Origin of the sequence: Nocardioides alkalitolerans DSM 16699, from assembly GCF_000426525.1 — a bacterium.
Lineage (GTDB): Bacteria > Actinomycetota > Actinomycetes > Propionibacteriales > Nocardioidaceae > Nocardioides > Nocardioides alkalitolerans.
Map to the genome: position 1 here is coordinate 578,503 of NZ_KE384533.1, position 802,435 is coordinate 1,380,937.

An 802,435-nucleotide genomic window follows, 5' to 3' on the forward strand; every position below is an offset into this window, starting at 1 on the left:
CGCCCACCTCGAGCCCGCCGCCGATCGCCTCGACGGGGCGCGCGGCGATCTCCGCGTGCTGGCCCCAGTCGAGCCGGATACCGACGATCGCGTTGTCGAGCGGGGGCACGGTGACCACGTAGGAGCCGTCCTCGAGCACGGGGGCGTCGGCCGACGACGTGCCCGCCACGACCTCGGTGCGCTCGTCCGCGACGCGCGGGCCGTCCCACGACGGTCGCTGCGGCGCGGGGAGGTCGGCGGCGTCGACGACGGGCGCCTCCTCCCAGACGAGCAGCTGCACGGGGGTGCCCGCCGGCATCTCGGGCTCACGGCCCCGGGCGGGCAGCTTGACCACGACGTACTCGGCCTCGGTGCAGGCCTGGACGGCCTCGGCCGAGGTGGGGTCCGTGCGGTCGACCTGGCGGGTGCTCAACGAGCCGGTGCGGAACGAGCTCTCGCCGCCCGCGCGCAGGGCCTTGCTGTCGAAGGAGCCGCAGTCGTCGGCGTGGTTGCCCTCGGCCAGCATCGCCGGGACGAAGCTGTCGAAGGTCGGCTGGTCCTCGACCACGGAGACGGCGACCCAGATCGTGCTGCCGGGGACGGTGCGGTCGACGCGGAAGTAGGCGTCGGTGTCGACCCGCTCGGTGAGGTAGAGCCCGGTCTCGAGCACCGTCGCGGCCTGGATGCGCTGGCCGCCGACGACCGTCTCGTCGCCGAGCAGCGGCGCCACGGCGGCGGCGTGCGCGGCCGGGGCCACCCCGACGCCCACCATCAGGGCAGCGACCACTCCGACGGCGACCCGTCCCCCGAGCCTGGTGCGTACGTCCCCCATGGACGCCGATGCTCGCGTGCGGGCCCCGACCGTGTCCAGCCGTGGCCCGCCGTGTCGAGCCGGGTGCCGCACGCCACGCCTACCCTGGACGTCATGGCCTCCCTGCCCCCGCTCCCGCCGCCCGGCCGCTCCGAGGGCTCGTTCGGCTCCGACGCCTCCGGCCCGGGCGGGTCGACGCCCGAGGAGCGCCGGGCGCGCCAGGTCGAGCTGTACGGCGCGACCCTCGACGCCATCACGCAGAGCGTCGCCGTGACCATGGGCCTCGGCCCGGGCGACGTCGCCCGCATCATCGGCGTGTCCGGACCGATGTTCACCGCCGTGCACGAGGCCCGCCGCGTGCGTCTCGGCAACCCGGCGGCGATCGCCCGCCTGGCGATGCTGCAGGAGTTCGCCGAGCACCTGCGCACCGGCCAGGCCGACCCGGAGGACGTGCCGCTCACGCTCGAGCAGATCCGCGCGTCGACCGGGCTCCTCACGCTGCACGGCCGCACGGTCCAGGCCTCCCACCCCAGCGCGCGGGCCTCGTACGCCGGACCCCCCGCACCCCAGGCCCCGCCCGTCCCCCCGGTCTCCCCGGTCGCGGCTGCCCCCGTCGCGACGCCTCCGGCCGCGCCCACGCGCACGCCGCCGCTGGGCCTCACCCTCGACGTGCTGCTCGCGGCCCGGGCCCACGTGGCCGCCGCGATGCCGCCCACCCCGACGTACCGCTGGCCGCTGCTCGAGCAGGCCACGGGCACCCCGACCTGGGTCAAGCACGAGAACCACACGCCCACCGGGGCGTTCAAGGTGCGCGGCGGGCTGAACCACCTCGCGCGGCTGATGTCGGCCCCCGACTGGCGGCCGGCCGGCATCGTCTCGGCCACGCGCGGCAACCACGGCCAGAGCCTGGCGTACGCCGCGCGCGCCTTCGGCCTGCCGGTGACGATCGTGGTGCCGGAGGGCAACAGCCCCGACAAGAACGCGGCGATGGAGGGCTGGGGCGCCCGGCTGGTCGTGCACGGCGACGACTTCGAGGAGGCGCGGCAGCACGCCGCCGTCCTGGCGCGCGAGGAGGGCCTGACGCCCGTGCCGGCCTTCCACCCGTGGCTGGTGGCCGGGGTGGCGTCGTACGCGCTGGAGCTGCACGAGCAGGTGCCGGGCCTCGAGACCGTCTACGTGCCCGTGGGGATGGGCAGCGGGATCGCCGCGAACATCCTCGTGCGCGACCTGCTCGGCCTGCGGTGCGAGGTCGTGGGCGTGGTGGCGGAGGGCGCGGACGCCTACGCGCGCTCGTTCGAGGCGGGCGAGGTCGTCACCACCCCGACGGCCGACACGTTCGTCGACGGGGTCGCGTGCCGCACGCCCGACCCGCACGCGTTCGGCATCATCCGCGGGGGCGCGGCCCGCATCGTTCGGGTGAGCGAGACCCAGGCCGCCGAGGCGATGGCGCTGATGTTCCGCACCACGCACAACCTCGCCGAGCCGGCGGGGTCGCTCGCGCTCGCCGGGCTGCTCGCCGACGCCGACCGCGCGGCGGGACGCAACGTCGCGGTCGTGCACACCGGCGGCAACTGCGACCGCGCCCTGCTGGAGCGCGCGCTGTCGGACGGCGTTCCTACGATGAGCCCATGACCTCCGAGCTCGCCATCGGCGCCCACGTCGACCAGACCGACCCGATCGCCGAGGCGCAGGCCCGCGACGCGCCCGTCGTGCAGATGTTCCTGGGCGACCCGCAGAGCTACAAGGGCCCCGAGGTGCGGTACGCCGGCGGGGCCGCCGCCCTGCGCGACGCGGCCACCGCGGCCGGGGTCGGGATCTACGTGCACGCGCCCTACATCGTGAACGTGGCGACGACGAACAACCGGATCCGCATCCCCAGCCGCAAGCTGCTCCAGCAGCACGTCGACGCGGCCGCCGAGATCGGCGCGCTCGGCCTGATCGTGCACGGCGGCCACGTCAACAAGGCCGACGACCCCGCGAAGGGGTTCGACAACTGGCGCAAGGCCGTCGAGGCGACCGACCTCAAGGTGCCGCTGCTCATCGAGAACACCGCGGGCGGCGAGAACGCGATGACGCGCTACCTCGAGCGCATCTCGGGCGTCTGGGCGGCGATCGGGTCGGCCGAGGGTGCCGACCGGGTGGGCTTCTGCCTCGACACCTGCCACGCCCACGCGGGCGGCAACGACCTGACCACGGTGGTCGACGACGTGCGCGCCATCACGGGCCGCATCGACCTGGTGCACGCCAACGACTCGCGCGACGACTTCGACTCCGGCGCCGACCGCCACGCCAACTTCGGCGCGGGCCGCATCGACCCCGACCTGCTGGCCGCCGTCATCCGCGACGCGGGCGCCCCGGTCATCTGCGAGACGCCCGGCGGGGCCGACGAGCACGTCGCCGACTTCGCCTGGCTGCGCGAGCGGCTCTGAGCCCCGGTCTCCGGCCGACGACCGGTCGGACACCCGGCAGACACCCGGCGGACACGATGTCCGGGCACTCCGTGCGGTCCGGAGGTTTGGCCCTCCACCCGGCGGGGCATCACCAGCCCCGTCGGGGGTTCGAGCGCCGCGGGGGAACGCTCGGATCCCCGATCCTCGTGCCCGGCGCCGGGGGCGCTGCCCCACCGGTCGGTGGCCCGTCCCCCGCCCTTGTAGCCTCGCTCCCGTGACGACGACGCCCCCCGCAGCCCCCCGCACGGATGCCCGGACCCGGCTCGCCGTCCGCACCCTCACCCCCGAGCAGCACCGGGCCTTCCTGGCCGACCGGCGCTCCGCGAGCTTCCTGCAGACGCCCGCGTGGGGTGCGGTGAAGGCGGAGTGGCGCCACGAGTCGATCGGCTGGTTCGACGGCGACGAGGTGGTCGGTGCGGCGCTGGTGCTCTACCGCCAGGTGCCGAGGCTCAAGCGCTACCTGGCCTACCTCCCCGAGGGCCCGACGATCACGTACGACGACGGCGACCTGGCCGCCTGGCTGGCGCCGATGACGGCCCACCTGAAGAAGAAGGGCGCCTTCGGCATCCGCATCGGCCCGCCCGTCGTGCTCGGCCGGTGGGGTGCCGCCTCGATCAAGGAGGGCATCGCCGACGAGTCGGTCGCCCGCCTCGGCCAGCTGCCGCCCACCGAGCGGTCCGCCGCGGGCGCGGCCGTCGTCTCCCAGCTCCACGAGCTGGGCTGGCGCAAGCTCGAGGCCGAGGGCGGCTTCAGCGCCGGTCAGCCCGCGTTCAACTTCCAGATCCCGCTGCGCGACGCCGACGGCGAGCCCCGCACCGAGGAGCAGGTGCTGGCGGGCATGAACCAGCTGTGGCGCCGCAACATCAAGAAGGCCGCCAAGTCCGGGGTCGAGGTCACGGCGGCCGCCCCCGGTGACGACGAGGCGCTGGCCGCGTTCCACGAGCTCTACGTGCACACCGCCGAGCGCGACCACTTCACGCCGCGCCCGCTCTCCTACTTCCGCACGATGCGCGACGCCCTGAGCGCCGAGGCCCCCGAGCGGTTCACGCTGTTCCTCGCCCGCCACGAGGGCGACCTGGTCGCGGCGACGATCGCGATCCACGTGGGCGGCCACTACTGGTACTCCTACGGCGCCTCCTCCACCGAGAAGCGCGAGGTGCGCGGCTCGAACGCGGTGCAGTGGACGATGATCCGCGCCGCCCTCGCCGCCGGCTGCGACGTCTACGACCTCCGCGGCATCACCGAGACGCTCGACGCCGGCGACTCCCACGTGGGTCTGATCCAGTTCAAGGTCGGCACGGGTGGCGAAGCGGTCGAGTACGCCGGAGAGTGGGACCTGCCGGTCAACAAGCTCCTCGCGCGGGCGTTCGACCTCTACATGGCCCGCCGGGGCTGAGGGGAGACACGAGATGAGCCTGGTCCTCACCGTCGACGGTCCGCGCTGGCGGGCCCACCTGCAGGGCGTCGTGGCGCGCCACCCCGGTGTCGTGCCCGTCGCCAAGGGCAACGGCTACGGCCTCTCGCTCGGCCGGCTGGCCCGCAAGGCCACCTGGCTGGGCGTCGACACGCTGGCCGTGGGCACGTACGACGAGCTGGGCGAGGTCGCGAACCGCTTCGACGGCTCGCTGCTCGTGCTCACCCCGTGGCGCCCGTTCGGCGCCGCCCTCGAGCTGGCCCCCGGCAGCCCCCTGTCGCGCCGCGTCATCCACACCGTCAGCCGGGTCGAGGACCTCTCCGCCCTGCTGGCCCGCGACCCGGGCGCGCGCTTCGTGCTCGAGCGCACGACCTCGATGCTGCGCCACGGCATGGCCGCGCGCGAGCTCCGGGAGGCGGGCGCGCTGCTCGCCGAGCGCGGCGGCCTGGCCTCGCAGCTCGCGGGCGTCGCGCTCCACCTGCCGCTCGCGCAGGGCTCCCACGTGGGCCAGGTGCAGCGGCTCATGACCGACGTCGTCGCCGCCGGCCTCACCTCGACGACCGTCTGGGTCAGCCACCTCAAGGACGACGAGCTCGCCCAGCTGGGGGCGTCGTACCCCGACTACACCTTCCGGCCCCGCGTCGGCACGAGCCTCTGGCTCGGCGACCGGGGCGCGTTCACGGTCGCGGCCCACGTGCTCGACACCCACCCGGTCGAGCGCGGCGACGTGTTCGGCTACCGGGGACGCTCATCGCCGAAGGCCGGCACCATCCTGGTCGTCTCGGGCGGCACGGCCCACGGCATCGGCCTCGAGGCCCCCAGCGGCGACCTCTCGATGAAGGCCCGCGCCGCCACGATCGCCCGCGGCGGCATGGACGCGGTCGGCTTCGTGCGCTCGCCGTTCTCCATCGACGGCAAGCAGCGTCTCTTCGCCGAGCCGCCCCACATGCAGGCGTCGATGCTCTTCGTGCCCAGCGGGTCGCGGGTGCCGGCCGTCGGCGACACCGTCGACGTGCGGGTGCGCTACACGGCCACGTCGTTCGACCGCGTCGTCGTCTCCTGACCCTGCGCGGCTGACGCCGGCGGCACCGGCCGCACCGGCGGCGGCCCGTACGCCCCGTACCCGGGGTCGTCGAGCGCGTCGCGCCGTACGGGGTCGAACGACGGCATCGCCACCTCCCGCACCACGAGGGCGACGAGGGCGACGATCGCCGCGAGCCGCACGAGCGTGACGACGACCAGGGGTCCCTCGACGTCCTCGGACCCCGACCGCAGGTAGCCCGCGACCGTCCACCACACGACGAGCGCGGCGACGACCTCGGTGGTCTGCCACAGCGCGAGGGCCCCGAGGCGGGGGCGCGCGAGCACCGCGAGCGGCAGCAGCAGGAGCGCGTGCTCCGGACCGGACCCGAGCAGCACCACCCCGACCGCCACGAGCAGCAGGGCCACCTGCTCGGTGCGCGGCGGACGCGGCGCGAGACGCACCAGCGCGAGCATCGCGCCCGCCCACAGCACCAGCACGACGAGCGCGACGGCCGCGTACGACGGGAGCCCGCCCGTCGCCTGCTCGACCACGTACCTCAGCGAGCCCGGCCGGGCGTCGGCGTCGAGCGCGGCGGCCCAGCCGGCACGCCACCGGCTCGGCCCCGTGACGATCGCCGGGAGGCTCACCACGAGCCAGGTGGTGACGGCGACGAGGCCCGTCTGCGCGGCCGGCAGCAGGCGGGAGCGGTCACCGGTCACGGCGCTCAGCAGCACGGCGAGCACGACGAGCCAGGGGCTCCACGCCAGGGTGGTCGCCGCACCGAGCATCAGGCCGCCGACCACCGACCGACCACGCCGGCAGGCGAGCAGGCCGCCGACGGCGAGGGCGACGCCCACGAGGGCCACGTCGACGAGCGCACCGATCAGGAGCACCGGCGCCACCGCCACGAGCGCGCCGTCCCAGGGCCGCCGACGGCGGTGGCGGGCGACCGCGACGACGAGCGCGAGCGCCGCGGCGCCCACGACGGCGGCCGTGACCACCAGCAGGGAGCGCGCCTCGCCCGCGACACCGTCCTCGGTCGGGAGGTCGCCGACGGGCCGCAGGGCGCGGGCGTCCAGGGTGGCGGCGTCGTGCGGGGCCACGAGGTCCGCCAGCCCGGCGCGGAGGTACGTCGCCCCGGCCAGCGCGTGGCCGGGCCCGACGTCGTACCGGGTGCCTGCGTCGTCCTCGCCGCCGAAGGCGTCCCCGTACGGCCACAGCCCCTCCGCGCCGCCGCTGCCGACGTACGACGCGGGCAGTGACGAGAAGCAGGGCGCCGAGGCCGAGGCGTCCACGTCGGTCCAGGTGTCGGGGTCGGGGCAGCCGTGGCGTGCCAGCAGCCCGGCCAGCACCGCGAGGCCGGCCAGCACCGCCGCGACGAGGAGCGGGCTCCACCACCGGGTGCGGCCGTGATGACCGGCGGATCCCCCGAGCCCCTCGCTGAGCAGGGCGACGCCGCGGTCGTCCCGGCTGGGGGCGGCGTCGCTCCCGCTCACGGCGTGGTGCTCAGTCCTCGCGGCCGGGCGCGGTCGTCGGGCGCGGGACGACCGGCACGCTCGGCTCCTCCGACGGAGTGGGCTCCACCGGGGGCTCCTCGGTCGGCGGCACGGTCGGCTCAGGAGCCGGCGGCTCCGTCGCGGGGGGCTCCTCGGGCGGGGCCGTGGTCGGCGGGGCCGTCGTGCTCGGGGGAGCCGACGAGCTCGGCGCGGGCTCGTCGTCGTCACCGCCACCACCGCCGCCACCACCGCCGGTGCTCGGCGCGGACGGCGGGTCGTAGCCGTCCGGGGCGTCGCCGTCGACGTACACCGGGTCCGGGAAGTCCAGCTCCTCGGAGTCACCCAGGGCGAGGTCCATCACGGACGTCCAGGTGCGGGCCGGGAAGCGGCCGCCGAAGAACTCGGGCAGGTAGCCGTCGAGGGCCTCCCGGCCGGTGCCGCGCACGTAGGTCACGGCGGTCGCGAGCTGCGGGGTGTAGCCGACGAACCACGACGACGACACGTCGCCGTCGGCGTTCGTGGCCGTACCCGTCTTGCCCGCGGCCGGGCGGCCGAGCTCCCGGGCGGCGGTGCCGCTGCCGGTCCGGACCACCTGCTGCAGCGCGTACGACACGTCGGCCGCCACGTCGGAGGGGATCGCGCGCTCGGGCGCCGCCTCGTGCTCGTACTTCACCGTGCCGAAGCGGTCGGTCACCCGCTCGACGACGTAGACGTCGTTGCGCACGCCGTCGTTGGCGATGGTGCCGTAGGCCGAGGCCATGTTGATCGGGCTGACGTCGCCCGAGCCGAGCGAGACGCCGATGTTGTTGTCGATGCCGCGCGAGACGTCGGGGATGCCGTACGGGCTGCCCTCGTTCGACGGGATGCCCATGTCGTTGGCGGCGGCCAGGATCTTGTCGGGGCCGTCCTCCATCGCCTCGGTCATGTCGATGAACGCGGTGTTGACCGAGTCCTCGGTGGCCTTGAGCAGGCTCACCCGCCCGTAGTCCGTGTCGCCCTGGTTCTCGATCTCCGAGCCGTCCTCGAGCTCGTACGGCGAGTTGCCCTGGAACGAGTCGCGCAGCGAGAAGCCGTCCATGATGCCCGCGGCCACGGCGAACGCCTTGAACGTCGAGCCGGGCTGCACGAGCGAAGACGCCCAGTTGATCTCGGACTCGAGGAAGTCCTGGCCTCCGTAAAAGCCGCGCAGGGCGCCGGTCGCCGGCTCGACGGTGGCGACGCCGACGTGCAGCTCCTCGTCCGAGAAGCCCTCGGGAAACTCCTCGGCGACGCCGTCGCGGGCGGCGTTCATCACCGAGCCGACGAAGGTGGTGGTGACCCGGAGGCCACCGCCGTCGATCTCCTCCTCGCTGAAGCCGAGGTCGACGAGCTCGTCGCGCACGAGGCGCAGCATGTGGCCGCGCTGGCCGCCGTACGCGCTCTCGCTCTCGATGACGGGGAACTCCGGCAGCCCGGCCCCGGCCTCCTCGGCCTCCTCCGGCGAGATGTCGCCGGCCTCGACCATGCCGTCGAGCACGTACTGGTAGCGGCCCTCGAGGCGCTCCAGCGCGTCCTCGCCGTTGGCGGGGTCGAAGCGCGTCGGGTTGTTGATCACCGACGAGAGCACGACCGACTGCGGGAGCGTCAGGTCGGCGGCGTCGACGGCGAAGAACGCCTGCGCGGCCGCCTGCACGCCGTACGCACCACGGCCGAAGTAGATGGTGTTGAGGTAGCCCTCGAGGATCTGCTCCTTGTCGAGCTGGCGCTGGATCTTCAGCGAGAGCAGCGCCTCGCGCGCCTTGCGGGTCCAGGTGCGGTCCTGCGTCAGGTAGAGGATCTTCACGTACTGCTGCGTGATCGTCGACGCGCCCTGGGTCGCGTTGCCCTGGGCGTTCGAGAAGGCGGCGCGCAGGATGCCGCGCGGGTCGATGCCCTGGTTGGTCCAGAAGGTGCGGTCCTCCGCGGCCACGACCGCGTTGCGCAGCACCTCGGGCATCGTGTCGTAGGAGATCGACTCGCGGTTCTGCGTCGCGAACGAGCCGACCTCGTTCTCGCCGTCGGCGTAGTAGATGAAGCTCGTCTGCGTCTGGAAGTCCTTGTTCGGGTCGGGGATCTCCGTCTTCTGGTAGGCGATGACGAACGTCGCGACCGCGACCAGCGCCAGCGCGAGGAAGATCGTGGTGCCCCAGAGGAGCACCCGCTTCCACCAGGCGCGCTTCGGCTTCTTCTCCTTGCCGTCCTTGCCGCGGCCCCGGCGGGGGCCGGTGCCGGCGGATCCGGAGGGACCGGTGGAGCCGCGGGTGTTGCCGGTGGGGTGCCCGTCGGCGCGGCGCTTGCCAGCCATCGTCGGCTTCCTCCTGCTTGGTGCGGGGACGTTCGGGGGGACGCGCAGCCGTGGTGCCGGGGGGGTGCTGCGCGGGTCGTGCGGGGGTCTGCGGGCCGTGCTGCGGGCACGCGACCGGCGCGAAACCTGGGCCAGAGTACGCAACCGCCCTGTGGCGCCCGATTCGTACGCGCCCGGCCCGGCGGCCGGGGTGCCGCATCGGGGGTGGCGAGGGGCCGCCGGCGACATGCGACGTACGACACCCCGACACCCGGGGTTCACTATCGCGGATATATCGGTACGATAGATCGCATGGCACGTCGCGGGGAGACCATCGAGCTAGCAGTCCTCGGACTGCTGCACGAGGCACCCATGCACGGCTACGAGCTGCGCAAGCGGCTCAACCTCATGCTCGGGTGGGGGCGACTGCTGTCCTTCGGGTCGCTCTACCCCGCGCTGAAGCGGATGGTGCGGGACGGTCTGATCACGGAGACGACCGTCTCGACCACCCCGGTCACCCGTCGGCCTCGCATCGTCTACGAGGTGACCGAGGAAGGCAGGCTCGAGTTCAAGCGCCTGATGTCAGAGGCAGGTCCTGCTGCCTGGGAGGACGACACCTTCGGCATCCGCTTCGCCTTCTTCAGCCGCACCGACATGGAGATCCGCCTGCGGGTCCTCGAAGGTCGTCGGACGCGGTTGCAGGAGCGGCTCGACAGGGTCCAGAACGACCTGAGCCGCACCCAGAAGGAGGTCGACCAGTACGCCGCGGAGCTCCAGCGCCACGGCGTCGAGTCGGTCGAACGGGAGGTCCGCTGGCTGTCGGACCTCATCGACGCGGAGCGAGAGCGTCCGCCGTCGGCACCACTCACGCCGGACGGCGAGCAGCCTCGCACCATCTGATCAGCGGGCCGGGTCATCCGACCACGGCCTACCCACCCCAGAGCAGACACACATGTCAGGCTCCAGGAGAGCAGCAAAGGAGAGCCCCATGGGTTCGGTTCGAGTAGCGATCGTGGGCGTCGGCAACTGCGCGACGTCCCTGATCCAGGGCGTCGAGTACTACAAGGACGCCGACCCCGCCGGCGGAGTCCCGGGGCTGATGCACGTCGTCTTCGGTGACTACCACGTCAACGACGTCGAGTTCGTCGCCGCGTTCGACGTCGACGCCAAGAAGGTCGGCTTCGACCTCTCCGAGGCCACGCAGGCCTCCGAGAACAACACCATCAAGATCTGCGACGTCCCGCCGCTCGGCGTGACCGTCCAGCGCGGCCCGACCCTCGACGGTCTGGGCAAGTACTACCGCGAGACGATCGAGGAGTCCGACGCCGAGGCGGTCGACGTCGTCGCCGTGCTCCGCGAGACCCAGGCCGACGTCCTCGTCTCCTACCTCCCGGTGGGTTCCGAGGCGGCCGACAAGTTCTACGCGCAGGCGGCCATCGACGCCGGCGTCGCGTTCGTGAACGCGCTGCCCGTCTTCATCGCCTCCGACCCCGAGTGGGCCGAGAAGTTCCGCGTCGCGGGCGTCCCGATCGTCGGCGACGACATCAAGAGCCAGGTCGGCGCCACCATCACCCACCGCGTGATGGCGAAGCTGTTCGAGGACCGCGGCGTCGCGCTGGACCGCACCTACCAGCTCAACGTCGGCGGCAACATGGACTTCAAGAACATGCTCGAGCGCGAGCGCCTGGAGTCCAAGAAGGTCTCGAAGACGCAGGCCGTCACGTCGAACCTCACCGGCACGCTGTCGGGCAAGGTCCACGACAAGAACGTCCACATCGGCCCGTCCGACTACGTCGCGTGGCTCGACGACCGCAAGTGGGCCTACGTCCGCCTCGAGGGTCGCGCCTTCGGTGACGCCCCCATCAACCTGGAGTACAAGCTCGAGGTCTGGGACTCGCCGAACTCGGCCGGCATCATCATCGACGCGATCCGCGCGGCGAAGATCGCCAAGGACCGCGGCATCGGTGGCCCGATCATCTCGGCGTCGTCCTACCTGATGAAGTCCCCGCCGGTGCAGCTCCCCGACGACGAGGGTCGCCGACGCGTCGAGGCCTTCATCCGCGGCGAGGAGTGACCTCACCGGTCTAGCTCCACCCCGTACGACGCACAGCGCCCCGCAGGTCGATGACCTGCGGGGCGCTGTCGTGCCCGGGGCCTGCCCGGCACGGGTCGAAGCGGGTCAGCCGGCCAGCCGGCTCAGCCGGGGGTGACGGCGCTCCACTCGAACGCCTGGACCACGACGAACCCGGCGCCCTGGAAGACGTACTGGAGCGCCTCCCCGGTGCCGCCGCGCAGCATCGAGCCCATGTTCATGCTGTTGTGGACGCCCGGCAACAGGTTGGCCGACCAGCACACGGCGGCGTTGGAGTCGACGTACACGGGGCCCTGCGAGCAGTCGAGCACGACCGGTCGGCCGACGACGTTGATCGCCACGGTGCCGGTGCCGCCGATGGTGGTGTTGAAGAGGCCCGCGCCCATGATGCCGGCGCCCTTGGTGCGGTTGATGTCCCACTGCAGCGTGGCGTCGAAGGCCAGCAGGTTGCGGGCGTTGATCGAGATGCCCTCGTTCTCGAGGTGCATCAGGTTCACGTAGCCCGCCTGGTCGGCGAAGAACACCTGGCCCTGGCCCGAGACGCGCATCAGCGCCAGGTTCTCGCTCGTCAGCACCTTCTTGGCGAGCTTGGCGACACTGCCGGAGCCCTCGTGGGTGAAGGTGATGTTGCCCTGGTAGGCGACCATCGAGCCCTTCGCGGCGAGGACGTCGGGGCCGAAGCCCACCCGGAGCATCTGCGGGTTCTGGAGCACGTAGCGCTCGTTGCTGGTCTGGGGCAGGTTGTCCTGCGCGAAGAGTTCGCTTCTCATGCCGCGCACTCTGCCCGACCGCGGGCCCCCTCAACCAGATTTCGGCACGGGTGCGCCGCGGGTCATCCCCAGGTCAGGGGTGGTGGAGCGCGCCGGGGCGCCCGGTCAGCCCGCGCGCTCGGCCTCGCGCTTGATCTTCGCCAGCGTCTGGCGCATGCCGGCGAGCAGCTCGTCCTGGAACGACTCCTGACCGCCCATGACGGCGCCGACGAGCTTGTCGGAGACCGCGGTGGTGCCCTGCGGCGTCGTACGACGCTGGGTCACCCGCGTGCCGGAGGCCGTGGGCTCGAGGTGGAACGCCCAGATCGTCTTGTTGTCGAGCACCCGGAACGCGAACTCGGAGTGGGGCTCGAAGCGCACGACCTTCGAGCGCGTGGGCCACACGAGCAGGCCGCGGCGGTTCACGTTGAGCAGGAGCGAGCCGAGCCGGACCGGACCCCGCGTGAACGACCGGAGGACCTGCGGGCTCCACTCCGACATCCGCGGCAGGTCGGAGACGAGCGACCAGACCGTCGCCGGGGGCGCGTCGATCTCGATGGACTCCTCGAGCAGGGGCTTGACGGTTCCGGTGGCGGGCATGGCGCTACTCCGTTGGTCGGCGGGGCTGGTGCCGCGCACGCTACTGAACGGGCGTCAACAAGGCAAGGGTGGGCGCGCGTCGTACCGATCGCGCGGGCGAGCGCGTGTCGTACCGATCGCGGTAGGAGACACCCGTGTCACGGGTACGAGGTACCGCGAAGGGCGCACCCGGGGCCCGGCCGGGTCTCCCGACCCGACTTCTGCGGTGCTGTGGTGTCCGAGTGCGCGTCCTGACGCATGTGCAGCAGCTCGGACACCGCGTTACACGTGGCCGCGGCGGGGCGGCGACGGGCCAGCCCCGGCCTCAGGCCCGGCGCTGCTCCCACCAGGCGAGCAGGGCGGCGCGGGCGACGTCGTACGACGCGGGGCCCTCGTCGAGGCGCAGGTCCAGGAGGAACTTGTAGGCCTCGCCGACCTCGCGGCCCGGTCCGACGCTGAGGATCTCCATGATCTGGTTGCCGTCGAGGTCCGGCCGGATGGCGGCCAGCTCCTCCTCCTCGCCCAGGCGCTCGATGCGGCGCTCGAGCTCGTCGTACGTGCGGCGGAGCCGGTCGGCCTTGCGCTTGTTGCGCGTCGTGCAGTCGGCCCGCGTGAGGATGTGGAGGCGGGTGATCTGGTCGCCGGCGTCGCGCACGTAGCGGCGGACGGCGGAGTCGGTCCAGTCGCCGTCGCCGTACCCGTGGAAGCGCAGGTGAAGCTCGACCAGCTTCGACACGTCCTCGATCTGCTCGCTCGAGAACCGCAGCGCCTTCATGCGCTTGCGCGTCATCTTGGCGCCCACGACGTCGTGGTGGTGGAAGGTCACGGTGCCGTCGTCGAGGAAGCGCCGGGTGCGGGGCTTGCCGATGTCGTGGATGAGCGCGGCGAACCGCACGACGAAGTCGGGCCGCACGGGCTCGCCCTCGGGGGTCAGGCGGTGCTCGAGCTCGATGGCCTGCTCGAGCACGGTGAGGGAGTGCTCGTAGACGTCCTTGTGGCGGTGGTGCTCGTCGCGCTCCAGCTGCAGCGCCGGCAGCTCCGGCAGCACGCGCGCGGCGAGCCCGGTCTCGACGAGGAGGGCCAGGCCGCGGCGCGGGTACGGCGAGCAGACCAGCTTCACGAGCTCGTCACGGACGCGCTCGGCCGAGATGACGTCGATGCGCTCCGCCATGGCGGTCATGGCCGCGACCACGTCGGGGGCGACCTCGAAGCCGAGCTGGGCGGCGAACCGCGCGGCCCGCATCATGCGCAGCGGGTCGTCGGAGAAGGAGTCCTCGGGCGTGCCCGGCGTGCGGATGACCCGGTGGGCGAGGTCGGTGATCCCGCCGTACGGGTCCTCGAAGACGCGGTCGGGCACCGAGACGGCCATCGCGTTGACGGTGAAGTCGCGGCGCACGAGGTCGCCGGCGAGGTCGTCGCCGTACGCGACCTCGGGCTTGCGGGAGTCCGGCGTGTAGACCTCGGTGCGGAACGTCGTGATCTCGATCTGCCAGTCGTCCTTGCGGCAGCCGATGGTGCCGAAGGCGCGGCCGATGTCCCACACGGCGTCGGCCCACCCCTTGACCAGGCGCTCGACCACCTCCGGGCGGGCGGACGTCGTGAAGTCGAGGTCGTTCTGCAGGCGACCGAGCATCGCGTCGCGCACGGGCCCGCCCACGAGGTGGAGGCTGTGGCCCGCGGCGACGAAGCGCTCCCCGAGCTCGTCGACCACGGCACCGATCCGCGTCAGCTCGGTCGCGACCCGGCGCTGCACCTCGACCATCGACAGCGCCTCGCCCGTGACATCGCCCGCGACGCCCGAGGGGGCGGCGGTGAAGGTCGCGGAGGCGGGCTCGGTAGGGCGGGGCGAGGCGTCGGGCACGACGAGCCACTCTAGTGCCAGCGCCCCGGAACCCGTCGGAGAGAGTGGGCGACCACACCAGCGGGGTGACGGGTCCACCTGCCGCCCTCCCTTAGAGTCGTCGCCATGCTCGAGCCGGACGCGTCGCCTCCCCGGGCCGCGCGCCGACCGTCACGGCGCTCGGCCGTGCTGCGCTCCGTGCTCGCGATCACCGTGGTGGTGGTCGGCCTGGCCCTCATGCTCGGCTCCCCGCCCGCCCCGTCGGGCTCCGTGGCCGGTACGGCGACCGCCCCGGCGCTCGACCCCGAGCTGCTGGAGCGCGACGTCGCGGCGTCCCGCTCCGGACCCCGCGACGACGAGACGACCCCGACCGGCTCCGCCGACCCGACCGAGGAGCCCGGCGGCGACGGCGGTGGGAGCAGCGACCAGCCCGGCACCTCGGACGACGAGGACGGCGACGCGACGACCGCCGACCCGCTCGCGGTCACCCTCGGCGACGTCACCCCGGCCGTGCTCGTGCCCGACGCCGACGGCGTGCTGACGGTGAGCGGCACGGTCACCAACACGACCGACGAGCTGTGGAGCAACGTCCGGGTCTACCCGCTGACCTCGGCGTCCCCGATCACCGACGTCGACGAGCTCGCCGAGGCCGCCGCCTCCGACGCGGCCGACGTGGTGGGCGGACGCCTCACCACCGAGGGCCTCTTCGACCGCTCGATCACGTCCCTCCCGCCCGGCGAGACCCTGCCGTTCCAGGTGCGGGTGCCCTACGGCTCCCTCGAGATCAGCGGCTCCCCCGGCGTCTACTGGCTCGGGGTGCACGCCCTGGGCGAGACCGCCGACGGCCGTAGCGGCAACGCCAACGGCAAGGCCCGCACCTTCCTGCCCGTCGTCTCCACGGCCGGACCGAGCGTCGCGCGCACCTCGGTGCTCGTGCCCCTGCGCGAGCCCATCGGCTACACCGCTGAGGGCCAGGTGGCCTCCGAGGACTCCTGGCTCGACGTCTTCGGGCCCGGTGGCCGGTTGCGCAACGTGATCGAGGCGGCGCGTCCGACGACCACCTCGGCCGACCCTGCCGCCGTCACCTGGCTGCTCGACCCCGCGGTGCTCGACGTGGCCGCCCGCCTCGCGGTCGGCAACCCGGCGCGCTCCCTCGCCCCCACGACGACCGGCGACGAGGAAGAGGACGACGGCTCCCCGACCGACGTCCCCACCACCGAGGACCCCGTCGCCACCCCCGAGCCCGTCGACACGGAGGTCGCTCGCGTGGCGGCCGCCTGGCTCGAGGACGCGCTCGCCCTCCTGGCTGAGGGAGAGGTGCTGGCGCTCCCGTACGGCGACCTCGACGTCGCCGGAGCGGCCCTCCACGACCCCGGCACCTACGACCGGGCCCGCGCGCTGAGCGACGACGCCCTGGAGCGCTTCGACCTCACCGGCCGGCCCGCCGTGGCCCCGGTCGACGACGCCCTCACCGACGACGAGCTCGACCTGCTGGAGGACGACGCGACCCTGGTCGTGGCGGACACCGCCCTGCCGGACGACCTGCCCGACGGGGCCCGCGTCGCGACCCACGGCGAGCGCACCGTCGTCGTGGTCGACGCGGCCGCGGCCGACGGCGGCCCCAGCCCCGGCAACTCCCTCTCCTCGGTCCAGGTGCGGCAGCGCCTGGCGGCCGAGACCGCCCTGGCGTCGCTCGACGACGACGGGGCGGGCGACGGACCGACCATCGTCGCGCTGCCGCCCCGCTGGGAGCCGGGCCGCGGCGGCCCCGTGACCCAGGGGCTCGACGACGGCTGGCTGCGGGCGGCCCCCCTCGACGAGCTGATCTCGGGCGACCTCGACGAGGTCGACGCCGACGCGCTGGTCGTCGACGGGGCCGCACCGGCCCCCGCGACCCTGCCGGTCGACCTCTTCGAGCGCGCCGACCAGCTGACCGCGCTCGGCAGCCGGCTCCAGGCGATGCTGTCCGAGAACGACACCGTCTCGGTGCAGGTGCAGCGGGAGGCCTCCGTCCTGCTCGGCTACCCCCACCGCGGCGACCTCGCCCGCACGCGCTCCCGCGCCACGACCGGCCTCATGGGCGTCGACGCCGTGCTCGGGGCCGTCACCGTCGAGGCACCACCCACCGTCACGCTGTCGAGCGACTCGGGGCGGTTCGCCGTCCGCGTCACCAACGGCCTCGACCAACCGGTCGTCGTCGAGCTGCGGGGCGCCCAGGACAGCCCGGTCACCCTCGACGACCCCGGACCGGTCGAGCTCGGGGCCGGCGCCTCCGCCTCCGTGCTGCTCAATGCCCGCGTCGGCGTGATCGGCGTCTTCGACGTGGAGGTGCTCGTCACCGACGCCGAGGGCGTGCCGCTGGGCTCGCGGGACGTCGTGCCCCTCCGGTCGGCCGCGGTCAGCGACATCATCTGGGTCGTCATCGGCGGCGCCGTCGTGCTGCTCGTCGTGACGATCGGCTACCGGGTGCTGCGCCGCGTGCGCGGCTCCGACGACGCACCGGCCGGGGGCACCGCGTGACCACCGGACGCCACCAGGGACCGCCCCCCTCCGAGCACGACGGGCAGGTCGACGGGCAGGCCGACCAGCAGCCCGACCAGCAGCCCGACCAGCAGGCCGGCGAGCCGCTCCCCCCGACGTACGACCCGTTCGAGCACTTCGACGTCGCCGTCGTCGAGCCGCCCGAGCCCGAGGTGCCCAAGCACCGGGCCCCCACGGTCGCGGCCGCCTACGAGCCACCCGAGCCGACCACCCCCGTGCACCGCGCCGAGCCGCTGGTGCCACCCGTGCCCGACGCCGCGCCGGAGGCCCTCGTCGACCCGACCGCGACCGTGGAGCGCCCGGCGATCCGGCTGCCGCAGCAGCCCCTCGGCCCGGCCGGTGACCGCGACGGCGGCACGACGGCCACGCCGGTGCGGGTCGCGGGCACGCACGCGGGCCCCGTCCACGCCGCCGACGAGGTGTCGGCCACCGGCGCCTCCGAGGTCACCGAGCCCGTCGCGGCCACGGACCGCAAGGCCCCCGCCGGCACCGACGCGTCGGTGCTCAGCTCGAGCGCCGTCATGGCGGCGGGCACGATCGTCTCCCGCCTCAGCGGCTACGTGCGGGGCATCCTGCTCGCGGCGGCGCTGGGCACCAAGCTGCACGCCGACATCTTCGCGATCGCCAACACGATCCCGAACATGGTCTACATCCTGCTCGCCGGCGGCGTCTTCAACGCCGTGCTGGTGCCGCAGCTGGTGCGGGCCCTCAAGCAGGACCCCGACGGCGGCGCGGCGTACGTCAACCGCATCGTCACGCTCGCCGCCCTCTTCCTCGGCACGGTGACCGTCCTGCTGGTGGTGGCGGCGCCCTGGGTGATGTCGATCTACCTCGAGGGCCGGTTCAACGAGCCCGAGCTGGCCGCCCAGCGCGACTCGGCGGTGGCCTTCGCGCGGTTCTGCCTGCCGCAGGTCTTCTTCTACGGCATGTTCGTGCTCGTCGGGCAGATCCTGAACTCCCGCGGCCGGTTCGGCCCGATGATGTGGGCCCCGATCGCCAACAACGTCATCTCGGTGATCGTGCTCGTCATCTACCTCGTCGTGTTCGGCCCGGTGGCGCCCGACGCCGTGAACTCCGCGTTCTCGACGAACCAGGAGCTGGTGCTCGGCATCGGCTCGACGCTCGGCATCGTCGCCCAGTTCGTCATCCTCGTGCCCTACCTGCGCTCGGCGGGCGTGAGCATCCGGCCGCGGTTCGACTTCATCGGCACCGGCCTCGGCCACACGCTGAAGCTGGGCGCCTGGACCATCGGGTTCGTCATCGTCAACCAGGCCGCCTACACGGTCGTGGTGCGCCTCGCGTCGGGCGGCAACGCGGGCTCCGACGACGGCACGGGCTACTTCGTCTACTCCAACGCGCTGCTGATCATGATGGTGCCGCACGCGATCGTGACGGTCTCGCTGACGACGGCGATCCTGCCGCGCCTCTCGGCGGCCGCCGCCGAGCGTGACCTCACCGGCATGGGCGCCACGCTCGCCTCGACGCTCCGCACCACGCTGGCGTTCGTCGTGCCCGTCGCCGCGGTCGTGCCGGTGGTCGCCCCCGACCTCGCGAACCTCATCTGGGGGTACGGCGCCGCGTCCGCGTCGTACGACGACTTCGTGCCGTCGCTGACCCTCTTCGCGCCGGTGATCGTGCTGTTCACCGTCCACTACATGATGCTGCGCGGCTTCTACGCCCTCGAGCAGACGCGGCGGGTGTTCTGGATCCAGTGCATCATCGCGGCGGTCAACGTGACCCTGGCGCTGCTGTTCGTCTCGCAGGCCTCCGCGGCCGGCACCGCCCCGGCGCTCGTGCTCGCGTACGGCGGGGCCTACCTCGTCGGGGCGTCGGTCTCGTACGGCGTGCTCGCCCGCACCCTGGGCGGGCTGCAGACGCGGACGACGGCGCTCTTCGCCGTCCGCATCCTGCTGGCCGTCCTGCTGGGCGCGGGCGCCGCGTGGCTGACCCGCTGGGCGCTCCACCCCCTCCTGCCGGACGATCCGCACCCGCTGGCGGCCGGCCTGCTGCTCGCCGCCGTCGGCCTCGTGCACGTGCTGGTCGTGCTCGCGGCCGCCTGGCTGCTGCGCATCGAGGAGGTCCGCAGCGTCGTGGCGACCGTGCTGCGGCGACGGCGGCGCCCCGCGACCGGGTGAGGGGCCTACGATGGCCACGGCGCGACGGAGCTCCCGAGAAGGCTCCGTCGTGACGGCGAGACGCACGAGGGGGTGACGATGCCGTCGACGATCCGGCCCGGCGACGTGCTCGCCGACCGCTACCTGCTCATCGACCTGCTCAGCGAGGCGGGTGACGGTCGTTTCTGGCGGGCCCACGACCGCGTGCTCGCCCGGCACGTCGCGGTGCACGTGATCCCCGCCCGCACCGAGCGCGCCGACGAGCTGCTCGAGGCCGCCCGCCGCTGCGCCCGCCTCACCGACCGCCGCTTCCTGCGCGTGCTCGACGCCGAGGTCACCGGCGACGCCTGCTACGTGGTCAATGAGTGGGGCACGGGCATGTCGCTCGACCTCATGCTCCAGCACGCCCCCCTCGCCCCACGGCGGGCCGCCTGGATGGTCGGCGAGGTCGCCGGCGCGATCGCCGCGGCCCACGCCGCCGACATCACCCACGGCCGGCTCGTGCCCGAGAACGTGATCGTCGACCTCTCCGGCTCGGTGCGGGTCAACGGCTGCGCGGTCGACGCCGCCCTCAAGGGGCTGCCGCCCGCCACCGCCCGGGACGACGTCATCGAGCTCGTCGGCCTGCTCTACGCCACGCTCACCGGTCGCTGGCCGGGCCGCTCCCCCTCCGTCATGCCGACGGCCCCGCTCGACGGCGGCGCCGTGCTGCGCCCGCGCCAGGTGCGCGCCGGCATCCCCCGCGTGCTCGACGAGCTCTGCGACGACGTGCTCAACACCGACACGCCGCCGCGGGCGCCGTACGACCTGACCACCGCGCGGGGCATCGCCGACTACCTGCGCGAGTACGTCGGGGACCCCGCCGGCATGGCCGCCCTCGAGGCGGAGCGGGGCACGTCGGCGTCCGGCACCATCCCCGCCGTGCCGGCGGCGCTGCTGACCCCCCTGCCGGTGGTGCGCCCGCACGACACCCAGTCGGACCGCGAGCGGCCGGTCGAGCGGACCGCCGTCCGGGCCCCGATCACCGCCCCGCTCGCCGCGCCGACCGCGACCCCCGCCCCGACCCCCACCCCGACCGCCGAGACCCCCGTGGCGCCCGCGACGCCGGCGTCGCCGCCCACGGCCCCGGTCGAGAAGGTCGACGCCCCGTCCTCGGGCGCCGAGGCACCCGCGAGCGGCAGCACCTCCTCAGGCGACGACGCCCCGGCGCCCGCCCCCCGCACCACCACGCGCACCGACAACGTCGACGTGCCGACCCAGGCCGGCGTGCCGATCTTCGACGACGAGACCGACGACGTGTCGTGGCTCGCGAAGCGCAGCGAGACCCCGCCGCCGCCGCCCGACTTCGAGGACCCGCCGGAGCGCCCGCTGTTCGCGCCCGAGACGCCGGAGGAGATCGCCGCCCGCCGGCGCGCGCAGGAGACGGTCGGGCCGGCGCCGTCGGAGGAGTTCTGGCCCTGGGCCACCGGCCACCGCACCGGCGCCGTGCTGCCCCACCCCGTGCAGGAGCCGGGCGCCCGCCGCCGCGACAAGCCCGGCCGCACGTGGCTGCAGCTCGCGGGCTTCCTGGGCTCGCTGGTGGCGCTGCTGCTGATCGTGGCGGTCGTCTACCAGCTCATGGGCCGTCCCGGTACGTCGGGCGGCGACGACGACGGCGGGTCGACGCCGTCACCGAGCGCGAGCTCGACCGAGAGCGCCCCGCCGGCGCCGGCGATCGTGCCGGTCGTGGGGGCGACCTCGATCGACCCCGAGGGCTCCGACGGCGAGGAGAACAGCGACCGTGCCGGCAACGCCGTCGACGGCGACACCGAGACGACGTGGAACACCTCGACGTACTTCCAGCAGTTCGGCCCGGGCGGCCTGAAGAGCGGTGTCGGCCTGCAGCTCGACCTCGGGGAGAGCCTGGCCCTGACCGGGCTCGAGCTCGACCTCGTGGGCAGCCCGACGACGGTGCAGGTCTACGTGAGCGACGAGCCGGTGGGCTCGGTCGACGGGCTCGAGCCGGTCGGCGGCGCCGAGGGCGCCTCCGAGCAGGCCCAGATCGCCCTGACAGGCGCGACGGGTCGCTACGTGACGATCTGGATCACGTCGCTCCCGCCTGTCGCCGACGGCTTCCGTAGCGAGGTCTCCGAGGTGCGGGTCCTCGGGTGACCGGCCCGGCGCCCGACCGGGCGAGCGAGGAGCCGAGCGGCCACGAGGCCGACGACGCCACGTTGCTGCGCGCCCACGTCGCGGGTGACCCGGTCGCGTTCGGGGTGCTGGCCGCCCGGCACCGCGACCGTCTCTGGGCGGTGGCGCTGCGCACCATGGGCAACCCGGACGACGCGGCCGACGGCCTCCAGGACGGCCTGGTCGCCGCCTTCCGGCGGGCGGGCTCCTTCCGCGGCGACGCCGCCGTCACCACCTGGCTGCACCGGGTGGTGGTCAACGCCTGCCTCGACCGGCTCCGGGCGATGAAGGTGCGCGCCGCCGACCCCCTGCCCGACGACCTCGACGAGCACGCCGGACGGGGCGCCGTCACCGCGTCGCGCGGCGTGGTCGACCCCGCCGACGAGGCCGTCACCGGCGAGCAGCGGCGTCGGGTGCTCGACGCCCTGGCCACGCTCGCCCCGGAGCAGCGCGCCGCCGTGGTGCTGGTCGACATGGAGGGCTACTCGGTCGCCGAGGCGGCGGAGGTGCTCGACTGCGCGGTCGGCACCGTGAAGTCCCGCTGCTCGCGCGCCCGCGCCAAGCTCGCCGGGGTGCTGGCCGACCTCCTCGACGTGTCCGAGCCCGCGCAGGACGCCCCCTCGTCGTGGAACCCGGAGCCGCCGTCGCCCGTCTCATCCCCCGAGTCGCCGCGTGGACCGCCGCTCGGCCCGGCGTGACCCTGCCCCGGATCCACCCGACAGCGCACGAGGAGGTGACATGAGCGACCCCCACGACCCCCACGACCCGACGTACGACGGCGATGCCGCCGACGACGCACCCCTCTCCCCGGAGCAGGAGGCGGCGCTCCGCCGCCTGCTGCGGGGGGCCCGGCACACCGGGCCGACCCCGGAGGCGGTCGCCACACGCCTCGACGACGTGATCGCCGGCCTCGCCCGCGAGCGCGCCGCCGGCACGTCGGCCGTCACCGACCTCCCGCCACGCGCCGTACCGCCCCTGCCCGGCACGACCACCGGCCACCACCCCGGCCCGACGCCCGCACCGCTCGACCTCGACGCCGCCCGCCGGCGCCGCGGGCGGCTCACCACCGTGTTCCTCGCCGCCGCCGCGGTCGTCGTGGCCGTCGGCGTGGGCGGTGTCGTGCTGCCCCAGGTGACCGGGGGCGAGAGCGACAGCAACGACTCCGCCGACACGAGTGCCGAGTCGGCGCCCTCGTCGAGCTCGCAGGAGGACGGCGCCGGTGCCGCCGAGGCCCCGCCGCAGGCCGCGCCCACGCCGGACGACGTCACGCCGCAGCAGAGCGTGGCGTCCCTGGCCCGGATCGCCCCCGCCCCCGGCACCGTCGTGGGGGCGCCGGACGACCGCGACCTCTCGGCCGACGTCACCGTCGAGGACGCGACCTCCGTGCTCGCGTCGGCCGCCGCCGGCGCCGGTCGCGCGCTCGATCCCTCCACCTGCGGGGGCGTGAGCGCCGACGAGGGCGGTGTGCTCACGTCGTACGACGGGAGCCCCGCGCTGCTCGTGGTCGAGATCGTCGGGGGGGACGACCCGACGAGCGCCCTGCTCACGCTGCGCGACTGCGGCTCCGGCGACGAGGTCTGGTCGGCTGTGGTCGGCGCCCGCTGAGGCACTCCGCGGCCGGTCGCGAGGTGGTCGGCAGGTGCTCCACCCGCCCCGGGGAATCCCTCTCCCCTACGATCGGTTGTAGCCCGTGCAGGCCGCACCACCCCCCGTACCGACCCCAGGAGCATCCACCTCATGACCGACCAGTCCGCCACCTCCTCCGAGCCGCGCAACGTCATCGTCATCGGCTCGGGTCCGTCGGGCTACACGGCTGCCGTGTACGCCGCCCGTGCCGCGCTCGAGCCGCTCGTCTTCGAGGGCTCGGTGACCGCCGGCGGCGCGCTCATGAACACCACCGAGGTCGAGAACTTCCCCGGCTTCCGCGACGGCATCATGGGCCCGGCCCTGATGGACGAGATGCGGGCCCAGGCCGAGCGCTTCGGTGCCGAGCTGATCTCCGACGACGTCGTCGAGGTCGACCTCACCGGCGACGTGAAGATCGTGAAGACGGCCACCGACACCTACACGGCGAAGGCCGTCGTGCTCGCGATGGGCTCGGGCTACCGCAAGCTCGGCCTCGAGGGCGAGGACCTCTTCTCCGGCAAGGGCGTCTCCTGGTGCGCGACCTGCGACGGGTTCTTCTTCCGCCAGCAGGAGATCGCGGTCGTCGGCGGCGGTGACTCCGCGGTCGAGGAGGCGACGTTCCTGACGCGCTTCGCGTCGAAGGTCTACCTCATCCACCGTCGTGACGAGCTGCGCGCGTCGAAGATCATGGTCGAGCGCGCCGAGGCCGACCCCAAGCTGGAGTTCGTCTGGAACTCCGAGGTCGCCGAGATCAACGGCTCCGACAAGCTGGAGAACGTCACGCTGCGCGACACCGTCACCGGTGAGACCCGGCCGCTCGCGGTCACCGGTCTCTTCGTCGCCATCGGCCACGACCCGCGCTCCGAGCTGCTCGGCGGCCAGGTCGACCTCGACGACGAGGGTTACGTGCTCGTGCAGCACCCCTCGACCGCCACGAACCTGCCCGGCGTCTTCGCCGCCGGCGACCTCGTCGACCACCAGTACCGCCAGGCGATCACCGCTGCCGGCACCGGGTGCGCGGCGTCGCTGGACGCCGAGCGCTACCTGGCCGACCTCGAGCACTCCTCGGCGTCGCCCCAGCAGGCGCAGGACGCGGTGGCGAGCGAGTTCGTCACCGAGGCCGTCCAGACCGCCGGTCTCTGATCCGGCGGATCCGTCGCGGGCCCTGCGGCCCTGAGGATCCGTCTGACAGAACCGGAACCGGGAAGAACGCGCGCCCCTGCGACGTTCTACCTCTATCCGACCATCCCGTACGAGAGGAATCACCGTGGCTGACATCGCTGCCGTCACCGACGCCGAGTTCGAGGCGCAGGTCCTGAAGTCCGACAAGCCCGTCCTCGTGGACTTCTGGGCCGAGTGGTGCGGCCCCTGCCGTCAGGTGTCGCCGATCCTCGACGAGATCGCGAACGCCCACGGCGACAAGATCACCTTCGTGAAGATGAACGTCGACGAGAACCCGGTGACGCCGTCCAACTACCGCGTCACCGGCATCCCGACGCTCAACGTCTACAAGGGCGGCGAGGTCGTCAAGACCATCGTCGGCGCCAAGCCGAAGGCGGCGCTGCTCAAGGAGCTCGACGAGTTCATCGCCTGATCCACCGCGGCTCACGCCGCACCGCACGACGTCGACGACGGTCGGCCCCACGTCCCGGGGGCCGGCCGTCGTCGTCGTTCCGGGGGTCGCGGCGGCGGGCGGCCACCACGCTAGGCTCGGGCGTCCGCTGAGCCGAAGCACCCAGGAGAGTCCCCCGTGCGTGACCTGACCTATCCCGCCGTCATCGTCTCCGCGAAGCTGGCGTTCCGGCTCCTGGGCCAGAAGTTCCAGATGAGCGGCACCGAGCACGTGCCGCGCACCGGTGGCGTGATGCTGGCGGTCAACCACGTCGGCTACGTCGACTACGTGTACGGCGGGCTGGCCGCCGACCCGTCGAAGCGGCTGGTGCGCTTCATGGCGAAGAAGGAGATCTTCGACAACGCCGTCGGCGGGCCCGTGATGCGCAGCTTCCACCACATCGAGGTCGACCGTGGCGACGGTGCGGCGTCGGCGGCCAAGGCCATCGAGTACCTCCGGGCGGGCGAGGCCGTCGGCATCTTCCCGGAGGCGACGATCTCCCGGTCGTTCGAGATCAAGGAGATCAAGACCGGGGCCGTGCGTATCGCAGCGGCCGCCGGCGTGCCGGTGCTGCCGGTCGTGCTCTTCGGCACCCAGCGGATCTGGACGAAGGACCACCCCCGCGACTTCTCGCGCGGCACCACGATCGGCCTGCACGTCGGCGCGCCGCTCCACCCGACGGGTGACGACCCCGTCGGCGACACCGAGAAGCTGCACACCGCGATGAAGGGTCTGCTCGACCACGCGATCGAGGTCTACCCGGCGGAGGAGAAGCCGGCCGGCGCCTGGTGGGTGCCCGCCCGCTTCGGCGGCGGAGCGCCCACGCTCGAGGAGGCGGAGCGCCTCGACGCGGAGGAGAAGCGCGAGCGGGCGGCCAAGCGAGCCGCCAAGCGTGCGGCCAAGAGGAAGTGATCCAGTAGCGAAGCGACCAATGGTTTTGTCGACAAAGCCATTCGTCGCTTCGTTGCTTTAATGACTAGTCGGCGGGGCTGGACGGGTCGATGACCGCCATGATGCGCTGCAGGTCGTCCAAAGAGGCGAACTCCACCGTGATCCGGCCCTTGCTGCGGCCCAGATCGACCTTCACACGTGTCTCCAGACGCTCTGAGAGGCGCTCTGCCACCTCGGAGAGGCCCGGATCGGTCGTCTTCGGGGCCCGCCGGCGCGTCTCAGGGGCGCTGTCAGCATCGCCGAGCGCCACGATCTCCTCCAGAGCACGCACGCTGATGCCTTCGGCGACCACGCGCTGCGCCAGACGGTCCTGAGCCTCGCCACCCGGGACGCCCAGGAGCGACCGAGCGTGACCCGCGGAGAGCACGCCAGCTGCGACGCGCCGCTGCACGGCTGGCGTCAGCTTGAGCAGGCGCAAGGTGTTGCTGATCTGGGGTCGTGACCGACCGATGCGCTGGGCGAGCTCCTCGTGGGTGCACGAGAAGTCCTCGAGGAGCTGCGCGTACGCCGCCGCCTCCTCGAGCGCGTTCAGCTGGCTGCGGTGGAGGTTCTCCAGGAGCGCGTCCCGGAGCATGTCCGTGTCCTCGGTCTCCCGCACGATCGCCGGGATGACGCCGAGACCGGCCTGCTGGGTCGCGCGCCACCGGCGCTCGCCCATGATGAGCTCGTACGACGCGTCGCCGGTCCGCCGTACGACGACGGGCTGCAGCAGCCCGATCTCGCCGATGGAGAAGACCAGCTCGGCCATGGCGTCCTCGTCGAAGACCTGCCGGGGCTGACGGGCGTTGGGGGAGATCTGCTCCACCGGCAGCTCGGCGAAGTAGGCGCCGTCGACCGGTGCGAGCTCCGGACCGCCCGCCTTCGTCTGCGCGGAGGGGGTGCGGTCGACGGTCTCCGCGTCGCCGGCCTCGGAGCCGCCGTTCGACGTGGAACCAGCAGGTTCGGGCGCCGTCGGAATCAGCGAACCGAGACCGCGGCCCAGTCCGCGACGCTGGGGCTGCTTGGTCATGCCTTCACGCTCCGCTGTCCGATCTCGCGAGCGGCGCCGAGGTAGGCGAGCGCGCCCGGGGAGCCGGGGTCGTAGGTCATCACGGTCTGGGCGTACGACGGGGCCTCGCTGACGCGTACGGACCGGGGGATCATCGTCTTCAGCACCTGCGGACCGAAGTGCTCGCGCACCTCCTCGGCCACGCCGGCGGCCAGACGCGTGCGCCCGTCGTACATGGTGACGAGGATGGTGGAGATGTTCAGGTTCGGATTGAGGTGCTGGCGCACCATCTCGACCGTCTCGATGAGCTGCCCGAGGCCCTCGAGGGCGTAGTACTCCGCCTGGATCGGGATCAGCACCTCCTTAGCGGCCACGAGGGCGTTGAGCGTGAGCAACCCCAGGGAGGGCGGGCAGTCCACGATCACGTAGTCGTAGCGGCCGTCGCCGGCCGAGGCGTCACCGATGAGGGGACTGGCGTTGAGCGCCTTCGTCAGCCGGTTCTCGCGGGCCACCACGCTGACGAGCTCGATCTCGGCGCCGGCGAGGTCGATCGTGGCCGGGACGACGTGCAGTCCCTCGATCTCCGGGCTGGGCTGGGCGACGTCGGCCAGGGGAGCACCCTCGACCAGCAGGTCGTACGTCGACGGCGTCCCGCGGTGGTGGGCGATGTCGAGGGCCGTGGAGGCGTTGCCCTGGGGGTCGAGGTCGATCACCAGCACGTGCTGCCCGAGCTGCGCCAAGGCGGCCGCGAGGTTGACGGTCGACGTGGTCTTGCCGACGCCGCCCTTCTGGTTGGCGACCACCATGACGCGCGTGGCGTCCGGGCGGGGGATGGCCATGCGGCGAGCACCGTCGCGGGCGAGGAGCGACGTCTCGACCGCCCGGGCCAGTGGCGTGGTCAGATCGTCGCTGGGGGCCGCGGTCTCGGCGAGATCCGCGGCGGTGCGCACGCGGTACGGCGCCGGGGCGCCGTTCTCGTTGCCTGTTTCACGTGAAACCACGTCATCAACCCTTTGCCTCATGGTGTGGATAGACACCATCAATCTGTGGAGAACTGGTCCAGACGGCCTACAACCGCGCGGAAAAGCCCTGTGTACAACTCTCAGCCCCGTCGGGCCGCGTCGACGCTCACCGCGGTGGGCCGAGCACTCAACCTAACGATCTCACTTCGTACGCACCACTCGGACCAACGTGGTCGGGGGAGAGACCACGTCACCGCCCACCTCGAGCACCTCGGCGGGGCGGGAGGACCAGCGTCGCAGTGCCTGAGCCGACCCTGCCACCTCTTCGGCGGCACTCGAGCCCTTCATGGCCAGCAGCACACCGTCCCGACGGACGAGGGGCATCGACCAGCCCGCCAGCTTCGTCAGGGCGGCCACCGCCCGGGACGTGACGACGTCGAAGGTGCGGGCGCCGTGCACCTCCTCGGCGCGGGCTCGGACGACCTCGACGTTGTCGAGTGCCAGCTCGTCGACGACCTCCTGGAGGAAGGTCACCCGTCGCTGCAGCGGCTCGATCAGGGTCACCTGCAGGTCCGGGCGCCGGATGGCCAGGACGACGCCGGGGAGACCCGCCCCCGTACCGACGTCGGCGACGGTCGCGTCGTGGGGGAGGACGTCCGTCACGACCGCACAGTTCAGGAGGTGGCGCTCCCAGAGGCGGGGCACCTCGCGGGGACCGATGAGGCCCCGCACCACGCCCGCGTCCGCCAGGAGGTCGGCGTACGCGGTCATGAGGGGCCACCGCTCGACGTCAAACACCCCCCGGGCCTCAGCGGGCACGGGGGGCGTTTCACGTGAAACGTCGTCCATCAGGAGATCGTCACTCCGGCAGGATCACGACGAAGCGGCGGGGCTCGACGCCCTCGGACTCCGACACCAGTCCGGCGGCGGCCACGGCGTCGTGCACCACCTTGCGCTCGAACGGCGACATGGCGTCCAGGGACACCTTCTCCTTCGACGACCTCACGTCGGCGATGGCGTCGGCCGCGATCTTCTCGAGGGCCGCACGCTTCTCGGCGCGGTGCCCGGAGATGTCCAGCATGAGGCGCGAGCGCTCCCCGGTCTCCCGGTAGACCGCCAGCCGGGTGAGCTCCTGGAGCGCGTCCAGCACCTCGCCCTTGGCGCCCACCAGCTGCGAGAGGTCGGCACCCACGATGGAGACCGACGCACGGTCACCCTCCACGTCGATGTCCAGGTCGCCGTCGAGGTCCGCGATGTCGAGCAGCTCCTCGAGGTAGTCCGCGGCGATGTCGCCCTCCTGCTCCAGGCGCGACACGCGCGCGCTGGGCTCGGCGGCGTCCGTCGACGTCTCCTCGACGGCCTCCACGGCCTCGGTCTCCTGCGTCTGCTCCGGCTCCACGCCGGTGTCCGTCGTACCCGTCACTGGGCCCACCCCTTCATCAACGACGTCCTGGTGAGGACGTTCAACGCTTCTTCTTGGTCGGTGCACTCTTCGACGCCGGCTTCTTCGGGCCGCCGGCCTTCGGCTGGGTGCGCTGGGCCTTGGTCTGGCGCTGCGGCTGCTGGCGCACCCGCGGCTGCTCCTCGACCACCGGCTCGGCCTCGACCTTCTTGTCCAGCGCCACGGCGCCGCCACCCTTGCGGGCCGCCTTCTCCTTGTCGCGCTCCAGCTTCGCTGCGGCCGCCGGCGTACCGGGGGCCGGGTTGCGACGGATCACGTAGAACTGCTGGCACATCGTCCACAGGTTCGACGTCGTCCAGTAGACGAGGACGCCGATCGGGAAGGCCACACCACCGACGGCGAAGACCACCGGGAGCACGTAGAGGAGCATCTTCTGCTGCTGCGCGTAGGGACCGGTGAGGGCCTCCGGCGGCATGTTCTTGCTCATCAGCTGGCGCTGGGTGAGGAACGTCGTGGCGGTCATGGAGGCCACGAGGATGGCCGCCAGGACACTGACGGAGACGTTGCCGCCGTTGCTGATGAAGGTGTCGGCGATGGGGATGCCGAAGAGCTCGGAGCCACCGAAGTTCTCCGCCAGCTCACGGTCGAGGAACCCGTGGGGCGTGCCCTTCTTGGCCGCCTGGTCGATCAGTCGGAACAGCGCGAAGAAGATCGGCATCTGCAGCAGGATCGGCAGGCACGAGGCGAACGGGTTGGTGCCCGCCTCCTTGTAGAGCTTCATCGTCTCTGCGGCGAGCTTCTCGCGGTCGTGCTTGTACTTCTTCTGCAGCTCACGCACCTGGGGCTGCAGCAGCGCCATGTTGCGGCTCGACTTGATCTGCTTCACGAAGAGCGGGATCAGGGCCGCACGGATGACGATCGTGAGACCCACGATCGAGAGGAGCCACGTCGCCCCGGAGTCGTCGGGGAGGAACGTCGACAGCACCGTGTGGAACCCCAGCATCACGGCCGAGATCACGTAGTACAGCGGCGTCATGATCGCGCCGCCGATGGTTCCGAAGAATTCGAACACTTGCTGGGCTCCTCGAACTCAGGGTCGTTGCACCGTGGGCGTACGGCGCTCGGGCACGGGGTCGTAGCCGCCCGCGGCCCACGGGTGACAGCGTGACAGACGCCGCACAGAGAGCCACGATCCACGGATGCTCCCATGGACCGTCACTGCTTCGAGCGCGTACGCCGAGCACGACGGGTAGTAGCGGCAGACCTGGCCGTACAGCGGGCTGATGAAGGTCCGGTAGAGCCGCAGGAACCCGATGAGCAGGTACTTCACGACGACACCGCGTCCGCAGGACGCGTCGCGCGGCCGGACGTGCGCCGTACGTCGTCGGTCAGCTCGACCGACGTCGCGTCGGCAGCGGCCGGGAGCGCCCGGACCACGAGGAGACCCGTGGCCGGGAGCGCCGACGCCTCCGTCAGCTCGCGCACGACGTGCCGCAACCGGCGCTTGACCCGGTTGCGGACGACCGACCCGCCCACTGCCTTGCTCACGACGAAGCCGACGCGGAGGGGATCCTCCGCGCCGGCCCAGTGACACACGACGGTGCGCGAACCTGCGCGCCGGCCCTTGCGGACCGCGACCGCGAAGTCTCCGCCGTCACGCATCCGCAGCTCGCGGGGCAGCACGGCAGGACGTCGGTGTGGTCGGCTCAGACAGCCAGGTCCTTGCGGCCCTTGCGGCGCCGCTGCGACAGGATCGCGCGGCCCGCACGGGTCCGCATGCGCAGGCGGAAGCCGTGCACCTTGTGACGACGACGGTTGTTCGGCTGGAACGTACGCTTGCTCACGAGTCTTCTCCGGATCCGGTATATCGGGGACTGTCCACGTCATGCGGGAGTACGGCGTCGCCTTTCGGCTGGCACCGCCCGCCCACGGCGGTCACCTGACGAGCAGGCTTCCGTGGACATGCGGCACCGGTCGACACTCCCGGCGACCTTGGAACGGTACGCGTTGAGCAGGGAGAGGGTCAAACCCTCGCGACCCTGTGGACAACGTTGTCTCGACCGTACGGACGGGGAGCATCGAGAGCAAGGTCGTGACTGCTCGGCGCGGGCCCCCGCCGTACGCGGACGAGGGCCTCGGCGGTGGGGCTCCCGGGGTCGTCACGCGCACCCTGAGCAGCCACGACGTGCTGCGTGCGACCCTGGGGCGACGACCCCACGACGGTCCCGCCCGTCGCACCCCCGACTTCTGCACAAGCTGTGGAGAAGGTTGTGGAATCACCGGGGACATGAGGCAGGATCAGGGGCGCCGGCAGTAGCGGCACGACGACCGAAGGAGCCCCGATGGACCAGGGATCGACCGATCTCGCCACGGCGTGGAGGACGGTGCTCGCCGACCTCCAGGCCCACCAGCGTGCGTGGCTCCACGCCAGCGAGCCGATGACGCTGCACGAGTCGACCGCCATCATCGCGGTGCCGAACGAGTTCACGCGCGGGCAGCTCGAGGGTCGCCTGCGCCCCCAGATCGAGGACGCGCTGAGCGAGTCCTTCGGCCACGAGATCCGCATCGCCGTCACGGTCAACCCCGCGCTCGAGACCGAGGCGACCACCGGACCGACCGAGACCGTCTCCGATGACCGACAAAGCGATATGTCGACAGATCGCTACTTCGACGACGAGCCCCCGCCGGTCGAGCCCGCGCCCCAGCAGCGCCCGGCCTCGGCCCTCGAGACGCGGCTCAACCCCAAGTACACGTTCGAGACCTTCGTCATCGGCTCGTCGAACCGGTTCCCCCACGCCGCCGCGGTCGCGGTGGCCGAGGCGCCCGGCAAGGCCTACAACCCGCTGATGGTCTACGGGGAATCCGGCCTCGGGAAGACCCACCTGCTCCACGCCATCGGTCACTACGTGCGCAGCCTCTACGCCGGCGCGAAGGTCCGCTACGTGTCGAGCGAGGAGTTCACGAACGAGTTCATCAACGCCATCCGCGACGACCGGCAGGACCGGTTCAAGCGCCGCTACCGCGACGTCGACGTGCTGCTCATCGACGACATCCAGTTCCTGGAGGGGAAGACCCAGACGCAGGAGGAGTTCTTCCACACCTTCAACACGCTCCACAACGCGAACAAGCAGATCGTGCTCACCTCCGACCGCCCGCCGAAGCGCCTCGAGGCGCTGGAGGACAGGCTGCGCAACCGGTTCGAGTGGGGCCTCATCACCGACGTGCAGCCGCCCGACCTCGAGACCCGCATCGCGATCCTGCGCAAGAAGGCCGCGATGGACCGCCTCACCGCGCCCCCGGACGTGCTCGAGTTCATCGCCTCGAAGATCCAGACGAACATCCGCGAGCTCGAGGGCGCCCTCATCCGCGTCACGGCCTTCGCGAACCTGAACCGTCAGGAGGTCGACCTGACGCTCGCCGAGATCGTGCTCAAGGACCTCATCCCCGAGGGCGGCGAGCCCGAGATCACGGCGGCGGCGATCATCGCGCAGACCGCGGCGTACTTCGGCGTGGCCATCGACGACCTCACCGGACCCAGCCGCGGCCGCCACCTCGTGCAGGGCCGCCAGATCGCGATGTACCTCTGCCGCGAGCTCACCGAGCTGTCACTGCCCAAGATCGGCGCCCAGTTCGGCAACCGCGACCACACGACGGTCATGTACGCCAACAACAAGATCAACCAGCTGCTGGCCGAGCGCCGCTCCGTCTTCAACCAGGTGAGCGAGCTGACCAACCGCATCAAGATGCAGGCGCGCCAGAGCTCCTGAGGGCCTGCGTGAGGGTGGCCCGCGCCGTACGGCGTGGAGGCGCCCACGTGGGGCTCGCGCCGTACGGCGTGACGCTCGCCGGCCGGACCTTTCCCGGGGGGCGGACGTCATCCCGATCGTGGCGCCGGACCCACCCGTCGTATGACGTCCTGCTCGGGCCGCGTCGCCCCGGGACCGGACGTCATCCGGATCGTGCCTCCGGAGCCACCGTTCGGATGACCTCCGCGCTCCGTCCCGTGTCGTCCCGCGACCCCCGAATCACACGCTCGCGGGCACCGTGAATGACAACGGTGTGAGATGTGGAGCCGCGTGTGCACCCACCCGGCCAGTCGTCCCCAGGGCCTGTGCACAGCTGGGGACGAGATCGGTACGGCGCCCTCCGCTCCCCAGGGGCCCACAGGTTCACAGGGGGTCGAGTGCCCTGTGAGTGCACAGGCCTTCGCGGCGCTGACCTGGGCCGATCGGAGTTCTCCCCAGATTCCACAGCTCCTATGACTCCTACGTGCCCATCTACGGATCAACTTCCTCACCAACGACTCCCGGGCCCCGACCTGGGGAGAACTCGGTCGAGCGAATGACAAACAGCCGCTCGGGAGCGTGCCGACGGGCGTCTCCTAGGAGCTGCCAACGACCCTCGGAGCGGGTCGCGGTGTCAGCGCCCCGTCCGCCCTGTCGCTGACACCGCAACCCGCAGCGCAGCTCGCTACCCCCACGACGACCCGCGACGCCCCCGAACGACACCGATCCGCACCGCCCGGTGTCCGCCGCTGGACGGACGTGGCAGGATTCGACTCCCGATCCGCGTGCAGTCGCGTGTGTGATTCGAAAGTGCGCCACGACGGACCCCGACCAGGAGGACCAGCAGTGAAGTTCCGCGTCGAACGCGACGTCCTGGCCGATGCCGTGGCCTGGGCCGCGCGCAGCCTGCCCGTGCGTCCCAGCGTCCCCGTGCTCGCCGGTCTGCTCATCCAGGCGGGGGACGAGGGCCTGGTGCTCTCCACGTTCGACTACGAGACCTCCGCCCGCGCCACGCTCGCGGCCGAGGTCACCGACGACGGCACCGTGCTGGTCAGCGGCCGGCTGCTCGCCGACATCACCCGCAGCCTCCCGAACAAGCCGGTCGAGATGACGCTCGAGGGCTCCCGCGTCTCGCTGGTCTGCGGCTCGGCGCGGTTCACGCTCCAGACGCTGCCGGTCGAGGACTACCCGACGCTCCCCCAGATGCCGACCGCCACGGGCACCGCCCGCAGCGACGCCTTCGCGCACGCCGTCGCCCAGGCCGTCACGGCCGCCGGTCGCGACGACATGCTCCCGGTGCTCACCGGTGTGCGCATCGAGATCGACGGCTCGACCATCTCGCTGCTGGCCACCGACCGCTTCCGCCTCTCGCAGGGCGAGCTCGAGTGGAGCCCGAACACCCCCGACGAGTCCCTCGCCGCGCTGATCCCGGCGAAGGTCCTCGCCGACACGGCCAAGTCCCTCACCGCCGGCAGCGACGTGACCATCGCGCTCGCCGCCAGCGGCCAGGGCGACGGCATCATCGGCTTCGAGGGTGCGGCGAACGGCGGCACGCGTCGTACGACGACCCGCCTGCTCGACGGCGAGTTCCCCAAGGTCCGCAGCCTGTTCCCCAACGAGCACCTCACGATCGCCAAGATCGAGAAGGCCGCGCTCATCGAGTCGGTCAAGCGCGTCTCGCTCGTCGCGGAGCGCAACACGGCCGTGCAGCTCGCCTTCAGCGACGGCGTGCTCACGCTCGATGCCGGCTCGGGCGACGAGGCCCAGGCCTCGGAGTCGATCGAGGCCGACATCGACGGCGGCGACATCGTCACCGGCTTCAACCCCCAGTTCCTGCTCGACGGGCTCGGCGCGATCGACCAGTCGACCGTGCAGCTCGCGTTCACCCAGGCCTCGAAGCCCGTGGTGATGAGCGGCGTGGTGCCCGAGGGTGACGACGACCCCGGGTTCCGCTACCTGCTCATGCCGCGCCGCCTGCTGTCCTGACGTCCTGCGTCCGACGTCACGCCCCCGGGCGTCGCGTCGGACGGAGCCCCCGCACGTACCGTCGTACCCGTTCCCCGCAGTCACGCGATCCCAGGAGATCCTCATGGACATCGGCCTCATCGGACTCGGCAAGATGGGCGGCAACATGCGTGAGCGGTTGCGCCGCGGCGGCCACACGGTCGTCGGCTTCGACCGCAACCCCGACCTCGCCGACGTCGACAGCCTCGAGGCGCTCGTCGAGGCGCTCCCCTCCCCCAAGGTCGTCTGGGTGATGGTGCCCTCCGGCCAGCCGACGCACGACACGATCACCACGCTGGGCGAGCTGCTCAGCGAGGGCGACCTCGTCGTCGACGGCGGCAACTCGCGCTGGACCGACGACAAGGCCCACGCCGCCCAGCTCGCCGAGAAGGGCATCGGCTTCGTCGACTGCGGCGTCTCCGGCGGGGTCTGGGGCCTGGAGAACGGCTACGCGCTGATGTACGGCGGGTCGGAGGAGGACATCGCGAAGGTGCAGCCGGCGTTCGACGCACTGCGCCCCGAGGGCGAGTTCGGCTCCGTGCACGCCGGCAAGGTCGGCGCCGGCCACTTCTCGAAGATGGTGCACAACGGCATCGAGTACGCCGTGATGCAGTCCTACGCGGAGGGCTGGGAGCTGCTCGAGGCCGCCGACGAGGTCGAGAACGTCACCGAGGTCTTCCGCTCGTGGCGCGAGGGCACGGTCATCCGCTCCTGGCTGCTCGACCTCCTGGTCGCGGCGCTGGACGACGACCCGGCCCTGGGCTCGATCCGCGGGTACGCCGACGACTCGGGCGAGGGTCGCTGGACCGTCGAGGCCGGCATCGAGCACGCCGTCGCGACGCCCGCGATCACGGCCGCGCTCTACGCCCGCTTCGTCTCCCGCCAGGACGACTCCCCCGCGATGAAGGCCGTCGCGGCCATGCGCAACCAGTTCGGCGGCCACGCCGTCCACACCGCCGCCCCGGCCGGAGGCGACGCCCCGGAGTCGGGCGAGCAGGAGGGCACGGCCCACCCCGCCCGCACCGAGTCGGGCGACTGACCGTACGTCGCTGCGCGCACCCGGGGCCGGCGCCGACCGTTGCCCCGGGTGACGCGCCGTGCTTCGGACGACCGAAGGGAGGCTGAGTCGTGCACGTCGCTCACCTCTCCCTGCACGACTTCCGGTCGTACCCGACCCTCGAGCTGCCCCTCGAGCCGGGCGTCACGGCCTTCGTCGGTCGCAACGGCCAGGGCAAGACCAACCTCGTCGAGGCGATCGACTACCTCTCCCGTCTCGCCTCCCACCGCGTCGCGAGCGACGCCCCCCTCGTGCGGCACGGCGCCGACCAGGCCGTGGTGCGCGCGGCGGTGGTGCGCGACGGGCGTACGGCGACGCTCGAGGTCGAGATCAACCCGGGCAAGGCGAACCGTGCGCGGGTCAACCGCGCCCAGCTGCCGCGGGCCCGCGAGATCGTGGGCCTGGTGCGCACGGTCGTCTTCGCGCCCGACGACCTCGCGCTCGTCAAGGGCGACCCGACCGACCGCCGAGCGTTCCTCGACGACCTCCTCGTGCTGCGCACGCCGCGCCTCGCCGGCGTCCGCAGCGACTACGACCGCATCCTGCGCCAGCGCAACACGCTGCTGAAGACGGCCGGGGCCGCGCGCCGCGGTTCCAGCTCGCAGGAGGGTGCGCTCTCGACGCTCGAGGTGTGGAACAGCCACCTCGTGACCGTCGGTGCCGAGCTGCTCGCCGCGCGCCTGCAGCTGGCCCACGACCTGCGCCCGTACGTCGCGAAGGCCTACGCCGCCGTGGCCCGCGGCGCCGGCCGCGACGACGCCGACCTGGTCTACCGCTCCTCCTTCGACACCCCCGAACCCGCCGACGGTCGCCCGACGCCGACGGCCGCCGAGCTCACCGAGCCGTTCCTCGCGCGGCTCGAGGAGCGCCTCAAGGACGAGCTGGTGCGCGGCCACTCCCTCGTCGGCCCCCACCGCGACGAGCTGCTGCTGTCGCTGGCGTCGGCCGAGACCCGGCTGCCGGTGAAGGGGTACGCCTCGCACGGGGAGTCCTGGTCGTACGCGCTGGCGCTGCGGCTGGCGTCGTACGACCTGCTGCGCGACGACGGCGACGACCCGATCCTCGTGCTCGACGACGTCTTCGCCGAGCTCGACAGCGGCCGGCGCGACCAGCTCGCCGAGCTCGTCGCCGGCGCGGAGCAGGTGCTGGTGACAGCGGCCGTCGCCGAGGACGTGCCGAAGGCGCTGGCCGGGGCGCGGTTCCGGGTCGCCGACGGCGAGGTCCGCGACGATGCCTGACGACGACTCCCCTGACTCCCCCGGCGACTCCCCCGGCGACTCCCCGGACTCCCCCGCCGACGACGGGTCCGCCGACGAGATCACCCCGGAGCCCGAGCCGCACGACGCCTCCGGCCTCGACCTCGCCCGGGCGGCGGCCAAGGCGGCGGCCGCTGCGGGCGGCAACCCGGCGACGGGCGGGCGTCGTACGGCGGGCGGCCGCGGCGGGTTCGGCGCGGGTGGCGGCAGCGAGGCCGGTGGGTGGCGGCGCCGCGGGCGTCGTACGGGACCCACGTTCTCCGGACCCGGACCCGACGGCCGCGACCCCCAGAGCCTCGACCGCGAGCTCGGCCGCGTCGTCGCGCAGCGCGGGTGGGAGGTCGACCTGCGCGTGCACGGCGTCTTCGGGCGCTGGGCCGAGCTGGTCGGCGACGACATCGGCGGCCACTGCACCCCGGAGTCCTTCGCCGACGGCAAGCTCACGGTGCGCACCGACTCCACCGCGTGGGCGACGCAGCTGAGGCTGCTGGCCCCGAGCGTCGTACGACGCCTCAACGAGGAGCTGGGCCACGGCACCGTCACGGTGATCGAGGTGCTCGGCCCGCAGGGCCCGACGTGGAAGAAGGGCGCGCGGTCGGTGCGCGACGGGCGCGGGCCGCGGGACACGTACGGCTGAGCTCGGATGCGGCCGATCGCCCCGGGGGGTGCGGACTCCCGCCGGTGGAGGGTGAGGGGCTCAGTCCGCGCCCGGCTGGGTGGGTGGGGGTCGTACGGCGACGCCCCACTGTTCGCGGTACCTCGTACCCGTAGGACGGGTATCTCCTACCGCGATCCGCCCCGCCGCGACCGCCACCGACCGCGCGGACGGAGCGCCGGTGGAGATCGCGACACCGATCCGACCCTGAGGCCGCAGGAGACGATCTGCGGGGTCGGCTGACAAGGGGGACCCCATCCGGACCCCCGGGAGGCGCTCCGGGACCCCCTCCGAGACCGCCTGAGGGCATTTCAGATGCCGACACCCCTCCACAGATCGGCGGGTGGGCGTGGACGGGGCCGTGCACGCCGCTAGACTGGACGACGGTGGTCGCTCGCGGAGCCCCTGCCGGCCGACGCCGGCGGTGCAGCGCTCCGATGTCGAGGGTGACCACCGTGTGCGTCCGGCGACCCGTGCGGTCGTCCTGGGTCGAGAGAAGAGGAACCGCGTGAGCGACGAGCAGGTCGAGCCCACCCCCGCAGAGCCCACCCCGGAGGACTCCGGAGCCGAGCCCGACGCCACCCCGGCGGCCGAGGCGCAGCCCGATCCCGAGGCGAAGGTCTCGGCCTCGCTGGTCGACGACGGTGAGTACGACGCGTCCGCGATCCAGGTGCTCGAGGGCCTCGAGGCGGTGCGCAAGCGCCCGGGCATGTACATCGGCTCGACCGGTGTCCGCGGTCTGCACCACCTGATCTGGGAGATCGTCGACAACGCGGTCGACGAGTCGCTCGCCGGCCACTGCGACCGCATCGTGCTGACGCTGCAGGACGACGGCGCGATCCGGGTCGAGGACAACGGCCGCGGCATCCCCACCGACACCGCACCCGGCCAGGAGCTGCCCGCCGTCACGATGGCGCTCACGCTCCTGCACGCCGGCGGCAAGTTCGGCGGCGGCGGCTACAAGGTCTCCGGCGGTCTGCACGGCGTGGGTGTCTCCGTCGTCAACGCGCTGTCGACCCACCTCATCGTCGAGGTGAAGAACCGCGGCCACCTGTGGCGCCAGTCCTTCACGCACGGCGTGCCCGACGGCGGTCTCGAGCAGGTCCGCGAGATGGAGCCGGGCGAGCGCACCGGCACGACGGTGACCTACTGGGCCAGCCCCGACACCTTCGAGACCACGACGTACTCGCTCGAGACGATCACCTCCCGCATCCGCGAGATGGCCTTCCTCAACAAGGGCCTCGAGATCGTCGTGCGCGACGACCGCGCCGCGGCCTCCGACCTGGTCGACGCGGTGGAGGACATCACGATCGACGAGGAGGTCGACGGGGGTCCGACCGGCATCAAGCGCGGCGAGGGCGGCGGCCTGGAGCAGGTCTTCAAGTTCGACCGCGGCCTGGTCGACTACGTCGAGCACCTCAACCGCTCGAAGCAGGCGGCGAACCCGACGATCATCTCGTTCGAGGCGGAGACTCCTGACAGCCAGGAGAACCACATGAGCCTCGAGGTCGCGATGCAGTGGAACACCTCCTACACGGAGTCGGTGCACACCTTCGCGAACACGATCAACACGCACGAGGGCGGCACCCACGAGGAGGGCTTCCGCTCGGCGCTCACCTCCCTGGTCAACAACTGGGGCGAGGAGTGGGGGCTGATGAAGAAGAAGGAGGACCGCGTCACGGGTGACGACATCCGTGAGGGTCTGACCGCGATCATCTCCATCAAGCTCGGCGAGCCCCAGTTCGAGGGCCAGACGAAGACGAAGCTCGGCAACACCGAGGCGAAGGGCTTCACGCAGCGCCTCGTGAACGACCAGCTCGGCGACTGGTTCCAGCGCAACCCTGCCGAGGGCAAGGACATCGTCCGCAAGTCGCAGGCCGCGGCCAACGCCCGCGTCGCCGCCCGCAAGGCGCGCGAGCTGGCCCGCAACCGCAAGGGCCTCCTGGGCTCCGCGGGCCTGCCGGGCAAGCTGTCGGACTGCCAGTCGAACAACCCCGCCGAGTGCGAGGTGTTCATCGTCGAGGGTGACTCCGCCGGTGGCTCGGCCCGTCAGGGCCGCGACCCGCGCATCCAGGCGATCCTGCCGATCCGCGGAAAGATCCTCAACGTCGAGAAGGCCCGCATCGACAAGGTGCTGGGCAACTCCGAGGTGCAGTCGATCATCTCCGCGCTCGGCACGGGCATCCAGGAGGAGTTCGACGAGAGCAAGCTGCGCTACCACAAGGTCGTGCTGATGGCCGACGCCGACGTCGACGGCCACCACATCAACACGCTGCTGCTGACGCTGCTCTTCCGCTTCATGCGCCCCCTGATCGAGCAGGGCTACGTCTACATGGCGCAGCCCCCGCTCTACCGCCTGCGCTGGAACAAGCCGGCGGCGCACGAGTTCGTCTACTCCGACGCCGAGCGCGACGCGCTGCTGCGCGACGGCCAGGCGGAGGGCAAGAAGCTGCCCAAGGAGAACCCGGTGCAGCGCTACAAGGGTCTCGGCGAGATGAACGCCAAGGAGCTGTGGGAGACCACGATGGACCCCGACCAGCGCCTCATGCTCCAGGTGACCCTGGACGACGCCGCCCACGCGGACGAGATCTTCTCGATCCTCATGGGCGAGGACGTCGAGCAGCGCCGCTCGTTCATCCAGCGCAACGCCAAGGACGTTCGATTCCTCGATATCTAGGTCGCTAGCAAAAACCCTAGACATCGATAGAACCACGGAGAGAGAGCAATCGTGACTGAGACGCCCACCGACGGCGCCGCGACCCCCGGACCCGGCGGACGTGTCGAGCCGGTCGAGCTGCAGACGTCCATGCAGCGCGCCTACATCGACTACGCCATGGCGGTCATCGTCGGGCGCGCGCTGCCCGACGTACGCGACGGCTTGAAGCCCGTGCACCGTCGGGTGCTCTACGCGATGTACGACGGGGGCTACCGCCCCGACCGCGGGTTCTCCAAGTGCTCCCGCGTCGTCGGCGACGTGATGGGTCAGTACCACCCGCACGGCGACACGGCGATCTACGACACCCTCGTGCGCCTCGCGCAGCCGTGGGTCATGCGCGCCCCGCTGGTGCAGGGCCAGGGCAACTTCGGCTCGCCGGGCAACGACTCCGCCGCGGCGATGCGATACACGGAGTGCCGGATGGCGCCCCTCGCGCTCGAGATGGTGCGCGACATCGAGGAAGACACGGTCGACTTCCAGCCGAACTACGACGGCCGGTCGTCGGAGCCGACGGTGCTCCCCGCGCGCTACCCGAACCTGCTGGTGAACGGCTCGGCCGGCATCGCGGTCGGCATGGCGACGAACATCCCGCCCCACAACCTCAAGGAGGTGGCGGCGGGCGCGCAGTGGGCGCTCGAGCACCCCGACGCCTCCCGCGAGGAGCTGCTCGACGCGCTGCTGGAGCGCATCAAGGGCCCCGACTTCCCGAACGGCGCGACGATCGTCGGCCAGCAGGGCATCGAGCAGGCCTACCGCACCGGGCGCGGCTCCATCACGCAGCGCGCGGTCATCGACGTTGACGAGGACAACAAGGGCCGCACGATCCTCGTGATCACCGAGCTGCCCTACATGGTCAACCCCGACAACCTGGCCGTGAAGATCGCCGAACTGGCGGACTCCGGCAAGGTGCAGGGCATCTCCGACGTACGCGACGACACGTCCGACCGCACGGGCCAGCGCCTCGTCGTCGTGCTCAAGCGCGACGCGGTCGCCCGCGTGGTGCTCAACAACCTGCTCAAGCACACCGAGCTGCAGACGAACTTCAGCGCCAACATGCTGGCGCTCGTCGACGGCGTGCCGCGCACGCTGAGCATCGACCAGTTCATCAGCAACTGGGTGACGCACCAGATCGAGGTCATCCAGCGTCGTACGCGGTTCCGCCTGCGTCGCGCCGAGACCCGCGCCCACATCCTGCGCGGCCTCGTGAAGGCGCTCGACGCGCTCGACGAGGTCATCACGCTCATCCGCAACTCCCCCGACGCCGACGCCGCGCGCACCGGCCTCATGGAGCTGCTGGACGTCGACGAGGTGCAGGCCAACGAGATCCTCGCGATGCAGCTGCGGTCGCTGGCCGCCCTGCAGCGCCAGAAGATCATCGACGACCTCGCCGAGATCGAGCTGCTCATCGCCGACCTCAAGGACATCCTGGCCAGCGAGGCGCGCCAGCGCCAGATCATCGGCGAGGAGCTGGGCGCGCTGGTCGAGAAGTACGGCAACGACCGCCGTACGCAGATCATCGCCGCCGCCGGCGACATGTCGATGGAAGACCTGATCCCCGACGAGGACCTGGTCGTCTCCATCACGCGGGGCGGCTACGCCAAGCGCACGAAGTCCGACCTCTACCGCACCCAGAAGCGGGGCGGCAAGGGCGTGCGGGGCGCGACGCTGCGCGGTGACGACGTGGTCGAGCACTTCATCTCGACGACCAACCACCACTGGCTGCTGTTCTTCACCACGGCCGGTCGCGTCTACCGCACGAAGGCCTACAACCTCCCGGAGGCGTCGCGCGACGCCAAGGGCGGTCACGTGGCCGGGCTGCTCAGCTTCCAGCCCGACGAGGACATCGCGCAGGTGCTCGCGATCCGCGACTACGCGCAGGCGCCGTACCTCGTGCTGGCCACGCGCAACGGCCTCGTGAAGAAGACCCGCCTGGCCGACTACAACTCGCCGCGGCAGGCCGGCGTCATCGCGATCAACTTCCGCGAGGACGACGACGAGCTCATCGGCGCCGAGCTGGTGGACGACAACGACGAGATCCTGCTGGTCTCCCGCAAGGGCCAGGCCATCCGGTTCCAGGCCGACGACTCGCAGCTGCGCCCGATGGGCCGCGCGACGTCGGGCGTCACGGGCATGAAGTTCCGCGAGGGCGACGCGATGCTCTCGATGTCGGTCATCCGGTCGTCGCAGGTGCAGGCCGAGCAGGAGGCCGAGGCAGCTGCCGCGGCTGCCGGCGAGTCGACCGACGCGGGCGACCTGCCGGGCGTGAAGGAGCAGTACGTCTTCACGATCACCGACGGCGGCTTCGCGAAGCGCACACGCATCAGCGAGTACCGCTCGCAGTCGCGCGGCGGGCTCGGCATCAAGGCGATGGCGCTGGCCAACGAGGACCGTGGGTCGCTCGTGGGCGCGTTCATCGTGGAGGAGGGTGACGAGGTCATGCTCATCACCCAGGCCGGCCAGGTCGTGCGCAGCCCGATCAACGCCGACTTCCGCGCCACCGGTCGCTCGACCATGGGCGTGAAGTTCGTGAGCCCGAAGTTGGGCGACGCGGTCGCCGTGGTGGCCCGCTCGGTCGAGGCCCGCACGGAGGAGCTGCTCGAGGAGGAGGCGGCCGAGCAGGGTGACGCGGTCGACTCCGGCGAGGTCGGCGAGACCGCGGGGGATTCGGCGGCGGATGCAACAATCTCCGAGGACGCGACCGAGAACCAGACCGTGAACGACGCAGACGAGAGCGAGGGTGAGGCCTGATGAGCGACAGCACGCCCCGCTCCGGAGCACCCACCACGACCGGCGACCTGCCGACGAACCCCCGCGGGGGAGCGCCGCGCAAGACCGCCGCGAAGAAGGCTCCGGCGAAGAAGGCGCCCGCCGAGCGGGCTCCGGCGAAGAAGGCCGCCACCGGTGGGGGCGCGTCGTCGACGACCGCCACCACCGAGACGCGCAAGCGTCGCGTACGGCGGGCCCGGCTCCGCCTCACCCGCATCGACCCCTGGTCGGTCATGAAGACGGCGTTCCTGCTGTCGATCGCCTTCGCGGTCGTCACGGTCGTGTCGGTCTTCATCGTCTGGTCGGTGCTCGGCGCCGCGGGCGTGTGGGACTCGATCAACTCGACCATCGCCGACCTCCTGGGCTCGGGCACCGACGGCGCGGGCGACTTCGACGTGCAGAACTACGTAGGCATGGAGCGCGTGCTGGGCTTCACGATGCTGATCTCGGCGGTCGACGTCGTGCTCATCACCGCGATGGCCACCCTGGGTGCCTTCCTCTACAACATGGCCGCCGCGCTCCTCGGCGGCATCGAGGTCACCCTCGCGGAGGACGAGCGCTGAGCAGCGCAGACGTCGTACGGGCCGTTTTGTCGGCCACCGATGCGTTGGGGTAATGTCACGCCTCGGCGTACGGCGTACGCCACGCGAAGTCTGCCTCTTGGACGTCGCACCCCGGGCCTATAGCTCAGACGGTTAGAGCGCTTCCCTGATAAGGAAGAGGTCACAGGTTCAAGTCCTGTTAGGCCCACCACCACGACCACCGCCCCACGGGATTCCCGTGGGGCGTTCGTCGTTCTCGGGCCGGTAGCGTTATCGGGGTGAGCGCGAAGAAGCGGGGCCGGCGTCGTCGGTGGCCTGCGGTGCGTGCGGATGACTTTCTGCTCCCCGAGCTCCCGGAGCCGTACCTGCTGCGCTGCGGCGTCCGCCTCGGCCCGGGGCAGGGAGCGACGAGCCTGGTCTTCCGCCTCGAGCTGCGCCGGCGGGGCAGGGTGCTGAGGGTCGTGCCGTGGTCGCGCCTGGTCATGCACGAGGACCACCTCGAGTGGGGGGTGCGCACCGCCAAGTCCCGGCGCTGGGCGGTGGCGACGTTCCTGCAGCGCGTGGTCGACGAGGGGTACGTCGAGAAGAGCGACGTGCCCGCGAAGGCGTTGCGGAAGCCGTAGGTCCGGGCCGCGTGCGATCCGTCGGAGACGTCGTCACGCCTCACCGACGTCAGCCGATGACACCGCTCGCCGTGAGCACGACGAGCGACAGCACGACGACGGCGATCGCTGCGACGCCGAACACCACGGCGACCGCGCGCGCGATGTCGGCACGCAGCGGCTCGTCCCGCAGTCGTCGGCTCTGCCTGCCCACGGCTTTCCAGACCTCCGAGCCCGCGAGCGAGCCCGTGACCTCCTCGAGCAGCCCCCACTGCTCGGCCCACCGACGCTCGGAACCCGCTGCCGGCGATCGGCCCGCGAGCAGGGAGAGGCTGCGGTTCTTGATCTCGATGTCGAAGCTGCGTCCGACGCGCTGGAAGAGCGCCACGATCTCCGCAGTGAAGAACGCACGAGCGGCAGCTTCGCCGCCGTCGGCGACGAACAGCCGGAAGTCGCGTCCCCCGCCGACATCGACGCGCTGCGACCGGTGCCACTGGTCGGGAGCCACCCTCACGCCGAGGACCCGCGAGAGGTGCCCGAAGCTCACGATCATGTGCGGCAGCCGCTCGGGAAGTCGGATGACGACGTATCCGTGCCGCCGACCACCCGGTGCCCGGTACTGGGTCGACACCTGCGACGACAGGTGCCCCATCTCGAACGGGATGCCATGGAGCGTGCCGGCCACGACCCCGAACCGCTCGTGCTCGGCTCCATAGGCGAACGGCGTGCCGCTGTGTCCGCCCGTTCCGGTTTTCCACAGCCAGAACCTGCCACCCAGCGATGCGGTCAGCTGCTGCAGCCGTGCGACGGCGCGCGGTGAGAAGTTGACGATGTTGCGGATCGACGCCGCGCAGACGAGCGCCGCCGGGACGGTGACGGCGAACAGCAGCCCCGACATCTGCTCGAGCACGAGGAGGTTGCCGGCCAACGTCGCGAGTGCCGTGCCAGCGCCGATGAGCGCTGCGATCCGCGGACCTCGCATGAGCGTCGCGTAGCGCGCTGCTGCGTCGTCCGCGGGGGTGTGAACCGATGCTCGGCGACCGACGGTCATCGCGTCGTCGCCTCCTTCAGGGTCGGTCGTCGTCAGACGGTCCCGCATTCTTTCATCGGAGCGGCGCGACCATGAGGGCGGACATGGCGATGCGCGCTGCCGGACGTGCGACCGGCCGGGCCCGTCGATGACGACGGACCCGGCCGGGACGAGGGGTGGGTCAGAGAGCGGGACCGAACCCGGAGCAGGTCGGCTGGAAGCCCGCGGGCCCGTCGTTGAGCGCGTTCACCGTGAGCTGCAGCGTGGGCTCGTCGAGGAACAGCCCGACGTGGCCGACGCGGCTGGCCGGGCAGAGGTCCTGGAGCACGACGTTCTCGGCTCCGGCGATCGACTGGGTCTGGTACGGCGTCACGACGGTGTCGTAGCGCGTCTGGATGGTGAGGTAGTCGGGGCCGGCCGGGACTGTCGGGTCGGCGTGCAGGTTGTTCATGAACCGGCTGCCGCGCGCCTGGTCGGTGAGGCCCGGCGCCTGGAGCAGGCCGGCGAAGCCCTCGACGAAACCGAGGATGCGCAGCGAGCTGCCGAGGGTGGCGAGGCCGTTGAGCGTCGTACCGTTCTGGCTGCCGCCCCACGCGACGTAGTCGTCGACCTTGTTCGCGCCGCCACCCTGCTTGATGTAGGCGTAGGCGACGAGCCCGCCCTGGCTGTGGCCGACGACATCGACCTTGTCGGACCCGGTGCGGCTGCGTACCTGGTCGACGAACGCGCCGAACGAGGCGACGGACCTGTCGACCGCCCCGAGCCCGCCGATGCGGCCGAGCGAGGGGAGCGTCATGCCGTAGTTCTGCGCGTAGACGCAGTAGCCCTCGTTGCGCAGCCGCGGCGCGAGCTTCACGAAGTTGGACCCGAGGTTCACGAAGGTCGCGTGCTCGAGCACGACCGGCTGGGGGTGCTCGGGGCTGGGCACGCAGTTCCAGTCGTTGACCCCGCGCAGGTAGCCGGGGCTGACGATGAAGTTGGCGACGGCGGTGGCGAGATTGCCCTCTTTGTACGTCGTCGTGGCGGCCTGCGCGGCCGTACCGGAGCCGGCGGCGAGCGCGCCGAGGCTGAGCGTGAGGGCGCACGCGGCGGTGCGGAGCAGCTTCTTCATGGTTCTCCCGAGGGTCCTCGGCGGTCACCTCAGTGTGACGCGCGTTACTGGACAGTAGCCCGACTCCGCCGGTGCGTCACGGGTGAGATCGGTGCGGTAACCTCGCCAACGGCTCTGTCGCTCCAGGAGGACTGCATGAAGAAGATCATCATCGCCCTGCTCACCGCGGGTGGCGTCGTGCTCGCGAAGAAGAAGCTCGACGACAGCAAGGCCGAGCAGGCCCTCTGGGCCGAGGCGACGGACCCGGTCAAGTAAGTCTGTTGGCCGCCTGAGGGCGGTCGATTCCGGTGGTTGAGGAGCTCGCGAGCGCTAGCGAGTGGGCGTCTCGAAACCACCACCTCCCGGTGACGACGACTCGGCGGAGTCGTCACCCGAGGGGCCTTGGCGCAATTGGTAGCGCACCTGCTTTGCAAGCAGGGGGTTAGGGGTTCGAGTCCCCTAGGCTCCACCTCGAGTACTCGCAGGTCAGTTTGCGGTTCTTTCACACGTTGAGGTTCATCCCCCGCCGCCGCTTGGAAACCTCGGGGGACTGGTGGGGAACATCTCCAGCTGGCTGAACTCAAGTTCGCCGCTGCTACCTAGGCCTCACGGTGCTCTCGCCAGCATGCCGGTTGAAGAGAAAGAAGCGCCAGGCGGTTGCTACCACTCCCGACACGTCACGCGCCCGAAACGCTCGTTCCGCTACTGCGGCCGTCGCTGACTCCCGTGCCGGCGAGCGCGAAGAGCGCGTGGGCACGGAGCCGGTGGATCGAGGTGCCCTCGCTGCTGGTCTCTTGCACCGCCCTTCTGAATGGTGCCGGCGATGTTCTCTTCTGCGGTCATGACCCTCCGCGGAACCGGTGCGCAGCGACACGGTGATGGCGACGGTCCGGAACAACATCACCAGGGTGCGCCGCAGACGACCTCGATGCCGTCCGCCTTGGGCGACGAACCGCCCGGGTCAGACTCGAGTCGATCGACCGCGTGATCGACGTACGCACGGTGAAGGCCCGGCGAGCACGGATTTCGACTCGATAGTCCAAATTCAACCCGCCCCGCCCCGCCGCCAATTCGCCGACCCTTGCTAGTTCTTGCTACGTCGCGGGAAAATGGGCTGCCACGAGCTCATGCTGCCGCCGGCCCACAAGGCCGTCAACGCAGCCGTTGGGGTGTTGAACATCGATGTGAATAACAAGGCGTGGCCGCCATAGCCCAAGGCGCGGTCCTGACGCCACTGATCACTTCGCGTCTTCCCGTGATGGTTGGTAAGCGCCCGGGCACCAGCTTCGCGCATGAAACCTTCGAAGCGTTCGAACTTTTCCTCGTCGCCAAACACTGAGGTGAGCGTCGGGATGTCCGCTTCACGAATGTGGACATGTACCTTCGCGTCGATGGAATGTTCCGCCAGAAACTCCTCCAACGTCGGTCGCCCCTCGTCCAGACCAGCTACATAGGCGAACCCGACCTTTCGGGCTCGAAGCCGATCCTGGTCGGCGGCCGTGAGGGTGTCGCGCTCCTCGTTCAACGTCTCCGTTGTTTCCAAGGCCAGCCAGTTCTGGATGATGTCCTTCGTCTGGCTCCCGCGGCCGATGAAGTCGTCCACGAACAGGATGGGCTCGTCGGCAGCGAGGGCATCGCTCAACGTCCGCGCCTTGACGCCGTACTTGGCGGCTACGTCGAGTGCGAAGTTAATGTAAATCGAGGATGAGTCCTTCGGTGACCCGAGCGCGCAGAGACTCGCACCCACGAAGTCGGGATGATCGTCGATGAACGCTGCGGTCGCGTCGGCGACGTCGTCGCGTGAGATCTGCTTGGTTTCACTGACCGTCCGAAGCGCCAGATCCGTAAGATCGTCATCGAACTGTTTGACAAAGTTGCGCACCCGAACGGCTGCCAGCAGCTCCGGCACCGGCTCGTGCTGCTTCAAGACTGGACCCGCATAACTATGAAGCTTCCGGCCTGCTTGCTCGACTCTGGCCGAGAAGCCTGCTCGCGCGAACGAGGGCGGGTCGGGCCGCAAGTCCTGGGGAAGGTTGTCGTAGAAGCCTTTCGCCCTGAGATCACGCCTGATGGCATCCAGGACGCGCTTGTGCTGCTTGGCGTAGGGCAACATCGAGACGGGTATGTGAACTTTGCGCTCTACCCGCAACTCGATCTCTGCTGCCAGAAAGACGTACGGCGCGATCTCTGCGGGACAGAAAATGTGGCCAAGATCGTGTGTCGCGATATAGGCATCAGACCAGCCCGAAGTCTCGGGCGCGTCGTCGGTGACGCTGGTCAACGTGCCGTCCTCATCGATGAGGAACGCGTGGTCGTTATCCGTTCCGATCGTCTTGGGAGCGGGTTTAGGCGGGCTGAGATGTACGTATGCCTCGAGGTGGGGCTCGAACTCAGCCAGCAAATCCGCCTTGTCCAACAGGAGAATCAGCTCTCGGAGTCGCTCGCATATTGCATCTCTAATCTTGCGCCTGGTTTGGGCCCGGCCGAAGTCTTGAAGGAACAGCTTCAGCCCCATCGCGTGTGCGCTGTCCTCCTTGAAGGCGTCGTTGGTCATGGTGCCGGCGATTGCAAAAGCGCGCGCGAAGAGCCGCCGCTCCCGGAGTCGCCGTGCCAGATCGGCAATAGTCGCGACCTGGGATGCCTCCGCTTCGTCAAGTCCGTCCAGTTCTTTGCCGATGAAACGGCAGATGGCGGCCACGTTCAGGTCGAGCAGCTGATCGTCGGTGAGGAGCAACGGCACGATGCCGGGACGGTGCGGTGACAGGTCGGCGAGTCGGCCGACGATCTCAAAAACGATCGCCTCGGCCGCTCGCACTGCGTGGTGGCGGTAGACCTTGTCGAACATCAAGACGCGTGCGAGCGACAGCTCCATAAGAGTGCTTCCGCCGGAGCGTGCCAATCCGGTGATGATGAATCCGCCGGGCCGGTCATCGAGTGACTGCTGCAGTTTCTGGGGGAGCTGTTCGGCCCTCGCCCGCGTAGCGCGTACTTTCTGGATGAGCCGGGTGACGTCAGTGACAATCGGGACGCCACACATCACCGCGTCCCGCGCGAGGTAGTCGAGCTTGTCGGCGTCGTAGGGCCCGCTGATCATTTCGCGAGCCAGGACCAACTCGTTGTCGATGGGCTTACCCACGATGAGACTCTGAACCTGTGACGCTTGGTCTTCACGGGGCGGGAGGCACAACTTCTCGCGAGCAAGGGCGAGCAACTCGGTGAACGCGGGCGAGCCAACGAGAAGATAGGAGGCAATCTCCGATAACTGGTTCTCGTGGGCGACCTCCGCATGGTCGCCAAACGCAGGAATTAGGTTGCGACACTCTTTGTTGCCAGCCAATGCATACTCCGACACGTGCGACATCGCACCGTGCCCGGTGTCGTGGCACAGGGCGGCTAGCCGCAGTGTTTCTACGAGTGGTTTCAGATCCGGCAGCCTGTCGGTGCTGCCTACAAGGTCGCGCTCGTTCAGGCTGTCCGCGATCTGCTGGACCTGGTGCACCACACCGATGCTGTGCTCGAGACGAGTGTGGCCGGCTCCCATGTACACGAGGTGCACGACACCGAGCTGACGGATTCGACGCAGGCGTTGCAGGAGTGGCGAGTCGAGTATGACGACCTCGAGTGGGTCCAATCGAATAGTTCCCCAGATGGGGTCGTTGAACTCTTTCGATTCGGCCGCGACGTTCCCGGAGCGGACGCGATCGATGTAGGGACGAAGCTGCGCCTCTGCAAAATCTTCGAGTGCCGCCCGATGCGCAGCAAGCAACTCATCTGGTTCCACTTGGTGGAGAGTAGTGGGTGAATCGCCCATAAGTTCCCCCATCCAGCATTTATCTGGATCGTCGGTCCTGGAACCGACGGACGCTAGAGACTGCTAGCACCGGCTCGACTAGCGGCGGTCGTAGCCGTCAACGTACGTGCTCGATCACCTCATCGATAGTCGAAGCCAGGTGATCCATGAGTGCCGCGAACGTGAATAGTTCTGGCGAGGCAGTCTTGCCCTGCTCGATCTTACGGACGGTTTCTGTCGAGACGTTGGCCAATCTGGCTAGCGCCTCCTGGCTGAGTCCCGCTTGCCGCCTCAGAGCAGAGAGGCGTCTGCCCAACCGACCCGCCCGGGCCAGCTGTTCAGGAGTAGATTGGGGTCGCGGCATCGCAATAACTATACTAGTGTAGTTATCAGGACTTGCTAAGATCGAACATTTGTTCGATCCTTACGATTGGTCTTGGCCTCGGACTTGGGCCAAGACACGTGACAGCATCGGCTCGATGCGCGTGACGTGTGGCGATGTATAGGGGAGAGTGGCGGTCGTGCAGGAAGAGCTCGAGGAACTGACGGCGGACGACTTCGTGCTCGGACTGTTCGCAGAGCTGACTCGTCGTCATACAGCGACGGTCTCCATGCGTGAGAAGGGCTTCTACGCCGCGATGAAGGCTAGCTTCGACCGACTTCAGGAACTGCTGGCAGCCAGCCCGGGGCAAGTTGAGATGACCTTCCGAGTCAAGCTCGACCCTCTCTATGGCGACAGCGCCGTAGTTCGCAACGCCATCAACGCCGCGGTCCAGCGGACGTTCTTGAGCTTCGACAACCCGGAGTTCGTGACCATTCGATCCAAGTTGGACGAGCGACAGGCCAGCGCGACCATTGACCACCTTCCAGGCAAGCGAGAGTGGTACTCGGAACTCGCCGACGTCTTCCTCAAGACTCGCGACGGCATGCTGACAGGCTGACGGCTCCTGCCCATAGGGTCGGTTCATGTTCGAGCGCACCGTCTCCTATGACGCCTACTTTCTCCCCGGCCCGCGGGAGCTCGATCCTGACGAGGCGCTCCGGACTGGTTTAAAGTGGCTCCTCGGACAGCCTGGCGAGCCGCTCGTGGTGCTCTCCCGCAAGGGCAATCTGTCCAACAACCGGATCCTCGAGCAGACTGTGAAGCGGCACAAGATCAAGGTCGCCGCCCCGCCTCGCATCCACCAACCGCGTTGGACCGGCGGATCGGTCCTCGTTGTCTGGGCCGGCGAGCGCGCCCTTCTCGACGTCGACAGCCACCTTGCCAACCAAACGAATGCCGTTTGCGTAATCGGTTGGGATGACGGAGTCCACGACACGTGGATCGCCGGTCACGCCGCCCGCGACCTCCGCAACCCGCAGATTCAGCTCTCTCCACCCGTTATCGATCGGGTCGTTGCGGTCGCGATGAAGCACGCTGGAGATGCCATCAACCACAACAATGCCCTCGTGACCGACTCCGAGAAGGCCATGGTTGTTCTCACGCTTAAAGAGCTTGTCCGCGGCGGTTACACGTACGACGTCGATCAGCTCGCCGCGTGGGCCATCGGTCAAGGCTGGTACCCGGCTGAGATTCCGCGGCTGCGGGAGTACGCCTCCAAGGTCCTGGAGGGTCGCTCTTTCAGGCTTCGCGACGCCTGGGGACCGAGCAACGGCACGGTCAAGCAGTGGGAAGCTGAGGCGGCGTCCCAAGCGGATTGAATAAATAAGGTCAGGAGCAACCCACCGGCCCTGGGCTTCGCCGTTCCTCGTCTGGAGGGATCAGTTCCTCTGATCTCGCGTCCGCCTTGGTGAACGCATCGGCGAGTTCGCTCGCCTCCGAGGCAGGCTCGACGCGAGTTGTCGGAGATTGTCACCGTTCCGACCGAGGCGCGTGTGGCGGCCTCGGCCAATCCATTGTGGACGGGTTTCATGAGGTTGATGCGGACCAGCTGTCAGCTCGCGTTGAGAAAGACCCGGTACCGGGCCTCCAGCAGTTCCCGATCGGGCTGCTGGGCTCGGCGTTCGGGAACCACCATCAGTTGCTTGCTGTGGAAATCCTGAATGCCGTGACGGAGCATCGGCCCGTCCACTTCGCGAAGAACGTCAGCGTTGACCCGAACCTCGTAGTCAGGTGTGATCCCGAGGATGCGCCTGTCGTACGCGGCGTGGTGGATCTTGCAGAGCGTGAGCCCGTTGGTCACGACCGGAAGACCGCCTGCGCCGTCCTCGTGAATATGCGCCGCGTCGAGAAGGTCGCTGTGCCGAAAGGCGCAGACAGCGCAGGAGGTGCGGTACGCCCGAAGTACTGCTGCTCGGAACGGACGCTGGTGCAAACGGATCTTTGTCAACTGCTGGCGGTAGGACGGGTCCATCTCGAGTTCGATCGACGGCCACTCGATGTCGGGCTGAGGCACGGCGTCGATGTCGACAACGAACTGGAGGTCATCGCGCTCTTCGCCCACGAGGTAGATCGGGTAGAGCGCGCTGTAACCGCCGCCCTGAACGCCGAGCCACCAGATCAGCGGCAGCCGCTCCATCATGGCTTCGCGTAACGCTCGGTTCTGCGAGTGGTGCGGGTCGTCACCCCGCATCTTGTACCGGTATAGGCCGTCGGCGCCTACAGCGTCGTCGTACGGGCGATCAGTGCCCTCGGGGCGATAGACAGTCCGGAACGATAGAGCCGCGCTGAGATGCCGTGGTTTCCAGATGCCCTGCTGAGTCGGCATCAACCGAGTGGTCTCGCCCGCCAGATGGAGGCCACTGGTGTCTTCCTGGCTAAAGCTCTCTTTACCTGCGGCGCGCTGACGGTCGAGCCAAGCAAATGCAGCGTGTCTGATCGACAGTTCGCGAAGTCGCTCGGCAGGCGTCACCAGCAGATCATCGCAGTGTTCTGTCGGCGACCGAGTTCGTTTGCCCAAGTAGGGCGACCTGACGGCAGCGAACGGGGTCAATGCCACTGGTAGCGTTCATACCGCCAGCCTGGCCTCGATACGTGTCCGGTCGGCGCGGCTCGCGCCGTACGAGACCGACCCCAGCGGCACGCCGAGCGCTCCGGAGATGACGCTCGCGACGTCCCCCTCGATCGCCTCGATCACCGGCCGAGAACCCAAGAGCTGAGCAGTTAACGCCCGCTGGTGCCCCAGGTCCTCGACGGGCCCGAGCGGCAAGGACGAGTACCGAGCGACCCCCACCGCCCCACCCGCCGCCTCGACGACGTCCAGGTGGCTCACCGCCACGCGATCCAACCCTCCGGAAGATCGGCACACCCGCGCGGCGTAGTCGAGCAGCGTCAGGTCGAGGTGGCCGACGCGCCAGTCGCCCTGGTAGTCGCCGTACGCGTTGTGGGGCTCGGGCAGCACCCCCGCCAGGGAGGCGTCCTCCGTCGGGAACGGACCCGCACCGTGGCGCGTGGCGTAGGCCCGCGTCGTACCCCAGACCTCACCCCGCTCCAGCCCGGCCGACGCCAGCAGGGCCTGGGCGGGCGCCGGCGTCACCGTCGACCACGTGGTGTGTGGGTGGAAGCCGCGGCACTCGTCGAGCAGCACCCCCTGCGACCCCTCGAACACCAGCGACCCGCGCTCGGCGGCGGACCGCAAGAAAAGAGAATCAGGTGAGATCGCCACCGCTCGCCCGAACTCCAGCAGCGTCACCGCCATCTGCCGCACGCTCGGCGCCTCGTGCACCCCGAGCGCCAGCAGCGGCTCGTAGAAGTCCGCCAAGGCCACGAGCTTCTCCCGCAGCACGGCGGGGTCCAGGCAGTCCCGCACCCGGATGGCAGAAGCGGTGACGGAAGAAGGCGCCGCGATCTCCTCCAGCACCTCGCCCTCTCGCAGACCGGCCGAGGCGGCCAGGTCGTACCAGCGCGTCTCCCCGATGCCCAGCCCGCAGGAGCCGTGCCGCGCGCCGCCCCGCAGGTCCTCGCGGGTGCGGTTCGCGGCCCGGTGCACCGGCGTCACGACGAGCGCGTCCGGGCTGACCGTGACGAGTCCCAACGGATCGCGCACCCCCAGCGCCTCCAGCTCCACGGCCTCCGCGGCCAGCGCCTCGGGGCTCACCAGCACGTGCCGGCTCAGGTAGGACGCCACCCCCGCGAGCGTCCCCGACCCGAACTGCCGGAACGTGTGGTGCGCACCGCCGACGACCACGTTGTGCGCCGCCTGCGCCCCGCCCGAGAACCGCACCACCGCCGCCACCCCGCCCCCCGCGCAGAGGTGGTCGACGGTCGCGCCCTTCGCCTCGTCGCCGAACCCGAGCCCGACGACGATCCGGTGCGGTTGCCTCATGACGGTGCCTCTCTCGAACGGTGGCGACGGGGTGGGGCGGGGCAGGGGGTACGGCTCACGCCAGGTCGTCGGGCGCGTCGCCGAGGCCGCGGGTGAAGGCGGCCGGCAGGCTGCTCGCCGTACCCGAGCGGGCAGGCGACGCCGAGCCGATCGTGGCCAGCGCGCGGCCCACGGCGGCGCCGCCCGAGCTGCCGACCTCGCGCAGGTCGTCGAGGCCCTCGTCCAGGTCGATGGACTCCTCGAGCAGACCCACGGTCAGCGCGATCAGGTCGCAGACGGCCGTCGGGTCGTCGAGCCGCAGCAGGCGCTCGCCGAGCAGCTGCTGCCAGTGGTCGTTGACCGTGGGGTTGTCGTAGTGCGCCGTCTGCTTCGGCAGCACGAAGAACACCTCCCAGCGCTCCTGCACCTCGCGCCACAGCGCCGCCGTGTCGAGGTCGCGGTGCACGTCGTCGCCGATCAGCTCGCGGACGTACTTCGCCCGCAGCCTCGGCTTGCACGTCTCGTCGCCGATGACGAAGAGGTAGCCCTTGCGGCCGCGCTTCTCCCACGCGTCCGTGGCCGTGTGGCGGGCCATGAAGTAGGCCGCCAGCTCGTAGGACTCGCTCATCTGGCCGCCGCCGTTGCCCTCGAGGAAGATCGAGCGCAGCTGCTCGTCCATCCGGTTGTCGGACTCGAACTGGCCCACCTGCAGCGGCACGTAGTCGGTGTCCGCGTCGCCGATGGCGCCGAACATGATCTGCGGGTCCTCCGCGTAGCCCTTGCGCTGCAGCAGCCCGTGCAGCTTCGCGAGCTCGGCCTGCATCCGCCGCGGCACCGTGCCCATCGAGCCGGTCACGTCGAAGAACACCGCGATCGGCGTGCTGTTCGGGTGCTCCACGGAGTCGCGCGACTCCCGGACGCCCGCGTCCTTCGGGTCGAGCGTCGGGTGGGCGCGCCACTCCGAGGTCGGCCGGCGCCGTACGTCGTCGCTGTAGCCGAAGTCCGTCGCCCCGCTGCGCCGGCGGAAGGTCGCCGCCGCCCGGTAGTCCTGGTCGCTCCACGCTCCGTTGCCCATGACTGTCTCCTTCTCTGTTCTTCGGGTGGTTGATCGGTCGGTGTGGTGGCTCGCCGTCAGACGGCGAGGTCGAACGGGCGGAACCGCCGCGCCCCGTAGAGGCCCTCCAGCAGCTCGTCGTACTCGCCCAGCAGGTCGGCCGCCCGCGGCCGCATGCCCGGCGCGGTCTGCCGGCAGCCCGTCGCGAACCGGCGCTGCGCCCGCTCGTCGGGCCGCAGCATCGTGAGCGCGAGCGCGCCGAGCATCGCGACGTCGCTGGCGGGGGTGAGCACGCCGCCGGGGGCGGTGGCCTCGGGCGGGTACGCCGCGGCCTGCGACGCGACGCGCCCCTGCGGCGGGTGTCCGGGCCGGGTCGCGAACGACCAGCCGGCCAGGACGACGCCGTGCTCCCGCGGATGGATCAGCACGTTCTCGGGCAGCACCGCGCCGTGCACGACCCCCGCCTGGTGGGCGCCGGCCAGGGCGCGCAGGAGGCGCCGCTGCATCCAGGCCCAGTCGCGGCCGTCGAGCCCGTCCGGCACGGCCTGCCGCACCTGCGCCAGGCTGTAGAACCCGTCGGCGCGGGTGAGCGAGCCGAGCACGTTGGCCTCGCGGCGCTCCTGCGTGGCGGGGTCGACGACGGTCGCGGTGTCGATCAGCCGCGGGAAGTACGGCGCCAGCCACCCCCCGTCGCGCGTCGCCGTCAGCTCGCCGAGGGCACGCAACGCGGTGCGCTCGTTGAGCAGGAACCTCGACGACGCCGGGCGCCGCGCCAGCTTCACGACCGCGTCGGCGCCGGCCACGTCGTACAGGTTCGCGACCGTGCCCTGCCCCACCAGCCCGCCGAGCCGGTAGGACCCGCGCCGCCCCCGCAGCGCGCCGGCGGTGCCGCCCTCGGCCTCGCGGGTCCAGGCCTCGTAGAACCCGGTCGCCTTCACGAACGCCGCGGTGGCGCGGGCCGGGTCGAGGCCGGCGGCGGGCCGGTCGGGGTGGAGGTGGAGGGCGAGCACCCGCTGCGTACGGCGGGCGCGGCGCCGCGCGGCGGTGTCGCTGCTCGGGGCGCCGAAGAGGTCGGCGGCGGTGGTGGCCCGCTCGACCTGCTGGAGGAGGGTTTCACTCTCGTTCATGACTTAGAGTCTGCGTGACAATTAATCGGAGCGCAAGGGGTTCGTGTCGATTCGACAAAATCTTTCTGGAGGGCGCCCCGGGTGGTCTACTCGTCCCCGTGTTCGCTCTGGTCAAGGCCCCGCAGGAGGTCCTCGCGGCGTCGGTGGTCGGGCTGGACTGGTACGAGATCGGGCCGACCGACCCCCGCGGCTGGACCGCCGTCTGGTGCCCCGACCCCGACGACCTCTCCGACGCCGAGCTCGACGCCGTGCTGGGGGAGTGGGACGTGGTGACGGTCGCGGCCGACTGGAACGACGTCGTGCACGCCTCGGTGCGGCTCGACGGCCACGTGACCCAGGGGTACGCGCCCTGGAAGGCCGAGGCCATCGGGATGACCGAGGTCGCGGTGGTGCTCGTCGAGCACTTCGTCGAGGTCGCTTCGGTGTCGGTCGAGGCCCGCGAGGCCGTGTGGGCGGTGGACCGGTTCCTCACCGAGATCCCCGACGTGCCCGTGCTCGTGCAGTCGTTGACGTTCCGGTTGCGCTGGGGAGCGACCGCCGCGCCGCAGATGACGTCCGCCGTGCTGCTCCACCCGCGGGTGTCGGCGGCCTCGTCGGGGGTCGTCGAGATGGGGGCGCGCTCGACCGGACCGGTGCAGGTCACCGCGCTCGACGGCGGCTGGACGGTGCACCAGCTCAGCCGGGGAGAGGGCGCCGAGAGCGTGGCCCGGATCGGGAGCGAGTTCGTCGCGCCCGACCAGGTCGTGGTGCTGCTCCAGCGGGGGCCGGGTGCGGCGCGGGTCGAGCTCCACCAGGGTGACCGCCCACTGGGTGCGGTGACGTGGGACGGCTGGATCCACTCGGAGGAGCTCGGTGGCTGGCCGGCGGAGCTCGTCCGGGTGTTCTCACCGGCGGACGGGCCCCGCCTCGACGTCGCCGAGGTCGCTGCCGCGGTCGAGGGCCTGGGTCCGGGCGATCCGCTCCGGCGGATGACGGACCTGCTCGACATCCCCGACCGGGCGGTCGTGCTGCTCGACGGCCCCGGCGTGGCGACGTACGACGAGACGCGCGGCGAGGTGGGGGCGCTCAGGTTCGGGATGGCAGCCGGCCGCAACACCTCGGCAGTGCAGCCGTGGGAGATGCCGCTCTGGGCGCACGTGCTGTGGGCCACCGCGACCACCGTGGTGATGCTGTTCTGCCTGGTCGTCCTGCTGGTGTTCGTGGAGGTGCTGGTCACCGATGGCGCCTCGTGGGACGAGCCGAGCGCGCTGCCCGAGGACTACGGGCTCACGGCGGTGTTCGGCGTGCTCACTCCGTTGCTGGTCTGGGGCACCGTACGGCGCTGGCGCCGCGTGGGCAGGGTGCGGCGCGACTCCCGGTGAGCCTCCCTAGGCTGGGCGCATGCACGATCCTCACTGCCCCGTCCCACGCCCGACCCGCATCTACGGGCGCGACGTCCTCACGAAGGACGAGCCCGTGCGCGCTGTGCTCCTCCAGCAGATCACCACGCACCTCGTGCACACCGGGTACGTGACGCTGGACGAGGCCCGGGACGCCGGGCGGGTGCTCGCCGAGCGGATGCGGGTGGACGAGGCGGGCGCCGTACGCGGCGTGGAGGAGGTCTGGGAGCGGAGGCTCGCGGAGCAGGCGGAGTGGGCCGACGAGGGTGACGCCGCCAAGGTCGCGATCGCGTTCACCGCGCTGCGCTCGGCGGGCTGGGCGGTGCGCGACGGCGTCGACTGCTGCCGCGACACCGGGCTGGAGCCGGTCGAGACCGAGCACGGACCCGACGACAAGTTCTACGTGATCCTCGGCGTGCAGGAGATGATCGGCGCCGTCGCGACCGGCACGCTGACGCTGTCGTTCTCGTTCCTCGACAGCGCGTTCGGCCACGTCCTCACACCCGAGCTGCTCGCCCTCGCGAACGCCGGTGACCGGGAGGCGCAGCGCTCCTGGCTGACTTCGGTCGAGGAGGCCGAGCGGCTGTCGGGCTCGGGCATCGTGCACGCCCTGTCGAAGGTCGGGCTCGACGTGCGCTGGGGCGGCACGGGCGGCGACATCATCGAGGTCGAGGTGCGCGACTGGCGCAAGCGGTTGCCCGGGTCGGCGTCGTACGACGTGGTTTGACCCCTCCGTCGACCGGAGACACCGGTGAGGGGTCGGCGCGGACGCGCCGGACGACTTCACCGACGGGGGACGAGATGACGACGTGGCCGGCAGACGCACGGGTGTGGCGCGAGCGGGAGGCGAAGGGCGAGGGCACGCCGTGGACCGAGGACGGCATCACGTTCCTCGCCGACGGTGAGGAGCCCGGGGTGCTCGACGACTCCTACCTCACCGCCGACGACCTCGCGAACCCCGACATCGCCGCCAACGTGGCCGCCAACCGGGAGACCGCGGCGCTCGTGACGTGGGTGGCGCAGCACGAGCAGGAGCAGGCGTACGGCTACTGGCGCGGCCCGGACGACCTGCCGCTCGCCGAGGCGCCGATCGTCCAGTTCGACAGCGAGGGGCAGTTCTACCTGCTCGAGGGACGCTCGATCAGCGAGGCCCTGAGCGCCGACGTCGACGGCTACCGGCAGGACTACGAGGACTTCGTGGCGCCCTGCCGCGCGGCCGGCGTCGAGATCGCCGCGGAGGTCGACGACCTCGAGGAGATCGAGCCGGCGGTCACGCCGGAGGAGTTCCACCAGCAGCGGTACGACGCGCACCGGGCGGGCTGAGGTCGTTCTCGCGGGTGCCCGAACGTTCGGAGAGATTTCGCGTTGTACGAACGTTCGTACAACGAGAATCCACGTCATGACCGGAGCCGACCTCGATCCCGGCTGCCCTCTGGACGACACGGGGGGCGGCGAGTGGGCGCGCCCGCTCGACGACGGGACGTGGGTCGGCCCGGACGGCGTCACGTGGCGTCGCCGGGGCGACCGCGAGCTGGACCTCACCGCCGTACGACGCCTGCTGCGGCGCGGCGCGCGGGTGTTCCACGCGTACGGCGTGACCCCGCACGAGCACACCGGTGGCGGGGTGGACGCCCTGCTCGATCGGCTCGAGCAGTTCCGAGCCGACAAGCTCGGACCGCACGCCTCGTTCCGGGTGGCGGAGCTCCGCGCGCCCGACCGCAGCGTGGTGGTGATGGTGCAGGAGGAGTGCTGAGCCTCAGGCAGCCGCGCCCATGCGGTAGCCGACGCCCCGCACGGTGTGGATCAGGCTGCGGTCGCCCGACGCCTGGGTGAGCTTGCGGCGGAGGTTGCCGATGTGGACCTCGACGAGGTGGGCGTCGCCGACCCAGTCGTTGCCCCACACGGTGCGCAGGAGGGCCTCGCGGGTCCAGACCCGGGCCGGGGTGCGCATGAGGTGGGTGAGCAGGTCGAACTCGGTGCGGGTCAGGTCGATCTCGTCGTCGGTGATGAACGCGCGGCGCCCGTCGACGTCGAGCGCGACCGCGCCGTGGCGCAGCACCTCGTGGCCCGCCGGCACGCTGAACCCGCCGATGACGGACGGCTCCTCGGAGCTAACGACGGGGTTGGCGCCGCTCGTGCCCGCAGCGGCGCCGCGGGGGCGGCGGAACATCGCGGTGACGCGGGCCTGGAGCTCGCGGGGGCTGAAGGGCTTGACGAGGAAGTCGTCGGCGCCGGTCTGCAGCGCCATCAGGCGGTCGACCTCGTCCTGCCGCGCGGAGACGACCACGAGGTAGGCGTCGGAGAACTCGCGCACCCGACGACAGACCTCGAGCCCGTCGATGCCGGGCAGGCCCAGGTCGAGGGTGATGAGGTCGGGCTCCCAGTCGCGGGCGAGCTGCAGACCGTCGCGGCCGGTGCCCGCCGTACGGATCACGAAGCCCTGCGCAGAGAGGGTGAAGTCGATGAGCGAGCGGATGTCTGCGTCGTCCTCGATCACGAGGGCGCGACGATCCGGACTGCCGTCTCCCGCCACTCCAGGTTCCACGATCAGCCATTCTGGCAGATCAGCGCGACGCGCGTGACGGAAGCGCGCCGCGAGCCCCCTCACCTGCCTCCGTACCCTGGTCGGGTGACGTCCCGTCTCCACCCCGCGCTGCGCCCCAAGGTGTGGCCCTTCCACGTGCTCGGCATCGCCGCGGTCGCCGTGGCGACCAGCCTCGGGCTCTGGCAGCACGACGCCTGGCAGCAGCACCGCGAGATGGCCGCCGTCGACCTCTCCGCGCAGGAACCCGTGCCCCTGGCGGGTGTCATGACGGCCGGAGAGCCCTTCCCGGGCGACGCGGTCGGCCTCCCGGTGGTCGTCGAGGGCACCTGGCGCCCCGACCTCACGCTCGTCGTCTCCGACCGCCGGCGCGACGGCGACATCGGCTACTGGGTCGTCACGCCCATCGCCGTACCGGCCTCCGAGACCGGCGACGGCGACGACCCAGAAGATTCCGACCCGTCGGTCGTCCCGGGCGAGTCGGGCACCCTCCTGCCCGTCGTGCGCGGCTGGTCGGCCACCGCCGACGACCTGCCCGCCGCCCCCGAGGGCGCCGTCGAGACGGTCGCCTGGCTGCAACCCGGCGAGGGCTCCGGCGCCACCGACGACGACGCCACCGACCGCGTCGTTCCCCAGATGCGGCTCGCCGACGTGCTGCGGCTGGTGGACGGTCCGATGTACGAGGCGTACGGCGTGGTGGCCGGCCCCGACGCGGCCAGCGGTCCCGTCGGGGAGGACCCGGTCAACCCCGGCACCGACGGCCTCGCCCCCGTCACGCCCGACGAGGTGCCCGCGATCAGCGCGTCGACCGGCCTGCGCAACCTGCTCTACGCCATCGAGTGGTGGGTGTTCGCGGCCTTCGCCGCGTTCGTGTGGTGGCGGTTCGTGAAGGACGAGGTCGACAAGGCCCGCCAGCCCGACGACGACGGCGCCCCCGGCCCGGACCTCGACGCCCCCGACCCGGCGACCAGCCCCGACCCGGCGACCGCGAGCGAGCTCGTCGAGGACCGCCGAGTACCGTCGGGCCCGTGAGAGGCACTCTGCTCCGCTATCGCGTGATGGCGTCCGTCGTCGGTGTCCTGCTCGTGGTGCTCATCCTGATCGGCGTCCCCCTCGCCAACTTCGACGGCACCTCGATGTGGGGCTTCATCCCCAGCACCCCCTCCTGGGTGACGCCCGGCTCGGGCGCCCAGGACCTCGGGGAGGCGATCACCCACAACCTCGGCGTGGCGCACGGCTGGCTCTACATGATCTTCCTGGTCACGGCCTTCCTGCTGGCCCGCAAGGCGCTGTGGGAGCCCGGCTTCACCGTCGTCACGCTGATCTGCGGCACCATCCCCGTGCTCTCGTTCTGGGCCGAGCACCGCGCCACCCAGCGCGTACGGCGCGAGTTCGCCCCCGAGCTCGCCTCCCCGACGACACCGACGACCCCGGCGGCCCCCCCGACCTGACCCGCGCCCGACGTACGACGGCGCCGCGCGCGCCGTACGCACACACAGAACCGGCCACGACCCCCTCGGGGATCGTGGCCGGTCCGGCGTTGCGGGGTGACTCAGGCCTTGTCGTCGCGGATGTCCACGACCTCGGCCGGGTCGTCCGGCGTGGTGACCGGGTGCGGCTCCTCCGTGGCGTCGGCGATGGCCTCGCCGGGCGTGGCGCCAGCGGCCTCCTCGGCCTTGGCCGCGGGAGCGGCCGGCGGCGGGGGCGGGGTGTAGCTGGACTGCCAGTTGTCCTCGGCAGAGCCCGCGGTCAGCTTCTTGACGGCGAACGCCGCACCGCCCGCGAGGAGCGAGAAGAGCACCAGCTTGCGCAGGCGGCCCTTCTTCTTCGGGGGCTCGCTCTGGAGGGACGCGACCTTGGTCTCGGCCTTGGAGAGCGTCAGCGCGGCCTTGGCGGCAGCGATGTCCTTGCCCTCGATGACGCGGGCCTTGCCCTCGGCGACGTACGGCGCCGCGGTGTCGCGGGCCTTGTCACGGGCGTCGGCGATGACCGGGGCGGCCTTGTCGCGCGCGTCGGCGATGACGGGCGCCGACTTCTCCTTGGCGGCGGCTACGGCCGCGGCGACCTGCGGGCGCACGTTCTCGGCGATGTCGATCGCCTGCTCCTTGGCCTGCTCGATGAAGGTCTTCTTCTTGCGAAAGCCCATCGGGTGAATCCCCTCTCGTCGGTTTCAGTCATTCGACCACGTGGACCCAAGAGTCGCCAGCGACCCCGCTCGCCACGTGGGCAGTCGCGGAGCGGTACCCACTCACCGGGCGGATAGCGCCCTCACCGCGCACCGGCACCGTTGGGGCGTCATGGGAAGATCGACGCCGAACCGGATCTGTACGGAAGATCGAACCGAAAGGCTGACATGGCTGACCTGAAGGCCACTCTCAAGACCAACCGTGGCGACATCGTGCTCAACCTCCTGCCCAACCACGCGCCGAAGACCGTCGACAACTTCGTCGGCCTCGCCGAGGGCACCAAGGAGTACAAGGACGACGCCGGCCGCAGCGGCGAGAAGTTCTACGACGGGCTCGGCTTCCACCGCGTCATCGACGGCTTCATGATCCAGGGCGGCTGCCCCCTCGGCACCGGCACCGGCGGTCCGGGCTACAAGTTCGACGACGAGATCCACCCCGAGCTCGTCTTCGACAAGCCCTACCTGCTCGCCATGGCGAACGCCGGCACGCAGTTCGGCAAGGGCACCAACGGCTCGCAGTTCTTCATCACCACGACGCCGACGCCCCACCTGAACCGCAAGCACACGATCTTCGGCGAGGTGGCCGACCAGGCCTCCCGCGACGTCGTGGACGCCATCGGCACCACGAAGACGGGCCGCGGCGACCAGCCGGTCGAGCCCGTCGTCATCGAGTCGGTCGAGATCACCCGGTCGTGACCCATCCCCCGGCCGGGGTGCCGGTCTGCTACCGGCACCCCGGGCGGGAGACGCACATCTCCTGCCAGCGCTGCGGCCGGCCCATCTGCCCGGACTGCATGCGCGACGCGGCGGTGGGGTTCCACTGTCCGTCCTGCGTCGCCGAGGGCGCCAAGTCCGTGCGGGCGCCGCGCACGCCGTACGGCGGGAACCGCTCCGCGGTGCCGGCCCTCACGTCGTACGTGCTCATCGCCCTCAACGTGGGCGTCTTCCTCGCCCTGCTGGCCGCCGGCGGCGCGAACAGCGACCTCGGCCGCATCCTCCTGCTGACGCCCCGCGGGATCTGCGAGACCGGCGGCGGGCAGTTCTACCCCGACGTCGCGAGCGCCCGGAACTGCATGGGCGTCGGCGTCTGGTCCGACGGCGTGACCTCCGGAGCGTGGTGGCAGCTCATCACCAGCGCCTTCTCGCACGTGCAGCCGCTGCACATCGCGTTCAACATGCTCGCCCTCTACTTTCTCGGCCCCCAGCTCGAGCGCGTCACGGGACGCGTGCGCTTCCTGGCCATCTACTTCTTCTCCGCCCTCGCCGGCTCCGTCGCGGTGCTGTGGCTCTCGGAGCCCTACTCGTCGACGCTCGGCGCCTCCGGTGCGGTCTTCGGACTCATCGGCGCCCTGCTCGTCGTGACGCTCAAGGTCGGCGGCGACCCCAAGCCGCTGGGCATCTGGCTCGGCCTCAACGTGGTGATCACGGTGGTCGGCTCGTCGTACATCTCCTGGCAGGGCCACCTCGGCGGGCTGCTCGGCGGCGTCGCCGCCACCTCCGTCATCGTGCTGGCGCCCCGCACGAGGCGCGGCTGGTTCCAGGCCGCCGGCATCCTGGCCCTCGTCGCGGTGCTGCTCGCGCTCGTCTGGCTGCGAACGCTCGAGCTCGCCTGAGGGCGGGACCGATCGTCCGGGGGCGGTAGCGACGGTAGTCCGTGACGATGTGCGGTCTCGTACGGCGTGTCGCCCGGCAGATCGTCACGGACTATCGGGTCGAGGGGGCCTGGCCCGAGGCAGCGAACCGGCCGGCACGCAGCACGACTTACACCGGTGTAGTTCTCCACAGGGGTTATCCACAGTGTGAATAACTTTCGCCGTGGAGAGCGGTCGCACTGGAACGCAGCACCGCCCGGGCACCATGAGGTACCCGGGCGGTGGTGGTTCAGACGTGCGACGTGGTGGTGCGGTCACTCCCACTTCGTGGCGTAGGAGAACCCCACGGCCATGAAGGCGATGCCGACCACCAGGTTGAGCTGGCCGAGGGCGCCGAAGACCCAGATGTCGTTGAGGTTGTTGCTGAAGATGTAGAAGGTGCAGATCCACAGCAGGCCGATGACGAAGCAGCCGAGCATGCCGACGACGACGCCGTTGCCGCGACCCAGCGGGGTCGAGCGGTGCGCGCCGACCATCAGACCGATGAGGATCGCGCCGAACCCGATCGCGTAGTTCCAGTGGTCGAGCTCCCACACCCAGCGGCGCGGGGCCTCGCCGTCGAGGTAGCCGAACCACTCCTCGGGCGGGTTCGGGCCGAGCGAGCGGTAGGTCATCGTGATGTAGACGATGCCGGCCACGATGAGCGCGATCATCAGCACGAAGCGCACCGTGAGGATCGGCGGGCGCTTGCCGATGCGCTCGATGTTCTCCTTCGACTTCCGCGTCTTGCCCTTGTCGGCCTTCGCCGCCGCCTTCGTGGCGGGGTTGCCCGACTTCTTGGACGCGGTCTTCGTCGTACCGGCCGTCTCGGCCTTCTTCGACGCGGTGCTCTTCGACGCAGCACTCGTCGACGCGGTGGTCTTCGAGGTGCCCGCGGACGTCGCCGTCTCGTCGGCCTCCGGGGTCTCGGACGGTGCGTCCGAGGTGCTCTCGGGCTCCGGCTGGGACTTGGTCACGACATCTCCTCGGATCGGCCGGCAGTGCAGGTTCGCACGCCGCGGGCTAGCGTAGTCGTCGTGTCGTCAGGTTCCCACGTGAGCCCACCGGGTCGTCCCCACGCCGGGTGGCGCTGGGGCACGCCCGTCATCCTCGTGCTCAGCGGCGGTCTCTTCGTCGCCAGCGCCCTCAGCAGCGACGGGACGGACCTGCGTCCGGGGCGCTACACCGACCTCGCCTCGCTCGTGCGCGCCGAGAGCGTGCAGGCCGAGGAGCTCACCGCCCGCGTCACCGAGCTCAACGACGAGGTGGCCGCTCTGTCGGGCGGTCTGGGCGACGCGGAGGTCGACGGCGTGCAGGCGGAGGTGGACGTGCTGCGCGACCCGGCTGGCCTCACCGAGGTGAGCGGCGAGGCCCTCACCATCACCCTGAGCGACTCGCCCGACGACGTCCGGCAGTCCTCGACCCGCAACCCGAACCTGTACGTCGTGCACCAGCAGGACATCCAGGCGGTCGTCAACGCCATGTGGTCCGGCGGCGCCGAGGCCGTGATGATCCAGGGACAGCGGATCGTCTCCACGACCGGGATCAAGTGCGAGGGCAACGCGATCCTGCTGCAGGGCATCCCGTACCCCCAGCCCTACGAGATCACCGCCGTCGGCGACGTCGACGAGCTGCGCGACGCGATCGACGCCGACGGTGACGTCAGCGTCTACCGGCGCCAGGCCGGCGACCCCGAGATCGCCATCGGTTGGGCGATCGACGAGGAGGACGACGTGGTCGCCCCGGCGTACCGCGGCCTCCTCGACCTCGACTACGCCACGCCGATCGCCTGAGGCGTCAGCCCCGGTCGATCGCCCGAGGCGTCAGCCCCCCGGCAGCACCGGGATGCCCGGGTCGGCGGGCGGCTCCGTGGCGGGCGGCTCCGTGGCCGGCGGCTCGGTGGTGGCCGGGGGAGTCGTCGGCGCGACGTAGGTGTTGATCTCGATCAGCACGGTCGACCCCTGCGGCTGGCGCGACCCGGCGGCCGGGAACTGGTTGAGCACCAGCCCGGAGCCCTCGTCCGGGTTCTCGGCCGTGCGCAGCTCGACCACGAAACCGGCCCCGCGGATCGCCTCCGACGCCGCGGCCTGCGAGAGGCCGATCAGCTCGGGCACGGCCTTCGGGCCGCGCGAGACCCGGATGGTCACCGACGTGCCCACCTCCACCGGGATGCCGGCCCGCGGGTTGGTCTCCGTGACGGTGCCCGCGGTCTCGTCGCTGTCGACCTCCTCGGTCTCGACGACGAGGCCCAGGGCCTCGAGGTTCGCCGTCGCCTCCTCGAAGTTGTCGCGCAGCACGTTCGGCACGACCACCTCCGGGCGACCGGTCGAGATCGTGAGCGTCACCGTGCTGCCGGGGTCGATGAAGGTGTCGCCGGGCGGGTCCTGCGCGATCACGCTGCCGGCCGGCACCTCCTCGGACGCCTCCTGCTCGACACGGTCGTTCACCACCAGCCCGCGCTCGGCGATCGCCGTGCGCGCGGCGTCCTCGGTCTCGCCGACGACGTCGGGCACGCGCACGTCGGAGGGCGGGTCCTCGAACATCTGCGGCAGGAAGATCACGGAGACGGCGACCAGCGCGGCCAGGAGCAGCGCGATCGCGATGATCCACGGCGCGCGCCGCGGGCCGCGCTCCTCGGGCCCGGCCTTCGGCGGCGTGCGCGTCGGGGGAGCGACGGCCGTGACCGGCGCGGGCGTCGCGACCGCGGTCGGCTCCGGCGCGGCCTCGACGACCGGCGCCTGCACCGGCCGACCGGCGAGGTAGCGCTCGATGTCGCTGCGCATCGCCGCGGAGGACTGGTAGCGGTCCTCGACGCGCTTGGCGAGCGACTGCATGACGATCTGGTCGATCTCGGGCGGGAGGCTCGGGTCGATCTCCGACGGCGGGGCCGCCTGCTCGCGCACGTGCTGGTAGGCCACGGCCACGGGGCTGTCGCCCACGAACGGCGGGCGCCCGGTGAGGAGCTCGTAGAGCAGGCAGCCGGTGGAGTAGACGTCGGAGCGGGAGTCGACGGTCTCGCCGCGCGCCTGCTCGGGGGAGAGGTACTGGGCCGTGCCGACCACGGCCGCGGTCTGCGTCATCGTCGAGGAGGCCTCGGAGACGGCGCGCGCGATGCCGAAGTCCATCACCTTGATGTCGCCGCCGGGCGTCAGCATGACGTTCCCCGGCTTGATGTCGCGGTGGATGATGCCGGCGCGGTGGCTGTAGTCGAGCGCGGAGAGCACGCCGCTCGTGATCTCGAGCGCGCGCTCGGGCAGGATCTTGCGGCCCTCGCGCAGCACGTCGCGCAGGGTCCGGCCCGCGACGTACTCCATGACGATGTAGGGCTGGGCGATGCCCTCGGGCGCCATCTCCTCGCCGGTGTCGTAGACGGCGACGATCGCGGGGTGGTTGAGGGACGCGGACGACTGCGCCTCGCGGCGGAACCGGGCCTGGAAGGTGGGGTCGCTGGCGAGGTCGGTGCGCAGCCGCTTGACCGCGACGACGCGCCCCAGGCGCGTGTCCATGCCCTTGCGGACCTCGGCCATGCCCCCACGCCCCAGCAGCTCGGCCAGCTCGTACCGGCCGCCCACCAGGGTCGTCTTCTCCGCGTCCGTCATCCCTCTCCCTCCGCGCCCGAGACCACCGAGCGGTTCACCAGCGCCGTCACGGCGCCTGCGTCTGCGTGGGCGAGCCGCCGGGGCCGCCCGGCGTACCGTTCCCGTTCCCGTTCCCGTTGCCGGGGTTCTCGGTGGGCTCCTCCGTCGGCTCCGGCTCCTCCTCGGGCGCCGGGCCCGCGTAGGTCACCGTCACCGAGTCGCCCTCGACCAGGTCGCTCGTCGGCGACACCGACGTCACGCGGCCCTCGGTCTCGGAGCCGTCGTTGGTCTCCTCGACGAGGTCCGGCGCGAGCCCGAGCTGGCGCAGCTGTGACTCGACCGCGTCGATCGGCTGCCCGACGTAGTCGCCCTCCTGGATCGAGAACGTCTCCGGCGGGGGCGGCTCCGAGGTCTCCTCGGTGGTCGGCTCCTCCGAGGGCGGCTCGGACGTCTCGGCCGGCGTCGTCTCCTCGGTCGTCGGCGCCGAGGTGGCGCTGGTGGTCGGCGTGTCGGCCGGGTCCTGCTCCTCGTCGCCGTTCATGGCCACGAACAGCCAGATGAGCGCGGCCACGAGCAGCAGCGCCAGCACGCCGGCGATCCACGGGAGCGGGCTCTTGCGGGCGGGCTCGCGCTCGTCGGGCTCGTCGTCGGGCACCGGCACGGGCACGACGGGCGGCGGCGCCACCGGCGTGGGGCGCCCGACGCTCGTCATCACCTGGGTGCCGGCGTCGTCGGCCGGCGTCGCGGCGGCCGCGACGGGGGCGGCGCCGACGCGGGACGGGTCCCGCAGGGCGCGCGCGAAGGCCGTGCCGTCGGAGAACCGCTCCTCCGGCTTCTTGGCCAGGGCACGTCGTACGACGGCCGCCAGCGCCGGCGGGACGGTGCCGGGCAGGTCGGGCACGGGGTCGCGCAGGTGGGCAAGCGCGGTGGCGACGGCGGTCTCGGCGACGAACGGTCGCCGGCCGGCGAGGCACTCGAAGGCCACGACGCCCAGCGAGTAGACGTCGGACTCCGGGCCGGCGGCCAGGCCCTGGGCCTGCTCGGGCGAGATGTACTGCGGCGTGCCCATGACCATGCCGGTCTGGGTGAGCGCGACGCCGTCGGCCGCCCGGGCGATGCCGAAGTCGGTGATCTTGAGCGTGCGCTCGCGGGTGACGAGCAGGTTGGCCGGCTTCACGTCGCGGTGCACGATGCCCGCGCGGTGGGCAGCGCCGATCGCCTCGGCGGCCTGCGTCATCAGGTCGACGGCCACGGCGGGCTCCATCGGCTGGTCGGGGCGCAGGAGGGCCGAGAGCGGCTGGCCCTCCACGAGCTCCATCACCAGGTAGGGCCGCGGCGACGCCGATCCGTCGACCGGGGAGGCCTGGCCGAAGTCGAAGATGCCCGCCACGTTCGGGTGGTGCAGCGCCGCGGCGTTGCGCGCCTCGGTCTCGAAGCGGCCGCGGAAGGTCGGGTCGTCGGCGTACTCGGCCTTGAGGACCTTCACCGCGACCGTGCGGCCCAGCGTCATGTCGCTCGAGCGCCACACCTCGCCCATGCCGCCGGTGGCGATGCGGGAGTCGAGCCGGTAGCGCCGCGCGTCGTCGGCGAACCTCTCGGGCGTCTCCATCGGGCCGGTGGGCTGGTCGGTCGGGTCAGTCATCGCTCTCCACTCCCAGGGCCTGCTCCATCACTGCGCGCGCCACGGGCCCGCCGAGGCCGCCGCCGGAGATCGTCACGTTCTCGTCCACGTTCTGCAGCATGACCGCGACGGCGACCTGGCGGCCGTCGCGCTCCCCGAAGGAGACGAACCAGGCGTAGGGGCGGCAGTCGGCGCAGGTCTCCGCCGTACCCGTCTTGCCGCCCACCGTCACGCCGTCGATCGCGGCCTGGCCGGCGGTGCCGTCGGTGACGGTGCTGACCATCATCTCCTGCAGCACGTCGGCGGTCCGAGAGCTCACGGCGGGGCCATCGCCCAGCTCCTCGGGCTCGGTCTTCGAGATCACGTCGAAGTCGGGCGACGTGATCTCGTCGACCAGGTAGGGGCGCATCAGCACGCCGTCGTTCGCGATCGCGGAGACCACCATCGCCATCTGCAGCGGCGTGGCCCGCACGTCCTGCTGGCCGATGCCGGACTTCGCGAGCAGGTCGTCGGAGGCGTTGTCGGGGTACGACGACGCCTCGACGCCCGGCAGGTCCTCGAGGTTGACCTCGTTGAAGCCGAACGCCTCCGCCTGCTCCGTCATCTTGTCCTGGCCGAGCTCGACCGCGAGCTGGAGGTAGGTCGTGTTGCAGGAGTTCTCGAGCGACTGGCGGAACGGGATGTCGCCGGAGCCGCAGTCGCGCCCGCCGTTGGCGATCGAGGTGCTCGTGCCCGGCAGCTCGTAGGACTGCCCGCCCGGCACCGGCGAGTCGGCCGTCAGGGAGTCGTCGTCCTCGAGCGCGGCGGCCGCGGTCACCAGCTTGAAGGTCGAGCCCGGCGGCAGCGTCGTGCCGACCGAGCGGTTCTCCAGCGGGCGCGTCGGGTCGGCGCTCAGGGCCTCGAAGTTCTCCTGCACCTGGCCGCCGTCGCGCAGGGCGAGGTCGTTGGGGTCGAACGTCGGCAGCGACGCCATCGCGAGGATGCGGCCGGTGCTCGGCTCGAGCGCCACGACCGAGCCCTGCACGTTGTCGCTGACCGCGGCCAGCTCGTCGTACGCGACCTGCTGGACCTCGGGGTCGATGGTGAGGCCCACGTTGCCGCCGGCCGGCTGGCGGTTGGCGAGGATGTCGAAGAGCTGGTTGACGAAGAGGCTCGGGTCGTCGCCCGAGAGCACGCCGTTCTGCGTGCGCTCCAGCTGGGTGGCGTTCGAGTAGTAGAACCAGCCCGTCAGGTGGGCGTAGGCCCCGGCGAGCGGGTAGGTGCGCTGGTACTGGTAACGGTCGTCGACCGCCACGCTCTCGGCGATCGGCGTGCGGCCCACGAGGATCGCGCCGCGCTCGGCCGAGAACCGGGCGTCGAGGGCCCGGCCGTTGCCGGGGCGGTCGTTGAGGCCGCCGGCCCGGAGGTACTGCAGGGACGTCGCGTTCGCCATGAGGGCGAGGAACAGCAGCATGCAGAACACGCCGACGGTGCGGATGGGCTTGTTCACGGCTTCACCACCTTCACGACCTGGGTCGCCTCGTCGGCGCCCCCGGGCTCGGGTGCGGCGCCGGCGTCGTGCGCGCTCGGGAGCGGACGACGGGCCTGGTCGGAGATGCGGAGCAGCAGCGCGATGATCACCCAGTTGGCGATGAGGGACGACCCGCCGTACGAGAGGAACGGCGTGGTCAGACCGGTGAGCGGGATGAGGGTGGTGACGCCGCCGACGACGACGAAGACCTGGAGCGCGACGATGCTCGCCAGCCCCGTGGCCATGAGCTTGCCGAAGCCGTCGCGGCACACGAGGGAGGCGCGGAGGCCGCGCTCGACGATGACGCCGTACATCAGGATCACGGCCATGACGCCCGTGAGGCCCAGCTCCTCGCCGATGGCGCCGATGATGAAGTCGGACTCGGCGTAGGGGATGCGCTCGGGGCTGCCGCCGCCGAAGCCGCGGCCCAGGAGACCGCCCCACGCCATGCCGTACATCGACTCGACGAGCTGGTAGCTGCCGGGCGTGCGGTCGACGTAGTCGAACGGGCTCAGCCAGATGTCGAAGCGGTTGCGCACGTGGGAGAAGGCCTGGTAGCCGAGGAACGCACCCGCCGCGAAGAGGGTGCCGCCCACGATCAGCCAGCCCGGGCGCTCGGTCGCGACGTACAGCAGCACCAGGAAGACGCCGAAGAACATCAGCGACGAGCCCAGGTCGCGCTGGAAGACGAGGATGCCGAGGCTGATCATCCACATGCCGAGGATCGGGCCGAGGTCGCGGCCGCGCGGGAAGTCGATGAACAACAGGCGCTTGCCGGCCAGCGCCAGTGCGTCGCGGTGCAGCACCAGGTAGCCGGAGAAGGTGACGACGAGCAGCACCTTCGCGACCTCGCCGGGCTGGAAGCTGAAGCCGGCGACGTTGATCCAGATGCGGGCGCCGTTGACGGTGCGCCCGACGACGGGCAGCAGCGGCAGGAGCAGCAGGGCGATCGCGACGAGGCCCGACGTGTAGGTGTAGCGCTGCAGCAGGCGGTGGTCGCGCAGCAGCGCGATCGTCGCGATGAAGAGCACGACGCCGAGCGTCATCCAGATCAGCTGCTGGCGCGCGAACGTGGTGTCGTCGGCGAGGTCGAGCCGGTGGATGACCGCGAGGCCCAGGCCGTTGAGGGCCGCCACCACCGGCAGCAGCACCGGGTCGGCGTACGGCGCCGTCATGCGGATCGCGATGTGCGCCGCGATCATCAGCGCCGCCAGCCAGCCCGTGTAGCCGACCATGTCGGCCGGGATCGTGCCCTCGATGCCGAGGCCGACCGCGGCGTACGCGCCCGCGCCCACCAGCAGGGCGAGCAGCAGCAGGAACAGCTCGGCGCCCCGCCGGGGGCGGTGCACGAACTGGTCCTGGGCCTGGGAATCTGGCTGCTGGGTCATGGTCATGAGCGACCGGCCACCTGGTCGTCGAGGGTGGCAATGATGCGGCGCGCGTCGTCGACGTCGTCGGCGGCGATGCCCTCGCGCACCTTGGCGGCGTCGAAGTCGGAGAGGTCGTCGACCTGGATCTCGCTGATCTCGATGCGCTCGCTCAGCGAGAAGCCGGGCAGGTCGTAGTCGATGCCGCGGAAGACGACGACCTGGCCGTCGTCCTCGGCCACGAAGTACTGGCGCTGGCTCCAGGCGTACGCCGTGCCGATCGCGGCCGCGAACAGGCCGAGCACGACGAGGAGCACGAAGAAGCGCTTGAGCCACACGAAGCGGCGCGGCGGCCGCGGGGCGTAGCGGGCGGCCTCGGGGTCGATGGGGTCGCTGGGGATGGCGAAGCCGATGTTGGCCGGGATGTCGACCGGCACGGGGTCGATCTCGCCCGTGTCGCCCGAGCGGTGGCCGCGGAAGAAGCCGCCGACGATGCCGGCGCCGCCCGCCGCGCGGCGGGGCAGCTCGGCCGCCGCGCCCACGAGGAGCGGCTCGCCCTCGGGCACGACCTGGCCCGTCACGTCGGCGACGACGCAGGTCACGTTGTCGGTGCTGCCCGCCTCGAGGCTCGCGCGCACCAGCTCGACGGCGGCGTAGTCCGGCGTGCCGGTCGAGAGGATGTCGGCGAGGCGGGCGTCGTCGAGCACGCCGCAGGCGCCGTCGCTGCACAGGAAGAGGCGGTCGCCGTCGGCGAGCTCGACCGTGAAGAGGTCCGGGTCGGTCTCGTGGACGCCGTCGAGGGCCTTGAGGATGAGGTTGCGGTGCGGGTGGGTGCGCGCCTCCTCCTCCGTGATGCGGCCCTCGTCGATGAGGCTCTGCACGAAGGTGTGGTCCTTCGTGAGCTGCGTCAGCTCGCCCGAGCGGTAGAGGTAGGCGCGGCTGTCGCCGACGTGGGCGATGCCGATGCGGGCGCCGTCGAAGAGCAGCACCGTCGCGGTGGTGCTGGTGCCGTTGAGCGCCGGGTCCTCGTCGACGAGCTCGCCGATGCGGTCGTGCGCGCGCAGCAGGCCGCCGGCGACGTGGCCGAGCAGGTCCTCGCCGGGCCGCTGGTCGAGCCGGCGCAGCTGGGAGATCGCGGTGCTCGAGGCGACGTCACCGCGGGCGGCGCCCCCGACGCCGTCGCACACGGCCAGGAGCCAGGCCCCGGCGTACCCCGAGTCCTGGTTGTCCTTGCGCACGCGCCCGACGTCGGAGACGGCGGAGAAGTCGAGGCTGAGGCCCGAGGGCTCGGCCGGCACCGGGGGGACCTCGCCGGTGACCTCGGTCGGGCTGATCTCGGTGTAGTCGACGCGCTGCGTCGTGGGGTTCGTGTCGTCGTCGAGGCCGCCGCCGGGGGCGTCCGCAGGGGCCGGGGCGTCGTTCTCGACCCGTCGGCTCGGGCGCGTGTCGGTGCCCAGCCGCTCCTCCAGGGAGGGGTCGGCCGTCACCGGCACCTCACGGGTGCGGTCGTCGTCGCCGGGCGGGGGGATGCCCGGCCCGGTGGGGGAGCTCGTCACGACGCTGCCTACTTCCTCAGCTCGAGAATCGTCTTGCCGATCCGCACCTGAGCCCCGAGAGTGAGCGTGGTGGGCTGCGATATCCGCGCCGAGCCGACGTACGTGCCGTTGGTCGACCCGAGGTCCTCCACGAACCACTGGTCGCCCGACTGGGCGATGCGCGCGTGACGGGTGGAGACGTAGTCGTCGTCGAGCCGGATCGCGGCGTCGTTGCCGCGGCCGATGAGGATGGGGCGCTCGTCGAGCTCCGCCCGCTCACCGGCGTTGGTGCCCTGGACGACCAGGACGTGGGTGGGCGAGCCCCGGCGGCGCGTCGGCTGCTGCTTCGCCGCCTTGGGCTGCTTGCCCGCCTTGGCCTTGCCCGGGCCCGACGCCGGCATCCGCGCCCCGAACATGTCGGAGCGGATCACCGACACGGCGGCGAGCACGAAGATCCACAGGATCGCCAGGTAGGCGAACCGGATGAGGAGCAGCGTCAGCGCACTCACTCAGACCCCCTCGGACACGAGTCGGACAGTCATGGTGGTGCTGCCGATCCGGACGGTGGTGCCGTCGTCCACGGGGGACTGCGCCACCTTCTGCCCGTCGACCAGCATGCCGTTGGTGGAGCCGAGGTCGCGCACCGCGATCTGCAACGGGCTGCCGTCCTCCGCGCGGCCGGTCACCACGCGGAACTCGATGTGGCGACGGCTCACGCCCGGGTCGTTGATGCGCACGTCGGCGTCGGTGCCCCGCCCCACCGTGGCGCCCGGGGGCGTCAGCGGGTGGGTGGTGCCGTTGATCTCGAGGTAGGCCGTGGCCCGGCCCGTCTGGGTGTGGGTCGCGTTGCTCGTCACCTTCGCCTGCGCGCGGCTGCGCACCCGCAGGCGGCCCGTCGGCAGGTCGTCGGCGAGCTCGAAGTCGACGCTCACGGGGCCGGGGAAGACGTAGGACTGCTGCTCCGCGTGGTCGCGCAGGCTGTCGACCATCTCCGCGGAGAGCGTCTCCTGGTACGGCGCCAGCCGGTCGAGGTCGGAGCGGGAGAGCTCGACGTGGAAGTCGTTCGGCACGATGCGCCGGTCGCGACTCAGGATCTGGGCGTTGTTGTCGACCTCGCGCTGCAGCGCCGCCGAGATCTCGACCGGCTGCACGGCGCTGCGGAACGCGCGCGCGAAGACGCCGGAGATGGCCGACTCGAGGCGGTTCTCGAACCGCTGGAACCCACCGCTCATCCCGCCTCCTCTTCCTGCTGACTCGTGGCTGACTCGTGGCTGACCACTGGCTGACTACTGGTTGACACGCACGGACGACGCACCCCGGGCCGTCGTCGGCCCCGGCTGCGGGCAAAGCGAGCAGCCCGCAGGGGGCGCGGGCTGTGCCGATCGTAACCATGGGGCGATGCCCGACGTCGCCAGGAGCCGCCGACCCGCGGGGCCGGTCTGCACCCGGTTTGGGAAAGGCGCGGGCGCTGGGCTACCTTTGGCGGGCTTCACGCGCGAGTGGCGGAATAGGCAGACGCGCACGGTTCAGGTCCGTGTGCCCGAAAGGGCGTGGGGGTTCAACTCCCCCCTCGCGCACGTGAGTCAGACCCCCGACCGGGTTCCGGTCGGGGGTCTGTCGCATTTCCCGATGGTCCCCCCCGGGGTCCGCGCCGGGGTGCCGGAACCGGGGCCTCGGGGGCCTCGGGAGACGCGGTCAGGCGCGACCGTCCGTGGGCGCCCGCTCCACCCCCCGAGGGGTGAAACCTGGCCGTACGCGTGCGGAATCGGCGGCCCACCTCTAGATTGCCGAGGTGAGCGACGACCATCCCAGCGCCGACCTGCGCGCCCTCTACGACGGGATCGACTGGTCGGCGACGCCCCTCGGGCCACGCGAGACGTGGTCGCCCACCCTCACCGGAACGCTCGACCTCGTGATGCGCACCCGGTTCCCGTCGGTCGTGTTCTGGGGGCCCGAGCTGATCCTGCTCTACAACGACGCCTACATCCAGATGATCGGCTCCAAGCACCCCGCGGCCCTCGGCGCGCCCACGAGGGAGACGTTCGAGGAGGCCTGGCCGCAGATCGGTCCGCTCATTCACGGCGTCCGCAGCGGCGCCGGCGCGACGTGGGCGACCGACGCGCTCATCCCGCTCGAGCGGCACGGCTACCTCGAGGACTGCTACTTCACCTTCTCCTACTCACCCGTCCACGGGCCCGACGGCTCGATCGAGGGCGTGCTCGACATCGCCGCGGAGACGACCACTGAGGTGTTGTCGCGGCGGCGGCTCGAGCTGCTCGCCCGGCTGGCCGACGTGATCGTCGGGGCGGAGACGGTGGCCGAGCTGCGGCTGGCCGCACTGTCGCTCCTGCGTGACCACAGCCTCGACCTGCCGGCCGTCGACATCCGGTTGCCGGTCGCCGCGGACGAGGAGCCGTCGCTCGTGACCTCGACGAGCGCCGCCTCGCAGATCCTGCCGGCCACCCTCGACGCCGACCTGCTGACGAGCAGCTTCCACGTGCAGGAGACCGGGCGCGACACCGTCGTGTGGCAGGCCCTGGACACCTCCCGCCGCGTCGGCCACGGTGGCGCCGTGCTCGTCTGCGCCGTCAGCGACCGTCTGCCGTTCGACGACGACTACCGGGACTTCCTCCGGCTGCTCGCGGGCGCGCTCTCGCAGGCGCTCACGCGTCTCGAGGTGCTCGAGTCGGAGCGCCGGGCCGCCGTGGCGGAGCGCGACATCTCCGTCGCCCTGCAGCAGAGCCTGCTGTCGACCCCGGCCCAGACCGACGCGGTCCAGGTGGCGGCGCGCTACGTGCCCGCCGGGGAGGTCGCCCAGATCGGCGGCGACTGGTACGACTCCTTCCACCAGCCCGACGGCACCCTCACCGTGACGGTCGGCGACATCGCCGGCCACGACCGCACCTCGGCGGTCGCGATGGCCCAGGTGCGCAACCTCATCCGCGGCATCGCCTTCGCCATCGAGGACAGCCCCGCCGGCGTGCTCGAGGTGCTCGACCGCGCGCTCGCCGGGCTGGCCGTCGACGCGGTGGCCTCGGCCGTGCTGGCCCGCATCGAGCAGACCGACGAGCAGGCGCTGCGCGGGGAGCGGACCCTGCGGTGGTCCCGCGCCGGGCACCCACCGCCGGTCGTGATCAGGCCCGACGGCACGGCCGAGCTGCTGGACCTCGGCGGCGAGCTGCTGCTCGGCGTCGACCCCGACACCTCCCGCAAGGACCAGGACATCCTGCTCGCTCCCGGCTCGACCGTCGTGCTCTACACCGACGGCCTGGTCGAGCGACGTCGCGTGCCGATCGACCTCAGCCTCGAGGTGCTGCGCTCCGAGCTGGAGGGCCAGCACCTCACCGACGCCGAGCTGCTCTGCGACAAGCTCCTGCTGACGTTCGCCGACGAGCCCGACGACGACATCTGCGTGATGGTGCTGCGCACCTGAGGCGCCCTCCGTGCCCGTGGAGGATCTGATCGAGGAGGAACGCCCGTGAGGATCGCCGTCGCCGGAGGGACGGGCGTCGTCGGACGCCACGTCGTCGAGGTCGCCCGGGCCCGCGGTCACGACGTGGTGGTGCTGAGCCGGGCCCACGGGGTGGACCTGGTGGCCGGCACCGGCCCCGACGGTCCGCTGGCCCCGGTGCTCGACGGGGTCGACGCCGTCGTCGACGTGGCGTCCACGCCGACCGTCTCGGCGAAGGCGTCGCGGGCGTTCTTCGGCGCCGTCACCGGTCACCTGCTCGCGGCCGAGCACGCCGCCGGGGTCGCCCACCACGTGGCGCTGTCGATCGTCGGCGTCGACCGGGCGCCGCACGCGTACTACGCCGGCAAGGTGCTGCAGGAGCAGCTGGTCGTCGACGGGGGCGTGCCCTGGACGCTGCTGCGCGCCACCCAGTTCCACGAGTTCGCCGCGCAGGTGCACGGCCAGACCAGGGTGGGGCCGCTCGTCGTCGTACCCCGGATGACGTCGCAGCCCGTCGCGGCCCGCGAGGTGGGGGAGCGCCTCGTCGACCTGGCCGAGGAAGACCCGGCGGGCCGCGTGCCGGACCTCGGCGGGCCACGGGAGGAGCAGGTGGTCGACATGGTGCGCGCGTACGCCGCGGCGACCCGGGCGCGGGGGCGGATCGTCGGGCTGCGGGTGCCGGGCGCCTACGGGCGTGCGATGCGGGACGGGACCCTGGTCCCCGGGCCGGGCGCCGACCACGGGGTCCAGACGTACGACGCGTGGCTGCGGGCGACGTACGTCGGATGACGGGGTCGGCCGAGGTTGAAGCCTCGACCGACCTGGCGACGCAACCTGGTGCTCTGCGCTCGAAGTTCAGGGCGCCAGGTTCCGGTTTCGCCGCTCGAGTGGATAAACCGGACGACGAGCCCGCCCCCACCCGTTCCGACATCTGACGGAAGAACACCGCCGAGATCCCGACGACTCTCGGTCGTGACCCGGCTCACACGGCGGCCAGACTCACCGGCATGTCTTCCGCTGCGGTGGCTCAGGTCACCCACCGCCCCACGCTCGCCGTGGGGATCGTCGGCGTCGGCGCCATGGGCTTCCCGATGGCGCTGCGCCTGCAGGGCGGCGGCCTCGACGTCCGGGCGGTCGACGTCGTGCCCGCCTCGGTCGACCGCTGCCGCGACGCCGGGCTGACCGCCGCCACGACCACCGACCACCTCGCCGGCTGCGACGTCGTGCTCGTCATGGTCGCGACCGCGCTCCAGCTCGACGAGCTGCTCGACGCGCCGGTCGTGACCGGCGGCGGGCTGCGCGGCGCCGTGCTCGTCGTGATGTCGACCGTCGGCCCCGAGGCGCTGCGCTCCGCGGCGGCCGTGGCGGCGTCGTACGGCGTCGAGGTCGTCGACTGCCCGGTCTCCGGCGGGGTCGTCGGCGCGACCGAGGGCACCCTCGCCCTCTTCGTCGCGGGCGAGCCGACCCTCGTGGAGCGGGTCCGGCCCGTGCTCGAGCTGACCGGCCGCCCCCACGTCGTGGGCGAGCGCCCGGGCGACGGCCAGTCGGTGAAGCTGGTCAACCAGATGCTCGCGAGCATCCACCTGGTCGCCGCCGCCGAGGCCACGGCGTTCGCGCAGCGGCTCGGCCTCGACGCCAACGTCGTGCGCCCGCTCCTGCTGCAGGGCGCCGCGTCGTCGTGGATGCTCGGCGACCGCGGTCCCCGGCTCGCGGCCGACGTCGCGACCCGGCCCGTGCAGTCCCACCTCGACATCTTCGTCAAGGACAGCGGCCTCGTCGCCGCCGCCGCCCGCGACGCCGGCCAGCTGGCGCCGCTCACCGAGGTCGCCGCGGACCTCTGGTCGCGCGCCGCCGCCGCCGGGCTCGGCCGCGGCGACGACTCCGGCGTCATCGAGATGCTCCGCGCGCCCTGACGCGCCCCCGCCCGCACCCCCGCCGTACGCACGCCCCCGGAGCGCTCAGGCGCTCTCCCGTCCTGCTCCGTCCCGTCCCGCTGGTCCATAGTGAGGTCCGCCATGTCCACGTCCACCCCTGCCGGCGCGCCCGCCGCCCCGCCCTCCCGCCCGGCCGACTCGGCCGAGGTCGAGGAGCTGCGCGGTCGCGTGCGTCGCAAGACGCTGCTCCGCCTGATGCCGTTCCTGCTGCTCTGCTACTTCGTCAACTACCTCGACCGCAGCAACATCGGCATCGCGGGCCCCAACGGCATGAACGACGCGCTGGGCCTCACCGCGACGATGTTCGGGTTCGCCTCGGGCATCTTCTTCGTCGGCTACATCCTGCTCGAGGTGCCGTCGAACCTGGCGCTGCACAAGTTCGGCGCCCGCAAGTGGATCGCCCGCATCCTCATCAGCTGGGGCATCGTCGCCACCGCGACCGCGTTCGTGTCGAACGCGCCGATGCTCTACGTGCTCCGGTTCCTGCTCGGCATCGCGGAGGCCGGCTTCACGCCCGGCATCCTGCTCTACCTGACCTACTGGTTCACCCAGCGCAACCGGGCGCAGGCGTTCGCGTTCTTCCTCGTCGGCATCCCGCTCTCCTCGACCATCGGTGCACCGCTCGCCGCCTGGCTGATCTCGGTCGGCGACGGCCTGCTCCTCGGCCTCGAGGGCTGGCGCTTCATGATCCTCATCACCGGTCTCCCGGCGGTGCTGCTGGGCCTGCTCTGCCTCTTCGTGCTCTGCGACCGTCCCCAGGACGCGAAGTGGCTGACCCCGGAGGAGAAGGCGCTGCTCGCGGCCGACCTCGCCGCCGAGGGACCTTCGGAGTCGCACCACGGCGTGCGCGGCGTGCTGCGCAACAGTCGCGTCTGGGTGCTCGGGCTCTGCTACTTCGGCCTCGTCTACGGCCTCTACGCCATCGCCTTCTTCCTGCCGACGATCATCGCGGGCTTCCAGGAGCGGTTCGGCGTCGAGTACTCCGTCACCCAGGTCGGGCTGCTCACCGCGATCCCGTACGGCTTCGCGGTCGTCTTCACCCTCTTCTGGGCGAGCCACTCCCGCCGTACCGACGAGGTGCCCCTCCACGTGGCTGTCTCCGGCGTGATGGGCGCGGTCGGCATCGTCGTCGCGATCCTCGCCGGCTCGCCGGTCGTCACCCTGGTGGGCGTCGCGATCGCCGCGATGGGCCTGTGCTCCGGCATCCCCATCTCGTTCGGCATGTCGACCAAGTTCCTCGCCGGGGCCGCGGCCGCAGCGGGCCTCGCGCTCATCAACACCGTCGGCAACCTCGGTGGCTTCCTCGGCCCGTTCATCTACGGCTGGGTCAAGGACCTCACCGGCTCCGACGACGTCGGGCTCTACCTGATCGCCGGGCTGTGCCTCATGTCGTCCGTCATCGCGTGGACGGTCTCGCGCTGGAGCAACCTCGGGACGCCGGCCGCCTCGGGCACCCCCGGCGCCGGTGGCCCCGCCACCCCCGTCGAGCCCGCGCCGGCGAAGCCGACCGTGTCCGCCTGACCGGTCAGCCCAGCAGGTCGAGCACCAGCAGCCCCTGGTGGAGGGCGAGGCGGACCTCGCCCGAGTCCAGCGGGCTGCCGGTGATCTCGGCGATGCGCTCGAGGCGGTAGTAGAGCGACGTGCGGTGCAGGTGCAGCTCGGTCGCCGCCTCGCCCACGTTGCCGCCGTGGGCGAGGAAGCAGCGCAGCGTCGGCACGAGCTTCCCGCCCCGGTCGGCGGCCCGCAGGCGCAGCAGGCCGGCGGGCACCAGCTCCTCGGTGAGGGTCTCGGGCGGTACGGCGAGGAGCGGCACGTAGCCGCCGAGGTCGTCGTACGACGCCAGCCCGCCGAACGCGGGCACGCGCGCCGCCGCCCGCGTGGCCAGCACCGCGCCCCGCCCGGCGCGGGCGCAGTCGTCGAGGTCGGCCACGGCCGGCCCGATCCCGACCACCACGTCGCCCCCCTGCTCCAGCAGGGGGGCGATCGTGTCGCGCAGGGTCTCCGCCTGGCGGCGCAGGTGCGGCGCCACCTCGGTCTGGCTCCACACCTGCACGAGGGCGAGGCGGTGGCCGTCCACGGCGTACGCACCGGTCGACGGGCGACCCCGCAGCACGCCCTCGGCGGCGACCCGCAGGGCCGTCACGGTGCCGGGGTGCACGCCGCCCTCCGCGTGGGTGACCTCGGCGGTGAGCACCGAGAACCAGCGCCCTGCTTTCAGGTAGCCGCGCTCCACGAGCACCCGCCCCGCCTCGTGGCGGGCCTCGGCGCCCGACGCGAGCAGCTGGCGCACCAGCTCCTCCGTCGCCGCGCGCTCGCGGTCGTCGGCGATCTGCTCGCGGTAGAGGAGGGTGGCCAGCTCGTCGGCCGCCTGCGCCAGGCGCGCGACCTCGCCCGCGTCCATCGAGGCGTCGGCGTCGATGACGATGAGCAGCCCGAGCACCTGGCCGCGCCAGCGCACGGGCATCGCGTGCCGCCGCCCCATCCCGATGTCGTCGCGGGCCGGGATGACGCCGGGGCTCGTCCACCGCAGCACGCCCTGGTCGAGGATGTGCGCGATCGCGGGTGAGCCGACGTCGCGCTGCAGGACGGCGCGGATGCGCTGCTCGTCCTGGTCGCCGTAGTGGCGGCTCGCGGCGATGAGGGTGATGTCGGGGTCGTCGAGCACGACGGAGCGCTGCAGGTGCTCCGCCAGCTGGTCGACGACGCGTTGCAGGTCTCGGGTGGCCATCGCCGGTAGGTCTACCACGCGGGCCGCGCGTTCTTCCGACAGATGACGGAAAACGGCCGGCGCCTCCCCGACGCGCCACGGTGGGACCCACGTCACACCCGACGCACGATGGAGCCATGAGCACTCCTGCGATCACCGGCTGGGCCCACACCCGGTTCGGCAAGACCGAGCACCCCGACGTCGAGTCCCTCATGGCCGAGGTCAGCCTCGCCGCGATCGCCGACGCCGGTCTCGAGCCCGGTGACGTCGACGTCGTGCACGTCGGCGTCTTCAACGCCGGCCTGTCGAACCAGAGCTTCGACGCGGCCCTCGTCGGTGCCGCGCACCCCGAGCTGGCGGCGACCCCCGCCGTCCGGTCCGAGAACGCCTGCGCGACCGGCTCGGCCGCGCTCTACGCGGCCTACGACCAGGTCGAGGCCGGTCGGGCGCGGGTGGCGCTCGTCGTCGGCGCCGAGAAGATGACCGCCGTGCCCGGCGACGTCGCGGTCGACGCGCTCCTGGGGGCGAGCCACCGCCGTACCGAGGAGCACTGGGGCAGCTTCGCCGCCATCTTCGGCGGCCTCGCCTCGGCCTACGCCGAGCGGTACGGCGACCCCCGCGAGGCGCTCGCGCTCATCGCGGCCAAGAACCACCACAACGGCGTCGACAACCCGTTCGCCCACCTGCGGCGCGACCTCGGGTTCGACTTCTGCGCCACCGAGTCGGCGAAGAACCCCCGTGTCGCCGGTCCGCTGCTGCGCACCGACTGCTCGCTCGTCTCCGACGGCGCCGCCGCGGTGGTCGTGACCTCCGAGGACGTCGCCCGCTCGGCCCGTCGCGCGGTCCGGGTGGCCGGACGCTTCCAGGCCAACGCGCCGATGTCGGTCGCCGCGCGCCCCGACCCGCTCGCCTTCGACGGCGCCGCCCGCTCGTTCGCCGGGGGCCTCGCCGCCGCCGGCACCACGCTCGACGGGCTCGACCTGCTCGAGACCCACGACTGCTTCACGATGGCCGAGCTGCTGCAGTACGAGGCGTTCGGTCTCGCGGAGCCCGGCAAGGGCGGCCAGGTGATCGCCGACGGCGTCACCGCCGCCGACGGCCGGCTGCCCGTGAACCGCTCCGGCGGGCTCAAGTCGAAGGGCCACCCCGTGGGTGCCACCGGTGTCTCGCAGGTGGTGATGGCCGCGCTGCAGCTCACCGGCGAGGCCGGCGACTTCCAGCTGCCGAAGGCCGACCGGGCCGCGGTGTTCAACATGGGCGGCGCCGCCGTGGCCAACTACACGACCGTGCTGGAGGCGCTGCGATGAGCACCCGGACCCTGCTGCCGGCCAAGCGGGCCGTCAACCTCGCGACCCTGCTCACCCAGTCGGCGCGGCGCTTCGCCGACCGCGACGCCCTCGTGCGCGGCGACGTGCGCTGGACCTGGGCCGAGCTCGACCGGCGCGTGAGCTCCCTGGCCACCGAGCTGCGCGCCCGCGGCGTCGTACCGGGCGACTGCGTGCTCGTGCACAGCCCCAACGACCTCGAGTACGTCGTGGCCACCTTCGCCGTCTGGCGCGCCGGCGCGGTGCTCGCGCCCACGAACTTCCGCATCACCGCCGCCGACGTGGCGGGCATCGCGGGGGTCTGCCGACCGACGCTGATGATCTGTCACCGCGACCTCGCCGACCACGCCGAGGTCGTCGCGGCCGAGGTCGGGCTCGCCCACGGCGTGCTCTGGCTCGGGGTGGACGCCGACGACGCCGACGGCGTGACGGCCGCCTCGACCGCGCACCCCGGCCGCTTCCCCGACGCGGCCGTGCTGCCGGGCGACCACGCCTGGTACTTCTTCACGTCGGGCACGTCCGGCACCCCCAAGGCGGCGATCCTCACCCACGACCAGATGGGCTACGTCGTCACCAACCACCTCTGCGACCTCATGCCGGGCACGACCGAGCAGGACGTCTCCCTCGTCGTCGCGCCGCTCTCGCACGGGGCCGGCATCCACCTGCTGCCGCAGGTCGCCCGCGGGGCGCGGACCGTGCTGACGACGTCGCCCGGCATGGACGGCGAGGAGGTCTGGGGCCTCGTCGAGCGCGAGGGCGTCACCAACATGTTCACGGTGCCGACGATCCTCAAGCTGCTCGTCGAGCACGAGGCTGTCGGCCGCCACGACCACGGCTCGCTGCGCTTCGTCATCTACGCCGGCGCCCCGATGTACGCCGCCGACCAGCAGCGGGCGCTCGCCACCCTCGGGCCGGTGCTCGTGCAGTACTACGGCCTCGGCGAGGTGACCGGCAACATCACCGTTCTGCCGCCCCACGAGCACGGCCGCCCCGGGCTGCCGGGCGTCGACTTCGGCACCTGCGGCGCGGCGCGCACCGCGATGGAGATCAGCATCCAGGCCGAGGACGGGACGGTGCTCGAGGCGGGCGAGCAGGGCGAGATCTGCGTGGCGGGCCCGGGCGTCTTCACCGGCTACCTGCACCACCCCACGGCGAACGCCGACTCGTTCCGCGACGGCTGGTTCCGCACCGGCGACCTCGGGATCCTCGACGAGCAGGGCTACCTCTACGTCACGGGGCGCTCCAGCGACATGTACATCTCCGGCGGCTCCAACGTCTACCCGCGCGACATCGAGGAGAAGCTGCTGCAGCACCCCGACATCGCCGAGGTCGCCGTGCTCGGCATGCCCCACCCCACCTGGGGCGAGGTCGGGGTCGCCGTCTGCGTGCCCGCGGGCGACGCCGGGATCGACCCCGCCGCGCTCACCGCGTGGCTCGACGGCAAGCTCGCCCGCTACAAGCTGCCGCGCCACGTGGTGGTGTGGGACGAGCTGCCGCGATCGGCGTACGGCAAGATCGTGAAGCGCACGATCAAGTCGATGCTGCTCGACCAGGGGTGGGCGGCGGAGGAGAGGTCCGCGTGAGACGACCCGTCATCGACCCGTCCGCCTGGGTCGCCCCCAACGCCACCGTCCTGGGGGCCGCGACCCTCGGTAGCGGCGCCAGCGTCTGGTACGGCGCCGTGGTGCGGGCCGACCGGGAGGAGATCCACCTCGGGGCCGGCTCGAACGTGCAGGACAACTGCACGCTGCACGCCGACCCGGGCTTCCCGCTCCTCGTCGGTGCGGACGTGACGATCGGCCACAACGCCGTCTGCCACGGCGCCACCATCGGCGACGGCTGCCTGGTCGGGATGGGTGCCGTCGTCATGAACGGCGCCGAGCTCGGCGCCGGCACCCTCGTCGCGGCCGGAGCCGTCGTGCGGGAGGGGATGGTCGTGCCGCCCGGCAGCCTCGTCGCCGGTGTGCCGGCGAAGGTCGTGCGCACGCTCGACGCCGAGCAGTCGGCGGCGCTGCGCGAGAACGCGGCCCGCTACGTGCGGCTCGCGCGCGAGCACGCCGACGACGCGGCGACGGGCGGTCCGGCGTGAGCACCACCGCGACCGACCTCGTCGGCGACCTCCGCGCCGCGCTCGGCGACGACCTGCTCGTGACCGACCCGGACCTCGTCGGCGGCTACGTCCGCGACCAGTCCCGGCTCACCGAGCACGGCACGCCGCTCGCCGTCGTGGCACCCCGCTCGACCGACGACGTGGCCGCGGCCCTGCGCTGGGCGCACGCCCACGCCGTACCCGTCGTCACCCGCGGGGCCGGCAGCGGCCTCGTCGGCGGGGCCAACGCCGTCGACGGCGGCCTCGTGCTGACGCTGCACCGCATGGACCGGATCGTCGAGGTCGACGTGGCCGGCGCCCGCGCCGTCGTGCAGCCCGGCGTCATCACCGGCGACCTGCGCGCCGCCGTGGCCGCGCACGGGCTCTTCTACCCGCCCGACCCCGGCAGCGTCGCCTTCTGCAGCATCGGCGGCAACGTCGCGACGAACGCCGGCGGCATGTGCTGCGTGAAGTACGGCGTGACCGGCGACTACGTGCTGGCGCTGGAGGCCGTGCTGCCCGACGGGCGCGTCGTGCACACCGGGCGGCTGCCCGTGAAGGGCGTGGCGGGCTACGACCTGACCAGCCTGCTCGTCGGCTCCGAGGGCACGCTCGCCGTCGTCACCGAGGTGACCCTGCGGCTCCTGCCCGCGCCGACGACGCCCGGCACGCTCGTGGCCTCGTTCACCGGGCTGACCGCGGCCGGGGCGTTCGTCGCCGAGGTCGCGGCGGCGGGCATCACGCCGTCGATGCTCGAGCTGATGGACTCCACCACGGTCACGGCCGTCAACGCCATGGCGGGCATGGGCCTCGACGAGGGCGTCGTGCTCGTGCTCGCGCAGTGCGACGGCCCGGGAGCGACCGCCGACCTCGCGGTGCTCGAGAAGGCCGCCGAGCGGCACGGTGCCGTCGACGTCGCGGTGAGCAGCGACGCCGAGGAGGCCGCGATGCTCCTCGAGGCGCGCCGGATCGCGCTCACCGCCCTCGAGCGGGTCGCCGCCGACACCGGACGGCAGTGGCTGCTCGACGACGTCGCCGTGCCCCGCGAGCGGATGGTCGAGCTGGTGGCCGCCATCGAGCGGATCGCGGCCGACCACGACCTCACCATCGGCGTCTTCGGCCATGCCGGCGACGGCAACCTGCACCCGACGCTCCTCTACACCGACGAGACCGTCGCCCTCGCCGCGTTCGACGCGATCACCGCGGCGGCGCTCGCGATGGGTGGCACGGTCACGGGCGAGCACGGGGTGGGCCGGCTCAAGCGGGTGTGGCTCGGGCGCGAGCTCGACCCGGTCGCCGACGAGCTGCACACCGGCGTGAAGCGGGTCTTCGACCCCACGGGGATCCTCAACCCCGGCGTGGTGCGCTGAGGCCGCTAGCGTTCGGACCCATGGACGAGAAGGCGGGGACCCCGCGGATCGACGCCCGCGACGACGTCGTCTGGCCGCTCGTCGGCGTCGTGCTCGCGGTGGTGCCGTTCTGGGTGTTCGGCGGCACGACGAGCCGCACGACCGTGAACGGGGAGGTCGTCACCGAGGCCGCGGTCAACCTGCTCGGCCTGGTGCTGGCCGCCGTGGCGGTCGTCATCGGCGTGAAGCGGCTGCGCCAGCGGGGCGGGGCGGTCGCCGTACGGCGCACGCTCGCCGCCGTCGCGATCGTGGCCGGCCTCGTGCAGGTGCCGTTCTCGCTCGGCGTGTGGTGAGCGGGCGCCTCAGGTGAGCGGGCGCCTCAGGTGAGGGTGGCGCCGAGGTCGGCGAGACGGGCCAGCGCGTCGGTGAGCTCCTGCTCGCCGCGGTGGCGCATCGGCGCGAGCTCCGGCACCTCCGCCGCCAGCGTGTAGCGGGCCGCCACCACCTCCACCCACATCCCGAGGGCTGTGCCGAGCACGACCTCGAGCGCCGGGACCGCGTGCTCGTGGCCCTCGGTGGGTGACCCCTCGTCGTACGCGATGCCGCTGGCCGTCGCGAGGACGGCCGGACGCCCGGCGAGCGGCCGGGTGGTGGGGCCGGTCGTCCAGCCCGGCACGTGGACGCGGTCGATCCACGCCTTGAGCGTCGACGGCGCCGCGTAGTTGTAGACCGGCACCCCGACGACCAGCACGTCGGCGGCGAGCAGCTCGTCCACCAGCGTCTGCTGCAGGGCGGCCGCCTCGGCGGGCACGCTGCCCTCCGGCCGGGTGCCCGGCGCCCAGTGCAGCGCGGAGGTCTCCAGGTGCGGCACCGGGTCGGCGTGCAGGTCGCGGGCCACGACGTCGTACGACGCCCCGCGCGCCCGCCACGCCTGCTCGAAGGCGTCGGTCAGGCGGCGGGTGACGGACGCGTCGCCCGAGGCGGACGAGTCGAGACGCAGAAGGGTGGGCACGTCGGCCACGCTAGCGCGCCCCACGGTCGGGCGGGGTGGCGTGCCGGGGGCGGGGGCGGGGCTCGGGTCGGGGCTCGGGGCTCGGAGGGGTCGGGCTCCGGTGGGTTGCGGTGGGGGCGCCCCATTCGCCCTGTCGCTGACACCGCGACCGGGTACGGCGGGGAGGCCGCGCCGGAGCGGGGTGATCCGGTGTCGCCTGGTGGCACCGGATCACCCGGATCACCCGGATGATCCGGCGGCGCCGGCGTCGTGCGTTCCCCGGCGCTTCGCGGTACCTCGTACCCGTGAGACGGGTATCTCCTACCGCGAACCGGCGCGCGCCTACTGAGGTGCGCTGAGGTGTCACCTCGTGGCACCGGAGCGCACCCGAGCGCGGCCGCCCCCACCGGCGCCGCGCGTTCCCGGGGCTTCGCGGTACCTCGCACCCGCGAAATGGGTATCTCCTACCGCGAACCGGCGCGAGCCGGCCCCGCCGGCCCCACCGCCCCGCCCTCAGCGCCTCCGCAGCACCGGCACCTCGACGCCCCCGCCGGCGTCGACGTCGCCGTCGGCGTGGTCGTCGGGGAAGGCCTCGAGCATGCCGTCGGGGTCGACGATCGTGACGTCGTGGCCGTCGGCGACGAGGCGGCGCACCGCCTCCAGCAGCATCCGGCGGCCGACGTCGCGCACCTCGTGCACGCGGGTCAGGTCGAGCACGACGGCGCCCTCGGAGGGCGGCTCGTCGGCGAGCGTGCGCAGCACGCGCTCCATGCCGACGAAGTTCACCGAGCCCTGCAGCTCGAAGACCCAGCCCTCGCCCTCGCGGTCGCCGGGCAGGTCGGTGCGCTCGCGGATCAGGGAGCGGGCGGGCGGCGGCACCTCCATCAGGTGCATGCCCATGTCGCTCGAGAGCCGCTCGAAGACCTGCACGCCGCGCACCGAGTTGCCGTGCTGGTCGAGGCGGGGTGAGAAGGTCGCGAGGCCGACCTGCCCGGGCAGCGCACCGATGAGGCCGCCGGCCACGCCGCTCTTCGCCGGGATGCCGACGCTGGTGAACCAGTCGCCGGCGGCGTCGTACATGCCGCAGGTGGCCATCACGGCCATCACGTGGCGCGTGACCTCGTGGGGCACGACGCGCTGGCCGGTGACGGGGTGGACGCCGCCGTTGGCGAGGGTGGCGGCCATGAGGGCGAGGTCCTTGACGTCGACCAGCAGCGAGCACTGGCGGGTGTAGCCCTCGACGACCGCCTGCGCGTCCTCCTCGACGATGCCGTGGCTGCGCAGCATGAACGCGATCGCGCGGTTGCGGTCGGCCGTCTCCAGCTCGGAGGTGAACACGTCCTCGTCGATCTCGAGCTCGCGCCCGGCGAAGGCGGAGAACCCGCGCCGCACGCGCTCGTCGTCGAGCAGCGCGTGCACCGTGAGCGCGCCCGCGTTGATCATCGGGTTGAAGGGGCGGCCCGTGCCGACCTCGAGAGACAGCTCGTTGAACGCGTCGCCCGACGGCTCCACCCCGACCTTCTCCAGCACGGCGTCGAGCCCGCGGTCGGCGATCGCGAGCGCGTACGCGAACGGCTTCGAGATCGACTGGATCGTGAACCGCACGTCGTCGTCGCCCACGCCGTACACGGCACCGTCGACCGTCGCGAGCGCCATCGCGAAGCGGTCGGGGTCGGCCTCGGCGAGCTCGGGGATGTAGGCCGCGAGCTCACCGCCGCCGTCACCGCCGCAGACGTCGAGGACCTCGGTCAGGTAGTCGGGGATGGGGGAGCGCATGGCGCCACCCCACCACAGCGACCGCTCAGAGGCGCACCGGGATCTCCACCCCGAGCTCGGCGTCGTCGAGCAGCTCGAGCTCGTCGCCCGACCAGAACTTGCCGGGGTCGTAGTAGTTCGTCGGCCGCTCCTTCCCGAGCAGGCCCATCGCCTGGTAGGTGGCGGCGACCACCTCGGCGCAGTAGGTCTCCTCGACGGGGGCCGCGCGCCGTACCCGACCCCGCACCCAGCGCCCCGCCAGCGCCGCGGTCGCGGGGAAGGCGGTGCCGTCGAGGCGGGCGATCGTGCGCAGCACCGCCGCCTCCTGCTCGGGGGTCACCCCGGCGGGCCCGGCGTCCGGTACGTCGAGCTGCCGCAGCCAGGCCTGCTGCCGGTAGCGCCCGCACCACTGCACGACGGCGTCGCGCAGGTCGTGCAGCTGGACCCCGCGGTGGTGGGAGCCCGTCCAGACGTCGAGCAGGCCCTTGCCGAGCTCGGCGTGCCACATCATCGGCGGCATGTCGTCGAGCACGACCGCCATGCCGACGTGGTTCACGGGGGCGTTGGTGAGGGTACGGATGGCGCGGTCGGCACCGGACGTGCCGCGGAACAGCCAGAGGTCGCCCGTGCGGGTCAGCTCGACCGCCTCGTCCAGACTGAGGGAGGTTCTGCTCATCGGATCAGGAGGTCCTCTCGTGAAGATCTGGAAGCTGCTCGGCGTCGCCGGGCTGGCCGGAGTCGCCGCCGGCGGTGCCATCATCGCCCGCGACCAGCGCCAACGCGCACAGCTGACCCCCGACGAGGTGCGCGAGCGGCTGCACCAGCGCCTCGCGGAGGCGGAGAAGGACGACGGCGCAGCGGCGGAGGCCGGGGACCGGGGACCGGGGACCGGCGACGTCGGCTGACCCGCCCGACTGAGGCGCCGAGACGTCCGCGCTCCACCTCGCCGCGCGCGTCTGAGCCTGGCCCCGGGTAACGCGGTGTCCGGGTGGCTGCACACGCTCAAGGACACGCACCCGGACGCCACAGCACCGCGGAAGTGGCGTCGGGCCGGGAACCCGGGTCGTACGACATCTCCAGAGAGTGACCTAGGTCACATCATGGTGGCCGCAAGGCATCCGCAAGGGGGGTCCGGGACCACCCGCCGCGTGCCATCCTGCGCAGATGGAGGTCCGGGCCGGCGTCGTCGAGCAGTACAGCGACTTCGCGACGTACGCCCGCGCCGACTCCCCGTGCCTCGCCGCCTGGGCGACCGAGGTGGTCGACGATCCCGACGTCGTCGCCTGGCTCAGCGAGCTGCCCGCCCTCAAGCGCCAGCCCAACCTCGTCTTCGCGGCCGCGCGCTGGCACGGCGTGCCCGCTCCCGGACCGTACGCCGGGCTGCGCGAGGCGCTGCTCGCCGACGACCGCAGCGGCGGACCGATCCGGGAGACCATCCGCACCCGGCGCACCCAGACCAACGAGGTCGGCCGGCTCGCGACCCTGCTGCCCGCGTTCGCGCAGATCGCCGCCGAGGCCACGCGGCCGCTCGCGCTCCTGGAGGTGGGGGCGAGCGCCGGCCTCTGCCTCTACCCCGACCGCTACGAGTACGACTGGCCGCCGGTGGCCGCGCTCGGCGGCTCCGGAGGACCGCGCCTGCGCTGCGTGGTCGACGGCCCCCTGCCCGAGCCGACGGCCTGCCCCGAGATCGCCTGGCGCGGCGGTGTCGACCTCAACCCGCTCGACGTCGCCGACCCCGACACCCTGGCGTGGCTGGAGACGCTCGTCTGGCCCGAGCACGACGACCGCCGCGCGCTCCTGACCGCGGCCGCCGAGGTCGTCGTCGCCGACCCGCCCACGCTGGTGCGCGGCGACCTGCTCGTGGAGCTGCCCGCGCTGGTCGACGTGGCGGCACGGCACGGCGAGGTCGTCGTGTTCCACAGCGCGGTCGTCGCCTACCTCGTCGCGGAGGAGCGGGCGGCGTACGACGAGATGGTGCGCGGCCTCGTCGCCGAGGGCCGCTGCCGGTGGGTGAGCAACGAGGGCCGCGGCGTGCTGCCGTCGGTGACGGCGACGCTGCCGACCGACCCGCTGCGCGGCGGGCCCGCCGTGCCCCCGGAGCACGAGGGCTCCTTCGTGCTCGGCATCGACGGCCGGGCCGTCGCCTGGACGCACCCGCACGGCCGCGCGATGACGTGGCTGGGGTGAGCAGGCGTGCTGGACACCGGGAGGGTACGGGGGCTGCGGATAGGGTTCGCGACGTGTCGTCGACCCGGGAGCGCGCCGCACGGCTCGTGGGAGCCACGGTGATGACGCGCGAGTGGCGGGCGTTCTTCGTCGCGATGCTCGTGGCGGGCGGCCTCATCGTCCTCGCCGCGTTGGCGCTCGAGCTCCCGGACGCCGAGACCCGGGCCGCGGCCTCCTCGGTCGGCCTGCTCGTCTCGGGCCTCTCGGCCTTCGTCAGCTGCATGCTGCGGGCGCGCCGCACGGAGGGCAGGCGCCGCCGCACGTGGCTGCTGCTCTCGAGCGCGGCGACCGTCGCCGTCGCCGGCAACGTCTGGAGCGCCGTCACCAGCGACCCGTCGAGCCGGGTCAGCGACGTCACCATCGCCGTCGCGCTCGCCCTCTCGATCGCGGGGGTGCTGCACTTCCCGAACCTGCGTCGGCGCGGCTCCGAGCTGCTGGCCCTGGTGCTCGACGGCCTGATCGCCGGCTCGGCCGTGCTCATCATCGCCAGCTCGCTCATCTACGCCGAGCTGCTCGACGCCACCTCGGGCGGGTTCCTCGAGCAGGCCACGGTGCTGCTCATCCCCGTGCTCGACGTCGTGCTGGCGACCGTCGCGTCGATCCTGTTCCTGCGCTCGCGCCCGGCCGACCGGGCGGCGATGGCGTTCATCTCCGTCGGCTTCGTCATGTATGCCCTGAGCGACCTCCACTACGCCGTGCGGGACGCACAGGCCGACTACGTCTTCGGCAGCTGGACCGACCTCGGCTGGATCGCCGGCTACCTCTTCATCGCCCTGGCCGCGTGGGCGCCCGACGGCGACGACGCACCCGAGACCGAGCGCCCCATGGCGTCCACCGGGGTGCGCGGGACGGTCGCGATCTTCCTCGTGCTCCTGGGCGCCGGCATCGTGCAGATCATGGCCGAGTCGGTGGCCGACGTGCAGACCACCCAGGCGCTGCTGTGGCTCGTGCTCATCGTCGCGGCCGGCCTGCGCCAGGTGCTGCTGAGCCGCGAGAACCTCATGCTGCGCCTCGGCCTCGAGCAGCAGGTCGCCAGCCAGACGGCCGACCTGCGCCTGCTGGTGCGCCAGACGAACGTGCTCATCGACAGCGTCGGCGACGGCATCTACGGGGTCGACGCCCAGGGCCGGCTCACGTTCGTCAGCCGCTCGGCGCGCGACATGCTCGGGCTCGACGACCACCACATCGGCGGCCTCCACGCGCACGACCTCTTCCACGCCCCGGGCCCGGACGGAGCGCCGTACCCGGTGACGGGCTGCTACATCACCGAGGCCATCGAGTCCGGGACGCCGACGAACCCCGAGGACGACGTCTACGTCCGCACCGACGGCAGCCGCTTCGACGTCGAGATCACCGCCAGCCCGATCGTCGACCCGGAGACCGACCGCGTGACGGGCGCCGTGGTCGTCTTCCGCGACGCCACCCAGCGGCGCGAGGTCGAACGGATGAAGGACCACTTTCTCTCCGTCGTGAGCCACGAGCTGCGCACCCCGCTCACGTCCATCCGGGGCAGCCTGGGGCTCATCGCCGGCGGCGCGGTCGGCGAGCTCGACCCGGCCGTCCAGCAGCTCGCGTCGATGGCGCTGGAGAGCTCGGAGCGCCTCGGCCGCCTCATCAACGACATCCTCGACGTCGAGCGGCTCGCGTCCGGCACGTTCGACCTGCAGCGCGCCCCCCACGAGGCGCGCACCCTCCTCGACGCCACCGTGAGCGAGCTGGTCGGGCTCGGGGAGAGCGGCGTGCGGATCGTCTGCACCGGCGCCGAGGGCGTCGTGATGACCGACGCCGACCGGTTCGCCCAGGTGATGACCAACCTCGTGGGCAACGCCGTGAAGTTCTCCGACGAGAACACCGTGGTCCGGCTCTCCGCCGACGTCGAGGGCACGGAGATCGTGTTCGCCGTGCGCGACGAGGGCCGCGGCATCCCGGCCGACAAGCTCGACGCCGTGTTCGAGCGGTTCCGCCAGGTCGACTCGTCCGACTCCCGGGTGCAGGGCGGCACCGGTCTCGGTCTCGCCATCACCCGCGAGATCGTCGAGCAGATGGGAGGCCGGATCTGGGCCGAGAGCGAGGTGGGCGTCGGCAGCACGTTCCGCTTCACCCTTCCTGTGGCGCGGATCGCATCGCCCGAGGCCGACCTCGACGGGGCCTTCGGCTGATCTTGAGGTGCCCGTGCCAGGATGCGGCGTGGCGTGGGGGCCGTTCGGGGGTCGTCGACTGGTGTCGGCCGTCGAGCGCGACGCCGGAGAGCACCGACCGACCAAGACCCGTCCGATGGAGGACCTGCCATTCCCTCGCCCGTACCGCCCGTGACGAACGGGCGGCTCGCCATCAGTGTCCGCACCGCGACGGGCAGTGGCCGGACACCGTTGTCCGCCTTCGACGACGCCCTGTTCGGCGCCGACGTCCACGACTTCAACCTCATCACGCTCTCGTCCGTCATCCCGCCGCGCACCGACGTGGTCGTGGGCGGCGGCGCCCTGCCGATGGTGCACGGCGACAAGCTGTACTGCGTGCTGTCGGTCGCCAACGCCGAGCTGCGGGGCGAGACCACCTGGGCCGGCATCGGCTGGGTGTACGACGAGGAGGTCGGCGGCCTGTTCGTCGAGCACCACAGCGGCAGCGAGGAGTCGCTCCGCGAGCTCATCGACCTCAGCCTGGGCGACATGGCCCGCCGCCGCGGCCGGTCGTTCGGCGAGGTGCACTACGCGCTCACGAGCGCCCACTGCGAGGACCTGCCGGTCTGCGCGCTGGCCGTCGCGACGTACGGCGTGGAGTCCTGGGACACCCTCCGTGGCTGACACCGCCGCCGTCCCGACGTACGTCGTCGAGCGTCGCGACGTGCTCGCGCCCGAGCACCTCGAGGAGCTCTACGCGCTCTACGAGGCGGCCTTCGGCGGCCTGCGCACGCGTGCCGCGGCGAAGCACGTGCTCAGCCGCGAGGAGTTCGACGAGGAGATGTCGGACCCGCGCATCGACAAGTACGTCGCCGTGGCCGAGGACGGCCAGATCCTCGGCCTCTCGACGTTCACCGGCGACCTGGCCGCGGTGCCGTGGATCAGCCCGGAGTACTACGCCCACCACTACCCGGAGCACACCGCGCGCCGGGCGGTCTACTACCTCGGCCTCACGATGGTGCGGCCGCAGTGGCAGCGCGGGGGCGTGTTCGAGGAGATGGTGGCCACGATCGTGCGCCGGCTGCGCGCCGAGAGCGCGGTCTGCGCCTGGGACATGTGCCGGTTCAACGTCGAGGTCACCGGGCTCAACGACGCGATCGCGGGCATGCTGAACGCCAGCGGTGGCGCCGACATCTCCACGATCGACACCCAGACCTACGTCGCCGCACTGTTCTGAGGAGCACCAGATGAGCACTCCGGTGGCACTGGTCGTCGACGACGACGAAGACATCCGCGCGATCACCGAGCTCGCGCTCGCCCGAGTGGGCGGGTGGGAGGTCGTGACGGCCGATCGTGGTGCCCGCGCCCTGGAGATCGCCCGCGAGCGGAAGTTCTCGGTGATCCTGCTCGACCTGATGATGCCGCAGATGGACGGCATCGAGACGGCGTCGCGCCTGCTCGCCGACCCCGCCACCGCCGACGTGCCGATCATCCTCGTCACCGCGAAGGCGATGATCGGCGACGCGCAGCCGTGGGACGGCGTGGCGATCGCCGGCGTCATCCCCAAGCCGTACAACCCGATGACCCTGGCCGCGGACGTCTCCGCGATGCTCGGCTGGGCCTGACACCCGGTTTGACCCCCTCCCTCGCCCTCGACCTCGTCGGGGCCGGGATGAGCGTGGCGGACGGAGGCGTCGGCACGGGCTTTCGGAGTGCATCGGTCCGCCACGCTCGGGGCCGAGCCCGGAGTGACCTGCTGCTGACCGAGCCGGTCGGGCCTCAGCAGCCGAGCGGGGGCCGGCCCAGGTAGGCCAGCAGGCGCTCGCCGTACGAGGCGTCGAGGGGTGGGGGCACGGCGGGGGCGAACCGGGCGCCGCGGCTGCGCGGCCCGACGGTGGTCACGGCCACCCGGAGCAGGGCGCCCGCGAGCGCCTCGGGAAGCGGCGGGGGGCGGTTCTCCCCGGCGCCTCGGGCGAGGGCGGCGGCGACGTCCCAGCCGTGCACCGTGACCTCGAGGGCGGCGGTCGCGACCAGCACGGGCGCCTCGATCCAGTGCGAGCCGGTGCGCACGCGGGGGAGCGTCGGCCGCGACCACGACCCCAGCAGCGCGCAGGCCTTGGCGTGCAGCACCGGGACCCGTGCGACCGGGTGCTCCGGCAGGCGGGCCGACGCGAGCGGTACGACGAACCCGGCGGCCGCCTCGGCGAACGCGTCGAGGGCGTCCTCCATGTGGGCGAGCAGGGCGGCGAGGTCCCAGGCCGGGCACGGGGTCGGCAGCGACAGGTCGTCCGGCCCGACCTCGGCGAGCCGGGGCCCCGTCCAGGCCAGCGCGCGCTCCAGGAGGGCCACCTCGGCGGGGACGCCGTACCCGGGATCGGCGCGCGCGGCGCCGGCGATCACGTCGTCCCGGCGGCCGCGGCCGGCACGTGGTCGGCCGGGAGGGTGGCCGGGAGGCCGAACTTCTCGAAGAGCCGCTGGTCGAAGAACGCGCTCACGTGCCGCACCCGGTCGCCGTCGAGGTCGAGCACCTGCAGGTGGAAGGGCTCGAAGTGGCCGGCCGGCGTGCGCATGTAGAGGCCGAACGCGGGGGCGCCGTTCGCGGTGGTCGCGACCATCGGCATGTCGTTCTCGCCGCCCGGGCACTTGGTGCCGATGAGCTCGCCGATGACGTCGGCGCCGACGTACCAGCCGGTGAAGGGCGGCATCTCCCAGCTGGCCTCGGTGGTGAGCAGCTCGACGATGGCGGTCATGTCCTTGCGCCAGAAGGCCGCGACGTACCGCTCGAGCAGGCGCTTCTGCGCGGGGTTCAGGTCCTCCTCGACGGTCTCGTCGGTGAGGCCGCGCTCGCCCATCTGCGCGTGGGCGCGCTGGAGGGCGGAGTTCACGGCGGCGACGGTGGTGTCGAGCGCCTCCGCGACCTCCGCGGCGCTCCAGCGCAGCACGTCGCGCAGGATCAGCACGGCGCGCTGGCGGGCCGGCAGGTGCTGGAGGGCGGCGACGAACGCGAGCCGGATCGAGTCGCGCTCGGCCACCACGACGGCCGCGTCGGGCACGGGCTCGAGCCACGGGATCTCGGAGTTCGGGTCGAGCTCGCCGACGGTGGCGTCGGGGGTGCCCAGCCCGCTCGGCAGCGGCCGCTTCGGCTTGTTCTCGAGGTTGGTCAGGCAGACGTTGGTGGCGATCCGGTAGAGCCAGGTGCGCACCGACGAGCGGCCCTCGAAGCCGCGCGACGACTTCCACGCTCGCAGGAACGTCTCCTGCACCAGGTCCTCGGCCTCGTGGGTCGAGCCGCTCATGCGGTAGCAGTGCGCCAGCAGCTCGCGCCGGTAGCGCTCGGTGAGGGCCTGGAAGTCGTCCAGCTCGGGCTCGCTCTGGGTGTCGGTCGTGGTCACCGGGGTGCTCCTCGCAGGCTGGTCGTCGCGGACCCCCATCATGACCCCGGAGGCGCCCGGAAATCATCGGTCGCAGCGACGATGACTTTCGCGGGGCCGAGGTGTCTGACTCCTCGACGGACCGACCAGCGGCCCCCACCGACCGACGGAGACCACCATGAGCACCACCGCCGACGCCCCCTCCCCCGACCGGACGACCAGCACCCGGATGCTCTTCGTCAACCTCCCGGTGGCCGACCCCGCCGCGACGAAGACGTTCTGGAGCACGCTCGGGTTCTCCATCAACGAGGCGTTCTGCGACGCCAACGCCACCGCGGTGCAGCTCAACGAGCAGGCCGCCGTGATGTTCCTCGAGACGTCCTTCTTCCACTCGTTCCACGGCACCACCACCCCGCCGAGCGGCACCGGGGGCCTCTACTGCGTCTCGGCCGCGAGCCGCGAGGACGTCGACGACCTCTGCCGGCGCGCCCTCGCCGCCGGTGGGTCCCCCGCGAGCGAGCCCGTCGACCACGGCGCCATGTACGGCTGGTCGTTCCGCGACCTCGACGGCCACCTCTGGGAGGTCATGTGGATGGACCCGGCCGCGATGGGCTGAGGTCCTCCCGCCCGGCGTGCTGCACAGAACGGGCGAGACGGACGGGTGAGACGGCGTCCAATCCGGTCAGCGACCGGCGCCGAACGCCCATACGACGAGCTCGGACCCGTCGTCGTGGGGTACGACGACCGACTCGCCCGCGTCCCGCAGCCGCCAGGCGTCGCCAGCACGGAGCGCCGGCGCTGCGGGCGTGAGGACTTCCGACGCCACCGCGCCGCGTGCGACGTACACGTGCAGCAGCGGGGCGTCCGGCAGCGCGAGCGGCACGCCGCGGCGCGGTCGCGCGACGTACAGGACCGCGTCGCGCACGCCGATCGGCAGCGCCACGTCGCCGCCCCGGCCGCCGGCCACCGGCGTGAACCCGTCGGTGCTGATCTCCACCTCGGGGGCGCGTCGCGTGCGCGGTGCGAGGCCCGGCTCGTCGGGCCGCAGCCACACCTGGAGGAACCGCGTGGGGCCGGCCGCGGGGTCGACGAGCTCGCTGTGGCGGATGCCCGACCCGGCCGACGTCACCTGCACGGTGCCCGCGCCGAGGGTGGTCGAGGGCCGGTCCGGGTCGCCCGTGTCGGTGTGGGTCAGCGCCCCGTCGAGCACCCAGGTGACGATCTCGAGGTCGCTGTGCGGGTGGTCGGGGTAGCCGCCGCCCGGCGCCACGCGGTCGTCGTTGTGGCACACGAGGGGCCCGAACCCCAGGTTGGCGGGGTCGTAGTGCGGCCCGAAGGAGAACGCGTGCGCCGTCGACCGGTCGTCGGTCTCGGTGCGGGAGGCCGCCCCGCGTCGTACCTCGACCTGCTCCGCGTCCATGGCGCCCAACCTACGTCGGGCGCCGCCGGTGCCCGGTGCGCGTCCGTCAGCCCGGGAGGCCGGCGACGACCCGGGTCGCCTGCTCGATGGCACGCTTGGCGTCGAGCTCGGCGGCCACGTCGGCACCGCCGACCAGGTGCCCGGCGCCGAGGCCGTCGTACACCTCGCGCACCGACTCCTGCCCGGCGCAGACGACGACGTGGTCGACGGCGTACGTGCGCTGCTCGCCGTCGACGGTGACGTGCAGGCCGGCGTCGTCGATGCGGTCGTAGGTCACCCCCGAGACCTGCACGACGCCCGACTGCTTCAGCACGGCGCGGTGGGCCCAGCCCGAGGTCTTGCCGAGGCCCACGCCGATCGGGGTGGTCTTGCGCTGCAGCAGGTAGACCTCGCGCACGACGGGCCGCGCCTTCCGCTCGGTGAGGCCGCCGGGGTGCAGCGACGGGTCGCCCACGCCCCAGAAGCCCTTCCACTCCGTCTCGGCCTCCTCGGGGGAGCCGGCCGGGTCGTGGGTGAGGAAGTGGGCGACGTCCACGCCGATGCCGCCGGCCCCGATCACCGCGACCCGGCGGCCGGGCACGACGCGACGGGCGAGCACGTCGGCGTACGAGACGGCCTTGGGGTGGTCGATGCCGTCGATCTGCGGCAGGCGTGGGGCGACGCCGCTGGCGACGACCACCTCGTCGTACGGCGCGAGGTCGTCCGGGGTGGCCGCGGTCGAGAGCCGGACGTCGACGCCGAGCACCTCGAGCCGGCGCGTGTAGTAGCGCAGCGTCTCGGCGAACTCCTCCTTGCCGGGGATCGCCATGGCGAGCCGGAACTGGCCGCCCAGCGCCGGGGCCCGCTCGAAGAGGGTGACCTCGAAGCCGCGCTCGGCACCCGAGACCGCGGCGGCGAGGCCGGCGGGTCCGGCGCCGACGACCGCGAGGGTCCGGCGACGGCGGGTGGGGGAGAGCACGAGGGTGGTCTCGCGGCAGGCGCGCGGGTTCACGAGGCAGGAGCTCTTGCGGTTGCTGAAGATGTGGTCGAGGCAGGCCTGGTTGCAGGCGATGCAGGTGTTGATCTCGTCGGCGCGCCCGGTTGCGGCCTTGTTGACCAGCTCGGCGTCGGCGAGGAACGGGCGGGCCATGGAGACGAGGTCGGCCTCGCCCGCGGCCAGGATCGACTCGGCGGTCTCGGGGGCGTTGATGCGGTTCGACGCGCAGACGGGCACGTCGACGCCGGCCGCGCGCAGCGCCCGCGTGAGGCGGGCCGTGCTGTCGCGCCACGCGGCCCGGGGCACCTGCGTGATGATCGTCGGCACGCGCGCCTCGTGCCAGCCGATGCCGGTGTTGAAGACGGTGACGCCCGCCTCCGCGAGGGCGAGCGCGAGCTCCTCGGTCTCCTCCCAGGTCTGCCCGCCCTCCACGAGGTCGAGCAGCGAGATCCGGTAGTCGATGACGAAGTCCGGTCCGACGAGCTCGCGGGTGCGGCGCACGATCTCGAGGGGGAACCGCATCCGCTTCGCCGCCGACCCGCCCCAGCGGTCGGTGCGGTCGTTGGTGCGCGAGGCCAGGAACTGGTTGACCAGGTAGCCCTCGGACCCCATCACCTCGACGCCGTCGTACCCCGCCTTCTGCGCCAGCCACGCCGCCCGCGCGAAGTCGGTGGCCGTCTGGTCGACGCCCTTCGTGCTGAGCGCGCTGGGCCGGAACGGCGTGATCGGGCTCTTCGCCCGCGACGCCCCGACGCTGAGCGGGTGGTAGCCGTAGCGGCCCGCGTGCAGCACCTGCAGCACGATCGCGGCCCCCTCCGCGTGCACCGCCTCGGTGACCTGGCGGTGGCGAGCGGCCTGCAGCCGGGTCGTCATCTCGGAGGCGAACGGCTTCAGCCAGCCCCGCCGGTTGGGCGCGTAGCCGCCGGTGACGATGAGGCCCACGCCGCCGCGGGCGCGCTCGGCGAAGTAGGCGCTGAGCTTGCCGATGTTCCAGAACGCGTCCTCGAGACCGGTGTGCATCGATCCCATGACGGTGCGGTTGCGCAGCGTGAGCGCGCCCGGGCCGGAGCCGAGGGTGAGCGGGCTGAGCAGGTGGGGGTACGGCGCGGGGGCGTCGGTCACGGGGTCTCCTCGGGGGCGGGGTCGCTGGGGGCCGGGGTGTCGGGGGCCGGGGTGTCGGGGGCCGGGGTGTCGGGGGCCGTGCTGTCGGGGGCCGCGCCGTGCGCGGTGAGGTAGTCGGTGAGCCAGGCGATCCAGAACTCCTCCATGAGGAGTCCGCCGCGCAGCACGAGCCAGCGGTCGAGGGCGGTCTCGCCGAGGTCCGCGGGGTCGGGGAACTGCTCGGTCTCCATCTGCCGGTACGCCGCGAGCCGCGCGCGGTGGTCGGCCAGCCGCCCGGCGAGCTCGTGCAGCACGGCCGCGCGGTCGCCGTACGACGCCCCGCGCATCTTGACCGCGACCTCGGTGCGCAGGCGCTCCGGCGGCGACGGGGTGGCGAGCCACTCGGCGAGCGCCTTCTCGCCCAGCGCCGAGACGGCGTAGACCTTCTTGTCGGGCCGGCCGGCCTGGACGACGGTCTCGACCTCGACCCAGCCGTCGTCGGCCATGCGGGCGAGCGTCCGGTAGATCTGCTGGTGGCTCGCGTGCCAGAAGAACCCGATGGTGCGCTCGAAGCGCTTCGTCAGCTCGAGGCCGGAGCCGCTGCGCTCGCGCAGCGCGACGAGCAGCACGTGTTCGAGGGCCATGGCGGGAGCATTACATGCAACGAGTTGCAGTGCAACGGGTTGCACGGTCGGGCGCTCGGAACGGTCACTCCTCGGGCGGCTCCTGCCCGTTGCGTTCCAGGATCTCCGCCGCCTCCTGCTCCATCAGCTCGGTGACCTCCTCGTTCGTGACGAGCCCGTCGCTCGGGCGCCAGCCGCTCGTGCGCACCTCCTGGGCGTCGACGATCGGCAGCGGCCACTCGCCGGGGTCGATCGCGACGCCGTACCCCGGGCCGTCCGGCACCAGCACGAGCTGCAGCGCGCCCGTCCACTCCGCGTCGGCCGAGGCGCCGTCGGCCCGCCAGCCGAGGCGGATCTCGGCCTGGGCGCCCGGGGCGAGGAGCACCTCCTCGGGCCGCTCGAGGCCGGGCGAGGTCCAGACGCCGTCGACGCGGGTGAGCGTGTACGGCGTGCCCTCGTCGCCGACCGCCCGCACGTCGGGGAGACCGTCGACCGTGCACGGCAGGTCGCTCGTGTTGGTCGCGACGACGGTCGTCTCGCGGTAGCCCGTCGCGGCGTCGACGAACCCGGACTCCAGGAGCAGCTGGCTCGGCTGGCAGGGGGCGCCGTCGGCCGGGGCGGCGGTGTCGGGGTCGGAGACGGGTGCGGGGGGCGTCGGTGGCGCGGTCGTCGTGGGGGTCTCGGCCGGGACCGGCGGGGGCGCGTCCGTCGCGCCCGGGTCCGCGTCGTCGCCCGCGACCGTCGTGCCGCACCCCGTCAGCACGACGAGCGCGCCCGCGGTCGCCAGCCTGCTGATCGCCCCGAATCCGTCGAATCCCCCGAGTCGCATCGCGCCAGCCTAGGGCTCAGTGCACGAGCTTGAGCCCGATGACGCAGCCGACGAGCCCGAGCAGCAGCAGGATCTTCGCGAGCGACGCCACCTCCTCGCCCGTGGCCATCGCGACGGCGACGGTGAGGGCCGCGCCGATGCCCACCCACACGGCGTACGAGGTGCCCACCGGCAGGGTGCGCATCGCGTAGGCGAGGCCGACCATGCTGAGCACGACGGAGACGCCGAACACCACGGACGGCCCCAGGCGGGTGAAGCCCTCGGTCTTGCCGAGGGCGGTCGCCCACACGGCTTCGAGACATCCGGAGAGAACGAGCACGATCCAGGCCATGTCGGCATTGTCACGGAGGCGCGTGTCGGCGGTGCTACGCGGGCGTGGCGGGTACCGAACGACCAGCGGCACCAGGCGGGAGGTCCATCCCGCCGGCGGCCGCGATGACTAGGAGACCCCGTGCGCGTGCTCGTCACCGGTGCCACCGGCTACATCGGATCCCGTCTCGTCCCCGAGCTCGTCAAGGCGGGCCACGAGGTGGTCGTCGGGGCGCGTGACACCGGCAAGATCGAGGCCTACCCGTGGTCGACCGACGTCGAGGCGCGCGAGTTCGACGTGACCGACGCGGGCGTCGTACGGCGGGCCGTGCGCGGCATCGACGCGGTCATCTACCTGATCCACTCCATGGGCGGCGACGACTTCGTCACCCACGACCGCGAGGCGGCCCACGCGGTCGCGGCGGCCTGCGACGACGAGGGCGTCGCCCGGGTCGTCTACCTCTCCGGGCTCGTGCCCGACACCGACGACCTCTCCGACCACCTCGCCTCGCGGCTCGAGGTCGAGGAGATCCTGCTCGAGGCCAGCACGCCGGCGATCGTCCTGCGCGCCGCGATGGTGATCGGGGCGGGCTCCACGTCGTACGAGCTGCTCAACCGCCTCACCGCGCGCGTGCCGGTGACCCCCGTGCCGACCTGGATGCGCCGTCGGGTGCAGCCGGTCGCGGTGGAGGACGTCATCCTCACGATCCGCGAGGCGCTGGAGTCGGACGACTCGACGCTCGACCGCCACTACGACCTCGGCGGCGACAGCGTCATCGCCTACCCCGACCTCATCGCGACGATGGCGCGGCTGCAGGGCCACCGGCGCCCGCAGGTGGTCATCCCGTTCGTGCCGCAGTGGGTCGTCGGGCGGATGGCGGCGCTCATCGCGGGCATGTCGATGACCGAGACGACCTCGCTCATCGAGAGCCTGCGCCACGACATGGTGTGCAGCGAGGACGCCGTGCGCCGCGAGCTGCTGCCCCCCGACCACGAGTTCGTCGGGCTCGAGGAGTCCCTGCGCCGCGCCATGGCGCCGACCGAGGAGGGCACGGAGGCGACCGGGGACCCGCTGGCCTCGGCGCCGACGGACTGACCGCTCCCGCGCTCGCGCGCGCCTGACCGAGCACTGTGACAGTGGATCTGTCATGATCCGGGCATGACGCTGACGCTGGGAGAAGGAAGCGGTCCGCTGCGGGGCCTCAAGGTCGTCGAGATCGCCGGGATCGGCCCGGGGCCACACGCGTGCATGCTGCTCGCGGACCTCGGCGCCGACGTGATCCGGCTCGACCGGCCGGGCGGCCAGGGGCTCAGCCTCGTCGGCGACCCGCGCCACGACCTGCTCACCCGCGGTCGGCCCAGCGTGGCCGTGGACCTCAAGAACCCGGCGGCGCGCGACGCCGTGCTCGACCTCGTCGCCGACGCGGACGTGCTCGTCGAGGGCCTCCGCCCCGGCGTCACGGAGCGGCTCGGCCTCGGCCCCGACGACTGCCTGGCGCGCAACCCGCGGCTCGTCTACGGACGCATGACCGGCTGGGGCCAGACCGGACCGCTCGCCAAGGTCGCGGGCCACGACATGAACTACGTCGCCGTCGCCGGTGCGCTGCACGGGCTCGGCCAGGACCCGGAGCGCCCGCACTTCCCGTCCAACCTGGTGGGTGACTTCGGCGGCGGCTCGACGTACCTCGTCATCGGCATCCTCGCGGCGCTGCTCGAGCGCGGCCTCAGCGGCCAGGGCCAGGTCGTCGACGCCGCGATCGTCGACGGCACCGCCCACCTCAACGCGATGGCCTCCTCGATCCTCGCGGACGGCACCTTCAAGGAGCGCCGCGGCGCCAACGTGCTCGACGGCGGCCTGCCCTACTACGACGTCTACGCCACCTCCGACGGCGAGCACCTCGCGGTCGGGGCGCTCGAGCCGCAGTTCTTCGACACGCTCGTGACGATCCTCGGCATCAAGGACTCCGCGCCCTCGCAGGCCCAGTTCGACCAGTACGACGACCTGCGCGAGGCCCTCACCACGACGATCGCCTCGAAGACGCGCGCCGAGTGGGCCGAGATCTTCGACGGCACCGACGCCTGCGTGGCGCCGATCCTGCGGATGAGCGAGGCCGCCCAGCACCCCCACATGGTGGCGCGCGAGGTGTTCGTCGAGCACGAGGGCGTCGTCCAGCCCGCGCCCGCACCCCGCTTCTCGCGCACGGCGCCGAGCCTGACCCTGCGTCCGACGTACGCCGGCGAGCACACCCGCGAGGCGCTCACCGCCTGGGGGCTGAGCGGGGTCGACGAGCTCATCGACGCCGGGGCGTTCGTGCAGGCCTGAGGGGGTCCGCTGGCGTCGTACGGCGGTCGGGGCCGGGCCGGGGGCGCGGCCGGGGCGCGGGACCAGCACGGATCGCGGCGATCGGGTCGGGAGAGGCGCTCAGCGCCGCCGATGTGGCCGGTTCGCCGTCATCGGTGCTGGTCGGCGACGTACGGGACCAGGCCACGGGCACGCAGCACGCGTCGCAGGGACTGCTCCGACGTCCAGTTTCCCAGGGCGATTTCGACGACGCCGTCGGGCCCGAGGTCGAGCTCGGCAATGCCCTCCACCCCGCGTGCCCACGAGTCGAACGAGGTGGATCGGCGTCGACTCACCCCGACGACCTGGGTGATCACGAAGGCGCCGCCCCGCCGCCAGGGCCAGGGCCGGAACCGCAGGCTCCCCTCCTCGCCGGCGACGAGCCAGCCGTTCCGCCACCCACCGCCCCGGGCCACACGGCCCGCGCCTGCACGGCGAGCCGCGACGCGGAGCCTGGCCTGACGCCCCTCCTCGAACCGGGCCACCGCGCGGCGCCCGGACCGGCGGACCAGGAGGATCCCGACCGACATGCTGGCCATCAGCACGACGAGGTGGCCGACCCAGTCCCAGCCCATCCCGTGCCTCCCGTCGCCCCGCCCGCGGTTCCGCGGCCCGCACTTCCTACCGCCTCCCGACCGCTCCCGACCCCCGAACGCCCAGAAATGGGGAGCACCTCCCACCCGCGCGCCGGGCCGACGTGACCACCTCTGGCACCCTTGCGCGGTGACCGTGCTCGCCGTCGTCGCGGCGGCCTCCTGCCTCCTCGCCGCGCTCGCGCTGCACGGCTGGCGCCAGCTGCTCGTCGGCGCGCTCGCCGCGGGCGTCGTGCTCGCCACCGGAGCCGTCTCGACCACCGAGGCCCGCGACGCCGTCACCGGCCTGCTGCCCGTCGTGGGCTACCTCGTCGCGATCCTCGCGCTCGCCACCCTCGCCGAGCGCGGCGGCGTCTTCGCCTGGCTGGGCGCCGTGGTCGCCCGCAGCGCCGGCGGTAGCGAGCGCCGCCTGCTGCTGGGCGGGGTCGGTACGGCGGCCGTGGTCACCGTCCTGCTCACCCTCGACGCCACCGTGGTGCTGCTCGCGCCCGTGCTGCTGCTCGCCGCCCGCCGCCTGCGCGTCGACCCCTGGCCGCTCGACCTCGCCTCCGTGCGCGTCGCCAACTCGGCCTCGATCCTGCTGCCGGTCTCGAACCTCACCAACCTCGTCGCGTACGGCGCCTCGGGCCTCTCGTTCGGCGCCTTCACCCTGCTCATGGCGCCCGCCTGGGTGGTCGTGCTCCTGGGGGAGTACGTCGTCGCCCGCCGCGCCGCGGGCCCTCCGGACCCGGAGCCCGACCCGGACCCCCGGTCCGACCCGGAGGCCCCGGAGCCCCCCGACCGTCTGACGCTCGTCGTCCTCGCCCTCACCCTCGTTGCGATCGTGCTCGGCAGCGAGCTGCACCTCGAGCCGGTGTGGCCCGCGCTCGCCGCGACCGCGGTGCTGGGAGCGCGCGCCGCGCTGCGTCGTACGGGCCCGCGCCTGCGACCGCGCGACCTCCTCGAGGCCGCACAGCTGCCGTTCGCCGTCTTCGTGCTCTGCTGGTCGGTGGCGGTGGCCGCCGTCGCGACCCGGGGCGGCGACGACCTGCTCACGCGCCTCCTGCCCGACGGCAGCGGTGCCCTGGCGCTGGTGGTCGTGGCCCTCCTGGCGATGGTCGTGGCGAACGTCGTCAACAACCTCCCCGCCACCCTCCTGCTCGTGCCGCTCGCCGCGCCGCTGGGCGAGGTGGCCGTGCTGGCGGTGCTGATCGGCGTCGGGGTGGGGGCGAGCGCGACGTACGCCGGATCGCTGGCCAACCTGCTCTGGCTGCGGCACCCGGCCCTCGCCCACCCGGCGGGGGTCGGCCGCCGCTTCCACCTGGTCGGGGTGACCGTGACGCCGGTGCTGGTGGTCGCGGCGACGCTCGCGCTGGCCGGCACGGCGCACGTGCTCACCGCTGTCGGCATCGCCTGGTAGAACCTGTGACGTGGACCTCACCCTGAGCGACGACCAGCAGTCCTTCCGCGCCGCGGCCCGGGAGTTCCTCGACCGCGAGGTCGTCCCCTTCCGCACGGAGTGGGACCACGCGGAGTCCGTCGACCTCGCGATCGTGCCCAAGCTCGGCGAGCAGGGCTTCTTCGGGCTGATGCTGCCGGAGCAGTACGGCGGGCTCGGCCTCGACCTGCTCACCTACTGCGTCGCGATGGAGGAGCTGGGTCGCGCCGACTCGGCGATCCGCGGCATCGTCTCGGTCTCCGCGGGGCTGGTGGGCAAGCCGATCCTGGCCCACGGCACCGACGCCCAGAAGGAGCGCTGGCTGCCCGGCATCGCGTCGGGCGAGCTGCTCGGCTGCTTCGGCCTCACCGAGCCCGACCACGGCTCCGACGCCGCCCACCTGCGCGCGAAGGCGGTGCGCGACGGCGACGACTGGCTGATCACGGGCGAGAAGATCTTCATCACGAACGGCACGTGGGCCGACGTCTGCCTCGTCTTCGCCCGCACCGGTGGCGACGGCCCGCGCGGCATCACCGCGTTCCTCGTGCCCACCGACAGCCCCGGCTTCGAGCGCCGCCTCGTCACGGGCAAGCTCGGGCTGCGCGGCCAGGCGACGGCGGCGCTGTCGCTGACCGACGTCCGGGTGTCGGCCGACGCCGTGCTCGGCGAGGAGGGCCAGGGCTTCAAGATCGCGATGTCGACGCTCGACACCGGCCGGGTCGGCATCGCCGCCAGCTGCACCGGCATCATCGCGGGCTGCCTGGCCGCCGTCGTCGACTACACGACGCAGCGCGAGCAGTTCGGCAAGCCCGTGGCGGGCTACCAGCTCGTGCAGGACATGATCGCCGACATCTCGGTCGACGCCGACGCCGCGCGCCTGCTCGTGTGGCGCGCCGCCGACCTCGCGATGCGGGGCGAGAACTTCTCGATCGCCGCGTCGAAGGCGAAGTACTTCGCGTCCGAGGCCGCCGTGCGCGCCGCCAACAACGCGGTCCAGTGCTTCGGCGGCTACGGCTACGTCGACGACTACCCGGTGGCGAAGTACCTGCGCGACGCCCGCGTGATGACGCTCTACGAAGGCACCAGCCAGATCCAGAAGCTGCTCATCGGCCGCTCCGAGACGAAGATCTCGGCCTTCGGCTGAGCACGGGCTCCCGGCGTACGGCGCGCGGCCCGTCGGCCCGCCCGCGCCGCGTCCTAGGCTGAGACCCATGTACCGACTCCGCAACGGCGTGCAGAACTACCAGTGGGGCTCCCCGGAGGCGATCCCGCGCTTCCTCGGCGAGCGCCCCGACGGCACCCCGGTGGCGGAGGTCTGGATCGGCACGCACGCGCTGCGACCCTCGACCGTCGTCGACGCCGACGGCAGCACGAAGCCGCTGCCCGACGTCGCCGGCGACCTGCCGTTCATGCTCAAGGTGCTCGCCGCCGACCAGCCGCTGTCGCTGCAGGTGCACCCGAGCAAGGGGCAGGCCGAGGACGGGTACGCCGAGGAGGAGCGCGCGGGCATCCCGCTCGACGCCCCGAACCGCGTCTACAAGGACGCCAACCACAAGCCCGAGATGGTCTACGCCCTCACGACCTTCGACAGCCTCATCGGCTTCCGCCCGACGGTCGAGATCCTGCGCGTGCTCGCGCCCCTGGAGACCCCGCTGACACAGCGGCTCGCGGAGGACCTGCGCGCCGACCCCGGGTTCGCCGGCATCGTGCGCCGCGTCGAGTGGCTGCTGTCGTCGGAGGTATCGCCCGCCCAGGTCGGCGAGGTCGTCGGCGCGTGCCGCGCGCTCGGCAAGATGGGCATGGACATCAAGCGCGCCTACTCCACCGCCGTCGAGATCGCCGAGTACTTCCCGGAGGACGTCGGCGTCATCATCTCGCTGATGCTCAACCGCATGACGCTCCAGCCGGGCGAGGCCGCCTACCTGGGCGCAGGCATCATCCACGCCCACCTCAAGGGGCTCTGCCTCGAGGTGATGGCGTCCTCCGACAACGTGCTGCGCGCGGGCCTCACCACGAAGCACATCGACAGCGAGGGCCTCGTGACCTGCCTGGGCACGACGGGCATGGCCCGCATCGCGCGCGTGAACCCGGAGTTCGTGCTCGCCGACACCGAGGTCTTCAGCCCGGCCGACGTGGAGTTCGCGCTCGCGGTCACCCAGGTGTCGCACGCGGAGCCCGAGGGCGTCGCCGTCGTCGACGCGAAGAAGTCGCTGCTCATCTGCACCGGCGGCGAGGTCGAGGTGCGCACCGGGGCGGGCGAGAAGATGGCCCTCGGCCGCGGCGAGTCGGTCTACCTCGGCCCGGACGACCATGACTGCGTCGTCGTCGGTCTCGGCGAGGTCGCGCAGGCCTTCGAGCCGGCCCGCCGGGCCGTGCACTCGCGCCTCGTCGACATGGTCTGAGCGGGTGACCGAGCCGACCCCGGGCGACGGGCCCCCGTCGTACGACGTGCCCCTCGCGCTGCTGGGCGACGTCGCGCGCGCCGTCGACCTCGCGGAGGGCGAGGCCGGGGTGCTGCGGGTGCTGCGCGCCCTCGCCTCGGGGGAGCGGGTGGCCACCAACGTGGCGGCCCGCGCCGCCCGCCTGCCGGTGCCGCTGGCGGCCGCCGTGCTCGCCGAGCTGCGCAAGGTCGACCTCGTCGACGGGCAGCGCCCCGCCGGCCTGACCGAGGCGGGCCGTGCGCTCGTCGCGACGCTGGCCCTCGCGCCGGTCGCCGTACCCACCCTGGAGCAGCTGGCGCCGGTCGTGGCCGAGCTGCAGACCTACCTCGACGACGGGCCGGAGGTCGACCTCACCCTCGACCAGTCGTTCGCGACGGCCGAGACGAAGGTGCGTCGGGTGGTCGCGATGATCGCCGCGGGCGTGCTGCCGACGCCGGCCCTGCTCGCCGTGGGCGACGACGACCTGGTGACCGTGGCGGTCGACCGGGTGCAGCGGGCGCTGGGCGTCCGGCTGGCGGCCCGGCTGACCGCGGTCGACGTCTCCGACGGCGTGCTCGCCACCCTGCGCGCGGCGTTGGCCGGGTCGCCGAGCGAGGTGGTCGTCGTCGAGCACGACCTCCGCGCGCCCCTGCCCGAGGCGCTCCGCGGCGTGCACACCGCGGTGATGACCGACCCGCCGTACACGACCGACGGCGCCGCCCTCTTCCTCGCCCGCGCCGTCGAGGGCCTCCGGGCGGGCCCGGGCTGGGACGTGCTGCTGCACTACGGCCCCAAGCCGCCCCACCTCGCGCTCGACCTCCAGCGGGCGCTCACCGAGCAGGCGCTCGTGGTGCGCACCCTCGAGCGCGGGTTCAGCGAGTACCTCGGCGCCGGCGTCATCGGCGGCCGCTCCGACGCCTACCACCTCGAGCTCGCCGACCCGACCCGGGCGCGGCCGGTGCGGGCGTCCTACGACGGCCCGCTCTACACCGCCGACGTCCGCAACCGCGCCCGCCACTACACGTGCACGAGCTGCCGCGCCGCGTACGTCGTCGGCCCCGGCCTCGAGCTCACCGGCGTCCGGGACCTCAAGGAGCGCGGCTGCGCGACCTGCGGGGGTACGTCGTTCGCCCCGGGCCGGCTCGTGGCGGCGACCACCGCGCCCACCCCGGCCCCCGCTCCGCCCCCCGCTCCGGCTCCGGTGGGTCGCGCCCCGGCCGACAGCCCTGCGCCACCGGAGGTGCCGCACCCCACCACGGGGGCGACCGAGCGGGCGCCCGAGCCCGAGGAGCCCGCCCCCTTCCACGTCCGCCCGGCCCGACCGGACGACGTGCCCGCGATCGCGGACTACGAGATCGCGATCGCCCGGGTCTCGTTCGGCGACGGCGCCATCACCGACCCCGCGCAGCACGCCGGACGCATCACGAAGGCGCTCGACCGCGACCCCCGCGGCTGCCTCGTGGCCGAGTCCGGCACCGCCGACGCGGCAGGCGGCCAGGTCGTCGGCTGGCTCTGGATGAGCATCAACGAGAACTTCCTGACCAAGGAGCGGTACGCGACGTTCCGCTCCCTGGCGGTGCACCCCGACCTCGACGCGACGACCAGCCCGGCGGTGGGGCGCGCGCTCATCCGCGAGGGCCTCGCGTACGCCGCGGAGCACGGCGTCGCGGAGGTCACCGGCAAGGTGCACAGCGCCAACGTGAAGATGCGGATGCTCTACCGCGAGTTCGGCTTCACCCCGCAGCACCTGACGATGGACCTGACCCTGCCCGACGGCGGCACGGACGCTCCCGGTGCCTGACCAGCCGGCCGACGTGCCCCCGGCCGACGAGCACCGCCCGCCCGCCGACGCGGTGAAGGTCGTCGTGTGGGACCTCGACGGCACCACCTGGGACGACGTCGCCGTCGAGCTGCCCGACGGTGCCCGTCCCGAGCCCCGCCCCGACGTGCTGGCCGCCGCCCGCACCCTCGCCGCCCACGGCGTCGTCAGCAGCGTCGCGAGCCGGACCGACCCGGCGGTCGCCGCCCTGCTGACCGATCCGCCCACGCCCGCGCTGGCCGCCCTCGCCGACCTCGTCGTGGCGCCCCGGCTGGGCTGGCAGGACAAGTCCGTGATGCTGGCGGCGATCGCCGACGAGCTCGGCGTCGCCGTCGGCAGCCTGCTGCTCGTCGACGACAGCGGCTTCGAGCGCGCCGAGGTCGCCGCGCGCCTGCCCGCGGCCGGTACGACGACCCGCGCGGCCCTGCTGGCCGACCTCGCGGCCCCGCACCCCACCGTGCTGCCGGCCCGCACCTCGACCGAGAGCGCCGACCGCACCCGCCGCTACCAGGCCGAGGCCCGGCGCCGGGAGGCCGCGGCGTCGTACGCCGACCGCGATGCGTTCCTCGCCGCCTGCGACCTGCGCCTGACGGTCCGCCCGGCGACGCCCGCCGACCGCGACCGCGTCGTCGAGCTCGTGGCCCGCGCCCACCGCCTGGCCTCGACGCGCGTCGAGCTGGACCCCGCGTCGTACGACGCCTGGCTCGCCGCCGGGGACCGCCGCGTGGTCGTCGCGGGCCTCGTCGACCGGTTCGGCGACCACGGCACCATCGGCGTCGCGCTGCTCGCGGAGGGCGACGGGGCCACGACGGTGGAGGGCCTCGCGGTGTCGTGCCGAGTGGCGGGCCGCGGGGTGCCCGGCGCGTTCGTGACGACCCTGCGCCACCACGTCACCGGCGGTGCGCTCGCCCTGCCGATCCGTGTCACGTCGGCCAACGTCGAGCTGCGGATGCTGGTGCGCAGCCTCGGCGGCACGCTCGAGGTGCTGGGCCCCGACGAGGTCGTCGGTCGCTTCGCCCCCGGCCCGCCGCCCCCGCCGCCCGACTGGCTCCACGTCGACGACCGCCTCGCCCCGCAGGAGACCCCGTGACCGACACCGACACCCGCACCGTCGTCCTCGACCTGCTCGCGACCGCGTCCGGCGTGTCGGCCGCCGACCTCGCCGCGCTGCCCGACGCCACGCCGCTGTTCGGGCCCCCGGTCGGCCTCGGCTCGCGCACGGGCGCGCAGCTGCTCGACCGGATCCTCGCGACGACGGGCGTCGACGTCGCGGGGGAGGACCTCGCGCTCGAGTCGCTCACCTCGCTGGGCGCGCTCGTGGGGTTCGTCGCCGACCGGCGCTGAGCGCCACCGCCGAGGAGCCGCCGAGGAGCGGCTCATCCCATCAGGTCAGGCCGGGGGCTCCATGGTCACGTCGCGGGTGATGCGCGTGACGGCTGTGCGGGAGGCCTCGAGGCCGCGCTTCACGTGCTCGAGGATGACCTCGCCCTCGAGCACGCCGCACGTCAGCAGGTCGACGTTGGCGAGGTCGTGCTCGGGCCAGGTGTGGATGTTGAGGTGCGACTGGCTCAGCACGAGTGCGATGGTGACCGCACCGTTGGGGAACACGTGGCTGGCCTCGGCGAGCACGATGGCGTTGCCGGCCTCGGAGGCCTCGCGCAGCACCTTCTTGAGGGCGGCCTCGTCGGTCAGGATCGTGGGGTGGTGCGTCCACAGGTCGACGGCGTAGGAGCACATCTGGTCCCCGGACGGCGCCTGGACCGCCGCGAGCGGGTCGGCCAGGACGGGACGGTCGGAGGAGGAGTCGTGCACAGCGAGCAAGCGTACGTCGTGGCGCCCGGCAGCGCCGCCGTGGCGCTGACGACGCGGGCCGCCGCCCTGGAGCGCGCCGACGTCCTGAGCGCCGAGGAGCGGGCGTACGGCGCCTCGCTCGCCGCCCCCGCGGCCCGCGACGACGCGCTCGCCGGCCGGGTGCTGCTGCGGCTCGCGGTCGAGGCGCTGGGCGGCGGTCCGGCGCCGGCCGTCGTCGTACGACGTCGCTGCCCGCGCTGCGGGGCCGCCCACGGGGTCGCGACCCTGCCCGCGCTGGGCTGGGCGACGAGCCTCGCCCATGCCGACGGGCTCGTGGCGGTGGCGGTGGTGCCCGACGGGGCCCCGGGCCCGGTCGGCATCGACGTCGAGCGGGCCGACGCAGCGTCCGTGGAGTGGGTGCTGACGCCGGCCGAGCGTGCGGCCGTCGCGGACGACCGCAGCGCCTTCGCCCGGGTCTGGACCGCCAAGGAGGCCCTCCTCAAGGCGACCGGCGAGGGTGTCCACGGCGACCTGACGTCGCTCAAGGTCGACCCGGCGTCGCTCACGTACGACGACGCCCGCCGCCGCCCGGCCCTCGCGGGCGTGCGCCTGCACGCGGTGGCCGCGCCCGCGTCGTACGTCGTGACGCTCGCGGCCGCGGTGGGGGAGGTGCGGGTGCTGGACCTCAGCGCCCGCGGCGCAGCAGGCCCCTGAGCCGGTCGCCGAGCGAGACGTCGGACGACCGCGCGGACGTCGAGGAGGACGACGCCACCGTCGTGACCTTCGCCGGCGACGACCGTGTGTCGTCGCGCACCTTCTCCCGGAACTCGATGGGCGTCTCGCCCTTCTTGCCGTGGGGCACGTCGTCCGGCAGCGCCGGGTTGGCGCCCGCGGGACCGTCGGGACCGTCCGCGCCGTGGGAGTCCTGCAACGGGGCGTCGTCGGCGACCGCGTGGTCGACCTGCTCGTTGAGGTAGCGGAGCACCTCGGCGACGACGGCGGCCACGGGCACGGCGAGGAACGCGCCGGTGATGCCGAAGATCGTCGAGCCGGCGGTGACCGACATCAGCACGACGGCCGCGTGCAGGTTCATCGACTTGCCCTGCAGCCACGGCGAGAGCACGTTGCCCTCGATCTGCTGCACGGCGACGATGATGATGAGCACGATCAGCGCGTCGCCCGGACCGTTCGTGACGAGGGTGACGAGGCAGGCCAGACCGCCGGCGACGAACGCACCGACGATCGGGATGAAGCCGGCGAAGAACGTCAGGATCGCCAGCGGGACCGCCAGCGGCACGCCGATGATCACGAGGCCGAGGCCGATGAAAAGCGCGTCGATGAACGACACCAGCGCCTGCGTGCGGATGAAGCCGCCCAGCGTGTTCCAGGCCCGGCTCACGATCGCGATGGCGTGACCGCCGACCCGCTCGCCGGCGACGGCGGAGACCCAGGGCAGGAAGCGGTGGCCGTCCTTGATGAAGAGGAAGGTCAGGATGAGCATCAGCACCAGGTTGATGAGGGCGTTCGTGATCGCCGTGATGCCCGTGATGACGCCCGAGCTGATGGTGCTGATCTGGTTGGAGAGCTCGCTCTGCAGGTCCTCGAGCGCGCCCGTGATCTGGCCGTCGTCGATCTGCAGCGGCCCGGTCGTGAGCCAGGTGCGGATCTCGCCGACGCCGTCGACGGCGCTGTCGGCGATCTCGGACGACTGGCCGGCGACCTGGGGGGCGATGATCCAGACGACGAGGGCGATGCTGCCGAGGAAGCCGAGCATCACGCCGGCGGCGGCCAGCCCCGACGGCACGCCGTGCTTGCGCAGCCACGTGGTGGGCGGGGCCAGCACGGTCGCCAGCACCAGGGCGAGGGCGACCGGGAACCACACGACCCAGGTGTGCCCGATGATCCAGCCGAGGATGAAGAGGGCGGCGGCACCGACGACGACCCGGATGCCCCAGGTGTTGACGCGCGAGAGTCCTCGCTCGATCACGTCCGCCCGGTCGGGAGTGGCGCGGTAGGGCGGCATGGCGGAGGTCACCGGACCACAGTAAGTGCTCCCGGGCGGTCGGATCGGTCCGGCGGGGGCAGCCAGAGGGGTGATGCGTCACGGCGACGTGACGGAGGCGACCACCCGCGCTTCGTTACCGACGGGTAGGCTCGCTCTAGCGACGCTGACAGTAATGGTGTCACAATGAGTGGCGGAGCTGCCGGACCCGAGCGCGCTCCGGCACGCACCACCCCCGACGAACCATCGAGGCAGGCAAGGACCGACATGGCAGAAGCATTCGTGTACGACCACGTTCGTACGCCGCGTGGCAAGGGCAAGAAGAACGGCTCCCTCCACGAGGTGAAGCCCATCGACCTGGTCGTCGGGCTGATCGACGAGACCCGCAAGCGCAACCCCGACCTCGACCCGGCGATCGTCGACGACGTCGTGCTCGGCGTCGTCTCGCCCGTCGGTGACCAGGGCGGCGACATCGCGAAGACCGCGGCGCTGAAGGCCGGGCTGCCCGAGACCGTGGCGGGCGTGCAGCTCAACCGCTTCTGCGCGTCGGGCCTCGAGGCGGTCAACCAGGCCGCCTCGCGCATCCGCGGCGGCTTCGAGGACCTGATCCTCGCCGGTGGCGTCGAGTCGATGAGCCGGGTGCCGATGGCGTCCGACGGCGGCTCGTGGGCCATGGACCCCGCCACCGCGCTCACCACCAACTTCGTGCCCCAGGGCATCGGCGCCGACCTCATCGCGACCGTCGAGGGCTGGAGCCGCGAGGACGTCGACGCCTACGCCGCCGAGTCCAACGCCCGTGCGGCGAAGGCGCGGGAGGCCGGCTACTTCAAGAACTCGGTCATCCCCGTCGTCGACGACAACGGCCTCGTGGTGCTCGACCACGACGAGTTCATCCGCCCCGGCACCACGGTGGAGAGCCTCGCGGGCCTCAAGCCGTCGTTCGCCGACATCGGCAAGGGCGCGGGCTTCGACGACGTCGCGCTCGAGAAGTACCACTGGCTCGACCGCATCAACCACGTGCACCACGCCGGCAACAGCTCGGGCATCGTCGACGGTGCCGCGCTGATGGCCATCGGCTCGGAGGAGGCGGGCAAGCGCGCCGGCCTCACCCCCCGCGCCCGCATCGTGTCGGCCGCCGTCTCCGGCGCCGACCCGGTCATCATGCTCACCGGGCCCGCCCCGGCGGCGCGCAAGGCGCTCGCCAAGGCGAACCTGACGGTCGACGACATCGACCTCTTCGAGATCAACGAGGCGTTCGCCGCCGTCGCGATGCGCTTCATGCGCGACATGGGCATCAGCCACGACATCACCAACGTCAACGGCGGCGCGATCGCCATGGGCCACCCGCTCGGCGCCACCGGCGCGATGATCCTCGGCACGCTGATCGACGAGCTGGAGCGCCGCGAGCTCAAGCGCGGCCTCGCCACGCTCTGCGTCGGCGGCGGCATGGGCATCGCCACCATCGTCGAGCTCGTCTGAGCCCCGTCGTCGTACCCGAGACCGAAGGATCGAGAGAGAAGCTGATGACCGAGCAGACCGCTGTTCGTTACGACAAGGACGCCGACGGGATCGTCACCCTGACGCTCGACGACCCGAACCAGAGCGCCAACACCATGAACGACCTCTACCGCAGCTCGATGGCAGCGGCGGTGGAGAAGCTGTACGCCGAGCCCGAGGGCTCCGTGAAGGGCGTCATCATCGCCAGCGCGAAGAAGACCTTCTTCGCGGGCGGCGACCTCAAGTCGATGGTGAAGGCCGGCCCCGACGACGCGGCCGACGTGTTCGCGATGGCGGAGGACGTCAAGGCCCCGCTCCGCAAGCTCGAGCTCTACCCCGCCCCCGTCGTCGCCGCGATCAACGGCGCGGCGCTCGGCGGCGGCCTGGAGATCGCGCTGGCCGCGAACCACCGCATCGCGTGGAGCTCGCCCAAGGTGCAGATCGGCCTCCCCGAGGTGCAGCTCGGCCTCCTGCCCGGTGGTGGCGGCGTCACCCGCGTCGTCCGCATGCTCGGCCTGCAGTCCGCGCTGATGGACGTCATCCTCCAGGCCACGCGCTTCAAGCCGGCGCAGGCCAAGGAGAAGGGCCTCGTCGACGAGCTGGTCGACGACCTCGACGGCCTGGTCCCGGCCGCGAAGGCCTGGCTCGCGTCGGTCGCCGAGACCCCCGAGGCCGCGCAGCAGCCGTGGGACCGTCCCGGCTACCGCATGCCCGGCGGCACCCCGTCGACCCCGAAGCTCGCGCAGTTCCTGCCGGCCTTCCCGGCGCTCCTGCGCCAGCAGATCAAGGGTGCGCCCTACCTCGCTCCCCGCGCCGCGCTCTCCGCCGCGGTCGAGGGCGCGCAGGTCGACGTCGACACGGCGTCGCGCATCGAGTCGCGCTACCTGACGAAGCTGATCGTCGGGCAGCAGAGCAAGAACATGATCCAGGCGTTCTTCTTCGACCTGCAGGCCATCAACGCGGGCTCGCTGCGCCCCGACGGCCACGACAAGTTCACGGGCACGAAGGTCGCCGTGCTCGGCGCCGGCATGATGGGCGCGGGCATCGCCTACGTCTTCGCCAAGTCGGGCGCGCAGGTCGTGCTGAAGGACGTCTCGGTCGAGAACGCCGAGAAGGGCAAGGCCTACAGCGCGAAGATCCTCGACAAGGCCGTGGCCAAGGGCCGCGAGACCGAGGAGGGCAAGGCCGAGTTCCTCTCGCGCATCACCGCGACCGCCGACCCGGCCGACCTCGCCGGCGTCGACGTCGTCGTCGAGGCCGTCTTCGAGGACCCGTCGCTGAAGCACAAGGTGTTCGCCGAGATCGCGGAGCACGTCAACCCGGACGCGCTGCTGTGCTCGAACACCTCGACGCTCCCGATCACCGAGCTGGCGGAGGGCGTCGACCGTCCGACCGACTTCATCGGGCTGCACTTCTTCAGCCCCGTCGACAAGATGCCGCTGGTGGAGATCATCCGCGGCGAGAAGACGTCCGACGCGGCGCTCGCCAAGGCCTACGACCTGGTGCAGCAGATCAAGAAGACGCCGATCGTCGTCAACGACAGCCGCGGCTTCTACACCTCGCGCGTCATCGGCTTCATGGTGAACGAGGGTCTGCAGCTGCTCGCCGAGGGCGTGCACCCGCGCAGCCTCGAGCGCGCCGTCACGCTGGCGGGCTACCCCGTCGGCACGCTCCAGCTGAGCGACGAGCTCAACATGGAGCTGATGGCCAAGATCGCCAAGGCCACGCAGGACGCGGCCGACCGCGACGGCGTCGACTACGTGCCCCACCCGGGCCTGAAGGTCGTCGAGAAGATGATCGAGATCGGTCGCCCGTCGCGCCTCAAGGGCGCCGGGTTCTACGAGTACGACGAGGCCGGCAAGCGCCAGGGTCTCTGGTCGGGCCTGGCCGAGCTCTACCCGGTCGCCGACGAGCAGATCCCGTTCGTCGACGTCCAGGAGCGCGTGCTGTTCCTCGAGGCGCTCGAGACGGCCAAGACGTTCGAGGAGGGCGTCGTCACCTCGGCGGCCGCCGCGAACATCGGCTCGATCATGGGCATCGGCTTCCCGCCCCACACCGGCGGTGCCGCGCAGTTCATGACCGGCTACGAGGCCGCGGACGGCGAGATCGGTCTCGCCGCCTTCGTGAAGCGCTCCGACGAGCTGGCCGAGAAGTACGGCGACCGCTTCCGGCCGTCGGACCACCTCCGCAAGATGGCGGCCAACGGGGAGTCCTTCCCGGCCTGACCCGGCCCCACCCGCACCACCGCCGAGCCGGCGCGCCCTCCGGGGCGCGTCGGCTCGACGCGTTCGGGCTCAGCCCAGGGCGGGGTCGGTGTCCTCGCGGCGGTGGCGCCCGGCCCGTCCGGGGACGATGCCGGTGGGCCCGTCGGGCGTCGCCGGCAGCTTCACCGGGAGGTGACCGGAGGCCACGTCCGCGGCGAGGGCGGCCACCCGCGCGCCCGAGGCGCGCCAGCCGACGACGCGCTCGACGTACGCGGCGCGGTGCTGGTGCACCACCTCCACGGTCCAGGGGCGTCGGGCGAGCACCCGGACGACCACGAGCAGCGGCAGGAGCAGGACGAGCAGGAGCAGCTCGAGCAGCAGCGCGCCGACGACGAGGACCAGCGGCAGCACGACGAGGCAGAGCGCCAGTCCGACGACGAGGCCGGCGAGGTCGTCCCCGAGGTCGAGCCCCGCGCCGTCGTCGGGCTCGTAGCCGACGCGCCGACGGGGGCGCCACGGCAGCAGCCGGCGCCGTACGGTCAGCTCGCGGCCGAGGGGATCTGTCACCTGCACCGCGCCAGTGTGCGGTTCCGGGCGCCCCGACGTCCCGAGAACCCGACGAACCGGAGGCCGCGCTCTCAGCCCAGGGCGGGGTCGCCGACGGTGACGTCGACGACCTCGACGTCGACCCGGCGGGGCACGGGGGAGGGGCCGAGCAGGTCGTCGAGCAGGAGGAGGAGCGCGGCGCGCAGCTCGGCCGCGTGGCGGAGCACGGGCACGCCGTAGCGCGCAGCGACCCGCACGGTGAGGTCGACGCGACCCGTGGCGTCGTCGACGGTGACCCGCACGGCGTCGGGGGCCAGGTGGGGCGTGGTGGCGACCTGGCGCACGGCCGAACGCAGCACGCGGTCGGCGACGCGCACCTGCGACCCCTGCGCGTCGTGGACGGCGGCGCCGTCGGGCGTGCGCACGAGGAGCTCGCGGCCGCCGCGGGCCAACGTGGCGACGCGGCCCATCACGGTCGCGGTGAGGTCGCTGGTGCCCACTGGTGCGGGCGTCGGGTCGGCGCGGAGGGCACGGGTGGCCCGGGCGAGCGCCGCACCGGGGCGGTCGTCGGCGGTCGGGAGGTCGGGGAGGCGGGCGGTGCGGGGGTCGTCGTCACGCGTCATCGGTCCCATCTCCTTCCCAACGTCGTCGCGCCGTACAGGTCACAGGTGCCGGCGTCGCGTCAGGAGGACCGACCGCCCCTCGGACACGGCCGAGGCTACGCCACCGCGCGCGGGCGCAGCCCGCTGCCGACCGGTCGTCCGTACACGTCGTCCGACGACGTGGCGCGTGTCACACCGCTGGAGCGTGACGATCGGCCGAGCTCGTCCGACCAACCATCGTCCGAAGAACCACGCAGCCCCCACGAAGGAGTGGCACCTTGTCCGAGAAGCCCACCACCGCCGGCACCACCGTCGCGAAGGCAGCCCCGAGCGCGCTCGCCACCGACCAGGGCCGCACCTCCATCTCCGACACCGTGGTCTCGAAGATCGCTGGCATCGCCACGCGCGAGGTCTCCGGTGTCCACAACCTCGGCGGCGGCGCCACCCGCGCGGTCGGCGCTCTCCGCGAGCGCATCCCGGGCTCGCGCACCAACCACTCCCAGGGCATCTCGGTCGAGGTCGGCGAGCGCCAGGCCGCGATCGACATCGACATCGTGTCCGAGTACGGCGTCGCGATCGCCGACCTCGCTGCCGGCATCCGCCAGAACGTGGTGAACGCCGTCGAGCGCATGACCGCGCTCGAGGTCACCGAGGTCAACATCGTCGTGCACGACGTGCACCTCGAGGACGAGGACTCGGAGCCCGCCGAGTCCCGGGTCGAGTGACGACCCCGGAACCGGACCGTCCGTACGCCGACCTGGTCACGGTCGTCGCTGACGCCGTGCGTGCCGTCCCCGAGGTCGACGACCTCCACGGCGGCTCGCTCGGCGAGGTGGCCACGTTGCTCCCCGGGGACCGTGTCCCCGGCCTGCGACTGCGGGACGACGCCTGGGAGGTCCACGTAACGCTCACCTGGGGTGCCCACGTCGCGACCGCGGCCGCGGCCGTGCGGGCCGCACTGGCCGAGCTGGCCGGCGACAAGCCCGTGCACGTCGTCGTCGAGGACTTCGGCACGCCTGCGGTCGTCCGCCCGGTCCACGCCCCGCCGGCCCGGCCGTTCTGATGGAGGACCGGGCGGCCTACCTCCGGGAGCGGCGTGCGCTCGTGCGCACGCACCACCCGGACGTCGGAGGCGACCCGGCCGAGCTGCAGCGGCGGCTCGCCCTGCTCGACGCTCGGTACGGCGTCGGCCCGGCCCCGGCCGCGGAGCAGCAGCAGTTCACGGTGGTCCCGACCGGCCCGGTCGGTCGGCTCCGCCGCCGCGCGCGCCGTGCGCGCCGAGCGGTGCGGGCCCGCATCCCGCGGGGTGTGCCCGGCTCGCGACGCTACGTGCGGGTCGACCGCGCGGGCGGGGAGGACCGGAGCGACCGGTCCTGAGCCGGTCGGCCACCGACGGAGCGACCACGGACTTTCCCGAACGAGGGGTGCATGGCCGACATCCGTTGGGTACCGCACCGCCACGGCCGCACGGGTCGCGCACGCGCCGCGTGTGGCACCACGCACCATCCCGAGAAATATCCGCTCTACCGAGAAGGAGAAACCCATGGGACTCGCAGACAAGGCGAAGAACACCGCTGAGGACCTGGTCGGCAAGGCCAAGGAGGCCGTCGGCGACGCCAAGAACGACGACAAGCTCAAGGCCGAGGGCCAGGCGGACCAGAAGAAGTCGTCCGCCAAGCAGGCCGGCGAGAACGTCAAGGACGTCTTCAAGGGCTGATCGCCCCGCTTCTTTCCCCGGCCTCCGGGGACGAGGGGAGCGTGCCAGGCTGTACGAGGCCCGGCACGCTCCCCTTCTTCATGTCCGGCCACGGCCGTCCCCATCCGGTGGGCGGGCGGCACCGAACCACGCCACGGACGTCCACCGAGCACCGCAGGAGCGTGCACATGACCACCCTCACCGACTTCTCCGCCACCCGCCTCGACGGCAGCGACGAGAGCCTCGCCGCGTACGCCGGCCAGGTCGCGCTCGTCGTCAACACCGCCAGCAACTGCGGGTTCACGCCCCAGTACGAGGGCCTCGAGGAGCTGTTCCAGACGTACGGCGAGCAGGGCCTCGTGGTGCTGGGGTTCCCGTGCAACCAGTTCGGCGGCCAGGAGCCGGGCGCCGCGGACGACATCGGTGCCTTCTGCCAGAAGAACTACGGCGTCTCGTTCCCGATGTTCGAGAAGATCGAGGTCAACGGCGACGGCGCCCACCCGGTCTTCGACTGGCTGAAGAAGGAGAAGTCGGGCCTGCTCGGCGGCAAGATCAAGTGGAACTTCACGAAGTTCCTGGTCGGTCGCGACGGCGCCGTCGTCAAGCGCTACGGCCCCACCACGAAGCCGGCCGCGATCGCCGCCGACATCGAGAAGGCCCTGGCCGCGCCGAAGCCCTGATCTTCCGGTCGCCCGGCCCGGTGGTCGGGCCGGGCCGTCGGGAGGTCGCTCAGGCCTTGCCGAGCAGCCGCTTGGCCCCGAGGGCCCACCACTGGCCGGCAGCGGGTCCGCCGCCGCAGCGTCCGTCGGACTCGCCGGGCCGCTTCACCCACGCGACGAAGTCCAGCCCCCGGGAGTTGAGGATCCGCGGTGCGGCCCCGACGCGGGCGCTGGCCGGGTTGCACACCGAGCCGTCGGCCGCCGGGCCCGCCCCGTTGCGCGAGGTGTCGACGAGGTAGCGCTTGTCGCGCAGGCCGAGCTGGCCGAGGGCGGTGACGACCTGCTGGCCGTAGGCGATCTCGGCGTCGGTGCGGCGGAAGTTGCTGACGTTGGTGGCGAAGCCACGGGCCCACTGCACGCCGGCCTGCTCGAGGCGGGTCGCCATCTCGGTGGCGGACCTCCAGTTCGAGTGGCCCGCGTCGACGTAGACCCAGGTGCCGTACCGCGCGAGCGTGTAGGTCGCGTAGCGGAGCAGCCCGATCCACTGCTCCTGGCCGGCGCAGCTGCCGAGCAGCCCGAGGGCGTCCGGCTCCAGCACGGCCACGGCGCCCTTGCCCCGCAGGCCGAGCGCGATCTGCTCGATCCACAGCCGGTAGGTGCGTGCGTCGAGGCCGCCCCCGGAGTGGCTGCCGCAGTCCCGACCAGGCAGCGCGTAGATGGTGACGAGGGGGGTCGCGCCCTTCGACACGGCGTACGTGCCCCACGACGAGGCGGCGGCCTGGGCCTTGTCGACGGCGAGGGACTCGGTGTACCAGCGGGCCTGCGGACGGTTGGCGATGGTGCGGAACGTCGCGTCGGTGCGGGCCGCCGCCATCGCCCGGCTCGACGGGTCGACCGCGAACGGGCGCCGCAGCCGGATGTCGAGGGGCGCCGCGGCCGCCGCGGTCGTCGTGGCCGCGGGTGCCGTCACGGGGGCGAGACCGGCCGGCAGGGCGCCGGGCGCCTCGGCGGTCACCGCGGCCGGTGCGACCGCAGGTGCCGTCGCCGGGCTCGCTGCCGGGGTGAGCAGGGGGAGGGCGAGGGCCAGGCCGACGGCCGCGGCGAGGGTGCGCAGGCGTACGACGCCGGGCGGTCGGGTTCTCACTTCCACAGACTAGGGAGCGCAGCAGGTCCGCGTGACCGAACGAGGTCGCATTGCCGAGACCTTGAGCGCGAACGGCGGTGATGAAGAAATAGCTTGGGAGATGAGGACTGTCGGCGTACGATCGCGATATATCGCCGACCGATCGGCGACTGATCGCCGATCACCCCACTCGGAGGAGAACCACCGTGAGGCACACCCACTGGAACAGCTGGGACGACGACGACGCGCGTCCCGACCACGACACGGGCGACGACGACCGTCGACCCCCGCAGCGACCCGGCCGGCCGGGCTTCGGCGGCGACTTCGGCGGCGGCTTCGGCCGTGGCTTCGGCGGCCCCGGGTTCGGTGGCCCCGGCTTCGGCGGCGGTCGCGGCCGTCGTCAGCAGCCCGGGCCTCCGCCCTGGGTCGCCGGCCTGCTCGGCTTCGCCCCGCCCGAGCCCCACCGTCGCGGCGGTGGCGGTGGCGGGCCGAAGGTACGACGCGGCGACGTCCGCTCGGCGATCCTCGACGTGCTGGCCGGGGAGCCCCGCAACGGCTACCAGGTCATCAACGAGATCGCGGAGCGCTCGCACGGCGAGTGGCGCCCGTCGCCGGGCTCCGTCTACCCGACGATCCAGCAGCTCGAGGACGAGGGGCTCGTGACCTCCGACGACGAGCGCGGCCGTCGTACGCTCCGGCTCACCGAGGAGGGGGAGGGCTACGTCGCCGACCACCTCGAGGAGCTGGCCGCCGTCTGGCGCCCGTTCGCGCCGAAGGACGAGGAGCCGCAGGGCACCCTGCCCGAGATCGGCCAGGTCATGAGCGCGCTGTGGCAGATCGTCTCGACGGGCACCGACGCCCAGCGCCGCGAGGCCCTCGAGGTGCTCACCGACACCCGTCGCCGCCTCTACGGCATCCTCGCGGAGGGCGACCGGTGATGACCGACCAGCCACGGCTCCGGCTCTCGGACTCCGAGCGCCAGCAGGCGGCCGAGGCGCTCGGCGAGCACTTCGCCGCCGGGCGGCTCGACGCCGACGAGCACGACGAGCGCAGCAGCGCGCTCTGGCGGGCGCGGTTCGCCGATGACGTGCGCCCGCTGTTCGAGGACCTGCCGGGGCCGCACCCCGACGTCCTCGGGGGGCTCGCGTCGTACGCCGGCGGCGACTGGAACGCCGCACGGCCCGCCGCGCCGCGTTCGGCGGGACGGGGCGGGCGCGCCGCCGGTCCGATCGGGCTGCTGCGCGCGCTGCCGCCCCTGGTGGCCGTCGTGCTCGTGGCGGTGCTCGGGATGGCCGCGTTCGCGGTCGTGAGCTCGCTGCTGCCGGTGCTGCTCATCGGTGGCCTGGTGTTCCTCCTCGTGCGTCGCTCGGGGCACCACCCGTCGTGGAGCAGCCGGGGCTGTGGTGGTCGTGGCCGCTGAGCGCAGTCGCTTCCGGGGGCGCATCCTCGGGGTCGGTACGACGAGCGGCGTGCGCGTCGTGGTCGGGTACTGGCACGACACTCCGTTGGGCTCCTTCTCCGACGCGATGGTCGAGACGGCCGCGGGCCACCGCGTGCTGCTCGCACCGTCGGCGGAGGTGCGCGACTTCATCGCCGCCACCTACACGTTCGACGAGACCCGGTTGGAGCCGTTCGACGTGACGGCCACGGCCGACGCGTGGTCGGTGCGCTCGCCGTCGCTCAGCCTCGACGTGGGCGTGGGCGGACCCACGGCGCTCGGGCGTCTCCTGGCCCTCGTGCCAGACAGGGTCGCGACGAGCCCGGCGTTCTGCACGCTCACCGACCCCGTGGCACGCGTCGTGCTGCGGGGCGTGCGCACCCGCGGTACGGCGCGCGAGGGTCGCCGCGAGTACTACGGCGCCACCGGCACGCGCGCCGTGACCCGGGCCACCGGGTCGTTCGAGGGTGCCGACCTCGGCACGCTCGCGCCCGTCGACCCGCCGGCGCGGTTCGGATTCTCCTCGACCCCGAAGCGGCCCAGCGTCACCGACGTGGTGACCACGGTCGCCCTGGCCCGCTGAGGCGGGGTCCGCCGGGCGACGGGGACGGGGGACGGGGAGGTCAGAGGTCGATCGCCCGGTTGACCCACGTGGAGAAGACCCGCATGCCGACCCGCTCGTAGAGACCGCGCGCGCCGCTGCGGGTGTCCGTCGCCAGCTCGAGCCGGGTCGCGCCGTGGGCGCGGGCCTGGCCGAAGGCGTCGACGAGCAGGGCGCGGGCCAGTCCGCGGCCCCGGTGGTCACGCCGTACGGCGAGGCGGTCGACGTACCCCGTCTGCTCGCTCAGCATGACGACGGCGACCCCGACGACCTCGCCGGACGGGTCGGTCGCCACGCGCAGCGTCCACGACGCGAAGCCGGGCCGGCGCAGCACGACCGCCTCGAAGTCGCCCCACGGCTCGGGCTCGTGGTGGCTCCACTCGCCGAAGGCGTCGTCGACCACCTGCCAGACGGCGCGGTGGTCGGTCGGCGCGGCCTCGCGCACGCCGTACCCCGGGGGCACCTCCTGCGGGGAGACGTCGACCCCGGGCGGAAGCTCGAGCAGCCACGACGTCCAGCGGTGCCGGTAGCCGAGCGCGGCCAGCAGGCGGTCGCCGTCGGAGCCCTCCGGGACGGGCATGCCGACGAGCGTCTCGCCCCGCCCGCGGGCGCAGTCCTGCATCCAGCGCGCGAGGGCGGTGCCGAGACCGCGGCCCCGGTACGACGGGTGCACGGCCGCGTCGCCGCGCTCACCGCCGGAGTGCTCGGCGTACGCCACCAGCGCGTCGCCGTCGAGGACCCCGACGGTGGTCGCCGGCACGTCGACGCCCGGCCGCTGCCAGTCGGCGACGATGTCGGCCTCCTCGATCTGGACCGAGCCGATGTCGTGCTGCTCCTGCGCGGCCATCACCGCGAACACGGCGCCCGCGTCGGCCACGGTGAGGGGGCGGGCGACGAGCCCGTCGGGCAGGTCGGACGGCGGAGGGGGAGGGGTGGGTGTGCTCACGGGAGGCAGTCAACCCCGTCCGGGCACGACGACGCCCCCGATTTTCCGCGGGTGGCGGAAGATCGGGGGCGTGCGTGGCGCGGGCCGTCGGGGGACGCGGCCCGCGCGGCTCTCGGGGAGCCGGCGCCGGATCAGGCGCTCTGGATCGCCGAGATGTCGAACTCGAGCTTGACCTTCTCGGAGACGAGCACGCCGCCGGTCTCGAGCGCGGCGTTCCAGGTCAGGTCCCAGTCCTTGCGGTTGACGGCGACAGCGCCCTCGAAGCCGACGCGGAGGTTGCCGAACGGGTCGCGGGCCGAGCCGGTGGACTCGAACTCGATCGTGACGGGCTTGGTCGTGCCCTTGATCGTCAGGTCGCCCGTGACGATCCAGTCGGCGTCGCCGTCGCGCTCGACCTTGGTCGAGGTGAAGGTGATGGTCGGGTAGGTGCTGACGTCGAAGAAGTCGGCGGACTGCAGGTGACCGTCGCGGTCGGCGCTGCCGGTGTCGACGCTGGCGACCTGGATCGTCAGGTTGACCGACGAGGCGGCCGGGTTGGCGGTGTCGATGGTCGCGGCACCGGCGAAGTCCTTGAACGCGCCGCGGACCGTGGTCACCATCGCGTGACGGGCCGAGAAGCCGAGGCGGCTGTGGCTCGGGTCGATGGTGTAGCTGCCCGAGATGTCGTCGAGAACGGTGGTGGGAGCGTCGAACGCCTGCTCGGCGCCGTTGTCCTTGTTGCGGTTGAAGATGCCCATGGGTCTGTCCTCCAGAAGTCTTGGTTGAACTCTCAACTAGGACAGTACGGCAAGTTTGTTGCGCGGTCAAGTATCTGCCGGATGGTTGTCGCGGAACCCCAGGTGAACGTCGTGGGTCGGCGGGCGGGTCGGCGGGTGGGTCGGTCGATCGCCCCACCCGGTGTAACGCGGTGTCCAGGTCTCTGCACACGGGTCAGAACGCGTGTGCAGTAGCTCGGACACCGCGTTACACGGGATGGATGGTGGGGAGGGTCGGCCACAGGCGAGCTCCACCGTGCCGGTCGCGGGTGTCCGGACGCAGAAGGAGCCGCCACCCAGGTGGGCGGCGGCTCCTTCGAGGAACGATCGAGGCGGGCTCGCGTTCGTGGGACTGTCAGGCGGCGAGCGGTCGGGCGACGGCCTCGGTGGCCGTGGTCCAGCGAGCCTCCATGCGCTGACGGCCGTGGATGTCGACGACCTTGACCCACGTGCGGGTCAGGGTGGAACGACGCTGGTTCGGCGTGGCGTTGAGCATGAGACACCTCCTGTTCACTTTCCGTTCACCCAAGTTAGCCCAGATCGGCGCCAGAACCTAGTCACAACGCGATTCCGGGGGCGATTTCGCGTCATTTGCTCCACCAGGACGCCAAATCGGGTCCTCAGGGGTGAGAAACGCTCCACCCGGACGGGTGATCAGCGGTTGTCCCGGAGATGAACGAAAGGTGAACGACGGAGCCTTCCGCGCTCCGCCGCACGGGGGTGGACCCACGCCGGGGGGCGGCCTACGGTGGAAGCGGTGCCGCTCGGGCGCCACCCGCGCCATCATTCTCGGGAGGAACCATGGCGATCCACCTTCTCCGCGCGCCCTCGCGGCGTCGCACCCCCGCTCTCACCGCCACCCTGGTCAGCGGACTGGCCCTCGGTGTCGCCCTCGTGGCGACCCCGGCCTCGGCGGACGACACGCCGGGGGTCTCGGGCTCCACGTCCCAGGACCCGGCCGTCTCGGGCTCCACCTCGCCCGACCCCGCGGTCTCGGGCTCCACCTCGCAGACGCCCGGCGTCTCGGGCTCCACGTCGGTCGGAGCGCTCGCGCCGGCGGGCTCGTCGTACGTCGCGCTCGGCGACTCCTACTCGTCGGGCACCGGCACCCGCAGCTACATCGACGACGGCACGGAGTGCCTCCGGTCGACGCAGGCCTTCCCCTCGCTGATCGCGGCGGCGAACGACTACTCGCTCGACTACCGGGCGTGCTCCGGTGCGGTGGTCGCCGACGTGCAGGCCAACCAGCTCGCCGCGCTCTCGGCCGCCACCGACCTCGTGACGATCACCATCGGCGGCAACGACGCCGACTTCACCGGGGTGATCACCGAGTGCGCGCTGCCCGGCTGGGCGAGCGACTGCAACGCCGCCATCGACACCTCGCAGGCGTTCGTCTCCGGCACGCTGCCGTCGCGCCTGAGCGGCCTCTACGGCCAGATCTCCGCGGCCGCGCCCAACGCCACCGTGGTGGTCGCCGGCTACCCGCGCCTCTTCATGGGCGAGGACTGCAACGCCCTCACCTGGATCTCGCCGGAGGAGCAGGCGCGGCTCAACGCGACCGCCGACCAGCTCAACGCCACGACCCGCGCCGCGGCCACTTCGGCCGGCTTCTCCTTCGTCGACCCGACGAGCGCCTTCACCGGCCACGCCGTGTGCGACGACCCCGAGTGGCTCAACGGTCTCTCGAACCCGATCGTCGAGAGCTACCACCCGAACGTGGCGGGCCACGCCCAGGGCTACACCCCCCTCGTGGGGCCCCGCCTCACCGGCGCGTCGGTCGCGGTGACGCCCGAGGTGATCGCCGAGGCGGACTCGCGTGCCGGGGAGTACGCCGCCCAGCAGGCGCCGTACGCGGCCTATGACCGTACGATCGAGCCTCGCGTGGTCGACCAAGCCCCGCTGCTGGAGGCCCAGCGTTCCATCGAGATGGGGAATGCCCCGTACTCAGGGAACTGACAGCCTTCGTCGTTCGTTGAATTCCTCGACGTTCGTGATGCGTGGTGGGGGCGGCAGGTCCGCCCCCACCGTCGTGTCGCACCGCTGATGCCGAACAGGAGCTGTTGTCCATGGAGGTCACCCCCCTCGTCTGGGGCCTCACCATCGTCGTGATCGCCGGTCTGCTGGCGTTCGACTTCTTCTTCCACGTGCGCAAGGCGCACATCCCGACGCTGAAGGAAGCGGCCATCTGGTCGGCCATCTACGTCGGACTGGCCCTGGTGTTCGGTCTCTTCGTGCTGTGGGAGTACGGCAGCCGGTACGGCGGTGAGTACTACGCCGGGTACATCACGGAGAAGGCGCTGAGCGTCGACAACCTCTTCGTGTTCCTCATCATCATGGCCAGCTTCAAGGTGCCGCGTGAGGACCAGCAGAAGGTGCTGCTCTTCGGCATCGTGTTCGCCCTGTTCGCGCGCAGCGCGTTCATCTTCGTGGGCGCCGCGGCCATCAACAACTTCAGCTGGGTCTTCTACCTGTTCGGCGCGATCCTCATCTACACCGCCTTGTCGCTCCTCAAGGAGGAGGACGAGGAGGAGGGGGAGATCGACAACTTCGTGATCCGCCTGGCGAAGAGGTTCTTCCACACCTCGGACGAGTACGACGGCGACAAGATGTTCACGGTCGTCAACGGCAAGAAGATGCTGACGCCGATGCTCCTCGTGATGATCGCGATCGGCGGCACGGACCTGCTGTTCGCTCTCGACTCGATCCCGGCCATCTTCGGCCTGACGCAGGAGTCCTACCTCGTCTTCACGGCGACGGCCTTCTCGCTCATGGGTCTGCGCCAGCTGTTCTTCCTCATCGACGGCCTGCTCGACCGCCTGGTCTTCCTCTCCTACGGCCTCGCGATCATCCTCGGCTTCATCGGTGTGAAGCTCTTCATCCACGCCCTGCACGAGAACGAGCTGCCGTTCATCAACGGCGGCGAGCACGTCACGGCGATCCCCGAGGTCTCCATCGCGGTGTCGCTCAGCGTCATCGTGGGCGTGCTCATCATCACGGTCATCGCCTCGCTGCTCAGCCCCAAGGGCAAGGCCGAGTCGACCATCAAGGCCGCGAAGGCCAGCGCCGAGCACTACCTCGACGGCAGCTACACCCACGACCCCGAGGAGCACAACCGCCTCTACAACGTGGTCGCCGCCAAGGAGCAGCAGATCGACGACCTGCCGGAGAAGTTCCGTCCGGAGGCCAAGGAGAAGGCCGAGCTCGACGCCCTCTTCGCCCGGGTCCACGAGGCCCACGGCGACGTGCGGCCCGGCGGCGCGACCAGCTGACCGACGCCTGATCCACAAACGACCCCGACGGGGCCGTCCCGACCACCAGGTCGGGGCGGCCCCGTCGTCGTCCGTACGGCGGCGTCGTCGCGTCGTCCTGGCCGTGTCCGGGACGCGTCCCGGTCGGTGCCTCAGATCCAGCCGCGGTCGCGGGCGACGCGGGCCGCCTCGACCCGCGTGGTGGTGCCCGTCTTGCCGATGGCGGAGGAGAGGTAGTTGCGCACCGTGCCGGCGGAGAGGTGCACCCGCTCGGCGATGCGCGCGACCGGCACCCCCTCCAGCGCCACGCGCAGCACCTCCACCTCGCGCTCGGTGAGCGGGTGGGCGCCGCCCGCGAGCGACTCGCCGGCGAGGATCGGGTCGACGACGCGCAGCCCGGCGTGCACCCGCCGTACCGCCTCGGCCAGCTCGGTCGCCGGCGTGTCCTTGACGACGAACCCGCTCGCGCCGGCCTCGAGGGCGCGCCGGAGGTAGCCGGGCCGGCCGAAGGTGGTCACCATCAGCGCGCGGACGCCGGTCGCGCCCGCCGACAGGGCCGCGGCGGCCGCGATGCCGTCCGGCACCGCGTCGCTGCCCGGCATCTCGATGTCGAGGAGGCAGACGTCGGCGCCGCTGGCGGCGGCCGCCTCCACGACGTCGTCGGCGCGGCCGACCTCGGCGACGACCTCGAGGTCGGGCTCGAGCGAGAGCAGCGCGGCGAGCGCGCCGCGGACGAGGGCCTGGTCGTCGGCCAGCAGCAGTCGGATCGTCATGACCACGTCACCTCCAGGAGAGTTCCGCCACCGGGCGCGTCGTCGACGAGGAGCGTCCCCCCGGCGGCACGCACCCGTTCCTCCACGCCCCGCAGGCCGTTGCCGGCCCCGCGGACCCGCCCGCGGCCGTCGTCCGCGACGCGCAGACGGGCGTGGCCGAGCTCGACCACGCACCGGTCGGCGTCGCTGTGGCGCACCACGTTGGTGACGGCCTCGCGCAGCACCCAGGCGAGCACGAGGCGTCGGCGCGGGTCGACCACGGCGGGGTCGGACGGCACGACGGCGTCGATGCCGGCGGCCGTCAGGGCCGCCCGCGCCGCCGCCAGCTCGTCGCCGAGGCGCGTGACGCGCAGCCCGGCCACGGTCGCCCGCACCTCGCTCAGCGCCTCACGGCTCAACGACCGGATCTCCGCCAGCTCGGCGCGGGCCCGCTCCGGGTCCAGGTCGAGGAGACGCTCCGCGAGCTCGGCCTTCGCCACCACGACGGTGAGGCTGTGGCCCAGCACGTCGTGCACGTCGCGGGCCACCCGCTCGCGCTCCGCCACCAGGGTGAGCTCGTCGGCGACCTCCTGGTCGACCAGCCGCCGCTCCTCCATCAGCCGGGTCGTCGTGAACGTCACCACGGTCGCCAGCATGACGGGGAGGAAGAACAGGCCGCCGGAGAAGGAGTCCACGACGGTGGTGAGCCAGGCGGTCGCGCCGACGAGCCCGACGGCGACCGGGGCGGCGAGCCGCAGCGGCGCCAGCAGCAGCGCGAATGCCGACGTGTAGATGCACAGCCCCATGGCGTACGTGCCCTGCAGCCAGACGCCGGCCGCGGTGAGCGCGAGCAGCACCAGGGTGCTGATCTCCACCCAGCGGCGCGGGAGCCAGGACGTCGCGGCCGGTCGGGCGTCCGCGAAGAAGCCGAACGCGTAGACGGCGCTGAAGACCACGAGCACCGTGGACGCCACCAGGACGCCGGCGCCCGACCTCGGCGTGCGCACGAGGTCGAGCACCGGGAACACCATGAAGACGAGCCACACCGGGCCCGTGAGCCACCCCCACCGGACCCAGAGGTCGGTGGGGCCGGCGTCGGGCGCCGCCTGCGTAGCGCTCACCGTCGGCTCACTGGCGCTCACGCCCGCGCCGTACGAGGAGGACGGCCGCGACGGCGAGCACCGCGCTCCAGACGCCGAGGTTGAGCAGCGGGAGCCAGAGGGGGTCCGACCCGAGCGACGCGCCGTCCCCGGAGATCAGCCGGCCCTCGGTCACGGGGTAGCGGGCGAGGGCGACGTAGCCGTAGAGCGGGGTGAACTTCGCGATGGCCAGCAGGGTGCCGCTCAGCGGCACGAACACGTTGCCGAGGAACGCGAGCACGACGACCATGCCGCTGGCGGCGCTGACGGCCGCCTCCGTGCGGAACGCGAGGCCGGCGCAGAGGCCGAAGAGCGCGAACACGCACGCCCCGCCGGCCACGGCGAGCAGGCTCAGCGTCCACGCCACGGTGGTGCCCTCGGCGCCGGTGAGCGCGCCGATGGCGGCGATGAGGGTGACAGGCAGCAGAGCGACGACCACGGCGAGCGTGATCTTGACCAGCACGAAGCCGCCGTCGCGGAGCGGGGTGAGGCCGAGCTGGCGGCCCCAGCCCTGCATCCGCTCGACCGCGGCCATGCCGCCGACGCCGACGGTGGCGGTCACGGCGCCGTACGCCGCCATCGAGACCAGGATGTAGAGGGCGACGTTGCCGTTGCCGAGCGGGCTGCCGCCGTACGCCTGGGTGGCCCCGAAGATGATGTAGAAGAACGCGGGCAGCACGCCGATGAAGAAGAGGCTCGCGCGGTCGCGGGCGAAGCGGCGGAGCTCGAGGCCGAGGTACGTGGTGTTCATCGGCCCTCCTCCGTCGTCTGCGCGGCACCGGTCAGGGCGACGAAGGCCTCGTCCAACGACCCGGTCAGGATCTCGAGGTCGTGCGCGTCCAGCTCCACGAGGAGGGTACGGGCGACGGCGTCCGAGTCGGTGGCGACCACGCGCACGCGGTCGCCCTGGACCGTGACGTCGGCGGCACCGGCGAGCCGGCGCAGCGTCGCCACCGCGTCGTCCCGGCCGGTCGGGGGGAGCGTGGCGTGCACGGTGCGCCCCACCGCCCGGGAGCGGATCTCCGCCGTGGGGCCGTCGGCGACCACCCGGCCCTGCGCCACCACCACGATCCGGTCGGCGAAGTCGTCGGCCTCCTCGAGGTAGTGGGTGGCGAAGACGACGGTGCGCCCGCGGGCGGCCTCCGCGTGCATCACCCGCCAGAAGTCGCGACGGGCCGTCACGTCCATGCCGGCCGTGGGCTCGTCGAGCACGAGCAGCTCGGGGTCGGGGAGGAGGGCGAGCGCGAACCGGAGCCGCTGCTGCTCGCCGCCGGAGCACTTCGAGACCATGCGGGAGGCCACGGCGCCGAGCCCGGCGCGGTCGATGACGTCCTCGACGGGCGCGGGTGCGTCGTACGTCGACGCGATCAGCCGCACCGTCTCGCGAACGGTGAGGTCGCGGAGCAGGCCGCCGGTCTGGAGCACGGCCGACACCCGCCCCTCGCGGACGGCGTCGCGCGGGGGCCGCCCGAACACCTCGGCGGACCCTCCCGTCGGCGAGGTGAGCCCGAGGAGCATGTCGATGGTCGTCGTCTTGCCGGCGCCGTTGGGGCCGAGGACGGCGACGACCTCGCCGGTCTCGATGCGCAGGTCGACGCCGCGCACGGCGGCGACGTCGCCGGAGCGGGTGGCGAAGGTCTTGGTCAGGCCGCGCAGCTCGACCGCGGGAGCGCCGGTGGCGGCGGCCGGGGACGGTGGGGCGGTGGGGCGGGTGTGCGTCATGGTGACGACTCTCGCCGTGCGCGACGCGCGGCGCCGTCCCCTCCTGTCACGTGTCCCGGATGACACCTGTCATGCGCGGTGCTTGGGGCCCCGTGCGGCGAGTGGCAGGCTGGCGGGCATGAGCGAGTCGATCGACGTCCACGGCCTCTACTCCCCCCAGCTGTACGTCGGGGGCGCCTGGCGCGACTCCGGTGACGGCTCCACCTTCGACGTGCTCGACCCCGCCGACGAGTCGGTGCTCGCGCGCGTGGCCGACGGCACGGTCGACGACGCGGTCGCCGCGCTCGACGCCGCGGCCGCCGCGCAGGAGGACTGGGCCCGCACGGCGCCGCGGGAGCGCAGCGAGATCCTGCGCGCGGCGTACGAGCGCATCGTCGACCAGACCGATGCCTTCGCCCGCCTGATCAGCCTCGAGATGGGCAAGCCGCTCGGCGAGTCCGCGGGCGAGGTCGCGTACGGCGCGGAGTTCCTCCGGTGGTTCTCCGAGGAGGCCGTCCGCATCCACGGACGCTGGATGACGGCGCCCGCCGGTGGCTCCCGGCTGCTGACGGTGAAGAAGCCCGTCGGCCCCTGCCTGCTCATCACGCCCTGGAACTTCCCCATCGCGATGGCGACCCGCAAGATCGGCCCCGCGATCGCGGCCGGCTGCACCATGGTCGTGAAGCCCGCCGCCCTCACCCCGCTGACGACGCTGGCGGTCGCGAGGGTCTTCGCCGACGTCGGACTGCCCGCGGGCGTGCTCAACGTCGTCACCTCGTCGCACTCCTCCGACATCTCCCGCACGCTCATGGAGGACGACCGCCTCCGCAAGGTCTCCTTCACCGGCTCGACCCCGGTCGGCAAGGTGCTCGTGGAGCAGTCGTCGGGCCAGCTGCAGCGCATGTCGATGGAGCTCGGCGGCAACGCCCCGTTCCTCGTCTTCGAGGACGCCGACGTCGACGCGGCCGTCGAGGGCGCCGTCCTGGCGAAGATGCGCAACATGGGCGAGGCCTGCACGGCCGCCAACCGCTTCCTCGTGCACACGTCGGTGGCCGAGGAGTTCTCCACCAAGCTGGCCGAGCGCCTGGGCGCCCTCACGGTCGGGCGCGGCCAGGACGACGGCGTCGACGTGGGCCCGCTCGTGCAGGCCAGCGCCGTCGACGACGTGCACCAGCTGGTCACCGACGCCGTCGAGAGCGGCGCGACGGTGCTCACCGGCGGCACCCGGCCCGACGGTCCGGGCTTCTTCTACCCGCCGACCGTGCTCGCCGACGTGCCCCACGACGCCGGCGTCGTGACCCAGGAGATCTTCGGGCCCGTCGCGCCGATCTCGACCTTCGACGACGAGGACGAGGCGATCCGGCGCGCCAACGCGACCGAGTACGGGCTGGCGTCGTACGCGTTCACCCGCGACCTCGACCGCACGATCCGGCTCGCGGAGCGCCTCGACTACGGCATGGTCGGCATCAACACCGGCCTGCTCTCCAACCCCGCGGCGCCGTTCGGCGGCGTCAAGCAGTCCGGGTTCGGCCGCGAGGGCGGGTTCGAGGGCATCGAGGAGTACCTCGAGACGACGTACGTCGGGATCAGCGCCGGCTGAGCGGGAGCAGACTGTCCCCCATGACCCTCGTCGCCCTCGTGGTCGCCGCGCTCGCGGCCGCGCTGCACGTCTACATCTTCCTGCTCGAGTCGGTCTGGTGGACGACACGCGCCCGCGGGGTCTTCGGCACCAGCGCCGAGGAGGCCGCCGCCACCCGCGAGATGGCCTTCAACCAGGGTTTCTACAACCTCTTCCTCGCGGTGGTGACGGTGGTGGGCATCGCGTCGTACGGCGCCGGCGGTGCGCAGGGCGACGCCGTCGGTGCGGCGCTCGTGCTGGCGGGCACCGGGTCGATGCTCGCGGCGGCCCTGGTGCTGCTCGTCACGTCGCCCGACAAGGCGCGGGCGGCGGTCACGCAGGGCACCCTCCCGCTGGTCGCGGTGGTGCTCGTGGCGGTGGGCCTGCTCGTCTGAGTGACCCCCCTCACGGGGGCTCCTGCCGCCCCGCGGGCGTCACCACCGCAGGGGCACAGTGGACGGGTGAGCATCCCTGACCAGAGCACCCAGATCCAGCTCGTCGCGCGCCCCGAGGGCTGGCCGACGCACGAGAACTTCCGCACCGTCGTCGTCGACCTGCCCGACCTGGGCCCCGACGAGGTCCGCGTCGTCAACGACTACGTCTCCGTCGACCCCTACATGCGGGGACGGATGAACGACGTGAAGAGCTACATCGCCCCGTTCGCGCTCGACGCGACCATGGACGGCGGCGCCGTCGGCCACGTCGTCGCCTCGACGAGCGACACCGTGCCGGTGGGCGCGGTCGTCTCCCACAACCAGGGCTGGCGCGACGTCGCCCAGGGCCCGGCCGCCCGATTCCGCGTCGTCGAGGAGGCACCCGGTCTGCCCCGCTCCGCGCTGCTGGGCATCCTCGGCATGACCGGGCTGACGGCGTACGTCGGGCTCGGCGAGATCGCCCGCCTCTCGATGGGCGACACGGTCTTCGTCTCCGGCGCTGCCGGTGCGGTCGGCACGGCGGTCGGCCAGATCGCCCGGCGCAAGGGCGCGGCCCGCGTCATCGGCTCGGCCGGCTCGGCCGAGAAGGTCGCGCTGCTGACGGAGCGCTACGGCTTCGACGCGGCGATCAACTACAAGGACGGCCCGATCCGCGAGCAGCTCGCCGAGGTCGTCGGCGAGGACGGCGTCGACGTCTACTTCGACAACGTCGGCGGCGACCACCTCGAGGCCGCCCTCGACGTGATGAACCGCTTCGGCCGGGTCGCGGTCTGCGGCGCCATCGCGGGCTACAACGACACCGACCGCACGCCCGGGCCGGACAACCTGATGAACATCGTCTCGCGCAGCCTCACGCTCCGCGGCTTCACGCTGGGCGACCACTTCAGCGCCCAGCCGGCGTTCGAGGCCGACATGCGCCGCTGGGTCGCCGAGGGCCGGATCGTGCACGACGAGACCGTCGTCGAGGGCATCGACCACGCCGTCGACGCGTTCCTCTCGATGCTCGAGGGCGGCAACACCGGGAAGATGGTCGTCAAGACGTCCTGAGGTGGGGGTGTCTCGGGGGTGCGGACCACCGGTCGTCCCGGGTGGCGCCGCACTCCGTACGACCCCGTGTAACGCGGTGTCCGAGCTACTGCACACGTGTTCTGACGCGTGTGCAGACACCCGGACACCGCGTTACACGGGGTGCGAGCCGTCAGCCGACGGCCGCCATGTCCTCGCCGAGGGCGTCGGCGCTGAGGCCCGAGCCCGCCATCTGGCCCGCGGCGAGCGCCCCGATGACCGAGGGCATGGGCATCGGGAAGGCGGGCCGGTGGGCCAGGTCGCCGGCGGCGTACACGCCGGGGACGCTCGTGCGGCCGAAGTCGTCGATCTCGACGCAGCCCGACTCGAGCAGGTGCACCCCCAGCTGCTCCGCGAACGGGGCGGACTGGCGGTAGGTCGGCGCGAGGAACACCCCGGCGAGGTCGATCACCATGCCGTCGGCGAGGTGGGCGCGCGCCACGTCACCGTCGCGCGAGAACCGCTCGACCGGCGTGGTGACGACGCCCGCGCCGAGCGCGGCCAGGGTCGCGCCGGTGGCCTCGTCGACCTCCGCGCCGTGGGTGAGGGCGGTGAGGCGCCCCGCGATCCGGTTCATCAGGCCGACCGCGTGCATCATCTGCGGCTGCGCGCCGAGCACGGCCACGTGGCCGCCCGAGAACTCGTGGCCGTGGCAGAACGGGCACTGCGCCGCGAGCGTGCCCCAGAGCTCGTCGAGCCCCGGCACGGACGGCAGGTCGTCCCGCAGCCCGGTCGCCAGCACCACGCGCCGGGCGACGAGGGTGCGCCCGTCGCCGAGCGTGGCCTCGAACCGGGTGGGCTCGCCCGGGCCGTGCGTCGCGGCGACCCGCACGACCTCGCCGGCCAGCACCTCCACGTCGTACGGCGCGAGCTGCTCGCGTGCGGAGGCCCGGAAGTCGGCGGGCGGGCGTCCGTCGTGGGTGAGCACGTTGTGCATGTGGGTGACCGGCGCGTTGCGGTAGACGCCCGAGTCGACGAGCACCGCGCTGCGGTGGATGCGGCCGAGGGTGAGCGCCGCCTGGAGGCCGGCGGGTCCGCCGCCGATGACGAGGGCGTCGGTGGGGGCGTCGGTGGGGGCGTCGGTGGGGCCGTCGGCGGGGGTGGGGTGCGACATGTCGGGTCCTTCACTGGGTCGTGGTCCTTGTGCAGGTCACCAGCATGTGAGTTCATGTCGACATGAAGTCAAGCCTGCGCAGCATCGGATCCGTCGCGGCCCGTTTCGGGCTCGAGACCCACGTGCTGCGGCACTGGGAGGACGAGGGCCTCGTGACGCCGGCGCGCGACGGGGCGGGGCGCCGGGTGTACGGCGAGCACGACGTCGTGCGGATCGCCGCGATCGTGCGCAACAAGACCGCCGGGATGAGCCTGGAGCAGATCCGGGTGCTGCTCGACTCCGAGTCCGCCGGCCGCCACGACGTGCTGCAGGCCCACCTCGACGACATCGAGGAACGGATGCGGTCGATGGAGCTGTGGCGTGAGATGACCCTCCACGCCCTGCGCTGCCGCGCCCACGACGTGACGAACTGCCCGCGCTACAAGAGCTACCTGGCCGACCTGCTCGACGACGGCACGCCGCGACCGAGCCTGCCGCCCGAGCGCGGGTCGGGCGGGGGAGTCCCGCCGTACGACCCGGCGCTCTCCTGCTGAGGCCCCGGCGGTCGCCCCGGCGGAGGTAGTCCCTGACGTAGTGGTCGTCGGACCATCGCTCGGACGACCTCTACGTCAGGGACTACCCGTCGTGGCGGGCCGCCCACCCCCGCAACGTCATGCGGACCGGAGCCCGGGGGCCACGGTCCGCATGACGCTCGCGAGGAGCGGTCGATCAGGTGGAGCAGGTGGAACGCCTCAGACGGTGCTGCCCGGGACGGTGGAGTCGTCGCGGCCGGCCTCGTCGGTGGCGAGGCCCAGCTTGCCGGCGGCGCTGCCGACCGACTTCTTGATGAGCGCGTCGAGGTCGAGGCCCGTCGTGGTCTTCAGCATGTTGAGGGTCTCGACGACGTTCGAGGTGACCTGCTTGGGCAGGGCGCCGGCGCCGTCGGTCGACACGACGGTGAGCTGGTCGATCGCGCCGATGGGGGCCGCGACCTCCTTGGCGATCTGCGGGAGCACCTCGATGAGCATCTGCAGCACAGCGGCGTCGTTGTAGTGCGCGAACGCCTCGGCGCGCTTGTCCATGGCCTCGGCCTCGGCCTGGCCGACCGCGGAGATCGCGGCCGCCTGGGCCTCGCCCTCGGCGCGGGTGGCGTCGGCCTCCGCCGTACGGCGGGCGCGCTCGGCCTCACCGCGGCGCTCACCCTCGATGGCCTCGGCCTCGGCGAGCGCGGAACGGCGGGCCTTCTCGGCCTCACCGCTGAGGCGGGCCTCCTGCGCCTTGGCCTCGGCGGCCGCGATGGTGGACGCCTTGCGGGCCTCGGCGGCCGCGATCTCGGCGGACCGCTTGGCCTCGGCGTCCTGCTCCACGCGGTAGCGCTCGGCGTCGGCCGGCTTGCGGACCTTCGTCTCCAGCTCGCGCTCGGTCAGCGCGGCCTGGCGGACGGCGACCTTCTCCTGCTCGAGCAGGATCGCCTGGTCCTGGTCGGCCTGGGCGAGCGGGCCGGCGGCGGAGGCACGGGCCTGCGCGGCGTCGGTCTCGATCTTGATCTCGGACTGCTTCAGCGCGAGGGCGCGCTGCGAGATCGCGATCTCCTCCTCGGCCTTGATGCGCGCCTGCTCGGCGGCCTGGCGGGCGTTGGCCTCGGCGATGGCGGCGGTCTGGCCGTTGCGGGCGGCCTCGGGGCGACCGAGGTCGGCGAGGTAGGAGCCGTCGTCGGTGACGTCCTGGATCTGGAACGTGTCGAGGATGAGGCCCTGGCCGGTGAGCGAGTTCTCGGACTCGTCGGCCACGCGCTGCGCGAACGCGGCGCGGTCACGGATGATCTGCTCGACCGTCAGGCCGCCGACGATGGAGCGCAGCGCACCGGCGAGCACCTCCTGGGTGAAGGGCTCGATGTCGGCCTGCTGCGAGAGGAAGCGCTGCGCGGCGAGGCGGATCTGGTCGGCGTTGCCGCCGACCTTCACGATCGCGACGCCCTCGACGTTGAGCTTGATGCCCTGGCCGGAGACGGCGCCGCGGATCTGCACGGAGATGCGGCGCGAGGAGAGGTCGAGGTTGCCGAGCTTCTGCACGAACGGGACGACGAAGATGCCGCCGCCCATGACGACCTTCTGGCCGGACAGGTCGGTCGTCAGCTCGCCCGTCTCCGGGTTGACCACCGCCTTGCCCTTGCGGCCGGTGACGATGAACGCCTCGTTCGGCCCGGCGACCTTGTAGCGGCTGGTCACGAGCAGCACCAGGAGGACGAGGAGGACGACGAAGCCGATGATCGGCGTCAGGACCGGATCCACGGTGGAACCTTTCGGTGGAGGGGTGGAGCAGGGTCGTGCGGGGGAGCTGGCCGTGCTGGTGGTGCTGGTGGTGCTGGTGGTGCGGGGGTCAGGGGAGGGCGTCGTACGTCGCCTGCACCGTCACCGCGGTGGGTGAGAGCACGCCGGTGACGTGCACCTCGGTGCCGGCGGGCAGCGGCCGCTCGGCCTGCGCGTTGTAGCGCAGGACGTGGCCGCCGCGGCGGACGGTGATGGCGCCGTACCCGCCCTCGGGGATGTCGCTGACGACCGTCGCGTCCCACCCGAGCACGTCGCGCGTGCTGGGGATCTCGTCGGTGCCGCCGGTGCGCACCACCCGCGTGAGCCAGATGGCGAACCACGCCGTGACGACGCCCGCGCCGACGCCGACGAGCGACGACAGGAACATCGGCAGCCCGAGGGCCTGGGCCGTGGCCCCGCCGAAACCGAGCGCCGAGACGAAGCCACCGAGCGCGGCCGTGGAGAACCACTCGCCGAGGCCGTCGAAGTCGAGCACGTCGCCCAGCACCAGCGAGACGAGGAGCACGGCGACGCCACAGATCCCGATGATGAGGAAGGGCGTCATCTGTTCACCTCTCGGGTCGTACGGCGGGGCCTGCCGTCGGCGACGGCCACGACCTCCCAGGGTAGGCGCCCGGGGGCCGTCGCGTCTGTGCGCGAGACTCCCCACGTCGGCGCCCCTTCACACCCGCCGGACGCCCCGATCGTCGGCAGGACCACACCCGCGACGTCACCGCGACGTCATCCGGGCGTGGCAGTCTGGAGCCATGTCGACCGCACACCCCCAGGGCACCCCGGGCCCACCGACCACCGTGGTGCTCTTCGGGGCGACCGGTGACCTCTCCCGCCGCAAGCTGCTGCCCGGCCTGCTCCACCTCCTGCGCTCGGGCCTGCTGCCGGACGTGCAGATCGTGGGCACGTCCCTCGACGCGCACACGCGCGACTCGTTCGTGCAGTTCGCCCGCGCCGCGATCGACGAGTTCGCGAGCGACACCACCGACGAGGAGTGGGACGACTTCGCGAAGCGGCTCTACTGGGCGCCGGGCGGTACGGCGGAGTCGCTGCGGGCCGCGGTGGACGAGGCCGAGTCGGAGTGCGTCGAGCCGCAGCACCGCCTCCACTACCTCTCGGTGCCGCCGAAGGCCGCGATGGCGGTGATCCACACGCTGAAGGAGGCCGAGCTCGTCGAGCGCTCCCGCGTGATCATGGAGAAGCCGTTCGGCGTCGACCTGGAGAGCGCCAAGGCCCTCAACGCGGCCGTGCACGAGGTGTTCGACGAGACCCAGGTCTTCCGCATCGACCACTTCCTGGGCAAGGAGGCGGCGCTCAACATCCTGGCGTTCCGGTTCGCCAACGGGCTCTTCGAGCCCGTGTGGAACCGCAACATGATCGACCACGTGCAGATCGACGTGCCGGAGAAGCTGGGCCTCGAGCAGCGGGCCTCGTTCTACGAGTCGACGGGCGCCTACCGCGACATGGTGGTGACCCACCTCTTCCAGGTGCTGGCGTTCACGGCCATGGAGGCGCCGACCGCGCTCGACCCGCAGTCGATCACGGAGGAGAAGAACAAGGTCTTCCGCTCGATGCTGCCGATCCACCCGGAGGACGTGGTGCGCGGGCAGTACCTCGGCTACCGCGAGGAGGAGGGGGTGCTCCCCGACTCCGAGACCGAGACGTTCATCGCCCTGCGCTGCTACGTCGACAACTGGCGCTGGGCGGGCGTGCCGTTCTACCTGCGCACCGGCAAGCGCCTCGCGGAGGGCCAGCGCATCATCTCGGTGGCCTTCAAGGAGCCGCCCAAGTCGATGTTCCCCGAGGGCTCGGGCATCGGTCAGCACGGTCCCGACCACCTGACGTTCGACCTGGCCGACCAGGCGAAGGTCAGCCTGTCGTTCTACGGCAAGCGCCCGGGTCCGGGCTTCAAGCTCGACAAGGTCTCCATGCAGTTCTCGGTGGAGGACACGAACTGGGCCGGCTCGGTGCTCGAGGCCTACGAGCGCCTCATCCTCGAGGCCACGAAGGGCAACCACACCCTCTTCACGACCTCGGAGGGCGTGGAGCGCCTCTGGGAGGTCTCGCAGCCGCTGCTCGACGACCCGCCGCCGGTGCGTCCCTACGAGTCCGGCACGTGGGGCCCGAACCAGATCCACCAGCTCATCGCGCCCCGTGCGTGGCGGCTGCCGTTCGAGCGCAAGTGGCGCCAGAAGCCCGCCGACCACGACGCGGACTGAGACGCCACCTCCACCCGGCATGACGGGCGCGCTCCGCGGGTAGGGACGCCCCGGACCCGAGGGAGGCCCCGTGGAGATGCGCACGTTCACCCTGACGTCAGGCACGTCGGACAAGTTCTGGTCGATCGGCGTCGAGGGCGCCGACGTGACCACCCACTACGGCCGCAACGGCACCAAGGGGCAGGTCACGCGCAAGACGTACGGCGACCCGGCCGCCGCCGTGGCCGAGGCCGCCAAGCAGGTCGCGGCGAAGGTCAAGAAGGGGTACGTCGAGGGCGCCGCCGCCGCGCCCGGCGACCTCCCGGCGCCCCGGCCGGCGCCGGCAGCCGCCGTACCCGCGGAGCCCGCAGCCGTGGAGCCCGCGCCCGCCGTACCCGCGGAGCCCACCGGGACGTCATCAGCACCCGAGGCCCCGGGCCCCGATCCGGATGACGTCCGCCCCGCGCCCGCCGCGCCCGGGCCGGTGCCGGCCGATCTCGGCGTCCTCCTCACGCGCACCGAGGAGGCGGCGCTCGCGGGCGGGCGGCCGCTCGACTCCCTCGAGGTGCCGGAGCCGACCCGCGACGGTGCGGCGACGGCGAAGTACCTCGAGGCGTGGCTGAAGACGCACGCCATCGTCGACACCAGCTACTACGGGCGCAACGAGACGTCGGTGTTCCCACCGTTCGACGGGCTGCCCGACCGACGGACGGCCGCCTGGTGGGTGGCCTTCGGCTGCGAGCTCGTGCCGCGCCGGCTCGTCGACGGCGCCCGGGTGCCGTTCACCTGGGAGCAGTGGCACGACGAGGCCTTCCTGGCGGCCGAGAAGAAGGGGTCGATCCGGCTCGACCTGCCGGAGCGGCGCCGACGGGCGCGGGCCGCCGCCGAGGATCCCGACGCCCCGCTGCCGCTGCGCCGCTGGCTGGGCAGCGGCCCGACGGACGGCGTCTCGCTGTGGGTCGCCCTGGACGGCCCGGCGTCCCTGCTGGACGTCGACGCTGCCGTCACCGGTGTGCTGCAGGTGCGCGACGTGCCCGTCCTGCGGGCCCTCGTGGTGCCGCAGCTGCCCGCCGCCGACCTCGAGCGGCTGCGCGAGGCGGCCCGCTCGACCACGCTCGAGCCCCGCGTGCGCCTCGCGCTGAGCGCGCTGGCCGCCGCTCCCGAGGAGCACGCCGCCCTGGTCGACGAGCTCGGTGCCGACGTCCTCGTCGAGCAGCAGCAGATGGAGCTGCCGGACGGGCGCCACGTCACGGGCGACGTGGGCGTGCACTGGGGGCTGCTGCTCGCCGCCGCCCTCGCCCTGCCCGACCCCGAGCACCGCGCGGCCCTCTGGGACGGCGTCGTCGAGGTGCTGGAGTCGCTGGGCGAGACCCGGCTGATGTGGCGCAGCACCCCGCCGGACGCCCTCGAGCTGGAGGTCTTCGGCTCCCGGGCGCTGACCGTCGCCGCCGACATCGTCTGCGCGGAGACCAGCGCCGAGCGTGCCCTCTTCCAGGCCCGCCCGCTGCTCGGCCGCCTCACCGGGGCGGGCGCGGTGCCCTTCGCGCTGCGGCTCGCGACCGGGTCGAAGGCCGTCGTCGTCGCGCGGGAGTGGCTGGTCGAGCACGCGGCCGCGCTGGCGTCGTACGACGGCCCCCTGTCGCGCACCGACCTCCGCGCGCTCGAGTCGGTGGTGCGCGAGATCCTCGCCGCCGACCCGCGGGCGCTCGAGGCCCCCCGGCACCCGGACGTGGCGGCGCTCGTCACCCGGCTGCGCGAGGAGTCGTCGGTGGCCGTGCTCGGTGCCGACGGGGTGCTGCCCGACTGGTGGACCGAGGCGCTCGCGGCCGAGGACGCGACCCCGGTCGCCGAGGGCGCCCTCAAGCTGCCGGGGAGGCTCCCGGCGTACGCCGCCGCACTGCCGCCGCTCCGGGTGGCCGACGCGCGGCTCGACGACGACCAGCTGGCGGCCGTGCTGTGGTCGGCGGTGCGCAGCGGCCGCGACGAGTCCCTGGCCCCGCGCCCGCTCGTGGCGGCGGTGCGGGAGCGCATGAGCGGCGCCGCCCGCGACGCCATCGCGCTCGGCCTGCTCGAGGGCTACCTCGGGGCGGGGGCGAAGTCGCCGGAGAAGGCCGTGTTCCTGGCCTCCGGCTTCCTCGGCGCCGACGGCCTCGTGCTCGACCTGGCGCCCCGGGTGCGGGCCTGGCCCGGCGAGAGCCAGCACCAGCGCGCGGTCACCGGGCTCGACGTGCTGGCCGCGACCGGCACCACCTCGGCGCTGCAGGCCATCTCGGGCATCGCGGCGAAGTCGAAGTTCAAGGGCGTGCAGAAGGCCGCGCAGGAGTCGCTGGCCCGGCTGGCCGCGCTCCAGGGCCTCACCGTCGACGAGCTCGAGGACCGGGTCGTGCCCGACGGCGGCCTCGACGAGCGCGGCGTGCGGGTGCTCGACTACGGGCCGCGCCGGTTCCGGGTGGCGCTGAGCCCGCAGGGCAGGCTCGTGGTCTCCGCCCTCGGCGACGACGGGCGCCCGACCGGCACGCCCCGCACGGCGCTGCCCGCGCCGAACGCGAAGGACGACGCCGAGCTGGCCGCGGCCGCCAAGGCCGAGTTCGCCCTCGCCCGCAAGCAGCTGACCGAGCTCGCCAAGATCCAGACCGTGCGGCTCGAGAAGGCGATGGTGACCGGGCGGCGCTGGCCGGTCGCCGAGCACACGGCGTACCTCGTCGAGCACCCCGTCGTGAACTCCCTCATCCGCCCGCTGGTGTGGTCGGTCGAGCCCGGCGACGGGAGCGACGCCGTGCTCGTGCGGGTCACCGAGGACCGCGAGTACGTGACGGTCGACGAGGACCCCTACGAGCCGCCGGCCGGCGCGACCGTCGCCCTCGCCCACCCGCTGCACCTGGACGCCGGGGTGCGCGACGCCTGGCGGGCCCAGCTGGCCGACTACGAGCTGGTGGCGCCGGTCGACCAGCTCGACCGCGCGACCTTCGGCCTGCCCGAGGGCCAGCAGCCGGGCGGCGACTTCGCGGGGCTGCCGCAGGGGCGCATCAACCCCGGCGCCCTCGTCAGCACGCTGGAGCGGATGGGCTGGGTGCGGGGCACACCGGCCGACGCGGGGGTGGTCAGCACGATGGCGCTGCCGTTCGCCGACCGCGGCCTCGAGGTCGTCATCGACCTCCGGGACGGGCTGTGGACCGGCATGATCCACGAGTCCGGGCCGCAGGAGGTCGCGGCGGCGGGGGTGTTCGACCTCTCCGAGCGCAACCGCTGCTACTACGAGCCGGCCCGTGCCCGGGACTGGACGACCGTCGACCCGATCGTGGTCTCCGAGGTACGACGCGCGTTCGCCGCCCTGCAGGAGCGGGTCGAGGCGTGAGCGCCGTACCGGACTGGTGGACCGAGGCGGTGCACGTTGAGGAGGCGGAGCCGGTCGAGGACGGGATCACGGTGCCGAAGCGGCTGCCGCCGTGGACGGCGTCGCTGCCCACGGTGGAGGTCGCGGGCACGGCGCTGGACGCCGACCGGACCTCGGCGCTGCTGTTCTCCGCGATGCGTGGGAAGGCCGACTACGACCTCGGCGTGCGCCCGCTCGCGGCCGCCGCGCGGGAGCGGATGACGACGGCGGAGCGGGACCGGATCGGCGTGGCCCTGCTGCGGGGGTGGCTCGACAACGGGGCCAAGGGTCCGCACCGGGCGCTGTTCCTGGCGGCCGGCTACCTCGGCGCCGACGGGCTCGTCGACGAGCTGGCCCCGCTGGTGCGGGACTGGCCGGCCCAGAAGCTGCACCAGCGCGCTGAGCTCGGGCTGGTCGTGCTCGCGGCCACCGGGGTCGAGGCGGCGGTGCGGGGGCTGATGACCGCCTCCGGCGCGCCGTACGAGAACGGCTGGATGCCGTGGCCCCTGCAGGACCTCGCGTCGCAGCGCGGTCTGACGGTCGACGACCTCCGGAACCTGGCGGTGGGCGACGCGGGCCTCGACGAGGCGGGCGAGACGGTGCTCGACTACGGGCCGCGGCGGTTCCGGCTCACGGCCGGCCCCGACGCGCGGGCGCGGGTGCAGGCGCTGGACGACGAGGGCCGACCCTCGGGTCCGCCGCGGACCTCCCTGCCGGCCGCGACCGCCGCTGACGACCCCGCGGCCGTGGAGGCGGCGAAGAAGCAGCTCGCGGCGTTCCGCAAGGAGCTGACGGCGGCGGCGAAGAAGGCCACCGTCCTGCTCGAGGGCGCCCTGCGCGGGGGCCGCACCTGGTCGCTCGACGACCACCGCACCCACGTCGTCGCCCACCCGGTCACGCGGCTGCTCGCCCGGCCGATGGTCTGGGCGGTCACCGCGCCGGACGGGGCGCGGGAGCTGGTGCGGCTCGACGAGGACGGGGGCTACCTGACGGTCGACGAGCGGCTGCACGAGCCGCTGCCGGGCAGCGTCGTACGCCTGCCGCACCCGCTGCACCTCACCGACGACGAGCGCGCGGCGTGGCGCGCGCACCTGGGCGACCACGAGCTGGCGCAGCCGGTCGAGCAGCTCGACCGCGCCGCCCTCGGCCTGCCCGACGACCAGCCGGACGGGGCGATCGACCTCGTCGGGCTGCCCGAGGGCGAGCTCGACGGGCTGACCCTGCTGGGGGTGCTCGAGAAGCACGGCTGGAAGCGCGACGCCCCGGACGACGACGGCATCGCCCACGAGCTCGACCTCGACGTCGCCGACCGGGAGGTGGCGGTGACGATCGAGGTCACCGGGCTCGACGTGCGCGACCGGCGCGCGTCGCCGCCGCAGCGGGTCCTGCGCGTCACGTGGGCCCGCACGACGAACGGCGTGATCCTCTTCTCCGGGTCGGCGCCCGACGCCCACCGGCTGCCGTGGAGCGAGGCCGACCCGGTGGTCGTCTCCGAGGTACGGCGCAGTCTCGCCGCCCTGCAGGAGAGGATCACCCCGTGAGCTCCCCGACTCCCGCGCCGACCCGGGTCCAGCGCCCCTCCGCCGAGGTGCGGTGGGCCGACGAGCTCGCGCGGCTGCGCGAGCGCGACGCGGCGGCCGGCGCCGTCGTGCCGGACGGCTGGCACCTCTCGCCGCGCAGCGTCGTCGACTTCGTGCTCGGCGACGCGGGCCGGCGCGACGGGCTGGGCCTGGAGACGAAGTTCGTCGGCGAGCGGGCGCTCGTGGAGCGCTGCGTCGTCGCCCTGGCGACCGACCGCGGCCTCATGCTGGTCGGCGAGCCCGGCACCGCCAAGTCGTTCCTCTCCGAGCTGCTGGCGGCCGCCGTCTCCGGCGACTCGACGCTGACCGTGCAGGGCACGGCGTCGACGACGGAGGACGCGATCAAGTACTCCTGGAACTACGCCCTCCTGCTCGCCCGGGGCCCGAGCCTCGACGCGCTCGTGCCCGCCCCCGTGCACCGCGGGATGAGCGACGGCAAGGTGGTGCGCTTCGAGGAGATCACCCGCTGCCCGATCGAGACGCAGGACTCCCTGCTCTCGGTGCTCTCCGAGCGTCTGCTGGTCGTGCCCGAGCTCGACGACGAGCACCGGGTGCTGCACGCGCGACGGGGCTTCGCGGTGGTCGCCACGGCCAACGTCCGCGACCGCGGCGTCAACGACATGAGCGCGGCGCTCAAGCGGCGGTTCAACTTCGAGACGATCCACGCGATCTCCGACGTCCGGCGCGAGACCGCCCTCGTGCAGCGGCAGAGCGACGCGATCCTCGCCGACGCGGGCATCACCTCCACGGTGCCGGGCGACCTCACCGAGGTGCTGGTGACGCTGTTCTCCGAGCTGCGCCGCGGCCAGACCGCCGACGGGCGGCCCGTCGAGCAGCTCTCCACCGCGATGTCGACGGCCGAGGCCGTGTCGGTCGCCGTCGCCACGGGCCTGGCCGCGGCGTGGTTCGCCGACCGGCCCCCGCGCGGCGAGGACGTGGTCGGGGCGCTGCTGGGCACCGCGCTCAAGGACTCCGACGACGACCGCTCCCGGCTGCGCGGCTACCTCACCCGGGTCGCCAAGGAGCGGGGCGGCCGGTGGCGGGAGCTGTACGCCGCCCGTGACCTGCTCGACGGGTGAGCGGTGCGTGAGAACGGGGTGAGCGAGCCGGTGACCGGCGCGCGGGAGGTCGACGCCGACGGCATCTGCTGGGTGCCCGTGCGCCACCACTCGCCCGCGGCGACGCGCGCCGTGCGTGACCTCGTGGAGCGGCTGCGTCCCCGTGCGGTGCTCGTCGAGGGCCCCTCCGACTACACCCGCACCGACCAGCTGCTGCTGCCGCACGAGCCGCCGGTCTCGCTGATGACGTGGTGGCGTCGCGAGACCGCGGAGCGCACGCAGGTCGCCTACGCCCTCTACCCGTTCACGGTCTTCAGCCCGGAGTGGCACGCGCTGCGCGACGGGGCCGCGATCGGCGCCGACGTGCGGTTCGTCGACCTGCCGTGGCACCTGCAGGTGGTCGTCGAGCAGGGCGGGTACGACGAGGCCGCCGCGGCCGCGGCCGACGGCGTCGCGCTGCACCGCACGGACGAGGTGAGCGACTCGTTCTTCGACCGGCTCTCGGCGCACACCGGCCGCCCGGAGATGTCGGCCGTGTGGGACGAGCTCGCGGAGATCGACCCGGCGCTGTCGACGGCGACCTACCTCCACCGCGCGGCGGTGCTCGGCGCCGGCATCCGGGCCGACGCGGACGCCCGCGCCCGCCGTGGTGCGCGCGGCCGGGCGGAGCGCCGCCTCGACGTCGCGCGGGAGGCGCACATGGCGGCGGGCGTACGGCGGGCCCGCGCCGACCACCCCGACGGCGTGCTCCTCGTCGTCACCGGCGCCGCCCACACGGCGGCCCTGCAGGAGCGGCTCGCGGCCGCCCCGCGCGACGACGAGCGCGCCGGGCCGCCCCCCACGCCGGACGACGTCGTGACGGGGCAGGCGATCGTGCCCTCGTCGTACGAGGCGCTCGACGAGCAGCGCGGCTACCTCGCCGGCCAGCCCAGCCCGGGGTTCTACGACCGTGTGCACCGGGCGGCGGAGGACGACGGGGACGGTCCGGGCGCGGTCGGCCCGGCGCAGGTCACCGAGCACGTGCTCGTCGAGGCGGTCGCCGCCCTCCGCGAGGCGGGGGCCCCGCTCTCGGCCGCCGACCTCATCGCCGCCCGGGCCTCGATGCTCGGCCTGGCCACGCTGCGCGGCCACCCCCGGCCGTGGCGCGACGACCTCGTCGATGCGCTCACCTCGACGCTGGTGAAGGACACCGTCGCGGCCGACGCGGCGACGAGCGCCGACGGCGGCCACCCGCTGATCAACCGGGTGCGGGTGCTGATGCGCGGCGACGCCGTCGGACGGCTCGCCCCCGGCACCGACCTGCCCCCGCTCGTGCTCGAGGTGGAGGCGCGGTGCGCCGAGCTGGGGATGCCGCTCGAGCGGCGGGCCGCGTCGTACACGCTGGACCTCGAGCAGGACGGCGACCGGACCCGCGCCCAGCTGCTGCAGCGGCTGCGGGTGCTCGAGATCCCGGCGGCCCGGCTGGTGCGCGACGTGCGCGACGGCACGGGTCCCGTCGGTGCGCAGGTCACCGCGCGGGTCGACCCGACCCAGGAGTGGTCGGTGCGCGGCGGCACGACCGTGACCGCGCAGGCGGTGCTCGCGAGCCGGTACGGCGCGAGCATCGAGCAGGCCGTGCTCGCCGTGCTGGCCCGCCGCGTCGCGAGCGGCGAGGTCGAGGACCTCACGGCCGCGCTGCTCGACGCCGTGCTCTGCGGCCTGCCGGACCTCACCGGCCGGTTGAGCGAGGCCGTCGAGGTCGCCACCCTCGCCGTCGACCGGGTCGCCGGGCTCGCCGACCCGCTCGCCGTGCTGCTGCGGCTGCACCGCTTCGACCGCTGGTACGGCACGACCGACCGCGCCGACCTCGGGGCCCTGCTGCGGCTCGTGGGCCTGCGGTGCGTCGAGCTCGTGGAGCGGCTGCCTCCCCAGGCCGCGGGCGCCACCTCGCGTGACCTGGCCGCCGCGCTGCGCCGCCTCGTCGACGCCGTGGTCGCCTCGCCGGCCCTCCGGGACCTCGAGCCCCGCCTGGCCGCCGCCCTGGCCGCGCAGCTCGGACGGGGCGCCACGCGGTCCGGCCACGCGCCGGAGGCGGTCGGCGCCCTCACCGGTGCGCGCTGGCTGCTGGAGTCGGTGGCCCCCGACCCCGGCGACGCACCCGGCGGCCGAGGCGCCACCGGCGGCCGCGCGCCGCAGGGCGCTCCGGACCCCGCCGGCACGGGCGAGTGGTACGCCGGGCTGCTCACCGTCGCCGGTCACCTGGCGCTCGCCGCGCCCGAGATCTTCGACCCCCTCGACGCCGCCCTGCGGCAGTGGGAGGACACGGACTTCCGGCGCGCGCTGCCCGACCTGCGCCGTGCGGCGGCGGGTCTGCTGCCCCGCGAGCGCCGGGCCCTGCTCGCCCACCTGGGGCCCGACGGCGGCCCGCCGGCCGCGGCCCTCGACGTACCGCCCGAGGTGCTGGAGTCGCTGGTGGCCCGGGAGGACGCGCTGTGGGCGCTGGTCGAGGAGCATGTCGGGCCACTGGCGTCCCGGTCCGGAGGCAGCGGGTGAGCGCCGACGACGAGCGGCTCGCGCGGCGCTGGCGGCTGGTGCTCGGTCCGGGGGCGGACGAGGCGCTCGGGGTGCCCGCCGGGGAGGACGCGCGGCTGGAGGAGGCACTGGGGTTCCTCGAGGAGGACGGGCCCGGAGGCGCCTCCGCCGACGGCTCCGGCCTCATGACCAGCACCGACTGGATCAACGAGGTGCACGCGCTGTTCCCGCGCTCGGTCGCCGACACGCTCGTCGAGCGGGCCGTGGAGCTGCGCGGGGTCGACGACCTCGTGCTCGACCCGGAGGCCCTCGCCTCCGTGACCCCCAGCCAGGCGCTGCTCACGGCCATCCTCCGCAACCGCGGCCTCATGAAGCCGCACGTGCTGGCGGCGGCGCGCACGGTCGTCGCGAAGGTCGTGGCCGAGATGATGGAGCGGCTGGCGCAGCCCGTGCGCACCCCGTTCACGGGGGTCCGCGACCCGCGGCGACGCACCCGGCAGCGGGTCGCGGCGAACTTCGACGCCCGCGCCACGATCCGCGCGAACCTGCGCCACGTCGACCCCGCGACCGGGCAGCTGGTGATCCGGGAGCCGCTCTTCGCGAGCCGGGTGCGGCGCCAAGCCGACCGCTGGCAGGTGATCGTCGCGGTCGACCAGTCGGGGTCGATGGCGGGCTCGGTGATCCACTCGGCGATCACGGCCGCGATCTTCCACGGCATCGGCACCCTGCGGACCCACCTCGTCGCCTTCGACACCGAGGTCGTCGACCTCTCCGACCAGCTCGCCGACCCCGTCGAGGTGCTGATGGGCGTGCAGCTCGGCGGCGGCACCGACATCGGGAAGGCGGTGCGCTACTGCGCCTCGCTGGTGACGGAGCCGCGCCGCGCCATCGTGGTCGTCATCAGCGACTTCTTCGAGGGCGGTGACGCCGGCGTGCTGCGCGGCGCCGTGCGCGGTCTGGCGGAGAGCGGCGTGACGGTGCTGGCGCTCGCCGCGCTCGAGGAGGACGGTCGGATCACGGTGGACGAGAACGAGGCCCGCGAGCTCGCCCGTCTCGGCGCGCACGTCGCGGCCATGACGCCCGACCGGCTCGCTCGATGGGTCGCGGAGGTCGTCGACGGGGTGCGCCCGTCGGGTCCGCCGGCGACGCCCCCGGAACCGCCGTCGGGGCGGCGCCGGTGATCCCCGACCTCACCGGGCTGACGCCCGACGTGCTGCGCGACCTCACCAACGTCGGCACCGTGCGCCGCGCCACCCGCGAGGTGGAGGAGGGCACGGTCGACGTGACGTTCACCGAGACCGACGCCGGCCTCGAGGCGCGCGCCTCCGACGACACCTCCTGCCTCCTCGGGGCCGGCGCCTTCGACACGTGGCGCTGCGACTGCGCCGCCGGCGGGTCCTGCCGCCACGTCGTGCGCGCGGTGCTGGCGTGGCGGGCGTCGACCCCCGCGGAGGCCCCCGCGGAGGCCCCGGCCGGACCCGCCGCACCGGCGCCGGACGGACCGGCGCCGGGCGCCCCCGCACCGGAGGCGTCCGCCGCACCGGTGGTCGAGGCCCGCACCGCGCGCACGGCGGCGGCCGCGCGGTCGTCGTACGGGCTGGTGGCCACGGTGCAGCGCGGCACGCGCACCACGGTCGTGCTGCACGTGCCGGCCGAGGCGACGGTCCGGTTCGGCGCCGACGACGACCCCCGGTTCGCGCGCTGCGACTGCGGTGCGTCCGGGTGCGCGCACCTCGACCACGCGCTCGCCGCGCTGGCCGCCGCCCGGGTGGACGCCGGCGGCACGGCCCTCGTCGTCGTGCCCGGCGAGGCCGACCGCACCGTCCCCACCGCCACGGTCGTCGACGCCTGGCACGCCTGGTGGCACCAGCTGGTGGGCCTCGGCCTGACGGCCTCCGCGGAGCTCGTGCCCGCCGGCGTGCGCCTCGCCACCGCGCTGGAGGACGCGGGCCTGGTGCACCCCGGCGCGGTCGCCCGCGACCTCGTCGCCCAGCTCGCGCACCACGCCGCGCGGGACGCCGAGGTCGCACCCGCCCGCCTCGTCGGTCTCGCCGGCGAGCTCGAGGCACGGCTGCGGGCCCTCGCCCGGCCGGGCGGGGTGCCGGCGGCGCTCGTGGCCGGGCTCCCGGACGTCGAGCAGCCCCTGGGCGCCCAGCGGCTCGCCGGGCTCGGCGCCGAGCACCTGCACGTGGGCGGGTGGAGCCGGCTGCGGGTGTTCGTCGGCGACGTCCGCTCGGGCGCCGTCCGCACGCTGACGGTCGAGGCGACCGACACCGAGGACACCCTCGTCACCGCCCGGCGTCTCGGTGTGCGGAGCCGGTCGGGGAGCACGTACGGCGACTGGGCCGCCGCGACCGCGGTGCTGCCGCGCAGCCGGCGTCGCGGGTCGGAGCTGCTGCTGCCGCGGGGCACGGCGCCGGTACGGCGGGGCAGCCCCTGGGACGTGCCCGAGGGCTCCCCGCTCCTGGCGCCGCGGTTCGACGCGGTCGCCGTCGACGTCGACGTGCCCGGCCCGCTGGCGCCGCGCGGCTCGGTGGCCGGCGTCGGTGCGGCCCGCGTGGCCGGCGTCGACGACGTCCGTCTCGACCCCGTCGAGGCCCGGGTGACCGCGAGGCTCCACGACGACACGGGTGCCACCGCGCGGCTGGTGCTGCCGTTCTCGACGCGCGCGCGGGCGGGCGCGGAGGCGAGCCTGGCGCAGCTGGCGGCGGGGTCCACGACCGCCGTCGCGGGCCGGTGGGTGCGGAGAGCGGACGGGCTGGTGGTGCGACCGACCCTGCTCGACGGGCCCGACGGTCCGCTGGTGGTGCCGCTCGGGGTCGTGGCGGGGCCGGCCGCTCATCCGGGCGCTGATCCGGCCACTGATCCGGGCGCGGGGCCGACCGGCCGGGCCGCGGCCCCCGACGTACCCCTCGATCCGTGGACCCGACTGACCACCGACGTCACCGACACCCTCGGTCGCCTGCTGGTGGTGGGTGCGCGACGCGGGTTGGCGGGGGCCCGCCGCGACCTCGTGGAGCAGGGGGTGACGGCGGAACGGCTCGGCCTGCTGCGCTGGGCGGGGGTGCTGCGCGCGGTCGCGGCGCCGTCGGAGATCGACTCCGCCGCCCTGCTCGACGTCGCGCTGCTGCTGGAGCTCGCGCAGTGAGGCGATTGGGGCGGCCCGACGCCGGGTAGTCGACCCGGCGCCGACAGGGCACCGGGCCAGAGGCAGGGACAGAGGGGACGACGGGATGCAGGACGACCTGGGTGTGGTGCTCGACCGGATCGACGAGGCCGCGCTGCCCGAGGGGCGACCGCTCGACTCGATCGCACCGCCGGAGACGACGGAGGCGCCCGAGGCACTCGTGCGACGGTGGTCGCGGTGGCGCGACGCCGCGGTCGACCCGCGGTGCGTCCCGTACGGCGGGGTGCCCGACGTGCCGAGCGCCCGCTGGCTGGCGTTCGCCGCCTGCGAGCGGGCTGGTTCCACGTGGAACGAGCCCCGGGGCCCACGGCAGCGGGTCGACGTGTTCGACCTCGCCGCGACGCAGCGCACCGAGCAGGCCGCCGGTCGTGCGCTCGGCGTCTGGGACGTCGTTCCCGGTCGCGAGGCTCTCGCCAACGCGCGCCGCGCCGTGCTGGAGCCCGAGCTGGAGCACCCGCCGCTCGAGAACTGGACGCCGTCTGCCGCCGCCCCCGAGGGGCTGCTGTCGGCGCCCTTCGTCACCGGCCTCGACACCGCCGGCCTCCAGCTGCTGCGCTGGGTGCTCGACGGCCCCGATGCGGCCTGGCAGTGGTGGGAACACACGCACCGCGACTTCGACCGCTGGGCGGCGACCCCGCTGATGCGGGCCCTCCTGCGCGGCGGCGCGGACGGGACGGTCGACGCCGAGCGCGTGGCGCGGTGGCACGCCGTGGTCGAGGACGACCGGGTGGCGCCCGGGCAGCGGCTGCGGGCGAGCGCCCTCACGGCGAGCCCCGCGGAGCACGCCGCGCTGCTGGCGGCCACCGACCTCGAGGCGGTCACCCAGACCTTCAACCGGCAGCCGGTCATCACCCTGGCCACGCTGTGCGCGCTCGCCCTCCCGCTCGACCCTGACGACCGGCTCGCGCTGATCGACCGGGTCGATGCGCACGACGACGACGCGGTGCGCCGCGCGATCTCCTGGAACCACGACTCCCAGCCCGTCGGGCTCGCGCTCGCCCTCTTCGGCCCGGACATGGTCGACCGGATGGTCGAGCACCTCGTCCGCATGGACCGGGCGGAGGAGGCGGTCCGGCTCTCGGCCCGCCTGACCGGTCCCGGAGCGGTCGGCGGGATGCTCCGGATCGCCGCCGAGTCCTCCGAGGGCGCACCGGTGGCCCGCACCTGGTCGGCGGCGCACCCGGCGGCGGTCGCGGCGTACGACGCGGAGCGCGAGGCCCGCTCGGGCGCCGACGGCGCCCGCCACCACGAGGTGCTGGCCGACGTCGTCCGGGCTCTCGCGACCGCGGACCCGGCCTTCGCGCCCGCGCACCCCGTGGCCGCCGCGGTGACGACCCGGGTGCGCGAGGTGGCGGCCCTCCCGGCCCTCGACGCCGACGGGACGCCGGACTGGTGGGTCGAGGCCGTCGCCGCGGAGGCCACCGCCCCCGTCACGGTGAAGCTCGCGAAGAAGCTCCCGGCGGCCGCGCCCGCCCTCGTGCTGCGGGTGGACGACCGCCGCGTCGAGGGCGCCCTGGCCGAGCAGGTGCTCGTCGCGGCGATGGCGAGCGACCCGGCCGAGGGCCCGCGCCCGCTCGTCGCGGCCGTGACCGCCCGGATGCGCCCGGCCGACCGCGACGACGCGGGCGGCGTCGTGCTGCGCTCCTGGCTGGGCGCGGGCGCGCCGACGCGCGACCTCCGGCTGTTCGCCGCGGCCGGGTTCCTCGGTGCCGACGGCACCGTGGCCGCGGTCGCGACGCAGGTGAACCGCTGGCTCCGCGACGGGGACACGAAGCGCGCCGTCGGCGGGCTCGAGGTGCTCACGGCGGCCGGGTCGCCGGCCTCGCTGCAGGCGCTCGCCGGCATCGCCGGGTCCGCGCGGTCGAAGAAGCTCCGGGAGACTGCCGAGGAGTGGCTCGAGGGCCTCGCCGCCCGGCAGGGCCTCACCGCCGAGGAGCTGGCGGACCGCGTCGTACCCGACCTCGGGCTCGACGCCCGTGGCCTGCGGACCTTCGACTACGGCGACCGCCGGTTCCGGGTCGCCGTGCGGGACGGCAAGCCGCTCGTGCACGCCCTCGACGCCGACGGGCGGCCGACGGGCAAGGCCGCGGCCTCGCTGCCGCCCTCGCGCGGCACCGACGACCTCGACCGGGTCGACGAGGCGAAGGACGAGTTCAAGCAGCTGCGCAGCCAGCTCGCCGACGTCGTGAAGATCCAGACCGCCCGCCTCGACCGGGCGGTGGCCACCGGCCGTACCTGGACCGCCGCCGACCACGCCGCCTTCGTGCTGCACCACCCGGTCATGAACGCCCTCACCCGCCCGCTCGTGTGGCAGGTCGACGGGTCCGACGGACGCACGCTGGTGCGGGTCGACGAGGAGGGGGAGTACCTCACCGTCGACGAGGAGCCCCACGAGCCCTCGGCCGACGCGGTCGTCTCGCTCGCCCACCCGCTCGACCTGGACGCCGAGGCGCGCGCCGCCTGGGAGGCCCACCTCGCCGACCACGACCTGCAGCCGCCGGTGCACCAGCTCGGGCGCGAGGTGCTCGGGCTCCCGGACGGTCAGAGCGGCGTCGACCTGTCCGGCCTGCCCGACGGCGCGCTGCCGCCGACGACGCTGCTCGGCTCGGCCCAGAAGCTCGGGTGGCGTCGCGCCGCGGTCGCGTCGAGCGGCCTCACGGAGCTGTTCGTGCTGCCCTTCCCGCCGCTGGGCGTGGCGGCGCTCCTGCAGGTCACCGGCTTGCAGCCCGGGTGGGTGCAGGAGTCCGACGACCAGCGGCTGCGGCGCGTCGTGGTCGCCCCTCTCGACCTGGTCACGCCCGCCACGGCCGAGGTCGACGGCGAGCTGACGGCTGCGCTCCTGGACTGGCGCGCGGCGCCGGCGCGGGTCGTCTCGGAGGTACGGCGGTCGCTCGCGGTGCTGGGGGAGCGCACGGGTTCCTGACGGCGTACCCGAAATAGGGCATGTGGGGTCCCTCGGGCGCGGGAGTGCGTGGATTCATGCTGCCGGGGTCGGCGAAGATGAATCTGCGCACTCCGAGAGCTCCGGGCCGGTGGTCAGGACGTCGGGTCGGGCTCCGGGACGGGCTGCTCGTCGCCGTACCGCCAGGCGCTGGCCCACGCCATCGCGGCCAGCGCGAGGCCGGTGACCGAGAGCAGGACGACGCCGACGACGGTGCTGAACGTGGAGTCGCCGACGATCAGCGGCGGCAGTGCGGTCACGAAGGCGAGAGCGGCCACGGCGCCGTACTGCTTCACCCGCCGCCGTCGGCGCTGGCTCGTCTCGCGGAGGATCGAGGGTTCGGACAGGTCGCGCTCGGAGAGGATCGCGACGACCTGGGGGGCGGTGCGAGCGCGGGAGCGCCCCGTCACCAGACCGACGGCGACCGCGACCGCGAGTGCCGCCACGCCGCCCCATCTCGCGGTGGCCACCGCGTGGACGAGGTACGCGACCCCCAGCCCCATGAGACCGATCCGCATCCATGGTCGCAACGGCACCGACCGGTAGCTGGCCAGGACGTTGCGGGCCTCGAACGCGTCGAGCGCCAGCAGCCGCTCCCGGCCCTCGGCGCCCCGGTACAGCTTGTCGTCACGCAGCGAGATCAACGCGAACGCGCACACCATCGGGACGTAGAACCACTCCATCCGCCGTCCCTACCCGGGTCCGACGCCCCTGAACCCGGGGGTGGAACCGCCGGGCCACCCCGCCGCGTCGAACGGGCATGGACCTGACTCGTCGTGACTCCCTGCGCCTGCTCGCGCTCGCTGCGCTCGTCACCGGTACGCCGGCGCTGGCGGCGTGCTCCTCGGGCGGTGGTGCGGGCGGTGGTGCGGGCGGTGGTGCGGGTGGCAGCTCCGGGGGCGGTCAGGTGGCCGCGGGCGAGCTGGCCCTCGTGTCGTCGGAGACCGACCGGTCGACCGTCGACCCCGCGTTGGCCGCGACCGGTGCGGAGGCGACCCACGCGCTGGCGGCGGGCTTGCTGGCCCACCTGGAGGTCGGCCCGGGCCACGGCAACGCCGTGCTCTCGCCGTACTCGGTCGCGATCGCCCTCGCCATGACGACCAACGGCGCGCGCGGCAGCACCGAGGCCGAGATGCTCGACGTGCTCGGCAGCGACGACGTCGGCAGGCTGAACGACGGGCTGAACGCGCTGACGGCGTACGTCGAGGGGCTCGCCGGCCCGGTGGACCTGCCCGACGGTGAGACCGGCGAGATCCTCCTGAACGTCGCGAGCTCCCTCGCCGGGCAGGCCGGGATGACGTGGGAGCAGCCGTTCCTGGACGCGCTGGCCACGTCGTACGGTGCGGGGCTCTGGACCGTGGACTTCGCGGGCGACACCGAGGCGGCACGGCGGGCGATCAACGCCTGGGTGGCCGACGAGACCGCGGACCGGATCCCGGAGCTGTTGAAGGAGCTGTCGGCGGACGTCGTGCTGGCGCTGCTCAACGCGCTGCACTTCAAGGCGCCGTGGGCGACCCAGTTCGAGGAGGGCTTGACCGCGGACGGTGCGTTCACCACGGGGGAGGGCACCGAGGTGCGGGTGCCGCTGATGCGGTCGGACGACGTGGCGACGGCGTACGCGCAGGTCGACGACGCGGTCGTGATCACGCTGCCGTACGCCGGAGGAACCCTCGCCATGACGGTCGTGCTGCCCGACGCCGGCGCGGAGTCGGCGGTGTGGGGGCGACTCGGGGAGGGCGGCCTGGCGGACCTGCTGGCGGCGCCGCGACCCGCCTCCGTCGACCTGACGATGCCGCGCTGGGAGACGCGGAGCCCGGCGACGCTCAAGGCGCCGTTGATGGCGGCGGGGATGCCGACGGCGTTCGGCCCGGCGGCCGACTTCTCCGGGATGACGGGGGAGCCAGAGCTGTTCATCGACTCCGTCGTGCACGAGGGCTGGATCGCCGTGGACGAGACCGGCACGGAGGCGGCCGCCGCCACCGCGGTGCTGATGAAGGCCGAGTCCGCGGGGCCGCCCGCCACGGAGGTCGCTCTCGACCGCCCGTTCCTCTACTGCATCCACGACGTCGCGCACGGCACCCCGCTCTTCGTCGGGTGGGTCGACGACCCGAGCGTCTGAGCCGGTCCGCTGCCGCACTCAGCCGCCGCCGTCCGACCTCCACCAGGTCACGCGTCGCAGGTCGGGAAGCGGTAGCGGGTCGGCGTCGACGGCGTAGATCTCCATCTGGTCGAGCAGGCCATCGCGGAGGATCAGCAGCAGCCCGCCGACGCTCTGGCCGTCGTCGTCGTCGACCGAGCCCTCCACCGGCACCAGGCTGTCGGGCGAGGAGGACGCGTCGTCGAACCGGTCGTGGACGAAGCTGATCGTCCCGCAGCCACTGGTGCAACCCCGTCGGGCGGTGACCCGCGCGGCCTGGGCGCGGAGAGCGGCGACTCCCTCGAAGTCGAACGACAGGAAGCCCGCGAGGAGCGCGCGCTCGGACGAGGTGAGGGCGCTGGGGACGTCTGATCGCACGGCGGAAGCCTAGGCGGCGACCTGGGTCGACGGCGCCGTCCGGGCAGTCGCGGTGGCGGCGTACCCGAAATGGGGGACGTGCGGGCGTCGTCGCGCCGGAGTGCGTGAATTCATGGTGCGGGGGCCACCGGGGAGGAATCTGCGCACTCCGGGATGTGCGGCCACCCGGGCCGGTGGTCACGCCTCACGGCAGCGTGAGCACGCCCAACCCCTTGAGCAGCTCGACGCTCTCGAAGTGCGCGCCCGGCTCCGCGTCGAGCCAGGCCGCGGCGGCCGCCTGCTCGTCGGCGCGGCCGAGGTCGTCGAGCAGCACCGTGCAGCCCGGGGCGAGGCGGTCGCGCAGGAGGGGGAGGGCGGGCCAGCGGGCGAGGCGACCGGTGACCTCCGGCGGCCCGTCGACCACGAGCACGCCGGCGGGCGGCAGGTCGGCAACGGGCGGCAGAGCCGCGACGTCGTACCAGGGGGTGGGGTGGTCGGGCAGTCCCGTCGGCACGAGCGGCGCCAGGCGGACGTCGGCCAGGTCGGCGACGCCGTGCTCCTCGAGGCGGCGGCGCGTCTGCTCCGCGAACCACGCGTCGTGGTCGAGGGAGACGACGCGCGTCGGCAGCCCGTGCGTGCGGATCGCCAGCGCCAGCAGCAGCGTGGTCGAGCCCGACCCGCACTCGAGCACCACGGCCGGGCGGGTGTCCACCACGTGCTGCACGAGGTGGAGCAGGAAGTCGGCGGACGCGGCCCAGCCCCCGAGCGGCGGCAGCGGGCGGGCGACCTCGACGAGGTCGAGCAGCTGCAGCAGGGCCTGGGTCTGGCGGGACACGTCGACGACCACGCGCTGGTGGCGGGTCGCGGCGTCGTCGGTGCGGGCCTCGCTGGTCACGACCTGCTCCAGCAGGAGGCCGGTGAGCTGGCCGAGGCGGTCGTCGAGGCGGTCCAGGGTGCGGCGTACGTCGGCGAGCTCGGCCGCCAGTGCGTCGGGCGTCATCGCCCCATGGTCGCGCCGACGCCCCCGGAGCGGGTGACGCCGAGGTGCACGCTGGGCGACGGTTGGTCGGAGCGCGGGGCCCGTCCGCGGCCTCAGGCCAGACCGCGGATGGCCCTGGCCGGCGGGCGTCGCCCGGCGATCGTCCAGGTCATGTCGACGACCTGACGGGTCTCGGGCACCTGGTGCACGCGGTAGATCCGCGCCCCCGCGAGGGCGCAGACCGTGGTCGCCGCGAGGGTGCCGAGCAGCCGCTCGCCCACGGGCTTGTCGAGGGTCTCGCCGACGAAGTCCTTGTTCGACAGGCTCACCAGCACCGGCCAGCCGGTGGCCGTCATCTCGTCGAGCCGGCGCGTGATCTCGAGCGAGTGGAAGGTGTTCTTGCCGAAGTCGTGGGCCGGGTCGATCACGATCGACTCCCGGTCGACGCCGGCGGCCAGCGCGCGCTCGGCGTACGCCGTGGTGTCCGCGATCGCGGAGGCGACCACGTCGTCGTACGCGATGCGGTGCGGCCGCGTGCGCGGCGTGACCCCGCCGGTGTGGGTGCAGATGATCGCGGCCCCGAACTCGGCGGCGACGTCGACGAGCCCCGGGTCGGCGCCGCCCCAGGCGTCGTTGAGCACGTCGGCGCCCTCCGCGCAGACGGCGCGGCCGACCGACGCGCGCCACGTGTCGACGGAGATGACGAGCCCGGGGTACGCCGCCCGCACCCGCGCCACGAACGACACGACGCGTCGCTTCTCCTCCTCGTCGTCGACGACCACGCCGGGCGCGGCCTTGATGCCGCCGATGTCGACGATCTCGGCGCCCTCGTCGACCACCTGGGCGACGCGGTCGAAGGCCGAGTCCTCGGCCCACGTGGCGCCCTTGTCGAAGAACGAGTCGGGGGTGCGGTTGACGATCGCCATCATCAGCGGCCGGTCGTCGGCGAAGCTGTGGCGGCCCAGGCGCAGGGTCATCGGCTCTCCGGGGTGGGGGTCGCGGGCACGAGCGAGGTGTACGGCGGGCGCTCGCCCACCGCGACGGCGCGCACGCGGGCCTCCGCCCCGGGCAGGAACTGGCGTAGCGCGACGGTGTCGGTGGGGCCGACCTCTCCGGTACGGCGCGCGGCCGCCGCGAGGATCTGCGTCGCCATCGCCCCGAGGTCGGCGAGCGCCTGGTGACGGTGGGAGCGGCGGCCGAGGTCGACCTGCGCGATCGCGTCGACCCCGCGGGCGCGCAGGGTGTCGACGAGGGCGGCGAGCTCGACGGCGTACCCGGTCGGCACCGACAGCGAGGCGAAGAGCTCGCGCCGCACCGCCCACTCGCCGGCCAGGGGCTGCACGAGGCCGGCCAGCTCGGGGAACGCCAGCGCGATGAGGGGACGCGCGACGAGCTCGGTGACGCGGCCCCCGTCGTACGGGCCGCCGCCCTCGACGTCGAGCGGTCGCTCGTAGAAGCCCTTCACGAGGCCCACCGACGGGTCCGTCAGGAGGGGGCCGAGGAGGCCCGGCACGAAGTGGGTGTCCCACTCGCGCAGGTCGGCGTCCATGAAGACGAGCACGTCGCCGCGGGTGACGAACAGCGACTTCCACATGGCCTCGCCCTTGCCGGGCGCCCAGCCCAGGTCGGGCCGGATCTCCGAGGCGCGGTGCACGGTGGCGCCCGCGTCCGCGGCGACGGCGGCGGTGTCGTCGCTCGAGTCGGAGTCGATGACGACCACCTCGTCGAGCAGGTCGGCGGTGTCCATCAGGGCGCTGCGCACCCGGGTGACGACGTCGCCGACGGTCGCGGCCTCGTTGCGCGCGGGCACCACGAGGCTGACGGTCGTGCCGGTCGCGGCGCGGGCGGCGAGGAGGTCGTCGAGCGGCCAGTCGGCCCAGCGGTGGGTACGGCGACCCGACCACGTCGTGGTGGCGTCGGGGGCCGAGGGGATCACCCGGTCAGCGTAGTCAGGCGGGTGGCGGCGGAGAGGCGGGCCTACGGCCGGTAGGGGTTGTCGGAGACGATGCTCCCGGCGACGGTCGTCGTCAGCCACGCCACGTTGTTCGTCGCGGGATCCTCGACCCAGATGTCCAGCTCGGGCACGAGGTCGATGATGCCGACCGACACGTCCACCCACGTCACGACCGCGCCGGGCAGGCCCAGCCCTGTCGTGGCCCGCTCCATGTTGGCGAAGAGCCGGTCGATGTCGAGGTCCTGCAGGTCCAGCACGCGGGTGGTGTCGGCGCGGACCTCGGCCTTGGTCCACAAGTAGCCCTTGCCGGGTTCGTCGCCGTACATCCAGGTCTCGGTGGTCGGCGACGTCGCTGCGACGGGCCGCGTGATGCTGAGGTAGCCGTCACGCACGGTGAGGGCGGTGTAGTAGCGGCCGAGCCGCTCCTCGACCACGCCGAGCACCGACTGCAGGTTCGACTTCGTGAAGGTCCACTCGCCGAGCGACGGGTCGACGAACTCGGCGCCGTTGGCCTGCTCGGGCAGCAGCTCGGCGTCCTCCCAGCGGATCGCCTGGCTCTGCTGCTCGGCGACGATCTCCTCGTCCACCTCACCCACGGCGGCGGGCGCGTCGTCGTACGCCGTGGGGGCGTCGTCGCCGCCCCGCACGCCCAGCCAGACGGCGCCGCCGATGACGGCGGTGGCGGCGGTGGCGACGATGACGCCGAGGGCACCCCAGGTCGCGCGCCTCGAGGCGGCGTCGTCACGGGCCGCTGTCGGGCGCTGCGGGGACGGTGCCGGGCCGGGTACGGCGAGCGCCGCCGGCGTCTCGACCTGCAGGTCGTCGAGGAGGGGGCGCAGGTCGTCGACGTATGCGCTGGCGAGGGCGACCTCGACGCGGCGCTCGTGCTCCGCGGGGTCGAGCTGGCCGTCGACGAACGCGTCGTGCAGGACGGCGACGACGGACTCCCGGTCGCTGTCCCGCGCGCGCTTCCCCGATGCCACGCGGTCAACCTATCCAGGCGCGCGGCTCTTCCACCGCGGAGGTGGGGTGGTCACCGAGCGTGGCGGACCGATGCCCTCCGGTGGTCGTCGGGCCTGCATCCGTCCGCCACCGTCGTGAAGCGGCCGGCCGGTGTGGCGGACGGATGCGCGTCAGGCGTGGTGCGGCCGGCATCCGTCCGCCACACTCGCGCCCCCGGCGGGACGGGCACGCACGCTGCCGTGCGGACGCCCGGACGCCCGGACGTCCGGACGCTCAGGACCCGACCGCTGAGTCCCGGAGCGTCAGGGCCATCGGGCAGTCGAACGGCCCGCGGGCGCGGAGCCCGACGTTGTTGAGGTAGTCGATGACGATCCCGTAGCTCTCGAACAGCCCGGTCTCGGTGTAGCCGACGTCGTGGCGCTCGCAGTAGGCCTTGACGATCGGCCGGGCGCGCTTGAGGTGCGGCCGCGGCATGCTCGGGAAGAGGTGGTGCTCGATCTGGTAGTTCAGCCCGCCCATCGCGGCGTCGACGAGGAGCCCGCCCCGCACGTTGCGCGACACGAGCACCTGGCGGCGCAGGAAGTCGATCTGCATCCCGGGCGGCACGATCGGCATGCCCTTGTGGCTCGGCGCGAACGACGCCCCGAGGCACACCCCGAAGACGGCCGACTGGACGGCGAAGAACGCGATCGCGATCCCCGGAGGCAGCAGCACGAACAGCGCGACGACGTAGACCACGAGCCGCAGACCGACCAGCGCGGCCTCGATGCGCTGGCCGCGGGAGATGCCGGGCCGACCGAGCGGCCGGATGCTCTCGGCGTGGAGGTTGAGGCCCTCCAGCGTGAGGAGCGGGAAGAACAGCCAGCCCTGCCGGGCCGTGAACCAGCCGGCGAACCCGGTGGTGCGGTCCGCGGCGATGTCGGCGGTGAAGGCCAGGGCGCCGGGCCCGATGTCGGGGTCGATGCCCTCCTGGTTCGGGGCCTGGTGGTGCTTGTTGTGCTTGGCGCGCCACCAGCCGTGGCTCATGCCGGCGAAGAGCCCGCCGAGCACACGCGCGGCGCCGTTGTTCCACCGCGCCGAGCGGAACATCTGCCGGTGGGCGGCGTCGTGGCCGAGGAAGCCGAACTGGGTCATCAGCAGGCCGAGCGCGACGGCGAGCACGAGCTGGAACCACGAGTCACCCAGCAGCACGACGCCGACCCAGACGCCGACGTACGCCGCCACCAGCGCCACGGTGCGCGACCAGTAGTAGCCGTGGGCACGGTCGAGCAGTCCGCTCTCGCGCATCTCGCGGGCCAGGTCGGTGTAGAGGTTCTGCGCGGCCGGCCGTCGTGCCCGCCGGGCCACGGGGGGCGCGCTGTCGACGGGGGCGGGCGGTGAGGTGGCGGGCGGTGCGGTGGCGACGGGGCCACCGTGCGGTCGTGGAGCCATGGGTCGAGTCCTCGGTCCCATCAGGGGTCACGAGCCGACGGGGAGGATCTCCGGGCAGGCAGATGATCACGTGTCATGCCACAGTAGGCGCACTCCGGGCGGTTGCCGACCGTCCCGACGAGATCGTCGGCGCCCCGTGGTCGCGCACGTGTTCCGCCGGGTCAGAGGGGGTACCGAAGGGCAATTCATGTCCGTGGACCCGAGGAGCCCCCCGTGACCGTCACCCCCGCCACCCCGCCGGAAGGCGTCGACCGTCCCGTGCCGCCGGCTGCCGGGGGCTCCACGCCTCCCGGTGCGCCGACGCCCCCGACCGAGCCGGCACCCCCCGCCGAGCCCGCGGCGCCCGCCGCACCGGCGAAGTCGAGCCGCGGCAGCCGCCGCTCCGAGGCCCGCCCGGAGCGGACCCGTGCCGGCGCGATCTGGGTCGGCGTCGGCGTCGCGACCCTCCTGCTCGTCGCGCTCCTGATCTTCGTCGCGCAGAACACGCGCTCCGTGACCATCTCGTTCCTGTGGTTCGAGGGGCAGGCGCCGCTCGCCGTGGCGCTCCTCGCCGCCGGTGTGGGTGTGGGTCTTGTCTCCCTGCTGATCGGCACGGTGCGCATCGCCCAGCTGCGCCGGGAGGTCGCGCACACCCGTCGCGACGCCTCCGCTGGCTAGCCTGTCGGCATGAGCACGCCCGTGCGGGAGTCGTCCCGGTCCGAGCCCGTCCGCGACGCCGCCACCCTCGTCGGCGTCTTCGTGGCCCTGCTCTACGTCGTCGAGCTGGTCGACCAGCTCCTCGACAACCGCCTCGACCAGTACGGCGTGCAGCCGCGCAGCGACGAGGGGCTGCTGGGCATCGTCTTCGCCCCCCTGCTGCACGGCGGCTGGGGCCACCTCGCCGCGAATACCGTGCCGCTGCTGGTGCTCGGCTTCGTCATCGCGCTCTCGGGCATCGGCCGGTTCCTCGCCGCCACCGCCGTGGTGTGGGTGGTGGGCGGCCTCGGCACGTGGCTCTTCGCCGGCGAGAACACGGTGCACCTCGGGGCGTCGGTGCTCGTCTTCGGCTGGCTCGTCTACCTCGTGCTGCGCGGCTTCTTCGCCCGACGTCCCGGCCAGATCGCCGTCGGCGTCCTCGTGCTCGTCGTGTACGGCGGCGCGCTGTGGGGCGTGCTCCCCGGCCAGCCCGGCATCTCCTGGCAGGGCCACCTGTTCGGCGCCGTCGGCGGCGGGCTCGCGGCGTGGTGGCTGGCCCCGCGCCGTACGGCGAGCAGCCCCGGAGCCGCCGAGCTCCGGGGCCGCTGAGGGGCCGTCGAGGGGGTCAGCCCAGCAGGGCCTGCAGCTCCTCGATCTCCGCGCTCTGGGTCGCGACGACCTGCTCGGCGAGCGCGACGGCCTCCTCGTTCGCGCCCTCATCGATCTCGGTCTCGGCCATGGCCACGGCGCCCTCGTGGTGCGCGATCATCCCCTCGACCCAGAGGTCGACGAAGGCGGCGTCGTCGGCGGACTCGAGCTCGGCCATCTGGTCGGCGGAGAGCATCCCCTCCATCCCCGCCATCCCGTCGCCGTCCTCGTCGTCACCCCCGTGGTCGCTCCCGTGGTCGCCGCCGTGGGCGTTGGCGTGGTCGCGCACCGTCTCCGGGACGGGCTCGTCCCAGGCGGTGAGCCAGGCGCTCATCTGCTGGATCTCCGGGGTCTGCGCCTCGCGGATGCCCTCGCCGAGATCGACGAGCGCCGGGTCGAGCGTGCGGCCGTCCATGAGGTCGACCATCGCGACGGCCTGGGCGTGGTGGGGGATCATCTCGGTCGCGAACGTGACGTCGGCGTCGTTGAACACGCTGCCGTCGGCGGCGGTGCGGGGAGCCGCCGGGGCGGCGTCGTCGTCGGCGCCGCCGCACGCCGTGAGCGTGAGGGCGAGCGTGGCGGTGAGGGCGAGAGCGGCCCGGCGCGTACGGCGGGCGCGGGCGGGTGCGGTCGTGGTCATGGTGCGGTCCTTCGGGTCGATGGGTCGTGCGGGCGCAGGCGGTGGTGCGCGGACGGGACGTCCGCGGCACGGCGCTGCTCAGCACCGACAGATCGAGAGCGCGACGAGGTCGGGAGGAGCGCGCCAGGAGCGCGCGGCCGTCCGGGTGCGTCTCGCCGCCACCGTCAGGCGGGCGGCGAGCGCGACGACCACCGAGCCGCGGGCCCGCAGCAGCGCGAGCACGACGACGCCCAGCAGGAACGCCAGGCAGAGGCCGACCACCAGGTGCGCGGCACCCGACGGCTCGTCCGTGGACGCCTGCGCGTCGTGCCCACCGGCTCCGGAGTGCGCGGTGCCCGCGGTGTCACCGGTGGCCACGGCAGCCGCAAGGGCGTGGTGGGTCCCGGCCGTGTGACCGTCGTCGGGCGGGCCGGCGGTGCCGTGGGGGAGGCAGGCGCCGGCGAGGCCGTGCATGCCGAGGACGCCCAGCAGCACGACGGCGGCGAGCAGCCGTCGTACGGGAGTGCGGGTCGTCGGACGCGTCATCGGGACGATCGTACGAGCGGCGGGCCCACGCACCCATCTGCAGCGAGCCCCCTCCGGGTGAGCCCCGCCGAGGGCTCACGGGGCACGATCGGGGGATGACCACCTTCTCCACGACCAAGAAGTCCGAGGCCGTCGTGGCCGCGAGCCGGCAGCAGATCTGGGACGTGCTGACGAACCCGGACCTGCTCGCCGAGCTGACGCCGCTGCTCACCGGCATCGTCGCGGACGGCGACACGTGGACCTGGAGCATGACGAAGATCCCGGTGCTCAGCACCGCCGTCGCGCCGACGTTCACCGAGAAGATGGTGTTCACCGACCTCGAGCGCATCGAGTTCACCCACGCACCGCCCGCGGGCGTTGAGGAGGAGGCCGGCGCGGAGGGCTGGTACGAGCTGCGCGACGCCGGCCGCAAGGACGGCAGCGACGGCCCCGCCACCCACCTCGCGATCAGCCTCACCCTCGCGGTCGACCTGCCGCTGCCGAAGGTCGCCGCCCCGGCCGTGAAGACGGCCATGAAGGGCGTGTTGACGACGATGGGCTCCAAGTTCGCGACGAACCTCGACCGCCACCTCGAGGCGCAGCCCGGCGCCTGAGCCGCCGGCGCCCGGTCTGCCTGCGCGGTCCCGCCGACGCGCCCTGACCGGCCGCCTAGGTGGCCCGGCTGCCGTTCAGGTAGCCGACGACGAGGTCGGTGACGTCGTCGACCAGCCGGTCGTCGACAGGGTCGGCGCCCGTGGAGCGGAACAGCAGCGTGCCCACCACCAGGTCGAACGCCGTCGCGGCCGACGCGTGGTCGACCCGCCAGCCGTCGCCCAGCGCGGCCACGAACGGACCGCGCACGCGCTCGCGCAGCTCCGTGCGCAGGTCGCCGTCCGACGACTCGGCCATCACGCCGAGCAGCAGGGCGTGCACGTCCGGGGCGCTGGCCGACCGCGCCAGCCACGCGACCGTCGACCGCAGGTCGGTCTCCCCGGTGACGCCGGGCAGGTCGCCGAGCCGGTCGAGCAGCGCGTCGGCGACGAGCGCTCCCTTGGAGTCCCAGCGTCGGTAGACGGTGGTCTTCGCGACCCCTGCGGCCCGCGCGATCTCGTCGAGCGACGTCGCCCGGTAGCCCTGCCGACCGACGAGGTCGACCGCGGCGTCCAGCACCGACCGGGTCACCCCGGCGCGCCGTGGACGGCCGGCGCTGCGCGTGGTCCCGCTCATCCGTCCTCCGTGCGTGGGGCTGTCTCCGACGTCACAAGCCTATATCGCTACCAATGGTTTCGCATCGCTCGAGTCGTGCGTACCGTCAAAGCGATACCACCAGTAGCGCAATGGAGACCCGATGACCACCACCCCGGAGCACGCCGCCCGCCGTACCGCCCGCCAGACCTTCACCGACGCCGTGCCGCTGCGCTCCGTCGCGCTCGTGCTCGGGGTCCTGGTGCTCCAGCTCGCCTTCGTCGCGTCGTACGTCGGGGCCTTCCACGACCCGACGCCCCACGAGATCGAGGTCGGCGTCGTCGCGCCCGACACGGTCGCGGCGCAGACGGTCGAGCAGCTGAACGACATCGACGGCACCCCGCTGGCCGCGCGCGTCACGACCGAGGCCGACGCCCGGGCCGCGATCGAGAGCGGTGACCTGTCCGCCGCCCTGGTCGTGTCGACCGACGGCACGGAGGACACGCTCCTGGTCGCCTCCGGCGGCGGGTCGGCGGTGGCGACGGCCGTGGAGACGGTGCTGGCCCAGGCCGAGTCCACCCAGGGCCGCACGCTCGCGACCACCGACCTGGTGCCCCTCGAGGGCGGCGACGCCCGCGGCCTCACCGGCTTCTACCTCGTCGTCGGCTGGATGGTCGGCGGCTACCTCGTCGCCTCGCTCCTCGGCGTGGCCCAGGGGAGCCGACCCGCCACCCCGCGGCGGGCGGCGATCCGGCTGGCGGCGCTGGTGCCGTACGCCGTCGCGTCCGGCCTCGGCGGTGCGCTCGTCGTCGGCCCGTGGCTGGGGGCGCTCGAGGGGCCGGTGTGGCTGCTCACCGCGATCGGGGCGCTCGTGGTGCTGGCCGCGGCCGCGATGACGGTGGCGCTGCAGGTGCTGCTCGGCACGGTCGGGATCGCGGTGGCGATCCTGCTGTTCGTCGTCATCGGCAACCCGAGCGCCGGCGGCGCGATCCCCGCGGCCCTGCTGCCGACCTTCTGGCGCACCGTCGGGCCCTGGCTGCCCAACGGTGCGGCCACCGAGGCGGTGCGCGGCGCCGTCTACTTCGACGCCGCCGGGATCGGCGGACCGCTCCTCGTGATCGCCGCCTGGGCTGTCGCGGGGATCGTGGTCACGATGGTGGCGTCGTGGCTGCTGCACCGCCGGACCGACGGCGCTGCGGCGCGGGCAGGGCTCGCGACGCCCTAGGCGAGCACCTCCGCGAGCTGTGTCGCGGCGAGCCCGTGCGCGGTCGCGACAGGTGCGTTGGTGACCACGCCCGCGTGGGTGTTGAGGCCGAGCGCGAGCGCGGGGTCCGCCGCGCAGGCGTCGCGCCAGCCCGAGTCGGCGAGGGCCACGGCGTAGGGCATCGTCACGTTGGTGAGGGCGTACGTCGAGGTGTGCGGCACCGCTCCGGGCATGTTCGCGACGCAGTAGAACGTGGCGTCGTGCACGCGGTAGGTCGGGTCGTCGTGCGTGGTGGCGCGCGAGTCCTCGAAGCAGCCGCCCTGGTCGATCGAGATGTCGACGAGCACGGCGCCCGGGCGCATGCGTGAGACCAGCTCGTTCGAGACCAGCGTCGGGGCCTTGGCGCCGGGCACGAGCACGGCGCCGATGACGAGGTCGGCCTCGAGCACGGCCTCCTCGAGCGAGAGCGCGTTGGAGGCGACGGTCTGCACACGGCCGCCGAAGACGCGGTCCGCAGCGCGCAGGGCGGCGACCGACCGGTCGAAGAGCAGCACCCGCGCACCCATCCCGAGGGCGATCGAGGCGGCGTTCATCCCGGAGACGCCCGCGCCGACCACGACGACGTTGGCGCCGTACGTGCCCGGCACCCCGCCCATCAGCACGCCGCGCCCGCCGAGCACGCCGACCCCGGCCCGCATGAGGTGGTGGGCGCCGGCCTGCGGGGCGAGCCGCCCGGCGACCTCTGACATCGGGGCCAGCAGCGGCAGTGCGCCGTCGGACGTCTGCACGGTCTCGTAGGCGATCGCGGTGACCTCGCGCGCCACGAGCTCCTCCGTCAGCGCCTTGTCGGCGGCGAGGTGGAGGTAGGTGAAGAGGGTCTGGCCGGCGCGCATCCGGTGGTACTCCTCGGCGACCGGCTCCTTGACCTTCAGCACGAGGTCGGCCTCGCCCCAGACGGTGTCCGCGTCGGCGACCGTGCGGGCGCCCGCGGCGACGTACTGCTCGTCGGTGATCGACGAGCCCAGCCCGGCCCCGGCCTGCACGGCGACGTCGTGGCCGTGGCGCACGAGCTCGGTGACGCCGGCCGGGGTGAGGGCGACGCGGTACTCGTGGTTCTTCACTTCGCTCGGGACGCCGATGCGCATGGTCTGCTCCTGGGTGTGGGGGCGGGCGCCGCGCGAGGGGGTGTCGACGCGACCCGCTCAGTCTGGAGTTCCTGGCGAGCCGCGACCAGTTATGCCGACGATTCTTCGGCTCAGACGTCAGATCGTCCCTATCCTTCGGTACGGCGCCCGCCACGGCGTCGTCGTGCCGTCGGATGTTCGGCGGCCACCGACCGGAGGACCGACCCGAGGAGACCCCGTGGACCCGACCGACCGTGCCCTCGTCGACCTGCTCCGCGCCGACGCCCGGATCGCCAACAGCACCCTGGCGGCCCGCGTCGGCATCGCCCCCTCGACCTGCCACGCGCGGGTGCGGGCGCTCGTCGAGCGCGGCGTCGTCCGGGGGTTCCACGCATCGCTGGACCCGGGCGAGATGGGGCGACCGCTGCAGGCGATGGTCGCCGTGCGCCTGCGGGTGCACGCGCGGGCCAACCTGCGGCAGTTCGCGGTGCGGATGGCCGGACTGCCCGGCGTGCTCAACGTCTTCTTCCTCGCCGGGTCCGACGACTTCCAGGTGCACGTCGCGATGACCGGCTCCGACGAGCTGCGCGACTTCGTGGCCGACAACCTCAGCACCAATCCCGAGGTCGCCATGACCGAGACGCACCTGATCTTCGAGCACCTCACCGGCGCCGGACCCCTCTGAGGCGGTTCGCGCCGCCCCGCGGGGAGGGCCGCTCCGTGGGCGCCGGCTCTCACACCGTTTTCACAGGCAGCGCTCACCGGACCTGCAGCATCGAGGAGTCAACTGGTTGCCATGAACGACATGCGTCCGCTTCCCCCGCAGCCCGGCCGGCCCGAGCAGCCCACGCCGTACGGCGGCCCCTACGCAGCGCCGTACGGGCAGCCCACGCCCTACGAGCAGGCCCGCCACCAGGCCGGGCTCCCGCCGTACGCAGGCCAGCAGCAGCCCGGCCCGGCCCCCTACGGCCCGGCCCCCTACGGCCAGGCCCCCTACGGCCAGCGCCCGCCGCGCAAGGGTCGCGGCTGGCTCGCGGCGGTCGGCGGCGGCCTCGCCGGGGCGGCGCTGGCGTGCGCGGTGGCCATCCCGATCGCGGTGCACACGGCGGGTGCGGACACGACGTCGTCCGGCGGGAGCACCGGGAACGCGAGCAGCCCGTTCGCCGACAACGCCGAGGGCGACGGCTCCTCGCCGAGCGTCGACGACCTCATCGACCGGGGCAACGGCACGACGGACGCGACCTCCGACGGCGACGAGCCGTCCGACGCCGGCGTCCTGCTCATCGACACGGTGCTGCCCGGCGGTGCCGGGGCGGGCACGGCGATGGTGCTGACCTCCGACGGCCTCGCGCTCACGAACTACCACGTGGTCGACGGGTCGACCGAGGTCCAGGCGATCGTCGCGGCGACCGGAGAGGAGTACACGGCAGAGGTCGTCGGGTACGACGAGGAGGCCGACGTGGCCGTGCTGCAGCTGCAGGACGCCGACGACCTCGACACCGTGACCATCGACGACGACGGCGGGGTCGCGATCGACGAGGCCGTCACCGCGCTCGGCAACGCCAGCGGCCAGGGCTACCTCTCCGCCGCGAGCGGCGTCGTCACCGACCTCGACGAGGACATCACGACCACCGACGAGGCCACGGGCGGCACCACCGACATCACCGGCCTCATCGAGACCGACGCCGACGTCGTGCCCGGCTACTCCGGCGGCCCGATGTTCGACGACGAGGGCGAGGTCATCGGCATCAGCACGGCCGCGTCCTCCAGCAACGGCCAGGGCGGCGGCTTCCCGATGACGACGCCCGCCGCACAGTCCGAGGGCGGCGGCATCAGCTACGCCCGCCCGATCGAGGAGGCGCTCGACGTCGTCCAGCTCGTCGTCGACGGCGACGAGGGCGACGGCGTCACCATCGGCGCCGCGGCCTACCTCGGCGTGGCCATCGACTCCTCCGCCGACGGCGTGCTCGTGGCCCAGGCCGAGTCCGGTACGCCGGCCGCCGACGCCGGGATCGCCCAGGGCGACAGCATCACGGCCGTCGACGGGGAGCGCATCTCGTCGTACGACGACCTCGCCGCCGCCGTCGCGACCCACCAGCCGGGGGACGAGGTGAGCGTCACCTGGACATCCGCCGACGGCCAGGAGCGCACCGCCGACGTCACCCTCGGGGAGTCGCCGGTCAACTGACCGTCGCCGACCCGCCGCGCCCCACGCGCGGTCCAGGGCCACGGACGAGCCGCCTTCCCCGGGCGGCTCGCCCGTGGCCCTTCGGCTGTCCCTGGGGAGCCCGGTGGTCGAGGAGGTTGCGCAGCAACCGTCTCGAGACCTGAGGGGTTGGGTGGTTTCGAGACGCTCGCTGGCGCTCGCTCCTCAACCACCGGGGACGCGGGGTCGCTCGACCCCCGGGGGCCCGGCAGACGAACCGGCGGCCGCGACACCGAGGTGTCGCGACCGCCGGCGGGCGGAGCGGAGGGGGCGGAGGTCAGACCCCGGCGGTCGCCGGCTCGTCGTCGCCCGCGCGCAGGTGCGCCCGGTCGAGCTTCTCGCCCTCGACGTCCACGTCGGGGAGGATCCGGTCGAGCCACTTCGGCAGGTACCAGGCCTTGTCGCCGAGCAGGTACATCAGCGCGGGGATGAAGGTCATCCGCACGATGAAGGCGTCGAGGAACACTGCGACGGCGAGCGCGAAGCCCATCGACTTGATGATCGCGTCGTCCTGGGCGATGAACGCCGCGAACACCGAGATCATGATCGCCGCGGCGGCGGCCACGACGCGGGCCGAGTTGCGGAACCCGTCGATGACGGCCTCGCGCGGGTCGGCGCCGTGCACGTGGGCCTCGCGGATGCGGGTGACGAGGAAGACCTGGTAGTCCATCGCGAGCCCGAAGACCACGCCGATCAGGAAGATCGGCATGAAGCTGACGATGGGTTGCGGGTCCATGATCCCGAACGTGCCCTCCTGGAAGATCAGGACGGTGAGGCCGAGCGTCGCGAGCACCGAGAGCAGGAAGCCGAGCGTCGCGGTCAGCGGCACGATGATCGAGCGGAACACGATCATCAGCAGGATGAACGCGAGACCGACGACGACGGCCAGGTAGACCGGCAGCGCGTCGGCGAGCCGCTCCGAGACGTCGACCGTGATGGGCGTGAGGCCCGTGATGCCGAGCGTGGTGCCCGTGGCCTCCTCGATCTCGGACTGGCCGTCGCGCACGTTGGTGAGCAGGTCCTCGGTGGCCGAGTCCTGGGGGCCGGTGGTCGGGACGCCGATGATGGTGGCGCCGTCCGCGACGGGTGCGGCCGCGGGGTCCCCGCCGCCCTCGGTGCCGCCCTCGGCACCCTCGCCGCCGCCGCTGGGCGCCAGCACGGCGTACTCGATGCCCTCCTGGCCCTCGACCCAGGAGACGACCTCGTCGTACGCCGCCTGCCGGTCGCCCTCGGCGAGCTCGCGCCCGTCGACGACGAAGAGGAACGTGGCCTCCTGGCCGGGGCCGAACGCCTCGGTGAGGAGGTCGGAGGCCTTGCGCTGCGTGGTGTCGGCAGCGGCCGTGGAGTCGGTCGGGAACGCGAGGTGGAGGTCCTTCAGCGGGATGGCGAGCGCGCCGAGCGCGACCGTCACCAGCAGCACGACGGCGAGCGGGCGCTTGCCGACGATCCGGGCCCAGCGCACGCCGTTGTTGAGCACCTGCGGGCGGCCGCGGCCGTCGGTGTCGTGCTTCGGGGAGTACTTGCGGACCTGGCCGCCGAACGCCTTCGACTTGAGCAGGCCGAGCACGGCCGGCAGCAGCGTGAGCGCGACGAGCACCGAGATGAGCACGGTGGCGCCGGCGGCGACACCCATGGCGGTGAGGAACGGGATGCCCACGACCGCGAGGGCACTGAGCGCGATGAGCACGGTGAGGCCGGCGAAGACCACGGCGGAGCCGGCCGTGCCGACCGCGATGCCGGTCGCCTCCTGCCGGTCGTCGGTGTGCCTCAGCTCGCCGCGGTAGCGGGCCAGGATGAAGAGCGTGTAGTCGATGCCGACCGCGAGCCCGATCATCGTCGAGAGGATCGGCGTCGACGAGCCGATGTCCATGAAGGCGGTCAGCGCCGTGATGCCGGTGATGGAGAGCCCGACGCCGAGGATCGCGGTGAGGATGGGCAGGCCGGCGGCCACGAACGAGCCGAACGTGATGATGAGGATGATCAGCGCGATGCCGATGCCGATGGCCTCGGAGGTCGCGCCCGGCGGAGCGAAGCTCTGCATGCCGGCGCCGTTGACCTCGGCGACGAGGTCGCCGCGGGCGTCGTCGAGGAGGTCGAGCACCGCGTCCTGCGAGGCCGGCTCGACGTCGGCCACGGTGTCGACGTCGAAGACGAACGGGATCGTCCCGACGCGACCGTCGTCCGAGACGATGTTGGCGCGCGAGACCTGCTCGTCGATCGCGGCCTGGTCCAGGCCGGACTCGGCGAGCTGCTCCCGCAGGGCGTCCACGGCGGCGACGGGCGACACGATCGCGGCGGCGTTGTCACCGATCTGCGGGGCCTCCTGCAGCTCGGCGACCAGTGCGTCGATCGCCTCGGCGTACTCCGGGTCCGCCAGGGTGGCGTCCGCCGGAGCGTCCTCGGGCACGCCCACGACGACCGTGGCGTTGGCCTGGTCGAAGGGATCCATGGCGCCGGGGAAGAGCTCGGCCTGCAGGTCGGCCGCCTGCTCGGACGGGATGCCGGGGATCGAGAAGTTGTCGGTCATCGGCTTGCTCATCGTCGCCGCGACGGCGCCGACGGCGACGAGCGCGATGAACCAGCCGGCCATGAACAGCGGCCATCGTCGGTAGGCGGTCTTGCCGAGTCGGTAGAGCAGGGTGGCCATCGGGTCTCCTGGTCGAGGTCCGGGGTGGGGTACCGGGGTGGTCGGGCGGTGCGGTGCGGGGCGGTGCGGTGCGGTGCGGACGGTCAGGCGAACAGCGCGCGGGCGCGGGCGAGCTGGCGTGAGAAGAGGTCGGGGAGCGGGGTGTCGTCGCCGGCGACGCTGGCGTCGACGGCGGACTCGACGACGGCGAGCAGCAGGCGGACGAGGAGGCGGCCCGAGGCCGGGTCGACGGGCTCGCTCTCGCGGTCCTGCATGCCCTCCTGGAGCTTGCGGGCGAGGTCCTCGAACCGCTCGTGCACCGCCTGGTGGAAGCGGGGGATCTGCAGGAGGGCCCGGCCCAGCTGCAGCTCCTCGGGCGTCGGCGGCTCCTGGCCCAGCACGTGGCGGGTGACGACCTCGAGGTCGGACGCCAGGTTGCCGGTCGGTCCGCCGGCGCGGAACGCCTCCATCAGCTCGTCGGGCAGGTCGGGCGACGGACCGAGGCAGGCGTCGAGCTTCGAGGGGAAGTAGTTGAAGAGGGTGCGGCGGGAGACGCCGGTGGCCTGGGCCAGCTCGTCCATCGTGAAGCCCTCGAGCCCACGGTCCAGCACCAGCTTCTGGGCGGTCACCACGATGCGTCGGGTCGTCTCCTGACGACGGGCGGCGCGACCGTCGGTCGACTCGGAATCTGCACTCGGGCTCACGGAGTGCAAGTTTGCACTAAGGGGCTCTGAGTGCAAAGTGGCTCGGTCTGTGACGCCCGCCTCACCCGGTGACGTGAGGCCGAGCGGGCCGCCTCGCCACAATGGACGGCATGTCGACCGATGCCGCCGCCACCACGCTCCGCGCCCCCCGTCCCGGAGCCGAGCTCCTCGCCGAGCCGATGCGCTCGCGCTGGAGCCCCGCCGTCTTCGCGACCGACGCCGCGATCGACGACGCCACCCTCGAGAGCCTCCTCGTCGCCGCGTCGTGGGCGCCGTCGACCGGCAACACCCAGCCGTGGGCGTTCGTCGCCACGCGGCGCGGCACCGCGTCGTACGACGTCGTGGTCGACTCGCTGAGCGCGGGCAACTCCGGCTGGGTGCCGACCGCGCCCGTGCTGATCGTGGCGGCGACGCTGGTCGGGGAGCACGACGGCCGGTCGGGCAAGGGCGACTACACCTTCTACGACCTCGGCCAGTCGGTGGCGCACCTGACGCTCCAGGCCCAGGCCGTCGGTCTGCACACCCACCAGTTCGCCGGCTTCGACCACGAGGCCGCCGCGCGTGGTCTCGGGATCCCCGCGTCGTTCCGGGTGCTCGCCGGCATCGCGGTCGGGTACGTCGGGGAGGACGCGCACGTCGAGGCGGCCGCGCCCGAGGACGCCGACCGCCACCGCAAGGAGCGCGTGCGGCGTGCGCTGGCCGAGACGGCGTACGACGGCACCTGGGGCACCCCGCTCGCCTGAGCGGTCCCCGGGACGACCCGTCCGAGCTGCCCCTCGGGTCAGCTGCTCCCGCCGCAGCCGCCACCGCAGGACGATCCGCACGAGCTGCCGCCCGAGTCGCCCCCACCGCCGGAGTCGCCCCCGCCCGAGTGGTGCCCGGAGTCGCCGCTGCTGCCGCAGCCGTAGGCGCCACCGGTGGCGCCGCCGCCCCCGGCCGCCCATCCGGCGCGACGCCGGCCGTGCGAGCTGCGGCGTGCGGTGCGGTTGAAGCTGACCACGGTGGCCGTGAGGGCGAGCACGCCCACGACGGTGAGGACGACGACGACGGTCATGAGCCCGTTCCTTCCAGGAGGGCGCCCCCGCGACGTCGCGGGGTGAGGCGCCAGAGGTGGGAGCCGAGGCCGACCACGAGGGTGCGGCGACCGGCGAGACGGACGAGGGCGACACGGCGCCGTCCCTCGTGCACGTCGTGGAGGCCGAGCCAGTCGTCGGCCGTCGGCACGTCGACCGAGCCGTCGCGCAGGGCGGCGACGAAGCGTCGTACGTCGTCGTGGGCGCAGCCGTCGGCGGGGTGTGCCGCGGCCCAGGCGTGGAACGCGGTGCGCCATCCCGGCAGCTCGTCGAGCTCCGGTACGACGCGGAGCGCGCCGTCGCTGCGCTTGCGGTGCAGCACCCGCGTGGTGAGGCCGGCTCCGGCCGCGTCGACGCCGGGCGGCACGTCCCCGCGCAGGAGCGCGGCGAGCACCTCCTCCTGGCGGGCGGCCAACCGCTCCCGGGCGGTGCCGGTGGTCACGCGTGCTCCCGCACGAGCGGCGCCGCGGCGGCGCGCAGCACGTCGTACTCGCTGCGGACCGCGGCCTCGGTGACGTCGTCGTCGCGCTCGAGCAGGATGCCGGGCAGCGGGAGGCGGCGGTCGTCGTAGGCGGTGACGAGCGTGCGCAGCAGGGCCAGCACCGGCGGGGTCATCGGGTGGCCGTGCGTGTCGAGGTAGAGGCCGTCGGCGTGCTCCTCGCCGCCGGCGACGTGCACGTAGGCGACGGCGTCGAGCGGGAAGCGCAGCAGGTCGGCGACCGGGTCGGAGCCGCGGGCGGTGGCGCTGGCGTGCAGGTTGGCGACGTCGAGCACGAGCCGGCAGCCGGTGGCGTCGACCAGGGCGGTGAGGAAGTCGGCCTCGTCGAGGGTGTCCTCGGGCCACGTGAAGAGGGCGGCGATGTTCTCGACGGCGAGCGGCACGGGGAGCGCGTCCTGCGCGGCGCGGACGTTCTCCACGAGCACGGCGAGGCTGTCGGCGGTGCGCGCGGGCGGCAGCAGGTGGCCGGCCTCGAGCACGTCGCCGTGCAGCGGGTCGGGCGTGGTCGCGGCCCGCACGAACGCCACGTGCTCGCTCACCAGGGGGGCGCCGAGGGCGGTGGCGAGCGCCGCGAGGTGGGCGAGGCGGGCGGGGTCGGGCAGGTCGGCGCCGCCGAGGCCGAGGGTGACGCCGTGGGGCACGACGGTCGCGCCGGCCCCGCGGAGCGCGAGGAGGGCGGGCGGCAGGCGGTCGGGGTGCACGTTCTCCGCGACGACCTCGGTGAACGACAGCTCGCCGGCGGCGGCGTACGACGCCAGCAGGTCGGCGATCGGTCGGCGCCAGGCGACCGCGGTGCCGCGCAGGCCGCTCACGCCGGGTCCCCGGAGGGCGACGGGCCCGCGGTCACCACCGCGAGGACGACGGGGTCGGCGCAGGCACCGGCGAACGCGTCGATGCGCGCCCGGATCTCGCGACCGAGCAGCCACTGGCCGATCGGCTCGGCGACGCGGCGGAGCCAGGCGGGCCGGACCGCGTACGTGTACTTCCACGCGGCGACCGCGCCCTCGACCGTGACGCCGTCGACCTCGCGGGCCTCCGGCGTGAAGCGCCAGCCGCCGCCGAACGACGCGAAGAACCACGGGCCCTTCACCATCGTCATGCCGACGGAGGTGGGCGGGCGGTAGGAGACGTACTCGCTGATCATGCGCGGCCCGACCCGGGCCCGGGTCAGGGTGCGCACGCCCTTGGCGGGCCGGTCGGCGCCCAGTAGCTCCTGGTGGCGGATGAACGGGTCCCAGCGCAGCCGCGTCGCGCCCGTCGTCTGCGAGACGGCGAACGCCTGGTCGGGGGTGACGGGCACCCACCGCGAGACGGAGACCTGAGGCATGCCGGCGAGTGTTCCGTCGCCGGGGGCACCGCAAACGCGGCGCGTGGGGGCGTGCCCCCGCGCGCCGCGACCGGGTGGTCAGCCGGCGAGCGCGGCGACCTCGTCGGCGGTGAGCTCGAGCGTCATCGACTCGACGAGCGCGGTGAGCTGCTCGGGGTTGCGGGCGCTCGCGATCGGGGCCGAGACGACCGGCTGGGCGCGCAGCCACGCGAGCGCCACGGCGGTGGGGCTGACTCCGTGCGCGGAGGCGATCTCGAGCTGGGCGGCGAGCACGCGGTCGGCGCCGGGCTTCTGCGCGTACGACGCCGCGGTGCCCGCGCGGGGCGAGTCGACCTGGGCGCCGGCGGCGTACTTGCCGGTGAGGAAGCCGCTCGCGAGGGCCGAGTACGGCGTCTCCTGGATGCCGAGCTCGGCGAGGGTCGGCACGAGGTCGGTCTCGATGTCGCGGGCCAGGAGGTTCCAGCGGTCCTGGCTGACGGTGAAGCCGGTGACGCCCTGCTCGGCGGCCAGCGCGACGGCGCCGCGCAGGCGCTCGGCGGAGAAGTTCGAGGCGCCCAGGTGGAGCGCCTTGCCCTCGGCCACCAGCGCGCCGAACGCGGCGACGTACTCGGCCTGCGGCACCGACTCGTCGTCGACGTGGGCGTAGTAGAGGTCGACGTGGTCGGTCTGGAGGCGCTCCAGCGACTCGTCGAGCGCGGTGCGGAGGTTCTCCGGCGCGAGGCCCTCGCGGCCGTCGCCCTGGCCCACCTTCGTGGCCACGACGACCTGGTCGCGCACGCCGCGGGCGGTGATCCACTCGCCGATGATGCGCTCGGAGTCGCCGATCGCCCGGCCGTCCACCCACTGCGGATACATGTCGGCCGTGTCGATCGAGCGGCCGCCGGCGGCCAGCCACGCGTCGAGCACGGCGAACCCCTGGTCGCGGTCGGCGGTCCAGCCGAACACGTTGCCGCCGAGCATCAGCGGGCCGAGGTCGAGCGTGGTGGGGGTGGTCGTCGCGGGAGAGGTCACGGGCAGGACTCCTGGGGGATCGGGGGTGCGGTCACCTCTCCCAACGCTCGCGCCCGTCGATGATTCCCCGCTCAGAGCCCGAACTGCTCGTGCCGGGCGGCGGGCACGAGGTCGGCGTACTCCGCGTTCTTCTGCACGAACTTCGTGAAGAAGGGGCAGTAGGGCAGCAGCTGGCGGCCGTCGGCGCGGAGCCCGTCGAGCACCTGCACGGCCAGCTCCTTCGCGAGGCCCTGACCGGCGAACGACTCGCCGATCTCCGTGTGGAGGATCGCGACGACCGTGCCGGGGCCGGCGTCGCCGTCCTTCAGCTCGTACGTCGCGAAGCCGGCGAGGTCGCCGCCGACGTGGATCTCGAAGCGGTGCTCGTCGGTGTTCTCGACGACGGTGGGGCCGGGGGCGTCGGACGGCTGCTCGGTGGTCATGGCGCGAATCTACCGCTCTGACCTGGCCGAACGCTCGGTCGGTGGGCCTCCTGGTGGGCCCGGGCCGTGACGTTCGCCTCAGATCGGGCCGTTTCGGTCGTTGCGGTCGGAGGTGACTTGTGCGTAACCCACGACACAGCGGACCCTGGCGGGCATGCCCCCGATCAGCCCGCCCACGCCCGCCACCGCCTCGTCGTACTCGATCACCATGCGTCTGCACACGGCGCCCGACCACGGGATCGTGGGCACGGTGGCGACGACCATCTCCACCGCCGGGGGCATCGTCACGGCGATCGACGTCGCGGACTCGCGCCACGACCGCCTGGTGCTCGACGTGACGTGCTCGGCCGGCAACGCGGACCACTCGGAGCAGCTCGTCGACGCCGTCCGGGCGCTCGAGGGCGTGACGGTGCACAAGGTCTCGGACCGCACCTTCCTGCTGCACATCGGCGGCAAGATCGAGGTCACCTCGAAGGTGCCCCTCAAGACGCGTGACGACCTCTCGCTCGCCTACACCCCGGGTGTCGGTCGCGTGAGCCGCGCGCTGGCGGAGAACCCCGAGGACGTCTCGCGCCTGACGATCAAGGGCAACTCGGTCGCCGTGGTCACCGACGGCTCGGCCGTGCTGGGCCTCGGCAACATCGGCCCGGGTGCCGCGCTGCCGGTGATGGAGGGCAAGGCCGCGCTGTTCAAGCGCTTCGCCAACATCGACGCGTGGCCGATCTGCCTGGCCACCCAGGACACCGACGAGATCGTCAAGGCCGTCGAGATGATCGCCCCGGGCTTCGGCGGCATCAACCTCGAGGACATCGCCGCGCCGCGCTGCTTCGAGATCGAGGCGCGCCTCCGCGAGAGCCTCGACATCCCCGTCTTCCACGACGACCAGCACGGCACCGCGATCGTCGTGCTCGCCGCGCTCACCAACGCGCTGCGCTGCGTGGGCAAGCAGATGGAGACCGTGAAGGTCGTCGTCGCTGGCGCGGGCGCCGCGGGCACCGCGATCGTCACGCTGCTGCTGGCCGCGGGCGTCACCGACGTCGTGGTCTGGGACCGCGAGGGCTGCCTCTCGGGCGACGACACGTCGCTGCCCCCGGCGAAGCTCGAGCTCGCCGGCCGCACCAACCCCCGCAAGGTCACGGGCACGCTGCAGGACGGCCTGCGCGGCGCCGACGTCTTCATCGGCGTCTCGGGCCCGGGCCTGCTCCAGGCCGAGTGGATCAAGGACATGGCCGACGACTCGATCGTCTTCGCGCTGGCGAACCCGGACCCCGAGATCGACCCGGCCGAGGCGAACAAGTACGCCGCGATCGTGGCCTCGGGCCGCTCGGACTACCCGAACCAGATCAACAACGTGCTCGCCTTCCCGGGCGTCTTCCGCGGCCTGCTCGACGCCCGCGCCTCCGAGGTCACCGTCGAGGCGCTGCTGCGCGCGGCAGAGGCCATCGCGCTCGTCGTCACCGACGAGGAGCTCAACCCCAGCTTCATCATCCCGTCGGTCTTCGACGCGGCCGTCCCGAAGGCCGTCGCCGCGGCCATCGCGGGCGAGGAGCACGCCAAGAGCTGAGGGTGGAGCACCCGGAGCACGACATCGAGGCGCTCGTCGTCGACTGCCACCCGGTCGACGGCGGGGACCTCGCGTGCTTCCGGGTGCTCATCCTGCTGCGGCGCGAGATCGAGCACCTGGCGCCCGGCGCCGTCGTCTGCCTGACGACGACGGACCCCGTGGCGCCGATCGACCTGCCGGCCTGGTGCCGGCTCACCGGGCACGAGTACCTGGGTCCCGTGCCCGGGCGGCCCACCCCGACGTACGGCGTGCGCGTGGCCGCCGCGCCGCACGCCACCCGCCCCGACCGGCCCTGGCACCGGGCCTGATCCCCCCGGTCGGGGACCTCAGCCGGCCTGGGGCGCGACCTCGCGCGGCCACCAGAACCGCTCGCCGAGCAGCAGCGCGATCGCCGGCACCACGACCGTGCGCACGAGGAGCGTGTCGAGCAGGACGCCGATGCAGATCACGACGCCGAGCTGCGCGAGCACCACCAGCGGCAGAACGCCGAGCACGGCGAAGACCGCGGCGAGCAGGATGCCGGCGCTGGTGATCACGCCGCCGGTCGCGCCGAGCGCCCGCAGCACGCCCTCCCGGGTCCCGTGGACGGCGGCCTCCTCGCGGGTGCGGGTGACGAGGAAGATGTTGTAGTCGATCCCGAGCGCCACCAGGAAGAGGAACGCGAAGAGCGGCACGTTGCCCGCGAGGCTCTCGAAGCCCAGCACGCCGGTGAACAGCCACCACGACGCGCCCATGCTGGCGGCGTACGTCGCCACCACCGTGCCCACCAGGATCACCGGCGCCACCACGGAGCGCAGCAGCACGAGCAGCACGCCCAGCACGAGCGCCAGGATGAGCGGCAGGATGACGACCCGGTCGCGGCTGTTGCCGTCGGCCTCGTCGATCGAGCTGGCCTCCGCGCCGCCGACGAACGTGTCGTCGTACGACGCCAGCGCCTCCCGCAGCGCGAGCACCGCGGCGTCGGTCTCGGCGCTGCCGGGGGTGCCCTCGAGCACGACGTCGAGCTGGGTGACGCCCTCGCCCTCGGCGGTCGGCTGCACCGACGCCACCCCGTCGACCGCCTCGACCGCGGCGGCGACCTCGCCCGCGTCGGCACGGGTCACGACCTGGGTGGGCTCGGCGGTGCCGGCGGGGAAGGACTCGGCGATGCGGGCGCTGGCGCTGATGGCCTCGGGCTCGTCGAGGAACTGGTCGGCGGTGTCGAGACCGGTCGCGATCTGCGTGGTGCCGATCGCGAGGGCGCCGAGCAGCACGGCGGAGCCGACCACGGCCACGACCGGCTTGCGGGCGACCGTGTCGCCGACGCGCCGCCAGCCCGAGCGGGACTCGACCAGCACGGTGTCGCCCTGGTGCGGCACCTTGGGCCAGAACACCCAGCGGCCGAAGCAGACGAGGAAGGCGGGCAGCACCAGCAGCACGAACGCGGCGGCGACGGCGATGCCGACGGCGCAGGCGAGGCCGAGCCCGCGGGTGGTCGGGGTGAGCGACAGCAGCAGGGTGAGCACGCCCGCGACCACGGTGCCGGCGCTCGTGAGCACCGCCTCCGCCGTACGGCGCAGCGCGACCGCCATCGCCTCGCGGCGGTCGTCGACGACGCGCAGCTCGTCGCGGTAGCGGGAGATCAGCAGCAACGCGTAGTTCGTTCCTGCGCCGAACACGAGCACCGAGAGGATGCCGATGGTCGACTCGTCCCAGGCGACGTCGAACGCGGCCATCACGTGGGTCGCGAGCACGGCGGCGAGGCGGTCGGCGACGCCGACGACGGTGAGCGGCACGATCCAGAGCACGGGGCTGCGGTACGTGACGATCAGCAGCAGCGCCACGACGAGCGCCGTGACGGCGAGCAGCCGCGTGTTGGCGCCGTCGAAGACCGCGGCGAGGTCGGCCTCGATGCCGGCCGGCCCGGTGACCTGGGCGGTCACCCCGTCCGGCACCTCGGCGTCGAGCCGGTCGCGCAGCTCGCCCACGAGGTCCGCGCTCTCGGTGGCGCTGGCCCCGGAGACGGGCAGGACGGCGATGGCGGCCGTGCCGTCCTCCGCCGGGATGATCGGCGTCGCGGCCCCGCCGGTGCCCTGGGGGTCGGTCGTGGTCGCGAGGTCGGCCACCAGCGTCTCGAGGTCGGGCAGGACGGCGGTGATGTCGCCGGAGTCCACCGTGAAGAGCACGACGGCCGCCGACGCGTCGTCGTCCGGGAGGGCCTCGCGGAGCGCGACCGCCTCGGTGCTGTCGGCACCGGCCGGGATCGCGTCGAGCGGCGTGCGCTCCCGCTCGCCCTCGCCGACGACGCCGATGACCACCCCGGCGAGCAGGATCGGCAGCAGGGCGACGAGCCACGCCGTACGACGCCCCACGATCACCGATCGGAGGGCACTGAGACGCTGGACCATGCAGACTCCTCGTGGAAAACTCACCGGAACGACAGTTCAGCAGATTAATCATTAAGTAGGTGAATGACAATCTCGTCCGAAGGATCGCCGTCGGAGGCGGACGCGCTCATCGCCGCCCACGTCGGTGAGTGGAGGCAGACGGAGGCGCTGCTCGCGCTGCGCGAGCTGGTCGACCGGGGTCAGACCGTACGGCGCGTGGTCGCCCGTCGCGCCGGGCTCGGCGAGTCCGAGCTCGTGGCGCTCGAGCACCTGATCCGCGGCCCGATGGGTCCGGCGGAGCTGGCGCGCCTGCTCGAGGTCTCGACGCCGGCGGGCACGGGCATCGTCGACCGGCTCGTGGCGCGCGGCCACGCCGAGCGGCGCTCCCACGAGGGCGACCGGCGCCGTACGGCGGTGCACGTCACCGACTCGGGACGCGCCGAGGTCGTCGCCCACCTGCTGCCGATGTTCGCCGGCCTCGCCGCCATCGACGGCAGCTTCGACGACGCCGAGCGTGCGGTGGTCGCGCGCTACCTGCGCGGTGCGCTCGCCGCGATCGACGCCGTCATCGACGCGGGTCCCGCGGACGGCTGAGCGGGCGGTTGAGCGGGCGGCTGAGCGGGTGGTCGGTCGGGCGCCTGGCGTCGGGTGCGGACTGAGGCCCGCGAAACGTGCGGGCGTGAGTCCGCGGCCAGCGAGGGGGGCGTGGGTGCGGACTGAGGCCCGTGGAAGGTGTCGGCGTGAGTCCGCGGCCAGCGAGGGGCGTGGGTGCGGACCGAGGCCCGTGGAAGGTGCGGGCGTGAGTCCGCGGCCAGCGCGAGGGGGTCGCGCGCTTGGCGTCGGGTGCGGACTGAGGCCCGCGAAAGGTGTGGGCGTGAGTCCGCGGCCGGCGAGGGGGGCGTGGGTGCGGACTGAGGCCCGTGGAAGGTGGGGGCGTGAGTCCGCGAGGCAGGTGTCAGGCGGCGGCAGGGCGAGTCTGCGGAACGCCGAGCGCCGCGAGGTCGGCAGCGACCTGGGCGGAGTCCGTCCGAAGCTCGATCGTGCTGCAGCGGACCACCAGGCGCATCGGGTCGACCAGCCTCCGTTGACGGGCCATGTCGTCGATCCACTGCTCCACGTCGCGGTGGAACGAGCCGTCCACCTCGAGCGCGACGACGCGGCCGTCGGGCAGGTCCCACTCGCCGTCCGTCCAGCGCCTCGTTCCGGCGCTGTCGGTCCGCCGTACCTGGCGTCTCGGAGGCTCGAGCCCGTGCTCGCGGCACATGTCGCCCACGTCGATCTCGCCCATCGAGTGGGCCCCTCCGGCGATGTCCTCGAGGAGGGCGGCGATCAGCGTCGACCGGCGCAGCTCGGGGAGGCGTGGCAGCCATGACTGGAGGCGCTCGGCGGGGACCAGTCGCTGCTGGACGCAGGCGGCGAGAAGCCCGCCCGCGCTGCGTGGCGACGGGACCCGTGAGGCGAGGAGGAGCGCGGCCGGCTCGACCGCCAGGACCGGTAGCCGCGAGCGGTGGCAGATCCACTGGTCGAAGGGCCGCCGTGTGCGCCAGAACTCGACGCCGTCGAGGTGGCGTCCCTGGATGTTGGTGCCGACCACGACGGTGACCGTCGTCGACTCCCAGCCGCGCAGTCCGTGCAGCTCGAGCGCCGTCCGACCGGCGAGAGCGGCGGTGTGCGGGGTGTGGAGCAGGGCGAGCCAGCGACGCTGCTCGTCCGACAGGGGGCCGGTCGTCGTGCTGACGACGGTCGCTGACCGCAGGGCCCATCGGCCGGCGGCGACGCGGCGTCGTACGACGTCGTCACCGACGCCGAGAGCGCGCAGCTGACGTCGGGCCAGGAGTCCGGACTGGCGGGCGCCCACCTGGGCGACGGCGTCCTCCCGGGCGCGTCGCGCGAGGCGTGACGCCTCGACGTCGGACGGCTCTCGACTCCCCATGGCCCCAGGTTGCCGGAGCGCGGCGGCCGGCGTCGTCGGTCGTCCACAGGGATGGCCGTGTCGATGCGTCGCGGACTCCGGCCGGTGAAAGGTGCGGGCGTGAGTCCGCGCCCGTGCTCTGGCGAGCCGCTGCGGACTGGGACCCGTCAGAAGTGTCGGCCTCAGTCCGCACCCGCCCGCGGGAGCGCCGGGGGAGCGCCGGGGGAGCGCCGAGGTCCAGGGGGACTGCCGCCTCAGCCCCCGTGCGCCCGCTGGGCGGCGAGGGCGGCGCCGACGATGCCCGCGGAGTTGCGCAGGGTGGCCGGCACGATCGGGGTGCGGATGTCGATCTTGGGCAGGAACTTGTCGGCCTTCTTGCTGACGCCGCCGCCGACGACGAGCAGGTCGGGGGAGAAGAGGCGCTCGAGCGTCCGGTAGAAGACGGTGAGGCGGCCGGCCCACTCGTCCCAGCCGAGGTCGTCGCGCTCGCGGATGCTGTTCGCGGTCCAGCCCTCGGCGTGCACGGCCTCGGGCTGGTGCTTGCCGCCACCGTCGTACCCCTCGAGCGAGAGCCAGAGGTGGCCGAGCTCGGCGTTGGGCACGAGCACGCCGTCGTGGACGAGGGCGGCGCCGATGCCGGTGCCGAGGGTCGTGACGAGCACGAGGCCCGCCTGGCCGCGGGCCGCGCCGTAGGTCGCCTCGGCCAGCCCCGCCGCGTCGGCGTCGTTGAGCACCTCGACCGGCCGGCCGAGGGCCTCGCCGAAGACGGCGGCGGCGTCGGTGTCGATCCAGGTCTGGTCGATGTTCGCGGCCGATCCGATGACGCCGTGGCGCACGATGCCGGGCACGGTGACGCCGACCGGGCCGTCGTTGTCGGGGAACGCGGCCGCGAGCTGCTCGAGCACGTCGGCGACGTTGTCGGGCGTGGACGACTCCGGGGTCGGGATGCGCACGCGCTCGGCCGCGAACTCGCCCTTCTCCAGGTCGACGGGCGCTGCCTTGATGCCGCTGCCGCCGAAGTCGACGCCGAGGGGGAGTCCGCTGCTCATGGGGTCCATGGGACCACGGCGCTGGCGCACCAGGGCCCCACAGGTCGATGATCGCGGGATGACGGTGCCTCGCGTCGACCTGCCGATGTCCACCCACCTGCTCGCGCTCGGCACGGCGGCGGCCGAGCTCGGCGGCCACGCGGCGGCCGCCGGCCGGGACGCCCCGGTGCCGGGCTGTCCCGACTGGACCGTCGCGGACCTCGTCGCCCACCAGGGCATGGTGCACCGCTGGGCGACGGCCACCCTCGAGGGGCGCGACGTGGACGACGCGGCCCTCGAGGCCGAGGGCCTGGCCGCGCCCGAGCCGACGGAGTGGCTGGCCGCGGGGGCGGCGACCCTCGTGGCGGCCCTGGAGGGGGCGGACGACGACCTCGACGTGAGGGTCTTCCTCCGCGACCCGCCCCCGCCGCGGCAGTTCTGGGCCCGTCGGCAGGCCCACGAGACGACGGTCCACGCGGTCGACGCGCTCGCCGCCGCGCTGGGTCGCGCCCCGCTCGCGGCGGAGACGTGGATCGACCCGCTGGTCGCCGCCGACGGGGTCGACGAGCTGCTGACCGGCTTCCTGACCCGCTCGACGTCCCGGCTGCGCAGCGAGCGACCGCTGCGCGTGGTGGTCGCGCCGACCGACGCTGCCCTGTGGTGGCAGGTCGACGTGGGCGAGGGGCCGCCCGTGACGACGCGGCACGCGGTCGGGCCGGGCTCGGCCCACGACGGCTCCGACGCCGATCTCGTGCTGACGGCCCCCGCCGTGCCGACGTACCTCACGTTGTGGAACCGCGGCGACGAGGCGACGGCCCACGCGGCGGGCCGGGCCGCGGAGGAGGCGCTCGAGCTCTGGCGCGCGACGGCGCGGGTGACCTGACGACCCACGACCCGTCGCTTTACACATCGCCCCCTCTTGTCAAACGGTTGACATTCTGGTTTGGTTTGTCAACCGGCCCGCGTGATGCGGGCCACACCGACCGCGCACGGCGGGAGGTGGACGACACCCGGAGGTGCCGCCGATGACGACGAGCCCTGACCCCCTGCCCACCCCCGCCGAGGCGCTCGTGCGCCGCACCGCCGACGGCACGGGCACCGTGACGACCGCGTCGACCGAGCAGTGGCGCGACCCGAAGCGCTACCTCTGGCTGATCGGCCTCGTCGTGCCCTCGCTGGCGTTCGTGGCCATCGCCGGCTGGGTGCTCACCGGCTGGAGCGTGTGGCTCTGGCTCGGGCCCGTCGTGATCCTCGTGGTCGTGCCCGCCTTCGACCTGCTCGTCGGCCTCGACCGCTCCAACCCGCCGGACGACGTCATCGAGGCGCTGGAGAACGACAGGTACTACCGCTGGATCACCTACGCGTTCCTCCCGATCCAGTACGCGGGCTTCGTCGCCGCCATGTGGCTCGTCGCGGGCGGCGAGCTGTACGGCGACCAGCTCACGCTGGCCGACAAGATCGGCATCGCCGTCTCGATCGGGTGCATCGGCGGCATCGGCATCAACACCGCGCACGAGCTGGGCCACAAGAAGGAGGCCAACGAGCGCTGGCTCTCGAAGGTCGCGCTGGCGCAGGTCGCCTACGGCCACTTCTACATCGAGCACAACCGCGGCCACCACGTGCGCGTCGCCACCCCGGAGGACCCGGCCAGCTCGCGCCTGGGCGAGAGCTTCTACCGGTTCTGGCCGCGCACCGTGATCGGCTCGCTGCGCAGCGCCTGGAGCCTGGAGAAGAAGCGCTACGCCCGCAAGAAGACCCACCCGTTCCACCTCGGCAACGACGTGCTCAACGCCTGGCTGATGACCGCCGTGCTCTGGGGCGGCCTGACCGTGTGGCTGGGCTGGGAGATCCTGCCTTTCCTGCTCGTGCAGGCGGTCGTCGGGTTCACGCTCCTCGAGGTCGTCAACTACATGGAGCACTACGGCATGCTGCGGCGCAAGGTCGGCAAGGCCGGTCGCGAGCGCTACGAGCGCGTCGCCCCGCACCACAGCTGGAACTCCAACAACATCGCCACCAACGTGCTGCTCTACCACCTGCAGCGCCACAGCGACCACCACGCCAACCCGACCCGTCGCTACCAGACGCTGCGCGACTTCGAGGAGTCCCCGGTGCTGCCCACCGGCTACGCCGGGATGATCGTGCTCGCCATCGTGCCGCCGCTGTGGCGCCGCGTGATGGACCCGCGCGTGCTCGCCCACGTGCGCGGCGACCTCGACGACGTCAACGTGCAGCCGGGCCACCGCGAGAAGCTCGAGAAGCGGTACGCCGCACTGCTCCGGGCCCACGCGGTCGCCGAGGCCGAGCGCGCCCTGGAGGACCAGCGCCTCCAGGACGAGGCCCGCGTCGAGGCCGAGCGTCTGGCTGCCGACGACGTGGTCGCCGCCCGGTGCCCCGGCTGCGACTACGTGTACGACGTGGCCGCCGGCGAGGAGCGCGAGGGCTTCGCGGCCGGCACCGGCTGGTCGCAGGTGCCCGACGACTGGTGCTGCCCCGACTGCGGGGTGCGCGAGAAGGTCGACTTCGTGCCGCTCACCTCGCTGCCGGCCTGACGCCCCGCCGCGCCCCGCCGTACCCCCCAGCACCTCCACCACCGCATCCAGCACCCCGAGGAGAGTCATGAAGATCGTCGCCGCGCTCGACACCTGCGAGGGCCTCGGCATGTGCGAGGCCATGGCCCCCGACTTCTTCGAGGTCGGTGACGACGGCGTCGTCGAGGTGCTCGACGACTCGCCGGGCGAGGAGCACCGCACCGACCTCGCCGCCGCGGTCGACGCCTGCCCGGTGCTCGCCCTTACGCTCCAGGGATGAGTGCCGAGCCCTCCGTCACGCCTCCCGCCGGGGCCGCCCCGGCCACCCCGGTACGGCGCCTCGTCGTCGTCGGCGCGTCGCTCGCGGGTCTGCGGGCGGTCGAGGCGGCGCGGCGGGCGGGGTACGACGGCGCGCTCACCCTCGTCGGGGCCGAGGAGCACCTGCCCTACGACCGGCCGCCGCTGTCGAAGGCGTTCCTCGACGTCGACGGCGCCCGCGGGGCCGACACGGTGATGACCTTCCGCACCGAGGAGCAGCTGCGCGACGAGCTCGGGGTCGACCTGCGCCTCGGCAGCCCGGCCACCGGCCTCGACACGGATGCTCGCGAGGTGCTGGTGGGCGACGAGCGGATCCCGTACGACGGGCTGGTCATCGCCACCGGCTCCGTGCCGCGCTGGCTGCCGGGCACCGACCCGGCCGACGACGGGCCGGTCGGGGGCGTCACCCAGCTGCGCACGCTGGACGACGCCCGCACCGTGCGCACCGCCCTCGAGGCCGGGGCACGGCTGGTGGTCGTGGGTGCCGGCTTCATCGGCTCCGAGGTGGCCTCCGCGGCCCGCAAGCGCGGACTGCCCGTGACGGTCGTCGAGGCGCTCGACCTGCCGCTCACCCGCTCCATCGGGCCCGAGGTGGGCGCCGTCTGCGCCGATCTCCACCGCGCCGCCGGCACCGACCTGCGCCTCGGCGTCGGCGTCGCCGGACTCGAGACGGAGCCCGTCGCCGCTGGGGCCGAGCCCGCTCCCGGCGGGGCAGGGCGCCGGGTGACCGGCGTACGCCTCGACGACGGCACCGTGCTGCCCGCCGACCTCGTGGTGCTGGGCATCGGCGTCCGACCCGCGACGGCGTGGCTCGAGGGCAGCGGGGTGCCCCTGCACGAGGGCGACCGGGGCGTGGTCGTGGACGCGACGCTCGCGACCGGGGTGCCGGGCGTGTACGCCGCCGGCGACGTCGCCCACGTGGCCAACCCCCTCTACGACGACGAGCACCACCGCCTCGAGCACTGGACGAACGCGGCCGACCACGGCGGCGCCGCGGCCCGCCACCTGCTCGACCCCGCGGCCGCCCGGCCGGTCGAGACGGTGCCCTACTTCTGGTCGGACTGGTACGACCACCGCCTCCAGTTCGTCGGCACGCCGCGGGCCGACGAGGTGCGGGTCGTGGCCGACGACCGGGCGAGCGACGGCGGGTTCGTGGCGCTCTACCGCCGCGCCGACCGGGTCGTCGGGGCGCTCGTGCTCGACCGGCCCCGCGACGTGATGAAGCTGCGCCGGCGCATCGCCGACCGCGGGCCGTGGGACGAGGCGGTGGAGCACGTCGTCACGACGCCGCCGCGCGCGAAGCGATGACGGTGGGCTCAGCGACCGTGCCTAGGATCGGGACCATGGCCGCCGACCGCACGTGGGAACCCCCGAGCGCCGGACGGCCCGACCGTCGGCCCGACCCCGCCGCCGACGAGCCCCTCACCACGCGGGACCGCATCCTCGCCGCTGCCGTGCACCTCACCGGCACCGAGGGCTGGGGCAAGGTCACGATGGCGCGCCTCGCGGCCGCCACCGGGGTGAGCCGGCAGACCGTCTACAACGAGGTCGGCGGCAAGCCCGACCTCGCCGAGGCGATGGTGCTGGGCGAGCTCGCCCGCTTCCTCGCCGAGGTCGACGGCGCCTTCACCGCGCACCCCGACGACCTCACGGCCGCGCTCACCGCCGCCTGCCGCGGCGTGCTCGAGGTGGCGCAGGACAACGAGCTGCTGCACGCCGTCGTGTCGGCCACGCACGGCGCGGAGACCGAGCTGCTGCCGCTGCTCACCACCCACGCCGAGTCGCTGCTCTCGACCGCGAAGGCCGTGCTGCGCGAGCGCATCACGCCGTACGACGTGGCCCTCACCCCCGCCCAGCTCGACGTCAGCGTCGACACGGTGGTGCGCACGATGCTGAGCCACGTGATGCAGCCGAGCGGCACCCCGGAGGAGACGGCGCAGGCCCTGGCCTGGGTCGCGGGCCGCGTGCTGGCCCCGGGGCGGGACTGACGTGCCGGCCCCCGCGACCGTCCTGGTCACCGGCTTCGGTCCGTTCGGCGGCGGCACGGCCAACCCCTCGGGCGACGTGCTGCCGCTGGTCGCCGACGCGTGGACGCGCCCCGAGCGCCTGGTGACCGCCGTGCTGCCCGTCGAGTTCGGTACGTCGGGCGACGCCCTGCGGGTCCTGCTCGACGCGCACCGGCCGTCGGTCGTGGTGGCGCTCGGGCTGGCCCAGGGCCGGTCGGCGATCACGCCCGAGCGGGTGGCGGTGAACCTCGACGACGCCCGGATCCCCGACAACGCCGGCGCGCAGCCGTGCGACGCCCCCGTCGTCGCGGACGGTCCCACGGCGTACCTCTCGACGCTGCCCGTGAAGGCCGCCGTCGCCGCGGTCCGCGCGGCCGGGCTGCCCGCCGAGCTCTCCCACACGGCCGGCAGCTACGTGTGCAACCACGTCTTCTACGCGCTCCAGCACGCGCTCGCGGGTCGCGGGGTGCGCTCCGGGTTCGTGCACGTGCCGGGGTACGACGTGCTCGCGGCGCCGCAGCTGGCCGTCGGCGTCACGGCACTCCTGGGCGCCGTGCTCGACCGCTCGGCGGACGCCGGCGACCTCGTCGTCGCCGCCGGCATCGTCGACTGACGCCGTACCTGCCCCGCATCCGCCGTGGCCTCGGCCGAAGCGGTCCGTGAGGTGGGTCACGCCCGGTACGATCCGGGGTCGGAGGGAAGGGGATCCATGCGCGGGCGAAGCGGTCGTCGGCGAGCCGGCCGGCCAGCACGCCGTCGGCTCGTGGCACTGTCGTCCGCCCTGGTGCTGGCGGCCTCCCTCGCGGCCTGCGGCGTCGGTGACGACGACGTCGCCGAGGTGAGCGCGAACCCGACCGACGACGCGCCGACCACCACCGCGCCCGGCGAGCCCGGCGTCGTGGACGAGGGCGACGCCCCGACGGAGGACGAGCGGCTCCGCGCCATGGCCGAGAACGCCGTCGACCCGCCCGGCGAGCTCACGGAGGGCCTGCTCGGCTCCGACCTCCTCGTCTACTCGACCGACCCCCTCGACGACGAGACGATCAGCGCGATCGGCGACCTGCCCGGCGTCGTGGCGGCCGAGCCGATGGGACTCGCGCAGATCCCGGTCGAGGACCAGGTGCTGTTCGTCGCGGCCGTCGACCCCGCGTCGTACCGTCGCTTCACGCCCGCGGAGAGCGCCCAGCTGCTCGACGTCTGGACCCGGGTCGCGGGCGGCGAGGTGGCGGTGCAGGCCGACCTCGGCGAGCGGCTCCAGGACGACGAGGGCTACCTGCGCCTCGGCAACGAGGCCACCTCGCCGCAGCTGCACGTCGGCGCGCTGGCCCCGCAGATCCCGCGCGTGCAGGCCGTCGTGAACGAGCGCTGGGGCGCGTCGCTCGGCATCGAGGGCACGAACGCGGTGCTGATCGCGACCGGGGCGACGGCCCCGCAGGAGGTGCGGCCCGCGCTGCAGGAGATCGCCGGCGACGGTGCCTCGGTGCAGCTGCTCGGCCCCGACCTGGACGTGACCGTGCAGCAGACCGCCGTGCTCACCGGCGGCTCGGTCGCCTCGGCCGTCGGCACGTTCAACTACCGCGTGCTCGACGGCGGCCGGCTCGCGCCCGACCAGGCGTGGGTCGACGCCAACATCCGCACCGCGCAGGTGCCGATCCTCGGCAGCGTGACCTGCCACCGGGTGATGCTGCCGCAGCTCGAGGCGGCGCTGCGCGAGGTCGTCGACCGCGGGCTGGCCGACAAGATCGTGCCGGGGCAGTACGCCGGCTGCTACTACCCGCGCTTCATCGCGGGCTCGACCCAGCCGTCGCTGCACTCCTACGGCATCGCGTTCGACATCAACGTGCCGGGCAACCAGCGCGGCACGGTCGGCGACCTCGACCGCTCCGTCGTGCAGATCTTCAAGAAGTGGGGCTTCGCCTGGGGCGGCGACTGGAGCTACACCGACCCGATGCACTTCGAGCTCGCCCGCCTCGTCGAGGCGCGCTGAGCGTCAGACCCTGCAGAACCGGTAGCGGGGCTCGTCCTCGCCGGCGCCGTCGGACACCTCGACGTGGCCGCAGGCCGACCGCACGAGGTCCCAGCTCGTGGAGGGCTCCGCGGCGACGAACGCGTCCGTCAGGGCCTCGATGTCGGGCTCGTCGTCGCCGTCCAGGTAGGCGGTCAGCAGCGCACCCTCCCGGTCCACCGCGACGTACGTGTCACCCCCGTCGTCGACGACCGCCCCCTCGTCGGTGCCGACGATGCTGCGGCAGTCGTCCCGGTCACCGGTGCGCGTGACGGCCGCGCACGCGTCGCCCTCGGGCTCGAGGTCGACCGTGAACGTGGGGCCGTAGCTCTGCCCGGTCGGGGCGTCCCCCTCGTAGGTGATCGTCACGACCGGTCGCGCCACCGTGATGCCGTCGACGCTGCTCTCCTGGGAGTCGAGGTCGACCGAGCGCGCCTCCCAGCCCTCGATCTCCGGCAGGTACGACGCGATGCCCGACCCGGCGACGCGGTCGGCGAGGTCGGAGCGGAACCGGTGGTCGGCCACGACGTCGCCGACGGGCAGGGCGAGCGCCATGACGACCACGAGCGGGGCGATCAGCATGGCCAGGGCGAACCCGAGCTCGGACTCGAGCAGGCGCAGGTCGACGAGGTGGAGGGCCGGCACCACCACGATGACGGCGCCGAGCACGGCGGCGAGCGCCCACCCACCGGTCCAGCCGGGGATGCCGACGCGTCCGGTGAGGAGCAGGAGCACCATGACGACGGGCGCGGCGAACGCGGTCGAGAGCACGGTGATCGCGAGGCCCTGCGGCACGCCGAGGACCCGGAGCGCGTGGCCGACGCCGAACGAGGCCGCGACGGTGAGCACGAGGCCGACGAGCACCACCCAGGCGTTGGGCGCGACGGGGAGGGCGACGGCGGCGGGCGCGACGAGGAGGACGCCGGGCACGACGGCCACGAGCTGACCGGGCTCGAAGGCCTCGGCGCGGGGGCGGGGCGGGAGGAAGCCGCCCTCGGTGGGGTGGGAGGTCATGGACGTCCCTCTTCCCCCTCGTGTGACCCGGCTAACGTGCAGGTCATGCGCGCAGCCCAGGTCATCGACACCACCGGTCCGGACGACGTCGTCGTCGCCGAGCTCCCCGAGCCCACCCCCGGGCCGGGTGACGTGCTCATCGACGTGCACAGCGTCGGCGTCTCGTTCCCGGACCTCCTGCTCAGCCGCGGCCAGTACCAGGTGCGCCCCGAGCTGCCGTTCGCCCTCGGCACGGACGTCGCGGGGGTCGTCGTGTCGGCGCCGGAGGGCTCGGGGCTGGTGGAGGGCCAGCGGGTGGTCTCCATCGCGGGGTACGGCGGGGCCGCCGAGCGGTTCGTCGCGCCCGCCGCGATGGTGCTGCCGCTGCCCGACCGCCTCTCGTACGACGAGGGCGCCGCGCTGCCGATGAACTACCTCACCGCGCACTTCGCGCTGCGGAAGCGGGCGGGGCTCGAGGCCGGCGAGACCGTGCTGGTGCACGGCGCGGCGGGCGGCGTCGGCACCGCGACGATCCAGGTGGCCAAGGCGTACGGCGCGACCTCCGTCGCCGTGGTGTCGACCGACGAGAAGGGCGAGGTCGCCCGGGCCGCCGGCGCCGACCACGTCGTGCTCCTCGACGGCTTCAAGGACGCGGTCGCGGAGATCACGGGCGGCCGGGGCGTCGACGTGGTCGTCGACGTCGTGGGCGGCGACGTCTTCCTCGACTCCCTGCGCTCGCTGGCGCCGCTCGGCCGGCTGCTCGTCATCGGCTTCGCGTCGGGCCAGGGCATCCCGGAGGTCAAGGTGAACCGGCTGCTCCTCACCAACACCGACGTGCGCGGCGTGGGCTGGGGCGAGCACGTGCGCCGCAACCCGGGCTACCCGGCCGAGCAGTGGGCCGACCTCCTGCCGCACCTCGAGTCCGGCGCGCTGCGGCCGCCGGTGGGGGCGTCGTACGCGCTCGAGGAGTTCCCGCAGGCGCTGCGCGACCTCGACGAGCGGCGCGCGCTCGGCAAGATCGTGGTGCGGGTGCGCGGCTGACCCGCCGAGCCGCCTGCCCGGGTCGCCCGGGCGCGGCGGCCGGGCGGGCTGTCGGTCGGCGTGGTTAGTGTGGAACCCGTGACGATGCTCGACGCTGCCCGTGAGGGGATGGACCCGGCGGTCCGTCCCACCGACGACCTCTTCGGCCACGTGAACGGCCGGTGGCTGGAGACCGCGGAGATCCCCGACGACCGCTCCAGCTGGGGGCCGTTCGTCGCCCTCGCCGACGCGGCGGAGGAGCACGTGCGCGAGATCATCACCTCGCTGGCGGAGCGGGTGACCACCGATCCCGACGGCGTCGACGCCGACGCGGCGAAGATCGGGGCGCTCTACGCCTCGTTCATGGACACCGACACGATCGCCGCGCGCGGCCTCGACCCGGTGCTGCCCTACCTCCACGCGGTCGCGGGCCTGCGCGACCTCCGCGAGCTGGCGGCGCTCGTCGGCGAGCTCGAGCGCGTGGGCGGCACGGGCTTCTTCGGGTCCTACGTGAGCACCGACGCGAAGAACTCCGACCGCTACGTGTTCCACCTCAGCCAGGGCGGGCTCGGCCTGCCCGACGAGTCCTACTACCGCGACGAGAAGTTCGACGAGACCGTCGAGGCCTACTCCGCCTACCTCACGCGGCTGCTGACGATCGTGGGCCACGACGACCCCGTCGCGGCCGCCGAGACCGTCGTCGCCGTCGACCGCCGGCTCGCCCACGGGCACTGGGAGCGCGCGGAGACCCGCGACATCCAGAAGACCTACAACCTGCTGACGCTGGCCGAGCTCGTCGAGCTCGCGCCGTCGTTCGACTGGGAGGTCTACGCCCGCAACCTCTCCGGCGCGGCCTCGGGGGCCGACGAGCTGCTGGCCGAGGTCGTCGTGAAGCAGCCGTCGTACTTCTCGCACCTCTCCGAGGTGCTGGCCGCGGTGCCGATCGAGAGCTGGCGCACGTGGCTGACGACGCGCGTGCTGCGCGCGTTCGCGCCGTACCTGACCGACGACCTGGTCGAGACCAACTTCGACTTCTACGGCCGCACCCTCAACGGCACGCCCCAGCTGCGGGCGCGCTGGAAGCGGGCGGTGACGTTCGTCGAGGGCGCCGTCGGCGAGGCCGTGGGTCGCGAGTACGTCGCGCGCCACTTCCCGCCGCGGTCGAAGGCGATGATGGACGAGCTGGTCGACCACCTCACGGAGGCCTACCGCCGCTCGATCCTCGGCCTCGACTGGATGACGGAGGAGACGAAGCAGCGGGCGCTCGAGAAGCTCGGCACCTTCGTGCCGAAGATCGGCTACCCGGTGCGGTGGCGCGACTACTCCGGCCTCGCCGTGGTGCCCGACGACCTCGTCGACAACGTGGCCGCGGCGTCGGGGTTCGAGACCGACCGCCAGCTCGCGAAGATCGGCGGGCCCGTCGACCGCGACGAGTGGTTCATGCTCCCGCAGACGGTCAACGCCTACTACAACCCGGGCACCAACGAGATCTGCTTCCCGGCCGCGATCCTGCAGCCGCCGTTCTTCTCGCCCGACGCCCACCCTGCCGAGAACTACGGCGGCATCGGCGCGGTCATCGGCCACGAGATCGGCCACGGCTTCGACGACCAGGGCGCGCAGTACGACGGGCAGGGCAACCTCAACGACTGGTGGACCCCGGCCGACAAGGCCGCGTTCGAGGTCAAGAGCACGGCGCTGATCAGCCAGTACGACGGCTTCTCGCCGCGCACGCTGCCGGGCGAGCACGTCAACGGCGCGCTCACGGTGGGCGAGAACATCGGCGACCTCGGCGGCCTCACCATCGGTCACAAGGCCTACCTGATCTCGCTCGACCTCGATCCCGATGGCGGTCCGACGGTCACGCCCGACGCGGAGGGCCTCACAGGCTCGCAGCGGCTGTTCCTCAACTGGGCCCACCTCTGGCGCACGAAGCGGCGCCCGGAGCAGGAGCGGCAGTACCTGACGATCGACCCGCACTCGCCGCCGGAGTTCCGCGCCAACATCGTGCGCAACCTCGAGGAGTTCCACGCCGCGTTCGGCACGCAGCCGGGTGACGGCCTCTGGCTCGAGCCCGACCAGCGCGTCCGGATCTGGTGACCGACGTGGCCGGCCCGTCCACGCCGTTCCCGCCCGAGGTGGTCGACGCCGTGCTCGCGCACATGAACGACGACCACGGCGACGACAGCCTGCTCATCGTCCAGGCCTTCGGGGCCCCGCACGCCGTCGCGGCCACGATGAACGCCGTCGACGGCGAGGCCGGCACCTGGGTGGTCACCGACGAGGACGGCGTCAGCGAGGAGCTCCGCATCATCTGGCCGGGCGGCCCCCTCGCCGAGCGCGCCGAGATCCGCCGCGAGGTCGTCGTCCTGTACGACGAGGCCTGCCGCAGCCTGGGCCGCGAGCCACGACCGCACTGATCCGCGCCAGTCCTGGTCCGCGCCCTGCTCTCCGCGGTCGCCGCGGACGTCATCCGGATCGTGGTGCCGGGGGCTCGGAGTGGATGACGTCCGGGCGATCGGCCCCCTCCACCCCACCCCGGCACCGCACCCGGATCTCCTCGGCGGTCCGCGCCATGGTGGCGCGGGCGCGGGCGGGGTCCTCGGTCCAGAAGTAGTGGTCGACGCCGGGCGTCGTGTCGTGCCAGACGTCGATGCCCGCGGCGCGGAGGCGGGCGGCGTACCGGTCGCCCTCGTCACGCAGGGTGTCGCGCTCGGCGGTCATCACGACGGCCGGCGGCAGGCCCTCGACCGACGTGGCGCGCAGCGGTGAGGCGTACGGGTGGGCGCGGGTCGAGACGTCGGGGAAGTAGACGCGGCGCACGAGCGCGCGCAGCGCGGGGCTGATCATGCCGGGGCGGTGGGGGTCGGGCTCGCCGGCGATGTCGAGCGCGGGCACCCCCAGCACCTGCAGGCAGGGCGCGAAGCTCCCCGAGTCACGGGCCTGGAGGCACACCGACGCCGCCAGGCCGCCGCCCGAGCTGAGGCCGCCCACGGCCACGGCCGCCGGGTCCACCGGCACGCGGAGCGCAGCGGCTCCCGCCGGGCTCGCCACCCACGCGGCGACGTCGTGGCACTGCTCCTGGGCGACGGGGTACGACGCCCGCGGCGCGACCACGAAGTCGACGTTGACCACGGTGACGCCGGCGGTCGCGGCGACGTACCGGCACCAGAAGTCGTCCATCCGGGCGTGCCGCATCAGGAACGCACCGCCGTGGAGGTGGACGTAGGCGCCGGTGGGGCCGTCGGGTGCGGCGGGGTCGACGGGCGGTCGGTAGACGAAGACCCGGACGCGGCCGCGCCGGGTGGGGACGCGGTGGGTGGTCGGGCGCGGCAGGTCGGTGCCCGCGAAACGCAGGCCCTCGCCGTACCGGACGGTCAGCGGGGCCACCAGCTGGCCGAGGTGGAGCCGGACGCGGTCGGAGATCCTCACCGCGGTGGTTCGGCGGCCTCCGGCGAGTGGATGGGCCGGCCACCGCGCTGCGGACCGGACGGGCCGGACGCACGCCGGCCCCACCGGCAGCTGGGGACTGCCGGCGGGGCCGTGGGGTGCGGTGAAGCGGTGGGGCGGCTCAGAAGACGAAGAGCGCGAGCACGACGATCACGGCGAGGACGAGGGCGATGATGGCGATGGTGCGAGTGGTCATGGTGATTCTCCTTCGGTGGGGTGGACCGGCGTCATCGGTCAGCCGACGTCGTCGAGCCGCTGGGGCTCGCCGACGACCGGCATCGTGGGGACGACGGCGTGAGCCTCGAACGTCTGCGTCACCGCGGCCATGAGGGCCAGGGCGACGGCGGGTCGGACCGGGGTCCGGCGCGCCTCGCGCTCGAGGAACTTGAGGTCGTCGAGGAGGCCTCGACGCTCGGTCGCGGGGAGGGGCAGGAACCGGAACGCGAGCAGGGCGGCGGTCGCGAACTCGTCGATGGTCGACGACGTCACGGCCTCGACGTCCCAGACGTCGCCCCGGTGGGGCAGGTGGCCCACGTTCTGCTGCATCTCGCTCCTCGTGCCGCTGGCGGCTGCCCGGCAGGTCGCGTCGGTGCCCGCCGCGATGCGTGATCGCGGCGGGCACCATGACGACCTGGCGTGCAGATCGAGGAGTCGGTACCCCGCCGAGCGGAGTTCAGCCCCGCGAGCTCCGCGAGCCCCGTGAGGAGCGCGGCGTCAGCCGGTCGGTCCGCCGTCGTTGGCGCGGATGCGGGCGAGGCGCTCGTTGTACTCGCGCAGCGCCGCGTCGTCGCTCGCGGCCTCGCGCCGGTCGTGCTGGCGCGCCTCGCGAATGTCGCTGCGGAACCACTGGAACAGCACGATGATCACCACCATGAGGATCGGGATCTCTCCGACGGCCCAGGCCAGCGACCCGCCCAGGTACTGGTCGTCGAGCAGGTCGGTGGCGTACGGCCGGTCCAGGCTCGCGTAGAAGTCGCCGCCCACGGGCTGGCTGCTCGACATCAGCGCGATCGAGAAGAACGCGTGGAACGGCGCCACCACCAGGAGCATCCCGATGCGGGCCAGGTAGGGCAGGCGGTGCGGCACCGGCGCGATCCCGACGAGGGACTCGTAGAAGAGGAACCCGGTGAGGAGGAAGTGCACCTCCATCCACGCGTGCCCGAGGTGGTTGGTCATCAGCCAGCCGAACGCGCCGGTGAAGTAGATGGCGTAGAGGCTGCCGACGAACAGCAGCGCCGTCACGATCGGGTGGGTCAGCACGACCGCCGGTCGGCTCGCGAGCGCCGCGGCGAGGATCTGGCGGGGCCCCTGGCCGCCGCGCACGTCGCTGCCCGGCAGCGCCCGCAGCGCCAGCGAGATCGGGGCGCCAGTGACGAGCAGGATCGGCGCCACCATCGACAGCACCATGTGGCTCACCATGTGCGCGCTGAAGAGCACGTGGCTGTAGGAGCCGAGGCCGCCGATCGTGCAGTAGGCCACGAGCAGCAGCCCCAGCACGAACGCGATGGTGCGACCGACGGGCCACGAGTCGCCGCGACGGTGCAGCGTGCGCACGCCCACGGCGTACCCGACGAACCCGAGCAGCACGACGAGCAGCCCGATGCCCGAGGGGTTGAACGACCACAGCAGGCGCTCGGCGGTGGGGGCCGGCGGCAGGGGCGCGCCGAGGATCGCCTCCACGCCGGACGTGTAGGGGTCGCCCGCCGGCGGCGCGGTGCGCGAGAGGGCGACGCCGAGGCCGAACGCGGCGCTCATGAGCGTGAGCTCGACGCCGGTGAGCAGGGCGAACGACCGCGTCGTACGGCGCGGAGCCGCCCCGTCGGGGGCGTCCCCGGGGCTCGCGGGCTCCAGGCCGGCGACGACCCGGCGTCGTACGACGAGCGCCACGACCGCGACAGCGGCCAGGACGGCCGTCTTGGCGAGGGCGCCGCGGCCGTACGTCGTGGTGACGAGGCCGCCGAGACCACCGACCCGGACGACGGCGTTGACGACGCCGGACACGGCGACGAGGCCGAGGCACCAGGCGGCGAGCACGGAGAAGCGGCGGGCGGCCCGGGCGCGCTGGGCGGGGGCGTCGGCGAGGTGCCACCACAGCGCCAGCACGCCGCCGACCCAGACGACGGCGGCGAGCACGTGCACGACCATCGAGACGACCGCGAGGTCGTGGGAGCCCGAGCTGGCCGAGTGGCCCGTGAGCACGGGCGGCACGAGCGCGAGCAGGGCGAGACCGGCGAGGCCGGTGACCTCCCGCACCGTCACCACCCAGCGGCTCACCACGACGACGACGGCCACCAGCACGAGCTGCGCCGAGGCGGCCTGGCCCTGGCTCACCTGGGTGAACCAGCTCGACACGGTGGCGTAGTCGAGGTCGCCGACCGGCAGGGCGAAGAGGTCGGAGACGGTGAAGACGCCCTGCACGAGCACGGCGAGCACCCAGACCACGCCGGCCACCGCCGCCGTGCGCACCGCCCGGCGGCTGGTGCGCCCGAGGTCGTCGGCGAGGCGCACCGAGACGAGCACCGGCACGAGCAGGCAGGCGACCACGACGACCGCCGCGACGTGCACGACGTAGTCGAGCGCGGGGATCGCCCACCCGGTCAGGGCGCCGGGGTCGGGGATGCCGGCGGGCGCCTGCTGGGGACCGCCGCCGCCGACCTGCAGCAGCGCCCAGCCGGCCAGCACACCGACCACCAGCGCGCCGACCGCCACGGGCCCGAGCCGCCGGGCGCGGGTGGGCGCCTCCGGGGCGCTCGGGGAGGTGTCGCCCTCGGGGCGGGTGGTCGGCTGGTCGGTCGTGGTCACGTGCGGCTCCTCCGCAGGGCCAGGGCGAGGAAGGCACCGGCGACGAGCACGAAGCCGCCGATCATCACGACGTGGTCGTCGTGGCGGCTCCACCAGCCGCGGTCGTCGGCCGTGGTGCCGGCGGCCGCGCCGTCACCGGTGGCCTCCAGGGTCTCGCCGTCGCGCTCGTCGGCACCGGACGCGGCGCCGGCGTCCTCCGGCTCGGCGGCCGCGGGGCCGCCCTCGCCGACGCTGAACGCCAGCTGGCCCGTGATCGGGTGCCCGTCGGAGGAGATCACCCGGTAGGCGAGCGTGTAGCCGCCCTCGGTGCTGCCCGAGACCGCCTGGGAGACGGTCTCGCCGTCGATCACCGGATCGCCCTCGACGACGTCGCCGTCCGGACCGGTCACGACGACGTACGCCGGGACCCGCACGTCCTGGCTGAACACCAGCTCGACCTCGCCCGGCAGCGCGTCCAGGGTCGCGTCGGCCTCGGGCGTGGAGGAGACCAGGCTGGCGTGGGCGGTCGCCGGGGACGCGACCACGCCCAGCCCGAGCAGGGCCAGCAGCGGGGCCGCGAGCAGCACGGCGAGCAGGCGGCGGTTCACGGGGTGTCTCCGTTCGGGGACGTCGGGGTCGTCGGGGTCGGTACGGCGGAGCCGCTCACGGTGGGTGGCGGCAGCCCCAGCATCTCGCGGCCCACGAAATCACCCTCGACGCAGGCCGGGGGAACGGCGTACACGGCCGAGCCGATCGCCGTCACCCACTCGTTGAGCAGGTCGAGCTCGTCGAGCCGGGCCTGCACCGGCACGAACTGCCGGGCCAGGTCGGCGGCGTACGCGAGGAACAGCAGACCCGTCTCGCCGGTGGGGAGGGAGTAGTTGTAGCCGCGGCGCAGGAACTGCTGCTCGGGGTCGTCGCTGCGGGCGCGCCGCACGTGGCTGGCCGGGTCGATGACCGGGAACCCGGAGGCGTCGGTGGCCTCGAAGTCCGGCTCGTCGTGCTCGGCCCCGCCGGTGAGCGGAGCGCCGTCGGAGAGGCGTCGGCCGACGCTGAACTCCCGGGCGACCCGGTCGGTGCGGTCCCAGTCGACCATGTCCATGGCGATGCGGCGCACCACGAGGAAGGTCCCGCCGTCGAAGCCGGCGGCCCGACCAGTGCTCCACAGCAGCCGGCCCTGGTCGGCCGTCGGCAGGTTCACCGTGCCGTCGACCTGGCCCATGAGGTTGCGCATCGTCGTGCCGTCGGGGTCGCTGCCGCGGGCGCGCCGGAAGCCCTCCTGCACCCATGTGGTGCGGGTGAACGGGGCGGCGTCCTTGAGCAGCATCCGGCGCGCGTGGGCGACGCTCACGGGGTCGTCGGAGCTGACCTGCACCAGGAGGTCGGTCTGGCCCCAGGCCGGGTCGAGCGCGTCCTGGGCGAACTCGGGCAGCGGCTCGAGGCCGGGGTCGTACGCCGGGCGCAGCGACGCCAGCACGCGGGGGCCGAAGCCGAAGGTCACCGTCAGCCGGGCCGGACGCACGGCCAGCTCCGGCTCGGTGTCGGCGAGCGCCCCGCCGCCGGCCGTGAGCCGGGAGGCGTCGTCGCTGAGCAGCCGCAGGAGCCGAGCCAGCCCGTCGAGGTCGACGGGTGCCCCGGGTGCGTCGGGGTCGGCGAGCAGGTCCAGGCCGAGCAGGGAGGTCTGGGCCTGGGGCACCGTGGTGATGCCGGCCTGGTGCACGCCGTGGAAGGGCTCGACGTCGCCGCCGAGCACCGCGGGGGTCGCCTCGGCGGCGGCCGCGGCCGGGGCCGCGGGGTCGTCGACGACGCCCCGCGTGCCCCAGCCGACGGCCGTGCCGCCGATCGCGGCGGCACCCGTGGTGAGCAGGTGCCGCCGCCCGATGCCTCGGGTCACTGGTCTCCCATGTCCATGTCGTCCATGGAGCCGTCGTCCATGTCCATCTCCATGTCGCCGGAGTACTCCTCGTCCGCGCCGCTGAACGGCTTGACGATCGCGTGGAAGTCCTGCGTCGAGCCGTCGGAGAGCTCGAGCACGATGCGCACGTCGTCCCCGGCCTCGAGCGGCGCGGGGAGGTCCATGAGCATGAGGTGGTCGCCGCCGGCGGTCAGCTCGTGCGTGCCGTCGGCGGGCACGGTGAAGCCGCCCTCCTTGGGCTGCATGACCATGGCGCCGTCGTCGCCGGCGACGACCTCGTGCAGCTCGACGAGGCCGGCGACGTCGGTCGAGGCGCTGACGACCGTGACGTCCTCGTCGGTCTCGTTGACGAACGTGCCGAAGGCCGCCGTCATCTCGGTGTCGGTGGCCTTGACCCAGGGGTCGGTCACCGTGAGGGGGCCGGTGGCGCCCGTGGTGGTGTCGTCGGACGCGGACGCGCTGGTGTCGTCGGACGCCGCGGCGCTGTCGTCGCTGCCGCAGCCGGTGAGCAGCAGCAGGGTGGCGGCGGAGGCGGCGAGCCCGAGACGGGCACGGCGCGGGCCGTGGGGGCGGTGGATCGTGGTGCGCACGAGGTGCTCCTGGGGGTGGTCGCGCGTCGGTGCTCCGACGCGCGGACGAGGCGTCCGTGCTCCCGGGCGCCGCGGAGCAGGGCTCAGGCGGCGGCCAGGACGGTGCCGGACGCGAGGACGGTGAGGTCGTCGGCCGGTGGGCCCCGGGAGGCATGGGGGGAGCGGTGGGTCTCGGCGGGCCCGGTCGTGCGGAGGGCGACCACGGGCGTACGGCGCACGCCCGGCACGACGGCGACCCGCGGCACCGCGGGCACCAGGCGCCCGACCGCCGCGAGCGCCAGCCGCCACCAGGCGCGCTCGGCCCCCAGGGCCGCGGCCACGGAGACCGCGCCGGCCGCGAGGTGGGCCAGCAGCATGGGGAGCGCGCCGTCGTGGCTGCTCGGGGCATGGAGGCTGAACCCGAGGTGGAACACGGCCTGCGCGAGGATCGCGGCGCCGGTCAGGCCGAGGACGTCGAGGCGGGCCCGGCTCAGCGGGGCGCACGCGGCCGCTCCGACAGCGGCGGCGAGCACCGCCAGCCACACCGGGGGCGTCGCGCCGCCCGCGAGGCCGTGGGCCACGACCGCCCCGGCTCCGCAGAGCGCACCGGCGCTCAGGGCGCGGCGGGTGCGCAGCGGTGCGGCGGGCATGACGGGTTCCTCGGGGTCTGCGGGCGGTCCGTCCAGTATGACGCGCCTCCGTCCACAGGGCCGAGCCCGCCCCGGGGGCCGTTGGGGGTGGGCGCTGGTAGACAAGGGCGCGTGACCCCCGAGACGAGCGCCGTGCCCTCCGCCGAGCCTGCCGACACCGCGGCCGACCCCGTGGCCGAGCCCGTCGACGAGGGGGCCCGTGCCGCCGTACGACGGGAGGCCGAGGGCCACCTGCGGGCGCTCGTCGGCCGTGACGACGCCCAGCTGCGCGACGACCAGTGGGTCGCGATCGAGGCGCTCGCCGTCGACCGGAGGCGCGCGCTGGTCGTGCAGCGCACCGGCTGGGGCAAGTCGGCGGTCTACTTCGTGGCGACGGCCCTGCTGCGCGCCCATGGCGCCGGGCCGACGGTGATCGTGTCGCCGCTGCTCGCCCTGATGCGCAACCAGATCGCCGCGGCCCAGCGTGCCGGTGTGAAGGCGGTGACGATCAACTCCACGAACCTCACCGACTGGGAGGAGATCCACTCCGCCATCGCGGCTGGCGAGGTCGACGTGCTGCTCGTGAGCCCCGAGCGGCTCAACAACCCGTCGTTCCGCGACGAGGTGCTCCCGCGGCTGTCGGCCACGACCGGCCTGCTCGTGGTCGACGAGGCCCACTGCATCTCCGACTGGGGCCACGACTTCCGGCCCGACTACCGCCGCATCCGCACGCTGCTCGACGAGCTGCCGACCGGGGTCCCGGTGCTCGCCACCACCGCCACGGCCAACGCCCGCGTGACCTCCGACGTGGCCGAGCAGCTGGGCGGCATCGACCGCTCCTCCGACGTGCTGGTGCAGCGCGGAACGCTCGACCGGGCCTCGCTCCACCTCGGCGTCGTGCGGCTCGCGACCACCGAGCAGCGCCTCGCCTGGCTCACCGAGCACCTCCGCACGCTCGACGGCTCGGGCATCGTCTACTGCCTGACGGTGGCCACGACGCAGGAGGTGGCGGCCCACCTGCGCGAGCACGGCTACGAGGTGGCGGCCTACTCGGGCCAGACCGACCCCACCGAGCGCTCCGCCCTCGAGGCCGACCTCATCGCCGGCCGGGTCAAGGCGCTCGTCGCCACGAGCGCGCTCGGGATGGGGTTCGACGCCACGCTCGGCTTCGTCGTCAACCTCGGCGCGCCCAGCTCGCCGGTCAGCTACTACCAGCAGGTCGGCCGCGCCGGCCGTGGCGCCGACCAGGCCGAGGTCGTGCTGCTCCCGGGTCGGGAGGACCGTGACATCTGGGCCTACTTCGGCTCGCTCGCGTTCCCGCAGGAGCACCTCGTGCGACAGACCCTCGAGGTGCTGGCGGCCGCCGGTCGCCCGCTCTCGACCGCCACGATCGAGACGGAGGTCGAGCTCAACCGCAACCGCCTCGAGACGATGCTCAAGGTGCTCGACGTCGACGGCGCGGTGCGTCGGGTCAAGGGCGGCTGGGAGTCCACCGGGCAGCCGTGGAGCTACGACGCCGAACGCTACGCCCGCGTCGCCGCGGCCCGCGAGCGCGAGCAGGGCGCGATGCTCGACTACCTCACCACCGACCAGTGCCGCATGAGGTTCCTGCGCGAGCAGCTCGACGACCCGGTCGAGGCCGGGCCCGCGGGCGACTGCGGCCGGTGCGACAACTGCGGCGGCCTCGACCTCGAGTCCGGGGTCGACGAGGCGGCGGTCGCCCAAGCGCGCGCCCACCTCGACCGACCGGGCGTGGTCGTCGGGGCCCGCAAGATGTGGCCGAGCGGGCTCGACCGGCTCGGCATCCCGCTCAAGGGCAAGATCCGCGAGCCCGCCTCCGACGGCCGCGCCGTCGCCCGGCTGACCGACCTCGGCCACGGCCAGGCGCTCCGCGACCTGTTCCGCGAGAAGGCCGACGGCACGTACGACGGGCCGGTCCCCGTGCCGCTCGCGCGGGCCTGCGTCGCGGTGCTCGACGAGTGGCGGCCGGGCGTCGACAGCATCGTGGTCGTCGACTCGCTGCGCCGTCCTGCGCTCGTCCGCGACCTCGCGGAGGGTCTCGCGCGCTACCTGGGGGTGCCGATCGCCGGCCGCTGGACGATCGTCGACGCCTCGGTCCCGCCCGGGGCCGGCGCGGCCAACTCGGCGCAGCGCGTGTCGGCCGTTCGGCGACGGTTCCGGTTCGAGCCGGGCGCCCCGGGGGCCGGCTCGAGCGCCTCGACCGCGCCCGCCGCCGGAGGGGGCGCGTCGTCGTACGCGCTCGAGGAGCCGCCGTACGACCCGGCGGACGAGCCGCCGTACGACCCCGACTACGACTCCTTCGAGCCCGGGTCGGCGCCGCCCGCCCGCCCCGCGGCCGCCCCGGTGCGTGCGACGACCCCGACCGCCGCCCCGTCGCGCGGGGCCACCGCTCCGCCGTCGCCCCCGGCCCGCCTCGGTCGCGTGCTGCTCGTCGACGACCGGGTCGGCACGGGCTGGACGCTCACCCTGGCGGCCGCCGCGCTCCGCGACGCGGGGGCGACCGACGTGCTGCCCCTCGTGCTGGCCACGGAGTCCTGACGGTCGTGGGGAGAGCCGCCCACCTGCGGGCTCCGGCTCGCGACGTGTGAGAGGTTTCACGGCGCCCGGCGACGGAATGCTGGCTCCCATGACCGATCGGATCCAGGTGGCGGCCGACCACATCGGGGCCTTCCACGCCTACATGATGGACATCTCCAACCAGCTGACCGAGATCGGCAGCTACGTGTGGGACAACGTCGCGCTGACGGACGCCTACGGCAGCGGGCTGCTCTCGCCCCTGCGCGACTACATCCGTGACGGCGCCTGCCGCCCGTTCGGCGACGCGCTGTCGAAGGGTCGCACCAGCATGTTCGCGGCCCGGTCGAACCTGTGGGACGTCGGCCACGACTTCGACATGGTCGACGGGGTCGTCTCCGAGTACTTCGAGTCCACCGCCTCGTTCCAGGACGAGTGAGGAGCAGACGATGGTGACCTACACGATCCCCACCGAGATGTCGTCCGTGCTCACGACGCCGGAGGAGGGGGACATCGAGCTCGAGATCGACAAGAATGACGACAAGTTCGACACCCTCAACGACGCGATCGAGACCTGCACGGGCTTCTACTCCGACGCCCAGAGCGTCGCCGGCAAGGTGGGCATCTCGTTCCCCGGGCCCCAGATCCAGCAGACCAGCGCGGTCGAGCTGTTCGTGGAGCCCTTCTCGGGCGACTGGAACGGGATCATCGCCTGCGGCGACGCGGTGAAGAAGGCGGGCCTCGGCCTCCAGACCGTCGCGGAGAACCTGCTGCTCGGCATGGGGCAGCTCTTCGCCTCGTCGGGGGGCGAGTGGGAGGGCGAGACGGCGCTCTCGTTCAACGCCCACATGGGCATCCACGTGGCGACCTACCAGGGCGCCGGCATGGTCGTCTCCCAGGGCAAGCTGATCTTCGACGGCATCTCCGAGGTCGCGCAGTTCATCGCGGGGCTCGTGGTCGAGCTCATCGACACCGCTCTCGACCTCGCCGTGTGGCTCCTCGAGAAGATCGCGGTCTACGGCCGCCCCTGGATCGGCTGGGCGAAGTTCGTGGCCGACGTCATCCAGGACGGCTGGGCCGCCATCCAGGGCATCATCGACGCGATGACGTCGCTCTACGACACCATCACGGCGGTCTTCGACCTCCACGACGCCGTCAAGGAGTGGGTCGAGACGATCCCCGCCGAGCTCGCGGTCTTCGAGCAGCTGGTCGGGGTGTTCGAGCAGATCCCCGACCTCGCGAGCACACCGCTGCTGACGGCGGCCGCGATCCGCAACGACCTGAACGACGTCGGCCAGAGCTCGCAGGACGTCATCGACGCCCGCCGCCAGGCCGAGCAGGACGCGGAGGACGCGCAGAACCGTCTCGACGAGCTCGCGGACGGCATCGAGAAGCCAGGGGTGTCCGACGACATGGAGGGCATCGAGGTCCCCGAGGGAGCAGAGGGATGACCGAGGACGTCGAGGCGCTGCTCAACCAGCTCAAGGCCCAGCGCGAGGACCCCCAGCGGGCCCTCGACGACATCCGGTCGCGCAGCCGTGCGCTGCGGGCCGACTTCGCCCGGCTCGTGCGCAACGACCCGGACGGGCTGCCGCCCCGCATCGTCGAGGCGCTCCTCGCGGAGTCCGGCCCCGACGCCTCGGTGGAGTTCCAGGGTGTGCGACGCCGGGTCGAGGAGGGCTACTTCACCTGGTCCGAGCTCTACGCCGACCCGGAGGGCACCGCAGGTCCGGAGGGGCGCGCGCTCGTCCGTCGTGCCGTGCACGGTGGCGTCGGCACGCCGCGCGCCGACGGGCCCGTCACGTCGGCGGAGGCCGCTCCGGCCCCGCCGGCCGGACGCCCCACCGAGGGTGGGGGCCCTCAGCCGACCCAGAGGACGTAGCCGTCGCCGCTGAGCGCGGTGGGGTCGCTGTAGGTCGTCCAGGCCGCATCCACCACGACGCCGGGTGCGGCGACCGCGACCTTGCAGAACTCGGCAGTGTCGCCGACCGCGGTGCCCGACCGCAGGTCGAGCGGGCCGCAGCCCAGCTCGTCGGCCACCTCGACCGAGGCGCCGTTCACCACGTCGCCGTCGACGCGGCCGTTGAGGTCGATGCTGGGCTGGATGCCCCGGAAGTCGTCGCCGACCTCGGTCACCTCGAGCGTCGCGCGGAGGACGTACGCGGTGTCGTCGCCTAGCTCGTCGGCGAGGTCGCCGCGCACCTCCGCCGACACCTCCTCGATCGCCGTCACGGTCAGCCGCGCCGTCCCCGTCGGGGCCTCGCGCGAGGGCTTGAGGGCCACGGTGGCCGCCGTGCCCACGGCGAGGACGCTGCCGTCGGCGGTGAGCCCGTCGGCGTCGGCGCTGCTCGTGGTGGCGCGGGGCGTGGGAGCCGAGCTGCTCGCGGAGCCGGTGGCCGAGCTGGTCACCGAGGAGTCCGACGAGCCGGTGTCGTCCGCCGAGCCGCCCCCGCCGCCGCACGCGGCGAGGGTGGCGGTGAGCAGCAGGACCGTGGGCAGAGCCGTCGTCGTTCGCACGACCGGGAGGCTCTCCACCGCGCCGGCCCCCGAAACCGCTGCGACGGCTACGTGCTCGAGCGCTGCAGCACCCCGGCCGGTACGGCGACCCCGGCACCCGGGCGCGCCCTGCCGGCCGGGCCGGTCGCGGTGGCGGCGGTCGTCGTACGACGACGGCGCGACGGCGGGGCCTGCGTCGGCAGGTGCGGGTAGTAGTTGCGGGGCCGGCCGCGCTTGTCGACGGTCGCGAGCAGCTTCACGCCGATGAGCTCGATCGTGTTGGCGCTGATCCAGGCCAGCGCGATGCTCGGGACCGCGACGATGACGGCGGTCAGCCAGAAGAGGTTGCCGGGGGCGCGCTCGGGGAGCAGGCCCATGCTCCCGACCCAGCGCATCGCCGGCTCGTGGATGAGGTAGATGCCGTAGCCGAGACCGCCGATCCAGGCGAGCGGACCCCACGAGAGGATCCGCGGCCACGGCCCGTCGTGGAGCACGATCGAGACCATGAAGAGGGCGATCGAGGCGGAGTAGGCCGGGTGCCACCACATCTGCTGCAGCTGGTCGATCGGGCGGGTCAGCGCCAGGGCCAGCACCAGGCCGGCGCCGACGATCGCGCAGGCCGCGCGGGTGCTCCGGGGCAGCCGGATGCCGGCGACGGTGACGACCGCGAGCACCATCCCGATCCCGAAGTCCGACGCCTTGCCGAGCGGGGAGAACGTCATCGACCAGTCGGTGACGGCCGGGCGGGCGACGTGCACGACGTACGCGGTGTAGGTGATGCCGACGACGATGGCGAGCACGGGCACGCCGAGGGCCAGCGCGATGCGCTCGTCGGTGCTGCGGGCGCGGACGGCGGCGCGGTGGACGAGCGGCGTGAGCAGCGCGACGATCACGTAGAAGTGGAACTCCACGGCCAGGGTCCAGGCGGGGCCGTTGGTCCAGAAGATGTACTCGTCGCTGTAGATGTGGGTGAAGCTCAGGTGCAGCGCGAGGTCCTGCCAGTGGCCCGGCAGGTTCGGGTTGCTGAAGGCCCACACGACGATGCAGATGACCCAGTAGAGCGGCAGGATCCGCGCCAGCCGCTTCGCCAGCGTCAGCAGCCCCGAGCGACCCTTGCGGCCCGACAGCGCGGCCGCCGCGAGGGGCAGCCACATGACGAAGCCCGAGAGCACGAAGAACATGTCGACGAACATGTCGACGCCGTACATGAGCTGGTGGCCGACACCGGAGTAGGGCCACACGCCGGTGGGGCCGGTGCGGTTCCACATGTAGGCGTGCACGACGAGCACCGCGATGGCCGCGAGGCCCCGGAGCCAGCCGAGCGGGAACATCGGCCGGCCGCCGCCGCTCGTGCCCGCGCTGGAGTTGCGCTTCCCGGACCCGATGCCGGCGGAGGCCTCGGCCTTGTCGAAGACCGCGGTCGAGGTGGCCATCGCGGCGGCGTCGGTGGTCGGTCCGGTCGGCCCCGTCGGGCTGCCGGCGGGGGTGGTGGCGCTCATGCGACGGCCTCCTGCGCGGCGTGGCGGGGGGTCGGGATGCCGTCGGTGGAGGCGGTGCGGGCCGTGACGACCCACTCGCGCTCGCCGCGCAGCTGCTTGAGGTGCGCCACGCGGTTCACCAGGTTCTTCGCGCCGGTGTAGACGACGACGTTGACGAGGGCCGACTGCACGAACCACCAGGTGTGGCGGCGGATCTCCGGCACGGCCACGCGCCAGGCGACGAGCGTCTGGAACACGCCGGCGCTGACGATGTAGAGCGTGAGGAAGAAGAAGATCGGCGACGTCATGTCGACGCCCTCGTCGCGCCAGGCGAGGAACGCGAGGAGCGGCCACGTGAGCGGGGCGATCCACGGGTAGATCTCGCGCCAGCCGAGCATGAAGACGATGCCCGCGCGCTGGCGCCAGGTGAGCACGCCCTGGGAGAGCAGCGGCCACAGGTGGCGCAGCGAGACCTGGAACCAGCCCTGCGCCCAGCGCATCCGCTGGCGCCACCACGAGGTGACGGTGGCGGGGGCGAGCTCGCGGCTGACGAGGCCCGGGTCGTTGACGATGCGGCCGCCGGAGCGCAGCAGCCGGATCGAGGCCTCGATGTCCTCGGTCAGGTAGGAGCCGCGGAGCCGGAGGCGGTCCAGCATGTCGCGGCGCCAGTAGCCGTTGGACCCGCCGAAGATGCCGAAGCCGTGGAGCATCGTGCGGCCGGGGTGGGCCACGGCGTACAGCTGCTCGAACTCGACGGCGACGACCTGGGCGAGCCGGGAGTCCTCGGCCTCGCGGATCACGCAGTGGCCCTGCACGACGTCGGCGCCGTTGGCGATCCAGTGCCAGGCGCGCTCGAACGCGCCGGGCATCGGGTGGTGGTCGGCGTCGAAGATGCCGACGACGTCACCGGTGACGAGGCGCAGGGCGGCGTTGACGTTCTGCGCCTTCGAGGTGCTGTCGTGCACCCGTACGACGAGGAGGCCCGGGTGCCGGGCGTCCAGCTCGGCGAGCTCCTGCTCGACCGGGAGGTCCTCCGGGGTGTTGTAGGCCAGGATCACCTGCAGCCCGCCGGAGTACTGCTGCTCCAGGAACGAGTCGAGGGTCTCGAGGATCGTCTCCGCCTCGTTGGGCAGGTACGCCGCGATGATCGCCGTCGCCGGCGGGGCCTCGCCCGCCTCGCCCTCCGGCAGGTCGGGCAGCGGCTCGGGGTCGAGCGCGGTGAACGCCTCGGCCCAGATCATCAGGGCCGTCAGCGTCAGCGAGCCGACGAGCACCCAGTAGAGGACGCCCGAGACGTCGAGCCCCAGGCCGTAGAGCAGGAACAGCAGCGCCAGGGGCACGAGGAACGTGCCGAGGGTGGCGGCCAGCACCTGGAGCGCGAACGTGCGGTTCGTGATGCGCGGGGCGCGGGACTCGCCCGCACCGCCGACGGGCTGGAAGTCGCGCTGCCGGACGGAGTGGTCGGAGGCCTCGCGCGCGAGGCGCAGGGCCCGCTCCGGGGCGGTGCGCACCGTGATCGGCGCCCAGCCGACCCCGAGGTCGACCTGGCGGACGTCGTGGCCGAGCCGGTTCAGCACCTCGAGCGTGTGGTACGCCATCTCCTGCAGCCGGATGGGCCGCGCCCCCCGGCCGGTGTGGTGGAGCCGGAGCACCAGGACGCCGTCGGGGGTGGCCTCGACCCGCTCCCCGGCGAGCAGGTGGAACTCGAGCTGCTCCGCCACGCGGGTGAGGATCTGGGGCGTGGCGTGCAGCGTCACCGACGCGTCGCCCGGCGCCGCCCACACGGGGTGGATGACGGCCACGAGGTCCTTGCCCGTGCGCCGCCAGGGGACACCAGGACGGCGGTCGAGCCAGAGCGGCATGGCGCTCTCGTCCGGCCCGGGCACGGCGGGCTCACGGCCGGACAGCACCTGCAGGTGCTGCCGGAGTCGTTCCTCGGCCGTCGTCGACGGCGTGACATCGGTGGACACGTGCCCCTCCCAGGACCTTGCGCCGGCACGCCGGGCCGGGCCCGGCGCAGATGCGGTGGTGTCGATGGACGGTCGACACTTCCGGACCCGCGCGGCGCTGCGCCGGTTATGACCGTCCACCCGCGACAACGGACGAGAAGTCCCTAGGTTTCGGGCTCAACCAATCAGATCTGCGAGCGGTCTAGACGAGACGTGAGCGGGAGGTGCGGGCCGGGTACGGCGCCGGGCGGGAGCGCGTGGGAGGGGCTGCGCTCAGCCCAGGACGCCCTCGAGCGCCGCGACGACGGCGGGGTCGTCGGGCGTGGTGGCGGGGCCGAACCGGGCCACGACGCTGCCGTCGGCGGCCACCACGAACTTCTCGAAGTTCCACTGCACGTCGCCGGGCTCGGTCGACTTCTTGAAGCCGCCGTCGTCGGCGTAGGCCTGCCCGACCAGCTGCTCGTAGACCGCGTGCCGCCCCTCGCCGTTCACCTCGACCTTCTCGGTGAGGGGGAACGAGACGCCGTACGTCGCCGAGCAGAACTCGGCGATCTCCTCGCTGCTGCCGGGCTCCTGGCCGCCGAACTGGTTGCAGGGCAGGCCCACGACGGTGAGGCGGTCGCCGTACGTCTCCTGCAGCTGCTCGAGCGCCGAGTACTGCGGGGTGAGGCCGCACTTGCTGGCCACGTTGACGAGCAGCGCGGGCCGCCCGCCGGTGATCTCGCCGAGGGTGGCGGGGGTGCCGTCGAGGCGCGCGATCGGGGTGTCGAGAAGGCTCATGGCCGCAGCGTACGACGGTGCTCCGACGGGTAGGACCCACCCCATGCAACCCGACCTGGTCGCGCTCGAGCGCGCCGTCGTCCTGCACCTGCACCCCGTGGCCGTGGCCGCCCTCGCCGGCCTCGTCGACGGTCTGTGGGCACCGAGCGCCGACCCGCTGCTCGCCCGGGTCGTCGGCGTGGTCGCCGCACTGCTCGCGACGCCGCCGGAGGGCTGAGGGGACGGGGCTGTCGGCGGACCGCGCTACGGTCGCGTACGCCCGCCCCGGGTCGGCGCAGTGCCGCCCGCCCGCGCAGTCTCGCCCGTCCTGATCCACCGCCCGTCCCGATCCGCCCGAGGTGTCGCCCGTTGAGCTTCGTCCCCCTCGTCGGCCCCGCGACCTTCCGGGGCGCCGACCCGCCGCGCGACAGCCTCGTCGCGTTCAGCGGAGCGGGCCGCACGGTCGAGCTGCCGATGCGGGCGGCGCTGCCGGTGCTCACCCGTGCTCAGGCGCGCGACGACGCGCACGCGTCGATCGGACTGCTGGCCGGGGCGGCGCTGCTGGGGGTGCGGATCGTCGCCGGCGGCCGCTTCGAGCCGCGCGCCGAGGGCGACGCCTGGGCGCCCACGGTCGACGCCGACGACCACGACCGGCTCACCATGCTCGCCCGGGCCCGCGCGTGGGGCGACCTCGACGCCGCCGCGGCGTTCGCGCTGGCCCGTCAGGTCGTCGACGCCGTCGTCGACACCATGCCGCGCACCCCGCCGAGCGCCACGGCGGGCCGGTCCGCCCTCGCCCCGAGCCGCACGACGCCGAAGGTCGACCCGGGCCCCGACGACACCGAGGCCGCGGGCGCGGCGACCGCGCCAGGTCGGGCGGGCGTCGTACGACGTCAGCTCGCCGCCGCGCGCCCCGCGGGTGGCGCGGATCAGGCCCGGGTGTCGCGCGGCGACTTCGGGGAGCGCCTGCGGGCTCGGATCGCGGCGGCGCAGCGCGAGCGTCCCGACGAGTCCGGGCTCGCCCAGCTCGTCACCCTCTCCCTGCGCGTGGAGGCCGACGAGGAGGAGCTGGTGGCCGGGGCGGTGCGCGTCGTGCTCCAGGTGCACGACGAGCGCAACGCCCTGCACTTCTGCGACGCCGCGCTGCTGTGGACGCAGGCCGGGGGCGACGCGGAGCACGGCTTCGGCTCGCGGGCCCGCACCCACGCCACCATCGCGCTGCGCGACGCCGCCGACGCCTGGCCGCCGCTCGACCGGCTGCTCGCGCTGGCCGTGCCCGACCAGCTCACGCTCGACTCCGACGAGCTGGTGAGCCTGCTCGACGAGGGCGTCGGGGCGCTCGCGGCCCGGGGTGTGGACGTGCTGTGGCCCAAGGCGCTGGGCCGCGACCTGACGACGCGGGCGGTGCTCGAGCAGAAGTCGTCGTCGGGCCCGCGCGAGGAGCCGCTGGTCGAGGGCCTGTTCGGGCCCACCTCGCTCTTCTCCTTCTCCTGGCAGGTCGCGCTGCACGGCGACCCGCTCACCCACGAGGAGATGGACCAGCTCGCTCAGGCGGCGAGCCCGATCATCAAGCTGCGCGACTCGTGGACCGTCGTCGACCCGTCCGTGGCCCGCAAGGCGCGCAAGCGGCTGGTGCGCACGATCAAGCCGGTGCAGGCGCTGGCCGCCGCGCTCACGGGCGTGGTGGAGGTCGACGACGTACCGGCCGAGGTGATCGTCGGTGCCACGCTCACGAAAGTGCGCGAGCAGCTGCGCACGGCGGCCACCCGCGACCCCGTGCCGCAGCCCGCCCGGCTCGTCGCGACGCTGCGCGACTACCAGCGCCACGGCCTCACCTGGCTCGCCGAGATGACGGGGCTCGGCCTCGGCGCCTGCCTCGCCGACGACATGGGCCTCGGCAAGACGCTCACCGTGATCGCGCTCCACCTGCACCGCCAGGAGCACGCGACGGCCCCGCTCGGCCCCACGCTCGTGGTCTGCCCGACCTCGCTGCTGGGCAACTGGGAGGCGGAGGTCCGGCGGTTCGCGCCCGGCGTGCCGGTGCGGCGCTTCCACGGCACGACCCGGTCGCTCGACCCCGCGCTCGGCGACGACCCGGGGTTCGTGCTCACGACGTACGGCACGATGCGCCACGACCTGACGGGCGAGACCAAGGCGCTCAGCGGCGTGCACTGGGGTCTCGTCGTGGCCGACGAGGCCCAGCACGTGAAGAACCCGGCGTCGAGCACCGCCCGCGCGCTGCGCCAGCTCGCCGGCGACGCCCGGGTGGCGCTGACCGGCACGCCGGTGGAGAACAACCTCACCGAGCTGTGGGCGATCCTCGACTGGGCGACGCCCGGCCTGCTCGGCAGCCGCAACGCCTTCCGCAAGGTGTGGGCGGGGCCGATCGAGTCGGGGCTCGAGCCGACGAAGGCCGCCCAGTTCGCCGACCTCATCGGGCCGTTCCTGCTGCGGCGCCGCAAGTCCGACCCGGGCATCGCGCCCGAGCTGCCCCCGAAGACCGAGACCGACCACCTGCTCGACCTCACCCGCGAGCAGGTCGTGCTCTACGAGGCCTACGTGCGCGAGTGCATGGACCGCATCGAGCGGTCCGACGAGGACGCGCGGCGGGGCCTCGTGCTCGCGATGCTCACCGGGCTCAAGCAGATCTGCAACCACCCCGCCCACTTCCTCAAGCAGTCCGGCGGCCGCATCGGCGGACGCTCCGAGAAGGTCGAGCTGCTCGACGAGCTGCTGGCCACGATCGTCGCGGAGGGCTCCTCGGCGCTGCTCTTCACGCAGTACGTCGCGATGGCCCGGCTGCTGGAGCAGCACCTCACCGCCACCGGGGTGCACCACCAGTTCCTCCACGGCGGCACGCCGGTCGGCGAGCGGGAGCGGATGGTGCGCGACTTCCAGGCCGGGCCGGAGGTCGGCGGCCCGCCGGTCTTTCTGCTCTCGCTCAAGGCGGGCGGCACCGGCCTCAACCTCACCCGCGCCGACCACGTCGTGCACGTCGACCGCTGGTGGAACCCGGCGGTGGAGGAGCAGGCCACCGACCGCGCCTACCGGATCGGCCAGACCCGGCCGGTCCAGGTGCACCGGCTCGTCATGCGCGGCACGATCGAGGAGCGGGTCGCCGAGCTGCTCACCCGCAAGCGGGCGCTGGCCGACTCGGTGCTCGCCCGCGGCGAGGCCGCGCTCACCGAGCTGGGCGACGCCGACCTGCGCGACCTGGTCACGCTGCGCCGTACGGACGGCGCGTGAACGAGACGCCGGTCGACACGGGGCTCGGTACGGCGGGGAGCGGCCCCGGCGGGGCCGCCGGGCGGGTGACGCACCCGCGGCTCGCCCCGCGCCGGGGGGCCGGACGCGCGCCGTGGTGGGCGAAGGCGTGGGTGCGGGCGGTCGAGGAGGCGGCGTACGGCGAGGCCGACCTGCGACACGGCAAGAAGCTGGCCCGGGCGGGCCAGGTCGGGGGCATCACGATCGCGCCCGGCTCCGTCCTGGCCGCGGTGCGGGAGGGCGACGACGCCTGGACCGTCACCGCCACCGTGCCCGTGCTCGACGCCCCGGCCGCCGCCGCGCTCGTCGAGGTGGTCGCGGCCGAGTCGGGCCGCATCGCCGCCCTGCTCTCCGGCGACCTGCCCCACCGGCTCGTCGAGGACGCGGAGGAGACGGGTGTCGAGCTGCTGCCCTACGGCGGCGAGCTCGTGTGCACCTGCACCTGCCCGGCCTACCTCGACCCCTGCGCCCACGCGGTGGCCACGCTCACCCAGGTCGGCTGGCTCGTCGCCGTCGACCCGCTCGTGCTGCTCGGCCTGCGCGGTCTCGGTCGCGAGGAGCTGCTCGCCCGCCTGCACGAGCGGGAGGTCGCCACGGCCGGGGCCCACGAGGCGGGGCGGGGGGACGGGGCCGGGGCAGGGGGCGAGCTCGACCCCCTGGACGTCGCGACCGACGCGGCGCTCCGGGCCGCGCGCTACCTCGCCGCGCTCGAGCACGGCGGGCCGCTGCCGGACCACCTCTGAGCCCCACCTCTGAGCCCCATCTCTGAGCCCCACCTCTGAGCCCCACCTCTGAGCCCCACCTCCGAGCCCCACCTCCGAGGGCTGGGGCGACGGCCACCTCCGGCGGGCGCGCGTCAGCCCTCGGCCACCAGCCCGTGCTCGTGGGCGAAGACGACGATCTGCACGCGGTCGCGCAGCCCGAGCTTGCGGAGCACCGCGCCGACGTGGGTCTTCACGGTCGACTCGCTGACGAACACCAGGCCCGCGATCTCCGTGTTGGAGTGGCCGCGGGCCACGGCGGTGAAGATCTTGCGCTCCTTGTCGGTGAGCGAGAGGTACGGCGCGGGCGGCGCCGTACGGGTGCGGAACTGGCCGTCGAGCAGGGCCGAGAGGTCCTGGGGCGCGAGCACGGCGTTGCCGGTGTGCACGGTCCGGATGGCGTCGCGCAGCATCAGCGGGGTCGTGTCCTTGAGCAGGAAGCCGCTGGCGCCGTACCGGATCGCGGTGGCCGCCCGGTCGTCGAGGTTGAAGGTGGTCAGGACGACCACCCGCAGCGGCCGCTCCCGCCGGGCGACGCGGTCGGGGGCGAAGATCTGGCGGGTCGCCTCGACGCCGTCCATCTCGGGCATGCGGATGTCCATCAGCACCACGTCGGGCTGGGTCTCGTCGACGAGCCGCACGGCCGCGAGCCCGTCCGCGGCCTGGCCGACGACCTCGAGGTCGTCGGCGGCGTCGACGATGACGGCGACCCCGGCCCGGAAGAGCTCCTGGTCGTCGACGAGCAGCACGCGGATCGTCACGCGACGCCCCCGGCCCGCACCGGCACCCAGGCCGTCGCGGTGTAGGACGCGCCACCGGTGCCGGGCTCGTCGCGGCGGCGCACGTCGAGCCGGCCGCCGACCGCGGCGAGCCGGCGCCGCATCCCGTCGACGCCCTGGCCGGAGCCGTCCTCGGGGTCGGCGAGCATCACCGGTCGCGTCTCGTCCGGGTCGTCCCCGCCGGCCTCCACCATGTTCCGCACCTCGATCCGCAGCTCGGTCTCCCACCGTCCGTCGGGCCAGTGTCGTTCGACGGTGATCGGGGTGTCACGCCGGCCGTGCTTCATCGCGTTGGTGAGCATCTCCTGCAGCACCCGGAACGCGACCGTCGCGAGCTCGGGCGGCAGGGGCTGCGGCGGGCCGACCTCGCTGGCGGTGACGTCGTACCCGCTGGTGCGGACGCCCTCGAGGAGCAGGTCGACGCCCTCGGTGCGCGGCGGGGGCGGGCTGGCGGAGAGCACCTGGCGCACGTCCTGCAGCGACGAGCGCGCCGAGACGGCGATGGTCGCGAGGGTCTCCTGCAACCGCTCCTCGCCCTTGAGGAACTGCGCCGACTCCGCCTGCGCCAGGATCACGGCGAGCGAGTGGCCGACCACGTCGTGCACGTCGCGGGCCATGCGGGCCTGGTCCTCGCGGAGCGCCGCGATCTCCTGCGCCTGGTCGGTCTCGCGGTGGGCGCGGGCGGCGTCCTCCTCCGCGGCGATCTGGGAGACGCGCGAGGCGCGGGCGCGCTCGGCGAAGCGGAGGGCGATGCCGAGCAGCCAGGGCGCGACGAGGGCGAAGGCGGCGAGACCGAAGAGCACGACCGCCCAGGACTCGTCGAGCTGGGAGGAGAGCGAGACGAACGAGTCGACCCCACCGCCCCCGCCGTACAGCACCTGCTCCAGCAGACCGGACTCGACGGCGAGCAGGAACGCGAAGAAGGCGCCCGGCATCGAGAGCAGCGCGGCGAGCAGCGTCAACCGGCTGCCCCAGCGGGCGGTGCCGAACGCGACCACCGCGACGGAGAGCTGCACGACCAGCACGGGGAGCCCGAGCAGCACCTGCAGCACGCAGACCGCCCAGACCAGCGCGAGCGCCGCCCCCGGGAGGTAGCGGGCGAACGCGGCCGACAGCGCCGTGGCCACGACGATCGGTGCCACGTCCCAGGGGTTCGACGGCTCGTACCAGTCCACGTTGAGGATCTCGGTGAGCCCCAGGAGGAGCACGGCCAGGCCGAGGGTCACGTCGGGCACCCAGCTGCGCCAGGTGCGCGGCGGTCGCCGGGGGCCCTGCGACCAGGGTCGTCCGGGGGTGCGTGGGGCGCGGCTCGTCGCCCGGGCGAGACCCTCGGGGGTGTACGGCGACGTGGGCCGCGCGGGGTACGGGGTCTCGGGCCGGCGGTCGTGCGGGGGGTACGGCGCGCTCACGCGGCCACCCCGACCGGGGGTCGAAGCGTGCGGCGCGCGGCGAGGGGCTTCTCGACGTAGCGCCAGCTGAGCCCGGCGGCCACGAGCGTGAGCACCGCGGCGAGGAGACCGGCGACCTCCGCGTGCGCGAACGACGGGCGCAACCACAGCGTGAGCGGGTAGTTCCAGAGGTAGGCCCCGTAGGAGACGGTGCCGAGCCACACGAGCGGGGCCAGGGGTGCGGCGACCTCGGTCCACGACCGCCAGGCGAGCAGCAGCACCGCGGTGAGCGCAGCGATGGCCGGGCCTCCTGCCAGGTAGGTGAGCGCGTGACCCCGCAAGGGAACCACACCGAGCACGGCGATCCCGAGCAGCGCCAGCGGTGCCGCCCCGGCCGGTACGACGAGCGCGGGGCGCCGGGCCACCAGCACCCGGGCGGCCGCGCCGACGACGAAGCAGACGGCCCAGCTGGTGGGCAGCGCGTAGGCGAGGTCGGGGTCGGCCCGCAGCCACCAGACGACGACGGCGCAGGCCAGGAGGCAAGCGACGGCGACCACGACGAGCGCGGCGCCGACGCGGCGACGGACGAACGCGAGCGCCAGGACCGCCGGCCAGAGCAGGTAGAACTGCTCCTCGGTCGCCAGCGTCCAGAGGTGGAAGGTGGCGTCGCTGCCCTGGTCGAAGGGCAGGTTGGCGGTCCAGGTGAGGGCGACGAGCACCGTGCGCGGCAGCTCGTCGCGGTCGCCGAGCGGGTCGAGGGTGAGCGTCACGAGCGCGACGCCGACGACGAGCACGACGAGCGCCGGCACCAGGCGGCGCGCGCGGCGGGCGTAGAAGCGCCCGAACCGGACGCGCCCGGTCGCCTCCAGCTCGGCCAGCAGCACGCCGGTGATGAGGTAGCCGCTGAGCGCGAAGAACATGACGACCCCAGCCACACCGGCGCCCGGGAAGGCCTCGGGCAGCGCGTGGCGCAGGACGACGAGTCCCACGGCGACCCCGCGGAGCAGGTCGATGCCGGCGATCCTCACGCGGCGACCGCCACGGAGCCGGCCACGGCGTCGCGCACCAGGAGGTCGAGCAGGTCGGCGTACGGCACGCCCGCGGCCGCGAACATCCGCGGCACCTGCGAGGTGGCGGTGAAGCCCGGCATCGTGTTGACCTCGTTGAGCACGAGGCCGTCGTCGGTGAGGAAGAAGTCGACGCGCGCCACGCCGCGGCAGCCCAGCGCGTCGTACGCCGTCAGCGCCGCGGCCTCCAGGGCCTCGCGGTCGACCTCGGCCAGCGCGGCGGGCACCCGGAACTCGGCGCCGCCGCCGTACTTCGCGTCGTAGTCGAAGAACCCGTCGACCACGATCTCCAGCGCGGGGGAGACGACCCGGTCGGCCCCGCCCGGGCCCGTCGCCAGCACGGCCACGTCGATCTCGCGGCCGACGACGACGTCCTCGACGAGCACGCGGTGGTCGAGGGCGAGCGCGGCGTCGAGCGCCGGGCCGAGGGCGTCGACGGTGCGCACCAGCGTCACGCCCTGGCTGGAGCCGGCGGCCACGGGCTTCACGACCACGGGGTGCGTGAAGCGGTACGACGCGGCGGTCGCCGCGGTGAGCAGCACGCCCGGGGCGGTGCGGAGGCCGACGGCCTCGGCGACGAGCTTGGTGGCCCACTTGTCCATCGCCAGCGCGCCGGCGGTGACGCCCGACCCGACGTACGGGACCCCGGCCAGCTCGCAGAGCGCGGCCAGCGTGCCGTCCTCGCCGCGCGGACCGTGCACGACGGGCAGCACCACGTCGCAGGAGCGGAGCACGTGGACGGCGCCGGCGAGGCCGACCGGACGACCGCCCCCGTCGCGCCACATGCCGGCCCGGTCGACGGTGAGGCGGACGACGACGTACCGCGCGCTGTGCGGCCCCGTCGTCAACGTCGACGCGACCGACGCGGCCGACGCGAGCGACACCTCGTGCTCGGCGCTCTGGCCGCCGCCGATGACCGCGACGCGGAGGGGTGCGGGGTGGGGGACGGGCGGTGCGGCGGGTGTGGCGGGCGCGGTGGGGGCGGCGGGTGCGGGGGTGCGGGTCATCGCAGGCTCCTCAGGTCGGGCGTACGGGTGGGGGTGCCGGCGGGGCGGGTCGCACGGCGCAGCCGCGGGCCGAAGCCGGTGACGATCTCGTGGGGCAGGACGTCGGCCCAGGTGGCCCAGTCGTCGACGGTCGGCTCGCCGGCGTCGCCGGGGCCGAGCAGCGTGGCGGTCTCGCCCGGCAGCACGGGGTGCTCGCCGGCGCGGGAGCGACCGGGTGCGGCGGATCCGAGGTCGACGACGAGCTGGTCCATGGAGATGCGGCCGACGACGGGGACGCGCCGGCCGCGCAGCAGCACCTCCGCCCGGCCGGAGGCGCTGCGGGGGAGGCCGTCGGCGTACCCGACCGGCAGCAGGGCGAGGTGGGTGGTGGCCGGTGCCGTCCAGGTGTGGCCGTAGCCGACGCGCGTGCCGGCCCGCACCCGGCGGACCGAGACGACCGGCGCGGTGAGCGTGACCGGGCCGCGCAGCGCGGTGGTGCCCGACGGGTCGATGCCCACGAGGCCGGCGCCGACCCGCACCATCGTGTGGTGGCTCGCCGGGTCGAGCAGCGTGGCGGCGGTCGCGGCCAGGTGGCGCGCGGTGGGACGCAACCCGGCCGCGCGGGCGGTCTCGAGGCCCCAGGCGAACCGGGTGCGGCCCAGCGCGTTGCAGCCGTCGGCGGGGTCGTCGGCGCAGCCGAGGTGGCCCATCACGCCCACGACCCGCACCAGGCCGTCGAGCTCGGCGCGCCGGGCGGCCCGGCAGAGCGCCGGCCACTCGCGCGGCGCCGCGCCGTCGCGGGCCATGCCGGTGTCGAGGTGGAGGTGCACGAGCGCGGGACCGGCGGAGCCCGGGCCGGTGCCGAGGACCGCGCGGCGCGTGGCGACGATCCCCGCGAGGTGCTGGCGGGACGGTACGGCGAGCTCCACCCCGGCTGCGACCGCGGCGCCGAAGTCCGCGTCGACCGGGTTGAGCCAGCTCAGCGTCGGCGCGCCGATGCCGGCCGCGCGCAGGGCCAGGGCCTCGTCGATGGTCGTGACCCCGAGGCGGGTGGCGCCGTGGGCGAGGGCGGTGCGGGCGAGGTCGGCGGCGCCGAGACCGAAGCCGTCGGCCTTCACCACGGCCATGAGGGTCGCGGCGCTCGCCTGGGCGCGCCCGGCCAGCAACCGGGTGTTCGCGGCGACGGCGTCGAGGTCGACGTGGAGGACGGGGCCGGGGTGCGCCGGACGGGCCAGGGCGCCGGGGCGGGTGGTGCCGGGGCGGACGAGGGGGGTGGCCGTCGCGTGCGGGGCGGCAGTGGCGTGCGGGGCAGCAGTCGTGTGCGGGGCGGGCAGGACCGGGGGCACGGCCACGGCGCTCACGCCGCGGCCTCGGTCGGGTCGGTGGCCCGATCCGCGACCGGTCCGTAGAGGGCGACCGGCGCGCCGGTGACGAGCGCCCAGTAGCGGTCGCCCCAGCTCCAGTGCCACCACTCGGTCGGGTAGTTGACGAGCCCGGCGCCGCCGAGCACCCCGGCGAGCAGCACGCGGTGGGCGCGCGCCCGGGCCGAGATGTCGGGGGCGTCGAGGTAGCAGCGCCCGCCGGAGGCCTCCGGGGTGGCGTCGATCGGGGTGCCGAGGTCGAGGTCGGCACCCGTGCCGTCGGGGCCGGGGTCGACCGCGAGGTCCACCAGCGTCAGGTCGACCGCCGCGCCGGCCACGTGCGGGGCGACGGCGACGGGCGACACGAACCGACTGGTGAGGTGCTCGAGCTCGTCGGTGGAGACGCCCGGGTGGGCGGCGAGCACCTCGGCCGCGTAGCGCTCGATGATGGCCCGCTGGTCGACCACCGAGCGGTGGCCCTCGACCACGCGCAGGCCGATGCCGGCGGGGAGGGCTGTCCGGGCCCGCGCGAGGCGAGCCGCGAGACCGGCGCGGACCCGGGCGTGCGCCGTACCGAACGAGGCGTCGAGCGCCACCAGCGGCTCGCCGCACTCGCGCACCGGCACGGCACCGACCCGCGGGTCGGAGAGGAGGATCGTCATGGGTCAACGGTCGCTCCGGCCGGGGGTGCGCCGCCTCCACCCGAGGTGCCGGAGCGCTGACCTCGAGGACGAGCCTCTGGCCGTGAGGACGAGCGACCGTCGCCCGTCCGGAGGAGCCGCGCGCCCGGGAGGACGAGACCGGGCGCCGGGGTCAGGTGCGGCGGAGCAGCAGGTGCGTGACCCCGCGGCCCGCGACCACCTCGGGGTCGCCGAAGGTGACGGGACCGTGCGCCAGTGCACCGAAGTAGGGGCGGCCGGAGCCGAGGACGACGGGCACCAGGTCGATCATCACCTCGTCGACGAGGCCGAGGTCGAGCGCCTGGCGGCCCACCTGGCCCGCTGCGACGGCCACGATCCCGTCCCCGGCGATCTCGCTCGCGCGGGCGACGGCGGTGGCCACGTCGTCGGTGAACTCCACGGGCGCGTCGGCGCGCGGCCAGCCGGTGGGCACGGAGTGGCTGACGACCACCATCGGCGCGTCGAACGGGTGCCGCCCGTCCCAGCCGCCCGTGAGGTCGAAGAGCCGGCGGCCGACGACGAGCGCCCGGACGTCCGCGACCCAGGCGCGCCAGTAGGAGGCGCTCGGCTCGTCGATCTGGAAGGTGATGCCGGGGTGCTCGACCCTCTCGCTGCCGTTCTCGTACCAGCCGAAGAGCCGGTCGCAGCGGTCGTCCTCGTCGGCGACGAAGCCGTCGAGGCTCATCGAGGCGGACGTGCGGACGCGGGCCATCGCGGTCTCCTCTCCCTCGGGCGACGCGGGTGCGTCGCCCTCAGGTCCGACCGGGCGCGAGCCCCGGACTCATCGGTCGGCGAGCACCATCGACGTGCCGAGGCCGATCATGAGTGCGCCGCCGGTGGCACCGAGCCCGTCGAGCCGCTGCGGCTTGCGGGCGAACCACTCCCGGGCGCGGGACGCCGCCAGTGCCCACACGGAGTCCGACACGACCGCGAGCAGGCTGAAGACCAGTCCGAGGAGCGCGACCTGGAGGCCGGTCGTGCCCGCGCCGGGGTTCGTGAACTGCGGCAGGAACGCGACGAAGAAGACGAGCGTCTTCGGGTTGGTGGCGCCGACGGTGGCGCCGATGCGCAGCGACGTCCACGGCGACGTACGGCGGACCGCCCCACCGTCGGCGTCCACCTCGGCGAGCGCCCGCCGGGCGTCGCCGCGGCGGCGGATCGCCTGGATGCCGAGCCACACGACGTACGCGGCACCCGCCACCTTGATCACCGTGTAGGCCGTCACGCTCGCGGCGACGAGTGCGCCCAGGCCGACGGCCACGAGCAGCACCTGGAGCAGCACGCCGACGGCGTTGCCCACCACGGAGAGCAGGGCGTCGCGGCGGCCGACGGTCAGGGCGCGACCGATCGTGAAGAGCAGGCTCGGGCCCGGGACCTGGATGAACAGGATCGCCGCGAGCAGGAACGCGGCCCACTGGTGCTGACTCGGCATGGTGCCAGTGTGCGCGTACGGCGCCCGCCGCGCAGCGGGTTATCAGCGCGTGGGCGGGTGGGGTGCGCCACGGCGGGTCGGGTCGGGTCGGGCGGTCGGGTCGGGCGGTCGGGTGAGGCGGCGCCGGCGGTCGGGTCGGGTCAGCCGGCGCCGGCGACACCGAGGGCGCGGAGCGCCATCGTCGAGAGCAGGTCGCGCATGGCGGCGTCGTCGAGCAACCCGCTGTGCGGCGTGGAGTTGAGCAGCCCGAACGTGGCGTGGGCGGCGGCGCGGGCGGCGTCGAGGGTGCGGCCGGGGTCGGTCTCGCGCAGGCGGGTGACCCACACGTCGACGTACGCCCGCTGCAGCGAGCGCACCCGTTCGCGGGCCTCGTCGGGCAGCGACGACCAGTCGCGGTCCTGCACGACGATGAGCGCCCGGTGCTCGACGGCGAAGCCGACGTGCCAGTCGACGAGCGCCGCGAGGGCCTCGGTGGGCGTCGCGGCCCCGGCGGACCGGGCGGTGCCGACGGCCAGCAGCTCCTCGCTGATCGAGACCAGCATCGCGGCGAGCACGGCGTCCTTCGACGGGAAGTGCTTGTAGAGCGCCGGCCCCGAGATGCCGCACGCCGAGCCCAGGTCGCTCACCGACACTCCGTGGAACCCGCGGCGCGCGAACAGCTCGGCCGCGGTCGCCAGGATCTGCTCGCGGCGGCTGGGCTCGGTCACCGGGCCAGGTTAGTGGTCGTTCACCTGAGTGGCGTCCGCGTTCGCCTGACGAGAGCCGGACGTGGCGGCATCCTTGCCTCGTGCGCCCGATCCTCGTCCACCTCGCCCTCCTGGCGGCGGCCGTTGCGGTCGCCCTGCTGGTCGTCGACCGCGCGGACCTCGGCCCGAGCCCGGCGGCGGTGGCCCTCGTGACGGTGGTCGTCGCCCACGCCCTCATCGAGGTCGTGCGCTGGGCGGAGACGCCCGACGCCCGGCTGCCGGCGCACGCCACGCTCCAGTACGGCGACCGGTTGCGCGACGACCGTTCCGACGGCGGTTGCTCGACGGCGGTTCCGACGGCCGTTCCGACGGCGGTTCCGACGGCCGTTCCGACGGCGGTTCCGACGGCGGTTCCGACGGCGACCGCTCGGCGGGCGTCCCGGAGGGCCGCTCGGTGGCCGACTCGGAGCGGGTGACGCCGGCACGGCTCCTCGCCATCACGCTCGTCGTCTGCGTGGCCATGACCGTCGTCTGGCTCGCGCCGTTCGACGCGTGGTGGTGGAGCATCGTCTCGTACGCGCCATCTCTCGCGCTGGTCGTCCTCCTGTTCAACGTGCCGCTCACGCTGTGGTTCCGGCGCCCGAGCGCCACGGGCGACGGAGGTCGGGCCGTCGTTCGCTGAGCCCGGGGTCGGTGGGGTTCGGATCGCCTGGCTCGATCTAGGTCCGGCGGTGGAAGGTGACGGCGCCGGCCTCGGACCAGGTGGTCGCGTACGTCGGGTCGTGGGCGCGGTGGTGGTGATGGGCGCAGAGCAGGACGAGGTTGGCGAGGTCGGTGCGTCCACCGGCGTTCCACGGGTTGCGGTGGTGGCGTTCGCACCAGGCGGCGGGGATGTCGCAGCCCTCGGTCTGGCACGCGAGGTGAGCGACGGCGTGGGCGCGTGCTTGGTGGTGGCTGAAGAGCCTCGCGGAGCGGCCGAGGTCAAGCGGGACCGAGGCGCCGCCCATGACGGCAGGGATCAGTGCGTGCTGGCACGCGAGGCGGCGTGCCTGGGCGGCGGAGATCTCCCCGCCGGTGTCGAGGGTGACCGCGCCGAGGGCCTCGGTGAGCTTGTCGAGCTCGACGGTGGCGACCACCGCGACCGGTGAGCCGCCCTGGGTGGGTAGGCCGTCGACGGGGAGGTGCTCGACGAGAGCGCAGAACGCCTGCCCGCGGCGGACCTCGGCGGGGATTCGCTGCCCGTCACCCGCGCCCGCAGAGCCCACACCGTTGGAGCCCGCACCGTCGGCGCCCGTGCCGTTCGCCGCGGCGCTCGTCGTGCCGGTGCTACCGGGGCCGTGGCCCGCCGCGGTGCCCGTCGTACCGGAGGAGTGGTGGTCGCAGCGTGGGTTCGTGTACGCCTCGAGTGCCCGCGACAGCACCGCCGCCGACAGGTCGGGGATGAGTCCGGTGATGCGGGTGGTGCCGTCCCCCTGGGGTGACAACGTCAACCGCGTCCGGACGCGCGCCCGCGCCTCCTCCGCGTTCAGGACCGCCTCCTCGTGCGCGTCGGCCCGCTCGGGCGCCACCGCGCGCAGCAGGTGACGGCCCAGGCGTCGTACCTGCTTCGGGGTGAAGTCCGCGCACTCGCCCAACAGGTGCGCCTCCGCCCGCGCCACCACGTCCGGGTCGAGATCCGCGGGCAGCTCCTCGAGTGCGTCGAGCACCGCGGCGGCATGCCCGACCGACACCTCACCCGCGCCCAAAGCAGCCCGCGTCGCGTCGTACCCCTCGAGGCGCGACGCGAGGCGTTCCTCGAACCGCAACCGTCCCGGGTCCTGCCGGGTCGCCTGCGCCAGCCACGCCGCGGCCGAACGGGCCCCGTCCGCGGCGGCCACGTCGGACGCGCCGGCGAGGACCCGTAGCCGCAGCGCCGAGACCCGTTCCCCGATGCGCGCCAGCTCGACCAGGAGCGCGGCCTTGGTGGGGGCGTCGAGCCAGTCGGGGTCCGTGCCGGTGTAGGCCAGCTGGTCCAGCGACTCGACGAGCTCGGCGGCGCAGTAGAGCCACGGGTGCGCCCCCGCCGGGTCACCTACCGGGTCACCGGCCGGGTCGCTGGAGGACCACTGCGCGAACGTCTCCCACGTCACGCGTCCACCTCGCTGCGCCAGCACCGACCGCCCTGTCATGACACCAACGCTAGGGGTCACCACCGACAACGCCGGCCCCCAGATCCAGGGCCTGTGGACAACCTCCGAGCACCGCTCAGCGCCCCCCGGGCGACGTGGTTTCGAGACGCTCGCGTGGTTTCGAGACGCTCGCTGCGCTCGCTCCTCAACCACCGGAGACGCCCGCGTGGTTTCGAGACGGCCGCGGGCGGCCTCCTCAACCACCGCAAGAGGCGCGCGCCTCAACCACCGTGGGCGCGGACGGCCTCCTCGACCACCGCGGGCGGCGCCCACCCCTCAACCACCAGGACGCTCCCCTCCCCGACCACTCCCGCGCGCTCTGCGACCGCGACGCACCCGCCCCTCGACACCCCGGTTAACGATCGCTAACCTGACCGCGTGGCCGCACCCGAGACCCCCGCACCCCGCACCCCGCGCGAGCCGGAGCCCGAGCCCGGGCCCGCGCGCTCGCTGCGCGAGCTGACCGAGGACCTCCGGGCGCGTCTCGAGGTCGTCCGACGGGGCGGGTCGGAGCGGGCCCGGGCCAAGCACGAGGCGCGCGGCAAGCTGCTGCCCCGCGACCGGGTCGACCGCCTCCTCGACCCCGGCAGCCCCTTCCTCGAGCTCGCCCCCCTCGCTGCGACCGGCATGTACGGCGCCCCCGGCAGCAACGACACGGGGGCCGACACCGGGGCCGACGCGGTCCCCTCCGCCGGCGTGATCACCGGCATCGGTCTCGTCCACGGCCGCCCGGTGATGGTCGTGGCGAACGACGCGACCGTGAAGGGCGGCACCTACTACCCGCTGACGGTGAAGAAGCACCTGCGCGCCCAGACCGTCGCGGCCGAGAACCGGCTGCCGTGCCTCTACCTGGTCGACTCCGGCGGCGCGTTCCTGCCGATGCAGGACGAGGTCTTCCCTGACCGGGAGCACTTCGGCCGCATCTTCTTCAACCAGGCCCAGATGTCCGCACGCGGCATCCCGCAGCTCGCCGCGGTGATGGGGTCCTGCACCGCGGGCGGCGCCTACGTGCCCGCGATGAGCGACGAGACCGTCATCGTGAAGGAGCAGGGCACGATCTTCCTGGGCGGCCCGCCGCTCGTGAAGGCCGCGACCGGTGAGGTCGTCACCGCGGAGGAGCTCGGCGGCGGCGACGTGCACGCCCGTACGTCGGGGGTCGTCGACCACCTCGCCGACGACGACGCCCACGCCCTCGACATCCTGCGCAGCATCGTCGCCACGCTCCCCGGCTCGGCGCCGGGTGGTTGCGAGACAGGCGCTGCGCGCCTTCCCCCACCACCGCACGGCGGGGACGCCCCGACCGCCCCCGAGCCCCCGGCGTACCCCCTCGACTCGGTCTACGACGTCGTCCCCACCGACGCGCGCACGCCGTACGACGTGCGCGAGGTCGTCCGGCGCCTGGTCGACGGCTCGCACTTCCACGAGTTCAAGCAGCTGTACGGCGAGACCCTCGTGACCGGCTTCGCGCGCATCGAGGGCCACGAGGTCGGCATCGTCGCCAACAACGGCATCCTCTTCAGCGAGTCCGCGCTCAAGGGCGCCCACTTCGTCGAGCTGTGCAACCAGCGGAAGGTGCCGCTGCTGTTCCTGCAGAACATCACCGGCTTCATGGTCGGGCGCGAGTACGAGAACCGGGGCATCGCGCGCGACGGCGCCAAGCTCGTCACCGCGGTCGCGTCCAGCGTCGTCCCGAAGCTCACCGTCGTCATCGGCGGCTCGTACGGCGCGGGCAACTACGGCATGTGCGGCCGCGCCTACGACCCCCGCTTCCTGTGGATGTGGCCGAACGCCCGCATCTCCGTCATGGGCGGCGAGCAGGCCGCCTCCGTGCTCGCGACGGTGCGCCGCGACGGCCTCGAGTCCCGCGGCGAGGAGTGGTCGGCCGACGACGAGGAGGCCTTCAAGGCCCCCATCCGCGACCAGTACGAGACGCAGGGCTCGCCCTACTACTCCACCGCCCGCCTCTGGGACGACGGCGTGATCGACCCCGCCGACACCCGCCGCGTCGTCGCGATGGCGCTCGAGGTCGCCGCCCGCGCCGCCGTCGAGGACCCGATCCCCGCGCCGTCCTTCGGCGTCTTCCGGATGTGAGTGCGATGAACCCGACCACCGACATCACCACCGTCCTCGTCGCCAACCGCGGCGAGATCGCGCTGCGCGTCCTGCGCACCTGCGCCGACCTGGGCCTGGCCACCGTCGCCGTGCACACCGCGGGGGACGCCGACGCGCCCCACGTCCGGGCGGCCGACGTCGCCGCCGAGGTGCCGGCCTACCTCGACGGCCCCGCGCTCGTCGCCGCCGCCCTCGCCCACGGAGCGACCGCCGTGCACCCCGGCTACGGCTTCCTCTCCGAGAACGCCGCCTTCGCCCGCGCGGTCGCCGAGGCCGGCCTGGTCTGGGTCGGCCCGAGCGCCGACGTGATCGAGCGGATGGGCCGCAAGGACCACGCCCGCGCGATCGCCGAGGCCGCCGACGTCCCGGTCGTGCCGGCGTACGACGTCGCCGACGACCCCACCACCTTCGACTTCCCGGTGCTCGTCAAGGCCGCGGCCGGCGGCGGGGGCAAGGGCATGCGGGTCGTGCGCAGCGCCGACGCGTACGGCGACGCCGTGGCCGCCGCCCGTCGCGAGGCCGCCGCGGGCTTCGGTGACGACACGCTGCTCGTGGAGCGGTACGTCGAGCGCGGCCGCCACGTCGAGGTGCAGGTGATGGGCGACGCCCACGGCACCGTGCTCCACCTCTTCGAGCGGGACTGCTCCGCGCAGCGCCGCCACCAGAAGGTGCTCGAGGAGGCGCCGGCGCCGCACCTCACCGACGCCGTCCGCGCCCGCCTGCACACCGCCGCCGTCGCGCTCGCCGCCGAGGTCGGCTACACGGGCGCGGGCACGGTCGAGTTCCTGCTCGACGTCGACACCGACGACGTCTTCTTCCTCGAGATGAACACCCGCCTCCAGGTCGAGCACCCGGTCACGGAGTCCGTCGTGGTCGGCCCGGACGGTCCCCTCGACCTCGTCGCCCTCCAGCTGCGCGTCGCGGCCGGGCGGCCGCTCGGCCTCGCCCAGGGCGACCTCCGGGTGCACGGCCACGCCGTCGAGGCCCGGGTCTACGCCGAGGACGCGTGGGCCGGCTTCCTCCCGCAGGCCGGCACCGCGTCGTACGTCGCGTGGCCCGGCACCACCGGCGAGGCCGCGGGCACCGGCACCCGGCCCCGCGTGCGCGTCGACCACGCCCTGGAGTCCGGGCAGGTCGTCAGCACGTCGTTCGACCCGATGCTCGGCAAGGTGATCGCCTGGGGCACGGACCGTCGGGCCGCGATCGCCGCGCTCGTGCGCGCCCTCGACGACACCGTGGTGCTCGGCCTGACCACCAACACCGGCTTCCTCCGGGCGCTCGCCGCCAGCGACGCGTTCGCCGCCCTGGGCGCCGAGGGCGGTATCGACACCGCGTGGCTCGACCGCCACGAGGTCGACCCGCCCGACGAGGCCGCGGCCCGCCGGGCCGTCCTCGCGACCCTGGCCGCCCGCGACCGCGCCGCCACCGCGGGCCCGTTCGCGCTCGACGGCTGGCGCTCCGGGGCCGGCCCCGCGCCGTACGTCGTGCCCTGGCTCGAGCCGACCTCCACCGAGGACGACGCCCCGCCCCCGGCGCGCACCCCCCGCGTGGCCGCGCTGCGCCGTACGCCGGGCGGGGTCGAGGCCGTCGTCGACGGCCAGCGGTGGGTGTTCGCGGAGCCCGACCCCTTCGCGCTCGGGGCCGCCGCGGCCGGGGACGGCACGCTCACGGCGCCGATGCCCGGCACGGTCGTCACGGTGGACGCCTCGGTGGGCGACGTGGTCGTCGAGGGTCAGGTGCTCGCGACCATGGAGGCCATGAAGATGGAGCTCAGCCTGCGCGCACCGTTCGCGGGCACGGTCACCGACGTGGCCGCGACCCCCGGCACGCAGGTGCCGCTCGGCACGGTCCTGGTCGTGGTCGCGCCCGAGGAGTGACGCGGGGGCCGCGCCGGATCAGCGCTTGCGCGCCCGCAGCTCCTGTGCGGCGTAGCGGCCGAGCTTCCAGGTGGCGTAGCCGTCGGCGGTCATGCCGACGGCGCCGCCGACGACCGGCACGCGACGGCCGATCGTGACGGCCATCCGCTTGCCGACGACGCGTGAGATCAGGTCGACCGCGACCTCGTTGGAGAGCAGCGTGTCGAGCTCGGGGTCGTGGTGGGGCGCGGTGGCGATGGCCATCGGGGGCGCCGGCAGCTTCTTCTTCTTGATCATCCGGTCGACCTCGGCCTGGCCCATGAGGCAGACGAGCACCGCGTTGCGGACCCGCGGGTCCGCGAGGTCGTAGCCGCGCAGGTGGGCGATGATCGCGATCATCCGGCACTGGATGAGCGCGAGGCCGGTGATGTTCGCGGGGATGGTCACGGCGACCGTCACGAGGCCGCCGATGTTGGTCACGAAGCCCTGGGTGCCGGCGTACCGGACGTGCTTGTCGATCACGGCCTTCACCGTCTTGTCGACGTTGCCGTGGTGGTCGGCGAGCAGCGCGTCGGCGGCCTCCGCGGCCGGCTTGAGCGGACCCGCCCCGGCGATGGCGCGCGCGAGCGCCTGGCGCACGAACCCGGACGTGAGCTTCGGTGCGACCGCCGGCACCTTCGTCGCCGCAGCCCGGCCGACCGACCCCTTGATTCCCATGTCGCAGATCGTACGGAGCCACCGGGAGCCGTCCCTCACCCCGTGAGGGGGCCTCGGACCGGCAGCAGCGGTCGCGACACCCCCGGGGTGCGCGAGGTCACGTGTCCTAGGTTGGGGCCGTGCCCGTCGAACCTCCCCGCAGCTTCTGGGACTTCGGCGACCCCCGCCACGCCGGTGCGGACGACGACCTGGTCGGCGTCGGGGCCGACCTCGAGCCGGGCACGCTGCTCTCCGCCTACCGCCACGGGCTGTTCCCGATGCCCGAGGAGGAGGACGTGCTCTGGTTCTCGCCCGTACGGCGCGGCGTGCTGCCGCTCGACGGCCTGCGGGTCAGCCGGTCGCTGCGCCGCTCGGTGCGGGACTTCGAGATCCGGGTCGACACCTGCTTCGACGAGGTGGTCGCCGCGTGCGCCGACCCCGCGCGCACGGGCGGCTGGATCGACGACAACATCGGCGCGGCCTACCGGCGCCTGCACGAGCTCGGGTGGGCCCACTCGGTGGAGGCGTGGGCCGACGGCGAGCTGGTCGGCGGCCTGTACGGCGTGGCGATCGGCGGCCTGTTCGCCGGGGAGTCGATGTTCCACCGGGCGCGGGACGCCTCGAAGGCCGCCTTGGTCGGGCTCGTCGAGCTGCTGTCCGCCGACGCCGACGCGGTGCCGACCCCGCGTCTGCTCGACGTGCAGTGGCAGACCGACCACCTCGCCAGCCTCGGCGTGGTCGAGCTCGAGCGGGCGGTCTACCTCGACCGGCTCGCCGCCGCCCTGCGGCTCCCGCTGCCGGCCGTCTTCGCCTGACCACGGCTCCCGGGGCGGGACGCCGCGCCCACGCTGAGAGGCGGCTGAGATTTCCCCGAGAGAAGTCGGTCTGGGAGTGTTTGGGCGAGGGTCCGGCCTGGGCATGGTCGGACCCGCTGCCCCGACGAGTGCTCGGAGCGGTCCCCGAGATCTAGGAGCAAACCCCATGAAGCGTGTCTTCTCCGTCGCCGCCCTCGTCCTGGCCGCCGGCTCGCTCTCCGCCTGCGGAGGTGGCCCGGGCGCCGACGCCCCCACCGACGCCAGCGTCGAGGACTTCTGCGCCGGCTTCATCGAGACCTTCGAGGTCATCTCGTCGAGCGAGGACGAGATCAACGCCAAGGACGCCGCGGACGCGCTCGCCGAGGCCGGCACCCCCGAGGACATCTCCGACGAGGAGCGCGAGGGCTTCGAGATCTTCGTCGAGGCGCTCGACGGCATCGGCAACGGCGCCTCTCAGGAGGACGTCGAGGACGCCGACGAGTTCCCCGAGGACGAGGCCGACAAGGGCACCGCGTTCATCGAGTACGCGTCGACCACGTGCCAGGACCAGCTCGCCGAGAGCGTCACGGGCTGACCCGTCCCACGACCACCGTCATCCTCCCCTGACCGCGTGAGCGCGGTCGCCCGAGCACCAGGAGCTCCCTCATGAAGCGTGTCCTCTCCGTCGCCGCACTCGTCCTCGCCGCCGGCTCGCTCTCCGCCTGCGGCGGTGGCCCGGGCGCCGACGCCCCGACCGACGCCAGCGTCGACGACTTCTGCGCGGCGTTCGCCGGCATCGTCGACTACCTCGACGAGGACGGCGAGACCTTCCAGGCCGCCGACTACGCCGACAAGCTGGCCGAGGTCGGCACGCCGGAGGACATCTCCGACGAGGCGCGCAGCGGCTTCGAGCTGTACGTCGAGGCGTTCGAGGACCTGGGCAACGACGCGTCCGAGGACGAGGTCGACGACGCCGAGGTCGAGGACAACGGCGACACGGACGCGTTCGACGACTACGCGGCCGAGGCGTGCGCCTGACGGCTCACCACGTTCCACCCGCAGGGCCCGGCCACGTGCCGGGCCCTGCGGCATTTCCTGGGCCGTCCCGGTCGTCCGGACCCGTCGGCCGCGGGCCGGTGGGTAGCGTGACGGCCATGGCCCGGTCCGCGCTCCCTCCCGCCCGCGTCCGCAGCTCCGTCCCGCTGGGGTTGGCGACGCTGCTGCTCGCGTACGGCGGGCTCGTCGCCTGCGGCGGTGACGACACGGCGCCGGACGACCCGACGGAGACGTCGGACGCGCCCGCCGGGTCGGACCCGGCCACCGACGCCGCCGGCGACCCGGCGGCCGAGGGAGGCGAGGAGCTCAGCGACGAGCAGGTGCTCGAGGACTTCTGCACGGCCGCCGGGCTGATCAAGTTCATGGCCACGGGGGAGGACCTGCAGCTGTGGGCGACGAGTATGACGGAGATCGAGCGTCCGGCCGACCTCGAGGGCGACCCGCTGGCCGGGCTCGAGATCGCGATCGCGTACGCCGCGTCGGCGCCGGCGGACGTCGCCGCCGAGGAGTGGCCGCAGCCGGACCTGACGGACGCCGAGGTGCAGCAGCTGACGGCGTACAGCACCTATCTCGAGCAGTGCCCGCAGGTGACGGACCCGCCGAGCCCCACGGGCTGATCGTCAGACGACGGCGGGCGGAGCGCCGGTCTCGCTGACCATCGGGCGACCGGCGGCCTCCCAGTCGAGCATCCCGCCGTCGAGGTTCACGACGTCGCGGCCCTGCTGCGTCAGCCACGCGACGGCCCGCGCGGAGCGGCCCCCGACCTTGCAGACCACGAGGGTGCGCTCGACCGGCACGTCGTCGAGACGGGTCGGCAGGTCGCTCAGCGGGATGTGGACCGCGCCCTCGATGTGGCCGGCCGACCACTCGCCGGGCTCCCGGACGTCGAGGACGGCGAGGCCCTCGGGGAGCGGGTCGGGTACGCCGTCGATGCCCACGGTGGGAAGGGAGACCATGGGCGTCACGCTACGCGAGGCGCCGCGAACGAGTGCGCCACGTGGGTCGTGAGGGCGTCGCGGTCGCGGCGGCCCTCGGGCACGGGGAGCAGCGGGTAGACGTGCAGCCCGCCCTCCAGCTCGACGTAGCGGAAGCCGGGCTGGTCGGCCAGGCGGTCGCGCAGCAGCCGGCAGTCGGGCACCGTGATGTCGCGGCTGCCGACCCAGATCGCCACGGGCGGCAGCCCCGTGAGGTCGCCGTGCAGGGGGCTCACCCGCGGGTCGTCGAGCGGCGTGCCGTCGACCCACGCGTCGGCGATGGGCCGCAGCCCGGCGCGCGAGAGCCACGGGTCGACCCGCTCGACGGCGGGCACGTCGGGGTTGGCCATCGCCATGTCGAGCCACGGGGCGAGGGCGGTGACGCCCACGAGTCCCCGACGGGTCGCCTCGTCGGCGTGCTGCGCCACGAGCAGCGCCAGGCCCCCGCCGGAGGAGTCGCCCACCAGGTGCACCTGCCGACCGGCCGCGGTGAGGCGGGCGACGACGGCGCCGACGAACGCCAGGGCCTCGTCGGCGTGGTGGGCGGGCGCCAGGCCGTAGAGCGCCACGTGCACGTCGGCGCCGCTGCGGTCGGCCAGGTGGGCCGCCAGCTGCCAGTGCTGCGCGACGATCTCGGCGGTGTAGGCGCCCCCGTGCACCTGCACGACGACCCGGTCGGTGTGGCGCGGCGACCCGGCGCGCGGGCTCACCACCACGACGGGGAACCCGTCGACCTCGTAGCGGTCGACGGCGCGCCGCGACGTGAGGGCCGCCGGCGGCTCCGCCGAGCCCTTCTCCTTCAGCAGACGGGCGTGCCCGGCCGCCTCCGTCGCGAACCGCCGGTGGTAGACCACCCGCATGAGGCGTGCGAGCCCCCGCATCTGCCAGCTCGCTCCCACGCCTGTCCTCTCCTCCGGTACGACGGCCGCCTGATCATTGCAAATCAGACGATCAAACTGGGATAGATCTGAGCCCGAGTTTGCACTACGACCAAGTCCGTCTTGCGGTCTGGCTGATCAACCTTGCCCCGTTTGCACTCGATGGTGATCACGATCGGGTTGATTCGCACGTAACGGTGGTCATCGGTGTGACCCGACCTACGCGCGGTACCGAGATCCTGAGTCTCTCCAACAACGGTCGATGACGGGGTCGCCAGCCGTGGCTTCAGGCGGATTCACGGAGCTTCGTGAAGTGACTCCCAGTCGGCACGGGTGCGACCAATCACCACGATGTGCCGAAGGTCAGCGACGTTTCAAGGCAGGCTTCGCTTTGTGCTGTTCCTGATTGACAGCAACATCGCGATTACCAGCGACCCGATGTCCCATGAGTTGGAGGCGGGCGCAGAGTCCGCCATGCAGTTCATGCGGTTGACCGCTACTCACCACCACGACGTCCGCACCCATCCGGCCTGCCTCATGGATTTCGCCCGCATCAAGGATCCGGCCAAACGTCAGGCCCGGCTGGTGGTCTTTGAGCGGTACACGAAGTTGGCCTCACCGCCCGTGATCTCGCAGGCTCAGAAGGACGAACTGGGCGTTCCCGTAGCCGGGACGAACGACGATGTCGACCAACTGCTCCTAGCGGCGGTGGTAGGTAACGCCGCCGAGTACCTGGTGACGGAGGACGACGGGATGCACCGTCGCGCGCGTCGCTTGGGGGTCGAGGACCGTGTCCTTCGGCTTTCTGATGCGATCTTGATGCTGCGTGCGTTGCACGCCGATCTCCCGGATCCGCCGCCGTCTGTTAGAGCCGTTAAGACTCACGAACTGAGTATCGATGACGCGATCTTTGACGGGCTCAAGGACGATTACGGTCGCGAGACGTTTGTGGGCTGGTTTGAGAGGTGCGCACGCACTCAGCGTGATGCCCTGGTGGTGGACGGCGACGACGACGACCATGCCGCGATTGTGATCTTGAAACCGGAGCCGACCGGCGAGCACGGGCTGGCCGGTCCGCAGTTGAAGGTCTGCACGTTCAAGGTCGCAGATGCGTACAACGGTCAGAAGTACGGCGAACTGCTGTTGAAGGCGATCTTCGAGCGGGCTCACCGCGAGCAGCATGTTGGCTTGTTCGTGACTGTGTTGGAGAAGCAGACGGCGTTGATCGCTCTGCTCCAGGACTTCGGGTTCCGTGCCGTGCCGGGGGTGCTGACCGACGTCGGGGAACTGGTCTATGAGAAGCCGTTGATGCCGGTTGCTGCCGACGCCCCCGACTCGATGAGTGCTCTCGACTTTCATGTCCGCTACGGCCCACCCGTCCTGCGGGTTCTTGATCAGACGTGTCATGCGATCCCGATCGAGCCGAGGTGGCACCGGATTCTGTTCCCTGACGCTGAGCGGGAGCCCGCCGAGGAGGATGCACTATTCGCCGCGACCGAGGGCCTGGCGACACAGCCGTTCGGCAACGCGCTACGTAAGGCATATCTCTGCAACGCGCGGAGCCGCCTCCTACAACCTGGCGACCCCTTGCTGTTCTATCGGAGCAAGGACGAGAAGGCGGTGTTCGTCGTCGGAGTCGTCGAAGCAACCTTGAGGTCACACGACCCCTTGGCGATCGCAGCAGCGGTCGGGCGACGGACCGTGTACTCGCTGCCAGAGATTGAAGGGCTCACGCGCAAGGGAGAGGTTCTGGTGATCATGTTTCGTCAAGCCCGGATCCTGCGCGAGGAGCCGATATCCCTGACAGAACTCATCGCGGGCGGCGTCCTCGCTTCTCACCCGCAGGCCGTGAGCAAGACCCGACCGGAGGGAACATCGTGGCTGGCGCAGCGACTGGACGAGTAGCGCTGTTCTCGATCCACCCACGATATGCCGACGCGATCCTCGCCGGAACTAAGACCGTTGAGTTCCGTCGTCAGGGCCTGCCGGACGACGTCACCCATATCGTCATCTACTCCACCGCACCCGTACAGCGGATCGTCGGCATGTTCGAGATCGACGCTATCGACAAACTCACCCCGGCGCGCGCCTGGAAGAAGTACGGAGATGTCGGCGCAATCGAGCAGACCCCGTTCGAGCGCTACTACACCGGGGCACCCAACGCCTACGTCATCCGAGTCCGCAATCCACTACGGTTTGTCGCCCCGGTCGCGTTGGCCGATTTGGACCCTACGATGCGGCCCCCGCAGTCCTACATGTACCTCACTGCGCCCTTGCTTGACCGGTTGACCAGGCTCGGTGCCCCCGGTCGCATGTCCCGTCTCGGACGTGCCGCTGCAACGGTGCGGTCGTACGTGCTGGCGCACTGATCTGCACCAGATGTCTGGCGTAGCCGGACGGGATCGCATCAACTGTCGGTGGTCCTTGTCAGACTGGGGGAGTGCCACTACGTAACCCGGTCTTCCTCGACATGGCGACTCTTGCTGCACACGGCGAATACAACGATGTAGTGGTGCCGCGTGCTGCCGAGATCGTTGAGAAAACGGTGAGCAAACGAGGCGGCACGATGGGAGTCGGAATCGGCGCTGCCACCCTCGGTGGCACCCTCGGCAAAGACATCGAGTTCCAAGCCAGTTACTCCCTCACGCCAACAGACAAGGCGACCGTCAGCAGACTTATCGACGGGCTCCACACACAGGGAGTCATCCAGGCGACCACTGGATCAACGCCATATGCACGCGGCGAGTTGCTCGAACTTGAAGGCGACGCAAGCGTCACGGGCTGCTCGATCGCAGCCAAGTTGTTTTACTTGGCACTCCAAGTGATCCGAGAGACCGACCAATCACTCGACGATCTAGACACAGACGCACTAGAACCGCAGTTTCTCGCACTCGCGAAAGACGTGTACCTCGGCAATGCAGCCCTTCCGATCCCACTCCTGATGGAACTCGAGAACACCGAACTGACTCCACGTGTCTTCCTGAACCTGGCTCCGGATCACTTCGTGGACTCCGCCGCAACCGACCGGGTCGAGGGTCACATCCAAGTCCTGGGTTCGATCTCTCAGTTGGTCGCTGAGAACCGTTACCTCACCGCCGAACATTGGCTCCTACACGGTTGGGAGCAGACCATGCGCCGCACCCTCATGACCCGCGTCGACGAGATGGTGGCCGACTTAGTCGAGGCGTTCGACGTAGACCTACCCAACGACGACGTCCGCGCCTACTTCACGGGCCCGGCTATCGTCCTCGACGCCATTGCCGTCTACTGACCAGCAGGATCGGCGTGATAGTCAAGAGCCAGTGCGGGGTCTGAGCTTGAGGCGAAACGCCTCCCGCCTCAGATCGCGCTACTAGTCAAGTAACGCGATGCGGTCTCCGGCTGCTGAGGTCTCGAGGATTCGCTGATAGTTGGCAGCGACAAGTGGCATGCGATCGACCTCGTGGACCTCAGCGATGAGGGCTTCGGCTGCACGGACGTCGCCTGGTTTGGTCGCCTGAGTTTCGCGTCGTGAGCTCGGGAAGTCAGTAACGGTGAGGAGCCGTTCGGGTGGCATTGCCCGGATGGTGTCGGGTTGCATGGCCGCGTTATGGAGGAGTGGCAGCCAAGGCGTGGGGCTTCCTCGACTTGTGTGTGGGTGCCGTTGAACCAGTGCAGGATCGCACCGGGGTGCGGGATCTCCTAAGCAGGGAGGGACCTGGGCGGTGCGTCCGGTGCAGTTGGAGATGAGGGCAGGTTGACCGGTGGCGACACCGAGGATGCTCGCCACGATGGTCTGTTGTAGGACTCAGTCGCCTCGTTGGTCGAGGCCGACCTCGCCAACTAGGGCGAAGTGGTTGATGGCTCACCGGAACGTGTCCTCGTTGTGCTCGGCGCGATTGATCATCGGAACTGCAAAGTCACACCGCCCCTCACTTCAACAGCTTCGACATGCGCCGGTCGGCGAGCAGCTTGCCGCCGGTCTGGCAGGTGGGGCAGTACTGCAGGCTCGAGTCGGCGAAGGAGACCTCGCGCACGACGTCGCCGCACACGGGGCACGCCTCGCCCGCCCGGCCGTGGACGGCCATGTTCGTCTTCTTCTCGCCCTTGAGCTGGCTCGCCGCGAGCCCGCGCGACCGGGTCACGGCATCGCCGATCACGCCGCGGATCGCGCCGTACAGCGTCTCGAGCTCGGTCTGGGTGAGGCTGTTGGACGGCTTGAACGGCGAGAGCCGGGCCGCGTGGAGCAGCTCGTCGGAGTAGGCGTTGCCGATGCCGGCGATGTTGCTCTGGTAGCGCAGGACGCCCTTGATCTGGGCGCGCCCCGCCTTCTGGAGGATGTCGGAGAGCACCTGCAGCGTGAAGCCGTCGCCCAGCGGGTCGGGCCCCAGGCGGGCGATGCCCTCGACGTCGGCGGGCGAGCGCACGACGTACAGCGCCAGGCTCTTGCGCGTGCCGGCCTCGGTGACGTCGAGGCCCGTGTCGTCGTCGAGCACGATGCGGGCGGCGAGCGTCGACTTCGTGCTCGGACGCGGGGGCACCGGCGGCACCTCGTCGCGCCAGCGCACCCAGCCGGCCCGCGCGAGGTGGAGCACGAGGTGGAGCCCGCCGACGGAGATGTCGAGGAACTTGCCGTGGCGCGTGACGCCCTCGACGAACGCCCCCTCGACGGCCGAGAGCGGCGGGTCGAACGTCTTCAGGGCGCTGAACGCGGCGAGGTGCACCTTCGCGATCGCACGCCCCTCCAGCCGGCCGCTCAGGTCGAGCGCCAGCGCCTCCACCTCGGGCAGCTCGGGCATGCGCGCAGCCTATCCCCGGGCACCGACACCGGGTCCAGGCTGTGCACTGGGGGCTCCGGCAGACCCGTGACAGGTCGCCGGGGCAGGGGCATGATGGGGCGATGGGCGCCGTGAAGCCTCTCCCCTCCGCCGGGTCGATCTACGTCGACGCCCGCAACGGCGACCGCGCGCTGCGCATCTCCTGGCACGACGACGCCGGTCTCGTCGTGCTCTCGCTCTGGCGGGAGAACGTCTGCGCCGGCACCTTCCGCCTCCCGGTCGACGAGGTCCCCGAGCTCATCGAGATGCTCCGGGGCGGGCTCGACCGCGCGTACGTCGCCCGCCGCGCCGCCGCCGAGCGGCTGGCCCCCGCACCGCCCCTGCCCGACGCCGGTTGACCACCCCCGGGTGATGTGATGGCCCCATGGTGCGCGCGATCGCCGGGGGGCGTCAGGTCTGGTCCCGGCTCATGGGCCTCTTGTTCGTCGTCGTCGTGGTCGACGTGGTGGCCGCCCTCGGCGTGCTGCCGTTCGGGCGCCTCGTTCCGGGCGGGCTCGTCGGCGTCGTGGCGGTGATCGTGGGCATCGTGGTGCTCTCCCTGCTGGTCGGCGTCGCCCCGCGGTCCACCCGCACGGAGCCCGTGGTGCTGGCCCCGCCCGTGCGGGGGGAGTGGACGGCCGTCAACAGCCCCGGCCAGCAGGTGCCCAGCCACGGCACCCGCACCCGTGGCCAGCTCAGCGCCGTCGACGTGTGTGGCCGCTCGACCGCGACCTCCCCGACGCTGGTGCGCTGGGGCCTGCGGGGCACGCCCCCGGAGGCCTACCCCGGCTTCGACGAGCCGATCCACGCGATGGCGCCCGGCGAGGTCGTGCGCGTCGGTGACCGCCAGCGCGACCACCGGGCCCGCGACACCTGGCCCGCCCTGCTCCTCATGATGACGCTGGAGGGGATCCTCCGGGAGGTCGGCGGCACCGCGAAGGTGCTCGGCAACCACGTCGTCGTGCGCCACGACGACGGGACCGCAGCGGTCTACGCGCACCTGCGGTGCGGCTCCGCCACGGTCGCCGTGGGCGCGCAGGTGGCGGTCGGCGACGTCGTCGGCCGGGTCGGCAACACCGGCAACACCTCGATGCCGCACCTGCACGTGCAGCTCATGGACACGCCGCGCACCGACGCGGCCGCCGGTCTGCCCCTGGCCTGGTCGGGCATCGAGTGCACCGGCGAGATCGACCCGCCCTTCGCCGCCTTCGCCAAGGACCCCGCCGACACGGCCCTGCCCGGGATGCCCCGCAACGGCGAGGTCTTCCGCGTCGGCTGAGGCGCCCGCCGGCCGCTCCGCCCCGGCGCCGGCGTGTCGGCGTGCTTCTACGGAATCACCTAGACGCGCCGATACGGTCCTCGACATGGATCCGGTGCGCAACCCCTACGCCCCCGGCGCCGGTCAGCGCCCGCCCGAGCTCGCCGGCCGCGACCGTCAGCTGCAGCAGTTCGACGTGACGCTCGAGCGCGTCGCCGCGGGGCGTCCCGAGCGCAGCATGGTGCTCTTCGGGCTCCGCGGCGTGGGCAAGACGGTGCTGCTCAACGCGCTGCGTTCGGCGGCCGTCACACGGGCGTGGGGCACGGGCAAGATCGAGGCCCGCCCGGAGGCCGGCATCCGGCTCCAGGTCGCGCAGGCCGTGCACGCCGCCGTCCGGGAGGTCGCCCACCGCCACCGCGACCCCGACCGCGTCGACGACGTGGCCGGCGTGCTGAAGTCGTTCGCCCTGGCCACCGCGATGGGCGACCGCCGCTCGACCCGGTGGGTGCCCGGCGCCCACCTCGCCGACGTGCCGGCCACCAAGGGTCGCGCCGACTCCGGCGACCTCGAGCTCGACCTGGTCGAGCTGTTCACCGACGTCGCCGACCTGGCCCGCGACCTCGGCGTCGGGATCGCGCTGTTCATCGACGAGATGCAGGACATCGCCGTCGACGAGCTCGCCGCCCTCTGCGGCGCGTGCCACGAGATCAGCCAGCAGGGGGCGCCGCTCATCGTCGTCGGTGCGGGGCTGCCCCACCTGCCGGCCGCGCTCGCGGCGTCGAAGTCCTACGCCGAGCGGCTCTTCGCCTACGTCGAGGTCGACCGCCTCCCGCGCGAGATGGCGGAGCGGGCGTGGCAGGTGCCGGCGGCGGGGGAGGGCGTGGGGTTCGAGCCCGACGCGCTCGAGGAGCTCTACCGCCTCACCGACGGCTACCCCTACTTCGTGCAGGCCTACGGCAAGGTCACCTGGGACGCCGCGGTGGCCGACCCGGTACGGCGGGTCGACGTCGAGGCGGCCGCCCCCGAGGCGGAGGCCGAGCTGGCCCGGGGCTTCTTCGGGGTCCGCTACGAGCGGGCGACGCCGGCCGAGCGGGACTACATGGTGGCGATGGCCGACCTCTCGGTCGACACCGACGACGGACCGGTCGCCACCGCCGCGCTCGCCACCCACCTCGGGCGCAAGCCGCAGTCGCTCAGCCCCGCCCGCGACGGGCTGATCAAGAAGGGGCTCGTCTACTCGGCCGAGCGCGGCCGTATCGCGTTCACGGTGCCGCATTTCGCGCGATTCCTGCGCGCCCGCTGAGCCCCGGCCCGCTCGGGCGCGAGGACGACCGGGTCAGCCGCGGCGACGGGCCTTCGCCCACCCGCTGGCGGCGCGCACCGGCGTGGTGAGGCGCCAGGACGTGGAGCCCGTCATCGCCGCGATCCGTCGCTCCGCGGCCAGTCGCGCCCGCTTCTCCTCGGCCAGCAGCAGGGCCAGCTCCTCGATCCGTCGGCCAGTCGCCTCCCGGGCGTCCTGGAGCTCGGCCACGCGGCCCTCCGCGGTCGCGACGGACGCGGCCGCAGCCGCGACGGCGGCGTGCCGGCTGCTGCGCTCGGCGACGTCGTCGGCGTACCGCTGGCGCACCCGCGGCGAGCCCTGCCCGTAGATGTCGATGCGCGAGCCGAGCAGCTCGACGTCCCGCTTGCCGAGCAGGTCGGGGTGGGCCTCGCGCAGCACCTCCGCGTACGTCGCTGCGTCCGCCGGTGCGGCGAGGTAGACCTTGTTGGGGGAGAGGGCGAACGGCACGAGCCCGTGGTCGCCCGCGAGGTAGTGGGTGAGCCCCGTCAGGACCCCCAGCCAGTGCGCGTTGAGCACGTCGTCGAGCACGACGACCCCGCCGTCGACCAGGACGGTCTCGGCCAGCAGCAGGTCGTGCCGGGTGATCTCGGAGGTGTGGCCGCCGTCGACGGAGAAGAGCCTCACCCGGCCGAACGTCGACGCGGCGTCGGCCACGGCGACGTCGGTGCTGGAGGCCTGCACCACCACGACCTCGCTCTCGGCCGCCCACTGCGCGACGTTGCGCTCGAGCACGTCCCGGTCGCCGCGACCCGAGTCGTCGACGTTGCGCGCCTGGTCCTCGAAGACGTCGAGGGCGACCGCCCTCTCGTCGGGGCGCACGCCGTTGGCGAGCAGCAGGAACGACTTGCCGTGGTGCACGCCGATCTCGGCGACGTCGCCGCGGACGTCGGTCGCGAGCTGGTGGCCCAGGACCGTGGCGACCACCTCGGCCGAGTCGGGCTCGAACCAGCCGGTGACGGCGGCCAACCCGTCGGTCAGGTAGCGGTCCAGCCGCTTCTGCACCTCGGTGCGCACGTTCTCGTCCATCCGTCGACCTCCCCGTTGTGGTGTGCGTCATGCTACGGGTGACCAGACACGGCGTTCGCCCCCGCCTGCCCCCACGGAGGGCCCGCGTCGGTCATGCTGGGGGGCATGAGGCCGCTCGTCGTCGCCCACCGCGGAGCCAGCGAGGTGCTCGCCGAGCACACGCTGGGCGCGTACGTCGCCGCGCTCGACGCGGGGGCCGACGGCCTCGAGTGCGACGTGCGGCTGACCGCCGACGGCCACCTCGTCTGTGTGCACGACCGCCACCTGCGCCGCATCGCCCAGAAGCGGGGCCTCATCTCCACCATGGAGCTCGCCGAGCTGCACCAGCTCGACGTGGCCTCGTGGAAGCAGCCGTGGGCCGACCTCGACGACGAGGTGCCCGACCTCGACGAGGGCCTGCGCGGCGTGCTCACGCTGCGCAAGCTGATGGAGGTGGCGGCCGACCACGACCGCCGCATCGAGCTCGCGATCGAGACCAAGCACCCGACGCGGTACGGCGGGCTCGTCGAGAAGCGGCTCGTCGAGCTGCTGCGCGACTTCGGGTGGGACGAGGCCGGCGCCCCGGTGCGGGTCATGAGCTTCTCCCACACCGCACTGCAGCGCGTGGGCCGGCTCGCCCCCCAGGTCCGGGTCGTGCAGCTGTTCGAGCACGCCCACTACTGGCCGGCGCTGCGGCGCATGATCGGCGACGACTGGGTCGTGGGCCCCGGTATCGGCGAGCTGACCGACCACCCCGGCCTGGCCTCCCGCCTGGCCGAGAGCCCCCACGAGGTCAACGTGTGGACGGTGAACACGCAGGCCCAGCTCGACCTCTGCCGCGAGGTCGGCGTCACCGCGGTCGTGACCGATCGTCCGGCCCACCTGCGCCGGCTGGTCGACGCCGGGCCCGCGGCCCAGGTGTGACGCCTGGGCACGTCCCTCGCGCCGCGGTCACTAGGGTGGCGCCATGGCAAAGCGCTCCCGCACCAAGGCCCGCGACCAGCAGACGACCGCCCCGGGCGAGGTCGGCCCCCGACAGCCCTGCCCCTGTGGCTCCGGGCGCCGCTACAAGGCGTGCCACGGTGCCGCCGGCGGCGCGCCCGCCGTCTTCGTGAAGCGTCCCTTCGAGGGTCTCGCCAGCGAGTGCGACCTGGTCGCGCTGCGCGAGCTGGTGCCCGCTGCCACCGCGCCGCTGCGGCTCAAGGAGGGCGACCGCGACGTCACCCTCGCCACCCTGCTGCCCGGGGCCGCTCCGGCGTACGTCGGCCAGGACGGCCGGATCGTGCTCGGCCTCCAGGTGCTCCACGGGTTCGGTGACCCCTCGCGCGACCTCGGCGCGGTGCTGACGGCGGCGCTCGACGCCGAGCCCGGCACCGTCGGCCTCACCTCCGACCCCGGTGAGGGCCCGCGCCTGCAGGACCTCCTCGCCGACGAGCCGCTCGACATCACGGTGCACCCGTCGTTCTCCTACTGGGCCGACGTGGTCGAGGACGAGACCGGCGCCATCGCCGCCGCCGCCGAGCAGGCGGACGACCAGATGACCCCGACGCGGCGGCTCGAGAGCGTCACCGCGGCGTACTGGACCGACGTGCACACCCGCGAGCACCTGCGCTGGGCCATGCCCGAGCCGGAGGACGAGCTGCTGGACGCGCTCGCCCGCCTGCACGCGGCCGGCGAGGACAGCGTGGCCGAGGGGTCGAAGCTCGTCGGGATGTTCCGGGCCCACGGCCTGCTCACGCCGGTGTGGGACCTGCCGTCGGGCACGGGGCCCGAGGTGCTCGAGGAGCCGGCGACGGCGTTCGCCGCGAAGCTGGCCGAGGCGCTCGCGGCGACCGAGGGCCTCACCACCCAGGAGCGCGCCGTCCGGTCGGCGCTCGCGGGTCGCCAGGTCACGATCCGCTGAGGCGTCGCAGGGTGGCATGACACCTGGTGACGAAACCCTCCGGCAAAGATCGGTTCCAGGAGTTGCCTCGGGGCCCGCGGGTCAGTAGATTCCTTCCCGTCCGGTCGTTGCTGTATCCCCCGTCAGCAGCGGCCGGACCTTCACATTTCCGGACCTCTCGAGTCCGGTACGAACGCCGGCGGGCCGGTGACCTCCTCGCGGAGGTCACCGGCCCGCCGTTCGTCGTGCTCAGGCGCAGGCGCCGGTCAGACGTTGACCCCGAAGTCCGAGGCGATGCCGCGCAGGCCCGAGGCGTAGCCCTGGCCGACGGCCTTGAACTTCCACTCCGCGCCGCTGCGGTAGACCTCGCCGAAGACCATGGCGGTCTCGACGGAGGCGTCCTCGGTGAGGTCGTAGCGGGCGATCTCGGAGCCGTTGGCCTGGTTCACCACGCGGATGAACGCGTTGCGGACGGCGCCGAAGTTCTGGTTGCGCGTGTCGGCGTCGTAGATCGACACCGCCACGACGATGCGCTCGATCTCGGCCGGGACGGAGGCGAGGCTGGCCTTGAGCAGCTCGTCGTCGCCGTCGCCCTCGCCGGTCGTGTTGTCGCCGGTGTGCTCGACGGAGCCGTCCGGCGACTTCAGGTTGTTGAAGAAGATGAAGTGCTGGTCGGAGACGACCTTGCCGCTGCTGCCGACGAGGATGGCCGAGGCGTCGAGGTCGAAGTCGCCGCCGGAGAACGTGTTCACGTCCCAGCCCAGACCGATGTCGATGGCGGTCAGCCCGGGGGCTTCCTTCGAGAGCGAGACGTTGCCGCCCTTGCTGAGCGAGACTCCCATGACGCTTTCCCTTCGGTTGCTTCCCGTCGTGCGACGGGAGGTGGTTCGGATGGTGCGGCCCTGTGGTCAGTTCTAACGGATGGGTGGTTGGTTTCGTGCCCGCTCGGGGGGTCGTTCGGCTGCCGTTCTACTGGCGTTGCGCCCGGGCCACGAGCCGCTGCCCCAGCGCGCCCGCGGACTGGTTGTCGAGCAGGTTGGTCTGGCTCTCGATCGTGCGCAGCATGGCGGCGTCGACCCGCGTGGCCTCCGACGACTGGAGCAGGATCGTGCCGGCGCCGGTGAAGTCGTACTGGCGCTCCTCGCCCGACTCGCGACCGAAGGCACCCTGCAGCCCGCTCATGAACGACTGAGCCATCCAGTTGTGGTCGTAGTGCTGGCTCGGCGACGGGCAGTCCGCCCAGCCGAGCAGCGACTCGGGGTCGGCGCGGAACGGCGGCTCGACGAAGATCACCGGGCCGTTGGAGGAGGCGAGGAACTTGCCGGTGCCGAGCAGGGTCACGAACCCCGGCACGATCGACTGCTTGAGCTCGAGCGAGGTCTGGAACCCCAGCAGGTTCGTCTGCTTGATGGTGAGGTTGCCCTCGTCGAGGTCGTAGGAGTTGATGTCGTAGCCGCGGTCGGCGACGAGCACCTTGCCCTGGCCGGTGGCCACCACCCAGTCCTGCACGTAGAGCGGCGAGGAGAACCGGGCGGCCACCCACGAGGCCCGCGAGGCGTACTGGCTCACGCCCGCGAACTCGACCTGGCCGTAGTAGGCGATCATCGCCCCCTTCGAGACGAACCACTCGCCGGCCAGGGCGATGGAGAACGCGTACGGGTTGACGTTGTCGTCCGCGGGCAGCGTGCTCGCGTCGTACGTCGGGCTGTCGATGCCACCGATCACTTGACCTTCTCCTCCGATGCCTGGACGTGGACCGTGCCGTGGCCCGAGACGTGCAGCTGCAGGGCCTCCCCGGAGCCGCGACCGACGAGGTCGCGCACCCCGACCGACGACTTGAGGTCGACCTGCAGCGCGCCGGTGTGGGCGACGTACGCCTGCGGGTCGACGCCGACGGTGTCGCCGGCCAGCTGGATCGGGAACGTGCCGCCATGGGAGAGCAGGGCGACCCAGCCCTGCCCGCCGATGCGGGTGGTGAAGAGGCCCTGGCCCGTGACGGCGCCGCGCACGGCGGAGCGCACCCCGCCCTGCCCGACCATCTCGATGCTCGTCTGCAGGTGCGCGTCGTGCGCCAGCAGGCGGTCGGCCTCCACCACGAGCGAGTCGCCCGTCAGCTGGAGGACCGTGACGTAGAGGCCGCGGTAGCCGTAGAGCACCGAGCCGCTGCCCTCGGTGGCCATCATCTTGTTGGACTCGCCCGACATGGCCGCGCCGACCATGCCGCCGACGCCCTGGCCCTGCCCGGCGATCGGGCGGAACGTGACCTGGCCGGAGTAGCCCAGCATCGCGCCCCGCCGCGCCAGCACGGCGCCCTGGGGGCTCACGGCCACCCGGATCACCTTGGAGTTGACCTGCTCGAACGTCATCGCGCGTCTCCCCTCACCGCTCGGCCGGCTGCACGTAGACCCGGCCGTGGCCCTCGAACCGCAGCGAGAACGGCTCGCCGCTGCCGTCACCGACGAGCGAGCGCCACGTGACCCCGGAGACCAGCGACATCTGCAGCTGCCCCAGCCCCGCGACGTACGCGTCGGGGTCGACCACCAGCGGCTGCCCCGGCACGACCTCGAGCCCGATGAGCGGGCCGTCGGAGACGATGCCCAGCTGGCCCGTGCCGCTGACCTTGGTGGTCGCGAGGCCCTGGCCGCTCGTCATGCCGCGCAGCCCCGCGAACTGCACGTCGAGGGTGAGGCCGGGCGTGACGGCGAGGATGTGCTCGGACTCGACGGTGAGCGTGTCGTTCTCGATGCCGATCACCGTGACGTCCTGCGCCTGGTAGGCGAGGTGCACGCGGCCCTGGCCGGTGCACTCCATCAGGGTGAGCGACTCGCCCGCGACCTTCTGCTTGAGCGCGGCCCGGAAGCCGCCGCCGCCGCCCATGCCGGCGTGCTTGAACTCGACCTTGCCCTGGTAGGCGACCATCGAGCCCGACATGGCGCGGATGCTGTCGCCCGCGACGTCGGCCAGCAGCACGCGCTTCTCCGCGTGGAGTCGAGCCATGTGCCCTCCCTGCTTCCGTGGACCCGCGCCGTGGACCTGTTCCGGGCGGCGGGGTCGAGACCCGCCCTGACATGCCCCGGTCGGGACGCCTGAAACCTAGCGTCTCGTCAGTGCTTCGGGTCGGTACGACGAAGCACCCGCCCGCGGACGCCGGGGAAGCCCTTCACGTTCGCCCGGCGGAGCCGCTTGAAGCGGTAGGGGAGGTCGTCCCCGGTCGGGTCGGTCGGCTCGGGTGCGTCGTCGGGCGCGTCGGCGGGGTCGTCGTCGTCCGGCTCCTCGTCCCCGGTGAGCACGGCCTGGAGGCGCTCGTCGACGACCACCGTGCCGGGGCGAGCGATGGAGGTGAGGCGCGACGCGATGTTCACGGTGCTGCCGTAGACGTCCCCGAGGCGCACCACCACCTCGCCGTACGCCACGCCCGCCCGCACGGCCGGGAACGGGTCGGCCTCGTCGGCGCCCCGCTCGACGAGGGCGAGGGCCACCTCGACCGCCTGCACGGGGTCGTCGGTGACGTAGAGGATCTCGTCGCCGATGGTCTTGATGACGCGGGCGGCGTGGTCGACGACGACGCTCGTCGCGACGTCCTCGAACCCCTCGAGCCAGGTGACGAGCTCGGGCTCGGAGAGGTTCCGGCTGTGGGTCGTGTAGCCGACGATGTCGACGAAGCCGACCGCCAGCCGCGTGGTCGGCTCGCCCCCGGGCGCCGGCGTGAGCATCCGGTTGGCGGCGCTGACGAGGTGGCGGCGCCAGATGTAGCTCTGCAGCACCTCGAGCCGGGGGAGCACCTCGGCGGTCAGCTCCTCGAGCCGCTCCTCGGGGTCGCCCTCGCGCATCGCGACGCGGGCGAGCAGCGTGGTCTGCCACTCGGCCAGGCGGGCGAAGCTGCGGCCCCAGGTGCGCACCATCGCCGCCTGCGACTCGGCGTCGAGGATGCCCAGCATCACGAGGTCTCGGGCCAGGGAGAGGGCCTCGACGTCGGCGTCGGTGAACGCCACGTCGTCGTCGCCGTGGTGAGGGAACCCCAGGCGGTGCCACAGCTCCTTCGCCAGGCTCATCGGCACCCCGACGCGCTCGGCGACCTGCAGCCGCGTCAGGGTCGGCGGCCCGCCCAGGAGGCTCGTCTCCACCGACCGCACCTGCGCGGTGACGTCGACGCCGTCGAGCAGCAGGTCGTCGTACGCCGCGAGCGCCCCCTCGTCGGGCGCGTCGGGCGCGCCGGCTGCCTCGGGCACGCCGGGCTTCTCGGCGTCGTCGGGCCGCACGGGGTGGACTGGTCGGCTCAGTCGCTGCCGACGCGGGCGGCGGCCGCGGCCCGCACGGCCTCGCCGAACGCGGGCACCGACCTGCTCAGCGACTCGATCGCCTCCGGCGTCAGGTGCACGACCTGCAGGCGCGTCAGGGCCACGATCGTCGCCGTGCGCAGGGTGTGGTTGACGATCGCCATCTCGCCCATGATGTCGCCGGCGCCGAGGGTGGCGATCTCCTTGCCGCCGCGCCGCACCGACACCTCGCCCTCGAGGATCACGTAGGCCTTGTCGGCCCCGGTCTTCTCGGAGATCGGCGACCAGCCGGCGGGCAGGGGCAGCTCGGTGCCGGCCTTGCGCACGCGCGCGATCTCGTCGGGTGTGAGGGCATCGAAGACAGACATGCACGCAACCTCTCTGCTCACCGGCGGCGACCGTCGGCGCCGGTGGGGACGTCTCCGCCGGATCCTTACCGATGGGTACGGCGGTGTCCAGCACGTCGCCTGTCGAACGCGCGGAGGGCCCTCAGGTCACGCACGTGGATGACAAGTTCCGAGCGCCGGGGCAGGTCAGGCGGGCAGGGGATCGCGCAGCACGGGGCAGCTCATGCAGCGCGGGCCGCCGCGGCCGGAGCCCAGCTCGGAGCCGGCGATGCGCACGACCTCGATGCCCGACTCCTCGAGCCGGTCGTTGGTCTCGTCGTTGCGCTCGTAGGCGACCGCGACACGGGGGGCGAGGGCCAGGGTGTTGTTGCCGTCGTCCCACTGCTCGCGCTCGGCGGTGACCGGGTCGAGGCCGGTGTCGATCTGGTGGAGGGCCTCGATGCCCATCGCCCGCGCGGCCGCGACGAGGAACGGTTCGGCGGGCGCGACGTCGAGCGTCAGGCCCGACTCGGCGAGCTCGCGGGCCTCGCCGGCGACGTCGGCGGGGGTGGCGTCGCCGCCCAGGGTGACGGCGTAGGCGCGGAGGCTGTCGGCGACGTTGGGGTACATCACGATCTTGTCGACGTCGACCATCGTGCAGACGGTGTCGAGGTGCATCGTCGCCCGCTCCTGGGCGATCGGCACGGCCAGGACGGTGTGGGCGAGCCCGGCGTGGAAGACCTGGCGCGCGAGCCGCTCGACGCCCGCGGGGGTCGAGCGCTCCCCGACCCCGACGGCGATGACGCCCGGCGAGAGCAGCAGCACGTCGCCGCCCTCGACGTACTCGTTGTGCCAGCCGTGGATGCGCCGCGAGCCCGCGAAGCGCGGGTGGAGGGTGTAGATGAGCTCGGTCAGCTGGGTCTCGCGGGCTCGAGCGGGCATCGCGAGGCTGGTGACGGCCACGTGGTCGCGCACCCAGACGCTCGAGTCGCGGGTGAAGAGCAGGTTGGGCAGCGGGTCGACGAGGAAGTCGTCGGGCGCGAACAACGAGGTCACGAGGCCGTGGCCGCCGCGCACCTCGTCGTTGCGGATGCCGGCGGTGAGCACCTCGGTGAGCTCGGCCGGGCTGGCGTCGCGCAGGGCCGCGCCGAGGTAGGTGCGCAGCGTGTCGCCGAGGTGGAGCCCGCTGAGGGCGGAGGTGATGGCCTGCTCCCGCGCCTCGGGGCTCTCGAGGGTCTGCGTCAGCAGCTCGGTGAGGTAGAGGACCTCGACGTCGCGGGCGCGCAGCGCCTCGGCGAACGCGTCGTGCTCCTCCTGGGCCCGGCTGACCCACGGGATGCCGTCGAACAGCAGCTTGTCGTTGTTGCGCGGGGTGAGGCGCTTCAGCTCGGGACCGGGCCGGTGGAGCATCACCGTGCGCAGGCGACCGACCTCGCTGTCGGCACCCCAGGCGGGGGCGGTGGCGGCGGCTGCGGCGGGGACGTTCCCGGGGGTCGAGGCGCTCATGACCGGCAAGCGTACGGCGCTGCGTCCCCGGTGGGCCCGACCCGCCCGACTAGGGTCGGCGGCGTGTGGATCGTCGCTGTCGCCGCCCTCGTCGTCGCCCTCGTCGCGCTGGCGGTGAGCCTCCAGGTGCTGCGCCGGACGGCGCGCCCCGAGGTCGGCCTCGACGGTGTGCCGGAGGACGTGCTCGGCCTCCGCCAGGAGGTCGCCGCGCTGCGCGCCGAGGGTGCGGGGGCGCTGCGCCACCTCGCCGTGGTGCGGTACGACGCGCACGGCGACATGGGCGGCCGGCTCTCCTGGAGCCTCGCGCTGCTGGACGACGCCGGCAGCGGCGCCGTGGTCACCTCGATCCACGGGCGCAGCGAGGCGCGCACCTACGCCAAGACCGTCACGGCGTGGTCGAGCGAGCAGCAGCTCTCCCCCGAGGAGGGCGAGGCCATCACCGCCGCGCGGCCCTGAGCCCGCGTCGTACGGAGCGTTGCGTCAGCGGGGGACGCGCACGAGCAGACGCCCGTGGATGCACTCCATCCGCAGCTCCCGGCCCGGGCCGATGGAGTCGCCGTCGAGCTGACGGGGGGTGTCGGAGGCGGCGCGGACGACGATCGACTGGCCCGTGAAGCGGTTGATGGTGTCGTCGGTGCGCGAGAGCTTCGCGAGGATGCGCAGCGCGAGCGGGATCCAGGAGAGGAACCGCACCGGGTGCAGCAGCACCACGTCGAGCTGGCCGTCGTCGATGGCCGCGTCGGGCAGCAGCGGCATGCCGGCCTGCAGCGACCCGACGTTGCCGACCACGACCGTGCGGGCCCGATGGGTGGTGGGCTCGCCGCCGTCGACCGTGATCTCGACCTTCACGGCCGGGAACATCAGCGACTTCATGCCGGAGAGCACGTAGGCGAGCCAGCCGACCTTCTTCTTGATGTCCTCGTTGACGCCCTCCATGATCGCGGCGTCGAAGCCCATGCCGGCCATCACCATGAAGTGGGTGTCGTCGATGCCGTCGCCCGAGACGGCGACGAGGTCGATGGCGCGGTCCTGGCCGTTGAGGCCCACGTCGATTGCGGAGCGCAGGTAGAGCGGGATGTCGAGGTTGCGGGCCAGCAGGTTGCCCGTGCCGGCCGGGATGATCCCGACGGGGATGCCGGTGCCGGCGAGCTCGGCGCACACCTCGCGCACCGTGCCGTCGCCGCCGCACACGAGCACGAGGTCGGCGCCCTCGAGCGCGGCCTGCTCGGCCATGCCGGTGCCGGGGTCCTCGATGGTCGTGTGGAACCAGCTCGGCTCCGACCAGCCGGCCTCGCGCGCGAGCCGGGTGACGGTGGCGCGGAAGGCGGCCTCGTCCTCGACCTTGATGGGGTTGAGCACCATCGCGAGGCGGCGCTCGGAGACGAACACCTCGGGGAGCGGCTCGACCTTCTTGTTCGCGGCCGTGCTGAGGGGCAGCGGGTTGAAGAGCGCCAGGAAGAGCAGCGTCATGCCGATGCCGAGGAGGATCCCGCCGAGCACGTCGGTGGGGTAGTGGCGACCGAGCAGCACGCGGTCGAGGCCGACCAGCACCACGACGACGGTGCCCACGACGGCGACCACGCGCCGTACCGCCTGGCGACGCACCAGCATCACCGACAGCACGAGGCAGACGCCCGCGAGCGCGGTCACCGACGAGGCGTGGCCCGAGGGGAACGACTTGGTGTCGAGCGCGCCGACGAGGTCCTGCCAGTCGGGGCGCGGCCGGGCGACCGCGAGCTTGATGCCCGTGGTGGCCAGGGCGGTGGCGCTCATGACGAGCACGACGTAGATCGCGGCCCGGCGCTGCGCCCGGACGACCAGGAGCGCGAGCACGACGGTCATGACCGTGATGCCGATGCTGCCGAAGACGATCTCGACGAACCCCAGCAGCTCGCGGAGCCACGGCTCGTCGGTGCGCCAGGCCTGCACGCCCTGGCCACGGTTGTCGATGCGGGCCACCGGCCCCCACTCGCCCAACGCCAGCGAGCCGACGAGGGCGAGAGCGAGGAAGCAGACGAGCGCCCAGGTGAGCTGCAGCGTGCGGGAACGGTCGAGCAAGCGGGTCTCCTTCCGGGCCTCAGGACCGGGGAAGCGTAGCCGCCCGGCCCCGCCGCGACCGTCTCCGCGCGGCTGTGACGTGGTCTCTACCGTGGGCGGCATGACTGCTGATCCCGCCTCCGGACCCTCCTACCGACGGCTGGGCCGCTCGGGCCTCGCCGTCTCCACCGTCGGGCTCGGCTGCAACAACCTCGGTCGCCCGGGCACCGCCACCGAGTCGCAGGAGGGCACCGACGCCGTCGTGCACGCCGCGATCGACGCGGGCGTCACGTTCTTCGACGTGGCCGACGCGTACGGCGGCCGCCGCGGCCTCAGCGAGGAGCGCCTGGGCCAGGCGCTGCGCGGGCGCCGCGACGACGTGGTCGTGGCGACCAAGTTCGGGATGGACATGCAGGGGCTCCACGGCGCGGACTTCGGCGCCCGGGGCTCGCGCCGGTACGTCGTGCGCGCCGTCGAGGAGTCGTTGCGGCGGCTGCAGACCGAGTGGATCGACCTCTACCAGCTGCACACCCCCGACCCGCGGACCCCGATCGAGGAGACCCTCGGCGCGCTCGACGACCTGGTGCAGGCGGGCAAGGTCCGCTACGTCGGTCACTCCAACCTCGCCGGCTGGCAGATCGCCGAGGCGGAGTTCACCGCCCGCGCCGCCGGCACCACCCGGTTCGTCTCGAGCCAGAGCCACTACAACCTGCTCGACCGGCGCGCCGAGCTCGAGGTCCTCCCGGCGTCGGTCGCCTACGGCCTCGGGGTGCTGCCGTACTTCCCCCTCGCCAACGGGCTGCTCACCGGCAAGTACCGCGGGGGCAGCCGACCCGAGGACAGCCGTCTGGTGCAGGCGAAGCCGCAGGTGCTCGAGGGCGCGGACTGGGAGCAGCTCGAGGCCTTCAGCCGGTACGCCGAGGAGCGCGGCCTCACCGAGCTCGAGGTCGCCTTCTCCTGGCTGGCCGCCCAGCCGGCCGTGACGTCGGTGATCGCCGGGGCCACGCGCCCGGAGCAGGTCGTGGCGAACGCCGCCGCCGCGTCGTGGGTGCCGACGGCCGAGGACCTCGACGCGCTCGACGAGATCTTCCCGCGCGTCGCCAAGGTGGCCGTGTTCTGACGGGAGCGCCCGCCGCTCGGGAGGGTGTCTCCCCCTGATCTGACTTGCGCGCAAGTCAGATCAGGCAGGCACACCCTCCGCCGGGCGGGTGGGCGGTCCCGGTCGCGCGCCGGCCTGTGGAGGACGCCCGCCAGGTCATGCCCTCCCGGGCGACGATGACGTGGTGTACCGCCACCCGTTCCTCCGCTACACCTCCCTCGAGCCCGGCGACATGCTGGCGGACTCGGCGCTGGAGGTGCTCATGGCCCACGGCGCAGGCGCGCTGAACCTGACCTCGATGGCCAAGCGACTGAAGGTGACCCGTCAGGCGCTCCTGGCGCGCTGGGGAAGCCGGGAGCTCGCCTACCGGGTGATCGCGGTGCGATTCACCACACGCATGCAGGAGTGGGCGGTCCCCAGGATCCTGGACGTGCCGGAGCCGGTGAGGCTGCCCCGGTTCCCGGACGAGGTGGTCAGCCTGCGCGCTCTCGAGGCATGGAGCCACCTGGCCCGTGCCGAAGCCGTCGCAGGAGACCAGCGACTGGTGGAGGAGCTGGAGAAGGTGCGCGGCGAGGAACGGGCCTACCTGCGGGCGTGGACCCGCAGCCGCGCGGGGGTGGCGCCGCCGACGTCCGAGGTCGCCGCGGTCCAGGCGCTGGTGGTCGGGCTGCGGTCCGAGCTGGTGCGGCCGGATCCCGTGCTGACCTACCCGGACGCGGTCGCCGCGCTGGACACCCGGCTCGCCGCGCTCGTCGCGGGTGCTCCCGATAGCCTCGCCCCATGATCGACGCCCGTCTTCTCCGTGACGACCCCGACCGCATCCGCGCCGCCCAGGCCAAGCGGGGGCTCTCCGACTCGGTGGTCGACGAGGCGCTCGCCGCCGACGTCGCCCGCCGCGAGGCGATCGTGGCCTACGAGGCGAAGCGCGGCGAGCAGAAGCAGCTCGGCAAGCTGATCCCGAAGGCCACCGGCGACGAGAAGCAGGCCCTCCTCGCGCAGACGAAGACCCTCGCGGCCGACGTGAAGGCTGCCGAGGCCGCGCAGGTCGCCGCCGAGGCCGCCTGGAACGCCGCCGTCACCGCCATCCCGAACCCGGCGGCCGACGAGGCACCGCCCGGGGGCGAGGACGACTTCGTGCTCCTCGAGACCGTCGGCACCCCGCGGGACTTCGCGGCGGAGGGCTTCGAGCCCCGCGACCACATCGAGCTCGGCAAGATGCTCGGCGCGATCGACATCGAGCGCGGCGCGAAGGTCTCTGGCTCGCGCTTCTACTTCCTCACCGGCGTGGGTGCCGAGCTCGAGTTCGCCCTGATCAACCTCGCGATGGCCCAGGCCCGCGACGCCGGGTTCACCCAGGTGATCCCGCCGGCGCTGGTCAAGCCCGAGGCGATGGCCGGCACCGGCTTCCTCGGCCAGGCGGCCGACGACGTCTACCGCATCGAGGGCCAGGACATGTACCTCGTCGGCACCAGCGAGGTGCCGATGGCGGCGTACCACTCCGACGAGATCCTCGACGGGGCCTCGATGCCGCGGCGCTACGCCGCGTTCAGCCCCTGCTTCCGCAAGGAGGCCGGCTCGCACGGCAAGGACACGAAGGGCATCATCCGCGTCCACTGGTTCGACAAGGTCGAGATGTTCGTCTACACGACCGTCGAGGACTCCTACGCCGAGCACCAGCGCCTGCTGGCGTGGGAGAAGGAGTTCCTCGACAAGCTCGAGCTGGCGTACCGCGTCATCGACGTGGCGGCGGGCGACCTCGGCCTCTCGGCGCAGCGCAAGTTCGACTGCGAGGCGTGGATCCCGACGCAGGGCAAGTACCGCGAGCTGACGTCGACGTCGAACTGCACCGACTTCCAGTCGCGGCGCCTCGACATCCGCGGCCGGTTCGAGGACGGGGTGCGCCCGCTCGCCACGCTCAACGGCACGCTGTGCGCGATGACCCGCACCATCGTGGCGATCCTGGAGACGCACCAGCAGGCCGACGGCTCGGTCCGGGTGCCCGCCGCCCTGCAGCCCTACCTGGGCGGGCGCACCGTGCTCGAGCCCGTGCCCGGGGGCCTGCGATGACCGCCTGGCGTCCGAGGCTCGTCGCCCTCGACATCGACGGCACGCTGCTGAAGTGGATGGACGGCTCGGGCATCCCCCACGAGGAGGTCAGCCCGGCCGTGTACGCCGCGGTGCAGCGCACCCTCGCCGCCGGCGCCCACGTCGTGCTCTCGAGCGGCCGCTCCGTGCACTCGATGACGTCGGTGGCCGACCTGCTCGGCCTGCGCGGCCAGGCCGACGACCGGCTGTGGATCGTGGCGTCCAACGGTGCCGTCCTCACGCGCTACCCCCCGCTCGAGATCGTGCACGAGGACACGTTCGACGCCCGCGACGCCGTGCGCGCCGTCCTCGAGCACCACCCGACCGCCCTCGTCGCCGTCGAGGACCGCGGCCTCGGCTACCGGGTCAACCGCCCGTTCCCCGACGGCGAGCTGACGGGCGAGCTCGTGGTCAGCGAGGTCGACGAGATGGTCGCGAAGCCGGTGAGCCGCGTGATCATCCGCGACCCCGACGCCACCGTCGACGACTTCGTGCAGCTGGCCGGCAACCTGGGGCTCCACGGCACCGACTACGTCGTGGGCTTCACCGCCTGGCTCGACCTCACGCCCGTGGGCATCTCCAAGGCCTCCGGCCTGGCCCGCGTCTGCGCCGAGCTCGGCGTCGACCAGGCCGACGTGCTCGCCATCGGCGACGGCCGCAACGACCTCGAGATGCTGGCCTGGGCCGGTCGCGGGGTGGCCATGGGGCAGGCGATCGAGATGGTGCGCGAGGCCGCCGACGCCGTCACCGCGCCCGTCGCCGAGGACGGGGCGGCCGTCGAGCTGAACCGCTGGTTCGCCTGACCGTGCCGACCCCTCCCCGCCCGACCCCGCGCCTGGTCGCCACCGACCTCGACGGCACGTTGCTCGACGCCGCCGGCCACGTCACGGAGCCCACCCGCTCGGTGCTCGCGGAGCTGGACCGGCGCGGCGTGCCCGTCGTCTTCGTGACGGGCCGGCCGATCCGCTGGATGGAGGACCTCTGGGTCGACGTCGGCGGTCACGGGCTGGCCATCTGCTCGAACGGCGGCATCGTGTACGACGTCGCGGCTCGCGCGATCCGGTCGTCGCGGGTGATCGACGGCCCGGTGCTCCTCGAGGTGGCCGACCGCCTGCGTGACCGCCTGCCGGGCACGGTGTTCGCCGTCGAGACGACGGACGGGTTCGCGCGCGAGCCGGACTACCTGCCCCGCCAGGCCGGCTCCGACGAGCGGCACCAGGTCACCGTCGCCCCGCTCACCGAGCTCGCGACCGACGAGCACCCCTGCGTGAAGCTGCTCGCGCGCCACGACGAGCACGTGCCCGAGGACTACTGGCGCGCCGTCGACGAGGCCGTGGGCGACCTCGTCACCGTCACGTGGTCGTCGTCGAGCGCGTTGGTCGAGATGAGTGCGCACGGCGTCACGAAGGCGTCGACCCTGGAGCGGCTGTGCGCCGAGCTGGACGTCGCCGCGGCCGACGTCGTCGCGTTCGGCGACATGCCCAACGACATCCCGCTGCTGGCATGGGCGGGGGCGTCGTACGCGATGGCCGGTGCGCACGCCGAGGTGACCGCCGTGGCGCAGCACGTGGCGGGCCACCACCACGAGGACGGCGTCGCCGCGGTGCTGGTGGAGCTGTTCGGCCTGGACGGGCTGGCAGGATGGACGCGACCGACGGCTGGCGAGGAGGGCTCCGGATGACCACGAACACCCGACGGCACGGGGTGCGCACCGCCGCGCTGGCGGCTGCCGGCGCCGTGCTCGCCGGCTCCGCCGCGCTCGGTGCGGCGCCCGCGACGGCGGCGGACCCCGGCGCGACGGCACCCGCGGCCGAGAAGGTCGCCGAGGTCTGCCCGGTGGTCCCGCTCGAGGAGCGCGCCGACGCGGCCGACGCCGTGGTCGTCGCCACGGTCTCGCGCGTCGTCAACGCCCCCCTCGAGTCGGGCGCCAAGCCGAGCGAGCCCGTCACGCCTGGCCTCAACGAGCCCACCGAGGCCGCCAAGGCGGAGACCGGGGGATCGCGCACGGTCGAGGCGGTCGTCGACGAGACGTTCCGGGGTGACGTGCGGCCCGACGTGTCCGCGTCCGTGACGGTCACCGGCCTGGCCGGCGTCGAGGGCGAGGAGCCCGCCGTCGGCGTCTCCTACGTGATGTTCCTGGTCCAGGACGCCAGCGCCCTGACCGCCACGCTCTGCGACCTCCTGCCGGTGACCTCCGTCGACGCTGCCGACCTCGACGCGCTCGTCGAGGAGTCGACCGAGTCGGAGCCGGTGGCGCTCACGCCCGTCGAGGGCGTCGACGACCCGCCGTCCTACCGCGCGGCCGTCGTGCCGGGCGCCGCCCTGGTGGCCGTCGGGCTGCTCGGCCTCCTGGGCACCGTGGCCCTCGGCCGCATCAGCGGCCGGCGCTGACCGGCCGGCTGACCGACTGACCGACTGACCTAGAGGTACATCCCGCCCGAGCTGCCGGGGCCCGGCGCCTGCTGCTCACCCGGTACGGCGCCCGGCTGGCCGCCGGGACCCGCAGCGGCGCCCGGGGCGCCGGGGAGGGCACGACGCATCTGCTCCAGCTGGGCGCGGGCGGCCATCTGCTGGGCGTAGATCGCCGTCTGGATGCCGTGGAAGAGACCCTCGAGCCAGCCCACGAGCTGGGCCTGGGCGATCCGCAGCTCGCCGTCGCTGGGGGTGCCGTCGGCGAACGGCAGCGAGAGCCGGTTCAGCTCCTCGACCAGCTCGGGGGCGAGGCCGGCCTCGAGCTCCTTGATCGACGACTGGTGGATCTCCTTGAGGCGGTTGCGGCTGGCCTCGTCGAGCGGGGCCGCCTTCACCTCCTCCAGCAGCTGCTTGATCATGCTGCCGATGCGCATGACCTTCGCGGGCTGCTCGACGAGCTCGGTGATGTGGGGCTCGCCGCCCTCGGCGGCCCCGCCGTCGCCGGCACCCGCTGCCGCGGCCAGGGCGCTGGCCGGCACGGTGCCGACGGGCTGGCCGTCGGGGCCGACGATGACGACCTGCTGCTCGTTCTCGGGGGTCTCGGGGGCGTTGTCGCTCATGCCCGCCAGCCTAGCCAGCGGGGTGACGGGAGCGGCGGGTCAGAGGGTGAGCAGCACCTTGCCGGAGTGGCTGGAGTCCTCGAGCAGCTGGTGGGCGTCGGCGACGTCCTCCAGCGGGAGCGTCGCGTGCACGATCGGACGCACGGAGCCGTCGGCGAGCAGCGGCCACACGTTCTCGACGACGGAGGCGCAGATCCGTGCCTTGTCGTCGAGCGGTCGGGCGCGCAGCGACGTCGCCACGACGGCCGCGCGCTTCGCCAGCAGCGCCCCGAGGTCCAGCTCGCCCTTCGTGCCGCCCTGCATGCCGATGACCACGAGACGGCCCTCGGTGGCGAGCGCGGAGACGTTGCGGCCGAGGTACTTCGCCCCCATGTTGTCGAGCACCACGTCGGCCCCGCCGACCTCGCGCAGGATCTCGACGAAGTCCTCCTCGCGGTAGTCGATCGCGCGCTCCGCCCCGAGCTCCTCGCACAGCTGGCGCTTCTCGGGGCTGCCGGCGGTCGCGAAGACCCGGGCGCCGAGCACCGACGCCACCTGGATCGCGAACGTGCCGATGCCGCCGGCGCCGCCGTGCACCAGGAAGACGTCGTCGGGCTTGAGGCCCGCCACCATGAACACGTTGGACCACACGGTGCAGGCCACCTCGGGCACGGCCGCCGCGGTCACCAGGTCGAGGCCCGCGGGCACGGGCATGAGCTGCCCGGCGGGCACCACGACGTACGACGCGTAGCCGCCCCCCGCGAGCAGGGCGCAGACCTCGTCGCCCACCGACCAGCCGGTGACGCCCTCACCGAGGGCGGCGACGCGGCCGCTGCACTCGAGCCCGAGCACCTCGGTCACACCGGGCGGCGGCGGGTAGAAGCCGCGGCGCTGCATGAGGTCGGCCCGGTTGACCGCCGTGGCGACGACCTCGACGAGCACCTCGCCGGGTCCGGGACGGGGGTCCGTGTGGTCGGAGAGGACGAGGGCCTCGGGCCCTCCGGGCTTCGGGGCGGTCACGGCGCGCATGCGCTCGACCCTACGCTGGGGTGATGACCGCGACCCTGCGCGTGACGCTCGTCCAGGAGGCCTCGGGGCTCGACCCCGCGGCCAACCGCCGCCGCCTCGTCGAGGTGCTCGACGAGGTCGGTCCCGACGCGGACCTCGTGGTGCTCCCCGAGGTGTTCGCCCGCGACTTCGGCAAGGCGGGGTCCGACGTCAGCGCGTACGCCGAGCCGCTCGACGGCCCCTTCGCCACCGCGGTCGCCGAGGCCGCCCGCCGCCACGACGTCACCGTCGTCGCCGGCATGTTCGAGACCTCCGACGACCCGGAGCGTCCGTGGAACACCCTGGTCGTGAGCGGCCCCGACGGTCCCGACGGCCCGGGCGCGGCGTCGTACCGCAAGATCCACCTCTACGACTCCTTCGGCTACCGCGAGTCCGACCGCCTCACGGCCGGGGCCCCGACGCCGGTCACCGTCGACGTGCGCGGCTTCACCGTCGGCCTGATGACCTGCTACGACCTCCGCTTCCCCGAGCTGGCCCGCCGCCTGGTCGTCGACCACGGCGCCGAGGTGCTCGTGTGCCCGGCGGCCTGGGTGGCCGGCGAGGGCAAGGGCCACCACTGGCGCACGCTGGTGCACGCCCGCGCCATCGAGAACACCGCGTACGTCGTTGCTGCCGCCCAACCGGCCCCGCGCTACACGGGCCTCTCGACGATCGTCGACCCGGAGGGCCGCGTCGTGGTCGAGGCCGGTGACGGTCCGACGACCGTGTCGGGCGTGGTCGACCGCGACGTGCTCGTCGGTGCCCGACGGACGAATCCGTCGCTCGCCAACCGCCGGCTGTAGCGTGGGCCGCCGTGTCGTCCCCGGAACCGCCTCCCGCGACCCCCGAGCGCCCTCGCCCGGGGGCCCGTCGTGCTGCGCCCGCGCCCCGAGCTCCGCGCTCCGAGCGCCGTGCGGCGCGCGCCGCGAAGGAGCGCGAGGGCATCTCCCCGGTGCTCGAGGGCGTCGTCGAGGAGGCCGTCGCCGCCGCGGAGAACGCGACGGTCGGTGAGCGGCTCCGCGGTCGCGCCTCGCGGCTCGGCGCCTGGTGGCTGCTCGTGGCGGGCGGCCTCGCGCTGCTCGTGGCCGGCGGCACGGGGGTGGCTCCCGCCTGGGCGGAGGGCGTCGGCGCCGTCGTCGTCACGGTCGCCTACACGTGGGCGCTGGCGGCCCGCACCGGTGGTCGGCCCGTCGTCTTCGGCACGCTCGCCGGACTGATCGGCGTCGTCGTGCTCGTCGCCGACACCCAGACGCTCAGCACGGGCGCGGCGGTGATGACCTGCACCGTCGGGGCCGTGCTCGGGGTGATGGCCACCGTGCCGGCCCGACGCTTCCTGCACGCGGTGCGGGAGGTGCTCGTCGCCCTGGCGCTCTCGGGCGTGGCCGCGGTCGCGGCCGTCGGCTACGCCCCCACGGTGTCGCTGGTGCGGTTCGAGTACACGACGCTCGCCCTCAGCTTCCTCGTCGTCCTCGCCCTGGTCTACCGGCTCGGCGCCGGCCTCCATGGCCTCGGGCGGCGCGGCATCATCGCCGTCGTCGTCGGGCTGCTCGTGCTCGCCGTGATCCTCGCGTACGCCGAGACCCTCCGCCGCTACGGCGCCTCCAGCATCGTCGGCACCGTGCTCGACTCGGCCACCTGGATGCTCGACACCATCGGCGGCGTCCCCCGCCCGATCCAGGCGGTGCTCGGCGTGCCGGCCCTCGCCTGGGGCGTCTACATGCGGGCCCGCCGCCGCCAGGGCTGGTGGCTCTGCAGCTTCGGCGTCGCGGCCACCGCCCCGGTCGCGAACGGCGTCATGAACCCGTCCGCCACCCTGCTCGAGGCGTTCCTCAGCGTCGTCTACTCGCTCGTCATCGGTCTGGCCGTCGCGTACGTCGCGATCCGCGTCGACCTGGCGCTCACGGGGTCCCGCGGCTCGCGGGCGCGGCGCGACGAGGAGCGCAGCGCCGTACGCCCCGAGCCCTCCCGCGCCCGCCCGCTCCTCTGACGCGGGCGTACGCGCCGGTAACGGATAGGTTCGGCCCCATGGCTCGCAAGCAGGTGGTGGAGGTCGTCGCCGAGATGGTGGCGTCGGTGGTCGAGATCGGGTGCGCCGTCGGTGACGACGTGACCCCCGAGAGCACGGTGCTCCTGCTGGAGTCCATGAAGATGGAGATCCCCGTGCACCCCGAGCACGCCGGCCGCGTGCGGGAGATCAAGGTGTCGCCGGGCGACGTCATCCAGGAGGGCGACGTCCTCGTCGTCCTCGACCCCGCCTGAGGCGGCTGCGGCGCGGACGCGCGACCTCCTGCGAGCACCTGGCAGAGGGGGCGGGATTCGAACCCGCGGCTGACATCACTGCCAGCGACCGCTTTCAAGGCGGTTCCGATCGGCCACTCCGGCACCCCTCCGGGCGCGGGACCGGTCGTGCGCCCCGCGTGGGGCGTCAGTCTAGGGTCGGCGCCGCCGCCGGCGGCACGGTGGCCTCGGCGGGCTCAGCCGCCGCCGTGCGGGACGCGCCCGCCGCGACGAGCTCGCCCACCCGGAACACGTGGTTGTCGACGTCGATGAGCAGCCGCATGAGGTCACGACGTACGACGTCGGGCTCGGGGCTCTGCAGCACGAGGGCGTCGAAGGAGTGCACGCGCTCCAGCAGCGCGCCGCGCTGGCGGAAGACGTCTCCCTCCGGACCCTGCAGCCACGACGCGCTGTAGCGGTCGGTCTCGCTCACGAGGATGGTGCGCACGGCGGCGAGGCGCTGGCGCACGGTCCACCGCCAGTTGCCGAGCGCGGGGCCCTGCCGGCTGTGCGGCGGCGGCAGCGCGTCGAGGGCGACGTGCAGGGCGTGCAACGCGGGGACGGAGCTGCGCACGGTCGCCTCCAGTGGCCTCGGGGGAAGGGCGGCGGTGGGCGCGGGACCCCACCGCCGTCGATCGTAGACCACTGTGACGACGCTCACCCGCGAGACCGGGGACGGCTCACCCGGGCGGGTGTGAGCAGACCGTCGGAGCCCCGGACCGGGCCGTGCGGGCCGTCTCGGGGAGAATGGGCGTGTGCCCCGTGACATCCGCATCGCGCCCGCCGTGGCCGCCCGCCTCCTCGGCTTCGCGGTCGTCGCGCTGGCCCTGCTCGTCCTGCTCCTGCTCGCCCTCGCCGCGCTGCTCGACCTGCCCGCGGCCGTGCCGGTCGTGGTCGCGGCCGTGCTGCTCTTCGCCCTCGGCGCCGGTGGCCTCCACCTCGTCAACCGGGCGTACGTCGTACGCCTCGGCGAGCAGGGCTACCGCGTGCGGTTCGTGCGCGGCGCGGGCACGCGGCAGGCACGGTGGGCGGACGTCGAGGACGCGGTCACCACGACCGTCGCCGGCTCGCCCTGCGTCGTGCTGCGGCTGAAGGACGGCCGCTCGACGACCATCCCCGTCGACGTGCTGGCGGTCGACCGCGAGGAGTTCGTGCGCCTCCTGCGGGCCGAGCTGGAGCGCGGCCGGGGCCACCGCCGCATCCGCTGACCACGTGTCGGGCCCGTGTCGCGCCCGCGCCGGGCAGGCGTCGGACGCCCGTCGCGGACCTGATTCGGCACATGCCCAGCGGGCCTTGTAACCTGTGCGGGCTGTCGGGGAGGCGTCGCCTAGTCCGGTCTATGGCGCCCGCCTGCTAAGCGGGTTTGGGGCTACAACCCCATCGAGGGTTCAAATCCCTCCGCCTCCGCCAGCGGAACCCCGTCGGGGGCCTTGACGAGTCAGGGTCCGGCGGGGTTTCTTGCGTCATGGGTCCCGTCGGGCGTGCTCGCGGAGGGCGACGGAGCCCCAGATTGCATTTATCTGCATTGCAGAGACATGAGCCACCGTTCCTGTGACGACGGGGCCCGCCGTGGGCCACGATGGTCGGCAGGAGTCGGCGCCCTCCCAGGTACGGGTGCCCGACATCAGGCAAAGGTGGAGAGCAGATGACACTCGTTCGTCGCGCCGGCATCGCGCTGGCCACGACTGCGTTCGGCATCGGCCTTCTCGGGGCTGCGTCTCCCGCTCATGCAGACACGAGCTGGGGCCAGCGGTACGCAAAGATCGTCAAGACCCAGGTCGACACCGGCACCAGCCCCACGGACACCAGCTGGGGCCAGAAGTAGACCTGCGCGTCAACGCCGGATGACCTCGGGGTCGTCCGACCAACTGAAGACTCCTGAGGCGGGGACCCAACCCAACCCCCACATGTTCGGTCCGCCTGCCCCCAGGCTCGCCTCAGGCACGAGGGCGGTGACGCGAGAGCGTCACCGCCCTCCATCATCTCCCCGCGTGCGCGTGCGCGTGCGCGTGCGCCCGCGCCGCGGTCAGTCGCTCGGTGCGGTGCTCGTCGGCTTCTCGTGCCCCGAGACACCGCTCTGGCCCATCGTGTAGCCGAGCTGGAAGCGCGTCTGCGCCTCGAACTCGGCCTTGAGGTCGGCGACGTACGCCGCGTAGGTGCGCGGGCTGACCCCGAGCCGCTTCGCGCTGACGGGGTCGGCGTGGCCCTCGATCAGCATCCGGATCGTCATGGCCCGCTGCTCGGCCGCGATGTCGCGCAGCATCGACGACTCGTTGTTGGAGAACGGGCGCGCCCGCTCCCAGTGCCGCTCGAAGACGTCGACGAGGTAGGCCACCAGCGACGGCTCGCGGATCGCGAGCGCGACCGAGTGGCCCTCGCGCCCCGGGATGAGCGCGAGCATCCGGTCGACCACGATGAGCCGGTTGAAGAACTCGTCGAGGGTGCGCACCTCGGCGCCCTGCGGCGTGACGGTCGCGACGTACTTGTGCGTGATCGAGCTGCGTCGGGCCGCGTGCTGGTAGAGCGTGCGCAGCTTGACGCCGCGGGCCAGCGCGGCGGTGTCCCGGTCGGCGGCCTTGGCCAGGGCCGCGGCGTTGCGCCCCACCTGGGGCTGGGCCGTCAGCAGCTCGTGCTCGGCGTCGGCCACGATCGAGGCGATGAAGGGGTCGATCGCGTCGCCCCGGATCTCCGTCACGGGCCCCGACGCCGGCTGGGGGGCGCGCCGCCAGGCCTGCGAGAGCGCACCGAAGCCCTTGGCCCACGCCGACGACTCCGCGAGCAGCTCGGCGCCCCGCTGCCCGAGCGGCGCGACGACCTGCGACTGCGCGGCGGCCGGGTCGGCGGCGGTGAAGCGGGAGGAGCGCGGGTCGCGGGTCAGCAGGCCCATCGAGACGAGCAGCTGGTGGGCGGCGTGGAGGGCGCCACCGGGATTGATGCGGGGGTCGTCGGCCGCGATCCCGCCGGCCGCGAGCACCTCGTCGTACAGCTTGGTGCCGTCGCCCTCGAAGAGCGCCCGCGTCGCCGCGTCGACGTCGACCACCGCTGCTCCCTCCCACCTCAGACCCGCCCCGACCCCCCGGAGGCTGCCGATTATCCACCCGGGGCGGTGGCCGGGTCGCGAAACGGCTCTCGTGGGCGGAAGTCTCCGAACGGGTGGCGCTCGCCGGTGGGGGCGGCCCGGGACGCACGACGGCCCCGGAGCCAGGAGGCTCCGGGGCCGGCGCCCGCGCGTGAGGGGTGACGCGCGGGGTCGAGCAGGTGGATCAGGCGGTGCGGTGCCTCAGGCCTCGAGGCGGCTCTTCAGGTGGTCGAGCTCGGTCCACAGCACGGCCGGGAGGTCGTCGCCGAACTTCTCGAACCACTCCGTGATCTGCGGGATCTCGGCCTTCCACTCGTCGACGTCGACGGCCAGGGCGGCCGCGAGGGCCTCCTCGGTGATGTCGAGGCCGTCGATGTCGAAGGAGCCCGGCGCCGGCACGTGGCCCACGGCGGTCTCGACCGCGGCGGCCTGGCCGTCGATGCGCTCGACGACCCACTTCAGCACGCGGCTGTTCTCGCCGAAGCCCGGCCACAGGAAGCCGCCCTCGTCGTCGCGGCGGAACCAGTTGACGTAGAAGATGCGGGGCAGCTTCGCGGCGTCGTTGTCCTTGCCGACGTTGATCCAGTGACCGAAGTAGTCACCGGCGTTGTAGCCGATGAACGGCAGCATCGCCATCGGGTCGCGACGCACGATGCCGACCTGTCCGATCGCCGCGGCGGTCGTCTCGGAGGAGAGCGTGGCGCCGAGGAACGTGCCGTGCGTCCAGTCGCGCGCCTCGAAGACGAGCGGGATGGTCGTCTTGCGACGGCCACCGAAGAGGATCGCGTCGATCGGCACGCCGCGCGGGTCGTCGTACTCGGCCGCGAGGATGTCGCACTGCTTGATCGGCGTGCAGTAGCGGCTGTTGGCGTGGCTGGAGAGCTCGCCGCTCTCGGGCGTCCAGGGGTTGCCCTTCCAGTCGGTCGCATGGGCCGGCGTGTTCTCCAGGCCCTCCCACCACACGTCGCCCTCGGGCGTCAGCGCGACGTTCGTGAAGAGCGAGTTGCCCTTGTCGATCGTCTTCATCGCGTTCGGGTTGGTGTGGTTGTTCGTGCCCGGAGCGACGCCGAAGAAGCCGAACTCGGGGTTGACGGCCCAGAGGCGGCCGTCCTCGCCGATGCGCATCCAGGCGATGTCGTCGCCCAGCGTCTCGACCTTCCAGCCCGGGATCGTGGGCTCGAGCATCGCCAGGTTCGTCTTGCCGCAGGCGCTCGGGAACGCGGCCGCGATGTACTTCACGACGCCCTGGGGCGAGGTGAGCTTGAGGATCAGCATGTGCTCGGCGAGCCAGCCCTCGTCGCGCGCCATCACGGACGCGATGCGCAGCGCGTAGCACTTCTTGCCGAGCAGGGCGTTGCCGCCGTACCCGGAGCCGAACGACCAGATCGCCCGCTCCTCGGGGAACTGCACGATGTACTTCGTCTCGTTGCAGGGCCAGGCGACGTCGGCCTCACCGTCGGCGAGCGGGTGGCCCACCGAGTGCAGGGCCGGCACGAAGTCGGCGTCGAGCTCCTCCATGCGGCGCAGCACGCTGGTGCCGAGGCGCGCCATCACGGTCATCGAGACGGTGACGTAGGCGGAGTCGGTGATCTCGACCCCGAACATCGGCTTCTCGGCCTCGAGGTGGCCCATCACGAACGGGATGACGTACATGGTGCGGCCCTTCATGCAGCCGGCGTACAGGCCGCGCATGAGGGTCTTCATCTCGTCCGGGTCCATCCAGTTGTTCGTCGGACCGGCGTCGCGCTCGTTCACCGAGCAGATGTAGGTGCGGTCCTCGACGCGGGCGACGTCGATGGGGTCCGAGGCGCCGTAGAACGAGTTCGGCTTGATCTCGGGGTTGAGCCGGGTGAAGGTGCCGGTGGCGACGAGGCCGTCCGTCAGCTCCGTCCACTCCTCGGGGGACCCGGTGACCCAGTGGATGGATGCCGGCTGGGTGAGCTCGGCGATCTCGTTGACCCAGTTCAGGATGCCCTGGTGGGTGGTGGGCTGCGTTGCGGTGGCGGTCATGCCTTGCGTTTCCCTCTCGCGCATCGCGGCACCCGGCGTCTGGCCGGACACCGGCCGTCGAGCGTATCGACGGATGTGTCGTGGAGTGTCGTGTGTGATCGCGCGGCGGCGTTGTCGGGCGACGGGTTGTGAGAGCTGGTGGAGCACCCGGCTCAGCCGGGTGGGCTGAGGCTAACCACGGATTTCCGGGCGCCCTATTGGATCGATCCATCGTCGGGCGAACCCGCGAGTAGGACCCGATGCGGGTGACGGAGGTCACGTTCGGGTCGGTGGCGGGGTGCGCGACGGGGGAGGGAGGCGGACGTCATCCCGATCGTGGCGCGGGCGACTCGGAGCTGATGACGTCCCGAGGTGGGGGTGCGCACGGCGCCCGCCCCGCCGTACGCGTCGGACAGCCGGGTCGTCTGGTGCCACCACGTGGCACCGGATCACCCGGATCCCGGCGTCGCCTTGATCTCGGCGCGGCCACCCCGGTAGTCCCTGACGAACGGGTCGTGCCACGGCGATCAGGGCGACCACGACGTCAGGGACTACCTCGCGCCGGGGACGGAGGCGGACGTCATCCCGATCGTGGCGCCGGGGGCTCGGAGCTGATGACGTCCGGTGCGTCAGGCGGCGGGGCGGGCGACGTACGCCGCGGCGCGGGCGCGGTGGGCGACGAGCTCGACCACGGAGGGGTGCGCGCCGATCACGTCGCCGACGACGCTCGCACCGGCGGCGCGGGCGCCCTCGCCGCAGCGGCGGGAGAAGAAGCCGGGGGCGAGCAGGTACGGCGAGACGGCGTCGCCGGGGCGCACGACGGCGTCCGGACGCTCACCCAGGCCCGTCATCGTCGCGACCCGGACCGTCGTGCCCCAGAGACCGCCCAGCATCGCGGCGGCGTCGGCGAGGTCGTCGAGGGACTCCGGCCGGCTCGAGCCCGCGGCGACGAGCGTGACCGGCTGCCCGGGGCGGGCACCGGCCTCGCGGAGCCGGGCGCACTGCGCGTCGGCGAGGAGCGGGGAGGGTCCGAGGGCGGCGGTGAGGATCGTGGGGACGGGGGCGTCCGCGACCGCCTCGGGCACGTCGCTGTCGACGTGCAGCCCCGACGACAGCAGCAGCGGCACGACGACCAGCGGCGTCGTCGCCGCGGCCAGGACGTCGGTGAGCAGCGGGGCGGCCAGCTCGACGTACGACGTGGTGGCCGGCATGCCGAGCAGCGTGCTCGCCGCGGTGGTGAGGGCGTGGGCGACCGGGCTGCCGGAGCCGTCGCGGGTGCCGTGGGCGACGGTGACGAGGCGGATGCGGCCGTCCGGGTGGGCGAGCGTGGTCACGGTGCCTCCACCGCCAAGCGGTAGCCGCGCTTGAAGACGGTCTGGACGACCTTGGTGCCGACGGCGGCGCGGAGCCGGGCGACCGCCATGTCGACCGCGTGGTCGGAGGCGGCGGTGCCGCGGGGCAGGCAGGCGAGCAGCTCGCGGCGCGACACCACGGCGCCCGGGTGGTCGGCCAGCGCGTGGAGGATCGCGAGGGGGGCCGGGGTGAGCGCCGCCTCGGTGCCGTCGACCAGCACCGTGTCGCCGATGATCCGCACGGTGTGGCCCGCGGCCTCCACCAGCTGGCCCTGGTGGCGCAGCGGCAGCTCGAGCTCGAGCAGCTTCACCATCGCGGCGAGGCGGGAGCGGTCGGGTTCGACGGTCGGCACGCCCCAGAGCTCGAAGGCGGCGGCGGTGACCGGCCCGACGCAGGTGGCGAGCACGTCGGCCTGGAACGCGGCGATGACGGCGTCGCGGCGGCCCACCGAGGCGGCCGCCTCCATGAGCGCGGCCACCGCCGGGGCCGAGGTGAAGGTGACGGCGTGCAGGGTGCGGTCGGCGATGTGGTCGATGAGGCCGAACATGGGCGTCGGGTCCTCGGCGGGCTCGACCCGGTAGACCGCCACCGAGGTCACGGTCGCCCCCAGCCGACGCAGTGCGTGGGCGACCATCGAGAGCGACTGGCCGTGCTCCTGGACGACGATGTGGGCGCCGTCGAGGTCGCGTCCGCGCAGGTGGGCGAGCACGTCGTCGAACCGCTCGGACTCGGGCGCCCAGAGCTCGCGCAGGCCGCGGCGGCGCAGGGCACCGACCGACTTCGGCCCGCGCGCCAGGATCTCCGCCTTGCCGAGGTGGTCGACCAGCTCGTCCAGCCGGCCCCACTGCTCGGCGGCGTCGAGCCAGCCCTTCATGCCGATGCCGGTGGTGGCGAGGAAGAGGTCGACCGGGGTGGCGAGCACCTGCTCGGTGACGGCCCGCAGCTCGTCGTCGTCGACGCGCTTGGGGTCGAGGGAGAGCGCCGGCGCCCACACGCAGCGGGCGCCCCGCCGCTCCAGCAGCGCGACCTGCTCCTCGACCTTGCGGGCGGCGGTCACGCCGATCGTGAAGCCGGACAGCGGGCCGTCGGGGCCCGCGGCCCCGGACCCGTCGTCGTACGCCTCGGTCACGGCGACCCCACTCCTACTTCCACCACGCCCGCGACGACGCGGACGGGATAGGTCGGGACCCGCACGGACGGGTCGTCGAGACAGACGCCGTCGCGCAGGCCGAACGGCTGCTTGAGCATCGGCGACGCCACGAACGGCACGTCGCCACGGGTGCCCACGATGCCACGCGCCAGCACGGAGGCGTGAGCGAAGGGGCAGTGGTTGTCGAGGGCGAACCACTCGTCGTCGTACGTGCGGAACAGCGCCACCGCCCGCCCACCCACCAGCGCGGCGACCCCGCGCTCCCGGGAGAGCTGGTCGGTGGTGCAGACGGGCAGCCAGGTCGTCGTGGGTCCTTCTGCTCGTACGGCGCTCATCGCGGGGCCCCGACGGGGATCGAGGTGCCGAGCACGACCGGCTCGTCGAGGTTGACCGGCTTGATCTGGCCGCGCTCGGTGGTGAACGTGATGTTCGGGTCGGGCTGGCCCGGGGCGTTGACGAAGGAGACGAACCGGGAGAGCTTCTCGGGGTCCTCGAGCGTCGCCTTCCACTCGTCGAAGTAGCCCTCGACGTGGCGCGCCATCGCCGCCTCGAGCTCGGTGCCGAGTCCCAACGAGTCCTCCACCACGATCTCGCGCACCCGGTCGAGACCGCCCTCGAGGCTCTCGATCCAGGGCGCCGTGCGCTGGAGCCGGTCGGCGGTGCGCACGTAGTACATGAGGTAGCGGTCGAGGTAGCGCACGAGCGTCTCGGTGTCGACGTCGCCGACCAGCAGCTGCGCGTGCCTCGGCGTCGCGCCGCCGTTGCCCCCGACGTACAGGTTCCAGCCCTTCTCGGTCGCGATGACGCCGAAGTCCTTGCTGCGCGCCTCGGCGCACTCGCGAGCGCAGCCCGACACCCCGCCCTTGAGCTTGTGGGGCGAGCGCAGCCCGCGGTAGCGCAGCTCGAGGTCGATGGCGAGCTGCACCGAGTCCTGCACGCCGTAGCGGCACCAGGTCGACCCGACGCACGACTTCACGGTGCGCAGCGACTTGCCGTAGGCGTGGCCCGACTCGAAGCCGGCGTCGACGAGGCGGCTCCAGATGAGCGGCAGCTCCTCCATGCGGGCGCCGAAGAGGTCGATGCGCTGGCCGCCCGTGATCTTCGTGTAGAGCCCGAAGTCGCGCGCCACCTCGCCGATGACGATGAGGCCCTCGGGCGTGATCTCGCCGCCGGCGATGCGCGGCACCACCGAGTAGGTGCCGTTGCGCTGGATGTTGGCGAGGTAGGCGTCGTTCGTGTCCTGCAGCGCGCCGACCTCGCCCTCGAGCACGTGGCCGCCGGTCTGGCTGGCGAGCACGGAGGCGACGGCGGGCTTGCAGATGTCGCAGCCGCGGCCGGTGCCGTGGGCCTCGACGATCTCCGTGAAGCTGCGGTAGCCGTGCACCGCGACGACGTCGAAGAGCTCCTGGCGGGTGAGCGGGAAGTGCTCGCAGAGGCTGGTGTCGACGGCCTTGCCGATCTCGCCGAAGTAGTCCTCGATGACGCCCTTGACGGTGGTGACGCAGGAGCCGCAGGTGGTGCCGGCCGACGTGCACGCCTTCACCGCGCCGAGGTCCTCGCAGCGGTGCTCGCCGTCGACGTCGACCGCGGCGAGGAGGTCGCCCTTGGTGACGTTGTTGCAGGAGCAGACCACGGCCTCGTCGGGGAGCCCGAGCTGCAGCGCGCCGCGGCTCTCCGGGAGGATCAGCTCCTCCGGGTTCTCCGGCAGGAGCATCCCGCTGGACACGAGCGGGCGCAGCACGCCGTACGACGACGCGTCGCCCACGAGGATGCCGCCGAGCAGCACCCAGGCGTCCTCGCGGGGGTTCCCGTCGGCGTCGGGGCCGGCGGGGCCCACGACCAGCTTCTTGTAGAGCCCGGCCACCGCGTCGGCGAAGACCAGCTCGAGGGCGTCGGGGCCGGTGGCGAACGCGTCGCCGAACGAGGCCACGTCGACGCCGAGCAGCTTGAGCTTGGTGGACATGTCGGCGCCCGTGAACGCGCCGGCCGTGCCGCCCAGCAGGGTGTCGGCGACGATCTCGGCCATCGTGTAGCCGGGCGCGACGAGGCCGTACATGCGGCCCGCGGGCGCCGCGCACTCGCCGATCGCCCACACGTGCGGGTCGGTCGTGGAGCGCAGCTGCTCGTCGACGAGGATGCCACCGCGCTCGGCCACGGCGAGCCCGGCCTCGCGGGCCAGGGCGTCGCGCGGCCGGATCCCGGCGGAGAACACGACGATCTCGGCCTCGAGCGCATCGGCGTCGCGCAGGCCCAGCCCGGCGACCCGGCCGGTGCCGTCGTCGAGCACCTCGGTGGAGACCACGCCGCAGTGCACGTGCACCCCGAGCTTCTCGATGTGGCGCACCAGGGTCGCGCCGGCCGCGCCGTCGAGCTGCACGGGCATGAGCCGCGGCGCCATCTCGACCACGTGGGCCTCGACGCCGAGCTGGACGAGCGCGTTCGCCGCCTCCAGCCCGAGCAGGCCACCGCCGATCACGATGCCGCGGGCCTTCGACCCGTCCGCGCGGGGGCGGGCCGCCGCGTCCCGGATGGCCTCGAGGTCCTCGATCGTGCGGTAGACGAAGCAGCCGTCGAGGTCCTTGCCCGGCACGGGCGGCACGAACGGGGCCGCCCCCGTGGCGAGCACGAGCTCGTCGTACGACGCGGTGGTGCCGTCCGCGAGCCGCACCCGCCGCGCCTCGCGGTCGATGCCCACCACCGACGTCTCGGTGTGCAGGGCGACGCGCGGGTCGTCGTACACCCCCGACGGCAGGAGCGAGAGGGCGTCGGCGCCGACCTCGAAGAACGAGGTGAGGGCCACGCGGTCGTAGGCGACGCGCCGCTCCTCGCCGTAGACGACCACGTCGTGGGTCGCGGTGAGGCCGCGCTCGACGGCCGCGGCCACGAAGCGGTGGCCGACCATGCCGTGCCCGACGACGACGATGCGGGGGCGACGGCCGCTGGCGGTGGGGCTCATGACGGGTACCTCTTCCTGGGTGGTGCGGGGTGTGCGGGCGGTGCGTGGTGGTTTCGAGACGCTCGCTGGCGCTCGCTCCTCAACCACCGAGGGCTCCGACGGGGGTGCGGGCGGCGAGCAGGGCGCGGACGGTGCCGGAGCAGCCGCCGCAGCCGGTGGTGGCGCGGGTGGTGGCGCGGACGTCGTCGAGCGACCCGCACGCGCGGACCGCCCCGGCGGACACCCCGGCGCAGGCGCAGACCTCGGTGTCGTCGGGCAGGTCGGCGGGGCCGGTGCTGCCGGTGCGCTTCTCCGGCAGCAGCAGGTCGCCCGGCTCGTGGGGGCCGAGCACGGTGCCCCGCTCGACGTACTGCGTGAGCAGGCCGACCCGGGAGAGGTCCCCGACGAGGGCGGCGGCGACGACCCGGCCGTCGCGCACGACGAGCTTGCGGTGGCTGCGGGTGATCGGGTTGGTCATCTCGACGACCTCGCCGGCCGCCGCGGTGGCGGCCTCGGGGTCGCCGAGCACCGCGACGTCGAGGCCGGTGGCGCGCAGGCGGGCGACCTCGCGCACCCCCGCGTACGGCGTGGGGTCGCCGAGCAGGCGGCCGGCGAGGGCCGCGGCCTGGTCCCACGCGGGGCCGACGAAGCCGGAGACCTTGCCGGCGTGCTGGGCGCAGTCGCCGATCGCGTGGATGCGCGGGTCGGTGGTGGTGAGGGCGTCGTCGACGACGACCCCGCGGCGGACGTCGAGCCCGGCCCGGCGGGCCAGCGCGGTCGACGGCCGGCCGCCCGCGGTGAGCACGACGAGGTCGGTGGCGAGCACGTGGCCGTTGTCGAGGCGGACGCCCACGGCGTGCTCCGGCTGCGGCGACGCGACGAGCCGCACGGCGCGGGCGCCGGTGTAGACGGTGGTGCCGAGGCGGGCGAGGTCGCGGGCGAGGATGCCGGCACCGTTGCGGTCGAGCTGGCGCGACAGCACGTGCTCGGCGCCCTCGACGACCTCGGTGACGACGGCCCCGTGGCCGGTGCGGGCGCCGAGCGCGCGGGCGACCTGCAGGCCGAGCAGCCCCCCGCCCACGACGACGGCGCGCCGCACCGGCGTACGACGGTCGGCCAGCGCCGCGACCAGGCCGCGGCAGTCGCTCGCGGAGCGGAACGCGTGGACGCGCTCGTGCAGCGTGCCCTCGGGGCGCACCATCCCGCGGATCGGGGGCAGGGACGGCACCGAGCCCGTGGCGAGCACGAGCCGGTCGTAGGCCACGCGGCTGCGGTCGACGAGCACGACCTCGCCGGCCTCGCGGTCGATCTCCGCGACGCGGACGCCGGTGCGCAGGGCGACGCCGCGGTCGACGTACCAGCTCTCGTCGCGCAGCACGGTCGACGAGGCGTCGTGGGTGCCCTCGAGCACGGCGGAGAGCAGGATGCGGTTGTACGCCGGGCCGGGCTCCTCGCCGATCACCGTCAGGGCGTGGCCCTGCTCGATCCATCCCCCGCCGACGAGCAGCTCGACGAGGCGCACCGCCGCCATGCCGTGGCCGACCACGACGAGGTGCTGGGGGTGCTGGGGGCGCTCGCTCATGCCGTCACCGCCGCCGCGCAGACCTTGAACTCGGGCATCCGGCTCGCCGGGTCGAGCGCGTCGTTGGTGAGGCGGTTCGCGCCGACCCAGTGGAAGGGCACGAAGACCGTGTCGGGACGGATCGTCTCCACCACGCGGGCCGGCGCGCGCATGGAGCCCCGGCGGGTGCTGACGGTCAGCAGCTCGCCGTCGGCGGTGCCGAGGCGGCGGGCGAGCATCGGGTGCAGCTCGACGAACGGGCCGTCGTCGGGCAGGTCGCGGATGCGGCGGGTCTGGGCGCCGGACTGGTACTGGCCGAGCACCCGACCTGTCGTGAGGTGGAGCGGGTAGTCGTCGCACGGCTGCTCCGCGGCGCCCCGGAACTCCGTGGCGAGGAAGCGGGCGCGGCCGTCGGCGTGGCCGAAGGAGTCCGCGAAGAGCCGCGGCGTGCCCGGGTGGTCGGGCTCGTCGTCGGGCGTGGCGGGGCAGGGCCAGAAGACGCCGTGCTCCGCGCGGATCCGGTCGTAGGTGAGGCCCGAGTAGTCCGCCTTCCCGCCCGCGGAGGCCCGGCCGAGCTCGGCGAAGACCTCCTCGGGGTCGGTGGAGAAGGTGCCGGGGGCGTCGAGCCGCGCGGCGAGCCCGGCGATCACCTCGAGGTCGGAGCGGACGCCCTCGGGCGGCCTCGTCGCCGCCTGCCGCAGGATCACCCGGCCCTCGAGGTTCGTCATCGTGCCGGTCTCCTCCGACCACTGCGTGACGGGCAGGACGACGTCGGCGATCGCGGCGGTCTCGGAGAGCACCATGTCGGCGACCACGAGCAGGTCGAGGCTCTCGAGCCGCCGGGTGACGTGGGTGGCGTTCGGGGCGGAGACGACGATGTTGGAGCCGAGCACGAGCATCGCGCGCGGCCCGTCGGGTCCGCCGTCGACGCCCGGCTGGCCGAGGGCCTCGAGCAGCTCGTAGGCCGAACGACCCTTGCCCGGCAGGCTCGCCGGGTCGACGCCCCAGACCCCGGCCACGTGGGCGCGGGCGGCGGGGTCGTCGATCATCCGGTAGCCGGGCAGCTGGTCGGCCTTCTGGCCGTGCTCGCGGCCGCCCTGGCCGTTGCCCTGACCGGTGAGGCAGCCGTAGCCGGCGCCCGGCCTGCCGGGCTGGCCGAGCGCCAGGGCGACGTTGATCCAGGCGAGCACCGTGTCGGAGCCCTGGCTGTGCTGCTCGACGCCGCGGGCGGTCAGCACCATGACGCGGCCCCCGGTGCCCGCCGTCCCGACGAGCAGGTCGGCCAGCGCGCGCACCTCGTCGGCCGCGACGCCCGTGACCCGCTCGACGCGCTCGGGCCACCACGCGGCGACGCTGCGCCGTACCTCGTCGAAGCCCGTCGTGCGGGCCGCGACGTACTCCTCGTCGACGGCCCCGGCCGCCACCACCAGGTGGAGCACGCCGAGCGCGAGCGCGAGGTCGGTGCCGGGCACGGGGGCGAGGTGCAGGTCGGCGCGGTCGGCGGTGGGGGTACGGCGCGGGTCGAGCACGACGACGCGGCCCCCGCGGGCGCGCAGGCGGTCGAGGTGGCGCGCGGCCGGCGGCATCGTCTCGGCGAGGTTGGAGCCGGCCAGCACGAGCACGTCGGTCCGTTCGACGTCGGCGAGCGGGAACGGGAGGCCGCGGTCGACCCCGAGGGCCCGGAGCCCGGCCGACGCGGCGGACGACATGCACCAGCGGCCGTTGTAGTCGATCTGGCTCGTGCCGAGCGCGACCCGGGCGAACTTGCCGAGCTGGTAGCCCTTCTCGTTCGTCAGGCCGCCCGCGCCGAACACGGCCACGGCGTCGGGGCCGTGCGCGGCGCGGAGGTCGCGGAGGCGGTCGGCGACGAGGTCGAGCGCCTCGTCCCAGCTCGCCGGACGCAGCTCGCCACGGGTGCCGTCGGGCAGCGTCTCGCGCACCAGGGGCGTCGTGAGGCGCTCGCGGTGGCCGCGCAGGCCGGCGGCGGTCCAGCCCTTGCGGCACAGCGCGCCCTCGTTGACGGGGAACGACTCCCACGCCCCCACCTCCAGCGGCCCGCGGGGGCCGCCGGAGCGGGTCAGCGTCATCCCGCACTGCAGGGAGCAGTAGGGGCAGTGGGTGGTCGTCACGTCGGTCGAGCTCCTCAGATGCCGGCGCCGGCGAGGTTGACGCGGGAGACCGCGCCCGCCTTCACGGTGCGGAGGTAGACGGCCCACGTCACGAACGCGCAGACCACGTAGAAGCCGGCGAAGACCATGAGCGCGCCCCGGGTGGCGGCCATCGGGTCCTCGACCCAGGGGGCGCTGAACGCGAGCGGGATGAGGAAGCCGCCGATCGCGCCGACCGCGCCGATGACGCCGAGGGCCGCCGAGGCCTGCTTGGTGGAGGTGGCGATCGCGGCGGTGCGCTCGGGGGTGCCGGCGGTGGTGCTGCGCTCGACCTCGGTGCGCCAGATGGCGGGGATCATCTTGTACGTCGAGCCGTTGCCGATGCCGGTGGAGGCGAAGACGAAGAGGAACGCGGTGAGGAACCACGGGAACCACGACTGGTTGTCGGTGGCGATGGCCGGGTCCTGCGTCGGGTTGGGCGTGAGCTGCGTGAGGGTCCAGAGCACCGCGAGCGTGGAGACGATGAGGCCGGCGAACGCGCCGAGGGTGACCTTGGCGCCGCCGTGCTTGTCGGCGAGCCAGCCGCCGAGCGGGCGGGTCGCGGAGCCGATGCCCGCGCCGAGGAACGCGAAGTAGGCGAAGTAGATGCCCGTGCCGAGCGGGGAGGGCTCCGGCACCCAGAAGTTCAGCTTGATGAGCAGGGGCATCGCGGCGGAGTAGCCGATGAACGAGCCGAACGTGCCGATGTAGAGGAACGCCATGATCCAGGTGTGCGGCCTGCGCACGACCTGCAGCTGCTCGCGGGGCTTCGAGACCGCCGAGCGCAGGTTGTCCATCCACAGCCAGGCCGCCACGGTCGCGACGACGGCGAGCCCGGCGTACACGTAGGCCGCGTGCTCGAGGTGGATGCCGCCCTCGGACGCCTTGACCAGGCCGAAGATGCCCGCGCCGCCGACGATCACCGGCAGCAGCAGCTGGATGAGCGAGACGCCCAGGTTGCCGCCCGCGGCGTTGAGGCCGAGCGCCGAGCCCTTCTTCGCGGCCGGGTAGAAGAAGTTGATGTTGGCCATCGACGAGGCGAAGTTGCCGCCGCCGAAGCCGGCCGTGGCCGCGATGACGCAGAAGACCCAGTACGGCGTGCCCGGGTTCTGCACCGCCACCGCGAAGAGCAGCGTCGGCACGAGCAGGAGGGCCGCGCTGATCATCGTCCAGTTGCGCCCGCCGAACTTCGGCACCGCGAACGTGTAGGGCAGGCGCAGCAGCGAGCCCACCAGGTTCGGGATGGCGACGAGGAAGAAGAGCTGCTGGGCGGAGAACGCGAAGCCCTGGGCCAGCAGGAACGCCGACGAGACGCTCCAGATCAGCCACACCGAGAACCCGAGGTGCTCGGCGAAGATCGACCAGATCAGGTTCCGGCGGGCGACCTGCTTGCCGCCGTTCTCCCAGAACTCGGGGTCCTCCGGGCGCCAGTCCTCGATCCACCGCCCCTTGCCGGGGGTGCCGTGGGGCGGGGTGGTTCCGGGCGGGGGAGCCGACGCGTGCGGCTCGTGCGGGGCAGCGAGGGTGGTCACGAGGAGCCTCCTGGGGAGTCGGCCCACGGCGGGCCTTCTGCGGATGCCCCTGAGCGTGGTCGGCGGTTGTTACGCCTCCTCCGCGCGTGCTTCACGGTGGTGTCACTTTCGGCTCACGGCCTCACAAGGCTCACGGGCTCACAAACGGCGTCGTCGGGGCGCGGACGTCATCCGGATCGTGGTGCCGGGGGCTCGAGTCGGATGACGTCCCGGGGTGGGGGTGGGGTGGGTACGGCGCCCGCCCCGCCGTACGCACGCAGCAGCCGGGTGATCTGGTGTCACCAGGTGGCACCGGATGACCCGGATGTCGTCCGGCGCGGCTGGGTCCGTCCGTCCCGCCCGCCCGCCCGACCTGGGGTGCGCTCCGGTGTCACGTGGTGGCACCGCAGCGCACGCTCGACGTGGCGGTTCGGCGCCGGGGCGCGGACGTCATCCGGATCGCGGTGCCGGGGGCTCGACTCGGATGACGTCCCCGGCTGGGGTGGGTACGGCGCCCGCCGACGCGGCGCCGGGCATCCGATTTTCCTTGGCGGAGCGGGTCCGCTATCCTCGACCAGTCGCGCGTCACGGCGGGCGGCATGCGCCTGTAGCTCAACGGATAGAGCATCTGACTACGGATCAGAAGGTTTGGGGTTCGAATCCCTACAGGCGCACCGATCACGAAGGGCCCGCAGCAGTCGCTGCGGGCCCTTCGTCGTTCCGCCAGGCGCTGGCCGTTCCGTCCATGCCCGCGCCCCTGGCCCCTCCTAGCATCGACCGCATGACCGTCGACCTCGCCGCCGCGGAGCGCTTCCTCCTCGAGAACGCCCGCCTGCTCGACCGCCACCGCTACGCGCACGCGTTCGGGGTGGGGGTCGACCGCGGTACGGCGGCAGCCGCCGTCGTGGTCGCGCTCCGCGCCTACCTCAACGCCGACGGCGGGTTCGGGCACGCGCTGGAGCCCGACGTACGGGGTCCGCTGAGCGAGACCACGGCGACGCTGCACGGGCTCGAGGTGCTCGAGGAGGTCGGTCGGCTCGACGAGCCGATGGTGGCGGGGCTGGCGTCGTACGTCGGGAGCGTCGCGGACGCCGACGGCGGCGTGCCGTTCGTGCTGCCCGGGTCGCTGCGCTACCCCCGCGGGCCGTGGATGGAGCCGGTCGAGGGCGGGTCGCACCTGACGTTCGGGCTGGCGGCGGTGCTGCGGACGGCCGGACAGGAGTCACCGTGGCTCGATGCCGCCGAGGAGTGGTGCTGGCGCCGGCTCGCGGTGCTCGACGAGCTGTCGTCGTACTGGGTGAAGTACGCGCTGACGTTCCTCGACGCCCACCCCGACGAGGGCCGTGCCCGGGCGACGATCGCCGCGCTCGGCGCCCTCGTCGACGACGACGGCTCCGTGCCGGTCGCCGGCGGCACCGAGGGCGAGCGGCTCGACCTGCTCACCCTCGCGCCCCGCCCGGGCACCCGGAGCCGAGCGCTGTTCACGGACGCCCAGGTGGCGGCGGCGCTCGACGGTCTCGAGGCGGCGCAGCAGCCGGACGGCGGGTGGACCTTCGACTGGCTGCCCTGGTCGCCCGCCCAGACCACCGAGTGGCGCGGGCTCGTCACCCTGCGGGCCCTGCTGGTGCTGCGCGACCACGGCCGCCTGCCGGGAGCGACCACGGGCGCCTGACGATCCTCGCGGGTACGCTCCGGACATGACGCAGATCACGTCGGGGCGCGGGCCGCAGGGCTCCGGTCCGGTCGCGTTCTCGACGGTGGGGCTCCCCGAGGCGCAGCGCGTCGACCTCTGGGAGAGCCACAACGCCGACCAGCTGATCGGGCTGCGCTGCCGCACGCTCGCGGCCACCGCGCTCGAGGCGACCGAGATCAACGTGCGGCTCGACCGGGTCCAGCTCGCCCGGGTGCGGGGCAGCTCGCACGTGGTGGAGCGCGACGCGGCCATGGTCCGGCAGCGGCCGGCCGAGTCGGTCGCCCTGTTCTTCACCCTGGTCGGCGAGGCGTTCTACTACCACGACGACGGCGTGCTCACGCTCCAGCCGGGGCAGCTGCTGCTCTGCGACGCCGACCGCCCGTTCCTCCGCGGCTTCTCCCGCGGGCTGGAGGAGCTGGTGCTGAAGATCCCGCGCGACGTCTTCGCCGAGGTCACCGGCGTCGACCACGTGCCGAGCCCGGTGGTGGTCGGGTTCGGGGCGGGCCACAGCTCGTTCGCCCACACCCTCGCCCGCCACGTCGGCGCCGCCGCCCGCGCCACCGACCCGGACCCCGCGGAGGAGCGCACCCTCCTCGAGCTCGTCGCCGCGCTCACCGGCCGACGCCCCGACGACGACCTCGGCGCCGCCCACCTGGCGGCCGCCCGCACGTACGTCGAGCGCCACCTGGCCGACCCCTCGTTGACCGCGGCGCGGGTCGCGGACGCCGTCGGCCTCAGCACCCGGCACCTCTCGCGGGTCTTCGGCGCCACCGGCACGAGCGTGCCGCGCTACGTGCTGACCCGGCGCCTCGAGTCGGCCCGTCGGCTCCTCGAGAGCCCGGCCGGCGCGACCACGTCGGTCGCCGAGGTCGCCCGTCGCTGCGGCTTCACCTCCGCCGCGCACTTCTCCCACGCCTTCACCACGCACTTCGGTGAGCGCGCCGGCGACGTACGGCGCCAGGCGGCCGCCGCGCGCGCCGTACCGCTCGCCTGACCCCCCCGCCCCCGCCCGCCCGCCCCGTCCCGGGCCCCGGGCTGCGTGGATCGGCCACGGCTTCGCGTTCCGGCCGAGACGGCCGTCACACCTCGACCGCGACCGGCGGGCTGCCGACACTCGACGCAGGGGCCGGCGCACGACCGGCTCGAGGGAGGTGGACCCCGTGCCGGCGTTCGACGACGGGCAGAAGGAGACCGCGGTGCCGACCACGGCGACGGTCGAGACCGACGTGGTGGTCGTGGGATCGGGGCCGGCCGGATCGGCCGCGGCGCTGTTCCTCGCGACGCTCGGCGTGCCCACCATCATGATCACCAAGTACCGCTGGACGGCGAACACGCCGCGGGCGCACATCACGAACCAGCGCGCCATGGAGATCTTCCGCGACATGGGCATCGAGGAGCAGGTGCTCGCCGACGCGACCCCGCACGAGCTCGTGGGCGACACGGTGTTCTGCACGTCGATCGCCGGCGAGGAGATCGGCCGCATCCGCACCTGGGGCACCAGCCCGGCGCGCGAGGCCGACTACCAGCTGGCGTCGCCGTGCCTGACGGTCGACATCCCGCAGACCTACCTCGAGCCGATCCTGGTGCGCAACGCGACCGCGCGGGGCGCCCAGACCCGCTTCTCGACGGAGTACCTCTCCCACACCCAGGACGCCGACGGCGTCTCCGTGGAGGTGCTCGACCGGCTCACGGGGCACCGCTACACGATCCGCGCGAAGTACCTGATCGGGGCCGACGGGGCCCGCTCCCAGGTCGCGGCCGACATCGGTCTGCCGTTCGAGGGCGCCATGGACATCGCGGGCTCCATGAACATCACCTTCAGGGCCGACATCACGTCGTACGTCGGGCACCGCCCGTCGGTCCTCTACTGGGTGATCCAGCCCGGCTCGAACGTCGGCGGCATCGGCGCCGGCCTGGTGCGGATGATCCGGCCCTGGGACGAGTGGCTGATCGTGTGGGGCTACGACATCGCGGGTGAGCCGCCCGTCGTCGACGAGGCCGCGGCCCGCCAGATCGTGCGCAACCTGCTGGGGATGCCCGACCTCGACGTCGAGATCACCGGCACCTCGCTGTGGGGCAACAACGAGATGTACGCGACCCACCTCCAGTCCGGGCGCGTGTTCTGCGCCGGCGACGCGATCCACCGGCACCCGCCCAGCAACGGCCTGGGCTCCAACACCTCGGTGCAGGACGCCTACAACCTGGCCTGGAAGATCGCGGCGGTGCTGGCCGGCCAGGCCGACGCCTCGCTGCTGGAGACCTACTCGACCGAGCGCGCGCCGGTGGCCGAGCGCATCGTGCGTCGCGCCAACCGGTCGAGCCGCGAGTTCGTGGACCTGTTCGTCGCCCTCGGCGTCACCGAGGCCGAGACGGAGGACGACATGGTGCGCGCCATCGAGGAGCGCAAGGCGAACACGCCCGCCGGCGCCGCCAAGCGTGCCGCCCTGGTGGAGGCGATGGAGCTGAAGAACTACGAGTTCAACGCCCACGGCGTCGAGCTCGGCCAGTTCTACGAGTCGACGGCGATCCGGTCCGACGGGTCCGCCCGGCCCGAGCCGACCCGCGACCCCGACCTCTACCACCAGGCCTCGACGGTGCCCGGCTCCCACCTGCCCCACGCGTGGGTGGGCGACCACCGGCGCCGCCTCGCGACGATGGACCTCGCGCCGTACGACCGCTTCACCCTGCTCACCGGGGTGGCCGGCGAGGCGTGGGAGGAGGCCGCCGAGGCGGTGGGGCGCGAGCTCGGCGTGCCGCTCGCGACGGTCGTGATCGGTCCCGGCCGCGAGGTGACCGACCTCTACTACGACTGGTCGCGGATCCGCGAGGTCGAGGAGAGCGGCGCGCTGCTCGTGCGCCCCGACAAGCACGTCGCCTGGCGCGCGGCCTCCCTCCCGGCCGACCCCGCCGCGGCGCTGCGCGAGGCGCTCGCCGGGATCCTGGGTCGGGAGGTGCCGGCATGACCTACCGGTTCGAGCACGAGACGCTCGGCCAGCGCGTGGTCTTCGCGCCCGGGGCGGCGGCGACCGCCCTGGCCGCCGAGGTGGAGCGGCTCGGGGCCGCCCGCGTGATGGTGCTGGCCTCGGCCGCCGAGGCGCGCCTCGCGCGCGAGGTCACCGACGGCCTGCCGGTCGTGCACGTGCACGACGAGGTGGTGATGCACGTGCCCGTCCCGGTCGCGGAGCGCGCCCGGGCGGCCGCCGCGGAGCACGACGTCGACCTGCTGGTGAGCGTCGGCGGCGGCTCGACCACCGGCCTCGCGAAGGCGGTCGCGCTCACCTCCGGGCTGCCCGTCGTCGCGGTGCCCACGACGTACGCCGGGTCCGAGGCGACGAACGTCTGGGGCCTCACCGAGGGCGCCACCAAGACGACCGGCGTCGACGCCCGCGTGCTGCCGCGCTCGGTCGTGTACGACGCGACCCTCATGCTGTCGCTGCCCGTCGACCTGAGCGTCGCCTCCGGGCTCAACGCGCTGGCGCACTGCGTGGACTCGATGTGGGCGCCCCGCACCGACCCGATCGACGCGGCGCTCGCCGCCGAGGGCATCCGCGCGCTCGACGCCGGCCTGCCGCGCATCGTCGACGACCCCGGCGACCCCGCGGGCCGGGAGGAGGCGCTGTACGGCGCCTACCTCGCCGCGGTCGCGTTCGCCTCGGCCGGCTCCGGGCTGCACCACAAGATCTGCCACGTGCTCGGCGGTCGCTACGACCTGCCGCACGCGGCCACGCACGCCGTGGTGCTGCCCTACGTGCTGGCGCTCAACGCGCCGGCCGCGCCGGACGCCGACGCCCGCATCGCCCGGGCCTTCGGCACCGCCACCGGTCTCGAGGGCCTCGAGGCCCTGCGCGCCCGGCTCGACGCGCCCCGGGCCCTGCGCGACCACGGCTTCGACGAGGCCACGATCCCCGACGCGGTCGCGGCGATCCTGCCGTCGGTGCCGGCGAGCAACCCGGCCACCGTGACCCCCGACGTCCTCGAGCGCCTGCTGCGCGCCGCCTGGGAAGGAGCGACCCCCCGATGACCACCGACGAGCAACGCACCCGCGAGGACGAGCTGGTCCAGCTCGTCGTCGACTCGTTCGACGGCACCCCCGACCCGCGCCTGCGCGAGATCATGCAGTCCGCGGTGCGCCACCTGCACGGCTTCCTGCGCGACGTGCGCCTCACCGAGGAGGAGTGGTCGCAGGGCATCGACTTCCTCACCGCGGTCGGCCACCTCACCGACGACCGCCGCCAGGAGTTCATCCTGCTCTCCGACACCCTCGGCGCCTCGATGCAGACGATCGCCATCAACAACGAGGCCCACGGCGACGCCACCGAGGCGACGGTGTTCGGGCCGTTCTTCGTCGACGACGCCCCCGAGGTACCGCTGGGCGGCGACATCGCGGGCGGGGCCGCCGGCCAGCCGTGCTGGGTCGAGGGCACGGTGCGCGACACCGAGGGCCGGCCCGTCGCGGGCGCCCGGCTCGAGGTCTGGGAGGCCGACGACGACGGCTTCTACGACGTCCAGTACGACGACGACCGCACCGCGGGTCGCGCGCACCTCTTCAGCGACGACGACGGCGGCTTCCGGTTCTGGGCGATCACCCCGACGCCGTACCCGATCCCCGACGACGGGCCGGTGGGCGCGATGCTCGCGGCGACGGGCCGGTCGCCGATGCGGGCCTCGCACCTGCACTTCATGGTGACGGCCGCGCACCTGCGGACCCTGGTCACGCACATCTTCGTGCGCGGCGACGAGCTGCTCGACAGCGACAGCGTCTTCGGCGTGAAGGAGTCGCTGGTCAAGGACTTCGTCGAGCAGCCCGCGGGCACGCCGACGCCCGACGGCCGCGACCTCGGCGACGCGGCGTGGTCGCGGGTGGGCTTCGACATCGTGCTGGCGCCCGCCTGAGTACGGCGCTCCATCGGCCCCGGCCCGGAGCGCGCGGAGACTGAGCGGCATGCCCCTCACCCCGGTCATCGGCCCTGCCCGCTCCGTGCTCCTCGCCGCCGTGCTCACCCCGGCCGCCCTCGTGCTCACCGGCTGCATCGGGGGCGACAGCCCGGTCGGGGCGGTGGGGGTGCACCTCGACGACGGGGGCCGGGTGGTCGCCGTCGTCGCGTCCTGCGGGGAGCGGGTGGAGCAGGTCGAGCTCGTGCGGCTCGACGAGGACGACGTCGAGGCGGAGGACCCCACCGTCGGGCGGTGGACGACCGACGAGGGCGCCGCCGAGCTCGTGCTCGCCGACCCGGGCGCCGGGTGGACCGTCGACACGGACGCCGGGACGCTGGACCCCGACGCGCTCTACGACCTCGGAGCGGGGTACGTCGACACCGACCGCGGCACGACGGACGTGCAGTTCCGCCCGCGCGACCTCGCCGGGCTGCAGCCCGGGCAGGTCCTGACGCGGCAGCAGGAGGTCATGACGGTCGACGGCCTGAGCGAGTGGGCCTGCGAGGACGTCTGACCTGCGTCGCCGCCGCGACCCTGGCCGTTGTCGGCGCTCCGCGCTAGCGTCGGCGCCCTCGACGTAGAGACCGGCCCGTGCCGGCGGAGGGAGGAGCGGTGCTGCGCCAGCCCCACGAGAACGTGCTCACCGTGCTCGTCGACCCCGCCGTGCTGCGCGAGCTCGAGCTCGACCTCGTGGCCAGCGACCTCTGGGTCTGGCCCGTCAGCACCGCCCCGATCTGCGCCGACGGCCCACGGGCCGCGTTCCAGCTGCGACGCCGGCTGGTCGAGGCCCGCCGCGGTGCGTGGGACGTGGCGGCGACCTGGGTGCCGGTGTGGATCGCCTTCGGCGAGACCTGGCGCCACGGCACCGATCCGCTCCCGTGGGAGGCCCACACCGCGCTCTACCGGCTGCTCGACGCCCACGCCGCGCAGGTCCGCTACCGCAAGGGCCTGACGGGCGTGCCTCGCCTGGCCGTGGGCCGCGAGGCGGCCTGAGCCGGCTCGCCGTACCCCGGGCGGCGCGGCTCAGAGCCCGGCGAGCACCACGTCCACCTGGGCGAGCACGACCTCGGGGTCCGCGAGGTCCAGCACGCCGATCGGCTCACCGGGCTCGAGGTCGGGCGGCACGTCCGCGCAGTCCGGGGTCACGGTCACGTCGCTCGAGGAGAACGGCTCGCCCGCGGTGACGAGCCGGCCGGTCGACGGGTCGACCACCTCGACGACCCAGTCGGCGGTGTAGACGCGCCACTCGCCCTCGCCGGCCGCGCCGGCGCCCGAGCAGCTGAGCCGGGTGTCCATGGTGCCGGGCACGCGCCGGACGCACAGCGCCGCGTTGAGCTGGTCGTACGAGGTGGCCGCCCACTCCCGGTCGCTCTCGACGAGCTCGAAGCGGGGGCCGGGGCGGTAGGCGAGCTGCTGCTGGGCGACGACGGCGCGCAGCTCGCCGGCGAGCTCGGGCTCCGCGGGGTACGGCGCCGCGGTGCCCAGCACGGCGTCGCGCTCGCAGATCGCGTCGATGCCCTCGCCGTACGGCGGCTCGATGACGTCGAGGCCGCCGACGAGCCCGAAGTCGCCGCCGCCGGGCAGGTCGGACGACGGGCTGGTGGAGGTGGTGGGGGCGGGGGCTGCCTCCCGGTCCGGGGCCTCGCCGGTGAGCAGCACCGTGCCGAGCGCGCCGATCGCGGCGCCCGCCACCAGTCCGACCGCGAGCGCGACGACGAGCGGGGCCGAGCTGCGGCGTCCGCCGTCGGGGGCGTCGCCGGAGCTGTCGTCGAGGTCGTACGGCGGGTCCTCCGCGGGCGAGGCCGCGGGCTCCGAGGAGTGCGGGGGCGGGGCGCCGGGCGTCGGCGGTGCCGGCTCCTCGTCGGGCATCGCGCCCCACGGGGCGGGCGGCTGGTCCGGGGGTGGCGGATCGACGGGGCTCACCGCGACGACAACCTCCCGACCAGGGTCTCGACCTGCGCGCGGACCACCTGCGTGCCGTCGAGGTCTACCACGCCGACGGTGCGGTCGGCGCGGGCGGCCGGCGGCGGGGTCGCGCACGTCGGCGTCCCCACCACCTCGGTGGAGTCGAACGGCTCGCCCTCGGCGACGACCTCGCCGGTCGTGGGGTCGAGGACCGTGACGACCCAGCGGGCGCCGTACACGTCCCAGCGCACGACGTCGGAGTCGGTCTGGTTGAAGCAGCCGGTGCGCAGGGTCAGGCTGTCGGGCACGATCGAGACGCAGACGACGCCGTTGAGGTCGTCGTAGGACTCACCGCGGTGCGCCCACGGTCGGTCGATCGGCACCCGTGCGTAGGCCTCCGCCGTCGGGTAGGGCAGCTGCTCCTGCGTGATCGCGACGCGCAGGTCGGCCGGGTCGTCGGGGAAGGGCTGCGCGCGCTCCAGCACCGCACGCCGCTCGCAGACGTCGGCGAGGCCCGAGCTGAACGAGGGGTCGATCGACATCAGGGCGGCGGAGCCGCTCGACCCGTACGGCGGGACCGGCCCGGGCTCGTCCCCGCCGAGCAGCGTGGCGGCGCTCCAGCCGACGGTGAGGCCGACGGCGAGGACGCCCGCGGTCCGGAGGCGTCCGCGGCGGGCGGACCGGGCCGGTCCCGTCGGACCCGTCGCTCCCTCCACCGGGTCGTCCGGGACCGCCGGGTCGTCCGGGTGGTCCGGGTCGTCAAGCTCGACGAGGTCGGGATCCGGCTCGGGCTCGGGCTCGGGGCCGCGCTCGGGGGCGGCGGGCACGTCGTCGTACGGCGCCGGCTGCGCGCCCCAGGGCAGCGGCGGCGGGTCGGCCGGCGGCGACATCGGACCTCCCGGGGGCGTGGGGCGTCCTCCCACGGTACGCCTGCCGGCGGACTGTCCAGTTCTTGAACACCCGGCCCGCCGCCGTGCTGCGAGTGTGGCTCAGGTCACTTCGAGCAGGAGGAAACGCACCCATGAAGACGCAGGCAGCGGTCGTGTACGAGCCCGGCAAGCGGATCGAGATCGAGGAGCTGGAGCTCAGCAAGCCCCAGGAGGGCGAGGTGCTGATCCGCTACACCTACGCGGGGCTGTGCCACTCCGACGTGCACATCGCGCACGGTGACCTGGAGGCGCGGCTGCCGATGGTCCTGGGCCACGAGGGCGCGGGCATCATCGAGGAGGTCGGCCCCGGCGTCTCGCGGGTGAAGGTGGGCGACCACGTCGTCTGCTCGTTCATCCCGAACTGCGGGTCGTGTCGCTACTGCGCGAACGGCCAGCAGTCCATCTGCGACATGGGCGCGACCATCCTCGAGGGCTACCTGCCGGGTGAGCGCTTCCCGATCACGGGGCCGCGCGGCCAGTACGGCGCCATGTGCATGCTCGGCACCTTCAGCCAGTGGGGCGTCATCCACCAGAACTCGTGCGTGAAGGTCGACGACGACCTGCCGCTCGACAAGGCCGTGCTCGTGGGCTGCGGCGTGCCGACCGGCTGGGGCGCCGCGGTCAACACGGCCGAGGTCAAGGCCGGCCAGACGGTGGTCGTCATGGGCATCGGCGGCATCGGCATCAACGCCGTGCAGGGCGCGGCCCTGGCGGGGGCGAAGAACGTCATCGCGATCGACCCGCTCGCCAACAAGCGCGAGAAGGCGATGGAGCTCGGCGCCACCCACGCGTTCGAGAGCGCCGACCTGGCGATGGAGACCATCACCAACCTGACCCGCGGCCAGATGGCCGACTCGGCGATCCTCACCCCCGGCCTCATGACGTCCGAGATCGTCGGCGCCGGCTTCAACGCCGTCGGCAAGGGCGGCATCGTGGTGCTCACCGGGCTCAACAAGCTCGAGGAGATGAACATCCAGCTGCCGGGCTCGGTGATGACGCTCTACCGCAAGCAGCTGCGCGGCAGCCTGTTCGGCGACTGCAACCCGACCACCGACATCCCGCGCATCCTCGGGCTCTACCAGTCGGGCGACATCAAGCTCGACGAGATCATCACCCGCACCTACTCGCTCGACCAGGTGAACGAGGGCTACGACGACCTGCTCGAGGGCAAGAACGTCCGCGGCGTCGTGGTGCACCAGCACTGATGACGGCACTGCACTCCCTGCAGCAGCCCGACCACGCGCGGGGGGCCGGGTCCGACGCGGGCCCGGCCGCCCGCGAGGTGGTCGACCGCGCGCGGGAGACCGAGCTGCTCGAGGCGGCGCTGCGCAGCGGTGCGCACGTCGTGCTCGAGGGACCGCCGGGCACCGGCAAGTCCACCCTGCTGCGCGAGGTCGCCGCGCGCCGCGACTCCTCCTACGTCGTCGTCGAGGGCAACGCCGAGCTGACGCCGGCCCGCCTGGTCGGTCACTTCGACCCGGCCCTCGTGCTGGAGCGCGGCTACGCGCCCGAGGTCTTCGTCGACGGCCCGCTGCTCGACGCCCTCCGCTCGGGCGGCCTGCTCTACGTCGAGGAGCTCAACCGCGTCCCCGAGGAGACCCTCAACACCCTGCTCACCGTGATGAGCGAGCACGAGATCGCCGTGCCCCGTCTCGGGCGCGTCCGCGCGGAGCCCGGGTTCGGCATCGTCGCGGCGATGAACCCGTACGACGCCGTGGGCACCGCCCGCGTCTCCAGCGCGATCTACGACCGCACCTGCCGCATCGCCATGGGCTACCAGTCGGCCGACGCCGAGGAGCGCATCGTCGGGACCCGGGCCCCGGTGCCGTCACCGGAGTGGGCGGCGTGCGCCGTCGCGCTCGTGCGCTCGACCCGCGCGCACCCGGAGATCCGGGTGGGCTCGTCGGTGCGGGGCGTCATCGACCTGGCCGGGCTGGCCCACGAGCTCGGACGCTCCCGCGGCGTCGCCGGCGACGACTGGCACGCCGGCCTCGACGCGGCGCTCGTGGCGCTCTCGGGCCGGGTGCGCGTCGACGAGTCGTCGTCGCGCCGGCCCGAGGAGATCATCGAGGAGCTCTACGTCGCGGCCTTCGGCCCCCCGCCGTCGAGCGACGCCGACGACAGCGAGCCCGGCGAGTCCGGAGGAGGTGACCCACCGGGGGAAGCCTGAGCCCGCCCTCCCCGGGGGCGGGCTCCTCCGCACCGACGCCCGACGGCCAGCCCCGGCCGTCGCGCCGGGGCCGGCCCGAGCGCACGACCGGCCGCGACGAGATGGCCCGGCACGCCCGGTTCGGCGAGCTGTCGCCGGAGGTCGGTGAGCTCGACGTCGACGCCGTCCGTGAGGCCGTCGGCGACGATCCCGACGACGTGCTGCCCCTGCTGGCCCTGATGAGCACGGCGACCGACCCGGCCCTGCGGGCCAAGGTGCAGGCGCTCGTGCCGCGCCTCGTGCTCGACCGGGCGCGGGCCGGGCCGACCGGCCGCATCGGCTCGGGCCGGCTGCGGCGGCTCCCGGCCGACCGGGGCGGCGACCTCGACCTCGACGCGTCGCTGGAGGCCGTCGCCGCCGCGCGCGCCGAGGGGCGACCCCCGGCGCTCGACGAGCTGACGGCCACGGCGTGGCAGCGGCCGTCGACCGCGCTGTGCCTGCTGCTCGACCGGTCCGGGTCGATGGACGGTCCCCGGCTCGTGACGGCCGCCATGGCCGCCGCGGCCTGCGCCCTGCGGGTCGCGGGCGAGGGCGAGCTGTCGGTCGTCGCCTTCGACCGCCGGGCCGAGGTGGTGGTCGACCTCGCCGTACCGGTCTCGCCCCTGCGGGTCGTCGAGCGCGTGCTCGGCCTGCGGGGCCACGGGATGACGTCGCTGGACGCCGCCTTCCGCTCGGCCGCCCGTCAGCTGGCCGGCGCCCGCGCCCAGCGGCGCATCACGGTGCTGCTCTCCGACTGCCGGGCCACCGACGAGATCGACGCGGTGCCCGCCGGTCGCGCCCTCGACGAGCTGCTCGTGGTGGCGCCGGCCGACGACGACGACGAGGCGCGCCGCGTCGCCCGCGAGATCGGGGCGCGCATGGCGTCGCTCGCCTCGATCGACGACCTGCCCCGCGTGCTCGACAGCCTGGTGTGACCGCGCTCACCAGCGTGATAGTGGTGGGACCGTCCCACCCAGCCCCCTGAGGAGACAACGATGGAGTCGTACGCCGCGGGTGAGAGCGCACCGGCACTGCTCGACGAGACGATCGGCGCGAGCTTCGAGGCGACCGCCGCGCGGCACGCCGACCGCGAGGCGCTCGTCGAGGTCGCCACGGGCCGGCGGTGGACGTGGGCCGAGCTCGACCGCGACGTCGACGCCCTGGCCCGCGGCCTGCTCGCGGCCGGGCTCGCGCAGGGCGACCGGGTGGGCATCTGGGCGCCGAACTGCGCCGAGTGGACGATCGCGCAGTACGCCACCGCCAAGGCCGGCGTGGTGCTCGTCAACGTCAACCCGGCCTACCGCACCCACGAGCTCGCCTACGCGGTGAACCAGTCGGGCATGCGCGTGCTGCTCAGCGCGTCGAGCTTCAAGGGCAGCGACTACACGGCGATGGTGGACGCCGTACGGCGTGAGTGCCCCGGTCTCGAGCGGGTCGTGTACGTCGACGGGCCCGACTGGGCCGAGCTGGTGGCGCAGGGGGAGCGGCTGCCCGCGGGGGCGCTCGAGGAGCGCAAGGCCGGCCTGTCGCCCGACGACGCGATCAACATCCAGTACACGTCGGGCACCACCGGCAACCCCAAGGGCGCGACGCTCAGCCACCGCAACATCCTCAACAACGGCTACCTCGTCACCGAGACGATCGGTCTCACCCACGAGGACAGGCTGTGCATCCCCGTGCCCTTCTACCACTGCTTCGGCATGGTGATGGCGAACCTCGGCTGCACCACCCACGGCGCCACGATGGTGATCCCGGCGCCCGGGTTCGACCCCGCCGCGACGCTGCGGGCGGTGCAGGACGAGCGCTGCACCGTGCTGTACGGCGTGCCCACGATGTTCATCGCGATGCAGAACCTGCCCGACTTCGCGACGTACGACCTCGAGGCCCTGCGCGGCGGCATCATGGCCGGCTCGATCTGCCCGGTCGAGGTGATGAAGCGGTGCATCGAGGACATGGGGATGAGCCAGGTCTCCATCGCCTACGGCATGACCGAGACCAGCCCCGTCTCCTGCCAGACGCGCGCCGAGGACGACCTCGAGCGCCGTACGGCGACCATCGGCCGCGTGCACCCGCACCTCGAGATCAAGGTGGTCGACCCGGTCACCGGGGCCACCGTCGAGCGCGGCGAGACGGGCGAGTTCTGCACGCGCGGCTACTCCGTGATGCTCGGCTACTGGAACGACGAGGCGAAGACCGCGGAGGCCGTCGACGCCGACGGGTGGATGCACACCGGCGACCTCGCCGTGATGCGCGAGGACGGCTACTGCACGATCGTCGGCCGCATCAAGGACATGGTGATCCGCGGCGGGGAGAACATCTACCCGCGGGAGATCGAGGAGTTCCTCTACACGCACCCCGACGTCGAGGACGTGCAGGTGGTGGGGGTGCCCGACGCGAAGTACGGCGAGGAGCTCTGCGCGTGGGTGCGGATGCGTCCCGGGCGGGCGCCGCTCGACGCCGACGCGGTGCGCGCCTTCTGCGACGGCCGGCTCGCGCGGTTCAAGATCCCGCGCTACGTGATGACGGTCGAGGAGTTCCCGATGACCGTGACCGGCAAGGTGCGCAAGGTGCAGATGCGCGAGGAGTCGACCAGCCGGCTCGGGCTCGGCTGAGGGGCCACGGGGACCGTCGGGGTCGGGGGGCACAATGGCCGCCATGAGCGAGATCATCTGGCAGGAGTCGGGCGACTACACCGACATCGTCTACGCGACGACCGAGGACGGCATCGCGAAGATCGCGATCAACCGCCCCGAGGTGCACAACGCGTTCCGACCGCAGACGCTCATCGAGGTGTCGCACGCCCTCAACGAGGCGCGCGAGGACGAGTCGGTGGGCGCGATCATCCTCACCGGCGTCGGCGACAAGGCGTTCTGCTCGGGCGGCGACCAGCGGGTGCGCGGCGACAGCGGCTACAAGACCGACGAGTCGGCGACCGGCCGCTTCCACGTCACCGACCTGCACGTGCAGATGCGCCGCTGCCCCAAGCCGATCGTCGCGATGGTGGCCGGCTGGGCCATCGGCGGCGGCCACGTGCTCCACCTCGTCTGCGACCTCACCATCGCGGCCGACAACGCGCGCTTCGGCCAGGTCGGTCCCAGGGTCGGCTCCTTCGACGGCGGGTACGGCGCGAGCGTGCTCGCCGACCTCGTCGGCCCCAAGAAGGCCAAGGAGATCTGGTTCCTCTGCCGCCAGTACGACGCGCAGACCGCCCTCGAGATGGGCCTCATCAACACCGTCGTGCCGCTCGCCGAGCTCGAGGCCGAGACCGTGAAGTGGTGCCGCGAGATGCTCGAGCTCTCGCCCTGGGCGCTGCGGCTCTCCAAGCTCAGCTTCCACGCCCACGAGGACGGCTACGCCGGCATCCAGCAGCTCGCCCACGACGCCAACCTGCTCTTCTACGGCTCCGCCGAGGCGCAGGAGGGCCGCGAGGCGTTCAAGGCCAAGCGCAAGCCCGACTTCACGCAGTTCCCCCGGCGCGCCTGAGGCTCGCTGGGCTGGGCTGGGCTGGGCGGGTTGTGGCGGTTTAACCGCTCGAGCGGTTAAACCGCCGCTTCACGCCCTGAATTCACGGCGCAAAGCACCAGGATCGTGCACACAGTCCGTCCCGGGGTGGCCTGAGCGCCGTCCTGGGGCCGGAGCGGTCCCGGGGGCGAGGTAGTCCGTGACGATCCGCCGGGCGACACGCCGTACGGCACCAGCAGATCGTCACGGACTACCTCGCTCATGGCGGCCGTCCTGCCGGGGCGCGCCACGCGTTACACGGGCTCGGCGCCGGGCGGAGCCCCGACCTCCGAGCGGCGAGCTCAGCGCCGTACGGCGATGGCCCCGCACGCGCCGGCCGGCCACGTGAGCGCGGCGGACCGCTCCACCTCGGCGTCCAGACCGGCGGCGAGGTCGTCGGCGAACGGCACGGGGCGACGGGTCTCCAGGTCGACGTGGACGAGCAGGATTTCGACGACGCAGGCGAGGCGCTCGTGGGTGCGGTCGACGACGTACGTGACGAGGTGGGTCGCCCGCGCCGACCGGTCGAGCACGCGCACGTGCACCGAGAAGTCGTCGCCCTCGCGCATCTCGCTGAGGTAGCGCAGGTGGTGCTCGGCGGTGAAGACGCTGAGGCGGCGCTCGGTGCGGTAGTCGGCGTCGAGCCCGGCGCGACGGCAGAGCATCTCGCCGCCGGTCGCGCCCGCGAGCAGGTAGTGCTGCACGTTCATGTGGCCGTTGACGTCGATGAGGTCGGGGCCGACGGCCCGCTCGAGGTCGGCGGGCAGCTCGAGGACCTCCGCGACGGAGGGCATGGCGGACGGCACGGGGGAGGGCGCGTTCATGCCCGAAGGCTAGAGCGACCCACCGGGGGTGGGGGAGGCTGGGCGGCATGGACCTCGGACTCGCAGGCAGCACGGCACTCGTCACCGGCGGCAGCCGCGGCATCGGACGGGCGGTCGCGACCGCCCTGGCCCGGGAGGGCGCGCGCGTGGCCCTGCTCGGCCGGGACGTCGACGCTCTCGCCGCCGCCGCGGCGACGATCGACGGCGCGGTGACCGTCACCGCCGACACCACCGACGACGCCCAGGTGCGTGCGGCGGTCGACGAGGCGGCGACGGCGCTCGGCCGCCTGGACGTCGTGGTCAACTGCGCTGCCCCGCGGGCGACCGGCCCGAAGCAGCCCGGCCTCGCCGCGCTGGACGACGACGACTTCCTCCACCAGCTCGACACCAAGGCGCTCGGCTACCTGCGCGTCGTCCGGGCCGCCCTGCCCCACCTCCGCTCCGCCGGCGGGGGCGCGATCGTCAACGTCAGCGGCATGAACGCCCGCATGACCTCGAACATCACCGGCTCGGTGCGCAACATCGCGGTCGTCGCCCTCACCAAGAACCTCGCCGACGAGCTGGGCGCCGAGGGCATCTCCGTGTCGTGCGTGCACCCCGGGCTCACGGTCACCGAGCGCACCGAGGGCGACGAGGCGTACGCCGCCAAGGCCGCCGCCGGCAACGCCCTCGGCCGACCGGTCACCGCCGCCGAGGTGGCCGAGGTGATCACGTTCCTCGCCTCGCCCCGCGGCCGGATCACCAACGGGGCGGTCGTGACGGCCGACGGCGGCCGGCCGGGTCCGATCTGGACCTGACCGACCGCCGTCGGGTCTCGAGACGCTCGCTGCGCTCGCTCCTCGACCACCGAGGTCGAGGGTGGGGCTCAGGCCTCCGCGTCGAGGGCGGCGGCCACGCGGCGGTGGGCCTCCCAGATCGCCTCGGGCAGACCGTCGAACTGCTGCAGGTGCTCCTCGCGGAACCCGATCTCCTGGCGCCAGCGCTCGTTGTCGATGTTCAGGATGCGCTCGAGGTCCTCGGCGGGCAGGTCGAGGCCATCGAGGTTGAGCTCCTCGGCGGTCGGGATGATGCCGACCGGGGTCTGGCGACCGGTGACCTCGCCGTTCTTGAGCTGCATCAGCCACAGCAGCGGGCGCAGGTTCTCGCGGTAGCCGGGCCACAGGAAGTGGCCGTCCTCGGCGTCGCGCTGGAACCAGTTCACGTGCGCGAAGATCGGCTGCTCGCTGGCCGCGCCGACGATGTTCAGCCAGTGCTCGGCGTACTTCGCCTCGTCGTACGACATGAACGGCCGCATCGACATGGGGTCGTAGCGCAGCTGCCCGTCGAGCCCGTCGGCCGCGAAGGTGGCCTCGGCGCCGAGCGTCAGCCCGTCGTACACACCCTCGGCGAGGTCGTGGATGGCGCGCACGAGCGGCTCGCGGTCACGGGTGCGGCCACCGAAGATGATCGCGTCGATCGGCACGCCGGCCGGCTCCTCGAAGTCGGCCGCCACGTTGGGCACGTTGGCGAGCGTCGTCGTGAAGCGGCTGTTCGGGTGGGCCCACGGCGCGTCGACGCCCTCGGCCCGCTCGGCGATCGACTCGCCCTTCCAGTCGGTCCAGCCGTCGAGGTCGGTCGGGTGCTCGGGCGTCTTGCCCTCCCACCAGACCTCCTGCGTCGTCGTGTTGTAGGCGATGTTCGTGAACAGCGCGCCCGTGCCCTCGGCGATGGAGTGCAGCGCCGTGGGGTTGGTGAGCTCGTTGGTGTCCTTCGCGACGCCGAACACGCCGAACTCGGGGTTCATGCCGTAGAGCCGGCCGTCCTCGCCGACCCACAGCCACGCGATGTCGTCGCCGTAGAACTCGACGTGGTAGCGGTCGCCGAGGGCGTCCGGGGCCAGCGTCATCGCGAGGTTCGTCTTGCCCGAGGCGCTCGGGAAGCCGCCGCAGATGTGGTACTTGCGGCCCGTCTCCTTGTCGACGATGCCCAGCAGCATGAACTGCTCGGCGAGGAACTTCTTCGAGGCCCACCCGTCGTACGCCGCCTGCCGCAGGCCGTGGGCGATCTTGCCGAGCAGCGCGTTGCCGCCGTAGCTCGAGCCGAAGTGGAGGATGGTGCGCTCGTCGGCGACCGTCACGAAGTAGCGCTGGTCGTCGGGGGTGCCCTGGCCCAGGTTCGGCAGGTCGCCCGTGACGTGCACGGCGCGCACGAAGCTGTTCGGGTCCTCGAGCGCGTCGATGTGGTGCGCGCCGACGCGGGCCATCCGGATCATGTGGAGCACGACCGTGCGGGTGTCCGTGAGCTCGACGCCGGCGGCGTACGCCTCGAGCGGCGAGCCGGGCGGCGCCATCAGGTACGGGATCACGTACATCGTCTTGCCGGCGGAGGCGCCGCGCATCTTCGACGTCAGCAGCTCCTTCATCTCGTCGGCGGGGCGCCAGTTGTTGTAGACGCCCTTGTCGGCGGGGTTGCTCGTCGCGACGATGGTGCGCTCCTCGGAGCGCGCCGTGTCCTTCTGGTAGCTGCGGGAGTAGTAGAGACCGTCACCGGCGGGCTCGAGCTCGCCGGCCTCGACGGCCTCGGCGAGCAGGCGGGCGTCGTCGGACGCGTTGACGACCTCGACCCGCTCGGCGCCGGTCACCTCCGCCCAGTAGGCCACGTACTCGCGCACGTGCGGGTTCTTCAGACCGGCTGCGTCGAGCGCCGCCTCCACATTCGCCATGATCTCCCGGATCCTCTCCGTCGGCACGCTGCGTGAGCGTGCGGGGGTCGATGTGCGCCTGATGGTCGCACAGTGACGTGGGCCACGGGCGGCGGCCTCACGGGCCGGGACCCCTGAACGATCGGTCGGGTTCCCGTTTTGCCACGGGGCGCCGGTGCGCCCCAGAGTCGCTGTCGTGACCGAGATCCAGGTGGTGCCGCACTCCCCGTTCGAGAACATGTTCGGCGTGCTCACGGGCACGTTCGTCGCGTCGTTCGGCCTGGTGCTGCTCACCGAGGCGCAGGCCGTCACGGGTGGTACGGCGGGCCTCGCCCTCCTCGCCAGCTACGGGCTGCCGATGTCGTTCGGGCTGCTCTTCCTGCTGGTGAACGTGCCCTTCTTCGCCCTGGCGCTCAAGGTCAAGGGCTGGCAGTTCACGCTGCGCACGCTCGTCTGCGTCGGCCTGGTGAGCGCCATGAGCGCCCTGCACGAGTCGATGCTCGACATCGACCGCATCTCCGCGCCGTACGCCGCGGTCGGCGGCAACCTCATCGCCGGCATCGGCCTGCTCATCGTCTTCCGCCACGGGGCCAGCCTCGGCGGCTTCAACATCGTGGCGCTCGTCGCGCAGGAGCGCCTCGGCTGGCGCGCGGGCTACGTGCAGATGGTGCTCGACGTGCTCGTGGTCGTCGGTGCCCTCACCGTGGTGGCGCCCCAGAACGTGCTGCTCTCGGCCGTCGGCGCGGTCGTGCTCAACCTGGTGCTCGCGCTCAACCACCGGCCGGGCCGCTACACCGGGGCCTGAGCCCCGGAGGTCGGTCGAGCCCGGCCGCGCCAGGGCGGTGACCTCGCGCCCGCTCAGGCCGGTGGCGCGGGGGCGGCGGCTCAGCGGGCCAGGAGGAGCCGCACCACCTGCGTCGTCGTGGCGGTGACGGCGGCGACGGCGCCGGTGCTCATCTCGGACAGCTCCTGGGGTCCGTTGGCGATCGAGAACGCCGCCGTGATGCCGGCGTCGGCGAGCGTGGCCGCGTCGACCTGCACCGACCCGGCGACCACCACGACGGGTACGGCGGGGGGCGTGAGGCCGCGGACGGTGTCGACGACCTTGCCGCCGAACGACTGGGAGTCGAGGCGGCCCTCCCCGGTGAGCACGAGGTCGACGCCGTCGAGGAGCGCCGGGAGGCCCAGGGTGTCGGCGACGAGCAGGCCGCCGGGGGCGATCTCGGCCCCGAGGAGCGCGGTGAGCGCGGCGGGCATGCCGCCGGCGGCGCCCGCGCCGGGCAGGTCGCGGACCTCGACACCGGTGTGATCGGCGAGCACGTCGGCGAGGCGGGAGAGACCGGCGTCCAGGACCTCGACGTCGGCGGGGGTGGCGCCCTTCTGCGGCCCGAAGACCGCGGCGGCCCCGCGCTCACCGACGAGCGGGTTCGTGACGTCGCAGGCGATCCGCCACCGCGCCGCGGCGGCCCGCGGGTCGAGGCCGGACGTGTCGAGCGTGGCGAGGTCGCGCAGGTGGCCGCCGCCGTCGGGCAGCTCGGTGCCGTCGGCGGCGAGGAAGCGCACGCCGAGGGCGCGCAGCATTCCCGTGCCGCCGTCAGTGGTGGCGGACCCGCCGATGCACAGCAGCACGTCGGTGCAGCCCGCGTCGAGCACCGCCCGGGCCAGGACGCCGACACCGTGGGTGCTCGCGGCGAGCGGCTGCAGCGGTACGTCGCTCACGCGCGGCAGCCCGTTGGCCTCGGCGGCCTCGACGATCGCGGACGTGCCGTCGGGCGAGACGCCGTAGCGGGCGGTGGTCGGCCGGCCGAGCGCGTCGGTCGTGGCGGTCGTGCGGGCGTCGGTGCCCCAGGCGCCGAGCAGGGCGTCGAGGGTGCCCTCCCCGCCGTCCGCGAAGGGCAGCGTGCGGATCTCGAGCCCGACGCCGGACGACGACGCCGCGTCGCGGACGCCGGCGGCCATGGCCTCGGCGACCTCGCTCGCGCTCGCGCTCCCCTTGAACGAGTCGGGGACGATCGCGACGCGCAGCGAGCGGTGGCGCTGCTCTGCGGTGGGCATGCCGACGACCTTAGGATGACGGCCGTCACACCGGCTACGGCGAACCGCACATACCTGCGGCGCTCCGGACCTCGTTCAGGTGTGCGTTCTGCCCTCGTCGCCGTCGGCGGCCACGGCGTCGTACGCCATCGTGGCGCTGCGCAGGACGGCGGCGTCGTCGGCGCGACGGAGGTCCAGCCCCGTGAGGGTGCGGATGCGCTCCACGCGCTGCAGCAGCGTGTTGCGGTGCACGAAGAGCAGCGCGGCGCCGGCCGAGAGCGAGGGGGCGCGGGTCACGGCGCGCACCGTCTCGCGGTGGACGGGAGCGAGCCGGGCGGCGGTGCGCGCCAGCCGGCGGCGCGTGCTGTCGGGCAGGTGGGCCACGGTGACGGCGAGGTCGGCGTTCCAGGTCGCCCGGTCGGCGGCGTGCGGCAGGAGCCGCGCCAGGCGGCCGAGGGCGCGGAGGTCGTGGGCCCAGGAGGCGAGCTCGTCGACGTCGTCGAGGGCGTCCACCACCACGGCCCGGGTGCCGGCCCCGCCCAGCGACGGGTCGAGCCGGCGCCCGCCGGAGGTGACGACCCAGAGCAGGCCGTGCAGCACGATGGCGCAGGTGGCCCCGGCGGGTGCGGACGACCCGGGGCGCGCGTCCGCGCGCCGGTCGTTCGTGGTCGTGACGAGGTGCTCGGCGTGGCGCGGCGGGGTCGCGGAGCCGTCCTGGTGGGGCACGGTGGCCGCCCACACCCCGATCGACCAGGGCCCGACGCCCAGGCCGGTGGCGGCGAGCCGCTCGCGCACGGCCGGCGCCGACGCGGTCGACGAGCACAGCGTCGCCACGAGCTCGCGGGCCAGGGTGCGGGTGAGGTGGTCGCTGTCGTGCTCGCGCTCCTGGGTGATGAGCAGCTGGATGGTGAGGGCGACGACGTGGGCGAGCTGCTCGACCTGCTCCGGGTCGCCGGTGACCCCGACGACCCCGGCCAGCTCGCCGTCGACCTCGAGCGGCACGTTGATGCCGGGCCGGTCGACCACGCCCTCGACGACCTGGGTGACCGCGACCGGCCGACCCGTCGAGAGCACGCGGCGGGCGGCGCGGTGCGGTCGGCCGATGCGGTCGGCCACGGTCGACGCGATGACGGTGCCGTGCGCGTCCATGAGGTTGAGGTCCTGGCGGATCGTCGAGGCGACGACGTCGACCACGCGCTGACCGATCTGCGCGTCGAGCGAGCCGGGCCCCGGGAGGGGGCCGGGGTCGTCGGGTCGCGCTCCGGCCTCGTCGCCGGGTCCTGCGTCGGCCAGCATGCCGGGCAGCGTACGACGACGGGCCCGGACGACACGAGGTCGTCCGGGCCCGTCGGGGTGGTGCTGCGCGGGAGGTGGTGCGTCAGGCCAGCGGCACGCGGCCGAAGTAGGCCGACGTCGACCAGATGCGCTCCTTCTTCACGCTCTCGCCGGAGCCGGGGGCGTGCCACACCTGGTTGTTCCCGGCGTAGATCGCGACGTGGTAGACGCGGCCGCCGTTGTGGAAGAAGACGAGGTCGCCGGGGCGGACCTGCGAGGCGGTGACGCGCACGACGGCGCCGAGCTGCTGGCTCGACGTGCGGGGCAGGCTCTTGCCGGCCTTGGCGTAGACGTAGCTGGTGAAGCCGGAGCAGTCGAAGCCGCTGCTCGGGTTGGTGCCGCCGTAGCGGTACGGCGTGCCCTGGAGGGACTGGGCGTTCTTCAGCACCTTCCAGTTGCGGTAGTCGTAGTGCCGCATGAACTCCGCCTGGGCCGCGGCCTTGGAGGAGGTCGTGGAGGCGGCCGCGCTGGCCGGGGCGGTGGTGGCCCCGACGCTCATGGCGGCGGTGGAGACGACGGCCGCGACGGCCAGGCCGGTGGCCGTGACGGTGCGACGCAGGGAGCCGGCCTCGGGGCGGGCTCCGGTGCTGGTGGTGCCGGTGGTCGGGCTGCTCGTCGAGCGGGCGAGCACACGGGCTCGTCCCTCGGCGCGGTGCAGGGGCTGGTGGAGGCCGGCGCGGCTGGGCGCAGGCACGGTGGACTCACTGTGCATGGGGGGTCCTTGCGGCGTCGCCTCCGAAAGATGACCTGTCGGGTTCGGGCTGCCGTTGCCCGGGCCTGCGCGCATCGCTGCGTCGCCGACCTTCACCCCTAGCCGCTCCCCGAGGAACGGCGTACTGCCTGGGTCTCCCGTGCTCGCCACTCGCGCTCTACGCGGTCATGTTCTCCCCAGACCGTGGCAAGCCTCGGCGCAGATCTGGGCGGCCCCGCCGGTTCCGGCGAGGACTTCAGCCGTCAACTGTGGGTGGACCCACCCACTTTGGCAACTCCTAGAACCTTCAACTTTTGTGCAATATGTCACCCGTGTAACGGCGCCCACGCGCCGCCGGCCCGCCGCGACGGCGTCGGGAGGGCCCCGCGCCGTAGGGTCGGGGCATGGAACCGCTCGAGACGTCGGCGTGGCGCGAGTACGGCGCGCCCGACCTGCCGCGGGTGCTGCTCGCGGCCCTCGACGCCTTCGCCGAGCAGGGCTACCACGGCACCTCGATCCGTGAGCTGGCCTCCCGGGCGCAGCTGTCGGTGCCGGGGCTCTACCACCACTACAGCTCGAAGCAGGACATCCTCGTCGACCTGCTCGAGGCCGTGATGCGGGAGGTCATCGACCGCAGCGAGGCCGCGCTCGCCGCCGCCGCGCCGGACAGCCTGAGCCGCTTCGACGCGCTCGTGGAGTGCGTGCTGCGGTTCCACATGTTCCGCAACCAGGGCGCGTTCGTGACCTCGAGCGAGCTGCGCAGCCTCACGCCGGCCAACCGCGCCACGATCGTCGGGCTGCGCGACCACCAGCAGCAGCTCATCGACCGGGCCGTCGACGCCGGGGTCGCCGACGGGACGTTCGCGACGCCGTACCCCAAGGCCGCCAGCCGCGCCGTCACCGTGCTCTGCACGGGGGTGGCCTCCTGGTACCGCGCCGACGGCGAGCTGTCGCCCGACGAGCTCGTCCGGCGCCACCTCGTGCTCGCGCACGGCCTCGTCGGGGTGCAGGGTCGGGCCGCGGGCCTCACCGTCGTGCCGGCCGAGGGTCCCTGACCCCCACGGGTGCCGCCGAACCGACCTCGACCCGTGTAACGCGGTGTCCACGTGACTGCACACGTGTTCCTACGCGTGTGCAGTGGCTCGGACACCGCGTTACACGGGGGTGGTGGGGGAGAGACCCCCACCGAGGACGCCCCCTCAGGGGGCCAGGGCGCGCAGCCACAGGTCGGCGTACCGCTCCCCGAGCTGCTCGGGGCTGTAGGTGCCGCCCTCGTCGAACCACCGCCACGGGCCGTTCGCGGTGTCGATGATCGCGTTCATGACGGCGGTGTCGGTGGGGGCGAGGGTGCCGTCGGCGGCGCCGGTGTCGAGCGCCTGGTGCCACAGCGCGTCGACCCGGTCGAGCACCTCGCGCAGCTCGGCGGCCCGCTCGGGGGCGAGGTGGTCGAGGTCGCGGATGGTGATCGCCTGCTGGTGGCGGTAGCGGATGACGGAGACGACGTGGGTGCGGATGAGGCCCCGCAGGCGCTCGGCCCCGGTGCCCTCCGCGACGGCCTGCTCGGCGACCGCGAGCACGTCGCTGACGTACTGCGTCACCACCATGTAGAGCAGCTCCTGCTTGGTGCTGATGTGGTAGTAGAGCGCACCCCGCTTGACCTGCACGAGCTCCTCGATGTCGGAGAGGCTCGTGGCGGCGTAGCCCTTCGTCGCGAACAGCGCGACGGCGGCGCGGAGGATCCGGTCACGGGTCGAGAGGCCCGCGAGGGACTCGGGGTCGAGCCCGGGCAGGGTGGAGACAGCCATGCGGTTCCTCGTCTGGAGCGAGCCGGTGCCGCGGATCGCGCGTCCGGTCTGGCCCGAGTGTAGGAGACCGACCGATCGGTCAGATGCCGAAGCCGCCGTCGGCCGAGACCACCGAGCCGTGCAGCGCGGCGCCCGCGGGCGAGCAGCAGGCCGCGACCACGTCGGCGATCTCGGCGGGCTCCAGGGGTCGGCGCAGGCCCTGGTGGCGGGCCAGCTCGGCGATGCCCTCCTCCCCGCTCAGCCCGTAGAGGGCCGCGGTGGCGGTGAGCATCGGGGTGCGGGTGGCGCCGGGCGAGACCGCGACCGCGGTGACCCCGGTGCCGACCAGGTCGGCCGCGAGGCCTCGCACGATGCCGATGACGGCGTGCTTGACGGTCGTGTACGCCGACAGCGAGAACAGGCCATGCTCCCCGGCGGCCGACGCGATCGCCACGAACCGGGCGAGGTGCGGCTCCGGCCCGGCGAGCAGGTGGGGCACGGTGACGGCGGCGGTGGTCCAGACGCCCTTGGCGTCGACCTCCCAGAGCTCGTCGAGCACCTCTGGCGGGGTCTCCCACAGCGGGGCGCCGCCCCCGACGACGGCCGCGGCGGCGACCACGGCGTCCAGGCGGCCGCGTCGCGCGACGACGTCGGCGGCGAGCGCGGCCAGCGCCGGGGCGTCCCGCACGTCCACGACGTGCGACTCCACCGCCGGTCCCGTCACGGGCGCGACGTCGACGCCCACGACGTCGTAGCCGTCCCGGGCCAGCGCGGCGAGCGTCGCCGTGCCGATGCCGCCCGCGGCTCCCGTCACGAGCGCCACGCGCCGCCCGCTCACCCGCCCGCTCCCCCGACCGCCCCGGACCGCTCCGGGTGGACGGCCGCGGGGTGCAGCAGGCCGCGTTCGTCGGGCAGGCCGTGGCGTACGGCGTGGAGCACGTCCCGCACGATGCCCGCGACCAGCACGCGCCCGTGCTCCGCGGTGGCGCCCGTCGGGTCGCCCAGCACGCCGTTCGGCGAGACCGCCCTCACGCCGCCGCTCATCAGGGTCGGGAGGATCTCGGAGAGGGCGTCGGTGCAGCCGGCCTCGGCCCGCCGTACGTCGACGTCGGCGGGCCGCAGGTGGAGCATGATCGAGGTCTCCGTGAGCCCGGCGTGGAGGTCGACCTCCTCGGTCGCGCACGCCACCCAGGCCGCGTCGTGACCCTCCGCCCGCAGCCGCGTCACCGCCGCGGTGAGGGCGAAGACGTTGCCGCCGTGGGCGTTGACGAAGACCATCCGGTCGGCCCACAGCTGCGCCGAGCGCACCAGCTCGACGAGGAGCGTGGTGAGCACCTCGGTGCCGATCGAGAGGGTGCCCGGGAACCCGTGGTGCTCGCCGCTCGCGCCGTACACGATCGGCGGCGCCACGAGCACCGGCACCTCGTCGGCGAGGTGCACGGCGACCCGGCTCGCGACCTCGCCGGCGATGACGGAGTCGGTGTCGAGGGGCAGGTGCGGCCCGTGCTGCTCGATCGACCCCACCGGCACCAGGAGCAGGCCGCCCGTCTCGACGTCGGGCCAGGAGCGGGGCGTGAGGGCGGGGACCACGGGTCAGCCGTCCCCGAGGGTGCGGTGGAACCCCTCCGGCACAAGCAGGTGCTCGGGGCGCACGTCGTGGATGCTGGACACCCCCATGCCGCGCAGGGTCGAGTCGACGCCCGATCGGAGGATGTCGAGCACGTTGCCGACGCCCTGCTCGCCGTTGGCGGCGAGGCCCCAGAGGTAGGCGCGGCCGATGAGCACGGCCTTCGCGCCCAGCGCGACCGCCTTCACGACGTCGGACCCCCGCCGGATGCCGCCGTCGACGACCACGTCGATCTCGCCGCCCACGCGGTCGGCGATCGGCTTCACCATCCGGATGGCGGCGGGGGTGCCGTCGAGGTTGTTGCCGCCGTGGTTGCTCACCGAGATGCCCGCGACGCCCGCGTCGACGGCCCGGCGCGCGTCGTCGACCCGGCTGACGCCCTTGAGCACGAACGGCTTGCCGCCCGAGATCTGCGCCCACTGCTCGCGCATCCACGAGATGTCGTCCCACGACGGGGGCGTCGTGGTCATCCACTCGTAGTAGGCGCCGAAGAACGTGGGGCCCTTCGCTGCCCCGGGAGGCGCCAGGTTGGGGGCGGTGAGGTCGGGGATCATGCCGGTCCTCCCGAACGTCCACAGCCAGCGCGGCTTGGTGACGACCTTCGGCGCGAACCGCACCATCGTCTTCAGGTCGACCTTCTCGGGGATCTCCGGGGAGCCCCAGTCGCGGCCCATCGAGAACGACCAGTCGGTGGTGGCGATGAGGCCGATCGCGCCGGCGTCCTGCGCCCGCTGCATGCGCTGGACCATCACGTCGCGCTCGCCGGTCCAGTACATCTGGAACATCGTGCGGGCGCCGGTGGCCACGACCTCCTCCACCGACTTCGAGGCGAAGTTCGACAGTCCCATGATCGTGCCGCGGTTCTCGGCGGCCCGGGCGACGGCGACCTCGCCGTCGGGGTGCACCGCCTGCACGCCGGTCGGGCTGATCACGACGGGCTGGGAGATCTCGTGGCCCCAGACCGTGGTCGTCTGGTCGGCCGGGGCCTTCTGGCCCGCCACGACGGGCTGGAACCCGATCTCGGCGAAGGCGCCCTGGTTGTCGCTCGCCGACTGCCCGCGCTCCGAGCCGGCGACGAGCGCGCCGTACACGGGCTGCGGGAGCCGCTTGCGCGCCCGCTCCTGCGCGACGGCGACGGACTCGAACCAGGGGTTCTGCTTCCAGGGGTTCTCGACCTTGGAGAGCCACTCGGGCTGGGCCATGACGCTTCCTTCACTGGTACGGCGGCGCGCGCACGGGTGCGGCGCGGGTGGGGCGGGAGAGGTGGTGGCCCGGCGGGCGCACGTACGGCGATTCCGCACGCCCGCCGGGCGATCGTGGGGGCGGCGCCTCAGCAGCCGCAGGCGCCCGAGGCGCAGCCGCCGGAGCTCTCGGCCGGGTCGAAGCCGGCCAGGGGGCTCTCGGCGCAGGCCGACACGGGCGCGGCCCGCGGGGTGAGCGCCGACGAGAGGTCGTCGGGCCGGCGCCCGATCGACAGCATGACCGGGGCGTTGCGGGTCGGGTTCTTCTTCGAGTGGTCCTGGCTCGCCGCCGGGATGCTGCGGTCGCCCGCGAGGGCCGACTCGCCGTACCCCTGCACGCACTCGGGGTCGGGCCCGTCGAGCGGGAGCCCGGTGAAGAACTTGGCGGCCATGCAGCCGCCGCGGCAGGTGTCGAAGAACTGGCACGACGAGCAGGCGCCGCCGGTCTGGGGCGAGCGCAGCTCCTGGAAGAGCTCGGACTGCTGCCAGACCTGCTTGAAGCCGCCGTCGGCGAGCAGGTTGCCGGCGAGGAACTCGTCGTGGATCGCGAACGGGCACGCGTAGACGTCGCCGATCGGGTCGATGAGGCAGACCACGCGGCCCGCGCCGCAGAGGTTGAGGCCCGGGAGCGCCTCGCCGAACGCGGCGAGGTGGAAGAAGGAGTCGCCGGTCAGCACGTTCTCGCCGTGGCTCATCAGCCAGTCGTAGAGCTCGCGCTGCTGCTCGGGGAGCGGGTGCAGCTCGTCCCACACGTCGGCGCCACGGCCGCTGGGGCGCAGGCGGGTGAGGCGCAGGGTCGCGCCGTACGTGTCGGCCAGGGCCTTGAACTCGTCGAGCTGGCCGATGTTCTGGCGCGTGCAGACGACGGAGATCTTCGCGTCCTTGAAGCCCGCCTCCTGGAGGTTCTTCAGGGCCGTGATCGCGGTGTCGTAGGAGCCGGGCCCGCGCACGTAGTCGTTGACCTCGGCGGTCGCGCCGTCGAGGGAGATCTGCACGTCGACGTAGTCGGTGCTCGCGAGGAAGCGGGCGCGCTCCGGGTTGAGCCGCACGCCGTTCGTGGAGAACTTCACGCCGACCTGGTGGTCGACGGCGTACTGCAGCAGCTCCCAGAAGTCGGGGCGGATCGTCGGCTCGCCGCCGCCGATGTTCACGTAGAAGACCTGCATGCGCTGCAGCTCGTCGATGACGGCCTTGCACTGCTCGGTCGTCAGCTCGCGGGGGTCGCGGCGGCCCGACGACGACAGGCAGTGGGCGCACTCGAGGTTGCAGGCGTAGGTGAGCTCCCACGTCAGGCAGATCGGGGCGTCGAGGCCGAGCTCGAACTCGTCGACCAGGCGGCCCGTGCTGGGGCGGCGGGAGGCCGGGACGGCCGGCGCGGTGGTGGGCCGCTCGGGGGCGATCGTCATGCGGCGTTCCCTTCTCGGGTGGCGCCGTCGACCGCGGGAGCGGCCGGGCGCGGACGGATCATGTCGGTGACGGCGAGACCGCTCAGCGCGCCGAGGAAGGCCTCCCACTGCGTGTCGGGGATGCCGGCGGCGGCGAGCGCGCCCTGCACGTCGTCGTGCTCGCCGAGCGCCCGCACGAGGGCGACGAGCTCGGGACGCTTGAGGAACGTCAGCTTGCGGTTGCCGAAGTGGTAGGCGAGCGCCCCGAACGGCTCGGGCCGCAGCGCGACCGCGGGCGACAGCGCCCACGGCTCGTGGAGGCCGACGGCAGGTGCCGCGGTCGGTACGGCGGGGGCCGCCGCGTCGGTCGGGTCGTTCGGGGCGTCGCTCATGTCCAGGGCTCCTGGGTCGCTCGGATGGTGGGCGAGCGGCTCAGTAGACGCCGCACATGCCGTCGATGGAGACCTCTTCGATGAGGAGCTCGGCGGTGAGCTCGGGGGTCTCGGTCGTCTCGTCGGGCTGGGTCATGACGGGTCTCCTTCACAGGGGGTGGACGGGTCGATGTGCTGTGCGCCACATTAATGACACCCGGTGCCGGATGGGAAGAGGTGCCCCGCGGAACTGCCCGATCGGAGAGGATGCGCAGATGGTCCACGAGCCGCGCCCCGGGGTCTTCGGTCGCCCGCGCACCACGACGCACGACGCCATCGAGTCGCGTGCGCTGGACCTCTTCGACGAGCGCGGCTTCGAGCAGACCACCGTCGACGACGTCGCGGCCGCCGCGGGCATCAGCCGCCGCACGCTCTTCCGCTACTTCTCGTCCAAGAACGACATCCCGTGGGGCCGGTTCGCCGACGGCCTCGCCGAGCTCGAGCGGCGCCTGGAGGCGTCGCCCACGGACGTGCCGCTCTGGCGCGCGCTCCACGAGGCGATCCTCGACTTCAACGAGCTGCCGCCCGGCGCCGAGGTGCAGCACCGCCGGCGCATGCGGCTGCTCCTCGAGACGCCGGCGCTGCAGGCGCACTCCGCGCTCATGTACGCCGAGTGGCGCGGCGTCGTGCAGCGGTTCGCGGCCCGTCGGTACGACGTCCCGGCCGACCACGTGCGCGCCGTCGTCGTCGGCCACGCGGCCCTCGCGGTGTCGCTCGCGGCCTACGAGGCCTGGCTCGCCCAGGACGACGCCGACCTCGTCGAGGTGCTCGACGAGGCCCTCGCGGCGTTGCGGGAGCACCTCGGAGCGGTCTGAGCGCGCTCGGGGCCGGTGCCGGCGGCGGCCGGGCCCGACAGGATGAGCCCGACCGCCTGATCGGGAGCCGGGACCTCCGCCGGCGAGGTCGGGGGCGCCGACCCGGCGGCGGAGGTGGCTCCGGGACCAGCGGCACCGTCGTGCCGCTGTCGGTGAGTCATCCGTTGCCCCCGTGGTGTCGGATTGGTCACAGCGCCGACTTTCTCGAGGTCGTCGCACGACGCAGCGAGCCCGGCCACCCACGGTGGCCGGGCTCGCGTCGTACCGCAGGAGCGGTGGGCGGAGGAGGGGTCGTCAGCGCGGCGCCATGCGCAGCGCGCCGTCCATGCGGATGACCTCGCCGTTCAGGTAGTCGTGGTCGATGATCGCGAGCGCCAGCTGGGCGTACTCCTCGGGCCGCGCGAGGCGCTGCGGGAAGGGCACGCCCGCCGCGAGGCCGGCGCGGAACTCGTCGGAGACGGTGGCGAGCATCGGGGTCTCGACGATGCCGGGCGCGATCGTGCAGACGCGGATGCCGTGCTGCGCCAGGTCGCGGGCGGCCGGGAGCGTGAGGCCGACGACGCCACCCTTCGAGGAGGCGTAGGCCGCCTGGCCGACCTGCCCGTCGTACGCCGCGATGCTGGCGGTGTTGATGACCACGCCGCGGGCGCCGTGCTCGAGCGGCTCGGTCTGTGCGATCTGCTCGGCTGCGAGCGTCAGCACGTTGAACGTGCCGACGAGGTTGATCTGCACGACCTTGGCGTAGAGCGCGAGGTCGTGCGGACCCTTCTTGCCGAGGATGCGCGCCGACGGGCCGATGCCGGCGCAGCTGACGACCGTGCGCAGCGGCGCGCCCTCGGCGGCGGTCGCGACGGCCGCCGCGACCTGCTCGGGGTCGGTGACGTCGGTGCCGACGTAGGTCACGCCGTCGACGCTCGGGGCGTCCTCGATCGAGCCGGGCAGGTCGAGGCCGAAGACCTCGGCCCCCTGCGCGGCGAGGGCGGCGGCGGTGGCGGCGCCGAGTCCGGAGGCCGCGCCGGTGACGATCGCGGCGGTCTGGGCGAGCTGCATGGGTTCTCCTGGGGGTGAGGCGGGCGTACGGCGGGCGGACGGCGGGGGAGCGGCGTCAGCGGACGAGCTCGAGGCCCGTCTGGGTCGAGGTGTCGAGCGAGCGGGCGATGACCATGCGCTGGATCTGGTTGGTGCCCTCGAAGATCTGCATGACCTTGGCCTCGCGCATGTAGCGCTCGAGCGGGAAGTCGCGGGTGTAGCCGACGCCGCCGAGCACCTGGACGCCGTCGGTGGTGACCTTCATGGCGTTGTCGGTGGCGACGAGCTTGGCGACGCTGGCCTCGCGGCCGAACGGCAGGCCCTGGTCGCGCAGGCGGGCCGCGTGCAGGGTCACGGCGCGGGCGGACTGCACCGCCGCCTCCATGTCGGCGAGCACGAACCCGAGGCCCTGGTGGTCGACGATCCGCTTGCCGAACGCGGTGCGCTGCTGGGCGTAGGCGAGGGAGGCGTCGAGCGCGCCCTGGGCGAGACCGGTGGCGACGGCGGCGATGCCGAGACGACCGGAGTCGAGGCCGGCGAGCGCGATGCGCAGGCCGTCGCCCTCCTCGCCGAGGCGGCGCTCGACCGGCACGCGGACGTTCTCGAACACCATGGTGGCCGTCGTCGACCCCATGAGGCCCATCTTGCGCTCGGGGTTGTCGGCGACGAGGCCCTCGGTGTCGGCCGGCACGAGGAAGCAGGAGATGCCGTTGCGGTCGTCGGAGGTGCGGGCCATGACCTTGTAGAAGTCGGCCTGCCCGCCGTGCGTCGTCCACGCCTTCGCGCCGTTGAGCACGTAGTGGTCGCCGTCGCGCCGCGCGGTCGTGCGCATCGCGGCCGGGTCGGAGCCGGCGTGCGCCTCGGAGAGGCAGTAGGCGCCGAGCAGGTCGCCGCCGAGCATGTCGGGCAGCCACTCCTTCTTCTGCTCCTCGGTGCCCTTGGTGACGAGGCCGAAGCAGGAGAGTGCGTGCACCGAGACGCCGACGCCGACGCTCGCCCACACGCGGCCGAGCTCCTCGAGCACCTGCAGGTAGACCTCGTACGGCACCCCGCCGCCGCCGTGCTCCTCGGCGTACGGAAGGCCGAGGATCCCGGTCTGGCCGAGGAGGCGGAAGACGTCGCGCGGGAACTCCGCGCTCTCCTCGGCCTCGGCGGCCCGGGGGGCCAGCTCCTTGGTCGCGAGGTCGCGGACGAGGGCGATGAGGTCGACGGCCTCCTCGCTGGGCAGCAGGCGGCGTGCGGGCACGGGAACTCCTCGGATCGCGGGGCGGGTCGTCCCGAACGATACTGGACGACGTTCTGCAGTATCGTCTCCGGTACTGGTCGCGGTGTCGACCCTACGACGACGAAAGGGTGGCGATGGCCCGCACGACGCAACGTCCCCGCCGTACGGCGCGCCAGGACGCCCTGCTCGACCGGCTCGTCACGCTGTTCGCCGCCGAGGGGTTCGCCCGCCTCACCCTCGACGACATCGCCGCCCGGCTCAGCTGCTCGAAGACGACGCTCTACGCGCTGGCGTCGTCGAAGCAGGAGCTCGTGGTCGAGGCGGCGCGCCAGTACTTCCGCGTCGCGACCGCCGAGGTCGAGGCGGGTCTGGACGGGGTCGAGGGCTGCGGTCCGCGGATCGAGGCCTACCTGCGCGGCGTGGCCGCCTGCCTGCAGCCGTTGTCGCCCGCGTTCCTCGAGGACCTCTCGGGCTTCGCGCCCGCCGCGGCCGTCTACCGCCGCAACACCGAGGCCGCCGCCGACCGCATCCGGCAGCTGGTCAGCGCGGGTGTCGAGTCGGGCGAGCTGCGCCCGGTGCACGCCGGGTTCGTCGGCGAGATGGTCGCCGCCACGATGTTCGAGATCCAGCGGGGCCGGCTCTTCGAGCGCCTCGAGCTCACGGACGCCGAGGCCTACGCCGAGCTCGCCACCTTCGTGGTCACGGCGCTGACGGACTGAGCGGGGCGCGGGCCTCCGCCCCGAGACGGAGATCGGCGCGGTGGGACTCCGTCCCCGGACGGTGGCCCGAGCCGCGCTCGGGCAGGAGGGTGGGAAGGAACCGATCCGTCCCCGGCCCGCCGTGGCCGTCCTGAGGAGTGACCCGCATGAACCGCTCGACGACCGCCTCGACGCTCGGCTGGAGCACGCTGGTGCTGGCCGGCGCCACCGTCGTGCTCGTGATGACCGCCCTGCTGCCGTCGGCTGCGATCACCGCGGCGCTGGCCGTCGCCTGCCTGACGGGCTGGGACCACCTGCGCCGAGAGCGTCGTACGACGTCGGTCTGACCGGCCCGCCCTCGAGGCGCTCCGACGGGCTCGGGTCAGGCGTCCTCGGCGATCCGCTGGTGGTGGTGGATCACCTCGGCGATGACGAAGTTGAGGAACTTCTCGGCGAACACCGGGTCGAGCCCGGCGGTCAGGGCGAGGTCGCGGAGCCGCTCGATCTGGCGCTCCTCGCGGGCCGGGTCGGCCGGCGGCAGCCCCTGCGTCGCCTTGAGCACGCCGACCTGCTGGGTGCACTTGAACCGCTCCGCGAGCAGGTGGACGAGCGCTGCGTCGATGTTGTCGATGCTGGAGCGCAGGCGGAGGAGCTCGGGCGGCGCGTCGGAGGTCACGCCGCTCAGGATAGGAGCGCACGGTCCGACGCCCCACCCCGCGTCCACGGGTGGTGGGGCGGGCGTCGTACGCGCCGGCGGGTCCGGGTGCATCCCGGGTCCAGGGCCGTCCCGTGTCCCGGGTCACCGCGAAAGCCGGTGGCTGCGCGTCGATGACTTCTGGCACCCTCGGGGGTCGACACCCCAGTGAGCCAACGACCCGGTGTCCCCCGGCCGGCCGCGCCCGTCGCGCGGCACCACGGCCGACCGTCCGACGTACCCCCGAGGAGCACCACGTGACCGACACCCGCGCCGAGAAGTCCGTGCCCGCGGGCCCGGCCACGCCGCCGGGCACGCCCGGGGGCGGTGCCGCGGACGCCCTGGACCGCCGCGACGTCGTCGTGATCGCCGTGCTGCTGGTCGCCAGCTTCGTCGTCATCCTGAACGAGACCGTCATGAGCGTGGCGATCCCCGTGCTGCAGGTCGAGCTCGACATCGCGCCGAGCGTCGGGCAGTGGCTGACCACGGCGTTCCTGCTCACGATGGGCGTGGTCATCCCGCTCACCGGCTACCTGATCCAGCGGCTCGGCACGCGTCCCCTCTTCGGGCTCGCCATGAGCCTCTTCACCGCGGGCACGGCGATCGCGTTCGTGGCGCCCGGCTTCGAGGTGCTGCTGGTCGCGCGCATCGTGCAGGCGACCGGCACGGCGATCATGCTGCCGCTGCTCATGACCACGGTGATGACGCTCGTGCCGCCGTCGCGCCGCGGCGTGATGATGGGCAACATCTCGATCGTCATCTCGGTGGCGCCCGCGCTCGGCCCGACGGTGTCCGGCGTGATCCTCGACCACTTCGGCTGGCGCTGGATCTTCGGCCTCGTGCTGCCCATCGCGGTCGCCGCGCTGGTGATCGGCCTGCGGATGGTGCGCTCGGTCTCGCCCACGTCCCCGGCGCGGATCGACCTCGTCTCGGTGCCGCTCGCGGTGCTCGGCTTCGGCGGCCTCGTCTACGGCCTCGTCGGGCTCGGCCACTCCGCCGAGGGCGGCTCGCACCTCCCGCCGTGGCTGCCGTTCCTCGTCGGCGGCGTCGCCCTCGTCGTGTTCGTGACGCGTCAGCTGGCCCTGGCCCGCGAGGACCGCGCGCTGCTCGACCTGCGGGTGTTCTCGTCGTACCAGTTCTGCGTCTGCATGGTCGCGATGCTCATCGCGATGGCCGCGATGCTGGGCACGCTCATCCTGGTGCCCTACTTCGCGCAGACCGTGCTCGACTACGGGCCCACCCAGACGGGTCTGATCACGCTGCCCGGCGGCCTGCTGATGGGGCTGGCGGGCCCGATCGTGGGGCGCGTGTACGACGCCCGCGGCCCCCGCGTGCTGCTGGTGCCGGGCACGATCATGGTGAGCGGAGCGCTCTGGATGCTGACCCTGGTCGACCAGGAGACGTCGATGATGTGGCTGCTCGCCACCAACATGCTGCTCTGCGTCGGCCTGGCCGCGACCTTCACGCCGCTCATGACGGCCGGCCTGGGCGCGGTGCCGCCGCCGCTCTACGCGCACGGCTCGGCGGTGCTCGGCACGTTCCAGCAGGTCGCGGGCGCGGCGGGCACGGCCCTCTTCGTCACCGTGATGACGGTCGTCGCCGCCCGCGAGCGGGACGCCGGGGTGGCCGAGGCCGCCGCCATCACCGAGGGCGTGCACACCGCGTTCCTGGTGGGCGCGTTCGTCTCGCTGCTGCTGGTCGCGGTGGCGACGCTGGTGCGGCGGCCGCCCGCGGAGCCTGCCGGTCCCGGCGATCCGGCCGTCGACCCGCACGGCGCCGACGCGACACGCGTGCCCTGACGCACACTGGTCGCGTGGACGTGACCGCGTGCATCTACTCGCCCGACGGCGCGCTCCGGCTGACGCCGGACGCGTTCCTCGACGCCGCCCTCCGGTGGTGGCCCGAGGCCGTCGCGGTCGACGTGCGACGCCGCGTGCCGCGCTCGCGCCGGGTCGGGGTCCGGGTGGGCGAGGTCGGGCGGTCGTCGTTCCAGGTCCGGCTCTCGCGCGACGGCACCGAGCTGGTCACCGACGGCGACCACGTGCAGCAGATCTGGGTGGCGCTCTGGGCGCGGGCGCTGGTGCCGTACGACGCCCCGGGCCGCGTCGTGCTCGTCAACGCCGACGCGAGCGAGGCCGCGCTGCTGACGCCCGGCATGACCGCCGCGGAGGTCTGGTCGGCCTGGCGCGGGCAGACGCAGGAGTGGCAGCGGTTCGCCCGCGGGTGGCTCTCGGGGACCTTGGCGGGCTGAGCGGGCTGCGGGTCCTCCGACGGGTCGTCCGGGGCTGTCCACAGGCCCCGAGGGTCGCGCGACCGGGCTGTCGGACGGGCGTGGCAGGCTCTCCCGCGTGTCCCTGACGATCCACCGTGCGCCCCGCACCGACCTCCTGGCCGACGGTCTCGGCGAGCTGCTCGCGCAGCCGCTCGACGACCCGTTCGCCACCGAGGTGGTCGTGGTGCCCGCGCGCGGCGTGGAGCGGTGGGTCACGCAGCGGCTCTCGCACCGGCTCGGCGCCGGTCCGCGGGGCGGCGACGGCGTGTGCGCGGGCGTCCGGTTCCTCACCCCCACCTCCCTCGTCGCCCTGCTCCTGGGGCGCGAGCGCGACGACCCGTGGGAGGCGTCCCGCCTGGTCTGGCCCGTGCTCGACGCCGTCGACGCCCACCTCGACGAGGCCTGGTGCGCTCCGCTGGCCCGTCACCTCGGCCGCCTGCTGGCGCCCGGCGAGGGCGCCGACGTGGCCGAGCTGCGCCGGTCGCGCCGCTGGTCGGTGGCGCGACGGCTCGCGGGGCTCTTCGCGTCGTACGCCGCCCAGCGGCCGCAGCTGGTCGCCGACTGGCGCGCGGGTCGCGACCTCGACGGTGCCGGCGTGCCGCTGCCCGACGACCTGCGCTGGCAGGCGGAGCTGTGGCGCCGGGTGCTCGAGCGCGTCGATGCGCCGCCGCCCGACGAGCGGCTGACCGCGACGCTGGCGGCGCTCCGGGCGGGCGGGGAGGGGCTCGACCTCCCCGCTCGGCTCTCCCTCTTCGGCCACACCCGGCTGCCGGCCTCCGAGGTGGCGCTCCTCGAGGCGCTCGCGCAGACCCGGGAGGTGCACCTCTGGCTGCCGGTCGCGTCGCCCGCCCTGGCCGCGGCGCTCGACCGGGCCGGCTCGTCGGAGGCCCGCTCGTCGGAGGGCGGGGCCGTCCTCCGCCGCGCCGACGACACCTCCGCCGGCCTCGTGCACCACCCGTTGCTCGCCTCGCTGGGGCGCGACGCCCGCGAGCTGCACCACGCCCTCGCCGCGGTGCCGGGCGCGGAGGTCGTCGACCTCGCCGCGCCCGCGGACGACGGCGCCGAGACCGACGGCACGCTGCTGGCGCTGCTGCAGGCCGACATCCGGGCCGACCGGTCCCCCGACCGCGCGCTGCGGGCCGAGCGCACCCGCGCCTCCGACCCGTCGGTGCAGGTGCACGCCTGCCACGGTCCGGCCCGCCAGGTCGAGGTGCTGCGCGAGGTGCTCGTCGGCCTCCTCGCCGACGACCCCACCCTCGAGCCCCGCGACGTGCTCGTCATGTGTCCCGACGTCGAGACCTACGCACCGCTGGTGCAGGCCGGGTTCGGCCTGTCGGTGGCGGGGGTCCCCGGGGAGCCGGCGGGCCCGGTCGACGGCCACCACCCGGCCCACCAGCTGCGGGTGCGCCTCGCCGACCGCTCGCCGGGCAGCGTCAACCCGCTGCTCGCCCTCGCGACCCGCCTGCTGGAGATGGCGGGCGGCCGGGCCACGGCGTCCGAGGTGCTCGACCTGGCGGCCCTGCCGGCGGTGCGCCGCCGGTTCGGGCTCGACGACGACGCGCTGGCGCGGGTGGAGCGCTGGGTGCAGGACAGCGGCGTGCGCTGGGGCCTCGACCCCGCCCACCGGGCGGAGTACGGGCTGGGCGGCGTCGCCCAGAACACCTGGCGTGCGGGCCTCGACCGCGTGCTGCTGGGCGTCGCGATGGCCGGTGACGAGCCCCGCTGGGTCGGCAGCGCGCTGCCGCTCGACGACGTCGGCAGCAGCGACATCGAGCTGGCCGGCCAGCTCGCCGAGCTCGTCGACCGGCTCGACACCGGCCTGCGCAGCCTCCACGGGCCCGCGCCCGCCTCGGTCTGGACGACCACGCTGGCGGCCACCGTCGCCGCCCTCACCGCCGTGCCCGCCACCGAGGCGTGGCAGGTCACCGAGCTCGAGCGCGAGCTCGCCCGCGCGACGCCGGTCGACGCCGCGGGGCTCGGCCCGGACGCCGAGCTGACGCTGCCCGACGTGCGCGCGATGCTGGCGCGGCAGCTGGGCGGTCGGCCCACGCGCTCCAACTTCCGCACCGGCACCCTCACCGTCGCCACCCTCGTGCCGATGCGCTCGGTCCCGCACCGCGTCGTCTGCCTGCTCGGGCTCGACGACGGCGTCTTCCCCCGCTCTGGCATCGTCGACGGCGACGACGTGCTCGCCCGCTCGCCGCTCGTCGGCGAGCGCGACGCCCGCAGCGAGGACCGGCAGCTGCTCCTCGACGCCGTCATGGCCGCCACCGAGACGCTCGTCGTCACCTACACCGGGGCCGGCGAGCACACGGGCGGCCTCCGCCCGCCCGCGGTGCCGCTGGGCGAGCTGGTCACCGCGGTCCGCCGCACGGCCGACGTGCAGCGCGACGTCGTGGTGCGCCACCCCCTGCAGCCGTTCGACCCGGCGAACCTGACGGTGGGTGCCGTGGAGGAGACCCGCCCGCTGACCCCGGCCGGCGCGCCCCCGCTCAGCTTCGACACCGCCGCGCTCGAGGGGGCGCTGGCGGCCCGCGGGCCCCGCACGCCGGCGGGCCCCCTCGTGACCGCGCCGCTGCGCGACCGTCCCGAGACGACCGTCGCCCTCGACGACCTGGTGCGCTTCCTGGTGCACCCGGCGCGCGACTTCCTGCGCAGCCGGCTCGACGTGAGCGTCCCGTTCGACGTCGACGAGGTCGACGACGCGATCCCGGTCGACCTCGACGGCCTCGCGAAGTGGGGGGTCGGCCACCGGCTGCTCACCGACGCGCTCGCGGGCATCGAGCCGGCCGACGCGATCGCGGCCGAGCGGCGCCGTGGCCTGCTGCCCCCGCGGGCGCTCGGCGAGACCGTGCTCGAGCGCGTCAAGGGCGACGTGCGCGACCTCCACCTCGGCACCGCGTCGCTGCGGGTCGGCGAGCCCCGCACGCTCGACGTCGACGTCGACCTCGGCGGGGTCCGGCTGGTGGGCACGGTCGGCAACGTCCACGGCAACCGGCTCGTGTCCGTCGGCTTCTCGTCCCTGCGGGCCACCCACCGGCTGACGGCGTGGGTGCGGCTGCTGGCGCTGACGGCGTCGTACCCCGACGAGAGCTTCACCGCCCACACGGTCGGCAAGGGGCGGGGGGCGCCGCAGCGCTCGATCGCCGGGCCGCTCGACCACCGGGCGGTCGACTGGCTCCGGGCGCTCGTCGACGTCCGCGCGCGGGGCCTGCGCGAGCCGCTGCCGCTGCCCGTGCGCACGGCCTGCGCCTACGCCGAGGCGATGCGTCGGGCCCGTCGCGGTGACGACGTGTCGCTCGTCGACGTCGCCGCCAAGGAGTGGACGACGTCGTTCGGCAGCGTCGTGCCGGGCGAGGCCGACGACCACCCCCACCGCCGGCTGTACGGCGACGCGGCGCCGGTCGACGTGCTGCTCGGCCCGCCGCGCGACGACGAGCGGTGGCTGCCGAGCGGCGGTGCCGACGGGCTCCACACGCGGCTGGGGCAGTACGCGTGGCGGGTCTGGGGTCCGCTGCTCGAGGGCAACGAGCAGGTGGGGGTGCTGTGAGCGCGCGGCAGATCACCGAGTTCGACGTGCTGGCGAGCGACCTGCCGACCGGTACGACGCTGCTCGAGGCGAGCGCCGGCACGGGCAAGACCTGGACCATCGGCGCGCTCGTGGCGCGCTACGTCGCCGAGGGCCGGGCCCGCCTCGACGAGATGCTCGTCGTCACCTTCGGGCGGGCGGCGAGCCAGGAGCTGCGCCAGCGGGTGCGGGGCCAGCTCGACGACCTGGCCGACGCGCTGCGCGCCACGCTGCGCGCGCTCGACGAGGGCACCGACCCCGAGGTGGCGCGCGGGAGCGACGGCACCGCGCCGGAGGGTGCGACGCCCGGGGCCGACGAGTCGGCGGCGCCCGCCCCGAACGAGGTCGTGGCGATGCTCTGCGCCGGTGGCCGTGACGAGCTGGTCGCCCGGCTCGCGCGGGTCGACGACGCCCTCGCCCACTTCGACGCCGCCACCATCGCGACGATCCACCAGTTCTGCCAGCAGGTGCTCCGCAGCCTGGGGGTCGCGGGCGACACCGACCCCTCCGCCCGGCTCGTGGAGGACGTCGACGACCTCCTCGACGAGGTCGTCGACGACCTCTACCTCCGCGGGTTCGTCGACGACGAGAAGCCGTCGTTCACCCACGCCGAGGCGCGCCGCCTGGGTCGGGCGGCGGCGTACGACCCGCAGGCCACGATCGTGCCGGAGCACCCCGCCGACGGCACCCCGGCCGCGCGCCGGGTCGGCTTCGCCCGCGCGGTGCGCCGCGAGCTCGACCGGCGCAAGCGCCGTGCCGGGCTGCTGGGCTACGACGACCTCCTCTCCCAGCTGGCCGCAGCGCTCGCCGACCACGACGCCCCGGCCCGGCTGCGGATGCGGGGCCGGTGGAAGGTCGTGCTGGTCGACGAGTTCCAGGACACCGACCCGGTCCAGTGGCAGGTCTTCGACCGCGCCTTCACGGGTGTCGAGGGCATCACGATGGTGCTGATCGGCGACCCGAAGCAGGCGATCTACGCCTTCCGTGGCGGCGACGTCGTCACGTACCTCGCCGCCGCCGCGACCGCCTCGACCCACCAGACGCTGGCCACCAACTGGCGCTCCGACGCCGGGCTGGTCGGGGCCGTCCAGCGGGTCCTCGAGGGCGCCGCGCTCGGGGACGACCAGATCGTCGTCCGGCCGGTGCACGCCCACCACCAGCGCACGCGCCTCACCGGTGCGCCCTCCGACGCGCCGTTCCGGCTGCGGGTGGTGCGGCGCGACCACGTGACCTCGGGCGGCAGCGGGCGCCAGAAGCTGTGGACGTCGACGGTGCGTCCCTACGTCGAGGCCGACTGCGCCCGCGACATCGCCCGGCTGCTCGCCTCCGACGCGCAGTTCGACGGACGCCCGCTCCAGGCCGGCGACGTCGCCGTCATCGCCCACGGGCGGCGCCAGCTGGGAGCCGTGCAGACGGCGCTGCGGGCGCTCGGGGTGCGGGCGGTGTTCGCCGGCGGCGGCAGCGTCTACGGCACGCCGGCCGCGCTCGAGTGGCTCACGCTGCTGGAGGCGGTCGAGGCGCCGTACCGCTCGGCGCGCGTGCGGGCCGCGGCGCTGACCTCCTTCTTCCCGTACGACGTGGTCGGCCTGGTCGCCGACAGCGAGGCGGCCAGCGACGAGGTGACCGACGCGGTGGCCGACACGCTCCGCGGCTGGGGCGACCTGCTCGTACGGCGCGGGGTCGCCGCGGTCTTCGAGGCCGCGGTGCGCGACGGGCTGTTCGCACGGGTCCTCGCGCAGGAGGGTGGCGAGCGCCACCTCACCGACCTGCGCCACCTGGCCGAGTCGCTCCACCAGACCGCCCGCGGGGAGGGCCGGTCGACGGGGGAGTCCCTCGGGCTGGTCGGCCTCATCGCCTGGCTGCGCGACGAGATGCGCGACGAGGGCGCCGATGGTGTCTCCGAGCGCACCCGCCGCCTCGACAGCGACGCCTCGGCGGTGCAGCTCGTGACGATCCACGGGTCGAAGGGGCTGGAGTACCCGGTGGTCTACCTGCCCTCGCTCGCCGACCGGTGGGTGCGCGACCCCGACGTGCCGCTGTTCCACCTGCCCCCCGACGCGGCGGGCACGCGGAGCCGGGCGGTCGACGTCGGCGGGCGCTCGGGCCCGCACTGGCGCGACAGCGTCGCGGCCCACGTGGCGGAGGACGCCGGGGAGTCGCTGCGCCTGCTGTACGTCGCGCTCACCCGCGCCCGCTCGCAGGTCGTCACCTGGTGGGCGCCGACCACGACCACTCCCTCCTCGCCGCTGCACCGCGTGCTGTTCGGTCGCCGTCCCGGGGAGGCGGACGTGCCCGACCCCGCCGAGCTGCCGAGCGACGCCGACGCCGCCGCCCGCCTGGCCCGGTGGGCCGAGCACGGCGGACCGGTCGTCGAGGAGGCCGTTCCGACACCGCTCCTGCCCGCCCCTGCCCCACCGGCTCCCGCGGCGCTGGCGGTGCGCCGCTTCGAGCGTCGCGTCGACACGGCGTGGCGGCGCACGTCGTACTCGTCGCTGGCGGCGGGCGGGTCGGCGGCGGGCCACGGGGCCGGGCGCGGGACGGGCTCGGTCGCCGACCTCGGCGTGACGAGCGAGCCGGAGGTGGAGCCGAAGACCGACGAGGTCGACGGTGCGGGGCCGGGTACGCCCGGCGACCTGCCCGCGCTCGCCGACGACGTCGTCTCACCCATGGCGACCCTGCCGGTGGGCGCGACCTTCGGCTCCCTGGTGCACGCCGTGCTCGAGCACGCCGACCTCACCAGCCCCGACCTCGTCGGCGAGCTGCGCGCCCGGGTGGAGGAGCAGCGCGGCTGGTGGCCGGTCGACAACCTCGACGCCGACGTCCTCGCGACCGCCCTCGCCGCCGTGGCGACCACGCCGATGGGGCCGCTCGCCGGCGACCGGACGCTGAGCTCGATCGCGACGACCGACCTGCTGGAGGAGCTGGACTTCGAGCTGCCCCTGGCGGGCGGCGACGACGCCCCGCGCGGCGCTGCCGCCGAGGCGGCCGGCGTCGGGGTGCTGCTCGGCGACCTCGGGCCGCTGCTCCGGGCACACCTGCCCGAGGGCGACCCCGTGCGCGGCTACGCCGACGCCCTCGACGCCGACCCGGCCCTCGCCGACCAGCCCTTGCGCGGCTACCTGACGGGCTCCGTCGACGTCGTCCTGCGCCTGCGCGGCCAGGGCGACGACGGGGGCGACCGCTACCTCGTCGTCGACTACAAGACCAACTGGCTGGGCCCGTACGCCGGGTCGGGCGCCGGGACGGACCTCGCGACGGACCCCGGATCGGACGAGGGGACCGGGGCAGCGCCGCTCCTGCACGCCTCCGCCTACCGGCCCGAGGCGCTCGCGGCCGCGATGCGCGGCTCGGACTACCCGCTGCAGGCGCTGCTCTACGCGGTGGTCGCCCACCGCTTCCTGCGGTGGCGGCTCGCGTCGTACGACCCGGAGCGCCACCTCGGCGGCGTGCTCTACCTCTACCTGCGCGGCATGTGCGGGCCGGCGACGCCGACCGTCGACGGCCACCCGTGCGGGGTCTTCTCGTGGCGCCCGCCGGTGGCGCTCGTGGTCGCGGTCAGCGACCTCCTCGACGGCGAGGCCCCGGCGCGGGGTCCGGGCCGTCCCGAGCGGAAGGGGCGCCGCCCGTGAGCGAGCTCTTCGAGCCCGACGGCCCCCACGACCGGCGTCTGGCCCTCGGGCAGCCCGCCGGGCTGCTCCATGACTTCAACCGGGCCGGGGTCGTCACCTCCGCCGACGTCCAGGTCGCCCGCCGGCTCGGGGCCCTGGCCGCGGCGGGCGCCCACCCGACCCCCGACGAGGAGCGCGCCCAGCTCGCCCTCGCCCTGTGCGTGCGGGCCCTCCGGTCGGGGTCGGTGTGCCTCGACCTCGACACGGTCGACTACCTCGCCCCCGAGCTGCCCGAGGGGCTGCGCTGGCCGACCTACGACGAGTGGTGCGCCGCCCTCGACGGCAGCGGCCTCGTGCAGCAGCAGGTGCTCCACCGGGAGGGGCCGCTGGTCCACCTCGACCGCTACCGGCAGGAGGAGCTGCAGATCGCGGCCGACCTGCGCGCCCGCGACGCGGTGGCGGCTCCCGAGGTCGACCTCGGGCTCCTCGACGAGGGCCTCGACCGGGTCTTCCCGGCGGAGACCGACGAGGAGCAGCGCACGGCCGTGCGGCACGCCATGACCCGGCGCACGACGGTGCTCACCGGCGGTCCCGGCACCGGCAAGACCACCACGGTCGCCGGCCTGCTCGCCCTGCTGGTGCACCAGGCCGACGCGGTGCCCGACGGCCCGGCCCTGCGGATCGCCCTCGCCGCCCCCACCGGCAAGGCCGCGGCGCGGCTGGCCGAGGCCGTGAACGAGGCGGTCGACGGCCCCGTGGAGAGCGCGGGCGGCACGGGCGGGGCCGGCGCCGGGCGCAGCCGGCTCGACGGTGCCGACCGCGACGCGCTGCGTCGGGCGGTCGCGACGGCGCAGTCCTCGACGCTCCACCGCCTGCTCGGCTCGGTGCCCGGGTCGTCGACCCGGTTCCGTCACCACCGCGGCAACCGGCTGCCGCACGACGTCGTGGTCGTCGACGAGGCCTCCATGCTGTCGCTGACGATGACGGCGCGGCTGCTCGAGGCGGTCCGCCCGCAGGCGCGCCTGGTGCTGGTGGGCGACCCCGACCAGCTCGCCTCCGTCGAGGCCGGCGCGGTGCTCGCCGACCTGGTCGCCGGCTTCCCCGAGCAGGACGGCAGCGGGCCGGTCGTGCGGCTGCGCACCGCGCACCGGTACGGCGCCCAGATCGGCACTTTCGCCGAGGCGCTCCGCGGGGGCGCGGACGACGACGCCGACGACGCGGACGCCGTCGTGCGTCTGGCGCGCGGCGAGGACGGCTCGGGCGACGCCGTGCGGTTCGTCGAGACGCCGGCGGCCGACGCCTCCCCCGAGCAGACGATCGAGGGCGTCCTGCGCGACGACCTGGTGCGGCGTGCGCTCGCCGTCCGGGCGGCGGCTCTCGTCGGCGACCCGGCCGGGGCCCTCGAGCTGCTCGCCCGGCACCGCGTGCTGTGCGCGCACCGTCTCGGGCCCTACGGCGTGCAGTCGATGAACGACCGCGTCGAGCGCTGGCTCGCCGAGGCCGACCCCGGGGTCGTGCCGGGCGGCATGTACGCCGGCAAGCCCCTGCTCGTCGTGCGCAACGACCCCCAGCTGAAGGTGTGGAACGGCGACGTCGGGGTGGTGTTCCGCACCGCCGACGGCGGGCTGCGGGTGCGGTTCGCGACCGGGGCCGGCGTGCAGCCGAAGGACGTGGCCGTGAGCCGGGTCGCCGACGTCGAGACGATGCACGCGATGACGATCCATAAGGCCCAGGGCAGCCAGGCCGACGAGGTCACCGTGCTGCTCCCCGACACCGCGTCGCGCCTGCTCACGCGTGAGCTGCTCTACACGGCCGTCACCCGGGCCCGGCTGCGCGTCCGGCTGGTCGGGTCGGAGGAGTCCCTGCGGGCCGCCTTCGGACGCCGGGTCCAGCGCGCCAGCGGCCTGCGCGCCCGCCTCGCCCCCGCGGCTGACGCGACGGGCTGAGGCGAGCGGCGGACGGGCAGGTGGCTGGCGCGCGGGCGGCTGGAGGAGGAGCGGAGCCTCAGCCGACCGGGCGCTGGGTGTAGGTCGAGCCCGGCTCCACCTCGCCGAGCAGCTGGCTCACCGTCACCAGCGTGAAGCCGCGCTCGCGGAGCCCGGCGACGATCGCGGGCACCGCGTCGACCGTCGAGGTGCGCGTGTCGTGCAGGCGGATGATCGCGCCGGGCACCGCCGCGTCGACCGTGCGGGAGGCCACGACGGCCGGGTCGTCGACGGACCCGTCGTCCGGGTCGACCGACCACAGCACCTCGGCGAGGCCGGCCGCGGTCGCCCGGCGGGTCACGGCGTCGTCGGTGGCGCCGTACGGCGGACGGAACAACGTGGGCGTCACGCCGAGGGAGTCCTCGATGACGGTCGTGGTCCGGTCGATCTCGCGCTCGACGTGGGCGGAGGTGAGGCGGGTGAGGTTCTTGTGGTCCCACGTGTGCACGCCGACCTCGTGCCCGGCCACGGCGATGGCGCGCGCGGCCTCCGGGAAGGTGGCGACCTGCTGGCCGAGCAGGAAGAACGTGGCCGTGGCGTCGGAGGCGCCGAGCGTCGCGAGCAGGCGCTGCGTGTCCGCTCCCGGACCGTCGTCGAACGTCAGCGCGACGCACTGGAGAACGGCGCAGTCGACCGCGGGCTCGGACAGCGTCGCCCCCGGGCTCGTGCCCTCGCTGGGGAGGGCCTCCGTTGGTACGGCGACCGCCCCGGCGCCCGGCGCCGCCGGTGGGGTGCCGGGGTCGAGGAGGGAGTCGCGGGCCTGCTCGCCCAGGTCGGAGAGCAGGTCGTCGGTCTGGTCGACGGTGAGCACGACGGTGATGCGCCCCTCGCTGCCGGGCGCGACCTGGAACTCGTCGAACCCGACGAACAGCTCGCCGTTCTCGGTGAACGCGACGACGGGGGCGCCCGTGGCGAGCACGCCGGCGAGGCGCGCCGGGTCGACGGTCGGCTGGCCCTCCAGCGCCTCGGTGACGGCCTCCGCCAGGGCGTCGGCGTCGTCGACGAGCGCGGCGCCGGGCACGATCGTGCCGGCCTCGGCGTCGTACCAGGTCGTCGACCAGCTCTGCTCACGCCCGTCCTCGTCGACGACGTAGGTGTCGGCGAGCACGCCGACGACGGCGTCGTCGGAGCCCACGAGGCTCCACGTGCCGTTGAGCTCGGCGGTCGAACCGGCGGTGTCACCGGGCGGGGGCGGCGTGGTGGGCAGGTCGGGGTGCGCGGCGCGGTAGGCCGCGGTGCGGGCGGCGGCGTCCTCGCTCAGCGCGGCGTCGAGCACGGGGAGCCCGAGCTGGGGCCACGCGAGGTGCACCTCGGCGGCCTGGTCGCTGACGGTCTCGGTGGTCGCGCCGGCGGTCTGCTCGAGCACGGCGGGGTCGACGACGGCGGGGTAGGTGTCGACCGTGACCCGGGCCTCGTCGACCGGCGGCTGCGACGGCGCGAGCTCGTGCGGGTCGTCCGGAACGGTGGACGGGTCCGACGTGCAGCCCGCGAGCACGAGCGCGACGCTCGCGGCCCCGACGGCCATCAGTCGACGACGCATGCGTCAGCCCCCTGTGTGGATCGTGTGAGAAGTGCGCGCTCATCATGTCAGCCGGGTGTGAGGGCCGACTCGTGGCGTCATGGCACCCGGCGACCCCGTTGTGCGGATATCGTGTCGAGCCGGACCGACCCCGGGAGCCAGACATGCCATTCCTGCTGCGCGTCGAGCTGCCCGACGTCCCGGGCTCGCTCGGCCGGGTCGCGAGCGCGATCGGTGAGGCCGGTGGCGACATCGAGGCCATCGAGATCGTGGAGCACCGCGGCGACGGCACGGCGGTCGACGACGTGCTCCTCGAGACCGCGCCGGGGGCGATGCCCGACTCGATCGTCTCGGCCTGCAACGCCCTCGACGGCGTCCGGGTGGTGTGGATCAGCCGGTACGCCGCGGGCGGCAACCTCTTCCTCGACCTCGAGGCGGTGGAGGACCTCACGGCCCACCCCCACGAGGCCCTCGACCGGCTCGTCGACCTGCTGCCCGTCACGTTCCGCGCCGACTGGGGCGCGCGCGTGCGTCCGGGGGCCGACCTCCAGCACGCCGAGGTGCTGCACGCGACGGGCGCCGCGCCCGGCTCCGTCCGCTGGGCGACCCTGGAGCGCCCGACCCGCATCGACGCCCCCGGCGACGAGGTCAACGTGCTGTGCGGCGTGCCGGTGGACGACGAGCTGATCGTCGTCGGCCGCCGCGGCGGACCCGACTTCCTCGACTCCGAGCTGGCCCGCATGGGTCACCTCGTCGCGCTCGCGGTCTCCATCGCCCGCCAGGCCTGAGCCACCCCGCCGTACGGCGGGCGCCCCGGTCGGCCGGTCGGCTCGACCCGCCCGCGCACGGGTAACGCGGTGTCCAGGTCATTGCACACGCGTCACAACACGTGTGCAGTAGCTCGGACACCGCGTTACACCGGGGCGTGCAGGGGCACCCGGCCGGGCGGCGAGGTCGGCCCCCGCCGCCCGCGGGGCTCAGGCGGGCTCGAGGACGAACAGCGGGATCTGGCGGTCGGTCTTGGTCTGGTACTCGTCGTAGGCGGGCCACACCCGTACGGCGCGCTCCCACCAGGACGTGCGCTCGTCACCCTCGACGATCCTCGCGACGTACTCGCGCTTGTCGGGCCCGTCCTGCAGCTCGACGATCGGGTGGGCCACGAAGTTGGCGTACCAGGCGGGGTGCTCGGGGGCGCCGCCCTTCGACGCGACGGCGAGGTAGACCCCGTCGTGCTCGACCCGCATCACCGGGTTCTTGCGCAGCTTGCCCGAGGACGCCCCCACCGAGGTGATGACCACGACGGGCACCCCCTGGAGCGTGGTGCCCTCGGTGCCGCCCGACTTCTCGTACGTCTCGACCTGCTCGCGGACCCAGTCCGACGGGCTCGGCTCGTACTCTCCCTTGAGTGCCATGCCGCACAGAACACCACGCGCGCGCCCGGGATTCCAGGGGCGCCGCGTCCCGACGCGGGGACGACGTGCGCGGCGCCGTACGACGTAGGTCACAATGACCGCCATGCGCATCGTCGTGCTGACCGGGGCGGGCATCTCCGCCGAGTCGGGAGTGCCCACCTTCCGCGACTCCGACGGTCTGTGGGAGGGCCACCGGGTCGAGGACGTGGCGACCCCCGAGGCCTACGAGGCCCAGCCGTCGGTGGTGCAGGCCTTCTACGACGCGCGCCGCTCCGCGCTCGCCGACGTGGTGCCCAACCCGGCCCACCACGCGCTGGCCAAGCTCGAGGAGCACCTCGGCGACGACCTCCTCCTCGTCACCCAGAACATCGACGACCTGCACGAGCGCGCGGGCAGCACCCGCCTCGTGCACATGCACGGCGAGCTCAACTCCGCCCTCTGCGCGGCCTGCCGACGTCGTACGGCGTGGGTCGAGGGCCTCAGCGACTACCCGCCCTGCCCCGCGTGCGGCTCGTGCGAGCTGCGTCCCGACGTGGTCTGGTTCGGCGAGATCCCCTACCGCATGCAGGAGATCGAGGACGCGCTGGCCGAGGCCGACCTCTTCGTGTCGATCGGCACGTCCGGCGCCGTCTACCCGGCCGCGGGCTTCGTGCAGGTGGCCCGCGCGTACGGCGCCCACACGCTCGAGCTGAACCTGGTGCCGAGCGAGGGCCGCTCCATGTTCCACGAGGCGCGCCACGGGATGGCCGGCCAGATCGTGCCCGCCTGGGTCGACGAGCAGCTGCTGCGCTGAGACGGCTCCGTCCGGCTCCCGGACGGTCGCTGGTACGGACCGGTCGTCCCCGTCGGTGACGGATCGGCGCGACGCTCGTTGGGGGCGGGTGTGAGCACCAGGAGCATCCCCCCGGGCCCCTCCGCACCCACGCGTACGACGGTCCGCGGCCCCCTCCTGCGCCGCGCCGCCCACGGGCTGGCGGTCGCCGCGCTCGGCCTCGCGGCGCTCAGCGGGTGCAGCAGCGAGGAGCCCGCCGCCGCGGCCGAGGGCGAGCCCGTCGCCGGCGCCGGGGTGGACGACAGCCCCGCCGCCGCCCAGCGGTTCGCGGGCCTGCCGGCGGACTCGATCGCGGCCGCCGCGCTGGCCGACATGGCCGATGTGCGCAGCCTGCAGGCGCGGGTGCGCACGACCCACGACGGCCTCGAGGTGGAGGCCGACGTGGCGGTCGACGGGGAGTCCGACTGCGTGGGCACGGTCCGGGTCGGCGACGGCAGCGTCGAGGTGCTGCGCATCGGCGGCCTCGTCTACGCCCGGTTCGACCAGCCGCTGCTCGAGGCGCTCGGCCACGGGACCATCGCCGCGGCCGCGATCGTGGAGCGCACCGCCGACCGGTGGGTCGCGCTCGACGTCGCCTCGGGCCTCACCGACGTCGCCCTCGCCTGCCAGGCGGCGGTCGAGGCGCTCGGCGGCCAGATCTTCGCGGGCGGCACCGACAGCAGCGCCGCCGCGCTGGAGGTCGGCCCGCTCGAGACCCTCGCCGGCACCCACGTGGTGCAGGTCAGCCGCACCTCCGACCTCGGCACGACCACGGCCTGGGTCGGGGCCGCCGGCGACCACCGCTACGTGCAGGTGCTGGCGCCGCGCGACGGGCGCGCCCTGGTGGTCGACCAGCTGGTGTACGACGCCCCGGTCACCGTCCCGGACCCCGACGAGCGGGGCGTCGTGCCCTCCTCCGAGGTGGGTCTCAGCTGAGGCGTCGTACCGGCCGCCGGGTCTGGGGTCCGGCGGTACGGTCTGCCAGGGCGCGTCGGTGTGACGCGTCGCACGACGGACGTCGATCGGAGCGCGCGTGTTGAAGGACCCGAACCCGGACGACCCGACCACGGAGCCGGCGGAGACCACCGAGCCCGCTGAGGCCGCCAGCACCACGAAGGCCTCCGACGAGCGCGCGGAGACCACGACGACGCCCGGCGCCGTGACGCTCACCAAGGGCGGCGTCTCCGCGCCGAGGCGTGCCGGCGGCCGACGCCTCGTCGCGGCCGCCGTCGCGGCTGTCGTGGTGGTGGGCGGTGCGCTCGTCGTCTGGCAGGTCACGAGCGGCGACGACGGCGACGGGGAGGCGGCGGAGGAGAACGGCCTCGCGTCGGAGTCGATCGAGGAGATCGGCACCCAGGTCAACGCCGCGATGTCGGACCTCACGTCGGTGCACCTCGTGGTCGACCGCGGCACCGGACCGTCCAACCTGCAGATCGACCTCCGCATCAACGACGCCGGCGAGTGCGAGGGCGAGTTCACCGGCGGCGGTGTCACCGCCGAGATCCTCAGCGCCGACGACCGGGTCTTCCTGCGCCCGGACGCCGGCTACTGGTCAGCCTCCGGGCTGAGCGCCGAGGCGGCCGCCGAGATCGTCGCCACGGCCGACGGCCGATGGATCGAGGGCTCGTCGGACCCCGGCACCTCCAGCCTCCTGGGCATCTGCACCGACGGCGTCTCGACCCTCGCCGGCGACGAGTTCGACCCGGCCACCTTCGCCGACGCCGGGTGGACCGTCGGCGAGGAGGGCGACGTCGACGGCGAGCCGGCGCTGGCGCTCGACAAGGCCGGTACGACGACCGCCTGGATCGCCACGGAGGGCACCCCGTGGATCCTGCTGGCCGAGTCGTCGGGCGAGAACGCCGGCACCGTCCGCTTCAGCGAGCACGACGAGGCCTTCGACTTCGAGGTGCCGGCGGACGACGAGATCGTCTCCGAGGAGGAGCTCCTCCCGGCCGTGCAGTGACGGCTCGTTCCGAGGGGTGAACCCGCGTGGGGGGCCTCCGTAGTGTGGGCCGCATGGTGACGCGGCAGCAGCTGACGACCGTCGGCGTCGCCGTCGTCGGCGCGACGATCCTCGGGTTCCTGCTCCGGGTCGACCCCGGTTCGACGACGTTCTACCTGCTCACCCTCCTGCTCGCCGGGGTGTGGACGGTCGGCGGTTTCCTGGCCGGTCCGGTGCACCTCGGTCGGGTCGGGCCGCTGCTCCCGGCCCGCAAGGAGGCGCCCACCAGCGCCGCGGGCATCACCGAGCCGGAGCCGCCCCCCGGCGTACGCCCCTGGCTCGGCCCGTTCGTGCTCGGCCTCGCGCTCTCCGCCCTCTTCGTGGTGGGCGGCTTGGTGGTGCGCGAGATCGGGCCGCTGGCCGACGCGGTGCGCGGCGTGCTCGGCTACGCCTCCGACACCCCGCTCGTGCTCATCGTGGCCGTCACGGCGATCAACGGGGTCGCGGAGGAGATCTTCTTCCGCGGTGCCCTCTACGACGCGGTGCCGCACCACAAGGAGATCGTGACGACGCTCGTCTACGCCGTCGCCACCCTCGCGACGGGCAACCCGATGCTGGCGTTCGCGGCCCTGCTCATCGGCTACGTGACGGCGCACCAGCGGCGCATCACGGGCGGCATCCTCGCGCCCGCGCTCACCCACATCACGTGGTCGGTGAGCATGCTCTTCATCCTGCCGGCGCTCTTCGGGGTCTGATCCCGACCGCCCCGGTCAGGAGGTCAGGCCGGGGTCTCGCCGGTCGATCCCGACCGGGCGGCCGCCTCGGCGTCGGCGGACTGGGCCGCGAGGTCGTCGGCCTGCTCCTGGGCGCGCTCGGCGAGCGCACGGCGCACGGCCTCGGCGTACGACAACGGCTCGCCCGGCACGATGTCGCGGATCGAGTGGTCCTTCACGACCACCTCCGTGCCCATCGAGTCGACGAGGTTGCGACTGGTCATGCGGTCGACGTCGGTGACGAAGGCCAGCCAGTACGACGAGAGCCGCGGCGTCAGCACGGGCACCGGGACGATCGGCGGCGCGTGCCCCTTGGCGACCTTGGAGGCCTCGCGCAGCATGCCGATGTAGTCGAGCTGGTCGGGACCGCCGATCTCGAAGACCCGGTCGACGGCGTCCTCGTGGTCGGCGACGCCGACGAGGTAGCGCACCACGTCGTCGACGGCGATGGGCTGCGTGCGCGTCTTCACCCAGCGCGGGGCCACCATGGCGGGCAGGCGGTCGACGAGCTGGCGGGTGATCTCCCACGAGATGCCGCCGTGGCCGACGACGATCGCGGCGCGCAGCACGGTCACCGGCACGCCGGACTCGCCGAGCAGCTTCTCGACCTCGCGGCGCGAGCGGAGGTGGGGGGAGAGACCGTCGGCCTCGTCGCCGAGCCCGCCCATGTAGACGATCTGGCGGACGCCCAGGGCGGCTGCGGCCTGGCTGAACGCCCGGGCCGCCTCGGCGTCCTTGCGCTCGAAGTCGCCGGAGTCGAGCGAGTGCACCATGTAGTAGGCGATGTCGATGCCGGTGAGCGGCTCGGCCAGCGTGGCGGCGTCGGAGACGTCGCCGAACACCGGCGTGCCGGCGCCCTCGTAGGTGTCGGGGTTGCGGGTCATCGCCCGCACGTCGAAGCCCGCGTCGAGCAGCGCGGGGGCCAGTCGGCGGCCGATGAAGCCCGAGGCGCCGGTGACGAGCACACGGACGCGCTCGGTGCTGGGCTGGTCAGCGCTCGAGCTCGGGGAGGTCACCGCTCCAGCATGCCCGGTGGGTGGGCGCAGCGCAGCGACGACTCACCCGCGCCAGGCCGCCCAGAGCCGGGCGTAGACGCCGTCGGCCGCGACGAGCTCGGCGTGCGGCCCCGCCTCGACGACGCGGCCCCCGGCCATGACGAGCACCCGGTCGGCGGTCTCCGCCTGGGTGAGGCGGTGGGCGATGGTGAGCGTGGTGCGGCCGTCCGTCACGGCGGTGGCGGCGCGCTCCAGCTCGCGGGCGCCCGCCGAGCCCGCCTCGGCGGTGGCCTCGTCGAGCACGACGACGGAGGGGTCGGCAAGCTCGACCCGCGCCAGCGCGAGGTGCTGCGCCTGCGCCGTGGTGAGCGGGGTGCCGCCCTCGCCGACCACGGTGTCGAGCCCGGACGCCTCCTCGCCGCCGTGGCCGCCCAGCGCCCGCACCCAGCCGGCCGCACCGAGCCGCTCGAGCACCGACCAGAGCCGGGCGTCGTCGGCGTCGTCCGTCACGAGCGTGAGGTTGTCGCGCACGGTGCCGGCGAACACGTGCACCTCCTGCGTGACGAGCGCGACCGGTACGTCGCCGCCCCGCGCCGCCAGCACGTCGGCCAGCGGCACGCCGTCGATCCGCACGTCGCCGGCCGCCGGGTCGATGCGCCCGGCGACGATCTGGCCGAGCGTCGACTTGCCGGCCCCCGTCGCCCCGACGACGGCGACCCGCTCGCCGGGCTCGACGACGAGGTCGACGTCGGCGAGCACCCAGCGGTCCCCGTCGTACGCGTGCCCGACCCCGCTGATCTCGAGGCGGGCGGTGGCGGGGCGTCGTACGTCGGGGCGCGCGACGGCCACGGGCATGTCGGCCACCCCGGCCAGGCGCGTCATCGACGCGCCGGCGGACTGCACCTCGTCGAACACCATGAGGATGACGCCGAGCGGGTTGAAGAGGCGGTGGAAGAAGAGCGCCGCGGTGGTCACTGCGCCGACGGTCACGGGGGTGCCGAGGTCGCCGCGCACCAGGAAGAAGCCGGTGCCCAGCACGAGCAGCAGGCCGATCAGCTCGGAGCGGTTGGTGCGGGCGCCGAAGCGGTTGAGCAGGTCGACGACGCGCAGGTAGAGGTTGGCGGCCTGCCACGACGACGCCGAGACGCGGTCGCGGTGGGTGCCGCCCAGCCCGAAGGCGCGCAGCGTGGCGCTGCCGTGGATGGCGGTGACGAGGGCCTGGGCGCGGGCGCCGTTGGCCTCGCGCTCGGCGCGGTAGATCGGGCCCGAGCGGGGGAGGTACCAGCGCAGTCCGAGCGCGTAGAAGGGCAGCGTCGCGAGTCCGGCGAGCCCGAGGCGCCAGTCGAGCGCGAACAGGCCGACGCCGGTGAAGACGATCGCGACGAGCGAGCGCACCAGCAGCGGCACGATCTGGTTGAGGGCGTCGGTGAGCACGCGGACGTCGTCGCCGACGCGCGAGAGCAGGTCGCCCTCGCCGGCCGCCTCGACGCGCTGGTGGTCGAGGTGGAGGGCACGGTCGAGCACGTCCTCGCGCAGCCCGGCCAGGGCGGGCTGGCCCGCGCGGGCCAGGAACGTGACGGAGGCGGTGGTGGCGACCAGCTCGACGAGCGCGGCCACGACGATCGCCGCGGCGCCCCACCACACGACCTCGCGGGCGTCGGTGGCGGCGTCGGAGGTGACGGCGTCGACGATGCGGCCGAACACGACCGGCGCCACGAGCCCCGCGGCCCCGGAGAGCGCGAACATGAGGCCGGCGACCGCCAGCGGACGCCGGTGCCCGGCGAACGCCAGCCAGGCGCGACGGGCGGCGGCCCGGGCCGTGGCCACGGGCAGCAGGTCGGGAGCGTGGGGGTCCTTCCCCGGCTGCCCGGGCTGCCCCTGCTGCTGCTGCTCGGCGCTCATCGGAGCACCGCCCGGGCGTAGGTCGCGTCCTCTACGAGGGTCGCGTGCGTGCCGCTGGCGACGACGCGGCCCTCGCGCACGTGGACGACCCGGTGTGCCTGCGCGAGCAGGGCGGGGCTGGAGGTGAGCACGACCGTGGTGCGCGCGTCGCCGTCGGGCCGGTCGGCGTGCCGGAGCCGGGTGAGGCCCTCCGCGATGCGCACCTCGGTGACGGCGTCGACCGCGGTGGTGGGGTCGTCGAGCACGAGCACCGGCGGGTCGGCGGCCAGGGCACGGGCCAGGGCCACGCGCTGCTGCTGCCCGCCCGAGAGCGTGGTGCCGTTGGCGGCGACGAAGGTGGCCAGGCCGTCCTCGTGCAGCCCCACGACCTCGTCGGCCGCCGAGGCCGTGAGCACCGCCTCGAGCCGGTCGGCGGGCAGGTCGCCCGTGGGGTCGATGTTGCTGACGAGCGTGCCCTCGAAGAGGTCCACGCGGTGCGACGGGGCCAGCAGGTGACGGCGGCGGACGGCGCCGCTCAGCGCGGCCACCTCGACGGGCCCGAGGCGTACGGCGCCCGCGGTCGCCGCGGTCTCGGTGCGCAGCAGGGCGAGCAGCGTGGCGGAGACGGCGGGGTCGTCGACGACGACGCCGACCAGCTCTCCGGGGGCGGCGTGCAGGTCGAGCCCGCGCAGCGGTCCGGCGGTGACGCCGTCGAGGGTCAGGACCGGCGCGCCGCCGAGGGCCTCGACCTCGCCGTGGGTCTCGAGGGGGTCGGTGGCGAGGAAGTCGACGACGCGGGTCGCCGACGCGCGCGACGAGGCGAGGGCCGCGATGAGGGCGGCGCACATCTGCAGCGGCTCGGCGAGGAACTGGGCGAGCCCGACGACGGCGATGAGCTCGCCGATGGTGAGCCGGCCGTCGGCCGCGCCCAGGCCCGCCAGCAGGGCCACGACGGCGAGGAAGACCATCGACGCGCCGGCGGTCACGCCGTACAGGAGCCCCTCGGAGCGTGCCGTCGCGACCCCGGCCCGCGCGGCCTCGCCGCTGGCGACGCGGTAGCGGGAGAGGGCGACGTCCTCCGCCGCGACGCCCTTGAGCGGGCGCAGGCCGGTGACGAGGTCGGTGGCCAGGCCCGAGGCGCGGGCGATGCGGGCCTGCGCGACGGTGGTACGGCGCCCGAGGCTCGGCGCGATCGACTGGGAGAGCAGCAGGACGGTCGGCATGCCGACGGCGACGACGAGGCCGAGCACGAGGTCGATGCGCACGAGCAGCGCGACGGCCACGACCAGGCCGCACACGGCGGCGCACGCCTGCGCCACCTGGCGCACCACCTGCGTCGCGACCTCCGCGTCGCCCGTGGCGAGGGCCAGCACCTCGCCCGGGAGGCGGCCGGTGCGGGCGCCGTCGGGGGCCAGCACGTGGTCGGCGACCTCGGTGCGGATGCGGTGGGTCTCGGTCTGCATGACGCGGACGGCGAGGCGGGAGCCGAAGCGGTAGGAGTAGCTGAGCACCACGAAGAGGAGCGAGAGCCCGACGGCCGAGAGCAGCAGGTTGCGCAGGTCGCCGGTCGCGACGGCCCGGTCGATGACCAGGCCGATCGCCACCGGGACGAGGGCCTCGCAGACCTGCCACGTCGAGATGAGCGCGAACGAGGCGGCGAGGCGACGGCGGTGCCGGTTCAGCGTGCGGCGCAGCAGCGCGCCGCCGGTCGGGACCGGCGCGGCGGGCCCGGGACCCGGGTCGGGGAAGGGGCCGTACTCACGCATGGCGGCGGGTGCGGCTGACGGGACCACCGGCGGAGAACGACACGGAGGTGAGGGTAGCCTTACCGACCGCTCCGACACTCGTCGGCGTCGTGCGCCGCGGCGGAACCCCCGGGCGCTGGCGGCCGTCGTACCCCCATGACGCGACGAGGGGGACCGGCGGCCGTGCTGCCCGTGACCGTGCTGGGGCTGGCGCTCGCGCTCGGCGGCTGCGGCGGGGGAGCCGCGGGGACCGGGGGGACGGGCGACACTGGTGGGACCGGCAACCGGGAGGCGGCGGTGCCGACCGAGGTCGTGGTGGCCGAGCGGGTCGACGACGACCTCCGCGGCCGGCCCGGCGACGACGACCCGGTGGAGGTGCGCGCGGGCGACGACCTCCGGCCCGAGCTGGCCGACGTCGACCTGCCGGACCTCGCGGCCGGCGACCGCCGGTTCCAGCTCGTCGCCGACACGTGCTCCGTGGCGGGCGACCCCTTCCTCACCGCCGACCACGGCCGGATCGGCATCGGCTTCCCCGAGGAGGACACCGGCGTGGCCTGCGCGCAGGCCGAGCTGGTCGCCTTCGTGCTCGACGTCGCGGCCGACGACCTCCCCGCGGTCCTCGCCGAGGTGCGGCAGGACCGGGAGGTGCCGCTCGACGTCGACGCGCCCGGCCCGCTCGCGCCCGACCGCCCGGCGGTCGAGATCACCGCGCCCGTCACGCTGGTGGTGACGCAGGAGTCGGAGTGGGACGACGTCGAGGTGGCGGCGCCACCCCCGTCGTACCGGCGCTTCGCCTGGCTGCTGCCGCAGTGCACGGACACCCGGGGCAGCGGCGACGTGGGCCGGTCGCCCGTGACGTACGTCGAGGTCGACGGCGACCGGGTCGGCGCGCGCCGCGACGGTGCGGGGGTCGGGTACACCTGCGACCCGGACGACCTGCGCCTGTTCGTGGTCGACCTGCGGGCCGAGGACCTGCCGGCCCAGGTGGAGGTCGTCGCGGCGACGACGCCGGACGAGGGGTGAGCGTGCTCAGTAGTCGGCGGGCCACCAGCTGCCGGTCGTTCCCGTGGGCTCCACGCTGACACGCTGGCCCGCCGACAGCAGGACGCCGAGGTAGTCGGCCCGCACCATGCGGACCTCCACCTGGGCGCCCCCGGCTGCGCGCAGCTCCGTGTGCTCCTTGCCGACGAGGATCACCTCGGTGCCGCGGGCCAGGGTGGAGGCAGCGGCGGTGCTGAGCGGGAAGGGCACCTCGACGTGGTGGGTGGTCGGCGTCGGGTGCGCGACCCAGTCGCCGCGCAGGTAGGCGCCGGTGCGCTCGACCACCGTGAAGCGCACCGACGCACCGCGCGGGGCGTCGGGGACCTCCTCAGGGTCCTGGGCGACGGTTCCGGTGACGGTGCGGATGCGCATCTGCTCTCCTGGGTCGGGTGAGGAGGTTTGGTCGAGCTGGCCAGGGTCCATTCTGGGTCTCGTGCCCGACGCCTCCTGGACCACCGCCCACCCCCACCTCGCCGCGACGGCCGCCCGGCTGCTGGACGTCGACGGCGAGACCGTCCGCACCCACAGCCGGTTCGAGGGCGGGGTGGCCCACGTCTGGACCCCCGGTCGGGGTGGCGCGCAGGCCGTCGTCGGCCCCGACGGGTCGGCGTACGTGCGGGAGTCGAGCCTCAGCGCGGCCGAGCTGCGGCAGGCGTACGCCGGGGGTGCCCGGACGTCCGCCGAGACGCTGGCCCAGCGGCCCGTGAACCACGCCGCGTCGGCGGTCGCGTCCATGATCGGTGTCCTGCGCGGCAGCCCCGTCGCGCCGGCCACCCCCACCGGACCCTCGGAGGCCCAGCTCGCCACCCTCGTCGGGCGCCCGCTGCAGCAGACCACCCCCGAGGAGATCGCCGCCCGGGTCGCGGCCGGCGGCGACGGCACCTACCTCCTCGTCGGCGTCGACCGCGCGCAGGGCCCCGGGCACTGGTACGTCGCGCTCGCCGCCGAGGGCGGGGTGGTTGCGCTCGACCCGATCGCGAACGCCCGGCTCGCGTGGCCCCCGCCGGCCGCGGACGCCGCTCGCTGGTGGGCCGACGGCGCACCCTCCGCCGTCGTGGTCGAGGCCGACGCGCACGGGACCCGGGTCTGGGCGACGGTCCCGGCGACCTACGCCGCCCACGGCCAGGACCTCGTCGACGCCTGGGCCCGCCAGCCCGCCGACCGCATCGCCGACGGCAAGGGCGTCTGGTACGGCTTCTGGTGGACCTCGCTCAGCCGCAGCACCCAGGGCGGCGGCCTGCGGATCGCGGCGCTCGACCTGCGCCAGCCCGGTAACGTGCCCGTCTGGGACGTCGCGCCCGCCCTCGAGGTCATGCACCAGCAGAAAGAGATGTGCGCCTTCTGCCGCGTCGGCCGCCAGTCGGTCAACTTCCTCACCACCCTCACCGTCGAGGAGGGCGCGCTCGACCTCGACGACGTCCACCTCGTGCGGCGCGAGCCCGCCGGCGAGCTCGACTCCGGCTGGTACGTCGGCCGCTCGGCCACGCCGTCGGGCGCGACCACCACGGTGACCGGCCGCGACCTGTGGGCCCGTCGCCCCGAGCTCGCGCGCTACCTCGGGCTGCCCGTCGGCTTCGCGGTGCTGTGGGCGTCGGGCCAGACCTGGTGGATCCGCAACGCCGACGGCGTCGTCGTCTGGGACAAGTCAGGCGCGGCCCCCGCGCCGGCGGCGGCTCCCGCCGTACCCGCTGCGGCGACCGCTTCGGCCGCGGCGGGGCAGTCGCAGGGCTCGGCGTACGACGAGGCCGCCGTCGCCCTCGCCGACCCGGCGAGCAGCTCGGAGACCCTGCTCGCGGCGGCCCGGCGCCTGCGGGGCGCGTTCCAGCGCTTCGACCACGGGCTCGGCCTGCTGCCGCGCGACGCGGCGCAGGTCATGGTGGAGGCCTGGACCCGCGCCGGGACCGCCGACGCGTGGATCGACCTCGGCGACTGGCACCGACGCCCCGAGGAGGGAGCGGCCGACCCCGAGAGCGCCGTGGCGGCGTACCGCCGGGCCGACGACCTCGGGTCGCGCGAGGGAGCGATGCGATGGGTGCGCGAGGCCTACTTCGCGGGTCTGGCGGACGAGCGCGACGCGGCCGCGCGCCGCATCGACCGGCTGACGGAGGACGATCCCACCGGCGCCGCGCACGTGCTGCGCGGGTGGATGCGGTTCAAGGGCTACGGGTTCCCGCAGGACGCGGTCGCCGCAGCCGCCGACCAGCAGACCGCGGCGTTCCGCGGCAACGCCGACGCCCACTTCGAGCTGTCGGTGCTCTACACCAGCGGCCGCGGCGTGCGGCTCGACGAGCGCCTCGCGCTCGACCACCTCAAGCAGGCGGCGAACGCGGAGCACCCCCGCGCGGTCTACAACCTCGCCGTCCACTGGGCGACCGGCCGCGGCCTGCCGCGGGACTCCGTCCGGGCCCTCGGCCTCTACCTCCAGGCGGCCGACCTCGGCCACGGCGAGGCCGCGTTCACGGCCGCCGTCATGGTGCTCACCGGCGACGGCGCCCCCGTCGACCCGGTCCGTGCCGCCTCGCTCCTCGAGTTCGCGCAGGAGCTGGGCTTCGACGCCGAGACCCGCGCCGCCGCCCTGCCGGGGGCGCTGGGGGAGCGGGTGCGCGCGGCATTGCACGGCTAGGCCGACGGACGGTCGGGCGTCGCGGAGGGTGGCGGACGGGCCGTCGATCGGAGTGTGGCGGACGGGCGCATCGCCGAGGGGTCGGATGGCGCATCGGTCCGCCACGGTGGGCGCCCGGGTCGAACCGTCGGCGTGAGTGTGGCGGACGCCTGTGCCAAGGGCGCCGCCGGAGCCGCATCGGTCCGCCACGCTCGATCACTGTCTCGGCCGAGCGCCCGCCGTACGGCGTGAAGCCCTCGACGCGCCTGGTGCGTCAGATCTTTCGCGGGGTCCGGCCCGGCCGCGCGCCCGCCGTACGGCGTGAAGCCCTCGACGCGCCTGGTGCGTCAGATCTTTCGCGAGCCCTCAGCCGCTGGACGACTGCCGCACGACCAGCTCCGGCTCGAGCACGATGTGCTCCACCGTCGAGCCAGTCGGGTCGGCGATGACGTCGAGGAGGCGCGTCGTGGCGGCGCCGCCCATGGCGACGGCCGGCTGGCGCACCGACGTGAGCGGGATGGCCGCCGCGGCGGCGAACTCGATGTCGTCGTAGCCGACGATCGCGACGTCGTCGGGCACGCGCACCCCGGCCATGATGAGCGCCTGCAGCGCGCCGAGGGCGATGAGGTCGTTGGCGGCGAAGATCGCGTCGGGGCGCTCGGCGGCCGGCAGCTCGAGGAGGCGTCGGGCGCCGATGCGGCCGGCCTCGACGTCGAGGGTGGGGCCGTCGAGGTGGACGATCTCGCCGGCGCCGAACTCCTCGACGGTGCGACGGGCCGCGCCGATGCGGTGGCTGATCTGGCTGAGGCTGGCGGGTCCGCCGACGAAGGCGATGCGGCGGCGGCCGACGTCGAGGAGGTGCTGGGTGGCGAGGCGTCCGCCGAGGTCGTCGTCGACGGAGACCGAGGAGAACTCCGAGGCACCCGTCTTGCGGTCGACGACGACGATCGCGGTGCCGCGGTCGCGCAGGCGTCGGAGCCGGTCGAGCACCTGGCCGGCCGGCGTGACGAGCACGCCGGAGAGCCGCTGCTCGGCGAAGAGGTCGAGGTAGGCGATCTCGCGGGCGTGGTCCTGGCCGCTGTTGGCGAGCACCAGGGGGCGCCCGACCTCGGCGAGCTTCGCCTCGACCCCGCCGGCGACCGCGGTGAAGAACGGGTTGGCGATGTCGAGCACGATCATGCCGATGGAGGCGTTGGTGCCGCGCCGCAGCTGGCGGGCGGCGTCGTTCGGCACGAAGCCCAGCTCGGCGATGGCGGAGAGGATGCGCTCGCGCGTGGAGGGCGAGACCTTCTCCGGGTGGTTGAGCGCGTTGGAGACGGTTCCGGGGGACACACCAGCCAGGCGGGCGACGTCACGCACCTGGGCCTGAGGCATGGCCGGGACGTTAACACGATTCAATCTCAGTGGTTGACAGGCTCGTGACCCCCGTCATAGGTTGCGTGACGCCGCTCATATTGAAACGATTTAACGGCGGCGCGAGAGCCCCCAGAACCCGAGGAAGCGATCCCATGTCCGACACCCCGTCCACGCCCTCGGCACCGGCCACCCCGGTGCTCGAGATGGCCGACGTGCGCAAGTCGTTCGGCCCGGTCGCGGCCCTGCGCTCCGGCACCATGACGGTCGAGTCCGGCTCCATCCACGCCCTCGTGGGCGAGAACGGCGCCGGCAAGTCCACGCTCGTCAAGATCGTCGCCGGCGTGCACCGCCGCGACGGCGGCACGCTCCGCTTCGAGGGCGCGGACGTCGACTTCACGTCGACCGCCGAGTCCAAGGGCGCCGGCATCGCCGTGATCTACCAGGAGCCGACGCTCTTCCCCGACCTCTCGGTCACCGAGAACATCTTCATGGGCCGCCAGCCCCTCGGTCGCGGCCGTCGCATCGACCGCGCCGCGATGCTGAAGGAGACCACCGAGATCTTCGAGCGTCTCGGGGTCGACATCGACCCGCGCCGCCCGGCGCTCGGCCTCTCCATCGCCGACCAGCAGATCATCGAGATCGCCAAGGCCATCTCGCTCGACGCGCGCCTCCTCATCATGGACGAGCCGACCGCCGCGCTCAGCGGCGTCGAGGTCGAGCGCCTCTTCGCGGTGGCCCGCAGCCTCCGCGACGAGGGTCGCGGCCTCGTCTTCATCTCGCACCGCTTCGAGGAGGTCTTCGCCCTCTGCGACCGCGTCACCGTGATGCGCGACGGGGCGTACGTCGCCACGACCGACATCGCCACGACCACCCCCGACGCGATCGTCGAGATGATGGTCGGTCGCGAGGTCGGCGAGCTCTTCCCCAAGACGGTCGCCACCATCGGCGAGCCCGTGCTCGAGGTCCGCGGCCTCCGCTCCGCCGGCACCTTCCGCGACATCTCCTTCGACGTGCGCGCCGGTGAGATCGTCGGCCTGGCCGGCCTCGTCGGCGCCGGGCGCAGCGAGATCGCGCGGGCCGTCTTCGGGGTCGACGCGTACGACGCGGGCACCGTCACGATGCGCGGCAAGAAGGTGCGGCCCCGCCGCCCGCGTGCCGCCATCGCCGCCGGCATGGCGTTCGTGCCCGAGGACCGCCGCAAGCAGGGCCTCGTCGTCGACGCCTCCGTCGCGCGCAACGTCGCCAGCGTGATCCGCCGCCAGCTCAGCTCGCTCGGCCTGCTCACGGGCCGCGCCGAGAACAAGGCGTCGGGCCCCTGGGCCGGTCGCCTCGAGGTGAAGACCAACGCGCTCGACATGGCCGCCACCACGATGAGCGGCGGCAACCAGCAGAAGGTCGTCATCGCGAAGTGGCTCGCGACCGAGCCCCAGCTGCTGATCATCGACGAGCCCACCCGCGGCATCGACGTCGGCACCAAGGCCGAGGTCCACCGCCTGCTCTCCGACCTCGCCGGCCAGGGCCTCGCGATCCTGATGATCAGCTCCGAGCTGCCCGAGGTGCTCGGCATGGCCGACCGCGTGCTCGTGGTGCGCGAGGGCCAGATCACCGCCGAGCTCGACCGCACCGAGGCCACCCCCGAGTCGGTCATGAAGGCCGCGACCGCGGGCGCCGTACCCACCGAGCTCACCCCCGTGCTGCCGGACGCTCTCCTGAAGGAGGTGGGCGCGTGAGCGCCACCCTGACCAAGTCGGCACCCACCCCGGGTGCCGGCGGCGGTACGCCGGGCCGCGGCGCCGCCGTGCGCGGGGCTCTCGGCGGCGCGCTGCGCTCCCGCGAGATCGCCGTCGCCGTCGTGCTGCTCGTCGTCGTCGCCGTGGCGACGGTGCGCAACGACAGCTTCCTGCTGTCGGCCGACGGGTGGCGCGACCTGCTGCTGACCCCGTCGATCCTGCTGCTGCTCGCCGCGGGCCAGATGATGGTGATCGTCACACGCAGCGTCGACCTCTCGGTGGGCTCGACCATGGCGCTGACGGCCTACCTCACGGGCCGCCTCTTCATCGACGTGCCGGGCATCCCGATCATCGTCGTGGTGCTGGCCGGCGTCGCGCTCGGCGCGGTCCTCGGCCTGGTCAACGGTGTGCTCGTGGCCTACGGCCAGGTGCCGGCGCTCGTCATCACGCTCGGCACGATGTACGTCTACCGCGGCATCATGCTCACCTGGGCCGGCAGCGACCGGATCAACGCGGGCGACATGCCCAGCGGGTTCCTCGCGCTCGGCACGAAGCAGGTCCTGACGATCCCGCTGCTCACGATCGTCGCGGTCGCGGTGGTGGCCGTCGTCGGCTACTACCTGCACACCGCGCGCTCCGGCCGCGAGCTCTACGCCATCGGCTCCGACCCCGACGCCGCGAAGCTCTACGGCCTCAAGGTGCCGACCCGCGTGCTCACCGCGTTCGTGCTCTGCGGCGCCCTCGCCGGTCTCGCCGGCGTGGTCCACGCCGCCCGCTACGGCACCGTCAGCTCGGGCGTCGGCAACGGCATCGAGCTGCAGGCCGTCGGCGCCGCGGTCATCGGCGGCGTCGCGATCTTCGGCGGCAGCGGCACGGTGTGGGGTGCGGCCATCGGCGCGGTCCTGCTCGTCACGATCAACCGGGCCCTGCCGATCCTCGGCATCCCCGACTTCTGGCAGCGCGCCGTCGTCGGTGCCCTCATCCTCGGCGCCGTCGTGCTCGACCGGGTGCTCGCGCTCCGCCAGTCACGCAAGTACGACGAAGAGAGGGAAGGCTGATGTCCGCCTCCACCCCCACCAAGACGCCGCTGACGAAGCGGCCCGCCGGCGGCGGTGACGGCTCGGCGCGCACCTACGCGTCGTACGCCCGCCCCGCCTGGCAGCGCCTGCTGCTCACCCGGGAGACCGCGATCATCGCGCTCCTCGTGGTGGTGCTCGTCTGGGCGAACGTCAACGTGCCGAACTTCGACGGTCCGCTGACGGTCTACTACCTCTTCCTCGACCTCATGCCGATCCTGCTGATCGCGCTGCCGATGACGCTCATCATCATCACCGGCGAGATCGACCTGTCGGTGGCGAGCACCGTGGCGCTCACCAGCGCCTTCACCGGGGTGCTGTTCACCGACGCGGGCTTCTCGTTCCCGGTCGCGGCGCTCGCCGCCATCGCGATCGGCGCGGTCTGCGGGGCCTTCAACGGCTTCCTCGTCGGGTACGTCGGGCTGCCCTCCCTCGCCGTCACCATCGGCACGCTCGCGCTCTACCGCGGCATCGCGGTGGGCCTGCTCGGCACCGAGGCGAAGACCGGCTTCCCGGACGAGTGGGCCGACCGGGTCACCGACCGCATCGGCGAGACCAGCTACCCGCAGGGGCTCGTGGTCTTCCTCGTGCTCGCGGTCGTCTTCGCCCTGCTGCTGCACTTCTCCTCGTTCGGCCGCGGCGTCTTCGAGATCGGGCTCAACGACGAGGCGGCGCGCTTCAGCGGCGTCGACGTCGCCCGCACCAAGCTGGTGCTCTTCATGCTCGCCGGCGCCGTCTCCGGACTGGCCGGCGTCTACTACACGCTCCGCTTCGACCTCTCCCGCGGCGACTCCGCCACGGGCATGGAGCTGCAGGTCATCGCCGCCGTGCTCCTCGGCGGGGTGTCCATCTTCGGTGGCCGCGGTGCGCTGCACGGCGTCATCGCGGGCGTCCTGCTCATCGGGGTCATCGCCAGCGCGATGCGCCTCGAGGGCCAGACGCAGAACGTCACCAACATCGTCACGGGCGTGCTCCTGATCGCGTCCGTGATCATCCCCCGCTTGCTCTCCTGGGCCTCGGGGCGTCTGCCCAGGAGAACCAGAGGCGACACATAGGCGGAGCGCGGCTCCCGCTGCGCCACCCCCCTCAGCGCCTCCAGCAGGTCTCGACCGCCGCGACCTGCGTCGTCCACAGCACCACCGAAAGGGAAGAACGATGAAGTTCCACTCGAAGCGCGCCACGACCCTCGTGGCCCTCACGCTCGCCGCCAGCGCCGCCCTGACCGCCTGTGGCGGCGACGACGGCGGTAGCGGCGGCGGTGGCGGCGACGACGCCACGATCACCTTCCTGCCCAAGAACCTGGGCAACCCGTACTTCGACGCGTCGAGCACCGGCGGCCAGAACGCCGTCGACGCCTTCGGTGGCTCCTTCGAGGAGGTCGGCCCGACCGAGGCGACCCCCGACGCGCAGGTGCCGTTCATCAACACGGCCGCCCAGCAGGGCGTCGGCGCGCTGGTCATCTCGGCCAACGACCCGACCGCCCTGGGCGACGCGCTCGAGGAGGCGCGTGACGCCGGCGTCAAGGTCGTCACGTTCGACTCCGACGTCGACGCCGAGTACCGCGACGTCTTCATCAACCAGGCCTCCGCCGAGGGCATCGCCAAGGCGCAGGTCGACCTGGTCGCCGAGCAGATCGGTGGCGAGGGCGAGGTCGCGATCCTCTCGGCCGCGGCCAACGCCACGAACCAGAACGCCTGGATCGACCTGATGGAGGAGGAGCTGGCGGCCAGCTACCCCGACATCGAGCTCGTCGAGACCGTCTACGGCGACGACGACGACCAGACCTCGTTCGACAAGACGGCGGCGCTGCTCCAGACGCACCCGAACCTCAAGGGCATCATCTCGCCCACCACGGTCGGCATCGCCGCCGCGGCGCGCTACCTCTCCACGTCGGACTTCAAGGGCCAGGTCGCGCTGACCGGTCTCGGCACGCCCGACCAGATGCGCCCGTTCATCGAGGACGGCACCGTCACGGCCTTCGCGCTGTGGAACCCGGAGGAGCTCGGCTACCTCGCGGCCTACGCCGCCCACGCCCTGATCGACGGTGACATCACCGGCGAGGAGGGCGACACCTTCGAGGCCGGCGACCTGGGCGAGTACACGGTCGGCGAGAACGGCGAGGTCATCCTCGGCGAGCCCACCGTCTTCAACGCCGACAACATCGACGACTTCAGCTTCTGAGGCGTCGGCACCAGCCGCACCACGTGGTCGACCAGCCCTGACCGGTCGACCCGCACCACCAGCACGACCCGCACCACCAGCACGACCCGCAGCACCGGCACCGCCCGGCACCCCTGAGCGGCTGTGGCGCCTCCGACGACCTCGGAGGCGCCACGGCCCCCGGCCGCGAGCCGCAGGTGCGTGCCGCGGGAGTCGTGATTAAATCGATTCAATACCCCCCACGTCTGAGAGGTCCCGATGGAGCGCGTCTGCTTCCAGCTGCAGGTGAAGCCGGACCGGATCGACGAGTACCGCCGCCGTCACGCCGCCGTGTGGCCCGACATGCTCGAGGCCCTGCACGAGGCCGGCTGGCACAACTACTCGCTCTTCCTGCGGGCCGACGGCCTGCTGGTCGGGTACGTCGAGATCGCCACCTCCATCGCCGAGGCCCAGGCCGCCATGGCCGCCACCGAGGTCAACGCCCGCTGGCAGGCCGAGATGGGGGAGCTGTTCGTCGACCTCGACGGCGCGGCCCCCGACACCGGCTTCCTCCGCCTCGAGGAGGTCTTCCACCTGGAGGACCAGCTCGCGGCCCCCCGCACCGGCACCACCCCGACCAGCACCACCACCAGCGCCCCGTCGCCCGCCGACGCCGCGTCCCGCCGTACCGATGGAGTTCCCTCATGACCAGCTTCGCCGACATCACCCCCCAGCTCGAGCGGCTGGCCATCGAGGTGCCTTCGTGGGCCTACGGCAACTCGGGCACCCGCTTCAAGGTGTTCGGCTCGGCCGGCACGCCCCGCACCGTGCACGAGAAGATCGCCGACGCCGCGACCGTGAACCGGTTCACCGGTCTCGCGCCGGCCGTGGCCCTGCACATCCCGTGGGACCTGGTGGACGACTTCGGTGCCCTGCGCGCCTACGCCCAGGACCTCGGCATCGAGCTCGGCACGGTCAACTCGAACACGTTCCAGGACGACGACTACAAGCTCGGCGCCCTGACGCACACGGACAAGAAGATCCGCCAGAAGGCGATCGACCACCACTTCGAGTGCATCGACGTCATGGACGCCACCGGCTCGCGCGACCTCAAGGTCTGGCTCGCCGAGGGCTCGAACTACCCGGGCCAGGCCGACATGCGCGGCCGCCAGGACCGCCTGCACGAGTCGCTCGCCGCGATCTACGAGCGCATCGGCGCCGACCAGCGCCTCGTGCTCGAGTACAAGTTCTTCGAGCCGGCCGTCTACCACACCGACGTCCCGGACTGGGGCACGTCGTACGTGCAGGTCAGCGCCCTCGGCGAGCGCGCCGTGGTCTGCCTCGACACCGGCCACCACGCGCCGGGCACCAACATCGAGTTCATCGTCATGCAGCTGCTGCGGCTCGGGAAGCTCGGCTCGTTCGACTTCAACTCCCGCTTCTACGCCGACGACGACCTCATCGTCGGCGCGGCCGACCCGTTCCAGCTGTTCCGGATCCTCGTCGAGGTCATCCGCGGCGGCGGGCTCGACGAGGGCTCCCCGGTCGCGCTGATGCTCGACCAGTGCCACAACATCGAGAAGAAGATCCCCGGCCAGATCCGCTCCGTGCTCAACGTGCAGGAGATGACGGCCCGGGCCCTGCTGCTCGACCGCGAGGCGCTCGCCGCCGCCGAGGCGGCCGGCGAGGTGCTCGACGCGCACGAGATCTTCATGGACGCGTTCTCCACCGACGTGCGCCCCGCGCTCGCCGAGTGGCGCGAGTCGCGCGGCCTGCCGGCCCACCCGATGAAGGCCTACGCCGCGGACGGCTACCAGGAGCAGATCGAGACCGAGCGCGTCGGCGGCACCCAGGCCAGCTGGAACTGACACCCCGCTCTCCCTTCCTGACCACCCACACCCTCACCACCCAGAGGACGCACCCGAGATGACCGATCTCACCCCCGCCCAGCAGCTCGTCGCCCGGTCCAACCGGCTCGGCGCCGACCCGAAGAACACCAACTACGCCGGCGGCAACACGTCCGCCAAGGGCACCGAGACCGACCCGGTCACCGGCCAGCCGGTCGAGCTGCTGTGGGTCAAGGGCTCCGGGGGCGACCTCGGCACGCTGACCGAGAAGGGCCTGGCCGTGCTGCGGCTCGACCGCATGCGCGCGCTCGTCGACGTCTACCCGGGCCTCGACCGCGAGGACGAGATGGTCGCCGCGTTCGACTACTGCCTCCACGGCAAGGGCGGCGCCGCGCCGTCGATCGACACGGCCATGCACGGCCTCGTCGACGCGCCCCACGTCGACCACCTGCACCCCGACTCCGGCATCGCCATCGCGACCGCCGCCGACGGCCCGTCGCTCACGCAGCAGGCCTTCGGCGACAAGGTCGTGTGGGTGCCGTGGCGCCGTCCCGGCTTCCAGCTCGGTCTCGACATCGCCGAGATCAAGGAGAAGAACCCGCAGGCGATCGGCTGCATCCTCGGCGGCCACGGCATCACCGCGTGGGGCGACACCTCCGAGGAGGCCGAGGCCAACTCGCTGTGGATCATCGACACCGCCGCCGCCTACATCGCGGAGCACAGCAAGGCCGAGCCGTTCGGTCCCGCGCTCGAGGGGTACGGCGCACTGGCCGCCGACGAGCGTCGCGCCAAGGCCGCCGCGCTGGCCGGCACGATCCGCGGCATCGCGTCCGCCGACCGCCCGATGGTCGGCCACTTCACCGACGCCGACGTCGTGCTCGACTTCCTGGCCTCCGCCGAGCACCCGCGCCTCGCCGCGCTCGGCACCTCGTGCCCCGACCACTTCCTGCGCACCAAGGTCAAGCCGCTCGTGCTCGACCTGCCCTCCGACGCCTCCGTCGAGGACGCCAAGGCGCGGCTCAAGGAGCTGCACACGGCCTACCGCGAGGACTACCAGGGCTACTACGACCGCAACGCCACGCCGGACTCCCCGGCGATCCGCGGCGCGGACCCGCTCATCGTGCTCGTGCCCGGCGTCGGCATGTTCAGCTTCGGCAAGGACAAGCAGACCGCCCGCGTCGCCGGCGAGTTCTACGTCAACGCCATCAACGTGATGCGCGGTGCGGAGGGCCTCTCGACGTACGCCCCGATCGACGAGTCGGAGAAGTTCCGCATCGAGTACTGGGCGCTCGAGGAGGCCAAGCTCCAGCGCATGCCGAAGCCCAAGCCGCTCGCCTCGCGCATCGCCCTCATCACGGGTGCCGCCGGCGGCATCGGCAAGGCCACGGCGAAGAAGCTCGCCGCCGAGGGCGCCTGCGTCGTCATCGCCGACCTGGACCTGGAGAAGGCCCGGGCCGCGGCCGCCGAGATCGGTGGCGCCGACGTCGCCCTCGGCGTGGCGGCGGACGTCTCCGACGAGGTCGCCGTGCAGGCGGCGCTCGACGAGGCCGTGCTCGCGTTCGGTGGTGTCGACCTCGTCGTCAACAACGCCGGGCTCTCGCTCAGCAAGTCGCTGCTCGACACCACGGGCGAGGACTTCGACCTCCAGCACCGCGTGATGGCGAAGGGCTCGTTCCTCGTCTCCAAGGCGGCGGCGCGGGTGATGATCGACCAGGAGATGGGCGGCGACATCATCTACATCTCGTCGAAGAACTCCGTCTTCGCCGGCCCGAACAACATCGCCTACTCGGCCACGAAGGCGAACCAGGCCCACCAGGTGCGGCTGCTCGCCGCCGAGCTCGGCGCCCACGGCATCAAGGTCAACGGCGTGAACCCGGACGGCGTCGTCCAGGGCTCCGGCATCTTCGCCAGCGGCTGGGGCGCGAACCGCGCCGCCGTGTACGGCGTGGAGGAGAAGGACCTGGGCAAGTTCTACGCCCAGCGCACCATCCTCAAGAAGGAGGTGCTGCCGGAGCACATCGCCAACGCGGTCTACGTGCTCTGCGGTCCCGACATGACCCACACGACGGGCCTCCACGTGCCCGTCGACGCCGGCGTCGCGGCAGCGTTCCTGCGCTGACGCGCCCGGTGGTCGAGGGTCGCCAGGCCGTCCCGGGGCCACCCCGCCCCCGGGCGTGGCCTCGAGACGCTCGCTGCGCTCGCTCCTCGACCACCGGGGCTCGCCGTCCCACCCCCGCCCCGCCCCGAGAGGAACCTCCGCGTGACCACGACCGACCTCCCCACCCCGCGTCCCGGTGACCTCCGGGTGGCGGCCGTCGACCTGGGCGCCACCAGCGGCCGGGTCATGGTGGGCGTCGTCGGACCGGGTCGGCTCGACCTCGCCGAGGTGCACCGCTTCCCCAACAGCGGCGTGCCCGTCGACGGGGCGCTCTACTGGGACGTGCTCGGCATCCACCGCGAGGTGCTGGTGGGTCTGCGGAAGATCGCGGCGACCGGTCCGCTCGACGCCGTCGGCATCGACTCCTGGGCGGTCGACTACGGCCTGCTCGACCGCGACGGCATGCTGCTGGGCAACCCGCACAGCCACCGCGACCGCCGTACCGACGGGGTGGCCGAGCGCGTCTGGGCCGAGGTCCCGGCCGAGGAGCTGTTCGCCCGCACCGGCCTGCAGCACCTGCCGTTCAACACCGTCTTCCAGCTCGCGGCGGCACGCGGCACCGCGGCCCTCGAGGCCGCCCAGACGTTGCTGCTCCTGCCCGACCTGCTCGGCTACTGGCTGACGGGCGAGATCGGCGCCGAGCGCACCAACGCCTCCACCACGGGCCTGTACGACGCCGGCACCGGCACGTGGACCACCGACCTGGCCGCGCGCCTCGGCCTCCCGTGGTCGATCCTGCCGCCGCTGCGCGACGCCGGCGACCGGGTCGGCACGCTCGTGCCCGACGTCGCCGCCGCCATCGGCCGCAGCGACGCCGACCCCGCCGTACCCGTCGTCGCGGTCGGCTCCCACGACACCGCCTCCGCGGTCGTGGGCGTGCCCGCGGGCGACGAGCGCTTCGCCTACATCTCCTCGGGCACCTGGTCGCTGGTGGGCCTCGAGCTCGCTGCGCCGGTGCTCACCGAGGCGGCCCGGGCGGCCAACTTCACGAACGAGGCCGGCGTCGACGGCACCGTCCGCTACCTCAAGAACGTGATGGGCCTGTGGGTGCTCTCGCAGTCGGTGCACACGTGGGAGCGCGACGGCTCGACCGTCGACCTGCCGCAGCTGCTGGCCGAGGCCGCCGGGCTGCCCGCCCTGCGCACGGTCGTCGACATCGACGACGCGAGCCTGCTGCCGCCGGGCGACATGCCGGCCCGCATCCGCGCCCTCGCCGAGGCCGCCGGGGAGCCCGTGCCCACGACCCGCGCCGAGGTCGCCCGCTGCATCGTCGACTCGCTGGCCGTGGCCTACCGCCGCCACCTGCGCGCCGCGGCGGAGACGTCGGGCGAGGGCTTCGACGTGCTCCACGTCGTGGGCGGCGGCATGCACAACACGCTGCTGTGCCAGCTGACCGCCGACGCCGTGGGCGTGCCCGTGCTCGCCGGCCCCGGCGAGGCGGCCGCGCTCGGCAACGTGCTGGTGCAGGCCCGCGCCCTCGGCGCCGACCTCCCCGACCTCGCCGCCATGCGCGCGCTCCTGCGCGACACCCACCCGCTGCGCCGCTACGAGCCGCGCGACCACCTCGACTGGGCCGCCGCCGAGCGACGCGTCCACCCCGGTCGGCCCACACCCGTCGGCTGACCTCCCCGGCCGCTCGCGGCCCCATCTCTCGGAGACCCTCATGGACAACGACGTCACCGCCGCAGGACCCCGCACCGCCCCGACCGGCGGCCCGCGCCTTGACCGCCGCCGCCTGCTGGGCGCGGCCGTCGCCACCGCCGGCATCGCCACCGTCGCCACGGGCGCGGGTGCCTCCCCGGCGGCCGCCGTCGCCGCGGACCCGACCCCGGGCCTGCCCAACGACCTGTCCCGCCGCCTCACCACGCCCGGCCTGGCGACCGCCGCCGGGTTCCGCTGGTGGTGGCCGCACGGTGCCGTCGATCCGGCGCAGGTCACCCGCGAGGTGCAGCAGATCGCGGCCGCCGGCTTCGGTGCCGTCGAGATCGCCGACGTCACCCACAGCCTCCGGGCCCGCAACATCGACATCGACCTCGCCACCCAGGGCTGGGGCACGCGCTCCTGGGTGAACGGCGTGAAGGCGGCGCTGCGCGAGTCCGCGAAGCGCGGCGTGCGCGTCGACATCACGGTCGGCCCGTCGTGGCCCGCCGCCGTCCCGACCGTGACGCCCGACGACGAGGGCGCCTGCACCGAGCTGGCCCACGGCCGCGCCGACGTCGCGAGCGGGGCGACGTACGACGCGCTCCTGCCCGAGCCGCTCATCGCCCCCGTCGAGCAGGCCACCCGCCGCACCCTCGTCGGCGTGCAGGCCGCCCGCGTCGTCACGCCCGGCACCGACCGCCTCGAGGCCGTGCTCGACCAGGCCTCCCTCGTCGAGCTGACCGACCAGGTCGTCGACGGCCGCCTCACCTGGACCGCGCCGGCCGGCGCCGGCTCGTGGGTCGTGCTCGCCTACTGGCAGCGCGGCTCCGGCCAGGAGCCCGAGGCCGGCCCCCACACCGACCCCCGCTGCTGGGTCGTCGACCACTTCTCCGCGGCCGGCGCCCAGGCCGTCGTCGACCTGTGGGAGCAGACGATCCTCGACGACGAGATGCGTCGCCTGCTGCGCCAGACCGGCGGCTACCTCTTCGAGGACTCGCTCGAGATCGAGACCGAGGCGACCATCTGGACGCCCGCGTTCCTCGCCGAGTTCGCGGAGCGCCGCGGCTACGACCTGCGCCCCTACCTGCCCTGCGTGCTCGAGCTCCACGAGCGCTACCAGTTCGCCTTCGACGCCACCACGACGATCCGGGTGCGCGACGACGTCAACCAGACGGTGTCCGACCTCTACCGCGACCACCACCTCAAGCCGATCCAGGCGTTCGCCCGCTCGCTCGACATGGGCCTGCGCGTGCAGCCCTACGGCCTCGAGACCGACACCGTCGAGCACAGCGCCGTCGTCGACGTGCCCGAGACCGAGTCGCTGGGCTTCAAGAACCTCGACGACTACCGCGTGATGGCCGGCGGCCGCGACCTCGGTGGGCGCACCGTGCTCTCCTGCGAGGCGGCCTGCTACTTCGGCGCGGCCTACAACACCACCTGGGACCGCGCGCTCCAGACGATCCACAGCATCTACGCCGCGGGCGTCAACATGGCCGTGCTGCACGGCTTCGCGCACGCCAGCGCGCCCGACGTGACGTGGCCGGGCTTCGCCGCCTTCTCGCCGTACTACAACGGCGCGATCGGGTACGGCGAGGCGTGGGGCCCGCGCACCCCGCAGTGGCAGCACATGCCCGGCATCGCCGCGCACCTCGCGCGCACCCAGCTGGTGCTGCAGACCGGTGTCCCGAAGTACGACGTGGTGTTCCTGCGCCCGAAGGGCTGGGCCTCGACCGGCATCGGCGCCCCGTGGGCGACCAACGACGGCATCCCGCTCGGCTGGACCCACTCGTTCGTCACGCCCGCCCTGCTCGACCTGCCGCTGTCGACGGTGCGCAACGGTCGGCTGGCGCCGGACGGTCCGGCGTACAAGGTGATGGTGGTCGGCCCCGACCAGTTCCGCGGCAACCGCCTCTCGATCGAGCTGTCCGCCGCCCGCCGCGTGCTGGAGCTGGCGCGGGCCGGTCTCAAGGTCGTGCTGGTCGGCGACTGGGCGACGCTGGCCGAGCCGGTCGGCGTCGAGACCGCTGAGGTGGTGGCGCAGATCCGCTCGACGATGGCGTCGGTCGCCGCGCTGTCGACGAGCCGCACGGTGGCCGCTGCGGCCGACATCCCGACCGCACTGGCCGCGCTGAACGTCACCCCGGACGTCACCCACGAGCGCTCGACGGTCATGTCCGTACGGCGCGTGCTCGCCGAGGGTGGCGGCGTCGACCTCTACTTCCTGGCCAACGCCAAGCACGCGGAGAACCGCCGCCTCACGCCGGTGAAGCAGGAGGTCTGGCTGACGGCGACCCGTGCCGACGCCGTGCCGTACCGCCTCGACACCTGGGCCGGCACCCTGACCCCCGTGCCGCTGCACGAGCGTTCCGGCGCGCGGGTCCGTGTGCGCGTCGACCTGCTCCCGGGCCAGGCCGACGTGATCGTGCTCGCCGCACCGGGGCGCTCGGAGCAGCCGGTGTCGGTCGTCGCCACCACGGCCGACGACGTGCGCGGCGACGCCCGTCGCCTCGTCGTGCACGCCTCGACCGCCGGTCGCCACACCGTCACCCTCGCCGGCGGCCGCACGCGCACCACGACGGTCGCCCGCGTGCGCCCGCCCCTGACCCTGGCGACCTGGGACCTCGCGGTCGAGGACTGGCAGCCGGGCGCGAGCGCCACGCAGACGGTCAAGCCCGTCCGGCGGGTGCGGCTCACGGCGCTCGCCCCGTGGTCGCAGGTGCCGGGCCTCGAGGACGTCTCGGGCATCGGCCGCTACACGGCGACGATCAACCTCGGCGTCGACTGGCCGACCGGCCACCTGGCGCGCCTCGAGCTCGGCGAGGTCAACGACACCTTCCGCGTGACGGTCAACGGCGCGGTCCTGCCGCCGTCCGACGTGCTCGACACGACGGTCGACCTCGGTCGCCGCCTCGTGGCGGGCCGCAACACGATCGTGGTCGAGGTCGCCTCGACCCTCATCAACCGGCTGCGGACCGTCACCCCGGAGGTGTACGGCGTGTCGCCGCGCCAGGCCTATGGTCTGGTGGGACCGGTGCGGCTGGTCCCGTACGTCGAGCAGGAGGTGCGGTGACGGTCCCGCACGAGCAGCAGCACCACCCCCAGCACCACCACCTGCACCACTACCGGCAGGACCCGACGAAGAGGAGGCCGGCGTGCGCGTCGCGCTGATGGTCACGTGCGTCAACGACGCCATGTTCCCGGGCACGGGGCAGGCGGTCGTGACGCTGCTGGAGCGGCTCGGGGTCGAGGTGGACTTCCCGGTCGCCCAGACCTGCTGCGCGCAGCCGATGGTCAACACGGGCTACCTCGACGAGGCCGTGCCCGTCGTGCGCACCTTCGTCGACGCCTTCGAGGGGTACGACGCCATCGTGACGCCGTCGGGCTCCTGCGCGGGGTCGGTGCGCCACCAGCACTCGATCGTGGCGCGCCGCTCGGGCGACCCGGCCCTCGCCGAGGCGGTGGCGCGCACGTCGCCGCGCACCTACGAGCTCACCGAGTTCCTGGTCGACGTGCTGGGGGTGACCGACGTGGGCGCCTACTTCCCGCACACGGTCACCTACCACCCGACCTGCCACTCGCTGCGCATGCTCGGCGTGGGCGACCGCCCGACCAGGCTGCTGCAGGCGGTGCGCGGCCTGCGCCTCGTCGAGCTGCCGGGCGCCGAGGAGTGCTGCGGCTTCGGCGGCACGTTCGCCGTCAAGAACGCCGACACGTCGGTCGCGATGGGCGCCGACAAGGCGCGCCACGTGCGCTCCACCGACGCCGAGGTCCTGGTGGCGGGCGACAACTCGTGCCTGCTCCACATCGGCGGCATGCTCTCGCGCCAGCAGACCGGCGTCCGGGTGATGCACCTCGCCGAGATCCTGGCGAGCACCGAGGCGGGCGGCCAGGGCACGGCCACCGACCCCGGCGCCACGACGTCCCGTCCGCTCCCGCCGGCGGAGGAGCCGGCGGCAGTGTCGGCGGCTGCGTCGGCTGCCACGTCGGCGGCCACGTCGACCGGGACCCCGTCGTACGACCCCACGAGCGGAGCAGCCCGATGACCGGCACCTTCGTCGGCATGCCGGCGTTCCCGACCGCGGCCCGCGCCGCCCTCGGCGACACGCAGCTGCGCCACAACATGGCCCACGCGACCGGGGTGATCCGCGGCAAGCGGGCCGCCGTGGTCGGCGAGGTCGAGGCGTGGGAGGACCTGCGTCTCTCCGGCGCCGCCGTCAAGGAGACCGCGCTGCGCGACCTCGACGTGCAGCTCGAGACGCTCGAGGCCTCGCTCGTGGCCGGCGGCGCGATCGTGCACTGGGCGCGCGACGCCGAGGAGGCGTGCCGCATCGTGGCCGACGTGGCGAAGAGCCACGGGGTCGACGAGGTCGTCAAGGTGAAGTCGATGGCCACGGCCGAGATCGGCCTCAACGAGGCGCTCCAGGCCGAGGGCATCGCCGCCTGGGAGACCGACCTCGCCGAGCTCATCGTGCAGCTCGCGGGCGACCTGCCCTCCCACATCCTCGTGCCCGCGATCCACCGCAACCGGGCCGAGGTGCGCGAGATCTTCCTGCGCGAGATGGCCGCCGTCGGCCGCCCCGCGCCCGCCGACCTCACCGACGAGCCGGCCGTGCTCGCCGGCGCCGCCCGAGCCCACCTGCGCGAGAAGTTCCTGCGCGCGAAGGTCGGCGTCTCCGGCGCCAACTTCGCGGTCGCCGAGACCGGCACGCTCGTCGTCGTCGAGTCCGAGGGCAACGGCCGCATGTGCCTGACGCTCCCCGAGGTGCTCGTCTCCGTCGTGGGAATCGAGAAGGTCGTCCCGACGTACGCCGACCTCGACCCCCTCCTGCGCCTGCTGCCCCGCAGCTCGACCGGCGAGCGGATGAACCCCTACACGTCGACCTGGTCGGGCGTGACCCCCGGCGACGGCCCGCAGGAGGTGCACGTGGTGCTCCTCGACAACGGCCGCACCAACGCGCTCGCCGACGACGTCGGCCGCCAGGCGCTGCGCTGCATCCGCTGCTCGGCGTGCCTCAACGTCTGCCCGGTCTACGAGCGCACCGGCGGCCACGCCTACGGCTCGGTCTACCCCGGCCCGATCGGCGCCATCCTCAACCCGCTGCTCAAGGGCACCGGCGTCGACGCCCAGACCGACTCGCTGCCCTACGCCTCCTCGCTGTGCGGGGCGTGCTTCGAGGTCTGCCCGGTGCGCATCGACATCCCGGAGGTGCTCGTGCACCTGCGGGCCAAGGTCGTCGACGGCCACCGCGACGACCGTCGCCCCAAGGCCGAGGCGGTGGCGATGAAGGGCGCGGCCTACGTGCTGTCGGACCACCGGCGCCTCGCCCGCGTCGAGAGGCTCTCCGGCCTCGGCGGGCGGGTGCTCACCCGCTTCGGCAAGAAGCGCCTGCCCGGCGGACGGGCCGCCGCCGGCGCCCTCCCCGGTCCCGGCGCCAGCGCCTGGAGCGGGGCCCGCGACCTGCCGGCCCCGCCGCGCGAGTCGTTCCGGGCGTGGTGGGCACGCACCCGCGGACCCGGCTCCGAGGGCCCCTCGACCACGAAGGAGGGTGACCGATGAGCGCCCGCGACGAGATCCTCGGCAAGGTGCGCCGCGCGCTCGAGGGCGTCGACCGCACCCGCGAGGTGCCCACGCCGCCGCGCGTCCCGGCGTACGCCCCGGACGCCCGCGTCGACCTCTTCGACGAGCGGGTGGCCGACTACAAGGCGGTCGTGGAGCGCTGCACGAGGGCGCGGCTGCCGGAGGTCGTGGCCGAGGCGGTACGGCGCCACGCGGGCCCCGACGCCCTCGTCGTCGTACCCGTCGACCTCGACGCCGGGCTGCGGGCCGAGGTGACGGCGGCGCTGCCCGCCGTGGTCGTCGACGGCCCCGGACAGACGCTCAGCGCCGCCGAGCTCGACGCCACCAGCGGGGTCGTCACCGCCGCCCGCGTGGGCATCGCCGAGACCGGCACGATCGTGCTCGACCACACCGGCGACCAGGGCCGCCGGGCGATCAGCCTCGTGCCCGACCTGCACGTCTGCGTCGTGCGCGCCGACCAGGTCGTCGACGACGTGCCCGACGCCGTCGACCTGCTCGACCCGTCGCGCCCCCACACCTGGATCAGCGGGCCCAGCGCCACCAGCGACATCGAGCTCGACCGCGTCGAGGGCGTCCACGGGCCCCGGACCCTGCACGTCGTGATCGTCGAGGACTGAGCCGCCGGGGCGCTCCGGGGGTCCGCGCCCCGTCGCGGGGTGCGGACTGGGGCCTGGTCATTCCGGGGGCGTGGGTCCGCACCCGTCCCCCGGCCGATCCGGTGCGGACCGGGGCCTGCGGGATGCGGTGGCGCGAGTCCGCACCCGCCCGCCCAGCCGCACCCGTCGGCCCCGGCCGCACCCGTCGGCCCCGGCCGCACCCGCCCGGCCGCCTACTTGAACGCGTTGACCGGACCGGCGTCCATGGTGACGACGAGGCTCTCCTCGAGCGCGGGGCGCTTCTCGGAGCCGGCCTTCGAGTACTGCTCGAGGGCGACGACCTCGACCTGGCCGGCGGTCTCGTCGGCGCCGTTGACGATGATCCCGGGCACGCAGGTGAAGACGGTGTCGTCGTCGTTCGCGTGGTCGGCCTCCACCACCACCGACCGCCCGCCGGCGTCGATGCGCATCGTGACGGCGTAGCGGCGGAACGACCCCGTGCCGTTGCTCTGGGCCGAGTAGGCCACCGGCACGACGGCGCGGATCCCGGGGTGCAGCCGGATCTCGATCACCTCGCGCGCCGGCTCCACCACCGGTGCGGGCGCGGCCTCCGGCTTGCGCCGCCCGAACAGCCCGCCGCCCTTGCCCGCCGCGGGCGCCGCAGCCGGGGCCGCACGGCCGACGTCGCCGAGGTGGCGCACGGCGCCGTCGGCGGTCGCGGTGGTGAAGCGCTTGTCGTCCTTGGTGCCGAACGTCGACACGGTCTCGACGTGCCCGTCGGCGTACCGCACGAGCGCGTAGACGTCGTAGTCCGTCGCCGGGGGCCAGAGGATGGAGGCGGTCACCAGCTCGGTCTTCGTGAGCAGGATGCCCTGGCCCTTCGTGAGGCTGACCGGACGCACGTCGGTCTTCGTCATCGGCAGGTCGAACGGGTACCCGGCTCCGGTCATGGCCCCGAGCCTAGGGCGTCCCGCCGCACCGGCCGCGGCCCGTCGACCCGCGCCTCAGCGCCCGACGGCGTACCCCTGGTCGCCGCGGGGGTTCGCGGCGGCCTGGACCCAGCCGTCGACGTACCCCGCCGCACTGATCCGCCCCAGCGACCACGGCCCCACGACGCGCACGTCGTGCCCGCGGCGCTGCAGCGCGGTGACGGCGTCGGTGCCGAGCCGGGCCTCGACCTCGACGCCGCGCAGGTCGGCCTCGCGGGGGTAGAACGACGAGACGAGGTGGGTGGTGTGCCACGACGGCGCGTCGATCGCGGCCTGCAGCGTCGCGCCGCCGACGAGGTGGTGGAGCAGGAACGGGACGGTCCACTGGTCCTGCTGGTCGCCGCCGGGGGTGCCGAAGGCGAGGTACGGCGTGCCCTCCGCCGCGACGAGGCCCGGGCTCAGCGTGGTGCGGGGCCGCTTGCCGGGCGCCAGCGCGCTGGGGCTCGTCGGGTCGAGGGAGAACATCTGGCCGCGCGTCGGCAGGCTCATCCCGAGGCCCGGCACGATCGGCGAGCTCTGCAGCCAGGCGCCGCTCGGGGTGGCGGAGACGAGGTTGCCCCAGCGGTCGGCGACGTCGACGTGGCAGGTGTCGCCGCGCGTGACGCCGCTGCGGGAGACGGTCGGCTCACCCGTGCCGGCGCTCGCCGTACCGGCCGTCGCGGCCACCGTGGCCGACGCCGCCGCGAGCGCCCGGTCGAGGCGGGCCCGGGCCTCGGCCTCCGTGACCTCGCCGGCGGCGCCGGGACGCAGCTCGCCCGACGCCTCGTCGCCGATGAGCGGGCGTCGGGCGGCGGCGTACGCGGGGGAGAGCAGCTCGTCGATGGGCACGTCGGCGAAGAGCGGGTCGCCGTAGTAGGCGTCACGGTCGGCCATCGCCAGCTTCGCGGCTTCGACGCCGGCGTGCACCAGGGCGACCGGGTCGGTGAGCAGGTCGGGCAGGTCGTAGCCGTCGAGGATCGCCAGCTGGGCGAGCAGCACCGGACCCTGGCCCCACGGGCCGGTCTTCAGCACCTGGCGGTCGCCGGTGGGCGTGCGCAGCGTGCCGACGGTCGGGGCCTCCCGCCCGGGGCGCCAGCCGTCGAGGTCGTCGGCGGTGAGCAGGCCCGCGTGGTCGCGACCGGAGGTGTCGCGCACCGGCGTGCGCACGAACGCGTCGACCGCCTCGGCGACGAAGCCGGAGTAGAACGCGGCGCGGGCGCCCTCGGCCTGAGCGGCCGGCGTCGTGCCGGCGGCCTCGCCCTCGCGCAGCAGCCGCTCGAGGGTGTCGCCGAGGTCGGGGTTGGTGAAGCGCGCGTACGGCGCGGGCACGGCCCCTCCGGGCAGGTAGACCGCCGCCGAGCTCGACCAGTGGTCGCGGAACAGCTGCTCGACCGACGCGATCGTGGCCGCCGCCCGGGGCAGCAGCGGGTGGCCGTCGCGGGCGTAGGTGATCGCCGGCTCCATCACCTCGCGCAGGGGGAGCGTGCCGTGCTCGCCGAGCATCGTCATCCAGGTGCCGAACGAGCCCGGCACGACGGCGGCGAGGTGGCCGGTGCCCGGCACGAGGTCGAGACCGAGGTCGGCGAAGTGATCGATGGTCGCGCTCGCCGGCGCGGTGCCCTGGCCGCACAGCACCGACGCGGCCCCGGCGCCCGCGTCGTACAGGACGACGGGGCAGTCGCCGCCCAGCCCGTTGAGGTGCGGCTCGACCACGTGGAGCACGAGCCCCGCGGCCGCCGCCGCGTCGAACGCGTTGCCACCCCGCTCGAGCATCGCCATGCCCGTCTGCGAGGCCAGCCAGTGCGTGGAGGCGACCGCGCCGAAGGTGCCGCGGAGGGTCGGACGGGTGGGCTGCTGCTGCTCCGAGATGCTCACCACGCAACCGTACGGGGCGCGCCCATCCGCTCCCGGGGACGCCGAACGGCCCCCGAGGTGGTCTCGGGGGCCGTCCGGGTCTCGCTGTCACACGGTCTTCCGCAGCTCCTGCGCGGGTCGCGCGAACGGGGTACGTCGTGCGGCCCAGACCGCCACGTCCCGCAGCAGCAGCCCGACCTCGCGCACCACTACGACGCTGCCTTCGCGGCGGCCTTCGCCTCCGCGATCTGCGCCTCGAGCGCCTCGAACTCGTCGTCCGTGAGCACGCGAGACCGGATGAGGAACCGCACGCCCTCGGGCGCCTCGAGCGAGAAGCCCGCCCCGCGTCCCTTCACCACGTCGACCGTGATGTGGGTGTGCTTCCAGTAGGCGAACTGCGAGACCGACATCCACATCGGCACGGCGCGCTCCAGGCCCACGTCGAGGTGGCCCAGCAGCACGTCCGCGTCGCCGGTGATGAAGTCGCCGTCGGGGTAGCACATCGGTGCCGACCCGTCGCAGCAGCCGCCGGACTGGTGGAACATGACCGGGCCGTGCATCTCGGTGAGCTTCCGCACGAGCTCGGCGGCCGCGTCGGTGACCGCCACCCGCACGGGCTCGGGCGGGATCGGCTCGACCTCCGCCCCGAGCCCCGTGCCGGGCGTCGACATCAGAAGAAGCCCTGGGCGTTCTGCGAGTAGGACACCAGGAGGTTCTTCGTCTGCTGGTAGTGGTCGAGCATCATCTTGTGGTTCTCGCGACCGATGCCGGACTGCTTGTAGCCACCGAACGCGGCGTGCGCCGGGTAGGCGTGGTAGCAGTTCGTCCACACGCGGCCGGCCTTGATGCCGCGACCCATGCGGAACGCACGGCTCCCGTCACGCGACCAGACGCCGGCGCCGAGGCCGTAGAGGGTGTCGTTGGCGACCTTGAGCGCGTCGGCCTCGTCGTCGAACGAGGTGAGCGCGACCACGGGGCCGAAGATCTCCTCCTGGAAGACGCGCATCGAGTTGTCGCCCTCGAAGATCGTCGGCTGCACGTAGTAGCCCTCCGCGAGGTCGCCCTCGAGGACGTTGCGCTCGCCACCGGTGAGGATCTTCGCGCCCTCCTGCTTGCCGATGTCCATGTAGCTCAGGATCTTCTCGAGCTGGTCGTTGGACGCCTGCGCACCGATCATCGTGGTGTCGTCGAGCGGGTTGCCCTGCGTGATCTTCTCGACGCGGGCGATCGCCTCGGGCACGAAGTCGCTGTAGATGGAGCGCTGCACGAGCGCACGCGACGGGCAGGTGCAGACCTCGCCCTGGTTGAGCGCGAACATCGTGAAGCCCTCGAGCGCCTTGTCGTAGAACGCGTCGCGCTCGGCGGCGACGTCCTCGAAGAAGATGTTCGGCGACTTGCCGCCGAGCTCGAGGGTCACCGGGATGATGTTCTGGCTCGCGTACTGCATGATCAGGCGGCCCGTGGTGGTCTCACCCGTGAACGCGATCTTCGCGATGCGCGGCGACGACGCGAGCGGCTTGCCGGCCTCGACGCCGAAGCCGTTGACGATGTTGAGCACGCCGGCGGGGAGCAGGTCGCCGATCAGCTCGGCGAGCTTGAGGATCGACCACGGGGTCTGCTCGGCGGGCTTGAGCACCACGCAGTTGCCGGCCGCGAGGGCGGGCGCGAGCTTCCACACGGCCATGAGGATCGGGAAGTTCCACGGGATGATCTGGCCGACGACGCCGAGCGGCTCGTGGAAGTGGTAGGCGAAGGTCTCGGAGTCGATCTCGGAGACGCCGCCCTCCTGGGCGCGCAGCGCGCCGGCGAAGTAGCGGAAGTGGTCGACCGCCAGCGGCAGGTCGGCGGCGAGCGTCTCGCGCACCGGCTTGCCGTTGTCCCACGTCTCGGCGACGGCGAGGGCCGGGAGGTTGGCCTCGATCGTGTCGGCGATCTTCAGCAGGATGTTCGAGCGCTCGGTGGGCGAGGTGGTGCCCCACTTGTCGGCGGCCGCGTGGGCGGCGTCGAGAGCGGCGTCGATGTCCTCGCTCGTGCCGCGGGCGATCTCGGTGAACGCCTTGCCGTTGACCGGCGAGATGTTCTCGAAGTAGTTGCCCTTCACCGGCTTGACCCACTCGCCACCGATGAAGTGGTCGTAGCGGGGTTCGACGGAGACGAGCGAGTCGGCGGAGCCGGGAGCGGCGTAGACGGTCATGTGTGTGTTCTCCTCGCTGAAGGCAGGCTGCTGTGACTGCGGTCACACGCTACGAGGGGGCACGTTGCGGCTGCGTTGCGTACGGCGGGAGCCGCCCCGGTACGCCGACGGCCCGACGCGCGGGGCGCGTCGGGCCGTGACGGACCTCGCCGTACGCGACGAGGTGGGGGCGAGCTCAGCCGATCGTGATGCCGCCGTCGGTGATGACGACGTAGAAGCGCTTGTGGGTCTGCGCGGTCGTCACGGTGCCGTCGCTGAGGCGGGGGCTGACGACGAAGTGGTTCGTGTTGTTCGTCCCGGCCGGGGCGCAGGCGACGACACCGGCGATGCCGCAGGTCGTCGCGGTGATCTCGCCCGAGAACTCCGGGTTCGCGTTGCCGGCCGTGGCGCGGCCGTTGGTGACGCCGTCGCCGTTCTGGTCGACCTGGTTCTGCAGCGCGATGGTGGCGATGATGCCCGTGCCGGTGAGGTCGGAGCCGGCATCGATGTAGACGTTGCCCGCCGCCCGCAGGGCGTTGGAGGGGGCGCCGGCCGGGGCCGTGTTCGCCAGCTCGGGGTAGGCGGCGGCGATCGTGAAGCCGCCGGACTGGTCGACGATCGCGCCCGAGGCGTCGACGAGGAGCCAGCGGACTCCCGCGCCGGCCTCGCCCTGCGGTCCCTGCGGACCGGTCTCGCCCGGGGCACCCGGAGCGCCGGGCGCGCCCTGCGGACCCGTGGCGCCCGTGGCGCCCGTGGCGCCGGGGGCGCCCTGCGGACCGGCCGGGCCGGTGGCTCCCCGCGGACCGGCGGTCAGCTGGCCCACGGCGAAGTCCGCGCGGCCGAGCGACCCGTTCCGGATGTCGAAGCCCGTGATCGAGCCGTTGCGGATGTCCTCGCCGCCGATCTGCTTGGCGGCGTAGGCGGTGCCGCCGCCGGTGGCGAGCGCGAGAGCGAGGACGGCGACGGCCAGGGCCGGCGTGGGGCGCCCGAGGCGCGGGCGACGGACGGGGGCGAGGCGCGACCGGAGACGGGAGGGGGCCATGGCGGTTCCTTCGGGTCAGGGGAACAGGCGTTCCTGCTGACCCTTCGGTGACCGGGGTCACCCGGATGGGTCGGTCTAGACACCTTTCTGGTACGACGCCCGCCGCCCCGTCGTACGCGTGTGCCGCCTCAGACCCCGAGGTCGCGGTCGAGCCGCGCGATCTGCCCGTCGATGAGCGGCAGCATCGGCGACGTGGCGCCCACCGCGTGGCGCTGCGCCGTCCACATCTCGTAGTCGTCGGAGCCCCACGGCGAACGGGTCCACTGCGACATCAGGTCCGCCTCGCGGGAGCGCAGGAGGGCCTCCCGCAGCTGTGACTCCAGGCTCTCGCGCAGCCGTACGACGCCGGGCGCGGTCGAGCGGGGGAGCACGGGCCCGCCGTACGAGCGCATCGCGGCCCGGACGTCGCCGGCTGCGAGCAGCGCCTCGACCGACAGCCAGTCGCCGGTGATCTGGGCGCTGATGCGGTAGGGCCGCGAGGCGAGGAGGTCGCCGCCGAGCAGGTGGCGCAGCCGGTTGAGCTCGGCGCGCAGCGTCGACGACCCGGCGCCGTCCTCGGCGTACAGGAGCACGGCGAGCTCGTCGCCGCTCAGGCCCTGGGGCGAGGAGGCGAGCAGCAGGAGGATCTCGCTGTGGCGGGGCGAGAGGCGCAGGGTGCGCGGCCCGCTGGAGGTCTCGACGGTGAGCAGCGCGTCGCTGCGCCCGAGCCCCTCGACGAGCAGGCGGGCGCCGGTGCCGGTCGTCTCCTCCGCCCGGCGGCCCTGGCGGCTGAGCAGGTCGCGGGCCAGCTCGAGCTCGGCCATGCGGGCGGCGGCGCGGATCATCGCCATCGTCTGCGGCACCACGATCTGGTCGCCGCCGGTGATGTCGAGGACGCCCAGCAGCGCGTGGGTGCCGGGATCGTGGATCGGGGCGGCGGCGCAGCTCCAGCCCTGCACGGCGGAGCGGAAGTGCTCGTTGCGCACGATGCTGACGGGCTGGTCGAGGGCGAGCGCGAGGCCGGGGGCGTTGGTGCCGGCGAGCCGCTCGTCCCAGTTCGAGCCCTCGACGAAGCCGATCGCCTCCGCCTTGCGCAGCGTGGTGGGCGTGCCGCAGACCCAGAGCAGCTGGCCACCGGCGTCGGAGACGGCCATGACGGCGTCGCAGTCGCGGGCGGCGTGGCCGAGCACGTCGTCGAGCAGCGGGAAGACGCGCGCCAGGGGATGGGCCTCGCGGTGGTCGCGCAGCACGTCCTCGGGCAGCGTGATGGGCGCGCTGGTGCTGTCGGGTCGCACGCCCGCCGAGGCGGAGCGGTGCCACGAGTCGACGACGGTCGACCTCATGCCGTTGTGGGGGAGGTCGGTGCCGTGCCGGCGCGTGGCGGCCGTCGGTGTCTCGGTCACTCGTGGAACCCACCCTTCGTCGCCCGGTGGCGTCGTTGCCGTCCCACCGGCAGCACCCAGTGCCGCTGGTGACCGGGGTCACAGCACCATGATGCTCCGGTGGTGGGCGTTGCGCCAACGTTGCGTACGGCGCACGCCGCGGTCGGTGGGACGAGCGAGCGGGTCCGGTGGTGGAGGAGCGAGCGCCAACGACCGGAGACGGTGGTTGAGGAGCGAGCGCCAGCGAGCGTCTCGACACCACCCCGAGCCCCCGCGGCCCGGATCTCCGAGCCGAATTCGGACCCCCGCCGCCGTTCTAGTAAGGTTCCCGGCGGTGGCGTGTCCGAGCGGCCTAAGGAGAACGCCTCGAAAGCGTTTGTGGGTGCAAGCCCACCGAGGGTTCAAATCCCTCCGCCACCGCCAGCTGGGAGAGCCCCCGTCGAGATCTCGACGGGGGCTCTCGCGCGTCGCGGGCGCCCCATCCCGCCCGCTCGGCACGCATCCGGATGCGCCTCGCTATCCGTGCTGCTCGCGGTAGCGCGCGGCCGCGGTGGGGTGGAGCCGGAGGGGGAAGGTGTCGAAGAGGGTGGCGGGAGTGAGGTACTGCAGCCCGCCCGACGGCTGCGGCACGAGCTCGGAGCTCGACCCCGTCAGCGTGTCGACGACCTTCCTCACCGCCGCGGCGGTGAGCTCGGGCCGGCACACGAGGTGCGCGGACACGCCGGCGGTCCGCACTTCCTCCTGTCCGTAGACGTCGCCCGGGATGCGCACGCTCTGGTAGGTCTCCGGGGCGTCGGCCACGAGCCCACCGAGGTCGAGTGCGCGCAGCGGGTGGTAGCGCATGAGGGCGGTGAGCTCGGGCGACGGGCGCCCGCCCCACCACAGCAGTGCGGCCACCGTCCCACCGACGAGCGAGATCGCGCCGGTCCCGTGGGCCATCTCCCGCAGCTCGGGCGCCGCGAGGCCGGCGAAGAGCCGCCCGGCCGTCTGGGCCGACCCCGATCCGGCCGGGCCCACCGCCACCACCCGCCCGGCGAGGTCCGCGACGGACCGGACGGGGCTGTCGGCGGGGACGAGGCAGTGGAGGGTCGCCTGGTAGAGCCGGGCGACGGCGACGAGCTCGCCGACGTCGTCGGCACCGAGCGAGTCCGCCAGCGCCAGGCCGAGCTGAGCGCGTCCGGAGCGCAGCAACTCGAGGTTCTCCACCGAGCCTCCCGAACCGGTGACGGTGCACCGACCGACCGGGCCCGACCGCCGGATCTCACCGGCGAGCAGGAGGGCGAACTTGGAGAAGTTGCCTCCCGACTCGCCCCCGGCGATCGCGAGGTCGGTGATCGAGCCGTCGTCCCTCGCACAGCCGGTGGCGAGCGCGCCGAGGCCGGCGCCCGCGGCGACCCACCCGGCGGCGCCGAGCAGCCGGCGGCGATGCAGGACCCGCCGTCCCGTGGTCGTCACGTGGCCTCCTCCCGTGGCAGGTCGAGGAGGACCGCGAGGCCTCCCGTGCCGGACCGGGTGGCGGTCATGGTGCCGCCGTGGGCGCGGGCCAGGGTGTCGACGATGGCCAGGCCCAGGCCCGTACCGGGGTGGTCGGCATGGCGGGAGGAGCGCCAGAAGCGCTCCCCGACGTGAGCGAGCTCGTCGTCGGTGAGTCCCGTGCCGTCGTCCTCCACCTCGACCTCGACGCGGCCGGGAGACGCCTCGACGACCGAGAGTCGGATGTGGGCGCCGTCCCCGGCGTACTTCACGGCGTTGTGGAGGAGCGTGTCGACCATCTCCACCAGGTCGTGCTCGGGCACCGCGATCGCTGCGCTCGCCTCGCTGCTGACGGTGATCCGCCGGCGGTCGTCGCCGGCCCACCGCTCGGCGACGTGGCGCACGAGGACGCCAGGTGCCGTCGTCGCGCTCGCGAGCGGCGGCCCGCCCTCGCGCAGGGCGAGCGCCGCCCGGTCCTCGTTGAGACGGTGCTCGGCCTCGGCCAGTCCCAGGAGCCGGTCGATGGTCGCGTCGAGCCGGTCGAGGTCGCGCTGCACGGCCTCGACCGAGCCGTGGTCGACCACGGTGGAGCCGGCCATCAGGTCGACGTGCAGGCGGACCGCCGCGAGCGGGTTGCGCAGCTGGTGGGAGGTGTTCGCCAGGAGGGCCCGCTGCTGGTCGACCGTGGCGGCGAGGGTGTGCGCCATCAGCTGGAACGACCCGGCCAGGCGCCGCAGCTCGGGAGGGCCGGTCAGCGCGAGGTCGGGGACGGGAGCGCCGGTCGTGAGGGCGTGCGTGGCCTCGTCCAGGCGGTGCACGGGCCGCAGGATCCACGACGTCGCCCAGAGGGTGGCCAGGGCCAGGGCGAGCAGGCCGACGGAGGTGAGGCCGAGGATGGTCAGCCAGCTCGTGAGCACCACTCGACGAGCACGGTCGAGGTCGACCTGGAGGACGACGACGCCGCCGGACAGGTCGCGCTCGATGGCCACCGGGACGGAGAGGAGCGTCCGCTCCGGTGACCACGGCACGACCGTCGGGATCTCCAGCTGCTCGAGGTTGGTGCCGAAGTCCCGGATGCGCTGCTCCACCGCTGCGGCCTCGGGGTCGAGCTCCCCGACGCGAGCCAGGACGGTGCCCGCGGGGTCGACGACCAGGACGCTCTCGCCGAAGAGCTGGTGGTAGCGGTCGAGGTGGCGCTGCAGCGGCACGGGGTCGTCGTCCTCGATGGCGACCTGGGCGAGCTCGGCGACCTGCGTGATGGCCTGGCGCCGCTCCAGCTCGATCGCCGTGGTGCGCCGGTCGGCGATTCCCGCCAGCACCGGGGTCACGAGCAGTCCCAGGGCGATGACCACGACCAGCAGGAGGGGAGCCGCGACCCGGAGCCTCACGGGGTCGTCCGCAGCCGGTAGCCGAAACCGCGGATGGTCTCGATCAGCTCCGGTCGCCCGAGCTTGCTGCGCAGCTGGGTCAGGTGCACGTCGCACGAGCGCGATGCGCCGTGCGAGGTGTCGCCCCACACCTCGTCCAGGATCAGCTGCTTGCTCACGGCCTCACCCGGCCTCCGGGCGAGGGTGGCGAGCACGTCGAACTCCTTGGTGGTGAGCGCGACCGCGGCGCCCGCCACCCTCACCGTGCGCTCGGCCAGCTCGATCTCGATCTCCCCGACCTGCACGCGCGGAGCCGGCTGTCCGGCGGCGCGTCGGCGCGTCACGACCCCCAGGCGGGCGAGCAGCTCGCTCATCCGGATCGGCTTCACGAGGTAGTCGTCGGCACCCAGGTGGAGCCCCCGCACGACCGAGCGCTCGTCGCCCCGCGCGGAGACGATGAGCACCGGTACGGCGGAGATGCGGCGCAGCCCCTGCAGCACCTCGAACCCGTCGCCGTCGGCGAGCCCCAGGTCGAGGAGGACGGTGTCCGCCGCGCGGTGCAGGCGCAGCGCGTCGTCGGCGCGCCGGGCGCGCGTGCAGGTGTGGCCGTGGGTCGCCAGCACCTTCTGCAACGCGTCGGCGACCGAGTCGTCGTCCTCGACGATGAGGATCCTCATGGCCCGGATCCTAGGAGTACGACGGCCGTTCCGGGACCCACATCGCGGAGGCTCGTCACGCTCCCGTGCGGCGCGCGGAGGCCGACTGTTAAGGCGAGGTTAGGATCTGACCGACCCGCGTGACATGTGACGCAGGCCACTTCTACGGTCCTCACGTCCGGCTCGCTGTGGAGCCGGCCCGTCGCAGTCGCCGGTCCCCGGCGGCCGCCCGTCGACCGGAGATCCCATGATGGCGTCCACCCCCCTTCGTCGTGCCTCGGCTGCAGTCGCAGGCCTCTCGGCGCTCGGCCTCGTCTCGGCCGCCTGCGCCCCCGGGAGCAGCAGCGACTCGTCCGCGTTCCCCGACCGCAACATCGAGATCGTGGTGCCCTTCGCGGCCGGTGGCCCGACCGACACCGTCACCCGCCTCGTCGCCGACCCCATGGCCGACGACCTCGGGGTGCAGATGATCGTGCAGAACGTCGAGGGTGCGGGCGGCACCGTCGGCGCCGGGCAGGTCGCGAACGCCGGCGCGGACGGCTACACGCTCCTGATGCACCACATCGGGATGTCGACCGCGCCCAGCCTGTACGACGACCTCGCCTACGAGCCGCTCGAGGACTTCGCGCCCGTCGGCCTCGTCACCGAGGTGCCCATGACGATCATCGCGCGCGACGACCTCGAGGCCGACGACCTCGGTGAGCTGTTCTCCTACCTGCAGGAGAACGAGGGCGACGTGACGCTCGCGAACGCCGGCGTCGGCTCGGCGTCCCACCTGTGCGGGCGCCTCATCCAGCAGGAGCTCGGCATCGAGCTCCAGGAGGTCCCGTACGACGGCGCCGCCCCCGCGATCGCGGACGTGGTCGGGGGACAGGTCGACGTGCTCTGCGACCAGACCACCAACACGACGGGGCAGATCCAGGCCGGCGAGGTCAAGGCGTACGCCGTGACGACCCCGGAGCGCGTCGAGTCGCTGCCCGACCTGCCGACGACCGCGGAGGAGGGCTTCGCCGAGGTCGAGGTCAGCGTGTGGCACGCGATCTATGCGCCGGCCGACACCCCGGACGAGGTCATCGAGCGGCTGCGCGAGTCGCTCGCCGTGGCGGTCGAGAACAGCTCCGTGATCGACCAGATGGCGAGCCTCGGCACGGCACCGGTGCCGGTGGAGGACGTCGAGCCCGCCGCGGTGACGGCCCTCCTGACCGAGCAGATCGACCTCTGGGGCGACGTCCTCGACTGACCCCTGCCGGGCCGCCGCGCGACGCACGTCGTGCGGAGGCCCGGTCCGGTCGGGCACCCGCGAGGGGTGCCGGCCGTCGTCCCACCCACCGCTCACGGCCCTGGAGGACTCATGTCGCCATCGCAGCACGACCCCGTCACCGCCGGCTCATCGACGCCCCCATCCCCGGGACCGACCCTCGGCGAACGTCACGGCGATCTCGTGGCCGGAGGCATCTTCGTCGTCCTCGGGGGCGCCTTCGCCGTGGCCGCCCGCGGCTACGGCCTGGGCTCGTGGGACGAGATGGGCGCCGGGATGTTCCCCTTCGTGCTGGGCCTGGCCCTCGTCGGGTTCGGCGTGGCCGTCGCCGTGCCCGTGCTGCGGGGTGGTGGGGAGCAGACGCCAGGTCTCAGCCGCCTGCCGTGGCGCGCGATCGTCTGCGTGAGCGCCGCGGTGGTGTCGTTCGCCTACCTGCTGCCGTCCGTCGGGCTGATCCCGGCGACGGCCACGACGGTCTTCGTCACGTGCCTCGCCTCCCCGGCCACGTCGCTGGTGAAGGCCGTCCTCGGGACGGCGGGGATCACCGTTGCCTGCTACGTCATCTTCGTGGTCGCGCTCCAGCTGCGCCTCCCGCTCTTCGGGTCCTGAGGAGGACGTCGTGGATCTCTTCAGCAACCTCTCGCTCGGGCTCGAGACAGCCCTGCAGTGGGAGAACCTCCTGTTCTGCCTCGTCGGCGTCGCGCTGGGCACCGCGGTCGGCGTGCTCCCCGGCATCGGACCGACGGCGACGATCGCGATGCTCCTGCCGATCACCTTCACGTTCGACAGCCCGACCACCGCGCTCATCATGCTCGCCGGCATCTACTACGGCGCCCAGTACGGCGGGTCGACCACCGCGATCCTCATCAACCTGCCCGGGGAGTCGTCCTCGGCGGTGACCGCGATCGACGGCCACGAGATGGCCAAGCGCGGCCGCGCCGGGGTGGCGCTGGCCACCGCCGCCATCGGGTCGTTCGTCGCCGGGACCATCGCCACCCTCGTGCTCGCGGTCGCCGCTCCGCCGTTGGCCGAGGTGGCGCTCTCGTTCGGAGCGGCGGAGTACTTCGCACTCGTGGTGCTCGGGCTGGTGGTGTCGATCTCGCTCGCCCGCGGCTCGATCGTGAAGGCGCTCGCGATGATCGCTCTCGGCATCCTGCTCGGCACGGTCGGCCAGGACACCTACACGGGCCAACCGCGCTTCACCTTCGGCATCCCCGAGCTGTTCTCGGGCGTCAGCTTCGTCGCCCTCGCGGTCGGTGTGTTCGGCATCGCCGAGATCATCCGCAACCTTCGTGACCCGCAGAGCCGGGGGGAGACCGTCTCGGGGGTCGACCGACTCATGCCCGGACGTGACGACTTCCGCCGCATGCGGGGGCCGGTCGGCCGCGGGACCGTCATCGGCTCGCTGCTCGGCATCCTGCCCGGCGGCGGTCACATCCTCGCGTCGTTCGCGTCGTACGCGACCGAGAAGAAGCTGTCGAAGAACCCCGGTGAGTTCGGCCGCGGAGCCATCGAGGGAGTGGCCGGGCCGGAGTCCGCCAACAACGCCGCCGCGCAGACCTCCTTCATCCCGCTGCTGACCCTCGGGATCCCGTCCAACCCCGTCATGGCCCTGATGATCGGTGCCTTCATCATCCAGGGGATCACGCCGGGCCCGAACGTGATCAACGACCAGCCGGCGCTGGTGTGGGGCCTGATCGTGTCGATGTTCATCGGCAACGCCCTGCTGGTCGCGCTGAACCTCCCCCTGATCGGGATCTGGGTCCGCATGCTGAAGACGCCCTACTGGATCCTCTTCCCGACGATCGTCATCCTCGCCTCGACCGGCACCTACGCGGTGGGGCTGAACGCGTACCACGTCCTGATGATCGCCGTGTTCGGGCTCCTGGGGTTCGTCCTCATCCAGTGCGGCTGCGAGCCGGCCCCGATCCTGCTCGGCTTCGTCCTCGGCCCGCTCCTGGAGGACAACTTCCGGCGCGCGATGCTCATCTCCCAGGGCGATCCGAGCACGTTCCTGACGCGCCCGCTGTCCGCCTCGCTGCTCGCGGTGGCGCTGGCGGCCCTCGTCTTCTCCATCCTCCCGGCAGTGCGGCGCAAGCGCGACGTGGTCTTCGTCGAGGACGACTGAACCGACTCCCCGCCGCCAGGTCCGCATCCGCCGCACCCGTCCGAGCAAGTCGCCGTCCCCAACAGCAGGAGACCACCCATGAGCATCCTCGTCGCCTACGTGCCGAACGAGACCGGAGAGCGCGTCCTCGAGACGGGGCTCCAGTACGCGGACCGGCTCGGCCTCACCGTCCACGTCCTCAACGTGGTCAACGGTGAGGCCCCGGTGGAGGAGACCGCAGCCACCCCCGACCACCTCACCCACCTGAGGACGCGCCACGAAGGACTGCCGATCCCGATCGCCGTCGAGCAGCTCATGTCGCCGGACTCCGCCGAGGCGATCCTCGATCGAGCCACCGAGCTCGGCGCGCGGCTGGTCGTCATCGGGGTCCGGCGGCGTAGCGCTGTGGGCAAGCTCCTGCTCGGCAGCGTGTCGCAGAAGGTGATCCTGGGCGCCGAGGTGCCGGTGCTCGCGGTGAAGTAGGTCGGCGACGGAGGCGTAGGTGGGGACCCGCCGCGCGGGGTGGTTCCGCCGCCTCTGCCACGATCGGCCCATGGACCTCAGCACCCGAACGCACTCCGAGTCGATCGTCGTCGACGCCTCGCCCGAGCAGGTCTACGCCGTCGTCTCCGACGTGACCCGCACCGGTGAGTGGTCGCCGATCTGCGAGGCGTGCTGGTGGGACGAGGGCGCCGGACCCGTCGAAGGCGCGTTCTTCACCGGTCGCAACGTCACCCCCGAGCGCACGTGGGAGACCCGGTCGCAGGTGACCGCCGCCCAGCCCGGCCGGCGCTTCGCGTGGTCGGTGGGGCCCGGGCGGGTCGAGTGGGCCTACGAGCTCGCCCCCACCGACGACGGGGTCGGCACGACCCTGACCGAGACGTGGGAGTTCCACGCCGCCACCCAGGCGATGCTGGTCGAGCGCGACGGCGAGGAGGTCGCCGCCGGGCTGATCGAGCAGCGCACCCGGTGGGCGCACGAGGGCATCCCCGTCACCCTCGCCGCGATCAAGAGCGTCGTCGAGGCCGGCTGAGCCGTGCCGTACTTCGACCGCCTCGACGCCACGGTCTTCCGCCCCACCGAGCACGTCGGCGGTGCCTGGAGCCTCGACGAGCAGCACATCGCGCCCGCCCTCGGCCTGCTCGCGCACGCCGTCGAGACCGACCGCGACCGCCGTCGCGACGACGGCCTCGTCCTCGCGCGCCTCTCGTACGACATCCTCGGGACCGTCCCGATGGAGGCGGTCGAGGTCGCGGTCGACGTCCGCCGCGCCGGGCGCACCATCGAGCTCGTCGAGGCCACGCTGACCCACGGCGGCCGCGCGGTCGTCGTGCTGCGGGCCTGGCTGATGCAGCCGCGCGACACGACGGCCGTCGCGGGTACGGCGCAGCCGGCCCTGCCTGCGCCGGAGGCGACCCCGGCCTGGGACCCCACCACCGTCTGGCCCGGCGGGTTCATCGCGTCGGTCGAGCTGCGGCGCACCCAGCAGGAGCCGGGGCGGGCGGCGTTCTGGGTGCGCTCCGAGGTGCCGCTGCTCGACGAGCCGGTCAGCCCGACCGCCCGTGCCGCCGGCCTGCTCGACATCGCGAACGGGATGACGGTGCGGGAGGCCCCCGGTGAGGTCGCCTTCCCGAACGTCGACCTCACCGCCCACCTCCACCGCGCGCCGGTCGGCGGTTGGCTGGGGTTCGACACGACCGTCTCGTTCGGCCCGACCGGGCTCGGCCTGACGAGCTCGGTGCTCCACGACGTCGAGGGTCCGTTCGGCAGCCTCGCCCAGGCCCTGACGGTGCGGCCACGATGAGCGCCGAGGAGCCGCGCGACCTGGCGCCGCTCTGGACCGCGATCGCTCTCGTCGCCACGTTCCTCGCGCTCGGCGGGAGCGTCACCGGGTCGGCGACCTTCGGCGCGGGCGTGCTCGTCGGCCTGGTCGCCGGCGCCGCGGCCCTGCTCAGCGAGGACCTCTCGCGCCCCCTGCGTACGACGGCCCTCGCCGCCGTCGGCACGTGCGGCGTGCTGTTCGTGATCGCGATCGGGAAGACGGTCGCGGGCTAGACCGGCCTCAGATCGCGTCCGCGGCGGACGATCGGCACCCCATGCAGGGGGAGCAGCTGGTCGTGAACAGGTGGCGTCGGTACGGGAAGGACCGGCTCTACGTCGAGGACCACGCCGGCGTGAAGGTCGGGTGGTGGGACCTGGTCGCCGACGACGGGCATCCCGAGGCTCCGGAGCACGCGGCGGTGCTGGCCGCGGCCGTCGAGCGCTGGCGTACGGCGAACGCTCCCGACCCTGCGGCGGCACGGGTGCCGCCTCGCGCACCCGGCTGCCCGGCCGCGCCCGACCCCGAGCCCGCCCGACCCTGGATCGACCTGGCCACCAACGTCGCCGGTGCGGAGGCGCGGGAACGGGCCGTCGCCGCCCGCGACGCGGCACCCGTGAAGACCCTGCTCGCGCGGGCCCTGCGGGTGCACACCGACGAGCGCGCGTGGCGGATCGGCGCGGACGGCGAGAAGAAGGTCGGGGTGCAGCTGGAGAAGACGGCGGCGGAGGACCCGCGGTGGCGGTACCTCCACGCGATCCCCGTGGGCCGTCGTGGCGCCGACGTCGACCACCTGGTCGTGGGGCCGGGCGGCGTCTTCACCCTCAACACGAAGCACCACCCGGGAGCCACGATCTGGGTCGGCGGCACCACGTTCCTGGTCAACGGGGTGAAGCATCCCTACGTGCGCAACAGCCGTCACGAGGCGGCCCGTGCGGGCACGCTCCTCTCCGCGGCGCTGGGCGAGCCGGTCCACGTCGAGGGCGTCCTCGTCCCCGTCAACGCCGCCGACGTCGTGGTGCGGGGTCGGCCGGACGGTGTCCACGTCGTGCCCCGGATGCAGCTCCGACGTTTCCTGCTCCGCCTCGGGCCGGTGCTGGCAGACGCACAGGTCGACGCGCTGTACGACGTGGCCCGGCGCTCGTCGACCTGGCGGTGAGCCGGACCCCGACGCACGACAGGGCCGGCGCGTACGTGCGGGCGGCGGGCCCGCGTCGTACGCACCGACCCTGTCGTGTCGGAGCCGGGGATCAGTCCTTGAGCGTCACGCTGTCGGAGTTCTTCAGCACGGTCTCGACGCGGGAGTCGACCTGGTCGCCGAAGTGGTCGTCGAAGTTGTCGACGAGCTCGGTGGTGACGGTGTCGCCGACCTCCTCGGTGAGGACGCGACGGCGGGCCTTGAGGTTGAGGCGCTGGATCTCGCGGTGCTCGGCCTTGAACTCCTTGTACATCGCGAAGCACATCGCCAGCATGATGATGCTGAACGGCACCGCCGTGAGGATGGCGCCGGTCTGCAACGCGCCCAGTCCGCCGGCGAGCAGGAGACCGATGGCGACGGCGCCCTCGATGCACGACCAGAGGACGCGGCTCCAGGTGGGCGGGTTCGGGTCGCCGCCGGAGGCGAGCATGTCGACCACGAGCGAGCCGGAGTCCGACGACGTCACGAAGAAGATCGTGATGAGCAGGATCGCGACGCCGGAGAGGAACGCCCCGGCCGGGAGGTCGCCGATGAGGGTGAAGAGCACGCTCTCGCTGGTGACGGAACCGTCGTCGTTCGTGAGGCCGCCCTCGCCGAAGATCTGGCGGTGGAGCGCGCTGCCGCCGAGGATCGAGAACCAGACCGCCGAGACCAGCGTGGGCACGAGCAGCACGCCGAAGACGAACTCACGCACGGTGCGGCCGCGCGAGATGCGCGCGATGAAGAGCCCGACGAACGGGGCCCACGACATCCACCAGCCCCAGTAGAAGGTGGTCCACGCGCCCTGCCAGGCCTCGCCCTCGGCGCCGAAGAACGCGGTGGTGTCGAAGCTGAGCGGGATGATCTGGAAGAGGTAGCCGCCGATGTTCTCGACGAAGCCGCGCAGGATGAACAGCGTCGGGCCGAGGACCAGCAGCACCAGCGCGAAGACGGCCGCCAGCGACAGGTTGATGTTCGAGAGGAACTTGATGCCCTTGTCGAGGCCGGAGACGACCGAGATGGTGGCGATCAGGGTGATGCCGATGATGAGGCCGACCTGCAGCGGGTCGGTCGTCTCCTCGACGACGCCGAGGCTGACGAGTCCGGCGGAGATCTGCGAGACGCCGAGGCCGAGCGACGTGGCGACACCGGCGACGGTGCCGACGATCGCGACGACGTCGATCGCGTCGCCGAGACCGCCCTTCACCCGGTCGCCGAGCAGCGGCTCGAGCGTCCAGCGCAGCGAGATCGAGCGGCCGCGACGGTGGATCGCGTACGCCAGCGCCAGCCCGACCACCACGTAGATCGCCCACGCGTGGAGGCCCCAGTGCAGGAACGTCTGGGCCATCGCCTGGTGCGCGAGCTCGGAGTCGTCACCGGTCACGCCCGGCTTCGGGTTCGAGTAGAAGTTCAGCGGCTCGGCGGCGCCCCAGAACACGAGCCCGATGCCCATGCCCGCGGCGAACAGCATCACGAACCACTGCACGAAGCCGTAGTCGGCCTTCTCGTCGTCGGGTCCGAGGCGGATGTCGCCGAACCGGCCCGCGCCCACCCAGATCGAGAACACGACGAAGCCGGCCACGATGAGCGTGTAGTACCAGCCCAGCGTGCCGATCACGTTCTCCTGCACGGCTGCGACGGCGTCACCGGTCGTGTTCGGGAAGACCATGCTCACCACGACCACCACGACCAGGATCGCGAGCGCCGGGTAGAAGACGGTGGGTTTGATCCCGTGCTTGTGGGGGGTCGCTGTACCGCTCTCGGGTGCGGCTGAACTCATGGCCTCGGCCTCTCCAGATGTGGACACGATCGTCCACTGAAGCGGTCGGAGGAGGGGGCGTCAAAAGGTGTGGGAGCCCCTCCCCACGGGCTGTGGGGAGCGTCGCCCACGTGCGCAGAACGGCCCGCGAAGAAGCGGTGAACGGCAGACACGGGGGTACCGTCGATGTATGGGAATCATCGGTTTCATCGTTTTCGGTCTCTTCGTCGGCGTGGTGGCACGCCTCATCAAGCCCGGTAAGCAGAACCTCGGTCTGCTGGGCACGCTCGTCCTCGGCGTCATCGGCTCGCTCATCGGTGGCGTCGTCGCCACCCTCATCGGCAGCGGTGACTTCGGCGAGCTGAACATCATCGGCGGCATCGTCGCGATCATCGCGGCCGTCCTGCTCGTCGGTGTCGTCGAGGCCTTCATGGGCAAGAACAAGTCGACCGTCTGACGCACGGCGTCGCCGAGGACCCCCACAGCCCCCGGGCTGTGGGGGTCCTCGTACGTCGGGGCCCTCCGCGCCCGAGCCGTTCGCGGTAGGCGGCACCCGTCCGCCGTACAGCCGCCCCGGCGGACCCCGACAGCGACGGTGTCAGGATGGGGGGCATGACCTGGTTCACCTCGCCCGCCGACGCCACCGCCCGTCTCGGCGCCGCGGGCTACCTCGCCGACGAGGCGACCGCCACGACGGCGTTCCTCGCCGGTGCGCTCGAGAAGCCGCTGCTCGTCGAGGGCCCGGCCGGGGTCGGAAAGACCGAGCTCGCGAAGAGCGTCGCGCGTGCCGCAGGGGCCGACCTCGTGCGCCTGCAGTGCTACGAGGGCCTCGACGAGGCGCGGGCGCTCTACGAGTGGAACTACTCCAAGCAGCTGCTGCGGATCCAGGCGGCGCGGGCCGGTGAGGTCGACACCGGTGCCGACGGCAGCGCCTGGCAGCGCACCCACGACGACATCTTCACCGAGGAGTTCCTCCTCACCCGTCCCCTGCTCACCGCGATCAGCCGCGAGGAGCCGACGGTCCTGCTCATCGACGAGGTCGACAAGACCGACGTCGAGGTCGAGGGCCTGCTCCTCGAGGTGCTGAGCGACTTCCAGGTCACGATCCCCGAGCTCGGCACCGTCACCGCGACGCGCCGGCCCTTCGTGGTGCTCACCTCGAACGCCGCGCGCGAGCTCTCGGAGGCGTTGAAGCGGCGCTGCCTCTACCTCCACCTCGACTATCCCGACGCCGAGCGCGAGCGCGAGATCGTCACCGCCCAGGTGCCCGAGCTCGACGACGCCGTGGCCCGCCAGCTGGTGGAGACCGTCGTGCGGCTGCGCGGGCTCGAGCTGAAGAAGGCGCCCTCGATCGCCGAGTCGATCGACTGGGCGCGCACCCTGGTCGCCCTCGAGATCAAGGAGCTCGACCAGGCCGCCATCACCGCCACCCTCGGCGCGGTGCTCAAGCACGCGACGGACCAGGCGCGCGCGGTCCGCGAGCTCCGGCTCCGGGCCTGAGCGTCGTGACCGACGCGGGTACGGCGGACGAGGCCGGCGACGGCTCGTCCCCCGACGGCGCGCCCGGCCGCAGCGGGCTGGTCGACCGTCACATCGCGTTCGTCGAGGCGCTCCGGAGCGCCGGGCTGCCGGTGTCGCTCGCCGAGGGGCTCGACGCGGTCGGCGCCCTCACCCACCTCGAGTGGACCGACCGGTCCGTCGTCCGGGCGGGGTACGCCGCGACGCTGGTGAAGAAGTCCTCGCAGCGGCCGACGTTCGACGCGCTCTTCGACCTCTTCTTCCCGCGTCTCGTGGGGGAGGGGTCCACCACGCTGGACCCGGACGCCGAGGACCCGGCCGCCGGCCGTGCCACCGACACCGCCCGTGACGGCGCCGAGGCGCTCGAGGCCTTCCGCGACCAGCTGCAGGAGCAGCTCGTGGGTGCGGCGGGGGAGGGCGACCCGGCGGACGGGGGCGAGGGCGCCTCCGAGGAGACGCTGCGCCGGCTCGCCGCCGAGGCCGTCGGTCGCTTCGGCGCGATGCCCGGTCGCACCCCCGGCCAGACCGCGTTCTCGGCGTACCAGGCCCTGCGCCGCGTCGCCCCCGCCGAGCTGACCGGACGCGTCGTCGACGGGCTGCTCGCCGCCGGGGACTCCGACGCGATGGAGCCGGGCATGCGCGCGTACGCCGAACGCCGCGCCGCCCGCGGGATCGGCGCCTTCACGCGCATGGTCGAGGACGACGCCCGCCGCCGGATCGCCGAGCGCAAGTCGCCCGAGCACGTCGCCGACGTGGCCGTGCGCCCCGCGATCGACCGGGTCGCGTTCACCTCCGCCCGGCGCGACGACCTCGAGGAGATGCGTCGCCAGATCGCCCCGCTGGCCCGGCGGCTCGCGACCCGCCTGGCGAAGCAGCGGGCGACGAACGGGCGCGGCCCGCTCGACTTCCGCCGTACGGTGCGCGCCTCGATGTCGACCGGCGGCGTCCCGATCACGACGCGGCACCGCCCGAAGCGCCCGCACCGCACGGACCTCGTCGTGCTGTGCGACGTCAGCGGCTCGGTGGCGCACTTCGCCCAGTTCACGCTGCTGCTCACCTACGCGCTGCGGGAGCACTTCGGCCGGCTCCGCGCGTTCACCTTCGTCGACCGCACCACCGAGGTCACCGCGGTGCTGCGCCCCGGCCGCGACCCCGTGGAGGTGATGGAGGAGCTGGCCGCGAGCATCCAGCACGCCGCGATGACGGGCCGCACCAGCTACGGCTCGGCGTTCCGCACGTTCCGCGAGCAGTACGCCGACGCGCTCGGCCCGGCCTCGTCGCTGCTGGTGCTCGGCGACGCGCGGAGCAACTACTCCGACCTCGCCCTGGACGACCTGCGGGCGATGACGAACGGGATCCGCGGCGCCTGGTGGCTCAACCCCGAGCACCCGCGCCACTGGGACACGGGCGACTCGGCGGCGTCGAGGTACGCGGCGGTCGTGCCGATGGTCGAGTGCCGCAACCTCGCCCAGCTCGGGGAGTTCGTGCAGAAGGTGCTGTAGGGCGGGTGGTGGCCGTGCCGGCCCCGGTCGCCGCGGCGCCCGGGGCCGCTCCCCGTCCTGGCCCCAGCCCGCACTCCGTCAGATCGGCGGACCCTCAGACGACCAGGTACCCCAGCTCGGTGAGGCGCGCGATCTCCGCGCGCAGCGCCGGGTGGTGGGCGGCGTCGGCGGCGCGACCACCGGCGACGTACAGATCGGTGGCGCCCTGGCGGGTCGCCTCGTCGCCGTCGAAGACCACGGTGACGCGGTTGGCCAGGCCCTGGTTGATGAGCGAGCCGAGGAGGGCGACGGGGTCCGTCCGGTCCTCCAGCGACAGCACGCGGGTGTGCTCGGGGATGCGCGGCACCTGCGACGAGGGCGAGCCGGCCGTCACGACCTGCTCGATCTCGAACTTGTCGGAGTCGGCGGCGGCCGCGACCTCGGCAGCCGTGATGCCACCCTGCGCGGAGCCCACGAGCATGACCTTGGCGTCGGCGTCTTCGCCCACGGCCTTCTCGATCGCCGCGACGACCTCGCGCTCGTACGCCGCGTGGTCACCGCCGACGAGCCGCAGGCGGCGACCGCGGCCGTTGCCGTCCGGGCCGGGCAGGTAGGCGATGTAGCGACCGTCGCGCACCCGCTGGACCTGGACCCGCCCCGTCACGGCGGCGAGCACGGTCATCAGGTCCTCGATGGAGCGCGGGATGTCGGCGCCGCTCTCGCCCGCGGCGACGTCCGCCTCGGTCTCGGGCAGCAGCTCGGCGGTGACGCCGACGGCGATGTCGCGGAACGCCGAGGCGGTGTCGGCGCCGAACGGTGCGGCGCCGAGGGCCTCGAGCCCGCCCCGGGCCGCAGCGGTGCCGCGCTCGCCGGCGAGCACGCCCGCGGTGAGGAGCGACCGCATCTGCAGGCTCTCGAGCAGGCCGCCGCCGCCGGTGGAGACGTGGTCGAGCAGCTCGGGGTTCTGCTCGGCGAGCTCCCCGAGGTACGTCGCCAGCCCGTCGCGGTCGAGCGCGTCGGTCTCGATCAGGCCCGCGGAGACGATCGCGCCGCCCAGCGCCACCTCGGGGGCGAGGAAGCCGATCGCCCGGCCCGCGATGGAGCCGAGCGTGCGGTAGGCGACGTCCTGGAGCTCGTCGATCCAGCGGTAGGTGAGCACGGTCGCCCGCACCACGAGGGCGTCGGCGTCGAGCTCGATGGAGCGCGTCAGCAGCCCGTGCTTGCCGGTGGTGGCGGCGCGGATGTCGCCCTCGGCCGCCTCGTAGGTGCGGGGGGAGAGCGCCGCGGACTCGGAGACGGACTCGTCGGAGAGCACCCGGTGGCCGAGCCGGGCGCGGGCCCGCATCTCGTCGCCGGTGGAGTCGAAGAGGTCGGCGAGCGCCAGCATCCGGTCGTACTTGTCCTCGAGCGCGGCCGCCTCGGCGCGCGCCTCGGCCGCCGGGTCGGGGGCGGACCCGCCCAGGTTCTCGAGGGAGGGATCGGGCGTGGGTGCGGTGGAGTCGTCCGCCGCGGTGTCGGGCGTGGGGATGCTCATGCGGTCACCTCCGCGAGGACCGGTGCGATGGCTGAAGCGAAGTCGGAGGGCTCGACGCGCCGTACCTCGACGCGGTGCTCGTCGCCGTCGGTGTGCGGGCGTAGGGAGTGCCAGCCGTCGGCCAGCAGGAGCCAGGAGACGACGCCGACGGTGGTGGCGTCGGCGGCGACGTCGGCCAGCATCGCGCGGATGCGGCCCTGGCCCTCGGAGTGCAGGGCCTGCAGCAGCTCGAGCACCTCCTGGTCGCCCAGGGGGCGGGCGTCGGCGTCCAGCACCCGGCCCGAGTGCTGGGCGACGAGCACGGGGAGCACGTCGAGGCGGTGGGTGCGCAGCGCCTCGCCGGCGGCGTCGACCAGCTCGTACGGCAGGTCGACCACCTCGGGCAGCGCGGAGGCGGAGAGAGGGACGTCCTCGGGGATGCCCGCGACCCGCCCGAGGTCGTCCGGCCACGACTCGGTGCCGAACCAGGCGAGCTCGAAGACGATGCCGTCGACCGTCGCCAGCGTGGCGACCGCGCCGCCGGCCTGGCGGTGCCAGGACTTGGCGCGGATGCCCGCGGCGGTGACGTCGATGTCGAGGCCCAGGTCGGGGGTGGCGAGCAGCCCGATGGCGCCGAGCACGCCCGGGTCGACGCCGTCGGCCCCGATGAGCCCGCGTCGGGTCAGGGACTCGACCGGGTCGTGGAGCGACGCGAGCGCGTCGGCGTAGACGGAGCCGTCGGAGTCGGTGGTCGTGCCACCGAGCCGGTCGGCGAGCGGGTCGGGTGCGCCGACCGCGTCGTCCAGCACGAACGGCAGCGGGGCGTCACCGGCGCTGGCGGCGCAGTACTGCAGCTCGGGAAGGGTGAGGGCCACACGGCGCGGCAGGCCCTCGAGGAGGGTCGTCGCCGGCGGCGGCGGGGTTCCGAGATCGATGGTCGTCATGTCACAGCCCTGGGAGTGAGACGGTCAGCCAGTCCTTGTGGCCGCTGGGCGGGGGGTCGAACGCGACGAGCTGCTGGTCCTCCGGCGAGAGCTGCCGGACGACGCCGGCCGGGTCGTCGTGGGTGGCGATCTCCGCCTCACGGGCCCGGGCGTCGTCGACGAGCGAGCCCGCCCGACGCTCGATGTCGGCGATCGCGTCCTTCAGGCCCGCGACCTCCTTGCCGTGCTTCGTGAGCGACTCGCCGGCGTTCTCGTGCAGGGTCGCCGCGTCGCGCAGCAGTGCCGCGCGGTCGCGCATCCGCATGCGCAGGGCGTCCGCCGCCCGACCGTTCCAGTCGAGCGCGTCGGCCCCGGAGACCAGACGGTCGGCCATCACCCGGATGTCGACCCCCTGCTCGCGCAGCTCGTCGGCACGCCTACGGATGACCGTGGTGTCGCCGTACATGCATCCCTCCTCGTCGCCCCCGGTTGAGTCCGGCAGTTCGTCTTCCCGGGGCACCCGGGGCCGAAACATCTGAGTACGACGGCTCTGGCGCCCGAAGACGTGACGACGGCCGCACGGAGCACCCCGTTCGCCCGGTCCGGGCACGGCGTACGACGCGGCTCCCTACGATGTCGAGGTGCGCGTACTCGTTGCCGGCGGCGCCGGCTACATCGGATCCCACACCGTGCTCGCCCTGCTCGCGCGGGGCCACGACGTGGTGGTCGCCGACGACTTCTCCAACGCCCGGCCGTCGGTGATGGACCGGCTCGCCGAGCTGGCCGGCCGACCGGTCGCGCTCGAGGAGGTCGACCTCACCGACGAGGCCCGCACCGAGGAGGTCGTGGCCCGCAGCGAGCCGGACGCCGTCATCCACTTCGCCGGTCTCAAGGCCGTGGGCGAGAGCGTGCGGGAGCCGCTCGCCTACTACCGCACCAACCTGGACGCGACGTTCTCGCTGCTCACCGCGATGCGCACCCACGACGTGCGTCGGCTCGTGTTCTCGTCGTCGGCCACCGTGTACGGCGACCACGCCCCGGTGCCGTACCCCGAGAGCTACGAGCCGTTGGCCGCCGCGAGCCCGTACGGCCGCACGAAGGTGATGATCGAGCAGGTGCTCACCGACGTCGGCCTCGCCGACCCCGACCTGCGGATCGCGCTCCTGCGCTACTTCAACCCCGTCGGCGCGCACGCCTCCGGCCGCCTCGGCGAGGACCCGCAGGGCGTGCCCAACAACCTGGTGCCGTACGTCGCGCAGGTCGCCGTCGGCCGTCGCGACCGGCTGCAGATCTACGGCGACGACTACGACACCCCCGACGGCACGTGCCTGCGCGACTACATCCACGTCGAGGACCTCGCCGAGGGCCACGTGGCCGCCCTCGAGCACCTCGAGGCCATGGCGACCCCGGTGCGCGCCTTCAACCTCGGCAGCGGACGGGGCACGAGCGTGCGCGAGCTGTTCGACGCGTTCTGCGCGGCCGTCGGCCGTCCGCTCGAGGCCGAGGTCGTCGGGCGACGGCCGGGGGACCTCCCGGCGTACTGGGCCGACGTGACCCGCGCGGCCGACGAGCTCGGCTGGCGGGCGACGCGCGGGCTCGAGGAGATGGTGGCCGACGTGTGGCGCTGGCAGTCCGCGAACCCGGACGGCTACCCCCGCGAGCGGGCCGGCCAGCACCCGGACGTCACTCCCGCGTGACCTGGTAGGTCGTCGCGGTGACCTCGGCGTCCGGGTCGAGGAAGCCACCGGCGGCGAGGGCCTGCGCGCGCTGGCGTAGACCGGGGTCGGCCGTCTCGTCGAGCGCGGCCCGGTCGAGCAGGGCGGCCCCGCGCTCGTACTCCGCCAGCGCGTGGGCGTCGGAGGCCCGCTCCCCGCCGCCCGCGAACCTGACCGTCAGCTGCTCCACCCGGTCCGGGTTCGGCGCGCCGTCCAGCAGCGGCACCAGGTCGCGCTCGTTCTCCAGCGACGTCACCTGCACGCCCGCCGGCAGGTGCTCGACCTGGGCGAGCGGCGACCCGAGGGTCAGCACCTGCTCGACCCGGAACTCGCCCCCGGCCGCGATCTGCGCCGCCGCCATGCCGCCCTGGGAGTGCCCGACGAGCAGCACGGGGTCGTCCGCCCCGACGCCGGCCCGGCGCATGGCCTCCTCGACGCCGCGCGTGTGCACGGTCGACTCGCCGCCGAGCGAGCGCAGGTTGGTGCCGAGGTCGCGGGCGTCGTCGCCCTGGGTCCACGGCAGCGTGCCCATGTCGTCGGTGCCGGGCAGCAGCACGACGTACCGCACGTCGTCGCCCTCGCCGATGCGCTGCACCTCGATCGTGCCGTTGCCCTCCGGCCGGTCGGCCGACGACAGCGCGTCGACCCGGCGCAGGCGCGCGACGAGCCCGGCGGCGGTGGCGGCCGCGGGCACGCTGGCGGTCCCGAGCGCCTCGACGCGGGGCTCGCCGTCGTCGTACCAGGTCGAGACCGCCCCCGCGGCGTCCCCGACGGTCTCGAGGCGCCACGGGCCGACGTACGGCGCGAAGCGGCCGTCGGACGCGTCCCACGCGCCCTCGAGCAGCCCGCCGCCCGTGCCGACGAGCCACTCGGCCCGGGCCGGGTTCGCCATCGCCCACTGCTCGAGCTCCTCGACGGGCACGGCGGGGCCGCCCCCGTCGCCGCCCTCGAGCGCGGCCCGGAGCGACTCCAGGTCGTCGCCCGGCCGGGGCACCTCGACGCCGAACCCGGCCGGCACGTAGGCGAGCGTGAACCCGGTGCCGTAGGAGAGCAGGTAGCGCTGGTGCTCCAGCTGCTCGCGCACGAGCGCGTCGGCGGCGCGCAGCGTCGTGACGGCCGCGCGCACGGCGTACGCCTGCGCCTCCCAGCGCAGCGCCTGCGCGGGCAGGCCGACAGGCGTCGTGGTGAGCAGGACGAGGGTGCCCTCGAGGGCGGCGAAGGAGCCGGGGGCGTACGGCGCGGAGAGCAGCAGGTCGTCGTCGACGATCGTGCGGGCCGGGGTCGCCGCCCAGGTGAGGAGCCGGTCGCCGGTCGCGTCGTACAGGTCGGCGAGGTCACCGGCGGCCTCGTAGTCGGCGGCGACGCCGTCGTACCCGCCGCGGGTCGTGTGGTCGGGCAGGGCCGGTCCGGGGAGCGGCGGGGTCGGGTCGGTCATCGGGCGGCTCCTCGGTCGGGTGCGGACGGGTCGTGCGGGCGGACGGGTCGGCTGGGTCGGCTGGGTCGGCTGGGTCGGCTGGGTCGGCTGGGTCGGCTGGGTCGGCTGGGTCGGCTGGGTCGGGTGGCCGCGACCACCAGCTGCGCGGCGTGGGCGGTGTCGGGGGCGGCCACGAGCTCGACGAGCCGGTGACCACCGCGCCGTACGGGGCGCAGCCGGCGCCAGCCGTCGGTCCAGCGCAGGTACTGGGCGCCCGTGACGTCGGCCTGGCCCGGGGTGCGGCGGGTGACGGTGGCGGTGAGCGAGCCCTCGGCGCCGTCGACCAGGTCGCGCAGCAGCCGGGCAGCCGAGCCGACGTCCAGCGGCCGCGCGTGCCGGGCGTCGGTGCCGACCCGCACCGGCACGGGGTCCTCGGCGAGCAGCACCGGCAGCAGGTCGAGCCGGCCGGCCGCGACCATCGCCGCGCCGGCGGCCAGGGTCGGCTGCGCCAGGGCGACGTACGGCGGGAGCCCGCCGGGGCAGCCCCTCTCCGCGCGCGGTGGCGCTGGCGAGGCAGGGCGACCCCCGGGGGCGAGCAGCCGCGCGACCTCGTCCGCCCACCCGGCTACCGGCAGGGCGACGACCTCGGCGGGCGGGGAGCCCGACCCGACCGGACCGTCCACCAGCTCGGTGAGGCAGACGACCCGGGCACCCGTGCCGCCCTCGTCCCCGCCCGGTCCGGACCGGACCAGCGCGTGCACCGCAGCGACCGTCAGCGCGGTCCGACCAGGGCCCGGCAGCCGGAGGTGCAGCCGGGCGCGCATCGTCGCGACGACCTCGTCGCGCCCGACCGCGAGCGTCGCCGCCGTGAGCGCGCACCCGCCCGGGAGCACCCGGCGCGGAACGGGCCCCCGCCCGCCGCTCACGACATCCCCGGCAGGTCGATGGTGAGCCAGTCCGCGTGCCCGGCGGGCGGCACGTCGACGCGCTCGATCTGCTCGCGCAGGCGCTCGTCGTCGCCGAGGTCGATGCCGACGAGACCGGCCGCGCCCTCGGCGAGCTCGCCGGCCACCTCCACCGCGCCTCCCACCACGACGCCCGCCAGGTCCACGACCCGAGCGCCGACCGAGGAGGCGAGATCGACGAAGCGCTGACGGATCTCGGCGACGACGACGAGCGCCACCTCCACCTGGCGGGCGTGCTCCTCGAGGGCGGCGGCCACGTCGTCGTGGGCTCCCGCCGTACGGCGCAGCGACCCCGCCGTGGCGCGGGCGCCGTGGCGCAGGGCGTCGGCCGACGCGCCCACCCAGGGCGTGGCGTCGGCGTGCGCGACGAGGCGGTCGGCCTCGGCGCGGATCGTGGTCGCACGCTCGGCGTACGACGCGGCGAGACGTCGCAGGGCGGCGACGTCGGGCAGCAGGCTCATGGGGCGGCTCCGCAGGTCTCGGGTCGGTCTCGGGTCGTGCCCGCGGGGCCGGGTGCGCCCGCGGCACGCCCCCTGCCCGGGCAGCGACGGTGGCCCAAACCACGTGCTGGGCGACCTGTGGAGGAACGGGACGCGGCCCTCGGGCGGCGCCCGGCCCCGTAGGATCGGCGGCACGCCCCCACGCCGAGAAGGTGATCCTTGACGTTCGACGCGCACGACCTGGATCGCTTCCTGCTCGTGGGGTCGGCCGTCACCCTTCTCGCGATCCTCGCCGTGCGGCTCTCGTCGCGCGCCGGCCTCCCGAGCCTGATCCTCTACCTGCTCATGGGCGTCGTCCTGGGCGAGGCGGGCCTCGGCATCCAGTTCTCCGACGCCGGCCTGGCCCACGCCCTGGGCTTCGGCGCGCTCGTGCTGATCCTCGCGGAGGGCGGTCTCACCACCGACTGGCGCGAGCTGAGACCGAGCATGCGTCTGGGGCTCGGCCTGGCGACCATCGGCATGGCGGTCTCGGTGACGGTGGTGGCGGTGGGCGCCCACCTGCTGCTCGGACTGCCGTGGCAGCTGGCGGTGCTGCTGGGCGCCGCGACCTCGGCCACCGACGCGGCGGCCGTCTTCTCCGTGCTGCGGATCGTCCCGCTCCCGCGCCGGGTCACCGGTCCGCTCGAGGCCGAGTCCGGCCTCAACGACGCCCCCACGGTCGTGCTCGTCGTGCTGGTCTCGTCGGGCGCGGCCCTCGAGCACGGGGTGCTCTTCATGTTCGCGGAGATCGTCTTCGAGCTCATCGTCGGCCTGGCGATCGGCCTCGGCGTCGGTTTCGGCGGTGCCTGGCTGATGCGCCGGGCCGCGCTGCCGTCGTCGGGCCTCTACCCCATCGCCGTCCTCTGCCTCACGGTCCTGGCGTACGGCGCCGGCGCCGCCGCGCACGCGTCGGGGTTCGCGGCCGTCTACGTCGCCGCGCTGGTGCTCGGCAACTCCGACCTGCCCCACCGGGCGACGACCCGCTCGTTCTCGGAGGGCGTCGCGTGGCTCGCGCAGATCGGGCTCTTCATCATGCTCGGCCTGCTGCTGAGCCCCGGTCGGATCACGTGGGAGGTCATCGGCCTCGCCCTCGCCGCGGGCTTCATCCTCACCGCCGTCGCCCGTCCGGTCTCCGTCGCGGTCAGCGCCCTGGTGCAGCCGCACACGCCGTGGCGCGACCAGCTGTTCCTCTCCTGGGCGGGCCTGCGGGGCGCCGTGCCGATCGTCTTCACGACCATCCCGCTCGCCGCCGGGGTGGCGGGGGCGGAGCGGCTCTTCGACATCGTGTTCGTGCTCGTCGTGGTCTACACGCTGCTCACGGGCCCGACCCTGCCCTGGGTCGCCCGCCGCCTCGGCCTGGCCGACGAGGGAGAGGCCCGCGAGCTCGACATCGACGCGGCACCGCTCGAGCGGGTCGCGGCCGACCTCATCCAGGTGCGCATCCCGGAGGCCTCGAAGCTGCACGGGGTCGAGGTGGCCGAGCTGCGCCTGCCGGTCGGGGCGTCCATCTCGCTCATCGTGCGCGGCGAGCTCGTGCTCGTCCCGGAGCCCTCGACCGCGCTGCGCCGCGGGGACGACCTCATCGTCGTGACGCCGCGCGGCCTGCGCGACCAGACGGAGGACCGGCTGCGCCTGGTCTCGGAGAACGGCCGGCTCGCGCAGTGGCTGCACCGCGGGACCGCGGGTGACGCGTCAGGCGGAGGGGCCGGTCGTCCGGGCGGAGCCGGGACCCCGGGTCGACCGGTGCGGCCGCACCAGGACTAGCCGCACCCCGGCGCCCGCACCGGTCGTCGGGCGGGACTCAGGGGAGCGGGGCCTCGGCGGGGCCGCAGACGTCCTGGTCGGTCTCGAGGGTGATCTGTGCCCCGGCGTCGCCGGTGGGCTCGTCCCACGCGTCGCCCACGACCACCACGACGCTGCTGCCGTCGCCGAGCACCGGGCGGTTCACCTTCACCGGCACGGGCTCGCCGATCTGGGCGCGGACGAGGGCGACCGCTGCCGAGTCGGGCTCCGTCGACCAGACCTCGACCCGGTCGACGACGGCGCCCTCGGGCGCGTTGCCCGTGTCGCCGGCGCCGAAGCCCCGGCTCGCGAGCACGTTCATCGTCGCCCGCGCGAGCTGCGAGCGGCCGCTGGCGTTGTAGACGCTCACCGTCACGTCGCCGGGCGAGATCGTGTCGCCCGCGGCGAACGGGCGGACGGTGCAGATCCCGGTGTTGGTGGTGCCCAGGTCGTCGGCGGGCAGGGCGGCGGTGAGCGAGCGCCAGCCCCACACGAGGCCGATGAGCAGCAGCACGACGAGCACGCCGAGCGTGACGGCGGACCTGACGGCGGGGGCGAGGGGCTCGCGGGGCCCGGTCACGACTTCTCCACCGCCACGACGCGCGCGTGCAGCACGTTGCGCTGCTGCAGGGCGGCCCGGAGGGCGCGGTGGAGGCCGTCCTCGAGGTAGAGGTCGCCCTCCCACGCCACGACGTGCGCGAACAGGTCGCCGTAGAAGGTCGAGTCCTCGTCGAGGAGGGTCACGAGCTGGAGCGTGTCCTTCGTCGTCACGAGCTGGTCCAGGCGCACCTGGCGCGGAGGGACCGCCGCCCAGCCACGCGAGTCGAGACCATGGGCCGGGTAGGGCCGCCCACTGCCGACGCGCTTGAAGATCACGGGGTGATCATACGGACGCGCCGACCGTGCGGCTCCTCGGTGACGACCTGGGGCCCGTACGGCGTCCGCGCGGCGGCCGTCGGCGCCGAGCCGGGGCTCACAGGTCCGTCGGCTTCGACCAGGCCATCTGGACGACCTCGACGCCGCGGTCGCGGGTGACGAGCCGCCCCCGGCCCGGAGGCGCCTTCTGGGGCTTCACGTTGCCGATGAGGTAGCCCTCGTCCGGCGAGCCCGACAGCACGACGCCCGGCATCGCGAGGTCGCGCAGCGACTGGATCACGGGCTCGTAGAGCGCCCGCGACGCGCCACCGGAGCGGCGGGCCAGCACCACGTGCAGGCCGACGTCGCGCGCCTGCGCCATCATCGGCTGCAGGGGCTGGACCGGGGAGCTCTGCTGGGTGGCGACGAGGTCGTAGTCGTCGACGATGACGAAGACCTCGGCACCCTTCCACCACGACCGGTTGCGCAGCTGGTCGGGCGTCACGTCCGGGCCCGGGATGCGGTTCTCGAGGTACTTCCCGAGGTCGCGCAGCAGCGGCGTCGCCTGGGTGGCGCTGGTGAGGTAGTTGAGCTGGTACTCCTCGGGCACCTCGCCGAGCAGGGAGCGCCGGTAGTCGACGACGACGATCTGCGCCTCCTTCGGCGTCCGGGTGCGGACGATCTCCTGGATGTAGGAGCGGAGCAGCGCGCTCTTGCCCGACCGTCCGTCGCCGAAGACGAGCAGGTGGGGCTCGGCGTCGACGTCGAGCCCGATCGGGGCGAGCTCCTTCTCGTTCACGCCGAGCAGGACCCGGCCGCTGTCGGCCAGCGTGCGCTCGCCGTCGGCGATCGTGCCGGCCTGCCGCACGACCTGCTCGAGGTCGATGCGCTCGGGCAGGAGACGCAGCTTGGGACCGGTCGGCCCGGTCCACGCCTGGCTAACGCGGGTGATGAGGTCGTCGACGCCGTCGCCGACGCTGCTCGCGTCGCCGTTGCCGTCGACGCGGGGGAGCGCGCCGAGGAAGTGCAGCTTGCCGGGCACGAGACCGCGGCCGGGGCGACCGGAGGGCACCAGGGCGGCGACCTTGCGGTCGATCTCGGAGTCGATCGGGTCGCCGAGGCGCAGCTCGAGCCGCGTGCCGAAGATGTCGCGCATGGCGGCGCGGAAGTCGGGCCAGCGCGACGCCCCGACGATGAGGTGGAGGCCGAAGGTGAGACCGCGACCGGCGAGCTGCTGCAGCTCCATCTCGAGGTCGTCGAAGTCGGAGCGCAGCGTGCTCCAGCCGTCGACGACGAGGAAGATGTCGCCGTACCCGTCGTCCGCCCGGCCCTCGCGCCGACGCGAGCGGTAGGTCTCGATGGAGTCGATGCCGTTGGCGCGGAAGTAGGCCTCGCGACGGTCGACCACGCCGCGCACCTCGGCCACGATGCGTCGTACGACGTCGGGCTCCGAGCGCGTGCCCACGCCGCTGACGTGGGGCAGGCGGGTCAGGGGCGCGAACGTGCCGCCGCCGAAGTCGAGCACGAAGACCTGCGACTCGAGCGGCGTGGTCGCGAGCGCCGTGCTGGTGACGATCGTGCGGAGCAGGGTGCTCTTGCCGCTGCGGGGGCCGCCGACGACGGCGACGTGGCCGCCCGCGCCCGCCATGTTGATGGTGAGCGTGTCGCGGCGCTGCTCGCGCGGCCGGTCGACGGTGCCCAGCGGCACGACGAGCCCGCCGTACTCGCGCCACTGCGGCGAGACGAGGCCGAGGTCCGGGTGCACGGCGAGGTCGGGCATGAGCTGGTCGAGCGTGTCGGGCACGTCGAGCGGCGGCAGCCAGACCTGGTGGGCCGCCGGGCCGTGACCGACCATGCGGCCGACGGCGATGTCGAGCAGGGACGCCTGCTCCCCCTGCTGCGTGGGCGCGGGGGTGGGGGCGGCGACCTCCTCCTCGACGGGCTCGAGGGTCTGCACCTCGGAGATGGTGAAGGGGAGGATGCCGCGCACGTTGCCGCCCTCGTCGCGTCGTACGACGCGGGTGTTCGGCGGGGGACCGGAGACGTAGGCGGCCTTGAACTTCAGCAGCGTCGACTGGTCGGGCTTGAGGTAGCCGAGACCCGGGACGGCGGGCAGCTCGTAGGCGTCGGGCACGCCGAGGACGGCGCGGGACTCGCCGGCGGAGAAGGTGCGGAGACCGACTCGGTAGGAGAGGTGGGACTCCAGGCCGCGCAGGCGGCCCTCCTCGAGCCGCTGCGAGGCGAGCAGGAGGTGGAGGCCGAGGGACCGGCCGAGGCGGCCGACGGCGACGAAGAGGTCGATGAACTCCGGCTTGGCGCTCAGCATCTCGGAGAACTCGTCGACGACGAGGAAGAGCGAGGGCATCGGCGCGAGGTCCTCGCCCGCGGCCCGGGCCTTCTCGTAGTCGCGGATCGAGGCGTAGTTGCCGGCCTCGCGCAGCAGCTCCTGGCGCCGGACCATCTCGCCCGACAGGGCGTCCTGCATGCGGTCGACGAGCGTGAGCTCCTGGCTGAGGTTCGTGATGACGGCCGAGACGTGCGGCATCTCGGACATGCCGGCGAAGGTCGCGCCACCCTTGAAGTCGACCAGCACCATGTTGAGCTGCTCCGACGAGTGGGTCATGGCGAGCCCGAGCACGAGCGTGCGGAGGAACTCCGACTTGCCGGAGCCGGTCGCGCCGATCACCAGGCCGTGGGGGCCCATGCCCTGCTGGGCGGACTCCTTGATGTCGAGGTGCACCATGCCGCCGTCGCCGATGCCGATCGGCACCCGCAGCCGGTCGCGCGCCGGGCGCGGACGCCAGGAGTGGGTCGTGTCGTAGGCGTGCACGTCGCCGAGGCCGAGGAGGTCCATGAAGTCGGCGGGGCCGGTGAGCTCGGCCGGGTTGGCGGCCTCGCCCCCGCCGCCGGCGGAGACGGTGTGGAGCGGCGTGAGGCGGCGCGCGAGCGCCTCGGCCGTGGCGAGGTCGCACTGGTCGCCGATGCCCACGACCGCGTCGGTGCGCATGCGGATGGCCTCGACGCGCAGGCGGCCCGACGGGTCGCGCCCGACGAGCTCGAGGCGCAGGCGCGAGGGGTCCTCGAGCTCCTCCCACTGCGCGGGCAGGTCGATGACGGTGACGCCGTGGAGGCCGTCGGGCGGGATGACGTGGTTGCCGAGCGGCAGGTTGCCGCCGTCGACGACGAGCACGATGTGGGGCGTGGACGGGCGCTCGTCGGCGCCGAAGCGGGGCCGCTCCGCGAGGTCGGGGGGCAGCATCCGCGCGAGGTCGTCGATGGAGGTGCTCACCATGCGCATAGGGCCGACGGCGTCGGCCTCCTGCGCGCTCTGGGCGTGGGGCAGCCACTTCAGCCAGTCCCAGTGCTCGAGGTTGGCGTCCGAGCTGAGCACGGCCACGACCACCTGGTCGGGGTTGTGGAACGTGACGGCGCTGCAGACGAGCGAGCGGGCCAGCGACCGGGCCTCGTCCTCGGCGCCGCAGACCTCCACGCGGTCGAAGGCCCGCAGGTCGATCGAGGCCGGCAGGTCGGGCTGGATGCGGTGCACCACGAGCAGGCGGTGCAGCGCGGAGGCCGCCGCCGGGTCGACCTGGTCGATCGGGGCGCTCTCCGGCGGCACCAGCTCGACCGACAGCGGCTGGGCGCAGAGGCCCCAGCGCACCTGGAGGAAGTGCGGGTCGACGGTGGAGCGCTCCCAGAGGCGCGAGCGGTCCTCCGCCATCGCAGGCAGCGCGGTCGGTGCGGGGTGGTGCCACGTCAAGGCGCGCCGCTGGCGGTCGGCGGAGTCGCGGGCGGCCTTGCGGATGCCCGCGAGGTAGCGCAGGTACTCCGTGCGCGAGCCCGTGACCTGCTGGTTGCGCTGCTTGCGCTGCCGGTCGATCTGCACGGCGATGAAGCCGACGGTCGCGAAGAGGAACATGCCGGCGGCGAGCATGCTGCGCCCGCCGGTGCTGCCGCCCTGGCTGCTGAGCGAGGAGATGACGACGATCGAGCCGATGCTGCCGAGCATCGGGATCGCGTTCATCAGGACGCCGCTGGCGCCCTCGTGCTCGGTCAGCTCGGGTGGTGGCTGGAGCACGATCTGGCCGGTGGGCACCTCAGGTGCCTCGATGCGCTGGCTGCTGCGCAACGTCGTGCTCAAGCGGTCCCCCTCGTGTCGCCAAGCGCGGTGGAGGTGATGATAGGTGCCGCCCCCGACCACCGACTACCCTGCTGCGCAGCACCGGGGTGCCTGCCGCACGCGGGTGGTCCGACGGGTACGACGAGGGGGCGAGTCGATGACCGAGGCCGTGACCGGCTCGGCGGCGGGGGAGAACATCGCGCTGAGCGTCCACGGGGACGCAGGCGTCCTCGACCTCCTGGTCCCCGACGGTGCCTCCGCCCTGGACGTCTCCCGCGAGTACGCCAAGCAGGTCGGGGCCACCGCCCTGCCCCGCCTGCACGACCAGCGCGGTACGGCGCTGCCCGCCGGCGTCGCGCTCGGCGACCTCGGGATGCGCTCCGGCGTGGTGCTCGTCGCGACGTACGCCGACACCCCCGAGCCGCAGCCCGCCCGCCGCGGGGAGACGACGACCGCTGAGGGTCGCGCCCTGCCGGGGCCGCTCACCGGGATGGTGCTCGGCATCGCCGGCGTGGCGGGCCTCCTCGCCGGGGTCTTCGCCGCCCTCGCGGGCGACGTCGACGAACGGCTGGTCGTCTCGATCCTGCTCGCCGCCGCGTTCCTCGCGGTCCTGCCCGTGGGGCGCCTCGCGCGCCAGCGGGTGGTCACGGCCCCGGTCTTCGGTGCCGCGGCCGCGCTCGTCCTGGTGTGGGACCCGGCGTCGGCCCGCCTGCCGATGGTGCTCGGTGTGACCCTCCTGGGCGGCGCCGTCGTCGCAGCCGTCGGTCGGGCGCTCACCGACGAGGAGGACGAGGTCCTCCGCGTCTGGATCGTCGCGGGCCTGGCGGTCTTCGTCGTCGCCGGTGTCGCGGCCGTGCTCGGCGCCCCCGAGCGCATCGTCTGGGCGACCCTGCTCCTGCTCGCGATGTTCGCCGGCCGCTTCGTGCCGGGGATCGCCGTCGACGTGCCCGACCAGGCGCTGGTCGACCTCGAGCGCCTCGCCGTCACCGCGTGGTCGGCCCGCGACCGTACGGCGAGCCGCCGCTCCCGCACGGTGATCCGCCGGCCCGCCGTGGCCCGGGTGGTCGAGCGTGGCTCGCGCATCGTCACCGCGGCCTGCGCCGCGGTCCTCGTCGTCACGCTCGTCTCCGCCCCCATGGTGCTGCGCACCACGCGCCTCGCGCTCGACGAGATCGGCGCCCCGCTCCTCGTCGCGTGCATCGGCGCGACCCAGCTGCTCGTCGCGCGCAGCTACCGCCACGCCGCCGCCCGGCTCCTGCTGCGGGCCGCGGGACTGTGGTGCCTGGCGTGCGTCCTCGTCGTCCTCGTGGTCGAGCACGGGTGGTCGGGCCGGGTCGCGCTGGTGAGCGTCGGCCTCGGCCTGGTGGTCGTCGCGGCGGCCGTCGCCACGGGCCGCGGCTGGCGCTCCGTGTGGTGGTCGCGCCGCGCCGAGATCGCGGAGTCGCTCACCGGCGCGCTCGCCATTCCCGCCTTCGTCGTCACCGTCGGCCTTTTCCGCAGGATCTGGGAAATCGTGAGCTGACGTGTTTATGGGGTGAAGCCCCGGGGGTACACACCTGCCAGTCCGGGAGATCGGGACGTCCCCCGGGCAGTGAGACACCACCACGAACACGACACTCGGGCGGCCGTTCGTCGCCTCGGGACAACGAAGGAGACGGCATGTCCGAGAACATGAAGATGGGTGAAGGCACACTCATCAGCGCCGGTCAGATGGTCATCGAGGCCAAGGCCGACTTCAACCAGAAGTCGAACGCCCTCGCCTCGCAGATCCAGGGCATGGCCAACCGCTGGCAGGGCCAGGGTGGCGCGGCGTTCCAGACGCTCATCGTCCAGTGGGGCGAGAAGCAGCGCACGATCACCAACGCGCTGGAGAACTTCGAGCGGTCGCTGACCGACACCGACCGCGACACGACGTCGACCGACTCCGGTCAGTCCGACACGTTCACCAGCCACCTCAGCCGCCTCGACGGCTGACCCCGAACCCGACAGAACACAGGAGATGACGATGAGTGACGGCAGCGGCCTGACAGTTGACCACGGCACCCTCGAGGCGACGGCGCAGGACCTCGTCGCCGCAGCTCGCCAGATCGAGGCGCGCCTCGACCGCCTCGAGCAGGAGCTCGCGCCCCTCCGCTCGGAGTGGAGCGGTAACGCGCAGGAGGCCTACGTCCGCGCCAAGGCGATCTGGGACCAGGAGATGACGCGCATGATCGAGCTCCTCCAGGCCACCAGCAACTCGGTGACGAACTCGAACGCGGAGTACCGCGCGGCCGACCGCCGCGGCGCCGACCGCTTCCCGGCCTGATCCACCGGACCCGCCCCGACCTCCTCGAGGTCGGGGCGGTTCTGTGTTTCCGTCGACCCGGGTCGGCCGCCGCTCGCGGAGGCCGCCCCACCGGTAGCATGCGTTCGCCGTCGGACGCGCAGAGGGGGACTGACGCATGAGCCAGTCACAGCTGGGGACCTCGGGCCTGGTCCGGGTGACCGTGGTCTCGGGTCGACGACGGGTCGATCTCGTGCTGCCGGCCGCCGTGCCGGTCGCCGAGCTCGTGCCCGAGCTCGCCCGCAGCGTCGGGCTCCTCGACGCCGCGACGGTCTACGGCGGCTACCGCCTCGTCACCCACGACGGTCGCGAGCTGGCGCACGACGCCGGGCTCACGATCCAGGGCGTCGAGGACGGCGGGCTTCTCACCGTCACCGCGGGCGTCGACGACGAGCCGCCGCGCGTGTACGACGACGTCGTCGAGGCGATGACGGACGTCGTGGAGCGCGAGCTCAAGCCGTGGGAGCCGGCCGCGGGGCGTCGTACGGCGCTCGGCGCAGCCGCGATGCTGCTCCTCGTCGGCGCGGCCTCCCTCCTCCTCCAGGAGGACCGCCTGCTCGCCGCCGTCGGCGCGACGGCCGTCGCGGTCGTGCTCGCCGCCGCCGCCGTGGTGCTCTCGCGCGTGCAGCAGGAGCGGCAGGCCGCGGTCGTCCTGGGCCTCGTGGCCTCGGTGTACGGCGGCGTGGCCGGCCACCTCTTCGCCGACGGCGAGCCGCTGCTGGGCATGGGGGCGGCGTACGTCGGTCTCGGCGTGCTCGGCGTGGCCCTCGCGGTCGTGGTGGGTCTCGACGACGGACGACCGCTGCTGGCCCCGCCGATCCTGGTGGGCTCGCTGCTCGCGATCGGCGGCTGGGTCCTCGACGTCACCGACCTCGGCGCGGCCGAAGTGCTGAGCGGCGTCATGGTCTTCGTCGTGATCTCCGGCAGCGTCTTCCCGTGGCTGGCCCTCAGCGCCACCGGCACGCGCGTCGACCAGATCGCCACGGTCGAGGACATCACGAACGACCCCGACGACATCGACGCCGCCCGCGTCGTCCGCGACGCCCGCACGGCGCACGAGATCCTCGTCGGCATCTCGGCCTCCGTCGGCACGCTGGTGGTGCTCATCAGCCCGCTGGCCGTCTCGCTCGGCATCGTCGGCACGGTCCTCGCCGTCCTCTGCTGCGCCACCGTCATGCTGCGCACGCGGCAGTACCGCACGGGGCTCGAGGTGCTGGTCGGCCTCGTCTCCGGGATCGTCGGGCTGCTCGTCGTCGCGGCCACCGTGCTGCTCGGCGAGCCCGACTGGCGCCCCGCCACCGCCGTCGTGCTCGCCGCCGGCGGTGGTCTCATCCTGCTCGGCAGCCTCTTCCCGAAGCCGCCGTCGGTGCGGCGCGGACGCCTGGGCGACATGGTCGAGACGCTCGCGCTCGTCGCCCTGCTGCCGCTGCTGGTCGTCGCGGTCGGCGTCGTCGACCTGATCGGGGGCTGACGCGCCGTGGCCACCAAGCGCGACCTGGTCGAGGCCCACGGCTTCAGCCGTCGCCGGCTCGTCACGGCCTTCGTCAGCGGCGCCCCCGGCGGGCGGGAGGTCGAGCCGAGCCGCCCCGGACGCGCCATCATCGGAGGCGTCGCCCTCACCGTGCTGGTGCTCGCCGCGGCCGCGGTCGTCGGCTTCCTCAAGCCGCGGCCCGACGAGGGCTGGGCCGACAGCCAGGGCATGGTGATCGCCGAGGAGACGGGCGAGCAGTACATCGTGCAGCCCGACGAGGACGGCGGCGACACCGTGCTCCTCCCGGTCGTCAACACCACGTCCGCCCGCCTCATCCTCGGCGACGAGCTCAGCCCGACGACGGTGCCCCAGGAGGACATCGACGAGTACGACATCGTCGACGCCATCGGCATCCTCGGGGCGCCGACGTCCGTCCCGTCCGCCTCGCGGCTCGTCGACGACGGCTGGACCGCCTGCACGGGCGACTCGCAGGGGCTCCGGCTGAGCCTCGCCGACTCGCCGGGCGCTCAGCCCGACCTGGAGTCGTCGATCCTCGTGCAGTCGGGCGGCTTCTTCCACCTCCTCGCGTACGGCGAGCTCGACGCCCAGGGCCAGCCCCAGGTGTTCCGGATGCAGGTGGGTGCCGAGGACGGTGGGGTGATCGACCAGCTCCTCGGTGCGATCGGCAACCAGCTCTCCCGCGACGCCGCGATCGAGGTGCCGTCGACCTGGCTCAGCCTCTTCCCGGCCGCGCCCCCGCTGCTCCCCGACTCCATCGACGTCGGGGAGGACCTCACCCGCCGGGGTCAGCCGATCGCCGCGGGCGTCCAGCTCGAGGGCGGCGTCGTACCCCGGGTCGGGATGGTCGTCGAGCAGCCGAACGGCGAACGGGTCGTGCTCACGGACGAGAGCTACAACCTGCTGTCGCCGTTCGCGGCCGACGTGCAGGTCGCGCTGGCCGGGCAGGACCAGGTGCCGGTCGTGGCCTCGACGACCCTGGCCCGCGGCGCTGCCGCCTACCCGTCCGAGTGGCCCGACGAGCGCCCGGCCTCCACGAGCTCGGAGAGCTCGGTCTGCGCCGTCCTCCACACCGGCGCCTCGGGCGTGGCCGCCAGGGTGGGCCTCGCCTTCTTCCCCGACGAGACGGCCAGCGCGGAGGGTCTCGAGGCGACCCAGCGGGAGGCGCGCGTGCAGCGGGCCCGCGGTGCCGTCGTCCGCAGCGGCGGCTTCGGCGCGACCCCGCCCGGCAGCGCCTTCCTCGTCGACGCGCAGGGCATGCGCTACGAGCTCGCCGGCAACGCCATCAACCTGCTGGGGTACGACGTGGGGGACACCCCGGTCGTGCCCGACACGTGGATGGCCCCGTTCAACTGCGGTGTCGTGCTGGCGCGCGAGGAGGCGCTGAAGACGCTCTCCTCGGACCGTCAGGAGGAGCTGAGCTGTGAGCGGCCCTCCCCGGAGGACGAGGCAGCGGCGGCCGGAGCGGGCGGGTGAGCACCACCGTCCTCCCGGGACGGTCCTGGCGCCGCTGCGCGCTCGGTGCGGCAGGCCTGGCGCTCGTGGCCCCGCTCGGCGCCGCGGTCCTCCCGGCCGCCGCGGCGCCCGGGCAGGCGCTCGCCCTCGAGCAGCGCGACCTGTTCTGCACCGACGACGCGACGGCGGAGCAGCCGGCGTACGTGACCGGGCAGACGACGTCGCTCGTCGAGCAGCTGGGCCTCGACGGCGTCGAGGGGCTGACGGGCGCCGGGGTCAGGGTCGCGGTCATCGACGCGGGGGTGCCCGTGGGCGCGAGCGTCAACCTCGTCGGGACCCAGGACATCGGGGGCACGACGCCCGTCGCCGAGGTCGACCACGGCACGACCGTGGCCGGTCTCATCGGCGGCCGGGACCCCGACGGCGACCGGCCCATCGGCGTCGCGCGCGACGCGGAGATCATCTCCGTGCAGGTGCTCGACCGGGAGCAGGAGGACCAGCGGGAGGACAGCGAGGGCGTCCCGCTCCGGGCGGAGAACGTGATCGCCGGGCTCAACTGGGTCGCGACGAACGTCGGCAGCGGGGCCGCCCGTATCCGGGTCGTCAACGTCTCCCTCGGCGTCGACCCGAGCCCCGAGCTCGAGGCCGCGGTGCAGGCGGTGCAGGCCGCGGGCGTGCTCGTCGTGGCGGCCAACCTCAACGTCGAGGAGAGCCCCGCGCCCCTCGAGCCGGGCGCGGAGGCACCCGTGCTCGCCGAGCAGGTGACCTACCCGGCGGCGTACCCCGGGGTGCTGTCGGTGGCCTCCCAACCGCCCCTCGGCACCGGCGTCGACCCCTCGACCGGCACGCGGCCGTCGTTGGGCACGGACGTCGTGGCGCCCAGCGCCGGCGCCGTCAGCGTGGCCCGCAACGGCGGCACCTGCCTGATCGAGACCCCCTCGTCGTCGTACGCGGCCGCCGTGACGAGCGGGGTGGCCGCGCTGGTCTTCCAGAAGTACCCGGACTGGACGGCCACGCAGGTCCGGGCGCAGATCGTGGAGACCGCGAGCGGCGTGGCCGACTCGACGAACCCGTACGGCGGGGCCGGCACGGTGCAGCCCGCCGAGGCGCTGGACCGCACGGTCGTGCTCGACGGGAACGGGGAGGCGGTGAGCGGCGAGCAGGTGCAGCGGCCGTCCGTCGCCGCGACCCCGCCCCGCGCCCGCGACGACGTGCTCGCGGACTCGCGCGACGACTTCCTGTGGTGGGGCCTGGTGGCCGGCGCGGCCGTCCTGCTCGCGGCCGTGCTGCGACCGGCGCTGAGCCGGATCAAGCGCCGCTGAGCCCTCGAGGGGCCCTGAAATCGACGACGCCGGGAGCGGACCAGTGGTCCGTCCCGGCGTCGGGTGCCTCACGGCGTGGCGGAGGATAGGGGATTCGAACCCCTGAGGGCTTTCACACCCAACCCGCTTTCCAAGCGAGCGCCATAGGCCACTAGGCGAATCCTCCGCGAGGAGACTAACGGGTGCCGGCGGGCGGCGGGAAATCGGGTACGACGTGCGCCCGCGGGCGGACCCGCCCGGGGGTGATGCGGGTTGGTCGGCGCTCGGGCGGTCCCCTATGATTCCGAGCAACCCCCCGCGTGGCGGCATCTCGCCCAAGTCCCCCAGGGCCGGAAGGCAGCAAGGGTAAGTGAGCTCTGTCGGGTACGCGGGGGGCCTTGTCGTCTTCGGGGCACGTCCCGGCTCCGCCCGCACGGCGGCTGTCGGACCCCCTGGTTAGGGTGCTGGTTGTGGAGTCCCCGCTCGCTTTGTACCGGCGCTACCGCCCGGAGACGTTCGCCGAGGTCATCGGCCAGGATCACGTCACCGAGCCCCTGCGCGCTGCGCTGGCGAACAACCGGGTGAACCACGCCTACCTCTTCTCCGGCCCCCGTGGCTGCGGCAAGACCACCAGCGCGCGCATCCTCGCCCGGGCGCTGAACTGCGAGCAGGCGCCGATCGCCGACCCGTGCGGCGAGTGCCGCTCCTGCGTCGACCTGGCCCGCGGCGGCCCCGGGTCGATCGACGTCATCGAGATCGACGCCGCCTCCCACGGCGGTGTCGACGACGCCCGCGACCTGCGCGAGAAGGCGTTCTTCGCCCCGGTCCACAGCCGCTACAAGGTCTACGTCATCGACGAGGCCCACATGGTGACGACGCAGGGCTTCAACGCCCTGCTCAAGCTGGTCGAGGAGCCGCCGCCCCACCTGCGGTTCATCTTCGCCACCACCGAGCCCGAGAAGGTGCTGCCGACCATCCGGTCGCGCACCCACCACTATCCCTTCCGCCTCATCCCGCCGCGCCTGCTCTCGAGCTACCTGCACGAGCTCTGCGAGAAGGAGGCCGTGCCGATCGAGGCGGCCGCGGTGCCCCTCGTCGTCCGGGCCGGCGGCGGCTCGGCGCGCGACACGCTCTCGGTGCTCGACCAGCTGATCGGCGGGGCCGGTCCCGAGGGCGTCACGCACGCGCTGGCCACCGGGCTCCTCGGCTACACGCCCGACTCGCTGCTCGACGAGGTCGTCGACGCGTTCGCGGCCGGTGACGGCGGCGGCGTGTTCGGCGTGGTCGACAAGGTCATCGAGACCGGGCAGGACCCGCGCCGGTTCACGGAGGACCTGCTGCGGCGCATCCGCGACCTCGTGATCGTCGCGGCGGTGCCCGACGCGCCGGCCACCGGTCTCATCGACGTCCCGGTCGACGCGGGGGAGCGGCTGGTCGCCCAGGCCGCCCGCTTCGGGGGCGTCGAGCTGAGCCGTGCGGCCGACCTCGTCGCCGCCGGCCTCACCGAGATGCGCGGGGCCACCGCGCCGCGCCTCCTCCTCGAGCTCATCTGCGCCCGGGTGCTGCTGCCGGGAGCCGACTCCACGAGCGACGGCGTGATGGCCCGCCTCGAGCGGCTCGAGCGGCGCATGGCGATGCCGGGCGGCCTCACCGTGGCCAGCGACGTCGTCGTGACCCCGACCCCGATGCGTCCGGCGGCGACCCGTCCGGCGGAGCCCGTGGTGGAGCCGGCGCGACCGGCGCCGTCGCCCGTGGAGCCCCCGCGCTCCACCCCGCCCGCGGAGGCGCCTGCGGCGCCGCCGGCGGTCGATCGTCCGGCCCCGCCGGCCGAGCCCGCGCCCCAGGAGCGTGCGCCCCAGCCGCCGCCGGTCGAGGCGCCTCCGACGGCGACGGAGACCGGGCCTGCGGACGACTTGTCCGGCTGGCCCACGCCCGCGCGCCTGCCGGGTGCGTCCGGGGACGCCGCTGCGCCCGAGCGCCCGACGGGGAGCCCGACGGAGCGGCCGGCCGACCGGCCGGCCGAGCCCGCGGCCCCGTACGAGGCACCGGCCCCGCAGCCGAGCGCGGCCGCCGAGCCCCCTGCGCAGGCATCCGCCGAGACGACGGCGAGCAGCATGTCGCTGGCCGACGTACGACGCCTGTGGCCCGACGTCGTCGAGCGCACGAAGGCGATGCGCCGCGTCACCTGGATCCACCTCGCCCAGAACTCGCAGGTCGTGGCGTTCAACGGCGGTGTGCTCTCCCTCGGCTTCTCCAACGCCGGGGCCCGACAGTCGTTCGAGTCCGGCGGCAGCCTGGAGATCGTCCGGCAGGCGGCCATCGACGTGCTCGGCGTCGACTGGCGCATCGAGGCGATCGTCGACCCCGGCTCGGTCGGTGGCACCACGGCGTCCGGCGCAGGGGGAGGCCGACCGCAGCAGGCGCGTCCGGATCCGGTTGGCCACGAGCCGGCTCGTCCGGCCCAGCAGTCCCAGGCCCCCGCACCCGCTGCCCCCGCCGAGGGTGGGCGAGCGGTCGACTCCTCCGGCGGTCGCACCGACGTGCGCCCTCCGGCGGCGGAGCCCGCTGCGGAGCGCCCGCAGTCGACGCGGCCGCGTCCGCCGTACGACGAGGCGCCCCCGCCCGCGGAGCCCCCGTCGTGGGTCGACGACGACGACCCCGACCCCGACGCGGCGGTCTCGCCGGACGATCCCGAGGACGAGAACCCCGAGCTCGCCGGCACCGAGCTGCTGCAGCGTGAGCTCGGCGCCACCGTGATCGAGCAGATCAAGCACGACTGAGCGGTCGGGCCCGACGGCCCGCCCGTGCCCCACCCCCGATGTCCCGCACCCCGTCAGAGGAGCAACGATGACGCAGAACCCGTTCGACCCGGCCGGCGCCAACCCGCTCGGCGGTGGTGGTCTCGACATGAACGCCCTGCTCCAGCAGGCCCAGGCGATGCAGGAGCAGTTCGTCGCGGCCCAGGCCGAGCTCGAGCAGGCCACGGTGGAGGGCAGCGCCTCCGGTGTCACCGTCACCGTGCGCGGCACGGGCGAGCTGACCGCGGTGAGCATCCGCCCGGGCTCGTTCGACGGCAACGACGAGGAGAGCCTGACCGACCTCGGCGACCTCGTCATCGCGGCCTACCGCGACGCCCGCACGCAGGCCGACCGCCTCGCCAACGAGAAGCTGGGCCCGCTCGCCGGCGGCCTCGGTGGGCTCGGCGGTCAGGGCGAGGCTCCGGGCGGCATGCCGGGCCTCCCCGGCGGCCTGGGCTTCTGAGCGGACGGCGTCCTTGTACGAAGGTGTCGTCCAGGACCTGATCGACGAGCTCGGTCGGCTGCCCGGCGTGGGTCCGAAGGGGGCGCAGCGCATCGCGTTCCACCTGCTCGCGGCCGACCCGACCGACGTGCGCCGGCTGGCCGAGGCCCTCGTCGAGGTCACGGTGAAGGTGAAGTTCTGCAAGACCTGCTTCAACGTGTCGTCGGAGGACCACTGCCGCATCTGCCGCGACCCCCGGCGCGACCCGTCGGTGCTGTGCCTCGTGGAGGAGTACAAGGACGTCGTGGCGATCGAGCGCACGCGGGAGTTCCGCGGGCGCTACCACGTGCTCGGCGGGGCGATCAGCCCGATCGACGGGATCGGACCGGAGCAGCTGCACATCCGTGAGCTCATGGTCCGCCTCGCCGACGGGGCGGTCACCGAGGTCATCCTCGCGACCGACCCGAACCTCGAGGGCGAGGCCACGGCGACCTACCTCACGCGGATGCTCAAGCCGCTGGGGTTGCGCGTCACGCGACTTGCGAGTGGACTGCCCGTAGGTGGTGACCTGGAGTACGCGGACGAGGTCACCTTGGGCCGTGCGTTCGCAGGGAGGCGTTCCGCCGATGACTAGTGCAGGTGTCCCGCTCTCGGAGCTGCTCGGGGAGGCGCTCGCCGAGGTCGTCCTCGACAGCGACACCGAGGACTTCGCGCAACAGATCGCTGACCAGGTCGAGAGCTTCCTCGTGGCGCTCCAGGCCATCGCCCGCGAGGGCGACGGCGGTCGCGCCATCTCGCTGCTGCTGCTCGAGGTCTCCCAGGTGCTGCTCGCCGGGGCGCGCCTCGGCGTGCAGCGCGACTTCCTGCCCTCCGAGGAGTTCGAGCCCGACGCCGGGCCCGACCCCGACCTCGACGAGATGCGCCTGCGCCTCGCCCGGCTGCTCGACGGCGTCGACGACTACACCGAGGTCTTCGACCCCTACGTGCTGTCGTCCGACGGAGCGCCCGACCTCGTCGAGGCCACGCTGTCCGACGAGCTGACCTCGGTGGCGTCCGCGCTGGCCCACGGTCTGCGGCACTTCCGCGCGGGTCGGGTCCACGAGGCGCTGTGGTGGTGGCAGTTCTCCTACGTCAACAACTGGGGCAACGAGGCGTCGGGCGCGCTGCGGGCCCTGCAGTCGATCGTCGCCCACGACCGTCTCGACCGGGAGGTCCGCGGCGAGCTCGACCAGGTCGCCGCCGCCGACGAGATGCTCGAGACCACCCGCTGAGGCCGACGGCCCGCACGGCTGAGACGCGCACGCGGACGAACGCCCCGCGCCGGTAGGATCGGCGCCGGTCAGAGCGGTGCCGTCGAAGCCTCGGCGCGCCGCGTCGTACAGGGTGAGCGAGGGAACCGGTCGTGGGCATTGTCGTGCAGAAGTACGGCGGCTCGTCGTTGGCGAACGCGGAGGGCGTCAAGCGCGTCGCCCAGCGGATCGTGGCCACCAAGAAGGCCGGCAACGACGTCGTCGTGGTCGTCTCCGCGATGGGTGACACGACCGACGAGCTGCGCGACCTCGCCGAGCAGGTGACGCCGATGCCGCCGCCGCGCGAGCTCGACATGCTGCTGACGGCCGGCGAGCGCATCTCCATGGCGCTCGTGGCGATGGCGATCAGCGCGCTCGGCTACGAGGCCCGCTCCTTCACCGGCTCGCAGGCCGGCGTCATCACGGACTCGGCGCACGGCAAGGCCAAGATCATCGACATCACTCCGGGGCGCCTCGAGCAGGCGATCAGCGAGGGTGCCATCGCGATCGTCGCCGGCTTCCAGGGCGTCAGCCAGGACACGAAGGACGTCACCACCTTGGGTCGCGGTGCCTCCGACACCACGGCGGTCGCCCTCGCGGCCGCCCTCGGGGCCACGGTCTGCGAGATCTACAGCGACGTCGACGGCGTCTTCACCGCCGACCCGCGCATCGTGAAGGCGGCCCGCAAGCTCGACCGCGTCTCCACCGAGGAGATGCTCGAGATGGCCGCCAACGGCGCGAAGATCCTCCACCTGCGGTGCGTCGAGTACGGCCGCCGCCACAACATGCCCATCCACGTGCGCTCGACCTTCTCGCAGAAGGAGGGCACGTGGATCATCCCCGAGCAGCAGGGAGCCCCCATGGAGAACGCGATCATCTCCGGCGTCGCGCACGACAAGAGCCAGGCCAAGATCACCGTCGTCGGCGTGCCCGACAAGGTCGGCGAGGCCGCGCGCATCTTCGAGACGCTCGCGACCACGGGCGCGAACCTCGACATGGTGGTGCAGAACGTCTCCGCCGCCTCGACGGGCCTCACCGACATCTCGTTCACGCTGCCGCGCGAGGACGGCCAGACCGCGATCACCGCGCTGGCGACCCTGCAGGAGAGCGTCGGCTTCGACAAGCTGCTGTACGACGACCAGATCGGCAAGGTCTCGCTCATCGGCGCCGGCATGCGCTCCCACCCGGGCATCACCGCGAAGTTCTTCGCGGCGCTCGCGGCCGCCGGCGTGAACATCGAGATGATCTCCACCTCGGAGATCCGCATCTCGGTGATCATCGACGGCACGCAGATCGAGGACGCGGTGCGCGCCACGCACACGGCGTTCGACCTGGACGACACCGAGGGCGAGGCCGTGGTCTACGCCGGGACGGGGAGGTGACCGGCGTGGGTGCACGCATCGGCATCGTCGGCGCGACCGGTCAGGTCGGTGTCGCCATGCGACAGATCCTGCTGGAGCGCGGCTTCCCGGCCGACGAGATCCGGTTCTTCGCGTCCGCCCGCTCGGCCGGCACGGTGCTGCCGTTCGGCGACCGCGAGGTCACCGTCGAGGACGCGGCCACGGCCGACCCGACCGGTCTCGACATCGCGCTCTTCTCCGCGGGCGCCACCACGTCGCGCGCCCAGGCGCCGCGGTTCGCCGCCGCCGGGGTCACGGTCGTCGACAACTCCAGCGCGTTCCGCATGGACGCGGACGTCCCGCTCGTCGTCTCCGAGGTCAACCCGGACGCGATCGGCGAGGCCCGCAAGGGCATCATCGCCAACCCGAACTGCACGACGATGGCCGCGATGCCGGTCCTCAAGCCGCTGCACGACGAGGCCGGCCTCGTCCGCCTCATCGCCTCGACCTACCAGGCCGTCTCCGGCTCCGGTGTCGCCGGTGTGGAGGAGCTGGCGAGCCAGGTCGCCGCGGCCGGTGACAAGGCCACCGAGCTGGCGTACGACGGCGAGGCCGTCTCGTTCCCGGCCCCGGTGAAGTACGAGCGCACCATCGCCTACAACGTCGTGCCGCTCGCCGGCTCGATCGTCGACGACGGCCTCGACGAGACCGACGAGGAGAAGAAGCTCCGCAACGAGTCCCGCAAGATCCTGGGGCTGCCCGAGCTGCTGGTCTCGGGCATCTGCGTGCGCGTCCCCGTTTTCACGGGCCACTCGCTGGCGATCAACGCGGAGTTCTCGAGCACCCTCACCGTCGCCCGGGCCAAGGAGATCCTCGCCAACACGCCGGGCGTCGCGCTCAGCGACATCCCGACGCCGCTCCAGGCGGCCGGCAAGGACCCGTCGTACGTCGGTCGCATCCGCCACGACCCGGGCGTCCCCGACGAGCGGGGCCTCGCGCTGTTCATCAGCAACGACAACCTCCGCAAGGGGGCGGCCCTCAACACGGTGCAGATCGCCGAGCTCCTCGCCGAGCGCCTCTGACGCGAGTCGGCACGTCTGCGACGTCGTACGGCGCCCAGCTGTCGCGTCTGCACGCCTGAGAGGTGCCGACCTGTCGCGTCTGCACGGTGACCGGCCCGGTCGCCGGTCGCGGCGGCGTGGCACGCTGGGGGCATGAGCCACGTCGACCTGATGGCGGGTCCGCCGCCGACCCGTCTGCCCGAGGATCCCGCCGCCGCCGAGCTGACCACCGCGGAGCCCGCGGCGGTCGTCCGCCGCCACCCCGATTCGCCGATCGCGTGGGCCGCGTTCGCGGAGCAGGCGAAGCAGGCGGGCGCCGACGACGTCACCGTCTACGCCTACGCCCGCGTCGGCTACCACCGCAGCCTCGACCAGCTGCGCCGCAACGGCTGGAAGGGCCACGGCCCCGTGCCGTGGGACCACGAGCCGAACCGCGGCTTCCTCCGCGCGCTCGCCCTCCTCGCGCTGTCGGCCCGCGCGATCGGCGAGACCCACGAGTGGGAGCGCTGCTCGGAGTTCCTGCGCGACTCGAGCCCCGCGGCGTACGACGCCCTGCTCACCGACTGATTCGCACCTGCACCGCCGACGGCGCCGTCCCCACCGGGGGCGGCGCCGTTGCAGTGGTGCCGACCCGCCACGCCCCAGCCGTGCAGACGCGACAGCTCGGCACGCCTGAGACGTGCAGACCCGACAGCTCGGCGAGCTACGGGGCGGTGACGAGCTCCGTGACCGTGCCCAGCCCCAGCGCCACGATGAGCGTGGGCAGGCGGGGGCCGCGCTCGGCCTGCACGAGCAGGCGGTAGAGCAGGTTGAAGAACGCCTTCTGGTCGGCCTTCACCTCGTCGGTGGGGGAGTCCTCGAGGGCGAGGCCGCGGGCGAGCTTGGGCACGCCGTACACGACCGTGGTGACGCGGTCGAGGTCCGGGCTCTCGTCGGCCCAGGCGCTCGGCAGGTGCTCCATCAGCAGGTAGAGCCAGGTGCGCTCCTGCTCGCCGAGCCCGGCGAGCAGCTCGCGGTCGGGGGTGGCGCGCACGGTGGTGCGGTCCTCGGCGGGCACGAACTCGTTCGTCCAGGTGATGGCCCTCGTCAGGCGCGGCTCGAGGTCGGCGACGGTCCCGTGCTCGTGCCCCAGGTCGCCGACGAGCCGGCTGATCTGCTCGGCGCTGCCCGCGGTGACGTCGGCGATCGACGACAGCGTGCGGAACGGCACCACGACCGTCGGGGTCGGCAGCCGGCCCGCGGTCGACGTGGACGAGGCCCGCTCGAACGCGAGCACCTGGGCGTCGCGCTTCGCCGGGTCGGCGGCCTTGCGGGCCAGGGCGTCCCACTCGTCGTACAGGCGCACGACCTCGGGACCGAAGTCCACCGTGAACGCCTGCTTCGGCTGCCGGCGGGCGTAGAGCCAGCGCAGCACCGGGGCCTCCAGCACGCGCAGCGCGTCGCTCGCGGTCGGCACCCCGCCCTTCGACGACGACATCTTCGCCATGCCGGCGACCCCGACGAAGGAGTAGCCGACGAACGAGGGCGCGCGGCCGTCGAACAGCTTCACGATCTCCTTGCCGACGGTGTACGACGACCCGGGCGTCGCGTGGTCGACGCCGCCGGGCTCGAAGTTCACGCCCTCGACCGACCAGCGCATCGGCCAGTCGACCTTCCAGACCAGCTTGCCCTCGTGGTCGTCGCGCACGTTGGTGACGTGGGAGGAGCCGCAGCTGTCGCAGGTGTAGGCGAGGTCGGTGGTCTCGTCGTCGTACGACGTCAGGGTCACCGTGTCGCGCCCGCAGGTGCGGCAGAACGGCTTGTAGGGGAAGCGGCCGAGGTCGCCGGTCTGGGTGGCCTCGTCCTCGTTGGCGACGGAGTCGGCGAGCGTGGCAGCCTCCTCCTCGGAGACCTCCTCCGGCGCGGGCTTCTTCGTGCGGTGGCGCGCCAGGACGTCCTCGATCGCGTCGCGGCGGGCGAGCGCGTGCAGCACCTGCTCGGTGTAGGCGCCGGCGGTGTAGCGCTCGGTCTGGTCGACCTCCTCCATCGTGGCGCCCAGCTGGGCCAGGGCGTCGCGCAGCGGGGCCTTGAAGTGCTCGGCCCACGAGTCGTGGCAGCCCCACGGGTCGGGCACGGCCGACAGCGGCTTGCCGATGTGGGTGGAGAACGACGGGTCGACGCCGGCCGGCACCTTGCGGAAGCGGTCGTAGTCGTCCCACGAGTGGAGGTGGCGGGCGGGCACGCCGCGGCGGAGCAGCTCCTCGGCGACGAGGTGCACGGTGAGGAACTCCCGCAGGTTGCCGAGGTGGATCGGCCCCGACGGGCTGATCCCGGAGGCGCAGGTGACCACGGTGCCGGCGGCGCGCAGCGTCTCGGCCACGGCGGGGTCGCGCGGGTCGCCGCCGGCGTGGCGGATCGCGTCGTCCGCGGCGCGGGTCACCCAGTCGACGGGCTCCTGCGGCGCTTGGCCGTTGCTACGTCGTGCCATGCCTGTGTCGTCGCTCTCCGTGGTCGTGCCGGGTGGGTCGGGTCGGCGGGCCCGCGAGGGGCGCACGCCGACGGGCAACGGTACTGGACCGGGGCGGGGAGAGCGGTGTCCGCCGGGTGCCGGAGGACGGCCGGGAGCAGAGCGAGGGCGTCCGCTCCGGGGAGCGGACGCCCTCGCTGGACGCCCCCGGCCCGTCCCCCGACAGGCCTCTCGTCACATCCCCCGCGGTGCGACGGAGCGCCGCGAAGATCCTTGCACTGACCGCTTCCGGACACCTGGCCACGACGTGCCGGTGGCAGGAAGCGGCCACACCCGCCTAGGGTCGGTGGATGGCCCGCCGTCCCCCGACCTCGCTCCTCGCCGACTTCGGGATGACCGTCGAGCTCGAGGAGCTCTACTGGCGCGTCCACGTGCGCACCGGCGACCACCTGGACCTCGTCGCCCGCGACCTGGCCCGCACCCCCGACGAGCTGCGGTCCGCCCTGCGGCCGCTCGTGGCCGTCGGCGCGGTGGTGATCGAGGACGACGTGCTCCGGGTGCCGCCGCTCGTCCAGGTGGTCTCCCACCTCCTGAGCGTGGAGGTGGAGCGCGCCGCCGACGCCGTCCAGCGGCTCCGCGGGCTCGCGACGGCGGTGCCCTACCTGCAGGCCGCCCCGGCCGAGGTCGCCCCGGACGCCGAGCCCCTCTCGGGCCACCGCTGGGACGGCGGTTCGCCCCCCGACCTGATGGCGCGGTGGATCACCGAGTCGACCGGCGAGCTGCTGTGGATGCGCCCGGACCAGTGGCGTCGGCCGACCCCTCCGAGCCTCATGACGGCGACCCGGGAGGCGCTGGCCGCCGGACGCAGCTCCCGCGCCCTCTACCCGGTGCGGGCGCTCGACGAGGCGGCCGACGAGCTGGCCGAGCGGGCCCGCATGGGGGAGCAGATCCGGGTGCTGCCCGAGGTGCCGACCCGGCTCTTCGTCGTGGCCACCACCCACGCCCTCGTGCCCCACCTGCCCGGCTTCGAGTCGACGCGCCGGCTGGTGGTGCGCGAGCGCGGCCTCGTGCTGCTGCTCGGCCAGCTCTTCGAGAGCATCTGGGAGAAGGCCGAGCCGGTGCCCAGCCTCGACCTGCCCGGTGGCCGCGAACGCTCCCGGCGCCTGCTCCTGCGCCAGCTCGCCGACGGCGCCGGCGACGAGCAGATCGCCCGGGCCCTGGGCATCAGCCTGCGCACCGTGCGCCGCCGCGTCGCCGACGTGCTCATCGAGCTGGGCGCCGACACGCGCTTCCAGGCCGGTGTCGAGGCCGTACGGCGCGGCTGGCTCTGAGCCGGCCCGGTCAGGAGCCGGCCCCCGGGATCAGGAACCCGCGGCCAGCTCGGCCGGCGACCGCAGCACGCAGAGCTGGTTGCCCTCGGGGTCGGCCAGCGTCACCCAGCCGGTGCCGGGCCCGTACTGCCCGCGCCGGTCGGCGACGACCGACGCCCCGTGGGCGACCAGCCAGGCGACCTCCTCGGCCTGGGGGCGCTCCCGCGGACGGACGTCGAGGTGGAAGCGCTTCTCCGGCAGCACGGCGTCCGGCACCTCGATGAAGAGCAGCCGGTGGTCCGACCCCGGGTCGCGGATCATGCACTCCTCGTCGCCGGCGGAGCTCGGGTCGTCGTCCAGGTCGACGTACCCCAGCGCGGTCTTCCACCACTCCGAGAGCGCGAACGCGTCGTGGCAGTCGATGGTCGTGTGCGAGACGAAGCAGGCCATGGCCCCACCCTCGCAGCGGGCGCTCCCCGGCGCGACCCGGTTCGCAGTCGTGCCGGGTCGGCGTCGTACGGCGTCGCAGTCGCGCCGGGTCAGCGCTGCGGCAGGACCATCCGGTAGGCGGCGGGCTCGACGCGCCACGAGCGCTGGCGCTCCGGCCCGGAGATCTCGCCGTCGGCGGAGCAGTAGAACTCCTCGCCGGAGACCGTGACGGTGGAGGCGCGCAGGTAGAGCACGTCCTCGCGCTCCTGGTGGCGCCGCAGGGCGACGTCGGCGACGTACCCCAGCTTGGCGACCGGGCCGATCGCGAACGAGACCATGACGTCGACCTTGCCGTCACCGACCTCGGCGTCGGGCGTGAGCTCGGCGCCGCCGCCGACGCTGGAGCCGTTGCCGACGGCCACCATCAGCACGGGGTTGTCGAGGTCGGCGACGGTGCGGCCGTCGACCTCCACGTGGAGGCGCACGTGGGGCGGGTCGAGGTAGGCGAGCGCGGCACCGATCGGGTAGCCGAGCCGCCCGAGGTTGGCCTTGCCGACGCCGACGGAGCCGAGTCGGCCCTTCCACCGGGCGCCCCGGCGGCTGGCCTGGGCGCCGGCGCCGACGTGCACGTTGTTGACGACGACTCCGCCGAGCTCGTCGAGCACCAGGTCGACCGGACGGACCTCGCCGTCGAGCACGACGGCTGCCGCCTCCTCGATGTCGAGGGGCACGCCGGTGCCGCGGGCGAAGTCGTTGCCGGTGCCGAGCGGCAGCAGCGCGAGCACGTGGCGGTCGAGCTCGTGGCGGCGGTGCAGGGCGGTGATGACCGCGTGCAGGGAGCCGTCGCCGCCCGCGACGACGATGCGCCGGGAGCCGGCCCGGTGGAGGACACCGTCGAGCTCGCCCGGGTTCGAGGTGGCCGCGACCTCGACCGACGCGCGCTCGCGCAGCACGACGAGCGCCCGCTCGAGCGTCTCCTCGTCGGAGGTGCCGGCGGACGCGTTCGTGATCACGAGGAGCGGGTCCATCGCGGTGACACTACAGCCGCCCGCGCGGGGCTTTGGTAGCGTGACGTCGCAAGAGCCCTGGTGAACTCGGTGACGCTGTTGCCGAGGTGACCGGGGCTCTGGCGCTGTCAGGGTCCGTACGAACGAACGAGAGAGGGCTGCGATGCCCGCGATCATCATTCTCGGCGCCCAGTGGGGCGACGAGGGCAAGGGCAAGGCGACCGACCTGCTCGCGACGACCGACGAGATCGACTACGTCGTGCGCACGAGCGGCGGTCACAACGCCGGCCACACCATCGTCGTGGACGGCGAGAAGTTCGCCACCCACCTGCTCCCGAGCGGCATCATCACGAAGGGCGCCACGTGCGTCATCGGCAACGGGGTCGTCGTGTCGCCGGAGGCGCTCTTCCGCGAGCTCGACCTCCTGCTCGACCGCGGCGTCGACGTCGCCGACCTCGTGGTGAGCGCCAACGCGCACGTCATCGCGTCCTACCACTCGACGATCGACAAGGTCACCGAGCGCTTCCTGGGCAACAAGAAGATCGGTACGACGGGGCGCGGCATCGGGCCGGCGTACGCCGACAAGGTCAACCGGGTCGGGGTGCGCATCGCCGACCTGTTCGACGAGAAGATCCTCACGCAGAAGGTGGAGGCCGCCCTCGAGACGCGCAACCACCTGCTGGCGAAGGTCTACAACCGCCGCGCCATCGAGGTCGGCGCCGTGGTGGAGGAGCTGACGGCGTACGCCGAGCGCCTGCGCCCGATGGTCGCGGACACCTCGCTGCTGCTCAACCAGGCGCTCGACGACGGCAAGACCGTGCTCTTCGAGGGCGCCCAGGCCACCATGCTCGACGTCGACCACGGCACGTATCCGTTCGTGACGAGCAGCAACCCGGTCGCCGGTGGCGTCTGCGTCGGCGGCGGCATCGGGCCCACGCGCATCGACCGGATCGTCGGCGTCATCAAGGCCTACACGACCCGCGTCGGCTCCGGCCCGTTCCCCACCGAGCTGTTCGACGCCGACGGCGAGGCCCTGCAGCGCATCGGTGGCGAGATCGGCGTCTCGACGGGTCGCACGCGTCGCTGCGGCTGGTACGACGCGGTGATCGCCCGCTACGCCACCCGCGTCAACGGCCTCACCGAGTTCTTCCTCACCAAGCTCGACGTGCTCGACAGCTGGGAGCGCATCCCGGTCTGCGTGGCCTACGAGGTCGACGGCCAGCGGGTCGACGAGATGCCGATGACGCAGACCGACTTCCACCACGCGAAGCCCGTCTACGAGTACTTTGACGGCTGGCAGACCGACATCTCCGGCTGCCGCACCTTCGAGGAGCTGCCGAAGAACGCGCAGGCCTACGTGAAGGCGCTCGAGGAGCTCTCCGGGGCGCCGTTCTGGGGCGTCGGCGTGGGCCCGGGCCGCGAGCAGACGATCGTCGTCAACGGCTGACCCCGTCCGGGGTCGTTCAGCCCAGCCCGGCGAGCACCGACGCGAGGAGCCCGGGCAGCCGCTGCTCCACCTCCGCCAGCCGCAGGCGCTGGTGGAGGGCGCCGTCGATGTAGGTGCGCTCGGTCAGCCCGGCCTCGCGGAGCACCTTGAAGTGGTGGCTGGCGGTGGACTTGCCGATGTCGTCGTAGAGCCCGACGCAGCGCGCCGTGCGGTCGGGGGCGTCGGCCATGCGGCGCACCATCTCGAGCCGCACCGGGTCGGCCAGGGCCGCGAGCACGACGGGGACGGTGCCGACCTCGGCGACGTCGGGCAGCCCGGGCAGGGCCTGCGAGCCACCGTCGCTCCCGACGGGGGACCCGGTCGTGGTGCCGTCCGTCATGCCGCTCCTCCTCGTCGGGTTCGATCCGCGTCGAACATCGGCTACTCTCGCTGAGTTCGACGCTCATCGAATCTACCAGGAGGCCGCCATGAGCACGCCCGCCCGCTGGGCCTACCCGGCCCTGCTGATGCTGGCCGCCGTCGGTCTCGGCGTCTCCGCCGCACCCGCACCGCTCTACGGCATCTACGCCAGCGACTGGGGCTTCGCCCCGATCACCACGACGGTGGTCTTCGCGGCGTACGCCGTGGCCGCCCTCGTCGCCGTGCTCGTCGTGGGTGCGCTCTCCGACCGGTTCGGGCGGCGCCCCGTGCTGCTGACCGCCGTGGGGCTGGTGCTGGCCGGTCTCGCCGTCTTCGCCCTCGCCGACGGGGTCGCCGCCCTCGTGGTCGCCCGCGTGCTGCACGGCCTCGGCGTGGGGTCGATCGTCGTCGCCGGCTCGGCCGCGCTGCTCGACCTGCGCCCCGGGGCCGGGGCCCGCGCCGGGCTCCACACGGGCGTCGCCTTCAACCTCGGCATCGCGGTCGTCGTCTTCGCCGTCGCGGTGGACGCGCAGCTGGGCCTGGCGCCGCTGGTCACGCCGTACGTCGTGCTCGCCGTCCTCGTGGCGCTCGGCGGTCTCGCCGTGCTGCTGATGCCCGAGCCGCACACCGGTGACCGTCCGGCGCGCCTGCAGGTCTCGCGCCCGCGGGTGCCGCGGGCCATCGCCGCCGACTTCCGGTTCTCGGCCCTCGGCGTGATGGCGTCCTGGTCGGTGCTGGGCGTGTTCCTCTCGCTGTTCCCGTCGATCGCCGCCCACGCGGCCGGCACGGGCAACCTGCTCTTCGGTGGCGCCGTGGTCGCGGTCTCGGCCGCGACGGCCGCCGTCAGCCAGCTCATCGGGGCCCGGTGGCCGGCCCGCCACGCTGCGGTGACGGGCGACCTCGGCACGGCGGTCAGCCTGCTGGCCTGCATCGGTGCGGTCGCGCTGGGCAACGGGCCCGTGCTGGTCGTGACGTCGTCCGTGCTCGGGTTCTTCTTCGGGCTGGCGTTCGGCTCGTCGCTGCGCCACCTCGGCCAGGTCGTGCCCGCCGCCCACCGCGGCGAGGTCATGTCGGCGTTCTACCTGCTGGCCTACTCGGCGATGGCGGTGCCGACGGTGCTGGCGGGCTGGGCCGCGACGGTCTGGAGCGCGGAGACGATCTTCGCGCCGTTCATGGTGCTCGTCGCGCTCGCCTGCACCGGCGCGGGCGTGCTCGGGCTCCGCGTCCGCGGCACGGCGCCCGACGAGGTCGAGGCGCCCGCGGCGGCCCGCGTGTGACGGTCTTCCTCCGGAGGCCTAGGCCTCCCAGCCCGCCCGCCACGCGGCGGCGAGCTCGCGGCGCAGCCCCCGGTCCTCCGTGCCCTCCACGGAGATCTCGGGCCCCGGGTCGGCGCTGAGCTCGAACCGGACGCTCGCGATCGTGCCGGGCACGTCGACGCCGATGCTCACGCGCAGCGGCACGCCGGGCCGCTCGGCGGCGACGGCCCGTGCCACGGCGGTGGTGGTGGCGACGTGGTCGGGCCCGCTCACCCGGACCTCGCCGGCCCGGGCCTCCGCGCCGGTGCCGGACCCGGGGCGGACGTTGAGCGACCGCACCGTCGGGTCGCTCGAGATCGCGACCGCGGTCGGCACCATCGTCCGGTCGCCGGGCGCGAGGTGGACCTCCGCCCCCGGCCACGACAGCTCGACGCGTACGGCGTCCGTCGCCCCCGGCTGCGACTCCGTCAGCTGCGTCAGGGCCGCTGCGGCGGCCTCGGCGGACTCGCCCCGCAGGACCAGGCCCGCGCTGGTGCCGCGCACCGACTCGACCCCGGGCAGCTCCTGGGCCTCGGCGACGAGCGGTGCGAGCCGGGCCAGCTGGTCCGGGTCGGTGCCGGTGACGGCCTGGACGCCGGCCACGTCGGCTACCTGCACCAGCCCGATCCGGGGGTACGACGGGTGCGCCTCGGCGACCGCGGTGGCCTCCGGGAGGTCGGCCGGGTCGGTGACCCCGAGGCCGACGTAGCCGGGGCTGACCTTGACGAGGCCCAGCGGGACGGCGGCCTCGACGGTGCGGGCGAGGTCGGTCTCGCCCGCCAGCGCCGATCGTCCGGGCACCGTGAGCACGCGCCGCGAGTCGGCCGCGACGAGCTGGCCCCGCTCGTCGACCACGAGGTCGGCCGCGAGCGCGACGGCCTCGTCGGTGACGGACCAGAACACGCTGCCGGCCGGGTCGTCGTCGACCTCCTGCACCGTCACCCGGACCATCCGTGCCCCGACCCCGGCATCGGCGGCGAGCCCGACCACCTCGGGCGTCGTGGCGGCCCAGGTCAGCATCCCGGCGAGCGGCAGGTCGGTCTCCGGACGGGTGGCGTCGCCGTGCAGCGCGACCGTGGCGCTCACCCCGGCGACCTGGATCGCGGTCACCGGCGGCCCGGCGGTGGTGGGCCGCGGCGCTCGCTGGTCGGGCTCGCCGAGCCACAGGCGCAGCGTCGTCGTGCCGGAGAGGTCGCGTGCCCGCTCCACGACGGATGCCACGTCGGCCGGGTCGGACGCCGGGTCCATCCACACCACGGCCGAGCACGTCCAGCCGAACTTGTTGCGCACGCAGTCGGCGCGCTGGCCGTCGACCCCGGGCAGGTCGGCGAACGCCTCGGCGACCTCGTCGCCGTCCAGCGGGACGGAGCAGCCGGAGACCAGGCCACCCAGGCCCACGACCCCGGCCACCGTCGCGGCGACCCGGGCGAGACGCCCGGGGCCGCGGCGGCGGCCGGGTTCGCGCCGTACGGCGTCAGCCCCGCGCACCGGCCACCACCGCGTCCCAGGCGGCGACGCCCAGCTCGTTCTGCTCGTCGGTGCCGCCCACGCCCTCGGCGACCCACGTGCCGCCCTCGCGGTCGACCCGCAGCGTGACCCCGGGCGTGCGGCCCTCGGGGTCGACGGCGGTCACGCCGACGACGAGCGAGGTGGCACCGTCGAAGCCGCCGACGGCCGCCGCCACCGTGCGCACGCCGGTCGCGAGGTCGGGCGCCGCGAGCTCGACGCGGACGAAGGCCTCGGCGTCGTACGGCGGGTCCGCCTCGTCCTCGGGGTCGTCGGCCTCCATCTCCAGCACCTCGACGGTCGGGTCGGCGAGGAGCGCTCCCGCGAGCCGCAGGAGGGCGGTGCTGCCCGTGGTGCCGAGCTCGACGGTGGCGCCGTCCTGCGTCACGGTGAGGGGCACCCGGCCGGCGGCCTCCGGCTCGGTCGCCCGGAGCACGTCGACGACGCCGGCGGCCGCAGCGAGGTCGTCGACGTCGATCACGACCGTGGCGCCCTCCACGCGGGCGAAGGCGCCGGGCGCGCCCTCCAGCGTCGTGAGCAGGGCCCGGCGGTCGGCCTCGGTACCCGCCTCCGGGTCGGAGGCCGGACCCTCGGTCCCGTCCGTGCCGTCGGTGCCCTCGTCGTCCCGTGGGCCCTCCTCGTCGGCGCGGTAGGACAGCACGTTGCTGGTGACGGCCACCTCGACCGTCAGCCCGTCCGCGGCGGGGTCGTCGGCCAGCCGCGCCTCGAGCACCTCGGCCGTGGTCACGTCGGGCACGCCCAGCAGCACGCCGTCGCCGTCGACGACGGCGCCGGTCAGCCCGAGGGAGGCGTCGCCCTCCAGGTCGCGGACCAGCGCGACCTCGTCGGAGGGGAACTCGCGCTCGGCGACGAGCCGGGCGGCACCACCCGTGCTCTGCGTCCCACGGCCCACCGACAGCGTCGGCACCGGGAAGTCCTCGACCTCGGGCCAGAGCGCCTCGCCCAGGTCCCACGGGCTCGCGTCGTCGACGGTCGAGGTGCTGACCCGGGTGCGGCCGGTCGCCAGCACGATCGAGAGCGGCTCGGCGCCCGCAGCGGTGTCGAGCACGAGCGCGACGGCCGCGGGCTCGTCGTCCGGGTCGCTGCCGGCGTCGACCTCGAGCGATCCCGCGCCCTCGGTGCCCACGTCGACCGTGTCGGCGTCCGTCTCCCGGGCCGCGTCGAGGGCGGCGAGCAGCTCGTCGGCGGTCACGTCCGCCTCCGTGGAGATGCTCACGGTGCAGTCGGAGAGGTCGCAGCTCGACCTCGCGTGGTCGATGCCGGGCAGCTCGCCGATCGCGTCGACGGCGTCCTCGTCGACGGAGGCGCACCCGGCGAGCAGGAGCACCCCGGCGAGGCCGGTGGCGAGCGGACCGAGGGCGCGGGGGCGAGGCATGCGGACCACCCTTCCCCGCTCGCGGCGTTTCGCACCTGAGCACGCGGGCCCGGTCCGCCGAGGAGCGGCCGAGCGGCGTCGTACCCGCGCGCCGTTAGGATCGGCGCCCGTGACGACCTCTCCGCAGAGCGCCCTGAAGACGCTGGTCATCGGCACCGGCGGCCGCGAGCACGCCCTGGCCCGTGCCCTCTCGCTCGACCCCGGGGTCGCCGAGGTGCACGCCGCCCCCGGCAACCCGGGCATCGCCGACGTCGCCGCGCTCCACGAGGTCGACCCGCTCGACCCGGCCGCGGTCGCCGCCCTCGCCCAGCGCCTCGCCGTCGACCTCGTGGTCGTCGGGCCCGAGGCGCCGCTCGTCGCGGGCGTGGCCGACGCGGTGCGCGAGGCCGGCATCGCCTGCTTCGGCCCGTCGGGGGAGGCTGCCCGGCTCGAGGGCTCGAAGGCCTTCGCGAAGGACGTCATGGCCGCCGCCGGCGTGCCCACCGCCGAGGCGCGCGTGTGCACGACGCCCGCGGAGGTCGAGGCCGCGCTGGACGCGTTCGGGGCGCCGTACGTGGTGAAGGACGACGGCCTCGCCGCCGGGAAGGGCGTCGTGGTGACCGTCGACCGCCAGGAGGCCGTCGACCACGCCGCCGGCTGCGAGCGCGTCGTGATCGAGGACTACCTCGACGGCCCGGAGGTCTCGCTGTTCGCGCTGACCGACGGCGCGACCGTCTACCCGCTGCAGCCCGCGCAGGACTTCAAGCGCATCTTCGACGGCGACGAGGGCCCCAACACGGGCGGCATGGGCGCCTACACGCCGCTGCCCTGGGCGCCGGCCGGCCTGGTCGACGAGGTGCTGCGCGACGTGCTGCAGCCGACCGTCGACGAGATGGCCCGCCGCGGCACGCCCTTCGCGGGCCTGCTCTACGCCGGCCTCGCGCTCACCTCGCGCGGCACCCGGGTCGTCGAGTTCAACGCCCGCTTCGGCGACCCCGAGACCCAGCCGCTGATGGCGCTGCTCGACTCGCCGCTCTCGCCGCTGCTGCTCGGCGCCGCGACCGGCACGCTCGCCGAGGTGCCCCCGCCCGTGTGGAAGGACGGCTCGGCGCTCGCGGTGGTGCTGGCCTCGAAGGGCTACCCCGAGACCTCGTCGAGCGGCGACGTCATCTCGGGCCTCGCCGAGGCCGAGGCGCTCGACGGGGTCCACGTCGTCCACGCCGGTACGGCGCGCGACGGCGCCGACGTCGTCACCGCCGGCGGGCGCGTGCTGGCCGTCACCGCGGTCGGGGCCGACCTCTCCCTGGCGCGGGCCGCGGCGTACGCCGGGGTGGCCGAGATCGACTTCGACGGCGCGCAGCACCGCACCGACATCGCCCTGGCCGCGGCGCAGGGCGAGATCGCGCTCTGAGGTCTCCCCTCAGTACTTGCCGAAGTTCTGCACGTAGTAGGTGCGACCGTTCGCGTCGACGGTGACGCCGACCCCGATGTGGGTGAAGTCGCCGAGGATGTTGCGGCGGTGGCCGTCGCTGTTCATCCAGGCCGGGACGACGCCGGTGACGGTGTAGCCGTAGGCGATGTTCTCCGCCGCCCGGCGCCAGCCGGCGGGCATCTGGTCGGCGTAGCTCGGGTTGTGCGAGAAGTCGCCGGTGGCGGCCATCCGGTCCGACCAGCGCTGCGCCACGGTGTTGATGGCGGAGTACTGCGCGAGCGGCGGGAGCCCGGCCTCGGCGCGCGCGGCGTTCGTGTCGGCCACGATGCGGTTGCGGGCCACGGCGAGGTCGGACTGCGGCGGGGCCGGGGCGCCGACCGTCACGCTCACCCAGCCGCTGCCGACCCAGGTGCCGCCGGCGGTCGCGACGGTGCGGAAGGTGCGCGTGGCGGCGGTCGAGCCGGCCGGGTGGCTGATGCCGTAGTTGCGGTAGGACGGCAGCGACTGCACGGTCGTCCAGGTCCCGCCACGACGCTCCTGGAGCGTGAAGGTGCCGGCGTCGGGCAGGAACGTCGAGCGGGCCGCGAGCTGGATCGTGCCGCCCGGGTCGACCCGGGGGGTCGTGGTCGTGAGCGCCGTCGACGGGCCGGCGGGCCCGACGTCCACCGTCGCGGTGCGGCTGTAGACCCAGGTGCGGGAGTCGGCCTTCGCCGCGACCCGGAAGGTGCGCGCGCCCGTCGTGCTGCCCACGGCGAAGGTGAAGCCGTAGTTGCGGTACGACGGCAGCTCCTGCGCCGACACCCACGTGCCGCCGCGCAGCTCCTGGAGCCGGAACCCGCCCGCCAGCGGGACGAAGGACGAGCGCACGGCGACGCTCACCTTGCCGCCCGCCGCCACCGAGGTGGGGGACATCGTCAGCGTGGTCGTGCTCGCCGCCATCGCGGGCGGTGAGGCGACGAGGAACATCCCCGCCACCAGGGAGAGGACGAGACCGGACAGGGCCTTCCGCATGTGAGCTCCTCGTTCGCCGGAGAACGCCACCGGGGAGGACCGCCGGTGGCCGTGGGGCCCATCCTCCGTCCTCCCGTGCGGTCCCGCCACCACTTCCGCGGGTTCCACCCGGAGGGAGGGGCAAGGGCGGGGGCGGCCAGCGGGGGCGGACGGGCGCCGTACGCATGGGAGGATGGCGGGCGTGAGTCGCGCATCGGTGCCCAACGTCCTCGCCACGCGGTACGCCGCACCCGACCTCGCCGGCATCTGGTCGCCGGAGCACAAGATCGTGCTCGAGCGCCGGCTCTGGATCGCCGTGCTCCGCGCCCAGCGCGACCTCGGCATCGACGTGCCCGACGGTGTCGTCGAGGCCTACGAGGCGGTCGTCGACCAGGTCGACCTCGCCTCCATCGCGGCCCGGGAGCGGGTCACGCGCCACGACGTGAAGGCCCGCATCGAGGAGTTCTGCGCCCTCGCCGGCCACGAGCACATCCACAAGGGCATGACCTCGCGCGACCTCACGGAGAACGTCGAGCAGCTGCAGGTGCAGCAGTCGCTGCTCCTCGTGCGCGACCGCGCGATCGCCGCCCTGACCCGCCTCGCGCGGCTCGCCAGCGAGCACGAGACCACCGTCATGGCTGGCCGCTCCCACAACGTCGCGGCCCAGGCCACGACGCTCGGCAAGCGCTTCGCGACGATCGCCGACGAGATGCTCGTGGCCGTCCAGCGCGTCGACGAGCTGCTGGCGCGCTACCCGCTGCGCGGCATCAAGGGCCCGGTCGGCACGGCGCAGGACATGCTCGACCTGCTCGGCGGCGACGCCGACAAGCTCGGCGAGCTCGAGTCGCGGGTCGCGGCCCACCTGGGCTTCGACCACGTGCTCACCTCGGTCGGCCAGGTCTACCCCCGCTCGCTCGACTTCGAGGTCGTCTCCGCGCTCGTGCAGCTGGTGGCCGGCCCGTCGAACCTCGCCACGACGATCCGGCTCATGGCCGGCATCGAGCTGGTGACGGAGGGCTTCAAGGAGGGCCAGGTCGGCTCCTCGGCCATGCCCCACAAGATGAACACCCGCTCCTGCGAGCGCGTCAACGGCCTCGCCGTGATCCTGCGCGGACACCTCTCGATGGTCGGCGAGCTGGCCGGCGACCAGTGGAACGAGGGCGACGTGTCGTGCTCCGTCGTGCGGCGCGTGGCGCTGCCCGACGCGTTCTTCGCGAGCGACGGGCTCTTCCAGACCTTCCTCACCGTGCTCGACGAGTTCGGGGCCTTCCCGGCCGTCATCCAGCGCGAGCTCGACCGCTACCTGCCGTTCCTCGCCACCACCAAGGTGCTGATGTCGGCGGTGCGCAACGGCGTCGGTCGCGAGAGCGCCCACGAGGCCATCAAGGAGCACGCCGTCGGCGTCGCGCTCGAGATGCGGCAGGGCCTCGCGGTGAACGACCTCTACGAGCGCCTCGCCGCCGACGCACGCCTCGGGCTGAGCCGGGCGCAGATCGACGCCCTCGTGGCCGAGCCGATCGCCTTCACCGGCGCCGCGGTGGCCCAGGTGCAGGCCGTCGTGGCGCGCGTCGAGGCGCTCGCGCAGCAGCACCCGGACGCGGCGGCGTACGCGCCCGGCGACATCCTCTGAGGCACGGCCCCCGGGGCGCCGTTCACCGGACCGTCGGCCGCTCGGGGGTTGTCAGGCGGCGCCCGACGGGGTTTGCATGGAGCGCATGGACATCTCGGGAACCATGACCACGACCCCTGCCCACCCCTCGACCGACGCCGGTCCCGGTCGCCGCCGCGGCCTCGGCCGGCGCCTCGGCACCCTCCTCGGTGCGGGCGTCCTCGCCGCCGGTGCCGCCGTCGCGACCGCCTCGCCGGCCTCGGCCCTCACCCACTCCGAGGCCGCCGGTCAGCTCCGCGCCGCGGGCATCTCCATCTCCTCCTCCGGCGGCTGCAGCGACCAGGGCACGCCCACCTGCACGTCGCTGACCGGCGTCCGGCAGGCCACGATCTCCGGTGCGATCACCCTGAAGAACGCCTCCGGCTGCGCCCTCAACGTCACCGGCGGCACGGAGGTCGGCCACGCCGGCGGCACCTACAGCCACGGCAACGGCTACAAGCTCGACTTCTCGCTCTCGAGCTGCCTCACGTCGTACGTGCAGAACACGTTCACCTACGTCGGCACCCGTGGCGACGGGGCCGCCCTCTACCGCGCGGGCTCGGGCAACGAGTACGCCAAGGAGGGCAACCACTGGGACGTGACCTACTACAACTGCGGCGGCTGCTGACCCGCACCTGAGCAGCACCTGACCCGCACCGCCGGCTCCCCGCGGGGAGGTCCGGACGCAGGAGGACCCGACGTACGCCGTACGTCGGGTCCTCCTGCCGTGCGAGGGGTGCGGTGGCCTCAGGCGGGCTTGACGTCCAGCACGACCTCGAACTCCAGGAGGTCGGCGCCCGACGCGACCGGCTTCTCGCGCTCGCCGGCGTGCGCCGCACGGCCGTCACCGTCGCGCCACGCCTCGAAGGCGGCGTCGTCGGCCCAGTGGGTGACGACGAAGTAGCGCTCCTCGCCGGCGGTGGGGCGCAGCAGCTGGAAGCCGAGGAACCCGGGGGTCCCGTCGATCGTGCCGGCACGGGCGGCGAACCGCTCCTCGAGGTGGGGGCCGGCCTGCGGCGGGACGGAGATGGCGTTGATCTTCACGACGGACATGCCGCGAGCGTACGACGCGGGGCCGCGACGCCCCGGGGGCCGTGGGGGAGGTCACCCCCGCGCGGTGTGGGCCCCGTCCGGGGCGGCGGCGGAGCATGGCCGCATGAGCGACACCGCCGGGCCGGCCGCCGACGCGCCCGCCCCCTCCGAGCCGGTGACGGTCGCGATCACCCGGCACGCGGACCTCGTGCACACGGCCGAGATGATGGCGTGGATCCGGGCGGGCACGACACTCGCCGAGCACTTCCCGGGCTTCCTCGGCCACGGGTTCGTGCGCTCGGGCCCCGACGACGACGCGTGGCACATGCTCTACCGGTTCGCCGACGCCGAGGCGCTCGCGGGCTGGGAGGCCTCCTCGGAGCGGCGCTGGTGGCTGGGGGCCGCGCAGGGTCTGGTGGGGGACGTGCGCGTGCTGCGGATGACCGGTATCGAGGGCTGGTTCGACCCGCCCGCCAGCCACGACGTCGAGCACCTCGGGCTCGTGCTGCCGACGACCCCGCCGCCGCGGTGGAAGCAGGCCGTCACGATCTTCCTCGTCTTCCTGCCGCTGAGCCTGCTGCTCGGCGGGCTCGCCGCGACGTTCCTGACCGACCTCTGGTGGCCGCTCCGCACGCTCGCGACGACGATGGTCGCGACCCCGCTGATGGTGTTCCTCGGGCTGCCGTGGATCACGCGGAAGATGGACTGGTGGCTGCACGGCCGACCGGCCCCGTGGCGCCGACTAGGGTGATCGCCGTGATCTCGAACATCCCGCCGGCGCCCGCGATCGACGGGACGACCCACCTGCACTCGGGCAAGGTGCGCGACCTCTACCGCATCGACGCCGGCGAGCACGCCGGCCGCCTGCTGATGGTGGCGAGCGACCGGATCTCGGCCTACGACTTCGTGCTCGCCTCGACGATCCCCGACAAGGGCGAGATCCTCACCCGGATGTCGCTGTGGTGGTTCGAGCAGCTGTCGTCGCTCGTGCCCCACCACGTGGTGTCCACCGACGTGCCCGCCGAGGTCGCCGGCCGCGCCGTGGTCTGCGAGAGCCTCGAGATGTTCCCCGTCGAGTGCGTGGCCCGCGGCTACCTCACCGGCTCGGGCCTCGTCGACTACCGCGCGAGCGGCGAGGTCTGCGGCATCCCGCTCGCCCCCGGGCTGGAGGACGGCTCGCGCCTGCCCGCGCCGATCTTCACCCCCGCGACGAAGGCCGAGCTCGGCGACCACGACGAGAACGTCTCGTACGACGCCGTGGTCGCGACCGTGGGCGACGAGGACGCCGCCGCGCTGCGCGACCTCACGCTCCGCGTCTACGCCCGCGCGGAGGAGCTCGCCCGCGAGCGGGGCATCCTGCTGGCGGACACCAAGCTGGAGTTCGGCCGCCGGGCCGGCGGGTCGACGATCGTGCTCGCCGACGAGGTGCTCACCCCGGACTCCTCGCGCTACTGGCCCGCCGACGCCTGGCGGCCCGGGCGCACGCAGCCGTCGTACGACAAGCAGATCGTGCGCAACTGGCTCACGTCAGAGGCCTCGGGCTGGGACCGGAGCTCGGGCGAGGAGCCCCCGGCGCTGCCCGCCGAGGTCGTCGAGGAGACCCGCACGAAGTACGTCGAGGCCTACGAGCGCCTCACCGGCGAGCGGTTCTGAGCGTCCTCGACGGCCGGGCCCAGGGCGGGCTCAGGGCGTGCCGGGCAGGATGAGCGCATGAGCGTCGAGGTCGAGTTCGCAGCACCGCCGTCCGTCGTCCACGCCTACCTGGCCGACCCGGCGAACCGTCCCGCCTGGCAGTCGAGCCTCAAGCGGGTCGACGACGTCGTGGAACGCGGCGGGCGCCCCGGCGGCCTCGGCTCCACGTGGACCGACGTCACGAAGCCCGGGGTGAAGCCGCGCATGGAGGTCACCGTCGACGAGCCCCCGGCCCGCTGGGCCGAGCGCGGCACGTGGGGCCCGATCTCCGCCACGCTCCGGCTCGACCTCGAGGCCCACGGCGCCGGCACGCGCGTGCGGGTCGCCGTCGACATGGACTTCCCGGTCTGGATGCTGCCGTTGCGGCTGACGCTGCCGCGTCTCGCGCCGTACGCGGTGCGTGCCGACCTGCGCCACGCGTCGAAGATCCTGGGCGCGGGCCGCTAGCGGGACCCCCGCGGGGATCGACCGGTGACGCGGCTCACTACCTCCCAGTAGGTTGAGTCCATGACGAACCTCTCATCGTTCCTCGAGGGCTCCGCGGAGCGCTACCCGACCCGTGACGCGATCGTCCTCGGAGACACGCGCCTGAACTACGCCCAGGTGAACGGCGCGGCCAACCAGGTCGCGAACCTGCTGGTCGAGAGCGGCATCGGGCCCGGCGACAAGGTCGCGCTGACCTGCCCGAACCTGCCGTACTTCTCGATCGTCTACTACGGCATCCTCAAGGCCGGGGCGACCGTCGTGCCGCTCAACGTGCTGCTGAAGAGCCGCGAGATCGCCTACCACCTGGCCGACTCCGAGGCGAAGGCCTACTTCTGCTTCCAGGGCACCCCCGAGCTGCCGATGGCGGCCGAGGGCCACCAGGGCTTCGAGCAGACCGACGGCTGCGAGACCTTCTTCGTGATCACGGCCGACCCGGCCGCGGAGTCGCCCATCGAGGGCACCACGACGCTGGGCCAGGGGCTGGCCGGCAAGGCGCCGACGTTCGAGAGCCACGCGGCCGACGACGACGACACCGCCGTCATCCTCTACACCTCGGGCACGACGGGCCAGCCGAAGGGTGCCGAGCTGCGCCACTCCAACATGATCTCGAACGCCCTGGTCAGCGACCGGCTCTTCGGCGCGAACGCCGAGAACCCGGACACCTACCTCTGCGTCCTGCCGCTGTTCCACTCGTTCGGCCAGACCGTCATCCAGAACGGCGCCTTCGCCTTCGGCGGCACCGTCGTGATGCTGCCGCGCTTCGAGGCGGGTCCGGCGCTCGGGCTCATGCTCAAGGAGGGCGTCACCTTCTTCGGCGGCGTGCCGACGATGTACTGGGGCCTGCTCGGCGCGCTCGACGACTCGGTCGACGTCGCCACCATCGCGAAGAACCTGCGGGCCTCGGTGGCCGGCGGCTCGGCGCTCCCGGTCGAGGTGCACAAGTCGTTCAAGGAGCGCTTCGGCGTGACGATCCTGGAGGGCTACGGCCTCTCCGAGACGTCGCCGGTGGCGTCGTTCTCCGTGTACGGCGAGGAGCCCCGCGTCGGCTCGATCGGCGTGCCCATCCCCGAGGTCGAGATGAAGCTGATCGACGGCGACTGGAACGAGGTGGACCGCTCGGAGAACCCTGACGCCGTCGGCGAGATCGCCATCAAGGGCCCGAACGTGATGAAGGGCTACTTCAACCGCCCCGACGCCACCGCCGACGCGATCCGCGACGGCTGGTTCCGCTCCGGCGACCTGGCCCGCAAGGACGAGGACGGCTTCTACTACATCGTCGACCGCGCCAAGGACATGATCATCCGCGGCGGCTTCAACGTGTACCCCCGCGAGATCGAGGAGGTGCTGCTGAGCCACCCGGACGTCTCCCTGGCCGCGGTGATCGGCGTGCCGAACGAGTCGCACGGCGAGGAGATCAAGGCGTACGTCATCCTCGAGAAGGGTGCGTCCGTGACGTCGGAGGAGCTCGTCGCCTGGGGCAAGGAGCAGTTCGCGGCGTACAAGTACCCGCGCGTGGTCGAGATCGTCCCGACCCTGCCGATGACGGCCACCGGCAAGATCCTCAAGCGCGAGCTCGGCTGAGCCTGCGCGGCCGCCGCCACGTCGTACGACGCCCGTCCCGCCCCGAGGGGGTGGGGCGGGCGTCGTCGTGCGTCAGGCGAAGGGGTTCGGCGTCGCGCCCGGCAGCTCGGCGAGCAGCTGGCGGGCCCGGTCGGCGTGCTTGTGCTCGACGAGCACCTCGTAGCGGGTGGCGACGACGCTGCTCACGGAGCTGAAGTCGCGGCGGCCGCCGGTCGCGGCGTACCCGAGCACCGCCCACACGACGCTGAACGCGACGGCCAGCAGCACCGTCGACAGCAGCATCGGCAGGATCTCGTTGTCGACGAAGAACGTGAAGATGAGGCCGACGAAGAGGCCGAGCCAGACGCCCGAGACGGCGCCGGCGGCGGCGACCTTGGGGTAGGTGAGGCGGCCGGTGATGCGCTCGACCTGCTTGAGGTCGGTGCCGACGATCATGCAGTTCTGGACCGGGAACTCGCGGTCGGAGAGGAAGTCGACGGTGCGCTGCGCGGCGGCGTACTCGTCGTACGTCGCCAGCGACTGCGGGAACTCGAGCGCCAGGAGGCGCGAGGCGGCGGGGGGAACGCGGGATGAGGACATGCCCCCAGTGTGCCGGTCAGGGCAGCGCGCGCAGCGTGTCGGCGACGAGGCGGGCGAAGACGACGCCGCCCTCGTCGCCGGGATGGATGCCGTCGGAGGCGAAGTCCGGGACGTACGCCGAGGCGCGGTCCCAGCGGGCGAGGCCGACGGCGGGGTGGGCCTCGGCGTAGGCGAGCAGGTCGCGGTTCACGCCGCCCATCCAGTCGCGGTCGCCGTGGGCGGTCACGAGCACGAGGCGGGTGTCGGGTCCGGCGGCGTCGACGAGCCGGTCGAGCGTCGCCGGGTCGAAGGCGCCGTTCGTGCCGAGGGCGACCACGAGGTAGGGCCGCAGGCTGCCCTCCGCGCGGAAGCCGTCGACGAGCGCCGGGGCCTCGTCCATCTGGCGGCCCACCTCGGCGCTCACGGCGACGCCGGGCAGCTCGGCGAGCAGGCCCGTCGCGGAGGCCAGCGTCACGGAGTCGCCGAGCACGATCGTCCGGGCGCCGATCTCGGCCGGCCCGGCGTCGGCGAGCGGGGCGGGCGTCGGGGGTGCGTCCTGCGCGTCGGGGTCGAGCGGGGCCGGGGCGGAGCCGTCCGCGGCCGCCTGACCGGCCAGCACGAGGGACTCCACCTCCCCGCGGTCGGGAGCGGCCCGGAGGCCGGAGCCCGCGGCGACCACGAGGGTGAGCGTCGCGAGGACGAGGAGGGGGCCGCGGACGGCCGTGTCGCGCCGTACGGCGGCCCGCAGACGGCGAGCCGCACCGCGGAAGCCGTGCCGCAGCACCGGCTGCTCGACGTAGCGCCAGCTCAGCGCCGCCGCGAGCAGGGTGAGGTAGACCGTGAGGGCCCCGCGCAGGTGGGGCGACGCCGCCGGGAAGGCCGCGTCGAGCAGCACCAGCACCGGCCAGTGCCACAGGTAGATCGCGTAGCTGCGCACGCCCACCCAGACGACGACGGGCTGGGCGAGCAGCCGGCGCACGGGTCCGCCGGGGCGCACGAGGAGGCTGACGAGCAGCAGGGCGGTGGCGGCGCAGACGCCCGCGATGCCGCCGCGGTAGGTCAGCGTCAGGTCGTCGGCGAGCCGCGCCATGGCCACGACGACGACCGCGGTCGCGGCGATCGGCAGCACCCGCGACCGGGCGCACCGCTGCACGAGCGCGAGGCCGGTGTGCGACGGCGGGGTCGCGAGCAGGGGTACGGCGAGCGCGGCCGCCGCACCGAGCAGCAGGCCGAAGCCGTGGGTGTCGGTGCCGAAGTAGAGCCGGCTCGGGTCGTCGCCGGGGGTGAAGAGCCACGCCATCGCGCCGGCGCTGGCGAGCGCCCCGAGGGCGACCACGACCACGCGGGTGCGGGGACGCCGTACGACGGCGAGCAGCGCGACCAGCAGCAGCGGCCACACCAGGTAGAACTGCTCCTCCACCGCCAGCGACCAGAGGTGCTGCAGGAGGGGCGGCTGGGCCTCGTCGAAGTACGAGACGTCCGAGCCCGCCTGGTACCAGTTGCCGGTGAAGGTGAGGGCGGCGAGCAGCTGCTCCCGCAGTCGCACGGTGACGGCGTCGCCGACCACCGCGGCCAGCGCGGCGGTGGTGAGCAGCAGGGCGGCCAGGGCGGGCAGCAGCCGCTGCGCGCGTCGTACCCAGAACCGGCCGAGACGGGGACGGCCGTCTGCCCGGCGCACGTGCACCAGGCTCGCGGTGATGACGAAGCCGCTGATGACGAAGAAGACGTCGACGCCGAGGTAGCCGCCCGGGAGGGCGGCGGGCCAGGCGTGGTAGACGACGACCGCCGCGACCGCGAGCGCGCGCAGGCCGTCGACGGCCCGGACCCGGCGCGGGGGAGCGGTGCCCGGGGGCAGCGGGGCGGTGTGCGGATCCTTCGACCGGGGCGCCTCGGGACCGGGGTCCGGCAACTGCGGCGGCGCGACCTGGGGGGTCGGCCGGGAGGGCAGGAGGGCGGTGGGAGGAGGGGTCATGAAGCGTTTCGGCACCTGGTCGTCGGGGATCTGGAGACCTGACCCACCTTCGCACAGCTCGCGGGCGACGGGCCCCGACGGACGGGGGCGTGTCCGCGTCGTGGACCGTCCTAGAATGCTCCGCAGAACCCGCGGGCACCCACCCCGGGAACCCCTGAACCGAGGAGCAGCACCGTGGCCCGTGTGGTCGTCGACGTCATGCCGAAGCCCGAGATCCTGGACCCCCAGGGCAAGGCCGTCCAGGGGGCGCTGCCGCGCCTCGGCTTCACCGGTATCAGCGACGTGCGCCAGGGCAAGCGCTTCGAGCTGGAGGTGGAGGGCGACGTCACCGACGAGGTGCTCGCCGACGTCCACCGCGCCGCCGAGACGCTGCTCTCCAACCCCGTGATCGAGAACTTCACCGTGCGCGTCGAGGCCGGCGCGTGAAGGTCGGGGTCGTCACCTTCCCGGGCTCGCTCGACGACGTCGACGCCCAGCGCGCCGTCCGCATCGGCGGCAACGAGGCGGTCGCGCTGTGGCACGGCGACGCGGACCTCCAGGGGGTCGACGCGGTCGTCCTGCCGGGCGGCTTCTCGTACGGCGACTACCTGCGCTGCGGCGCCATCTCGCGCTTCTCGCCCGTGATGGGCGAGGTCGTCGCGGCGGCCGGGGCCGGCCTGCCCGTGCTCGGCATCTGCAACGGGTTCCAGATCCTCTGCGAGTCCCACCTGCTGCCCGGCGCGCTCATCCGCAACGACCACCGCAAGTTCGCCTGCCGCGACCAGCGCCTGCGCATCGAGGACACGACGACCGCGTGGACGTCGTCGTACGTCGCCGGCAGCGAGGTCACCGTGGTGCTGAAGAACGGCGAGGGCGCCTTCGTCGCCGACGAGGCCACGCTCGACCAGATCGAGGCCGAGGGCCGCGTCGTCGCGCGCTACCTCGGCGGCAACCCGAACGGCTCGCTGCGCGACATCGCCGGCGTGCGCAACGAGGCGGGCAACGTCGTGGGGCTCATGCCGCACCCCGAGCACGCCGTCGAGACCCTCACGGGCCCCGGCACCGACGGGCTGGGTTTCTTCACGAGCCTCGCCGTGTGGGCCGGCGTCGCGGAGCGCACCTTCGCCTGAGGGGTGGGCGTCGCCCGAGGGCCGGACCGGCGGTTCACGACGCTGGGAGGGCCCGGCGACGAGTGTGGCGGACGGATGCGGCTGAGGAGGCTCGGCGCCTGCGTGCGTCCGCCACGGTCGAGCGGCCGCCGCACGGTCGGCCGCCGAAGGATTCCTGACCTACGACGCTTCGTCGTAGGATGCGGGGCATGTCGCCCCGTCGCCTGTTCCGGATCGTCGCCGTCACCGAGGCCTGCACCTGGGCCCTGCTGCTGTTCGGGATGTTCCTCAAGTACGTGACCGAGACGACCGACGCCGTCGTCAGCGTCGGCGGCATGATCCACGGGGTGGCGTTCATCGCCTACGTGCTCACCACGATCGTCGTCGCGATCGACGCCCGGTGGACGCTCGGTCGCACCGTGATCGGCATCCTGGCCTCGATCCCGCCGTTCTTCACCGTCTGGTTCGACCTCGCGATGGAGAAGAAGGGCGCGCTCGCCGACACCTGGCGTCTCGCCGCCGGTCCGGGCGAGGGCGCGCTCGACAAGCCCGTCTCCTGGCTCGTGCGCAAGCCGCTCCAGGGTCTGGCCGCCGGCGTCGTCGCCGTCGCGGTGCTGACGGGCGTCGCGCTCGTCGTCGGCCCGCCCGTCGGCTGACCGCGCCCCCGCCGCACCTCGCCGCCGTACCCCGGCCGCCGGTCTCAGCCGGCGCTCAGCGCTCGCTCAGCCGACCGCGTCATGCTCGGTCGGCATGAGCGCCCCGCCCCCCGACCCAGCGCAGCCCGACGAGGGTGACGCCTCGGCGTCCGACCCTCCGTCCCGTACGGCGGGGCAGCCGCGGCGCCGACGTCGCACGGTGCTCGTGACCTCCCGGTGGGCCGCCTCGGCGGCCGTCATCGCCGCGATGTCGGTGGGCGGTGGCAGCCTCTCCGACCATGACGACGACGCCGACGGCGACGCTCAGAGCGGACGCAGCTCGACGTCCATGCGCGCCGACAGCTCGTCGACGCTCGCGCCGTACGTCTCCAGCACCGACACGACCCCCGGGTCGCCCTCGGCGGAGGAGCCCACCGCGAACACCCCGAAGTCGGTGTAGACCCGGCTCACGCAGCCCACCCCGGTGAGGGGGTAGGTGCACGCGGGCACGAGCTTCGACGAGCCGTCCTTCGCGAAGAGCGTCATCATCACGAGCACGTCCTTGGCGCCGATGGCGAGGTCCATCGCGCCGCCGACGGCCGGGATCGCGTCGGGCGCGCCGGTGTGCCAGTTGGCCAGATCGCCGGAGGCCGCCACCTGGTAGGCGCCGAGCACGCAGACGTCGAGGTGGCCGCCGCGCATCATGGCGAACGAGTCGGCGTGGTGGAAGTACGCCGCGCCCGGCAGCTCCGTGACGGGCACCTTGCCGGCGTTGGTGAGGTCGGGGTCGATGTCGTCGCCGGTGGCGGCCGGGCCCATGTTGAGCATGCCGTTCTCGGTGTGGAGCACGACGCCGGAGCCCTGCGGCAGGTGGTCGGCCACCAGGGTCGGCTGGCCGATGCCGAGGTTCACGTAGGCGCCGGCGGGGATGTCGCGCGCGATCACCGCGGCGAGCTCGTGCTTGTCGAGCGGACCGCGGTCGGTGTGCTCGGTGGTAGTGGTGGGTACGGCGAGCGCGCTCACGCGGACACCTCCTGGCTGGTGGGGCTCTCGGCGTCCGCCACGTCGGCGGGCGCGGCGGAGAGGTCGAGGATGCGGTCGACGAAGATGCCGGGCGTGACGACGGCCTCCGGGTCGAGGTCGCCGACGGCGACCACGCGGCGTACCTCGGCGATGGTCGTCGTGGCCGCGGTGGCCATGACCGGGCCGAAGTTGCGGGCCGTCTTGCGGTAGACGAGGTTGCCCATCGCGTCGCCGGCCTCGGCGCCGATGAGCGCGACGTCGCCCTTGATGGGGTACTCGAGCACGTAGGTGCGGCCGTCGATCTCGCGGGTCTCCTTGCCCTCGGCCAGCGGCGTGCCGACCCCGGTCGGGCAGAAGAAGGCGCCGATGCCGGCCCCGGCGGCGCGCATGCGCTCGGCGAGGTTGCCCTGCGGCACGACCTCGAGCTCGAGGTCGCCCGAGCGGTAGAGGCCGTCGAAGACGTAGGAGTCGGCCTGGCGCGGGAACGAGCAGACCACCTTGCGTACGCGTCCGGCGGCGAGCAGGGCGGCGAGGCCCGTGTCGCCGTTGCCCGCGTTGTTCGACACGACGGTGAGGTCGCTGGCGCCCGACGCGATGAGGGCGTCGATGAGCGTGACGGGCATGCCCGCCATGCCGAAGCCGCCGACGAGCACGGTGGCGCCGTCGGCGATGCCGGCGACGGCCTCGAGCGGGTCGCTGTGGATCGTGGTCACGTCAGCCCTCCTGGCCCGCGGCGGGGTTCTCGAGCACGACGGCGAGCGCCTGGCCCACGCCGATGCAGATGGCGGCCACGCCCCAGCGCTCGCCGCGCTCGGCCAGGACCGCGGAGAGCGTGCCGAGGATGCGGGCGCCGGAGGCGCCGAGCGGGTGGCCGATCGCGATCGCGCCGCCGCGGGTGTTGACGATCTCGGGGTCGATGCCCCAGGCGTCGACGCAGGCCAGCGACTGCACGGCGAACGCCTCGTTCAGCTCGACGGCGCCGACCTGGTCCCAGCCGATGCCGGCCTGGGCGAGCGCGCGGTTGGCGGCCTCGACCGGGGCGAAGCCGAAGGCCTGCGGCTCCAGCGCAGACGCGGCCCGACCGGCGATGCGGGCCAGGGGGTCGGTGCCGATGCGGGCGGCGGCGTCCGCCGTACCGAGCAGGACGGCCGAGGCGCCGTCGCTCAGCGGGGAGGCGTTGCCGGCGGTGATCGTGCCGTCCGGGCGGAAGGAGGGCTTGAGGCCGGCGAGGGTCTCGGGGGTGGAGCCGGGACGGATCGACTCGTCGCGCTCGAGGCCGTCGACCGGCGTGACGAGCGCGTCGTAGAAGCCGTCGTCCCAGGCCCGGGCGGCGAGGGCGTGCGAGCGGGCGGCGAAGGCGTCCTGCCGCTCGCGGGAGATGGAGAACCGCTCCTGCAGCTGCTCGTTGCACTCGCCGAGGGAGACGGTCCACTCGGCGGGCATGCGCGTGTTGACGAGCCGCCAGCCGAGGGTGGTCGAGACGGCGGTGACGTCGCCGGCCGGGAAGGGGCGGGGCGACTTCGGCAGCACCCAGGGGGCGCGGGTCATCGACTCGACGCCGCCGACGAGGGCGACGCCGTCGGTGCCGAGGTCGCCGCTGGCCAGGGCGCGGGAGGCCTGGATCGACGCGTCGAGGCTCGAGCCGCAGAGGCGGTTGATCGTGGTCGCGGGCGTCGAGACCGGGAGGCCGGCGAGCAGCCACGCCATCCGGCCGACGTTGCGGTTGTCCTCGCCGGCGCCGTTGGCGTTGCCGAAGAAGACCTCGCGGACGTCGGCGGGGTCGAGGGACGGCGTCCGCGCGAGGAGGCCGGTGATCGCGGCGGCGGCGAGGTCGTCCGGCCGGGTGCCGGCCAGCGCGCCGTTGAACTTGCCGAACGGGGTGCGGGTGGCGGCGTACAGGAAGGTGTCGAGCTGCTCCACGTGACGTCCTCTCGTGTTCGCTGTGCGAACGATCGTTCGTGATACGAACAGCGTACGTCGGGAAGAGGAGCATCGACAAGGGTCCGGGCGCCTCGGGAGTCGCCGCAGATGTGCCGACTCGGCACACCTTGGGCGTGCAGACGCGACAGCTCGGCGCTCTCGGGGCGTGCAGACGCGACAGCTCGGCACGTACGGGGCGTGCGGACGCGACAGCTCGGGACGTTTCCGGTCAGTGGAAGAACGGCTTGGCGGACGGGTGTGGTCGCTGTCACGGTGAAACGTCCGTCACCCTGCACCAGCCCCTCACGGAGGAGAAACGTCATGGCCGTCTCGGAACCGTCCACGGGGGCGCGCGCGCCCGGCGCCGCCCCGTCGGGGGCCGGCTTCTGGCCCGTCCTGCTCTGCTGGGTCGCGGTCGCGCTCGACGGGTTCGACCTCGTCGTCCTGGGTGCCGTCATCCCGACGCTGTCGGCGACGGGCGACCTCGGCTTCACCGACGGCTCGCTCACGACCGCCTCCACGCTCGGCCTCGTCGGCGTGGGCATCGGGGCGGTGATGATCGGTCCGCTCACCGACCGCTACGGGCGCCGGCTGAGCCTCATCGTCTGCATCGCGTCGTTCTCGGTGCTGACCCTCGCGATCCCGCTCGCGACCAATGTCTGGCAGTTCACCGCCCTGCGCTTCCTGGCCGGGCTCGGCCTCGGCGCCTGCCTCCCGACGGCGCTGGCCTACATGTCGGAGCACGCGAAGCCGGGCCGCGGCGGCTCGCAGGTCACGCGCATGATGACGGGCTACCACGTCGGCGCCGTGCTGACGGCGCTGCTCGCGCTGGCGCTCATCGACCCGCTCGGCTGGGAGGCGATGTTCGTCGTCGGCGGTCTCGCCGGCCTCGTCACGGTGCCGCTGCTGGTGTGGAAGCTGCCCGAGTCGGCGACGTACCTCGCCGCCCGCGAGGCGCGCGAGAAGGACCCGACGGTGCCGGTCGTGCGCAGCAGCGAGGTCGTGCGCGGGCGCTACCTGCCGGTCTCGATCGGGCTGTGGGTCGCGTCGTTCATGGGCCTGCTGCTCGTCTACGGCCTCAACACCTGGCTGCCGAAGATCATGGGCGAGGCCGGCTACTCCATCCAGGCCGGCACCGGCCTGCTGCTGATCCTCAACGTCGGCGCCGTCATCGGCCTGCTCGTGGCCGGGGTCGTGTCCGACGCGCGGGGCAACAAGCCCGTCGTGCTCGCGTGGTTCGGGCTGGCCGCCGTCTTCCTGGCCCTGCTGTCGATCCGCCTGGAGAGCTCGCTGCTCGTGTACGGCGCCGTGCTGCTCACCGGCGTCTTCGTCTTCAGCGCCCAGGTGCTCGTCTACGCGTTCGTCGGCCACCTCTACCCGCCGGAGATCCGCGGCACCGCGCTCGGCATGGCCGCCGGCGTCGGTCGCGCCGGGGCCATCGTCGGCCCGTCGCTCGGCGGGGTGCTCGTGACCGCCGGCATCGCCTACCCCTGGGGCTTCTACGCCTTCGCCGCCGCGGCCGTGATCGCCGTCGGCGCCCTGACCGTCGTACCGGCCCACCTGCGGGACGAGGCGCCGGCCACCGCCTGACCGGCCCGACCGCCCGACCGCTCGTCAGCCGGCCATCGCCCGCAGCCGCTCGGCCACGCGGGCGGCGGCGGTGCGCAGCGCGTCGGGCTCGAGCACCTCGACCGCGGCGTCGACCTCCGCGAACCGCAGCGCCAGCCACTCGAGGTCGTCGGCGCCCGCGACCACCTGGCACCAGCCGGGCTCCGGGTCGGGCTCGACCACCGCCGTGCCCGGGGTGAACAGTCCGCGGGCCTCGTCGGGCGGCAGGGCGAGGCGCACGCGGGCGTGGTGGCGGTACGGCGCCGTGGTGACGGTGCGCTGCACGTACGCCGCGGGGTCGGGGTGGGCCGGCCGGCCGGCGGTCCAGGTGGTGACCGCGAGGTCGGTGAGCCGGTCGAGGCGGAAGGTGCGCCAGTCGTCGCGGGCGGTGTCCCAGGCCAGGAGGTACCACCGCCGGCCGGTCGCGACGAGCCCGGACGGTTCGACGTCCCGCTCGGTGCGGCGGCCGTCGCCGCCCGCGTAGGCGAACCGCACGCGCACCCGGTCGCGCGTGGCCCGCGCCAGCCGCATGAGATCGCCGCCGTCGACCGTGGCGCCCGCCCCGCCGTCGAGCGTCGCGGTCGTGTCGACGATGGCGCGCACCTCCGCCCGCAGCCGCGGTGGCAGCACCTGGTCGAGCTTCGCGAGCGTGCGCAGGGTGGCGTCGGCCGCGCCGGTGACGGTGCCGCCCGCGGCGAGCAGCAGCGAGACGGTGGTGGCGATCGCCTCGTCGGCGTCGAGCAGGAGCGGGGGCAGCGCCGTACCCGCTCCGAGCTGGTAGCCGCCGCCGACGCCCTGCGAGGCGTTGACCGGGTAGCCGAGGTCGCGCAGGCGCATCACGTCGCGCCGGACGCACCGGTCGGTCACACCGAGCTCGGAGGCGAGCTCGGGGCCGGTCCAGGTGCGTCGCTCCTGCAGCAGCCCGAGCAGGCGCAGGACGCGCTCGGTGGTTCCGTCGGCCATGCCCGCGATCTTGCCACCGATAGCGGAACGGAACAGTCCTGAATGGGTGGCACGCTCGGGTCATGGAGATCGAGCAGAGGTACACCCGCTGGTCGGGGGCGCTGCCCCCGGCCGGCCCCGGGCGCTCCCCGGGCCGGGTGCGGGACGAGGAGACCACGACCGGTGCGCGCCGCGCGCCGGCCCGACGCCGGGGAGGTGCGCCGTGGCGAGCACGCTCCAAGTGACGTTCGACTGCGCCGACCCGGGCGCGCTCAGCGCGTTCTGGGCGGAGGCCGTCGGCTACGAGGTCGACGCCCCGCCGGAGGGCTTCGACAGCTGGGAGGCCGCGCTCGACGCATGGGGCGTGCCGCCGGAGCAGCGCAACGACGCGTCGGCCTGCAGCGACCCCGACGGCGTCGGGCCGCGGTTCTTCTTCCAGAGGGTGCCGGAGGGCAAGACGGCGAAGAACCGCCTGCACCTCGACGTGCGCAGCGCCCCCGGGCTGCACGGCGACGAGCGGATGGCGGCGCTGGAGGAGGAGTGCACGCGACTGGTGGGCCTGGGCGCGGCGCGCGTGCGGCGCGACGAGCCCTCGCCGCCGATGAGCCACGGCTTCATCGTGATGACCGACCCCGAGGGCAACGAGTTCTGCCTGGACTGAGGGTGGGTCGGCCCCGCTACCGCACCCGGCCGGCGGCGAGGTCGCCGCGCACGGCGGCGGTGCAGGCGAGCAGCGGGGCGAGCACGTCGCCGGGCAGGGTGCGGTCGTCGTACGCCGAGGTGGAGACGTTGACGGCCGCGACGACCGCACCGGACCCGTCGAGCACGGGCGCGGCCAGCGAGCGCAGCCCGCGCTCGAGCTCCTGGTCGACGAGCGCCCAGCCCTGCTCGCGCACGCGGACGAGCTCGGCGCGCAGGTCCGCCTCGGTCGCGAGCGCGCCGGGGGTGCGGGCGACGAGGTCCGCGTCGGCGACGTACGCCGCCAGCGCGGCCTCGTCGAGCCCGGCCAGCAGCACGCGGCCGAGCGAGGTGGCGTAGGCCGGGAAGCGCGTGCCGACCGTGATGCCGACGCTCATGATGCGGCGCGTGGCGACGCGGGCGACGTAGACGACGTCGCCGCCGTCGAGCACCGCCAGCGACGTCGACTCCCCGGTCTCGGCGGAGAGCCGCTCGAGGTGGGGCTGCGCGACCGCGGGCAGGCCCAGCGCCGAGAGGTAGGCGAACCCGAGCTCGAGGATGCGCGGCGTGAGCGCGAACTCGCGGCCGTCGGTGACGGCGTACTCCTCCGCGATGAGCGTGTGCAGCACGCGGCGGGCCGTGGCGCGGGAGAGCCCGGTACGGCGCGCGACCTCCGCGAGCGCCAGCCGGGGGTGCTCGGCGTCGAACGCCCGGATGACGGCGAGACCGCGGGCCAGGGACTGGATCGAGTCCGGCTGCGGGGCGGTCATGACCGGTGAGCCTAGGGCCTCAGGCCTGCGCCGCCAGCCGCACGTGCGTGTTGGCGGAGCCGTAGCCGTCGTACCCGCCGCGACGCTCGAGCAGCTCGACGTAGTAGCCGCCCGGCAGCACCGGCGTGTAGAGGTGGAGCAGCTCGCCGCCGCTCCCGTCGGCGCCGGCCCGGTCGTAGAGCAGGCCGTGCTCGCGCAGGTCGGCGAGCAGGTCGGGGTCGAGCCCGAAGCGCGCGTCGAGGTCGACGTAGTAGTTGTCGGGCACCGCCATCAGCGCCACGCCGGCCGCACGCAGGCGGCGGGCCTCGCGCCGTACGTCGGGCACGGCGAACGCCAGCTGCGTCACGCCGCGCCGCGACCGTCCGGCGGTGTCGGCCACGTTGAGGATCACGCGGAGGTCGCCCGTCGCCGGGCGCAGCGCCCGGCTGCGGAGGCGGCCGCGGGGGTCCATGAACTCCTCGGTGCCGGCCGGGCGGAGGTCGAAGAGGGTGCGGAAGAAGGAGACCTCCTCGTTGAGGGTCTCCTCCGGCACGGCCACGCCGACGTGGTCGAGGCCGAGCCACTCGGGGGAGGCGTCGGCGGCGTCTGCGGGGGATCCGATCTCCGGCGCGAAGTCGCGGTGCCAGTCGTCGTGGTCGCCGGGCTCGGCGGAGAGGAACACGTGGAGGCCGGACGGCGCGGAGATGCCGGGCAGCACTGCCTCGGACTCCCCGCGGGTGCGGTCGACGGCCGGCCACAGCAGGGCCCTCGCGCGGTCGGCGACGGACTCGACCGGCGGGGCCACGAGCCCGAGCGCGGTGGCCTCGCCCGCGACGCGGTCGGTGTAGGAGGCGAGCGGCGTGCTGTTGAGCACGACGTGCGCCGCCCCGTTGCGCCACCAGGTGACGGGCTTGGTGCGGTGGCGGCCGGCGAGGGTGAACCCCAGGTCGCCCAGCAGGTCGGCCACGCCGGGGTCGCCGGCGGAGGCGAGCTCGACGAACGCGGTGTCGGTACGGCGGGCGGCCGGCGCGACCGCGGTGAGGGTGGCGGTGATCCGCTCGCGGGCCGGTGGAGCCTGGTCGGTCGGCCGGCTCGCCAGCTGGTCCTCGAGGTAGAGCAGGGAGCGCATCGCGTCGCGGGCGGTGACCCGGGGGTCGGCCTCGCGGACGACGTCGCTGAAGACCTCCAGCGAGAGCGGTCCGGCGTACCCGGCCCGGAGCGTCGCGGCCACGACGCCGGTGACGTCGAGGGTGCCCTGGCCGGGGAAGCAGCGGAAGTGGCGGCTCCACTCGAGCACGTTCATGTCGAGCAGGGGGGCGTCGGCGACCTGGAGGAACCCGATCTTCTCGCCGGGGACGCCGGCGAGCGCCTCGCCGTCGTCGCCGCGGGCGAGCATGTGGAACGTGTCGACCGCGACCGTGACGGCCGGGTGGTCGGCGCGCCGCACGACCTCCCACGCCTGGCCGACCCGGTGCACGTGGCGGCCCCAGGCCAGCGCCTCGTAGGCGATGGTCACGCCGGACTCGGCGGCCAGCTCGCCGAGACGGTGCAGCTGGGCCGCGGAGAGGTCGGGGTCGTCGACCGCGTCGGCGTTCACGTTGGAGCAGCACAGCACCACGTCCGCACCCAGCTCGGCCATGACGCCGAGCTTGGTGCGGAAGCGGTGCTCCACCGCCGCGAACGCCGCGGGCGCATGGCCCTCGGCGTCGCGGAACGGCTGGAAGAGGTCGACGGTGAGCCCGAGGTCGGCGCAGCGTCGGGCGACGTCGGCGGGGGAGAGGTCGGAGGCGACGAGGTCGTTGTCGAAGATCTCGACCCCGTCGAACCCGGCTCCCGCCGCGGCGGCCAGCTTGTCGGCCAGCCGCCCGGCGAGCGAGACGGTCGCGATGCCCTTGTGCACGGTCGATCAGGCTCCCTGGGGGGTCGGGGCGGTCAGCTCGGCGAAGTGGGCGGCCATCCGGTCGGCGTCCGCCGTGCGCCCGGTGAAGTGCTCGTGGGCGTCGACGGCCTGGCCGACGGCCATGCCGCCGCCCGGCAGGACCCGGCAGCCGCGCTCCCGGGCGAGGCCGATGAGCTCGGTCTCGAGCGGGAAGTAGACGACGTCCGAGACCCAGAGCCGCGAGGTCACCACGTGCTCCGGCACGGCCATGCCGGGGTGGCCCAGCATGCCGACGGGGGTCGCGTTGACGAGGCCCTGCGCGTCGGCGACGGCCGCCTCGAGGTCGGCGGCGACGCCCACCCGCTCGTCGCCGAAGCGCTTCGCGAGGCGGACGGCGCACGCGTCGGCGCGCTCGGGGTCGGACTCGACGATCGCGACGTGCTCCGCGCCCGCGTCCAGCAGGGCGTAGCCGACCGCGACGCCGGCACCGCCGGCGCCGACGAGCACGACCCGGTCGCCCAGCGCCTCGGGCAGCGCGGTCCGCAGGGCCCGGCCGTAGCCGGACCAGTCGGTGTTGCGGCCCAGCATGCGGCCGTCGCGGAAGACGACGGTGTTGACGGCGCCCAGGTCGGCGGCGTCCTCCGAGAGGTCGTCGAGCAGCGGCACCACGGCCTGCTTGAAGGGGTGGGTGACGTTGAGCCCGGCGAAGCCGAACGCCTGCGCCCAGCGCAGGATCGCCGGCAGGTCGTCGGTCCCGAAGCCGTGCACGTCCGCGTCGATCAGCTGGTACGTCAGCCGGAGCCCGGCGGCCGCCCCCTCACGCTCCTGCATCGCGGGCGTGAGGGAGGCGCCGATGCCCTGGCCCACGAGGCCCAGCAGGTACGACGGCGCCGCGGCGTCCGCCGTACCCGCGGGCTGCTGGTGGTCGCTCACGCGACACCCGCCGGGATCTTCTTCTCGACGTCCGGGGTGCGCACGCCCAGGTCGCGGGTCGGCACCTTGTGGGTGCCGGTCGGGCCCGACAGCACCGCGATCGCGGAGATGACGCAGGCACCGGAGGCGAAGGCCGCCACGCGCCACCAGTTGTCGGCGTCGCCGGCCATGAGAGCGCCGGCGATCGTCGGCGTGAAGCCGGCGAGCGCGAAGCCGAACTGCGTGCCGATCGCCATGCCGGAGAGGCGCACGGAGGTCGGGAAGTACTCGGCGTACGTCGCGGGCCACACGGCGTTCGGCATCGAGTAGACGACACCGGCGAGGGCGACGCCGAGGGCGAAGACGAGCACGACGTTGCCGGTGGAGATCGCACCGAGGAAGGCGGTCACGAGGATCGCGCTGCCGACGACGCCGGTGAGGAAGACGGGCTTGCGGCCGATGCGGTCCGACAGCGTGGCCCAGAACGGGATCGTGCAGATGGCGACGAGGTTCGCGACGATCGCCAGCCACAGCATGGTGGTGTTGGAGATCTCGATGCCGTAGTCCTCCGACGTGGCGAAGCTGAGGGCGAAGACCTGGAACATCGTGTTGACCATCGCGATGAACGCGGCGAAGAAGACGCGCAGCACGCTGGCCCAGTGGTCGGCGAAGAGCTCGGCGAGCGGGGCGCGACCCGGCTTCTGGCCGTCGTCGTCGGCGGCGACCGAGAACTCCGGGGTCTCGTCGAGCGTGCGGCGGATGATGTAGCCGACGATCAGCAGCACGGCGCTCAGCCAGAACGGCACGCGCCAGCCCCACGAGAGCAGCTGCTCCTCGGGGAGGATCGCCGCGAGCGGCAGGAACACCGCGGGGGCGAGCACCTGGCCGCCCTGGGTGCCGCTGAGCGTGAAGCTGGTGAAGAAGCCGCGCCGGTCGTCGGGGGCGTGCTCGAAGCTCATCGCGTTGGCGCCGGCCTGCTCTCCGGCCGCCGAGAGGCCCTGCAGCAGGCGGAGGAAGACGAGCGCGGCGGGCGCCCAGAGGCCGATCTGGTCGTACGTCGGGAGGCAGCCGATGAGGAACGTCGAGACGCCCATCAGCAGCAGGGTGCCGATGAGGATGACCTTGCGGCCGATCCGGTCACCGATGTGGCCCATGAGGAACGAGCCGAAGGGGCGCGCGACGTACGCGACGCCGAAGGTGGCCAGCGCGGCGATGGTGGCGGCCTCCCCGTTGCCCTCGGGGAAGAAGATCTTCGGGAAGACGAGCGCCGCGGCGGTGCCGTAGATCGCGAGGTCGTAGTACTCCAGAGCGCTGCCGCTCCAGGCGGCGACGGCAGCCTTGCCGGGGGTCCGGCGCTGCTCGGTGGTGGCTTCCATGGGTCCTGCCCTTCTGCGACGGCGCGCGGGAGGTGCCCGGGCGCTGTGAGTTCCCGGTGACGGTAGGAGTGGGCCCGATCACATGGCAATCGTTTGCCAAAAGTTGCCGTATCGTGGCTCACATGGCCCAGGTCACGCCCCCGCCCGGTCGACCCCGGCGCTCCACCATCAACGACGTCGCCCGCGAGGCGGGCGTGGCGGCCTCGACCGTGTCGCGCGCGTTCACCAACCCGGACCGCGTCAACCAGGTCACCCGCGCCCACGTGCTCGAGGTCGCGGAGCGCCTCGGCTACGCCCCCAGCCCCACCGCGCGGGCGCTCGAGTCGGGCCGCTCCGACACCGTCGCGCTGCTCGTCCCCGACATCACGAACCCGTACTTCTCCGGCACGATCAAGGGTGCCGAGCGCGCCGCGGCCGCCGCCGGCGTGACGCTGGTGCTGGGCGACACCCAGGAGCACCCGCCCACCGAGGAGAAGCTCGTCCGACGCCTCGGACCCGCCGTCGACGGCTTCGTGCTGGCCGCCTCGCGCATGCCCGACGAGGCGCTGCGACGGGCCGCCGAGCTCAACCCCGTCGTCCTCGTCAACCGGGCCTCGCCCGGCCTGGCCTGCGTCGTCGCCGACTTCGACACCGGCACGCGCCAGATCGTCGACCATCTGGCCTCGTTCGGGCACACGTCGTTCGTGTTCGCGGGCGGACCGCCGGAGTCCTGGTCGGGCTCGCGCCGCTGGGTCGGGCTGCAGGCCGCCGCCCACGAGCGCGGGATGGACGTGCAGCGCCACGGCCCCTACGTGCCGATGCTCTCCAGCGGCGCCGCGGCCGCGGACGCCGTCCTGGGGGCCGGGGCCACCGCCGTCGTCTGCCACAACGACATGCTCGCCATCGGCGTGCTCCGGCGGCTCGGCGAGCGGGGTGTCGCCGTGCCGGGCGACGTCAGCGTGGTCGGCTTCGACGACATGTTCGGCTCCGACTTCTGCACGCCCCCGCTCACGACGCTCGCCGAGCGCACGGAGGACGCCGGCGCCCGCGCCGTCGACACCCTGCTGCTCCAGGCCCGGCAGCGTTCCGCCGAGCCCGGCGCGCTCGTGCTCCCGACCCAGCTGCGGGTGCGCGGGTCGACAGGGCCGGCGCGGGTGGGGTGAGGCGGACTGGGGGGCCGAGTCCGAGACTTGTCGGCCTCTGCATCGGGCCCCCAGTCCCGGAGTCCCCGGTCGACCGGGGACTCCTGGGGCGGCCCCTACAGCTCGATGCCCTCCTCGAGGAGGGTCTTCTGGGCGATGCGGAAGGCCGTGTTGGCGTCGGGGACGCCGCAGTAGATCGCTGTCTGGAGGAACAGCTCCTTCAGCTCGTCGACCGTGACGCCGTTGCCGAGGGCGGCGCGCACGTGCATGGCGAGCTCCTCGTGGTGGCCGCGGGCGACCAGCGCCGTGAGCGTGATGAACGAGCGGGTACGGCGGTCGAGGCCGGGCCGTGTCCAGATGCCGCCCCACGCGTACTGCGTGATGAACTCCTGGAACTCCGACGTGAAGCCCGTCGCGCCCGCGGTGGCGCGGTCGACGTGGGCGTCGCCGAGCACCTGGCGGCGCACCTCCATGCCGGAGGCGCGGCGCTGGGCCTCGGTGACGATGGGACCGGAGACGAGCGCGTCGGCGAGCAGCTCGGCGACCGCCGCGGGCGCCTCGATCGGCGCGAGGTGGGCGACGTCCGGGAGCACGACGGAGCGGCCGCGGGGCACGCCGGTGGCGACGACCTCGAGGTCCGACGGGGGCGTGGCCTCGTCGTCCGCGCCCGCGACGGTGAGCACCGGGGCGGTGACGGTGCCCAGGCGGTCGCGCACGTCGTACGCCGCCAGCGCCCGACAGGTGAAGGCGTAGCCCTGCGGGTCGGCCTCCTGGAGCGAGGTGAGGAGGGCGCCGCCGCGCTCGGGCTGGCGCTCGAGGAAGCCGGGGGCGAACCAGCGCTTCGCGGAGCCCTCGACCATCGTCGGCGTGCCGAACGCCCGCACCATGGCGGCCCGTTCGGTCCACATCTCCGGCGAGCCGATCTTCGCGCCGGTGCAGATCAGGGCGGCGGAGGAGACCCGGGCGGGGGAGTCCAGCAGCAGCTGCAGGCCGACGGCGCCGCCGACGGAGACGCCGGCGTACGCGAACGTCCCGTTCGCCTCGCCGCGGGCGGCCAGCGCCCGCTCGGCGACGGCCAGCACGCCCTGCGCGAGCTCGGCCATGGTGAAGCCGTCGGCGGGCACGGGGCTGGTGCCGTGGCCCGGCAGGTCCCAGCCGACCACGTGGAACGTCTCGGCGAGCTGCCGTGCGCAGGTCTCCCACAGCGGGGTGACGGCGGTGCCGAGGGACGGGCCGAGCAGCAGCAGCGGACCGCTGGCCGGGTCGCTGAACTCGACGCCGGAGACGACGGGGACGCTCATGGGGTGATCCTTCGGTCGACGATCGGGTCGATGACGCCGAGGTACGACGACGGGTCGTCGCTCCCGGGCGCGGTGGGGGCGGGCTCGTCGAGCAGCGCGTGCACGGCGTCGCGCTCGGCCAGCAGGCCGTCGGCGGCGCGGGCCCGGGCGACCATGCCGGCGGCGTCGACGCGCAGGCCGCGCACGAGCTCGGTGGTGTGGGCGGCGGCCACGACCGTACGGCGGGCGAGGTCGCGCAGCGTGGCCCACTCGGCGTGCCAGGCGCCGTCGGGACGCTCGTCGTTGGCGAGGCCGGCGGCGGTGTGGAGCGTGGCGGCCAGGCCCGGGTTGGTGATGACCGCTCGCCGCACGAGCACCGCCAGCACCGGGTTCTGCTTCTGCGGCATCGTCGACGAGCCACCGCGACCGGGAGCGGTCGGCTCGCCGACCTCGCGGATCTCCGGGCGGGTGAGCGTGACGACGTCGGAGGCGATGTGGCCGAACGCCGAGGTCGCGGTGGCGAGGGCGTCGCCCACGCGGGTCAGGGGGAAGCGGCTGGTGTGCCAGGGCGGGGAGGCCTGGAGGCCGAGGGCCGCGGCGACCTCGTCGGTGAGCGCGACGGTGGTGCGCACGGGATCGCGCACGCCCCGCAGGCGCGCGAGCTCGACGGTGCCGGCGAGGGTGCCCGCGGCGCCGCCGAGCTGCACCGGGAGCACGGAGTGCGCGAAGACGGCGGTCGCGCGGGCGTCGACGACGCCGGCGAGCCACCCGGCGGCCTTCGCGCCGAAGGTCGTCGGCACGGCGTGCTGGGTGAGCGTGCGGCCCACCATGAGCGTGCCGCGGTGCGCGTCGGCCAGCGCCGTGAGCGCGTCGACCTGGCTGCTGAACTCGATCTCGAGGCGGCGCAGGGCCGTGGCGCAGCAGAGCACGACGGCGGTGTCGACGACGTCCTGGCTGGTCAGCCCCCGGTGCAGCCAGCGCGCGGCCTCGGTGCGGTCGGCGGCGACGAGGCGGGTGCGCAGCACGTGGAGCAGCGGGATGACGGGGTTGCCGCCCCCCTCGGCCGCCAGTGCCAGGCCGTCGAGGTCGGCGGCGGTGACGAGCGCCTCGAGCTCGGCCGAGGTGACCGCGGCGTCGGCCGGGGCGAGCCCGTGGTCGACGAGCCCGGACGACCACGCCGCCTCGAGGGCCACCATGCCCTCCACCATCGAGCGGGCGTCGAACAACGTGCCGGCGCGCTCGTCGCCCGGCCAGAGGAGGTCGCTCACGCCCTCAGTGTCCCGGATAGGCCAGGAACACCGTCTCGGACCCTCCCTGCAGGTGGATGTCGAAACGCAGGCCGAGCACCCCGCTCGCCGCGCTCGCGGGGGTGGGGGCGTCGGTGGTGGCCACGAGCGTCGTACGGCGCGACTCCTCCACCGAGGCGAGCAGACGGTCGGCGGCGAGGGCCTCCGCGGAGGCGCCCGGGGCGTCGGCCGGCAGGTAGGCGCGGGTGAAGAGCCGGTGCAGCAGGCCGCGCGCGAAGACCGTGACCGCGAAGAACGGCGCCGCGCCGGGGTCGGTCGGGCCGGGCAGGAGGGTGGAGAAGTCGTAGTGCCCCGCCCGGGTGGTCGACGCCCGGCCGAAGCCGGTGAAGGTGAAGCCGTCGCGCCGCAGCGAGCCGTGCTCCTGCACCACCCGGCCGTCGGGCCCGGCCTGCCAGATCTCGACGAGCGCGTCGGGCACCGGGGCGCCGGCGCCGTCGTGCACGGTGCCGTGGAGCCGCACCGACCCCGGCGAGCCCTGCGGGACGAGGTCGCGGTCGCCGGGGTAGGGCAGCGCGTAGTGGAAGAACGGGCCGACGGTCTGGCCCGGCGTGGGGGCGAGGGGGGCCGAGGGAGTCGTCATCAGTGGTCGCCGTCCTCGGTGTCGGTCTCGGTGAGCGTGCGGTTGCTGCCGGTCAGCACGATGTCCCAGCGGTAGCCGGTGGCCCACTCGTGGGTGGTGACGTCGTGGTCGTACGACGCCACGAGCCGCGCCCGGGCCGCCGGGTCGACGATCGAGCGGAAGATCGGGTCGAGCGCGAAGAGCGGGTCGCCCGGGAAGTACATCTGGGTGACGACGCGCTGGGTGAACTCCGTCCCGAACATCGAGAAGTGGATGTGGGCCGGGCGCCAGGCGTTGCGGTGGTTCTTCCACGGGTAGGGCCCGGGCTTGATCGTGGTGAAGCGGTACCAGCCGTCGCCGTCGGTGAGGCAGCGCCCGACGCCGGTGAAGTTCGGGTCGACCGCCGCGGGGTGCTGGTCGCGCTTGTGCACGTAGCGCCCGCCGGCGTTCGCCTGCCAGATCTCGACCAGCTGGTGGCGCACGGGGCGGCCCTCGCCGTCGGTGACGCGACCGGTGACGACCATGCGCTCGCCGATCGGCTCGCCGGTGTGCTGGACCGTCAGGTCGGCCTCGAGCGGGTCGACGTCGGTGGGGCCGAAGCAGGGCGCCCACAGCTCGATCGTCTCGGGGTCGGCGTGGTGCAGGCTCTTGGTCGGGTGGCGCAACAGGCTGCTGCGGTACGGCGCGTAGTCGCGGCGCGGCTGGGTCTCGACCACGCCGGCCTGCTCGTAGGCGCCGGTGATCGCGGCCATCTCGGCGTCGACGTCGGCCTGGGGGGCGAGGACTGGCTCTGGCATGGGGCGACGGTAGAGCGGGAGGAGTAGCGTGGTCCCGGTCACGCTTCCGCTGGGCGGAAGGATCGGGCCGAACGCCGGATCGCGCGTGGCCGGGCCGAGGAGGAGACGATGGCGGGCAACACGGCGCAGCCGGGCACCACCGTCGCGCAGCGCGTCGTCGCCCTGCTGGGGGCGTTCGACGACCGCCACCGCAGCCTCACGCTCAGCCGGCTCGCCGAGCGCGCGGGCCTCGCCCTGCCGACCGCCCACCGCCTCGCCGGCGAGCTGGTGGCCGGCGGGCTGCTCCAGCGGCGCGACGACGGGGCGTACGTCGTGGGTCGCCGCACCTGGGACATCGGCCTGCTCGCCCCCGTGCAGACCGACCTGCGTCGTGCGGCCTCGCCGTTCCTCCAGGACATCTACGCCGCCACGCTCGCCACCGTGCACCTGGCCGTCCGCGAGGGCACCGAGGTGCTGTACGTCGAGCGCATCTCGGGTCGCGCGTCGGTGCCGATCGTGTCGACCGTCGGATCCCGCCTGCCGCTCCACTGCACCGGGGTCGGCAAGGCCCTGCTGGCCCACGCGCCGCCCGACGTGCGCGAGGCCGTGCTGAGCCGCCCGCTGCGCCGCGTCACGCCGTACACGGTCGTGCAGCCCGGCACGCTGGCCCGTCAGCTGGACCAGGCGGTGCGCGACGGCTACGCCAGCACGGTGGAGGAGATGTCGGCGGGGGCGTGCTCGGTGGGGGTGCCGATCCGGCGGGGCACGGCCGACGACGCCGAGGTCGTCGCCGCCCTCGGGATCGTGGTGCCGTCGCTCAAGCGCGACCGGTCGCGGCTCGTCGCGTCGCTCCAGGTCGCGGCCCGGGGGATCGGGAGGTCGCTGTGACCGGAACGTGCTTCCGCTCAGTGAAATCGGCGGTGGACGCCGGCCGGTGAGACCGGCGTCACTGGGCCCATGACCACCACCGTGATCCCGACCGAGGTCGCCATCGTCGGCGCCGGCCCGTCGGGCCTCCTGCTCGCCCACCTGCTCGCCGCGCGCGGCGTCGCCTCCGTCGTCGTCGAGGCGCGGTCCGAGGAGTACGTCGGGTCCCGCATCCGCGCCGGCATCCTCGAGCACTCCACCGTCGACCTGCTCCGCCGGGCCGGCCTCGGCGACCGGATCGCGGAGGTCGGCGACGAGCACCGGGGCATCTACCTGCAGTGGCCCGGCGAGCGCCACCACATCGACTTCCAGGAGCACGTCGGACGCTCGGTGTGGGTCTACGGGCAGACCGAGGTGCAGAAGGACCTGGTCGCCGCCGCGCACGCCCGCGGCCAGGAGATCCACTACGAGGCCGCCGACGTGGCCGTCCACGACGTGACGAGCGACCGGCCGGCGGTGACCTTCACGGGGGCGGACGGCACGTCGTACCGGCTCGAGGCCCGCGTGCTCGTCGGCTGCGACGGGTCGTTCGGGCCCTCGCGCGCCGCCGTGCCCGACGACGTGCGCCAGACCTGGGAGCGGGTCTACCCCTACTCGTGGCTCGGGGTGCTCGCCGACGTGGCGCCCTCGACCGACGAGCTCATCTACGCCTGGCACCCGGACGGCTTCGCGATGCACTCGATGCGCTCGGCGAGCGTCTCGCGCCTCTACCTGCAGGTGCCGAACGGCACCGACGTCGACACGTGGTCCGACGACCGCATCTGGGACGCGCTGGCCACGCGGCTCGGCCACGGCGAGAACGGCTGGAGCCTCGAGCCGGGCCCGATCACCGAGAAGTCGGTGCTGCCGATGCGGTCGTTCGTGCAGACCCCGATGCGCCACGGCAACCTCTTCCTCGCCGGCGACGCCGCCCACATCGTGCCGCCGACCGGCGCCAAGGGGCTCAACCTGGCGGTCGCCGACGTCGGGGTGCTCGCGCCGGCGCTGGCCGAGCTCGTCCGGGGCGGTGACAGCCGGCTCGCCGACGCCTACTCCGACACGGCGCTGCGCCGGGTCTGGCGCTGCACGCACTTCTCGTGGTGGATGACGACGATGCTCCACACCGCCGGCGACCCGTTCGACGCCCAGCTGCAGCTCAGCCAGCTGCGGTGGGTGGCCTCGAGCGCCGCCGGTGCGGCCGGGCTGGCGGAGAACTACGCCGGGCTCGACATCGGGTCCTGAGGGGCGACGACCTCGTCGGGTCGGGGTCTCGTGGGGTAGTCCCTGACGAAGTGGTCGCGGATCGGCCGCCCGCACGACCACTTCGTCAGGGACTACCCGACGGAGGGGGGTGCTCCTCCTCCCGTACGACGAACGGCCCCCGCCGGGAGGGCGGGGGCCGTTCGGTGTCGCGTGCTCGTCAGCTCACGGCTGGGCGGGCGGGTCCTGCGGACGCGAGAACTGCGTCGTGTCGTTGGTCGGGTTGCTCGGCGTGCCACCCGGAGTGCTGGGCGGACGGACGACCGTCTGCTCGCCCTCGGGCTGGCCGAACGCACCGGGCTGGCCGTACGCGCCGGGGCCGGGCTGGCCCGGCTGACCCTGCTGCGGGTACTGCTGGCCGTAGTCCGGCTGGCCCTGGGGAGCGCCGTACGGACCCGGCTGGCCCTGCGGCGGACCCTGCGGGGCGCCGTACTGCTGGCCCGGCTGGGCGCCGTAGCCCGGCTGGCCCTGGGGGGCGCCGTACTGCTGGCCCGGCTGACCGCCGTACCCGGGCTGGCCCTGGGGCGCGCCGTACTGCTGACCGGGCTGGCCCTGCGGGGCGCCGTAGCCCGGCTGGCCCTGGGGCGCGCCGTACTGGCCCTGCTGGCCGTACTGGCCCTGGTGACCCTGCTGGCCGTGGCCGCCCTGGCCGAGGCCTGCGGGGACGACCGAGCCGAGGATGCTGCGGATCGACGGCGGGACCGTGAGGGCGTAGAGCGCCAGCAGGGGGAGGCCGAACCAGGCGGCGGTCTGGTAGGCGGTCCAGCCGCCCGGGGCGCCACCGGCGGAGAAGGTGCCCCCGCCGAAGCCGTCGGCGTTGCCGATGATGATGAGGAACGCGATGCCCACGGCGATCACGCCGCCGATGAGCCCGAGCACCAGCAGACGGCCCTTGCGGGGGTCGGCCAGCATCGTGGTCGGCGCGAACGCGAGGCCCGCGGCGACGAGGCCGAGCACCAGGGCGATGATCGAGCCGGCGCCGAAGCCGTCCGCCTCGATGAGGCCGAGCAGCGTGCCGACGACGGTGATCGCGATGACGGTGCCGGTCACGTAGAGCGCCAGCTTCGCGGTGTGCACCCAGGCCCAGAACGGCTCCTGCGGCTTGGTGGTGCGGATGACCGGACGCGACACGAGGGCCGCACCGAGCGCCGCGAACAGCAGGTAGCCCGAGCCCGGGATGTTCCACTTGTCGAAGATCGCGTAGAACGGGCCGTCGCCGCCGTCGCCGTCGGTCATGGCCGCGAAGAGGCCGACGAACGCGAGGGTGGCCAGCACGAGGCGGGCCTCCTCGGAGCGCTTCAGCAGGCTGAGCAGCGGCCACACCACGCACACGAGCGGGATGGCGACCGAGATCAGCACGGTCATGAGGAAGTACAGGAACGGGTCGAAGACGCCCGTGTCGTCGATGACGCCCTGGAGGATCCCCAGGACGAGCGTCAGCACGACGAGCACCGCGGTGCCGATCGCGAGACCGGTCGTGATCTTCCACCACAGACCGTCGCTCGTCGGGTTCTCCGACTCCTCGCTCTTGCGCGGGGAGAGCGTCAGCACGACCGCGGCGAGGGCGGCCGCGACACCGGCGCCGAGGAGGCCGCCGTCGGTGCCCTGGAAGATGTCGTTGACGAGCGCGGCGACCACGCTGATCGCGTACGGCGCGAGCAGCGCCGCCTTGGCGAGGAACGCCTGCTGCGGGGCGAGCGGCAGGATGCGGGCCTTCACCACGTAGGGCACCGCGACGGCGACGAGGCCGACGAGCGCCGCGATCCAGACCCACCAGCGGTCGGCGCCGCGGTTGAAGCCGAAGTCACCGATGTCCCAGACCATCCACAGCGGTGCGAGGAGCAGCAGCACCGAGGCGCCGTCGCGCACGTAGTCGCTGATCGGGGTGCCCTGGAACGGGTTCACCTTCGGCTGGGCGGGGCGCTGGGGGGCGCCGTACCCGGGCTGCTGGCCGTAGCCCTGCTGGCCGTAGCCCTGCTGCGGGTAGCCGGGCTGGCCCTGCGGGGCGCCGTATTGGCCGGGCGGGCCCTGGGGGGCGCCGTACTGGCCGGGCTGACCCGGCTGACCCGGCTGGCCCTGGGGGGCGCCGTAGCCGGGCTGGGGCGCGCCGTACGGCGGCTGGCCCTGGGGGGCGCCGTAGCCGGGCTGCGGAGCTCCGCCGGGCGGGGGCTGGGTGGGGTAGCCGCCGGAGGGGGTCCCGCCCTGCTGCGGCGGTTGGCCACCCTGCTGGGGGTAGGGATCGGACGGGTTCGACATCGAGAGCTCCTCGTAATACGACTCGGGTCAGCGCTGCCCTGGTTGCGGGCAACGTAGCACCAGGCGGACCCCCGCTCCCGAGTCGTGAGCGTGGCGTTCCGCCGGGCGCCGGGTGCTGCCGTGCAGGCCGGGCCGGAGCCACCCTGCCCCTCTCCCCGCGGTTCTACGCCTCTGGGCAGGTGTCGATCGCGCTCCGGGGTTCCGCGCTGCACCTGCGGGGTAGGAGGCGCGCCGCACCAGCGCCCGAGAGGACCTCCCCGTGACCGGACCCGACCTGCCCCCGCCGTACCCGCAGCAGCCGCAGCAGCCGCAGTCCAGAGGGGTGCCGGCCTGGCAGTCGCAGGTGCCGCCCGCCCCGCAACGGCGACGCGGGCGCCTGGTGCTCGTCGCGGTCGTGGTGCTGCTGGGCCTGGTCGGCGGCGGGATCCTGGCGTGGACCCAGCTGCGCGGGGACGAGGGCGGCGTCGTCTACGCGGGGGGATCCGAGCTGCGGGCGCCCGGGGCCGTCGGCAGCGATCCCGAACGTGCCTGGGAGGCGGAGGTCTCCGGGCAGCCCTACGTGCTCGACAGCGGCGACGGTCGGGTCGTGCTGCTCGAGGAGGAGGCGGTCGTGGCGCTCTCGCTCGAGGACGGCTCGGAGGAGTGGGAGACCGAGCTGGGCGAGGTGGGCATCGGACCCCGCTTCCTCGTCGCTCCCGGCGAGGGCTTCGCGATCCCGGACCGCGACCTGCAGCGGACGCGGTGGATCTCGTTCGACGACGGCGCGGTCGCCTGGGAGGTGGACGGCCGGGTGGTCGCCGTGGACGGGGGGACGGCGGTCGTGCGTCCGGAGGGGAGCGACGAGCTGGAGGTCGTCGACGCGCTGACGGGGGAGGAGCGCTGGGCGTTCCCGCAGGAGCAGTCGTACGGCGTGGCGATCGCCGGCGACGTGCTCGTGACCGCCGACGTCGACGGGGTGACCGTGCGCGGGTACGACGTCGAGGACGGCGCCGAGCTGTGGACGACCGAGCTCGACGACGTGGGCCGCGTGGTGGCGGCCGACGGGGTCGCGGCCGTGGTCGGTGGGGACGGCGTCACGGCGCTGCGCACCTCCGACGGCGACGAGGTCTGGCAGAGCGACGCGGTCGACGTGACCCGGGTGGCGCCCGACCGCCTCGCGGTGCTGGACGACCGGGGCACCCTCACGCTGGTGGACCCGGAGGGGGAGATGGCGTCGGTCGAGCTGGAGACGACGACCCCGGCCATCGGCGCGGTGTCGGGCGGGGAGGTCGATGGTGAGTGGCTGGTCTCCGCCGTCGGCGGCCAGGGCCAGGTGCTGCTCGACGAGGACCTGGACGAGGTGGCCGACGCCTTCGCCGGGTTCGCGGGCGGCGGCTACTACACCCGCGACCGGGAGGACCTGTCGTTCCACGAGGGCATCGGGGACGACCCGGCGTGGACGGCGGCGGTGCCGGGGGCCCGCTTCCTCGTGGACGGCGGCATCCTCACGTTCGACGAGGACGGCGACGACGACGTCCTGGTCCTCTACCGCTGACGACGCCCCGTCACGCGCCGACCTCGTCCGGACCGCTGCCGCCCACGCCCGGACCGCGCCGCACCGGCACGGCGCCGCCGGGCTTACGATTTCAGCCGTGACGGACCCCGCAGCCCCCGCCGTACCCCCCGCGAGCACCACCGCGGCCGCCCCCGAGGCCACGTCGGCGCACCCCGCCGTGAACCTCGACACCGTGGTCCGCGCCGCGGGCGACCCGGACCGGGAGCAGCCCTGGGCCGACCTCGGGCTGAAGACGGACGAGTACGACCGCATCCGCGAGATCCTCGGCCGCCGGCCCACGTCGAGCGAGCTGGCGATGTACTCCGTCATGTGGAGCGAGCACTGCTCCTACAAGTCGTCGAAGGTGCACCTCAAGCAGTTCTCCGAGATCCCGCAGGAGACCCGCGCCGGCAAGATGCTCGCCGGCATCGGCGAGAACGCGGGCGTCATCGACATCGGCCAGGGCTACGCCGTCACGTTCAAGGTCGAGTCGCACAACCACCCGTCGTACGTCGAGCCCCACCAGGGCGCGGCGACCGGCATCGGCGGCATCGTGCGCGACATCCTCGCCATGGGTGCGCGCCCCGTCGCGGTGATGGACCCGCTGCGCTTCGGTCCGCTCGACGCCCCCGACACCCACCGCGTCCTGCCCGGGATCGTGGAGGGCGTCGGCCACTACGGCAACTGCCTCGGCCTGCCCAACATCGGCGGCGAGGCCGTCTTCGACCCCACCTACCTCGGCAACCCGCTCGTCAACGCGCTCTGCGTCGGCGTGCTGCGCCACGAGGACCTCCACCTCGCCAAGGCGTCCGGCGTCGGCAACCAGGTGATCCTGTACGGCGCGCGCACCGGCGGCGACGGCATCGGCGGCGTCTCCGTGCTCGCCTCGGAGACGTTCGACGCCGACGGCCCGGCGAAGCGCCCCAGCGTGCAGGTCGGCGACCCCTTCATGGAGAAGCTGCTCATCGAGTGCACGCTCGAGCTGTTCGCGGCCGGCGTCGTCGCGGGCATCCAGGACCTCGGCGGCGCCGGGCTCTCCTGCGCCACCTCCGAGCTCGCGAGCGCCGGCGACGGCGGCATGCACGTCGACCTCGAGAAGGTGCTGCTCCGCGACTCCACGCTCGCGCCCGAGGAGATCCTCATGAGCGAGAGCCAGGAGCGGATGATGGCCGTCGTCGAGCCCGACGACGTCGCCGCGTTCCTCGCGATCTGCGCGAAGTGGGAGGTCGAGGCCACCGTCGTCGGCGAGGTCACCGACACCGGCCGGCTCGAGATCGACTGGCACGGCGAGCGCGTCGTCGACGTGCCACCGCGGTCCGTGGCGCACGACGGCCCGACGTACGAGCGCCCGTTCGCCCGCCCCGACTGGCAGGACGCGCTGCAGGCCGACGGCGCCGAGGCGCTCCCGCGGCCGGCGGGCGGTGACGAGCTGCGCGCCACCCTGCTGCGCCTCGTCGCGTCGCCGAACCTGGCCGACAAGTCCTGGATCACCGACCAGTACGACCGCTACGTGCGCGGCAACACGGTGCTCGCGCAGCCGGCCGACTCGGGCATGGTGCGCGTCGACGAGGAGACCCACCTCGGCGTCGCCGTCTCCACCGACTGCAACGGCCGCTTCGCGAAGCTCGACCCGTACGCCGGGGCGCAGCTCGCGCTGGTCGAGTCCTACCGCAACGTCGCCACCGGCGGCGCCGTGCCGATGGCGATCTCCGACTGCCTCAACTTCGGCTCGCCCGAGGACCCGGCCGTGATGTGGCAGTTCGCCGAGGCGTGCCGTGGCCTCAAGGACGCCTGCATCGAGCTCGAGATCCCGGTGACCGGCGGCAACGTCAGCCTCTACAACCAGACCGGCGAGACCGCGATCCTGCCGACGCCGGTCGTCGCGGTGCTCGGCGTCATCGAGGACGTCCGTCGCCGCACCCCCTCGGGCTTCGAGGCCGCCGGCGAGACCGTCGTGCTCCTCGGCGAGACCCGGGAGGAGCTCTCGGGCTCGGAGTGGGCCCACGTCGTGCACGGCCACCTCGGCGGTCGCCCGCCGGTCGTCGACCTCGCCGCCGAGAAGGCGCTCGGCGCCCTGCTCGTCGACCTCGTCGGCGTCGCCACCTCGGCGCACGACCTCTCCGACGGCGGCCTCGCCCAGGCGCTCGCGGAGACCACGTTCCACCGCGGCGTCGGCGTGAGCGTCGGCCTCGACGCCGTGCACGCCGACCCGTTCGTCGCGCTCTTCGCCGAGTCCGCCGCGCGCGTGCTCGTCACCGTGCCCGCCGAGGGTGTCAACGAGCTGCTGGCGCGCGCCACGGCGTACGGCGTGCCCGTCGCCGCCATCGGCCGCACCGGCGGCGACGCGATCGTCGTCGACGGCCAGTTCGAGATCGCCGTCGACGAGGCCCGCACCGCCTGGGCCGCGACGCTGCCCGCCGCGCTGGGCTGAGCGGGGTCGGGCCGGGTCGTGCCGGTTTCACCGGCTAGCCGGTGAAACCGGCACCTGGCGCACGAAGGTTCACGCGCCAGGTGCCGGGGTCGTCACCTAGCCGGTGAAACCGGCACCCCCTGGTCGTGCGCCGGCCCCGCCCCAGGCGCCGCCCACGCCGCCGGGCGGGGGACGCGCCGCACGTGCCGGCTCGACGTCACCAGCAGCGCCGCCGCGAGGCAGCCCGCGAGCAGGGCGGCGGTGGCGACCGGGCCGCCGTACACCTCGAGCAGCAGCCCGCCGACCAGCGGTGCGAGCGGCATGGTCGACCACGCGAGGAACGCCGTCGTGGCGTTCACGCGGCCCTGGAGGGCGTCCGGGGTGATGGCGATGCGGTAGGCGCCGATGCCCGCGTTGCCGATGGGGTTGAGCAGCACGAGCGCGCCCAGGCAGGTCGCGGCGACCGCGGGCTCGGCCCACCACACCAGGGGCACGAGCGGCAGCACGACGCTCCAGCCGACGGCGACGGTGAGGAGACCGGTGGGGGTCCGCTCGATCACCCAGGGGGCGAGGGCGGCGCCCACGAGCCCGGCGACCCCGGCCGCCGTGGCGACCAGGCCGATGGCGGCGGGGCTGTGGCCGTCGGCGGCCATCCGGAGCACGACCACGAAGAGCAGCCCGTTCACCACCAGGTTGGAGAGCGCGGACCAGCAGGCGAGCAGCCGCATCACGGGGTGGCGTACGACGAAGCGGGCGCCGGTGGCGACGTCGCGGCCCATCCGCCTCAGCACGTGTCCGCCGCGGTCCTCGCCGGGAGCGGGCGCGGGGGCGGAGAGGTCGGTCCGGATCCGGCCCAGCATCACGAACGACACGAGGTAGGTCGCGGCGTCCACGGCGAACGGGAGCGCCCGGTGGACGGTCAGCAGGAGGCCGCCGAGGGGTGCGCCCGCCAGCTCGGCGGCGTGACCGCGGGCCTGGTTCTGGGCCAGCGCGGTGGGCAGCTGCGCGGTCGTCACCACCGACCGGACCGCGGAGATCTGCGCCGGCTCGTAGATCCCGGTGCAGACGCCGGCGATCAGCGCGCCGACCCCGAGGGCGGTGGGGCTCAGCCCGTCGAGGGTCAGGGCGGCGGCCATGCCGGCGTACAGCAGGAACCCGGTCGCGGAGACCGTGCGCAGCACCCGGCCCCGGTGCAGCCGGTCGACGAGCGCACCTGCGGGGAGCAGGGCGAGGACGATGCCGCCGAAGTACGCCGCCTGCACCAGGGCCGCGGTGCCGATCGAGCCGCCGAGGGCGAGCGCCAGGAGCGGGTAGACGAAGGCGCTCATGCGGGCCCCGAGCTCGGAGACGGTCTCGCCGATCCACAGGACGGTGAAGTCCCGGTTGCGGGCGAGGTCGCGGTAGCCGGTCATGCAGGGACGGTAGATCCGCAACAACCATTGCGCAAGTAGTGTTGCGCAATGATCGGCGGGCAACTCGGCTACGGTGCCCGCGTGGTCGACCACCAGCGCGTCACCGACGCCCGCACCCTCCGCGCGTTCGCGCACCCCGTCCGGTCCCGCCTGCTCGAGGAGCTCAACGCCCGGGGTCCGATGCGGGCCGCCGACCTCGCCCGCACCCTCGGCCTGCCGGCCAACCAGGTGAGCTTCCACCTGCGCCAGCTGGCGAAGTACGACGTCGTGGTCGAGGCGCCCGAGCTGGCGCGGGACAAGCGCGACCGGGTGTGGCGACCCGCCGACGACGACCGCGGGTTCCGGCTCGACCTCGACGCCGTGGCGCAGACCCCGGGCGGCGCGGTGGTCGCCGCCGCCTGGCGCGGCATGGCGAGCGAGCGGGCCCACCGGGCCGTGGACGCGGCGTACCGGGCCGAGCGCGACCCCGCCGTGCTGCGCAACATCACCGAGGCGACGTTCCAGCTCACGAAGGCGGAGGCGGTCGAGCTGGCCGCCGAGCTGGACGAGGTGGTCATGCGCTGGACCGCCCGGAGCCGGGCGGCGGGTCCCGCCGGCGCGGACGAGGCGGGAGGGACGGAGGAGCGACGGCTCTACGGCATCTTCCACCTGCTCCAGCCGCGCCCCGAGGAGCCGCTCGAGCGGGCGGAGTGAGGGTGTCTGCCGGTTTCACCGGCTAGCCGGTGAAACCGGCACCGGGCGCACGAACCTTCATGCGCTAGGTGCCGGGTTCGTCACCTAGCCGGTGAAACCGGCACTCGGCGCACCAAACCGGCACACCCCCTCCGCGAACCGCCACGCGCGAGCCCGCCCCCGGATGGTCCAATGAGGGCGTGCCCCGCCGTCTGATCCCCGCCGAGCCCGCCGAGGTCGCCGACGCCCTCGCGCAGTGGCGCGCCGGCACGGCCGGACGTCCCGAGCGCAAGGTGCTCGTGAAGCACTACCTCGCGCTGCTGCAGGAGAGGGCGCCCGGAGCCTCGGTCGAGGTGCGCGTCCCGCCGTACGCGGCGGTGCAGGTGATCGAGGGCGTGCGCCACACGCGCGGCACGCCGCCGGCGGTCGTCGAGACCGACGCCGACACCTGGATCGGTCTCGCGGTCGGCGACGCCGCCTGGACCGACGACCTCCCGGTCTCCGTCAGCGGCGAGCGCACCGACCTCTCCCGCTACCTCCCGCTCGGCTGAGCGGCGTCCGTGGACCTCGACGCCGACCTCGTCGTGACCCGCCGCTGGCGGGTGCCGGCGCGCGAGCTCACGGAGCGGTTCTCGCGCTCCTCGGGGCCCGGCGGCCAGGGGGTCAACACGACCGACAGCAGGGTGGAGCTCTCGTACGACGTGGCCGCGGCGACGTCGCTGCCCGACGACCTGCGCGAGCGGGTGCTCGAGCGGCTCGGGTCGCGGCTCGTGGGCGGGGTCGTGGTGGTGTCGGCGAGCGAGCACCGCGGCCAGCGGGCCAACCGTGCCGCGGCCCGGGAGCGCCTCCTCGCGCTGCTGCAGGAGGCGGCCGCGCCCCCATCCGCGCCGCGCCGCGCGACGAAGCCCACCCGAGGGTCACAGCGTCGTCGCCTGGCGACGAAGACCCGACGAGCGGAGGTCAAGCGTGGACGGCAGGGCCGGTGGGACTGAGCGCGCGCTGCGGCGGCTGCTGTCGCGACGGGGGCTGCTCGCCGGGGCCGGCCTCGTCGGCGGTGGTGCCGCGCTGGCGGCCTGCGGCGGCGACGACGGGCTGCCCGGCGGCTCCGGCGCGCCCCCGCCGACCGACCCCACGCCGATCGCGGGCAGCGACGTGCTGAGCCCGACGCGGGTCACGTACGGCGACGACCCGTCGCAGTGGGCCGACCTCTACCGCCCCGCGCCCGGTGCGGGCGGCGCCGGCGCGGCCCCGTCGAAGGGCGTCGTGGTCGTCATCCACGGCGGCTTCTGGCAGGCGGCGTACGACGCCACGCTCGGCGCCCCGCTCGCGCTCAGCCTCGCCGAGAACGGCTGGACCGCCTGGAACCTGGAGTACCGCCGCGTCGCCGGGCGCTCCACCGACGGTGGCGGGGGCGGCTACCCGACGACGTTCGACGACGTCGCGGCCGGGATCGACGCGCTCGCCGACGTCGCCGAGCTGACCGACGCCGAGCGGGCCTGCGTGCTCACGCTGGGTCACTCCGCCGGCGGCCACCTCGCCGCCTGGGCCGCCGCGCGCGGTCGCTTCGCGCGCTGGTCGCCCGAGCGCGTGCCCGTCACCGGCGTCGTCTCGCAGGCGGGCGTGCTCGACCTGACCGAGGCCGCCGGTGCCGCGTTCGGTCGTGACCCGGTGCTCAGCCTCATGGGGGTCGAGCCGGCGGCCGACCCCACGGCGTACGACGAGGCCGACCCCACGCGCCACCTGCCCCTCGGGGTGCCGGTGCGGTGCGTGCACGGCAGCTCCGACACGATCGTGCCGCCGAGCCAGTCGAGCACGTACGTCGAGCGCGCGGTCGCCGCGGGCGACGACGCCACGCTCACCGAGGTCGAGGGCGACCACTTCGTCGTCATCGACGAGGCGTCGGCGGCCTGGCAGGAGACGCTGGCGCTGCTCGAGGGTCTGCGCCCCTGACCGTCCGGCCCGTGACGAGCGGGTGGTCGGGTGCTCCGGGCGTGGTGGGATCGCCCCATGTGGGTCTGGCTGATGGTCGCGATCGCGAGCGAGGTCGTGGCGACGCTGTCGCTGCGCGCGTCGGAGGGGTTCACCCGGCTGCTGCCGTCGGTGGTGGTCGTCGTCGGCTACTGCTCGGCGTTCTACGCCCTCTCCCAGGCGCTCGTGCGCGGCATGGCGCTGGGGCAGGCGTACGCCGTGTGGTCGGGGCTCGGCATCGCCAGCATCGCGTTGCTCGGCATCGTGCTGTTCGGCGAGACGCTGGGCCGGGTGCAGGTCGGTGGCCTGGTGCTCGTGGTCGTCGGGATCGTCATGCTCGAGCTGGGCGCGGCCCACGCCTGAGGAGCGGGGCGGGGTCACCTGGTGAGACCGGGCCCACCGATTTGTCGTCAATCCCTACCGTGTTAGTCGGCTAAGCGTCGCCCGGCGCTCGCCACCCCGGCTAGGAGGCACCCCCGTGACGATCACCGCGCACCGCACCGCCCCCCTCGGCTCCTCCGCGGCCGAGCCCGGTCCCCCGGGGATCGAGGTCCGCCGGATCGGTGGACGGATCGGGGCGCGCATCGACGGCGTCCGGCTGGGCGGCGACCTCCGGGACGCCGAGGTCGCCGCCGTGCGGGAGGCGCTGCTGCGCCACAAGGTCGTGTTCTTCCGCGGCCAGCACCACCTCGACGACGACGCCCACGCCGACTTCGCCGAGCGCTTCGGCCCGCTCACCACCGCCCACCCGACGGTCAACACCGGCAGCGCGCGCGTGCTGCGGGTGACCGCCAACAAGGGCATGGCGGCGAACAGCTGGCACACCGATGTCACCTTCGTCGACCGCGTGCCGGCGATCAGCGTGCTGCGCGGGGTGACCCTGCCGGCGTACGGAGGCACGACGGTCTGGGCGAACACCGTGACGGCGTACGACGGCCTGCCCGCCCCGCTGAAGGCCCTCGTCGACGAGCTGTGGGCGGTGCACACGAACTCCTACGACTACGCCCAGCGCGACGAGGAGCACGACCAGCCGGACGCCAACTACAGCCGTGACGACTTCACCTCGCAGATCTTCGAGACCCGCCACCCCGTCGTGCGCGTGCACCCGGAGACGGGGGAGCGCTCGCTCGTGCTCGGCCACTTCGTGAAGCAGTTCGAGGGGTTCAACACCTCCGAGTCCTCCGCGCTGTTCCACCTGCTCCAGAACCGGGTGACGAAGCTGGAGAACACGGTGCGCTGGAGCTGGGAGCCCGGCGACGTCGCGATGTGGGACAACCGCGCCACCCAGCACTACGCCGTCGCCGACTTCGACGAGCACCCGCGCGAGATGCGCCGGATCACGGTGGCCGGCGACGTGCCGGTCTCCGTCGACGGGCGGCGCTCCGAGGTGCTCCGCGGCGACGCCCGGGCCTACTCGCGGCTGGACGAGCTCATCTCCTGACGCCGCGGAGGGCCCGACGCGCGCGGTGCGCCGGACCCCTCGCGGGTCGGTCGTGCGGGGACCGTGTGCACGGTCCTGGTGGTGTGCGACGTGAATTCAGGTCGCACAGCGGCGGTTTAACCGCTCGAGCGGCGAAACTGCCGCCAGCGCGCCCCCGCCCCGCCCCGCACCTCAGTCCTGCCGGCGCATCGCCCGGATCCCGACGCCGAGCCCGACGAGCGCCACGCCGGCCGCGGCCGCGACGCCCGCCAGGATCGTGCCGGCCGGCCACGTGCCGGCGAAGAGCGCACGCTCGGCGTCCACGACGTACGTCAGCGGGTTGAGCGCCGACAGCGTGCGCAGCCAGGCCGGGCCGTCGTCGACCGGCAGCAGCATCCCGGCGAGCAGCAGCACCGGGAACAGGAAGGTCTGCTGCACGGCCCAGAACATCCAGTCGCGGCCCTCGGCGGCGAGCGCGAGCACGTAGGACAGCGACGCCATCCCGACCGCGAAGACCGCCATGATCGCGAGGCCGACCAGCACGCCGGGCAGGTGCAGCTCGAACGAGAACGGCGTCACCGCGGCGATGATGATCGCGGACTGCGCGAGCATCGGCACGATCTCCTTCGCCGCGCGACCGAGCAGGAGCGCGGAGCGCCGTACGGGCGCCACCAGCAGCCGCTCGTGCGACCCGGTCTGCATCTCCAGCAGCAGGTTCGAGCCCACCATCGAGGTGCCCATGAGGCACGACATCGCGACGATCCCGGGCACGAACCACTGCAGCGCCGAGACGCCGCCGGGGAACGCGCCGTCGGGCAGCAGCGGCGCGAACAGGGCGAGGAAGAACAGCGGCTGGATCATCGAGAACACGACCTGGAACGGGTCGCGCGCCAGCGGCCGCATCTCGCGCGTGAACACGGTGACGACGTCGGCGACGACGCCCGTGGGCCGGGTGTACGACGCCCGCGGCGCCGCGGTGGTCGTGGTGGTGGTCATGGGTGCTCCTGCGGGGGTGGTGGTCGGGTCGGTACGGCGGGTGGTCGCGGCCGGTGTGCTCACGCGGCCACCTCCTCGGTGGTGGCGCCGGCGTCGGTCGCGCCCGCCTCGCGCAGGCTGCGTCCGGTGAGGGAGAGGAACACGTCGTCGAGCGTCGGCCGCACGACCTCGAGCCCGGTCACGACCAGGCCCGCGGCCTCGAGCCGCCGGACGGCGTCGGCAGCCCAGGTGGTGCCGTCACGGTGGCGCACGACGAGCGCCGGCGCGCCGTCCTGGACGGTGACGACGGGGGCCTCGGTGCTGCCCGCGGCGTCGACCTGCCCGCGGGCGGCCTCGGCGTCCGCGGCCGTCGCGAACCCGAGGGTCACGCGCACGCCGAGCCCGCCCTTGAGGTGCTCGGAGGTGTCGTCGGCGATGATCGCGCCGTGGTCGACGACCACCACCCGCTGGGCCATCGCGTCGGCCTCGTCGAGGTAGTGGGTGGTGAGCACGATCGTCGTCCCTGCCCGGTGGAGACCGACGATCTGCTCCTGCAGGTGCGCCCGGTTCTGCGGGTCGAGGCCGGTCGACGGTTCGTCCAGGAACAGCAGCTCGGGCGCGTGGATCATCCCGAGCGTGATGTCGAGCCGCCGTCGCTGACCGCCCGAGAGGGTCGAGACGGTGCGGTCGACGACGCCGCCGAGGTCGAGCCCGTCGATGAGCACGTCCGCCCGGGCGCGGGTGTCGGCGGCCGTCATCCCGTAGGCGCGGCCCTGGTTGAGCAGCTCGTCGCGCCCGCGCTGCAGGTGCCCGGCGCCGTTGCCCTGGCCGACGTACCCGATGTGGCGGCGCACCTCCGCCTGGTGGCGGCCGACGTCGTACCCGGCCACCCGCGCCGTGCCCGACGTGGGCGGCAGGAGCGTGGTGAGCATGCGGAGCGTCGTGGACTTGCCGGCGCCGTTCGGGCCGAGGAAGGCGACGAGCTCGCCTGGCTCCACGCGCAGGTCGAGCGAGCGGACGGCCTCGACGGTCTTCTTCTTGACGCGGAACGTCTTGGTCAGCGACTGGGTCTCGATGATCGGTGTGGTCATGGGGACGACCCTTCCGGGCCTTCCGGTCAGGTTCTGTCCGGAAGGAGATCTAGTCTCGGATCCATGGCCAGCACCAGCTCCCGCATGCTCCGTCTGCTCTCGCTGCTCCAGACCCACCGGTTCTGGACGGGGCCGGAGCTGTCGGAGCGGCTCGAGGTCTCCGACCGCACGCTGCGGCGCGACGTCGAGCGCCTGCGCGACCTCGGCTACCCGGTCGACGCGGTGCGCGGGCTCGCCGGCGGCTACCAGCTGCAGGCCGGGGCCGCGCTGCCGCCGCTGCTGCTCGAGGACGAGGAGGCCGTCGCCATCGCGGTCGGTCTGCGCGCGGCGGCCGGGGGAGGTGTCGCCGGGCTGGAGGTGAGCGCCCTCGGTGCGCTCACGAAGATCGTCTCGGTGATGCCGCCGAAGCTGCGGCGACGCATGGACGCGGTCTCCACCCAGACCCAGCAGGCGCCCCGTCGCGGGCCCGCGCTCGACGCCGTCGTGCTCACCCGCCTCGCGCAGTGCTGCCGTGACGACGAGCGGCTGCGCTTCACGTACGACGCCCGCCGCGCCTCGAGCAGCGGCGCCGCCCTGCCGCGCCGCCACGTCGAGCCCGACGCGCTCGTCACCGTCGGGCAGCGCTGGTACCTCGTCGCCTGGGACCTCGACCGCCGCGACTGGCGCACCTTCCGCGTCGACCGCATCGCCGACCCGGAGTCGAGCCGGGTCCGGTTCTCGCCCCGCGCCCTGCCCGACGGGCTCGACGCGCTGGAGTTCGTGCAGCGCAACACGGCCGCGATGCCGCGCCGGTACGACGTGCGCGTCGTCGTCGAGGCCGACGCCACGACCGTGGCCCGCCACGCCATGACATGGGGCCGGGTCGACGCCGCGGAGCCCGACCCCGTGACCGGCGGGGCACGCTGCCGGGTCTCGATGTCGGCGGACTGGCTCGACGGACCGTTGTGGCTGCTGGGCGAGATCGGGGCCGACTTCACGGTCGAGTCGCCGCCCGAGCTGGTGGCGGCCCTGCGCACGGCCGGGGAGCGGTTCACGCGGGCAGCGGCCCGGTCCGCCCCGCCCAGCGTCGCCCCGCCCGCTGAGTAGGGTCGTCGCATGTCTGCGCCGACCGACGACCGAGCCCTGACGACCGACGACCTGCGTGCCCGCGTGGCCGCCGTCCTGCCCGCCGTGCGCCAGGACCTCGAGGCGCTCGTGCGCATCGAGTCCGTGAGCGCCGACCCCGCCCGTGCCGGCGAGGTGCAGCGCAGCGCGGAGGCGGTCGCCGCCCTGCTCGAGGCCGAGGGCCTCGACACCCGCATCGTGAGCGCCGACGGTGGCGCGCCCGCCGTCATCGCGAGCCGGCCCGCGCCCGAGGGGGCGCCGACCGTGCTGCTCTACGCCCACCACGACGTGCAGCCCGAGGGTGACCACGCCGCCTGGGCGACGTCGCCGTTCGAGCCCACCGAGGCCGACTCGCCCGCGGGCCCGCGCCTCTTCGGTCGCGGCGCCGCCGACGACAAGGCCGGCGTCGTGGCCCACCTCGGTGCGCTGCGCGCGCTCGGTGACGACCTCGGCGTGGGCGTCACGGTCTTCGTCGAGGGCGAGGAGGAGGTCGGCTCCGACACCCTGCCGGCCCTCCTGGCGGCCCACGCCGAGGAGCTGCGCGCCGACGTGATCGTCATCGCCGACTCCACGAACTGGGACATCGGCGTCCCCGCCCTCACCACCAGCCTCCGCGGCCTGGTGCGCGTCGACGTCGAGGTGCGCACCCTCACCCACGGCGTGCACTCCGGCATGTGGGGCGGTCTCGTGCCCGACGCGCTCATCGCGCTGAGCCGGCTGATCGCCACGCTCCACGACGACGCCGGCGACGTCGCCGTACCGGGCCTGCACGCCGGGCCCGCGGCCGACGTCGACTACCCCGAGGAGCGGCTGCGCGCCGAGTCGGGCGTGGCGCCCGGCGTCGAGCTGTTCGGCACGGGCACCGCGGTCGAGCGGCTGTGGACCAAGCCGTCGCTGAGCATCACCGGTCTCGACGCGCCCCAGGTCGACGGCGCCTCCAACACCCTCGTGCCCGCGGCCCGCGCGAAGATCTCGATGCGCGTCGCCCCGGGCGACACCTGCGAGAGCGCGCTCGCCGCCCTGCGAGCCCACCTCGAGGCGCACGTGCCGTGGGGCGCGCAGCTCACGGTCACGGTCGTCGACACCGGCGAGGCCACCCAGATCGACGCCACGGGCCCGGTGTACGACGTCGCGCGCGCCGCGTTCGCCGAGGCCTGGGACGGCACGGCGCCCGTCGACATGGGCGTCGGCGGCTCCATCCCGTTCATCGCCGAGTTCCTCGAGGCGTTCCCCGAGGCGGCGGTGCTCGTCACGGGCGTCGAGGACCCCGACACCCGTGCGCACGGCGCCAACGAGGGCCTCCACCTGGCCGAGTTCGACCGTGTCCTGCTGGCCGAGACCCTGCTGCTCGCGCGCCTCGCCGAGCGCCGGGCCTGACGGTCGCGGCGAGACCGACGGGACCCGCGGTGCTGCCCGCCACCACGGCCTTCCTGGCGCAGCACCGCGCCCGCCGGGTCGAGGTGCTCACCGAGCGGCTCGTCGCGACGATCCTCGACGCGAACCCGGGCTACGCCCACCGGCCCGTGGTGCCGGTCGACGACCTGCGGGCCTCCTGCCACGACAACGTGACCCGGGTGCTCGAGCTGCTGGCGGTCGAGGTGGGCGCCGAGGCCGAGGGTGGCTCCGACGGGCCCGACCCGTACGACGCCGCCCGCGCCACCGGCCGGCGGCGCGCCGAGCAGGGACTGCCGCTCGACGACGTGCTCCGCTCCTTCCGCCTGGGCGGACGGCTGATCTGGCAGGACCTCGTGGAGGAGGCCGCGGACGACGTGGCGGCCGACGACGTGCGCGGCATCGGCACGGCCCTCTGGGGCGTCGTCGACCAGACCTCGGCGGCGGTCGCCGCGGCCTACCACGCGGTGGAGACCGCCTCGGTGCGCGCGCACGAGCAGCGTCGGACGGCGCTGTGGGAGGACCTGCTCGCCGGCCGGGGCGTCGACCTCGTCTTCGCCGCCGAGGCCGCGCGCGTGCTCGACCTGCGGGCCACCGCGCCCTGCGTCGTCGTGGTGGCCGACCCGGCGGTCGACCCCGGCTCCGCCCGGCGGGCCGAGAGCACGCTGACGGCGTCGGGTCGCCCCTCCAGCTGGGTACGGCGCGCGGTCGGCCTCGTGGGCGTCGTCGACGTGGGCGGACCGGGCGGCCACGTCGCGGCCGGCGACGTCGTCGCGGCCCCCGACCTCGGTACGGCGCTGCGCCTGCTCGGCCCGGGCACGGTGGGCGTCTCGCCGGTCTGCGCGGGCTTCGCCGAGGTGGAGGGCGCGTTCCGGCACGCGCTGGCGGCCCAGCAGGTCGGCCGCAGCCGGGGCGCCGACGTCGTGGCCTTCGACGACGTGCTGCCCGACGCCCTCGTGCTGGCCTCGCCCGACATCGCGCTGCGGCTGGAGCGGCGGTGGCTCGGGCCGCTCCTCGACCTGCCCGCCGACGAGGGCCGCGCCCTGCTCGAGACGCTCGAGGTGTGGGTGCGTATGGGCGGGTCGACCACCGCGACGGCCCAGGCGCTGCCGTGCCACCGGAACACGGTGCTCAACCGGCTGCGCCGGATCCGGCAGGTCACCGGCGGCGTCGTGGGCGCCGCGACGCCCCCGGTGGAGCTCGGGCTGGCGCTGGCGGCCTACCGCCTGCGTGCCCTGGGCTGATCCCGGCACTGCGTGCCGTGCTGGAGGTTACTGTGCAGATTGCCCAGTGATCCCCGTCACATCATGGGCACGTGCGCGTTGGGGTCCGGGTGTCGTGACTGCCACTGTGGAGCGCGGGAGGGAGTGACCGATCCGGCTCCGTCCGGCCGACGCTCTCGGAGGAACAGTGGCACTCGCACCGCGCACCACCCGCAGGACCGCACCGCAGGACGCCGGCACGCCCGTGGCCGGGAGCCCGGCGACCGACGCCGAGGTCAGCCTCGAGCCGGGCGTGCAGCGCCGCACGCTCCTGGGCTTCGTGCTCGGTGGCGCGACGCTGATCGCCGCCGCCCCGATGGGCGCGGGCCTGGTGGAGCCGGCGGCCGCCGACGGCATCCCCTCGGTGCCGCAGCCGCCGGAGATCTACGACCTCAACGACTTCCTCAGCCACGCCGGGCTCGCGACGAGCCTCCTGATCAAGATCGTCATCAACGAGGACGGCACGGCGTCGTTCGAGCTGCCCCGGGCCGAGGTCGGCCAGGGCATCACGACGTCGACGGCGATGATCATCGCCGAGGAGCTCGACCTGCCGCTCGACCGCGTCAAGGTCACCCTCGCGCCGGCCCGCCCGGAGCTGCTGCTCAACCAGCTCACCGGCGGCTCCAACACGACGATCTCGACCTACACGCCGATCCGCGTCGCCGCCACCGTCGCGCGCGGCGCCCTGCTGGAGGCCGCGTCGGTCCTCCTCGGCGACACGGTCGACCAGCTCGTCACCAAGGCGGGCGGCATCATCGAGGCGCCCGACGGCCGCCAGGTCGAGTACGGCGAGCTCGCCGTCGCCGCGGCCGCGCGGCAGGACCGCGAGGTGCAGGTGGAGCTGGGGGAGCGCCGTACCGAGCGCCGGGTCGTCGGCACCCCGCAGAACCGGGTCGACGCCCTCGAGGCGGTCACCGGCCGCAAGCAGTACGCCACCGACCTCCAGGTGCCGAACGCGTGGCCCACGATGGTGTGCCGCGCCCCCACGCTCAACGGGAAGCCGCTGGCGGTGCGCAACCTCGCCGCCGTACGACGCCTGCCCGGCGTCACCCACGTCGAGATGTTCGACTTCGGCGTGGCGGTGCGGGCCCGCACGTTCGGTCAGTGCATCGACGCGGTGCGCGCGATCGAGGCCGACTGGGAGGACGGGCCGGTCGCCGGCGAGGACGACGCCAGCATCCTCGAGGGCCTGCGCCGGGCCCAGCTGCCGCTGCCCGCCCTGCCGAGCCTGCCGCTGCTGCGCACGGTCAACCAGGACTTCACCTTCTACTTCCGCAGCAACTCGGCCATGGACACGAACTCGGCGATCGCCGACGTGCGCAGCGACGGCGCCGAGATCTGGTCGGGCCTGAAGTCGCCGGTGGTCGCGCAGGAGCAGATCGCCGCGATGCTCGGCCTGCCGGTCTCGTCGGTGCGGGTCAACGTCGTGCAGTCGGGCGGGTCGTTCGGCCGTCGGCTGTTCTTCGACGGCGCCCGCGAGGCGGCCCAGATCAGCCAGCGCATGGGCGTGCCGGTGAAGCTCATGTGGCACCGCGCCGACGACGCCCGAGCCGGGCGCGCCCACCCGATGTGCACCTCGCGCATCCGGGCCGCGCACACGCTCGGCAACGTCGTGGCGTTCCAGCAGTCGCACACGAGCATCGAGACCGACTTCCGCCACGGGCTCGGCGAGGCGCTCACCGCGTTCGCCGCCGACCTGCCCGCCGGGCTGGGCAACCTCGCGTTCAGCGAGACGGTCTTCACGCTCACCCAGGAGATGCCCTACAACTTCGGCGCCGTGCTCCAGACGCTCACCGAGGCCGACCAGCGCTTCAACACCGGCAGCATGCGCAACATCTTCTCGCCCGACGTGCGCGCCGCCTCGGAGCTGATGGTCGACCGGCTGGCGAGCGAGATGGGCCGCGACCCCTACGAGTTCCGCCGGGCCTTCTCGAAGAACGCCCGCGTGACCGCCGTGCTCGACAAGGTGGCGCGGGCCGGGCAGTGGGGCCGGGAGATGGAGCCCGGCACCGCCCAGGGCATCTCGATCCACAAAGAGTACAAGGGCGCCACGGCCTGCCTCGTCGAGGTCGACTGCCGCCCCGAGACGGTCAACCGCGTGGTGCGCGACGCCGTGACGGGGCCGCGGGTGACCAAGGTGGTGTTCGCGGTGGACGCCGGGCTGATCATCAACCCGACCGGCCTCGAGGCCCAGATGCAGGGCGGCATCAACGACGGCATCGCCCTGGCGCTCACCTCCAGCCTGCACCTGCAGGGCGGCCACTTCGTCGAGGCCAGCTGGGACAACTACTTCTACACCCGGCAGTGGAACACCCCGCCCGAGGTCGAGGTCCACCTGATGCCGTCCGACAGCCCGCAGCCGGGCGGTGCCGGCGAGGCCGGTGTGGCCGCGACGTTCGCCGCGGTGGCCTGCGCCGTCGCGCGGGCGACCGGCGAGATGCCGACCCACTTCCCGATCAACCACCTCGAGCCCCTGGCCTTCGAGCCGAAGCCCTTCGTCCCGCCGATCCCGCCCTCGCCGACCAACGGCCTGCGGCTGACGTACTGAGGAGCCACCCGTGCCCACCCAGACCTTCCAGCTCAACGGCGAGCGCGTCAGCGTCGACGTCGAGGACGACGTGCGCCTCCTGTGGGTCCTGCGCGACCTGCTCGGCGTCACCGGACCCAAGTACGGCTGCGGCATCAACGTCTGCAAGGCCTGCACGTCCCACATCAACGGCCGCGCGTTCAACCCCTGCGCCGTCCCGGTCGGCGAGCTGAGCGCCGACGACGAGGTGACGACCATCGAGGGCCTGCCCGCGACGGCCGGCGCCGACCTGCACCCGATGCAGGAGGCGTGGCTCAACCGCGACGTCGCCCAGTGCGGCTACTGCCAGCCCGGCCAGATCATGGCGGCGGTCGCCCTGGTGCGGAAGGTGCAGCGCGAGGGCCGCGCCATCTCGGACGCCGACCTCGACGGCATCCGCAACATCTGCCGCTGCGGCACCTACACCCGCATCCGCGAGGCCATCCGGGAGGGCGAGGCGGCGATGTGACGGACGACGCCCGGGCGGAGCGGCCACCGACCGGCGGGTTTCGCCGGGCGCCCGGGGTCAGCCGTACGATGAGGCACGTGGCCAACCCCGTGAGCACACGCAAGGGCGGCGACGGTCGCCTCACCGCCGCACTCGACCCGCAGGACCAGGGCCCCCAGGACGCCTGTGGCGTCTTCGGCGTCTGGGCCCCGGGCGAGGACGTCTCCAAGCTGACCTACTACGGCCTCTACGCGCTGCAGCACCGTGGCCAGGAGTCCGCGGGCATCGCGGTCAGCAACGGCCGCCAGATCCTGGTCTACAAGGACATGGGTCTCGTCTCCCAGGTCTTCGACGAGTCGACGCTCGAGGCGCTCAAGGGCCACCTCGCGATCGGCCACTCGCGCTACTCCACCACCGGCGCCAGCACGTGGCACAACGCGCAGCCGACGTTCCACCCGACGCAGCACGGCTCGATCGCGCTGGCCCACAACGGCAACCTCACCAACACCGCCGAGCTGGCCGAGATGGTCGCCGACCGCAGCGCCCTCGACGGCGAGCTCGACCTGTCGGTGCGCCGGCCCGAGCAGTCGACCAACGACACGGGCGTCGTCACGGCCCTGCTGGCCGACCACCCCGACACCACCGTCGAGGAGCGGGCGATGGAGCTGCTCCCGCTCGTCAAGGGCGCCTTCTCCTTCGTCTGGATGACCGAGAACACCCTGTACGCCGCGCGCGACCCCCAGGGCATCCGTCCCCTGGTGCTGGGCCGCCTCGAGCGGGGCTGGGTCGTCGCCTCCGAGACCGCCGCCCTCGACATCGTGGGCGCCTCGTTCATCCGCGAGATCGAGCCCGGCGAGATGATCGCCGTCGACGAGGAGGGCCTGCGCACCCGCCGGTTCGCCGAGGCGGCGCCGAAGCACTGCCTCTTCGAGTTCGTCTACCTCGCCCGCCCCGACACCCTCATGGTCGGCAAGCGCATGCACAGCGTGCGCGTCGAGATCGGCCGCCGCCTGGCCCGCACCTTCCCGGCCGACGCCGACCTCGTCATCCCCGTGCCCGAGTCGGGCACGCCGGCGGCGATCGGGTACGCCGAGGCCTCCGGCATCCCCTACGGCACCGGCCTGGTGAAGAACTCGTACGTCGGGCGCACCTTCATCCAGCCGAGCCAGACGATCCGCCAGCTCGGCATCCGCCTGAAGCTCAACCCGCTGCGCGACGTCATCGAGGGCAAGCGCCTCGTGGTCGTCGACGACTCGATCGTGCGCGGCAACACGCAGCGCGCGCTCATCCGGATGCTCCGGGAGGCCGGCGCCCGCGAGGTGCACGTGCGCATCAGCTCGCCGCCGGTGAAGTGGCCGTGCTTCTACGGCATCGACTTCGCGACCCGCGCCGAGCTCATCGGCAACGGCCTCACCAACGACGAGATCTGCCGCTCGATCGACGCCGACTCGCTGGGCTACATCGAGCTCGACGACCTCGTCGACGCGACCGACGTGCCCAAGGACAACCTCTGCCGGGCCTGCTTCGACGGCGTCTACCCGATCGAGCTGCCCGACCCGGTGCTGCTCGGCAAGGACGTGCTCGAGCTCAACCGCACGATCTCGACGCCGCAGACCGCCCCGGTCGGCCCGCCGTCGACGACCACCGACGTCGACGGGCTCGCCGCGTCGCTGTCCGGCGGTGGCGCGGGCGACGCGCTGCGCCACCCCTGACCCGCTGATCCGACCCCCTGATCGCCATCGTGTGACCCCGTGGCCGCCCGCGGCCGCACCGCCTGCACCGCCGCCGTACGAGGAGCCACCGTGACCCAGCCCGACCCCGCCGAGAACGCGTACGCCGCCGCCGGCGTCTCCATCGAGGCGGCCGACCGCGCGATCGACCTGATGAAGGGCTGGGTCGAGAAGTCGCGGCGCCCGGAGGTCATCGGCGGCCTCGGCGGCTTCGCCGGGCTGTTCGACGCGAGCGCGCTGAAGGCCTACGACCGGCCGGTGCTCGCCACCTCCACCGACGGCGTCGGCACGAAGGTCGCGATCGCCCAGGCGATGGACAAGCACGACACGATCGGCTTCGACCTCGTCGGCATGGTCGTCGACGACCTCGTGGTCTGCGGCGCCGAGCCGCTCTTCATGACCGACTACATCGCCACCGGCCGCGTGGTGCCCGAGCGCATCGCCGCCATCGTCAAGGGCATCGCCGAGGCGTGCGTCGAGGCCGGCTGCGCGCTGGTCGGCGGCGAGATCGCGGAGCACCCCGGTCTGCTCGGCCCGGACGACTACGACGTCGCGGGCGCCACCACCGGTGTGGTCGAGGCGGAGCAGATGCTCGGCCCGGGCCGCGTGCGACCCGGTGACGTCGTCATCGCCATGGAGGCCAGCGGCCTGCACTCCAACGGCTACTCGCTCGTGCGCCACGTGCTGCTCGGCGACGGCGCCGGCTGGTCGCTCGACCGCCACGTCGACGAGCTCGGCCGCACCCTCGGTGAGGAGCTGCTGCACCCGACCCGGATCTACACCAAGGCCGCCCTCGCCCTGGCCCGCCGTACCGAGACCCACGCCATGGCCCACGTGACGGGCGGCGGCCTCGCCGCCAACCTCGCGCGCGTCATGCCCGAGGAGCTCACGGCCACCATCGACCGCGGCACGTGGACCCCGCAGCCGATCTTCGACCTCGTCCGCAAGGTGGGCGACCTCGCCCAGGCGGACGTCGAGCAGACCCTCAACTGCGGCGTCGGCATGGTGGCCCTCACGGCGCCCGCCTCGGTCGACGCGGCCCTCGCCGAGCTGGGCGAGGCCGGCGTCCGCGCCTGGATCGCCGGCGAGGTCGCCTCGCTGTCGAGCAACGACCCGGCCGCCTCCGGTGGCTCCGTCGTGCTGACGGGCCAGCACCCCGGCTGGTGATCCGCGGCTGACCCGGGTCGTCGCCGACGGGCGGGCGCGAGCCGGCAGTTCTGCGACGCCCGGAGGTGCCGAGCCGGCAGTTCGGCGACGCCCCGAGGTGCCGAGCCGGCAGTTCTGCGCCGCTCTGGTCCCGGACGTCATGCCCCCGGAGGTCTCCGGCCCTCGATCGGGATGACGTCCCACCCGGGGTGGTCGCCCGCCGTACGGCGCGCCTGCCTCGAAGAGTGCGGACGGTGTCCCCGACGCGCCGACGGTTCGGGCGCGTGGGGTCCGCGTTTCTCCTGTACGGCGTGACCCGGTCCGCGTTTTCTCGGACCGCGGAGCGCACCGAGCGGGGCGAGTGGGCAGTTCGGCGACGCCCTGGTCCCGGACGTCATACGTTCTGAGGTCCTCGGCCCTCGATCGGGATGACGTCCCGCCCGGGGGTGGTCGCCCGCCGTACGGCGCGCCTGCCTCGACGAGTGCGGACCGGGAACCCGACACGCCGAGAGTTCGGGCGCGCGGGGTCCGCGTTTCTCCCGTACGGCGTGACCCGGTCCGCGTTCTCCAGCACCACCTGCGCCGGAGCGCGGCACCGCCGAGCGCGCCGCGAGGCCCCCGCAACGCCGAGTCGGCACGCACCTCGGGGGTGCGTGCCGACTCGGCGTTCGTGCGTAAGGCCGACCAGGGTCGGCCCAGGCTCAGTTCTCGGCGGGTCCGCCGTCGCCGCCGCCGGGGCCGCCGCCGGGAGCGCCGGCACCCGGACCGCCGTTGCCCGCGCCGGTGCCGGCCCACGCCGGGGTGCTGGGCATCGGCGCCGTGGGAGAGGTCGGCGTCGACGGCGCGTCCGGGGTGCTCGGGGCGTCCGGCGTGGCGGGGGCCGTCGGCGTGAAGCTGGCGTCCCGGTCGCGGTTGTTGTTGTTGCCGCGGTCCCGGTTGCCGCTGCCGCCGCCCCCCAGGGACACCGAGCCCTGGAGGTCGGTGGGTCCGACGGCCTCGCGCAGGCTGGTCGGGTCGGTGGGCTCGAAGTCGCGGCCCTCGAGCGTGTCGCGGATCCCGCGCATCGCGTCGCCCCAGACGGGCGCCACGAAGCCGGAGGCCGAGACGTTGTAGAAGTTGCGGTCGCCGATGCGCTGGCCGGTCAGCGAGATCGGGGTGCCGAGCTCGTTGGCGCCGGCGATCATCGCGGAGGTGGCGATCTCGGGGGTGTAGCCGACGAACCAGACGGAGCGCGCGCTCTGCGTCGTACCGGTCTTGCCGGCCGCGTCGATGCCGAGGTTCTGGGCGCTGGCGAAGCCGCCGTCGATGACGCCCGACAGGATCGAGCTGACGGCGTCGGCGGTCTCGGGCGTCATCACCTGCTCGCAGGTCGGCGTGTACTCCTTCAGGATGTTGCCGCCGGCGTCGGCGATGAGATTCACGGGCAGCGCGTCGCAGTGGTTGCCGCGAGCACCGAAGGTCGCGTAGGCCTCGGCCATCTCGACGGGGCTGACGTCGGCGACGCCGAGGGTGAACGAGGGCACGCGCTCGGCGCTGCGGCCGGCCTGCTCGTTGCCGGTGGGGTTGTCGAGCTCGACGCCCATGCTCTGCGCGAGCGCGAACGGCGCGCACAGGCCGGTGCGCTGCTCGAGCTGGGCGAAGAAGGTGTTCACGGACTCACGCGTGCCGGTCACCATCGTCTTGTAGCCCGAGGTGGTCGAGTTGCCGACGGTCCACTCGCCGTACCCGTAGGGCTCGCCGTCACAGTTGCGGAACGTCTCCTCCTGGAACGTCATGTCGTCGGAGGAGTTGACGCCCCACGACAGCGGGACGCCCTGCTCGATGGCGGCGGCCAGCACGAACACCTTGAAGGTGGAGCCGGCCTGGAAGCCGTTGGCGTCGCCGAGCCGCTCGGGCACGGTGTAGTTGAGGTAGGTCTGGCCCGCCTCGAGGTCGCGCCCCATCGGGCGTGACTGGGCGATGGCGCGCACGAAGCCCGTGCCGGGCTCGACCATCGCGACGCCGCCGATGGCGTTGTCGGTGGGGTTGACCGCGTCGGAGACGGCCTCGTCGGCCGAGGCCTGGTAGTCGAGGCGCAGCGGCGTGCGGATCGTGAGGCCGCCTTCGTAGAGCAGCGAGCGGCGTGCGTCCTCGGTCTCGCCGAGCGCGGGGTCGGCGAGCAGGTAGCGCAGCACGTAGTCGCAGTAGAAGGCGGCGACCGACGAGGTGCAGCCGTTGCTCGGCGGGCTGATCTGGAGGCCGAGCTCGCTGGCCTTGGCGTAGTCGGCGTCCTCGCGCTGGAGCACGTTCAGCTGCGCCATCCGCTCGATCACGACGTTGCGGCGCTGCAGGGCGCGCTCGGGGTTGATCGTCGGGTCGAGGCCGACGGGGTTCTGCACGAGACCGGCGAGCAGCGCGGACTGCTGCAGCGTCAGGCTGCCGGCGTTGGTGTTGAAGTAGGTCTTGGCGGCCGACTGGATGCCGTAGGCGCCGTTGCCGAAGTAGGCGAGGTTGAGGTAGCGCTCGAGGATCCAGTCCTTGGAGTAGGTGTTCTCGATCGCGATGGCGTAGCGCAGCTCCTGGAGCTTGCGGCTGAAGGTCTCGGCGGTGGCCTCCGCGCGCGCCTGCTCGTCGTCGCCCGCCTGCTGCACGAGCGTCAGCTTCACCATCTGCTGCGTGATCGAGGACCCGCCCTGGACCACGCCGCTGTTGGCCTGGTTGATGAGGAACGCGCGGGCCGTGCCGCGGACGTCGAGGGCGCCGTGCTCGTAGAAGCGGTAGTCCTCGATGGAGACGATGGCCTGCCGCATGACGGGCGCCACCTGCGTGAGCGAGACGTTCACGCGGTTCTGGTCGTAGAGGGTCGCGATCGTGGTGCCGTCGGCGTCGAGGATGCGGCTGCGCTGGGGCAGCGCCTCCGTCTCGAGGTCGGCGGGCAGCTCCTTCACGCTGTCGGCGACGCTCGTCGCCGACATGCCGGCGAGACCGGCGAAGGGGAGCGCGAGCCCGGAAGCGACCACCCCCAGCACGACCGACGCCGCGAGCATGACGAACAGGTGCTTCACGACACGGGCGGCGGTGAGGCTGTCAGGGGCAGAGCTGGCCATGGTCCCCAAGGGTACGGGAGGTCGCCCCGCAGCACCGGTTCGTCGCGTCGACGGGGGGTCGGTCCCCCATTGGTGACTGTCGGGACGTAGTCATTTCGGACTATGCCGTTTGGGTCTATCGGGTCTGTCGCGCGGGCGCCGGAGTCTTTACCTTTTACCTCGTTGGGTTGGAATCGGGGGTAGGACGGCGTGGGGCCGGACACCTCCCTGTGAACTGGGGACATCACATGTGGGTTGAGGACTGGACGACCGTGGCCGCCTGCCGCAAGGCGCAGCCGGACGAGCTCTTCGTGCGCGGAGCCGAGCAGAACAAGGTGAAGCAGGTGTGCTCGGGCTGCCCCGTGCGCACCGAGTGCCTCGCGGAGGCGCTCGACAACCAGATCGAGTGGGGCGTCTGGGGCGGCATGACCGAGCGTGAGCGCCGTGCGCTGCTCCGCCGTCGGCCGGCCAAGTCGTGGCGCGCCGTGCTCGAGACCGCCCGCGCCCAGCACGAGCAGGTCGCCGTGGCGCCGCTCGAGCTGGTCGACGCCGACGCCGAGGTCGCGCAGGTCGGCTGACCGACCGGGTCCGGGCCGCGAGGCCCGGACCGCAGGCGCCGAGGTCAGGCCTCGGGCAGGTCCCGCTCCGCCGGCTGGCCGGCGAGCAGGGCACCGACGCGCCGCAGGCCGTCGAGGTCGTGCACGTCGCTCGCCAGGGCGGGTACGACCGTGGTCGCGACCTCGGGGTGCGCCGCAGTGAACCGGGCGCGTAGCGACGTCTCGCGCTCCGTGATGCGCACGTGGTCGGCGTGCAGCCGCAGCAGGCCCTCCGCGAGCGCGGGGTCGTCCAGCGTCGAGGCGCCCTCCGCCGACCCGTCGGACCGCTCCGACTCCGCGCGCCGCTCCAGCCGCTGGGCCGCCGCGACGGCCTCCTCGGCCGAGAGCCCGATCGGTGGGGTCGGGTGCGCCCGGTTGACGATGAGCCCGGCGAGCGGCATGCGGTCGTCGGCGAGCCGCTCCACGAAGTACGCCGCCTCGCGCAGCGCGTCGCGCTCGGGGGCCGCGACCACCAGGAACGACGTCTGCTCGTCCTGCAGCAGCGCGTAGGTCTGCTGCGCCCGCTGGCGGAACCCGCCGAAGACCGTGTCGAAGGCGGCGACGAACGTCTGCAGGTCGGTGAGCACCTGGGCGCCCAGCACCTTCGTGAGTGCGCCGGTGATGAGGCCGAACCCCATGCTCATCACCCGGGCCGGGCCCTTGGCGGGCGCGAGCAGCAGCCGGATGAACCGACCGTCGAGGAAGCTGGAGAGCCGTTCGGGCGCGTCGAGGAAGTCGAGCGCGGACCGCGACGGCGGGGTGTCGACCACGATCAGGTCGTAGGTGCCGTCGACCTGCGCCTGGCGGTGGATCTGGCCCAGCTTCTCCATCGCCATGTACTCCTGCGTGCCCGCGAACGAGCTCGACAGCGCGATGTAGAAGGGGTTCTCGAGGATCGCCCTGGCCTTCTCGGGGCTCGCCTGGGTCTCGACCACCTCGTCGAAGGTGCTCTTCATGTCGAGCATCATCGCGTCGAGGCGACCGCCCGTGGACGTGTCGATGCCGACCACGGGCCGCGGGGTGTTGTCGAGCTCCTCGATGCCCATCGACTGGGCGAGGCGGCGGGCGGGGTCGATCGTCAGCACGACGACCTTGCGGCCCCGTTCGGCGGCGCGCATCGCGATCGCGGCGGCGGTGGTCGTCTTGCCCACGCCCCCGGACCCGCAGCACACGATGATCCCCGTGCCCGGGTCGGCGAGGAGCGCGTCGACGTCGAGCACGGGGGCCGTGACGGCGTCGCTGGCCAGCGGACCGACGCGGTGGCTGCTGCGGCGGTGGGTGCCGGCGCGTGCGCCGGCACCGCTCGGAGAGGTGCTGCTGGTCATGCCATCCCCTGCCTGCGCAGCTGCGCCGCGAGCTCGTAGAGACCGCCGAGGTCCACACCGCCGGCGAGGCGGGGCAGCTCGTACGTCGGGACCTCGAACTCGTCGACGAGGGCCCGCTGCGTCGTCTCCAGCGCGAGGCGCTCGGCGTGGTCGCGGCCCTGGCGCAGCAGGTGGTCGGCGACGTCGACCAGCTCGTCGGGCGAGCCGTCGAGGCCGGCGGCCGCGAGGTCGGAGGCGAGCCCCTCGACCTCGGTCGCGCCGTCGGCGACCTCGGCGAGGTCGTCGGCGTCGAGCTCGTGCGGGCGGGCCAGGTTCACCACGACGCCCCCGACGGGCAGGCGCGTGGCCCGCAGCTCGGCGATGCCGTCGGCCGTCTCCTGCACCGGCATCTCCTCCAGCACGGTGACGAGGTGCACGGCGGTCCGCTCCGAGCGGAAGAGCGTCATCATCGTGTCGGACTGCGACTTGATCGGCCCGACCTTCGCCAGCCCGGCGAGCTCGTCGGAGACGTTGAGGAACTGGGTGATGCGGCCCGTCGGCGGTGCGTCGAGGACGACCGCGTCGTACTGGCGCACGCCCTTGCCGCGGCGCCCGGCCTTGGCGGCCTCGAAGACCTTGCCGGTCAGCAGCACGTCACGGACGCCGGGCGCGATCGTGGTCGCGAACTCGATGACCCCGAAGCGGTCGAGGGCCCGACCGGCGCGGCCGAGCTTGTAGTACATCGCCAGGTAGTCGAGCAGGGCCGACTCGGCGTCGATGTGGAGGGCGAAGACCGTGCCGGCCGGCCCGCGCGGCGAGCCGTCGGGGGCCGCGGCGCCGGGCGTGGCGGGCAGGCCCTTCGCGATCTGGCGCTCCTCGTAGGGGAGCGGGTCGACGTCGAACATCCGGGCGATGCCCTGGCGCCCCTCGACCTCGCAGAGCAGCACGTTCTTGCCGCTCGAGGCCAGCGCGAGGGCCAGCGCGGCAGCGACCGTCGACTTGCCCGTGCCGCCCTTGCCCGTCACGACGTGCAGCTGCACGCCCGCCCAGTCGGGGGAGGAGGCAGCGGCGGTCTCGGGCACGTGGCGATCCTAGCCACGCGCGCCATGGCGGCCGGGTGCTCGCACGGGCCGCCCGGGGCGGCCACCCGGGGCGGGGGTCCCGCCCCGGGCAGCCGGTCGGCTCAGTCCAGCGCCAGCCCCGCGGCCGGCGCCGTGCGGGCGGCCCGTCGGGCGGGCAGCACGCAGGAGACGAGGCCGGCGAGCGCGGCCACCAGCACCACGGCCCCGAGCTGGCCCCACGGCAGCACCAGGGAGGCGTCCGGGATCGTCGGCCTCACCATCACCAGCACCCCGACGACCGCGAAGAACACCCCGGTCGCCGTACCGATGAGCGTCGCCGCGACCGAGAGCAGCACGCCCTCGGCGGCGAGCGTCCGCCGCAGCTGGCGCCGGGTGAGGCCGAGCGCGCGGAGCAGCGCGTTCTCCCGCGACCGCTCCAGCACGGAGAGACCGAGGGTGTTGCCGATCCCGATGAGCGCGATGACGATCCCGATCCCGAGCAGGCCGACGACGGCGATGACCACCACGTCGAGCTGGAAGTCGACCCAGTCGCGCTGCTGCAGCCCGATGTCCGCGGACGCGTCGCTGGCGTTGGTGGCCGCGTCGAGGTCGGCGGCCAGGCCGTCGACGTCGGCGCCCGCGTCGGCGCGCAGCCACACGGCGTACGGCGCCGTCGAGCCGCCCAGCAGGGTGTCGAGCGTGGTGGGGGAGACGAGCAGGGCGCTGCCCCAGCCGTTGTCGACCATCGTGGTGCGGAGCGTGACCGTGCGGTCGCCGACGCTCACGTCGACCTGCTCCGGCACCCCGAGGCCCTCGGCGACGTCGTACGGCACGACGAGCTCGTCGTCGGCGGGCTCCGCGACGGTGCGGTCGCCCCGCACGACGGTGCCCAGCGCCTCGTCGGCGCCCGCGGCCGCGGCCGGGGAGACGACCGGCACGTCGGTGCCGGTCCAGAGGTCCTCCGCCGCGACACCGTCGTCAGCGGCGGCCTCCGCGGCGGCCTCCGCGGCGGCCTCGCCGGGGCTGACCGCGACGCGTCCGCCCGGCAGCACCAGCGACGTCTCGACGTCGTCGAGCCCGGTGACCCGGTCGGTCAGCTCGGTGGTCAGCCCGCCGCCCTCGGTGGCGACGACCGCGTCGACCGGGTACTGCTGGTCGAGCTCGGCGTCGGTGGCGGACCGGGCGCTCGCCATGCCGGTGAGCACCGCGGTGGTGAGGGTGACGCCGATCAGCAGCGAGGCGGTGGTGGCCGCCGTACGGCGGGGGTTGCGCACCGCGTTCTCGCCGGCGAGCCGCGCGGCGGGACCGGTACGGCGCACGAGGGCGCCGACGACCCGCAGCAGGGCCGGCACGATGACGGGCCCGAGCAGGACCAAGCCGGCGAAGAACGCGGTGCCGCCCGCCACCATCACGACCACGTTCTCGAGCACGACCGAGGCGGCGAGGAGCGCGCCGCCGCCGGCGAGCACGAGGGCTCCGACGGCGATCCGGAACCGGCCCGACGTGGTGCGCATCGTGGGCGCCGCCTCGGGGCGCAGGGCCGCGAGCGGGCTGACCCGGGTGGCCGCGCGGGTCGGGAACCAGGCCGCGAGCACGGTGGTGAGCACGCCGCCGACGAACGCGGCGAGCCACCACGAGGGGGTGGGCGACACGGCGCCGAGCGGGAAGTCGACGGCCGCTCGGAGCACCGCGACCCCGCCGAAGCCGAGAGCAGCGCCGAGCCCGAGGCCCGCGAGGGAGGCGAGGACGCCCATGACGAGCGCCTCGATGCGGATCGAGCGCCGCACCTGGCGACGGGTCGCGCCGACGCAGCGGAGCAGGGCCAGGTCGCGCTGACGCTGGGCGAAGAGGATCGTGAAGGTGTTGGCGATGACCATCACCGAGACGACGGCCGCGATGGCGCCGAAGAGCAGCAGCACCATCGAGAGCACGTCGACCTGCTGGTTGGCCTGGGCGAGGCGGTCCTCGGCCACCTCGTCGGGCGAGTGCACGCCGAGGTCCCCGACGTACGTCGCGTCGGGGTCGACCTCGGCGTCGTCCGCGGTGGCGCCGACGTCACCGTCGTCGGCGAGCGCCTCGAGGGCGGCGGTGGTCGTGCCGAGGTCGTGGTCCGGGCCGAGGGCGTAGGTGATCGCGTCGACCCAGTAGCCCTCGGTCTCGCGCAGCGACTCCCAGGGCACCCAGAGGGCCGCGGGCATGAGGGTGGAGGAGTCCGCGAGGCCCACGACCGTGAACGTCGTGGCCGCGTCGCCCTCGCCCACCACCACCTGGTCGCCGATGCCGACGTCGCTCGACGCGGCCCGGGCGGCGTCGGCGACGGCCTCGTCGGGGGCCGACGGTGCGGTGCCCTCGACGAGGGTCTGCCAGGCGAGGTCGGGGTCGTCGGCCCAGGAGCCGACGCCGGCCTGCGTCGCGATGCTGCGACCGTCGGAGCCGCTGATCGGCAGCCAGTTCGTCGCCAGCGGCGCGGCGGAGTCGCCGACCGCCTCGGCGTGGGCGAGCACGGCGTCGGTGCCGTCCTCGGAGGGCCAGGACCGGAGGTCGCCGCCGGTGACGACGAGGTCGGCGCCCTCGTAGGGCTGGCCCACCTCGGCCGTCAGGCCACCGCGCGCCGAGGAGGCCAGCGCGTCGGTGACGACCACGAAGGCGACCGCGATCGCGACGGCCAGCGCGGCGGCGACGTAGCGGCGCGTGTGGGTGCGCAGCGACGCGAGCAGGACGCTCCTCATCGGGTGGCACCCCCCGCAGCGATCGACGTGCCGGGACGCAGGGCGGCCACGAGGGCGGCGGGCTCGGGGTCGACCAGGTGGGCCCGGATCTCGCCGTCGGCGATGACGAGCACGTCGTCGGCGTACGCCGCGGCGTCGAGCTCGTGGGTCACCATCACGACCGTCTGGCCCAGCTCGCGCACGGAGCGGCGCAGGAAGCCGAGCACCTCGGCGGAGGAGTCGGAGTCGAGGTTGCCGGTCGGCTCGTCGGCGAAGACGATCGCGGGCTGCGCGACGAGCGCCCGGGCGATGGCCACGCGCTGCTGCTGGCCGCCGGAGAGCTCGCTGGGCCGGTGACCGAGGCGGTCCGCGAGGCCCAGGGTCGCGACCACCTCGTCGTACCGGGCGCGCACCTCGCGGTCGACCTTGCGGCCCGCGAGCTCGAAGGGCAGCAGGATGTTCTGGCCCGCGGTGAGCATCGGCAGCAGGTTGAACGCCTGGAAGACGAACCCGACGTGGTCGCGGCGGAAGCGCGTGAGGCGGTCGTCGTCGAGGCTCTCCAGCTGCGTGCCGGCGATGGTGATGCTGCCCGCGGTGGGCTGGTCGAGGCCGGCGAGGCAGTGCATGAGCGTCGACTTGCCCGAGCCCGAGGCGCCCATGATGGCGGTGAAGCGGCCGGCGGGGATGTCGACGTCGATGCCGCGCAGCGCGTGCACCTCGGCGTCGCCGCGGCCGTAGCTCTTGGTGAGGCCACGGGCGCTGGCGGCCGGGGTGCCGGGGGTGCCGGGGTGGGTGCGGGACGGGTCCGAGAGGTGTGTCGAGGTCATGGTGACGACGCTAGGTACGGCGCGCGCCGCAGGCGTCAGGCCGACGGTGGATCCTGCTGGCCGCAGGTGCCGGTCGTCTCCACCCGTGGGTGGACCGCACGGATCCGGCCCGGGCGGGGCGTCCGTCCACGGGATGAGGCGTGGTCGGGACCGTCGGTGCGGCGATGCATGATCGGACCATGTCGATCTACGCCGTGACCTACGACTACTCCGACGACGCCGCCCTGCGCGACGAGCACCGGGCCTCCCACCGCGAGTACCTGGCCGGCCTCGCCGAGCAGGGCATCGTGCTCGTCTCGGGGCCCTGGGGTCCTGACGATGCGCCGGGCGCGCTGCTGATCTTCCGGGGCGACTCGGCCGACGCCGTGCGCGAGCTGACCGTCGACGACCCGTTCCGCAAGGTCGGCGCCGTCACCGACGTGCGCGTCCAGGAGTGGATCCCCGTGCTCGGGCCGCTCGCCGGCGGGTTCTGAGCAGGCCCCTCAGCCCGGTACGACCAGCCCGGTGTCGTAGGCGAGCACCACGAGCTGCACCCGGTCGCGGGAGGCGGTCTTCGCCAGCAGCCGCGACACGTGGGTCTTCACCGTCGCCTCGGCGACCACGAACTCGGCCGCGATCTCGGTGTTCGAGAGGCCGCGCCCGACGAGCACCAGCGTCTCGCGCTCCCGGTCGGTGAGGTCGGCGAGGCGGGCCCGGGCCGCCGGGTCCACCGCGTCGCCCACGTTCGCCGACGGCGCGGCGGGCGCCGTACCCCCGTCGGGCGCCGGACCCGCCCCCGGCAGCGTCGCCGCGAAGTGGTCGAGCAGCCGGCGCGTGGTCGACGGGGCCACGACCGCGTCGCCCGCGTGCACCGACCGGATCGCGCCCAGCAGGTCGGGCGGCGCCGCGTCCTTGAGCAGGAACGCGGAGGCCCCGGCGCGCAGCGCGGCGAACGCGTACTCGTCGAGGTCGAAGGTCGTCAGCACGATCACCTTCGGCACGGCGTGCCCGGCCGCGGCCCGCTCGGCCAGCGCGCGGGTGGCCCCGACCCCGTCGAGGCGGGGCATGCGCACGTCCATCAGCACGACGTCGGCCGCCAGGCCCGCGACGAGGTCGAGCGCCGCCTGCCCGTCGCCCGCCTCGCCCACGACCGTGAGGTCGGGCTGGCTCTCGACGAGCATGCGGAACCCGGCCCGCACCATCTGCTGGTCGTCGACGATCACGACGCGGATGGGCGCGGGGGAGTCGGCCGGGCTGCTCACAGCGGGATCCTCGCATCCACGGCGAACCCGCCGCCCGGACGCGGCCCGGCGTCGAGGGTGCCCCCGACCGTGGTGACCCGCTCCCGCATGCCGACGAGCCCCAGCCCGCGGCCGTCCCCGCGCGGGCCGTCCGCCCCGGCGCCGCGCCCGTCGTCGCCCACCGAGACCGCGAGCTCGCCGTCGGCCACGACGAGGCGCACGACCACGTGCACGCCGGGGCCCGCGTGGCGCCGCACGTTCGTCAGCCCCTCCTGCACGACGCGGTACGCCGTCAGTGCGAGCGCCTCGGGCAGCTCCGGCAGGGGATCGGGCAGGTCGGCGACGAGGTCGGTGCCGGACACGGACGCCTGCTCGAGCAGGAACACGAGGTCGGCGAGCCCGGGCTGGGGGCGCACGCCGGTGTCGTCGGAGCGCAGGAGCCCCAGCAGCCGCCGCATGTCGGTGAGCGCCTCCCGACCGGTGCCGGCGATGGTCTCGAGGGTGCGGGTGGCGACCTCGGGGTCCTGCGCCGCGGCGTAGCGGGCGCCGTCGGCCTGCACCACGATCACCGACAGGCCGTGCGCGACCACGTCGTGCATCTCCCGCGCGATGCGGGCGCGCTCGTCGGAGGCCGCGAGCTCGGCCTGCTGGGCGGCCTCGCGCTCGAGCTGCTCGCTGCGGGCGACGAGCTGCTCGACGTACGCCGCGCGGGTGCGGCCCAGGGTGCCCAGGGCCCACGCCGCGACGACGATGACGCCGATGAGGAGGGCGTAGCTCGCGAACCCGTCGGTGCGGAAGTCGCTGTCGAAGAGGCGGGTCCAGTCCCAGGCTGCGACGACGGCGCCGACGAGGCCCACCCCGAGGGCCGCGGCTCCCGCCCGGGCGGTGCCGTAGCGGGCGACCGAGTAGAGCGCGATCGGGTAGGCGAACTGGCTGGGCACGGGCACGTCGAGCACGACCGCCTGCAGCACGCTGGCGGCGGCCACGGCGGCGTACGCGGGTCCGGGACGGCTGCGGCGCCACACCAGCGCCACCGTCATGGCGAGCCCGAGCAGCGCGGCGGCGACCTCGCCCGAGAGAGCGGCCCCGAGCACGGTGAGCACGAGGACGGCGATCACGCACAGGTCGAACACGCGCCGCCCCCGCGGCCCCAGCTGCCTCGGGACGGTCACCACCCGGCCGACCCTACGGCGGTCCCGCGCCGGCCGTCGTCCACCCGTGGGCGGACACGCGCGTTGCTACGGTGACGCGATCTCACGACGTCTCGGGAGGACCCCATGAGCAGCGACGACCCCACCGGCCCGCCCCCGGGCGACGGTCCCGACCGCACGCCCGACCGCGCGAACGACCTCGCGAAGGCCGGCGACGCCACCGCTGACGGCGGACCCCCGCCCCGCTGGAAGGTCGTCGGCCCCGGGCTGGTCGTCGCGGCCACCGGCGTCGGCGCCGCCGACCTCGTCGCGACCCTGGTGGCCGGCTCGCAGTTCGGCTACACGCTGCTGTGGGTCGCCGTGCTCGGCACCATCCTCAAGGTCGTGCTCGTCGAGGGCGCCGGCCGCTACTCGCTGGCCACCGGACGCTCCATCTTCGACGGCTGGCGCAGCCTCGGGGTCTGGACGACCTGGTACTTCGCGCCCTACATCGTCGTCTGGGGCTTCGTGTACGGCGCGACCGCGATGTCGTCGACGGCCCTGCCCATCGTGGCGATCTTCCCCGACCTCTCGCTGCGCTGGGTCGCCATCGCCAGCGGCCTCATCGGTCTCGCCCTCGTCTGGTTCGGCACCTACGCCACCTTCGAGAAGGTCATCACCGTCTTCGTCGGCATCATGTTCGTGACCGTGGTCGGCGCGGCGATCCTCACCACCCCGAACCTCGGCGAGGTCGTGCTCGGCCTGCGCCCGATCATCCCGGACGGGTCGATCGTCTACGTGCTGGGCCTGGCCGGCGGGGTCGGCGGCACGATCACCCTGGCGGCCTACGGCTACTGGCTGCGGGAGAAGGGCTGGAGCACGCCGAGGTTCATGCGCGTGATGCGCATCGACAACAACATGGCCTACCTGATGACCGGCATCTTCGTGGTGTCGATGCTCATCGTGGGGGCCGAGCTGCTCTACTCCGCGAACATCGCGATCAGCACGGGCGACCAGGGTCTGCTCGACCTCTCCGAGGTGCTCGAGGACCGCTACGGCACCGTGTTCGGCTACGTCTTCCTCATCGGCTTCTGGGCCTCGTCGTTCTCGTCGCTCATCGGCGTCTGGAGCGGCGTGAGCCTCATGTTCGGCGACTTCGTCGGGACCCTGAAGGGCCTCCCGCCCGGCCACCCCGACACGCGCACGGGCGGCAAGTACTTCAAGGCCTACATGCTGTGGCTGACGTTCCCGCCCATGCTCCTGCTGCTGCTCGACCGCCCGGTGGGCCTGATCATCGCGTACGGCGTGCTCGGCGCCTTCTTCATGCCGTTCCTCGCCGTGACCCTGCTCGTGCTGCTCAACCGCGGCGGCGTCGGCAAGGAGTTCGGCGGCGTCGCGGGCTCCGTCGTGCCGCGCGAGTGGCGCAACCGCTGGTTCTCGAACGTGGCCCTGACGATCTGCGCGCTGCTGTTCGTCGCGCTGGCCGTCAACGAGCTGAGGAACGCGCTGTCGCCGCTGTGGGAGTGAGGGCCGCCGACCGCGGCGCCCCCGCCGCCGCGGGCAACGTAGGGTGCGGGGCATGACGAAGTGGGAGTACCAGGTCGCGCCGATTCCGCTCCACAACGAGGCGCTCATGCTGAACAACTTCGGCCAGGACGGCTGGGAGCTGGTCACGATCCAGACCAACGCCCAGGGCGGGCTGATCGCCTTCCTGAAGCGGTCGGTCGAGGGCTGACGTGACGCACCCGGAGGAGCGCCTGGCCGCGCTCGGCCTCGCCGTGCCGGAGGTCGCCAAGCCCGTCGCGACCTACGTGCCGGCGGTGCGCAGCGGCGCCCACGTGTTCACGTCGGGCCAGCTGCCCATGCGCGGCGGCGAGCTCATGGCGACCGGCAAGGTCGGCGCCGAGGTCGGGGCCGAGGAGGCCGCGGAGTGCGCCCAGCAGTGCGCGCTCAACGCCCTCGCCGCGGTGAAGGCCGAGATCGGTGACCTCGCGCTCGTGAAGCGGGTCGTCAAGGTCGTCGTGTTCGTCGCGTCGCCCCCCGACTTCACCGGTCAGCCGCAGGTCGCGAACGGCGCCTCCGAGCTGCTCGGCCAGGTGTTCGGCGAGGCCGGCGTGCACGCCCGCTCCGCCGTGGGCGTGGCCGTGCTTCCGCTCGACGCGCCGGTCGAGGTCGAGCTCGTCGTCGAGGTCTGAGGGAGGCCGGGCGATGGTCGCGCTGCGCATCCCCACGGTCCTGCCGGCGTCGGCGAACGACCTGGTGAGGTCGTTCCAGGACGGGCGGTCGACCCCGGTCGCGCCCCGCGACGCGGCGTCGATCGTGCTCGCGCGGCCCCCCCGTCGTACGACGGGGACGCCCACCGCCGGCGACCTCGAGATCTACTTCCTGCTGCGCCACGCGTCGATGCAGTTCGCCGCGAGCATGGCGGTCTTCCCCGGCGGCGGCGTCGACCCCCGCGACTTCGAGGACGACTCGACGCCCTGGGCCGGACCGTCCCCCGAGGCGTGGGCCGAGCGGCTCGAGGTGCCCGTCGCGATGGCGCGGGCCCTGGTGTACGCCGCGGTGCGCGAGACGTTCGAGGAGTCCGGCGTGCTGCTGGCGGGCCCGTCCGCCGACGCCGTCGTGGCCGACACCACCGGCGACGACTGGGAGGCCGACCGCGTCGCGCTGGAGAAGCGCGAGCTGTCGTTCACCGAGTTCCTCGACCGCCGCGAGCTCGTGGTGCGCGCCGACCTGCTCACCCCCTGGACCCGGTGGATCACCCCGGAGTTCGAGCCCCGCCGCTTCAACACCTGGTTCTTCCTCGCCGAGCTGCCCGAGGGCCAGCGCACCCGCGACGTCTCGAGCGAGTCGGCACGGGTGATGTGGATGTCGATCCGCGACGCCGTCGCGGCCGCCGACGCCGACGAGCTCGCGATGATGCCGCCGCAGTACTGCACCATCGCCGAGATGTACGACGCCGGCTCGGTGGCCGAGGCGGCCGCGGTCGCCGACGCCCGGGCGCTCGACACGATCCTGCCGACCGGCGTGTTCGCGACCGTGACCGGCGAGGGCGGCGCCGCGGAGGAGCGGGTCGTGCTCGACATCGGCGACCGGCTGCTCGAGGTCGTGACGCGGCTGCAGGAGCGCCTCGACGCGCAGCGCGCGGGCGGCGGGCCGGACGCGTGAGCGACCCCGGCACGACGGCCTGGGCCGGCGGCACGTTCGGCGAGCGCGGCCGGTGCGTGCTGGCCCCGAACCCGTCCACGATGACGCTCGACGGCACCAACACCTGGGTGCTGCGCGAGCCGGGCGGCTCCCGGTCGGTCGTGGTCGACCCCGGGCCCACCGACGAGGGCCACCTCGACGCGGTCGCGGAGGCCGCGGACGGCAAGGTCGCCGCCGTCCTCCTCACCCACCACCACCTCGACCACTCGGAGGCCGCGAAGGCGTTCGCCGAGCGGATGGGTTGCGGCGTGCGGGCGCTGGACCCGGCGTACCGCCTCGGCAGCGAGGGCCTCGGCGACGGCGACGTCGTGGCGGTCGACGGGCTGGAGATCCACGTGGTCGCGACGCCCGGCCACACCGCCGATTCGCTGTCGTTCGTGCTGCCCGCCGACGGCGCGCTGCTCACGGGGGACACGGTGCTGGGGCGCGGCACGACGGTCGTCGCCCACCCGGACGGCCGGCTCGGCGCCTACCTCGACTCGCTGGACCGGCTCCACGCCCTCGTGGAGCGCCAGGACGCGATGAGCGTCTGGCCCGGCCACGGCCCGGTCATCGACGACGCCCTCGGCGCGCTCGACTTCTACATCGCGCACCGGCGCTCGCGCCTCGAGCAGGTGGAGGCGGCGGTCGCCACGCTCCGCGGCTCGGCCTCCGGCCCGCTCGACGCGGAGCTGCTGCCGCGCCAGGTCGTCGAGGTCGTGTACGCCGACGTCGACCCCGTGCTGTGGGGCGCCGCCGAGCTCTCCGTGCGCGCCCAGCTGGCCTACCTCGACGCCCGCTGAGGGGTTGCTTGGTGCGGGCGGCAGTTTCGCCGCTCGAGCGGCGAAACTGCCGCTTTGCGACGTGAATTCATGGCGCAGGGTTCCGGTTTAACCGCTCGAGCGGCGAAACTGCCGGCCCCCGGCAACGCACGAGGCCGGCCCGCCCGCGAACGGGGGACCGGCCTGGTGGGTGCCGCTGGGTCAGCGTGCGCGGCGCGAGAGCCGCTCGATGTCCATGATCACGACGGAGCGGGGCTCGAGGCGCAGCCAGCCGCGCGAGGTGAAGTCGGCCAGGGCCTTGTTCACCGTCTCGCGGGAGGCGCCGACGAGCTGGGCCAGCTCCTCCTGCGTGAGGTCGTGGTGCACGTGCACGCCGTCGTCCGCCGTACGCCCGAAGCGGTCGGCCAGGTCGATGAGCGCCTTGGCGACGCGACCGGGGACGTCGGAGAACACGAGGTCGGCCACGACGTCGTTCGCCTTGCGCAGGCGGGCGGCGAGCTGCGAGAGCAGGCCGCGGGCCACGACGGGGCGCCCCTCGAGCCAGAACTGCAGGTCCTCGTGGGAGAGGGACGCGAAGGTCGCCTCGGTGACGCAGGTGACGGTCGCCGAGCGCGGGCCCGGGTCGAAGAGCGAGAGCTCGCCGAACATCTGGCCGGGGCCGAGGATGGCCAGGAGGTTTTCGCGACCGTCGGTCGAGGTGCGTCCCAGCTTCACCTTGCCCTCGAGCACGACGTACAGCTTGTCGCCTGAGTCGCCCTCGTGGAAGAGCACCTCGCCACGGCGGAGCCTGCTCTCGGCGAGCGACGAGATGAGCGCGGCGATGGCCTCGTCGTCGAGCGCGCTGAACAGTGGCGCCTGACGCAGTACGTCGGTGTCCACAAGGGCCTCCCTCTGGGGGTGTCGTCTCCGGCCGCCGGAATCGTGCAAGCAGCCCCACGCATAGTAGCGGCGTCGGGGCCCGCTGCGCGGGAAGGGCCGCCGCCACGCCGACCGGTCACGCTGTCGGTCGCTCCCCGTACCCTTCTCGATGTGCCCGACACCGCCCTGGTGCGACGCGCCCGCAAGATCGACCGGGTGCTCGCCGAGACCTATCCCGACGCGCGGTGCGAGCTCGACTTCGACGACGCGTTCCAGCTGCTCGTCGTCACGGTGCTCTCCGCGCAGACCACCGACAAGCGGGTCAACGCGGTGCGCCCCCTGCTCTTCGCGGCCTATCCCGACCCCGCCGCGATGGCCGGCGCCGACCGCAGCCACCTCGAGACGATCATCGGGCCGCTCGGGTTCTTCCGCGCCAAGACCGAGTCGCTGCTCAAGCTGAGCCAGGCGCTGGTGGAGACGTACGACGGGCAGGTGCCGGGCCGCCTGGAGGACCTCGTGACCCTGCCGGGCGTGGGCCGCAAGACGGCCAACGTCGTGCTCGGCAACGCGTTCGACGTCCCCGGCATCACGGTCGACACCCACTTCGGTCGCCTCGTGCGCCGCTTCGGGTGGACCGAGCAGACCGACCCGGTGAAGGTCGAGCACGAGATCGCCGCGCTCTTCCCGAAGCGCGACTGGACCATGCTGTCCCACCACCTCATCTGGCACGGCCGGCGCCGCTGCCACGCCAAGAAGCCCGCCTGCGGCGCCTGTCCGGTCGCCCGCTGGTGCCCGGCCTTCGGCGAGGGACCGGCCGATCCCGAGGCCGCCGCGGCGCTGGTGCGCACCGAGGGCCGCGCGTGAGGCGCCGTACGTCGCTGCTCGCCGCCCTGCTCGCGGTGGGCGTCGGCGTGTCGGGGCTGGCCGGGTGCGCGCCCGGCGCCGACGGCGGGTCGGGCGGCATCGGTCCGGCGCAGATCGACGTCGACACCCCCGAGCTGCGGGCGGCGAAGGAGGCGGCGGGCGTCGAGGCCTGCGAGCCCGGCGACGCCGAGCCCACGCCCGACGGGCTGCCGGAGGTGACGCTGCCGTGCCTCGGCGGCGGCGAGGCGATCGACCTCAGCCGGCTCGAGGGGCCGCTGCTGGTCAACCTCTGGGCCAACTGGTGCGCGCCGTGCCGCGAGGAGATGCCGGCCCTGCAGCAGTTCCACGAGACGTACGGCGACCAGGTCGCCGTCCTCGGCGTCAACTACAACGAGACCGACCCGGCCGGTGCGCTCGACCTCGTCGCGGAGACCGGGGTGACCTACCCGCTCGTGGCCGACGTCGACCAGGTGCTGCGACCGCTGGCCCCCTTCGCCCCGCTGCGCGGGCTGCCGATGACGGTGCTCGTCGACGCCGACGGCGAGGTCGTCTACGCCGAGGGCGTCGCGTTCGACACGTACGACGAGGTGGTCGACCTCGTCGCCGACCACCTGCCGCTCGCGCCCGCCGCCCCGGTGCCCCCGGACGCGTCCCCGACGTCGGAGGTCACCGGATGAGCGCCGGGCCCGTCGAGGTGCCCGCCTGGCTCGAGCCGGTGGCCACCGCCCTCACGACGATCCGCGCCGAGCACCTCACCGGCTTCGCGCCCCCGGCCGACGCCGAGCCCCGCCGCGGCGCCGTCCTGATGGTCTTCGTCGAGGGTGACCGCGGACCCGAGGTGCTGCTGACGGAGCGGGCCCACTACATGCGCTCCCACCCCGGCCAGGTGTCCTTCCCGGGCGGCAGCCTCGATCCCGGCGAGACCCACGAGCAGGCCGCGCTGCGCGAGGCGTGGGAGGAGATCGGCCTCGACCCCGCCGGGGTGCACGTCGTCGGCCGGCTGCCCGAGCTGTGGCTGCCGCCCAGCAACTTCGCGGTGGTGCCCGTCGTCGCCTGGTGGCAGGACCCGGGCCCCATCTCCGTGCGCAGCCCCGACGAGGTCCACGCGATCCACCGGGTCGCGATCGCCGACCTCGTCGACCCCGAGTGGCGCCGTACGGTCGAGGGACCCTCGGGATGGTCGTCGCCCGGCTTCCTCATCGGGCCCGACCACGACGTGGTGCTCTGGGGCTTCACCGGCGGCATCATCGCCCGGCTGCTCGACTTCATCGGGTGGAGCGCGTCGTGGGACGAATCCCGCACGACCGAGCTCCCGTCCTACATGCTGGGCGGCGCCGAGCGCGCAGGCCGTACGGCGCTGGGTGGCGCCGAGCGTGCGCCGATGGCGGACATCGAGGAGAACGACGCATGAACTGGCTCGACTGGCTGCTGCTCCTGCTCGTGGCGACGTACGCGCTCTCGGGCTACTGGCAGGGGTTCGTCACCGGTGCGTTCGCGACCTTCGGGCTGCTGGCCGGCGGCATCGCCGGCATCGTGCTGGCTCCCGTGGTGCTCGGGGGCGCCGAGCCGGGCCTGTGGATCTCGCTCGGGGCGCTCTTCATCGTCATCCTGTGCGCGTCGGTGGGCCAGGCGGCCTGCCAGTACCTCGGTGCGCGGGTGCGCTCCCACATCACCTGGCAGCCGGCGCGGTCGGTCGACGCGGTCGGGGGGGCGGCCCTCAGCGCCGTCGCCGTGCTCATCGTGGCGTGGGCGCTGGGCGTGGCCGTCTCCGGCACGCGCCTCGGCGGCGTCACCGAGGCCGTCCGCAGCTCGACGGTGCTCTCCAAGGTCGACACGGTGCTGCCCGCGAGCGCCGACGGGGTGCTCCAGGCGTTCAACGACGTCGTCGGCACCACCTTCTTCCCGCGCTACCTCGAGCCGTTCGCGCCGGAGCGCATCGTCGAGGTCGACCCGGGCGACCAGCGCATGCTCACCGACCCCGACGTGGAGGCCGCGCAGCGCGCCGTCTGGAAGATCCGGGGCGACAACGACTGCGGACGCGGCATCGAGGGCACGGGCTTCCTGTACGCCGACGACCGCCTCATGACCAACGCCCACGTGGTCGCCGGCGTCGACGCCCCGCGCGTGCAGATCGGCGACGGCTGGGTCGACGCGCAGGTCGTGCACTACGACCCCGAGCTCGACGTCGCCGTGCTCGCCCTGGACGACCAGGGTGTCGCCCCGCTCGGGTTCGGCCAGGCCGCGCCCGACGACAGCGTCGCCATCCTCGGCTACCCCCAGGACGGCCCGTACGACGTGCAGACCGCCCGCATCCGCGCCGAGCAGATGCTCCGCTCGCCCGACATCTACGGCAATGGCTCCGGCGTCCGCGACGTGTTCTCGCTGCGCGGGCTCGTGCGCCCGGGCAACTCGGGCGGCCCCATCGTGTCGTCCGACGGCAGCGTCGCCGGCGTCATCTTCGCCGCGTCGGTCACCGACGCGGAGACGGGCTACGCCCTCACCAGCGGCGCCGTCGAGGGGGCCGCCTCGGCGGGCGTCTCCAGCGGCGCCGAGGTCAGCACGGGCGACTGCGCGGGCTGAGCCCCTCCGGCCGCTCCGGCCGGTCGCTGGGACGGGTGTCGGGCGTCGGCCTCTCCGCCCTGCGGTTCGCGGTAGGAGGTACCCGTGCGACGGGTACGAGGCACCGCGAACGGTGGGGTCGCGAACGGTGGGGTCGCGAACGTCAGGTCCCGCAGACGCCGGACGCCCCGAGGGGCGGACCCTCGGGGCGTCGGACGGTGCGAGAGCGGCGCGCGGGGCGCCGTACGCGAGCGGTGAGGCTCAGACGTGCTTGCCCTTGAGGGCCGGCGGGATCTTCTTGCCCTGGCGGATGGCGCGCTCGGGGGCGCGCACCTTCTTCACCTTGCGCACGCCGAGCAGCACGAGGAGCAGCGCGAGCAGGATGTAGGCGCCCGTCACGATGAGGAAGGCCCAGTGCAGGTCGAGGCCGTCGCCGTTCCAGTGGATGAGGTAGGCGAACGCCACCGACAGCAGGATGATCGCGAGCACCAGCAGGAAGCCCGCGGCGGCGAACAGGATCGCGCCCGTGCCGCCGTTCTTGAGGCTGACCTTCAGCTCGGACTTCGCGAGCTGGATCTCCTGGGAGACCAGCGTCGAGATGTCGCGGCTGGCGTCCGCGACGAGGCGGCCGATCGTGGGCTCGGTGTCCTTGACCGGGTCGGTCGTCATGGTGTGTTCCCTCTGCTGGTCGACGGTGCGGCGAACGGGGCCGCACGTGGCGGTACGACGGGTGCGACCCTACAACCTGGTGGTCGCGGAGGGGTCGCACGAGGCGGTACCCAGGGACGCGCCCCGGCACCCCACCCCGACCACGACCCCGACCATGACGCCGATCGCACACCGGCCCGGCCGCCACGTCGGGGACGCGGACGACCGGGCCGGAGGCGGTCAGGCACGGGTCACTCGGCCTTGTCGGTCTGGAGCCCGTCCTGGATGAGGTTCATGACCGACGAGTCGGCCAGGGTCGTGACGTCGCCGACCTCGCGGTGCTCCGCGACGTCGCGGAGCAGGCGACGCATGATCTTGCCGGAGCGGGTCTTCGGCAGCTCGGGCACCACCATCACCTGGCGCGGCTTGGCGATGGGCCCGATCTCCTTCGCCACGTGGTTGCGCAGCTCCTGCACGATGTCGGCGCCGCCGTCGCCGGCCTCCTCGCGGAGGATGACGAACGCGCAGACGGCCTGACCCGTGGTCTCGTCGGCCGCGCCCACGACGGCCGCCTCGGCGACCTTGGGGTGCGACACGAGCGCCGACTCGATCTCGGTCGTGGAGAGACGGTGGCCCGAGACGTTCATGACGTCGTCGACCCGGCCGAGCAGCCAGATGTCACCGTCGTCGTCGAGCTTGGCGCCGTCGCCGGCGAAGTAGTAGCCGTGGTCGGGGAAGCGTGACCAGTAGGTGTCCTTGTAGCGCTGGTCGTCGCCCCAGATGGTGCGGAGCATCGCGGGCCAGGGCTCGGTGATGACGAGCAGCCCGCCGCCGCCGTTCTCGACCTTGTTGCCGTCGTTGTCGACGACCGCGACCTCGATGCCGGGCACGCCGAGCATCGCGGAGCCGGGCTTGGACGCGGTCACGCCGGGCATCGGGCTGATCATGTGGCCGCCGGTCTCGGTCTGCCACCAGGTGTCGACGATCGGCGCGGATCCGCCGCCGATGTTCTCGCGGTACCAGACGTAGGCCTCCGGGTTGATCGACTCGCCCACCGAGCCGAGCAGGCGCAGCGAGGAGAGGTCGAACTTCTCCGGGATCTCCTTGCCCCACTTCATGCAGGAGCGGATCGCGGTGGGCGCGGTGTAGAAGGTCGTCACGCCCTTCTCGGCGATGATCTCCCACCAGCGGCCCTTGTGGGGCGTGTCGGGCGTGCCCTCGTAGAGCACCTGCGTCGCGCCGTTGGCGGTGGGGCCGTAGACGATGTAGGAGTGCCCGGTCACCCAGCCGATGTCGGCGGTGCACCAGAAGATGTCGGTCTCGGGCTTGTGGTCGAAGGTGGCCCAGAACGTGTACGCCGTCTGCGTCAGGTAGCCGCCGGACGTGTGCAGGATGCCCTTCGGCTTGCCGGTCGTGCCGGAGGTGTACATGACGTAGAGCGGGTGCTCCGCGTCGAACATCTCGGGGGTGTGCTCGGTGGAGGCGCTCCCGACGACGTCGTGCCACCACACGTCGCGGCCCTCCGTCCAGCCGTCCTCGCCGAGGTCCTGGCCGGTACGACGCACGACCAGCACGTGCTCGACGTCGGGGCAGCGGGTGACGGCCTGGTCGACCGCCGGCTTGAGGGCCGACGGGGCTCCGCGGCGGTAGCCGCCGTCCGAGGTGATGATGACCTTCGCCTGGCAGTCCTGGACGCGGCTGGCGAGGGCGTCGGAGGAGAAGCCGCCGAAGACCACGGTGTGCGGCGCGCCGAGGCGGGCGCAGGCCAGCATCGCGATCACGGCCTCGGGGATCATCGGCATGTAGATCGCGACCCGGTCACCGGTCTTCACGCCCAGCTCGATGAGGGCGTTCGCGGCCTGCGACACCTCGTCCTTGAGCTCGGCGTAGGTGAGGTCGCGGGTGTCGCCGGGCTCGCCGACGAAGTGGAAGGCCACGCGGTCGCCGTTGCCGGCCTTGACGTGGCGGTCGACGCAGTTGTAGGCCACGTTGAGCGTGCCGCCCACGAACCACTTCGCGAAGGGCGGGTTGCTCCAGTCGAGCACCTCGGAGAACGGCTCGCCCCACGACAGCCGCTCGGCCTGCTTCGCCCAGAAGCCGAGCCGGTCGGCCGCGGCCTCCTCGTACGTCGCGGCCGTCACGTTCGCGTTCTCGGCGAGCTCCGCCGGGGGCTCGAAGCGGCGGTCCTCCTTGAGCAGGTTCGACAGGTTCTCGCTCACGTTCTCTCTCCTCGTGCGTCGGTACGTCGTCGGCCCCGGAGGGCGGCTGGAGCGCTGCCCAGCCTAGGTCGGTGCTGAGCCGCGGCGAGACCTGCCTCACAGGTCTCGCCGCGGCCAGCGTCGTACGGGATGCGTTGCGCCGGGGTTGCGGCCCCGAGGGGTCGGGGTGCGGACCGTCGGCGCTCGGGCTCAGTGCTGCGAGGCACCCTCGGCGCCGGCGCCGGTGAGCGCGCGGACCTCGAGCTCGGCGTACAGCTTCTCCGAGTTCGTCTCCCGCTTGCTCAGCGTGCCGATGATGCCGAGCAGGAAGCCCGCGGGGATCGACACGATGCCCGGGTTGTTGAGCGGGAAGATCGCCCAGTCGGAGTCCGGGAACAGCGACGTCGGGGCGCCCGAGGCGACCGGCGACAGCAGCACCAGGCCGACGCAGGTGATGAGCCCGCCGTAGATGCTCCAGGTGGCGCCGCGGGTGTTGAAGCGCTTCCAGAACATGTTGAACAGGATGGCCGGCAGGTTCGCCGAGGCCGCGACCGCGAAGGCCAGGGCCACGAGGAACGCGATGTTGAGGCGCTGCGCCGGGATGGCGAGCACGATCGCGACGCCGCCGATGACGAAGGCGGAGATGCGGGCGACCCGCACCTCGTCCTTCTCGGTGACCGGCTTGTCCTTCTTGATGACGCCTCGGTAGAGGTCGTGCGCGACCGACGAGGAGGACGCCAGCGTTAGGCCGGCGACCACCGCGAGGATGGTCGCGAACGCCACCGCCGAGATCAGCGCCAGCAGGATCGCGCCCCCGGTGGAGCCGTCGCCGCCTCCGACCGCCTCTGCCAGCAGAGGTGAGGCCAGGTTGGAGTTGCCGCCGACGGTCGAGCCCTCGGAGGTGTCGAGCAGGGCGGCGGCACCGAAGCCGAGCACCAGCGTCATCAGGTAGAAGGCGCCGATGAGGCCGATGGCCCACAGCACCGACTTCCGCGCGTCCCGCGCCGTCGGCACGGTGTAGAAGCGGATGAGGATGTGGGGCAGGCCGGCGGTGCCGAGCACGAGCGCGATGCCGAGGGAGAGGAAGTCGATCTGCGAGGTCAGCGTCGCGCCGTACTGGAGACCGGGCTGCAGGAACGCCTCGCCCTTGCCGGAGTTGTCGGCGGCCTCGCCGAGCAGCTTCGAGATGTTGAAGTCGAACTTCGCCATCACCAGCACCACGATGAGCGCGGAGCCGAGCATCAGGAGCACGGCCTTGGTGATCTGGACGTACGTCGTGCCCTTCATGCCGCCGACGACGACGTAGAAGATCATCAGCAGGCCCACGCCCACGATGACGATGTTCTTGATGAAGTTGTTGTTCGGGTCGACGCCGAGCAGGAGCGCGACGAGCGTGCCCGCACCGACCATCTGCGCGAGCAGGTAGAAGATCGAGACCACGACGGTCGAGACCGACGCGGCGGTGCGGATCGGGCGCTGCCGCATCCGGAACGCCAGCTGGTCGGCCATCGTGTAGCGGCCGGCGTTGCGGAGCATCTCGGCCACGAGCAGCAGGGCCACGAGCCACGCGACGAGGAAGCCGATCGAGTAGAGGAACCCGTCGTACCCGTAGATCGCGATCGCGCCGGAGATGCCGAGGAACGACGCGGCCGACATGTAGTCGCCGCCGATCGCGAGGCCGTTCTGGAAGCCGGAGAACGAGCGGCCGCCGGAGTAGAAGTCGGCCGCCGTCTTGGTCTGCCGGCTCGCCCAGAAGGTGATGCCGACCGTCAGCGCGACGACGCTGAGGAAGAGGACGGTGGTGAGGGCCTGCTGGTTCATCGGTCGTCCTCCTTGCGGAGCGCGTCGGGGCCGGCGGCGCTCGCGGCGGCCCGGTCGAAGCGGTCGTTGAGCTCGCTGGCGAGCGGGTCGAAGTTGCGCTGGGAGTAGACCGCGTAGAGCCAGGCGATGCCGAACGTCGTGACGAACTGCAGCAGGCCGAACACGAGGGCGACGTTGATGTGGCCGACGACCTGGGTGTTCATGAACCCGGGCGCCCAGTTGGAGAGCGCGACGTAGGTCAGGTACCAGACCAGGAAGGCCACGGTCCACGGGATGACGAAGCCGCGGTAGCGGCTGCGCAGCCGCTGGAACTCCTCGGTGCGCTGGAGGTCGTCGTAGATGGGTGCGGAAGCTTCTCGGTAGCTTCCGTCGGGGGTGTCTGCCATGAGCTCTCCTCGACGAGGCGTGTGATCGGCCTCACGCTAGGAGTGGTGCCAGTCACACGGAACGCGCAGGCGCCCCGGCGTCGGCGGGCGGCGCGGCCGTGTCGGTGAACGGTCGGCTGTGCGCGACGAGCGGTCGGCGATCCCCCCGGCGTGCGCGGGGTCCGGGGTGCCAAGATGCCTGCATGCGCGTCCACCACGTCGTCGCCGGCGTCGTCCGCCCGAGGTTCGTCCCGCGCGCGATCTGCCACGTCCTGGTCTGCGAGCACGCGGACGGGCTGGTCCTGGTGGACTCCGGGTTCGGTACGGCGGACCTGGCCGACCCGCGTCGCCTCGGCCCGATGGGTCGCCTCCTCCGACCCGACTGCGACCCCAGCACCACCGCCCTCGCCGCCGTGCTCGCGCTCGGTCACGCCGCCGCCGACGTCACCCACGTCGTGCTCACCCACCTCGACCTCGACCACGCGGGCGGGCTCTCGGACTTCCCCCACGCCGTCGTGCACACCACCGCCCAGGAGTGGGAGGCCGCGACCGTCGGCACCGGCATGCGCGAGCGCCCGCGCTACCGACCGGTGCAGTGGCAGACGACGAGCGACGTGCGCCGCTACGGCGGGGCCGGCGACGCCTGGCAGCACGGGCTGACCGGCCACGAGGTGCTCCCCGGGATCACGCTCGTGCCGATGACCGGCCACACCCGGGGGCACGCGGCGGTCGCGGTGCAGGCGGAGGACGGGCTCGTCGTGCACGCCGGCGACGCCGCCTTCGACGGCAGCGTCTTCGGCGCGGTCGACCCGGTGACGGGGGAGCCGCTCGGCCGGGTGCCGCACCTGCGGGCGTTCGAGAGGGTCGCGGCCCGCAAGCCCCTGCGCGTACGGCGCAACCACGCCGCCCTGCGCCGCCTCGCCGCCGACCCGGGCATCACCGTCGTCACGGCCCACGACGGACGGTTGATGCCGCCCGACGAGGACTTCTGACCGAGCTGTCGGGTCTGCACGCTCCAGGTGTGCCGAGCTGTCGGGTCTGCATCGTCGGTGCCGTGCCTGGCGAGGCAGACGCGACAACTCGGCGTCCTTCGGTCGTGCACACGCGACAACTCGGCGTCATCCGGTCGTGCAGACGCGACAGCTCGGCGTCATCCGGTCGTGCAGACGCGACAGCTCGGCGTCAGCCGCGGTCGAGGTCCAGCACCTCGGGCGTGTGGAGCCGCACCATGAACCGGTCGGTGTAGGCCGGGACGCGGCCCGGGGTGGCCCGGCTGACGCCGACCATCACGGCGAAGGCCAGCGGCACGCTCCAGGCGGCGGGCTGGGTGAGGAGGGCGACGGTCCAGCCGCCGCTGCCGCCCTCGACCACCAGGGCGGCGACGACGCCCACCCCCGACCCGATCCCGCCGACGACGAGCCCGGCGAGCGCGCCGACGTCCGTGAGGCCGCGCCACCAGATGCCGAGCACGAGCAGCGGGCAGAACGTGGAGGCCGCGACCGCGAAGGCCATCCCGACCGACCGGGCGACGGGCAGGTCCGGGGCTGCCAGGGCCGCCGCGCACGGCACCGTCGCGGCGAGCACCGCGCCGAGCCGGAACGCCGCGACGGGTCCGAACCGGGGCCGGCGTCCCTGCCCCGTCCCGGACACGGCAGGGCGGGCCGCCTGCCGCCGCGTCACGGCCTGGCTCAGCACCCCGGCGACCGCGATCGTGAGCCCCGACGACGTCGAGAGGAACGCCGCGAACGCGCCCGCCGTCACCAGTGCGGTCAGCACGTTCTCGAGCACCCCGTCGAGCATGAGGCTGGGCAGCTGCAGCACCACGGTGTCGGCGCCGTCGGAGGGGGTGAGCGCCCCGGCGTACACGCGACCGAGCGCGCCGTACACCGGCGGCAGCAGGTAGAAGACGCCGAGGAGGCCGAGCACGACCAGCGTCGTCCGACGCGCCGCCCGGCCGTCGGGGTTCGTGTAGAAGCGGACGACCACGTGCGGCAGCCCCATCGCGCCGAGGAAGGTCGCGACCATCAGCGAGTAGGTGACGTAGAGGCCCTGCGGCCCGTCGGCGAGGCCCGCGATGGAGCCGCCGAACGGCATCGACCAGTCGTCCGCGACCCCCGGCCCCGTGACGCCCGACCCGCCCTCGCCCGCCCCCGTCGGCCGGCCGTCGCCGACCCACACGACGAGCAGCACCGCGAGCGGCAGCAGCAGCGCGGTGAGCTTCAGCCAGTACTGGAAGGCCTGCACGAAGGTGATCGAGCGCATCCCGCCCGACGCGACGCCCGCGAGCACGACGAGCGCCACCACCACCCCGCCCAGCCAGCCGGGCGCCCCGGCGACGGCGGTGAGGGTGAGGCTCGCGCCCTGGAACTGGGGGATGAGGTAGATCCAGCCGATCGCGACCACGAGCACCGCGCACAGGCCGCGCACCTGCGGCGACGCCAGCCGGGCCTCCGCGAAGTCCGGCAGCGTGTAGGCCCCCGACCGGCGCAGCGGGGCGGCGACGAGGGCGAGCAGGACGAGGTAGCCCGCCGTCCAGCCGACGGGGTACCAGAGCATCTCCGCGCCGTACACGAGCACCAGGCCCGCGACGCCGAGGAACGACGCGGCGGAGACGTACTCGCCGCCGATCGCCGAGGCGTTGAGCGTCGGCCGCACCGAGCGCGAGGCCACGAAGAAGTCGCTCGTGGTGCGCGAGAACCGCAGCCCCCACGTGCCGATCACCAGCGTCGCCACGATCACGACGGCGACGGCCCCGGCACCCCAGCGGGGGTCGAGGTCGGCGGTCACGCGGGGTCCGCGGGGTCGGTACGGCGGGGGGTCCCCGCCCGGTCGGCCACCAGGTCGGCGAAGTCGCGCTCGTTGGCCTCGGCCCGCCGCACGTGCAGCCACCCGAGCCCGAACAGCACGGGATAGACCGCGCCGCCCAGCACCAGCCAGGCCAGGGGCAGGCCGGCGACCCGCACGGCCGCGAGCTCCGGCGCGACGGAGAAGACCAGCGGCAGCGAGCCGACGAGGAGCACCAGCAGGCCGACGGTGCGCAGGCCGAGCCGCAGCTGCTCGGAGAGCAGGGAGCGCAGGTAGACCTCGCCGGTCGGGGTGCCGGCGTCGATCTGCTCGGTGCCCGTGCTGCGGCGCACGTGGGTGCGCGGCGCACCGGTGACCCGCACCCGCGCGGTCGGGGGCAGCACGCCGCCGGGCCCGCCGGGACTGCCGGTGCGGTCGGTGCGGTCGGTGCGGTCGGCGCGGTCGGGCCGCGGTGTCCCGTCGCTCTCCGGCACGGTCAGCGCGACCCGGCGAGCAGCTCGCGCAGCGCCCGGGTGTGGCGCCGGCTGACGCCCAGCTCGACCCCGGCGACCACGACGGCGCAGCGGCCCTGCTCCATGCGCACCTCCTCGACGTGCGCGAGCGCCACCAGCAGCGAGCGGTGGATGCGGACGAACCCGGCGCTCGCCCACTCCTCCTCGAGCGTCGCGAGAGGGGTGCGCACGAGGTACGTCGTGGGCTCGCCGTCGAGGCGGGCGTGCAGCCGCGCGTAGTCGCCGTGCGCCTCGACGTGCGTGATCGCCGAGCGGGGCAGGAAGCGCGTCACGCCCCCGCGCTCGACCCGCACCTGCTCGTCGCCGGTCGGGGCCGGGGGGCCGCCGTGGCGGGCGAGCACGCGCCGTACCGCCTCGGCCAGCCGCTCCTCGCGCAGCGGCTTCAGCAGGTAGTCGACCGCCCGCAGGTCGAACGCCTCCACGGCGTGCTCCTCGTGGGCGGTGACGAAGACGATCGGGGGCGGCTCGCGGAAGTTGGCGAGCACCCCGGCCAGCTCGAGGCCCGAGAGGCCCGGCATCGCGATGTCGAGGAAGACGGCGTCGACGCCGCCCTCGTGCAGGTGCCGCAGCGCCTCGGTCGCCGACGCGCACATCCGGGTCTCGCCGACCCGGGGGTCGCGGCCCAGGAGGTAGGCGAGCTCGTCGCGGGCGGGCAGCTCGTCGTCGACCACGAGCACGACGCCGAGGGCCGGGGCGACGGGTGCCGCGTCCGGGGGCTCCGGGGGCGTCGTGGCCTGGGTCACGCGCCGACCGTACCGCCTGCCGGCCGTGCTCGAGCGCCCCTGACCCCTACGCGTGCACGCCGGGCGTGAACTTCGGCAGCCGCACGGTGACCTTCGTGCCGGCGCCCGGCGCGGTCTCCACCACGAGCCCGGCCTCGTCGCCGTACGTCGCCCGCAGCCGCGCGTCCACGTTGCCCAGCCCGACCGACGGGTGCGCGCCCTCGCCCGACCCGGCGCCCGTGCCCGGCCCGGCGTCGGGCACCGGCTCGCCCCGCAGCACCCGGGCGATCCGCTCGGGGTCCTCGCCGGCGCCGTCGTCCTCGATCTCGACGAGGCAGACCTGGTCGAGGTCGCGCGCCACGATCGTCACGGTCGTGACGGGCCGCGACGACCCCGCGAGCCCGTGCCGCACGGCGTTCTCCACCAGCGGCTGCAGGCAGAGGAACGGCACGGTCACGGGCAGCACCTCGGGCGCGATGCGCAGACGTACGGCGAGCCGGTCGCCGAAGCGGGCCTGCTCGAGCAGGAGGTAGCGCTCGATGGAGCGCAGCTCCTCCGCCAGCGTCGTGAACTCGCCGTGCCGCCGGAAGGAGTAGCGGGTGAAGTCGGCGAACTCGAGCAGCAGCTCGCGCGCCCGGTCGGGGTCGGTGCGCACGAAGGACGCGATCGCGCCGAGGGAGTTGTAGATGAAGTGCGGGCTGATCTGGGCCCGCAGCGCCCGCACCTCGGCCTCGACGAGGCGGTTGCGCGACGCGTCGAGCTCGGCGAGCTCGAGCTGGCCGGAGACCCAGACGGCCACCTCGTCGGTGGCGCGCACGAGACGTCCCGTCAGCTGCGGCGCCAGCACGGTCAGCGTGCCGACCACGGTGTCGTCGACCACGAGCGGGCTGCTGATCGCGGCGCGCACGAGGCAGGCGGCCGCCTCGCACGGCAGGTCGTCGGCGTCGCCGAGCACGGTCGTGCCGGCCGCCACGGCCCGCGCCGCCAGGGCGCCGGACTGGGCGGCGTGGTGGCTGCCGATGCCGTCCCACGCCAGCACGGCGGTGGTGTCGGTGAGGGCGACCGCGGGCGTGCCCAGCAGGGCGTGCAGGTGGCGCACGGCCTTCTCGGCGCTGGCCGCGGTCAGGCCCTGGCGCAGCGCGGGGGAGGCCAGCGACGCGGTGTGGAGCGTGCGGAACGTGGCGCGGTCGGCCTCGGTGCCGAGGCGGGTACGACGTCGGGTCCAGCGCGCCACGGCGCGACCTCCGCTCGGTGGGCGATCGGTGGGGCGATCGGTGGGGCGGGTCAGTCGAAGCGGATGAGGAGGTCCGGCTCGGCCGGGTCGTCCGGCTCGTCGACGACGGAGCGCGCCGGGCGGGCCGGGGCCGCCGGGGCGCGCGGCACGGTCGGTCGCGGGGTCGTCGGACGCGGGGCGAGCTCGGCCCGCACCGGCGCCATCTCGCCCGTGTCGACGACGTAGGTGATGACGCCCTCCATCGTGTCGCCCAGGTCGAAGTCCGAGCGGGGGCCGGGGAAGGGCTGCGTGTCGTCCAGGTGGGCGGCGCGGTCGTCCGCGTCCCGGCGGTCGGCCGCGGCGCGCTCGTCACGGCCGATGCTCTGCGCGAGGTCCAGGGGGTCGACGGGACCGCCGTGGCGTGCGTCCTCCGGGTGGTCGGGCTGCTCGTCCCCGAGGGCCTCCTGCTCGACGGCCCGGGCCGCGGCGCGGGCGGTGCGCTCGTCCAGCTCGGCGGCCTCCGCGGCCGCGCGGGCCTGCTCGGTCACCAGGGCCCACGCCTCGGCGAGCACGGGGGCGCGGTAGCAGTGGCTGACCCACGGCAGCTGCATCCCGTCGGGGCCGCGGCCGTAGTCGTCGTACAGGTCGAGGGCGTCGGAGACCGCGCGCTCCTGCTCGGAGTGGCTGCGCGCCAGCACGGTCGGCAGGCCGCGGACGACCTCGGCCAGGCCGTCGCGCGTGACGACCTGCCAGAAACGGAAGGTCTCGACCAGGGGGTGGCCGAAGTAGGGCGAGCCCGTCATGCCGGGCAGGGGGTCGGCCGCGCCGGGGATGCGCACGGCGTTCGCCAGCTTGCGCACCCACGGGATGCGCTGGTCGTGCTCGTGCGCGACGACGGCCACCTGGCCGCCCGGCCGGAGCACGCGCGCGGCGACCTGGAGGTCGGGGACCCGGTCGACGGCCACGATCGCGTCGACGGAGCGGTCGGGGAGGCTCATGGTGCCGTCCTCGCTGCCGCGCACGTCGTACCCCAGGGCCGCCAGGGCCTCGTGGATCACGCGGGTGGAGGCGGGGTCGCCGACGAGCACGACGGTGCGCCCCGACTGCCCGGCGAGCCACACGGCGGCGTCGGGCGGGAACGGGGTGGTGCGGGTGGTGGAGGACAGCGGGTCCATGGTGGGCGCGAGGCTACCGGCGGGGGTACGGCGAACGCGGCCGACGCGCCGCGCGTCCGCGCGTGAGCGGCGTCGACCCCGCCGGCGGGGCCCGTTCGGTGGACCGCTCCCCACACCGGACGATCTCGCGTGGGGAGCGCGACCCACAGCACCAAGTCGTTACAGAGTTTTCATCGAATGAAACGCTTTGCTCAGCCGTTTCTGGGGTTAGCGTGCCGAGGTCACCCACGCATGTCATCCCGAGAGGTCCCTCGTGTCTCCCACTCATAACTCCCGCAGCGCGGTGCGCTCGCGCGTCGGACGGCTGGCTGCGCTCGCCGTCACGGCGTCCGTCTGCGCCGTGGTGCCGGTCGCCCTGGCGCCGGCGGCCACCGCCGCCGACCCCGTCGACATCCAGCTGCTCAACATCAACGACTTCCACGGTCGCATCGACGCGAACACGACGAAGTTCGCCACGACGATCGAGCAGCTGAAGGCCGCCGAGGAGAACACCCTCTTCCTCGCCAACGGCGACAGCATCGGCGCCACGGTCTTCAACTCGGCCATCCAGCAGGACGAGCCGACGCTCGACGTGCTGAACGCGCTGGGCCTGCAGGCCTCGGCCGTGGGCAACCACGAGTTCGACCAGGGCTTCGCGGACCTCTCGGGCCGCGTGAGCGAGTCGGCGGACTTCCCCTACCTCGGGGCGAACGTCTACGAGAAGGGCACGACGACCCCCGCGCTGCAGGAGTACGCGACGTTCGACGTCGCGGGCCTCACGGTCGGCGTCGTCGGCGCGGTCACGCTCGAGACGCCCACCATCGTCTCGCCGGCCGGCGTCTCCACCATCGACTTCGGTGACCCCGTCGAGGCGGTCAACCGCGTCGCCGCGCAGCTGAGCGACGGCAACGACGCCAACGGCGAGGCCGACATCATCGTGGCGGAGTACCACGAGGGCGCGGCCGTCGGCGAGGCGACGAGCACGCTCGAGGCCGAGGTCGCCAAGGCCGGCGCCTTCGCGGAGATCGTCACCGAGACGGCGGCGTCCGTCGACGTGATCTTCACGGGCCACTCGCACCAGAAGTACGCGTGGGAGGCCCCCGTCCCGGGTGTCGAGGGCAAGACCCGCCCCGTGCTGCAGACGGGCCAGTACGGCGAGAACATCGGCAAGGTCGTCCTGACGGTCGACTCCGAGACGGGTGACGTCGTCTCCCACACGCAGACCAACGTCGCGCGCGTGGCGACCGAGAACCTGAGCTACCCGGCCGTCGCCGAGGTCAAGGCGATCACGGACGCGGCGATCGCCCAGGCCGCGGTCATCGGCAACCAGCCGGTCGCCGAGATCACCGCCGACATCACCCGCGCCTACAGCGCGCCGGGCGCCACGGACCGCGCCGCGGAGTCCACCCTCGGTGGCCTCGTCGGCAACGCCCTGCGCGACGGTCTGCCCGAGGAGTTCGGCGTCGCCGACCTCGGCATCGTCAACCCGGGCGGCCTGCGCGACGACCTGCTCTTCGCGGGCAACACGTCCAGCAACCCGGCCAACACCGACGGCGTCGTCACCTACGCCGAGGCCAACAACGTGCTGCCGTTCGTCAACAACATCTGGCTCGTCGACATCACCGGCGCCGACCTGCTGGGCGTCCTCGAGCAGCAGTTCCCGAGCGCCGCGCGCACCACGACGCTGCAGCTCGGCGTCTCCGACAACGTGAGCATCACCACCGACCCGGCCGCCCCCGAGGGCGAGCGCGTCACCGGTGCCTGGATCGACGGCGTCGCCGTCGACCCGGAGGAGACCTACACCGTCTCGACGTTCAACTTCCTCGCCACGGGCGGCGACAGCTTCACCGCCTTCCGCGAGGGCACGTCGCGCGACACCGGCCTCGTCGACCGCGACCTGTGGATCGGCTACCTGCAGAACTCCCTCGAGGGCGAGGCCATCGCCCCCGACTTCGCCAAGCGCCAGGTCGAGGCGCCGGGCTTCCCGGCCACCGTCGTGCCGGGCGAGGAGCTCTCGCTCGACTTCGCCAAGCTCGACATGACGTCGCTCGGCTCGCCCGACAACACCACGATCGAGCCCGTGCTCATCGAGGGTGACGAGGTCTACTCGATCACCGACGAGACCTTCCCGGTCGTCGACGGCGCGGCCAGCGTCGACGTCGTCGTCCCGGACGACGCGGTCGACGGCGGCGAGCTCTACTTCGTCGCCAGCCCGACCGACACGGTCGTCGGCCCGATCCTGGTCGAGGCGCCCGTCGTGACGCCGCAGCCGACCACGCTCGTGCCCCCGGCCCCGGTCAACGCCTTCTACGGCCAGTACGTCGGCGTCCCGGTCGCGATCACCTCCACCAGCGGCGTGCCGGCCACCGGCGTCGTCGAGATGATCTGGGGTGGCCGGGTCCTCCACCGTGCCGCGGTGGTCAACGGTCGGACGACCCTCGCCCTGCCGAAGAACTTCGCGCCGAACACCTACCGCGTCGGCCTGAACTACCTCGGTGACGCGAACAACGCGCCGTCGAGCAGCGGCGTCGTCATCACGCAGAACAAGGCGCGCTCCGTCGTGCTCGCCGAGGTGGCGCCCCAGCCGCTGAAGCCGGGCCAGTCGGGCACGCTCTACATCCGCGTCGGCAACTCGAGCGGCGGGGCCTACAACGGTCCGGCGTACGTCTCGTACGGCGGTCGCGCCTACACGGCGACCGTCCGCAACGGCGCCGCCCGCGTGACGCTCGCTCCGGGCGTCGTCGGCTGGCACCGCCTGACGGTGTGGCAGCCGGGCACCGCGACCATCGCCCCCTCGGCGGTGGCGCTCTCGGTGGCCATCCGCCGCTGACGCACGACCCGCACCACCCGTAGCACCCGCAGCGCAGAGGGAGCCGGCCCCCCGGGGTCGGCTCCCTTCTGCGTCCCCGGCCGTGGGTAGCCTGCGCGCGTGCCCCCCTCCACCGACCCGCTCGCCCACCTCGTCGCCCTCGAGGGGGTCGGCTCGGCGTACGCCGCCGCCCGCGACGGCATCGACGTCATGCTCCGCGACCGCGGGCTGCGTCGTACGTCGCCCGAGACCACCGCCGAGTCGCTCCTGCGCGGGGCGCACGCGAGCGCGGTGCTCGAGGGCTCGGCCGCCACCCTCGCGCAGGTGCGCGAGGGCGAGGGCGACGAGATCGCGCAGGACGCGGTGCGGCTCTCGACCGAGATGCTCGGGCTGGCGCCCCAGGTGAACCGCTCGCCGCTCCAGGTCTTCGCGCGGCTCCACGCCCTGGCCGCGAACGGCAGCCTGCCCGCCGAGCGGCTGGGCCGTCCCCGCGACGCCGAGTCCGCCGCGCGCCTGCGGGGGGTCGCCGACATCCTCCTCACCTCCACCGAGGTGCCGGCCCTGGTGGTGGCGGCCGTCGTCCACGCCGAGCTGGCCGTGTCGGCGCCCTTCGGCTCCCACAACGGCATCGTCGCCCGCGCCGCCGAGCGTCTCGTGCTCGTCGCGCGCGGTGTCGACGAGAAGTCGCTGGTCGTGCCGGAGGCGGGCCACCTCGCCCTGCGGCCCCAGTACGAGTCGAACCTGCGCGGCTACCGCAGCGGGTCCGTCGCGGGCGTGCACTCCTGGGTCCTGTACGGCGCGGAGGCCTTCGCCGCCGGAGCCGAGGCGAGCCCGCTCCGTCGGGGCGCCGACGAGGCCTGACGGGGCCGCCGCTCCGTGCGCGACGGGCGACGGGCGACCGCACAGCGAACGGCACCCGGAATCGCGTAGATCCGGGTGCCGTCGCTGACACGTCACACCGATGGCTACCAAGCGTGCACCTGGTTGCTGCCGCGGGTGGGTCCCGATGGCAGGCGCCCTCTTCGAGAGGGTAGATCGCCGCGTGGGTACCCGGTGTGGCGTGAAGTCTGGAGTTGTCTGACCCCTGTTCTACGCCTGTGACGTGGGTCACGCAAGAGGGTCGGTGCGGCCGGGCGTGTCGCCCACCGTGCGGGTCCCGGGAGGGCTGTCTCAGGCCGTCCGGCGACGCCGACGCGTCTGCGCCCAGACGAGGCCGCCGACCGTCAGGGCCCCGCCCACGGCGAGCGCGGCGAGCGTCGGGGTGGCGGGGGCGAGGCGGCTGCGCAGCGCGACCGGGCGGTCGAACACGAGCACCGGCCACTCGTTGGCGACGGCGATGCGGCGCAGGTCGCGGTCGGGGTTCACGGCGTACGGGTGTCCCACGGCCTCGAGCATCGGGACGTCGGTCACCGAGTCGGAGTAGGCGAACGACTGGTCGAGGTCGTAGCCCCGCTCGGCGGCCAGCGACCGGATCGCGTTGGCCTTCTCCTCGGCGTACGCGTAGTAGGCGATCTCGCCCGTGTAGCGGCCGTCCTCCTCGACGAGGCGGGTCGCCACGACGTGGTCGGCGCCCAGCATCGCGCCGATCGGCTCCACCACCTCCGAGCCCGAGGTCGACACGATCACCACGTCGCGCCCCGCGAGCCGGTGCTCCTCGATGAGGGAGACGGCCTCGTCGTACACGAGCGGGTCGACGATGTTGTGGAGCGTGTCGGCGACGATCTCGCGCACCGTGCCGACGTCCCAGCCGGCGGTGAGCGCGGAGAGGAACTGCCGCATCTTCTCCATCTGGTCGTGGTCGGCGCCGCCCACGAGGTAGACGAACTGGGCGTAGGCCGAGCGCAGCACCGCACGCCGGGAGATCAGGCCGCCGGCCTGGAAGGGCTTGCTGAAGGCGAGCGTGCTCGACTTCGCGATGATCGTCTTGTCGAGGTCGAAGAAGGCCGCGGAGCGGCCGGCGGGCGCGCTGCCGGGCATACGGCCAGGATAGGGGGCGGACGGTCCGGGTCGGCCCGGCCGCGTGTCGCGGGGGCCAGGTCAGTCGCCGTACCGCTCGTGCAGCTCGGCCCCGGAGGGCCGCGGGCGGAAGCCGAACAGGGTGGGGGTGACGGTGCTGCCGTCGGGCAGCCGCCCGACCGTGTAGACGGCCACGCGGGCGCCGTCGCGACCCAGCACCCGACCCACGGCGGCGAGCACGGGCTCGAGGTCGCCGGGCTCGGCGAGGTCGACGAAGCCGCGCAGCGACCCGCCGCCGCTCGCGTCCGTGCGGTAGGGCAGCTCGGCGGCCCGCACGCCGTCGAGGCGCCGCACGGCGTCGAGCAGCTCCGCCTCGACCTGCTCCGGCGGCCGGCCGGACCCGCCGAGGAGACGGGTCAGCCAGCCCACGGGGTGCTCCTGGGGTGCCTCACCGGGCCATTGTCGCGTCACCCGCCCCGCGGCACGCGCGAGATCGTCACGTCGACCGCCGTCGCCGACCCGTGCGGACCGACCAGGAACGGCGCCATCGACGGGTCGCCCTGGTAGGCGCGGAGGCGCTCGCCCAGCGGCGTGTCGGACCCCAGCGCGTCGTGGACCGTGCGGATGTAGGCCTCGTGGCTGTGGTTCGTGACGGGGTCGGTGAGCGCGCCGGGGCTCGGCAGCTCGACCTGCTGCCCGAGGTGCGGCAGGCCGCCCGGGCGCCAGCCCTCGAGGTCGGTGCGCGGCACCAGGTCGTTCGTGTGGCCCATCTGGAGCACGTTCACGCCCTCCACCCGCAGGTGGTCGACGGGGGCGCCGTACGTGACCATGTTGGTGACGTTGAAGCGCTCCCGGAACGCCGCGTCGGTGGCCAGGTGGCCGGTGATCATGCCGCCCTGGGAGTGCCCGACCATCAGCACCGGCGCGCCGGGCGGGATGCCCGCGTTCTCCATCGCGAGCCGCACGCTCTCGGCGGCCGCGGTGGGCTGTCCGGCCATCAGCTGCACGTTGGCGGTGAGGTCGCGCGGCCAGGCGCCGGCGGCGGGGCTCCAGGTCTCGGTGCCGGGCACGGCCACGATGTACGCCGGGGTGCCCGAGCCGTTGTCGACGCGGGTGATGCGCACCTCGCCGGTGCTGTCGCCCGACGCCGCGGTGTAGGCGTCGGTGACGCCCTGCATGATCGTGTCGAGGCTGCGGGGCTGCTCGAGCGCGGGGCGGCCGACGAGCCCGGTGTCGCTGGCGGGCACGGCGACCGGGGCCCCGGCGTGGCCCGGGCCCTCCGCGAACCAGGCCTTGTCCTGGCCCGTCCAGAGGTTGACCCCGACGCCGACCGCGGAGCCGACGGTGGTGATCGCGCTGGCGGCGATCGCGGAGACTGACCAGTCGCGCTGCCCCGTGACGACGTCGAGGATCTTGGCCTGCACGTCCGTCGCCGCGCCCAGGAGCCGCCCGAGCGCGGCGCCGCCGGCGGAGAGCCGGTCGCCGATCCAGGCCCCGACCCTCGCGAGGAGGCCGGGCTCGGCCGCGCCCGGCACGGTCCCGCCCGTGCCGCCGACGCCACCCGGGCCCGTGGCGCCGGTCTCGCCCGAGACGGTGCTCTGGGCGTCCGCCTCGGCGCGCAGCCGTACGGCGAGCTCCGAGAGGTGCTCGGCCACGAGCACGAGCTGGGGGCGCTGGGTGAACGACCACTCGCCGCGCACGCGCTCGGCGTCGGACCCCCACCAGTCGAAGCCCTCGAGCACGGCGTCGAGGCGGCTCGCCAGCTCGGTGATCGTCGTGGCGCCGTCGGACATCGTCTGGGCGGCGGCGAGGCCGCCCTCCGTGTCCATCCCGTGGGTGAGCACGCTCATCAGGCCGCTCCCGCCCCGCGCAGCACGCCGACGAGGTGGTCGAGCGCGCCGGCCACGTCCCACTGCAGCGTGGCGGCCAGGGCGCCGGGCACCTCGGAGGCGACGACCGTGGATCCGTCGGGCCCCGCGGTGACGGCGTACAGCTCGTCGTCGGTCACCAGCCAGGAACGCAGGGTGAGGGCCTCGGGGAGCCCGGGGCCGGCAGGGCGCAGGAGCGCCCGCAGCGCCGGGGGCAGCGCGGCCGGGTCGTCGGGGAAGCGGGTGCCGACCGTGATCGTCACGGCGTGCCGGCAGGCCTCGACGAAGTCCGCCGGCGGGGTGTGCTGGTCCGCCGGGCGACTGATCGCGGGCGCCGCCCGCAGGTGGGGCACGTCGGGCAGGAGCCGCCGCACCGTCGGCCAGAGGTCGGCGGCGGCGAAGGTCGAGGTGGTGGGGTCCGGTACGTCGGCGTGCGCCCCGGGTGCGGTGTCGCTCCCGGTTGCGTCGGCGGTGTCGTGAGCGGTGCCGTCGGCGGTTGCGTCGGCCGGCACCGGCGTGCGCAGGGTGCCGCGGCTGCCGACGAGCGCCAGGTCGCTGCGGGTCGTGGTGGCGCCGGTGGTGACCGCGACCCGGACGACGACCTGGGGAGCGACCGGTCGGGTGACCGGTGGGCCGGCCGGTGGGCCCACCGGTGGTGCGGGGTGGTTCTCGGGCTCGGGCATGGCGGCACCTTTCTGCGGTGGCTCCCCACAGTGGCCGTTCGCGGGGCCCACCGGCAGGTGGAAGGTTCCGGCCTGCGCGGGCGGGCCGCTTCTCGTCCCCAGGCCGCCCGGGCGGCTCCGTCGTCCCCAGGGCGCGCGCGGCCCCGACGAGGCGGGGACGGGCACGGGGAGCGTGGTCGCCATGAGTGCCGCCCCGAGACGAGTACGCCGCCGACCCGCCCCCGGGACACCGGGAGGCCCCGGGCCCGACGACCCGGGAGGTGGCGCCCCACCGCTGCTGGTGGTGGGGGACGCACTGCTCCGCGACGAGCTGCTCGCCCTCGCGGCCGCCGCGGGGGTCAGCCCACGGGTGAGCGCCGGCGGTGTGGAGGCGCTCGCCGCCTGGGGGCGGGCGCCCCTCGTGCTCGTCGGTGCCGAGTCCGCGCACGACCTCGCCGCGTTGCGACCGCCCCGACGCCGCGGGGTGCACGTCGTCACCTGGCCCGCGCCGCCGGACGACCTCTACCGGGCGGCCGTGCGCCTCGGCGCCGACGACGTGCTGCCCCTGCCCGGCGCCACCGAGGTGGTGGTCGAGCTGCTGGGCGGGCTCGACGAGGCCCGCCAGCGGGGCCGGGTCGTGGGAGTGCTCGGGGGGAGCGGCGGCGCCGGCGCGACGACGCTGGCCTGCGCGCTGGGGCAGGTGGCCGCGCTCGAGGGTCCGGCGGTCGTGGTCGATGCCGACCCGTGGGGTCCGGGGGCCGACCGGGTGCTGGGGCTCGAGGCCACCGACGGCGTGCGCTGGGAGGCGCTGCTCGACACCGCCGGCCGGCTCGGTGCGCGGGCGCTGCGGGAGTCGCTGCCGCAGCGAGGCGACCTGGGCGTCCTCGCCTGGGGCGGCCCGCCCGTGGCGCTGCCCGCGTCCGCCGCCCGGGAGACGCTGGCCGCGGCCTCGCGCGGCCACCGCACGGTCGTCCTCGACCTGCCCCGCCGGTTCGGCGCCGACGTCGACGAGCTCGTCGCCCGCTGCGACCTGGTGGTCGTGCCGGTGGCGCCCACCCTGGGCGGGCTGGCCTCGGCCGCCCGCACGGTGGCCGGGCTGGGCGACCGCACGACGGTCGGCCTCCTGCTGCGCGGGCGCGGGCCGGGCGCCGAGGCGACGGCCGCCGCGGTGGGCGCGCCGGTGCTCGCCGAGCTGCCCGACCAGCGGCGGGTGGCCGAGGCCGCCCGGCTGGGGGTCGGGCCCGTGCGGCCCCGGGGCGCGCTGCTCCACGCCGCTCTCACCGTGCTCGCCATCCTGGCGGACGTGGCCCGGGCCGACGACCGGTCGACCGAGCGCGGTCGGGGCGCGGCGTGAGTGCCGCCGAGCGCCTGGCGGTGGCCCCGCTGCTCGACGTCGTCCGTGCGCGGCTGGCCGACGAGCCCGGCCAGCTCACGCCCCACCGGGTCGCGGTCGCCCTGCGCGAGGCCGGTCGGCCGGTCGGTGACGCGACGGTGCTCGCCGTCCACGAGCAGCTCCGGCGCGAGGTGCTCGGGGCCGGGCCCCTCGACCCGCTCCTGCGGCTGCCGGGCGTGACGGACGTGCTCGTCAACGGTCCCGACGCCGTCTACGTCGACACCGGCGACGGCCTCCGGCTCACCGAGGTCGGCTTCGACGACGACGCGGGCGTCCGACGCCTCGCCCAGCGCCTCGCCGCGCAGGCCGGTCGCCGGCTCGACGACGCGGTGCCGTACGTCGACGCGCGGCTGCCCGACGGCACGCGGTTCCACGCCGTCCTCGCCCCGGTGGCCCGGCCCGGCACGCTGCTGAGCCTGCGCGTCCCGGGGCGCCGGCGCCTGGACCTCGACGACCTCCTGGCCGCCCGGGCCGTGACCCCCGCCGGCGCCCGGCTCCTCGCCCGGGTGGTCGAGCGCCGCCTGGCGTTCCTCGTCAGCGGCGGCACGGGCTCGGGCAAGACCACCCTGCTCGGGGCGCTGCTCGGGCTCGTGCCCGGCCACGAGCGCATGGTGCTGGTCGAGGACGCGAGCGAGCTGCGGCCCGACCACCCGCACGTGGTCGCGCTGGAGGCGCGGCCCGCCAACGTCGAGGGCGCGGGCGAGGTCCCGTTGCGGACGCTGGTGCGGCAGGCGCTGCGGATGCGCCCCGACCGGCTCGTCGTCGGCGAGGTGCGCGGCGCCGAGGTGGTCGACCTGCTGGCCGCCCTCAACACGGGCCACGAGGGCGGCTGCGGCACGCTGCACGCGAACAGCGCGTCCGACGTCGTCGCCCGGGTCGAGGCCCTGGCCCAGGCCGCCGGGCTGCCGCGGGAGGCCGCCCACAGCCAGATGGCGGCGGCGCTCGACGTCGTGCTCCACCTCGGCCGCGGCTCCGACGGACGGCGGATGCTCACCGAGGTCGCCGTGCTCGGCCGCCGCGACGACGGCCTGGTCGTGGCGGAGCCCGCGGTCGCGGTCGACGACGACGGTCGCCTGCGGGACCGCGGGGGTGCCGACCGGCTCGCCGACCTCCTCGACGGGAGCCGCTCGTGAGCCCGGCGGCGGTGGCCGCCCTCGCCGCGGCGGCCGCGGTGGTCCTGCTGCACCGGCCGGCTCCCGACGCTGCCCTGGCCGGGCCACCGGGTGCCGCCGTACGACGGGGCCTCGGCGCCCGGGCCCCGCGTCGTACCGACACCCTCGTCCTGGGCGCCGCGGTGGCCGGGGCAGTCGTGCTGCTCGACGGCACCGTCCTCGTGGTGACCCTCGTCGTCGGCGCGGCCGCGCTGGGCGGGCGCGCGCTCCTGCGCCGCCGTCGGGCCGCGGCCGCCGCGGCGGCGAACCGCGACCGGGTGCTGGCGCTGTGCGACCTGGTCGCCGCCGAGCTGCGCGCGGGCCGCCCGCCGTCGTCGGCGCTCACCACCGCCGCCCGGGAGTGGCCGCAGGTCGACGCGGTCCGACGGGCCGACGCGCTGGGGGCCGACGTCGTGACGGCGTGGCGGCAGCTCGCCGACCAGCCGGGAGCCGGCGACCTGCGGCTGGTGGCTGCCGCGTGGCAGGTCACGCGCCGTACGGGAGCCGGCCTCGCGGAGGCCCTCACCCGGGTCGCGGGGCTCGCCCGGGCCACGCAGGCCACCCGCCGCGTCGTCGCCTCCGAGCTGGCCTCGGCCCGCGCCACGGCGCGCCTGATGGCAGGGCTGCCCGTGGTCGCGCTGCTCATGGGCGGGGCGACCGGCGGCAACCCCTGGCACTTCCTGCTCGCCACCCCGCTCGGCCTGGCCTGCCTCGCGGGCGGGCTCGCGTGCGGCTTCGCCGGCCTGTGGTGGATCGAGGCGATCGCCGACGACGTCACGCGGTCCGCCGGATGAGCGCCGCGGTCCTGGTGGCCACCGTCGCCGCCGTCGCCGCCGTCCTCCTCGCGCTGCCGCCGGGGCCCGTCCGTCCCGGGACCGCCGCACGGACCCGGCGGGGGGAGGGGAGCGGTCCGCCCGGGGCCGCCCCGACCGACCGGGTCCAGCGCTTCGCCCCGCTGTGGGCCGCGTGTGCCTGCGTCGGCACCGCGTCGTTCGTGTCGGGCCGCGGTGGCTGGGTGGCCGGCCTGGTCGTCGGTGCGCTGCTGTGGGTGCTCGTGCGCCGCTCCGAGCCGGCGTCGGTGCGCCGGCGCCGGGAGCGGGTCCGCCGCGACCTGCCGGCGTTCGTCGAGCTGTACGCCGCCGCCCTGGCCTCCGGGGCCGCGCCGGGCACCGCCCTGACCGTGGTGTGCGACGCCCTGCCGGGCGCGGCCGCCGACGACCTCGCGCCCGTCGCCGCTCGGCTCGCACTGGGGCTCGACCCCGACGAGGTCTGGCGCCGCCTCATGGCGGAGAGCCCCGAGCTCGCCCCGCTGGGCCGCGTCATGGTGCGCTCCCACGAGGCCGGGGTGGCCGTCACCACCGCCGTTCTCGACCTCGCCGACGAGCTGGCGGCGAGCGGTCGGGCGGCGGTGGAGGACCGGGCCCGCACCGTCGGGGTCCGTGCCGCCGTGCCGCTCGGCGTCTGCCTCCTCCCCGCCTTCCTCCTGCTCGGCATCGTGCCGCTGGTCGCCGCGGCCGTGGACGGCATCCGGTGGTGACGCCCGCGCCGGGCGGGCCGCTCCCCGTCCCCAGTGCGGGCCGCCCGCAGGCGCCTCCACAGCCGTCCGTCGGACCGCCCCACGGGGCCTCGGCGGCCACGAGAGTCGACCTGCCGCCCGAGGTGGGCGGGACCACGAAGAAGGAGACAGCTGATGGACACCACGATGGAGAAGACGATGCAGGAGCCGACGGGGAAGTCGATGACCCGCCGGCGCGCCTGGTGGGGCGGCCGCCGCGACCAGCGGGGCATCACGACCGCGGAGTACGCCGTCGGCACCGCGGCGGGCGCGGGCCTCGCCGGGCTGGCCTACCAGCTGCTGACGGGCGGTCTCGGCAACGAGATGCTCAGCTCGATGTTCGACCACGTGCTCGGCCTGCTGGGGATCGGCTGATGGCCGGGCGCCGGTCGGCCGCGGCCACTCCGGCCACCCCGGCCGGCCGGCGCCGTGCCCGGCGCTCGCAGCGGGGGGCCGTGACCGCTGAGACCGTGATGGTCCTGCCGGTGCTCGTCGCCGTGACGATCGGGCTCTGCTGGCTCCTCGCCCTGGGCATCGACCAGGCGCGGGTGGTCGACGCGGCGCGGGAGACCGCCCGTTCCCTGGCCCGCGACGACCCCCGTGCGACGGCCGTCGCCGCCGGTGCCCGGGTCGCGCCCGAGGGAGCCTCGATCGAGGCGTCCGCCACCGACGAGGTCGTCACGGTCACGGTGACCGCGCGGGTCGACGGTCCGGGGGGCCTGTTCGACTGGGCCCCGAGCGTGGCGCTCACCGCGACCGCCACGGCCCAGCGGGAGCAGCAGTGACCCCCGACCGCACCCGGTGCGTCCGCGACCGGCGTCGGCGTCGCCGCTCCGCGTGGTGCCGCTGGTGCCACGTCGACCACCGCACCCGCTCCCACCGGCGCGACGGTGGGAGCGGACGGGCCGGGCCCGACGGGCGCGACGGGCGCGACGGGCAGCGCGGTGCTGCCACCGTGCTCGCGGTCGGACTCGTCGGGGTGCTCCTCACCGTCACGCTCGTCGTGGCCGCCGGCATCGCGCTGGTCGTCGACCACCGTCGGGCGCAGGCGGCCGCCGACCTGGCCGCTCTCGCCGGTGCGCAGGCGCTCGCGCCGGGTGACGGCGGCGGCTCGGCGTGCGGGGCGGCGGGCTCGACCGCCGGCGCCAACGGCGCCCGCCTCGTCGCGTGCACCGTCGTCGGGCGCGACGTCCGGGTGCGCGTCGAGGTCGACGGACCGGACGTCGCCGGTCTCGGCGCCTCCCTGGTCGCCGAGGCCCGCGCCGGCCCGGCGAACCCGCGGTGAGCCGCCTCCCGCTGGGCCTCCGCCGAGTGGCGGTCCTGACGTACCGGGTGCGTCGGAAGCTCCACGCCGTGCGGCGCCGAGCCGGGTCGAGCCGGGGTGCTGAAGGTCCTGACGTACCGGGTGCGTCGGAACCCCCCCCCGCGGTACGGATCGGTCCCGGCGCCGCTCAGGGCGCGTGCTGCAGCAGGACGTCGAGCAGCTGCACCGCGGCGGCCTTGTCGAGCGGGTTGTTCTGGTTGCCGCACTTCGGGGACTGCACGCACGACGGACAGCCCTCCGGGCACGCGCAGGCCACGATGGTCTCGCGGGTCGCGCGCAGCCAGGCGCCGGCCGCGCCGTACCCCCGCTCGGCGAAGCCGGCACCCCCCGGGTGGCCGTCGTAGACGAAGACGGTGAGCACGCCGGTGTCGGGGTGCACGACGGTCGAGACGCCCCCGATGTCCCACCGGTCGCAGGTCGCGAAGAGGGGCAGCAGCCCGATCGAGCAGTGCTCCGCCGCGTGGGCGGCGCCCGGCAGGTCGGCCGGGTCGATGCCGCTCGTCGCGAGCGCCGCGTCGGGCACCGTCCACCAGACGGCGGAGGTGCGCAGGGTGCGGGCCGGGAGGTCGAGCGGCTGCTCGCCCATGACCTCCCCGCCGGGCTCGCGGCGGCGCAGGAACCCGACCACCTGGTGGCTCACGTCGACGGTGCCGAGCGCGAGCCCGCACTCGCCCCAGGTCGTCGCCGTCTGCTCCTCGACCACCCGGATCTCGGTCACCTCGCGGGCGGAGGTCGAGTACGGCGGGTCGGCCCGCCGCATCATCGCCACGTGGTCGTCGAGCGACAGCTCGTCGACGAGCCAGGTCTCGCCCCGGTGCACGTAGACCGCCCCGGTGTGCACGCTGCCGTGGGCCCGGCCGGCGTCGACCGTGCCGACCACCCGGCCCGTGGTCTGCTCCACGAGCTGCACGGCCTGGCCACCGGTGGAGCGGAGGTCGGCGAGGTCGCTGGCGCGTCGCCGGTCGGTCCAGAACCACCCCGCCGTGCGACGGCGCAGCAGCCCGGCGGCCACCAGGCCGTCGACGACCGACGCCGTCGTGGGCCCGAACAGGTCGAGCTCGTCGACGGTCAGCGGGATCTCGGCGGCGGCGGCGCACAGGTGGGGCGCGAGCACGTACGGGTTCGACGGGTCGAACACCGTGGCCTCCACCGGGGCGCCGAAGAGGGCGTCGGGGTGGGTCACCAGGTAGGTGTCGAGCGGGTCGTCGCGCGCCACGAGCAGGCCGAGGGCGTCCTGACCCGCTCGACCGGCACGCCCCACCTGCTGCCACAGGGCGGCCCGGGTGCCGGGGAATCCCGCGACCAGCACCGCGTCGAGGCCCGCCACGTCGATGCCCAGCTCGAGGGCGTTCGTGGCCGCCAGGCCCAGCAGGCTGCCGTCGCGCAACGAGCGCTCGATCTCGCGGCGCTCCTCGGGCAGGTAGCCGCCGCGGTAGGCCGCCACCCGGGAGCCCAGCGACGGGTCGACCTCGCGCAGCAGCTCGGCCGCCGTCAGCGCCACGTGCTCGGCGCCCCGTCGCGACCGCACGAACGCGAGCGTGCGCACGCCGTCGCTCACCAGGTCGGCGAGCAGGTCGGCCGCCTCCGAGGACGCGGCGCGACGCACGGCGGCGCCGTTCTCCCCGTCGTACGACGTCAGCGGCGGCTGCCACAGCCCGACCGCCACCTGCCCGCGCGGCGAGGCGTCGTCGGTGACGGCGTCGACCTCCAGGCCGGTGAGCCGGGCGGCGGTGTCGGCGGGGGACGCCGCCGTCGCGGAGGCCAGGACGAAGACGGGGGACGCGCCGTACCGCGCCGCGACCCTCCGCAGCCGTCGCAGCACCTGGGCCACGTGGGCGCCGAAGACGCCGCGGTAATGGTGGCACTCGTCGACCACGACGTAGCGCAGCGACTTCCAGAACGACGCCCAGCGGGCGTGGCCGGGCAGCAGCGAGTGGTGGAGCATGTCGGGGTTCGTGAGCAGGTACTCCGCGTGGTCGCGCGTCCAGTCCCGCAGCTCGGGCGGGCTGTCGCCGTCGTGGGTCGTGGCCCGGACACCGGTGGCCAGGGCCGTCAGGCCCGCCAGCTGGTCGGCGGCGAGCGCCTTCGTCGGCGCGAGGTAGATCGCGGTGGCGCCCCGCTCGCCCCGCCGGCCCCGGGCCGCGAGGATCGTCGAGAGCGCCGGCAGCTGGTAGGCGAGCGACTTGCCCGACGCCGTGCCGGTGGCCACCACCACGTGACGGCCCGCGTGGACGAGGTCGGCCGCCCACGCCTGGTGGGCCCAGGGCTCCCGCACGCCGGTCCGCTCGTAGGCCGCCCGCACGTCGGCGTGCGCCCAGGTCGGCCACGGTGCCGTCGTGGCCTCCCGGGCGGGCAGCAGCTCGACATGGCGCAGTCGCTCCACGCGCTCGCCGCCTCCCACGAGCCGCGCCAGGCGTTCGGGGAGCGCCGCGACGTCGACGGAGCCCTCCGCGGGTCGACCCGCCGGACGGCCCAGGGGCCGGGCGTCGGACGCGGGGGACGGGCTCACCCCGTGAGTGTGCCAAGGACCGCCGACACCGGGCTCCGTGGCCCGCGGCCGAGGCCGCCGGCCGGCCCGTCGACCGGGCCGTGTCATGACGGTGGTCGCACATTGCGGGTACTGCCTGCGCGTGCGGGGGTGAGCGTGGTTTGATATGCCCGGCACGTTCGGGGGACGTGCCGGCGAGCACACCCGATGAGCACACCCCGTGCCTGAGGAGACGACGTGGACCTGACTCTTGCGACCAGCGAGGCCGATGGCAAGACCATCGTCGCTGTCGGTGGCGAGATCGACGTCTACACGGCACCTCGGCTCCGCGACCGCATCACGGAGCTCGTGGCCTCCGGCACCTTCGACCTCGTGATCGACATGGAGGCCGTGGAGTTTCTCGACTCCACCGGTCTGGGCGTGCTGGTCGGCGGCCTCAAGAAGGTCCGCGCCCACAACGGCTCGCTCCAGCTGATCTGCAGCCAGGACCGCCTGCTCAAGATCTTCCGCATCACGGGCCTCGCCAAGGTCTTCGTGATCCACGACTCGCTCGCTTCCGCGGTCTCGCCCGCGGACGCCTCCTGAGCCCCGTCACCCCGGGCCCCGCCCGTACGACGCGATCGGGCGCCGCTTCCTGACGCGACACCCGTGACGTCGTCGATATGGGTGGTTTATCCCAGGTCCGCGTTTCCCGTGACCACCGGTAGGGCACTCTGATCTGCGGGGGTCAGACGGCGAGGATGCGAGGAGGGTGCGTGAACGACCAGTTCGACGTGACCCTCGAAGACAGCGTCCTCCTCACGGAGGTCGAGCTGACGACCAACCTGATGGTGGCCGCGAGCCAGTCCGACGGCCCCCTCTCCCTTGACGAGATCGACCGCATCCTCGGTCTCGGCGCCCGCTCCTCCTGACGTCCCCTCGGCACGACCGAGGTTGAACCCCATACCCCTGGGGGGTATGTTCGGCGGCATGGCTGAGACGACCCCCGACGCGCAGCGTGCCCCGGAGCCCTCCGAGGGCTCCGTCCCCGAGCCGGAGCACCACCACGGCTACATCGGGCACAAGGACGACATCCTGCGGCGGCTGCGCCGCATCGAGGGCCAGTCCCGCGGCCTCCAGCGGATGGTCGAGGACGAGAAGTACTGCATCGACATCCTCACGCAGGTCTCCGCCATGACGAAGGCCCTCCACGCCGTCTCCCTCACGCTCCTCGGCGACCACCTCACGCACTGCGTCGCCGACGCGGCACGCCAGGGCGGCGACGAGGCGGACCTCAAGGTCCAGGAGGCCGTCGACGCGATCGGCCGCCTCGTCCGCTGACCGCGGGTCCCCGCCGGCCAGCACCCAGCCCGCAGCCCCCTAGAGCCCACCCGCCGCCCGCCGCGGCGTACCGAAGGAGAGCACCCATGAGCCACACCGAGACCTACACCGTCACCGGCATGACCTGCGGCCACTGCGCGGCGTCCGTGCGCGAGGAGATCAGCGAGATCGCCGGCGTCGAGGGCGTCGAGGTCGTCGTCGACAGCGGCGCCGTCACCGTGACCAGCGGTGCACCCCTCGAGCGCTCGGCCGTCGACGCCGCCGTCGCCGAGGCGGGCTACGCGCTCGTCTGACCCGTCCACCCGCCCGCCCCCTCGTCCGGAGGTGCTCCTCGTGCGTGACTCGCTCCGCGTCGTCCTCTACGTCGCCGCGCTCGTCGTCGTCCTCGTGGCGGCGTACGGCGTCGGCACGCGCTTCGACCCCGTCGACCCCGCGCCCGCGCCGGCCCACGGCTCCGGCACGGGTGGCGGCGACGCGTCCCACGACGAGCACGGGGGAGACCGATGAGCACGCCCACCGACGCCGCGCCGGCGCCCGTCACCGCCGAGGTCGAGCTCGCGCTCACCGGCATGACCTGCGCGTCCTGCGCGAACCGCATCGAGCGCAAGCTCAACAAGCTCGACGGCGTCGTCGCCACCGTGAACTACGCGACCGAGAAGGCCCGGGTCACCTACCCCGCGACGCTCGCCCCGGCCTCCCTGGTCGAGACCGTCGAGCAGGCGGGGTACGGCGCAGCGCTGCCCGCACCGCCGCCGGCCCCCGGCGCCGAGGGCCCGGGCGACGACGCCGCTGGCTCCGGGGGCGACGACGTCGACCCCGAGGTCACCGCCCTGCGCCAGCGCCTCCTCGTCAGCGCCCTGCTGAGCCTGCCCGTGGTGGTGCTCGCGATGGTGCCGCCGTTCCAGTTCGACCATTGGCAGTGGGCGAGCCTCACCCTCGCGGCGCCCGTCGTCGTGTGGGGCGCGTGGCCGTTCCACCGCGCGGCCCTCGTCAACGCCCGGCACGGCGCGGCGACGATGGACACGCTCGTCTCCGTCGGGGTGACGGCCGCGTTCACGTGGTCGCTCTACGCCCTCTTCCTCGGCACCGCCGGCACGCCCGGCATGACCCACCCGTTCGAGCTGACCATCGAGCGCAGCGACGGCGCCGGCAACATCTACCTCGAGGCCGCGGTCGCGATCACGACCTTCCTCCTCGGGGGCCGCTACTTCGAGAAGCGCGCCAAGCGCCAGGCCGGGGCGGCGCTGCGCGCGCTGCTCGACCTCGGGGCCAAGCAGGTCGCGCTCCTCGTGCCCGACCCGGCCGCGCCGGGGGGCGAGCGCGAGGAGCTCGTGCCCGCCGAGCGGCTGGTCGTCGGCAGCCGCTTCGTCGTGCGCCCCGGGGAGACCGTCGCCACCGACGGGGTCGTCGAGAGCGGTACGTCGGCGGTCGACGCGTCGATGCTGACGGGGGAGTCCGTGCCCGTCGAGGTCGCTCCGGACGACGCGGTGGTCGGCGCGACCACCAACGTGGGCGGGCGCCTCGTCGTCCGCGCCACCCGCGTCGGTGCCGACACCCAGCTCGCGCGCATGGCCCGTCTCGTCGAGGACGCCCAGACCGGCAAGGCGGAGGTCCAGCGCCTCGCCGACCGCATCTCCGGGGTCTTCGTGCCCGTCGTCATCGCGATCGCCGTGGCCACCCTCGGCTTCTGGCTCGGCACCGGCTCGGGGGCGGGCGCGGCGTTCACCGCCGCGGTCGCGGTGCTGATCATCGCCTGCCCGTGTGCGCTCGGCCTGGCGACGCCGACCGCGCTGCTCGTCGGCACCGGCCGCGGCGCCCAGCTGGGCATCCTCATCAAGGGTCCCGAGGTGCTGGAGTCGACCCGTCGCGTCGACGTGGTCGTGCTCGACAAGACCGGCACCGTCACCACCGGTGCGATGGCGCTGCTCGACGTCGTCGCCGCCCCCGGGGTGGCCGTGTCCGACGTACGACGCCGCGCGGCCGCCGTCGAGGCCGCCTCCGAGCACCCGGTCGCCCGCGCCGTCGTCGCGGGGGCCGAGGGCGACGTGCCCCCGGTCGCCGCGTTCGCGAACGTGCCCGGCCGCGGCGTGCGCGGGGAGGTCGAGGGCACGCTCGTGCTCGCCGGCCGCCCGTCGCTGCTGGCTGACGAGGGGTGGCACCTGCCCGCCGATGTGGCCGACGCCGTCGAGGCCGCGCAGGCGCAGGGCCGCACCGCCGTGGTCGTCGGCTGGGAGGGCGCCGCCCGCGGTGTGCTGGTGGTCGCCGACACCGTCAAGCCGTCGTCCGCCGAGGCCGTCGAGCGACTGCGGGGTCTCGGGCTCCGCCCCGTCCTCCTCACCGGTGACCACCGCCGTGCCGCGGTCGCGATCGCGGCCGAGGTGGGCATCGACGAGGCTGACGTCGTGGCCGACGTGCTGCCCGAGGAGAAGGTCGAGGTGGTCCGCCGCCTGCAGGCCGAGGGCCACAGCGTGGCCATGGTCGGCGACGGCGTGAACGACGCCGCCGCGCTCGCGCAGGCCGACCTCGGCCTCGCGATGGGCACCGGCACCGACGTCGCCATCGAGGCGAGCGAGCTGACGCTGGTGCGGGGCGACCTGCTCGTCGCGCCCGACGCGGTGCGCCTGGCCCGCCGTACGCTCCGCACGATCAAGGTCAACCTGTTCTGGGCCTTCGCCTACAACGTCGCCGCGATCCCGCTGGCCGCCGCCGGCCTGCTCAACCCGATGATCGCGGGCGCGGCGATGGCGGCCTCGTCGGTGCTGGTCGTCAGCAACAGCCTGCGGCTGCGCCGGTTCCGCTGACCGTCGGGCCGTCCGGCGGTGTGAGGATGGGGCCATGCAGCCACCCCTGCGTCCCGTGGTCCGCGCCGCCGGAGCCGTCGTCACCCGTCCGGGCCGCGAGGTGCTCCTGGTCCACCGGCCCCGGTACGACGACTGGTCCTTCCCCAAGGGCAAGGTCGACCCCGGCGAGCACGTGGTGGCGGCCGCGGTGCGCGAGGTCGCGGAGGAGACGGGCCTGCGGGTGCGCCTCGGCGTGCCGCTGACGGGCCAGCGCTACCCGGTGACGGGCCGGTCCGGGCCGCGCGACAAGACGGTCGCCTACTGGTCGGCCCGCGTGCTCGGCGACGACGACGTCACCGGCTACACGGCCGAGGACGAGATCGACGAGGTCGCGTGGGTCGCGTGGGCCGACGCACCGGCGCGGCTGACCTACGACTACGACCGCGCCACCCTCGCGGAGGCGCTGGGCGTCCCCCGCCGTACGCACCCGCTCGTCGTCCTGCGCCACGGCGACACCCACCCACGGTCGCGCTGGCGCGAGGACGACCGCCTCCGCCCGCTCGACGAGGCCGGCCACGACCAGGCGCGCCGCTGGGTCCCGCTGCTGGCGGCGTACGGCGTGGAGCGTGTCGTCACCTCGCCGAGCACCCGTTGCGTCCAGAGCGTGCAGGCGTACGTCGACGCGACCGCCCACCACCCGGAGCTGCCCGACGCGCTGAGCGAGGAGGGGGCCGACGCCGCGGGGGTACGGCGCGTGGTCGCCGCCCTGCTGCACGACGCCCCGCGGACCTCGAGCGTGCTGTGCACCCACCGGCCGGTGCTGCCGCTCGTGTGGGAGGCGCTGGGCCTGCCGCCGCGGGAGCTGGCCAAGGGCGAGGCGCTCGTCGTGCACCACCGCAAGGGCGTCGTGGTCGCGACGGAGCTGCAGGCCGTCTGACCTGGTCGCATGTGAGTCCTCGCTCATCGGCGGGCAAGGCCCCAACCACTCATTTCAGTGTGACCCCGGTCATGCCGTCAAGGGCCTTGCGCCCGCGTTCACCTGATCGTCCCTGCCTGCCCGCCTGATCGTGGCCGGTTCGGTCAGTGGTGTTCACCGGTCGTTCACTGACGCCGATCAATCCGTACACCGACGCTCCTTACGTTCCGTGGGTCAGTTCATCCGTAGACATCAGGAGACACGCAGTGAAGCGCAGTTCCTACCGCCGGTACCTCGTGCCCGGTGTGGCCGCCCTGGCCCTCACCCTGTCCGCCTGTGGCGCCGGCAACGAGGACTCGGGCTCCGACGCCGACGTGCCCGCCGGCACCGAGGAGCTCTCCGGCACGCTCAACGGCGCGGGCGCCTCCTCGCAGGAGTCCGTGCAGAACGTGTGGCGCGCCAACTTCCAGGGCTCCGCGCCCGACGTGACGGTCAACTACGACCCGGTCGGCTCGGGTGGCGGCCGCGAGCAGTTCATCGAGGGCGGCGTCGCCTTCGCCGGCTCGGACGCCTACCTCGACGACGACGAGGGCCAGCTGACCGACGCGACCGAGCGCTGCAGCGGCACCTCCCCGATCGAGATTCCGGCCTACGTCGCGCCGATCGCGATCGCCTACAACCTCGAGGGCGTCGACGACCTCCAGCTCTCCGCCACGACCATCTCGGGCATCTTCAACAACGAGATCACCACGTGGAACGACCCGGCCATCGCCGCGGACAACCCGGACGCCGAGCTGCCGTCCGACACGATCAACCCCGTCTACCGCGGTGACGCGTCGGGCACGAGCGAGAACTTCACCGAGTACCTCGCCGCCGTCGGCGAGTGGCCCCACGAGCCCTCCGACGAGTGGCCCGCCACCGGCGAGGCCGCGACCGGCACCTCCGGCGTCATCGAGGTCGTCGGCGGCACCGCCGGCAGCATCGGCTACGCGGACGGCGCCCAGGTCGAGGAGGCCGGTCTGTCGACCGTCTCCGTCGCGGTGGGCGACGAGTTCGTCGCGCCGACCCCCGAGGCCGCGGGCGCCATCCTGACGGCGTCCACGCCCGTCGAGGGCCGTGACGAGGTCGACCTCGCCGTCGACATCGACCACACGACCACCGAGGCGGGCGTCTACCCGATCGTCCTCGCGTCGTACCTGATCGCGTGCCAGACCTACGAGGACCAGGAGCAGGCCGACCTCGTCAAGGGCTACCTCTCCTACATCCTCTCGGAGGACGGCCAGGAGGCCGGCGCGAACGACGCCGGTGCCGCGCCGCTCCCCGAGGACCTGCGCAGCCAGGCGGCCGACATCGTCGACGCCATCACGGTCGGCTGACGACCGTCACAACGGAACAGCTCGTCTGCCGCTCGGCGGTGCGCCTCGTGCGCACCGCCGAGCGGCGGCGTCCGAACCAGGAAGTGTGAACCCACGTGTCCTCTACCGACACCGCCAAGCCGAGGCCCCCGAAGGGTGAGCCGCCGGTCAAGCGTCGCTCGCCCGAGCGGCCGGGCGACAAGATCTTCAAGGGACTGTCGTTCGGCGCGGCCATGATCATCCTCGTCGCGCTCGCGGGCGTGGCGATCTTCCTCACCGTGGAGGGCATCCCGGGGCTCGGTGCCTCGGGCGGCGCCGTCGCGGGCGAGGCGAACTTCCTGGTCTACGCGGGCCGGCTGGTCTACGGCACGCTGCTCGCGGCCGTCATCGCGCTCATCGTGGCCACGCCGCTGTCGATCGGCATGGCGCTGGTGATCTCCCACTACGCGCCCCGTCGCCTGGCGACGCCGCTCGGCTACATGATCGACCTGCTGGCCGCCGTGCCCAGCGTCGTCTACGGCCTCTGGGGCATCCTCTTCTTCGGCCGGTTCATGGGTGACATCTACGTGTGGCTCGAGGCCAACCTCGGCTTCATCCCGCTGTTCTCCGGCCCGGCCGCCACGGGCGGCCGCACCATCCTGACCGCCGGCCTCGTGCTGGCGCTGATGGTCATCCCGATCATCACCGCGATCTGCCGCGAGATCTTCGCGCAGACGCCGACGCTCCACCAGGAGGCGGCGCTCGCCCTCGGGGCGACGCGCTGGGAGATGATCCGCTACGCGGTCTTCCCCTACGCCAAGTCGGGCATGGTCTCGGCCACGATGCTCGGCCTCGGCCGTGCGCTCGGCGAGACCATGGCGGTCGCCATGGTGCTCTCCGCCAGCGGCACCGGCGTCATGACGCTCAACCTCATCACCACCCAGAACCCGAACACCATCGCGGCCAACATCGCGCGCTCGTTCCCCGAGGCCACGGGCCTCTCGGTCAACGTGCTCATCGCGTCCGGCCTCGTGCTGTTCCTCATCACCTTCGCGGTCAACTTCGCGGCACGCGCCATCGTCGCCCGCAGCGGGAAGAGGCTCAACGCATGACCACGCTCGAGAAGAACCCCACGCCCACCGAGAGCGACCTGCTGCCGCTCACCGGGCCGCGGCTGCCGACGTACGCCCCGGCGCTCGTCGCCGTGGCCGCCCTCGCCCTCGGCGGGGTGCTCTGGCTGGTGCTCGGCTCCAGCGTCGCGCTCTCCGCCTTCGTGGCCGCCGTCGTCTTCGTCGTCGCGCTGCCGAGCTGGTCGCGCGCCGTCGAGGGCTCGCGCAGCGCCGTCGACCGGCTCGTGGCCGCACTCGTCTGGGTCGCGCTGCTCTTCGCCTTCGTGCCCCTGGTCTCGCTGCTGTGGACGCTGCTCGACAAGGGTCTGCCGGCGCTGTCGCCCGAGTTCTTCACGTTCTCGATGCGCAGCGTCTTCGGCGACGCGCAGGGCGGCATCTACCACGCGCTCGTCGGCACGGTGCTGATCACGCTGGCAGCCACGCTCATCTCGGTGCCGATCGGCATCTTCACGGCCATCTACCTGGTCGAGTACGGCGCGGGCAACCGCGTCGCCAAGACGATCACGTTCCTCGTCGACGTGATGACGGGCATCCCGTCCATCGTCGCCGGCCTCTTCGCCTACGCGCTGTTCGTGCTCTTCTTCGGGCCCGGCGTCCGGATGGGCTTCGGTGGCGCGGTCGCGCTGTCGATCCTCATGATCCCGGTCGTCGTGCGCTCGACGGAGGAGATGCTGAAGCTGGTGCCCGACGAGCTGCGCGAGGCGGCGTACGCGCTCGGCGTGCCCAAGTGGCGCACGATCACCAAGGTCGTGCTTCCGACGTCGATGAGTGGCATCGTGACGGGCGTGACCCTCGCGATCGCCCGCGTCATCGGTGAGACGGCCCCGCTGCTGATCATCGCGGGCAAGACCGACTCGGTGAACTTCAACCTCTTCGACGAGCGCATGGCGACGCTGCCGGTGTTCATCTACTACAGCTACACGCAGCCCGGCATCCCGGCGGCGCCGGGCTACGAGCGGGCCTGGGGCGCTGCCCTCGTCCTCATCGCCATCGTGATGATCCTGAACGTGCTGGCGCGGCTCATCGGCAAGGCGTTCGCCCCCAAGACCGGCCGCTGACGCGGCGAGAGAAGGAAAAGACACACCATGGCCAAGAGCATCGACGTCTCCGACCTCGACATCTACTACGGCGACTTCCTCGCCGTGCAGGGCGTCAACATGACCATCCGGGCGCGCGCCGTCACCGCGTTCATCGGCCCCTCGGGCTGCGGCAAGTCGACCTTCCTCCGGTCGCTGAACCGCATGCACGAGGTCATCCCCGGCGCCCGCGTCGAGGGCAAGGTGCTGGTCGACGGGCAGTCGCTCTACGAGCCCGGCGTCGACCCCGTCGCCGTGCGCCGCCAGATCGGCATGGTCTTCCAGCGCCCCAACCCGTTCCCCACGATGTCGATCTACGACAACGTGCTCGCGGGCAACCGGCTCAACTCGAAGAAGCTGAAGAAGTCGGCCGCCGACGACATCGTCGAGAAGTCGCTCAAGGGCGCGAACCTCTGGAACGAGGTCAAGGACCGCCTCGGCAAGCCCGGCATGGGCCTCTCCGGCGGTCAGCAGCAGCGCCTCTGCATCGCCCGCGCGATCGCGGTGGAGCCGCAGGTGCTGCTGATGGACGAGCCCTGCTCGGCCCTCGACCCCATCTCCACCGCCGCGATCGAGGACCTGATCCACGACCTCAAGTCGCAGTACACGATCGTGATCGTCACCCACAACATGCAGCAGGCGGCGCGCGTCTCCGACGACACCGGCTTCTTCAACCTCAAGGGTGCCGGCCAGCCGGGCCACCTGGTCGAGTTCAACCCGACCGAGAAGGTGTTCGCCAACCCGGACAACGACTCCACCGAGGCCTACATCTCCGGCCGCTTCGGCTGAGCCCCCGTCTGCCGGGTGCGCCCCACCCGACAGCGATCCACGAGCCCGCGCGTACGACGTACGCGCGGGCTCGTTCGCGTCGGGGGGGATGGTGGGGTGGCGGGAGTGCTGCTCGTGGTGCGGCCCGGCGCATCCTGCCGGGGCCGGGTAGTCCCTGACGGAGTGGTCGTTCGGACCTCCGTCTGACGACCACTTCGTCAGGGACTACCTCGACCAGACGAGCAGACGCGGCCAGGGCGGGCACGGGCCCTGTGGATGACGACGAGCAGGGCGGTCGGACAGGTCCGATGATCGATCGGGTGACCGCGACCGACCCCCTCGAGCTCCTCGAAGGAGTTCTCGCGCGCCGGCGTCCCGACCTCGTCGTGCCGCGTCGAGTGGTCCGGCCGGCGGCCGCCGGCCAGACAGCCCGCGCCAGCCGGGGCCCGACCCGTGGGCAGGCTCGTGCGAGCTGGCAGCGCACGAGTCGGGGACTCTACGTCCCGGGCGACGTCGATCGCAGCGTGCCGGCGCAGCGCGTGGTCGAGGCGGCGGCCCTCCTGGCCGGTCACAGCGGCGCCGTCACGGGGTGGGCGGCGCTGGCGTGGTCCGGCGCCCGCTGGAGCACCGGTCGGCACGCAGACGGATCACACCGGCCGGTTCCCCTCGCCGTCAGCACGTTCGACCGACGACCCCAGCCGGGGTTCGCCATCTCGGCCGAGCGGCTGGCCCCGCCGACCATCGAGGTGGTCGACGGTGTCCGCGTCACCACCGCGGCACGGTCGGTGGCCTTCGAGATGCGGTACGCGCCGTCGCTCGTCGCCGCCCTCGTCGTCGCCGACATGGCGGCGTACGACGATCTGGTGTCGACCGAGGAGCTGGCCGCCTACGCCAGTCAGCTGAACGGGTGGACCGGCGTTGGACGGCTTCGCGACGCGCTGGCGCTCATGGACGAGAACAGCTGGTCGCCCCAGGAGTCCGAGGCACGCTACGTGTGGAGCGTCAACGCGGGGCTCCCGCGGCCTCTGTGCAACCACCCGGTCTTCGACCTCGACGGACGACACCTCGGGACGCCGGACCTGGTCGATCCCGAGGCGGGCGTCGTGGGTGAGTACGACGGCGGTGACCACCTGACGGTCGCCCGCCGCCGGTCGGACCTCCGGCGAGAGCACGCATTCCGCTCCGTCGGCCTCGAGCACGTCGTGCTCGTCGCCGGTATGTCGGTCGAGGAGCGTGCGGGACGCCTGCGAGCGGCTTACGCGCGTGCGCAGGGACGGGACGCGCGCGCCAGGCGCTGGAGCACGGAGCCGCCGCGGTGGTGGACGTCCACCACGACGGTCGCTGCCAGGCGGACCCTCGTCGGCGCGGAACGTGACCGCCTCCTCGCCTACCGCCGGGCTGCGGCATGACGAGTGAGGGGCTGGAACTCGGTCGGTCACCGCTGGCCGAGGTAGTCCCTGACGAAGTGGTCGTCAGGGGGACGTGCGCACGACCACTTCGTCAGGGACTACCCGGCACGAGGGAACGGGCGTACGGCGCCAGGCGCCCGCGGCCACCGCGTCGGTACGGCGCCGCGGCCGGGCCGCCGCGCACCCCAACCTCAGGGCGCGATCTCGAAGACGAAGTGCGCGAGCCAGTACCCCAGGGCGCCGACGAGGCCGGCGGCGGGGAAGGTCAGGATCCAGGCGCTCACGATCGACTTCGCGACGCCCCAGCGCACGGCGGAGAACCGCTTGGTGGCGCCGGCGCCCATGACGGCCGAGGTGATGGTGTGGGTGGTGGAGATGGGGGCCTGGAAGGCGAAGGCGGTCGTGTAGAGCACGCCGGCCGCGACCGACTCCGACGCGAAGCCGCGCGGGGGGTCGAGGTCGATGATGCGGCGCCCGAGGGTGCGCATGATGCGCCAGCCGCCGGCGTACGTGCCGAGCGAGATCGCGGCGGCGGCCGAGAAGATCACCCAGAGCGGCAGGCCGTCCTCGCGGGAGGCGAAGCCGCCGGTGACGAGGGCGAGGAAGATGACGCCCATCGTCTTCTGGGCGTCCTGCAGGCCGTGGCCGAGCGCCATCGCGGCGGCCGAGAGGGTCTGCGCCACGCGGAAGCCGCGGTTGACCTTCGCCGGGTTCTTCCTCCGGAAGATCCACATGATCGCGATCATCACCGCGAACGCGGCGGCGAAGCCGAAGAGCGGCGAGAGCAGCATCGGGATGACGACCTTCTCGACGATCGTGTCCCACTTGACCGTGACGCCGCCGGCGATCGCCGCGCCGACGAGGCCGCCGATGAGGGCGTGGGTCGACGACGAGGGCAGCCCGAAGTACCAGGTCACGAGGTTCCAGGCGATCGCGCCGAGCAGCCCGGCGAGCACGACGACGAGCCCGTGCACCGCGATCGAGGTCGTGTCCGGTGCCGGGAGCGTGATCACCTCGGCGACCGTCTCCGCGACCCGTTGGCCGAGGAAGGCACCGACGAAGTTCATGACGGCCGCCATGAGCAGGGCGACGCGGGGCGTCAGCGCACGGGTCGAGACCGAGGTCGCGATCGCGTTGGCCGCGTCGTGGAAGCCGTTGGTGTAGTCGAAGACGAGGGCGACGACGACCACCACGACGACGATGGTGAGCTCCACGCTCAGGACTCCTTGACGGCGATCTGCTCCACCCGGTTCGCCACCGTCTCGAAGGCGTCGACCGCGCGCTCGAGCGCCTCCACGATGTCCTTCAGCTTCAGCACCTCCAGCGTCTTGTAGGTGCCGCTGAAGAGGCTGGCGAGGGTGCGGCGGTGGTTCTTGTCGCCGGCGTTCTCGAGACGGTTGATCTCGATCCAGAACTCGGAGAGGTCCTTCATCGTGCGCAGCCGCGGCATCGCGTCGGCGGTGAGCTCGGCGCAGCGCTGCAGCACCTCGACCTGCTGGCTCAGCTCCGGGGGCAGCACCTTCACCTCGTAGAGCAGGATCAGGTCCACCGCCTCGTCCATCTCGTCCATGACGTCGTCGAGGCCCGACGCGAGCGCGTAGATGTCCTCGCGGTCGAAGGGGGTGATGAACGTGCTGTTCACCTGGCGCACGATCGCGTGCGTGGTCTCGTCGGCGGCGTGCTCGGCGTCGCGCATGCGGCGGGCGACGTCGTCACGGTCGGCCCCGTCCGCGAGCATCTCGGCGAGCAGGTCGGCACCACGCACGAGGTGCTGGGCCGACTGGGAGAACAGCTCGAAGAACGAGCCGTCGACGGGACGGAAGCGGAAACCCACGGAATTCTCCTGCTGGACGGGACGTGGCCGCCCCATGCTAGGGCCAGGTCAACTCGGTGACGCAACCGCGACCCCTCGCGCGCGCCGACGCCGGGCCCCCGCGTCGTACGACGCACGCGGCCCGCGGGTGGTCGCGGGCCGACCGGCGGCCCGGCGCGGAGGCGTGGATCAGGGCCGGCGGCGCCGCTGGCGGTCGATGAGGGTCTCCTGCAGGTGGACGGACCCGCCGTTGTGCCGCCACTCGCCGTCGGGGCCGAGCAGCCAGGCCGCCGTGTCGTCGGCGAACGCGAGGTCGAGCAGCCGGGCGACGTTCGCCTCCTGCTCCTGCGGCAGGCGCACGAGCACCTCGACGCGCCGGTCGAGGTTGCGGTGCATCATGTCGGCCGAGCCGATCCACGCCTCCGGACGGCCGCCGCCGGCGAACCAGAAGACGCGGCTGTGCTCGAGGAACCGCCCGAGCACGGAGCGCACGGCGACGGTCTCGGAGAGACCGGGCACGCCGGGACGCAGCGAGCAGATGCCGCGCACGAGCAGCTCGACGGGCACGCCGGCCTGCGAGGCGAGGTAGAGGGCGTCGATGACCGCCTCGTCGACGACCGAGTTCGCCTTCAACCGGATGTGGGCCGGCCGCCCGGCCTGGTGGTGCGCGATCTCGCCGTGGATGGCCTCGACGAGGCCGGTGCGCGCCGAGTCGGGGGCGACGAGCAGCTCGTCGTACGACGCGTTGCGCGAGAACCCGGAGAGGTTGTTGAAGAGGTGGGCGACGTCCTCGCCGATGCGCGGGTCCGCCGTCAGGAGGCCGAGGTCCTCGTAGAGGCGGGCGGTCTTCGGGTTGTAGTTGCCGGTGCCGATGTGGGTGTAGCGGCGGATGCCGTCGGGCTCGTCGCGCACCACCAGCGACAGCTTGCAGTGGGTCTTGAGACCGACCAGGCCGTAGACGACGTGGCAGCCGGCGTGCTCCAGCTTGCGGGCCCAGCGGATGTTGTTGGTCTCGTCGAAGCGCGCCTTGATCTCGACGATCACGAGCACCTGCTTGCCGGCCTCGGCCGCGTCGACGAGGGCGTCGATGATCGGCGAGTCGCCGGAGGTGCGGTAGAGCGTCTGCTTGATCGCGAGCACGTGCGGGTCGGCCGCGGCCTGCTCGAGGAAGCGCTGCACCGACGTCGAGAACGAGTCGTAGGGGTGGTGCAGCAGCACGTCGCGGCGGCGCACGGCCTTGAACACGTCGACGGGCGAGCTCGACTCGACCTCGGCGAGGAACGAGTGGGTGCTCGGCACGAACGCCGGGTAGCGGAGGTCCTCGCGGTCGAGGTCGGCGATGTCGTTGAGGCCGCGGAGGTCGAGCGGGCCCGACAGCCGGAACACCTCCTCCTCGCGCACGGCGAGCTCCGACATCAGCAGCTCGAGCACGTTCTCGTCGATCGACTCCTCGACCTCGAGGCGCACGGCCGGGCCGAAGCGGCGGCGGAGCAGCTCCTTCTCGAGGGCGGCGAGCAGGTTCTCGGCGTCGTCCTCCTCGACCTCGAGGTCCTCGTTGCGGGTGACCCGGAACGTGTGGACCTGCAGCACCTCCATGCCGGGGAACAGGCGCTTGAGGTGCTCGCCGATGACGTCCTCCAGCGGCACGAAGCGCTGGTTGCCGACGGCGACGAAGCGGTCGAAGATCGGCGGCACCTTGACGCGCGCGAACTGCTCCTTGCCCGACTTGGGGTTGCGCACGAGCACGGCCAGGTTGAGCGAGAGCCCGGAGATGTAGGGGAACGGGTGCGCGGGGTCGACGGCGAGCGGCGTCAGCACGGGGAAGACGCGGTCGCGGAAGAGCCGCTTGCAGTGCTTCTGCTCCTCGCGGTCGAGGTCGTCCCACCGCACGAGCTGGATGCCCTCGGTCAGCAGCGCCGGCGTGATCTCCTCGCGGAAGACGCGGGAGTGCCGGTCCATCAGGTCACGGGTGGTCGCCCAGATCTCCTTGAGCACCTCGCGCGGCAGCATCCCGGAGGCCGCGCGCACGGCCACGCCCGCCGCGATCCGTCGCTTGAGACCGGCCACGCGGACCATGAAGAACTCGTCGAGGTTGCTCGCGAAGATCGCGAGGAAGCGCACGCGCTCGAGCAGGGGCAGCGACGGGTCCTCCGCCAGCTCCAGCACCCGCTGGTTGAACTTCAGCCACGAGACCTCGCGGTCGAGGAACCGGTCGCCGTGCTTCTCGACGGCCGCGAGGGCCTCGGGGTCGGGCCGGTACGGCGGGTCGACGTCGAAGGTGTCCCCGCCCACGGCCGCGAGGGCCGCCTCGGGCGGCCCGTCGTCCAGGGAGCCGGAGACGTGGGCGGCGAGGACGGACGGGTCGGTGCTCATGGGCCACAGTCTGGCACCGGTCGGTGAACGGAACGTGTCCCGCGACGGCCGGTGGCGGGGCTGCCGGGGCCGGGCACGGGATCCGCCGTACGGGTGCCGCTGTTGACGCGGGTTCGGTAGCGTGCGGGAGGTGGCCCCGACCTCCTCGCTCCGCTCCCTCGCCCTGCCCCGGCTGACCCGCGGCACGGCGTCGGCCAAGGCCGCCTTCCTCTCCGGCGTGCTCCGCCTGCCGACGTCGACGAAGCGACGCCTGGCCGGTCCGCCCGTGGTGCTCGACGGCCTCACCCTCGACCTCGACACCCAGCTCGTGCTGCGCCTGAAGAAGGTCGCCCGCGAGCCCGACGTCGAGACGCTCCCGGTGCCCGCCGCCCGGCGCGCCCTGCTCGCCCAGACCCGGCTGGCGGGGGGCCAGCAGCCGATCGGCGAGGTCCAGTCGTGCCGCGTCGCCGGCCGCCCCGGTCGGCTCTACGTGCCGCGCGGACGGCTGGTGCGCGACCACGGCGCCGGCGACCCCCTGCTCGTGTTCTTCCACGGCGGCGGCTGGGTCTACGGCGACCTCGACAGCCACGACCCGCTCTGCCGCTTCCTCGCCGAGCGCGCCGGCGTGCGGGTGCTGTCCGTCGACTACCGCCTCGCGCCCGAGCAGCCCTTCCCGGCCGCGTACGACGACGCCCTCGCGGCGTACCGCTGGGTCACCGCGAACGCCGGGTGGCTCGGCGCCGACACCAGCCGCCTCGCCGTCGGCGGCGACTCGGCCGGCGGCAACCTCGCCGCCCTCGTGGCGCTCGAGGCGGCCCGCAGCGGTCTCCCGCTCGCGTTCCAGCTGCTGATCTACCCGGCCACCGAGCTGACGCGGTCGTCGGCCAGCCACCGGCTCTTCGGGAAGGGCTTCTACCTCACCACCGAGTTCATGGACGGCTGCGCCGACGCCTACCTGCCCGACGCCGCGATGCAGGCGTCGCCGGCGGTCTCGCCGCTCGTCGCCGACCTGCCGGAGGGCCTCGCCCCGGCGTACGTCGCCACCGCCGGGTTCGACCCGCTCCGCGACGAGGGCGAGGCCTACGCGGCGCGCCTGGCCGAGGCGGGCGTGCCCGTCGAGGCGCAGCGCTTCGACGGGCTCATCCACGGGTTCGCGAACTGGGTCGAGCTCGGCGCGACCAACCGCGCGGCGCTGTCGCGGATCGCCGACGCGCTGCGGGTCGGGCTGGGCGTCGGTGACGAGACCCGTACGGCGGGCGCCCGCACCCCGGCCCACGCCCTCGCGCGCGGTCTGCGCGACACCCCGGGCCACGTCCGGCGCACCGCCGCCCTGGTGGGTCGGCCGGAGGCGGCCGACCCGCAGGCGGCCACCCGGGAGGCGGCCGAGGTCGAGGCGTCCGGTCCGGCGTCCGACGCCGAGCCGCCCGCGGAGGACGTCGCGCGATGACCACCGCTGGCGACGACCGCACCCGACGCCTCCTCCGGCGTGGGGGAGCGGTCGGCGTGCTCGCGGCCGTCGTGGCCGGGGTCGCGGTCGTCGACCTCACGCGCGTCGAGGCCAGCGACGCGGGCATCCCGACGGTCTTCATCGGCGACTCGATCACCGAGGCCGACACGGAGGACGTCGTCGACCTGCCCGGTCGGGGGTCGTGGCTGCGCTACGTCGTCACCGACGACCGCACGCCGTGGCGGTACGTCGCCAACACCGCCGTGTCGGGCCAGACGCTCGACGAGATGGCCGCCCGCTTCGAGCGCGACGTGCTGGCCCGCAGCCCCGAGGGCGTGGTCATCATGGGGGGCACCAACGACGTACGCCTGCGCCTGCCGGTCGAGCGGTCGACGGCCGCGCTCCGGTCGATGGTGACGGCCGCGCAGGAGGCGGGCGCGGAGGTCTGGATCATCTCGCCGCCGCCCCTCGAGGCGCCGGGCTGGGGCGACGTCGGTCCGCTCATCGAGGCCGAGCGCGCGCTGGCCGACGAGCTCGAGGTGCCCTTCGTCGAGATCGTCGACGCGGTGGGCGTCGACGAGCGCCGCTGGGAGCCCGGTCTCTCCCGCGACGGCGCGCACCCGACGCGCGAGGGCGCCGAGGCCATCGCGGCCGCCGTGCTGGCCGCTGTCGGCTGAGGGCTCAGCCCCGGGCGTACTGCACGTGGGTCGCGACGACCTCGAACCCGAGCCCGGCGTAGACCGCCCGCGCGGGGTGGTTGTCGCCCTCGACGTACAGCTCGATCTCGGTGACGCCGCGGTCGGCCAGGTGGTGCAGGCCGGCGAGCGTCAGCAGCTTCCCGAGGCCGCGCCCCTGCGCCTCCGGGGCGACGCCCACGACGTACACCTCGCCCGTCGTGCCGCCGTCGGCGACCGCGGGCTCGATCTTGGTCCAGTGGAAGCCGAGGGTGGCGCCCGTGGCGGCGTCGACGGCGAGGAGGAGGCCGGCGGGGTCGAACCAGTCCTGCGCGGTACGGCGCGCGAGGTCGTCGGCGTCCATCGCGCCCTGCTCCGGGTGGTGCGCGAACGCAGCGGCGTTGATGCGCAGGAGGTCGGCGGCGTCGCCCGGCGCGGCCGGGTCGTAGGCCCGGACCCGGACGTCGTCGCGCTCCGGCGGCGCGGGCAGGTCGGTGGCCGGGCGGGCCATGACGAGCAGCTCGCGCACCGCGTGGAGGTCGTGCTGGCGGGCGAGCGAGGCCGCGCCGGGGTGGTCGACGTGCGACCAGGCGAGCAGCCGGGGACCGGCCTCGGCGACCGCGGCGGCGGCGAGCGCCGTACCCGTGCCGGCACGGCGGGCCGTCGGCGCGACCGCGAGGTCGAGGGACTCCCCGGTGAGGAGGGCGAAGCCGACGGGCTCCTCGGCGTCGGTGGCCAGCCAGAGGCGGGCGCCGGCGAGGCCGTCGTGGGCGAGGCGCAGGTGGGCGGCCTCGTCGAGCACGCCGGCGCCGTCACCGGCGTGGCAGGCCTCGTCGACGGCGCGGACGGCCGTCAGGGCGGCGGCGACCTCCGCCTCGGCGGCGTCGGGAGCAATGGCACGGAGCGCGGCGGGCATGCCCCCGACAGTACGACGGCCCCCGGGGCGGGACCCCCGGAGGCCGGCGTCGAAGGAGACGCGGTCGAGCTGGTGGAGCTGGGTGGAGCCGGTCGGTCGGGGCTCAGGCCTCGACCGACGCACCTTCCGCGCTGGAGGTGACCTTGTCGGTCTTCTCCTTGCTCGGGAGGACGAAGCGGTAGCCGACGTTGCGCACGGTGCCGATGAGGGTCTCGTGCTCGGGGCCGAGCTTGGCGCGCAGGCGACGCACGTGCACGTCGACCGTGCGGGTGCCGCCGAAGTAGTCGTAGCCCCAGACCTCCTGCAGCAGCTGCTGGCGGCTGAAGACGCGGCCCGGGTGCTGGGCCAGGAACTTGAGGAGCTCGAACTCCTTGAAGGTGAGGTCGAGGGCGCGGCCGCCGAGCTTCGCGGTGTAGGTCGCGTCGTCGACGACGACCTCGCCGCTGCGGATGACGTGGGCCTCCGGGTCGTCCGCCTCGCGCTGGGCGGCGAGCCGACCGATGGAGAGGCGGATGCGGGCCTCGAGCTCGGCGGGGCCGCAGGTGTGGAGCACGACGTCGTCCATGCCCCAGTCGGCCGCGACGACCGCGAGGCCGCCCTCGGTGACGATGAGGAGGACGGGGACGTCGGTGCCCGTGGTGCGGATGAGGCGACAGAGGTCGCGGGCGTGGGCCAGCTCCTGGCGGCCGTCGACGAGGACGAGGTCGGCGTCGGGGGCCTCGAGGAGGGCGCTGCCCTCGGCCGGGAGGATCTTCACGCTGTGGCCGAGCAGTGCGAGGCCGGGCATGACCTCCACCGAGGGCTGAAGTGCGCTGGTGAGGAGCAGAAGTGTGCTCATGATGGTCTCCTGCCTGAGGGGCGGGGACCGAAACACGACATTGAGCTTCGGCCTGCTGAGGTGAACGGAAGGATACAGAAACATGGGCGACACACCATCGGAATCCTCGCGAAGTGAGACACAGGTCATCGAGGTCCGCTACTGGGCGGCCGCGAAGCAGGCCGCCGGCACCGACGCCGACCGCGTCGAGGTCGAGGGTGCGGTCACGCTCGCTGACCTGCAGCAACGCGTGCTCGGACTGCACCCCGGCGCGCGCCTCGGTGACGTGCTGGCCGTGTGCTCCGTGCTGGTGGACGACCGGCCGTCGAGCTCGGAGGAGCCGGGCGAGGTCGTCGTGAACCCGGGGCAGGTCGTGCAGTTCCTGCCGCCGTTCGCCGGGGGCTGAGGCCCGGCTCGGCCGGTCCGTCGCCCCTCCGGGTGCGCGGACCGGCCGAGCCCGTCAGCCCGGCAGCAGGCTCAGCAGGCGCAGGGCGGACGCGACGTCCGTCACATCGATGACACGCATGCCGTCGACGGTCCAGGACTCCGGCGAGCGCGCGTGCACGCCCGAGCGGCCCGGCACGACGGCCACCCGGAAGCCGAGCCGGGCGGCCTCGGCGAGGCGCAGCTCGAGGTCGCGGACCTTGCGCAGCTCGCCCGCCAGGCCGATCTCGCCCATGGCGACCGCGCCGAGCGGTGCGGCGCGGCCCTGGCTGGCCGAGGCGATCGCCACCGCGAGGGCGAGGTCGCTCGCGGGCTCGTTGAGCTTCGCGCCCCCGACCGTCGAGGCGAACACGTCGGTGTTGTGGAGACGGATGCCGCAGTGCTGCGCCAGCACGGCGAGCACCATCGCGACGCGGGAGCTGTCGACGCCCGACGTCGTACGACGCGGCCGGTCGGCCGTCGTGGGCGTCACCAGCGCCTGGACCTCCGCGAGGAGGGGGCGGCGGCCCTCCATCGTCACCGCCACGCACGTGCCGGCGACCTGGCGCTCGTGGTGCTCGATGAAGAGACCCGTGGGGTCGGAGACCGCGAGGATGCCCTCGCTGCCGAGCTCGAAGCAGCCGACCTCGTCGATCGGGCCGAAGCGGTTCTTCATCGCCCGGACCATGCGGAACCGCGAGCCGCGGTCGCCCTCGAAGTGGAGCACGACGTCGACGAGGTGCTCGAGCACCCGTGGGCCGGCGATCGAGCCGTCCTTCGTCACGTGGCCCACCAGCACGGTCGTGATGCCCCGGGTCTTGGCGACCCGGATGAGGGCGGCCGCGACCTCCTTGACCTGGGTGACGCCGCCGGGCACGCCGTCGACCCCGGCCGCGTTGATGGTCTGCACCGAGTCGACGACGAGCAGGGTCGGCTTCACCTCGTCGATGTGGGTGAGCACGGCCCCGAGGTCGGTCTCGGCGGCGAGGTAGAGCTCGTCGGTGATCGCGTGGGTGCGGTCGGCGCGCAGGCGCACCTGGGAGGCCGACTCCTCGCCCGTGACGTAGAGCGTGCGCGCCGCCAGCCGCGCGGTCTGGGCGGCGACCTCGAGCAGCAGCGTGGACTTGCCGACGCCGGGCTCGCCCGCCAGCAGGAGGGCCGCCCCCGGCACGAGACCGCCGCCCAGGACGCGGTCGAGCTCGGGGATCCCGCTCGAGCGGAACGCGGCGGCCTCGACGCCCACCTGGCCGATCGGGAGCGCGGGCGTGGTGACCGGGCCGGCGGCGCTGGAGGCGCCGCGGGTGCCGTCGGCCCCGGGACCCACCTCCGCGACCGTGCCCCAGGCCTGGCACTCGCCGCAGCGCCCCACCCACTTCGCCGTCTCCCACCCGCACTCGGTGCACCGGTGGACGGGACGGTTGCGGGAGCGGGACGAGGGTGCGGGGCGACTCATGCTCCGCACCGTAGACGAGCGCACCGACAGCGCCCCCGGGCTGCGCGCCGGGCTGCCCACGGGGATGCTCCGGGGACGGCTACGACATCTGCCGGGCCGCTCCGGGGATACGGTCGCGGCACCGCGACGGACGTCACTATGCTCGTCGCGGCGGTGCTTGGATCGATCAAGCGTCGCGACCGACCGACGAGGGAGAGCGATGGGCCGGGACCCCCACCGGGTGCTCGACGTGCCCCCGGCCCCGCCGACGCTGGCGGACGTGGCCGCGGTCGCGGGTGTCTCGCGCCAGACCGTGTCGAACGCCCTCAACAACCCCGCCCTCCTGCGCAGCGACACGCTCGAGCGGGTGCGGGCGGCGATCGACCAGCTCGGCTACTCGCCGAACCGCGCGGCCCGCAACCTGCGCACCCGGGCCTCCCACCTCATCGGCCTGCGCCTCACCCCGTTCGCGGAGGGCACGGCGAACGCGACCATGGACCGCTTCGTGCACTCGCTGGTGCAGGCGTCGCGCCAGGCGGGCTACCACGTGCTGCTCTTCGACGGCGACGACCCGACCGACCCGGCCTCGGGCTACGACGAGCTCGTGCGCTCCACCGCGGTCGACGCCTTCGTCGTCACCGACACCTACCGGGGCAACCCGCAGGCCGCCTACCTGGAGGACGCGAGCGTCCCGTTCGTGGCCTTCGGTCGCCCCTGGACGCCCGCGGCGCTCCACCCGTGGGTCGACGTCGACGGTGCGGCGGGCACGGCCGCCGCGACGAGCCACCTCCTCGACCGCGGCCACGAGCGGATCGCCTGGATCGGGTGGCGCAAGGACTCCCCGATCGGCGAGGACCGCCGCGCCGGGTGGTCGCGGACCCTCCACGCCCGGGGCCTGCCCACCACCGGGCTCGCCTCCCGCGTCGAGGACCTGGTGACCAGCGGCCGGGAGGCGGCCGGCGTGCTGCTCGACGAGGCGGCGCCGACCGCGTTCGTCTGTGCCTCCGACACGCTCGCCATGGGGGTGCTCCACCAGCTCGCGGAGCGCGGCCTGCGCCCGGGCCACGACGTCGCGGTGGTCGGCTTCGACGACTCCCCGGTGGCCCAGGTGGTGCCGGGCGGACTCACCTCCGTGCGCCAGCCGCTCGAGGAGGTCGCCGTGCAGATCGTGCAGCGCCTCGGCAAGCTGATCGGCCGCCGCGAGCGCTTCGGCAGCGGTGCGCTGCTGACGCCGCGACTCGTCGTGCGCGGCTCCAGCTAGGGGTTCCCCGCCGGACTGTGCGCACGAAACCGGTGCTCCACGCCCTGGATGTCGGTCGCAGAGTGGCGGTTTCGCCGCTCGAGCGGCGAAACCTCCAGGTGGCTCAGAACCGCTTCCACCAGAGGTTGACGGCGTAGTCGACGCCGGTGCCCTCGTGCTCGGCGAGGATCGCGTCGGCGGTGGCCGGGTCGAACTCGATGCGCACGACGGCTTCGAGGTCGGCGCGGCTGTCGAAGGTCCAGGCGATGTCGAGCGGCTCGCGGTTCCAGCCGTGCTGCGACCAGAAGCGCTCCTGGACCTCCGGCGGGTCGAGGTCCGGGTAGCCGCGCCGGAACCACCGGCCGAAGGTCGAGCGCGAGCCGTCGTTGTCGATGACGAAGGCGGTGCCCCCGCGTCGTACGACGCGTGCCAGCTCGGCCAGGCCGGGCTCGCAGCCCGGGCCGAAGAAGTAGGCCCACCGCGCCTGCACCACGTCGACCGAGCGGTCGGGCAGCGGGATCTCCTGGGCCGACCCGACGAGCACCTCGATGCCGGTCCGGCCCCGGGTGCGCCGGCGCGCCAGCATCGCGAGGTGGGGGTGGGGCTCGACGCCGACGACCCGGGCGGCCCCGCCGCCGTACGCGTCGCCCGCGGCCCAGCGGGGCAGGTGGAACCCGGCGCCGCAGCCCAGGTCGAGCAGCGTGCGGCCCGACCAGTCGTCGATGCCGCGCATGGTGCGCTCGACGACCCCGGCCCGGTCGACGCCGGTGTTCTCCAGCTCGTACGTCGCCGTGTGCTCCCAGATGTTGGGGCTCGGGATCGTGCCCCGGGGCGCCCCGGGCGGGAGGGAGGTCATCGACGGGAGGACGGCGCGGAGCCGGTGTCGCAGGCGGTGGCGGGTCAGATGCGGACGAGCCCGGCGGGCGTCTGCACCTGGACGGCGAGGACGCCGGGGGTGCCGTGCGGGGCGACCCACTCGACCTTGATGTCCTCGAGCGGGGACTCGACCGACTCGCCGAGCCACTCGCTCACGCGGTGCGGGTCGCCCGCGATCTCGAGGCAGGCCAAGGAGTAGTCCTGGTCGGCGCCGGCCCCCGGGTGCAGGTGGCGCGGCGACTCCCAGTGCACGAAGAACGGCAGCTGCGGGTCGGCGATGAGGCCGTTGACACCGATCTGCTTCCAGGTGAGCTCGGTGCCGTCGGGGCGGTGCCGGTTGCCCTTGACCGCCGTGCGCCCGAGGCGCTTCTCGACGCGGCTGATGTCGCCGACCGCGACGACCCAGCCGAGCCACCCGCCGCCGAGGGCGGAGCGGGCGCGGACGGCCTGGCCGAACGGCGCCTTGTCGGAGGCCGGGTGGTCCAGCACCTCGACGACCTCGATGTAGGTGTCCCCGGCGAGGCCGAGGGTCATGTTCCGCGTGCCGAAGCGGGGGTGGACACCCCCGTCGACGAAGTCACGGCCGAGCAGCTTCCCGAGACGCTGGGCGGTGCCGGCCAGCCCGTCGGGGCCGGCGGCGTAGGAGAGATGGTCCAAGCGCATGGGGAGATTCTCGGGGAGGCCCGACCGCGTGCCCGCGCCGGGGTTCAGGTCTCTTGACGTCGAGAGGCCGGGTGTCATGACGGCACCGGGTGCCGTATGTGGCTCAGCGGGGGTCGGCGGGATGCAGCGCCAGCGCCGAGCGCGACCGCACGTGGGCCTCGCAGTGCGTCACGAGCGCGGCGTACCCGGCCGCCCCCATGAGCTCGGTGAGCTCCGCGGCGCTGGTGACGTAGAGCGGCTCCGGCGCGACGTGCGCGACGGGGTTGCCGGTGCAGTACCAGTCCAGGTCGTGACCGCCCGGACCCCAGCCGCGGCGGTCGTACTCGGTGATGGTGACCTCGCTGTACGTCGTGCCGTCCGCCCGCTCGACGTCCCGGAACGTGCGGCGCAGCGGCAGCTGCCAGCACACGTCGGGCTTCGTCTCGAGCGGGTTGCGACCCTGCTGGAGCGCCAGCGAGTGCAGCGCGCAGCCCTCGCCGCCCGCGAAGCCCGGCCGGTTCGCGAAGACGCACGCCTCCTGGCCGTCGACCTCGATGGTGAGGGTCTTGCGCGCGCCCTCCTCGTCGGTCGTCACCCAGTGCTTGCGCTGGATCGTGCGCACGTCCGGGCGGTGCTGCCAGGTCGCGGCGTCGAGCTGCGCGACGTACGTCGCCACCCGGCGCTCGTCGTCGCGGTCGGAGAAGTGGGCGCCCAGCGTGCAGCAGCCGACGTCGGGGGCGCTCGCGTAGATGCCGGCGCAGCCGCCGCCGAAGATGCACGTGTAGGCGGAGGTCAGCCAGGTGAGGTCGCAGCGGAACACCTGCTCGGCGTCGTCGGGGTCGACGAACTCGACCCAGGCGCGCGCGAAGTCGAGGGGCACCTCGGGCGGCGGGGGAGCGGGGGAGGGGGAGGCCGGGGCCTGGTCGGGCACGGCGACAGCGTACGTCCGCACCGCAGCACGGGCCGTGCAGCGCTACCGTTGCCCCATGGCGGGTGTGAGGCAGGCATGAGGCTCGGAGTGCTCGACATCGGGTCCAACACGGGGCACCTGCTCGTCGTGGACGCCCACGGGGGCGCGGCGCCGCTCCCGGCGTACTCCTACAAGGAGCCGCTGCGGCTGGCGGAGCACCTCGACGCGAGCGGGGCGGTGACCCAGGTGGGTGTCGACGCGCTCGTCGCGTTCACCGCCCAGGCGCAGGTCGTCGCGGAGGACAAGGGCTGCGAGGAGATGCTGCCGTTCGCCACCTCCGCGGTCCGCGACGCCACCAACTCCGACGCCGTGCTCGCCGAGGTCGAGGCCCGCACCGGGCTGCGCCTCAGCGTGCTCGCGGGCGAGGACGAGGCCCGCCTCACCTTCCTCGCCGTGCGCCGCTGGTTCGGCTGGTCGGCCGGCCGGCTCGCCGTCTTCGACATCGGCGGCGGCTCGCTCGAGATCGCCGGCGGCTCCGACGAGGCCCCCGACGTGGCGTGGTCGCTGCCGCTGGGCGCCGCCCGCCTGGCCCGCGAGTTCTTCGCGCACGGCGTGCCCGACGAGGAGCACGTGCGCGCCCTGCGCCGACGCATCCGCGCCGACATCGCACGCGACGCCGGCAACCTGCTGCGCGCCGGTACGCCGGACCGCGCGGCCGCCTCCTCCAAGACCTTCCGCTCGCTCGCCCGCATCTGCGGCGCCGCGCCGTCGTCCGAGGGCCATCTCGTGCCGCGGCTGCTGCCGGCCCAGGCGCTGTCGGAGTGGATCCCCAAGCTGATGGCGATGAGCGACGACGAGCTGGCCGACCTGCCGGGCGTCTCGCCGAGCCGCACCCACCAGATCGTGCCGGGGGCGCTCGTCGCCGAGGCCGTGATGGACATCTTCGGCCTCGAGTGCCTCGAGATCTGCCCGTGGGCGCTGCGCGAGGGCGTCATCATCGAACGCTTCGACCAGCTGAGCATCCTCGGTTGACGACGCGCTCGCGGCCGGGTGCGCCGCACGTCGGGCTCTCGAGCTCCTCGGTCTACCCCGAGGGGACGGCCCGGGCGTTCGCCTACGCCGCCGAGCTCGGCTACGACGCCGTCGAGGTGATGGTGGGCATGGACGCGCTCAGCCAGCAGACCTCCGCGGTGGCCCAGCTCGTCGAGCAGCACGACGTGCCCGTCTGTGCCGTGCACGCGCCGTGCCTGCTCTTCACGCAGCGGGTCTGGGGCCTCGAGCCGTGGGGCAAGCTGCAGCGCTCGGCGGAGATGGCGCAGGCCCTCGGCGCCGACGTGGTCGTCGTGCACCCGCCGTTCCGCTGGCAGCGCGAGTACGCCCGGGACTTCGTCAACGGCATCGCCGCGCTCGAGGAGTCGAGCGGCATCGCGTTCGCCGTCGAGAACATGTATCCGTGGAAGGCGACGCCGCGGAAGGGCACGACCAAGGGGATGGAGATGTACGTCCCCGGCTGGGACCCGTCCGAGGAGAACTACGCCAACACCACCCTCGACCTCTCCCACGCGGCCACCGCCGGGTCGGACCCCGTCGCGATGGCCGAGCGCCTCGGCCGCCGGCTGCGCCACCTGCACCTGACCGACGGGTCGGGATCGGCGAAGGACGAGCACCTCGTGCCCGGGCGCGGCGTGACCGGGGCCGCGGGCCTGCTCCGCCACCTCGCCGGCACCGGCTTCGACGGCCACGTCGTGCTCGAGATCAATACCCGCAAGGCCGCCGGGCCGGAGCAGCGCGAGGCCGACCTCGCGGAGTCGCTGGCGTTCGCACGCGAGCACTTCACCCTCGAGGACTGACCGGGCGCGACCCCCGACGGGGCCGCAGCGCCGAGGGGTAGCGTGACGGGCATGTCCCTCCTGCGACAGCCCCTCCTCGCCCTCTCCCGCAGCGAGCAGGTCAAGCGCGCCGTCTCCACGCTGCCCGTCTCGGCGGCGGTCGTGCGCGGCTACGTGCCGGGCGAGACGGAGGACGACGCCGTCGCCGCCACCGCGGCGCTCGTCGACGACGGCCTGCTGGTGACGCTCGACTTCCTCGGCGAGGACACGGTCGAGGCCGCTCAGGCGGAGGCGACCACGACGACGTACCTGGGGCTGCTCGAGGCTCTCGCCGCCCGCGGGATGGCGCGCCGTGCGGAGGTCTCGCTCAAGCTCAGCGCGGTCGGCCGCGCGCTGCCCGACGGGGGCTTCGACCTGGCGCTCGAGAACGCCCACCGGGTCGCCGCCGCGGCCCGGGCGGTGGGCACGACCGTCACCCTCGACATGGAGGACCACGCCTCCGTCGACGACACGCTCGCGATCCTGCGCGAGGTGCGCAAGGAGTTCCCCGAGACCGGCGCGGTGCTTCAGTCCTACCTCCACCGCACCGAGTCCGACGCGCGCGACCTCGCCTACGAGGGCTCGCGGGTGCGGCTCTGCAAGGGCGCGTACGACGAGCCCAGCTCGGTCGCGTTCCGGGAGCGCACCGAGGTCGACAAGTCCTACGTGCGCTGCCTGCGCGTGCTCATGGCCAGCCAGGCCTACCCGATGATCGCGACGCACGACCCGCGGCTGGTGCGCGTCGCGCAGTCGCTCGCCAGCCGCCACGGCCGCCACCAGGGCACCTACGAGTTCCAGATGCTCTACGGCATCCGCCCCACCGAGCAGCTCCGCCTGGCCGAGAGCGGCGAGGCCATGCGGGTCTACGTGCCGTACGGCACCGACTGGTACGGCTACCTCACCCGTCGGCTCGCCGAGCGACCGCAGAACCTGTCACTCTTCCTCACGTCGTTGGTCTCGAAGAAGTAGACCCGCCCGCCCGCACCACCAGCCCGAAGCAGGAGCCCGTGACCACACCCCCCACGACCGATCTGCCCACCGGTCAGCCCACCGGTCAGCCCGACGCCACCCTCACCGCGGTGATCGGCGCGGGCGTGATGGGCGAGACCCTGCTCTCGGGCCTCATCCGGGCCGGTCGACCGGTCGACCGCCTGCTGGTCGGCGAGAAGCGGCCGGAGCGCGCCGAGGAGCTGCGCGGCCGGTACGGCGTGGAGGTCGCCGGCAACGTCGAGGTCACCGAGCGGGCCCGCACGGTCGTGCTCGTGGTGAAGCCGCAGGACATGGCCGCGGTCGTCGACGAGATCGCGCCGTCGCTGCGCCCCGGGCACCTCGTCGTGTCGCTGGCCGCCGGCATCACGACGGCGTTCATCGAGGCGCGCGTGCCCGACGGCGTCGCCGTCGTGCGGGTCATGCCGAACACCCCGGCCCTGGTCGACGAGGGCATGTCGGCCGTCTCCGGCGGCTCGCTGGCGAGCGAGGAGGACCTCGCCGAGGTCGAGGGCCTGCTCAGCGCGACGGGCAAGGTGCTCCGCATCCCCGAGAAGCAGCAGGACGCGGTCACCGCCATCTCCGGCTCCGGCCCCGCCTACCTCTTCTTCGTCGTCGAGTCGATGATCGAGGCCGGCGTGCACCTCGGGCTGCCCCGCTCGACCGCCACCGACCTCGTGGTGCAGACCGTGGTCGGCTCGGCCACGATGCTCCGCGAGACCGGCACCCACCCCACGGTGCTGCGCGAGCAGGTCACCTCCCCGGCGGGCACGACGGCCGCCGCCCTCCGCGAGCTCGAGATCCACGGGGTGCGGGCCGCGTTCCTCGCCGCCATGGAGGCCGCCCGCAACCGCTCGCAGGCGCTGGCCGGCGGCGCCTGAGACTCAGGCGCCCGCGAACTCCAGCTCGTCGAGGGAGCGCACGCGGCGCACGCCGACGCCGCGGTGCTCGTCGTACCGGTCGAGCAGCACGGCCGAGAGGCCCGCGCCGACCGCGCCCCGCACGTCGTTGGCGACCGAGTCGCCGACCATGAGGCAGGCCTCGGGGCGCACCCCGAGCGCGGCGCAGGCCGCCGCGTAGGCCCGTGGGTCGGGCTTGGCCGCCGGCAGTGCGGACGAGGCGAGCAGCGGCACGCCCAGCTCGTCGAGCAGGGCCGCGAGGCCGGTGCGCTCCACCTTGCGGCGCTGCTGTCGGGCGTCGCCGTTGGTGAGGACCCCGACGGCCAGACCCGCGCGACGGGCCCGTCGCACCACGCGGCGGGCGTCGTCGAACGCGCGCCACGCCGACTGGTAGCCCACGAGGTAGCCCGCGAACGCCTCGTCGGCGGCGACGTCGGAGCGCAGGTCGAGGTGGGGGAGGAAGCCGCGCACGCGGGCCCGGCGCTGCTCGGCGAACGTCAGCTCGCCCCGTTGGTAGGCGGTGTAGTGGCGCATCTCGAGCGCGGTCCACCGCGTCGCGACGTCGTCGGGCGCGTCGACCACCCCCATGCCGGCCGCCCAGGCGTCGAGCCCGGCGCGGGCGGCGCCCCGGTGGTCGACCAGGGTGTCGTCGAGGTCGAACAGCACACCGGTCAGCACCCGTCGGAGTGTGCCAGCGGCCACCGACAACGCGCACCCGGACGCGCGGTGACGCCCGACTCACCGCCCGCCTCACCTGCCACCTCACCGTCCGACCCGCCGCGCCCGGGCGGCACCCCGGGAGCGCGGCCGGTGGGGTGCGACTAGCGTCGTGCGGCATGACGGGCTGCGGCGGGCGCACGACGGTGGTGCACGACGACTCCCTCGTCGCCTACGACTTCGGCCCGGGCCACCCCATGAGCCCGCTGCGGGTCGACCTCACGATGCGGCTCGCGGCCGAGCTCGGGGTCACCGGACCGGGCGGGCTCGAGCTGGTGCGGGCACCGATGGCGTCGGCCGACCTCATCGGCACCGTGCACACCCCGTCGCTGATCGAGACGATGGAGCGCCTCGGCACCCGCGGCGGCCACGACCTCGCCCACGGCCTCGGCACCGACGACAACCCCGTGTTCCGCGACATGCACGTCGCCGGGGCCCACGTGGTCGGCGCGACCCACGAGGCGTTCCGGCAGGTGTGGTCGGGCGAGTCGGTGCACAGCGCCTCGATCTCCGGCGGCCTCCACCACGCGATGCGCGACCGGTCGAGCGGCTTCTGCCTCTACAACGACGTGGCCGTGGGCATCACGTCGCTCCTCGACGCGGGCGCGCAGCGCGTCGCGTACGTCGACGTCGACGTGCACCACGGCGACGGCGTGGAGCAGATCTTCTGGAACGACCCGCGCGTGCTGACGGTGTCGCTGCACGAGTCCGGCCGCACCCTCTTCCCGGGCACCGGGTGGGCCGACGAGACGGGTGGTCCCGACGCCCCCGGTACGGCGGTCAACGTCGCCCTGCCGGCCGGCACCGGCGACGGGGGCTGGCTGCGGGCCTTCCACGCGGTCGTGCCGCAGGTGCTCCGGGCGTGGCAGCCCGAGGTGCTGGTGACGCAGCACGGGTGCGACTCGCACGTGGAGGACCCGCTCGCGAACCTCCTGGTCAGCCTCGACGGCCAGCGCTCGACGTACGGCGCGCTCCACGACCTGGCCCACGAGCTCTGCGGGGGCCGCTGGGTGGTCACGGGCGGGGGCGGGTACGCCGTGGTCGACGTCGTGCCCCGGGCGTGGACGCACCTCCTCGGCATCGTCGCGGGCCGCCCCGTCGACGCGACGACGGCCACCCCGGAGGGCTGGCGCGAGCACGTGCGGCTGGTGGCGGGTCGGGCCGCGCCGTACCGCATGACCGACGGACGGGACGCCGCCTGGACCCCGTGGCGCGGGAGGTCGACGACCTGGCTCGACCAGGCGATCACGGCCACCCGGGACGGCGTCTTCCCGGCGCTCGGGCTGCCGCCGCGCGACCCGACGCTGTGAGTCGCCTGTGAGCGAATCCCACCGGTGTGAGTCGGCCTCCGGAACGTTCCGCAACGCGACACGCCGATGAAGTGGCGATTTATCTCGTCCACTCTTCCCCATCAGTCACACGAGGCTCTATTCTCACGGCAACCTCGTAGGTGAGCGGGGAGAGGCACGGGCGGAGCGCCGGTGCCTGGACAGAGAGAGCGGTGCAGCATGGTGGTCGACGGCCCCACGGGAGACATCTCCGGCGTCAAGTTCCTGACGGTCGCCGAGGTGGCTGCCGTCATGCGTGTCTCGAAGATGACCGTCTACCGGATGCTCCACGACGGCACCCTGCCCGCCGTCCGCGTCGGCCGGTCGTTCCGCGTCAAGCAGGAGGACGTCGACGAGTTCCTCCGCAAGAGCTTCTACGACGCCGGCTGAGCCTCGCCGCATCGTCCCGGAACGGCCCTCGGAAGGTTCGCGGGCGGCTGGTTTCGGCGCCTGACGGGCCTGCCGTTACGCTGGCCGTCTGTCGCCTCACGTCTTGTGCAGGCGACGCCTCGTTCGTGAAAGGTTCCTCCGTGGGTTCTGTCATCAAGAAGCGGCGCAAGCGTATGGCCAAGAAGAAGCACCGCAAGCTGCTCAAGAAGACGCGCGTGCAGCGTCGCAAGCTCGGCAAGTGAGTCAGCTCCGGGCGTGAGCTAGCCGATGGGCAGGGTCGTCCTCGTCACGGGTGTGTCCCGCGACCTCGGTCGTCGCTTCGCGCGAACGATCGCGGCTGACCCTGCCGTCGACCGGGTCATCGGTGTCGACGTCGTCCCCCCGCGGGGCGACATCGGCGACGTCTCGTTCGCCCGGGCCGACATCCGCACCCCCGTCATCGCGAAGGTCATCGCGAAGGAGGACGTCGACACCGTCGTCCACATGAGCGTGATCGCCTCGCCCGGCCCCAGCGGCGGACGCAACGCGATGAAGGAGCTCAACGTCATCGGCACGATGCAGCTGCTCGCTGCGTGCCAGAAGGCGGAGAGCGTCCAGCACGTCGTCGTGAAGTCGACGACGAGCGTGTACGGCGCCAGCAGCCGCGATCCCGCGATGTTCACCGAGGCCGTCGAGCCCCGGGTCGCGCGCGGCGGCTACGCGAAGGACGCGCAGGAGGTCGAGAGCTACGTCCGTGGCTTCGCCCGTCGGCGTCCCGACGTCCGGGTGCTGATGCTGCGGGCGGCCAACGTGATCGGTCCCTCCGTCGAGAGCCCGATGACGTCCTACCTGCGCCTGCCCGTCGTGCCGACGGTGCTGGGGTTCGACCCCCGGCTGCAGTTCCTCCTCGACGAGGACCTCCTCGCCGTCATGCGCCACGGGGCGCTCAGCGACGTCGCCGGCACCTTCAACGTGGCGGGCGACGGCGTCCTGACGCTGGCGCAGGCGATCCGCCGGATGCAGCGCCCCACGGTCCCGCTCCCCCCGGCCGCCCTCACGGGACTCGGCCGGCTGGTGCAGCGCGTCCGGGTCGCCGAGCTCTCGCCCGAGCTCGTCGCCTTCCTCACCTACGGCCGCGGGGTCGACACGACCCGCAGCCGGGTCGAGCTGGGCTTCACCCCCACCCACACCTCGGCCGAGGCCTTCGAGGTCTTCGCCGCCGGGCTGCACCGCACCTTCGCCGCCCCCGACCGGCTGCTGGCCGCGATCGAGAGCCGGGTCGCGCCGGTGGCGACGACCCTGGCGGCACCCGTCCGTCCGGTCCCGGTCGCACCTCCGCGGCCCACCGTCGTGCCCGAGGGGGGCCAGCATGGGTGACGCCGACATCATCCCGATCGGCACGCGCGGCCGACCGGGTCGCGGCACCGGCGGCCGTCGGCCGTCGTCGGCGTCGCGGGGTCTCGCCGGCGGCACGCCGCGCCCGCCGGTCGACCCGCCCGCCGACCCGCCCGCCGGTGACGACGACGCCCGCACCGACACCGCCGCGGAGACCGCCGGGACGTCCGCGGTCGACCGCCCTGCCGGCGGCGGCCGCGCCGCGACCACCACGCGGGACCGCGGGCCCCTGGCCGGCGTGCCGATCGGTGACTGGCTCGCGGCCTTCCAGCACGCGGCCGCCGAGCTCTTCGGCGAGGAGTCCGAGCAGCAGCTCGCGCGCTTCCTCGCGTTCCTGCGCCGCCGCGTGACCGGCGACTACGTCGTCGACGACTTCGGCTTCGACGCGGAGATGACGGAGCGCTTCTTCATCGCCGCCCTCCGCCCGATCGCCCAGAAGTGGTTCCGGGTCGAGGTGCGGGGCATCGAGAACATCCCCGCCACCGGCGGCGCGCTGGTGGTGTCGAACCACTCCGGCACCGTGCCCGTCGACGGCCTCATGACCATGGTGGCCATCCACGACCACGCCGGACGCTCCCTGCGCCCCCTCGGCGCCGACCTCGTCTTCCGGCTGCCCGTCGTCAGCACGATCGCCCGCCGCGCCGGCACCACCCTGGCCTGCAGCGAGGACGCGGAGCGCCTCCTGCGCGAGGGCGAGCTCGTCGGCGTGTGGCCCGAGGGGTTCAAGGGCATCGGCAAGCCGTTCTCGGAGCGCTACAAGCTGCAGCGGTTCGGCCGCGGCGGCTTCGTGGCCGCCGCCGTGCGCACCGGGGTGCCGATCGTGCCGCTCTCGGTCGTGGGCGCCGAGGAGATCTACCCGCTCGTCGGCAACCTGCCCTCGCTGGCGCGCCTGCTCGGGATGCCCTACGTCCCGATCACGCCGACGTTCCCGCTGCTGGGTCCGCTCGGCCTCGTGCCGCTGCCCTCGAAGTGGATGATGGAGTTCGGCGAGCCGATCCGCACCGACGAGTACGACGCGGGCGCGGCCGACGACCCCATGCTCGTCTTCAACGTGACCGACCAGGTGCGGGAGACCATCCAGCAGACCCTCTACACGCTGCTGATGGACCGCGGCGGCGCGTTCGGCTGACGGTCGGGCCGGTCCGCGGCCTCGCCCGGGCGTGCCGGTCCGCGTGGCCGGGTAGTCCGTGACGATCTGCCGGGCGACACGCCGTACCGGACGAGCAGACCGTCACGGACTACCCCGCCCGGGCGGCGTCGCTTCCTCGCTCACGTGCGGCGCAGCACCGCCGGGCCGGCGGACAGGAACCGCTCAGCGGCCGAGGCCGAGGAGCTGGTCGAGCGTCTGGGTGAGGGGCGACGTGAGCTGATCGAGGGGCTCCTGCAGCGGGCCGGTGAGGCCGGTGACGCCCTCGACGAGCCCGCTCGTGCCGCCGCTGCCCGAGCCGGACGGGGGCAGGATCGGCGGGACGTCGGGCAGGGTCGGGGACGTCTGCGGCGGCGTCGTCGGGCTGGGCGTGGACGGCGCCGGGGTGTCGCCGCTCGGGGCCTCGGACTCGGCGGGCGGCGCCTCGATCGGCGCCGGGTCGGTGCCGCCGGGTCCGCTGATGCTGCCGGGCGGGAGGTCGGCGAGGTCGAGGGTCGGGAGCTCGGGGAGCTCGCCCGCCTCGTCGGCGAGCGCGGCGGCAGCGCTCAGCGACAGCGGCAGCTCGAGCGGGTCGTCGCCGCAGGCGGCGCACTGGGCGAGCGCCTGCTCGTCGATCGCGACCAGGGCCGCCACGGCGTCGGCGAACGCCGCCTCCGCGTCGTCGCCCACCTGGGACTGCAGGCCCGACAGCGCGGCGATGCTCTCGGACACGAACGAGCGGACCTGGACGACGGGCGCGGTGTGACCGCTGTCGGCGGCGGCGCCGAGCAGGAGCGCGGCGGCGTCGTCGGCCTGGTCGGTGAAGGTCTCGAGCGAGCCGGGCACCTGCGCCCGGCTGGACGCCTCGTCGCGGGCGACGAGGCCCTCGACCTCGGCGAGGCGCTGGGCGGCGTGGCGCAGCGTCACCGTGCCCTTGGCCTCGTCGGTGAGGCTGATCGTGCCGCGGGCGCCCTCGAGCGCCCGCTTCACCGGGTAGAGGGAGTCACCGGGCAGGGCGTCCTGCGCGGCGTACGCCATCGTGCTCGAGGTGCCGGCGATCACCACGGCCGCGGCGACGGCGGCCACGCGGCGCTGGCGGCGCGGGGTCGCGTGCACGGGCAGGCGGAGGCGGTCGTCGTCGGCGGGGGCGGCGGCGGGCACGAGGGCGGTGTCGGCCTCGGCCATGAGGAGGGCGCGGAGGTCGCGGCTGAAGTCGGGGCGCGGCGACGCGGCCGTCGTCGCCGCCTCGGCGCGCAGCTGGGCGACGACGTCGAGGAGCGGTGCGAGCTCGGGAGCGGCCGGCGTCGTGCCGGAGGCACGGCGGGAGACCGCGGCGTCGAGCTCCTCGGCGCGGCGGCGAGCCGTGGGGAGGACGATCATGCGGGTGTTCCTGTCGGTTCGGTGGCCCTGCCCGTGGGAGGGGCGGACAGGTGCACTGTCCACCCCAACGAGGTCCGGGAACCCGAGGTTACGGTCGTCGTCACGGCTCTCTGATCCCGTCCGGCATCAGCTTCGCCAGGTTGCGGACGCCGCGCAGCTGCAGCTGCTTCACGGCCCCCTCGCTGCGCTCGAGCGCAGCGGCGGTCTCGGCGATGCTGAGCCCCTGGAGGAAGCGCATGACGAGGCAGTCCTGCTGCTCCTGGGGGATGCGTCCGAGGGCCTCCATGAGGATCTCGTTCGTCAGCGAGGCGAGGACCTCGGACTCGGGCCCCTCGTCGTGTCCGTCGTCGTGGACGCCCATGTCCTCGACCGTGTGCTCGAGGCGGGTGCGCCCCGCCTTGAAGTGGTCGGTGGTGAGGTTGCGCGCGATCGTCATCAGCCACGCGCCGAAGTCACGGCCCTGCCAGCGGAAGTCGCCCATGCGGCGCAGCGCGCGGAAGAACGTCTCCGACGTCAGGTCCTCGGCCAGCGGCACGGAGCGCGTGCGGTAGTAGAGGAAGCGGTAGACCGCGCCGTGGTAGTGGTCGTAGAGCAGCCCGAACGCGTCCTTGTCGCCGCCGCGGGCGAGCTCGACCAGGGCGATCAGGCGCTGCTGCTCCTCGGGGGAGTCCTCCGACGAGACCGCCTCGCCCGCGTCGTCCTGCGGGTCGTCGCCGGCCGGGCCCGTGGCCGTGCCGCCGGTGCCGCTCGTGCCGGCCTCGGTCGCTGCCGTGCCGGTGCCGTGCGTGGGGTCCGAGACCATCGTCGCGAGCACGACGCCGCCGGCGGGCACGACCAGGTGCTGCGGCGTCAACGCGTCGGCGACCAGCGCGCGCAACGCATCGAGGCCGCGCGCAGCGGCGTGCGTCTCCCAGCCCATCCCGTGCCCTCCCCAGCCCTCTCCCCAGAGGCATCCGGCCCAGGTTAGGCCGCGTGCGACACCTTGTGAACCGTTATCGGCAAACCATCGCGCCAGCGAAGGGAAACGGGCCGGACCGGCGCGAGACGGGCGTGGGGCAGGACCGGGGGAGCGTCAGCGCCGGACGCCGCGCAGCGCCACGCCTGCCGCGACGGCCCCCGTGACCGCGCCGGCCGTCGCCCCCACGAGCAGGCCGGCGCGCGCCGCCTTGCGTCCCGTGCGGTAGTCCCGGGTGCGCCAGCCGCGGGCGCGGGCGTGGGCACGCAGGCGGGCGTCGGGGTTGATCGCGCACGGGTCGCCGACGAGCTCGAGCAGCGGCAGGTCGTTGGCCGAGTCCGAGTACGCCGAGCAGCGGGCCAGGTCGAGGCCCTCGCGCTCGGCGAGCGCCACCACCGCCTCGCGCTTGGCCGGGCCGTGCAGCAGCTCGCCGACGAGGCGGCCGGTGTAGACGCCGTCGACGTGCTCCGCGACCGTGCCCAGCGCCCCGGTGAGGCCGAGCCGGCGCGCGATGATCGTGGCGATCTCGATGGGCGCCGCCGTGACGAGCCACACGCGCTGGCCCTCGTCGAGGTGCATCTGCGCCAGCGCCCGCGTGCCGGGCCAGATCTTCGCCGCCATGGCCTCGTCGAAGATCTCCTCCCCGAGCGACTCGAGCTCGCCCACGGTGTGGCCGGCGATGAAGCCGAGCGCGGAGCTGCGGGCGTCGGCCACGTGCTCCGGGTCCTCCACGCCGGCGAAGCGGAAGTAGGCCTGCTTCCACGCGGCGCCCAGGATCTGGCGGGTCGTGAAGAACTCGCGGCGGTGCAGCCCCAGGGCGAAGTGGAAGATGCTCGCGCCCTGCATGAGCGTGTTGTCGACGTCGAAGAACGCGGCCGTCGTCGGGTCGCGGCGCACGTCGAGGGCGGACTCCACCTCCGCAGCGGCCGCCGAGGCCTCGCCCGCGAGCCGCGAGCGACGCTTGAGGTCGGGCGCGCGTCGTACGCCCGCCGGCCGCGACTCCGGTCGCTCGGCGGGCGCCGTGAGGGGATCGGCGCGGGGGTCCTCGTCGTCGAGGTGGGGCACGGGGCAGAGCCTAGACCGATCTGCGGGCCCGGGTGGGCCACGTCACGCCCGGCCCGGGGTCAGGGGCGTGTGGAAGGATCGACGCATGTCGTCGGAAGCACAGCCGGCCTCGGTCGCCGACCTCCTCGCCCTCGGTGCCGCGCGCACGCCCGACCGCCCGCTCCTGACCTTCCCCGGCGCTGCCGGTGGGGCCGCGGACGACGGCGCGGGTCGCCGCGAGCTGACCTGGGCGGAGCTCGACGCCGAGGTCGACCGGGTCGCCACCGGGCTGGGCGACGCCGGTCTCGTCGCCGGCTACCGGGTGATGGTCGTGATGACCAACCGGGTCGAGCTGGTCGTCACCTACCTCGCGCTGCTGCGGGCCCAGGTGGTCGCCGTACCGGTCGACCCCCGCCTGCCCGCCGACGAGCTGGCCCGTCGACTGCGGTCCACCGGGGCACGGCTGGTCGTGGCCGACGGCCCGTCCGCCGACGCCGTCCGCGAGGCCGTCGCCACCCTCGCCGACCCGGCCGACACCGCTCCCCGGGTGGTCGTGGTGGGGGAGGAGTCCTACGAGCAGCTGCGGGCGACCGGCGTACGGCGTGCGCTGCCCGTGCGCGACCCCGAGGCGCTCTCGGTGCTCCTCCACACCGGCGACGCGGGCGGCGAGGCGGTCGCCGCGATGCTGACCCACCGCGCCCAGCTCGCGAACCTCCGCCAGGTCGGCGCCGTCGATCCTCCCCTGATGCGCGCCGACGACGTGGTCCTCGGCGTCCTGCCGCTCTTCCACGTCTACGGGCTCAACGCCGTGCTCGGCGGGGTCCTGCACGCGGGCGCGCGGCTGGTGCTCGCGACCGCGGGCGAGCCGCGGGAGATGCTCGAGCTCGTACGGCGCGAGGCCGTCACCGTCGTGCCCGTGGCCCCGGCGGTGTTCCGGCACTGGCTGGCGCAGCCCGACCTCGCCGAGCTGATGGCCGGCGTCCACGCGGTCGTCTCGGGGTCGTCGACGGTGCCGCCGCCGGTCGTGGCCGAGTTCACCGACCGCACCGGCCTCCCCGTGCACCAGGGCTACGGCCTGACCGAGGCGGCCCCCGTCGTCACCTCGACGCTCGTGCGCCCCCCGGAGGACGCCGCGGCCTCCGCCCGCCAGGACGACGGCCTCGGGGGCGGCCTCGACGACGGAGGGTCCGCCTGGTCGGTCGGCACCCCGGTGCCGGGCGTCGAGCTGCGCATCGTCGACGACGCGGGCGGTCCCGCCGCGCCGGGCGACCCCGGGCACATCGAGATCCGCGGCGACAACCTCTTCAGCGGCTACTGGCCCGACGGCCACGACGGTCCCCGCGACGACGGCTGGTGGTCCACCGGCGACGTCGGCCTGCTCGACGGTGCCGGCGGCCTGCAGCTCGTCGACCGCGCGAGCGAGACCCTCACGGTCTCGGGCTTCACCGTCTACCCCGTCGAGATCGAGCAGGTGCTGCGCGAGGTGCCGGGCGTGGCCGAGAGCGCCGTGATCGGCGTCGACGGCGACGACGGCCGCACCGCGGTCGTCGCCTACCTGCGCCCGGACGACGCCGCCCTCCTCGACGACGCGGGCGCCCGCGACGCCCTCGTGCAGCGGGCCGACGGCCACGCCGCCGCGGCGCTGGCGCCGTTCAAGCGGCCCACCCGCCTCGAGGTCGTCGCCACGCTGCCGCGCACCTCCACCGGCAAGGTGCGCAAGGGCCGTCTCCGCGTGCTCGAGCGTCGCCGCGCCCTGGAGCTGCTCGAGTGAGCGCGACCGACCCCGCGGGGTCCGGCGACGACGCCCCCGCGCGGGTGACCCTGTTCGGCCGCGAGGGGTGCCACCTCTGCGAGGAGGCGCGCGCCGTCGTCGCCCGCGTCTGCGCCGACCTGGGCGAGCGGTTCGTCGAGGTCGACATCGACGAGGACGACGAGGCCACCACCGCCGCCGGCGTGCTCGACGACGAGATCCCCGTGACCTTCGTCGACGGCCGCCAGCACGACTTCTGGCGGGTCGACGAGACCCGGCTGCGAGCGGCGCTGGCGGTCCGACCGGGCGACTGAGCCCCGCCGCCCCGGGCCGCCTATCATCGGCCCCCATGCCCGGGAACGCGCGTGCCGACGAGGCACCTGACACGTCGGCGGTCGACCGACCCCGCGGGCGACGTCGTTCGGCGCTGCTCGCCGCCGCGCTCCTCCTCGCCCTCGTCGTGGCCAGCGCCCTCGGGAGCTCCTTCGGGCGGGCCGACCCGACCGGCAGCTACCGGCCGGAGCTGGTGGGCGACACGATCAAGGACGGCTGCTACCCGCTCCCGGGCGGCGCGCAGCTCGGCTTCCCCTACGTGGTGCGCACCGACGGCGACGTCGTCGGGGCAGACGGGCCGCGCCGCCACCTGGTGCTGCACTGGTCGGAGGTCGACCGCGACGAGGTGGTCGCCGGCCTCGAGTCCGCCTTCGCCGAGGTCGGCCTCACCGACGCGACCCGGTCCGACGACGGCACCCTGACGCTGGCCGGCACCGTCGACGGCGCGCCCGTCGAGGTGCGCGCCACGCTCACCGACATCGACAACCCGTCGCCCGACCCGATCGTGCGCGGCCGGGTCGAGCTCGACCTGCCCGTCGCCGAGCGCGCCCCGGACGCCCCGGCGACCTGCGACGACAAGTTCACGACCAAGCGGTTCCCCACGGGTCCCGAGCGCCACGACGGAGACGCCCTGTGAGCACCACCGCCCCCGAGCGGCCCCGCCCCACGCCGACCGGTGGCGGGACCGGCCGCTGGACCGCCCGGTGGGCCGGCCTCGGCCGCCCCGACCGCATCCTGCTCGGCCTCGTCGGGGCGCACGTGCTCGTGAAGCTGAGCGCGTTCCTCCTCGTCGGCACGTCCCCGCTCCACGGCGACGAGGCGGCGTACGTGAACGGCGGCATGGCGCTGTCGAACCTGCTGCGCGACCTCGGCTCGCTGACGACGCCCGACACCGCCGAGCTGAGCCAGAACGTCGTGGCCAGCGGCTGGTTCATGCCGGGCATCTCGCTCCTGCTGACGCCTCTCTACCTGCTCGTGCCCGACGCCGACGTCGGACTCATGCGCGCCTACGTCGGCATCATCACGTCCGTCGTGCTCCTCGTGGCGGCGCTGCGGGTGCGCCGGGTGCTCGGGCCCGGGTTCGCGGGCGCGCTGCTCGTCATGCCCGGTCTCGTGCCGATGTGGGCCGCGTTCTCGATGGCCACCTGGGGAGATCTGTTCGCCGGCCTGCTCATCGTGCTGCTGCTGGTGCGGCTCGTCGAGCTGAGCCGCCTGCTGCGGGCCGGGACGGCACCCTCGCTCGGCGACGGCGTGCGGCTCGGCCTGCTCTGCATCGCCGTCGTCTACTTCCGCTCCAGCGCGTCGCTGCTCGTCGCCGGCCTCGGCGTCCTCACGCTGGTCGCGGCCCTCGCGCTGCTGCGGGGCCGCGAGCGGGTGCGGGCGGTCCTGTCGTCGGCCCTCGCGGGCGTCGCCTTCCTCGCCGTGCTGGCGCCGTGGTCGTACGTCGCCTCCGAGGCCCTCGACGGCCCGGTGCTGACGACGACCTCGGTGCCCACCGTGCTCGCCAACACCTTCGGCAAGCGCCAGGAGGTCTGCTTCGGCGAGTGCGACCCCGGCTCCACCATCTGGTTCTCGCCGCTGCGCTACTCCCGCGAGACCGGCGCCGTGAGCGGCCACACCGAGGCCGAGGTCGCCGACCAGATGTCGGCGTACGCACGCCGCGACGTCACGCCGAGCAGCTACTCCGCCGACGTGCTCCACAACCTCGGGGCCTACGTCTGGGATCCGCCGCGCTTCTACCGGTGGCTCGACGCCCCGGCCGGGCCGCTGCGGGCGGTCTCGGCGGTCGTCACCTGGACGATGGTCTGGGTCGCGTTCCTCGTCGGCATCGCACTGCTCTTCACGATCGTGCGGCGGCCCCGGGACGCCCAGGTGGTGAGCGTGCTGCTCACGGTCTCGCTCGGGTCGCTGCTGACGCAGCCCTTCGTGCACGTGGCCGGTCCGCGCTACTGGACGACCGCGGCCCCGGTGCTCGGCCTGGCCGCGGCGCTGCTGTGGCAGGAGCGCGTACGACGCCGCACCGCCGCCGCCGTACCTGCCGCCGCACCGGCCGACGAGCACGCGGGCCTGCCCGAGGAGCGCCACCACCTCGACGAGGTCTGGGGGCGCTGGCTCACGGGCCTGCAGGTGGTGCTCGCGGCGGCGACGGCCCTCGTGGCGGTCGGCCTCGTCGCGCTGGCGCTGCCGACGTACCTCGGCTGAGGGGCGCCGTCCGCGCACAGCCGGCACCCAGCCCGCGGACAGCGGGGTGCGGGGTCGGGCTGCGTACACTCACGCCTCATGTCGCCGTCACCGGACACCACCTCCCCACCGGTGCCAGCCGCCCCCGCCGCGGACCCGGGATCCCGTCGTGCGCGGGTCGCCTACGTCCTGCCCGTCTACAACGAGCAGGCCAACATCGAGGTCTTCCACGCCACCCTCGTGGAGGCCACCGCGACGCGCCCCGACCTCGACGTCGAGCTCGTCTACGTCGACGACGGCAGCAAGGACGCCTCCCTCGAGCGGCTCCTCGCGCTGCGCGACGCGGACGACCGCGTGACCGTGCTGAGCTTCTCCCGCAACTTCGGCCACCAGATCGCCGTCACGGCCGGTCTCGACGCGGTGGCGGACGCCGACGCCGTGGTCGTCATGGACACCGACCTGCAGGACCCGCCGCGCGTCAGCCTCGAGATGATCGAGATGTGGGAGTCCGGCGTCGACGTGGTCTACGCCCAGCGCCGCACCCGCAAGGACACCTGGTTCAAGCGGCTCACGGCCTACTGCTTCTACTGGGTGCTCGGCCGGCTCGCGTCGATCGAGATCCCCCGCAACACCGGTGACTTCCGGCTCATGGACGCCCGGGTGGTGGCCGAGGTGGCGCGCTACCGCGAGCACGGCCGGTTCCTGCGCGGCATCGTCGCCCACGTCGGCTTCCGCCAGGAGGCCCTGCTCTTCGACCGCGACGAGCGGCACGCGGGGGAGTCCGGCTACCCGCTGCGCAAGATGATCTCGTTCGCGGCCAACGGCATCCTCGGCTTCTCGACCGTGCCGCTGCAGATGATCAGCCGGCTCGGCTTCCTCATCTCCGGCATCAGCGTCCTGCTCGCCGTCTACGTCTTCGCGGTGCGCATCTTCGCGCCCGAGTCCGCCGTGCCCGGCTGGGCGTTCCTCGGCGTCGGCATGTTCCTGCTCTCGGGCCTGCAGCTGATCATGATGGGCGTGATCGGCTCCTACCTGGGCCGCGTGTACGTCGAGACGCAGGACCGTCCCCTCTACTCCCTGGCCCTCGCGGCGCGCGGGCCGCGCACCGTCGGCCCCGCCGGCGACGGCGCACGCCGAGACCTGCGGACCCGCGCGTCCGGCGGTGCGTCCTGACCCGCCTGCTGCAGCCCGCGGTGGTGCGCTTCGCCGGCGTCGGGGTGCTCAACACCCTCATCGACCTCGGGCTGTTCTGGCTGCTGCACCCGCACCTCGGCATCACGGTCGCGAACTTCGTCTCCACGAGCGCGGGCATGACGTTCAGCTTCGTGGTCAACGGCCTCTTCACCTTCTCGTCGGAGCGCCTCACGCTGCGCCACGCGCTGCTGTTCGTCGCCACCACCGGCACCACCATGTGGCTGCTCCAGCCGCTGGTCATCCACGCGCTCCTGCTCGTGGTCGAGCCGGTGATCGTGGCGAAGGTGCTCGCCGTCGGCTTCAGCTTCGTCGTGAACTTCGCGGCGTACCGGTACGTCGTGTGGCCCCGCACCGACCACCCCGCGCCGTCGGTCCCCGTCGGCGCCGAGGGCGACGGCCCGGCCTGACCGTCACCGGGCCGCCGTCCGACCGCCGCCCGGCCGCGCTCAACCGGGCGTTCGGACGCCTCGTCGCTCGGTTTGTTCCTGCGTTCACAAACTCCTACAGTGATCGGGCCGCGCGCCGTCCCCCGAAGGTGCCGTTCCCCTTGACAGAGAGCGCGTGGCTTGGAGACGAGACACGTTGACTGCACGGACATCGGCTGAGAGCCCCCGGGGCATCCCGGAGGCCACCGTCGCGCGTCTGCCGCTGTACCTCCGAGCCCTCACGGCGCTCTCGGAGCGCGGCACGACCGTGTGCTCCTCGGAGGCGCTGGCCTCCGCCGCGGGCGTCAACTCGGCCATGCTCCGCAAGGACCTCTCGCACCTCGGCTCCTACGGCACGCGCGGCGTCGGGTACGACGTGGCGAACCTCCGCTACCAGATCTCCCGCGAGATCGGCCTCACCCAGGACCGCAACGTCGCCGTCGTCGGCCTCGGCAACCTGGGCCAGGCGCTCGCCAACTACGCCGGCTTCCGCTCGCGCGGCTTCCGGGTGGTCTCGCTGCTCGACGCCGACCCCCGCCTCTTCGGGATGACCGTGGCCGACCTCCAGGTCCGCCCCGTGGCCGAGCTCGAGGCCGTCGTCGCCGAGCTCGACGTGGCGATCGGGGTCGTCGCGACCCCGGCCGAGGCCGCGCAGGAGGTCACCGACCGCCTGGTCGCCGCCGGCGTCGCCAGCATCCTCAACTTCGCGCCGACGGTGCTGTCCGTCCCGGAGGGGGTGGACGTGCGCAAGGTCGACCTCTCGATCGAGCTGCAGATCCTCGCCTTCCACGAGCAGCGCAGGTCCCCGTCGTACGCACCGACGATCTCCACCACGCCCGCCGCCCGCGGTGCCGTGGCGGTGCAGGAGGAGGGCAGATGAGCGTCCTGGTCGTGGGGGTCTCCCACAAGTCCGCGCCGGTCACGGTGCTCGAGCGCCTCGCGCTCGACCCGGAGTCCGCGCAGAAGCTGGTGGCCGACGTCGTCGGCGCCGAGCACGTCACCGAGGCCACGGTGATCTCGACGTGCAACCGGCTCGAGATCTACACCGACGTCGACCGCTTCCACGGCAGCGTCGAGGCGATCTCCCGCCTGCTCATCGAGCGGGGCGGCGCCACCACCGAGGCGATGCTGCCGCACCTCTACGTGCACTACGACGACGGCGCCGTCTCCCACCTCTTCCGGGTCGCCGCCGGCCTCGACTCGATGGTCGTCGGCGAGGGCCAGATCCTCGGCCAGGCCCGCGAGGCGCTGCGCCTGGGCCAGGAGCTCGGCACGGTCGGCCCCGCCCTCAACGTGCTGTTCCAGCAGGCGCTGCGCGTCGGCAAGCGCGCCCACGCCGAGACCGACATCGACCGGGCCGCCCCGTCGCTGGTGACCGCGGCGCTCGAGCGCGCCGTGCCCGTCGTCGGCGACCTGCACGGCGCCCGCGCCGTCGTGGTCGGCGCGGGCTCGATGGCCGCCCTCGCGACCGCGACGCTGGCCCGGGCCGGCGCGGGCGAGATCGTCGTCGTCAACCGCTCGATGACCACCGCGTCGCGCTTGGCCGAGGAGTACGCCGCCCGCGCCGCCGGCCTCGTGGACCTCGAGCGCGAGCTCGTCGGCGCCGACGTGGTCGTCTCCTGCACCGGGGCGACCGGCGTCGTGCTGAGCCGCGACCTGCTGGCCCGCGCGCGGGGCGCGCAGGCCGATCCCGCGCGTCCGCTCGCCGTCATCGACCTGGCCCTGCCCCACGACGTGGAGCCCTCGGTCGCCGACCTCCCCGGCGTCCAGCTGTTCGGCCTGGCCCGGCTCGCCGACGAGCTGCGGGTCGCCGAGGTGGCGCCCGGCATCGACGCGGTGCGCGACATCGTCACGCAGGAGATCGCCGCCTTCACGGCCGCGCGCCGCCAGGCGAGCGTGACCCCGACGGTGGTGGCGCTGCGCACGATGGCGACGACCGTCGTCGACTCCGAGATCGCCCGCCTCGACGGCCGCCTCCCCGACCTCGACCCCGCCACGCGCGCCGAGGTGCTGCAGACCGTGCGCCGCGTGGCCGACAAGCTGCTCCACCAGCCGACCGTGCGGGTCAAGCAGCTCGCCAACGAGACGGGCGCGGTCTCGTACGCCGCGGCCCTCGCCGAGCTCTTCGCCCTCGACCCCGACGCCGTCGACGCGGTGACGCGACCGGGGGCCCGACCATGACGGGCAGCCCCACCCCCCGCCCGCTGCGGCTGGGCACGCGCGCCTCCGAGCTCGCGACCACGCAGTCGGGCCACGTCGCGGCGCTCCTCACCGAGCGCCTCGGCCGCGCCGTCGAGCTCGTCGAGGTGACGACGCACGGCGACGTCAGCTCCGCCCCGCTCGCGAGCATGGGCGGCACGGGCGTGTTCGTCAGCGCCCTGCGCGACGCCCTGCTCGCCGGCCAGGTCGACCTCGCCGTGCACTCGCTCAAGGACCTGCCGACCGCGCCCGCCGCGGGCATCGCGCTGGCCGCCGTACCCACCCGCGAGGACCCGCGGGACGCGGTCGTGGCGCGCGACGGGCTGACGCTCGGCGAGCTGCCCGCCGGCAGCCGCGTGGGCACGGGCTCGCCGCGCCGGGCCGCGCAGCTCGAGGCGCTCGGTCTCGGGGTCGAGGTCGTCGCGATCCGCGGCAACGTCGGCACCCGCATCGGCAAGGTGACCTCCGGTGAGGTCGACGCCGTGATCCTCGCCCGTGCGGGCCTCGCCCGCATCGGGCGCACCCACGAGATCACCGAGGTCCTCGACCCGCTCCAGATGCTCCCCGCCCCCGGGCAGGGTGCGCTGGCCGTCGAGTGCCGCTCCGACGACCCCGACCTGGTCGCGGCGCTCGGTGCGATCGACGACGCCCCCACCCGCGCCGCCGTCGAGGCGGAGCGGGCCGTGCTCGCGACGCTCGAGGCGGGGTGCTCGGCCCCGGTCGGCGCGCTCGCCGAGGTCGTCGAGGGCGAGGAAGCCGACGAGCTGTGGATCCGGGCGGTCGTCATGTCGACCGACGGCGGCCTCAGCATCCGCATGTCAGCAACGGGTTCCCCCGGCGACGCCACCGGCGTCGGGAACCGCCTCGGCCAGGACATGCTGGCCGACGGCGCCGCCGAACTGATGGAAGGCCCTCAGCCAGAGGGTCCCGACTCCGAGTTGAGAGAGCAGCACGCATGACGCGACGTACCACCACTGGGACCACTGCCGTCGCCTCCGCGCAGGACGCGAAGGGCACGGCCACCGCGGCCTCGAGCGCGAGCGCGGGCTGGGTGTCGTTCGTCGGCAGCGGCCCGGGCGACCCGGGGCTGCTGACCGTGCGCGCCGTCGACCTGCTCAGGGACGCCGAGGTCGTCGTGACCGAGGTGCCCGAGCACGAGGCCCTCGTCCGCACGGCCCTCGGGCTGCCCGAGCCGACCGTCGTGGTCGACGAGGACGGCAACGAGTCGGTCGTCACGACCGGACCGACGTTCGTCGACGGCGGCTTCGGCGAGGACGGGCAGCCGCTCACGCACGCGGCCCGCGCCAAGGTCATCGTCAAGCAGGCGAAGACGGGTGCCGCGGTCGTCCGCCTCATGTCGGGGGACCCCTTCCTCTACGCCTCGGGTCCCGAGGAGGCACAGGCCTGCGTCAAGGCCGGCCTCGGCTTCGAGATCGTCCCGGGCGTCTCGTCGGCCACCGCCGTGCCGGCGTACGCGGGCATCCCGCTCACCACCCGCAGCCACCGCGAGGTCACCGTCGTCGCCGCCACCGACAAGGTGGACTGGAGCGCGTACGCCGACGGCCGCACGCTCGTGCTGCTGAGCTCGGTCGGCCCGATCGCGGAGGCCGCCGAGGCGCTCATGCGCGCCGGTCGCGCGCCGTCCACCCCGGTCGCCATGACCCGGGTCGGCACGACGACCGAGCAGGTCACCGTCACCTCGACGCTCGAGCACATCGCCGCCGACGCGCGCGCCGCCCGCATCCAGCCCCCGGCCGTCACGGTCGTCGGCGAGGTCGTCGACCTGCGCGAGACGCTGTCGTGGTTCGAGACCAAGCCGCTGTTCGGCTGGCGCGTGCTGGTGCCCCGCACCAAGGAGCAGGCCGGCTCGCTCTCCGCCCGTCTCCGCGGCTACGGCTCGGTGCCGGAGGAGGTGCCGACCATCTCGGTCGAGCCGCCCCGCAACCCGCAGCAGATGGACAAGGCCGTGCGCGGCCTCGTCGAGGGCCGCTACGAGTGGATCGCCTTCACCTCGGTGAACGCGGTGCGCGCCGTGCGGGAGAAGTTCGAGGAGTACGGGCTCGACGCCCGCGCCTTCTCGGGCCTCAAGATCGCCGCGGTCGGCGACAAGACCGCCGAGGCCATCGCCGGCTGGGGCCTGCGCGCCGACCTGGTGCCCTCGGGCGAGCAGTCGGCCGCCGGCCTGCTGGAGGACTGGCCCGAGTACGACGAGCTGCTCGACCCCATCAACCGGGTGTTCCTGCCGCGCGCCGACATCGCCACCGAGAACCTCGTCGCCGGGCTCATCGACAAGGGCTGGGAGTGCGACGACGTGACGGCGTACCGCACCGTGCGCGCCGCCCCGCCGGCCGCCCCGGTGCGCGACGCGATCAAGACGGGCAAGTTCGACGCCGTGGTCTTCACGTCGTCGTCGACGGTGCGCAACCTCGTCGGCATCGCCGGCAAGCCCCACCCGACGACCGTCATCGCGGTCATCGGCCCGGCCACGGCGAAGACCGCCGAGGAGCACGGGCTGCGCGTCGACGTGATGGCGCCGTCGCCCGCCGTCGAGGTGCTGGTGGACGCGCTCGCCGACTTCGGGGCCGCCCGCCGGGCAGCGCTGCTCGAGCAGGGCCAGCCGGTCACCAAGCCGTCGGACCGCAAGACGTCCGCCCGCCGCAAGGTCTCGAACTGACCGCCCCGGCGGGCGCGGACGGCTCGGCCGCCGACCGCCCCGTGAGGGGACCGGTCGTGCGGCCGCGCCGGCTGCGGCGTACGGCGGCGCTCCGCGAGCTCGTGGCGGAGACCTCCCTGCGCCCCCGCCAGCTCGTGCTGCCCGTGTTCGTGCGCGAGGGGGCGACCGAGCCGGTCCCGATCTCGTCGATGCCGGGCGTCGTGCAGCACACCCGCGACTCGCTGCGGGCGGCCGCCGTCGAGGCGGCCGAGCTCGGTCTGGGCGGCATCATGCTGTTCGGTGTGCCGACCTCGAAGGACGCCGTCGGCTCCGGTGCGGTCGACCCCGCCGGCATCCTCAACGTCGCGATCGCCGACGTGGCGGCCGAGGTCGGGGACGCCCTGCCGGTCATGGCCGACCTCTGCCTCGACGAGTTCACCGACCACGGCCACTGCGGGGTGCTCGACGCCCGGGGTGCGGTCGACAACGACGCGACGCTCGAGGTGTACGCCGAGATGGCGCGCGCCCAGGCCGCCGCGGGCGCCGACCTCGTCGCGCCGAGCGGGATGATGGACGGCCAGGTCGCCGTCATCCGCGCCGCGCTCGACGGTGCGGGCGCCACCGACGTCGCCATCCTGGCCTACTCCGCGAAGTACGCCTCGGCGTTCTACGGCCCCTTCCGCGAGGCCGTCGACTCCTCGCTGGTCGGCGACCGCCGGACCTACCAGCAGGACGGCGCCAACGCCCTCGAGGGCGTGCGCGAGGCGCTCCTCGACGTCGCCGAGGGCGCCGACCTCGTCATGGTGAAGCCCGCCCTGGCCTACCTCGACGTGCTCCGCCGCGTGCGCGACGCCGTCGACGTGCCGGTGGCGGCCTACAACATCTCGGGGGAGTACGCGATGGTCGAGGCAGCCGCCGAGCGCGGCTGGATCGACCGCGAGCCCGCCATCCTCGAGACCCTGACGTCGATCCGCCGCGCCGGCGCCGACGTCGTGCTCACCTACTGGGCCAGCGAGGCCGCGAGGCTCCTGCGCGCCTGACGGTGCGCCGTACCCGGCTCGCGCGGCCCCTGCCTGTCTGGCGGAGCCGCGACGTGGCGGTTGCGGTGTCAGCGACAGGCTGGATGGGGCGCCCACACCGCGACCCGGGCGCCGTACCGGTTGCGGTGTCAGCGACAGGGTGGATGGGGCGCGCACACCGCGACCCGGGCGACGTGGCGGTTGCGGTGTCAGCGACAGGCTGGACGGGGCGCCCACACCGCGACCCGACGGCGCGGACGAGCCCGTACGACGAGGAAGGCCCCGGACCGAGTGGTCCGGGGCCTTCGTCGTACGGCGATGGGTGCGATCAGGGGACCGGGGTGCCCACCAGGCCGTTGACGCAGCGGTTGAGGAGGTTCTGCTGGCCCGGGGTGAGGAGGCCGGCGAGGATGCCGAGGAGGTTGAGGTCCTTGAGGCACTCCGTCTTCGCCGTCTCGAGCGTGTAGACGATCGTGGCCACCGGGTCCTCGATGGTGCCCGGGATGTCGGTGATCGGCTGCGGCGTCGGGCTCGGCGTCGGGGTGGGAGTCGGCGTGGGGACCGGGGCCGGGACGCTCGGCGTGCCGCCACCGCCACCGGAGCCGGTGCCCGGGTCGGTGCTGCCGCCACCGGAGCCGCTGCCGCCGCCCGTGCTTCCGCCGCCGGAGCCGCCGCTGCCGGTGCCCGGCGTCGAGCCGGAGCCACCGGTGCCCGGCGTCGTGCCCGGTCGCGTGGGCGAGGCGTTGTCGGTGGTGTCGGTGTTCGTGCCGGGGGCGACGGGCGCGGGCACGAAGTAGTCGGCCGCGGCGACCGCGTTCGGCACCGAGGTGAACTCGCCGTCGAGGTAGGCCTGCTCGATCGCGAGCACGAGGTTCACGTAGTCGTCGCTGCGGTTGTAGCGGAAGACGGCGGCGCGCTTGCCGTCCTCGGCGGAGAGGTCCTCGGTGCCGGAGCAGAGGTAGACGGCGGTCGCCAGCGCGGCGTCGTGGACGTTCTGCGGGTCGCGCACGCCGTCGCGGTCGGCGTCGACGCCGACCACGCGCCAGGTCGAGGGGATGAACTGCATGGGGCCGACGGCGCGGTCGAAGGAGGCGTCGTTGTCGAGCTCGCCCGCGTCGGTGTCGGCGATGCGCTGCGTGCCGTTGGTGCCGTCGAGGGGGAGGCCGTAGATGCCGGGGCTCGCGATGCCCGCGTCGTCGAGCTGGCTGCCGCCGAACCGGCCGTGGTCGGACTCCACCCGACCGATGGCGGCGACGAGCTGCCAGGAGATGTTGCAGGTGTTGTCGGCCCCGTTGATGATCGTCTGCGCCCGCTGGTAGGCGCCGAGGGCGACGGCGGGGATGCCGCTGGTGCTGGCTGCGCTGATGACGGCACCGGACTGGCCCTCGGGCACGGCCGGGGCGACCGCGTCGGGAAGGGAGACGCTGGCGGGGGCCTCGACCGCGGAGTCGGGCACGACGATGGCGCCCTCCTCGACGGTGTCGCCGGCAGCACTGAGGGTGCCGACGGGGCCGCCGACGCCGGCGATCGCGACGGTGCAGGCCGCGGAGAGCGCCGCGACGGGGGCGAGCGCGGTGGCCTTCTGCCAGCGAGCGAAGCGGGTGGTGGTCATTCGTCTCTCCCCTGGTGAGGCCGCGTTCCGCGCCTCACGTGATCGTTGGCTCCCTCAAGCCGTGTGACGTGCCTAACGTTCATGTTCCCGGGAGGTTACTGCCCAGTCCGGGACCACATCTTCTTGAGAATACCTTGAGGAACGCTTGCGTGTCTGCGGTCCGCGGAGATCGGCCCGCACCCGCTGACCTCGTCTTGGTCGCGTCGGTGACAATGGGTCGGTGACTGCCTCCGTCTCGCGTTCCGCCGACCTGTTCCGACGGGCGAGCGAGGTGACGCCGGGCGGGGTCAACTCCCCGGTGCGCGCCTTCGGCGCGGTCGGGGGCAGGCCGCGGTTCATCGCCAGCGCGCAGGGCGCCTGGCTGACCGACGTCGACGGCAACGAGTACGTCGACCTCGTGGGCTCGTGGGGCCCGATGCTGCTCGGCCACGCCCACCCCGAGGTCATCGACGCGATCCAGTCCGCCGTCGCGCGCGGCACGTCGTACGGCACGCCCACCGAGCCCGAGGTGCTGCTCGCGGAGGAGCTCGTCGCGCGCACCCCGATCGAGCGGGTGCGGTTCGTGTCGTCGGGCACCGAGGCCACCATGTCGGCGATCCGGCTGGCCCGGGGCGCGACCGGTCGCGACGTCGTCGTGAAGTTCGCGGGCTGCTACCACGGTCACGTCGACGCGCTGCTGGCGTCCGCCGGCTCGGGCCTCGCCACCTTCGCCGTCCCCGGAACGCCCGGGGTGCCCACGTCGGCCACCGACCTCACGCTCGTGCTGCCCTACAACGACCGGGCGGCCGTCGAGAAGGTCTTCGCCGAGCACGGCGACCGCGTCGCCTGCCTCATCACCGAGGCGACCCCGGGCAACATGGGCGTCGTCCCGCCCGAGCCCGGCTTCAACCAGTTCCTCGCCGAGACCTGCCGGGCCCACGGTGCGCTGTTCGTCTCCGACGAGGTGATGACGGGCTTCCGCGCCACCCGCCACGGCGGCTGGGGCCTCGACGGGCGCCAGGAGGGCTGGGCGCCCGACCTGATGACCTTCGGCAAGGTGATGGGCGGCGGCCTGCCCGCCGCGGCGTTCGGCGGTCGCGCCGACCTGATGGCCCAGCTGTCGCCCACCGGTCTCGTCTACCAGGCCGGCACGCTCTCGGGGAACCCCGTGGCGACGACGGCCGGCCTCACCACGCTCCGCCTCGCCACCGACGAGGTCTACGACCGCCTCGGCGCCGCGGCCACCACGATCCGCACGGCCACGAGCGAGGCGCTGACCGCGGCCGGAGTGCCCCACGTCGTGCAGACCGCCGGCACCATGTTCTCCGTCTTCTTCACCGACCCGGCCCGCCGGGGCCCGGAGCCGGTCCGCGACTTCGACGACGCGTCGGCGCAGCACCTGCCGGCGTACGCCGCCTTCTTCCACGCGATGCTCGACGCCGGCGTCCACCTGCCGCCGTCGGCGTACGAGGTGTGGTTCGTCTCCGCCGCCCACGACGAGCGGGCGGTGGGCCACGTGCTCGACGCCCTGCCCGTCGCCGCCCGCGCCGCCGCGGCGACGTACTGAAGCACCCAGCAGCCCGTCCAGCAGTCCGCCAGACCCCGAGGAACCCATGAGCGAGAAGACCGTCGTGCACCTGCTCCGCCACGGAGAGGTGCACAACCCCGACGGCGTCCTCTACGGACGTCGCGAGGGGTTCCACCTCTCCCCGCTCGGCCGCACGATGGCCGAGCGCGTGGCGGAGCGGATCGGTGACCGGCCGATCGTGCACCTGCGGGTGTCGCCGCTGGAGCGCGCGCAGGAGACGGCCCGTCCGCTCGCGGACGCCCGGGGCCTCGACATCGTCACCGACGACCGGGTCATCGAGTCGACGAACAAGTTCGAGGGCGAGCGGTTCGGCGGCGGCGACAACGCCCTGCGCAAGCCGGCCACCTGGCGCCACCTCTGGAACCCGTTCCGGCCGTCCTGGGGCGAGCCCTACAAGCAGGTCGCGGCGCGCATGCTCGCGGGTGTGCACGACGCCCGCGACGCCGCCGCGGCGATCACCCCGGCCGTGGCGGGCGAGCCGAACGAGGCCGTCATCGTCTCCCACCAGCTGCCGATCTGGACCACGCGCCTGCAGGTGGAGGGTCGCTCGTTCCTGCACGACCCGCGCAAGCGCCAGTGCACGCTCTGCTCGCTGACGTCGCTCCACTTCACCGGGGAGACGCTCACGCAGGTCACCTACTCGGAGCCGGCCGGCGACCTGATCCCGACCCGTGACAAGGCAGCCCCGTTCTCGGCCGGGGGCGCACCGGAGGAGAAGCGGCCCTGACCACCGTCCCGTCCGCCCGTCGGCTCCCCGCCGCACGGGTCCTGCCGATCCTGCTGGCCTGCCTCGTGCTGCTGGCGGGCTGCTCGACGTTCGAGGGCACCGGCGACCAGGGCTACGTCACCGGCAACGGCCAGGTCACCGAGGTGCCTCCCGCCGACCGCGGCGAGCCCGTCGATCTCACCGGGGAGGACCTCGAGGGGGAGCCGATCTCGCTCGAGGACGCCCGGGGCCTCCCGGTCGTCGTCAACGTCTGGGGCTCCTGGTGCCCGCCGTGCCGCGCCGAGGCCCCCGACCTCGTCGACGCCGCGGAGGAGCTCGGCGACAGCGCCGCGTTCTACGGCATCAACAGCCGCGACAGCGCGACCGCGCAGGGGCTCAGCTTCGAGCGCGCGTACGGCGTCGAGTACCCCTCCTTCTACTCGCCCGACGGCCGTGCCCTGCTCGCCTTCTCGGGCACCCTCTCGCCGCGCACGATCCCGGCGACGGTGGTGCTCGACGGCGAGGGCCGCATCGCGGCCTCGATCATCGGCCCGCTGCCCTCGACGAAGACGCTGGTCGACCTGGTCGCGGCCGTGGCCGAGGAGAGCGACGCCGGAGGCTCCGGTGGGTGACGCCTTCGCGAACGCCGCGTCGTCGGGCTCGCTCCTGCTCGCCGTACCGGTCGCGCTCATCGCCGGCCTCGTGTCGTTCTTCTCCCCGTGCGTGCTGCCGCTCGTGCCGGGCTACCTCTCCTACGCCACCGGCATGTCGGCGGCCGAGGTGCCGTCGCCCGCGCGTGCCGGCGGCAGCGGTGGCACGACGCTGACCGAGACGGGTACGACGACCCGCCCGCGCCGCGGCCGGCTGCTCGCGGGCTCGCTGCTCTTCGTGGCCGGGTTCGCGACCGTCTTCGTGCTGCTCGGCGTGGCCTCGGCGTCCGTCGGGCTGTGGCTCTTCACATACGAGCGCACGCTCACCGTCGTGCTCGGCGTCGTCACGATCGTGCTCGGCCTGGTGTTCGCCGGCTGGCTCCGCATCCCGTGGCTCGAGCGCGACTGGCGCGTGCACCAGGTGCCGGCCGTCGGCCTCCTCGCCGCCCCTGGGCTCGGCTTCCTCTTCGGCCTCGGCTGGACCCCCTGCCTCGGCCCGACGCTGGCCGCGATCAACGTGCTGGCCGCGAACGAGGCGACGGTCGGCCGCGGGGCGCTGCTCTCGGCGGTCTACGCCATCGGTCTGGGCATCCCGTTCGTGCTCGTCGCCCTCGGCTTCGGCTGGTCGATGAACGCGATCGGCTGGCTGCGCCGCCACCAGACGGCCGTCATGCGGTTCGGCGGGCTCATGCTCGTCGCCGTCGGCGTGCTGCTCGTGACGGGTTGGTGGACCGTGCTGGTCCAGAGCCTCCAGCGCACCCTCATCAGCGGGTTCGAGGTGAGCGTGTGAGGGACGAACCGGTCTTCACCGACCAGACCGACGACGCCGACCGCCCGACCGACGCCCCGACGGACGCCCCGGCCATCGACCCGGGTGCCGCACCGACCACCGGCCCGGGCTCCGGCCGGCCCGAGCGGCGCTCCGGCGAGCTGACGTTCGTCGAGATGCTGCGCTGGACGTGGCGCCAGCTCACGTCGATGCGCACCGCCCTGGTGCTGCTCCTGCTCGTCGCCCTCGCGGCGATCCCGGGCTCGGTCATCCCGCAGTCGGGCGTCGACGCCTTCGCGGTCGGCCAGTGGCAGGACCGCCACCCGAACCTGACCCCCCTCTACGAGCGCCTCGGGCTGTTCTCCGTCTACGACTCCCCGTGGTTCTCGGCCATCTACCTGCTGCTGATGGTCTCGCTCGTCGGCTGCATCCTGCCCCGCCTGCGGGTCTACGCCCGCGCCGTCCGGGCGAAGCCCCCGAAGGCCCCCCGCAACCTCTCCCGCCTGCCCGACCACGCGGCGTACCGCACCGAGGGCGACCTCGACGCGCTCCGGGCCGAGGCGGCCCGGGTGCTGCGCAAGCGCCGCTACCGCATCATCGAGGAGCCGGTCGGCGAGGAGCGGGGCGGCGCGGCCGTCGTCCGCGCCGAGCGCGGCTACCTGCGCGAGGCCGGCAACCTCGTCTTCCACCTCTCGGTGCTGGTCGTGCTCGTCGGGTTCGCGATGGGCAGCCTGTTCGGCTACCAGGGCGGCGTCATCACGCTCGTGGGCGGCGGGTTCTCGAACAACCTCAGCCAGTACGACGACTTCGACCCGGGCAGCCTGTGGTCGGCCGACGACATGGAGCCGTTCGCCTTCACCATCGACTCGTTCGACATCGACTGGTACCGCTCCGGCCCGGCGTTCGGGCAGGCACGCGGCTTCGCGGCCCAGCTCACCTACGTCGAGGACGCCTACGAGGGCACCGAGGAGAAGCCGTACGAGCTGAAGGTGAACCACCCGCTGAGCATCGGCTCGACGGACGTCTTCCTCATCGGCCACGGCTACGCCCCGGTCATCACGGTGCGGAACGCCGAGAACGAGGTCGCCTACTCGGGCCCCACGATCTTCCTGCCCACCGACACCACGTTCCGCTCGTTCGGGGTCGTGAAGGTGCCGGACGGCCTCGACACCCAGGTCGGGCTCTCGGGCGAGTTCTACCCGACCTACGCGTTCGACCCGGACCGCGGGCCGTACTCCGTCATCGGGGAGGCCCAGGACCCGCGCATGTCGCTCACGGTCTCGACGGGCGACCTCGGCATGGACACGGGAGCCCCGCAGTCGGTCTACGCACTCGACGACTCCGGCCTCGAGCTCGCCCTCGACGACGAGGGCAACCCCTTCCGCCTCGACCTCGAGCCGGGCGAGACGCTCGACCTGCCCGACGGCCTCGGCACGGTGTCGTACGACGGGCTGCAGCGCTGGAACCGCGTGCAGATCAGCGAGACCCCCGGCAAGCTGGTCGCGCTGAGCGGCGTGGTGCTCGCCCTCCTCGGCCTGCTCGGGTCGCTCTTCATCCGTCCCCGCCGCGTGTGGGTGCGGGTGCGTCCGTGGCCCGCCGACGGTCTGGCGGGCGGCGCGGGCGGTCCCGGTGACGACGTCGCCGGCGCCGGCCCGGTGCTGGTCGAGATCGGTGTGCTCGATCGCTCCACCGGTGCGGGTGGCGGCGACGAGGAGCTGGCAGGCATCCTGGAGCAGCTGCGCGGACCGGATGCGGACGCGCACGGCAGCGAGAACGAGATCAGCGGGGCAACGGCGACCGACCCGGCCGCCGACACCTCCGAGAAGGAGAAGTCGTGAACGACGCAGCGTGGGAGACACTCAGCAACCAGGCGGTCGCCGTGAGCGGGCTGGTGTACTTCCTGGCGTTCATCGCCCACCTCTGGCAGTGGGCCTCGCTCCGCAAGGTGCCCGTGGGTCGTACGGCGAAGGTCGCCGTCGGCGCGGGCGTCGGTGCTGTCCGCTCGCGGCGCAGCACCGTGGAGCGCAACGGTGGCTGGGACGAGGACGAGGTCGAGGCCGCCGGCGGCGAGGACGCCGTACGACGCGTCGCGATGGGCGAGCGCCTCGGCGTGCTGCTCACCGTGATCGCCGTGGCGGTGCACGGCGTCGGCCTGGTGTCGCGCGGTCTCGCCGCCGACCCGAACCGCGTGCCCTGGGGCAACATGTACGAGTTCACGATGTCGGGCTCGTTCTTCGTCGGCCTCACCTACCTCGTGCTGCTGCGCAAGTTCCGCCTCGCCTGGCTCGGCCCGATCGTCACCGGCTTCATCGTCACCGTGCTGATGGTCGACGTCATCTGGCTCTACACGCCGGTGGCGCCGCTGACCGAGGCGCTCAACTCGCCGTGGCTCGTCATCCACGTGGTCTCGGCGGTCATCGCGACGGCGGCCTTCACGCTCGGCGGCTTCACCTCGGTGCTCTACCTGCTCAAGGAGCGGGCCGAGCGCAAGGCGGCGGAGCGCGTCACGGCCGGCGCCGGCGAGCCCGGTGAGCCCGTCGAGGCGAAGGGCTACCTCGCCCGCGTGCCTGACCTGGTCGGCCTCGACCGCCTCACCTACCGCCTCCACGCCTTCGCCTTCCCGGTGTGGACGTTCGCCGTCCTCATCACCGGTCCCATCTGGGCGCACGAGGCCTGGAGCCGCTACTGGAACTGGGACCCGAAGGAGGTCTGGGCGTTCATCACGTGGGTGGTCTACGCGGCGTACCTGCACGCCCGCGCCACCGCCGGCTTCAAGGGACGCAACGCCGCGCTGCTCGCGCTGGTCGGTCTCGCGACGCTCTGGTTCAACTTCATCGGCATCAACTTCTTCTCCTCCTCGAGCATGCACAGCTACGCCGCTCCGGCGAGCTCGACGGTCGTGGTCGAGGGCGCACCCCCGGTCGCGATCGACCTGCCGCCACGGGCCTGACGGCACGGACCGCGACACCCGGAACGAGAAGATCCCCCGCACCACGGTGCGGGGGATCTTCTGCGTCAGAGCGGGTGTGCGGCTACGACGGCGCGGAAGGGGTGGTCGGCGGCTCGTCCCCGGGCTTGCGGGGGTGCTCCTGCCGGAACTTCTTGTTGAGGCCCCAGAGGAAGTCGGGGTCGTCGTCCGGACCGAGCGGGCGGCGCGGCTCGGGGCGGCCTCCGCCTCCGGTCCCGCCACGTTTCTCGAGCGCCCTGATCACGAAGTAGACGCACGCGGCGACCACCAGCACGACCAACGCGAACTTCAGCACGCCCTCCACTCTAGCCACCCGGCCAACCCCGCCGGGGGCTCGTCGCTACGCTGGCTCCTCGTGAAGGAGTTCGCGACGTACACCCTGCTCCGCCTGGTCTACCTGGTGGTGACCTACGTGATCGTCCTCGGCGTGTGGATGCTCGTCACCGACCGCGAGGGCCTCATCCAGCTCGAGCCGCTCGTGATCGCGTTCCTGGTCTCGGGCATCGCCTCCTACCTGCTGCTCGACCGGCAGCGCGAGGCGTTCGCGCAGCGGGTCGACGCCCGTGCCCGCCGCGCGTCCGACAACTTCTCGAAGATGAAGGCGCGCGAGGACGAGGACTGAGGTGACGGAGCCCGAGCCCGCCACGTCGGGCACCTTCGTCTCGTACGACGCCCCCGACCGCCGTCGCTGGCTCGCCGAGGCGGTGCGCGCGGTCGAGGCCGACGCGAACCGCTCGGCCGACACCCACCTCCACCAGTTCCCGCTCGACCCGGCGTGGTCGGTCGACCTCTACCTCAAGGACGAGTCGGTCCACCCGACGGGCTCGTTGAAGCACCGCCTGGCGCGGTCGCTGTTCCTCTACGCGCTCGTCAACGGCTGGGTCACCGAGGGCACGACGGTCATCGAGGCGTCGTCCGGGTCCACGGCCGTCTCCGAGGCCTACTTCGCCCGCCTGCTCGGGCTGCCGTTCGTGGCCGTCATGCCCCGCACCACCTCGCCGGAGAAGATCGCGCTCATCGAGTTCCACGGCGGCCGCTGCCACTTCGTGGACGAGCCGGGGCGCGTCTACGCCGAGGCCCGGCGGCTCGCGGACGAGACCGGCGGCCACTACATGGACCAGTTCACCTACGCCGAGCGCGCCACCGACTGGCGGGGCAACAACAACATCGCCGTGTCGATCTTCGAGCAGATGGCGCTCGAGCGGCACCCCGTGCCGTCCTGGGTGGTCGTGGGCGCCGGGACGGGCGGCACGTCGGCGACGATCGGGCGCTACGTCCGCTACCGCTGCCACCCGACGCGGGTGCTCGTCACCGACCCGGAGAGCTCGGCCTTCTTCGGCGCCTACGCGGCGCAGGACCCGTCGTACACGGTGCCGGGCAGCTCCCGCATCGAGGGCATCGGGCGTCCGCGCGTGGAGCCGTCGTTCGTGCCGGGGGTCGTCGACGCCATGCTCTCCGTGCCCGACGCGGCCTCGGTCGCCGCCGCCCGCTGGTGCACGGCGGTGACGGGCCGCTCGGCGGGAGGCTCGACCGGTACGGCGCTGTGGGGCGCCGTGCGGATGCTCGCGGAGATGCGGGCGCGCGGGGAGGCCGGCTCGGTCGTCACGCTGCTCTGCGACGGCGGCGAGCGCTACGCGCACACCTACTACGACGACGCCTGGGTCGCGGCGCAGGGCTTGGACGTGGCGGCGTGCACCGCCACCCTCGAGCGCTTCGCCGCCACGGGGGAGTGGGTCGAGCCGCAGCTCTGAGGTCGGCGCCGGCCCGGCCGGTGACCTCGCCGATGGCCGGGGTCAGCGGCGCTTGCGGCGCTCCAGGGCACCCGCGACACGGGTCTCGGACTGGCCGAGCACCTTCGCGAGCAGCTTGACGCGGAAGACGTACGCCGCGACGCCGCCGGCGACGAGCAGGAGGAAGATCAGGAACCACATGCCGCCACCCTAGGCCGCGCCGCCCCGTCAGCCCAGCAGTCCCGTCAGCCCAGTAGTCCCGGCAGCGCGAAGGCGAACAGCCCGACGCCGAAGACCAGCACACCGACCAGTGACCAGCCCGCGACGTACCAGCCCCAGCGCCCGGGGGTCTCGTTGCGCTCCAGCAGGAAGTCGAGGGTGCTGCGCTCGGTCTGGGGGCCCTCGGCGAACGCCCGCCGCAGCGCGAGCACGAGGACGAGCAGGCAGGCCAGGAAGGGCACGCCGAGGAATCCGACCAGCAGCAGCCCGATGATCGTGTCGACCACGGTGTCCCCCTCCGTGGCGGGCCCCCGCCCGCCGGAACCCGATGCTAGAGCGTCGCGACGAGGCTAGAGCGTCGCGACGAGCAGGCCCACGAACAGGCCGACGCCGGCGAGCAGCTCGGAGACGCCGGTGCGGGCGAGCACCGGGATCAGCGCGGGGCCGGCCGCACCGCCCAGCACGAGGCGGGTGGCGGGCACCGCGGGTGCGAGCAGGGCCAGGCCGAGCAGGGCCCACCACGAGGTGACGGCCGCGAGCACGACGACGAGGGCCACCGCGAGGGCGACGAGGGCGGCGTAGAAGCCGCGGGTCCGGCGGTCGCCGAGCCGCACGGCGAGGGTCCGCTTGCCGGCGATCGTGTCGGTCGGCACGTCGCGGAGGTTGTTGGCCACGAGGATCGCGCAGGCGAGCGCACCGACGCAGGCACCGGCGTACAGGCTGAGGGGCAGCGTGTCGGCGGTGAACGCGCCGGCCTGCACGTAGGTGGTGCCCACGGTCGCGACGAGGCCGAAGAAGACGAAGACCATCACCTCGCCGAGCCCGAGGTAGCCGTACGGGTTCGAGCCGCCGGTGTAGAACCAGGCCGCGACGACGCAGACGGCACCGAGGGCCACGAGCCACCAGGCCGTGGTGGCCGCGAGCACCAGGCCGGCGACCCCCGCGACGCCGAACGCGGCGAAGGCGGCGAGCTTCACGGCCCGGGGCGAGGCGAGGCCCGACCCGACGAGGCGCAGGGGCCCCACGCGGTCGTCGTCGGTGCCGCGGATGCCGTCGGAGTAGTCGTTGGCGTAGTTCACGCCCACCTGCAGCGCGAGCGCCACGACCCCGGCGAGCAGGGCCTTCCACCAGACGGCCACGTCGGCGTACGCCGCCACCCCGGTGCCGGCGAGCACGGGGGCGACCGCCGCGGGCAGGGTCCGGGGGCGCGCCCCCGCGAGCCAGTGGGCGGGGGTGGCACGGGCCGCGGGCGTGGACATGAGCGCTGATTCAAGCACCGTCCGGGCGCTCGGTCGCAGGCAGGCCGTGCGGGGCGCAGGACTACCCTGCCGGGGTGTCGTCGCTGCGTCCCGTCTCCGGTCCTCCCGCCGCCGTCGTCGACGCCCTCGCGGCCTGGCTGGCGGAGCCGGCCGAGCCGGAGCCGCTGGTGGTCGAGACCTCCGGTTCCAGCGGACGGCCGAAGCGCGTCGTGCTGTCGCGCCGCGCGGTGCTGGCCTCCGGGCGCGCCACCGCCGAGCGGCTCGGGGTCGAGGGCCAGTGGCTGCTGGCGGTGCCCGCGTCGTACGTCGCCGGGGTGCAGGTGGTCGTGCGCTCCCTCGTCGCGGGCCACCGGCCCGTGCTGGTCGACGACCACCCCTCGTTCCTCGACGCCGTCGCCGCGCTGACGCCCGACCTGCCCCACCTGGTCTCGCTCGTGCCGACCCAGCTGCACCGGATGCTCGACGACCCGGCGACGGCCGCGGCGCTCGCCGGCTTCCACACCGTGCTCCTCGGGGGCGGTCCGTTCGAGCCCTCGCTGCGGGAGCGGGCGGCCGCCGCGGGCGTCCGGATGGTCGCGACCTACGGGTCGGCGGAGACCGCGGGCGGCTGCGTGTACGACGGGTGGCCGCTCCCCGGCGTACGCCTCGAGATCGACCTGCCCGACGGCGCCGCACCGGACGCGACCGGACGGGTGCGGCTCGGCGGGCCGACGCTCTTCGACCGCTACGAGGGCGACGCGGCGCTCACCGGCGCGACGCTCGTCGACGGCTGGTTCCTCACCTCGGACGCCGGTCGGCTGCTGCCCGACGGCCGGCTCGAGCTCTTCGGCCGGCTGGACGACGTGGTCGTCTCGGGCGGCGTCAACGTGCCGGCCCCGGCGGTCGCGCGGCGCCTGCGCGCGCACCGGGGCGTCGAGGAGGCCGAGGTGCTCGGCGTGCCCGACCCGGAGTGGGGGCGCCGGGTCGTCGCCTTCGTGGTGCCCCGCACGGACGCCGCCCGTCCCGGCCTCGAGCGCGACGCCGTGCGCGACTGGGTGGCCGCCGAGCTGCCGCGCGCCTGGGCGCCGCGCGACGTGCTGCTGCTCGAGGCGCTGCCCCTGCTCGACAACGGCAAGGTCGACCGGGTGCGCCTGCGGGCGCTCGCGGAGGAGGACGCCCGATGACCCCGCTCCCGCGCCTCCAGGTCGTCGCGCTCCCGCTCACCACCCGCTTCCGCGGCATCACCGTGCGCGAGGTCGCGTTCGTCGAGGGTGCCGGGCCCGACGGGGCGCCGGGCCGGGGCGAGTGGTCGCCGTTCGTCGAGTACGACGCGGCGACCGCCGAGCCCTGGCTCCGTTGCGCCGAGGAGGCGGCGGCCGGTGCCTGGCCGACGGCGCTGCGGGACTCCGTGCCCGTCAACGTCACCGTGCCGGCCTGCTCGCCCGAGGAGGCGCACCGCATCACCGTCGCCGGGGGCTGCCGCACCGCGAAGGTGAAGGTGGCGGAGCGCGGCCAGACCCTGGCCGACGACGTCGCCCGCGTCGAGGCCGTGCGCGACGCCCTGGACACGGCGCCGGGGGCCGCGGGACTGGAGCGGGGTCGGGTCCGCGTGGATGCGAACGGCGGCTGGTCGGTCGACGAGGCCGTGCGGGCCATCGCGCTGCTCGACCGCGCGGCCGGAGGCCTGGAGTACGTGGAGCAGCCGTGCGCCACGGTCGAGGAGCTCGCCGCGGTGCGCCGCCGGGTCGACGTGCCGGTCGCCGCGGACGAGTCGATCCGCCGGGCCGCGGACCCCTACCGCGTGCGCGACCTCGAGGCCGCCGACATCGCCGTGCTCAAGGTGCAGCCGCTCGGCGGGGTCGCGGCCTGCCTGCGCATCGCCGCCGACATCGGCCTGCCCGTGGTGGTCTCGTCGGCCCTGGAGTCCTCGGTCGGCATCGCCGCCGGTCTCGCGCTCGCCGCCGCGCTCCCCGAGCTGCCGCACGCGTGCGGCCTGGCGACCGTGCAGCTGCTCGCCGCCGACGTCGTCGCCGACCCGCTCCTGCCCGTCGACGGGGTCCTGCCCGTCCTGCCGGCGCCGGGTCCCCGGCCGCTGCCCGAGCTGCTCGAGCGGTACGCCGCTGCGCCCGACCGCGTCGCCTGGTGGCAGGAGCGGCTCGCCGCCACCCTCGCCGTGCGGCAGGATCGCCGGTCGTGACCGCTGAGCCGACCGCCGTCCTGCTGGCCCGTGACGTCGTCGCCGCCCTCGTGGGGGCCGGCGTGCGCGAGCTGGTCGTCGCGCCGGGGTCGCGCAACGCGCCGCTGGCCTTCGCCGCGTACGACGCCGCGAGCGGGGGCCCCGGTGCCGGTGGTGCCGGCGGGGAGCCGCTCGTGCGGCTCCACACCCGCATCGACGAGCGCACCGCCGGGTTCCTCGCGCTCGGGCTCACCAAGGCCGGCGCCCGGGCGGCGGTCGTCTGCACCTCGGGCACCGCCGTCGCGAACCTGCACCCGGCCGTGCTCGAGGCCGCCCACGCCGGGGTCGGGCTGGTGGTGGTGACGGCCGACCGGCCAGCCGCGCTGCGCGGCTCGGGTGCGAGCCAGACGACCGACCAGGTGCGGATCTTCGGCGAGGCGGCCCCGTTCCTCGACCTCGCCGCCGACGCGGCCGGCGCGCCCGACGGCGACGTCGCTGCTCTCCTGGCCACCACGACCGGTCCCGTGCACCTCAACGTCCAGCTCACGCCCCCGCTGGTGCCCCTCGCCCCGTGGCCGGCCGCCGAGCTCGAGGCCCTGCGCGCCGCGGCCGCCGCACCGACGGCGGCGCTGCCCTCGCGCCGTACGGGCCTCGCCTACCGCGACCGCCTCGCCGCCGGCGAGGTGACGCTGCTGCCCCGGGGCCCGCGCACGGTCGTGGTCGCGGGCGACGACGCCGGACCGGCCGTGCGCCAGCTCGCCGAGCGGGCCGGGTGGCCGCTGCTCGCCGAGCCCAGCTCGGGCGCGCGCACCGGCCCGAACGCCCTGCGCTGCTACCCCCTGCTGCTGGCCGACGACGCCCCCGGTGCGCTCGTCGCGCAGGTCGAACGGGTGGTCGTGGCCGGCCACCCCACGCTCTCGCGCCCGGTCACCGCCCTGCTGTCGCGCGACGACGTCGAGGTCGTCTCCTGGCGCCACGCCGGGCGCTGGACACGCCGCCCGTACGCCGTGGCCGCCGAGCACGACCTGCTGGGCGTCGAGGAGCCCGACGCCGGCGACGACCCCGCCGACGGGGCCGCCGACGGGGCCTGGCTCGCCGCCTGGCACGCGGCCGACGCAGCGGTCGCCCGCGAGGTGGACCGCACGCTCGCCCTTGAGGGCGACCTCACGCCGTACGAGGTGGCGGGCGCCGTGCACCGGGCGCTCCCGCCCGGGGGGCTGCTCGTCGTGGGTGCGTCGAGCCCCGTGCGCGACCTCGACCTCATGGCCCCGCCCCACCCGGCCGGCCAGCGACGGCTCGTGCTCGCCAACCGCGGGCTCGCCGGCATCGACGGCACGCTGTCGACGGCGATCGGCGCGGCCCTGGGGCGCCGCGACTCCTCGCGGGCGCTCGCCCTCGTCGGCGACGTGACGTTCCTCCACGACGCGACCGCGCTGATGCTCGGGCCCCGCGAGGAGCGCCCGGAGCTCACGGTCGTGGTCGTCAACGACGACGGCGGGTCGATCTTCACGATGCTCGAGCAGGGCGCGCCGGCGTACGCCGCCCAGTTCGACACGCTCTTCGGCACCCCGCACGGCGTCGACCTCGCGAGCCTCTGCGCCGCGAGCCGCACCCCGCACTGGCGGGTGGAGTCGCTGCTCGAGCTGGAGCACGCGCTGAGCTCCCCGGCGGGCGGGATCGAGGTCGTCGAGGTGCGCGTGCGGCGCGACAACCGCCGCGAGCTCGACGCGCGCTTGCGGGCGCTGGGACGCAGCGGGGACAGCAGGGGGGACGAGTCGGCGGCCGCCGAGGAGCCGGGCGTCCGTCCGTAGGGTGGGGCGCATGGCCCAGGTGTGGATGGAGTACAGCCCCGACGAGATCGCCGCGGAGGTCGGGCCGTTGCCCGACAGCCTCACCTACGCGACGTACGACGGGGTGAGCGAGCCGGCGGGCATCGACGAGGTCGAGGTCTACGTGCCGCCGTACTTCGGGCCGGCCGACCCCGCCATCGTCACCCGGATGCCCGCGCTGCGCCTCGTGCAGGCGCCCAGTGCCGGTGTCGACCACCTGCTGCCCCACGTGCCCGCCGACGTCGGGCTGAGCCGCGCGACGGGCGTGCACGACCCGGGCACCGCGGAACTCGCGGTGGCCCTGATCCTCGTGGCGCAGCGCGACTTCCCGCGCTGGTTCGCGCAGCAGCAGCGCGGTGAGTGGAGCCAGTTCAACGGCGGCCCGTCGCTGGCCGACCGGCGCGTGCTGATCATCGGCTACGGCTCGATCGGCCAGGCGCTGCACCGGCGGCTCGAGGGCTTCGAGTGCGAGGTCGTGCCGGTCGCGACGTCGGCACGCAGCGGTCCGCTGGGCCCGGTGCACGGCATCGACGAGCTCGACGAGCTGCTGCCCGACGCCGACGTCGTGGTGCTCCTGACGCCCCTCACGCCCTCGACCGAGGGCCTCGTCGACGCCGCGTTCCTGGCCGCCCTGCCCGACGGCGCGCTGCTCGTCAACGTCGCGCGGGGCAAGGTCGTCGACACCGACGCGCTGCTCGCGGAGACGTCGTCCGGGCGCCTGCGGGCCGCCCTCGACGTCACCGACCCCGAGCCGCTCCCGGCCGACCACCCGCTGTGGACCACCCCGGGCGTCGTCGTCACCCCGCACGTCGCCGGAGGCACCACGGCGATGCGGCCGCGGCTGTTCGCGATCATCAAGGAGCAGCTGGAGCGGTACGTCGCGGGCGACGAGCCCGTGCACCAGGTGCCGCGCTAGATGCCCAGCACGACCTTGGCGATCGTGAAGTAGAGCACCAGGCCCGTCGTGTCGACGAAGGTCGAGATGAAGGGCGCCGAGACGATCGCCGGGTCGATGCCGATGCGCTTCGCGACCAGCGGCACGCTCGAGCCCACCGTGGTGGCGAGGGTGCACACGATCGTCACCGTCAGGCAGAGCACGAGGGCGATGTCGGCCCCCGCGATCGCGGCGGCGGGCAGGAAGCCGACGGTCGCCAGCGACGCCCCGAGCGCGAGCCCGGTGGCGGCCTCCCGGCCCACCACCCGCAGCAGGTCGCCGGGTCGTACGTCGCCCACGGCCATCGCGCGCACCACCGTCGTCGCGGCCTGCGAGCCCGCGTTGCCGCCGGTGCCGATGAGCAGCGGGATGAAGAGCGCGAGCGTGACGACGGTCTGCAGCTCGCCCTCGAAGTGGTTCTGCACCCCGACCGTCAGCGTGGCCGCACCGATGAGCGCGAACAGCCAGACCACGCGGGCGCGCACGAGCCCGAGCACCGGTACCGACAGGTAGGGCCGGCGCAGCGGCTCGGTGCCGCCGACGCGGGCGGAGTCCTCGTCGTCCTCCCTCTCCAGCACGCGCATCGCGTCGTCGACGGTGAAGATGCCGAGCAGGCGGTCCTCGTCGTCCACCACCGGTACGGCGACGAAGCCGCCGTCGCGCACGAGGTTGGCGGCGTCCTCGACGTCGTCGGACGCGCGCACCACCTGGGGCTCGGAGGCGACCTCCGCCACCGTGGTCGCGGGGTCGGAGACGAGCAGCCGGCGCAGGGAGACGACGCCGACCACGGCGCGGCCCGGTCCGAGCACGGGCACCGTGTAGATCGTCTCGACCTCGTCGGCGGCCTGCTTCAGCAGCTCGATGGCCTCGCCGCACGTCGTGTCCGGGTGCACCGACGCCACCGCCGGCGACATGCGCCGGCCGGCGCTGTCCTCCGGGTAGCCCAGCAGCGACGTGGTCCAGGCCCGCTCGCGCGGGGCGAGGCCGGCGAGCAGGCGGCGCGCGACGCCGGCGGGCAGCTCGTCGAGCAGCGGGGCGCGGTCGTCGGGGTCGAGCGCGGCGAAGATCTCCGCGACGGCCTCCTCGCGCAGCTCGTCGACGAGCTCGCGCTGGAGGGCGGGGTCGAGGTCCTCGAACACGGCCACCGCGCGGCCCTTGCCGAGCAGCCGGAACCCGATCGCCCGGTCCCGTGCCGTCATGCGCCCGAGCAGCTCGACGACCGCCGTGACGTCGCCGCGCGCGAGCCGGTCGTGCAGGCTCCGCAGCTCCGGCGTGGTGGGGTGCTCACCGACCGGCTCGGGGTTCTCGACGCTCTCCATGGGGTCAGGAGTAGCACGGGCGGGGCGGTAGTCCCTGACGCAGTGGTCGTGGTGGGACCCGGCGGACGACCGCTCCGTCAGGGACTACCCGCGGGCGGTGGCGCCCCGGCGCACCATCCGCAGGTCGTCGACCCCCAGGTGGGGGTCGGGCACGGGGTCGCCGTGGGCGACGAAGCCGTGGCGCTCGTAGAAGCCGCGGGCCCGGCCGTTGGCGGCCAGCACCACCAGCGTGCAGTCCGTGTCGGCGACCTCGGCGACCAGGAGCGCGTCGCCGACGCCGGTGCCCCACCACCCCCGCCGTACGTAGATCGCGTGCAGGTATAGCGCGGGGAGGTCGTCGTCGGCGGCGTCGGGGTCGCCCGGCCCCGACATGGCGAACCCGACCAGCCGCTCGCCCTCCGGCGCCGCGTGGACGGCCAGCACCGGCGGACGCTCCGAGGCCGCCATCTGCTCCCACATGCGGACCCGGCGCTCGTGGTTCGCCAGCACCGCCTCGAGCGCGTCCTGCGGGATCAGCCCGGGGTAGGCCTCGGCCCAGCAGTCGCGGTGCAGCGCCGCCCCGGCCTCGGCGTCGGCCGGCGTGGCCCGGCGCAGCGTGACGTCGGGCGGCAGCGGTAGGACGGCGGGGTCCTGGGCGGGGGCCTGGCCAGGGGAGGGCGTGCTCATCGCCCCATCCCACACGGCGGGCCGGGCCGTGCGCCACGGGGTTTCGTCGAGTTGTCGGGTCTGCACCGTCGTGCAGCGCCGAGTTGTCGGGTCTGCACCGTCGTACGACGCGGACTGGTGCGGTGCTGTGGTGTCCGGGTGGGTGTCCTGTCGCGTGTGCAGATGCCCGGACACCGCGTCACACGGGCCGCAGGCGCCGCACCCCGACCCGCACCAGCACCCCGAGGCCGACGACGACGCACCCGCCGACGACGGAGGCCACGGGCAGCGCGAACGCCAGCACGACGCAGCCGACCGCGCCGACCACCGGCACGACGCCGACGCCGAGGCCCTCGCGGCGACGTTGGGCGCCGGCGGCCAGGTTCGCGACGAGGTAGTAGAGCAGGACGCCGAACGACGAGAACCCGACGGCGTCGCGCAGGTCGAGGGTGAGCACGAGCGCCACCACGCAGGCGCCGACGGCCAGCTCGGCGCGGTGGGGCACGTCGTACGTCGGGTGCACGGCGTCCAGCCACCGCGGCAGCTCGCCGTCACGGGCCATGGCCAGCAAGGTCCGGCCGATGCCCGCGACGAGGGCGAGCAGCGCACCCAGCGCCGCGGCCGCCGCACCGACCTGGACGACGGGTCCGGTCCAGGTCGCCCCGCCCACCTCGGCGAGCGCCCGCACGGGCGCGACCGACCCGGCGACGCGCGCGGGGCCCAGCACGGCGAGCAGGGCCAGGGCCACCACGACGTACGTCGTCAGCACCACCGCGAAGGAGAGCCCGATCGCCCGCGGGATGGTGCGGGCGGGGTCGCGGACCTCCTCGCCCAGCGTGGCGATGCGGGCGTAGCCGGCGAACGCGAAGAAGAGCAGCCCGGCGGCCTGGAGCACGCCGTACGCGTCGACGTCACCGGTCGGCAGAGGCGGACGGAGACCGTCGGCGCCGACCAGGCCGACGACGACCGCCACCGCGAGCACGACGAGCGCGAGCAGGGCGATCGCCTTCGCGAGCCCGGCGGTCCGCGTCACGCCCCGGCAGTTCACGAGGGTGAGGGCCACGACCGCGCCGGCCGCGACGAGCCGTCCGACCGGCTCGGGCGCCGAGCCGGGCACGACGTACGCCGCGAACGCGAGCGCCATCGCGGCGCAGCTCGCCGTCTTGCCGACCACGAACGACCAGCCGGCCAGGTAGCCCCACCACGGGCCGAGCTGCTCGCGCCCGTGCACGTAGGTGCCGCCCGACGTCGGTCGTCGCGCCGCGAGGCGGGCCGACGACGAGGCGTTGCACCAGGCCACGCCCGCGGCCAGCGCCAGCGCCACCACGAGGGCCCGGCCCGCGACGTCGGCGGCCGGCGCGAACACGGTGAAGACCCCGGCCCCCACCATCGATGCCACCCCGATCGCCGCGGCGTCGGCCACTCCCAGTCGTCGTTGCACGCCGCGGATGGTGACCCATCAAGGTGTCGGCGAGGCGAACGACCGTCTCGGGGGCCGGACTACCGTGGAGGGCATGCGGATCACGAAGTTCGGCCACGCCTGCGTCCGTCTCGGTCACGAGGGCCACGCCGTCGTGCTCGACCCCGGGATGTTCACCGACCCCGAGGCCGTCGACGGCGCCACGGCGGTCCTCGTCACCCACGAGCACGCCGACCACCTCCACGTCGACCACCTGCGCGCCACCGACGCGCCCATCTGGACGATCGCGGCCGTCGCGCGAGCCATCGCCGAGCAGGCGCCGGACCTCACCGAGCGCGTCACCGTCGTCGCCCCCGGCGACCAGTTCGACGCCGCCGGGGTGAGGGTCACCGCCGTCGGCGAGCAGCACGCCGTGATCCACCCGGCCTACGACCGCATCACCAATTCCGGGTACGTCGTGGAGCTCGGCGACCGCTCCGTCTTCCACCCCGGCGACGCCCTCACCGGCCCCGGCCGCGCCGTCGACGTGCTGCTCGCCCCCGTGAGCGCCCCGTGGCTCAAGGTCGGCGAGGCGATCGACTTCGCCCGCGAGGTGGGCGCCCCGACCAACCTGGCGATCCACGACCGGGTCTACTCCGACGCGGGCCTGTCGATGACCGACGGACACTTCCGCACCCTGCTCGCCGAGGGCCAGACCTACGCCCGCATCGCCGACGGCGCCGACCTCTGAGCGCCCTGCCCGCCGTACCCGCTCGACGCTCCGACCCCGCTCCGCCGTCATCTGGACGTGAGCCATCTGGCACTCGTTCTTCTGGGAGAATCGTCGGTCGGTAGTTAGCCTGGCCTAACCCGTGTTCCGTCTGGAGGAAGAACTGTGCGCCCCATCAATGTTGCCGTCGTCGGTGCCGGCCCGGCTGGCATCTACGCCGCCGACATCCTGACCAAGGAGTACCCCGGTGCGACGGTCGACGTGTTCGACCGGCTGCCTGCTCCCTACGGCCTGGTCCGGTACGGCGTCGCGCCCGACCACCCGCGCATCAAGGAGATCATCAAGGCCCTGCGCCGGGTGCTCTCGCGCGACGAGATCCGGTTCGTCGGCAACGTCGACTTCGGCACCGACGTCAAGCTCTCCGACCTCCGCCCGTTCTACGACGCGGTGATCTTCTCGACGGGCGCGATCTTCGACCGCGACCTCGACATCCCGGGCATCGACCTCGAGGGCAGCTACGGCGCCGCCGACTTCGTGTCCTGGTACGACGGCCACCCCGACTACCCGCGCGAGTGGCCGCTGACCGCCAAGCACGTGGCCGTGCTGGGTGCCGGGAACGTGGCCCTCGACGTCGCGCGCATGCTGGTGAAGCCGGCCGACGAGCAGCTGACCACCGAGATCCCGGACAACGTCTACCAGGGCCTCAAGGTCAACCAGGCGACCGACGTGCACGTCTTCGCTCGCCGTGGCCCGGCCCAGATCAAGTTCACGCCCATGGAGCTGCGCGAGCTGTCGCACTCCCCGAGCGTCGACGTGATCGTGCACCCCGAGGGCTTCGAGATCGACGAGGCCTCCGAGAAGGCGATCCAGGCGACCAAGGCCGTGCGCCTCGTGGCCGACACGCTGCTGAAGTACATGGAGGCCGAGCCCACCGGCGCGCCCCACCGCATCCACATCCACCTCTGCCAGGCGCCCGTCGAGGTGCTCGGCGAGGACGGCAAGGTCGCGGGGCTCAAGGTCGAGGTCACCGAGCTCGACGGCACCGGCAACGCGCGCTCGACGGGCGAGTTCAAGACGTACGACGTGGAGGCCGTCTACCGCGCGGTCGGCTACAAGTCCTCCCCGCTCGCCGACGTGCCGTTCGACGACACCGACAACGTCATCCCCAACGCGGGCGGCCGCGTGCTCGACCTCGACGGCGAGCACGTGCCCGGCACGTACTGCACCGGCTGGGTCAAGCGCGGCCCGGTCGGGCTCATCGGGCACACCAAGTCGGACGCCGCCGAGACCGTCGCGAACCTCATCGCCGACATCGACAGCACCCCGGCGCCCGAGCACGACGACCGCGACGCGATCCTGCGCCACCTGACCGAGCGCGGCGTCGACTTCACGTCGTGGGACGGCTGGGTCGCCCTCGACGCCCACGAGGTCTCGCTCGGCGAGGCCGTCGGCCGCGAGCGCATCAAGGTCGTCGACCGCGAGGAGATGCTCAGCCGCTCGCGCGGCTGACGCCCCGGTTCTCCAGGACGCCGGTCCACCCCGCGAGGGGTGGGCCGGCGTCGTGCGTCTCGGGGCCGGCCCGTTCGCGGTAGGAGGTACCCGTGCGACGGGTACGAGGTACCGCGAACGGCGGCGGGCCCGCGCCGTACGGCCTGGGCCTGCTCCGTCCGCACCAGTGCCGGGGAGCGGTGCCACCTGGTGGCAGCGGACCCCGGTGCTGACTCCGGGCCGGCCGGACGTCACGCCCCGACGGGCTGCGGTGTGAGCGCCCCGTCTGCCCTGTCGCTGACACCGCGACCACCACGCCCCGACGGGCTGCGGTGTGAGCGCCCCGTCCGCCCCGTCGCTGACACCGCAACCCGAGCAGGGTCGGTTCGCGGTAGGAGATACCCGTGCGACGGGTACGAGGTACCGCGAACGATGGCCATGCACACGTGCGCGGTAGGAGATACCCGTGCGACGGGTACGAGGTACCGCGAACGGTGCAGCCGCCACCCCCCAGGGCGCCGGCCGGCGAGCGCCTCAGCCCCCGAGCGCCCCGCGCACGGGCTCGAGCTTGGCCTGGCTCTCGGCGAGCTCGGCCGCCGGGTCGGAGCCGGCGACGATGCCGCAGCCGGCGTACAGGCGGACGCGCCCGGTGCCGTCGGCAGCCGTCTCGATCTGGGCGGAGCGCAGCGCGATGCCCCACTCGCCGTCGCCGGAGGCGTCCATCCAGCCGACGGGTCCGGCGTACCGGCCGCGCTCCATGCCCTCGAGCTCGGCGATGAGGGCGGTGGCGGTCGCGGTGGGCGTGCCGCCGACGGCGGCGGAGGGGTGGAGCGACGCGGCCAGGCCCAGCGACGAGCTCGGGTCGTCGTCGGGCACGACGCCGGTGACGTCGGTGGCGAGGTGCATGACGTTCGGCAGGTGCAGCACGAACGGCGACTCGGGCACGTTCATCGACGAGCAGTGCGGCTCGAGCGAGTCGGCGACGGATCGCACGGCGTACTCGTGCTCCTCGAGGTCCTTCGACGACCGCGCCAGCTCGCCGGCCAGCCCGGCGTCGCGCACCTCGTCGCCGGTCCGGCGGATCGTGCCGGCCAGCACGCGCGACGTGACGAGGCCCCGCTCCTGGCGCACGAGCATCTCGGGGGTCGCGCCGAAGAGGCCGTCGACGTGGAAGGTCCAGCAGGTGGGGTACGCCGCGGCGAGGCGTCGCAGTGGCCACCGGACGTCGACGGGGGCGTCGGTCGTGGCGACGATGTCGCGGGCCAGCACCACCTTCTCGAGATCGCCGGCGTCGATGCGGGCCACCGCGTCGGCCACGACGGCCTGCCAGGCGTCGTCGTCGAGCCCGCCGGGCCCGAAGACCACGGGGGAGGGCACGGCGGGGGCCTCGGCGACGCGCAGCGCGGGCGCGCCGATGCTGTCGTGGCCGATGGTGGTGAGCCAGCGCTGGCCACCACGGCGGCCCACGACGACGCGGGGCACGACGAGCGTCGAGGTGCCGGGGTCGTCGGCGAACGCGAAGGAGCCGAAGGCCACGAGGCCGCTGCCGGGCAGGTCGACCTCGTCGCGCACGACGGAGCGGGCCGTCAGCTCGCGCCACCAGGCGTCGGCGTCGGCGAAGCGGGTCGCGCCCGAGGTCGTGATGGTGGCGGCCACGCCCCAGCCGACGATGCCGTCGCCGCCGCGCAGCCAGGCGAGCGAGCCGTCGGCGGGCAGGAGGTCGACCAGGGGCACGTCGTCGGGCACGTCACCGGCGGAGGCCAGGGAGTCCAGCGGCACCGTGCGCACGGCCAGCGGGACCTGGTGCGCGGCCGGCGCGGCGCCGCCTGCGGGCCGCGCGGCACCGGGGCGGGGGGCGCTCGTGCTCATCCTCGCCAGACTACTGGCCCGTACGTCGTGGGCCGATCCTGGTGCGCGTTGCTACGGTCACACGCTGTGCCCCCCACCCCGAAGCCCGCCTCGAAGCCCGCCCTGCGTCTCGGTGCCCTCGGTCCCGTGCTCGCCGGCGTCGTCGCGCTCCTGCTGCTGACGTTCTTCGCGGTCGGGCTGCCCGAGCTGGTCGACGGCGGTGACGAGGAGGCTCCCGCGGGTACGGCGGCCGCCCCCGACGAGGATGCCTCCCCGGGCGCGGAGCTCGTCCTGCCCGAGGACGTCGGCGGCTGGTCGACGCCGACCTCGATCCTCCGCGAGGACGGCCAGGACGAGGAGGCGGACGAGCTCGACGGCTTCTGGACCTACGCCGACGGCCAGCTCGACGCCGCCGCGGGCGTGCCCAACGACGCCGAGCGCTACATCGAGCTCGCGACGGGCTCGCAGGTCGCGATCCAGGCCTACCGCGGCCCGGACGGTCCGCTGGTGCCCGCGACGCTGCAGGATCCCGAGGCCGGCCAGAGCCGGATCCTGCTCCAGAGCTTCGGCGACCTCGACTGCGTGCTCGACGTCATCGCCGGCGAGACGTCGCCGACGCCGCAGATCCAGGAGATGCAGTGCCGACGCACCTCCGACGACCTGACCATCCGCGCGTTCGTGCTGAGCGGGGCGTCGGGGGAGTCGGTGCGCGGGCTCGTCGACCAGCTGTGGGAGCAGCTGGCCTGAGCCCCGGGCCCGGGTGGCCGGCGACGACCGGCGCTCAGGACCAGTAGACGACCACGGAGTCGCCGACCTCGACCTGGTCGAAGAGCGCCTCGATGCCGTCGCGGTCCCGCACGTTGACGCAGCCGTGCGAGGCGCCGTTGTAGCCGTTCGCCGCGAAGTCGGGCGAGTAGTGCACCGCCTGGCCGCCGGAGAAGAACATCGCGAACGGCATCGGGGTGTCGTAGATGCTCGAGACGTGGTCGCGGCTCTTCCGCTCCACGCTGAAGGCGCCCTCGCGGGTCTCCATGCCCTCGCGGCCGAAGCGCACGTCGAACGTCGCCCCCACGTCGCCGTCCACCACCCAGCGCAGCGTGCGGGTCGTCTTGTCGATGCAGAGCACCCGGCCCTCCCGGCAGCGGGGATCGAGGTCGCCCGCCACCGGCGCGATGTTGTGCATCTCCTCGTACGTCGGCGGGCCGGTCATCTCGTGGAGGCGCGTGAGGGTGCGGTCGTCGACCTCGCCGGTCACCGGGAACGCGCGCTTGCCCTGGAAGCCCTCGACCGCGGCGACGGTGGTGTCGTCGTACGTGCCGCTGACCTCGGTGAGCCAGTCGATCTGCACCAGGCGGGCCTGCAGGTCGCGGACCTCGTCGCCGGAGTCGCCGGCGGAGTAGATCGCGGGGCCCGGCTCGAGGGTGGGCTCCGCGGTCGGCTCCTCCGTCGGCTCCTCCGTCGGCGCGGCGCTGGGCTCGTCCGTCGGCTCGTCGGTCGGGGAGGCCGGGGCGTCGTTCGTGGGCTCGTGCCCGACCGGCGAGGGCGAGTCGGCGACCCCCGCCGTCGGCTCGCCGTCGCCCGTGCGCTCGGCGACGCGGACCACGCCGTACGTCGCGGAAGCCACCAGGCCGAGGGTCAGCAGGACCAGCAGGGTGGTGCGCAGGATCTTCACGGTCGTTCCCCCGGGTGAGCTCGTGCGTGCTCCGGTGACCGGTCACGCGGCGGCCCACCGTGGGCCGTCACCTGGAGAGACGTCGCCGACCCCCGACGGGTTGCATCGGCTTTCCCCGTAGGCTCGGTCCGTGGCCCGTGCAGAGCTGGACAAGCAGCCGACCGACGTCCGACGCATGTTCGACGCCGTCGCGAAGCGGTACGACGTCACCAACGACGTGCTCTCGCTCGGGCAGGACCGTCGCTGGCGACGCGACGTGATCAAGGCCGTCGACCCGCAGGCCGGCGACCTCGTGCTGGACCTCGCCGCCGGGACGGGCACGTCGAGCGCCCCGTTCCTCGCCGAGGGCGCCGTGGTCGTGCCCTGCGACTTCTCGATCGGCATGCTCCGGGTCGGCAAGCAGAACCGTCCGCACCTGCCCTTCACCGCCGGCGACGCCACCCGTCTGCCGTTCGCGGACGACACGTTCGACGCGGTCACGATCTCCTTCGGCCTGCGCAACGTCGTCGACACGGAGGCCGCCCTCGCGGAGATGCACCGGGTGACCCGCCCCGGCGGCCGCCTCGTCGTCTGCGAGTTCTCCCACCCGACCTGGGCACCGTTCCGCACGGCCTATGTCGAGTACCTGATGAAGGCGCTGCCGCCCGTCGCCACCGCGGTGTCGTCGTCGCCGGACGCCTACGTCTACCTCGCCGAGTCCATCCGCGCCTGGCCCGACCAGCCGGCGCTCGCCGCCCTCATCGACGCGGCCGGCTGGAGCGGCGCCGAGTGGCGCAACCTCTCCGGCGGGATCGTCGCGCTGCACCGCGCCACCGCCTGACGCGCTCGCGTCGTACGACGCCGGCCGCGCCCTACCTGACCCCGCCGCGTCCTGCCCCGGCCGTCCCCGGCCTGCGCGGAGCGTGGCGGACGCCCGCACGTTCTCGCGTCGTCGCGCTGCGTCGGTCCGCCACACTCCGCCGACCCGACGCCGACGCCGACGCCGACCCGACCCGCGCCGACCCGACGCCGACCCGGCGCTGACCCCTCCACGGGCTCCGGGATCACCCGCCACCACCGCCGAATCGCGGATCCATCCACGGGTCCGCCATTTAGCCAAGTGGTTCGTGCGCTAAATCCGCAGGTCAGGAGGGGTGGAGGGGGCTGGCGGTCGCCGTTCGGAGATGGGTAGTGTGATGCACGGCACTATGTGAACTGTTTCACAAGTTCACGAACGGACGTCTGCGTGCGCACCGGCACCCCGGTTCGCACGAACCGGAGAGAGGGAGTGCGCGGTGGAGCTCTACACCCCGGTGCTCGCCCTGCTGGCCCTCGCGGCCGGCTTCGCGATCTTCTCGGTCGCGGTCAGCACGCTGACCGGGCCGAAGCGCTACAACCGAGCGCGCCTGGACTCCTACGAGTGCGGCATCGAGCCGACGCCCCAGCCCTTCGGTGGCGGGCGCATCCCGGTGAAGTACTACACGGTCGCGATGACCTTCATCATCTTCGACGTCGAGATCATGTTCCTCGTCCCGTGGGCCGTCTACTTCGACCAGCTCTCGTGGTTCGGCCTCATCGCCGTCGTGCTCTTCCTCTTCAACATCACGCTCGCCTACGCCTACGAGTGGCGCCGCGGCGGGCTCGACTGGGACTGAGCGCCGCGATGCACACCCAGTGCCTGCGCTCTCCAGCAGCCGACCCCGGGCTGCCTCCCTCGTCCGCCTCGGCACGACACGAGTCTCACGACGCTCAGCCGTTCGCACCTCACGACGTACCGCACGAGAGGACCTGACCTGATGGGTATCGAGGAGAAGCTCCCCAGCGGGGTGCTGCTGACCACGGTCGAGGGCGTCGCGGGCTACATGCGCAAGGCGAGCTTCTGGCCCGCCACCTTCGGCCTGGCCTGCTGCGCGATCGAGATGATGACCAGCGGCGGCCCGCGCTACGACACCGGCCGCTTCGGCATGGAGGTCTTCCGCGCCAGCCCCCGCCAGGCCGACCTGATGATCGTCGCGGGGCGCGTGAGCCAGAAGATGGCGCCCGTCCTGCGCCAGATCTACGACCAGATGGCCGAGCCGAAGTGGGTGCTCGCGATGGGCGTCTGCGCCAGCTCGGGCGGCATGTTCAACAACTACGCGATCGTCCAGGGCGTCGACCACGTCGTGCCCGTCGACATGTACCTGCCCGGCTGCCCGCCGCGGCCCGAGATGCTCATCGACGCGATCCTCAAGCTGCACGACCAGGTGCAGTCCACGAAGTTCGGCGCCAACCGCGCGAAGCAGGTCGCCGAGCTCGAGACCGCCGCCCTCAACGCCGTCCCGACGAGCGACCAGAAGGGGCTCATGCGATGAGCGAGAAGCCCAAGCCCGGCCGGGACGACCCGGCCCAGCGCGCCGTCGAGGAGCGCAAGGACGTCACGGCCAGCGCCGAGCCCGTCACCACGGGCGGTGGCCTGCCCGAGCGGGCGGGCGACGAGCACACCGACCAGCGTGGCGTCCGCACCGGCATGTTCGGGGTGCGCGGCTCGGGCGACACCTCGGGGTACGGCGGTCTCCGTCGCACCGTCACCTTCCCCGGCGCGGCGCAGCGCCCGTACGGCGGCTGGTTCGACGCCGTCGTCGACACGCTGGCCGCCCGGGTCGGGGCCGACGGTGCGGCGATCGAGAAGGTCGTGGTGGACCGCGCGGAGCTCACGCTCCACGTGCGTCGCAGCGACCTGCCTGCCGTCGCCCGCGCCCTGCGGGACGACCCGGACCTGCGCTTCGAGCTGCTCTCCGGGGTCAGCGGCGTGCACTACCCGGAGGACACGGGCGCCGAGCTGCACGTCGTCTACCACCTGCTCTCGATGACCCACAACCGTCGTCTGCGGGTCGAGGTCAGCTGCCCCGACGCCGACCCCCACGTGCCGAGCGTCGTGGCGACGTACCCCACGGCCGACTGGCACGAGCGCGAGACGTGGGACTTCTTCGGCGTGGTCTTCGACGGCCACCCGGCGCTCACCCGCATCCTCATGCCCGACGACTGGCCGGGCCACCCGCAGCGCAAGGACTACCCCCTCGGCGGCATCGGGGTCGAGTACAAGGGCGGCACGATCCCGCCGCCGGACCAGCGGAGGTCGTACACATGAGCACGTCGACGCAGGCCGGCCCCGGTGCCGGCAACAGCGACCCGTACGCCGCCGGCGACGGGTACGGCACGACGGACGGCAAGGTCTTCACCGTCACGGGCCAGGACTGGGACGAGGTCGTCGCCGGGCTCGGCGAGGCGGGCGACGCCGAGCGCATCGTCGTCAACATGGGCCCGCAGCACCCGTCCACCCACGGGGTGCTCCGCCTGATCCTCGAGATCGAGGGCGAGACGGTGACCGAGGCCCGCTGCGGCATCGGCTACCTGCACACGGGCATCGAGAAGAACATGGAGTTCCGCACCTGGACGCAGGGCGTCACGTTCTGCACGCGGATGGACTACCTCTCGCCCTTCTACAACGAGATGACCTACTGCCTCGGCGTCGAGCGGCTGCTCGGCATCGAGGACGGCGACGACCCGGTGCCGGAGAAGGCCCAGGTCATGCGCGTGCTCCTCATGGAGCTCAACCGCATCTCCTCCCACCTCGTCGCGATCGCGACCGGCGGCATGGAGCTCGGCGCGCTCACCGTGATGACCATCGGGTTCCGCGAGCGCGAGCAGGTGCTCGACCTCTTCGAGCTCATCACCGGCCTGCGGATGAACCACGCGTTCATCCGCCCCGGCGGCGTCGCCCAGGACCTGCCCGACGGCTCGCTCGACGCGGTGCGCGACTTCGTGAAGCTGATGCGCAAGCGCCTGCCCGAGATCACGGCGATGTGCAACGCCAACCCGATCTTCCGCGGGCGCCTCGAGGGCGTCGGCCACCTCGACCTCGAGGGCTGCCTCGCGCTGGGCCTGACGGGTCCCGTGCTCCGCTCCACCGGCTACCCGTGGGACCTCCGCAAGACCGAGCCCTACTCGGGCTACGAGACCTACGACTTCGACGTGCAGACGTGGGACACGTGCGACTCCTACGGCCGCTTCCGCATCCGCATGAACGAGATGTTCGAGTCGCTGCGCATCGTCGAGCAGTGCGTGGGCCGCCTCGACAAGCTCGTCGGAGCACCCGTGATGGTGGCCGACAAGAAGATCGCCTGGCCGAGCCAGCTCTCGGTCGGCAGCGACGGCCAGGGCAACAGCCTCGAGCACATCCGCCACATCATGGGCGAGTCCATGGAGGCCCTCATCCACCACTTCAAGCTGGTGACCGAGGGGTTCCGGGTGCCGCCCGGCCAGGCGTACGTGCCGGTCGAGTCGCCCCGCGGCGAGCTCGGGGCCCACGTGGTCTCCGACGGCGGCACGCGGCCGTTCCGGGCGCACTTCCGCGACCCGTCGTTCACGAACCTGCAGGCGACGTCGGTGATGAGCGAGGGTGGCATGATCGCCGACGTCATCGTCGCCATCGCCTCCATCGACCCCGTCATGGGAGGCGTCGACCGATGACCGCGACCCCGGAGAGCCCCGACCGCGACCTCGCCCCCGGCGGGCGCGGCGACGGCCTCGACCCCACGACGTACGACGAGCTGCGGCTCATCGCCGCCCGCTACCCGCAGGCCCGGTCGGGCCTGCTGCCGATGCTCCACCTCGTGCAGTCGGCCCAGGGGCGCGTGACGCCCGCGGGCATCGAGGCGTGCGCGGAGATCCTCGGCATCAGTCCCGCCGAGGTCAGCGGGGTCGCGACCTTCTACACGATGTACAAGCGCCGCCTCGTCGGCGACTACCACGTCGGGGTCTGCACCAACACGCTCTGCGCGGTCATGGGCGGCGACGAGATCTTCGCCGGGCTGAAGGACCACCTCGGCATCGGCAACGACGAGACCACCGCCGACGGCACCGTGAGCCTCGAGCACGTCGAGTGCAACGCGGCCTGCGACTACGCGCCGGTCGTGATGGTGAACTGGGAGTTCGTCGACAACCAGACGCCCGAGAGCGCGAAGCAGCTGGTCGACGACCTGCGTTCGGGGGCCGAGGTGCACTCGACCCGCGGCCCGCGCATCTGCACGTGGCGCGAGGCCGAGCGGGTGCTCGCCGGCTTCCCCGACGACCGCGCCGACGAGGGCCCCTCGGCCGGTACGGCGTCGCTGGCCGGCCTCCGGGTCGCCCGCGAGCGGGGCTGGACGGCCCCGCCGTCGCGGACCGACGCCGCCCACGAGGAGAGCCACGACGAGGCCGCGGCCCAGGCCCCGACGAGCGAGTCCGCCGGCGTGGCCGCCGACGAGCGCACCGACTCCGGGCGCGCCGAGCAGGAGTCGAAGGTCGCCGAGGCCACCGACAGCACGGCGGCCGAGGCGTCCGACGCCCCGACCGACGCCGCCGGCCGGAACGCCGACGACGCCCCGACCGACGGAGGCAAGTGATGACCATTCCGCCCCTGACCCCGGTCCTCACCGACAACTGGGACGCCGAGCGGTCGTGGACGCTCGCGTCGTACGAGGAGCGCGGCGGCTACGACGCCCTCGACACCGCCTTCGCGATGACGCCCGACGAGGTCATCGCCGCGGTGAAGGACTCCGGCCTGCGCGGCCGGGGCGGCGCCGGCTTCCCGACCGGCATGAAGTGGGGCTTCATCCCGCAGGACAACCCGAACCCGAAGTACCTCGTGGTCAACGCCGACGAGTCGGAGCCGGGCACCTGCAAGGACATCCCGCTGATGATGGCCAGCCCCCACACGCTCGTGGAGGGCGTGATCCTGGCGGCGTACGCGATCCGCGCGAACCACGCGTTCATCTACGTGCGGGGCGAGGTGCTGCACGTCGTGCGGCGCCTGCAGCGGGCCGTGCAGGAGGCCTACCTGGCCGGTCACCTGGGCGCCAACATCCACGGCTCGGGCTACCAGCTCGACCTCGTCGTGCACGCCGGGGCGGGCGCCTACATCTGCGGCGAGGAGACGGCGCTGCTCGACTCGCTCGAGGGCCGTCGCGGCCAACCCCGCCTGCGCCCGCCGTTCCCCGCCGTCGCCGGCCTCTACGCGAGCCCGACGGTCATCAACAACGTCGAGTCGATCGCCTCGGTGCCCGCGATCATCCGCAACGGCGCCGACTGGTTCTCGTCGCTCGGCACGGAGAAGTCGAAGGGCTTCGTCATCTACTCGCTCTCGGGCCACGTGACCCGGCCGGGGCAGTACGAGGCGCCGCTCGGCATCACCCTGCGCGAGCTCATCGACCTCGCCGGCGGCGTCCGCGAGGGCCACCGGCTCAAGTTCTGGACGCCCGGCGGCTCCAGCACGCCGCTGCTCACCGACGAGCACCTCGACATGCCCCTCGACTACGAGGCCGTGGGCGCCGCCGGCTCGATGCTCGGCACCCGCGCGCTGCAGATCTTCGACGAGACGGTCTCGGTGGTGCGCTGCGTGCTGCGGTGGACCGAGTTCTACAAGCACGAGTCCTGCGGCAAGTGCACCCCGTGCCGCGAGGGCACGTGGTGGCTGGTGCAGACCCTCACCCGCATCGACGAGGGCAAGGGCGAGCCGGGCGACATCGAGAAGCTGCTCGACCTCTGCGACAACATCCTGGGCCGCTCGTTCTGCGCCCTGGGTGACGGCGCGACGAGCCCGATCACCTCGGCGATCAAGTACTTCCGCAGCGAGTTCGAGGACGGCATGACCACGCCGAGCCGCGAGCTGTTCCCGCACGAGCGTTCCACCGCGTACGCCGGCCAGCTGGCCGGGAAGGGGGTGGGGGCGTGACCACGACCCCCGAGCGCACGGCGACCGACCTGGTCACCGTCACCATCGACGGCGTCTCGGTCGACGTCCCGAAGGACACCCTGGTGATCCGCGCCGCCGAGCAGGTCGGCGTGCAGATCCCGCGGTTCTGCGACCACCCGCTGCTCGCGCCCGTCGGCGCGTGCCGCCAGTGCCTGGTGGACGTGCCCGACGCCGGCAACGGCCGGGCGCTGCCCAAGCCGCAGGCGTCGTGCACCCTGCCGGTGGCCGACGGGATGGTGGTCAACACCCAGCTGACCTCCGGCGTCGCCGACAAGGCGCAGCAGGGCGTGATGGAGCTGCTGCTCATCAACCACCCGCTCGACTGCCCGGTCTGCGACAAGGGCGGCGAGTGCCCCCTGCAGAACCAGGCGATGAGCAACGGTCGCGGCGACTCCCGCTTCGAGGGCGTCAAGCGCACCTTCCCCAAGCCGATCCACCTCTCGCCCCAGGTGCTGCTCGACCGGGAGCGCTGCATCGTCTGCCAGCGCTGCACCCGCTTCGCCGAGGAGGTCGCGGGCGACCCGTTCATCTCGCTGGTCGAGCGCGGCGCGCGCCAGCAGATCGGCATCGCGGAGGACGCCCCGTTCCTCTCCTACTTCGCCGGCAACACGATCCAGATCTGCCCGGTCGGCGCCCTCACGAGCGAGGCCTACCGGTTCCGGTCGCGCCCGTTCGACCTCGTCTCCAGCCCCGGCGTCGCCGAGCACGACGCCTGCGGCGCAGCGATCCGCGTCGACCACCGGCGCGGCAAGGTCATGCGCCGGCTCTCCGGCGACGACCCCGAGGTCAACGAGGAGTGGATCAGCGACAAGGACCGGTTCGCGTTCCGCTACCTCACGGCCACCGACCGCCTGCCCTACCCGCAGGTGCGCGGCGACGACGGCGTCCTGCACCCCGCGTCGTGGCCGGAGGCGTTCGCCGTCGCGGCGCGCGGGCTGGCGACGGCCCGTGCGGCGGGCGGCGTCGGCGTGCTCACCGGCGGCCGGCTGACGTTCGAGGACGCCTACGCCTACAGCGTGTTCGCCCGCGTCGCGCTCGGCACCAACGACGTCGACTTCCGCGCCCGCCCCCACAGCGACGAGGAGACCGGCTTCCTCGGCGCCCACGTCGCGGCCAGCGGTCCGGTCGCGGGCCGACGGGGCGTGACGTACGGCGACCTCGAGGGCGCGCGCACCGTGGTGCTCGTCGGCCTCGAGCCCGAGGACGAGGCCGGCACGATCTTCCTGCGGCTGCGCAAGGCCAGCCGCAAGGGCACCACGGTGCTGAGCGTGGCGCCGTACCTGACGCGCGGCGCCGACAAGGTGCGCGCGCTGCTCGTGCCGACCGCCCCCGGCGAGGAGGGCGCGGTGCTCCGCGGCCTCGCCGACCGGGCGGAGGAGCTCGCCGGGAGCGCCCTGGGCGACCAGGACGTGGTGCTGGTGGGGGAGCGGCTCGCCACCTCGCCGGGCGCCCTCACCGCCGCCGCCGAGCTGGCCGCCGCCACCGGGGCCCGGCTGGCCTGGGTGCCGCGCCGGGCCGGTGACCGCGGTGCGGTCGAGGCCGGGTGCCTGCCGACCCTGCTGCCCGGCGGCCGTCCGGTCGCGGACGCCTCCGCGCGCGTCGACGCGGCCGCCGCCTGGGGCGTCGGCTCGCTGCCGGAGACCCCGGGCCGCGACGCCGCGGCCATCGCCGCCGCCGCGGCCGCGGGCGAGCTCGCCGGCCTCGTGGTCGGCGGCGTCGACCCCGACGACACCACCGACCCCGCCACCACCCGCGCCGCGCTGGCCGCCGCCTCCTTCGTCGTCAGCCTCGAGCTGCGCGCGAGCGAGGTCACGGAGCACGCCGACGTGGTGCTGCCGATCGCGCCGGTCACCGACAAGGCCGGCAGCTTCGTCACCTGGGAGGGGCGCGTCCGCCCGTTCGACGCGGTCTTCACCGTGCCCGGCTCCCTGCCCGACCTGCGGGTGCTCGCCGGCATCGCGGAGGAGCTGGGCACCCCGCTCGGCTTCCGCACCGTCGACGAGGCCCGCGACCAGATCGAGGCCCTCGGCACCTGGGACGGGGAGCGGCCCGCCGCGCCGGTCCCGGCCCCCGCCGCGCCACCCGCCGCGCACCCCGCGTCCGGTGGCGTCGTCCTCGCCCTCTCGACCTGGCGCCAGCTGCTCGACGGCGGCTCGCTGCAGGACGGCGACGACGCGCTGACCCAGACCCGCCGCCCGGCGGTCGCCCGGCTGGGGCAGACGGCGTACGACGCCCTCGGCGCCCCCGCCGAGGTCACCCTCCACGGCGACCGCGGCACGCTGACGCTGCCGGTCGAGGTGGTGCGCACCATGGTCGACGGGGTCGTCTGGGTGCCCGCGCGCTCCGTCGGTCGCGGCCTGCTGGCCGACCTCGCCGGGCCCGGGGCCCGCCTGCGCGTCACCGCCGGAGGAGCCCTGTGAACGCCGTGAGCCTGCCGCTCGTCACCGGGCCGTCGCTCGACTCCTTCGGCCTCGACACCGTCTGGGTCGTGCTGCTCAAGGCCGTGCTGATCTTCGCCGTGCTTGTCGTGCTGACGCTGTTCAACATCTGGTTCGAGCGTCGCGTCGTCGCCCGCATGCAGCACCGGATCGGCCCCAACGTGAACGGTCCCTTCGGCCTGCTGCAGTCGCTCGCCGACGGCGTGAAGCTGGCGCTGAAGGAGGACATCATCCCGACGAGGGCCGACAAGGTGGTCTTCATCCTGGCGCCGATCATCTGCGTGGTGCCGGCGTTCGTGACCTTCGCGGTGATCCCGTTCGGCCCCGAGGTGACGATCCCGTTCACCGACACCGTCACGCCGCTGCAGCTCACCGACATGCCGGTCGCGGTGCTGTTCGTGATGGCGATCGCGTCCATCGGCATCTACGGCATCGTGCTCGGCGGCTGGGCGAGCGGCTCGACGTACTCGCTGCTCGGCGGCCTGCGCTCGAGCGCCCAGATGATCTCCTACGAGGTCGCGATGGGCCTGGCGCTCATCAGCGTCTTCCTCTTCGCGGGGTCGGTGTCGACCTCGGAGATCGTGGCGGCCCAGGGCGACCTCTGGTTCGGCCTGATCCTGGCGCCGGCGTTCATCATCTACGTCATCGCGATGGTCGGTGAGACCAACCGGGCGCCGTTCGACCTCCCCGAGGCCGAGGGCGAGCTCGTCGGTGGCTTCCACACGGAGTACAGCTCGCTGAAGTTCGCGCTGTTCTTCCTCGCCGAGTACATCAACATGGTCACCGTCTCGGCGCTCGCCACGACGCTGTTCCTCGGCGGGTGGCACGCCCCCTTCGGCATCGGCGCCATCTGGGAGGGCGCGAACGAGGGCTACTGGCCGCTGCTGTGGTTCTTCGGCAAGGTCTTCTTCTTCATGTTCATCTTCGTCTGGCTGCGCGGCACTCTGCCCCGCATGCGCTACGACCAGTTCATGGACTTCGGGTGGAAGCGCCTCATCCCCGTCGCCCTGGGCTGGACCGTGCTGGTGGCCGTCATGCGCCTCATCACGATCGAGGAGACCTTCGACCGCCAGAGCCTGCTCATCACCCTCGGTGTCATCACCGGCCTGCTCGTCGTCGCCATGTTCGTCCCGAGCTTCGGGGCGGCGCGCGACGAGGCCGAGACCGAGGAGCCCGACGCACCGGCCAAGCCCGCCGGTGCCTTCCCCGTGCCGCCGATGCCGGCCACCGGCGCCGTCCGCGGCGCGGCACCCCCGCTGACGTTCGCCGACTCCGGGCCCCGGCCCGGACCCGCGCAAGCCGAGGAGAGCTGATGTCCAGCCCGCACGAGCCGCAGCCCGACGAGGCCCAGCCGTCGTTCACCACCCAGCTCAAGGAGCAGCTGTGGGACCCGGTGGCGGGGTTCGGCGTCACCTTCCGGACGATGTTCCGCAAGGTCGTCACCGAGGAGTACCCCAAGGTCAAGAAGCCGACGGCCCCGCGCTTCCACGGGCGGCACCAGCTCAACCGCTACCCGGACGGCCTCGAGAAGTGCATCGGCTGCGAGCTCTGCGCGTGGGCCTGCCCGGCCGACGCCATCTACGTCGAAGGCGCTCAGAACACCGAGGACGAGCGCTACTCGCCGGGTGAGCGCTACGGCGCCGTCTACCAGATCAACTACCTGCGCTGCATCCTCTGCGGGCTCTGCATCGAGGCGTGCCCGACGCGGGCGCTGACGATGACGAACTTCTACGAGCTCGCCGACGACAACCGCGAGGCGCTGATCTACGAGAAGTCCGAGCTGCTCGCTCCGCTGCTGCCGGGCATGGAGCAGCCGCCGCACGCGATGCTGCTGGGCGAGGACGAGGGCGACTACTACCGCGGCATGTTCGCGCCGCCGCCGGGCGACCGGGCCGCGGCGCCCACGTCGACGCCCGAGACCTCCTCCGCGACGCCCCCCGCACCCCGCACGGCGAGGAAGGCGGCTCGGTGATCGCGTTCTGGGTCCTGGCGCCGGTCATGGTGATCGCGGCGCTGGGCATTCTCTTCGTGCGCAAGGCCGTGCACGCGGCCCTGCTCCTCGCGGTCGTGATGATCAGCCTGGCGATGCTCTACGCCGCGCTCGAGGCCCCGTTCCTCTTCGCGGTGCAGATCATCGTCTACACCGGCGCGATCATGATGCTGTTCCTCTTCGTGCTGATGCTCGTGGGCGTCGACGCCTCCGACTCGGTGGTGGAGACGATCCGCGGCCAGCGCGTCCTGGCCGTCATGGTCGGCGGGATCTTCGCGGTGCTGCTCGGCGTGATCGTCGGCCAGGCCGGCATCGGCACCGCGGTCGGGCTCGGCGCCGCCAACGAGGGCGGCAACATCGAGGGCCTCGCGGAGGTGCTCTTCTCCCAGTACGTCCTGGCCTTCGAGGCCACGGCCGCGCTGCTCATCACCGCCGCGCTCGGCGCGATGGTGCTGGCCCACCGCGAGCGGCTGGTGCCGCGGGAGACGCAGGCCGACAGGGCCGCGGCCCGCGTCCGCGCGTACGGCGAGCACGGCGACCACCTCGGTCCCCTGGCCGCTCCCGGCGTCTACGCCCGCCACAACGCCGTCGACACCCCGGCCCTGCTGCCCGACGGGTCGCCGGCCGAGCAGTCGGTGCCCACGGTCATCAGCAACCGCGGCACGGGGCGGCCCTCGCCGTCGTACCGCGACGTCGACCGCGTGGTGGGGCAGCTGCAGTCCCGCCGCGACGACCAGGACCCGGCGACCGACACGGTCGTCGAGGGGTCGGGCTCCGCGGCCCGGGGGGAGGACGCCTGATGGACGACGTGACGCCGTTCCTCGTGCTCTCCGCGATCCTCTTCAGCATCGGCTGCGTGGGCGTGCTGACCCGCCGCAACGCGATCGTCGTGTTCATGTGCGTCGAGCTGATGCTCAACGCCTCGAACCTGGCCCTCGTCGCGTTCGCGAAGCACCACGGCAACCTCGAGGGGCAGGTGGCCGCCTTCTTCGTGATGGTGGTCGCGGCCGCCGAGGTCGTGGTCGGCCTGGCCATCATCATGACGATCTTCCGGTCCCGTCGCTCGGCCTCGGTCGACGACGCGAGCCTGCTGAAGTACTGAGGAGACGGACATGACCCTGAGCTCCTCCACCCTGCTCACCAGCGCGGCCGAGGGCGGGCACCACTCGGTGCCGGTCGTCGAGGCGATGAGCCCCGACGGCGTCTTCTCGCTGCTGTGGCTCGTGATCGCCCTGCCCCTGGCGGGCGCCGTCGTGCTCCTCGTGGGCGGCCGGCTCACCGACCGCTGGGGCCACTGGCTCGGCACGGCGACCGTCACCGGCTCGTTCGTGCTGAGCGTCGTGATGTTCGTCCAGCTGCTGGGCCGCGACGACGCGGAGCGCCAGATCGGCCAGCACCTCTGGGACTGGTTCGCCGTCGGCGACTTCCAGGTGGGCATGGACCTGCTCTACGACCCGCTGTCGGCGCTGTTCCTGCTGCTCATCACCGGCGTCAGCGCGCTCATCCACCTCTACTCGGTGGGCTACATGGAGCACGACCCGCGCCGCCGCCGGTTCTTCGGCTACCTCAACCTCTTCGTCGCGGCGATGCTGATGCTGGTGCTGGCGGCCGACTACGTCGGGGTGTTCCTCGGCTGGGAGGGCGTCGGGCTGGCGTCGTACCTGCTGATCGGCTTCTGGCAGCACAAGCCCTCGGCGGCGGCCGCCGCGAAGAAGGCCTTCGTCATCAACCGCGTCGGCGACATCGGCATGAGCCTCGCGATCATGCTGATGTTCGTCACCTTCGGCACCACCGCGTTCGCCGGTGTCAGCGCCGCGGCGGGCGATGCCACCGAGTCGACGATGACCGCGATCGGCCTCCTCCTCCTGCTCGGCGCGTGCGGCAAGTCCGCCCAGGTGCCGCTGCAGGCGTGGCTGCTCGACGCGATGGAGGGCCCGACCCCGGTCTCGGCCCTCATCCACGCGGCCACCATGGTGACCGCCGGCGTCTACCTCGTGACGCGCTCGAACTTCGTCTTCGAGAACGCGCCCGTCGCCCAGACCGCCGTCGTGGTCGTGGCCTGCGTGACGCTCCTGTGGGGTGCGGTCATCGGCTGCGCGAAGGACGACATCAAGAAGGTGCTGGCCGGCTCCACGATGAGCCAGATCGGCTACATGATGCTCGCGGCCGGTCTCGGCCCGGCGGGCTACGCGTTCGCGATCTTCCACCTCGTCACGCACGGCTTCTTCAAGGCCAACATGTTCCTCGGCGCCGGGTCCGTCATGCACGGCACGGGCGACGACGTGAACATGCGCCACTACGGCGCGCTGCGCAAGGCGATGCCGGTGACGTTCCTGACCTTCGCGATGGGCTACCTCGCGATCATCGGCTTCCCCGGGTTCTCCGGCTTCTGGAGCAAGGACAAGATCATCGAGGCCGCGGTCGCCGAGAACTACCTGGTGGGGGCCGCGGCCCTCCTGGGCGCCGGCGTCACCGCGTTCTACATGACCCGCCTGATGCTCATGACGTTCTTCACGAAGGAGCGCTGGGAGCCCGAGGTGCACCCGCACGAGTCGCCGAAGGTGATGACGGTGCCGCTCGTCGTGCTCGCCGCGCTGTCGGTGCTCGGCGGCGTGCTGCTCCTCGGCGACTGGGTCACCACCTGGCTGACCCCGGTGGTCGGCGAGGTCGAGCACCACGAGCTGCCGGTGCCGGTCATCGTCCTCACCGGCATCGTCGTGGTCGTCGTGGCGCTCGGCGTGGGCCTCGCGGTCCTGCTGGTCGGGCGGCGCGAGGTGCCGCGCGAGGCCCCGCAGGACGTCTCCTTCGTGACCCGGGCGGCGCGCTCCGACCTGTACGGCGACGCGATCAACGACGGTCTCGTCGTGCGTCCCGGCGGGGTGCTGGTGCGCGGCCTGGTCGCGACCGACGCCCGCGGCGTCGACGGTGTCGTCGAGGGCGGGGCCGGCCTGGTCGGTGCCCTCTCGTCGGTGCTGCGCCGCACCCAGAACGGCTATGTCCGCACGTACGCGTTGTCGGTCCTCGGAGGTGCCGTGATCCTCGTCCTGGCCATGGTGGCGGTGACCTGGTGATGCTGACCGTCCTCATCGCGGTGCCCCTGCTCGGCGCCGTCCTCACCCTCCTCGCCGGTCGCGTCGGCATCGACGCCCGATCGGTGGCCATCGGCTTCGCCGTCGGCACGCTCGGGCTCGGCGTCGCCGTCGCCGCCCTCTACGACTACGGCGACGCGGGCATGCAGCTCACGCAGTCGGTCGAGTGGATCGGCGTGCTCGGCGCCCACTACGCCGTCGGCGTCGACGGGCTCGCGCTCGTCATGGTGATGCTGACCGTCGTGCTCGTGCCCGTCGTGCTGGTGGCCGAGTGGCACACCGGCGAGATCCAGCACGTCCCCGGCCAGGGGGAGCCCGACGGTGCCGCTCCGCGTGCCGCCGAGAAGGGGCGCTCGGCGTCCTTCTTCGCCTGGGTGCTCGGGCTGGAGGCCGCGGCGCTCGCGGTCTTCCTCGCCACCGACGTGTTCCTCTTTTACGTCGTCTTCGAGGCCACGCTGATCCCGGCGTACTTCCTCGTCGGCGGCTTCGGCGGGGCCGGCCGTGCCAAGGCGGCCACCAAGTTCCTCGTCTACCAGCTCGCGGGCGGGCTCGTGATGCTCGCCAGCGTGGTGGGCCTCTACGTGGTCTCCGCCGAGTCGGGCCCCCCGTCGTACCTCATCGGCGACCTCGCCGCGCTCGACATCGGCGTGGAGGCGGGCCGCTGGCTGTTCCTCGGCTTCTTCGTGGCCTTCGCGGTGAAGGCGCCGCTCTTCCCGCTGCACACGTGGCTCGCCGACACCACGGCCGCCGCGACGCCGGGCACGAGCGTGCTGCTGATCTGCATCCTCGACAAGATCGGCACCTACGGGATGATCCGGTTCTGCCTGGGGATCTTCCCGGAGGCCTCCGTCTGGGCCACGCCCGTCGTCGTGACGCTGGCGCTGGTCTCGATCGTGTACGGCGCGCTGCTCGCGATCGGGCAGGACGACCTGCTGCGCCTCGTCGGCCTCACGTCGCTGTCGCACTTCGGGTTCATCGTGCTCGGCATCTTCGTGCTCACCGAGCAGGGCCACACGGGCGCGATCCTCTACATGGTCAACCACGGCGTCGCGACCGCCGCGCTGTTCCTGGTGGCGGGCTTCGCGATCCGTCGCTCGGGCACCGCGTCCATCCGCGCGATGGGCGGCATGGAGAAGACCGCGCCGGTCCTGGCCGGCCTGTTCCTCGTGGCCGGCATGGCGACGCTCGGCCTGCCCGGGCTGGCGCCGTTCGTGTCGGAGTTCCTCGTCATGGTCGCCGCCTTCGACTACGCCTGGTACGTCGGCGCGGTCGCCGTCACCGGCATCGTGCTGGCCGCGATCTACGTGCTGTGGGCCTACCAGCGCACGATGACGGGCCCGGCGAAGGGCGAGCTCGTGCGCACCGGCGATCTCGACCGCCGCGAGATCGGCGTCATGGTGCCGCTCGTGGTGGCGCTCGTCGGGTTCGGGTTCTTCCCGTCCGTGCTGACCGACGTCATCGAGCCCGTGACGGGCACCGTGATCGACCACGTGGTCGACGGCGGGGGCGAGCCCGACGACGGGCCCGTCGTGCCCGCCGCCGACGTCCAGGCCGACACCCAGGCCGAGGGAGGCCAGCGATGAACGACGAGTTCACCGGACCCGCCATCGAGTGGGCGCGCCTCTGGCCCCTCTTCGCCGTCTTCGGCACCGCGCTCGTGGGCGTGGCGGTCGAGGCCTTCGCGCCCCGCAGCGCGCGTTGCCTGATCCAGTCGAGCGTCGCCGGGGTCGGCCTCGCCGTCGCCCTCGTCGGCACGGTCCTCGTGGCCCTCGAGCTGCCCGAGCGGGCCGGGGGTGCGGCGCGCGGCGACGTGACCGCGGGCGGCGCGGTCGTCGTCGACGGCCCGACCGTCTTCCTCTGGGGCCTCCTCGTCGTCGTGACCGTCGGCGGCCTGCTGCTCTTCGCCGAACGTCGCGTCGACGCCGGTCTCCCGGTCTTCGCCGGCCAGGCGTCGCTGCCCCCGGGGTCGACCGCGGGTCCCGGCGGCCCCGGCGAGCCGTCGTACGAGGACTGGGAGCACACCGAGGTCTACCCGCTCCTCGTCTTCGCGCTCGGCGGCATGATGCTGTTCTGCGCCTCCGGCGACCTGCTGACGATGTTCGTGGCGCTGGAGATCCTCTCCCTGCCGCTCTACCTGCTGTGCGGGCTGGCGCGCCGTCGTCGCCTGCTGAGCCAGGAGGCGGCGATGAAGTACTTCCTCCTCGGCGCCTTCTCGTCGGGCTTCTTCGTCTACGGCATGGCGCTGGTCTACGGCTACGCCGGCACGCTCAACCTGGCCGGCGTCGCGGTGGCGGTCCGGGCCGGCGGCGGCCAGGAGGTGCTGCTGCTCGTCGGGGCCGCGATGGTGATGGTGGCGCTGCTGTTCAAGGTGGGCGCGGTGCCGTTCCACTCCTGGACCCCGGACGTCTACCAGGGCGCCCCGACCGCCGTGACGGCCTACATGGCCGCCGCCACCAAGATCGCCGCGTTCGGCGCGATCCTCCGGTTCCTCTACGTCGGTCTCGGCGACGCGCGCTGGGACTGGGCGCCGCTGCTGTGGGTCGTCGCGATCCTCACGATGCTCGGCGGCGTCGTGCTCGCCGTCGGCCAGACGGAGATCAAGCGGCTGCTCGCCTACTCCTCGATCGCCCACACGGGCTTCCTGCTCACCGGGGTGCTCGGGCTCCAGGCCTCCGGCGACCTCGCCGAGGGCCAGATCAGCTCGCTGCAGGCGGTGCTCTTCTACCTGGCGACCTACGGCGTCGCGACCGTCGGCATCTTCGCGGTCACCACGCTGGTGCGCGACCCGGGCGGCGAGGCCGGCTCGGTGGCGCGCTGGACCGGTCTGGGACGCACCTCGCCGCTGGTGGCCGGAGCCTTCGCGGTCTTCCTGCTGAGCCTCGCCGGCATCCCGCTCACCGCGGGCTTCGTCGGCAAGTGGTCGGTGTTCGCCTCGGCGGCCGGCGCGGGGGCCTGGCCCGTGGTGGCGGTGGCCATCACGAGCAGCATCATCGCCGTCTACTTCTACGTGCGGCACATCGTCACGATGTTCTTCGCGGACCCGCCGGAGGACGCTCCCGTGGTGGTCGTGCCGTCGCCGCTGACCTCGGTCACCATCGCGGTGGCGCTCATCGTGACGGTCGCGCTCGGCGTCGTACCCGGCCCGTTGCTGGATCTCGCCGGTCATGCAGGACAATTCGTCAGGTGAGCACCAACGCACCCGGTCTGGCCCTCCCCGTCACCGACGCCGTCCTCTCCGACCGGCTGCGGGAGCGCATGACCGTCGTCGAGAAGGCCCTGAACGGTCACGTGCAGGGCCGTGCCCGCTACGTCACCGAGGCGGCCAGCCACCTGCTCGAGGCGGGCGGCAAGCGGTTCCGCCCGCTGCTGGTGCTGCTGGCGGCCGAGGCCGGACCCACGCCCGAGGCCGACGAGGTCGTCACGGCGGCCTGCGTGGTCGAGCTGACCCACCTCGCGTCGCTCTACCACGACGACGTGATGGACGAGGCGCTGCTGCGCCGCGGGGCCGACTCGGCCAACGCGCGGTGGGACAACCTGGTCGCGATCCTCACCGGTGACTTCCTCTTCGCCCGATCGTCGGAGCTGACGGCCGACCTGGGCCCGGACGCCGTGCGCATCCAGGCCGAGACGTTCGGCCGGCTCGTCGAGGGCCAGATCATGGAGACGGTGCCGCCCGAGCCCGGCGCGGACCCCGTCGCCCACCACCTCGACGTCGTCGCCGGCAAGACGGGCTCGCTCATCGCGACCTCGGCCCGGTACGGCGCGATGTTCGGCGGCGCGAGCCCCGAGGTCGTGGCGGCGCTGACGGCGTACGGCGAGATCGTCGGCACGGCCTTCCAGCTCTCCGACGACATCCTCGACATCGCCTCGGAGTCGGGGGAGTCCGGCAAGACGCCCGGCACCGACCTCCGCGAGGGCGTGCCGACGCTGCCCGTGCTCTACGCCCAGGCGTCCACCGACCCGGCCGACGCGCGACTCCAGTCGCTGCTCGACCCGCGGGTCAGCGACCTGGCCACCGACGACGCCCTGCACGCCGAGGCCCTCACGCTGCTGCGCACGCACCCGGCGATCGCTCAGGCCCGGGCGTACGTCGTGGCCCGCTCCGCCGAGGCGAAGGCCCACCTCGACGTGCTGCCCGCCGGGCCCGTGCGCGGCGCCCTCGAGGCGTTCGCCGACATCGTCGCGACCCGCTCGGCCTGAGGCCGGACCCGTCCGCTCCCGTCCGGTTCGGTCCAGGTAGGGGCCGTCGACCGTCGCCCGGAGTGCGTGGATTCACGTTGCTCGCGCGCGGAGGATGAATCTGCGCACTCCGGGCTCTGCCTGCCGGAGGTGAGAACGCTCGGGGATCGTCCGAACGTTCGTACGGCGTGCAGCGCGCGGCTCGCGTCGCGGTGAACCCAGCGGTGTGTGGCGTCCGCGGTGTGTGGCGGACGGGTGCTGGTAGAGGCCGCTCGGCGGAGCAGGCGTCCGCCACACTTCCGACCGGGCCGCGGTGTGTGGCGGACGGGTGCTGGTAGGGGCCGCTCGGCGGAGCAGGCGTCCGCCACACCGCCGTCCGACGCGACGCACTCCGCCGTCTGACCCTCCGTGCCCCGAGACGCACCCAGACGCACCGAGCCGGCACGCCCCGTGAGGGACGTGCCGGCTCGGGCGGCGTCGTACGTGGTCAGAACTTGTAGTTGACCGCCACCCCGGGGCGCGGGAACCGGTGGGTGTGGGGCCAGGTGCCCAGCGGCTGGGCGAACGTGCCGCCCTCGCCCGGGTGCTGCACGGCGAGCCACACGGTGCGGTCGCCGTGGGTGATGAGCGGGCCGCAGGCCTCGGCGCCGATCGGCACGGTGAGGAACTGCTCGACCTTGCCGCGGTTCGGTCCGGCGACGGGCACGCGGAAGATGCCGTCGTTGGAGCCGAGCACGTTGCCGTCGGTCGACACCCAGAGGTTGCCCTGGGAGTCGAAGGCCAGGTTGTCGGGGCAGCTGATGGGGCTGACCCGGTTCTTCGGGAACCCGGCGAAGTAGGTCTCCGGGGCCGCGGGGTCGCCGCAGACCAGCAGGAGGCGCCAGACGAAGGTCGCGCCGGTGTGCTGGTCGTCGATCTCGAGCACGTAGCCGTTGCGGTTGCCCGCCGCGCTCCGCAGGGGCCCGCCGGGCGTGTCCCGCACCATCGAGCTGCCGACGGGGTTGGCCTCGTCGGTGGGGTACGACGTGCCGCGGTTCGAGTTGTTCGTCAGCGCGACGTAGATCTTGCCCGAGACGGGGTTCGGCTCGACGTCCTCGGGGCGGTCCATGCGCGTGGGCTGCACCGCGTCGGCCGCGAGCCGGGTGTGCACGAGCACCTCGGCGACGCTGAAGCCGGGCACGAAGCTGCGGGTGTTGCTGGTCAGCGGGATCCACTGGCCGGTGCCGTCGAACTGGCCGTCGGCGGAGCCGTCGCCGGTCAGCTTCGCCACGAACAGCGAGCCCTTGCTGAGCAGGGTCTTGTTGTGGGCGCGGGCCGCGGCCGACGTGCCCGGGTCGAAGCGACCCTCGGAGATGAACTTGTAGAGGTAGTCGCCGCGCTCGTCGTCACCCATGTAGGCGATCACCCGGCCGTTGCGGGCGACGAGCACGTTGGCGCCCTCGTGCTTGAAGCGGCCCAGCATCGTGTGCTTCACGGGCGCCTCCCCGGGGGAGTACGGGTCGACCTCGACCACCCAGCCGAAGCGGTTCGGCTCGTTGGGCTCCTTGGCGAGGTCGAAGCGGTCCCACGTCTGGTGCCAGCCGCGCGAGCCCTCGGCGGTGATGCCGTAGCGCGCGTACGCCGCGGCGTGGCTCGCGGGGATCTCGCCCTCGGTGCCGAAGTACTGGTTGAAGTTCTCCTCACCCGACAGCACCGTGCCCCACGGCGTCGTGCCGCCGGCGCAGTTGTTGAGCGTGCCGAGCACGCGGGTGCCGGTCGGGTCGGCGCTCGTCTTGAGCATGTCGTGGCCGGCGACCGGGCCGTCGACCGTGAAGGGCGTCTCGCCCGTGATGCGGCGGTTGTAGCGGGCGCGGTCGTTGCTGACGATCCAGCCGCCGGCGGTGGCGTTGGCGCGCTGGATCTGCACGACCGACATGCCGTGCGACATCAGCGCGATGCGACGCTGCTCCTCGTCGGTGTAGAGACCGGCGGGGAACATCAGCTCCTCGTTCGTGTACTCGTGGTTCACCACGAGCAGCGCCTTCGTCGGCTGGGTGGTGTTGAGCACGCCGACGTAGTCGCAGTTGTAGCCGAACTGCTGGGCCGCGGTCTCGGGCGTCTGGCGCAGCACGTTGAACGCCGGGGCGCCGGCGACGACCGGGTCGCCCCAGGCGATGACGAGGCCGGAGTGGTAGCCCGGCGGCACCGTGACCTCGTCGCGCTTGTTGGGCGCGACGGGCCGGAAGGCGTCGGTCGAGACCATCTTGCCGCGGACGGCGCCCCGCGTGGCGGCGCCGGCGTTCCAGAAGTTGTCGGCCGCGGCGGCGGGGGAGGCGTGCCCCAGCACCAGGGCGCCGGCGCCGACGGCCGCGCCACCGAGCACGGCGCGGCGGGCGAGGGCGGTGTCGATGACGGAGCGCACGTGCTCGTTGCCCGAGGTGTTCGGCTCCGGCTTGTCGCACGCGTTGCCGCAGCGGTAGAAGCACGTGGCCCAGCTGCGCGAGCCGTGCGGGCCACCGCGGCGCTCGGCGGGCCAGAGCGGGAGGGTGCGGCGCTTGCGCGCCGGCTCGGCGGGGGCGGCGTCGTGGCCGTCGTGGGCGCCGCAGCACGAGGTGGCGGCGGTGTTCTGGGGGTCGTGCAGAGGGGTGGTGCTCATTCCCGGGAAGCTCCTCGGATCGTCGGGGAGAAAGAGGGGCCGCGCGGTCGCAGCCAGGCGCAACCTAGGAGCGCCCGCGTGCGGGGCGGCGAACCCCGGGCGACGCCGAGGTGAACGCGGGCCAGCCACCGGGCGCCGGGGCGCGGCCGTGCCGGGCGGCGACCGGAGGGCGACCGGGGAGCCGCGTCAGGTGGCCGTGGCGGCCGTGGCCGCGACCCGCAGGTGACGGCGGTGGCGCACCATCTCGACCGTGAAGATCGCGAGCGCCAGCCAGACGAGGGTGAAGCCGATCCAGCGGCTGGCGGGCATCTCCTCGCCGAACCAGAGGATGCCGAGGGCGAACTGGCACAACGGCGCGAGGTACTGCAGCAGCCCGAGCACGACCATGGGCACCCGCGTGGCGGCACCGCCGAAGAGGAGCAGCGGGATGGCCGTGATGATGCCGCTGGCGGCGAAGATCGCGGCGTGGCCCGGGCCCTGCGACCCGAAGACCGCACCGCCCGTGACGCCGAGGAACACGACGTACGCCGTGGCGAACGGCAGCACGAAGGCCGTCTCGATCGCGAGGCTCTCGACCGCGCCGACGTCGGCGGTCTTCTTGACGAGGCCGTAGGTGCCGAAGCTGAAGGCGAGCACCAGCGCGACCCACGGGAGGCGCCCGTAGTCGACCGTGAGCACGACGACGGCGACGCCGGCGACCCCGATCGCCGCCCACTGCAGCGGTCGCAGGCGCTCCCCGAGCAGGAGCACGCCCATGAGCACGGTGACCAGCGGGTTGATGAAGTAGCCGAGGGAGGTCTCCAGCACGTGCCCGGAGCTCACGCCGTAGATGAACATGCCCCAGTTGATGCTGATCGTGAGGGCCGCCAGGGCGAGCAGCCCCATGGTGCGGGGACGGCTCAGCAGGGCGCGGACGGCCGCCGTACGGCGCAGCACGACCACCAGCAGGCCCATCGTCACCGCCGACCACAGCATGCGCTGGGCGAGGATCTCGAGGGGACCCGCCGGCTCGAGGAGCGGGAAGTAGAGCGGGAAGACGCCCCAGAGCAGGTAGGCCGCGAAGCCCATCGCCACGCCCGGACCGACGGCCGACGCGGCGGTCGGGCGGGTGGTCTCCGAGGTCGTCACGCGGCGATCCTAGGGCCGCGCCGCCCGGCCCTCCCTATCGCAGATCGCGGGGGCACCGCACCGGATCCACCACATGGACACCGGAGGAGTCGAGACGATAAAGAAACCTAGGCTTCTCGACATTGATCACTCGGGCCGCCCGCATCGGCCCGCCGGAAAAAGGTGTCCGTCATGTTCCAGCTCTCCACCACCCGCCGCACGCTGCTCGTCGGTGCCGTCGCCACGTCCATGGCCGCGACCCTGGCGTCCTGCGCGAGCGCCGGCGGCAACGGCGGCGACAGCGCCGACGGCGACACGCTGCACATCGTCGGCTTCGCGGTGCCCGAGGAGGCCAACGAGGCGATCGAGGCCAAGTTCGTCGAGACGCCCGAGGGCGAGGGCGTCAGCTTCTCCGGCTCGTACGGCGCCTCGGGCGACCAGAGCCGCAAGGTCGTCGACGGCGCGGACGCCGACTACGTGCACTTCTCGCTCGAGGGCGACGTGACCCGCCTGGTCGACGCGGGCCTCGTCGCCGAGGACTGGAACGCCGGCGAGAACGCGGGCATCGTCTCGCGCTCCGTCGTCGTGCTGATCGTGCCCGAGGGCAACCCCGACAACATCCAGGGCTGGGACGACCTGACCCGCGACGACGTCAGCGTCATCACCCCCGACCCCGACTCCTCGGGCTCGGCGCGCTGGAACATCCTCGGTGCCTACGGCCACGCGCTGGCCGAGGGCAAGACCGAGGAGGAGGCCAACGAGTTCCTCACCGACATCTTCGCCAACGTCACGCAGTGGGCCGGCAGCGGCCGCCAGGCGACGGAGGCCTTCGACAACGGCCTCGGCAACGTGCTCATCAGCTACGAGAACGAGGCGATCCTGGCCCGCCAGCAGGGGCGTGAGTACGACTACATCGTGCCCGACAACACCCTGCTCATCGAGAACCCGGGCGCCGTCACGACCGACGCCATCCCGGCCGCGCAGGACTGGCTCGACTTCGTGCTCAGCGAGGAGGGCCAGACCGAGTTCGTGCGCACCGGCTTCCGCCCGGTCATCGACGGCATCGACATCGACGTCGAGGGCGCCAACGACCCGAGCAACCCGTTCCCCGAGCCGGCCAACCTGCTCACCATCGCCGACGACTTCGGCGGCTGGAGCGCCACCAACGAGAAGTTCTTCGCCGACGGCGCCCTGATCCAGCAGCTGCGCCAGGCGGCCCGCGACCGATGAGCTCCACCCTCTCCACGCCCTCGGGCACCCCGGCCCCGTCCGGGAAGGGCCCGGCGAAGGTCCGCCGGGCCCGCCCCAAGGACGCGCTCACCCCGGCGGCCGGACTCGGCCTCGGGGTGGCGCTCATCTGGTTCAGCCTGCTCGTGCTGCTGCCGCTCTCCGCGGTGGTGCTGACGGCCTTCGACGACGGCTGGTCGACGTTCGCCTCGACGCTGACCGACCGCGACACCCGGTCGGCGCTGCTGCTCACGGTGGGGGAGGCTGCGCTGGTCACCCTGGTGAACGTCGTCGTCGGCACCGTCATCGCGTGGGTGCTCGTGCGCGACCAGTTCATCGGCAAGCGGCTGCTCGAGGTGGTCATCGACGTGCCGTTCGCGCTGCCGACGATCGTCGCCGGCCTCGTGCTGCTCAGCCTCTACGGCCCGCGCAGCCCGGTGAGCGTCAACGTCGTCGGCACCCGGACCGGCATCTTCCTGGCCCTGCTGTTCGTGACCCTGCCGTTCATCGTGCGCACGGTGCAGCCGGTGCTCCAGGAGCTCGACGCCGACGTCGAGGAGGCAGCAGCCTCCCTGGGCGCCAGCCAGTTCACGATCCTGCGGCGCATCGTCCTGCCGAGCCTCGCACCCGCGATCGCCGCGGGCGCCTCGCTCGCCTTCGCGCGGGCGATCAGCGAGTTCGGCTCGCTGGTGCTCATCGCGGGCAACATCCCGGGCGAGACCGAGGTGGCGTCGCTGAAGATCCTCAAGTTCATCGAGGGCGACAACTACGCGGCGGCGGCGTCGGTCGCGTTCCTGCTGCTGCTCGTGGCGACCGTCGTCATCGCGGCGCTCGACGTGATCTCGCGGAGGGTGGCACGCCGTGGCTGACTCGACGTACACCCGCCGCAGGCGCGGCCCCGTCACCGTCGTGCTCCGGGTGCTGGTGATCGCCTATCTGTTCATGCTCGTCATCTGGCCGGTCTCCCTGGTGGCCGACCGGGCGTTCCGGCCCGCCGGGCTCGCGGAGGGCGGGTTCGGGCCGTTCCTCGAGCGGCTCACGGAGCCGGGCACGGTCTACGCCTTCAACCTGACGCTGACCGTGGCGTTCTGGGCGGTGCTCATCAACACCGTCTTCGGCGTCGGCATCTCGCTGCTGCTGGTGCGCTACCGCTTCTGGGGCCGACGGACGCTCTCGGTGCTCATCGACCTGCCGCTCAGCGTCTCGCCCGTCGTGGTCGGCCTCGCGCTCGTGCTGGCCTACTCGTCGGCGCGAGGGTGGTTCGGCGGGTTCCTCGAGTCCATCGGGTTCGCCGTCATCTTCTCGACGCCCGGCCTCGTGATGGCCACGGCGTTCGTCTGCCTGCCGCTCGTGATCCGCGAGATCGTGCCGGTGCTCGAGGAGGTCGGCACCGACGCCGAGGAGGCCGCCCGCAGCCTCGGCGCCAACGGCCGGCAGACCTTCTGGCGCATCACGCTGCCCGCCATCAAGTGGGCCCTCGTGTACGGCGTCGTGCTCACCGCGGCGCGCGCGCTCGGCGAGTTCGGGGCGGTGAAGATCGTCAGCCAGGGTGCGGAGTTCAACGGCGAGACCGCCACCCTGCTCGTGGAGAACCGCTACAGCAACTTCGACGAGGCCTCGGCGTACGCCGTGGCACTCGTGCTCGTCCTCATCTCGATCATCGCCCTCGTGGTGGTCACCTACCTGCGTCCGAAGGAGGACCGTCCATGAGCATCGAGGTCCGTGGCATCACCAAGGGGTACGGCGACTTCGTCGCGCTCGACGACGTGAACGTGTCCATCCCGACCGGCCAGCTCACGGCGCTGCTCGGCCCGTCGGGCGGCGGCAAGTCGACGCTGCTGCGCATCATCGCGGGCCTCGAGGTGGCCGACGCCGGGTCGGTGCAGATCGAGGGAGTCGACGCGACCTCGCTGCCGCCGCAGCGCCGCAACGTCGGCTTCGTCTTCCAGCACTACGCCGCGTTCAAGCACATGACGGTGGCGAAGAACGTCGCGTTCGGGCTCGAGATCCGCAAGCGCCCCAAGCCGGAGATCAAGCAGCGCGTCGACGAGCTGCTCGAGCTCGTGCACCTCTCGCAGTTCGCGCACCGGCTCCCGTCGCAGCTCTCGGGCGGCCAGCGACAGCGGATGGCGCTCGCCCGGGCGCTCGCCGTGGAGCCGAAGGTCCTGCTGCTCGACGAGCCGTTCGGCGCGCTCGACGCGAAGGTGCGCAAGGAGCTGCGCGACTGGCTCCGCCGCCTGCACGACGAGGTGCACGTGACGACCGTCTTCGTGACGCACGACCAGGAGGAGGCCCTGGAGGTCGCCGACGAGATCGTCGTCATCAACGAGGGCCGCATCGAGCAGGTCGGCACCCCGGAGCAGCTCTACGACGAGCCGGCCAACGACTTCGTCATGGGGTTCCTCGGCGAGGTCACGACGCTCGGCGACCACCTCATCCGGCCGCACGACATCACGGTGCACACCACCGAGCAGGCGGGCGCGGTGCGCGGCGAGATCGTCCGGGCCCTGCGCATCGGCTTCGAGGTGCGACTCTTCGTGCGGCCCGCCGGCGCGGCCGACGAGGGCGCCGACGTGGTCGTCACGCTCACCCGCACGTTCGCGAGGTCGCTCGGCCTCGAGGTCGGCACGGCGGTGTGGCTGGCTCCCGAGACGGGGGCGCGGGTCGTGCCGGTACGGCGCGGGTCGGCCGGCGTGCTGAGCGACGAGACGCCCGTGAGCACGGAGAAGGGCGCGACCGCGGCGGTGTGAGCCCGCGGGGCGACCGGTGCCGTCGGACCAGGCCCTCAGGGGCGGGTGACGGCGACGATCTCGACGAGGCCGATGCCGACGACGGCGAGGCCGAGCACGAGGGTCGTCGCCCCGCCGCGCCGACGCTCGGGTCGTCGCCAGCGGCGCGCCTCGAGCAGCAGGTAGGCGCCCGCCAGGATGGCGAGGCAGGCCCCGGCCATGCCCCACGGGCCCAGCCGGTCGAGGGTCAGCCGGGCCACCACGACGGCGGCCACGAGCAGCGCGAGCGCCGTGCGGTTCCAGGCGAGCGCGGTCCGCTCGACGGCCGCCGAGCTGGCGGCGTACGCCGTCGACGGACCGTAGCCGCGGGGCTCCTCGCTCATCGGGGCCTCACCGGCTCGCCACCAGCGCCAGCACCGCGGCGACCAGCACGCCCAGGGCCAGGACGGCGCTCATGGGCGAGCTGGGCAGGGGTTCCGTGCGGCGCAGGGCCCGCTCGGCGCGCGCCCACCGCAGCCACGACGCGAGGGCGCAGACGACGCCGAGCGCCACGAGCAGCACGGCCAGCGGGCGGCGCAGGTCGCCGTCGAGCCCCAGGTCGACGGCGTCGACGGCCACGCCCGCGGCCACGAACGCCAGCGAGGTGCGGATCCAGGCCAGGAACGTGCGCTCGTTCGCGAGCGTGAAGCGCGGGTCGGGCTCGGACCCCGCGCCGTACACCCAGCGGGGCCAGCGGCGGTCGGAGGACATGCCTGGCACGGTACGACGGCCGAATCTCTACCGCGGCGGCCAGGATTGCTGCCCAGGCTCAGCGGTAGTTCGTGAACTGCACGACGAACTCGTAGTCCTGCTCCTTCACGAGCGCCTGCACGGCCTGCAGGTCGTCGCGCTTCTTCGACGAGACGCGCAGCTCGTCGCCCTGGATCTGCGCCTTGACGCCCTTGGGGCCCTCGTCGCGGATGAGCTTGGAGATCTTCTTCGCGTCCTCGGAGGTGATGCCCTCCTTGAGCGTGATGCCGATCTTGGAGGTCTGCCCGGACTGGCGCGGCTCCGAGGCGTCGAGCACCTTCAGCGAGACGTTGCGCTTGACGAGCTTGCCCTTGAAGACGTCGAGGACGGCGGTGGCGCGGTCGTCGGCGGAGGCCGTGATCTCGATGGCCTCGTCGCCCTTCCACTCGATGAGGGCGCCCGTGCCCTTGAAGTCGTAGCGGGTCGCGATCTCCTTGGCCGTCTGCCCCAGGGCGTTGTCGACCTCCTGGCGGTCGAGCTTGCTGACGATGTCGAACGACGAGTCGGCCATGGTTCTCCTCGGGTACGGCGCGGCGTGCTGCCGCGGGTCGGTGCGGGTGGTGCGGCCGCGATCTCGGGCCCGTTCCGGGCCCGTCGGCAGGTGGTGCCGGCGGTTTCCGTGGTCGCGACGGTCTGCGCTATTGTTTCGTCTCGTTGTCGCAGGGCCAAGTCGTCAGACCGGGCCCCGAGGACAGCATGGCGGGTTGCCCGAGCGGCCAATGGGAACGGACTGTAAATCCGTCGGTTTATACCTTCGAAGGTTCGAATCCTTCACCCGCCACAGTGCGACGAACGGCCCCCGGCCTGCAGAGATGCAGGCCGGGGGCCGTTTCGCTCGTCCGACGAGGGTCGGGGCTCAACCCGCCGCGGTGGGCAGCTCGACGCCCGTCTCGCGTGCCAGTGCGGCCAGCAGCTCGTCCTGGAAGGCGACGTCGTGCACGGCCCGGTGGGGCGTGCGGCGCTGCCGGTGGTACCAGTAGCCGCCTGACGTGAGGGCCTCCGCATCGTCGCTGGAGGCGAGCCACGCCTGGGTCTCGTGGCCCTGGGCGAGGTCGTCGGAGGCCCCGGCGCCGCCCATCTTCGTCGGCACCCAGCCCGGGTCGACGGCGTTGACCACCACCTCGGGGTGCAGCCGGGCCAGGGCCGCCGTCAGGGCGGTGACGAAGAGCTTGCTGTCCTCGTAGGACCCCGGACGCTGCCCCTGCCAGTCGGTGCCCGAGGTCGTCGGCCGTCCTCCCTGGTGCATCTCGCTGCTGAGGTAGACCAGGCGACGCGGCAGGGGCGTCAGCGCCGTGAGCAGGTACGGCGCGACGACGTTCACGGGCATGACCGCCGGGCCGCTCCACACCCCGGCGTTGTGGACGACCGCGTCGAGGGGCCCGAGATCGGCGACCTCCGCGGCCAGTCGTCGTACCTGGTCGCGGTCGGAGAGGTCGGCCACCACCAGCCCGGCGCCCCGCGCCTGCAGGGGGCGCAGGACGGTGGCCCGCTCCTCGTTGCGGGCGTGCACCACGAGGTCGTGCCCGGCGGCCAGGAGCGACTCGGCCGCCATCCGCCCCAGGCCGTCGGCCGACCCCGTGACGAGGATCTTCCTGCCCACGTGCTGCTCCTTCTCCTGGACGCCCGTCGGACGCGGGATGTCCTCGCCGATGCTGCCACCGTGGGGGAAGGGGTCAGGTCAGGCGCGGGTCCGTGCCGTACTGGTGGGGGGCGCCGAGGTGGTCGCGCAGGGTGGGGCCCTCGTAGTCGTGGTGGTAGAGGCCGCGCTCCTGGAGCAGGGGGACGACCTGGTCGACGAACGTGTCGATCCCGTCCTCGTAGACGTCGATCGAGACCCAGAAGCCGTCGCACGCTCCGGCCTCGAACCACTCCTGCATGTGGTCGGCGGTCACGGCGGCGGGACCGACCGGCGTGGGGTGGTAGTCGATGACCCCGTGGGCCAGGACGTCGCGGATGGTCCACCCCTCGCGGGCGACCTCGAGCGCGCGCGGTGAGCGGGGATCGCCGGGGCTGGGGCGGGCGGCGTCCAGCTGGTCGGCGGTCAGCGGCTCGTCGATCTGGCCCACGTCGAGCCGCAGGCCGAGCATGGACCCGAGGTAGGCCACCCGGGCGGGGAAGGTGTGCTCGCCCAGGGCGACGCGACGGTCCAGCGCCTCACGCGTGGTGCTGGCGATCGCCGGCATCACGCCCGCGAAGAACTTCACCTCGTCGGGGTCGCGGCCGGCGAGTCGTGCGGACTCGCGGATGGCCTCGCGCTGCGCGCGGGCGTCGTCGATCGTGAAGACGGCGCCGATCACGGCGCTGGCGTAGCGACCGGCCATCTCGAGGCCGTAGGCGCCGCCGCCGGCCGAGAAGATCACCGGTTGCCCCTGCTCGGAGGGCGGGATCGCCAGCGGCCCGCGGGAGGCGACGTGCTCGCCCTGCAGGTTGACCGGCTGGATCTGCGCGGGGTCCGCGAACCGCGCACCCTCGGCGTCCTTGAGCCAGGCGTCCCTGCCCCAGCTGCCCCACAGCGCCTGGACGACCTGGACGGTCTCGTGGGCCCGCTGGTAGCGCTCGGGGCGCGGCGCGATCTGGCGGCCGAAGTTGGCGGCGGAGGCGGCGTCGCTGGTGGTGACGGCGTTCCACCCGGCGCGGCCGTGGCTCATGACGTCCAGCGCCTTGAAGGACCGGGCGAGGTTGAACGGTTCGTTGAAGGTGGTCGACCCCGTGGCGACGAGACCGATGCGCTCCGTCTCCCGGGCGATGGCGGCGAGGGTCAGCAGGGGCTCGAGCGTCAGCATCGGAGCCTCGTGGTCGAGGCCGGCGCCCAGCTGGCCCAGGAAGTCGGGGAGGAACAGGAACGCGAACTTGCCGCGCTCCGCGGCCCGGGCGTAACGCACCTGCGCGTCGAAGCTGGTGTAGTTCGAGACGTCGACCCCGGGTGCCCGCCAGGCAGCACCCTGGCTCCCGTAGCCGTTCCCCAGCTGCATGCCGAGGATCATCTGTCGCTGTGTCATGGGGGTTCCTGGTTCTGGTCGGTGGGAGGTGGCGGCAGTGCGTGCCAGGGGGTGAGACGTCGGGGTGAGCGGTCCTGGTGGACCAGCGGCGCTCGGGCGCGGTGACACCTGGCGCCGATCGCCTCCGCGGGTGCGAGGACCGCGGTGGTCGTCGGCCGTCACCCCTGCTCGGCGGGGACGGCGGCTTCGCGCGTCTCGATCTCCGAGGTCGGTGGGGAGGGGATCGAGGGGCGGCGCACCAGCAGGGTGATGAGGAGCGAGACGCAGGCGATGGCGACTGCCGCGGTGAAGGCGCCTCGGGCAGCGGAGACGGACTCGGAGACGGTCAGCGTGCCCGTGCTCTCCGTGTCGGCGCCGAAGGTGTAGGCCGAGACCAGGACGGCGGCGCCGGCGGCGCCCCCGAGCTGCTGGATGGCGGCGAACGCAGCGCTCCCGTGGGGGTGGAGGTGGCGGGGGAGGGAGGAGAGTGCGGTGGTGGTCAGGGGGCTCCACATGAGGGCCTGGCCGACGAACATCAGGATGTAGAGCGTCAGCAGCGTCCAGACGCCCGTGGTCTCGTCGACGCCGCTGAGGAGCCACAGGGAGCCTGCGACGAGGGCTGCGCCCGGCACGACCAGAGGCCGCGGGCCGATGCGGTCGTACAGCCGCCCGCCGATCGCGGAGACGACCGCGATGGTGACGCCGCCGGGCACGAGGAAGAGGCCGATCTGCAGGGAGCTCAGCCCCACGACGTTGTTGAGCAGCAGCGGGAAGATGACGGCGATCCCGAAGGCCGTCATGGTGAGCGCGAGCATGACGATGAGCGGGACGGTGAAGGACCGCACGGCGAAGATGCGCATGTCGAGGAGCGCGGCGTCGTTGCGCTGCAGCGCCACTTGGCGGAGTGCGAAGGCAGCCACTCCCACGAGCCCGACCGCGATCGGCAGGGAGGGGGAGACGGTGGCGTGACCGGATGCGGACTCGCCGATGCTCGCCAGCCCGTAGACCAGGGCGCCGAAGCCGATGGCCGAGAGGGCCAGCGAGAGCAGGTCGAGCCGGACCGCCTCCGGGGTGGTGATGTTGCGCAGCCGCAGGGCGCCGAGCGCGAGCGCCAGGATGCCGATCGGCAGCATGAGGAGGAACAGCCAGCGCCAGCTGAGCTGGGACATGATGAGACCGGAGACGGCTGGGCCGAGGGCCGGTGCCGCAGCTGTGACGACGACGACGAACGCCATGACGCTGCCGCGCCGAGCGGTCGGCACGATGCGCATCACGGTCGCCATGAGGAGCGGGAGGAACACCGCGGTGCCGGCGGCCTGGACGAGTCGCCCGGCGAGGAGCACCTCGAAGCCAGGAGCCGCGGCGGCGAGGGCTGTGCCGACCACGAAGAGCGACATCGAGGTCATGAAGATGGTGCGCAGGTGGAACTTGCGCATGACGAAACCGGTCGCGGGGATCAGGACGGCCAGCGTCAGCAGGTAGGCCGTGGTGAGCCACTGGCCGGTCGTCGCGCTGATGTCGAGCTCGACCAGCAGGGTCGGAAGCGCGACGCCGAGCAGCATCTCGTTGAGCAGGACCGTGAACGTCGAGACCATCAACAACCCGATGACCAAGGCGTCGCCCGGCGCGAGTCGCTGGTGGGAGCGGTCGGTCCGCCCGCGGGATCGGGTGGGTACGTCGTGGTGCGTCATGCCAGTGCTCGCTCTCGGTCACGTGAAACGGGGTATGCCTCCGGATCATTAAACAGGGGCGCCCTCCGTTTGTTCCCCGGTGGAGTTCATCTCGGGCGGGGCCGGCGTTGGTAGCGTGTCGGCAGAACGGGGGCATGCCCCACGTGCGCTCGCTGCTGCGGTCGGCGAACGCTCGTAGTCACGTCACGAAGGGCCAGCCATGTCGCCAGAGGGCGCCCGCACCCGCCGTACGCGCTCCGACTCGGTGCGCAACCGCTCCGAGATCCTCGACGTGGCCGAACGGCACTTCGCCGACCGCGGGGTCAGTGCGTCACTGGAGGCGGTGGCGCGGGACGCAGGAGTGGGGTCGGCCACGCTCTACCGCCACTTCCCGACGCGTGACGCTCTTCTTGTCGAGCTCCTCGATCGGCGTACGGCGCAGGTCGTCTCGGACATCGAGCGGCTCGAGCAGATGGCCGACAGTGGCGAGGCCCTCGCGGGGTGGATGGTGGCGCTCGAGGAGTTCTTCGGGGTCTTCGACGGCCTGCCCGGACCGCTGCGCGACGCCTTCCTCGAGGAGCACAACCCGCTGGCCTCCACCTGCATCGGGTTCATCGAGCGCACCGACCACTTCCTCGGTGCGGCCCAGCGCGACGGCAAGGCGCGCGCAGACGTGAGCGGACGCGACCTGTTCCTGGCCGCGCTGGCCCTCAGCTGGGCGCGCGGTTCCTCGCTGGCCGGACCGGACTCCCCGGCTCGACTGCGTGCGCTCCTGCGGGACGGATTCGCCGGCCCGGATGCCGGCTGACCCGCTCGCCCGGGGAATGATCCCGCGACTCCGTGACTTAAGTGGGGGCAGTGTCCGTTACGTCCGTCCCGGACCACGCCCCAACCGGAGGAGAAGCTCGTGAAGATCGGTGTACTCGGAGTCGGCAACATCGGTGCGACGGTGGCGCGCCGCCTGAGCGCAGCCGGGCACGACGTCAAGGTGGCCAACTCGCGCGGGCCCGAGACGGTGCCCGCCGCGGTGCTGGAGACCGGTGCCCGCGCCGTCCGTGCCGACGAGGTCGTCCTCGACGTCGACGTCCTGGTCGTCTCGATCCCGCTCCAGCACGTGCCCGGCATCAAGCCGGTCCTCGACCGGCTCCCTGCGGAGGCGGTCGTGCTCGACACCTCGAACTACTACCCGATGCGCGACGGGAACATCGCGGCGCTCGACGAGGGCCAGGTCGAGAGCGAGTGGATCTCCGAGCAGATCGGGCGCCCCGTCGTGAAGGCGTGGAACGCGGTCCTGTCCGACTCCTTCGACACCAAGGACGCCCCGGCCGGCACGCCCGACCGCATCGCCCTCCCGGTCGCGGCCGACGACGAGGCCCACCGCGCCGTCGGGATCGGGCTGGTCGAGGAGACCGGCTTCACGGGGTACGACGCCGGCCCCCTCGCCGAGTCGTGGCGCCAGCAGCCCGGGACCCCGGCCTACTGCGCCGACCTCACCGAGGACCAGCTCCGGAGCGCGCTCGCCGACGCCGTCGTCGGCCGGGCCCCGAAGCGCCGCGACCTCGCGATGTCGGTCATCGTCGAGGTGACGGGCGACCCCACGTCGAAGCCGGTCGACGACTTCATCCTTCGCCTCAATCGGTTGCTGTACTTCTGACGGTCAGGCGGGGTCTGCCGGGGCGGACCCCGCGGTGCTGGACCCCGCGGTGCTGGACCCCGCGGTGCTGGACCCTGCGGTGCTGGACCCTGCGGTGTCGGTCCCGGTGGGCACGTCGGCCTCGTGGGCGGCGAGCGCGGCGGCCGTCAGGCTCATGTCGATGTGGCGGCGCATCAGCGCCGCGGCAGCGTCCGCGTCGCCGGCGACGACCAGCTCCACCATCTCGCCGTGCTCCTCGAAGTCACGGGTGCGGGGGCCGGCTCCGGGCTGGAGCTCGAGGCCGAGCCGGCGGTAGCGGTCCGACTTGTCCCACAGGTCGTCGAGCAGCCGGATCATCACGGTGTTGTGCGAGGCGCAGTAGATGGCCTGGTGGACCTCGCGGTGCGCGAGCAGCGCCGGCTCGCCCCACTGTCGCGTCACCGGCAGGAGGCGGGCGACGGCCGCGCGCATGCGCTCGATGTCGGCCGGCGTGCGGTGCACGGCCGCCAGCGCGATCGCCGCGGGGTCCAGGGCCCGCCGGGTCTCGAAGAGCTCGCGCGCCTCGGTCATGTCCATCTGCGCGACCCGCGCGTCGCGGTGGGTGTCGAGCACGATGAGTCCCTCGCCGCTCAGGCGTCGTACCGCCTCGCGCAACGGCGTGATGCTGATGCCCAGGGCGGCTGCGAGCTCGTACTGCGAGAGACGCGAGCCGGCGGGCAGGGCGCCGGACAGGATCTGCGCCCGCAGCTCGGCGTACGCCACGTCGCCCTTGCTGGTGAAGGTGTGCGTCGTCACCACGCCATGCTCTCACAACTTATAAGACCCCCTTGTGGATGAGGTCCCGGACACGTACGTTCGGCTGCGTTCACAACTTATAAGTTACAAGAGAGGCCGCAGTCATGGAGATCGTCTCCGCCCACGAGGGCGTCATCCCGATCAGCTCGTCGATGAGCAACGCCTTCATCGACTTCTCCACGATGGACTGCTCGGTCCTCGCCCTGGTCAGCGACGTGGTCGTCGATGGCGAACCCGTCGTGGGCTACGGCTTCAACTCCAACGGCCGCTACTCCGCCGGCGACATCCTGCGCCGGCGGATCCTGCCGCGGCTCATGGACGCCCCGGCCGACAGCCTCCTGGCCGAGGACGGCCAGATCTCCCCGGCGCTGGCGTGGGACGCGATGATGCGCAACGAGAAGCCCGGCGGCCACGGCGAGCGATCGGTCGCGGTCGGCGTGGTCGACATGGCTCTGCACGACCTGGTCGCCAAGGTCGCCGGCGTGCCGCTCTACCGCTGGATCTCCGACGAGTACGGCGACGGTGACCCCGACGACTCGGTCTTCGTCTACGCCGCCGGGGGCTACTACGCGCCCGGGAAGTCCCGCAGCGACCTGCAGGACGAGATGAAGGGCTTCCTCGACGCCGGCTACGACGTGGTGAAGATGAAGATCGGCGGCGCCGACCTCGCCGAGGACCTGCGCCGCATCGAGGCGGTCATCGAGGTCCTCGACGGCGACGGCTCCCGCCTGGCCGTCGACGTCAACGGCCGGTTCGACCTGCAGACCGCCCTCGAGTACGGCCGCGCGCTCGACCCCTACGGCCTGTTCTGGTACGAGGAGGTCGGCGACCCGCTCGACTACGGCCTCAACGCGACCCTCGCGGAGCACTACCGCAACCCGATCGCGACCGGCGAGAACCTGTTCTCCCTGCAGGACGCGCGCAACCTCATCCGGTACGGCGGCATGCGCGCCGACCGCGACTACCTGCAGTTCGATCCCGCACTGAGCTACGGCCTCACGGAGTACCGCCGCATCCAGGACATGCTCGCCCAGCACGGCTGGTCCTCGCGTCGGTGCATCCCGCACGGGGGGCACCAGTTCTCGCTCCACATCGCCGCCGCCCTCAAGCTCGGCGGCAACGAGTCCTACCCCGGCGAGTTCCAGCCCACCGGCGGGTTCGCCGACGACGCCGTGGTGGAGAACAGCCGGGTGCGGCTCGACGACCGGCCCGGCATCGGGTTCGAGGGCAAGGCCGACTTCCACACGGTCCTGCGCGACCTGCACGCGTGAGCATCGCCGGCCTCGCGTCTCGAAGGCCGGGACAGGGAGCGCGCACCAGTGCTATAACACCGTTATGACACTGTCATCCATCGAGCACGCCGACGATCCCCGCCGTCGCGCGGTGCTCGAGGTCGCGGCGCGGCTGCTGTCGGAGGAGGGGCCGGCGGGGCTGACGCTGCGGCGGGTGGGCGCCGAGGCCGGGGGGTCGACGCAGCTCGTCTACACGTTGTTCGGTGGCAAGCCCGGTCTGGCCGCGGCCCTGTACGTCGAGGGGTTCGGCCGGCTCGCGGCGGCGATGGACGCCGGTCTGGCGGCGGGGCCGCCCGTGGGCGATCCCGAGCGGCTCGTCGCGGTGGGGCGCGCGTACTGCGACTTCGCGGTGGCGGAGCCGTCGTTCTTCTCGGTGATGTTCGCCGGCGACGTCGCCGGGCACGTGCCCGACGCGGCGACCCGCGCCCGGTGCCGGGCGAGCACGCTCGGGCGGGTCGTGGCGACCGTGGAGGAGTGCGTGGCCGCCGGGACACTCGTGAGCGACGACGCCGAGGCCCTGGCGCACTGCTGCTGGGCCAGCGCCCACGGACTGGCCGGGCTGCTGGTCGCCGACCTGTTCCCCGACGACCCGGCACTCGTCGACACGGGTCTTCGTGCCGTGGTCACGGCCCACCGGCCGGACGTCGTCCGGTGACGGTGCTCGTCGTGCCCGGAGCCTTCACGGCGCCCGGCGCGTTCGACGCTCTCGCGACGACCCTCACCGACGGCCTCGGTCCGGCGGTCGGGCCCGTCCACGTCGTCACGCTCCCGGCCCGGGCCGCCCGGCTCCCGCAGCTCCACCGTGGAGGCCTGCGGGCGGCCGACCGGTTGCTGGACGAGCAGCTGGAGCGCGCCGCGACCGACGGTGGCCCGGTGGTCCTCGCCGGACACTCCCTCGGTGGGCTGCTGAGCCTGCGGGCCGCGCGGAGGGGTCACGTCGACGCCCTGGTGCTGCTCATGCCGGTGCCCCCGGGCGGGCTCGTGCGCGACCTCCTCGCGATGGCCCGCCACGACCCGCTCAGCGCCGCGACGTTCGCGGCGCTGGCCGTGACGACCTGGCCGGTCCGGACGCTGCCCCTGCGCCCGCCGCGGGGCCTCTTCACCGACGGCGCGTCGCCCGAGGTGCGCGACCGCTCCCGGGCCTGGCGTGTCGACGAGTCGTGGCTCGTGCTGGCACAGCTCGCTCTCGGCTCCCGCGAGCCGGTGGCGCCTCTCGCCGTACCCACCCTGGTGGTGGCCGGTCGCGACGACACGCTGGTGCCGGCCGCGTCCGTCCGGCGCCTGGCCGGTGAGCTGCGCGCCGACCTGCGCGAGCTGCCGGTGGCCCACAACTTCAACGAGGAGCCCGCCGGTGACGTCGTCGGCGCCGAGGTCGTCACCTGGCTCGCCGCGCGCGGCATCGGCGCGGACCACCCGACGCACCACCCGATGGACCACCCGAGGACGAGGACGCCATGACGACGAGCGACGACACCACGACGGGCTCGCGCTCGCTGGCGCAGGCCCTCACCCTGGAGGACGGCCGGGCGACGCTCGACCGCAGCTGGTTCTCCTGGTCCGGGCCCCAGGGCGGGCTGGTCTGCGCGCTGTGCCTGCGCGCGGCGGAGCCGCTGCTCGGCGAGGGTCGGGTGGCCCGCTCGCTCACCGTGCTCCTGCTGGAACGGGCGCCGGAGGGGAGCCTCGGGTTCGTCGCGGAGCCGCTGCGCGTCGGCGGGAGCTCGGCGGTCGTCGCCGTCGAGGCGGAGGGCGTCGCCCGGGCGACGCTCGTGGGCGGCAGCTCCCGCGGGGTCTCGACCCTCTCCGCCGTACCCGCGCCGGACGTGCCCGGCCCGGACGAGTGCCCCGACCTGCCGCTCCCCGTGGACTTCGTGCCGTTCAGCCAGCACCTGCGGTTCCGCGCGGCCACCGACGTACGACCGCTCGCGGGCGACACCCGGGCCGAGCTGGTGGTGTGGGCGCGGTTCGTGGTCGACACCCCGCTCGACGCCGCGGCCCTGACGGTCCTGGTCGACGCGCTGCCGCCGGCGCTGTACGGCGCGACGGCCCTGCCCGTGGCGGTGCCGACCGTGGAGCTGACGGTCTCGTTCACCGAGGCGCCGGAGGCGGAGGGCTGGGTGCTGCTGCGCATCGTCACGCGCGAGGCGGCCGGAGGGTGGTGCGTCGACGACAGCGAGGTGTGGGACCGCGACGGCCGCCTGCTCGCGCAGGCCCGCCAGACCCGGCGCGTGCTGGGGGAGTGGCAGTGAGCGACGCCCGCGGCGCCGACGCTGTGGACGCCACCCCGGCCGAGGCCTCCGCCGAGGTGCCGGCGCGCGCCTGGAAGGTGCTCGCCATCTCGGCGGCCGGGGTCTTCGTGGTCTTCCTCGACGCCACCGTCGTCAACATCGCCTTCCCGGCGCTGTCGGCGGACTTCCCCGACGTCACGCGCGCCGGGCTCTCGTGGGTGCTCAACGCGTACGCCGTCGTGTTCGGCGCCCTGCTCGTCACCGCGGGCCGGCTGGCGGACGACCGCGGCCGGAAGAAGGTCTTCCTCGCCGGGCTCATGGTTTTCGCCGTCGGGTCGGCGCTGTGCGGCGTCGCGCCGTCGGTGGAGCTGCTGGTCGCTGCGCGGGCGCTGCAGGCCGTCGGTGCAGCACTGCTCGTGCCCGCGTCGCTGGCCCTGCTGCTGCCGGAGTTCCCCGCCGCGCGGCGGGCGGGGGCCGTCGGCCTGTGGGGTGCGGCCGGGGGCGCCGCAGCGGCCGCCGGTCCGACGCTGGGTGCCCTGCTCGTCGAGGGTCCGGGCTGGCGCTGGGTGTTCCTGATCAACGTGCCCTTCTGCGTGCTGGCGGTCGTCGCCGGGCGTCGGGTGCTGCGCGAGTCCACCGGCACCCCGACCGTGGGCCGCCAGGACCTGCTCGGGGTCGTGATGGTCACGGCCGTCTTCGGACTGCTGTCGCTGGGTCTCGTGCAGGGCGAGAGCTGGGGCTGGACGTCGTGGCGCGTGGTCGGCTCGTTCGTGGTGGCGGCGCTGCTGGTGCCGGTGCTCGTGCTCCGAGCGCTGCGCCACCCGAGCCCGGTGCTGCCGGTGCGCCTGTTCGTCGTCCGCACCTTCTCGGTCGCGACGGCGGCACTGCTGCTGTTCAGCGCCGCGTTCTTCGCGGTGATCCTGTGCAACGTGCTGTTCCTGACCGGGGTGTGGGAGTACTCCGTGCTGCGCACCGCCGTCGCCGTGCTCCCGAGCCCGCTGCTGGCGGCGCTGCTGTCCCCGGTCACGGGTCGGCTCGCCGACCGGCTCGGCTTCCGGGTGCTCGTGGTGCCGGGGGCGCTGGCCATGGCGGCCGGTGCGGCGTGGCTGGCGCTGCGCACGGGGAGCGAGGCGTCGTACTGGACCGACTTCCTGCCCGGCACCGTGCTCATCGGTCTCGCGATCGCCTTCGCGCTGCCGACCCTCGGTGCGGCCGGGGCGGCCTCGCTCCTGCCGCACCAGTTCGGGGCCGGCAGCGCCGTGGGCGCCACCGCGCGGCAGCTGGGTGCGGTCGTCGGGGTCGCCGTCCTCGTCGCCGTGCTCGGCGAGCCCGCACCGGCCGACGCGCTCGACGCCTTCCACCGCTCCTGGCTGGTCGTCGCGGCCACCGCGACGGCCTGCGCCGTGCTCAGCCTCGGGCTGGCCGGGCGGCGGCGCGCGCACTGACGCCGGCGTCGGGGGCGGCGCGCAGGAGGGGGTAGTCCGGCAGCTCGGGCACGTCCTTCTCGTTGGTCAGCAGGTGGCTCTGGAAGAAGCCGCGCACCGGCCGGCTGGCGGCGACGCGGTACATCGTGTGGATCGCGCGGACGCCGAGGCGCGAGGACGGGTGCAGCATCCGGGCGCCGTTGCGCGGCATGCCCTGCGCGCTGTCGGCGTACCCCCGCAGGAGCCGCTCGTAGCGGGCGAACGCCCGCTGCGGGGTGTCGCCCGCGTCGGTGAGGGTCCGGGCCAGCTCGCCGGCGAGCACGTGCGCGCCGACGAGGGCCAGCGTCGTGCCCATCCCGGTCGGTCCCGACCCCCAGGCCGCGTCGCCGAGGAGCGCGACCCGCCCCTTGCTCCACGTCGAGACGACCACCTGCTCCATGCGCTGCGCGTAGAGCTCGTCGGGCCGCGCCGCGAAGCCGTCGAGGATGCGCTCGCTCTGCCAGCCGGCGCCGCGGAACCGCTCGCGGAGCACCGTCAGCTGGGCGTCGACCGGCAGGCGCTCGAAGCCCATCGGCTCGCTCTCGAAGGAGAGGCTGGCGCGGATCGAGCCCACGTTGTCGGGCCGGATGGAGGCCACGCGTCCGCGGTGGGCGGTGAACCAGTCCCAGAAGTCGGTGTCGTCGGGGAGCCGGTCGAGGGTCCCGTACGCGATGGTCACGCCGTGGTCGCGGTACTCCGTCTCCTCGGCGAACACCAGGCGCCGGGTCCGCGACGACCGGCCCTCGGCGACGAGCAGGAGGTCGTAGCGCTCGCTGGCGCCGCTCGCCAGTCGTACGTCGACACCGGTGGCGTCCTGCGCGACGCCGACGACGTGGTCGCCGTACCGCAGCTCGACCCCGTCGGGGACGGCGTCGACCATGATCTGGGCGAGCACGCCCCGGAGGATCTCGACCTCGGCGGTCGGGCCGTCCTGCCCCTCCTCGCCGGGGAACTCGGCCACGGGCCGGCCGTCGGCGTCCACGAACCGCGTGCCGATCTCGCCCGTGAGCTGCTCGAGGATGGTCGCCTCCAGGCCCATGCGGCGCACGACGTCCCTCCCGATCCCACGGATGTCGACGTTCTGGCCCGTCTCGCGCTGCTCGGGGGAGCGCTCGAGGAGGGTGACGTCGAAGCCGGCGCGGTGCAGCCCCCACGCGAGGGCGGGGCCTGCGACGCTGGCGCCGGTCACGAGCACGCGGGGCGTCGTCGGGGGAGCGGATGTCATGGTGTCTCCTCGAGATGGTGGGAGCGGGCGGTGGCGCCGGCGACAGATACGTAGACAAACTAGCGACCTGGCGCAAATCTGTGCCGGGATGACACGAGGAGACGACGCGATGGCGGACGAGCCGGGCTACGACCACCTCGTCCCGGTGACGGTGGCCGTGCGCGACCTGATCGGGGAGTCGCGGGAGCTGGCCGGCCGGATGGCGCAGGTCATGGGCATGAACCCGAACGACATGGCGGCCATCGGGGCCCTCGTCGTCGACGGGCCGACGGGCGTCGCGGGACTCGCCGAGCGGCTGGGCATCAGGTCGTCGTCGGCGACGGTGATGGTCGACCGTCTCGAGCGGGCGGGCCACGTCGTGCGCACCCGCGACCCCGTCGACCGCCGCCGTGTCGCCGTGGCCGAGACCGCTGAGGCGCGGCGCGCGGCGTACGACGCCTGGTCGCCCGTCATCGACGGCATCGACGAGGTGTCGCGGTCGCTGGGGCCGGAGGAGGCGCGCGTGGTCGCCGACTTCCTGGAGCGGGTCACGGCGGTGGCGCGGGCCGCCGGTCGTCCTGCGGACGACGGCGCCGCACGGAGCGACGCCGACGCCTGACGGTGATCGTCGAGCCCGCCGCGCTCACGCCTCCCGAGCAGGGGCCACGAGCCGCTCGAGCGTCGACCGGAGGACGTACGGCAGGACGCCGCCGTAGCGGTGGTAGAGCTGCTCGCGCGGCGTGTCGAGCCGCGTCGTGACGGTGAAGGTCGTGACCGCACCGCCGACCGGGTGGGTCGCGGTGACGGTGAGCGTCGGGGGCGCCGACGCGCGGCCGGCCAGCCCCTCCACGGCGAGCACCTCGGACCCGTCGAGCCCCAGCGAGGCTGCCGAGTCGCCGTCGGCGAACTGCAGCGGCAGGACGCCCATGCCGACGAGGTTGGACCGGTGGATGCGCTCGTAGGACTCGGCGATGACGACCCGGACCCCCAGGAGGGCGGTGACCTTCGCGGCCCAGTCGCGCGACGAGCCCGTGCCGTACTCCCGGCCGCCGAGGACGACGAGCGGCACCCCCGCGGCGGCGTACCGGTCCGCGACGGTGTCGACCTCGTCGACGGGGTACGGGTGGGGAGCGGTGAGGTCGGCGGTGAGACCTCCCGGACCGCCGTCGGCGAGCCGGTTGTGCAGGCGTGGGTTGGTGAACCCGCCGCGCCTCATCACCTGCCAGTTGCCGCGCCGCGACGCATAGCTGTTGAGCTCGGAGGTCGTGACGCCCTGCGACCGGAGGTAGCGGCCCGCCGGGCTCGCCGGGGGGACACGTCCCGCGGGGCAGATGTGGTCGGTGGTCACGGAGTCGCCGACGTACTGCAGGACCCTGGCCCCCGCGACGTCCGCCAGCAGCGGCGGCTCGGTGCGACCGGCGCGGTGGGCCGCTGCGGCAGCGTCGAGGAACGGAGGGCGCTGGAGGTAGGTCGACGCCGGGTCCCAGTCGAAGCGCGGGCCCCGGGGGGCGTCGAGGGCGCGCCAGTTCTCGTCGCCGTCGAAGATCGTCGCGTACACCTCGTCGTACGTGCCCGGCTCGATCGAGCTGGCCGCCACCGCCTCGATCTCGGCCTCGGTCGGCCAGATGTCGCGGAGGTGCACCGGGGTGCCCTCCGGGTCGTGGCCGAGGGGGTCGCGGGTGAGGTCGACGTGCATCGAGCCGGCGATCGCGTACGCGACGACCAGGGGCGGGGAGGCCAGGAAGTTCATCGCCACGTCGTTGTTGATGCGGCCGTCGAAGTTGCGGTTGCCGGAGAGCACCGAGGCCACGAGCGTCCCGTTCGCGACCTCGCCGGCCATGTCGGGCAGGAGGGCGCCGGAGTTGCCGATGCACGTCATGCAGCCGTAGCCGACGAGGTGGAACCCGAGCTCCTCGAGCGCGGGCGAGAGGCCGGCGCGCTCGAGGTAGTCGGTCACGACCCGGGAACCGGGCGCGAGGCTGGTCTTGACCCAGGGCTTGCTCCGCAGCCCCCGCTCGACGGCGCGCCGCGCGAGCAGCCCGGCGGCGATCATGACCGCCGGGTTGGAGGTGTTGGTGCACGAGGTGATCGAGGCGATGGCCACGGCGCCGTCGGTGGCGCCGTCGGTGGGGCCGTCGGTGGGGCCGTCGGTGGGGCCGTCGGTGGGGCCGTCGGTGGGGCCGACGGTCGCGGGCGCCGGCCGCTCGGCACGCAGCTCCGTGACCGCGGCCGCCACGGCGCGGGGCGCGTCCGCGAGCTCGACCCGGTCCTGCGGCCGCCGCGGCCCGGCCAGGCTGGGGGTGATCTGGGCGAGGTCGACGGTGAGGGTGGACCCGAAGCGGGGCACCGCGGTCGGGTCGTGCCACAGGCCCTGGTGGCGGGCGTACGCCTCGACCAGGTCCACGTGCCCGCTGCTGCGTCCGGTGAGCCGGAGGAACTCGCAGGTGGCGGCGTCGATCGGGAACATGGCGGCGGTGGAGCCGAACTCCGGGCTCATGTTCGCGATCGTGCAGCGCGTGGCCACGCTGACGTCGGCGACACCGGGGCCGAAGAACTCGACGAACGCACCGACCACCCCGACCGCGCGCAGGCGCTCGGTGAGCGTGAGGACGAGGTCGGTGGCGGTCACCCCGGGCCGCAGCCGACCGACGAGCTCGACGCCGACGACCGGGGGGATGAGCATCGCGATCGGCTGGCCGAGCATGGCTGCCTCGGCCTCGATCCCGCCGACCCCCCACGCCAGCACCGAGAGCCCGTTGACCATCGTGGTGTGCGAGTCGGTCCCGGCCACCGTGTCGGGATAGGCCTCGCCGTCGCGACGGGTGACCACCTGGGCGAGGTGCTCGACGTTGATCTGGTGCATGATCCCGGCCCCCGGGGGCACGACCTGGAGGCCGGCGAAGGCCTGCTGGCCCCACTTCAGGAAGCGGTAGCGCTCGGCGTTGCGCTCGTACTCGCGCTCGACGTTGCGCTGCGGGGCGTCGCGTCGACCGGAGAAGTCGGTCACGACCGAGTGGTCGACCGTCAGCTCGGCGGGCACCACGGTGTCGAGCAGGGCCGGGTCGGCGCCGGCCTCCGCGACGGCGTCCCGCATCGCGGCGAGGTCGGTGAGGACCGGGACGCCGTTGGTGTCGTGGAGGAAGACCCGCGAGGGGTGGAACGCGACGTCGTGCGGTCGCGGGTCGCCCGAGACCAGCGCGGCGATGTCGTCGGCCGTGACGACGTCACCGTCCTCGTGGCGCAGCAGGTTCTCGAGCAGCACCTTGTGGGCGAAGGGCAGCGTCGATGCGCCCTCGACCGCCTGGAGGCTGCGGATGCGCACCTCGCCGTCGGTCGTCATCAGTACACGGCTGCTGCCGAAGCTGTCCACGGGACCTCCTTGATTGCCTATAGGCTACAGGATGTTGGAGGAGGGCGGGGCTGGCTACGATCCGGTCGTGCCGACCATCGAGCCGTCGTACCAGTCCAAGAGCGACTACGCCTACGCGGTCATCCGCCGACGCATCCTGGCGGAGGAGCTCCTGCCCGGCGCCGTCGTCCACCAGGAGCGGATCGCCGCCGAGCTCGGCCTCAGCACGACGCCGCTGCGTGAGGCGCTGAAGCGTCTGGCGACGGAGGGTCTCGTGCTGCTCGGGACCCACCGCGACGCCCGTGTTACGGAGCTCTCGGCCGGCGAGGCACGCAGTCTCTACGAGGTCCGCCTCACCCTCGATCCCCTGGCGGCCCGGCTGGCCGCGGAGCGCCGTACCGACGGGGACGTCGACGCCGTCCGGGCGACGCTGGCCGAGCTGACGCCCCTCACGGGCCACGCGGACCTCGAGCACCTCGTGGCCCACCGGGCGTTCCACCGCGCGATCTACGCGGCGTCCCACAACGCGCCGCTGGTGGGCGTGCTCGAGGGGCTGTGGGACAAGGCGGACCGCTACCGCCAGGTCGGTCTGCGCACGGTCCCGGACTCCCGGGAGGACGTCGAGCGCGTCCGTGACGAGCACGCCCGGCTCGCCGAGGCGGTCGTGTCCGGCGACCCGGAGCGCGCGGAGCAGGTCATGCACGACCACGTCGCGCACAGCCTCGGTCGCCGCGCCATCGACGCCCTCTCGTAGGAGCGCCGCTCCGCCGACGCGGCCCAGCGCCGCTTGACACCGCTCGTGACGTGACTCACCCTCGTTGCCTATAGGCTACATCCACGAGGCGAGGTCGGTCGGTGTCGAGTTCCGAAGCAAGCTCTGAAGCAACGAGTCCGGGGGCGGGGTCCGGGCTGGCGCGCACGGCCAAGGCCGTCGCGGGCGTCCTCGCCCTGGTCCTGGTGGCCGCGGGGGTGTGGGACGCGGCGTCGGGCAGCAGCGGTGCGACCGCGCGCTCCCAGCTCACGCTGATCGCCCCCGCCTCGGCGGGCGGCGGGTGGGACGGGGCGGCCCGCGAGATCCAGCAGGTGCTGCGCGCGGAGGGGATCGTCAACAACAGCCAGGTCCTCAACATCCCGGGCGCCGGCGGCACCATCGGTCTCAACGAGGTCGCGCAGATGGACGGGGAGTCCCAGACCCTGATGATGATGGGCATCACGATGCTCGGCGCCATCCGTGTGAACAGCTCTCCTCGCACGATCGAGGAGGTCACGCCGATCGCACGGATCACCGACGACTACGACGTCCTGGTGGTGCCGGCCGACTCCCCGTTCGACTCCGTCGACGAGCTCGTCGCCGAGTGGGCCCAGGACCCGAACCAGTTCGCGTTCGGCGGCGGCTCCCTCGGCAGCGTCGACCAGATGATCATCACCCAGCTCGCGCAGGCGTCCGGGATCGATCCGGTCGACGTCAACTACATCGCCTACTCCGGCGGCGGCGAGCTCGCGACCTCCCTGCTGTCGGGCACCATCAAGGCCTCGGTCAGCGGGTGGGCGGACTTCTCCGACCAGGTCGAGGCGGGCCGGCTCAAGGCGCTGGCCGTCTCGGCCGACGCGCCCGTGGACTTCATCGACGTGCCGACGTTGAAGGACCTCGGCTACGACGTCACCCTCACGAACTGGCGCGGCATCGTCGCTCCGCCCGGCATCGACGAGGCCCAACGACGCGAGCTCGAGGACATCGTCACCGAGATGGTCGAGTCGCCGGAGTGGGCCGACGCCCTCGAGCGCAACCAGTGGACCGACACGTTCCTCATCGGCGAGGAGTTCCGCGATGACCTCGCGCAGCAGACCGCCGAGGTCAACCAGATCTGGACCGAGCTCGGCTACTGAGCCGCTCGTCCCCGTCCGTCGTCACCCTCCGAAGGAGTCCCCTGCCATGACGCTCATGGTCGCCTACAGTCATTCGCCCGAAGGCACGACCGCGCTGGAGCACGGCCGTGACCTGGCCGCCCGTCTCCAGCTCGCGGTCACCGTCTTCGACCTCGACCGCCAGTCGCACGCCACCGACCGCCACGTCGACCCGGTCGACGACACCGCGCCCGCGGGGGAGCGGTGGCTCGCTCCGGCGAGCACGGCTCCCGTCCCCGCTGACGACCTCCTCGACAGCGCGCTCGAGCTCGACGCCGCCATGATCGTGGTCGGCGTCCGCCGCCGGTCACCCGTCGGCAAGCTGATCATGGGGTCGCTGGCCCAACGCATCATCCTGGGTGCCGCCGCACCCGTCGTCGCGGTCAAGGCCCCGGCAGGTGCCGCGTGAGCGCGCCGCGGTCGGCGACGCCGACCACGACCGAGACCCGCGTGCGGTACGGCGCCGGCACCGGGCGGAGCGGCCTGGTGCTGGCCCTGCTCACCCTCGCGCTCGGCGTCTACCTGACCGTCGGCATCGTCACCATGACGGTCCCCGAGGGCGCCGAGGCACCCGGACCCACGTTCTTCCCCGCCATCGTCGCCGCGGCCTGCTACGTGCTCGCGGCCCTCCTCGTCGTGCACTACGTGCGCACCCCGGAGGAGCCCGAGGACGCCGCCGGGATGGAGCCGGTCGAGGGTGAGGATCACGCGACCTTCACCGACTGGCGCACGCTCGGCCTGACGATGCTCGCGTTCCTCCTCTTCGCGCTGCTGCTGAATCCGCTCGGGTGGATCCTCGCCGCGGCGCTCATGTTCTGGATCATCGCCTCGGCGATGGGGTCGGGCACGCCCGTCAAGGACGTCGCCGTCTCCCTGGTGCTGTCGTGCACCGTCCAGGTCGTGTTCTCCGCGGGCCTCGGTCTCCACCTGCCCGCAGGCATCCTGGACGGGGTCCTCTGATGGAGTCGGTCGACCTGCTGCTCGGCGGTCTCGAGCAGGCGTTCACGCCGATGAACCTGCTGTGGGTGGTCGTCGGGGCCCTCCTCGGGACGGCCGTCGGCGTGCTGCCCGGCCTGGGCTCGTCGATGGCCGTGGCGCTGCTGCTGCCGGTGACCTTCACGCTCGACCCGACGTCGGCCTTCATCATGTTCGCGGGCGTCTACTTCGGCGGGCTCTTCGGCGACTCGACGATGGCCATCCTGGTCAACACGCCCGGCGGCTCGACCGCCATCGCCTCGACCTTCGAGGGCCACCGGATGACCCTGTCCGGGCGCGCGCCCCAGGCCCTCGCCACGGCCGCCATCGGTGCCTTCACCGGCGGCATCATCTCCGTCGTCATCGTGGTGCTGTTCGCTCCGAAGCTCGCCGACCTCGCCATCAACTTCGGCCCGCCGGAGTACCTGGCGCTCTCGGTGCTCGCGTTCGTCGCGACCGCGACGGTCGTCAGCACGTCCTTCGCCAAGGGCCTCACCAGCCTCGCGTTCGGCCTGGGGTTCGCCGTCATCGGCATCGACGGCATCTCCGGGGCCCAGCGGTTCACCTTCGGCGTGCCGCAGCTGTTCGACGGCATCAGCATCATCGTGATCACCGTCGGGGTGCTCGCCCTGGGCGAGGTCTTCCACGTGGCCTCCCGCGTGCACCGCACCCGCCCGGCGCGGCTGCACGAGCTCGAGGGCCGGCCCTACCTCTCCAAGGCCGAGTTCCGGGAGGCCGCACCGGCCTGGGTCCGCGGTGCGAGCATCGGCGCGCCGTTCGGCGTCGTCCCGGTCGGCGGGGCCGAGATCCCCAGCTTCCTCGCCTACGGCAGCGAGCGCGCCCTCGACCGGCGCCGTCGCGACCCCCAGTTCGGCAAGGGCGCGATCCGTGGGCTCGCGGCCCCGGAGGCGGCCGGCAACGCCACCGCCGGCACCGCCATCGGGGCGCTCCTCGCCATGGGCCTGCCCACCTCGGCGACCGCGGCGATCATGCTGGCCGCGTTCCGGCAGTACGGGCTGCAGCCGGGACCGCTCCTCTTCGACCGCAGTGCCGACCTCGTGTGGACCCTGCTCGCGAGCCTGTTCATCGGGCTCGTCGTGCTGCTCGTGCTGAACCTGCCCTTCGCGCCGCTGTGGGCCAAGCTGGTCAAGATCCCGCGGCACTACCTCTACGCCGGCATCACGGTCTTCTGCGGCCTGGGGGTCTACGCCACGTCGGCCTCGGTCGTCGACCTGGTCCTCGTGCTGGGCATCGGGTTCGTCGGCTTCCTGCTGCGGCGCTTCGACTTTCCCCTGGCCCCGATCATGATCGGGGTGGTGCTCGGGCCCCTCGCCGAGACGAGCCTGCGCAACGCGCTGCTGTCCTCCGGAGGCGAGTACGGCGTGCTGGTCGACAGCGCGATCTCCCAGACCATCTACGGCGCCCTCCTGCTCATCGTCGGGTTCACCCTCTACCGACGTCTGCGGGCCGTCGCGGGGCGTGACGTGTGACGGCCCCGATCGCACCACCGGAGCGCGGTCCGGACCGGTCCGCAGCCCTGCGCGAGGCCCTCTGCCCCGGTGGGACGCTGCGCGCCGTGATCAACCTCGGCAACCCCGTGCTCGTCCAGGGCACCCCGGAGGCGCCGACCGGCGTCACCGTCGACATCGTCATCGAGCTCGCCCGGCGGCTCGGGGTGCCTCTGGAGCTCCGCCCGGTCGGGGCGGCGCGCGACTCCTACGCGGCCCTGGTCGATGGTCAGGTCGACCTGGGGTTCCTGGCGGTCGAGCCGGCCCGCGAGGAGGGCGTGCGGTTCACGAGGCCGTACGTGGGGATCGAGGGGGTCTACGCCGTACGCCCGGGCTCTCCCCTCGCGGGCCCCGCCGACGTCGACGTCGCCGGGACGACGATCGCCGTACGACGCGGTTCGGCCTACGACCTCTACCTGACCCGCACCGTCCGGAACGCCACGGTCGTGCGCGGTGACGAGGTGGTCGACGTGTTCGTCGACCAGCGCCTCGACGTCCTCTCGGGCGTGCGGCAGCCGACGGAGGAGCTCGCCGCGGCGCACGGCCTGCGGGTGCTGGAGCCGGCGTTCCAGGCCATCCGTCAGGCGGTCGCGGTCCCCCGCGCGCGGGGTGCCCGCACCGTCGAGCTGCTCGACGGGTTCGTCGCGGAGCTGAAGGACAGCGGCTTCGTCGCCGCCAGCCTCCGCCGGGCGGGCCAGGTGGCCTCGGTGCCGGACTAGGCCGCACCGGCACGCGGACGTCGGCCCGGGTCTAGGTTCACCCCATGACGGGAAGCGACGACCGGCGCGACGAGGTCGCGGAGCACCTGCGCCACGTGATCGAGGAGGTCAAGCCGAAGCTCCGGGGCTGGCTCCACCTCGGCGTGGTGCCCCTCACGCTCGCGGCCGGCGTCGTGCTCGTCGTGCTGGCTCCGACGACGCAGGCCAAGGTCGGTGCCGCGGTCTTCTCGCTCAGCGCGCTGCTGCTGTTCACGGTCTCGGCCGTCTACCACCGCGGCACGTGGCCGCCGCGCACCCGCGCGCTCCTGCAGCGCTTCGACCACGCGAACATCTTCGTGCTCATCGCCGGCTCCTACACCCCCTTCACGCTCCTGCTCCTGGACGGCTCGGCCCGCGTCACCCTGCTGACGGTGGTGTGGGTGGGAGCCCTGTTCGGCGTCGCGTCGAAGGTGCTCTGGGCGCAGGCGCCGCGCTGGCTCGACGCCCCGGTGTACGTCGCCCTGGGGTGGGTGTCGGTGATCTACCTGCCGGACCTCTCGTCGGGCGCCACGGAGGCGTACGGCACGGGGATCGGCGTCGCCGTCTTCGCGCTCATCGTGGTGGGCGGTGTGCTCTACACCGTGGGGGCCGTGGTCTACGGGCTCAAGCGGCCCAACCCGTCACCGGAGTGGTTCGGGTTCCACGAGGTGTTCCACGTCCTGACCGTCCTGGCCTTCGCGGCGCACTACGTCGGGGTGTCGCTGGCGACGTACGCGCTGCGCTGACCTGCGTGGGGCCGACGTCCCGGCGAGGAGGTCCGCCCGTGGTCGGGAGCGGTCCGAGGGTTGCCCCACCGGACGACGGGGCACGGTGCGGTCCCGTCCACCGACCGAGGAGCATCTCGTGAAGCGCACCGCCCTGACCGTCGCCGTCGTCGCCTGCGCCGCCTCGCTGAGCGCCTGCAGCTTCTCGTTCGGCGGCACCCTGTCGGCCGATGACGTCGAGGACGCCGTCGTCGAGGAGTTCGACCCGCTGGTGGGCGTCGACTCCCAGGAGGTGTCGTGCGACGACATCGACGCCGAGGAGGGCGCGACCGGCGCGTGCACGGTCACGTACGGCGAGGAGGAGTACGACGTCGACGTGGAGGTGACCGAGGTCGACGGGGCCGACTCGCGCTTCGAGATGACCCCGCCGGAGGCGATCCCCGGCTACGCGACCGCCGACTCGATCGCCGACCTCGTGAACGGTCGCCTCACCGAGCTGGTGGGCTACGCGCCCGACGACCTCACCTGCCCGTACGACGTGCCCGGCGTCGTCGGCGCCACGACCGTCTGCACGCTGACCGACGACGGGGTGGAGCTGGACGTGGACGTCGAGATCACGGCCGTCGAGGGCCAGACGTTCAGCCTCGACATCGAGGTCGCCGAGCAGCCGAACGACTGATCCTGTGCGCCCGGTCGGTCCCTCCCGCCCGGTCAGTCCCGGGCCGGGTGGAGCGGGAAGAAGAACGACACGCGTCGCTGGTAGTCGCGGTAGGCCGGGCGGTCGCCCATCCGGGCCTCGGTGCGCTTGGCGCCGGTGGCGTAGACGAGGAAGTACGACATCGCGGCCGGTGCCGGGAAGGTCCAGCCCGCGGGAGCCGAGGCGGCGGCCGCGAGCCACGCGCCGTCCCAGACGACGGAGTCGCCGAAGTAGTTCGGGTGGCGCGACCAGCCCCACAGCCCGGTGTCGAGCACCTCCAGCTCGTCGGGCACCTCGTCGTCGCCGCCCTGCGCGCGGGCCTCCTTCTTCTCCGCCATGAAGGCCGCCTTCTGCCGGTCGGCCAGCGCCTCGACGACGGCGCCCGCGACCATGACGGCCATGCCGGCCGGGAACAGCCAGCGTCGCGCCCCGCGGGGGAGCGGGCTCGCCGCCGCCACCTGGAGGGGCGCCGACACCAGCAGCTGCGCGACCGCCTGGGTGCCGAAGACCTTGGCCAGCGCGACGGGCGTCGAGTCGCCCTCGAGGAACTCGGTGTAGCGCTCGTCCTCCTCGTCGGTGCCGGTCAGCCGCGGCAGCATCAGCGTCTCGAGACGTGCCGCCCACGCGGTGGTGACGCCCGCCAGGGCCCAGCGTCGCCAGGGGTCGCCGGTGCCGACCGCGGCGCCGCCGATCGCCACCGCCGCGAGGCCGGGGCCCCAGACGCCGTCGGCGTAGTCCCGGCGTCCCGTGCGGACGGCGAGCGCCGCCGTGCCGGCCTGGAGCAGTGCCACGGCGGCGGCCGACACCCCGGTCACTCGGAGCAGGTTCGCGCGGTCGACAGCCATGTGGGGTCCTCCCGGAACGGTCGTCCGGGGTGGTCCCGGGTCGTGTCCATCCAAGCGCCCCGCACAACCCGGCGCCGGCGCGTCGGGGCACCACCCCTCAGTCGGGCGTGACCCGGAGCCGCTCGGCGTCCGCCCACGTGTCGACGTCGGACTCCTCGTCCCCCCGGGCGACCACGGGCCGCAGGTCCAGCGCCCCCGTGAGGGCGCGCATCGCCAGGCCGGGCCACTCTTCCCGGGGCGGGGCGACGCGGGCCAGGGCGTCGGGGCGTACGACGAGCGCGAGGTGCGCGCGTCCGCCCGCGTCGACGAGGACCGCCCCGTCGCCGAGGGGCGGGGTCTCGGCGGCCGCCCGCAGCCGGGCGACCGTGGCAGTGGTGAGCAGGGGCATGTCGACCGCGAGCACGGCCACCAGGTCGACGGGATCGTGCTGGTCGAGGGCGGCCAGGCCGGTCAGCAGGGCGCTGGCCGGGCCGCTGTGGCGGGGCTCCTCGCGCACGAAGCGCGGTGCGCGGCCGGCGGGGCCGACGGAGAGCCCGGCGGCGGGCGGGTCGCCCACCACGACCACCTCCGAGCAGTCGGCGCAGGCGGCGACCGCCCGGTCGAGCAGCCGCACGCCGTCGAGGAGCAGATCGCCCTTGCTGTGCCCGCCCAGTCGTCGCCCCTGCCCGCCGGTGAGCACCACGGCCGCCAACGAGGTCGTCACGGGTCGCCTCGGGCCCCGGCCTGCAGGCGCAGGCCCGCCAGGGCGAGGTCCAGGGCTGCCCGGAACTGGTCGAGGTCGTCGTGGCCGTCGAACTCGTCGACGATCTCGCGCACGAACGGGAACTCCTCGACGTCGAGCTCGCGCCAGGTGGCGGCGTACCGGCCGAGGAACTCGTCGCGGTCGACGGCGCCGTCGAGCACCTCCTGGGGCGGCTCCTGGCCGAGGTCGACCGCGGTGCCGACGACGACCCCGACGACCGCGGAGACGGCGTGGAACCGCTGCTGCGCGGTGAGGTCGAGGCGCAGGGTCTGACGCCCCAACCGGTCGTAGAGCCTCAGGGAGCTGCCCTGCACGACGGTGTTGCGCATGAAGTAGGCGCCGAGCCAGGGGCGGGCCACGATCGCGTCGAACAGGGTCAGGGCCATCGCGCGCAGGTCGTCGATCGGGTCGTCGCTCTCCGGGAGGGCCTCGACCTCGACGAGCACCTGGCCGACGACGTGGTCGGTGGCGCGGTCGAGCAGCTCCTCCTTGCTCGCGACGTACCAGTAGATGCTGGCGACGCCGCCGCCGAGCCGCTGCGCCAGCGCCCGGAACGTGAGGGCCGACGGACCCGCCTCGTCGAGCAGGGCCACGGCCTCGGTGAGGACGGCCTCCATCGAGTGCGACGCCCGTCGGCGGCCGGTGGTCGTGGTGCTGGAGGGGCGTGCCATGGATCTCATCCCATCACATCTTGCGCAGTATCGAACATCGTTCTATGTTCTCGTACGTTGTTCGATGGTCGAACGACGTTCGATAGGAGGTGGGTCATGTCCACCACGACACCCGACGCCCCGTCACGGACGTACCCGTCCCTCCGGGCGGCCTGGATCCCCCTGGCCGCCCTCTGCCTCGCCTTCTTCGTGGAGATGGTCGACAACACCCTGCTGACGATCGCCCTCCCCACGATCGGTCGCGACCTCGGCAGCAGCACCACCGCGCTGCAGTGGGTCACCGGTGCCTACTCGCTCACCTTCGGAGGTCTCCTGCTGACCGCCGGGTCGATGGCGGACCGGCTCGGGCGCCGTCGGGTGCTGCTCGTCGGCCTCTCGGTGTTCGGCGCGCTGAGCCTCTGTGCCGTCGCCGTCTCGACGACGGACGAGCTCGTGGCGCTGCGGGCCGCGCTCGGGCTCGCCGCCGCCGCGATGGCGCCGATCACCAACTCGCTGGTCTTCCGGCTCTTCGACGACGCGGCGCTGCGGATGCGCGCCATGAGCGTGATGATCGTCGTGGGGATGTCCGGCTTCGTGCTGGGACCCGTGATCGGCGGCACGGCGCTGGCCCACGTGCGCTGGGAGTGGTTGCTGGTCGTCAACGCCCCGATCGCGCTGGTCGCCTTCCTCGGCGTCCGGTACGGCGTGGCGGCCGACCGTCCCGAGGACCTCACCGACGACGCCCTCGACCTGCCGGGCGCCGTGCTCAGCATCGGCGCGATCGGCCTCGCCTGCTGGTCGTTGACGAGCGGCGTCGAGCACGGCTGGCTCTCCTGGGTCACGCTCGCCTCGGTCGGGGGAGCCCTCGCTGCCGCCGTCGCCTTCGTGCGCCACGAGCGTCGTACCGCGGCCCCCATGCTCGACCTGCGGCTCTTCTCCGTCGGCACCGTCCGGGGCGCCGTGCTGGCCCAGGTCGGCACGGCGATCGCGATGGCCAGCGTGATGTTCGGGCTGATCCTGCACTTCCAGTACGCCTACGGCTGGAGCCCGGTGCGCGCCGGGCTCGCGAACCTCCCGATCATCGTGACGATGCTCCTGGCCTCTCCCGTCTCGGAACAGCTCGCGCGGCGGTTCGGCCACCGGGTCGCCTGCCTCGTCGGCGCCGCGCTCATGGCGGGCTCGCTCGCCGGGCTCTCGTGGGGCGTCGACCACGGGTACGTCGCGATCGCCGTCTGCATGGTGGCGATGACCGTCGGGCTGCGCACGGTGATGACGATCTGCGCCGTCGCCCTCGTCGAGGCGATGCCCGCCAACCGCACCTCGATCGGCACGGCCCTCAACGACACCGCCCAGGAGGTCGGCACCAGCGTCGGCACCGCCGTGGTGGGCACCCTCATCGCGGTCCTGGTCACCACCCGGCTGCCCGCGGGCGCGTGGAGCGACGCCCTCGTCGCCTCGTTCTTCCACGGCGAGCGCCTCACCTACGGGCTGCTCGCAGTGGTCGTCGGGCTCGTCGTGGCCGGCGGCGCGCTCAGCCTCACGGACTCCCGGGCCACGGACGAGCACGCCTGACGGGCAGGTATGACGGGCACGCCTGACGGGGACCCCGCGCGGCGGGCGTACGACGCGGGCGGCCCCGGCGCCGAGGTTTGCAGCGCCAGGGCCTGGGCCCGTCGTCCCCCGGGAGACGGGCGGGCCCTGGGGGCCGGTACCAACTCGGGGCCGACCTGATGCGCTCAGGCGTCGGGCGGTCCGGGGAGCTGCCGGGTGCGCACGAGGTGCTCGGCGACGGCGCGCAGCTTGATGTTGCGGGTCTGCGAGATCCGCGCGAGGGCGGCGAAGGCCTGGTCGGGGCTGAGGTCGAACCGCTCCATCAGCAGGCCGGTGGCCTGACCGATGAGGGTCCGGGTGTCGAGCGCCACGACGAGGTTCTCGCTGTCCTGCGCCGCGGCGAGCGCCACGCCCACGTGGGCGGCGAGCGCCGTGGCGTGGTGGATGTCGTCGGTGGTGAACGCCGACGGGGCGGCGCCGTACAGGTTGAGGGCGCCGAGGGTGTCGGCGCTCGAGAACAGCCGGTGGCTCAGCATGCTGCGCATCCCGAGCTCCCGGGCGACCCGGGGGCCCCAGCGCGGCCATCGCTCGTCGAACGTCAGGTCGTTGCTGTGCACGACCTCGTGTCGCTGCAGCGCGTCGAGGCACGGACCCTCGCCGAGCTCGTACTGCCACTCGTCGATGTCGCGGGCGTGGGGATGCGTGAGCACGGGCGTCTCGATGCCGGTCTTCGTCACGATCGAGACCGCCCCGATCTCGCACCCGGTGATGACGGTGCGGGCGGCCTCGACGGCGAGCTGCATGGTGGCCACGGTCGAGCGCTCACCCTGCATGCTGCGTGCGATCTCGGCGAGGTCGCGGTTGAACTGCTCGTGGCCTGGCATGACACCCATGGTGCCCCGTGACCGGGCCCGGCGCTGCACCTGGGCCGGATCCCGTCGGGGCGGCGCTGAAACAAAGTGCGCCCGGACGTGCCTCAACCTCCCCCGGGAGCGGGCACCGGGGAGTGTCGCGCCACCGAGGGTCGACCGTGCTCCCGTCGCCCGAGGCCGCCCCACCGGCTCCGTCGCCCGTCGAGCAGGGCCGACCGCCCGGTGCCGCAGGAGCTTCGCAGCACGTCCACCCAGGAGGAACAGATGACAGACCCGTATCGCACCGATCCGACCTCGACCGACCGGTCCGGCACCGACCCGTCCGGCACCGACCCGTCCACCGCCGACCGGGCCCAGGCCGCCGCCTCGACCGCGGTCGACGAGGGCAAGCACGTCTCCGGTGTCGCCAGGGACGAGGTCCAGAACGTCGCCTCCGAGGTGACCGCCCAGACCCGCCAGCTCGTCGACGAGATCCGGCAGCAGGTGACGGCCCAGCTCGACGACCAGTCGCGCCAGCAGCGTGACCGCCTCGTCGACACGCTCGGCACCCTCGGCGACGACCTCACGCAGATGGCCGACCGCAGCGAGAGCTCCGGTCTCGCCGTGCACGCCGCCCGCGAGGTGGCAGAACGCAGCCGGACCCTCCAGACCTACCTCGACGGGCGCGAGCCCCGTGAGCTGCTCGAGGACGTCCGCGGCTTCGCCCGCCGTCGTCCGGCCGCCTTCCTCGTCGGGGCCCTCGTGGCCGGCGTCGTCGCGGGCCGCGTCGTGCGGGGCGCCAAGGACGCCCCGGACGCCGCCGACGCCGCCGACGCTCCAGCGTCCGCGGGCCAGCCGGCGACGCCCGTCACCCCGGCGCCCGTCACCCCGGCGCCCGTCACCCCGGCACCGCCCGTGTCGCCGGTGGACCGCCCGGTCACCTGGCCCGCCGGCGCCCCCGCCGACACCCCCGCCACGCCCGCCGCGCCGACCGAGGCCCCCGACGCGCCGTCGATCACGCCGCCCCCGGCCGTGCGGTCGGTCGACTCCGGCCACGAGGCCCGTCGCGACGGCACCGAGGGCCGCGCGTGAGCGCCCCCGTTCCTCCGCCGACGCGGGAGCCGGGTGGCGAGCGCAGCCTCGGCGACATCGTCGGCGACGTCGCCCAGGACCTGAGCACCCTCGTGAAGCAGGAGCTCGACCTGGCGAAGGTCGAGCTGAAGCAGGAGGCCGCCCAGGCCGGCAAGGGAGCCGGGATGCTCGGCGGGGCCGCCGTCGCGGGGCACCTCGCCCTGGTGTTCGTCTCGCTCGCCCTGGTGTTCCTGCTCGACAACTGGATGCCGATCGAGCTCGCCGCCCTGATCACCACCCTGCTGTGGGCCGTGGTCGCCGCCGTGCTGGCGACGCTCGGCCGGACCGCGCTCAAGAAGGCCAACCCGCAGCTGCCGCAGACGCAGCAGACCCTCAAGGAGGACGCACCATGGGCCAGAACCCAGAACAGCTGACCGACGAGATCGCCCGGACGCGCAGCACGCTCGCCTCGGACCTCGACGAGCTCCAGGACAAGGTGAGCCCGAGCGCGATCGTGGACCGCAAGAAGGCGGCCGCTCGTCGTCGGGTCGTCGGTGTGCGCGAGAAGGTCATGGGCGGCGCCCAGGGCGCCGGGAGCAACGTCTCCGATGCGGCCGGCAACGTCTCCGACGCCGCCGCAGGCAACGCCGCGTCGCAGGCCGCCGAGGGCGTCCAGGAGCGGTACGACGGAGCGCCGCTCGCCGCGGGCGTGGCCGCGTTCGGCCTCGGGATGGTGCTGGCGGCCCTGATCCCGGCCACGAAGGCCGAGGCGCGTGCCGCGACGCAGGTCACGGACGTGCTGAAGGAGCGGACCGCCCCGCTCGTCGACGACGCGAAGGCCGCGGCGGCCGACGTCGGGGAGAGCCTGCGCGACAGCGCGGCCTCCTCGGTCGACGAGGTCAGGGAGACGGCGCAGCACGCCGCATCCCGGGTCCAGGACGAGGGTGCCTCCTCGGCGGCGAACGTCCGGTCCGAGACGACCGGCTGACCAACCCCGGATCCGGGGCACGGCCCCGGGCACAGCTCCCGGAACAGGCTCCGAGAACGGCCCCCGACCTGCGGTGACGCGGGTCGGGGGCCGTGGTGCGTCGTACCCGGCCGGGGGGCTAGCGGTCGGCGCGCAGCACCGCCACGTCGCTCACCATGTCGACGTGGTCGTGCATCGCCGCGGCGGCGGCGGGGGCGTCGCCGGCGGCGATGGCCTCGGCGATGCGGCGGTGGCCCGCCAGCGACCGCAGTGGCCGGTCGGGCTGGGAGAGCGACTCGATGCGGCTCTCGCGGATCAGCTCGCTGATGGTCGCCATCATCTGCTCGAGCAGGCTGGAGTGCGCGGCGCGGGTGACGGCGCCGTGGAAGAGCTCGTCGCCGGTGACGCCGCGGCCGCCCTGCGCGATGTCGTCGGCCATGGCCTCGAGCGCGGCCTCGATGGCGGCGAGGTCGTCGTCGGTACGGCGCCCGGCGGCCAGCGCGGCGATCTTGGTCTCCAGGGCGTCGCGCGCCTCGATGATCTCGGGCAGCCGGTCGGCGTGGGCCCGGATGGCCTGGACGACCGGGGTGGAGGCGCTCGCGCCGGTGAGCACCGTGCCGTCGCCGTGGCGCACCGTGACGACCCCGATCACCTCGAGCGCCACCAGCGCCTGGCTCAGGGTCGCGCGGCTGACGCCCAGGCGGGACGCGAGCTCGCGCTCGGGGGGCAGGCGGTCGCCGGACCGCAGGTCGTTGGCCGCCACCCACGTCGTGATCTGCTCCGCGACCTGCTCGTAGAGGCGCGTGCGGGCGAGGGGCTGCGGCAGCGGGGGCTGCCGGAGATCGGGCGTCGGCGACTCCTTCATCCCGCCAGTCTATTGACAACAGCACCAGTGACCTATTGGCTAGGCCACTGAGCCAGCGATGGTGTGACAGGGGTCACGCTGGCGGGGCCGGCGCCGCGCCGACTCCCCGACGAGAGGTGTGGTCGATGGGACCGGAATGGGTAGCGATCATCGCGTTGGTGGTGCTCTTCGTGATCGGCACGGTGCTGCCGATCAACATGGGTGCGCTCGCGTACGTCGCGGCGTGGCTGGTCGGCATGTTCGCGCTCGACCTGAGCGAGAAGGAGATCCTGGCCGGCGTCAGTGGTGACCTCATCCTGACCTTGATCGGGGTCACCTACTTGTTCGCGATCGCGCGCAACAACGGCACGGTGGACCTGATCGTGAGATCGGCGGTCAAGGCCGTGCGGGGCCGCGTGGCCCTCATCCCGTGGGTGATGTTCGGGGTCACGGCGCTGCTGACGGGCATCGGGGCGGCGAGCCCCGCGGCCTGCGCGATCATCGGGCCGATCGCCCTCGGCTTCGCCGGGCGCTACCAGATCAACCCGCTGATGATGGGCATGTTCGTCGTGCACGGCGCCCAGGGCGGCGGCTTCTCGCCGATCAGCATCTACGGCACGATCACCAACTCCGTGATGGAGCAGAACGGCCTGCCGTCGAGCGAGATGACGGTCTTCTTCGCCAGCCTCGTCGTGAACCTGCTGATGGCCACGGTGCTGTTCTTCCTGCTCGGCGGCCGCAGCCTGATGGCCCGGCGGATGGACCCCGACGACCCGGACACCCTCTCGGAGGACCTGCACCGCGGCGGCGCGAAGGTGTCGGCCCGCGGCCTCGGCGCCACCGCCCCGACCGGCACCCAGACCCTCGGCCTGCGCCGCGACCGGGTGCTGACCCTCATCGCCTTCCTGAGCGTGGCCGTCATCGCGCTCGCGTTCGACAAGAACATCGGCTTCGTCTCCATCACGGCCGCGGTCATCCTCGCGATGCTCTCGCCCAACGAGCACAAGGACGCCATCCGCCAGGTGGCGTGGCCGACCGTGCTGCTGGTGGCCGGCGTGAGCACCTACGCGACCGTGCTGACCACCGCGGGCTCGCCCGAGTTCGTCGGCACGTGGGCGGCCGGGCTCGGCGCCGTCGTCATCGGCGCGCTGATCCTCTGCTACGTCGGCGGCGTCGTCTCCGCCTTCGCCTCGTCGACCGCCCTGCTGCCGGTGATCGTGCCGATCGCGATCCCGCTGATCGCCGAGGGCGGCATCAACGCGGGCCTCTTCGTGGCGGCGCTCGCGATCTCCTCGACCATCGTCGACGTCAGCCCGTTCTCCACGAACGGCGCCCTGATGCTCGCCAACCGCCCGGACACCGTCTCCGAGGCCACCTTCTACAAGCAGATCCTGACCTACAGCGTGGTCGTCGTCCTGGTGGGGCCCGTCCTCGTCTGGGCTGCGCTCGTGCTTCCCAGCTGGTGAACGGAGCAGACATGACCGAGCAGACGCAGGACACGAACGGCACGACGGGCACGACGACGGGCGGTCCCCTCGCGGGGACGCTGGTGGTCGACCTCTCCCGGGCCCTCGCCGGTCCGCACGCCACGATGATGCTGGGCGACCTCGGGGCCCGGATCGTCAAGGTCGAGGCGCCGGGGCGGGGCGACGACACCCGCGGCTGGGGTCCGCCCTTCGTGGGCGAGGCCGACGCGCGGGAGTCGACGTACTTCCTCTCCGCCAACCGCAACAAGGAGTCGATCGCCCTCGACCTGAAGGACGAGGCGGACCGCGACGTCCTGCTGGCCCTCGTCGACCGGGCCGACGTGCTGGTCGAGAACTTCCGCACCGGCGTCCTCGAGCGGCTCGGCCTCGGCATCGCCGAGCTCCGGGCCCGCAACCCGCGGCTCGTGGTGCTCTCGATCACCGGCTTCGGGCACGACGGCCCCGAGGGCGGGCGTGCCGGCTACGACCAGATCGCCCAGGGCGAGGCCGGCCTGATGTCGCTCACCGGCTCCGGGCCCGACGACCCGCAGAAGGTCGGCACCCCGATCTCGGACCTCCTGGCCGGCATGTACGGCGCCTTCGGCGTCGCCGCCGCGCTCACCGAGCGGGCGACCACGGGCGTGGGCTCGGTCGTGCGCACGTCGCTCCTGGCCGCCACCGTCGGCGTCCACGGCTTCCAGGGCACGCGGTGGACCGTCGCGGGCGTGCTCGGTCGCGCGCAGGGCAACCACCACCCGTCTATCTCGCCGTACGGCCTGTTCCGCTGCCGCGACGGCTCGGTGCAGATCGCCGTCGGCAGCGAGGGCCTGTGGCACCGGCTGTGCGCCGGGTTCGGGATCGACCCCGACCAGCCGGGCATCGCGACCAACCCCGAGCGCGTGGCCGACCCGGCCCGGGTGCTCGAGGTCGTCGAGGGCCTCTTCGCGGACTGGGACGCCGAGCCGCTGCTCGCGCGCCTCGCCGAGGTGGGGGTGCCGGCCGGCAAGGTGCGCACGCTCGACGAGGTCTACGCCTGGGAGCAGACCGCCAGCCAGGGCCTCCTGATCGACGTCGAGCACACGGGCCTCGGGCGCCTCACGCTGCCCGGGCCGCCGCTGCGCTTCTTCGACGGGGCCGACGGGGCCGACGAGCGCCGCCTCACCCACGCCCCGCCGCCGCGGCTCGACGAGCACGGCGCCGCGATCCGGGCCTGGGTGCAGGAGCCCGACGCGTGACCCGCCGGCTCTCGGCGGCCCAGCTGATCGACCGGGTGATCGACCCCGGCACGTTCCTCTCGTGGGACACCACCGTCGACCGCTCGGGCCGCAGCGCGGCCTACCGGGCCGAGCTGGAGGCCGCCGCCGACAAGGCCGGCACCGACGAGTCGGTGGTGACCGGGGTGGGCGACGTCAACGGACGGCGCGTGTGCGTGATCGTCAACGAGTTCGCCTTCCTGGCCGGATCGATCGGCACGGACGCCGCCCGTCGGATCACGGCCGCCTTCCGGTGCGCGACCGCCGAGGGCCTGCCCGTGCTCGCCAGCACGGCGTCGGGCGGCACCCGGATGCAGGAGGGCACGCCGGCGTTCGTCGGGATGGTCGACATCACGCGGGCGGTGATGGACCACCGTGCGGCCGGACTGCCCTACCTGGTCTACCTGCGCCACCCCACCACCGGCGGCGTGTTCGCCTCGTGGGGCTCGCTGGCCCACGTGACGGTCGCCGAGCCGGGCGCCCTCATCGGGTTCCTCGGGCCGAAGGTCTACGAGGCGCTGAACGGCCGCGCCTTCCCCGAGGGCGTGCAGCGCGCCGAGAACCTGGTCGACCGGGGCGTCATCGACGCCGTCGCTCCTCCGGAGGAGCTGCACACCCTCGTCGACCTCGCCCTCGGGGTGCTCGTCGACCCGCCGACGACGCCGACCCTGCCGCGGCGTGCCGCCGCCCGGATCGACCGTCGTCGCGACACCTGGGCCTCGATCGAGGAGACGCGACGGCCCGACCGGGTCGGCGTGCGCGACCTCCTGCGGTACGGCGCCCGCGGCACCCTGCGCCTGCGCGGCACCGACGAGGGGGAGCGGGACTCGTCGGTGATCGTGGCGCTGACCCGGCTGGCCGGGCAGCCGTGCGTGCTCGTCGGCCAGGACCGCGTGCGGCAGACGCCCGCGACGCCAATGGGTCCGGGAGCGCTCCGGGAGGCCCGACGCGCGATGCGCCTGGCCGAGGAGCTGCGGCTGCCGCTGGTCACCGTCATCGACACCCCGGGGGCCGAGCTGTCGCAGCGGGCCGAGGAGGGGGCCATCGCCGGGGAGATCGCCCGGTGCATCGCCACCATGACGACGCTCCGGGTGCCGACGCTGGCCCTGCTGCTGGGCCAGGGCTGCGGCGGCGGTGCGCTCGCCCTGCTCCCCGCCCAGGTGGTCGTGGCGAGCGAGAACGCCTGGCTCTCCCCGCTCCCGCCCGAGGGGGCGAGCGTCATCGTGCACGGCCACGTCGACCGCGCCCCCGAGATGGCGGCCCGGCAGCGGGTGGGCGCCGCCGACCTCCACGCCGACGGCATCGTGCACCAGGTGGTGGCGGAGTCGGCGGGCGACAACGCGGCCACCCTGGCCACGGTGCTCGCGGGCGAGTGCGGCTACCAGCTCGACGCGATGACCCGCCGGCAGGCGATGGCGGGCTGAGCGGCGCGGGGGTCCGCCGTACCCCCGGGGTGACCTAGCCGGCGCGGAGCAGGAGCACCGCCGCGACCACGCCGGTCACGACGATGAGGGTGCGCAGCACCCGGCCGGGGAGGTGGCGGGCGACGCGCGCGCCGAGGTAGCCACCGCCCACCGAGCCCGCGGCGAGCAGGCCGACGACCTGCCAGTCGAGGGGCGCCAGCGCGACGAAGACGACGCTGGCGACCACGTTGCTCGCCAGCACCGACAGCGTCTTGAGCGCGTTGACGATCCGCAGGTCGACGTCGAGGCCGAACCCCAGCACCGCCACCATCATCACGCCCGAGCCGGCGCCGAAGTAGCCGCCGTACACCCCGGTCAGGGTGGCGAAGCCCGTGGTGGTGGGGGAGAGGCGCGTGCGGCGGCCGGTGTCGGTGGGTACGGCGCCCGGGTCGCCGGGGTCGGTACGGCGCTCGCGGCGGCGACGCAGGGCGGCCGTGACGGCCGGCTGGACGCCGACGAGCAGGCACGTGGCGAGAATCAACCAGGGCACGACCGCCTCGAACGACGAGGCCGGCGCCGCGAGCAGCAGGGCCGCGCCGGCGACGGCACCGACCGCGCTGGTGACGGCGACGGCGACCGTGAGCCCAGGGTGCTCGCGCAGCTCGCTGCGGAACCCGAAGGACCCGCTGAGGCCGGCGGGGGTCAGCCCGAGGGTGTTGGACGCGTTCGCGACGACGGGTGGCACCCCGAGGGCGATCAGCACGGGGAAGCTGAGCAGCGAGGCGAACCCCACCGTGGAGATCAGGACCCCGGACCCCAGCCCGGCGGCGAGCACCGCGAGCTGCTCCAGGGGGGTCACGGCGACATGGTCGCACTCACGGCGCCGTGCGCGGCCGACTGTTGCACCGGGGTCACGCCCCGTTCACACGACGCGGCCATGATCGGGCGCAGGAGCGTCGGCGGCGTGGGCCGCCCGAGGACGGGGAGGACTCCATGGACCAGATCGTGAAGGTGTCGTCGCTGCGGCCCGGCGACCTCGTCGAGGTCGGCGGAGGGATGACGACCTGGGAGCGCCTCGACAGCGTGACCAGCAGCGACGCCGGTCTGCGGATCCTGCACCTGCAGCCCGTGCTCGCGGGCCCGGAGATGACGGAGCCGGTCCCGTGCGGCGACCCCCGCCAGACCGCGATGCGGGCGTGGGTGGAGGTGCGGCGGAGGGGTGTGCCGTCGCAGCGCGCGGGCCGGCGCCGGTCGGCCTGAGTCGCTCCCCGGGGCCGGTCTCTTCCTAGCGCTGGGGCTTGCGGCGGCGGTTCTTCGCGGAGTCCACCGCCCGCTGGATCCTGGCCCGGTTCTGCGGCTTGCGGGACTCGTTGTACAGCTTCTTGCCGATACCGATGAGGGCGGCGCTCTTGAACAGCTTCATGTGGAGAGCGGTACCCGCTCGGAGTGCGCGGAGTCAGGTTCTCGCCGGCCGGATCGGTGAATCCACGCACACTGGCCGGGTCAGAGGCCGGAGGCTGCCGCGAGGCCGGCGCCGGCGGTGGTCGGCTCCGCGCTGACGACGACCGTCGGGGCGCCCTGGGACCCGGTGCCGTCGGTGTCGTCGCCCAGCAGCAGGGCGACGAGGAGCAGGCCCCCTCCGCCGACGACGAGCAGGACGATGATCGAGAACAGGAACAGCTTGCGTTGCGACACGGTGGCTCCTCGGCGCTGCGGCGGTGGGGGACCGGCCCGGGTACCCGCCCGGGTCGGCGGCGACCCCGGGTGGTGCCGTGGGTCGGCGGATGCTCAGCCCGCGGCTCCCGCGCGCTCCAGCGCCGCCTCGAGGGGATCGACGAGGTCGCCCACCGTCCGCGGCTGCACGAGCTCGCCGTCGACGTAGAAGGTCGGTGTGCTCGTGACGCCGAGGCGCAGGGCGTCGTCCACGTCGCGCTGCACGCGCGCGGCGACCTCGGGCGAGGCGTAGTCCGCGTCGTACCGCTCGAGGTCCAGGCCGAGCTGCTCGGCGTACGTGCGGAAGAGCGCGTCGGCCGGCTCCCGGCTCTCGCCCCAGTCGACCTGGGTCTCGTACATGAGGGAGTACATGGCCTCGAGCTCGCCCTGGAGCGCGGCCGACTCGACGGCGCGGGCGGCGCGCTCGGCGTTGACGTGGCCGGGCAGGGGCAGGTAGCGCAGGACGAAGGTGACCCGGTCGCCGTACACGTCGCGCAGCTGCTCGACGACGGGGTACGTCGCCCGGCAGGCCTCGCACTCGAAGTCGAGGAACTCGACGAAGGTGACGCCGGTCGACCCCGGCTCGCCCAGGACGCGGCTGTCGTCGCGGACGAGCTCGGAGGGGCCCTCCGCGACCTCGACCGTCGCCCGCGGCTCGGGGGAGTCGGTGAGGGCGAGGAACGCGAGGGTGGCGACCACGAGCGCGAGCACGGCGCCCACGGCCAGGCCGATGCGGGTGGGCAGGGTCATCGGGGGAATGTAGCGGGCGGAGCCTCGGCGTCGACCTCCTCCGCCGCGGTGGCCGAGCGCTTCGACGCGTCCGCGTAGGAGCGCACGACCGACGCGCTGAGCGGGAAGTCGACGACGGCCTCGCGGAAGACCAGCCGGCTCGTCCGCGTCGCGGCCTCGCGCAGGAGCGCCACCACCTCGTCGGCGAGCGCGGCGGGCGTGTGCACGACGACCTCGTCGTGGAGGAACAGCACCAGGTGCGGGCGCTCCTCCAGCGGGCCCGTGCCGCGGCGCCACAGCTCGTTGCGGATCTCGGCGATCCAGCACAGGGCCCACTCCGCGCCGGTGCCCTGCACCACGAAGTTGCGCGTCGCGCGGCCGTACGCGCGCCGCTCGCGGGTCTGCTGGACCGGATCGGTCGGGGCGCCCTCGGGCCGCTGCTCCCAGATCTCGCCGAGGGTGGGGGAGCCGCGACCCAGCAGCGTGCGCACGGAGCGTCCGGTCTCGCCGTCGCGGGCGGCGCCCTCGAGGAGGGCGAAGGCCGCGGGGTACTGCTGGGCGAGCACCTCGGCCATGCGACCCCCGCCGCCGCGGGTGGCGCCGTACATGGCCCCGATCAGACCGAGCTTGGCGTCGTCGCGGCTCGGCACGCTGCCGGCGTCGACCATCGCCTGGTAGAGGTCCGGGTCGCGGGCGGACCGGACGAGCGCCGGGTCCGCGCTCATCCCGGCCAGCACCCGCGGCTCGAGCTGCGCCACGTCGGCGACGACGAACGCCCAGCCCTCGTCGGCGACCGCGGCCGGCCGCACCTGGACCGGGATCGAGAGGGCACCCCCGCCGTTGGAGGACCAGCGGCCCGTGGACGACCCGGCCGGCTGGTACGACGCACGGAACCGGCCGCCGCTCACCCACTGGTCGAGCCACGCCCAGCCGTTGGTCGTGAGCAGGCGGGTGAGCTGCTTGTAGGCCAGCAGGGGCGGCACGACCGGGTGCTCGACGCCCACGAGGGTGGCGGCGCGGGTGTCGGTGACGTCGAGCCCGGCCGCCCGCAGCGCCGCCAGCAGGTGGGGCAGCGAGTCGGGGTTGAGGTCGGGCGCCTCGAGCTCGCGGCGGATCAGGACCGCCAGCGCCTCGAGCCCGCGCGGACGGGTGCCACGGGGCGTGCGCGGCCCGAGGAGGTCGACGAGCAGGCGCTCGTGCACCTCGACGCTCCACGGCACGCCGACGTGGGTCATCTCCGCGGCGGTCAGTGCGCCCGCGGACTCCGCGGCCAGCAGCAGCTCGAGCCGGGCCTGCTCGGCCGGGGTGGCGACCGCGGCCACGGCGGCGAGCTGGCGGGCGCCCTCGACGTCGGCGCGGAGGTGCTCCGCGTCGTCCGCGGCGAAGAGGGTGGGCTCCGACCGGGTCCGGGGGCCGGGCCGGTCCCACAGCGCGGCGTCGTCGCCGCGGAGGTGCGCGGTGTCGACCGCCGGCGCGCGGCGGAGCAGCTGACGGGCGAGCCGGAGGTCGTGGCAGCGCCGTACGCGCACCCCGGCGGCCAGCAGCGGCGGGTACCACCACGAGGTGTCGTCCCAGACCCAGCGCGGGGACGTCGCCTCGCGCTCCGCGACCAGACGCGGCACCGCGGCCACGGCGATCTCCCGCGACCCGTCGCCGTCGACGACCAGCACCCGGTCGTCGGGCAGCCGCGACAGCGAGATCCGCTCCCCGGTGCGTGCTCGGTCGGGCGGGGCGGCGGGCATGGGCGGCACGCTACGGCCCCGCGGCGACAGCGCCCGACCGACGGAGCGTCCACGGGCCCAGGGCGGCGTGTCTAGCATCGGCGGCGTGCCCCCACCGTCGAGCCGTCCGTCCGCCGGGAGCGACGTCCCGGTCAGCCTGCTGCTCGGCGACCCCGGGCACGGCGTCGCCCGCTACGCCGGCCAGGTCGCGGAGTGGGCCGGGGCCGCGACGGCGACCGACGCCGCCCGGCTCGACGCCGGACGACGGGTCCACCTCCACCTCACCGACCGGGTCGTCGCCGACAGTCCCGAGGCGGCCGCCGACGTCGTCGAGGCGCTGGCCGGCCGGGTGCGCCTGACCGTCACGCTGCACGACGTCCCCCAGCCCACCGACGGGGCCTCGTTCGAGCGGCGCGTCGACTGCTACCGCCGCGTCGTCGCCGCCGCCGACGGGTGGGCCACCAACTCGGCGCACGAGCACGCCCAGGTCGTGCGCTGGTGCGCCCCCGACCACGACGGTGCGGTCGTGCCGCTGCCGGTCGTCCCGTTCCCCGCCGGCTCGAGCCGCGTCGTACTGCCCGAGGAGCCCTCCGACGTGGTCGGCGTGTTCGGCTTCTTCTACCCCGGCAAGGGGCACGCGGAGGTGCTCGAGGCCCTGGAGGCGCTCCGGGCGTCGGGCCGCGCGGCGCGACTCGGGGTGCTCGGTGCGCCCGCGCCCGGTCACCGGCGCGACCTCGAGGACCTCGTCGACCAGGCACGCCGCCGGGGCGTGCCCGTCGACGTCACCGGCAGCATCCCCGAGGCCGACCTGCCCGCTGCGCTCCGGAGCGTGGCCGCCGCCGTGGTCGGGCACCGCAACGTCTCGGCCTCGGGCAGCCTCAACTCCTGGCTCGCCGCGGGCCGTCGGCCGCTGGTGCGCACCGGCTCCTACGCCCGCGAGATGGCGGACCTGCGGCCGGGCTCCGTGTCGCTCTTCGACGACGACGACCTCACCGACGCCCTGGCCCGGGCGCTCGACGACCCGGCCTCCACCTGGCTCCCGCCCGACGCCGACCTGCGCCCGGGACCCGCGGAGACCGCCGAGGCCTACGTCGCCTGGTGGCGCCGGCTCGTCCGGAGCGCCGCGTGAGCCGGCCCCCGTGGGGCCGCGTCGCCGTCGGCAACGACTGGACGCCCGACCCCGCGTCGTACGACGCGACGGACCGCCCGCGTCGCACCGTGACCGTCGTCGTCACCCATTTCGAGCAACCCGTGGAGCTGGAGCGCACGCTGGCCGCCCTCGCCCGGCAGACCGTGCCCGCCGACCAGGTGGTCGTGGCGGACGACGGCTCGGCGGTCGCGCCGACGGTGCCGCCGGGGGTCGACCTGGTGCGGCAGCCCGACGAGGGCTTCCGGGCGGCGGCCGTCCGCAACGCCGCGGCCCGGGTCGCCGTCGGCGACCTGCTCGTCTTCCTCGACGCCGACACGAGCCCGGAGCCCGAGTTCCTCGCCCACCTGACCCGCATCCCCGCGACCCACCCCGAGGCGCTGGTGGTCGGGCGGCGGCGGCACGCGGACCTCGACGGCGTCCCCACCGACGCCCCGCTGCCCGAGGCGGCCGAGGGGCGCGTGCTCGAGGAGCCGGCGTGGCTCCGCACCGGCTACCTGCACAGCGGCGACCTCCGCGAGGCCGACGAGCTGAGCTTCCGCTACGTGATCGCGGCGGTGATGGCGTGCTCGCGGTGGTGGTTCGAGACGCTCGGCGGCTTCGACGAGTCCTTCGACGGCTACGGCGGCGAGGACTGGGAGATCGCGCATCGCTCCTGGCTGGCCGGCGGCCTCGTCGCCCACGTGCCGGAGGCGGTGGCCTGGCACGACGGGGCGCACGCCGGCGAGGTGCCCCGCACGTACGACGCCGGCCGCGCCGAGGCGGTGGCCCTGGCCGAACGCATCGGCGTGGGCGGCGTCGGGTGGCGCGGCCTGCTGCGCGGACCGGCCGACCTCGTCGTCAGCTTCGACGACACGCTGTCGCCGACCGAGCTGCTCGTCGGCGCCGACACGATCCTCGAGGCCGCCCCGCGCGCCGTGGTGCTGGCGAGCGAGGAGCAGCACCGGCTGCTCGGTGACGACCCCCGGGTACGGCGCTGGGCCGGCGCCGACGACGACCCCGCGCTCGACGGGGCCCGCCTGCACCTGCGGCTGCACCGCGCCCTCACGGGCACCTACGGCGACCTCGTCGCGCTCCGGAGCCACCTGCGCGGTCCGGACCTCGCGCCGACCACCGAGCTCACCCTCGGCGAACCGGAGGACCCCGCGGCCGTGACGGAGGTGGTCGGCGTCGTGCGCGACCTCCGCCTGCACCGCCGCGCCGCCCGCTGGGGCGACGACACCCCGCTGCGCACGGCGCGGCTCGCCGTACCCGGTCTGCGGGTCGTCGGCGACGACGCCGACCTCAAGGCGCACCTGGGCGGGTGGCTGTAGGTCGCTGTGCCGCGGGCCCCCACCCGGCGCGGTAGAGACCGGTGACGGCGACGAGGGCCGGGATCGCCGCCAGGGGGCGGTGGAGGTGGCTGGAGGTCCGGTCGGGCGTAGCGCCGGGGTCTGGTGCCACCTGGTGACACCGGGGCCCGGCACTACGCCTTCCGTCCGGGGCCGGCGGCGCGCGGGTCCGTCCTTCTGTGCCGCCGGGACGGCCGCGGCCACTAGGGTCGGTGACCATGGTGGGGGACCTGATGGAGGACGTCGTGCACGACATGGTGGATGTGGCGCAGCGCTGCCCGGCCTGCGGGGCCGAGATGCCGGAGGGCTTCTCGCCCGGACCCGGCGGCCGGCCCGGAGCCCGGTGCGGCCGGTGCCAGGCGTTGGAGCGTCACCGCTACCTGGCCCTCCTGCTGCGGGTGCTCGGCCCGGCGGTGGCGCGCGCCGACGTGGTGCTCGACGTGGCCCCGAGCCGCTACACGACCCGGGTGCTGACCGAGCTGGGCGTGCGTCACGTGGTGGGCATGGACTTCGACCCGGCCGCCGACGGCCGTGACGTCTCGGTGCAGGCCAGCCTGACGCAGGTGCCGCTGGCGGCGGGCTCGGTGGACCTGATGGTCTGCTACCACGTGCTCGAGCACATCCCCGACGACGCGGCGGCCATGGCGGAGATCCGCCGCGTGCTGGCGTCCGACGGGCTGGCGCTGGTGCAGGTGCCGCTCAGCATGGACCGGCCGACCGCCGAGGACCCGGAGGCCGACGAGGAGACCCGGGTGCGCCGGTTCGGCCAGGCCGACCACGTGCGCCTCTACGGATGGGACCTCGAGGACCGTCTGCAGGCCGCGGGCCTCGACGTGGTGCGCCTGCGGTGCGTCGACCTCGTGCCCCCGTCGACCCGCGCCCGGTACGGGCTCATGGAGCAGGAGGTCACCTGGCTGGTGCGGCCCTCGAGCTCGCCCCAGGGACGGCTGCTGAAGGTCGAGGACCTCGGTGTCGCCGGGCTCGATCTCCTCGGTCGCGCCGACCTGGCCGAGCCCGCCCACGTGCGGGCCCGCGTGGAGCGTGAGCTGCGCCAGCGCCTGGCGCGTGCGGAGGCGGGTGCGGAGCAGTGGCGCACCGAGGCCGCGGCCGAGCGGGCACGTCGCGAGGCGGCCGAGGTCGCGATGTCCGCGTGGCGCGACCGGGCCGAGCGGGCGCAGGCCTCCCTCGCCCGGATCCGGGGCCTCCTGCCCGTGCGGGTCGCCCGGCGCGTGCGCCGCTCCGCGCGGTCCGTCGTCGGTCGCTGACGCCGGGCGTCTGCCACCGCGGTGACGGCCCTGGCCGGGGCGGCGGGCATCGCCGCCCCGGCCAGGACCGGCCCGTCAGCAGCTGTAGTTGACGACCGCGTACTGCGTGTTGTTGATCTTCACCCAGCCCGGCGTCGTGCGGGAGTAGGCGATGGTGGCCGGCGGGAAGAGGTACGTCGCGCGGCACCCCGACTCGACGTAGAAGCCGTCGGCGTCGCGGAAGCCGTCGCTGATGCCGCCCGGGGAGAGGATCGCCTCGGCGCTCCACGGGTTGGCCAGGTTGTAGGTGATGAACACGGGCTGCGAGCCGACGTTCTGGACCTGGCCGCCGAAGGGCGGGACGGCCTCGGCGGACTCGGTGGGGGCGACGGCGGTGGCGCCGGCGCTCAGGGCGGCTACCGCTGCCAGGGCCGTGAGGGCGCGCTTGAAGGTCATGGGGTCTCCCGAGGGTGGGGTGTCCGAGATGGTTCTCGACCGGGGTGGCCGACGCGCACCACGCAAACGACCGCCGACGACCCCGCGATGAACCGCGCACCACGCCACGGCGACACCGGGCACAACTCGCTCCCGAGCCCATCACGGGCACCCGTGCCCAGCGGTCCGTCGCCCGCGGTGCTGCCGGCGGACCGCTCCGCTTGACCCGTGGATCGAACACGTGTTCGACTGAGGTCATGGTGGAGTCGGCGGGAGAGCGACAGTGGATGAAGGGCTACGAGGCCGCGCGTTCGCTGTGCCTGACCCGGGGTGCCGAGACGGCGCACCGGCAGCGGCCGCTCGGCACCGACCCGGCCTACGAGGCCGGCTGGGACTGGGGGCTGTGGGACTACGAGGACGCCAACGGGCTGCCTCACGTCGACGACCGAGGTGCGTGAGGTCCGGGCCGCTCCGCGGCGTGGGTCGACCTGCGCGGAACGGGTGCCGGGGGGTTGCGCCGGGATCGGGGTGCGGTGAGGGTGATGTCGAGCGGCGCAGCCGACGTACGTCTCGAGGGGGTCCAGTGAGAGTCACCGTGCTCGGCGTGCCCAGCAGCGCTGGGGCGTACTGCGTCGGCGTCGAGCGGGCGCCCGCCGCCCTGCGGGAGGCAGGTCTCGTCGACGCGCTGCGCGCTGCAGGCGCGGAGGTCGTCGACGCCGGCGACCTCACGACCCGCCGGTGGCTGCCGGACCGTGAGAGCCCGTTCGCACAGAACCTGGACGCCGAGGTGGCGGCCGCCGTGGAGCTCTCGACCGCTGCGGCCGGGCTGCTGGCCGAGGGTGAGCGTCTGCTGGTGCTCGGAGGCAGCTGCACCGTCGCCCTCGGGATGTGCGCCGCGATGGCGAGCTGCGGCCAGCGCCCGCGCGTCGTCTACATGGACCGCCACCTGGACCTCAACACGCCGCACTCGACCACGGAGGGCTCGCTCAGCTGGATGGGCATGGCGCACGCGCTGGCGCTCGACGGCGCCGCGCCCGAGCTGGTCGGTGCGACCGGCCGCGTGCCGCTCCTGGATCCCTCGGACCTCGTGTATCTCGGGGCCGACGCGACGCGCGAGACCACCGGTTGGGAGCGGCAGCAGGTCGCCGACCACGGTCTCGCCGTCGTCGACCAGGCGGCGCTCTGCGCGGACCCCCGGGGCGCGGCACGCCGGGCACGCGGCGCCCTCACGTCCGGTCCGTTCGTCGTGCATCTCGACGTCGACGTCCTCGACTTCCTGGACGCGCCGATTGCGGAGAACGTGAACGGGCGCAACAGCGGTCCCACGATCGCCCTCGCCGGCCAGGCTCTCGCCGAGCTCCTGCGGGAGCCCGACTGCTGGGGGATGTCGATCGGGCAGCTCGACCCGGCCCACGCGACGGCCGACCCCAGTGCGCTGCCGAGGCTCGTGTCGGCGCTCGTGGCGGCGCTGGCGACCACCTAGTGCCGGATGTGCCGGCTCGTCAGAACGGCACGGTGAGCGGCAGGACGGTGGCGTCGTACCCGGGTGCGGTGAGGAGGAGGTTGGCGACCGGGACGGGCGACTGCGACCGGTCGTCGCTGTTGATCAGCAGCAGGAGGATGTCGGACTCCTCGCCCGCGGCGAGCTCCGGGTCGTACCGGAAGGCGATCTGGCCGTCGGGGAACGTGTCGGCGTAGTTCCAGAGCATGCCGGCGACGCCGGAGAAGCTGTAGCCGTCGCCGGGATCGGGCAGCAGGGCGGTGAGGGTGCCGCCGGCGATGGGCTCGGTGCCGGTGTTGGTCACGTAGATCCCGTAGACGGTGGAGCCGGAGTCCGCGTACTCGCTGGGGCCGTCGGCTCGTCCGGCGAGGGTGGGACGTGGTTCGCCGGGGGTGCTGGCGGCGAACGCGGGGGCGGCGGCGACGACGGAGACGGCGGGCGCGGCCCACACGGATGCGCGCAGGAGGCTGCGGCGCGACGGGGTGGTGGTCACACGCGGAGCATTCCAGAAGGTCCGCCGGCCCGGCGCCGATTCGGCGAAGAAGCCGGCGCCGGGCGGAAGGTCAGCGGACGGCCGGGACGGCGTGCACGATCACGGTGCTCTCGAAGGAGCTGCCGTTCCAGTCGCCGCACGTCATGAGCACGAGGCCGCTGGCGCCGTCGGCGCGGTAGACGTCCGCGGCCACGTCGCCGAAGTCCGCGACCGGGACCGTCTCGCTGCGCTCCACGATGAAGGCCGCGGTGCCCTCGCTCCCGGTGACCAGCACCTCGTCACCGGCCTCGACGTCGACGAGCGGGTCGAAGACCCCGTCGTCCGCCGACGCGGTGTGGCCGACGATGACGGCGTTGCCGGCCGCGCCCGGGACGGCGCCGTCACGCCACCAGCCGGTCTCGTCGAGGGCGGAGGGGACCTCCTGGGCGTTCTCGGCGGTCGTGCCGACGGGCGCCACGGGTGCGTCGACGCCGAGCTCGACGATCTCGAGCCGGGTGGGCACACCGACCGGGCCCTCGACCAGGTCGCGCGGGGTCTCCGTCGCCGAGGGTGTCGCGGACGGTGTCGCCGACGGCGCGGCCGTCGGGGTGTCCGCAACCGGCTGCTCCTCCCGGTCGACGACCAGGAGGAGCAGCAGTGCGGCACCGAGGAGGACGATCGCCGCGGCGACCGCTCCGAGGAGCCTCTTGTTCATCGGCAGGTCAGAGACCCGCGGCCGGAGCCACCGTCGGGTGCGACGGCTGCGCGATGGGGGAGACGCCGGCGGGCGTGCAGGCCTGGTCGACCTCGACGAGCTCGACCTGGATCAGCTCGTCGTCGGCCGCCTCGTCGAGGTCCAGCTCGACGCCCGCGATGACGATGACGAGCTCGCCCTCGGTGGAGACCGTGCGGGTGCCGGCGGGAGCGAGCGAGAACTCGCCCTCCGCGTCGTCGCCCTCGATGTCGCCGTACACGACGTCGATCGTGACGTCGGAGATGTTGGTGATGGTGACGCCCTGGCAGACGGCGCCGGTCTCGACGTACGTCGGGAAGCAGTCAGCGCTGACGGGGACCGGGAACTCGGTCACGGCGCCCGCGGGGAACTCGAAGCCGTCGGCCGGGTAGGCGGCGACGAGCAGCTCCTCCTCCGGCGAGGTGACGAACAGCCGCACCGAGTAGCGGCCGGGCTCGACCTCCTCGGCGGACTCGTAGACCCCGTCCTCGTCCTCGTAGAAGACGACGGCCTCGTACAGGACGCCGGCGACCTCGGGAACGACGATGTCGCAGCCGTCGACCACGACGGGCGCGGGGGTGACGACGGTGACGGCGTCGACGACGGAGACCGTGATGGTGTCGGACGCGGTCGGGACGTTGTTCTCGGAGGCGATGATCTGGAACGTGTAGTCGTCACCGGCCTCGGCGTCGGCCGGGATCGTCACGTCGACCGTGGAGCCCACGGCCGCGGAGACCGCTGCGGCGTTCCAGCCGTCGACGACGTCGACCGCGCTACCGGCGGGGGCGACGACGAGGGTGGCGGCGGGGTCGACCGGGGTGACGTCCCAGGCGACGGAGAGCGTCGCGCCGGCCGTGGCCTCCGCGTCGTCGGTCGACCCGGCGATCGTGAACGTGTCGACGGTCGCGGCACTGGCCGGCGAGGCGACCAGCAGCGGCGCCACGAGCGCAAGGGCGGGAAGGAGCAGGAGGCGGCGCACAGGGTTCTCGTTTCTCGTGACGACGGGCTTCGTGCCACGTCAGGCAGCGAGAAATTAACATCTCCGCGACACGGGTGTGGGCGAACGAGGAATTCCCGGACGGATTTCGGCTGCTGCGTCCGAGGATTATCAAGAGGCGGAGAACGACGCCATGGGGGGTGGTCCCCATGCGGTCGGTTCCCGGCGTGATCGGGCGCGCAGGACCGCCTGACCTGCGCGGGAGCCTCGACCGACCGGAGGGATCCCGGGTCGCGGTCCCGGACGGGCGCGATTCCGTCCCACCAGCTCCTCGGAATTCGCAGAGCGTTTCCCCGTCATTCCGGAGGCGCGTCTTTCCCGAGCCCGGGTGAATCGTTCTCAGCGAGCCCGCGCCGAGGCCCGTGCGCGCTCGTACACCTCCGCGTGCGCCGTCGCGACGGCCGCCCGCTGCGACCGGCGCTCCTCGACGGTGACCTGCGGGCGCGACCCGCGCTCGTACGTCGCCCGCAGCGCCGCCGCCAGCGACGGCACCGAGAGACCGTCGACGTCGAGGTCGAACTCGTCGACCGGCGCCTGCTCCGCGAAGAAGCCGCCACAGCGGGGCGCGACGACGTCGGTGCCGAGGTCGCGGCACGCCTCGAGCCAGCCGGAGTGCGTGCCGAACCGGTAGGGCAGCACCGAGACGTCGAGGGAGGCGAGCCGGGCCCAGAGCTCGTCGTCGGGCAGGTAGTCGTGGGCGCGGACCTCGACGTACGGACGGCTGCCCGCCTCGTCGAGCAGCCCCGCCACGGCGGGGTCGTGGCGGGGTGCGCCGTTCCGGAGCACGTCGGCGTGCACGCTGATCTCGAGGGTCGCGCCGGGCAGTGCGCCGACGGCCTCGGTGAGACCGGGCAGCAGGTCGCGTGCGGCAACGTTGGCGCGCAGGCTCTTGAGGCTCACGCCCACCCGCATCGGCGCCCCCGGCTCCCGCGGCGGCCGTCGTCGGGCGCGCCAGGGGCCGATCTCGTCGAGCGCCACGATGTGCGGGTGCGGCACGACGGTCGCCGTACGCCCCCAGCGCTGCGCCACGACCGCCGCCGCGCCCGAGGTGAGGGTGACGACCTCGTCGGCCGCCGGCACGAGCACGTCGAGCCGGGCGTGGTGGCCGCTCGCGTCGTGCAGGTGGGGGTTGTGGAGGTCGTGCACGGTCACGACGAGCCCGCGGCGGCGCCGACGGAGCACGTCCACCAGCTCGCGGAGCTGCTCCGGCGTGCGGCTCTCGAACCCGAAGTGCACGTGCAGGAGGTCGAACGCGCCGGTCGCCGCCCAGTCGGCCTCGAGCATCCGCGGCGGCCACCACGCGCCCGTGGGGACGCCGTCGGCGTCCACCCCGGGAATGTCGGGCAGCCGGAGCGGGCCCGGACCGTCGAGCGGTGCGAGGTGACGCACGTAGGGATGGTCGGACGGCACCGAGGCGACGGTGGGGGGCGTGGGGACCGGGGGCGTAGCGTCGTCCGGGCCGTGGGGAGGCGTCGTCACCCGGCCGAGCGTAGGTGTGCGACGCGACCCCAGCCCGAGCGACCTCCGGAGGAAACCCCGTGCCCCGCAGTGACGCCGAGCAGCTCCACTACGCGGGGTTCTACGCCGACCGCGCCGACACGGGCACCGACGACCGGCCGCGGGTCGTGGTGGTGGGCAACTGCCAGGCCGAGTCGCTGCGGGTGCTGCTCGACGACGACGACGTCTCGACCGTGCGGCTCCCGCCGATCCACGAGATCGAGGCGGACGACGTGCCGCGGCTGACCCGGCTGCTGGCGCGCACCCAGGTGCTCGTGACGCAGCCGGTGGGCGCGGACTACCGGGGGCTGCCGCTCGGCACCGAGCAGCTCGTGCGTCTCCTCCCGGCCTCGGCGCGGGTGGTGCGGGTGCCGCCGGTCCGCTACCACGGGCTCCACCCGTGGCACGTCGTCGCGCACCCGCCGGGCCTCGCCGACCCGGACCCGCCGGTCGCGGCCTACCACGACCTGCGCACCCTGGCGGTCGCGCTCGCCCCCGCCGACCGCCGCCGCGAGGACCTCCCGGTCGCCGCGCCGGCGGCCCTCCGCGCCGTCGCGGACGGCTCCGTCGCCGAGCTGCGTCGCCGGGAGGAGCTGCACGGCACCGTCGTCGCGCACGACCTGTTCGCGACACCCGCGCCGGCGCTCATGCGCACCGTCAACCACCCCGGCAACGCCGTGCTCGTGCCCCTGGCGGCCCGGGTGCGGGCCGCCGCGGGCCTCGCCGCGCGCGCCAACCGGGTCGAGCGCCCGCTGCTCGACGCCGTCCACGCCCCCGTCGAGGCGCCCGTGCTGGCGGCCCTCGGCCTCGACGACGCCCCGCGCCCCGACTGGCGCCTCCACGGCCGCGCGGTGACCGACGAGGAGGTCGCCGCGGCCCACCTCGCCTTCTACGCCGACCGGCCCGACGTGGTGGCCCTCCTGGTCGAGCGCTACGCCCCGCTGATGCGCTCCCTCGGTCTGGGCTGATCGAGGGGCCGAGCGGCCCGTCAGTGGGTACCTCCTCCCCGGAGCGACGGAGAGGGCGTACGGGGATGCTGGGACCACGACTGCAACGGCACGGCGGCAGCGCGCCGCTGTCGCCCCACGCGGCGTACGACGAGGTGGCCGAGGCGAGCGCCTCGCTGGTGATCGACGCCTACTCCTCCTCGTTCGGGCTGGCCTCGCGCCTCCTCGCCGGCCCGGTGCGCCACCACGTGCGCAACGTCTACGCGCTGGTGCGGGTGGCCGACGAGATCGTCGACGCCCCGCGTCCCGACCAGACCCCCGACCACCAGGCCGCTGCGCTCGCGACGCTGGAGGCGGAGACGCTGGCCGCACTGCGCACTGGCGGCAGCAGCAACCTCGTCGTGCACGCCTTCGCCCGCACCGCCCGCCACTGCGACATCGAGCCCGCGCTGGTGACCCCGTTCTTCGCCTCCATGCGCACCGACCTCGAGCGCACCGAGCACGACGAGGCCAGCCTGGCGGAGTACGTCTACGGCTCCGCCGAGGTCGTCGGCCTCATGTGCCTGCGTGCGTTCCTCGTCGCCGACCGCCGTCGCGGCGCGGCGTACGACGAGCTGGCCCCCGGCGCGCAGCGGCTCGGTGCGGCGTTCCAGAAGGTCAACTTCCTGCGCGACCTGGGCGAGGACAGCGCCGACCTGGGCCGCTCCTACCTGCCCGGCCTCGACGCCGGCGCGATGGACGTGCGCGCCCGCGACCGCTGGCTCGACGACATCGACGCCGACCTCGCGGCGGCGAGCGAGCCCCTCTCGCGGCTCCCGCGCAGCAGCCGGGTCGCCGTGCGGGCCGCCCACGACCTCTTCGCCGAGCTGTCGACCCGCCTGCGGAGGACCCCGGCGGCCGAGATCCCGCTGCGCCGCGTGCGCGTTCCCGGGCCCGTGAAGGCCCGGATCGCGGCTGGAGCCGTGCTGCGCAACGGCCACCCCCGGCCGGTGGCCCGATGAGCGGCGAGCAGCGGACGGTCGTCGTCATCGGCGGCGGGGTCGCCGGGCTCGCGACGGCGGCGCTGCTGGCCGCCGACGGCCACGACGTCGAGCTCGTCGAGAAGAACGCGACGCCGGGCGGTCGCGCCGGGTCGTGGGAGCAGGACGGCTTCCGCTTCGACACCGGCCCGTCGTGGTGGCTGATGCCGGAAGTCTTCGACCACTTCTTCCGCCTGATGGGCACCACCACGGCCGAGCAGCTCGAGCTGCACCGCCTCGACCCGGGCTACCGCGTGTTCTTCGAGGGCCACCCCGACCCGCTCGACGTGGCGGCCGACGAGGCGGGCAACCGGGCGCTCTTCGAGTCCGTGGAGCCCGGCGCGGGCGACGCCCTCGGCGCCTACCTGGCGTCGGCGCGCGAGGTCTACGACCTCTCCGTCCAGCAGTTCCTCTACACGAGCTTCGACTCGGCCGCGGCGTACGCCGGGCGCCGCATCCTCGCCAACAGCCCCCGGCTGGCGGGGCTGCTCACCCGCTCGCTCGAGAAGCACGTCGCCGACCGCTTCGACGACCGCCGCCTGCAGCAGGTGCTCGGCTACCCGGCCGTCTTCCTCGGCTCCTCGCCGGACCGCGCCCCGTCGATGTACCACCTCATGAGCTGGCTCGACCTGGCCGACGGCGTGCGCTACCCGGCCGGCGGCTTCTACCGCCTCGTCGAGGCGATGGCCCGGCTGGCCGAGGCCCACGGCGTCCGCATCCGCACCAGCACGACCGCCACCGCCATCACGACCACCGAGCGCCGCCGCTCGGGCGTCGGCGACCGCCGCCGGGCCGTCGTCACGGGCGTGACGGTCGAGGACGCGTCGGGCAGCCGGACCCTGCCGGCCGACCTCGTCGTCGGCGCCGCCGACCTCCACCACGTCGAGACCCGGCTGCTGCCGGACGCGCTGCAGACCTACCCCCGGACGTGGTGGGACAAGGCCGTCTCCGGACCCGGCGCCGTGCTCGCCTACCTCGGCGTCGAGGGCGAGGTGCCCGAGCTGGCCCACCACTCGCTCTTCTTCACCCGCGACTGGCGCACCAACTTCGACGCCGTCTTCGAGGCCCCCACCCGGATGCCCGACCCGGCCTCCCTCTACGTCTGCCGGCCCTCGGCCACCGACCCGACGGTCGCCCCGCCCGGCCACGAGAACCTCTTCGTGCTCGTGCCGTCGCCGCCCGACCCGACCCTGGGCCGCGGGGGCGTCGACGGCGCCGGGGACGCGGTCGTCGAGCAGGCCGCCGACCGCGCCATCGACCTGGTCGCCCGGTGGGCCGGGGTGCCCGACCTCGCCGAGCGGGTCGTCGTACGACGCACCGTGGGCCCGCAGGACTTCGTCACCGACGTCAACGCCTGGTCCGGCGGCGCGCTCGGCCCCGCCCACGTGCTGCGCCAGAGCGCGTTCTTCCGCGCCGGCAACCGCTCGAAGAAGGTCGACGGCCTCTACTACGCCGGGTCGAGCACCGTGCCCGGCATCGGTCTGCCGATGTGCCTGATCAGCGCCGAGCTCGTGCTCAAGCGGGTGCGGGGCGACCGGTCGGTGGGCCCGTCGGTCGAGCCGGCCGTGCCGGTGCCGACCCCCGGCCGCCCGTGACCGGTCAGCTCGACGACCGGCACGAGGCGGCGTACGCCCACTGGTCGCGCCTGCACGGGGGTCTCGACCCCCGGGGCACGTTCTGGGTCGCGGGCTGGGTGCGGCTCACCCACGCCTGCGCCCGGCCGCTCGCCCGGCGCGCGGTGAGCGCCGACCAGGTCACGCTGGCCGGCGTCGCGCTCACCGCCACCGTGCCGCTGCTCGCCGCCCTCGGGTCCCTGTGGCCGCTGCTCGCCACCGTCGTGCTGGTCGCCGCGGCCGTGCTCGACGGCGTCGACGGCGCGCTGGCGGCGCAGACGGGCACGGCGTCCGCCCGCGGCCGGGTGCTCGACGCCCTCGCCGACCGCGTCTGCGACGTGCTGCTCGTCGTCGCCCTCGTCGTGCTGGGCGCGCCGCTGTGGGCGGGGGCCCTCGTGGTCGCGCTCACGCTGCTGCTCGAGGGGGTACGCGCCTCGGCACAGGCCGCCGGCATGACCGGGCCGGGGGCGGTGACGGTCTGGGAGCGGCCGTCGCGGGTCATCGTGGCGGCGTTCGGTACGGCGCTGTGGTCGGTCGAGTGGGCCGCCCGCCGCCTCGGCGTCGACCTGCTGGCGGACGTCGACGGCGAGGTGATCGTCACCGCGGGCGTCGCGATCGCCGCGGTGCTGGCCGCCGTCGGCCTGCTCCACGTCACCCGAGCGTCGCTGCGGGCGCTGCGCTAGCGGAGTGAGGCGGCCGGTGTCAGGCCGGGGCCGCCGAGCCCACCAGCTCGGCCACGATCCGCGCGGAGAGCACCACCAGCGGCAGCCCGCCCCCGGGGTGCGACGACCCGCCGACGAGGTAGAGCCCCCGCACCGGGGAGCGGTTGGCCGGGCGCAGGAACGCGGCCAGGGCGCCGTTCGACGAGGTGCCGTAGATCGCGCCGCCCGGGGTGAGGGTGCGCCGCTCCAGCTCGGCCGGCGACAGCACGGTGCGGTGGCGCAGCCGGCGTCGTACGTCGAGGCCGCGGCTCGCCATCACGTCCAGGACCGTGTCGGCGTACCGCTCCTCCAGGCCCGCGGCGTCCCAGTCGACGCCGCCCGACGGGTCGTGCCGGGGCGCGTTGACGAGCACGAACCACGCGCCCGCCCCCGCGGTCGGCACGACGGCCGGGTCGTCGGCGGCAGCGACGTACACGGTCGGTCGCCCGACGGGCCGCGGCGGGCCCCGGCGTCCGAAGACGGCGTCGAACTCGGCGTCGTAGTCCTCGGCGAAGAGCACGTGGTGGTGGGGCTGGTCGGGCGGGGCCTCGTCGAGCTCCAGCAGCAGCGCGAAGCCGGCGAGGGAGGGGGGCGTACGACGCACGCGCGCCGCCGCGCGGGCGGCCGCCCGGTCGTGGACGAGCCGGCCGTACACCTGGGCCGCGTCGGCGTTGGCGACCACGACGTCGGCGGCCAGCGTCGTGCCGTCGGCGAGCCCCACCCCGGTCGCGACGCCGTCGCGCGTGGTCACCTCCGCGACGGCGACCCCGGTGCGCACCTCGCCGCCCAGCGCCCGCACCCGGTCGAGCAGCGCCGTGGCGATGCGGCCGAGGCCGCCGGGCACGTACCAGGACCCCCACGTCTGCTCGACCCACGGCACGGTGGCGAGGGCGGCCGGCGCCCGGCGGGGGTCGGAGCCGGTGTAGGTGGCGTACCGGTCGAGCAGCATCCGCAGCCGCGGGTCGGTGAGGTAGCGGCGGCCGAGGCCGCGCAGGCTGGCCCAGGGCGCGACCGTCGCCACGTCCGGCACCCGCCGGGAGAGCCGGGCGAGGTCGCCCACCGTGATCGGCGACTCGAGGAACGGCTCGTGCGTGACGTCCCAGATGCGTCCGGCCCGCTCCAGGAAGGCGCTCCACTGGGCGCCGCGCCCGGGCCCGAGGGCAGCGTCGAGCGCGGCCGGGATCGCGCCCACCTCGCCGGGCAGGTCGAGCACCGTGCCGTCGGGGAAGCGGTAGCGGCAGGCGGTGGCCAGCCGCTGCAGCGGCAGCACGTCGGCGAGCGGCGCGCCCGTGTCGGCGAACAGCTCCTCGAGCAGGTGGGGCATCGTCAGCAGCGACGGACCCGTGTCGAACACGAACCCGTCGTGCACGAGCGTGCCGAGCTTGCCGCCGACGTCGACGGCCTGCTCGACGACGGTGACGGCGTGCCCGCGGGCGAGCAGGCGGGCCGCGGCGGCGAGCCCACCGACCCCGGCCCCGACCACCACCACGCGGCTCACCGGGCGACCTCCACGGGCCGGCCCTTCCAGCGCAGCGTCCCGCGACGGCGGCCGACGACCGACCCGGCGACCAGGCGGGCCAGGGTCAGCACGGAGACGGGGTGGGCGAGCGCGTCGGGCCAGGCCCGGCCTCCGGTACGGCGGGCGACCACCGCCCGGGAGGCGACGCCCGCGCCGTACCCCACGAGACCGGCCCGGGAGCCGGTCGCGGCGGCGAGGGGCGGCACGACGTACGTGAGCGTCAGGAGACCCACCACGCCGGCGGCCCCGACCGGGGAGCCGAAGGCCGACCACAACGACTTGCCGTAGCCGTCGCGCAGGTCGGGCCACCCGTCGTACATGCGGCAGGAGGCGAGCGCGCTGCCGTCGACGACCCCGCCGTGGGCGCCGACGCGCTTGAGCGCACGGAGGAGGGCCAGGTCCTCCAGCACCTCGGTGCGGACGGCGCCGTGGCCCCCGGCCCGGCGGTAGGCGGCCGCGTCGACGGCGAGCAGCTGGCCGTTGGCCGCGCCCAGGGACGGTCGGGCCGAGCGCTCCGCGAGCCCGAGGGGGAGGGTGCTCATCCACGACCACTGCAGCAGCGGCTGCACCAGGCGCTCGGCCGCCGTGCCCGCGACCTGCCGGGGGTAGGGGCAGACGAGGTCGAGGCGGGCGGCGCGCAGGAGCGCGACGGTGGCGGTCAGGGCGGAGGGCGCCAGGCGGACGTCGGCGTCGACGAAGACGAGCGCCGTCGCCTCGGGGGCGAGGTCGGCCAGCTGGGCGCAGGCCCACGGCTTGCCGAGCCAGCCCGGCGGCGCCGGGCGTCCGGGGTGCACCTCGAGCCGGTCGTGCGCGGCGGCCAGCCGGGCGACCACCTCGGTCGTGCCGTCGGTCGAGCCGTCGTCGAGCACGACGATCCGCACGGGCCCGGGCCACCGGTCGGCGGCGACGAGCAGGGCGACCACGCAGGCCTCGACGTCGTCGACCTCGTCGCGCACGGGCAGGAGCACCGCCAGCGGCTCGGGCGCGGGGACGGCGACCGGGTCGGGGACCCGCAGGCGGCGGAGGTTGTCGAGCGTGAGGGCGAGCGACGCCACCGCGAGGGCGGAGCCGGCCACGGTCGCGCGGCGGGCCCCGCGTCGTACGTCAGCCACGGTGCACCCCGCGGCGCGCACGCACCTCGCGCACCTCGCGCACCACGTGGCGCACCAGCGGCACGGCCACCACGCCCATCGCGACGGCGCCGACCAGCGCCACCGGCGGACGGCCGAAGAACGCGGCGTGGGCGAGCACGGACGAGAAGAAGGTCCAGAGGTAGACGCCCACCGCGACCCCGTCGACGCGCAGGTCGGACGCGGTACGGGGCAGGAGGCGGTCCATCGCGGCCACCAGCACGAGGGAGACGACGAGCCAGCCCGCGAAGTTGGTGAGCGGGATGCCGTCGACGCCCGGCAGACCGGGGGTGGGGTGCGCCCAGGTCCAGTGGCCCTGGTCGACCATCTGGGGGTCGAGGAAGACGTCCCAGGCCGTCAGCGCCCAGGCCCCGACGAGGGCGGTGGCGAGGCGGCGGTGGCGACCGGCCGCGCCGATGAGGCGGCGGGCCACGAGCAGCGCCGGCCACGTCATCATCACCCAGGCCAGCGGCACCAGCGCCGGCACGCCGAGCACCTCGAGGCCGAGCGTGCCCGTGTAGGCGTAGTCGCCGAACGGGAACCCGGTGCGCACCCCGACCGCCTCGGCCACCAGGCCGACGCCGCCGGCCACCACGAGGAGCACGGCGGCCGGGAGGGGCCCCGCCACGGAGGCCGCGTGGGTGACCGCCGCGGCCGCCAGGAGCAGGACGCTGGCCGCCGTCAGCGCCAGGGTGCCGCCGTCGGTGAACGGGAACGCCATCTGCACGAGCACGGCGGCGCCGGCCAGCGCGGCCGCGACCGCGCGGGTCCTCGGCCGCACCCGGACGGGGTCCGCCCCGACCGGCCGGTCGCGCCGGACCTCGGGCGTGCTGCGGGCGCTCACCATGTTCTCCCTCCGTGGGTCCCCTCGACCTCGTGCACCGCGAGGCGCGCGAAGAGCTCCTCGGCGTACCAGCGTGACGGCGCCGTCCGGCGGACGACGTCGCGGTGCGCGGCCCCGCCGTACGCGAACGCGACCAGGTCGGCGCTCGAGCGCCACAGCGAGAACGTGCCCTGGAGGCCGACCGGGGCCTCGCCGACGCCGAGCGCGAGCTCGAGGCCGGGGGTCTCGTGCAGCGCGGTGACCACCGGCGGCACCGCCCGCCAGAACGACAGCGCGCGGGTGGGTCGCAGCCGGGCGCGCGTCACGGACGCGACGGGGCCCGACCACGGCTCGGCCGGCCCGGACCCGAACGGCTCCGACCCGAACGGCTCGACCCCCGACCAGCGCCCGCGGGAGGTGAGCGGCGTCATCCGCACCCGCAGCGACTCGTGCGCGGCGGCGTCCCACGAGCGCACGAGGGCGGAGTCGCGCCACGCGTCGGCGGCGGCGTCGTCGTCCCACACCGTCAGGACCGCCCAGTGGTGCGGGTCGGCGTCGCGGGGCGTGAAGGAGCGGCCCGACCCGGTGCCGAGCAGCTTCGCGAAGCGCAGTCCGTCGACGCCGCGCAGCCGCCTCCGTCCCGTCGCCATGCGGCCCAGCGCGGGCAGCACGCGGTCGACGCCCCACACCTGCATCTCGACGACCGGCGGGTCGTGCGGCGGGGCGCTCATGCGGTCCGCCCGAGGTCGCAGCGCCGGTCGAGCGCGCGGGTGGCGGCCCAGCCGACGAGCAGGAAGAGGTGGAGCACGAACAGCCACAGCCCGGCGGCGACGACGCCGCCGACCACGCCGAGGCCGCCGTAGGGGATGCCGACGTCGACGGGCAGCGACAGGAAGAGCTGGAAGCCGTGGAGGAAGCCGGCGAGGAACGAGCCGGTCGCCAGGCCGCCCGCGACGGCGACCCACCACCGCGGCCGCCCGGGGACCACGGCGCGGAACACCCAGGTCAGCAGCACCGCCAGCACGAGCCACACGACCACGAAGCCGACCACGATGCGCAGCAGCCGGTCGCCCGCACCCCCGCCGCCGCCCTCGGGCGAGAGCGGGACGAGCAGCCGGCCGACGCCGAAGAACGCCGCGGAGAGCGCCGGCACCGCCACCACGGCCACCAGGACGAGCGCGCGGGCGCGCCAGCCCGTGAACCGGTCGGGCACGGGGTCGAGCGCGAGGGTCGCGCGCCGCAGGCCCTCGCCGTAGAACGAGGCGGGGAAGAGCACGACCAGGGCCCCGAGCCAGCCGAGGTGCGTGCCGGTGTGCACCAGCGCGTCGTACGACGGCCGCGCGCCCATCTGCGGGGGCACGAGCACCCGCAGCTCGCCCAGCCACTGCTCCGCCCCGTCGACGCCGCGCCACCACGTCACCGACCACACGGCCAGCAGCATCCACGCGACGACCGCGATGCCGGCGTAGTAGGTGAGCGTCGCCGCCGCGGCCCCGAGGTCGCGCCCGCCGAGCACCCCGCCCGTGGCACGCACGAGGTCGCGCGCCTCGCCCCAGCCGCGGCGCAGGAGGACCGGTCGGCTCACCACGTCCTCCCACCGTCCCGCCACACTGGCGTCATGCGCTCCCTTACGTACGCCGCGATGCTGGTGTTCGTGGTCGTCGCCACCCTGCCGCTCGAGGTCGTGCTGCGCACGCGGGTGTACGCGCGGCTGCGACGCCTCGCGCTCGTGCTGCTCTGCGTCGGCGTGCCGTTCGTGCTGTGGGACCTGGCGGCCACCCGGGCCGGGCACTGGGAGTTCGACCTCACCCAGACGCTCGGGATCGTGCCGCCCGGCGGCCTCCCGATCGAGGAGTGGATGTTCTTCGTCGTGGTGCCGCTCGCGTCCGTCATGACCCTGGAGGCCGTGCGGGCCGTGCGCGGGTGGCGGGTCGGGGACGAGCCGGGCCAGTCGGGCCGGTCGGGCCGGTCGGGGGAGGCGCCGTGACCCACACCGAGGCCTCGCTCCTGGGGATCGCCGTCACCGTCGTGCTGGACCTCTGGGTGCTCCGCACGCGGCTGCTGACGCGCAAGGCGTTCTGGGTGTCGTACGCGATCGTGCTCTTCTTCCAGACCCTCACCAACGAGTGGCTGACCTCGCGGGGCGTCTTCGTGTACGGCGAGGAGGCCATCCTCGGCTGGCGCATCGGGCACGCCCCCGTCGAGGACTTCCTCTTCGGGTTCAGCCTGGTCGCGCAGTCGATGATCTGGTGGGTCTGGTGGGGACGCCGCGGGGTGCAGGCCGACCCCGGCCCCGGGCCGCGGCCGATCGTCACGCGTCTCGCCACACGCAGGCCTCGGTGAGGTCGGCCAGGGCCTGACGGGTCCGCTCGTCCACGGGCAGACGGGCCACGGTGGCGAGCGCGCTGGAGGCGAGCGCCGCGATCCGCTCCTCCACCCGGGCCAGCGCCCCGGTGCTGCGCAGCACCTCCCGGACGGCGTCCACCCCCGCCCGGTCGACCGCGGGGTCGCCCAGGTGGCGGTCCAGCACGTCGCGCTGCGCGGCGGACGCGGCCTCGACGGCGAGGGCGACGAGCAGGGTGCGCTTGCCCTCGCGGACGTCGTCCTCGACCGGCTTGCCGGTGACCTCGGGCTCGCCGAACACCCCGATCACGTCGTCGCGCAGCTGGAACGCCTCGCCCACGTCGAGCGCCAGGGCGCTGTAGCCGGCCAGCAGGTCGGCCGAGGCGCCACCGAGCGTCCCGCCCAGCAGCAGCGGGTGCTCGACGGTGTACTTGGCGCTCTTGTGGAGGAGCACGCGACGGACGTCGTCGAGCGAGGTCGTCGCCCGCGTCTGACCCAGCACGTCGAGGTACTGGCCCGCCAGCACCTGGTCGCGCATCTGCGACCAGACCGCCCGGGCCGCGGCGCCGGCCTCCGAGCGTCGCGCCGCCTCGGCGAGCAGGTCGTCGGACCAGGTGAGGCAGAGGTCGCCGGCGAGCACCGCCATGGCCGCGCCGTGGTCGTCCGCGTCGCCGAGGCCGCGCGCGAGGAGGTGGCGGTCCGCGAAGGCGCGGTGCACCGTCGGTCGCCCGCGCCGGTCGTCGCTGTGGTCCATCAGGTCGTCGTGCACGAGCGCGGCGAGGTGGAAGAGCTCGAGCGCCGCGGCGGCCTCGACGGCCCCCGGCGCCGCCTCGGCGCCCGACGCTCCGCGCGCCCCCCAGAGGCAGAACGCCGCGCGGAGCCGCTTGCCCCCGGTGGCCGCCGCCGCGAGGGCCTCGGTCATGGGGGCGAGCTCGTCGCTCACGGCCGTCAGCACGTCGCAGTGCGCGGCGATGCGGGTCGCCAGCAACCGGTCGACCTCGGCCAGGCCGACGGGGTCGAGCTGCCGCGGACCGAGGGGGGTGGCGGGGGCGGCGGGGTCGGCGGGCCGAGTACCCGGGCGCAGGTCGGTGAGGCTCATGTCGTCGTCGTCGCCGCTGCGCACGGGGCGATCGGTCGCGCGCGAGGGGCGGGGGTCGAGGAGCGCGGCATGACGGACCGGTACCCCGTCATGACGAGGAGGAGTCACCGTCGTCGACCCGGTCGGGCACAACGGGTCGGGCGTATCCAGGGTGCCATGACGATATTGCAGACGATGGCACCAGACACGATGTATATCTGCAGTCGGAGGGTGAATATCTGCATTTCTCCGAGAAATCCATCTGGTGATTTTTGCAATGCGACGAATTACCTCCGACGGGTATACCTTCCCGAATTATTCACACAGTGTGATCTCGTCTCCGCGATACGGAGATTTTGGGGGGCTTCCGATGAGAAGCCAGACCGTCCTTTCTTTCCGGCCGTCGTTGCGGCCGTCCGTCTCCCGAGCAGCCGTCGGGGTCGTGGTCGCCGCGCTCGGCGGTCTCACGTTCGCCGTCGCGCTCCCGTCGGCCCAGGCCATCGGCAGGGCGGTCGACCTCGGCACCGCCGAGGACTACTCGGTGCTGGGTGGCCAGTCGGTCACCAACACCGGGCCCAGCGTCCTGCCGCTCAACCTGGGCGTCAGCCCGGGCAGCGCGGCGAGCGGCTTCCCGCCGGGGCAGGTGGGCGGCGACACGCACCGCGCCGACGCGGCCTCGCTCCAGGCGCAGAGTGACCTGACGATCGCGTACGACGATGCGGCCGGCCAGGCGTCCGACGCGAGCGTCGGGGCCGAGCTCGGTGGCCTCTCGCTGGCCCCGGGGGTCTACACCGCGGCGAGCGCCACGGAGATCACCGGCACCCTGACGCTGAACGCGCAGGGAGATCCGAACGCGGTCTTCATCTTCCAGGTCGGGTCGGCGCTCGACACGAACCCGAACAGCACCGTCTCCCTCATCAACGGGGCCCGCGGTTGCAACGTCTTCTGGCAGGTGGGGTCGAGCGCGACGCTCGACACGAACACCACGTTCGTGGGCACGATCATGGCGCTCACCTCGGTGGTCGTGCGGACCGGCACCACGATCGACGGACGTGCCCTCGCCCGCAACGGCTCGGTCTCGCTCGACGACAACGTCTTCACCGACGGCTCCTGCACCCCGCCGACCACGGGCCCGACCACGGGCCCGACCACCGGCCCGACCGGGGGGCCCGCGACCGGCCCCACCACGGGCCCGACGGGTGGACCGACGACCGGTCCGACGAGCGGTCCGACGAGCGGCCCGACCTCGGGTCCGACGACGAGCCCGACCGGTCCGACGGACGGCCCGACCAGCATCTCGCCGACCGACGGGTCGACGAACCCGGGCGACGGGTCGTCGACGTCCCCCGGTGACGGGTCGTCGACCTCCCCGGGTGGCAGCTCCTCCACCCCGCCGGGCGGCGGTGTGCCGCCGGGTGACAGCAGCAACGGCCCTCCCGGCCCCGACCTGCCCAACACCGGCTCGCCCTTCGACGCGGTGCTGATCATCGGTGCCGTCATCGCCGTGCTCGCCGGCATCTGCCTGACGGTCGCCGGGGCCCGACGCGGCCGGTCCACGTCGAGCACGTAGGCCGGCGGAAGTCCTCGACGACGCCGCCGGGACGTCACTGGCCGACGTGCCCGGCGGCCGACCGCTGGCGCAGCAGGTCGAGCACGGCCACCGCGAGCGCCGCGAGCAGGAAGCCGAGGGCGACGGCGGTGGCGCCGTACAGGGCGGTGCGGTGCACCGAGGCGGGGGCGTCGGCGAGGGTGTGGCCCGCGCCGTAGACCGGGGTGTAGTAGGCCACCGAGGCCGCGGCGACGCCGAGGCTGTTGGCGATCCGCTGCCCGAGCTGGCCGATCGCCCCGGCGGCGCTCCCGCGGTCGCGGGGCACCTCCGCGAGGGTCATCGAGTGGTTGGGCGAGACCACGAGACCGGCGCCCAGCCCGGCGAGCAGCTGCAGGGCCGGTACGGCGACCAGGAGCGTCGCCGTGCTCACGTCGGCCTGGACGAGCCCCAGGGTGCCGAGCGCGCCGGCCAGGGTGACGAGCATGCCCGTCGCGGTCAGCGTGCGCCCCCACCGGTCGACGAGCCGCCCGCCGAGGTGGGCGCCGAGGACGGACGTCAGCGACGAGGGCAGCGTGACGAGCCCGGCCTCCAGGGGCGTGAGCCCGCGGGCCTCCTGCAGGTAGATCAGCAGCGCGAGGTTGATGCCGGGGCCGCTGGCGAACCAGGTGAGCGAGACCAGCACGCCGTTGCGGAACGAGCGGATGCGCAGCAGTCGCGGGTCGATCACGCTCGGTCGCCCGGCCGTGACGCGGGCGCGGCTGCGGACCACGAAGGCGGCGAGCGCGAGGGCGGCGGGGACGAGGATCAGCCAGCGCTGGCCGGAGTCCTGCGGGCGGCCGGTGGTGAGCACGAACGGCGCCAGCAGGAGCACGAGGAAGGCGCTGCCGAGGGCGACCCCGACCCAGTCGACGTCGAGCCGTCGCGACCGGGGGGCCGCCGGCGCGCCGACGTCGCCGAGGAGCAGCCGGGCGGCCACGAGCAGGCCCAGGAAGATCGGGACGTTGAGGGCGAACACGCCGCGCCACCCGAGCGCCGGGGCGACCATCAGCAGCCCGCCGAGGCTCGGCCCGAGCGCGGTCGCCAGGCTCACGCACACGCCGTACCGGCCGAAGGCCCGGGCCCGCTCGTGCGGGGCGAAGAGCTGCTGCACGATGCCCATGAGCTGCGGCATCAGCAGGCCGGCGGCGACGCCGGCGAGGGCGCGGCCGAGGACGAGCACCTCGATGCCGGGGGCGAGCGAGCAGACGACGCTCGCGGCGAGGCCGCCCCAGAGCCCGAGGTAGGTCAGGCGCAGGCGGTGGCCGTGGTCGCCGATCTGGCCGGCGGGGATCAGCGTGACGGCGAACAGCACGACGTACGCCGCGGAGACCAGCTGGATGCCGGTCGGGCCGGCCGCCAGGGCCCGCTCGATCGCCGGGATCGCCAACGACACCTTGTGGATGTCGAGGAGCAGCATGCCGGCGGCGACGCCGCAGACGGTGACGGCCGCGAGGCGGTCACCCCCCGGACGCGCCGCGGCGGCGCGGACCTCGAGGGTCCGCGCCGCCGCGGGGGAGGCGTCGTCGGTGCGGCTCATGCTCCCTGGAGGAGCTTGGACGCGTCGACGAGCTTGACGAAGTCGTTCTCCTCGCCGATGAGGTCCCAGCTCGCGATCCAGTCGACGGTGCGGTTGAAGTGGTCCTCCGGGTAGGGCCCGGCGTGCACGTAGCGCAGCCGGCCCAGGCTGAAGTCCTCGGGCACGAGCTCGGCCACGGGGGCGGCCTGCTCGACGAAGTACTTCAGGTACGGCCGGATGTCCTCGTGGATCTTGTCGACCGCCTTGTTCACCGCGCGCGTGATCTTCGTGAACTGCTCGTCGTCGAGGCTCTCGCCCGCGATCTCGGCGCCGTAGTAGTGGCCCTCGGCGAGGATCTTGTAGCCGGCCTTCTCCGCGACGGTGATCCACGGCTCCATGACGGCGACGGCGTCGATGTCGCCGTCGCGCAGCGCCTCGAAGCGCTCCTTGCCCTTGATGCCGACCAGGTTGATGTCGGTGCGGGGGAGGAATCCCTCGAGCAGCTGCAGCACCAGGTAGTGCGAGCCGTGGTGGAAGTTCACGCCGACGCGGACGCCCGCGAGGTCGCCGGCCACGTTGTACGGCGAGTCGGGCCGCACGATGATCGCCTGGCTGGCCACGGCGGAGCGCCGGGCGACGACCTTGCCCTTGACCTGGCTGTCCTGCGAGCGGCGCAGCTGGCCCCACTCGCAGGCGTTGTAGAGCTGCGACTGACCGGCCTCGAACAGCTTGAAGCTGCTGAAGGACGAGACGGTGTCGGGGCGCGCGATGAACCGCAGGCCGGTCTCGTCGCTGGCGCGCTCGCGGATGAGCTCGACGTCGAGGCCCTCCTCCGCGAAGTAGCCCTCCTCCTCCGCGACGTAGTACGGCAGGTAGAAGACGGTCCCGGCCGCCTCGATCTTGATCGTCATGGTGCTCCTTGGCTGAAGGCTCTACGAGCCGCTGTGTAGAAGTTCGAACGAATCTAACGTCCTGCCGACAGAACTTTAAATCTGTTCATCTACTGAGATGGTCGACTTTGGGGGGTGGTGACGGCCTAGCGTCCAGCCCGCGGTGCGAGTCGATCCGCGACCCGCACGAGAGAGAGCGAGCACCACGACATGACGCGTCACAACCGCAGGCGCCCGGCCGCCGTACTGGCGACCCTCGTCGCCTCGGCCCTGCTGCTCGGCGGCTGCGCGGGCAGCGACACCGCCGGCGGCGGCGGCTCGGACGTGCCGGTGGAGGGCGGCGTTCTCAAGTACCGCACCACCGGGGCCAACCTGAGCTCCACCGACCCCGCGATCCACACCGGCTACGGACCCGCGATCCCCGTGCGCGGCATCGTGGACTCGCTGGTGTTCAACAAGGAGGACGGGACCATCGAGCCCTGGCTGGCCACCGAGTGGACCGTCAACGAGGACGCGACCAGCTTCCAGTTCACGCTGCGCACCGACGTGACGTTCAGCAACGGCGAGACGTTCGACTCGGCCGCCGTGAAGCAGAGCTTCGACGCGCTGCAGGCCCAGGGTGCGAAGTACGCCGTCGTCAACGAGTGGATCGGCGACCTGCGCGAGATCACCACCCCCGACGCGACCACGGTCGCGTTCGCGTTCGACTCGCCCAACTCGTCGTTCCTGCAGGCCGTCTCCACGACGTCCCTAGGGATCGTCGCGCCCGAGACGTCCGCGCTCTCCTACGAGGAGCGCCAGGAGGGCACGACGATCATCGGCAGCGGGCCGTTCGTCGTCGCCGAGTCGCGGGGCGAGGAGGGCTACGTGCTCGAGCGCCGCGACGACTACGCGTGGGCGCCGCCGTCGGCGGAGAACCAGGGCGCGGCCTACCTGGAGGGCATCGAGGTCTTCACGACCCCGGACAACAGCATCGCCGCAGCGCAGCTGCGCTCCGGCGAGATCGACATCATGCACAACACCGAACCGGCCGACAAGACGGAGTTCTCGCTCAACCCCGACATCGAGATCCGGCGCGAGCCGCTCCCGGGCGCGGCGCTGGGCTTCGTCGTGAACACGGCCGTCCCCGGCCTCGACGACGTCGACGTACGACGGGCGCTGTCGCTGGCGATCGACCGCGAGTCCGTGCTCGAGCGGGCCTCCGCGATCGACATCGCGCCGACGAGCGTCTACTCCGCGAGCAACCCCTACTGGAGCGACCAGTCCGACCTCGTCTCGACCGACGTCGAGGAGGCGGAGGAGCTCCTCGACGCCGCCGGCTGGGAGCCGGGCAGCGACGGCGTGCGGGAGAAGGACGGCGAGCGCCTCTCGTTCGACCTCATCTACAGCCCGTCGACCATCTCCCACGAGCCGAACCTCGCGGTGGTGCAGGCGCAGTGGAAGGACATCGGTGTCGAGCTCGACTTCGGCAGCCTCACCGCGGCCGAGCTGAACCAGCGCCTGCGGGCCGGGGACTACTCGTTCTCGTGGGGCAGCGGAACGCGTCCCGACGTGGACGTGCTGCGCGGCAACTACGGCGGCATCGACCCCGAGCTCGACGCGACGTTCGCGGCGATCCTCGCGGAGCCCGACGCCGCGGCGCGCCAGCCGCTGGCCGACGACGCCGCGCGCACCATCCTGGAGGAGGCCTACTTCCTGCCGCTGTACGACTTCATCCAGCCGCTGGCCTACCGCACCAGCACGCACGTGCCGACCATCGAGGCGAGCCACATCCCCGTCCTGAGCGACGTCTGGCTCGACCCGCGGTGACCGTCCCCCTGTCCGCGACCGGGGCCCGGCCCTCGGCCCCGTCGGTCCCGTCGGCGCCCCCGACCGGGCCGGACGGGGCGGGGCCGTCCGGTCCGCACGCCTCCGCCCGGGGCGCGTCGCTGCGCCGCGTCGGCCGGGTCGTCGCGGTGCGGCTCGCCCACGCGGTCGCCGTCGTCGCCGCGGCGTACTCGGCGTCGTTCTTCCTGCTGTTCGTGCTGCCGGGCGACGCCGTCCTCGCGCGGATCGGCACGACCGACACCGTCGGCACGTCCGACCTCTCGGGGCTCGACCTCACGACGCTGCGCGAGGAGGTGGGACTGAACGACAGCCTCGGCCGGCAGTACTGGGACGGTCTCGTCGGGCTCCTCCAGGGCGACCTGGGCAGCTCGCTGGTGAACGACCGGTCCGTCACGGCGCTCCTCGCGGAGGCGCTGCCGAACACGCTGACGCTGATGCTGCTCTCGCTCGTCCTCTCCGTGCCGCTCGGCTTCCTGCTCGCGCTGCTCGCCGTCGTGCCCCGCTCGCGGGCGCTGCGCTCGTTCGCGGCCCTCGTGCCGTCGGCGTACGTGAGCCTGCCGGTCTTCTGGATCGGCGTGCTCTTCATCTACCTGTTCGCGATCACCCTCGGGTGGTTCCCGGCCGGCGGCAGCCAGAGCGCGTCGGCGTTGGTGCTGCCGACGGCCGTGCTGGCGCTGCTGGGCGCCGCCCAGTTCGCCCAGGTGCTGATCAGCAGCCTGCGCACCGAGGTCGGCAAGACGTACGCCGCGGTGACCGCGCCCGCCAAGGGGGCCAGTCGCACCTACACCGTCTTCCGCCACTGCCTGCGCAACGCCGCGTTCCCGTTCCTCGCGGTCTTCGGCCTGCGGGTCGGCCAGCTGCTGGCCGGTACGGCGGTCATCGAGGTCGTCTTCTCCCGCAACGGCATCGGACGTCTGATGGTCGACTCGGTCAAGGCGGTCGACCTCACCGTCGTGCTCGGCCTCGTCGTGGTGCTCGCGGTCGTGTACGTCGTCATCAACGCCGTCGTCGACGTCGGCTACGCCCTGCTCGACCCGCGGCTGCGCCGCCGGGCGCCGGCCCCCGCCCCGGAGGTGGACGCATGACCGACACGCTCATCGGCGCGCCCCCCGCGCCGCCGTCCGGGAAGCCGACCCCGACGCCCGGCAAGCCCGCCCCTCGGGCTCGCCGCCGGCGGTTCCGCGAGCTGCACGTGCACCTCCTGCTGCTGGCCGCCCTCGTCGTGGCGGCGCTCCTGCCCGAGCTGGTGACGCGGCACGACCCCTTCGAGCTCGACGGGCTGCCGTTCGTGCCGCCGAACGGCGAGTTCTGGTTCGGCACCGACGAGATCGGCCGCGACCTCTACTCCCGTGTCATGCACGGCCTGCAGATCTCGTTCTTCTCGGCCGCGCTCGCGGTGCTCGTGGGCGTGGTGCTCGGGAGCGTCGTCGGCGTGTTGTCGGGACTGCGCCCCGGCGGGGTGCTCGACCGCGTGCTGGGCATCCTCACCGAGGCCGTCATGGCCGTGCCGGCGGTGCTGCTGGCGCTGGCGGCCATCACGGCGTACGGCCGCGGGGCCTACATCGCGGCCATCGCGATCGGCATCGGCGAGGCCACCGGGTTCGCCCGGCTCGTGCGCGGCCTCGTGATCCAGTCGCAGACGCTCGTGTTCGTCGAGGCGGCCCGCACCTGCGGGGCCGGCCCGCTGCGCGTGCTGGTGCGGCACGTCGTCCCGTCCGTATACCACCCGGTGCTCTCCTACACCGCCATGCAGTTCGGCCTCGCGATGCTCGCCATCGGGTCGCTGAGCTACCTCGGCTTCGGCGAGGCCCCGCCGTCGCCGGAGTGGGGCGTGCTGATCGCGGGCGGGCAGAAGTACCTCGTGCACGCCTGGTGGGTGGCGATCATCCCCGGGCTGGCGCTGACCGCCGTGGTCGTGCTCCTCAACCGCATCGCCTTCCTCATGCAGGAGAACCGCCGATGACCGACACCGCAACGACCACGCCCGACCGCACCGACGCGCGGACCGCGCCGGCCGCCGCCGACCCGGCGGACGTGCTGGTCCGGGTCCGCGACCTCACGGTCACCTACCGCCGCGACGACGCGGTCGACACCGCCCTCGACGGCGTCGGCTTCGACGTGCGCCGGGGCAAGGTGACCGCCGTGATCGGGGAGTCCGGCTCGGGCAAGAGCACGCTCGCCCACGCGGTGGTGCGCCTGCTGCCCGGCAACGGCGCGATCGCCGCCGGCGCGATCGAGCTGGACGACGAGGACCTGCTGGCCCGCACCGACCGGGAGTTCCGTCCCCTGCGCGGGCGCCACATCGGGTTCGTGCCCCAGGACCCGGTCTCCTCGCTCAACCCGACGAAGACCATCGGTGCGCAGGTGCGGGAGGCGTTCTCGCTCGCCGGGTCGGCCCTGACCGCCGAGCAGGTCGAGGAGCGCATCCTCGGCGACCTCCGCGACATCGGCTTCGCGGCCCCCGAGACGCTGCTGGCGCGCTACCCGCACGAGCTGTCGGGCGGGATGCGCCAGCGGATCCTGGTGGCCATCGCCTTCAGCCAGCGCCCCCGGCTGGTGATCGCCGACGAGCCGACCAGCGCCCTCGACGTGCTCGTCGGCCAGGAGGTGCTGCGCAGCCTGCACGACGTGCGCACGAAGCACGGCACCACCGTCGTCCTCATCACCCACGACCTCGCGCTCGCCAGCCGCAACGCCGACGACGTGCTCGTGCTGGAGGCCGGGCGGCTGGTGGAGGCGGGACCGGTGGCCGAGGTCTTCGCCGCCCCCCGGCACCCCTACACCCGCGCGCTGCTGGCGAGCTCGGCGCGCCTGCGCGAGGGGCGCGTGCTCAGCATCGCGGAGGCCTACGAGCGCCACGGCCCCGACGTACGGCGGGCCGGCTCGCCGTCGGCCGAGGCTCCCGCCGTCGTGACCCTCGACGGGGTCTCGAAGAGCTTCGGCGGGGGCAAGAGCCACGTCCGCGCCGTCGACGGCATCTCGCTGGCGGTGGCGCCCGGCTCGACGTTCGCGCTGGTGGGGGAGTCCGGCTCGGGCAAGACGACGACGAGCCGGCTGGTGCTAGGGCTCGAGAGCGCCGACGCGGGCTCCGTGCACGTGCTGGGCGAGGACCTCGGCACCCTCGACCGGAAGGGCCTGCGCGCCCTGCGGCGACGGGTGCAGGTCGTCTACCAGAGCCCCTTCGAGTCGCTCAACCCCCGGCTCGACCTGCGCTCGATCATCGCGGAGCCGCTCGACTCGTTCCGGGTCGGGAGCCGCGCGGAGCGCCGGGCCCGCGTCGCGGAGCTGCTCGACCGGGTGCGGCTGCCCGCGTCGTACGCGACCCGACGGCCCCAGGAGCTCTCCGGCGGCCAGCGCCAGCGCGTCGCCATCGCCCGGGCCCTGGCGATCCGTCCGGAGCTGCTGGTGCTGGACGAGCCCGTGTCGGCGCTCGACGCGACGATCCAGGCGCAGGTGCTCGACCTGCTCCAGGAGATCCAGCAGGAGCTCGGGCTCACCTACTTCCTCGTCACCCACGACCTCGCCGTCGTGGCGGACGTGGCCACGCAGGTCGCCGTCATGCGACGGGGCCGCCTCGTCGAGTCCGGCCCGACCGCCGACGTCGTGCTGCGCCCGCAGGACGACTACACCCGGGCGTTGCTCGCCGTATGACCGGCCGAGTCCCGCCCCCGCACCGATCCCCGAGGGAGTCCTGACCATGGTCGGCTACGACTACGCCAGCGCCATCACGGGCTGCACGACCGACGTCCAGGGCCGGTTCGCCCTGCGCGGCCAGTCGTTCGAGCTGCTCGCCGACGGGTCGGTCGCGTCCGGAGGCCCCGGCCGTGCGCCGGGCCCGCTGGACCTCCTCGTGTCGGCGCTGGTCGCGAACATGCTGAACGTCCTGCGCGACGGCGAGCTGTCCCCGTCCGACCCGGCCGGCGACGGCGACGACGTCTCGCGGGTCGTGCAGGTGCGTGCCCGCGTGTCGCGCTACCCGGCCGGGCGGCTGAAGGCCGGGCGCCTCAAGGTCGAGGTGCTGGTCGACGGGCTGGACGCCGTGGCCACCGCCGCGCTGCTGGAGGTCTACCGCGACGGCTGCCGCATCCTGCCGGCCGTCGAGACCGTGCTCGACGTCGACCTGCACGCCGCGTCGTCCGACGACGCCGCCGCCTGAGGAGGGGAGCCACCCGTGACCACCCCGTCCCGTCGGGCCGACACCGCCGAGCCCCTCCACGACCTGCTGGCCGAGCGCTGGAGCCCCCGCTCCTACGTGGCCGACCACACCGTCACCGAGGCCGAGACCACGGCCCTGCTCGAGGCCGCCCGCTGGGCGCCGTCGGCCCAGAACCGCCAGCCCCGCCGCTTCGTCGCCGGTCGGCGCGGCACCGAGGTGCACGCCCGCATCGCGGCCTGCGTCCTCGAGCGCAACCGGGTGTGGGCGCTGCGGGCGTCCCTGCTCGTCCTCGGCATCGTCGAACGGGTCGGCCACGACGGAGCCCCGCAGCGCTTCGCGGAGTACGACCTGGGCCAGTCGGTCGCCCACCTGTCGGTCCAGGCACAGCACCTGGGCCTCCACGTGCGCCAGATGGGGGGCTTCGACGCGGAGGCGGCCGCCGCGGCGTTCGGCGTCGAGGCGCCGTACGCGCCGCTCGTGGTCGTGGCCGTCGGACGAGCCACTGCGGTCGAGGACCTGGAGCCCGAGCTCGTCGAGCGCGACACCGCGCCCCGGCAGCGGCTGCCGCTGCACGAGCTCGTGCGGCAGCGCGCCTGAGGTGCCCGTGTCGTACCCCGCCGATCGCTACGCTGTGCCGACGATCCGAGGCTGAGGACCAGATGGCGTTCGAGAAGAAGTACAGCGACGAGGTGCGGGACGCCGCCGTCCGCCGGGTGGCCGCGCGCCGCCAGAACGAGCCCGGCAACCGCGCGATCCTGCGCGAGGTGGCCGAGGAGTTCGAGGTCGGCGAGCAGTCCCTGCGCATCTGGGTCAAGCGCCTCGACGACGGCATGTTCGCGGCAGGCGGCTCGTCGCGGCTGCGGCAGGCCCCCAAGGAGCAGCTGCTGGCCCGGATCGCCGAGCTCGAGGCGGCGCTCGCGGCCGCCCGCGAGGAGAACGAGGTGCTCCGCAAGGCCTCCATCATCTTCGCGACCGAGGCCGCCAAGCGCTGACCGGGCGCCGACCGGGCGCTGACCGGGCGCTGCCCCCGGCGCCGTCCGCACCCTCCGGGGTCACCGGCGCCCCCGCTAGCACGACGCGCTATCTTCTAGCGTCGCTACATAGAGTTTCTCACTGGTCATTGACGACAATCGACGGTCGACCCCGGCGCTCGGACGGGCGGAGGCCTGCGGGGCGACGCCCTGCGGAAGGAGCCCGCCATGCACGTCTCGCTGCACCTGAGCCCGCAGAGCCGGGGTGCTGAGGACGACGCCGAGATCATGGAGGGCGTCGTCGAGAAGGCCCTCCTGGCCGAACGCCACGGCGTCGCCTCCATCGGCCTCACCGAGCACCACCTCGCGGGCTACAACACCTACGTCGACCCGTTCATGATGGGCGCCCACCTCGCCGCCCGGCTCACCTCCGCCCACCTCTCGGTGACGGTCGCGCAGGTCGCCCTCGAGCACCCGGTCAAGCTCGTCGAGAAGTGCAACATCCTCGACGTGCTGACGCGCGGCCGCTTCCTCGTCGCCCTCGCCGCCGGCTCGGCGTCGCCGACCGAGCTCGAGGCGTTCGGGGCCGAGGGCCTCGACCGCGCACGGGTCACCGAGGAGCGCATCGACGCGATGCTGCGCCTCTGGGCGTGGGAGGAGGGCGACCCGCCCCTCGACGTCGGCACGAGCGTCGACCGGGGCGTCGTGAGCGCCCGGGTGGGCCCGGCGTCGTACCGGCGCCCGCGGCCGCTCGTGGCCCGCGCGACCCGCACGCCGGCGAAGATCCAGCGCCTCGGGACCGAGGGCGTGCCGGTGATCATGGGCCAGTGGCTGACCCGGGACGGCGACAACCGCGACCACCTCGCGCTCTACACCGACGCGCTGCTCGCGGCCGAGCACGACGACGCGACGGTGCAGGAGTGCCTGGCCTGGCTGGGCTTCGGGCTGACGATCGTGGTCGCGCCGACGCAGGCGGCCGCCGAGCGGCGCTGGACGCAGTACCTCGAGGTCGGCGGCGAGGGTCCGCAGCCGGGCCGGCTCGGCGCGCCCGCGCGCTGGGAGGAGGAGTGGACCCGGCGCGAGGTGGCGCGGGCCTCGGGCTCGCTGGTCGGCGGGCCGCAGCGCATCGTGGAGACGATCCAGGAGATCCAGGCGCAGGGCGCCCGGCACGTCCGGATCATCCCCGCGATCCCGGCGGGCAGCGCGAGCGACCGCGACGAGATCTACCAGCTGATCTTCGAGGAGGTCCTGCCCCACGTGGACCCCACGCCCCTGCCGGACCCGGTGCTGACGCGGCGTACGGCGCCCACCGGCTAGGTCACGCTCCGCCTGCATGAATCGCGTGCGGCGCGGTACCGGGTGGCGGACGTCGGGGGAGGTGGTCGTGCGCGCACGACCCGTCGCGTCCTCCCGATCGCTCAGCCGGGCGCTCGTCCTCCCGTTCTCGGCGGGGCTCGTCCGAAGGATCAACTCCATGAGCGGCTCGCCGCCCGCGCCCGTGTTCGACCTCGCTCCGCTGCGCCTCTCGCCACCGGCCGAGGCCGTCGAGCGTGCGCGTCGGGCGGCGTCGGGCTCGCCGACGTTCACCGGTTCGCTGCGGCGCCGGGTGGTCGTCGCGGCGGCGGCGTCGGCCGCCACCGTCCTGCTCGTGCTCGCCGTCACCGAGGCCGTCGTGGCCGGCTCGGGCGGGGGAGCGACGGCCCTGTTCGTGGTGCTGGGCGTCGGCCTGCTGCTGGCGGTCCTGGTCGCGGTGGCCGTGCTGGTCGTCGTGCCGCGCGTGGCGGCGACGGTCCGCTTCCGTCACCACGCCCGCTGGTCCGAGGTGGCCGCGGCGTCGGGGGCCACCGCCGACCTGGTCGCCGTGCCGGAGGACGTGCCCGCGCTGCTGCGCGCCGACGGCGGACCCCTCGGGCTGCCCCCGTGGCGCACCAGCGTCAAGCACCGCGACGTGCTCCAGAAGACGCACGGCGGGCGGACCGTCCGCATGGGCACCCGCGTGGTCCGGGGGCGCAGCGGCCCGCACGGGGTGCGGAGCCAGACGATCGTCTGGGCGGCCGTCGCCGTCCCGCCGTCGCTGCCGGCGGCGTACCTCCACGTGGGCCCGCGGGCCGAGGTCGTCGAGGGGTACGAGCGGATCGTGAGCCGCGACGCGACCCACACCCTCTACGCCGCCCACGACCGCGGTGTCAGCCACGTGATCACCGACGCCGTCGTCGCCGCCTGCGCGCTGGACCGCCCGCGGGTCTCCGCGCGACTGTCGGGCGGGTGGCTCGTGCTCGCCGCGAGCGGTGGGGACGGCGCGGGCCACGCCTACCGCGTCGTCGAGGCGCTCGAGGCCGCGCTGGACGCGCTCGGACCCGTCGACGTCCGATGACTAGGCAGGGCGAGACGCACGCCACATAGATGCACGTAGTGCACGCTTGCACGCAGTGCACGGTTCGCTACCCTCGGTGAGGTGCCCACCACCGACGCCGTCCCCGACCGCCGGGCGGCCCTCAAGGCCCGCCACCGCGAGGCGATCCTCGACGCCGCCGACGCGCTCATCGGCGAGCGGGGCTCCCGCGTGTTCAGCGTCGACGAGCTCGCCGAGCGGGCCGACGTCGCCCGCCGTACGGTCTTCAACCACTTCGCCTCGCTCGACGACGTCGTCCTCACCGCCTGCACCCGGCTGCTGACGCGGACGGTCGACGACTTCCGCACGGCCTCGGCCGCGACGCCCGTCGGCGACGGCAGCCCCGCGGCCCTGTTCGCCGAGTTCACGACCGCGATGCGCGGGGTCGACCTGCCGGCCGTCATCGCCTACCTCGCGGGCGTGATCGGCGACGAGTCCGACCCCCGGCCGCAGCACCTGATCCAGGACGTCTTCACCCGCACCACCGAGGAGATCTCGACCGAGATGGCCGTCCGCAACCCCGGGGTCGACGGGCTCGAGGCGCAGATCCTGGTGTGCTCGCTCCTCAACGGCGTGGCGCTGGTCGCCGACCGCTGGATCGACGAGACCGGCGCTGCCCTCGACGACGCGTCGCGCGCGGCCTTCGACGACCTGCTCGACCGCCTCATCACGACCGTACGGCGCGGCTACGCGCCCGGCACCTGACCCACCGGCGTCCGACCCGCCCGCACGTACGCCCACACGTCCCGCCCGCACCGCACATCCCCGCACCGGAGGAACGACACCCATGGCTTCCCTGCTCTACCGACTGGGCCGGTCCGCGGCCGACCGAGCGTGGCGCGTGGTCGCCGCCTGGATCGTGGTCCTCGGCCTGGCCGCCGGCGCCTTCGCGGCGTTCGGCGGCGCGCTGACCTCGACCGTCACGATCCCCGGCACCGCCACGCAGGAGGTCAGCGACCAGCTCGCCGAGCGGTTCCCCGACCTCGGCGGCGGCAGCGGCAGCGTCGTGATGACCACCACCGACGACACCCCCTTCACGGCCGAGCAGCAGGCGGAGATCGCGACCCTGCTCACCGAGGTCGGCGAGATCGACGGCGTCTCCGGTGCGACGGACCCGTTCGTGACGCAGGCCCAGATCGACGCGCAGGCCCAGCAGCTGACCGACGGGCAGGAGCAGCTCGCGGCCGGCACGGCGCAGCTCGACACCGCGCAGCAGCAGCTCGACGCCGCCCGGGCACAGGCCGAGGCGGCCGGGCAGCTGCCCGCCGCCGAGCAGCAGCTCGCGGCCCAGCAGGCCGCGCTCGACGCCTCGCGGGCCGAGCTGGAGACCCAGGGAGCCGCCCTGGAGCAGGGGGCCGCCCTGCTCGAGCTGTCGGAGGGCATCCGCCAGGTCTCGACCGACGGCACCACCGCCGTCTCCACGGTGCAGTTCGACGAGTCGACGTTCGAGGTCTCCACGGAGACCAAGGAGGCGGTCGTCGAGGCCATGACCGGGGCCGGCATCACCGGCGTCGAGATCGAGGTCTCCACCGACATCGCCGCCACGATCCCCGAGGTCTTCGGCATCGGTGAGGCGGTCGGCCTGGCGGTCGCCGTCGTGGTGCTGCTCGTCATGCTCGGCACCCTCATCGGCGCCGGTCTGCCGCTGGTCAACGCCCTCGTCGGCGTGGGGGTCGGCGTGGCCGCCTCGCTCGCCCTCTCGGGCACGGTCGAGATGCTCTCGGTCACCCCGGTGCTCGGCATCATGCTCGGCCTCGCGGTCGGCATCGACTACTCGCTCTTCATCCTCAACCGCCACCGCAAGCAGCTGCGCGACGGGGTGCCGCTCAAGGAGTCGATCGGGCTCGCGAACGGCACGTCGGGCAACGCGGTCGTCTTCGCCGGCGCGACCGTGATCATCGCCCTGCTCGCGCTCAACCTGACCGGCATCCCGTTCCTGGGCCTCATGGGCACCGTGGGGGCGGTCTGCGTGTTCGTCGCGATCCTCGTGGCCATCACCATGACGCCGGCGCTGCTCTCCCTGGTCGGCCCCCGCATCCTCGGCAAGAAGGAGCGGGCCCGCGCCGCCGAGGCGCCCCGCGCGACCGCGGGCGCGGCCACGCGCACCGTCCGCCCGATGAGCACCCGCCGGGCCGTCCTCACGCTGGTCGGCGGCACGGTCGCCCTCCTGGTCGTGGCGATCCCGGCGCTCTCGATGCGCCTCGGACTGCCGGCCGGGTCGTCCGAGCCGCTCGACTCGACCGCCTACCAGGCCTACCAGCTCGTCGACGACAAGTTCGGCGCCGGCGTCAACGGCCCCCTCATCGCGGTGGCCGAGCTGCCCGAGGCGGTCTCCGAGGAGTCGATGCCGGCCGAGCAGCTGCGCATCGGCACCGAGATCGACGCGCTGGGCGACGTCGCCGCGGTGGCGCCCGTCGGTGCCTCGGAGGACGGCCTGCTGCTGGCGTTCCAGGTGATCCCCGACGGCGGGCCCACGGCCGAGTCGACCGAGCAGCTCGTGCGCGACCTGCGGGGCCTCGAGCTCGACGGGGTGGACTCCGTCGGCGTCGCCGGCAACGCGTCGGGCAACATCGACGTCAGCGAGCGGCTCTCGGACGCCCTGCCGCTCTACCTCGTGGTCGTCGTCGGGCTCTCGCTGATCATCCTGATCTTCGTGTTCCGCTCGATCCTGGTGCCGCTCACCGCGACCCTCGGCTTCGTGCTGTCGCTGTTCGCGGCCATCGGCGGCGTCACCGCGGTCTTCCAGTGGGGCTGGCTCGCGCCGGTCTTCGGCGTGCACGACCCCGGACCGATCCTCAGCTTCCTGCCGATCCTGATGGTCGGGATCCTGTTCGGGCTGGCGATGGACTACCAGCTCTTCCTCGTCAGCGGCATGCGCGAGGCGTACGCCCACGGATCCGCCGCACGCGTCGCGGTCCAGGAGGGCCTGCACGCCGGCCGGGCCGTCGTGATCGCGGCGGCGCTGATCATGGTGTCGGTGTTCGGCGGGTTCGTCTTCGCCCACTCGGTGATGATCCAGTCGATCGGCCTGGGCCTCGCCCTGGGCGTCCTGCTCGACGCGTTCGTGGTGCGCCTGCTCCTCATCCCGGCGGTCATGCACCTGCTCGGGGACGCCGCGTGGTGGATGCCGAGGTGGCTCGACAGGATCCTGCCGGACGTCGACGTGGAGGGCGCGTCCCTCGAGCGGTCGCACTCGGCCGGGGGTACGGCGGCCGCCGGCGCCGGTGCGTCGGGGGCGGCGCTGGTCGACGCCGGGGCGCACATGGACCCGACCGCCGAGGTCGACGAGGTCACGGCGGTCGGCGGACCCGACGCCGGGGGCAAGCACGCCGGCTGAGGCCCCAGGCCAGGACGTCGTACGACGACGGGCCCGTGCCCACCCGGAGAGGGGGGGCACGGGCCCGTCGTCGTACGGGGAGCCGGGGCTCAGCCCTCGGCGTCCATGTCGTCGGCGTAGTGGCGGAACCCGTCGCGCTCCGTGTGCAGCGCCCAGAGCCGGTCGGCGAGCACCTCGGGGTCCTTGCGCGGGTGCCCCTTCTCGATCGCGCCGGGCACGATCAGCTGGGCGACGTGGATGTCGTCGCCGGCGAGCTCCTCGTGCAGCATCTGCGCGAGCGCCGACTCGGCCGCGAACGAGACCGAGGTGCCCGCGAACTTCGCGGCGGGGCGCACCGCGCTGCCGCCGTTGACGAGCAGCACGGTGCCGCCGCCGAGGAAGCGCATGTGCTGCTGCACCTGGTGCACCGCGACGAGCAGGCCGTGCACGGAGAAGTCGATCGCGCCCTGCAGGTCGTCGGGCGTGGTCTCCAGCACCGGGCGGAGGAACTCCTTCGCCGGGAGCGGGCTGTACTGCAGGACCTCGACGGGGCCGAGGTCGGAGGCGGCCTGGTCGAGGGCGTCGCGCAGCGCCGTACGGTCGCGCACGTCCGCGGCGTAGCCGCGTGCCTCGATCCCCTCCTCGCGCAGGCTCGCGGCCAGCGCCTCGATGCGCTCGGCGTTGCGGGAGACGAGGGCGACGCTGAACCCCTCACGGCTGAAGCGGCGGGCGACGGTCGCGCCGAGGCCGGGGCCGGCGCCGATGATGGCGAGCGTGGGCATGGTGCTCCTTCGGTCGGTCGGTGGACGGGTGTGGTGTCCGCGGGAGAGGTACCCGCGCCGTGTCCCACCCAGGGGGTGAAACCGGGCGCCCCGGACGTTCTCCGGCGGGGTGCCCCGTGCGCGTGGGCTACCGCGGCTCGGCGGAGCCGCCGAGGGGCACGGAGCCCTCGAGCGCGGTCGGCCCGACGGCCTCCCGCAGGGTCGTCGGGTCGCTGGGCACGAAGCTGTTGCCGGCCAGCGTGTCGCGCACGCCGCGCATGGCGTCGCCCCACATCGGGGCGGCGTAGCCGGACGCCGACGCGCTGTAGATGGTGGTGCCGCGGACGTTCACGCCGTTGAGCGAGATCGGCGTGCCCAGCTCGTTGGCGCCGGCGATCATCGCGGAGGTGGCGAGCTCGGGGGTGTAGCCGACGAACCACACGGAGCGCGCGCTCTGCGTCGTACCGGTCTTGCCGGCCGCGTCGATGCCGAGGTCCTGGGCACTGGCGAAGCCGCCGTCGATGACGCCCGAGAGCACCTCGCTCACCGCGTCGGCCGTCTCGGGCTGCATGACCTGCTCGCACTGCGGGGCGTACTCCTTGAGCACGGTGCCGGACGCGTCCTCGACCGCGGTGACGGGCAGGGCCGCGCAGTGCTGCCCGCGAGCGGCGAAGGTGGCGTAGGCCTCGGCCATCTCGACCGGGCTGACGTTGGCGACGCCGAGGGTGAACGACGGGACGCGCTCGGCGAGGCCGGGGCCCTCCGCGCCCGTCGGGTTGTCGAGCTCGACGCCCATGCTGCGGGCCAGCTCGTACGGCGCGCAGAGGCCCGTGCGCTGGGTCAGCTGGGCGAAGAAGGTGTTGACCGACAGGCGCGCGCCGGTCGTCATGGTCATGAACCCCGACCCGTCGGTGGCGGAGAGGTTGCTCGGCTCCCAGAGGGTCGAGGTGCCGTACGGGACGCCGCCGCAGTCGGCGAAGGAGGACTCCGGCAGCGAGACCTGCGGCGGCGAGTCGATGCCCCACGACAGCGGGACGCCCTGCTCGATCGCCGCGGCCAGCACGAACGCCTTGAAGGTGGAGCCGGCCTGGAAGCCGGCGGAGTCGCTGAGCCGCTGCGGCACCGTGTAGTTGAGGTAGGTCTGACCGGCGCCGACGTCGTCGCCCATGGGGCGGGACTGCGCGACGGCACGCACGTAGCCCGTGCCGGGCTCGACCATGGCGAGCCCGCCGATGGCGTCGTCGGTGGGGTCCACGGAGCCGGACACGGCCGCGTCGGCCGAGGCCTGGTGGTCGAGGCGCAGCGGCGTGCGGATGGTGAGGCCCCCGCCGTAGAGCAGCGAGCGACGCTCGTCCTCGGTCTCGCCGAGCGCGGGGTCGGCGAGCAGGTAGCGCAGCACGTAGTCGCAGTAGAAGGCGGCCTCCGAGGACGTGCAGCCGTTGCTGGTCGGGGTGAGCCGCAGGGCGAGCTCGGAGGAGCGGGCGGCCTGCTGCTCCTCCTCGGTGACGGCGCTGAGCTGCGCCATGCGGTCGATCACCACGTTGCGGCGCTCGGTCGCGCGCTCGGGGTTCACCGTGGGGTCGAGGCCGACGGGGTTCTGCACCAGGCCGGCCAGGAGCGCCGCCTGGGGGAGGGTGAGGTCGCTCGCGTTCGTGTCGAAGTAGGTGCGGGCCGCCGACTGCACGCCGTACGCCCCGTTGCCGAAGTAGGCGAGGTTCAGGTAGCGCTCGAGGATCCAGTCCTTCGAGTAGGCGTTCTCGATCGCGATGGCGTAGCGCAGCTCCTGCAGCTTGCGGCTGAACGTCTCGGCGGTCGCCTCCGCCCGCGCCTCCTCGTCGTCGCCCGCCTGCTGCACGAGGGTCAGCTTCACCATCTGCTGCGTGATCGACGACCCGCCCTGGACGACGCCCCCGTTCGCCTGGTTGGTGAGGAACGCACGCGCGGTGCCGCGGACGTCGAGGGCGCCGTGCTCGTAGAACCGGTAGTCTTCGATGGAGACGATGGCCTGCCGCATCACGGGCGCGACGTCGGTGAGCGACACGTTGACCCGGTTCTGGTCGAAGAGCGTCGCGACCGTCGTGCCGTCGGCGTCGAGGATGCGGCTGCGCTGGGGCAGCGGCTCCGTCTCGAGCTCGGCGGGAAGCTCCTTGACGCTGTCGGCGACCTCGGTGGTCGACATCCCCACGAGGCCCGCGAACGGCACCGCCAGCCCCGCCACCACGACGCCCAGCACCGCCGACGCGGCCAGCATCACCGACAGGTGGCGGGCGATCCGGCGGGGCGTCAGGCGCGCGTCGGGGGAGTCCGTGAACGCGCGGGAGGTACGGGCCGGGGTGTGGTGGCTCGGGTCGCTCGGGTCGCTCGGGTCGCTCGGGTCGCTCGGGTCGGCGGGGTGGCTCTCGTCGCCGTCGTGGCGGCGGGGGCGGAAGCGCACGTCGGTGCTCCTTCGGGTGGACCTCGGGCCGCGGCCCGGGGCGGACGTCACGACCCGTCCATGGTTCGACGTCTTTCTCAGAGGTTTGTCAGAGCGGGCCGTCGGTGGTTGAGGGAGGCGTCTGCCGCGGTGGGTGAGGAGGCCGCCCGCGGCTCGCCCGGGGGGTGCCGAGTTGTCGGGTCTGCACGATCAGGGCTCGCGGCCAGGACCGACAGCTGGCCGAGCGCTGGGGGGCGACGGGCGCCGTACGGAGTGAAGGAACCGACGCGCCCGGTGCGTCAGATCCTTCACGGGCCTGACGGGGGCGGGCGAGTGTGGCGGACCAACGCTGCCCGACGAGCATCCGGTCTGCTTCGGTCCGCCACGTCAGGGGTTCTGCCCCCTCTGCGGCGGGACGGTGGTGACGCCCGAGACGGCCCACCACGCCGACGGCGACGAGCTGGGCCGCTGGCCGGGCGTGGAGTTCGACCTCACGCCCCGCGGTGGTTGAGGAGGCCGCCTGCGGCCGTCTCGAAGCACGCTTTCGCGCGCGCTGAGCGGTGCTCGGAGGTTGTCCACAGGCCCTCGATCTGGGGGCCGGCGTTGTCGGTGGTGGCCCCTAGCGTTGCTGTCATGACAGGGCGGTCGGTGCTGGCGCAGCGAGGTGGACGCGTGACGTGGGAGACGTTCGCGCAGTGGTCCACCAGCACCTCGGCCGGCGACCCGGCGGGTGACCCCGCCGGCGCGCACCCATGGCTGTACTGCGCCGCCGAGCTCGTCGAGTCGCTGGACCAGCTGGCCTCCACCGGCACGGACCCCGACTGGCTCGACGCCCCCACCAAGGCCGCGCTCCTGGTCGAGCTCGCGCGGATCGGGGAACGGGTCTCGGCGCTGCGGCTACGCGTGCTCGCGGGGGCCGGTGACGTCGCGGCGGAAGCCGGTGCGCGGTCGGCCGGGACGTGGCTGGCGCACGCGACCCGCCAGGACCCGGGACGGTTGCGGTTCGAGGAACGCCTCGCGTCGCGGCTCGAGTCGTACGACGCGACCCGCGCCGCTCTGAGGTCCGGTGAGGTCTCGGTCGGGCATGCGGCCGCGGTGCTCGATGCGCTGGACGAGCTGCCCGACGATCTCGACCCGGACGTGGTGGCCCGCGCGGAGGCGCACCTGCTGGGCGAGTGCGCGGACTTCACCCCGAAACAGGTCCGACGCCTCGGGCGCCACCTCCTACGGGTGGTGGCGCCCGAACGAGCGGACGCCCACGAGGAGGCGGTACTGAACGCGGAGGAGGCCCGAGCCCGGGTCCGGACCCGGTTGACGTTGTCACCCCAGGGCGACGGCACCACCCGCATCACCGGACTCATCCCCGACCTCTCCGCCGCCGTGCTGTCCCGGGCACTCAAGGCGTACACGAACCCCCGACGTGATCACCACGACGCCGGTACGACGGGCACCGCAGCCGGCCCGGACGGTGCGTGCCCGGCGGACGGTGCGGGCCCGGCAGACAGCGCGGGCCCGGCAGACGGCGCGGGCCCGCCAGACGGCGCGGGCGCCAACGGTGTGAGCTCCGCGGGCGCAGGTGACGGGCAGCGGATCCCGGCCGAGGTACGCCGCGGTCAGGCGTTCTGCGCGCTCGTCGAGCACCTGCCCGTCGACGGGCTCCCGACCCAGGGCGGCTCACCGGTCGCCGTGGTCGCCACGGTCGAGCTCGACAAGCTCACCGCCGCCCTCGGTGCGGTCACCCTCGACACCGGCGGCGAGATCTCCGCCGCCCAAGCCCGACGCCTCGCCTGCCAGCACGCACTCATCCCCGCAGTCATGGGCGGGGCGTCGGTCCCGCTCGACCTCGGCCGCTCCGCGAGGCTCTTCAGCCACCACCAGGCCCGCGCCCACGCCATCACCCACCGCACGTGCCAGACCGACGGGTGCGACATCCCCGCCGCCTGGTGCGAACGCCACCACCTCACCCCGTGGAACGCCGGTGGCCGCACCGACCTGGCCAACCTCGTCCTGCTGTGCGCCCATCACCACCACCGCGCCCACGACCCGACGTACGCGACCACCTGGTCCGAGGCCGGCGCGGTCACCTTCCACCGGCGTACGTGAGCGGCGCGGTCGAGCGAGGTGGACCGGCGGGTGGCTCAGACCCCCCGGGCCGCGGGCAACGAGAACGCCACGGTGGCGCCCTCACCGGGGCTCCCGGTGATCGTCAGGGTGCCGTCGTGGGCGGTGACGATCTCGTCGACGAGGGCGAGGCCGAGCCCGAGGCGCGGGTGGGTGCCGTCGGCGGCGGACGTGGGGGCGGCGGACGTGGGGGCGGAGCCGCGGCGGAAGCGCTGCGTGAGGTCGGCGGCGAGGGCCGGATCGAGTCCGGAGCCGTCGTCCACGACGCTGACGGTGACGGTGCCGCCGGACCGGTCGAGGGTGAGCGCCACCGTGCCGCCCGCGTCGACGTGGGCGAGCGCGTTGTCGACGAGCGCGGCGACGGCGCGGCGCAGGGCGCTGGTGATGCCGGTGACGGCGTACGACGTGCCCGGCGCGGTGTCGACGACGAGGTCGACGCGCTGCTGCTCGGCGGTGGCGGCGAACGAGCGACGTACGTCGTTGACGACGGCGACCAGGTCGACGGGCTCCGGCGGCGGTCGGCGGTGCTGCAGCTCGGCGCTCAGCAGCATGTCGTCGACGACGCTGCTCATCGTGCGGGCGTCGTCGACCAGCTGGGCGAGCTCGTCGCGCTGGTCGTCGTCGGTGGCGGGGCCGCGGGCCAACAGCTGGGCACGGGTCAGGAGGATCGCCAGCGGTGTGCGCAGCTCGTGGCTCGCGTCGGCCACGAAGCGGCGCTGCGACGTGAGGGCGTCGCCGAGCGGACGGACCGCGCGGCGGGCCACGACCCACCCGAGCCCCGCCGCGGCGAGCGCGCCGACCAGCCCGGCGAGGATCGAGAGCCAGGCCAGGCGCTCCGTCTCCTCCTGCTGCTCCACGAAGCTGGTGACCGCGACGACGCGCCCGCCGGCCCCGCCCCCCTCACCGGAGTCGGCCCCAGAACCAGAACCGGACCCGTCACCGGGGGCGGCGACGTACGCGACGAAGGGCTCGCCGCAGATCTCCACCTTCTGCACGCCCGCGGGCAGGTCGGCCGTCGCGTCGCGGGCGTCGTCGTCGGTGCAGCCGTCGAGCAGGCCGTCGACGATGAGGTCGGTGTCGCCGTTGCCGTACGCCTCCGCGTTCTCCACCTTGTCGCGCACCTTGCGCTCGGTGGCGTCGAGGCGGGCCTGGAGGCTGACGGTGTAGACGAGCCCGATCACGACGGCGATGACGACCGCGGCGGCGACCCCGGTCTGCACCGCCACGACGACGGACGCGCGGCGCAGCAGGCGCTGGTCCGCGAGGGCGGGTACGGCGCGCCGGGTCCGGAGGCCCGGGCGCCGACGTCGACCAGGACGCGGCGACGTGCCTGACGAGCGCCCGCTCACACCGACCCCAGCTGGTAGCCGATTCCACGGACGGTGCGGATGGCGCCACGACCGAGCTTGCGGCGCAGGTAGTAGACGTAGGTGTCGACGGCGTTCGGGCTGTCGGCGTCCTCGAAGATCCGGCGCCGGACCTCGTCGCGGGTGAAGACCTGGCGGGGGTGGGTGGCGAAGAGCTGCAGCAGCTCGCACTCGCGACCCGACAGCTCGACGGGCTCGGCCGCGCCGTCGGCGAGCACCCGCCGGGCGGCGACGTCGAGCAGCGCCCCGCCCAGGTCGAGCGTCGACGAGGTCTCGACGTGGCGGCGCAGGAGCGCGCGCAGGCGGGCGAGCAGCTCGTCGACCTCGAACGGCTTCACGACGTAGTCCTCGGCGCCGGCGTCGAGGCCCTCGACCCGGTCCTCGGTCGTGCCCCGCGCCGTGAGCACCAGCACCGGCGCGACCACGCCCCGCGTGCGCAGGCGCCGGACGAGGTCCACGCCCTCGATCGCCGGCAGCCCGCGGTCGACGACCATCACGTCGTACGACCGGGTGAGCGCGTGGTGCAGACCGGCCTGGCCGTCGCGGGCGAGGTCCACGACGTAGCCCTCCGCCGACAGCAGCCGGACGAGCAGGCCCGACAGCTTGGCGTCGTCCTCGACCAGGAGCAGGCGCGGCCCGTCGCTCCCGGGGATCGCGGCGGACGGGTCGGAGGTCACGCGCCGATGCTCGCACGGTGGCTCTGAGGTTCCTCTGAGATCCGGGACGGACGAGCCCCGGGTCCCGGCCCGGCGACACGCGAGGTGCCTCGGCCGGCGGGCCCGCCACGTGTCCTCCGTCACCCGGGTGACCTACGGTCGTCCTCGAGCCGACGCCGTCCGGAGAGGGGCGGCGCCGGAGCGGCGACGAGACGAGGGACGCGATGACGACGAGCGACACCAGCACCACGACCGGCCACCCCGGAGCCCCCGCGTGAGCGCCCCCCTGCCCGCCGGGCTGCCGGCCGTCCACCGGCTCGAGGGCCTGCCGACGCGGGTCCGCATCCACGAGGTCGGCGCGCGCGACGGGCTGCAGGCCGAGAAGGCGCTCGTACCGACGGAGGCGAAGGTCGCGTTCATCCGGGACCTCGTGGCCGCCGGGCTGCCGGTCGTGGAGGCCACGAGCTTCGTCTCCCCGCGGTGGGTGCCCCAGCTGGCCGACGCGGCCGAGGTGCTCGCCGGGATCGCCGACGCGCCGGGCGAGCTCGACCGTCACCCGGTGCTGGTCCCGAACGCCAAGGGCCTCGAGCGGGCCTTCGCGTCGGGTGCGACGGCGGTCGCGGTCTTCGTCTCCGCGACCGAGACCTTCGCGCGGCGCAACCTCAACATGACGCGCGAGCGGGCGCTCGAGGTCGCGCAGGAGGTCACCGCCACCGCGCGCGGGGCCGGCGTGAGCGTCCGGGGCTACGTGTCGATGTGCTTCGGCGACCCGTGGGAGGGCCCGGTCGGGCTCGACCGCGTCACCGAGGTGTCGGCGGGCCTGCTCGAGGCCGGGTGCCACGAGGTCAGCCTCGGCGACACGATCGGGGTCGGTACGGCGGGCCACGTGCAGGCGCTCGTCGCCGCCCACACCGCGGCCGGCGTGCCGGTCGACTCGTTGGCGCTGCACTTCCACGACACGTACGGCCAGGCGCTCGCGAACGTGCACGCCGGGCTCGTCGCCGGCGTCACCTGCTTCGACGCCTCCGCGGCCGGCATCGGGGGCTGCCCGTTCGCGGGGAGCGCCACCGGCAACCTCGCCACCGAGGACCTCCTGTGGATGCTCACCGGCCTCGGCATCGAGACCGGGGTCGACCTGCGAGCGGTGCTCGCCGCCGGGGCCCGGATGACGGCCGTCCTCGGCCGCCCCAGCCCGTCCCGGGTGGCCCAGGCCCTGGGCTGAGGGCCCCGGTGGTGGTCGCTCCCGTACGACGGCGGCCGCGTCCGCCGTACGCGGTCAGGGGCTGACGGAGCCGTCGCCGGTGCGCGTGGGGCACGCGTCGTTCGTGCAGATCCGGTCGTCGACGGTCGGGTCGCCCGAGCCGACGACGCCGTCGGGCGGCCCGGTGAGGGCGTCGGCCGGTGCCGTGTCGGGCGTGTGGGGCGCGAGGCGCACGGGGGATCCGCAGACCGTGCAGGGGCGGGCGTCGGCGTACATGGGGTCCTCCGAGGGGTCGGGGCGGGGGCTACTTGATGACGGCGTCGACCGTCTTCTTCAGGGCGCTCGGCTGCGACGGGCGCGTGGGCGCGGTCTTCTTCGCCTCGATCATCTCGGCGCCGATCTCCTGCAGCACGGAGCGACCCAGGGCCTCACGGACCTTCGGGAACCACTCGTCCTCCTCCTCCGCGATGTGGTGGCGCACGTTCTCGATCAGCACCGTGGTCTTGGCGTCGAACCGCTCCGCGTCGGGCGCCAGCGCAGCGAGCTCGACCACGAGCAGATCGGCGACGTGGTGCTCCTCGTAGGACTCGAGCACGTCCTCCTCGAGCTCCGGCACGAGCTCGCGCACCCGGGGGTACATGACCTCGTTCTCGATGTAGGTGTGCACCGTCAGCAGCTCGATCATGCGGTCGACCAGGCGCCCCTTGGTCTTGAGCGCGTTCTCGCCGGCGGCCTCGAACTCGGTGAAGGTCTTCAGGATGTGCTGGTGGTCGTCCTTCAGCAGGACGATCGCGTCGGTCGACATGGGGCTCCTCGGGTCGCGGCGGCGCGCGGGGGACCGGCGCCGTGACGGTGCGGTACCCGGGCCCGACGCACCCGACGCACCCGACGCACCGGGCCCGACGCACCCGGCCCGACGCACCCGGCCCGACGCACGAGCCGCACGAGCCGGGTCAGACCGCGGTGAGCGGCCAGCGGTCGTCGCGACCGTCACGCCCTGTGCGGGAGTGACCCGCACGGGCGACGGGCGCCTCCGCGACGGCGGGCGCGGGGCGCGACCGGGTGGCGAGCAGCGCGGCCTGGGTGCGGCCGCGGACGCCGAGCCGGGCGAGCACCCGGGTGACGTGGTTCTTGACGGTCTGCTCGGAGAGCACCATCCGGTCGGCGATCTCCCGGTTGGTGAGGCCCTCGCCGATGAGCTCGAGGATGCGCTCCTGCTGGGCGGTGAGGTGCTGGGCGTACGCCGGGGCCGCCGGCGTGGCCGGCCGCTCGGTCGGGTCCGCCACGAGGCGGCGCGCCCCGTCGGTGTCGACGAGGGTGTAGCCCGAGGCGACGAGCTCGATGCCGGTGGCGAGCGCGCGGGAGCCGATGTTGCTGTGCACCCAGCCCTCGGCGCCGGCATGGATCGCGTCGTGGAGCGTGTCCTCCCGCGGGTTCGCGAGCAGCAGGACGCGGGCGGCCGACCGGCGCAGCTTCACCTGGCGGCACAGCTCGACGGCGGACCCGTCGGGGAGGTTGTCGCCGAGCACCGCGACGTCGAACGACGTCTCGAGCAGCATCGCCAGGCCCTCGGCGTACGTGCCCGCCTCGGCCGTCACCTGCGCCGGCGTGCCCTCGAGCAGGGCCGTGAGACCGAAGCGGAGCACGGCCTGGCCGTCGACCACCGCGACGCGGATCCGACCGGAGGGCGTGGGGTGCGTCGTGCGGGCTGTCGAGCCGTGCGGTCCAGGCACCATCTGTTCGTCTCCCGAGGTGTGGTCGTGCTGCGGCGTCGTGGGGGCATGGTGCTGGTGTGCCGATTTTAGATTCAACGAGGGCCTCGTGGGCGGGGTGCGCCGCCGGGCCCGGCCGGCGGAACCCCCTGGCGTGACACCGGGGGGTCGGGCGAGGCGGGATCCGTTGCCCCGTGCGGGTTTCCGGCTGCACGGCGGGGGGCCGCGGGCCGACTAGACCAGTGGGCCCGACACGCCGTACGACGGCCGCGGGCCCGGCCCCCGCCGTACCACACCCGCCGTACGACACCCCGCGCCCGGAGGGGTGCCGAACCGGGGCCGGTGCGCTGGACGCGGAGGCGGTCAGGTGTGCTGCGGGGCGGGGAGGGGGAGCCGGATGACGGCCACCGTGCCGCGCCCGGGGGTGCTGCTGAGCTCGATCTCGCCCCCGTGTGCCTCGACGAGGCTCCGGGCGATCGAGAGCCCGAGGCCGATGCCCTGGATGGCGCTCGCCCGGGCGCCGTCGGCGCGGTAGAAGCGGTCGAACGCCCGCCGTACCTCGGCGGGGGTCATGCCGCGGCCGGTGTCGGAGACCGAGAGGACGGCCGTTCCCGAGCCGTCCCGGTGGTCCTCCCGGTGCAGCGTCACCGTGACGGCCCCACCGGGGTCGGTGTACTTCAGGGCGTTGCCCAGCAGCTGGTCGAGCGCGCGTCCGAGCCGGCCCGCGTCGGCGGGGGCCCAGACCTGCGCGGCCGCGGGGTCCGTGACGTCGGTGAGGTCGGGACGCAGCACGATCCCGGCGTTCGCGGCCGGCCGGCGGTGACGGCCCACGGCCTCGGCCAGCACGTCGGAGAGATCCACGGGCACCCCGTCGAGCATCGGCTGGGCCGCCTTCGTGCGCGAGCCCTCGAGCAGCTCCTCGATGCGCGACATCAGCACGTGGGCGTTGCGGCGGGCCGAGGCCAGGGAGCGGGCGAGCAGCGGGTCCTCGACGATCGCGTCGGCGTCGGCGAGCAGGTCGTGGTGGCCGATGATCGACGTCAGCGGCGTGCGCAGCTCGTGCGAGACGGTCGCCAGGAACCGGTCGCGCACCTCCACGGCCTCGATGAGGTCCGTGACGTCCCAGGCCGCGGCCACGGCGCCGAGCCGCACCGGACCGTCGTACAGCTGGTGGCAGCTCACGACGACGGCGCGCTGGTCGCCGGGCGGGCCGTACCGGTGGAGGCGCCCGTCGACCTCCTCGCCGCGGCGGGCGCACGGGATGATCTGCTCCGCGGCGGGGACCAGCGTCAGGTGGTCGTCGGAGTAGACGTGGTGCCCGGCGAAGCGGGCCTCCTCCGGCAGGTGGTCGGGGTGGCGCCCGGCCAGCTGGGCGAGCTCGAGGGCCCGGGCGTTGGTCAGCAGCGGCTCGCCCGTGTCGTCGAGGTAGCAGACCCCCGCCTCGACGACGCTCATCACCTTCTCCACGACCACGAGCCGTTGGCGGGCCAGGTCGAGCGACGCCCGGACCGCCGCGTTGGAGTCGAGCAGGGCCTGGTGGTTCCGGCCGATGATCATCGAGAGCCGCCGGGCGACGACGGCCAGGACGACCGCCATGATCGGGAAGAGGGAGGCCTGCACCCAGGCCAGGCCGTCGTTGGGCCCGGTCGCGCTCGACACGAGCGGCACGACGCTCTGGGCGCACCCCCCGAGCACGGCCAGGGCCACCCCGCGGCGCCCGAAGTCGAAGGCCAGCCACATGATCGGCAGCACGCTGAGGAGACCGATGGAGCGGACCTCGGCCAGGTCCAGCCGCAGCACGACCGCGCCGGCGAGGTCGATCGCCGGCACCAGGACGCGCCAGGCGAGCCCGATGCGCTCCCAGGGGACGGCGACGGCGGCGACCGAGGCTGCGGCGACGGCGGCGAACGCCATGACCGACAGCGGTCGCTGCAGGAGGTGGGGAGCCGTCAGCGCCAGCCCGGCCGCGAGGTACGCGGCGAACAGGAGGGTCGGGAGCTGCCACACGGCGAAGACGCGGAGCCGTCCCCGTGCGGTGAGGTCCCGGTCTGGAGAGAGCACGCCCGAGGGTCCTTTCGAAGGTGCACCATTGGACACCACCGCCCGCTCGGGGGGGTCGCCGATTGTGCACAAACGGTGCATACCTTGAGGTCCGTCGCTCCGTTCGACGTGCCAGCATGCGTCCATGACCCAGCGCCGGACGATCACCAGCGGCTCCACCTTCGAGGAGGAGATCGGGTACGCCCGCGCCGTCGTGGTCGGCGACCGGGTCCACGTCTCCGGCACGACGGGCTTCGACTACGCGACGATGACGATCGCGGACGACGTCGTCGTGCAGGCCGAGCAGTGCCTGCGCAACGTCGCGGCGGCCCTCGCCGAGGCCGGCATGGACCTGACGGACGTCGTCCGCGTGCGCTACCTGCTCCCCGACCGCGAGGACTTCGCGCCCTGCTGGCCGGTGCTGCGGCGTCACTTCGGCGACGTGCGCCCGGCCGCGACGATGATGGTGTGCGGCCTCGCGGACGAGCGGATGCGCATCGAGATCGAGGTCGAGGCCTGCCGGACGACGGGGTCCTGAAGGGGTCACCCGGGCGGGTGACCTGGCCGGATGCACCCCGGTCGCTAGGCTGAGGAGATGGAGGAGCAGCCGTTCGGCGCCGCGGTCGACGCCGAGTCGCGCACCCTCACCGTCACCGGCGGTATCTACGGCTGGCGCGACGTGCAAGCCTTCGAGGCCGCGCTCACCGAGGCCTCCGACGGGCTGAAGCGGGACCTCCGGGTCGACCTGAGCCACGCCGAGTTCTTCCCGAGCCTCGGCATCGGCACCCTCATCGCCGTCCGCCGCCGCGCGAAGGTGCACGGTGCCGACATCACCCTCGTCGCGGCCGAGGGGTCGCTGGCGCACCGCGCCCTCACGATCACGGGCCTGCCGGTCGACCTGGTGTAGGTCGGCCGGCAGGCCCGTGGTGTGTGAGGGGTCGGTGACCCCGGTGGCTCAGGCGAGCGTCGCGGTGTCGATCACGAAGCGGTAGCGCACGTCCGAGGCGAGCACGCGCTCGTAGGCCTCGTTGATCTGGTCGGCGGCGATGACCTCGACCTCGGCCGAGATGCCGTTCTCGGCGCAGAAGTCGAGCATCTCCTGGGTCTCGGCGATGCTGCCGATGCCGGAGCCGGCGAACGAGCGGCGGTTGCCGAACAGCGTGAAGACGTGCAGCGGCAGCGGCTCGCCGGGCGCGCCGACGTTGACCATCGTGCCGTCGAGCGCGAGCAGGCCGAGGTAGGCGTCGAGGTCGAGCACGGCGCTCACCGTGTTGATCACGAGGTCGAAGCTGTTGGCGAGCTCGTCGAACGTGGCCGGGTCGCTCGTGGCGTAGTAGTGGCTCGCGCCGAGGCGGAGCCCGTCCTCCTGCTTCTTCAGCGACTGCGAGAGCACGGTGACCTCGGCACCCATGGCGGCGGCGATGCGCACGGCGAGGTGGCCGAGCCCGCCCAGACCGACGACCGCGACCTTCTTGCCGGGGCCGGCGTTCCAGTGGGCGAGGGGCGAGTACGTCGTGATGCCCGCGCAGAGCAGGGGCGCGGCGGTCTCGTAGGGGATCGCCTCGGGCACGCGGAGCACGAAGTCCTCGACGACCACGACGTGGGTGGAGTAGCCGCCCTGCGTCACGGTGCCGTCGCGGTCGATGCCGTTGTAGGTCTGGATGTTGCCCTTCAGGCAGTAGTTCTCCATGCCGGCCTTGCAGTTCACGCACTCGCGGCACGAGTTGACCATGCAGCCGACGCCGACGCGGTCGCCGACGCTGTGGAGGGTGACCTCGGAGCCGACCTCGGCGACGGTGCCGACGATCTCGTGTCCGACGACCTGCGGGTAGGTGATGTCGCCCCAGTCGCCGCGGACGGTGTGGATGTCGGAGTGGCAGATGCCGGCGTACGCGATCTCGATCAGGACGTCGTGGGGGCCGACGTCGCGGCGCTCGATGGTGGTGGGCACGAGCGGCTCGGTGGCCGACGGGGCGGCGTAGGCGTTGACGGTGCGCATGGGAAGGATCTCCTCGGGGGATGGCGGGGAAAGGTGGGACGCGGGTCGTGGGGGAGACGACCGGTCCCGGGTCGGGGGTGCCGCCGGCGGTGGCCGGCGTCGGACGGGCCGTCGGTCAGGCCCGTGGTCACGAGCCTACGAGCAACCCGTACGGCGAGGGAGGCCCTGCGAGTGCACCCCTCGCGGCTGGTGGCCCGTGCCCCGCTGGGTACGGCGGCGTGGCAGCCGCGCGGGTACGGCGGCGGCTCAGCCCCGTGCGACGTCCTCGGGGTCCTTCGGGCGCGCCACGGTCACGACCTCGCCGGGGAGCCCCCACTCCTCGCCGCCGAGCCGGGCGACCGGGGCCAGGAGGTCGTAGCTGGGGTGACCGTCGACCATCACGCGCTCGTCGACGTTGATGCCGACGACCTCGCCCAGGACGAGCACCGACGAGCCGAGGTCGACCGTCGAGTGCAGGCGGCACTCGAGGCTCGCCGGGGAGTCGGCCACGACGGGCGGACGCACGAGCCGGGCGGGGGAGGTCGCGATGCCGAGCTCGACGGCCTCGTCCGCCTCGGGCGCGAACGCGGCGCTGGAGCCGTTGGCGTCGTGGAGCTGCGGGCGCGACACCACGCTCACGGTGAACTCGCCGGTGGCCAGGACGTTGCGCAGGGTGTCCTTGCGACCGATGGAGGCGAACGTGACGATCGGCGGGTCGGCGCTCGCGACGGTGAAGAAGGAGTGCGGCGCGAGGTTGCCCGTGCCGTCCGCGTCGACGGTGCCGATCCACGCGATCGCCCGCGGCACCACGAGGGCCGTGAGGTAGGCGTAGGCGTTGACGTCGTCGGACGTGGGGTCGAGGTGCATCACCCGACCGACGGTAGCCGCCGTTCCCGACGGCCGCTCCCGGGCCGCATCCGGTCGCGGTGTCATGACGTCCGCCCAGGTGAGGGGCCGTTCACCCCTGTGGGTGATTGTCGCGAGGTTGTCACCGTTCGGGTGGTCGCGGACTCTTGAATTGGTCCACTTTTCTTCTACATTTCGGCCGTGGCTGAACCTGTCTCCCCGTTGCTCCTCGTCACGATCGTCGACGAGTACCCCCTGGCCGTCGCCGGGCTCCGGACCCTGCTCGGCGACCACCCCGACATCGGGATGGTCGAGCCGGAGGACGCGCTGCGCCGGTCGGCCGAGCTCGACGTGGTGCTCTACGAGCCGATCGGGCTGGGCGCGCTCAGCCGTGCCCGGCTGCGCGAGCTCACCACCGGCCAGGCGGCGCCGACCATGGTCGAGTTCAGCTGGAGCGACGCGGCGCACCGCCCGGGTCGACGCGGGCCCCGCCTCTCCAAGCAGGCAGGCGTCGACGAGCTGGTCGACCTGCTCGTCGAGGTCGCCGCCGAGCGTCGGCGCCTGCTCGCGACGCCGCGCCGTCGCCTCGTGGCCCGGTCGGTCTTCGACGTGCTCGACCACGACCCCGAGCTGCGCCGCATCGGCCTCTCGAGGCGTGAGGTCGAGGTGCTCGCGCTGATCACGCAGGGCTACAGCAACGAGGAGATCACGCGGCAGCTCTACCTCTCGATCAACTCGATCAAGACGTACGTGCGCGGGGCCTACGCGAAGATCCAGGTCGACCGGCGTGCCCAGGCCGTGGCCTGGGGCATGCGGCACGGCCTCGACACCCTGCTGCAGACCGCGAGCGACTCGACCAGCCGCCGCGACGACGCCCAGCCCCCGGCCTGACCCCGGGAACCGGTCCGGGCGACCTTCGTGGTCCGGCCCCCACGGACCGGGTCCGGGTGGTAGAAAAGACCTCGCCCTCCTCTTCGCCCAGCAGGTGACATCTCACCGGCGACGGACGATCCGAGGGCAGGCGCTTCGCTTCCGTGCTGAGCACACCGAGGCGCACGGGCGGCGGACACCCTGGGGGTGACCGCCGCCCGTCCTCGTTCCCGCCCGGCTCGCCCCGGCTCCCGCCCCCGGTCCGCCGGTCCCGCTCACCCCGCCTGGGCCGCCCCGTGCGGCAGCCCGGCGAGGTCGAGGATCCGGCCGATGGACGACTCGGGCGCGACGACGAGCCGCAGCCGCGCCACGTCGCCCAGGGCCTCGCGCTCGCCCGCCACGTCGTGGAGCGCCCGCACCCCGCTGCTCGTCAGGTGGGTGACGCCGCGGAGGTCGACGGTGAGCGGGCGGCGGCGGCCCGTCGTACCGCGTCGCAGCTGCACCAGGAAGCGGTCGGCGGAGCCCGCGTCGACGTGCCCGACCACCTCGAGCCGGGTGCCGTCGTCGCTCCAGCGCATCCGGAGCCGGGTGCCGTCGCCGGGCGACCGGCCAGTCGGGCGGTCGTCGCCGGCCTCCCACAGCTGGGCGGCCCGGCAGAGCGGCGTCCGCACGCACACGCGCGTGCCGTCGTCCGTGCTCTCGATCGTCAGGTCGTCCACCATCTCGCGGGCGATGCTGAGCCCGTGGCCGCGGTCGTCGGGAGGGGCGCCGACGGGTTCCCGCCAGCGGCCGAGGTCGCCGACGACGGCCGAGACGACCCCGGTCTCCGGGAGCGCGACCTCGACGTGGAGCGGGCCCGGGGCCCCGTCGTACGCGTGGTCGGCCACGTTCGTCACCAGCTCGCCGACGGCGTGCTGCAGCGCCGTGCCGTCGAGGGGACGGGCGCCGAGCTCCGTGAGCCAGGCGGCCACGGCGCGCCGCACCTGGCCGGGAGCGGCGTCGTCGGCCGTGAGGTCGAGCAGGAGGGGCGTCGGCGCGGCCACGCGCTGGGCCACCACGACGGTGACGTCGTCGTCCGGCTCGCCCGCGCGCACCAGGAGGTCGAGGGCGCTGCCGCACACGCGCTCGCTCGTACGGCGGGGAGCAGCCCCGTCGGCCCCGTCGCCCGTCGCGCTCGCCGTGACGCCGGCGAGCAGCCGCACCGCCGCCGAGCCGTCACCGGGTCGCTCGACGAGGTCGGCGGTGTGCAGCACCAGGAGGTCGCCGGGCTCCAGCCGGAGCGCGGCGGTCGTGAGGTCGCCGCGGGTGGCGAGGGGCACGGCGCCCGTGAGGGGCAGGAAGGTGGCGTCACCGCCGCGCGGGAGGTGCACCGGCGGGACGTGGCCGGCCGTGCAGTACTCGCCCTCGCCCGTGGTCGGGTCGACCTCGACGACGCAGACCGTGGTCGCCCGGGCGCCGGCCTCGCGGCGGGCGTAGCGGTCGAGCGCCGCCAGCACCTCGGCGAGCGGGGCGTCGGTGCCGAGCCGCTCGTCGAGCACGGTGCGCAGCCGGCCCATCACCGCCGCGGCGGCGGCTCCCGTGCCGACGGTGCTGCCCGCGACGAGCGCCACCCGGCCGGACGGCCGGGCCACGACGTCGTACCAGTCGCCGCCGGCCAGCGTGCGGGGCGCGAGGAGGTGCGCGGCGTCCACGTCGAGGCCCGGGACCACCGGGACGTGCTGGGGGAGCAGGGCCTCCTGGAGGCTCCGCGTGACCCGCCGGGCCTCCCGCAGCTCGGCCTCGAGGGCCTCGATGCGGGAGTGGTCGTCGCGGTTCATGTCGGCGCTCTTCCGTCGGCGTGCGTGCGTGGCCGGGCGGTTCCCCGGACGAGGCGGAGGTACCCAGGCGAGGCTCCCCTCATGTCTGCCGGGACGGCGCGGTCCGGCTCGCGGGCCCCCGCGCGCGCGTACCCGGACCCTCACCCCCTGAGGGGAGGTTCGCTCGGAGGGTCCCGCCTAGCGTCGAGGGCAGCGCTCGCCCCGGGTCCCCGAGGCGTGTCGTGGCCCCGTCCCAGCCGAACCAGATGGCTGGGGCGACGTCGACCAGACTGGGATGGACCATGCTCACGGACGACCTCGATCAGCCCTTCCGCACCCCGCGCAGCCGCGAGGAGCGCAGCACCGCCACGCGCGAGCTCTTCGAGCTGACCCGCACGGCCACCACCGAGGCGGAGCGGGAGCGGATCCACCGCCACCTCGTCGTGATCAACATGGAGGTCGCGCGGGCGCTCGCGGCCCGGCACCGCAGCAAGGGCATCCCGCAGGAGGACCTCGAGCAGGTCGCCTACCTCGCCCTGGTGCGCGCGGTCACCAACTTCGACCTCGGTCGTGACCACGACTTCCTGACCTACGCCGTGCCGTGCATCCGCGGCGAGCTGCGCAAGCACTTCCGCGACCACGGCTGGATGGTCCGCCCGCCGCGTCCCGTGCAGGAGGTCCAGGCCCGCGTCGTCGAGGCCCGTGACCGGCTGGCCGGCGCCCACGGCGACAACGTCCCCCTCGCTGCGATCGCCGCCGACCTCGACATCGAGGTCACCCTGGTCGAGCAGGCGCTGGCCGCCGAGGGCTGCTTCCGCCCCAGCTCGCTGGACGCCCCGAGCAACGCCGACGACATGGGCGCCGTGCGCGCCCCGGCGCCGCTCATCAGCGACCAGTCGGCCGACCGGGACCGCGCCGACGTGCGCACCATGCTCCGCCCGGTGATGCGTCACCTCGCCGAGCGCGACCGTCGCGTGCTCTCGATGCGCTTCCTCTCCGACTGCACGCAGCAGGAGATCGCCGACGAGCTCGGCATCACGCAGACCCAGGTCTCGCGCCTCATCGCGCGCATCCTCGGCGACCTGCGGGAGCTCGTGGGGTCCGTCGACGCCCCGTGAGCCGGTCCCGTCGCCCACCGCGACGGCCCACGACACGCCACGACCCGGCCCCCGCTCGCAGCGGGTGCCGGGTCGCCGTGCGTCCGGGGAGGGGTGGCCGGCGGTCCGGTCGGTCAGCGCTGGCGCAGGTCGGCGACGAGCACCGCGGTGTTGAGCGCGCCCCAGCCGAGCGTGACGGCGGCGACCTTGCGGCGCACGTCGTCGTCGTCCGTGGCCCGCAGGAGCACCAGGCAGTCCGCGACGTCCATCGCGATGCGCAGGGCGAGGGCGGCCCGGCCCACCTGGCGCGACCCGGTCACGCCGACGAGGCTGACCGCGATGTCGCGCGCGCCGTACGTGCGGGCCAGGGTCTCGTAGCCCGCGCGGTCGGCTCCGGTCGCCTCGAGGGCGTCGGGCAGGTGCGAGGGCTTCGCAAGGGCGAACACGCCGTACGACGCGGTGGCCGCCGAGACGAGGCGGGTGGGCAGGAAGCGCTTGGTGGCGGTGGTCATGTCATCCGTCCAGTCGGGTGGTGGCGTTCTCGGAGGGGAACTTCTGCGGGTCGCCGGTGACGGCGGCACGGATGCCGCCGACGAGCTGACGCACCTTGGAGCGGGGCGCGTCCCAGTACTCCGCCGTCTCGACGTGCACCTTCAGGAGCGCGAGCGTCGGGGTGTCGAGGCCGTCGGCGAACCAGACCTCGAGGGCGGGCGACCACAGCTCCTCCGCCTTCACCTTGTCCTCCACGAGCTCGGCGGTGCCGGACAGCGACGTCCAGGCGCTGTGCTTCTCGTCGGAGAAGGAGACGTTGACCTGCGGGTGGGAGCGGATGTCGGCGATCTTCGAGGAGTCGTCGTGGACGAAGAACCAGAGGTCGCCGTCGAACTCGACGTCCTGGAGCGCCATCGGTCGGCTGACGTGCCGTCCGTCGGCCGTCATCGTGGTGAGCATCGAGATCCTCGCCTGGTCGACGAGCTCGGCCACCTTCGCGACGTCGTCCGCGTCGGCGCCCGCGTTGCCGTGGGCGTGGTCGGGGGTGCTGCCGTCGGTCTGCGCCATGCGGTCCTCCTGGGGGTGCGGCGGTCGGCGAGCTGCCGACTCCGGGGCGGTACCCGCTCGGCGCTACTGCAGCGCGGAGGTCAGCCGCATGACGTTGTCGACGTACTTCAGGCGCGCCGGCCGCCGGTCCCACTCGTCGGCGAGCAGCTCGCGCGAGAGGCCGCGGTAGGTGTCCTCGACCTCGCGCAGCCGCGCGACGACCGGCTCCCCGAGGAGCATCAGCGAGATCTCGTAGTTGAGCGAGAACGAGCGCATGTCCATGTTGCTCGACCCGATGACCGCGACGTCGTCGTCGATCGTGAAGTGCTTCGCGTGCAGCACGTAGGGCTCCGGGTAGAGGTAGATGCGCACCCCGGCCTCCAGCAGCGCGTGGTAGTACGACGCCTGCGCGTGGCCGACCATGAACTGGTCGGAGACCTCGCTGACGAACAGCTCGACCGCGACGCCGCGCTGCGCGGCGGTCGTGACGGCGTACAGGAGCGACTCGTCGGGCACGAAGTAGGGGCTCGTGAGCGAGACGCGGTGCGTGGCCCCGTAGATGAGGGACGTGAACATCCGCAGGTTGTTCTCGGTGACGAAGCCGGGTCCGCTCGGCACGACCTGCGCGGGCACGTCGCCCACCGCCTCGGCCGCGACGCCGTGCGCGTCGGGCACCCACTGCGTGCCGGCGTCGAGCACCTCGGCCGTCTCGGTGTACCAGTCGCTGACGAAGACCGCCTCGAGCTCGTGGACGACGGGCCCGTGCAGCCGCACCATCAGCTCGACCCACTCGCGACCCCGCGCCCGGTTCCTCGGCTTGTGGTAGCAGGGCTCGGTCAGGTTCTGCGAGCCCATGAACCCCACCCGCCCGTCGACGACGAGCAGCTTGCGGTGGTTGCGCAGGTCGGGCCGGCGCCAGCGGCGCCGCAGCGGCTGGATCGGCAGCATCGCGCGCCACTCGATGCCGCTCGCGTCGAGGCGCCGCACGAGGTCGCGGTAGCCGTCGAGGCGGCGCGAGCCCACGTGGTCGAGCAGCAGCCGCACGGCCACCCCGCGGTCGGCCGCCGCGGCCATCGCGGACAGGAGCACGTCGGTCACCTCGTCCCACGCGGTGATGTAGAACTCGACGTGCACGAACCTCTCGGCGCGCTCGACCTCCTCGGCCATCAGCGCGATCGAGCCCGCGTAGTCGGTGACCACCTCCGCCCGGTTGCCGAGCAGCAGCGGCAGCGAGCCGTTGCGCAGGTTGAGGCGCGACACCGCGGTGACGTACGGCGGGGAGCCCGCCGGCGGCAGCTGCTCGGGCAGCGCGGCGACCGCGTCGGCGATCGCCCCGGTGGCCTCGCGCAGGCGCTTCTGGCGGCGGCTGCCGATGTGGGTGCTGCCGAAGAACAGGAACGCGACGATCCCGACGCCGGGCAGCAGCAGGACGGCGAGGAGCCAGGCCATGCCCGTCGAGGGCTTGCGGTTGCCGGGGATCGCCCCGATCGCGACGACGTTGACGACGATGCCCGCCAGGAACACGAGCGATCCGACGATGCCGGCGGAGCCCGCCCAGTCCGGGAGCGACATGGGCGTCAACCTAGGCCATGCCGGGGCGGGGAGCCCGGGTGTGCGGGCGGCAGGGCCACCTCGATGCTCCCCGAGCATCACCGGATGCACGAGTGGTGTTGGACGGGAATCGCCCCGCTTCCTAGTCTCGTTGTGTCGCCGACCACACCCGCTCCGGGCGCGGGTCGACGGACACACGCCGACGTCCCTGGAGGAACCCCTTGACCTCGACCGCCACCCCCGCGCCGACCAGTGCCCTCGCCCACCCCGACGCCGCGCTCCGCGCCGCGCAGCCGGGCGAGGCCACGATCGACCGGATCGCCCACGTGGCCCTCTCCTCGGTCGTGCTCCCGCTGGCCACGCCGATCAGCGACGCCAAGGTGCTCACCGGTCGGCAGAAGCCGATGACCGAGGTCGTGTTCCTCGTCGCCGAGATCACCACCGAGGGCGGCCACACCGGCATCGGGTTCTCCTACTCGAAGCGTGCCGGCGGCCCCGGCCAGTTCGCGCACGCCTCCGAGATCGGGCCCGTGCTCGTCGGCGAGGACCCCAGCGACATCGCCAAGATCTGGACGAAGCTCACCTGGGCCGGCGCCTCCGTGGGCCGCAGCGGCCTCGCGACGCAGGCCATCGCGGCGTACGACGTGGCGTTGTGGGACCTCAAGGCCAAGCGCGCGGGCCTCCCGCTGGCCAAGCTGCTCGGCTCGCACCGCGACTCGGTGCGCACCTACAACACCTCCGGCGGCTTCCTCCACACGCCGATCGAGCAGGTCATCGAGAACGCCGGTGCCTCCCTCGCCAACGGCATCGGCGCGATCAAGCTCAAGGTCGGCCAGCCCGACTGGCGCACCGACATCGCCCGCGTCACGGCCGTGCGCGAGGCGCTCGACCCCGACGTGCCGCTCATGGTCGACGCCAACCAGCAGTGGGACCGCGCCACCGCCATGCGGATGGGGCGCATCTTCGAGTCCTTCGACCTGGTCTGGATCGAGGAGCCCCTCGACGCGTACGACGCGGAGGGCCACGCGAACCTCGCGCGCTCGCTCGACACCCCGATCGCCACCGGCGAGATGCTCACCAGCGTCGCCGAGCACATGCGGCTGATCGAGGTCGGCGCCGCCGACATCGTGCAGCCCGACGCCCCGCGCATCGGCGGCATCACGCCCTTCCTCAAGCTCGCCGCCCTCGCCGAGCACAAGCAGCTCGAGATCGCCCCGCACTTCGCGATGGAGATCCACCTGCACCTCGCCGCGGCGTACCCGATCGAGCCCTGGGTGGAGCACTTCGACTGGCTCGCCCCGCTCTTCGACGAGCACCTCGAGACCCGCGACGGCCGGATGTACGTCTCCGACCGCCCCGGCCTCGGCTTCACCCTCAGCGAGCAGGCCCGGGCCTGGACCGTCGCGACCGCCGAGTTCGGCCGTCGTCCGTGACCGCCTGACCCGACCGCGCCCCTCTTTCCCGTCGTCCCCACCCTTCCTAGGAGCCCCTCATGGGTCGCTACGCCCCCGACGAGCTGCGCACCGCGCTCGGCGCCGGCCTGCTCTCGTTCCCGGTCACCCACACCACGGCCGACCTCGACTTCGACGAGGCCGCCTACCGGGCCCACCTGCAGCACCTCTCCGCATACGACGTCGCCGGCCTCTTCGCCGCCGGCGGCACCGGTGAGTTCTTCTCGCTCACCCACGACGAGGTCGACACCGTCGTGCGGGCCACCGTCGACGAGATCACCGACATCCCGGTGATGGGCGCGGCCGGGTACGGCACGACGCAGGCGGTCGCCCTCACGAGAGCGTCCGCGGCCGCCGGCGCCGACGGCGTCCTGCTGCTCCCGCCGTACCTCACCGAGCTGCCCGAGCAGGGCCTCTACGAGCACGCGGCCCGCGTCTGCGCCTCGACCGACATCGGCGTCGTCGTCTACCACCGCGCCAACGCCCGCTACTCCGCCGCGACCGTCGAGCGCCTGGCCGAGGAGTTCCCGAACTTCATCGGCTTCAAGGACGGCATCTGCGACATCGACCTGCTGGCCACGCTCAACGCGCGGCTCGGCGACCGGCTCGTCTACATCGGCGGCCTGCCCACCGCGGAGACCTACGCGCTGCCCTACCTCGAGCTCGGGGTGACGACGTACTCGTCGGCGATCTTCAACTTCGCGCCGCGCTGGGCCACGGACTTCTACGCCGCGGTGCGCTCGGGCGACCGCACGGAGGTGCTCGACCGGCTGCGAGACTTCGTGGTGCCCTACATCGCGATCCGCGACCGCCAGGCCGGCTACGGCGTCTCGATCGTCAAGGCGGGCCTCACCGCCGCCGGCCGACCGGCCGGACCGGTCCGTCCGCCGCTGACGGACCTGACCGACGCCGAGCTCTCCGAGCTGACCGACCTCGTCAAGAAGGTGATCTGAGCATGACCACCCCGCAGGCAGCCCCGCACCTCACCGGTGAGATGTTCCTCGGCTCCCGCCGCGTCCGCGGCGAGGCCGGCAGCGTCCGTGCCGTCGACCCGCGCACCGGCGAGGAGGTCGGCCCGGAGTACGGCTTCGGCACCGCCGTCGAGGTCGACGTCGCCGCCTCGCTGGCCGCCCGGGCCCACGCGGTCTACCGGGCCACCGGCCCCGAGGAGCGCGCCGCGTTCCTCGAGCGGATCGCCGACGAGATCACCGCGCTCGGCGACACCCTCGTCGCCCAGGTGCTGCTCGAGACCGGGCTCCCCGAGCCGCGGGTGCGCGGCGAGATCGGCCGCACCACCGGCCAGCTGCGGCTGTTCGCCTCCGTCGTGCGCGACGGCACGTTCCACGGAGCGCGCATCGAGCCGGCCCTGCCGGACCGCACGCCGCTGCCCCGCCCCGACCTGCGCCAGCGCCAGGTGCCCCTCGGGCCCGTCGCCGTGTTCGGCGCCAGCAACTTCCCGCTCGCGTTCTCGGTGGCCGGCGGCGACACCGCCTCGGCCCTGGCCGCGGGCTGCCCCGTGGTCGTGAAGGCCCACGAGGCCCACCCCGGCACGTCCGAGCTCGTCGGCGGGGCCGTCGCGGCCGCCGTCGCCGCGTCCGGCCTGCCCGAGGGCGTCTTCTCGATGGTCTACGGCGAGGGCCCGGTCGTCGGTACGGCGCTGGCCGAGCACCCCGCGATCCGCGCGGTCGGCTTCACCGGCTCCCGTCGTGCCGGTACGGCGCTGATGGCCGCCGCGGCGGCCCGGCCGGTGCCGATCCCGGTCTACGCCGAGATGTCGAGCACCAACCCCGTCTTCCTGCTGCCCGGTGCGCTCGCGGCCGACGCCGCGGGCCTCGCCCAGGGCTTCGTCGCCTCGCTCACCACCGGCGCGGGCCAGCTCTGCACCAGCCCCGGCCTGGTGTTCGGCGTGGCCGGCCCCGAGCTCGACGCGTTCGTCGACGCCGTCGCGCAGGCGCTGGCCGCCAGCCCGGCGCAGACGATGCTCACGCCGGGCATCCACGCGTCGTACGAGACCGGTCTCGACCGGCTGTCGTCGGCGGACGACGTGCAGGTCGTCGCCCGCGGCGCCGAGCCCGCCGCCGACGGCGCGGCGGCCACCGCCGGCAGCGCCGCGGTCTTCGCGACCGCCGCCCGCACGCTGGCCGACCGGCCCGCGCTGGGCGAGGAGAACTTCGGTGCCTCCTCGCTCGTCGTGACGGTCGACGACGCCGCCGACCTGGCCGGCGTCGCCGCCGACCTCGAGGGCCAGCTCACCGCGACGGTCCACGCCGTCGCGTCCGACCACGCCGCGGCCGCGACCCTGCTGCCGGTGCTGGAGGACAAGGTCGGCCGGATCCTCTTCAACGGCTGGCCCACGGGCGTCGACGTCGGTCGCGCGATGGTGCACGGCGGCCCGTTCCCGGCCACCTCCGACGGGCGCAGCACGTCGGTCGGCACCCTCGCGATCGAGCGGTTCCTCCGTCCGGTCGCCTACCAGGACGTGCCCGCCGCCCTGCTGCCCCCCGCGGTCGCCGACGGCAACCCGCTGGGCATCTGGCGCCAGGTCGACGGCGAGCTCGTCCGTGGCTGAGCGCGGGCCCGTCGTCACCCACCTGCGCGTGGTGCCGGTGGCCGGGCACGACGGCATGCTGCTCAACCTGAGCGGCGCCCACGCGCCGTACTTCACCCGCAACATCGTGGTGCTCACCGACTCGGACGGGCGCACGGGCGTGGGGGAGGTGCCGGGCGGCGAGACCATCCGGCGCACGCTGGAGGAGTCGGCCACCCACGTCGTCGGCCAGCGGGTGGCGACGTTCCGCAGCCTGCTGCGCACGGTCGGCGCCGCGTTCGCCGGGCGCGACGCCGGCGGGCGGGGCCAGCAGACCTTCGACCTCCGCACCACGGTGCACGTCGTGACGGCGCTGGAGTCGGCGCTGCTCGACCTCCACGGTCAGGCGCTCGGGGTGCCCGTGGCCGAGCTGCTCGGCGAGGGCCAGCAGCGCGACCGGGTGCAGGCGCTCGGCTACCTGTTCTTCGTCGGCGACCGCGAGCGCACCGACCTGGCCTACCGCTCCGAGCCCGACGGCGAGGACGACTGGACGCGGCTGCGCCACGAGGAGGCGCTCGACGCCGACGCGGTGGTCGCGCTCGCCCGCGCGGCCCAGGAGCGCTACGGCTTCGCCGACTTCAAGCTCAAGGGCGGCGTGCTCCCGGGCGAGGAGGAGGTCGAGGTCGTCACCGCGCTGGCCGCGGCCTTCCCCGACGCCCGCGTCACGCTCGACCCGAACGGCGGGTGGCTGCTCGCCGACGCCGTGCGCCACGGGCGCGCGATGAACGGCGTCGTGGCGTACGCCGAGGACCCCTGCGGCGCCGAGGGCGGCTACTCCGGCCGCGAGGTGATGGCCGAGTTCAAGCGCGCCACCGGCCTGACGACGGCCACCAACATGATCGCCACCGACTGGCGCCAGATGGGCCACGCGGTCCGCAGCAACGCGGTCGACATCCCGCTCGCCGACCCGCACTTCTGGACCATGGCGGGCTCCGTGCGCGTCGGCCAGATGTGCGAGGCCTGGGGCCTCACGTGGGGCTCGCACTCCAACAACCACTTCGACGTCTCGCTGGCGATGTTCACGCACGTCGCCGCCGCCGTGCCGGGGGAGCCGACCGCGATCGACACCCACTGGATCTGGCAGGACGGGCAGCGGATCACCACCGACCCGCTGCGCATCTCCGACGGCCACCTCACCGTGCCGACCACCCCGGGCCTCGGCGTGGAGCTCGACGAGGAGCGCCTGCAGGAGGCGCACGAGCTGTACCTGCGCGAGGGCCTCGGCGCGCGCGACGACGCCGCGGCCATGCAGTACCTCGTGCCGGGCTGGACCTTCGACCCGAAGCGTCCGGCGCTCGACCGGTGAGTGCCGCCGCGGGCCGCGTCCTGCAGACGGCCGGCCTCAAGCCGGACCTGGCGCGCACGCTGAGCGCGGAGTTCGCCGCGCCGGTGCTGCCCGCCGGTCCGGTGGACCCGCACGCGGAGCCGCTCGCGTCGTACGGCGCGACGGCCGAGGTCGTCGTCACCTCCGGTCGCCTGGGCCTCCACCCCAGCGCGCTCGAGGCGCTGCCCGCGCTGCGGGCGGTCGTCAGCTTCGGCGTCGGCCACGACACCATCGACGTCGCCGCGGCGGCGGCGCGCGGCGTGGTCGTCAGCACCACGCCCGACGTGCTCACCGACTGCGTGGCCGACACGGCCGTCGGGCTCGCCCTCGACGCGATGCGGCGCCTCAGCGCCGCGGACCGCTGGGTGCGGGCCGGCGGCTGGGACTCCGGCCGCGACTTCCCCCTCGCCCGACGGCTGTCGGGCGCCCGGGTCGGCATCCTCGGCCTGGGGCGCATCGGCCGGGCGATCGCGCTCCGGCTCGAGGCGTTCGGCTGTCGCGTCAGCTACCACAACCGACGCCCGGTCCCGGGCGTCCCGTACGCCTACGCGGCCTCGCCGCTCGCGCTCGCGTCGTCCGTCGACCTGCTCGTGGTCGCGGCGGCCGGCGGCACCGCGGCCGCGCCGCTCGTCGGGCGCGCGGAGCTCGAGGCCCTCGGGCCCGACGGCTTCCTCGTCAACGTGGGCCGCGGGTCCGTCGTCGACGAGACGGCGCTGGTCGACCTGCTGCGCAGCGGCGGGCTCGGCGGGGCCGGGCTCGACGTGTACGCCGCGGAGCCCCACGTGCCCGAGGCCCTGCGCACGCTCGACGAGGTGGTGCTGCTGCCGCACCTCGCGTCCGGGACCGTCGAGACCCGCGCCGACATGGCCCGGCTGGTGCTCGAGAACCTCCGCACGTGGCTGGCGGAGGGGCGCCTGGTGACGCCCGTCCACGTGTCGACCCCCTGACCCGGGCCGACCGGGAGGTCGCCGACGATGGGGCGTCCTGATCAGCGGACCCGACAGTGGAGGAGGCAGGCGTGACCGAGGCGCTGCTCCTCGTGCTGGCCGGCGTCGGCGCGGGGCTCTGCGGGTCGATCGCGGGCCTGGCGTCGCTGGCGTCGTACCCCGCCCTGCTGGCCGTCGGGCTGCCGCCGCTCGCCGCGAACGTCACCAACTCGGTGGCGCTGCTGGCGAACGGCGCGGGCACCGCGCTCGGCTCGCGCCGCGAGCTGCGCGGCCAGGGCCGCCGCGTCGCCGTGCTGTGCGGGTGGTCGGCGCTCGGCGGCACCGTGGGCGCCGGCCTGCTGCTGCTCGGCGGCGAGGAGACCTTCGAGGTCGTCGTGCCCGCCCTGGTGGCGTTCGGCGCGGTGCTGCTGCTCGCGCGCGACCGCATCCGCGCGTGGATCGCGCGACGCGGCCGGGGGCCGCTCGACACCGACGCCATGCCGGGCTCGCAGGTCGCGGCCGTCGGGGTGTACGGCGGCTACTTCGGGGCCGCCTCCGGCATCATCATGCTCGCCGTGCTGTCGGTGCGCACGAGCGAGCCGTTCCCCGTCACCAACGCGGTGAAGAACCTCGCGACGAGCGCCGCCAACGCCGTCGCCGCCGTGGTCTACGCCGTGCTTGCGCCGGTCGACTGGTCGGCCGCGGGCTGCGTCGCGATCGGTGCCCTCGTCGGCGGCTGGATCGGCCCCCAGCTCGTGCGCGTGCTGCCCGAGACGCCGCTGCGGTGGGGCATCGGCCTGGCCGGCCTCGCGCTCGCGGCGCACCTGGCGCTGTCGGTGGCGTGAGGTCAGGTCAGCCCGCGTGGCGTCGCGTCGGGGTCGAGCGCGCGCAGGGTCTCGAGGGCCAGCGGCAGGGCCGGGTTGGCGGAGTCCCGGGGCCACAGCAGGTGCAGCTCCACCGGCTTCGGCTCACGCGTGACGAGCGGCAGGTGCACGACGCCGGCGATGCCCAGCAGCGAGGCCGAGCGGGGTACGAACGCCAGCCCGCGGCCGCTGGCGACCAGCCACGTCATCGTCGCGATCTGGCTCACCGTGTGCACCACGTTGTGGTGCTCGACGGGCAGCAGCCCGACGACGAGGTCGTAGAAGTAGCGCGCCTTGGTGGCGGAGTGCATGACCAGCGGCTCGCCGGCCAGGTCGCCGACCTCGACGGGCCGGTCGAGGGTGGTCAGGGCGTGGCCGGCCGGGACGGCGACCACGAGCTCCTCCCGGCGGATCAGGCGGCTGCCGAACAGGGCGGGGTCGAACGGCGGGCGCGCGAGGGCGAGGTCGATCTCGTGGGCGAGCAGCGCCTCGACCTGCTCGCGCGTCACCATCTCGTAGAGGTCGATCTCGACCTGGGGCAGCGCCGCGGTGACCAGGTCGAGCACGTCGGTGAGCACCCCGAACGTCGACGCCGCGGTGAAGCCGATCCGGATGGTCCCGACGGTGCCGGAGGCGATCCTCCGGGCGAGGTCGGGTGCCGCCTCGGCGAGCGCCAGGAGTCGGGTGGCCTCGCGCAGGAACGCCGTTCCGGCGGGGGTGAGGGCGACGCCGCGGTTGTCACGGTCGAAGAGCCGCACCCCGACCTCGCGCTCCAGCTTCTGGATCTGACGGCTCAGGGGTGGCTGCGTCATGCTGAGCCGCTCCGCGGCCCGACCGAAGTGGAGCTCCTCGGCCACGGCCACGAATCCACGGAGCTGCTCGAAGGAGAACATGATGCGCGGACGGTATCAGGCCATGCTTGATCGGGTTTGGACATGCATCATCAGCGGCTTTTAGTGTCCACCAGGTGACGGCGATCACAAGCCGCCCCCCGACTCGCACGAGCCCCGCCCGACCCCCAGGAGTTCCCATGAAGCACCCCCGTCTCGTCCGCGGCGTCGCGGCTCTGTCGACCGCCTCCGTGGCCCTCTCCCTCTCCGCCTGCGGCGGCAACCTCGGCGGCTCGTCGGCCGAGGACTTCCCCAACGGGGCGATCAACCTGACCGTCGGCCAGGACGCGGGCGGCAGCACGGACCTCATCGCCCGCGCGCTGGCCGAGCCGGTCTCCGACGACCTCGGCGTGCCGGTGCCGGTGATGAACAAGCCCGGCGCCAACGGCGCCCTCGCGGCCCAGACCCTCGCCGGCGAGAACGCCGACGGCCAGAACCTGATGGTCATCAACGCCTCGCTGATCGCGATCACGTCGCTCGTCGTCGGCGAGGACGAGGTCGTCAGCCTCGACGACTACGAGATCGTCACCGGCATCTCGCAGGACGACTACGTGCTCGTCGCGAACGCCGACTCCGGCTGGGAGTCCTTCGAGGACCTCGAGGCCTCCGGCGAGGCCGTCGACTACGCCACCACGGGTGTCGGCACGGGCAGCCAGCTCTCCCAGGAGCTGCTCTTCAACCAGACCGAGGTCGACGGCAACGACGTGCCCTTCGACGGTGGCTCGCCGGCGCTGACGGCGCTGCTCGGCAACCAGGTCGACGTGACCAGCATCCAGCTCGGTGAGGCTTACCCGCAGATCCAGGCCGGCGAGATCGTGCCGCTGATGGTCTTCTCCTCCGAGCGCAACCAGTACCTCGAGGACGTGCCCACCGCGACCGAGCTCGAGTACGACGTGCCGGTCGCCCAGTACCGCGCCATCGCCGCGCCGAAGGACACCCCGCAGGAGACGATCGACGCGCTCAAGGAGGCGTTCGACGCCGCCTTCGAGACCGAGGCGTACCAGGACTTCAACACCAACGCGCTGCTCACGCCGTACCAGGTCGACGGCGACGAGGTCGTGGCCGACTGGAACGAGCAGCGCGAGACCTACGAGGCCCTGATCGCCGAGTACGGCATCGACATGGGCGGCGAGTCGTGAGTCCCCGCGGCCGGCAGGCCGCGCCCGACGAGAAGACCGTCGGCACGGCCGCCGGGCCGTCCCTCGAGAAGGCCGCCGCCGTGGCGGACGACCTCCCCGAGGCGGCCTCGCCCGAGGAGCTCGCGGCCCAGTGGGAGGCCGAGAAGCCCGAGCCCGCGGGCCTCACGACCAACGTCGTGCTGGCGCTGCTCGTCATCGGCTTCGGGGGAGCGGGCGTCGTCGGCTCCCTGGCGCTCGGGACCGGCTCGCTCGGCGAGCCGGGCCCCGGCACCTGGCCCCTCGTCGTCAGCTCCGCGATCGCGCTGCTGGGCCTGGTGCTCCTCGTCCAGGCCCGGGCGACCAGCGACACCGAGCGCTTCACCTCGGACAGCTGGGTCGTGCCGCCGGCCGTGCTCACCCTCGTGCCGTTCGCCTACCTCATCGAGATCGTCGGCTTCGAGATCCCCTCGGTCGTGCTCGCCTTCGTCTGGCTGAAGGTCCTCGGCCGGGAGGGCTGGCGCACCTCGGTCGTCGGGGCGCTCCTCATGACCGTGAGCTTCTACCTGATCTTCGTGACCGCCCTGGGCGTGTCGCTCCCGCACCTCTTCTGACGTGCCCCGCTGACGAGCCCCGGCCCGTCCCCATCCACCCCGAGAGGACCTGACCCGTGGACATTGCCCCGGTCATCGACGGCTTCGGCGTCGTCCTCCAGCCGGAGAACCTGCTCTACTGCCTGATCGGCGTCGTCGTCGGCATGCTCGTGGGCGTCCTCCCCGGCCTCGGCCCCGCAGCGACCATCGCGATCCTGCTGCCGCTGACGTACGCCGTGGAGCCCGTCACCGCGATCATCATGCTCGCCGGCATCTTCTACGGCGCGCAGTACGGCGGCACGATCACCTCCGTGCTGCTCCGCCTCCCCGGTGAGGCCAGCTCGGTGGTCACCGTCTTCGACGGCTACGCGCTGGCCCGGCAGGGCAAGGCCGGCACGGCGCTCGGCATCGCCGCCATCGGCTCCTTCGTCGGCGGCACGGTCTCGATCATCGCCCTCACCCTGGTGGCGCCCTTCATCGCGTCCTTCGCGCTGGACTTCGGTCCGCCGGAGTACACGATGCTCGCCCTCCTCGGCATCCTGCTCGTCGCCGCGGTCGGCAACGGCAGCCGCACGAAGGCGTTCGTCGCGGCGGCCATCGGCCTGCTGCTCGCCACCGTCGGCCGTGACGGCTTCACCGGCGCCGAGCGCTTCACGTTCGAGTCGCTGTCGATGGCCGACGGCCTCGACTTCGTGCCGATCGCGATGGGCATCTTCGGCCTCGCCGAGATCCTGCACAGCCTCGAGAACCGCGGCAAGCTCGGCAAGCCGCCGGCGAAGGTCTCGAACCCGTGGCCGTCGCGCAAGGACCTCAAGCAGTCCTCCGGCGCCATCGGCCGGGGCTCCGTCATCGGCTTCGTGCTCGGCATCCTGCCGGGCGGCGGCGCGGTGCTGTCGTCGCTCGCGGCGTACGGGCTGGAGAAGAAGCGCTCCAAGACGCCCGAGCGGTTCGGCAAGGGCGCCATCGAGGGCGTCGCGGCGCCGGAGTCGGCCAACAACGCGGCCGCCACCTCGTCGTTCATCCCGCTGCTGACGCTGGGCATCCCCGCGAACGCGACGATCGCCGTCATCTTCGGCGCCCTGCTCATCCAGGGCATCACGCCCGGGCCGGGCCTGGTCGAGGACCACCCGGAGCTCTTCTGGGGCGTCGTGAACTCGATGTACATCGGCAACATCCTGCTGCTGATGATGAGCATCCCGCTGGTCGGCCTGTTCGTGAAGATCCTGACGATCCGGGCCTCGATCATGGCGCCCATCACCGTGCTGATCACCCTGATCGGCGTCTACACGGTCAACAACAACAGCTTCGACATCGTGCTGGTCATCGTCTTCGGCGTGCTCGGCTACCTGATGAAGAAGGCCGGCTTCGAGCCCGGGCCGCTGGTGCTCGCGTTCGTGCTCGGCTCGCTGCTCGAGAGCAACGCCCGTCGCTCGCTGATCCTCTTCGACGGCGACGTCGCCGGGTTCGCCACGCGGCCGATCTCGGGCACGCTGCTCGCGGTGCTGGTCGTGGTCCTGGTGCTGCCGCTCCTCGGCTTCGTGCTGCGGCGCTCGCTCGCCGGCCGCAGCGGTCCGGCCGCCCCCGGTCCGGGCGGCGGCGTGACCGGCGAGACCCCGTCCGACAGCCCGTCGGACACCCCGACCGACACCCCGTCCGACACCGACGCGCCCGAGGGGCGCACGAAGGAGAGCTCCCGATGACGGTCCTGGTCGGCTACGTCGACACCGCCCCCGGCAACGCGGCGTACGAGGCCGCGGTCGCCGAGGCGGCCCGGCGCGGCGAGCCCCTCGTCGTGCTCAACTCCCCGCAGGGCGGGGCGCTCGTCGACAAGGCCCTCGTCGGCGACGAGCGCCGGGCCGAGCTCGCGTCCGTCGCCGCGGCCGCCGGGGTGGCCTTCGAGCTGCGCCAGCCGACGCACCACGACGACCTGGCGGGCGCGATCGCCGCGGTCGCCGACGAGGTCGACGCCTCCGTGGTCGTCATCGGCATCCGCCGTCGCTCGCCGGTCGGCAAGCTCTTCCTGGGCAGCGACGCCCAGCGCGTGCTGCTCGACCTCGACCGGCCGATCCTGGCCGTCAAGCCGCGGTCGTGACCGCGGCCGACCCCGACGACCGACCGGACGCCGCGCTCCTCGCCGCGCTCACCCCGATCGTGGGTGGGCGCGGCGTGCTCGTCCCGGGGGCCGACGACGACCGGCTGGCGTCGTACGCGACCGACTGGCGCGGTGCGTACGCCGGCCGTCCCGCCCTCGTCGTGCTGCCCCGCACGACGGCGGAGGTGGCCGAGGTCGTGCGTGCCTGCGCGGCGGCGGGCGTCGCGGTCGTGCCGCAGGGCGGCGGCACGGGCCTGTGCGGCGGGGCCGTGCCGGACGCCTCGGGCCGGCAGGTGGTGCTCTCCACCGAGCGGCTCCGCGGGGTCCGCGAGGTCGACGTGGCGAACCAGACGGTGACGGTCGAGGCGGGCGTGGTGCTCGCCGACGTGCAGCGCGTCGCGCGGGAGCACGGCCTGCAGTTCCCGCTCTCGATGGGATCCGAGGGCCGCTGCACGGTGGGCGGCAACGTGGCGACCAACGCGGGCGGCACCGCGGTGCTCCGGTACGGCGGGATGCGCGCGCTGACGCTCGGGCTCGAGGTCGTGCTGCCCGACGGCCGGGTCTGGGAGGGTCTGCGCGGCCTGCGCAAGGACAACACCGGCTACGACCTCACCCAGCTCTTCCTCGGCTCGGAGGGCACCCTCGGGGTCGTCACCGCGGCCGTGCTCGCGCTCCATCCGGCGACGCCCCGACGGGCGACCGCCTGGGTCGCGCTCGCCGACCTGGCGGCCGCGACCGCGCTGCTCGGCACCGTGCGCGCCGTGGCGGGGGAGCGGGTGACGTCGTTCGAGGTGATGTCGGCGCAGAGCCTGGCGATCGTGCTGGCGCACGTGCCGGGCACCCGGGACCCGTTCGCGACCGCCCACCCCTGGTACGGACTGGTGGAGCTCGCCGACGGCGGCGACGCCGACGTCGAGGGGCTGCTCGAGCAGGTGCTCCAGGAGGCCGTCGAGCACGACCAGGTCGTCGACGCCGTGGTGGCGTCCGGTCCCCGGGCCGCAGCCGTCTGGGCGCTGCGCGAGGGCATCTCCGAGGCGCAGAACGGCGAGGGGCCCAGCCTCAAGCACGACGTGTCGGTCGCGATCAGCGCGCTGCCGGCGTTCGTCGCGCACGCCGACGTCGCGCTGGCGGAGGTGCTCCCCGGCGTGCGGGTCGTCTCGTACGGCCACGTCGGCGACGGCAACCTCCACCACAACCTCACCAAGCCCGTCGGCTGGACCGACGAGGCCTTCCTCGCCCACGCCGACCGCCTGACGGCGACGGTCTACGCCTCGGTCGCCGCGTTCGGCGGCAGCATCAGCGCCGAGCACGGGCTCGGCACCGCGAAGCGCGACGCCGCGGCCGCGCAGAAGTCGCCGGTCGAGCTCGACCTCCAGCGGGCGCTCAAGCGCGCGGTCGACCCGGCGGGCCTGATGAACCCGGGCAAGGTGCTCGCCGCGGAGTGAGCCGCTCCGCGTACCGTGGCGGCCCGGCAGTGTGACCTGGACCACGACGAGGAGCGACCCATGAGCGACGACGCGACCGTGCGGACCGAGCGCGAGGGTGCGGTGGCGACGGTGGTGATCGACCGGCCGGCGGCGCGCAACGCGCTCGACGAGGCGACGAAGGTCGCGCTGCGCGACGCACTGGAGGCGGTGGCCGCCGACGACGCCGTCCGCGCGGTCGTGCTGACGGGAGCGGGGTCCGCGTTCTGCGTCGGCCAGGACCTCGGCGAGCACGCGGCCGCCCTCGAGGCCGACGCGGCCACGGCCTTCGACACGGTCGACGAGCACTACGCGCCGATCGTACGGGCGCTGGTCGGCATGGCGAAGCCCGTGGTGGCGGCCGTCGAGGGTGCCTGCGTCGGGGCCGGTCTCGGGCTCGCGCTGGCCTGCGACCTGCGGGTCCTCGCAGCCGACGCGAAGCTCGGCACCGCGTTCAGCGGCATCGGGCTCACGTGCGACTCCGGGCTGTCGGCCACGCTGGTGCGGGCCGTCGGGCACGCGCGGGCCGCCGAGCTGGTGCTGCTCGGCGCGATGTTCTCGCCCGAGGAGGCCGTGGCGTGGGGCGTCGCCGGCCGGGTCGTCGAGAGCGGTACGGCGCGCGCCGAGGCCGAGCGCCTCGCCGCCCGGCTCGCGGCGGGCCCCACCGCGGCGTACGCCGAGTCCAAGCGCCTCCTCGACCTCGCCGCCGGCGGCGCGTCCGTGGAGGAGTCGCTGGCCGCCGAGTCCGCCGCCCAGCACCGCCTCGGGCTGACCCGCGACCACCAGTGCGCCGTCGCGGCCTTCCTGGCGAAGGAGCGCCCGACCTTCACGGGCTCCTGAGCCCGAGCTGTCGCGTCTGCACGCTCCTGAGGTGCCGAGCTGTCGCGTCTGCACGCTCCTGAGGCGCCGAGTTGTCGCGTCTGCACGCTCCTGAGGTGCCGAGTTGTCGCGTCTGCACGCTCCTGAGGTGCCGAGCTGTCGCGTCTGCACGCTCCTGAGGCGCAGAGTTGTCGCGTCTGCATCGGAGGCTCGTGCAGACGCGACAACTCGGCGTTCGTCTGTCGTGCAGACGCGACAGCTCGAGGGTCAGAGCGCGGTGACGACCTCGCCGCTGAACATCACCGTCGGCACGCCGAGGCCGGCGGCGTCCCGGCCCGCGGCGGCCATCTCGGGGGAGGTGAGCGCGGTCTGCAGGGCGTCCGCGTCGTCGAAGTCGAGCTGGGCGACGAGGTAGACGGTCTGCTCGCCGCCGAGCGGGCGGGGCTTCGACCAGCTGAACGCGCGGAGCCCGGGCAGGGGCCCCACGAACGGCACGTGGTGCTCGAAGTAGTGGGCGTCGAACGCCTCGGGGTCGCTCGGGACGGCGTACTGGATCGTGAGGCGGTGCATGGGGCTCCTCCGGGTCGGTGGGCGTGGGGCGTGCGGGGGCGTGCAGGACCCACCCTCCCCGATGGTCCGTTGCGGGTGGGTGGCCTCCGTGGTTCACTTTACTGACCGATCGTTCTGCAATTGGTCGAGCTGGAGGAACCCATGACCGTCGCCCCCGAGGTGTCGCCGGAGCAGGAGAGCGAGCTCGCGGCCGCGTTCGACGCCACGATCGCCCGCCACGACCGCATCGAGCCCCGTGACTGGATGCCGGAGAAGTACCGCGCGACGCTCGTGCGCCAGATCGCCCAGCACGCGCACTCCGAGATCATCGGGATGCAGCCGGAGGGCAACTGGATCACCCGCGCGCCCTCGCTGCGCCGCAAGGCGATCCTGCTCGCCAAGGTGCAGGACGAGGCGGGCCACGGCCTCTACCTCTACTCCGCCTGCGAGACGCTCGGCGTCTCCCGCCAGGAGCTGACGGAGAGGCTGATCAGTGGGCAGCAGAAGTACTCCTCGATCTTCAACTACCCGACGCTCTCGTACGCCGACGTCGGCACCATCGGCTGGCTCGTCGACGGCGCCGCCATCGCCAACCAGGTGCCGCTGTGCCGCACGTCGTACGGGCCCTACGGCCGCTCGATGATCCGGATCTGCAAGGAGGAGTCGTTCCACCAGCGCCAGGGCTACGAGCTGCTGGCCACGATGATGCGCGGCACCGACGAGCAGCGCGCCATGGTGCAGGAGTCGGTCGACCGGTTCTGGTGGCCCGCACTGATGATGTTCGGCCCGCCCGACGACGACTCCCCGAACACGGCCCAGTCGATGGCGTGGGGCATCAAGCGCGACACCAACGACGAGCTGCGGCAGAAGTTCGTCGACATGAGCGTCCCGCAGGCCGAGCGCCTGGGGGTGACCCTGCCCGACCCCGGGCTGGTCTGGAACGCCGAGCGCGGCTACCACGACTTCGGCCAGCCCGACTGGGACGAGTTCTACGCCGTCGTGCAGGGCTCGGGCCCCTGCAACGCTCAGCGGATCGCGCACCGTCGGCGGGCCCACGAGGAGGGCGCCTGGGTGCGGGAGGCCGCCACGGCCTTCGCCGCCACGCAGCAGGTCGCCACGCAGCACGACGAGGCCCGGTCGTGACCGGGCCGGCCGACCGTCCCCGCGCGGAGTGGCCGCTCTACGAGGTGTTCGTGCGCGGCAAGCGCGGGCTCAACCACGTGCACGTCGGCTCGCTCCACGCCACCGACGACGAGATGGCCCTGCGGCACGCCCGCGACGTCTACACCCGCCGCAACGAGGGGGTCAGCATCTGGGTCGTGCGCTCCGACGCGGTGGCCGCCTCGAGCCCGGACGAGAAGGACCCCCTCTTCGCCCCCGCCGGCGACAAGGTCTACCGGCACCCGACCTTCTACGCCGTCGCCGACGACGTCCCCCACATGTGAGCCGACGATGACCGACCACGACACCCCCACGCCCGGCGCGAGCACGAGCGCGAGCACGAGCCACGACCACGACGCCGACCACGGGTCCGTGTTCGACGGGCTGCTCGGCGGTGACGACTCCCAGTGGGCGTTCGGCACCGATTTCGAGGACCCGTTGGCCGGGGTCGACACCACGATCCCCGACGGTGTCGACGCCGCGGCGCTCGCGTCGTACTGCCTGATGCTCGGCGACGACGCGCTCGTGGCCTCCCACCGCCTCTCGCAGTGGGCAAGCAACGCGCCCGACCTCGAGGACGACATCGCGCTGGCCAACGTGGCCCTCGACCTGCTCGGCCAAGCCCGGCTGCTGCTCACCCGGGCGGCCGCCGCCGACGCCCGGCTCGTGCCCCGGCTGCCCGAGGGGTCGCCGGTCCCGCCCGAGGACGCGCTCGCCTTCTTCCGCGACGAGTCGGCGTTCCGCAACGTACGGCTCGTCGAGGCCGAGAACGGCGACTTCGCGGAGACGGTGGCCCGGCTGCTGGTCTTCTCGACGTACCGGCTCGCCCTGCTGCAGCGCCTCGCCGGCAGCCGCGACGGCGTGCTGTCGGCCATCGCGGTGAAGGGGGTCAAGGAGGTGACCTACCACCGCGACTACGCGGGCCGCTGGTTCCTCACGCTCGCCCGCGGTACGGCGGAGTCCCGGCGCCGTCTCGTGGCCGGGCTCGACCGGGTCTGGCCGCTGCGCGCCGAGCTGTTCCGCACGCACGCCGTCGAACGGACGGTGGCGGAGCAGGGCGTCGGTGTGGACCCGGCCGACGTGGCCGACGAGGTCGACGTGCTGCTGGAGCAGGTGCTGTCGGTGAGCGGCATCGACCGTCCCGAGGTGCCGCCGACGGGGACCGTCGGGGGCGGCGCCGGCCGCGACGGCCGGCACACCGAGGCGATGGGCCGCCTCCTCGCCGAGATGCAGGTCGTCGCGCGCGCCCACCCGAGCGGGCGGTGGTGAGGGTGGTGGCGGACCCGGCGCGACCGCATGCCCGGCCGGACCCTCGCGCCGTCGCGGCGAGGGTCGTCGACCCCGAGATGCCGATGCTCACGCTCGAGGCCCTCGGCGTGCTCCGCGAGGTGGGCGTCGGGGCCGACGGTCGCGTCCGCGTGACGATCACGCCGACCTACTCCGGCTGCCCGGCCATGGCCACGATGCGCGACGACCTCGTGCACGCGCTGCGCGACGAGGGGTACGACGACGTGGTCGTGCAGGTGCGGCTCGAACCGGCATGGTCGACGGACTGGATCACCCCGGAGGGACGTCGGGCCCTCGGCGACCACGGCGTCTCGGTGCCCGGCCCCGCGCCCCGCCACGACGGGCCGGTGCCCCTCACCCTCGCCCCCGTGCGGCGCGCGCTGGTCTGCCCGCGCTGCGGGGCGTCCGACACCCGGCTCGTCTCCGAGTTCGGCCCCACCGCCTGCAAGGCCGTCTACCGCTGCGCGGACTGCCTCGAGCCGTTCGAGCACGTGAAGGAGATCTGAGATGACGTCCGCCCCCGCCGCGACGGCCTCGACCCTCCCGGCCCGCGCTGCGCGCTCGACGTTCCACGCCCTCACCGTCGCCGCGGTCGAGCGGCTCACCGACGACGCGGTGGCGGTGACGTTCGACGTGCCCGACGACCTGCGGGAGACCTTCGCGTTCGCGGCCGGGCAGTCCCTGACCCTGCGCCGCACGGTCGACGGCCGGGAGCACCGCCGCTCCTACTCGATCTGCGCCCCGGCCGGCGCGCGCCCGCGGGTCGGCGTCCGGGAGGTCCCGGGCGGGCTGTTCTCCTCGTGGCTCGCGCGGGAGGTGGCGGTCGGCGACGTCGTCGAGGTGCAGGCGCCCAGCGGCAGCTTCCGCGCCGACCCCGACGAGGGCGGCCGCCACCTCTGTATCGCCGCCGGCTCGGGCATCACTCCGATGCTGTCGATCGCGAGCTCCGTCCTGGCCCACCCCGACGCGCGCGTCAGCCTGCTCTACGGCAACCGCCGCACGAGCAGCGTCATGTTCGCCGAGGACCTCGCCGACCTGAAGAACCGGTACGGCGCGCGCCTCGAGCTCGTGCACGTGCTCTCGCGCGAGCCCCGCGACGTCGACCTCTTCTCGGGCCGTCTCGACGCCGACCGGCTGCGCCGGCTCCTCACGCTGCTCGTGCCGGTCGACGGCGTCGACCACGTCTGGCTCTGCGGGCCGTTCGGTCTGGTCACCGACGCCCGCGCGGTGCTCGACGAGCTGGGGGTGCCGCGCGAGCGGGTGCACGTCGAGCTCTTCCACGTCGACGCGCCGCCGCCCGAGGTGACCCGCGAGGAGGTCGTGGCCACGGGCGACGTCAGCGTCGTGACCATCGTGCTCGACGGACGCAGCACCACGGCGCCGATGCCGCGCTCGGGCACGATCCTCGACGGCGCGGCGGGCGTCCGCAGCGACCTGCCGTTCGCCTGCAAGGGCGGGGTGTGCGGCACGTGCCGGGCCCACGTGACGTCCGGCGCGGTCGACATGCGTCGCAACTACGCCCTCGGTGCCGACGAGGTCGCGGCGGGGTTCGTGCTCACCTGCCAGACCTTCCCGGTCGACGAGACGGTCACGGTCGACTTCGACGCCTGAGCCCCCTCGCGCCGTACGGTGCGGACCACAGGCGGGAGCGCACGACCGCGCTCGGCCGGGAGGAGGGCTGGGCCATGGCGGTTCCCGAGCTGGTCGGGGTGTACGGCGGGGGCCGGATGGGCGCGGGCATCGTGCACGCCTTCCTCCTGGTGGGGGCGCGGGTCGTGGTGGTGGAGACCTCCGACGCCACGGCCGGGGCCGCGCACGACCGGGTCGCCGGCACCCTCGCGCAGGCTGCGGAGCGGGGCCAGGTGCCCGAGGGGGTCGGGGCCGCGCTCGCCCGGTTGACGACCACGACCGACCCGCACGCGCTCGCCGCCGCGGGGCTGGTGGTCGAGGCCGTCCCCGAGCTGCCCGACCTCAAGGCCGAGGTGCTCGCCCGGATCGCGGCGGCCGCCCCCGACGCCGTCGTCGCGACGAACACGAGCTCGCTGTCGGTCGACGGGCTGGCGGCAGCGCTGCCGGACCCGGCGCGGTTCGTCGGCCTCCACTTCTTCAACCCGGTGCCCGCCAGCGACCTCGTCGAGATCGTCGTCGGCAGCGCGACCGCCCCCGACGTCGTGACGGCCGCGCAGGGCTGGGTCGTCGACCTCGGCAAGACCGCCGTCACGGTCGCGGACAGCCCGGGCTTCGCGAGCAGCCGCCTCGGGGTCGCGCTCGCACTGGAGGCGATGCGGATGCTCGACGAGGGCGTGGCGAGCGCCGACGACATCGACACGGCCATGACGCTGGGCTACCGCCACCCCGTCGGCCCGCTGCGCACCACGGACCTGGTCGGGCTCGACGTGCGCCTCGCCATCGCCGAGCACCTCGAGCGCGAGCTCGGGCCGCGGTTCGCGCCCCCGCAGGTGCTGCGCGACCACGTCGCCGCCGGGCGTCTGGGGCGCAAGTCCGGTCAGGGGTTCTTCACGTGGTGAGGTCGGGCGCGTCGATCCCGCCGAACACCATCGCGACCACCGTGCCGGCCAGGACGTCGACGTCCAGCTGACCGCCCGGGCGATACCACTCCACCAGCGAGTTCACGAGGCCGAACAGCAGGCGGCTGACCAGCTCGGGGGGAAGGTCGGCCCGCACGCTGCCCTCCGCGACCGCGTCGGTCACGAGCCGGGCGAGGCGGTCGTCGAGCAGTCGCCGGCGCTCGAGGGCGGCCAGCTCCACCTCGCTGTTGCCGCGCACCCGCAGCAGCAGCGTGACGGCGGGCAGGTGGGCGACCAGGATGTGCACCGACTGGTGGACGACGGCACGGAGCCGCTCGTACGCCGGCACGTCGGCGCTCCCTCCCGCCGGCACCGTCCCGACGGCTGCGTCGACCGCTGCGGTGAGCTCGTCGAGCGCCTCGTCGAGCGCCGCCGACAGCAGGTGCTCCTTGCTCGGCACGTGGTGGTAGATGGCCGACTTCGTGAGCCCGAGATCCTTGGCGATGTCGCCGATGCTCGTGCCGTCGTACCCGTGGCGGTTGAAGAGGTCGATCGCGCGGCGCAGCACGGTCGCCTGGTCGTAGCCGGGCCGTCCGCGGCGGGGTGCCGGGGACGACGGTGGACGCGCCGGGGGGTCGGTGTCGGGCACGCGGCGATCCTTCCACGAGGACGTCCTGCCGCCGCCCCGGGCGAGGCCGGTGAGGTATCGGTGAGGGTCGCGACCTGACGAATTCCCAGCAACGGCGCGGGCTTCGGGGATCAGACAGTCCATACAGGGTGTCCTGACACCCACGTCGTAGATGAGTGACCCAAATCACACCACACGTATGGTGAACACTGCTCCGTTTGGTTTCAGGTACCTTCGGATCTCTGCGTATCTTTTACGTTCGTCGGCAGTCGGCGGGTGGTCCAGCCGGTGCGATGAACGCTCCACGGGGCGAGAGGGCAGGAGGTGGGGCGTCGTGCGTCCGTCACGCGACGAGGAGGTGCGCACCACGCCCCTCGAGGGGGTGTGGTCGGCTGACGCGGACGCGCCGACGCCGCGCGGCGGGGGCGATCCCGTCACCGAGGACCACGACTGGCTCGAGATCTTCGCCGGCCCGCCCGGCGAGCAGTCCCTCCGCGACGCGCAGGGCGCGCCCGAGCTACGGCGCCAGGCGATGCGCTGGCAGCCCCTGGCCCTGCCGCAGGAGCAGGAGAGCTGGCTCGACGAGGCGTGGCGCGAGCTGCCCGTCGAGGTCCGGTCGGCCGCGGCCGAGCTCGCCTCCGGGGCGGGCGCTACCGCCGTCGCCCGCGGTCGTGCGCTCTCCGTCGCCCACGTGCGCAACCTCCGTCACCAGGCGGGTGTCGCGCTCGCCGCGGCGCAGCGTCGCCACAGCCCCGGCACCGACGCCGTCCTCCTCGCCACGATCGGTCAGCGCGCCGCGGTCCCCGACGCCGAGCTGAGCCGCTACCTCCCGCCCGGGCCGTCCGCCGCCCGTGCCGTGCTGCTCATGCACCTTGGGGCCGAGCCGCCCGTCACCTGGGCCGGCCGTCTGCACGGCTTCTGGACCCTCACCGCCGAGGCCCTCGACATGCGCCTGCGCACCCTGAGCCGGGCCGTTCCCCTCTCGCCCACGCTCGGGCAGGCCGTCGCGAGCCGCATCGGCATCGACGTCGGCGTGCCGTGGTGGGACCTGCTCTCCGACCCCCGCAGCCCCGTCGTGACCCGGATGGGCGGCTGGGTGGCGCGCTGAGCGCCGTCAGTCGGTCGGCGGGTGCTCGGCCACGCAGAACAGGGTGCCCTCGGGGTCGGCCAGCGTCGACCACTGCACCCACGGGACCTCGTCGAGCACGTCCCACCGGTGGGACGCACCCAGGGCGACCAGCCGAGCGACCGTCGCGGTGCGGGAGCCCCACGGCACGGTGAGGTCGAGGTGCTGCGCCTGGTGGTCGGGTCGTGGGCCGCTGCGTGGCGTGAGGAAGAGGCCGAAACCACCCGGTCCGGGCGCGAGGTAGACGTTCTCCCCGGCCGGGTGCGCCGTGCTGCCGAGCGCCTCGGCCCAGAAGACCGCGAGCGCCGTCGGGTCGTCGACCTCCAGGTTCACGGCTCCGAGGGTCGGGTGGACGGCGTGCGGCGGTGTGGTCACGGACCCACCCTAGGAGCGGGGGCGGCCGGCGTCGTACGGCGACCGCGCGGGCACGGTCGCGCACCCGGGTGGCCCCCGGTGCCATGCTGGCGTCATGAGCAACGAGCGCGAGGTGGACCTGGTCGTCGTCGGCACCGGACCCGGCGGGGAGGCCCTCGCCTCCGGCGCCGCGAAGGCCGGTCTCGAGGTCGTGGCCGTCGAGAAGCACCTGGTTGGCGGCGAGTGCCCCTACTACGGGTGCATCCCCTCGAAGATGATGGTGCGCGCCGGCGACGCGCTCGCCGAGGCCCGCCGCGCGGGCACGCTGGCCGGCGACGTCGAGGTGGTGGCGTCCTGGGCGCCGGTGGCCCGCCGCATCTCCGAGGAGGCCACGAGCGGTTGGGACGACGCCGCCGCCGTGCAGCGCCTCGAGGACGCCGGGGCCGCCCTGGCCCGCGGGGAGGGCCGCCTCGACGGACCGCGCCGCGTCGTCGTGACCCCGCGGGGCGGGGGAGAGCCCACGACGTACGTCGCCCGCCGTGGCGTGGTGCTCAACCCGGGCACCCGCCCGTCCGCACCGCCCGTGCCGGGCCTGGAGGGCACGCCGTACTGGACCAACCGCGACGCCGTGCAGGTGACGTCGCTGCCGTCGACGCTCGTCGTGCTCGGCGGCGGCCCGATCGGCTGCGAGATGGCGCAGGCCTTCGCCCGTTTCGGCGTGCGGGTGACGATCGTGCAGCACGGCGACCGCCTGCTCCCGCAGGACGAGCCCGAGGCCGCGGCGGTGCTCGAGCGCACGCTGCTCGACGAGGGCGTCCGGGTGCTGACCGAGGTCGAGGCGACCTCCGTCGCGTACGCCGACGGGTCCTTCACGGTGGGCCTCGACGAGGGGGACGACCTGGTGGCGGAGAAGCTCCTGGTCGCCGCCGGCCGCACGCCCAACCTCGACTCGCTGGGCCTGGAGTCGGTCGGGCTCGACCCCTCGGCCCGCACGATCGAGGTCGACGACCGCCTGCGTGCGGCCGGCGTCGAGGGTCTGTGGGTGATCGGCGACGTCACCGGCAAGGGCGCCTTCACGCACGTGTCGATGTACCAGTCCGGCATCGCGCTGGCCGACGTGCTGGCGGACGGCCCGGGAGACGGTTCAGAAGACGGCTCCGGAGACCGGGGCCCCGCCGCCCGTTACCACGCCCTGCCCCACACCACCTTCACCGATCCCGAGGTCGCCGGCGTCGGCCTCACCGAGCAGCAGGCGCGCGACGCGGGGCTCGACGTACGCGTCGGCAGCACCCCGCTGGAGCAGTCCTCGCGGGGCTTCACCCACGGTCCCGGCGCCACCGGTCTCGTCAAGGTCGTCGAGGACGCCTCCCGCGGGGTGCTCGTGGGCGCGTCGGTCGTCGGCCCGCTCGGCGGCGAGATCATCGGGCTGCTGAACCTGGCCGTGCACGCGGAGGTGCCCGTCGCCACCCTGCGCACGATGATCTACGCCTACCCGACGTTCCACCGGGCGATCGAGACCGCGCTGGCCGAGCTCGGGTGACCGCGCCCACGCCCGCCGACTCGGCGCCGGACCGGGCCCCGGGCGAGACTCGGGGCATGACGAGCCCGACCCAGCCGACCGATCAGCCGACCGATCAGCCGACCGATCAGCCGACCGACCTGCCGACCCTCGACGGCCTGCGCCTCGTGGTCGCCGACATGGACGGCACGCTCCTCGACGAGCGCGGCGACGTGCCGGTCGGTCTCTGGCCCCTGGTGGAGCGCATGCGCGCCGCCGGCGTCGTCTTCGCGCCCGCGAGCGGTCGCCAGCACGCCACGCTCGCCCACATGTTCGCCGACCTCGGGGACGACCTCCTCGTCATCGCCGAGAACGGCTCGTACGTCGCGCGCGGCGGTGTCGAGGTCAGCTCGGTGACGCTCGAGCGGAGCCTCGTGGTCGACGCGGTCGGGGTCGTCCGACAGCTGGCCGCCGACGGCAACGACGTCGGCGTGGTCGTGTGCGGCAAGCACGCGGCGTACGTCGAGCGCGTCGACGAGGGCTTCCTGCGCCACGTGGCGCCCTACTACCTGAGCCTCGAGCAGGTCGACGACCTGCTCGCCGTCGACGACGACGTGCTCAAGGTGGCGGTGTTCGACGTGAACGGCGCCGAGCCGGTCACGGCCGCCGCGCTCGCCCCGTTCCGGGAGACCCACCAGGTGGTCGTCTCGGGGCCGTTCTGGGTCGACATCATGAAGGCCGGGGTGAACAAGGGCGTCGCCCTGCGCAGCCTGCAGGCCGAGCTCGGCGTCACCCGGGCCCAGACCGTCGTCTTCGGCGACTACCTCAACGACCTCGAGATGCTCGACGAGGCCGACGCGTCGTTCGCGATGGCCAACGCCCATCCCGAGGTGCTGGAGCGGGCGCGCTACCGGGCGCCGTCCAACGCCGAGAACGGCGTCATCACGACCCTCACGCGGCTCCTGGACCACCACGGCGCCTGAGCCGACCGCGGTCGCGGGCCCCTCGTCGTACGGCGTCGGGCCGTGCCGCTCGGCAGGTCGCTCGGCGCGCCGGGCGGGGGTACCTGTGGTCTGTGGCGACCCGGCGGTGCAGTCTTGGCCGAGCACCATCCGGCACCCGCCACCGGACTGCCGCCGCCCGGCGGGTCCGGACCTCGACGAGGAGGACCGCATGACCCCGACCCCCGACCCGACGGACGCCCGGTTCGCCGGCCTGGACCTGACGCCGTCCCCCCGTGCCCAGGAGATGCGCGCCTCGCTGGTCGAGTTCATGAACGACCACGTCTTCCCGGCCGAGGCGGCCTACCACGACTACCGGGTGGCCGCGGGTCCCGACGACCACACGCTGCCGCCGGTCGTGGAGGAGCTCAAGGTCGAGGCCCGTCGCCGTGGTCTGTGGAACCTCTTCCTGCCCGACGAGTCCGGCATCTCCCAGCTCGACTACGCCGGCCTCGCCGAGATCACCGGCTGGAGCCTCGAGCTCGCGCCGGAGGCGGTCAACAGCCAGGCGCCCGACACGGGCAACATGGAGCTGCTGCACCTCTTCGCCACGCCGGCCCAGCGCACGGAGTGGCTCGAGCCCCTGCTGGCCGGTGAGATCCGCTCGGCGTTCGCGATGACCGAGAAGGCGGTGGCGAGCAGCGACGCCACCAACATCGAGACCTCGATCGTGCGCGACGGCGACTCCTACGTCGTGAACGGCCGCAAGTGGTGGACGTCCGGCGCGGCCGACCCCCGCTGCAAGGTGATGGTCGTGATGGGCAAGACCGACCCCGACGGCCCCCGCCACCTCCAGCAGTCGATGCTCCTGGTGCCGACCGACACCCCCGGCGTCACGATCGTCCGCGACCTCCCCGTCTTCGGGCGCCACGACCAGCACGGCCACTGCGAGGTGCTCTTCGAGGACGTCCGCGTGCCGGTCGAGAACCTGCTCGGCGAGGAGGGCTCGGGCTTCGCGCTGGCCCAGGCGCGTCTCGGGCCGGGCCGCATCCACCACTGCATGCGGGCGCTGGGTGCCGCGGAGCGGGCGATGGACCTGATGGTGAAGCGCTCCACGAGCCGGGTCGCGTTCGGCAAGCCGCTCGCCGAGCAGGGCATGGTCCAGAAGGACATCGCGGAGTCGCGCCTCGCGATCGAGCAGGCGCGCCTGCTGTGCCAGCACGCGGCTGCGGTCATCGACGCCCGGGGCAACAAGGCCGCGGCGTCGCTGGTCTCGATGGCGAAGGTCGCGGTGCCGCGGGTGGCGCTCGAGGTCATCGACCGGGCGATCCAGGTGCACGGCGGGGCGGGCATCAGCGACGACGTGCCGCTGGCCGCCATGTACGGCTGGCACCGCGCCATGCGCATCTTCGACGGCCCCGACGAGGTCCACCTGCGCACCATCGCGAAGGTCGAGCTCGGCCGCGTCGCCGAGCTGCGCCCCTGACCCAGGGCTGACCCCGGCCGGGACGCGCCGAGCTGTCGCGTCTGCAGGCCCGAAACGCGCCGAGCTGTCGCGTCTGCACGATGCAGATGCGACAGCTCGGTGCTGATGCGACAGCTCGGCGCTCCGGGAGCGTGCAGACCCGACAGGTCGGCGCCCCGGGGGAGGGGTCAGCCGATGAGCGCGTCCATCGTGTCCTTGGCGCTGGTGAAGCCCTGGACGATCGCCTCGTGCACCATCTGGAGCGCGATGAAGCTGGCGCCGTGCTCGAGCGCGAGCTTCTTCTCGGCCTCCGACCAGGCGGGGAGCACCCACGGCTTGCCGGCGGCGGCGGCGCAGGCGGCGATGTGGGCGATGTCGGCGAAGTCCTCCTCCGTGCGGCTGTACGACCCGCGGCCGCGGCGCAGCGAGAGGTCGGTGGGGCCGATGAAGACGCCGTCCACGGTGTCGAGCGCGAGGATCGCCTCGACGTCGTCGAACGCGCCCGCGTCCTCGATCATCGGGAAGACGAGCGTGGTGGCGTCCGCGTTGCGGTACCACTCGTCGGAGAACCCGCCGTACCCGACGGTGCGGCCGCCCGCGGCGCTGCGGTCGCCGAGCGGCGGGAACTTGGCGAGGCCCGTGATGGCGCGGGCGTGCTCGACGTTCTCGATGTGGGGGATGATCACGCCGTCCGCGCCGAAGTCGAGCGCCTGCTGGATCGCGCCGCGCTCGGGCACGAGCACCTTCGCCAGCACCGTCAGGCCGAGGCCCTTCACGAGCGGGATGAAGCGCTCCAGCGTGACGAGGTCGAACGGGCCGTGCTCGATGTCGAGGATCACGAAGTCGTAGCCGATCTTCGCGACGATCTCCGCCACGGCGGTGTTCGAGTCGGAGAGCCAGGCGCCGAGCTGGGGGGTGGTCGTCATGGGAGCCGATGTCCTTTCGTGGGCGGGGCGGTGGGTCCGCCCCGGGGAAGCCGGCCGGGTGGCCGGGAGCAGCCGGGAGCCGGCGAGGGTCAGGAGGTGACCTGGTAGCGGCGGTTGGCGAGGCTGGGGTTGCTGGCGCGCACGACGTCGATGCGCGTGGGGTCGACCTCGAAGACGGCCACGTCGACGGCCTCGGCGAGCTCGGCGATCGTCGAGCCCATCGGGTCGACCGCGAGCGACGAGCCGACCCCGAGCCCGGGCGCCTGCGAGACCCCGGCGACGTACACCGTGTTCTCGATGGCGCGGGCCAGGAGCAGCGTCTTCCAGTGGAACTCCTTGCGCGGCCCGGGCACCCACGAGGCGGGGTAGAGCAGCACCTGGGCGCCGGCGTCCACGACGCGGCGGGCGGGCTCGGGGAAGCGCAGGTCGTAGCAGGTGAGCAGCCCGATCTCGGCGTCGCCGACGGTGAACGTCTCCGGGGCGTCGAGGTCGCCGGGGCAGATGAAGTCCGACTCCTTGAAGCCGAAGGCGTCGTAGAGGTGCTGCTTGCGGTACGCCGTGACGCGCTCGCCGTCGGGGCCGATCACGAGCAGGGAGTTGTAGGCGCGGTCGGGGTCCGGCGAGGTCTCGACGAGCCCGTAGACGATCGTCACGGACAGCTCCGCGGCGAGCGCGGAGACGCGGCTGGCGAAGGGACCGTCGAGCGGCTCGGCGTTCTCGACGAACACCCGCGAGAGCTCGGCGACCTCGAACATGGCCCACTCGGGGAAGACGACGAGGTCGGCACCGCGGGCGGCCCCGATCTCGGCGAGCCGGCGCATCTCGGCGAAGTTCGTGTCCTTGTCCTCGGTGGACAGCATCTGGCACAGGGCGATCTTCACGCGCTGTGCTCCTCTCTCTCGGTGGTGGCGTCGGTGCCGCCGGGGGCGGCGTCGTCGGGGTCGTCGGTGGGGTCGTCGGGGGAGCCGGGGTCGGTCGTGAGGCGCAGCGGACCGGGCTGCGGGGCCGGCCAGCCGTGCCAGTCGGCGGTGCCGGGCTCGCTGCCGCGCTCGGCCAGCAGGTCCTGGTACGCCGGCAGCCAGGGCCGCATGGGGTCGGCGGGCCGCCGGTAGGCCGCCGTGACGTGGTCGATGAACTTCGTGATCACCGGGGTCACGCGGTCCGGGTGCCAGCACAGCGACACCACGGCCTCGATCGTCGGCTCGACCAGCGGGCGGTAGACGACGTTCGGCATCCGCATGGCGGTGAGCGAGCGGGGCAGGAAGCAGACGCCCGATCCGGCGGAGACCATGCCGATGTGGTCGTGGTACGAGCCGGCCGCGATCGGTCCCCGCGGCGAGAAGCCGGCCTTCATGCACGCCACGATGAGGGCGTCGTGGTTCTCAGGCGCCGCGTGCCGCGGGATGGTGATGATCTGCTCGTTGCGCAGGTCGGCCACCGCCACCTCGGACTGGGCGGCGAGCGGGTGGTCGTCGGGCACGGCGACCAGGTAGGGCTCGCGGAAGAGCTCGCGGTTCTCGAACCCCTTCTGCTGGTAGTGCGTGTAGAGCACGGCCACGTCCTGCCGGCCGCCGTCGAGCTCGTCGATGATCTGCGCCGTGTTGGCGTAGGTGATCGGCAGGTCCACCCGGGGTGAGGTGGTGCGGTAGTCCTTCACGACGCTGGGCAGGTGGCCGTAGACGAGCGAGACCGCCATCGCCAGGCGCACCCGGCCCATGTCGCCCCGGTGCATCTCGTTGAGCAGGCCCTCGAGGTCGCGGATCTGGTCGAGCACGGCGCGGCAGCGGATGTAGAACTCGCGGCCGGCCGCGGTGACCGTGAACGGCCGCGTCGAGCGGTCGAGCAGCTGGATGCCGAGGTCGCTCTCGAGCCGGATGATCTGCTGGCTCAGCGCCGGCTGGCTGATGAACAGCTGTTCGGCCGCCGTGCGGAAGCTCTGCGCGTCGACGAGCGACACGTACATCTCGAGACGTCGGGTCTCCATGTCATTCCCCCTGGTGGTCGGTCGTCACGAGGCCAGCCGCTCCCGGCGCCGCTCGGCCTGGAGGGCCGGGTCGGGCACGGGTGCGGCGGCGATGAGCCGACGCGTGTAGTCCTCGGTCGGTGCGGTCAGCACCCGCTGCGTCGGTCCCTGCTCGACGACGCGCCCCTTCTGCAGCACGACGATCGTGGTGGCCAGGGACTCCACCACGGAGAGGTCGTGGCTGATGAAGAGGCACGAGAAGCCGTGCTCCCGCTGCAGCTCGGAGAAGAGGTCGAGCACCGAGGCCTGCACGGAGACGTCGAGGGCCGAGGTCGGCTCGTCGGCGACGAGCAGGCGCGGGCTGGTCGCCATCGCCCGCGCGATGCCGACGCGCTGGCGCTGGCCGCCCGAGAGCTCGTGGGGGAAGCGGTCGGCCCAGTCGGCGGGCAGGCGGACCTGCTCCAGCAGCGCGCCCGCCTGCTTGCGGGCCTCGCGGCGGTCGCCGATCTCGCCGGTCCAGCGCAGCGGGTCGGTGATCGACTGCCCGATCGTGCGTCGCGGGTCGAGCGAGGAGGCCGGGTCCTGGAAGACCATCGACACCCGCGACCGGATGAGCGCGAGGTCGCTCCGGCTGCCGGCGCTCACGTCGACGCCGTCGACCGTCATGGTGCCCTCGGCGACGGGGAGCAGCCCCATGGCCAGCCGCCCGATGGTCGACTTGCCCGAGCCGGACTCGCCCACCAGCCCGACGATCTCGCCGGGCGCGACGAGCAGGTCGAGGTCCTCGCCCGCCCGGAAGCCGGGCTTGCGCCACGACCCCGGGTAGTCGATCGCGACGCCCTGCAGGTCGAGCGCGGCGGTGGCCGCCCGGTCGGGGACGACCGCGGTGGCCGGTGCGCCGGAGCCCAGGCGCGGCACGGCGTCGAGCAGCGCCCGCGTGTACTCGTGGGTCGGCCGGGCGAAGAGCTCCGCGGAGGGGGCCGTCTCGACGACACGGCCCTCGCGCATCACCACGACGCGGTCGGCGACGTCGGCGACGACGCCCATGTCGTGGGTGATGACGAGGACGCTCATCCCGGTGCGCCCCTGCAGCTCGCGCACCAGGTCGAGGATCTCGGCCTGCACCGTCACGTCGAGCGCGGTCGTGGGCTCGTCGGCGATGAGCAGCCGGGGCTCCGACGACATGGCCATCGCGATCATCGCCCGCTGCCGCTGGCCGCCCGAGAGCTGGTGGGGGTAGTGGTCGATCTTCACCTCGGGCTCGGGCATGTGCACGCCCCGGAGCAGGTCGAGGGCGGTGGCCCGGGCCTCGTCCTTCGACACGTCGCGGTGGCTGCGGATCGCCTCCACCAGGTGGGCGCCGATCGTGTAGACGGGGTTGAGGGCCGTCATCGGCTCCTGGAAGATCACGGCCACGTCGCAGCCGCGGATCTGGCGCAGGCGCTTCTCGCCGGCGTCGACCAGCTCCTCGCCGTCGAGGCGGATCGAGCCGGTACGACGGGCGTTCGGCGGCAGCAGGTTGAGGATGGCCATCGCCGTGACCGACTTGCCGGAGCCCGACTCGCCGACGAGGGCGAGGGTCTCGCCCGGGGCGACGGAGAAGCTGATCTGGTGGGTGACCGGCTTCCAGCTCTTTCCCCCGCCGAACTCGACGGAGACGTCCGTCATCTCGAGCAGCGGGGTGACCGGGCCGGGGGTGGTCGGCTTCTTCGTGAGGTCGCTCATCGGTCGTTCCTCGACTTCGGGTCGAGCCCCGAGCGCAGCGCGTCACCGAGCAGGCCGAAGGCCAGGATGGTGAGCACCACGAACGCTCCGGGCACCAGCAGGACGTGCGGGTCGGTGGAGAGGTAGCGCTGCCCCTGGGCGACCATCGAGCCCCACGAGGGGGTCGGGGGAACGACGCCGAGGCCGAGGTAGCTGAGGCCGGACTCCAGCAGGATCGCCGTGGCGATCGTCAGGGAGACCTGCACGATGAGCGGCGCCGAGATGTTCGGCAGGATCACGCCGAAGAGGCGCGTGCGGGTCGGGGCGCCGAACGCCGTGGCGGCCTCGACGTACTCGAGCCGCTTGACCGAGATGACCTGGCCGTAGGCGATGCGGGCGAAGGTCGGGGCGAAGAGCACGCCCATCGCCACGATGAGGGTGCCGGCACCCGGGCCCCGCAGCGTCACCGCGAGCAGCACCAGGATGATCGGCGGGAACGCGAGGAGCACGTCGACGACCACCCGCATGGTGACGACCTCCACGACGCCGCCGAAGTAGCCGCCGAGCAGACCGAGCAGCGTGCCGAGCACCATCGAGACGACGGTGGCGCCGAGTGCGATGAGCAGCTCGACCCGGGCGCCGTACACGACGCGGCTGAGGATGTCGCGGCCCAGCTCGTCGGTGCCGAGCAGGTGCGTGCCGAGGCCGGGGCCCTGGAGGCGGTTCGCGACGTCCTGGGTGAGCGGGTCGTGGGGGGCCACGAGCGGGGCGAAGAGGAGGGTGACGAGCAGGAGCCCGACGTAGACCAGCGCGACGAGGCGCAGGGGGGTCAGGGCCTGACGGAGTCGGCGGCGCATCGGCTCATCGCCTCACTCTCGGGTCGAGCACTCCGTAGAGCACGTCGACGATGATGTTGATGGACACGAAGAGCACGGCGATCGTGATGACGATGCCCTGCACCACGGGGTAGTCGCGGGCCGTCACCGCCTCGACGAGCAGGCTGCTGAGGCCGGGGTAGTTGAAGACCCGCTCGACCAGCACGGTCGAGCCCAGCAGGGTGCCGACGCCGATGCCGACGGTGGTCACGACCGGGTTGAGCGAGTTGCGCAGCACGTAGCGGCGGAACACGGCCCGGCGCGAGAGGCCCATGGAGCGGGCCGTGCGCACCCAGTCCTGGTGGAGCATCTCGAGCACCGCCGAGCGCGTCATCCGGGCGATGGTCGACGCGAAGCCGACCGCCAGGGCGATCGCGGGGAGCACGAGGATCTGGGCGTGGCGGTTCGGGTCCTCGCCCCACTCGGCGAACCCGCCGGCCGGCAGCGCGCCGAGCTTGAGCGAGAACACGAGGATGAGGATCGAGCCGAAGACGAACACGGGGAGCGCGATGCCGATCGACGTGAGCACCGAGGTGACCGAGTCGAACCAGCCGCCGGCCCGCGCGGCCAGGGCGCCCCAGGGCACCCCGACCACGACGGCGACGAGCGTGGCGAGGCCGACCAGCTCGAGGGTGCGGGGGAGTCGCTCGCCGATGGCCTCCGAGACCGGCTGCCGGTTGCGGAACGACTCCCCCAGGTCACCGGTGAGGGCGCCGGAGAGGAAGTGCCAGTACTGCGTGAGGAGCGGCTGGTCGAGACCCAGCTGGGTCCGGACCCGGGCGACCGCCTCCGGGGTGGCGGAGGCGCCGTCGCCCTGCGAGAGCAGGAGCATGGCGGGGTCGCCGGGCACCAGGTGCAGCGCCAGGAAGATCAGCGTCAGGACCAGCAGGACGAGCCCGAGGCCCACCCCGATCCTGCGCAGCACGTACGAGAACATCGGACTTCTCTCCGTCGGTGATCAGGCGTCGATCAGCGGTTGAGGGAGGTGTTCACCAGCGTGTAGCCGCTGAAGAACGTGTGGAACCCGGTGAGGTTCGTGAAGCCCTCGACGTCGTCGCTGTAGGCCCAGGCCTGGTCGCGGGTGTCGATCGAGGCGAACGGCACGTCGGTGGCGAACAGGTCGAATGCCTCCTCGTACGCCGCGCGGCGGCTGTCGTCGTCGGTGGCGCGCAGGCCCTCGGTGAGCGCGGCCGCGATCTCCTCGTTCTCGTAGCCGAAGCTGCGGTTGAAGTTGTCGGGCGGGGTCACGAAGCCGAGCAGGTACGACGGGTTCGTCACGATGCCGACGTCACCGGAGACGGCGAGGTCGTAGTCGCCGGCCGCGCCCTTCTCGAGGCGACCCGACCAGTCGGGGGCGTCGAGCGTGATGTCGATGCCGACGGCCTGCAGGTCCTGCTGCACCGAGAGCGCGGTGTCCTGGAGGAACGTGTACTGCGACGTGGCGAGCAGGGTCGCCTCGAAGCCGTCCGGGTAGCCGGCCTCGGCGAGCAGCTCCTCGGCGCGGTCGGGGTCGTAGGACCACAGCTCGTCGCCGACGCCCTCGAGCGCCTCGTCGTCGGGCATGACGACGCCCTCGAGGGGCTCGCCGTTGCTCTGGAACGCGGCAGTCAGCGCGTTGTCGCGGTTGATCGCGTAGGCGACGGCCTCGCGCACCAGCGGGTCGGCGAACGGGCCCTCGGTGGTGTTGAACTGGACGTACTGGAAGGGGCCCGGCGTGGCGTCGAGCGTGATGCCGTCGGTGCTGCCGACGCGGTCGAAGTTCTCCCAGGTGACGTAGTCGATCATGTCGACGTCGCCGCTCACCAGCGCGTTGGCGCGGGCGTCGCCGTCGGCGTAGTAGGAGAGGTCGATCTCCTCCAGCGCGACGTCGTCGGCGTCGTAGAAGCCGTCGAACTTCGTGAGCGTCATGCCGACGCCGGCCTGCGCGTCCTCGATCATGAACGGGCCCGCGCCGACCTCGTTGGGGGTCTCGGCGTTGAGGCTGGCCTCGGGGACGATCGCGGCGGTCGGTACGGCGAGGTACTCGAGGAAGGCGTTGTTGGGCGCCTCGAGCGTGATCGTCACCTGGGTGTCGCTGTCGACGGTGATGTCGGAGATGTCGCCGAGCCCGCCGATGAGGGTGGAGCCCGAGTCGGGGTTCGCGTAGTACTCGAGCGAGCTCTTCACGTTCTCGGCCGTCAGGGGCGAGCCGTCCGAGAACGTGAGGCCCTCGTGCAGCGTGAAGACGTACGTCGTGTCGTCGGTCATCTCGTAGGACTCGGCGAGCCCCGGGACGAGGTCGCCCTGGTCGTCGAGCGTCATGAGGCCGCGGTGGATGAGCGTGAGCATGAAGTTCGTCGCCGAGCCCTGCCACACGCCGGTGGTGAGCGCGACGGGCTCGGCCGAGAGGCCGAAGCGGAGGCTCTCCTCGGAGGCCGAGGAGCCGCCGTCGCCCGACGAGCAGGCGGTGAGGGTCATCGCCGCGACGGCGACCGCGGTGACGGCGGCGAGACGCGGACGTGCGGCGGACCGGGTGCGGAGCGGGTGAGTGGTGCGCATGGGGTTCCTCTCAACGGGGGCTGGCCGGCGTGCGGGCCGGCGAGTACCGCCACGGACCGAGCGTCAGGCGGGGGGTCGAGAAGGATCATGCGCTGGTGACAATATTCGCGTCTAATAGTTCTACTGACTATCAGAATATGAGAGCGCTTATGTAATGCGTTCGTGACGAAGCGGCAACGCGGGGGTCATCGGGCCCCCGCCACAGGCCAGTTCGAGGGCCGCGAGACGTTAACTCCGCAGGTCAGGGGTGTGAGTCACGTCTCCCGGTCGCGCCGCGCGGACGGCCGCCGCGGGGGTGTGTCGCAGCCCACGTCCCGGCTGCTCGCGAGCGGTGCCCGGGACGCCGTACGACCCCGGAGAACGTGCCGAGCTGTCGGGTCTGCACGCCCGGGAGATGCCGAGTTGTCGCGTCTGCACGATCAGAGCTCGCGGCAGACGCGACAGCTCGGCGCAGACGCGACAGGTCGGCGCAGACGCGACAGGTCGGCGGTGGGGTCAGAGCGCGGGGCTCGCCGGCGCCGCCTCGACGGCGCGGGAGGTGTCCTTGAGGTCGACGCCCGACCGGCCGAGCGCGCGGGCGCCCGTCACGAGCGACGCCGCGATGCGGGCGGCGGTGTCGTAGTCGAGGCCGTCGGGCGGGTGGACGTTCGAGATGCAGTTGCGCTCGGAGTCCCGGCGGCCCGGCCTCGGGTGGTGCGTGAGGTAGATGCCGAGGCTGCTCGGCACGGACAGCCCGGGTCGTTCGCCCACGAGCACCAGCAGCGTCTCGACGCCGAGCCGCTCGCCCACGTGGTCGCCCAGGGCGACGCGCGCGTTCGTCGCGACCACGAGCGGCGCCACCGAGCTGCCGGGGCCCAGGGCGCGCACGAGGGCGGTGACGAGCCCGGCCGCGTGGTCGGTGAGGGCCTGGCCCGAGAGCCCGTCGACCAGCACGATGCCGACGTCGGCCCCGGTGTCGGTCGGCAGGTGGTCGAGGTCCGCCGGCAGCCGTCCCAGATCGGGCCGCCGCAGGTACTCCCCGCGATCGGCGACCCGGCTGGTGACCTCGTACGGCGTGCCGTGGCCCGCCGCCTCCAGGTCGCGGCCCAGCGCCTCGACGTCGAGCGGCACGTGCACGGCGTCACGGGCCATCGCGTGGCTCGCCCGGAAGGCCAGCACGTCCGCCAGCGCCATCGTGTCGCCGGTGCGTCCCAGTCCGATGCGGGACTGCGTCGTACGACGCATCGCGGCCCAGAAGTCGTCGTCGCTCATGCCCCGGCCCCGAGCGCGCGGAGCACCGAGGTGCCCGGATCCACCGGCAGCATCCGGCCCGCCTCCGACATCAGCCCCGCGCGAGCCAGCCACGCCTCGAACTCCGGCGCCGGTCGGAGGCCGAAGACGTCCCGGGCGTAGAGCGCGTCGTGGTAGGCGAGGCTCTGGTAGCCGAGCATCACGTCGTCGGCCCCGGGCACGCAGATGACGAACCCGACCCGGGCGGCCGTCAGCATCGTGAGGAGCACGTCCATGTCGTCCTGGTCGGCCTCGGTGTGGTTCGTGTAGCAGACGTCGACGCCCATCTGGAGGCCGAGCAGCTTGCCGCAGAAGTGGTCCTCGAGCCCGGCGCGGACGACCTGCTTGCCGTCGTAGAGGTACTCCGGACCGATGAAGCCGACGACGGTGTTGACGAGGAAGGGGTCGAGCTCGCGGGCCACGGCGTACGCCCGGGTCTCCAGCGTCTGCTGGTCGACGGGCCGGTCGCCGGTGCCGAGGTGGGCGCCCGCGCTGAGCGCCGAGCCCTGGCCGGTCTCGAAGTACATGACGTTCTGGCCCACGGTGCCGCGCTGCAGCTCGCGGGCGGCCTGGTCGGCCTCGCGCAGCATCTCGAGGGTGATGCCGAAGCCCTCGTTGGCGCCCTGGGTGCCGGCGATCGACTGGAAGACCAGGTCGACGGGGGCCCCGGCCTCCATGAGGCCGATCGACGTGGTGACGTGGGTCAGCACGCACGACTGCGTCGGGATCTCGTAGCGCGTCCGGATGTCGTCGAGCAGGTGCAGCAGGTCGTTGACCGCCTGCGGGGAGTCGGTCGCCGGGTTGATGCCGAGCACCGCGTCGCCGGCCCCGAGCAGCAGCCCGTCGAGCGTCGCCGCGGTGACCCCGCGGGGGTCGTCGGTCGGGTGGTTCGGCTGCAGCCGGGTCGAGAACCGGCCCGGCAGGCCCACCGTCGTGCGGAACGCCGTGGTCACCTGCACGGCGCGGGCGACCGTCACGAGATCCTGGTTGCGCATCAGCTTGCTGACGGCCGCGACCATCTCGGGGGTCAGGCCCCAGCGCACGGCGGCCAGCCGCTCGGCGGCGTCGGGCCGGGTGACGGTGTCGAGCAGCCAGTCGCGCAGGCCCCCGACGGTGAGGTGGGAGATCGCGGCGTACGCACCCCGGTCGTGCTGGTCGAGGATCAGGCGCGTCACGTCGTCGGTCTCGGCCGGCACGAGCAGCTCGGTGAGGAAGAGGTCGAGCGGCACCTCGGCCAGCGCCCACTGGGCGGCCGCGCGCTCGGCGTCGGTCTCGGCGGCGCACCCGGCGAGCTCGTCGCCGCTGCGGCGGGGCGAGGCCTTCGCCATGAGGTCGACGAGGTGGTCGAACGTGTACGTCGTCGCCCCGAGGGTCTGTCGGAAAACGGTCACCCCCCGCACGGTAGGCGCATCGTGAGTCGGGCGTGTTGCGCGAGCGCCACGGTGTCGACATCCGATGCCCCCGGCACGCGGTGCTTATGGGGGCTCCGACCTTTCGCGGTACCTCGTACCCGTCGCACGGGTACCTCCTACCGCGAACCGCACAGCGCGCGGCGGCGCCAACCGACCTCAGTCCGGCGGCGCCACCGTCGCCGTGACCTCGAACGACGCGCGGTCGGCGCGGTAGACGTCGCGGGCGTGCTCGATGCAGCGGCCGGCGGTGTCGTACGTGCTGCGCGTCAGCAGGATCCCGGTCGTGGCGGAGCCGGCGCCCAGGTGCGCCTGGGAGACGTCGTCGAGGATGATCGACTCGAGCACGGCCGTGGAGGTGGCGGGGTCGACGCCGTACCGCTCGCGGAGCACCGCCCACAGCGACCCCTCGACGCCGACGTCGAGGATGCCGGGGGTGAGGTCGGCCGGGAAGTACGTCGTCTCGAGCGCCAGCGGCACGCCGTCCATCGACCGCACCCGGTGGAACGCGTGGACCTCCTCGCCCTCCGCGAGCCCGAGCGCCCGGCGGGTGTCGGGGGAGGGCTCCTGACGCTCCGCCCACAGCAGGCGGGCGGCGGGGCGGCGGCCCTGGCGGTCGGCCTCCTCCGAGAAGCTGCCGACGTGGAAGCGCACGCGCGGCTCCGCGACGAAGGTGCCGCGCGGCGGTCGGCGGTAGACGAGACCCTCGCGCTCGAGCAGGGTCAGGGCCTGGCGGGCGGTCATCCGGCTCACGCCGTGGGCGTCGCCGAGCTCGCGCTCGGACGGCAGGAGGGTGTGGGGGGCGAGCTGCTCGCCGGCGATCCGGTCACGCACCAGCGCGGCGAGCGCCACGTAGCGAGGGGTCGTCACGGGGGCCAGCATAGGTCCGGTACGGCGGGAGCGGCGCTGCGTGGTCCGGACCAGGTGGGCCAGCCTGCTGCGGCTCGTCCACGCACGCCGGAGCGGTCGACGTCACACGCAGCAACGCCTTGACGTGCGGCGATCCACGCTCCACAGTTTGGTCTGCACCACTTGGTATATACCAAGTGGACCATCGGTTCGGGAGGCTCGTCCATGACCCACGTGCTGGCGATCGACCAGGGCACGTCCGGCACCAAGGCCGTCGTCGTCGACGCCGCCGGAGCCGTGGTCGCCCTGGCCGAGGTGGGGCTGCGGCCGACGTACGGCGAGGGCGGGCTCGTCGAGCAGGACCCCGAGGCGCTGTGGCAGTCCGTGGTCGTGGCCGGGCGCCGCGCGCTCGAGCAGGCCGGCGTGCCGGTCGCCGCCGTGGCGCTGGCCAACCAGGGCGAGACCGTCCTGGCGTGGGACCGCGCCACCGGACGACCGCTCTCGACGGCGATCGTCTGGCAGGACCGGCGGGCGGCCTCGGTCTGCGCCGACCGCGCCGCGCACGCCGACCGGGTGGCCGCCGCGACCGGCCTGGTGCTCGACCCCTACTTCTCCGGGCCCAAGCTGCGGTGGCTGCGCGAGCACGTCACCACCGCGGGCGTCGTCACCACCACCGACACGTGGCTGGTGCACCGGCTCTGCGGCGCCTTCGTCACCGACGTCTCCACCGCCAGCCGCTCCCTGCTGCTCGACCTCGACACCACCGCGTGGAGCCCCGAGCTCCTGGGGATCCTCGACCTCGCCGACGAGGCGCTGCCCGAGGTCGTCGACTGCGACGCGGTGGTGGGCGAGACGAACGTCTTCGGCCCCCGGATCCCGGTCGCCGGCCTCGTCGTCGACCAGCAGGCCGCGCTGCTCGCGGAGAGCTGCCTCGAGCCGGGGGAGGCGAAGTGCACGTTCGGCACCGGCGCCTTCCTGCTCGCCCAGCTGGGCCCGCGCCCGACCCGCTCGACCTCCGGCCTCACCACCTCGGTGGCGTGGCGGCTCCGTGGCGAGACGTCGTACTGCGTCGACGGGCAGGTCTACACGGCCGCCTCCGCGGTGCGGTGGGCGATCGACCTGGGGCTCGTGCCCTCCGCCGACCAGCTCGACCGGACGGCAGCCGCCGCCGGACCCGACAGCTCCGGCGTGCTCTGCGTCCCCGCCCTCGCCGGCCTGGCCGCGCCCTGGTGGGACGCGCACGCGACCGCCTCCTTCACCGGCATGACCCTGGGCACCGGGCGCGGCCACCTCGTCCGCGCCCTGCTGGAGGGCGTCGCCGCGCAGGTCGCGGCGCTCGTGCGGCTCGTCGACACCGACCTGGGCCAGCCCCTCACCCGCCTGCGCGTCGACGGTGGCCTCACTCGCTCCGAGGTGCTGCTGCAGGCCCAGGCCGACCTCGCCCAGGTGCCCGTCGACGTCTACCCCTCCAGCCACGCGACCCCGCTCGGCGCCGCGGCCTGCGCCCGCCTGGCCCTCGACCCGGCGGCCTCCGTCGCCGACGTCGTCGGCACCTGGACCCCGAGCCGCACCTACGAGCCGCGCTGGTCGCCCGACCGCGCGGCCGAGCACCTCCACCGGTGGCACGCCGCGGCCGACGCCGCGCGCTCCGTCCCGACCCCCGATCCCCGAGACCCCTGAGAGCAGCGATGAGCCCCGACCCCACCCCGCGTCCCGAGCACCTCGCCGAGCCGCCCGCGCCGTACGACGTCGTCGTCGTCGGCGGCGGCATCGTCGGCGCCGCGATCGCCCGCGACCTCGGCGGCACCGCCCTGCGGGTCGCCCTCGTCGAGGGTCGCGACGACGTCGGCGACGGCACCAGCAAGGCCAACACCGCGATCCTCCACACCGGCTTCGACGCCACCCCGGGCACGCTCGAGTCGCTCCTGGTGGCCCGCGGCTACGACCTGCTGGGGGAGTACGCCGAGCGGACCGGCATCCCCGTCGAGCGCACCGGCGCCCTGCTGGTGGCCTGGAGCGAGGAGGAGCGCGACGCCCTCCCCGGCCTGCGCGACAAGGCGCGGAAGAACGGGTACGACGCCTGCGAGCTCGTCGACGCCGCCGAGGTCTACCGGCGCGTCCCGGCGCTCGGCCCGGGGGCGCTCGCCGGGCTCACGGTGCCGGGCGAGTCGATCATCTGCACGTGGACGACGAACCTGGCGCTGGCCACCGACGCCGTCGGCCGCGGGGTCGAGCTGCACCGCTCCACCCGGGTCGAGGGCGCGACCGTCGGCGACGACGTCACCACGCTCCACACCAGCCGGGGCGACCTGCGCACCCGTTGGGTCGTCAACGCGGCGGGCCTCGGCGCCGACCGCCTCGACGCCGTCCTCGGCCACGACCGCTTCACGGTCACGCCCCGCCGCGGCGAGCTCTTCGTCTTCGACAAGCTCGCCCGCCCGCTGGCGCCCTGCATCGTGCTGCCCGTGCCGTCGTCGCGCGGCAAGGGCGTGCTCGTCTCGCCCACCATCTACGGCAACGTGATGCTCGGCCCGACGTCGGAGAACCTCGCCGACCGCACGGCGACCGGCACCTCCGAGGCGGGGTTCGACTTCCTGCTCGGCAAGGGCCGCACGCTCATGCCGGCCCTGCTCGAGGAGGAGGTCACCGCGTCGTACGCCGGGCTGCGCGCCGCGATCGACCGCGACGACTACCTGATCGACCTCGACGTCGCGCAGCGCTACCTGCTCGTGGGCGGGATCCGGTCGACGGGGCTCACCGCCGGGATGGCGATCGCGGAGCACGTGCGCGCCCTGCTCGCCGACGGGGGGCTCGCTCCGCTCGACCCGCGCCCCGACCTGCCCGCCCCGCCCCGCATGCCGCAGCTCGGCGAGGCCGGGGTGCGCCCGTACGAGGACGCGGCCGCCATCGCGGACGACCCGGCGTACGGGCAGGTGGTCTGCTTCTGCGAGCGCGTGACGCTCGGGGAGGTGCGCGACGCGTTCGCGAGCCCCGTGCCGCCCTGCGACCTCGACGGCCTGCGGCGCCGGACCCGCCTGATGAACGGCCGCTGCCAGGGCTTCTACTGCGGCGCCCACGCCGCCGCGCTCGTCGAGTCCGGTGGCGTCGAGCGGACGCCGGAGGTGGCGCGATGAGCGCTCTGCCCGTCGAGCGGGTGCGGGTGGCCGTCGTCGGCGGCGGGCCCGCCGGCCTGACCGCCGCCGCCGCGCTGGCGACCCAGGGTGTCGACGACGTGCTCGTGGTCGAGCGCGAGGCCGAGACCGGCGGCATCCCGCGCCACAGCGACCACCCGGGCTACGGGCTGCGAGACCTGCGCCGCTTCGTGTCGGGCCCGACCTACGCGCGGCGGCTCACCGCCACCGCCCGTGACGCGGGGGTCCGGCTCGAGACCGGGGCGATGGTCACCGGCTGGGCCGGGGGTCGCGCCACGACCCGGCGCCTCGAGGTCACGTCGCCCGCCGGACGCCGCGTCGTCGAGGCCGAGGCCGTCGTGCTCGCCACCGGTGCGCGCGAGCGGCCCCGGCCGGCGCGCCTCATCCCGGGCGACCGGCCCGACGGTGTCTGGACGACGGGGCAGCTGCAGAACCTCGTGCACCTCCACCACGCCCCGGTCGGCTCGCGCGCCGTCGTCGTCGGGGCCGAGCTCGTCAGCTGGTCGGCCGTGATGACGCTGCGCGAGGCCGGGTGCGCGACGGTCGCGATGACCACCACCTACGACCGACCCGACGCGTACGCCGCGTTCCACCTGCCCGGCCGGGCCCTGCTGAAGGGGCCCGTGCTCACCGGCACGCGGGTCGTCGCGATCGAGGGCCGGGGGCGCGTCACCGGCGTCGTCGTGGAGACCCTGGCGACGGGGGAGCGCCGGACCATCCCCTGCGACACCGTCGTCACCACGGGCGACTGGATCCCCGACCACGAGCTCGCCCGCTTGGGCGGGGTGGAGCTGGACGCCGGCACGCGCGGGCCGCTGGTCGACGCGAGCCTGCGCACCAGCGCCGCCGGGGTCTTCGCCGCCGGCAACCTGCTGCACCCGGTGGACACGGCCGACGGCGCCGCGCTCGACGGCCGGCACGTCGCGGGGCGGGTGGCGGCCTGGCTGGACGGGCCCCCGACCGCACTGCCGGTCCCACGCGCCGGCGGCGTCCGGGTCCGTGCGGCCGCCCCGTTCCGGTGGGTCGCGCCGCAGCTCGTCGCACCGGACGGCGGGGTCGCGCCCCGCGGCGACCTGCTGCTGTGGGTCGACGAGCACCACCGCTTCCCCCGCGTCCAGGCCCACCAGGACGGCCGGCTCCTCGCTCGGCGTCGCGTGGCCTGGCCGGCGGCTCCGGGGCGGGTCTTCCGGGCCCCCTGGTCGCTCGTCGCGGGCGCCGACCCGGCGGGCGGCGACGTCACGGTGTCGCTGGGCTGACGTCGTACGGCGGACACGCCCGCCCGGCCGTCAGGTCCAGCGCACGTCGGTGACCGGCACGTCGGGCAGCGCCGCGCGCACCTGCGCGCTCAGCCTCGACGACGGGTTCACCAGCACGCCGCGGCGGGCGTTCCGCAGCAGCGGCAGGTCGGAGGAGGAGTCGGTGTAGGCGACGTCCCACGGCGGTGGCGCCCCCAGCAGGCGGGCGCGCTCGACCTTGCGGTCGTGGAAGTTGTGGTCGCGCATCCGGGCCCCGCCCGGTGCCGGGCCGAGCCGCGAGCCGGCGTACGCCGCCCCCTCCAGCCCGGCTCCCTCCAGGAACCCTCGGAGCAACGGCTCGAGCGCCGCCGAGAGCACGACGACCCGGTCGCCGTCGGCGAGGTGAGCGGCAGCCGCGGCGACCCCGTCCGCGAGGGGGAGGCCGGGGGTGGTGGCGAGCTCGTGACCGAGGGCCTCGAGCTCGGTGGTGAGCGTCTCGAGACGGGTGCCGACGAAGAAGGCCCGGAGCGTGGCCCGCGACGCGTGCGAGCGCAGCAGCGCGGAGCGTCCGGTGACCGCGAAGGCGGCGAGCGCGGGGACGGCGCCGGCCACGAGCCAGGGCCGCCGGGTGCCCTGGCGTCGGAGGTAGGCGACCGTCGAGTCGTCCCGGACGAGGACCCCGTCGAAGTCGAAGACCGCCGTCGTTGCATGCTCGACCATCCCGACGATCCTATGCTGGGGCCGTGGAGCAGCAGAGACGACCAATTCGCATCGCCATCGTCAACGACTACGAGCTCGTGGTCGCGGGTGTCGCCGGCATCCTCTCGGCGTACGCCGACCGCGTGGAGGTGGTCGAGCTCGACGCCCAGCGACCCGTCGTCAGCGACGTCGACCTGGTGCTCTACGACTCCTTCGGTCAGGTCCAGGGCAGCGACATGGACGTCGACGCGCTCCTGCAGGACACCGACGCCTGCCTGGCGGTGCTCAGCTGGAACACCCAGCCCGAGGTCGTGGCGCGCGCGATCTCCGCGGGAGCGGCGGGCTACATCTCGAAGGGGGTCTCGGGCGAGGAGCTCGTCGAGGCCATCGAGAAGATCTGCGGCGGCACGGTGGTGACGCCCGAGACCGCCCACCACGCCGACGGCGACGAGCTGGGCCGCTGGCCCGGTGAGGAGTTCGACCTCACGCCCCGCGAGTCCGAGGTGCTGGCCCTCATCTGCCAGGGCCTCAGCAACCAGGAGATCACCACCCGCGCGTTCATCGGCATCAACACGGTGAAGACCTACATCCGCACCCTCTACGCCAAGATCGGTGCGGAGAGCCGTTCGCAGGCCGTGCTGTGGGGCGTCGACCACGGGTTCCGCCCCGACGAGGTGCGCCACGTCGGTGGTCAGCGCGACGAGGTCTGAGCCTCACTCCTCGACCGAGGCGTAGAACTCGCTGGACGTCCCGGGCTCCGTGACGTGCAGGGCGAGACTGAAACCGAGGTCGTCCGCCTCGGCCCGGCAGTCGGACGCCGCCGCGTCCGCGGAGGTGCTCCCGGGTGCGACGGGCGTGCACGAGAACTCGGCTGCCACCACCGCGACGAACTCCGTCGGGTCCATGGTGGTGGTGCCGTCGACGACGCGTCCGCCGGCCTGGGTGGAGCTGGAGCCTGCGTCGCAGTCGTCGGCGACCCCCACGCGCGTGGTGGCGGGGAGGCCGTCGAGAAGGTCGGCCAGCCGGTCCGCCTGACGTCCGCCCTCCGCCGAGCAGCTGGCGCTGTCGGGATCGCGCCGCTCGGCAGCGTCGACGAGGAGGATGCCGCCCGCGAGCACGACGAGGCAGCAGATGCCGAAGGCGATCAGCTGGGTGCGCACGGGCGCTCCTCTCGGTCGGGAGCGCCATCATCGCCCAGACGGGCCCGCGTCGTCGGCGATCGCGGCGACGCGCCTCGCGACGGAGGCGGGGGACCGGAGCCTGTCCTGGGGAACCGGCGGGCTGAGGGGGCCGTGGTCGCTCAGCGCTCGACGATCCACCCGGGCCGGCCGGCAACGAGGTTCACGATGACGAAGACGAGTGCGTTGACTGCGATCGCGCAGCCCGTTGCGAGCAGGGCCCAGTCGATCCACGAAGAGGTGTCAGCCCCGCCTGCCGAGAGTCGGAGTGTGGCCGGCAGAACGATGCAGACTCCGACGACGACCTGGAGCGCCCACCAGGCCGCGCCCGGTCTCTTCCGGGGCCCGGACATCTCAGGCATCACACGACCTTCCGAGCGGACGAGAACGACCGCGACGGACCCCCGAGAGGTCCCCGCGGCCGATATCCGCTCAGTTCATGGAGTTCAGAATTGCCTGTCCGATGATGAATCCGGCCACTCCCGCGACGATGCACCCGATCCCCACGTACATGCCGAGCGGGCGGTCTCCCTTGGCGTACGCGACGAAGCCCAGGACGGCGCCGATCGCCGCGATGATGGGAAAGAGGATGAACCCGATGACGCCGAGGACGATGCCGATGATGCTCATCGTGCGGGCGCTGCTGCTGCGGGTGGGCTGCGGTGCGTAGTTGCTCATGCGGGTCCCCCAGGGGTGATGGTGGTCATGGTCCAGGGTGAGTACCCGAGGACGCGTCGAGCATGCCCACGAAAGTCCTTCGAGTGCGTTAAATGCGGAAAAGATTGCCGCTGTTGACGTCGCAGCGGGCAATCGGATCAGAATTCTCGTACGTCCATGGGAAATGCATCCCACGTCTTTACCGAATCACTGGGACGAGGGGCGGGCCCCTGAGGAAGCCGCCCCAGGCGTGCCGATGAGCTGGCTCGACGACCGCCATCGTCGGCGCGTGCCCGTCAGGATGAGCTCAACGGAACGGCAGAGATGGCTCCGACGCCCTCGATGGCGACGGCTTCCGCTGCCACCGACGGACAGGGTCCACCGACGTGATCGAGATAGAGATCAGGCGGCCTGGCCGAATGGCGATACTGCCCATGAGAAAGATGAAGTTGGGCCGTGCGACGGCGGCCTCCGTGAAGGCCCGGTCGACCACCGTGATCGAGCCCGACGACGCGTAGCACGAGCTCACGGCCTCGATCGACTGGGTCACCGGTCAACCCGTGATGGTGGGCCCTGAACCAGGACGAGTGGTGCTCGGTGCCCGCCGCGAGGTCAGGGCAACCGGACGTCGCGCAGCAGCTGGGACGTGCCGGCGACGGTCCCGATCCACGCGCTCAGCAGGACGACGACGATGCCGATCTGCGTGATCACCTCAAGGCCGGAGCCGCGCAGGACTGCGAGGAGCGTGACGGTGGCGAGGGTCGACGTCGGGATCACGACGGTGGCGGTGAACGCTTGGCGCAGCTGACCGCACCACCCCGCCAGCAGGCCCACCGTCAGCGCGTAGCCATAGAGCTGCCAGCTGCCGTGGCGCTGGTTCTTGCGTGTCCGCGGGTTCCACTGATCGTGGGCGTCCCACCCGAGCCACGCCATCCAGATGAGTGCCGCCGCGGTGGCGAGCAGGGCGGGAAGTGCGGTGAGGTGTGGTCGGCCCTCGTGCTGCGTCGGCCGTGTCGGGGTCACCCGACGAGGATGGACGAGCGCCGGCGGGTCGGCGTGAGCACGTGTGCTCAGAGTCTTCCGAGGACCCCCAAGGCGCTTTGCCCCGCGTGTCACCTCTTGATCGGGGAACTCAGATCTTCACGTGGGCGATGTCGCTGTCGTCGTCGTACGGAGGGGTGGGTTCACCGAACCGCTCCAGGGCGGTGACGTACCGGCCGCCGAACTCGACTCTCTCGATCGGCTTCAGCCGCCGCAGGCCCGAGGCTTGCGCCCAGGTGCCGTCATCGTTGATGGCGTGCAGCTCCAGGCGCCTCGTCCCCACCCTGTGGATCTTGCCGACCTCGACGTGTCGCCAGTCGGGGGTGACGCGCTGGTGGAGCATGACCAGCTCGGCGCGGTCGGCGATCATCCGCAGCATCCCGCTCAGTGTCGCTGTGGGCTCGATGAGGAACGTGGTCACGGGCACCCCGAGCCCTGAGACTGCTCGGCTCATGAACTCGGAAGCTGGGTGCCATCTCACGCTCGTGATGTCCTTCAGACGGAAGAGCGCCACGTCGTCGAGGTAGGACCCTTGGATCAGGGTGTGCACGACGACCCACCGGTCGGTCAGCGCCAGGACGCGCCCGTACTTGGCGTTGTCCTGCCACGAGCCCGTGAGCTCGACCTCGACCCATCGTCCTTCGCGGCGAGCCCGCTCGAGTCGTCGAACCACCTTCTCGGCGGAATGTCCCACGTGGGAAGTGTGTCAGTTCGCGTGCCACGACCGCCGAGATTTCGCCTGCCACCTGGGCAAGACGAAGCAGGATCTCCTAGTACTTCCGAGCCTTTCCAGGGAGATCCCCGAGCGAATGGCGCAGTTTCCAGCCGTCTGATGAAGCATCTGTCGCTCGACCTGATCCAGAGGAGCCCGCAACGCCCAGCCGTAGAGGTGGGCGTCCACCGTCGGCTCGGTGACGCCCGGTCGTGGTCACAGCTGCGTGCGCGACGTCCTACGCGCAGCGAGCATCAACCCGCCCGTGAGCACCTGCCACCCGGTGACCGTGTAGACCGCCAGACGCTCCCAGGTGCCTGCCGGTAGCAGGTCGATGCTGGTCGTGGCCGAGTCGAGCTGGAGCATCACGAGACCGATGAGTCCGACCGTGCCGAGCGTGGCGCTGGCGACGACGTAGAGGCGCGGGAGGCCCGTGCGCCGGCCAGCGACGGCCGCCGTGAGTGCGGCGAGGTTGCCGCCGACGATCGCCATCCCGGCGCCGACGACGTGGAGCGCGCCGGTCGGTGCCTCGGCCTGGCCTCCGTGGACGATGCCGACCAGGCAGATCCCCACGGCGTACGTCACGGCGATGCCGGCGAAGCTCCTGCGAGGACCGCCGGTGGTCGCCCGCAGGGTCGTGAGGGCCGCGGCGAGGAAGAGCAGGCCCTGGACGACGAAGCCCGTGTTCATCACTGCGTGCCGCGGCGAGTCGATGGCGCGTCCGCCGACCGTGCCGACGTCGGGGATCCCGAGGTCGCTGATGTAGTTGGTCGCGTAGCTGTACCCGGGGAAGGCGGCTGCGGCGACGGCTTCGGTCGCCACGTAGACGGCCGCACCGGCGATCCACAGCACGGCCGCGGTGGTCACGAGAGCGCGCTGGGACATCATCTCGACCATCATCCGGGTCGCCCGGAACCGCCCGCCCCGGTCGCGCTCAGCCCCCCAGCGCCCCCGCGACCCCGTCGGCCACGGCCGCGTCCTGCCCGCGCCCCCGCGCCACCAGCCCCTCGACCACCTGGCGCCGGTCGACCTCCGACCGGTTCTGGCTGAGCTTCGCCTTGCCGACCACCGACTCCACCCGCACGTCGAGGCCGACGATGCCGCGCAGCTGCCCGGCCACGAACGCCGGCGGGGCGTCGTCGACCCGCCAGGGCGTGGGCTCGCGGCCCTCGTGGAGGTCCGTCAGCTCCGTCACCGAGGCGAGCAGTCGCTCGGGGTCCTCGTGCACGCGGGCGCGTCCGCGGATCTGCACGGCCGAGTAGTTCCAGGTCGGCACGACGCGACCGTGCTCGGCCTTGCCGGCGTACCAGCTCGGGCTGACGTAGGCCTGCGCCCCGTCGACGACCAGCAGCACCGGGGCGTCGTCCGCGATCTCCTTCCAGTGCGGGTTGGCGCGCGCCAGGTGCATGCGCACCTCGTCGCCCTCCCAGACGACCGGCAGGAGCGTGGCCCGGGGGTAGCCGTCGTCGCCGACGGTGACGAGCTGGGCGGAGCCGACGTGGCGCACGAGCGCGCGCAGCTCCGCCTCGTCGTCGAGGGCGTTGGGGCGGGGCACGTACACCAGGGCCTCCTCAGACCAGCATCTCGGCGCGGAACGTCTCGATCTCCTCGGAAGGTACGCCGTGGTCGACCAGCCACCGGGCGGCACCGCCCTGCGAGGCGAGGAAGTCCAGCAGGCCCTGCATGTGCTCGGCGCGCGGCATCTGGTCGTCGACCGAGGAGTCGGCCAGCATCGTCCGGTAGAGCTCGTGGCCGCCCAGCCGCTCCAGGATCGCCTCGACCGCACCCTCGGTGAGCACGTAGTCGGCCACGACCTGGTCGTCGTCCACGCCCAGCACGCCGAGCAGCAGGGCGGCGATCGTGCCCGTGCGGTCCTTGCCGGCGGCGCAGTGGAACAGCGCGGGCTGGGCGCCGGCGTCCATGAGGTGCCGCACCGCGGCCACGACGGTCTCGGGTCGGTGGGTGAGGTAGGCCGGGTAGCGGGCGTGCCACGAGTCGGCCGACCCCGCCGACACCGGGCAGCGGTGGTAGGTGACGCCGTGGTCATCCCAGTCGACGCTCTCCACCTTGGCCTCGGCGCGGCCGCGCAGGTCGACGACGGTGCGCAGGCCGATGGTCCGCACCGCCTCGGGGTCGGCGGCGAAGCCCGGGTAGTCGCTGCGCAGGAGCCGCCCGCGCCGTACCTCGCGGCCGTCGGCCCCCGTCAGCCCGCCGAGGTCGCGGACGTTCGCCGAGCCGGGCAGCGTGAGGATGCGGGGGTCGACCGTCATGTCGCCAGTGTGGCGGCCCGGGCCCACGACGGCGAGCGGGTTCGGGTGAACGGGTGGAGGATGGTCCGGTGCCCTTCGCCGACGAGCTCCTCGGCCGCCCGCAGGCGCTCGCCCTCGCGGCGGCATTCGCGGCGGCCGCGCCCGACCTGCCGCTGACCGCGCTGAGGGCCGCGCCCGACCGGCTCGAGCCCCTGACGCTGGGGCGGCGCAGCGACCTGCTCCGCGACGCGGTGCTCGCCGACGTGCCCGGCACCTACGCCGACCTCGAGGCGGTCGTGCGTCGTACGACGGCCGCGGGGGCGCTCGCGGGCTGGGCCGTGTGGCCCGTCGGCTCGGCGCTGGCCGCGCGAGCCCTCCAGGACCCCGAGGAGGAGGCGGACGGTGTCGCCGCGTTCGACGCGGCGCTCGCGATGCTGGCCGAGCTGACCCACCTGCTCACCGCCGAGTTCTCGATCCGGGCGCTCCTGCGCCACGACCTCGACCGCGCCCTGGCGACCATCACCACCTGGACGGCCTCGCCCGACGAGCACGTCCGGCGGCTCGCCTCCGAGGGCACCCGCTCCTACCTCCCGTGGGCCACCCGCGTGCCGGCGCTCCTGGACCGTCCGGAGGCCACGCTCCCGCTCCTCGACGCGCTGCGTCGCGACCCGTCGGACTACGTGCGCCGCTCCGTCGCCAACCACCTCAACGACCTCAGCCGCCACCACGGCGACCTCGTCGTCGCCACGGCCGGCCGCTGGTTCGCCGAGCCGGACGCCCACACCCTCGCGCTCGTGCGGCACGCCCTGCGCACGCTGGTGAAGCGCGGCGACCCCGGCGCGCTCGTGCTGCTGGGGTACGGCGGGAGCGACCTGGCGGTCGGGGCGCTCGAGCTCACCGCGACCGAGGTCCCGTTCGGCGGCGAGGTCGGCTTCGCCGCCACCGTCACCAACGGCGGCGACGAGCCCGCCCGGGTGGCGATCGACTACGTCGTGCACCACCAGAAGGCGAACGGCACCCTCACCCCCAAGACCTTCAAGCTCGCCAGCCCCACGCTGGCGCCGGGGGAGGCGTACGTCGTGCGCAAGGTCCACTCGTTCCGCCCGATCACGACCCGCCGCTACCACCCGGGTGCCCACGCGCTCGAGCTGCAGGTGAACGGCGTCGCCCAGGGCCGGGTCGACTTCGTGCTGCTCCCCGAGGCCTGACGCGCAGCGGCCGGGGTGGCCGCAGCGGACCCGGGGAGGGGTCGCCCCGAGTGTTGGTGCCCCGGTCGTACGGCGGTCGTCGCCGGATTGGCGCGCACCCCGTCGAGGGGAGAGACTTGGCGGTCGCGTCGTGGACGACGGCGCGCACCGCACTCAAATACCACTAGCCTGGTCGACATTGCCGTCGGCGAGCGACGACACGAGAGGGGGAGCAGCATGATGGCCTCGACAGACGGACCCGGATCCGACGCGGAGGTCGGGGTCCGGACTCCGGACCAGACCGTGATGGCGTACGTCGCCGTCGCCCGCGCACTCGAGCGCCTGGAGCTGGTCGACCCCGAGCGGTCGGCCCGCCTGCGCATGCGGCTCAACCGGGCCCGGGCCGCGCTGAACGGCGGGACCCGTGGCGACTGGGGCGGCTACGGCCTCGTCGTCAACGAGGTGGCGCGCGAGTGCTCCGAGGCGCTGGCGGCCCGCGCCCTCTGAGCCCGACCGGTCTGCTGGCCGACGACGACGCCGGCGAGCACCAGCGCGATCCCGACGACCTGGGTGGGGCTCAGCGACTCGGCCGCCAGGACGGTGCCGAGCAGCACGCCCGTCACCGGGTTGAGCAGCCCGACGATGCCGACGGCTCCGGCGCTGAGGCGTGCCAGCCCGGCGAACCAGCAGACGAACGCGAGCGCCGTGCCGACCAGCGAGATGTAGGCGAACCCGGCGACCGCCCGGGCGTCCACGGCCGGCGGGGCACCCTCGACCGCGACGGCGACGACGGTGAGCGCGAGACCGCCCGCCATCAGCTGCCACGCCGTGGTCGTCAGCACCGGGGTGCCGTCGGCCCAGCGCTTGCTCAGCACGAAGCCGACCGACGACATCGTCATCGCGGCGACCGACGCCAGCACGCCCCGCAGGTCGAGCCCGTCGACCGAGGTCGTCACCACCAGCAGCACGCCCGCGATGCCGGTCGTCGCCCCGGCGACGAGCCGGGCGGTGGGTCGCTCGCCGACCATCGCCCAGGCGAGCAGCATCATCGTGACCGGGGCGGCCGCCATCACCGACGCGGCGACGCTCGTCGGCAGCAGCTGGGCCGCGAGGTAGACGAGCACGAAGAACGCGCCCACGTTGAGGGTGCCCAGCACCGCGGAGCGCCACCACCAGGCGCCGCGGGGGAGCCGTCGCGCGAGGAGGAGCAGCAGCAGGCCCGCCGGGAGCGCGCGCAGGGCGGACCCCCAGAGTGCGGCGTCGGCCGGCAGCGTGTGACGGGTGACGTAGTAGGTGCTGCCCCACGCGATCGGGGCGACCGCGGTCACGAACGCCCAGCGCCACTTGTCTTCCATGGAAGAGAACTTACCTTCCGGGGAAGGTAATCTGAAGGGGTGACCACCGCAGAGCGCTCCGTCGACGACCTGCCCGCCCCTGCGACCGCCGGTCTGCCGGACGACCGGGTCGCCCGCATCCAGGCCGAGTGGCACCGCGAGCGCCCCGACCTCGACGTCTCCCCGCAGGCCGTGATCGGTCGGCTGCACCGCCTCGCCGACCACCTGACGACCGAGCTGACGACGGTCTACCGCGCGCACGGACTGGGGGAGGGCGAGTTCGACGTGCTCGCCACCCTGCGGCGCGCGGGGGCGCCGTACGAGCGGGTCGCCGGCGAGCTCGCCCAGCACACGATGGTGACGACCGGCGCCCTCACGAAGCGCGTCGACCGGCTCGAGCAGGCCGGGCTCGTCGCCCGCCGCCGCAGCGCCACCGACGGCCGCGCGCGGGTCGTGGCCCTCACCGCGGCCGGCCGCGAGGTCATCGACGCCGCCTTCACCGACCACATGGCCAACGAGCACCGGCTCGTCGCGCCGCTCACGGCCACCGAGCGCGACCAGCTCGCCGGTCTCCTCACCCGCTGGATCGCCGCCACCGGGGCCGACGCGTGAGCGCCCGGGTCGCGGTGCTGGCGGGCTCGGGCAAGACGGGCCAGGCCGTACGGCGCGGGCTCGCTGCCCGGGGCGTCGACTCCGTCGCGGTCGGCTCGGCGGCGTGGGCGACCCCTGCCGACCTGGCGGCCGCGCTGCGCGGGTGCGACGCGGCGTACCTGATCGCGCCCAACCTGCACCCGGACGAGCCCGACCACGTACGGCGCGCGCTCGCCGCCGCGCGCGAGGTGGGCATCGAGCGGGTGGTGCACCACTCGGTGGCGGCGCCGTACGTGCCGGTCATGCCCCACCACCTGGGCAAGGCCGTGGCGGAGCACGTGGTGCGCACGAGCGGGCTCGCCTGGACCGTGCTGCAGCCGTGCGCCTACACCCAGAACCTGCTGCCGGGGGTCGCCGACGGTGTGCTGCGGGTGGCCTACGACCCCGACGCGCCCTTCGGCCTCGTCGACCTCGACGACGTCGGCGAGGCGGCCGCCGAGGTGCTGGTGGGCGACGGGCACGTGGGGTCGACGTACGAGCTCGGCGGCCCGACGCTCGTGAGCGTGCACGACGTCGCGCGGGCGGCCGGGGACGTGCTCGGCCGCGAGGTGGCGGTCGAGCGGACCACGCCCGAGGAGTGGGCCGCCGGGGAGGGGGCCGGCCTCGACGAGCGTCCCCGCGAGTGGCTGCGGGCGATGTTCGCCTACTACGACGACCACGGGCTGCCGACGGGCGCCGTCCCGCTCACCGCGCTGCTGGGGCGCGCCCCGACCCCGGTGGCCGACGTCGTACGACGCGAGCTCACCTGAGGCCGGGGCGACGCCTCCGGCTCAGAACCGGCGGAACAGTGCGGCGAGGGCCTGGCCGCCGCCGATGCACATGGTGACGATGGCGAGCTCGCCGTCGGTGCGGGCGAGGTGCTTGGCGGCGCGCAGGGAGAGGATCGCGCCGGTGGCGCCGACGGGGTGGCCCAGGGCGATGGCGCCGCCGTAGGGGTTGACCTTCTCGGGGTCGAGCTTGGCGTCGCGGATGACGGCGACGGCCTGGGAGGCGAAGGCCTCGTTGAGCTCGATGACGTCGATGTCCTTCGGGGTGGTGCCGGTCTTCTCGAAGAGCGCCTGCAGTGCGAGCACGGGGGCGTAGCCCATGAGCTCGGGCTCCATGGCGCCGGTCGCGACGGCCTCGAGGGTGACGAGGCCGGTGAGGCCGCGTTCGGCGACCGCGCGGCCCGAGGCGAGCACGACGGAGGCGGCGCCGTCGTTGATGCCGGAGGCGTTGCCGGCGGTGACCGATCCATCCTTGCTGAACGCCGGGCGCAGGCCCGCGAGGGTCTCGAGGGTCGTGTCGGGCTTGGGGTGCTGGTCGACCTCGACGGTGAACGGCTTGCGGCCGCCGACCTCGACGGCCACGATCTCCTCCGCGAACGCCGCCTGGGCGGCGTCGGTCGCGGCGCGGCGCTGGGACAGAAGCGCGAACTCGTCCTGCTCGGCGCGGCTCACGCCGTACTTGTTCGCGACGTTCTCGGCCGTGATGCCCATGTGGATGTCGTGGAACGGGTCGGTCAGCATCATCACGGTGCCGTCGACGAGGGCGCGGTTGCCGAGCTTGTAGCCGTTGCGGGCGCCGAAGTCGTAGAAGGGCATCCGTGTCATCGACTCGTCGCCGCCGGCGACGGTGACGTCGAGGCCGTTCCAGCGCATCTCCATCGCGGCCGACCAGATGGCCTGGAGGCCGGAGCCGCAGAGGCGGTTGACGGTGTAGGCCGGCACGTTCTTCGGCAGGCCGGCGGTGATCGCCACGCGGCGCGCGTTGTAGGCGTCGGGGCCGACCTGGCCGATGCAGCCCATGACGACCTCCTGCACGTCGTCACCGGCCACGCCCGCGCGCTCGAGGGCGGCCCTCGTCGCCGTGGCGCCGAGCTCGAAGCCGGGGACGTCCTTGAAGACGCCACCGAAGCTGCCGACGGGGGTGCGCGCACCGTCGACGAGGACGATCTTCTCCGCAGAATCTGTGCTCATGGATGGATACTAGGCCGCAGTCCCGCGTTCGGGGTACTCAGTCCCACGACGAGATCGAGCCGATCCTCAGACCGTCAGGTCGAGGTGGGTCCGGGCGTCGCCCAACGAGGGCCCGTACCAGGTGAGCAGCCGCCCGCTGACGAGCCGCGTGGGGGTACGGCGGAACGCCTCCGGGCCGTCGTCGGCCGTGAACACGTAGGGCTCGTCGGGCAGCAGCACCACGTCGGCGCCGGCCGCGTCGAGGTCGTCCAGCTCGACGTGGGGGTAGCGGTCGGGGCCAGCGCCCGGGCCGGCGCCGGTGCCCGCGTCGTACACGTTCTCCCAGCCGCAGCGGCGCAGGAGGTCGGTGGTGAAGGTCTGCGGGCCGACCACCATCCAGGGGTCGCGCCAGATCGGTACGGCGACCCGCCCCCGCGCGGCGGGCAGCGGTCCGCACCACTCGTCGCGGGCCTCGGCGAGCCACTCCGGGGCCGGCCAGGCCAGCGCCGTGAACATCCGCTCCATCGCGGCCACGGCCCCCGGCACGTCGACGATGTCGGTGACCCAGACGGTCACCCCCGCCTCGGTGAGGCGCCGGACGTCGAGCTCCCGGTTCTCCTCCTTGTTGGCCACGACCACGTCGGGCGCGAGGGCGGTGATCGCGCGGAGGTCAGGGTTCTTGGTGCCACGCACGCGGGTGACGTCGAGGTCGCCGGGGTGGGTGCACCAGTCCGTCGCGCCGACGAGGGCCCCGCGTCGCACCGACGCGAGGGCCTCCGTCAGCGACGGCACCAGCGAGACGACCCGCGTGGCCTCGGCCGGCAGCGCGACGGCGCGGTCGAGGTCGTCGTGCAGGGTGCGGGTCGGCATGGTGCCTCCGGGATCAGTTGTTCGGCTGGTCGGCGACCTGGACGTCGTACTCCACGTCGGAGCCGTCGACCGACGTGACCTCGACCTCGACGTCGTACTCCACGTCGTCGGCCTCGAGCGTGCACGTCATCGTCGCGCCCTCCTCGGCGTCGAGGTCGTCCGGGCAGTCGACCTCGTCGGGTGCCACGCCGACCTGCTCCTCGAGCGAGTCGGAGACGCTGCGCTCGACGTCGTCCGAGTCCACCGTGGAGCTGCACCCGGCGAGCAGCAGGATGCCGGCGGCGGCGGCGGCGGTGGCGGCAGAGGTCAGGACGGATCGCTTCATGGAGGCTCCTCGGTCGTGGACGAGTCCCTACGGTGCCCCGGCGCCTCTGCTTCAACCCCCCGAGGTGTCAGCGACCGTCCTCGGAGGCGACTCGGTCGTCGACCTCGACGGTGAGGTCGAGGGCGTCCTCCGGGCCGCTGGCGACGGTCACCGCCAGGTCGACCACGCCGTCGGGCCGGGCCTGCTGGCAGTACGTGCGCGCGCCCCGCTCGAGGTCGACGTCGTCGGGGCAGGTGACGGTGCCCGAGCCCCCGGCCGCCGCCGTCTCCGCGGTCACCAGCGGGGCGAGGGACGTGCCCGTGAGGTAGGTGCGGGTGACGTCGACGGTGAAGCGCACGTCGGTGCCGTCGACCTCGGTGACGGTCACGTCGGCGTCCTGGGTGCGGTCGCCGAGCTGGTAGCTGCAGACCGTGCGCTCGTCGACCTCCGGCACGAGGCCCTGGCACGCGACGGGGTCGGGCCGGGTGCCCGAGGTGTCCTCCACCTGGGTCGCCACGGCGTCGTTCACCTGGGCGGCGGTGAAGTCGGGGAGCTCGCTGCTGCAGCCGACGAGGAGGGTGGCGGTCGCCAGCAGCGCGATCACTCCGGTGGTGCGCCGCACGCGTGCCCCTTCCGTCGGTCGTCGCGGCCCTCCGCCGGGCCGGGCACGACTTTCTCACGGGCCCGGGTGCCCGCGCGGCAGGACGCGGGAACGGGCCGGGGCAGTGGCCTCCACCGCCGCCCCGGCCGACCCGTCACACGTTGCGCCGGTACTGCCCGCCCACCTCGAAGAACGCCTCGGTCACCTGCTGCAGCGTGCACACCCGGGCGGCGTCCATGAGCACGGCGAAGACGTTCTCGCCGGAGGTCGCCGCGGCCTTGAGCCGGGCGATCGCCTCGGTGGCCTCCTCGCGGTGGGCCTCCTTGAACGCCGAGACCCGGTCGAGCTGCGACTGCTTCTCGGTCTCGGTCGCCCGGGCCAGCTCGACCGTCTGCGGGGTGCCGTCGTCGGCGTCCTTGCGACGGAACGTGTTCACCCCGACGATCGGCAGCGAGCCGTCGTGCTTGCGGTGCTCGTAGAGCATCGACTCGTCCTGGATCCGGCCGCGCTGGTAGCCCGTCTCCATCGCGCCGAGCACGCCGCCGCGCTCGCTGATGCGGTCGAACTCGGTGAGCACGGCCTCCTCGACCAGGTCGGTGAGCTGGTCGATGACGAACGAGCCCTGGAGCGGGTTCTCGTTCATCGCCAGCCCCCACTCGCGGTTGATGACGAGCTGGATGGCGAGCGCGCGCCGTACCGACTCGGTGCTCGGCGTCGTGACGGCCTCGTCGTACGCGTTGGTGTGCAGGCTGTTGGCGTTGTCGTAGATCGCGATGAGCGCCTGCAGCGTGGTGCGGATGTCGTTGAAGTCCATCTCCTGCGCGTGCAGCGACCGGCCGGAGGTCTGCACGTGGTACTTCAGCTTCTGGCTGCGCTCGCCGGCGCCGTACTTCTCCTTCATGGCGACCGCCCAGATGCGGCGGGCGACGCGGCCGATCACGGAGTACTCCGGGTCCATGCCGTTGGAGAAGAAGAACGACAGGTTGGGCGCGAAGTCGTCGATGTCCATGCCGCGCGCGAGGTAGGACTCGACGTAGGTGAACCCGTTCGCCAGCGTGAACGCGAGCTGGCTGATGGGGTTCGCCCCGGCCTCGGCGATGTGGTAGCCGGAGATGGAGACCGAGTAGAAGTTGCGCACCTTGTTCTCGATGAACCACTGCTGGATGTCGCCCATCATCCGCAGGCTGAACTCGGTGGAGAACAGGCAGGTGTTCTGGCCCTGGTCCTCCTTGAGGATGTCGGCCTGCACCGTGCCGCGCACGTTCGCCACCGCGTGGGCGGCCAGCATGGCGGCCTCCTCGCCGCTCGGCTCGCGGCTCTCGCGCTCGCGGAAGGCGTCCATCTGCTGGTCGATGACGGTGTTGAGGAAGAAGGCCAGCACCGTGGGCGCCGGGCCGTTGATCGTCATCGAGACGCTCGTCGTGGGCGAGGTCAGGTCGAACCCGTCGTACAGCACCCGCATGTCGTCGAGCGTCGCGACGCTCACGCCCGAAGTGCCGACCTTGCCGTAGATGTCGGGGCGCTCGTCGGGGTCGCGGCCGTAGAGCGTCACCGAGTCGAACGCCGTCGAGAGGCGGGTCGCCGGCTGGTCCTCGCTGAGCAGCTTGAACCGGCGGTTGGTGCGGAACGGGTCGCCCTCGCCGGCGAACATGCGGGCCGGGTCCTCGCTGTCGCGCTTGAACGGGAAGACGCCGGCCGTGAACGGGAACATGCCCGGGAGGTTCTCGTTGCGCCAGAAGCGCACGAGCGCCCCCACCTCGTCGTGGGACGGCAGCGCGACGCGGGGGATCTTGTTGCCGCTCAGCGACTCCTTCGTCAGCTGCGTGACGATCTCCTTGTCGCGCACCCTCACGACCTGCTCGTCGCCCGAGTACGACGCGACGACCTCCGGCCAGCCCTCGATCTGGTCGACCAGGGCGCGGGGGAGGTCGGTGCGGGCGTCGTCGAGCAGCGCGTCGAGCGCGGAGGCGTCGCCGCCCGCGGCGTCGAGCTCGCGGCGCACCTGCTCGAGCCGGTCGGTACGGCGCGCCGCGTCGACCAGGCGGGCGGTCTCGGCGTGGTAGTCGCGCACGGTCTGGGTGATCTCGGCGAGGTAGCGCGTGCGCTCGGCGGGCAGCACCTGCCGGATGCGGGTCGACTGCTTGCCCGCGACCGGGGCGAGGGTGCCCTCCTGGACGGCCAGGCCGTGCTCGACCAGGTGGTCGCGCAGGAACTGGTAGAGCGCGGTGACGCCGTCGTCGTCGAAGGTGGCGGCCGAGGTGCCGAAGACCGGCATCGTGTCGGGCTGCTGGCCGAAGGCCTCACGGTTGCGCACCAGCTGGCGGCCGACGTCGCGCATCGCGTCCTCGGCCCCGCGGCGCTCGAACTTGTTGATCGCCACCGCGTCGGCGAAGTCGAGCATGTCGATCTTCTCGAGCTGGCTCGCGGCGCCGAACTCGGGCGTCATCACGTAGAGGCTCGTGTCGACGAACGGCACGACGGCCGCGTCGCCCTGCCCGATGCCCGGGGTCTCGACGACCACGAGGTCGAAGCCGGCCGCCTTGACGCAGGTGATGACGTCGGCCAAGTGGTCGGGCAGCTCGTGGGCGCCGCGCGTCGCGAGGCTGCGGAAGAACACCCGGTCGCGGTCCAGCCCGGCGCCGCCGAGGTCGAGGCTGTTCATGCGGATGCGGTCGCCCAGCAGGGCGCCGCCGCCCTTGCGGCGCGTCGGGTCGACGGCGATCACGGCCACCCGCAGCTTGTCCTGCTGGTCGACGCGCAGGCGTCGGACGAGCTCGTCGGTGAGGCTCGACTTGCCCGAGCCGCCGGTGCCGGTGATGCCCAGGACGGGGACGACGCGGCCCGTCGTCGCCTCGCGCAACCGCGTCAGGGTCGTCTCGTCGAGGGCACCGAGCTCGGCGCCGGTGATGGCCCGGGCCAGCGCGCCGCGGTCGCCCGCCACGACCTCGTCGGCCGCCACGGCGCGGGTCTCCCAGAGGTTGGTGTCGCAGGCCTCGACGACCGTGTTGATCATGCCGGCGAGGCCGAGGCGCTGGCCGTCCTCCGGCGAGAAGATGGTGACGCCGCTGCCGCGCAGCCGGGTGATCTCGTCGGCGACGATCACGCCGCCGCCGCCCCCGACCACCTGGATGTGCTGGGCGCCGCGCTCGGCGAGCAGCTGCACGAGGTACTCGAAGTACTCGACGTGGCCGCCCTGGTACGACGACACGGCGATGCCCTGCACGTCCTCCTCGATCGCCGTCTCGACGATCTCGGCGACCGAGCGGTTGTGGCCGAGGTGGATCACCTCGCAGCCCTGGCCCTGGAAGATCCGCCGCATGATGTTGATCGACGCGTCGTGGCCGTCGAAGAGGCTCGACGCCGTGACCAGGCGGACGGGGTTCGTCGGCACGTGCAGCGCGGGCGGGGCATCGGGCACGGGGCACCTCGGGGGATCGCGGAGATAGTCGGACGTCCTACTACTTCTCGATAGTAGGACGTCCAAGTAATTTTCGGCAACGCGCGAGGGGCGGCGGTTTCACCGCTCGAGCGGTTAAACCGCCTCTTTGCGCCGTGAATTCAGGGCGCAAGGTTCCAGTTTCGCCGCTCGAGCGGCGAAACTGCCGCGAGCCGTCGCCCCCCCGTTAGACCTCCACGCGCGTGACGAGCTCGTCGAGGCCCTGGCGCTCGGTGCGGTACGACGCGCTCGGGTGCTCCTCCTCGGCGTACCCGAAGGAGATGCCCACGAGCACCTGGCGGTCCTCGGGGAGGTCGAGGAGGTCCCGGAGCACGGGGGCCTGGCCGGCGAGCGCCGCCTGGGCGATGGTGGCGACGCCGCGGGCCTGGGCGGCGAGCAGGAACGACTGGACGAAGAGGCCGCAGTCGAGGGCGCCGTACGTGCCGAGCGACGCCGTCGTCGTCAGGACCACCGCGTGCGGGGCGCCGAAGAGGTCGAAGTTGCGGAGCATCTCGCGGCCCGACGCCTCCCGGTCGCCGCGCTCGACGCCGAGCGCCTCGTAGAGCTGCCAGCCCGAGACCCGGCGGCGGTCGCGGTAGACGCCCTCGTACGACGGGGGGAACGGCACGTCGGGCTCGTAGACGCCGCGGGCGATGCCGTCGGCCATGGCCGCGCGCAGCCGGTCGGTGGCCGCGCCCGTCACGAGGTGGGCGTGCCAGGGCTGGGTGTTGCACCACGAGGGGGAGCGGCCCGCGGCGAGGAGGATCTCGTCGATCGTCGCCTCCGGCACCGGGTCGGGACGGAACGCGCGGCAGCTCCAGCGCGAGGCGAGCAGGTCGTCGAGGACGGCGGGGGCGTCGGTCGTGGGTCCGGTGGTGGGGCCGGTCGCGGGGCCGGTGGTGGGGTCCGTGGTGGTCACGGCCACCGGTCTACCACGGGGTGCCCGCGCTCTCCGGGGACGACTGTTCACCGGACGGTCGGGCCCGCGTCGGGCGTCGGTGGTCGGGCGGCTCTACGTTCCGCGGGTGCTGACACGTGGTGTGACGGGCTCGGTCCTCGTCCTGCTCGGGGGCCTCGTCGTGTCGACCCTCCCCGCGTCGACGCCCCTGCTGCGCGCCGACCTCCTCGAGCTGCTGCGCGGCACCATGGCGGGTCGCATGCTCGGGCTCGCCGTCGTCATGGCCGGGCTGGGGCTGCTCGGCGCGGCCTGGCTGTCGCTGTGCCGCGCGGTGGCCCGCGAGGGCGACGCCGAGGCGGTCGACCTGGTCCGCTGGGCCACCCTGCTGTGGTGCGCGCCGCTGGTGCTGGCGCCGCCGCTGTTCTCCCGCGACGGCTGGTCCTACGCCGCCCAGGGCATGCTCACCCACCTGGACGCGTCGCCGTACGACCACGGCCCGAGCGTGCTCGTGGGGCCGGTCGTCGAGGCGGTCGACCCGCGCTGGATGGAGACGATCACGCCGTACGGGCCCCTGCCCCTGGCGATCGGCGACGTCGCCGCCGGGCTGACGGGCAACCCGTGGGTGCTCGTCGTGGTGCACCGCCTGGCCGCGCTGGTCGGGCTCGCGCTGCTCGCGTGGGCCGTGCCGCGGATGGCGTCCTGGGCCGGCGTGAACCCCGCGCTCGCGACCGCGCTGACCGTCGCGTCGCCGCTGATGATGGCCAACGGGGTCGCCGGCCTCCACAACGACCTGCTGATGGTGGGCCTGATGGCAGCCGCGCTCGTGGTGGCCGCCGAGCGCGGGTGGCTGGCCGGGGCGGTGCTCGGCGGGCTGGCGGCGGCGGTCAAGGCGCCCGGGGGGCTCGTGTGCATCGCCGTCGCCCTCGTGACGCTGCCGGTCGCGGCGTCGCTGGCGGTGCGCGTACGGCGCCTCGCGGCCGTCGCGGTGGCCTCGCTCGGCACCCTCGTCACGCTGGGTGTCGCGTGGGGGGTCGGGTTCGGGTGGGTGGCGGCGCTCGCCGTGCCCGGCAGCGTGAACACCCCGCTGTCGCTCACGACGATCGTCGGGGGCGTGGTCGACGACGTCGCGCAGACGGTGGGCCTCGGCACGGCGGACGCCACGTTCCTCGCGCTCGTGCGCCTGCTCGGCAACGTCGCCGCGCTCGGGTTCGCGGCCTGGGTCGCGCTGCGCTGGCCGACCGGCAACCGGGAGCGGGCCGTGGCGGCGACGGCCGCCGTCATGGGCGTGCTCGTGGTGCTGAGCCCGGTGGTGCACCTCTGGTACTTCCTCTGGCCCGCCCCGTTCCTCGCGGCGCTGCGGCTGCACCGGGTGGGTGCCGTCGGGTTCGTGGCCGCGTCGGTCGTCACGGGGGTCGTGGCCCCGCTCGACTCGTCGCTGCACGGCGCCTACCTGGCGATCGTCATGGGCAGCATGATCGCCACCGGGCTCGTGGCCGTGCTGCTGCTGACGCGACGGTCGCGGGCCCGGGTGGAGCGGATCGTGGCCCACGACTGGCTGGCGACGCCGCCGGTCGTGCGCCGGACCTGACCTACTCGACCGCGAGCTCCCCGAGCTCCGACCAGCCGTCGACGTTGGTGTTGACGATGCGCGGGGTCTCCACGAGGTACGGCGGCAGCTCGGCCTGGGCCTGCTTGAAGTGGGCGCCGTTGACGTGGGCGCCGGCCGCGTCGTCGTCGGCGAAGGCCTCGAGCAGCACGTACTCCTGCGGGTCGTCGACGCTGCGCGACCAGTCGAACCAGTGGTTGCCGGGCTCGGCGCGGGTGGCCTCCGTGAACGACCTCGAGATCGAGATCCAGTCGTCGGCGTGCTCGGGCTTCACGCGGAACCGGGCGACGATGAAGATCATGCTGCTGTCCTCCTGCGGTGGTGGATGGGATGGATCGGGTGCTCGGTCAGGATGCCCCAGGGGTGGGGATCCGGAAGTGCGCGAGCCGGCGGTAGAGGGTGGCGCGGCTGATGCCGAGGTCCTCCGCCGCGCTCGTCACCGAGGCGCCGGGACGGTGCACCGCGCGCACGATCTCGTCGCGCTCGACGAGCTCGATGCGGCTGAGGTGGCGCCCGCTGCCGGCGACGACCTCGGGCGGCAGGTGGTGGAGGTCGATGAGGTCGGTCTGCAGCGCGGCCTGACGCACCACCCGCTCGAGCTGCCGCACGTTGCCCGGCCAGTCGGCGGCGCGCAGGGCGCGCTCGGCGGCCGGGGTGAGGGGGATGTCGCGACCGCGGGCCCGGCGGGCGGCGCACTCCGCGAGCGGCAGCACGTCGTCGGGCCGGTCGCGCAGCGACGGCACGTGCACGACGGTCTCGACGAGGTCCGACAGCTCCGACGGCACGTCCTCGAGCCGCTCCGCGGTGACCGTCCAGACCGGGCCGTCGGTGGTGGTGCGGGCCGCGTCGATGATGCCGCGCAGGCGACGGGCGGCGCCCTGCGGCAGCGTGTCGACGTCGCCGATCACCACCGCTGTGCCGGGCTTGCCCAGCTCGGGGGTCCACAACGACAGCCAGGCGTCGACGTCGGCGGGCTCGGGAGCGGTGGCGGAGAGGATGCGGTCGCGGGGCGACGTACGACGCCGGGCCAGCGCGAGCAGGGTGGAGCGACCCGTGCCGCCCTCGCCCACCGCGGCGACGACGCGGCCCTCGCCGACCGCGCGCTCGGCCTGCGCCAGGGCCTGGCTCCACGCGGGGCCGAGCGACCACATCGCGCCGCCCTCGGCGGGTCGGGGTGCCTCGACGCGGAAGACCTGGCCGCGCGCGCCCCGCGTCGTACGACGCCCCGACGCCCCCGCGAGCCCGCCGGGACCGCCCGCGCGGGCCGCCATCAGGGCCTGCGTGGTGCCGGCCGCCGACTGGGCGAGGGCGAGCAGGAGGTGGGTGGAGGAGCGGGACCAGGTGGTGAGGTTGACCGAGCCCTCGAGGCGTCCGGTGCGGGGGTCGAGCACCGGCACGGCGGCGCACGTGTAGCCGCAGAGGCTGGCGCTGTAGTGCTGGTCGGCGTGCACGAGCGTCGGCACCCGGTCGGCCAGCGCGAGCCCGAGCCCGTTGGTGCCGGCCTCCCGCTCGGAGTAGCCGAAGCCCGGCGCCAGGTGGACCTTGTCGAGCGCCCGGAGCAGGGCGTGGTCGCCCGAGAAGCGGTTGAGCACGAGGCCGTCGGCATCGGTGAGCATGAGGCTGAGCGGCTCGTCGACGAGGGTCTCGGAGAGACCGGAGAGCACCTCGTGACCGCAGCGCAGGAAGAGCGAGTCGTCGTGCACGGTGCCGCTGAAGACCGGCTCGACGGTGTCGACCGAGACGCCGTAGTCCTCGCTGCGCTGCCACGACGCGAGCACCCGCGGCGACACGGCGGGGCCTCCGTCGGCCTGGCCGCGCTGCTCCGCGGCGTACCGGAGCGCCCGTTCGGGCACCTGTCCGTCCATGTGAGCCACGTTACAAGCGCGCTCGGCGACGGGCGTGGGGTCGCCGTCTCAAATTGAGACGGGCGCGGCCCCCGTCGAGGGGGTCCGCGTTCCTACCGTCGTCCTCGAGGCCGTGACCCACGTCACGGCGGGACGGAGACCTCCATGTACACCAAGAACGGCGAGAGCTACTTCATCGTGGACGCCCACGTGGCCCTGTGGGACGCGCGACCGGAGAACCAGCGGAACATCCACGGCAAGCAGTTCATCGACTGCTTCTACGACTACCACCGCAACCTCTCGCCGGAGAGCGAGGTGTGGCCCTACGAGGAGTACCTCTACTACGGCGGCGAGCGCCTCATGCACGACCTGTTCGAGGTCGGGTACGTCGACCACGCGATCTTCCAGCCGGCGCACCTCGGCGAGTTCTACACCACCGGGTTCGCGCAGACCGAGGAGACCTGGGCGCTCACCCAGGCCCACCCCGACAAGCTGACCATGAACCACCGCTTCGACCCCCGCGACGGCGAGGCCGGCCTCGACCGCCTGCGGCTCGACCACGAGCGCTTCGGCCTCAAGGGCGTCAAGCTCTACACCGCCGAGTGGCACGGCGACTCGCGCGGCTACAAGCTCGACGACCCGTGGTGCCGGAAGTACCTCGAGGAGTGCCTCGCGCTCGGCATCAAGAACGTCCACATCCACAAGGGCCCCACGATCCGCCCCCTCGACCGCGACGCCTTCGACGTCGCGGACGTCGACAAGGTCGCCACCGACTACACCGACCTCAACTTCGTCGTCGAGCACTGCGGCCTGCCGCGTCTGGAGGACTTCTGCTGGATCGCCACCCAGGAGCCCAACGTGCACGCCGGCCTTGCGGTCGCGATCCCGTTCATGCACACCCGCCCGCGCTACTTCGCGCAGATCATCGGCGAGCTCCTCTACTGGCTCGACGAGAACCGCATCCAGTTCTCCTCCGACTACGGCCTGTGGACCCCGAAGTGGCTGGTCGAGACCTTCGTCGACTTCCAGATCCCCGAGGACATGCAGGGCGAGTACGCCCCGATCACCACCGAGCAGCGCAAGAAGATCCTCGGCCTCAACGCCGCGGCGATGTACGACATCCCCGTGCCCGAGGAGCTCCAGGTCGTGCCCGCCGGCACGGACGCGCCCGTCGAGGCCACGGCGGTGGCGTGATGACCACGCTGACCCGCGACCCGCTCGAGGTGGGCGGGGTGACCGAGGCCGACGTACGACGTGCGCTCGACGTCGTCATCGACCCCGAGCTCGACGAGCCCATCACCGACCTCGGCTTCGTGCGCTCGGTGACGGTGGAGCCGGGTGGGGGAGACGGGGTGCTCGTGGACGTCCACCTGCGCCTGCCGACCTCGTTCTGCTCGCCGAACTTCGCCTACCTGATGGCCTCCGACAGCAAGGACGCGCTCACCACGCTGCCGGGCGTACGACGCGTGGTCGTCGCCCTCGACGACCACCACGACTCCGCGATCATCAACGCGGGCCTGGCGGCCGACGCCGGCTACCGGGGCACCTTCGGGCACGAGGCCGAGGAGGACCTCGAGGAGCTGCGCGCGACCTTCCGGCGCAAGGCCCACACCGCGGCGATGGAGCGGTGCCTCACCGCCCTGCTCCGCGCCGACCGGTCGCTGCCGGAGGCGGCCGTGGGCGGGGTCGTGCTGGGCGACCTGCCGGACGACGAGCTGCGGGCGTCGCTGCTGCGGCGCCGGACGGCGGTCGGGCTCGGCAACCACCCGCAGGCGCCCGTGCTCGTCGACGCCGACGGGGTCGGCTACGCGCCCGACGAGGTGCCGATGGCCCTGCGGCGCGCCCGCTCGACCCGGATCTCGGTCGACGGCAACGCCCACTTCTGCCGGGGGCTGCTGCGCACGCGCTACCCGGACTCCGAGACCGACCAGACCCCGCGCGCGGCCGCCGACCCCGACCGCGCCTTCATCCCCCTCACCGACGTGGCGCCCGCGCGCGCCGTACAGAAGGAGCACGTGGCATGAGCCAGACCATGCGAGCCGTCCAGGTGGTCGGCTACCACCAGGCCCTCGAGATGACCGAGGTCCCGGTGCCGGAGCCCGCCGGCCCGTTCGACGTCGTCGTCAAGATCGGCGGCGCCGGCGTGTGCCGCACCGACCTGCACATCCTCGAGGGCCAGTGGGCCCAGAAGTCCCAGGTGCAGCTGCCCTACACGATCGGGCACGAGAACGCGGGCTGGGTGCACGCCGTCGGCTCGGCCGTCACCAACGTCGCCGAGGGCGACAAGGTGATCGTGCACCCCCTCATCACCTGCGGGCTGTGCCGTGCCTGCCGCTCGGGCGACGACGTGCACTGCCAGAACAACGAGTTCCCCGGCATCGACACGAACGGCGGGTACGCCGAGTACCTCCGCACGTCGGCCCGCAGCGTCGTGAAGATCGACGACTCGCTCGAGCCGGCCGACGTCGCCGCGCTCGCCGACGCCGGGCTGACGGCGTACCACGCGGTCGCCAAGGCGGCGCGGCGCCTGCGTCCCGGCCACCGGGCCGTGCTCATCGGCGCCGGCGGGCTGGGCCACATCGGCATCCAGGCGCTGCGGGCCATGTCGGCCGCGGAGATCGTGGTCGTCGACCGCAACCCCGACGCCGTGAAGCTGGCCCTCTCGATCGGCGCCGACCACGGTGTCGTCGCCGAGGGCGGCCAGGTCGCGGAGGTGCTCGAGCTGACCGGCGGCCGCGGCGCCGAGGTGGTCGTCGACTTCGTCGGCGAGGGCGGGTCGACGGCCGAGGGCGTGCAGATGCTGCAGCAGGCGGGCGACTACCACGTGGTCGGGTACGGCGAGAACCTCGACGTGCCGACCATCGACATCATCAGCGCCGAGATCAACTTCATCGGCAACCTCGTGGGGTCCTACAACGACCTCACCGAGCTGATGGTGCTCGCGGCCCGGGGCGACGTGAAGCTGCACACCCAGAAATACGCGCTCGACGACTTCGCCACCGCCGTCGCCGACCTCGACGCCGGCACGGTGCGCGGCCGCGCGATCCTCGTGCCGTAGGGCGTCACCCGGGTCCGGTCGGGTCCGCCGCCGCCTCCGCCTGCCCCGCCAGGGTCCGCAGCAGCAGGGCCAGCGGGGGCCAGTCGGCCCGCCCGGCGCGGGTGACGGCGTACGCCCGCAGCGCGACGCCGGGGGAGCGCAGCGGGAGCAGGCGCACGCCGGGGCGCACCGGCTGGTCGGCCGGCAGCAGGGCGACGCCGAGACCGGTGGCGACGAGCTCCTGCACGAGGTCGAGGCTGTCGGCGCGATGGGTGATGTCGGGGACGAAGCCGGCCGTCGCAGCCAGCATGCGCACGACGTCCTCGTCGGCGGTGCCGCGGGAGTTCACGATCCACGGGGCGTCGGCGACGCGCGCGACGACCTCGGCCGCGGTGCCGCCGCCCGCGACCGCCTCCGCCCCGTCGGTCGCCGTGCCCGGCACCCCCAGCGCCCACGGCGCCGACCACAGCGGTCGCGCCACGAGCGCCCGGTCGAGCGTCATCGGCGCCAGGTCGTAGTCGTAGGTGAGCGCCAGGTCGAGGTCGTCGGCGAGCAGCAGCGCGTGGGCCTCGGCCGGCTCGAACTCGCTCACCAGCAGCCGGACCCGCGGGTGGTCCGCGGCCAGCGTCCGCAGTGCGGGCAGCAGGCTGCGACGTACGGCGGTCGCGAACCCGCCGACGCGCAGGTTGCCGGCCGGCTCGGCGGACGGGTCGAGGTCGGCCCGCGCCGACTCCACGGCCGCGAGGATCGTCACGGCGTGGTCGGCGAGGCGTTCGCCGGCGGGGGTGAGCCGCACGCGACGGCCGTCGGGCTCCAGGAGCGCCGTACCGGCCTCGCGCGCCAGCGCGGCCAGCTGCTGCGAGACCGTCGACGTCGTCGTGCCGAGCTCGTCGGCCACCTCGCGCATCGAGCCGAGGCGGGAGAGCGCGAGGAGCAGCTCGAGGCGACGGACGTCCATGACGGCATTGTCCGGTGATCGTGAACGGAATGTCCATGATTCTCACGTGGACGCGGACGGTCGCCGCCCCGTCTACTGTCCGCATGACCCCCGCACGCACCGGCGCCTCGCTCGCCCTCGCCGCCATGCTCTGCGTCCAGCTCGGCATCGCCGTCTCGGTCGGTCTCGCCGAGCGCGTCGGCGCCGACGGGGCCGCGTGGCTGCGGCTCGTGTGGGCGGGACTCATCGTGCTCGTGGTGCTGCGACCACGCCGGGGGTCGATGTCCGGGCGCGCGTTCCGCACCTGCGTCGCGCTGGGCGTCGTGACCGCGGGGATCACGATGCTCTTCATGGTGGCGGTCTCGCGGCTGCCGATGGGCACGGCGAGCGCGCTCGAGTTCCTCGGGCCGCTCTCGGTCGCGGTGCTCCGGGGGCGGGGCACCGTCGCCCGGCTGCTGTGGCCCGCGCTGGCCGCCGTCGGCGTGCTGCTCCTGACCGAGCCGTGGCACGGCGGGGTCGACCTCGTCGGCGTGGCCGCGGCGCTCGGGGCGGCCGTGTGCTGGGCGGGCTACATCGTGCTGACGCAGCGGGTCGGCGACGAGGTCGCGGGCGTGCAGGGCCTCGCCGTCTCGATGCCGGTGGCCGGCCTGGTCGCCACCGGGGTCGTGCTCGCGCTGCCGGGCAGCCAGGCGATGGGGTCGCTGACCTGGGAGGTCGTGCTCCTCGGTGTCGCGCTCGCCGTGCTGCTGCCCGTCGTGCCGTTCGCGCTGGAGATGGTCGCGCTGCGGCGGCTGACCGCGGCCGCCTTCGGCACCCTCATGTGTCTCGAGCCCGCCATCGCGCTGGTGATCGGGCTCGTCGTGCTCGGCCAGGTGCCCGGACCGGCGGCCGTGGTCGGGCTCGTGCTGGTGGTCGCGGCGGGGCTCGGGGCGGAGCGGTCCGGGGCGCGGAGCGCGGAGCCGGGCGGGGAGGGCGCACCGGGCGGGCCGGTCGAGCCCGCCTGCGGCGTCGGCGACGAGCTGGCGGCCGCGCCGCGCTGAGGCCGGGGCGTCGGGTGGCTCGGGTGGCTCGGGTGGTTGCGGACTGAGGCCCGCGGAGAGTGACGGTGTGAGTCCGCACCCGGGGGTGGCTCGGGTGGGTGCGGGCTGAGGCCCGCGGAAAGTGACGGTGTGAGTCCGCACCCACCGGCCCGGCACCCGCCCACCCACCCGCCGCCCCCGTCCACCCAGGCTCAGCCGATCGGCGCCAGGGCCGCCACGTCGGCGACGTCCACGCGCGTGCACCAGCGGCGCGTGCGGGCCAGGGTCTCCGCGTCGTACGACGCGAGCGCGGCCGCCGCGTCGCCGGCCAGCAGGCGGGCCGCCTCGTCCGGCTCGCCGTCGAGGCAGGCGCGGGCGGCGGCGAGGGTGGCGACGGGGTCCGGGGTGCCGGCCCCGACGACCTCGAACGGCACCTCCCGGTCGAGCGCCGCGTCCATCAGTGCGGGCAGCGTGCGGGCGTCCCCGCCCGGCAGGCCCGCGCGCAGCTCGGCGGCCGCGGCCTCGTCGAGCGCCGCCTCGATCGCGTAGGGGCTCGCCCCGAACGACGGCAGCACGACCGTCACCGGGATCTCCTCGTCGTCGTCCCCGAGCGGCAGCAGACCGGAGGCCCTGACCTGGTCGACGGCGGCGACCACGCGCCGTACGTTGCCCGCCAGGTCGTCCACGTCGCGCAGCGTCGTGCGCACGCCGGCGAGCGGCAGGCCGACGCGGGAGGCCAGCCCGAGCGGGCCGTTCAGCTGGGCGGCGCCGCCGGACAGCACGACCGTGAGCGGTACGGCGCCGGCCCGCGCCCGTGGGAGGTCGCGGTCCAGCACGGCGACGCTGCCGACGAGGCCGTCGGCGGCGGGCTCCGCGGCCAGCAGCGCGGCGACGTCGGCACCCTCGGCGAGGGCGGCGGTGGAGGTGAGGAGTCCGGCGAGGAAGGGCGGTACGGCGCTCATCCGATCGAGGCTAGCGCCCGGCGGGCACGTCGCTCACGGCCCGTCTCAGGCCGCGAGGCGACGGCGGGTGGTGCCGCCGATGCGCTCGTGCACCTCGAGCATCCGGTCGACGCAGGCCGACCACGGGAACTGCTCGGCGCGGCGGCGGGCGGCGGCGCGGCGCAGCTGCTCGGGTCGCGCGGCGACGGCCTCGACGGCCTCGGCGAGCGCGGTCGGGCGCGGCGGGGCCCAGGCGCCGGACGCCTCGTCGACCAGCTCGCGCGCGCCGCCCGTGGAGGCCGTGACGACCGGAGTGCCGCAGGCCAGCGCCTCGAGCACGGCGAGTCCGAACGTCTCGCCCGGGCACACCGAGAGCGCCACGTCGGCGGCGGCGATGCGGGCGGCCAGCTCGTGGCGGTCCGCGACGTGGCCGTGGAAGGTGACGGGGGCGCGTCCGGCGATCGCCCGCAGCTCGGCGGCGTGGGGCCCGTCGCCGTACACGTCGAGGTGCACCGGCGCGCCGCGACGGTGCAGCTCGACCGCGGTGGCGACCGCGAGGTGGGGCGACTTCTCCCGCGAGAGCCGGCCGACGTGCACGAGGCGCAGCGGGCGGTCCGCGCTGACGGGGGTGTCGAACGCCGCGGCGGGGCGGGGCTGCGGGCGGAACGTCGCCAGGTCGACCCCGAGCGGGATCCGGGCCAGCGGGCAGCCCGCCGCGGCGGCCGCCAGCCGGAACTCGGCGCGCGCGAAGCCCGAGGTCACCACGATGGTGTCGAACTGACGCACCAGCACCTTGTTGTAGAGACCGATCGTCGTCTTCACGCTGCTGTCGAGCCGCATGCGCATCGACAGCATGTGGTCGAGGCGCTCGTGGGAGAACAGCACCGAGCCGACGCCGGTGCGCCGCGCCCAGCGCGTCACCGGCAGCAGGGTGGACTTGTCGTTGATCTCGATGGCCGTCGGACCGAACCGTTCGAGCGCGTCGATGACCCGCCACGGCTCCACGATGAGGCGGTAGCTGGCGCCGACCCGCGGGGCGCGCAGCTGCACGACGTCGCCGAGCTCGGTCGAGAAGCGGGCGTCGGTGGGGCCGGGCACGACCAGCAGACGCTGGACGCCGGCCTCGACGTACCCCTCCGCGAGGGCCTGGACGGCCGTCTTCATCCCGCCCGAGGCCGGGCCGATGAAGTTGGCGAGCTGAGCGATGCGCACAGGTCGTGACAGTGCCCGGACGGGGTGAACGGGCGGCGAGACCGCGGTGGACCCGGGGTGTCACCTGCGCGTTGACGCGCCCGGGAGGATGGGCGCATGAGCAACCTCGAGACCCGGCCCGACGAGGTCGAGTGCCGCAGCGGCGACGAGCAGGTCGGCACCGTCGAGATCCTGCCCCCGCGCGAGGTCCCGCTGGGCGGACCGCGGGCGATGCGCGTACGACGCACGCTGCCGCAGCGCTCGCGCTCGCTGATCGGGGCCTGGTGCTTCGTCGACCACTACGGGCCCGACCAGGTCGCCGAGTCGGGCGGCATGTCGGTCGCGCCGCACCCGCACACCGGGCTGCAGACGGTGTCGTGGCTCTTCACCGGCGAGATCGAGCACCGCGACTCGGTGGGCACGCACGCGATGGTGCGGCCCGGCGAGGTGAACCTCATGACCGGCGGGCGCGGCATCAGCCACTCGGAGGTGTCGACGCCGGGCACGACCGAGCTGCACGGGGCCCAGCTGTGGGTGGCGCTGCCCGACGCCGACCGTCACACCGCGCCCGCGTTCGCCCACCACGTGCCGACGGCGGTGCGGGTCGACGGGGTGGACGGGGCGCCCGGCCTCGAGGCCCGGGTGTTCGTCGGGTCGCTGCTCGGCTCGACCTCCCCGGTCGACACGTTCACGCCGCTCCTCGGTGCCGAGCTGCTGCTGGAGCCGGGCGCGACGGTGCGGATCCCGGTCGACGGCACCTTCGAGCACGGGGTGCTCGTGGACCGTGGTGCCGTCTCGGTGGGTCCGGTCGGCGGGGCGGGCGAGCGGGCGGGGTGGAGCGAGCTGGCCTACGTCGCCCCCGGCGCAACGGCCCTGGAGCTCACGACGTACGACGAGGGCGCGCGCCTGCTGCTGCTCGGCGGGCCGCCGTTCGGCGAGGCGATCGTCATGTGGTGGAACTTCGTGGGCCGCACCCACGAGGAGGTCGTGGCCTACCGCGCCGAGTGGCAGGCGCAGGTGACGGCCGGCGGCGACGCGGTGGTGGGCGACTCGCAGGACGTGGCCGACGGCCGCTTCGGCGTGGTCGTCGGCGACCACCTGCCCCCGATCCCGGCGCCCGAGATGCCGAACGCGAGGCTGAAGGAGCGGCGGTGAGCGGGGCCGTCGACCGCTCCGACCTGGGGGACCTGGGGGACGCCGTCGTCGGTGAGGACGGCGTCCCGCGGTGCGTCTGGGCCGCCCGCCCGGGCGAGATGCGGGACTACCACGACACCGAGTGGGGCGTGCCCGTGCGCGTCGGCGGGGTGGCGGGGGAGACGGCGTACTTCGAGCGCCTCACCCTCGAGGCCTTCCAGTCGGGGCTGTCGTGGGCCACGATCCTCGCGAAGCGACCGGCCTTCCGGGAGGTCTTCGCGGGCTTCGAGGCCGAGGCCGTCGCCGCGTACGGCGAGAGCGAGCGCGTCGCGCTGATGGCCGACGCCCGGATCGTGCGCAACCGCGCCAAGATCGACGCCACCCTCGTCAACGCGCGGGCCGTGCTGGCGATGCGTGACGCCGACGGCGAGGACGGGTTCGCGGCGTTCCTGGCGTCGTACGCGCCCGAGGTCGGACCCGCCCCTCGCACCCTCGACGAGGTGCCGGCGACCTCGCCCGAGTCGCTGGCGCTCAGCAAGGCCCTGAAGAAGCGGGGTTTTACCTTCGTCGGACCCACCACCATGCACGCCCTCATGGAGGCCACGGGCCTCGTCGACACGCACCTCGTGGGGTGCCACCGCCGGGGCGTCGCCGAGTTGTCGGGTCTGCACGGCTGAGACGCGCCGAGTTGTCGGGTCTGCACGGTTGAGCGGCGCCGAGTTGTCGTGTCTGCACGGTTGAGCGGCGCCGAGTTGTCGCGTCTGCACGCGTGTACGGCGCCGAGCCGGCAGTTCTGCTGCGCTCAGAGCACCCAGATCGCGCCGATGATCGCCGGCACCGGCCCGGCGAGGAGCCACCAGCTCAGCGGCGACTTCTCGTGGATCGCGAGGGCGGCGACCATGCCGCCGAGGCCGAGGAAGACGCAGATGACGAGCAGGCCGACCTTCGCGTCGAGGTGCCCGTCGATGCTGTGCGCGAAGATCACGAGCCCGCCGATGAAGTGCAGCACCGTCGTCAGGAGCAGGGCTGACATCACGCGCTGCTGGACCTTCGAGAGACCGGCGTCCCGCGCGGCCACCGTCGTACGCGGCGGGGGGTTGTCGAAGTCGATGAGGTGCTTGCGCCGGCGGTCCGGCTGACCTGCTTTTTCGACCGATGATTGGGGCACAAAGCAATGCTACTCTCCGCCGGTGGATGCTGCTGCCGCTGCTCTGAGGAGCGACCCGCTGGCTCTCGAGGAGCAGGTCTGCTTCGCGCTCTCGGTCGCCTCGCGCGCGGTCGTCGGTGTCTACCGCCCGCTGCTCGAGCCCCTCGGGCTCACCCACCCGCAGTACCTCGTGATGCTCGCCCTCTGGCAGCACGAGCCGGTCTCCGGCAAGCGGCTCAGCGAGCTGCTCCGTCTCGACCCGGGCACGCTGTCGCCGCTGCTCAAGCGGCTCGAGGCGGCGGGCTACCTCCGCCGTGAGCGCGACCCGGACGACGAGCGCACCCTCGCCGTCGTGCTCACCGACGAGGGGCGGGCCCTGCGGACGGAGGCCGAGAAGATCCCGCCGGCCGTCGTGGAGCGCCTCGGCATGGGCCTTGACGAGCTGCGCGACCTCCAGGCCGCCCTCACGCGCGTCATCGCGCAGACGGGATCGGTCGCCGAGCGCGTGCAGTAGCGACAGCTCGGCACGTCTCAGGCGTGCAGACGCGACAGCTCGGCGTAGAACGCGACGTGCCGCAGCGCCGCCGCCTCCCAGGTGTACGACCGGGCCAGCTCCCGACCGCGCTCCGCCCCGTCCGCCACCCCGCCGAGCGCGGCGCCCAGCTGGACGGCGAACGCGGCGGGGCTGTCGCCGTACCGGACGGCCTCGCCGAAGACCTCCCGCAGCACGGGCAGGTCGCGCGCGACGACGGGGACGCCGGCGGCGAGGGCCTCCATCGCGGCCAGGCCGAAGCCCTCCTTCGTCGACGTGAACCCGAGCACCGCGGCCTGCGCGACGAGGCTCGGCAGGGCGGGGTCGTCGACGGGTCCGAGCACGACCGGTTCGACGCCCAGCTCGCGGGCGCGGGCGTCGAAGGCGGTCCGGTAGTCGCGGTAGTCGAAGAGCGTCTCGCCGCCGCCGACCACGAGCCTCAGGTCGGCGTGCGCCGGGTCGGCCCGCAGCAGCGCGAACGCCTCGAGCAGGTCGATCGTGCCCTTGCGGGGCTCGATGCCGCCGAGCGCGAGCACGTAGCGGCCGAGGCGGTCCGCCCAGGCCGCGCGCCCCTCGACGTCCCGGGCCCCCGCCTCGAACCGCGGCGCGTCGACGCCGTTCGGGATCACCGTCGGCGCGCGTCCCCAGCCCGCCGCCACCTCTGCGGCGACGGCCGCCGAGACGCAGACGAGCCCGTCGGGCTCCGCCACCGCCCGGTCGTGGCAGGCCGCGAGCTCAGGGGTCGTGAACCGGTCGAGGTGGTGCACGGTGCGCAGGCAGGGCAGCGCGGCGTTGGCGGAGATGCAGTCCTGGGCGTGCACGACGTCGTACGCCCCGCGCTCCTGCGCGAACGCCTCCCGCAGCACCGCGATCGACCGCACGATGCGCCCGCCGACGGTCTCGTCGTCGCGGGCCTCGAACGGCACCGCCCGCACGCCGACCCGCGGGTCCACGGAGCGGAAGAACGTGGTGTCGCCGCCGCGCCCGAGCGTCCACACGTCGACGGACGTGACCCCGCCGGCCGGGCCGAGGGCCGCGAGCGCCTCCGCGAGGGCGAGCGTGTGCACCACGCCGCCGCGGGGCTTCGTCGAGTAGGTGAGCAGCGCGATCCGCACGCCTCAGCTCCTCTCGGCCGGGGCGACCAGGCCGTCGGGCGCGCAGTCGACCGCCCGCAGCGCGGTGTACGCCGCCGGCGTGCGCTCCTGGAGGTGGTGCAGCAGCCGCCGGGCCCGGGCGACCTCGAGCGCGACGTCGATCTCCGTGATCGCGAGCCCGCCCTTCGACGACGTCCGCGCCAGCACGTCTCCGCCGGGCCCGACCACCTTCGCCTGGCCGAGGAACCGCAGCCCGCCCATCACGCCGGTCTGGTTCGACGACACCCACACGACCTGGTTCTCGGCGGCGCGGGCGGCGTCGTACAGGTCGAAGAGGCGGGACTGGCGGTCCTGCGGCAGCCGGGAGGCGCGGTCGGTGACGCTGGCCGGCCACGCCGAGAGGCAGGCCAGCACCGTCGCCCCGTCGAGCGCGAGCGACCGCGCGGCCTCGGGGAAGGTCTTGTCGTAGTCGATGAGCATCCCGAGCCGCCCCACGGGGGTGTCGAACGCCTCGAACCGGTCGCCCGCGGCGTAGACGAGGGACTCGCCCGCCGGCTGGTGCACCTTGCGGTGCCGCCCCAGCACGCCGTCGCCGCTCACGGCCAGCGCGGTGTTGTAGAGCCGCGGCACGCCGTCGACGACCTCCTCCTCGGCGTAGCCGAAGCAGACGACCATCTCGCCGGCCATCGCGACGATGCGCTGGATCTCGTACGACGTCTCGGTCAGCGCGGGCGGGAGGGCGAGGGGGTCGGGGTGACGCAGGTCGGAGAGGTAGCCGCCGAGGGTGGCGTCCGGCAGCACCAGCAGCCCCGCGCCCGCGGCCCGGGCGTCGCCCACGATGCCCTCGACCTTGGCGAGGGCACGCGTCAGGTCGCGCCCGAAGTGGGCGGCGGCGGCGGCGATGCGGAGCGCGGGCACGGCGGGAACCTACCGATCTCAGGCCCGCGTCGTGGCGGCGGAGGGCGCGGTGGAGGGCGCGGCGGCGTACGGACCCGGTGACACCCGCCGGGCCAGCTCGGCGGCCGGGAGCGTGTCGTGCGTCGGGCGGCCCGTGATGCAGCCCGCGACGTGCTCGGCGTCGGCGGCGATGCCGAGGAAGCGCCCGGAGCCCCACGTGTGCAGCCACGGCAGCCCGAGGAAGTAGAGCCCGGGCACGCCGGTGACGCCGCGCGTGTGGGTGGGACGGCCGGTGCCGTCGAACACGCCCACGCGCACCCAGCGGTAGTCGGGCCGGTAGCCGATCGCCCAGACCACCGAGGTGACGCCCGCGGCGGCCAGGTCGAGCTCGAGCGGGTCGGCCTCGGGGGTCCACCCGGGCTCGTACGGCGTGCCGGGCGGCGCGTCGATGCCCTCGCGCTCGATGAAGCGGTCGATGTCGCGGCAGATCGAGGTGTAGACGGCGTCGGCGTCGTCGAGGGCCGCGGTGAGCGTCGGCAGGAACGTCAGCGTCGTGCCCGACCCGCCGGCGAGCATGCCGTAGAGGCCCATGCCCTCGGCGGCGAAGCGGCGCAGGTCGATGTCGCGGCCCCCGTCGCGGCCGGTGACGTAGTGGTTGGTCTTCTCGCGGGCGGCCACGCCACCGGGGTACTGCGCGACGGCGGTGTCGTAGAGACCCATCTCGGCGAGCCACGTCATCACGTCGCGCCCGCGGTGGAAGCGGGCGACGCGCGGGGCGTCCCCGAGCGCGAGGTGCACCTGCCGGCCCTCGAGGTGGAGGTCCTCGGCGATCTGGGCGCCCGACTGCCCGGACCCCACCACCAGGACGCCGCCCTCGGGCAGCGCCGTGGCGTTGCGGTAGTCGGCCGAGTGCACCTGGGTGATCGACGCGTCCAGCGCGGGTGCCCACGGCGGCACGATCGGGTGGTGGTAGCCGCCGGTCGCCACCACGACGTGGTCGGCCTCCCACGTCTCGGGGCCCTCGGGCCCGACCGCGTCGACGACGAACCCGCCGCCCTCGCGCTCGGTCAGGGCGGTCACCGTCGTCCGCTCGCGCAGCGGGGCGCCGAACGACCCGGCGTACCCGGCGAGCCACGCGACGACCTCGTCGCGGGTCATGAAGCCGTCGGGGTCGGGGCCGTCGTACGCCCAGCCCGGCAGCCGGCACTGCCAGTTGGGCGTGACGAGGGTGAAGCTGTCCCAGCGCGTGTCGGCCCACTCGTGGGCCGCGGTGCCGGCCTCGAGCACGACGTGGTCGACGCCGTCGCGCACGAGGTGCCAGCTGGTCGACAGACCGGCCTGGCCACCCCCGACCACGACGACGGAGGTCCGGTGACGGGCGGGGGCGGCGGAGGTCATGCGGGCTCCTGGGGCAGCGGGGGGTGGAGGCGGAGCACCTCGACGCGGGCGTCCGGCGCGAACGCGCGGACCCGGGTGTCGATGCGCTCCAGCGAGGCGGCGGACGCGGTGCACGCGAAGCCGTACGACGCGCGCACGCGCTCGCTGGCCAGGTGCAGCGCCGTCGCGGCTCGTTCGCGGAAGTCGGCCACGGTGTAGGCCGCTCCCGCGTCGAGGTGGTCGTGCACGACGAGCGAGGGGGAGTAGCAGTCCTGCACGGCCCCGTCGGGCCAGCGGACGGTGAACGTCATCTCAGGCACGGGCGGCCTCCGCCATCACCGGGTGCAGGGCGCGGGCGGGTACGGCGGTCGCGAGCGCCGCCGGGTAGGTCTCGGGCCGGCGGTCGCGCAGGTGGAACATCGCGCGGCGGGCCGTCTCGAGGGCGCCGCCCACGTCGAGTCGGGCGACGGCCATGCCGGCGTCGAGACCGGTGCTGGCGAGCACGTCGCCGCCGGGCCCGACGACCTTGGCGTGGGCCACGAACCGCAGCGTCCCGAAGGTGCCCTGCTGGTTGGAGGCGACCCAGACGACCTGGTTCTCCAGCGCGCGGGCCTGGTCGAAGAGGTTGAACCGGGTGAGCCAGCGGTCCTCGGCGAGCGAGGCGCTGCCGCCCGTGCGCGACCCGGGCCAGGCCGAGATGCAGGCGACGATGTCGGCGCCGTCGACGGCCAGCGCGCGGGCCGCCTCGGGGAACGCCTTGTCGTAGCAGATGAGCGCCCCCACCCGACCGGCCGGCGTGTCCACGGCCGTGAAGGTGTCGCCGGCGGAGTAGAAGAGGCTCTCGCCGAGCGGCTGGTGCACCTTGCGGTGCGCCCCCAGCACGCCGTCGCCGCTGACGATCGCGGCGGTGTTGTAGCGCTCCGCGCCGTCGGACTCGCAGAGCCCGACCACGACCGTCATGTCGCCGGCGACCTCCGCGACCCGGCGCAGCTCGGGACCGTCGAGGTCCATCACCGGTGGCAGGTCCTCGGGCTGCTCGTCGTGGCTGCCGTCGCGTCCGCGGCCGAGCACGGAGAGGTAGCCGCCGAGGCAGGCCTCGGGCAGCGCGAGCAGAGAGACGCCCTGGGCGCGGGCCTCGTCGACGTACGACGCGATCTGAGCGAGGTTCTGCTCGACGTCGCGTCCGAAGCCGGCGCAGACGGCGGCGACGGCCTGGGTGTCGGACGATCCGGGGTGCGCGGGGGCGGGGGTGCTCATGCGGGTCCCATTCCTGTGACGGTGTGGCGGATGGCCTCGGTGACCACGCCGTCGGGCCAGCGCAGGCCCACCCCGGCGCCCTCGACGAGGGTGCCGGTGACGGCGGTCGTGAGGTGCCCGAGGTCGTCGGGCAGGGCGGGTGCGGCGGGGGTGTGCGGCGCCTCGGCGGTGATCATCGCGAAGCCGGGGAAGCAGGTGAGCCAGTCGCCGGTGCGGGCACCGGCGGGCGTGGGGATCGCGGCGACGTCGAGCACGGCGCGGCAGCCGCCGGCCTCGGCGAGCATGCCGGTGGTGCCGACGAGCCCGCTCATGGAGACGTCCTTCGCGGCGGTGGGGGCGAGGGCCGGCACGAGACCGGCCTGCGCCCGCAGCTGGGCAGGGGTGCGGCGGGAGGTGGAGTCCCACTGCGCGCCCGTGTAGCCGGGCCGCCAGTCGCCGCCGAGGTCGGCGGTCAGGCGGAGGCGGTCCCCGGGACGGCCGCCTCCACCCGGCACCGGTCGCGCCGTGCGCCCGAGCGCGGTGACCGAGAGCGCCGCCGGCACCCCGAGCTGGGTGTGGCCGCCGAGCACCGCGACGCCCCAGGCCTGCGCGGCCTCGGTCAGCCCGCGGAGCACGCGGCGGGCGAAGGAGGCGTCGCGGGCCGCGACCGCGTCGAGCAGGCCCACCGGGGCGGCGCCCATCGCGGCGAGGTCGTTGACGTTCACGAGCACCGAGCACCAGCCCGCCCACTCGGGGTCGCGCTCGACCATCGACGGCAGGATCGCGTCGCAGGCGGCGACGAGGTCGCTGCCCGGCACCGGGGCACCGTCGTCGCCGACGAACCCGGCGGGCACGCCGGTCGCGAGCTCGCCGAGCAGGCCGCCGAGCGCTGCCTTCGTGGCGTCGGCGAGGCGCTGGACGCGGTCGAGCGGCCAGTCCATCACCACGTGCGGCTGCCCGTGCGCCGACACCGAGGCGCGGGTGCGCCACCCGAGGCGACGGAAGAGCCGCTCGTTGCCGGCCTGCACGACGGCGTCGAAGCGCAGCGCCCCGGCGGCCTCGGCCCGGGCGCACGCCGCCCGCACGAGCGCCGGGCCGATGCCCTGCGTGGTGCGGGCGTCGGCGGCCACGGCGAGCCGGCCGCCGCGCCACCACCCGAGGTCCGTGGCGGGCGGGGTGCCGTCGGCGTCGGGCGCGGGGTGCAGCCGCACGCCGCCGAGCACCGCGCCGTCCGCGCTGGCCCGGGCGAGCAACACGACGGTGCGCGGGTCGTCGTCGACGAGGTCGGTGTCGCTGACGGCGAAGAGGCGCTGCTCCGTGACGAACACGTCGTGCCGCAGCCGGCGGTAGGCCGCGAGGTCGGCCGGGGTGGTGGCCTCGGCCACGACGTACGGCGCGGGCCGCCCGGCCGGGTCGCCGGGGCCGGCCGGGGTGCCGGGGTCGCCGGCGGGGCGGGTGGTGCGCAGCCCGGTGAGCACGTGGGCGTCGAGCGTCATGGTCAGGCCCCTTCGCAGGAGAGCGCCGAGCAGGCGCCGCAGGCGGCGCAGCCCGCGGACTGGGAGGCGCCGGTCATGCCGGCCGCGCGGAGCGCCGCGGCGACGCGGGTGGTGACGGACCCGAGCACGCGCGGGTCCGGGGCGGGCACGTGGTCGACGTCGGTGGCGAGGGTGCCGGCGAGCGGGCGGAACGGCACGACGAACGGGTAGACGCCCATCGCGATGAGCTCCTCGACGCCCGCGACGAGCTCGTCGGGGTCCTCGCCGAGCCCGACGAGCAGGTACGTCGACACCTCGTTCCAGCCGAAGACGCGGACGGCCTCCGCCCACGCCGCGCGGTACTCGCTCATCGGCACGGAGCCCTTGCCGGGCATCCACCGGGCGCGCACGTCGTCGTCGAGGGACTCGACGTGGATGCCGATCGAGCGGGCGCCCGCGTCGTACAGCTCCTGGATCGTCGCCAGGTCGCCGGGCGGCTCGCACTGCACCTGGACGGGCAGGTCGGGCAGCACCTCGCGGACGGCCCGCACGCAGCGGGCGAGGTGGGTGGCGCCGCGGTCGCGGCCGTTGGAGGTGCCGGTCGTCATCACCATCTGCGTGATGCCGTCGAGCTCGTACGCCGCCAGCGCGACCTCGGCGATCTGGGCCGGGCTCTTCACCGCGACGGTGGCCCCGGCGCGCAGCGACTCCTCGATGGCGCAGAAGCGGCAGCGCTGGTCCTCGTCGTACCGCACGCAGGTCTGCACGACCGTCGTGGCGAGCACGTTGGAGGAGTGGAGGCGCGCGATCTTCTCGTACGGCACGCCGTCGGCAGTGGAGCGGTCGTAGAACCTCGGGCGCCGGACGGCCTCGACGCCGAGGCCGGTGTCGGCCCCGTCGAGGAGGAGCTTGCCGCCGCGCACCGAGTAGGGGCTGCGGGGGTTGAGGGGGATGGCCGCACCGACCCCGTCGAGGAGGACGTGCCCGTCGTCGCTCGGGCCGGCGCCGGACCGGCGCGAGACCGGGGCGTCGAGCAGCCGGATGCCCTGGATGGCGACGTCCACCCGGGTGGAGGAGGGGGTCGGTGCGGTCATGTCCGTGGCCTCAGAGGTTGTAGACGGAGTTGATGATGGCGCCCTTGTTGGCGTAGTGGATGACGGCGTCCTGCACGTCGAGCGGGTGCGCCGGGATGACGCCCTCGATGAGGTCCTCCTCGCGGCTGCCGTGCAGCGCCAGGCCGAAGCGGCAGCAGAAGACGGTGCCGCCCTCCTTCACGAACGTCTTGATCGAGTCGTTCATGTTCTGGTTGCCGGGGAAGGCGACGTCGCCGGTGGTGGGGAAGCCGCGGGTGTCGACGCACGCCAGCGCGCCGGGGCCGTAGAAGTAGATCGCCGACTCGAAGCCCTTGCGCAGCGCCCGGGTGGCCTGGAGCACCGCGACGAAGCTGACGGAGCTCTCGTGCGGGATGCCGTGCACGAGGGTGAGGTAGCTCTGGCCCTCGGTGGCCTGGTAGTCCGGGAAGATCTTGGTCGATCCGTAGAGGTTGGTCCCCTTGGCCTGCGAGGGGTGCGGGATCTCCGAGACGGACTTCTCGATGTTCGCCATGATCTCGTCGTCGAACGCGGGCATCGCTTCTCCTGAGGGTGTGGGTGCTGCGGTGGGTCGTGCTCGGGTGTGGGGCTCGGGGGTCGTGCGGGTGGGAGGGGTGGCGGGTCAGGCGCCGTACAGCGCCTCGAAGTTGCCCCGGAAGAGCGCGGCGGTGAGCTCGGGGTCGTCGGTCGCGGCGGCCAGGCGGGCGAACTCGCCGGCGTGGTCGCCCCAGGGGGTGTCGGTGGCGAAGAGCACGCGGTCGTGGCCGATGCCGCGCTCCTCGATCTCCTGGCAGAGCCAGACCGGCGCGAAGCCGATGGCCCAGGAGGTGTCGGTGTAGACCTGCTTGCCGGCCTCGATCCAGTCGAAGAGGCGGCCGCCGATGAGCTTCATGTGGCCGCTCATGCCGCCGCCGAGGTGCACCAGGTGGATCTTCGTGTCGTCGCCGTAGCGCTCGACCAGCTGCCCGATCTTGTCGACGTCGGAGGCCGCGCCGGGCGAGGTGTGCACGTGCACGACGAGGTCGTGGGCGGCGGCGGTGGTGAAGATGCGCTCGAGCTGGACCGCGGAGTCGGCGTCGTCGACGCTGCCGCCGAGCAGGAAGCTGGTCTTGAGGGCGACCACGCCGTCCTCCGCCGCCAGCGCCAGGGAGGCGTCGTTGCGCGCGGCGTCCGAGGCCTTCGGCGAGACCCACAGCCCGCAGCGCACGCGGTCGTCCTTCTGGGCCGCCTCGAGCGCGAGGTGGTTGAGCCCGAAGGAGACGTCGGGGTCGGGCACGCCGTAGTTCGGCAGCACCAACGCCCGCTCGGTGCCCTCGGCGTCGAGGTCGCGGATCAGCTCCTCCACCGTCTCCCGCGCCGTCACGTCGGCGTTGATCGCCGGGCCCCCGTAGAAGGGGTACGCCGGCAGCCGGCCGATGTGCCGGTGCGCGTCGTGGGCGGTGAAGGTCATGCGGAGCAGTCCACGCCCGGGGTGTTTCCGAATGGTCACGGGCGGAAGACAGTGCACGACCTGGTGTGTTAGTTCGGTGTAACCGGGTCTTCGGGGGACGCCGGGGTTGCGCGTCGTCGAGAATCGAGCGGCCCGCCCCCGTCACCCCGAGGAGCCCCGATGCGCCGAGCCCCGGTCCTGCTGGTCCCGTTGGTGCTGCTCGGTGCGCTGCTCGTCGGCTGCGGTGGGGGTGAGGGGCAGGAAGCGGTCGACGCCGGGGGTGAGGTCGTGGTGACCGTCGACGGACCGACCGACCTCGGGTTCGAGCTCGACGAGAACGGCGACGTGTTGCCGGCCGACGGGTCGAGCCCCACCTCGTCCTACGAGCAGGTGCCCGACCCCACCTACCTCGTGCGCACCGACTTCTCGGACGACGCGGCCTGGCGCCGGGTGGTCGAGCTGGTGACGGCGGGGGTGGACTTCGGGGACGGGTACGGACCGTACGAGCCGTACGTCGAGACGCTGGAGGACCGCGACCTCGAGGGCGTGACGGCGGCCGAGCTGATCGCCACCGTCGGTGACGGGCCGCTCGAGTACCGGATCATCGCGGACGCGCGCAGCATGCGGGAGGCGGCCGCAGGCGGCGAGGTCACGGTCCTGTACGTCGACGTGTCCGCGCCGTCCGAGGACGAGGTCCAGGACTTCCCCCGGGAGCTGAGGACCGTGACCACCGAGGTCGCCCTGATCGAGGCCAACCTCTCGGTCGGCAACCTCTGGCTCTTCGAGTTCGCGGACTCCGTCGACGCCGACGGGGTCTTCCGGGGCTGACGGTGACGGCGCTCGCCCCCGGTCGGTGGTTGAGGAGCGAGCGCCGCCGGTGGTTGAGGGACGAGCGTTAGCGAGTGTCTCGAAACCACGTGGCACTGGTGGTTGAGGAGCCGCGAGCGCAGCGAGCCGCGTCTCGAAACCACGGCGGTGTGCCCCGTGTGTGG

At 73.8% G+C, this 802,435-nt stretch carries 760 protein-coding genes, 9 tRNA genes, 1 other RNA gene and 1 pseudogene (1 of these 771 cut by a window edge); 434 read left to right on the forward strand and 337 right to left on the reverse strand.

Translation table 11 applies throughout. The features are described from left to right. Positions 1–811: the 5' portion of a hypothetical protein gene (locus K329_RS0119590; protein ID WP_157571840.1), read on the reverse strand. Its footprint begins 494 nt before the window's first position; the window shows 811 of its 1,305 coding nt (coding positions 1–811); it begins with the start codon at positions 809–811; its stop codon lies off the left edge, out of view. A 93-nt stretch (positions 812–904) separates the two neighbouring features. On the opposite strand from K329_RS0119590, the gene K329_RS0119595 reads away from it, so the two are divergent. The 4 genes from K329_RS0119595 to K329_RS0119610 all read left to right on the forward strand — a co-directional run bounded on the left by K329_RS0119595 (position 905) and on the right by K329_RS0119610 (position 5,717). After that, positions 905–2,422 carry a threonine dehydratase gene (locus tag K329_RS0119595; protein ID WP_245596615.1) on the forward strand — a complete coding sequence of 506 codons (1,518 nt, stop codon included), beginning with the start codon at positions 905–907 and terminating at the stop codon, positions 2,420–2,422. Next, the gene (locus K329_RS0119600; RefSeq protein WP_028474375.1) at positions 2,419–3,219 is read left to right on the forward strand and encodes a deoxyribonuclease IV; all 801 of its coding nucleotides are present in this window, start codon (positions 2,419–2,421) and stop codon (positions 3,217–3,219) included. The genes K329_RS0119595 and K329_RS0119600 overlap by 4 nt, the downstream gene beginning before the upstream one ends. A 235-nt stretch (positions 3,220–3,454) precedes the next feature. Next, positions 3,455–4,636, forward strand: coding sequence for a lipid II:glycine glycyltransferase FemX (locus K329_RS0119605; RefSeq protein WP_028474376.1), 1,182 nt, complete (start codon positions 3,455–3,457; stop codon positions 4,634–4,636). A gap of 13 nt (positions 4,637–4,649) precedes the next feature. Further along, the gene (locus K329_RS0119610; protein ID WP_028474377.1) at positions 4,650–5,717 is read left to right on the forward strand and encodes an alanine racemase; all 1,068 of its coding nucleotides are present in this window, start codon (positions 4,650–4,652) and stop codon (positions 5,715–5,717) included. On the opposite strand, the gene K329_RS0119615 is transcribed toward K329_RS0119610, so the two are convergent. Then, positions 5,678–7,174, reverse strand: coding sequence for a hypothetical protein (locus K329_RS0119615; protein ID WP_028474378.1), 1,497 nt, complete (start codon positions 7,172–7,174; stop codon positions 5,678–5,680). The two genes, K329_RS0119610 and K329_RS0119615, sit on opposite strands and share 40 nt — an antisense overlap. Positions 7,175–7,184: 10 nt before the next feature. Next, complete coding sequence (locus K329_RS28180; RefSeq protein ID WP_084541455.1) at positions 7,185–9,497, reverse strand: transglycosylase domain-containing protein; 2,313 nt, start codon at positions 9,495–9,497, stop codon at positions 7,185–7,187. A 291-nt stretch (positions 9,498–9,788) separates the two neighbouring features. Between K329_RS28180 and K329_RS0119625 the strand changes: the two genes are divergently transcribed. Beyond that, positions 9,789–10,376: a PadR family transcriptional regulator gene (locus K329_RS0119625; RefSeq protein ID WP_028474379.1), complete on the forward strand. Its 588-nt coding sequence runs from the start codon at positions 9,789–9,791 to the stop codon at positions 10,374–10,376. An 88-nt stretch (positions 10,377–10,464) separates the two neighbouring features. Further along, on the forward strand, positions 10,465–11,550 hold the full coding sequence (locus tag K329_RS0119630; protein WP_028474380.1) for an inositol-3-phosphate synthase: 1,086 nt from the start codon (positions 10,465–10,467) through the stop codon (positions 11,548–11,550). Between the two features lie 122 nt (positions 11,551–11,672). On the opposite strand, the gene K329_RS0119635 is transcribed toward K329_RS0119630, so the two are convergent. The 3 genes from K329_RS0119635 to K329_RS0119645 all read right to left on the reverse strand — a co-directional run bounded on the left by K329_RS0119635 (position 11,673) and on the right by K329_RS0119645 (position 14,658). Beyond that, the gene (locus K329_RS0119635; RefSeq protein ID WP_028474381.1) at positions 11,673–12,338 is read right to left on the reverse strand and encodes an AIM24 family protein; all 666 of its coding nucleotides are present in this window, start codon (positions 12,336–12,338) and stop codon (positions 11,673–11,675) included. Between the two features lie 105 nt (positions 12,339–12,443). Further along, positions 12,444–12,917, reverse strand: a complete 474-nt coding sequence (locus K329_RS0119640) for an SRPBCC family protein (RefSeq protein WP_028474382.1) — start codon at positions 12,915–12,917, stop codon at positions 12,444–12,446. Positions 12,918–13,221: 304 nt separating this feature from the next. Beyond that, the gene (locus K329_RS0119645) at positions 13,222–14,658 is read right to left on the reverse strand and encodes a CCA tRNA nucleotidyltransferase (RefSeq protein ID WP_043644901.1); all 1,437 of its coding nucleotides are present in this window, start codon (positions 14,656–14,658) and stop codon (positions 13,222–13,224) included. Between the two features lie 204 nt (positions 14,659–14,862). Between K329_RS0119645 and K329_RS0119650 the strand changes: the two genes are divergently transcribed. From K329_RS0119650 to K329_RS0119685, 8 genes are all read left to right on the forward strand, one after another. After that, positions 14,863–17,256: a DUF6049 family protein gene (locus K329_RS0119650; protein ID WP_028474384.1), complete on the forward strand. Its 2,394-nt coding sequence runs from the start codon at positions 14,863–14,865 to the stop codon at positions 17,254–17,256. Continuing rightward, a complete protein-coding gene (gene murJ, locus K329_RS0119655; protein WP_245596616.1) occupies positions 17,253–19,412 on the forward strand; it encodes a murein biosynthesis integral membrane protein MurJ in 2,160 nt (719 codons plus the stop codon). Before K329_RS0119650 ends, murJ begins: the two co-directional genes overlap by 4 nt. Positions 19,413–19,490: 78 nt before the next feature. Next, positions 19,491–21,542, forward strand: coding sequence for a protein kinase family protein (locus tag K329_RS29915; protein WP_157571842.1), 2,052 nt, complete (start codon positions 19,491–19,493; stop codon positions 21,540–21,542). After that, positions 21,539–22,258, forward strand: a complete 720-nt coding sequence (gene sigM / locus K329_RS28190) for an RNA polymerase sigma factor SigM (RefSeq protein ID WP_052337139.1) — start codon at positions 21,539–21,541, stop codon at positions 22,256–22,258. Before K329_RS29915 ends, sigM begins: the two co-directional genes overlap by 4 nt. 40 nt (positions 22,259–22,298) lie before the next feature. Further along, positions 22,299–23,165, forward strand: coding sequence for a hypothetical protein (locus K329_RS0119670; RefSeq protein WP_028474386.1), 867 nt, complete (start codon positions 22,299–22,301; stop codon positions 23,163–23,165). A 132-nt stretch (positions 23,166–23,297) separates the two neighbouring features. After that, positions 23,298–24,329: a thioredoxin-disulfide reductase gene (gene trxB, locus K329_RS28195; RefSeq protein ID WP_043644271.1), complete on the forward strand. Its 1,032-nt coding sequence runs from the start codon at positions 23,298–23,300 to the stop codon at positions 24,327–24,329. A gap of 124 nt (positions 24,330–24,453) precedes the next feature. Next, positions 24,454–24,780: a thioredoxin gene (gene trxA / locus K329_RS0119680; protein WP_028474387.1), complete on the forward strand. Its 327-nt coding sequence runs from the start codon at positions 24,454–24,456 to the stop codon at positions 24,778–24,780. A 156-nt stretch (positions 24,781–24,936) separates the two neighbouring features. Next, entirely contained in the window at positions 24,937–25,710 is a 774-nt protein-coding gene (locus K329_RS0119685) for a lysophospholipid acyltransferase family protein (protein ID WP_028474388.1), read from the forward strand. A 64-nt stretch (positions 25,711–25,774) separates the two neighbouring features. On the opposite strand, the gene K329_RS0119690 is transcribed toward K329_RS0119685, so the two are convergent. The 8 genes from K329_RS0119690 to rpmH all read right to left on the reverse strand — a co-directional run bounded on the left by K329_RS0119690 (position 25,775) and on the right by rpmH (position 30,945). Further along, positions 25,775–26,758, reverse strand: a complete 984-nt coding sequence (locus K329_RS0119690) for a ParB/RepB/Spo0J family partition protein (RefSeq protein ID WP_028474389.1) — start codon at positions 26,756–26,758, stop codon at positions 25,775–25,777. Next, positions 26,755–27,576, reverse strand: coding sequence for a ParA family protein (locus K329_RS28200; protein WP_281169834.1), 822 nt, complete (start codon positions 27,574–27,576; stop codon positions 26,755–26,757). The genes K329_RS0119690 and K329_RS28200 overlap by 4 nt, the downstream gene beginning before the upstream one ends. Before the next feature lie 324 nt (positions 27,577–27,900). Next, positions 27,901–28,470 (reverse strand): 16S rRNA (guanine(527)-N(7))-methyltransferase RsmG, encoded by a 570-nt coding sequence (gene rsmG / locus K329_RS28205; RefSeq protein WP_342665413.1) that lies wholly within the window; start codon positions 28,468–28,470, stop codon positions 27,901–27,903. A gap of 88 nt (positions 28,471–28,558) precedes the next feature. After that, positions 28,559–29,122, reverse strand: coding sequence for a Jag family protein (locus K329_RS0119705; RefSeq protein ID WP_425411488.1), 564 nt, complete (start codon positions 29,120–29,122; stop codon positions 28,559–28,561). 40 nt (positions 29,123–29,162) lie between these two features. Continuing rightward, entirely contained in the window at positions 29,163–30,173 is a 1,011-nt protein-coding gene (yidC, locus tag K329_RS28210; protein ID WP_043644276.1) for a membrane protein insertase YidC, read from the reverse strand. An 18-nt stretch (positions 30,174–30,191) separates the two neighbouring features. Continuing rightward, the gene (gene yidD, locus K329_RS0119715) at positions 30,192–30,431 is read right to left on the reverse strand and encodes a membrane protein insertion efficiency factor YidD (protein ID WP_028474391.1); all 240 of its coding nucleotides are present in this window, start codon (positions 30,429–30,431) and stop codon (positions 30,192–30,194) included. Continuing rightward, on the reverse strand, positions 30,428–30,784 hold the full coding sequence (rnpA, locus tag K329_RS0119720; RefSeq protein WP_028474392.1) for a ribonuclease P protein component: 357 nt from the start codon (positions 30,782–30,784) through the stop codon (positions 30,428–30,430). Before rnpA ends, yidD begins: the two co-directional genes overlap by 4 nt. A 23-nt stretch (positions 30,785–30,807) precedes the next feature. Continuing rightward, positions 30,808–30,945, reverse strand: coding sequence for a 50S ribosomal protein L34 (gene rpmH, locus K329_RS0119725; RefSeq protein ID WP_028474393.1), 138 nt, complete (start codon positions 30,943–30,945; stop codon positions 30,808–30,810). 498 nt (positions 30,946–31,443) lie between these two features. Between rpmH and dnaA the strand changes: the two genes are divergently transcribed. The 10 genes from dnaA to K329_RS0119775 all read left to right on the forward strand — a co-directional run bounded on the left by dnaA (position 31,444) and on the right by K329_RS0119775 (position 44,505). Next, positions 31,444–32,868 (forward strand): chromosomal replication initiator protein DnaA, encoded by a 1,425-nt coding sequence (dnaA, locus tag K329_RS0119730; RefSeq protein WP_043644280.1) that lies wholly within the window; start codon positions 31,444–31,446, stop codon positions 32,866–32,868. A gap of 864 nt (positions 32,869–33,732) precedes the next feature. Further along, a complete protein-coding gene (dnaN, locus tag K329_RS0119735; protein ID WP_028474395.1) occupies positions 33,733–34,872 on the forward strand; it encodes a DNA polymerase III subunit beta in 1,140 nt (379 codons plus the stop codon). Positions 34,873–34,975: 103 nt separating this feature from the next. Next, positions 34,976–35,929, forward strand: coding sequence for a phosphogluconate dehydrogenase (NAD(+)-dependent, decarboxylating) (gnd, locus tag K329_RS28215; protein WP_052337142.1), 954 nt, complete (start codon positions 34,976–34,978; stop codon positions 35,927–35,929). A gap of 89 nt (positions 35,930–36,018) precedes the next feature. Next, a complete protein-coding gene (gene recF / locus K329_RS0119745; RefSeq protein WP_028474396.1) occupies positions 36,019–37,185 on the forward strand; it encodes a DNA replication/repair protein RecF in 1,167 nt (388 codons plus the stop codon). After that, positions 37,178–37,840 carry a DciA family protein gene (locus K329_RS0119750; RefSeq protein WP_028474397.1) on the forward strand — a complete coding sequence of 221 codons (663 nt, stop codon included), beginning with the start codon at positions 37,178–37,180 and terminating at the stop codon, positions 37,838–37,840. Before recF ends, K329_RS0119750 begins: the two co-directional genes overlap by 8 nt. 526 nt (positions 37,841–38,366) lie before the next feature. Beyond that, the gene (gene gyrB / locus K329_RS0119755) at positions 38,367–40,535 is read left to right on the forward strand and encodes a DNA topoisomerase (ATP-hydrolyzing) subunit B (RefSeq protein WP_028474398.1); all 2,169 of its coding nucleotides are present in this window, start codon (positions 38,367–38,369) and stop codon (positions 40,533–40,535) included. Between the two features lie 129 nt (positions 40,536–40,664). After that, complete coding sequence (gene gyrA / locus K329_RS0119760) at positions 40,665–43,322, forward strand: DNA gyrase subunit A (protein WP_245596680.1); 2,658 nt, start codon at positions 40,665–40,667, stop codon at positions 43,320–43,322. Continuing rightward, positions 43,322–43,903, forward strand: a complete 582-nt coding sequence (locus K329_RS0119765; RefSeq protein WP_028474400.1) for a DUF3566 domain-containing protein — start codon at positions 43,322–43,324, stop codon at positions 43,901–43,903. Before gyrA ends, K329_RS0119765 begins: the two co-directional genes overlap by 1 nt. A 113-nt stretch (positions 43,904–44,016) precedes the next feature. Beyond that, positions 44,017–44,093, forward strand: a tRNA-Ile gene (locus K329_RS0119770). 67 nt (positions 44,094–44,160) lie between these two features. After that, positions 44,161–44,505, forward strand: coding sequence for a hypothetical protein (locus tag K329_RS0119775; RefSeq protein WP_157571844.1), 345 nt, complete (start codon positions 44,161–44,163; stop codon positions 44,503–44,505). A gap of 49 nt (positions 44,506–44,554) precedes the next feature. Here K329_RS0119775 and K329_RS0119780 read toward each other — a convergent pair whose 3' ends face one another. After that, positions 44,555–45,583, reverse strand: a complete 1,029-nt coding sequence (locus tag K329_RS0119780) for a hypothetical protein (RefSeq protein WP_157571845.1) — start codon at positions 45,581–45,583, stop codon at positions 44,555–44,557. A 112-nt stretch (positions 45,584–45,695) separates the two neighbouring features. Next, positions 45,696–46,625 (reverse strand): alpha/beta fold hydrolase, encoded by a 930-nt coding sequence (locus K329_RS0119785; protein WP_043644283.1) that lies wholly within the window; start codon positions 46,623–46,625, stop codon positions 45,696–45,698. A 135-nt stretch (positions 46,626–46,760) separates the two neighbouring features. On the opposite strand from K329_RS0119785, the gene K329_RS31530 reads away from it, so the two are divergent. Further along, on the forward strand, positions 46,761–46,880 hold the full coding sequence (locus K329_RS31530; protein WP_211225913.1) for a DLW-39 family protein: 120 nt from the start codon (positions 46,761–46,763) through the stop codon (positions 46,878–46,880). A 120-nt stretch (positions 46,881–47,000) separates the two neighbouring features. Then, positions 47,001–47,073 (forward strand) — tRNA-Ala (locus tag K329_RS0119795). A 615-nt stretch (positions 47,074–47,688) separates the two neighbouring features. Here the strand turns inward: K329_RS0119795 and K329_RS0119800 are convergent. Continuing rightward, positions 47,689–50,385 (reverse strand): phosphoribosyltransferase-like protein, encoded by a 2,697-nt coding sequence (locus K329_RS0119800; protein WP_169721619.1) that lies wholly within the window; start codon positions 50,383–50,385, stop codon positions 47,689–47,691. 127 nt (positions 50,386–50,512) lie between these two features. Then, complete coding sequence (locus K329_RS32130) at positions 50,513–50,758, reverse strand: helix-turn-helix transcriptional regulator (RefSeq protein ID WP_084541457.1); 246 nt, start codon at positions 50,756–50,758, stop codon at positions 50,513–50,515. A 157-nt stretch (positions 50,759–50,915) separates the two neighbouring features. On the opposite strand from K329_RS32130, the gene K329_RS0119810 reads away from it, so the two are divergent. Together K329_RS0119810 and K329_RS0119815 are read left to right on the forward strand one after the other, a co-directional pair. After that, positions 50,916–51,335, forward strand: coding sequence for a hypothetical protein (locus K329_RS0119810; protein WP_157571846.1), 420 nt, complete (start codon positions 50,916–50,918; stop codon positions 51,333–51,335). A 25-nt stretch (positions 51,336–51,360) separates the two neighbouring features. Further along, entirely contained in the window at positions 51,361–52,095 is a 735-nt protein-coding gene (locus K329_RS0119815) for a hypothetical protein (RefSeq protein WP_028474407.1), read from the forward strand. A 233-nt stretch (positions 52,096–52,328) separates the two neighbouring features. Here K329_RS0119815 and K329_RS0119820 read toward each other — a convergent pair whose 3' ends face one another. From K329_RS0119820 to K329_RS0119835, 4 genes are all read right to left on the reverse strand, one after another. Then, complete coding sequence (locus K329_RS0119820; RefSeq protein WP_028474408.1) at positions 52,329–53,246, reverse strand: HNH endonuclease; 918 nt, start codon at positions 53,244–53,246, stop codon at positions 52,329–52,331. A gap of 96 nt (positions 53,247–53,342) precedes the next feature. Further along, on the reverse strand, positions 53,343–54,659 hold the full coding sequence (locus K329_RS0119825; protein ID WP_028474409.1) for an adenylosuccinate synthetase: 1,317 nt from the start codon (positions 54,657–54,659) through the stop codon (positions 53,343–53,345). Positions 54,660–54,714: 55 nt separating this feature from the next. After that, the gene (locus K329_RS0119830) at positions 54,715–55,713 is read right to left on the reverse strand and encodes a hypothetical protein (protein ID WP_028474410.1); all 999 of its coding nucleotides are present in this window, start codon (positions 55,711–55,713) and stop codon (positions 54,715–54,717) included. A gap of 56 nt (positions 55,714–55,769) precedes the next feature. Beyond that, positions 55,770–56,819 carry a protein kinase family protein gene (locus K329_RS0119835; RefSeq protein WP_028474411.1) on the reverse strand — a complete coding sequence of 350 codons (1,050 nt, stop codon included), beginning with the start codon at positions 56,817–56,819 and terminating at the stop codon, positions 55,770–55,772. A gap of 98 nt (positions 56,820–56,917) precedes the next feature. Here K329_RS0119835 and K329_RS0119840 point away from each other — a divergent pair, with 98 nt between their 5' ends. From K329_RS0119840 to K329_RS0119855, 4 genes are all read left to right on the forward strand, one after another. Next, positions 56,918–58,180 carry a hypothetical protein gene (locus K329_RS0119840; RefSeq protein ID WP_028474412.1) on the forward strand — a complete coding sequence of 421 codons (1,263 nt, stop codon included), beginning with the start codon at positions 56,918–56,920 and terminating at the stop codon, positions 58,178–58,180. Between the two features lie 19 nt (positions 58,181–58,199). Beyond that, on the forward strand, positions 58,200–58,925 hold the full coding sequence (locus tag K329_RS0119845) for a DUF6891 domain-containing protein (protein WP_157571847.1): 726 nt from the start codon (positions 58,200–58,202) through the stop codon (positions 58,923–58,925). A gap of 74 nt (positions 58,926–58,999) precedes the next feature. After that, positions 59,000–59,521 (forward strand): hypothetical protein, encoded by a 522-nt coding sequence (locus K329_RS29920; RefSeq protein WP_157571848.1) that lies wholly within the window; start codon positions 59,000–59,002, stop codon positions 59,519–59,521. A 76-nt stretch (positions 59,522–59,597) separates the two neighbouring features. Continuing rightward, positions 59,598–59,951 (forward strand): hypothetical protein, encoded by a 354-nt coding sequence (locus K329_RS0119855; protein ID WP_028474415.1) that lies wholly within the window; start codon positions 59,598–59,600, stop codon positions 59,949–59,951. A gap of 3 nt (positions 59,952–59,954) precedes the next feature. Here K329_RS0119855 and K329_RS0119860 read toward each other — a convergent pair whose 3' ends face one another. After that, complete coding sequence (locus tag K329_RS0119860; protein ID WP_245596617.1) at positions 59,955–60,695, reverse strand: response regulator transcription factor; 741 nt, start codon at positions 60,693–60,695, stop codon at positions 59,955–59,957. 132 nt (positions 60,696–60,827) lie between these two features. On the opposite strand from K329_RS0119860, the gene K329_RS28225 reads away from it, so the two are divergent. Continuing rightward, positions 60,828–61,772: an SURF1 family protein gene (locus K329_RS28225; RefSeq protein WP_052337144.1), complete on the forward strand. Its 945-nt coding sequence runs from the start codon at positions 60,828–60,830 to the stop codon at positions 61,770–61,772. Next, a complete protein-coding gene (locus tag K329_RS28230) occupies positions 61,769–62,191 on the forward strand; it encodes a DUF3817 domain-containing protein (protein WP_211225914.1) in 423 nt (140 codons plus the stop codon). The genes K329_RS28225 and K329_RS28230 overlap by 4 nt, the downstream gene beginning before the upstream one ends. Before the next feature lie 101 nt (positions 62,192–62,292). Here the strand turns inward: K329_RS28230 and K329_RS0119875 are convergent, their stop codons facing one another. Then, positions 62,293–62,886 carry a hypothetical protein gene (locus K329_RS0119875; protein WP_028474417.1) on the reverse strand — a complete coding sequence of 198 codons (594 nt, stop codon included), beginning with the start codon at positions 62,884–62,886 and terminating at the stop codon, positions 62,293–62,295. A gap of 207 nt (positions 62,887–63,093) precedes the next feature. Here K329_RS0119875 and K329_RS0119880 point away from each other — a divergent pair, with 207 nt between their 5' ends. Then, on the forward strand, positions 63,094–63,621 hold the full coding sequence (locus K329_RS0119880) for a peptidylprolyl isomerase (RefSeq protein WP_028474418.1): 528 nt from the start codon (positions 63,094–63,096) through the stop codon (positions 63,619–63,621). Continuing rightward, on the forward strand, positions 63,618–64,538 hold the full coding sequence (locus K329_RS0119885; RefSeq protein WP_028474419.1) for a rhomboid family intramembrane serine protease: 921 nt from the start codon (positions 63,618–63,620) through the stop codon (positions 64,536–64,538). The genes K329_RS0119880 and K329_RS0119885 overlap by 4 nt, the downstream gene beginning before the upstream one ends. Before the next feature lie 293 nt (positions 64,539–64,831). Here the strand turns inward: K329_RS0119885 and K329_RS31790 are convergent, their stop codons facing one another. Further along, positions 64,832–65,533 carry a cell division protein CrgA gene (locus K329_RS31790; protein ID WP_245596619.1) on the reverse strand — a complete coding sequence of 234 codons (702 nt, stop codon included), beginning with the start codon at positions 65,531–65,533 and terminating at the stop codon, positions 64,832–64,834. A gap of 78 nt (positions 65,534–65,611) precedes the next feature. On the opposite strand from K329_RS31790, the gene K329_RS0119895 reads away from it, so the two are divergent. Then, entirely contained in the window at positions 65,612–66,349 is a 738-nt protein-coding gene (locus K329_RS0119895) for a DUF881 domain-containing protein (RefSeq protein ID WP_028474421.1), read from the forward strand. A 30-nt stretch (positions 66,350–66,379) separates the two neighbouring features. On the opposite strand, the gene pknB is transcribed toward K329_RS0119895, so the two are convergent. From pknB to K329_RS0119930, 7 genes are read right to left on the reverse strand one after another with little or no spacing between them, the layout of a single operon-like run. Further along, on the reverse strand, positions 66,380–68,155 hold the full coding sequence (gene pknB / locus K329_RS28240; protein WP_043644288.1) for a Stk1 family PASTA domain-containing Ser/Thr kinase: 1,776 nt from the start codon (positions 68,153–68,155) through the stop codon (positions 66,380–66,382). Positions 68,156–68,201: 46 nt separating this feature from the next. Beyond that, positions 68,202–69,776 (reverse strand): serine/threonine protein kinase, encoded by a 1,575-nt coding sequence (locus K329_RS28245; protein WP_052337146.1) that lies wholly within the window; start codon positions 69,774–69,776, stop codon positions 68,202–68,204. Then, complete coding sequence (locus K329_RS0119910; RefSeq protein ID WP_028474422.1) at positions 69,769–71,244, reverse strand: peptidoglycan D,D-transpeptidase FtsI family protein; 1,476 nt, start codon at positions 71,242–71,244, stop codon at positions 69,769–69,771. Before K329_RS0119910 ends, K329_RS28245 begins: the two co-directional genes overlap by 8 nt. Next, the gene (locus K329_RS0119915; protein ID WP_028474423.1) at positions 71,241–72,653 is read right to left on the reverse strand and encodes an FtsW/RodA/SpoVE family cell cycle protein; all 1,413 of its coding nucleotides are present in this window, start codon (positions 72,651–72,653) and stop codon (positions 71,241–71,243) included. Before K329_RS0119915 ends, K329_RS0119910 begins: the two co-directional genes overlap by 4 nt. Positions 72,654–72,655: 2 nt before the next feature. Next, the gene (locus K329_RS28250; protein ID WP_245596622.1) at positions 72,656–74,188 is read right to left on the reverse strand and encodes a PP2C family protein-serine/threonine phosphatase; all 1,533 of its coding nucleotides are present in this window, start codon (positions 74,186–74,188) and stop codon (positions 72,656–72,658) included. Positions 74,189–74,196: 8 nt separating this feature from the next. Next, the gene (locus K329_RS0119925; protein ID WP_028474424.1) at positions 74,197–74,676 is read right to left on the reverse strand and encodes an FHA domain-containing protein FhaB/FipA; all 480 of its coding nucleotides are present in this window, start codon (positions 74,674–74,676) and stop codon (positions 74,197–74,199) included. Then, positions 74,677–75,399: an FHA domain-containing protein gene (locus K329_RS0119930; RefSeq protein WP_028474425.1), complete on the reverse strand. Its 723-nt coding sequence runs from the start codon at positions 75,397–75,399 to the stop codon at positions 74,677–74,679. A 261-nt stretch (positions 75,400–75,660) separates the two neighbouring features. Here K329_RS0119930 and K329_RS0119935 point away from each other — a divergent pair. From K329_RS0119935 to K329_RS28260, 5 genes are all read left to right on the forward strand, one after another. Beyond that, positions 75,661–75,744 (forward strand) — tRNA-Leu (locus K329_RS0119935). A gap of 215 nt (positions 75,745–75,959) precedes the next feature. Next, positions 75,960–77,600 (forward strand): PP2C family protein-serine/threonine phosphatase, encoded by a 1,641-nt coding sequence (locus K329_RS29925; RefSeq protein WP_052337147.1) that lies wholly within the window; start codon positions 75,960–75,962, stop codon positions 77,598–77,600. 45 nt (positions 77,601–77,645) lie between these two features. Continuing rightward, positions 77,646–78,407 carry an SDR family oxidoreductase gene (locus K329_RS0119945; protein WP_028474426.1) on the forward strand — a complete coding sequence of 254 codons (762 nt, stop codon included), beginning with the start codon at positions 77,646–77,648 and terminating at the stop codon, positions 78,405–78,407. A gap of 218 nt (positions 78,408–78,625) precedes the next feature. Further along, the gene (locus K329_RS0119950) at positions 78,626–79,531 is read left to right on the forward strand and encodes an NAD(P)-dependent oxidoreductase (RefSeq protein ID WP_028474427.1); all 906 of its coding nucleotides are present in this window, start codon (positions 78,626–78,628) and stop codon (positions 79,529–79,531) included. A 102-nt stretch (positions 79,532–79,633) separates the two neighbouring features. After that, positions 79,634–81,073 carry an MFS transporter gene (locus K329_RS28260; RefSeq protein WP_211225915.1) on the forward strand — a complete coding sequence of 480 codons (1,440 nt, stop codon included), beginning with the start codon at positions 79,634–79,636 and terminating at the stop codon, positions 81,071–81,073. Between the two features lie 4 nt (positions 81,074–81,077). On the opposite strand, the gene K329_RS0119960 is transcribed toward K329_RS28260, so the two are convergent. Continuing rightward, the gene (locus K329_RS0119960) at positions 81,078–82,280 is read right to left on the reverse strand and encodes a PucR family transcriptional regulator (protein WP_028474428.1); all 1,203 of its coding nucleotides are present in this window, start codon (positions 82,278–82,280) and stop codon (positions 81,078–81,080) included. Positions 82,281–82,396: 116 nt separating this feature from the next. On the opposite strand from K329_RS0119960, the gene K329_RS0119965 reads away from it, so the two are divergent. The 5 genes from K329_RS0119965 to K329_RS0119985 are packed head-to-tail and all read left to right on the forward strand — an operon-like array spanning position 82,397 to position 87,375. Further along, positions 82,397–83,566 (forward strand): thiolase domain-containing protein, encoded by a 1,170-nt coding sequence (locus K329_RS0119965; RefSeq protein WP_028474429.1) that lies wholly within the window; start codon positions 82,397–82,399, stop codon positions 83,564–83,566. Continuing rightward, complete coding sequence (locus tag K329_RS0119970) at positions 83,563–85,167, forward strand: acyl-CoA synthetase (RefSeq protein WP_084541458.1); 1,605 nt, start codon at positions 83,563–83,565, stop codon at positions 85,165–85,167. The genes K329_RS0119965 and K329_RS0119970 overlap by 4 nt, the downstream gene beginning before the upstream one ends. After that, positions 85,164–85,673, forward strand: coding sequence for a gamma carbonic anhydrase family protein (locus tag K329_RS0119975; RefSeq protein ID WP_211225916.1), 510 nt, complete (start codon positions 85,164–85,166; stop codon positions 85,671–85,673). Before K329_RS0119970 ends, K329_RS0119975 begins: the two co-directional genes overlap by 4 nt. Next, complete coding sequence (locus K329_RS0119980) at positions 85,670–87,043, forward strand: FAD-binding oxidoreductase (RefSeq protein ID WP_028474432.1); 1,374 nt, start codon at positions 85,670–85,672, stop codon at positions 87,041–87,043. The genes K329_RS0119975 and K329_RS0119980 overlap by 4 nt, the downstream gene beginning before the upstream one ends. A gap of 20 nt (positions 87,044–87,063) precedes the next feature. Beyond that, positions 87,064–87,375, forward strand: coding sequence for a hypothetical protein (locus K329_RS0119985; RefSeq protein WP_028474433.1), 312 nt, complete (start codon positions 87,064–87,066; stop codon positions 87,373–87,375). A gap of 26 nt (positions 87,376–87,401) precedes the next feature. Here the strand turns inward: K329_RS0119985 and K329_RS0119990 are convergent, their stop codons facing one another. The 3 genes from K329_RS0119990 to K329_RS0120000 form a co-directional block, all read right to left on the reverse strand. Then, positions 87,402–88,034, reverse strand: coding sequence for an FMN-dependent NADH-azoreductase (locus K329_RS0119990; protein WP_028474434.1), 633 nt, complete (start codon positions 88,032–88,034; stop codon positions 87,402–87,404). 492 nt (positions 88,035–88,526) lie between these two features. Further along, positions 88,527–89,789 carry a glutaminase gene (locus K329_RS28265; RefSeq protein WP_084541459.1) on the reverse strand — a complete coding sequence of 421 codons (1,263 nt, stop codon included), beginning with the start codon at positions 89,787–89,789 and terminating at the stop codon, positions 88,527–88,529. Between the two features lie 25 nt (positions 89,790–89,814). Beyond that, positions 89,815–90,444, reverse strand: coding sequence for a hypothetical protein (locus tag K329_RS0120000; RefSeq protein ID WP_028474435.1), 630 nt, complete (start codon positions 90,442–90,444; stop codon positions 89,815–89,817). 19 nt (positions 90,445–90,463) lie between these two features. Here K329_RS0120000 and K329_RS0120005 point away from each other — a divergent pair, with 19 nt between their 5' ends. From K329_RS0120005 to K329_RS0120030, 6 genes are all read left to right on the forward strand, one after another. Continuing rightward, positions 90,464–90,673 (forward strand): hypothetical protein, encoded by a 210-nt coding sequence (locus tag K329_RS0120005; RefSeq protein WP_043644292.1) that lies wholly within the window; start codon positions 90,464–90,466, stop codon positions 90,671–90,673. Between the two features lie 259 nt (positions 90,674–90,932). Next, the gene (locus K329_RS0120010) at positions 90,933–91,955 is read left to right on the forward strand and encodes a DUF2332 domain-containing protein (RefSeq protein ID WP_028474437.1); all 1,023 of its coding nucleotides are present in this window, start codon (positions 90,933–90,935) and stop codon (positions 91,953–91,955) included. 53 nt (positions 91,956–92,008) lie between these two features. Further along, the gene (locus K329_RS29930) at positions 92,009–94,153 is read left to right on the forward strand and encodes a sensor histidine kinase (protein WP_052337148.1); all 2,145 of its coding nucleotides are present in this window, start codon (positions 92,009–92,011) and stop codon (positions 94,151–94,153) included. A gap of 21 nt (positions 94,154–94,174) precedes the next feature. Next, a complete protein-coding gene (locus tag K329_RS0120020; RefSeq protein ID WP_084541460.1) occupies positions 94,175–94,795 on the forward strand; it encodes a pyruvoyl-dependent arginine decarboxylase in 621 nt (206 codons plus the stop codon). After that, positions 94,788–95,348, forward strand: a complete 561-nt coding sequence (locus K329_RS0120025) for a hypothetical protein (protein ID WP_084541461.1) — start codon at positions 94,788–94,790, stop codon at positions 95,346–95,348. Before K329_RS0120020 ends, K329_RS0120025 begins: the two co-directional genes overlap by 8 nt. Before the next feature lie 10 nt (positions 95,349–95,358). Next, on the forward strand, positions 95,359–95,736 hold the full coding sequence (locus tag K329_RS0120030) for a response regulator (protein WP_028474440.1): 378 nt from the start codon (positions 95,359–95,361) through the stop codon (positions 95,734–95,736). A gap of 154 nt (positions 95,737–95,890) precedes the next feature. On the opposite strand, the gene K329_RS0120035 is transcribed toward K329_RS0120030, so the two are convergent. Both K329_RS0120035 and K329_RS28275 read right to left on the reverse strand, forming a co-directional pair. Continuing rightward, entirely contained in the window at positions 95,891–96,511 is a 621-nt protein-coding gene (locus K329_RS0120035; protein ID WP_052337150.1) for a TIGR03086 family metal-binding protein, read from the reverse strand. Beyond that, positions 96,508–97,503, reverse strand: coding sequence for a sigma-70 family RNA polymerase sigma factor (locus K329_RS28275; RefSeq protein ID WP_245596623.1), 996 nt, complete (start codon positions 97,501–97,503; stop codon positions 96,508–96,510). The genes K329_RS0120035 and K329_RS28275 overlap by 4 nt, the downstream gene beginning before the upstream one ends. 157 nt (positions 97,504–97,660) lie before the next feature. Here K329_RS28275 and K329_RS0120045 point away from each other — a divergent pair, with 157 nt between their 5' ends. Beyond that, positions 97,661–98,098 carry a VOC family protein gene (locus tag K329_RS0120045; RefSeq protein ID WP_052337151.1) on the forward strand — a complete coding sequence of 146 codons (438 nt, stop codon included), beginning with the start codon at positions 97,661–97,663 and terminating at the stop codon, positions 98,096–98,098. Between the two features lie 66 nt (positions 98,099–98,164). On the opposite strand, the gene K329_RS0120050 is transcribed toward K329_RS0120045, so the two are convergent. The 5 genes from K329_RS0120050 to K329_RS0120070 form a co-directional block, all read right to left on the reverse strand. Next, the gene (locus tag K329_RS0120050) at positions 98,165–98,902 is read right to left on the reverse strand and encodes a pirin family protein (protein ID WP_028474443.1); all 738 of its coding nucleotides are present in this window, start codon (positions 98,900–98,902) and stop codon (positions 98,165–98,167) included. A 46-nt stretch (positions 98,903–98,948) separates the two neighbouring features. Continuing rightward, complete coding sequence (locus K329_RS0120055) at positions 98,949–101,000, reverse strand: oxidoreductase (protein WP_028474444.1); 2,052 nt, start codon at positions 100,998–101,000, stop codon at positions 98,949–98,951. Next, entirely contained in the window at positions 100,997–101,623 is a 627-nt protein-coding gene (locus tag K329_RS28280) for a PadR family transcriptional regulator (protein ID WP_084541462.1), read from the reverse strand. Before K329_RS28280 ends, K329_RS0120055 begins: the two co-directional genes overlap by 4 nt. A 64-nt stretch (positions 101,624–101,687) precedes the next feature. Next, positions 101,688–102,431, reverse strand: a complete 744-nt coding sequence (locus K329_RS0120065) for a DUF4232 domain-containing protein (RefSeq protein WP_028474445.1) — start codon at positions 102,429–102,431, stop codon at positions 101,688–101,690. A 16-nt stretch (positions 102,432–102,447) separates the two neighbouring features. After that, positions 102,448–102,762, reverse strand: coding sequence for a DMT family transporter (locus K329_RS0120070; protein ID WP_028474446.1), 315 nt, complete (start codon positions 102,760–102,762; stop codon positions 102,448–102,450). A 120-nt stretch (positions 102,763–102,882) separates the two neighbouring features. Between K329_RS0120070 and K329_RS28285 the strand changes: the two genes are divergently transcribed. Both K329_RS28285 and K329_RS0120080 read left to right on the forward strand, forming a co-directional pair. After that, positions 102,883–103,836, forward strand: a complete 954-nt coding sequence (locus K329_RS28285; protein WP_043644295.1) for an NAD(P)H-binding protein — start codon at positions 102,883–102,885, stop codon at positions 103,834–103,836. A gap of 63 nt (positions 103,837–103,899) precedes the next feature. Then, a complete protein-coding gene (locus tag K329_RS0120080) occupies positions 103,900–105,063 on the forward strand; it encodes a CaiB/BaiF CoA transferase family protein (RefSeq protein WP_028474447.1) in 1,164 nt (387 codons plus the stop codon). A 128-nt stretch (positions 105,064–105,191) separates the two neighbouring features. On the opposite strand, the gene K329_RS31340 is transcribed toward K329_RS0120080, so the two are convergent. After that, positions 105,192–105,656, reverse strand: coding sequence for a hypothetical protein (locus K329_RS31340; protein WP_043644298.1), 465 nt, complete (start codon positions 105,654–105,656; stop codon positions 105,192–105,194). 148 nt (positions 105,657–105,804) lie between these two features. Here K329_RS31340 and K329_RS28290 point away from each other — a divergent pair, with 148 nt between their 5' ends. The 6 genes from K329_RS28290 (at position 105,805) to K329_RS28300 (ending at position 112,674) form a co-directional block, all read left to right on the forward strand. Continuing rightward, positions 105,805–107,073: an SLC13 family permease gene (locus tag K329_RS28290; RefSeq protein WP_043644301.1), complete on the forward strand. Its 1,269-nt coding sequence runs from the start codon at positions 105,805–105,807 to the stop codon at positions 107,071–107,073. 10 nt (positions 107,074–107,083) lie between these two features. Beyond that, entirely contained in the window at positions 107,084–108,235 is a 1,152-nt protein-coding gene (locus K329_RS0120095) for an acyl-CoA dehydrogenase family protein (RefSeq protein ID WP_028474449.1), read from the forward strand. A gap of 67 nt (positions 108,236–108,302) precedes the next feature. Then, complete coding sequence (gene manA / locus K329_RS28295) at positions 108,303–109,493, forward strand: mannose-6-phosphate isomerase, class I (protein WP_052337152.1); 1,191 nt, start codon at positions 108,303–108,305, stop codon at positions 109,491–109,493. A 4-nt stretch (positions 109,494–109,497) separates the two neighbouring features. Then, complete coding sequence (locus K329_RS32000; protein ID WP_052337153.1) at positions 109,498–111,312, forward strand: GNAT family N-acetyltransferase; 1,815 nt, start codon at positions 109,498–109,500, stop codon at positions 111,310–111,312. Next, on the forward strand, positions 111,305–112,420 hold the full coding sequence (locus K329_RS0120110) for a hypothetical protein (protein ID WP_052337154.1): 1,116 nt from the start codon (positions 111,305–111,307) through the stop codon (positions 112,418–112,420). The genes K329_RS32000 and K329_RS0120110 overlap by 8 nt, the downstream gene beginning before the upstream one ends. Beyond that, positions 112,417–112,674: a hypothetical protein gene (locus K329_RS28300; protein WP_052337155.1), complete on the forward strand. Its 258-nt coding sequence runs from the start codon at positions 112,417–112,419 to the stop codon at positions 112,672–112,674. Before K329_RS0120110 ends, K329_RS28300 begins: the two co-directional genes overlap by 4 nt. Positions 112,675–112,719: 45 nt before the next feature. On the opposite strand, the gene speD is transcribed toward K329_RS28300, so the two are convergent. Further along, positions 112,720–113,142 carry an adenosylmethionine decarboxylase gene (speD, locus tag K329_RS0120120; RefSeq protein ID WP_028474452.1) on the reverse strand — a complete coding sequence of 141 codons (423 nt, stop codon included), beginning with the start codon at positions 113,140–113,142 and terminating at the stop codon, positions 112,720–112,722. Here speD and K329_RS28305 point away from each other — a divergent pair. Further along, positions 113,137–113,835: a 4'-phosphopantetheinyl transferase family protein gene (locus tag K329_RS28305; protein WP_052337156.1), complete on the forward strand. Its 699-nt coding sequence runs from the start codon at positions 113,137–113,139 to the stop codon at positions 113,833–113,835. The genes speD and K329_RS28305 overlap by 6 nt on opposite strands. Here K329_RS28305 and K329_RS28310 read toward each other — a convergent pair. Beyond that, positions 113,807–115,156 carry an AI-2E family transporter gene (locus K329_RS28310; RefSeq protein ID WP_245596624.1) on the reverse strand — a complete coding sequence of 450 codons (1,350 nt, stop codon included), beginning with the start codon at positions 115,154–115,156 and terminating at the stop codon, positions 113,807–113,809. The two genes, K329_RS28305 and K329_RS28310, sit on opposite strands and share 29 nt — an antisense overlap. Positions 115,157–115,390: 234 nt before the next feature. Here K329_RS28310 and K329_RS0120135 point away from each other — a divergent pair, with 234 nt between their 5' ends. Both K329_RS0120135 and K329_RS0120140 read left to right on the forward strand, forming a co-directional pair. Further along, positions 115,391–116,602, forward strand: coding sequence for an acetyl-CoA C-acetyltransferase (locus K329_RS0120135; RefSeq protein WP_028474453.1), 1,212 nt, complete (start codon positions 115,391–115,393; stop codon positions 116,600–116,602). A gap of 44 nt (positions 116,603–116,646) precedes the next feature. Further along, the gene (locus K329_RS0120140; protein ID WP_028474454.1) at positions 116,647–118,845 is read left to right on the forward strand and encodes a 3-hydroxyacyl-CoA dehydrogenase NAD-binding domain-containing protein; all 2,199 of its coding nucleotides are present in this window, start codon (positions 116,647–116,649) and stop codon (positions 118,843–118,845) included. Positions 118,846–118,914: 69 nt separating this feature from the next. Here K329_RS0120140 and K329_RS0120145 read toward each other — a convergent pair whose 3' ends face one another. Further along, entirely contained in the window at positions 118,915–119,397 is a 483-nt protein-coding gene (locus tag K329_RS0120145) for a hypothetical protein (protein WP_028474455.1), read from the reverse strand. A gap of 65 nt (positions 119,398–119,462) precedes the next feature. Then, positions 119,463–119,993, reverse strand: coding sequence for a hypothetical protein (locus K329_RS0120150; RefSeq protein ID WP_028474456.1), 531 nt, complete (start codon positions 119,991–119,993; stop codon positions 119,463–119,465). 257 nt (positions 119,994–120,250) lie between these two features. Here K329_RS0120150 and K329_RS0120155 point away from each other — a divergent pair, with 257 nt between their 5' ends. The 5 genes from K329_RS0120155 (at position 120,251) to K329_RS0120175 (ending at position 122,348) form a co-directional block, all read left to right on the forward strand. Continuing rightward, the gene (locus K329_RS0120155; protein ID WP_028474457.1) at positions 120,251–120,697 is read left to right on the forward strand and encodes an Asp23/Gls24 family envelope stress response protein; all 447 of its coding nucleotides are present in this window, start codon (positions 120,251–120,253) and stop codon (positions 120,695–120,697) included. Further along, complete coding sequence (locus K329_RS28315) at positions 120,694–121,035, forward strand: hypothetical protein (RefSeq protein ID WP_043644307.1); 342 nt, start codon at positions 120,694–120,696, stop codon at positions 121,033–121,035. Before K329_RS0120155 ends, K329_RS28315 begins: the two co-directional genes overlap by 4 nt. After that, positions 121,035–121,349, forward strand: coding sequence for a hypothetical protein (locus tag K329_RS28320; RefSeq protein ID WP_043644310.1), 315 nt, complete (start codon positions 121,035–121,037; stop codon positions 121,347–121,349). The genes K329_RS28315 and K329_RS28320 overlap by 1 nt, the downstream gene beginning before the upstream one ends. A 166-nt stretch (positions 121,350–121,515) precedes the next feature. Beyond that, positions 121,516–121,689, forward strand: coding sequence for a CsbD family protein (locus K329_RS30495; protein WP_028474458.1), 174 nt, complete (start codon positions 121,516–121,518; stop codon positions 121,687–121,689). A gap of 167 nt (positions 121,690–121,856) precedes the next feature. Next, positions 121,857–122,348: a glutathione peroxidase gene (locus K329_RS0120175; protein WP_028474459.1), complete on the forward strand. Its 492-nt coding sequence runs from the start codon at positions 121,857–121,859 to the stop codon at positions 122,346–122,348. 49 nt (positions 122,349–122,397) lie between these two features. Here K329_RS0120175 and K329_RS28325 read toward each other — a convergent pair whose 3' ends face one another. Beyond that, positions 122,398–123,471 (reverse strand): glycoside hydrolase family 6 protein, encoded by a 1,074-nt coding sequence (locus K329_RS28325; protein ID WP_052337157.1) that lies wholly within the window; start codon positions 123,469–123,471, stop codon positions 122,398–122,400. 185 nt (positions 123,472–123,656) lie between these two features. Here K329_RS28325 and K329_RS30500 point away from each other — a divergent pair, with 185 nt between their 5' ends. From K329_RS30500 to K329_RS0120195, 3 genes are read left to right on the forward strand one after another with little or no spacing between them, the layout of a single operon-like run. Further along, the gene (locus K329_RS30500) at positions 123,657–124,388 is read left to right on the forward strand and encodes a PadR family transcriptional regulator (RefSeq protein WP_028474460.1); all 732 of its coding nucleotides are present in this window, start codon (positions 123,657–123,659) and stop codon (positions 124,386–124,388) included. After that, positions 124,388–124,870 carry a DUF1707 SHOCT-like domain-containing protein gene (locus K329_RS29935; protein ID WP_052337158.1) on the forward strand — a complete coding sequence of 161 codons (483 nt, stop codon included), beginning with the start codon at positions 124,388–124,390 and terminating at the stop codon, positions 124,868–124,870. The genes K329_RS30500 and K329_RS29935 overlap by 1 nt, the downstream gene beginning before the upstream one ends. Next, a complete protein-coding gene (locus tag K329_RS0120195; RefSeq protein ID WP_028474461.1) occupies positions 124,860–125,471 on the forward strand; it encodes a hypothetical protein in 612 nt (203 codons plus the stop codon). Before K329_RS29935 ends, K329_RS0120195 begins: the two co-directional genes overlap by 11 nt. Positions 125,472–125,511: 40 nt before the next feature. Here the strand turns inward: K329_RS0120195 and K329_RS0120200 are convergent, their stop codons facing one another. The 3 genes from K329_RS0120200 to K329_RS31095 form a co-directional block, all read right to left on the reverse strand. Continuing rightward, on the reverse strand, positions 125,512–126,435 hold the full coding sequence (locus K329_RS0120200; protein ID WP_052337159.1) for a GNAT family N-acetyltransferase: 924 nt from the start codon (positions 126,433–126,435) through the stop codon (positions 125,512–125,514). A 131-nt stretch (positions 126,436–126,566) separates the two neighbouring features. Further along, complete coding sequence (locus K329_RS0120205; protein WP_028474463.1) at positions 126,567–127,172, reverse strand: YceI family protein; 606 nt, start codon at positions 127,170–127,172, stop codon at positions 126,567–126,569. Between the two features lie 373 nt (positions 127,173–127,545). After that, positions 127,546–127,686, reverse strand: coding sequence for a hypothetical protein (locus K329_RS31095; RefSeq protein ID WP_157571850.1), 141 nt, complete (start codon positions 127,684–127,686; stop codon positions 127,546–127,548). Between the two features lie 305 nt (positions 127,687–127,991). On the opposite strand from K329_RS31095, the gene K329_RS28340 reads away from it, so the two are divergent. Both K329_RS28340 and K329_RS0120220 read left to right on the forward strand, forming a co-directional pair. Then, complete coding sequence (locus K329_RS28340; RefSeq protein ID WP_157571851.1) at positions 127,992–129,146, forward strand: SGNH/GDSL hydrolase family protein; 1,155 nt, start codon at positions 127,992–127,994, stop codon at positions 129,144–129,146. A gap of 110 nt (positions 129,147–129,256) precedes the next feature. After that, positions 129,257–130,459: a TerC family protein gene (locus K329_RS0120220; RefSeq protein WP_028474464.1), complete on the forward strand. Its 1,203-nt coding sequence runs from the start codon at positions 129,257–129,259 to the stop codon at positions 130,457–130,459. A gap of 131 nt (positions 130,460–130,590) precedes the next feature. Here K329_RS0120220 and K329_RS0120225 read toward each other — a convergent pair whose 3' ends face one another. The 4 genes from K329_RS0120225 to K329_RS0120240 are packed head-to-tail and all read right to left on the reverse strand — an operon-like array spanning position 130,591 to position 134,051. After that, positions 130,591–131,211, reverse strand: coding sequence for a response regulator transcription factor (locus K329_RS0120225; protein ID WP_028474465.1), 621 nt, complete (start codon positions 131,209–131,211; stop codon positions 130,591–130,593). Beyond that, positions 131,208–132,332 carry a sensor histidine kinase gene (locus tag K329_RS0120230; RefSeq protein ID WP_245596625.1) on the reverse strand — a complete coding sequence of 375 codons (1,125 nt, stop codon included), beginning with the start codon at positions 132,330–132,332 and terminating at the stop codon, positions 131,208–131,210. The genes K329_RS0120225 and K329_RS0120230 overlap by 4 nt, the downstream gene beginning before the upstream one ends. Continuing rightward, positions 132,319–133,080: an ABC transporter permease gene (locus tag K329_RS0120235; RefSeq protein WP_028474467.1), complete on the reverse strand. Its 762-nt coding sequence runs from the start codon at positions 133,078–133,080 to the stop codon at positions 132,319–132,321. The genes K329_RS0120230 and K329_RS0120235 overlap by 14 nt, the downstream gene beginning before the upstream one ends. Further along, complete coding sequence (locus K329_RS0120240; protein ID WP_043644312.1) at positions 133,077–134,051, reverse strand: ABC transporter ATP-binding protein; 975 nt, start codon at positions 134,049–134,051, stop codon at positions 133,077–133,079. Before K329_RS0120240 ends, K329_RS0120235 begins: the two co-directional genes overlap by 4 nt. A 118-nt stretch (positions 134,052–134,169) precedes the next feature. On the opposite strand from K329_RS0120240, the gene K329_RS0120245 reads away from it, so the two are divergent. From K329_RS0120245 to K329_RS0120255, 3 genes are all read left to right on the forward strand, one after another. Beyond that, positions 134,170–135,630, forward strand: a complete 1,461-nt coding sequence (locus K329_RS0120245) for an NAD-dependent succinate-semialdehyde dehydrogenase (RefSeq protein ID WP_052337160.1) — start codon at positions 134,170–134,172, stop codon at positions 135,628–135,630. Between the two features lie 20 nt (positions 135,631–135,650). Beyond that, positions 135,651–136,043, forward strand: coding sequence for a DUF1304 domain-containing protein (locus tag K329_RS0120250; RefSeq protein WP_028474470.1), 393 nt, complete (start codon positions 135,651–135,653; stop codon positions 136,041–136,043). A gap of 66 nt (positions 136,044–136,109) precedes the next feature. Further along, entirely contained in the window at positions 136,110–137,129 is a 1,020-nt protein-coding gene (locus K329_RS0120255) for an NADP-dependent oxidoreductase (protein WP_028474471.1), read from the forward strand. A gap of 151 nt (positions 137,130–137,280) precedes the next feature. Here K329_RS0120255 and K329_RS28345 read toward each other — a convergent pair whose 3' ends face one another. Next, entirely contained in the window at positions 137,281–138,261 is a 981-nt protein-coding gene (locus K329_RS28345) for an NAD(P)/FAD-dependent oxidoreductase (RefSeq protein WP_052337161.1), read from the reverse strand. Between the two features lie 62 nt (positions 138,262–138,323). Here K329_RS28345 and K329_RS28350 point away from each other — a divergent pair, with 62 nt between their 5' ends. Next, positions 138,324–138,794 (forward strand): MerR family transcriptional regulator, encoded by a 471-nt coding sequence (locus K329_RS28350; protein WP_084541466.1) that lies wholly within the window; start codon positions 138,324–138,326, stop codon positions 138,792–138,794. A gap of 198 nt (positions 138,795–138,992) precedes the next feature. On the opposite strand, the gene K329_RS0120270 is transcribed toward K329_RS28350, so the two are convergent. Together K329_RS0120270 and K329_RS0120275 are read right to left on the reverse strand one after the other, a co-directional pair. Beyond that, complete coding sequence (locus K329_RS0120270; protein ID WP_028474472.1) at positions 138,993–140,531, reverse strand: flotillin family protein; 1,539 nt, start codon at positions 140,529–140,531, stop codon at positions 138,993–138,995. Between the two features lie 88 nt (positions 140,532–140,619). Beyond that, positions 140,620–141,114 (reverse strand): NfeD family protein, encoded by a 495-nt coding sequence (locus tag K329_RS0120275; RefSeq protein ID WP_028474473.1) that lies wholly within the window; start codon positions 141,112–141,114, stop codon positions 140,620–140,622. Positions 141,115–141,316: 202 nt separating this feature from the next. Here K329_RS0120275 and zwf point away from each other — a divergent pair, with 202 nt between their 5' ends. The 8 genes from zwf to K329_RS0120315 all read left to right on the forward strand — a co-directional run bounded on the left by zwf (position 141,317) and on the right by K329_RS0120315 (position 157,391). Then, positions 141,317–142,780 carry a glucose-6-phosphate dehydrogenase gene (gene zwf / locus K329_RS0120280; protein ID WP_028474474.1) on the forward strand — a complete coding sequence of 488 codons (1,464 nt, stop codon included), beginning with the start codon at positions 141,317–141,319 and terminating at the stop codon, positions 142,778–142,780. Positions 142,781–142,856: 76 nt separating this feature from the next. Beyond that, on the forward strand, positions 142,857–146,114 hold the full coding sequence (locus K329_RS29940; protein ID WP_157571853.1) for a DUF4132 domain-containing protein: 3,258 nt from the start codon (positions 142,857–142,859) through the stop codon (positions 146,112–146,114). Further along, the gene (locus K329_RS28360; protein ID WP_043644315.1) at positions 146,111–147,673 is read left to right on the forward strand and encodes a DUF4132 domain-containing protein; all 1,563 of its coding nucleotides are present in this window, start codon (positions 146,111–146,113) and stop codon (positions 147,671–147,673) included. Before K329_RS29940 ends, K329_RS28360 begins: the two co-directional genes overlap by 4 nt. Next, entirely contained in the window at positions 147,670–148,791 is a 1,122-nt protein-coding gene (locus K329_RS0120295) for an ATP-binding protein (RefSeq protein ID WP_028474476.1), read from the forward strand. The genes K329_RS28360 and K329_RS0120295 overlap by 4 nt, the downstream gene beginning before the upstream one ends. An 18-nt stretch (positions 148,792–148,809) precedes the next feature. Beyond that, positions 148,810–151,302, forward strand: coding sequence for a DUF5682 family protein (locus tag K329_RS0120300; RefSeq protein WP_169721620.1), 2,493 nt, complete (start codon positions 148,810–148,812; stop codon positions 151,300–151,302). After that, positions 151,299–152,462 carry a VWA domain-containing protein gene (locus K329_RS28365; RefSeq protein ID WP_084541467.1) on the forward strand — a complete coding sequence of 388 codons (1,164 nt, stop codon included), beginning with the start codon at positions 151,299–151,301 and terminating at the stop codon, positions 152,460–152,462. Before K329_RS0120300 ends, K329_RS28365 begins: the two co-directional genes overlap by 4 nt. Then, on the forward strand, positions 152,459–154,429 hold the full coding sequence (locus K329_RS0120310) for a hypothetical protein (RefSeq protein ID WP_157571854.1): 1,971 nt from the start codon (positions 152,459–152,461) through the stop codon (positions 154,427–154,429). Before K329_RS28365 ends, K329_RS0120310 begins: the two co-directional genes overlap by 4 nt. A gap of 85 nt (positions 154,430–154,514) precedes the next feature. Further along, complete coding sequence (locus K329_RS0120315; RefSeq protein WP_028474479.1) at positions 154,515–157,391, forward strand: DUF4132 domain-containing protein; 2,877 nt, start codon at positions 154,515–154,517, stop codon at positions 157,389–157,391. Positions 157,392–157,504: 113 nt separating this feature from the next. Here the strand turns inward: K329_RS0120315 and K329_RS0120320 are convergent, their stop codons facing one another. Further along, positions 157,505–158,092, reverse strand: a complete 588-nt coding sequence (locus K329_RS0120320; RefSeq protein WP_028474480.1) for a hypothetical protein — start codon at positions 158,090–158,092, stop codon at positions 157,505–157,507. A 77-nt stretch (positions 158,093–158,169) separates the two neighbouring features. Here K329_RS0120320 and K329_RS28370 point away from each other — a divergent pair, with 77 nt between their 5' ends. Then, complete coding sequence (locus K329_RS28370; RefSeq protein ID WP_052337162.1) at positions 158,170–159,528, forward strand: serpin family protein; 1,359 nt, start codon at positions 158,170–158,172, stop codon at positions 159,526–159,528. 18 nt (positions 159,529–159,546) lie between these two features. Here K329_RS28370 and K329_RS0120330 read toward each other — a convergent pair whose 3' ends face one another. The 6 genes from K329_RS0120330 to K329_RS28390 all read right to left on the reverse strand — a co-directional run bounded on the left by K329_RS0120330 (position 159,547) and on the right by K329_RS28390 (position 165,230). Then, complete coding sequence (locus K329_RS0120330) at positions 159,547–159,924, reverse strand: hypothetical protein (protein ID WP_028474481.1); 378 nt, start codon at positions 159,922–159,924, stop codon at positions 159,547–159,549. A gap of 184 nt (positions 159,925–160,108) precedes the next feature. Then, entirely contained in the window at positions 160,109–160,903 is a 795-nt protein-coding gene (locus K329_RS28375; protein WP_052337163.1) for a class I SAM-dependent methyltransferase, read from the reverse strand. A gap of 92 nt (positions 160,904–160,995) precedes the next feature. Then, positions 160,996–161,859 carry a dihydropteroate synthase gene (gene folP, locus K329_RS0120340; protein WP_052337164.1) on the reverse strand — a complete coding sequence of 288 codons (864 nt, stop codon included), beginning with the start codon at positions 161,857–161,859 and terminating at the stop codon, positions 160,996–160,998. Then, positions 161,856–162,818, reverse strand: a complete 963-nt coding sequence (locus tag K329_RS28380) for a glucosyl-3-phosphoglycerate synthase (protein ID WP_245596626.1) — start codon at positions 162,816–162,818, stop codon at positions 161,856–161,858. Before K329_RS28380 ends, folP begins: the two co-directional genes overlap by 4 nt. Before the next feature lie 41 nt (positions 162,819–162,859). Then, positions 162,860–163,819 carry a DUF1707 SHOCT-like domain-containing protein gene (locus K329_RS29945; protein WP_052337165.1) on the reverse strand — a complete coding sequence of 320 codons (960 nt, stop codon included), beginning with the start codon at positions 163,817–163,819 and terminating at the stop codon, positions 162,860–162,862. A gap of 253 nt (positions 163,820–164,072) precedes the next feature. Then, complete coding sequence (locus tag K329_RS28390) at positions 164,073–165,230, reverse strand: fatty acid desaturase family protein (RefSeq protein ID WP_084541468.1); 1,158 nt, start codon at positions 165,228–165,230, stop codon at positions 164,073–164,075. A gap of 213 nt (positions 165,231–165,443) precedes the next feature. Between K329_RS28390 and K329_RS28395 the strand changes: the two genes are divergently transcribed. Then, on the forward strand, positions 165,444–165,887 hold the full coding sequence (locus K329_RS28395; protein ID WP_052337166.1) for a lipopolysaccharide assembly protein LapA domain-containing protein: 444 nt from the start codon (positions 165,444–165,446) through the stop codon (positions 165,885–165,887). Between the two features lie 9 nt (positions 165,888–165,896). Continuing rightward, entirely contained in the window at positions 165,897–166,514 is a 618-nt protein-coding gene (locus tag K329_RS0120365) for a rhomboid family intramembrane serine protease (protein ID WP_052337167.1), read from the forward strand. Between the two features lie 16 nt (positions 166,515–166,530). On the opposite strand, the gene K329_RS0120370 is transcribed toward K329_RS0120365, so the two are convergent. Together K329_RS0120370 and K329_RS0120375 are read right to left on the reverse strand one after the other, a co-directional pair. After that, positions 166,531–167,193 carry a DUF305 domain-containing protein gene (locus tag K329_RS0120370; RefSeq protein WP_028474484.1) on the reverse strand — a complete coding sequence of 221 codons (663 nt, stop codon included), beginning with the start codon at positions 167,191–167,193 and terminating at the stop codon, positions 166,531–166,533. Positions 167,194–167,271: 78 nt separating this feature from the next. Then, the gene (locus tag K329_RS0120375; protein ID WP_028474485.1) at positions 167,272–167,718 is read right to left on the reverse strand and encodes a DUF6153 family protein; all 447 of its coding nucleotides are present in this window, start codon (positions 167,716–167,718) and stop codon (positions 167,272–167,274) included. A gap of 95 nt (positions 167,719–167,813) precedes the next feature. Here K329_RS0120375 and K329_RS0120380 point away from each other — a divergent pair, with 95 nt between their 5' ends. Beyond that, positions 167,814–168,311, forward strand: coding sequence for an SRPBCC family protein (locus K329_RS0120380; RefSeq protein ID WP_028474486.1), 498 nt, complete (start codon positions 167,814–167,816; stop codon positions 168,309–168,311). 55 nt (positions 168,312–168,366) lie between these two features. Here the strand turns inward: K329_RS0120380 and K329_RS0120385 are convergent, their stop codons facing one another. Next, positions 168,367–168,924, reverse strand: coding sequence for a TetR/AcrR family transcriptional regulator (locus K329_RS0120385; RefSeq protein WP_052337168.1), 558 nt, complete (start codon positions 168,922–168,924; stop codon positions 168,367–168,369). Positions 168,925–169,045: 121 nt separating this feature from the next. Here K329_RS0120385 and K329_RS28400 point away from each other — a divergent pair, with 121 nt between their 5' ends. Beyond that, complete coding sequence (locus K329_RS28400; protein WP_043644322.1) at positions 169,046–170,107, forward strand: ABC transporter permease; 1,062 nt, start codon at positions 169,046–169,048, stop codon at positions 170,105–170,107. Here the strand turns inward: K329_RS28400 and ald are convergent. Continuing rightward, complete coding sequence (ald, locus tag K329_RS0120395) at positions 170,104–171,231, reverse strand: alanine dehydrogenase (protein ID WP_028474488.1); 1,128 nt, start codon at positions 171,229–171,231, stop codon at positions 170,104–170,106. The genes K329_RS28400 and ald overlap by 4 nt on opposite strands. A gap of 217 nt (positions 171,232–171,448) precedes the next feature. On the opposite strand from ald, the gene K329_RS28405 reads away from it, so the two are divergent. Together K329_RS28405 and K329_RS28410 are read left to right on the forward strand one after the other, a co-directional pair. Next, entirely contained in the window at positions 171,449–171,895 is a 447-nt protein-coding gene (locus K329_RS28405) for an Lrp/AsnC family transcriptional regulator (RefSeq protein WP_043644325.1), read from the forward strand. Positions 171,896–172,015: 120 nt separating this feature from the next. Further along, the gene (locus K329_RS28410; protein ID WP_169721621.1) at positions 172,016–173,398 is read left to right on the forward strand and encodes a trypsin-like peptidase domain-containing protein; all 1,383 of its coding nucleotides are present in this window, start codon (positions 172,016–172,018) and stop codon (positions 173,396–173,398) included. A 295-nt stretch (positions 173,399–173,693) separates the two neighbouring features. On the opposite strand, the gene K329_RS0120410 is transcribed toward K329_RS28410, so the two are convergent. Continuing rightward, positions 173,694–176,063: an MMPL family transporter gene (locus tag K329_RS0120410; protein WP_028474489.1), complete on the reverse strand. Its 2,370-nt coding sequence runs from the start codon at positions 176,061–176,063 to the stop codon at positions 173,694–173,696. Positions 176,064–176,146: 83 nt separating this feature from the next. Then, positions 176,147–176,746, reverse strand: coding sequence for a TetR/AcrR family transcriptional regulator (locus K329_RS29950; protein WP_169721622.1), 600 nt, complete (start codon positions 176,744–176,746; stop codon positions 176,147–176,149). A 110-nt stretch (positions 176,747–176,856) separates the two neighbouring features. On the opposite strand from K329_RS29950, the gene K329_RS0120420 reads away from it, so the two are divergent. After that, entirely contained in the window at positions 176,857–177,489 is a 633-nt protein-coding gene (locus tag K329_RS0120420) for a nitroreductase family protein (protein WP_028474490.1), read from the forward strand. Positions 177,490–177,527: 38 nt separating this feature from the next. On the opposite strand, the gene K329_RS0120425 is transcribed toward K329_RS0120420, so the two are convergent. The 6 genes from K329_RS0120425 to K329_RS0120450 form a co-directional block, all read right to left on the reverse strand. Then, positions 177,528–177,800 (reverse strand): hypothetical protein, encoded by a 273-nt coding sequence (locus K329_RS0120425; RefSeq protein ID WP_028474491.1) that lies wholly within the window; start codon positions 177,798–177,800, stop codon positions 177,528–177,530. Further along, positions 177,797–178,261 (reverse strand): SCO6045 C-terminal-like domain-containing protein, encoded by a 465-nt coding sequence (locus K329_RS29955; protein ID WP_028474492.1) that lies wholly within the window; start codon positions 178,259–178,261, stop codon positions 177,797–177,799. The genes K329_RS0120425 and K329_RS29955 overlap by 4 nt, the downstream gene beginning before the upstream one ends. Continuing rightward, positions 178,258–179,130 carry a multinuclear nonheme iron-dependent oxidase gene (locus K329_RS0120435; RefSeq protein ID WP_245596627.1) on the reverse strand — a complete coding sequence of 291 codons (873 nt, stop codon included), beginning with the start codon at positions 179,128–179,130 and terminating at the stop codon, positions 178,258–178,260. The genes K329_RS29955 and K329_RS0120435 overlap by 4 nt, the downstream gene beginning before the upstream one ends. Further along, the gene (locus K329_RS0120440) at positions 179,127–179,645 is read right to left on the reverse strand and encodes an SRPBCC family protein (RefSeq protein ID WP_028474494.1); all 519 of its coding nucleotides are present in this window, start codon (positions 179,643–179,645) and stop codon (positions 179,127–179,129) included. Before K329_RS0120440 ends, K329_RS0120435 begins: the two co-directional genes overlap by 4 nt. A gap of 78 nt (positions 179,646–179,723) precedes the next feature. After that, a complete protein-coding gene (locus K329_RS0120445) occupies positions 179,724–180,656 on the reverse strand; it encodes an aldo/keto reductase (protein ID WP_028474495.1) in 933 nt (310 codons plus the stop codon). Between the two features lie 71 nt (positions 180,657–180,727). Then, entirely contained in the window at positions 180,728–181,078 is a 351-nt protein-coding gene (locus tag K329_RS0120450) for a GNAT family N-acetyltransferase (RefSeq protein ID WP_028474496.1), read from the reverse strand. Between the two features lie 154 nt (positions 181,079–181,232). On the opposite strand from K329_RS0120450, the gene K329_RS0120455 reads away from it, so the two are divergent. Together K329_RS0120455 and K329_RS0120460 are read left to right on the forward strand one after the other, a co-directional pair. Next, entirely contained in the window at positions 181,233–182,642 is a 1,410-nt protein-coding gene (locus K329_RS0120455; RefSeq protein WP_028474497.1) for an NAD-dependent malic enzyme, read from the forward strand. Positions 182,643–182,644: 2 nt separating this feature from the next. Continuing rightward, positions 182,645–182,950 (forward strand): sulfurtransferase TusA family protein, encoded by a 306-nt coding sequence (locus K329_RS0120460; protein ID WP_211225918.1) that lies wholly within the window; start codon positions 182,645–182,647, stop codon positions 182,948–182,950. A gap of 18 nt (positions 182,951–182,968) precedes the next feature. On the opposite strand, the gene K329_RS0120465 is transcribed toward K329_RS0120460, so the two are convergent. Further along, positions 182,969–185,029 (reverse strand): MMPL family transporter, encoded by a 2,061-nt coding sequence (locus K329_RS0120465; RefSeq protein ID WP_028474499.1) that lies wholly within the window; start codon positions 185,027–185,029, stop codon positions 182,969–182,971. A gap of 63 nt (positions 185,030–185,092) precedes the next feature. Between K329_RS0120465 and K329_RS0120470 the strand changes: the two genes are divergently transcribed. After that, a complete protein-coding gene (locus K329_RS0120470) occupies positions 185,093–185,602 on the forward strand; it encodes a MarR family winged helix-turn-helix transcriptional regulator (RefSeq protein ID WP_084541472.1) in 510 nt (169 codons plus the stop codon). A 361-nt stretch (positions 185,603–185,963) separates the two neighbouring features. Here the strand turns inward: K329_RS0120470 and K329_RS31100 are convergent, their stop codons facing one another. Both K329_RS31100 and ppgK read right to left on the reverse strand, forming a co-directional pair. Then, a complete protein-coding gene (locus tag K329_RS31100) occupies positions 185,964–186,941 on the reverse strand; it encodes a hypothetical protein (protein ID WP_052337172.1) in 978 nt (325 codons plus the stop codon). Between the two features lie 233 nt (positions 186,942–187,174). Beyond that, positions 187,175–187,969 carry a polyphosphate--glucose phosphotransferase gene (ppgK, locus tag K329_RS0120480; protein ID WP_028474502.1) on the reverse strand — a complete coding sequence of 265 codons (795 nt, stop codon included), beginning with the start codon at positions 187,967–187,969 and terminating at the stop codon, positions 187,175–187,177. 58 nt (positions 187,970–188,027) lie between these two features. Here ppgK and K329_RS28425 point away from each other — a divergent pair, with 58 nt between their 5' ends. The 7 genes from K329_RS28425 (at position 188,028) to K329_RS0120515 (ending at position 194,787) form a co-directional block, all read left to right on the forward strand. Continuing rightward, entirely contained in the window at positions 188,028–188,831 is an 804-nt protein-coding gene (locus K329_RS28425) for a maleylpyruvate isomerase N-terminal domain-containing protein (RefSeq protein ID WP_245596628.1), read from the forward strand. A gap of 142 nt (positions 188,832–188,973) precedes the next feature. After that, positions 188,974–190,497, forward strand: coding sequence for a fatty acid desaturase (locus K329_RS32040; RefSeq protein ID WP_052337173.1), 1,524 nt, complete (start codon positions 188,974–188,976; stop codon positions 190,495–190,497). Positions 190,498–190,564: 67 nt separating this feature from the next. Beyond that, complete coding sequence (locus tag K329_RS0120495; protein ID WP_028474504.1) at positions 190,565–190,756, forward strand: ferredoxin; 192 nt, start codon at positions 190,565–190,567, stop codon at positions 190,754–190,756. Next, complete coding sequence (locus tag K329_RS28430) at positions 190,753–192,102, forward strand: NAD(P)/FAD-dependent oxidoreductase (RefSeq protein ID WP_084541474.1); 1,350 nt, start codon at positions 190,753–190,755, stop codon at positions 192,100–192,102. The genes K329_RS0120495 and K329_RS28430 overlap by 4 nt, the downstream gene beginning before the upstream one ends. A 35-nt stretch (positions 192,103–192,137) precedes the next feature. Next, entirely contained in the window at positions 192,138–192,782 is a 645-nt protein-coding gene (locus tag K329_RS28435) for a TetR/AcrR family transcriptional regulator (RefSeq protein WP_084541475.1), read from the forward strand. Between the two features lies 1 nt (position 192,783). Further along, the gene (locus tag K329_RS0120510) at positions 192,784–193,413 is read left to right on the forward strand and encodes a pyroglutamyl-peptidase I (RefSeq protein WP_028474505.1); all 630 of its coding nucleotides are present in this window, start codon (positions 192,784–192,786) and stop codon (positions 193,411–193,413) included. Between the two features lie 150 nt (positions 193,414–193,563). Then, the gene (locus K329_RS0120515; protein WP_028474506.1) at positions 193,564–194,787 is read left to right on the forward strand and encodes a M15 family metallopeptidase; all 1,224 of its coding nucleotides are present in this window, start codon (positions 193,564–193,566) and stop codon (positions 194,785–194,787) included. A gap of 3 nt (positions 194,788–194,790) precedes the next feature. On the opposite strand, the gene K329_RS0120520 is transcribed toward K329_RS0120515, so the two are convergent. After that, complete coding sequence (locus K329_RS0120520; protein WP_028474507.1) at positions 194,791–195,819, reverse strand: hypothetical protein; 1,029 nt, start codon at positions 195,817–195,819, stop codon at positions 194,791–194,793. A 45-nt stretch (positions 195,820–195,864) separates the two neighbouring features. On the opposite strand from K329_RS0120520, the gene K329_RS0120525 reads away from it, so the two are divergent. From K329_RS0120525 to K329_RS0120535, 3 genes are all read left to right on the forward strand, one after another. Then, a complete protein-coding gene (locus tag K329_RS0120525; protein ID WP_028474508.1) occupies positions 195,865–196,839 on the forward strand; it encodes an NADPH:quinone oxidoreductase family protein in 975 nt (324 codons plus the stop codon). A gap of 84 nt (positions 196,840–196,923) precedes the next feature. Next, positions 196,924–198,915: a M13 family metallopeptidase gene (locus K329_RS0120530; protein ID WP_211225954.1), complete on the forward strand. Its 1,992-nt coding sequence runs from the start codon at positions 196,924–196,926 to the stop codon at positions 198,913–198,915. A gap of 5 nt (positions 198,916–198,920) precedes the next feature. Then, positions 198,921–199,235, forward strand: a complete 315-nt coding sequence (locus tag K329_RS0120535; protein WP_028474510.1) for a DUF2470 domain-containing protein — start codon at positions 198,921–198,923, stop codon at positions 199,233–199,235. 49 nt (positions 199,236–199,284) lie between these two features. Here the strand turns inward: K329_RS0120535 and K329_RS28440 are convergent, their stop codons facing one another. From K329_RS28440 to K329_RS31825, 7 genes are all read right to left on the reverse strand, one after another. Continuing rightward, entirely contained in the window at positions 199,285–200,247 is a 963-nt protein-coding gene (locus K329_RS28440; RefSeq protein ID WP_211225919.1) for an alpha/beta hydrolase fold domain-containing protein, read from the reverse strand. A gap of 252 nt (positions 200,248–200,499) precedes the next feature. Further along, on the reverse strand, positions 200,500–200,811 hold the full coding sequence (locus tag K329_RS0120545) for a hypothetical protein (RefSeq protein WP_028474511.1): 312 nt from the start codon (positions 200,809–200,811) through the stop codon (positions 200,500–200,502). Positions 200,812–200,979: 168 nt separating this feature from the next. Further along, positions 200,980–203,067: a bifunctional copper resistance protein CopD/cytochrome c oxidase assembly protein gene (locus K329_RS28445; RefSeq protein ID WP_052337174.1), complete on the reverse strand. Its 2,088-nt coding sequence runs from the start codon at positions 203,065–203,067 to the stop codon at positions 200,980–200,982. After that, complete coding sequence (locus K329_RS28450; protein WP_052337175.1) at positions 203,064–203,654, reverse strand: copper resistance CopC family protein; 591 nt, start codon at positions 203,652–203,654, stop codon at positions 203,064–203,066. The genes K329_RS28445 and K329_RS28450 overlap by 4 nt, the downstream gene beginning before the upstream one ends. Next, entirely contained in the window at positions 203,651–204,940 is a 1,290-nt protein-coding gene (locus K329_RS31105; protein ID WP_211225920.1) for a Dyp-type peroxidase, read from the reverse strand. Before K329_RS31105 ends, K329_RS28450 begins: the two co-directional genes overlap by 4 nt. Next, entirely contained in the window at positions 204,937–205,551 is a 615-nt protein-coding gene (locus K329_RS32005; RefSeq protein ID WP_211225921.1) for a copper chaperone PCu(A)C, read from the reverse strand. Before K329_RS32005 ends, K329_RS31105 begins: the two co-directional genes overlap by 4 nt. Before the next feature lie 83 nt (positions 205,552–205,634). Further along, positions 205,635–206,180 carry a hypothetical protein gene (locus K329_RS31825; RefSeq protein ID WP_052337176.1) on the reverse strand — a complete coding sequence of 182 codons (546 nt, stop codon included), beginning with the start codon at positions 206,178–206,180 and terminating at the stop codon, positions 205,635–205,637. A 111-nt stretch (positions 206,181–206,291) separates the two neighbouring features. Between K329_RS31825 and K329_RS0120575 the strand changes: the two genes are divergently transcribed. From K329_RS0120575 to K329_RS0120590, 4 genes are all read left to right on the forward strand, one after another. After that, the gene (locus K329_RS0120575) at positions 206,292–208,718 is read left to right on the forward strand and encodes a RecQ family ATP-dependent DNA helicase (protein WP_425411489.1); all 2,427 of its coding nucleotides are present in this window, start codon (positions 206,292–206,294) and stop codon (positions 208,716–208,718) included. 88 nt (positions 208,719–208,806) lie between these two features. Continuing rightward, entirely contained in the window at positions 208,807–209,133 is a 327-nt protein-coding gene (locus K329_RS0120580; RefSeq protein ID WP_028474514.1) for a hypothetical protein, read from the forward strand. 10 nt (positions 209,134–209,143) lie between these two features. Next, entirely contained in the window at positions 209,144–210,145 is a 1,002-nt protein-coding gene (locus tag K329_RS0120585; protein WP_028474515.1) for a hypothetical protein, read from the forward strand. Further along, positions 210,142–210,576 carry a hypothetical protein gene (locus tag K329_RS0120590; protein WP_028474516.1) on the forward strand — a complete coding sequence of 145 codons (435 nt, stop codon included), beginning with the start codon at positions 210,142–210,144 and terminating at the stop codon, positions 210,574–210,576. The genes K329_RS0120585 and K329_RS0120590 overlap by 4 nt, the downstream gene beginning before the upstream one ends. Here the strand turns inward: K329_RS0120590 and K329_RS0120595 are convergent. The 4 genes from K329_RS0120595 to K329_RS0120610 form a co-directional block, all read right to left on the reverse strand. Beyond that, positions 210,555–211,211, reverse strand: a complete 657-nt coding sequence (locus K329_RS0120595; protein WP_157571856.1) for a hypothetical protein — start codon at positions 211,209–211,211, stop codon at positions 210,555–210,557. The two genes, K329_RS0120590 and K329_RS0120595, sit on opposite strands and share 22 nt — an antisense overlap. A 47-nt stretch (positions 211,212–211,258) precedes the next feature. Then, positions 211,259–212,689 (reverse strand): acyltransferase family protein, encoded by a 1,431-nt coding sequence (locus tag K329_RS28465; RefSeq protein ID WP_052337177.1) that lies wholly within the window; start codon positions 212,687–212,689, stop codon positions 211,259–211,261. Next, entirely contained in the window at positions 212,686–214,638 is a 1,953-nt protein-coding gene (locus tag K329_RS28470) for a glycosyltransferase family 2 protein (protein ID WP_052337178.1), read from the reverse strand. The genes K329_RS28465 and K329_RS28470 overlap by 4 nt, the downstream gene beginning before the upstream one ends. A 252-nt stretch (positions 214,639–214,890) precedes the next feature. Next, positions 214,891–215,397, reverse strand: coding sequence for a glutathione peroxidase (locus tag K329_RS0120610; protein ID WP_028474518.1), 507 nt, complete (start codon positions 215,395–215,397; stop codon positions 214,891–214,893). A gap of 43 nt (positions 215,398–215,440) precedes the next feature. On the opposite strand from K329_RS0120610, the gene K329_RS31120 reads away from it, so the two are divergent. From K329_RS31120 to K329_RS28475, 3 genes are all read left to right on the forward strand, one after another. After that, positions 215,441–215,614 (forward strand): hypothetical protein, encoded by a 174-nt coding sequence (locus K329_RS31120; protein ID WP_157571857.1) that lies wholly within the window; start codon positions 215,441–215,443, stop codon positions 215,612–215,614. Between the two features lie 131 nt (positions 215,615–215,745). Then, positions 215,746–218,622 (forward strand): SNF2-related protein, encoded by a 2,877-nt coding sequence (locus K329_RS0120620; protein ID WP_028474519.1) that lies wholly within the window; start codon positions 215,746–215,748, stop codon positions 218,620–218,622. Beyond that, a complete protein-coding gene (locus tag K329_RS28475; protein WP_028474520.1) occupies positions 218,619–219,383 on the forward strand; it encodes an SWIM zinc finger family protein in 765 nt (254 codons plus the stop codon). Before K329_RS0120620 ends, K329_RS28475 begins: the two co-directional genes overlap by 4 nt. Before the next feature lie 113 nt (positions 219,384–219,496). On the opposite strand, the gene K329_RS0120630 is transcribed toward K329_RS28475, so the two are convergent. The 9 genes from K329_RS0120630 to K329_RS0120670 all read right to left on the reverse strand — a co-directional run bounded on the left by K329_RS0120630 (position 219,497) and on the right by K329_RS0120670 (position 227,801). Then, complete coding sequence (locus K329_RS0120630) at positions 219,497–220,162, reverse strand: response regulator (RefSeq protein ID WP_028474521.1); 666 nt, start codon at positions 220,160–220,162, stop codon at positions 219,497–219,499. Continuing rightward, entirely contained in the window at positions 220,159–221,589 is a 1,431-nt protein-coding gene (locus tag K329_RS0120635; RefSeq protein ID WP_028474522.1) for a sensor histidine kinase, read from the reverse strand. The genes K329_RS0120630 and K329_RS0120635 overlap by 4 nt, the downstream gene beginning before the upstream one ends. After that, complete coding sequence (locus tag K329_RS0120640) at positions 221,586–222,596, reverse strand: acyltransferase family protein (protein ID WP_028474523.1); 1,011 nt, start codon at positions 222,594–222,596, stop codon at positions 221,586–221,588. The genes K329_RS0120635 and K329_RS0120640 overlap by 4 nt, the downstream gene beginning before the upstream one ends. Continuing rightward, positions 222,593–223,642, reverse strand: a complete 1,050-nt coding sequence (locus K329_RS28480) for a D-alanine--D-alanine ligase family protein (protein WP_084541477.1) — start codon at positions 223,640–223,642, stop codon at positions 222,593–222,595. Before K329_RS28480 ends, K329_RS0120640 begins: the two co-directional genes overlap by 4 nt. Next, complete coding sequence (alr, locus tag K329_RS28485) at positions 223,639–224,982, reverse strand: alanine racemase (protein WP_245596629.1); 1,344 nt, start codon at positions 224,980–224,982, stop codon at positions 223,639–223,641. Before alr ends, K329_RS28480 begins: the two co-directional genes overlap by 4 nt. Further along, positions 224,979–225,644 (reverse strand): M15 family metallopeptidase, encoded by a 666-nt coding sequence (locus K329_RS0120655; RefSeq protein ID WP_028474524.1) that lies wholly within the window; start codon positions 225,642–225,644, stop codon positions 224,979–224,981. Before K329_RS0120655 ends, alr begins: the two co-directional genes overlap by 4 nt. Before the next feature lie 151 nt (positions 225,645–225,795). Beyond that, positions 225,796–226,374, reverse strand: a complete 579-nt coding sequence (locus K329_RS0120660; protein WP_028474525.1) for a dihydrofolate reductase family protein — start codon at positions 226,372–226,374, stop codon at positions 225,796–225,798. 69 nt (positions 226,375–226,443) lie between these two features. Further along, positions 226,444–227,094 (reverse strand): LysE family translocator, encoded by a 651-nt coding sequence (locus K329_RS0120665; RefSeq protein WP_028474526.1) that lies wholly within the window; start codon positions 227,092–227,094, stop codon positions 226,444–226,446. Positions 227,095–227,234: 140 nt separating this feature from the next. Further along, complete coding sequence (locus K329_RS0120670) at positions 227,235–227,801, reverse strand: SACE_7040 family transcriptional regulator (RefSeq protein WP_028474527.1); 567 nt, start codon at positions 227,799–227,801, stop codon at positions 227,235–227,237. A gap of 80 nt (positions 227,802–227,881) precedes the next feature. On the opposite strand from K329_RS0120670, the gene K329_RS0120675 reads away from it, so the two are divergent. Together K329_RS0120675 and K329_RS0120680 are read left to right on the forward strand one after the other, a co-directional pair. Further along, a complete protein-coding gene (locus K329_RS0120675) occupies positions 227,882–228,256 on the forward strand; it encodes a hypothetical protein (protein ID WP_028474528.1) in 375 nt (124 codons plus the stop codon). Beyond that, entirely contained in the window at positions 228,235–228,462 is a 228-nt protein-coding gene (locus tag K329_RS0120680) for a hypothetical protein (protein WP_028474529.1), read from the forward strand. The genes K329_RS0120675 and K329_RS0120680 overlap by 22 nt, the downstream gene beginning before the upstream one ends. 37 nt (positions 228,463–228,499) lie before the next feature. Here K329_RS0120680 and K329_RS0120685 read toward each other — a convergent pair whose 3' ends face one another. After that, on the reverse strand, positions 228,500–229,909 hold the full coding sequence (locus K329_RS0120685) for an HNH endonuclease signature motif containing protein (RefSeq protein ID WP_028474530.1): 1,410 nt from the start codon (positions 229,907–229,909) through the stop codon (positions 228,500–228,502). A gap of 489 nt (positions 229,910–230,398) precedes the next feature. Between K329_RS0120685 and K329_RS0120695 the strand changes: the two genes are divergently transcribed. Beyond that, on the forward strand, positions 230,399–232,039 hold the full coding sequence (locus K329_RS0120695; protein WP_028474531.1) for a carboxyl transferase domain-containing protein: 1,641 nt from the start codon (positions 230,399–230,401) through the stop codon (positions 232,037–232,039). 5 nt (positions 232,040–232,044) lie between these two features. Continuing rightward, positions 232,045–233,937, forward strand: coding sequence for an acetyl/propionyl/methylcrotonyl-CoA carboxylase subunit alpha (locus K329_RS0120700; RefSeq protein WP_028474532.1), 1,893 nt, complete (start codon positions 232,045–232,047; stop codon positions 233,935–233,937). A gap of 18 nt (positions 233,938–233,955) precedes the next feature. Here the strand turns inward: K329_RS0120700 and K329_RS0120705 are convergent, their stop codons facing one another. Further along, positions 233,956–234,633, reverse strand: a complete 678-nt coding sequence (locus tag K329_RS0120705) for an EcsC family protein (protein ID WP_028474533.1) — start codon at positions 234,631–234,633, stop codon at positions 233,956–233,958. Positions 234,634–234,752: 119 nt separating this feature from the next. Between K329_RS0120705 and aat the strand changes: the two genes are divergently transcribed. The 4 genes from aat (at position 234,753) to K329_RS0120725 (ending at position 237,079) form a co-directional block, all read left to right on the forward strand. Further along, the gene (aat, locus tag K329_RS0120710; RefSeq protein ID WP_028474534.1) at positions 234,753–235,427 is read left to right on the forward strand and encodes a leucyl/phenylalanyl-tRNA--protein transferase; all 675 of its coding nucleotides are present in this window, start codon (positions 234,753–234,755) and stop codon (positions 235,425–235,427) included. 166 nt (positions 235,428–235,593) lie between these two features. After that, positions 235,594–236,001, forward strand: a complete 408-nt coding sequence (locus K329_RS0120715; protein ID WP_028474535.1) for a hypothetical protein — start codon at positions 235,594–235,596, stop codon at positions 235,999–236,001. A gap of 71 nt (positions 236,002–236,072) precedes the next feature. After that, on the forward strand, positions 236,073–236,444 hold the full coding sequence (locus tag K329_RS0120720) for an LptM family lipoprotein (protein ID WP_028474536.1): 372 nt from the start codon (positions 236,073–236,075) through the stop codon (positions 236,442–236,444). Positions 236,445–236,560: 116 nt separating this feature from the next. Continuing rightward, positions 236,561–237,079 carry a hypothetical protein gene (locus K329_RS0120725; RefSeq protein ID WP_028474537.1) on the forward strand — a complete coding sequence of 173 codons (519 nt, stop codon included), beginning with the start codon at positions 236,561–236,563 and terminating at the stop codon, positions 237,077–237,079. 3 nt (positions 237,080–237,082) lie between these two features. Here K329_RS0120725 and K329_RS0120730 read toward each other — a convergent pair whose 3' ends face one another. Further along, the gene (locus K329_RS0120730; protein WP_028474538.1) at positions 237,083–237,418 is read right to left on the reverse strand and encodes a rhodanese-like domain-containing protein; all 336 of its coding nucleotides are present in this window, start codon (positions 237,416–237,418) and stop codon (positions 237,083–237,085) included. A gap of 5 nt (positions 237,419–237,423) precedes the next feature. Then, positions 237,424–238,335 carry an alpha/beta hydrolase gene (locus K329_RS0120735; protein ID WP_211225923.1) on the reverse strand — a complete coding sequence of 304 codons (912 nt, stop codon included), beginning with the start codon at positions 238,333–238,335 and terminating at the stop codon, positions 237,424–237,426. 372 nt (positions 238,336–238,707) lie between these two features. Between K329_RS0120735 and K329_RS0120740 the strand changes: the two genes are divergently transcribed. The 3 genes from K329_RS0120740 to K329_RS0120750 all read left to right on the forward strand — a co-directional run bounded on the left by K329_RS0120740 (position 238,708) and on the right by K329_RS0120750 (position 241,585). Then, positions 238,708–240,219 carry a GNAT family N-acetyltransferase gene (locus K329_RS0120740; RefSeq protein ID WP_028474540.1) on the forward strand — a complete coding sequence of 504 codons (1,512 nt, stop codon included), beginning with the start codon at positions 238,708–238,710 and terminating at the stop codon, positions 240,217–240,219. After that, positions 240,192–240,683 (forward strand): ASCH domain-containing protein, encoded by a 492-nt coding sequence (locus K329_RS28490; RefSeq protein ID WP_052337179.1) that lies wholly within the window; start codon positions 240,192–240,194, stop codon positions 240,681–240,683. Before K329_RS0120740 ends, K329_RS28490 begins: the two co-directional genes overlap by 28 nt. Positions 240,684–240,754: 71 nt before the next feature. Further along, positions 240,755–241,585 carry a hypothetical protein gene (locus tag K329_RS0120750; RefSeq protein WP_157571859.1) on the forward strand — a complete coding sequence of 277 codons (831 nt, stop codon included), beginning with the start codon at positions 240,755–240,757 and terminating at the stop codon, positions 241,583–241,585. A gap of 640 nt (positions 241,586–242,225) precedes the next feature. On the opposite strand, the gene K329_RS0120755 is transcribed toward K329_RS0120750, so the two are convergent. Then, positions 242,226–243,092, reverse strand: a complete 867-nt coding sequence (locus K329_RS0120755; RefSeq protein ID WP_028474542.1) for an Fpg/Nei family DNA glycosylase — start codon at positions 243,090–243,092, stop codon at positions 242,226–242,228. Between the two features lie 101 nt (positions 243,093–243,193). Here K329_RS0120755 and K329_RS0120760 point away from each other — a divergent pair, with 101 nt between their 5' ends. The 3 genes from K329_RS0120760 to K329_RS0120770 all read left to right on the forward strand — a co-directional run bounded on the left by K329_RS0120760 (position 243,194) and on the right by K329_RS0120770 (position 245,671). Further along, positions 243,194–243,469 (forward strand): hypothetical protein, encoded by a 276-nt coding sequence (locus K329_RS0120760; protein WP_157571860.1) that lies wholly within the window; start codon positions 243,194–243,196, stop codon positions 243,467–243,469. Positions 243,470–243,540: 71 nt separating this feature from the next. Continuing rightward, the gene (locus K329_RS28495) at positions 243,541–244,389 is read left to right on the forward strand and encodes a M23 family metallopeptidase (protein ID WP_169721623.1); all 849 of its coding nucleotides are present in this window, start codon (positions 243,541–243,543) and stop codon (positions 244,387–244,389) included. Between the two features lie 85 nt (positions 244,390–244,474). Beyond that, the gene (locus K329_RS0120770) at positions 244,475–245,671 is read left to right on the forward strand and encodes an ATP-binding protein (protein WP_028474544.1); all 1,197 of its coding nucleotides are present in this window, start codon (positions 244,475–244,477) and stop codon (positions 245,669–245,671) included. A 33-nt stretch (positions 245,672–245,704) separates the two neighbouring features. Here the strand turns inward: K329_RS0120770 and K329_RS29960 are convergent, their stop codons facing one another. Then, complete coding sequence (locus tag K329_RS29960) at positions 245,705–246,736, reverse strand: class I SAM-dependent methyltransferase (RefSeq protein ID WP_052337181.1); 1,032 nt, start codon at positions 246,734–246,736, stop codon at positions 245,705–245,707. Positions 246,737–246,841: 105 nt separating this feature from the next. Here K329_RS29960 and K329_RS0120780 point away from each other — a divergent pair, with 105 nt between their 5' ends. Beyond that, positions 246,842–247,639, forward strand: a complete 798-nt coding sequence (locus tag K329_RS0120780) for a glycerophosphodiester phosphodiesterase family protein (protein WP_028474545.1) — start codon at positions 246,842–246,844, stop codon at positions 247,637–247,639. Positions 247,640–247,682: 43 nt separating this feature from the next. After that, a complete protein-coding gene (locus K329_RS0120785; protein WP_028474546.1) occupies positions 247,683–248,618 on the forward strand; it encodes a DUF5926 family protein in 936 nt (311 codons plus the stop codon). 245 nt (positions 248,619–248,863) lie between these two features. Here the strand turns inward: K329_RS0120785 and K329_RS0120790 are convergent, their stop codons facing one another. From K329_RS0120790 to K329_RS28505, 7 genes are all read right to left on the reverse strand, one after another. Beyond that, a complete protein-coding gene (locus tag K329_RS0120790) occupies positions 248,864–249,439 on the reverse strand; it encodes a TerD family protein (protein ID WP_028474547.1) in 576 nt (191 codons plus the stop codon). A 127-nt stretch (positions 249,440–249,566) separates the two neighbouring features. Next, positions 249,567–250,322, reverse strand: a complete 756-nt coding sequence (locus tag K329_RS0120795) for an AIM24 family protein (RefSeq protein WP_084541479.1) — start codon at positions 250,320–250,322, stop codon at positions 249,567–249,569. Beyond that, on the reverse strand, positions 250,319–250,963 hold the full coding sequence (locus K329_RS0120800) for an AIM24 family protein (protein ID WP_028474549.1): 645 nt from the start codon (positions 250,961–250,963) through the stop codon (positions 250,319–250,321). Before K329_RS0120800 ends, K329_RS0120795 begins: the two co-directional genes overlap by 4 nt. 13 nt (positions 250,964–250,976) lie before the next feature. Beyond that, positions 250,977–251,594 carry an AIM24 family protein gene (locus tag K329_RS0120805; protein WP_028474550.1) on the reverse strand — a complete coding sequence of 206 codons (618 nt, stop codon included), beginning with the start codon at positions 251,592–251,594 and terminating at the stop codon, positions 250,977–250,979. Between the two features lie 107 nt (positions 251,595–251,701). Next, a complete protein-coding gene (locus K329_RS0120810; RefSeq protein WP_245596630.1) occupies positions 251,702–252,826 on the reverse strand; it encodes an adenylate/guanylate cyclase domain-containing protein in 1,125 nt (374 codons plus the stop codon). Positions 252,827–252,873: 47 nt separating this feature from the next. Then, positions 252,874–253,242: a Crp/Fnr family transcriptional regulator gene (locus K329_RS0120815; protein ID WP_043644339.1), complete on the reverse strand. Its 369-nt coding sequence runs from the start codon at positions 253,240–253,242 to the stop codon at positions 252,874–252,876. A 165-nt stretch (positions 253,243–253,407) separates the two neighbouring features. After that, positions 253,408–254,706 carry an arginine deiminase gene (locus K329_RS28505; protein ID WP_084541480.1) on the reverse strand — a complete coding sequence of 433 codons (1,299 nt, stop codon included), beginning with the start codon at positions 254,704–254,706 and terminating at the stop codon, positions 253,408–253,410. 63 nt (positions 254,707–254,769) lie between these two features. Between K329_RS28505 and K329_RS0120825 the strand changes: the two genes are divergently transcribed. Further along, complete coding sequence (locus K329_RS0120825; protein WP_245596631.1) at positions 254,770–255,162, forward strand: DUF4446 family protein; 393 nt, start codon at positions 254,770–254,772, stop codon at positions 255,160–255,162. A gap of 24 nt (positions 255,163–255,186) precedes the next feature. Here K329_RS0120825 and K329_RS0120830 read toward each other — a convergent pair whose 3' ends face one another. Then, a complete protein-coding gene (locus tag K329_RS0120830; RefSeq protein ID WP_028474554.1) occupies positions 255,187–256,764 on the reverse strand; it encodes a bifunctional phosphatase PAP2/diacylglycerol kinase family protein in 1,578 nt (525 codons plus the stop codon). Positions 256,765–256,864: 100 nt separating this feature from the next. Between K329_RS0120830 and K329_RS0120835 the strand changes: the two genes are divergently transcribed. The 6 genes from K329_RS0120835 to K329_RS0120860 all read left to right on the forward strand — a co-directional run bounded on the left by K329_RS0120835 (position 256,865) and on the right by K329_RS0120860 (position 262,318). Continuing rightward, positions 256,865–257,863 (forward strand): aldo/keto reductase, encoded by a 999-nt coding sequence (locus K329_RS0120835; protein WP_028474555.1) that lies wholly within the window; start codon positions 256,865–256,867, stop codon positions 257,861–257,863. Positions 257,864–258,026: 163 nt separating this feature from the next. Next, positions 258,027–258,626, forward strand: a complete 600-nt coding sequence (locus K329_RS0120840; protein WP_028474556.1) for a hypothetical protein — start codon at positions 258,027–258,029, stop codon at positions 258,624–258,626. After that, on the forward strand, positions 258,623–259,909 hold the full coding sequence (gene serS, locus K329_RS0120845; RefSeq protein WP_028474557.1) for a serine--tRNA ligase: 1,287 nt from the start codon (positions 258,623–258,625) through the stop codon (positions 259,907–259,909). The genes K329_RS0120840 and serS overlap by 4 nt, the downstream gene beginning before the upstream one ends. Then, positions 259,906–260,730, forward strand: coding sequence for an HAD family hydrolase (locus K329_RS0120850; RefSeq protein WP_028474558.1), 825 nt, complete (start codon positions 259,906–259,908; stop codon positions 260,728–260,730). Before serS ends, K329_RS0120850 begins: the two co-directional genes overlap by 4 nt. Before the next feature lie 2 nt (positions 260,731–260,732). Then, positions 260,733–261,608, forward strand: a complete 876-nt coding sequence (locus K329_RS28510) for an HAD family hydrolase (RefSeq protein ID WP_052337182.1) — start codon at positions 260,733–260,735, stop codon at positions 261,606–261,608. Further along, complete coding sequence (locus K329_RS0120860) at positions 261,605–262,318, forward strand: hypothetical protein (protein ID WP_028474559.1); 714 nt, start codon at positions 261,605–261,607, stop codon at positions 262,316–262,318. Before K329_RS28510 ends, K329_RS0120860 begins: the two co-directional genes overlap by 4 nt. Before the next feature lie 29 nt (positions 262,319–262,347). On the opposite strand, the gene K329_RS0120865 is transcribed toward K329_RS0120860, so the two are convergent. Next, positions 262,348–262,959: a bacterial proteasome activator family protein gene (locus K329_RS0120865; RefSeq protein ID WP_028474560.1), complete on the reverse strand. Its 612-nt coding sequence runs from the start codon at positions 262,957–262,959 to the stop codon at positions 262,348–262,350. A gap of 39 nt (positions 262,960–262,998) precedes the next feature. Next, positions 262,999–263,967, reverse strand: coding sequence for an NAD(P)H-quinone oxidoreductase (locus K329_RS0120870; protein WP_028474561.1), 969 nt, complete (start codon positions 263,965–263,967; stop codon positions 262,999–263,001). 23 nt (positions 263,968–263,990) lie between these two features. On the opposite strand from K329_RS0120870, the gene K329_RS0120875 reads away from it, so the two are divergent. Genes K329_RS0120875 through K329_RS0120885 form a run of 3 tightly spaced genes read left to right on the forward strand, consistent with a single transcriptional unit; the run spans position 263,991 to position 266,244 of the window. Beyond that, positions 263,991–264,788, forward strand: coding sequence for a carbon-nitrogen hydrolase family protein (locus K329_RS0120875; protein WP_028474562.1), 798 nt, complete (start codon positions 263,991–263,993; stop codon positions 264,786–264,788). 11 nt (positions 264,789–264,799) lie between these two features. After that, a complete protein-coding gene (locus K329_RS28515; RefSeq protein ID WP_157571861.1) occupies positions 264,800–265,972 on the forward strand; it encodes a hypothetical protein in 1,173 nt (390 codons plus the stop codon). 38 nt (positions 265,973–266,010) lie between these two features. Beyond that, on the forward strand, positions 266,011–266,244 hold the full coding sequence (locus K329_RS0120885; protein WP_028474563.1) for a biotin/lipoyl-binding carrier protein: 234 nt from the start codon (positions 266,011–266,013) through the stop codon (positions 266,242–266,244). 39 nt (positions 266,245–266,283) lie between these two features. Here K329_RS0120885 and K329_RS0120890 read toward each other — a convergent pair. Together K329_RS0120890 and K329_RS28520 are read right to left on the reverse strand one after the other, a co-directional pair. Beyond that, positions 266,284–266,375, reverse strand: a tRNA-Ser gene (locus K329_RS0120890). 35 nt (positions 266,376–266,410) lie between these two features. Further along, positions 266,411–266,836 carry a hypothetical protein gene (locus K329_RS28520; RefSeq protein WP_052337184.1) on the reverse strand — a complete coding sequence of 142 codons (426 nt, stop codon included), beginning with the start codon at positions 266,834–266,836 and terminating at the stop codon, positions 266,411–266,413. A 181-nt stretch (positions 266,837–267,017) separates the two neighbouring features. On the opposite strand from K329_RS28520, the gene K329_RS0120900 reads away from it, so the two are divergent. From K329_RS0120900 to K329_RS0120910, 3 genes are all read left to right on the forward strand, one after another. Next, the gene (locus K329_RS0120900; protein ID WP_028474564.1) at positions 267,018–267,470 is read left to right on the forward strand and encodes a hypothetical protein; all 453 of its coding nucleotides are present in this window, start codon (positions 267,018–267,020) and stop codon (positions 267,468–267,470) included. 108 nt (positions 267,471–267,578) lie between these two features. Next, positions 267,579–267,672 (forward strand) — tRNA-Ser (locus tag K329_RS0120905). A gap of 235 nt (positions 267,673–267,907) precedes the next feature. Beyond that, the gene (locus K329_RS0120910) at positions 267,908–268,087 is read left to right on the forward strand and encodes a hypothetical protein (RefSeq protein WP_028474565.1); all 180 of its coding nucleotides are present in this window, start codon (positions 267,908–267,910) and stop codon (positions 268,085–268,087) included. Between the two features lie 201 nt (positions 268,088–268,288). Here K329_RS0120910 and K329_RS28525 read toward each other — a convergent pair whose 3' ends face one another. The 9 genes from K329_RS28525 to K329_RS28535 all read right to left on the reverse strand — a co-directional run bounded on the left by K329_RS28525 (position 268,289) and on the right by K329_RS28535 (position 282,008). Next, on the reverse strand, positions 268,289–269,302 hold the full coding sequence (locus K329_RS28525; RefSeq protein ID WP_043644343.1) for a phospholipase D-like domain-containing protein: 1,014 nt from the start codon (positions 269,300–269,302) through the stop codon (positions 268,289–268,291). A 240-nt stretch (positions 269,303–269,542) separates the two neighbouring features. Next, a complete protein-coding gene (locus K329_RS0120920) occupies positions 269,543–271,375 on the reverse strand; it encodes a phosphoenolpyruvate carboxykinase (GTP) (RefSeq protein WP_084541591.1) in 1,833 nt (610 codons plus the stop codon). Between the two features lie 584 nt (positions 271,376–271,959). Then, the gene (locus tag K329_RS0120925) at positions 271,960–272,664 is read right to left on the reverse strand and encodes a sirohydrochlorin chelatase (protein WP_084541482.1); all 705 of its coding nucleotides are present in this window, start codon (positions 272,662–272,664) and stop codon (positions 271,960–271,962) included. Further along, entirely contained in the window at positions 272,661–273,812 is a 1,152-nt protein-coding gene (locus tag K329_RS0120930) for a uroporphyrinogen-III synthase (RefSeq protein ID WP_028474568.1), read from the reverse strand. Before K329_RS0120930 ends, K329_RS0120925 begins: the two co-directional genes overlap by 4 nt. Continuing rightward, on the reverse strand, positions 273,809–274,168 hold the full coding sequence (gene nirD / locus K329_RS0120935; RefSeq protein WP_028474569.1) for a nitrite reductase small subunit NirD: 360 nt from the start codon (positions 274,166–274,168) through the stop codon (positions 273,809–273,811). The genes K329_RS0120930 and nirD overlap by 4 nt, the downstream gene beginning before the upstream one ends. Further along, a complete protein-coding gene (nirB, locus tag K329_RS28530) occupies positions 274,165–276,789 on the reverse strand; it encodes a nitrite reductase large subunit NirB (RefSeq protein ID WP_043644347.1) in 2,625 nt (874 codons plus the stop codon). Before nirB ends, nirD begins: the two co-directional genes overlap by 4 nt. Before the next feature lie 79 nt (positions 276,790–276,868). Beyond that, positions 276,869–278,350 carry an FAD-dependent oxidoreductase gene (locus K329_RS0120945; RefSeq protein WP_028474570.1) on the reverse strand — a complete coding sequence of 494 codons (1,482 nt, stop codon included), beginning with the start codon at positions 278,348–278,350 and terminating at the stop codon, positions 276,869–276,871. Next, the gene (locus tag K329_RS0120950) at positions 278,347–280,458 is read right to left on the reverse strand and encodes a molybdopterin oxidoreductase family protein (protein ID WP_028474571.1); all 2,112 of its coding nucleotides are present in this window, start codon (positions 280,456–280,458) and stop codon (positions 278,347–278,349) included. The genes K329_RS0120945 and K329_RS0120950 overlap by 4 nt, the downstream gene beginning before the upstream one ends. A gap of 14 nt (positions 280,459–280,472) precedes the next feature. Then, positions 280,473–282,008 (reverse strand): MFS transporter, encoded by a 1,536-nt coding sequence (locus tag K329_RS28535; protein ID WP_084541483.1) that lies wholly within the window; start codon positions 282,006–282,008, stop codon positions 280,473–280,475. Positions 282,009–282,588: 580 nt separating this feature from the next. On the opposite strand from K329_RS28535, the gene K329_RS0120960 reads away from it, so the two are divergent. From K329_RS0120960 to K329_RS0120995, 8 genes are all read left to right on the forward strand, one after another. Further along, positions 282,589–282,661, forward strand: a tRNA-Arg gene (locus K329_RS0120960). A gap of 107 nt (positions 282,662–282,768) precedes the next feature. Continuing rightward, positions 282,769–283,659, forward strand: coding sequence for a hypothetical protein (locus tag K329_RS0120965; protein WP_028474572.1), 891 nt, complete (start codon positions 282,769–282,771; stop codon positions 283,657–283,659). A 25-nt stretch (positions 283,660–283,684) separates the two neighbouring features. Beyond that, positions 283,685–284,674: an AraC family transcriptional regulator gene (locus K329_RS28540; protein WP_052337186.1), complete on the forward strand. Its 990-nt coding sequence runs from the start codon at positions 283,685–283,687 to the stop codon at positions 284,672–284,674. Between the two features lie 166 nt (positions 284,675–284,840). Then, complete coding sequence (locus K329_RS0120975) at positions 284,841–286,643, forward strand: FAD-dependent oxidoreductase (RefSeq protein WP_028474573.1); 1,803 nt, start codon at positions 284,841–284,843, stop codon at positions 286,641–286,643. Further along, entirely contained in the window at positions 286,640–287,701 is a 1,062-nt protein-coding gene (locus K329_RS0120980; RefSeq protein WP_028474574.1) for a maleylacetate reductase, read from the forward strand. The genes K329_RS0120975 and K329_RS0120980 overlap by 4 nt, the downstream gene beginning before the upstream one ends. Continuing rightward, complete coding sequence (locus K329_RS0120985; RefSeq protein ID WP_052337187.1) at positions 287,698–288,573, forward strand: dioxygenase family protein; 876 nt, start codon at positions 287,698–287,700, stop codon at positions 288,571–288,573. The genes K329_RS0120980 and K329_RS0120985 overlap by 4 nt, the downstream gene beginning before the upstream one ends. 49 nt (positions 288,574–288,622) lie before the next feature. Further along, positions 288,623–289,129, forward strand: a complete 507-nt coding sequence (locus K329_RS0120990; protein WP_028474575.1) for a hypothetical protein — start codon at positions 288,623–288,625, stop codon at positions 289,127–289,129. 77 nt (positions 289,130–289,206) lie between these two features. Beyond that, positions 289,207–289,608, forward strand: a complete 402-nt coding sequence (locus K329_RS0120995; RefSeq protein WP_245596632.1) for a hypothetical protein — start codon at positions 289,207–289,209, stop codon at positions 289,606–289,608. Positions 289,609–289,638: 30 nt separating this feature from the next. Here the strand turns inward: K329_RS0120995 and K329_RS29965 are convergent, their stop codons facing one another. Beyond that, the gene (locus K329_RS29965; RefSeq protein WP_157571862.1) at positions 289,639–290,538 is read right to left on the reverse strand and encodes a hypothetical protein; all 900 of its coding nucleotides are present in this window, start codon (positions 290,536–290,538) and stop codon (positions 289,639–289,641) included. Beyond that, positions 290,535–291,410, reverse strand: a complete 876-nt coding sequence (locus tag K329_RS0121005; RefSeq protein WP_028474577.1) for a hypothetical protein — start codon at positions 291,408–291,410, stop codon at positions 290,535–290,537. The genes K329_RS29965 and K329_RS0121005 overlap by 4 nt, the downstream gene beginning before the upstream one ends. Positions 291,411–291,541: 131 nt before the next feature. Between K329_RS0121005 and K329_RS0121010 the strand changes: the two genes are divergently transcribed. The 5 genes from K329_RS0121010 (at position 291,542) to menB (ending at position 297,120) form a co-directional block, all read left to right on the forward strand. Further along, on the forward strand, positions 291,542–292,654 hold the full coding sequence (locus tag K329_RS0121010) for an NDMA-dependent alcohol dehydrogenase (RefSeq protein WP_028474578.1): 1,113 nt from the start codon (positions 291,542–291,544) through the stop codon (positions 292,652–292,654). Next, complete coding sequence (locus tag K329_RS0121015; RefSeq protein WP_084541484.1) at positions 292,654–293,619, forward strand: AAA family ATPase; 966 nt, start codon at positions 292,654–292,656, stop codon at positions 293,617–293,619. The genes K329_RS0121010 and K329_RS0121015 overlap by 1 nt, the downstream gene beginning before the upstream one ends. 101 nt (positions 293,620–293,720) lie before the next feature. Further along, positions 293,721–294,572 carry a vWA domain-containing protein gene (locus K329_RS28550; RefSeq protein WP_052337189.1) on the forward strand — a complete coding sequence of 284 codons (852 nt, stop codon included), beginning with the start codon at positions 293,721–293,723 and terminating at the stop codon, positions 294,570–294,572. Positions 294,573–294,632: 60 nt separating this feature from the next. Then, the gene (locus tag K329_RS0121025) at positions 294,633–296,249 is read left to right on the forward strand and encodes an AMP-binding protein (RefSeq protein ID WP_028474580.1); all 1,617 of its coding nucleotides are present in this window, start codon (positions 294,633–294,635) and stop codon (positions 296,247–296,249) included. Positions 296,250–296,292: 43 nt separating this feature from the next. Continuing rightward, the gene (menB, locus tag K329_RS0121030) at positions 296,293–297,120 is read left to right on the forward strand and encodes a 1,4-dihydroxy-2-naphthoyl-CoA synthase (RefSeq protein WP_028474581.1); all 828 of its coding nucleotides are present in this window, start codon (positions 296,293–296,295) and stop codon (positions 297,118–297,120) included. A gap of 320 nt (positions 297,121–297,440) precedes the next feature. On the opposite strand, the gene K329_RS0121035 is transcribed toward menB, so the two are convergent. Beyond that, positions 297,441–297,962, reverse strand: coding sequence for a thioesterase family protein (locus K329_RS0121035; RefSeq protein ID WP_028474582.1), 522 nt, complete (start codon positions 297,960–297,962; stop codon positions 297,441–297,443). Between the two features lie 47 nt (positions 297,963–298,009). Between K329_RS0121035 and K329_RS0121040 the strand changes: the two genes are divergently transcribed. Further along, positions 298,010–298,759 (forward strand): SDR family NAD(P)-dependent oxidoreductase, encoded by a 750-nt coding sequence (locus K329_RS0121040; protein ID WP_028474583.1) that lies wholly within the window; start codon positions 298,010–298,012, stop codon positions 298,757–298,759. Positions 298,760–298,827: 68 nt separating this feature from the next. Here K329_RS0121040 and K329_RS0121045 read toward each other — a convergent pair whose 3' ends face one another. Beyond that, positions 298,828–300,663 carry a phosphoenolpyruvate carboxykinase (GTP) gene (locus tag K329_RS0121045; RefSeq protein WP_028474584.1) on the reverse strand — a complete coding sequence of 612 codons (1,836 nt, stop codon included), beginning with the start codon at positions 300,661–300,663 and terminating at the stop codon, positions 298,828–298,830. A gap of 175 nt (positions 300,664–300,838) precedes the next feature. Here K329_RS0121045 and K329_RS28555 point away from each other — a divergent pair, with 175 nt between their 5' ends. Then, positions 300,839–301,447 (forward strand): YitT family protein, encoded by a 609-nt coding sequence (locus tag K329_RS28555; RefSeq protein WP_043644350.1) that lies wholly within the window; start codon positions 300,839–300,841, stop codon positions 301,445–301,447. A gap of 80 nt (positions 301,448–301,527) precedes the next feature. Here the strand turns inward: K329_RS28555 and K329_RS28560 are convergent, their stop codons facing one another. From K329_RS28560 to K329_RS31540, 3 genes are all read right to left on the reverse strand, one after another. Continuing rightward, on the reverse strand, positions 301,528–302,697 hold the full coding sequence (locus tag K329_RS28560; RefSeq protein WP_043644353.1) for a glycerate kinase: 1,170 nt from the start codon (positions 302,695–302,697) through the stop codon (positions 301,528–301,530). Between the two features lie 75 nt (positions 302,698–302,772). Continuing rightward, positions 302,773–303,972 (reverse strand): CdaR family transcriptional regulator, encoded by a 1,200-nt coding sequence (locus K329_RS28565; protein ID WP_052337190.1) that lies wholly within the window; start codon positions 303,970–303,972, stop codon positions 302,773–302,775. Between the two features lie 82 nt (positions 303,973–304,054). Beyond that, a complete protein-coding gene (locus K329_RS31540; RefSeq protein ID WP_245596634.1) occupies positions 304,055–304,723 on the reverse strand; it encodes a C40 family peptidase in 669 nt (222 codons plus the stop codon). 383 nt (positions 304,724–305,106) lie between these two features. Here K329_RS31540 and K329_RS28570 point away from each other — a divergent pair, with 383 nt between their 5' ends. After that, complete coding sequence (locus K329_RS28570; RefSeq protein WP_052337191.1) at positions 305,107–305,757, forward strand: TetR/AcrR family transcriptional regulator; 651 nt, start codon at positions 305,107–305,109, stop codon at positions 305,755–305,757. Between the two features lie 144 nt (positions 305,758–305,901). Here the strand turns inward: K329_RS28570 and K329_RS28575 are convergent, their stop codons facing one another. The 7 genes from K329_RS28575 to mftA all read right to left on the reverse strand — a co-directional run bounded on the left by K329_RS28575 (position 305,902) and on the right by mftA (position 311,267). After that, positions 305,902–306,507, reverse strand: coding sequence for a TetR/AcrR family transcriptional regulator (locus tag K329_RS28575; protein ID WP_052337192.1), 606 nt, complete (start codon positions 306,505–306,507; stop codon positions 305,902–305,904). A gap of 79 nt (positions 306,508–306,586) precedes the next feature. Further along, positions 306,587–307,324, reverse strand: coding sequence for a mycofactocin-coupled SDR family oxidoreductase (locus K329_RS0121080; RefSeq protein ID WP_028474586.1), 738 nt, complete (start codon positions 307,322–307,324; stop codon positions 306,587–306,589). Continuing rightward, a complete protein-coding gene (gene mftE, locus K329_RS28580; RefSeq protein WP_052337193.1) occupies positions 307,321–308,076 on the reverse strand; it encodes a mycofactocin biosynthesis peptidyl-dipeptidase MftE in 756 nt (251 codons plus the stop codon). Before mftE ends, K329_RS0121080 begins: the two co-directional genes overlap by 4 nt. A gap of 3 nt (positions 308,077–308,079) precedes the next feature. Beyond that, positions 308,080–309,315 (reverse strand): pre-mycofactocin synthase MftD, encoded by a 1,236-nt coding sequence (gene mftD, locus K329_RS0121090; RefSeq protein WP_028474587.1) that lies wholly within the window; start codon positions 309,313–309,315, stop codon positions 308,080–308,082. A gap of 128 nt (positions 309,316–309,443) precedes the next feature. Further along, a complete protein-coding gene (gene mftC, locus K329_RS0121095; RefSeq protein WP_028474588.1) occupies positions 309,444–310,760 on the reverse strand; it encodes a mycofactocin radical SAM maturase in 1,317 nt (438 codons plus the stop codon). Next, positions 310,757–311,131, reverse strand: coding sequence for a mycofactocin biosynthesis chaperone MftB (gene mftB, locus K329_RS28585; protein ID WP_084541485.1), 375 nt, complete (start codon positions 311,129–311,131; stop codon positions 310,757–310,759). Before mftB ends, mftC begins: the two co-directional genes overlap by 4 nt. A gap of 40 nt (positions 311,132–311,171) precedes the next feature. Next, entirely contained in the window at positions 311,172–311,267 is a 96-nt protein-coding gene (mftA, locus tag K329_RS30520; protein ID WP_084541486.1) for a mycofactocin precursor MftA, read from the reverse strand. A gap of 118 nt (positions 311,268–311,385) precedes the next feature. Here mftA and mftR point away from each other — a divergent pair, with 118 nt between their 5' ends. After that, positions 311,386–311,985 carry a mycofactocin system transcriptional regulator gene (gene mftR, locus K329_RS0121110; protein ID WP_028474589.1) on the forward strand — a complete coding sequence of 200 codons (600 nt, stop codon included), beginning with the start codon at positions 311,386–311,388 and terminating at the stop codon, positions 311,983–311,985. Positions 311,986–312,279: 294 nt separating this feature from the next. Here the strand turns inward: mftR and K329_RS0121115 are convergent, their stop codons facing one another. Together K329_RS0121115 and K329_RS0121120 are read right to left on the reverse strand one after the other, a co-directional pair. Then, positions 312,280–313,035 (reverse strand): SDR family NAD(P)-dependent oxidoreductase, encoded by a 756-nt coding sequence (locus K329_RS0121115; RefSeq protein ID WP_028474590.1) that lies wholly within the window; start codon positions 313,033–313,035, stop codon positions 312,280–312,282. A gap of 55 nt (positions 313,036–313,090) precedes the next feature. After that, positions 313,091–314,260, reverse strand: coding sequence for an acyl-CoA dehydrogenase family protein (locus tag K329_RS0121120; protein ID WP_028474591.1), 1,170 nt, complete (start codon positions 314,258–314,260; stop codon positions 313,091–313,093). Positions 314,261–314,373: 113 nt separating this feature from the next. Here K329_RS0121120 and K329_RS0121125 point away from each other — a divergent pair, with 113 nt between their 5' ends. Both K329_RS0121125 and K329_RS0121130 read left to right on the forward strand, forming a co-directional pair. Next, complete coding sequence (locus K329_RS0121125; RefSeq protein ID WP_028474592.1) at positions 314,374–314,958, forward strand: TetR/AcrR family transcriptional regulator; 585 nt, start codon at positions 314,374–314,376, stop codon at positions 314,956–314,958. 146 nt (positions 314,959–315,104) lie between these two features. After that, positions 315,105–315,284 (forward strand): hypothetical protein, encoded by a 180-nt coding sequence (locus K329_RS0121130; protein WP_028474593.1) that lies wholly within the window; start codon positions 315,105–315,107, stop codon positions 315,282–315,284. Positions 315,285–315,319: 35 nt separating this feature from the next. Here K329_RS0121130 and K329_RS0121135 read toward each other — a convergent pair whose 3' ends face one another. After that, complete coding sequence (locus tag K329_RS0121135; RefSeq protein WP_245596635.1) at positions 315,320–315,613, reverse strand: chorismate mutase; 294 nt, start codon at positions 315,611–315,613, stop codon at positions 315,320–315,322. Between the two features lie 275 nt (positions 315,614–315,888). Between K329_RS0121135 and K329_RS28590 the strand changes: the two genes are divergently transcribed. The 5 genes from K329_RS28590 to recD all read left to right on the forward strand — a co-directional run bounded on the left by K329_RS28590 (position 315,889) and on the right by recD (position 327,025). Then, positions 315,889–317,430 (forward strand): MDR family MFS transporter, encoded by a 1,542-nt coding sequence (locus K329_RS28590; RefSeq protein WP_245596636.1) that lies wholly within the window; start codon positions 315,889–315,891, stop codon positions 317,428–317,430. A gap of 14 nt (positions 317,431–317,444) precedes the next feature. After that, complete coding sequence (locus tag K329_RS0121145) at positions 317,445–317,882, forward strand: hypothetical protein (RefSeq protein WP_028474595.1); 438 nt, start codon at positions 317,445–317,447, stop codon at positions 317,880–317,882. A gap of 97 nt (positions 317,883–317,979) precedes the next feature. Beyond that, positions 317,980–321,453, forward strand: a complete 3,474-nt coding sequence (gene recC / locus K329_RS0121150) for an exodeoxyribonuclease V subunit gamma (protein ID WP_028474596.1) — start codon at positions 317,980–317,982, stop codon at positions 321,451–321,453. Continuing rightward, a complete protein-coding gene (locus K329_RS28595; RefSeq protein ID WP_169721624.1) occupies positions 321,450–325,100 on the forward strand; it encodes a UvrD-helicase domain-containing protein in 3,651 nt (1,216 codons plus the stop codon). Before recC ends, K329_RS28595 begins: the two co-directional genes overlap by 4 nt. Next, entirely contained in the window at positions 325,097–327,025 is a 1,929-nt protein-coding gene (gene recD, locus K329_RS0121160; protein WP_169721612.1) for an exodeoxyribonuclease V subunit alpha, read from the forward strand. The genes K329_RS28595 and recD overlap by 4 nt, the downstream gene beginning before the upstream one ends. A gap of 58 nt (positions 327,026–327,083) precedes the next feature. On the opposite strand, the gene K329_RS29970 is transcribed toward recD, so the two are convergent. Continuing rightward, on the reverse strand, positions 327,084–328,604 hold the full coding sequence (locus K329_RS29970; RefSeq protein WP_084541491.1) for a polysaccharide deacetylase family protein: 1,521 nt from the start codon (positions 328,602–328,604) through the stop codon (positions 327,084–327,086). A 143-nt stretch (positions 328,605–328,747) separates the two neighbouring features. On the opposite strand from K329_RS29970, the gene K329_RS0121170 reads away from it, so the two are divergent. Next, positions 328,748–329,371 carry an ACT domain-containing protein gene (locus K329_RS0121170; RefSeq protein ID WP_043644358.1) on the forward strand — a complete coding sequence of 208 codons (624 nt, stop codon included), beginning with the start codon at positions 328,748–328,750 and terminating at the stop codon, positions 329,369–329,371. 189 nt (positions 329,372–329,560) lie between these two features. Here the strand turns inward: K329_RS0121170 and K329_RS0121175 are convergent, their stop codons facing one another. Further along, positions 329,561–329,995 carry a nitroreductase family deazaflavin-dependent oxidoreductase gene (locus K329_RS0121175; RefSeq protein WP_028474599.1) on the reverse strand — a complete coding sequence of 145 codons (435 nt, stop codon included), beginning with the start codon at positions 329,993–329,995 and terminating at the stop codon, positions 329,561–329,563. Positions 329,996–330,098: 103 nt separating this feature from the next. Here K329_RS0121175 and K329_RS0121180 point away from each other — a divergent pair, with 103 nt between their 5' ends. The 4 genes from K329_RS0121180 (at position 330,099) to K329_RS28605 (ending at position 333,503) form a co-directional block, all read left to right on the forward strand. Then, positions 330,099–330,788 carry an NAD-dependent deacylase gene (locus tag K329_RS0121180; RefSeq protein WP_211225925.1) on the forward strand — a complete coding sequence of 230 codons (690 nt, stop codon included), beginning with the start codon at positions 330,099–330,101 and terminating at the stop codon, positions 330,786–330,788. A 90-nt stretch (positions 330,789–330,878) separates the two neighbouring features. Then, positions 330,879–331,742, forward strand: coding sequence for a hypothetical protein (locus tag K329_RS0121185; RefSeq protein WP_028474601.1), 864 nt, complete (start codon positions 330,879–330,881; stop codon positions 331,740–331,742). A 97-nt stretch (positions 331,743–331,839) separates the two neighbouring features. Next, positions 331,840–332,769, forward strand: a complete 930-nt coding sequence (locus K329_RS0121190; RefSeq protein ID WP_028474602.1) for a hypothetical protein — start codon at positions 331,840–331,842, stop codon at positions 332,767–332,769. Positions 332,770–332,822: 53 nt separating this feature from the next. Continuing rightward, positions 332,823–333,503, forward strand: a complete 681-nt coding sequence (locus tag K329_RS28605; RefSeq protein WP_157571863.1) for a CPBP family intramembrane glutamic endopeptidase — start codon at positions 332,823–332,825, stop codon at positions 333,501–333,503. A gap of 23 nt (positions 333,504–333,526) precedes the next feature. Here K329_RS28605 and K329_RS0121200 read toward each other — a convergent pair whose 3' ends face one another. Genes K329_RS0121200 through K329_RS0121210 form a run of 3 tightly spaced genes read right to left on the reverse strand, consistent with a single transcriptional unit; the run spans position 333,527 to position 338,163 of the window. After that, positions 333,527–334,537: an NAD(P)H-binding protein gene (locus K329_RS0121200; protein WP_052337196.1), complete on the reverse strand. Its 1,011-nt coding sequence runs from the start codon at positions 334,535–334,537 to the stop codon at positions 333,527–333,529. Between the two features lie 42 nt (positions 334,538–334,579). Next, positions 334,580–336,418, reverse strand: coding sequence for an ABC transporter ATP-binding protein (locus K329_RS0121205; protein WP_084541492.1), 1,839 nt, complete (start codon positions 336,416–336,418; stop codon positions 334,580–334,582). Next, on the reverse strand, positions 336,415–338,163 hold the full coding sequence (locus K329_RS0121210) for an ABC transporter transmembrane domain-containing protein (RefSeq protein ID WP_052337197.1): 1,749 nt from the start codon (positions 338,161–338,163) through the stop codon (positions 336,415–336,417). Before K329_RS0121210 ends, K329_RS0121205 begins: the two co-directional genes overlap by 4 nt. A gap of 135 nt (positions 338,164–338,298) precedes the next feature. On the opposite strand from K329_RS0121210, the gene K329_RS31545 reads away from it, so the two are divergent. Then, complete coding sequence (locus K329_RS31545; RefSeq protein ID WP_211225926.1) at positions 338,299–339,165, forward strand: hypothetical protein; 867 nt, start codon at positions 338,299–338,301, stop codon at positions 339,163–339,165. 6 nt (positions 339,166–339,171) lie between these two features. On the opposite strand, the gene K329_RS28610 is transcribed toward K329_RS31545, so the two are convergent. Then, complete coding sequence (locus K329_RS28610) at positions 339,172–339,555, reverse strand: hypothetical protein (RefSeq protein WP_043644363.1); 384 nt, start codon at positions 339,553–339,555, stop codon at positions 339,172–339,174. A gap of 61 nt (positions 339,556–339,616) precedes the next feature. Here K329_RS28610 and K329_RS29975 point away from each other — a divergent pair, with 61 nt between their 5' ends. Continuing rightward, the gene (locus tag K329_RS29975) at positions 339,617–341,806 is read left to right on the forward strand and encodes a tetratricopeptide repeat protein (protein WP_052337198.1); all 2,190 of its coding nucleotides are present in this window, start codon (positions 339,617–339,619) and stop codon (positions 341,804–341,806) included. Positions 341,807–342,151: 345 nt separating this feature from the next. On the opposite strand, the gene K329_RS0121230 is transcribed toward K329_RS29975, so the two are convergent. Continuing rightward, the gene (locus tag K329_RS0121230; protein WP_028474607.1) at positions 342,152–343,159 is read right to left on the reverse strand and encodes a LacI family DNA-binding transcriptional regulator; all 1,008 of its coding nucleotides are present in this window, start codon (positions 343,157–343,159) and stop codon (positions 342,152–342,154) included. A gap of 134 nt (positions 343,160–343,293) precedes the next feature. Here K329_RS0121230 and K329_RS28620 point away from each other — a divergent pair, with 134 nt between their 5' ends. The 12 genes and pseudogenes from K329_RS28620 (at position 343,294) to K329_RS0121295 (ending at position 359,927) form a co-directional block, all read left to right on the forward strand. Next, positions 343,294–344,871 (forward strand): sugar ABC transporter ATP-binding protein, encoded by a 1,578-nt coding sequence (locus tag K329_RS28620; protein ID WP_052337199.1) that lies wholly within the window; start codon positions 343,294–343,296, stop codon positions 344,869–344,871. Then, positions 344,868–345,929, forward strand: a complete 1,062-nt coding sequence (locus K329_RS28625) for an ABC transporter permease (protein WP_245596637.1) — start codon at positions 344,868–344,870, stop codon at positions 345,927–345,929. The genes K329_RS28620 and K329_RS28625 overlap by 4 nt, the downstream gene beginning before the upstream one ends. Further along, the gene (locus K329_RS0121245; RefSeq protein ID WP_028474608.1) at positions 345,929–347,002 is read left to right on the forward strand and encodes an ABC transporter permease; all 1,074 of its coding nucleotides are present in this window, start codon (positions 345,929–345,931) and stop codon (positions 347,000–347,002) included. The genes K329_RS28625 and K329_RS0121245 overlap by 1 nt, the downstream gene beginning before the upstream one ends. A 100-nt stretch (positions 347,003–347,102) precedes the next feature. Continuing rightward, positions 347,103–348,128 (forward strand): rhamnose ABC transporter substrate-binding protein, encoded by a 1,026-nt coding sequence (gene rhaS / locus K329_RS0121250; protein ID WP_028474609.1) that lies wholly within the window; start codon positions 347,103–347,105, stop codon positions 348,126–348,128. Between the two features lie 237 nt (positions 348,129–348,365). Then, positions 348,366–348,794 (forward strand): L-rhamnose mutarotase, encoded by a 429-nt coding sequence (locus tag K329_RS28630; protein WP_084541493.1) that lies wholly within the window; start codon positions 348,366–348,368, stop codon positions 348,792–348,794. Further along, a complete protein-coding gene (rhaI, locus tag K329_RS0121260) occupies positions 348,791–349,954 on the forward strand; it encodes an L-rhamnose isomerase (protein WP_028474610.1) in 1,164 nt (387 codons plus the stop codon). The genes K329_RS28630 and rhaI overlap by 4 nt, the downstream gene beginning before the upstream one ends. A 58-nt stretch (positions 349,955–350,012) precedes the next feature. Beyond that, positions 350,013–352,052 (forward strand): bifunctional rhamnulose-1-phosphate aldolase/short-chain dehydrogenase, encoded by a 2,040-nt coding sequence (locus tag K329_RS0121265; protein WP_028474611.1) that lies wholly within the window; start codon positions 350,013–350,015, stop codon positions 352,050–352,052. A 141-nt stretch (positions 352,053–352,193) separates the two neighbouring features. Then, the gene (locus tag K329_RS0121270; RefSeq protein WP_245596639.1) at positions 352,194–353,714 is read left to right on the forward strand and encodes a rhamnulokinase; all 1,521 of its coding nucleotides are present in this window, start codon (positions 352,194–352,196) and stop codon (positions 353,712–353,714) included. A gap of 40 nt (positions 353,715–353,754) precedes the next feature. Next, positions 353,755–356,802 (forward strand): glycosyl hydrolase, encoded by a 3,048-nt coding sequence (locus K329_RS28635; protein WP_052337200.1) that lies wholly within the window; start codon positions 353,755–353,757, stop codon positions 356,800–356,802. Positions 356,803–356,899: 97 nt separating this feature from the next. Next, positions 356,900–357,610 (forward strand): annotated as a pseudogene (locus K329_RS28640) ((Fe-S)-binding protein); the annotation flags it as partial. 161 nt (positions 357,611–357,771) lie between these two features. Further along, positions 357,772–359,289: a lactate utilization protein B gene (locus K329_RS28645; protein WP_052337201.1), complete on the forward strand. Its 1,518-nt coding sequence runs from the start codon at positions 357,772–357,774 to the stop codon at positions 359,287–359,289. Then, positions 359,286–359,927 (forward strand): LutC/YkgG family protein, encoded by a 642-nt coding sequence (locus K329_RS0121295; protein WP_028474613.1) that lies wholly within the window; start codon positions 359,286–359,288, stop codon positions 359,925–359,927. The genes K329_RS28645 and K329_RS0121295 overlap by 4 nt, the downstream gene beginning before the upstream one ends. 212 nt (positions 359,928–360,139) lie before the next feature. Here the strand turns inward: K329_RS0121295 and K329_RS28650 are convergent, their stop codons facing one another. From K329_RS28650 to K329_RS28655, 6 genes are all read right to left on the reverse strand, one after another. Next, positions 360,140–360,856: a TerD family protein gene (locus K329_RS28650; protein ID WP_052337202.1), complete on the reverse strand. Its 717-nt coding sequence runs from the start codon at positions 360,854–360,856 to the stop codon at positions 360,140–360,142. 54 nt (positions 360,857–360,910) lie between these two features. Beyond that, a complete protein-coding gene (locus K329_RS0121305) occupies positions 360,911–362,749 on the reverse strand; it encodes a gamma-glutamyltransferase family protein (protein WP_245596640.1) in 1,839 nt (612 codons plus the stop codon). Positions 362,750–362,937: 188 nt separating this feature from the next. After that, complete coding sequence (locus K329_RS0121315; RefSeq protein ID WP_052337203.1) at positions 362,938–363,399, reverse strand: DUF779 domain-containing protein; 462 nt, start codon at positions 363,397–363,399, stop codon at positions 362,938–362,940. Continuing rightward, entirely contained in the window at positions 363,399–364,922 is a 1,524-nt protein-coding gene (gene adh, locus K329_RS0121320) for an aldehyde dehydrogenase (protein ID WP_028474616.1), read from the reverse strand. Before adh ends, K329_RS0121315 begins: the two co-directional genes overlap by 1 nt. A gap of 175 nt (positions 364,923–365,097) precedes the next feature. Continuing rightward, complete coding sequence (locus K329_RS0121325) at positions 365,098–365,943, reverse strand: hypothetical protein (RefSeq protein WP_028474617.1); 846 nt, start codon at positions 365,941–365,943, stop codon at positions 365,098–365,100. A 128-nt stretch (positions 365,944–366,071) separates the two neighbouring features. Then, complete coding sequence (locus K329_RS28655) at positions 366,072–367,325, reverse strand: GAF domain-containing protein (protein WP_245596642.1); 1,254 nt, start codon at positions 367,323–367,325, stop codon at positions 366,072–366,074. A 312-nt stretch (positions 367,326–367,637) separates the two neighbouring features. Between K329_RS28655 and K329_RS0121340 the strand changes: the two genes are divergently transcribed. Continuing rightward, a tRNA-Ser gene (locus K329_RS0121340) sits at positions 367,638–367,727 on the forward strand. Positions 367,728–367,820: 93 nt separating this feature from the next. Here the strand turns inward: K329_RS0121340 and K329_RS28660 are convergent. Genes K329_RS28660 through K329_RS0121355 form a run of 3 tightly spaced genes read right to left on the reverse strand, consistent with a single transcriptional unit; the run spans position 367,821 to position 370,821 of the window. Continuing rightward, positions 367,821–368,759, reverse strand: coding sequence for a TAXI family TRAP transporter solute-binding subunit (locus tag K329_RS28660; RefSeq protein WP_052337204.1), 939 nt, complete (start codon positions 368,757–368,759; stop codon positions 367,821–367,823). Then, the gene (locus K329_RS0121350; RefSeq protein ID WP_028474618.1) at positions 368,756–370,165 is read right to left on the reverse strand and encodes a sensor histidine kinase; all 1,410 of its coding nucleotides are present in this window, start codon (positions 370,163–370,165) and stop codon (positions 368,756–368,758) included. Before K329_RS0121350 ends, K329_RS28660 begins: the two co-directional genes overlap by 4 nt. Beyond that, entirely contained in the window at positions 370,162–370,821 is a 660-nt protein-coding gene (locus tag K329_RS0121355) for a response regulator transcription factor (protein WP_028474619.1), read from the reverse strand. Before K329_RS0121355 ends, K329_RS0121350 begins: the two co-directional genes overlap by 4 nt. 229 nt (positions 370,822–371,050) lie before the next feature. On the opposite strand from K329_RS0121355, the gene K329_RS0121360 reads away from it, so the two are divergent. From K329_RS0121360 to K329_RS30525, 8 genes are all read left to right on the forward strand, one after another. Continuing rightward, positions 371,051–372,040 carry a tripartite tricarboxylate transporter substrate-binding protein gene (locus K329_RS0121360; protein WP_043645146.1) on the forward strand — a complete coding sequence of 330 codons (990 nt, stop codon included), beginning with the start codon at positions 371,051–371,053 and terminating at the stop codon, positions 372,038–372,040. 201 nt (positions 372,041–372,241) lie between these two features. Further along, the gene (locus K329_RS28665; protein WP_043644367.1) at positions 372,242–372,667 is read left to right on the forward strand and encodes a tripartite tricarboxylate transporter TctB family protein; all 426 of its coding nucleotides are present in this window, start codon (positions 372,242–372,244) and stop codon (positions 372,665–372,667) included. 10 nt (positions 372,668–372,677) lie between these two features. Next, complete coding sequence (locus K329_RS0121370; RefSeq protein ID WP_028474621.1) at positions 372,678–374,186, forward strand: tripartite tricarboxylate transporter permease; 1,509 nt, start codon at positions 372,678–372,680, stop codon at positions 374,184–374,186. A gap of 78 nt (positions 374,187–374,264) precedes the next feature. Then, positions 374,265–374,648, forward strand: coding sequence for a universal stress protein (locus tag K329_RS0121375; protein WP_028474622.1), 384 nt, complete (start codon positions 374,265–374,267; stop codon positions 374,646–374,648). Positions 374,649–374,718: 70 nt separating this feature from the next. Beyond that, positions 374,719–375,198 carry an SRPBCC family protein gene (locus K329_RS0121380; protein WP_028474623.1) on the forward strand — a complete coding sequence of 160 codons (480 nt, stop codon included), beginning with the start codon at positions 374,719–374,721 and terminating at the stop codon, positions 375,196–375,198. 3 nt (positions 375,199–375,201) lie between these two features. Further along, a complete protein-coding gene (locus tag K329_RS0121385; protein WP_028474624.1) occupies positions 375,202–375,969 on the forward strand; it encodes a thioesterase family protein in 768 nt (255 codons plus the stop codon). Further along, positions 375,966–376,220, forward strand: coding sequence for a hypothetical protein (locus K329_RS0121390; protein ID WP_028474625.1), 255 nt, complete (start codon positions 375,966–375,968; stop codon positions 376,218–376,220). The genes K329_RS0121385 and K329_RS0121390 overlap by 4 nt, the downstream gene beginning before the upstream one ends. A gap of 41 nt (positions 376,221–376,261) precedes the next feature. Next, on the forward strand, positions 376,262–377,143 hold the full coding sequence (locus K329_RS30525; protein ID WP_028474626.1) for a nuclease-related domain-containing protein: 882 nt from the start codon (positions 376,262–376,264) through the stop codon (positions 377,141–377,143). A gap of 91 nt (positions 377,144–377,234) precedes the next feature. Here K329_RS30525 and K329_RS28675 read toward each other — a convergent pair whose 3' ends face one another. Continuing rightward, positions 377,235–378,941: a BCCT family transporter gene (locus K329_RS28675; protein WP_084541496.1), complete on the reverse strand. Its 1,707-nt coding sequence runs from the start codon at positions 378,939–378,941 to the stop codon at positions 377,235–377,237. Positions 378,942–379,110: 169 nt separating this feature from the next. Between K329_RS28675 and K329_RS0121405 the strand changes: the two genes are divergently transcribed. The 3 genes from K329_RS0121405 to K329_RS0121415 all read left to right on the forward strand — a co-directional run bounded on the left by K329_RS0121405 (position 379,111) and on the right by K329_RS0121415 (position 381,940). Beyond that, positions 379,111–379,377: a GlsB/YeaQ/YmgE family stress response membrane protein gene (locus K329_RS0121405; RefSeq protein ID WP_245596643.1), complete on the forward strand. Its 267-nt coding sequence runs from the start codon at positions 379,111–379,113 to the stop codon at positions 379,375–379,377. 146 nt (positions 379,378–379,523) lie between these two features. Continuing rightward, positions 379,524–380,420, forward strand: a complete 897-nt coding sequence (locus K329_RS0121410; RefSeq protein ID WP_028474628.1) for an AAA family ATPase — start codon at positions 379,524–379,526, stop codon at positions 380,418–380,420. 5 nt (positions 380,421–380,425) lie between these two features. Then, positions 380,426–381,940, forward strand: a complete 1,515-nt coding sequence (locus tag K329_RS0121415) for a VWA domain-containing protein (RefSeq protein WP_245596644.1) — start codon at positions 380,426–380,428, stop codon at positions 381,938–381,940. 94 nt (positions 381,941–382,034) lie between these two features. On the opposite strand, the gene K329_RS0121420 is transcribed toward K329_RS0121415, so the two are convergent. The 3 genes from K329_RS0121420 to K329_RS28680 are packed head-to-tail and all read right to left on the reverse strand — an operon-like array spanning position 382,035 to position 384,821. Further along, on the reverse strand, positions 382,035–383,453 hold the full coding sequence (locus K329_RS0121420; RefSeq protein ID WP_028474630.1) for a hypothetical protein: 1,419 nt from the start codon (positions 383,451–383,453) through the stop codon (positions 382,035–382,037). Continuing rightward, the gene (locus tag K329_RS31130; RefSeq protein ID WP_028474631.1) at positions 383,450–384,376 is read right to left on the reverse strand and encodes a hypothetical protein; all 927 of its coding nucleotides are present in this window, start codon (positions 384,374–384,376) and stop codon (positions 383,450–383,452) included. The genes K329_RS0121420 and K329_RS31130 overlap by 4 nt, the downstream gene beginning before the upstream one ends. Position 384,377: 1 nt before the next feature. Further along, on the reverse strand, positions 384,378–384,821 hold the full coding sequence (locus K329_RS28680) for a hypothetical protein (protein ID WP_084541498.1): 444 nt from the start codon (positions 384,819–384,821) through the stop codon (positions 384,378–384,380). Between the two features lie 175 nt (positions 384,822–384,996). On the opposite strand from K329_RS28680, the gene galE reads away from it, so the two are divergent. Then, positions 384,997–386,052 (forward strand): UDP-glucose 4-epimerase GalE, encoded by a 1,056-nt coding sequence (gene galE / locus K329_RS0121435; protein ID WP_028474632.1) that lies wholly within the window; start codon positions 384,997–384,999, stop codon positions 386,050–386,052. Here galE and K329_RS0121440 read toward each other — a convergent pair. From K329_RS0121440 to K329_RS29980, 3 genes are read right to left on the reverse strand one after another with little or no spacing between them, the layout of a single operon-like run. Further along, positions 386,039–387,505 (reverse strand): lipase family protein, encoded by a 1,467-nt coding sequence (locus tag K329_RS0121440; protein WP_028474633.1) that lies wholly within the window; start codon positions 387,503–387,505, stop codon positions 386,039–386,041. The two genes, galE and K329_RS0121440, sit on opposite strands and share 14 nt — an antisense overlap. Beyond that, positions 387,502–388,410, reverse strand: coding sequence for a hypothetical protein (locus K329_RS0121445; RefSeq protein WP_157571866.1), 909 nt, complete (start codon positions 388,408–388,410; stop codon positions 387,502–387,504). The genes K329_RS0121440 and K329_RS0121445 overlap by 4 nt, the downstream gene beginning before the upstream one ends. Further along, entirely contained in the window at positions 388,407–388,910 is a 504-nt protein-coding gene (locus tag K329_RS29980; RefSeq protein ID WP_028474635.1) for a hypothetical protein, read from the reverse strand. Before K329_RS29980 ends, K329_RS0121445 begins: the two co-directional genes overlap by 4 nt. 198 nt (positions 388,911–389,108) lie before the next feature. On the opposite strand from K329_RS29980, the gene K329_RS28690 reads away from it, so the two are divergent. Beyond that, on the forward strand, positions 389,109–390,692 hold the full coding sequence (locus tag K329_RS28690; RefSeq protein WP_084541499.1) for a potassium/proton antiporter: 1,584 nt from the start codon (positions 389,109–389,111) through the stop codon (positions 390,690–390,692). Between the two features lie 37 nt (positions 390,693–390,729). On the opposite strand, the gene K329_RS0121460 is transcribed toward K329_RS28690, so the two are convergent. The 3 genes from K329_RS0121460 to K329_RS0121475 form a co-directional block, all read right to left on the reverse strand. Next, on the reverse strand, positions 390,730–391,290 hold the full coding sequence (locus K329_RS0121460) for a LytR C-terminal domain-containing protein (RefSeq protein WP_028474636.1): 561 nt from the start codon (positions 391,288–391,290) through the stop codon (positions 390,730–390,732). Beyond that, complete coding sequence (locus K329_RS0121465; RefSeq protein WP_028474637.1) at positions 391,287–391,586, reverse strand: type II toxin-antitoxin system VapB family antitoxin; 300 nt, start codon at positions 391,584–391,586, stop codon at positions 391,287–391,289. The genes K329_RS0121460 and K329_RS0121465 overlap by 4 nt, the downstream gene beginning before the upstream one ends. 97 nt (positions 391,587–391,683) lie before the next feature. Beyond that, positions 391,684–395,706, reverse strand: a complete 4,023-nt coding sequence (locus K329_RS0121475; RefSeq protein WP_028474638.1) for a type VII secretion protein EccC — start codon at positions 395,704–395,706, stop codon at positions 391,684–391,686. 136 nt (positions 395,707–395,842) lie between these two features. On the opposite strand from K329_RS0121475, the gene K329_RS0121480 reads away from it, so the two are divergent. The 6 genes from K329_RS0121480 (at position 395,843) to K329_RS0121505 (ending at position 402,274) form a co-directional block, all read left to right on the forward strand. After that, on the forward strand, positions 395,843–397,207 hold the full coding sequence (locus K329_RS0121480) for a hypothetical protein (RefSeq protein WP_028474639.1): 1,365 nt from the start codon (positions 395,843–395,845) through the stop codon (positions 397,205–397,207). A gap of 137 nt (positions 397,208–397,344) precedes the next feature. Then, the gene (locus tag K329_RS0121485; protein WP_028474640.1) at positions 397,345–397,659 is read left to right on the forward strand and encodes a WXG100 family type VII secretion target; all 315 of its coding nucleotides are present in this window, start codon (positions 397,345–397,347) and stop codon (positions 397,657–397,659) included. Positions 397,660–397,690: 31 nt separating this feature from the next. Next, a complete protein-coding gene (locus tag K329_RS0121490; RefSeq protein ID WP_028474641.1) occupies positions 397,691–397,990 on the forward strand; it encodes a WXG100 family type VII secretion target in 300 nt (99 codons plus the stop codon). Positions 397,991–398,126: 136 nt separating this feature from the next. After that, positions 398,127–399,479, forward strand: coding sequence for a type VII secretion integral membrane protein EccD (eccD, locus tag K329_RS0121495; protein WP_028474642.1), 1,353 nt, complete (start codon positions 398,127–398,129; stop codon positions 399,477–399,479). Positions 399,480–399,485: 6 nt separating this feature from the next. Continuing rightward, complete coding sequence (locus tag K329_RS0121500; protein WP_028474643.1) at positions 399,486–400,973, forward strand: type VII secretion protein EccB; 1,488 nt, start codon at positions 399,486–399,488, stop codon at positions 400,971–400,973. Then, entirely contained in the window at positions 400,970–402,274 is a 1,305-nt protein-coding gene (locus K329_RS0121505; RefSeq protein WP_028474644.1) for a S8 family serine peptidase, read from the forward strand. The genes K329_RS0121500 and K329_RS0121505 overlap by 4 nt, the downstream gene beginning before the upstream one ends. Before the next feature lie 76 nt (positions 402,275–402,350). On the opposite strand, the gene K329_RS0121510 is transcribed toward K329_RS0121505, so the two are convergent. Continuing rightward, positions 402,351–402,440: transfer RNA gene (locus K329_RS0121510), tRNA-Ser, on the reverse strand. Positions 402,441–402,562: 122 nt separating this feature from the next. Here K329_RS0121510 and ffs point away from each other — a divergent pair. The 8 genes from ffs to K329_RS0121545 all read left to right on the forward strand — a co-directional run bounded on the left by ffs (position 402,563) and on the right by K329_RS0121545 (position 409,750). Further along, positions 402,563–402,655, forward strand: an RNA gene (ffs, locus tag K329_RS30530) — signal recognition particle sRNA small type. Between the two features lie 68 nt (positions 402,656–402,723). Continuing rightward, positions 402,724–405,033, forward strand: a complete 2,310-nt coding sequence (locus K329_RS0121515; protein WP_028474645.1) for a DNA polymerase III subunit gamma and tau — start codon at positions 402,724–402,726, stop codon at positions 405,031–405,033. 67 nt (positions 405,034–405,100) lie between these two features. Continuing rightward, positions 405,101–405,514 (forward strand): YbaB/EbfC family nucleoid-associated protein, encoded by a 414-nt coding sequence (locus tag K329_RS0121520; RefSeq protein WP_028474646.1) that lies wholly within the window; start codon positions 405,101–405,103, stop codon positions 405,512–405,514. Positions 405,515–405,527: 13 nt separating this feature from the next. Further along, positions 405,528–406,127 carry a recombination mediator RecR gene (gene recR / locus K329_RS0121525; RefSeq protein ID WP_028474647.1) on the forward strand — a complete coding sequence of 200 codons (600 nt, stop codon included), beginning with the start codon at positions 405,528–405,530 and terminating at the stop codon, positions 406,125–406,127. Continuing rightward, positions 406,120–406,764, forward strand: coding sequence for a DUF5063 domain-containing protein (locus K329_RS0121530; protein ID WP_052337207.1), 645 nt, complete (start codon positions 406,120–406,122; stop codon positions 406,762–406,764). The genes recR and K329_RS0121530 overlap by 8 nt, the downstream gene beginning before the upstream one ends. Before the next feature lie 131 nt (positions 406,765–406,895). Further along, complete coding sequence (locus K329_RS0121535) at positions 406,896–408,164, forward strand: aspartate kinase (protein WP_028474649.1); 1,269 nt, start codon at positions 406,896–406,898, stop codon at positions 408,162–408,164. Between the two features lie 56 nt (positions 408,165–408,220). Further along, entirely contained in the window at positions 408,221–409,204 is a 984-nt protein-coding gene (locus K329_RS0121540) for an aspartate-semialdehyde dehydrogenase (RefSeq protein ID WP_052337331.1), read from the forward strand. Between the two features lie 132 nt (positions 409,205–409,336). Next, positions 409,337–409,750 carry a DUF3151 domain-containing protein gene (locus K329_RS0121545; protein WP_028474651.1) on the forward strand — a complete coding sequence of 138 codons (414 nt, stop codon included), beginning with the start codon at positions 409,337–409,339 and terminating at the stop codon, positions 409,748–409,750. Between the two features lie 136 nt (positions 409,751–409,886). Here K329_RS0121545 and lysS read toward each other — a convergent pair whose 3' ends face one another. Continuing rightward, a complete protein-coding gene (gene lysS / locus K329_RS0121550) occupies positions 409,887–411,650 on the reverse strand; it encodes a lysine--tRNA ligase (RefSeq protein ID WP_028474652.1) in 1,764 nt (587 codons plus the stop codon). A gap of 329 nt (positions 411,651–411,979) precedes the next feature. On the opposite strand from lysS, the gene K329_RS0121555 reads away from it, so the two are divergent. Continuing rightward, positions 411,980–412,960, forward strand: a complete 981-nt coding sequence (locus K329_RS0121555; RefSeq protein WP_028474653.1) for a helix-turn-helix domain-containing protein — start codon at positions 411,980–411,982, stop codon at positions 412,958–412,960. A gap of 30 nt (positions 412,961–412,990) precedes the next feature. On the opposite strand, the gene K329_RS0121560 is transcribed toward K329_RS0121555, so the two are convergent. Both K329_RS0121560 and K329_RS0121565 read right to left on the reverse strand, forming a co-directional pair. Further along, positions 412,991–413,389 (reverse strand): VOC family protein, encoded by a 399-nt coding sequence (locus K329_RS0121560; protein WP_028474654.1) that lies wholly within the window; start codon positions 413,387–413,389, stop codon positions 412,991–412,993. 89 nt (positions 413,390–413,478) lie between these two features. Next, the gene (locus tag K329_RS0121565) at positions 413,479–414,396 is read right to left on the reverse strand and encodes a diacylglycerol/lipid kinase family protein (protein ID WP_028474655.1); all 918 of its coding nucleotides are present in this window, start codon (positions 414,394–414,396) and stop codon (positions 413,479–413,481) included. A 142-nt stretch (positions 414,397–414,538) separates the two neighbouring features. Here K329_RS0121565 and K329_RS0121570 point away from each other — a divergent pair, with 142 nt between their 5' ends. Next, positions 414,539–415,822: an adenylosuccinate synthase gene (locus K329_RS0121570; protein WP_028474656.1), complete on the forward strand. Its 1,284-nt coding sequence runs from the start codon at positions 414,539–414,541 to the stop codon at positions 415,820–415,822. Between the two features lie 16 nt (positions 415,823–415,838). Here K329_RS0121570 and K329_RS0121575 read toward each other — a convergent pair whose 3' ends face one another. Further along, a complete protein-coding gene (locus K329_RS0121575; RefSeq protein WP_084541500.1) occupies positions 415,839–416,201 on the reverse strand; it encodes an ArsR/SmtB family transcription factor in 363 nt (120 codons plus the stop codon). 88 nt (positions 416,202–416,289) lie between these two features. Here K329_RS0121575 and K329_RS28695 point away from each other — a divergent pair, with 88 nt between their 5' ends. Then, entirely contained in the window at positions 416,290–417,498 is a 1,209-nt protein-coding gene (locus tag K329_RS28695) for an MFS transporter (RefSeq protein ID WP_052337208.1), read from the forward strand. A gap of 18 nt (positions 417,499–417,516) precedes the next feature. Here K329_RS28695 and K329_RS0121585 read toward each other — a convergent pair whose 3' ends face one another. Together K329_RS0121585 and K329_RS0121590 are read right to left on the reverse strand one after the other, a co-directional pair. Continuing rightward, positions 417,517–419,004 (reverse strand): hypothetical protein, encoded by a 1,488-nt coding sequence (locus K329_RS0121585; protein ID WP_028474658.1) that lies wholly within the window; start codon positions 419,002–419,004, stop codon positions 417,517–417,519. After that, positions 418,991–420,418, reverse strand: a complete 1,428-nt coding sequence (locus K329_RS0121590) for a hypothetical protein (protein WP_157571867.1) — start codon at positions 420,416–420,418, stop codon at positions 418,991–418,993. The genes K329_RS0121585 and K329_RS0121590 overlap by 14 nt, the downstream gene beginning before the upstream one ends. A 133-nt stretch (positions 420,419–420,551) precedes the next feature. On the opposite strand from K329_RS0121590, the gene purD reads away from it, so the two are divergent. Continuing rightward, positions 420,552–421,808 carry a phosphoribosylamine--glycine ligase gene (purD, locus tag K329_RS0121595; RefSeq protein ID WP_028474660.1) on the forward strand — a complete coding sequence of 419 codons (1,257 nt, stop codon included), beginning with the start codon at positions 420,552–420,554 and terminating at the stop codon, positions 421,806–421,808. A 9-nt stretch (positions 421,809–421,817) separates the two neighbouring features. Here the strand turns inward: purD and K329_RS29985 are convergent, their stop codons facing one another. Next, complete coding sequence (locus K329_RS29985; protein WP_052337209.1) at positions 421,818–422,840, reverse strand: CAP domain-containing protein; 1,023 nt, start codon at positions 422,838–422,840, stop codon at positions 421,818–421,820. 181 nt (positions 422,841–423,021) lie between these two features. Between K329_RS29985 and purB the strand changes: the two genes are divergently transcribed. Beyond that, positions 423,022–424,449 (forward strand): adenylosuccinate lyase, encoded by a 1,428-nt coding sequence (gene purB, locus K329_RS0121605; protein WP_028474661.1) that lies wholly within the window; start codon positions 423,022–423,024, stop codon positions 424,447–424,449. A gap of 85 nt (positions 424,450–424,534) precedes the next feature. Further along, positions 424,535–425,095, forward strand: coding sequence for a hypothetical protein (locus tag K329_RS28705; protein WP_211225928.1), 561 nt, complete (start codon positions 424,535–424,537; stop codon positions 425,093–425,095). Positions 425,096–425,214: 119 nt separating this feature from the next. Here the strand turns inward: K329_RS28705 and K329_RS0121615 are convergent, their stop codons facing one another. Then, positions 425,215–425,520 (reverse strand): antibiotic biosynthesis monooxygenase family protein, encoded by a 306-nt coding sequence (locus K329_RS0121615; RefSeq protein ID WP_028474662.1) that lies wholly within the window; start codon positions 425,518–425,520, stop codon positions 425,215–425,217. 103 nt (positions 425,521–425,623) lie between these two features. Between K329_RS0121615 and K329_RS0121620 the strand changes: the two genes are divergently transcribed. Genes K329_RS0121620 through K329_RS0121635 form a run of 4 tightly spaced genes read left to right on the forward strand, consistent with a single transcriptional unit; the run spans position 425,624 to position 429,258 of the window. After that, positions 425,624–426,250, forward strand: coding sequence for a putative antibiotic biosynthesis monooxygenase (locus K329_RS0121620; RefSeq protein ID WP_052337210.1), 627 nt, complete (start codon positions 425,624–425,626; stop codon positions 426,248–426,250). Positions 426,251–426,255: 5 nt separating this feature from the next. Next, entirely contained in the window at positions 426,256–427,152 is an 897-nt protein-coding gene (locus K329_RS0121625) for a phosphoribosylaminoimidazolesuccinocarboxamide synthase (protein ID WP_425411491.1), read from the forward strand. Between the two features lie 57 nt (positions 427,153–427,209). Continuing rightward, the gene (locus K329_RS0121630; protein ID WP_028474665.1) at positions 427,210–427,638 is read left to right on the forward strand and encodes an SRPBCC family protein; all 429 of its coding nucleotides are present in this window, start codon (positions 427,210–427,212) and stop codon (positions 427,636–427,638) included. Positions 427,639–427,698: 60 nt separating this feature from the next. Beyond that, positions 427,699–429,258 carry a long-chain-fatty-acid--CoA ligase gene (locus tag K329_RS0121635; protein WP_028474666.1) on the forward strand — a complete coding sequence of 520 codons (1,560 nt, stop codon included), beginning with the start codon at positions 427,699–427,701 and terminating at the stop codon, positions 429,256–429,258. 72 nt (positions 429,259–429,330) lie between these two features. On the opposite strand, the gene K329_RS0121640 is transcribed toward K329_RS0121635, so the two are convergent. Next, positions 429,331–429,837 (reverse strand): YflT domain-containing protein, encoded by a 507-nt coding sequence (locus K329_RS0121640; RefSeq protein ID WP_028474667.1) that lies wholly within the window; start codon positions 429,835–429,837, stop codon positions 429,331–429,333. A gap of 16 nt (positions 429,838–429,853) precedes the next feature. Then, positions 429,854–431,788: an acyltransferase family protein gene (locus K329_RS0121645; protein WP_052337211.1), complete on the reverse strand. Its 1,935-nt coding sequence runs from the start codon at positions 431,786–431,788 to the stop codon at positions 429,854–429,856. Positions 431,789–431,962: 174 nt separating this feature from the next. Between K329_RS0121645 and purS the strand changes: the two genes are divergently transcribed. The 3 genes from purS to K329_RS0121660 all read left to right on the forward strand — a co-directional run bounded on the left by purS (position 431,963) and on the right by K329_RS0121660 (position 433,532). Beyond that, positions 431,963–432,214 carry a phosphoribosylformylglycinamidine synthase subunit PurS gene (gene purS / locus K329_RS0121650; protein WP_028474669.1) on the forward strand — a complete coding sequence of 84 codons (252 nt, stop codon included), beginning with the start codon at positions 431,963–431,965 and terminating at the stop codon, positions 432,212–432,214. Next, positions 432,211–432,897, forward strand: a complete 687-nt coding sequence (gene purQ / locus K329_RS0121655; RefSeq protein WP_028474670.1) for a phosphoribosylformylglycinamidine synthase subunit PurQ — start codon at positions 432,211–432,213, stop codon at positions 432,895–432,897. The genes purS and purQ overlap by 4 nt, the downstream gene beginning before the upstream one ends. A 188-nt stretch (positions 432,898–433,085) precedes the next feature. Further along, on the forward strand, positions 433,086–433,532 hold the full coding sequence (locus K329_RS0121660; protein WP_028474671.1) for a DUF3817 domain-containing protein: 447 nt from the start codon (positions 433,086–433,088) through the stop codon (positions 433,530–433,532). Between the two features lie 303 nt (positions 433,533–433,835). Here K329_RS0121660 and K329_RS0121665 read toward each other — a convergent pair whose 3' ends face one another. From K329_RS0121665 to K329_RS0121675, 3 genes are read right to left on the reverse strand one after another with little or no spacing between them, the layout of a single operon-like run. Continuing rightward, positions 433,836–434,534, reverse strand: a complete 699-nt coding sequence (locus tag K329_RS0121665) for a 3-oxoacid CoA-transferase subunit B (protein ID WP_028474672.1) — start codon at positions 434,532–434,534, stop codon at positions 433,836–433,838. After that, positions 434,531–435,247, reverse strand: coding sequence for a 3-oxoacid CoA-transferase subunit A (locus K329_RS28710; RefSeq protein ID WP_052337213.1), 717 nt, complete (start codon positions 435,245–435,247; stop codon positions 434,531–434,533). The genes K329_RS0121665 and K329_RS28710 overlap by 4 nt, the downstream gene beginning before the upstream one ends. A 1-nt stretch (position 435,248) precedes the next feature. Next, positions 435,249–436,454 carry a thiolase family protein gene (locus K329_RS0121675; RefSeq protein WP_028474673.1) on the reverse strand — a complete coding sequence of 402 codons (1,206 nt, stop codon included), beginning with the start codon at positions 436,452–436,454 and terminating at the stop codon, positions 435,249–435,251. 321 nt (positions 436,455–436,775) lie between these two features. Here K329_RS0121675 and K329_RS0121680 point away from each other — a divergent pair, with 321 nt between their 5' ends. Next, the gene (locus K329_RS0121680; protein WP_028474674.1) at positions 436,776–438,044 is read left to right on the forward strand and encodes an MFS transporter; all 1,269 of its coding nucleotides are present in this window, start codon (positions 436,776–436,778) and stop codon (positions 438,042–438,044) included. 24 nt (positions 438,045–438,068) lie between these two features. On the opposite strand, the gene K329_RS0121685 is transcribed toward K329_RS0121680, so the two are convergent. Continuing rightward, positions 438,069–439,025: a helix-turn-helix transcriptional regulator gene (locus K329_RS0121685; protein ID WP_043644376.1), complete on the reverse strand. Its 957-nt coding sequence runs from the start codon at positions 439,023–439,025 to the stop codon at positions 438,069–438,071. Between the two features lie 62 nt (positions 439,026–439,087). Here K329_RS0121685 and K329_RS31135 point away from each other — a divergent pair, with 62 nt between their 5' ends. Together K329_RS31135 and K329_RS0121690 are read left to right on the forward strand one after the other, a co-directional pair. After that, positions 439,088–439,249: a hypothetical protein gene (locus K329_RS31135; protein WP_157571868.1), complete on the forward strand. Its 162-nt coding sequence runs from the start codon at positions 439,088–439,090 to the stop codon at positions 439,247–439,249. Next, positions 439,228–439,665 (forward strand): VOC family protein, encoded by a 438-nt coding sequence (locus K329_RS0121690; protein WP_028474676.1) that lies wholly within the window; start codon positions 439,228–439,230, stop codon positions 439,663–439,665. Before K329_RS31135 ends, K329_RS0121690 begins: the two co-directional genes overlap by 22 nt. 16 nt (positions 439,666–439,681) lie before the next feature. Here K329_RS0121690 and K329_RS0121695 read toward each other — a convergent pair whose 3' ends face one another. Genes K329_RS0121695 through K329_RS0121710 form a run of 4 tightly spaced genes read right to left on the reverse strand, consistent with a single transcriptional unit; the run spans position 439,682 to position 444,598 of the window. Further along, complete coding sequence (locus K329_RS0121695; protein WP_028474677.1) at positions 439,682–440,452, reverse strand: IclR family transcriptional regulator domain-containing protein; 771 nt, start codon at positions 440,450–440,452, stop codon at positions 439,682–439,684. A gap of 19 nt (positions 440,453–440,471) precedes the next feature. After that, positions 440,472–442,331, reverse strand: a complete 1,860-nt coding sequence (locus tag K329_RS0121700; RefSeq protein WP_028474678.1) for a sugar phosphate isomerase/epimerase and 4-hydroxyphenylpyruvate domain-containing protein — start codon at positions 442,329–442,331, stop codon at positions 440,472–440,474. A 6-nt stretch (positions 442,332–442,337) separates the two neighbouring features. Continuing rightward, positions 442,338–443,243 carry a shikimate dehydrogenase gene (locus K329_RS0121705; RefSeq protein ID WP_052337214.1) on the reverse strand — a complete coding sequence of 302 codons (906 nt, stop codon included), beginning with the start codon at positions 443,241–443,243 and terminating at the stop codon, positions 442,338–442,340. Further along, positions 443,240–444,598 (reverse strand): MFS transporter, encoded by a 1,359-nt coding sequence (locus K329_RS0121710; protein WP_028474680.1) that lies wholly within the window; start codon positions 444,596–444,598, stop codon positions 443,240–443,242. The genes K329_RS0121705 and K329_RS0121710 overlap by 4 nt, the downstream gene beginning before the upstream one ends. A 122-nt stretch (positions 444,599–444,720) precedes the next feature. On the opposite strand from K329_RS0121710, the gene K329_RS0121715 reads away from it, so the two are divergent. Next, positions 444,721–445,740: a LacI family DNA-binding transcriptional regulator gene (locus tag K329_RS0121715; RefSeq protein ID WP_028474681.1), complete on the forward strand. Its 1,020-nt coding sequence runs from the start codon at positions 444,721–444,723 to the stop codon at positions 445,738–445,740. Positions 445,741–445,835: 95 nt separating this feature from the next. Here the strand turns inward: K329_RS0121715 and pcaDC are convergent, their stop codons facing one another. From pcaDC to pcaH, 4 genes are read right to left on the reverse strand one after another with little or no spacing between them, the layout of a single operon-like run. Further along, positions 445,836–447,020: a bifunctional 3-oxoadipate enol-lactonase/4-carboxymuconolactone decarboxylase PcaDC gene (gene pcaDC / locus K329_RS0121720; protein ID WP_028474682.1), complete on the reverse strand. Its 1,185-nt coding sequence runs from the start codon at positions 447,018–447,020 to the stop codon at positions 445,836–445,838. Then, on the reverse strand, positions 447,017–448,267 hold the full coding sequence (locus tag K329_RS0121725; RefSeq protein WP_028474683.1) for a lyase family protein: 1,251 nt from the start codon (positions 448,265–448,267) through the stop codon (positions 447,017–447,019). Before K329_RS0121725 ends, pcaDC begins: the two co-directional genes overlap by 4 nt. A 4-nt stretch (positions 448,268–448,271) precedes the next feature. Further along, entirely contained in the window at positions 448,272–448,886 is a 615-nt protein-coding gene (pcaG, locus tag K329_RS0121730; protein ID WP_028474684.1) for a protocatechuate 3,4-dioxygenase subunit alpha, read from the reverse strand. Continuing rightward, positions 448,886–449,662, reverse strand: a complete 777-nt coding sequence (gene pcaH / locus K329_RS0121735) for a protocatechuate 3,4-dioxygenase subunit beta (RefSeq protein WP_028474685.1) — start codon at positions 449,660–449,662, stop codon at positions 448,886–448,888. The genes pcaG and pcaH overlap by 1 nt, the downstream gene beginning before the upstream one ends. A gap of 108 nt (positions 449,663–449,770) precedes the next feature. On the opposite strand from pcaH, the gene K329_RS0121740 reads away from it, so the two are divergent. Together K329_RS0121740 and K329_RS0121745 are read left to right on the forward strand one after the other, a co-directional pair. Then, on the forward strand, positions 449,771–450,529 hold the full coding sequence (locus tag K329_RS0121740) for an IclR family transcriptional regulator (RefSeq protein ID WP_028474686.1): 759 nt from the start codon (positions 449,771–449,773) through the stop codon (positions 450,527–450,529). A gap of 69 nt (positions 450,530–450,598) precedes the next feature. Next, on the forward strand, positions 450,599–451,789 hold the full coding sequence (locus K329_RS0121745) for a 4-hydroxybenzoate 3-monooxygenase (protein WP_211225929.1): 1,191 nt from the start codon (positions 450,599–450,601) through the stop codon (positions 451,787–451,789). Positions 451,790–451,972: 183 nt separating this feature from the next. On the opposite strand, the gene K329_RS31550 is transcribed toward K329_RS0121745, so the two are convergent. Next, positions 451,973–454,063 carry a DUF7937 domain-containing protein gene (locus K329_RS31550; protein WP_028474688.1) on the reverse strand — a complete coding sequence of 697 codons (2,091 nt, stop codon included), beginning with the start codon at positions 454,061–454,063 and terminating at the stop codon, positions 451,973–451,975. A gap of 259 nt (positions 454,064–454,322) precedes the next feature. On the opposite strand from K329_RS31550, the gene K329_RS0121755 reads away from it, so the two are divergent. Further along, positions 454,323–455,597, forward strand: a complete 1,275-nt coding sequence (locus K329_RS0121755; protein WP_028474689.1) for an outer membrane protein assembly factor BamB family protein — start codon at positions 454,323–454,325, stop codon at positions 455,595–455,597. 178 nt (positions 455,598–455,775) lie between these two features. Then, positions 455,776–458,028 (forward strand): phosphoribosylformylglycinamidine synthase subunit PurL, encoded by a 2,253-nt coding sequence (gene purL, locus K329_RS28720; protein ID WP_043645197.1) that lies wholly within the window; start codon positions 455,776–455,778, stop codon positions 458,026–458,028. A gap of 92 nt (positions 458,029–458,120) precedes the next feature. On the opposite strand, the gene K329_RS0121765 is transcribed toward purL, so the two are convergent. Continuing rightward, positions 458,121–459,419, reverse strand: coding sequence for an MFS transporter (locus K329_RS0121765; protein ID WP_028474690.1), 1,299 nt, complete (start codon positions 459,417–459,419; stop codon positions 458,121–458,123). 81 nt (positions 459,420–459,500) lie between these two features. Here K329_RS0121765 and K329_RS28725 point away from each other — a divergent pair, with 81 nt between their 5' ends. From K329_RS28725 to K329_RS0121795, 6 genes are all read left to right on the forward strand, one after another. Continuing rightward, positions 459,501–460,112: an ArsR/SmtB family transcription factor gene (locus K329_RS28725; protein ID WP_043645199.1), complete on the forward strand. Its 612-nt coding sequence runs from the start codon at positions 459,501–459,503 to the stop codon at positions 460,110–460,112. 179 nt (positions 460,113–460,291) lie between these two features. Then, positions 460,292–460,642 carry a sterol carrier family protein gene (locus tag K329_RS0121775; RefSeq protein WP_028474691.1) on the forward strand — a complete coding sequence of 117 codons (351 nt, stop codon included), beginning with the start codon at positions 460,292–460,294 and terminating at the stop codon, positions 460,640–460,642. A gap of 9 nt (positions 460,643–460,651) precedes the next feature. Continuing rightward, positions 460,652–461,083, forward strand: coding sequence for an alternative ribosome rescue aminoacyl-tRNA hydrolase ArfB (gene arfB / locus K329_RS0121780; protein WP_043644383.1), 432 nt, complete (start codon positions 460,652–460,654; stop codon positions 461,081–461,083). After that, positions 461,058–462,041 (forward strand): alpha/beta hydrolase family protein, encoded by a 984-nt coding sequence (locus K329_RS0121785; protein WP_211225930.1) that lies wholly within the window; start codon positions 461,058–461,060, stop codon positions 462,039–462,041. The genes arfB and K329_RS0121785 overlap by 26 nt, the downstream gene beginning before the upstream one ends. A gap of 57 nt (positions 462,042–462,098) precedes the next feature. After that, the gene (locus tag K329_RS0121790; RefSeq protein WP_028474694.1) at positions 462,099–462,422 is read left to right on the forward strand and encodes a DMT family transporter; all 324 of its coding nucleotides are present in this window, start codon (positions 462,099–462,101) and stop codon (positions 462,420–462,422) included. A 115-nt stretch (positions 462,423–462,537) separates the two neighbouring features. Then, positions 462,538–463,500 carry a TauD/TfdA dioxygenase family protein gene (locus tag K329_RS0121795; RefSeq protein ID WP_084541501.1) on the forward strand — a complete coding sequence of 321 codons (963 nt, stop codon included), beginning with the start codon at positions 462,538–462,540 and terminating at the stop codon, positions 463,498–463,500. 171 nt (positions 463,501–463,671) lie between these two features. Here the strand turns inward: K329_RS0121795 and K329_RS0121800 are convergent, their stop codons facing one another. Beyond that, entirely contained in the window at positions 463,672–464,538 is an 867-nt protein-coding gene (locus K329_RS0121800) for an ABC transporter permease (RefSeq protein ID WP_245596645.1), read from the reverse strand. Then, positions 464,535–465,545, reverse strand: coding sequence for an ATP-binding cassette domain-containing protein (locus K329_RS0121805; RefSeq protein WP_245596646.1), 1,011 nt, complete (start codon positions 465,543–465,545; stop codon positions 464,535–464,537). The genes K329_RS0121800 and K329_RS0121805 overlap by 4 nt, the downstream gene beginning before the upstream one ends. Positions 465,546–465,608: 63 nt before the next feature. Here K329_RS0121805 and K329_RS28730 point away from each other — a divergent pair, with 63 nt between their 5' ends. The 7 genes from K329_RS28730 to purM all read left to right on the forward strand — a co-directional run bounded on the left by K329_RS28730 (position 465,609) and on the right by purM (position 475,214). Beyond that, positions 465,609–466,631: a helix-turn-helix transcriptional regulator gene (locus K329_RS28730; RefSeq protein WP_043644386.1), complete on the forward strand. Its 1,023-nt coding sequence runs from the start codon at positions 465,609–465,611 to the stop codon at positions 466,629–466,631. Between the two features lie 9 nt (positions 466,632–466,640). Continuing rightward, on the forward strand, positions 466,641–468,026 hold the full coding sequence (locus tag K329_RS0121815) for a dipeptidase (protein ID WP_043644390.1): 1,386 nt from the start codon (positions 466,641–466,643) through the stop codon (positions 468,024–468,026). Between the two features lie 29 nt (positions 468,027–468,055). After that, positions 468,056–469,285, forward strand: a complete 1,230-nt coding sequence (locus K329_RS0121820) for a PucR family transcriptional regulator (RefSeq protein ID WP_028474699.1) — start codon at positions 468,056–468,058, stop codon at positions 469,283–469,285. A 166-nt stretch (positions 469,286–469,451) separates the two neighbouring features. Next, positions 469,452–471,851, forward strand: a complete 2,400-nt coding sequence (locus K329_RS0121825) for a molybdopterin cofactor-binding domain-containing protein (protein WP_245596647.1) — start codon at positions 469,452–469,454, stop codon at positions 471,849–471,851. A gap of 10 nt (positions 471,852–471,861) precedes the next feature. Further along, positions 471,862–472,338, forward strand: coding sequence for a (2Fe-2S)-binding protein (locus tag K329_RS0121830; protein WP_028474701.1), 477 nt, complete (start codon positions 471,862–471,864; stop codon positions 472,336–472,338). A 77-nt stretch (positions 472,339–472,415) separates the two neighbouring features. Further along, positions 472,416–474,029 (forward strand): amidophosphoribosyltransferase, encoded by a 1,614-nt coding sequence (gene purF / locus K329_RS0121835; RefSeq protein ID WP_028474702.1) that lies wholly within the window; start codon positions 472,416–472,418, stop codon positions 474,027–474,029. Between the two features lie 90 nt (positions 474,030–474,119). Next, positions 474,120–475,214: a phosphoribosylformylglycinamidine cyclo-ligase gene (gene purM, locus K329_RS0121840; protein ID WP_028474703.1), complete on the forward strand. Its 1,095-nt coding sequence runs from the start codon at positions 474,120–474,122 to the stop codon at positions 475,212–475,214. A 680-nt stretch (positions 475,215–475,894) separates the two neighbouring features. Here purM and K329_RS0121845 read toward each other — a convergent pair. Then, the gene (locus tag K329_RS0121845; protein ID WP_028474704.1) at positions 475,895–478,279 is read right to left on the reverse strand and encodes a transglycosylase domain-containing protein; all 2,385 of its coding nucleotides are present in this window, start codon (positions 478,277–478,279) and stop codon (positions 475,895–475,897) included. 227 nt (positions 478,280–478,506) lie between these two features. Between K329_RS0121845 and K329_RS28735 the strand changes: the two genes are divergently transcribed. Continuing rightward, the gene (locus K329_RS28735) at positions 478,507–478,836 is read left to right on the forward strand and encodes a WhiB family transcriptional regulator (protein ID WP_043644396.1); all 330 of its coding nucleotides are present in this window, start codon (positions 478,507–478,509) and stop codon (positions 478,834–478,836) included. A gap of 44 nt (positions 478,837–478,880) precedes the next feature. Here the strand turns inward: K329_RS28735 and bagB are convergent, their stop codons facing one another. From bagB to K329_RS0121870, 4 genes are all read right to left on the reverse strand, one after another. After that, positions 478,881–480,179: an ArsA family ATPase gene (gene bagB / locus K329_RS0121855; protein ID WP_084541502.1), complete on the reverse strand. Its 1,299-nt coding sequence runs from the start codon at positions 480,177–480,179 to the stop codon at positions 478,881–478,883. Next, a complete protein-coding gene (gene bagA, locus K329_RS0121860; protein ID WP_157571869.1) occupies positions 480,176–481,240 on the reverse strand; it encodes an ATPase BagA in 1,065 nt (354 codons plus the stop codon). Before bagA ends, bagB begins: the two co-directional genes overlap by 4 nt. Positions 481,241–481,341: 101 nt before the next feature. After that, a complete protein-coding gene (locus tag K329_RS0121865) occupies positions 481,342–483,948 on the reverse strand; it encodes an ABC transporter permease (protein WP_028474707.1) in 2,607 nt (868 codons plus the stop codon). Then, on the reverse strand, positions 483,945–484,754 hold the full coding sequence (locus tag K329_RS0121870; protein ID WP_028474708.1) for an ABC transporter ATP-binding protein: 810 nt from the start codon (positions 484,752–484,754) through the stop codon (positions 483,945–483,947). Before K329_RS0121870 ends, K329_RS0121865 begins: the two co-directional genes overlap by 4 nt. Before the next feature lie 179 nt (positions 484,755–484,933). Between K329_RS0121870 and K329_RS0121875 the strand changes: the two genes are divergently transcribed. After that, positions 484,934–485,227, forward strand: a complete 294-nt coding sequence (locus K329_RS0121875) for a YciI family protein (protein WP_028474709.1) — start codon at positions 484,934–484,936, stop codon at positions 485,225–485,227. Positions 485,228–485,236: 9 nt separating this feature from the next. On the opposite strand, the gene K329_RS0121880 is transcribed toward K329_RS0121875, so the two are convergent. Then, positions 485,237–485,995, reverse strand: a complete 759-nt coding sequence (locus tag K329_RS0121880; RefSeq protein ID WP_028474710.1) for a response regulator — start codon at positions 485,993–485,995, stop codon at positions 485,237–485,239. Further along, entirely contained in the window at positions 485,992–487,146 is a 1,155-nt protein-coding gene (locus K329_RS0121885; RefSeq protein ID WP_157571870.1) for a sensor histidine kinase, read from the reverse strand. Before K329_RS0121885 ends, K329_RS0121880 begins: the two co-directional genes overlap by 4 nt. 105 nt (positions 487,147–487,251) lie before the next feature. Here K329_RS0121885 and K329_RS28740 point away from each other — a divergent pair, with 105 nt between their 5' ends. The 5 genes from K329_RS28740 to K329_RS0121910 are packed head-to-tail and all read left to right on the forward strand — an operon-like array spanning position 487,252 to position 491,093. After that, on the forward strand, positions 487,252–488,631 hold the full coding sequence (locus K329_RS28740; protein ID WP_084541504.1) for an Nramp family divalent metal transporter: 1,380 nt from the start codon (positions 487,252–487,254) through the stop codon (positions 488,629–488,631). Between the two features lie 52 nt (positions 488,632–488,683). Beyond that, complete coding sequence (gene sp36 / locus K329_RS32010) at positions 488,684–488,839, forward strand: Sp36 family protein (RefSeq protein ID WP_169721625.1); 156 nt, start codon at positions 488,684–488,686, stop codon at positions 488,837–488,839. A gap of 1 nt (position 488,840) precedes the next feature. After that, a complete protein-coding gene (locus K329_RS0121900; protein WP_028474712.1) occupies positions 488,841–489,299 on the forward strand; it encodes a RidA family protein in 459 nt (152 codons plus the stop codon). Positions 489,300–489,312: 13 nt separating this feature from the next. Then, the gene (locus tag K329_RS28745; RefSeq protein WP_052337218.1) at positions 489,313–490,272 is read left to right on the forward strand and encodes an NUDIX hydrolase; all 960 of its coding nucleotides are present in this window, start codon (positions 489,313–489,315) and stop codon (positions 490,270–490,272) included. Further along, positions 490,269–491,093 carry an MBL fold metallo-hydrolase gene (locus K329_RS0121910; RefSeq protein WP_028474713.1) on the forward strand — a complete coding sequence of 275 codons (825 nt, stop codon included), beginning with the start codon at positions 490,269–490,271 and terminating at the stop codon, positions 491,091–491,093. The genes K329_RS28745 and K329_RS0121910 overlap by 4 nt, the downstream gene beginning before the upstream one ends. 180 nt (positions 491,094–491,273) lie before the next feature. Here the strand turns inward: K329_RS0121910 and K329_RS0121915 are convergent, their stop codons facing one another. Next, positions 491,274–491,951, reverse strand: a complete 678-nt coding sequence (locus K329_RS0121915) for a Crp/Fnr family transcriptional regulator (RefSeq protein WP_028474714.1) — start codon at positions 491,949–491,951, stop codon at positions 491,274–491,276. A 150-nt stretch (positions 491,952–492,101) separates the two neighbouring features. Here K329_RS0121915 and nth point away from each other — a divergent pair, with 150 nt between their 5' ends. The 4 genes from nth to K329_RS0121935 are packed head-to-tail and all read left to right on the forward strand — an operon-like array spanning position 492,102 to position 495,374. Beyond that, positions 492,102–492,794: an endonuclease III gene (gene nth / locus K329_RS0121920; protein ID WP_043644399.1), complete on the forward strand. Its 693-nt coding sequence runs from the start codon at positions 492,102–492,104 to the stop codon at positions 492,792–492,794. Next, a complete protein-coding gene (locus K329_RS29995) occupies positions 492,791–493,471 on the forward strand; it encodes a TlpA family protein disulfide reductase (RefSeq protein WP_052337219.1) in 681 nt (226 codons plus the stop codon). Before nth ends, K329_RS29995 begins: the two co-directional genes overlap by 4 nt. Then, positions 493,468–494,205: an NUDIX hydrolase gene (locus tag K329_RS28755; protein ID WP_052337220.1), complete on the forward strand. Its 738-nt coding sequence runs from the start codon at positions 493,468–493,470 to the stop codon at positions 494,203–494,205. Before K329_RS29995 ends, K329_RS28755 begins: the two co-directional genes overlap by 4 nt. Further along, complete coding sequence (locus K329_RS0121935; protein WP_028474716.1) at positions 494,202–495,374, forward strand: MarP family serine protease; 1,173 nt, start codon at positions 494,202–494,204, stop codon at positions 495,372–495,374. The genes K329_RS28755 and K329_RS0121935 overlap by 4 nt, the downstream gene beginning before the upstream one ends. A 240-nt stretch (positions 495,375–495,614) precedes the next feature. On the opposite strand, the gene K329_RS0121940 is transcribed toward K329_RS0121935, so the two are convergent. From K329_RS0121940 to K329_RS0121955, 4 genes are all read right to left on the reverse strand, one after another. Further along, a complete protein-coding gene (locus K329_RS0121940; protein ID WP_028474717.1) occupies positions 495,615–496,022 on the reverse strand; it encodes a phage holin family protein in 408 nt (135 codons plus the stop codon). 230 nt (positions 496,023–496,252) lie between these two features. Next, positions 496,253–498,220: an acetate--CoA ligase gene (gene acs / locus K329_RS0121945; RefSeq protein WP_028474718.1), complete on the reverse strand. Its 1,968-nt coding sequence runs from the start codon at positions 498,218–498,220 to the stop codon at positions 496,253–496,255. A gap of 189 nt (positions 498,221–498,409) precedes the next feature. Next, positions 498,410–500,020, reverse strand: coding sequence for a solute symporter family protein (locus tag K329_RS0121950; RefSeq protein WP_028474719.1), 1,611 nt, complete (start codon positions 500,018–500,020; stop codon positions 498,410–498,412). After that, positions 500,017–500,406 (reverse strand): DUF485 domain-containing protein, encoded by a 390-nt coding sequence (locus tag K329_RS0121955; RefSeq protein WP_028474720.1) that lies wholly within the window; start codon positions 500,404–500,406, stop codon positions 500,017–500,019. Before K329_RS0121955 ends, K329_RS0121950 begins: the two co-directional genes overlap by 4 nt. A 182-nt stretch (positions 500,407–500,588) precedes the next feature. On the opposite strand from K329_RS0121955, the gene K329_RS0121960 reads away from it, so the two are divergent. Then, on the forward strand, positions 500,589–501,377 hold the full coding sequence (locus tag K329_RS0121960) for an MBL fold metallo-hydrolase (RefSeq protein ID WP_028474721.1): 789 nt from the start codon (positions 500,589–500,591) through the stop codon (positions 501,375–501,377). 190 nt (positions 501,378–501,567) lie between these two features. On the opposite strand, the gene K329_RS0121965 is transcribed toward K329_RS0121960, so the two are convergent. Genes K329_RS0121965 through K329_RS0121985 form a run of 5 tightly spaced genes read right to left on the reverse strand, consistent with a single transcriptional unit; the run spans position 501,568 to position 506,812 of the window. Then, positions 501,568–503,172, reverse strand: a complete 1,605-nt coding sequence (locus K329_RS0121965; protein ID WP_028474722.1) for a sodium/solute symporter — start codon at positions 503,170–503,172, stop codon at positions 501,568–501,570. Further along, a complete protein-coding gene (locus K329_RS28760; protein WP_245596648.1) occupies positions 503,169–503,663 on the reverse strand; it encodes a hypothetical protein in 495 nt (164 codons plus the stop codon). Before K329_RS28760 ends, K329_RS0121965 begins: the two co-directional genes overlap by 4 nt. Before the next feature lie 2 nt (positions 503,664–503,665). Further along, positions 503,666–504,445 (reverse strand): LytR/AlgR family response regulator transcription factor, encoded by a 780-nt coding sequence (locus K329_RS0121975; RefSeq protein ID WP_084541505.1) that lies wholly within the window; start codon positions 504,443–504,445, stop codon positions 503,666–503,668. 46 nt (positions 504,446–504,491) lie between these two features. Further along, complete coding sequence (locus K329_RS0121980; RefSeq protein ID WP_028474724.1) at positions 504,492–505,658, reverse strand: sensor histidine kinase; 1,167 nt, start codon at positions 505,656–505,658, stop codon at positions 504,492–504,494. Between the two features lie 50 nt (positions 505,659–505,708). Further along, entirely contained in the window at positions 505,709–506,812 is a 1,104-nt protein-coding gene (locus K329_RS0121985; RefSeq protein WP_028474725.1) for a class I SAM-dependent methyltransferase, read from the reverse strand. Between the two features lie 253 nt (positions 506,813–507,065). On the opposite strand from K329_RS0121985, the gene K329_RS28765 reads away from it, so the two are divergent. Beyond that, positions 507,066–509,621: a bifunctional metallophosphatase/5'-nucleotidase gene (locus K329_RS28765; protein ID WP_084541506.1), complete on the forward strand. Its 2,556-nt coding sequence runs from the start codon at positions 507,066–507,068 to the stop codon at positions 509,619–509,621. A 99-nt stretch (positions 509,622–509,720) separates the two neighbouring features. After that, on the forward strand, positions 509,721–510,461 hold the full coding sequence (locus tag K329_RS0121995; protein WP_028474726.1) for a hypothetical protein: 741 nt from the start codon (positions 509,721–509,723) through the stop codon (positions 510,459–510,461). Positions 510,462–510,770: 309 nt separating this feature from the next. Here K329_RS0121995 and K329_RS0122000 read toward each other — a convergent pair whose 3' ends face one another. From K329_RS0122000 to K329_RS0122015, 4 genes are read right to left on the reverse strand one after another with little or no spacing between them, the layout of a single operon-like run. After that, positions 510,771–511,577, reverse strand: a complete 807-nt coding sequence (locus tag K329_RS0122000) for an HAD family hydrolase (protein ID WP_028474727.1) — start codon at positions 511,575–511,577, stop codon at positions 510,771–510,773. Positions 511,578–511,637: 60 nt separating this feature from the next. Beyond that, positions 511,638–511,985: a hypothetical protein gene (locus K329_RS28770; protein ID WP_043644402.1), complete on the reverse strand. Its 348-nt coding sequence runs from the start codon at positions 511,983–511,985 to the stop codon at positions 511,638–511,640. A gap of 38 nt (positions 511,986–512,023) precedes the next feature. Beyond that, positions 512,024–513,406 (reverse strand): alpha/beta hydrolase family protein, encoded by a 1,383-nt coding sequence (locus tag K329_RS30000; protein ID WP_028474728.1) that lies wholly within the window; start codon positions 513,404–513,406, stop codon positions 512,024–512,026. Beyond that, entirely contained in the window at positions 513,406–514,107 is a 702-nt protein-coding gene (locus K329_RS0122015; RefSeq protein ID WP_028474729.1) for a hypothetical protein, read from the reverse strand. The genes K329_RS30000 and K329_RS0122015 overlap by 1 nt, the downstream gene beginning before the upstream one ends. A gap of 283 nt (positions 514,108–514,390) precedes the next feature. On the opposite strand from K329_RS0122015, the gene ssd reads away from it, so the two are divergent. The 7 genes from ssd to K329_RS28795 all read left to right on the forward strand — a co-directional run bounded on the left by ssd (position 514,391) and on the right by K329_RS28795 (position 519,470). Beyond that, complete coding sequence (gene ssd, locus K329_RS28780) at positions 514,391–515,440, forward strand: septum site-determining protein Ssd (protein WP_245596649.1); 1,050 nt, start codon at positions 514,391–514,393, stop codon at positions 515,438–515,440. Then, positions 515,437–516,612 carry a TadA family conjugal transfer-associated ATPase gene (locus tag K329_RS0122025; RefSeq protein ID WP_028474730.1) on the forward strand — a complete coding sequence of 392 codons (1,176 nt, stop codon included), beginning with the start codon at positions 515,437–515,439 and terminating at the stop codon, positions 516,610–516,612. Before ssd ends, K329_RS0122025 begins: the two co-directional genes overlap by 4 nt. Next, complete coding sequence (locus K329_RS28785; RefSeq protein ID WP_052337222.1) at positions 516,609–517,424, forward strand: type II secretion system F family protein; 816 nt, start codon at positions 516,609–516,611, stop codon at positions 517,422–517,424. Before K329_RS0122025 ends, K329_RS28785 begins: the two co-directional genes overlap by 4 nt. Next, the gene (locus tag K329_RS0122035; protein ID WP_028474731.1) at positions 517,421–518,167 is read left to right on the forward strand and encodes a type II secretion system F family protein; all 747 of its coding nucleotides are present in this window, start codon (positions 517,421–517,423) and stop codon (positions 518,165–518,167) included. Before K329_RS28785 ends, K329_RS0122035 begins: the two co-directional genes overlap by 4 nt. Before the next feature lie 153 nt (positions 518,168–518,320). After that, the gene (locus K329_RS0122040; protein WP_245596650.1) at positions 518,321–518,560 is read left to right on the forward strand and encodes a DUF4244 domain-containing protein; all 240 of its coding nucleotides are present in this window, start codon (positions 518,321–518,323) and stop codon (positions 518,558–518,560) included. An 80-nt stretch (positions 518,561–518,640) separates the two neighbouring features. After that, positions 518,641–518,970 carry a TadE family type IV pilus minor pilin gene (locus tag K329_RS28790; protein ID WP_245596651.1) on the forward strand — a complete coding sequence of 110 codons (330 nt, stop codon included), beginning with the start codon at positions 518,641–518,643 and terminating at the stop codon, positions 518,968–518,970. After that, positions 518,967–519,470 (forward strand): Rv3654c family TadE-like protein, encoded by a 504-nt coding sequence (locus K329_RS28795; RefSeq protein WP_084541507.1) that lies wholly within the window; start codon positions 518,967–518,969, stop codon positions 519,468–519,470. The genes K329_RS28790 and K329_RS28795 overlap by 4 nt, the downstream gene beginning before the upstream one ends. A 166-nt stretch (positions 519,471–519,636) precedes the next feature. Here the strand turns inward: K329_RS28795 and K329_RS0122055 are convergent, their stop codons facing one another. Next, positions 519,637–521,910, reverse strand: coding sequence for a DEAD/DEAH box helicase (locus K329_RS0122055; RefSeq protein WP_245596687.1), 2,274 nt, complete (start codon positions 521,908–521,910; stop codon positions 519,637–519,639). Positions 521,911–522,234: 324 nt separating this feature from the next. Here K329_RS0122055 and K329_RS0122060 point away from each other — a divergent pair, with 324 nt between their 5' ends. From K329_RS0122060 to K329_RS28805, 12 genes are all read left to right on the forward strand, one after another. Beyond that, positions 522,235–522,582, forward strand: a complete 348-nt coding sequence (locus K329_RS0122060) for an STAS domain-containing protein (RefSeq protein WP_028474735.1) — start codon at positions 522,235–522,237, stop codon at positions 522,580–522,582. 170 nt (positions 522,583–522,752) lie between these two features. Continuing rightward, a complete protein-coding gene (locus K329_RS31350; protein WP_169721626.1) occupies positions 522,753–522,908 on the forward strand; it encodes a hypothetical protein in 156 nt (51 codons plus the stop codon). A gap of 58 nt (positions 522,909–522,966) precedes the next feature. Then, on the forward strand, positions 522,967–523,317 hold the full coding sequence (locus K329_RS0122070; RefSeq protein ID WP_052337338.1) for a metal-sensitive transcriptional regulator: 351 nt from the start codon (positions 522,967–522,969) through the stop codon (positions 523,315–523,317). An 86-nt stretch (positions 523,318–523,403) separates the two neighbouring features. Further along, a complete protein-coding gene (locus K329_RS0122075; RefSeq protein WP_028474737.1) occupies positions 523,404–523,610 on the forward strand; it encodes a heavy-metal-associated domain-containing protein in 207 nt (68 codons plus the stop codon). A gap of 40 nt (positions 523,611–523,650) precedes the next feature. Beyond that, positions 523,651–523,824 carry a hypothetical protein gene (locus K329_RS28800; protein WP_157571872.1) on the forward strand — a complete coding sequence of 58 codons (174 nt, stop codon included), beginning with the start codon at positions 523,651–523,653 and terminating at the stop codon, positions 523,822–523,824. Next, entirely contained in the window at positions 523,821–526,118 is a 2,298-nt protein-coding gene (locus K329_RS0122085; protein WP_028474738.1) for a heavy metal translocating P-type ATPase, read from the forward strand. The genes K329_RS28800 and K329_RS0122085 overlap by 4 nt, the downstream gene beginning before the upstream one ends. A 34-nt stretch (positions 526,119–526,152) precedes the next feature. Further along, positions 526,153–527,034 carry an NUDIX hydrolase gene (locus K329_RS0122090; RefSeq protein WP_028474739.1) on the forward strand — a complete coding sequence of 294 codons (882 nt, stop codon included), beginning with the start codon at positions 526,153–526,155 and terminating at the stop codon, positions 527,032–527,034. Between the two features lie 245 nt (positions 527,035–527,279). Further along, complete coding sequence (pstS, locus tag K329_RS0122095) at positions 527,280–528,389, forward strand: phosphate ABC transporter substrate-binding protein PstS (protein ID WP_028474740.1); 1,110 nt, start codon at positions 527,280–527,282, stop codon at positions 528,387–528,389. A gap of 95 nt (positions 528,390–528,484) precedes the next feature. Continuing rightward, positions 528,485–529,459 (forward strand): phosphate ABC transporter permease subunit PstC, encoded by a 975-nt coding sequence (gene pstC, locus K329_RS0122100; protein WP_028474741.1) that lies wholly within the window; start codon positions 528,485–528,487, stop codon positions 529,457–529,459. Then, entirely contained in the window at positions 529,456–530,535 is a 1,080-nt protein-coding gene (pstA, locus tag K329_RS0122105; RefSeq protein WP_028474742.1) for a phosphate ABC transporter permease PstA, read from the forward strand. Before pstC ends, pstA begins: the two co-directional genes overlap by 4 nt. Positions 530,536–530,562: 27 nt before the next feature. Next, entirely contained in the window at positions 530,563–531,342 is a 780-nt protein-coding gene (gene pstB / locus K329_RS0122110; protein WP_028474743.1) for a phosphate ABC transporter ATP-binding protein PstB, read from the forward strand. Between the two features lie 299 nt (positions 531,343–531,641). Next, the gene (locus tag K329_RS28805) at positions 531,642–532,730 is read left to right on the forward strand and encodes a hypothetical protein (RefSeq protein WP_245596652.1); all 1,089 of its coding nucleotides are present in this window, start codon (positions 531,642–531,644) and stop codon (positions 532,728–532,730) included. 191 nt (positions 532,731–532,921) lie between these two features. Here K329_RS28805 and K329_RS0122120 read toward each other — a convergent pair whose 3' ends face one another. The 3 genes from K329_RS0122120 to K329_RS0122130 form a co-directional block, all read right to left on the reverse strand. After that, a complete protein-coding gene (locus tag K329_RS0122120; protein ID WP_028474744.1) occupies positions 532,922–533,944 on the reverse strand; it encodes an inorganic phosphate transporter in 1,023 nt (340 codons plus the stop codon). A 2-nt stretch (positions 533,945–533,946) separates the two neighbouring features. After that, positions 533,947–534,564: a DUF47 domain-containing protein gene (locus K329_RS0122125; protein ID WP_028474745.1), complete on the reverse strand. Its 618-nt coding sequence runs from the start codon at positions 534,562–534,564 to the stop codon at positions 533,947–533,949. Between the two features lie 168 nt (positions 534,565–534,732). Then, entirely contained in the window at positions 534,733–536,916 is a 2,184-nt protein-coding gene (locus K329_RS0122130) for an RNA degradosome polyphosphate kinase (protein ID WP_084541509.1), read from the reverse strand. Positions 536,917–537,046: 130 nt separating this feature from the next. Between K329_RS0122130 and K329_RS28810 the strand changes: the two genes are divergently transcribed. Both K329_RS28810 and K329_RS30005 read left to right on the forward strand, forming a co-directional pair. Further along, the gene (locus K329_RS28810; RefSeq protein ID WP_245596653.1) at positions 537,047–538,342 is read left to right on the forward strand and encodes an alpha/beta hydrolase; all 1,296 of its coding nucleotides are present in this window, start codon (positions 537,047–537,049) and stop codon (positions 538,340–538,342) included. Then, positions 538,339–539,019 carry an SGNH/GDSL hydrolase family protein gene (locus K329_RS30005; protein WP_052337225.1) on the forward strand — a complete coding sequence of 227 codons (681 nt, stop codon included), beginning with the start codon at positions 538,339–538,341 and terminating at the stop codon, positions 539,017–539,019. The genes K329_RS28810 and K329_RS30005 overlap by 4 nt, the downstream gene beginning before the upstream one ends. 4 nt (positions 539,020–539,023) lie before the next feature. Here K329_RS30005 and mshD read toward each other — a convergent pair whose 3' ends face one another. Together mshD and K329_RS28820 are read right to left on the reverse strand one after the other, a co-directional pair. Continuing rightward, on the reverse strand, positions 539,024–539,932 hold the full coding sequence (gene mshD / locus K329_RS0122145) for a mycothiol synthase (protein WP_084541602.1): 909 nt from the start codon (positions 539,930–539,932) through the stop codon (positions 539,024–539,026). Between the two features lie 103 nt (positions 539,933–540,035). After that, a complete protein-coding gene (locus K329_RS28820) occupies positions 540,036–540,770 on the reverse strand; it encodes a response regulator transcription factor (RefSeq protein ID WP_043644408.1) in 735 nt (244 codons plus the stop codon). Between the two features lie 82 nt (positions 540,771–540,852). Here K329_RS28820 and K329_RS0122155 point away from each other — a divergent pair, with 82 nt between their 5' ends. Then, positions 540,853–541,155 carry a MoaD/ThiS family protein gene (locus K329_RS0122155; protein ID WP_052337226.1) on the forward strand — a complete coding sequence of 101 codons (303 nt, stop codon included), beginning with the start codon at positions 540,853–540,855 and terminating at the stop codon, positions 541,153–541,155. Positions 541,156–541,209: 54 nt separating this feature from the next. On the opposite strand, the gene radA is transcribed toward K329_RS0122155, so the two are convergent. Further along, positions 541,210–542,625 carry a DNA repair protein RadA gene (gene radA / locus K329_RS0122160; RefSeq protein WP_028474749.1) on the reverse strand — a complete coding sequence of 472 codons (1,416 nt, stop codon included), beginning with the start codon at positions 542,623–542,625 and terminating at the stop codon, positions 541,210–541,212. 199 nt (positions 542,626–542,824) lie between these two features. Between radA and K329_RS0122165 the strand changes: the two genes are divergently transcribed. Then, positions 542,825–543,865: a LacI family DNA-binding transcriptional regulator gene (locus K329_RS0122165; RefSeq protein ID WP_052337227.1), complete on the forward strand. Its 1,041-nt coding sequence runs from the start codon at positions 542,825–542,827 to the stop codon at positions 543,863–543,865. A 103-nt stretch (positions 543,866–543,968) separates the two neighbouring features. Here K329_RS0122165 and K329_RS0122170 read toward each other — a convergent pair whose 3' ends face one another. The 3 genes from K329_RS0122170 to K329_RS0122180 all read right to left on the reverse strand — a co-directional run bounded on the left by K329_RS0122170 (position 543,969) and on the right by K329_RS0122180 (position 546,293). Further along, a complete protein-coding gene (locus tag K329_RS0122170) occupies positions 543,969–544,700 on the reverse strand; it encodes a class I SAM-dependent methyltransferase (RefSeq protein ID WP_028474751.1) in 732 nt (243 codons plus the stop codon). Positions 544,701–544,744: 44 nt separating this feature from the next. Continuing rightward, entirely contained in the window at positions 544,745–545,383 is a 639-nt protein-coding gene (locus K329_RS0122175; protein ID WP_028474752.1) for a VOC family protein, read from the reverse strand. A 103-nt stretch (positions 545,384–545,486) separates the two neighbouring features. Next, entirely contained in the window at positions 545,487–546,293 is an 807-nt protein-coding gene (locus K329_RS0122180; protein ID WP_245596654.1) for a DUF3109 family protein, read from the reverse strand. A 75-nt stretch (positions 546,294–546,368) separates the two neighbouring features. Between K329_RS0122180 and K329_RS0122185 the strand changes: the two genes are divergently transcribed. The 4 genes from K329_RS0122185 to proC are packed head-to-tail and all read left to right on the forward strand — an operon-like array spanning position 546,369 to position 550,008. Further along, positions 546,369–547,304 (forward strand): Ppx/GppA family phosphatase, encoded by a 936-nt coding sequence (locus K329_RS0122185; protein WP_028474754.1) that lies wholly within the window; start codon positions 546,369–546,371, stop codon positions 547,302–547,304. Further along, the gene (locus tag K329_RS0122190; protein WP_028474755.1) at positions 547,301–548,122 is read left to right on the forward strand and encodes a sugar phosphate isomerase/epimerase family protein; all 822 of its coding nucleotides are present in this window, start codon (positions 547,301–547,303) and stop codon (positions 548,120–548,122) included. Before K329_RS0122185 ends, K329_RS0122190 begins: the two co-directional genes overlap by 4 nt. Before the next feature lie 51 nt (positions 548,123–548,173). After that, entirely contained in the window at positions 548,174–549,109 is a 936-nt protein-coding gene (locus K329_RS0122195) for a proline dehydrogenase family protein (protein WP_028474756.1), read from the forward strand. Positions 549,110–549,147: 38 nt separating this feature from the next. Next, positions 549,148–550,008: a pyrroline-5-carboxylate reductase gene (gene proC, locus K329_RS0122200; protein WP_342665414.1), complete on the forward strand. Its 861-nt coding sequence runs from the start codon at positions 549,148–549,150 to the stop codon at positions 550,006–550,008. 3 nt (positions 550,009–550,011) lie between these two features. Here proC and K329_RS0122205 read toward each other — a convergent pair whose 3' ends face one another. Next, complete coding sequence (locus K329_RS0122205) at positions 550,012–550,704, reverse strand: HAD family hydrolase (RefSeq protein ID WP_043644411.1); 693 nt, start codon at positions 550,702–550,704, stop codon at positions 550,012–550,014. A 158-nt stretch (positions 550,705–550,862) separates the two neighbouring features. Between K329_RS0122205 and K329_RS0122210 the strand changes: the two genes are divergently transcribed. The 5 genes from K329_RS0122210 (at position 550,863) to K329_RS0122230 (ending at position 554,964) form a co-directional block, all read left to right on the forward strand. After that, positions 550,863–552,053, forward strand: coding sequence for an acetoin utilization protein AcuC (locus K329_RS0122210; RefSeq protein ID WP_043644414.1), 1,191 nt, complete (start codon positions 550,863–550,865; stop codon positions 552,051–552,053). Between the two features lie 171 nt (positions 552,054–552,224). Next, positions 552,225–552,461, forward strand: coding sequence for a helix-turn-helix domain-containing protein (locus K329_RS0122215; protein ID WP_425411493.1), 237 nt, complete (start codon positions 552,225–552,227; stop codon positions 552,459–552,461). A gap of 140 nt (positions 552,462–552,601) precedes the next feature. Beyond that, on the forward strand, positions 552,602–552,703 hold the full coding sequence (locus K329_RS30540; RefSeq protein WP_008356322.1) for a 30S ribosomal protein bS22: 102 nt from the start codon (positions 552,602–552,604) through the stop codon (positions 552,701–552,703). Positions 552,704–552,728: 25 nt separating this feature from the next. Continuing rightward, on the forward strand, positions 552,729–553,817 hold the full coding sequence (locus K329_RS28825; protein ID WP_084541510.1) for an NAD-dependent epimerase/dehydratase family protein: 1,089 nt from the start codon (positions 552,729–552,731) through the stop codon (positions 553,815–553,817). Beyond that, entirely contained in the window at positions 553,810–554,964 is a 1,155-nt protein-coding gene (locus tag K329_RS0122230; protein ID WP_028474761.1) for a lysophospholipid acyltransferase family protein, read from the forward strand. The genes K329_RS28825 and K329_RS0122230 overlap by 8 nt, the downstream gene beginning before the upstream one ends. Before the next feature lie 183 nt (positions 554,965–555,147). Here K329_RS0122230 and K329_RS0122235 read toward each other — a convergent pair whose 3' ends face one another. From K329_RS0122235 to K329_RS0122245, 3 genes are all read right to left on the reverse strand, one after another. Beyond that, on the reverse strand, positions 555,148–556,341 hold the full coding sequence (locus K329_RS0122235; RefSeq protein WP_028474762.1) for a DUF5667 domain-containing protein: 1,194 nt from the start codon (positions 556,339–556,341) through the stop codon (positions 555,148–555,150). A 100-nt stretch (positions 556,342–556,441) separates the two neighbouring features. Beyond that, positions 556,442–557,260: a sigma-70 family RNA polymerase sigma factor gene (locus tag K329_RS0122240; protein WP_028474763.1), complete on the reverse strand. Its 819-nt coding sequence runs from the start codon at positions 557,258–557,260 to the stop codon at positions 556,442–556,444. 153 nt (positions 557,261–557,413) lie between these two features. Further along, on the reverse strand, positions 557,414–558,361 hold the full coding sequence (locus tag K329_RS0122245; protein ID WP_211225931.1) for an HAD family hydrolase: 948 nt from the start codon (positions 558,359–558,361) through the stop codon (positions 557,414–557,416). 85 nt (positions 558,362–558,446) lie between these two features. On the opposite strand from K329_RS0122245, the gene K329_RS28830 reads away from it, so the two are divergent. The 11 genes from K329_RS28830 (at position 558,447) to hemB (ending at position 570,115) form a co-directional block, all read left to right on the forward strand. Beyond that, positions 558,447–560,111, forward strand: coding sequence for a class I adenylate-forming enzyme family protein (locus K329_RS28830; protein ID WP_043644417.1), 1,665 nt, complete (start codon positions 558,447–558,449; stop codon positions 560,109–560,111). After that, positions 560,108–560,404 carry a glutaredoxin family protein gene (locus tag K329_RS0122255; protein WP_052337228.1) on the forward strand — a complete coding sequence of 99 codons (297 nt, stop codon included), beginning with the start codon at positions 560,108–560,110 and terminating at the stop codon, positions 560,402–560,404. The genes K329_RS28830 and K329_RS0122255 overlap by 4 nt, the downstream gene beginning before the upstream one ends. 35 nt (positions 560,405–560,439) lie before the next feature. Beyond that, positions 560,440–561,060, forward strand: coding sequence for a hypothetical protein (locus K329_RS0122260; RefSeq protein WP_028474766.1), 621 nt, complete (start codon positions 560,440–560,442; stop codon positions 561,058–561,060). Further along, a complete protein-coding gene (locus tag K329_RS0122265) occupies positions 561,057–562,625 on the forward strand; it encodes a hypothetical protein (RefSeq protein WP_028474767.1) in 1,569 nt (522 codons plus the stop codon). The genes K329_RS0122260 and K329_RS0122265 overlap by 4 nt, the downstream gene beginning before the upstream one ends. Before the next feature lie 78 nt (positions 562,626–562,703). Further along, positions 562,704–563,777 (forward strand): glycosyltransferase family 2 protein, encoded by a 1,074-nt coding sequence (locus K329_RS28835; protein ID WP_084541511.1) that lies wholly within the window; start codon positions 562,704–562,706, stop codon positions 563,775–563,777. 20 nt (positions 563,778–563,797) lie between these two features. Beyond that, the gene (locus K329_RS30010; RefSeq protein WP_052337230.1) at positions 563,798–564,205 is read left to right on the forward strand and encodes a GtrA family protein; all 408 of its coding nucleotides are present in this window, start codon (positions 563,798–563,800) and stop codon (positions 564,203–564,205) included. A gap of 175 nt (positions 564,206–564,380) precedes the next feature. Then, complete coding sequence (locus tag K329_RS28845; RefSeq protein WP_157571873.1) at positions 564,381–565,103, forward strand: redox-sensing transcriptional repressor Rex; 723 nt, start codon at positions 564,381–564,383, stop codon at positions 565,101–565,103. Beyond that, a complete protein-coding gene (locus K329_RS0122285; protein ID WP_028474768.1) occupies positions 565,100–566,404 on the forward strand; it encodes a glutamyl-tRNA reductase in 1,305 nt (434 codons plus the stop codon). The genes K329_RS28845 and K329_RS0122285 overlap by 4 nt, the downstream gene beginning before the upstream one ends. Then, positions 566,401–567,381 (forward strand): hydroxymethylbilane synthase, encoded by a 981-nt coding sequence (hemC, locus tag K329_RS28850; RefSeq protein WP_052337231.1) that lies wholly within the window; start codon positions 566,401–566,403, stop codon positions 567,379–567,381. Before K329_RS0122285 ends, hemC begins: the two co-directional genes overlap by 4 nt. Next, positions 567,378–569,096: a bifunctional uroporphyrinogen-III C-methyltransferase/uroporphyrinogen-III synthase gene (locus tag K329_RS28855; RefSeq protein ID WP_084541514.1), complete on the forward strand. Its 1,719-nt coding sequence runs from the start codon at positions 567,378–567,380 to the stop codon at positions 569,094–569,096. The genes hemC and K329_RS28855 overlap by 4 nt, the downstream gene beginning before the upstream one ends. 41 nt (positions 569,097–569,137) lie before the next feature. After that, positions 569,138–570,115 (forward strand): porphobilinogen synthase, encoded by a 978-nt coding sequence (hemB, locus tag K329_RS0122300; protein ID WP_028474769.1) that lies wholly within the window; start codon positions 569,138–569,140, stop codon positions 570,113–570,115. 307 nt (positions 570,116–570,422) lie between these two features. On the opposite strand, the gene K329_RS28860 is transcribed toward hemB, so the two are convergent. Further along, positions 570,423–571,706, reverse strand: coding sequence for a lytic transglycosylase domain-containing protein (locus K329_RS28860; protein WP_052337232.1), 1,284 nt, complete (start codon positions 571,704–571,706; stop codon positions 570,423–570,425). Positions 571,707–571,926: 220 nt separating this feature from the next. Here K329_RS28860 and hemL point away from each other — a divergent pair, with 220 nt between their 5' ends. The 6 genes from hemL to ccsB all read left to right on the forward strand — a co-directional run bounded on the left by hemL (position 571,927) and on the right by ccsB (position 578,348). Next, a complete protein-coding gene (hemL, locus tag K329_RS0122310; RefSeq protein ID WP_028474770.1) occupies positions 571,927–573,252 on the forward strand; it encodes a glutamate-1-semialdehyde 2,1-aminomutase in 1,326 nt (441 codons plus the stop codon). Between the two features lie 46 nt (positions 573,253–573,298). After that, complete coding sequence (locus K329_RS28865) at positions 573,299–574,000, forward strand: histidine phosphatase family protein (protein ID WP_043644420.1); 702 nt, start codon at positions 573,299–573,301, stop codon at positions 573,998–574,000. Between the two features lie 65 nt (positions 574,001–574,065). Continuing rightward, on the forward strand, positions 574,066–574,611 hold the full coding sequence (locus tag K329_RS0122320) for a TlpA family protein disulfide reductase (protein ID WP_245596655.1): 546 nt from the start codon (positions 574,066–574,068) through the stop codon (positions 574,609–574,611). Beyond that, positions 574,604–575,419, forward strand: a complete 816-nt coding sequence (locus K329_RS0122325) for a cytochrome c biogenesis CcdA family protein (protein WP_028474772.1) — start codon at positions 574,604–574,606, stop codon at positions 575,417–575,419. Before K329_RS0122320 ends, K329_RS0122325 begins: the two co-directional genes overlap by 8 nt. Continuing rightward, positions 575,416–577,236, forward strand: a complete 1,821-nt coding sequence (gene resB, locus K329_RS28870; RefSeq protein WP_245596656.1) for a cytochrome c biogenesis protein ResB — start codon at positions 575,416–575,418, stop codon at positions 577,234–577,236. The genes K329_RS0122325 and resB overlap by 4 nt, the downstream gene beginning before the upstream one ends. Then, a complete protein-coding gene (gene ccsB, locus K329_RS0122335; protein ID WP_028474773.1) occupies positions 577,233–578,348 on the forward strand; it encodes a c-type cytochrome biogenesis protein CcsB in 1,116 nt (371 codons plus the stop codon). Before resB ends, ccsB begins: the two co-directional genes overlap by 4 nt. An 82-nt stretch (positions 578,349–578,430) precedes the next feature. Here ccsB and K329_RS31145 read toward each other — a convergent pair whose 3' ends face one another. After that, positions 578,431–578,661 (reverse strand): hypothetical protein, encoded by a 231-nt coding sequence (locus K329_RS31145; protein ID WP_211225932.1) that lies wholly within the window; start codon positions 578,659–578,661, stop codon positions 578,431–578,433. Positions 578,662–578,721: 60 nt separating this feature from the next. Here K329_RS31145 and K329_RS31150 point away from each other — a divergent pair, with 60 nt between their 5' ends. Together K329_RS31150 and cds1 are read left to right on the forward strand one after the other, a co-directional pair. Continuing rightward, on the forward strand, positions 578,722–578,988 hold the full coding sequence (locus K329_RS31150) for a DUF4229 domain-containing protein (protein ID WP_043644426.1): 267 nt from the start codon (positions 578,722–578,724) through the stop codon (positions 578,986–578,988). Position 578,989: 1 nt separating this feature from the next. Then, on the forward strand, positions 578,990–580,117 hold the full coding sequence (gene cds1, locus K329_RS0122350; protein WP_052337233.1) for an L-cysteine desulfhydrase Cds1: 1,128 nt from the start codon (positions 578,990–578,992) through the stop codon (positions 580,115–580,117). 42 nt (positions 580,118–580,159) lie between these two features. Here the strand turns inward: cds1 and K329_RS31355 are convergent, their stop codons facing one another. The 3 genes from K329_RS31355 to K329_RS0122365 all read right to left on the reverse strand — a co-directional run bounded on the left by K329_RS31355 (position 580,160) and on the right by K329_RS0122365 (position 581,574). Further along, positions 580,160–580,297 carry a hypothetical protein gene (locus K329_RS31355; protein ID WP_169721627.1) on the reverse strand — a complete coding sequence of 46 codons (138 nt, stop codon included), beginning with the start codon at positions 580,295–580,297 and terminating at the stop codon, positions 580,160–580,162. A gap of 44 nt (positions 580,298–580,341) precedes the next feature. Beyond that, the gene (locus K329_RS0122360) at positions 580,342–580,602 is read right to left on the reverse strand and encodes a hypothetical protein (protein ID WP_028474775.1); all 261 of its coding nucleotides are present in this window, start codon (positions 580,600–580,602) and stop codon (positions 580,342–580,344) included. Between the two features lie 63 nt (positions 580,603–580,665). Next, positions 580,666–581,574 carry a 1,4-dihydroxy-2-naphthoate polyprenyltransferase gene (locus tag K329_RS0122365; protein ID WP_028474776.1) on the reverse strand — a complete coding sequence of 303 codons (909 nt, stop codon included), beginning with the start codon at positions 581,572–581,574 and terminating at the stop codon, positions 580,666–580,668. A 74-nt stretch (positions 581,575–581,648) separates the two neighbouring features. On the opposite strand from K329_RS0122365, the gene K329_RS0122370 reads away from it, so the two are divergent. From K329_RS0122370 to K329_RS0122385, 4 genes are read left to right on the forward strand one after another with little or no spacing between them, the layout of a single operon-like run. Next, entirely contained in the window at positions 581,649–582,737 is a 1,089-nt protein-coding gene (locus K329_RS0122370) for an AMP-binding protein (RefSeq protein WP_084541516.1), read from the forward strand. Continuing rightward, entirely contained in the window at positions 582,734–583,750 is a 1,017-nt protein-coding gene (locus K329_RS28885; RefSeq protein WP_043644428.1) for an o-succinylbenzoate synthase, read from the forward strand. The genes K329_RS0122370 and K329_RS28885 overlap by 4 nt, the downstream gene beginning before the upstream one ends. Then, positions 583,747–585,540: a 2-succinyl-5-enolpyruvyl-6-hydroxy-3-cyclohexene-1-carboxylic-acid synthase gene (gene menD, locus K329_RS28890; protein WP_052337234.1), complete on the forward strand. Its 1,794-nt coding sequence runs from the start codon at positions 583,747–583,749 to the stop codon at positions 585,538–585,540. The genes K329_RS28885 and menD overlap by 4 nt, the downstream gene beginning before the upstream one ends. 10 nt (positions 585,541–585,550) lie before the next feature. Beyond that, a complete protein-coding gene (locus K329_RS0122385; RefSeq protein WP_052337235.1) occupies positions 585,551–586,474 on the forward strand; it encodes a 2-hydroxyacid dehydrogenase in 924 nt (307 codons plus the stop codon). Here the strand turns inward: K329_RS0122385 and mgtE are convergent. The 3 genes from mgtE to K329_RS0122400 form a co-directional block, all read right to left on the reverse strand. After that, positions 586,471–587,811, reverse strand: a complete 1,341-nt coding sequence (mgtE, locus tag K329_RS28895; protein WP_052337236.1) for a magnesium transporter — start codon at positions 587,809–587,811, stop codon at positions 586,471–586,473. The two genes, K329_RS0122385 and mgtE, sit on opposite strands and share 4 nt — an antisense overlap. A gap of 84 nt (positions 587,812–587,895) precedes the next feature. Beyond that, positions 587,896–588,477, reverse strand: a complete 582-nt coding sequence (locus tag K329_RS28900; protein WP_052337237.1) for a GNAT family N-acetyltransferase — start codon at positions 588,475–588,477, stop codon at positions 587,896–587,898. Positions 588,478–588,655: 178 nt separating this feature from the next. Then, positions 588,656–589,897 (reverse strand): APC family permease, encoded by a 1,242-nt coding sequence (locus K329_RS0122400; RefSeq protein ID WP_245596658.1) that lies wholly within the window; start codon positions 589,895–589,897, stop codon positions 588,656–588,658. Between the two features lie 73 nt (positions 589,898–589,970). Between K329_RS0122400 and K329_RS0122405 the strand changes: the two genes are divergently transcribed. Both K329_RS0122405 and K329_RS0122410 read left to right on the forward strand, forming a co-directional pair. Further along, the gene (locus tag K329_RS0122405; RefSeq protein ID WP_028474780.1) at positions 589,971–590,606 is read left to right on the forward strand and encodes an MBL fold metallo-hydrolase; all 636 of its coding nucleotides are present in this window, start codon (positions 589,971–589,973) and stop codon (positions 590,604–590,606) included. 144 nt (positions 590,607–590,750) lie between these two features. Next, entirely contained in the window at positions 590,751–592,094 is a 1,344-nt protein-coding gene (locus tag K329_RS0122410; protein ID WP_028474781.1) for an FAD-dependent oxidoreductase, read from the forward strand. 513 nt (positions 592,095–592,607) lie between these two features. On the opposite strand, the gene K329_RS0122415 is transcribed toward K329_RS0122410, so the two are convergent. Next, positions 592,608–593,942 (reverse strand): isochorismate synthase, encoded by a 1,335-nt coding sequence (locus tag K329_RS0122415; protein ID WP_043644430.1) that lies wholly within the window; start codon positions 593,940–593,942, stop codon positions 592,608–592,610. A 66-nt stretch (positions 593,943–594,008) separates the two neighbouring features. Between K329_RS0122415 and K329_RS0122420 the strand changes: the two genes are divergently transcribed. Continuing rightward, complete coding sequence (locus tag K329_RS0122420; protein ID WP_028474783.1) at positions 594,009–594,668, forward strand: hypothetical protein; 660 nt, start codon at positions 594,009–594,011, stop codon at positions 594,666–594,668. 34 nt (positions 594,669–594,702) lie between these two features. Here K329_RS0122420 and K329_RS28905 read toward each other — a convergent pair whose 3' ends face one another. Continuing rightward, positions 594,703–595,593: a L,D-transpeptidase family protein gene (locus tag K329_RS28905; RefSeq protein ID WP_084541517.1), complete on the reverse strand. Its 891-nt coding sequence runs from the start codon at positions 595,591–595,593 to the stop codon at positions 594,703–594,705. 130 nt (positions 595,594–595,723) lie between these two features. On the opposite strand from K329_RS28905, the gene K329_RS0122430 reads away from it, so the two are divergent. From K329_RS0122430 to K329_RS0122505, 16 genes are all read left to right on the forward strand, one after another. Then, entirely contained in the window at positions 595,724–596,413 is a 690-nt protein-coding gene (locus K329_RS0122430) for a demethylmenaquinone methyltransferase (protein ID WP_028474784.1), read from the forward strand. A gap of 454 nt (positions 596,414–596,867) precedes the next feature. Beyond that, positions 596,868–597,227, forward strand: coding sequence for an NADH-quinone oxidoreductase subunit A (locus K329_RS0122435; protein WP_028474785.1), 360 nt, complete (start codon positions 596,868–596,870; stop codon positions 597,225–597,227). Between the two features lie 141 nt (positions 597,228–597,368). After that, positions 597,369–597,923, forward strand: coding sequence for a NuoB/complex I 20 kDa subunit family protein (locus tag K329_RS0122440; protein WP_028474786.1), 555 nt, complete (start codon positions 597,369–597,371; stop codon positions 597,921–597,923). After that, on the forward strand, positions 597,920–598,699 hold the full coding sequence (locus K329_RS0122445) for an NADH-quinone oxidoreductase subunit C (RefSeq protein WP_084541518.1): 780 nt from the start codon (positions 597,920–597,922) through the stop codon (positions 598,697–598,699). The genes K329_RS0122440 and K329_RS0122445 overlap by 4 nt, the downstream gene beginning before the upstream one ends. After that, positions 598,696–600,081 (forward strand): NADH-quinone oxidoreductase subunit D, encoded by a 1,386-nt coding sequence (locus K329_RS0122450; protein ID WP_028474788.1) that lies wholly within the window; start codon positions 598,696–598,698, stop codon positions 600,079–600,081. The genes K329_RS0122445 and K329_RS0122450 overlap by 4 nt, the downstream gene beginning before the upstream one ends. Further along, positions 600,078–600,995 carry an NADH-quinone oxidoreductase subunit NuoE gene (gene nuoE / locus K329_RS28910; RefSeq protein ID WP_084541519.1) on the forward strand — a complete coding sequence of 306 codons (918 nt, stop codon included), beginning with the start codon at positions 600,078–600,080 and terminating at the stop codon, positions 600,993–600,995. Before K329_RS0122450 ends, nuoE begins: the two co-directional genes overlap by 4 nt. Beyond that, the gene (nuoF, locus tag K329_RS0122460) at positions 600,995–602,323 is read left to right on the forward strand and encodes an NADH-quinone oxidoreductase subunit NuoF (protein ID WP_028474789.1); all 1,329 of its coding nucleotides are present in this window, start codon (positions 600,995–600,997) and stop codon (positions 602,321–602,323) included. Before nuoE ends, nuoF begins: the two co-directional genes overlap by 1 nt. Then, positions 602,320–604,764 carry an NADH-quinone oxidoreductase subunit G gene (locus K329_RS0122465; protein WP_028474790.1) on the forward strand — a complete coding sequence of 815 codons (2,445 nt, stop codon included), beginning with the start codon at positions 602,320–602,322 and terminating at the stop codon, positions 604,762–604,764. The genes nuoF and K329_RS0122465 overlap by 4 nt, the downstream gene beginning before the upstream one ends. Further along, a complete protein-coding gene (nuoH, locus tag K329_RS0122470; protein WP_052337238.1) occupies positions 604,761–606,095 on the forward strand; it encodes an NADH-quinone oxidoreductase subunit NuoH in 1,335 nt (444 codons plus the stop codon). Before K329_RS0122465 ends, nuoH begins: the two co-directional genes overlap by 4 nt. After that, on the forward strand, positions 606,095–606,754 hold the full coding sequence (gene nuoI / locus K329_RS28915; RefSeq protein ID WP_084541520.1) for an NADH-quinone oxidoreductase subunit NuoI: 660 nt from the start codon (positions 606,095–606,097) through the stop codon (positions 606,752–606,754). The genes nuoH and nuoI overlap by 1 nt, the downstream gene beginning before the upstream one ends. Continuing rightward, positions 606,751–607,572, forward strand: a complete 822-nt coding sequence (locus K329_RS28920; protein ID WP_043644433.1) for an NADH-quinone oxidoreductase subunit J — start codon at positions 606,751–606,753, stop codon at positions 607,570–607,572. The genes nuoI and K329_RS28920 overlap by 4 nt, the downstream gene beginning before the upstream one ends. Next, a complete protein-coding gene (nuoK, locus tag K329_RS0122485) occupies positions 607,572–607,874 on the forward strand; it encodes an NADH-quinone oxidoreductase subunit NuoK (protein ID WP_043644436.1) in 303 nt (100 codons plus the stop codon). Before K329_RS28920 ends, nuoK begins: the two co-directional genes overlap by 1 nt. Before the next feature lie 85 nt (positions 607,875–607,959). After that, positions 607,960–609,843 (forward strand): NADH-quinone oxidoreductase subunit L, encoded by a 1,884-nt coding sequence (gene nuoL, locus K329_RS0122490; protein WP_043645283.1) that lies wholly within the window; start codon positions 607,960–607,962, stop codon positions 609,841–609,843. After that, entirely contained in the window at positions 609,843–611,444 is a 1,602-nt protein-coding gene (locus K329_RS28925; protein ID WP_084541606.1) for an NADH-quinone oxidoreductase subunit M, read from the forward strand. The genes nuoL and K329_RS28925 overlap by 1 nt, the downstream gene beginning before the upstream one ends. Next, positions 611,441–613,048 (forward strand): NADH-quinone oxidoreductase subunit NuoN, encoded by a 1,608-nt coding sequence (gene nuoN / locus K329_RS0122500; RefSeq protein WP_028474794.1) that lies wholly within the window; start codon positions 611,441–611,443, stop codon positions 613,046–613,048. The genes K329_RS28925 and nuoN overlap by 4 nt, the downstream gene beginning before the upstream one ends. Before the next feature lie 68 nt (positions 613,049–613,116). After that, the gene (locus K329_RS0122505) at positions 613,117–614,061 is read left to right on the forward strand and encodes a polyprenyl synthetase family protein (RefSeq protein WP_084541607.1); all 945 of its coding nucleotides are present in this window, start codon (positions 613,117–613,119) and stop codon (positions 614,059–614,061) included. A gap of 466 nt (positions 614,062–614,527) precedes the next feature. On the opposite strand, the gene K329_RS28930 is transcribed toward K329_RS0122505, so the two are convergent. Further along, complete coding sequence (locus K329_RS28930) at positions 614,528–616,675, reverse strand: PhoX family protein (RefSeq protein WP_084541521.1); 2,148 nt, start codon at positions 616,673–616,675, stop codon at positions 614,528–614,530. A gap of 186 nt (positions 616,676–616,861) precedes the next feature. After that, complete coding sequence (rarD, locus tag K329_RS0122515) at positions 616,862–617,803, reverse strand: EamA family transporter RarD (protein ID WP_245596660.1); 942 nt, start codon at positions 617,801–617,803, stop codon at positions 616,862–616,864. A gap of 171 nt (positions 617,804–617,974) precedes the next feature. Here rarD and K329_RS0122520 point away from each other — a divergent pair, with 171 nt between their 5' ends. The 4 genes from K329_RS0122520 to K329_RS28935 are packed head-to-tail and all read left to right on the forward strand — an operon-like array spanning position 617,975 to position 621,759. After that, a complete protein-coding gene (locus K329_RS0122520) occupies positions 617,975–619,012 on the forward strand; it encodes a sulfate ABC transporter substrate-binding protein (protein ID WP_043644437.1) in 1,038 nt (345 codons plus the stop codon). After that, on the forward strand, positions 619,009–619,878 hold the full coding sequence (cysT, locus tag K329_RS0122525; protein WP_028474798.1) for a sulfate ABC transporter permease subunit CysT: 870 nt from the start codon (positions 619,009–619,011) through the stop codon (positions 619,876–619,878). The genes K329_RS0122520 and cysT overlap by 4 nt, the downstream gene beginning before the upstream one ends. Beyond that, complete coding sequence (locus tag K329_RS0122530; protein ID WP_028474799.1) at positions 619,871–620,719, forward strand: sulfate ABC transporter permease; 849 nt, start codon at positions 619,871–619,873, stop codon at positions 620,717–620,719. Before cysT ends, K329_RS0122530 begins: the two co-directional genes overlap by 8 nt. Then, entirely contained in the window at positions 620,716–621,759 is a 1,044-nt protein-coding gene (locus K329_RS28935) for a sulfate/molybdate ABC transporter ATP-binding protein (protein ID WP_052337239.1), read from the forward strand. Before K329_RS0122530 ends, K329_RS28935 begins: the two co-directional genes overlap by 4 nt. A gap of 35 nt (positions 621,760–621,794) precedes the next feature. Here K329_RS28935 and K329_RS30015 read toward each other — a convergent pair whose 3' ends face one another. From K329_RS30015 to K329_RS0122550, 3 genes are read right to left on the reverse strand one after another with little or no spacing between them, the layout of a single operon-like run. After that, the gene (locus K329_RS30015; protein ID WP_028474800.1) at positions 621,795–622,121 is read right to left on the reverse strand and encodes a DUF202 domain-containing protein; all 327 of its coding nucleotides are present in this window, start codon (positions 622,119–622,121) and stop codon (positions 621,795–621,797) included. Positions 622,122–622,128: 7 nt separating this feature from the next. After that, positions 622,129–622,488 (reverse strand): YidH family protein, encoded by a 360-nt coding sequence (locus tag K329_RS0122545; protein ID WP_028474801.1) that lies wholly within the window; start codon positions 622,486–622,488, stop codon positions 622,129–622,131. A gap of 58 nt (positions 622,489–622,546) precedes the next feature. Beyond that, positions 622,547–623,038 (reverse strand): YajQ family cyclic di-GMP-binding protein, encoded by a 492-nt coding sequence (locus K329_RS0122550; protein ID WP_028474802.1) that lies wholly within the window; start codon positions 623,036–623,038, stop codon positions 622,547–622,549. 187 nt (positions 623,039–623,225) lie between these two features. On the opposite strand from K329_RS0122550, the gene K329_RS0122555 reads away from it, so the two are divergent. Further along, a tRNA-Tyr gene (locus tag K329_RS0122555) sits at positions 623,226–623,308 on the forward strand. Between the two features lie 75 nt (positions 623,309–623,383). Here K329_RS0122555 and K329_RS0122560 read toward each other — a convergent pair. The 3 genes from K329_RS0122560 to K329_RS28945 form a co-directional block, all read right to left on the reverse strand. Next, complete coding sequence (locus K329_RS0122560; RefSeq protein ID WP_028474803.1) at positions 623,384–624,127, reverse strand: SDR family NAD(P)-dependent oxidoreductase; 744 nt, start codon at positions 624,125–624,127, stop codon at positions 623,384–623,386. A 73-nt stretch (positions 624,128–624,200) separates the two neighbouring features. Then, on the reverse strand, positions 624,201–625,526 hold the full coding sequence (locus K329_RS0122565; protein ID WP_028474804.1) for an NtaA/DmoA family FMN-dependent monooxygenase: 1,326 nt from the start codon (positions 625,524–625,526) through the stop codon (positions 624,201–624,203). Positions 625,527–625,684: 158 nt separating this feature from the next. Continuing rightward, a complete protein-coding gene (locus K329_RS28945; protein ID WP_052337240.1) occupies positions 625,685–627,100 on the reverse strand; it encodes a DHA2 family efflux MFS transporter permease subunit in 1,416 nt (471 codons plus the stop codon). A 295-nt stretch (positions 627,101–627,395) separates the two neighbouring features. Between K329_RS28945 and K329_RS0122575 the strand changes: the two genes are divergently transcribed. Together K329_RS0122575 and K329_RS0122580 are read left to right on the forward strand one after the other, a co-directional pair. Beyond that, positions 627,396–627,983: a TetR/AcrR family transcriptional regulator gene (locus K329_RS0122575; protein ID WP_028474805.1), complete on the forward strand. Its 588-nt coding sequence runs from the start codon at positions 627,396–627,398 to the stop codon at positions 627,981–627,983. A 99-nt stretch (positions 627,984–628,082) separates the two neighbouring features. Beyond that, positions 628,083–628,829 (forward strand): NADPH-dependent F420 reductase, encoded by a 747-nt coding sequence (locus tag K329_RS0122580; protein ID WP_028474806.1) that lies wholly within the window; start codon positions 628,083–628,085, stop codon positions 628,827–628,829. Positions 628,830–628,832: 3 nt separating this feature from the next. On the opposite strand, the gene K329_RS28950 is transcribed toward K329_RS0122580, so the two are convergent. Continuing rightward, the gene (locus tag K329_RS28950; RefSeq protein ID WP_211225933.1) at positions 628,833–629,603 is read right to left on the reverse strand and encodes a GntR family transcriptional regulator; all 771 of its coding nucleotides are present in this window, start codon (positions 629,601–629,603) and stop codon (positions 628,833–628,835) included. Between the two features lie 104 nt (positions 629,604–629,707). On the opposite strand from K329_RS28950, the gene K329_RS0122590 reads away from it, so the two are divergent. The 5 genes from K329_RS0122590 (at position 629,708) to K329_RS0122610 (ending at position 634,565) form a co-directional block, all read left to right on the forward strand. Continuing rightward, on the forward strand, positions 629,708–630,874 hold the full coding sequence (locus tag K329_RS0122590) for a mandelate racemase/muconate lactonizing enzyme family protein (protein WP_028474807.1): 1,167 nt from the start codon (positions 629,708–629,710) through the stop codon (positions 630,872–630,874). Between the two features lie 64 nt (positions 630,875–630,938). Beyond that, complete coding sequence (locus tag K329_RS30020; RefSeq protein WP_084541524.1) at positions 630,939–631,550, forward strand: TetR/AcrR family transcriptional regulator; 612 nt, start codon at positions 630,939–630,941, stop codon at positions 631,548–631,550. 11 nt (positions 631,551–631,561) lie between these two features. Then, positions 631,562–632,353, forward strand: a complete 792-nt coding sequence (locus K329_RS0122600) for an alpha/beta fold hydrolase (RefSeq protein ID WP_169721628.1) — start codon at positions 631,562–631,564, stop codon at positions 632,351–632,353. Beyond that, entirely contained in the window at positions 632,350–633,141 is a 792-nt protein-coding gene (locus K329_RS0122605) for an acyl-CoA thioesterase (RefSeq protein WP_084541526.1), read from the forward strand. The genes K329_RS0122600 and K329_RS0122605 overlap by 4 nt, the downstream gene beginning before the upstream one ends. Further along, positions 633,138–634,565, forward strand: a complete 1,428-nt coding sequence (locus K329_RS0122610) for a DHA2 family efflux MFS transporter permease subunit (protein WP_052337242.1) — start codon at positions 633,138–633,140, stop codon at positions 634,563–634,565. Before K329_RS0122605 ends, K329_RS0122610 begins: the two co-directional genes overlap by 4 nt. On the opposite strand, the gene K329_RS28960 is transcribed toward K329_RS0122610, so the two are convergent. Then, positions 634,528–635,808, reverse strand: a complete 1,281-nt coding sequence (locus K329_RS28960) for an FAD-dependent monooxygenase (protein WP_052337243.1) — start codon at positions 635,806–635,808, stop codon at positions 634,528–634,530. The two genes, K329_RS0122610 and K329_RS28960, sit on opposite strands and share 38 nt — an antisense overlap. A 109-nt stretch (positions 635,809–635,917) precedes the next feature. On the opposite strand from K329_RS28960, the gene K329_RS28965 reads away from it, so the two are divergent. Beyond that, complete coding sequence (locus tag K329_RS28965) at positions 635,918–636,406, forward strand: MarR family winged helix-turn-helix transcriptional regulator (protein ID WP_052337244.1); 489 nt, start codon at positions 635,918–635,920, stop codon at positions 636,404–636,406. A gap of 24 nt (positions 636,407–636,430) precedes the next feature. On the opposite strand, the gene acnA is transcribed toward K329_RS28965, so the two are convergent. Then, positions 636,431–639,157, reverse strand: coding sequence for an aconitate hydratase AcnA (acnA, locus tag K329_RS0122625; RefSeq protein ID WP_043644439.1), 2,727 nt, complete (start codon positions 639,155–639,157; stop codon positions 636,431–636,433). A gap of 67 nt (positions 639,158–639,224) precedes the next feature. Between acnA and K329_RS0122630 the strand changes: the two genes are divergently transcribed. From K329_RS0122630 to K329_RS30025, 8 genes are all read left to right on the forward strand, one after another. Beyond that, positions 639,225–639,890 carry a GntR family transcriptional regulator gene (locus tag K329_RS0122630; protein ID WP_028474812.1) on the forward strand — a complete coding sequence of 222 codons (666 nt, stop codon included), beginning with the start codon at positions 639,225–639,227 and terminating at the stop codon, positions 639,888–639,890. A gap of 101 nt (positions 639,891–639,991) precedes the next feature. Beyond that, on the forward strand, positions 639,992–641,023 hold the full coding sequence (locus K329_RS0122635; protein ID WP_211225934.1) for a Bug family tripartite tricarboxylate transporter substrate binding protein: 1,032 nt from the start codon (positions 639,992–639,994) through the stop codon (positions 641,021–641,023). Between the two features lie 46 nt (positions 641,024–641,069). Further along, entirely contained in the window at positions 641,070–641,450 is a 381-nt protein-coding gene (locus K329_RS0122640) for a universal stress protein (protein WP_028474814.1), read from the forward strand. After that, positions 641,447–642,001 (forward strand): tripartite tricarboxylate transporter TctB family protein, encoded by a 555-nt coding sequence (locus tag K329_RS28970; protein ID WP_043644442.1) that lies wholly within the window; start codon positions 641,447–641,449, stop codon positions 641,999–642,001. The genes K329_RS0122640 and K329_RS28970 overlap by 4 nt, the downstream gene beginning before the upstream one ends. Beyond that, positions 642,001–643,506, forward strand: a complete 1,506-nt coding sequence (locus K329_RS0122650) for a tripartite tricarboxylate transporter permease (protein WP_028474815.1) — start codon at positions 642,001–642,003, stop codon at positions 643,504–643,506. Before K329_RS28970 ends, K329_RS0122650 begins: the two co-directional genes overlap by 1 nt. After that, a complete protein-coding gene (locus K329_RS0122655) occupies positions 643,503–644,243 on the forward strand; it encodes a transporter substrate-binding domain-containing protein (RefSeq protein WP_245596662.1) in 741 nt (246 codons plus the stop codon). Before K329_RS0122650 ends, K329_RS0122655 begins: the two co-directional genes overlap by 4 nt. 44 nt (positions 644,244–644,287) lie before the next feature. Further along, positions 644,288–645,007: a PAQR family membrane homeostasis protein TrhA gene (trhA, locus tag K329_RS0122660; protein WP_028474817.1), complete on the forward strand. Its 720-nt coding sequence runs from the start codon at positions 644,288–644,290 to the stop codon at positions 645,005–645,007. A 118-nt stretch (positions 645,008–645,125) separates the two neighbouring features. Then, the gene (locus K329_RS30025; protein WP_052337245.1) at positions 645,126–645,665 is read left to right on the forward strand and encodes a DUF4333 domain-containing protein; all 540 of its coding nucleotides are present in this window, start codon (positions 645,126–645,128) and stop codon (positions 645,663–645,665) included. A gap of 32 nt (positions 645,666–645,697) precedes the next feature. Here the strand turns inward: K329_RS30025 and K329_RS0122670 are convergent, their stop codons facing one another. From K329_RS0122670 to K329_RS0122680, 3 genes are all read right to left on the reverse strand, one after another. Further along, entirely contained in the window at positions 645,698–646,528 is an 831-nt protein-coding gene (locus K329_RS0122670; RefSeq protein WP_028474819.1) for a DUF1295 domain-containing protein, read from the reverse strand. A gap of 97 nt (positions 646,529–646,625) precedes the next feature. Beyond that, on the reverse strand, positions 646,626–647,231 hold the full coding sequence (mobA, locus tag K329_RS28975) for a molybdenum cofactor guanylyltransferase (protein ID WP_043644444.1): 606 nt from the start codon (positions 647,229–647,231) through the stop codon (positions 646,626–646,628). Continuing rightward, positions 647,228–647,941, reverse strand: coding sequence for a TetR/AcrR family transcriptional regulator (locus K329_RS0122680; protein ID WP_245596664.1), 714 nt, complete (start codon positions 647,939–647,941; stop codon positions 647,228–647,230). The genes mobA and K329_RS0122680 overlap by 4 nt, the downstream gene beginning before the upstream one ends. A 96-nt stretch (positions 647,942–648,037) precedes the next feature. Here K329_RS0122680 and K329_RS0122685 point away from each other — a divergent pair, with 96 nt between their 5' ends. After that, positions 648,038–649,492 carry an MFS transporter gene (locus K329_RS0122685; protein WP_028474821.1) on the forward strand — a complete coding sequence of 485 codons (1,455 nt, stop codon included), beginning with the start codon at positions 648,038–648,040 and terminating at the stop codon, positions 649,490–649,492. Positions 649,493–649,656: 164 nt separating this feature from the next. Here the strand turns inward: K329_RS0122685 and K329_RS0122690 are convergent, their stop codons facing one another. Continuing rightward, positions 649,657–650,355 carry a GAF and ANTAR domain-containing protein gene (locus K329_RS0122690; RefSeq protein ID WP_028474822.1) on the reverse strand — a complete coding sequence of 233 codons (699 nt, stop codon included), beginning with the start codon at positions 650,353–650,355 and terminating at the stop codon, positions 649,657–649,659. Positions 650,356–650,607: 252 nt separating this feature from the next. Here K329_RS0122690 and K329_RS30030 point away from each other — a divergent pair, with 252 nt between their 5' ends. The 3 genes from K329_RS30030 to K329_RS0122705 are packed head-to-tail and all read left to right on the forward strand — an operon-like array spanning position 650,608 to position 652,381. Next, positions 650,608–651,414, forward strand: a complete 807-nt coding sequence (locus tag K329_RS30030; RefSeq protein ID WP_052337247.1) for a hypothetical protein — start codon at positions 650,608–650,610, stop codon at positions 651,412–651,414. Beyond that, the gene (locus K329_RS28985; RefSeq protein WP_052337248.1) at positions 651,411–651,827 is read left to right on the forward strand and encodes a phage holin family protein; all 417 of its coding nucleotides are present in this window, start codon (positions 651,411–651,413) and stop codon (positions 651,825–651,827) included. Before K329_RS30030 ends, K329_RS28985 begins: the two co-directional genes overlap by 4 nt. Beyond that, positions 651,803–652,381 carry a DUF3618 domain-containing protein gene (locus K329_RS0122705; protein WP_028474823.1) on the forward strand — a complete coding sequence of 193 codons (579 nt, stop codon included), beginning with the start codon at positions 651,803–651,805 and terminating at the stop codon, positions 652,379–652,381. The genes K329_RS28985 and K329_RS0122705 overlap by 25 nt, the downstream gene beginning before the upstream one ends. Before the next feature lie 118 nt (positions 652,382–652,499). On the opposite strand, the gene K329_RS0122710 is transcribed toward K329_RS0122705, so the two are convergent. Beyond that, positions 652,500–653,225 (reverse strand): FadR/GntR family transcriptional regulator, encoded by a 726-nt coding sequence (locus K329_RS0122710; protein WP_052337249.1) that lies wholly within the window; start codon positions 653,223–653,225, stop codon positions 652,500–652,502. 125 nt (positions 653,226–653,350) lie between these two features. Between K329_RS0122710 and K329_RS0122715 the strand changes: the two genes are divergently transcribed. The 3 genes from K329_RS0122715 to K329_RS28990 are packed head-to-tail and all read left to right on the forward strand — an operon-like array spanning position 653,351 to position 657,347. Beyond that, positions 653,351–654,670: an SLC13 family permease gene (locus tag K329_RS0122715; protein ID WP_028474825.1), complete on the forward strand. Its 1,320-nt coding sequence runs from the start codon at positions 653,351–653,353 to the stop codon at positions 654,668–654,670. An 11-nt stretch (positions 654,671–654,681) separates the two neighbouring features. Continuing rightward, a complete protein-coding gene (locus K329_RS0122720; protein WP_052337250.1) occupies positions 654,682–655,905 on the forward strand; it encodes a CaiB/BaiF CoA transferase family protein in 1,224 nt (407 codons plus the stop codon). Next, a complete protein-coding gene (locus K329_RS28990; protein WP_043644446.1) occupies positions 655,902–657,347 on the forward strand; it encodes a carboxyl transferase domain-containing protein in 1,446 nt (481 codons plus the stop codon). The genes K329_RS0122720 and K329_RS28990 overlap by 4 nt, the downstream gene beginning before the upstream one ends. Before the next feature lie 34 nt (positions 657,348–657,381). On the opposite strand, the gene K329_RS0122730 is transcribed toward K329_RS28990, so the two are convergent. Further along, positions 657,382–658,185, reverse strand: a complete 804-nt coding sequence (locus K329_RS0122730; RefSeq protein ID WP_028474827.1) for a sulfite exporter TauE/SafE family protein — start codon at positions 658,183–658,185, stop codon at positions 657,382–657,384. 134 nt (positions 658,186–658,319) lie between these two features. Here K329_RS0122730 and K329_RS0122735 point away from each other — a divergent pair, with 134 nt between their 5' ends. Continuing rightward, on the forward strand, positions 658,320–658,586 hold the full coding sequence (locus tag K329_RS0122735) for a hypothetical protein (RefSeq protein WP_028474828.1): 267 nt from the start codon (positions 658,320–658,322) through the stop codon (positions 658,584–658,586). Positions 658,587–658,611: 25 nt separating this feature from the next. On the opposite strand, the gene K329_RS31155 is transcribed toward K329_RS0122735, so the two are convergent. The 4 genes from K329_RS31155 to K329_RS29000 all read right to left on the reverse strand — a co-directional run bounded on the left by K329_RS31155 (position 658,612) and on the right by K329_RS29000 (position 661,510). Continuing rightward, positions 658,612–658,749, reverse strand: coding sequence for a hypothetical protein (locus tag K329_RS31155; RefSeq protein WP_157571875.1), 138 nt, complete (start codon positions 658,747–658,749; stop codon positions 658,612–658,614). Positions 658,750–658,829: 80 nt separating this feature from the next. After that, the gene (locus K329_RS0122745; protein ID WP_028474829.1) at positions 658,830–659,021 is read right to left on the reverse strand and encodes a hypothetical protein; all 192 of its coding nucleotides are present in this window, start codon (positions 659,019–659,021) and stop codon (positions 658,830–658,832) included. 93 nt (positions 659,022–659,114) lie between these two features. Further along, entirely contained in the window at positions 659,115–659,789 is a 675-nt protein-coding gene (locus tag K329_RS28995; protein ID WP_043644448.1) for a DsbA family protein, read from the reverse strand. Continuing rightward, positions 659,786–661,510: a bifunctional 3'-5' exonuclease/DNA polymerase gene (locus K329_RS29000; protein WP_084541608.1), complete on the reverse strand. Its 1,725-nt coding sequence runs from the start codon at positions 661,508–661,510 to the stop codon at positions 659,786–659,788. The genes K329_RS28995 and K329_RS29000 overlap by 4 nt, the downstream gene beginning before the upstream one ends. 85 nt (positions 661,511–661,595) lie before the next feature. On the opposite strand from K329_RS29000, the gene K329_RS31360 reads away from it, so the two are divergent. The 3 genes from K329_RS31360 (at position 661,596) to K329_RS30035 (ending at position 665,232) form a co-directional block, all read left to right on the forward strand. Continuing rightward, positions 661,596–662,618: a glycosyltransferase family protein gene (locus K329_RS31360; protein ID WP_052337251.1), complete on the forward strand. Its 1,023-nt coding sequence runs from the start codon at positions 661,596–661,598 to the stop codon at positions 662,616–662,618. Further along, a complete protein-coding gene (locus K329_RS29010; protein ID WP_169721629.1) occupies positions 662,615–663,949 on the forward strand; it encodes a glycosyltransferase in 1,335 nt (444 codons plus the stop codon). Before K329_RS31360 ends, K329_RS29010 begins: the two co-directional genes overlap by 4 nt. Positions 663,950–664,185: 236 nt before the next feature. Beyond that, on the forward strand, positions 664,186–665,232 hold the full coding sequence (locus tag K329_RS30035) for a class I SAM-dependent methyltransferase (protein ID WP_084541534.1): 1,047 nt from the start codon (positions 664,186–664,188) through the stop codon (positions 665,230–665,232). A gap of 75 nt (positions 665,233–665,307) precedes the next feature. On the opposite strand, the gene K329_RS0122775 is transcribed toward K329_RS30035, so the two are convergent. Continuing rightward, positions 665,308–665,667: a hypothetical protein gene (locus tag K329_RS0122775; RefSeq protein WP_028474830.1), complete on the reverse strand. Its 360-nt coding sequence runs from the start codon at positions 665,665–665,667 to the stop codon at positions 665,308–665,310. Positions 665,668–665,903: 236 nt separating this feature from the next. On the opposite strand from K329_RS0122775, the gene K329_RS31160 reads away from it, so the two are divergent. After that, complete coding sequence (locus tag K329_RS31160; protein ID WP_157571876.1) at positions 665,904–666,104, forward strand: hypothetical protein; 201 nt, start codon at positions 665,904–665,906, stop codon at positions 666,102–666,104. A 137-nt stretch (positions 666,105–666,241) separates the two neighbouring features. Continuing rightward, the gene (locus tag K329_RS0122785; RefSeq protein WP_281169836.1) at positions 666,242–667,129 is read left to right on the forward strand and encodes an arginase family protein; all 888 of its coding nucleotides are present in this window, start codon (positions 666,242–666,244) and stop codon (positions 667,127–667,129) included. 19 nt (positions 667,130–667,148) lie between these two features. On the opposite strand, the gene K329_RS0122790 is transcribed toward K329_RS0122785, so the two are convergent. From K329_RS0122790 to K329_RS0122805, 4 genes are all read right to left on the reverse strand, one after another. Further along, on the reverse strand, positions 667,149–667,640 hold the full coding sequence (locus K329_RS0122790) for a hypothetical protein (RefSeq protein WP_028474832.1): 492 nt from the start codon (positions 667,638–667,640) through the stop codon (positions 667,149–667,151). Between the two features lie 70 nt (positions 667,641–667,710). Continuing rightward, on the reverse strand, positions 667,711–668,334 hold the full coding sequence (locus tag K329_RS0122795) for a class F sortase (protein WP_028474833.1): 624 nt from the start codon (positions 668,332–668,334) through the stop codon (positions 667,711–667,713). Positions 668,335–668,341: 7 nt separating this feature from the next. After that, the gene (locus K329_RS0122800) at positions 668,342–669,331 is read right to left on the reverse strand and encodes a GPI anchored serine-threonine rich family protein (RefSeq protein ID WP_028474834.1); all 990 of its coding nucleotides are present in this window, start codon (positions 669,329–669,331) and stop codon (positions 668,342–668,344) included. A 357-nt stretch (positions 669,332–669,688) separates the two neighbouring features. Then, the gene (locus K329_RS0122805; RefSeq protein ID WP_157571877.1) at positions 669,689–670,828 is read right to left on the reverse strand and encodes a glycosyltransferase family 1 protein; all 1,140 of its coding nucleotides are present in this window, start codon (positions 670,826–670,828) and stop codon (positions 669,689–669,691) included. Between the two features lie 59 nt (positions 670,829–670,887). Between K329_RS0122805 and K329_RS0122810 the strand changes: the two genes are divergently transcribed. The 4 genes from K329_RS0122810 to K329_RS0122825 all read left to right on the forward strand — a co-directional run bounded on the left by K329_RS0122810 (position 670,888) and on the right by K329_RS0122825 (position 675,108). Next, entirely contained in the window at positions 670,888–671,814 is a 927-nt protein-coding gene (locus tag K329_RS0122810; protein WP_028474836.1) for a WcbI family polysaccharide biosynthesis putative acetyltransferase, read from the forward strand. 65 nt (positions 671,815–671,879) lie between these two features. Further along, a complete protein-coding gene (locus tag K329_RS0122815; protein WP_043644451.1) occupies positions 671,880–672,794 on the forward strand; it encodes a phytoene/squalene synthase family protein in 915 nt (304 codons plus the stop codon). Next, positions 672,791–674,407 carry a phytoene desaturase family protein gene (crtI, locus tag K329_RS0122820; protein ID WP_028474838.1) on the forward strand — a complete coding sequence of 539 codons (1,617 nt, stop codon included), beginning with the start codon at positions 672,791–672,793 and terminating at the stop codon, positions 674,405–674,407. The genes K329_RS0122815 and crtI overlap by 4 nt, the downstream gene beginning before the upstream one ends. Continuing rightward, positions 674,404–675,108 carry a CDP-alcohol phosphatidyltransferase family protein gene (locus K329_RS0122825; protein WP_043644453.1) on the forward strand — a complete coding sequence of 235 codons (705 nt, stop codon included), beginning with the start codon at positions 674,404–674,406 and terminating at the stop codon, positions 675,106–675,108. The genes crtI and K329_RS0122825 overlap by 4 nt, the downstream gene beginning before the upstream one ends. 19 nt (positions 675,109–675,127) lie before the next feature. Here the strand turns inward: K329_RS0122825 and K329_RS0122830 are convergent, their stop codons facing one another. The 5 genes from K329_RS0122830 to K329_RS29020 are packed head-to-tail and all read right to left on the reverse strand — an operon-like array spanning position 675,128 to position 680,183. After that, a complete protein-coding gene (locus K329_RS0122830; protein ID WP_028474840.1) occupies positions 675,128–676,624 on the reverse strand; it encodes a phytoene desaturase family protein in 1,497 nt (498 codons plus the stop codon). Then, positions 676,621–677,757, reverse strand: coding sequence for a glycosyltransferase family 2 protein (locus K329_RS0122835; RefSeq protein ID WP_043645349.1), 1,137 nt, complete (start codon positions 677,755–677,757; stop codon positions 676,621–676,623). The genes K329_RS0122830 and K329_RS0122835 overlap by 4 nt, the downstream gene beginning before the upstream one ends. Further along, complete coding sequence (locus tag K329_RS0122840; RefSeq protein WP_211225937.1) at positions 677,750–678,619, reverse strand: carotenoid biosynthesis protein; 870 nt, start codon at positions 678,617–678,619, stop codon at positions 677,750–677,752. The genes K329_RS0122835 and K329_RS0122840 overlap by 8 nt, the downstream gene beginning before the upstream one ends. After that, entirely contained in the window at positions 678,616–679,329 is a 714-nt protein-coding gene (locus K329_RS0122845) for an antibiotic biosynthesis monooxygenase (protein WP_028474843.1), read from the reverse strand. The genes K329_RS0122840 and K329_RS0122845 overlap by 4 nt, the downstream gene beginning before the upstream one ends. Beyond that, on the reverse strand, positions 679,326–680,183 hold the full coding sequence (locus tag K329_RS29020; protein ID WP_211225938.1) for a YhjD/YihY/BrkB family envelope integrity protein: 858 nt from the start codon (positions 680,181–680,183) through the stop codon (positions 679,326–679,328). Before K329_RS29020 ends, K329_RS0122845 begins: the two co-directional genes overlap by 4 nt. 33 nt (positions 680,184–680,216) lie before the next feature. On the opposite strand from K329_RS29020, the gene K329_RS29025 reads away from it, so the two are divergent. Both K329_RS29025 and K329_RS0122860 read left to right on the forward strand, forming a co-directional pair. After that, positions 680,217–680,585, forward strand: coding sequence for a lycopene cyclase domain-containing protein (locus K329_RS29025; RefSeq protein ID WP_052337254.1), 369 nt, complete (start codon positions 680,217–680,219; stop codon positions 680,583–680,585). Beyond that, entirely contained in the window at positions 680,582–680,941 is a 360-nt protein-coding gene (locus tag K329_RS0122860; RefSeq protein WP_028474844.1) for a lycopene cyclase domain-containing protein, read from the forward strand. Before K329_RS29025 ends, K329_RS0122860 begins: the two co-directional genes overlap by 4 nt. On the opposite strand, the gene K329_RS0122865 is transcribed toward K329_RS0122860, so the two are convergent. Next, positions 680,910–682,064, reverse strand: coding sequence for a polyprenyl synthetase family protein (locus tag K329_RS0122865; protein WP_211225939.1), 1,155 nt, complete (start codon positions 682,062–682,064; stop codon positions 680,910–680,912). The two genes, K329_RS0122860 and K329_RS0122865, sit on opposite strands and share 32 nt — an antisense overlap. 325 nt (positions 682,065–682,389) lie before the next feature. Between K329_RS0122865 and K329_RS29030 the strand changes: the two genes are divergently transcribed. Then, positions 682,390–683,589 (forward strand): ice-binding family protein, encoded by a 1,200-nt coding sequence (locus tag K329_RS29030; RefSeq protein WP_084541536.1) that lies wholly within the window; start codon positions 682,390–682,392, stop codon positions 683,587–683,589. A gap of 34 nt (positions 683,590–683,623) precedes the next feature. Here the strand turns inward: K329_RS29030 and K329_RS29035 are convergent, their stop codons facing one another. Both K329_RS29035 and K329_RS0122880 read right to left on the reverse strand, forming a co-directional pair. Then, the gene (locus K329_RS29035; RefSeq protein WP_052337256.1) at positions 683,624–685,144 is read right to left on the reverse strand and encodes an MFS transporter; all 1,521 of its coding nucleotides are present in this window, start codon (positions 685,142–685,144) and stop codon (positions 683,624–683,626) included. Next, a complete protein-coding gene (locus tag K329_RS0122880) occupies positions 685,141–686,034 on the reverse strand; it encodes an ABC transporter substrate-binding protein (RefSeq protein WP_028474846.1) in 894 nt (297 codons plus the stop codon). Before K329_RS0122880 ends, K329_RS29035 begins: the two co-directional genes overlap by 4 nt. 189 nt (positions 686,035–686,223) lie before the next feature. On the opposite strand from K329_RS0122880, the gene K329_RS0122885 reads away from it, so the two are divergent. From K329_RS0122885 to K329_RS29060, 11 genes are all read left to right on the forward strand, one after another. Continuing rightward, the gene (locus K329_RS0122885) at positions 686,224–687,822 is read left to right on the forward strand and encodes an ABC transporter substrate-binding protein (RefSeq protein ID WP_028474847.1); all 1,599 of its coding nucleotides are present in this window, start codon (positions 686,224–686,226) and stop codon (positions 687,820–687,822) included. Then, positions 687,819–688,925: an ABC transporter permease gene (locus K329_RS29040; RefSeq protein WP_052337257.1), complete on the forward strand. Its 1,107-nt coding sequence runs from the start codon at positions 687,819–687,821 to the stop codon at positions 688,923–688,925. Before K329_RS0122885 ends, K329_RS29040 begins: the two co-directional genes overlap by 4 nt. Continuing rightward, positions 688,922–689,803: an ABC transporter permease gene (locus K329_RS0122895; protein WP_028474848.1), complete on the forward strand. Its 882-nt coding sequence runs from the start codon at positions 688,922–688,924 to the stop codon at positions 689,801–689,803. The genes K329_RS29040 and K329_RS0122895 overlap by 4 nt, the downstream gene beginning before the upstream one ends. Beyond that, entirely contained in the window at positions 689,800–691,491 is a 1,692-nt protein-coding gene (locus tag K329_RS0122900; protein ID WP_084541537.1) for a dipeptide ABC transporter ATP-binding protein, read from the forward strand. The genes K329_RS0122895 and K329_RS0122900 overlap by 4 nt, the downstream gene beginning before the upstream one ends. A 46-nt stretch (positions 691,492–691,537) precedes the next feature. Continuing rightward, positions 691,538–691,996 (forward strand): hypothetical protein, encoded by a 459-nt coding sequence (locus K329_RS0122905; protein WP_028474850.1) that lies wholly within the window; start codon positions 691,538–691,540, stop codon positions 691,994–691,996. A 15-nt stretch (positions 691,997–692,011) separates the two neighbouring features. Beyond that, positions 692,012–692,593, forward strand: coding sequence for a nitroreductase family protein (locus K329_RS0122910; protein ID WP_028474851.1), 582 nt, complete (start codon positions 692,012–692,014; stop codon positions 692,591–692,593). Positions 692,594–692,655: 62 nt separating this feature from the next. Beyond that, a complete protein-coding gene (locus K329_RS30040; RefSeq protein ID WP_052337258.1) occupies positions 692,656–692,988 on the forward strand; it encodes a transposase in 333 nt (110 codons plus the stop codon). Positions 692,989–693,195: 207 nt separating this feature from the next. Further along, positions 693,196–694,284: an LLM class flavin-dependent oxidoreductase gene (locus K329_RS30045; protein WP_052337259.1), complete on the forward strand. Its 1,089-nt coding sequence runs from the start codon at positions 693,196–693,198 to the stop codon at positions 694,282–694,284. A 157-nt stretch (positions 694,285–694,441) separates the two neighbouring features. Further along, on the forward strand, positions 694,442–695,341 hold the full coding sequence (locus tag K329_RS30050) for a hypothetical protein (protein WP_157571878.1): 900 nt from the start codon (positions 694,442–694,444) through the stop codon (positions 695,339–695,341). 81 nt (positions 695,342–695,422) lie between these two features. Next, on the forward strand, positions 695,423–696,064 hold the full coding sequence (locus K329_RS0122935; protein ID WP_028474853.1) for a TetR/AcrR family transcriptional regulator: 642 nt from the start codon (positions 695,423–695,425) through the stop codon (positions 696,062–696,064). A gap of 82 nt (positions 696,065–696,146) precedes the next feature. Beyond that, complete coding sequence (locus tag K329_RS29060) at positions 696,147–698,696, forward strand: MMPL family transporter (RefSeq protein WP_084541538.1); 2,550 nt, start codon at positions 696,147–696,149, stop codon at positions 698,694–698,696. Positions 698,697–698,785: 89 nt separating this feature from the next. Here K329_RS29060 and K329_RS0122945 read toward each other — a convergent pair whose 3' ends face one another. Then, entirely contained in the window at positions 698,786–699,457 is a 672-nt protein-coding gene (locus K329_RS0122945; RefSeq protein WP_028474854.1) for an SDR family NAD(P)-dependent oxidoreductase, read from the reverse strand. Positions 699,458–699,584: 127 nt separating this feature from the next. Continuing rightward, positions 699,585–701,870, reverse strand: coding sequence for a transglycosylase domain-containing protein (locus tag K329_RS29065; protein WP_052337260.1), 2,286 nt, complete (start codon positions 701,868–701,870; stop codon positions 699,585–699,587). A 651-nt stretch (positions 701,871–702,521) separates the two neighbouring features. On the opposite strand from K329_RS29065, the gene K329_RS0122960 reads away from it, so the two are divergent. Beyond that, the gene (locus tag K329_RS0122960; RefSeq protein ID WP_028474855.1) at positions 702,522–703,952 is read left to right on the forward strand and encodes an HNH endonuclease signature motif containing protein; all 1,431 of its coding nucleotides are present in this window, start codon (positions 702,522–702,524) and stop codon (positions 703,950–703,952) included. A gap of 35 nt (positions 703,953–703,987) precedes the next feature. Here the strand turns inward: K329_RS0122960 and K329_RS29070 are convergent, their stop codons facing one another. Beyond that, positions 703,988–705,196 (reverse strand): sensor histidine kinase, encoded by a 1,209-nt coding sequence (locus tag K329_RS29070; protein WP_052337261.1) that lies wholly within the window; start codon positions 705,194–705,196, stop codon positions 703,988–703,990. Between the two features lie 119 nt (positions 705,197–705,315). Then, positions 705,316–706,014, reverse strand: coding sequence for a response regulator transcription factor (locus tag K329_RS0122970; RefSeq protein ID WP_245596667.1), 699 nt, complete (start codon positions 706,012–706,014; stop codon positions 705,316–705,318). Between the two features lie 253 nt (positions 706,015–706,267). Between K329_RS0122970 and K329_RS0122975 the strand changes: the two genes are divergently transcribed. Continuing rightward, entirely contained in the window at positions 706,268–707,215 is a 948-nt protein-coding gene (locus K329_RS0122975) for a hydroxymethylglutaryl-CoA lyase (RefSeq protein ID WP_028474857.1), read from the forward strand. A 54-nt stretch (positions 707,216–707,269) separates the two neighbouring features. Here K329_RS0122975 and K329_RS0122980 read toward each other — a convergent pair whose 3' ends face one another. From K329_RS0122980 to K329_RS0122995, 4 genes are all read right to left on the reverse strand, one after another. Beyond that, positions 707,270–707,470, reverse strand: coding sequence for a hypothetical protein (locus K329_RS0122980; protein ID WP_028474858.1), 201 nt, complete (start codon positions 707,468–707,470; stop codon positions 707,270–707,272). Between the two features lie 28 nt (positions 707,471–707,498). Then, complete coding sequence (locus K329_RS0122985; RefSeq protein WP_028474859.1) at positions 707,499–707,999, reverse strand: hemerythrin domain-containing protein; 501 nt, start codon at positions 707,997–707,999, stop codon at positions 707,499–707,501. A gap of 148 nt (positions 708,000–708,147) precedes the next feature. Next, positions 708,148–708,927 (reverse strand): response regulator transcription factor, encoded by a 780-nt coding sequence (locus K329_RS29075; protein WP_169721630.1) that lies wholly within the window; start codon positions 708,925–708,927, stop codon positions 708,148–708,150. A gap of 342 nt (positions 708,928–709,269) precedes the next feature. After that, positions 709,270–710,967, reverse strand: coding sequence for a sensor histidine kinase (locus K329_RS0122995; RefSeq protein WP_028474860.1), 1,698 nt, complete (start codon positions 710,965–710,967; stop codon positions 709,270–709,272). Between the two features lie 124 nt (positions 710,968–711,091). Here K329_RS0122995 and K329_RS0123000 point away from each other — a divergent pair, with 124 nt between their 5' ends. Continuing rightward, the gene (locus K329_RS0123000) at positions 711,092–711,484 is read left to right on the forward strand and encodes a RidA family protein (RefSeq protein WP_028474861.1); all 393 of its coding nucleotides are present in this window, start codon (positions 711,092–711,094) and stop codon (positions 711,482–711,484) included. A 57-nt stretch (positions 711,485–711,541) separates the two neighbouring features. Next, entirely contained in the window at positions 711,542–711,853 is a 312-nt protein-coding gene (locus K329_RS0123005) for an STAS domain-containing protein (RefSeq protein WP_028474862.1), read from the forward strand. Positions 711,854–711,901: 48 nt separating this feature from the next. Here K329_RS0123005 and K329_RS0123010 read toward each other — a convergent pair whose 3' ends face one another. Next, the gene (locus K329_RS0123010; protein WP_028474863.1) at positions 711,902–712,945 is read right to left on the reverse strand and encodes an NAD(P)-dependent alcohol dehydrogenase; all 1,044 of its coding nucleotides are present in this window, start codon (positions 712,943–712,945) and stop codon (positions 711,902–711,904) included. 246 nt (positions 712,946–713,191) lie between these two features. Next, entirely contained in the window at positions 713,192–713,791 is a 600-nt protein-coding gene (locus K329_RS0123015; RefSeq protein WP_028474864.1) for a flavin reductase family protein, read from the reverse strand. Between the two features lie 180 nt (positions 713,792–713,971). On the opposite strand from K329_RS0123015, the gene K329_RS29080 reads away from it, so the two are divergent. Further along, the gene (locus tag K329_RS29080; RefSeq protein ID WP_245596668.1) at positions 713,972–714,661 is read left to right on the forward strand and encodes a helix-turn-helix transcriptional regulator; all 690 of its coding nucleotides are present in this window, start codon (positions 713,972–713,974) and stop codon (positions 714,659–714,661) included. A 254-nt stretch (positions 714,662–714,915) separates the two neighbouring features. Here K329_RS29080 and K329_RS29085 read toward each other — a convergent pair whose 3' ends face one another. Continuing rightward, positions 714,916–716,457 (reverse strand): SpoIIE family protein phosphatase, encoded by a 1,542-nt coding sequence (locus K329_RS29085; protein ID WP_052337264.1) that lies wholly within the window; start codon positions 716,455–716,457, stop codon positions 714,916–714,918. A gap of 281 nt (positions 716,458–716,738) precedes the next feature. Between K329_RS29085 and K329_RS0123030 the strand changes: the two genes are divergently transcribed. After that, positions 716,739–717,554 carry a sigma-70 family RNA polymerase sigma factor gene (locus K329_RS0123030; RefSeq protein WP_043644458.1) on the forward strand — a complete coding sequence of 272 codons (816 nt, stop codon included), beginning with the start codon at positions 716,739–716,741 and terminating at the stop codon, positions 717,552–717,554. A gap of 113 nt (positions 717,555–717,667) precedes the next feature. Here the strand turns inward: K329_RS0123030 and K329_RS0123035 are convergent, their stop codons facing one another. The 3 genes from K329_RS0123035 to cls all read right to left on the reverse strand — a co-directional run bounded on the left by K329_RS0123035 (position 717,668) and on the right by cls (position 720,143). Next, positions 717,668–718,045, reverse strand: a complete 378-nt coding sequence (locus K329_RS0123035) for a hypothetical protein (RefSeq protein ID WP_028474866.1) — start codon at positions 718,043–718,045, stop codon at positions 717,668–717,670. A 1-nt stretch (position 718,046) separates the two neighbouring features. Then, on the reverse strand, positions 718,047–718,592 hold the full coding sequence (locus K329_RS29090) for a pyridoxamine 5'-phosphate oxidase family protein (protein ID WP_052337265.1): 546 nt from the start codon (positions 718,590–718,592) through the stop codon (positions 718,047–718,049). Between the two features lie 63 nt (positions 718,593–718,655). Further along, positions 718,656–720,143 carry a cardiolipin synthase gene (cls, locus tag K329_RS0123045; protein WP_052337266.1) on the reverse strand — a complete coding sequence of 496 codons (1,488 nt, stop codon included), beginning with the start codon at positions 720,141–720,143 and terminating at the stop codon, positions 718,656–718,658. A gap of 200 nt (positions 720,144–720,343) precedes the next feature. Between cls and K329_RS0123050 the strand changes: the two genes are divergently transcribed. The 6 genes from K329_RS0123050 to K329_RS0123075 all read left to right on the forward strand — a co-directional run bounded on the left by K329_RS0123050 (position 720,344) and on the right by K329_RS0123075 (position 727,255). Further along, on the forward strand, positions 720,344–721,555 hold the full coding sequence (locus K329_RS0123050) for an L-talarate/galactarate dehydratase (RefSeq protein WP_028474868.1): 1,212 nt from the start codon (positions 720,344–720,346) through the stop codon (positions 721,553–721,555). A 59-nt stretch (positions 721,556–721,614) separates the two neighbouring features. Continuing rightward, entirely contained in the window at positions 721,615–722,526 is a 912-nt protein-coding gene (gene kdgD / locus K329_RS0123055) for a 5-dehydro-4-deoxyglucarate dehydratase (protein ID WP_028474869.1), read from the forward strand. Positions 722,527–722,528: 2 nt separating this feature from the next. After that, positions 722,529–724,142 (forward strand): aldehyde dehydrogenase (NADP(+)), encoded by a 1,614-nt coding sequence (locus tag K329_RS0123060; RefSeq protein WP_028474870.1) that lies wholly within the window; start codon positions 722,529–722,531, stop codon positions 724,140–724,142. After that, complete coding sequence (locus K329_RS0123065) at positions 724,135–725,466, forward strand: enolase C-terminal domain-like protein (RefSeq protein ID WP_028474871.1); 1,332 nt, start codon at positions 724,135–724,137, stop codon at positions 725,464–725,466. The genes K329_RS0123060 and K329_RS0123065 overlap by 8 nt, the downstream gene beginning before the upstream one ends. Further along, on the forward strand, positions 725,463–726,431 hold the full coding sequence (locus K329_RS0123070; RefSeq protein ID WP_028474872.1) for a 2-hydroxyacid dehydrogenase: 969 nt from the start codon (positions 725,463–725,465) through the stop codon (positions 726,429–726,431). Before K329_RS0123065 ends, K329_RS0123070 begins: the two co-directional genes overlap by 4 nt. Before the next feature lie 71 nt (positions 726,432–726,502). After that, on the forward strand, positions 726,503–727,255 hold the full coding sequence (locus tag K329_RS0123075; RefSeq protein WP_157571880.1) for a sulfite exporter TauE/SafE family protein: 753 nt from the start codon (positions 726,503–726,505) through the stop codon (positions 727,253–727,255). A gap of 2 nt (positions 727,256–727,257) precedes the next feature. Here K329_RS0123075 and K329_RS0123080 read toward each other — a convergent pair whose 3' ends face one another. Next, positions 727,258–728,166 carry a LysR family transcriptional regulator gene (locus tag K329_RS0123080; protein ID WP_028474874.1) on the reverse strand — a complete coding sequence of 303 codons (909 nt, stop codon included), beginning with the start codon at positions 728,164–728,166 and terminating at the stop codon, positions 727,258–727,260. Positions 728,167–728,303: 137 nt separating this feature from the next. Here K329_RS0123080 and K329_RS0123085 point away from each other — a divergent pair, with 137 nt between their 5' ends. Genes K329_RS0123085 through K329_RS0123110 form a run of 6 tightly spaced genes read left to right on the forward strand, consistent with a single transcriptional unit; the run spans position 728,304 to position 734,266 of the window. Then, complete coding sequence (locus K329_RS0123085) at positions 728,304–729,302, forward strand: Bug family tripartite tricarboxylate transporter substrate binding protein (protein ID WP_028474875.1); 999 nt, start codon at positions 728,304–728,306, stop codon at positions 729,300–729,302. Further along, positions 729,299–729,892: a tripartite tricarboxylate transporter TctB family protein gene (locus tag K329_RS0123090; protein WP_052337267.1), complete on the forward strand. Its 594-nt coding sequence runs from the start codon at positions 729,299–729,301 to the stop codon at positions 729,890–729,892. Before K329_RS0123085 ends, K329_RS0123090 begins: the two co-directional genes overlap by 4 nt. A 56-nt stretch (positions 729,893–729,948) precedes the next feature. After that, positions 729,949–731,571 (forward strand): tripartite tricarboxylate transporter permease, encoded by a 1,623-nt coding sequence (locus K329_RS29095; protein ID WP_084541542.1) that lies wholly within the window; start codon positions 729,949–729,951, stop codon positions 731,569–731,571. Further along, the gene (locus K329_RS0123100; RefSeq protein ID WP_028474877.1) at positions 731,568–731,963 is read left to right on the forward strand and encodes a universal stress protein; all 396 of its coding nucleotides are present in this window, start codon (positions 731,568–731,570) and stop codon (positions 731,961–731,963) included. The genes K329_RS29095 and K329_RS0123100 overlap by 4 nt, the downstream gene beginning before the upstream one ends. Then, positions 731,960–733,408: an FAD-binding oxidoreductase gene (locus K329_RS0123105; protein WP_052337268.1), complete on the forward strand. Its 1,449-nt coding sequence runs from the start codon at positions 731,960–731,962 to the stop codon at positions 733,406–733,408. The genes K329_RS0123100 and K329_RS0123105 overlap by 4 nt, the downstream gene beginning before the upstream one ends. A gap of 60 nt (positions 733,409–733,468) precedes the next feature. After that, entirely contained in the window at positions 733,469–734,266 is a 798-nt protein-coding gene (locus K329_RS0123110; protein WP_028474879.1) for an enoyl-CoA hydratase/isomerase family protein, read from the forward strand. A gap of 246 nt (positions 734,267–734,512) precedes the next feature. On the opposite strand, the gene K329_RS0123115 is transcribed toward K329_RS0123110, so the two are convergent. Continuing rightward, positions 734,513–734,815, reverse strand: coding sequence for an EthD family reductase (locus K329_RS0123115; protein WP_028474880.1), 303 nt, complete (start codon positions 734,813–734,815; stop codon positions 734,513–734,515). 141 nt (positions 734,816–734,956) lie between these two features. Here K329_RS0123115 and paaA point away from each other — a divergent pair, with 141 nt between their 5' ends. The 6 genes from paaA (at position 734,957) to K329_RS0123145 (ending at position 739,770) form a co-directional block, all read left to right on the forward strand. Beyond that, positions 734,957–735,937, forward strand: coding sequence for a 1,2-phenylacetyl-CoA epoxidase subunit PaaA (gene paaA / locus K329_RS0123120; RefSeq protein WP_043644462.1), 981 nt, complete (start codon positions 734,957–734,959; stop codon positions 735,935–735,937). Next, the gene (gene paaB / locus K329_RS0123125) at positions 735,934–736,239 is read left to right on the forward strand and encodes a 1,2-phenylacetyl-CoA epoxidase subunit PaaB (protein ID WP_028474882.1); all 306 of its coding nucleotides are present in this window, start codon (positions 735,934–735,936) and stop codon (positions 736,237–736,239) included. Before paaA ends, paaB begins: the two co-directional genes overlap by 4 nt. A gap of 7 nt (positions 736,240–736,246) precedes the next feature. Then, on the forward strand, positions 736,247–737,224 hold the full coding sequence (paaC, locus tag K329_RS0123130; protein WP_084541543.1) for a 1,2-phenylacetyl-CoA epoxidase subunit PaaC: 978 nt from the start codon (positions 736,247–736,249) through the stop codon (positions 737,222–737,224). A 5-nt stretch (positions 737,225–737,229) separates the two neighbouring features. Beyond that, positions 737,230–737,748 carry a 1,2-phenylacetyl-CoA epoxidase subunit PaaD gene (gene paaD, locus K329_RS0123135; protein WP_028474884.1) on the forward strand — a complete coding sequence of 173 codons (519 nt, stop codon included), beginning with the start codon at positions 737,230–737,232 and terminating at the stop codon, positions 737,746–737,748. Position 737,749: 1 nt separating this feature from the next. Then, entirely contained in the window at positions 737,750–738,853 is a 1,104-nt protein-coding gene (paaE, locus tag K329_RS0123140) for a 1,2-phenylacetyl-CoA epoxidase subunit PaaE (RefSeq protein WP_028474885.1), read from the forward strand. 74 nt (positions 738,854–738,927) lie between these two features. Further along, entirely contained in the window at positions 738,928–739,770 is an 843-nt protein-coding gene (locus K329_RS0123145; RefSeq protein ID WP_028474886.1) for a 3-hydroxyacyl-CoA dehydrogenase family protein, read from the forward strand. On the opposite strand, the gene K329_RS0123150 is transcribed toward K329_RS0123145, so the two are convergent. Then, positions 739,760–740,419 carry a TetR/AcrR family transcriptional regulator gene (locus K329_RS0123150; protein ID WP_028474887.1) on the reverse strand — a complete coding sequence of 220 codons (660 nt, stop codon included), beginning with the start codon at positions 740,417–740,419 and terminating at the stop codon, positions 739,760–739,762. The two genes, K329_RS0123145 and K329_RS0123150, sit on opposite strands and share 11 nt — an antisense overlap. A gap of 313 nt (positions 740,420–740,732) precedes the next feature. Here K329_RS0123150 and K329_RS0123155 point away from each other — a divergent pair, with 313 nt between their 5' ends. After that, complete coding sequence (locus K329_RS0123155; RefSeq protein WP_028474888.1) at positions 740,733–741,506, forward strand: hypothetical protein; 774 nt, start codon at positions 740,733–740,735, stop codon at positions 741,504–741,506. Positions 741,507–741,512: 6 nt separating this feature from the next. On the opposite strand, the gene K329_RS0123160 is transcribed toward K329_RS0123155, so the two are convergent. Next, a complete protein-coding gene (locus tag K329_RS0123160) occupies positions 741,513–741,899 on the reverse strand; it encodes a VOC family protein (protein ID WP_028474889.1) in 387 nt (128 codons plus the stop codon). A 94-nt stretch (positions 741,900–741,993) separates the two neighbouring features. Between K329_RS0123160 and K329_RS0123165 the strand changes: the two genes are divergently transcribed. The 3 genes from K329_RS0123165 (at position 741,994) to K329_RS0123175 (ending at position 745,803) form a co-directional block, all read left to right on the forward strand. After that, entirely contained in the window at positions 741,994–743,418 is a 1,425-nt protein-coding gene (locus K329_RS0123165; RefSeq protein WP_028474890.1) for a dihydrolipoyl dehydrogenase family protein, read from the forward strand. A gap of 56 nt (positions 743,419–743,474) precedes the next feature. Further along, positions 743,475–744,359 carry a Cof-type HAD-IIB family hydrolase gene (locus K329_RS0123170; RefSeq protein ID WP_084541610.1) on the forward strand — a complete coding sequence of 295 codons (885 nt, stop codon included), beginning with the start codon at positions 743,475–743,477 and terminating at the stop codon, positions 744,357–744,359. A gap of 190 nt (positions 744,360–744,549) precedes the next feature. Beyond that, positions 744,550–745,803 (forward strand): acyl-CoA dehydrogenase family protein, encoded by a 1,254-nt coding sequence (locus tag K329_RS0123175; protein WP_028474892.1) that lies wholly within the window; start codon positions 744,550–744,552, stop codon positions 745,801–745,803. A 167-nt stretch (positions 745,804–745,970) separates the two neighbouring features. On the opposite strand, the gene K329_RS0123180 is transcribed toward K329_RS0123175, so the two are convergent. From K329_RS0123180 to K329_RS0123225, 10 genes are all read right to left on the reverse strand, one after another. Then, complete coding sequence (locus K329_RS0123180) at positions 745,971–746,708, reverse strand: HpcH/HpaI aldolase family protein (protein WP_028474893.1); 738 nt, start codon at positions 746,706–746,708, stop codon at positions 745,971–745,973. Between the two features lie 89 nt (positions 746,709–746,797). Continuing rightward, the gene (locus K329_RS0123185) at positions 746,798–747,589 is read right to left on the reverse strand and encodes a carbon-nitrogen hydrolase family protein (RefSeq protein WP_028474894.1); all 792 of its coding nucleotides are present in this window, start codon (positions 747,587–747,589) and stop codon (positions 746,798–746,800) included. Beyond that, the gene (locus K329_RS0123190) at positions 747,586–748,692 is read right to left on the reverse strand and encodes a LysR family transcriptional regulator (protein WP_028474895.1); all 1,107 of its coding nucleotides are present in this window, start codon (positions 748,690–748,692) and stop codon (positions 747,586–747,588) included. The genes K329_RS0123185 and K329_RS0123190 overlap by 4 nt, the downstream gene beginning before the upstream one ends. A gap of 24 nt (positions 748,693–748,716) precedes the next feature. After that, positions 748,717–750,396, reverse strand: coding sequence for a dipeptide ABC transporter ATP-binding protein (locus tag K329_RS0123195; RefSeq protein ID WP_052337269.1), 1,680 nt, complete (start codon positions 750,394–750,396; stop codon positions 748,717–748,719). After that, positions 750,393–751,232 (reverse strand): ABC transporter permease, encoded by an 840-nt coding sequence (locus K329_RS0123200; protein ID WP_052337270.1) that lies wholly within the window; start codon positions 751,230–751,232, stop codon positions 750,393–750,395. Before K329_RS0123200 ends, K329_RS0123195 begins: the two co-directional genes overlap by 4 nt. A gap of 4 nt (positions 751,233–751,236) precedes the next feature. After that, a complete protein-coding gene (locus K329_RS0123205) occupies positions 751,237–752,187 on the reverse strand; it encodes an ABC transporter permease (RefSeq protein ID WP_028474898.1) in 951 nt (316 codons plus the stop codon). Between the two features lie 32 nt (positions 752,188–752,219). Beyond that, positions 752,220–753,788, reverse strand: a complete 1,569-nt coding sequence (locus K329_RS0123210) for an ABC transporter substrate-binding protein (protein WP_028474899.1) — start codon at positions 753,786–753,788, stop codon at positions 752,220–752,222. 495 nt (positions 753,789–754,283) lie between these two features. Beyond that, a complete protein-coding gene (eutC, locus tag K329_RS0123215; protein ID WP_028474900.1) occupies positions 754,284–755,039 on the reverse strand; it encodes an ethanolamine ammonia-lyase subunit EutC in 756 nt (251 codons plus the stop codon). Continuing rightward, positions 755,036–756,448: an ethanolamine ammonia-lyase subunit EutB gene (locus tag K329_RS0123220; protein WP_028474901.1), complete on the reverse strand. Its 1,413-nt coding sequence runs from the start codon at positions 756,446–756,448 to the stop codon at positions 755,036–755,038. The genes eutC and K329_RS0123220 overlap by 4 nt, the downstream gene beginning before the upstream one ends. Before the next feature lie 177 nt (positions 756,449–756,625). After that, entirely contained in the window at positions 756,626–757,336 is a 711-nt protein-coding gene (locus tag K329_RS0123225; RefSeq protein ID WP_211225940.1) for a GntR family transcriptional regulator, read from the reverse strand. A 204-nt stretch (positions 757,337–757,540) separates the two neighbouring features. Between K329_RS0123225 and K329_RS0123230 the strand changes: the two genes are divergently transcribed. From K329_RS0123230 to K329_RS0123240, 3 genes are read left to right on the forward strand one after another with little or no spacing between them, the layout of a single operon-like run. Then, entirely contained in the window at positions 757,541–758,995 is a 1,455-nt protein-coding gene (locus K329_RS0123230; RefSeq protein ID WP_028474903.1) for an FGGY family carbohydrate kinase, read from the forward strand. An 8-nt stretch (positions 758,996–759,003) separates the two neighbouring features. Then, positions 759,004–760,449 (forward strand): NAD(P)/FAD-dependent oxidoreductase, encoded by a 1,446-nt coding sequence (locus K329_RS0123235; RefSeq protein WP_028474904.1) that lies wholly within the window; start codon positions 759,004–759,006, stop codon positions 760,447–760,449. Next, the gene (locus K329_RS0123240; protein ID WP_028474905.1) at positions 760,446–761,723 is read left to right on the forward strand and encodes an NAD(P)/FAD-dependent oxidoreductase; all 1,278 of its coding nucleotides are present in this window, start codon (positions 760,446–760,448) and stop codon (positions 761,721–761,723) included. The genes K329_RS0123235 and K329_RS0123240 overlap by 4 nt, the downstream gene beginning before the upstream one ends. A gap of 30 nt (positions 761,724–761,753) precedes the next feature. Here K329_RS0123240 and K329_RS30055 read toward each other — a convergent pair whose 3' ends face one another. Further along, positions 761,754–762,422, reverse strand: coding sequence for a haloacid dehalogenase-like hydrolase (locus tag K329_RS30055; protein WP_052337271.1), 669 nt, complete (start codon positions 762,420–762,422; stop codon positions 761,754–761,756). A gap of 23 nt (positions 762,423–762,445) precedes the next feature. Here K329_RS30055 and K329_RS29105 point away from each other — a divergent pair, with 23 nt between their 5' ends. After that, entirely contained in the window at positions 762,446–763,111 is a 666-nt protein-coding gene (locus K329_RS29105) for a response regulator transcription factor (RefSeq protein ID WP_043644467.1), read from the forward strand. Positions 763,112–763,114: 3 nt separating this feature from the next. Here the strand turns inward: K329_RS29105 and K329_RS0123255 are convergent, their stop codons facing one another. From K329_RS0123255 to K329_RS0123295, 8 genes are all read right to left on the reverse strand, one after another. Further along, positions 763,115–763,561 carry a hypothetical protein gene (locus K329_RS0123255; RefSeq protein ID WP_028474906.1) on the reverse strand — a complete coding sequence of 149 codons (447 nt, stop codon included), beginning with the start codon at positions 763,559–763,561 and terminating at the stop codon, positions 763,115–763,117. A 140-nt stretch (positions 763,562–763,701) separates the two neighbouring features. Beyond that, positions 763,702–763,941: a hypothetical protein gene (locus K329_RS0123260; protein WP_028474907.1), complete on the reverse strand. Its 240-nt coding sequence runs from the start codon at positions 763,939–763,941 to the stop codon at positions 763,702–763,704. A 70-nt stretch (positions 763,942–764,011) separates the two neighbouring features. Beyond that, the gene (locus K329_RS0123265) at positions 764,012–764,257 is read right to left on the reverse strand and encodes a V-type ATP synthase subunit I domain-containing protein (RefSeq protein WP_028474908.1); all 246 of its coding nucleotides are present in this window, start codon (positions 764,255–764,257) and stop codon (positions 764,012–764,014) included. Between the two features lie 591 nt (positions 764,258–764,848). Then, positions 764,849–765,259, reverse strand: coding sequence for a hypothetical protein (locus K329_RS0123275; RefSeq protein WP_028474909.1), 411 nt, complete (start codon positions 765,257–765,259; stop codon positions 764,849–764,851). A 109-nt stretch (positions 765,260–765,368) separates the two neighbouring features. Beyond that, complete coding sequence (locus tag K329_RS0123280) at positions 765,369–765,971, reverse strand: thioredoxin domain-containing protein (RefSeq protein ID WP_157571881.1); 603 nt, start codon at positions 765,969–765,971, stop codon at positions 765,369–765,371. A 234-nt stretch (positions 765,972–766,205) separates the two neighbouring features. Then, positions 766,206–766,874, reverse strand: a complete 669-nt coding sequence (locus K329_RS0123285) for a DUF998 domain-containing protein (RefSeq protein WP_043645400.1) — start codon at positions 766,872–766,874, stop codon at positions 766,206–766,208. A 49-nt stretch (positions 766,875–766,923) separates the two neighbouring features. Continuing rightward, positions 766,924–767,550, reverse strand: a complete 627-nt coding sequence (locus K329_RS0123290) for an FMN-binding negative transcriptional regulator (RefSeq protein WP_028474912.1) — start codon at positions 767,548–767,550, stop codon at positions 766,924–766,926. Positions 767,551–767,560: 10 nt separating this feature from the next. Beyond that, positions 767,561–768,259: a tyrosine-protein phosphatase gene (locus tag K329_RS0123295; protein ID WP_028474913.1), complete on the reverse strand. Its 699-nt coding sequence runs from the start codon at positions 768,257–768,259 to the stop codon at positions 767,561–767,563. A 68-nt stretch (positions 768,260–768,327) separates the two neighbouring features. On the opposite strand from K329_RS0123295, the gene K329_RS0123300 reads away from it, so the two are divergent. After that, positions 768,328–769,446 carry a DNA alkylation repair protein gene (locus tag K329_RS0123300; protein WP_028474914.1) on the forward strand — a complete coding sequence of 373 codons (1,119 nt, stop codon included), beginning with the start codon at positions 768,328–768,330 and terminating at the stop codon, positions 769,444–769,446. Between the two features lie 216 nt (positions 769,447–769,662). Next, a complete protein-coding gene (locus K329_RS0123305; protein ID WP_028474915.1) occupies positions 769,663–769,932 on the forward strand; it encodes a hypothetical protein in 270 nt (89 codons plus the stop codon). On the opposite strand, the gene K329_RS29110 is transcribed toward K329_RS0123305, so the two are convergent. Further along, positions 769,866–770,780 carry a DMT family transporter gene (locus K329_RS29110; protein ID WP_052337272.1) on the reverse strand — a complete coding sequence of 305 codons (915 nt, stop codon included), beginning with the start codon at positions 770,778–770,780 and terminating at the stop codon, positions 769,866–769,868. The two genes, K329_RS0123305 and K329_RS29110, sit on opposite strands and share 67 nt — an antisense overlap. A 39-nt stretch (positions 770,781–770,819) precedes the next feature. Between K329_RS29110 and K329_RS0123315 the strand changes: the two genes are divergently transcribed. Both K329_RS0123315 and K329_RS0123320 read left to right on the forward strand, forming a co-directional pair. After that, positions 770,820–771,371 (forward strand): MarR family winged helix-turn-helix transcriptional regulator, encoded by a 552-nt coding sequence (locus K329_RS0123315; protein ID WP_245596669.1) that lies wholly within the window; start codon positions 770,820–770,822, stop codon positions 771,369–771,371. After that, the gene (locus K329_RS0123320) at positions 771,368–772,159 is read left to right on the forward strand and encodes an SDR family oxidoreductase (protein WP_052337273.1); all 792 of its coding nucleotides are present in this window, start codon (positions 771,368–771,370) and stop codon (positions 772,157–772,159) included. Before K329_RS0123315 ends, K329_RS0123320 begins: the two co-directional genes overlap by 4 nt. Before the next feature lie 21 nt (positions 772,160–772,180). Here the strand turns inward: K329_RS0123320 and K329_RS0123325 are convergent, their stop codons facing one another. From K329_RS0123325 to K329_RS29115, 6 genes are all read right to left on the reverse strand, one after another. Beyond that, positions 772,181–773,368: a thiolase family protein gene (locus K329_RS0123325; RefSeq protein WP_028474917.1), complete on the reverse strand. Its 1,188-nt coding sequence runs from the start codon at positions 773,366–773,368 to the stop codon at positions 772,181–772,183. Positions 773,369–773,434: 66 nt separating this feature from the next. After that, positions 773,435–774,217, reverse strand: a complete 783-nt coding sequence (locus K329_RS0123330) for a helical backbone metal receptor (RefSeq protein ID WP_028474918.1) — start codon at positions 774,215–774,217, stop codon at positions 773,435–773,437. 13 nt (positions 774,218–774,230) lie between these two features. Next, positions 774,231–774,542 (reverse strand): DUF4333 domain-containing protein, encoded by a 312-nt coding sequence (locus K329_RS0123335; RefSeq protein WP_052337274.1) that lies wholly within the window; start codon positions 774,540–774,542, stop codon positions 774,231–774,233. 67 nt (positions 774,543–774,609) lie between these two features. Continuing rightward, positions 774,610–775,143, reverse strand: a complete 534-nt coding sequence (locus tag K329_RS0123340) for a DUF4333 domain-containing protein (protein WP_028474920.1) — start codon at positions 775,141–775,143, stop codon at positions 774,610–774,612. A 133-nt stretch (positions 775,144–775,276) separates the two neighbouring features. Continuing rightward, positions 775,277–778,540, reverse strand: a complete 3,264-nt coding sequence (icmF, locus tag K329_RS0123345; RefSeq protein ID WP_028474921.1) for a fused isobutyryl-CoA mutase/GTPase IcmF — start codon at positions 778,538–778,540, stop codon at positions 775,277–775,279. Between the two features lie 205 nt (positions 778,541–778,745). Further along, positions 778,746–779,477, reverse strand: coding sequence for a nitroreductase (locus K329_RS29115; protein WP_052337351.1), 732 nt, complete (start codon positions 779,475–779,477; stop codon positions 778,746–778,748). A 106-nt stretch (positions 779,478–779,583) separates the two neighbouring features. Between K329_RS29115 and mptB the strand changes: the two genes are divergently transcribed. Beyond that, a complete protein-coding gene (mptB, locus tag K329_RS30060) occupies positions 779,584–781,044 on the forward strand; it encodes a polyprenol phosphomannose-dependent alpha 1,6 mannosyltransferase MptB (protein WP_157571882.1) in 1,461 nt (486 codons plus the stop codon). Between the two features lies 1 nt (position 781,045). On the opposite strand, the gene K329_RS0123360 is transcribed toward mptB, so the two are convergent. Then, on the reverse strand, positions 781,046–781,363 hold the full coding sequence (locus tag K329_RS0123360; RefSeq protein ID WP_028474922.1) for a putative quinol monooxygenase: 318 nt from the start codon (positions 781,361–781,363) through the stop codon (positions 781,046–781,048). 46 nt (positions 781,364–781,409) lie between these two features. Then, the gene (locus tag K329_RS0123365; protein ID WP_084541546.1) at positions 781,410–782,927 is read right to left on the reverse strand and encodes an AAA-type ATPase lid domain-containing protein; all 1,518 of its coding nucleotides are present in this window, start codon (positions 782,925–782,927) and stop codon (positions 781,410–781,412) included. A 144-nt stretch (positions 782,928–783,071) separates the two neighbouring features. Between K329_RS0123365 and K329_RS0123370 the strand changes: the two genes are divergently transcribed. Genes K329_RS0123370 through K329_RS0123380 form a run of 3 tightly spaced genes read left to right on the forward strand, consistent with a single transcriptional unit; the run spans position 783,072 to position 785,964 of the window. Beyond that, entirely contained in the window at positions 783,072–784,100 is a 1,029-nt protein-coding gene (locus K329_RS0123370; RefSeq protein WP_028474924.1) for an amidohydrolase family protein, read from the forward strand. Then, the gene (locus K329_RS0123375; protein WP_052337276.1) at positions 784,100–784,930 is read left to right on the forward strand and encodes a metal-sulfur cluster assembly factor; all 831 of its coding nucleotides are present in this window, start codon (positions 784,100–784,102) and stop codon (positions 784,928–784,930) included. The genes K329_RS0123370 and K329_RS0123375 overlap by 1 nt, the downstream gene beginning before the upstream one ends. Next, positions 784,927–785,964 carry an NAD(P)-dependent alcohol dehydrogenase gene (locus K329_RS0123380; RefSeq protein ID WP_245596670.1) on the forward strand — a complete coding sequence of 346 codons (1,038 nt, stop codon included), beginning with the start codon at positions 784,927–784,929 and terminating at the stop codon, positions 785,962–785,964. The genes K329_RS0123375 and K329_RS0123380 overlap by 4 nt, the downstream gene beginning before the upstream one ends. A 4-nt stretch (positions 785,965–785,968) precedes the next feature. Here the strand turns inward: K329_RS0123380 and K329_RS0123385 are convergent, their stop codons facing one another. Then, a complete protein-coding gene (locus K329_RS0123385) occupies positions 785,969–786,901 on the reverse strand; it encodes a LysR family transcriptional regulator (RefSeq protein WP_028474927.1) in 933 nt (310 codons plus the stop codon). 83 nt (positions 786,902–786,984) lie between these two features. On the opposite strand from K329_RS0123385, the gene K329_RS29125 reads away from it, so the two are divergent. Then, positions 786,985–787,920, forward strand: a complete 936-nt coding sequence (locus K329_RS29125; RefSeq protein ID WP_052337277.1) for an EamA family transporter — start codon at positions 786,985–786,987, stop codon at positions 787,918–787,920. Between the two features lie 191 nt (positions 787,921–788,111). On the opposite strand, the gene K329_RS0123395 is transcribed toward K329_RS29125, so the two are convergent. Both K329_RS0123395 and K329_RS29130 read right to left on the reverse strand, forming a co-directional pair. Next, entirely contained in the window at positions 788,112–788,861 is a 750-nt protein-coding gene (locus tag K329_RS0123395; RefSeq protein WP_028474928.1) for a hypothetical protein, read from the reverse strand. Between the two features lie 45 nt (positions 788,862–788,906). Beyond that, positions 788,907–790,052, reverse strand: a complete 1,146-nt coding sequence (locus tag K329_RS29130) for a glycosyltransferase (RefSeq protein ID WP_052337278.1) — start codon at positions 790,050–790,052, stop codon at positions 788,907–788,909. Between the two features lie 96 nt (positions 790,053–790,148). Here K329_RS29130 and K329_RS0123405 point away from each other — a divergent pair, with 96 nt between their 5' ends. Beyond that, entirely contained in the window at positions 790,149–791,186 is a 1,038-nt protein-coding gene (locus tag K329_RS0123405) for a pirin family protein (RefSeq protein ID WP_028474929.1), read from the forward strand. After that, a complete protein-coding gene (locus K329_RS0123410) occupies positions 791,183–791,842 on the forward strand; it encodes a DNA-3-methyladenine glycosylase I (RefSeq protein WP_084541548.1) in 660 nt (219 codons plus the stop codon). Before K329_RS0123405 ends, K329_RS0123410 begins: the two co-directional genes overlap by 4 nt. A 125-nt stretch (positions 791,843–791,967) precedes the next feature. Here K329_RS0123410 and K329_RS29135 read toward each other — a convergent pair whose 3' ends face one another. Then, complete coding sequence (locus K329_RS29135) at positions 791,968–792,333, reverse strand: hypothetical protein (RefSeq protein WP_157571884.1); 366 nt, start codon at positions 792,331–792,333, stop codon at positions 791,968–791,970. A gap of 22 nt (positions 792,334–792,355) precedes the next feature. Between K329_RS29135 and K329_RS0123420 the strand changes: the two genes are divergently transcribed. Continuing rightward, entirely contained in the window at positions 792,356–792,826 is a 471-nt protein-coding gene (locus K329_RS0123420) for a MarR family winged helix-turn-helix transcriptional regulator (RefSeq protein WP_028474931.1), read from the forward strand. Between the two features lie 17 nt (positions 792,827–792,843). Here the strand turns inward: K329_RS0123420 and K329_RS0123425 are convergent, their stop codons facing one another. The 9 genes from K329_RS0123425 to K329_RS0123465 form a co-directional block, all read right to left on the reverse strand. Further along, positions 792,844–793,959: an MSMEG_0565 family glycosyltransferase gene (locus K329_RS0123425; protein ID WP_028474932.1), complete on the reverse strand. Its 1,116-nt coding sequence runs from the start codon at positions 793,957–793,959 to the stop codon at positions 792,844–792,846. 3 nt (positions 793,960–793,962) lie between these two features. After that, complete coding sequence (locus K329_RS29140) at positions 793,963–794,856, reverse strand: carbon-nitrogen hydrolase family protein (RefSeq protein WP_052337280.1); 894 nt, start codon at positions 794,854–794,856, stop codon at positions 793,963–793,965. Positions 794,857–794,874: 18 nt separating this feature from the next. Continuing rightward, positions 794,875–796,233, reverse strand: a complete 1,359-nt coding sequence (locus K329_RS29145; protein ID WP_052337281.1) for an MSMEG_0569 family flavin-dependent oxidoreductase — start codon at positions 796,231–796,233, stop codon at positions 794,875–794,877. After that, positions 796,230–796,523, reverse strand: a complete 294-nt coding sequence (locus tag K329_RS0123440; protein WP_245596692.1) for an MSMEG_0570 family nitrogen starvation response protein — start codon at positions 796,521–796,523, stop codon at positions 796,230–796,232. Before K329_RS0123440 ends, K329_RS29145 begins: the two co-directional genes overlap by 4 nt. A gap of 1 nt (position 796,524) precedes the next feature. Next, positions 796,525–797,469 (reverse strand): carbon-nitrogen hydrolase family protein, encoded by a 945-nt coding sequence (locus K329_RS0123445; protein ID WP_028474934.1) that lies wholly within the window; start codon positions 797,467–797,469, stop codon positions 796,525–796,527. Continuing rightward, a complete protein-coding gene (locus K329_RS29150; protein ID WP_084541549.1) occupies positions 797,466–798,944 on the reverse strand; it encodes an MSMEG_0567/sll0787 family protein in 1,479 nt (492 codons plus the stop codon). Before K329_RS29150 ends, K329_RS0123445 begins: the two co-directional genes overlap by 4 nt. A gap of 2 nt (positions 798,945–798,946) precedes the next feature. Next, positions 798,947–800,017 carry an MSMEG_0568 family radical SAM protein gene (locus tag K329_RS0123455; protein ID WP_028474935.1) on the reverse strand — a complete coding sequence of 357 codons (1,071 nt, stop codon included), beginning with the start codon at positions 800,015–800,017 and terminating at the stop codon, positions 798,947–798,949. 10 nt (positions 800,018–800,027) lie between these two features. Continuing rightward, a complete protein-coding gene (locus K329_RS0123460) occupies positions 800,028–800,552 on the reverse strand; it encodes an MSMEG_0572/Sll0783 family nitrogen starvation response protein (protein ID WP_028474936.1) in 525 nt (174 codons plus the stop codon). Between the two features lie 84 nt (positions 800,553–800,636). Continuing rightward, on the reverse strand, positions 800,637–801,464 hold the full coding sequence (locus tag K329_RS0123465) for an amidohydrolase family protein (RefSeq protein WP_028474937.1): 828 nt from the start codon (positions 801,462–801,464) through the stop codon (positions 800,637–800,639). 159 nt (positions 801,465–801,623) lie between these two features. On the opposite strand from K329_RS0123465, the gene K329_RS0123470 reads away from it, so the two are divergent. Beyond that, positions 801,624–802,271, forward strand: coding sequence for a DUF6924 domain-containing protein (locus K329_RS0123470; RefSeq protein WP_028474938.1), 648 nt, complete (start codon positions 801,624–801,626; stop codon positions 802,269–802,271). Positions 802,272–802,435 lie beyond the last annotated feature (164 nt).

Excerpts from the sequence above, each read along its gene's own strand:
- K329_RS0121380 (WP_028474623.1), top strand. The coding sequence starts at position 374,719 with ATGGACCTCAGCACCCGAACGCACTCCGAGTCGATCGTCGTCGACGCC.
- K329_RS31540 (WP_245596634.1), bottom strand. The coding sequence starts at position 304,723 with ATGCACAGTGAGTCCACCGTGCCTGCGCCCAGCCGCGCCGGCCTCCAC.
- K329_RS0123385 (WP_028474927.1), bottom strand. The coding sequence starts at position 786,901 with ATGGACGTCCGTCGCCTCGAGCTGCTCCTCGCGCTCTCCCGCCTCGGC.
- K329_RS0123180 (WP_028474893.1), bottom strand. The coding sequence starts at position 746,708 with ATGACGACCACCCCCCAGCTCGGCGCCTGGCTCTCCGACTCGAACACC.
- K329_RS0122240 (WP_028474763.1), bottom strand. The coding sequence starts at position 557,260 with ATGGGCTGGGAGACGCACGCCGCTGCGCGCGGCCTCGATGCGTTGCGC.
- K329_RS29110 (WP_052337272.1), bottom strand. The coding sequence starts at position 770,780 with ATGGAAGACAAGTGGCGCTGGGCGTTCGTGACCGCGGTCGCCCCGATC.
- K329_RS0122590 (WP_028474807.1), top strand. The coding sequence starts at position 629,708 with ATGGAGATCGTCTCCGCCCACGAGGGCGTCATCCCGATCAGCTCGTCG.
- K329_RS0119815 (WP_028474407.1), top strand. The coding sequence starts at position 51,361 with ATGTTCGAGCGCACCGTCTCCTATGACGCCTACTTTCTCCCCGGCCCG.
- K329_RS0122090 (WP_028474739.1), top strand. The coding sequence starts at position 526,153 with ATGCAGCCACCCCTGCGTCCCGTGGTCCGCGCCGCCGGAGCCGTCGTC.
- K329_RS28680 (WP_084541498.1), bottom strand. The coding sequence starts at position 384,821 with ATGTACGGCGACACCACGGTCATCCGTAGGCGTGCCGACGAGCTGCGC.
- K329_RS0120410 (WP_028474489.1), bottom strand. The coding sequence starts at position 176,063 with ATGGCCACCCTGCTCTACCGACTCGGCAAGACCGCCTACCGACGATGG.
- K329_RS0123165 (WP_028474890.1), top strand. The coding sequence starts at position 741,994 with ATGAGCAACGAGCGCGAGGTGGACCTGGTCGTCGTCGGCACCGGACCC.
- K329_RS28635 (WP_052337200.1), top strand. The coding sequence starts at position 353,755 with ATGGACAACGACGTCACCGCCGCAGGACCCCGCACCGCCCCGACCGGC.
- K329_RS0123370 (WP_028474924.1), top strand. The coding sequence starts at position 783,072 with ATGTACACCAAGAACGGCGAGAGCTACTTCATCGTGGACGCCCACGTG.
- K329_RS0119835 (WP_028474411.1), bottom strand. The coding sequence starts at position 56,819 with ATGAACGAGAGTGAAACCCTCCTCCAGCAGGTCGAGCGGGCCACCACC.
- K329_RS0119645 (WP_043644901.1), bottom strand. The coding sequence starts at position 14,658 with ATGGTCGAGGTGCAGCGCCGGGTCGCGACCGAGCTGACGCGGATCGGT.
- K329_RS0121565 (WP_028474655.1), bottom strand. The coding sequence starts at position 414,396 with ATGGACCCGCTCCTCGTGATCACGAACGCGTCCGCCGGCACCTCCGAC.
- K329_RS0122715 (WP_028474825.1), top strand. The coding sequence starts at position 653,351 with ATGGGACCGGAATGGGTAGCGATCATCGCGTTGGTGGTGCTCTTCGTG.
- K329_RS0119625 (WP_028474379.1), top strand. The coding sequence starts at position 9,789 with ATGGCACGTCGCGGGGAGACCATCGAGCTAGCAGTCCTCGGACTGCTG.
- K329_RS0120240 (WP_043644312.1), bottom strand. The coding sequence starts at position 134,051 with ATGACGCACACCCGCCCCACCGCCCCACCGTCCCCGGCCGCCGCCACC.
- K329_RS28705 (WP_211225928.1), top strand. The coding sequence starts at position 424,535 with ATGGACATCTCGGGAACCATGACCACGACCCCTGCCCACCCCTCGACC.
- K329_RS0120050 (WP_028474443.1), bottom strand. The coding sequence starts at position 98,902 with ATGGACGCGGAGCAGGTCGAGGTACGACGCGGGGCGGCCTCCCGCACC.
- K329_RS28245 (WP_052337146.1), bottom strand. The coding sequence starts at position 69,776 with ATGACTGACCCGACCGACCAGCCCACCGGCCCGATGGAGACGCCCGAG.
- K329_RS29920 (WP_157571848.1), top strand. The coding sequence starts at position 59,000 with ATGACGACGTGGCCGGCAGACGCACGGGTGTGGCGCGAGCGGGAGGCG.
- K329_RS0122980 (WP_028474858.1), bottom strand. The coding sequence starts at position 707,470 with ATGTACGCCGACGCCCGCCCCTGCACGGTCTGCGGATCCCCCGTGCGC.
- K329_RS0121765 (WP_028474690.1), bottom strand. The coding sequence starts at position 459,419 with ATGACCGGCTACCGCGACCTCGCCCGCAACCGGGACTTCACCGTCCTG.
- K329_RS0120520 (WP_028474507.1), bottom strand. The coding sequence starts at position 195,819 with ATGACCTCCCACCCCACCGAGGGCGGCTTCCTCCCGCCCCGCCCCCGC.
- K329_RS28935 (WP_052337239.1), top strand. The coding sequence starts at position 620,716 with ATGAGCATCGAGGTCCGTGGCATCACCAAGGGGTACGGCGACTTCGTC.
- paaE (WP_028474885.1), top strand. The coding sequence starts at position 737,750 with ATGACGTCCGCCCCCGCCGCGACGGCCTCGACCCTCCCGGCCCGCGCT.
- K329_RS0121360 (WP_043645146.1), top strand. The coding sequence starts at position 371,051 with ATGGCGTCCACCCCCCTTCGTCGTGCCTCGGCTGCAGTCGCAGGCCTC.
- K329_RS0121815 (WP_043644390.1), top strand. The coding sequence starts at position 466,641 with ATGTCTGCGCCGACCGACGACCGAGCCCTGACGACCGACGACCTGCGT.
- K329_RS0123175 (WP_028474892.1), top strand. The coding sequence starts at position 744,550 with ATGACCCCGACCCCCGACCCGACGGACGCCCGGTTCGCCGGCCTGGAC.
- K329_RS28675 (WP_084541496.1), bottom strand. The coding sequence starts at position 378,941 with ATGAGTTCAGCCGCACCCGAGAGCGGTACAGCGACCCCCCACAAGCAC.
- K329_RS0120965 (WP_028474572.1), top strand. The coding sequence starts at position 282,769 with ATGACCGTCGACCTCGCCGCCGCGGAGCGCTTCCTCCTCGAGAACGCC.
- K329_RS0122640 (WP_028474814.1), top strand. The coding sequence starts at position 641,070 with ATGACGCTCATGGTCGCCTACAGTCATTCGCCCGAAGGCACGACCGCG.
- K329_RS0121575 (WP_084541500.1), bottom strand. The coding sequence starts at position 416,201 with ATGACGGACGGCACCACGACCGGGTCCCCCGTCGGGAGCGACGGTGGC.
- K329_RS0119880 (WP_028474418.1), top strand. The coding sequence starts at position 63,094 with ATGGCTGACCTGAAGGCCACTCTCAAGACCAACCGTGGCGACATCGTG.
- K329_RS0120865 (WP_028474560.1), bottom strand. The coding sequence starts at position 262,959 with ATGAGCGACAACGCCCCCGAGACCCCCGAGAACGAGCAGCAGGTCGTC.
- K329_RS0121940 (WP_028474717.1), bottom strand. The coding sequence starts at position 496,022 with ATGACGACCGACCCGGTCAAGGACACCGAGCCCACGATCGGCCGCCTC.
- K329_RS28830 (WP_043644417.1), top strand. The coding sequence starts at position 558,447 with ATGTCGTCGGAAGCACAGCCGGCCTCGGTCGCCGACCTCCTCGCCCTC.
- K329_RS0119875 (WP_028474417.1), bottom strand. The coding sequence starts at position 62,886 with ATGGGCTTTCGCAAGAAGAAGACCTTCATCGAGCAGGCCAAGGAGCAG.
- K329_RS0121630 (WP_028474665.1), top strand. The coding sequence starts at position 427,210 with ATGAGCGTCGAGGTCGAGTTCGCAGCACCGCCGTCCGTCGTCCACGCC.
- K329_RS0122505 (WP_084541607.1), top strand. The coding sequence starts at position 613,117 with ATGACCGTCGTCGAGAAGGCCCTGAACGGTCACGTGCAGGGCCGTGCC.
- K329_RS0122680 (WP_245596664.1), bottom strand. The coding sequence starts at position 647,941 with ATGGCACGCCCCTCCAGCACCACGACCACCGGCCGCCGACGGGCGTCG.
- K329_RS0122235 (WP_028474762.1), bottom strand. The coding sequence starts at position 556,341 with ATGATCGTCCTCCCCACGGCTCGCCGCCGCGCCGAGGAGCTCGACGCC.
- ald (WP_028474488.1), bottom strand. The coding sequence starts at position 171,231 with ATGCGCATCGGCGTCCCGAGCGAAGTGAAGAACCACGAGTACCGCGTC.
- K329_RS0121740 (WP_028474686.1), top strand. The coding sequence starts at position 449,771 with ATGGCGGGCAACACGGCGCAGCCGGGCACCACCGTCGCGCAGCGCGTC.
- K329_RS0121555 (WP_028474653.1), top strand. The coding sequence starts at position 411,980 with ATGGCCCGCCGTCCCCCGACCTCGCTCCTCGCCGACTTCGGGATGACC.
- K329_RS0122260 (WP_028474766.1), top strand. The coding sequence starts at position 560,440 with ATGCCCGGGAACGCGCGTGCCGACGAGGCACCTGACACGTCGGCGGTC.
- K329_RS0121955 (WP_028474720.1), bottom strand. The coding sequence starts at position 500,406 with ATGGCAGACACCCCCGACGGAAGCTACCGAGAAGCTTCCGCACCCATC.
- bagB (WP_084541502.1), bottom strand. The coding sequence starts at position 480,179 with ATGACCAGCAGCACCTCTCCGAGCGGTGCCGGCGCACGCGCCGGCACC.
- K329_RS29985 (WP_052337209.1), bottom strand. The coding sequence starts at position 422,840 with ATGCGGAAGGCCCTGTCCGGTCTCGTCCTCTCCCTGGTGGCGGGGATG.
- gyrA (WP_245596680.1), top strand. The coding sequence starts at position 40,665 with ATGCAGCGCGCCTACATCGACTACGCCATGGCGGTCATCGTCGGGCGC.
- K329_RS0120785 (WP_028474546.1), top strand. The coding sequence starts at position 247,683 with ATGGCAAAGCGCTCCCGCACCAAGGCCCGCGACCAGCAGACGACCGCC.
- eccD (WP_028474642.1), top strand. The coding sequence starts at position 398,127 with ATGAGCCAGTCACAGCTGGGGACCTCGGGCCTGGTCCGGGTGACCGTG.
- K329_RS0123085 (WP_028474875.1), top strand. The coding sequence starts at position 728,304 with ATGAAGCACCCCCGTCTCGTCCGCGGCGTCGCGGCTCTGTCGACCGCC.
- K329_RS0122520 (WP_043644437.1), top strand. The coding sequence starts at position 617,975 with ATGTTCCAGCTCTCCACCACCCGCCGCACGCTGCTCGTCGGTGCCGTC.
- pstA (WP_028474742.1), top strand. The coding sequence starts at position 529,456 with ATGACCACGCTCGAGAAGAACCCCACGCCCACCGAGAGCGACCTGCTG.
- K329_RS0123005 (WP_028474862.1), top strand. The coding sequence starts at position 711,542 with ATGGAGGAGCAGCCGTTCGGCGCCGCGGTCGACGCCGAGTCGCGCACC.
- menB (WP_028474581.1), top strand. The coding sequence starts at position 296,293 with ATGAGCGAGATCATCTGGCAGGAGTCGGGCGACTACACCGACATCGTC.
- kdgD (WP_028474869.1), top strand. The coding sequence starts at position 721,615 with ATGGGTCGCTACGCCCCCGACGAGCTGCGCACCGCGCTCGGCGCCGGC.
- K329_RS0123375 (WP_052337276.1), top strand. The coding sequence starts at position 784,100 with ATGACCACGCTGACCCGCGACCCGCTCGAGGTGGGCGGGGTGACCGAG.
- mftB (WP_084541485.1), bottom strand. The coding sequence starts at position 311,131 with ATGAGCGACGCCCCGAACGACCCGACCGACGCGGCGGCCCCCGCCGTA.
- K329_RS0122445 (WP_084541518.1), top strand. The coding sequence starts at position 597,920 with ATGAGCGAGAAGCCCAAGCCCGGCCGGGACGACCCGGCCCAGCGCGCC.
- K329_RS0121620 (WP_052337210.1), top strand. The coding sequence starts at position 425,624 with ATGAGCGACACCGCCGGGCCGGCCGCCGACGCGCCCGCCCCCTCCGAG.
- K329_RS0121660 (WP_028474671.1), top strand. The coding sequence starts at position 433,086 with ATGTCGCCCCGTCGCCTGTTCCGGATCGTCGCCGTCACCGAGGCCTGC.
- K329_RS0120000 (WP_028474435.1), bottom strand. The coding sequence starts at position 90,444 with ATGAGCAGAACCTCCCTCAGTCTGGACGAGGCGGTCGAGCTGACCCGC.
- K329_RS0120275 (WP_028474473.1), bottom strand. The coding sequence starts at position 141,114 with ATGACGCCCTTCCTCATCATCGGGATCTGTGGCGTCGCCGTGCTCCTC.
- K329_RS31155 (WP_157571875.1), bottom strand. The coding sequence starts at position 658,749 with ATGAAGCTGTTCAAGAGCGCCGCCCTCATCGGTATCGGCAAGAAGCTG.
- K329_RS30055 (WP_052337271.1), bottom strand. The coding sequence starts at position 762,422 with ATGGTCGAGCATGCAACGACGGCGGTCTTCGACTTCGACGGGGTCCTC.
- nirB (WP_043644347.1), bottom strand. The coding sequence starts at position 276,789 with ATGAGCCCCACCGCCAGCGGCCGTCGCCCCCGCATCGTCGTCGTCGGG.
- K329_RS28200 (WP_281169834.1), bottom strand. The coding sequence starts at position 27,576 with ATGGCCATCCCCCGCCCGGACGCCACGCGCGTCATGGTGGTCGCCAAC.
- nirD (WP_028474569.1), bottom strand. The coding sequence starts at position 274,168 with ATGAGCGCCGTACGAGCAGAAGGACCCACGACGACCTGGCTGCCCGTC.
- K329_RS0120730 (WP_028474538.1), bottom strand. The coding sequence starts at position 237,418 with ATGGTCTCCCTTCCCACCGTGGGCATCGACGGCGTACCCGACCCGCTC.
- radA (WP_028474749.1), bottom strand. The coding sequence starts at position 542,625 with ATGAGTCGCCCCGCACCCTCGTCCCGCTCCCGCAACCGTCCCGTCCAC.
- K329_RS29980 (WP_028474635.1), bottom strand. The coding sequence starts at position 388,910 with ATGAGCCTGCTGCCCGACGTCGCCGCCCTGCGACGTCTCGCCGCGTCG.
- K329_RS0121175 (WP_028474599.1), bottom strand. The coding sequence starts at position 329,995 with ATGGCACTCAAGGGAGAGTACGAGCCGAGCCCGTCGGACTGGGTCCGC.
- K329_RS0120875 (WP_028474562.1), top strand. The coding sequence starts at position 263,991 with ATGACCGCGACCCTGCGCGTGACGCTCGTCCAGGAGGCCTCGGGGCTC.
- sp36 (WP_169721625.1), top strand. The coding sequence starts at position 488,684 with ATGACGAAGTGGGAGTACCAGGTCGCGCCGATTCCGCTCCACAACGAG.
- K329_RS0120175 (WP_028474459.1), top strand. The coding sequence starts at position 121,857 with ATGACCACCCTCACCGACTTCTCCGCCACCCGCCTCGACGGCAGCGAC.
- nuoF (WP_028474789.1), top strand. The coding sequence starts at position 600,995 with ATGACCATTCCGCCCCTGACCCCGGTCCTCACCGACAACTGGGACGCC.
- K329_RS0123265 (WP_028474908.1), bottom strand. The coding sequence starts at position 764,257 with ATGAGCAACTACGCACCGCAGCCCACCCGCAGCAGCAGCGCCCGCACG.
- K329_RS0120365 (WP_052337167.1), top strand. The coding sequence starts at position 165,897 with ATGAGCACGCCCGTGCGGGAGTCGTCCCGGTCCGAGCCCGTCCGCGAC.
- K329_RS0122075 (WP_028474737.1), top strand. The coding sequence starts at position 523,404 with ATGAGCCACACCGAGACCTACACCGTCACCGGCATGACCTGCGGCCAC.
- K329_RS31825 (WP_052337176.1), bottom strand. The coding sequence starts at position 206,180 with ATGCCCGCCGCACCGCTGCGCACCCGCCGCGCCCTGAGCGCCGGTGCG.
- K329_RS0121045 (WP_028474584.1), bottom strand. The coding sequence starts at position 300,663 with ATGGCGAATGTGGAGGCGGCGCTCGACGCAGCCGGTCTGAAGAACCCG.
- K329_RS31530 (WP_211225913.1), top strand. The coding sequence starts at position 46,761 with ATGAAGAAGATCATCATCGCCCTGCTCACCGCGGGTGGCGTCGTGCTC.
- K329_RS0120790 (WP_028474547.1), bottom strand. The coding sequence starts at position 249,439 with ATGGGAGTCTCGCTCAGCAAGGGCGGCAACGTCTCGCTCTCGAAGGAA.
- K329_RS0120450 (WP_028474496.1), bottom strand. The coding sequence starts at position 181,078 with ATGACCACCGAGCAGCCGTCCGACGCCCCCGGCCCCACCGTCGTCGAG.
- K329_RS29025 (WP_052337254.1), top strand. The coding sequence starts at position 680,217 with ATGCGCTCCCTTACGTACGCCGCGATGCTGGTGTTCGTGGTCGTCGCC.
- K329_RS0123460 (WP_028474936.1), bottom strand. The coding sequence starts at position 800,552 with ATGCCCGCGTTCGACGACGAGATCATGGCGAACATCGAGAAGTCCGTC.
- K329_RS28820 (WP_043644408.1), bottom strand. The coding sequence starts at position 540,770 with ATGAGCACACTTCTGCTCCTCACCAGCGCACTTCAGCCCTCGGTGGAG.
- K329_RS0121805 (WP_245596646.1), bottom strand. The coding sequence starts at position 465,545 with ATGACCACACCGATCATCGAGACCCAGTCGCTGACCAAGACGTTCCGC.
- K329_RS28400 (WP_043644322.1), top strand. The coding sequence starts at position 169,046 with ATGACCACCACCCCGGAGCACGCCGCCCGCCGTACCGCCCGCCAGACC.
- K329_RS0121845 (WP_028474704.1), bottom strand. The coding sequence starts at position 478,279 with ATGGCCAGCTCTGCCCCTGACAGCCTCACCGCCGCCCGTGTCGTGAAG.
- K329_RS28575 (WP_052337192.1), bottom strand. The coding sequence starts at position 306,507 with ATGGCTGTCTCCACCCTGCCCGGGCTCGACCCCGAGTCCCTCGCGGGC.
- K329_RS28735 (WP_043644396.1), top strand. The coding sequence starts at position 478,507 with ATGTGGGTTGAGGACTGGACGACCGTGGCCGCCTGCCGCAAGGCGCAG.
- K329_RS28930 (WP_084541521.1), bottom strand. The coding sequence starts at position 616,675 with ATGAGCACCACCCCTCTGCACGACCCCCAGAACACCGCCGCCACCTCG.
- K329_RS0121635 (WP_028474666.1), top strand. The coding sequence starts at position 427,699 with ATGACGAACCTCTCATCGTTCCTCGAGGGCTCCGCGGAGCGCTACCCG.
- K329_RS0120760 (WP_157571860.1), top strand. The coding sequence starts at position 243,194 with ATGGGCGCCGTGAAGCCTCTCCCCTCCGCCGGGTCGATCTACGTCGAC.
- K329_RS0122710 (WP_052337249.1), bottom strand. The coding sequence starts at position 653,225 with ATGAAGGAGTCGCCGACGCCCGATCTCCGGCAGCCCCCGCTGCCGCAG.
- K329_RS29060 (WP_084541538.1), top strand. The coding sequence starts at position 696,147 with ATGGCTTCCCTGCTCTACCGACTGGGCCGGTCCGCGGCCGACCGAGCG.
- K329_RS0121540 (WP_052337331.1), top strand. The coding sequence starts at position 408,221 with ATGCGACAGATCCTGCTGGAGCGCGGCTTCCCGGCCGACGAGATCCGG.
- K329_RS0120815 (WP_043644339.1), bottom strand. The coding sequence starts at position 253,242 with ATGTCTGTCTTCGATGCCCTCACACCCGACGAGATCGCGCGCGTGCGC.
- K329_RS0121520 (WP_028474646.1), top strand. The coding sequence starts at position 405,101 with ATGACGCAGAACCCGTTCGACCCGGCCGGCGCCAACCCGCTCGGCGGT.
- K329_RS28550 (WP_052337189.1), top strand. The coding sequence starts at position 293,721 with ATGGCCCGGCACGCCCGGTTCGGCGAGCTGTCGCCGGAGGTCGGTGAG.
- K329_RS0121615 (WP_028474662.1), bottom strand. The coding sequence starts at position 425,520 with ATGTCCGTCGTGAAGATCAACGCCATCTCCGTCCCGCCGCAGGCCGGC.
- K329_RS0120135 (WP_028474453.1), top strand. The coding sequence starts at position 115,391 with ATGGCAGAAGCATTCGTGTACGACCACGTTCGTACGCCGCGTGGCAAG.
- K329_RS0120070 (WP_028474446.1), bottom strand. The coding sequence starts at position 102,762 with ATGGCCTGGATCGTGCTCGTTCTCTCCGGATGTCTCGAAGCCGTGTGG.
- K329_RS28410 (WP_169721621.1), top strand. The coding sequence starts at position 172,016 with ATGCGTCCGCTTCCCCCGCAGCCCGGCCGGCCCGAGCAGCCCACGCCG.
- K329_RS0121960 (WP_028474721.1), top strand. The coding sequence starts at position 500,589 with ATGCGCGTCCACCACGTCGTCGCCGGCGTCGTCCGCCCGAGGTTCGTC.
- K329_RS0120320 (WP_028474480.1), bottom strand. The coding sequence starts at position 158,092 with ATGGAGTGGTTCTACGTCCCGATGGTGTGCGCGTTCGCGTTGATCTCG.
- K329_RS28900 (WP_052337237.1), bottom strand. The coding sequence starts at position 588,477 with ATGAGCACGCCCTCCCCTGGCCAGGCCCCCGCCCAGGACCCCGCCGTC.
- K329_RS29940 (WP_157571853.1), top strand. The coding sequence starts at position 142,857 with ATGCGCACGTTCACCCTGACGTCAGGCACGTCGGACAAGTTCTGGTCG.
- K329_RS0123035 (WP_028474866.1), bottom strand. The coding sequence starts at position 718,045 with ATGACCACCGCCACCAAGCGCTTCCTGCCCACCCGCCTCGTCTCGGCG.
- K329_RS28630 (WP_084541493.1), top strand. The coding sequence starts at position 348,366 with ATGGAGCGCGTCTGCTTCCAGCTGCAGGTGAAGCCGGACCGGATCGAC.
- K329_RS0123335 (WP_052337274.1), bottom strand. The coding sequence starts at position 774,542 with ATGAAGCGATCCGTCCTGACCTCTGCCGCCACCGCCGCCGCCGCCGCC.
- K329_RS0121545 (WP_028474651.1), top strand. The coding sequence starts at position 409,337 with ATGAGCCACGTCGACCTGATGGCGGGTCCGCCGCCGACCCGTCTGCCC.
- K329_RS0121790 (WP_028474694.1), top strand. The coding sequence starts at position 462,099 with ATGTGGGTCTGGCTGATGGTCGCGATCGCGAGCGAGGTCGTGGCGACG.
- K329_RS28370 (WP_052337162.1), top strand. The coding sequence starts at position 158,170 with ATGGACCTGACTCGTCGTGACTCCCTGCGCCTGCTCGCGCTCGCTGCG.
- K329_RS0120665 (WP_028474526.1), bottom strand. The coding sequence starts at position 227,094 with ATGCCGAGTCAGCACCAGTGGGCCGCGTTCCTGCTCGCGGCGATCCTG.
- K329_RS28435 (WP_084541475.1), top strand. The coding sequence starts at position 192,138 with ATGGCCGCCGACCGCACGTGGGAACCCCCGAGCGCCGGACGGCCCGAC.
- K329_RS0121480 (WP_028474639.1), top strand. The coding sequence starts at position 395,843 with ATGACCGAGGCCGTGACCGGCTCGGCGGCGGGGGAGAACATCGCGCTG.
- K329_RS0120725 (WP_028474537.1), top strand. The coding sequence starts at position 236,561 with ATGGCCCGGTCCGCGCTCCCTCCCGCCCGCGTCCGCAGCTCCGTCCCG.
- K329_RS0122545 (WP_028474801.1), bottom strand. The coding sequence starts at position 622,488 with ATGTCCTCCGACCGCCGCTGGCCCCGCTGGGTGTACGGCGCGGGGTCC.
- K329_RS0119635 (WP_028474381.1), bottom strand. The coding sequence starts at position 12,338 with ATGAGAAGCGAACTCTTCGCGCAGGACAACCTGCCCCAGACCAGCAAC.
- K329_RS0120850 (WP_028474558.1), top strand. The coding sequence starts at position 259,906 with ATGACCGCCTGGCGTCCGAGGCTCGTCGCCCTCGACATCGACGGCACG.
- K329_RS0120780 (WP_028474545.1), top strand. The coding sequence starts at position 246,842 with ATGAGGCCGCTCGTCGTCGCCCACCGCGGAGCCAGCGAGGTGCTCGCC.
- K329_RS0120440 (WP_028474494.1), bottom strand. The coding sequence starts at position 179,645 with ATGCCTCAGGTCTCCGTCTCGCGGTGGGTGCCCGTCACCCCCGACCAG.
- K329_RS0122015 (WP_028474729.1), bottom strand. The coding sequence starts at position 514,107 with ATGCCCGAGCCCGAGAACCACCCCGCACCACCGGTGGGCCCACCGGCC.
- K329_RS30035 (WP_084541534.1), top strand. The coding sequence starts at position 664,186 with ATGGTGGGGGACCTGATGGAGGACGTCGTGCACGACATGGTGGATGTG.
- K329_RS0122155 (WP_052337226.1), top strand. The coding sequence starts at position 540,853 with ATGGGCGACACACCATCGGAATCCTCGCGAAGTGAGACACAGGTCATC.
- K329_RS0120920 (WP_084541591.1), bottom strand. The coding sequence starts at position 271,375 with ATGCGCGAGAGGGAAACGCAAGGCATGACCGCCACCGCAACGCAGCCC.
- K329_RS0123115 (WP_028474880.1), bottom strand. The coding sequence starts at position 734,815 with ATGCACCGCCTCACGATCCAGTACGCCGTCCCGAGCGACCCCGAGGCG.
- K329_RS0122195 (WP_028474756.1), top strand. The coding sequence starts at position 548,174 with ATGTCCCTCCTGCGACAGCCCCTCCTCGCCCTCTCCCGCAGCGAGCAG.
- K329_RS0121125 (WP_028474592.1), top strand. The coding sequence starts at position 314,374 with ATGGCCCGCACGACGCAACGTCCCCGCCGTACGGCGCGCCAGGACGCC.
- K329_RS28825 (WP_084541510.1), top strand. The coding sequence starts at position 552,729 with ATGGGCAGGGTCGTCCTCGTCACGGGTGTGTCCCGCGACCTCGGTCGT.
- K329_RS0122945 (WP_028474854.1), bottom strand. The coding sequence starts at position 699,457 with ATGCCCACGCTCGCCATCATCGGCGCCGGCCCCGGCCTCGGCGCGACC.
- K329_RS0122450 (WP_028474788.1), top strand. The coding sequence starts at position 598,696 with ATGAGCACGTCGACGCAGGCCGGCCCCGGTGCCGGCAACAGCGACCCG.
- K329_RS0120720 (WP_028474536.1), top strand. The coding sequence starts at position 236,073 with ATGAAGCGTGTCCTCTCCGTCGCCGCACTCGTCCTCGCCGCCGGCTCG.
- nuoL (WP_043645283.1), top strand. The coding sequence starts at position 607,960 with ATGAGCCCCGACGGCGTCTTCTCGCTGCTGTGGCTCGTGATCGCCCTG.
- K329_RS0120420 (WP_028474490.1), top strand. The coding sequence starts at position 176,857 with ATGTCGACCGATGCCGCCGCCACCACGCTCCGCGCCCCCCGTCCCGGA.
- K329_RS28885 (WP_043644428.1), top strand. The coding sequence starts at position 582,734 with ATGACCCCGCTCCCGCGCCTCCAGGTCGTCGCGCTCCCGCTCACCACC.
- K329_RS0119830 (WP_028474410.1), bottom strand. The coding sequence starts at position 55,713 with ATGGGCAACGGAGCGTGGAGCGACCAGGACTACCGGGCGGCGGCGACC.
- K329_RS0119750 (WP_028474397.1), top strand. The coding sequence starts at position 37,178 with ATGCCTGACGACGACTCCCCTGACTCCCCCGGCGACTCCCCCGGCGAC.
- nuoI (WP_084541520.1), top strand. The coding sequence starts at position 606,095 with ATGTCCAGCCCGCACGAGCCGCAGCCCGACGAGGCCCAGCCGTCGTTC.
- K329_RS0121485 (WP_028474640.1), top strand. The coding sequence starts at position 397,345 with ATGTCCGAGAACATGAAGATGGGTGAAGGCACACTCATCAGCGCCGGT.
- K329_RS29085 (WP_052337264.1), bottom strand. The coding sequence starts at position 716,457 with ATGAACCGCGACGACCACTCCCGCATCGAGGCCCTCGAGGCCGAGCTG.
- K329_RS0121410 (WP_028474628.1), top strand. The coding sequence starts at position 379,524 with ATGGGGGGCATGACCTGGTTCACCTCGCCCGCCGACGCCACCGCCCGT.
- K329_RS0121210 (WP_052337197.1), bottom strand. The coding sequence starts at position 338,163 with ATGCGTGAGTACGGCCCCTTCCCCGACCCGGGTCCCGGGCCCGCCGCG.
- K329_RS0123305 (WP_028474915.1), top strand. The coding sequence starts at position 769,663 with ATGATGGCCTCGACAGACGGACCCGGATCCGACGCGGAGGTCGGGGTC.
- K329_RS28565 (WP_052337190.1), bottom strand. The coding sequence starts at position 303,972 with ATGCTGGCCGACGCAGGACCCGGCGACGAGGCCGGAGCGCGACCCGAC.
- K329_RS0123190 (WP_028474895.1), bottom strand. The coding sequence starts at position 748,692 with ATGGAGACCCGACGTCTCGAGATGTACGTGTCGCTCGTCGACGCGCAG.
- K329_RS28345 (WP_052337161.1), bottom strand. The coding sequence starts at position 138,261 with ATGTCGCACCCCACCCCCGCCGACGGCCCCACCGACGCCCCCACCGAC.
- K329_RS0122405 (WP_028474780.1), top strand. The coding sequence starts at position 589,971 with ATGCGGATCACGAAGTTCGGCCACGCCTGCGTCCGTCTCGGTCACGAG.
- K329_RS0123060 (WP_028474870.1), top strand. The coding sequence starts at position 722,529 with ATGACCACCCCGCAGGCAGCCCCGCACCTCACCGGTGAGATGTTCCTC.
- K329_RS0121390 (WP_028474625.1), top strand. The coding sequence starts at position 375,966 with ATGAGCGCCGAGGAGCCGCGCGACCTGGCGCCGCTCTGGACCGCGATC.
- K329_RS0120140 (WP_028474454.1), top strand. The coding sequence starts at position 116,647 with ATGACCGAGCAGACCGCTGTTCGTTACGACAAGGACGCCGACGGGATC.
- K329_RS0123365 (WP_084541546.1), bottom strand. The coding sequence starts at position 782,927 with ATGGACGGACAGGTGCCCGAACGGGCGCTCCGGTACGCCGCGGAGCAG.
- K329_RS28260 (WP_211225915.1), top strand. The coding sequence starts at position 79,634 with ATGTCCACGTCCACCCCTGCCGGCGCGCCCGCCGCCCCGCCCTCCCGC.
- K329_RS0121490 (WP_028474641.1), top strand. The coding sequence starts at position 397,691 with ATGAGTGACGGCAGCGGCCTGACAGTTGACCACGGCACCCTCGAGGCG.
- K329_RS30005 (WP_052337225.1), top strand. The coding sequence starts at position 538,339 with ATGACCACCGCTGGCGACGACCGCACCCGACGCCTCCTCCGGCGTGGG.
- K329_RS0122070 (WP_052337338.1), top strand. The coding sequence starts at position 522,967 with ATGGCTGAGACGACCCCCGACGCGCAGCGTGCCCCGGAGCCCTCCGAG.
- K329_RS28480 (WP_084541477.1), bottom strand. The coding sequence starts at position 223,642 with ATGACCCGCACCCCCGCACCCGCCGCCCCCACCGCGCCCGCCACACCC.
- K329_RS0122170 (WP_028474751.1), bottom strand. The coding sequence starts at position 544,700 with ATGACCTCCCTCCCGCCCGGGGCGCCCCGGGGCACGATCCCGAGCCCC.
- K329_RS0122670 (WP_028474819.1), bottom strand. The coding sequence starts at position 646,528 with ATGGCTGTCGACCGCGCGAACCTGCTCCGAGTGACCGGGGTGTCGGCC.
- K329_RS31120 (WP_157571857.1), top strand. The coding sequence starts at position 215,441 with ATGCAACCCGACCTGGTCGCGCTCGAGCGCGCCGTCGTCCTGCACCTG.
- K329_RS0121950 (WP_028474719.1), bottom strand. The coding sequence starts at position 500,020 with ATGAACCAGCAGGCCCTCACCACCGTCCTCTTCCTCAGCGTCGTCGCG.
- K329_RS0120530 (WP_211225954.1), top strand. The coding sequence starts at position 196,924 with ATGCTCGACGCTGCCCGTGAGGGGATGGACCCGGCGGTCCGTCCCACC.
- K329_RS0121325 (WP_028474617.1), bottom strand. The coding sequence starts at position 365,943 with ATGGCCCCCTCCCGTCTCCGGTCGCGCCTCGCCCCCGTCCGTCGCCCG.
- serS (WP_028474557.1), top strand. The coding sequence starts at position 258,623 with ATGATCGACGCCCGTCTTCTCCGTGACGACCCCGACCGCATCCGCGCC.
- folP (WP_052337164.1), bottom strand. The coding sequence starts at position 161,859 with ATGACCCTGCGCCTGGGCCGCCACAGCTTCGCCGACGACCGGCCGCTG.
- K329_RS30015 (WP_028474800.1), bottom strand. The coding sequence starts at position 622,121 with ATGAGCGAGGAGCCCCGCGGCTACGGTCCGTCGACGGCGTACGCCGCC.
- K329_RS30020 (WP_084541524.1), top strand. The coding sequence starts at position 630,939 with ATGACACTGTCATCCATCGAGCACGCCGACGATCCCCGCCGTCGCGCG.
- K329_RS28320 (WP_043644310.1), top strand. The coding sequence starts at position 121,035 with ATGGAGGACCGGGCGGCCTACCTCCGGGAGCGGCGTGCGCTCGTGCGC.
- K329_RS0120580 (WP_028474514.1), top strand. The coding sequence starts at position 208,807 with ATGACCGATCGGATCCAGGTGGCGGCCGACCACATCGGGGCCTTCCAC.
- K329_RS28730 (WP_043644386.1), top strand. The coding sequence starts at position 465,609 with ATGGCCAGCACCAGCTCCCGCATGCTCCGTCTGCTCTCGCTGCTCCAG.
- K329_RS28695 (WP_052337208.1), top strand. The coding sequence starts at position 416,290 with ATGAGCACGCCCGCCCGCTGGGCCTACCCGGCCCTGCTGATGCTGGCC.
- K329_RS0120370 (WP_028474484.1), bottom strand. The coding sequence starts at position 167,193 with ATGACCACGACCGCACCCGCCCGCGCCCGCCGTACGCGCCGGGCCGCT.
- K329_RS0122440 (WP_028474786.1), top strand. The coding sequence starts at position 597,369 with ATGGGTATCGAGGAGAAGCTCCCCAGCGGGGTGCTGCTGACCACGGTC.
- K329_RS0119595 (WP_245596615.1), top strand. The coding sequence starts at position 905 with ATGGCCTCCCTGCCCCCGCTCCCGCCGCCCGGCCGCTCCGAGGGCTCG.
- K329_RS0120225 (WP_028474465.1), bottom strand. The coding sequence starts at position 131,211 with ATGACGATCCGACTGCTGCTGGCCGACGACCAGGCCCTCGTCCGCGGC.
- K329_RS29150 (WP_084541549.1), bottom strand. The coding sequence starts at position 798,944 with ATGACGCTCGACGCCCACGTGCTCACCGGGCTGCGCACCACCCGCCCC.
- K329_RS0121295 (WP_028474613.1), top strand. The coding sequence starts at position 359,286 with ATGAGCGCCCGCGACGAGATCCTCGGCAAGGTGCGCCGCGCGCTCGAG.
- K329_RS29145 (WP_052337281.1), bottom strand. The coding sequence starts at position 796,233 with ATGACCTCCGCCGCCCCCGCCCGTCACCGGACCTCCGTCGTCGTGGTC.
- K329_RS31340 (WP_043644298.1), bottom strand. The coding sequence starts at position 105,656 with ATGGGCTGGGACTGGGTCGGCCACCTCGTCGTGCTGATGGCCAGCATG.
- K329_RS28265 (WP_084541459.1), bottom strand. The coding sequence starts at position 89,789 with ATGCGCTCCCCCATCCCCGACTACCTGACCGAGGTCCTCGACGTCTGC.
- K329_RS0120945 (WP_028474570.1), bottom strand. The coding sequence starts at position 278,350 with ATGAGCGAGCGCCCCCAGCACCCCCAGCACCTCGTCGTGGTCGGCCAC.
- cysT (WP_028474798.1), top strand. The coding sequence starts at position 619,009 with ATGAGCTCCACCCTCTCCACGCCCTCGGGCACCCCGGCCCCGTCCGGG.
- K329_RS31100 (WP_052337172.1), bottom strand. The coding sequence starts at position 186,941 with ATGGGGAGTCGAGAGCCGTCCGACGTCGAGGCGTCACGCCTCGCGCGA.
- K329_RS0123240 (WP_028474905.1), top strand. The coding sequence starts at position 760,446 with ATGAGCGCTCTGCCCGTCGAGCGGGTGCGGGTGGCCGTCGTCGGCGGC.
- K329_RS29090 (WP_052337265.1), bottom strand. The coding sequence starts at position 718,592 with ATGGCGCAGACCGACGGCAGCACCCCCGACCACGCCCACGGCAACGCG.
- K329_RS29035 (WP_052337256.1), bottom strand. The coding sequence starts at position 685,144 with ATGAGCCGCACCGACGACGCCTCCCCCGCGGCGGCGCGGACCCTCGAG.
- K329_RS0120885 (WP_028474563.1), top strand. The coding sequence starts at position 266,011 with ATGGCTCGCAAGCAGGTGGTGGAGGTCGTCGCCGAGATGGTGGCGTCG.
- K329_RS29960 (WP_052337181.1), bottom strand. The coding sequence starts at position 246,736 with ATGGACGAGAACGTGCGCACCGAGGTGCAGAAGCGGCTGGACCGCTAC.
- K329_RS0122775 (WP_028474830.1), bottom strand. The coding sequence starts at position 665,667 with ATGACCTTCAAGCGCGCCCTCACGGCCCTGGCAGCGGTAGCCGCCCTG.
- K329_RS28995 (WP_043644448.1), bottom strand. The coding sequence starts at position 659,789 with ATGACCCTGCCCACCCGCATCGGCCTGGCCGTGGGCGCCGTGCTCGCG.
- K329_RS0120065 (WP_028474445.1), bottom strand. The coding sequence starts at position 102,431 with ATGCGACTCGGGGGATTCGACGGATTCGGGGCGATCAGCAGGCTGGCG.
- K329_RS28650 (WP_052337202.1), bottom strand. The coding sequence starts at position 360,856 with ATGACCGGAGCCGGGTACCCGTTCGACCTGCCGATGACGAAGACCGAC.
- K329_RS0120800 (WP_028474549.1), bottom strand. The coding sequence starts at position 250,963 with ATGACGTTCGAGCAGGTCAACTCCAAGGTGATCCGGGTGGCCGTGAGC.
- K329_RS0119650 (WP_028474384.1), top strand. The coding sequence starts at position 14,863 with ATGCTCGAGCCGGACGCGTCGCCTCCCCGGGCCGCGCGCCGACCGTCA.
- K329_RS0122880 (WP_028474846.1), bottom strand. The coding sequence starts at position 686,034 with ATGACGATCAAGATCGAGGCGGCCGGGACCGTCTTCTACCTGCCGTAC.
- pknB (WP_043644288.1), bottom strand. The coding sequence starts at position 68,155 with ATGACGGACGCGGAGAAGACGACCCTGGTGGGCGGCCGGTACGAGCTG.
- pcaDC (WP_028474682.1), bottom strand. The coding sequence starts at position 447,020 with ATGAGCGTCCCCGTCGTCTCCGGCGTCGAGTTCAGCGACCCGGCCAGC.
- K329_RS0121355 (WP_028474619.1), bottom strand. The coding sequence starts at position 370,821 with ATGAGGATCCTCATCGTCGAGGACGACGACTCGGTCGCCGACGCGTTG.
- K329_RS0120990 (WP_028474575.1), top strand. The coding sequence starts at position 288,623 with ATGCCCCTCACCCCGGTCATCGGCCCTGCCCGCTCCGTGCTCCTCGCC.
- K329_RS0121745 (WP_211225929.1), top strand. The coding sequence starts at position 450,599 with ATGACCACCACCGTGATCCCGACCGAGGTCGCCATCGTCGGCGCCGGC.
- K329_RS28740 (WP_084541504.1), top strand. The coding sequence starts at position 487,252 with ATGAGCAGCGACGACCCCACCGGCCCGCCCCCGGGCGACGGTCCCGAC.
- K329_RS0121005 (WP_028474577.1), bottom strand. The coding sequence starts at position 291,410 with ATGTCGCCGCCGGCCGACCCGCCGCCGCTGCCCTGGGGCGCGCAGCCG.
- K329_RS0122650 (WP_028474815.1), top strand. The coding sequence starts at position 642,001 with ATGGAGTCGGTCGACCTGCTGCTCGGCGGTCTCGAGCAGGCGTTCACG.
- K329_RS28945 (WP_052337240.1), bottom strand. The coding sequence starts at position 627,100 with ATGGTCTCGACGTTCACGGTCCTGCTCAACGAGATGCTGCTCGGCGTC.
- mftR (WP_028474589.1), top strand. The coding sequence starts at position 311,386 with ATGGTCCACGAGCCGCGCCCCGGGGTCTTCGGTCGCCCGCGCACCACG.
- K329_RS29125 (WP_052337277.1), top strand. The coding sequence starts at position 786,985 with ATGACCCCCGCACGCACCGGCGCCTCGCTCGCCCTCGCCGCCATGCTC.
- pstB (WP_028474743.1), top strand. The coding sequence starts at position 530,563 with ATGGCCAAGAGCATCGACGTCTCCGACCTCGACATCTACTACGGCGAC.
- K329_RS29030 (WP_084541536.1), top strand. The coding sequence starts at position 682,390 with ATGAGAAGCCAGACCGTCCTTTCTTTCCGGCCGTCGTTGCGGCCGTCC.
- K329_RS0120045 (WP_052337151.1), top strand. The coding sequence starts at position 97,661 with ATGAGCACCACCGCCGACGCCCCCTCCCCCGACCGGACGACCAGCACC.
- K329_RS0123470 (WP_028474938.1), top strand. The coding sequence starts at position 801,624 with ATGCGCCGAGCCCCGGTCCTGCTGGTCCCGTTGGTGCTGCTCGGTGCG.
- K329_RS28560 (WP_043644353.1), bottom strand. The coding sequence starts at position 302,697 with ATGCCCACCGCAGAGCAGCGCCACCGCTCGCTGCGCGTCGCGATCGTC.
- K329_RS0120245 (WP_052337160.1), top strand. The coding sequence starts at position 134,170 with ATGAGCGAGTCGATCGACGTCCACGGCCTCTACTCCCCCCAGCTGTAC.
- K329_RS0122985 (WP_028474859.1), bottom strand. The coding sequence starts at position 707,999 with ATGTCGACCGACGCGATCGTCCTGCTGAAGGACGACCACCAGCACATC.
- K329_RS29000 (WP_084541608.1), bottom strand. The coding sequence starts at position 661,510 with ATGCCCGCCGCCCCGCCCGACCGAGCACGCACCGGGGAGCGGATCTCG.
- K329_RS0120655 (WP_028474524.1), bottom strand. The coding sequence starts at position 225,644 with ATGACGATCCTCCTCTCCGACCCGCGGGTCGGTGCCGTGCCGGTGCGC.
- K329_RS0123445 (WP_028474934.1), bottom strand. The coding sequence starts at position 797,469 with ATGAGCACCCCCGCCCCCGCGCACCCCGGATCGTCCGACACCCAGGCC.
- K329_RS0120380 (WP_028474486.1), top strand. The coding sequence starts at position 167,814 with ATGACCACCTTCTCCACGACCAAGAAGTCCGAGGCCGTCGTGGCCGCG.
- K329_RS0121935 (WP_028474716.1), top strand. The coding sequence starts at position 494,202 with ATGAACTGGCTCGACTGGCTGCTGCTCCTGCTCGTGGCGACGTACGCG.
- K329_RS31355 (WP_169721627.1), bottom strand. The coding sequence starts at position 580,297 with ATGTGGTTCCTGATCTTCCTCCTGCTCGTCGCCGGCGGCGTCGCGGCG.
- mgtE (WP_052337236.1), bottom strand. The coding sequence starts at position 587,811 with ATGGAGAGCGTCGAGAACCCCGAGCCGGTCGGTGAGCACCCCACCACG.
- K329_RS0123195 (WP_052337269.1), bottom strand. The coding sequence starts at position 750,396 with ATGAGCGACCTCACGAAGAAGCCGACCACCCCCGGCCCGGTCACCCCG.
- K329_RS28350 (WP_084541466.1), top strand. The coding sequence starts at position 138,324 with ATGAAGTCAAGCCTGCGCAGCATCGGATCCGTCGCGGCCCGTTTCGGG.
- K329_RS0123325 (WP_028474917.1), bottom strand. The coding sequence starts at position 773,368 with ATGAGCACAGATTCTGCGGAGAAGATCGTCCTCGTCGACGGTGCGCGC.
- K329_RS0121530 (WP_052337207.1), top strand. The coding sequence starts at position 406,120 with ATGACTAGTGCAGGTGTCCCGCTCTCGGAGCTGCTCGGGGAGGCGCTC.
- K329_RS31160 (WP_157571876.1), top strand. The coding sequence starts at position 665,904 with ATGGTGGAGTCGGCGGGAGAGCGACAGTGGATGAAGGGCTACGAGGCC.
- lysS (WP_028474652.1), bottom strand. The coding sequence starts at position 411,650 with ATGGCACGACGTAGCAACGGCCAAGCGCCGCAGGAGCCCGTCGACTGG.
- K329_RS28835 (WP_084541511.1), top strand. The coding sequence starts at position 562,704 with ATGTCGCCGTCACCGGACACCACCTCCCCACCGGTGCCAGCCGCCCCC.
- K329_RS0120860 (WP_028474559.1), top strand. The coding sequence starts at position 261,605 with ATGACCACGAACACCCGACGGCACGGGGTGCGCACCGCCGCGCTGGCG.
- K329_RS29915 (WP_157571842.1), top strand. The coding sequence starts at position 19,491 with ATGCCGTCGACGATCCGGCCCGGCGACGTGCTCGCCGACCGCTACCTG.
- K329_RS0123405 (WP_028474929.1), top strand. The coding sequence starts at position 790,149 with ATGAGCAACCTCGAGACCCGGCCCGACGAGGTCGAGTGCCGCAGCGGC.
- nuoN (WP_028474794.1), top strand. The coding sequence starts at position 611,441 with ATGAACGACGAGTTCACCGGACCCGCCATCGAGTGGGCGCGCCTCTGG.
- K329_RS0121230 (WP_028474607.1), bottom strand. The coding sequence starts at position 343,159 with ATGCCTCAGGCCCAGGTGCGTGACGTCGCCCGCCTGGCTGGTGTGTCC.
- K329_RS0120375 (WP_028474485.1), bottom strand. The coding sequence starts at position 167,718 with ATGACGCGTCCGACGACCCGCACTCCCGTACGACGGCTGCTCGCCGCC.
- K329_RS0123000 (WP_028474861.1), top strand. The coding sequence starts at position 711,092 with ATGACCCAGCGCCGGACGATCACCAGCGGCTCCACCTTCGAGGAGGAG.
- cls (WP_052337266.1), bottom strand. The coding sequence starts at position 720,143 with ATGTCGCTCCCGGACTGGGCGGGCTCCGCCGGCATCGTCGGATCGCTC.
- pcaG (WP_028474684.1), bottom strand. The coding sequence starts at position 448,886 with ATGACGACTCCCTCGGCCCCCCTCGCCCCCACGCCGGGCCAGACCGTC.
- K329_RS0120660 (WP_028474525.1), bottom strand. The coding sequence starts at position 226,374 with ATGGCCCGCGTCCGCACGTCCGCCTCGATGAGCCTCGACGGCTTCGTC.
- K329_RS0122550 (WP_028474802.1), bottom strand. The coding sequence starts at position 623,038 with ATGGCCGACTCGTCGTTCGACATCGTCAGCAAGCTCGACCGCCAGGAG.
- K329_RS28855 (WP_084541514.1), top strand. The coding sequence starts at position 567,378 with ATGACGCGACGTACCACCACTGGGACCACTGCCGTCGCCTCCGCGCAG.
- K329_RS0120705 (WP_028474533.1), bottom strand. The coding sequence starts at position 234,633 with ATGGGAATCAAGGGGTCGGTCGGCCGGGCTGCGGCGACGAAGGTGCCG.
- K329_RS0123330 (WP_028474918.1), bottom strand. The coding sequence starts at position 774,217 with ATGCCGACCCGCACCCTGCACGACGACCTCGACCGCGCCGTCGCGCTG.
- K329_RS0120470 (WP_084541472.1), top strand. The coding sequence starts at position 185,093 with ATGACAATCTCGTCCGAAGGATCGCCGTCGGAGGCGGACGCGCTCATC.
- eutC (WP_028474900.1), bottom strand. The coding sequence starts at position 755,039 with ATGAGCGACGACGACTTCTGGGCCGCGATGCGTCGTACGACGCAGTCC.
- K329_RS0123010 (WP_028474863.1), bottom strand. The coding sequence starts at position 712,945 with ATGCGCACCGTCAACGCCTACGCCGCCCCGTCGGCCACCGAGCCGCTC.
- K329_RS0122720 (WP_052337250.1), top strand. The coding sequence starts at position 654,682 with ATGACCGAGCAGACGCAGGACACGAACGGCACGACGGGCACGACGACG.
- K329_RS28620 (WP_052337199.1), top strand. The coding sequence starts at position 343,294 with ATGTCCGACACCCCGTCCACGCCCTCGGCACCGGCCACCCCGGTGCTC.
- pcaH (WP_028474685.1), bottom strand. The coding sequence starts at position 449,662 with ATGCCAGAGCCAGTCCTCGCCCCCCAGGCCGACGTCGACGCCGAGATG.
- K329_RS28865 (WP_043644420.1), top strand. The coding sequence starts at position 573,299 with ATGAGCGAGAAGACCGTCGTGCACCTGCTCCGCCACGGAGAGGTGCAC.
- K329_RS0121645 (WP_052337211.1), bottom strand. The coding sequence starts at position 431,788 with ATGACCCCTCCTCCCACCGCCCTCCTGCCCTCCCGGCCGACCCCCCAG.
- K329_RS0123230 (WP_028474903.1), top strand. The coding sequence starts at position 757,541 with ATGACCCACGTGCTGGCGATCGACCAGGGCACGTCCGGCACCAAGGCC.
- K329_RS0121640 (WP_028474667.1), bottom strand. The coding sequence starts at position 429,837 with ATGTCCTCATCCCGCGTTCCCCCCGCCGCCTCGCGCCTCCTGGCGCTC.
- rsmG (WP_342665413.1), bottom strand. The coding sequence starts at position 28,470 with ATGACCGCGTACGCCGACCTCCTGGCGGACGCGGGCGTGGTGCGGGGC.
- K329_RS0121985 (WP_028474725.1), bottom strand. The coding sequence starts at position 506,812 with ATGGACCCGCTGTCCTCCACCACCCGCACCACCCCGTTCCCGCCCGAC.
- K329_RS0122895 (WP_028474848.1), top strand. The coding sequence starts at position 688,922 with ATGACCGACACGCTCATCGGCGCGCCCCCCGCGCCGCCGTCCGGGAAG.
- K329_RS28495 (WP_169721623.1), top strand. The coding sequence starts at position 243,541 with ATGGGCCTCTTGTTCGTCGTCGTCGTGGTCGACGTGGTGGCCGCCCTC.
- paaA (WP_043644462.1), top strand. The coding sequence starts at position 734,957 with ATGACCGTCGCCCCCGAGGTGTCGCCGGAGCAGGAGAGCGAGCTCGCG.
- K329_RS0122035 (WP_028474731.1), top strand. The coding sequence starts at position 517,421 with ATGAGCGCCGCGGTCCTGGTGGCCACCGTCGCCGCCGTCGCCGCCGTC.
- K329_RS0120315 (WP_028474479.1), top strand. The coding sequence starts at position 154,515 with ATGCAGGACGACCTGGGTGTGGTGCTCGACCGGATCGACGAGGCCGCG.
- K329_RS0120495 (WP_028474504.1), top strand. The coding sequence starts at position 190,565 with ATGAAGATCGTCGCCGCGCTCGACACCTGCGAGGGCCTCGGCATGTGC.
- K329_RS0123285 (WP_043645400.1), bottom strand. The coding sequence starts at position 766,874 with ATGTCCCAGCGCGCTCTCGTGACCACCGCGGCCGTGCTGTGGATCGCC.
- rhaS (WP_028474609.1), top strand. The coding sequence starts at position 347,103 with ATGAAGTTCCACTCGAAGCGCGCCACGACCCTCGTGGCCCTCACGCTC.
- K329_RS0120010 (WP_028474437.1), top strand. The coding sequence starts at position 90,933 with ATGGAGGTCCGGGCCGGCGTCGTCGAGCAGTACAGCGACTTCGCGACG.
- K329_RS0120020 (WP_084541460.1), top strand. The coding sequence starts at position 94,175 with ATGCGGCGTGGCGTGGGGGCCGTTCGGGGGTCGTCGACTGGTGTCGGC.
- K329_RS0120545 (WP_028474511.1), bottom strand. The coding sequence starts at position 200,811 with ATGCAGCAGAACGTGGGCCACCTGCCCCACCGGGGCGACGTCTGGGAC.
- K329_RS0123455 (WP_028474935.1), bottom strand. The coding sequence starts at position 800,017 with ATGACCGCACCGACCCCCTCCTCCACCCGGGTGGACGTCGCCATCCAG.
- K329_RS0123200 (WP_052337270.1), bottom strand. The coding sequence starts at position 751,232 with ATGCGCCGCCGACTCCGTCAGGCCCTGACCCCCCTGCGCCTCGTCGCG.
- K329_RS0119960 (WP_028474428.1), bottom strand. The coding sequence starts at position 82,280 with ATGGCCACCCGAGACCTGCAACGCGTCGTCGACCAGCTGGCGGAGCAC.
- K329_RS0119765 (WP_028474400.1), top strand. The coding sequence starts at position 43,322 with ATGAGCGACAGCACGCCCCGCTCCGGAGCACCCACCACGACCGGCGAC.
- K329_RS0121870 (WP_028474708.1), bottom strand. The coding sequence starts at position 484,754 with ATGACCTCGACACACCTCTCGGACCCGTCCCGCACCCACCCCGGCACC.
- K329_RS0121710 (WP_028474680.1), bottom strand. The coding sequence starts at position 444,598 with ATGGAAGCCACCACCGAGCAGCGCCGGACCCCCGGCAAGGCTGCCGTC.
- K329_RS0121420 (WP_028474630.1), bottom strand. The coding sequence starts at position 383,453 with ATGAGCATCCCCACGCCCGACACCGCGGCGGACGACTCCACCGCACCC.
- K329_RS0123360 (WP_028474922.1), bottom strand. The coding sequence starts at position 781,363 with ATGATCTTCATCGTCGCCCGGTTCCGCGTGAAGCCCGAGCACGCCGAC.
- K329_RS0122690 (WP_028474822.1), bottom strand. The coding sequence starts at position 650,355 with ATGCCAGGCCACGAGCAGTTCAACCGCGACCTCGCCGAGATCGCACGC.
- K329_RS0120250 (WP_028474470.1), top strand. The coding sequence starts at position 135,651 with ATGACCCTCGTCGCCCTCGTGGTCGCCGCGCTCGCGGCCGCGCTGCAC.
- K329_RS0122885 (WP_028474847.1), top strand. The coding sequence starts at position 686,224 with ATGACGCGTCACAACCGCAGGCGCCCGGCCGCCGTACTGGCGACCCTC.
- K329_RS0120910 (WP_028474565.1), top strand. The coding sequence starts at position 267,908 with ATGACACTCGTTCGTCGCGCCGGCATCGCGCTGGCCACGACTGCGTTC.
- K329_RS28960 (WP_052337243.1), bottom strand. The coding sequence starts at position 635,808 with ATGACATCCGCTCCCCCGACGACGCCCCGCGTGCTCGTGACCGGCGCC.
- K329_RS0119970 (WP_084541458.1), top strand. The coding sequence starts at position 83,563 with ATGAGCACCCGGACCCTGCTGCCGGCCAAGCGGGCCGTCAACCTCGCG.
- K329_RS0121025 (WP_028474580.1), top strand. The coding sequence starts at position 294,633 with ATGGAGTCGTACGCCGCGGGTGAGAGCGCACCGGCACTGCTCGACGAG.
- K329_RS0123015 (WP_028474864.1), bottom strand. The coding sequence starts at position 713,791 with ATGCACCTCGACCCCACGTCCGACGACGTCAACGCCTACGCCTACCTC.
- K329_RS0120590 (WP_028474516.1), top strand. The coding sequence starts at position 210,142 with ATGACCGAGGACGTCGAGGCGCTGCTCAACCAGCTCAAGGCCCAGCGC.
- K329_RS0120235 (WP_028474467.1), bottom strand. The coding sequence starts at position 133,080 with ATGAACACCACGTACCTCGGCCTCGAGCTCCGCCGCTTCGCCCGCGAC.
- K329_RS0119690 (WP_028474389.1), bottom strand. The coding sequence starts at position 26,758 with ATGACCAAGCAGCCCCAGCGTCGCGGACTGGGCCGCGGTCTCGGTTCG.
- K329_RS0120455 (WP_028474497.1), top strand. The coding sequence starts at position 181,233 with ATGCCCCCGATCAGCCCGCCCACGCCCGCCACCGCCTCGTCGTACTCG.
- K329_RS0120755 (WP_028474542.1), bottom strand. The coding sequence starts at position 243,092 with ATGCCCGAGCTGCCCGAGGTGGAGGCGCTGGCGCTCGACCTGAGCGGC.
- K329_RS0119915 (WP_028474423.1), bottom strand. The coding sequence starts at position 72,653 with ATGACCCAGCAGCCAGATTCCCAGGCCCAGGACCAGTTCGTGCACCGC.
- K329_RS0119670 (WP_028474386.1), top strand. The coding sequence starts at position 22,299 with ATGAGCGACCCCCACGACCCCCACGACCCGACGTACGACGGCGATGCC.
- K329_RS0123110 (WP_028474879.1), top strand. The coding sequence starts at position 733,469 with ATGAGCGACGACGCGACCGTGCGGACCGAGCGCGAGGGTGCGGTGGCG.
- K329_RS0122185 (WP_028474754.1), top strand. The coding sequence starts at position 546,369 with ATGAGGCTCGGAGTGCTCGACATCGGGTCCAACACGGGGCACCTGCTC.
- K329_RS0122815 (WP_043644451.1), top strand. The coding sequence starts at position 671,880 with ATGCTGGGACCACGACTGCAACGGCACGGCGGCAGCGCGCCGCTGTCG.
- mftA (WP_084541486.1), bottom strand. The coding sequence starts at position 311,267 with ATGACCCAGCCCGACGAGACGACCGAGACCCCCGAGCTCACCGCCGAG.
- K329_RS0123030 (WP_043644458.1), top strand. The coding sequence starts at position 716,739 with ATGCTCACGGACGACCTCGATCAGCCCTTCCGCACCCCGCGCAGCCGC.
- K329_RS0119600 (WP_028474375.1), top strand. The coding sequence starts at position 2,419 with ATGACCTCCGAGCTCGCCATCGGCGCCCACGTCGACCAGACCGACCCG.
- K329_RS0121035 (WP_028474582.1), bottom strand. The coding sequence starts at position 297,962 with ATGAACGCGCCCTCCCCCGTGCCGTCCGCCATGCCCTCCGTCGCGGAG.
- K329_RS0121245 (WP_028474608.1), top strand. The coding sequence starts at position 345,929 with ATGTCCGCCTCCACCCCCACCAAGACGCCGCTGACGAAGCGGCCCGCC.
- mshD (WP_084541602.1), bottom strand. The coding sequence starts at position 539,932 with ATGCCCGCCGCGCTCCGTGCCATTGCTCCCGACGCCGCCGAGGCGGAG.
- K329_RS28965 (WP_052337244.1), top strand. The coding sequence starts at position 635,918 with ATGGCGGACGAGCCGGGCTACGACCACCTCGTCCCGGTGACGGTGGCC.
- K329_RS0120080 (WP_028474447.1), top strand. The coding sequence starts at position 103,900 with ATGACGCTGACGCTGGGAGAAGGAAGCGGTCCGCTGCGGGGCCTCAAG.
- K329_RS0122385 (WP_052337235.1), top strand. The coding sequence starts at position 585,551 with ATGGCCCAGGTGTGGATGGAGTACAGCCCCGACGAGATCGCCGCGGAG.
- hemC (WP_052337231.1), top strand. The coding sequence starts at position 566,401 with ATGACGGGCAGCCCCACCCCCCGCCCGCTGCGGCTGGGCACGCGCGCC.
- zwf (WP_028474474.1), top strand. The coding sequence starts at position 141,317 with ATGTCGACCGCACACCCCCAGGGCACCCCGGGCCCACCGACCACCGTG.
- K329_RS0120980 (WP_028474574.1), top strand. The coding sequence starts at position 286,640 with ATGACCTACCGGTTCGAGCACGAGACGCTCGGCCAGCGCGTGGTCTTC.
- adh (WP_028474616.1), bottom strand. The coding sequence starts at position 364,922 with ATGACCGTCTACGCCGCTCCCGGCTCCGCCGACTCGCTCGTCTCCGTC.
- K329_RS0119930 (WP_028474425.1), bottom strand. The coding sequence starts at position 75,399 with ATGAGCGGTGGGTTCCAGCGGTTCGAGAACCGCCTCGAGTCGGCCATC.
- K329_RS0120525 (WP_028474508.1), top strand. The coding sequence starts at position 195,865 with ATGCGCGCAGCCCAGGTCATCGACACCACCGGTCCGGACGACGTCGTC.
- K329_RS0119855 (WP_028474415.1), top strand. The coding sequence starts at position 59,598 with ATGACCGGAGCCGACCTCGATCCCGGCTGCCCTCTGGACGACACGGGG.
- K329_RS0121560 (WP_028474654.1), bottom strand. The coding sequence starts at position 413,389 with ATGGCCTGCTTCGTCTCGCACACGACCATCGACTGCCACGACGCGTTC.
- K329_RS30050 (WP_157571878.1), top strand. The coding sequence starts at position 694,442 with ATGAGCGGCTCGCCGCCCGCGCCCGTGTTCGACCTCGCTCCGCTGCGC.
- K329_RS0120150 (WP_028474456.1), bottom strand. The coding sequence starts at position 119,993 with ATGACGCGTGACGACGACCCCCGCACCGCCCGCCTCCCCGACCTCCCG.
- K329_RS30525 (WP_028474626.1), top strand. The coding sequence starts at position 376,262 with ATGCAGGGGGAGCAGCTGGTCGTGAACAGGTGGCGTCGGTACGGGAAG.
- K329_RS30030 (WP_052337247.1), top strand. The coding sequence starts at position 650,608 with ATGACAGACCCGTATCGCACCGATCCGACCTCGACCGACCGGTCCGGC.
- K329_RS28745 (WP_052337218.1), top strand. The coding sequence starts at position 489,313 with ATGGTCGCGCTGCGCATCCCCACGGTCCTGCCGGCGTCGGCGAACGAC.
- K329_RS0120835 (WP_028474555.1), top strand. The coding sequence starts at position 256,865 with ATGACTGCTGATCCCGCCTCCGGACCCTCCTACCGACGGCTGGGCCGC.
- K329_RS32130 (WP_084541457.1), bottom strand. The coding sequence starts at position 50,758 with ATGCCGCGACCCCAATCTACTCCTGAACAGCTGGCCCGGGCGGGTCGG.
- K329_RS0120465 (WP_028474499.1), bottom strand. The coding sequence starts at position 185,029 with ATGGTCCAGCGTCTCAGTGCCCTCCGATCGGTGATCGTGGGGCGTCGT.
- K329_RS0120805 (WP_028474550.1), bottom strand. The coding sequence starts at position 251,594 with ATGGCTCGACTCCACGCGGAGAAGCGCGTGCTGCTGGCCGACGTCGCG.
- crtI (WP_028474838.1), top strand. The coding sequence starts at position 672,791 with ATGAGCGGCGAGCAGCGGACGGTCGTCGTCATCGGCGGCGGGGTCGCC.
- K329_RS0123295 (WP_028474913.1), bottom strand. The coding sequence starts at position 768,259 with ATGACGGTCGACCCCCGCATCCTCACGCTGCCCGGCTCGGCGAACGTC.
- K329_RS0122210 (WP_043644414.1), top strand. The coding sequence starts at position 550,863 with ATGACGGGCTGCGGCGGGCGCACGACGGTGGTGCACGACGACTCCCTC.
- ppgK (WP_028474502.1), bottom strand. The coding sequence starts at position 187,969 with ATGAGCAGCGGACTCCCCCTCGGCGTCGACTTCGGCGGCAGCGGCATC.
- K329_RS0121010 (WP_028474578.1), top strand. The coding sequence starts at position 291,542 with ATGAAGACGCAGGCAGCGGTCGTGTACGAGCCCGGCAAGCGGATCGAG.
- K329_RS0122900 (WP_084541537.1), top strand. The coding sequence starts at position 689,800 with ATGACCGACACCGCAACGACCACGCCCGACCGCACCGACGCGCGGACC.
- K329_RS0122845 (WP_028474843.1), bottom strand. The coding sequence starts at position 679,329 with ATGAGCGCCCCGCCGCACGACCCGCCGGTCGTCGAGATGCAGGTGTGG.
- K329_RS0121130 (WP_028474593.1), top strand. The coding sequence starts at position 315,105 with ATGAACCGCTCGACGACCGCCTCGACGCTCGGCTGGAGCACGCTGGTG.
- K329_RS0123465 (WP_028474937.1), bottom strand. The coding sequence starts at position 801,464 with ATGACCTTCACCGCCCACGACGCGCACCGGCACATCGGCCGGCTGCCG.
- K329_RS0122230 (WP_028474761.1), top strand. The coding sequence starts at position 553,810 with ATGGGTGACGCCGACATCATCCCGATCGGCACGCGCGGCCGACCGGGT.
- K329_RS0122565 (WP_028474804.1), bottom strand. The coding sequence starts at position 625,526 with ATGACACAGCGACAGATGATCCTCGGCATGCAGCTGGGGAACGGCTAC.
- K329_RS0120700 (WP_028474532.1), top strand. The coding sequence starts at position 232,045 with ATGAACCCGACCACCGACATCACCACCGTCCTCGTCGCCAACCGCGGC.
- K329_RS0120715 (WP_028474535.1), top strand. The coding sequence starts at position 235,594 with ATGAAGCGTGTCTTCTCCGTCGCCGCCCTCGTCCTGGCCGCCGGCTCG.
- K329_RS0121680 (WP_028474674.1), top strand. The coding sequence starts at position 436,776 with ATGGCCGTCTCGGAACCGTCCACGGGGGCGCGCGCGCCCGGCGCCGCC.
- K329_RS0122575 (WP_028474805.1), top strand. The coding sequence starts at position 627,396 with ATGTCGCCAGAGGGCGCCCGCACCCGCCGTACGCGCTCCGACTCGGTG.
- K329_RS28465 (WP_052337177.1), bottom strand. The coding sequence starts at position 212,689 with ATGAGCGCCACCACCCCCGCCGGCAGCCCGACGGGGCCGACCGGACCG.
- K329_RS0119780 (WP_157571845.1), bottom strand. The coding sequence starts at position 45,583 with ATGCGGGACCGTCTGACGACGACCGACCCTGAAGGAGGCGACGACGCG.
- mftC (WP_028474588.1), bottom strand. The coding sequence starts at position 310,760 with ATGACGATCGCCCCCGAGCGGCCCACCACCGCGCCGGCCGTCCCGGCC.
- K329_RS0121205 (WP_084541492.1), bottom strand. The coding sequence starts at position 336,418 with ATGAGCGCCGAGCAGCAGCAGCAGGGGCAGCCCGGGCAGCCGGGGAAG.
- K329_RS31545 (WP_211225926.1), top strand. The coding sequence starts at position 338,299 with ATGACGCGACGAGGGGGACCGGCGGCCGTGCTGCCCGTGACCGTGCTG.
- K329_RS0123210 (WP_028474899.1), bottom strand. The coding sequence starts at position 753,788 with ATGCGCACCACTCACCCGCTCCGCACCCGGTCCGCCGCACGTCCGCGT.
- K329_RS28375 (WP_052337163.1), bottom strand. The coding sequence starts at position 160,903 with ATGACGCCCGACGCACTGGCGGCCGAGCTCGCCGACGTACGCCGCACC.
- K329_RS0122705 (WP_028474823.1), top strand. The coding sequence starts at position 651,803 with ATGGGCCAGAACCCAGAACAGCTGACCGACGAGATCGCCCGGACGCGC.
- K329_RS28280 (WP_084541462.1), bottom strand. The coding sequence starts at position 101,623 with ATGGCCCTCGAACACGTGCTGCTCGTCGCGCTGCGCGAGCGCAGCGGC.
- K329_RS30495 (WP_028474458.1), top strand. The coding sequence starts at position 121,516 with ATGGGACTCGCAGACAAGGCGAAGAACACCGCTGAGGACCTGGTCGGC.
- K329_RS0121685 (WP_043644376.1), bottom strand. The coding sequence starts at position 439,025 with ATGGCCGACGGAACCACCGAGCGCGTCCTGCGCCTGCTCGGGCTGCTG.
- K329_RS28180 (WP_084541455.1), bottom strand. The coding sequence starts at position 9,497 with ATGGCTGGCAAGCGCCGCGCCGACGGGCACCCCACCGGCAACACCCGC.
- K329_RS30045 (WP_052337259.1), top strand. The coding sequence starts at position 693,196 with ATGCACGTCTCGCTGCACCTGAGCCCGCAGAGCCGGGGTGCTGAGGAC.
- trxB (WP_043644271.1), top strand. The coding sequence starts at position 23,298 with ATGACCGACCAGTCCGCCACCTCCTCCGAGCCGCGCAACGTCATCGTC.
- K329_RS0120985 (WP_052337187.1), top strand. The coding sequence starts at position 287,698 with ATGACCACCGACGAGCAACGCACCCGCGAGGACGAGCTGGTCCAGCTC.
- K329_RS0123145 (WP_028474886.1), top strand. The coding sequence starts at position 738,928 with ATGGCGGTTCCCGAGCTGGTCGGGGTGTACGGCGGGGGCCGGATGGGC.
- K329_RS0123395 (WP_028474928.1), bottom strand. The coding sequence starts at position 788,861 with ATGAGCGCCGTACCGCCCTTCCTCGCCGGACTCCTCACCTCCACCGCC.
- K329_RS29935 (WP_052337158.1), top strand. The coding sequence starts at position 124,388 with ATGACCGACCAGCCACGGCTCCGGCTCTCGGACTCCGAGCGCCAGCAG.
- K329_RS0123205 (WP_028474898.1), bottom strand. The coding sequence starts at position 752,187 with ATGTTCTCGTACGTGCTGCGCAGGATCGGGGTGGGCCTCGGGCTCGTC.
- K329_RS0122685 (WP_028474821.1), top strand. The coding sequence starts at position 648,038 with ATGTCCACCACGACACCCGACGCCCCGTCACGGACGTACCCGTCCCTC.
- K329_RS31130 (WP_028474631.1), bottom strand. The coding sequence starts at position 384,376 with ATGACGACCATCGATCTCGGAACCCCGCCGCCGCCGGCGACGACCCTC.
- nuoK (WP_043644436.1), top strand. The coding sequence starts at position 607,572 with ATGGACGACGTGACGCCGTTCCTCGTGCTCTCCGCGATCCTCTTCAGC.
- K329_RS0121715 (WP_028474681.1), top strand. The coding sequence starts at position 444,721 with ATGGCCCAGGTCACGCCCCCGCCCGGTCGACCCCGGCGCTCCACCATC.
- K329_RS28610 (WP_043644363.1), bottom strand. The coding sequence starts at position 339,555 with ATGCGCATCCGCACCGTCACCGGAACCGTCGCCCAGGACCCTGAGGAG.
- K329_RS0119845 (WP_157571847.1), top strand. The coding sequence starts at position 58,200 with ATGCACGATCCTCACTGCCCCGTCCCACGCCCGACCCGCATCTACGGG.
- K329_RS0123170 (WP_084541610.1), top strand. The coding sequence starts at position 743,475 with ATGACGAGCCCGACCCAGCCGACCGATCAGCCGACCGATCAGCCGACC.
- nuoE (WP_084541519.1), top strand. The coding sequence starts at position 600,078 with ATGACCGCGACCCCGGAGAGCCCCGACCGCGACCTCGCCCCCGGCGGG.
- rhaI (WP_028474610.1), top strand. The coding sequence starts at position 348,791 with ATGACCAGCTTCGCCGACATCACCCCCCAGCTCGAGCGGCTGGCCATC.
- K329_RS0120770 (WP_028474544.1), top strand. The coding sequence starts at position 244,475 with ATGGATCCGGTGCGCAACCCCTACGCCCCCGGCGCCGGTCAGCGCCCG.
- K329_RS0119610 (WP_028474377.1), top strand. The coding sequence starts at position 4,650 with ATGAGCCTGGTCCTCACCGTCGACGGTCCGCGCTGGCGGGCCCACCTG.
- K329_RS0121570 (WP_028474656.1), top strand. The coding sequence starts at position 414,539 with ATGCCCGCGATCATCATTCTCGGCGCCCAGTGGGGCGACGAGGGCAAG.
- K329_RS0122735 (WP_028474828.1), top strand. The coding sequence starts at position 658,320 with ATGGACCAGATCGTGAAGGTGTCGTCGCTGCGGCCCGGCGACCTCGTC.
- K329_RS31550 (WP_028474688.1), bottom strand. The coding sequence starts at position 454,063 with ATGTCGAACCCGTCCGATCCCTACCCCCAGCAGGGTGGCCAACCGCCG.
- K329_RS0122165 (WP_052337227.1), top strand. The coding sequence starts at position 542,825 with ATGGGCCGGGACCCCCACCGGGTGCTCGACGTGCCCCCGGCCCCGCCG.
- K329_RS28430 (WP_084541474.1), top strand. The coding sequence starts at position 190,753 with ATGAGTGCCGAGCCCTCCGTCACGCCTCCCGCCGGGGCCGCCCCGGCC.
- K329_RS0122130 (WP_084541509.1), bottom strand. The coding sequence starts at position 536,916 with ATGAGCACCGACCCGTCCGTCCTCGCCGCCCACGTCTCCGGCTCCCTG.
- K329_RS0120205 (WP_028474463.1), bottom strand. The coding sequence starts at position 127,172 with ATGGGCATCTTCAACCGCAACAAGGACAACGGCGCCGAGCAGGCGTTC.
- K329_RS0120385 (WP_052337168.1), bottom strand. The coding sequence starts at position 168,924 with ATGAGCGGGACCACGCGCAGCGCCGGCCGTCCACGGCGCGCCGGGGTG.
- K329_RS0122905 (WP_028474850.1), top strand. The coding sequence starts at position 691,538 with ATGGTCGGCTACGACTACGCCAGCGCCATCACGGGCTGCACGACCGAC.
- K329_RS28540 (WP_052337186.1), top strand. The coding sequence starts at position 283,685 with ATGACGCAGATCACGTCGGGGCGCGGGCCGCAGGGCTCCGGTCCGGTC.
- K329_RS28605 (WP_157571863.1), top strand. The coding sequence starts at position 332,823 with ATGGTGACGCGGCAGCAGCTGACGACCGTCGGCGTCGCCGTCGTCGGC.
- K329_RS0123235 (WP_028474904.1), top strand. The coding sequence starts at position 759,004 with ATGAGCCCCGACCCCACCCCGCGTCCCGAGCACCTCGCCGAGCCGCCC.
- K329_RS0121405 (WP_245596643.1), top strand. The coding sequence starts at position 379,111 with ATGGGAATCATCGGTTTCATCGTTTTCGGTCTCTTCGTCGGCGTGGTG.
- K329_RS31095 (WP_157571850.1), bottom strand. The coding sequence starts at position 127,686 with ATGCTCAACGCCACGCCGAACCAGCGTCGTTCCACCCTGACCCGCACG.
- K329_RS0123440 (WP_245596692.1), bottom strand. The coding sequence starts at position 796,523 with ATGACGTTCACCGTCCGCTGGCCCGACGGGGCCGTGCAGGACTGCTAC.
- K329_RS0123260 (WP_028474907.1), bottom strand. The coding sequence starts at position 763,941 with ATGCCTGAGATGTCCGGGCCCCGGAAGAGACCGGGCGCGGCCTGGTGG.
- K329_RS0121315 (WP_052337203.1), bottom strand. The coding sequence starts at position 363,399 with ATGTCGACGCCCGGCACGGGGCTCGGGGCGGAGGTCGAGCCGATCCCG.
- K329_RS28860 (WP_052337232.1), bottom strand. The coding sequence starts at position 571,706 with ATGACCACCACCCGCTTCGCTCGCTGGCAGAAGGCCACCGCGCTCGCC.
- K329_RS0120610 (WP_028474518.1), bottom strand. The coding sequence starts at position 215,397 with ATGAGCCTTCTCGACACCCCGATCGCGCGCCTCGACGGCACCCCCGCC.
- K329_RS0120425 (WP_028474491.1), bottom strand. The coding sequence starts at position 177,800 with ATGACCGTCGTCGTCGTCCTCACCGTCGTGGGCGTGCTCGCCCTCACG.
- K329_RS0121375 (WP_028474622.1), top strand. The coding sequence starts at position 374,265 with ATGAGCATCCTCGTCGCCTACGTGCCGAACGAGACCGGAGAGCGCGTC.
- K329_RS0123380 (WP_245596670.1), top strand. The coding sequence starts at position 784,927 with ATGAGCCAGACCATGCGAGCCGTCCAGGTGGTCGGCTACCACCAGGCC.
- K329_RS0121040 (WP_028474583.1), top strand. The coding sequence starts at position 298,010 with ATGGACCTCGGACTCGCAGGCAGCACGGCACTCGTCACCGGCGGCAGC.
- K329_RS0120870 (WP_028474561.1), bottom strand. The coding sequence starts at position 263,967 with ATGCGCGCCGTGACCGCCCCGAAGCCCGGAGGGCCCGAGGCCCTCGTC.
- K329_RS0122040 (WP_245596650.1), top strand. The coding sequence starts at position 518,321 with ATGGACACCACGATGGAGAAGACGATGCAGGAGCCGACGGGGAAGTCG.
- K329_RS30000 (WP_028474728.1), bottom strand. The coding sequence starts at position 513,406 with ATGAGCGTGCTCACCCACGGGATGGACACGGAGGGCGGCCTCGCCGCC.
- K329_RS29970 (WP_084541491.1), bottom strand. The coding sequence starts at position 328,604 with ATGCGTCGTCGACTGATGGCCGTCGGGGCCGCGAGCGTCGCGCTCGTG.
- K329_RS0119965 (WP_028474429.1), top strand. The coding sequence starts at position 82,397 with ATGAGCACTCCTGCGATCACCGGCTGGGCCCACACCCGGTTCGGCAAG.
- K329_RS0121180 (WP_211225925.1), top strand. The coding sequence starts at position 330,099 with ATGCGCATCGTCGTGCTGACCGGGGCGGGCATCTCCGCCGAGTCGGGA.
- K329_RS0122085 (WP_028474738.1), top strand. The coding sequence starts at position 523,821 with ATGAGCACGCCCACCGACGCCGCGCCGGCGCCCGTCACCGCCGAGGTC.
- K329_RS0121695 (WP_028474677.1), bottom strand. The coding sequence starts at position 440,452 with ATGACCGCCCCGCAGCCGGACTCGATCCAGTCCCTGGCCCGCGGTCTC.
- K329_RS28340 (WP_157571851.1), top strand. The coding sequence starts at position 127,992 with ATGGCGATCCACCTTCTCCGCGCGCCCTCGCGGCGTCGCACCCCCGCT.
- K329_RS0121015 (WP_084541484.1), top strand. The coding sequence starts at position 292,654 with ATGACGGCACTGCACTCCCTGCAGCAGCCCGACCACGCGCGGGGGGCC.
- K329_RS30040 (WP_052337258.1), top strand. The coding sequence starts at position 692,656 with ATGGCGTTCGAGAAGAAGTACAGCGACGAGGTGCGGGACGCCGCCGTC.
- trhA (WP_028474817.1), top strand. The coding sequence starts at position 644,288 with ATGACGGGAAGCGACGACCGGCGCGACGAGGTCGCGGAGCACCTGCGC.
- K329_RS0123080 (WP_028474874.1), bottom strand. The coding sequence starts at position 728,166 with ATGTTCTCCTTCGAGCAGCTCCGTGGATTCGTGGCCGTGGCCGAGGAG.
- K329_RS31135 (WP_157571868.1), top strand. The coding sequence starts at position 439,088 with ATGGAGATCGAGCAGAGGTACACCCGCTGGTCGGGGGCGCTGCCCCCG.
- K329_RS28390 (WP_084541468.1), bottom strand. The coding sequence starts at position 165,230 with ATGGCTCCACGACCGCACGGTGGCCCCGTCGCCACCGCACCGCCCGCC.
- K329_RS28645 (WP_052337201.1), top strand. The coding sequence starts at position 357,772 with ATGACCGGCACCTTCGTCGGCATGCCGGCGTTCCCGACCGCGGCCCGC.
- K329_RS0122415 (WP_043644430.1), bottom strand. The coding sequence starts at position 593,942 with ATGAGCACGAGCGCCCCCCGCCCCGGTGCCGCGCGGCCCGCAGGCGGC.
- K329_RS0122285 (WP_028474768.1), top strand. The coding sequence starts at position 565,100 with ATGAGCGTCCTGGTCGTGGGGGTCTCCCACAAGTCCGCGCCGGTCACG.
- gnd (WP_052337142.1), top strand. The coding sequence starts at position 34,976 with ATGGACATCGGCCTCATCGGACTCGGCAAGATGGGCGGCAACATGCGT.
- K329_RS28505 (WP_084541480.1), bottom strand. The coding sequence starts at position 254,706 with ATGAGCGCCTCGACCCCCGGGAACGTCCCCGCCGCAGCCGCCGCCACC.
- K329_RS0119630 (WP_028474380.1), top strand. The coding sequence starts at position 10,465 with ATGGGTTCGGTTCGAGTAGCGATCGTGGGCGTCGGCAACTGCGCGACG.
- K329_RS0121865 (WP_028474707.1), bottom strand. The coding sequence starts at position 483,948 with ATGAGGAGCGTCCTGCTCGCGTCGCTGCGCACCCACACGCGCCGCTAC.
- K329_RS0121115 (WP_028474590.1), bottom strand. The coding sequence starts at position 313,035 with ATGCAGCTCGCCCAGACCGCCGCGATCGTCACCGGCGCGGCCTCCGGA.
- K329_RS0121170 (WP_043644358.1), top strand. The coding sequence starts at position 328,748 with ATGCCATTCCTGCTGCGCGTCGAGCTGCCCGACGTCCCGGGCTCGCTC.
- K329_RS0123100 (WP_028474877.1), top strand. The coding sequence starts at position 731,568 with ATGACGGTCCTGGTCGGCTACGTCGACACCGCCCCCGGCAACGCGGCG.
- K329_RS28570 (WP_052337191.1), top strand. The coding sequence starts at position 305,107 with ATGGAACCGCTCGAGACGTCGGCGTGGCGCGAGTACGGCGCGCCCGAC.
- K329_RS0121265 (WP_028474611.1), top strand. The coding sequence starts at position 350,013 with ATGACCGATCTCACCCCCGCCCAGCAGCTCGTCGCCCGGTCCAACCGG.
- K329_RS0122365 (WP_028474776.1), bottom strand. The coding sequence starts at position 581,574 with ATGTCCACGCCCGCGGCCCGTGCCACCCCCGCCCACTGGCTCGCGGGG.
- K329_RS28755 (WP_052337220.1), top strand. The coding sequence starts at position 493,468 with ATGAGCGCCGGGCCCGTCGAGGTGCCCGCCTGGCTCGAGCCGGTGGCC.
- K329_RS0121875 (WP_028474709.1), top strand. The coding sequence starts at position 484,934 with ATGTCGATCTACGCCGTGACCTACGACTACTCCGACGACGCCGCCCTG.
- manA (WP_052337152.1), top strand. The coding sequence starts at position 108,303 with ATGTACCGACTCCGCAACGGCGTGCAGAACTACCAGTGGGGCTCCCCG.
- K329_RS32040 (WP_052337173.1), top strand. The coding sequence starts at position 188,974 with ATGACGACGAGCCCTGACCCCCTGCCCACCCCCGCCGAGGCGCTCGTG.
- K329_RS28925 (WP_084541606.1), top strand. The coding sequence starts at position 609,843 with ATGCTGACCGTCCTCATCGCGGTGCCCCTGCTCGGCGCCGTCCTCACC.
- K329_RS0119785 (WP_043644283.1), bottom strand. The coding sequence starts at position 46,625 with ATGAAGAAGCTGCTCCGCACCGCCGCGTGCGCCCTCACGCTCAGCCTC.
- K329_RS0122000 (WP_028474727.1), bottom strand. The coding sequence starts at position 511,577 with ATGCCCGGCAGCGCGCCCGCCGGCCGCTCCGCGGCCTTCTTCGACCTC.
- K329_RS0120030 (WP_028474440.1), top strand. The coding sequence starts at position 95,359 with ATGAGCACTCCGGTGGCACTGGTCGTCGACGACGACGAAGACATCCGC.
- K329_RS0120220 (WP_028474464.1), top strand. The coding sequence starts at position 129,257 with ATGGAGGTCACCCCCCTCGTCTGGGGCCTCACCATCGTCGTGATCGCC.
- K329_RS0120585 (WP_028474515.1), top strand. The coding sequence starts at position 209,144 with ATGGTGACCTACACGATCCCCACCGAGATGTCGTCCGTGCTCACGACG.
- K329_RS0119985 (WP_028474433.1), top strand. The coding sequence starts at position 87,064 with ATGGACGAGAAGGCGGGGACCCCGCGGATCGACGCCCGCGACGACGTC.
- paaC (WP_084541543.1), top strand. The coding sequence starts at position 736,247 with ATGACCGACCACGACACCCCCACGCCCGGCGCGAGCACGAGCGCGAGC.
- dnaA (WP_043644280.1), top strand. The coding sequence starts at position 31,444 with ATGGACCAGGGATCGACCGATCTCGCCACGGCGTGGAGGACGGTGCTC.
- mftD (WP_028474587.1), bottom strand. The coding sequence starts at position 309,315 with ATGGCCCAGCCCGAGTGGCTCTCCAAGGTCGAGAACCCCTGGAAGCAG.
- K329_RS0121440 (WP_028474633.1), bottom strand. The coding sequence starts at position 387,505 with ATGACCGACCCGACCCCGCCGCTCCCCGGACCGGCCCTGCCCGACCAC.
- K329_RS0122605 (WP_084541526.1), top strand. The coding sequence starts at position 632,350 with ATGACGACGAGCGACGACACCACGACGGGCTCGCGCTCGCTGGCGCAG.
- K329_RS0122175 (WP_028474752.1), bottom strand. The coding sequence starts at position 545,383 with ATGCGCTTGGACCATCTCTCCTACGCCGCCGGCCCCGACGGGCTGGCC.
- K329_RS0122795 (WP_028474833.1), bottom strand. The coding sequence starts at position 668,334 with ATGAACAAGAGGCTCCTCGGAGCGGTCGCCGCGGCGATCGTCCTCCTC.
- K329_RS0119640 (WP_028474382.1), bottom strand. The coding sequence starts at position 12,917 with ATGCCCGCCACCGGAACCGTCAAGCCCCTGCTCGAGGAGTCCATCGAG.
- K329_RS0119825 (WP_028474409.1), bottom strand. The coding sequence starts at position 54,659 with ATGAGGCAACCGCACCGGATCGTCGTCGGGCTCGGGTTCGGCGACGAG.
- K329_RS0121590 (WP_157571867.1), bottom strand. The coding sequence starts at position 420,418 with ATGCCTCGCCCCCGCGCCCTCGGTCCGCTCGCCACCGGCCTCGCCGGG.
- K329_RS0119950 (WP_028474427.1), top strand. The coding sequence starts at position 78,626 with ATGTCTTCCGCTGCGGTGGCTCAGGTCACCCACCGCCCCACGCTCGCC.
- K329_RS28425 (WP_245596628.1), top strand. The coding sequence starts at position 188,028 with ATGACGGTGCCTCGCGTCGACCTGCCGATGTCCACCCACCTGCTCGCG.